Below are 912,372 nucleotides of genomic sequence, written 5' to 3'. Positions count from 1 at the left end.
CGGCTCAGCTGCCGTTCGGCCCGCCGGGCGGCGTCCAGGGTGGCCAGGTCGCCCATGTCGCCGATGTGCGGCCCGAACCAGGCGAGGTCGCCCTCGCCGAGGCAGGGCACGTTCTTCAGGTCGCCGCCGACCGCGAGCGCGGGCCGCACCGGGACCGGCAGCCGCACAGGGCGCGGGACGTAGCCGCGCGAGCGGCGCAGCACCTGTTCGGTGCCGTCGGGGCGCACCCGCAGCAGGGAGTCGTCGCAGGGCGCGGCGATGGGCCGGTCGTGGGCGAGCCAGGCGTCGGCGAGTCCGGCGAGCCGGGCGCGGGCCTCGGTGTCGTCGGTGACGATGGGTTCGCCGGAGCGGTTGCCGCTGGTCATGACCAGCGCCCGGGGCCCCGGCGGATCGCCGGGCAGTCCGAACAGCAGGGTGTGCACGGGGGTGTAGGGCAGCATGATCCCGAGGTGCGGGCTGCCCGGGCAGACCTGGTCGGCGAGGTCCCCGGCGGGGGTGCGGCGGCGCACCAGCACGATGGGGCGGCGGGGCCCGGTCAGGGCGGCGCGCTCGGCCGGGGTCAGGACCGCGAGCCCCTCGGCGGCCGGGAGATCGGCGCACATCACGGCGAACGCCTTGCCGCCGCGCTCCTTGCGCTCGCGCAGCGTGGCGACGGCCCGCGGGTCGGTGGCGTCGCAGGCCAGGTGGTAGCCGCCGAGCCCCTTGACGGCCACGATCCGTCCGGCGGCGAGCAGTTGACGGGCCGCCGCGAGCGCGTCCGCGTCCCGCGCCGGGCGGACGCCGGGGCCCGTCAGGGTGAGGCGGGGGCCGCAGCCGGGGCAGGCGACGGGCTGGGCGTGGAAGCGCCGGTCGGCGGGATCGCCGTACTCCCGGGCGCAGTCGGGGCACATCGGGAAGCCGGCCATGGTGGTGGCCGCCCGGTCGTACGGCATGCCGGTGGCGATGGTGAAGCGGGGGCCGCAGTGGGTGCAGGTGACGAACGGGTGCCGGTGTCTGCGGTCTCCCGGGTCGGCGAGTTCGCGCAGGCAGTCGGCGCAGGTCGCGGTGTCGGGCGGGAGCTGGGTGCGGCCGCTCGCCCGTTCGGTGGAGCGGATCGCGAAGGGTCCGGCGGCTCCGGTGGCGGGCAGTTCCTCGTGGGCGACGCGGGTCACCGTGGCCAGCGGCGGGGGCCGGTGGGCCAGCAGGTCGCAGAACCGGGCCACCTCCGCCGCCGGGCCCTCGACCTCGATCAGCACGCCGTCGCCGGTGTTGCCGACGAACCCGGCCAGGCCCGTCTCGGCGGCCAGGCGGTGCACATACGGCCGGAAGCCCACCCCCTGCACGGTGCCGTGCACGGTGAGCCGGCGACGGACCGGACCGGTCGCGGGAGCGGTCATGCGACGGGCGCGGACTCGGTGTGCTGGTGGGGATGTTCGTGCGCGTGGTGGTGTCCGTGGCCGTGCGCGTGGTCGTGGCCGTGCGCGTGGTCGTGGCCGTGCGGGTGCGGGGCGAGCGGCGGCCGGTGCGCGGGGGCGCCGTCGCGGGCGGCGAGGGCGTGGTCGAGGAGGGTGCCGACGCCGTCCCCGGTGCGGGCGCAGGACCGTACGATCTCCACGCCCGGGTTGACCCGCTGGACGTTCGCGCGGAACGTGCTCTCGTCGAAGCCGGCGGCCTCGGCGAGGTCGGTCTTGGTGATGACGACGACATGGGCGGAGCCGAACGCGGTCGGGTACTTCAGCGGCTTGTCCTCGCCCTCGGTGACCGCCATCAGCACGATCCGCAGGGTCTCGCCGAGGTCGTAGGAGGCAGGGCAGACCAGGTTGCCGACGTTCTCCACGAAGAGCACCGAGGTGTCCTCGGGCAGCCAGCCCGTGAGCCGTGCGCGCACCTGGCGGGCCTCCAGGTGGCACAGGCCGTCGGTGAGGACCTGCTGGACGGGGGCGCCGGAGCGGGCGAGGCGGGTGGCGTCGTTCTCGGTGGCCAGGTCGGCGGTGAGCGCGGCCACGGGCACGCCCCGCGCCACCGCGTCGGCGAGCATCCGGCCGAGGAGCTCGGTCTTGCCGCTGCCCGGGCTGGACAGCAGGTTGACGACGGCCACCCCCTGCTCCGCCAGTTCCTCGCGCAGACGCGCGGCGAGGTCGTCGTTCTTCGCCAGGACGGCCTGTCGGACGTCGTCGGACCGGCACATGGGCGCTGCTCCTCGGGTTCGGCGGCTGGGGCCCGGGCCGCGGCCCGGGTGTCATCGATCTTCGGCCGTCGCGGGCGCTCGGGCGGGCAGCGCAGCCGGATGCGCCGGGCCGTTTTCCATCGAGCGGCCCAACGCGGCGGCCGGTGCGGCCGGGTCGGCCAGCAGCAGCGGGACGAGCGCGTGCAGCGCGGTGACGGCGGGTTCGACGGCGGCCCGCACGGCCGCGCCGAGCCCGGGCATGATGTCCTCGTCCCCGGCGGGCAGCACCTCCGGTTCGCAGGCCAGCACCAGCACCCGGGGCAGCGGCTCCTCGCCCAGGTGGGTGGCCAGGGCCAGCACCTTCGCCGGATCCATGCCGTGCGCCTCCGGCGGGACGGTGCCGTCGGGTGGTTCGGCCTCGATCAGGGAGAGCGTCCCCGGCCGCAGCCCGCGCCGGGCGGCGTCCACGAGCACGGCGGTGGCGCAGCCGCCGAGCAGGTCGTAGGCGAGGTCCAGGCCGCGGATGCCGTAGTCGTGGACCCGCGCCTCTGGGGGCAGCGGCCGCTGTTCGAGGGCGCGGATCACCTCGGGCCCGAAGGCGTCGTCGGCGAGGAAGATGTTGCCGACACCGGCGACGAGGAGGGGGGCGGTCATCGGAGGGCTCCGGCTTCGGCGGGGTCGGTGCGACCGGTGGGCGGCTGCCGTGTATCGGCCGGTGCGGCCAGTGGCCGGGGTGAGCCCGCCGGCGCCTTGCGGACGAAGGCGGACCGCAGGGCGTGGTACGGCGCGTGCGGGTCGAAGAACAGGGCGTGCATACGGGTCAGTTCGGCCCGCCGGTAGGTGGCGAGGGGCCGCTGCCGTTCGTCGGCGGCGCGGGCGGCCGCCTTCGCGGCGATACGGCGGTCCAGGCCGGGGGCGGCGGCGAGGGTGGCCGCGAGCCGTTCCACCGCCGGGGCGAACTCCCCGGGCGCGGCCGGTACGAGCCGGTCCGCCAGGCCGGTCCGCTCGGCGCGCGCCGCGCTCACCGGCAGCGCCTCCTCGGTCAGCCGGCGGGCCTCGTCCGGGCCGACGCGGCGGGGCAGGGTGTACGTCCAGAACTCGGAGCCGTACAGGCCCATGCGCCGGTAGTGCGGGTTGAGGACGGTGCCGGTGCGGCACCAGACCTCGTCGGCGGCGAGGGCGAGCAGCGCGCCGCCCGCGGCCGCGTTGCCGGCCAGCGCGGCCACCACCAGCCGGTCGGTGGTGCGCAGGACCGCCTCCACCAGGTCGTCCAGCGCGTTGAGGTTGACCCAGGACTCCCGCCCCGGGTCCTGGGCCGCCTCGATGACGTGGAGATGGATGCCGTTGGAGAAGAAGTCGCGCGGGCCGCCGAGCACCAGGACCCGGGTGGGGCGGGTGAGGGCGTGCTCGTAGGCGGCGAGCAGCCGGCGGCACTGGTCGGTGCTCATCGCGCCGCCGGGGAAGGAGAAGCTCAGCAGGCCGACGTCGCCGCGCTGCCGGTAGCGGATGTCGGTGTACGTGCACCGGGCCTGGGGCAGCTCCAACGGGGCCGGGATGTCCGGGAGTTCGAGGGCAGGTTCGAGGGCGGCGACGACGTGGGCGGCGGGTCTGCGGAAGGCCGCCGGGTCGCCGGAGTTCTTGCGCGGGCGCAGTTCCGGGATCCAGACCGCGCCGTCCCGGGTGGCCCGGCAGACCGCGCCCGCGCGCCGGGCCAGCAGGTCGCCGGGGCGGCCGCGCAGCTCGTCCTCGGGGTGGCCGCCGTGCAGGAACAGCTCCCGGCCGAGGAGTTCGTCGAGGACGCCGGGCCGGGAGTCGGCGCCGCGCAGCTTGCGCAGCACGGTGGCGGTGTCGTCGGCCGCCCAGTCGATGCGGCGCCGCTCCTGGCGGAAGGGGCCCCGCCGGACGACGTCGATCGAGGGGTCGCTCTGCGGGCGGGGCTTGAACGCGCCCTCCTCGTGGTGCCGTACGGCCGTCAGGACGGCGGTGACGGCGGCGTCGGCGGCCTCGTTGCGATACAGGTCGCTCTTGCCGACCGGCGCCACGGGGAACGGCTCGGCCGCCCAGACGGGCCCCGCGTCCATTCCGGCCTCCGCCTGGAGCACGGTGACGCCCCAGTGCGGGGCCCGCTCCGCGACGGCCCAGTCCAGCGCGGCGGGCCCCCGGTCGCCGGGCGGTCCCGGATGCACGATCAGACAGGTGTGCTCCCGCCACACGTCCTCGGGCAGGGGGGTCGTGAGCATCGGGGCGATCACCAGATCCGGGACCGACTCCCGTACGGCGGCCCGCACCGGCTCCTCGCCCCGGGACGCCAGGACGACGTCCACCCGGTGCCCCCGGTCGGACAGTTCGGCGTACACACGCTGGCAGAGGCTGTTGAACGCGCTGGCCACGAGCAGGATGTCCATGACGCGGCATGCTCACCCCTGCGGCACGCCCCGCGACGGACCGCCACGGGGATTCACCCCCGCCGCGCGGCGCCCTTGCGCCATCCGGACCGCGTGGGCGGGCGGCTCACTCCTCGTCGGAGGCCGGGATCAGCTCGATGTCGAGCACGCCGTCGTCCTGGAACAGTTCGGTGGTCAGCCGGGCCGGGTCCTGGGTGCCCTCCAGCGCGAGGAGGACGCGGGCCGCGTCCTCCGTACGGCCGGGCAGCCGTTCGAGCTTGACCTGCACGATGCGAAAGCCCATCCGGGTGCAGGTCTCCATCAGGCGGGGCAGCAGCGCGGTGCCGGTGCGGTAGGTCAGCCGGGCCTCGAAGGCGGCGGCGGTCGTGCCGGGGACCAGCCGGCCGGAGAAGTAGGAGTAGCCGCGCACCACCAGGAAGTGCAGCGCCGTCACCGCCAGCGCCAGCACGGGCAGCCCGCCGCCGCAGGCCATGCCGACGGCGCAGGTCAGCCAGACGGTCGCGGCGGTCGTCAGGCCGCGTACCGCGTCCCGCCGTACGAAGATCAGGCCACCGCCGATGAAGCCGATGCCGGAGACGATCTGGGCGGCGACGCGGGAGGGGTCGAAGGAGACGTGCTCCAGGCCGAGCACCGCGGTGAACCCGTGCTGGGAGACCTCCATCATCAGCGCGCTGGCGATGCCGACCAGCGTGTGGGTGCGCAGGCCCGCGCTCTTCTGCTGGGCCGCGCGCTCCCAGCCGATCAGGGTCGACAGCAGCAGCGCGAGCCCCAGTTCGGCCAGCTGCCTGGGTCCCTGACCGTTGTGTATGTCCCACAACGGTGCCGCCAGCCACTCTCCCGCCATGCACACCTCGCCTGTCGTCGTGCCGGTTCGTCCTGCCGCTGGCGTCTACCCCCGAGGTGGTCTCCTGACGCCCCGGCCCGGCCCCTCCCGGCGGGCGCGGGAGGCTCCGGAGGCGGTCAGCGATGCTCGGATCTGGCCCGGCGGTGGCGGCGGGCGCGTGCGGTGCGGGGCTTCGAGGGGCGGGTCACCCATCGGTCCTCGACCTGATCGAGACCGTAGAGCAGAAGGCTGAGAACCGGGAGCAGCAGAACCGCGACGGTGATCACTGGAGGCACACCTCCTGGCCGACGACACCCCGCGAGTGCCCCGGCGCGAACTCGCCCACCGGGGAGAGTTGTGAAGGTCCCGTGACCGCCACCCGCACCGGGGCCGCGTGGCCCACGTCCACTGTCACATCACTCGGCCCCCGGCACATCTCCTGGCGGACGCGCGTCACCTCGCGCGGCGGCTGCCGTCCGCCGGTTCCGGGGCGCCCCGGAACCGGCGGACGGACACGTTCGTGTGCGCGGGGTGACCCGGGCGCGGGCGCTGGACGGGCCGGGTCGCCGGGCGTGTGCCTACGGTGCTTCCAGGAGCGTGGGACGGGAGCGACGGTGGGCGATGCGCGGCGACGGGCGGCCGGGCCGGAAGGCGGCGGGCGCCGGGCGGGGCTCGGCAGCCGGCCCGCGTACTCCGTACGGCTCGCGGCCTCCCCGCGTCCCGAGCCGCCAAGGCCGGTGACCGAACGCACCGTGCCCTGGCTGCGGGTCGCCGCGGCCTACGCCTGGCGGCTCATCCTCGTCGGCATCGTCGTCTACGGCTTCTTCATCGTCCTCGGCAGCTTCCAGCTGATCGCCGTCGCCCTGTTCCTGGCGCTGGTCATCACCTCGGTGCTGCGCCCGCTCGCCGATCTGCTGAACCGGTTCCTGCCCAGGCCGCTGGCCGTCGCCGCCGCGCTCGTCGGCAGCCTGCTGGTGCTGCTCACGCTGCTCGCGCTGGTGGGCAACGCGGTGGCGGGCGAGTCGCCGAGGCTCGCGGGCGAGTTCCGCGGCGGGGTGCACCGGATCGAGGCATGGCTCCAGCGGCCGCCGTTCCGGCTGAGCCCCGGCCGGCTCTCCGCGCTCGAACGCCAATTCACCAACTACCTCGCCGCGCACCGCTCGAACCTGCTCAGCAGCGCCGTCAGCGGTCTCGGCCGGGTGGTGGAGCTGGTGACCGGCGGGGCGCTGGCGCTGTTCGCCTCGGTGTTCTTCATCCACTCCGGGGAACGGCTGTGGGCCTGGGCGCGCGCGGAGCTGGTGCCCGCCGGGGCGCGTACGGCCTGGGACCGGGCGGGGCGGGCGGCCTGGCGGACCTTCGCCGGGTACACGCGCGGCATCATCATCGTGGCCGCCACCAACGCCATCCTGGTGGGTGTGGCGCTGCTGTTGCTGCGGGTGCCGCTGGCGCTGCCGCTGACCCTGCTGGAGTTCATCGCCGCGTTCGTGCCGCTGGTGGGCTCGCCGGTGGCGCTCGCGGTCGCCACGGTGGTCGCGCTGGCCGGGCGGGGGCCGCTGACCGCCCTGGCCGTGCTGGCGCTGATCGTGGTGATCGGCCAGCTGGAGGGGCATGTGCTGCATCCCGTGGTGATGAGCTGGGCGGTCCGGCTGCATCCGCTGGTCGTCGCCGTGTCGGTGATCGCGGGCAGCATCGTGGCGGGGGTGATCGGCGCGATCGTCGCGGTTCCGCTGGTCTCGGTGGTGTGGGCGGTGCTGCGGGCGGTGCGGGCCGTACCGCCCTGAGCGGCCCGGGTCCGGTGGCTCCGGTGGCTCCGGCGCGATCCGAACACCGGATCACCTGTTCGCTCGAACAGGTGGACGTCGCTCGTCAGCCCGCTCCGGCTACTCCGACCGGGTGATACTCACGGAGTGCGAGTGACGAACGTCCTCGCCGGCCTCGTCCACCTCGTCGGGCGGCTGGCCCGACGCCGCGGGGCGTTCGAAGAAGAGCGGCGCCGCCTCCTCGTCGGTCAGGCGCCCGCGGCCCGCAGCACGCCGAACTCGGCGGCCCCCACCGCGAGCACCCCGTCACTCACCGGGCGGCACCGCACTCCCCCGCCCCCGCGCAGCGCCCGCTGGGCGCCGGGTCCGAGGGTGACGTCCATCCAGGCACAGGGCCGCGCCGCACCGCGCACCTCCAGCTCCACCCGGCCGGCGTCGCAGTCGAGGAAGACGGTCGCGCCGATGTGGCCGTCGATGTCGACGCCGCGCAGCAGGACGTTGCGCCGGGTGAGCAGCAGGCCCGGTTCCGGCGGGCCCGTGCGCGGGAGCCGTTCGGCGGCCATGAGGGTGAGGGAGGCGTTGCGATGGGCCGGGTGGTTGAAATAACGGTCGCCGACGATGCCGAGGCCCGCGCGCACCCGCACGCTCTCCACCAGTTCCTCGGCCGGCAGCTCGGGCACGCCGTCGCCCGGCCGGCCGGCGAGCCGGTGGACCGGGGAGACAAGGAGCTGGAGGATCTCGACACGTGCCACGCGTCGAGCCTACTCGGCGCCCCGCTCCCGGCGATCGAGGAGTTCCAGCAGGCCGCGGGCCCCCGCCCGTTCGACGGGGTTCAGGGCGGGGGCGATGGCGGAGCGGAAGGCGTGGGTGGCCGGCAGCACCTCGCGGACGGCGAAGGTGAACCGGCCGGCCGGGCTGCGCACCGGGTGCCGCCGGCCCCCTGGTCGACGGCCGCCGGCGCGGCACGTCGGGCCCAGGGTGACGGGGCCCGCCGACAACGGGTCGGCGGATCAGCGGGAGGCGAAGGTCTTCAGTTGTGCCGTGCCGCCGTTGAAGCGGTCGTGGTCGCCCACGGTCTTGCCGGTGGAGGTGTACTGCCACATCGTGTAGTACGCCCAGCCGGCCGGCAGCGTGCCCGCCGTGGACGCGTAGCGGGCGATCCACAGCGGGTTGGTCGCGCCGAAACCGCTGTAGTTCCCGGTGCACGCGGTCCACCAGTTGGTGGCGGTGTAGATCACCGCGGCGCGGCCGGTACGGGCCTTGTAGCGGTTGAGGAAATCACGGATCCAGGTGACCATCTGGCTCTTGGACTTGCCGTAGCAGTCGCCGCCGTACGGGTTCCACTCGATGTCGAGCACCCCGGGGAGCGTCTTGCCGTCCGCCGACCAGCCGCCGCCGTGGTTCACGAAGTAGTCCGCCTGGGCGGCGCCGCCGGTGCTGTCGGGGGTCGCGAAGTGGTACGCGCCGCGCACGATGCCGACGTCGTAGGAGCCGGTGTACTGCTGGTTGAAGTAGGCGTTCTTGTACGAGGTTCCTTCCGTGGCCTTGGTGTACGCCCAGCGCACCCCACTGCCGTACAGGGTCGGCCAGGCGACGTTGCGCTGGTAGCTGGAGACGTCCACGCCCTCGGTCAGGCCGGTGCGGGAGTCGGAATCGGAGAGCGAGTCGGCGGTGGGGGCGGGGACGACACCGTCGTGGGCGAGCACGCCCATGCCCATGTAGGCGCTGCCCCGCTCGGGGATCACGGCGCCGCTCTGTGGCACGGCCGCCGGGACGGACAGGGTGAGCAGAATGCCGGTCAGCACGCCGGTGACGGTCAGGCGTGAGCGGCCGCGGGAAAGAGCTCTCGAGCTTCGCACGGCTTCCATCTGACCCGGCATCGGGCCGCACCGCACGCCGGGCTGCGCCCAACGAAGGCGGCCACCGGCCGATTTGGTCCATCCGGGTGGCCCGGCGGCCGGTCGCGGACCCCCGTTCGGGGGCCCGCGACCGGCCGGGGTCCGTCAGCCGTCGATGCGGTGCTGGGTCCAGAAGGAGGTCAGATCGGTGCTGGTGGCGGCCTGGGCAGCGGCCTTGAACTCGGCCGTGGTGGAGACGCCGTACCAGTGCGCGCTCGCGTAGTCCTTCAGCAGCTTGGCCATGGCGGTGTCGCCGAGGACGCGCTGGAGGTCGTGCAGGGCGCACTTGCCGTAGCCGTAGACCACGGTGGAGTAGCGGGAGGAGTGGGCGTCCCAGTACGCCATCGAGTTGGTGATCTTCTCCGTGCTGGAGGCCCAGGAGACGCTGTTCCAGCAGCCCGCGCCGGTGATGCCCTGGGCGAGGTCGGTCGAGTAGTCGGCGAACGACTCGTCCAGCCAGGGGTTGTTGTACTCGTCGTCGCCGACGATGCCGTACCACCACTGGTGGGCGATCTCATGGGTGAGCGCGGTGCTGCTGACCAGGTCGAGGACGAAGCCGGGGTACTCCATTCCGCCGAACCAGTAGTTGTTGTCGAGGACCGCGTCCAGCTCGCCGTACGGGTAGGCCCCGAAGCGGCCGGCGTGGGTGTCGACGGCGGACTTGGCGGTGCTGAGCATCGACTGGGCGCTGGAGGAGCTGATGCCGGACACCGAGTAGACGTTCACGGCGACGCCGGCCGGCGAGGTTCCGGAGATCTTGCTGAAGGGCCCGGCGGCCCAGGCGAAGTCGCGGACCTTGGAGGCGGTGGCCGTGGTGATCGTACGACCGCTGGTGCCGGGGGTGTCGGTGGAGGTGCCGGTGGCCGGGACCAGCAGGCTGGTCGGGTGGTCGAGGGTGACCTTGAAGTCGGCGGCCAGCGAGTAGAACGCCTCGCCGTTGTTCGTGTACGGGTCCAGGTGCCAGCCCGCGCCGTCGCGGATCGCGAGGACGGGCAGCGCGTTGCCGATGAAGCTGTACGCGCCGTCGTGGCCGAAGCGGTCGACGCCGCTGGGCACGGTGATGCCGAGGTCGAAGCCGATGGTGGCGCTCTGTCCCTGGGCGAGCGGGGCCGGCAGGGTGATCTTCAGCGCGGTGCAGGCCACGGAGAGGTCGCCCGCGGTGCCGCCGGTGACGTTGGTGACCTTGATGGGCATCGCGGAGCAGGTGCCGTGGTAGTTGTCCCACAGCCGCAGATAGACCTCGTTCAGCGCGGTGGCGGAGGCGTTGGTGAAGGTCGCGCTCTCGTGCCCGGTCCAGGCGGTGCCGCTCGTGTCGCTGCTGAGGTTCACGGTGTAGCCGGGCGCGGCGGGGGTGCGGGTGGTGTCGGTGGCCGGGGGCGCGGTGCCGCCGGAGGTGTCGAGGGCGATGTCGTCCAGGACGAAGCTGGTCTGGAGGCTGGAGTCCTCGGTGCCGGTGAAGGTGAGGTTCACCGTCTGCCCGGCGAAGGACGACACGTCGAACGACTTCTGCACATAGCCGGTGTTCTTGTCGAGGTTGGACCAACTGGCCAGCGTGGTGCTGCCGAACTTGGCGGTCAGCTTGTCGTAGGCGGTGCTCGACGTCGTCTCGGCGGTGTCGATGTGCAGGTAGAAGCTGAGGGTGGCGGTGGCGCACCCGCTGGGGACGGTGACGCTCTGGGTGAGGCTGTCGGTACGGGTCTTCCCGGTGCCGTCCAGCCAGGCGTACGAGCTGCCGCCGTGGGGGCTCTGCCCGGTGCGGCTGGTGATCACGGTCGACGTGGACGGGGTCCACGCCGGACTCCCGTTCTCGAACCCGCCGTCGGTGACCACCTGGGCGGGCGTGCAGTCGGCGGCCGCCCGCGCGGGCGCGGTGTGCGCGGCGGCGGGTACGGCGGGGAGGAAGAAGGCGGCCAGTGCGGCGGCGGTCAGCGCGGCAACGCCTGCGGCCTTGTGGGGGGTGGGTCTCACACGCTACTCCTTCGGGGCGGCCGGGGTCCCGGCCTGCTCGACGGCCGCCCGGCCGGCTGGGATGCGCCGGGGCGGTCGCGTACGGGGCTTGCGCGAGCACGGTGCTGAGGAACCGGTCGCCTCCCCCGCTGGGGTCGGGGCGACGACTGCCCGAAAGAGTGCCAGATTTGACCCGTCCATGCCAGACGGCTCTGCCGGTTCGGCGTGGGAAAAGTGGGGATGCCGGGTCGGCGGACGGCAACCGAGGCCCGGATCAGAGCAGTTGGGCCGCTCCGGTCACCGCCCGCCGGCGGCCGTACGGTGACCGGGCGGCCCGCCGCGGTCAGTGCTGGCGCACGGTCAGGATCACGGCGCGCAGGCGGTCGCCCGACGGCGTGGGCCAGCCCGTGGAGACATGGCCGAGGGAGGGCGTCGCCGGGACCGGGGGGTTCTCGTCGGCCGGGGTGAGGACGCGGTGCAGCCGCAGGGCCGTGCCGTGCGGGGTGGGCAGGTGGGTGCCGTCCGCGTCGTCGGCCGGGGTCGGGGTGAAGGACGCCGGGGTGAACGGGAGGCCCGTGTAGGCGTGCGTCACCTCGTGGTCGGGGGAGTCGGTGACGCTCTGCGCCATGGCCTGCGCCTCGCCCGCGACGAGCCGCAGCAGCTCGGTGACCAGCACCGGATCGCGCATGCCGTCGTACGCCCAGCGCTTGCCCAGGACGCCGTGCTCCATCGTGCCGACGAGCGCGTGCTCGGCGCCCTCGAGCGGCGCGCCCCGGTAGCTCAGCGGCACCAGGTACGTGGTCCGCTCGGGGCTCGTGGTGTCGGTGGCGATGATGATCTCGATGCCGACCTCGCCCCCGGGGTCGTCCAGCCGGAAGCCGCCGGTCTTCTCCAGGACGGGTGTGCCGGAACCGCCGCGGTACCACGGGCGGGTGGGCAGCCAGTCGGCGAGCAGTTCGACCTTGGAGGGGGTGAGGGTCGTGTGGTGGATGACGGCCATGAGAGGGGTCTCCCCGGTGTGAGCGAGCTGATCGCGCTCAGCCTCGCACACCGTCCGAGAACTCCAGGGCGGGACTCAACCCCGCCCAGGGGTTCGGCCCTTCGCCGGTCACCGGCCCGCACACCCCGGCGCCCCGCTCCCGCGCGGTGCGCACGGCGAGCGGGACCAGGGCGGCGGGGACGCCGTACACCAGATGACAGATCCGGTCGGGTGGTTGACGCGCGGCCCAGGACGGCCGGGTGAACGCGGAGACGTAGGTCGACCAGTGTCCCTCGAACGTGACGGTCAGGTCGGCGAGCCGGGCGTACCCCGGCGCCGGGTGGACGCCGGGGTTGAGCACCACCGTGCCGGTGCCGAGCCGCCGCAGTTCCCGGACCAGCCGGCGGCAGTCGGGCAGGCCCTCGGCGGTCGCGGTGGCCCGGTCGAGGAAGCAGCCGTCGGTGCCGTACCAGAGCCGGTGGCGGCGCGCGTCCTCGGTGACCGCCGCCCGGTCCCGCGTCCCGTAGTCGGTGTCGACATAGCCGAGCAGCCGGGCGCCCGCCGTGCGCAGCGCCCGCGCCGCCGCCGTGTAGGCGGGGTCGGGCTCGGTGCCGGGCCCGCTCGCGGGGTTCAGGACCACGGCCCAGGTGCGGGCGGCCGCCGTGATCAGCCGGTGCCAGGCGCCGGGGTCCTGCGCCGGGTGCACGTACAGCGGTATCAGCAGGCTCATGGCGTCGCCGCCCACAGCGCGGCGAGGGCGTCGTCCAGGCCGTGGGCCGGGCGCCAGCCGAGCGCGCGTTCCGCGGCGCCGATGTCCGAGCACTGCCAGGACACCTGGGCGGAGCGGGCCGAGCCGTCCCCGTCCTCCGCCAGCGTCCCGCGGAATCCGGCGAGTCGGGCGAGCCCCTGCACCAGGTCGCGCACCGGTACGGCCCCGCCGCCGCCGATGTTGAGCACGGGCGGCAGCGGTCCGGGCGCGGTGACGGCGAGGGCGACGGCCCGGGCCACGTCGCGGACGTCCACGAAGTCACGGTAGGCCGACAGATCGCCGAGCCGCAGCACGGCCCCGGGATCGGAGCCGGCCGCCCGCAGCAGCGCGGCCATCCGGCCGGGCAGGCTCGCCGGAGGTGCCCCGGGCCCGACCGGGTTGCCGATCCGCAGCACCACCGCGTCCAGCCCGGCCGAGGTCACCGCGAGGGTGCCGGCGAGCTTGGTGGCGCCGTAAGGGGTGACGGGGCGGGCGGGCGCCGACTCGGTGACCGCCGCGCACGGGGTGCCGGGCCCGTACTCGGCGGCGGAGCCGAGGTGGACCAGGCGGGCCGCGGGAGCCGCCTCGCGCAGCGCGGCGCAGAGCACGGCCGGCCCCCGGGCGTTGACCTCCGCGAGGGTCACCGGGTCGCCGCCGGTGGCACCCGCGCAGTTGACCACGGCGTCGGGCGCGGCCGCCGCCAGGGTCTTGGCCAGCCGCTCGGTCGGGTCGGCGGCGAGGTCGACGGTGTACTCGGCGCCGGTGCGGCCCCCGGCGAGCAGGTGCGCGCCCGGGAGGGCGCGCACCCGCTCGGTCACCCGGCGGCCCAGATATCCGGTGCCGCCCAGGACGAGAATGCGCATGCGGGACTCAGGCTCCCTTGAGCAGCAGGGACTTGCGGCTGGTGAACTCGGCGTTGGCACGGTCGTAGTCGTCGGGACGCCCTATGTCCAGCCAGTATCCGTCGAACTCGTAGGCGTGCGGCGGGTTCTGGGCTCTGAGCAGGTCGAGGACGAGTTCGTCGAAGCCGAGCGGCAGGCCCGGGGTGTAGCCGTCGAGGGTGGCGCGGGAGAGTCCGTAGACGCCCATGGAGACCCGGTAGTCCATGCTGGGTTTCTCGGTGAACGCGACGACCTTGCTGGCGTCGGTGGTGAGCACGCCGAAGTCGATGTGCACCTTGCGGGCGTAGGTGGCGATGGTGAGCGGCGCGCCGGACGCGCGGTGGCCGCGCAGCACGTCCGCGTAGTCGAGGTCGGTGAGGATGTCGCCGTTCATCACGAGGAAGTCCTCGGGCAGCCGGTCCTTCAGGTTGAGCAGGGGGCCCATGGTGCCGAGCGGGCTCTCCTCGGTGGCGTAGTCGACGTTCATGCCCCACTGGGAGCCGTCGCCGACGTAGGCGCGGATGATCTCGCCGAGGTGGCCGATGGCGAGGGTGCAGCGGGTGAAGCCGGCCGAGGACAGCTGGCGCAGCACGATCTCCAGGATGGCGTGCTGGTCGCCGATGGGCACGAGCGGTTTGGGCAGCGCGGTGGTGTAGGGCCGCAGCCGGACGCCCTTGCCTCCCGCCAGGATCACTGCGTGCATGGGGTGCCTCCTTGGAAGTCGCCGTGACGTGCCGGACGGGTCAGATGTTGTAGATGCCGGTCTTGTAGCGGGCCAGGTTGGCCGGGTCGCGGAAGAACTCCACGGTGTGCGCGAGTCCTTGTTCCAGGGTGTGCGCGGGTGCCCAGCCGGTGGCGGCGGCGAGCCGGCCGGCGTCGGCGACCAGCCGCATCACCTCGGAGTTCGCGGGCCGGATGCGCGCGGGGTCGGCGCGGATGTCGAGGGCGGTGTCCATGACCTTGCCGACCAGGGCGACGAGGTCGCCGACCGAGATCTCCTCGCCGGTACCGGCGTTGAAGGTGCGCCCGACGACCTGCTCGGCGGGGGCGCCGCCCACGGCGAGGAAGGCCCGCGCGGTGTCCTTGACGAACAGGAAGTCGCGGGTGGGCCGCAGATCGCCGAGGGTGATGGTCCGCTCCCCCGCCGCGACCTGCCCGATGACGGTGGGGATGACGGCGCGCATCGACTGGCGCGGTCCGAAGGTGTTGAACGGCCGCAGGGTGACCACCGGGGTGCCGAAGCTGGCGTGGTAGCTGTCGGCGAGCCGGTCCCCGCCGGCCTTCGAAGCGGCGTACGGGGACTGGGTGTTGATCGGGTGGTCCTCGGTGATCGGCACGGTCTGCGCGGTGCCGTAGGTCTCGCTGGTGGAGGTGTGCACCAGGCGGGGGGTGCCGAGGGCGCGGACCGCTTCGAGCACGTTGAGAGTGCCGGTGACGTTGGTCTCCACATAGCTGTGGGGCGCCTGGTAGGAGTACGGGATCGCGATCAGGGCGGCCAGGTGGTAGGCCACGTCCGCGCCTTCGAGCAGGCCGCGCACGGAGCCGGGGTCGCGGACGTCGCCGAGGACGATCTCCACCTGGTCCAGGACGTCCGGGGCGAGGGTCTCCAGCCAGCCGTAGGAGGAGAAGGAGTTGTACTGGGCCATGGCCCGCACCCGGTGCCCGGAGGCGACCAGGGCCTCGGTGAGGTGGGAGCCGATGAAGCCCTCGGCGCCGGTGACGGCGGCGAGCGGTTGGGAGGTCAACTGGTGGGTCCTTCCAGTGAGTCGAGGAAGAAGAAGGTGCTGGTTCAGGCGTGCCGGGCCGGGCGGCCGAGCAGCCGCAGCGCGCACGCCAGCAGACACGGCACGGCGGCCGCGCAGGCGAGCGGCAGGGCGGCGGGGCCGGGTGGCAGGCGCAGCGCGGTGACCGCGCCGGCCGTGCCCGCGGCGGCCAGGCAGATCACGGCGGGCGGCCAGGCGGTCCCGAACGCCTGGAGGAGCAGCGCGGTCCACAGGGTGGCCGCGAGCAGCAGCAGCGGGACCGGTGGGGCGCCGGTGAGGTACGCGGCGGGGAGCAGCGGCAGCAGATAGCCGAGCAGGCACAGGCCGAGGACGCCGGCGGAGCGCAGCAGGAATCCGGCGGGGGTGGCGGTGGCGCGCAGGGCGGCGACGGACAGGCCCCGGTAGCGGTAGAGCAGCCATTCTGCGGGGCCCATGCTGAGGGTCAGCACGATCACCGCGTACGGCTCCCGGCGCCCTTCGAGCAGCACCAGCAGCCCGGCGGCGAGCCCGAACAGGCCGTACGGCAGCGACCAGCGCAGCGGGGGCCGCCTGCCGCCGTCGGCGCCCGGCTTTCTGAGCAGGCCGCGCAGGGCGTGTGCGGTGGCGGCGAGCGTGGCGAGCAGCGCCAGCAGCGGGAGGCCGAGCCGGACCAGGGTCCCCGGGTCCCAGCGGAGCAGGCAGGCGGCGCCGGCGAGCAGCGGGCTCAGCGCGGCGAGCAGTGTCTTCTCCCGGGCCAGGACCAGCAGGACGCCGGCGGCCGCGAGGTAGAGCGACTGGGCGGCGACGGCGAGCAGGACCGGGCCGCCGCCGGTGAGCGGCGCGGCGAGCGCGGTGGCGAGCGCGGCGCCCAGGGGCGCGCCCGCGGCCAGAGTGCGGGCGGCCTCCCGGGGGCCGGTCGCCTTGCGCACATGGGCGCGGTGGCCGAGCCCTTGGCCCCAGGCCCAGGAGATCAGCCCCGCGAGGATCAGCGCGGCGGCGTGCCGGCCGGGGTGCCACAGGGGTGCGGTGAGCGGGTAGGCGAGGCCCGGCAGGGCGAAGAGCAGCCCGCGCAGCAGGCAGCGGACGTGGTCGGGACGCCAGGGGTCGGCGACCGGCGCGGGCTCGGGGAAGGTGCGGGGCACCTGTTCGTAGAGGGCGGTGGCCAGCGAGAACAGGTTCGGATGGCCGTACCGGTCCTTGATCGTCTCGGCGGTGAGGCCCTCGGCCTCCAGCAGGGCGGCGACCTCGTAGGGGTGGACGGCGGGGCCGATGCGGTCGGCGAGTTCGGCGGCCAGCAGGCTGACGGCCGCCTCGTCGGTGCCGAGGGCGGGCAGCCGCAGGGACAGGGTGCGGTCGTCGGGGCGGGCCAGCCGGAGGGCGAGGGTGTCCTGCTCGGTGCCGCCGGGCTCCAGGGCCATGGGTCCGCTCATCCGGCCAGGCTCCCCGCGGCGGTCCGGCGCCCGGGCTCGCGCTCCGGCGGCGACGGATTGATGAAGTCCCGTGTGTGGTAGGGGGGTTCGAGGTATATCGAGCGGAAGGTGTCGATGGTCTGGCGGAGGGTGAACTGCTCGATCACCCGCAGCCGCGCGGCCTCCCCCATGGACCCGCGCCGGTCGCCGTCGCGGAGCAGCTCCAGGGCGGCCGCGGCCATCCGCTCCGGGTCGCGCGGTGGTACGACGAGGCCGGTGTCGCCCACCGCCTCGCGCACCCCGCCGACATCGGTGGAGACGGTGGCCCGGCCGCAGGACATGGCCTCGATCAGGGTGAACGGGAAGCCCTCGCTGATGCTGGAGAGCATCACCACGTTCCCGGCCGCGTAGGCGTCCTTGATGTCCTCGACGCGGCCCTCGAAGGTGACGGCGTCGCCGTGGCCCAGCTCGGCCGCCAGTGCGGCACAGCGCTCCCGGTACGCCTCGCCGCCGCGCGGCGTGCCGCCGAAGAGCCGGAGCCGGGCCTCGGGTATCTCGGCTCTGACCAGGGAGAACGCGCGTATGAGCGTCTCCAGGTCCTTGATGGGGTCGACCCGGCCGGCCCAGCTCAGGGTGGGTGTCCCCGGTTCGGGCCCGGCGGGCGGGAAGGCGGCCGGGTCCACGCCGTTGTAGACGGTGCGGATGGCCTTCGGGTCGGCGCCGCCCTGTTCCTCCCAGAGCCGGTTGTAGCGGTTGCCGGGGGTGATCAGGGCGGCCTTGCGGTAGCTCTCCTCGGCGAGCAGCCGGAAGAAGCCGAGGACGACGGCCTTCACCGGCCAGCGGTAGGGCGCGGTGCGGTAGCCGAGGTAGCGCTCGCGCAGATAGACGCCGTGCTCGGTGAGCAGCAGCGGGACCCCGTGCCGGTCGAGGGCGGCGAGTCCGGGCAGTACGGCCACTCCCCCGCTGACCGCGTGCGCCACACCGTGCGCGGGCGCGGGGGCGGCCAGCGGGCGCAGGGCGTGTTCCAGCAGGGCGGTGGCGGTGACCGCGTCGTGCAGGGTGGGCCGGGCCTCGCGCACGGCGAGCCCCGGGCGGTTCCACACGGTGGCGAGCAGGGCGATGGCCCGGTCGCCGCGCAGGAACGGGCTCAGCGTCCCCTCGGCGGCGGCTCGCGCCAGCAGGTACAGGGCGGGCGGGAACTGGTCCTCGGCGCAGGGGTCGAGAAGCGCGGTGAGGAAGCGTTCCCAGGCGGCGGTGAGCCGGGCGAGCGCGCGGCCCCGGGGCGCGCGGCCCTCGGGCGGTTCGCCCCACATGGGGACGGAGAGCACCTGCTCGACCTGGGCGGGCAGGTCCCAGACGACGGGTTCGCGTCCGGTGCCGGTGACGGCGATGACGTCGAAGTCCAGGTCGGGCATGCCCTGGACGAGCTGGTCGCACCAGACGCTGACGCCCCCGTGGCTGTGCGGGTAGGTGCCTTCGGTGAGCAGGGTGACGTGCGCCGCGCCGGGGCGGCGCGCACCGTGGTGAACGTGCATCGATCGGGCTCCACGGCCAGAGTTGTGGGGTGGTCGTGCGGGTCCCGGCCGCGTCGGGGCGGCCGGGAGCCGGGGCCCGTCCGAGGGTGACGGACGGGCCCTTGGGTCGGTGCGCGTTCAGTGCTGCGAGGAGTGCCTGACCTGGTGGCGCGGGGCGTACGGGACCTGCCGGGTGACGCCCTTGGGGAGCCTGGTGCGCGGGGCCGGTGCGGTGGCCGCCGGGTGGGTGTGGCCGTGGGTGCCGGGGGTGGTGGCGGGCGCGGCGGCCGGCAGGGTGAAGGTCTGCGCGAGGCCGAGGGAGGTGGTCCAGCCGGACAGTTCACCGCCGTAGGGGCTGCCGAAGGCGCCGAGACCGTAGGTGCTGCCGGTGGGCAGGGTGGCGTTGGTCAAGGTGCCGCCGGGCGCCTGGACGGTGACCGTGTTGCCGATGCGGTAGGCGGTGACCTGGCCGGCGTTCAGGGCGTTGGTCCAGGCGGTGCGGCGCTGGAGTTCGGTGCCGATGTCCTTCATCCGCAGGTTCACCAGCGGGGTGTTGGCGGCGAACAGGTTGGTGTAGCCGTCGAGCACACCGTTGAGGACCGGGTAGGCGATGCGGTCCTCGGTGAGGTTGGACTGGTGGATGAAGTGCGGCTTCGGGTCGTTGGAGAGCACGTGCCCGAGGTCGATACGGGTCTCCAGCGGCACGATGTAGTTCTGGTAGCCGGTGCCGGTGTCCAGCGGGGCGGGCAGGCACGTGGTGGTCGCGGGGTTGTCCTCGCACACCCCGCTGCCGCCCTGGGCGCGGCTGGTGTAGAGCCAGTTGTACTCGTCGGCCTCCTCGGACGCCTTGCCCGCGTTGTAGAAGACGTTCATCGGGTAGCGGGCGACCGTCGCGGCGGGGCCGACCTGGCGCTGCGCGGGGTCGCGGGAGGCGTCCGCGCCGAGCCACTTGACGCCGGTGTCGGTGAGCGCCGGGCCGAGGTTGGGGTTGTCGGCGGGCTGCTGCGGCAGGATGCGCATCCCGGAGTGCTCACCGGTGACCAACTCGGTGGAGTCCACGGGCAGTCCGTTGGTCAGGCCCCAAATGAGGTTGTTGGTGATCTCGTCGTCGATGGTCTGCCGGCCGACCCACTGGGTGCTGCCGTCGGCGTTGGTCTCGCACTTCCACGGCACCACGGTGGTGTCCTGCTCGCAGCCGAGGAAGGCGTGCGTGTAGGTGTGGTTGATCCAGCGGAACTTGTTGCGGTCGGCGATGAACTTGTCGGCGAGCTGGTCGACGCCGTTGTTGTCCGTGCGCTCATCGACGCTGCCGGAGCCGTTGAAGGCGAGGTCGAGGGTGAAGTTGTGGCTCTGCTCCCAGGCGGCGGCGTAGTCGACGTCCGCCGGGGTCATCCGGATCGGGCTCGGCGTGCCGGAGCTGTTGGTGCAGTCGACGTCGCCGGGCGTGCAGTTGAGCTGGGTGTCCCAGCGGTCGTCGGCCGCGAACACGTCGTCCACGTGCACGGCGAAGTAGTTGCGGGAGGCGCCGAGGTGCACCCCGCCGGTCATCCAGTCCACGATGCCGCGGGCCAGCAGCCGGAACTGCTGCTGGTACTGGTTGTAGACGAAGGTGATGACCAGCTCGCGCCGCCCGTCGTGCCGGTACTCGCCGACCAGCGAGCCCTGGGTGGTGGTGCCCGGGATGATCGCCTGCACGTACGGGGTGAAGTCCGCGCCGGGCGCGGGCGTCGACAGGTAGGCGTAACTCTCGCCCACGGTCGGCGAGTTGTCCTCGAAGGGCACGGCGCCCTTGAGGTAGTCGAAGGGTCCGGCCTTGCCCGCCGCGGTGACCTGGGCCTGGACGCCGTCGACGCTGCCGGAGTAGCCGCCGGTGGTCGGGACCTGGAGCCCGGCCTGGGGGCGGGCGTAGGTGTAGGCGTCGACCTGCGGGATGCCGTACGTCTGCTCGTAGGCGGCGAGCGCGCTCATCTCGGCGCTGCCGGCGGCGAACGGATTGTCGTTGGGCAGGACGACGGCCTGGTACTTGGCGCGGGCCCGGCCGTTCACGGTGTCGGCGAGGAAGCCGGCGTCGATGGTGGGGCGGCTGCCGCTGGTCAGGTCGACCTTCGTGAACGGCGTTCCCTCCGAGCTGAGTTCGGCGGCGATGGCGTCGGTGGCCGGGCCGCCGTCGCTCACCACCAGGACTCTGAGGTCGATACGCGGTGTGCCGCCGTCGGCCTGGGCCGGTCCGGCCTGGAGGCCGAGTGCGGCGATGAGCGCGCCCACCGTGAGCGTGGTGGTGCGAATGGTCCGCTTCATGCGGTGAAGTTCCCCTCCCCGGACAGGGGTGAGCACGGCTCGCATGGAGCGGACGCACCCCCTCGCACGACCCCGGCGTCCCCCTCAGAAGCCGGTCGTCGTGCATCCGTCGCGTCACATAGTGATGGATGTGTGTAGCTTTTGTGGTCGGGTCACGAAACCTGACGGAAAATGGCGGGTGTCCAACTGCCTTGTGACGCAACCCGATTGACCTTTTTCGCGTCCTGCCCCGGATCGCCCGGTGGACCGTCGGGTCCACCGGGCGACGTACCGGCCGCTGCGGGTGGTGCGAGGACCGTCAGGAACAGAGCACGCGCGTCTCGGGCGTGTAGACGGGGCCGCCGTTGCTGTTGGTGCCGTCGCTGAACTCGGCGTAGAAGTACGAGTAGAAGCCGATGTTGCCGTTGCAGCCGGAGTTGGCGGCGACCTGGAGGGTCAGGGTGACGGTACGGCTCTGGCCGGGCGGGATGGTGGTGCCGTAGTTGGTGCCGAGGTTGGTCGGGCCGGTGCCGGCGCAGGAGGTGGTGCTGCCGTCGGCGGCGGCCAGGGAGCAGCCGGCGAAGCTGTACTTCAGGTCCGGACGCTGGGTGGTCAGCCAGGTCGGATCGATCGTCTGGTAGACGAACAGGACGTCGTACGTCTTGTTGTTGGTCAGCGTCATCGACAGCTTGACCGAACCACCGGGGGTGGTGGTGGCGCTGTCGGTGCTGAAGGTGAGGGCGGCCGGGGCCGGGTCCGCACTGGCGAGGGTGCTGAAGCCGAAGACGGCGAGGACGGCGGCGAGGACGGCGGTGAGACCGAGGCGTCTCAGCAGAGGTGATCGCATGGCCCGGGAGGCTAGGCGCGGGGCGCGCGCCGCGTCTGCCCCGTCACGGGGAGCCGAAGCACGATCGGCCGAAAGTGGTTGTTCAGTGAAGGCGATGTGATGACGGTGTGACGATCTCACCGGAGAGGCATTGCCGCACGATACGGGCAGTGATGACAGAGGTGCATGGGGTGACCGGAAACGTCGTCGCAAAGCCGGGGTAATGGCGAAGACCCGACCCGCGCGCAGGCGTGGAATCGGGTCATCCGGTTGTACGACCGCACACTTCCCGGCCAATCGGTGAATTCCGGCCGCGCCGGTCCCCCGTGAGCGGACCGGCGCGACCGCGCAGGGGTCACCCCCGGGCGTGCGCCCGCTCGAACGCCGCGAACGCGGCCTCCTGGCGCCACTCCAGGCGCGCCCTGGCGCTGCCGTCGAGGAGCCGCCGGCAGGCCGCTCCGCGCACGGGCTGTCCGGGGCGCTCGGCGCGGCAGGCCGCGACCGGGTGGTAGCCCTGGGCGGTGGGGTTGCCCTGCCACAGGCTCGCGCCGGGCAGGAAGGCGTACTGGAGGGAGGCGCGCGCCAGGTCCTTCAGCTCCGGGTAGCCGAGGCCGTAGGTGGCCGCGGCGTACTGGTACTCGTGGCTGATGTCGATGCGCGAGACACCGGGGTCGTCGGTGGCGAGGACGACCGGGACGCCGTAGCGGCGGTACGTGGTGAAGGGGTGCTCCGCGCCCTTGACGCCGAGGATCTGGGCGTTGCTGGAGAAGGGCACCTCGACGGCGATCTGCCGGGCCGCCATGGTGCGGGCGGTGCGCCGCCAGTCGTCCTCGTGGACGAGGTCGACGCCGTGTCCGACGCGCTGGGTGTGCGCGACGTCCACCGCCTCGGCGATATGGAACTTCAGCGCCTCGGGCTTGACCAGCCCGGGCCACAACTCGCCCGCGTGCAGGGTGACATGGGCCTTCGGGTACACGGTGCGCAGATAGCCGACCATGCGCATCTGGAGGCGGTAGTTCGCCAGCGAGCTGTCCCAGTCCTCCGGCTGCACCAGGTTGACGGCGACGAAGCGGGAGTCCGCCTCGGCGAGCCGCATGCCGAGGTCCAGCTGGGTGAAGACCCGCACCGGTGAACTGCCCCGGGACGCCTGGGAGATCCAGCGGACGGTGAGCCCGCAGGCGGGCCGGGCCTTGGCGGTGCCGCAGTGCTCGGTGGCCCGGAACTCGGCGTCGCCGTCGTCGGCCTCCTTGCGGGCGTCCGCCACCAGCTTGTCCAGCTTGCCGCCCGCGGCCAGCTTGCGGTGCAGGGCGGTGAGATCGGCGTCCCAGCCCACCTGGTCGGCGAGCTGCTTGGCGCCGTCGGAGGCGGGGGTGACCATCGTCTCCAGGTACGACTGGTTGTTCGCGACGACGGTGTCGGCGACCTGGGCGAGCAGCTTGCCCCGGTGCCGCCAGGTGACCTCGCCGAACTTGCCGAACGTGTCGAAGAAGTGGTCGTGCCCGTTCTCGCCGGGCGGGAAGTCCTGCATGGACCAGGCGCGCACGATCGCGTCGTGGAAGGCGCGGTCGGTGCGGGCGTCGGCGGCCGGCCGGGTGCCGGGGCCGCAGGGCGGGGCGACGGCGGTCATCGTGGCGTCGACGCACAGGCCGTCCTCGGCGGCCAGCTCGATGAGGTAGTCCGTGCTCACCGCTCCGGAGAGGTGGTTGTGCAGGTCCCCGCCCTTGGGGAGCTGCCGGAAGAAGGCCCGCAGGGCCGCGGGCCGGTCCTCGACCGAGCGGAGATAAGCGTCGGTCCGCGCCTCGGCGGCCGTGGCCTGCCGGGACGGCGGCGCGGCGGCCCGGGCCCCCGCATGCGCGGGCTGCGCGGCGGCGGGCAGGGCGGACAGCAGGGACAGGACACTGAGGGTGCCGAGCACGGCCGGAACGACGCGGCGCGGTACGGCACTTCGGGTGGGCAGACTCACAGGTGCATGATCGGCGAAGGAATGCCGCGCCGGGGGCGCGACCGGCGCATCGCGACCGGAGAGCACCCGTGCGGGTGACGTATCCGACTCCCTGTCCGGTAAGGACGGTGCGCGCGGAACCGGGGACCATCGGGGTGGCATGCCGGGCGCCGGCCCGGGTATTCGCGCCTGCGACGTCGTACACCGGCGACATACCAGGAGGCCGACCCCCATGCTGATGGCACACCCCGCCGTACTGAAGGACCTCATCACCCAGTACGAGACCCTCACCCTGCTCGGCGCCGAGGAGAGCACCCCGGGGACGCAGCAGCGGCTCGCGGACATCTCGTACACCCTGTGCGTGGCCACCGGGACGCGGGATGTCGACATGGCCCTGATAGCGGCGCACCACCGGCTGTCCGGGGCCCGCCCGGAGGACGACTCCCTGCTCCAGGACTCCGTGCCGGCCGTCGCCGCGTCCGGCGCCTGAGGCCGGGCGCGGGGCCGCACACCGCCGCCGTCACCTCGCCCCCCAGCGGCTCCCCCGCCGCGCTCCCCCCGAACTCATGGGCTCCCGCTTCTGGTCGGCGGGAGCTGCCGGACGGTATACAGACCCGGTCCATCGCGTGCGCGCCGCTCCATCGCGGCCCGTCCGCGCCGTGTACCGGTCCCAGGGGGGAACGATGACGAACGACGCACGTCCGGCGGGCGGGACGAGAGCACGGCGGCGGGCCGCGGTGCTGGCGGCGGTGGGCGGATGCGCCCTGGTCGCGGCCGGCACCACGCCGGCCGCCGCGCACCCGGCGGGCCACGGCCACCGCCTCGCCTATGTGGCGCTCGGCGACTCCTACACCTCGGGTCCGGGCATACCCACCCAGGTGGGCGCCGGCTGTGCCCGCTCCGACCGCAACTACCCCTCGCTGGTGGCGCGTCGGGTGCGGCCGACGACGCTCACGGACGTCAGCTGCTCGGGCGCGACGACCGTGCAGATGTGGCAGGCGCAGGGCACCAACCGGCCCCAGCTGGACGCCGTGTCACGCCACACCGACCTGGTGTCGCTCCAGATAGGCGGCAACGACGTCGGGTTCGGCGCCATCATCGCCACCTGCGCCCGCCTCGGCGTCCAGGACCCTGCGGGCAGTCCCTGCGAGCGCTTCTACGAGGCGTCCGGGCAGGACGCGCTGGCGCTCGCGGTGCGGCAGACCGCGCCGAAGATCACCGAGATACTGCGGGCCGTGCACGCGCGGGCGCCGCACGCCCGGGTCGTGGTCGTCGGCTACCCCGATCTGCTGCCCGACGACGGGGTCGGCTGCTTCCCCCAAGTCCCCTTCGCACAAGGTGACTTCGCCTATCTGCGGGACACCGAGAAGCGGCTGAACCTGATGCTGCGCACGGTCGCCGGGCGCAACCGCGCCGCGTACGCGGACACCTACGGCCCGACCGTCGGCCACGACATGTGCAAGGCGCCCGCGGACCGCTGGATCGAGCCGCTCCAGCCGGCCGCGCCCGCCGCCCCGGCGCACCCCAACGCCCGGGGCGAGGAGGCCATGGCGGGGGCGGTCCTGCACCGGCTCGCGGGGAACCGCGGGCACCGCTGAGTACGACCGGCGGCCTCCGCTCATCGGCGTGGAGGCCGCCGGTCCCGGCACCGGCGGGCCGTCGCTCAGCCGCCGAGCGCGCTCTGCACCACCGCTCGGGCCTCCTGCTGCACCCGGGCCAGATGGTCCTGGCCGAGGAAGGACTCGGCGTAGATCTTGTAGACGTCCTCGGTGCCCGAGGGGCGGGCCGCGAACCAGGCGTTCTCGGTGCTGACCTTGATGCCGCCGATGGCCGCGCCGTTGCCGGGCGCCTCGGTGAGCACCGCGCCGACCGGTTCCCCGGCGAGGGTGTCCGCGGTGACCTGGGCCGGCGACAACTTGCCGAGCAGCGCCTTCTGTTCGCGGGTGGCGGGGGCGTCGATGCGGGCGTAGGCGGGCTCGCCGAAGCGCGCGGTCAGCGCCGCGTAGTGCTCGGAGGGGGTGCGGTCCGTGACGGCGGTGATCTCGGCGGCGAGCAGGGCGAGGATGATGCCGTCCTTGTCGGTGGTCCACACCGAGCCGTCCCGGCGCAGGAAGGAGGCGCCGGCCGACTCCTCGCCGCCGAAGCCGAGTTCCCCGCCGATCAGGCCGTCCACGAACCACTTGAAGCCGACGGGCACTTCGACCAGGCGGCGGCCGAGGTCGGCGGCGACCCGGTCGATCATGGTGGAGGACACCAGGGTCTTGCCCACGCCCGCCCCGGCGGACCAGTGCTCGCGGTGCCGGAAGAGGTAGTCGATGGCGACCGCGAGGTAGTGGTTGGGGTTCATCAGGCCCGCGTCCGGGGTGACGATGCCGTGCCGGTCGGCGTCGGCGTCGTTGCCGGTGGCGATGCGGTAGGTGTCGCGCCGCTCGATCAGCGAGGCCATCGCGTAGGGCGAGGAGCAGTCCATGCGGATCTGGCCGTCCCAGTCCAGCGTCATGAACCGCCAGGTGGGGTCGGTCTCCGGGTTGACCACCGTGAGGTCGATGCGGTGCCGCTCCGCGATCCGGCCCCAGTAGGCGACCGAGGCGCCGCCGAGCGGGTCGGCGCCGATGCGCACCCCGGCCGCGCGGATCGCGTCGAGGTCCAGGACGGCGGGCAGGTCGTCGACGTAGGTGCCGAGGAAGTCGTGGCGGACGGTGGTGTCCGCGGCGAGCGCGCGGGCGTACGGCAGCCGTCGTACGTCCTTCAGGCCGCCGGTGATGATCTCGTTGGCGCGGTCCTGGATCCAGGAGGTGGCGGCGGAGGCGGCCGGGCCGCCGCTCGGCGGGTTGTACTTGAAGCCGCCGTCGGCGGGCGGATTGTGCGAGGGGGTCACGACCACGCCGTCGGCGAGCCCGGTGGCGCGGCCCCGGTTGTGGGTGAGGATGGCGTGCGAGACGGCGGGGGTGGGCGTGTAGCCGTCCGCGCTGTCGATGAGCACGGTCACGCCGTTCGCGGCGAACACCTCCAGCGCGGTGACCTTCGCGGGCTCCGACAGGGCGTGGGTGTCGGCGCCCAGGAAGAGCGGGCCGTCGGTGCCCTGCGCGGCGCGGTACTCGCAGATGGCCTGGCTGGTGGCGGCGATGTGGTCCTCGTTGAAGGCGCTCGCCAGGGACGAGCCCCGGTGGCCCGAGGTGCCGAACGCCACCCGCTGGGCCGGGTCGGCCGGGTCCGGGTGCAGCGCGTAGTACGCCGTGACCAGCCTCGCCACATCGACAAGATCCTCGGGACCGGCCGGCCGGCCGGCTCGCTCGTGCGCCATGGATGCGTTCCTCCGCGTCGGTTTCGGTCGCTCGCTGAAGCCCATCTTTGCTCGTCAGGGCGCTGCCACGCGAGTCCGCACGGGCCGGGGGCGAGCACCGCGCGAGGACGCGTCGTCAGCCGATGTGGTAACTGTCCCCGTAGACCTTCCAGTCGAGCGGCGTCTTCAGGTCGAAGTTGCCCTTGCGCAGGAAGACCCTTTGTTCGGTGTCGACACGGGTGGTGTCGCTGTGGGCCTCCTCCTGCTTCATGGCCCAGACCCGGGCGTCGAGGAAGGCGCCGAGGTACGCCGTCTCGTCGCCGCCCCGCGCCGGGGGCTGGGCGGTACGCAGGGCCCGCTTACGGATGTTGCGGAAGCTGGTGGGGTCGTCGCCGTCGCCGTGCATCACGAGGGCGTCGTAGTAGCAGAACTGGCCGAGGGCGCGCAGTTTGTCGGTCTTGCCCTGGACGACGGCGGGGCCGAAGTACACGCGGTCGCGCTCGTCGTCCTGGCACGTCCGGAACACCGTGTCCCGCGCCGCCTTGCGCCAGTCCCCGGGGAAGTCCGGGTCGAGTCCGGAGTGCGAGTCGCCGCCGTTCACCTTGCGCAGCGCGGGCAGGTACTCGGCGAGGACGTTGCCCGGCGCGCGGTCGGCGTAGAGCTGGACGAGGTCGAGCATGTCGCCGGTGCCGGAGCAGAAGCCGATGATGCCGGCGGTGTAGCCCCGGCCGTCGCCGATGTCCTCGATGTACTGGTACTGGGCCTTCCAGTCCAGCGAGGAGTTCTCCGCGCTCGACACCAGCTTCATCGCGATCTCCTTCTTGGCGGGATCGTCGAGGCCGGTCGCGGCGGCGGTGCGGGCCTGTGCGGCGACGGCGCACGGGACACCGAGCGCGGCACCGGCGGCCACGGCGCCGAGCGCGGCGACGACGGTACGGCGGGAGAGGCGGGCGGAGGGGGCTGAATCGCGGTGTTCATGCACCACTGGGCTCCAAGTGAATGTGGGGGGTGGCGAGTTGGGCCAGTACAGGGCGCGCCCAGTACTGGTAGGAAAGTTTCCTATCAGACTCGGGGAGGACCGGTAACCCGGCCCGCGCGAAGTTCATAGGATCGGACAGTCCCGCACTCAGAAACCGGACCGCTCAATCCCATCCGGCTCCGCAATTGGACTTATGGATCACCTCGGCGCAGGGTGGACAGACCCCCTCGCCCCCCTGGGGCATCCGTACCGCACCACCCGGAGACACCCGATGACCCACGTCGCGGACCCCGCTCGCTACGACGGCACCATGCGCTACCGGCGCACCGGCCGCTCAGGGCTCGACCTGCCGGTCCTGTCCCTGGGCTACTGGCACAACTTCGGCGACGACCGCGCCTTCGAGACCCAGCGCGAGATCGCCCTGCGCGCCTTCGACCTGGGGATCACCCACCATGACCTGGCGAACAACTACGGCCCGCCGTACGGCTCGGCGGAGGCCAACTTCGGCCGGCTGATGCGGCAGGACCTCGCGCCGTACCGCGACGAGATGGTGATCTCCACCAAGGCGGGCTGGGACATGTGGCCGGGCCCCTACGGGCAGGGCGGCGGGTCCCGCAAGTACCTGCTGGCCTCGCTGGACCAGTCGCTGCGCCGGATGGGCGTGGACTACGTGGACATCTTCTACTCCCACCGGCTCGACGCGAGCACGCCGCTGGAGGAGACGATGGGCGCCCTCGACACGGCCGTGCGCCAGGGCAAGGCGCTCTACGTGGGCATCTCCTCCTACGACGCCGAGCGCACCCGGCAGGCCGCCGCGATCCTGCGCGACCTCGGCACCCCGCTGCTGATCCACCAGCCGTCGTACAACATGTTCAACCGCTGGATCGAGTCCGAGGGCCTGCTGGACGTCGCCCAGGAGGAGGGCTTCGGTGTCATCGGCTTCACGGCGCTCGCCCAGGGGCTGCTGACCGGCCGCTACCTGGACGGTGTGCCGGGTGACTCGCGGGCCGCGCGCGGCGACTCCTTCGACCGCTCCTGGCTGACCGAGGACGTGCTGCGCCGGCTGCGCGCCCTGAACGACCTCGCGGCCCGGCGCGGCCAGACCCTGGCCCAGCTGGCGCTCGCCTGGGCACTGCGCGACCAGCGGGTGACGTCCCTGGTCATCGGCGCCTCCCGCACCGAGCAGCTGGAACAGAACGTGGCCGCGCTGGAGAACCTCGACTTCACCGACGAGGAACTGGCCGAGATCGACACGTACGCCGCCGACGGCGGTGTCGACCTGTGGCGCGAGGCCCGGCTGGGAAATCTCGACTGACCCCGGGAAGTGTGACGCACCTCACAGAAAACAGGGATAAATAAGACTTAATCTGGCAACCCGGACATTCTTACGACTCCCTCCACCCCGCAAGGAGCCGCTCGCCGCATGGTGCACGCAGCCCGCCCCAGCCACGTCCCGCCGCCCCACCCGGACCTGAACCGCGCCCGCGACTGCGAGCGCTGCCTCGGCTGGGGGACCGTCGTCAGCCGCGACGGCGAGCACGAGCTGTGTCCCAGTTGCCAGCGAGCCCCCAGAGGCGCCCAGGGCCCGGCCCTCTGAGGGCCCCCGGCGCCGCCGCCCCGTACCGTTGAGGCATGGCCGCCCCTCCGCTTCCGGGACCACTGGCCCATCTGGCGCCGCTGCTCGGCCACTACGGCTACTGGGCCGTGGGGGCCGTGATCCTCGTGGAGGACTTCGGCATCCCGGCACCCGGTGAGACGATCCTGCTCGCCGCCGGGGTGTACGCGGGCGCGGGTGAGCTGGACGTCGTCAAGGTGGCCCTCATCGCGTTCGCCGCGGCCGTGGTCGGGGACAACATCGGTTATCTGATCGGCCACTTCGGCGGACGCGCCTTCGTGCACCGCTGGGGGAAGTATGTCTTCCTGACCCCGAAGCGGTTCGCCGCCGCCGAGGACTTCTTCACCCGGCACGGCGGCGTGATCGTGACCGTGGCCCGGTTCGTCGAGGGCCTGCGGCAGGCCAACGGCATCGTCGCGGGCACCTCGGGCATGCACTGGCGCCGCTTCCTCGCCTTCAACGCCCTCGGCGCCGCCCTGTGGGTGGGCCTGTGGACCACCCTGGCCTATCTGGCGGGCAGCCACATCGACGCGGTGTACGAGGAGATCAAGCGCTACGAGCTCTATTTCCTGCTGGCCCTCGCGGTCCTGGTCCTCGCGCTCGTGGCCCGCCATGTCCTACGACGGCGCCACGCGCGCGCGGACTCGGGGGGTCCCGGCTGACTCCAGGGGCCCGGAGCCTCAGGAGGGGCGGGCCGCCCCGCTCGGCTTCGGCGCGGCCTGCCCGGGTCCGGGCGCCGGCGTCTCGTCGGCCCGTTCGTGGCCGCCGCGCAGCGCGGAGGCCACGGCGGAGACCAGGGCCATCCCGGCGGCCACGCTGAAGACGATGGTCAGGCCGTGGTGGAAGGGGCCGGAGACCAGTTCGGGGAAGAACGTGTGACCGGTCAGGGTGGCGCGCTGGGCGGCGGTCAGCCGGTCCAGGGTGTGGCCCGCGAGCAGATGGCCGACGGGGTTGTCGCCGAGGAACGTCGCGAACAGGGTGCTCACCGGCGGCAGCGAGGCCACCTGGTGCGCGGTCGCGGCGGGCACACCGTGCGCCGCGAGGCCGCCGCTCAGCGTCTTCGGCAGGGTGGCGGCGAGGCCGGAGACCATCAGCGAGAAGAACACGCCGATGGACAGGGCCGTACCGGAGTTCTGGAAGGTGGAGCGCATCCCGGAGGCCACGCCCCGGTACCTCGCCGGCACGCTGCCCATGATCGAGGAGGTGTTGGGCGAGGAGAACATGCCCTGGCCCAGCCCGTTGAGCAGCAACAGCGCGGCGAACGGGCCGTAGGCGAAGTCCACCGGCAGGGCCAGCAGCCCGAGGAAGGACCCGGCGACCACCAGCAGCCCGGCGGTGGAGAAGATCCGGGCGCCGAACCGGTCGGAGAGGTAGCCGGAGACGGGACCGGCGAGCAGGAAGCCGAGGGTGAGCGGCAGCATGAAGATGCCCGCCCACAGCGGGGTGTCCTCGAAGTCGTAGCCGTGCAGCGGCAGCCAGATGCCCTGGAGCCAGATGATCAGCATGAACTGGAGCCCGCCGCGGGCGATCGCGGTCAGCAGGGCGGCGAGGTTGCCCGCCGCGAAGGCCCGCACCGTGAACAGCGAGAGGCGGAACATCGGCTCGGCGACCTTGTTCTCCACCACGCAGAAGACGAGCAGCAGGCACACGCCGCCGATCAGCCCGGTGAGGACGAGCGGGTTGGTCCAGCCGGTGGGGTGGCCGCCGTAGGGCTGGATGCCGTAGGTGATGCCGGCCAGCAGGATGCCGGCGCCGGAGGCGAAGGTGATGTTGCCCAGCCAGTCGACCCGGCCGCGCCCGCCGGCCGCGGTCTCGCGCAGGCTCAGGTACGACCAGACGGTGCCGGTGACACTGATCGGGACGCTCACCCAGAACACGGCCCGCCAGTCCACGGCGGCCAGCAGACCGCCGGCGAGCAGGCCGAGGAACTGCCCGGCGAGCGCGGTGATCTGGTTGATGCCGAGCGCCATGCCGCGCTGCCGGGAGGGGAAGGCGTCGGTGAGGATCGCGGCCGAGTTGGCGGTGAGCATGGAGCCGCCGAACGCCTGGACGACGCGCCACAGGATCAGCCACAGCGCGCCCGCCCCGGCCCGGAAGGGATCGAGGGACAGGGCGACGGAGGCGATGGCGAAGACCAGGAAGCCCAGGTTGTAGATGCGCACCCGGCCGAACATGTCGCCGAGCCGGCCGAGGACCACCACCAGCACGGCCGAGACCAGCAGGTAGCCGAGGACCATCCACAGCAGATAGCCGATGTTGCCCGGGGCGAGCGGGTCCAGGCCGATGCCCCGGAAGATGGCCGGCAGCGAGATGATCACGATGGAGGCGTCCATCGTGGCGATCAGGACGCCGAGCGTGGTGTTGGACAGGGCGACCCACTTGTAGCCGGGGCCGGGCGGGGTGTCCCGCTGCCGGGCCGAGCGGGCGAGCAGCCGGGCGCGTATGCCGCCCGCGGGCGTATCGGCGCTCACAGCTGTTCCGCCAGTCGGTCGAGGAGGGGCAGTACGTCGGTCAGGGCCTGCCGCTCCCGGGGGGTGAACCCGTCCAGGGCGTGGGCGAGGCGGTCGGCGGACTCGGAGCGGCGCCGCTCCAGCACGGTCCGGCCCTCCTCGGTGATCGCGATGACGGCCCGGCGCCGGTCGGCCGGATCAGGCGCCCGGCTGACCAGGCCCCGCTGCTCCAGACCGGCCAGGGTGCCGGCCATCGCCTGCGGCCGCACCCGCTCCAGTTCGGCGAGCGCGCCCGGCGAGTCGGGCCCGCTGCCGGAGAGCCGGGCCAGCACCGAGGCGCCGGAGAGGGTCAGGTCGCCCACCGCGTGGGCCTGGCGCAGCCTGCGCACGATCCGGCCCATGGCCAGCCGGAGCGCGCCCGCGAGCGCGCCGGTCCCCGGGTCGCCGCCCGGGCCCGTGGCGGCTGCCGCCATGTCTTCTGTCGCCGCGTTCATGATTAGTAACAATAGGTTTAGCAGTCTTGCCTGTACAACCAAGGGAGAGCAATCGGTTGAGGGCGGGCAATCGGTTTGAGGGGCGTCGCAGTGGCAAACCGAAAGGCGAACGGACTTCACGCGACGTCGGGATGGGAGACTCACATGGCAGGCGACCAGAAGGCCAAGGGCAAGGCGGAGCAGGCCAAGGGCAAGGCCAAGGAGACCGTCGGCCGCGCCGTCGGCAACGAGAAGATGGAGGCCGAGGGCAAGATGGAAGGCGCGAAGGGCGATGCCCGGCAGGCCAAGGAGAAGGCGAAGGACACCTTCAAACACTGAGGCCGGCCGTCGGCCATGGCGCTGACCCGGACGATCGACTCCAGCGGGTCCCGGGAATCCGCTCCTGCGGATTCCCGGGACCCGTTGTCGCGTCCGGCACCCGCTCCCAGCAGGGACTCGTGTGCAACCGAAGGATTCCCGGTGCACGTCCCCTTGATCGATGGGCCAGCGGGTAGCCGAGCTGACAGGACGGCACGTTCCCCGCACGCTCGCAGGAAGGGACCCCGAACCCCGGAGGGAAAAGGGCGACGAGGTATGGACATCTCGCTGAGGACGCACCCGAGGACGCAGGATCTGGGCTACAGCCGCACCTGGGACACCGGCATGTGCAGCAGCGCCGACGCGCGTGACGCCGTCGCCGCCCTGCTCGGCTCGGCACGCCCGGCGCCGTTGCGGCGCTCGGTCCAGGACGCGCAGCTTGTCGTGAGCGAACTGGTGACCAACGCGGAGAAACACGCGCCGGGCCCGTGCGCGCTCAGCCTGGAGCTGAGGCCCGGCACGCACGCGCTGCGCATCTGTGTGACGGACAGCTCCACCTCACCGCCGCATCATCGTCCGCCCGACCCCGGCCGGGTCGGCGGCCACGGTCTGCATCTGGTGACGATGCTCTCGCGGGACCTGGAGGTGACGGTGCTGCCGGAGGGCAAGCGGGTCACCGCGACGGTGCCGCTCGTCACCGAGGGCGGCGGGCCGCGGAGCGACGGATGAGCACACGCCACGGCGGCCGGCCTGGCGGCTGACCACGCACCACGGCGCTCGACCGCGCGGACGACGGGCGAAGCCGCTCCGGGCGCGTGACACCGTTCCGGGCGCGCGGAGCCCGGGCACCCGTGCCACGCTCGGGGGAGACCACGGGTCCCCCTTGAGGGGTCGGCGCCCCACAGCCCGCCTGTGCCGGTCCCCATGGGAAGCCACTCGTGAGCGAGGAGGCATGCCATGGGCGACGGCCCGAAGGTCCACGGGAACCAGTGGTACGGCCCCCAGCCGGACGTGGCCGGCGCCTCCGGCTATCCGGACGCGCCACCGAGGATGGGGTTCTTCACCGACACCTCGGTGTGCATCGGCTGCAAGGCGTGCGAGGTGGCCTGCAAGGAGTGGAACGCGGTCCCGGAGGACGGCCTCGAACTGACCGGCATGTCCTACGACAACACACGGACCCTGAACGCCGACACCTGGCGGCACGTGGCGTTCATCGAGCAGCGCGCACCGTTCGGCGGGCAAGAACCCGGCGTCCATCACGAGGACACGGACGTCTTCGCGGCGGCCGCGCGACTCGGCACCGGCGCCTCCTCCCCCGGTCCCGGCGCCACCGCTCCCCCGCCGGAGCGGGCCCCCGAGGGCGCCCCCGCCGGGCGGATCTCCCCGCTCTCCCCCGACGGCCGCACCGAGCTGCGCTGGCTGATGGCCTCGGACGTGTGCAAGCACTGCACCCACGCGGCCTGTCTCGACGTGTGCCCCACCGGGGCGCTGTTCCGTACCGAGTTCGGGACGGTCGTGGTGCAGTCGGACATCTGCAACGGCTGCGGCTACTGCGTGCCCGCCTGCCCGTACGGCGTCATCGACCAGCGCGCGGACGACGGCCGGGTGTGGAAGTGCACGCTGTGCTACGACCGGCTCGGCGTCGGCATGGAGCCCGCCTGCGCCAAGGCGTGCCCCACGGACTCCATCCAGTTCGGGCCGCTGGACGAGCTGCGGGAGCGGGCGGCGGACCGGGTGACGCGGCTGCACGCGACCGGGGTGGCGGACGCCCGGCTGTACGGGCAGGACCCGGGGGACGGGGTCGGCGGCGACGGTGCCTTCTTCCTGCTGCTCGACGAGCCCGAGGTCTACGGGCTGCCCCCGGACCCGGTGGTCACCACCCGGGACCTGCCCGACATGTGGCGGCACGCGGCGCTGGCGGCGGTGACGCTGGTGGGGCTCGCGGTGGGCGGCTTCGCCGGACGTCCGAGGAGGGCGTGATGACCGGGCCGCAGGCCGGGCGGGGCGGCGCCGAGGGGGGAAAGGGAGGCGGACGGGCGGGCCGGGAGGCGCCGACCGGGGCGTACGCGGGGCGCCGGCGTCGGCGGCGCGGGCGGGGCGAGCAGCCGATGGTCCCGGACGCGTCCTTCTCGTCGTACTACGGCAGACCGGTGCTGAACAAGCCCACGTGGAAGGCGCTGGACATCGCCGGGTACCTGTACCTCGGCGGGCTCGCGGGGGCCTCCTCGCTGCTGGCGGCGGGGGCTGAGCTGACGGGCCGGCCGGGGCTCGCGGCACCGGCGAAAGTGGGGGCGGCCGGGGCGATCTCGCTGTCGCTGGCCGCGCTGGTGCACGATCTGGGCCGCCCGGCGCGGTTTTTGAACATGCTGCGGGTGTTCAAGCCGACCTCGCCGATGAGCGTGGGCTCCTGGCTCCTCGTGGGGTACGCACCCCTGACCATGGCCGCCGCGGCCTTCGAAACGGCGGGCCGCTACCGGCTGTTGGGTGCCACCGCCACCGAAGTGGCCCGCCGTCACCGGCTGGTGGGCTCGGCGGCCACGGTCGCTGCGGCGGTGCTCGGGCCCGCCGTGGCCACGTACACCGCGGTCCTGCTGTCGGACACGGCGGTCCCCTCCTGGCACGAGGGCTACCGCCAGCTCCCGTTCGTCTTCGCGGGTTCCGCCGCGGCCGCCGCGTCCGGTCTGGCACTGGCCACCGCGCCGGTCGGGCAGGCGGGACCGGCCCGCCGGACGGCGCTGCTCGGCGCCGGGCTGGAGCTGGGCGCCTTCCAGCTGATGAAGCGGCGGATGGGGATCACGGCCGAACCCTTCGACCGGGGCCGGCCCCGGCTCCTGCTCCGCGCCTGCGAGGCCCTGACCGTCACCGGTGCCGCCCTGGCCCTCCTCTCCGGCCGCCTGCGCGACCGCCGCGTGGCACTGGCCGCCGGTACCGCCCTCCTCACCGGCTCGGCGGCCCTGCGCTTCGGCGTCTTCCACGCCGGGGTGGCCTCGGCGGAGGACCCGCGCTACACGGTCGTACCGCAGCGGGAGAGGCTTCGCGCGCAAGGGAGTTGAGCGGGCCCCCGGTCACGGCAGCAGGAGGGCGTCCCCCCGGATGCCGATGGGCAGGGGAACTGCCTTCCGGCGCGGGCAATGCAGGGTGCCATCCGCGCGCAGTCCCCTTCGTGCAAGGCTCCCGCGCCCCGGCCGCTGACGCCGCCGTGCCCGTCCGGGGCCGTACGCGGCGGACGGGAATCGAACCCGCCTGCCCGCCCGCGACGCGCGGGACCGCCCACACCGTGTCCACCCATCGCCCCGGGGCGCCCCCACGCCCCCGGCGCACGAGATGCCGTGCCCGGGCCCCGCGCGACAATCGGGACGACGAGTGGGAGGAGTGGCCGTGGGCGTACGCACCTGGATCGACTCCTGGCCGGTCTACCGCCAGCTCACCGGGACGGACCCGCTCGGGCGGGGTGCCGCGGCGAAGAGCGGGCCCAGCAGGCGGCTCACGCCGCGGACGGCCTCGGCCGACCGGGTGGTGAAGTCCGTCTGCCCGTACTGCGCGGTGGGCTGCGGCCAGAACGTGTACGTCCAGGACGGGCAGGTCACCCAGATCGAGGGCGACCCGGACTCCCCCGTCTCCCGCGGCCGGCTGTGCCCCAAGGGCTCGGCGAGCCTCCAGCTGACGACCGGCGACGCCCGCCAGCACCAGGTGCTCCACCGGCGCCCGGGCGCCGCCGACTGGGAGCGCCTCGACCTCGACACCGCGATGGACATGATCGCGGACCGGGTGATCGCGGCCCGCCGGGAGGGCTGGGAGTGGGAGGTCGACGAGACCCGCACCCGGCGCACCATGGGCCTCGCGAGCCTCGGCGGGGCCACGCTGGACAACGAGGAGAACTACCTCATCAAGAAGCTGTTCACGGCGCTCGGCGCGATCCAGATCGAGAACCAGGCGCGCGTTTGACACTCCTCCACCGTTCCCGGTCTGGGAACCTCGTTCGGCCGCGGCGGCGCGACCACCTTCCAGCAGGACCTGCAGAACGCGGACTGCATCGTCATCGAGGGCTCGAACATGGCCGAGTGCCATCCGGTCGGGTTCCAGTGGGTGATGGAGGCCAAGGCGCGGGGCGCGAAGGTGATCCATGTCGACCCGCGCTTCACCCGCACCAGCGCGCTCGCCGATCTGCACGTGCCGCTGCGCGCGGGCTCGGACATCGCCTTCCTCGGCGCGATCGTCAACTACGTGCTGGAGAAGGAGAAGTACTTCCGCGACTACGTCGTGGCGTACACCAACGCGCCGATGATCCTGCGCGAGGACTTCGGTGACACCGAGGACCTGTCCGGCGTCTTCTCCGGCCTGGACAGCGAGAGTCGCTCCTACGACAACTCCAGCTGGCAGTACGAGGGTTCGCAGACGCAGGCGGCCTCCGGCGAACGCGACCAGGAGTACGACGAGCGCACCGGGGGCGGCCGTTCGGTGACCGAGGCGGCGCGCGGCGAGCAGCACGGCGCGGGCGGCCCGGTGATCGGCGAGGGCGAGCCGGAGCGGGACGAGACGCTGACCCATCCGCGCTGTGTCCTCCAGGTGCTCAAGCGGCACTTCGCCCGCTACACACCGGAGATGGTGGAGCAGGTGTGCGGCGTGCCGCGGGAGCTGTTCGGGCAGGTGTGCGAGCTGGTCACGGAGAACTCCGGGCGGGAGCGTACGACGGCCTTCGCCTACGCGGTGGGCTGGACCCAGCACACGGTGGGCGTGCAGTACATCCGCACGGCCTGCATCCTCCAGTCGCTGCTCGGCAACATCGGCCGGCCGGGCGGCGGCATCCTCGCGCTGCGCGGGCACGCCTCCATCCAGGGCTCCACGGACATCCCGACGCTCTTCAACCTGCTGCCGGGCTACATCCCGATGCCGCACGCGCACCAGAACCAGGACCTGGCCGCGTTCATCGAGGCGGAGGCCGCGCACAAGGGCTACTGGGGCAACATGCGCGCGTACCTGGTGAGCCTGCTCAAGGCGTACTGGGGCGAACACGCGCGGGAGGAGAACGACTTCTGCTTCGACTACCTGCCGCGGCTGACCGGTTCGCACTCGACGTACGAGACGACGATGGCCCAGCTGGCGGGCGTCTGCAAGGGCTACTTCCTGTTCGGTGAGAACCCCGCGGTGGGCAACGCCAACACCAAGCTGATGCGGCTCGGCATGGCGAACCTGGACTGGCTGGTGGTGCGCGACTTCTCGCTGATCGAGTCGGCGACCTGGTGGCGGAACGGCCCGGAGATCGAGACCGGGGAGCTGCGCACGGAGGACATCCGTACCGAGGTGTTCTTCCTGCCGGCCGCCGCGCACACCGAGAAGGACGGCAGTTTCACCAACACCCAGCGGCTGCTGCAATGGCACCACCAGGCGGTCGAGCCGCCCGGCGAGGCGCGCAGCGACCTGTGGTTCGCCTTCCATCTGGGGCGGATCATCCGGGAGAAGCTCGCCGGGTCGGCCGACGAGATGGACCGGCCGGTGCTGGACCTCGCCTGGGACTATCCGACGAAGGGCCCGCTGGTCGAGCCGGACGCGGAGGCGGTGCTCGCCGAGATCAACGGCCATGACGCACACGGCGAACCGCTGTCCTCGTACGAGCAGTTGAGGCCCGACGGCTCGACCACCTGCGGCTGCTGGATCTACTGCGGGGTGCGCGCCGGCGGGGTCAACCAGGCCGCCCGCCGCAAGCCCGGCCGCGAGCAGGACTGGGTGGCCGCCGAGTGGGCGTGGGCGTGGCCCGCCAACCGCCGGGTGCTGTACAACCGCGCCTCCGCCGACCCCGAGGGCCGGCCGTGGAGCGAGCGGAAGGCGCTGGTGTGGTGGGACGCGGACCGGGGCGAGTGGGCCGGGTACGACGTCCCCGACGTCAAGAAGGACAAGGCGCCGGACTACGAGCCGGACGAGGGCGCCACCGGGCCCGCGGCGCTGTCCGGCCGGGACCCGTTCATCATGCAGGCCGACGGCAAGGCGTGGCTGTACGTGCCGTCCGGGCTCACGGACGGCCCGCTGCCCGCGCACTACGAACCGCAGGACTCGCCCTTCCCGAATCTCCTCTACGACCAGCAGCGCAACCCCGTACGGCAGTTGCTGCCCACACTGCCCGACAACCGCTACCAGCCGAGCGGTGACGAGCGCGGCTCCCAGGTCTACCCGTACGTGGCGACCACCTACCGGCTCACCGAGCACCACACGGCGGGCGGAATGTCCCGCTGGCAGCCCTATCTGGCCGAGCTCCAGCCGGAGTTCTTCTGCGAGGTCTCCCCGGAGCTGGCGGCCGAGCGGGGGCTGGAGCACACCGGCTGGGCGACGATCGTCAGCGCCCGCGGGGTGATCGAGGCGCGGGTGCTGGTCACCGACCGGATGACCCCGCTGACCGTGCACGGCCACCGGCTGCACCAGGTGGGCCTGCCCTACCATTGGGGGCCCAACGGCTACACCACCGGCGACGCGGCCAACGAGCTGCTGCATCTGTCCCTGGATCCCAACACTCATATCCAGGAGGCAAAGGCGATCGCGGTGGACCTCCGGCCGGGGCGCAGGCCGCGGGGGCCCGCGGCCGCGGAGCTGGTGCGGGCCTACCGGGCGCGGGCGGGCATCGACGCGCACACCGGTACCGATCCGTGAGTCCCCGGTGCCGGTGGGCTATTCGAGCAGGATGGTGTGGCAGCCGTCGTACGGCACCAGCTCCCCCACCACCGGGGCGCCCGGCACCTCCCCGGCGACCAGCAGACCGCCGGAGGTCTGGGCGTCGGCCAGCAGCAGCCGGGTGTCGGCGTCGGTGGTGCCGAACCCGGTCCAGGGGGCGACCCATTCGAGGTTGCGCCGGGTGCCGCCGCTGACATAGCCGTCCCGTACGGCCTCGCGGGCGCCGTCCAGATACGGCACGGCGGCGGTGTCGAGCACGGCGGTCACCTCGGACGCCTTGGCCAGCTTGTGCAGATGGCCGAGGAGGCCGAAGCCGGTGATGTCGGTGGCGCAGCCGGCCCCGGCGGCGAGCGCGGCCTCGGACGCCTCGCGGTTGAGCGCGGTCATGGTGGCGACGGCCTGTTCGAAGCGTTCGCCGGTGGCCTTGTGCCGGTTGTTGAGGACGCCGAGGCCGAGCGGTTTGGTCAGGGACAGCGGCAGTCCGGGGCGGCCGGTGTCGTTGCGCAGCAGGCGCCCGGGGTCGGCGACCCCGGTGACGGCCATGCCGTACTTGGGTTCCGGGTCGTCCACACTGTGCCCGCCGCCGACGTGGCAGCCCGCCTCGGTGGCGATGTCGAGGCCGCCGCGCAGCACCTCGCGGGCCAGCTCGAAGGGGAGCCTCTCGCGCGGCCAGGCCAGCAGGTTGACGGCGAGCACCGGGCGGCCGCCCATGGCGTACACGTCGGACAGCGCGTTGGCGGCGGCGATGCGCCCCCAGTCGTAGGGGTCGTCCACCACCGGGGTGAAGAAGTCGGCCGTGCACACCACGGCCGTCGCCGGCTGTCCGGGCAGGGTGACCACGGCCGCGTCGTCACCGGTGGCGAGGCCGACCAGCAGCGGGGTGTTGCCCCCGGTGAGCCGGGGTACGGCCAGCCCGGCGACCACCTCCTCCAGCTCGCCGGGCGGGATCTTGCAGGCGCAGCCGCCACCGTGGGCGAACTGCGTGAGCCGGACGGTCGCGTGGCGGGTCGTGGTCATCGCGGTCTCCTCGGGCACTAGCCTGGCGAGCGGTGGAGGCGTGCGGGTGCCTGGTGGCCCTCCCGGTCTTCAAAACCGAGGTGCCCGAGGATCTCGGGCAGGCGGGTTCGATTCCCGTCCGCCTCCGCTCCCCGGCCCGGTGCGGCAGCGTCTGCGCTGGTCGTCGACGCGTTCCGTGTGCCCCCGGGCGTCCAGGAACTCCAGCAGCGGTACGGCCACCCGGCGGGTGGTGTCCAGGGCGCGCCGGGCCTCGCTGAGCGTGAAGGGCTGGGGCAGGGCGCGCAGTACGGCGGCGGCCTCGGCGTCGGCGCCGGGCCGCAGCACGATCCCGTCGGCGATCCGCAGCAGCGCCCCGGCGCGCACGGCGACGGCCAGCGTCCTGCGGTCCAGGCCCAGTTCGGCGAGCCGGCCCGCCTCGGGCGCGCGGAACGGGGTCCGCTCCAGGTCCCGGCGTACGGCGTCCACGGCCGGGGGGAGGCCGGGACGGGAGGTGCCCGCTGCGCACAACTTGCCGTGGTCGCAGCGGAGTCGGGGGGAGGTGCCGGCCAGCGCGTCGACGAGGGCGCGATCGGGCAGCCCGAGCAGCCGGCGGGCGGCCTCGGCGGGCAGGCCGGGGTCCAACGGGTGGGCGCGGGCGTGCCGTTCGACCTCGGTGGTCAGCCGGTCGCGCAGGTCGCTCCAGTGCGCCGGGTCGGCCAGCCAGTCGCCCGTGACGGGCTCGCCGGGGGCCTGGACGCCCATCGCGGTGAGGTCGGCGCGGCGGATCAGCTTGCGGCGGCGGAGTTCGGCGGCCGGGTCGGGACGGCCGGTCAGGGCGGCGAGTTCGGCGGCGCGGGCCCGGCCGGCGCCGCGCCGGGTCAGCCGGGGCGGTCGTACGTCGAGGACGGTGACGCCCCGGGGCGGCCGGCCGCCGCCCGGTGCGCGCAGCACCGCGCGGTCGCCGATCCGCAGGGGCAGGGGGCGGGCGAGGGTGAGCCGGGCGGTGTCGGTGCCGAGCGGGCGGACGGTGACCGGCACGGCGGCGGTCCCCAGGTGCAGGGTGACCTGGCGGGGCAGGCCGGCCACCGGCTCGCCGTCGATCCGCGCGTCGAGCACCTCGGTGGGCCGCCAGCAATCGGGGCTCAGCAGCACCTGCCCCCGGCGCAGTCCCGCGTCCCCCGGCCCGTGCACATTGACCGCGACCCGGGCCACCCCGCTGACGGCCGCCCGGTCCTCGTGCAGGCTCTGGAGACCACGCACCCGCAGTACGGTCGAGCCGTCCCCGGTGACCAGCCGGTCGCCGACGCGCAGGGTGCCCGCGCCGAGCGTGCCGGTCACCACGGTGCCGTGACCGTGCACGGTGAACGCCCGGTCCAGCCACAGGCGTACGTCGGCGTCCGGATCGGGGTCGGGCAACGCGCCCGCCATCCGCGCGAGTTCGGTGCGCAGGTCGTCGAGTCCCGTGCCGGTGACGGCGCTCACCGCGACGGACGCCACCGTGCCGAGGGAGCTGTCCGCCAGCCGCGCCACGGCGTCGGCGCGCACCGGTGCGGGGTCGGCGAGGTCGCCGCGGGTCACCGCGAGGACGGCGTGCCGGACGCCGAGCGCGTCGAGGACGGCGAGGTGCTCCTGCGACTGGGGCTGCCAGCCCTGGTCGGCGGCGACCACGAACAGCACGGCGGGCACCGGCCCGGCCCCGGCGAGCATGGTGGGCACGAACCGCTCATGGCCGGGTACGTCCACGAAGGCGAGGTGGTCGCCGAGCGCGTCGAGCCGCGTCCACACGAAGCCCAGATCGAGGGTGCGGCCCCGGCGGCGCTCCTCCTCGTACCGGTCGGGTTCCATCCCGGTGAGCGCCCGGACCAGGGCGGACTTGCCGTGGTCGACATGTCCGGCGGTGGCGAGGACCCGCATCAGGTCCGTCCCGTGGGCGCGGCCGGATCGTCGCTCGTGCGCACCGCGCGTACGGCTTCGGCGAGCCGCTCGTCGTCGGCCGGGGGCACGGAGCGCAGGTCCAGCAGGCAGCGCCCGGCCTCCAGGCGTCCGACGACGGGGGTCCGGCCGGTGCGCAGCGCGGCGGCGTACGGCTCGGGCAGCGAGAGTGCCGCGCTGGGCAGCCCGACGCCGGGCGCCCCTCCCCCGCCGACCGTGGCGGTGCCGGCGACGGCGCGGGCGTCGATCCCGTGGGCGCCCAGTTCGGCGGCGAGCCGGTCGGCGCGGGCCCTGAGGGCGACGGGGTCGGCGGTCAGGGCGTGGGCGGTGGGGGTGGGCGGTCCGGTGAGGGTGGCCTCCAGGGCGGCCAGGGTCAGTTTGTCGACGCGCAGGGCGCGGGCCAGCGGGTGCCGGGCGAGGGCGCGCAGCAGGTCGCGGTCTCCGAGCAGCAGTCCGCACTGGGGTCCGCCGAGCAGCTTGTCGCCGCTCGCGGTGACCAGGGCGGCGCCCGCGCGCAGCTGGGTGCCGGCGTCGGGTTCCTCGGGCAGGCCGGGGTGCGGGGCGAGCAGCCCGGAGCCGATGTCCACGACGACCGGCACGCCCAGAGAGGCGAGTTCCCCCGTCTGGGCCGCACGGGTGAAGCCGGTGACGCGGAAGTTGGACGGGTGCACCTTGAGCACGAACCCGGTCTCCGGGCCGATCGCCTCGGCGTAGTCGGCGGCGGTCGTGCGGTTCGTCGTGCCCACCTCGCGCAGCCGCGCACCGGTGGAGACGAGCAGGTCGGGCAGGCGAAAGCCGTCGCCGATCTCCACCATCTCACCCCGGCTGACCACGATCTCCCGGCCGGCCGCGAGCGCGGTGGCGGCGAGGACGAGGGCGGCGGCGCCGTTGTTGACGACATGGACGTCCCCGGCGGCGGGCACCCGCGCGCGCAGGGCGGCGAGGGCGGAGCGGCCCCGGCGGGCCCGGTCGCCGGTCGCCAGGTCGAGTTCCACGTCGGTGGGTCCCGCGGCCTCGGCCAGAGCCTGCCGGGCGGCGGCCGAGAGGGGGGCGCGGCCGAGGTTGGTGTGGAGCAGCACCCCGGTGGCGTTGAGCACCGGGCGCAGTCCGCTCGCGGTGCCGGGGAGCAGACCCAGAACCGTCTCGGTCACGTGTTCGGGCGCGAGCTCCCCGTCCCTGGCCCGCTGCTGCGCGTCCCGTACGGCCCCTTTGACGACCGCGGCCCCGAGCCGGTCCACGGCCTCGGCGAGGCGGGGGTCCCGCAGGAGGTCGTCGGTACGGGGGACACGGCGGCGGGGGTCGGCGGCGCCGGGGCTCCGGTCGGCGGGAGCCGTCGTACCCGCCGTACCGGCCGCACGAGCCGTGCCGGTCGTACCGGCCGCGCGAGCCGTACCCGCCGTATCGGCCGCGCCAGCCGTACCGGTCGCATCGTCCGCCGGGACCGCCGCCGCACGTTCCGCGCCGGTGGTGCCGTCCTCCGCCCGCGCGGTCACCCGATGTTCCATCGTGCCGTTGCCGTCCTTCCCACCGGTCCGCGCCGCCGCCGGCGGGGTCCGCCCATCGTCTCCCGGTGCCCCGGGGCGGTCCGGCGACACGCCGGGAGGGACGTTGCGGCCGCCGGGGCGGGGGTACCCGGCGCCGTATGAACGCACGTGATGACCAGCGTCAGAGCCGGCAGGAACAGCGGGACGCGAACCGTCGCCACGAGACGGAACGCCGTCATGCCGCCGATGAGTCCGGCAACTCGCCGACGACCACACCCACCCCCCGCGACGTCGCCGAACGCAGCTCCCGGAGCAGGCACCCCGAGGAGTGGGGCGACGACCAGGAGCCGCACCGGCCGCACTGAGCAACCCGGCCACCGTCCGCCTCACCGGGACGGCGACGACCGGCCCCCGGTGTCGTCGCCGTCCCCCGTCCCGTCGGCGTCCGTCTGGGGCAGGGGCAGCGGGACCTCCCCGGCGGTCAGGTGTTCGAGGACCTCCACCAGTTCCTGGCATGCCTGCTCCACCGAGCGGCGCGTGTTGCGCTGCTCGGTGATCAGGGCGGCCATCAGGAGCGCGGTGAGCGCCATCGTCCCGTTGAACGCCTGGAGCTTCGCCATGATCTCGACCGGGCTCAGCCCCTGGAACGCGCCGCTCCCGTCCGTCGCGGCGATGGTGGCCATCACGGACGTGAACAGCGCGCACAGCACGGCGCCTGCGAGCTGGAAGCGCAGGGCGGCCCAGATGATCAGCGGATAGACCAGGAAGAGCAGGCTGAGCGAGCTGTAGGCGGCCAGCGGGACGAGCACACAGGCGATGACGGTGAGCGCGGTCGCCTCCCGCCACCGGCCCAGGCGCAGCGGCCTGCGGATACCGCGCAGCATCAGCAGCAGCGGGGTGACCAGCAGGACCCCCATCGCGTCGCCGACCCACCAGGCGAGCCACACCGGCCAGAAGTCGTGGGCGGCCAGCTTGTCCGCGAGCACGAGCATGCCCACGCCGACGGTCGCGCTGATCGTCATGGCGGCCAGCGCGCCGAGGAACACCAGGGCGAGGCCGTCCCGGAACCGGCCGAGGTCGGGGCGGAAGCGGGCCCAGTGCAGCAGGATCGCCGCGCACACGGGGGCTGCGGTGTTGCCGAAGAGGATGCCGGCCAGATCGGGGCCGGGCGGCGAGATGGTCAGGATGAGGGTGAGGGCGCCGAGGGTGATGCCGGGCCAGCAGCCGATGCCGAGGATCAGCAGGGCGGCGACGGCGACGCCGGTCGGCGGGTAGATCGGGGTGAAGACGGCGCTGCCCACGGTCAGCTCGCGCAGCAGGCCGAGGCGGGCGGAGCCGTAGTAGAGGGCCGCGACGGCCACCACCTGGACGACATAGCCGCCCGGCCGGCGCAGTTCCGCGTTACCCACCACAGCAGCCATCTCACACCGCCCGGCGCGGCTCGGCGAGGCGAGAGCGTCCGTGATCCGGCCCTCTGGCCGAATGAGGGACGCTACGGCCGTGCGGGTCCGTCGAGACCGACGACGAGTACGGCGGCGTCGTCCTCGTGTCCGACGTTCTCCGCGCCCTTGATCACGGCGGCGGCCAGCGCGTGGCTCTCCAGGCCCGCGACGGCGGCGATGCCCGCGAGCCGTGTCACCTGTTCCAGGCCGTCCTCCACGGCCAGTGAGGGCCCCTCCACCACCCCGTCGGTGAGCAGCACGAACAGCCCGCCGGTGGTCAGCCGGTGCCGGGTCACCGGGTACTCGACGCCCCGCTGGACGCCGAGCGGCGGGCCGCCCTCGTCGTCGACGACTCCGGACTTGCCGTCCGCCGTGGCCCAGACGAAGGGGATGTGGCCGGCCCGGGCGCTCTCCATCGCGCCGGTGGCCGGGTCGAGCCGCATGAAGGTGCAGGTGGCGAAGAGTTCGCTGCCCAGGGAGAGGAGCAGGTCGTTGGTGCGGGCGAGCAGTTCGCCGGGCTCGCCGGTGGCGAAGGCGAGGGCGCGCAGTCCGGCGCGGACCTGGCCCATGAAGGCGGCGGCCTCGATGTTGTGCCCCTGTACGTCCCCGATGGCCAGCCCGATCCGGCCGTCGGGCAGCGGGAAGGCGTCGTACCAGTCACCGCCCACGTTGAGCCCGTAGCAGGCGGGGGCGTAGCGGACCGCCAGATGCAGTCCGGGGGCGGCGGGCAGGTCGCGGGGCAGCATGCCGCGTTGCAGGGCGATGGCCAGCTCGACCTGGGTGCGCTGGAGTTCCGCGCGCTCGCGTGCCTGCGCGGTGAGCGAACCGAGTCTGGCCAGCAGTTCGTCGCCGTCGTCGGTGGAGCGCTTGCGGGACATCGGTTCACTTCCGGCGGAGGGTGCCCTCGGAGGCGACCGCCTCCAAGGGGCACGGCTGCCCGAATCATTGGCAAACGCCTAGATTTTACCTAAAGTGACCGAACTCGGCGCGGCCCGCCGAAGCGGGCCGCTCAGCCGGTGTCCGCGCCGGTTCAGCTCGCGTCGGAGTCGATCCCGGTGATCACCGCCGGGCCCAGCGGCGCGCTGCGTTCGTCCAGGCCCGCGCCGCGCAGCGCGGAGCCCGCGAGTTTGCGGGCCTCCTCCTCGGCGTGCGGACCGGTGTCGGCCTCGATGGTCAGGCGGAGGGTGAACGTGTTGTCGTCGTTGACGTTGAGCACATCCAGGTCCTCGCTGCTGCCCATGCGGGTGCCGTGCGGGTCCACGGGGCGCAGCGCCCGGGTCAGGCGGCTCCGGGTGTCCGCGCCGACCCCGGCGGTGAAGGTGCCGGGGACGCTGATCAGGTAGGTCGTCATGTCGGTCCTTTCCTCGGGCGTCCCCTCGACTACCCCGTTTCCCGGCGTTCGCACGGGGTGTTCCGGGTGACCGGCTTCTTACGGACTCCTCACCGCGGTCACGCGCTCACAGCGGGGAGTGGGCCACCGCCGTGACGTAGGCGCCGAAGAACAGGGACACCAGGGTGAGCGCGCCGTAGACGAGGAGCGCCTGGACCCGCCGCACCCGCCAGGTCCGGACGAGGGCGCGGGCCATCGGGATGAGCAGGGGGAAGGCCGGGAGCAGGAAGCGGGGCTTGGAGGAGAAGGACCCCGAGCCGCCGAGCACGAGCAGGATCAGCACCCCGGAGAAGACGAGCAGGACCAGCGGGGGGCGGTCCAGGCACAGCAGGGCGAACAGCAGCACCCCGGTGGCCACGACCAGCAGCGCGACCGTGTAGACGACTCCGCCGCCGTGCAGCAGCAGCGCCTTGACGAAGCGGGCCGCGCCGACGCCGAAGTCGAAGCGGGAGTCCCAGGCGCTCTGCACCTTGAAGTAGCCGCCGAACAGATTGCCGACCTGGGTGCCGACCCACAGCACATAGCCGAGGAAGCCCAGCGGGGCGAGGACGGCCCCGGCCCACAGCCGCCAGGAGACCCGGCCGCGCCCGCGCCACGCCTCGTACACGGCGGCGAGGGCGACGGCACCGGCCACCGCGAAGCCGCTGGGCCGGGCGAGACCCGCGAACGCGGCCAGCGCCCCGGCCCACAGCCAGCGGCCCTTGAGCACGCAGTACAGGGACCAGATGGCGAGCGCGGCGAAGAGCGACTCGGTGTAGGCGATGGTCAGCTCGACGGCGTGCGGCATGACCGCCCACAGGCCCACCAGCGCGGTGGCCACGCCCCGGCCGTGGAGCAGATGCCCGATGGCGTAGACGCCGTACGCGGCCACGCCCGCGGCGAGCCAGGAGATGAGCAGCGCGGCCTGGCCCGGGGTGAGCGGCAGCACCGTGGTGAGCGCTCGGATGAGCGCCGGATAGAGGGGGAAGAACGCCCAGTCGGTCTGCACGGCGCCCTGCGGGGTGATCCACATCTTGTGGCCGTAGCCCTGGGCCGCGATGTGCAGGTACCAGCGGGAGTCCCAGGAGTGGGCGAGGGTCCGGACGAGCGGGTGTCCGCGCAGGGCGTTGGCCAGGATCACCGCGAGTATCCCGGCGAGCCGGACGCACGCGAACAACGCGAGGGCCGGTACCGCCCCTTCGGGGATTCCGCGGCGGGCGATCCGGGGCAGATCGAAGCGGCCTGCGGGGCGGGACGGGGCGGCCGGTTCGGGCCGGGGAACGGAGGAGGTGCTCACGTTGCTGACCTTGGGCACACCGGGTAAGACGTGCAATCCACGACTCGGGTTTCTTACGTACTTCCACCCTGAATCAGGAATTGGTCAAGAAATCGGTGTAAGTCCCTTACAGGCCCCTCCCCTACGGGTCGAACTCGCCTTCGGGAACTCGCCCTCGGGCACCCCCCTGAGGACCCCCCGAAGTGCCCACGTAAGGTGTGGTTATCATATGAGCGCTGCCTAGCTCGAAAGATGGACCGGACCTGTGACTGTCAACGACGACTCGTTCACCAACTGGAAGAACCGCGAGGAGATCGCGGAGTCCATGATCCCGCTCATCGGGAAGCTGCACCGCGAGCGGGACGTGACCGTCCTGCTGCACAGCCGCTCCCTGGTGAACAAGTCGGTGGTCAGCATCCTCAAGACGCACCGCTTCGCCCGGCAGATCGCCGGCCAGGAGCTGTCCGTCACCGAGACGATGCCCTTCCTGAAGGCCCTGACCGCCCTGGACCTCGGCCCCTCCCAGATCGACCTGGGCATGCTCGCCACCCTCCACCAGGCCGACGAACGCGGCCTGAGCGTCGAGGAGTTCACCGCCGAGGCGGTCGCCGGCGCCACCGGCGCCGACAAGATCGAGCGGCGTGAGCCGCGCGATGTCGTGCTGTACGGCTTCGGCCGCATCGGCCGCCTCGTGGCCCGCCTGCTGATCGAGAAGGCCGGCTCCGGCAACGGGCTGCGCCTGCGGGCCATCGTGGTGCGCGGCGGCGGCGCCCGGGACATCGTCAAGCGCGCCTCGCTGCTGCGGCGCGACTCGATCCACGGCCAGTTCCAGGGCACCATCACGGTGGACGAGGAGAACAGCACGATCATCGCCAACGGCAATGCCGTCAAGGTGATCTACGCCGACGACCCGTCGCAGGTGGACTACACCGAGTACGGCATCCGCGACGCCATCCTCATCGACAACACCGGCAAGTGGCGTGACCGCGCGGGTCTGTCCGAGCACCTGCGTCCCGGTATCGAGAAGGTCGTCCTGACCGCGCCGGGCAAGGGCGACGTCCCGAACATCGTGCACGGCGTCAACCACGACACCATCAAGCCGGACGAGCAGATCCTGTCCTGCGCCTCCTGCACCACCAACGCGATCGTCCCGCCGCTGAAGGCCATGGACGACGAGTACGGCGTGCTGCGCGGCCACGTGGAGACGGTCCACTCCTTCACCAACGACCAGAACCTGCTGGACAATTACCACAAGGCCGAGCGCCGCGGCCGCTCCGCGCCGCTGAACATGGTGATCACCGAGACCGGTGCCGCCTCGGCCGTGGCGAAGGCGCTGCCCGACCTCAAGGCGCCGATCTCCGGCAGCTCGATCCGCGTCCCGGTGCCGGACGTGTCGATCGCGATCCTCAACCTCCAGCTGGCCCGTGAGACCACCCGCGAGGAGGTCCACGACTACCTGCGCGACGTCTCGCTGACCTCGCCGCTCAAGCGCCAGATCGACTTCACCACGGCGCCCGACGCGGTCTCCAGCGACTTCATCGGCTCGCGCCACGCCTCGATCGTGGACGCCGGCGCGCTGAAGGTCGACGGGGACAACGCGATCCTCTACCTCTGGTACGACAACGAGTTCGGCTACTCGTGCCAGGTCGTCCGGGTCGTGCAGTACGTGTCGGGCGTGGAGTACCCGACGTACCCGGCGACGGCGGTCTGACCCGCCCCTCGCCTGCGGCGCCTTCGCGGCCGCCGACCGGAGTCCCCGGTCGGCGGCCGTTCGCGTTGTCGCGCACCCTCAGTACACCTTCACCCATTAGTCGTTTGCCTAAAAGCTTTAGGAAGACGCATAATCCTTGTCGGCAATAGGGAGGAAGCTGATGGTGCGTGCGGGACTGACCACCGAGCGGCTGGTCCGCGCGGGCGCGGAGCTGGCCGACGAGGTGGGCTTCGACCAGGTGACCGTGTCGGCGCTGGCCCGGCGGTTCGACGTCAAGGTCGCGAGCCTGTACTCGCACCTGCGGAACTCCCAGGACCTCAGGACACGGATCGCGCTGCTCGCCCTCGCGGAGCTGGCCGACCGTGCCGCCGAGGCGCTCGCCGGGCGCTCCGGCAAGGACGCGCTCGGCGCCTTCGCGGACGTCTACCGCGACTACGCCCTCGCCCACCCCGGCCGCTACACGGCGGCCCGGTACCCGCTGGACCCCGAGACGGCCGCCGCGAGCGCGGGCCCCCGGCACGCCCAGCTGACCCGGGCGATCCTGCGCGGCTACGAGCTGCCCGAACCCGAGCAGACCCACGCGGTGCGCCTGCTGGGCAGCGTCTTCCACGGCTACGTCAGCCTGGAGACGGCCGGCGGTTTCGCGCACAGCGCCCCCGACTCCCAGGAGTCCTGGACGCGGATCGTGGACGCCCTGGACTCCCTGCTGCGCAACTGGCCCACCCGCTGAGCCGACGTCTCCCCACGAAACACAGGCCGACATCATGCACACCACCGATCTCACCGCCGACCTCGTACGCGGCGCCCTCGACCTCGAACGCACCGAGCGAGGACTGCTGCCGCACCGGCTGCCCGCCCGGGCCCGCGCGCAGTGCGCCGACCCGCAGCTCGCCCTGGCCGAGTCGCAGCCCGCCGGGGTACGGCTGGTGTTCCGCACCCGGGCCACCGCCATCGAGCTGGACACCGTGCCGACCAAGCGGGTCTACACCGGTGTCCCGCCGCGCCCCGACGGGGTGTACGACCTGCTGGTGGACGGACGTCCGGCGGCCAGCGCCATCGCGGCCGGGGGCGACGTCCTCACCATCGACATGGCCGCCGGGAGCGCGGAACACACGCCGGGTCCGGTCGCCACCGTACGGTTCACCGGGCTGCCGGACGCGGCCAAGGACGTGGAGATCTGGCTGCCGCACAACGAGCGGACCGAGCTGGTCGCGCTGCGCACCGACGCCCCGGTGACGGCCGTGGCGGACCGGGGCCGCAAGGTCTGGCTGCACCACGGCAGCTCGATCAGTCACGGCTCCGACGCCGCGAGCCCCACCACCACCTGGCCGGCGCTGGCCGCCGCCCTCGGCGGGGCCGAGCTGATCAACCTGGGCCTCGGCGGAAGTGCGCTGCTCGACCCGTTCACCGCCCGCGCGCTGCGGGACACCCCGGCCGATCTGATCAGCGTCAAGCTGGGTATCAACGTCGTCAACAGCGATCTGATGCGGCTGCGCGCCTTCGGTCCCGCGGTGCACGGCTTCCTGGACACCATCCGCGAGGGGCACCCGGACACTCCGCTGCTCGTCGTCTCGCCGGTGCTGTGCCCGATGCACGAGGACACGCCGGGGCCCACGGCCTGGGACCTCGCCGCGCTCGCCGAGGGCCGGCTCGCCTTCCGGGCCTCCGGGGACCCGGCGGAGACGGCGGCGGGCAAGCTCACGCTCGGTGTCGTCCGGGCGGAGCTGGCGCGGATCGTGCGGGAGCGGGCGGCCGGGGACGAGCAGCTGTTCCACCTCGACGGGCGCGAGCTGTACGGCGAGGCCGACTTCGCCGAGCTCCCGCTGCCGGACGGGCTCCACCCGGACACGGCGGCGCATCGCAGGATCGGCGAGCGGTTCGCGGCGGTGGCCTTCGGCCGGGGCGGGGCGTTCTCGTCCCGGCGGGGGTGAGGGGTGGGGGCGGCCGGGGGTGAGGGCGCGGTTCGTGGATGCGTGCGGGTGCGGGTGCGGTTCGTGGATGGGTGCGGGTGCGTCGTGGCCGATCGCGCAGTTCCCCGCGCCCCTCAGGGAATCACCCTGCCGCCCGCCGCAAGGCGCCGCCGAGATGCGGTCCGTCGACGCCTGCGGGTCCGTCCTGGCCGGTCGCGCGGTTCCCCGCGCCCCTCAGGGGCTTGGGTGGTCACACGAGGTGGGCGAAGACCACCAGGTTGTCGGTGTAGTCCTTGGCCGTGTGGTCGTAGTCGCCCGCGCAGGTGATGAGGCGGGCCTCGGGGCGGGCCGTGTCGGCGTAGACGCGGTCGCTCGGGAAGTCGTCCTTCGCGAAGGTCTCGGCGCTGTCCACCACGAAGTCCGCGGTCCGCCCGTCGGCGCGCTCCACGGAGAAGTGGTCGCCGGTGTCCAGCTGGTCGAGGTTGACGAAGACGGCCGCCGAGACCTTGGTGTCCACGTGCCCGGCGATGATGGCGGTGCCCTTCTCGCCGGGCGCCGCGCCCTTGGCGTACCAGCCGACGAGATTGGTGTTCGCCGCGGGCGGCGGCTGGAGCTGTCCCGTGGAAGCGAGGGTCAGCTCGGTGAAGGGGGCGTCGACGCCGATCTTCGGGATGACCAGCCGGGTCGGCTCCGACCGGGGCAGCCCGACGGCCACCGGGGCCCGCTCCGTGGAGCCGGCCCCGGAAGAGCTGGCGCCGGAGGCCGGGGTCGCCCGCGGTGCCGGGAACGATCCGTGATGCCCGCCGCCGAACATGCTGACGGCGAGGAAGAGGATCGCCACCCCCCAGAGCACCAGCCGCCCGCCACGAGCGGCGCCCGACGTGTCCGGCTCGGGTTCGGGGGGCTGCGCGGAGGACGGATCCGCTGCCATCGGACATCACCTCACTGGGACACGGCGGTACGGGACGGGTGGTACGGAATGGGTGGTCACAGCGGGGGTTCGCCTCCCAGGGGGGCCGCACCCGCCCGCGAGGGGCACGCGCCGCCGGCGCTCGCAGCGCGCCGGCGGCGTCCGTAGCCCCGGTCAGGACGCCGGCTGCGCGGCCTTCTTGCGGCGCAGTGCGTACATGCCGGCCGCGCCGACACCGAGCACCGCGAGGCCGCCCGCGGTGACACCGGGATCGGCGAGCGCGCCGCCACCGGTGTGCATGCCGCCGCGCGGCTTGCCGCCGCCGCTGTCGGAGCCGCCGCCCCAGCCGCTGCCGCTGTCGTCGCCGCCCTTGCCGCGACCACCGCCGCCACCGCTGTCGTCGTCGCCACCCTTGCCGCGACCACCGCCACCGCCGCTGTCGTCGTCGCCACCCTTGCCGCGACCGCCACCGCCACCGCTGTCGTCGTCGCCACCCTTGCCGCGACCACCGCCACCGCCGCTGTCGTCGTCACCGCCCTTCCCGCGACCGCCACCGCCGCCGCCCTCGTCGCTGCCGCCCTTGCCCCCGCCGTCCTCCTGGTAGGACTCGGGGTCGAACCGGATGTCACCACTGCTGTCGTTACGCAGCACGGTGGCGAGCGCTCCGCCACCCGTGTGCATTCCGCCGCGGGGCCGGTCGTGTCCGCGGTCGTTGTCGCCTCCGCTGCCGTTGTCTTGGTCCCGGTCGGAGCCCTTGTCGCGGTCACCGCCGGAGTCGCTGCTGTGCGAGGAGTCCCCACGGCCCGAGTCGTGCCCGGCCGGGACCGCGAACGCGGCGCCGGGCGTGCCGAAGGCCAGGGCGGCCGCGGCGGCTGCCGTGGCCAGGAGGGTACGGGCAGAACGCATCGTGTTGTCCTTCCGCCATGACCGGGCAGCGGACGCCTCATCAGCTGGATGGACCCGGTCTCGACATGAACCACCGTCAGTGAGGCCCCCGGCTCCCACCATCCGAGCCGCCCAGCCGTGTCAACGGCCCACCCGTCTGCCCCAGTGCGGGCGGCTCCGGACCCCCCGTCCGGTCCAATCCGCGCCCCCGCCGCCGCATCCCGCCGGGGAGAGGCCGCGGCGAGGCCGGGAAGAGGTGCGCGAGGTGCGTCACCCGCCCTTGTGTTATGACAGTGGTCATAGCGCAGTCCGGTGCCGGACGGCACGACGGCAAACGGCCGGTGGCGGCCGAGGCGGTGGGAGGCGGCAGTGGCGGACGGAATGGCGCGGGCCCTGTGGGAGCGCTACGAACCCGTGCACGACCTGGTGTACTTCGCGCCGCAGGCGCACCGGGCCGCGGCGGAGCTGGGGCTGCGCGGCTACTGGATGGGCTACTTCGCGCTGCGGGCCGCCCCGCTCGGCCCGGTCTCCCCCGCCGTCGTGACGAGCGGCTTCTACGTCTTCCACCCCGCCCGGGTGGCCAGGGCGCTGCCGGACGCCTGGGGATACGCGACTCCCGCGCGGGTCCTCGCGGCCCGCGAGGACGCCATGGACGCGGCGATGACCGAGCTGTACGGACCGGAGGTCACCGGCTCCGCCGAGTTCACCGAGGCCGCCGATCTCGCCTGGCGGGCCGCGGCGGCCGCGGACACCGCGGGCCGGGTGCTGGCCGCCGCCAACCAGGCGCTGGAGCGTCCGGAGCGGCCCACGGCCCGGTTGTGGCAGGCGCTGACGACCCTGCGCGAGCACCGGGGCGACGGGCATGTCGCGGTGCTGGTGGGCCGGGGGCTCGGGCCGGTCGAGGCCATGGTGCTCAAGGCGGCCGCCGGCGAGTCGGACGAGGGCTTCCTGCGGGAGACCCGCAAGTGGGAGCCGGGCGACTGGACGGCGGCCGGGCTCCGGCTGCGGGAGCGCGGGCTGCTCGCCGAGGACGGATCGCTCACCGCCGCCGGAGTGGCGGCGCGCGCGGAGGTCGAGGCGCTGACCGACGCGGCGGCCGAGAGCCCCTGGCGCGCCCTCGGCCCGGACCGCACCGCCCGGCTGGCCGCGCTGCTGGATCCGCTGGCCCGCGCGGTGGGGGACTCGGATCTGCTGCCGCCCGGCAACCCGGTGGGGCTGCCGCCGCGTTCCACCCCGGTCGGCGACTGACGGTACGGCGGGCGCCTCGTGTGGCCACTTGGCGCACTCCCGCCGCCCGCGCGGCGCCCACCCGTGCACGGGACCCCGCCGAATGGCTGAAAAGCGTCGTAGTAACGGTCGAAGTAGCCTCTCCTGACCTGGTGTTGTGCGCCGTACCCTGAAGCCGTGGTCACGCGAGACGAGGATCCTGGACAGGCGGCGTCCCGGCTCACCGGGCGCCCGGTCGACGCGGCGCCGGGGATGTCCGGGTCGCCCGTGGAGGTACTGCTGGCCGACGGCACCCCGGTGATGGTCAAGCGCGCCGACGCCCCCGGCGCGGTCCGCGCGGAGGTGGCGGGGCTGCACTGGCTCGCCGCCGCGGGCGCCGTCCGGGTGCCGGAGGTGCTCGGGCACGACGAGCGCTGGATGGTCACCGAGCGGGTGGCGACCGGGAATCCCGACGCGAAGGCGGCGCTCCGTTTCGGTCAGGCCCTCGCGGCCCTGCACGCGTCCGGCGCGCCCCGCTTCGGGTCGGCGCCGCCCGGCGGGCCGCGGGACGCGTACATCGGGCTCGCGCCCATGCGCAACGCCGAGGGCACCGAGTGGTCCGGCTGGTACGCCGAGCACCGGGTGCTGCCGTATGTGCGCGGCGCGGTCGAGCGCGGGACGCTGCGGCCGGGCGAGGCGGCGGTGTTCGAGCGGCTCTGCGCCCGGCTGCCGGAGCTGGCGGGGCCCGCGGAGCCGCCCGCGCGGCTGCACGGCGACCTGTGGAACGGCAATGTGCTGTGGGGCACCGACGGCGAGGTACGGCTCATCGACCCGGCCGCGCACGGCGGACACCGGGAGACCGACCTGGCGATGCTTCACCTCTTCGGCTGCCCGCACCTCGGCCAGGTCCTCGCGGGGTACCGGGAGTCGGCGCCGCTCGCCGACGGCTGGCGCCAACGCGTCGGCGTCCACCAGCTCTTCCCGCTCCTCGTGCACGCGGTGCTGTTCGGACGCGGATACGCGGAGCAGGCACTGTCCGTGGCGCGCGGGGCACTCGCTGTGTGAGCGGGGCGTCCGGCACCGCGGCGGAACGCACCCGTCCGCGTCATGGTCACGCAGCGTAAGGAAACCAATCACCCGTTCGAATCGTATAAGGACGTGAAAGCCGAACCAGGGAGAGACCATGCAACCGTTCACGCTCAACTACGCGCGCCCGGCTGTGCAGTTGGAAGTAACCGTTCCGTACGCGTACGACTCCGGACTGCAGTTGAACGTGCTCCCGGACGGGCGGATCGCCGCGACGGACCACGCGACCCTGCGTGCGCTGGGGACCACGACCTCGACCGCCGGTTCCAAGACGCACTTCGACGACTGAACCACGGACCCGCAGACGATGACCGTGCTCATCCTGACCAGTGAAGAAGACGTGACGGCGGACATGGTGGTCCTCCGCCTCCGCGAGGCCCAGGTGCCCGTCGTCCGGCTCGACCCCGCCGATCTGACCGCCGGGGTCGCGCTGTCGGGCGAGTACGCGCACGGCACCTGCCAGGGGCAACTGTCCGTCGGCGGGCGTCTGGTGGACCTGGACGGGCTGCGCTCCATCTGGGTGCGCAGGCCCGGGGCGGCGGCCTCGCGCGCCGCCCAGCCGTCCGCCTGGCTGACCGAGGAGTCCGCGCAGGCGCTGTACGGCATGCTGCGCTGCACCGGCGCACGCTGGATGAACCATCCGGACGCCGCCCGCCGCGCCCGGTACAAGCCCTGGCAGCTGCGGCACGCCCAGCACAGCGGACTCGCGGTGCCGCCCACCCTGATCACGACGTTCCCGCGGGCGGCGCGGGAGTTCGCGGAGCGTCACCCCGACCTGGTGGTCAAGCCGGTCTCCGGGGCGCATCCGCAGGAGCCGCCGCGGGCGGTGCCGACGAGCAGGGTGGCGCCGGACACGGACTTCTCGGCGGTCGCCTTCGGGCCGACGCTGCTCCAGCGACGCGTGGTGAAGCGGGCCGACATCCGGCTCACCGCCGTCGGTGACACCCTGCTGGCGGCCCGCAAGCCGGTGGCCCCGGACGCCCATCCCGACGACGTGGACGTGCGGTTCGCCCCCTCCGTGTCACCGTGGCTGCCGGTGGCGGTGCCCGCGCGGGTCGCCGAGGGCGTCCTGCGCTATCTCCGCGGGGCGGAACTGGCGTACGGTGCGTTCGACTTCGCGGAGGACGCGGACGGCGTCTGGTGGTTCCTGGAGTGCAACCAGTCCGGACAGTTCGGGTTCGTGGAGATGGACACCGGGCAGCCGATCGCCGCCACCATCGCCGAATGGCTCACGGGGGACGGGCTGTCGGCGGACGGATGCGCCGACGCGGCCACGGGCGCGGGCTGTTGAGGACACGGGGACCGGTTCGGAGAGAGGAACGTCAGATGCGCATCGGACTGCTGGGAACGGGCCCCTGGGCGCGGGCGGTCTACGCCCCCGCCCTAGCCGGGCACCCCGGTCTGGAGTTCGCCGGGGTGTGGGGCCGTCGCCCGGAGGCGGCCGGCGAGCTCGCACAGCGGCACGGCGGCAGGCCGTACGCCGAGGTGGACGCGCTGCTGGCCGACGTGGACGCGGTCGCCGTCGCGCTGCCGCCGTCCGTGCAGGCCCCGTTGGCGGTGCGGGCGGCGCGGGCCGGGCGGCATCTGCTCCTCGACAAGCCGCTCGCGCTGTCGGTCGCCGACGCGCGTGCGGTGGCCGAGGAGGCGGAGCGGGCCGGGGTGGCCTCGGTGGTGTTCTTCACCGCGCGCTTCCAGAAGGAGCCGCAGGCGTGGATCGAGGAACAAGCCGCTGCGACGGGCTGGTTCACGGCCCGGGCGCACTGGCTGGGGGCGGTGTTCACCACCGACAGCCCCTTCGCGGCCTCTCCGTGGCGCCAGGAGAAGGGCGCGCTGTGGGACCTGGGCCCGCACGCGCTGTCCGTGCTGATGCCGATCCTCGGCGACGTCACCCAGGTGGTCGCGGCGGGCCGTGGTCCGGGAGACACCGTGCACCTGGTCCTCGACCACGCCGGCGGGGCCTCCAGCACGGTCACCCTCAGCGCGACGGTTCCGCCGGCGGCCGCGGGCACCGAGTACGAACTGCGCGGCACGTCCGGGGTCTCCGTCATGCCCGCCGCCTCCGAGGACGCCGTCACCGCCCTCACCCGGGCCGCCGACGCCCTCCTGGCCTGCGCCGAGACCGGCCGCCCGCATCCCTGCGACGCGTCCTTCGGCCTGCGGGTCACGGAGATACTGGCGGCGGCGGAGGCCCGCCTGGCGACGCGCCCAAAGTAGCCCCGGGCGCCCCGGCGCACGGTCCGCTCGCGGGCTCCCGGGCCCTCGGCGCCGCCGCGAAGATCCAGCGGTTGGCGGCCAGGGCGTCGTTCGGTTCCGGGAGGGGGCCGCGGCCGTGCCGGCGGGTGAAGTCGTAGGGGGTGCGGGTGGTCACCGTCCAGCCCAGGGAGGCGAGTTCGGCGGCCGAGTCGGGGCGGGGCTCGCCGTCGAAGAGGGCGAGCAGGTCGATGCCGATGCGCCGGCGGGTGGTGGTGTAGACGGGGCTGGACCGCACCTGCGGGGACTCGACGAGGTCCTTGATCTCGTACGCCAGGGTGCTGTCCGCCGCGCTGAGCCGGTCGATCGTGGCCACGAGGCTCCGTTCGGCCGCCGCCGGCAGATACAGCAGCAGCCCCTCGGCCAGCCACGCCGTGGGTTCGGCCGGGTCGAAGCCCGCGGCCAGCAGCACCTCGGCCCAGTCCTCGCGCAGGTCCGCGGCGAGCGGGCGGCGCTCGGCCGCGGGGGCGGCCCGGAGCCGGTCGAGGACCGTCTGCTTGAAGGCCAGCACCTCCGCCGTGTCCACCTCGTACACCGTGCGCCCCGGCGGCCAGTCCAGCCGGTACGCCCGGCAGTCCAGGCCCGCGCCGAGCAGGACCACCTGACGCACGCCCAGGTGGGCGGAGCGCAGGAGATGGTCGTCCAGGACGCGGGTGCGCAGGGCGAAGTACCGGCCGAGCCTGCCCCACAGCGGGTCGGCGTCCCCGTCGGGCACCTGTCCCGGACGCACCGGCCAGCCCGCCGAGGCCGGCGCGGCGCGCACGAAGTGCTCGGCGAACGGGTCCCGGGCGAGCGCGTCGGGGCGATGCGTCTCGATCGCGCGGGCCGCGGCCACCAGCAGGGCGGTGCGGCCCACGCCCCGGGCCACCCCGGCGCTCAGCCCGCCGGCCGTATGCACGGCACCTCCCCGGGCCCGGGCGCCGGCGCGGTCCAGGCCGCGGGGTCGGCGGCGGTGGTCGTCCGGGCGCCGTAGACGACCCGCATGAACCGCAGGACGTCGTCGTACGGCAGATGCAGGGCCGCGGTGCAGTCCGTCAGGACGGTCACATGGAAGCCCTTCTGGAACGCCGTGCGGGCGGTGGTGTCCACGCACACGTCGGCGTACACCCCGGCGAGGACCAGGTGGCCGATGCCGCGGGCGCCGAGGTGGTCCTCGAAGCCCTCGCCGAGGAAGGCGTCGAAGCGGGCGCGCTTGGTGAAGACGCGCTCGCCCGTCCCCGGCGCGACCCGGTGGAACTCGGCGCCCCAGGAGCCCTCCAGGCACTTCGGCCGCTTGCCGAGGGCGTGGTCCCGCGACCGCCAGGCGGCGCCCTGGTGCTCGGGGTCGCCGGTGAACCGTACGAAGACCACCTCCACGCCGCGCGCGCGGGCCGCGGTCACCGCCCGGACGGTACCGGCGACGGCCGCGTCCAGGACGGCGGGGTCACCGCCGAAGCGGCCGAGGGCGATCGGGCCGGTGCAGAAGTCGTTCTGCACGTCCACGACGACCAGGGCCGTCCGCTCCCCCGTCGGGCCGGTCATGAGCCGCCGGCCAGGATGGCGTCCGCCGGGGTCCCGGCGCCGGGCGGGTCGAGGGCGTCGAGCAGGGCGTCGGCCACGGCGGTGGTGGAGTGCCGGCCGCCGAGGTCGGGCGTGGATATGCCCCGTTCCTCCAGGATGCGCAGCGCCTTCTCGACGACCTCCACCGCACCGGTGCGTCCGGCGTGCCCCTCGGCGACGCGCGCGGCCGCCCGGATGGTCGCCACCGGGTTGACGAGGCCCCGGCCGGCGATGTCGTCGGCGGAGCCGTGCACCGTCTGGTATTCGGTGAGTCCGGCCAGCGCGGGGTCGAGGAAGACGTTCTCGGTGCAACGGTTCTCCTGCCGGTCGGAGCCGAACCGGTCGAGGAGCATGACGTGCATGATGTCGGCCCATTCGTTCCCGGCGATCAGCAGCGTCCGGTCGGGCAGGCCGTGGGTGATGAGGTTGCGGTTGACCGTGTCCGGCTGGAACAGGCCGATCTCCACGCCGAGTTCCGCCGCGAGTTCGCTCACCCAGGTGTCCAGGGCGCCGTCCAGGAGGTGGAACTTGTACGCCATGACGACGCGGCCGATCCGCCCGTCCGGCCACTCCTGCCGGGCCCGGCGCAGCGCGTAGCGGACCACGCTGCGGGTGATCTCCCGGCCGAAGGTCATGGTGCGGGTGATCTCGCCGGGCGTGTGCGCGTTCTCCCCGGTGTAGAAGCCCTGCGCCTGGTCGCGCACCAGCAGCAGGGAGCGGCCGTCGGCGCCGAGGAGGTCCACCTTGACGGCGCGCAGCCGGCGGCGCACGAGGTACAGGGACTGGGCGTTGACGGCGGTCCGGAAGACCGCCGTCGTGCCCCGCTCGGCGCGGGTGCGGCAGAACCGTTCGTAGTGGTCGGCGTCCGCGGCGGTCAGCTCGCGGATCCGGGCGATGCCGGATTCGCCGCGCAACGAGTGGTAGGAGTGGTAGAGGCGCGGGGAGCGCTCGATGGTCACGGTGCCCGGGTGCCCGGCGGTCAGCGCGCCGAGCACCTGCTCGAAGACGTCCGCGAGTTCGGGTCCGGTGCCCCGGCCCACGGCGAGTCCGACGACGGGGGTGTTCGGGTCGTGGGTCACTGGGCGGTACCCGTGGTGAGGTGATCGCCGGGGATGCCGGACTTCTCCGGGCGGTAGTAGTCACGGATGCCGTCGGCCCAGGTGACCACGGGGACACGGTCGCCGTGGACCGGCTCGAAGGCGTCGAACAGGGCCTCGATGTTGGGGCGCTGGAAACCGATGGCCGTCATCAGGGCGACGAAGTGGGGGCGTTCGACATAGCCGTCGCCGTCCGGGTCGCCCAGCGCGGCGAGGGACTCGGCGAACTCGTTGACGGTGACGTCGAATCGCTGGGGGTCGAGCACGATGGCGTTGAACTCCTCGGGGCTGACCTGTCCGTCGCCGTCGGCGTCCAGCTCGGTGCGCAGGGTGTCCCAGTAGCCCTGGAACGCCTCGACCATCCGGTGCTTCGCGCCGTCCCCGGCCTCGGGCACGGCCTCGACCACCCGCCTGCCCATCAGCTCGAAGTCCCCCGGGTCCAGTACGCCGTTGCCGTTGGCGTCGAACAGCGAGAAGACGAGTTCGACCCGGTTGTTCGCCTCGGTGGTGGCCATGGTGTTTTCCCCTCCGGTCATACGGTGCGCGAGAACACCGCCGGACCGGGGCCCGGCGGCGGCTCCACTATCGGCTCGGCGCCGGCATCCGGTGAGGAAAAGGCGGCCAAGTGCCCCCGAAGGAAGGAATTTCCCCGCCGGAGGCATGAACCCGTCGATCTTGGAAAGTGTGTCCCCTCCGGGGAGGCGAGGGTGACCCGGCGCCGTATCTCCTCGTAGGTGAACGCGCCGTTCGGCCAGGGGAAGCCGGCCTCGTCGATCACCCGGCACCGGCGACGCCGTCGGACCGGAAGTTCACCCGCTCCCGTACGACGGGATAGCCCGCCCTCGCGAAGTGCGCGGCCATCGGGAAGTTCGACCGGTCGGTGGCGGCACCGATGAACTCGGCGCCCTCGACGGCCAGGAAGCGGGTGCACTCGGTGAGGAGGTCGTAGGCGTAGCCGTGGCCGCGGTGCTCGGGGACGACGCCGATGAAGCCGACACAGGCTCCGGACGGGTTGCGGGCGGGGATGTGGATGCCGACCGGGTCGCCGGCGCGGGTGCGGGCGATCTGCCACCAGGAGCGCGGCGAGGACATCCAGTGGAAGAGGTCCAGCTCCTCCCGGGCGGCCTGCTCGACACCGCCCTCGGCGATGGCCCGGCGGGCGTGCGCGTCGAGGGTGACGGAGTGGATCCGGCGCAGCAGGCCGAGGAAGACGGCGTCGTCCGGTTCCGGGGTGAAGACCAGGCGGCCGGGGCGTTCGGGCAGGCCGAGGTCCGGGGTCCAGCGGTAGAGGAAGCGCTCCACCAGGGGCGCGTATCCGGCCCCGCGCGCGGCGGCGGCGCGGGTGTCGGCGGCGGCCCGCTGCGCCGGGTCGTCGCGCCAGCCGCCGGGCAGGTCGAGTTCGAGTTCGTCCGGGTGCCAGGGCGCGGTCCGCAGCAGTTCGGCGCCGGCCGCCTCCTCGCCCTCGGCCACGTCCAGCCAGTTGATCAGCAGCGGTTCGGTGTCCTCGGCGCGCCCCCACCAGGCGGCGCGGGCCACGGTGCGGCCGTCGCGCAGGGCGACGCGCTGCCATTCGGGGCGGAAGGTGACCAGCCGGTGCTTCTCGGCGAGGGCCAGCGGGTCGGGCATGGTGTGGAACAGGTGCGCACTGTTCGCGTCGAGCGTGCGCATGACCAGATCGGTCAAGGAATCCTCCGGGAAAGATGCCGCGAAGGACCTCGCGGCGGGAACGCGCTCCCGGTCAGACCTGGCACACCCGGGCGACGGGGAGGGGGGAGCGCATGCTGACTGCGGTCATGACACTCGCCTCCTTCGTCCGTCTCGGATGTGCGGTCGTACGCTAACCCGGCCGCTGGGCCGGCGTCCATCGGTTTTCCGCACCGCCTCCGGCGAGTTCCGCCGGCGCGCGGGGAGCGGCCGACGGGCCCTCCTGCCCGGGGCGGCGTAGCGTGGATCTGTGCGATCGGTGCGCGCTTGGTCGTCGCGTGGGAGCCAGGAGGATCGCGGCTGGTTGCGGGGCGCGCCACCGCCGTGGTGGATCCGGCTGCTGCCGGTGCTGCTGCTGGTCGCGGTGACCGTCGCCTCGACCGTCACCGAGCACGCCGCCGACCTCGGTTTCCTGCTGGGCGCGATCCCGCCGCTGGCCGTCCTGTCGTACGGCCCGCTGGTCACCGCCGTGCTCGGCGTCCTGGTGGTCGTGGCCCTGAACGTGCCCGTGACCCATCTGAACCGGCCCGGCAACACCGATCTGCTCACCATCGTCTTCGTCGCCCTGCTCAGCGTGTTCGTGTCGTTCGTGCGCAGCCGCCGCGACGCCCAGCTCCAGGTGGAGCGCACGATCGGGGAGGCCGTGCAGCGGGCGGTGATGCCGCCGCTGCCCGAGCGGGTCGGGCGGATCGGCTGCGTGGGCTTCTACCGGGCGGCGGAGAACGGCACGCTGGTGGGCGGGGACTTCTTCGACGTGCGCGAAGGGCCGTACGGCGTACGGGCGGTGATGGGCGATGTGCGCGGGCACGGGCTGACGGCGGTCTCGACCGTGGTGTCCCTGCTGGGCGCGTTCCGCGAGGCGGTCCTCGACCAGCGGGACCTGGAGTCGGTGGCGGCGCGGATGGACCGCCGGCTCCAGACGGACGCGGCGGGCACACCGGACGGGGAGTTGTTCGCGACGGCGGTGCTGGTGGAGTTCCCGGCCGGCGCGCGCACGATGCGGGTGGTGGCGTGCGGTCATCCGGCGCCGGTCCTGCTGCGCGAGGGCGGCGCGCGGGAGGTCGCCGTGGCACCGGGCACCCCGCTGGGGATCGGCCTGGCCGGCGCCGATCCGCCGAAGGAGGTCACGGTGCCGCTGGAGCCGGGCGACCGGCTGCTGCTGGCCTCCGACGGCGTCTGGGAGGCACGGGACGACGCCGGGGTCTTCTACCCGCTGCCGGAGCGGCTGGCCGCGCTCGCGGAGACCCGGGACGGCGAGCTGCCCACCGCGGTGTGGGCCGACCTCGCGCGGCTGCGCTACGAGGTCCGCGACGACGCGACGATGCTGGTGCTGTCGCCCGCCCCGGGCGACCGGCCCGCCTGACGCCGTCCCCCGGACCGCGCCGGGACGCCCGAATCACGCGCCGCGTCGGCCCGCCGCCTCGGGAGGGTGACGCCTCCCCCTCGCCCGGCTGACGAACCGACAGGCGAAGTTCGAACGCGTCGCCACAAACGCCAGGCCGCGCCACCCCTTCCGCCGCATAGAAATATCTACGAGCATGCATATGCCGGGTTGCTGTGCGAACGCACCGAGTGCCCGAGAACGCGGAGCAGTGCATGACGAACACGATGTGGATGCGGGGCGTGGAGTGGCTGGCGGCGTCGGCGGCCGACCCGCGGGCGTGCAAGTGGGAGTGGGACCACGGGGAGGGGATCGCACTGCTGGAGGCGGGGCGCTTCTGGGACGTGCTGAGCGTCCCCGAGCGGCTGGGGCTGCTCACCCTGGACCTGCTGTGGCGGCCCGCGCTGCCGGTGCCGGGCCCCACCCTGGTGGACCTCACGGCGGGCCGGGTCGGCTTCTTCCTGCCGCCGGACCCGGACGGGGGCTGGGTCGGCGCGGGGCTGCGCTACGCGACCCGGGGCTCCTGGGTCGCCGTACCGCCGCCCTACCGGCCCGCCCGCTGTCTGGAGTGGCTGGTACCGCCCGACGGCACCGGCACCCTGCACTCCCCCGGCAGCCTGGAGGACGCGCTGCGGCAGGCCAACGGCACCCTGACGGTCCTCGCCGCACCGCCGCCCCGGCCGCGGGAGTCCTAACGGGGCGACAGCGGGCCGGGGAGGTGCGGTACGACTCCTGCGGGCCGCCCGGGTTCGAGGTCCGGCCGGGTGACGCGCAGGGCGAGGCCCGCGAGGTCGGCGAGACCGGCGAGCGAGGTCCACGGCACCTCCGGGCCGGTGGGCACCGCCCGCCCCTGCGCCCGCCATTCGGCGACGAGCCGGTCGTAGACGGGCTCCCGGGTCCGCGGCGGCCGGACCCCTTCGACTCGCTCCATCCGATCCCCCCGCGGCATCCGGTCCTCCCAGCGGCTCCTGCCGGGGCAACGTCCCCGGGCGGCCGGTGGTACGCCGGGCTCACCGGGTCGGGTGACGGCATCGCCCGAACGGGGCCCTCCGTCCGTCGGACGAACAGGAGAACCCACCGGCCGGGCGGGGGAAAAGAGGCGCGGGGCCCCGACCGGCCCCCCGTCCCGGTCGTGCCCCGCTGGAAGTGAACTTACGTGCGAGGCGCGGTCCGTACCAGCGCACCGGTGCCCGGCGCGACGCGCGTAGCACTCACCGGTGCACAGCCGCGTCCACTTGCTCCCGGTTCGCCGGGCCGAGGGCGGGGACGGGCAGTTCACCGGTGACGAGGTGGGCGAGGACGACCTCGTACAGATCGGTGCCCCCGGCCAGCAGCCGGCGCTCCAGTACGGGTTCGGCGGCCCGCACATGCTCCCGTACGGTCTGGGCGTGCACCCCCCGCGCCGTCGCGGCGGGCCCGGCGTTGGCGTCGGCGGCCAGCCAGGCGCGCAGGGTGCCGCGCAGATCCCGGCCGTCGGCGTCGAGCCGCCCGAGCAGCCCCTCGGCCCAGGAGCGCAGCGCGTCCCCGCCGAGCAGGTCCGCGAACCCGGCCGGCGCGGCGGGTGCGTGGCCCTCGGAGTCGTACGGGCCGTGCGCCGCCTCGGTGTTGAGCGCGATGTGCGCCACGGCGCGCACGGCCAGGGCGGAGAAGTCGGCGCCGAGCAGCGCGGCGACCCGGTCCATGCGGGCGCGCACCGTGTTGCGGCTGACGCCGAGCACCTTGGCCGTGCTGACCGCGGTGAACTCCAGGCCCAGCCGGGTGGTGGCGAGCAGTTCGGCGCGCACGTGGTACGGCAGCGTGTCGAGCGGGCGCAGCACCGCGGCCGACCAGGCGTGCAGCGCGGCCGGGTCCATCAGGCGGGCGGGGCGGATGCGTTCGGCGTAGACGGCGGTCCGCTCCGGGCTGAAGCGGGCCACGGCGAGCGCGGTGACGGCCTGCCCGTAGGCGGTCGCGGTCAGGGCGAGGCGCTGGCGGGGACTGCCGCCGAGGTAGGTGCCCGGCCGCACCGCGACCAGGGAGCGCAGCCGCTCCTCCACCTCGGTGGCCGGGCCGAGGACGATGACGTGCTCGTCCATCGCCGGGCAGCGGACCACGAGGGCGCCGCCGCTGGTGGCCGCCCCGCACTCGTCGGCGAGCCGGTCGCGTTCGGCGGCGGTGCCCTCGACGACGTACACGCGGGCGGTGTCCTTCTCCAGCAGTCCGGGCCACAGCCCCGCGGCGACCCGGCGGGCGGAGACGATGTCCTCCACCATCAGCAGTTGCAGGATGGCGAGGCGCAGATCGGCGGCGGCCCGCCGCAGCCGGTCGCCGGCCTGCGTCAACTCGCGCTCACGCAAGAGGAGTTCGAGGACGCCCGCGGTGTGCCCGAGGATGTCGGTGGTGTGCCGGTCGAAGGGCTCGGTGCGGGCCACGGCCAGGACGGCGGAGGCGGCGGCCCGGTGCGGTCCGGGGTGGCGGATGCCGACCAGGCGCACATGCCGCGTCCCGTCCTCCAGCGCGGCGGCGGAGACCCGGCCCGCGGCCACGTCGGCGACGACGGCGGGGTCCAGCGCGGGCCGCTCCCCCGCCTCGGCGAGGAGGGCGCCGCGCGCGTCCTGGAGGTGCACGGCGGACCCGGTGCTGCGGGCGAGCCAGGCGACCAGCCGGTTCAGATCGCGCCCCGCGGGGCGCAGCTGGTCGAGCAGCTCGCGCGCCCAGGCGCTGTCGGTCCCGTACGACGGCCGGGACACCGGCTCCTCCTCAGCTCGGCGGGCCACGTGTCCCCCTCCTGTCTTCCCTGTCGGCCGATGTTCGCAGCGGGACGTTACCCGACGGTTCACCTGGCGGTCCCGTCCGGCCGGACATGGCTCCGCCGGCGGCCCGGGGGGTGGGGCCGCCGACGGAGGCAACGCCTCCGGGGCCGGGGGGGAAGGGCTCCGGATGGCTCACGGTTCGGGTGCCCGGGAACCCCGGGCATACACCGGGAGATTTTTCCGGGGGCGCATGGGGGAATTTTCCGGGGATTCCCGGGCTGCCGACGTCCCGCGCGCCTCGCCCCGGGGCCCGCGCGACGACCATGCGCGGGGTCCCGCGCCGCCGCCGCGCACGGGGCCCGGGCCACCTGGGGCGCCCCCGCTGCCCGCGTCGTCCCCGGAGACGGCATAAGCTCGGCGAATGGCGAAGTACTTCGACGTGCACCCCGAGAACCCGCAGGCCCGCAGCATCGCGCAGATCGCCGACGCGGTGCGGTCGGGAGCGCTGATCGCATATCCGACCGACTCCTGCTACGCGCTCGGCTGCCGGCTGGGCAGCCAGGACGGCGTGGACCGGATCCGTGCCATCCGCCGGCTGGACGACCGCCATCACTTCACGCTGATGTGCCGTGACTTCGCCCAGCTCGGGCAGTTCGTGCGGGTGGACAACGATGTGTTCCGGGCCGTGAAGGCGTCCACCCCCGGCAGCTACACCTTCATCCTTCCGGCCACCCGCGAGGTCCCGCGCAAGCTGATGCACCCGAAGAAGAAGACCGTCGGGGTGCGCATCCCGGACCATGTGGTCACCCAGGCGCTGCTGGCCGAGCTGGGCGAGCCGCTGCTGTCCAGCACGTTGCTGCTGCCGGACGAGGAGGAGCCGATGACCCAGGGCTGGGAGATCAAGGACCGCCTCGACCATGTGGTGGACGCCGTGGTCGACTCCGGGGAGTGCGGCACCGAGCCGACCACGGTGGTCGACTTCTCCGGGGGCGAGGCGGAGATCGTGCGGCGGGGCGCGGGCGACACCTCACGGTTCGAGTGACGGCGCGGGGCGGTTCGGCGGACCGCCCCGCGAGGGCCTGGATCGTGCGTGGCAGCATGAGTTCCGCCCGCCCGCCCCGCGCGTTCGCGCAGGACATGGGCACACCCGCGGCCCGGCAGGGCACCCGCCGCCCGCCCGCCCTTCCCCCAGGAGGACCGTCATCATGACCGACGTACAGGGAGCATCCGTCGAGATCCCGACCGAGGACGGCACCGCCGACGCCTACCTCGCCCATCCCGCCGACGGCGAGCCGCACCCGGGCGTGCTGCTCTACCAGGACGCCTACGGATTGCGCCCCCAGCTGCGGTCGATGGCCGACCGGCTGGCGTCGGCCGGCTACACGGTCCTGGTGCCCAACGTCTTCTACCGGCACGGCACCACCCCGCTCGGCGAACTGCCGGAGTTCATCGACCCGGCGGCCGACCCGACCCTCTGGCAGCGCATCGGCCCGGTGATGGGTTCCCTCACCCCCGAGCAGTCCCGGCGGGACGCGGACGCCTATCTCGGCTTCCTCGCGGACAACCCGTTCGTCACCGACGGGCCCGTCGCGCTGACCGGCTACTGCATGGGCGCCCGGCTCGCCCTGCGCACGGCCGCCACGCACCCCGGCCGGGTGGCCGCGGCGGCCGGATTCCACGGCGGCAAGCTGGTCACGGACGCCCCGGACAGCCCGCACCTCGGGGTCGGTGCCGTCACCGCCGAGCTGTACTTCGGCTTCGCCGACCAGGACGCGTCGATGCCGGCCGAGCAGATCCGCGAGCTGGAGCAGGCGCTGGACGCGGCCGGGGTGCGCCACACCTGCGAGGTGTACCCGGGCGCGCAGCACGGCTACACCCAGGCCGACACCCCGGCGTACGACCGGGAGGCCGACGAGCGCCACTGGGCGGCGCTGCTGGCCCTGCTCGACCGCGCCTTCTGAACCTTCCGGCCTTCCGCGCCCTCCGGTCTTCCGCGCCCTCCGGCTTTCCATACCCTTCGGCACCGGCCCACGGCGCCCGCCTCGCGGCGGGCGCCGGGCGGGTCCGAAGTGACCTCCGCACCAAGGGATTTCACGCCGGAATCGTTGACACGGGTACGACTTCGGCACCAGTCTGAGAGCGCTCTCAGACAGGTACGGACCGGAGATCAGAGGTCCGTACGACCCCGAACCCCACACGGAGGCGGAGAGTGCCGCACACCCGAACCCGACACGCGCTGCCCTTGGTCGCCGCCACCGCCCTCGTCGGCGGAGCGCTCGCCCTCGGCGTCCCCCAACACGCCGGGGCGGCCGTACCGGACACCATCGCGCTGACCATCACCAACAACTCGGGCCGCACCCAGCCCGTCTACCTCTACGACCTCGGCACCCAGCTGTCCTCGGGGCAGCAGGGCTGGGCGGACGCGAACGGCGCCTTCCACGCCTGGCCGGCCGGCGGCAATCCGCCGACTCCCGCGCCGGACGCGGCGATCCCGGGGCCGGCCGCCGGGCAGTCGACCACGATCCGCATCCCGAAGTTCTCCGGCCGGATCTACTTCTCCTACGGCCAGAAGCTCGTCTTCAAGCTCACCACCGGCGGCCTGGTGCAGCCGGCCGTGCAGAATCCGTCCGACCCCAACCACGACATCCTCTTCAACTGGTCCGAGTACACGCTCAACGACTCCGGGCTGTGGCTCAACAGCACCCAGGTGGACATGTTCTCGGCACCGTACTCCGTCGGGGTGCGCCGCGCCGACGGCAGCACCAGCACCACCGGGCAGCTCAAGCAGGGCGGTTGGCCGGGGTTCTTCGACGCCCTGCGCGCCCAGCCGGGCGGCTGGTCCGGGCTGATCCAGACGGGCTCCGACGGCTCGGTGCTGCGCGCGCTGTCGCCGCTGTACGGGGTGGAGACCGGCGCGCTGCCCGCCGGCGCGATGGACGACTACGTGAACCGGGTCTGGCAGAAGTACGCCTCGTCGACGCTGACCGTCACGCCGTTCGCCGATCAGCCGGACAAGAAGTTCTACGGCCGGGTCTCGGGGAACGTCATGAACTTCACCGACACCTCCGGCGCGGTCGTCACCAGCTTCCAGAAGCCGGACGCGGACAGCGTGTTCGGCTGCCACAAGCTGCTCGACGCGCCCAACGACGCCGTGCGCGGGCCCATCTCCCGCACCCTGTGCGCCGGCTTCAACCGCTCGACGCTGCTGGTGAGTTCGCAGGCACCGGACAACACGCCGGGCGACTTCTACCAGGACGCGGTGACCAACCAGTACGCGAAGGCGGTGCACGCGCGGATGTCCGACGGCAAGGCGTACGCGTTCGCCTTCGACGACGTCGGCAACCAGGAGTCGCTGGTCAACGACGGTGATCCGCAGCAGGCGTATCTCACGCTGGGTCCGCTGGACTGACCACGTGCGAGGGTCCCGCTCCCCGGCCGGGGAGCGGGACCCTCGTGTTCAGGCGGTGCGGTTGATCAGCTGGTGGTCAGGGACGTGTCGTCCACGACGAAGCTGGTCTGGAGCGAGGAGTCCTCCACGCCGTTGAACTTCAGGGTGACCGTCTGGCCCGCCAGCGAGGACAGGTCGAAGGTCTTCTGGACGTAGCCCGTCGCCTTGTTCAGGTTCGAGTACGAGGCCAGGGTGGTCGAACCGGCGGTGACCGTCAGCTTGTCGTACGCGGTGCTGGTGCTGGTCTCCGCGGTGTCCACGTGCAGGTAGAAGGAGAGGGTCGCCTTGCAGCCCGCGGGGATCGTCACCGACTGGGACACGGTGTCGGTGTGCGAGGTGCCGTAGCCGTCCATCCACGCCTTGTACGAGCCGCCGTGGGCCGCCTGGCCGCTGTCCGTGGTGATGACGCCGCTGCTCGCGGTCCAGCCGGTGTTGCCCGACTCGAAGCCCGGGTTGGCCAGCAGCTGGGTCGAGGAGCAACCGCCGCCCCCGCTGGTGCTGACGGTCCAGGAGAAGGTGGCGGTACCGGTCGCGCCGGTGGAGTCCTTCACCGTGACGGTGGTGCTGTAGCTGCCGGCCGCGGACGGCGTACCGGAGATCACACCGGTGGAGCTGTTGATCGACAGACCGGTCGGCAGGCCGGCGGCGCTGTAGGTCAGGGCGCCGCTGTTGGTGCTGCTCGCCTGGACCTGGAGGCTGACCGCCGTGCCCACGGTGGAGGACTGGCTGCCCGGGTTGGTGACCGTCACGCCGCTGCTCGGCGGGGTGATGTGGCTGCCGACGTTGATGCCCGCGAAGGCGTTGCCGACGCCCGCGTACTGCGCGGAGTTGGTGCCGTAGAGTGCGCCGGCCGCGTTGAGCGCCGCGGTGCGGGCGGCGGCGTAGTTGGTGCTGGACGTCATGTACGACGTCAGCGCCTTGTACCAGATCTGGAGGGCGGCGTCCCGGCCGATGCCGGCGACGGCGACACCGTCGGAGGTCGGGCTGTTGTAGGTCACCCCGTTGATGACCTTGGTGCCGCTGCCCTCGGAGAGCAGGTAGAACATGTGGTTCGCCGGACCCGAGGAGTAGTGCACGTCGAGGTTGCCGACACCCGAGTACCAGCTGTCCGCCGAACCGCCGTCCTTGCTCGGCTTGTCCATGTAGCGCAGCGGGGTGCCGTCGCCGTTGATGTTGATCTTCTCGCCGATGAGGTAGTCACCGGGGTCCGAGCTGTTGTTCGCGTAGAACTCCACGCCCGTGCCGAAGATGTCGGAGGTCGCCTCGTTCAGGCCGCCCGACTCGCCCGAGTAATCGAGACCGGCGGTGTTGGAGGTGACACCGTGGCTCATCTCGTGGCCGGCGACGTCGAGCGCGGTCAGCGGGTCGTTGTTCCCGGAGCCGTCGCCGTACGTCATGCAGAAGCAGCTGTCGTCCCAGAACGCGTTCACGTACGAGTTGCCGTAGTGCGTCCGGGAGTAGGCGCCGACACCGTCGTTCTTGATGCCGCTGCGCCCGAACGTGTTCTTGTAGAAGTCCCAGGTCTCCTGCGCGCCGTAGGCGGCGTCCGCGCCGGCCGTGGCGGCGTTGGAGTTGGTGCCGTCGCCCCAGGTGTCGCTGCTCTGCGAGAACAGGGTGCCGGTGCCGGAGGAGCCGTGGTTCAGGTTGTACGTCTTGTGACCGCCGCGCGTGTTGTCGGTCAGGGTGTACGACGAGCCCGACTGGGTCGTCGTCAGCGAGACCTGGCCGCTGTAGTGCGTGTTGCCGACGCCGGTCTCGATGCCCTGGTACCGGTACAGCTCCTTGCCGGTGGCGGCATCGGTGATGACGTGCAGCTTGCTCGGCGTGCCGTCGTCCTGGAAGCCGCCGATCACGGTCTCCCAGGCAAGCTTCGGGGTGCCGCTGCCGGCCCAGATCACCTTGCGGGCGCTGTCCGCGGCGGGCTTCTCGGCGTCCAGGGCCTTGGCGGCCTTCAGCGCCTTGCCCTCGGCCGCGGCCTTGGTGTAGGTCGCCGTGGTCGAGGCGACCTGGATCTTGTTCTTGTTGTTGTACGTGGCGCTCACGGTGCCGGCCGCCAGCGAGGCGGGCGGGGTGTGCACGATGAGGTCGCCGCCGAGGACGGGCAGACCGTCGTAGGTCCGCTCGTAGCGGGTGTGCAGCGTGCCGTCGGCGTCCTTGGTGACGTCCTTGACGACCAGCTTCTCCTTGGCGCCGAGGCCGAGGGTGCGGGCGGTGTCGGACGTCTTGTCCTGGGCGCTCCGGATCAGGGCCTTGTGCTGGGCCGGGCTGAGCTTGGCCTCCAGGGCGCCGACGCGCAGGGGGCTGAGGTGGTGCGCGGCGGGCGCGGCGGTCGCCGGGCCGGCCTGCATGCCGACGGCGAAGAGGGCCGCGGTGGAGAGCAGCGCGGCTCCGACCGTGGCCCGCTTGGAGAGACGTCCCTGGGGAAGGCGTCCGTGAGAAAGGGGTCTGTGGGGTCTCACTCTTACTCCTCTGCGGAGGCCGCCGGGTCGCGGCCGGTGAGGGACCGGACAGCCGGGTCTGCTGTCCGGTGGGCGGTGCTGTGCGGGACCGTGATCCGTGGTGCGCTCGTGGGGGATCAGCGTGCGCTGGGAGAATGACAGTCTTGAACCGTCCATGTCACCAGCACGGGGACCAATCGAGGGTTTTCCCTATGACGTCGCTGTGTACTTCCCCAGTGGCCAATTCACGTTCACGAAACAACTGTTGGGGCGCCTGTGACGGAGGAGCCGGGCCTGGGAAGATCGTCTTCATGACGGAGGACCAGGTACGGGCGATCTTCGAGCGGGCGGGGTGCACGGGCACGCTGCTCGTCCAACCTCTGGACGAAGAGCGGGAATTCGGGCTGGGCGCCGATCAACTCGTGGTACCCGCGTCGGTGATGAAGGTGCTGGTCGCGCCGGTGGCGGAGACCTGGTTCGCCGAGGGCCGGCTGGATCCGCGGGAGCGGGTGGTGCTGGGCGCCGCCGGGCGCACACCGGGTCCGGTCGGGCTGTCGCTGCTGGAGGACGATGTCGCGCTGTCCTGGCGGGACATGGTCGTGCTGATGCTGACCATCAGCGACAACCCGTGCACCGACGCGCTGATGAACCGGCTCGGGGTCGGCACCCTGAACGCGACGGCCGCGCGGCTCGGGCTGCGGAACACGGTCGTCCGGTCCGATGTGCGCACCCTGCTCGACTCCATCGGCCAGGACCTCGGCCGCGCGGGCTGGGCGGACCTCGTCGCCTGGTCAGAAGGGGCCTCAGCGGCAGAATCGGCGGCCGCCGACGAGAAGTTGCCGGCGACGCGCGCGCTGGCCCCCGGCGCGGGCACCCGTACGACGGCGCGCGACATGGTGCGGCTGCTGCGGCTCCTGTGGAGCGGGCAGGCGGGGCCGGCCGAAGCCTGCGCACGCGTGCGGGCCGTCATGGCCCGCCGGCTCACCCGGCACCGGATCGCGAGCGGGTTCCGGACGCCCGTGCGGGTGGCGGCCAAGAGCGGCGGGCTCGCCGGGATCGTACGCAACGAGGTGGGCGTCGTCTCGTATCCGGACGGCCGCCGGTACGCCGCCGCCGTCTTCACCCGGTCGCGGACGGGCGCGGACGAGGCCGCGATCAATGCCGCGATCGGCGCCGCGACCGCGCACGCCGTCGCCTCGTTGCACCGCGAGACGGCCTGAAATCCCCTTCACCCGACAGCCCGGGCTCACCCGACAGCGGGTTCGTTCGACGGCCCGGGTTCACCCGACAGCCCATGGGAGGGCTCATGACACACGCCACCGAACCGACGCACCGCCTGGTGTCCACCGAGACCGGGCGGATCCATCTCGTGGAGCAGGGCAGCGGGCCGCTGGTGCTGCTGGTGCACGGCTTCCCGGAGTCCTGGTACTCCTGGCGCCATCAGCTGCCGGCCCTCGCGGCGGCCGGGTTCCGGGCGGTGGCCATCGATGTGCGCGGCTACGGCCGGTCCTCCAAGCCTGCCGCGGTGGACGCGTACCGGCTGACCGAACTCGTGGCGGACAACGTCGCGGTGGTGCACGCGCTCGGCGAGGAGTCGGCGGTGGTCGTCGGCCACGACTGGGGCTCCCCCATCGCCTCGACCTCGGGTCTGCTGCGGCCCGAGGTGTTCCGGGCGGTGGGCATGCTCAGCGTGCCGTACACCCCGCGTGGCGGGCCCCGGCCCACCGAGCTCTTCGCCCGGATGGGCGGTGACCAGGGCGAGTTCTACATCTCCTACTTCCAGGAGCCGGGCCGCGCCGAGGCCGAGATCGAGCCCGATGTACGCGGCTGGCTCGCGGACTTCTACCGGGCCCTGTCCGCCGGGACCATGCCCGGACCCGGCGAGCCCGCCCCGTACCTCGTCAGCCCCGGGGGCACCCTGCGCGACCGGTGCCCCGCCGGGCCGCCGCCCGGCTGGCTCGACGAGAGCGGACTCGAGTTCTACGCGGGCGAGTTCGAGCGGACCGGGCTGACCGGGCCGCTCAACCGCTACCGGAACATGGACCGCGACTGGACGGATCTCGCCGCCCATGACGGCGCTCCCCTCACCCAGCCGTCGCTGTTCCTCGCCGGCGCCCAGGACGTCACCCTGTCCTGGCTGGCCGGCGCCATCGAGGCGTTCCCGGTCACCCTGCCCGGCCTGGTCTGCTCGGAGCTGCTCGACGACTGCGGCCACTGGATCCAGCAGGAACGCCCCGAGGAGACGAACCGCCTGCTCATCGACTGGCTGACCGGACTGCCCGGCTGAGACCCGGCACCTGCGCGCCCGCCGGAGCGCGCCGCGGCCCGGGTAGGGAGGCGGCACGGGTAGGGAGGCGGCTCGGGTGGGAGGCGGGGCTGCCCTGCTCGCCGTCCACCCGGACCGGGCGTCCGCCTCCGCCCTCGCGCCGGTGGGGAGGGGAAGCGGGGCCTCGCACGGCTCGACGAGGGGTCCGTGGCCGCCCGAACGGGCCTGCCGACGTGCGGCGTTGACCCCAGCCCCGGCCTCCCGGTGCTGGTAGGGGCGTTGTTACGGTGCTTCGCGTGTCTGAATCCTCACGTGATACCGCACAGGGCGCCGGCTGGGGCTCGGCCGAGCCGGGTGCCTACAAGCAGTTGATGCCGCCCCACGTCCGGAAGGTGTCCTGGCTGAATCCCGCGACGCTGTGGGCGGCCCGCAACGGCGTGCTGGCCTCCTGGTTCGGCGACCCCACCGGCCGTACCCGCGGCCGGTGGGTGGCCCGGCGGCAGGCGGCCGGGGTGCCCGCCGACAAGGTGTTCCGGCGGGAGGTACCGGACCGGTTCTCCTTCATGGTCATCGGCGACACCGGCGAGGGCGGCGATTCCCAGTACGCCGCCGTACCAGGGTTCCTGAAGACCGGCCGGGGCACCGAGTTCGCGGTGATCACGAGCGATGTCATCTACCCGGTGGGCAGCGCCGACGACTACCGGAACAAGTTCTTCCGGCCCTACCGGGACTACCCGGCGCCGATCTACGCGATACCCGGCAACCACGACTGGTACGAGGACCTCGGCGCCTTCATGCGGGTCTTCTGCGCCGACACCCCGCCGCTCGGCCCGGCGCCCCGGCCCCGCCCGCTCGGCCGCGCCTGGTGGCGGGCGCTGCTGTGGCACCGGCCGCGCCCGACGGACGGGCAACACCTGGACGAGGCACGGACGTTGCGGTCGGCGCCCGGACAGCAGGCCGAACAGCCGGGCCCCTACTGGGCGTTGGACGCCGGTCCGGTGCGTCTGATCGGTATCGACACCGGGCTGCTGGGCACCCTCGACGCCGAACAGGGCGCCTGGCTGCGCGAGGTGTCCGCGGGCCCGCGCCCGAAGATCCTGGTCACCGGGTCACCGCTGTACGTCGACGGCGAGCACCACCCCTGCCCCATCGACGGCGGCGGCACCGTGGACGACATCGTCCGGGACCCGGAGCACCACTACGTGGCCGCGATCGGCGGCGACATCCACAACTACCAGCGCTATCCGGTGAACGTGGACGGGCGCACCATCCAGTACGTCGTCTCGGGCGGCGGCGGGGCGTTCATGCACGCCACCCACACCATCCCGCGGGTGTCGGTCGGCGGGGTCACCGAACGCGACTTCCGCTGCTATCCGCTGCGCGGCGACTCGCTCGCGTTCTACAGCCACCTCTACGCCCGCCGGCTGTGCCTTCCCGGTCTCGGGCTCAGCGAGTCGGAGGCCACGGCCGTGATCGCCGAGCGCCTCGGCATCGAACCCGGCCGCGCCCCCGGGCCGGACACCCGCGTCACCCGGCGCACCCGCCTGGTCGCGAGCCTGCTGGGCGCGGGCGGCCGCCCCGACCGCACCTCACGGGTCCGGCTGCCGGTGCGCAAGACGTACACCCAGCTGTTCTCGCCGTCCTCCGTCACCTACACCCCGCCCTTCTTCAAGTCCTTCCTGCGCCTGGACGTCGGCGCGGGGGAGCTCCGCGTCCGGTGCTTCGCCGCGACCGGCAACCGCCCGCAGGAGGTGGACCCGCCGGTCGAGGACGAGTTCGTCATCCCTCTGGAGTGACCCCTTCCCCCTGGAGTGACCCCTTCGAGGAACCCCGCCGGACGGTCCGGGCCCCGTGCCGAAATCCGATCACACAGTTGTCACACTCGGCTGCCACACTCGACACGGAACCGGAGTACGACCGCTGGAGGACCCCGTGCCGTCCACCCCACGCCCCCTGCGCAAGCTGGGCTTCCTCACCATCGGCCTGTTCGACCCGGCGGACCCGGCGCGGGGGCACGAGTCCACGCTGGAGATCATCGAGCTGGGCGAGCGGCTCGGCTTCGACAGCGCCTGGGTCCGCCACCGCCATCTCCAGTACGGCATCTCGTCCCCGGTCGCCGTCCTCGCCGCCGCCTCCCAGCGCACCCGCCGCATCGAACTGGGCACCGCGGTCATACCGCTCGGCTGGGAGAACCCGCTGCGTCTCGCCGAGGACCTGGCCACCGTCGACCTGCTGTCCGGCGGCCGGCTGAACCCGGGGCTCAGCGTGGGCCCGCCGATGCACTACGACCAGGTGAAAGACGCCCTGTACCCGGACACCGGCGACCTCGAGGACTTCGGGTACGAGCGGGTGCGGCGGCTCCTGGACCTCGTGCGCGGCAAGCCCGCCACCGACTTCAGCGGGGCCCGTGGCTTCGAGGTGTTCAGCGATGTGGTGCAGCCGCACTCCCCCGGGCTCGGCGGGCGGCTGTGGTACGGCGGCGGCAGCCTCGGCTCCGCGCGCTGGGCGGGCGAGCACGGGATGAACTTCCTGACCAGCAGCGTGGTCAAGGCGGCGGGCCCGGGCGAGGAGCCGTACGACTTCGCGGGCGTACAGCGCTCCCTCATCCGGGAGTTCCGGGCGCACCATCCCGACGGCGCGGCGGCCCGGGTGTCGCAGGGCCTGGTGGTGATACCCACCGACTCGGCGACGGCCGAACAGCGCGCCCGGTACGCCGAGTTCGCGGCCAAGCGGCTGCCGCGCACCACCGCCCCGCAGGGCCCGGCGCGGCTGCTGTTCGCGCCGGACCTGGTCGGCACCTCGGCGGAACTGGCCGAGCGGCTGCGGGCGGACCCGGCGTTCCGGGAGGTGGACGAGGTGGCCTTCGCGCTGCCGTTCACCTTCGCGCCCGAGGACTACGCGCAGATCCTCACCGACATGGCGACGAAGCTCGGTCCCGCGCTCGGCTGGCGCCCCGCGGTCTGACCGTCCTACCGGCGCGCTACCAGCGGCCCGCCTCGGTGCCCGTGAGCGGTGCGGAGGGCCTGCCGTCCACGCCGACCGGCACCTCGCCGTGCAGCATCACCCGGTGCATGATCCGGGGCGCGCCGACCTGGGTGTGGTCGCTGGGGGCCAGATGGATGGTGGCCCGGTTGTCCCAGAAGGCGACGCTGCCGGGCGCCCAGCGGAAGCGGACCGTGTACTCGGGGCGGACCGCCTGGTCGAGGAGCATCTGGAGCAGGGCGGCGCTCTCCGGGCGGGAGACACCGGTGATCTGCTCGACGTAGTAGCCGTTGACGAACAGCACCCGCTCCCCGGTCTCCGGGTGCACCCGGACCAGGGGGTGCTCGGAGGCCACCTGGTGATCCAGGAGGTGGCGCAGATAGGCGTCGTCCCCGGGGCGCGGCTGATAGCCGACGCCGAGCCGGTGCTCGGCGCGCAGCCCGTCCACGAAGGCGCGCACGGGCGCGGACAGGCCCGCGTAGGCGGCGGCCAGGTTGGCCCAGGTGGTGTCGCCGCCGTAGGACGGGACGGACTCGGCGCGCAGGATGGTCGCGGCGGGCGGGTCGACGCGGGCGCCGTGGTCGCAGTGCCAGCCGCGCAGCAGGTGGGGGCGGCGGCGGGCGAGCCACTCCTCGTGGTCCATGCCGTAGCGGCCGCCCAGTTCCAGCCGGTCGGCCGTGGTCTCCACCTCGGGGAAGTCCGGGGGCGAGGCGCCGCCGCGGCGGCCGAGGACGACGGGTTCGCCGAAGCGGCGGGCGAAGGCGACATGGCCGGCGTGGTCCAGGCGCTGGTCCCGGAAGAACACCACCTTCCAGCGCTGCACGGCCCGCCGGATCAGGCCGGCCACCGCGTCGTCGAGGGGGGCGGCGAGGTCGACGCCGGTGATCTCGGCGCCGATATGGCCGGCGACCGGCCGCACCTCCACGCCGTCGACGCTCATGTCCACACCGGTGACCGGATCCGGCCGCTCCGGCCGCTCCGCCCGTCCGGGCTGGTCCGATCCCTGCGGCCGCTCCGGCCGTTCCGGCTCTTCCGGCCGCTCCCGCTGCCGCGTGGCGGGCCTGTCCGTCGTCATGCGCGCGCTCCGCTGCTCGTCCGTACCGGACCCGGGCCCGTGCCGTCCGCCGGCCTCGTCGCGCCCGTCCGGTTGATCACCACTCACCCTATCCGTGAGGCTGGGGGCACGACACTGTCGAGCGGAAGGTCTCCCCGTGAACCGCATACCGGCGCACACGCTCAACGACGGAACGACGATCCCCGCCCTCGGCCTCGGCACCTGGCCGCTGGACGACACCGCGGCCGAGCGGGCCGTACGCGAGGCGCTCGGCCTCGGCTACCGGCTGGTGGACACCGCGGTGAACTACCGCAACGAGACCGGTGTGGGCCGGGCCCTCGCGGACGCCGGGGTGCCCCGCGAGGAGCTGGTGGTGACGACCAAGCTCCCGGGCCGCCACCACGGCTACCAGGAGACCCTGGCCTCCTTCGAGGAGTCCCGGCGGCGGCTCGGCGTGGAGTACGTGGACCTGTATCTGATCCACTGGCCCAACCCCCGCGTCGGCAAGTACGCCGACTCCTGGAAGGCGATGATCAAGCTCCGGGAGGACGGTCTGGTCCGCTCGATCGGCGTCTCCAACTTCACCCCGGAGCACATCGTGCGCCTGGAGAAGGAGACCGGGGTGCTGCCCTCGGTGAACCAGATCGAGCTGCACCCGCTGTTCCCGCAGGAGGAGCTGCGCGCTTTCCACGCCGACCAAAGCATCCTCACCGAGAGCTGGAGCCCGCTGGGCCGGGGCGGTCATCTGCTGGGCGATCCCCGGGTCGGCCAGATCGCCGACGAACACGGGGTGAGCCCCGGCCAGGTGCTGCTGCGCTGGCACGTCCAGCTGGGCGCGCTGCCCATCCCGAAGTCCGCCGACCCCTCTCGGCAGCGCGCCAACCTGGACGTCTTCGGCTTCGAACTGGACTCGGACCAGATGGCGGCGATCGCCCGGCACGCCCCGACCCGGCTCGGCGGGGACCCGGAGACGCACGAGGAGTTCTGAGACCGGTACGAGCGGGGTACCCGGGCCCGGTGGGGCAGGCGCACGGAAGGAGCCGCACGTGGCAGCGGAGGACCGGCTGCGGACCTACCGCGGCAGGCGCGCCTTCGAGCGGACCCGGGAACCCTCCGGCGAAGGCCGGGACCCCGCGGCCGGACGGGAGGCCGGGGACCGGGACGGCGGGCGGCCCCGGTTCGTGGTGCAGATCCACGACGCGCGCCGGATGCACTTCGACTTCCGGCTCCAGGTGGACGACGTCCTGAAGTCCTGGTCCGTGCCGAGGGGCCCGTCCGCCGACCCCGGCGACAAGCGGCTCGCGGTGCCGACGGAGGACCATCCTCTGGCGTACGAGGACTTCGAGGGCGTGATCCCGCAGGGCGAGTACGGCGGCGGCACGGTGATCGTGTGGGACCGGGGCACGTACGAGCCGCTGAGCCACGACCGGCAGGGGCGGCCGGTGGACTTCGCCGAGTCGCTGGCGCGCGGGCATGCCACGTTCCGGCTGCACGGCGCCAAGCTGCGCGGCGAGTACGCCCTGACCCGCTTCCGGGGCCGGGACGGGGAGGACGCCTGGCTGCTGGTGCGCAAGGGCGCGGCGCGCCGGGCCGGGCACGGGTCCCCCGATCCCCGGCGGGCCCGTTCGGTGACCACCGGGCGAACCCTCGCCCAGGTCGCGGCGGACGGCGGTACGCGATGACGATCCGGATTCCCCGGTTCCGGGCCCAACAGGTGTGCGAGGAGCCTATGTTCGCGCCGACATCCTTCGCAGCCCTGGAGACATCCCCATGCGCACAGCAACGCGCGGCGCCGCCCTGATCGGCGCCATGACCGCCGTCACCGTACTGACCGGCCAGAGCGCGGGAGCGACCCCGGCGGGCCCCGGGGTGACGGCCCGCACGCTCAGTGAACGGACCGTCGGCAGCACCGACTACACCCTGCGGGAGATCACCGTCCCGCCCGGCCAGAGCACCGGCTGGCACTACCACGACGGCCCGCTGTACGGCGTGGTGCGCCAGGGCACGCTGAGCCACTTCGACTCCTCCTGCGCCCCCGACGGGGTGTACCGGGCGGGCGCGCCGATACAGGAGCCGGCCGGGCCGGGGAACGTGCACCTGGGCCGCAACCTCGGGGACGTTCCGGTGGTGCTCGACGTGATGTACGCGCTGCCGCACGGCTCCCCCTTCTCCGAGGACGCGCCGAACCCGGGCTGCGCCTTCCAGTAGGGCCCCGTCAGGCGTCGGGGAGCGGCTGTTCGGCCCAGATGGTCTTGCCCGCGGCCGTGTGCCTGCTCCCCCAGCGCCGGGTGAGCTGCGCGACCAGCAGCAGCCCCCGGCCGCCCTCGTCGTAGGCGTGCGCCCGGCGCAGGTGCGGGGAGGTGGAACTGGTGTCGGAGACCTCGCAGATGAGGGCGCGGTCGCGGATCAGCCGCAGCTGGATGGGGGGTTCGCCGTAGCGGATGGCGTTGGTGACGAGTTCGCTGACGACGAGTTCGGTGATGAACGCGGTCTCCTCCAGCCCCCAGGCGGCCAGTTGCTCGCCCGCGGCCTGCCGGACGACGGCGACCTGCGCGGGGTGGGCGGGCACGTCCCAGGTGGCGACCCGGTCGGCGCCGAGGGCGCGGGTGCGTACCAGCAGCAGGGCCACGTCGTCGCCGGGCTGGTCGGGCAGTACGGCCTTGAGGACGCCGTCGGCGAGGGCGTCGAGGGAGTCGGCGGACGCCCCGACGGCGCGGCGCAGTTCGTCGTCGGCGCCGTCCGGGTGGCCGGCGCGGTGGGCGACCAGGCCGTCGGTGAACAGGGCCACGACGGAGCCCTCGGGCAGCTCCAGTTCGGTCGCCTCGAAGGGCAGTCCGCCGATGCCGAGGGGCGGCCCGGCCGTCATGGGCACGAGTTCGGCGCCGTCGCCGCCGGGCAGGACGAGGAACGGGGCCGGATGGCCGGCGCCGGCGAGCGTGAGCCGGCGCGAGACGGGGTCGTAGACGGCGTACACGCAGGTGGCGCCGATCTCGGCGACCTCCTCGCGGCCGTTCTCGGCGGCCAGGTGGGTCACCAGGTCGTCGAGGTGGGTGAGGAGTTCGTCGGGCGGCAGATCGACGTCGGCAAGGGTGCGCACGGCGGTGCGCAGCCGGCCCATGGTGGCCGAGGAGCTGATGCCGTGGCCCACCACGTCGCCGACGACCAGCCCGACCCGGCCCCCGGAGAGCGGGATGACGTCGAACCAGTCGCCGCCGATCCCGGCCTGCGAACCGCACGGCAGATAGCGGTGGGCCACGTCGAGCGCGGCCTGCCCGGGCAGTCCGCTCGGCAGCAGGCTGTGCTGGAGGGCGAGCGCGGTGCTGCGTTCGCGGGCGAAGCGGCGGGCGTTGTCGATGCAGACGGCGGCGCGGCTGGCCAGTTCCTCGGCGAAGACGGCGTCGTCGGGGCCGTAGTCCTCGGGATGGGCGAGCCGCACGCAGACCGCGACGCCGAGGGTGGTGCCGCGGGCGCGCAGCGGTACGGCGATCATGGAGTGGACGCCCTCCCGGAAGCGCGCGCCCCGGGGCGCGCGCTCGTTGCGGTCCGCGAGCCAGGCCCGGAATCCCGGCTCGCCCGCCTGGCTGAGGATCGCGTGGCCCTCGCGCAGCGCGCGGGCCGGCGGTGCGGGGGGCCGGTAGATCTGGGTCTCGCCGACCCGTACCGCGAGGCCGGGGGTGCCGGGCCGGGTGGATCGGTGGGCGACGCGGCGCAGCTCGGTGTCGTCCGCGGCGGCCATCGGGGGTTCGTCGGCGCCGAGCACCCAGTCGAGCAGGTCGACGGTCGCGAAGTCGGCGTAGCGCGGGACGAGGATCTCGAGCAGTTCCTCGGCGGTGCGCACCACGTCGAGGGTGGTGCCGATATGGGTGGCGGCCTCGTTGAGCAGGGCGAGCCGGCGTCGGGCCCAGTACTGCTCGTTGTTGTCGTAGGCGGCCAGGGCGACGGCGGTCTGGGTGCCGGAGGCGTCGCGCAGCGGCCACATCTCCAGGCTCCAGAAGTGCTCCCGGTTCAGCGCGGGCGCGGCGGCGAAGCTCTCGTAGCGCACCGGCAGGCCGGTCTCGGCGACCTCTCGTAGATGGCGCAGAAAGCCCCGGCTGGACTCGGTGTCGGCGACGGTGTCGGAGAAGAACCTGCCGGTCAGCCCCTCCTCGGGGACGCCGATGACCTTGCAGGCGGCGTCGTTGAGGCGCAGATAGCGCTGCTGGAGGTCGAAGACGGACATCGACATGGACGCCTGCTCGAATGCCTGTGCGGCGAGTGCGGCGCCGGGGGGTTCGGCCGTGACGGCATAGCCCGCGGGCCGTCCGCCGCCGTCGAGGGGGCAGGCGGTGACGGCGAGGTCGAGGCGGTGGCCGTCGCGGTGGCGCAGGGCGACGGTGCCGTGCCACGCCCCCGTCTCCGTCCATGCGGCGAGGGCGTCCCCGGGGAGTTGTGCGGCGAGCAGATCCGCCGCGGGGTGGCCCACGACCTCCTCGGCCGGGTGGCCCGTGAGCAGTCGCGCACCCTCGCTCCACCCGGTCACACGGCCCCGGGTGTCGATGATCGCCATGGCGGCGACACGGTCCATAAGGCCCAGAATGATCCGATTGTCGCGGCTCCTCAAGCGCGGGAGCCGCGAGCGGGGTCAGGCCCGGTGGGCGCGCAGGGCGGCGAGGGCCTTGTCCGCGTGGGTGTTCATGCGCAGCTCGCTACGGACGATCTCCAGTACGGTGCGGTCCTCGGCGATCACGAAGGTGACGCGCTTGGTGGGGGCGAGGGTGAAACCGCGCTTGACCCCGAACCGCTCGCGGACCGTGCCGTCGGCGTCGGACAGGAGCGGCATGCCGAGCGTGTGCCGTCCGGCGAACTCCCGCTGCTTGTCGACGTCGTCGCCGCTGATGCCGACGGGCCGGGCGCCGAGCGCCGCGAACTCGGCGGCGAGGTCCCTGAAGTGGCATGCCTCGGCGGTGCAGCCCGGGGTGAGGGCGGCGGGGTAGAAGAAGAGGACCACGGGCCCGTCGGCGAGCAGTTCGCCGAGGCTGCGCACGGTCCCGGACTCGTCGGGGAGGGAGAAGTCCTCCGCCTTGTCGCCGACCTCGACGCGCTCGCTCATGACCGGTTCCTCCTCTGGTGGCCTGCCGCCGGATATTACGGGACGGTAGAGCGCGGGGCGCCCCGTTCACGCGATTACTTCGCCGCCGGCCCGGCTCGCGTCCCGGTACCCGTCCGGGCCGAGTACGCGAGGAAGTCGTCGACGGCCCGCGCCGGTGAACCGGACCGCTGGGCACGCCCGTCGTCCGGGCCGGGCGTCCGGGTGACACACCCCGCCCGCCGGAGCCGCCGCACGGTCCGGGTCACAGGCGACACCTCCGCCCCGAGGTAGTGCGCCACCTCCCCCGGCCGCAGCGGCTCGCGGTCCGCGATCCGCCGCAGCAGCGCCGCGGCGGCCCGGTCCAGCGGTACGCCGGTCAGGGCCCGCAGCCGGTCGTGGTGCCGGGCGCGGGTGCCGAGGCAGGTGATGCGGGTGAGGAGCCGCTCGGTCTCGGCGACCTCCGGGAAGGCCGCGTCCGGGCCGGACGGCGAGGGCGCGGGCATGCCCACGCGTCTACGCAGCCGGTGTCCGGCTCGGCCTTTTCGTCCCGGTGGCGCGCACGGCACGGACCGAGTCGCTCCGGTACGCCCTCCCGGCCGCCGTGCCGCCCCCGAGACCAGGCCCCGACGCCCGTCCCCGGGACGTCCCACGCCGTCCCACGGGACGCGGAAACGGCATGGCGACGGGTGCGCACGGCAAGGCTGGGCGGCGTGATCACGGTTCGTGGTCACGAGATCGACAGCCGGAGGTTTCCATGATCCGTCGGGCCCTCAAGAGCGTTCTGCCGGCCGCGGCCGCGGTGCTCGCCCTGCTCCCCGCGACGGCCGGCGCCGCCGCGGCGAGCACCGTCACCGCGCACCCGGTGACCGCCGTCGCCGCCCAGCACCCCGTCCGCACCCACCCGTACCCCACCGGCCTGGTCGCCACCCGGGGCATCCGGCTCAACGTCCGCTCCGGCCCGGGCACCGGCTACCGGGTGATCGGCAGCCGGCACACCGACCGGCTCATCACGGTCAGCTGCCGGACGTACGGCTCCCGGGTGCACGGCAACCACGTCTGGTACCGGCTCCCGCAGCACCGGGGTTACGTCTCCGCCCACTACGTGACCACCGGCCGGTACGTCCCCTGGTGCTGACGGGCGTCCGCCGCACCACCCACTGACCGCCGAGGGCCTGTCCGGGAGCCGCGTCCCGGACAGGCCCTCGGCATGCGGGCGCTTGACCCGGCCCATACCTCGTCCGGTGTTGCAGCGGCCGTCCGGCAGGGAAACCATCCCGGCATCAGGGGCGAAACGCCCATAGGGGAATGGGAGTCGAGGAACGCACGATGCGGCACCCCCAAGGATCGACCGCGCCGGACGAGTCGCTGCTGGTGAGACTGCGCGAACTGAAGGACCGTACGGGGCTGAGCCTCGCGGCGCTGGCCGCGCGCACCCCCTACAGCAAGTCCGCCTGGCACCGCTATCTTTCGGGCGGCAAGCGGCCGCCGCGGCCCGCGGTGGAGGCCCTGTGCCGGCTGGCCGACGCCGACGCCGCGGCCGTCCTCGCGCTGTGGGAGGCGGCCGAGGAGCCCGCCGCCCCGAAACCGCCCGAGAAGCCCCCCGGCGGCCGCCGCTCGCCCTGGCTCCCGCTGTGGGTCCCGGCGTCGGTGCTCGCGCTGTGCGGCGCGGCCGCGGCGGTGGCCGCGGCCGTGGCGCTGTCCGGGCGCCCGGGGTCCGCGCCGGTGGCCCAGCCCCTGAGCGAGATGCCGCGCTGTCACGGGACCTCCTGCCAGGGCGAGTTGCCCGACGCCTCGGTGTGCGCCCGGGACGCGCAGACCAGGAGCAGGGTCGCCGACCACGCCTATGCCGTACGGCTGCGCTACTCGCCGTCCTGCGGCACCGCCTGGTCGGAGGTGCGGGTGCGCGGCCGGCTGGCCCGGGAGGTGTCCGTGCGCGCGGGCGAGGACATCCTCTCCGCGAGCTATCCGGCCGATGATGCGACCGGCGTCAACAGCCCGATGCTGTCGGTGGGTTCGCCCCGGGGCGTGGAGGCGTGTGCCGAGGTGGGCGGGAAGGTGGCGTGCACCGGCCTGGACGCGGACGGGCCGCCGGCACCCGTGGACTGACGCGGCGGCCCGGCGGGGCACCCCGTTCAGGGGAACCGGGGGCCGAAGGCGCGTGACGGGGCCGGGATCGGTCGACACCTTCTGCCGTGACCGCCACAGCCCTGCCGTTCCTCGCGCCGATGCTCGCCACCCCCGGCTCGCTGCCGCCCGCCGCGCAGGACGCGCGCTGGGCCTACGAGACCAAGCAGGACGGGCAGCGGGTGATGGTCTATCTGCCCGGGGACGGCACCCTGGTGCTGCGCGCCCGTTCGGGCGAGGTGATCACCGGGGCGTATCCCGAACTGGCGCCGCTCGGCGCCGCGCTGGGCGCCGCCCCCGCGATCCTCGACGGGGAGGTGCTGGCCCTGGACCCGGACGGCCGGGCCGACTTCCAGCTGCTCCAGAGCCGGATGGGCCTCGCCCACGCGCCCGCCCGGGCGGCGCGCCGGTCCGCGCAGGTGCCGGTGCACCTGGTGCTGTTCGACGTGCCGTACCTGGGCGAGCCGCTGCTGCGGGAGCCGTACGTACGGCGCCGGGCCCGGCTGACGGAACTCGGCCTGTCCGGGCCGTACTGGTCGACGCCCGGCGCGGTGACCGGGCACGGCAGGCAGGCGCTCGCGGCCACCCGGGAGCACGGCCTGGAGGGCCTGGTCTGCAAGCGGCTCGACTCGGGGTACGAGCCCGGAGTGCGGTCGCGCGCCTGGATCAAGATCCGCAACCTGCGCGCCGAGGACGTGATCGTGGGCGGCTGGCTGCCCGGCAAGGGGCGGCTGACCGGGCTGCCCGGCGCGGTGCTGGTGGGCCAGCGGGACACGGCCGGCCGGCTGCGGTACGTCGGCGGGGTGGGCACCGGCTGGAGCGAGGCGGAGCGGACCCGGCTGGCGGAGCTGCTCGCGGACGCGGCGAGCGGGCGCTGCCCCTTCGAGCCGGTGCCCCGCGTCCCGGGCGCGCGCTGGGTGCTGCCCCGGCTGGTCGGCGAGGTCGGCTACAGCACCCGCACCCGGTCCGGGCTGCTGCGTCAGCCGTCCTGGCTAAGGCTGCGTCCCGATCTTTCCCCGCAGGAGTCGGCGGCGGACCTGCCCCGGGACCCGGCATGAGGCAGGGGGGTCTATCGTGTGCGCATGCCGGTTCCCGAACTGATCCGAATCGTCTCCCGTGACTCGCCCATGGCTCTGGCCCAAGTGGAGCGGGTCCGCGCCGAGTTGGCCGCCCTGCATCCGGGTGTGCGCACCGAGGTCGTCCCCGTGAAGACCACCGGCGACAAGTGGCTCGGCGATCTGGCCCAGGTCGAGGGCAAGGGGGCGTTCACCAAGGAGGTGGACGCGGCCCTGCTGGCCGGGGCGGCGGATCTCGCGGTGCACTGCGTGAAGGACGTGCCGGCCGACCGGCCGCTGCCCGCCGGGACGGTGTTCGCCGCGTTCCTGAAGCGGGACGACATCCGCGACGCGCTGGTGCACCCGGGTGGCCTGACCCTGGACGAGCTGCCGGCCGGCACCCGGATCGGCACCTCCGCGGTGCGCAAGATCGCCCAACTGGCCGCCACCCACCCGCATCTGGAGTGCGTGCCGTTCCGCGGCAACGCCAACCGCAGGCTCCGGAAGCTGGCCGACGGCGAGGCGGACGCGCTGCTGCTCGCGGTGGCCGGTCTGGAGCGCATCGGGCGCACCGATGTGATCAGCGAGGTGCTGTCCCCGGAGACGATGATGCCGCCGATCGGCGCGGGCATCCTCGCCCTGCAGTGCCGGGAGGGCGACACCGAGCTGATCGACGCGGTCAGCGGGCTCGGCGACCCGGACACCCACCGGGAGGCGACGGCCGAGCGGATGTTCCTGCATGTGCTCCAGGGCCACTGCAACAGCCCGATCTCCGGGTACGCGCGAGTGGACGCCGGCGGTGAACTCTCCCTGCGGGCCTGTGTGTTCACCCCGGACGGCAAGACCCGGCTGAACGCCCACGAATGGGCGGGCCGGCTCGACCCGGCCACGCTCGGCACCTCGGTCGCGGTGGCGCTGCTGCGGCAGGGCGCGCGGGAGATCATCGACGGCATCCCGCACTGAGCGGGACCGGGGGGGCGGCCGGAGCTCAGGCGGTGCCGGGCTCCGTCTGCTCCTTGAGGAAGGCGCTGACCTGGTGGGCCAGGTCGCCCTGGGCGGAGCCCACGGGGGCGGCCTGCGCGGTCGGTTCCTGGACACCGGTGCCGCCGGCCCACAGCCGGCGCTCGGTCCACTCCTCTTCCACCCGCAGCTGCACCTGGATGTCCACCTGGGTGAGCGCGGCCTCGGGGGCGGCGGCGTAGAGGACGGCGGTGGCCCGGCGCAGCGGGTAGACGTCGAAGCCCTCGATGAACTGCGAGTTGCGCCAGTCGATGAACGCGCCCTCGCCGTCCGGTCCGACCCGGACGTCGAGCTGGCCGTCCTCCAGGTGGACGCCGAAGTGCCGCGTGCCGCGGTTCTCGATCGTCACCCGGACACTGAAGTACGTCAGACCGGCCGCGGCGTCGTCGCGTCCGCGCGGGGGTTCGGCTGCCTCCAGGCGGTGGACGCGGACCCGCAGACCGGCATGCTCCTCGTACTCCTGCCAGTCACCGACCACGTTCGGCTCGTACACAGTGCCCCTCTCGACCCCGAGTGTCTATCTGTGGGCTCAGCGCACTGTCAAATGAGCGGAATGCGCCGTGGCCAGGGGGTTCGCCCGCTTTGATCGTTGATCAAGCGCTGCCCAGGAAGAATCCCCCCGCGTGCGTCTCGGGCGGGCCACGGCGCGTGCCGCACATCACGTTCCCGGCAAGATCACCGGGCCAGCCGGCCGAGCAGCGAGGAGGCCGCCGTGATGCCGAGCGCGGCGGCGATCGCCAGCACCCCGAAGTCGGCGCCGAGATGCGCGGGCGTGCCGAGCAGCAGCCCGCGCAGCGCGTCGACTTGGTAGCTCAGCGGGTTGACCTTGCTGACGGCCTGGAGCCAGCCCGGCATCACGGAGACGGGGTACAGGGCGTTGGAGCCGAAGAAGAGCGGCATGGTGATCGCCTGCCCGAATCCCATCAGCCGGTCGCGGCTGAGCACGATGCCCGCGATGGTCATCGAGAGGCAGGAGAAGAACACCGAGGCGAGGATCACCGCGAGGGCGACGCCGAGCAGCTTCAGCGGGTTCCAGGTGAGGGCGACACCGAGCAGGGCGGCGATGACGATCACCACGATGGCCTGCACCAGTGACTTCACCCCGGCCGCGAACGCCTTGCCGGTGATCAGCGCCGAGCGCGGGGTCGGGGTGACGAGCAGTTTGTTCAGGATGCCCGCGTCCCGCTCCCAGATGATCTGGATGCCGTAGAAGATCGCGATGAACATGGCGGACTGGGCGATGATGCCGGGTGCCATGTAGTCGATGTACGGGATGCCGCCGGTGGGGATCGCCCGGATGCGGGTGAAGGTCTGACCGAAGATCAGCAGCCACAGGGCGGGCTGGACGGCGCGGGTGTACAGCTCGGTGCGGTCGTGGCGCAGCTTCTGGAGTTCCACGGTGCACATGGCGAGCACCCGGGCGGGCAGCAGCCGCCAGCCGGCGCGCGGCACCGGAGGGGTGAGCAGCAGCGCGGTGTCCTTGCCGAGGGTCTGGTCAGCCGACGCGGCGTGCGGTGCGGCGGGTGCTTCGGACTTCACGGAAACCTCCTCCGGTGTTGTCGTCGAGGCCACTGCCGGCGACGTCGCGGAAGACGTCCTCCAGCGTGGGCAGGGCGTCGGTGCCCTTGCGTTCGGCGAGGCCCCGGCGCAGCTCCTCGGGGGTGCCGAGGGCGCGGATACGGCCGCGGTGCATCAGGCCGACCCGGTCGCAGTACTGGTCGGCCTCGTCCATGTAGTGGGTGGTGACGAGGACGGTCATGCCGGTCGCCTCGCGTACGGCGTTGATGTGCTCCCACACGCCGGTGCGGGCGATGGGGTCGAGGCCGATGGTCGGCTCGTCCAGGATCAGCAGCCGGGGGGCGCTGACCAGGGCCTGGGCGAGTTCGAGGCGGCGGATCATGCCGCCGGAGTAGGTGCCGGCGAGCCGTCCGGCGGCCTCGGAGAGATCGACGGCGGAGAGCGCCAGGTCGACCCGCGCGGCACGCTCCCGGCGCGGCACATCGAACACCCGGGCGAACAGGGCGACGTTCTCGCGTCCGGTGAGCCCGCCGTCGGCGGAGAGCTGCTGCGGGACGTAGCCGAGCATGCGGCGCACTCCCATGCGCTCCTTGGCGGCGTCGTGCCCGAAGACGCGGACCATGCCGGCGGGGACCGGCAGCAGGGTGGTGATGCAGCGGATGGCGGTGGTCTTGCCGGCGCCGTTCGGGCCGAGCAGCCCGAAGACCTCGCCCTCGCGGACGCCGAGGTCCAGGTCGTCGACGGCCTTGGTCTCGCCGAAGGAGTAGCCGAGCCCGGTGCAGCTGACGGCCTCGGCGCGGCCGGCGGCGCCCTCGGCCGTGGCGGCGGCCACCGGGGTGGCGGACGTGTCCGCCGGGTCGGTCGTCATGATGGCGTTCCCTCCGTCCGGATTCCCTCGGCAGCGGCTCCGGCGCCGGCCGGCGCGCTCACCCGCGCCGCGGCCCGCTCCGCCTCCGCCCGCTCCGCCCCCGCCCGCTCCTCGCCCGCCCGGTCGGCGGCGTCGGCGGCCAAGCCGGGCTCGCCGGTCTCGTCGGCCTCGCGCAGCAGCTCGGCGAGCCTGCCCAGGGCCGGGAGGGCCGCGCGCAGGGCGTCGCGGTCGGCCGCGTCGAGGCGGGCGAGACGGCCGCCGACCAGCTCGGCGCGGCGGCGGTGCCAGTCCTCAAGGCGTTTCTCGGCGGCCCCGGTCAGCCGCAGCCGCGCGGCCCGCCGGTCGGCCGGGTCGGTCTCCCGGACCAGGTAGGCGTCCCGCACGAGCTGGTTGACCAGCGTCGAGACGGAATTGCCGGCCAGGTGCAGCTCCTTGGCGGCCTCCGAGACACCGATCCCCGGGCGGGAGTGGATCAGCCGCAACAGTTCCACCTCGGCACCGCGCAGCCGGGGCCCGGTCAGGCCGCCGCGCAGCCGGCGCCGGATCAGCCGCTGGATGCCGACGAGCGCGTCGGTCAGCTCCGCCGGGAAGGTCTCGGGCGGCCCGGGCGGCACGTCGCCGCCGGGCCCGCGTATCGCTTCGTCTTCCACGTCTGAAGATTACCTCTGCTACAGAGGTATCACCCCTGGGACCACCCCAAGATGCGGTCAAAGCAATCACGGTATTTTTACGGCTATCGGGTGATTTGTTTTGTGATGTCCGTGAGCGGGAAAACGCACGTATGTGCTTCGGACAGGAGGCACTTTCCGTGGGAGCAGGCCCCGAGCGTGGTCTGACGCCCCCGAGTCCTTTCCCGTGACCGAGCGCGCGCCTCCCACGGTGTCTTGTCCAACCGGCACCGGCGAGAGAGGTGCGCGCGATGCGTGTCACTGGCACCAGCACCAAGCCCAGGTCCCACCCCCATCCCCATGACGACGCGCCCGACACGGGCGAGTCCTTCGCGCGGCTCGCCGAGCTGCCCGACGGCCCCGAGCGCCAGGCGCTGCGGGACGAGCTGGTGCGGCTGTGGCTGCCCATGGCCGAGCGGATCGCCGTGCGGTTCCGCGGCCGGGGGGAGTCCCTGGAGGATCTGTACCAGGTGGCCGCGCTGGGCCTGGTGAAGGCCGTCGACCACTACGACCCCGAGCGCGGCCGCGCCTTCGAGGCGTACGCGGTGCCCACCATCACCGGTGAGATCAAGCGGCACTTCCGGGACCACATGTGGACGCTGCACGTGCCCCGCCGGGTGCAGGATCTGCGCAACCGGGTCCGTACGGCCGTGAAGGAGCTGTCCCAGTCCACTCCGGGCCGGGCGCCCACGGTGGCCGAGATCGCCGAGTACACCCGGCTCGACGAGGACGAAGTGCGCGCCGGGATGGAGGCGCTGGAGTGCTTCTCCGCGCTGTCCCTGGACGCCGAGGTGGCAGGCACGGACGGCTACGCCCTCGGGGACTCGCTGGGCGGCCCGGACCCCGGGTACGACCTCGTGGTGGACCGGGCGGCCGTACGGCCCTGCCTCGCGGCGCTGCCGGAGCGCGAGCGCACCATCCTCTACCTGCGGTTCTTCCGGGGGATGACGCAGAACCGGATCGCCCAGCAGCTGGGGATCTCGCAGATGCATGTGTCGCGGCTGCTCAGCGGGTGCTTCGACCGGCTGCGGGAGGAGCTGCTGGCGGAGCCGCGGTGAGGTTCCGCTTCGCCGGTCCCGCTCCGGGACGACATGGCCTGTCCGCTCGCCGGCGGGGGTACTCGACAGGCGCCCCACCCGCTTCCGGTTGGACACTGGAGCCAGAGCGGTGACCCCCGGCCCCGAGAGCAGGACGTTACCGAACATGAACCGAGAAACACCTGTCAGCGACGGAGCGGACGGCACCGGGCACGGGCCGCGCCCGCGTGCGGTCGTCTCCACGCACTCCGTCTTCGGCGCACCGTGCTGGGTGAGCCTGACCAGCCGCGACCTCCAGGCCACCCAGGACTTCTACTCGGCCGTGCTGGGCTGGCGCTGGCGCGGCGCGAAGCTCGGCGAGCACTTCCGGGTCGCGCTGGCGGACGGGGTGCCGGTGGCCGGGATCGCCGCGGTGGCCTCGATGTGGCAGATGGCGGTGGCGTGGACGCCGTACTTCGCGGTGCCGGACGCGGATGTCGCGGTGGCGCGGGCCCGGGAGCGGGGCGGTACGGCGGCGGTCGGACCCCTCTCCTTCCCGCCGGGCCGGGCCGCGCTGCTCGCCGACCGCGACGGGGCGACGTTCGGGATCTGGCAGGGCGAGCTGGTCTCCAACTGGGAGGCGTGGCGGCGGGCGGCGCCCACGTTCATCCGGCTGCACACCCGCGACGCCTTCGACTCCGCGATGTTCTACGGCGAGATCCTCGACTGGGCTTCGGGGAAGCCGGGGTGCTGCGAGGTCGAGTACGACGGCGACGAGGTCGTGCTGCGCAGCCAGGGGGACGCGGTGGCCCGGATCGACTCGGGCGCGGTGGAGGCCGCCCCGGACCCCTCCGTACGGCCGCACTGGCAGGTCCACTTCGCGGTGGCGGACGTACCGGGATGCGCCCGCGCGGCGGAGAAGCACGGGGGCAGCGTCCTGAAGGAGAACGACACGGAGGCGATCCTCCGGGACGCCGACGGCGCCCAGTTCACGGTGATGTCGCGGCCGGTGCGCCGAGAGACCCGGATCCGCTAGTCCGCCGACCGCGACGGACGCGTCAGCAGGACCAGGCTCCTCGCCTCGGTGCGCAGCCGCGTGCCCGCCTTGTGCTCCCGTTCGTCCACGATGCCGTCGGCGCCCGTGTCGATCAGCGTGGTCCAGCGTTCCCCGAAGGTGTGGTCCGGCAGCCGGAAGTCCACCGGCTCCCAGTATCCGTTGAGGAGGAGCAGGAAGGAGTCGTCGGTCAGCTTCCTCCCGTACGGGTCCCGTTCGGCGATCGCGTCGCCGTTGAGGAAGACGCCGACGGAGTGCGCGTCGCCGCGCTGCCAGTCCCGCCCGGTCATCTCGCCGGCGTCGGGCCGCAGCCACACCAGGTCGGGCAGCGGCTGGGCGGCGTTCGTCGCGGTCTCGCCCCGGAAGAAGCGGTGCCGGCGCAGCACGGGGTGCGCGGCGCGCAGCGCGATGAGGTTCCGGGTGAAGTCCGCCAGGTTCCGCTGCTCGTCGGTGAGCTCCCAGTCGACCCAGGAGATCGTGTTGTCCTGGCAGTACGCGTTGTTGTTGCCGCGCTGGCTGCGCCCGAGTTCGTCCCCGTGGCAGAGCATGGGGATGCCCTGCGAGAGCAGCAGGGTGGCGAGGAGGTTGCGCTGCTGGCGCCCGCGCAGGCCGAGCACGGCGGGGTCGGTGGTGTCCCCCTCCGCCCCGCAGTTCCAGGACCGGTTGTGGCTCTCCCCGTCCCGGTTGTCCTCCCCGTTCGCCTCGTTGTGCTTGTCGTTGTACGACACCAGGTCCCGCAGGGTGAACCCGTCGTGCGCGGTGACGAAGTTGACGCTCGCCCGCGGCCGGCGCCTGCTGTGCTGGTACAGGTCGGAGGAGCCGGTCAGCCGGGAGGCGAACTCGCCCAGCGAGCCGGGCTCGGCACGCCAGAAGTCCCGTACGGCGTCCCGGTATCTGCCGTTCCACTCCGACCACAGCGGCGGGAAGTTGCCGACCTGGTAGCCGCCCTCCCCCACGTCCCAGGGCTCGGCGATCAGCTTGACGCGGCTGATCACCGGGTCCTGCTGGATCAGGTCGAAGAAGGCCGAGAGCCGGTCCACCTCGTGGAACTGCCGCGCCAGGGTGGCCGCGAGGTCGAAGCGGAAGCCGTCGACACGCATCTCGGTGACCCAGTACCGCAGCGAGTCCATGATCAGCTGGAGCACGTACGGGTGCCGCATCAGCAGGCTGTTGCCGGTGCCCGTGGTGTCGTAGTAGTGCGCCCAGTCGCCGTCCACCAGGCGGTAGTAGGAGGCGTTGTCGATGCCCCGGAAGGACAGGGAGGGGCCGAACTCGTTGCCCTCGGCGGTGTGGTTGTAGACCACGTCGAGGATGACTTCGAGGCCGGCCGCGTGCAGCGCCTTCACCATGGCCTTGAACTCGTCGACCTGCTGGCCCCGGGTGCCGGAGGCGGCGTAGGAGTGGTGCGGCGCGAAGAAGCCGATGGTGTTGTAGCCCCAGTAGTTGGACAGGCCCCGGTCCTGGAGCACCCCGTCCTGGACGAACTGGTGCACCGGCATCAGCTCGACCGCCGTCACCCCGAGCGAGGTCAGGTGCTCGACGACCGCGGGATGGGCGAGGGCCGCGTAGCTGCCGCGCAGCCCCTCGGGGACGTCCGGGTGGGTGCGGGTCAGCCCGCGCACATGGGCCTCGTAGATCACGGAGTCCGCGTACGCGGTGCGCGGCGGGCGGTCGTCGCCCCAGTCGAAGTACGGGTCGGTGACCACGCCCAGCATGGAGTGCCCGGCGCTGTCGGCGGGGGCCGGCCCCTCCGGTGAACGCTCGTACAGGGAGGCGTGGTTGTCGATCTGGCCGTCCACGGCGCGCGCGTACGGGTCGAGCAGCAGCTTTCTCGGGTTGCAGCGGTGGCCGAGCGAGGGCTGCCAGGGGCCGTGCACCCGGTAGCCGTAGCGCTGACCGGGCGCGACGCCGGGCAGATAGGCGTGCCAGACGAAGCCGTCGACCTCGTGCAGCCGCACGGAGGTCTCCCGGCCGTCGTCGTCCACGAGGATCAGGTCGACCCGTTCGGCGACCTCGCTGAACAGCGCGAAGTTGGTGCCCTGTCCGTCGTAGGAGGCGCCCAACGGGTAGGGCTGCCCGCTCCAGACGGGCAGCCCTCTCCTGGTGGTGCGGGCGCTCACCGGCTGCCCTCCAGGCTGTCGTCACCGGCGGGCCCGGGCGCGGCCAGGACGGCCACCTGATGCCGCCGCGGCTCCGTCAGGCCGGTGCTCAGGAACGGCTCCGGGGGCAGCGGCACCAGCGGCACCCGTTCACCGGCGCGGGCGCGCTGCGAGAACCAGATGATCTTGGCTCCGGTCTCGGCGGCGCAGCAGCCCCAGCCGTCGCTCATGGCGGCGATGTCCGCGAGAGCGGCCCGCAGGTCCTGGTCCGGGCGCAGTTCGGGGTCGTCGTCGCCGAAGGCGGTGATGAGGTGCTGGCCGTTCCACCACATCTCGATGGAGGTGTGCTTGTCACGGGCGTGCTGGTCGATCGCCCGCAGCAGCAGTTCGGCGCCGCGGCAGACGGGGGCCACGAGATTGTCGAGGTCCCAGTGACGGAGATGGGCGGCCAGGATGCGGCTGACCTGTCCCACCCGTTCCGGGCTGACTTCCACGTCGAGGTGGTAGTAGCAGGGCACTGCGGTCTTCATCGTCGCTTGCTCCTCACCGGCGAAGCTCTCGCTCCCCTCGCCCTGTCCGGGAGGGATCCCGGACACACAGCGTGAGCGGTGATCGCTTCTGAGTCATCTCCAACGGTGCGGGCGCTACGCCATTCGTGCAACACGAGCACACACCGTCCCCAATGGTTGAAGTTCCAACAAGACGCTGCGTCCACGCGCGTGCACCATGAGTGAAAGCCTCGATCGCCGTAACGGTGCCGTGCCCACCCCTGCGCGGACGCCACCCGACCGTCGGGAACGCGCCCAGTCGAGAGCGTGGAGGGTGAACAGGGCCATGCTGCTACCCGCCAAGGCCGAAGTGGCCCGGCAGTTGCGGCGTTACCGGGCGTGGGAGCGCGCGATGCTCGCCTCGCCGTACGACCGCACGGTCCGGGCCACGTTCGAGGACTCGGGGTACACCTTGTGCGTTCTGATGGGCAAACGCTGCGCCCGCGAGGCGGCGGACGCGGCGGAGCGGTATCTGCGCACGAGTCAGGTCGGCTACCTGCGCGAGCAGGACGGACGGCCGATGTCGCGCCGTTCGGTGCGAAGGGCGCCGGCTTCGGAGCGGCGTTCCACGGCGCCGAGCTCCTGAGCTGGCACCGTACAAGGCGTTCCCTTCGGGGACCGGCACGGGCCGGCCCCGCTCTCGGAGCGCGAAGCCGGGCCGGTGCCCGGCTTCGCGCACGGCGGAGGTGATTACATGCGCAGGACCCCGGCCATCGGCCGTGTACCGGTACGTGACGTCCGGCCGGCCGTGGAGTGCGGCAGGCGCCCGGCGAAGGCGGTGACCGGGGAGACCGTCCAGGTCACCGCGACCGTGTTCCGGGAGGGGCACGATTTCGTCGGTGCCAATGTGGTCCTGCGCGATCCCAGGGGCCGGCGCGGCCCCTGGACCCCGATGCGCGAGGTGTCCCCCGGCAGCGATGTGTGGGGCGCCGAGATCACCCCGGACACGACGGGCCGCTGGACCTTCCGGGTGGAGGCGTGGAGCCATCCGCTGGCCACCTGGCGGCACACCGCCTCGGTGAAGGTGCCGGCCGGGATCGACACCGGGCTGGTCCTGGAGGAGGGCGCCGAGCTGTACGAGCGCGCCGCCGCCGGGGTGCCCAGGGGCCCGGAGCGCGACCTGGTGACGGCCGCCGCCCGCGCCCTCGGCGACGACTCCCTGTCGGTCCACGAGCGCTTCAGGCCCGCGCTGTCCCCCGCGGTCCGTGAGGTCCTGGACCGTTACCCGCTGCGGGAGTTGGTCACGACCTCGGACCCGATGCCGCTGCTGGTGGAGCGGGAGCGGGCGCTGTACGGCTCCTGGTACGAGTTCTTCCCGCGCAGCGAGGGGACGGCGGAGCGGCCGCACGGTACGTTCCGTACGGCGGCCCGCAGGCTGAGGCCGATCGCGGAGATGGGCTTCGACGTCGTGTACCTGCCGCCGGTCCACCCGATCGGCGCCACCTTCCGCAAGGGCCCCAACAACACGCTCGGTGCCGGTCCCGACGACGTCGGGGTGCCCTGGGCGATCGGTTCCCCGGAGGGCGGGCACGACGCGATCCACCCGGACCTCGGCACCCTCGACGACTTCGACCATTTCGTCGGCGAGGCACGGGAGTTGGGCCTGGAGATCGCCCTGGACTTCGCGCTCCAGTGCTCCCCGGACCATCCCTGGGTGCACAAGTACCCGGAGTGGTTCCACCACCGGCCGGACGGGACGATCGCCTACGCGGAGAACCCGCCGAAGAAGTACCAGGACATCTACCCGATCGCCTTCGACGCCGACATGGACGGGCTGGTCGCGGAGACGGTGCGGGTGCTGCGGCACTGGATGGACCACGGGGTGCGGATCTTCCGGGTCGACAACCCGCACACCAAGCCGGTGGTGTTCTGGGAGCGGGTCATCGCCGAGATCAACGGCAAGGACCCGGACGTGATCTTCCTGGCGGAGGCGTTCACCCGCCCGGCCATGATGCACACCCTCGCGCAGATCGGCTTCCAGCAGTCGTACACCTACTTCACCTGGCGCGAGACCAAGCAGGAACTCACCGAGTACCTGGGCGAGTTGACGGGAGAGGCGGCCGCCTACATGCGGCCCAACCTCTTCCCGAACACCCCCGACATCCTGCCCGGCCACCTCCAGCACGGCGGCCGGCCCGCCTTCGAGGTCCGGGCCGTGCTCGCCGCCACCCTCTCCCCCGCCTGGGGCATCTACAGCGGCTACGAACTGTGCGAGAACACCCCGCTGCGCCCCGGCGGCGAGGAGTACCGCGACTCCGAGAAGTACCAACTACGGCCCCGCAACTGGGAATCGGCCGCACGTGAGGGCCGTACGATCGCGCCGCTCCTCACCCGGCTGAACGCCGTCCGCCGTGCCCACCCGGCGCTACAGCGCCTGCGGAACCTCCGCTTCCACCGGACCGACAACGACGCCGTGCTCGCCTACAGCAAGAGCACGGGGACGGACACGGTCATCGTGGTCGTCAATCTCGACCCGCATCACGCCCAGGAGGCCACGGTCTCGTTGGACATGCCGCAACTCGGCCTGGACTGGGACGCCGAACTGCCCGTACACGACGAACTGTCGGGCGAGGCGTACCACTGGGGCAGGACCAACTACGTGCGCCTCACGCCGGGCCGCGCGCCGGCGCACGTGCTCCACGTCCAGCGATCGACGCACCGGAACGGAGGGCCCGCAGCGTCATGACCGTGAACGAACCCGTACTGGACACCTTCGAGGACACCCCTGCCCGGGACCGTGACCCGCGGTGGTTCAAGCGAGCCGTCTTCTACGAGGTCCTGGTCCGCTCCTTCCAGGACAGCAACGGCGACGGCGTCGGCGACCTCAAGGGCCTGACCGCCAAGCTCGACTATCTCCAGTGGCTCGGCGTGGACTGCCTGTGGCTGCCCCCGTTCTTCAAGTCACCTCTCAGAGACGGCGGTTACGACGTCTCCGACTACACCGCGGTGCTCCCCGAGTTCGGCGACCTCGCCGACTTCGTGGAGTTCGTGGACGCCGCCCACCAGCGCGGCATGCGCGTGATCATCGACTTCGTCATGAACCACACCAGCGACCAGCACCCGTGGTTCCAGGAGTCCCGCAAGGACCCCGACGGCCCCTACGGCGACTACTACGTCTGGGCCGACGACGACAAGCAGTACAGGGACGCCCGCATCATCTTCGTGGACACCGAGGCGTCCAACTGGACGTACGACCCCGTGCGGGGCCAGTACTACTTCCACCGGTTCTTCTCCCACCAGCCGGACCTCAACTACGAGAACCCGGCGGTGCAGGAGGAGATCCTGGCCGCCCTGAAGTTCTGGCTGGACCTGGGCATCGACGGCTACCGGCTGGACGCGGTCCCCTACCTCTACGCGCAGGAGGGCACCAACTGCGAGAACCTGCCGGCCACGCACCAGTTCCTGAAGCGGGTGCGCAAGGAGATCGACGCGGGCTACCCGGACACCGTGCTGCTGGCGGAGGCCAACCAGTGGCCCGAGGACGTGGTCGACTACTTCGGGGACTACACACGCGGCGGCGACGAGTGCCACATGGCGTTCCACTTCCCGGTCATGCCGCGCATCTTCATGGCCGTCCGCCGCGAGTCCCGCCACCCGGTCTCCGAGATCCTCGCCAAGACGCCCGCGATCCCCTCGGGCTGCCAGTGGGGCATCTTCCTGCGCAACCACGACGAGCTGACCCTGGAGATGGTCACCGACGAGGAACGCGACTACATGTGGGCGGAGTACGCGAAAGACCCGCGGATGCGGGCCAACATCGGCATCCGCCGCCGCCTCGCACCCCTCCTCGACAACGACCGCAACCAGATCGAGCTGTTCACCGCCCTGCTGCTGTCCCTCCCCGGCTCGCCGATCCTCTACTACGGCGACGAGATCGGCATGGGCGACAACATCTGGCTCGGCGACCGCGACGCCGTCCGCACCCCCATGCAGTGGACCCCCGACCGCAACGCCGGCTTCTCGACGTGCGACCCCGGGCGGCTCTTCCTGCCCACGATCATGGACCCGGTCCACGGCTACCAGGTCACCAACGTCGAGGCGTCGATGTCCTCGCCGTCCTCGCTGCTGCACTGGACCCGGCGCATGATCGAGATCCGCAAGCAGAACCCCGCCTTCGGACTCGGCTCCTACGACGAACTCCAGTCCTCCAACCCGGCGGTGCTCGCCTTCCTGCGCGAGTACGAGGACGACCTGGTGCTGTGCGTGCACAACTTCTCCCGCTTCGCCCAGCCCACCGAACTGGACCTGCGGGCCTACGACGGACGGCATCCGGTGGAGCTGATCGGCGGGGTGCGCTTCCCCGCCATCGGTGAACTGCCCTACCTCCTCACCCTCCAGGGCCACGGCTTCTACTGGTTCCGGCTCACCCGAGTCGCATCCCGCATCGGCCGCCGCCGCTGAGCGCACGGCGCCGAGGAAAGGACGCGTCACCATGCCGAAGACCATCACCCTCCGGCCGAGAACCGCGGCCGGAGCCGACGGCCCCCTCGCCTCGCTCGGCGGGCTGCTGCGCGAGTGGCTGCCGCGCCAGCGCTGGTTCGCGGGCAAGGACCGGCCCGTGACCGATCTGTCGGTGCTCAGTGTGACCGAGCTGTTCCCCGGGTGTCTGCATCTGCTGGTGCACGCCTCGCACGCGCCGGTGCCCGCCCCCGGCGGCACTCCCCCGCCGGGCGACTGCTACCAGCTGCTGCTCGGGGTGCGCGAACAGCTCGCGCCGCGCCTGGAGCGGGCGTTCATCGGGCGGGCCACCGCGGGCCCGCTGGCCGGGCTCGCGGTCTACGACGCGCTCTACGACCCCCGCTCGGCGAGCCTGCTCCTGGAGCGGCTGCGCCGGCCGGGCGGCGCCGGCCCGCTGCGCTTCGAGGCGGACCCCGCCGCCCTGGTGCCCGGGGGCCTGCCGCCCCGGCTGCTGGACGCCGAGCAGTCCAACACCTCGCTGGTCTACGGCGACGCGTACATCCTGAAGCTCTTCCGCCGTATCCAACCGGGCGTCAACCCCGACCTGGAGGTCTCGGCGGCGCTCGCCGCGCAGGGCTGCACCCGGGTGCCCGCGCCGGTCGCCTGGTTCAGCACCGGCGCGCCGCGCCCGGCCACGCTCGGCGTGCTCCAGCCGTTCCTGCCGGACGCCACCGACGGCTGGACACTGGCGCTGGGCGCGCTCGCCGCGGGTGACGACTTCACCGCCGAGGCCCGCGAACTGGGCCGCGCCATGGCCGAGGTGCACCTCGCGCTGGCCGAGGCGTTCCCGCCGGCCGGGCCCGGCGAGAACGGCCGTACCGCCGAGGCGATGTGCGCCCGCCTCGAAGCCGCCGCGCACGCCGTACCGGGCCTGAAGCCGTTCGTGCCCGGCCTGCGGGCCGCGTTCGGGGCGCTCGCCACCTGCGACACCGGGCCGCCCGCCCAGCGCATCCACGGCGATCTGCACCTCGGGCAGGTGCTGCGGGCGGGCCGCGACTGGTTCGTCATCGACTTCGAGGGCGAGCCCTCCAGACCGCTGACCGAGCGGCGGGCCCCGCAGTCCCCGGTGCGGGACGTGGCGGGAATGCTGCGCTCCTTCGACTACGCGGCCCGGCAGCGCCGCCCCTGGCGACCCGAGTGGGCGCGCCGCTGCCGGGAGGCGTTCTGCGCGGGCTACGCGGCCCGCGCGGGCTGGGACCCACGCAAGAAGCACGCGCTGCTGCGCGCGCACGAGACGGACAGGGCGGTGTACGAGGTGCTGTACGAGGCGAGACACCGGCCGGACTGGCTGCCGGTACCGATGGCCGCGATCAAGCGGCTCGCGGTGTGGGGAGGCTGAGGACATGGCACTGCGCGACACCTCGCCGCCCGAGACCGCGGGCCCCGGACAGGCCGCGGCCACCGCGCTGGACCCCGCCGAGCGTGACCGGCTGCTGGCCGGGGCGCACCACGATCCGCACGCCCTGCTGGGCGCCCACCCGGTGCCGGGCGGCACCCTGTTCCGGGCGCTGCGCCCGAACGCGCGGGCGGTGAGCGTCCTGGTCGACGGGATGGCCAACCCGCTCGTCTCCGAGGGCGGCGGGCTGTTCGCGGCCGTGCTGCCCTACCCGGAGATCCCGCCGTACACCCTGCTGGTGACGTACGACGAGGACGAGCGGGAGGTGCACGACCCGTACCGCTTCCTGCCCGCCCTCGGCGAACTGGACCTGCACCTGATCCGCGAGGGCCGGCACGAACAGCTGTGGCAGGCGCTCGGCGCCGAGCCGATGACCCATGAGGGCGTGGCCGGCACCCGGTTCACCGTGTGGGCGCCGAACGCCCGAGGGGTGCGGGTGGCCGGGGACTTCACGTACTGGGACGGCACGCAGTACCCGATGCGCTCGCTCGGCGCGTCCGGGGTGTGGGAGCTGTTCCTGCCCGGGATCGGCGAGGGCGACCGCTACAAGTTCGAGATCACCTCCCGCCACGGCCACCGCTTCCTCAAGGCGGACCCGATGGCCCGGCGCACCGAGGTGCCGCCGGACACCGCGTCGGTGGTGACGGTCTCGCACTACGCGTGGGGCGACGAGCGGTGGATGGCGCACCGCGGTGACCTCCCCGTGCACGAGGCGCCGTTCTCCGTGTACGAGGTGCATCTGCCGTCCTGGCGACCAGGACTGACGTATCGTCAGCTGGCGGACGAACTGCCCGCGTACGTGGCGGAGATGGGCTTCACGCATGTGGAGCTGATGCCGGTGGCCGGGCATCCGTTCAGCGGCTCCTGGGGCTACCAGGTCACCTCGTACTACGCGCCCACCCCCCGGCTCGGCTCGCCGGACGACTTCCGGTACCTGGTGGACGCGCTGCACCGGGCGGGCATCGGCGTGATCATGGACTGGGTGCCGGCGCACTTCCCCAAGGACGACTGGGCGCTGGCCCGGTTCGACGGGGACCCGCTGTACGAGCCCGGGAACGCGACGCGCGCCGAGCACCCCGACTGGGGGACGTACGAGTTCGACCTGGGCCGCACCGAGGTGCGCAACTTCCTCGTGGCCAACGCCGTGTACTGGTGCGAGGAGTTCCACATCGACGGCCTGCGGGTGGACGCGGTCGCCTCCATGCTCTACCTCGACTACTCCCGGGACTCCGGGCAGTGGGAGCCGAACGTGTTCGGCGGGCGCGAGGACCTGGACGCGGTGGCGTTCCTCCAGGAGATGAACGCCACGGTCTACCGGCGCTGCCCGGGTGTGGTGACCATCGCCGAGGAGTCCACCGCCTGGGACGGGGTGACCCGGCCGACCGACAGCGGCGGGCTCGGGTTCGGGCTGAAGTGGAACATGGGCTGGATGCACGACTCGCTCCAGTACATCCAGAAGGAGCCCGTGCACCGCAAGTACCACCACAACGAGATGACCTTCTCGATGGTGTACGCCTACAGCGAGAACTACGTGCTGCCCATCTCGCACGACGAGGTGGTGCACGGCAAGCAGGCGCTGGTGTCGAAGATGCCGGGCGACTGGTGGCAGCGGCGCGCCGACCACCGTGCCTATCTGGGCTTCATGTGGGCCCATCCGGGCAAGCAACTGCTGTTCATGGGGCAGGAGTTCGCGCAGGGCTCCGAGTGGGCGGAGCAGCAGGGGCCCGAGTGGTGGCTGCTGGCCGACGACTACCACTCCGCCGGTGACCACCGGGGCGTGCGGGCGCTGGTGCGGGACCTGAACGCGCTGTACCGGGCGACGCCCGCGCTGTGGCAGCGGGACACCGACCCGGCCGGCTTCAGCTGGGTGCTGGGCGACAGGGCGGAGGACAACGTCTTCGCGTTCCTGCGGTACGCGGCCGACGGCGCCCCGCTGCTCGCGGTGTCGAACTTCTCGCCCGTGGTCCGGGAGGACTACCGGCTGCCGGTTCCCGGGGAGGTGCCGGCCTGGCGGGAGCTGCTGAACACCGACGACGTCGGCTACGGGGGCGGCGGCATCCCGGTCGGCGCGCCCGGGGCGCTGAAACCGGCCGACGGCGGGCTGCGGCTCACGCTTCCGCCGCTGGCCACCGTGTTCCTGGGCCCCGCGCGCTGAAGGCACAGGTGTCGGCGTCCGCCGCAGGGGCAGTCGGGGTTCATGAAGAACCCTGGCTGCTCCTGGTCACAGGGCGGAGAGGCGGCACCGAGTGCGCACGGTCGGAGTGGAGGAGGAGCTTCTTCTGGTCGATCCGGACAGCGGCGACCCGAAGGCGCTGGCGGCGCCCGTGCTGGCACGGGCCGACCGGGACGATCCCGGGCAGGACGTGTTCGAGAAGGAACTGTTCGGGCAGATGCTGGAGTTCGCCACTCATCCGCAGTCGGACATGGCGGACCTCGGCGACGAGATCGTGCGCTGCCGCAAGGAGGCGGCCCGGCACGCCGGGCAGATCGGCTGCGCGGTCGCCGCGCTCGCCACCTCGCCGCTGCCGGTGAGCCCCTCCCTCACCGTGAACGAGCGCTATCAGTGGCTGTCCGAGCGCTATGGCATCGGCGCCCGTGACCAGTTGGTCTGCGGCTGCCATGTGCATGTGTCGGTGGAGTCCGACGAGGAGGGCGCCGCGGTCCTGGACCGGCTGCGGCCCTGGCTCCCGGTGCTCACCGCGATCAGCGCCAACTCCCCCTTCTGGCAAGGCCATGACAGCGGCTACGAGAGCTATCGCAGCCGGGTGTGGTCGCGCTGGCCCTCGGCCGGACCGACCGAGCTGTTCGGCTCGCCGGAGGGCTATCACCGGCGGGTGGCGGACATGGTGGCGACCGGGGTGATCCTGGACGAGGGCATGGTCTACTTCGACGCGCGGCTGTCGGCGAGATATCCGACGGTCGAGGTCCGGGTCTCGGACGTGTGTCTGCGCGCGGACACCGCGCTGCTCGTCGCGACCCTGACCCGGGGCCTGGTGGAGACCGCCGCCCGGGACTGGCGGGCGGGACGGCCGGCGCCCGACCGCAGCGTGAGCCTTTTGCGGCTCGCCTCCTGGCAGGCGGCGCGTTCGGGACTCGACGAGAAGCTGCTCGATCCCGTTTCCCTGCGGCCCCGGCCCGCCGCGCGGGTGCTGTACGCGCTGCTGGACACCGTCGGGGACGCGCTCGACGCCTACGGGGACACGGACCGCGCCGAGAAGGGCGTGGAGGATCTGCTCCGGCACGGCAACGGCGCGCGCGAGCAGCGGCGGATCGTGGAGGGCGGCGGCACCCTGCGGGACGTCGTCACGGAGTGCGTGCGCTCCACGCAGGAGTGAGCGGCCCGCCGGATCGCTCCGTGGGCGCCGGGCTGCCGACCGGGCCGGGCCGGTCAAGGGAACCGGATCGGTCAAGGGAACCGGACCGGTCGGTGGAACCCGATCACTCGGTGGAACCCGAGCGGTCGGTGGGGTCAGGATCGGTCAGCGGATCAGGATCAGGGCGTACACCAGGAAGAACGCGGCGAACAGCACCACGAGCGTCAGGATCAGCGCCAGCGGGGCCTTGGCCCAGCCGCGCTGGGTGGCGCCCCGCTCGCGCACGGCGGCCTGGGGCATGCTGCTCTCCGCGGGCGGGGTCTCGCCGGGCGGCACCGAGCCACCGGGTTCGAGTCCGGTGGTGCTCTCGGGATCCGGATCGGGGCTCACATGGCTCATGTCTGCACTCATGCCCCCCGAGTCCCCACCGGGCGCCCACCTCACCAATCCTGCGCACGGCCCGTCGCGGCGGCCGACAGGGCGGTGTGCCGCGCCGGGGGCCGCAGGGTCTACGGTGTCCTGCGGAGCCGTTCGCGCCGCGCGACGGGCTGTTCGCAGCCGGTGAAGCCGTGCCATGAGGCGATCAGACGGACGGATCGCCGGACGGATATCCGGCCCGGCTGTGGGAACCCGCAGCGCAGCGAGAGATCAGCGACGACGACCGTCCTGGCCGCAGGGGCAGCACAGGGGCCCCTTGTGGCCGAGGCCGGGGGATGCGGAGATGACGACGGAGCCGCGTGGGGACGAGACACCGCCTTCGGAGGAGACGTACGAGCGTGAGTTCTCCTTCGCGGGTGAACTGCGCAACGTCACGGAGGCGCGGCTCGCCGCGGAGGACTTCCTGGGCGCACTGGCCCGGGTCGCGCCGCCCGGCGAGCACGAATACTGGGACGACATCCTGCTGGTGGTGACCGAACTCGCCGCCAACGTCATCCAGTACGCGCCCGGCCCGTTCGATCTGCGGATGCGGCGCACCTTCGACGGGGTGCATGTGACGATGCGCGACACCAGCACCACCAGACCAGAACCCCGGCCCTTCCACCCGCGCACGGGCGGCGGCGGCATCGGCTGGCACCTGGTGCACACGCTGTGCAGCCAGGTCAGTGTGGTGGTGCACGACGCCGGCAAGGACATCCATGTGTTCCTGCCCTGGTGAGGGCCGCGAGGTGTAACCCGGCGTCGACCGGTTACTCCACCGCGTGCCGCACCCGGCTGGCGCGGCGACCCGGCTCACGGTGGTATCGGAGTTGGTGCGCCGCGCTCCGGGGTATGCGAACGGCGTCGAGTCGGACCACCGCCCGGAACCGCAGAAAGGGATGGACACCGTGACACGACCCAGGATCCTGGTGGTCGGCGCAGGCTTCGCCGGAGTCGAGTGCGTTCGCCGCCTGGAGCGGAAGCTCGCCCCCGACGAGGCCGACGTCACCCTGGTGACGCCCCTCTCCTACCAGCTCTATCTGCCCCTGCTGCCCCAGGTCGCCTCCGGTGTGCTGACACCGCAGTCGATCGCGCTCTCCCTGCGCCGCAGCCGCCGGTACCGCACCCGCATCCTGCCGGGCGGCGCGATCGGCGTGGACCTGAAGGCCAAGGTCTGTGTCGTGCGCACCATCACCGACAAGATCGTCAACGAGCCGTACGACTACATCGTGCTGGCCCCGGGCAGCGTAACCCGCACCTTCGACATCCCGGGCCTGACCGAGCACGCCTTCGGCATGAAGACGCTCGCCGAGGCGGCGTACATCCGCGACCACGTCATCTCCCAGCTGGACCTCGCCGACGCCAGCGACGACCCGGCCGAACGGGCCGCGCGGCTCCAGTTCGTGGTGGTCGGCGGCGGGTACGCCGGCACCGAGACCGCCGCCTGCCTCCAGCGGCTCACGCACGCCGCCGTACGGCGCTATCCCCGCCTGGACCCCGGGCTGATCCGCTGGCATCTGATCGACATCGCGCCCAGGCTGATGCCCGAACTGGGCGACAAGCTCGGCCGCAGCGCGCAGGAGATCCTGCGGCGGCGCGGCATCGACGTGTCCCTCGGGGTGTCGATCGAGAAGGCCGGGGCGGAGGAGGTCACCTTCACCGACGGCCGGGTGGTGCCGACGCACACCCTGATCTGGACCGCCGGGGTGGTGGCCAGCCCGCTGATCGCCACGCTGGGCGCGGAGACGGTCCGCGGCCGGCTCGCCGTCGATCCCGAGCTGACCGTGCCCGGGCAGGACGGGGTGTTCGCGCTCGGCGACTCGGCCGCCGTGCCCGATCTCGCCAAGGGCCAGGAGGGCGCGGTCTGCCCGCCGACCGCGCAGCACGCCTCGCGTCAGGGCAAGCGGGTCGCCGAGAACGTCATCGCGACCCTGCGCGGCGAGCCCCTCCAGCCGTACCACCACAAGGATCTGGGCCTGGTCGTGGACCTCGGTGGCAAGGACGCCGTGTCCAAGCCGCTCGGTATCGAGCTGCGCGGGATGCCGGCGCAGGCGGTGGCCCGCGGCTACCACTGGTCGGCGCTGCGCACCGGCGTGGCCAAGGCCCGGGTGATGACCAACTGGACGCTGAACGCGCTGGCCGGCGACGATTTCGTGCGCACCGGCTTCCAGGCCCGCAAGCCCGCCCGGCTGAAGGACTTCGAGTTCACGGACTCGTATCTGACGCCGGAGCAGGTACGGGCCCGGGTGGAGGGCGGCGTCAACAGCCCCTGATGTGACCCGGATCACCGAGAACCGCATGCCGACGCGCCGGTGGCCGCCCTGGCCGAGGGCGGCCGATCCGGACCCACGTGCGATGCTGGAGCAAAGATCGGATCTGGCACGGGTGCACGGACGGGAGAGCGCGGCGGCGTGAGGGCAGCGGGACGGTCGGGGCGGGTACGGATCTGGGACCGGGTCGCGGCATGGGATCCCGGGCTGATCAGACTGACCGCGGGGCTGCGCACGGTCGTCTCGATCGCCCTCACCCTCGCCGTGCTCGCCGCGTTCGGCGCCCCGGTGCCGCTGCTGGTCGCCGGGGCCATCGCGGCGATGGTCGCCACGTTCGCGATCCGCGAGAAGCAACGCCACCAGCAGGCCCTCACGCTCGCGATCGGGCTGCCGGTGGCGCTCGTCTCGGTCACCCTGGGCACCCTGCTGAGCCGGTACGTCGTCGTGGGTGACCTGTTCTTCGTCGCCCTCATGTTCAGCGCGGTCTACAGCCGCCGGTTCGGCGACCGCGGTCACGCGCTCGGGCTGATCGGCTTCCAGACGTACTTCCTCTCCCTGTTCGTGCACGCGACCCCGGAGCTGCTGCCGCAGCTGTACGGCGTCGTCGCGGCGGCGTTCGGCTGCGCCGCGCTGGCCCGGTTCGTGCTGCTGCCGCAGACCCCGGCGGGCACCCTTGACCGGCTGCGGCAGGCGTTCCGGGCCCGGCTCGCGCAGCTGATCGACACCCAGATCGAGCTGCTGGACGCGGGGCCCGAGGACGCGGAGAAGGTCCTGGAGGAGCTGCGCACCGGCACCGCGCGGCTGCACGAGACGGCGCTGCTGATCCAGGGCCGGCTGGAGGACGGCACCTCCGACGAGACGATGGCCCGGCTGCTCCAGCGCCGGATCGCGGACGCCGAGATCGCCGCGGAACGGCTCGGTCTGCTGCTGCTCACGGCCCGCAGCGCCGAGCGCACGGACACCCTCACACTGCATCTGCCGGGCGCCCCGCTGCCCTCGGGCGGCGAGCTGCCGGTGCGGGACGAGGCCAGGGCCGAACTGCGCCGGGATCTCAAGGCGCTGCGGCTGCTGGCGCTGCGCCCGGCCGGCGAGGCCGCGGGCACCGCGCTCGCGCATGTACGCAACCGGCTGCTCGGCTATCGCGAGGAGGAGAACCTGCCGCAGGCCGCCCCGGCCGTGCAGGACGTCTTCCGCGGCCTCGGTGAGACGGCGCGTGCCGCGCTGGGCCTGCGGCTCGCGCTCGACGGGCCGCAGGACGATTCCGAGGACTCCCCCGCCACCGCCCGCTCCCGTGAGGAGCTGGACGCGGAGGACGTCGCGATCGAGATCAGCGAGGAGATCCAGCCCAAGGAGACGGAGCCGGGCGGGCTGCGCCGGCCCACCACCCGGGCCGCCGTGCAGATCGCCGTCGGCTCCTCGCTGGCCATCCTCGGTGGCGAGCTGCTGTCCAGCCAGCGCTGGTACTGGGCGGTGCTGACCTGCTGGATCGTGTTCATCAACACCGCGTCCACCGGGGAGATCCTGGTCAAGGGCTACCGGCGGCTGCTCGGTACGGTCCTCGGTGTGATCGCCGGTATCGGGCTCGCCGGTCTGGTCGGGCACCACACCTGGACGGCGTTCGCGCTGGTGCTGCTGCTGGTGTTCGCGATGTTCTACACCGCGCCGCTGTCGTACACGCTGATGTCGTTCTTCGTGACGGCCGCGCTGGGCCTGCTGTACACGCTGCTGAACACCTACACCGCGGCCGTGCTGGTGCTGCGGATCGAGGAGACGGCGCTGGGCGCGGCCTGCGGCGTGATCGCGGCCGCGGTGGTGCTGCCGATCCACACGGACCGGCGGACGAACGAGCTGCTGGTCGAGGTCCTCGACCATCTCGCGCAGGTCACCCGGGGCGCGGTGGACCAGCTCAGCGGCGGGTGGGGCGGCGATCTGGTGGAACAGGCGCGGGAGTTGGACCAGGCACTGGCCGATCTGCGCTCCGCCACCCAGCCGCTGACGCATCCGATCACCCCGATGCGGGCCCGGCGCAACACCGCCCGCTATGTGGTGGCACTGCTGGAGACCTGCGCCTACCACGGACGGTCCCTCGCGGCGACGGCGGAGCTGCTGCCCACGCACCCCTCGATCGCGGCGGACCCCCGGCTGCGCGCGGCGACCGCGCGGATCGTGCGGAACATCGAGACGATCGCCGCCCAGGTGGCGGACCCGCGCGCGGAGGGGGAGATCGAGACCGGCTCCAGCATCGCCTCGATGCTGGAGCCGGGGACCCTGCGCACACCGCGCTACGGCCGGGTGACCGACCGGGTGCTGCGGCATCTGCAACGCCTGGACGAGGCGGTCTCCGGTCTCGCGCGCCCGCTGGGGCTGCGACCGGAGGCATCGCCCGCGAAGAAGCGGTGACGGGTCACCCGGCGGACGTCGGCCCGGCGGGCGCTCACTCGGCGCCGCCGGAGCGGCGGCCCACCGCCTCGTCGCGGACGCGGGCGCAGCTGCGGCTGATCAGCCGGGAGACATGCATCTGGGAGATGCCCAGCTGATCGGCGATGCGGCTCTGCGTCATGTCCTCGAAGAAACGCATGTAGAGGATGGCCCGCTCACGCTCGGGCAGCCGGCGCAGGCCCTCCTTGGCGGCCTCCCGGTCGACGACGATGTCGTACGACGTGTCGGTGGCGCCCAGGGTGTCGGCGAGGCTGTAGCCGTCGTCGCCGGTGGCCAGTTCGGCGTCCAGCGACAGGGTGCTGAAGCTCTCCAGCGCCTCCAGGCCCGCGGCGACCTCGTCCTCGGTGAGCCCGGTGTGGGCGGCGATCGCGGCATTGGTGGGTTCGGGGCTGCCCGGGTTCTGGGTCAGCTCCCGGCGGGCCACCCGCACCCGGTTGCGCAGTTCCTGCACCCGGCGGGGCACCCGCAGCGCCCACATCCGGTCCCGGAAGTGGCGCTTGACCTCGCCGGTGATGGTCGGCACGGCATAGCTCTCGAAGGCGCCGCGCGAGGGGTCGTACCGGTCGACGGCCTTGACCAGGCCCAGCGCCGCCACCTGGCGCAGATCCTCCACGGACTCGCCGCGATCGCGGAACCGGCCGGCGATGCGGTGCGCCATGGGCAGCCAGGCGGCGACCAGTTCATCGCGCAGGGCGTCCCGCTCGGGACCCTCGTCCAGATCGGCGAGACGGGTGAACAGTTCCGCGGTCTCCGGGGCGTCGTCATGGCTCCGGCGCGCGGTGTGAGGGGCGGGGTCGGGCGTGCCGGGACGGCCTGTCGACATATCGGTCAGCATGCGGAATCGCTCCTGAACGTGGTGTCGGGGCGCCGCCGGAAAAGGGGATTCCGGTCGAGGCCCGAACGGTTCTTGTCAGGTTCGCCGCGGGTATGCCGGGACCGCCCGGAGGGGGCCCCAGCGGTCGGAGCACCCGCTGGGCTTGCGCCTCCGGTCCGAAGCACGAGATTCCGTCTGCCCGTCGCCCCGGGGGCAAACACCCTTGTCGGAAGGAATCCGGTGAGCGGGGTGAAGGCCGAGGTCACAGGGGTGTGAGAGCCACAAGTGAGGGGTGACGCGCGGGCTCACGCCAGCGGGACCACCGCGGTGATGCGCTTGCCGCCGCAGGGCAGTTCGCTGACCCGTACGTCGCGGGCGAGGTGGCAGACGATCGGCCAGCCCCGGCCGTGGCGCTGGACATGGCCGGGCGCGGGCGTCCGCATGACCGGGAGGTCGGTGCTGTGGTCGCTGACCGAGACCCGGACCCCGGCGGAGTCGACGTCGACGTCGAAGCCGGTGATGCCGCCGCCGTGCAGGATCGCGTTGGTGGTGAGCTCGGAGGTGACCAGGAGCGCGTCGTCCATGGCTCCCGGGCCGAGCGGCTGGTGACGGGCCCGGCAGCGTTCGGCGACCACGCGCCGTACCGTGCGACGGGCGTCGGCCGGTCGGCACGGCGGCCGGTGGTGGGCCTCGCCGACGGGTATGGAGTACGTTTCTGGCATCCCTTCCCTCCCTGGACGGTGCCGGAGTCGCGAGCCCCGGACGGTGCCGGAGTCGCGTTCTCTCCCTCTTCGGCTGACCACCAGCGGCGCCCTCAAACACCGTGTGTACGGAAGTCATCACCGCGCCCGGACGGGGTACCCGCGCCCCATGACCGATGTCGTGGACGCGGACGAACTGCTGCGGCGCATCCGGCGGGGCCGGGACCGCGCGGCCGAGGAGCAGGCACGCTGGGCGGACCGCGCGCGGGATCTCGCGGCGACCGAGCCGGACCGTGCCCGGGACGCCGCGGCCGGCGCGCGGGCGTACGAGGCCGTGCTGCGGGTGCTGGACGAGATCGTGCGGCCGGGCGCGCGTCCGGTGGAGCAGCCGGTGACGCCTGCGGTGGAGCATCCGGTGGAGGAGGACGGCGTGAGACGGGTCACCTAGACCGGTGTCCGGTTGCCGGAACGACCCTCGAATGGTTTATCGTTCATCCATACGTGATGGCGGCCTGGGCCTCGGAGCCCGCCGTGTCACCCTCAGCGGCCCTGGCTGGCTTCCCCCGTCCAGCCAGGGCTTTTTTCTGCCCGGACGACGGCCGGCCGCGAGAAATCAGCTTCCTTCGAGGTGCCCTGCCCGCCGCCAGCGGCTGAAATGGGTGTACGCAACGCACCGGCCCCCTACGAGGCACCGCAGCACCCGAACCGTCGCCGGCGAGGAGCCCGCGCCATGACCAAAGCGATAAAACTGCTGACCGCCCTGCCCCAGGCGCAGCGCGAACGCCTGATGGAGCTGGCCGAGGAGGTGTCCTTCGCGGAGGACAGCCGCATCTTCGAGGCGGGCGGCACGGCCGACCGGTTCTGGGTGATCCGCTCGGGGGCGGTCCATCTGGACCAGCAGGTCACCTCGCGGCAGCGGGTGACCGTGGCCACGCTCGGCGCGGGCGACCTGCTCGGCTGGTCCTGGCTCTTCCCGCCGTACCAGTGGGACTTCGGCTCGGTGGCCTTCTCCAATGTGCGGGCCTACGAGTTCGACGGGCCCTCCGTGCTCGCGCTGTGCGTGGAGGACCCGCTGCTCGGGCTGTCCCTGGTGCGCTCGGTCGCCGAGATCCTCGCCCACCGCCTGGAGACCACCCGCGGCAAGCTGATGGACCAGTACACGCTGGGCCGCCGCAGCCCGCTGTAGGCCGACGGGCGCGGCGGACCGCCGCTCGCTCAGATCCGGTAGCGCCGCAGCGCGGGCACCGCCGCCGCCAGGGCCAGCATCAGGACGACGACCAGCACGCCGCCGCCCGCCACCGCCCCGCGCGGTCCGAACACGGCGCCGGCGGTGCCGTGCAGCACGTCCGCGAGGCGGGGGCCGCCGGCCACCACGACCGTGAACACGCCCTGCATCCGGCCGCGCATCTCGTCGGTCGCGGCGGACAGCAGGATCGCGCCGCGGAACACCATGGAGACCATGTCGGCGACACCGGCCGCGGCGAGGAAGGCGAGGGCGAGCCAGAGGTTGCCGCTGAGCCCGAAGCAGGCGATGGCCGCGCCCCAGGCGACGACGGCCCCGATGACCATCCAGCCGTGCCGCCGGGCGCGGGAGAAGGCGCCCGAGAACAGGCCGCCGAGCACCGCGCCGACCGGGATGCCGGCGAACAGCACACCGAGCGCGAGGCCCGCGCCCCAGGCGTGGTAGGTCTGCGCGGCCAGCTGCGGGAACAGGGCACGGGGCATGCCGAACACCATGGCGACGATGTCGGCGAGGAAGGACAGCAGCAGCACCTTGTGCCGGGATATGTAGCGGAAGCCCTCGGCTATCTCGCGCACCCCGGCGCGGCGCGTGGGGGCGTCGCCGAGCGGGGGCAGCGCGGGCAGCCGGAAGACGGCCCACACGGTGACGCACAGCGCGAGGGCGTCGATGAGGTACAGCTCGGGCAGGCCGATGACCGGGATGAGCACACCGGCCAGCAGCGGGCCCGCCACCAGGCCGGTCTGCATCACGGTGGAGCTGAGCGCGTTGGCCGCGGGCAGTTCCGCGGCCGGGACCAGCCGGGCGATGGAGGCGTTGCGGGCCGGGGCGTTCAGGCCGAAGAACGCCTGCTGGAGCGCGAGCAGCACCATCAGGACCACCACGGAGTCCAGCTTGGTGGCGGCCTGCGCCCAGAACAGCAGCGAGGTGACCGCGATCCCGATGTTGGTCCACAGCAGCAGCTTGCGCCGGTCGACGGTGTCCGCCACCGCGCCGCCCCACAGCGCGAACAGCACCATGGGCACGAGCCCGGCGAGGCTGGCGTAGCCGACCCAGGCGGAGGAGTGCGTGATGTCGTAGATCTGCTTGGGCACGGCGACGGCGGTGAGCTGGCTGCCGACGGAGGTCACGATGGTCGAGGACCACAGGCGCCGGTAGGCGGGGATGCGCAGCGGGCGGGTGTCCATCGCCCAGCGGCGCCAGCCGCGGTGGGGCGGGGGCTCGGCCGCCGGGGCGTCGTCGCCGGTCTCGGTACTGCTCTCGCTGGTGTTCACGGATGTCCTGGTTGCTCGTTACATCTTTTCGATTCGAGAGCCTAACTATCTCATCGCACCGGCGGGAGAACGCCTCGGTTCGGCAGACGGATCCCGGCCTCCGGACCCGACCCCCGGACCGGCATCCGTTCTCAGCCTCCGACGAGCAGGGAGACGCCCAGGACGAGCATGGTGAGAGCCACCAGACCGTCCAGGAGCCGCCAGGCGCCGGGCCGGGCCAGCCAGCGGCCGAGCAGCCGAGCGCCGAAGCCGAGCGCGGTGAACCAGCACAGGCTGGCGAACGCGGCGCCGAGCCCGAAGGTCCAGCGCAGCGGACCTCGGTCGGCGGCGAGCGAGCCCAGCAGGAAGACGGTGTCCAGGTAGACGTGCGGATTGAGCCAGGTCATGGCGAGACAGGTGAGCACGGCCCGGCGCAGCGACCCGGCCGCGTCGCCCGCCGCGGCCAGTCCGGTCCCGGAGGGCCGCACGACACGGCGGGCGGCCAGCACGCCGTAGCAGAGCAGGAAGACGCCGCCGACGATGCCGACCGCCCGGACCGCGCCCGGCCAGGCCACCACGACCGCGCCGACGCCGCCCACGCCGAGCGCGATGAGCAGCGCGTCGGACAGGGCGCAGATGCCGACCACGGCGAGTACGGCGTCCCGGCGCACCCCCTGGCGCAGGACGAAGGCGTTCTGGGCGCCGATGGCGACGATCAGGGACAGGCCGGTGCCGAAGCCGGCGACCGCGGCGGTCAGGGCGGTGTGGTTCATGGCTCGAAGCTAAGGACACCTCGCCGCTCAAGTACAGCTAAAGATTCTTACGTATCCTTAGCGCTCGTGATGGACTCGTGATGGATCTTCCCCTGGACCAGGTGCGGACGCTGCTCGCGGTGGTGGACGAGGGCACCTTCGACGCGGCGGCCGCCGCCCTGCATGTGACGCCGTCGGCGGTGAGCCAGCGGGTCAAGGCCCTCGAGCAGCGCACCGGGCGGGTGCTGCTCCAGCGCACCAAGCCGGTCCGGCCCACGGAGTCGGGCGCGGTGCTGGTGCGCTACGCCCGTCAGCTCGCCCGGCTGGAGCGGGACGCCTGGGGCGAATTGGGGCTCAGCGGCGCCGGGGAGCCCACCCGGGTGTCGGTCGCGGTGAACGCGGACTCGCTGGCGACCTGGTTCCTGCCCGCGCTCGGCCGGGTGCCGGGGCTCTGCTTCGAGCTGCGCCGCGAGGACGAGGGGCATACGGCGGTCCTGCTGCGCGAGGGCCTGGTGATGGCGGCGGTGACCTCCTCGCCGGACCCGGTGCCCGGCTGCACGGCGCGTCCGCTCGGCCGGATGCGCTATCTCCCGGTCGCGGAACCGGAGTTCGCCCGCGCCCGGATCGCCGGCCGCCCCCTGCCGGACGCCCTCGCCACGGAGCCCGTGATCGTCTTCGACCGCAAGGACGACTTCCAGGACGGCTACGTCCGCCGATTGGGCGGCGCCTCGGCCGCCCCGCTGCGCCATTACGTGCCCACCTCGGAGGGCTTCCTCGACGCCGTCGCCTCGGGCCTCGGCTGGGGCATGGTCCCGGAGGTCCAGGCCCGCCCCCTGCTGGCCGACGGCCGGCTGTCCCTGCTCGCGCCCGGCGCGTGGATGGACGTCACCCTGTACTGGCAGCAGTGGAAGCTCGACTCCCCCGCGCTGGCCGCGCTGGCGGAGGCGGTGACGGCGACCGCGGCGGAGACGCTGCGCGACTGAGACCGAAGAATGGCCGAAGTCCGCCGCACCGTGGCCGAATTCACCTCTCTTACCGGTCTACGCCGTTTCATGGCGCGCCGACCGGTCACCCGATGACGAGACACACGTCCGCCCGACGCGGACGACTCCGATCCGACCTGGGAGGCTTCCATGGAGAACTGGCGCGAACAGGCCGCATGCCGTCACGAGGACCCCGATCTGTTCTTCCCCATCGGCAGTACCGGGCCCGCGCAGGTGCAGGCCGAGCAGGCCAAGATGGTGTGCGAGGGGTGCCCGGTCCGAGAGCAGTGCCTCGACTGGGCGTTGGACACCGGTCAAGGCATCGGCGTCTGGGGCGGCACCACCGAGGTGGAGCGCCGCAGGCTGCGCCGCCGGGCCCGCTCCCACTCGCGTTCGGGCTGAACCCGGCACGGTGGCTCACGACTTCTCGGTCGGCTCCCCCACGGCTCCTCCCCCGGTGCCGGCGTGGCCGGCAGCCGCAGGGTGAACACCGCGCCCTCTCCGGACTCGCTGGTGGCATGCGCCGTACCCCCGTGCGCGGCCAGCAGCTGGCGGACGATCGGGAGCCCGAGACCACTGCCTCCGGTGCGGCGGCTGCGCGACTTCTCGGCCCGCCAGAACCGTTCGAAGACCTGCGGCAGATCCTCGGCGGCGATGCCCGAGCCGGTGTCGGCGACGGTGAGCACGGCGTCGGTGCCGTCCCGGCGGGCCGTCAGGGTGACCGTGCCGTCGGCCGGGGTGTGCCGCAGCGCGTTGGAGACGAGGTTGCCGAGCACCTGCCGCATCCGTACCGGGTCGGCGTCCAGCCAGAGCGCCGGGTCGGCCCCGGTCACCAGCGCGACCCCGGCCGCGTCGGCGGCCACCCGGTGGGCGGCGGCGACCTGGCCCAGCAGTTCGCCCGCGGGCAGCGGTTCGCGGTGCAGGCGCAGGGTGCCCGCGTCGGCGGCGGCCAGGTCCTGGAGATCGTCGATGATCCGCTGGAGGACGAGCGCCTCCTCGTGCAGGGAGTCCAGCAGGCCCGGATCCGGTTCGACCACGCCGTCGCGCATCACCTCAAGCCAGCCCCGGATGTTGGTGAGCGGGCTGCGCAGTTCGTGCGCGATGTCGCTGACCATGGCCTTGCGCTGGGCCTCCAGGCGTTCGCGGCGCTCGGTGAGTTCGTTGAACGCCTCCGCGAGGATGCCGGTCTCGTCCCGGGTGGTCACGGGCACCCGGACATGCCGCTCGGGCGGCGCCTGCGCGGCCTCGGTCAGCGCGCGCAGCGGCCGTACCAGCCGGATGGCGACGGCGGCGGTCACCGCGACGGTGACGGCGAGGACCAGCCCGGCCGCGGACACCACCTTGGACTTGTTCGCCGGTGACATGTCGAAGCGGGACGGGTTCTGGTCGCCGATGCCGAGGAACAGGTCGGCGGCCGGGGCGACATAGGGCTCCAGCTGGGCGCGGCGCGCGCCGAGCACACAGGTCTGGGCCGAACGCACAGTGGCCTCCCGGTCCTTGCCCGCGACCTTGGCGAGCAGGGGGCCACCGCCGAAGTGGTCCTTGGCCCCCGGGTCGTAGGCGAGGAACAGCGGGCCGCCGCCGGCGTCCAGGCCCGCCTGCCGCAGACAGGGGCGGGCGAGCTGGGACAGCGTGTCCAGGGCCCGGGTCTCGGTGGGCGTCGGGGCGTCGAGCCCCTCGGTCCCGCACCCCGCCACGCCGTAGCCGGACGGGTCGGCGCCGTCGCCGCCGGCGAGCACGGGGCGTCCGCTGGGCGTTGCCCGCACCGTGGTCCGCAGGCCGTAGCGGGCATAGCATCGCCGGTCCCGGGCGGCCAGCGACTCCAGTGCGGCGCGTTCCTTCGCGGGCAGCCGGTAGGGGCCGACGGCGCGCGGGTCGATGCCGCTGAGCTGGGCGCCGGTCTCGCTGTAGGTGTCGGTGCGCAGCGGGTCCACGCCGGCGGCGGGCCGGGGCGGCAGCGGGGTGCCGCGCGGCGCGGAGTCGGCGACGAGGGTGCGGTCGGGGGTGGTGAGCGCGATCCGCCGCCCGGTCCGCGCCGCCAGGTCGCGCACGGACCGCTGGACGCCGGACCAGTCGGAGTGGGTGGCCGCGTACCCGCTGAGCTGGGCGAGGATGCTGTTGTCGGCGGCGAGGTCCTGGCCCTGTTCCTCCTTGAGGGCGCTGGTGGTGGTGGTCACCGCGAGCCAGGCGGTGGCCGCCACCGAGCAGACGGCGATCAGCGCGGAGACGGACAGCAGCCGGACCAGCAGCCGCTTGCGCAGCGGTATCCGGCGCCGGGCGCCCCGGCCCCCGCTCCCCCGCCCCGGCCGGGACCTCACGGCCGGCCGCTGAGCTTGTAGCCGACGCCGAACACGGTGAGCAGCCGTACCGGACGCCGGGAGTCGGCCTCTATCTTGCGGCGCAGGTTCATGATGTGGACGTCGACGGCCCGTTCGGTGGAGGACCGGTCGAACCCCCGGGTGCACTGGAGGAGTTGGCGCCGGGTGAACACCCGCTCCGGTTCGGCCGCCATCGCCAGCAGGATCTGGAACTCGGCCGGGGTGACGTCCACCGGCAGTCCCTCGCAGCGCACCTCGTGCCGTACCGGGTCGACGCTGAGCCCGGCGGCCCGCACCGCCGGGTCGTCGCCGCGGGCGCCGGCGGCCCGGCCGCTGCGTCGCAGCACCGTGCGGACGCGGGCCATCAGTTCGCGCGGGCTGTACGGCTTGGTGAGGTAGTCGTCGGCGCCCAGTTCGAGGCCGAGCAGCACGTCGTCCTCGCCGGAGCGGGCGGTGAGTATCACCACGGGGACGTCCAGCTCACCGTCCTCGCCGCGCAGTCCGCGGCAGACGCCGAAGCCGTCCAGGACCGGCAGCATCAGATCGAGGACGAGGAGGTCGGGCCGCAGCCGGCGGGCCGTTTCGAGCGCGGCCCCGCCGTCGTGCACCACCGTCGCGGTGTGTCCCTCGGCCAGCAGGGAGCGGCGGATCAGTTCGGCCTGCTTCTCGTCGTCCTCGGCGACCAGCACATGTGCGCACACAATCGCGGATACTAAGCGGCTCAGGCCGCGAGCCAGTCGGCGTACCCCATCGCGACGACCGGGTGCCGGGCCGGGTCGAGGGTGCGCAGCAGGTCCTTCATGTGCGCCTTGGCGACGCTGACGCAGCCGTGGGTGGGGCCGCCGTGGTCGACGTGCAGCCAGACTCCCCCGCCGCGCCGGGGGCCGAGGGGGCGGGTCCAGTCCAGCGGGGAGGTGCCGGGCTTGCGGTTGTAGTTTATGGCGATGACGTAGTCGAAGCAGCCGTCCAGGGGTTCGCCCTCGAAACCGGTGCCGGGCGAGTGGAATCCGGCGGACTCGTGGTACGGCAGTCTGCTGCCGGGGTCGGGCAGCAGTCCTCCGGCGTCGGAGAGGGTGTACACGCCGAGCGGGGAGCGCAGGTCGCCCAGCATGTGGTGGGCGCTCCAGCCCTTGAGCGCGTTGTGCGCGGGCCAGCTCGGGCCCGCCTGCCAGCCGTCGGCGGTGCGCTGGTGCAGGACGACCGTGCACTGCGGGGAGTCGGGGCCGCGCCCGGTGGCGACGACGGCCTGGGTGCACTGCTCCGGTATCGCCGCCGTCCTGGTGGGGCCGAGCCCGGGTATCGCGTGGGGGGCCTGTTCGGCCTGCGAGGTGGTGCCGGACGCGGGCGCGGGCCGGGTGGGCCGCGCCCGGTGCCCGGCCTCCCCGCCGCTCCCGCCGCAGCCGGTGAGCAGCAGCGGGGAGGCGAGGAGGGGAAGAGCGGTTCTGCGGTTGATCATGCCGTCGAGCTTCGCCGACAGTTATGTGGAATTGGTAAGAACTCAGGCCCGGTTCGGCTTGCCCTTCGTGAACAGCCAGGTGTGGAAGAGGGAGTCCAGCGGCTTCTGGGACTTCTTCTCGGCGAGCCGGACGAACTGCGCGGTGGTGCCGTGTCCGTCCCGGTGCTCGGCGGCCCAGGCGCGCAGGATCGCGAAGAACGTCCGGTCCCCGACCGCCTTGCGCAGCTCGTGCAGGGCCATCGCGCCGCGGTCGTAGACGGGCGTGCCGAAGATGTTCTCGCCGCTGCCCGGGTCGCCGGGCGGGTAGGCCCACAGCTCGTTGCCCGCCGGGCGGGCGTCGAGCTCGTCGAAGGTGTGCTGGGCGCTCGCGCCGCCGTGCTGCTCGGAGTAGAGCCACTCCGCGTAGGTCGCGAAGCCCTCGTTCAGCCAGATGTCCTTCCAGGAGGTCAGCGACACCGAGTCGCCGAACCACTGGTGGGCGCTCTCGTGCACCAGGGTGAGGATGTCGGGCGCGGAGTCGTAGAGCGGGCGGGTCTGCGTCTCCAGGGCGTAGCCGACCTTCGCGTGGTCCACGATGGAGCCGGCCGACGTGAACGGGTAGGGCCCGAAGAGCTTGCTCTCCCACTCCAGGACCGACGGCAGTTGCTTGAGCACCGGGGCCGCGGCCTTGGCCTCACGCGGGTCGACGGCGTCGTAGACCCGGATGCCGTCGCGGGTGGTGTACTGCCTGACCTGGAAGGTGCCGATGGTGGCGGTGGCCAGGTAGGCGGCCATGGGCCGGGTCTCGCGCCAGCGGAAGGTGGTCTCGTTCCCGACGGTGCGCTGTCCGAGCAGGTTCCCGTTGGCGACGGCGGTGCGGCCCTTGGGCACGGTGAGGGTGAAGTCGTACGACGACTTGTCCTTGGGGTGGGCGTTCCCCGGGAACCAGGTCATGGCGCCCTGGGGCTCATTGGCGACGAACGCGCCGTCGTCGGTGGCGATCCAGCCGTCCGCCGAGCCGTCGGGGTCGGTGACCGGCTTGGGCGTGCCGTGATAGGTGACGGTGACCGTGAAGTCCTGGCCCGCGCGCAGGGCGTGGCGCGGGGTGACGACGAGTTCCTGCCCGGAGCGCTTGACGCCCGCGGCGCCGCGGTCGACCTTGACGCCGCCGACCGTCAGTCCCTTGAAGTCGAGGTCGAAGCGGGTGAGCGGCTGGGTGGCGCGGGCGCTGAGGACCGCGGTGCCGTCCAGGCGGCCGTCCTTCTGGTAGCGCAGCGTCAGGTCGTAGTGGCGCACGTGGTAGCCGCCGTTGCCGCTGAGCGGGAAGTAGGGGTCGCCCGCGCCGGCCGCGCCGATGGTGCCCGCGCCGGCCGGTCCGGCGGCACCGACGAGCGCGGCCACGGCGACGGGCACGGTGGCGAGCACCGCCCGGCGGCCGAGGACCGTGGTACGGCGGCGGGCGGGCTGTCTGCGGGGTGACGTCACGTGCGCTCCTCTTGAGGTGGTCGGCTGGCCCACAGACTAGAGGCGCCGGTGGCTCCGGGTCTCCGGTTTCATTCTGGCCAGGTGGTGGCGAGATCGCTGCTCGGCGGGGGTGGAGGCGGGTGAGTGGCGGGTTCCGGGCGGCCGGGCCGCCGACCGGCGCCCCCGCGGCCCGCGCAGTACGCTCGCCGGAGGTGGCCGCCGTCGCGCAGGAAGGGGTCCGGTCATGAGCGTGCGCGTGCGCCGGATCTATGAACCGCCCGAGCCCGACGACGGGCTGCGGGTGCTGGTCGACCGGCTGTGGCCGCGGGGCGTGACCAAGGAGGCCGCGCACGTGGACGAGTGGCCCAAGGGGCTCACCCCCTCGGCGAAGCTGCGCACCTGGTACCACGGCGGCGGGTCGTACGAGGGCTTCCGCGCCCTGTACGAGGCGGAACTGGCCGCCCCCGAGGCCGCCGAGCTGCTCGACGGCCTGCGGGAGTCGGTCCGCGCGGGCCCGGTGACCCTGCTGACGGCGCGCAAGCTGCCGGAGCGCAGCCACGCCCAGGTGCTCCTGGAGCTGCTCGGGTGCGCCGACGGCTAGGGTCTTTCGTCTGGATCAGGCCGGATCAGAAAGCGGTGCCAGACCCCGCGAGCCCGGCAAGATCCAAACGAGAGGACCTAGGGGCGCCCCAGGTCAGCCGGTGTGCCGGGCCGCGTGCCGGCCCGCGGCGCGGCCCGAGAAGAGGCAGCCGCCGAGGAAGGTGCCCTCCAGGGAGTTGTAGCCGTGCACCCCGCCGCCGCCGAACCCGGCCACCTCGCCGGCCGCGTACAGCCCCTCGATCGGCGTCCCGTCGGCGCCGAGGGCGCGTGAGTCGAGGTCGGTCTGGATGCCGCCGAGCGTCTTGCGGGTCAGCACACGCATCCGTACGCCGATCAGCGGGCCCGCGGCCGGGTCCAGGAGGCGGTGCGGCGCGGCCACCCGGCCGAGCCGGTCGCCGAGGTAGCGGCGGGCGTTGCGGATGCCCTGGACCTGGGAGTCCTTGCTGTACGGGTTGGTCATCTGGAGGTCGCGGGCCTCGATCTGGCGGCGCACCCCGGCCGCGTCCAGCAGCGGCTGCCCGGTGAGAGCGTTCATCTTCTCGACCAGCCGCTCCAGGCTGTCCGCGGTGACGAAGTCGGCGCCCTTGTCGAGGAACGCCCGCACCGGCGCCGGCGCGCCCTTGCCGACGAGCCGGCTGCGCACCACGGCCTTGCGGTCCTTGGCGGTGATGTCGGGGTTCTGCTCGGAGCCGGAGAGCGCGAACTCCTTCTCGATGATCTTCCGGGTGAGGAGGAACCAGGAGTGGTCGTAGCCCGCGATGTCCTCGGTGGTGCGCAGGTACTTGAGCGTGCCGAGGGTGTCGTACCCGGGCAGGCAGGGGTCGGGCAGCCGGCGGCCGAGGGCGTCCAGCCAGACGGCGGAGGGGCCGGGCAGGATGCGGATGCCGTGGCCGGGCCAGACCGGGTTCCAGTTCTGGAGGCCCTCCGTGTAGTGCCACATCCGGTCCCGGTTGACCAGGCGGACGCCCGCCGCCGCGCTGATGTCGAGCATCCGGCCGTCCACGTGGGCGGGGACGCCGGTGACCATCTCGGCGGGGGGCGTGCCGAGCCGCTCGGGCCAGTAGCGGCGCACGATGTCGTGGTTCGCGCCGATGCCGCCGGTGGTGACGACGACGGCCTGGGCGGTGAGTTCGAAGTCGCCGACGCGCTCGCGGCTGGAGGCGACGCCGCGCGGGGCGTCGTCGGGGGCGAGCACCGTGCCGCGCACACCGCGGGCGGTGCCGTCCTCGATGACCAGGTCGTCCACCTGGTGGCGGTGGTGGAAGGTCAGCAGTCCGTCCCGGGCGGCCTGCCGGGCGTGGCGGACGAAGGGTTCGACGACTCCGGTGCCGGTGCCCCAGGCGATGTGGAAGCGGGGCACGGAGTTGCCGTGCCCGTCGGCCCTGAGGTCGCCGCGCTCGGCCCAGCCGACGGTGGGCAGCAGCTCGATGCCGTGCCCCTGGAGCCAGGACCGCTTCTCGCCGGCCGCGAACTCCACATAGGCGCGGGCCCAGCGCACCGCCCAGGAGTCCTCGTCCTCGATCCGGTCGAACCGCGCGCTGCCGCGCCAGTCGCTCCAGGCCAGTTCGAAGGAGTCCTTGACGCCGATCCGGCGCTGTTCGGGCGAGTCCACGAGGAAGAGGCCGCCGAAGGACCAGTACGCCTGGCCGCCGAGGTTGGCGGCGTTCTCCTGGTCGACCAGGGCCACCCGGCGTCCCCGGCTGGTGAGTTCATGAGCCGCGACCAGGCCGGCGAGGCCCGCTCCGACGACGATGACGTCCGCGTCCATGGCGTGGAGGTTCCTTCCTCAGTGCGTTGTCGAGAGTCAGTTCGTGGTGGAGGGGTCAGTACGTGGCCGGGAATCCGTGCGTGACCAAGGGGTCAGCGCATGGCCGAGGGGTCAGCGCGGGGTCGAGGGGGTGGCCGGCGCGCCCGCCGCCGTCCGTGAGCAGCGCGGTGAGCAGCTGCTTGAGCCAGCTCCGCGCGTGCTCGATGTCCTTGTCCAGCAGCAGCTGGGTGGTGACGCCGTCGTAGGCCGCGACCACGGCGTGCGCGGCGCCGGCCGTGTCACCGAGCACGGCGGGGAGTCCGGTGTGGCCCCGGGACCGGAAGAGGCGGTCGGCGACGGCCTCCCGGAGCCGGGCGCGGTGGCCGAGCAGGACACGGGCGACCTCCGGGTCGCGGGCCGCGTGCACCAGGAAGTCGGTCTTCACCAGCAGCCAGTCCACGTCGAGCAGCAGCACCTCGGTGACGCGGTCCACGGCGGCCGGTACGTCGAGGCCGGGGCCGTCCTCGGCGAGGGCGTCCGCGACCTGGGCGGCGATGAGGTCGGCGCGCTCCTGGTAGAGGGCGAAGAACAGCTCGTCCAGGGTGGCGAAGTTCGAGTAGAAGGCGCCCCGGCTGTACCCGGCCGCCTCGCAGACCTCCTCGATGGAGACCCGTCCGAACCCCTTGGCCGCGAACACTCCGAACGCGGCGTCGAGCAGCCGGGCACGGGTCTCGGCCCGGCGCCGGGTGACGCGTCTGGCGGACTCCTGCATGACGGCACCCCCTTCGATACGCGAATGTATCCGATACACCGATGCATCGAAAGGGCCGAGGCACCAGCGGGCATCGCCGAGCGCCACCCGAGACCACCCGGCATCGCCGCGCCTCGCCGTGCCTCGCCGTGCCTCGCCCGATCGGATGGGAACGTATTTTCGAATCAGGAGTACGCTGGCTCCATGGCCACGCACCTCCAGGGCTCCCTGTTCGACCAGACCGACGAGCTGCGCCCGGGCCCCCTGCGCGGACTGCGCCGGACCGTGCTCGGCGCCGGCGCCTGGATCGACGTGCTGCCCGGCTGGCTGACCGGCGCGGACGCCCTGTTCGAACGGCTCGCGGCGGAGGTCCCCTGGCGCGCCGAGCGGCGGAAGATGTACGACAACGTCGTCGCCGTACCCCGCCTGCTGGCCTTCTACGGCGCCGCGGACCCCCTCCCCCACCCCGTCCTGGACGAGGCCCGCGCCGCCCTGTCCCGGCACTACGCGAGGGAGCTGGGCGAGCCGTTCACCACCGCCGGGCTGTGCTACTACCGCGACGGCCGGGACAGCGTGGCCTGGCACGGCGACCGGTCCGGGAAGGGCGCCCGCGAGGACACCATGGTCGCGATCCTCTCCGTGGGCGAGCCCCGCGATCTGCTGCTGCGCCCGGCGGGCGGGGGCGGCCCGGTGGTACGGCGGCCGCTCGGGCACGGCGATCTGATCGTGATGGGCGGGGCCTGCCAGCGCACCTGGGAGCACTGCGTGCCCAAGACGGCTCGGGCGGCGGGACCGCGGATCAGCGTGCAGTTCCGCCCGCACGGCGTGCGCTGAGCGGTCCCGCCCGCCCCCTTGCGCCCCACGGTTGCGGATCTGGTTGGCTGTCTCCTCGAAGATCATTGGCACTCGGGCGCGGAGAGACCATGCGGGCAGAGGTACACCAAGTCGCCGACGGCACCTACCTGGTGCACGGCAACAACGTCAACTGGGTGATCCTGAAGGACGGGGACGCCCTCACCCTGATCGACACCGGGTATCCCGGGGACCGGCCGGGAATCCTGGAGTCCCTCGCCGCGGTGGGCGGTTCACCGGAGGCGGTCTCCGCCGTGCTGATCACCCACGCGCACAACGACCATCTGGGCTCGGCCGAGTACCTGCGCTCGACGTACGGCACGCCGGTCTACCTCCACCCGGCCGAAGTCCCGCACGCCCGGCGGGAGTTCCTGCACCAGGCCACCCTCGGCGACGTCGTCCGCAACGTCTGGCGGCCGGGCATGCTGCCGTGGGCCGCGCATGTCATCAAGGTGGGCGGCATGGAGCACAACCCGGTCACCGCGCCGGAGCCGTTCCCCGGAGCGGGCGCGCTCGACCTGCCGGGCCGCCCGGTGCCCGTGCACACCCCCGGCCACACCGACGGGCACTGCGTCTACCACCTGCCGGAGACCGGCATCGTGATCTCCGGGGACGCCCTGGTCAGCGGGCACGCCGTGTCCTGGACCAAGGGGCCGCAACTGCTGCCCGGCTTCTTCGACCACGACCGCGCCCGGGTCGTGGCCTCCCTCGACCTGATCGCCGGGCTCGACGGCGACACCCTGCTGCCCGGCCACGGACCGGTCCACCGGGGCGCGGTGCGCGCCGCCGCCGAACAGGCCCGGGACCGGGCCACCGGTAAGTCCCGCACGTCCAAGGCGGGTTGACGCCGGGTCAGTCGTGCGGGACCACCGCCACCGGGCAGTCCGCGTGGTGCAGCACCCCGTGCGCGACCGAGCCGATGCGGGCGCCCACGGCGGTGCGGCGGGCCCGGCGGCCGACGACCATCAGCTGGGCGCGGCCGACGAGCGACAGCAGCACCTGCCCCGCGCTGCCCATCTCCACCTGCTCGGCCACCGGCACGTCGGGGAACCGCTCGCGCCAGGGCCGCAGCGCATCGGCCAGCGCCTGCTTCTCGTACGGCTCCAGGCCCCCGGCCTCGTCCAGCAGCCTGAGCGAGCCGGGGCTGTAGGCGAAGACCGGCGGCAGGGTCCAGGCCCGTATGGCGCGCACGGTGGCGCCGCGGGCCGCCGCCGTCTCGAAGGCGAAGCGCAGCGCGGCCGCGCTGTCCTCGGCGTCGCCGTCCTGGCCGACCACCACCTCGCGCCCGGCGGCCTCCAGGGCGGCGCGGTCGCCGGCGCGCACGAGCACCACGGGCCGGGCGGCCTCGGCGATGACGCGCCGGCCCACCGAGCCCAGCAGGAAGCCGACGACCGGGCCGTGCCCGCGCGAGCCCAGGACCAGCATCTGAGCGTCCCGGGCCGCGCGGCCCAGTACCTCGCCGGCGTCCCCCTCGGCCACGTCGACGCTCACCGTGAGCTCCGGATGCCGCTCGGCGACCTGGCGCACCGCCTGTGCGACGCCCTCCTCGGCCCACCCCCGCTGGGTGTCCCGGTCGGCGGCTCCCGCGAGCTTCTCGGCGTGGTGCCACGCGTGCAGGACCCGCAGGGGCAGCCCCCGGCGTACGGCCTCCCTGGCCGCCCAGTCCAGCGCGGCCAGGCTCTCCTGCGTGCCGTCGAGCCCTGCCGTGATCGCCCGTGTCATCCGTGGCCTCCTCGTCGTGCCGACCGTTCGTGCTGCCGATGCCCACTATCGGACACGGCGCGCCCCGGCCGGACCCCGGCCCTCCGCGGCGCGGGGGCGGACCCCGGACGCCGGGGCGCTGGGTGGAACCGGACGCCGGGGCGAAGCCGGGCGATCGAACATACGATGGGCGCGTACCGGTGCGAGGGCGCCCGTGCCACCGCGCCGCGGGATTCCGACGCTCGGGGTGGGAGATCCATGACACAGGCCGCGCCCAGGACACCGCCCCCGACGGCACCGGCCGCCGACGCGACGCGGACCGTCATCCTGACCGTGGACGACGACCCAGGGGTCTCCCGCGCCGTCGCCCGTGATCTCAGGCGCCGCTACGGAGCGTCGTACCGGATCGTGCGCGCCGAGTCCGGGCCGTCCGCGCTGGAGGCGCTGCGCGAGCTGAAGCTGCGCGGCGATCTGGTGGCGGTGATCCTGGCCGACTACCGGATGCCCCGGATGAACGGCATCGAGTTCCTGGAGCAGGCGCTCGACGTGTACCCGGGGGCGCGGCGGGTGCTGCTGACCGCGTACGCGGACACGAACGCGGCGATCGACGCGATCAACGTGGTGGACCTCGACCACTATCTGCTCAAGCCCTGGGACCCGCCGGAGGAGAAGCTCTATCCGGTGCTGGACGATCTCCTGACGGCGTGGCGCGCCAGCGACCACAAGCCGGTGCCGAGCACCAAGGTGGTCGGGCACCGCTGGTCGGCGCCGTCGTCGCGGGTGCGGGAGTTCCTGGCCCGCAACCAGGTGCCGTACCGCTGGTACTCCGTGGAGGAGCCGGAGGGGCAGCGGCTGCTGGCGGCGGCCGGGCTGGACGGGCAGCGGCTGCCGGTGGTGATCACCCCGGACGGCTCGGCGCTGGTCGAGCCCGAGGCACCCGAACTGGCCGCGCGGGTGGGCCTCGCCACGACACCCACGGCCGACTTCTACGACCTGGTGGTGATCGGCGGCGGCCCGGCCGGGCTCGGCGCGGCCGTGTACGGGGCCTCGGAGGGGCTGCGCACGGTGCTGGTGGAGCGCTCGGCGACCGGCGGGCAAGCCGGGCAGAGTTCCCGCATCGAGAACTACCTGGGCTTCCCGGACGGTGTCTCCGGCGCCCAGCTCACCGACCGGGCGCGGCGGCAGGCGGCCCGGTTCGGTGCCGAGATCCTGACCGCGCGCGAGGTGACGGCCCTGGAGACATGTGGCGCCGCCCGGGTCGTACGGTTCGCGGACGGTACGGCGATCGCCGCGCACAGCGTCATCCTGGCGACCGGCGTGCAGTACCGGCAACTCGACGCCCAGGGCTGCGCGGACCTCACCGGCTGCGGGGTGTACTACGGCTCCGCGCTGACCGAGGCGGCCGGCTGCCAGGGCCAGGACGTGTACATCGTCGGCGGCGCCAACTCGGCGGGTCAGGCGGCGATGTACCTCGCCCGGGGCGCCAAGTCGGTGACGCTGCTGGTGCGCGGCGCGGATCTGGCGGCGTCGATGTCGTACTACCTGGTCCAGCAGATCGCCGAGGCGCCGAACATCGAGGTGCGCTGCCGCACGGTGGTGGACGCGGCCCACGGCGCGGAGCGGCTGGAGCGGCTGACCCTGCGTGACACGGCGACCGGGGAGACCGAACGGGTCGACGCCCAGTGGATGTTCGTGTTCATCGGCGCGGCCCCGCTGACCGACTGGCTCGGCGAGGGCGTGCGGCGCGACGAGCGCGGCTTCATCCTCGCCGGGCCGGATCTGACCGCCGACGGGCGGCCCCCGGCCGGCTGGGAGCTGGACCGGCCGCCCTACCACCTGGAGACCAGCGTGCCCGGCGTGTTCGTGGCGGGCGACGCGCGCGCCGAGTCCGCGAAGCGCGTCGCCTCCGCCGTCGGCGAGGGTGCGATGGCCGTCATGCTCGTCCACCGGTATCTGGAGCAGTCATGAGCGGGCAGATCATGCCGTGCGACCCGAAGGAGATCCGGTCGCTGTTCCTCTTCGAGAAGCTCGCCCCCGAGCAGCTGGGGCGGCTGTGCGCCGAGGGGCGGGTGGAGCTGTTCCCGCCGGGTCCGGTGTACACCGAGGGCTCTCCCGCGACCTGCTTCTTCGTGATGGTCGAGGGGACGGTGGTGATCTCGCGCCGGGTCGGCGCGGACGACGTGGAGGTCACCCGGACCTCGCAGCGCGGGGTGTACGGCGGCGCCATGCAGGCGTATCTGGGCGACCGGGTGCGGCAGGTGTACACCAACTCGCTGCGGGCCACCGAGCCGACGCGGTTCTTCGTGCTGCCCGCCGATCTGTTCGCGGACGTGATGCACGCGTGGTTCCCGATGGCGGTGCATCTGCTGGAGGGCCTGTTCTTCGGCTCGAAGACCACTCAGGCGGCGATCGGGCAGCGGGAGCGGCTGCTGGCGCTCGGCTCGCTGTCGGCGGGGCTCACCCATGAGCTGAACAACCCGGCGGCCGCGGCCGTGCGGGCCACCGCCACGCTGCGGGAGCGGGTGGCGAAGATGCGGCGCAAGCTGGCCGTGATCGCCGAAGGGCCGTTCTCCCGGGACGCGTTGGCGAGCCTGGTCGAGATCCAGGAGCGCACCGCCGAGCGGGTGGCGAAGGCCCCGGCGCTCGGTCCGCTGGAGGCCGCCGACCGGGAGGATCTGCTCGGGGACTGGCTGGAGGACCACGGCATCGCGGACGGCTGGCGGCTGGCACCGACCTTCGTCCAGGCGGGACTCGACGCCGACTGGCTGGAGCAGGTCGCGGCGGCCGTGGACGAGGAGATTTTGCCGGGTGCGATCGGCTGGCTCAACTACACGGTGGAGACCGAGCTGCTGATGACCGAGATCGAGGACTCCACCGCCCGCATCTCGCATCTGGTGGACGCGGCCAAGCAGTACGCGCAGCTGGACCGGGCGCCGTACCGCGCGGTGGACGTGCACGAACTCCTGGAGAGCACGCTGCTGATGCTGTCGGCCAAGTTCGGCTCCGGCATCCGGGTGGTCAAGGAGTACGACCGGACGCTCCCGCCGGTGCCCGCCTATCCGGCGGAGCTGAACCAGGTGTGGACCAACCTGATCGACAACGCCGTCTCCGCGATGCGGAGTTCGGGCGGCGAGGGCACCCTGACGGTGCGCACCGCGCGCGACCACGACCGGGTGCTGGTGGAGTTCCGGGACACCGGGCCGGGCATCCCGGCGGAGATCGAGGACCGGATCTTCGACCCGTTCTTCACCACCAAGCCGGTCGGCGAGGGCACCGGGCTCGGTCTGGACATCTCCTGGCGGATCGTCGTCGACAAGCACCACGGCACGCTGCGGGTCGACTCGGAGCCCGGTGACACCCGCTTCCAGGTGCTGCTGCCGCTGACCGCCGGACCACCCGAGCCGGCCGGACCGCCCGGACCGGCCGGCGAACGATCGGAGGAGGCCGTATGAGCGGCACCGAGGGCATCGACACGAACGTCCCGCCGAGCGGCACCGGTTGCGTGGAGTGCGAGGCGGCGGGCGGGTGGTGGTTCCATCTGCGGCGCTGCGCCCAGTGCGGGCACATCGGCTGCTGCGACGACTCGCCCGCCAAGCACGCCACCGCGCACTACCGGGCCACCGGGCATCCGGTGATCCGCAGCTTCGAGCCGGACGAGGCGTGGTTCTGGAACTTCGCCACCGAGGAGCTGAGCGCCGAGGGGCCCGCACTCGCCCCGCCGGCCGGGCATCCGGCCGACCAGCCGGTGCCGGGCCCCGCGGGGCGGGTGCCGCGGGACTGGGCGCGGACCCTGGGGTGAGCCGCTGAACCGCGGGCCGAGCCTCAGCGCCGGCAGTCGAGCCGCTTCAGGTCGACGGTGCCGGCGAGGGCGCGCATGCCCCGGTCGCCGGGGTGCAGATGGTCGCCGCCGTCGTACCCCGGCCGCAGGCGCTCGGGGTCGCGGGGGTCGCGCAGCGTCCGGTCGAAGTCGGCGACGGCGTCGAAGTCCCCGCTCGTGCGCAGGTGGTGGTTGACCTCGCGGCGTACGGCCTCGGCGGCGTGGTCCCACTCCGGCCAGCCCTTGAACGGGCCGATGGTGGCGCCCATCACGCACAGATGGGCCGCGTGCGCGCGGTGGACCAACGTGCGGTATCCGGCGATCAGTTCGGCGGCGGTGACACCGGTGTGGGCCTTGAGGTCGTTGACGCCCGCGAAGAGGACGACGGTGCGCACCCCGGGCTGGGACAGCACATCCCGGTCCAGCCGGTGCAGCATGCTCTGCCCGGCGCCGTCCCCGGTGCCGTCCGCGAGCAGCTTGTCGCCGGATATGCCCTCGTCGGCCACGCCCTGGAGGGCGCCTCGGGCCGCGTGCAGGCGCCGGGCCAGGTAGTCGGGCCAGCGGCGGTTGCGGTCGGCGGTGGACTGCCAGCCGTCGGTGAGGGAGTCGCCGAGCGCGGCCACGGCACCGCCGGCCGGCCGGTCGGGACGTACGGCGACGGCGTCGACGTACCACCAGGCGCCGGTGGTCCGCGTCCAGCGCGCGCCGCCGTCCTCGGCGGTCAGATCGCCGCCCAGCGCCGTGTACGACGTCTGGAGCGCCAGCTCGTGGCCGCTGGCCGGGCCCCCGGCCAGCGGGGTGCGCAGGCTCACCGCGAGATCGGCACCGGCGGGCACCCGGCCGGGCAGCGGATCGCTCCAGGCCACGGAGCCGGCGGGGACGGTGACGCGGTGGGCGCCGCCGAAGGTCAGGGCGTGGTTGCCGCCGGGGCGCAGGGCGGCGCCCCGGGCGCGCGGGCCCGCGTAGACGTGGTCGAGGACCAGCGGCCGGTCGCCGAAGGCGTTGGTGAAGCGGATGCGCGGCGCGCTGCCGCCGACGCTGAGGTGCACGATCATCCGGTACTGCGCGCCCGCGACGCCCGGGCCCATGCGTTCGGCGCTCGCCGCCCAGGTCAGCACGCCAGAGGCGCGGCCCGGGGCACTCGGCGGATGAAGGACCGCGCGGGTGGGCCCGGCCTGGCAGGCGGCGACCGTCAGCAGGGCGGCGGCGACGCGGCAGCCGCGCCCGAACCGGCCGTTCACGAGACGCCCGGCCGGTCGCCGGCCGGCCGGACCCCCGCGGCCGTATCCGCGTGTCCCACGCAGGACATGGTCCCGCCACCAGCCCCGGTCCGCACCTCGGTGGGCCGTCATCCGTTCCCCTCCCTCGTCGGCTCGCCGCCGTCCATGATCGCGGCGGTGTCGAGAGGTCCGGATGCCCCGCACCGGTCCGGACATGCGGATGCCCCGCGCGGGGCGGGGCATCCGGTCGTGCGCGAGGCCGTCAGTGCTTGGCGGCCGGCGCGTTCGCGGCGGTCACATCGACCGCCGCCCACGCCTGGTTCACCGTCTTGTACTCGGTGCTGTTCGCGCCGTACAGGTCCTTGGCCGCCTGGAGCGTCGCGACACGCGCGTCGTGGAAGTCGGTCGTGGACACCATGTAGCGGGTCAGCGCACGGTAGAAGATGGCGGTGGCCTTGGTGCGGCCGATGCCCTTCACCGTGGACTTGTCGTACGTCGGCGAGTCGTACGCCACGCCGTTGATCGTCTTCTTGCCGCTGCCCTCCGCGAGGAGGTAGTAGGCGTGCGACGAGACACCGGAACCGGCGTGCACCTCGGTGTAGTAGGTGTCCGGCGTCCAGTAGTCGATCGTGCCCTCGAGCTTGTCCAGCGAGGGGTGGTCCAGGCGGCGCAGGAACTTCTGCGCGAGGCCCAGCTTCTCGCCGATCAGGTAGTCGGGCGTGTCCTGCTTGTTGTTGGCGTAGAACTCGACGTTGGAGCCGAAGATGTCCGCCAGCGACTCGTTGAGCGCACCCGGCTCGCCGTACTGGTTGCCGTCCGCGTCGACGTAGGTCGGCTCCAGCTTGGCGGTCGCGTCCACCACGCCGTGGGTCAGCTCGTGACCGGTGACGTCGAGGACGACCAGCGGCTTCTTGAAGGTCTGCCCGTCACCGTCGCCGTACAGCATGCAGGTGCAGGTCGGGTCCCAGAAGGCGTTGGCGACCTTGCTGCCCCAGTGCACCAGGCCGTGGGCGGCCTTGCCGTTGTCGGCGATGCCCTTGCGGCCGAAGGTCTTCTTGTAGAAGTCCAGCGTCTTGGTGATGCCGTACTGGGCGTCCGCGGCGGCGCTGGCGCGGTTGGAGGTCGCGCCGTTGCCCCACACGTTGGTGGTGGTGGTGAACTTCGTACCGGAGTTGAAGTTCTCCGTCTTGCCGCCCTTGGCGTCGCGCACCTCGGTGCCGTACCGGCTCGGGTCGGCGAGCTGGTAGTGGCCGCGCGAGGTCTGCGTGGTGGTGAGACCGACGCTGCCGACGTAGAGGGTCTTGCCCGTGCCGCTGGCGGCGGACGGGTAGGACGTCTTGGCGCCGGTGGGGGCGCCGGCGCGGCCGAGGGCGGCGGCGCGGGCGTCACCCGTGGCCGGGGTGGCCGTCACGCCGCTCTTCTGGAGGCTCTTGACGAGCTTCGGCGACAGGAACTGGTCGCTGTCGGGCGTGTTGCTGCGCACCTTGCCGGTGACGGCGTCGACCACGACGGTGTTGGTGCCGTCCTGGTCGGTCACGGTCACCTGGTAGGCGAGCGCGGAGGCGCCGTCGCGGGCATCCACGACGAGCTGGGCGGTACCGGCCTCGCCCTTGGCCGCCTGGGCGGCCTTGGCGGCGGCCTGACCGGCGGTCAGCTTGGCCTTGGCGGCGGCGGCCGGCTTGACGGCCTGGCCGGCGGCGCGGGTCACGCCCGTGTAGGCGAGCTGGTGGTCGAGGTGGACCACGAGGTCGCCGCCGAGCACCGGCAGGCCGTTGTGGGTGCGCTCGAAGCGGACGTGGCGGGCGCCCTCGGGGTCCAGCATGACGTCCTGGGCCTGGAGTTCGTCACCCGTGGAGACACCGGTCGCGGACGCGTGCGCGAAGGCCGCGGTGCGGGCCGCGGTCACCACGGCGCCGGAGTCGGTGACGGACGCGACGGAGCGCGCCTCCCCCGTCGTGGGACCTGCGAAGGCCGTACCGGCCAGACCCGTGGCGGCGGTCGCCACCGCGACCGCGATCGCCACTGAGCGTATGTGCGGTTTACGCAATCTGATCAGGGTTCCTTCTGTGGAGGGCGGCGATCGTCAACCGCCCTGGGGCATGGCGCCTTTCGGCGCCAAGGGGCTGGTCGGGCCCCGAAGGCTCACCCTTACGGATCAGTCATGTGCACGTAAACCGAGAATGATCCATTTCGCGAACTTCTATGGCAATCCTTTGCAAATGGGCGCCAGAGAGTGATCGCTTCATGACCAACTGTGTGTCGGCTGTGGAGACGTGGTCCCGATCCCCTAGGTTCCCAGGCCGGAATGTGACCGATATCGCATCGGCAGTCGTACGGATGGGAGTGGATGCCCGATGGTGTCAGCCACGGTGAGCAGGGGCGCGGTTCTCGGAGCGGTCGCGCTGTCGCTGCTCGCGGTACCGGTGGTGAAGTCGGCCGCGGCGGAGGGGCTTCCGGCGCCCGACACGGCGGGCCTGACCGCGGTGCTGCGGTCGGCGGTGGCCCAGGGCGCGCCGGGCGCGCTGGCCCGGATCGACGATCACGGCACGGTGTACCGGACGACGTACGGGTACGCCGACCGCGGCACCCGGCGGGCCATGGACGCCGGGGACCGGTTCCGCGTGGGCAGCGTCACCAAGTCCTTCTCGGCGGTCGTCCTGCTCCAACTCGTCGACGAGCACCGGCTGGAGCTGGACGCGCCGGTGAACCGCTATCTGCCGGGGCTGCTGCCGACCGACGCGATCACGGTGCGCCAGGTGCTCGGCCACCGCAGCGGGCTGTACGACTTCACCAACGACATGTTCGCCGACAGCGTCCCCGGGTTCGAGGCGGTCCGCGACAAGGTCTTCACGTACCGGGAGTTGGTGGCGCTGTCCCTGAAGCACCCCCGCACCAACGCGCCCGGCGCGGCGTACTCCTACTCGAACACCAACTTCGTGGTCGCCGGGATGCTCATCGAGAAGATCACCGGGCACTCCGTGCGGACCGAGTACCAGAACCGGATCTTCGGGCCGCTGAAGCTCCGGGACACCTTCTACGTCCACCCCGACACCGCGATCCCCGGCGCCCACGCGCACGGCTACCTCACCCCCGACAAGGCGGGCGATCCGCTGGTGGACGCCACCGAGCAGACCGTGTCGTGGGCGCAGAGCGCGGGCGCGATCATCTCCAGCGCGCGGGACCTGGACACCTTCTACAGCGCGCTGCTCGGCGGCAGGCTGATGTCCGCGGCGCGGCTCGCGGAGATGGAGAAGATGATCCGGGTCAACGCGACCACCGCGTACGGGCTCGGGCTGCGGCGCCGCGATCTGTCCTGCGGGATCTCGGTGTACGGGCACACGGGGACGGTGCAGGGCTACTACACGTACGCGTTCGCGACGAAGGACGGCGGCCGGAGCATGACGGCCGTCGCCACCACGTCCAACAACGGAACGGTGCTCAACACGCTCGCGGGGACGCTGGATTCGGCGTTCTGCGGCAAGCGGGCCAAGCGGTGGCCGCCGGCCTCGGGCAAGGAGTAGGAAACCGGGCGTCCTGATCTTGGCAGAAGGCGTGCCGCCGGGTCAGGATGCCCGCATGAAGGGTGATCTCTTTTCCGGCCGGCACCTGGTGCGGGCGGCCACCGGGCCCGGGATGTCCGTCGAGAACGCCAAGTGCCTCAGGTACGCGGTGGACGGCGAGATGTACGCCCGGCAGGGCGCGATGGTCGCCCACCGCGGAGACCTGCGGTTCGAGCGCAAGGGGCAGGGCGTCGGGGGCATGCTCAAACGGGCGGTCACCGGGGAGGGGCTGCCGTTGATGGCGGTGCGCGGGCGGGGCGAGGTCTGGCTCGCGCACGAGGCGCGGAACTGCTTCGTCGTGGAACTGGAGCCCGGCGACCGGTTCACCGTGGGCGGCCGGCATGTGCTGTGCTTCGACCCGTCGCTGTCGTACGAGATCCGCACGGTCAAGGGCTCCGGCGTCACCGCGGGCGGCCTGTTCAACAGCGTGTTCGGCGGCAGCGGCCGGCTCGGTCTGGTCTGTGACGGCGAGCCGCTGGTCATCCCGGTCACGGCGGAGCACCCGGTGTACGTCGACACGGACGCGGTGGTCGGCTGGAGCGAGGCGCTGGAGACCTCGCTGCACCGCTCGCAGTCGGTAGGGTCGATGCTGCGCGGCGGCTCCGGCGAGGCCGTACAGCTGATGCTCCGGGGCGAGGGCGTGGTCGTCGTCCGTCCGAGCGAGCTGACCCCGCACAAGCCGCAGCAGCACTGAACGGGAAAGGTGGCAGACCGTGATCGGCATCTCCGAGATCGAGGCCGCGGCCGAGCTGATCGCCCCGCATGTGGTGCGGACGCCGACCGTGGCGAGCCCCGGGCTCGGCGCGCTGCTCGGCGCCCCGGTCACGGCCAAGCTCGAACTGCTCCAGCGCACCGGCTCGTTCAAGGCGCGCGGGGCGGCGGCGAAGCTGCTGTCGCTGAGCGAGGCGGAGCGGGCGGCGGGCGTGGTCGCGGTCAGCGGCGGCAACCACGGGATCGCGCTCGCGGTGATGGCGGCGGCCCTCGACGTGAAGGCGACCGTGGTGATGCCCCGCACCGCGCCCGCGCGTTCGCTCGCGCTCGCCGAGGAGGCCGGGGCGGCGCTGCGGCTGACCGACGGCATGGACGGCGCCTTCGAGCTGGGGACGCGGCTCGCGGCGGAGGGGCTGACACTGGTCCACCCGTTCGACGACCCCACCGTGCTGGCCGGGCAGGGCACGGTCGGCCTCGAACTGGCCGAGGACGCCGCCGAGGAGCTCACGGACGTCGTCGTCAGCGTCGGCGGGGGCGGCCTGATCTCGGGCATCGCGGCGGCGCTGCGGGAGCGGCGGCCCGGGGTGCGGGTGTGGGGCGTGGAGACGGCGGGCGCCGAGGCGATGTCGGCCGCGCTGAAGGCGGGCGGCCCGGTGCCGGTCCCGCTGTCCTCCCTGGTCACCACCCTCAGCGCGCCCGCGGTCTGCCGGCTGACCTACGACCACACCGCCAAGCTGGTCGAGGACGTCCTGGTGGTCCCCGACCGCGAGGCCGTGCGCGGCTGCCTGGACCTCGCCACCCACGCCAAACTCTGGGCGGAACCCGCCGCGGGCTGCCTGCTGCCGGCCGCCCGCGAGGTCCTCTCCCGCGTCGGCCCCGGCGCCCGTCTGGGCCTCGTGGTGTGCGGCGGCAACACGACCCTGGCAGAGGTCACAGGCTGGGCGGAGCGGTTCGGGCTGGAGTAGGGGGTGGCGGGCCCGGCGGGCCCGGGCCTCCGGGCTTCGGCGGGCCCCGCCGTTTTCACGGACGGCAGGCCGGGGACTCGGCACCTATGGTGCGAATCGGATACACGATGATGACCGAGCAGGCCGGGCCCCGGGAGCTGGTGCAGCACGTGGTGGGGGCCGAGGAGGCGGGGTTCGACTTCTCGGTGACCTCGGACCACTACTTTCCGTGGCTGCGGGCGCAGGGCCACTCCCCCTACGCGTGGGCCGTGCTGGGCGCCGCCGCGCAGGCCACCTCGCGCATCCCGCTGATGACCTACGTGACCTGTCCCATCCGGCGCTACCACCCGGCCGTCGTGGCGCAGAAGGCGGCGACCGTGCAACTGCTGTCCGAGGGCCGGTTCCGGCTCGGGCTCGGCGCGGGCGAGAACCTGAACGAGCATGTGGTGGGCGGCGGCTGGCCCCGGTGGACGTGCGCCACGAGATGCTGGAAGAGGCCGTGGACATCATCCGCGCGCTGTTCGGGGGCGAGCACGTCACCCGGCACGGCCGGCACTACCAGGTGGAGTCGGCCCGGCTGTGGGACGTGCCGGAGCCGCCCCCGCCGATCGGTATCGCGGTCTCCGGCGAGCAGTCCTGCCGGCTCGCGGGACGCCTCGGCGACCTGGTGATCGCGACCGAGCCGAAGCCCGACCTGCTGACCGCGTTCGACCGCCACGGCGGCCGCGGCAAGCCCCGCGTCGGCCAGCTGCCGGTGAGCTACGACCCCGACCGGGACACCGCGATCAAGCGCGCCCACGCGCAGTTCCGCTGGTTCGGCCTCGGCTGGAAGGTGAACGCCGAACTGCCCCACCCCGACTCCTTCGAGTCCGCGACCCGGTTCGTCACCCCCGAGGACGTGGCCGCCTCCCTTCCGTGCGGCGACGACCCGGACGCCTTCGTGGAGGCCGTTCGACCGTACGCGCAGGCCGGGTTCGACGAGGTCGCCCTGGTGCAGATCGGCGGTGACACCCAGCCGGAGTTCCTCGACTGGTCGGCGAAGACCCTGCTGCCCGCGCTGCGGGAGGCGTTCGGCTGACCGGGGCTCGACCGGGGCGAACGGGGTACAGGGGTCTCAATACGCCGATCGTCCCGGGAGGTTCCCAGCGTGAACACCTTCGTGCACAAGTCCCTGGTGGTGCAGCTCCACGCCCCCGGCACCGGCCGCTTCCCGGTCCTCGCCCATCTCGGCTACGACGCCGACGACCCGTTCGCCGTCACCGTCGTCTTCGCCCATGACGGCCATGTGCTGGCCCAGTGGCGCCTCGACCGGGAGATGCTCGCCGAGGGACTGAACCGGCCGGTCGGCGTCGGTGACGTACGGCTGCGGCCCGCCGACACGGGGATGTGGCACGAACTGCGCCTGGAGTTCCTCGGGGAGCCGCGCCCGGACGGCGGGCGACAGCGCGCGGTGGTGTACGCCTGGGCGCCGGCCGTGGCCATGTTCCTGCGCGAGACCCGGGAGATCGTGCCGCCGGGCCGTGAACACGCTCCCGTGGACGAGCTGTTGGCGAACATCCTCGCCGCCGGATGAGCGGCCGGCGTCACCGGGCGTCCGTCACCGGGCGCCCGTCAGCGCGCGGCGAAAGGTGAGGCCCGGCAGCCCGGACAGCCGGGTCTCGCCGACCACGGTGAAGCCGGTGCGCGCCAGCACGGCCCGCGAGGCCAGGTTCTCCACCCTGCTCGCGGCCGTCAGGAAGGTCAGCCCGTACACCTCCGCGGCCCGCGCGCACAGCTCCCGCACGGCCCAGGTCGCGAGCCCCCGGCCCGTCGCCCGCTCGGCGATCCGGTAGCCGAGGCCGGCGCCGCCGCGAGCAGGGCTGGGGCGTGGTCGGGGCGCAGCGGTTGCAGCTCGGGCATGGCGGGACCCTACGCGGCCCGTCCGCCGGGCCGTTACTCGTTTTCCGGGCCGACGGTGTGCCGGTGCCGGGCCCACAGCGGGAGGCCGAACCAGCACACCAGGTACCAGGCGACGACGGCCGCGATCAGCCAGGGCACATAGCCGTCGTGCGTGGCCACCCGCAGGATGAGCAGCAGGGCCGAGGCCATCGTGACCAGCAGCAGCACCAGGCCGAGGAAGGTCAGCCGGGCGGCGAGCCGCACCGCCTGGGGCTTGACCCGGTGTCCGGAGACCAGGCGGTGCAGCGAGACCGGTCCGATGAGGGCGCCGGTGGTGCAGGCGCCGAGCACCACGGTGACGATGTAGATGTGCTGGTTGGTGTCGGACAGCGTGGTGTATTTCGGGTAGAAGACGACGGTCAGCAGGAAGCCGAACAGGATCTGCACCCCCGTCTGGGCGATGCGGACCTCCTGGACGAGTTCACCCCACATCCGGTCGGCCCGTTCCTCCTTGGTCTCGTCGCGCCCCTTGCGGCGGTCGTCTGTCATGCGGTGCTGGTAACCGCCCGGCCGTTTCTTCAAACGATGGGCCGCGGCGCGGCTACCAGCGGTGTTCGACCTGCTCCGCGATCCGCCGCTCGTACAGGTCCCGGATCGCGGCGGACGTCTCCGGCTCCAGCGGGGGCAGCTTCGCGGCGGCCGCGTTGGCGCGGGCCTGCTCGGGGTCGCGGGCGCCGGGGATGACCGTGGTGACGCCGTCCTGCTCGATGATCCAGCGCAGCGCCAGCTGGGCCGGGGAGCAGCCCTCGGGGGCGAGCGCCGCGAACTCGGCGGCCGCCTCCACGCCGGTCCCGTAGTCGACTCCGGAGAAGGTCTCGCCCTGGTCGAACGCCTCGCCGTGCCGGTTGAAGGTGCGGTGGTCGTTCGCGGCGAAGACGGTGTCCTTGGTGTACTTGCCGGACAGCAGCCCGGAGGCGAGCGGCACCCGGGCGATGACGCCGACACCGGCGGCGCGGGCGGCGGGCAGCACCTCGCGCAGCGGCTTCATCCGGAACGGATTGAGGATGATCTGCACGCTGGCCACGTTCGGCCGGGCGATCGCGGCCAGCGCCTCCGCGCAGGTCTCCACGCTCACGCCGTACGCGGCGACGCGCTCCTCCTCGACCAGGGTGTCCAGCGCGTCGTACACCGCGTCGGTGGAGTAGACGGAGGCGGGCGGGCAGTGCAGCTGCACCAGGTCGATCCGGTCGACGCCGAGGTTGCGCCGCGAACGGTCGTTCCAGGCGCGGAAGTTGTCGAGGACGTAGTTCTCGGGAACCTGGTCCACGCGGCGGCCCATCTTGGTGGCCACCAGGACATGCAGATCGGGGCGGCCGCCCAGGAAGGCGGCGATGGTCTGCTCGCTGCGCCCGTCACCGTAGACGTCGGCGGTGTCGAAGAAGGTGACCCCGGACTCGGCGGCGGCCTCCAGGACGGCCGGCGCGTCCTGGTCGGCCACGTCGCCCCAGTCCGCGCCCAGCTGCCAGGTGCCGAGTCCGACCACCGACGCCCACTGACCCCACCTGTCGATTACCCGTTCGTCCATGACGGCAGTCTGCCACCCGGCGCCCGCTCCCACGGGAGCGCCGGGCCGCTCGGGACGGCGGGACGGCGGGGCGGCGATGGGCCGCTCAGACCTCGGCCGTGCGGCACTCCGGGTGGCCCCAGCCCTGCGCGTTCTTGGCGATGGACTCGCCCGCCGCGTAGGAGCGGCCGCACAGGCAGCGCCCCGCGAACTTCGCCTTGATGGTGCGCGACGAGGAGGACGCGCCCCCGGTGCGGCGGGCCGTCTTCTTGCGCGGGGCGCCCGACTTGGGCGTGTCGGGCGAGGGCGGCGGCACCGGCGAGCCCAGCTCGCTGCCCGCCGGCTCCTGCACGACGGCGGCCTGGCTGGCCGCGCGGTCGGCGAAGTCGTTGAGCGGGTCGCCGTCGACCTGGTGCGCCGGGACGTAGCGGAACTCCACCGAGCGGCCCTCCAGGAGGGCGTCGATACCGACCACCAGCTCCTGGTTCGCGACCGGCTTGCCGCCGGAGGTCTTCCAGCCGTTGCGCTTCCAGCCGGGCAGCCAGGTGGTGACGGCCTTCATCGCGTACTGGGAGTCCATCCGGATCTCCAGCTCGACGCCGGGATCGACGGAGCTCAGCAGCCGCTCCAGGGCGGTGAGTTCGGCGACGTTGTTGGTGGCCCGGCCCAGCGGGCCCGCCTCCCAGCGAGCGGGCGTCCGCTCGTCGTCGGCGGAGACCACCCACGCCCATCCGGCCGGTCCGGGGTTCCCCTTCGAAGCCCCGTCGCACGCGGCCACCACTCGTTCACGCATGCGCACGATCATCCCATGACGGCGCCGGTGCCCCGACCGGGCCGGCGGGACCCTCACTCAGGCGTCCTCGATCCGGGGCAGCTCGCCCTCGGTGGTCGTGATGTCGATCACCGAGAAGTCGGCGCCCTGCGGATCGCTGAGCGCCGCGAACCGGCCGAAGGGGCTGCTCATCGGTCCGAAGCGGACGACGCCGCCGAGCCGGGTCGCCGCGGCGACGGCCGTGTCGCAGTCGGCGACGGTGAAGTAGACGTTGAGGTACGAGGGCACCTCGGGCGGGAAGTCCTCGGTCATCCGCATCCGCCCGAGCACGGTGTCCTCGCCGACGGCGAACATCCGGAAGTCCACCGCGTCGTCCGCGTCGTCCACGATGTCCTTCGTGCGGTACGGGAAGACCGCGCGGAAGAAGGCGTCCGCCTTCTCGGGTTCGCGGGTGAACACCTCGGCCCAGCAGTAGGCGCCGGGTACGGCCGTCTCCTCGAAGCCCTCGTGGGTGTCCGCCTGCCACACCCCGAACACGGCCCCGCTGGGCTCGCGGGCCAGGCACATGGTGCCGAAGTCCCCGACCCGCATCGGCTCCATCAGCACGTCACCGCCGTTTCGCCGTACCTTCCCGGCCGTGGCGGCGGCGTCCGGCGAGGCGAAGTACAGGCACCACCGCGACTGCCCCTCCTGGCCGGGCATGGGCGGCACGACGGCGGCGACGGCCCGGCCGTCCACGGTTGCCTGGGTGTAGTGGCCGTAGCGCGCCGTGGAGTCCCCGAAGGTCCAGCCGAGGACCTCGCCGTAGAACCTCTTGGCGCCCTCCAGGTCGGTGAACATCGCATCGGCCCAGCAGGGCGTTCCCTCGGGGTGTACGGGCATGCTCGCCGCCCTCCTGGATTCGTCGCGGCCCCCGCCTGCTCACGCTAGCCAGCGCCCGGCCGGGCCGCGCGCCGAGCGGGGCGCTGCCGGACACTGGGGAGAGGCCGTCTGCTCTGCGGAAAGGGCGTGGGCGATGACGATGCGGGCGTGGTCGGTGGTGGCGCCGGGACCGGTCGAGGGCGAGCCGCTGGAGCTGGTGGAGCGGCCGGTGCCCGTCCCCGGCGCGGACGAACTGCTGGTGCGGGTGCGGGCGTGCGGGGTGTGCCGGACCGATCTGCATGTCACCGAGGGCGAGCTGCCGGTGCGCCGGGCGGGGGTGACGCCCGGGCACGAGGTGGTCGGCGAGGTGGCGGGGCTCGGCGCGCAGGTCTTCGGTTTCGCGCCGGGCGACCGGGTGGGCGTGGCCTGGCTGCGCCGCACCGACGGGGTGTGCGCCTACTGTGCGCGGGGCGCCGAGAACCTGTGCCCGCGCTCCCGGTACACGGGCTGGGACGCGGACGGCGGCTACGCCCAGTACACGACCGTGCCGGCCGCCTTCGCCTACCGGCTGCCCGAGGCGCTGGACGACGTGTCGGCGGCGCCCCTGCTGTGCGCCGGGATCATCGGCTTCCGCGCGCTGCGCCGCGCCGCGCCGCCGCCCGGCGGACGCCTGGGCCTGTACGGCTTCGGGGGCAGCGCCCATCTGTGCGCGCAGGTCGCGCTCGCCGAGGGCGCCACCGTGCATGTGGTCACCCGGGACGAGGTCGCGCGGCGGCTCGCCCTGGAGCTGGGCGCGGCCTCCGCGCGGGACCTGGACGAGCGGCCGCCGGAGCCGCTGGACGCGGCGATCCTCTTCGCGCCGGTCGGCGATCTGGTGCCGGTCGCGCTGCGCGCCCTGGACCGGGGCGGGGTGCTGGCGGTGGCGGGCATCCACCTCAGCGACGTACCGCCGCTGCGCTACGAGACGGATCTGTTCTACGAGAAGGAGCTGCGCAGCGTCACCGCCAACACCCGTGCGGACGGACGGGAGTTCCTCACCCTGGCGGCCCGCTACGGAGTCCGCTCGACCACCCACCCCTATCCGCTCGACCGGGCCCCTGAGGCGCTGCGCGATCTGAAGGCGGGCCGCTTCGACGGCGCGGCGGTGCTGGTGCCCGAGCACTGAAATCCGCTCGCCGGCAAGGGGTCCGGGGCGCTCGGATGGCTGCCGTGAACACATTGGGGATGCACGCCGACGAGCTGGACCTGGACGCCCCACTGGTGCGGCGTCTGATCGCCCGCCGCTTCCCGCACTGGTCCGCGCTGCCGGTACGCCGGCTCGCCTCCTTCGGCACCGAGAACGCCATGTTCCGGCTGGGCACCGAGCCGGTGGTACGGCTCCCCCGGCATCCCGGGGCGGTGCCGGACCTGGCGCACGAGCGGCGCTGGCTGCCCCTGCTGGGACCGCTGCTCCCGGTGGCCGTACCGGAGCCGGTGGGCGCGGGCGAGGCGGACGAGGGCTAGCCGTGGCCGTGGTCCGTCTACCGCTGGCTCGCCGGGGCCAATCCGGTGGCCGGGGCGGTGGGCCGGCCCGAGGGGCCGGCCCGGGAGCTGGGGCTGTTCGTGCGGGCGCTGCGCCGCGTCGAGGCGGCCGGGGCGCCGGCCGGCTACCGGGGCGGGCCGCTGCGCGAGCGGGACGGGCCCACCCGCGCGGCCGTCGCCGAGCTGGGCGACCGGGTGGACGCGCGGGCGGTCACGGAGCTGTGGGAGCGGGCGCTGGCCGCCCCGGAGCACGGCGGGCCGGCCCGGTGGGCGCACGGCGATCTGTCCCCCGGCAATGTGCTGGTCCAGGGCGGGCGGCTCGGCGCGGTCATCGACTTCGGCTGTGCGGGGACGGGCGATCCGGCGGCGGATCTCATGCCGGCGTGGAACCTGCTGCCCGCCCCGGCCCGGGGCGTCTTCCGGGAGGCGGCCGGCGCGGGCGACGCCGAGTGGGCGCGGGGGCGGGGCTGGGCGCTGTCGGTCGCGCTGATCCAGCTGCCGTACTACTGGGACAGCAACCCGGCCCTGGCGGAGAACTCCCGGCGGGTGATCGCCGAGATCCTCGCCGAGGCCGGGTAGGGACGGTCTCCGTGTCACCCGCCCGCGTAGGCGCTCTCCAGGGCGGCGACGTCCAGTTTGCCCATGCTCATCATGGCGCGGGCCACCCGGGTGGCCTTCTCCGGGTCCGGGTCGCTCAGCATGGGGAGCAGCCGGTCGTAGACGACCTGCCAGGACACGCCGTACCTGTCCTTGAGCCAGCTGCAGGAGCCGCCCTCGCCGCCGTTCTCGGTGAGCCGGTTCCAGTAGTGGTCGATCTCCTGCTGGTCGGAGCAGAAGATCTGGAAGGAGACCGACTCGTTGAAGGTGAACTGGGGGCCGCCGTTGAGCGCCATGAACCGCTGGCCGTTGGCCGTGAACTCGACGGCCAGCACGGAACCCGCCGGGCCGGGCCCCGCCTCGGTGTGCCGGCCGACGCGCTCCACGCGGGAGTTCTTGAAGATCGACACGTAGTAGTGCGCGGCCTCCTCCGCCTGGCCGTCGAACCAGAGGCATGTGGTGAAACCGTCGGTGGTCATGAGCACCTCCTGGAGGGGGAAACACGATTCGGGGTGCAGACCGGCACGCGAGCGGAAACTCATCGGCCCGGCCCGCCCGGGACCCCGGACAGGCCCCGGCATCCGGCGCGTGGCCGCCTCGCGCGACAGAGCGGGATTCGGCCGACCGGTCGATTCATGGCGGTGGCGGAGCCGCAGCCGCCGGCCGGGGGCGGGTGGGCGTTCTTCCGGGCACCACAAGGGAAATGACGGCGCGGCTCCGGGGTTTCCCGGCGGGCGGGCGGGAGCGCGCCGACCTGAGAGGAACGGCGATTTCAAGCCAGTGCCGTATACGGCGGGCATGCGCCGAGTCACCGGGGGTACTCGAGCCGTGAGCGGTCCGGACCGGCAGGAATGATCTGCCGAAAACCGGGTACACGCGCAGAACACAACAGCGTAGGGATCGGACGCAGAGGCCGAAAAGGGCAGACGTCGAACCGTGACTTTCGTGGGAGAGGTAATGGAAACCGCCGTGATGCGGTCGCAGACAGTGGTCGTCGAGAAGACCGAGCAGGACGGCACGGACACGGGGACCCTGCCCGGCATCGCGGACCCCACCTCCGTGGCCCCCCGGGACGCGCGCCAGCTGTCCCGCCAGTTCTTCCGCCGGCTGACCGAGCTGGAGGAGGGGACCCACGAGCACCAGTACGCGCGGAACACCCTCATCGAGATGAACATGTCGCTCGTGCGGTTCGCGGCCGGCCGTTTCCGGGGCCGCGGCGACGACATGGAGGACATCGTCCAGACCGGCATGATCGGGCTGATCAAGGCCATCGACCGGTTCGAGCTGTCCCGGGAGGTGGAGTTCACCTCCTTCGCGCTGCCCTACATCGTCGGCGAGATCAAGCGGTTCTTCCGCGACACCACCTGGGCGGTGCACGTGCCCCGGCGGCTCCAGGAGCTGCGGGTCGAGCTGGCCAAGGCGCGCGAGGAACTGTCCAGCCGCCTCGACCGCGATCCGACCGTCGCCGAGCTGGCCACCTTGATGAACCTCTCCGAGGAACAGGTGCTGGAGGGGCAGCTCGCCGCCAACGGCTACAACTCCTCCTCGCTGGACGCGGCCCTCACGGGCGACGGCCCGGAGGACGGCGAGGCGGTGCTCGCCGACTTCATCGGGGTGGAGGAGGAGGGTCTGCGCCTGGTGGAGGACTTCCACGCGCTGGCGCCGCTGATGGCGGAGCTGAGCGAGCGGGACCGCCGGATCATCCATCTGCGGTTCGTGGAGGAGGCCACCCAGGCGGAGATCGGGGAACAGCTCGGCTGCTCCCAGATGCACGTCTCCCGGCTGATCAAGCGGATCATCACCCGGCTGCGTCAGGGGATGCTGGGCGAGCTGGGCTGCGCCTGAGCCGCGAGGCGGACGAAGCGGAGATTTTGAAGAAGCACACGCTGAACGCCCGGCACCGATGCGGTCCGGGCGTTCAGCGTGTCAGCGCGAAGCGGGCGATCACCCGCTTGCCGACCGGGACGCGCTCGACGGCGACCTCGGTGGCGAGCGCGTGCACGATCTCCAGGCCGTGCCGCCCGATGCGCTGCGGGTTCTTCGGGAAGAGCTGGGGCAGCGCCGTACTGCTGTCGCAGACGGAGACCGTCACGGCGGTGTCCGTGCCCTCCAGCTCCAGGATGTAGGGGCCGTCGCTGTGCCGGTCCGCGTTGGTGACCAGCTCGCTCACCAGCAGGAGCAGCTCGCCGTCCGCGCCGCGGTCGATGGTGGCGCACCACTCGGTGCGCAGCTGTTCCAGGAACTGGGCCGCGAAGGCCCTCGCCTCGGCGATGCAGCCGGGTTCGCCGGTGAAATGCGTCGCGCGTCTCAGCGGCTCGACGGGTACGTCGAAACCGGTCGGTATCACTGCCCCGCCCAGATGCTCGGTCATGCTGTCTCTCTCGCGGGCCGCGGGCCCGGTCCGTTCGGCCGTATTCGCACCAGTCCTCCTACCCCGGGCCGCGCCCCGCAGTCCAGGCGTTCGCCGACCGCGCACAGTGGCGAGCGTCACGGTACCGAGCCGGGCTGGGATCACGGTACCGGGCCGGCCCGGCGCGGACGGACCACCCGGCGGGCAAGGTGCCCGGCCGCTGCATAGCGTGGCAGACGTGAGCCCCCTGACCGTCTCCGCGCGGCCCGCCGCCCGGCACGGCTGGCCCCAGGCGCTGGCCGTGGTGCTGACCGGGCTCGCGGTGATGGTGCTGGTGGCCGCGGCCGGGCTGTGGGCGGCGGGTGCGGCGGGACTGCCGGACGGCGCGTTCCCCCGGGTGCTGGCGGCGACCGTGGTGACGGCGGTCGGCGGCAGCGTCCGGCTCGCCGGTGACGCCGGCGCCCTGGCCAGGACCGAGGCCGGGATCACCGTACTCCCTCTGTCGGTGGCGTTGGCGGGCGCCCTGGTGATCGGCGCGGAATTCCTGCGCCCGCTGCGGCACCGGACGGTCGCCTCGGCCGCGGAACTGGCCCGGTGGGCCGGGCGGATCGCCGTCCTGTGGCTCCTGGCGCTGACCGGGCTGGCCCTCGCGGCCCGGGACACGTTCGCGGTGGACGTGGGCAGCGGCACCCTCAACGATCTGACCTCGCTGTTCGAGGCGGAGCCGCGGATCGGGTTCGCCGCGGACGTGCCGGAGACCGTGCTGTTCGCGCTGCTGTGGCTGGCCGGGGTGCTGGTGGTGGCGCTGCTGGTCACGCGCCGGGTGCCGCTGCCGGGTCGGCTGCCGCACCGGCGGGAGGGGGCGCGCCCCGTCTCCCGGGCGATGGTGGAGCTGCTGCTGGCCGCGGTCGCCGTGGGCCTCGTGGTGGCACTGGTCACGGCGGTCGGCCGGGGGCACGCGCGGACGACCTTCGCGCTGATCCTGCTCGGCCTGCCCAACCTGGTCTGGCCCGCGCTGACCGTCGGGCTCGGCGCGACCTGGGACGGCCGGGTGGACGGCCCCTTCGGGCTGCCGGTCCCGCACATCCTGGACGCGCTGCTGCGCACCCCGGACGTCTCCGAGGTCGATCTGCGCACCCTGACGGAGTACGACGGCCGGATGGCCTGGCTGCCGGTGGCGGCCGGGGTGCTGCTGCTCGCGGTCGCGGTCCGCGCGGCCCTGCGCTCACCGCCCCGGACCCCGCTGTGGCTGCACGCCGTGCGCCTCGCCGTCGCGCTCGCCCTCACCCAGCTCGCGATCTGCCTGCTGTGCCGGATCTCCGCGCACTGCGGGCTGTCCCTGTTCGGCATCGGCGATCTGGGCGGCGGGCTGTCCGGGGAGCTGCTGCTGCGGCCGCGGATCTGGCAGGCGGTGGGGCTGGGCGCGCTGTGGGGGCTGCTCGCCGGGTTCCTCGGCGGTCTGCTCGCCCGGCCGGTGCGCCGCCGCCGCTCACCCGATGGGCACCACGAGCGCGGGAATGGTGCGCTGCATCCGTAGGGCGTCGACCGACTCGGCGAGCAGTTCGTACTCGGTGGTGTCGTCGTACGCCGCGATCCGCACCAGCCGCCCCTGGGCCAGCTGCTCGGCCACGCGTTCCTGCTGGCCGTCGTCGGCGCACCAGGCGCGCAGCAGCGTGGGAACGTCGGCGACCGTCTCGGCGACCGGCACCAGCGCCCCCGCCGGGAAGGGGACGGCCTCCGGACTGGGGTCGAGGCGTTCGGCGATCCAGGACGCGCGGTCGCGCAGCCACCACAGGGCCAGTGCCAGGGTCGGCGCGCGGTAGGTGCCGAGCGGTACGCCGATGCGCCGACCGCCGCACACCCCGTATGCCGTGACATGGCACAGGAATTCGTCGTGCACGTATCACTCCCCGTCGCCTCGTCCGGGTGTGCCGGGCGGACCTCGCTCTCCGTGCGGCTCCGTGCGGTGAAGTGCCCCTCAGTGCCCCTCGCTGTTCGAGTATCGCCACGGCCGAAACACTGTCACCACGACTTTCCGGCCACTCTGCTGGCATATTCCCCACCCTTTTCGGTGGAAATGACGGGGCCCGTCAAGGCGGTACGAGCATGACCCCGGAGGTAATCGACCCCTCGGGCACCTCTCGGGCATGGTGGTTCCACCGGGTCGGCGGAACCCCGATCCGGTGTCCGACCAGCACAGACGACTCCGTTGGAGGCTGATTCGCCATGTCCGTGAACACCGAACGCTACGAGACCGCCGCCGCGCGTTACTTCGAGGCTTGGAACGCCACCGAGCCGGAGGCGCTGCGCAAGGCCGTCGCCGCCGCCTGGGCCGCGGACGGCTCCTACACCGACCCGCTCGCCGACGTCCGCGGGCACGAGGGCGTGGCGGCCGTGATCGCCGCGGCCCACGAGCAGTTCCCGGGGTTCGCCTTCCGCCCGCTCGGCGCGGTGGACGGGCACCACGACATCGCGCGCTTCGGCTGGGAGCTGGTGAACGAGGCCGACGGCTCGGCGCCGGTCGCCGGGTTCGACGTCGTCACCCTGGACGGCGAGGGCCGTATCCGCCACGTCATGGGGTTCCTGGACCGGGTCCCCGAGGGTGCGTGACGGCGCGCGGCCCGGCCTCCGCCCCAGGTGAGGCGGAAGCCGGGCCGCGTGCGGGGGTCGGCGCGGAGAGGCGATGTCACGACCGTACGATCGCGTCGATCCGCTTCAGTTCCTCCGCGTCGAAGTCCAGGTTGCGCAGGGCGCCGACGCTGTCCTCCAGCTGGCCCGGGCTGCTGGCGCCGACCAGGGCGGAGGTGACCCGGCCGCCGCGCAGCACCCAGGCGAGGGCCAGCTGGGCGAGGCTCTGGCCGCGGGAGCCGGCGATCTCCTGGAGCGCGCGCAGCCGTCCGACGAGGTCCTCGGTGACCGCCTCGGGCTTGAGGAAGGGGCTGTCGCCGGCGGCGCGGGAGCCCTCCGGGACGCCCCGCAGATAGCGGCCGGTGAGCAGGCCCTGCTCCAGGGGTGAGTAGACGATGGAGCCGACGTTCAGTTCGTCCAGGGCGTCGAGCAGGCCCTCGTCCTCGGGGCGCCGGTCGAGCATCGAGTAGCGCGGCTGGTGGATGAGGAGCGGGGTGCCGAGGCCGGCCAGGATGCGGGCGGCCTCACGGGTCTGCTCGGCGGAGTAGTTGGAGATGCCGACGTAGAGCGCCTTGCCCTGCTGGACGGCCGTGTGCAGCGCGCCCATCGTCTCCTCCAGCGGAGTGTCCGGGTCGGGGCGGTGCGAGTAGAAGATGTCGACGTACTCCAGGCCCATCCGCGCAAGGCTCTGGTCGAGCGAGGCGAGCAGGTACTTGCGCGAACCCCATTCGCCGTACGGACCCGGCCACATCAGGTAGCCGGCCTTGGTCGAGATGACCAGCTCGTCGCGGTAGGGCGCGAGGTCGGCGGCGAGGGCGGCGCCCAGCGCGGACTCGGCGGCGCCGGGCGGCGGGCCGTAGTTGTTGGCCAGGTCGAAGTGGGTGACGCCGAGGTCGAGGGCGCGGCGCAGGATGGCCCGCTGGGTCTCCACGGGGCGGTCGGGACCGAAGTTGTGCCACAGGCCGAGCGACAGCGCGGGGAGCTTGAGGCCGCTGCGTCCGGTGCGCCGGTAGGGCATCTCGGCGTAACGGTCGGGGGATGCGGTGTACAACGCGACTCCTGGGGGTGGGGCACGGATCTTCCGGTCCAGGATTCCCCGGTCGGCGGCCGGTGGTCCAATGGGAGAATCGGATGGAATTGAGCGGTTAGGCTGCTCAATCATGGAACTGCGCCATCTCCAGCACTTCGTCGCGGTCGCCGAGGACCAGCACTTCACCCGGGCCGCCGAGCGGCTGATGGTGTCCCAGTCGGGCCTGTCCGCGTCCATCCGGGCGCTGGAGCGGGAGCTGCGGGCGCCGCTGTTCGTGCGCACCACCCGGCGGGTGACGCTGACGGAGGCGGGACGGGCGCTGCTGGTGGAGGCCGAGCGGGTCCTCGCGCAGGTGCGCGCGGCGCACGAGGCGGTCGCGGCCGTGCAGGGCGTCCTGCGCGGCACGCTGGCGCTGGGCACCGAGCAGTGCATCGCCGGGGTGCATGTGGCCCGGCTGCTGGCGGCGTTCCGGGGCGAGCACCCGGACGTGGAGATCCGGCTGCGCCAGGCGGGCTCGGGCGCGCTGGCGGAGGAGGTCGCGGCCGGGCGCCTCGATCTGGCCTTCGCGTACCGCACCCGGGCGGACGGCGACCAGCTGCGCTCGGTCTCGCTCACCAGCGAACCGATGACCGTGCTCTGCCACCCCCGGCACCGGCTCGCCGCGGCCGGGGCGCTGTTGTGCCTGGACGACCTCGCCGGTGAGGTCTTCGTCGACTTCCACCCGGACTGGGGCCCGCGCCGCGCCACCGACGCCGCCTTCGCCGCGGCGGGGGTGCGGCGCACGGTCGCGCTGGAGGTCAACGACGTGCACACGCTGCTGGACCTGGTGGACGAGAACCTGGGTATCGCGGTCGTGCCCCGGCACTTCCGGCACAAGCGGCCCACGCTGGCCGCGCCGCCGCTCAAGGGGACGGGCGAGGCGGAGTACGAGACGGTGGCGCTGCTGCCGCACGAGCACTCCACCAGCCCCGCGGCCCGTGCCCTCATGGCACTGCTGGAGTCGGAGGGTCTGGCGCCGTACCGGTCGTCCTGAAGTGCGGACGCGGACGCGCCGCCCATCTGTGATGGTGGACGGTATGCATGCCAAGGACATCCTCATCGACGGCTACGGCCGCATCCAGGAAGAAGTCCACGCCACCCTCGACGGCCTCGGACCGGGCGAGCTGCACCACAGCCCGGCCCCGGGCGCCAACACCGTCGCCTGGCTGGTGTGGCATCTCACCCGGGTGCAGGACGACCACATCGCCGACGCCTTCGGACTCGACCAGGTGTGGCTCTTTGACGGCTGGGAGAAGCGGTTCGGCCTCGACCTGCCGCGCGCCGACACCGGCTACGGGCACACCCCGGCCAAGGTCGCGAAGGTGCGGGTGGACAGCGCCGGCCTGCTGAGCGGGTACTACGACGCGGTGCACGAGCAGACGCTGGGCGCGCTGCGCGCACTGGCCGCCAAGGACCTCGAAGGCATCGTGGACGAGCGCTGGGACCCGCCGGTCACGCTCGGCGCGCGCCTGGTGAGCGTCCTGTCCGACGATCTCCAGCACATCGGACAGGCCGCCTACCTCAGGGGCTGGCTCAGAGCGCGGCGGCGTAGCCCGGCACGACCACGTCCTCGATGAGGGCCTTGCGCTCGTCGAACGGGATGAAGGCGCTCTTGAGCGCGTTCACCGTGACCGTCCGCAGGTCCTCGACGCCCCAGCCGGCCTCCTCGACGAGCAGCGCCATCTCCCGGGTCATCGTGGTGCCCGACACCAGGCGGTTGTCGGTGTTCAGGGTGATCCGGAAGCCGAGGTCCTTCATCGCGGTGACGGGGTGCTCGGCGATCGAGGTGGCGCAGCCGGTCTGGAGGTTGGAGGTGGGGCACATCTCCAGGGCGATCCGGCGGTCGCGCACCCAGGAGGCGAGCCGGCCGAGCTTGCCGTCCACGATGTCCTCGGTCAGCCGCACGCCGTGCCCGATGCGCTGGGCGCCGCACACCTGGACCGCCTGGTGGATGCTGGGCAGGCCGTACGCCTCGCCGGCGTGGATGGTGAAGGGCACGCTCTCGCGGCGCAGGTGCTCGAAGGCGGCCAGGTGGTCCGCGGGCGGGAAGCCGTCCTCGGCACCGGCGATGTCGAAGCCGACGACCCCGGCGTCCCGGTAGGCCACGGCCAGGTCGGCGGCCTCGGCGACGCGGTCGAACATCCGCATGCCGCACAGCAGGGTGCCGACGCGCACCGGGGTGCCCGCGGCGGCGGCCTTCGCCATGCCGGCGGCGAGGCCCTCCTGCACGCTCTCCACGACCTCCGGGAGGCTCAGCCCGCCCCGGGTGTTCAGCTCGGGGGCGTAGCGCACCTCGCCGTAGACCACGCCGTCGGCGGCGAGGTCCAGGACGTACTCCTCGGCGGTGCGCAGCAGGCCCTCGCGGGTCTGCATCACGGCGAGGGTGTGCTCGAAGGTGGCGATGTAGCGCACCAGGTCACCGGAGTTGGCGGCCTCGACGTACCAGGCGGCCAGCTCGTCCGGGTCCGTGGTGGGCAACTGGTGCCCGGCCTCGGCCGCCAGCTCCACCAGGGTGGCGGGGCGCAGGCCGCCGTCGAGGTGGTCGTGCAGCACGGCCTTGGGGAGGCGGCGCAGGGTGTCGGTGTCGATGCGGGGGGCGGTCATGGCAGGGCGTTCCTCAGCAGGTTCGTACCGGGGTCGATCAGACGGCCGACGGTGCCGACGGGGTGGGTTAGCCGGTGAGGTTATACGTAAAACCAGATTCTTGTCTACGCGCGTTGCCGAGGAGTTGTCTACGCGCGTCGCCGAGGCGTCGGACGGGTATCGAGAGGAGGCCGCCGGGAGGCACTCACGGACGGGGCGCACTCAGGCGGGCGGGGGGCACTCAGGCGGCCGGAGCGCCACGCCGCGCCGGGCGCGCCCTCACCGCCGCGTAAGGGCCGGAGCGCCTCTACCCTGCCGAATCGACGCGCCCTCACCGCCGCGTCAGGGCGCCTCCTCGCCCTGGGCCACCTCCACCCGGTGGTGGAAGTCCGCCAGCCCGGCCGCGGCGGCCGCCCCGGACAGGGCGGTGCAGGCGATGAGCAGCGCGGCGACGGCCCGGCCCCTGCGGGGCCGACCGGGCGCCCCCAGCAGGGCCTGGACCCGCTGCGGTACCGGGCCCGTGGTCGCCCCGGCCGCGAAGTCGGGCCGGGCAGTGCCGTCGGCCTGCCCGGCGAGGGCGGCACGGGCGATGGCCCGCGCGGTCAGCCGGCGGTCCCCCACCCGGGCGGCGGCCGCCTCGTCGGCGGCCCGCTCGGCGGCCAGCCGGACGGTCGTACGGACCGGCCGCAGCGCGGGGTGGCAGTGCGCGGCGAGTTCGGCGGCGGCGAGGAAGTAGTGGTGGCCGCCCTCGTTGTGCGCCCGCTCGTGCGCGAACAGCGCCTCGCGCTCGGGTCCGTCCAGGCTGCGCAGCATCGCGGTGGTGACGACGATGCGGTGCGGCCGGCCGGGCAGCGCGTAGGCGTCGGGGCGGGGCGAGTCCACCACGCACAGATCACCGGCGGCGGGCCGCCGGCCGGCCTCGGTGCGGGCGGTACGGAAGGCACGGCCCTGGCGCAGCACCGAGCGCGCGAGGGTCCAGCAGCAGACGGCGAGGGCGCCGACCGAGGTGGCGGCGGCCGGCACCACGATCAGGGCGGGCGCGGTGTGCAGCGGATGGATGAACTCGCCGAACGCGGCGAACAGGGGCAGCCGCAGCAGCCCGATCAGCACGAAGGCGCCGAGCGCGGCCAGCGAGCAGCCGCCGAGCACCACCGCGCAGCCCGTGACGGCCCACAGCGCGGCGGCCGGGGCCAGCCGGGCGAGGGCCTGCCGGGCCAGCGGCGGCAGCGCGCAGGGCAGCAGCAGGGGCAGCAGGAGCAGGGCGGTCATCGGCCGGGGGCTCTCATCAGCCGTCGGATTCGAGGAGATCCCGCAGGATGCGCTCGTCGTCGGGGTTGAGCTGGGCGACGAAGCGGGCGAGCACGGTCTCCCGGTCGCTGTCCCGGTCCAGCTCGGTGTGCATCCGGCGGGCGGTGAGGCCGTGGGCGTCCGGGACCTCCCGGACCGGGAAGTACACGAAGCCGCGGCCCCTGCGCTGCCGTTCGACCACGCCCTTGTCGTGCAGGCGGCTGAGGATGGTCGTCACCGTCGTACGCGCCAGGTCCGCGCCCAGGCCGGACTGGACCTGCCCGGGAGTCAGGGGCCCGTCGGCGGCCCAGAGCGCGGCCATGACGCTCGCCTCCAGTCCACCGGCCGGCCGGCGTTCGTCCTTGGCGTCGGTCATGGAAACGTCCTCACCCTCCTCGTCGTCCCTGTGGTCCCTATGATCCTGTGCGGACTGTCTACACGATGGTAGTCATACGGGCGCGCGGAGCGTCCCCGCCCGGCGGTGAGGGTGTGTCCGGTGCCGGGACGTGCCGTTCGGGGACCTGCATGACCGGACCCCATACACGACAACCCGCCCCTCCGCTACACATACACCGCGAACAGGCGCAAGATGGGTAGTGCGGGGTTCGCTGAACACCGCACCATCAGCGGTCTGGCCTGCGCATTCGAAGGAGACGAAAGTCATGGCCAACGTCTCGCACAGGGGTGACATGTCGACCCACCCCGATGTCCCCGAAATGCGGGAACGCTACGCCCGCATGCTCGGCGGCCGTGATGTGGCGCTCGTGGACGGGCCGGTGTTCCTGCTCGGCCTGTACTGCGCGGCATCGCCCTGGATCCTGCACTACACCGCCGGTCAGCCGGCGCTCATGACCCACAACCTGATCATGGGTATCGCGATCGGGCTGCTGGCGCTGGGATTCACCAGGGCCCCCGAGCGGATGTACGGCCTCAGCTGGGCCATGTGCGCGTTGGGCGTCTGGATGATCATCGCCCCGTGGATCGTGGGGAGCGCCCCGGACACCGGTGTGATCATCAACAACGTCGTGATCGGCGCGCTGGCCCTTCTCCTCGGCATCGTCTGCGCCGCGACATCGGCGAAGGCCACGAAGAGCACGCCCAGGCCCTAGCGGGGAAGGAAGAACGACGAGAACGCGCGAGGAAGGAGCGGATCGTCGAGAAGGAGAAAGAGAAGAAGAACACGGAAGGAAGAAGGACGGAGGGCCGGTGCGCCCAGCGGACCGGTCCTCCCCTTCCGCGTCCGCGCCCCTCCGTTCGGCGTCCGCGCCCGTCCGCCCGGGCTTCGCTCAGCGCCTCACGGTGAAGCTCAGCCACAGGTCTCCGGGCAGTTCCGGCCGCCCCGGCACCGCCCGCTCGGTGCGGCTCCACTCCCCCGGCGCGACCTTCTCCGCGACCCGGTGCCAGAAGGCCGCCCCGCCCGTGTTGTCCCGCTGAAAGGCCACCTCCCAGCGGCCCGGATGCCGCCGCAGCACCTCCTGTACGGCGCGCAGCCCCACACCCCCGCGCCGGGCGCCCCGCACCACGAAGAAGCTGTTCAGCACCCGCACCGGCCCGTCGAGCCCCCGCACGAAGGCGAACCCGGCGAGCCGGTCCCCGCAGGTCAGCAGGTACGGCGCCCAGCCGTCGCCGGTGAACGCGGCCGCCACCCGCTCGCCGCGGAACGTGCCGTCGGCCGCGGGCAGTCCGCCCTGGTACTCGGACATGTCATGGCGGAACATCAGCCACAGCCGCTCGACGGCGGGCCGGTCGTGGAGTGTCGCGGGGCGGACCCGAAGGTCCCCGGCCATCGTCCCGCCCATGCCTTCGTCCATGTCCGCGTTCTCGTTCATGTTCTCGGTCATGAACGAGAGCCTCCCCGGGCGGACTTGAAGTCCGGCCGGGGAGGCTCATGACGCTGCTCGGATCATAGCTCCCCGAGGCTCATACGGTCTCGGCGTCCCGTCCGGCCGGGCGCTCCTCGGCGGTCTCCTTCGCCCCGAACGGCCAGACCTTCTCCCGCCGCGCCCAGACCAGGAAGGCCGCGCAGCCGAGGACCAGCCAGGCCAGGGACCATTCGACGGGGTGCCGGCCCGGTGAGTTCCGGTCGGCACCGGCATAGATCACGCACCAGCCGGCGAAGGCCACCAGGGACGGCAGCGGGTAGAGCCACATGCGGTACGGGCGGCGCAGGTCGGGCCGCCGGGCGCGCAGCACCGTCAGGGCGACGATCTGGGCCAGCGCCTGCACGATCACCATCACGGTGGTGAGCAGCTGGATCAGGGTCGCCAGATCGGTGTGCCGGCCGATCAGGAAGCCGACCGCGGTGATCACGCCCATGGTCGCCAGGCCCAGCGTGGGGAAGCGGTGCCGGGGGTGCAGCCTGGCGTACGGCCGGAAGAAGACCCGGTCGCGCGCGGCGTCGTACGGCACCCGGGAGCCGCCCAGCAGGCCCGTGAACACGGAGGCGAAGGCGGTGATCAGGATGAGCACGGTGACCGTGTCCGCGGCGCCCCTGCCCCAGGTCCGCTCCAGGACCGCGGAGGCCACCGAGGTGGACGCGATGTCGCCCGGGTCGCTCATCCGGTGCCAGTCGACGACGCCGAGCGTGCCGATCTGGAGCAGCAGGTAGATCGCCATGATGCCGAGGATCGAGTAGACGATGGAGCGCGGCAGCACGCGGCCGGGGTCCTTGATCTCGGCGCCCATGTAGGCGGTGGTGTTGTAGCCGAGGTAGTCGTAGACGCCGATGGTCAGGCCCGCGGCGAAGCCGGCCCAGAAGTGACCACCGGTCAGGTCGAAGGCGCCCGCCGGGTAGGTGAAGGCGAGACGCGGGCTGAAGTCCGTCGCGGCGGCGGCGATCACCAGGACCACCGAGGCGATCATCACGGTCCACATCACGGCCGTGATCCGCGCGATGTGCTCGATGCCGCGCCACAGCAGCAGCACGACCAGGGCGATGACGCCGAGGCCGGTCAGATCGCCGGCCGGGCCGTCGAGGCCGGGCAGGAGATAGCCGAGGTACTGCACGAAGCCGACCACGCCCGTGGACATGATCAGCGGCACGAACAGCATCGCCGTCCACACGAACAGGAACGGCATCAGCCTGCCGGTGCGGTACCGGAACGCCTCGCGCAGATAGACGTAACTGCCGCCGGAGCCGGGCAGCGCGGCGCCCAGTTCGGCCCAGACGAGTCCGTCGCACAGCGCAAGCACCGCGCCCGCGACGAACCCGACGACCGCCTGGGGACCCCCGAACGCGGCGACCATCAGCGGGATGGTGACGAACGGGCCGATGCCGCACATCTGGCTCATGTTGATGGCCGTGGCCTGGAACAGCCCGACCCGGCGGACGAGGCCGCCCGGGGGCGGCGGGCTACCGGACATGGGGACTCCTGGAGGCGTCGGGGAGGGGACCCTATGAGAATCCGCGCGCCGGGTGCGGCGGTTGACGGATATTCAGCATGCGCTGGGGCGACGGTCGTTGACAGCCCTGGGACGGCGACCTAGCTTAAGCCCGGTTAGTAAAGTTTCCTAACTTTACGAGCCTGGAGACCGTCTGTGTTCCCTCGCCCCGCCCCCGGCCATCGACTCGCCACGGCCACCGGGCTCCTCGCCCTGCTGGGCTACCTCACCACCGGCGTCTGGGCCGACCCGCACCTCCCCGTGCCGCCGCTGCGGCCGGTCGCGGAGCTGAAGGCGTCCACCCGGATCACCCAGGTGCCCTCGGCCGCCGGCACCGCCACCCCGCTCGCCGCCTTCGCCGTCCAGTCCACGGCGAAGGTGGGCGACTCCCCCGCGGCCGTCTCCTCCCCCGGCTACGCGGCGCGCGGCTGGTACCCGGCGGGCCCGCGCTCCACGGTGCTGGCCGCGCTGCTGGCCGCCGGGGTGTACGACGACCCGTTCCGCTCCACCAACCTGGCGAAGATCCCGAAGGCCGACTTCGAGGTGCCCTGGTGGTACCGCTCGGACTTCACCGTCGCCGACACCGCGCGCCGCACCCACCTCGACTTCAGCGGGGTCGTCTCCGCCGCCGACGTGTACGTCAACGGCCGCCGGGTGGCCGCCGCCCGGGACGTCACCGGCGCCTACACCCATCACGAGCTGGACGTCACCGCCCTGGTGCGCCCCGGCGTCAACACGGTCGCCTTCCGGGTCCGGCCCAACGAGCCGAGCAAGGACCTGACCATCGGCTGGCTGGACTGGCTCCAGCCGCCGCCCGACCGGAACATGGGCATCGTCCGGGACGTCCTGGTGCGCCGGGGCGGCCCGGTGGCGCTGCGCGACACCCATGTGGTCACGAGGCTGGCCGTGCCGTCCCTCGCCACCGCCGGCCTCACGGTCCGGGCGCGGGCCCGCAACGACTCCGACGCGGCCGTCACCGCCGAGGTCACCGGCGCCATCGGCGCGACACGCTTCGGCAGGACGGTCCGGCTCGCCGCGCACGAGACCCGGACCGTCACCTTCTCGCCCGCCGACGTGCCCGGACTGCGCCTGGCCGCGCCCAGGGTGTGGTGGCCGGCCGGGATGGGCGGGCAGCCGCTGTACGGCCTCGACCTGACCGCGCGCGTGGCGGGCGCGACCTCCGACACCGCGCACGAGTCCTTCGGCATCCGTGACGTCCAGGCACCGCTGAACGCGGCGGGGGCCCGCCAGTACCGGATCAACGGCCGCCCGCTGCTGATCAAGGGCGGTGGCTGGTCGCCGGACGAGTTCCTGCGCTGGGACCGCACCTACGCTGAGGACCGGCTGCGCTACGCCGTCGACCTGGGCCTGAACACCCTGCGCCTGGAGGGCCACCTGGAGCCGGACGAGTTCTTCGGGCTGGCCGACCGGTACGGGGTGCTCACCCTGCCGGGCTGGGAGTGCTGCACCAAGTGGGAGGGGCAGGTCAACGGCACGGAGAACGGAGAGAAGTGGACCCCGGCCGACTACCCGGTGGCGAAGGCGTCGATGGCCGCCGAGGCCGCCCGGCTGCGGGACCACCCGAGCGTGATCTCCTTCCTGATCGGCAGCGACTTCGCGCCCGACGCGACGATCGAGAAGAACTACCTGGACGCGCTGCGGGCCGCCGACTGGAACCTCCCGGTCGTCTCCGCCGCCTCCGACAAGTCCTCGCCACGGCTCGGCAGTTCGGGCATGAAGATGACCGGCCCCTACGACTGGGTGCCGCCGGACTACTGGTACGCCAAGCGCGAGGGCGGCGCCACCGGCTTCAACTCCGAGACCAGCGCGGGCCCGAGCATCCCCACCCTGGACACCCTGCGCCGGATGCTCACCCCGGCCGAGCTGGACAGCCTCTGGCAGGACCCCGGGGCCCGGCAGTACCACCGCTCGCCGTCCGCCACCTTCGGCACGCTCTCGCTCTACGACGCCGCGCTCGCCGCCCGCTACGGCGCCCCCACCGGCCTCGCCGACTACGTCCGCAAGGCCCAGCTGGCCCAGTACGAGAACGTGCGGGCGCAGTTCGAGGCGTACGAACGCAACGCGACGGATGCCGAGCAGCCGGCGACCGGGGTGATCCACTGGATGTTCAACAGCGGCTGGACGTCCCTGCACTGGCAGCTGACGGACCGCTATCTCGACCAGGGCGGCGCCTACTTCGGCGCGAAGAAGGCCAACGAGCCGCTGCACATCCAGTACGGGTACGACGACCACTCGGTGACGGTGGTGAACAACCGGCCCGGGGCGGCACGCGGTCTCACCGCGCGGGCCACGCTCTTCGACCCGGACGGCACCCAGCGCTACGACGGGGCGGCCGCCGATCTGTCGGTGCCCGGGGACGGGGCGCACACGGACGCGCTGACCCTGCCGGACTCGGTGCCCGGGCTGGCGCGGACGTACCTGCTGCGGCTGGTGCTGACCGACGCGGGCGGCCGGGAGGTGAGCCGGAACGTGTACTGGCTCTCCGCCCGGCAGGACACGCTCGACTGGCCGCGCACCACCTGGTGGTACACCCCGACGACCGGTTACGCCGACCTCACCGGGCTGGCCTCGATGGCACCGGCGTCGGTGGCGGCGACCGCCACCACCCGTTCGGGAGGCGGTACGTCGACCACCACGGTGACCCTGCGCAACACCACCGACGGGCGGACGCCCTCGCTGCTGACGGACGTGCACCTGGTCGACGGGCGCGGGGCGCCGGTGCTGCCGGTGCGCTGGTCGGACAACGAGGTGGGGCTGTGGCCGGGCGAGTCGGTGACGCTGACCGCCGTCTACCGGACGGCCGATCTGCGCGGCGCGGCCCCGCGGGTGCGGGTCTCCGGGTGGAACACCCCGCAGCGGACCGTGCCGGCGGCATGACGAGGGGGGTGGGTCCCGCCGGACCCACCCCCCTCGCGTGCGCGGGCGCTCAGCTCACGTTGAGCGCGGTGTCGTCCACGACGAACGAGGTCTGGTACTTGGAGCCCTCGGTGCCGGTGAACTGAAGGGTGATGTTCTGTCCGGCGTAGCCGCTGAGGTCGAAGCTGCGCTGGGTGTAGCCCGAGCCGGCGTTGAGGTTCGAGTACGTCGCCAGGGTGCCCAGCACCGTGCCGGAGCCGTTCAGCACCTGCACCTTGAGGGTGTCGTAGGCGGTGGTGGTCGAGGTCTCGGCCGTGTCGACGTGCAGGTAGAAGCTCAGCTTGGCCGAGGTGCAGCCCGCCGGGACGGCCACCGGCTGGGAGAGCGTGTCGGTGGTGGCGGTGCCGTAGCCGTCGAGCCAGGCGTAGTACGAACCCGAGTGGGCCGACTCGCCCGCGGCGTTGGTGATGACCTTGCCGGACGCGCTCCAGGTGGTGTCGCCCGACTCGAAGCCGTTGTTGCCGAGCAGCTGGCCCGCGGTGCAGGTGCCGGTGCCGCCGCCACCCGTGCCACCGCCGCCGGTGCCACCACCGGTCCCGCCGCCGGTGCCGCCGGCACCGGCGAGCCACGCGGTGGCGTTCAGGGCGAGCGGCGCGTTGGTGGCGCCGGTGTCGTTCCAGCCGTCGTACAGGGTGTTGCCGGAGCTGCCGGTGCCGTCGTCGATCGGGGAGCTGTCGCCCCAGAACGCGACGCGTCCGGCGCCGAAGGTGCTGGTCAGGAAGAAGGCACCGGTGTTGCCCGAGTAACCGCTGCGGTAGACCAGGCCCTTGGCGGCCGCGTTGTCGGCGGGCTTGAGGGTGGCGGTCGTACCGTCGGCGAACAGGCTCTTGGTGACCTTGCCGAAGGAGCCGTTCAGCACCGGGTCGGTGCTGTCGCTGATCGCGGCCGGATAGCCGGACTTGACGTCCAGCGCGTCGATGGAGAAGCCGAACGGGTCGGTGTTGTCCACGCCGTTGTTCGTCATCAGGTCGTTGAGGATCTCGACCGCGTCGTTGCCGTCGTTGTTGCGGTCGGCACCGGTGTGGTCGGAGATCATGAACAGCCCGCCGCCGTTCTTCACGAAGTTCATGATCGCCGTCTTCTCGGCGGTGGTGAACATCGTGTTGGGCTCCGGCAGGACCAGCTCGTCGAAGTTCGACAGGTCCTGCGCGGACGAGCCGCCGTAGGTCAGGCTCTGGCCGGAAGGCAGCGTCTTCAGGCTGTAGTCGCCGGTCTTCTGGAGCGCCACGCCCCAGGAGGAGAGCGCGCCGGTCCAGTCCGTCTCGGACTGCGGGCTGGCGTTCTGGGCCAGCGGGTCGGGCTGGCTGGTGGAGATGACCCAGTCGGCGTTGCCGGCCGTCTCGGCGTGGGCGTTGTCGAACAGCACGCGGTGCGTGGTCGCCGCCTGAACGGGGGCGCTCGCACCGACCTGGACGGCGGCTCCGGTCAGGAGCAGGCCGAAACCGGCGAGTGCGGTGGTGACTCTGCGTCGGGATCTCGTGGATCCGAGCATCCGGCGAACCTCCGTTGTGGGGTGTGGGGTGTGGGGTGTGGGGTGTGGGGAGAGGGAGTTGCGGCACCAAGTCTGCGCGCGTAGAACCCGCTTGAGGGTTCTACACGCGTCGATGGCTTGAAAGGTACATGGCATGAAGCGCCGGTGAACAGAAAGACCCGGCAATAAAGCGCGCCGGACTGTCCGCGCCCGCAGCGGGCACCTTTCCCAGGGACGGGTGCACGCCGTACAGAGGGGTGGAGATGGAGATTTCAGGCATCATCAGCGCGATCGTCATCGGCCTGATCATCGGCGTTCTGGGCCGGCTGGTCGTCCCGGGGCGGCAGCACATCGGGGTGCTGTGGACCATCGTCGTCGGCATCGTGGCCGCGCTGATCGGCTCCGCGATCGCGGCGGGGCTCGGGGTCGCGGACACCAAGGGGCCCGACTGGATCGAGTGGCTCATCCAGATCGCCCTGGCGGCGGTGGGGATCGCCGCCCTCGACCGGGCGTTCGCACGCCGTTGACGTACCGTCAGCTTCCCGTGATCTCGTAAAGGTACGGGGTCGTGGTGCTCAGCGCGAGGAAGCCGAGCCGCTCCAGGATGGGGCGGCTCATCGGCGAGGCGTCGACCTGGAGGTAGCGGCAGCCGCGGGTGGCGGCGATCCGGGCGCGGTGGGCGACGAGGGCGCGGTACAGGCCCCGGCCCCGCCACGCCTCGGCGGTGCCGCCGCCCCACAGACCGGCGAACGGGGTGCCGGGCAACAGTTCCATCCGGGCGGCGCTGACGGTCTCCGTCCCGGCCAGCGCGACGACGACGGCCATCGCACCGGGATCGGCGGCCAGTTGGTCGAGCAGCCGCCGGCGCATCCGGGTCCCGTCGGTCCCGAACGCCTTCTCGTGCGTCTCGATGAAGAGGTCGACGCCCGCCTCGTCCACGACCTCCACCAGCCGCACGCCCTCGGGGAGCCGGGCGTCCAGGTCGAGCCGGTCGATCTCGCCGATCATCAGCGTCTCGGCCGGCTCGGCGCGAAATCCGGCCGCGGTCAGCCGGGCGCCGAGGTCGGCGGGCCGGTCGTGGCTGTAGAGCTTCCACTCGAAGTCGTGGCCGAGGGCGGTGAAGGCGGCGATCTGCTCCTGGATCGCCGCGTCCGCGCCCGCCTCGTCGAGGCCGGTCCACAGCACACCGTTCCAGCCGTGCGCGTCGGCGAGCTGCCGCACCACCTCCCCGACGCGTTCGACACGGGCGCCGGGTCCGTCGGGGACGGCGTGTCGGCGCAGGTCGCGGTCGTACAGGGCGAGGATCTCGTTCTTCTCCATGGCCGCCCACCCGATCACGCGGGAGGGGGCGCGGCAACGCGTTTACCCGCTTAGCCCAGTTCGAGGGTGGTCACGCCGAAGACGCGGTCCTGGGCATGGGCGCGGACCGGGCCGGTGTACATGCGGGCCGTCTCGAAGGAGGGGGTGAGCCCGGCGGCCTCGGCGAGGGCGGTACCGGCGGCGTTGGGTTCGGGTACGTCGATGGCGAGTTCGCGGCCTGCGGCCTCCCGGGCCAGCGCGGCGAACAGGGCGCGGGCGTCCTCGGCGGTGTCCGCGAAGAGCGGGCCGACGCGCAGGCCCTCGCGGGCGGGGCGGATCACGCCGTACCCGGTGAGGCGCCCGTCGTGGTGGCGTACGGCGGTGTGGTGGCCCGGGGCGGTGAGCCACTCGGCGAGGAAGCGGGGGCGGTCGGCGGGGTGGCAGGCGCTGTCGTAGGCGGTGATCGCGGCGAGGTCGGCGGGCTCGGCCCGGCGGACTCCCCCGGGGGTGTCCGTCTCGGGGGCGGTGCCGGTGAACCGGACGGTGCGGTAGGCGAGCTGGAAGCCGGACTGGCGGTAGTTGTCCTGCTGGGCGACGACTCCGTCGAGGCCGATGGTGCGGGTGCCGGCATGGGCCAGGGCGGTCTTCCAGGTGGTGAGGCCGTGTCCCTGGCCGCGCAGGTCGGGGCGGACGAGGTAGCAGCCGAGGAAGGCGTAGTCGGCGCCGTAGGTGACGACGGAGACGGCCGAGACCGGCTCTCCGTCGATCCGGCCGAGGAAGAAGCCCTCGGGGTCCTGGGCGAAGAACGCGGGTCCGTCGGCGAGTCCGGGGTTCCAGCCCTCCGCCGCCGCCCACCCGCTGATCACCGGCCAGTCGGCGAGGCCGGCCCGGGTGACGACGAGGTCGTGGGGGGCGGGAGAAGTCATCGGCGCGCTCCATTGCGTCGGGGGCCGGCCGCCGTACCGGACGGCCCGTGTCCGCAGCATCCTCGCGGATCAACGGCCCTCGCACCACGGGGAGATCAGCCGACCGGCACCGGCCGAGGTGCGGCAAGCGCCCGTCGACGCGCCCGCTGCCGAGCGGTGCCCGCCTGTGGAGGTGCCCTCGCTGTGCGGGTGTGTGCCGCGAGACTCCACCGGGCCGGCGTCCGGTCGGCTGCTGGACGGTGGGGGCCCGGTGACCGGTGGAGGGTCAGGGTGGGGGTCAGCGCATACGGCTCGGGCGGAAGCGGCGGTAGAGGATGGTGCCCGTGAGCAGCAGCGCCGCGCTGCCGGCCGCCGCGGGGGTGGTCAGGTCCGTACCGGTGTGGGCCAGCGAGGCGGTGACCGGCTCCGGCGCGGGCCGCGGGGTGTGCGGCTTGGCCGGGTGGGACTTGGGCGGGGCCGGTGGCCGCGGGGTGGGCGCCACCGGGTGGCTCGGGGTCTCGCCGCCGCCGTTGACGGAGGTGTTGCCCATGGCCGGGTTGAGCAGGCCCACCACATTGACGCTGTTGCCGCTGACATTCACCGGCAGGTCGACGGGGAGCTGGATCCCGTTGCCCGAGATCGCTCCCGGGGAGTGGTGGACGGCGCCGTGGGCCGCGGCCCCGCCGGAGGTGGTCGAGCCGCCCCTGGCCGCACCGGCCTCGTTCGCGCACGTGTTGCCCATGGCGGGGTTCAGCAGCCCCACCACGTCGACCGTGTTGCCGCACACGTTCACCGGGACGTCCACCGGCAGCTGGATGCCGTTGCCGGAGATCAGTCCGGGCGAGCCGGCCGCGACACCGTCGGCGCTCGCGCCGTCGGCCGCGAACGCGGCGGACACCGGCCACGCCAGGGCCATCGCACCGGAGGCGGCGACGGCGGCGATCACACCGTTTCGGGTAGCCCGTCTCATTGGTTCCTGCCTTCCAGACAAGTTCACGGGCAGTCACCCGCACCCGGTAAAACGCGGGCGAACCAGTCCAGTTATGGCCCATCGGGCTTTCACCCCATCGAGTGGCACCGTCGATAAACCGCTTGTAAGGCCGATGAATGATCACCAATCGGGCGCGGAGCATACGGCACCCGGCCCCGTTCCGCTCGCCCGGAGGCGGGCCGAACGGGGCCCACTTATGGTGAGCGAAAGGGCGCCGTCCCGGTCCGCTGCGGGCGCCTCGGGAGGCGATCGATGCTGGCCAAGCTGTGCACGCGGTCCGCGGTGCGGCGCTGTGCGGGTACCGGAGTCCTCGCCCTGGCGCTGCTCGGCTCCGCACTGCCCGCACCCGCGACCGCGGCCCCGGCACCGGCCGCGGCGGGCCGCCCCGACCTGTCCCGGTTCTACCGGCAGAAGGTGGCCTGGGGCGCCTGCGCGGGCCCGGGGATGCCGCGGGACATGCAGTGCGGGAAGGTGACGGTCCCGCTGGACTACGCCCGTCCCGCGACCGGCACGCTCGATCTCGCGCTGGCCCGCTATCGCGGCACCGGCCGGTCCCCTCATTCGGTGCTGCTGAACTTCGGCGGCCCCGGCGGCGCCGGGGTGAACGAACTGGCGTACGGCGGAAAGCAGTTCATGGAACTGACCAACGGCTACGACGTGGTCACCTTCGACCCGCGCGGCGTCGGCCGCTCCTCCCCCGTCAGCTGCGGCGACGGCGGCGACCAGGGCGCGGCCGTCACCGGCGCGGACGCCGACCTCGCCCATCCCCAGGCGCTGCTGCGGCGGTTGCGGCAGAGCGCGGACGCGTGCGCGCGCAGTTCCGGTGCCGTGCTGCCGTACATAGGGACGGTGAACGCCGCCCGGGACCTGGACGTGATCCGCCAAGCCCTCGGTGAGCGGAAGCTCAACTACCTGGGATTCTCCTACGGGACACGGCTCGGCTCGGTGTACGCGGCCCAGTTCCCGCACCGCGTGGGGCGGATGGCGCTGGACGGCGTGGACACCCTGACCGAGTCGCTCGCCGAGCAGGGTGTCGACGGGGCGCGCGGGCAGCAGACCGCGCTGGAGGACTTCCTGGACTGGTGCGCGCGGGACACCGGCTGCCCGTTCGGGCGGGACCGGCGCACGGCGGGCGACACGGTGGTCCGGCTGGTGCGCTCGCTGGACCGGCGCCCGGTCACGACGGACGGCGGCGACCCGTTCTCCGGGCAGGACCTGGTGGCCGCCATCGTGCAGGCCCTGTACAGCAAGGACCTGTGGCCGCAGCTGGAGCGGGCGCTGGGCTCGCTGACCCGGGACGGGGACCCGCGGGGCATCATGGGCTTCGCCGCCGGCGGCGCCGGGCCGGTCCTGGGCCGGGGTGCCCCCCGGCACGACGGACTGGTCGACCCCCAGGACGTACCGGCCGACAATCTCCAGGCCGCCCTGATGGCGATCAACTGCGCGGACGACCCCGACCGGCCCTCCGCCGCCCGGATCGCCGGGGACCTGAAGCGGCTGCGGGCCGCGTACGACGAGGCGTCCCCCGTCTTCGGCCGCTACCGGCTCACCCAGGTGCTGATGTGCTACGGCCGCCCCAGGGGCAGCGACTTCATCCGCACCGGGGTGAAGGACGTCGACACGCCGCGGATGCTGCTGGTGGGCACCCGCGGCGACCCGGCGACGCCGTACCCGTGGGCCGTCAGGACCGCGCAGCGGCTCGGCCCCGCGGCCGTCGTCCTCGACAACAAGGGCGACGGGCACACCGGCTACGGCTCCTCCGTGTGCGTGCACCGCACGGTGGACGACTTCCTGCTCCACGGCTCCCTGCCCGCGTACGGCAGCTCCTGCCCGGCGGACGGGAAGGAGTGGAGCGTCTTCCCGAACCGCATCGACCGATGAAGGCACCGGCCGCCGACCGGCGTCCGTGACCGCGACCGGAGGGACACCCATCATGCGCATGCGCGCCGCCATCGCCGTACCCGCCGCTTCCGCCGCCGTGGCGGCCCTGCTGCTGACCGCGCCGCCGGGACAGGCGGCCGCCCGGGCCCCACGGGTGGCACCCTGCGTCCAGGGGGAGCTGTCACTGCGGGCGGCCACCGTGCCGCACCGGTCCAACGTGGTGCGCGTCAGCGTCACCAACCGCAGCGGGCGCACCTGCGCCATCGACCGGGTGCCGCTGGTGACGTTCGGCGGCCTGGACGGGGCCGCGCTCCCGGTGTCGGGGGACGGCACGGGCCGGCTGCGGCTCGCGGCGGGCGCGACCGTCCACGCCGATGTGCGCACCATCGTGCGCGCGGCGGACCCGCAGGCCCGCCGGGCGGCGTCGGTCACCGTCGGCGACTGGACGGGCCGCTGGGGCCGCGTGTTCGCGCCCGCCCGGCTCGGCACCGGGTCCAAGGTGGCCGTGTGGGAGCCGGTGACGACGTCCTGGCAGCCCTCGGCGACGGCCGCGGACCGGGCACTGGGGCTCCGCGCGCAGACCCGGACGAGCCCGAAGCCGAAGCCGGCCCCGACGAAGACGACGCCGAGCCCGGCCCCGGCCACCACGACGCCGAGCCCGACGGCCCCGGCCAGCCCGAGCCCGGCCGGTTCCTCGCCGACGAGCCCGGTCAGCCCGGCCGCGACCAGCCCGAGTCCCAGCCCCAGCTGAGCGGGCCGCTCAGCCGAGGACGAGTTCCGGCGCGTACAGGTCCAGCCACTGCGCGAGGTCCAGGGTGCGTTCCAGGCCGCGCCGGGCCGCCTGGTCGGACACCGGGGCCTCGCGTTCGGCGGCCTTGCGCACCCGGTCCCGGTCCACCAGGTCGAAGACCCGGTGGGCGGGCCGGGCCAGCAGGTCCTTGGCCTGCTCCTGGAGGGCGCGGGCGTAGCGCGGGTCCTGGGTGGACGGGTAGGGGCTCTTGACCCTGTCGTACACGCTCTGCGGCAGGACGTCCCTGGACGCCTCGCGCAGCAGGCTCTTCTCCCGGCCGTCGAAGGACTTCAGGGCCCAGGGGGCGTTGAACACGTACTCGACCAGGCGGTGGTCGCAGAACGGCACCCGCACCTCCAGGCCGGTGGCCATGCTCATCCGGTCCTTGCGGTCGAGCAGGATGCGCACGAACCGGGTGAGGTGCAGATGGCAGATCTGCCGCATCCGGAACTCGAAGTCGCTCTCCCCGGCGAGGCGTTCGATGCCCGCGACGGCCGTACGGTAGCCGTCGGCCGTATACGCGTCCAGGTCGAGGCTCTTCAGCAGGTCGGTGCGCAGCACGTCGGAGTCGTCGCCGAAGTGGCGGCCGAAGCGCACCAGCCAGGGGAAGGTGTCGGCGCTGCGGGCGTCCTCGTCGAAGAACTGGAGATAGCCGCCGAAGACCTCGTCGGCGGACTCGCCGGACAGGGCGACCGTGGACTTCTGCCGGATGGCGCGGAAGAGCAGCAGCAGTGAGGCGTCCATGTCGCCGAAACCGGTCGGCAGGTCACGGGCCCGGATGACGTGTTCGCGCACGGCGGGGTCGGCGAGGGCCTCGGCGTCGAGCACGATGTCCTGGTGCTCGGTGCGGGAGCGCCGGGCGACGTCGTGCACGAAGGGGGTGTCGGGGGTGCCGCGCAGTTCGTCGGCGACGAAGTTCTCGGTCTGGCCGACGAAGTCGACGGCGAAGGAGCGCACCGTCTCGCCCTGTTCGGCCAGTTGACGGGCGGCGATGGCGGTCATGGCGGAGGAGTCGAGGCCGCCGGAGAGCAGGGTGCAGCGGGGCACGTCGGCGACGAGCTGGCGGCGCACGATGTCGTCCAGCAGGGTGCGCACGGTGGCGATGGTGGTGTCGCGGTCGTCCTCGTGCGGGCGGGTCTCCAGCCGCCAGTAGACGCGGGTGGACAGTCCGGAGCGGTCGAGGGTGACGACCGTGCCGGGCTCCACCTCGCGCATGCCGTCCCAGACGGCGTGCCCGGGGGTCTTGATCATCACGAGCAGCTCGCGCAGCCCGTCGAGGGTCACCCGGGGGCGGGCCAGCGGGTTGGCGAGGATCGCCTTGGGCTCGGAGCCGAACAGGACGCCGTCGGGCGTGCGATAGTAGTAGAACGGCTTGATGCCCATGCGGTCGCGGATCATCACGAGCTTGTCGCGGCGGCCGTCCCAGAGGGCGAACGCGTACATGCCGTTGAGGCGTTCGGCGAGCGCGTCGCCCCATTCGACGTAGGCGTGCAGGACCACCTCGGTGTCGGAGTCGGTGGTGAACCGGTGGCCGCGGTCGGTCAGTTCGCGGCGCAGCTCGGTGAAGTTGTAGGTCTCGCCGGAGTAGACCAGCGCGACGGTGCCCTCGGGGGTCGCGAGGGACATCGGCTGGCGGCCGCCGGGCAGGTCGATGATGGCGAGCCGGCGGTGGCCCAGGGCGGCGGGCCCCTCGGCCCAGGTGCCGCGGTCGTCCGGGCCGCGGCAGGCCATCGTCTCGGTCATCGCATGCAATGTGGTGGCCTCGGCGCTCAGGTCACGATCGAAGGACACCCATCCGGTGATGCCGCACATGTGCTGCCTCCAGCCTCCGGCCGACCGCCGGTGCCGCGCTCGTCTGCGCTTTCGCGAGGGCCGCGGCGCCGGCCGACGAACCAGTTGTATCGAGCACCTATATGACGAGCCTCCGCCCGCGCCCGGCGCCGGTCAACGCGGACGCAACACGGCCGCAACCGGCCGTCCGATGGTTTCGGCCGCGTTTTGCCTCCGTGAGGTCCGGTATGCGCTGCGCGGGAGCGCCACAGGCACGGAGAACCGGCCATCGGCAAAAATTTCCCCAAGTGCCGCGCGCCGCCTGGCGTTGTGATCAATTACCACTCCGGCACCCGGGCGGCCTGGCCACCGGGGCACCGCGGGCGCGTCCCGGCACGCGGTCATACGTTCCGAATACCCCGAATGCCGTACATGTGAATCAGCCCTATGGTGCTGTCATGGAGCACGCACTGAGTCCCGCAACCCTTGCCGAACTGCGGCGTCCGCGGCCCTATCCGGCGGTGTCGGTGCTGACCCCGACACACCGCCGCGGAGCCGGCAGCGACCAGGATCCGGTCCGGCTGCGCAATGTGCTGGCCGAGGCCCGCAAGCGCCTGGAGGCCGATCCGGCCGTGACCCGGGAGCGGCGGGCGGACGTGGACGCCCAGCTCGACCGGGCGCTCGCCGAGGTGGATCTCGCGCATGCCGAGGACGGTCTGGTGATCTTCGCGGCGCCGGGCGAGCACCAGGTCTGGTCGCTGGCCCGCAGCGTTCCCGAGCGCGTGGTGCTCGCGGACACCTTCCTCACCCGCAATCTGGTCGCCGCGCAGGCGGCCGAGCGGCCCTTCTGGGTGCTCTCGGTCTCGGCCGACCAGGTCACCCTGTGGAGCGGCGGCGCGGACCGGGTGGTGAAGGACCACACCGGGGGCTTCCCGCTGACCCGCAGCCGGCCGAACTTCGACGCCGAGCGGCAGGAGCGCATCGGCGATCTGCCGAGCACCTTCCAGGACGAGGGCACCCGCCAGTTCCTGCGCGAGGCGGACACCGCGATGGCCGCCGTCCTGCGCGAGGAGCCCCGCCCGCTGTACGTCACCGGCGAACGCGCGGCGCTCTCCCTGCTGGACGAGGCCGGCACGGTCGCCAGGGACGCGGTGCACGTGGGGCACGGCGGGCTCGCCCACTCCGGTCCCGAGGCGGTGTGGCAGGCCATCCGGCCGGTCCTTCGGGCGGAGGAGTCCAAGGGCGCCCACTCCGTCGTCGAGGAGCTGACCTCGGCCCGCGGCCACCGCACCTTCGCGGCGGGCCTGGACGAGCTGTGGCTCAGCGCCCGGGAGGGCCGGGTGCGGCTGCTCGCCGTGGAGGACGGCTACCGGGCCGTGGTCCGCGACGACGGCGACCACCTGGTGCCGGCCGACTCCGGCGATCTGGACGCCCGCGACGACATCGTGGACGAGATCGTGGAGCAGTGCCTGGAGACCGGCGCCGACGTCCGCTTCGTGCCGGACGGCACGCTGGGCGAGGAGGACGGGATCGCCGGAGTACTGCGGTTCTGACCCGCCCCCGCGACCCTTGAGCACGCGCTCCCCCGCCGACGTACGCCACGCGGCGATCGCCGGCGTGCCGGGAGCGCACGCAGGGGTGGGTCACCGGGTGCGCGGCGCGCGTCCTGTCACCGGCCGGTGGGGCGAGGACCACGGTCATCGCCTGGCGCGAGCCGGCCGGCGAGGCCGTCGAGGATTCGGTCGAGTCCATAGGCGAAGCGGTCCTCGCGCACCTGCCGCGGGTCCGTCTCCTCGCCGAAGTCCGGGCTGTGGTCCGACAGCCACGCGCGCTCGGGGACACCACTTCGGTCGATCAGTGAGAGATACGCGGCCTCGCTGGTGGCGATCCCGACCACGTAGGACATGAGTGCCCCCGCGGCCATGTCCTCCTCACCCGCGGGGAAACCGGCCGCCTCGAACTGCGCGAGGAGGCCCGAGGTCATGCGGACGGCGTTCGGGCCGACGTGGAGAAGGCCGACCTGGCCGAGTTCGGGGCCGACCCACGGGTGGCGCAGGACCATGGCCCGCAGGTCGACGGCGGCGCGGGTGACCGCCGTGCGCCAGGTCCCGCGGGTGGCGGCGGCCGGCGGGTCCATCTCGCCGAACACGTCGTCCACGGCCAGCTGGATCAGCTCGTCCCGATTGGCCACATGCCGGTAGAGGGAAGTGGCCCCGGCCTTCAGACAGGTCCCGAGTCTGCGCATGCTGAGCGCCTCGGCACCCTCCGCGTCCAGCAGCTCCACCGTCGCGGTCACGATCTGCTCCCGGGTCAGCTTCTCCCGCTGCGGGCGATGCGGACGTGTCCACACCGAGGTGATCGGCTTCGCGTCGGCAGACATGCTCGCTCGTTCCCATCGGTCGATCCGCTGCTTGTCGCCCCCCACCGTAGCCGACACCGTACGCATGTTGCGAAGGGCGATCCGAGATGCGTACAGTGTGCGCAACACGGAACGCTGTACGCCATCGAGGGGGAGTCAACTGTGCTGAACGGAATGAGTGCTGACGAACAGCGGAAGCGGAGTGCCGCAGGGGCGCGGGGGGCCCGGGACTCGGCCGGGTGGAGGCTGGATCGCGCCCGGTGGCAGGCCCGCCTCGACCAGCTCTGCGCCGAGCACCACGTGCCGGGCGCGTCCTTGGCCGTCCTCGCCCACGGGACCGTCCACGCATGGGCGAGCGGCGTCCTGCACCGGGGCACGGGCGTGGAGACGACGACCGATTCCGTCTTCCAGATGGGCTCGATAGCCAAGATCTACACGGCCACCCTGGTGATGCGGCTCGTCGAGTCCGGCCGGCTCGCCCTGGACGCCCCGGTCACGGACGTGCTGCCGGAGTTCTCGGCCGGTGGCCCCGAAGCGACCAGGATGATCACCATTCGCCGGCTGCTCAGCCACACGAGCGGGCTCACCTGCGACTTCAATCACGACAGCGGGCGCGGCGACGACTGCCTCGCCAAGTACGTCGAGGCCGCGAAGGACGTGGCGCTGGACTGCCCGCCCGGCAGCGCGATCTCGTACAGCAGCGTCGGCTACAACGTGCTCGGCCGGATCGTCGAGGTGGTGACCGGCAAGACGTGGGACGAAGCGCTCAAGGACCTGCTGCTGACCCCGCTCGGCCTCACCCACACCATGACCCTGCCCGAAGAGGCGCTGCGCTTCCGCGCGGCCATGGGGCATCTGGGCGAGCCGGGCCAGGATCCGGCACCGGCACCGCAATGGGACATGATGCCGCGATCGGCGGGCCCGTACGGCAGGGTCATCGCCACTGCGGGCGACCTCGTCCGGCTCGCGCGCATGCACCTCGCCGGCGGCGTGGCCGAGGACGGCACCCGCGTGCTCCTGGAAGAGACAGTCGCCCTGATGCGACGCCGGGTGGTGGACTGCCCCGACAAGTGGACCGTCAGCTCGGACGGCTGGGGTCTGGGCTGGACTCTGTACGACTGGAACGGCGTCGAGGGCTACGGCCACGACGGTGCCTCCATCGGGCAGTACGGCTATCTGCGCGTGGTGCCGTCGGCCGGTGTCGCCGTCGCGCTGCTCACCAACGGCGGCGGTGCGCGCGAGGTGTACGCGGCGCTCTACCGCGAGCTGCTCGCCGACCTGGCGGGCGTGACCATGCCCGGGTCCCTCACCCCGCCGGCCGCGCCCCCCGTGGTGGACTGGGCCCCGCTCGTCGGCACGTACCGGCGCGAGGGTGTGGTCATCACGGTGACCGAGAAGGACGGTGCCGGGCACGCGCTCTACGAGTTCGTCGACGGCATGAAGGACCTCTCGAAGCCCCTGCCGATCGACCTCTTGCCGGTCACGCCGACGGCCTTTGCCGGCACGGGCGTGGGTTCGGCCTTCAGCACGGACTACACACCGGTGATCTTCTCCAGCCTGCCCGACGGCACACGCTGCGTCTATATCGGCATGCGCTGCGCCCCCAGGGTCGGCTGATCGGCCCGCCCCGCCGCCAGCCGCTGTTCGTCTCTCCGCATGTCGGCGGCGGCGAGAACCAGTTCCGGCTTTGGTCCTCGCCGAGGCGGGGGTCCGGGCGGCGGCGGGCGGTGGCCGGGTGGCCGTCCTGCCCGCCCGTACTCGCCCCGCGCCCGGACCCGTACGCCGCGCTCAGCCGCTGACGCTGGCGGCGCCCGTCTCCAGGTGCCCGGTGAACCGGCGCGACCAGGTCGTGTCGGAGTCCACGGTGATCGTGAAGTCGTACCAGCCGTTGTTGTACGCGACGGCGTTGAAGAAGTCCTCCGTGGAGGCACCCGCGGCGACGGTGTACGTCCAGGGGCCGTCCGCGCGGTAGTGGTTGGAGGTGATGGTGAACTTCACCGCCGAAGAACCGGAGTTGGCCATCTTGAAGTAGACGGCGAGCTTCCCGCTGCCCGGCTCCACGGCGTAACGGACGCTCACCTCGGCGGACTTGCCCGCCTTGGTGGCGTCGCCCTGGAAGCGGCGCAGGAAGCGGTTGGGGCCGACCATCGACAGGTCGTACTTGCCGTCGCCGTAGCCCGAACCGATGTTGAAGAAGTCGGTGGCGGTGCCGCCCGCGTCCACCGTGTACTGCCAGGGGGTGGTGTCCCGGTAGGCGTTGGGGTGGATGGAGAAGTGGGCCGCGCGGGCGGCCGGACCGCCCTGGTTGGTCATCACGAACCAGGCGAGCGTCTTGCCGCCCGCGTCGAACTCCAGGCGGTCCAGATAGCCGCCCGGCTGGTACGGCAGCGCGCGGGCCGGGCGGGTGCCGGCCTCCTGTGCGGGCAGCGCGTTGTCGGTCGGCACGGGGTTGGGCAGCGACGTGCAGTTGTCGATGCCGATGACACTGGTCGCGGGCAGCGGCACCGGGCCCTTGACCGGGTGGGCGAAGTCGAACACGCCGGTGAGGTCGCCGCTCACCTTGCGTCGCCAGTCGCTGATGTTGGAGCACTTCGCGGGTGTGCCGAGGGCGGCCGTCCAGGTCTCCAGGAAGCGCAGCACCGAGGTGTGCTCGAAGACCTCCGAGGAGACCCAGCCGCCGCGCGTCCAGGGCGAGATGACGATCATCGGCACCCGGAAGCCGAAGCCGAACGGCACCCCGTTGAGGAACTCGCCGGCCGTGCCGGCGGGCGGGGACGGCGGGGGCACGTGGTCGAAGTAGCCGTCGTTCTCGTCGTAGTTGAGGAACATCACGGTGGAGTCGAAGACGTCCTCGTCGGCGGCGAGGGCCTGGTAGACGAGGTTGACGAAGTGGGCGCCGTCGCCGGGCGGGGCGTAGGGGTGCTCGGAGAACGCCTGGTTGGCGACCACCCAGGAGACCTGCGGGAGGGTGCCCGCCTGGACGTCGGCCTTGATGGCGGCGGCGATGTCGTCCGGGGTGGAACCGGTCACCTTCGGCACCGAGGACATGCCGCGGTCGTACAGCGGATCGCCGGCCTTGGCGCCCGCGAACGTGCTGAAGTAGGCGCAGGCGTTGTCGCCGTAGTTGTCCGCGGCGTTCTGGTAGACCTTCCAGCTCACCCCCGCCGCCTGGAGCGACTCGGCGTAGGTCTGCCAGGTGAGGCCGGACTCGTCGCCGCCGTCGTTGCTGGAGGAGTCGACCTTGCCGCTCCACAGGTACGTGCGGTTGGGACCGGTGGCGCTCAGCGTGGAGCAGAAGTAGGCGTCGCAGATGGTGTAGTTGTCGGCCAGCGCGTAGTGGAAGGGGATGTCGGAGCGGTCCAGGTAGCCGAGCGAGCGGACGTTGCCGACGCCCAGGACCCAGTTGTCCAGGCGGCCCTTGTTCCAGGCGGAGTGCTGCGAGGACCAGGAGTGCGGCAGGTCGCCGTTGCACTGCGCGAGGGTCTCGCCGTCCTTGCCGGCCGCCGACGGGGTGGCGCTGAGCTTCCACGGGTACTGGCGGGAGAGCAGGTTCGGCTGGTTGAAGACGGAGTACTTGCCGCCGAGGGTGATGCCGCTGCGGTCGTCGAAGCCGCGCACGCCCTTGAGGCGGCCGAAGTAGTGGTCGAAGCTGCGGTTCTCCTGCATCAGGATCACCACGTGCTTGACGTCCTTGATCGTGCCGGTCGCCGTGGTGGCGGCCGCCGCGGTGGTGCGCGTGGTGGCGCCCAGCGCCACTCCCGCCGCCACGGATGCGCCCAGCCCCACGAAGCCCCTTCGGCTGATCGGTGTCATTCGTCCGTCCTCGGTCACGGGAGTGCCCCTGCGGCACACCGCGGGCCAGGGTGCCCGCGCCGGTCGTCGGGGTCCATACCCGTGCGGTGAGGTAAAGGTGAACAATATTCAAAACCGGCCCGGGTCCACCGGGACAACTCCGGCGGACGCCTCACACCCCTCCGAACAGCGCGTTCAGCCCGCGCTCCACCACCGCCGCCACGTCCTCCTGCCCGGCCGCGACCACCTCGTAGGTGCGCACCAGGAAGCGGCGCAGGGTCGAGGTGGGGAACTGGAGCAGGGCGAGGCCGAAGGGCGAGTGGAACTCCAGTACGGTCCGGGTGCGGCCGTAGGGCCAGATCTGCACATCGCCGCGTCCGGCCGGGGTGCGCAGTCCCTGGTCCAGCAGGGAGCGCGCGAAGGTCCAGCTGACGTCCTCGCCCTCCAGCGCCGCCTCGGCCGGGAAGTCGACGAAGACGGCGAGCGGGTCACCGGTGGTGTAGCGCAGGGTGGCCGTGACGGGGATCTCCTGGTCGTCGGCGGTCACGAGCCGGGCGAGGGCGGGCAGTTCGATGGTGGTCTCCATGCCTTTATGGAGTGCGGAGAGGCCCTTCGCATGCCGCCAAATCCGGTCAGAGTTCGATGGGTACCGGCCGGTCCCGAACGGCGGGGAACACAAGAACGTCGAACAGGCGATTGACCGCCTGCTCCGGGGGCCTCGACGCACGACCGCCGGGTCCGTCAACTCCCGTAGGCCGTCTACGACTTGACTGCCCGACCGGGCACTCCGGGAGCGCCCGGGGCCGCTTCGGGAAGACTCTGGCATATGCCGGAAGCACCACCGTATCGTGTGTTGCCAAATCCCTTACGAGGCGTCCCGCGCTGTGCGAAAGTCGTTACGGTCCCCCGTCCCGCCCGGCCCTGCCGTCCCCTCGTTCGGAGTGCGAACATGCCGTCACCGGTCTCCGCGGACCGCCCCGCCGCCCAGCCGCCCGGGCCCGACCCGGTCGAGGCGCTGATCACGCGGGCGCGGCAGCTCAAGGGCGACGTGGACGCGGTGCGGCGGGACGTCCGCTGCGACGACACGGACCCCGAGGAACGCTGGCAGCGCGCTCTGTACGACCTGGCACTGCACCAACTCAGCGACCTGGACGCCCACTTGGCCCAGCTGCGCGACGGACCCGCGCCCCTGCCCCCGGCCGTCGAGCCCTCGGAGCCCACGGAGCCCGCCGAGGCGCACACCGTCCGCCCGGCCCCCGCCGGCGCCCCGCGCGGCGCGCTGCTCAGCCGGGTCGGCAGCGCGGAGTGGAACCTCCTCACCGACGAGGCGTCCTGGTCCGGGGAGCTGTACCGGATCCTCGGCCGCGACCCCGCCCTGCCCGCCCTCACCCTGGACGAACTGCCCTCGCTGGTCGTGGAGGCGGACCGGCCGAAACTGACCGGGATGGTCACGGACTGCCTGATCGACGGCCGCCCGATCGACGGCGAGTTCCGGGTGCGCCGCCCCGACGGCTCCGTGCGCAGCGTGCACATGATGGGCGAGCCGGTGCTCGGCGCCGACGGCGGCACCGTCTCGATGTGGGCCGTGCTGCGCGATGTCAGCGCGCTGCGCCGCAGCCGGCGCACGGTGCACGAGACGCATGACTCGCTCCGCCGGCACCGCCAGCGGGAGCAGACCGAGCACCGGGTCGCCACCGAACTCCAGGAGGCCGTGCTGCCGCCCTGGCGCGGCTCCCTGCGCCCCCCGCACCAGGGCCCGCGCACCCTGGACCTCGCCGCGTACCGGCTGCCCGCCGACGGCGGGACACCGATCGGCGGGGACTGGTACGACGCCCTGGAGCTGGCCGACGGCGAGACCCTGCTCAGCGTCGGCGACCTCACCGGGCACGGGGTGGCCGTCGCCTCCGGCATGGCCACCCTGCTCGGCGCGGTGCGCGGCATGGCGATGACCGGCACCCAGCCCGGTCAACTCCTCTCCCTGCTCAATCAGTTACTGGACGCCACGGTGCAGCCTGCCCTCGGCAGCGCCGTCTGCGCCCGCTACCGGCCCACCACCCGGACCCTGGTCTGGGGCCAGGCCGGACACCCCGCCCCGCTGCTGTTCCGGGACGGGACGGGGTGCGCGCTCGACGCTCCCGAGGGGGTGCTGCTCGGCGCCACCTCGGGTGCCGTCTACGGGCAGGCCGAGGTGATCCTCGTACCGGGCGACCTGCTCCTGCTGCACACCGAGGGACTGGTACCCGGGCACAGCCGGACGGCGGCCGCGGACCGGTTGCTGGGACTCGCCCCACGCTTCGACGACGCCCGGGACGCGCAGGACTGCGTGCGGGCGCTCGTGGAGGAGTTCGGCGGGACCGGGCGGGTGGACGACGCGTGTGTGCTCGTCGCCAGGGTCACGGCCTGAGCCGACACCCGTGTGGCCGACGGTCCCCTACGCCCGCGCGCTGTGCGCGCCCTTGCTCCTCGGCTTGGGCAGGGCGAGTCTGATCTCCTCCCGCAGTTCATGGATCTTCGGGTATCCGGCGTACTCCGCGGTGAGCCGGTACATCTGGCGCAGCCGGTCCCAGGTGCGGCGCGAGGAGTTCGCGCCCATCGACATCAGGGCGAGCCGCGCGTAGCGGTCGGCCTGCTCGGGGTCGTCGGCGATGAAGCAGGCCGACGCCATGGAGAGATGGTCGAAGATCTTCGAGCGCTCCCGGCCGTCGACGCGCAGCTCCAGGGCCTTGTCCGCGAAGTGCTGGGCGTGCACGGCCGCGCCCGGGTCGAACTCGGCCAGGGTGCGGTAGGCCAGGGCCTGCATGCCGTACAGGTCCTCGGCCTTGAAGGTCTGCATCCAGTCGAGGGGCTCGCCGTCGCCCCGGTCGGCCACGAACAGGTCCTCCGCCTGGCCGAGGGTGCGGCGCATCGCCTGGCCCTTGCCCAGCGCCGCCTGCGCCCACGCCTCGATGGTGTGGAACATCGCCTTGGTGCGCGGCTGGAGGCGCTCGCCCCCGCCGGACTGGGCGAGCTTCATCAGCTCCAGTGCTTCGCCGGGCCGGCCCAGATGGACCATCTGGCGGGCCGCCCGGGACAGCGCCTCCCCGGCACGCGGCCGGTCACCGCCCTCCCGGGCGGCGTGCGCCGCGATGACGAAGTACTTCTGCGCCGTGGGCTCCAGTCCGACGTCATGGGACATCCAGCCCGCGAGGACGGCCAGATTGGCGGCGACGCCCCACAGGCGCCGCTGGAGGTGAGGTGGATGGCGGTAGGCGAGCATGCCGCCCACCTCGTTGAGCTGGCCCACCACCGCCTTGCGCTGGAGGCCGCCGCCGCGGGCCGCGTCCCAGGCCCGGAACACCTCGACGGAGCGCTCCAGCTCCGCGACCTCCTCCGAGCCGATGGGGGCGGCCTCGTAGCGGTCGAAACCGGCGGGGTCGGCGTGCAGGGGGTCGTCCAGGGCGGGTCCGTCCGCCGTGAGGACCGGGTCGGTGTGCAGCCAGTCGTGCATGGCGCTGCTGAGTGTGGATCCCGCGGCGAGCGCGGCACCCGCGCCCACCAAGCCGCGTCGGTTGAGCATGAGGTCCATTCCCGTGAATTCGGTGAGGACCGCGGCGGTCCGCTCGGGCGCCCACGGCACTCCGTCGGGATGTTCCTCGATCCCGTCGCCCTGCCGTTTCCCTGCCCGCCCGTGGCGCACCAGACCGAGGTCCTCGATGGTCACGACACGGCCGAGACGCTCGGTGAACAGAGCCGCCAGCACCCGCGGCACGGGATCGCGCGGGATCTCTCCCATGTCGATCCAGCGCCGGACCCGGGAGGTGTCGGTCGCCAGTTGGGGGTGGCCCATGGCCGCCGCCTGCCTGTTGACCAGTCTCGCGAGTTCGCCCTTCGACCAGCCGGCCAGGCCGAACAGATCGGAAAGGCGGGTGTTGGGTCGTCCGCTCACGTCAAGCCCCCAGGTTCTCGGCTGAGTTGACAGTAGCCCGGTGAGAGTTGCCGGGCGACTATTCGCCAGGGTTCGCCAGGGTGCGCCAGATGGTGTGCCACGGGTCATCGGGTGTCAGGTAGGAAAGCGCCACCCCGACCCGGTCTCCCCGGGGACATTCCCCAGGATGTACCCGGGAACCGGGCCGGGCTGACGCCAGGACCTCACAGGCAGGCACCGCAGGCAACGAAGGGATCTGGATCTCCCATGTACGCGGCATCGTCCTCCGTGTCCGCCCCGCTTCGGCCGTTGCGCCCCCGCCCGGCGGGCGGCGGACCGTACCTCGACCCGGCGGTGCGTCCGGGCGGCTCCGTGCTGGGCGCGCCCCGCCCCCGGCGGGTCCCGGGACAGCCCGTCCCGCCGCTCAGCGGGCGACTGGACCTCTCCGGCCCCCAGGGCGCCCCGCTGCGCACGGCGATCGCCGCGGTGCAGCGGATCTGCCCGGAGTTCGCACCGGTCCAGGTGCTGCGGCGCAGCGCGCGCTCCGTGCTGTTCGTGGGCACCACCGGCCGCAGCACGGCCGTCGCCAAGTGCCTGCTGGACCACGCGCCGGCCTGGGCGGAGCGGAGCCGCCACGAAATAGCCGTATACCGCTCGTTCGTCCGGCACCGCCCCCGGTGAGGGCGCCCCGGCTGATCGCGGCGGATCCGGACAACTGCACCCTGGTGATCGAGCGGATGCCCGGCCGGGTGGCGGCACTTCAGCGGCATCCGATGGAGGCGCCGCCCCGCGCCGACATCCGCGCGGCGCTGGGCGCGATCTGCCGGGTGAACGCCTGGCGGCCGCCGGCCGGTCTGTTCGACATGCCCTTGGACTATGTCGAACAGATGTCCCGCTACCACGAGTTGGGGCTGCTCACCGACCGGGACCTCGGCGACCTCCAGAAGCTGCTGCACGGCATCGCGCAGGAGGTGGGCCGGGGCGCCATGCTCCAGTTCTGCCACGGCGACGCCCTGCTGTCGAACATCCTGGTGTCCCCGGCGGGTCCGGTGCTGGTGGACTGGGAGCACGCCGGCTGGTACCTGCCGGGCCACGACCTGGCCACGCTGTGGCTGGTGCTCGGTCAGGCCCCGGCGGCACGGCGGCAGATCAGCCAGATCGCCCAGTCGGCGGGCCCGGCCTCCCGGGACGCCTTCCTGGTGAACCTGATGCTGCTGCTGACCCGTGAGATCCGGCGGTACGAGACGGCCGTCCAGCGCTCGATGCAGGACCCGCCCCCGGCGGCCCCCGGGCTGCACCAGCCGGGCGCCGTGCCCTGCGGCGAGGAGCAGCGGCTGCTGCTGCGGCGGCTGCACGACGACTGCCAGATGGCCCGCAAGGCGGTACGCGCGGCGGTCGGTACCCGCTGACGGAGTGAAGGCCCGCGGTGCGCCGGAAGTGACGGCGCACCGCGGGCCTTCGCGCGCGCGGACACGACCGCGCGGGGGAACCGTCACCACGCGGGGATCGGTCGCCGCGCGGGAGAGTCGTCACCAGACGGAGGCATCGTCACCACACGGAGGCATCGCCACCAGACGGAGCATCGCCACCGCAGGGGGGAATCGTTTCGGCCGTACGGCGGCGGGCCTCTGGTGTCGGTGCTGCCGGCACCGCGCGAGGTCCGTACGGCCGCGACCAGCGACGCGACCCATTGGTCTATGCCACTGACGCCCCGCAGGCCCGCCCACCGTCCTCGCGAAACTCGCCGAAACCCTTCGTGACGTGGGAAATCTCCGTGGTGATTGCATCATTGACGGATCGTCGGCCAGCCGATACCACTGACCCAGTTCGGCGCCGCACGCCCCGCCACGCCCGCCCGGCACAGGAGGCCGCATTGCGAGGTTCCGCCCCCGACTCCCCGTCCACGCCCGGCCACAGACATCTGAGGCGGGCCGCCGTCCCGCTCGCCGCGGCGGCCCTGCTGCTGCCGCTGTTCGGCGCGGCCCCCGCCCAGAGCGCCCCGGGCTCCTCCCCCGACCGGCTGCAGTCGGCGTTCGCCTCCGCGTCCGCCGAGTACCACGTGCCGCAGAGCGTGCTGCTGGCCGTCTCCTACCTCCAGTCCCGCTGGGACTACCACGGTGGCGCGCCCAGCGTCTCCGGCGGCTACGGCCCGATGCACCTCACGGACGCCCGTACCGCGATCGCCGCCACGGAGCACTTCGCCGACGGCACCGAGGACGCCCGCGGCGACAGCTCCCGGCCCGCCCTGCACCCCGAGGCGAAGGTGCCGGCCGAGTCCGCGATCCCGGCCCGGCTGAAGACCCTGCCCCGGGCCGCCGGGCTGACCGGCATCCCCGCCGCGAAGCTGCGCACCGACCCGGCGGCGAACATCGTGGGCGGCGCCGCCCTGCTGGCCGCCGCGCAGCGGGGGCTCGGCGAGCCGCTGAGCGCCGACCCGGCCGACTGGTACGGCGCGGTGGCCCGCTTCTCCGGCGCCGACGACACGGCGACGGCTGCGGTGTACGCCGATGACGTGTACGACGTGCTGCGCACGGGTGAGCGGCGCACCACGGACGCCGGGCAGCGGGTCGCCCTGGCGGCCGAGCCGCGGCTCGCCCCGGACACCGCGCAGCTGTCCCGGACCGGGCTGCGCACCGCCAGGGACGACGGCGCGGAGTGCCCGAAGTCGGTGTCCTGCGAGTGGCTCCCGGCGGCGTACGCGCAGTTCGGCGACGACGACTACGGCAACCACGACCTCGGCGACCGCCCGGCGTCGCAGGCGATCAAGTACATCGTCATCCATGACACCGAGGGCGCCTGGGACGGGGTGCTGAACCTGATCCAGGACCCGACCTACGTGTCCTGGAACTACACCATCCGCTCCACCGACGGGCTGATCGCCCAGCACGTCAAGGCGAAGGACGTGGCCTGGCACGCGGGCAACTGGGACATCAACGCGCGTTCGATCGGCATCGAGCACGAGGGCTTCCTCGCCGACCCGGACGCCTGGTTCACCGAGGCGATGTACCGGTCCTCGGCGCGGCTGGTGAAGTACCTGTCCAAGCAGTACGGCATTCCGCTGGACCGGCAGCACATCCTGGGCCATGACAACGTGCCGGGACCGACCGCGTCCACCATCGCGGGGATGCACACCGACCCGGGGCCGTACTGGGACTGGGCGCACTACTTCCAGCTGCTCGGCCACCCGTTCAAGAAGACCGCGGGCAGGCAGGGCGGCCTGGTGACGATCCGGCCGGACTACGCCACCAACCAGCCGGCCTACACGGGCTGCGCCACGGCGGGCGAGCCCTGCCCGGCGCACGCCTCCAGCGAGGTGCGGCTGTACGCGGACCACGATGGGAACGCACCGCTGATCACGGACGTCGGGCGCGGTACGGCGCCGACGATCGACGTCAACGACGTGTCCTCGCGGGCCGCCACCGGCCAGCAGTACGCGGTCGCCGATCACTGGGGCGACTGGACGGCCATCTGGTACCTCGGCCAGAAGGCGTGGTTCCAGAACCCGGCGAAGCACCCGGCGGCCGTCTCCGCCAAGGGCATGGTGATCACCCCGAAGGAGGGTCTGACCAGCATCCCGGTGTACGGCCGGGCCTACCCGGAGAAGTCCGCCTATCCGGCGGGGGTGCCCGTCCAGTCGGTGGTACCGCTGCCGTACACGGTTGCGGCCGGGCAGAAGTACGTGATCGGTGACGAGATGCCGGGCGAGTACTACTACTCGGTCACCTTCACCCCGGACTCGCACCAGGTGGTGCGGGGCGACGACCTGTACTACGAGATCCAGTACGGCCACCGGGTGGAGTTCGTCCGCGCGGCCGACGTGACCGTGGAGAATTCGGCGAGCTGACCGCTCCCGGGCCTCAGCCCTGCTGGAAAAGCTCCGCCGGGAGCGGCTTCAGCAGGGCGTACAGGTCGTCGGTGATGGGCCGGTCCCAGGCGGCGATGGTCACGAGGACGCCGTCGCTGCGGTCGAACTGCACGCAGGAGATCCGGCTCTCGGAGAGCTTCAGCCGGCGCACGATCAGGAGGTTGTCGCCCTGGAGCACCGGGGTGTCCTCGGTGCCGACGACGGTGACCTCCTCGTCGTTCTCCAGCGCCAGCAGCAGCTGGCCCACCTCGAAGGGGATCTCCTCCTCGGCCACCTCGCGGGCCGGGGAGCCCTGCGGCAGATTGCCGATGATCATCGCGGGGCCGCGGCCGCCGAAGAGGTCGTAGCGCAGGAAGACACCCTGGCAGGTGCCGTCGGGCGCGGGCAGCAGACCCGCGCCGAGATTGCCCGGCCAGTCGCCCGGGTCCATGGCCAGCACGTCGAAGTCGGGCCCGGCGGGAGTGGCGCTGCGGCGGCGGAGGAACGACATGCCGCCATGGTACGTGCCCCGGCAGAGCTGAGTGACCTGCGGGCACCCGGTGGTGGGGCGGCCGCAGGCGTGCCGGCAAGGGGCGGGCGGCGGGGTGCGGGGCGCCCGGTCCCGCACCCGTGTCAACTCATCCGCTCGCCGCCACCGACCTCGTCACACCTCCCCCGCCCGCCGCCACCGCCCCGTCACTCCTCCCCCGGCGTCGGCGCGAGCACCGCGACCGGGGCGGCCGCGTGCAGCAGGACGGCCTGGGTCACGGAGCCCATCATGCGGGCCGGGGCGAGCAGGCGGCGGCGGTGGCGGCCGACGACGACGAGTTCGGCGTCGCGGGAGGCGGCCACCAGGTTGCCCGCCGCGTCGCCCGGCACGGCCTCCGAGTCGGCGCGGACGCCCGGGTGGCGCTCGCGGTGCGGGGCGAGGAAGCCCTCGGCGAGCGTCCGGGTCTCGTTCGCGATGGCCTCCTCGTCGGGCATGGGCGGCACCAGCTGGCCCGGCGCCGACCAGGTCTGGAGGGGCCACGGGTAGGCGGCGATCGCCTGCACCCGGGCGCCGCGCAGAGCCGCCTCGGTGAAGGCGAAGTCGAGGGTGGCCTCGTCGGGACTGTCGACGTTCACACCGACCACCACCCGGGGGCCGGGCTCGGCCGGGCCCTCGCCGTGCACCTCGCGCTCGGGCGGGGGTACGACGACCACCGGGCACTCGGCGTCCCGCGCGGCGGCGAGGCTGTTGGAGCCGAGCAGCAGGCTGGCGAAGCCGCCCCGGCCCCGGGAGCCCAGCACCATCAGCTGGGCGTCGACGCCGAGTTCGGGCAGCACCGCGCCGGGCGCGCCCTCCAGCGCGATGTACTCCACGGTCTCGGGCGCGTGGTCCGCGAGTCGGGCGCGCACCTCGTCGAGGACGGGGTCGCCTTCCTCCTCCTCGGGCGGCCCGGCCACCAGGACGTCGGTCTGCCCCCAGGCGGCGTACTGGCGGACATGGATCACCCGCAGCGGTGCCGCACGGCGACGGGCGGCGTCCGCCGCCCACTCCATCGCACGCAGACTGTCCTCGGAACCGTCCACCGCGGCGATCACCGGCGCAGCACTCATGCTTCCTCACCTCCGGAACACGACCTTCACCCTTGCTGGGACCAGCCTCCATCAGGCATCGTTCCCGGCGGGGCGCTGTAGATCACGTGTCCGGAAATCGGCGCGCAACACCCCCGGTTCAGATCAGGCCCGCGGTCCGGCCGGCCCTCAGGTGAGGTCGAACTCCCCTTCCCGCGCGTCGGAGACGAAGGCGCCCCACTCCGCGGGGGTGAAGATCAGGGAGGGGCTCTCCGGGCGCTCGCTGTTGCGCATCGCGATGAAGCCCTCGACGAAGGCGATCTGGACATCGCCCTTGCCTCGGCTGCTGGACCGCCACTCGGCCTTGCTCAGGTCCAGGTCCGGCTTGTCCCAGCCCTTGAGCGGCTTGTGCTGGGTGGTGCTCTCGGCCACGTCCGTGCTCCTCCCGGTGTCGTCGTCCGCGGCTCAGCCTAGCGACCGCTCCCGGTGCCCAACAGCCCACGTGGGGAGGACCTTCAGCGCTCCGGCGGTTCGGCGCCGACCAGCCACATGGCGAAGAACTGCGATCCGCCGCCGTACGCGTGCCCGAGCGCCTTCCTGGCCCCGGGCACCTGGTGCTCCCCGGCCTGGCCGCGCACCTGGAGGGCGGCCTCGGCGAAGCGGAGCATGCCGGAGGCGCCGATGGGGTTGGTGGAGAGCACCCCGCCCGACATGTTGACGGGGAGGTCGCCGTCGAGCGCGGTCACCCCGGCCTCGGTGAGCTTCCAGCCCTCGCCCTCCTCGGCGAAGCCCAGGTTCTCCAGCCACATGGGCTCGTACCAGGAGAACGGCACGTACATCTCGACGGCGTCGATGTCCCGGCGCGGGTCGGTGATCCCGGCCTGCCGGTAGACGTCGGCGGCGCAGTCCCGGCCGGCCCGGGGGAGACGAAGTCCTTGCCCGCGAACAGGGTGGGTTCGCTGCGCATGGCGCCGCCGAGCAGCCAGGCGGGCGGGCGGGGCGCGCGGGCGGCTCCGGCGCGGTCGGTGAGGACCATGGCGCAGGCGCCGTCGGAGGAGGGGCAGGTCTCGGAGTAGCGGACGGGGTCCCAGAGCATGGGCGCCGCCATCACCTTCTCCAGGGTGATGTCGTGTTCGTGCAGGTGGGCGTAGGGGTTCTTGAGGGCGTTGCGCCGGTCCTTGTGGGCGACCAGCGCGCCGACGGTGTCGGGGGCGCCGCTGCGCCGCATGTAGGCGCGCACATGCGGGGCGAAGAAGCCGCCCGCGCCGGCGAGCAGGGGCTGCTGGAAGGGGATCGGCAGGGACAGTCCCCACATGGCGTTGGACTCGGACTGCTTCTCGAAGGCGACGGTGAGGACGGTTTTGTGCAGCCGGGCGGCCACGAGGTTCGCGGCGACCAGTGCGGTGGAGCCGCCGACGGAGCCCGCGGTGTGCACGCGCAGTACGGGTTTGCCGACGGCGCCGAGCGCGTCGGCGAGGTACAGCTCGGGCATCATCACGCCCTCGAAGAAGTCGGGCGCCTTGCCGATGACCACGGCGTCGATGTCGGCCCAACCCAGTTCAGCGTCGTCCAGGGCCCGTTGGGCGGCTTCACGGACGAGCCCGGCGAGCGAGACGTCGCGGCGGGCGGCCGCGTGCTTGCTCTGGCCGATGCCGACGACGGCCACGCACTCCTTGCTCATCGGGGATCCCCTTCGAGTACGGCGACCAGGTTCTGCTGGAGGCAGGGGCCGGAGGTGGCGTGTGCGAGGGCGCGGTCGGACGCGCCCCGGTGGATGCGGGCGGCGGCCTCGCCGATGCGGATGAGTCCGGCGGCCATGACGGGGTTGGCGGCGAGGGCCCCGCCGGAGGGGTTGACGCACACCTCGTCGCCGAGGCGCAGCGCCTTGCGCAGGACGACTTCCTGGGAGCTGAAGGGGGCGTGCAACTCGGCCGTGTCCACGGGTCGTTCGAAGGCTCCGGCCCGTTCGGCGGCGAGCCGCGTGGAGGGTGAGTCGGTGAGGTCGCGGGCGCCGAGGGAGTGGGGCTCGATGCGGTGGTCCAGGCCCCGGATCCAGGCGGGCCGCGCGCACAGCCGCCGGGCCCGGTCGCCGGCGGCGAGGATCACGGCGGCGGCGCCGTCGCCGATGGGCGGGCAGTCGCCGGTGCGCAGGGGCCGCACGAGGTGATCGCCGCGCGGCACCGGGCCGCGCAGCTGGGCGTGCGGGTTGGCGGTGGCGGCGGCGCGGCTGCGGGCACCGATGGCGGCGAGGGCGTCCTCGTCGGTGTCGCCGGCGTCGAGCAGGGCCTGCGCCTGGAGTGCGGCGAGGGCCACGGAGTCGGGCCACAGCGGGGCGAGGTAGTAGGGGTCGAGCTGCCGGGTGAGCACATCGCGCGGCGAGCCGGGCGAGGACTTGCCGTACGCGTAGACGAGGGCGGTGTCGGCGTCCCCGGTGAGCAGCTTGGACCATGCCTCGTACAGGGCGAAGGCGCCGTCCATCTCCACATGGGACTCGGAGATCGGCGGCCAGGCGCCCACCCCGTCGAGGGTCATGGTGAAGGAGAAGGCGCGCCCGGCGAGGTAGTCGCTGGAGCCGGAGCAGGTGAAGCCGATGTCGGCGGTCCGCAGGCCGGTTCGCGCGAGGACCTCGTGCAGGACCGGCATCAGCATCTCGACCTCGGACAGTTCGTCCGTGCTGCGCCGGTGATCGCTCTGGGCGAAGGCGACGACCGCGATCGGCCGGTTCACAGCAGCTCCTTGTAGGTGTCGTAGTCGGCGTCGGGTTCGCCGGTGGGGCGGTAGTGGTCGGGGTGCCGGGCGTCCTCGGTCCACACCGGTTCCACGCGCAGGCCCATCCGCACCTGGTCGTAGGGGATGCCGGCGATCCGGGCGTGCAGGGCGAGGTCGGCGCCGTCGAGGGCGATGTGCGCGTAGACGTAGGGCACCTCGATGTCGAGGTTGCGGGCCTTGATGTTGACGACGCAGAAGGTGGTGACGGTGCCGCGCGGGCCCACCTCGACGTGTTCGGTGGTGGCGACGCCGCAGGTGGGGCAGGCGCCGCGGGGCGGGACGTAGACCTTGCGGCAGGAGGGGCAGCGTTCGCCGACGATCCTGCGCCCGGCCAGCGCGTTCAGGTGGTCGGACTGGGCGCGGCCGGGTGTGTAGGTGTAGTCGAGCCGGGCGTGGGCCACGATGCCGGTGACCGGGTTCTCGAACTCCCCCGGGTGCGGGGCGGGTTGCGCCGGGGGGCCGTCGTACGGCTCGAAGCAGGCGATGTCGGTGATGGCGCCGGTGCGTTCGGCGGCCCAGCGGACGCGTACCCGCAGGCCGGTGCGCACCGCGTCGGGGCCCGGGGCGTCGAGGGCGCCCAGCAGGGCGGTGTCGGCGCCGTCGAGGCGGACCAGGGCCCAGGCGAAGGGGGTGGCGAGGGGCTGGCCGGGCCGGGGGGCGGGGTTCCAGGCCCAGGTGGTGACCGTGCCGGTGGTGGCGACGGGCACCAGGTCGCGGAGTTCCTCGGCGGTGTCGGGGTCGTACTCGGCGGGCGGCACGAGGACGCGTCCGGCGGTGGTGCGCGCGCCGAGCAGGACGCGTTCGCGCAGGCCGGTGAAGAAGGCGCGCTGGACGGGGCCGAGGGAGCGGGTGAAGGGGAATTCGACGACGAGTGGTGCTTTGAGGACGTCGGGCATCGGGGCTCCTCGGATCAGGCGCGCTGGTAGTCGGGGGGCCGTTTCTCCGCGAAGGCGCGGGCGCCCTCCTTGGCGTCGGCGGTGGCGAAGATCGGCCATCCGCGGGCGAGTTCGGCGGCGAGGCCCTCGGTCTCGGTCAGCTCGGCGCTCTCGTACACGGACGCCTTCACGGCCTCGACGGCGAGCGGGCCGCACGCGTTGATCCGCCCGGCGATCTCCAGTGCCCGGTCGAGGGCGGTGCCGTCGGGCACGACATGGCCGATCAGGCCGATGTCCGCGGCCTCCCGGGCGCTGTAGGGGCGGCCGGTGAGCAGCATCTCCAGCGCGTGGGTGCGCGGGATCTGGCGTTGCAGGCGGACCGTGGAGCCGCCGATCGGGAAGAGTCCGCGCCGGACCTCGAACAGGCCGAAGGTGGCGGACTCGCCGGCGACCCGGATGTCGGTGCCCTGGAGGATCTCGGTGCCGCCCGCGACGCAGTACCCCTCGACGGCGGCGATCACCGGTTTGCGGGGGCGGTGGTGGCGCAGCATCGCCTTCCAGTGCAGGTCGGGGTCGTCCTTGAGCCGGTCGCGGTGCGCCTGGCCGCGCATGCCGTCGCCGGCCAGCGCCTTCAGGTCCATGCCGGAGGAGAAGGAGCCGCCGGCGCCGGTGAGCACGATCGAGCGGACCGTGTCGTCCGCGTCGGCCTCCAGCCAGCCGTCGTAGAGGCCGACGAGCATCGGCAGCGACAGCGCGTTCCTGGCTTCGGGCCGGTCGAGCGTGAGCACCAGGGTGGCGCCCTCGCGTCGCACGGTGAGGTGTTCCGTCCCGCCCATGGGCCTCTCCCCTCGGTTCGGTGAGAACGGGAACAGGTTGCAGGAGACGGCCGGGCACTTCAAGGGTTTTCTGACGTTTCGTCAGTTTCTTTTGTTCCAGGGCCTTCCCACTTGCGGCGGGCTTTGCTCTGCTGAGGACCGGACGGACCGACGGGGTCAGGAGGAGCGGTGGAGTACAACCTTGCCGACCTGTTCGAGTCGGTGGCCGACGCGGTGCCGGACCGCGAGGCGCTCGTGTACCTCGACCATCCCGGCACGGGTGCGGAGCGCCGGCTGACGTACGCCGAGCTGGACGCGGCGGCCAACCGCCTCGCGCACCATCTCGCCGACAGCGGGATACGCCCCGGGGAGCATCTGGGCCTGCATCTGTACAACGGTGTCGAGTACGTGCAGACGGTGCTGGCCTGCCTGAAGGCGCGGATCGTTCCGGTGAACGTCAACTACCGCTATGTCGAAGAGGAGTTGGTGTACCTCTACCGGGACGCGGATCTGGTGGCGCTGGTCTACGACGCGGAGTTCGAGGACCGGGTGGGCGCGGCGGTGCCGCGCGTGCCGGGGCTGCGGCGGCTGCTGCGGGTCGGGCCCGGCCCGGCGGGGATCGGTACGGCGGCGGACTTCGCGCGCGCCGAGGCGTCCGGTTCGCCGGAGCGCGGCTTCGGGGAGCGGTCCGGGGACGACCAGTTCATCATCTACACCGGTGGCACGACCGGTATGCCGAAGGGGGTGATGTGGCGCCAGGAGGACCTGTTCTTCGCGGGGCTCGGCGGGGGCGCGCCGACGGGTGAGCCGGTCAAGGCCCCCGAGGAGCTGGCCGAGCGGGTCGCCGCGGGCGGCAGCGGCATCACCTTCTTCCCCACTCCCCCGCTGATGCACGGCACCTCGACGCTCACCGCCTTCATCGGCTTCAACTTCGGCCAGCGCGTCGTGCTGCACCGCAGGTTCGTGCCCGAGGAGGTGCTGCGCACGGTCGAGCGGGAGAGGGTCACCAGCATGTCCCTGGTCGGCGACGCGATGCTGCGCCCGCTGATCGACGCGCTGAACGGGCCCCTGAGGGGCACCGACTGCTCGGCGCTGTTCAGCGTCTCCTCGTCCGGCGCGATCATGTCGGAGACGGTGCGCCGGCAGTTCGCCGAACTGGTCCCGAACGCCGTGCTGCTGAACAACTTCGGCTCCTCCGAGTCCGGTTTCAACGGCACGGCGACGGAGGACTCCGGGCCCGAACGCGGCTTCCGGCTGCGGGTCAACTCCCGTACCCGGGTGGTCGATCCGGCGACCCGTGAGCCGGTCGCCCCGGGTGAGACCGGCCGGGTCGCGCAGTGCGGGCATGTCCCGCTCGGCTACTACAACGACCCGCGCAAAACCGCCGAGACCTTCTTCGAGCGGGACGGGGTGCGCTGGGTGCTGCTCGGCGACATGGCGACCGTCGACGCGGACGGCGTCCTCACCGTGCTCGGCCGGGGCTCCCAGTGCATCAACACCGGCGGCGAGAAGGTCTACCCCGAGGAGGTCGAACAGGCCCTCAAGGCGCATCCGGACGTGTACGACGCCCTGGTCGCCGGGGTGCCGGACGCCACCTGGGGCAACCATGTGGCGGCCGTCGTGCAGCTGCGCGCGGGCGCGCCCCGCCTCTCGCTGTCCGAGCTGCGGACCCATTGCCGTACCCGGCTGGCCGGATACAAGATCCCCCGGCAGCTCGTCCTCACCGACACCATCCACCGTTCCCCGAGCGGCAAGGCGGACTACCGGTGGGCGCGGGAGGTGGCGGTGGCCGACTACCCGGCGCCTTCGTGATCGATGAACGCGGTCAGCGCCGCCACGACCGCGCCGGGCTGCTCGTCGGGGATGAAGTGGCCGGCCTCGGGGATGACCACGCCGGTGATGTGCTCCGCCCAGGGGCCGATGGAGGCGGCCATGTCGGGGATCGAGCCACGGGAGCTGGAGATTCCGAGGACCGGGACGGTCAGCCGCCCGCGTTCGAGAGCCTCATGGTTCGCCCGCGCCGATCTCGGAGCGTCACGGTAGTAGGCGAGCGAGGCGCGGAGCCCGCCCTCGGCCGCGAGGGCGGCGGCGTACTGGTCGATCTCGGCGCCGTCGAACGTGTCCGGGGACAGCGTCTTGGCCCTCAGGAACCAGTCCACGTAGGCACGTTCGCGACCGGTGAGGAGCGTCTCGGGCAGTTCGGGCACCAGGTGGAACGCGAAGTGCCAGGTCTTGAAGGCCCGTTCGGGATCGAGCGGGACGGATTCCGGGAGGGTGATGCCGGGAATGCCGGCGTCGAGCAGCGCGACGCCGTGCAGGCGCTCCGCGTACTTCAGGGCCAGCGAGAAGGCGACCCAGGCCCCGACGTCGTGGGCGACGAGCCAGTACTTCGGCACGTCGAGCGCGCTCAGCGCCGCCTGGACGCGCGCGGCGACGGTGTGCGTGTCGTAACCGCCCTGCGGGCGCTCGGAGTGACCCTGCCCGGGGAGGTCGACCGCGATCACGTGGAAGCGCTCGGCGAGGGCGAGCATCACCTCGCGCCAGGCCCACCAGGTCTGCGGGAATCCGGCGAGCAGGACGACGGTCGGGCCCGCCGGCCGGCCGCCTTCCACGACGTGGAGCCGGACGCCTTCCCCCTCGACCCAGCGGTGGGTGAAGCCCGCGAGTTCGTGCAGCGGCAACCCGGGGACCGGGTTCTGCCCGTGGGAGGAGTCGGTCATGTCCGGAGCCTATCAATCTTGGAATATTCGGCTCGAAGAGCAGGACGGGCCGGGAGACGGGGTCCGGCTCACCGGTCGAGGAAACCGGCGATCCGCCTCCTGAACTCCTCCGGGTCGTCCAGCCACGGACAGTGCGCGACACCCGGCTGGACGACGACCTCGGCGTGCGGGAAGCACGCGGCCACCCGGCGCGGGTCTCGTCCGGGGCGCAGGCGCCCTCGGCGAGGTACCGGTCGGCGGCCTCCTCGTTGGTCTGCGCCGGCTCCGCGTCCGCGTGGGCCCGCGCGGTGTCGTCCCAGCGGCCGTGGGAGAAGGGCAGGAACACGTCGGGGTTCGGGGTGATCGGCAGCAGGCGCCTGATCCGGTGGGGGTGGCGGGCCGCGTAGAGCATGGCCAGGGCCGCGCCGGCGGAGTGGGCGAGCAGGTCGAAGCGGTCGAGACCGAGGTGCTCGCGCCAGTCCTCCACGTTCTCGCTCATGCGGTCGCACGCGTACGTCGCCGGGTCGGCCGGTACCCCCGAGTCGCCGGTGCCCCGCAGGTCCGGCAGGGCCAGGCGGCGGTGCGCGGTGAGCCCGCCGAGGTCTCCCCGAGACAGGCGGAGGCGCGCAGGAGGACGGCGAGGGGTTCGCCCTCGCCCCGCAGGTGGTGGGCGAGGCGGGTGCCGTCGGCCGTGGTGAAGGTCGGCATGGCCATGATGATCTCGGCGCGGCGCGTCCGGCCGCACGGCGTTTCCGCAGGCGGCACGACAAATGTCCGCAGCCCCCTTGTCCAAAACCCTCTTGGCCTGAATTACTGGCCCCGAACAGTTCGACCGAATGATCGGTCGTCCGGATTGCCACGATCCGGACTGTCTTGATCATTGATGTCTGGGTGAGGAGACGTGCCGATGGCGGACGCGCGGGAGCTGCTGGACGCGGGCGAACGGCTCGGCCCCGAGGAGCTGCGGGCACTTCAGCTGGAGCGGCTGCGCGCCTCGCTGCGGCACGCCTACGAACGGGTGCCGTTCTACCGGGAGTCGTTCGACAAGGCGGGAATCCGCCCGGAGGACTGCCGTTCGCTGGAGGATCTCGCCCGCTTCCCCTTCACCACCAAGGCGGACCTGCGGGAGAACTACCCGTACGGGATGTTCGCGGTGCCCCGGGAGCAAATCCGCCGGCTGCACGCCTCCAGCGGCACCACCGGCCGCCCGACCGTGGTCGGCTACACCGAGAACGATCTGTCCATGTGGGCGGACATGGTCGCCCGGTCCATCCGGGCCGCGGGCGGGCGCGCCGGTGACGTGGTGCACGTGGCGTACGGGTACGGCCTGTTCACCGGCGGCCTCGGCGCCCACTACGGCGCGGAGCGGCTCGGCTGTACGGTCGTCCCCGCCTCCGGCGGCATGACGGCGCGGCAGGTGCAGCTGATCCAGGATCTGGAACCGTCCGTGATCATGGTGACGCCCTCCTACATGCTGACGCTGCTGGACGAGTTCGAGCGGCAGGGCGTGGACCCGCGGACGACCTCGCTGCGGGTGGGGATCTTCGGGGCCGAGCCGTGGACCGAGCAGATGCGGCGGGAGATCGAGGAGCGGTTCGCGATCGACGCCGTGGACATCTACGGCCTGTCGGAGGTGGTCGGTCCCGGAGTGGCGCAGGAGTGCGTGGAGACCAAGGACGGGCTGACCGTGTGGGAGGACCACTTCTATCCGGAGGTGGTCGATCCCCTCACCGGCGAGGTGCTGCCGGAGGGTGAGCGGGGCGAGCTGGTGTTCACCTCGCTGACCAAGGAGGCCATGCCGATCGTCCGGTACCGGACCCGGGATCTGACCCGGCTGCTGCCCGGCACGGCGCGGGTGTTCCGGCGGATGGAGAAGATCTCCGGGCGCAGCGACGACCTGGTGATCCTGCGCGGGGTGAACCTGTTCCCCACCCAGATCGAGGAGATCGTGCTGCGCACGCCGGGGGTGGCCCCGCACTTCCAGCTGCGGCTGACCCGTACGGGCCGGATGGACTCGCTCACCGTGCGGGCCGAGGCGCGCGCCGGTGCCACCCCGGAGATGCGGGAGGCGGCGGCCCGGTCGATCGTGACCGCGGTGAAGAACGGCATCGGGGTGTCGGTGGACGTGGAGATCGTGGAGCCGGAGTCGCTGGAGCGCTCGGTCGGCAAGATCCGCCGGATCGTCGATCTGCGGCCGCGCGACACCGGCCGGGGGTGAGCGGCGGAGCGGACGGACGTCGTCGCCCGGCGACCGGCGGGCGACGACCTCGCCGACGGCCTCACCCCTGTGTGAAGCGGTCCCGCAGTTCGCGCTTGAGGATCTTCCCGCTGGCGTTGCGCGGCAGGGTGTCCACGAACAGCACCCGCTTGGGCGCCTTGAAGGACGGCAGCTTCTTTCGTACGTGCGCGAGGAGTTGCTCCTCGGTCACCTCGCCGCGCCGTACGACGATCGCGGTGACGGCCTCGATCCAGCGGGTGTCGGGCAGCCCGACCACGGCGGCCTCGGCGACCGCCTCATGGGTGTAGAGGGCGTCCTCGACCTGCCGTGAAGCGACCAGCACACCACCGGAGTTGATGACGTCCTTCACTCGGTCCACGATGGTGTGGCAGCCGTCCGCGTCCCGGACCGCGAGGTCGCCGGAGTGGAACCAGCCGTCGCGGAACGCCTCCGCGCTCTCCTCGGGCTTGCCCCAGTAGCCCTCGCACAGCTGCGGTGAGCGGTAGACGATCTCGCCCCTCGTGCCGTCGGGCACCTCCCGGCCCTGCGCGTCCACGATCCGGGCCTCCACGAACAGCACGGGCCGCCCGCAGGAGGCCGGCCGTTCCGCGTGCTCGGCCGGGCCGAGGACCATCGCGAGCGGGCCGATCTCGCTCTGCCCGAAGCAGTTGTAGAAGGCGAGGTCCGGCAGGCGTTCGCGCAGCCGCTCCAGGACCGGTACGGGCATGATGGAGGCGCCGTAGTACGCCTTGCGGAGCCCGTCGAGGTCGCGGGTGGCGAAGTCGGGCCGGTTGGCCAGGGCGATCCACACGGTGGGCGGCGCGAACACGCTGTCCACGCGGCCCGCCTCGATCAGGTCGAACAGCAGGTCCCCGTCCGGCGCGTCCAGGACGACGCTGGTGGCGCCGACCGCGAGATAGGGCAGCAGGAAGACGTGCAGCTGGGCCGAATGGTACAGCGGCAGCGCGTGCGCGGGGCGGTCCTCCGCGCGCAGGTCCAGGGCCGTGATCGCGCTCACGTACTCGTGCACCAGGGCCCGGTGGGTCATCATCGCGCCCTTGGGCAGCGCGGTCGTGCCGGAGGTGTAGAGGAGTTGCGCCAGGTCCTCGGCGCCCGGTCCCGGACCGTCGTACGGCGCCGTGTCCGCGAGCCGGGCCAGCAGCGAGTCCCCGGTGTCCCGCAGCGGCAGCGACCGCACCCCGTCCGGGAGCCGGTCCGCGAGGCCGGGGTCGGTGAGCACCAGGGTGCTGCCGGACTGCGCGACGAGGTAGGCCAGGTCGTCGCCGGTGAGGTGGTGGTTGACGGGGACGTGGACCAGGCCCGCGCGGGCGCAGCCGAGGAAGGCGATCAGGTAGGCGTCCGAGTTGTGGCCATAGGCGCCGACCCGGTCGCCGGGGGCGAGGCCCTCGGCGAGCAGCAGGGCGGCCGCGCGGGAGACCGCGTCGTCCAGTTCGCCGTAGGTCCAGGCGCGTTCGCCGTACTCCAGCGCGATGCGCGCGGGGGTGCGGCGGGCGCTGCGCCGCAGCATCGCGTCGACCGTGCTGCCGCCCTGCCCGTCGGCCGTGCCGCCCTGTCCGCCCGCCGTGCCGCCCTGTGCCTCGCTCATGACCGCAGATCTTGCGGCCGCCAAACGCGCGGGTCAAGGACTGGGGCGGGACCGGATCTTTGGCCGGGCGCGCGCCGTCGAGCGGCCGGTACCGTACCGGGTCAGACCGGGCGGGTGCGGCCCTGCCAGTAGTGGTCGCGCAGCCGTCGCTTGTAGAGCTTTCCGTTGGGGTCGCGGGGCAGTTCGGCGACGAAGTCGACGCTGCGGGGCCGCTTGAACCCGGCGAGCCGGTCCGCGCAGTGACCGAGTATCGACGCGGCGAGCTCCGGCCCCGGCTGCTGCCCGGGGGCCGGTTCCACGACGGCCTTGACCTCCTCGCCCCAGTCGTCGTGCGGGATGCCGAAGGCGGCGGCGTCGGCGACGGCCGGGTGGGCGAGCAGCACGGACTCGATCTCGGCCGGGTAGATGTTGACCCCGCCGGAGATGATCATGTCGATCTTGCGGTCGCGCAGGAAGAGGCAGCCGTCCTCGTCGAGGTAGCCGAGGTCGCCGACGGTGAAGAAGTCCCCGACCCGGTTCTCACGGGTCTTGCCCTCGTCCTTGTGGTAGGCGAAGCCGCCGGTGCTCATCTTCATGTACACGGTGCCCAGCCGGCCGGGCGGCAGCCGGTTGCCGTCGTCGTCGAGGACCGCGAGTTCGCTGATCGGCCAGGCCCTGCCGACCGTGCCGGGCTTCTTCAGCCAGTCCTCGGCGGTGGCGAAGGCGCCGCCGCCCTCGCTGGCCGCGTAGTACTCCTCCACACAGGTCCCCCACCAGTCGATCATGGCCCGCTTGACGTGCTCGGGGCAGGGCGCGGCGCCGTGGATGGCGTGCCGCATGCTGGAGACATCGTAGCGGGCCCTGGTCTCCTCGGGCAGGGCCAGCAGCCGGTGGAACTGGGTCGGGACCATATGGGTGTGGGTGCACCGGTGGGCGTCGATCAGGCGCAGCATCTCCTCGGGGGTCCACCGGTCCATCACCACCACTTGGTGGCCGATGTGCAGGGAAGCGCCCGCGAACTGGAGGACGGCCGTGTGGTAGAGCGGCGAGCAGACGAGGTGCACCTGGCCGTCGTACGGCGTGATGCCGAAGATGCCGAGGAAACCGCCCAGATACGCCTCCTCGGGGGGCCTGCCGGGCAGCGGGCGGCGGATGCCGCGCGGGCGTCCGGTCGTACCGGAGGTGTAGTTCATGACCCAGCCGAGTTCGCGTCCGGTGGGCGCCGACTCCGGTTGCCCGGCAAGGAGTTCGGGGTACGGCCGGAAGCCCTGCGCGGTGCCGACCGCGTACCGTGCCCGGTCCGGGAGGCCCGCCTCGTCGGCGGCGGCGCGGGCGGTGCCGGCGTAACGCTCGTGCGCGATCAGCACCTTGGCGCCGGAGTCGGCGACGATCCAGGCGATCTCGGGGCCGACCAGGTGGTGGTTGACCGGGACGAGGTACAACCCGGCCTGGGTGGCGGCGAGATAGGCGGTGAGGAACTCGGCGCCGTTGGGGAGGACGACGGCGAAGGCGTCGCCGCGCTCCAGGCCGGCCGCGCGCAGTCCGTGGACCAGCCGGTTGGCGGCGGCGGCGAGGCGCCCCGCGGTCCACTCCTCGCCGTCGGGGCCGATCAGGATGGTGCGGCCGGGGTCCTGGGCGGCCTGGGCCCAGAAGCCGGTCGGGGGCGTCGCCGGTGCGCTCATGATGTGCCGCTCCTTCGCGCGATGCGGTTGATCCGGTCCACGGCCCGCTCGAAGCCGCGGGTGAGGTCGTCCAGGACGGCCTGGACGGCACGTTCGCTGGTCATCCGGCCGACGATCTGCCCGACGGGCGTGCCCAGCAGGGGTTCCACCTCGTGCTTCTGGATGCGGGAGACCGCCTCGGCGACCAGCAGTCCCTGGAGCGGCATGGGCAGCGGGCCGGGCCCCGCCGGGTCGTCCCAGGCGTCGGTCCAGGCGGTGCGCAGCTGGCGGGCGGGCTTTCCGGTCAGGGCGCGGGAGCGGACGGTGTCCCCGGATCCGGCGGCGAGCAGTTTGCGGGTCAGGGCGGGCGAGTGCAGCTCGGCCTCCGTCGTGGTCAGCCAGAGGGAGCCGAGCCAGACGCCCTGGGCGCCGAGAGCGAGGGCGGCGGCGACCTGCGCCCCGCTGCCGATGCCGCCCGCGGCCAGCACGGGCAGCGGCGCGACGGCGTCCACGACCTCCGGGGTGAGCACCATGGTGGCGATCTCCCCGGTGTGCCCGCCGGCCTCGTAGCCCTGGGCCACCACGATGTCGATGCCCGCGTCCTGGTGCTTGCGGGCGTGCCGGGCGCTGCCCGCGAGCGCGGCGACGGGCACGCCCCGCTCATGGGCGCGGGCGACGACGTCGGCGGGCGGGGAGCCGAGAGCGTTGGCCAGCAGCCGGATCGGGTGCTCGAAGGCGACGTCCAGCTGCTTCCGGGCGACCTGTTCCATCCAGCCGGTGATCCGCCAGCCGGCCGTCTCGCCCGGGGGCAGTTCGGGGACCCCGTGCGCGGCGAGGGTGTCGCGCACGAACCGCCGGTGCGCCTCGGGGATCATGGCCTCGACGTCGGTCTCGGTGACGCCCTCGACCTTGCGGGCGGGCATGACGACGTCGAGGCCGTAGGGGCGGCCGTCGGTGTGCGCGTCGAGCCAGTCGAGGTCGCGTCCGAGGTCGTCGGGGGCGGTGTAGCGGACGGCGCCGAGCACGCCGAAGCCGCCGGCGCGGCTGATGGCCGCGGCGACGGCGGGGAACGGCGTGAAGCCGAAGACGGCGTGCTCGATGCCCAGTTGGTCGCTCAGCTCCGTCTGCATGGGCGCAGGATGCCGCACCGGCCCGCACGACGGAAGGCTTTTTCTGACGTACCGTCAGTTCGGGTTTCTAGTCGTCCTGTTCCAGCACCGCCATCGCCGCGTTGTGCCCGGGTACGCCGCTCACCCCTCCCCCGCGCACCGCTCCGGCCCCGCACAGCAGGACGCGCGGGTGCGGGGTCTCCACGCCCCAACGGCCCGTTTCCTGCTGGGCGTAGGGCCAGGACAGGGCGCGGTGGAAGATGTTGCCGCCGGGCAGCCGCAGGTCCCGTTCCAGGTCGATCGGGGTCTTCGCCTCGATGCAGGGGCGGCCGTCGGCGTCGGTGGCCAGGCAGTCCGCGAGGGGCTCGGCGAGGTGGGCGTCGAGCTCGGCGAGGGTGGCGGCGAGCAGTTCCTCGCGGGTGCCGTCGTTGTCCCGGTCGAAGAGCCGGGCCGGGGTGTGCAGGCCGAAGAGGGTGAGGGTCTGGTAGCCGCGCCCGGCGAGTTCGGGGCCGAGGATGGTGGGGTCGGTCAGGGAGTGGCAGTAGATCTCGGAGGGCGGCGCGGCGGGCAGCCGGCCGGCGGCGGCCTGGGCGTGGGCGGTGGCCAACTGGCCGTAGCCCTCGGCGATATGGAAGGTGCCGGCGAACGCCTCGCGGGGGTCGGCGTCGGGGTCGCGGAGCTTCGGCAGCCGGGTGAGCAGCATGTTGACCTTGAGCTGGGCGCCCTCGGCGGGTTCCGGGGGTGCGTCCCCGGTGAGGGCGGCCAGCTCCTGCGGGGAGGCGTTGACCAGGACGTGCCGGGCGGCGACGACGCCCTCACCGTCGGCGGTGCGGTAGGCGACCTCCGCGCCGCTCTCGTCGCCGGTGACGCGCACCGCCTCGTGTCCGGTCACGATCTCCGCTCCCGCCGAACGGGCCGCCGCCGCGAGCGCGTCGGTGAGGGCGCCCATGCCGCCCACGGGCACGTCCCAGGCGCCGGTGCCGCCGCCGATGACGTGGTAGAGGAAGCAGCGGTTCTGGGCCAGCGCGGGGTCATGGGCGTCGGCGAAGGTGCCGATCAGGGCGTCGGTGAGGACCACGCCCCGGACCAGATCGTCCTCGAAGTACTCCTCGACGGCGGCCCCGATCGGCTCCTCGAACAGGGCCCGCCAGGCGCTCTCGTCATCGATGCGGCGGCGCAGCTCGTCCCGGGTGGGCAGCGGCTCGGTGAGGGTGGGGAAGACGCGCTCGGCGACGCGGCCGGTCATGCCGTAGAAGCGCTGCCAGGCGGCGTACTCCCGCTCGCCGCCGGTCAGCCGGGTGAAGGCGTCCCGGGTGCGCGCCTCGCCGCCGCCGACGAGGAGTCCGGTGGGGCGCCCGGCGCGTTCCACCGGGGTGTACGAGGAGATGGTGCGCGAGCGCAGCCGGAAGTCGAGGCCGAGGTCGGTGACGATCTTTGGGGGCAGCAGGCTGACCAGGTAGGAGTAGCGCGACAGCCGCGCCTCCACCCCGGCGAACGGCCGGCTGGACACGGCGGCCCCGCCGGTGTGCCCGAGCCGCTCCAGCACCAGCACGGAGCGCCCGGCCCGGGCCAGATAGGCGGCGGCGACCAGACCGTTGTGGCCTGCCCCGACGATGACGGCGTCGTACGCGCGGGTTCCCTGGTTCACGGACATGGTCCTTCGTAACACGGCCGATCCGGCCGGACCAGAGGGCTCCTCGCGCGGCACCGGACGGACGGCGGGGCGCGGCGGGAGAGGGCGCGCGGGATGGGGCGCGTCTTGGCGAAGTACGCGGCCGGTTCGGTGCGGTTCGCGGCGCCCCGCCGCTCGCGGCGGTGGCGGTGGCGGTGGCGAGCCTGCGGCGGAGGCCGGCGGCCTCGGCACCGGCGCGCTCGGCTGCCTCCGCCGTGCCGTATGCCGTGACGCCGACGAAGCCACGGCGGGCGCCCGAGGCGGCCCCGCGCCGCAGGGTCGCCGTGCGGGCGCCGGGGCACGGAGCGCGGGGCGGGAGAGCCGGGCCCTCCCCTGTCCGCCCGTACGATCACCTCCGTTTGCAAGAATCCGCAGCAAGTTTCATCAAGTTCTTGCAGGGCTCTCGATCACCTGTTTAACTCAAGCCCTGTTGATCGCAGTTGACGGCCAGCCGGTGGTGAATCCGGCCGATTCGAGGAGTGTCGTGACGGCGCAGACATCCGCCGCCGAATCCGGGGTCCGAGGCGATGACAACGGGTTCACCCTCCGCGCCCCGGACGGAACCTCGTACCGTGTCGATCTCACCCACGAGGTGCTCTCCCCCGGCAACCCGCTGCTGGCCGAGTGCTGCGAGGGGCGCCGCGTGGTCGCCTTCACCGGGCCGGCCGTCGACCGGCTGTACGGGCGGCAGCTGCGCGCCTACCTGGACGCGCGGTTCGCCCCGGGCACCTGGAGCGTGCACGTCCTGGCCGGCGGCGAGGACCGCAAGCGCATGGAGACCGTCGAGGAGATCTGCGCGCTGGCCAAGTCGGCCGGCCTGGACCGGGGCGGCGTGATGCTCGCCGTCGGCGGGGGCGTCACCTGCGACCTGGTCGGGTTCGCGGCGGCGATCTACTGCCGGGGCGTGCGCTATGTGAAGGTCAACACCACCCTGGTCGGCCAGGTCGACGTGGGCGTCGGCGTCAAGACCGGCGTCAACGCCCTGGGCACCAAGAACATGCTCGGCGCCTACCACCCCCCGCACGCCTCCCTCAACGACCCCGCCTTCCTGCGGTCGTTGGCCCCCCGGGACATCCGCTGCGGCCTCGGCGAGATCGCCAAGATGGCGATCATCAAGGACGCCCGGCTGCTGCGCACCCTGGAGGAGTGCCCGCAGGTCTTCCAGCGGCCGTACGCCGCCCCGGCGTCGCTCGCCGAGGACGGGCTCGGGCGGCGCGGCGTCGAGGACTACGTGCTGCGCACCTCGATGCGGCTCATGATGGAGGAGCTGTGCCCGAACCTGCGCGAGCACGACCTGGCCCGGCTCGTCGACTTCGGGCACACCTTCGGGCCCGTGCTGGAGACGGCCAGCGAGTACCGGATCGCGCACGGCGAGTCCGTCGCGATCGACATGGCCCTCTCCACTGAACTCGCCCGTGTGCTGGGCCTGCTGGACGCCGGGGACTGCGAGCGGATCGTCGCCCTGATCGACGCGCTCGGACTGCCCGTGTTCGACCCGCAGACCTGCACGCCCGCGCTGATGGACCGGGCCCTGAAGGCGTCCTGGGAGCGCCGGGGCCGCCGGCTGCACCTCGTGGTGCCGGACGGGATCGGCTCGGCGGTCTTCGTGGACGACCTGGACGACATCCCCGGGGCCGCGCTCGAAGAGGCACTGGACGCCCTGGCCGCCCGGACCGGGAACGCCGCCGCGCCGCTCACGGCCGCGTGCTGACTCCGGCCCCCTCCCCGCGAACTCCCCTTCCCCGCAAGCGCCTTGGAGCCGTACCGCGATGAGTCCTGCCCTGCCGGAGCCGGGAGCCCCGACGCCCGAACCCGTCCGTACCCGCGTCACCAACCTGTACGACGGGCTGCTGCGTGACGTGACCGGCGACCACGGCGGCACCGGCACGATCCGCGCCCACCGCGCCTACCCGGGCGCCGGGGCGAAGGCGCCGGTCGCGTTCATCGACCTGGTCGTGCTGCCCCCGGGCACCTCCATCGGCACCCACCGGCACGCGGACGACGAGGAGACGTACGTGATCCTCTCCGGCCGGGGCCGGATGACCCTGGACGGCGCGGAGTTCACCGTGCGCGCGGGCGACGTGGTGCCCAACCGCCCCTACGGCGAGCACGGGTTGGCCAACGACGGCGACGAGGACATCACCCTGCTGGTCTTCGAGGTCGGTCCGCTGGGCGGTGCCGGATGACCGGCCCGCGTCAACGAGAGCTGCTGGAGCGGGAGTCGGCGCGCCTCGCACCCGGCGCCTCGGAGGAGTCCGCGCTGGGGCGGCGGGTCTTCGTGGAGGGCCGCGGCGCGGTGCTGACCGATCTGGACGGCAACCAGTACATCGACCTCGCGGCCGGCACCCTCACCCAGTCGCTGGGCCACTGCCATCCCGAGGTCGTCGCCGCGCTCACCGAGCAGGCCGGCCGGCTGTGGAACGTGCACGACTTCGCCACCGCCGACCGCGCCGCCCTGTGCGATCTGCTCGCCGACCTGCTGCCGGAGGAACTGGACACGTACGCCTTCTTCTCCACCGGCGCCGAGGTGGTGGAGGCCGCGCTGCGCGCCGTGCAGGCCGTCGCCGAGCCGGGTCGCAACCGGATCGGGGCACTGCGCTACGGCTTCCACGGCAAGACGCAGGGGGCCAGGATGCTGGTCCACTGGGACATCGGCCACCAGGCGTTCTCCGGCAACAGCGTGCTGGGCTACTCCCCTTACTGCTACCGCTGCCCGCTGGAGCTGGAGTACCCCTCCTGCGGGGTGCGCTGCGCCTCGCTGGTGCGCCGGCACATCGCGGAGAAACCGAACATCTCCGCGCTGGTCTTCGAGCCGGTGCTCGGCGCGGCCGGGGTGATCGTGCCGCCGCCGGGCTACTGGGAGCAGATCGCCGACAGCTGCCGGGAGAACGGGGTGCTGCTCGTCGCCGACGAGGTGCTCACCGGCGGCGGCCGCACCGGCACCTTCCTGGCCAGTGAGCGATTCGGCGTCGAGCCGGATCTCGTGACCCTCGCCAAGGGCCTGGCCTCGGGGTTCCCGTTCGCCGCGCTGGCCGGCCGGTCCGCGGTGCTGCGGCATCCCGAGGCGGGCCGCGCCGGGTCCACCGCGTCGACGTACGCGAACAATCCGCTGGGCATCGCCGCGGCGAAGGCCACGCTGGAGGTCGTACGCCGGGACACGCTGCTCGCCCGGGTGAGCGAGCTGGGCGCCGTACTGGACGAACGGCTGGCCGAACTGCACGCCAGGTACGAGGTGCTGGGCGAGGTGCGCGGGCTCGGGCTGCTGCACGGGCTGGAGTTCGTGCGCGACCGGACGAGCCGGACACCGGCCCCCGAGATCGCCCGGGCCGTGTACCGGCACGCGCTGGACCTCGGGCTGCGTACCGCGCTCGGCGGTCATGTGCTGCGCCTGGCACCGCCGTTCACCATCGACCGCGCACTCCTCGACGAGGGCATCACGCTGCTCGACCGCGCGCTCGAACTGGCCACGGGGGACCCCCGGTGATCGTCGCGGAGAACCTGGTCAAGGAGTTCAAGGTCGCCGAACGCGAGCCCGGTCTGCTGGGCAGCCTCAGCACGCTGTTCAGCCGGGAGCACCGGCTGGTGCGGGCCGTGTCCGGGGTGTCCTTCGAGATCCCGGCCGGGACGAAGGCCGCGTACATCGGGGCGAACGGCGCGGGCAAGTCGACCACGGTGAAGATGCTCACCGGGATCATGACGCCGACCTCGGGCCGGGCCCTGGTCGCGGGCCTGGAGCCGTACCGGGAGCGGCGGCGCAACGCGGCCAACATCGGGGTGGTGTTCGGGCAGCGCAGCCAGCTGTGGTGGGACCTGCCGGTGCCGGACTCGTTCCGCATCCTGCGCCGGATCCACGAGATCCCGGACGCCGTCTACCGGCGCAACATGGCCCTGTTCCAGGAGCTGCTGGACCTCGACGCACTGGGCAACACCCCGGTGCGGCAGCTCAGTCTGGGCCAGCGGATGCGGGCCGAGGTCGCGGCGAGCCTGGTGCACGACCCCAAGGTGGTCTTCCTGGACGAGCCGACGGTCGGCCTCGATCTGGTGCTCAAGGAGGCCGTGCGCAGGCTGGTCAACCACGTCAACGCCGAACTCGGCACCACCGTGCTGCTCACCAGCCACGACATGGGCGACATCACCGCCATCTGCGACCGGGTCCTCGTCGTCAACCACGGCGAGGTCGTGCACCGCGGGACCCTGCACGAGCTGCTGCGCACCGCCGACACCAGGGCGGTGGTCTTCGAGCACCACGGTTCCGCCGACGAGGCGATCGCCCTGATCGAAAAGGGACTTGGCGGCGCCTCGGCGACCCTGGCCGAGGACGGGCGGATCAAGGTCGAGTACCCGGTGGCCCGTTGGACCGCCCGCCAGGTGATGGGCTTCCTCCTCGACCGCTTCGACGTCATCGACTGCGTCGCCCCCGAACCCGACGTGGAGATGGTGCTGCGACGCATCTACGCAGGCCGGGCGGCCGGGTGAACGCCTCCGCCCTGCGCCGCTACACCCCCTTCGCGGCCTCCAGCCTCCAGTCCCTGCTCCAGTACCGCTCCACCTTCCTGATCAACGCCCTGACCGCCGCCACCGCCGTCGGCGTCCAGGTCTTCCTGTGGCGCGCGGTGTACGGGGGCCGGCCGGGCGGGCTGCCCGGCGGCTACGACCTGCCGCGGCTGACGACCTATGTGCTGCTCGCCCAGGTGCTCGGCCTGATGCAGGCCAGCCGGGTGGACGAGGAGGTCTCCGGCGAGGTCCAGCGCGGGGACATCGCGGTCTCGCTGCTGCGCCCGGTCAGCTATCCGCTGTCCCGGTTCGCCACCGGGCTGCCGGTCTCGCTGACCAACGCCACGCTGGTCGCCGTACCCGTCGTCGCGCTGTACGCGCTGCTGCTGCCGCTGACCAGGCCGACCTGGGGCGGCGTGCTGCTGTTCGCCGTCTCCGCCGCGCTGTCCCTGGTGATCGGCTTCGGGGTGAACCTGCTGGTCGGGCTCGCCGGGTTCGTCACCACCAACATCTGGGGCGTGCGCGTCGTCAAGGACAGCGTGGTCGCCTTCTTCGCCGGGCAGGTGGTGCCGCTCGCGCTGATGCCGGGCCCGCTCGCGGCGGTGGCCCGGGTGCTGCCGTTCCAGGGCATGGTCGACGGCCCGCTGCGGCTGCTCCTCGGCCGCTACGACGGGGCGGCGGGCGCGGCCGGCATCCTCGCCGTCCAGCTCGGCTGGGCGCTGGCGCTCGCCGCGCTGGCCGCGCTGGCCTGGCGCGGTGCCGTACGACGGGTGGAGGTGCTGGGCGGATGACCGCACCGGGACCCCTCACGACGGCCGCCCGCTACGCCCGGCTGACCTGGCACCTCAGCGCCGTCAGCGTGCACCGGCTGACCGAGTACCGGATGGACTTCCTGCTCGGCGCGGGCGGTCTGGTGCTGCGGGTGGTCTGCCAGGTGGCCGTGGTCGGCATGGTGTTCCGGCAGACGCCCCGGATCGCGGGCTGGGACTACCACCAGGTGCTGTTCCTGCTCGGCTTCTCGCTGCTGCCGCGCGGCCTGGACCGGATGTTCACCGACCAGCTGTGGGTGATGGCCCGCAAGCTGGTGCAGAACGGCGACTTCTTCCGCTATCTGATCCGCCCGGTGCATCCGCTGTTCTCGCTGCTGTCCGAACGGTTCCTGTACCCGGACGGCTTCGGCGAGCTGTGCACCGGCGCCGCCCTGACCTGGTACGCGGCCGACCGGCTCGAGCTGCGCCTCAGCGCCGTGCAGTGGCTGCTGCTGCCGCTGCTCGTGCTGTGCGGGACGCTGGTCCTCGCCTCCGTCAAGACGCTGTTCGCGTCGCTGGCGTTCTGGACGACGAACAGTTTCCCGGCCCTGTACGCGGCCAACCAGCTGGGCGACTTCTCCGGCTACCCGCTCGACCTGTACCACCCCTCCCTGCGGTGGCTGCTGACCTGGCTGCTGCCCTACGCCTTCACCGCCTACGTGCCCGCGACCTATCTGCTCTTCGGGCGCACCGGGCTGCTGCCCTGGCTGTTCGTGGTGACCGCGGGCGCGGTGACGCTCGCCCTGGTCGTCTGGCACCGGGGCGTCGACCGTTACGAGATGACCGGGAGCTGACCCTTGGACACCCTGTTGCCCGGCGCCCCCGCGCCCGCGACCGCCGGCCTGCTGCACGCGGCCCCCTGGATGGACGAGGCCGGGCGCCGCGGCCCCTTCGAGCTGTACGACCAGGCGGTGCTCGGCGAGGTCCGGCTGCTGCTGGTCGGGGCGGGCGCCACCCGCTGGTTCGTCCCGGTCCTCGACGCCGACCCGGGGCGGCCGGCCGCCGGTACCGGGGCGTTCGACCGCGCCGTGGTGGACGCGCTGCGCGCGGGGCTGCGGCTGCCGACGCTGCGCGGAAACGCGATCGAGTTCCGGGGCGCGCCCGCCGCCTACCGGGGCCCGCTGCCCTTCGACCCGGGCTGGTGCTCCAACGCGCTGTCCCTGATCGACCTGGGCGGCAGCGCGCACACCCACAAGAGCTACCGGCGGATCGGCACCGGCAACCGGGAGGCCGAGCTGCTGCGCCTGATGGCGGACGGCGGGCGCACCCAGCGGCCGGTCGGCGACTACACGTACGTGGACGCGGCGACCGGGGCGCGGGAACCGCTCGGGGTGCTGTACCGGTTCGCCGAGGGCGAGGGGCTCAACGTGCCCCTGCGGGCGGGGATACGGGCGCTGTGGCCGCTGCTGGCGTCCGGGGCCGAGCCGGGTCCGGCCGTCGACGCCTCCCAGCGGGATCTGGTGGCGCCGCTGCGGGAGACCGGGTACTTCCTGCGCGACTTCCACCGGGAGCTGGCCGAACGGCTGGGCCCGCACCCGGAGTTCCCCGCCGCAGCGGTGCTCGCCGAGACCGGTGAACGGCTCGCCCGGCTCACCCCGCGGCTCCTCGCCGACACCCGCTACCCGGTGGCCGTGCGCGAGGCGGCGGCGACCGGACTGTCCCGCGAACTGACCCGCACAGCCGGGCTGCCGGCGCGCCCCTGGCCCGCCGGCCCCTGCCACGGCGACCTGCACCTGTCCCATGTGCTGCGCGCCGAACACGCAGGCGGCGGATGGGAGTTGTGCGTGATCGACCTGTCGACCCCGCGTGCCGACCCGGCCGACCCGGCCACCGCGCAGTCGCCGTGGCAGGACCTGGCCGCCCTCACCCGGGGGCTGGAGATCTTCACGGCCGACGAGTTCTCCGACCACGCGGCCGGTGTCCTCGGCATGGGCCCGGAGGACACCTGCCGCACCGCGCTGCTCCAGGCGGCGGGCGTCCGCCCGGACACGCCCGGCTGGACCGAGGAGCGGCTGGCCGTTCTGGCCCGGCTGCGGCGGGCGGCGGGGCTGTGGGCCGCGCGGGCCGGGAACCTGCTGGCCGACGCGGGCCCGGACCGGGACGGGCACCCGGCCTGGCGGCTGCTCAGGCTGCGCCGGCTGATCCATGAGCTGGACTACGCCTACGCCCACGACCGCGCCTACCACGCGGCGATCAACCTGCGGCACGCCGTGGAGGCCCCCGGTCTCCCGGCCGGCGGATGAGGACACCCGTGCACGTCATCGAGACCTACTTCGAGTGCGGGGGCTTCGACCACCGCTTCCTCCAGGGCGGGATATCCGTCTACCTCTGGAACCTCTCCACGGCGCTGGCCGAGGCGGGCCACCGCGTCTCGGTCGTCACCCCGGCCCACGGCCGGCTGGCCGAACTGCGGGCCTCCTACGACCTGGAGACCCTGGAATACGAGGACACCTACGAGCTGCCGCTCGTGCTCGACCCGGACGTCTGGGGCGAGCACTTCCCGGCCGAGGTGGGCATCCCGCTGACCACCACCGCGCACCGGCTCCGGCTGGACGGCGTCGATCTGTACTTCCTGTCCAACGAGTTGCTGGACGCGCTCCCGGACCGCTTCTACCCGCCGTACGACAGCAAGGGCCACGACCTGGTCTTCTTCAAGTCGCTCGGCTACCAGGTCGACACGATCCGCTTCGTGCGCGCCCGGTTCGGGGACGAGAAGGCGCTCATCCACGCCCATGAGCCCTACTACCACTACCTGATGCCGGCGGCCTTCCGCGCCGATGCGTCGAAGCTGGTCGTCGGGACCGTGCAGAGCAACATGCCGATCACCAAGAAGGTGTACCGGCCCGAGGTGGAACGGCTCCTGGCGTTCCTGGACGCGCCGGTCGCCCTGCCCGCCGAGCGGCCGTCGCCCGAATCCGTGCGGAGCGCGTACCAGCAGCACACCCATCTGCACTACGCGTACGGCCCGGACCACATCGGCGTCTACGACCTGGTCGCCGACCACGCCGACCTGGTGGACTTCCTCTCACCGGGGCATCTGGAGTTCTACACCGATTTCGCCGGGACCCCGTTCGAGGAGCCGTTCCGCGGCCTGCCGGTGTACGAGACGGTGCGCCGCAACGCGCACAAGAGCTTCGTCGGCGGGTGCGCGATCGGTGACCGCTGGACCGCGCCCGAGCGGCCCGCCGTGGACCGCGCGGCCGTGCTCGGCACCCTCGGTCTGGACCCGGCCCTGCCCACCTTCTTCCACAACGCCCGCTACGCGGTGAACCACAAGGGGCAGCTGGAGCTGTTCCGCGCGGTCGACCGCGTCCTCACCGAGGGCCTGGCGGCCAACTTCGTGCTGCGCTGCCTCAGCGACGACGGGATCGAGGACCCGTACCTCCGCGAGGTGGTCGAACGCCACCAGGACCGGATCCACTTGGAGTGCGAACGGGTCGCCGAGGAACGGATCATGGCGTACGCGGCCTCCTCGGACTTCTGTCTCTTCCCGTCCAAGTTCGAGATGGACACGTTCCTGATCGCGCAGGGCGAGGCGATGGCCACCGGCGCCGTCCCCATCGCCACGGCCCAGCTGGGCATGGCCCACTTCGGCCATGCCGCCGACCCGCTGGCCACCCCCGGGGCCACCGGCTTCGCCGTCAACCGCTCCTTCGCCGAGGACGACTCGCTGCTCGCCGACGCGCTGGCCCGCCGCATCCGGGAGGCCGCAGCCCTGCTGCGCGAGCGACCCGAGGAGTACGCCCGGCTGCGCGCCAACTCCATCACCAACGCACGGCAGTTCACCTGGGCGAACACGGCACGCCGGCATCTGGACGCTTTCGTGCCGCTGTGGGAGGGGAAGCGACCCGCACCGGATGTCGAACTCCTCCTGCGGCACGGCTGGTTCGACCTGCTGCCCGAGGAGGCGTACGACGCGCACGCGGACGCGATCGCCGAGGCCGCCGTCCGGCTCGGGGACGCCGACGCCTACGCCCGCTGCCGCCCGCTGGACGCCGAGGCGCGCCGCGCCCTGTTCGACGCGGCCTGGGCGCGCGCCGACTTCGCGCGCTGCGCCCGTGCCGCGGGTGACGACCCCGGGCTGCGGGCCCGGCTTGCGGCCCGCCACGCGTGCGCGGACGGTCTGCTCGTCTACCGGCTGCCGCACGCCGCCCGCGTCGAGGCGGTCCTGTGGGCCGAGCCCGCCGGTGCGGGGCGCCGGGGCACGGTGGTGCACCGGGCGGCCGCGACCGGGCCGGGCGAATTCACCCTGGATCTGCACGAACTGCCCGACTCCGGAGGAGAATTGAACCTGCTGCTGACCCTGGCCGACGGGCGCTCCGCCTGGGACGTGGTGCGCCGTGGCTGACGGGGTGCGCGCCGCGCTGCTCGCGGGCGGCGAGGGCCGCCGGATGGGGCCGCTCGGGCACGGCCGGCTCAAGCCGCTGGTGCCCTTCGGGGGTGCCGCCCGGCTGATCGACTTCTCGCTCGCCAACGCCGAGGCGTCCGGGCTCGGCGAGGTGCTGCTGCTCTCCCAGTACGAGGAACGGCAGCTGATGGACGACCTGTACCGCACCTGGTGGCGGCCGGGGTTCCGGGTGCACTTCGGGCCGTACGACCGCGCGTACCGCGAGGGCACCGGCTATCTGCCCCCACCGCCCGGCGGCATCCCCGAGCGGGGCACCGCCGACGCGCTGATCCGCAAGGCGCCGTACCTGTTCGGACCGGACACCTCCGAGGTGCTGGTGCTGCACGCGGACCATGTGTACCGCTTCGGCTACGGGCCGCTGATCGCCGCCCACCGGCGCTCCGGCGCCGCGCTCACCGTGGCCTACCAGCGGATCGAGCGCCGTTACGTCCATCTGTTCGGCATGGTCGACTTCGATCCGGCGGGGCGGCTGACGGCATTCGTGGAGAAGCCCGCCGAGCCGGCCAGCGATCTGGTGTTCGCGGCGTTCTGCGTCTTCGACGCGGCCCGGCTGCACCACTATCTGGAGGTGCTGGACGGCACCGGCTGGCAGCACGACATCAGCCGGGACGTCATCCCGGCGATGCTCGCGGGCGGCGAGCTGATCCTCGGCCACGAGGTGCCGGGGCACTGGGAGGACATCGGCACCGTCGACCGCTACCACCGGGCCCATCTGGCGCTCGTCGCAAAGCGGCCGACCCTGACGGTCGCTCAACTCCCGTGCACGGTACGGCCCGAGGTGCCGCGCGAGGTCGTCGGCTCCGCGCCCGGGGTGACCCGCAGTCTGGTTCCGGCCGATCTCGTCAACGGCGGGCTGCTGGAGCACAGCGTCGCCTTCCCCGGTGCCAGGATCGGTGCCGGGGCGCGGGTGCGGCGCAGTGTGCTGCTGCCGGGCGCCGAGGTGCCGGCCGGCGCCGACATCGATTCCGCGATCGTCCTGGAGGACGGCACGGTGCAGTCCGTCGCGCCCGCCTCCCCCCGAGGAGGAACCCGTGTCTGAACCCGCCTGCACGGTGGTCGATCTGGGCGGCACCACGCTGCGCACCGCCCGCTACGACCTCGCCACCGGCACCCTGTCCGATGTGCGCCGCACCCCCACCGAGGGCCTCGACCGGTATCCCGGCGCTCCCGTCGCGGTCCTCCAGGAACGCGTGCGCGAGCAGCTCGCCACGCGGTGCGCCGAGGCGGTGGAGCGGCACGGCAGCCGCGCGCTGGCCGTGGCCTTCGCCGGTCCGGTCACCGCCGACGGCCGGGCGCTGGCCGCGCCCACCATCTGGGGCGGCCCCGGCGAGCCGCTGCCGGTGCGGCAGTCCCTGGAGGACCGCCTCGGGCTGCCGGTGGTCGTCGTCAACGATCTGACGGCCGCCGCGTGGCGCTATGTCCACGGCCCCGGCGAACCGCCGTTCTGCCTGATCACGGTGAGCTCCGGGATCGGCAGCAAGGTGTACCGGGCGGGCGAGGTGCTGCTCGACGCGGAGGGCCACGGCGGTGAACTCGGCCACTGGCCCTGCGATCCCTCGCCGGACGCGCCGCGCTGCGACTGCGGCGGCCGGGGCCACCTCGGCGGCATCGCCTCCGGGCGCGGCACCCTCGCCGCCGCGCGCCGCGCCGCCCACGCCGATCCCGTCGGCTACGCCCGCTCGGCGCTCGCCGCCACCGCGCCCGGTCCGGACCGGCTGGACAACCCGGCGCTGGTCGCCGCGATCCGGTCCGGCGACCCGTTCGCGACCGGCGTCCTGCGCTCGGTCCTGCCCCATCTCGCCTCCGCGATCATCTCCGTGTTCACCTCCATCGGCATCCGCCGCTACATCCTGATGGGCGGCTTCGCCCTCGCCGTCGGGCCCCGGTATGTCCAGCTGCTCACCGAGGAGTTGGAGCGGCTCGGCTGCTTCGGCCTGGACGCCGACGGCATCCGGCGCATGGTGACACTCGGTGCCCCGGACGACGACCACGGACTGATCGGCGCCGGCCGGCTGCTGGCGGCGCGGGCCGCGGGACACGAGGTGGCGGCGCGGGGCGTGGGACACGGGGCGGTGACGGCCGTATGAGCACGACCACGCTGATCGTCGGCAGCGGCTTCGTCGGCCGCGCCGTGGCCGCGCGGCTGGCCGCCCGGGGTGACAACCCCGTGCTCGCCTCCCGCACCCCGCCGCCCGGGGACACCGCGCCCTGGGTGCGGCTCGACGCCACCGACGCGGACGCCTGCGCACAGGTGGTCAAGTCGGTGCGGCCCGACCGGCTCGTGCTGGTGCACGGCCCCTCCGACGTGACCTGGTGCGAGGCCGAACCCGAGCGGGCGATCGCGCTGCACAGCGCCGCGGCCCGCCATCTGACGGCGGCGGCGCGGGGCCGTCGTACCGTGCTGATCTCCACGGACAACGTCTTCGACGGCAGCGGACCGGACAACGACGAGGCCACCCCCACGGCCCCCGCGAACGCCTACGGCCGGGCCAAGCTGGCCGCCGAGCGGATCGTCGGCGCGGCCCCCGACGCCACCGTGCTGCGGGTGAGCCTGGTCTACGGCTGGGAGCCCGCGGACGGTGCCAAATGGCTGAACTTCTTCGCCGCCTGCGCCCACCGGCTGCGCGCGGGCGAGCGGGTGGCGGCGCCCCACGACCAGTGGACCACGCCGGTGCTGGTGGCGGACGTGGCCGCGGTGACCGCCGCCGTACTGGAGCCCGGGGCACCGCACTTGCTGCACCTCGGCGGCCCCGACCGCGTCTCGCGGGCCGCGTGGGCGGAGGCGATCGCCGACGGGCTCGGCGTGCCCCGGGAGCGGGTGACCCGGGTGCCCCGGGCCGCCGGACGGTACGCGAGCCGGCCCGCCCACACCTGTCTGACCAGCACCCTCCTGGACGAGGTGCTGCGCCGGCACGGGCTGCGGGTCCGCGGTGTCGCCGAGGGGGTCCGCGCCCTGCTGGAGGCCGCGCCGTGATCCGTACCGTGCGGTCCCGCGAGGTCTACCGCAACGCGTGGATGAGCGTGCGGGAGGACGACATCCGGCGCCCCGACGGCAGCGAGGGCGTCTACGGTGTCGTGGACAAGCCGGACTACGCCCTGGTGATCCCCCGGGACGAGGACGGCGCGCTGCATCTGGTCGAGCAGTACCGCTATCCGGTCGCGGGCCGCTACTGGGAGTTCCCGCAGGGCTCCTGGCCCGCCGGGCACGCGGGCGCGCCGCCGCTCGAACTGGCCCGCGCCGAACTGCGCGAGGAGACCGGGCTGCGGGCCGCCCGGATGACGTACCTGGGCCTGGTGCACGTCGCCTACGGCTACGCGAGCCAGGGCTGCAACGTCTTCCTCGCCGAGGAGTTGACGCAGGGGCCGCCCGAACGCGAGGTCACCGAGGCCGACATGCGCCAGCGCCGGGCGGAACCGGGCGAGTGGCGCGACCTCGTCCGCGCCGGACGGGTCACGGACGCGGCGACCCTGGCCGCGTACACCCTGCTGGGCCTGCACCGGGGCGGGGCCGGATGACGCCCCGGTACACGGTCGTCGCCACCGACCTCGACGGCACCCTGCTGCGCGGCGACCTCACCGTCTCCCCGCGCACCAGGGCCGCGCTCGCCCGGGCCGCCTCCCGGGGCGCCCGGCACCTGGTGGTGACGGGCCGTCCGGCCGCGGGATGCCGCGCGTTGCTGGCCCCGCTCGGCTACCGGGGGCTCGCGATCTGCGGGCAGGGGGCGCAGCTGTACGACGTCGGCGCCGACCGGCTGCTGTCCTCGGCGACCCTCGACCGGGGCGTCGTACGCGCGCTGGTGGCGCGGATCGCCGAGGCGACGGGCCCGCTGGCGCTCGCAGTGGTGACCGCGGGGCTCACCGGGGAGTTCCTGGTCACGCCGGGGTTCGGCGAACGGGTGCGGCACGGCTGGCGGCTGGTGGAGGACCCGGCGGGGCTGTGGGCGCGGCCCGTGGAGAAGGTCCTCATCCGCAGCCGGACGCTGGACGACGACGGCCTGGCTGCGCTGGCGCTCTCCGTGTGCGCCGGGCTGATCGGGGTCACGCACTCCGGTGAGGGCATGGTCGAGCTGCTGCCCGACGGCGTGGACAAGGCGAGCGGTCTCGCCGCGGCGGGGCACCGGCTGGGGTTCAAGGCGGCCGACACGGTCGCGTTCGGGGACATGCCCAACGACATCCCGATGCTCGCCTGGGCGGGGCACGGGGTCGCGATGGGCAACGCCCACGCCGAGCTGAAACGCCACGCCGACGAGATCGCGCCGGGTCACGAGGAGGACGGGGTCGCGGCGGTCCTTGAACGCCTGTTCCCCTGAACGCCCGTCCTCTGATCGTGCGCGTCCGCCCTCCGACCGGCCCACCCACTGGTGCAACTTGCTGAAAATTGCTGCAAGTTATTGCCAGCGGTGTGGGCGACTGCTTGACTCACCCACCCGAGCGACACTCACCAACCCGAGCGACGCGAGAGAAACGAGCCGACTGCCATGACCACCGACATTGACGTCCTCGTCCTGGGCGGCGCGGGCGTGGACACCGTCGTCCACGTCCCGGAGCTGCCGGTCCCCTACGCCGACAGCTACATGATCCGGCCGGGCATCGTGACCCGCGCCGGGCAGAGCGGAGACTTCGTCGCGCTCGGGGTCAGCGCCCTGGGCCTGCGCGCCCACCACATCGACCTGGTCGGCGCCGACCCGGAGGGCGACCTGGTGCGCGCGCTGCACCGGGACCGGGGCATCCCGCTCACCGACGTGCCCTCGCCCGCCGGCACCAAGCGCGCCGTCAACCTGGTCGGCCCGGACGGGCGGCGGCTGTCCCTGTACGACGACACCCGTAGCCAGGAGGCCGACCGGCTGCCCGAGGACACCCTGCGCGCGCTGGCCGCGACCAGCCGGCACGCGCACGTGGTCATCACCCACCCGTGCTCGCACGCCCTGCCGGTGCTGCGCGAGGCCGGGCTGACCGTCTCGACGGACCTGCACAACTGGGACGGCGTCAATCCGTACCACGAGCCCTTCGCGCTCGCCGCCGACCTGGTCTTCCTGTCCACCACGGCGCTGGCCGACCCGGAGCACACCATGCGGGACGTCGCGGCGCGCGGCCGGGCCCGGATCGTGGTGGCCACCGCGGGCGCCGAGGGCGCCCATCTGCTGGCCGACGGCGAGCTGACCCATGTGCCCGCGGTCGCCCCGCCGGAGCCCGTCGTGGACTCCAACGGCGCGGGCGACGCCTTCGCCGCCGCCTTCCTGCTGGCCTGGCTGGAGGGCCTGGACCCGCTGCGCTGCGCCCGCTACGGCGCGATCGCGGGCGCCCACGCCTGCACCGTGCCCTCGACCCGGGCCGACGCCATCTCCCGGGAGCGACTCCTCGCCCGGGTCGCCGAGCAGGACGCCGGCGAGCAGGTCGCCGAGGTGAGCGGATGAGCCAGGCCACCGGCCACCACGACGTGGTCGTGCTCGGCGGCGGCGCGGCGGGCTGTGTGCTCGCCGCGCGGCTCAGCGAGGACCCGGCCCGCACGGTCTGCCTGGTGGAGGCCGGGCCCGACCACGGCGCCGCTCCTTCGGACTGGCCGCGCTCGCTGCGCGACGCGCACGCCCTGCCCCGCGACCACATGTGGGAGCGCGGGGTCGCCGTGCACCGGCTGCGCGCCCGGGTCCTCGGCGGTTCCTCCTGCGTCAACGGCTGCTGGCACACCTGGGGTTCGGCCGCCGACCACGAGGAGTGGACCCGGGCCGGCGGCCCCCGCTGGTCGGCCGCCGCCATGGCGCCCTACCGGGAGCGGGCCGCGGCGGCCATGCGGCTGCGGCCCGTGCCCGAGCGGGAGTTCGGCGTCTGGGCCCGCGCGGCGCTCGCCGGGGCCCGTGAACTCGGTTACGCGGACGTGGACATGGCCGCCCCGGGCTCCCCCGGCTGCGGCACCCCGCTGCTCAACGCGCTCGACGGGCTGCGCTGGAACGCGGCCTTCGGCTATCTCGGTCCGGCCCGCTCCCGCGCCAACCTCACGATCCTCGGCGGCACCACGGCGGACCGGCTGGTGCTCGACGGCGGCCGGGTCGTGGGCGCCGAGGTCCTCGTGGACGGGCGGCGCGCGACGCTGACCGCCGACACCTATGTCCTCGCCTGCGGCACCTTCGGCTCCCCCGGACTGCTGCTGCGCAGCGGCATCGGACCGGCGGACGAGCTGCGCGAGCGAGGCGTGCGGCCCGAGGTGGACCTGCCGGGTGTCGGCACCAACCTGTCCGACCAGCCGGGGGTGTTCGTCCCGCTCGCCCCGACCCCGGACCTCAACGCGGCGCTGGCCGCGCAGGAGAAGGCGGGCGAGCTGTACGTCAGCCGGATGCTGATCCGGGCGGCCAGCACCCACTGCCCGGCGGACGGCTGGGACCTGCACATCCTGCCCTCCGCCGGGGACCCGCTCTTCGGCAGCCTGCCGCCGGGCGAGTACGAGGCCGGGATCGCCGCGTTCCTGATGAAGCCCGCCTCCCGGGGCCGGGTCCGGCTGAACTCGGCCGACCCCGCCGACCCCCTCGACATCGACCCCGGGTTCCTCACCGACCCGGACGGCCGGGACGCGGCGGTGCTGCGGGAGGGCCTGGAGATCGCCGAACGGCTCGCCGCCACCTCGGCGCTCGCCCCGCTGGCCGGTGCCACGTGCGGGGCCGCCGCGTCCGGGGCCCCCGCCTCCGGGCTGACCGACGCCGGGCTGCGTGCCCGGCTCGGCACCTACTGGCACCCCGTCGGCACCTGCGCCATGGGCCCCGCGACCGACCCGCTGGCGGTCACCGACGGCGCGGGCCGGGTGCACGGGGTTCCCAACCTGCGCGTCGCCGACGCCTCCGTGCTCCCCTCCGTCCCCGCGGCCAACACCCAGCTTCCCGTGCTCGCCGCGGCCGAACTGCTCGCCGACGCCCTGAAGGAGGCGGCCCGTTGACGACCGTATCCACCGATTCCGCCGCCCGCGCTCCCGAGGCGCGGCTGATCTACGGCTGCATGGGGCTCGGCGGCGGCTGGGACCGTACGCCGTACACCGCCGAGGACGTCGACCGGGCGCAGGCCGCCGTGGAGACCGCGCTGGAGTGCGGGATCACCGTGTTCGACCTCGCGGACATCTACCGGTTCGGCACTTCGGAGGCCGTGTTCGGCGAGGTCCTGGCCCGCACGCCGGGGCTGCGGGAGCGGATCACCGTGCAGACCAAGTGCGGTATCCGGCTCGCCGAGGGGGACCGGCCGGGCCACTACGACCTGCGCGGGGACTCGATCCTCCGGCGGGTCGAGGAGAGCCTGGAGCGGCTGCGCACCGAGGTGATCGACACCCTGATGCTGCACCGCCCCGACCCGCTGACCGGCCCCGACGAGATCGCCGCCGCCCTGCGTGAACTGCACCGGCAGGGGCTGGTGCGCCGGTTCGGCGTCTCCAACATGGGCGCCGCGCAGATCACGCATCTCCAGTCCCGCCTGGAACTCCCGCTGGTGGCGAACCAGTTGGAGATGAGCCTGGCCCGGCGGGACTGGGTCGAGGCGGGGGTGCTGCTCAACACCTCGGCGGCCACGTCCAACGGATTCCCGGAGGGCACCCTCGAGGCGTGCGTCGACCGGGGCATCCAGCTCCAGGCGTGGGGCGCGCTTGCCGGCGGCCGGTACACCGGGGACGCCGACTCGCCCACCGCCGAGTTGCTGCGCCGGCTGGCCCGGAGCAAGGACACCACCCCCGAGACGGTCCTGCTGTGGTGGCTGGCCCGCCATCCCGCCGGCATCGTCCCGGTGATCGGCACCAGCCGCCCCGACCGGATCCGCGCCTGCCGGGACGCGGCGCTGCGCGCACCGGACCTCACGCACGAAGAGTGGTACGAGCTGTGGATCACGGCGCGGGGCACCCCGCTGCCCTGACGACCCGGCCTCCCGGGGGCCGGCCCCGCTCCCCGGGGTCCGGCCCCGCCCGCCCGCTCTCCCCCGCCGTACCGACCGACGGAGAACCGATCGTGACCGCGAGCACCACCACCGACCGGGGCCGGCTGACCTCGGCCCGCTTCTACATCACCTTCCGCTGCAACTCGCTCTGCGGCTACTGCAACGTCTGGCAGGACGACAAGTTCAAGGGCTACGAGGAACTCACCCTGGAGCGGGGCCGCCAGATCCTGGACGAGCTGTACGAACTCGGGGTGCGCTACGTCGACTTCACCGGTGGCGAGCCGGTGCTGCACCCGCACATCGACGGCATCGTGCAGTACGCCAAGTCGCTCGGCATGGCCGTGGAGATCACCAGCAACGGCATCCGCTTCGCCCAGCACATCGAGGCGATCGTGCCCCACGTCGACACCATGAACGTCTCCCTGGACACCCTGCGGCCCGACCGCTACCGGCAGATCCGCGGGGTGCCCACGCTGGACCGGGCCCTCGACGTCATCCAGAAGGTCATCGCCACCGGCAGCGGCAACCTCAAGCTGATCTGCGTGGTGACCCGGGAGAACGTGGACGAGATACCGGATCTGCTGCGCTTCGCCCACGAGAACCGGACCACCGTCTACTTCTCCGGGATGTTCGAGTACTTCGACGAGCAGGACACCGTCCGGGACACCAACCGCACGGCCCGCAAGCTGAAGCTGATCGAGCAGAACGGCAAGCCGCTCGCCGACGCCGCGGCGGGCCGCTCCGGGCGGATGGACGAGTCGGAGCCGACCGGCGGACCGATCGCCGAGGAGCTGATACGGCTGCTGCATCAGCCGTTCGCCCTGGTCAACCTGCACTTCCGCAAGTACATGGAGACCCTGGACCCGACCGCGCCCACCGACTGCTACGCCAACAAGCGGATCCTGACCGTCGGCCCCGACGGGCGTCTCGTGCTGCCCTGCTACCACGCCTTCGACAACTCGGTCGCCTGGGACCGCCCGCTGCGTGAAATGGTCGAGGACCCCGAGTTCCTGCGGGTGCGGGACGAGGAGGTCGGCCACCGCTCGGAGTGCCGCAGCTGCACCGTCTTCCCGTACATCGGGCTGTCGTTCAGCCACCGCTTCGACAAGGTCTTCCTCTACCAGGCGCTGTCGGAGGAGATCGCCAAGATCAAACGGCGGTTCACCGACCCGCTCTTCCCGCGCCTGCCCCTCGACCTCGACCGGCTCCACGCCCGCTACACCGAGGTGGAGCACCTGATCGACCAGGTGCTGCCCACGCCCCGGCCGCCGGAGTCCGCCGACCACTTCTACCGCTTCGAGACCACCGGCACCGGGGTGCGCTCCGAGTTCGCCGCCGGGGAGCTGAGCGTCGCCGAGCTGATCGGGGACTACGCGCACGGCGAGTGCTGGGGCATCCAGCGCTCCCCGCACACCTGGATCCGCCTCCTCTACCGCGAGCTGGTCCCGGCCCTGCGCGAGCTGCTCCCGCAGGAGGCGTACGAGTCGGTGGCCGCCGAGCTGTACGAGGTCCAACTCGCCTGGTGGTACGCCTACTTGACGCGCTACTACCGGGGCACCGAGCATCTCGACGGCACGGCCGCCGAGGAGACCGTCGCCGGGTTCCTCGCCCGCACCGGCGCCCTGCTGCCCGACGCGCCCGCCGCGACCCGCGTCCGCGAGGTGCTGCTGCACGCGGGCTGCGTCCTCGGCCTGCCCCCCGAGACGCTGGCCCCGCTCGCCGTGCGCACCCCCTTCCCGGAGGCCGCGCTCGCCGCCAGGCACCTGCTGCTGATCGCCCCGGACGCCGAACTCCCGCGCTACGCGGACCTGTTGCCGGACGAGGCCGCCGAGCCCCTGCGCCGCGCGCTGCTCGCCCCGGACGCCGGGTCCCCGGCCCCGCTCGACCGGGAGACGGCCCGCCTCCTGGGCCAGGACCCCCTCCCGGCCGGCGTCGACGCGGCGACGGCGGAGAAGCTGATCGCCGCGGTGACCGCCCTCGCCCCCGAGGACCGCGAGGGCCTCGCCGCCCGCCTGCTCGGCCATGAACTGCGCACCCCGGACGCCGTGCGCCGCCGGGGCGCGGAGCTGAGGTCGCGCGGGAGGGTCACCGGCTGAGACCGGCAGGCCGGTGGATCGACCGGGGCCGGGGGCGGCGGGGGGCGGGTCAGGCGCCGGGAAGCAGCGGCGCGCCCGCCATGAGGCCCCCGTCCAGGGTGAGGGTCTGGCCGGTGATGTACGACGCCCTGTGGGAGCCGAGGAAGAGCACGGCGTCGGCCACCTCCTCCGGGGTGCCCGGCCGGTGCATGGGCAGCACGGAGTTCACCGCCGCGCGCGTCCGGTCGTCCCCGGTGACCCGCTCGTACATCCCGGTCCGGGTGAATCCGGGGGCGACCGCGTTCACCCGGATGCCGTGCGCGGCGCCTTCGAGGGCGGCCGCCTTGGTGATGCCGAGAACGGCGTGCTTGCTGCCGGCGTACACGGCCACCTCCGGGTAGCCCATCCGGCCGTACACGCTGCTGACGTTGACGATGCTGCCGCCGCCGCACTCCCGCATGGCGCGGAACTCGTGCTTCAGGCTGAGCAGGGTTCCCTTGACGTTGGTATCGAAGGTGGCCGCGTAGTCGCCCTCGGTGACGGCGGTGACCGGGGCGGACCGCCCCTCGGTGCCGGCGTTGTTGAGGGCCACGTCGATCCGGCCGAAGCGGTCGACGGCCTGGTCGACGAGGTCGCGGACGTCGTCCTCCCGGCGCACGTCGGCCCGGACGAACAGGGCCCGGCCGCCCAGTCCTTCGAGTTCCCCGGTGAGTTCCTTGCCGGGGTCCGGGTGCCGGCCGGAGACGACGACGTCGGCACCCTGCCGGGCGTAGGCCAGGGCGGTGGCGCGCCCGATTCCGCTGAGCGCGCCGGTGATGACGACCACGGGAGGTGACATGGGTGAGTCCTCTCTCGGCCTCTCCGGGCCGCTTGGGACGGTGGACCGTGGCGAAGCGTAGGAGCGCGCGGCGCGCATCACGCGCACACCTCGCGGCGGACTGACCCGGACAGCGCACAGACGCGCCACGAAATGCGGACCGGGCGACGGCGTCGGAGCCGGTGACGCCGAGGACGGCGCCCTCGACCCGGGCATGGGCGGGCGGGCGGGCGGCAGGTGCGCGTACCGCCCTGTTCGGGGCGGAAAAGCCGTTGGGCGGCCCCGGCCGCCTCGGGCATGCTCTGTTCCGTGGACATATACCTGGAGACCGAGCGCCTGGCCCTGCGCCGTTTCACGGCCGATGACGCCGACCTGCTGATCGAGCTGGACAGCGACCCGGCCGTGATGCGCTATCTGAGCGGGGGCGAGGCGACGGCGCCGGAGATCGTCCGCGAACGCCAACTGCCGTCCGTCATCGCCGGTTACGAGAGGTGGGACGGCGATCTCGGACTGTTCGCCGCGTACGAGAGGGACGGCGGGGCGTTCGTCGGCTGGTTCTGCCTGCGGCCCGAACCGGACGGCCCGCGGGAGGAGGCCGAACTCGGCTACCGGCTGCGCCGGGCGTCCTGGGGCAGGGGGTACGCGACCGAGGTCTCGCGGGCCCTGCTGCGCAAGGGCTTCACCGAACTCGGCCTGCGGACGGTCTGGGCCGAGACGATGACCGTGAACCGCGGCTCGCGCAACGTCATGGAGAAACTCGGCATGACCCTCACGGACCACATCCCCACTCCCCCCGACATGCGCGGGGTCGAGGGCGCCGAGCACGGGGGCGTGCGGTACGAGATCACCGGGGAGCGGTGGGCGCGGCGCTGAGCCGGGCCGATCCGGGCGGAAGAGGCTAGCGCCGCACCCTCGGCATGCCCAGTCCGATCCAGGAGATGATCTCGCGCTGGATCTCGTTGTTGCCGCCGCCGAAGGTGAAGATGACGGCCGAGCGGTAGCCGCGTTCGAGTTCGCCGTGCAGGACGGCGCCCGCCGAGCCCTCCTTGAGGGGGCCCGCGGCGGCGGTGATCTCCATGAGGGCGGCGTAGGCGTCGCGGCGCGCCTCGGAGCCGTAGACCTTGACGGCGGAGGCGTCCTGCGGGGTGAGGGTGCCGTCCTCGACGGCGGTGACCATCTGCCAGTTGAGGAGTTTCAGGGCCTCCAGCCGGGTGTGGGTGCGGGCGAGCAGCCGGCGCACCCAGCCGAGGTCGAGCACCCGGCGCCCGTCGGCGAGTTCGGTGCGGGCGGCCCAGTGCTGGACGTCGTGCAGCGCGCGGACGGCCATCGTGCCGTGCGCCGCGAGGGTGACCCGCTCGTGGTTGAGCTGATTGGTGATCAGCCGCCAGCCCTGGTTCTCGGCGCCGACGCGGCGGGAGACGGGGACCCGGATGTTCTCGTAGTAGCTGGCGGTGGTGTCGTGGGAGGCCAGCGTGTTGATGACGGTGCAGGAGTAGCCGGGGTCGGAGGTCGGCACCAGCAGCATGGTGATGCCCTGGTGCGGCGGAGCCTCCGGGTCGGTGCGCACGGCGAGCCACACCCAGTCCGCGGTGTCGCCGTTCGTCGTCCAGATCTTCTGCCCGTTCACGATGTACGTGTCCCCCTCGCGTACGGCCCTGGTCCGCAGCGCGGCGAGATCGGTGCCCGCCTCGGGCTCGCTGTAGCCGATCGCGAAGTCGATCTCGCCGGAGAGGACGCGCGGGAGGAAGTACGCCTTCTGCTCCTCGGTGCCGAACTTCATGAGGGTCGGCCCGACCGTGTTCAGCGCCATCAGCGGCAGCGGGACGCCGGCCTGGGCCGCCTCGTCGAAGAAGATGAACTGCTCCATCGCCGACATGCCCCGGCCGCCGTACTCCGCGGGCCAGCCGACGCCGAGCCAGCCGTCGGCGCCGAGCGTTCTGATGGTGTCGCGGTAGAAGCGTTTGCGGGCCGCCGGGTCGGCGTAGCGGGCGTAGGCGTTGTCCGGGACCAGGCGGGCGAAGTAGGCGCGCAGTTCGGCGCGCAGCCGCTGCTGCTCGGGCGTGTGGTCGAGGTGCACGGCGCCTCCAGGCTCCCCACGGTCGGTCCTGACGGCGCACACCGTAGAACGTGTTCCAGAAATTGGGAAGCGTCAGGCCAGGATGTCCAGGAAGTCGACGCAGGCGTCGGCACAGGCCCGGCAGGCCGCCGCGGCCGATTCCGCACCCGGGTGCATCTCGAAAGCGCGGGCGCCTTCGAGGCAGATCCGGCGGCACCAGTCCACCCGGCCCCGCAGCCCCTCCTCGTCCTGGCGGGTCTCCTCGCAGAGCATCCGGCAGGTGGCGTCGCACACCTCGGCGCACATGATCCCGAGCCGGCGCACCCGCTCCTGGCCCTCGGGGCCGCCCGGATCGACCAGGCTGACCCGGACCGAGCAGGCGCGGGCACACTCCGTGCACGCCTGGGCACAGCTGAAGCGGTCCTCCAGGAACCGGTAGAGCTGTTGCGGGGAAGCCTGCTGGGTCACAGGGGCGGGTTGCCCCGAGGGTCCAGGACAAACACCGCCCCCCCCGCCCGTGAGGTCCCATTTATTTCATTTGTTCGATTCATACGGTTATAGGAGGGGTATCCCTGTCCTATGAACACCGCATCGATGCAGCTGGCCGCGCCGAGCGGCCTGATGAGCCTCGTGCTCTTCGTCGTGGCCGTCGGGCTGCTGGCCATGCTCGCCGGCGGCTTCTGGCTGACCTCCCGCGTCAAGTCCCAGGAGCCCGCTCGTCCACGTCCCGAGGAGCAGCCCAAGCTGCCACCGGAGGGCGCGATGCACGAGGTCCGGGAGAACCGGGACTACCAGGAGGTCCCCAGGACACCCAAGGGCGGCCGTCCGCTCACCCCCTACGAGCTGAGCAACATGGACTCCAAGACCAGCGAGGACCAGCAGCGTCCGCGCTGGAGCAGCGGGTCCAGCGGGTCCTTCGGAGGCGGAGGGCTCGGCGCTCACTGACCGATCGGCGACCCTGCGGAGAAGGGCCCCGGCAGATGCCGGGGCCCTTCTCCGTGCGCCCGGCGCCTCCCGCTCACGGCCTGCGGGCCAGCCGGCGATGCAGGTGTTCGAGGGCGTCGAGGAGGACCGTGCGGTGGTACCAGGCCAGCCAGGCGGCCATCTCGGCGGCGAGCAGACCGAGGGCCTCGGCCTGGGCGGAGGTCGGCCGGTGTCCGGCATCGAGCCAGTGCACGGTGATCATTGCGGCGCAGCACCCGGTGAGAGACAGGACCGGGACGCACTGAAGGGCCCGCGCGCCGGCCGTGAGCAGGGCACGCCGGCTGTCCTCGGAGAGCAGCGCGTCCGTGGCCACGTCGGGCATGCTCACCCGCCGCCCGCGGGTGCGGGCGACCGCCTCGGCCGTACCGTCGTCCCGGCCGCGTCCCAGGTGGTCGAGGTAGGCGTCCCCGCCGCCGTGCCGGGTTTCCAGCGCGAGCGCGTTCACGGCGGGGTCGACGCACAGCACGTGACCGGCCGGGGCGCGGCCGATGGCGAGCGCCTCGCGGAGCGCGGCGTCGATCATCTGGCCCCGGTAGCGGGGGTCGCGGGGGGTGCGGGCGAGGATGCGCAGCGGTGGCACGGGCAGCGGGCGGCGGCCCGGGAACCAGGTCGCGCCGTCGGGCGGGCGGGCCACCACGACGGCGGAGGCGAGGACCCGCAGCGGCACGTTGAACCGCTGGGAGGTCTCCCGCAGGACGCGGAAGGCGCCGCCGGTCTCGGGCAGCGCGTAGCGGGCCATGAGCATGCCCTGGGCCATGCCGATCACCGGGGCGGTGCGGACCCGGGCGCGCAGCGCGCGGACCTCCTGGTGCAGGTCCTCGTACGACGGCCGCAGCGGATCGGCCATCGGTGAGCGCCAGGCGGGCAACTCCTCAGCCTTGGCGGCGGCGCGGGCCAGTTCGCGCACGGCCTCGTCCAGGGTGGCGTAGAGCCGTACGCCCTCCAGGCGGGCCAGGTGCACGGCCTCGCGGACGCCCGGCCGGGCCCGCACGATGATCAGATCGGGGCGTCCGGCGCGGGCCCGCGTGGCCTCGCTGAGGGTGCGCAGCACGGCGGCTCCGCCGAGCTGTACGTGGGCCATGTCCAGGACGGGCCGCAACCCGGCGCGGTCCGCCTGTTCCAGATGGCCGCGCAGCTCCTGCGACCAGGCGTGCGCGCCGTGCGCGTCCAGGGTGTCGGACATGCGCAGCAGCAGCGCACCCTCGGCGGGCAGGCCCTCCACGACAGAGGATTCGATCACCAGGGGGGCCGGAGCGCCCGGCCGCGGCGAGAAGGCTTTCATGACACCACCCGGGCAGGTCGGGCAGGGGCCGGTGCGGCCATTTCCTGACCATGAACCTGACCTTGGACCACCCACCATGCACGGCGGGCGCCCCGCGCTCAACCGGACGCGGCGAAGGGGCGGACGATACGGCCGTCAGGGGTGCGGAGGGGGTTCGGGGAGAGGAGGTTCGAGGTGGGGGGTCGGGGAGGGGGTTCGAGGAGGGGGGTGTGTGCAGAGGTTCGCGGGTGCCGGGGGGACGCTACGGCGGCCCCGTCCCGGGGCCGCCGTGGTGGAGCTCAGAGCCGGGAGCCCGCCCGCTCCCCCACCCGCCCCCTGCGGCGCGCCAGCCGGCACAGCAGCCGGAGCGCCTGGAAGAGGGTGAGCGGCCACAGCGCCGCGAAGCTCCACAGCAGCCAGGGGTCCCAGGTGCGGATGCCCATGACCGCGCAGAACGCCGACGCGAGGGCCAGCAGCAGGACGCCCGCCGGCAGCCAGATCCGCCGGTGCGGCCGGTCCCCGCGCTCCCGGTGGGACCCGCCGCCCATCCGGCGGGCGAAGCCCCGGTCCTCCCTGAGGTGCGCCTCGATCTCCAGCAGCTTCAGCTGCTCACGCGGTGACAGCCGGGTCTTCTCGCGCCTGTCCCACATCTCCCAGTCGTCCACGGCGACGGCACCTCCTCAGCGGTCGGCGGCAACCGGCTCCCGAGTTCCCCTCGTGCGAGCGCCGAAGCGGGGACACGGTGCGTAGGCGACGCGTCACGTACAGAGACGAGCGCGAAGGGGACACCGTGTGTACGCATCGCCGTAACCAGAGGTTCACTTTTCCTTCGCCATACACGGGTGAACCTCAAGCGATCATCAACGACCCCCGGATCTCGGGGAAGTCAGCGCCTCCCGGCGCAATACGCGCCATTCAACTATTTCAAAAGCCAAGCAAAATTTCCGAGTTGGCGCCCCAGAGCCGTGATGAGTTCACCCGTCCCACCTTTCCCGTGCTTATCATCTGCCCAGTAGTGGATCACTCCCCTCCACATCACCCCGCATCAATCCGCTTCCGCGCCGGAGTGGTTGCCCAGCCATGCCCGCGTGAGCGCCTCAGAAAGGTCCCTGCATTGAGCACCGTGGTGGCCAAACGTTCACCGCGCGCCGAGGGTCCGCAGCTCCCCGAGGGACAGGTCGAGCTGGCGGAGCCGCCGGTTCTGGGGGAGCCGGCGAGCGCCGATTTCGGATCTGCGCTGATGTATCTGCCCATGGCGCTGGGCACCGGCGCCATGGTGCTGATGTTCTCCATGCGCAGCGCCGGACCGACGACGTACATGATGTCCGGGATGATGGGCGTCGCCATGGTCAGCATGACGCTGACCCAGATCGGCCGGGCCGGTGCCGAGCGCCGGCGCAGGATGCGGGCCGAGCGGCGCGACTATCTGCGTTATCTCGCGCAGAAGCGCCGGCAGGCCCGGCAGGCCGCCGAGCAGCAGCGGGCCGCCCTGCTCTGGGACAACCCCGATCCGGGACAGCTGTGGGCACTGGCGATGGGCACCCGGCTGTGGGAACGCCGTCCGGCGCACGAGGACTTCGGCCGCGTCCGCATCGGACAGGGCGTACGCCGCGCCGCGCTGGAGTTCCTGCCGCCGCAGACCAAGCCGGTGGAGGACCTGGAGCCGCTGACCGCGATCTCGCTGCGCCGGTTCACCAAGGCGCACCAGACGGTGCCCCGGCTGCCGATCCCGGTCGCGCTACGGCGGTTCACCAGCGTGGAGCTGGCCGGTGAGCCGGAGCCCGCGCTCGGGCTGCTGCGGGCGATGGTCGCGCAGCTCGCCGCGTTCCACTCCCCCGACGAACTGCGCGTCGCCCTGCTGGGCGGGGCGTCGGCACGGGCCGAGTGGGACTGGCTCAAGTGGCTTCCGCACAACGCGCATCCGCACGAGGAGGACGACGCCGGCCGGGTGCGGCTGGCCGCCGAGGACCACGATGCGCTGATGGACCTGCTCGGCACCGAGGTGCGGGACCGGCCCGACCACGACCCGGACGCCTCGCCGAGCGTGGCCGAACCGTTCGTGGTGGTCGTGGCACAGGGCGTGCGGCTGCCGGAGACGTCGCGGCTGACGCACGGCGGGCTGCGCAACGTCGTCCTGCTGGACGCGACCGGCGCGATGACCGGCGGTCCGAAGGTGCTGCGGCTGACCACGCGGGGCACCGGCGTCGCGTTCCCGGCCGGCGACGACACGGTGACCGCCGAGGCCGACGCGCTGAGCCGCACGGAGGCGGACACGCTGGCCAGGCTGCTGGCGCCGATGCGCACCAGCGGCAGCGTGGACCTGGTGGACCGGTCGCTGGAATCGGACTTCGACCTCACCGCGCTGCTCGGCATCCGGGACCCGCGCGGTTTCGACGTGGCCGCCAAGTGGCGTCCCCGGGTCACCCAGTCCGCCCGTCTCCTGGTGCCGCTCGGCGTCACGGAGGAGGGCGAGGTCGTCGAGCTGGACATCAAGGAGTCGGCGCAGGGCGGCATGGGCCCGCACGGCCTGCTCATCGGTGCCACCGGCTCCGGCAAGAGCGAGCTGCTGCGCACCCTGGTGATGGGCCTGGTCGCGACGCACTCCTCGGAGATCCTCAACCTGGTGCTGGTCGACTTCAAGGGCGGCGCGACCTTCCTCGGTATGGACCGGCTGCCGCACACCTCGGCGGTCATCACCAACCTGGCCGACGAGATCCATCTCGTGGACCGGATGCGCGACTCCATCAACGGCGAGATGATCCGCCGCCAGGAACTGCTGCGCGAGTCCGGATATTCCTCGCTGTTCGACTACGAGAAGGCGCGGGGCGCCGGGGCGAATCTGACGCCGCTGCCCTCACTGCTGGTCATCGTGGACGAGTTCTCCGAACTGCTCGCCAGCAAGCCGGAGTTCGTGGATCTTTTCGTCTCCATCGGCCGCCTCGGGCGCAGCCTCGGGGTGCATCTGCTGCTGGCCTCCCAGCGGCTGGACGAGAGCCGTATCCACAAGGTCGAGGGGCATCTGTCGTACCGGATCGCCCTGCGGACCTTCTCCGCGATGGAGTCGCGCAGTGTCATCGGTGTCTCGCACGCCTATGAGCTGCCGTCGGCGCCGGGCAACGGCTATCTGAAGGTGGACACCACCAACCTGGTCCGCTTCAAGGCCGCTTACGTCTCCGGCGCCGCCCCGGAACCGGTGGGCGAGGGCGAGCACTCCGCGCACCTGGCCGCCGCCGGGCAGGAGATCACCGTGTTCGGGCTGGAGCAGCAGGGCACGCTGGTGTCCGAGCGGATCGCCGAGCAGCAGGCGCTGGAGGCCGCCCGGGAGGCTTCGGCCGCCGCCGAACGCAAGGCGGCCGCCCTCGCGGCGGGCGGCGAGCAGAACGAGGAGAGTCTCCTGGAGGTGCTGATCGGGCGCCTCGCGGAGAGCGGTCCGCCGGCCCGGCAGGTGTGGCTGCCGCCGCTGACCGAGTCGCCGAGCCTGGACCAACTGCTGCCGGGCATCGTGCCGGACCCGGTGCGCGGCATGAGCGCGGCGGACCATCCCTCGCTCAGCTCGCTGCGGGTGCCGCTCGGCATCGTGGACCGGCCCTTCGAGCAGCTGCGGGAGCTGCTGGTCGCCGATCTCTCCGGCGCCGACGGCCACATCGGTGTGGCCGGTGCCCCGCAGACCGGCAAGTCGACCCTGCTGCGCACCCTGATGCTGTCCCTGGCGCTGACCCACACCCCCGAGGAGGTCCAGTTCTACGGGCTGGACTTCGGCGGTGGCGGTCTGGTCTCCACGGCCGGTCTGCCGCATGTCGGCTCGGTCGCCACCCGCCTGGAGCGCGACCGCGTGCTGCGCACGGTCGCGGAGCTGAGCCAGCTGCTGGAGAAGCGCGAGGAGGAATTCACCTCGCGGGGCCTGGAGTCGATGGCGGCCTACCGCCGGCTGCGCGCCACGGGCGAGATCGACGACCCCTACGGCGATGTGTTCCTGGTGGTCGACGGCTGGGGCACGCTGCGCCAGGACTACGAGGAACTGGAGCCCCGGGTCATCGAGATGGCCGCGCGCGGGCTGTCGTTCGGCCTGCATGTGATCGGTTCCGCGGTGCGCTGGTCGGAGTTCCGGCCCCGGCTGCGCGACCTGCTGGGCACCAAGTTCGAGCTGCGGCTGGGCGATTCGATGGAGTCCGAGGTCGGCTCCCGCACCGCGGCGGCCGTACCGCACCAGCCCGGCCGCGGACTGACCGCGGCCGGCCACCACTTCCTGTCCGCGCTGCCCCGGCTGGACGGTTCGGGCGAGACCGGCGATCTGACGACGGCCACCAAGTCGGCCGTGGCGGAGATCGACACCTTCTGGACGGGCCGCCCGGCCCCCGGCGTCCGGCTGCTGCCGACCCGCCTCCCGGTGGCCGATCTCCCCGTATCCGAGGACGACTTCAAGGTCTGCCTTGGCTGGGACGAGCAGCGCCTCGAACCGGTCTGGCACGACTTCACCACCAACCCGCACCTGATGGTGTTCGGCGACGGCGAGACCGGCAAGACCAACGCGCTGCGCCTGATGATCCGTGCCATCACCGCCCGCTACACCCCCGAGGAGGCGCGCATCATGGTCGCCGACCCGGGGCGCGGTCTCCTCAACTCGGTGCCCGAGGCGTACCGGGTCGGGTACGTCGTGGACAGCGACGCGCTCGCCCAACTGGCCACCAGCGCGTCGGTGTCGGTGGGCAAGCGGGTGCCGGGCCCGGACATCAGCCCGGAGCAGCTCGCCCGCCGCGACTGGTGGGAGGGGCCGCTGCTGTTCGTCCTCATCGACGACTACGACCTGTTCTCCGGAGCCCCGGGCGCCCCCTCCCCGATGGCGCCCCTGGTGCCGCTGCTCGCGCAGGGCCTGCACATCGGCATGCACCTGGTCGTCGCCCGCAGCACCTCCGGCTCGATCCGCGCCATGATGGACCCGGTGCTGCGCCGGCTGTGGGAGCTGGGCAACCCCGGCCTGCTCTTCTCCTACCCCAAGGAGGAGGGCAAGTTCCTCGGCGAGGCCAAGCCGCGCACGCTGCCCGCGGGCCGGGCGCAGCTGGTCACCCGGCGTTCGGTGCGGCTCGTGCAGACCGGGCTGGTGCCGTCATGAGCGGCACGAACGGCCTGCGCGGCACGAGCGGCCTGCGCGGCACGAGCGGCCTGCGCGGCATGAGCTGCACGCACGGCATGAGCGGCCCGCGCGACACGCGCCCCCTCCCCACTCCCCCCTTCCTCTCCCCAGGAGCAGTCCGATGACCACAGCCCCCGCGGTCACCGCACCCGCCTCGGAGGTCTGCCGGGTCACGGTGGTGGGCCCCACCGGCCAGGCCGACCTGGCGATCCCGCTCGGCACCCCGGTCTCCGCGCTGCTGCCCGTCTTGGTGCGCCATGTGACGACGGAGCCGGCCGACCGCGGCACGCCCTGGGTGCTGCAACGGCTCGGCGAGGACCCGTTCGACGCCGACGCCACCCCCGCCACCGTGAACCTGCGCCACGGCGAGGTGCTCCATCTGCGGCCCGCCGACGAGCCGTTGCCCGCCCTGCACTTCGACGACGTCTCCGACGGCGTCGCCCACGTGGTGACCGCGTTGCCGGGCGGCTGGCGCCCGGCACTGACCCGGGGCCTGGCGCTCGCCCTGGCGGTGCTGGCGCTGCCCGCGGTGGCGTGGGCGCTGCTGGGGTTCGGTCCCGGGCCCGGAACCTCGGCCGGCGCCGGGGTGATCGCCGTACTGCTGGCCGCCGGATGCGCGGCCGCCGACCGGCTCTGTGCCGACGAGGGCAGTGTGCTGGTGGCCGGTCTCGGCGCGCTCGCGTTCGGCGCGCTGGCCGGGCTGACCTTCCGCGAGGGGCCGCACGGCGGGTTCGCGCCGGGGCTGCCCGGGATGCTGGCCGCGGCGGGCGGGGTCGCGGTGGTGGCCGTCGCGCTGCTGGCGCTGCGCCCGCTGCCGCTGGTGGTGCCCGGTACCGCGCTGGGCGCCGCGCTCGCCGCCGCCGCGGGGACCGGGCTGATGCGCGCCACCCACTGGCACGGCGCCCAGGCGGTGGCCGTGGTCGCGGTCGCCATGTTCGTGCTCGGCCACTTCGGCCCCCGGCTCGCGCTGCGCGCCGCCCGGCTGCGGGTGCCCCGGCTCCCGCACAACGCGGCCGAGTTGCAGGAGGACATCGAGCCGGAGCCGCAGGAGCGGGTGGAGCGCAGGGTCGAGGCGGCCAGCTCCTTCCTGGACACCCTCAGCGTGTCCTCCGCGCTCGTCTACGCGGCCGGGTTCTGGTACATGACCCGCGAGGGCGGCTGGATCGGCTGGCTGCTGCCGCTGGTCTTCGCGGGCGCGGTGCTGCTGCGGGCACGCGGTCTGAACCGGTCCGCGCAGCGCGTGCCGACCGTGCTCGCCGGTGCCGCGGGCCTGGTCACGGTGGCGCTCACCCGGTTCGCCACGGCGGGCGACGGCGCCCGGGTGATCGTGGTGGCCGTACTGCTCGCCGCCGTTCTCGCCCTGCTCATCGCCGCGTGGCGGCTGCCGACCGGCCGGCTGCTGCCGGTGTGGGGGCACAGCGGCGACCTGCTGGAGACGGTGACCGCGATCGCGCTGCTGCCGCTGCTGCTCCAGGTCCTGCACGCGTACGCCTCCTTCCGCGCCCTGGCGAGCTGAGAGGGGACCCGGCGTGCAGACCCGACGCGATCACATGCAGGCGTACCAGTTCGCCATGGGCCGCCTGGCGACCGCCCTCGTCACCGGCGACCCCGGCCGCGGCGACAGCCCCACCAAGCGGGCCGCGCTGGGCAGTTTCTTCGGCGCGGGACTCGTCGTCCTGCTCTGCCTGGGCTTCCTCGTCTACGGCAAGCTGTCGCCGGTGACCACGGCCGCCTGGCGCGAGCCCGGCGCGATCGTCGTGGAGAAGGAGACCGGCACCCGCTACCTCTTCCTCGACGGTGAGCTGCGCCCGGTGCGCAACTACGCCTCCGCGCTGCTGCTGACCGGCAAGGGCGCCGCCGTACGCACCGTCGCGGCGAAGGCGCTGAGCGGCGTCCCGCACGGCGCGCCCCTCGGCATCGACGGCGCGCCCGACTCGCTGCCCACCCCGGCCACCCTGCTGACCGGGCCCTGGACCGACTGCCTGCGCCCGGACCTGCCGTCCGGCCAGGTGGTCGACTTCGCGCCCGGTGAGCACGCGGGCGCCTTCCCCGCCGGACGGCAGCTGCTGCTGAAGTCCGCGGACGGCCGGCGGTTCGTGCTGTGGCGGGGCACCAAGTACCCGGTGCCCGCGCAGTCCGCGCTGATCGCGCTCGGCCTCGACAGCGACCGGCCGGTGGCCGCGTCCGCCGCGTGGCTCGACGCCGTACCGACCGGGGCGGCGCTCGCCCCGGCGAAGCTCGACCGGATGGGCGGCGCGGCCGGACGGATCGCCGGACGGCCCGCCGCCGTGGGCCAGTTGTTCACCATGAGCGCGGCGGGCACGCGGCACACGTACGTCATGACCGCGGGCGGGGTGGCCCAGGTCAGCGCCACCGAGGCCGCGTTGCTCGCGGCCCGGCCCGGCGCGCCGGCCACCCGCGAGGTGTCGGTGACCGACATCGCCTCCGCCCGGGTCTCCGCCCACCACTCCCTGGACAGCGGAGTCCCGGACGTGCTCGGCGCCCCGGCGCTCGACACCTCCCGGCAGGCGGTGTGCCTGCGGGAGAGCACGCGGGGCGCCCGGCTCAGCGCCTCCGTGGCCGTGGAGAGCGGCGCGGCGGCGACGGGGAAGCAGCGGGTGCTGGTGCCGCCGTCGCACGGTGTGTACGCCATGGACCAGCGGGAGGTGGCCGCGCAGGTGGCGACCCCGCACACCTTCCTGATCACCGACCAGGGCATCGTCTACCCGCTGGGCTCCTCCGCCGCGCAGTCCCTCGGCATCGACGGCGGCACCGCGACCGCGCTGCCGGAGAGCCTGCTGGTGGCGCTGCCGCACGGGCCGGTGCTCGACCGGTCGGTGGCGGCGCAGACGGTGAAGGCGGGACAGGACGGCGCGACGGCCTCGCCCGCCGCCGACTCCGGCGGAACACCCGGAGCTTCGGGCACCGGGCGGGCACCGGTGCCGGCGGTCTCCGCCGACCCCTCTCCCACCGGCTCCGCCGCACAGGTGGGGTGAGCGGATGCGCAGAGGACTGGGCACCGCCCGGACGGGCGGGACGGCGTTGCAGTGCCGGGCCGAGGGCCGGGCGCTGCTGGTGCACCCCAAGGGCGAACCCGACCCGCACGCCGCCGCGTTCACCGCGGGGCTCGCCGCCGACCCCCAGCACACCCTGGCCGTGGTGGACCTCCCCCACGGCCAGCTGGAGGGCTCGGCGGACGCGGTGGCACGGCTGCTGGCGGGCCGGGGCGAGAGCCTGCGCCTGGTCTTCGGCCGCAGCACACCCCAGGAGTCGCGGCGCGCCGCCCAGCGGATCGCGGACCGGCTCGGCCGGCTGGTGCTCGCCCCGGACGGCGCGGTGCTGCCGACCGACGGCGGCGGCCTGTTCATCCCGAGCGACCACGGCGCGGGCTGGCTGCGGTTCCGGCCCGGCCGCTCGGCGGAGCGCGACTCGCGCCGGTTCCCCAAGCCGCGCTGGGAGTTCTCCACCTTCGACCGTCCCTGGACGACCAGCGGCCACGGCATCGCCGAACCGGCGCCCTGCGGGGTGTGGGTGCGCAGCCCGCACGACCATCCCGCCGCCGAGAGCGGCCGGCGCCTGGTGGACCGGCTGCCGAGCCATCCCGACATCCTCACCGTGGTCCTCGGCAGCCCCGGCGGACCGCCCGTGACCCTGGCCGACGTGACCCGCCTGTGGGACACGGTCCTGCCGTCCGCGCGCTCCTGGGTGCGTTTCCTGCACCTCGGTCCGGTCGCGCTGCCCGAGGGCGCCGAGGCGCTGGGCCAGGAACTCGCCGACGCGCTCGGCCGGCAGGTGGTGCTGTACGCGGGCGTGCCGGTCGAGTCGCGCGCCGGTCTCGCCTCGCCCGAGGTGGCGGCGGTACGGCCGGACGGCACGCTCGGCCACCACCCCTTCGTCAGCGAGCTGATGTACTTCCCGCGCACCGGGAGCGCCCCCGCCCCGCCCACCCTCTTCGGCCTGCGCAGGCCCCTGTCGGGGGTGCCCGAGATCACCACCGGTGTGTACGAGTACGCCGCCGACGCGGTGCTCGAAGTGGTGCAGAGCGGCCTGTGGATGCGCCCGCTGGCCGAGCCCGCGGACGGTGACGCGGTGCGCCGGATACCGGCCGCGCCCGGCTACGCGGCGATCCTCTACGACCGCACGACGCCCGGCGCGGCCGACCGGATGCGCGCGCTCGCCGAGGACATGCTGTGGCGGCTGGACCCCGAGCGGCGCGAGGGCTTCACGATCGCCCCGGCCGACGAGCCGGGCCAGGTGGCGGTGACGGCGGACGACGCCGGCCTGTGGTCGACGCCGGACGCCACGGCGACGGGCCCGCAGGCGATCGCCCCCACCGCGTTCCGGGGGCAGGCCAGGACGGCGGAGGCGGCGCCCTGGGGTTCGCCGGCCCCTGCGCCAACTCCGTTCGCGGAGAACAGAGTTGTACGAGGTGAGGGGTCGGGCGGGGCGTCGGCGCTCGCGCATCTGGACCTCGACGAGAGGACCGTGCGGGTACGGGGGCACGCGGCACCGGCGGCACCGCCCGTGACGGCGCCCCTCGCGGCCCGGACCGAGTCCGAGGTGCCGTCGGCCGGGCTGCCGCGGGTCGAGTCGGGCGACGACGCCCGGGTGACCGGCGAGTCCGGGGACGCGGGCACGGCCGGGCGGCCCGGGCGGGAGACCGTCACCACCGCGCCGGCGGCCACGGCGACCGGGGACGGGCCGGGCCCCGCGCCCATGCCGGTGCCGGTGCCCGGACCGGAGCCGGTTCGGGAGGCGCCGCGTCCCGCACCGGAGCCGGTACCCGACGTGCCGCGTACCGACGCGCCGGCACCCGTGGGGCAGGGCCCGGTTCCGCCGATGCCCCTGGTCCAGGGGCCCGTTGCGCCGGTGCCGACGCCGCCTCGCCCCGCCGCGCCCGCGCGCCTTGCGCTGCCCGACCTTCCGGCCGTGTCCGAGCCCGGGAACCGGGGGGAGCAGGGGAATCCGGGTGAGCCGCCGAGGGAGAACCCGCGTCCCGTGGACGGGCTGGACGGCCGGGAGGCGGAGCGCCCGGCGCGGACCGACGTACCCACACGAGCGACCACCCCGGAACCGGAGCAGGGACCTGCGCCGGAACAGGGTCCTGTGCCGGAGCCGTCGGTTCCGCACGCGCCCGACGCACCCGGCGCCGGTCCCTCGGCGCCGCATGCCCCTCCCGCCGAGAAGCCGGAGCCGGAGCCCGAGCCGCAGCCGCAGCCGCAGCCGCAGCCGCAGCCGCAGCCGCAGCCCACGGTCCCGCCGACGGCTCCTCCCGCTGCCCCCGCTCCCCTCACTGCCCCCACTCCCCCGGCGCCCCCCGTGCGCCCCGCGCCGTTGATCCGGCTGGAGTCCGACTCCCCTGCCGCCGCGCCCGTGAAGCCCGCCGGCACCGGCCGGGCCGACGGGCCGACGCCGCCCGCCCCCGCGCCGGGCGCCCCCGACGCTCCCGAGCCCCAGGCGGCCGCCCCCGCGGCCGTCCCCGGTGTCCGCGTCCAGCCCACGCCCAAGGCGTCCGCCTGCGCCGTACCGCCGGAGCGCGGCACCGAGAAGGAGCGGGACTGGGTGCGCCGGACGCTCAGCACGCAGTACAACGCGGTCGCGGGCACGGTGTCCCGGGTGATGTCGGAGTCGCCGGGACTGCGTGGCGGCGCGCGCGGCGAGGCCACGGACGCGCTCACCGACCTGGTGGCCGTACGGCTGTTCCTGACCGGGGACAGCGCGCAGGTCAACGCGGCCGTACGCGCCGCGGCGGTCGGCCCGCACGTGCCCTTGGCCCGCTGTGTGGCCGCCGGCCTGCGCAGGCTGCCGTCGTACCGGGGCGCCGCACTGCTGCGGGCCCGCGCGAGCACGGCGGAGCGGGCCTGGTTCCGGGAGGGACGGCTGGTGACGGAGTGGGCGTTCTGCACGGCGTACGGCGCCCCGCGCCCCGGTCCGCACGACGCCACCGACTTCCTCATCTGGTCGATCACCGCCCGCCGTACCAATCTGATCGACCCCGCCGAGCCGGACCGCGTGGTGTTCCTGCCCGGCACGACGTTCAAGGTGCTGCGTCCCGCGGAGGGCGAAGGCCCGGTGCTGCTGCGGGAGTTGTCGCCCTCGGAGATCGCCTCCGACGGCAAGGTGGACGTCCAGCGGGTGCCGCTGGACGAGATCGCCCTGGACGGACTCGACCGCGCGGCCGCCGCGCTGCGCGCCGACGACGCGGCCGGCCGGGACGAGCCGGGCGGCCAGGGCGCCCTCGGGACACCCCCGGGTCTGATCGGCGGGGCCCCGGCGCAACGGCAGCGCCCGCACGGCGCCGGTGACGGCACCGGCGGCCCTGGCGGCAACGGCAATGGCAAGAGCGGCGACCTGAGTGCGCCTGACGAGGGAGCGAAACTGTGACCCGGCCCGTGCTACTGGTGTCCCCGGACCGCCCCGGGGCCTACCGCGCCATCGCCGACGCCCTGGCGGACGCCACCGACGGGGCGCTGATCACCGTCGCGCCGGGGCGTTACGACGAGAGCCTGTACATCAACCGCGCGGTGACGCTGGCCGCCGAGGGCGCCGGCGGCACGGTGGAGATCGCCGCGGCCCAGGGCAGCACCCTCGTCCTGGACGCGGAGGCGGTCCGGCTCACCGGCCTCCAGCTGTCCGGCACCGACCGCGAGGCCCCGGTGCTCGACGTGCGCCGGGGGCAGGCCGCGCTGGACGGCTGCCGGATCTCCGGCGAGGCGTGGGCGGCCGTGCTGGCCTGGCAGGACGGCGTGGTCGCGCTGCGGGACTGCCAGGTCACCAACGCGCAGGGCGCGGGCATCGTGGTCACCTCCGGCGGCGCCAACGCCGTCGAGGGCACGCACATCCAGGAGGTCGGCTCGTCGGCGGTCGTGGTGGCCGAGCACGGCCGGCTGACCCTGCGCGACTGCCGGCTCGACCGGGCCCGGGGCAACGGCGTCTGCGTCAACGGACAGGCCACGGCGGTGGTGGAGGCCACCCGGATCAGCGGCAGCGGCAAGCCCGCGCTCGCCGTGGAGCAGAACGCGCGCGCCACGCTCACCGGTGTCGAGGTGAGCGGCAGCGCCGCGCTGGACGCGTATCTGACCAGCGCGGCCGAAGTGGTGCTGACCCGCTGCTCGTTCACCGGTTCCGGCGGGCAGGCGGTCCGGGTCGGCGAGGGCAGCGCGCCGGTGCTGCGCGAGTGCCTCGTCGCCGGGGCCCGGCGGGAGGGCATCCATGTCGCGGCAGGCGCGCGGCCCCGGCTCGAGGACTGCCGGATCACCGGCACCCCGACCGGTCTGCTGGTGGAGGCCGGCGGCCGGGCCGAGGGCGCGGGACTGTCCGTCGAGGGCGCGGGCACGGCGGCCGTGCAGGTGGCGGACGGCGCGGTGGTGCTGGACCGGCTGACGGCCGACGCGGCCGGCACCGCGCTGCGGGGCGTCGGGGCCAAGGCTGAAGTGACCCTGCGTGACGCAGAGTTGGTGACAGGCGTCGAGCTGTCCGAGGGGGCCTCGGCGTCGCTGTCCGCGCTGCGGCTGCGCTCCGGAGGCGGTACGGGGCTCGCCCTCGCCTCGGGCGCCCGCGCCGAGGTGACCGGCTCGGCGTTCACCGGCTGCTCCACGCTCATCGGCGCGGAGTCCGAACTCAGCGCCCAGGACAGCGAGTTCACCGGGTCGGACGGCGACGGCATCCGGATCAGCGCGGGCGGCGCGCTCACCGCGGTCGGCTGCCGGGTGAACGGCGCGCGCGGCCACGGTGTGAACGTGCAGGCGTCCTCGCGGGCCGAACTGACCAACTGCACCGTCTTCGACAATGGCGGCGACGGCGTGCGCTGCAACACCGACGAACCGGTGCGGGTGCACGACTGCGAGATCCGCGACAACGGCGGCGTCCCGGTGCGCCAGCTCAAGACGGGCCAGGTCTCGGTGGAGCGCGTCGACACCGGCGGCGACCCGGGCGGCCGTACGACCGCGGCCACCGGCTCCGGCGGCTCCGGCGCGGGGGGCGGCGACGCGGCGACCCGGGCGGCCGCGCACACCGGCACCGGTCCCCTCGCGGAGCTGGAGGGGCTGGTCGGCCTGGAGAGCGTGAAGCTGGAGGTCACCGGCCTGATCAACCTCAACAAGATGGCGCAGCGCCGCCAGGAGATGGGCCTGCCGATGCCGCCGATGAGCCGGCACCTGGTCTTCGCGGGGCCGCCCGGCACCGGCAAGACCACGGTGGCCCGGCTCTACGGCGCGGTCCTCGCGGAACTGGGCATCCTCAGCCAGGGCCATATCGTCGAGGTGGCCCGCGCCGACCTGGTGGCGCAGATCATCGGCGGCACGGCCATCAAGACCACGGAGGTCTTCAACAAGGCCCTCGGCGGTGTGCTGTTCATCGACGAGGCGTACACGCTCACCAACCAGTCCCGCGGCAACGGCCCCGACTTCGGGCAGGAGGCCGTGGACTCGCTGATGAAGCTGATGGAGGACCATCGCGACGAGGTCGTGGTGATCGTCGCCGGGTACTCCGCGCAGATGGAGCAGTTCCTCGCCTCCAACCCGGGCATGGCCTCCCGGTTCGCCCGCACGGTGGAGTTCCCCAACTACAGCGCCGACGAACTGGTCACCATCGTGCGGGGCCTGTGCGCCAAGCACTACTACGAGCTGTCGGGTTCGGCCCTCGACGCCCTGGACCGCTACTTCCAGGACGTGCCCAAGGGCGCCACCTTCGGCAACGGACGCGTCGCCCGGCAGGTCTTCGAGGAGATGATCAGCAGGCAGGCGTCCCGGCTGGCCGCCGAACCCCCGGGCGACGACACGGAGTTGTCCCGCCTCGACGGCGCCGACGTCATCACCGTGCCGAGCGGGGCGGCGGAGGCGCAGGGCGGCCCGGCGGCCCCGGCCGGTGGCCAGGCCGAGCGGCGAGCCGGCCAAGGCGCCCCGCCCGCGCGCCCGGCACCCGGCACCCCGACCGCGCCCGGCGCCGCGCCTGGGCAGTCGGCGGGTCTGGCGAAGCTGGCCGCGATGGCCGGCCTCGACGCGGCCCGCGCCGTCCTGGCCACCCGGGTGGCGGCGCTCGCCGGTGCCCCGCGCGAAGCGGGGCGGGCGGTGTCCGCGCAGGCCAACATCGTGCTGGAGGGCCCGCAGGGCAGCGGCCGGCGGGCGCTGGCCCGGGCGTACGCGCGGTGCCTGACCGAGGCGGGGCTGCTCACCTCGGGCGCCGTGCACGAGGTACGGCTCTCCGCGCTCCCGGCACGCTTCCCGAAGCAGCCCGCGCACCGGCTGGCGGCGGCGCTGGAGGAGGCGTCGGGCGGGCTGCTGGTGCTGCGCCTCGACGACGCCCTCGGCCGCCGTTCGCCCGCCGAGCGCGCGGCGGTGCTCGACGGACTGGCCCGGCTCGCGGCCACCCCCTGCGACACGGTGCTCGCCCTGTGCGGCTCGCCCGCCGAGCTGCGCGCGCTGGTGGGCGAACGGGCCGACATCGCCGGGGAGTTCGCCGAGTACCTGCGGCTCGATCCGTACACCGTGGAGCAGGCCATCGAGCTGGTACGGCGGCGCCTGTGGGTCTTCGGCTTCCAACTGGCCGACGACGCGGCCAAGATGCTGGCCGCCGCCTTCCACGCCGCGCCGCCGCCCGGGGGCGCCTGGGAGGCGCACCGGCTGGCGGAACGGCTCGCCGCGTCCGCCCGTACCCGTACCGTCTGCGCGACGGACCTCCCCGGAGCCGCGACCCCCGACACGACGCCGGGACCCGCCCCCTCGGGCACGGCGGGCACGGGGGCCGCGGCGAGTTCGGCGGGCGCCACGGGCTCGCCGGGCCCGGCGGCGGCAGGTCCGCCGCCCCCGGCGAACGCCCCGCGCACCGGGGCCGGCCTGCCGGGCACCACGGAGCCGCCCCAGGCGAGGCCCCTGGTGCAGACATGAGAGACGTCCGCCCCGCCGCCGCGCACGACCTCGTGCGTGGCGGCGGACGGCGGGTGAACCCCCCACCATCCGGCGTCGGCGCACACCCCCCACGGGTGTGACATCGCTGTCAACAGCCACAGCCGGCGCCGCAGTTCGAGAGAGGACCACACGATGGCACTGACGTCAGTCGAACTACAGGGAATGACCGCCGCCCAGGGCAGCTTCCAGACCGCCCTGGACGAGACCACCGGCTCGTACGCGCAGATGGACGGCCAGATCGAGGGCCTGCGGGCGAGCTGGAGCGGCGAGGCCGCGAACATCTACCACACGGCCATGCAGGACTGGCTGACCGACTTCGACAAGGTCAACCAGTCGCTGCGCACCATGCTGGAGAAGCTGGCGCAGAACACCCATGTCTACGCCAACACCCACGAGAACACCCAGCAGCAGGCGCAACAGGTCGCGCAGCAGATGGGCTCGGGCAGCGTCGGTCTGCCGGGCTTCCCCTCCTGACCGGTCCCCGACCGGCACACCCCTTCGTACTCGCATCCGTTCCCAAGGAGCCGGACAGCAGATGACCACGTACACCGTCCAGATGGAGCAGGTCGACTACATCGTCGGCGAGATGAACTCCATCACGCAGCGCATCAACCAGACTCTCACCGAGCTGGACAACGCGGCGAAGATGCACCTCAGCGAGTGGACCAGCGACGCCCAGCAGACCTACCAGCAGGTCAAGGCGCAGTGGGACGCCGCCGCCGCGGACATGACCCAGAAGGCCGCCTCCGCCACGCAGATGCTCGGTGAGATCAACGAGTACTACTCCAGTGGCGAGCGCCAGGGCGTTCGTCTCTGGGGGTGACCGATGGCCGACCAGCCCTTGCCGATCCCGGACACGACCACGTCGACGCCGACTCCGGACCCGCAGCACTACGACGGCGGGACGACGCTCGATTCCGGGCACGGCACCGTGACCGCGGCCACCACCTTCAACCCGCCCAACGTACCGGGCGGTTCGGGTGACCCGGGCAGCGGTACCAGCGTGGACACCCCGTCGATGCTGTTGTTCGCCGACAACATCGACAAGCTGATCCAGCCCACGCGGGACGCCGCGACCGAGCTGGGAAAGGTGCAGACCGAGCCGGGCGCGTTCTATCACGCGAACCAGATCCGGACGAAGGTCAACGGTCCGAACGCCGACTCCGGGCTCAAGGAGTCGTACATCAAGGTGTTCCAGGACCTGGCCCAGGGCCTCGGTGATCTGCGCGACGGCGTCAAGCAGTTGGCGCAGCACTACACCACTCTGGAAGACGCCGGGCGGATGAAGGCCACTGATCTGCAGAACGCCATGCAGAGCACGACCAGTGACTTCACCAGCCTGGTGACCGACGCCGGCGGGTCCGGCGGCGGAGCAAGTTGACGGGTGGTCCTGGCCGCCCCCGGCACCGTACGACGGTGACCGGGGGCGGCGGGGACCCTGACAGGGGCGCAAGCGGGAGACTGGGGCAAAGATGGGCAGCCCGGACTACAACACCGGCGGGTTCAGCGACAGCGGTGACGGCATCTTCGCCGATCCCGGGAACGATCCGGGGTCGATCGACGACTACAACTCGTGGGACTGGAAGCAGATCATGGCGGCCATCAATGGCATGTCCGCCGGAACCGGCTCCGATGCCAACCAGGAGCGTGCCAAGGGGATCTCCGACCCCCAGTCCCTGATGGACGCGGCGGGCCACTTCCTGGACGCCCAGGTGGTGCTCGCCGGGATCGCCAAGAGCCTCGCCGACCAGGCGAACGCACTGGCCGGGGAGAACGGCCCGTGGAAGGGCGCCGCCGCGGACGCCTTCTGCGACATGATCAACACCTTCTCCCGCCAGGTGAAGGCGACCGCGGACGTGCTCTCCGGCGGCGAGGCGGGCAACTCGGTGCCGCAGCAGCTCGCCGACAACTCGGTCAATCTGTACAACGCCCAGGTCAAGATCGCCGACATCGACGCCTGGTACGCCGACCAGGCCGTGAAGATGGGCGTCAAGCCGATGAGCAACGGCCTGATCCCGATCCACGAGAAGCCGCAGCTGGTCGAGATGATGACCAGCGACATGCGGGCGGTCCTCAAGAGCCTGGCGGGCGAGTACCAGGTCACCATCGACTCGGTGCACACCCCGCCGCCGGTGACCAGCCCCACGGACAGCCCGGATGTGCCGGACGACGTCCCGGACGTCTCCGACCCCAATCTGACCGACCCGAACCTGCCCGACGTGAACGCGCCGGATCCGCAGGCGTTCTCGGCTCCCGACACCTCGGGCCTGCCGAACCCGGACCTGCCCGGCGTGAATCCGATGAGCGCGCTCGCCACACCCTCGCCGTTCTCCGGCGGCACGGACGTGGGCGGCGACGGGCCCGGTCTGGACGGGCTGCCGGACGACGCCTTCGGCAACGACACCCTCGATCCGAACGCGCTGGACAAGGCGCTCAACCCGTCCGCGTTCCCGGGCGGCCCCGGCCTGGACGACGGTCTTCCGACGCTGACGCCCACCGCCTTCCCGGGCGGGCTCGACACCGGCACCGGCACCGGAAAGTTCCCCGCGCTGTCCGACAAGCTCGCCGAGGATCCGTCCAGTTGGTCGGGCAACGACGCGCTGCCCGAGGACTTCCCCGGTGACACGGGTGTCGGCGGCACCGGCGGTCTGAACGCGGGGGAAGGGCTCGGCGATGTCGCCCCCGAGAAGTTCCCGGGCGCCCTCGGCACGGAGTCCGGGCTGCCGGAGGGGCTCTCATCGCCGTCGTTCCTCAACGACGCGCTGGAGTCGCCGTCCCTCGACGGCCTGTCGAAGGCCGAACAGGGGCTCGGCACGGGCGGCATGCCGATGATGCCCGGCATGGGCGGCAGCGGCATGCCGAACAGCGGCGCCGTCGACCCCAGCGACGCCAGCGGACTGCTCGACAGCGAGGCCGAGCCCTGGAGCGGCGACCCGAGCGTGGCCGACGAGATCGGCGGCAGGGGCGCCGACGCGGGCGGCGACGGCCTCGGGCTGCCGGTGGACGAGGCGGAGGCCGCGCACTACCCCGGCGGCCTCTCCACCGACGAGGGCCTCACCGGTGCCGGCACCGGGGGCATGCCGATGATGCCCGGCATGGGCGGCAGCGGCATGCCGAACAGCGGCGCCGTCGACCCCAGCGACGCCAGCGGACTGCTCGACAGCGAGGCCGAGCCCTGGGTCGGCGACCCCGAGGTGGGCGAGGAGATCGGCGGCAGGGGCGCCGACGCGGGCGGCGAGGGGCTCGGGCTGCCGCTGGACGAGGAGGCGGAGGCGCTGCCCGGCGGGCTCGCGGCCGAGGAGGCCGGGGGCGGTACGGGCCTGGGTATGAACGGCATGCCCATGATGCCGGGCATGGGCGCGGGCGGCCCGGCCGCGCAGGGCACGGCCGATCCGAGCGACGCCTCGGGGCTGCTGGAGCCCGAGGGCGAGCCGTGGACCGGTGAGCCCGGGGTGCCCGAGGAGATCGTCGGGGGTGCCGGAGCGGGCGGCGAGGGTCTCGCGCTGCCGGACTCCACCGAGGGCATGATGATCGGCTCGGACGGGCTGCCCGTCGCGCCGCCGGTGGCGGCCCCTGTGGCGGCCCGTGCGCAGAGCGGGGAGACCGAGGCCGCCTGGGCGGGCGAGGCAGAGGAGGCGGGTGCCGGCGTGGCGGGCGAGGCCGCGCCCGCGATGCCCGGCATGATGCCCGGCGCGGGCGCCCCCTCCGGTGGGGCGCGGGACGAGCGGTCGGACGCCTCCGGGCTGCTGACCCCCGACACGCACGCCTGGACGCCGGAGGCGGAGGCCGACGGCGAGCGTCCGGTCGTGGCGGCTCACGAGGGCGTCGGCGAGGGCGCGTTGCCCGTCACCCTGCTCGGCGCGGCGGCGGGCGCGACCGCCGCCGTAGTGGCCGGGACCGCCCTCGGTGCCGGTACGGCGGGCTCCGCGGAGGAGTCCGCCGAACGGCACCGGCGCCGGCAGGAGGACGACGCGGCGGCGCCGGTCGTGCTTCCGGTGGGCGGCGACGGCACCGCGCGGCCGCTCGACGCGGACCAGCCGGACGTACCGGATGTGCCCGGCGATCCCGGTGCTCCCGGCGGTCCCGAACTCCCCGACGATCACGTGGCGTTGGCGCCCGCCGCCGGCGGCGAGGCGGAGGACACGGCGGCATGGGACAGCGCGGGAGCCGCGCTCGTACCGCTGCTGTGGTCCGTGCCGACCGAGGACGAGGAGGAGGTCCTCGCGCCCGGCTACGCGACGGAGGACGCCGCCACCTGGTCCGGCGAGGCCGGTGCCACGGCCGGGGAGGCGGACGGGCCCCGGCTCTCCACCTGGCGCCCCAACCGGTCCGGCGCGGCCGGCCCCGGCGAGATGGTCATCCCGGCCGTCCGGCTGCGCTCGTTCGCCGGCGACCCCTCCGAACTCACCGCCGAACTCCCCCCGCAGGAGCCAGCGTTGGACGAGTCGGAGGCCGAGGAGGAACTCGCGCAGCCGTCCCGGGGCATCGCGGACCTGCTGGTCCAGGAGGGCGACACCTGGGGCACGGCGGCCTCCGACGGCTCGGGGGCGGTGCTGTGACGGCCCCGGGCACCCCGCAGCCGCTCGGCGCCCCGCGCCCGCCCGGCACCCGGCGCCGCCCCGCCACCGCACCCTCGCACGACGCAAGGAGACTCGGATGAGCAGCCCCTACGACCAGGAGATAGAGGACCTGCTGGCGCTGTACCGCAAGCAGCGCACGGAGGCCGTCGAGACGCGGCGCCGGATCAACGAGGTGACCGGTACGGCGACCGCGCCCCGGCAGACCGTCAAGGCGACCGTGAACGCGCAGGGCGAGGTCACCGCGATCGAGTTCCCCACCGGCGCCTACCACCGGATGGCGCCGAAGGAACTCTCCGAGGCACTGCTGTCCACCATCCGCCAGGCCCGCGTCAACGCGCTGGAGGCCGTCGCGGAGGTCGGCTCGCACGGGCTGCCGGCCGGGGTGCGGCTCACCGACCTGATCGAGGGCAGGGTCGACGCCACCGAACTGCTCGCGGAGGAACCGGCCATGCCCGACCAGGTGCGCGAGTACATCGCCGAGGGACGGCCGGACGTACGACGCGGTGACGGCCGATGACGCCGGGCACCGCACCCCACGACGACCACCGTATCCAGGGAGGAACGCATGGCTGACGGCGAGTTCTACGTCGACACCGACGGGCTGCGCAACCAGTTGCCGTACGTGCAGCAGCTGGCGGCGCGGTTCCGGGACATCGGCAAGGGCCTGGAGGGGCGCCTGTCCGAGCTGGGCGACTGCTGGGGCGACGACGCCACCGGGAAGCAGTTCTACGAGCAGTACGCCACGCCCCACAAGCAGATCATCGACAGCACCGGGCAGATGGGCCATCTGGTCGACAGCATGCACGACGGCATCCGCACCATGGCCGTCAATCTCGAACGCATGGAGGACCAGAACGTCGAGGCGACCCGGCGGTTGCACACCACCGAGGTCCAGCCCACCGAGACACGGGTGAAGAACACCAAGTCATGAGCATCGAACTGCCCCCGGAACTGGGCTGGGTCGCCAAGCTGGCCGTCGGACAGGACTGGCCCAAGGGTGACGAGGACAAACTGCGCAGCCTGGGTGCGGCGTGGGACGACGCCGCGCGCCAACTGACCGCCATCAGCCGGGAGATCGACCCGGCGACCAGCGGTGTGCTGCACAGCGTCGGCGGTCAGGTCGCCGACGAGTTCACCGCCTTCACCCAGCAGTTGAAGTCCAACATCCCCGACATGGCCGACGCGGCCGGGCAGTTGGGCGAGCTGGGCCGGAACACGGGGTTGCAGGTCGAGTACGCCAAGTACATGATCATCGCTCAGCTGGTGTGGCTGGCGGTCGAGATCGCCGAACTCGCCTTCTGGGCGCCGGAGGCGATCCCGGCCCTGGTCACCGGGGTGCGGCTGATCGTCAAGATGCTGCTGAAGCGGCTGCTGATCTCGATCGCCACCGGTGTCGGGTTCATGGTGGGCATGGACGCGGTGATCCAGGGGATCCAGTTCCTCAAGGGCGACCGCACCAAGTGGGACACCGCCGCGACGCTCCAGGCCCTGGAGGGCGGCGCGATCGGCGGTGCGATCGGCGGGCTCTTCTCCGGGGCGGGCTCGGCCTTCGCGCCGAAGTTCGCGTCCTCGCTGATCGGCAAGGGCATCATCGGCGGCGCGTCCAGCATCGTCACCACCGAGGTGATGTCGGAGATCTTCGGCGGCGAGAACGACATGGGTTCCGCGCTGACCTCGGGCATCATCGGCGCGATGGGCGGTGGCGGGGGCAGGCGGAGGTTCGGCGGGGGCGAGCACACCGAGGTCCACACGCCCGACATCCACCTCCCGTCCGAGCCCGACCTGCACCTCCCGAAGCTCTCCCTCGACACCGACGGGCCGCATCTGTCCGGCGCGGAAGGCTTCGACACCAAGGGGGCGGGTTCGGGGCTGGGCGAGAAGGGCACGGGCACCGGGAGCGGCACCGGTTCCGTCAAGTCGCTGAACACGGGCGGCACGCGTACCGGCGACGAGACCGGCCACGTCGGCGACAGCAAGGCACACACCGCCCCGCACACCACGGTCACCGAGTCCGAGGGCCCGGTCACCGGCGCCACCCGGAAGACGACCACGGCACCGCACGTCGCCACGGAATCCACCGGGTCCACCCGGACCACCGGGTCCGACCGGTCCACCGAGACCCACCTGACCACCGGGACCAACCGGCCCACCGAGACCCACCTGACCACCGGGACCAACCGGTCGACCGAGACCGACCGGTCGACCGAGACCGACCTGTCCGCAGGAGCCAACCGGCCCGCCGAGACCACCCGGTCGACCAGCTCCACCACCTCCACCAACCCCACCGGCACCACCCGGTCCACCGGCCCCACCACCTCCACCAACCCCACCGGCACCACCCGGTCCACCGGCCCCACCACCTCCATCACCCCCACCGGCACCACCACGTCCCACCGCTCCCCCACGACGGACCACGGCCAGGACGAGGTCGCCCCCCGGGCACCCCGCGCCCAGGCGCCCACCGGCCAGAACCAGGCCCCGGCGACCGGCGGACAGAACGGGGCCCCCACGCCCGGCGGCCAGCACCCGACCCCGACCACCGTCGGGCAGAACCAGTCGCCGTCCACCGCCGCGCCGCACCCGTCCCCCACGAGCGCCGCGCCGCACCAGTCCCCGACGACCGAGCACACGCCCGCCTTCCCGGACGTCCCTGGGCACGAGCCCGGTGCGACCCCGCACGTGGACACCGAGTCCACGGCCCCCGACACGCATGTCACCGAGCAGCTGCACCAGCTGGACTCCATCGCCGTGCCCACCCACGACCCGAACCCGCTCCACCAGGCACCGACGCCCCCGACGAACCGGCCCGTCGCCCCCGACGCCGGCATACGGCAGCGCGTGTCGGACCTGGACCGGGCCGCGCGGTCCGCCGGGATGTCCGAGGCGGACCGGTCGGCGTACACCCGTGCCGTGGAGCAGGCCGCCGCGTCCGGCGACTGGCAGCGCGCCGGGGAGCACCTGTCGGATTTCCGGACCCATGTCGAGACGCGCGCCGTCCAGCAGCGCTACGACGCGTTCCACGCGCACGCGCAGGGCGGCTTCGACCGGCTGACCGACTTCACCGGCTCCCGGCAGGAGTGGCAGAGCAGGGTCGACGCGGTCGAGCAGGCCCACCGCTCCGGAGACCCCGAGCTGCTGGACAGCAGGCTCAACGAGTACTCGTCGTACGTCGAGAACCATGTCCCCGCCGGGTCGCTGACCGGGAACGACACCCCGCGCCCCTTCCACCAGGACGTGGAGGACCTGCGGCAGCGCCTCGCCCTGACCACCGACCAGCCCACCGCCGACCGGCTGCGCGCACAGCTGGACTCGACGCGCCAGGACGCGGAACTGCACGACCGGCTGGTCCAGTTGCGGTCCACCTCGGACCCCGAGACCACCGCGCTGTACGAGCGCCTCGACAACGCCCGCACCCCGGACGAGGCGAACCAGGCCCTGCACGATCTGGAGCAGCATCGCGAGGACCAGCGGCTCCAACAGCGCCTCGATCACCTGAAGTCGGACGAGCCGACGCCCGACCGGCCTCCGACGCCGGGCAGCGAGGCCGACCTGCGCCGCCGTCTGGACGCCCTCAACGACGGCGCGGACGAGCACGAACGCGAGCTGCGCGAGCGGGTCGACCAGGCGGCCACCCCGCAGGACGCCGACCGGGCCCTGCGCGACCTCCACGAGTACCGCACGGACCAGCGGCTCCAACAGCGCCTGGACCGGCTGAAGTCGGACACCCCCGACCGCCCCTCCGAGCGCGAACTGCGCGAGCGTCTCGAAGCCCTGCACGACGGAGAGGACGATCCCCGCGCAGCAGAGCTGCGCCGCCGCGCCCAGGAGGCGGGGACCGAGCAGGAGGCCCGGGCGGCTCTCGACAAGCTCGACCAGCACCTGCACCGGCGCGAGTCGGATCGCCAGGACCGGATACGCGAACTCGGCGACCGCCTTGAGCAGGCGCGGGAGCAGCACACCGAGCAGCTGCTCGGCATACGCGAGGGCGCGCCCGAGGACACCTTCCGCCGGATCGAGGACATCCGCACGGGGTTGTCCTCCCACCTGACGTACGACGAACGCACCAGCGGGCTCCGGCAGGAGCTGACCCGGCCGGCCGTCACCCCGGAGTCCCCCGGCCACCTCGACCGCATCACCACCAAGGCCGACGAGCACCCGAACACCACCGAGGACACCACACCCGGGCCGGCCGGCGACGACGCCCTCAAGGCCCCCGCGGATCACACTCCGAGCACCGGCTCCACCAGTTCCGCAGATCACCGGACGACACCCGCCCCCGGACCGCAGCACCCCGCTCAACAGCCCCATCAGCAGCCTCACGGGCAGCCCCGTCACCAGCAGCAGGGGGACCAGCAGCTCCAGGCGCGGAAGGAGCCGTCGCAGGAGGACCCGGACCACCCCTCCCGGCAGCCCGTCCCCAGCGCCGAGGGCCTCGACGATCTGCGCCGGCCGGCCGGCACCAGCGGTCCCTCGGGCCCGCCGCCCCGGATGCGGCTCGACCGCACCCCGCGCTATGTGGTGCGGTCCGGCTTCGACCAGCGGAGGTTCACGGTCGGCGAGACGTCGTACACCGATCTCACCGTACGCGTGGCGCTGCGGGAGGACGGTTCGGGCGCGCATGACGCCGACGACACCTGGGGCCGGGCGCAGGAGGGCGTGCGGCGGTACTTCAACGATCCCCGGTACACGCTCCCCAACGGCGACCGCCTGCATGTCACCCTGGAGCGCGTCGGCCCGGACGACAAGCCGCATCTGACCGTCGACCTGGTGGGCGCGGGCCACGACATGGACCAGCGCAACTGGGCGCCGGGGGCCCGGCCGGTCGAGTACGCGCACGAGATCTCCCACCAGCTGGGGCTGCGCGACGAGTACGCCGACGAGACCGCGCCGCAGCGCCCGCACATCCCCGGCAGCCTGCCCGGCGACGTCCACCGGGCCCCGGAGCACGACGAGCTTCCGCACGGCGGGCTGCGCGACCGCCACATCCAGCTCCTGGGCGCCCTGACGACGGGCCATGACGACCTGCTCGCCCAGCGGGGCGGGGGCCACCACCCCCGGCACGAGGACACCGGGGACGGCTCCGCCTGGCGGCAGGCGCGGGCCGAGGCACCGGCGGTGCCCCGGCAGCACGCCTGGGTGGACCCGGTGTCCGACCCGACCCGGCAGCCCGAGCCCAAGCCGGGCGAGGTCGACGCGCACGCCGCGCGGGAGACGTACGGCATGCCGGAGAAGAACTTCAAGGGGTTCCGGCAGATCGCCCGCGAGAAGAACCTCGTCATCGACGTCCGCCCCACCAACCCGACCGCACCGAAGTGGCTCGACGCCGGAGCCATGGCCAAGCCCCAGGCCATCAAGGCGAAGACCATCAACGAGGCCGACGTCCACCTCGGCGCGGACCCGAAGACCATCGGACTCGTCGGGTACTTCAAGCCCCGGACCCCCGACCGGGCCACCGTTCCCGACGGGGACTGGGACAAGGTGCTGTCCCGCTACAACCAGCGCTCCACCGAATACCGCGAACTGAACGCCAAGATGGCGGTGTACGAGGCGGAGCACAAGTTCGCCGTCAAGGACGGCGTGGTCTACGGCATCGACAGCGAGGGCCGGCAGCGGCCCATCACCGGCGACCACGACCTGTTCGACATCTCCACCCCGGGCGGCACCCGCGTCCCGCATCCCCAGCACGACGAACTCATCAAGGAGATGCAGGCCAAGGACATCGCCGTGATGCACGGCGCCCATATGTTCTGGGACCCGCCCTCCCCCTTCAGCAAGACCGTCTTCGACAAGATCGTGGATTCGCACCAGGGTCCCGACGGCGAACCGCTGCTGCGTTTCCGGCCGGAGAACAAGCACGCCGAGCTCACCTGGACCAAGCCGCTCAAGGACGATGAGGTCAACTCGTACACGGCGCGGCACACTTACGGCATTCCGGAGAAGAACTTCAAGGGGTTCCGGCAGATCGCCCGCGAGAAGAACCTCGTCATCGACGTCCGCCCCACCAACTCCACCGCGCCGAAGTGGCTCGACGCCGGAGCCATGGCCAAACCGCAGGACATCAAGGCGAAGACGATCAGCGAGGCGGACACCCACCTCGGCGCGGACCCCAGGAACATCGGACTCGTCGGCTATTTCAAACCCAAGTTGCCCGACCAGGCCACCGTCCCCGGGAAGGACTGGGACAAGGTCCTGTCCCGCTACAACCAGCGCTCCACCGAATACCGCGAACTGAACGCGAAAATGGAGCTGTTGGCGAAGAAGAACAAGTTCGTCGTGGTCGACGGCGTGGTGCACGGCGTCGGTGAGGACGGTGTGCGGCGGCCCATCACCGGGGACCACGACCTGTTCGACATCTCCACCCCGGGCGGCACCCGTATCCCGCCAAAGGAGCACGAGGCGCTGATCAAGGAGATGCAGGCCAAGGACATCGCCGTGATGCACGGCGCCCATATGTTCTGGGACCCGCCCTCCCCCTTCAGCAAGTCCGTCTTCGACAAGATCGTCGACGCCCATCACGGTCCGGACGGCGAGCCGCTGCTCCGCTTCCGGCCCGGACACGAGAACGCCGAACTCACCTGGACGGAAAAGCCGCAGGAACACCCGAAGGAGCACGAGCAACCGAAGGACCAGGAACAGCTGAAGACCGAGGAAGAGCCGAAGGATCAGGAACAACTGAAGGACGGCGAACAGCCGAAGCCGCAGGAACAGCCGAAATCCCAGGAGGAGGAGAAGCCGCAGGAGACGCCGAAGCCGCGGGAGAAGGAGCCGGACGCCGTCCTGGACGGGCGGCACATCCAGGGGCTCGCCGGGAAGAAGATCACCGAGGACCCGGGTCCGGACGCCGTGCGCACCCGCGTCGAGACCCTGCTCGGCGGCCACTCCGGGGACACCTCCGTCGCCCAGCGCCTGGACGCGGCCCTCGACCCGGCCAACTTCCGCAAGCAGCACGGGCAGATGGTCAACGGCGGCTGGCGCTTCACCGTCCATGTGGACGGCAAGCCGTACGAGGTCGAGGTGAAGGCGAGCGCCTCCGCCTGGCAGCTGGACCGGACGAAGGACGCGGCGAAGGACAACGACGGGGACGGCTTCGACGTGCCCGTGGAGTCGACGCACGAGAACGCCCCGCGCAAGACGGAGATGACGTCCTCCGAGGCGGGCCTCGAATTCGGGCCGACCATCGTACGGCCCGTCAACCCCCAGCTCTCCGCTCTCATCACGCCGTCCGGCAAGCTGGGCGGCGCCACACACGGGCGCGAGACCACGGTCAAGTCCTCCGCGCAGACGGCGAACCAGTTCGCCTTCACCGGCAAGACGGACAGCTACACCTCCGACTTCACCTACCGGGTGAAGGTCACGGACCACCAGGGCACCCGGCTCGCCGCCCCCGGCGCGGACGGCGAGATCAAGGGGCAGGTCCGTGCCGATGTGCCCCGGCCGCAGGAGCTGGACAAGGACCGGCCGCGGGCCTGGCAGGGCTGGGAGTCCGACCGGGCCAGGAACCACGCCGAGCGGCCCGCCTCCGGGCATCCGGTGTCCGTCACCGGCCTCGACACGGCCCGCGACGCCGTCTACGAGGCGCTGCCGCGCGAGGCACGCCCCGACGGCACCGCGCACCAGGACATCGAGGACTTCTTCCAACCCTCCAACGTCATCAACGAGTTCGAGCACGCCTCGGGCGCCGGTCTGCTGTCGAAGCCGCTGACACTGAGCGACGGCGGCAAGGCCCACCTGCTGCTGACGGTGGAACCGGACGACTCCCGGGCCCTGCACACCGTGGACGACAAGGCGACGCTGGGTTCGAAGTCGAGTGGCGAGCACGGGCAGAGCCGTACCGAGAACAGCTCCTGGTCGCTGGGGCTCAGCGGCGGCGCCACCGGCGAGGTGTGGAAGGCCACGGACGGCAGCAAGGAGTCCACCTGGCTGACCGGCACGGCCGGCTACACCGGCTCCGGCAACCTCGCCCACGGCGTCAAGGGCAAGAACACCATCGGCAGCGAGGCCAGCCGGGAGCAGAAGGGCAAGGCCGACCTGGTCGCCACCCAGGTGCGGCTGCGCGTCCAGCTCATCCGGCACCACTTCGGACCGGGGCTCGACGGCCTGCACTCCACCAGCACCACGAAGATCGGCGACCACAGCCCGCCGCCGTCCGTGAAGCAGCCGGCGCCCGCCCCCGGCGACGTCGTCCTCACCATCGATCCGCAGAACGGCGAGGTGCTGCGCGCCGTCCCGCACGAGCTGCCGCCGGTCACCACCGGTGACCACGCACAGCTGGAGCCCGCCCGGCTCACCGACCCGGTCGCCGCCCCGCGCACCACGATCCTCGACGTCCCCGGCTCGACGGAGCTGGAGGACCACATCGTGCGGGAGATGCACCGGGACCATCCCGGTGTGCTGCCGCCCCCGGAAGCGGTGCGCCCCGGCACCGCCGCCGGGAACCACCCCGTGGACCATCCCCGGGTCACGCCCGAGGCATGGGAGAACCTGCGCTCGCTGCGGCAGCAGCTCGCGCCGTCCCGGCTGCGCGGCGACGGCGCCAAGCTGCTGGACGGCACCTACCGGATCACCCTCAAGAGCCCCCATCTGCCAGGGCGTTCGGGCACCACGCACGAGGTCCTCATCAAGGCCGAGCCCGGCAAGGGCGACCATCTGGGCTCCGGGAAGTCGACCACGAAGGCCGCGCACGCCCGGACCACCGGGGCCGACAAGTCCGTCACCCGCAGCGCCAAGCACGTCGTCAACCTCGCCGGAAACGTGCGCAGTTCACTCGATCACCCGGACGTCACCCGGGGCTTCACCATCGGCAGCCTGGACATCACCGCCCACAACCCCTCGCACGGGCTCACCATGGGCACCGAGACCGAGGTGAAACGGCAGTTCTCCCTGGAGGCGGACACCGACACCTACGGCCATCCGGTGACGTACCACGTCATGATCGGCGTGGAGGACCCGAAGCAGCCGACCACGCACCTGTCCACGATCGCGCCGTCCCCGCACCTTCAGCACATCAAGCAGGTCAAGCCCGGCGGCCACCTCACGGTCGAGGTCGCGCGCCCGCAGGAGGGGAACGACAGCCCGCCGCCGGCCTCCATCCCCAAGGTGGAGGTGCTGCCGCAGCGCCACGCGATCCGCCATGTCACCGCGTCCGACGCCTTCCGGGACACCGCGCGGCAGTCGCTGACCAGCGCCTTCCAGAAGAAGAGCGCGGCGGCGGCGCACGCCCGGGTGCCCGAGCTGAAGGACGCCCTGGACGGGCTCACCGACGAGGACCATCTGCGGTCCCTGGTCTCCGCCTCGCACGGCGGCTGGGCCAACAGCGGTGACGAGCAGGTCGGTTCGGGCCGCAACCGCGACACCGTCGGGCTGTCGACCCGTACCGAGCTGAGCAATCTCCGCTTCCGCGAGACGCTGCCCGGCGAGGGCAAGCTGGAGATCGAGACCAAGTCCAGCGTGTCCACGGCGGTCGCCGACAAGAACACCCGGGCGTTCAAGGCCGGCCTGGGCTTCGACGCCGCCCGCTTCCCGTCCAAGGACAGCCCCGACGCCTCCCTCCAGGTGCGCGGCGGCGTCAAGGGCAAGGGCGGCGCCGGGCAGAACAGCGGCGAGAACATCAAGCAGAAGATGACGACCTCGCGCAAGGCCGCGTACAAGGGCACCTGGCATCTGTACGAGGCCGACGCGGACGTCACCGTGCAGGGCCGGGTCACCGACGCCAAGGGGAAGATCACCCTGGGGGACCCGCAGCACAGCGGTCACCGGGTGCTGGTGCTGCTCTCCGACGACGACGTGCGACGGCTCGGCGCGGACACCTCGAAGGCACCGGACACCACCGGGACCCGCCAAGCCCCGCTGCTCGCCCAGGGGTTGCTGGGCGGCGCCACCGCCGAGATCCCCCGCTCCGACGAGATCCTCGGCGAGATCGACCGGCAGATCCGCGGCCTCGAGCAGGTGTCCGACGTGCCCGAGAGCGCGCTGCCGTTCGCCGACACCTTCTCGCCGGAGAACCTGTCGGCCAACTACGAGGACCTGGTGGGCCGGGGCATCCTCGACTACCACGTGCAGGAGTCCCGCACCCAGCGCGTGATCACCGAGGTCCTGGTGCGGGGCGTCCCTCGGGACGAGTGGGCCGACGAGGGCGACCACTCCACCGGGGACACCACCCGCAAGGTCGGTCTCAGCGAGACCGTCAAGGGCAGTGCGGGGCACAACTGGTCGCTGGGCGCCGACGGCAACTTCCGTATCTCCTACGCCCCGGTGGTCAAGCCCAAGCCCGGCGAGGACGCCGCCGCCGTCAAGGCAGAGGAGAGCAAGTCAGGTCTCGGCAACGTGGCGTGGGCGCCGTCCGGAGGTGCCGAGGGCACCCGGAGCAAGAGCGCCGAGAGCGGGGTCACCACCAAGGTCGAGCACAAGACGTCGAAGTTCGGCGACACGGTGCGGTTCGGCAACCGTATGCGCTTCGAGGTCACGGTGACCCGGCGCACCGAGTACGGGCGCTTCGTCAACCTCGCCAAGCCGCGCCCCGTGGAGCCGACCTGGCGGGTGCACGTCGACGTGCCCAAGTCCCTGACGGAGACCGCCGAACAGGCGGCCACTCACCAGCAGGATCAGCAGAAGCAGCAGCCGCCGAAGGCGCAGCAGCAGGTCCTGGACGGCGGCGGCACCGTCGAGATGCGGCCCGTCGTGCCCAAGGCGGACCGGGACCGCTGGCAGGCGTCGCTGGACTCGGCCCACGACCTGGTGGGCTTCGACCACCACACCGGGCTGTACGACCAGGCGCAGACGGTGCTCACCACGCCCCGGCCCTGGGGCGACGGCGTACTCGGCAAGACCGGCGCGGCCCTCTCCTGGGGCCTGGGCTCCGCCGCGAGCACGGTCGGCCACTGGGCCGGGGCCATGACGCCCGAGGCGGCGACCAAGCTGCTCGGCTCCTTCGTCGCCGATCCCCGGCTCGACGCCTCCCATCCCCTGGTGAGCGAGCAACGCCTGCCGCTGGAACAGCAGTTCTCACTGCGCCGGGCGCTGGGCTCGGGCACCCTGCCCACGGTCTTCCATCAGCTGAAGGACCCCGCGCACGGCTACCGCACGGTGCCGCTCGGCAGCGACGGCAGAACCGGTGTCGAGGTCCGTATGGAGCCGACCGGGGACGCGGTGGAGATCTCCACCCGGGACGACGGCAGCGACGAGATCACCGTGTCCACCGAGCACGAGTCGGCCACGACCGCGAGCAACGGCCTCACCGCGAACCTGACGCCGCTGGCCGTGCCCGTGACCACCAAGAACCCGAGCGTCGTGGTCCCGATGCCCACCAACGCCCTGAAGCTGGACCGCGACCAGACCTTCGAGAGCGACTCCCCGGTGACGCGCGCCCCCGGCGTCCCGGCCCGCACCCTCGCGCCTCCGGTGCTGCCGCACGGCAAGACGGCCACCGAGCCGGGCAAGGCCACGGTCAAGGGCGCCCAGGTGCTGATGCGCCAGCCGGTGCGGCTGAGCACGCAGAAGTACGACGAGAACGGCACGTACGGGAACACGGCGCATACGGACGGGCACGTCTACTACTGGACGGCGAAGAAGACCGAGGACGCGAGTACGAGTACGACCACGGCGACGTCCACGTCCAGCTCCACCTCCACGGACACCACCGCGTCCAAGGACGCCACGCCGTCCAAGGACACGGTCGCGTCCACGGAGACCACGCCCGTCAAGGACACGGTCACGACCACGGACACCACGCCCGTCAAGGACGCGACCACGACCACGGACACGAAGCCCGTGAAGGCGCCCGGGGAGACCGAGCAGCAGGACACGACGCACAAGCCGGCCGAGACCCAGAAGCCCGTCGACACGCACGACCCCGCCGACACACACAAACCGGCCGAGTCGCACGAGACGACCAAGCCCGCCGACTCGCACGAGACCACCAAGCCCGCCGACTCCCACGAGACCACCAAACCCGCCGAGAACCAACCGCCCCTCGAACAGCACAAGCCCGCCGAGGACCACACCACCGAGGCCCCGCCCCAGCCCCGTGTCCCCGTTCCCGGGGACGGCCGCTGCCTGCTCTACTCCGTGCTCGCGAGCACCCCGCCCGAGCACTGGCCGAGCGCCCTGCACGGCGGTACGACCGGCCATGCGCGCGCCCGGCACGGGGCCGTCGTGCACCAGATCCGCACCCAGCGCGGCCGCGTCGGCGCGGACAGCCCGCTGGGCCGGGCCGCCCGCGATCTGCACCAGATGGTGCTGGACCGGGTCCAGAACTCCCGTCCGCAGGATCTCCCGTTCGACGTCACGGAGTTGTACCGCCGCACCCAGGAGAACCAGCTGCGGCAGACGCTCCGGACGGAGAGCTTCGAGCAGTTGCGGCAGCGGCTGCACGACGCCGGTGTGGACCACGTCGTCTCGCACGACTGGCTCAGCCCGCAGGCCCTGCGCACCCTGTATGTCGACACGCGCGCCCAGGAGTTGACGGGCCCCCCGCACCAGCTCTCCGCGCAGGACGCGGCCGACCGAGCGGCCGCCGAGGTGCCCGAGACCACGGACGAGCAGGGCCGGTGGAAGCTGCGCGACAGCGCCCTCGCCCCGCGCGCCCAGTTCGCGTACCTCACCACCCGTTCCGGCCCGCTGAGCCTGGACTACGTCGACAGCCACGACCGCCTGGCCGGCGCCGTCGTGGACACCGCGCTGCACCAGCCGCTCACCCCGGCCGAACACCGGGCGCTGATCCGGGCCGTGCGGAACTGGGTGCCGGGCAACGACGCGTGGAACACCGACGAGGGCGAGATGTTCCCCGGGCTCGTCGCCCACACCCTCGGCGTCCAGCTGCGCACGTTCCAGTCGACCGGCGCCGGCACGGCCCATCTGCGCACGGTGGGGCCGGAGGGCGGCGACCGCACGGTGGACGTGTACTACAACGGCCGTAACCACTACGACGCGAGCCGCACCCCGACGCACCCGGCCGACCAGGGCACCACCACCGTGCCGCCGAAGGCCAAGCCGCCGATGTCCGACGAGGCCGCGCCGAAGACCCCGAAGGCCCCCGCCGCCACGACCACCCACCACACCACCGCCACGACCACCCACAACGCCGCCACCGCGCCCCCGGTCACCGCCCCCCGTCGCCCCCTCGATCACGCCCCCCGCTTCGTGGTCCGGTCCGCCTTCGACGCCCGCGCGTTCCGCGTCGGCGACACCAAGGTCACCGATCTGACCGTGCGGGTCGCGTTCCGGGACGGCTCGGGCCATGACCCGGACACCGCCTGGCAGCGGCTCCACCAGGGTGCCGAGGAGTTCTACAACCGCCCCGGCCACCGCCTCCCCGACGGCAGCCTGCTGCATGTGACGGTGGAGCGCGTACCCGTGGGCTCCGACCCGCACTTGGTGGTCGACCTCGCGGGCCACGACCGTCCGATGGACCAGCGCACCTGGTGGCCGGACGCCGAACCCGTCGCCTACGCACACGAGTTGGGTCACCAGCTCGGACTGCGCGACGAGTACCGCGAGGACGACGAGGGCCCCGGCCGGGCGCAGGTGGCGGGCAGCCTGCTCGGCGACTTCCACCGGCCCGCGCCGCACGGCCTCGCCCAGGGCGGGCTGCGCGGCCGCCATCTCCAGCTGCTCGGGGCGCTCGTCGGCGACGTACCCGAGTCCGTCGTCCACAGCGGCGGCGAGCAGTCGCACACCATGCCGTCGGAGCGGGACCCGCGCTGGCAGCAGGCCCGTACCGACGCCGAGCCCGTGACCAGGCGACACGTCTGGGTCGACCCGGTGACCGACCCCCGGCACGACTCCGCCGAGAAGGAGCACACCGCCCAGGACCCGCGCATGCCGCAGTCCGAGAACTCCCAGGAGCACCGCGAAGAGGAGGAGGACTGGTCGGACATCCTCCAGGAGTACACGGCGGAACGCCGGCACGAGTACGAGTGGCTGGACGGCCTGTACGGCGAGACGCTCGACCAGGAGTCGTACGACCGCGCCCACGACGCCCTGCTCACCCTTCAGTCGATGGATCTGGCGCACCCGGCGCCGGACGCGGAACACCGGCCGCATCTGGAGCTGCTGGCCGGACAGGTGCTCCATCTGGACGAGGCGCCGAGCGCGGACGACTACCGGTATCTGCTGGCCCTCACCGCGCACGCCGGGCCGGAGTCGACACGGGACGCCGCCGCGCTCGCCGCGCACTTCCTGGCCACCGAGCACGGCGCGCTCGACCACCACACCGCGCTGGTCGACTCCTCCGGACAGGCCACGGGCCGCGACTGGACGGGGACGCGGGCGGTGCCGCCGGACCTGACGAGCTACACGGTGTCCGGCCCGGGCGGGGAGTCCACCGAGCACGAGGCGCCCTGGCGGGAACCGTACGTGGTCACCGCCCTGGGCACACCGGGGGACGGCCTGTTCTTGCAGGTGGACGGCCGGACGATCCGGGTGTCCGGCCCGGCGGAGTTCGCCGAACTCGTCGCCCGCGACCCGCTGCGCGGCCCCGACCAGGACATCCTGCTGCTGGTCTCGCACGCGCAGGACCACGGCCTCGCCCAGCTGGTGGCGGACCGGTCCCATGCGGCGGTGTGGTCGACCGGCGCCGAGGTGCGCCCCACGCTCGACTGGCGCACCGGCACCGAACGCCTCGACCTGAGCGGCGGCGACGGCGCCTGGTCACTGCATCTGGGCGGGGCGCGCGGGCCGCTGGACCTGTTCGACGACCTGTTCGATCCCTCCTCCCCGGAGCACGATCCGGGCGGCCCCGACTACGCGGCCAAGCTGGCCCCGCACCCGGGCGGCGACACCTCGCCCCTGACCCCGGCGAACCTGCTGGACCGGCTGCGCGCCCGCCCGCTGACGACCAGCGACTACGAGGTGACCGGCGCCGAGCCCGGCACGACGCTGTTCGCACAGCCGACCAGCATGGAGCAGACCGGCTTCAGGTACGACCGGAGCGGCTCCGGTGACGTACCGCGGCTGATCGTGCCCACCCAGGGGCGTCACCAGACCCTGGTGAGCGAGCATCCGCCGCTCCACGTGTCGGCGGACCTCTCCCTGGCACACCGTCAGGGCGGTTACGGGCAGCAGGTGTTCGCGTCCCCGAAGGCGATCGAGTCGGCCAACCACCGGCTGGCCCTCGCGGGCAGCCTGGTGCGGCTGAAGGGCGACGAGGTCAAGCTGCGCATCGGCGACGGCCAGGGCGGACATCGCGAACTGGTGCGCGTCACCCCGCAGTTCCTGACCCGGTCGGGGAAGTCGGAGGAGGAGATCTGCCGGGACTTCGCCCAGATGGTCTCCGGCAATGTCGCCGCCTCGCACGTGGTCTTCCGGGGCCCGGACGGCACCGGCCTCGCCAAGGCGCCGATCAACGCGCTGGGCCGTACCGAGGTCACCGGCATCCACCACCTCGCCGAGTCCCTCACCCTGGTGGCCGACGGTCAGCGGCCCGCGGCGCTGGACCCCTCGTGGGCGGCCCGGCAGGTGGGCCGGGACGACCGGTTCATCGCCGAGAGCGACGGCCCCACCCCGGGCAAGTCCTATGGCAGCGCGCTCAGTTACGACCCGCTGGACAATCCGCGCCGCGACAACCTGTCGGCCGCGGCACGCGAGATCGGCATCAACGAGCACGCCTGGGCGAAGGTCGGCGAGGCGTACCTCGTGCACTCGATCAACGCCCTCGACGCGGACGGTCTGCCGAGCCTGGCGCACAACTACGCCAAGCCCGGCGAGCCGGACCACAGTCACTTCGGCTACCACTTCGCCGCCGTGGTGCTGGCCAGCGAGGACGGCAGGCACCAGATCACCCTGGAGAACTTCGCCCGCCGCGCCCATGTCGCCGCCATCGTGAAGTCGGCCGTGGCCCGCAACCTCCGGCACGCCACCCCCGACGGCTTCCACAAGCTGCACGAGGCCATCGGCGACGAGCTCGACAGCGCGCGCACGGGTGCGGCCGACGAGGCGCGGGTCAAGCGGCTGGAGCGCCATCTGGCCCTCGCGGACGCGCTCGCCAAGGCGGTGGACGCGCGGGCGGCCCGGGACGCGACCGCCGAGGGCAGCCCCGAGGGTGTGGCCGCCGACGCCGCGTACGACAAGGCGGTCAAGGTGGCCGAGGCGCGGATGAAGCAGGCGTCGGAGCTGACCAAGGGCAGCGAACTGTGGCACTTCCGGATGTTCTCCCAGCGGCCCGGCGAGACGATGCACGAGGTCAGCGCGGATCTGCTGACCAATGATCCGTCGGCCGAGGCCAACCCGCTGACGTCCGTCATCGTGCACGGCCACCGGCTCCCGCAGGTGGACATCGGGTTCCGCGAGGGCTCCCGGCAGATCAGCAGGGACGAGGGCCGCAAGCTCAACTACGTGGCCGAGCTGGCGACCCGGACCGGGTTGTGGAACCACCACAACGGTCTGCCGCTGCCCCGGATCACCGTGACCGGGCGCGGCAACGCCCGCCGCCCCACGCTCGGCGGGGTCCTGCCCGAGGCCGCGCGGCAGCGGGCCGAGGCCGTGCACGGGGAGCTGCGGGACCGGCTCGACCGGTACCTCATCAACTACCAGCACGGTGTCGCGCAGCGGCGGCTGACCGCGGCCGACTTCCCGGTCGCGGTCTCCACCGAGCACCCCGCGCCGGGCGGTGACCGGGAGCAGGGCCGTGTGACGACGGTCGCGGTGCACGACCACCGGCCGGAGGACACCACCGCCGGCACCACCACGACCCCGCACGCGGCCTCCTCGTCCTCCCCCGCCTCCCCCTCGGCCTCCTCCTCGGCCGAGGCGGCACCCCGGGCGCCCCGGGCCCCCCGGACGGAGCACCGGCCAGCGGAACAACCGCAGCGGCCCCCGGCACGGCCGCACCACCCGGCCGCGGAACCGGTATCGGCACCGGCACCGGCACCCACCCCGGCGCCCTCCTCGTCGTACCGCAGTGAACGCCTCACCATCGGCGGGGTCGAGTTCGCGGACGGCTCGGTGGAGCTGGCGGGAGCGCAGCGGGAGACGGTGCACCGGCTGGCCGCCGAGGTGGCCTGGGCCGCGGTGGCGAACACACGTGCGGGTTTTCCGCCGCCCCGGGTGGTGGTCGTCGGCCACGCCCACGGGATGCGCGGCGGTCTCCCCCACTTCGGAGAGGCGCTGCGGCGGGGGCAGGCGCGCGCGGACGGGGTGGCGGAGGTGTTCCGCTCGGCGCTCGCGGTCCATCTGGCGCGGCTCCAGGCCGACGGGGAGGGTGTCACGCTCCTGGCGGACATCGAGGTCACCACCCGTTCCGAGGGCAACGCACCGCCCCCCGGGGCCCCCTCGGAACCGGACGCGGGGGCCGCGCTCCGGCAGGCGTTCGTCGTGGTCGAGCTGCCCCGGCCGGGGGGAGGTGACGCGCGGTGAGCGCGCCGGTCGCGCGCCACGACGCGCCCCGCCGGGGCCGGTTCGGGCGGTGCGCGGCCGGGCAGAATGCCGCAGCGCACATGACCTTCGCGGCCACAAGACCGATACTGAGGTGCAAGGCTCCGACCACCTATCTGGTCCCACCCGGCCTGAGCAGGGAGAACGCCGGTCAGGGACCACCTGCTGAGCTTTCTGGGAGACGGGCATGAAGATGTTGATCAACGTGCCGGAGACCGTCGTGGCGGACGCGCTGCGCGGGATGGCCGCCGCGCATCCGGATCTGACGGTGGACGTGGAGAACCGGGTGATCATCCGCCGGGACGCGCCGGTGCACGGACAGGTCGCCCTGGTCTCCGGTGGCGGGTCGGGGCACGAGCCGCTGCACGGCGGGTTCGTCGGTCCCGGCATGCTGTCCGCCGCCTGTCCGGGTGAGGTGTTCACCTCCCCGGTGCCGGACCAGATGGTGCGCGCCGCGGCGGCCGTGGACAGCGGCGCCGGGGTGCTGTTCGTGGTGAAGAACTACACGGGCGACGTGCTCAACTTCGACATGGCTGCGGAGCTGGCCGAGGACGAGGGCATCCAGGTCGCCAAGGTGCTGGTGAACGATGACGTGGCGGTCACCGACAGCCTCTTCACGGCCGGCCGGCGCGGCACCGGGGCGACGCTGTTCGTGGAGAAGATCGCGGGCGCCGCCGCGGCCGAGGGCCGGCCGCTGGAGCAGGTGGAGGCGATGGCCCGACGGGTCAACGAGAACTCCCGCAGCTTCGGCGTGGCGCTGAGCGCCGTCACCACCCCGGCGAAGGGCAGCCCCACCTTCGATCTGCCGGACGGTGAGCTGGAGTTGGGCATCGGTATCCACGGCGAGCCGGGCCGGGAGCGGCGGCCGATGATGACGTCCGGGGAGATAGCGGACTTCGCGGTGCACGCGATCCTGGAGGACATGCCCCCGCACAACCCGGTGCTCGTGCTGGTCAACGGCATGGGTGCCACACCGCTGCTGGAACTGTACGGCTTCAACGGCGAGGTGCAGCGGGTGCTGGCCGAGCGCGGGGTCGCCGTGGTCCGCACCCTGGTCGGCAACTACGTCACCTCCCTGGACATGGCGGGCGCCTCGGTGACGCTGTGCCAGGTCGACGAGGAGATGCTCGGGTTGTGGGACGCGCCGGTGCGCACCCCGGCATTGCGCTGGGGGATGTGATACGGCGGTACACGTCTCGACGCCCTTATCTATGCTTGGAGGTCCAGTGCTCGACGCCGACTTCTTCCGCCGTTGGATGACGGCGATGGCCGCGTCCGTCGACCGCGAGGCGGAAAGGCTCACCGCCCTCGACGCGACCATCGGGGACGCCGATCACGGCAGCAACATGCGGCGCGGGTTCACGGCCGTGCAGGCGGAGCTGGACAAGGAGACGCCGGGCACCCCGGGCGCCGTGCTGATGCTCGCCGGGCGTCTGTTGATCTCGACGGTCGGCGGCGCCTCGGGGCCGCTGTACGGCACGTTGCTGCGCCGGACCGGCAAGGCGCTCGGGGAGGACCCGGAGGTCACCGAGGAGCAGTTGGCCGAGGCGCTGCGGACGGGGGTGCAGGGGGTGATGAAGCTCGGCGGCGCGGCCGCGGGCGACAAGACCATGGTCGATGCCCTGCTGCCGGCCGTGGACGCGCTCGGCGACGGTTTCGCCGCCGCCCGGGCCGCCGCCGAGCAGGGCGCGGAGGCGACCGTCCCGCTGCTGGCCCACAAGGGCCGGGCGAGTTATCTGGGCGAGCGCAGTGTCGGGCACCAGGATCCGGGTGCGACGTCGTCGGCGCTGCTGATGGCCGCGCTGGCCGAGACGGCGGAGGGCTGACGTGAGCGGCGAGAAGCTGGTCGGGATCGTGCTGGTGTCGCACAGCGCGGAGGTGGCCGCCTCGGTCGTCGCGCTGGCCAAGGGGCTCGCGGGCGGAGCCGCCGCGGTGCCGGTTGCCCCGGCGGGCGGTACGGAGGGCGGGGGGCTCGGCACCAGCGCCGAGCTGATCTCCGCCGCGGCCGCCTCCGTCGACCGGGGCGCGGGGGTCGCGGTCCTCACCGACCTCGGCAGCGCCGTACTGACGGTGAAGGCGCTGCTCGCCGAGGACGAACTGCCCGAGGACACCCGGCTGGTGGACGCCCCGTTCCTCGAAGGGGCGGTGGCCGCGGTGGTGACGGCCTCCACCGGCGCCGACCTGGCCGCGGTGGAGGCCGCGGCGACGGAGGCGTACGACTACCGCAAGGTGTGACGGGCGGGTGACGGGCCCTCAGATCCGTGGTGCGGCTGGTCAGTTGTCGGTCACGAACTGCCGGGCCAGCCGCTCCCCCGTCGTCACTGCCGCCTGGTGGTCCTCGATGGGGCTCGCCTTGGAGTCCTTGAAGACGATGTAGGTGACCCCGGAGGGCACCCCGCCGTCGCTGGGGCCGGCGGGGATGCCGAGGCCGCGCGCGGTGGCGTAGGAGGCTTCGCCGATGAGGTCGCTCGGGCCGGTGTCGCCGACCACCGCGTACTGCACCCGGTCCTGGTAGACGACGGCGGCGACGGAACCGCCCCGCACCCCGCTGGCGGCGGGGCTCCAGCGGCTGCTCGCGGCCGGTACGACGATGTAGGGCAGCGTCTCCGCGTTCAGCGGCCGCCCGTCGGACTGCACATAGGCGGTGCCGGGCGAGTACAGCGGGTCGGCCTGGGCGTTGCAGTGGGCCGTGGTCTGGCCGTCGCAGTCGATGTCGAGGTCGGCCTTCCAGAAGACCGCCCCCTGGGCGCCGCACACGGGCACGGTCGCGGGGCTGTCCGCGTCGGTGCGGTAGCGGCCGGCGGAGATCTGGGCGCAGGTGCCGACCCTGGCCAGCAGATCGGCGGCGGTCACGGCGCCCTCGGCGCGGTCCGGGGCGGTCCCGGTGTCCGTGCGGGGCGGGGCGGTGGCGGTGGTCCTGCCCCGGCTCGGGGTGGTGGCGCCCCGCTCGGGGCGCGTGACGGCAGGAACGTCTCTGCGGGCGGCGGGCGCCGGGCCCGCGCCGCGTCCGGCCTCCGGATCGGCGCCGTCGCCATGGGCCGCGGTCCGCTCCTCGGGCGGAAGGGCCGCGGCCGCGCCGGGCAGCGTGGCGGGGGCGATCAGGGCGACGCCGGCCGCGGCCAGCGTCAACGTCGGGACACGCACACGCACGATGAGGAACCCTCTCCTCGGGGACATGTCCAGGCCACTGTGATCCGCGGCCCGGACACCCGTCCGCCCGGACCACCCCGAAGTGACCGGATGGAGCACGCTTCTGACAACCCATGAGGGAATAATTTCGGCATTTGGTCCACAAAGCGCATAAACAGGAGCGGGTGCACAGGGACAACAGGGGCCGGGGGCCCGGGCCGGCCTCGACCCAGACCCCCCGGCCGCCCGCGCCGGCGCGGATTCGGCGACGACAGCGTTTCCGCGCCGCAGGCGTGAACTCCCCTGCTCTCACGGGCAGTTCAGCCGTAGGAAGGTTCAGCATACGTAACGTCCGGGCGTGCTCCGGCACGGCCCCTTGCCGTCGGCGCACCGGCCGGTCCATATTGGTCCGGACCATTGCCGGGGCCGTCGATGTACCGAACTCATCATCGAATGTCGAACAGCCGTGGAGGCAGCATCGTGCGACGCGTTCCCCTTCCGCTCGTGCTGGTCGCCGGAGCCCTGCTGCTCCTCGCGTCCTGCGGCCCAAGCCGGGCCGACGACGGCGACGAGGGCCGGATGCCGGGTGCTCCGACCGGGGTCACCGCCCAGGCCGGCAGCGCCACCACCGTGCACGTGATGTGGAACGCGGTGCCCGACGAGGGCTCCGGCATCCGCTCCTACGAGGTCTACCGGGGCGGCGCCAAGGCGGCCGACGTGCCCGGCGCCGAGCGCATGGTGGACGTCATCGGGCTCAGCCCCGCCACCGCGTACGCCTTCACGGTGCGCGCCCGGGACAGGGCCGGGCGCCTGGGACCGCCGAGCCGGACGGTACGCGCCCGCACCCCCGCCCGGGTCGCGGCCGACCACTCGGCGCCGACCCGCCCCGGCCCGCCCACCGGGCATCCCGTCGGCAGCCGCGAGGTCCAGCTGGCCTGGGGCGCCGCCCGGGACGACCGGGGCGTGGTGTCGTACGACATCGAGCAGGGCGGGGTGCGGATCCACAGCGTCGGCGGGGCGCAGACCTCGACCGTGGTCACCGGGCTGCGCCCCGGCACCCGGTACGTGTTCACGGTGCGGGCCCGGGACGCGGCCGACAACCTCTCCCCCGCGAGCGCCGCGGTACGGCTGACCACCCCGGGCACCGACGACGGCCGGGCCACCGCGCCGACCGGCTTCACCGCCGCGACCCACCGCTCGGACGGCGCCTACTATCTGGACCTGGCCTGGGACCCGCCGGACACCGACGGGGTGATCACCGAGTACTCGATCCGGCTCGACGGCACCACGACGACCTCGCTGGAGTGGGGCGGCGACCCGCCGCGCGGCCGGGCGCGCTACAGCTTCTACCTGGGCCGTGGCGCCGGGGAGGAGCACCGGGTGCGGCTGCGGGCCCGGCTGCCGGACGGCACCTGGGGCGGCTGGTCGGCACAGCGCACGGTGACCACGGGACGCTGACCCGCCCGCCCCTGACCACAGGTCACCGCCCGGCGCATCCCGGCGGGCCCCGCCCTGCGCCGGGCGTGGGGTGCCGTCACCCGGCCGGGCGCCGTCCGGATGCGGCGGCGGCCGGGGCCGCGTTGGCTGCTGACCAGGCAGCACGGATGTTCCCCGACCCTGGGCGGCGCATGGGACGTACCGCCGGCCGTGCCGCCGGAGGCCCCGATGCGCAACTCCATATCCATGCTCCGCTTCGCTCCGAGCCTGGCGGCCGCCGCCGTGCTCCCGGCCGTGCTCGCGGCACCCTCGGCCGCGGTCTCCGGCATCTCCGTCAGCACCACGGGATCCAGCGTCTCCGTGGTCACCAGCGCGTGCACCCAGATCAACGGCAGCTGGGGCACCGCGGCCCTGCTCACCAGCAGCCAGGCGAACTTCGCGCAGGGCCGGCAGGTGGCGCTCTCGGGCACCACGATCAGCCAGTCCGCGGCCTGGTCCAAGGTGAACCCGGGGACGTACACCGTGGTGGTGGTCTGCTCCAGCGGCAGCACGGCGGGCAGCCAGTCGGTGATCGTCTCCGCCGGGTCCGCGCCGACGCTCGCGGCGACCTCCCGGCCGGGGACGACCACGACGACGACCAGACCGGCGCCGAACCGGGGGGTGAACGGCGGCCTCGGCGGCGCCGTCCGCGACTACGGCCCGCTGACCCTGGGCGCCGGCGCGGCACTGGTGGCCGCGGGCACCGTCACGACGGCCTGGCATCTGCGCCGCCGCACGAAGCCGTACCGGTTCTGAGGACCCCTCAGTCCCCCAGGGGAGGGCGGCGGGACCCGGCCGGTCCGGGTCCGGACCCGACTTCCGGACCGGGGCCGGACTCGGGGCCGGGCATCTCGGCTTCCGCCGCCTCGGTTTCCGTGGGCTCGGTCTCCGTCGCCTCGGTCTCGGCGTCCTCCGCCCCCGGCGGCCCGGCCCCCGGCAGCTCCGCGAATTCCGTGAGGGCGTGGGTGAGCCACCGGGTCCAGAAGGTCTCCAGGTCGATGCCCGCCCGCAGCACCAAGTGGCGCAGCCGGTCCTCGGGGGCGTCCCGGTCCGGTGGGAAGTCGCGCTTCTCGATCTGCTCGTACTCGGCCAACTGCCGCCGGTGCAGCTCCAGATGGCGGCGCAGATCCGTCGCGAGACCGGCCGTGCCGACCACCGCCGAGGCGCGCAGCCGCAGCAGGAGCGTGTCCCGCAGCGGCTTGGGGTCCTGCCCGGCGGCGGCCCAGCGGGCCAGCTCGGCGCGGCCCGCGGGCAGGACCTCGTAGCTCTTCTTCTGCCCGCGGGACGGCTGCGCGGCGGGCAGCGCCCGGATGAGCCCCTCGCCCTCCAGCTTCCCCAGCTCGCGGTAGATCTGCTGGTGCGTCGCGGACCAGAAGTAGCCGATCGACTTGTCGAACCGGCGGGTCAGCTCCAGCCCGGACGACGGCTTTTCCAGCAGGGCGGTGAGGATCGCGTGCGGGAGTGACATGGGCTCATCCTAGGGATCTCCCGCAGGGGGCCTACAGCGCCGCCGCCACCTCGGTGCCCTGCTTGATGGCGCGCTTGGCGTCCAGCTCGGCCGCCACGTCCGCGCCGCCGATCAGATGGACGCTGCGCCCGGCGGCGACCAGCGCCTCGTACAGATCGCGGCGCGGCTCCTGGCCGGTGCACAGCACGACGGTGTCGACCTCCAGGACGGTGCTCTCCCCGCCGACGGTGATGTGCAGTCCCGCGTCGTCGATCCGGTCGTAGCGCACGCCCGGGACCATGGTGACACCGCGGTGCTTCAGCTCGGTGCGGTGGATCCAGCCGGTGGTCTTGCCGAGTCCCGCGCCGACCTTGGTGGTCTTGCGCTGGAGGAGGTGGACCTGGCGCGGCGGGGCCGGGCGGCGCGGCTCGGTGAGGCCGCCGGGCGCGGTGTACTCCATGTCGACACCCCAGTTGCGGAAGTACGTCTCGGGGTCCTCGCTCGCCTTGTCGCCACCGTCGGTGAGGAACTCGGCGACGTCGAAGCCGATGCCGCCGGCGCCCAGGACGGCGACGCGCTCGCCGACGGGGGCGCCGTCGCGCAGCACGTCGAGGTAGCCGAGCACCCGGGGGTGGTCGACGCCCGGGATCTCGGGGGTGCGCGGGGTGACGCCGGTGGCGACGACCACCTCGTCGTAGTCGGCCAGGTCCTCGGCACCGACCCAGGCGCCGAGCCGTACGGCGACGCCGCGGGCGTCGAGCTGGTGGCGGAAGTAGCGCAGCGTCTCGTCGAACTCCTGCTTGCCGGGGACCTTGCGGGCGACGTTGAGCTGCCCGCCGATCTCGCTCGCGGCGTCGAACAGGGTGACCTCGTGACCGCGTTCGGCGGCGCTGACGGCGCAGGCGAGTCCGGCGGGGCCGGCGCCGACGACGGCGACGCGCTTCTTCGTGCGGGTCGGGGCGAGCACCAGCTCGGTCTCGTGGCAGGCGCGCGGGTTGACCAGGCAGGAGGTGAGCTTGCCGCCGAAGGTGTGGTCCAGGCACGCCTGGTTGCAGCCGATGCAGGTGTTGATGGCCTCGGGGGTGCCGGCGGCGGCCTTGGCGACGAAGTCGGGGTCGGCGAGCATGGGGCGGGCCATGGAGACCATGTCGGCGCAGCCGCCGGCCAGCAACTCCTCGGCCAGTTCGGGGGTGTTGATGCGGTTGGTGGTGACCAGGGGGATCGTCACCTCGCCCATCAGCTTCTTGGTGACCCAGGTGTAGGCGCCGCGCGGCACGGAGGTGGCGATGGTGGGGATGCGGGCCTCGTGCCAGCCGATGCCGGTGTTGATGATGGTGGCGCCCGCCGCCTCGACGGCCTTGGCGAGGGTGACGACCTCGGCGTGCGTGGAGCCGCCGGGGACGAGGTCCAGCATGGACAGCCGGTAGACGATGATGAAGTCCTCGCCGAGGGCCTCGCGGACCCGGCGCACGATCTCGACCGGGAAGCGCGTCCGGTTCTCGTAGGAGCCGCCCCAGCGGTCGGTGCGGTGGTTGGTGCGGGCGGCGATGAACTCGTTGATCAGATAGCCCTCGGAGCCCATGATCTCGACGCCGTCGTATCCGGCGTGCCGGGCGAGGCGGGCGGCGCGCACATAGTCCTCGACGGTCCGCTCGACATCGGCGTCGGACAGCTCGCGGGGCACGAAGGGGCTGATCGGCGCCTGGAGGGGGCTCGGGGCGACCAGGTCCTGGTGGTAGGCGTACCGGCCGAAGTGCAGGATCTGCATCGCGATGCGGCCGCCCGCCTCGTGCACGGCCTCGGTGACGACCCGGTGCCGCTCGGCCTCCGCCTCGGTGGTGAGCATGGCCCCGCCCTCGTACGGCCGGCCCTCCTCGTTCGGCGCGATGCCCCCGGTCACGATGAGCCCGACGCCGCCGCGCGCCCGGGCGGCGTAGAACGCCGCCATCCGCTCGAACCCGCGCTCGGCCTCCTCCAGGCCCACGTGCATGGAGCCCATGAGCACCCGGTTGGGCAGCGTGGTGAACCCCAGGTCGAGCGGGGTCAGCAGGTGGGGGTAGCGGCTCATGTCAGGCCCTCCGTGCACAGATGCGGTCGCATCTTGTTGTAGAGCACCCGCCCCCGTTTATGCAACTAGTTGCACAACGATGTGTCCTGCGCCATTCCTTCCATACCTACTAGTATGTACAGGCCGAGGGCGCGTCGGCCGACCGGTCCTTCGGGCACGGCCTCGCGCAGTACGCCCCGGCCGGTGCGGGACCGGCCGGGGCGTCGTAGGGGGTGTGTCGTCAGTCGTGCGTCCTCACAGGCTCTCCAGGCGCAGATGCAGATCGCGCTCCTGGTCGCCGGAGGCCGTACTGGTCTCCTCGACGGTGAACATGGAGTCCAGGGTGTGGCGGAAGCGGTCCACGGCCCAGTAGCCGCCCTGGACGTCCGCCTGGACGGACGAGCCGAGGTGGACCGGCGGGCAGCCCTGGCGCTTGGTGTCCGTGACCTCGTAGCTGCCGAGCCACACCATCGGACGGGTTTCGTGGAGTTGCTGGGGCACCTCGTCCTCGCCCCGGTCGGACGCGAAGCACGCGCTCAGCGCCTCGAAGACGAGACGCGCGTCGTCCTTGGAGCATCCGCTGATCTCCACCGTGACGGTTTCCGGATGCGACCGGTCCTCGTTCGCCATTGATCGCTCCTTTCGTGGCCGGGCCGCGCCGACCTGGGTACCCCGCCGCGCCGCGCCCATCCCCCGCCCAGGAAAACACCGCCCACCGCCACCCGCACGCGCTGCGCGGGATCAGCCCAGGGAGAACTTGTACGTCTTGCTGTCGGTGAGCACGCAGATGCCCGGCGACACCACGATCACGCGCAGGACGCCGCTGCGCCGGTCGTAGTCGATGCCCTCCGCCTCGAAGGTGCCGGAGCACGCGCTGCGCAGCGGCAGCGGACGCAGGGCCGTGACATGCCCGGTGACATCGGCGGAGCCGCTCGGCGGGGCCGACAGATCGATCTGGAGCAGCGGCTTGGTCATGCCGAAGAGGCTGCCGTCGGAGTCGTCGGAGGAGCAGAGCAGGGTGGTGGGCCCGGAGAAGTCGCAGCCCTGCACATCGCTGACGGCGTGGTCCAGGTGGACCGTGGCGGCCAGCGGGAGGTTCGCCGAGGGCGAGGTGGCGCGGTTCTCGCCGGGCGTCGGGAAGACCAGCAGCCGGTTCATCGTCCCCCACTCGCCGGACAGCATCCACTGCCCGTCCGGGGTGATCGCGTCCCAGGAGTTGTTCAGGGCCTCGCCGGGGCTCAGCTGGTGCACGTACTCCGACCAGGAGCCGTCGGGCGCCTGCACGCGGTACATCTTCGCGGTGCCGGAGTCCTCCTGGTACGGCTCGATGTAGTAGCCCTCGTACGACGCGTCCGGGTCGCCGACATGGTTCCAGCCCCGGACGGAGTCGCTCAGCGGGATGGTGCCGATGCCGGTGTAGCGGTTGGGGCTGCCCGTCGGGACCTCGACCGAGGCCAGGCCCTGGCTCTCGGTCAGCGGATCGGCGCGGTCCGAGCCGGTCTCCGTCCAGGTGCCGGCCGCGGACGCGGGCGCCGGCACGGCGAGGGACAGGGCGGCGGCGAGCGTGACGAACGCGGCGAGGGCTCCGTTGCGGCGTAACCGGGCGGACGCGGGCATGACCAACTCCTCGAACGGGCGGTGGGGACACTCGAACGGCGCACAGTCTGGCGTGGCGTGATCGTCATGTACAGGCCAATGCGGCAACCTGGACATGAACTCTCCCGGCGCCCCCGACCGCGCGGTACGGTCCGCGCGGGCGGTCCCGGCACCCCGGCCGGGCGCCGGCTCGGGCGGACGCCCGCCGCCGGGTTGAGAGATGGTGGAGGTTGACGGCGACGGCGTCGGAGAGTCGGATGTGAGCGCGACAGGACGTGGGGAACCGGCACGGGGGACGACGTGCCGTCCGGACGGGCGAAGGCGGTGCGTGGCATGAGTGCAGCCGGGGCTGCGACGGAGGGCGGCGAGCCGGCCCGCGGCCCCGTGCCGCCCGGCGGCCTCCTCGACGTGCTCGCGGTGGCCTCGGTGGTCCTGGACACCGACGGCCGGATCGTGCTGTGGAGCCCCCAGGCCGAGGAGCTGTTCGGCTACACGGCGGCGGAGGCGCTCGGCCAGTACGCCGCCCGGCTGATGGTGGACGAGCGGCACATGCAACTGGTCGGCAAGCTCTTCGCCGACGTCATGGCCACGGGGCAGAGCTGGGCCGGCGGCTTCCCGATCCGGCACAAGGACGGCGGCACCCGTCTGGTGGAGTTCCGCAACATGCGGCTGCTGGACGCCCGCGGCAAGGTCTACGCGCTCGGGCTCGCCGCCGACCGCTCGACCGTACGGCGCCTCGAACAGGACGTGGCGCTGTCCGAGCGGATGGTCATGCAGTCACCGGCGGGGCTCGCGGTGCTCGACACGGAGCTGCGGTTCGTGTCGGTCAACCCCGCCCTGGAGCGGATCAACGGGCGCCCCGCCGCCGAGCACCTGGGGCGCCGGATGGCCGACGTGGTGCCCGAGCTGGACATCGCGGGCATGGAGGCCGGGGCCCGCCGGGTGCTGGAGACGGGCGCGCCGCTGATCGACCACATCGTCGTCGGCCGGACGCCCGCGGACCCGGACGCGGAGCACACCTGGGCGGTCTCGCTGTACCGGCTGGACGACGCGGCGGGCCATGTGCTGGGCGTGGCGTGCTCGGTGGCCGACATCACCGAGCAGCACCGGGCCGCCAGGGAGGCGGAGGCGGCCCGGCGGCGGCTCGCGGTGATCGCCGACGCCGGGGCGCGGATCGGCACGACGCTCGAACTGGACCGTACGGCCCGGGAGCTGGCCGAGGTCGCGGTGCCGGAGCTGGCCGATGTGGCGGCCGTGGACCTGCTGGAGGCGGTGGTGGAGGGCCGGCCCAGCACTCTCGGCCCCGCGGACGCGGCGGTGCTCCGGGCGCTCGCGCTGCGCCCCGAGGACGCCTCGGACGCCGTACGGGCCGCGGACACGCCCGGCAGGATCGCCCGGTACGCGCCCGACCGGCTGGTCACCGAGTGCGTGCGCACGGGTGAGGCGGTGCTGGTGCCGCGGGTGAAGGACGAGGACCTGCCGCGCATCGCCCGCTCCCCGGAGGCGGCCGTGCTGCTGGGCCGGGCGGGGCTGCACTCCTATCTCGCGGTGCCGCTCATCGCGCGCGGCGAGGTGCTGGGCGCGCTCGATCTCAAACGGACCGTCAACGCGCGGCCGTTCGACGCGGACGACGTGCTGCTCGCCCGGGAGCTGGCGGCGCGCGCGGCGGTGCAGATCGACAACGCCCGCTGGTACCAGAACGCCCGCAACACCGCGCTCACGCTCCAGCGCAGCCTGCTGCCGAGCAGCCCGCCGGTGACGACCGGGCTCGAAGTGGCCTCGCGCTACCAGCCCGCGGGGGCCACCAGCGAGGTCGGCGGGGACTGGTTCGACGTGATCCCGCTGGAGGGCGGCCGGACCGCGCTGGTGGTCGGCGATGTCATGGGCAGCGGGATCGGGGCGGCCGCCACGATGGGCCGGCTGCGCACCGCGACCACCACGCTGACCGCGCTCGGCCTGGACCCGGCGGTGCTGCTCGCGCACCTGGACAAGACCACCTCGGCGCTGGACCACTCCATCGCGACGTGTGTGTACGCCGTCCACGACCCGCGGCTGCGGCAGTGCCGGATCGCCAACGCCGGCCATCTGCCCCCGGCCCGTATCCGCCCCGGCCGGCCCCCGGAACTCCTCGACCTGCCCACCGGCGTCCCGCTCGGCGTCGGCGGCGTCTCCTTCTCCACGGTCACCGTCGACTTCGCCCCCGGCGACGAGCTGGTCCTCTACACCGACGGCCTGGTCGAGACCCGCCACCACACCCTGGACGAGCGCCTGGACCTCATGCTGTCCCTGCTCACCGACCCCACCCGCCCCCTGGAGGAGACCTGCGACCTCCTCCTGCGCACACTCCACCACCCGGACAACCACGACGACGTGGCCCTGCTCATCGCCCGGGCGAAGGAGTGCTGACGGCGCGCCGGTCCGCTCGCGTCGTGCTCACACGGCTCCGTCCCGTACGCCGATCACCACATGCGCCGACCACTCCTCCGAGATGGCCACCCGGGCGCTGAGACCCGCCTCGGTGAAGGCGGCGAGCGCGGCGGGGGCCTGGCGTTCGCTGGTCTCGGACAGCAGCCGGCCGCCGGGGGCGAGCCAGCCGGGGGCCTCGGCGGCGACCCGGCGCAGCACGGCGAGGCCGTCGGGGCCGCCGTCGAGGGCGGTGGGCGGCTCGTGGTCGCGGGCCTCGGCGGGGAGCAGCGGGAGGTCAGGGGTGGGGACGTAGGGCACGTTGGCCGTCAGCAGGCCGACACGGCCGCGCAGGGCGGTGGGCAGGGCGGCGTAGAGGTCGCCCTGGTGGGCGTGGCCGCCGTAGGGGGCGAGGTTGCGGCGGGCGCAGTGGACGGCGGCGGGGTCGATGTCGGCCGCGTGCACCCGCGCCCCCTCCAGCGCGGCGGCGAGGGCCGCGCCGAGCGCGCCGGAGCCGCAGCACAGGTCCACGACGACGCGGGCGTCCGGGAGCTCGGCCAGCGCCCGGTCCACCAGGAACTCGGTACGGCGGCGGGGGACGAACACCCCGGGCTCGACGGCGATGCGCAGCCCGTGGAACTCGGCCCAGCCGAGGACGTGTTCGAGCGGCAGACCGGCCGCCCGGCGGTCCACCATCGAGGCGAGTTCGGCGGCGTCACGGGCGGTGGCGAGTATCAACTCCGCCTCGTCCTCGGCGAACACGCACCCGGCGGTACGCAAGGCGGAGACGACGGCCGCGGGGGAAAGGGAAGAAGAGGGAGTGGGCATGGAAGGACGGATGCCTTTCGGGAGCGCGAGACCGCAGGGCGCTCCCGCGGTCACCGCTGCCGGTGCACCGCGCCGTCACGAGGAGAGAGCACCCCGGCTGACACAGCGGATATGGGTCCCACCTCCTCGCGCTCGGGGCCGCGGACCGCCGCGACCGGACGGTCACCATACCCCACCGGACGGGGCCGGGTTGGGCCTCCTGACGTGGCAAGTTGTACTCTGCAACCGGAATGCGGACCACCGCGAAACGCCGCAGGAGGGAGGTCCCGTGCGCACAGCCGAGTCGGCCGTCGAGGCGATCCAGCGCGAGATGACGGTCTTCGCCCGCCGGGCCCGCGCCTCGGCCGGCCGGATGCACCCCGAGCTGTCCCTGGTGTCGTACACCCTGCTCGGCCATCTGGAGGAGAGCGGCGGCTGCCGGGCCACCGATCTCGCGGCGCACTACGCGCTGGACAAGTCCACGGTGAGTCGTCAGGTCGCCGCGCTGGAGCGGGCGGGCCTGATCGAGCGCCGCCCGGACCCGGAGGACCAGCGGGTCCAGGTGCTCCGGCTGACCGGGGCCGGGCAGGAGATCCTCGCCCAGGTCACCCGGCGCCGCCGGACCGCCTTCCGGGAACGGCTGGCCGAGTGGCCCGAGGACGACCTGGTGCGGTTCGCGGCCTATCTGGAGCGCTACAACGCGGGGGCCGAGGGCCTCGGCGCCGGCTGAGCGCCCCGTCGTACGGCCACCCGTGCGCGACGAGCGCCTGGGCATGCCGTACGACGCTCACCCCACCGGCACCGCCGCCCGCCCGTCCGACAGCCGCTCCGGGGCCCGTGCCGCCAGGAACGACGTGGTCCGGCGCAGCCGGAAGCCCAGGGACTCGTACAGCCGGATGGCGTTGGTGTTCCTGGCGCTGGTGTGCAGGAACGGCGTGTCGCCGCGCTCCCGGATGCCGTGCGCGACGGCGAGGATCAGCCGGCTGGCCAGGCCCTGGCCGCGCACGCGGGCGTCGGTGCAGACCGCGCTGATCTCGGTCCAGCCCGGGGGCCGCAGCCGCTCCCCCGCCATGGCGACCAGCGCGCCCTCGCGCCGGATGCCGAGATAGGTGCCCATCTCGACGGTGCGCGGCAGGAACGGCCCCGGCTGGGTGCGCGCCACCAGGTCCAGCATCTCGGGCACGTCGGCCGGGCCGAGGCGGACCGCCTCCGGGTCCGGCGCCGCGGCCAGGCCGTCGTCCACGAGCTGGACGCCGCCCACGTGGAAGGTGATCTCCCAGTCCTCGGGGACGTCCCCGCAGTAGCCGTTCAGCGGGACCTCGACGCCCGTCCCGGCGAGCGCGGCGAGGTCCGCCCAGTCCCGCTCCTCCGGCTCGTCGGGCAGCGCCAGCCACGGGGACACGTCGACCGGGTAGCGCAGCGCCCGGCCGCGTCGCTCGGCGAAGCGGGCGTGCGGGCCGGTCAGGGAGGCGAGGGCGGGGTTGTCGAGGACATGCGTCCGAGACCGGGGACCGACGACGCTCACGCGGCCACCTCGCTCACCGTGCCGGAGCCGTACGCCTTGCGCATTCTCGTCCCTCGTTTCTCTCGCACCGTCCCGGCGCACCGCGGCCGGTACCGATCGCCAAGGAGCGGCCCGCGCCCGGTATTCCCGCTCCCCCGCCCTGTTCATACGACCGCAACGATCCGCCCCCCGCGCCCGGGCGCCGGGCCGGTGACCAGGCACGGAGCACCCGCCCTGACAGCGTACGGTTGAAGCATGAACGTCACGCGAGGCTTCACGGGCCGCGCGCGCGAGCACCATCCGGGGCTGCCGCCCGGTCAGTACGACGCGCGCGAGGACTGGCCCGTCCTGTCCGCCGAGGTCACCCCCGATCTCGCACCCGCCGACTGGACCTTCCGCGTCGACGGCCTGGTCGAGCGGCCCCGCACCTGGGACTGGGACGCGGCGCACGCGCTGCCCGCCTCGGCGTACGAGGGCGACATCCACTGCGTCACCGGGTGGTCGAAGTTCGGGGTGCGGTTCGGCGGGGTCTCGCTCGACGCCTTCCTCGACGCGGTGCGGCCCGCCCCGGCCGCCACCCACGCACTCGCCCGCTCGCACACCGGCTACACCGCCAACCTGCCGCTCGCCGACCTCACCGGCGGCCGGGCCTGGATCGTCTGGGAGTACGGCGGCGCGCCGCTGCCGGCCGAGCACGGCGGCCCGGCGCGCCTGGTGGTGCCCCATCTGTACTTCTGGAAGAGCGCCAAGTGGATCGCGGGCCTCACCCTGCTCGACCACGACGAGCCGGGCTTCTGGGAGGGCAACGGCTACCACGCGCGCGGCAACCCCTGGGAAGAGCAGCGGTACGCCGGTGACTGAGACGACGACCATGCCCGGTGGCGCGCCCCGCTTCGCGGTGCCCGGCCGGATCGCCGTGAGCGAGCAGGCCGAGTCGACGTGGCGGACGGCCACCCTGACGGAGATCCGCCGCGAGACCCCGCACGCGGCCACGTTCCGGCTCGCGGTGCCCCGGTGGGCGGGGCATCTGCCCGGCCAGCACCTGATGCTGCGGCTGACCGCCGGGGACGGCTACACGGCGCAGCGCCACTACTCGATCGCCTCGGCGCCCGACGACAGCGGGCACATCGAGCTGACCCTGGACCGGGTGCCGGACGGCGAGGTGTCCGGCTGGTTCCACACCGTGGCCCGGCCCGGTGACACGATCGATGTGCGCGGCCCGCTCAGCGGCTTCTTCGCCTGGCCGGGCGACCGGCCCGCGCTGCTGCTCGGCGCGGGCTCCGGGGTCGTCCCGCTGATGTCGATGATCCGTCACCACCGGGCGCGCGGCCTCGACGTGCCGCTGCGGATGCTGGTGTCGGCGCGCAGCCCCGAGGAGCTGATCTACGCGGACGAGCTGGGCGCGGAGACGACCCGGGTGTTCACCCGCGCCGCCCCGCCCGGGGTGCCGGTGGGCCGGGTGACGGCCGCGCATCTGGCGCCGCTGCTGGCCGAGCGGCCGCCCGGCGGGTGGGAGGCGTACGTGTGCGGGTCCAACGGGTTCGCCGAGCATGTCTCCCGGCTGCTGGTCCGCGCCGGTCAGCCGGCGCACCGTATCCGCATCGAACGCTTCGGCTGAGCCGCGCCACCGGCGCGTGCGCGGGGCATATGGCTCGAACGTGCCTCAAGTGGGCCTGAACTCGCGGTTCACCGGGTGGGCCGGGTGCGGTGTACGGGGTACGAGACGGATGTGGACGCTCGTGCGCACACCGGAGCGGGTGGCGGCGCGGGCGGGCGGCCGGTCGGCTTCGGCGAGGAGGCGGACATGCGGACCCGGGTGCGTGTGCGTGGCTGGCGCTGGCGGCGCAATCCGCTGCGGCGGCGCTGTGATGTCGTCGAGGCGTGGACGGTGCTGGTCGTCGCCGTGCTGCTGCTGGTGGTGGCGCCCCTGGTCGGGGTGGCCGCGGGGCTGCACACCCAGGACCGGGGCGCGGCGACCGCGGCGGCGCAGCGGGCCGCGCGCCACCGGGTGACGGCCACGGTGTCCGGCGATCCGCCCGTCGTCCGGGCCGGGCGCGGGCATCCGCCCCGCGCCGAGGTGCGCTGGACCGAGCACGGGCGGGGCACCAGGGCCGCCTGGGCGCGGGTGCCGGCCGGGACCCGGGCCGGGGACACGGTCCCGGTGTGGGTCGACTCCCGGGACCGGGTCGTCCCCGCGCCGACGTCCGGTGCGGCGGTCCTCCAGCACGCGGTGACCGTCGGGATGTGCGCGGCGGTCTGTGCCGGCGGGGTGGTGTTCCTCGGGCACACCGTCGCCCGCCGGATCGCGCTGCGCCACCGGCTCGCCGAGTGGGAGCGGGCGTGGGCCCGCACCGGGCCGAGGTGGACCCAGCCGAGGACGTGAACATCCCCGTTCGGTTCGCCTCTCCCCGCCCCCCCCCGCTTCCCGCCCCCGCTCCTCGCTCCCCGTTCCCCGCTCCCCCGGCGAAGGCGGTGGCCGATGGCCCTGTTCGACCTGCCCCTGTCCCAGCTCCGCGCCCACCGGAGCGAGTCCGCCGAACCCGAGGACTTCGACGCCTTCTGGGACGCCACCCTCGGCGAGGCGCGCGCACACGACCTCGCCGTCCGCTTCGAGCCGGTGGAGACCGGTCTGGCCACGGTCGAGGTGTACGACGTGACCTTCGCCGGGTTCGGCGGGCACCCGGTCAAGGGCTGGCTGCGGCTGCCGGCCGGCGCCACCGGACCCCTTGCAGTTCATCGGGTACGGCGGCGGGCGCGGGCTGGCGCACGAGGACCTGCTGTGGGCGTCGACGGGCCGGGCGCACTTCGTGATGGACACCCGGGGGCAGGGCAGCGCCTGGGGCGGCGGGGGCGGCACCGCGGACCCGGTGGGTTCCGGACCCGCCCACCCCGGCTTCCTCACCCGGGGCATCGACGCGCCCGAGAACCACTACTACCGGCGGGTGTTCACGGACGCGGTACGCGCGGTCGAGGCGGCCCGCGCCCATCCGCTGACCGACGCGGCGCGCACGGTGGCGCTCGGCCACAGCCAGGGCGGCGGCATCACCCTCGCGGTCGGCGCGCTGGTCCCCGATCTGGTCGCGGTGGCGCCGGACGTGCCGTTCCTGTGCGACTTCCCGCGCGCGATCACCCTCACCGACCGCCACCCCTACCGCGAGGTCGGCCTGTTCCTGAAGACCCACCGGGGCCGGACGGCGCAGGCGCTGCGCACCCTCTCCTACTTCGACGGCGTGCACTTCGCGGCCCGTGGCCGGGCGCCGGCCCTGTTCTCGACCGCCCTGGAGGACGAGACCTGTCCGCCGTCGACCGTGTTCGCGACGTTCAACTCCTGGGCGCACCCGGACAAGACGATCGAGGTGTACGAGTTCAACGACCACGAGGGCGGCGGCCCCTTCCACGACGCGGTGAAGCTGCGCTGGCTGCGCGCGTACGCGTAGATCACCTCTTCCTCGATGCCCGACCGGTCGGTATGTTCGGGGTGCCGGGTCCGGGGCGCACCAGGGCCGGGCGTTCCCGCGACCACGGAGGGCCCATGTCAGCCACGCACGACGCCCAGCAGACCCCGCCGGCCCCGGTGGCGGCCGGGGTCCACGGGTTCTGCGATCCCCGGTTCGCGGCCGTGCGCGCGGCGTTCGAGGAGAACTTCCGCGCCCGGCGCGAACTCGGCGCGGCGGTGGCGGTCACCCTGGGCGGGGAAACCGTGGTGGACCTGTGGGGCGGCTGGGCGGACGCGGCCCGCACCCGGGCCTGGGAGCGGGACACCCTGGTGAACGTGTGGTCGACCACCAAGGGCCCGGTGGCGCTGTGCGCGCATCTGCTGGCCGACCGGGGACTGCTCGACCTGGACGCGCCGGTGGCCCGGTACTGGCCCGAGTTCGCGGCGGCCGGCAAGGAGAAGGTGCTGGTACGGCATCTGCTGTCGCACCGCGCCGGGCTGTGCGGGCTGCGTGAGCCGCACAGCCTCCGGGACCTGTACGACTGGGAGCTGACCACCACGCGGCTCGCGGCCACCGAGCCCTGGTGGGAGCCGGGCACCCGGTCCGGGTACCACGCGGTCACGTACGGCTTCCTGGTCGGCGAGGTCGTCCGGCAGATCACCGGCCTGAAGCCGGGGGCCTTCCTGGAGCGCGAGGTGACCGGGCCGCTCGGCATCGACTTCAGCGTGGGCCTGCCGGCCGAGAGGTACGGGCGGGCGGCCGAGCTGACGACCGCCCCGGCCGCTCCGGACGACGAACACCCTTCCCCCTTCCGCCACTTGAACCGGCTCACGCTCGCGGCGATGGCCAACCCGGCGATCAGCCCGGCCCACGCGAACACGCCCGCGTGGCGGGCGGCGGAGGTACCGGCGGCCAACGGGCACGGCACCGCGCGGGCGGTCGCGGCGCTGTACGGCGTCCTCGCCGGGCGCGGTTCCTTCGGCGGGCGGCGGATCCTCACGCCCGGGGCGGCGGAGCGGGTGCGCGAGGGGCAGGGCCGTTGTGTCGACCTGGTCCTCGGGGCGGGCCTCGGCGGCGAGAGCGAGGCCGGGCTCGGCGTGTGGCTCAGCGGTCCGCAGGGCGCATACGGGCCCAATCGGCGGGCGTTCGGCCATGACGGGTTCGGCGGTTCCTGCGGGCTCGCCGATCCGGAGGCGGGGGTGTCGCTGGGCTATGTCATGAACCGGATGGGCCCGCGCATCATGGACGACCCCCGGAAGATGGCCCTGGTCGACGCCCTGTACGGCGCCCTGTGATCAGCGGACCGGCCTCAACTCCCCTGACCCGCGGTCGCCTTGGTGGCCACCACCAGGCGGACGCGAGGACTGCCGTCGGCGCGCCGCCCGAACTCGGGCAGGGCGCGCAGCTCGGTCGTGAACCCGGCGCGCCGCGACTCCGCGAGCACCGTGCCCAGCCGGAACGTGCGGTAGTACATGACGAACGGCGGCCGCCACAGCACGTTGCGCACCCGCATCACCGCGTCGAAGCCGAGCAGCGTCCAGAACAGGGGGTCGGTCGCGGGGGCCGGTGCCGGCAGCGGGAAGGCGAAGCGGCCGCCGGGCCGCAGCACCGAGTGGACCTGGGCGAACAGGCCCGGCAGCTCGCGGGGCAGGAAATGGCCGAACGCCCCGAAGCCGGCGACCAGATCGAAGGCGGCGGTGAACGGCAGCGCCCGCGCGTCGCCGCGCACCCAGCCGATCGCGGGCCCGTCCCCGGGACGGATCTCGCGCCGGGCGACGTCCAGCATCCCGGCGCTGAAGTCGACGCCGACGACGCTGCGGCGGCACAGCCCGGCCAGCACCCGGACGCCGGCGCCGGTCCCGCAGCACAGGTCGAGCCCGTCGTCGAACGGCCCCAGCGGGGCGAGCGCCCGGGCCACGGCGTCGAGCACCCGGCCGGAGGTGCGAAAGGGCGTGCGGTCGAACTTCGGCGCGAGCAGGTCGTATCCGTGCTCGACGGAGGACAGCGCCTGGACGGCGAGTTCGCGCAGCGAGGGGCCTTCGGGTCCGAACATGTCCGTCAGCCCGTCAACTCTCGTACCCAGTGATCAGTTTCATCCGCACCGACCCAACCTACAGGGGTGATCCGATGCACGCGTTCCGTTCGGCAGTCGAGGCCGGGGACATGGAAGCCGTGGAGGCGCTGCTGGCCGAGGACGTCGTCTTCACCAGTCCCGTCGTCTTCAAACCGTATACCGGCAAGGCCATCACCGCCGCGATCCTGCGCGCGGTCTCCGAGGTCTTCGAGGACTTCCGCTACGTCCGCGAATTCGGCGCCCCGAACTCCCCGGACCACGCGCTGGTGTTCACCGCCCGGGTGGGCGGGCGCGAGCTGACCGGCTGCGACTTCCTGCACGTCGACGAGGAGGGGCAGATCGACGACCTCATGGTCATGGTCCGCCCGTTGTCGGGCGCGCACGCGCTCGCCGAGGCGATGGGGGCACGGTTCGAACAGATCGCCGAGGAGGCGCAGGCGCGTTCCTGACAGCAGGCGCGTTCCCGACGCCCGGCAAGGGCGGGGGGCGGTCCACACGGGGCCGCCCCCCGCCCTTCTCGCGGGCCCGCGGACTGGCCCCCGGGAATACCCCCGCACACCGATCTGTTGACGCCACCGAACGCACCGGTATAGTGCGAACAGCGCATGTGCGTGCCCCTCGTACCGGCACCGATGTCGCCGTCTTCTCTCCAGCCCCTCGGCCGAGCCGTTCGCACGGCCCCGGGCTTCTTCTCCGCACCACCTCGTGACCAGGGCTTTCGCCGTCATGTCCGGGGTGTGGTTCCCGCCGCCCGGAGGCAGGTCGTATCCGCCTCCCGCTCGCGGCCGTTCCCCCCTTCCCCCGCGCTTCTCTCGACATCCTCGTCCGCGAAAGGACACCCCCTCCATGACCACCACACTCGAACACCCTCCGGTCGGGCTCCAGACCCCGGCCGCCCGGCTCGTCACCGGCGTACTCGACATCGACGCGCACGGGAAGGGGCACCTGCGGGCCGCCGGGCTCCTCCCCACCCCCGCCGACCCGCAGGTACCGGCCGCGCTGATCCGCAGGTACGGGCTGCGCAAGGGCGACCTCGTCGAGGGCGCCCGGGGCGCGCAGCGCGCGCTGACCGAGATCGCCCGGGTCGAGGGCCGCGCGCCCGGCGGCCTCGCCGGGCGCCGGCACTTCCGCGACCTCACCCCGCTGCACCCGCGCCGCCGGCTGCGCCTGGAACACCCGGACGCCGGACTGGCCGGCCGCATCGCCGATCTGTTCACGCCGGTCGGCAAGGGCCAGCGCGGCCTCCTCGTGGCCCCGCCGAAGAGCGGCAAGACCATGCTGCTGCGGCAGCTGGCCGCGGCCGTCGCCGGGAACCACCCCGAGTGCCGGCTGATGGTGCTGCTGCTGGACGAGCGCCCCGAGGAGGTCACCGAGATGCGCCGCACCGTGCGCGGCGAGGTGTACGCCTCCACCTTCGACCGCACGGCCAAGGAGCACATCGCCCTCGCCGAACTCGTCGTCGAACGGGCCAAGCGGCTGGTCGAGGCGGGCGAGGACGTCGTCGTGCTGCTGGACTCGCTGACCCGGCTGTGCCGGGCGCACAACAACGCCTCCGGCGCGGGCGGCCGTACCCTCAGCGGCGGTGTCGACGCCGGTGCGCTGATCGGCCCGAAGCGGTTCTTCGGCGCCGCCCGGGAGGCCGAGGAGGGCGGCTCGCTCACCATCCTGGCCACCGCCCTGGTGGACACGGGCTCCCGGGCCGACGGCTACTTCTTCGAGGAGCTGAAGAGCACGGGCAACATGGAGCTGCGCCTCGACCGGGAACTGGCCGGGCGGCGCGTCTTCCCCGCCGTGGACCTCGAAGGCTCCGGCACCCGCCGCGAGGAACTGCTGCTCACCCCGGCCGAGTTGGGCGCCGCACACGGGCTGCGCCGCGCCCTGCGCTCGCGCGAGGGCGCCCCGGCGGGCCTGGAGACCCTGCTGGAGCGGATGCGGCGCACCCCCGGGAACGCGGCCTTTCTGCGGCAGGTCCTGCCGACGCTGCCCGCGAGCTGACCGGTACGGCAACCGGGTTGCTCCGCTGGCATCCGGGTTGCTCCGTTGGGCCGGACGGCGCGGCCGACGCGCGCCCATCACTCCCATTCGTACGTTGATCATATGAGCACCAGATTCAGATACCGGGCGGTCGTACCCGCCTGTTCCCTGTGTGTGGCGGGCCTGCTGGCGTTCACCCCGGCCCTGGCCGGCGCCGCGCCGGCCGCCGCGCGGCACCACAGCGGCGCGCTGCCCCGCGACGGCGAGCCCGCGCCGCCCGCGCCCCGGGCGGCCACCCCGGCCCCGGCCCTGCTCTACCGCTCCGGCGTGCAGGTACGCCCGCGCCGGAGCGCCCCCGGACTGCCGGACGTCTCCGCGCTGTCCTGGCTGGTCGCCGACGCGGGCAGCGGACAGGTGCTGGCCGCGAACGAGGCCCACCGGCCGCTGCCGCCCGCCAGCACCCTGAAGACCCTGTTCGCCCTCACCGTGCTGCCGAAACTGCCCGGCACGATGCAGCACACCGTGCGCTACCAGGAGTTGGCCGACGTCGCCGAGGGCAGCAGCCTGGTCGGGGTCGAGGAGGGCCACAGCTACCGGGTGGCGGACCTGTGGCGGGGGGTCTTCCTCAGCTCCGGCAACGACGCGGTGCACGTGCTCGCCTCCCTCAACGGCGGCTGGGGGACCACCGCCCAGCGGATGCAGACCAACGCCCGCGCCCTGGGCGCCCTGGACACCCATGTGCTGTCCCCGGACGGCTACGACACCCCCGGCCAGGTGTCCTCCGCCTACGACCTCGCCGTCTTCGGCCGCGAGGGCCTGCGCAACCCCGACTTCGCCGCGTACTGCTCCACCGCGCAGGCGGAGTTCCCCGGCGACGGGGCGCCGTACGCCATCGAGAACACCAACCGGCTGCTCACCGGCGCCGACGGCGTGGCGCCCTACCCGGGTCTGATCGGCGTCAAGAACGGCTACACCACCAACGCGGGCAACACCCTCGTGGCCGCCGCCCGGCGGGGCGGGCGCACCTTGGAGGTGACCGTGATGAACCCTCAGGCGGGCGACGGGTTCGAGGTGTACGAGGAGGCGCGCCAGCTGCTCGACTGGGGCTTCGCGGCGGACGGTCAGGTGGATCCGGTGGGCTCGCTGGACGGGCTGCGGCCCAAGCCCCGCCCGGCCGCGTCGGCCGCGCCGGTGGCGGCGGCCACGTCCGGGGCGCCGGACGACGACGACTGGTCGGGCACCGCCGTCGGAGCGGGACTCGCCGGTCTCGGCGCCGCCGGGATCGCGCTGGCGCTGCGGGCCAGGGGCAGGAACCGGGGCAAGGACACGGCCGCGCGCGGCTGACCGATCGGCAGACCGAGCAGCAGGCCCAGGGTGATCCAGGTGTAGAGGTTGCTGCCGAGGAAGCCGTCGAGACCCGAGGCGTCGTCGCACCACAGCCAGACCACGCTGGTGCACAGCACCGCGTACAGCGCGCCCGCGCCGCGCCGGTGCCCGGCGCGCAGCAGGACCGCGAAGGAGGGCAGCAGCCACACCAGGTGGTGCACCCAGGTGATCGGGCTGACCAGGCAGGCGGCCGCCCCGGTGAGGGCGAAGGCCGCGGTCCAGTCGCCGGCCAGCGCCGCCCGGCGGCTCCGCCACGCCCAGACGCCCAGCGTGCCCAGCGCCGCGAGCACCCACAGCGGGCGGCCACTCTCGCCGAGCCGGGCCAGCACCCCCTGCAACGACTGGTTGGAGACGTAGTCCAGGCGGCCCACCCGGCCGGTGTCCCACAGCGCCCGGGTCCAGTAGAACCGGGAGGCGGCCGGGTCCACCACGGCGGCGAGCGCGGTCACGGCGGCGGCGACGGCGCTCGCCCGCGCGGCGGCCCGGCGGCGCCCGGCGAGCAGCAGCAGCCCGATGAACAGGGCCGGCGTCAGCTTGATCGCCGCGGCGAGCCCGGTCCCGGCGCCCGCCCACCGGTCCCGGCCGCTCGTCAGCAGCCGGGCGTCGGTGAGCACGAGGGCCAGGAGTACGACATTGACCTGCCCGAAGCTGAAGGTGTCCCGCAGGGGCTCGAACAGCGCGAGCGCGCACAGGGCCAGCGACCAGCGGTACCAGCCGTGCCGCCGCCGGCGGTCGCCGGCCAGGACGCGCAGGACGACGCCGAGCGCGGCCGCGTTCACCACCAGGGAGGCGGCGATCGCGGTGTGCCGGCCGAGCAGGGCCAGCGGCAGCATGAGGACCGCGGCGAACGGCGGATACGTGAAGCCGTACCCCGTGCCCGGCACCCGGTAGTCGTAGATCAGGCCGCCGTGGTGCACCCAGGTGTGCACGGTGCCGTAGTAGACGCGCAGGTCGAAGAAGCCGCGCAGCAGCGGCACGGTCGCGGTGAACGCGGTCACGGCGGCGGCGAGGGCGAGGACCAGCGCCAGCCGGCCCCGCTCGGTGCGCGGGCCCCTCATGCGGCGCGCCCCGGGGCCGGGGCCGCGACGGGCGGCCGGGCCGCCTGGTGGGCCTGCCACAGGACGACCACCCCGAGCAGCCCCCCGCAGACGGCGAGCACCAGCCGGCCCGCGTCGGCGGGGCCGCCGCTCGGCAGCACGGCGAGCGCGAGCACCCCGGCGAGGGCGGCGACCCGGTGCCGTACCGAGGTGCTGGGCGCGGCGGCGGCGATCAGGAACAGGCCCCACAGCACGTACCAGGGGCGGATGGCCGGGCCGAACACGGCGACGGCGAGCAGGCTCAGGCCGAGCGCGTACACCGGTGTGAGCCGCAGCCGCAGCCATATGACGCCGATCGTGACGGCGGTGGCGAGGAGGCCGAGCAGCTGCCAGCCGGGGACGGCCAGCGGGGCGAGGCCACTGCCGAGGCGGTCGAGCAGGGCGCCGGTGGCCCGGCCGAGCAGGCCGGTCAGCGCCCAGTTCCGCGGGGAGAGGGGGGTGCCGAGGGCGCCGATCCAGCCGTAGCCGGTGCCGGCCGTCACGGTGGCGGCGACCGTGGTCGCGGCACAGACGGCCGCGGTGGTCAGGGCGGCGGGCAGGGGACGGCGCCCGGCGCGGGCCTGCAACGCCACCACGGCTAGCAGGCCCAGCGCGGCGGGCGCCTTGACCAGCGCGGCGAGGGTGACCAGTACGGCGCCCGGCACGGGCCCGCGCCGGGCGGCGACCAGGCCGAGCCCGAGCAGTCCGAGCATCAGCGCGTCGTTGTGGGCGCCCGCGACCAGGTGCAGCGGCACCAGCGGGTTGAGGGCGCCGAGCCAGAGCGCGGCGGCCGGGTCGGCGCCGCTGTGCCGGGCGAGCCGGGGCAGCGCGGACGCCATCAGGGCCACCCCGAGCAGCGCGAGCAGCCGCATGCCGATCAGGCCCGCGGGCAGTCCGCCCCGGGTGAGGCCGGACAGCGCGGCGGCGAGGCCGAGGAACGCGGGGCCGTACGGCGCCCCGGTGTGCTGCCACAGGGGGGCCACCTGGTCGGCGAGCGGACCGCCGAGGGCCGCGGGGCCCTGGGTGTAGACGTCCATGTGTGCGTCGGCCATGGCGCCCTGCGCGAGATAGCTGTAGACGTCCCGGCTGAACAGCGGCGGGGCGAGCACCAACGGGGCGGCCCAGACGGCCAGTACGAGCAGCAGGGCGCGCGGCGCGGGCGGCCGAGGCCCGCGCACCAGGCGGCCGAGCAGCACCCAGGCGGCGATCAGCAGCACGACACCGAAGTACGCCGCGACCAGCCCGGTGGCCTCCCGGGCCGAGGCGGGCGCCGGCAGGTCCGCCACGGGCAGGGCGCCGGCGCTCTCCCCGCCGAGTGCGAGGAAGGCGGTACCGGCCAGCCCGAGCAGCCGGCAGCGCCGCAGATCGAAGGGGAACGCCATGGCCGACACCGGCTCAGCGTGGCAACGCCGGATGTCGGCGAGGCGACGCGGGCCCGTCGGGCCGGGGGCCGAGGTGTGGCCGGGGCGTGGTGGGGCGGGGGTGACGGGAGGCGGACGGGTGCCCGGGGGTGTCCGGGCCGGTGCCCGGGGGGCTGGGCCGGCGCCCGGGGGTGTCTGGGCCGGTGCCCGGGGGGGCTGCGGGCCCGTCCTCGGGAGGTTTGCGGGGCGGTGCGCTCAGAAGACGGACAGGCCGGTCAGCGTGGTGAAGCGGTCCAGGGCCGCCACACCGGCCACGGAGTTGCCGCGTTCGTCCAGGCCGGGGCTCCAGACGCACAGGGTGCAGCGGCCCGGTACGACGGCGATGATGCCGCCGCCGACGCCGCTCTTGCCGGGCAGCCCGACCCGGTAGGCGAAGTCGCCCGCGGCGTCGTACGTGCCGCAGGTCAGCATCACCGCGTTGACCTGCTTGGCCTGGCTGCGGCTGAGCAGCCGGCCGCCGTCGGCGCGGATGCCGTGCCGGGCGAGGAAGCCGGTGGCGAGGGCGAGGTCGGCGCAGGAGGCGGCGATGGAGCACTGGCGGAAGTACTGGTCGAGCAGGACCGGCACCTCGTTGTCGATGTTGCCGTAGGACGCCATGAAGTGGGCGAGCGCGGCGTTGCGGTCGCCGTAGGTGGTCTCGGAGGCGGCGACCTCGTGGTCGAAGTCCAGCGCGGGGTTTCCGCTCTCGGCGCGCAGGAAGCCGAGCAGTTCGCCGGCCGCGTCCCCGGTACGGGTCTGGAGGCGGTCGGTGACGACGAGCGCGCCCGCGTTGATGAACGGGTTGCGCGGGATGCCGTTCTCGTACTCCAGCTGGACCAGGGAGTTGAACGGGTTGCCGGAGGGCTCGCGGCCGACGTGCTCCCACAGCTCGTCGCCCTCGCGGGCCAGGTCCAGGGCGAGGGTGAACACCTTGGTGATGGACTGCGCGGAGAACGGCTGCTGCCACTCCCCCACCCCGTACACCGTGCCGTCCAGCTCGGCGACGGCCATGCCGAAGGTGCGGGGGTCGCACGCGGCCAGCGCCGGGATGTAGTCGGCGGCGCGGCCGCGGCCGGGTGTGTGTTCCAGCTCCTCGGCTATGCGCTCCAGGACCGGCAGGAAGGTGGAGGACGACGTCGTTGTCATGATCACCATTGTGCCTCCGTACCGTCCCCACAGCCCACTCGCCCCCACCCCGGAACCTCTCGTCACCGCAGGTCAGGCGGCCGGTGCCCCGCTGCCCGCGACGATCTCGGGACGCAGCAGCGCGGCCAGCGTCCCGGCGGGCAGCAGGCCCTTCTCCAGGACCAGTTCGGCGACCCCGCGCCCGCTGGCGAGGGCCTCCTTGGCGATCTCGGTGGCCGCCGTGTAGCCGATGTGCGGATTGAGCGCGGTGACCAGTCCGATGGAGTTCTCCACGCTCGCGCGCAGCCGCTCGGTGTTGGCGGTGATGCCGTCGACACAGCGCTCGGCCAGCGTCAGGCAGGCCCGCTCCAGGTGGGTGACCGACTCCGACAGGGAGTGCAGGATGATCGGCTCGAAGGCGTTGAGCTGGAGCTGTCCGGCCTCGGCGGCCATGGTGATGGCGACGTCGTTGCCGATGACCTCGAAGGCGACCTGGTTGACCACCTCGGGGATGACCGGGTTGACCTTGCCCGGCATGATCGACGAACCGGCCTGCACCGGCGGCAGGTTGATCTCCCCGAGCCCGGCGCGCGGACCGGAGGACAGCAGCCGCAGGTCGTTGCAGCTCTTGGAGAGCTTGACCGCGATCCGCTTGAGCACCCCGGACATCTGCACGAAGGCCCCGCAGTCCTGGGTGGCCTCGACCAGGTTGGCGGCGGTGACCAGCGGCAGCCCGGTGATCGCGGACAGATGCCGGCGGGCGGCCTCGGCGTACCCGGACGGAGCGTTGATCCCGGTACCGATCGCCGTGGCGCCCAGGTTGATCTCATGGATCAGCTCGACGGCCTCGGCGAGCCGGCTGCGGTCCTCCTCGATCATCACGGCGAACGCGGAGAACTCCTGGCCGAGCGTCATCGGTACCGCGTCCTGCAACTGGGTGCGGCCCATCTTGAGCACGTCGCGGAACTGGACGGACTTGCCCGCGAAGGAGTCCTGGAGCACCGCCATCGCCTTGAGCAGTCCACGGACCGCGAAGACCGTCGCTATCTTGACGGCGGTCGGGTAGACGTCGTTGGTCGACTGGCTCAGGTTGACGTCCTCGTTGGGGTGCACGTACGTGTACTCGCCCTTGGCGCGGCCGAGGAGTTCCAGCGCCCGGTTCGCGACGACCTCGTTGGCGTTCATGTTGGTCGAGGTGCCGGCCCCGCCCTGGATGACGTCCACGACGAACTGCTCGTGCAGCGCGCCGCGCCGGATCTCCTGGCACGCGGTGACGATCGCGCGGGCCTTTGGCGGTGCCAGCAGGCCGAGTTCCTCGTTGGCGAGCGCGGCGGCCTCCTTCACGGCGGCCAGGGCGTCGATCAGGTGCGGGTACGCCGAGATCGGCATGCCGGTGATGGGGAAGTTCTCGGTCGCCCGCAGGGTGTGGATGCCCCAGTAGGCGTCGGCGGGCACGTCCCGATCGCCGAGGAGGTCGTGTTCGCGCCGGGTGGTGGTCATCAGGGGTGATCCGCTTTCTGGGCTTCGGTAGGGGAAACGTCGGCGAGGGGTGATCCCGGGCGGGAGAGGGGTGGTCTCAGGCGGGGCCGGGCTCGCCCACCACGTGGACGGCGCCCACCGGGACCCCGCCGCCGAGCAGCGCCTGCCCCGCGAAGCCGGTCAGCAGCGCCGGGTCCACCCCGGCCCGCTCCAGTGCCCGTGCCGCGACCGGTATCCGCGCGCGGTCCGCGCCGTCCGCTATCTTCACGGCCACCGCCCGCCCGTCCGGCAGCGCGGCGACCTGGACGCCCTCGAAGCCGTCCTTGGCGAGCAGCCCCGGCACGGCCCGCATCAGCGCGGCGACGTCGCGGCTCGTGCCGGACGCCATCTCGGCGTGCTCCCGCATGGCGTCGGCGACCTTGGCCTCCGGGGTGCCGGGCGCCGCCGAGGTGATCCGGGACAGCGCGCGGGCGAGCCCGCGCAGGGAGATGGCGAACAGGGGCGCGCCGCAGCCGTCCACGGTGGTGTGCGCGACGCGCTGCCCGGTGAGGTCCTCGACGGTCTCCCGGATCGCCTGCTGCAAGGGGTGCGCGGGGTCCAGGTAGTCCGGCAGGGACCAGCCGTTGAGGCGCGCGGTCCACAGCATCGCCGCGTGCTTGCCGGAGCAGTTCTGGGCGAGCCGGGAGGGCGTCCGCCCGGCACGCACCCAGGTGTCGCGGACGTCGGGGCCGAAGGGCATGTCCGGGACGTTGCGCAGATCGTCCTCGGCGAGTCCGGCCAGTTCGAGGATGCGGCGGGTCCCGGCGAGGTGGCGCTCCTCGCCGGAGTGGCTCGCGGCGGCCAGGGACAGCAGTTCGCCGTCCAGCGGCAGCCCGGCCCGCACCATGGCGACGGCCTGGAGGGGTTTGACGGCCGAACGCGGGTAGAAGGCGGCCTCGATGTCACCGGTCTGGTGGCCGACGGTGCCGTCGGCGCGCAGGACGACGACGGAGCCGTAGTGGATGCCCTCGACCACGCCGCCGCGGACGAGGTGGGCGACGGGGGCGTGGCCGGGCGCGCGGACGACGGGCGCGGCGGCGGGGAAGCTGATGTCCATGTCTACCTGCATCGAGAGGTCGGGGCGGCCGGTCCGCGGGTCACGCGGCGGCGCGCCGGTCGGGGGCGCGGGGTGCGGAGCGCACGGGGGCGGGCGCGGGCGTCGTTGGGCCGCGCCCGGTGGTGCGGCGGCCGGCGGCGGAGGGGCACGGTGGTGCGTCCGGTGCCGGTGTCGGGGTCCGGGGGGGCTTGTCCGGGGAACGGGGGGGCTTGTCCGGGGGTCAGGGGTGGGTGGCGCTCATGCCTCGGGCGCGCCGTGCGCGGCCGTCTCCGGCCGCCGGGGGCGCACGATGTCGGTGAGGGTGCGTTCGACGCGGTCCAGGTGGTGGCTCATGGCCGCGAGGGCGTCGTGCTCGGAGCCGTCGGTGAGCGCCTCGACGATGGCGCGGTGCTCACGGTTGGACTGCTCGCGGCGGCCGCCGAGCTCGTTGAGGAAGGCCGACTGGCGCGCCAGGGCGTCGCGGATCTCCTCGATGACCCGGCGGAAGACCGGGTTCTGGGCGGCCTCGGCGACGGTGAGGTGGAAGAGGGTGTCCATCGCGACCCAGGCGGTGGTGTCCGTCTCCCGCTCCATGCGGTCCAGCAGATGGGCCAGCCGGTCCAGGTGGTCGGGGGTGCGGCGCAGGGCGGCGTAGCCGGCGACCGGGATCTCGATGTGCCGGCGGACCTCCAGCAGGTCGCTGGCCGCGTAGTCGCCGAAGGTGGGGTCCTCCACGGCGTCGGCGACGACGAAGGTGCCCTTGCCGGTCCGGGAGACCGTGAGGCCCATCGCCTGGAGCGCGCGCAGTGCCTCGCGCAGCACGGGCCGGGAGACCTCCAGGGTGCGGCCCAGCTCGGCCTCGGAGGGCAGCTTGTCGCCGATGGCGTAGTCGCCGCGTTCGATGGCGGCGCGGAGGTGGCCGAGGACCGCTTCCATCGCGCTCACGCGCCGCGGGCCGATACCACCTGTCTGGCTGTCTGACAGGTTCACGGGCCGATCCTGCGCGCTGCCCGCCCGCTGTGTCAAGGCGACGGGTGCGAACCCGTCCGCCGGCGCTGGAGGAAACACGGACGGGGTGCGGTGCCCGCTCTTGGGCGCCGCACCCCGTCGGGTGGCCGGGAACTCCTGGGCTCAGGCGTTGAGCACACCGGTGCCGAGCAGGGCAAGCAGGCCCACGCCGATGATGATGCGGTAGATCACGAAGGCGTTGAAGGAGTGCTTGGCGACGAACTTCAGCAGCCAGGCGATCGAGGCGTACGCCACGATGAAGGAGACGATGGTGCCCACGGCCAGCGGGGCGGCGCCCACGCCCGCGCCCAGGGCGTCCTTCAGCTCGTAGATGCCGGCGCCGGTCAGCGCGGGGATGCCGAGGAAGAAGGAGAGGCGGGTCGCGGCGACGCGGTCCAGGTCCAGGACGAGCGCCGTGGACATGGTCGCGCCGGAGCGGGAGAAGCCGGGGAAGAGCAGGGCGAGGATCTGGGAGCAGCCGACCCACATCGCGTCCTTGAAGGACGTGTCGTCCTCACCGCGCTTGTGGCGGCCCATCTGGTCCGCGCACCACATCGCGCCGGAGCCGACGATCAGCGAACCGGCCACCACCCACAGCGAGGCCAGCGGCCCGTCGATCAGCGGCTTCGCGGCGAGGCCGACCAGGACGATCGGGATCGTCGCGGCGATCACCCACCAGGCGAACTTGTAGTCGTGGTGGTAGCGCTCCTCGCGGTTGAACAGACCGCGGAACCAGGCGGAAACGATCCGCTTGATGTCCTTGAAGAAGTACACGAGCACGGCGGCGATGGCGCCGACCTGGATGACGGCGGAGAACCCGACGACGGACTTGTCGTCGACCGGGATGTTCATGAGCCCCTCGGTGATCTTGAGGTGGCCGGTGGAGGACACGGGGAGGAACTCGGTCACCCCCTCGACGACTCCGAGGACGACGGCCTGACCGACAGAGATGGCGCTCATGGGATCCAGTTCTGAGGAGAGTAGGTCGACAGTGTTGTGGACAGTACTTGCCGCGCCCGGCGGGGTGCCGGGCGCCCGGGTCTACACGGCACCGGCGAGCCAGTACCCGGCGAAGGCCGCGGCCGGCCCGGCCGCCACACCGGCGACGACGTTCACCGAAGCGTAGAGGCCCGAGCCGGCCTCGGTCAGCCGCAGGGTCTCGTAGGAGAAGGTCGAGTACGTGGTCAGCGCCCCGCACAGACCGGTGCCGAGCAGGAGTTGCAGACGGGGTCCCGCGGCCCCGGTGGCGACGGCGCCGGTGACCAGGCCGAGGATCAGGCTGCCCACGACGTTCACCACGAAGGTGCCCCAGGGGAAGACCGAGTCGTGCCGGGACTGCACGGCGCGGTCGGTGAGGTAGCGCGCGGGCGCGCCGACCACGGCTCCGGCCACGACGAGCAGCCAGTTCACAACGGTTCCTCACCTTCCGCCCGGCCCGTCGCCGGGTCCGGACCCGGCGCCCGGCCGACGTACCGTACGACCTCGCACTCGTCCAGCGTGACCAGGCCCTCGCGGACCAGTTCGTCCAGCTGGGGCAGGAAGTCCCGGACGCGCTCCTCGGTGTCCACGACGACCACCGCGACCGGCAGGTCCTCGCTGAGCGAGAGCAGGCGGGAGGTGTGGATGCGGGAGGAGGCGCCGTAGCCCTCGATGCCCCGGAAGACGCTGGCGCCCGCGAGCCCGGCGGCGTGCGCGCGGTGCACGATCTCGCTGTAGAGGGGCTTGTGGTGCCAGGTGTCGTCCTCGCCGATGTACACGGTCAGCCGCAGCGCGCGGCCGGTGAGCGAGGTCATGCCTGTTCCCTCCTGGTCAGCACCCGGCGGACGGTGGCCGAGGCGAGCCATACCGCCGCGAGGGCCGCGCAGGGCGTCGCCACCAGATAGACGAGGCCGATCCCGGGGCGGCCGCCCTCGACGAGACGGCGGATGTCGACGGTGTAGGTGGAGAAGGTGGTGAACCCGCCGAGGACACCGGTGCCGAAGAAGGGGCGGACGAGGCGGTGGGCGGCCCACACCTCGGTGATGAACACCATGAAGACGCCCATCACGGCGCAGCCGGTCAGATTGGTCCAGAAGGTCGCCCAGGGGAAGCCGTCGGGCGCGGTGGGCCAGGCGAGGCTGAGCCCGTAGCGGGCGCAGGCGCCGAGGGCGCCGCCGGCCGCGACCACCGCGACGACGGGGCCCTGGGCGCGCCATCGGGTCCGTCGGCGCGGTGCGCGGCGGGCGCGAAGGGTGCCGGCTTCGGGGGTTGTCATCGTTCGTGCGTCTCCTGCTCGGCCGACCCCCGGTGGGTGATCACGGCCGGGCACCACATTACCGCCGGATCGGCGGCACCCCGGCCATGCCGTGGGCCGTCCGCCGCACCGTTCACCCGCCCTTCCCCGGCAGGCCGCCTCGCGGTCACCGCGGCCGGCCGGGGCCGGGGCGAACCGGTCAGGATTCGAGAAGCCCAGGAGCCCTCCCCCGGCCTAGCGTGGGAGCACCGCAGGGGAGCCCGCCGGGCCTCGTACCCCTGCCCCTTCGCCTCACGAGGAGTGAGCCATATGACCGCCGGTGTGCAGACGATCATCTACCCCGTCAAGGACCCGGAGCGGGCCAAGGCCCTGTTCGGCGCGCTGCTGGGCGTCGAGCCGTACGCCGACGAGCCGTACTACATCGGGTTCAAGGCCGGGGGCCAGGACATCGGCCTCGACCCGAACGGGCACGCGCAGGGCCTGACCGGGCCGGTGCCGTTCTGGCACGTCACCGATCTGCGGGAGCGGCTGGCGGCGCTGGTGGCGGCGGGCGCGGAGATCGTCCAGGACGCCCGGGACGTCGGCAACGGCCGGCTCGTGGCCTCCGTGCGGGACGCCGACGGCAACATGGTGGGCCTGCTCCAGGACCCCGTCACCGAAAAGTAGTTGCACACTCAACGAGTGGCTGGATCGGTGCTACGGTGCCGGTATGGCAGTGACAACGGCCGACGCCCGGCTCGAGGAACGCTGGCGGGGCATCCTCGCGGTGCACGCGCGCACGATGTGCGAGATAGACCGTGCGCTGCACCCCTACGGGCTGGGCGCCAGCGACTTCGAGGTGCTGGACATCCTGGCCGCCGAGTCGCCCCGCGACGGCGACCACTGCCGGGTGCAGAACCTGGTCGGGCGGGTGCATCTGAGCCAGAGCGCCCTGTCCCGGCTGATCGGCCGGCTGGAGAAGGACGGCCTGGTGGAGCGCTCGGTGTGCGCCGAGGACCGCCGCGGCGTCTGGGTCGCCCTCACCGTCAAGGGCCGCGGCCTGCACACCGAGGTACTGCCGGTGCAACGGGCCGTCCTCGGGCGGATGCTGACCGAGCGGGAGGAGTAGGTCCCCCCGGCCGGATCTTGCCGGGCTCGATCCGAGCGGAGATCCCAGGGCCTCTCGTTTGGTTCAGGCCGGGCTCGCGGTGTCTGGCCTGATCCGCCGACAGACCCTAGACACCCGCCGGCGGGTCGTCCGGGCGCCGGTCCACCGGGCGGCGCGGCGGGATCGGGGAGGTCGGGAAGTCGCGGGGGCCGGTCCACAGGGACGGTACGGCGTCGCAGCGGCGGCACAGTTCATAGGCGACGGCCTCGTAGTTGACCCGCCAGCCCCGGAAGTGGGGCCATGCCTCCTCGGGGGTGCGCTCGGCGCGGAAGCCGGCCGAGTCCAGCATCGCCACGGCCGCGTCGAACTCGGCGTAGGTGAGCCGGATGGGCGCGCTCGGCGCGGGGTCGTCCTCGAAGGGGGCGCGCACCGCGCGCGCGATGTCGCGCAGCGCGCTGAACCCGGCCCGCAGCACCAGCCGGGCCTCCGGCGGCGCGGTCTTCGGGGCCAGCGCGAGCTGGAGCGCCGCCGCGTCCATCACGGCGACCAGGCCCACCAGCCAGCTGCGGTAGGGGCGCGGGGAGCGGAACGTCAGCAGCACCGGGTAGGTGGAGTGGCTCTCGCCCATGTCCGAGGCCAGCCGCTCCCAGGACCGGTACAGCTCCGGCAGCGCGGTCTCGGTGTCGACCAGCCACTGGCGGGCCAGGATCTCCGGGCCCCAGGAGGGTTCGCCCGCCCTGGCCTGGAGGAGGGTGACCTCGACCTCGCGGCGGTTGTAGGCGGCATACAGGGTGGGCAGGTAGGCGATCTGGAGCGCGATCAGGACCGGTCCGGTGGCCGCCGCGACGAAGTCGAGGACCGACAGCTTCCACCGGGCGCCGCTGGCGAAGCCGAGCGTGAAGAGGCTGGATCCGGCCTCCCGGAACGCGGTGGTCCAGGTCAGCGAGGACAGCGCGAACAGGAGCAGACCGAAGCCGAGCAGGGCGCCGACGAGCCAGCAGGCGAGCATGCCGATCAGCATGAGGGGCGCCAGCCAGGTCTGGGTGCGGTCGATCGCCTCGTAGTCACCGCGGGGTGTGGCCAGCCGCAGCAGTCTGCGCAGCAGCCACCACAGCCGGAAGACCAGCGCGGAGTAGAGGCCCCGCGGCACGACGAGGGTGCGCAGGATGCTGCTCAGCACGGCCAGGAGCAGCAGGGCGCCCGCCGTGCCGGCGATGTATTCCATGGGGGTATTTTGGCGCCCCTGGAGTGCGGTGATCCACTTCGGCGGCGGCCGCGGGCGGTTTCGTGGCCGGACGCGCCCGCGCGGCGGGCCGTGGACCGGCACCGCCCCGCGTCCGTCGGGCGCCCCGGCTCAGCGGGCGAGCAGGGTGCGTACCCCCTGGGACGTCAGCGTCAGCGCGTGCTCCGAGCTGCCGTCTATCGCCAGGGAGATCTCCTCGTCCGGCCACTGCGAGGCCAGCGCGCCCAGCGGGATGAGGCGGTAGCGGGAGACGAAGGGCAGGAGTTCGGCCATCTCGTTCTCCGTGGTGAAGACGGGGACGACCGGGTCTCCTCCGGGCTGTTCCAGGATGGGCAGGGCCACCGTCGTGGCGTCGGTGCCCTCGCCGTCGAGCGCGTCGTCCGGCACGGGGACGAGCACGTCGCTGTGGGCGAGGGTGTCCAGGGCCCTCTGGTCCTCGGCGTTGGCGACCAAGGCGTCCAGTGCCTGCTGGGCCGGCGTCGGAAGGGCGTCGTGTGCGGGTGTCTCCATGGCAGATCCCCAGGTAGCGGTGGTCGTACGGGCCACCCGGACGGACTGCCCGGGCGGGCTCCCGCCTCGCGTACCCGGTGCGGACCCGGGGCATGCGTGCGAACCGGAACGGGTGCGGGGCCGGGACCCGGACATGCGTGCGAACCGGGGCACGCGCGGGCCATGGCGTACGAGGTGGCGGTCAGGCCCTGAGGACCTCCTCGCCCGGCGCGGGGCTCGGGGCCAGGGCCTCCTGGGCGCGCACCCGGCTCCGGCTCAGCAGCAGGGTGCCGAGGAAGGAGAGGGCGAGGGCGACCACGACGCCCAGGTTGGCGTACGCCCACGCGCCGGTGCGGCCGCCGAGGCCGAGCGGTTCGAGGAGATAGCCCTGCCAGCCCAGCCAGTGCGCGGCGGTGTTGGTGACCAGACCCCAGCCGACGGCCGTGGCGGCGAGGGTGAGCAGCGGCGGCACCAGTGGGACGTCTCCGTAGCGGCCGTGCGGCCGGAACAGGTCCCCGTCGTCGTAGTTGCGGCGGCGCAGCGCGAGGTCGGCCAGCATGACCCCGGACCAGGCGGCGATGGGCACGCCGAGCGTGGTGAGGAAGCCCATGAACTGGCCGAGGAAGCCGCCGGCGAAGAACACGATGTAGATCGACCCGGCGATCATCAGGCAGCCGTCCCAGAGCGCGGCCAGATAGCGGGGCACGCGCAGTCCGGCGGAGAGCAGGGCGAGCCCGGAGGAGTAGATGTCGAGGACGGCGCCGCCGACCAGGCTGAGCACGGCGACCACGGCGAACGGCACCAGGAACCAGGTGGGCAGGATCGTGGTCAGGGCGCCGATCGGGTCGTCGGCGATGGACCGGCTCAGCTGCGGCGACGACCCGGCCAGCAGCACGCCGAAGACCAGCAGCAGCACGGGCGCGAGCGAGCCGCCGAAGGTGGTCCAGCCGATCACGCCCCGGCTGGAGGAGTCGCGGGGCAGATAGCGGGAGTAGTCGGCGGCGGCGTTGATCCAGCCGAGGCCGAAGCCCGCCATCATGAACACCAGCGCGCCGATCATCTGCTGCGCGGAGCCGCCCGGCACCGCCTTGACGGCGTCCCAGTCGACCTGGTGGGCGACGAGACCGACGTAGACGAGGGTCAGCACGCCGGTGACCACGGTGATGACGGTCTGGAGCCGCATGATCAGATCGAAGCCGATGACCCCGGCGACGACGGTCAGCGCGGCCACCACCATCAGGGCGACCACCTTGGTCTCGGTGCCGCCGCCCCAGCCGAGGCTGGTGAAGACGGTCGCGGTGGCCAGGGTGGCGAGCGAGATGAGAGCGGTCTCCCAGCCGACGGTGAGCATCCAGGAGACCACCGAGGGCAGCCGGTTGCCGCGCACCCCGTAGGCGGCGCGGCTGAGCACCATGGTGGGCGCCGAGCCGCGCTTGCCGGCGACCGAGACGAAGCCGCACAGCAGGAACGAGACGACGATGCCGATGGAGCCCGCGACGAGCGCCTGCCAGAAGGAGAGGCCGAAGCCGAACGCGAAGGCGCCGTAGCTGAGCCCGAGCACGGAGACGTTCGCCCCGAACCAGGGCCAGAACAGCATGCGCGGGGTGCCCCTGCGGTCCGCGTCCCCGATCACGTCGAGCCCGTGCGTCTCCAGCTGGATCGACCGGGCGGCGGCTCTGCTGTCGGTGATGCCGAGGGGGTCGTGCGGATGCGTCATCACGGCCTACCTGTCTGACGTGTCGAGATCACGCTAGGTCGGCACCGCGGGGGCCGCAACGCAAAGGCACGCGGGATCGGCGCGGGATCGGCGTCAGTCGCGGCCTTCCTGGACGTCCTGCTCGGGGTTCTCCTCGGCGGGGCCGTCCGCCTGGGAGGGAGTGGTGCGGGTCGGCTGCGCCGCCCCCACGTCCTCCGGCTCGCGCTCGCCCTCGGCCTGGGAAGGGGTGGTGTACTCGCTCATCGGGTCCTCCCGCCGTCCGTCGGTCCGTGCTCCCCGCCGTCCGTGAACTGTGCTCCGCGCCGTGGATCTGTGCTCCGCGCCGTCCGTGGATCTGCGGGCATGCCCCGGGTACCCGCGGCGCAAAGGTCTCATGAGGGGGACGGGTCGGGTACGCCGGGGTCCCCGGCGGCGTGGCGGACGCGGGCCCCGCCCCGTCCCCGGCGAGGATGGCGCTCGGCAGGTGCCGGCTCTCAGGCGGGTGGTGCGGGTATGACGGTGAACCGTGTCGGCCTGGTCGTGCACGGCGGGCGCGCCGAGGCGCGGGTGGCCGCGGGGGCGGTGCGCGACTGGTGCGCGGAACACGCGGTGGAGTGCACCGACATCGACGTGTGGCAGGAGGGCGCCCGGCACAGCGCCCGCGCGGAGGTCGACGCGGCGGGCGACCCGGACCTGATCGTCACGCTCGGCGGCGACGGCACCTTCCTGCGCGGCGCCCGGCTCGCGGCGGAGAACGACGCCCTGGTGCTCGGCGTCGACCTCGGGCGGGTCGGCTTCCTGACCGAGGTGCCGGCCCCCGCCGTGCGGGCGGCCCTGGACGCGGTGCGCGAGGAACGGATCACCGTGGAGAGCCGGATGCTGCTCACCATGCGGGCGTCCTGCCGGCTGGAGGTGCCCGCGCAGATGGAGGTGCTGACACGGTACGGCCGCGGGCCGATGCTGCCGCCGCCCCGGGTGCGCGTGGACTGCGCGGCGGGCGGCGACTGGGGAGTCGCGCTGAACGTCACCGCGCTCAACGACGTCGTCCTGGAGAAGCTGGCCCGGGACCGGCAGGTGTCCGTCGCGGTGTATCTGGCCGGCCGGCTGCTCGCCTGCTACTCGGCGGACGCGCTGCTGGTCGCCACGCCCACGGGGTCCACGGCGTACAGCTTCGCCGCCGGGGGCCCGGTGGTCTCGCCGCGCGCGGAGGCGCTGGTCTTCACGCCGGTGGCCCCGCACATGGTGTTCAACCGCTCGGTCGTGGCCGCGCCTGACGAGCCCGTCGCCCTGCGGGTGCTGGAACGCTCGGGCCAGGCCGCGGTCAGTATCGACGGGCAGCTGCGCGGGGTGCTGGGTCCCGGTGACTGGATCGGGGTGTACGCCGCGCCGCGCAGGCTGAAGGCGGTGCGGCTGGGTCCGATGGACTTCTACGGCCGGCTGCGCGAGCGCATGAACCTGACCGACGCGCCGGCCGCGCTCGCCGACGGCCGGGCCGCCCCGCTGTGGCCGGTGACCTCGCCGCGCCCCGCCGACCTCGCCCATCTGGCCCTGCCGGGCGCACCGGACGCCGCGGCCGGGTCCCCTCCTCCTGGCGGCACGCCCCCTCCGGCGTGATCCGGGCGGCGCCCGCGAGCCGGTCGCGTTCCTTCGCGAACCGGGGCGCGGGCGCCGCCCGGAGGGTCGCGCCGTCCCACCGCGGGCCGGGTCGTGCCACCGCGGCGCCGTCCGTCGGCGCGCGGTTCAGGTTCAGTCGAACAGGCCCTGGTTGCCTTCCTTGCGCACCACGCACAGCGCCCAGATCGTGAACGCGGCGAGGGCGATCATCACGATCGACCAGACCGGGTAGTACGGCAGGGACAGGAAGTTGGCGATGATGATCAGCGCGGCGATCACCACGCCGGCCGCCCGCGCCCAGGTCGACACCTTCATGAGCCCCAGGCCGACGATGACGGCCACGGCACCCAGGACGAGGTGCACCCAGCCCCAGCCGGTGAGGCTGAACTGGAAGACGTAGCTGCGGGTGGCGAGGAAGACGTCGTCCCGGGCGATCCCCATGATGCCGCGGAAGATGTCCAGGACGCCGGTGAGTAGCAGCATCACCGCGGCGAACGCGGTCAGCCCGGTGGCCCACAGATCCTTGGTGGTGTGCTCGCGCGTGGTGCCGGTACCGGCGCCAGGGCCGCTGCCGGGGCCGGTGTTGTGGTGTGCGTGGGGTGCGGTCATCGTGCCACCTCGATTCTCTCCGGTGTGCGGTAGGTCGGTGCGGGGCGGTTCAGCGCGGGGAGGTGGAGGAGACGGTTCCCGAGCGGCCGGACCCGGTGGATTCCGGCCCCGTGCCTGCGGAGGTGCCTCCGGACGCGCCCGCGGACGGTCCGTGGGCGGCGAACACCATGTCCTTCGCCTTGCGGAACTCGTCCTCGGTGATGTCGCCGCGGGCCTTCATCTCGGACAGCCGGGTCAGTTCGTCGGCGCTGGAGGTGCCGCCCCGGGCGGTGTCGCGGATGTAGCTGTCGAACGCGCGCTGCTGGGCGCGGGCCTGCTCGACCTCGCGGCGGCCCATGCCCTTGCCGCGGGCGATCAGATAGACGAAGACGCCGAGGAACGGCAGGACGACGACGCACACCAGCCAGGCGGCCTTGGCCACGCCGCCCAGGGAGTCGTCGCGGAAGATGTCCATGACCACCCGGAAGAGCAGCACGAACCACATGATCCACAGGAAGAACACCAGCATGGACCAGAAGACGCTCAGCGCCGGATAGTCGTACGCGAGGTAGGTCGGGACGCTCATGTCGGTTCCTCCGTCCCGGGTCCGCGCCCGGTAGTCGGTCGTCCGCCGCTCTCAGGCTGCGCTCCGGCGGGAGAAGGACGCTTCACCCTGCGCGGGTGAACGGCGGCCGGCGCTCCGGGGGCCCGGAGGGCTCCGGTGCGCCGTCGTCGCCGAGGTGCGGCCCCGCCGGGATCGTGCTCCGGTCCGGGGACGGGCCGCGGGGGCCGTACGGACCCGGGTCGCGCGAGGGAGGTCATGGCTCCTCCCTCCGTGCCCGAGGCCGCTCCCGGCCGGCCGGCGGGGCCGTGTGCGGGGACCTCACCGGGACAGCGTCGCTCCCGGCGGCCCGTACGGGATCACCCGCCAGGGGTGATCCCGTACGGGGTCGGGGGCGCTGAGGTGGTAGCGGGCGCAGGCGGGCCCGCCTGCGGCGAAGCGGCGGAAGAGACACACGATGACCGATCCAGCCAGGCGCGCCCCGTCGAAGGACGTCCGACGCCCCCTGTACAGCGGGTCGGAACGCCGGGCCGCGGCCGCCTCCCTGGCGCGTACGACGGCCATCCTGACCACCCTGATCGTCGCCTACTATCTGGTGCCGCTGGACACCCGCACCACCCTGGCGACGGCCGTCCTGCTGCTGTGCGGGCTGCTCGCGGTCGCGCTGGTCTTCGGCTGGGAGGCGTGGCTGATCCTGAACGCGCCGTATCCCCGGCTGAAGGCGGTGGAGGCGCTGGTCGCCACGGTGGGCCTCTATCTGGTCGTCTTCGCCAGCGTCTACCACATCATCGAACACGACACCCCCGGCTCCTTCTCCGAGCCGCTGACCAGGACCGACGCCCTGTACTTCACGCTGACCACGTTCACCACGGTGGGGTACGGCGACATCACCGCGCGCTCGGAGACGGGGCGGGTGGCGGTGATGTGCCAGATGGTGTGCGGACTGCTGCTGGTGGGCGTGGCCCTACGGCTGCTCGCGGCGGCGGTGAACGCGGGGCTGCGCAGGAAGGGTCGGGAGCCCTGAGGGACGTGCCGGAGGGGTCCTGCCGGAGGGGGCATCCCCCGGGGGCTCACTGCGGGGCCTGACGCATCTCCAGGACGCGCAGGCCGAGGGACTGGCAGCGGGCGAGCAGGCCGTAGAGGTGGGCCTCGTCCAGGACGCGGCCGAACAGGATGGTGTGGCCGGACACCACCACGTGGTCCAGCTCGGGGAACGCCTTGGCCAGCGTCTCCGTCAGCTCGCCGTCGACGCGGATTTCGTAGCGCATGAGGTGCCTTCCCCGCGTGCCGCGGACGGGCGTACCCGGCCCTCTTCCTGCGATCCTGCGCCCCGGTGGGGCGCCGGGCCTCACCCGCCGCAGGTGATGTGGGGCCGCGCGGTCACAGCAGGCCCCGTTCGCGGGCGCGGTGCACGGCGTCGTGCCGGCGGTTCACGCCCAGTTTGCGGTAGGCGCTCTTGAGGTGGGTCTTGACCGTGTTGACGGAGACGAAGAGGTCGGCGGCGATCTCCTCGGTGGACATCATCTCGGCGAGCCGGACCAGCACATCGCGTTCGCGGCCGCTCAACTCCTCGACCACCGGCGGAAGTTCGGACATAACCGGGGTGCCGTCCGGGGAGCCGGCGCAGGGCAGCAGCCAGCCCTCGGCGAGCGGGCGCAGCGCCGGGGTGGCGAGCAGCGGCCGCAGCCAGGGCCCCGCCTCCTTGAAGGGGCGCCGCAGCCGGTCCCGGCGGGCCTCGCGCAGCGCCTGCGCCACGAGCCGGCGCCGGGCCTCCCGGTCGCCCTCGGCCCCGGCGAGCTCCGCCCTGACCAGGGCCGTCCGTACGGCGATCAGGGGGCCCGGGGCGGGCTGCGGGCCCATCCGGTCGAGCAGTTCGAGGGCGTGCGCGGGGCGGCCGGCCGCCAGCTCCGCCCGCGCCGCGCCCACCAGGCACAGCGGGTCCTCGCCGGGCAGGTCCGTCAGCAGCTTGACGGCCAGCTCGGGGCGCCCCTCGGCGAGATGGGCACCGGCGGCCACCAGCGCCGCGTGAGCCTCGGCCCAGGGGGACGGCTCCTCGGCGACGACGGTCCGGTCGGCCGCCTCCAGCGCGCCCTCGGTGTCGCCGCGGGCGAGCAGGAGGCGCGCGGTGACCAGGGCGTGCAGCGCCCGGGCCACCGGGTCGCGCACCGGCTGCGGGGCGCCGGGCGGGGTGCCGAGGAGGGCCTCGGCCCGGTCCAGTTCGTCGCGGTCCGTGGCGACGGCGGCGAGGACGAGGGAGGCCGGGCCGGCCCCGGGCGGGGCGCAGGGGTCCGCGTGGTCGGTGGCGGCGAGCGCGGCGAGGGCCTTGCGTTCGGCGCGGCCGGGGCGGCCGTCGAGGTGGTCGAGCAGGGCGAGATGGGCCAGGCACTCCTCGCGGACCTGGGCCGTCGAGGGGCGCCCCGGTACCGCCGGGGTCCGCGTCCTGACCGGGGCGGCCGGCTCCGGAGCCGGTACCCGTGCCGACGCCGTCGGTGTCGTCAGGCCGTGGTCGGTCACCGCGGTCAGGGCCGCGCGCGCGTCCGTGAACCGTCCGGCCCACAGGCGGGCCGCGCCGAGGTGGGCGCGCAGCAGGGCGGTCAGCTCGGGGTGCCGGTCCAGCAGCCGGCCGGGGACCTCCTGCTTCAGCTCCTCGGCGCGGCGGGCGGCGGCCTCGGCGCGCGAGGGGCAGCCGGTCAGCCGGGCGGCGAGGACGTGGAGAAGGGCGCAGCCGAGGCGGGCGGCGGCCAGGTCGCCCGGTTCCGGCCGCGGCTCGCGGACGAGCCCGTTCGGCTCCCGCGTCGGCCGGTGCGTCTCCAGCGCGCGGGTGGCCCGTTCCAGGTGCGGCAGGCCCCGGTCGAGGTCGCCGAGGGACAGCGCGCGGGCGGCGCGGACGAGGTCGGTGGCCGGGGTGCGCGGCTCGGGGCCCATGGCGGAGAAGAGCGCGGCCAGGGGCTCGGCGCGCGGTCCGGTAAGGAGTTCGCCGAGGGCGAGGTCGCCGACGAGGGCATCGGCGGCGGCCGCCCGGTCGCCCGCGGCGGCGGCGTGCTCCAGGGTCTCGCCGAGCGGCCCGTGCCGCCGCAGCCAGGCCGCCGCCCGGCGGTGCAGCTCGGTCTCCAGGCCGGGGTGGCGGGCCCGCAGATGGGCGCGCAGGATCTCCCGGAACAGCGGGTGGAGCCGGAACCAGGAGTGCCCGAGGTCCTCCACGAAGGCGTTCTCGCGGTGCAGCGCGGTGAGGATCAGCTCGGCGTCGGCGCGCCCGGTGAGCGCGTCGGCGAGGGCGGGGCCGAAGCGGTCGAGGACGCTGATCCGCAGCAGCAGGTCCTGGGTCTCGGGGCGCTGCCGCTTGAGCACCTCGGCGATCAGGTAGTCGCCGATGGTGGTGCGGTCGGCCTCGAACTCCCTCAGGTACGACCGCGGGTCGCGCTCCCCCTGCGCGGCCAGGGCGCTGAGCCGCAGGCCCGCGGCCCAGCCCCGGGTGCGGGCCAGCAGCGCGCCGATCTCGTCGGGCGGCAGCCGCAGGCCGTGCAGGGCCAGCAGGTCGCCGGCCTCCTCGGGGGTGAAGGCCAGTTCGTCGTTGCGGATCTCGGTGACGACGCCGGCCGCCCGGTAGCGGTGCAGGGGCAGCAGCGGCTCGGTGCGGGTGACGAGGACCAGGCGTACGCCGGTGTCCGCGTGCCGGAGCACGAACTCCAGCTGGTCGGCGATCTCCGGGTCGGTGACGCGGTCGTACTCGTCGATGACCGCGGTCACCGGTGCCTCGCGGGCGCTGAGTTCCGCGGCGAGCCGGGTGAGCAGCGCGTCGTCCACGCGGCCGGCCTCGGCGGGCAGGCCCACCTCGGCGGAGAGGGTCACCCCGGCCAGCCGCAGGGCCTGGAGGAGGTAGGCCCAGAAGGTGCCGCGCCCCTTGTCGGCCATCTGCGCGGTGAGCCAGGCGACCCGGGTGCCGCGGGTCGCGGCCCAGTCGGCGACCAGCAGGGTCTTGCCCGCCCCCGCCGCCCCGCCGACCACGGTCAGCGGGGTGCGCGGGGCGGCGTCCAGATGTCCGAGCAGCCGGTCGCGGCGCAGATAGGTCACCGGGAGGGTGGGGATCGCGAACCGTGTCCGCAGGAACGGATCCCCGCAGGGATCGGCCAGCCCGCGGGGGTCCGCCCCGGTCTCGTCCGGCACGCCCATGGTGGTCACCACCATCGTCGTCGGGTCGCGGACAGGGTGCTCCGCTCCTCTCCCCAGGATCACCCCTGGGGGGCGGCGCGCCACACGAGCCGGTGGTGCCCGGTGCGGGGCGGGTCAGTCCGCGGTGGACGAGGCGCGGCGCGGCAGCTTCCAGTTCGGCCGGGGGAAGTGGCAGGTGTAGCCGTTGGGGTAGCGCTCCAGGTAGTCCTGGTGCTCGGGCTCCGCCTCCCAGAAGTCGCCGACCGGCGCCAGCTCGGTGACGACCTTGCCGGGCCACAGGCCGCTGGCCTCGACGTCCGCGATGGTGTCGACGGCGGTGCGGTGCTGCTCCTCGCCGTCGTAGAAGATCGCGGAGCGGTAGCTGCGCCCGAGGTCGTTGCCCTGGCTGTCCCGGGTGGTCGGGTCGTGGATCTGGAAGAAGAACTCCAGGATGTCGCGGTAGCTGGTGACCGCGGGGTCGTACAGGATCTCGATGGCCTCGGCGTGATCGCCGTGGTCGCGGTAGGTGGCGTTCGGGGTGTCGCCGCCGCTGTAGCCGACGCGGGTGGCGACCACGCCGGGCTGTTTGCGGACCAGATCCTGCATCCCCCAGAAACAACCGCCCGCCAGTACGGCTCGCTCGGTTCCCGCTGTCATCGGTCGCTCCCTGTTTCGTCCGGCCCCGCACCCCTGTTGACGTGCCGGGGACACGGTCATCCAGCGTAGTACCGCCCGCGCGCGAGGGTCGAAGGCCACCGGCCGCGCGCGGGCGGCGCGGTCAGGCGCGCACGCGGGGCAGCAGCCGGTCCAGGCGGCGCGGTATCCACCAGTTGGCCCGGCCCATCAGGAACATCGCGGACGGCACCAGGACCAGCCGGACCACCGTGGCGTCCACGACGACGCTGATCGCGAGGCCCAGCGCGAGCATCTTGACGACCACGGTCGGCGAGGCGGTGAAGGACAGGAACACGGCGGTCATGATGAAGGCCGCGGCGGAGATCACCCGGGCGGTGGCGGACAGCCCCTCCCCCACGGCGAGCCGGTTGTCGCCGGTGCGGTGCCATGCCTCGGCGATCCGGGACAGCAGGAAGATCTCGTAGTCCATGGACAGCCCGAACACGATCGCGAACATCATCATCGGGACGTACGACTCGACGGGCACCGGCTCGGAGAGGCCGAGCAGCTTGTCGCCCCAGCCCCACTGGAAGACGGCGACGAGGACGCCGTAGGACGCGGCCGTGGTGAGCAGATTGAGGACGACGGCCTTCAGCGGGATCACCAGGCTGCGGAAGACGGTCAGGAGCAGCAGGAAGGCGAGGACCAGCACGACCCCGATGACGAGCGGCAGCCGCGCGCCGATAGTGACGCGGAAGTCGGCCTGTCCGGCCACGGTGCCGGTGAGGTAGGCCCGGGCGCCGGTGCCGTGCAGGGCCCGGGGCAGGGTGCGGCCGGAGAGGGTGTCGAGCAGGGTGCCGGTGGCCGCGTCCTGGGGGCCGGTGGCCGGGGTGAGCGTGGTGACGAGGAGCGTGCCGTCGGGGCTGGCCCGTACGGGGGTGAAGGCGGCGACCCCGTGGGTGGCCCTGAGCGCGTCGGTCACGTCGTCGGTGATCCGGTCGGCGGGGGTGTGCGCCCGGCTCAGGTCGATCACGGTGACGACCGGGCCGTTCGCGCCCTTGCCGAAGCCCGGCCCGTCGGCGGCCGCGATCCAGTCGTAGGCCGTACGGGTGCTGCTGCCGGGCCGGTCCGCGCCCGCGTCCACGTGGCCGAGGCGCAGCGACAGCGTCGGTACGGCGCAGAGGGCGAGGACGGCGGTACCGCCGGCGAGGAAGAGCCAGGGGCGCCGGGCGACGAGCGCGGCGTAGCGGTTGCCGCCGGGGCGGGCGCCGGCGCCCTCGGCGACGGGGCGGCGGCGCAGCCGGACCCGGTCGATCCGGGTGCCGGTCAGGCCGAGGGCGGCCGGGACCAGGGTGAGGGCGGCGGCCGCGGTGACGACGACGGCCAGGGTGGCCGCGAGTCCGATGCGGCCGATGAAGCTCAGTCCGCACGCGTAGAGGCTGAGCATGGCGACGGCGACGGTGAGGGCGGCGATGAGCACCGCGCGGCCGCTGGTGCGGGCCGTGCGGGCGGCGGCGGTCACGGGGTCGTGGCCGTCGATCAGGTCCTGCCGGAAACGGGTGGTCAGGAACAGGGCGTAGTCGATGCCCACGCCGAGGCCGATCATGCCCGCGAGGGTCATGGCGGAGGTCGCGAAGGACAGGACCCCGGCGACGACGCCGACCACGCCGAGTCCGACGCCGACGCTGATCAGCGCCGTGCCCAGGGGCAGCAGGGCGGCCAGGACGCTGCCGAAGGCGAACAGCAGGATGACGAGGGCGGTGACGACGCCGACGCCCTCGCTCAGCTTGTCGTTCGCGGGCTGCCGCACGACCTGGTCGAGATCGCCGCCGTAGGCGACGCCGAGGCCCGCCGCGCGGGCGGGCGCGGTCGCCGTGTCGAGCCGGGCGGTGTAGTCGTGGCCGAGGCTCTTCAGCTGCTCGTCGAAGGTGACGGTGGTCTCGGCGGTACGCCCGTCCGTGCTGGTCGCAGGCGCCCCGACGGCCGTGACATGGGGCAGCCCGCGCAGGTCGGCGAGGGTGCGGTCGAGCCCGGAGCGCCGGTCGGCCACGGTGCCCGTCCCGGTGTGGAACACGACCTTGCCGCTGGGGCCGCCCGCCTGCGGCAAGGAGCGGGCGAGCAGGTCGGCGCCGGTGTGGGAGGCGGTGCCGGGCAGGCTGACCTGGTCGCTGAAGACGGGTCCGACGAGATGCCGGCCCGCGAGGGCGGCGACGAGGATCAGCAGCCAGGCGGCGATGACGGTCATCGGGTGCCGGGCGCAGCGGCCGCCCAGCCGGCCGAGGCGGCCGAGGTCGCCGGGGTCCGGGGCGCTCTCGGGGGCGCTTTCCGAGAGGGGCGGGCGCGGTTCGGGCGGCGCCGGGGGAGGCGGGGTGGATCGGGGCACCGGGGTCTCCAAAGCGGTCAGGAAAAGTGTCACGACTGACACGCACCTTAGAGAGAACTGTCATGCATGACAATTGGCATCCATGACAGTTTATGGAAGGTTTGCGCACGCGATCGCGCCGCGGCGGTGGGCCACGGAGGTGGCACGCGTGCCGATTGACAGTCGCGACACCAGGACGGGAGGCTTCGGCCATGGCTAGTGAGACCACCCCCGCCGGACTGCGCGAACGCAAGAAGGAGGAGACGCGCCGCCTGCTGCTGGAAGGGGCCGCGCGGCTGTTCAGGGAGCGGGGGTTCGAGGCCACCACGGTCGCGGACATCGCCGCGTACGCGAACGTCTCCGTGCGCACCTTCTTCCGCTATTTCGAGAGCAAGGAGGAGGTGCTGCTGCCGGACGGCGTGCAGATCTTCGCGTACGTGGAGCGGGCCCTGGCCGCGCGGCCTGCGGACGAGGAACCGCTGGACGCGGTGTGCGCCGCGCTGCTGGAGGCGGCCAAACCGTTCTCGGCGTCCACGCTGACCGCCCTGACCCGGCCGCTCGGGGACGTGGAGGCCGTCATCACGGCCCGGCTCGTGCGGGCTTTCGCCGACTTCGAGGAGCGGCTCACGGTCCTGGTGCGGCACCGGCTGCCGCGGGACGCGCCCGACGCCGATCTGCGGGCGGCCGTGATCGCGGGCGCCGCGCTCTCCGCCGTACGCGCGATGCTGCGCACCCGGCGGGCGAACCGCGCGTCGGGCATCGAGGACACGGAACCGGCGCCGCTGCGGCGGGCGTTCGGCATCCTGCGGGAGATCGGCGGCCGGGAGGGCGCGTGAGGGCGGGCGGGGGGTGCCGGTGAACGGGCTTGACGGCGTGACGCGTCGACCGGCCGTACGGCCACGGCGCGACAGGAGCCGCACGACGACCGCGCCGCCCGGCCGACGCGCCGACACCGACCCGCGTCCCCGCTTCCCCGACGGCCCTGACGACGCTCCGGGTCGACACCCTGGGCGGTCCCCCCGCCCAGGACGGCGTCACGGCGGCGGGGTCACATCTTCGTGCCGAAGTCCTGTGTCCACCAGGGGCCGCCCGCGCCCTGGTGCACGCCGACGCCGATGTTCTTGAAGGCGCAGTTGAGGATGTTGGCGCGGTGGCCGGAGCTGTGCATCCAGGAGTCCATCACGGAGGCCGGGGTCTGCTGGCCCCTGGCTATGTTCTCGCCGTACGTCGACCACCGGTAACCCGCGGCGGTGATGCGCTGCCCGGGGTCCGCGCCGTCCGGGTTGACGTGGTCGAAGAAGTTCCGCGCGGCCATGTCGTCGGAGTGCGCCTGCGCCGCCTGCTGGAGCTGCGGGTCCGCGGTGAGCGCGGAGCAGCCGGCGCTCGCCCGCTCCTTGTTGACCAGCGCGATCACCTGGCTGACGGTGTCACCGGCCGGGGCCGGCGCGGTGGTGCGCGCCGGGGGGCGCGGGGCGGTCGGGCGCGGTGTGGGCGTGCTCTTGCGCGTCGGGCTCGGACTCGGGCTCCGGGTGGCCGTCTTCTTAGGCTTCTTCGGCTTCTTCGGCTTCTCGGGCTTCGAGGCGGACGGCGAGGGCGACGCCGAGGTGGGCACGGCGCTCGGCGCGGCAAGGTCCGCCACGGAGGCGTTCGCGCTCCGCTCGGCGGTGGTGCCACCGGTGCCGGACCCGGTGTCCATGCCGAAGTACCAGAGGCCGCCGCCCGCGACGCAGGCCACGACGACGCCGCCGACGACCCGGCGCCGGATGCGCCTGCGCCGGCGGGCCTCACCGCGCGTGCCGCCCCGCCCGTCACCGCGCCCGCCCGAACGGCCCCGCGCGGCCCGCCGCCCGCCCCCGGAACCGGCACCGGAGCCCGAACCCGGACCCGACGCCGAACCCGCGCTCGCACCCGGGCCGCCGTGCCCGGCCGAGGCGTCGAACGGGGAGGCCGCCGCGACCGGCGCCATCCCGCCGGAGGCGGAGCGCAGCGCGGCGAGCAGCCCGGGCGCCGCGGCGACCAGCGCGAGTCCGGCCAGCAGCCCCTCCGCGGGCATCAGTCCGCTCCACAGCCCGGAGCAGAGCGAGCAGCCGCGCGCGTGCCGGGCGATGCGCTTGCGCCACAGCGCCGAGGGCTTGCCGTCCCAGGCGGACAGCACACCCCGCAGCTCCTCGCAGCGCGGCCGCGCGTCGAGCGCCCGCACCACCACCCGGGCCGCCTCCAGCTGGGCCTTCATCCGCTGCACCCGGACCGCGGTGTGCTCCGGCGTCAACTCCAGGGCGGCGGCGACCTCGGGGCGGGTCAGCTCGCCCGCGCACTCCAGCCACCACAGCGACAGCAGCCCCCGGTCGTCGGGCTCCAGCCAGCGCGTGGCGTGCGCGGTCTCATGGCGCTGACCCGAGAGCTGTAGCTGCACCACCGTCAGGTCCACGAAGTCGGCGCCCGGGTCGGCCAGGTCGTGCGCCTCCTCCACGGCGGCGGGCGCGAACTGCCGGTCCTGCCAGTGGCCGCGGACCTGGTTCATCGCGATCGCGACGAGCCAGGAGCGGAACCGCTCGGGGGCGCGCAGCCCGCCCAGGCCGTCGAGGGCGCGCAGCATGGTCTCCTGCACCACGTCGTCGACGTCCACCGAGCCGTTCAGCGCCCGCCCCACGATGTTGTAGACCAGCGGCAGATAGGCGCTGACCAGGGCGTCCTGGGCCGCCGCGTCACCCTCGCGGGCCGCGACCACCAGGGCCGCCGTCTCCCCCGCGTCCATGTGCCGTGTACTCATCAGATGTTTCCCGTCCTCGACGCCGAACGATTGTTCCCGATGACTGGGAGACCGTTCGAAGCGGCCCGGATAACAGTTCTCGGGGCCGTTTTCCGGCCGCTTTCGACAACGGGTTCGCGACAGGTTCCCGGCCGGGCGCGCGGAGGTGCGAGCCGGGTCAACTCGGGCCGGAGGCCGCCAGGTTCACAGGTTCAAAGTTGGTCTAGTCCTCTTGACGGCATGAGTCGGCGGCGGTTTGGTATGTACCAACACCCCCGCCGTGCACGGCACCATCACCCCACCACCCCATGCCCTAGGGGCATCCCCGAGAGGGGCACACTGTCATGCACCTGGCAAGACTGGGCGGACTCGCCGCCTCCGCCTGCGCGTTCGCGCTCGCGGCCACCGGCGCGGCCGTCGCCCTCGCCCCCGCGAGCAGCGCGGCGCCGGGCAACGCGGCGACGAGCGGCGCCACGGGAAGCAGCGTCTACTCCGTCGCTCCCTACGTCGACATGTCGAACGGCCAGGAGGGCCTGCTCGACACCGCCGTCACCGGGCACCACCTCAAGGCGTACACCGCCGCCTTCGTCCTCGGCGAGGGCTGCAACCAGGTCTGGGGCGACACGCTCCCCATCGGCGGCGACTCCTACACCGACCCCGAGATCGCCCGGGCCAGGTCCGAGGGCGCCTCGGTGATCATCTCCTCGGGCGGCGCCAGCGGTCTGCCGCTCGCCTGGACCTGCACCACCCAGAGCAGCATCGACGCCGGGTACCAGGCCCTCATCGACGACTACGGCGTCACCCAGCTGGACTTCGACGTCGAGGGCGCCGCCGTCGCGGACACCGCCGCCGCGGCCCGCCAGATGCAGGCGATGAAGGACCTCAAGGTGACCAACCCGAACCTCCGGTTCTCCGTCACCCTGCCGGTGCTGGCGAGCGGACTGACCAACGACGGCGTCAACATCCTCAAGGCCGCCAAGAACGCGGGCGTCAGGATCGACGTGGTCAACATCATGACCATGGACTACTACGCCGGTACGGGCGCCGAGATGGGCCAGGGCGCGATCGACGCCGCCAAGGCCACGCTGGCGCAGATGCAGTCCGTCGACTCCGGGTACGGCTACGCCGACCTCGGCATCACCCCCATGATCGGCAAGAACGACGACGGCTCCACGTTCACCCTCGCCGACGCCCAGACCGTCGAGAACTTCGCCGCGCAGAACGGCGTGGGGCGGCTCGCCTTCTGGTCGGTCAACCGGGACCAGCCGTGCGGCGGCAGCGCCAACTCCCTGCCCACGTGCAGCGAGATCAGCCAGAGCAGCCTGGCGTTCACGGACGCGTTCGTGCCGTACGAGGGCACTTCGGGCGGCGGGGGCGGTGGCGGTACGACCAGCGACTTCTCGCTGTCCCTCGCCCCCGGTTCCGCCTCGGTCGCCCAGGGCGGTTCCGCGACGGCGAGCGTCGGCACGGCCACCACCTCGGGCGGCGCCGAGTCCGTGGCCCTCACCGCCTCCGGCGCGCCCTCCGGCGTCACCGTCTCCTTCAGCCCGGCGTCGGTGACCTCCGGCGGCTCCTCGACACTGACGGCGGCCGTCGGGTCCTCCGTGGCCGCGGGCACCTACCCGATCACGGTCACCGGCACGGGCTCCGGCGGCACCCACAGCGCGACCTACACGCTCACGGTCACCGGCGGCGGAGGCGGGGGCGGCGGGGGCTCGCTGACCAATGCCGGGTTCGAGACCGGGAGCCTCGGCCCCTGGACCTGCACCGGCGGCAGCACCCTGGTCTCCACCCCGGTCCACTCGGGCGGCCACGCCCTCCAGGTCACCCCCGACGCCGGGGGCACCGGCGAGTGCGACCAGACCGTGACCCTCTCCCCCAACCACAGCTACACGCTCACCGGCTGGGTCCAGGGCCCCTACGCCTACCTCGGCGTCAGCGGCGGCGCGACCGCGAGCACCTGGTCGAACGGTTCGAGCTGGAACCAGCTGAAGGTCTCCTTCACCACCGGCGGCAGCGGCACCGTCACGGTGTACGTCCACGGGTGGTACGGCCAGGGCAGCGTGTACGCGGACGATCTCGCCCTCGGCTGAGCGGCGCCCGTAGGGGTCCCGCCGTCGGGGCCCGCCGTAGGGGTCCCGACGTAGTCGTCTCTCCCCCCCCATGGACCCCCCGACCGCGCGCCCGGTGCCTGCCCCGCAGGTGCCGGGCGCGCGGTCATGCGTGAGCCTGGAGAGGTGTCTGGTGTTCCCGCCGGCCGGGTCCCCGCGCCGTACGCCGCCCCGGCGCGCCGGGCGGTCCAGGTGACGCTGGTCGCCGCGGGCGGTTTCTACCTCTTCCGCTACGGCCTGGACCGCCCCGCCGCCGCGACGTACGCCCTGTTCGCCGCGGTGGCGCTGGGCGGCCTCTCCAGGATTCCGGGCACCGGGCGGCAGCGCGCCGAGGTGGTGCTGCGGCTGATCCCGGTGGGCTGGCTGCTGGTGATCGTCGGGACGTACCTGTCGGTGCGGACCTGGAGCGCCGTCCTCGGCATGCTGGTCGTCGGCTTCGCGCTGGCCTTCTCCGCCGTGGGCGGACCGCGCCCGGCCGGGGCGGCGCCGGGGCTGCAACTCCTGTACATCCTGCCGTCGTTCCCGCCCTACGACCCCGGTCAGCTCGGCGACCGGCTGCTCGGCACGACCACCGGCATGGCCCTGCTCGTCCTCGCCGAGGCCCTGCTGTTCCCGGAGCCGACCCCGCCGTCGTACCGGGCGCGCGCCGCCCACGCCGCCGCCGTCGCGGCCCGCTGCACCGGTCTGCTCGCCGCCCCGCCGTACATCCTCTCCCGGGCCGAGATCCGTACCGCCCGGGAGGCCGGCCACCGGCTGCGCTCCCTGACCGTGCCCGAGGCGGACCGCCCGGCGGGCCCGGGCGTACGGGACCGCGCCCTGGCCCACACGGGCCTGGCCACCCGGGCGCTGCTGAGCAGGCTGCCCCGGCTGTCCGCCATGTCGGGGGGCGGACTCCGGCCGTCGACCGCGCCGGACGGCGCCGTCCGGCCGCCGGCCGCGCCCTGCTGCCCGCCCGACGCCGTCGTGACCGCCGTACTCGACGCGGTCGCGGGGCTGGCCACCGCGACCGCGGGCTGCCTCCGCGCGGGCGGCTCGCCCCGTACGGCGTACGCGGAGCTGGCCGCGGCCCGTGCCGTGCTGTCCGCCCGCTCCGCGGCCCACCCGGGAAAGGCCGGGACACCGGCGCCGGACGTGCTGCGGCGGCACGCGGCCGCGCTGGAGGTCGCCGATGCCGCGCTGGCGATGGGGGCGGCGGCCGATCTCGCGGTGCACGGCCGGCGGGCCTCGGTGACCGGGCCGCCGGAGCGCTTCTGGTACGCCACCGCCCGGGCCCCGGCGCTGTGGTGGCACCGGGTGCGCGGGCACGCCGGGCGGCGGTCGGTGTTCTTCCAGAACGCGGTGCGCATCGCCCTGGCGCTGACGGCGGCGCGGCTGGTGGCGGGCGTGGACACGCTGCCGCACGGTTTCTGGGCGACGCTGGCGACGCTCACCCTGACCCGCACCACCATGGACGAGACCTGGAGCACCATCCGCTCCGCGCTCGCGGGCACGCTGGCCGGCGCCCTGGTGACCGGCGGCACGCTCGCCCTGGTCAGCACGCACACCAATGTCTACGCCGTGCTCCTGCCGCTGTGGATGCTGTTCGCCTTCACCGTCGGGCCGGTCAAGGGGGTCGGCTGGGCCCAGGGCCTGTTCACGGTGCTGGTGGCCCTGGTCTTCGCCCAGCTCGCGCCGCCGACCTGGCGGCTGGCGGAGGTACGGCTGCTCGATGTGCTGGTCGGCAGCGCGATCGGCGCGGTGTTCGGGCTGCTGGCCTGGCCGCGCGGCGCCCATGACGAGTTGCGGTACGCGGCGGCGGAGCTGCTGCGCAGGGCCGCCGAGATCGTGGTGGCGACCAGCGCCTCGGTGGCCCTGGAGGGGTCGCCCCGGCGGGAGGGGCGGGCGGTCGTCCCGGCCGGGATGCCGGGGCACCGCTCGCTCCAGCACGCCGTGATCCTGGCGGAGTCCGCGTACGGGCAGTTCCAGTGCGAGCCGGCACCGTTCGGCGGCCGGGGGCGCGGTCCGGTGCTGCCCGGGGTGGACTGGCAGGCGGCCCTGATGGCCGGGCATCACACCCTGTGGGGTTCGGAGCGCCTGCTGGAGCCGCCGTGCACCGGTCTCGGCCCCGCCGCCACGGCGGTCAGCGGTCTCGGGGACCGGGTGGCCGGGCGGATGCTGCTGATCTCGGCGGCCCTGGACCCCGGCGGCGACACCCCGGCGGGCCAGGTGCCCCATCTCGCCCGCTCCCTGGCGGGCGCCGACGCGGAACCGCCGGGGGCGCCCCGCCTCTACTACGCCACCGTGTCCTGGCTGGACTCCCTCATGGCCGATCTGTCCAGGATCGCGCGCGGGAGCGGGGAACTCGGGGTGGACCCGGACGGAACGGGTGAGGGCCGACCGGGTGGTACCCGGGACGGGCCCGAGGGGGCCGAGGACGGAGCCGCCACCCCCCAGACCGGGCCCGCCGGCCCCGGGAACACGGCCGGTGATCCCGGTGGCGGACCGGCCGGACCCGGACCGGTCCCCCCGTAGTGACCCCTCCGGGCCGCTGCGGACCGACCCTCCAGGGGTAGGCGTGAGGTGAGGCCCGGCCCGGTCTCACCCGCGTACGGCGCTCACCGCGACGGGTGCCCCGGCGGCCGCCGAGGGCCGGACACAACGGCGTCGGCCCGGCGGGCCGGCGGAAGGAGCGAGTGGGATGAGCGGAGGGACGCGGCACCCGGACCCGGACCGGCCCGGACCGGCCGGTGCGGAGCCCGGGACGGCGGGCGCGGAGTCCGGGACCGCAGGCGCGGAATCCGGCACGGCGGGCGCGGAGCCCGGCACGGCGGGCGCGGAATCCGGGACCGCGGGCGCGGAGTCCGGCACGGCGGGTACGGAGTCCGGGACCGCGGGTGCGGAGTCCGGCACGGCGGGTACGGAGTCCGGGACCGCGGGTGCGGAGTCCGGCAGGGAGCGCGCCGCCGAGTCCCGGACGGACCCGGCCGCGCGGCCCCGGCCCGGCGGGTCGGCGCGCCCCGACGCGGACCCGGGCACGGAATCCCGCGCCGGCCACGCCGCGGTGCCCGATGCCGGGCGGGACCAAGCGGTGCGGCCCCGGCCGGACCGCACCGCCGCGCCGGACCCGGCCGCCCCGTCCCCGGCGGACACGGAGCCCGAGACGCAGCAGCCGACCGGCCTCTTCGACCTCCTGGGCGTCGCCGCCGTACTCCTGGAGGCCGACGGCCGGATCGACATGTGGAGCCCGCAGGCCGAGGAGCTGTTCGGGTACGACCGCGCGGAGGCGGTCGGGCAGTACGCGGCGCCTCTGCTGCTGCTCCCCGAGCACCGGGACGCGGCGATCCAGCTGTTCGCCGAGGTGATGGAGACGGGGCGGGGCTGGGCGGGGGCGTTCCCGGTGCGGCACAAGGACGGCGGCACCAGGACCGTCGAGTTCCGCAACATGCGGCTGACCGACCACCTCGGCGACCACTACGCGCTGGGCCTCGCCACCGACCGCTCCACCCTGCGCCGGGTGGAACGCGACGCCGCCCTGTCCGACCGGCTGGTCACCCAGGCCCCGATCGGTCTTGCCGTCCTCGACACCGCGCTGCGGTACGTGGCCGTCAATCCCGCCCTCGCGGCCATGCACGGCCTGCCCGCGGCCGACCATGTGGGCCGGCGCCTCGGGGAGCTGTTCCCCGATCCGGCGTTCCAGGCGCTGGAGGCGTCCATGCGCGGGGTGCTGGACACCGGCGCCCCCGTGGTGAACCGGGAGGTGGTGGGGCGTACCGCCGCCGACCCGGGCGAGGACCACGCCTGGATGACCTCGCTGTACCGGCTGGAGGACCACCAGGGGCACACGCTGGGTGTCGCCAAGGTGGCGGTGGAGGTCACCGACCGCTACCGCGCCGCCCAGGAGGCCGAGCGGGCCCAGCGGCGGCTGCGGCTGATCGCCCGCGGCTCGGCGCGCATCGGCACCACCCTGGAGGTGGAGCGCACAGCACGGGAACTGGCCGACGTCCTGGTGCCCGGCCTCGCCGACATGGCCACGGTGGACCTGCTGGACAGCATGCTGCGGACCGGCCGTACGGACCCGGGCGAGGGCCCCCCGTTGTTCCGCGCGCTGGCCGTGAAGACCGCCTACCCCACCGACGCGGCCGGGGCGCTGGTGCCGCCCGGCCGGCTCACCGTCTACCACGCCGGTCATCCCGCGGCCCAGAGCGTGCGCACCGGGCGGCCGGTACTGATCACCCATCTGGACAGCGGCGAGGTCGGCCGTGTGGCCGCCGACGCGGAGGCCGCCCGGCTGCTGGCCCGGGCCGGGGTGCACACCGACATGGCGGTCCCGCTGATCGCCCGCGGGCAGTGCATCGGTGTCATGGGCCTGGCCCGGGCCCGCAACCCCGCGCCCTTCGACGCCGACGACCTGGAGCTGGCCTGCGAACTCGCCGCGCGCGCCGCGCTGAGCATCGACAACGCCGTCCTGCACCAGCACACCCGCAGCACCGCCGAGGCCCTCCAGCGCAGCCTGCTGCCCCGGCTCTCGCCCGACCACCCGGGTCTGGAGATCGCCGCCCGCTACCGGCCCGCGCAGGCGATCGGCGAGGTCGGCGGCGACTGGTACGACGTCATCCCGCTGGACGGCGACCGCACCGCCCTCGCGGTGGGCGACGTGATGGGAAGCGGGATCGCGGCCGCGGCCACCATGGGCCGGCTGCGCACCGCCACCTCCACCCTGGCCGATCTCGACCTCGGCCCGGCGCGCGTCCTCACCCACCTCGACCGGATCACCCTCGGCCTCGACCCGTACATCGCGACGTGTGTGTACGCCGTCCACGATCCCCGTCTCGCCCGCCTGGAGGTGGCCTCCGCCGGGCATCTGCCCCCGGTCCTGATCCCGTACGACGGGCCGCCCCGGCTCCTCGACCTGCCGACCGGCACCCCGCTGGGCGTCGGCGGAGTGCCGTTCGAGTCCAGCACGCTCGGACTGCGGCCCGGCGACCAGGTGGTGCTCTACACCGACGGCCTGGTGGAGACCCGTGACGACCCGATCGACGCCCGTCTGGACGAACTGCTGCGGCTGCTCTCCCCGCCGTCCCCCTCCCCGGAGGACACCTGCGACCGGCTGCTGCGGGAACTGCGCCACCCGGCCGGCCACGACGACGTCGCCCTCCTCATCGCCCGGGTGCTGCCGCTGGACCCCTAGGGCCTCTCGTTTGGATCTTGCCGGGCGGGCGAGGAAGCCGCCGAGGGCGGTGGCCACGGCGCCGGGGGCCTCCAGGGGGAGCAGGTGCCCGGCGCCGGGGACGGTGGTGAGGGTCGCGTGCGGGAGGTGCGGCAGCAGATGCGCGCGCAGCACGTCCGGGGGATTCCACCACGTCGTGCGCGCCGACCGGCACGGCCACCGGACCGCGATGCCGCGCGCGGCGCGGGTGAGGTCCCGCGCGATGCCGTACAGCGGCCACTCGGGCGCCAAGACCTGCCTCGACCAGCGCGTCCCGCTGAAGGCCAGGAGACTTCTCGTCCGCACCGAGCTGCCGGTCGCCGCCCTCGCCCGGCGGCTCGGCTTCCGCGACGCGGGCGACTTCAGCACGTTCTCCCGCCGCCAGGCCGCCGCTCCCCCGGCCGCCCGGCGCGCCGCCCACGGGACGACACCCACCGGGCCTGAACCCGCCTGCCCCGCCGGGCGGTCACGCCTCCAGGTTGCCGGTCATCGTGTCGAGGTCGGCCAGCAGCGCCGAGAGCCGGCGCGCGGGGATGCCCTCGATCATGCGCTCCTCGACGGCGTACACCGCACCGCGCGCGGCGTGCAGCCGCTCCTGCCCGGCGGCGGTGAGGTGGACCGGCAGGGCCCGGCCGTGGTCGGTACTGGCCGCCTGAGTGATCAGCCCGGCCTCCTTCAGGCCGCGCAGGACGACGTTGGCCGACTGCCGGGTGACGAAGGTGCCGCGGGCGAGATCGGCGTTGGACAGGCCGGGCCGTTCATCGAGGAGTTCCAGGCAGGAGTACTGCGGGACGGTGAGGCCGTGCTCGCGCAACGCCCGGTCCATGGCGCCGCGCAGCGCGGCCGAAGCCTTCTTCAGTCGGTATCCCACGTGTTCGGTGACGTCCCGCGCCGGATGGGGCGCGGGGACGGGCGCTCGATCTTCCATGTCAGCATTTTGACATACCCAAGGCCGACGGCCTACGGTCGGTCATGTCAAAGTTCTGACATACACACACCGACAGACCACCCTTGGGAGTCACCATGACCGCCACCGTCGAAGGCCCTGATTTCATCGCCCTCCAGGTGAGGGACGTACCGGCTGCGGCCGCCTTCTTCGAGGAGCGGCTCGGACTGCGGCGGGCGCCGGGCGGACCAGCGAACGCGGTCGTCTTCGCCACCAGCCCGATCCCGTTTGCCGTCCGCGAGCCGCTGCCCGGCGTCGACCTGGACGGTGCCGGGCACCCCGGCCTCGGCGTCGCCCTGTGGCTGCGCACCACCGACGCCCCGGCCCTGCGCGAGCAGCTGGTCGCGCAGGGCACGGAGGGCGTCACCCCGCTCCAGACGACCCCGTTCGGCCCGTCCTTCTCCTTCACCGGCCCCGAGGGCTACCGGCTCACCGTCCACGGGGACTGATCCCGAGGACGGACGCCCCCGCCGCATCAGATGGCGCCCCGGCGGGCGGGTGGAACGGGCCGCTGGACTACCGCTCGCGCGCCAGCAGGTCGAGCACCTGGGGACGTACGACCCGCCACGCGGCGGCGGGCAGATCGCCGAGGGCGGTGGCGCGCAGGGCCTCCAGGGTCTCCTCGGCGTCGGCACCGGGGACGGCGGCGCCCTCGAACACCTCGTAGCCGTCCCGTACGGCGACCCGGACGGCGTACCCCGCACCGCCGCCCGCGCCGTCGCCCGTGTGCAGTGCCGAGGCCACCACGAGGGGCGGCGGGCCGCCGGCGTCGGCGGGGAGTTTGCGGTAGGCGCAGGCGAGCGGGGCACGCCAGTGCAGACCGAGCAACAGGGGCCGTTTCGCGACGACTTCGGCCAGATCCGTCTCGCGGACGCCGTCGGACTCCAGCACCGTGGCCCGGGCGTCGAGGGCCAGCGCGGCCGGCAGCAGACAACGCAGCGCGCTGCCCACGAGGTTGCCGCCGACCGTCGCCGCGCGGCGCACCGCCCCGGTACCCACCGTGCCGGCCGCGCGGCGCAGCACGTCCGGCACCCGGTCGTCGACCCGCCCGAGCAGCACGGCGGCACCCAGCGTCTCCGGCCCGATGACGTTGGCCTGCGGCAACTGCCTGAGCGACATGGCCAGTTCGGGGAATCCCTCGCGCTGCCACGTGGCCCACACCAGCGTCGCCCCGCCGACCGGGACGGCCCCCTCGGCCAGGCACTCCTGCGCTTCGGACACGGACGTGGGCAGACGCAACAGCATGGCGACCGACCTGCCTTCCTCGGGGAGACCGCAGTCTGCTCGCGTACGCGGGGGCGCGTCCAGGGCTCACACCAGCACGGCCCTCGACGTATGCCGATTCAAGGAGAGCTGGCTGGATTTTGACGGCGGGTCCGGTGGGCGGGACCACCTGGCCCAGGACCCCGGGTCGGCCGGCCCTGGGCCGCGGGGCGGCGCACGGAGGACGCTGGGTGCGCTGCACCGAACGATCAGCACGCACCGATCAGAAGGAGTGGAGCACATGACTGCCAGGCACACCGGCGTCCGCGCCCACGAGACCGCCGTCGCCGTCCGGGTACGGGCCGACAGCGCGATGTCCGAAGAGGACCTCGCCTATCTCCGGGAGAAGGTGGACACCGTGCTCGGCCGGCCGGGACTGCCGCCCGTGAGCGGCGAGATCCGGATCGGCAGGGCGCCCGCCGCTCACGCGGGACAGCCCTGGACCGCCGGCGCCGAGATCCGGGTGGGCCACTACCTCGTCGTCGTCCACGCCCGTGAGCACAGCGCCCGCGAACTCGCCGACCGTCTCCAGGACCGCCTGCGCAGCCGCACCGACCGGGTCGCCCACCGCGCGCACTGCACCCGCGGGACGGCGACGCCGCCCCCGTGGCGAGGCGGCGAGGAGACGTGAACTGCCAGTAGATCAGCGCCTCGGCGCCTCGACATCTCGAGGCGCCGAGGCCGTATGCCACGCACAACCCCACGCGCCCCACCCGGACCAACCCGGGTGGGGCGCGCCGCAGTTCCTGTCCGTCACCCTCAGTCGTGCGGCACCACCACCACCGGCGCCATCGCGTGGTGCAGCACCGCATGCGTCACCGGACCGATGTGGGTGCCGAACGACGCGGGGCGGCGGCGCCGGCCGACGACCACGAGTCCGGCACCGTGCGATGCCTCGACCAGGTGCAGCGAGGCGCTCCCGTACCCGCACTCCTCGGTGACCTCGACCGCGGGGTACTTCCGCCGCCACGGCGTGAGCACCTCGGTGAGCGCGGACTCCTCCTGGAGCGACCACTCCTGGTCGAAGGTGGGGTCGGCGGCGAAGCCGTAGACGTAGTACGGCGGCATGGACCAGGTGCGCACGGCCCGTACCGAGGTCCCGCGCCGCTCGGCCTCCTCGAAGGCGAACGCGAACACCGTGTCGTCCGGCGCGGTGGTGTCGACGCCGAGGACGACCGGGCCCTCGGGGGCGTCGCCGTCGGGCTTCCAGCCGGACCGCACGAGGACCACGGGGCGGCCGGCCCGCGCGACCACCGAGAAACCGACGGAGCCGACGAGGTAGCCGCCGACCCGGCCGAGGCCCCGCGAGCCGAGCACGAGCAGCTCGGACTCCTCGGCGGCCTCCGCGAGCAGCTCGGCCGGGAAGCCGTCCTGGTGCTCGGAGCGGATCTCCAGGTCGGGGTGGCGCAGCCGCAGTTCCTCGGCCGTCTCGCGCGGGATCCGCTCGGTCCAGTGCCGCTGGGTCGCCACGCCGATGACCGGATCCTGCGCCATGGTCTCCGTCACCGGCTCCCACACGTGCACCAGGCGCAGCGGCAGACCGCGCAGCCGCGCCTCGCCCGCCGCCCACTCGGCGGCGGTACGGCTCTCGGGGGAGCCGTCGAGGCCCACGGTGACGGTGCGGGACATGACGTCCACCTCCTGTTGTCGAAAGATCCCCTCCGGGATCGGCTCAAGCCTCGTCGCGGCGGCCCCGGACCGGCAGGGCCCTCAGGTCCCCCGTCCGGGGCCGACCGGCCCCTGGGGCGGCCACCAGGGCGGAGGCGACCGCTTGTGCTCGGACCGGGACCGGTTCTGCACGGGTTCGTCCGCCGCGGGGATGTGTTCCGGCCAGGACGCGACAAGTCACGGCGGTGGGAGGCCGGTTGCGCTGGGATGTCCGTAGCATCACGAGCGACATGGCGGGGTAGATATGAATGCTTGCGTGGACGATCCGGCCCGTGCGGCGGGTCCCGCGGTCCTCCAGCGGTGCCGGTGCGGAGCCCCCTTGGCGCAGAGCGGTGCCGAGGAGCGGTTCCGGGGGCTGCTGGAGGCGGCGCCGGACGCCATGGTGATCGTCGACGACACCGGCGTCATCCGGCTCGTCAACGCCCAGACCGAGGCCCTGTTCGGCTACCGCCGCGAGGAACTGCTGGGCCGGCCCGTCGAGTTGCTCGTGCCGCACCGCTTCCGCGCCCACCACACCCGGCACCGCGACGGCTACGCGGCCAACCGGCAGGTGCGCCCCATGGGCGCGGGGCTCGAACTGCACGGACTACGCAAGGACGGCAGCGAGTTCCCCGTCGAGATCAGCCTGAGCCCGCTGGAGACGGCGGACGGGCTGCTGGTCTCCGCCGCGGTGCGCGACGTCAGCGACCGCAAGGCGGCCGAGGCCCGGATCAACGAACTCGCCGCGCTGGTGGAGTCCTCCCAGGACGCCATCCTCGCCAAGACCCTCGCCGGCGAGATCACGTACTGGAACGCGGCCGCCACCGAGCTGTACGGCTACACCGCCGAGGAGGTCATGGGACGGCACGTCTCCATGCTCGCGCCCACCGAACTCCAGGACGACATCTGGGCGTTGCTCGAACGCCTGCGCCACGGCGAGAAGGTCGAGCACTTCGAGACGCTGCGGGTCACCAAGGACGGGTCGCTGCTGGATGTCGACGTCACGCTGTGGCCGACCCGGGACACCGCGGGCAAGGTCGTCGGGGCGTGCGCGATCGTGCGGGACATCAGCGACCGCAAGCAGGTGGAGGCGGAGCTGACCGCCCTGCTGGAGCAGCAGCGGCACATCGCCCTGACCCTCCAGCGCAGCCTGATGGGCACCCCGCCCGCGCTGCCCGGCCTGGACACCGCGAGCCGCTACCGGCCCGCCACCCAGGGCGCCGGTGTCGGCGGCGACTGGTTCGACCTGATACCGCTGGGCGCGGGCCGGGTCGGTGTCCTCATCGGCGATGTGATGGGCCGCGGCCTGGAGGCGGCCGCCGTGATGGGGCAGCTGCGCTCGGCCGCGCACGCGCTCGCCAAGACGGGGATGCAGCCGCGCCAGTTGATGCAGGCCCTGGACACCGTGGTCGGCGACCTGGACGTGCCGGACCAGCTGGTCACCTGCTGCTATCTGGTCATCGCCCCGGACGCGGGCACCGTCACCGTCTGCTCCGCCGGGCATCTGCCCACCCTCGTCGTCGGCCCCTGGGAGGGTGTCCGGGCGCTGCCCGCGCCGGTCAACGCGCCGCTCGGGGTGGGCGGAGTGCTGTACGAGCACGCGGCGTTCGACATCTCCCCGGGCGCCACGCTCGTGCTGTACACCGACGGTCTGATCGAGACACCGGGCAGTGACATCGAGGCGCGCCTCGGTGAACTCACCACCGTCCTGGACACGTTCTTCCCGCGCTCCACGAGCCTGGAGGCGGCCGCCGACCATGTGCTCGCCGAGCTGCTGCCGGACGTGGACGGCCATGACGACGACGTGACCCTGCTGTTCGCGCGGCTCCCGGCGGCGCCGCTGGCCGCCGTCACCACCGAGCTGCCCGCCGCCCCCGCCTCGGTTCCCGAGGGCCGGGCCTTCCTGCGCCGGACGCTGATCTCGTGGGAGTGTCCCGCACCGGCCGACGACGCGCTCCTGCTGCTGTCGGAGACCCTCACCAACGCGGTGCAGCACGCCGAGGGCCCGGTGGGGCTGCGGCTGTGCCGTACGGCCACGGACCTCACCGTCGAGGTCAGCGACCGCAGCCCGCACCTGCCCCAGCCCCGGCACGCCGCGGGTGACGAGGAGTCCGGGCGCGGCCTGTTCCTGGTCCGCACGCTCGCCGACGGCTGGGGAGTACGGCCGACCGACGAGGGCAAGACGACCTGGTTCACGCTGAAACTGTGAACGCCCGCGCACCAGTGGGCCGTTGGGCGGCACACCGGTGCGGGGAGCCGGGGACGGGGCTTCGTCACGGCTCGGGTCGTACCAGCGTGCCCGCCCTGCCGCGCACGATCTCGTACGCCGCGTCGAGGGCGCCGATCGCGGCGAGGCCGCCGGTGCGTTCCACGAACCGGGCCGCCGCCTCCGTCTTCGGGCCCATGGAGCCGGCCGGGAAGTCGCCGGAGCGCAGTTCGGCGGGCGTGGCCTCCAGGAGGGGACGCTGGTGGGGGCCGCCGAAGTCGGCGTACACATGCGGCACATCGGTGAGGATCAGCAGGAAGTCCGCCTTGAGGTCCTCCGCGAGGAGCGCCGCGGTCAGGTCCTTGTCGACGACGGCCTCCACCCCGCGCAGCCCGCCGCGCGCGCCGTCCACGACCGGGACGCCGCCGCCCCCGGCGCAGACCACGAGGGTGCCGAGGCCCAGCAGGTCCTGCACGGTGCCGGTCTCCATGATCCGCTCGGGCGCCGGGGAGGGCACCACGCGGCGCCACCCGGTGGTGTCCCGGGCGATGTGCCAGCCCCGTTCGCGGGAGAGCGCGCGGGCGGTCTCCGCCGGGTAGACCTGGCCGATGAACTTCTCCGGGTGCCCGAAGGCGGGGTCGTCGGCCCGTACCTGGGTGTGGGTGACGAGGGCGGCGACCCGCCGGCCGGGCAGCGCGTCGTACAGGGCGCGCGCCAGCAGGGAGCCGATCATGCCCTGGGTCTGCGCCCCGAGCAGGTCCAGCGGGTAGGGGGCGCTCAGCGCGGCGTCGGCCGCGCTCTCCATGGCGAGCAGCCCGATCTGGGGGCCGTTGCCGTGGGTGACGACGACCTCGTGGTCCTGGGCGAGGGCGGCGACGGCGAGGGCCACCCGGTCGATGTTGGCCTGCTGGACGGCGGCGTCGGGGCGTTCGCCGCGGTGCAGCAGCGCGTTGCCGCCGAGGGCGATGACGAGGCGCATCGGTCAGCCCTCCACGGTGCCGGGCCGGTCCGCCAGGGTGGCGACGAGGACCGCCTTGATGGTGTGCAGCCGGTTCTCCGCCTGGTCGAAGACGAGCGAGCGGGGCGCGGAGAACACCTCGTCGGTGACCTCCAGGCCGGTCAGGCCGTAGGTGTCGCGCAGTTCGCGGCCGAGGCGGGTGCGGTCGTCGTGCAGGGCGGGCAGGCAGTGCATGAAGGCGACGTCGGGGTTGCCGGTCGCGGCCAGCGTCTCGGCGTTCACTTGGTAGGGCAGCAGCAGGTCGATGCGTTCCTTCCAGGTCTCGGCGGGCTCCCCCATGGAGACCCAGACGTCGGTGTGCAGGAAGTCGGCGCCGCGTACGGCCGTCCCGACGTCCTCGGTGAGGGTGATCCGGGCCCCGCTGCGCTCGGCCCGTGCCCGGCAGGTGGCGACCAGTTCGGCGGCGGGCCACAGGGCGCGCGGGGCGGCGATCCGGACGTCCATGCCGAGCAGGGCGCCCATGGAGAGCAGCGAGTTGCCCATGTTGTTGCGGGCGTCGCCGAGATAGCAGTAGGCGATGTCGGCGAGCGGCTTGGCGCTGTGCTCGCGCATGGTGAACACGTCGCACAGGCTCTGGGTGGGGTGCGCGGTGTCGGTCAGGCCGTTGTAGACGGGGACGCCGGAGGAGGCGGCGAGTTCGCCCACGACGGTCTGGGCGGAGCCCCGGTACTCGATGCCGTCGAACATCCGGCCGAGGACGCGGGCGGTGTCGGCGACGGACTCCTTGCCGCCGAGGTGGGTGTCCCCGGGGCCGAGGTAGGTGGTGGCGGCGCCCTGCTCGCGGGCGGCGACCTCGAAGGCGCAGCGGGTGCGGGTGGAGGTCTTCTCGAAGATCAGCGCGAGCTGCCTGCCGGTCAGCCGGGGCTGTTCGGCGCCGGCCCGCCGGGCCGCCTTGAGACCGGCGGCGAGGTCGAGGAGGTGGCCGGTCTCGGCGGCGGTGAAGTCGAGTTCGCTCAGGTAGGAGCGGCCTCGCAGGTCGATGGTCATCTGTGGTGTCCTCGGGGAAGTGTCAGGCGACCGGGTCGCGTTCGATCGGGCAGCTCATGCAGCGCGGGCCGCCGCGGCCGCGGCCGAGTTCGGCGCCGGCGACGGTGACGATCTCGATGCCCTGCTTGCGCAGATAGGTGTTGGTGGTGACGTTGCGCTCGTAGCCGACGACGACACCGGGTTCCAGGGCGAGGAAGTTGCTGCCGTCGTCCCACTGTTCGCGTTCGGCGCCCCGGATGTCCTGCGGCGCGGACAGCATCCGCACCTTGTCGAGGCCGAGAGCCTCGGCGAGGGCGGTCGCGAGGTCCGGGTTCGGGGTGACCGCGAAGCGGACCGGGCGGGCGTCGCTGGGCGTGAGGGTCCACGAGCGCAGGGAGTCGGCGAGGCCCGGGTAGACCACGAAGGCGTCCCGGTCGACCATGGTGAGCACGGTGTCCAGATGCATATAGGCACGCTGGGGCGGGAGTTGGACCGCGATCACCTTGGCGGCCGTTCCGGCGGCGAACAACCGGGCGGCCAGGTTCTCCACGGCCTGGGCGGTGGTGCGCTCCCCCATGCCGACCATCACGGCCCCGTTGCCGAGCACATGGACGTCGCCGCCCTCCAGGGTGCCCACCGGTCCGTCCAGGATCGGCCGGGGTGCCTGGGCGGCGAACAGCGGGTGGAACCGGTAGACGGTCTCGGCGTGCAGGCTCTCGCGCCGCCGGGCCGCCTTGGCCATCGGGTTGATGGACAACCGGTCGTAGATCCAGCAGGAGTTGTCGCGCGGGAAGAGGTGGTTGGGCAGCGGGGCGAGGGCGAAGTCCTCCTCGCCCAGGGCGTTCCAGACCAGGCTGTGCGGGCTGGCGAGCGGCAGGTCGCTCTTGAGCAGGCCGCCGATGAGGTACGCGGCGAGGGTCGCGCCGTCGATGCCCGCGCACAGTTCGCGTACCGGTTCGACCAGCGCCGGGCCGACGGTGGCGACGGTCACCACGCGGTCGAGGAGCCAGTCGCGGGCGCCGGGGATGTCGAGGCTCTGGGCGAGCAGGTCGGTGAAGTAGTGCACGCGGGTCCCGTGGTCGCGCAGCGCCTGGGCGAAGGCGTCGTGCTCCTCGCGGGCCCGCTTCGCCCACAGGATGTCGTCGAAGAGCAGCGCGTCGACGTTGCGCGGGGTGAGCCGGGAGAGTTCGAGCCCGGGCCGGTGCAGGATGACCTGGCGCAGCCGGCCGGCCTCGGAGTCGACGTGGAAGGTGGTCATGTCGGTTGTTCCTTCGGGGAGTTCCGTGGGTCGGTGGTCGTGGCGCAGGGGGTTGAGGCGGTGCGCGCGCCCGGTCAGGGGCGCCGGGCGGCACGGGCGGCCGGGGGTGTCTCGGGGGCGCGCACCTCGGCCGTCGCGGCCGGGGCCGGGCCCGACGCGCCGTACTCGCCGCGGTCGCGCCCCAGCCAGATGTAGACCGGCAGTCCGAGCAGGACCACGAACAGCCCGTAGTACACGGTCTGGTAGCCGCTGCCCTGGATCGACCAGTAGGAGAAGGCCATCGCGAGCGCGGCGACGACGGTGTCCCGGGCGAACCGTCCGGGCCGCAGGCTCGCCCGGCCGCGCACCAGCAGCCAGTACAGCTGGGCGGCGGCGGAGAAGAGGTACGGGATGACCGCGGTGAGCACGCTGAGCAGGACGATCCTGGTGAAGACGTCCTGGAAGCGGGTGTAGCTGAACACCGTGATCAGCGAGGCCAGTACGGTCGAGGCGACGATCCCGAAGACCGGTACGCCGTTCTTTCCGCGCAGCCGGGCGAAGGCACCCGGGAAGAGTCCGTCGCGGGCGGCGGCGTACGGCATCTCGGCGCACAGCATGGTCCAGCCGTTCAGCGCGCCGATGCCGGAGACGATGGCGGCCACCGCGACGGCGTCGCCGGCCCAGCCGCCGCCGAAGATGTTGTCCGCCGCGTCGCTGAACGGCGCGGTGGAGGAGCCGAGCCGGCCGTGCGGGACGGTGCCGAGCACCGCGAGGGTGCCGAGGATGTAGATGACGGCGCAGGCGAGGGTGCCGTACACGGTGGCGCGCGGGACGTTGCGCCCCGGATCGCGCACCCGCCCGGCGACGACCGAGGCGGCCTCGAGACCGAGGTAGCTGAACAGGGCGATGGCCGCGGCGGCCGAGATCGCGCCCGGCGCGGACTGGTGACTGGCTTTGAACGCACCGAAGTTGTCCGCCTTGACGAACAGCAGCCCCACGGTGGCCATGAAGACCAGCGGCACGAACTTCAGTACCGTGGTGACGACTTGGAAGGCGCCGGTGTTGCGCATCCCGGTGAGGTTGACCGCGGCCGGTACCCACAGTCCGGTGAGCGCGATCAGCAGCGAAACCCCGGTGCGGTGCTCGGTGTTGACGAACACCTCGACATAGCCGACCCAGGCCACCGCGATCGCGGCGTTCCCGGCCCAGGCGGTGATCCAGTACGACCACGCGTTGAGGAACCCGGCGAACTCGCCGAACGCCTCCCGCGCGTAGACGTAGGGACCGCCGCTGCCCGGGACGCGCCCGGACAGCGAGCCGAAGGTCAGCGCCAGCGCGAGCGCGCCCAGGGTGACGACACCGAAGGCCACCAGGGCGATCGGCCCGTAGGGGGCGAGTGCGGAGGGGAGCGCGAAGACCCCGGTGCCGATGATGCTGCCGATCACCAGGGCGGTGGCGGCGGGCAGCCCGAGGGCGGCCGGTGGAGCGGGTTCCTCCCCGCCGCGTGTGGTGGTGGACATGTCTGTGCTCCTTGTGCGCCCCGACGGGCTCCGGTGCTGATGCGCCACCGATCCTGCTGGTCACCGGGGTGCGGGCCGTACGGCGACCGGTCCCCACTTGGGCACCCACAGGCCCCCCGGACCGGGGACGTACGGCCCTGCCGCGATGGGCGCCCGGGGGGGTTGGCTGGACGCCGTACCACTTTCGGCCGTCCCGGTCCGCCGGGCGCACAGAGCCGTCCCGGTCCGCCGGGGCGCACAGAACGGAGGAACGTCATGGCAGACGCTCCGCGGCAGTCCCGGGTCCATCTCGTCGGCGGGGGCATCGCCTCGCTCGCGGCGGCGGTCTTCCTGGTCCGCGACGCCGATCTCCCCGGCGGGAACATCCGGGTCCTGGAGGAGCTGCCGGTGGCCGGCGGCTCCATGGACGGCGGCGGGGAGCCCGCCGGCTACGTCACCCGCGGCGGGCGGATGCTGGAGGAGGAGGCGTACACCTGCCTGTGGGACCTGCTGGAGACGATCCCGACCCTGGACGACGAGACGGTCTCGGTGCGCCAGGAGATCATCGACTTCAACGAGAAGTGGCCCACCGAGGCCAAGGCCCGGCTGATCGGCGCGGGCGCGCGCGTCCTGGACGCCGCCGACTACGGCCTCGACACCCATGACCGCCGCGAACTTCTGCGGCTGCTGATGCTGCCCGAGCGGGAGATCGGCGCCCGCCGTATCGAGGACTTCTTCTCCCCGCACTTCTTCGGCACGCACTTCTGGACGATGTGGCGCACCACGTTCGCCTTCCAGAACTGGCACAGCGCCATCGAACTGCGCCGCTACTTCCTGCGCTTCCTCCAGGAGTTCCCGCGCCTGCACACCCTGTCCGGGGTGCGCCGCACCAGGCTCAACCAGTACGACTCGGTCATCCGCCCGGTGCGGGCCTGGCTGGAGGCGCGCGGGGTGCGCTTCGAGCACGGGGTGCGGGTCACGGACGCCGACTTCGCCACCGACGAGCAGGGCGCACGACGGCTGCGGCGCCTCCACCTGGAGCGCGCGGGCGTGCCGGAGACCTGTGAACTGGGCCCCGACGAGTACGCGTTCCTCACCCTCGGCTCGATGACCGCCGACGCCGCGTACGGCGACGACGACCGGGCGCCCGAGCTGGTGCGGGACAAGCGCGACGGCGGCTGGCGGCTGTGGGAGACCCTCGCGGCCAAGGCGGACGACTTCGGCCGGCCCGCGGTGTTCAACGGCGACGTGGACGAGGCGAAGTGGGAGTCCTTCACGCTCACCCTGCGCTCCCCGCTGCTGCTGCACCGCATCGAGGAGCTGTCGGGCAACCTGCCCGGTACCGGCGCGCTGATGACCTTCACGGACTCCGGCTGGCTGATGTCCGTGGTCGTCCCGCACGCCCCGCACTTCGCGGACCAGCCCGAGGACGTGTACACGCTGTGGGGCTACGGCCTCTTCCCGGACCGGCCCGGCGACGTCACCGGCAAGCCGATGGCCGCGTGCACCGGCCGGGAGATCCTGACCGAACTCCTCGGCCACCTCGGCATGTCCGGCATCGAGGAGAGCGTGGCGGCGACCACGACCGTGATCCCGGTCATGATGCCGTACATCACCAGCCAGTTCGCGCCGCGCACGGCCGGCGACCGGCCGCTCGTGGTGCCGCGCGGATCGGCGAACTTCGCCTTCCTCGGCCAGTACACCGAGGTCCCGGAGGACGTCGTCTTCACCGTCGAGTACTCGGTGCGCGGCGCGATGCACGCGGTGTACGAGCTGTTCGGCGTCGACCGTGAGATCCCCGGCATCCACCACGCCCTGGCGGATCCGCGCGGCGCGTTCGGGGTGCTGCGGGCCGCGCTGGTCTGAGCCATGACCGCGCGGCCCCGGTCGGCACGGACAAGGGCCGACCGGCCCTATCCCGGCCGGGGCCGCGCGGGGACGATGGGCTGGTGCTCCAGAACGACGGCTTTCGCGCGCTCGACCGGGAGACCTGCCTGCGCCTGCTGGCCGGGGTGCCGGTCGGCCGGGTCGTGTACACCAGGCAGGCCCTCCCCGCGGTCCTCCCGGTCAACTTCTGCCTCGACGCGGACTCCGCCGTGCTGCTGCGCACCTCGGCGGGCTCGGACCTCGTGCGCGCCATCGACGGTGCCGTGGTCGCCTTCGAGGCGGACGAGTTCGACGCGGCGACCCGCTCCGGCTGGAGCGTGGTGGTGACCGGCCGCGCCGTGCTGGTGCCCGGCACCGACGGCCATGAGCTCCCCGACGGGCCGGACTCCTGGATGCCGGTCCGCGACGACGTGCTCGTGCGGATCGACTCCGAGGTGGTCACGGGGCGTGAGCTGACCGGTGCGTGAACCTGCTCAGTGGGCCGTCCAGCCGCCGTCCAGGACCAGGGACGTACCGGTGACGAAGGACGCCTGGGGGCTGCACAGGTAGGCCACCGCCTCGGCGACCTCTCCCGGTTCGATCAGGCGCCGCAGCGCGCTGTCCTTGAGCAGCACCTCGGTCAGCACCCGCTCCTCGGGGATGCCGTGGGCCGCCGCCTGGTCGGCGATCTGCTTCTCCACCAGGGGGGTGCGGACGTAGGCGGGGTTCACGCAGTTGGAGGTGACACCGTGTGCGGCGCCCTCCAGGGCGGCCGTCTTGGACAGGCCCTCCAGACCGTGCTTGGCGGCGACGTACGCGGACTTGAACGCGGAGGCGCGCAGCCCGTGCACCGAGGACACGTTGACGATCCGGCCCCAGCCCTGCCCGTACATGTGCGGCAGGGCGCCGCGCACCAGGCGGAAGGGCGCCTCCAGCATCACGGTCAGCACCGTGTGGAACACGTCCGGCGGGAACTCCTCGATGGGGCGCACCAGTTGCAGCCCCGCGTTGTTGACCAGCACATCGGTGCCGGCGGCCGCCGCCTCGGCCGCGTCCAGGTCGGTGAGGTCGAGGACGTGCGGCACGACGCTGCCCGCGAGGTCCGGGGTGTCCCGCGCCTGTTCGGCGAGCGCGGCGAGCCCCGTCCCGTCCCGGTCGACGGCTCTCACCCGGGCCCCGGCCGCCGCCAGGCGCAGCGCGCAGGCGCGGCCGATTCCGCTCGCGGCTCCGGTGACGAGGGCGGTGCGGCCGGCGAGATCAAGGGCGAGGGGCTGGCTGGCGGAGGTCATGGCCCGACCCTAACGAAGGCCCCCGGCCGCCGCCGTCTCCGTCTCAGCCGAGCCCCGCCGGCTCGAACCAGGTGGGCTCCTCGGCCAGCGCCCGCTTGATCCGGGAGAGCGCGAACTCGTCCAGTTCGGGCAGCGCGTCCACCGCGAACCAGTCGACGTCCAGCGACTCGTCGTCGTTGACCCGGGCCTCGCCGCCCACCGCCCGGCAGCGGAAGGTGATGTCCATGTACTGGCAGACGTCCCCGTTGCCGTACGTGACCGGCTGGAGCGCCTGGACCAGGACGACCCGTTCGGGCGAGCACCGTACGGCCGTCTCCTCGAAGACCTCCCGCACCGCGCAGTCCGCGGGCTGCTCGCCCGGCTCGGCGATGCCGCCGATCACCGACCATTCCCGGGTGTCGGCGCGCCGTCCGAGCAGCACCCTGCCCTCGTCGTCGAAGACGATCGCCGTGACCCCGGGCAGCCAGAGCAGCTGGTGGCCGGCCGAGGCACGCAGGGTGCGGATGAAGTCAGGAGTAGCCATGGGACCGACCCTAACCGGCCGGTCCCCCGCACCCCCGCCGGTCCCCGGCGGGCACGGCCGCCGCGTACGAAGGACGGTCGGACACGGCGCCTCGACGCCTACGCGGCGCCGGCGCGCCGCGCGCGCAGTCCCGAGCCGATGGCCCAGCCGATGCCGCCCGCGGCGACGAGCACGAGCGCCATCTCGGGCAGGATGCCGAGGTCGGTCGCGGGCATGGTGGAGGTGCGCAGCGGCACCTTCTGCTCCAGGTAGGCGGGCACGAACATGCCGGTCTTCTGGGTGATCTTCCCGTCCGGCATGATGATCGCACTGACCCCGCTGGTCACCGGGACGGTGACGGTGCGGCTGTGCTCGACGGCGCGGATGCGGGACATGGCGAGCTGCTGGTAGGTCATCTCGCTGCGGTCGAAGGTCGCGTTGTTGCTCGGCACGGAGATCATCTCGGCGCCGTGCGTGACGGTGTCCCGCACGTCCCAGTCGAAGGCGGCCTCGTAGCAGGTGGCGAGCCCGACCTTGGCGCCGTCCATGTCGAACACACCCGGCTTCGTGCCCCGGCTGAAGTCCTGGCGGAGCATCGTGGTCCAGTCCTTGTTGATGGCCCCGACGAACCCGCGCAGCGGCATGTACTCGCCGAACGGCTGGATCTGCCGTTTGTCGTACGTCTGCGTCGGGCCCTTGGCCGGGTCCCACAGGATCTGCTCGTTGAGCTGCTTGCCGTCTTTGTCCACGACGGCGCCGACCGAGATGGGCACCCCGATGGCCTGTGACGCCTCGTCGATGACGGCGGCGGCGTCGGGGTCGTGGTAGGGGTCGAGGTCGGAGGAGTTCTCCGGCCAGAGCACGAGGTCGGGCTTCGGGACCTTGCCCGCCCTGACGTCGGCGGCGAGCTTGAGGGTCTCCTTCACATGGCGGTCCAGCACGGCGCGGCGCTGGGCGCTGAATTCCAGGCCCTCGCGCGGCACATTGCCCTGGATCACGGCGACCGTCCTGGTGCCGTCCTCGGCCTTGTCGCTGACCAGGCCGCGCGCGGCGAACGCGCCGGCCACCGGCACGGCCACGCTGAGCAGCGCGGCGGCGGCCGCGGCCCGGCGCACGGTGCGCGAGCGGCGCCGTTCGGCGAGCAGCCGTCCCGCCTCGTACAGACCGAAGCCGCACAGCACGACCGCGAAGCCCAGCACGGGGGTGCCGCCGACCGCGGCGAGCGGCAGGAAGATCCCGTCCGCCTGCCCGAACGCGATCTTCCCCCAGGGGAAGCCCCCGAAGGGCATCCGCGCCCGTACGGCCTCGCCGGTGATCCAGACCGCCGCGGCCCACACCGGCCAGGCGGGCAGCCGGGACACGGCGGCGACGCCGACGCCGACCAGGGCGACGAACACGGCCTCCACCGCGACCAGGGCAACCCAGGGCAGGTAGCCGACCTCCACGCCGGTCCACACCAGCAGGGGCAGCAGGAAACCGAGGCCGAAGAGGTAGCCGAGCCCGAGGGCCGCCTTCCAGCCGCGACCGCGCAGCACCCAGCCGAATCCGGCGAACGCGGGCAGCGCCAGCCACCACAGGGGGCGCGGCGGGAAGCTGACGTAGAGCAGCACTCCGCACAGGGCGGAGGCGAGGGCCGGGACCAGGCGCTGGAGCCGGCGACGCCATGCGCCGGGCGCGGGGGACGTCCGGAGCCGGTCCGGCTGGTCCACGGAAGTTGCGGTGACGGTCACCCGGGTGAGTGTACGGCCGCTGACCTCGGCGCCGACAGCCGCGGTGGGCGGCCGCTCAGCGCCTCAACCCGGCTGTGCGGCGGCCGGGGACCACACGCCGAACCACTGCTCGGCGCCGTACTCCTCGAACCGCTCCGCCTCGGTGAACCCCAGCCGCGCCGCGAGGCGCATGGAGCGGGCGTTGGCGGTCTGGGTGGTGAGCACCACGGGCTCGCCGGGCAGCGCGTCCGCGAACCAGTCGAGCGCCGCCGCGCACGCCTCGGCCGCGTACCCGTGGCCCCAGGCGTGCGGCAGGAACAGGTAGCCGAGCTCCGCCTCCCCGCCCTCCGGGCGGATGTGGCCCGGGCGCTCGGGGGCGCGCCGGTCGAGCAGCTGGATGAAGCCGATCATGGCCCCGTCGAGCTCGACCGCGAAGAGGCCGGGCCGCCGCCCGGGGACCTCGGGCACCACGCGTTCGAGTTCCGCACGGGGTCGGGCGCCGCCGACGTAGGTGCCCACCTCGGGCGAGGCGGACAGGTCGATGAACGCCGCCCGGTCCCGGGCCTCCGGTTCGCGCAGCACGAGCCGCTCGGTCCTGATCGGGGCGGGCGGCCAGGCGGCGGGTCCGGGATCGGTCATGGAGGGAAAGCTATCGGCGCCGCCCCGGGCTCCGCCATGCGGTCGTCCCCCGGATCCGCTGGGGGGTCGCCACCCGGATCCGCCCTGCGGCCGTCCCCCGGCTCCGCTATGCGGCCGTCCCCGGGGTGATCGAGCGCAGCCGTGCCCTGATCACGCGGACCGCCGATTCCGCGTCGTCCACGGTGACGGTGAAGGTGTGTCCGTCCCAGAGGCTGAGCACGATGCCCTCGCCCCGGCGTACGACGACCGCGGTGCCCTTCTCGGGGCGCCAGCGGTAGCCCCAGCCGCCCCATTGCCGAGGCGTCACCAGCGCGGTGAAGTCGGCGCCCGCCACATGGGAGAGCGGGATGCGCCGGCGCGGCAGTCCGATGTGGCCGCAGCGCACCTCGACGCACTCCCGGTCGAGTCGGAGGTCGACGTGCACGAAGGCGAGCGTGCCGAAGATGACCAGCAGTCCGGCCGCGATGCAGCCGACCACGGACATCGTCAGCGCGGTGATCCCGGACGTCCACGCGGAGTCCACGGCGAGCTTGATCCCCAGGGCCAGGCAGGCCGCCCCGGCCAGCGCCAGCAGCCACTGCACCCGGTTGGTGGCGCGTCCGGTCCAGATCTCGGGGGTGAGATCGTCCTCGGTACGGGGCTGGTCCCTCATGACTACGAGATTACTCAGGATTCCCCGCGCGGGTACCGCCTGCCGGCCCGCGTCCGCCGCGGTCTCCCGGCGCGCGCCCGCCCCCGTGCGGCCCCGGACGGCGCGCGGGCGGCGAGGTCAGCGGCGGTCGGCGAACGGTCCCACCGCGGGCAGCAGCCGTCCCTCGGCGTAGTGCAGCGCCGCCGCGGGCAGCTCGCCCTCGCGGCCGCTGAGCAGCACCGTGAGGCCGCCCTCGGCGGGCGCCTGGGAGGCGGGAAGTTCGCCCAGTCGGCGCAGCGCCTGCGCGGCCACCGCGCCGGCCGAGCCGTGCAGGACCAGCGGGGCCGCGCCGGGGCGCTGCACGGCGGCGCGGATGCGCTCGGCGACCAGCTCGTAGTGGGTGCAGCCCAGGACGACGGTCGTCACCTCGTCCGGCGTCAGCGCGGCCGCCGCGGCGACGGCCGCCTCGATCGCCGCCTCGTCCGCGTGTTCGACGGCTTCGGCGAGACCCCAGCAGGGCACCTCGGTCACCGGCACGCCGTCGGCGAAGTCCGCGATGAGTCCGCGCTGGTAGGCGCTGCCGGTGGTGGCGGGGGTCGCCCAGATCGCGAAGGGCCCGCCGCCGGCCGCGGCCGGCTTGATCGCCGGGACGGTGCCGATCACCGGGATGCCGGGCTCCAGGCGGGCGCGCAGCGCGGGCAGGGCGTGCACGGTGGCCGTGTTGCAGCCGACGATCAGCGCCTCGGGCCGGCGGGCCGCGGCGGCCTCGGCGACGGCCAGCGCGCGCCGGGTGAGGTCCTGCGGGGTGCGTGGTCCCCAGGGCATGCCGTCGGGGTCCAGGGAGAGAACGAGATCCGCGTCGGGCCGCAGCCGCCGCACCGCGGCCGTGGCCGCGAGCAGACCGATTCCGGAGTCCATGAGCGCGATCTTCACCCGGCCACGATAGACGATCCGCTCATGTGAACGGCCCGGGTGGTGCAGACTGCGCCCGTGAGCGCCTTCCTGTGGATCACCGCCGTCTCGCTGGCCGCCTGGTGCTGGCTGCTGCTGTTTCAGGGGTTCTTCTGGCGCACGGACGTCCGGTTGCCGCGGCGCCGGGAACCGGACGCGTGGCCGTCGGTCTGCGTGGTCGTACCGGCCCGCGACGAGGCCGCCGTCCTGCCCGCGAGCCTGCCCTCGCTGCTCGCGCAGGACTATCCGGGGCGGGCCGAGGTCTTCCTGGTGGACGACGGCAGCGCGGACGGCACCGGGGAGCTGGCCCGCGCGCTGTCGGAACGGCACGGCGGGCTGCCGCTCACGGTGGGTTCGCCGGGCGAGCCGCCCGCGGGCTGGACGGGCAAGCTGTGGGCGGTGCGGCACGGCATCGCGCTGGCCCGCGCGCGCGAGCCGGAGTACCTGCTGCTGACGGACGCGGACATCGCGCACGCCCCGGACAGCCTGCGCGAACTGGTCGCGGCGGCCCACGGCGGCGGCTTCGACGTGGTCTCGCAGATGGCGCGGCTGCGGGTGGAGAGCCGGTGGGAGCGGCTGGTGGTCCCGGCGTTCGTCTACTTCTTCGCGCAGCTGTACCCCTTCCGGTGGATCGGCCGCGAGCGTGCGCGCACGGCGGCCGCGGCGGGCGGCTGCGTCCTGCTGCGCGCCGGCATGGCGGAGAAGGCGCGGATCCCGGACGCCATCCGGCACGCGGTCATCGACGACGTCGCCCTCGCCCGCGCGGTCAAGGGCGCGGGCGGCCGGGTCTGGCTGGGCCTCGCCGACCGGGTGGACAGCGTGCGGCCCTACCCGCGGCTGGGCGACCTGTGGCGGATGGTCTCGCGCAGCGCCTACGCCCAGCTGCGGCACAGCCCCCCGCTGCTGCTCGGCACGGTGGCCGGGCTCGCGCTGGTGTACCTGGTGCCGCCGGCGGCCGTGGTCGCGGGCGCGGCGGCGGGCAGCGCGCCGGTGGCCGTCGTCGGCGCGCTGGCGTGGGCGGTGATGGCGGGCACCTATACGCCGATGCTGCGGTACTACCGGCAGCCGCTGTGGCTCGCTCCGCTGCTGCCGTACACCGCGTTCCTGTACCTGCTGATGACGGTGGACTCGGCCGTGCAGCACTACCGGGGCCGCGGGGCCGCCTGGAAGGGCCGTACGTACGCCCGTCCCGGCGCGGTGCCCGACGAGGGCTGAGTCACTTGCGGCCGGGCGTCCAGTTCATGCCCCAGCCGTAGGCGCGGTCTATGGTCCGCTGCGGGCTCACCCCGCGCTCCGGAACGAGGTAGCGGGCCTCGCGCCGGACCAGGAGATCGCCGCCCGTGTTGGTGATCAGGGCGAGCGCGCACACCGTGGAGGGGACCGTGCACTCGTCGAGGGAGAAGTCGACGGGGGCGCCGTACTGCGGCTGGAGGGTGACGGTGGCGTGCAGTCCGGCGAAGGACGACGCACCCTCGTAGACGGTGACGAAGACGAGGACGCGGCGCAGGTCCGCCAGGTGGTCGAGGTCGACGGTGAGGTTCTCGCCGCTCGCCACCGCGCCGGTGCGGTCGTCGCCGTCGAGATGGATGTACGGCGGCCGGTGCAGCGCTCCGAAGGCGTTGCCGAGCGCCTGGACGACGCCCTTGCGGCCGTCCGCGAGTTCGTACAGGGCGCACAGGTCGAGGTCGAGGTCCCCGGACCCGCCGCCCCAGCGCGCGCCCCAGCCCGAAAGCTGTGTGCGCGTCCGCCAGTTGAGGTTCACCCGCAGGACGCCCGAGGTACCGCCCTGCTTCGCCAGCGAGACGGAGGGGGCGGCCTTGGTGAGGGTGACTTTCGCGAGGCGGACCGGGGGTGCGGTGGGCGGCGGGGGCGGCGCGTCGGTCACGCGGGCCCAGGCGGGCGGGGGCGGGGCGGCGGCGAGGGACACCCGCGCGGGCGGGGGTACGTCCGCCGGGGGCGTCGGCGCGGGCGGCGGAACGTCGGCCGGTGTGGGCGGAAGCGGGGGCGGTACGTGCCGCGGCGCGTCCACGGTGATGCCGAACTCCGCGGCGAGGCCGTCGAGTCCGCTGTCGTAGCCCTGGCCGACGGCGCGGAACTTCCAGCCGCCCTGGCGGCGGTAGAACTCGCCCAGCAGGAACGCGGTCTCCACGCTCGCGCCCGGGCTGTCGAAGCGGGCCACGACCTGGCCGGTCGCGGGGTCGGTCACCTCGATGTACAGGTCCGGGACCTGCCCGAACGTGCCGCCGTCCGCCGACGCGGCGAGGACGATCCGCTCGACCGCGCCCTCCACGCGGGCGAGGTCGACGGCCAGGGTGTCGACGGCGAGCGCCCCCTCGGTCCGCTTGCCCTCGTGACGCACCGCGCCCGAGGGGTGGGCGGGCTGGTCGCAGAAGACGAAGTCCGCGTCCGAGCGGACCTTCCCGGCGGCGAGCAGCAGCGCGGAGGCGTCCGCGCCGGGCACTCCGGGCCCCTGGCGCCGGCCCAGTTCGACCCGCAGCACGGTGGCCGGAACCGGTGTGTTCGACCCCTTCGGCATTGACATGTCGACCCCCTCGCTCCCCTCGCCTCGCCGCCCGCGGTGTCCGCGGACGTCCGGATCATCCCCGCATGCCCAACCTGCGCCCGGCCCCGCCGAACTCCCCTGGGCCGCACGGGCAAAGACGCAGGAAGATCGCCGGTCGACCGCCGGTAACCCGGCCGAGAAGTCCGTTCCTTACATGATCTATACGTGAACCGCTGCCCTTTTTCGACAAGTTCGCTCTGATTGAGTATCCCCGGTCACCGCCGACACGGAAAACAACCCTCTTATCGGTCTCCCCAACCAGCACATCGTGGGCTTAACTTATGTGCCATGACCTCCCCCCGCTCCACCTATGGCGGCGGCTATTACTCCGCCTCCTTCCGGGACACTCCGATCTACGACTCCCTCGTGGCCGAGCGGGGAACCCCGCAGATCGCCCCGATCCGGGTCCCCGCCGCCTACGACATGGGCAGCAACCTGCCCGCCCTGCCGTCGGCCCTCCCCGCCCTCCCGGCCGCGCCCTCCCCGCAGCACCCGGCTCCGGGCTACGGCTACCCGCAGCAGCAACAGCCCGCGCCGTTCCAGCAGGCGCCCACGGCGTACATCCCGCAGCAGGCGAGCGCCCCGCGCGGCTACCCCGGCCCGCAGGCCCAGCAGCAGCGCCCGATGCAGCCCGGCACCGGCTACGAGGCGATGCGCCCGGCCGCGCCACGGCCCGTGCAGGCGCCGTACCAGGACCCGTACAACCACCCTCAGCAGCGGGGTTACTGATCGAAGCCACCCCGCTGTCGGTGGCACCTGGCACGATGGCGGCATGGACATCGCCGAAGTGCAGTCGATCCATCTCTACCCGGTCAAGGCGTTCCGGGGCCTGGCGGTCGACGCGGCCGCGGTGGAGCCCTGGGGACTGGCCGGAGACCGCCGCTGGGCGCTGATCGACGCCGGGGGGAAGGTCGTCACCCAGCGGGAGCAGCCGCGTCTCGCCCTGGCCGCCGCCGAGCCTCTGGCCGGCGGCGGTCTGCGTCTGTCGGCGGCCGGGCGGGCGGCGGTGACCGTCGAGGTGCCGGAGCCCTCGGACACCGTGCCGGTGAGCATCTTCGGGCAGAAGGTGGAGGCGGTGCCCGCCGCGCCGGCGGCGCATGCCTGGTGCGGCGCCTATCTCGGCCAGGACGTGCGCCTGGTGCATCTGGACGACCCGGCCACCCGCCGCCCCGTCGACCCGGACTACGCGCTGCCGGGCGAGACGGTCAGCTTCGCCGACGGCTATCCCCTGCTCGTCACCGCGTCGGCCTCGCTCGACGCCCTCAACTCCCTGATAGCCGAGGGCCGTCACGCCGCCGAGGGGCCGCTGCCCATGAACCGGTTCCGGCCCAGCGTCGTGGTCGACGGCACCGAGGCATGGGAGGAGGACGCGTGGGCGCGCGTCTCCCTCGGCGAGGTGGTCTTCCGGGTGGCCCGCACCTGCGCCCGCTGCGTGGTGACCACCACCGACCAGGACACCGCCGCGCGCGGCCGCGAACCGCTGCACACCCTGGCCCGGCACCGCAGATTCGACGGCGGTCTCATCTTCGGGCAGAACCTCGTGCCGCTCACCCACGGGACCGTCCGGGTCGGCGACCCGGTACGCGTGCTGGAGCGGGGCGGGAACGGAAAGAGGGCGACCGGAGATCGGTAGACCGCCGGATCGGGGAACCCTGGAGATGTCCCCGGTCGTTGGGGTGACATGAGAAATACGTGAGACGTCGCGGCCGCGACCGGCCGCGGGGGACGTGGGGGGTGGGGAGATGCGGGCAGTCACGGGTCTGTGGCGCTGGAGACGCAATCCGCTGTGCCGCGCGACCGATCTGGCCGAGGCGTGGGTGGCCCTCGTGGCGCTGGTGCTGATCACCGTGGTGGCGCCCCTGACCGGCGCCCTGGTCGGCTTCGTCGCCGAGGACTCGCTCCAGCGTGCGGCGCGGCTGGAGCAGCACACCCACCACCTGGTCACGGCCACCGTGGTACGGCCGCTGGGCCGGGCCTCCGAGAGCGATCCCGACTCCGCCGGCGCGCGCGAGACCCGCAGCCGCGTCGTCGCCGACTGGTCCGCCCCGGACGGCACCGCCCACCGCGGCCCGGCCCTCGCCGACCTCAAGTCCCCTCACCCCGGCGACCACTTCGGGCTCTGGACGGATCCCCGGGGCCGAATAACGACCCGCCCGCTGGACTCCGTCACGGCGGCGGCCCACGCCGTCCTCGCCGGATTCGGCGCCGCCCTGCTGGCCGCGGGCCTGGTCGAGACCGCCCGGCGGCTCACCGTCTGGCGCCTGGTCCGCCGCCGGTACGCACGCTGGGAGCAGGCATGGGACCGGGCGGGCCCGGACTGGGGCAAGGCGGGCACCGGCAGCTGACCGGGGGCAGGCTGTGGTCAACCCACCCCGGGCGCACGCGCTACGGTGGACCGGCCGAAGCGCTTTCGGCGACAACCCGCGGGCGGGCGCACGTCAGGGACGCGCAGGCAGGCGGGGACACGGACGGGCGGGCCCAGGGCCGGACACGCGCACGGACCCGGCGGCGCCGCCGGACGGGGCGTCGGCCATCAGTACGACGAGGTGGGGGCAGAGCAACGCCATGGCACAGGGCACGGTCCAGGTGACGCACACCGGCACCTCGCGGTGGCGGCGCCGCACGGGTGAGTACCCCTCGCTCGCCGCCGCCCTGGAGGCCGCCGCCGACGGCGACGTCCTCACCATCGCCCCCGGTACCTACCGGGAGAACCTGGTGATCCAGCGGGCGGTGACGCTGCGCGGGCCGGACGGCTCGCCCGGATCGGTGCGGATCGCGCCGGTGGACGGGGTGCCGCTGACCGTGCGGGCCTCGGCCGTGGTGCACGACCTGCATGTGGAGGGCCAGGACGCGGCGGCCCCCGCGCTGCTGGTCGAGGAGGGCACGCCCGAGCTGATGGACGTGCGGATCGTGACCCGCTCGGCCGTCGGCGTGGAGGTGCGCGGCGCGGCCCGGCCGACCGTGCGCCGGCTCACCGTGGACAACCCGGCCGGTATCGGCATCGCCGTGCTCGACGGCGGCAGCGGGGTGTTCGAGGAGTGCGAGATCGTGGCGGCCGGGCAGGCGGGCGTGGCGGTCCGCGGCGGCGGCCATCCGCGCCTGGACCGCTGCCGGGTGCACCACACCTCGGGCACCGGGTTCACCGTGACCGGGGAGAACTCCGCGCTGGAGGCGGTCGGTTGCGAGATCTACGAGGTCCGCGGCTCCGGGGTGCAGGTCACCCAGCGGGCCACCGCGCAGCTGACCGACTGCGATGTGCACCGCACCACCGCCGACGGCGTCACGCTGGACACGGACGCGGTGCTCACCCTGGCGGACTGCCGGATCCACGACATCCCGGAGAACGCGGTCGATCTGCGCTCGCGTTCGGTGCTCACGCTGACCCGGACGACGGTCCGGCAGTTCGGGCGCAACGGGCTGTCGGTGTGGGACCCGGGCACCCGGGTGGACGCCAACCAGTGCGAGATCTTCGACAGCACCGGTGACTACCCGGCGGTGTGGGTGAGCGACGGCGCCACCGCGGTGCTGGACTCCTGCCGGGTGCACGACGTGCCGGACGCGCTGTTCGTGCTGGACCGCGGTTCGCGCGTGGACGTGGTGGACAGCGATCTGTCCCAGGTGCGCAACACGGCCGTGTCGGTGAGCGACGGGGCGACCGCGCAGCTGGACGACTGCCGGATCCGGGACGCGGCGACCGGCGCCTGGTTCCGGGACCACGGCAGCGGCGGCACGCTCGACAACTGCACCGTGGACGGCACCCAGACCGGTGTGATCGTCACCAAGGGCGCCGACCCGACCATCGAGCGCTGCACCGTCGACTCCCCCGCCGAGGCCGGTTTCTACGTCTCCGCGGGCGGCCGGGGCAGCTTCCTGAACTGCCGGGTCACCGGGAGCGGCGGCTACGGCTTCCATGTGATCGACGGCTGCCGCACCACGCTGCGCAGATGCCGCACCGAGCGCTGTGCGCGCGGGGGTTACGAGTTCGCCGAGGGCGGCCCGGACGCCGGTTCGGGTTCGGGCCCGGTGGTGGAGGACTGCACCAGCGACGAGAGCGGCGGCCTGCGGCCTCCGGCGACGCGGGAGACGGCCGTGCAGTCGGTGTCGCACTCCCCCGGGCTGCTCGGCTCGATCCCCGGGCAGCGCGGCATCGATCAGGAACCGTCGGTCACCGCGGCGGAGCCGGTGGAGCCGCCGCGTACGTCGAAGGACGTGCTCGGTGAACTCGACGCGCTGGTGGGCCTGGAGAGCGTCAAGCGCGAGGTGCGGGCGCTGACCGACATGATCGAGGTGGGCCGGCGCCGGCAGCGGGCGGGCCTGAAGGCCGCGTCCGTCAAGCGGCATCTGGTCTTCACCGGTTCCCCCGGCACCGGCAAGACGACGGTCGCCCGGCTCTACGGCGAGATCCTCGCCTCCCTCGGGGTGCTGGACAAGGGCCATCTGGTCGAGGTGTCCCGGGTCGACCTGGTCGGCGAGCACATCGGCTCCACCGCGATCCGCACCCAGGAGGCGTTCCAGCGGGCGCACGGCGGGGTGCTGTTCATCGACGAGGCGTACGCGCTGTCACCGCAGGACGCCGGGCGGGACTTCGGCAAGGAGGCCATCGACACGCTGGTGAAGCTGATGGAGGACCAGCGGGACGCGGTGGTGGTGATCGTCGCCGGGTACACGGCGGAGATGGAGCGCTTCCTCTCGGTCAACCCCGGTGTGGCGTCCCGCTTCTCCCGCACCATCACCTTCGGCGACTACGGCCCGCAGGAGCTGCTGCGGATCGTGGAGCAGCAGGCCGACGAGCACGAGTACAGCCTCGCGCCGGGCACCGCCGAGGCCCTGGTCACCTACTTCACCACCCTCCCCAAGGGCCCCGCCTTCGGCAACGGCCGCACCGCCCGCCAGACCTTCGAGGCCATGGTCGAGCGGCACGCGAGCCGCGTCGCCCAGATCCCCGACCCGACCACCGACGATCTGACCCTGCTGTATCCGGAGGACCTGCCGGAACAGCCCTGAGCCCGGTCTCCGGGGCTCCGGGTCTCCGGGCGGGGGCCGGGCGGCGTCAGGTCGCCGACTCCCCTCGTGGGGCCGGGAGTTCGGTGCGCAGCCGGGTCAGCAGGTCCGCCCGTGCCCGGGCGAAGGCCGGGTCGGCCTGGTAGCCGGAGTGGCCGAGAATCGGGGCCGGGAGCGGATGCTCGGGGGTGCGGCCGTAGGCGAGGGGGTCCCGCAACGGGGGCCGGTCGACGGGCGGTCCGCCGTCGCAGGGCAGGCGCACCGGGCCGCCGATCGGGTCGGTACGGCGGTAGAGGTTGTTCCAGCACGCCACGTCCCGGTGCAGCCCGGCGAGCGCGGCGGGCCCGAAATGGGCGGGGAACCAGCGGCCGTACAACCGCTCCAGCGGTGAGCCGTACGTCAGCAGCGCGATCCGTGCCCGGGTGGCCGGCGTCAGCTGCCAGGCCGCCGCGGCGGCGAGCACGCTGCCCTGGGAGTGTCCGGAGAGCACCAGCCGGCCCCCGGTCGACCCGGTCCAGGTCGCCATCCGCCAGGTCAGGTCGGGCACCGCGCGTTCGGCGTAGCACGGGGGCGCGAAGGGGTGCGCGGCGCGTGGCCAGAAGGTGCCGACGTCCCACAGGATGCCGACGGTGCGCCGGGCGCCGCGGTCCTTGTAGGCGCGCCGCCCCCAGGTGACGAACAGCAGGAAGCCGAGCCCGACCAGCCATGAGCCCAGCCCCTGTGAGATCCGGGCGGCGAGCTGTACGGCGGCCACCGCGCCGCTTGCCGCGCCGTCCGGTGTCCTTCCGCCGGCCAGGGTTCCGGCCAGCGCCCCGCCGCCGAGCACCAGGGCGGTGGCGGAGAGCACGGTGAGGACGAGCGGGGCGCGGTCGGTGAGGGCGGCCATGGCCCGGGTGTGGGCGATGGCACGGGTCCGGGCGGGGTCCTCGGGCTCCCCCGGGTGCTCCCGGCGTACGCGGTCGCGTTCGGCACGGGCGAGCCGCGCGGTACCGGCGGCGAGCCGGACGGCGAGCCCCAGCAGGACCGCGAGCAGCGGCGGGATCATGGACGCCTGCCAGGTCAGCGACACCGGCGGCCCGGAAATGACGGCACCGGTCCCGTCCAGCCAGTCGGCCATCCGCTGGGCCACCCCGCCGGACATCACCCCGCCCAGCCCGCAGGCGAGCAACGCGGTGGCGGGACCACCGAGCCCGTGGGCGGCGGGGGTGGAGAGGGGGGCGGGGTGGGGACCGGAGCCGGTGACCGGGCCGGAGTCGGAGTCGGTCTCCGTGTCGGCCGGCGGGGGCTTCAGCCCGTTGCGGTACATCGCCCACGCCACCACCCCGAGCGCCACCACCAGCGCCCCCTGCGCCAGCATCAGCCCGCCGAACGCCGGGTCTCCGGGCAGGCGGCCCGCGGAGTGCCAGCCGGGGCGGGACCAGCCGGTGTAGAGCGCGGCGAGGAGGAGCAGGGCGAGCGCGCCGAGCGGGAGCCGGCGCCCCAGATGCCGATCGAGCCGCTGGTCGACGCGGTGTTCGTCGCGGCCCCGGCGGCAGACCGCGGCCACCGTCGTGCCCGCCCCGGCCAGCAGGCAGGCGGTCAGCAGCCAGCCGAGGACGTGCAGCACCCCGGGCCCGCCGGGCCGGTGGTCGAAGCGGACCGCGGGCGTGGCCAGGGCGGCGGCGACCGTCAGCAGCCCGGCCGCCGTGTGGGCGGCGCGCAGCCGGGCCACCAGCCGGCGCCCGTACCAGAAACCGGGCCGCGCCAGGGCACTGCCGCCGGGGTCCGGCGCCGCATCCGGGCCCTGGACCAGGGGCCGGTGGGACTCGTACGCGCTCCAGGTGCGGTGCGACAGATACCAGAGCAGGAGGATCAGGCCGCCCGGCGCCGACGCGGCGAGCGCGAGCCGCCGGCCCGGCTGGGCCCACCAGCCGCCGGACGTGCCGAGCAGCTCCGCCCACCGGCGTACGCCGGGTCCCTCGGCCGCGTCCGGGGTGAGGAAGGCCAGCCAGAAATGGCGCTGGGCGCAGGCGCGTACGCCGGCGCACTGCCAGGCCACCAGATCGAGGGCCACCTCGCACGCGGCGGCCACCAGCAGCACCGTGAGGGTGAGGGCGGCAAGCCGTACCAGCAGGCCGTAGAGGCGGACGGCACGCGGCCGGGCCGGGGCGGCGGGGCGCATCCAGTGGGCGAGGTTGACCACCATGAACGGCAGCAGCAACAGCCACAGGGCGCGGCTCGCGTCGCCGGAGGTGAGGTTGCACCAGACGTACGCCTCCCGCACCGGCCCGCCCCGGGAGGCCGCCCCGGCCGGCGAGACGTCCTCGGCGCGGCGGAAGACGGCCGCCGTGTCGTCCCCGGTGACCCGCACGGTGCGCGCGTCGCCCAGCATCTCCTCCGGCGTCGTACCGCCGACCCCGTGCACCAGTAGTTCGAGATCGGCCGGCTCGGGCGCGCGGCCCGCGGCCTCCGCTCCGCCGGGGCGTTCCTGAGCGCGTTCCACACTTCCCCCGTGACGCCGTACGGCCAGTGTCCGTGTGCGCATCAGGATGTCCGGTTCCGGCAGGGTGTACACCGCTCGTCACAGAATCTCCCCGATCGGTGGGGCCGCGATCATGCCCCGGGCCGCCCGTCCCCGCGCCCGCGCGCGGCACCGGGCGGTGGCGCACCCCGTGCCGTCCCGTGAAAAGATGGGAGGCCCGCGCGCCTCCGGACGGACGAACGCACTGCTCGCAAGGCAGGTGCGCCGGGTGTGTCGAACGGTTTGGCGGCGAAAGGACCGGAGCGTACGTGAGCGAGAATCAGCACCTCCTCGCGGAGCAGCGCCGCGCCCTGATCCTGGACGAGGTCCGGCGCCGCGGCGGTGCCCGGGTCAACGAACTGACCCGCAGGCTGGGCGTGTCGGACATGACCGTGCGCCGCGACCTGGACGCGCTGGCCCGGCAGGGCATGCTGGAGAAGGTGCACGGCGGCGCGGTCCCGGTGGTCGAGGCGAGCACCCATGAGCCGGGCTTCGAGGCCAAGTCGGGTCTGGAGCTGTCGGCCAAGGAGGACATCGCGCGGGCCGCCGCCGCCCTGGTCACCCCGGGCACCGCGATCGCCCTGTCCGGCGGTACGACGACCTACGCGCTCGCGCAGCACCTGCTGGAGGTGCCGGACCTGACCGTGGTGACGAACTCGGTGCGGGTCGCGGACGTCTTCCACGCGGCGCAGCGCACCTCGGGGCAGCGGCCGGGCGCGGCCACGGTGGTGCTGACCGGCGGGGTGCGCACCCCGTCCGACTCGCTGGTGGGCCCGGTGGCGGACCAGGCGATCGCCGCGCTCCACTTCGATCTGCTCTTCCTCGGGGTGCACGGCATATCGGTCGAGGCGGGCCTGTCCACGCCGAACCTGGCGGAGGCCGAGACCAACCGCCGGCTGGTGCACTCGGCGCGACGGGTGGTGGTGGTCGCCGACCACACCAAGTGGGGCACGGTGGGCCTGAGTTCGTTCGCCACGCTGGGCCAGGTCGACACTCTGGTGACCGACGCGGGGCTGCCGCAGGAGGCGCGCGCCGAGGTCGCCGAGCGGCTGCGGCGGCTGATCGTGGCCGGGGAGCCGGACCTCGAGGACACGGCCGGGGACCTCGAGGACACGGCCGGGGACGACGAGGAACCGGACGGCGACGACATGGCCGCGGAACCCGGTGACGCCACCGAGGACAACTGACACGGCGTCAACTACGCTGTCGGCACGGCCCGCCCGTACGGAATAGGGTCAACGGACCATCGCCGTACGGGACTTCACGAGGAGGTTGCCGTCATGGTCCAGCGCCTGCGTCCGGTCGGCCCGGACTTCGTCGAGCGCGCGCCCGTACGGCTGGTGTTCGGCCGGGACCTGCGCGCCGCGCCGGATCTCGTCTACCGGGCCCTCGCCGAGGACGTGGCGAGCATGCCGCGGTGGTTCTCGGCCGTGGCCTCCGCCCGGCCGACGGACGGCGGGCGCGATGTCCGGCTGCGCGGCGGCATCCGCTTCAGGGAGACCGTCCTGGCCGCGGAGAAGCCCGAGCTGTACACGTACCGCGTCGATGTGACCAACACCCCCGGCGCCCGCGCCTGGGTCGAGGAATGGCGGCTGACCCCGGCCGGCACCGGCACCCGCGTCCGGGTGGTCTTCGCGCTCGACGGCACCGCCGCGTTCCGCCTCGGCTGCCGGCTGGCCGCACCGGGGGTGGGCCGCGCCTTCGGGCGGGCGGCCGGGGCACTGGACCGGCATCTCGCCTAGGTTCCCGGCGAAGATCTTCTCCCGGGTGCCGTCGACGGCCGCTTGACGAGCCGCTGGTGAGCGGTCCGGACGAGCCCGGCCCGCCGGGGAGATCCCGCCGGGGCGAGCCGATCGGACAGGCGCGTCCGACCAGCCGATGAGTCCACCGAACGGACACGGTCTGGGCCCGGTGCGGTACGCGCTCTCGGGGGCCGGGTGCCTCGCCCCCGTGGCCGTGGCCGCCGTGACCCCGGCGGTGCCGCTCCGGGCCGTGGCCTCCTCTGGCGACCGGGCCGCCCGCGATGCGCCGCGGGCGGCCCGGTCGCTCGCCTGCCGGTACGGTCAGGCGGGTGGCGTGTGAGCGGTGAGGATGATGGCGTGCGGGACGGTCAGGTAGCCGGCCAGGGCGGTGCGGTCGGCTCCCGGTCCGGCGGTGGGGACGGTCCAGGTGGGGTCGGTGAAGCCGGCGGTGTGCAGGGCCGCCTCGTGGGTGGCGCGGCTCCAGTAGTGGGCCGCGACATCGAAGACGAAGTCGCCCATCCAGGTGCGCAGGGCGATGCCGTCACCGTCCCGGGGGTCGGTGACGGGAGTCCGGGCCGGGTCGTCGGGGCGGTGGGCCGTGATCTCGAAGCCGTGGGGGCGGTAGTAGCCGGGCGCGGTGGCGAAATCGGGGTTGAGCGCGGCGGCGACGAGTCGTCCGCCGTGCCGGGACAGGGCCGTGCGGGCGGTGCGGCACATCGCGGTGAGCACCTGCGGTGTCGGTGCGTAGGGCAGGACGTAGACGGCGAGCACGGTGTCGTAGTCACGGCCGGGCGGTTCGGTGGTGCCGGCGTCCTGAAGGTGGTAGTCGATGCCGAGCGGGTTCTCGGCCTCCCGGCGGCGGGCCAGGGCGATCATGCCGGGTGCGGCATCGGTGCCGGTGACCTTCGCACCGGCCCCGGCGAGCAGCCGGCTGTGCAGGCCAGGGCCGCAGCCGAGGTCCAGCACGCGCCGCCCCTCCAGGTTCCCGAGGGCTTCGAGCAGGGAGGGGATTTCGATGTCGCGGCGGAAGGCGAGCTCGTCGGCGCTGCGGTCGTACGCCTCGGCGAGGTCGTCGAAGGAGTCGGGAGAGCGGTTCACGCGGGTGTTCCTTCGCTCCAGGTGACGGGCAGGGCGACGGGGCGGACGAACATGATGTCGTTGCGCCAGGGGATGTCCTGCTCGGCGACGGCCAGCCGGAGACTGGGGTGCCGCTCGAAGAGGGCGCGCAGGGCGGTGGCCAGGTAGAGCCGTGCGAGCTGGGCGCCGAGGCAGTAGTGGGGGCCGGCGCCGAAGGTGGCGGCGGCGTCCTCGCGGCGGCGCACGTTGAACTTCTCCGGGTTGTTCACGTGCCGGGGGTCCCAGGTGGCGGCCTGCATGGAGGCGACGACGGCATCCCCGGCGGCGATGGTCACGCCGTGCAGTTCGACGTCCTCGCGCGCGACGACCGGGAAACCCAGCACGCCGTTGTGGAAGTACCGCAGTACCTCCTCCGCCGCCTTGGGCCACAGGCCGGGGTCGTCCAGCACGGGCCGCAGCTGCGAGGGGTTGAGCATGAGGATCATGGCGCCGGTGGTGGTGGGCGCGATGATGCCGTCGGAGCCGGTGAAAAAGAGGAGGAAGGCGGTGCCGAACATCTCCTCCTCGCTGATCGTGCCCTCGGCGGCGGCGCGCAGCAGGGCACCCAGCGGGTCTTCGCGCTCGGGGAGCCGGCGGCGGGCGGCGATCACGCGGGCGGTGAACGCCTTGATCTCCTCCGTCTCCGTCGCCGTCTCCTGCGGCCCGGCGGTGATGCTGGAGGCCGAGGGAAAGACGCGGCGGTGGTCCTCCCACAGCTCCTCCGGCACGCCCAGGACCTCGCGCATGACCAGCATCTGGAGCAGCGAGGTGTAGCCGGCCACCAGGTCGCAGGGGTTGGGGCCGTCGTCCATGGCGTCCAGCAGTTCGGCCGCGTGCGACCTGACGAGGGTCTCGTACCGGCCGACGGCGCGCCGGGTGAAGAAGCCGGACACCACCGACTTGACCCGGGTGTGGTCGGGCGGGTCGAGGCTGAACAGGCCCCGGCCGACCGTGGTGATGTCCTGGCCGGCGATCCGGGGCGTGGCCGGGTCGTCGAGTTTCCGGCTGAAGCGCGGGTCCGCGAAGATGCGGGCGATGTCGTCCTTGCGGGTCAGCATCCACATCCGGGCGCCGCTGGGCATGGCGACCGGGCACACCGGCTGGTTCGCCTGGGCCCATCGGATCAGCGGCGGCAGCTGACCGTTCTCGCCGAGCGGGAAGGGATAGCTCAGTGGCAGCGCGGGCTCTTGGGGCGGCGTGGGAGTCGTGGCGGTCATCGTTCGGCTCCGATCGGTTCCACGATGGCGTACCCCTGGCCGGCACCGGGGCGCAGGGCCTGGGCGGTGCCGGTGAGGAAGGGGCGCAGCAACTCCATGTCCCGGTGGTACAGGAACAGGGAGGACGGCACACCGAAGATCGCCGGCGAGTGCAGGGTGAGCGGCAGCTCCGCGAGCGGATAACTGACCGCCGTGTCCAGAGCCGCGTCGCTGGGGTTCGCGCAGCCGGCGTGGACGAGGGTGGCGCGAGCGGCCTCCCGGCAGGCGGCACGCACCGCGGGGTCCTGGCGGTACGCCCGCTGCGCCTCGGCCAGCCGGGTGGCGTACGGCGCGTTGGCCAGGAGCCGGGTCCAGGCGTGGACGTGGCCGGCGGGGTCGTCGATCCCGGCATGCCGCAGGGCGCGTTCGGCGGGATTGCGGAGCTGGTTGACGGATCGTTTGGCGCGTTTGACCGCCGAGGCCGGGGGACGGCCGGCGGCCACCAGGGTGTGGGCGGCCTCGTAGCCCGGGATCATGACGTCCACCCGCGGGAAGCGGGAGCACGCCCAGCCGACCAGTTCCTCGATGTAGGCCGTCTTGTAGCGGCCGTTCCAGGGGCTGATCCCCAGCAGCACATGTGCCGGGCACTCGGTGAAGAAGGCTCCGCCGCTCTCGACGGGGCGTAAGCGGAATCGGTGCATGGCAAACTCCTCGTTCGCCAGACGATGAGGGATGGTGCCGCGAGCAGGCGGTGGGTACCGCCGGGTGGCGCGTGCCGACGCTCAGCGCGGCGCCGCGTGCCGAAGACTCCCGGCGGTGCGTCCCGGCTCCGGACCGACCCGCCGGACGAATCCGCCCGCCCGGGAGCCGCGGGGTGCGCGGCAGGGGCGCGGGTCCGTGAGATCCAGGGCATCCGGGCGGACAGAGGCGAGGGAGGTCCGGGGCGCCGAGGACGTGCCCATACCGGCTCCTCGTCGGCTTCTCGCCCTGAAAGCCAGGTCCTTCGGGGCACCGGACCAACATGGCAGCCACGCACGGCGGGTGCCACGGTGCGCGCCCGGCCACGCGGTGCACCCGAAGCACACGGGGTGCGAAGACGACCCGCGGCCGATCGGCCGGGACGAGACCGCCGGGGTCACCAGGGCACGGGCGTGCCGTCCCAGGAGAAGAACGCGCCGGTCGGCCCGTCGTCCGGCAGCAGGGCCAGGCGTACGGCGCCCTCGGCGGCCTCCGCCGGGTCGCCGCTCGCCGCCGATGCCCGGGGGTTGAGGTCGGTGGCCCGCAGTCCGGGGGCGAGCGCGTTGACCTTGACACCGTCCTCGGCCAGGGCCTGGGCGTACAGGACGGTCAGGGCGTTGAGCGCGGCCTTCGAGGACCGGTACGCGGCCGCGCCGCCGCCGGGGGCGAACTGGGGGTTCGGGCGCGTGCTCCAGGTCAGCGACCCGGTACCGCTGGAGATGTTGACGATTCGGGGGTGCGGGGAGCGGCGCAGGGCGGGCAGGAAGGCGTTGGTGACCGCGGCGACCCCGAACACATTGGTCTCGTAGGTGCGCCGGAACTCGTCCGTGCCGGTCTCGGCGGCCGGGGCGAGCGAGGGCGAGATGCCCGCGTTGTTGACCAGGACGTCGAGCCGTTCCACCTGCTCCGTGGCCGCGGCGATGCTGTCCGGGTCCGTCACGTCGAGGACCAGGAGCCGCGCGCCGGAGCCGATCTCCTCGACGGCCGCCCGGCCGCGCCCGGCGTCGCGGGAGCCGACGTACACATCGAATCCCTCCGCGGCGAGCAGGCGGGCGGTCTCCTTGCCGATTCCCTTGTTGGCACCGGTGACCAGTGCTGTGCGATCGTTCATGACACCCACGGTCCTCCGGCGCCGGCCCGCGTGCCAGGGACCACCTGTACCAGGCGGCGGACGGAGGCGAGGCGGTATGGCGCGGCACGAACTGGCCCGCTTCCTGCGGGAGCGCCGCGCGGCCCTGTGCCCGCGGGAACTCGGCCTCCCCGCGGACCCCCCGCGCCGCACCCCGGGCCTGCGCCGCGAGGAGGTGGCCGGCCTGGCGCACATGTCCGTCGACTACTACGTACGGCTCGAACAGGCCCGCGGCCCCCGGCCCTCGCCCCGCGTCCTGGACGCGCTGGCCCGGGCGCTGCGGCTGACAGCGGCCGAGCGCGGTCATCTCTTCCGGCTGGCCGGGACGAGCGCGCCGCCGCCCGCAACGGGCGCCGTACGGCGGGTGCGCCCGCACGTGGACCGGATGCTGCGCCGCCTGCCGGAGACCGGTGCGATCGTCACCGACGCGGCCTACGGGGTCGTCGCCTGGAACCCGCTGGCCCAGGCCCTGCTGGGCGGTGGCCTCGGACGGGGGACGACGAATCTGGCCCGGCGCCGCTTCCTCGGCGCGGGGCGCGGATACGAGAACTCCGGGGCCGAGGAGTTCGGGCGCATCGCGGTGGCGCGGCTGCGCCGGGCCGCCGACCGCTATCCGCACGATGCCGGGCTCGCCGCCCTGCTGGCCGAACTGCGCGCCGGCAGCGAGGAGTTCGGCCGGCTCTGGGAGACCCGGCCCGTCCACGCCCCGGGGCACCGCACCAAGGCCATCGACCATCCGGCGGCGGGCCGGCTGCGGCTGAACTGCGATGTCCTGCTCGTCCCCGAGGACGACCAGGAGGTCGTCCTGATCACGGCCGATCCCGGCTCCCCCGCGGCCCGGGCCCTGCGCGGTCTGGCGGCGACGGCCTAGCGTCCCCCTCGGGGCCGCCGGCCTCAGTCGGGCCAGACGCCCGTGGCCAGCAGCATCTCGATCGCCGAGGTGTACGGCGCGATGTCCAGGCCCTGCTCCGCGAGCCACGCGTCCGAGTAGTACTTGTCGAGGTACCGGTCGCCCGGGTCGCACAGCAGGGTGACGACGCTGCCGGTACGGCCCTCGGCCACCATCTCGGAGACGATCTTCAGCGCGCTCCACAGCCCGGTCCCGGTGGAGCCGCCCGCCTTGCGGCCGATCACCGCTTCCAGGGCCCGTACGGCGGCGACGCTGGCCGCGTCCGGGACCTTCATCATCCGGTCGATCGCGCCGGGCACGAAGCTCGGCTCCATCCGCGGCCGGCCGATGCCCTCGATGCGGGAGCCGCAGTCGCAGGTGACGTCCGGGTCGCCGCTGGTCCAGCCCTCGAAGAAACAGGAGTTCTCCGGGTCGGCCACGCAGATACGGGTGTCGTACTGCATGTAGTGCACATAGCGGGCGAGCGTCGCCGAGGTGCCGCCGGTGCCCGCCGTGGCGACGATCCACGCGGGCTCCGGGAACCGCTCCAACTCCAGCTGGCGGAAGATCGATTCGGCGATGTTGTTGTTGCCGCGCCAGTCGGTGGCCCGCTCGGCGTAGGTGAACTGGTCCATGTAGTGGCCGCCGGTCTCCACCGCGAGGCGGGCCGACTCCTCGTACATCTTCCGGGAGTCGTCCACGAAGTGGCAGCGGCCGCCGTGGAACTCGATGAGGCGGCACTTCTCGGCGCTGGTCGTGCGGGGCATGACCGCGATGAAGGGCACCCCGATCAGCTTGGCGAAGTACGCCTCCGAGACGGCGGTGGAGCCACTGGACGCCTCGATCACCGGGCGGCCGGGGCGGATCCAGCCGTTGCAGAGGCCGTAGAGGAACAGCGAGCGGGCGAGCCGGTGCTTGAGGCTGCCGGTGGGGTGCGTCGACTCGTCCTTCAGGTAGAGGTCGATGCCCCAGCGCTCGGGCAGCGGAAAGCGCAGCAGGTGGGTGTCGGCCGAGCGATTCGCGTCGGCCTGCACCTTGCGGACGGCCTCTTTCAGCCAGTCGCGGTAGGCGGGGTCGGTGCGGTCGACATCGAGGGTGGCGCCGGTCCGGGCCTGGTGGGTGATGCTCACGTCGGTGCTCCTTACGCTCCGCGCCGACGGCGCCTCGGGCGGGCCGGCTCTTTCGAGCATAAGCATCTTTCAGACCGCTTCCCACCTGCATAAACGCATCTTTGGGCGGCTCAAAGGGACCCTGGGGCACAGGCGTACGAGCTGCCGGTGTGTGCCGCCGCGCGTGCTCCGGGCCGCTGTCGTGCGCGCCCCCGCGCGCACTGGTGCTCCGTCCCGTGGCGCGGCAGACTGCACGCGTCGGGACCTCCGTCCCGGCGCGGACGGGGGCGCACACCGGAACACGGGAACACGCGGACAAGGGGGCGGCGAGGGATGGCGGAGCCGGAGTTCACGGCCAAGGGCGTGCGGATCGGGAAACGCATGCGCTCGCTCACCCGGGCCGGACAGGTCCGGATCAACGACGGCAGGGTGGAGTTGCTCAACAGTTACGGCAGTGAGATCGACAGCGCGCCGGTGCAGGCGGTGCGCGCCTCCAAGCCGTGGTTCGCCCCGGACGACAAGGCACTGGCCGACATCAACGGCCAGCGGTACCTGCTGACCCTGGCCGAGCAGGACCCCGCACCGGGCGAACCGGGCACCCCCGCGGCCCGCCGCTTCATCGAGGCGGTCCGCCGGGCGGCGGGACGCGGCGGCTGAAGGGGCCCTGCGGCGGCCACGACAGGCGCTACGGGCGCGACGTGCGGCATGTGACATGTGGTGCCCGGGGCCCACGTTTCCCGGGCGACGCGTGTTGCCCGGGCAGCGGACCGGGGGCACGCGGCGCAGAGTGTGTGTGGCACACAGTGCCCGGAGGCTGTACGACGGTCTTCGCGGCGCGCGGCATCCGGTGCGAACGACGGGGCGTCCGACGGCACTCGATGCCCGGGCGACACACCCTGTCCTGGCAGCACGCACTGTCCGAGCGACACGCGCTGTCCGAGCGACACGCACCGTCCGGACGGCGCACGCTGCCGCGCGGCACGCGCGGCCGAGGAGCCCCGGCGCATGCTCTCCGGGCGGCGAACGCCGTCGAATCGGCACGCGCCGCACACGGACCACGCGGCACCAACCCCCGAGCGGCACCCGGCGTTCGAGGACTCACCAGCGCCCCGGGCACCGACTCCCGCCCCTCTCCCCTCGACCGCCCCAGCCGCCCCGGACCCCCGCCCGCCAAGCACCTGTCAGGCACCAGGAAACACGCCCCGTATCCATCCGGACGCGGCGAGTTGCGTCACTCCGCCCCCTGCGCCACGCTGGTTTCACGTCACTCTGGGTTTACCGGCGACAACGCTGCGAACCAGCCCGCCGGCCACCGACAGCAGGCGGCCGCTTTCCCAGGGGGCCTGCTGGATCCGTTGTTCTCCGTGTTTTTCGGTTCCGTTCCGGACCTCACACCGGGGAGTCGCAGCCGTGATCAGTCACCCAAGCAGGCACTGCACGGTGGAGCTCCAAGCCCTGCCGTCGCGGATCGGCCAGGTCCGCAGAATCGTATCTGCGCAATTGCGCTACTGGCATCTTGATCCGTTGATCGACCGGGCCGCGCTCGGCGTGACGGAGCTGCTCAGCAACGTCCACCGGCACGCCAGGCCCGACAAGTCGTGCACCGTCGAGCTGGAGCTGCGCCCGGACCGGCTGACCGTGTCGGTACACGACCACGACCCGCGACTGCCGGTGCCGTCCGACGACGCGGACACGGACGCGGAGGACACCACACCGCTCGCCACCTGCGGGCGGGGCCTCGCCATGGTCGCCGCGGTCAGCGAGAGCTGGGGCGCGCGGCCGGACGGCGACAACGGCAAGGTCGTCTGGTTCACCCTGCCCGCGACGCCCGGCCATCCGGCCCGCGTGCCGTACCGCGCCCCGGAGCACCAGCCGACGCCCACTCCGGTCGCGGCGAGTGCCGTGGCCACGGCGGTCCCGTCGGCCCCGGCACGCGCACCGGTCCCGGCAGCGGTCACGGCGGCCCCCGGCGGTCAGGAACTCGCCGCCGGCCACCCGGTCGCGGCGGGCTGAACCGGACCGGCGGGCGGAGGAGCGCACGGCGAGCGGCGACGAACCGCCCGCCGAGCGCTCCTCCGCCCATGAAACGGCCCCCTCTGTATCTACTAGTATGTACACTGCTCTCATGAGCACCTCCGAACGACTCATCGAGTCGACCCGCGACCTGCTCTGGGAGCGCGGCTACGTGGGCACCAGCCCCAAGGCGATCCTGGAGCGCGCGGGCGCGGGCCAGGGCAGCATGTACCACCACTTCAAGGGCAAGCCGGACCTCGCCCTGGCGGCGATCCGGCGCACCGCCGAGCAGTTGCGGGCGACGGCCGAACGCTCGCTGGACGGCCCCGGCACCCCGTACGAGCGCATCGAGGCGTATCTGCGCCGTGAGCGCGAGGTGCTGCGCGGCTGCCCGGTCGGGCGGCTGACCATGGACCCGGACGTGATCGCCAGCGACGAGCTGCGCGCCCCGGTGCAGGAGACCCTCACCGCGATCCGGGAGCGCCTCGCCGGGATCGTCGAAGAGGGCAAGCGGCAGGGGCAGTTCGCGCCGGAGCTGGACGCCGGGCGGACCGGTGCGGCGATCCTCGCGACCGTGCAGGGCGGCTATGTGCTGGCCCGCGCCGCCGGCTCCCCCGCCCCCTTCGACGCGGCCGTCGACGGCCTGCTCGCCCTGCTCGCACCCCCAACCGTCCGAACCGCCTGAACCGCGCGAACCGGCGGAGGAAAAGGGCCACTTGATGCATGCCATGCAGTACGAGGTGACACTGCCCGCGGACTACGACACGGGCATCATCCGCGCCCGTGTCGACCGGCTCGGGCATCTGCTGGACGACTGGGAGGGGCTCGGCCTCAAGGCGTACCTGCTGCGGGAGCGCGGTGTGCACGGCTCGCCGGTCAACCAGTACGCGCCGTTCTATCTGTGGCGCACGGTCGAGGGCATGAACCGCTTCCTGTGGGGCGGCGGGTTCCAGCGCCTGACCGAGGACTTCGGGCGTCCGGCCGTACGCCGGTGGACGGGCCTCGGTTACGCGGAGGGCTCCGGCACCCGTGCCGCCTTCGCCGTACGACGCCGGCAACCGGTCCCGGAGGGAGTCGATTTGCCGTCCCTGATGGAGGAAGCGGCCGGTGCGGCGGCGGAGCTGGCCGCCGAGGACGGTGCCGTACTGGCCGCGACGGCCGCCGACCCGCACCGCTGGGAGCTGGTCCACTTCTCCCTCTGGGAGCACGACACCCCCAAGACCGAGGGCGACCTCTTCCGGGTGCTCCATCTGTCCGCCCCCGGCCGCGACCGGCTCCCGCACGGGCGGCACTGGTGATCCGTACGGTCCTCGGCGACATCCCTCCGCAGGAGCTGGGGGTGTGCGACGCGCACGACCATCTCTTCCTGCGCAGCAGGCGGTTGCCGGGCAGGGAGCTGGACGACGTCGCCGCCGCGCGAGCCGAGCTGGAGGCGTTCCGGGCGGCGGGCGGCGCCGCGGTCGTGCAGTGGACACCGCACGGCATGGGCCGGCGCGCGGCCGACCTCGCGGCCCTGTCCCGGGCCACCGGAGTGCACCTGGTGTGCGCGACGGGTCTGCACCAAGCCGCGCACGTGGCACCGGAGTTGACGGCGGGGCTGCGCGGCCGGCTGGCCGAGGTCTTCGTCACCGAGCTGACCGAGGGCATCGGCACGACCGGGGTGCGGGCCGGTCTGATCAAGGTGGCGGGCGGCTTCCACACCCTGGACGCGCACGCCCGCTGGACCATGGCGGCGGCGGCCGAGGCGCACCACGCGACCGGCGCGCCCATCGCCGTCCACCTGGAGCTGGGCACCGGCGCCCTCGACGTACTCGACCTGCTCTGCGGCGCGTTGGGCGTTCCCGGCGACCGGGTGATCCTCGGCCATCTGAATCGCTTCCCCGACGCGGTGACGCAGCGGCAGGCCGCCGCCTCGGGCTGCTGGCTCGCCTTCGACGGCCCCTCGCGCACCCATCACGCCACCGACTGGCAGATGCCGGCCGGTGTCCGCGCCCTCGCGGAGGCCGGCTTCGGCGACCGTCTGCTGCTCGGCGGCGACACGGTGACCGCCGGGGCCCGCTCGGTCGACGGCGGCCCGGGGATGCCGTACCTGCTGCGGCGCCTGCGCCCGCGCTTGGCGGCGGAGTTGGGCCCGGAACTGGTCGACCGGATTCTCACCCGACACCCGGGGAAGGCATTCTCCGTCGACTGGGCGTGACGGGCCGGGCATCATGTCCGGCATGACATCGGCACACCACGAGTGGATCGCCGTCGCCGCGTACGCGAACGTGCCGGGCCGTCCCAGCCCCATGGCGGCAGCGCGCGCTTGACCGCGTGAACGCGGCGTCGACCGGATGCCGTTCGGGCCCGGGGAGATCGGCTGGGGCCTCGCCTGCGGGATCGGCGCCGACGGCCACTGGCACGGCTGGTACGACGTCCGGGTGCGCGCCGACGCCCTGCGGCGGCTCGGACTGCACCCCGACCAGCCGACGGCCCAAGCCGACGGACCGTCCCCGCCCGGCTGGTGGCATGCCGCGGCCGAACGGCGGGCGTGACCCCCTGCCGAGCGGGTTCAGCGCAGTGCGGCCAGCGGGTCGTCCAGGACCGGCTGCCAGGCCAGTTCGGCGGCGCCGACCAGGCTGTTGTGGTCGAGGGTGCACGGCAGGATCGGGACGCCGCCGCTCTGGCCCCACAGGCTGCGGTCGGCGACCACCGCGCGCAGCCGGCTCGGATCGGCGTCCAGCAGGGTGCGGTGGAGGCCGCCGAGGATGATCCGGTCGGGGTTCAGGATGTTGACGAGACCGGCGAGTCCGAGGCCCAGCCGGTCGATCAGGGCCTCGGCGGCGCGGCGCACGGCGGGGTCGTCGTACTGGTCGCGCAGCAGGTCGTCGGCCTGCTTCAGGAGCGAGTCCTCGGGGCCCGGTTCGCGCCCCGCTTCCACGAGCAGCGCCAGCGGGTCGGCCTCGACGTCCAGGCAGCCCCGGCCGCCGCAGTGGCAGGGGCGGCCCTCGGGGTTGACGGTGAGGTGGCCGACCTCCAGGGCCAGACCCGAACTGCCGGTGTGCAGACGGCCGTCGAGGACGAGCGCGCCGCCGACGCCCCGGTGTCCGGTGGCCACGCACAAGAGGTCGCGGGCGCCCCGGCCGGCGCCGTGCCGGTGCTCGGCGAGCGCCGCGAGGTTGACGTCATTGCCGGTGAACGCGGGCCCCTCGATGCCCGCCGCGCGCACGCACTCCTCGAACAGCCGCCGCACCGGCGCCCCGACGGGCCAGGCGAGGTGCAGGGGGTTGAGGGCGAGGCCGTCGGGCTGGGCGACGGCGGAGGGCACGGCGAGCCCGGCTCCGACGCAGCGACGGCCGGTGGCGCGCAGCAGTTCCGCGCCCGCCTCGACCACCGAGCGAAGCACCTTCGCCGGGTCGGCGGCCACGGTCTCGCAGCCGGGCGCGGTGGCCACGATCCGGCCGCCGAGTCCGACCAGCGCGGCCCGGAAGCCGTCGGCGTGCACCTGGGCGGCCAGCGCCACCGGGCCCTGTTCGGCGACGTCGAGCCGGTGCGAGGGGCGGCCCTGGGAACCGGCCGCGGCGGCGGGGCGGGCGTCCACCCGGATCAGGCCGAGGGCCTCCAGTTCGGCGGCGACCGCGCCGGCCGTGGCCCGGGTGACGCCGAGTTCGGCGGTGAGTACGGCCCGGGTCGGCGCCCGCCCGGTGTGCACCAGCTCAAGGGCGGGCCCGAGCGCGCCCCGCCCCCGGTCCAGCCGCGCTCTCGTGGTGGTCCTCTCCCCCGCCGCCCGGGGTTCCGCCTTGCCGCTCATGAGGGCGAGTCTCCCATGATCCGTATCGCTCGTGGCCCGCGCCGCCGTCACAGCCCGCTCACCCGCAGCGTGATGTTCAGCCGCCCGGCCAGCCCCAGCGAGGGCGGTGCCGTGTCCGGGTGGACGCGGGGCACCCCGTGGTAGGCGGCGCGGGCGGGGCCGCCGAAGACGAACAGGTCGCCGCTGCGCAGTTCGACGTCGGTGTACGGGCGGGTCCGGGTCGCGGTGTTGCCGAAGCGGAAGACGCAGGTGTCGCCGAGGGTCAGCGAGACCACCGGTGCGTCGGACCGCTCCTCGCTGTCGCGGTGCATGCCCATGTGGGCGGCACCGTCGTAGAAGTTGATCAGCGCGATGTCGTACGGCGGCCCGGGTACGGCCGCGGGACCCAGCGCGTCGGCCACCGCGCCGCGGGCCAGCTCGTCCAGCCATCCCGGGAAGGGCTTGACCGGGGCGCCGTCGCCGTCGGCGGCCGTAGGGGTGTACGCGTAGGGGTACTGATGCGGGCCCGGGCACCCGGGGTTGTCCCGTAGGGGCCGTCCGCAGGCGGGGCAGGCGCGTACGACGCCCCAGTGCATACCGAGGCAGACCTGGCGGGCCGACATGGTGCCGCCGCCCGGGGTGCGCACGGTGCGCAGGCCGGCCGGGGGCCGCGCCCAGTCCCGGCAGGCGGCGAGGAGTTCGGCCTGCCGCCCGGCCGGCAGCCAGTCGGGGACGTGCGCGGCGCCCGGCGCGATCCGCGCGCGCTCCCGGGGGAACAGTTCCGCGTCCACGCTCCCCATCCTGCCTCACGGGGACCAGTGCCAGCTGAGGATCCAGCCCGCGGTGACCACCGCCGCGCCGCCCGCCAGGGCGATCGCGCCGCCCGTTCCGATGCCCTCGGCCACCGAGCCGAAGCAGGCCGGGCCGACGCCCTGGAGCGTCATGTTGCCCGAGCCGAGCAGTCCGAATGCCTGGCCCTGGCCGTCCCTGGGCAGGGCGTCCAGGAAGGGCCGTTGCAGACCGAGCCCGTAGGCGAAGCCGGAGCCGGTGAGCAGCAGCAGAGCGCACGAGACGGCCACGCCGGGCTCGGCGGCGAAGCCGGCCAGCGGCAGTCCCATCAGGGCGGCCAGCGGGACCACCAGCCGCTCCCGGGCGAGCGGCGGCAGCAGCCGGCCCACCAGCAGGTCGCCGATCAGCATGCCGACCGGGAGACAGCCCATCAGCACCGCGTACCAGCCGGGTGCGAAATGCCGGCCGCCCGCGTAGGCGACGATCAGTCCCTCCGCGCCCGCGACGAACGCGGACGGCAGCCACTGGGCCAGCATCAGCCGTCGTCCCGTACGACCGCGCAGCAGCAGTCCGGCGCCGCGCAGGCTGGCCCGGACGGCACCGCCGTCGCCCCGGGCCCCGCCGGACACCCCCGGCTCCAGGCGGGGCAGCCGCAGCCGGACGGCGAGCGCGCAGCAGAGGTAGAGGGCGGCGCTCACCGCGAGCGCCCGGTGCGGGCCGAGCACCGCGACGGCCGCGCCGCCCAGCGCCAGGCCGAGCAGCTGTGCGCCGGAGGAGGCCATGTTGTTCAGCGAGCGGCCCAGTACGTAGGCGTCGTCCGTCAGCCACCGCGCCACCAGCCGGCTGGACGCGCCGCTGAACAGCGGGGTGGCGAGGGCGATCAGGGCCACGACACCGAGGCTCGCGGCGATCGGCATCCGCACCAGGGCGAGCAGCACGGCGGCGGCGCACTCCAGCGCGTAGCCGGAGGCGATGAGCGCGCGGGGTGGCAGCCGGTCGGCCAGGGAGCCGAACAGCAGCGAGCCGAACAGCTGCGGCAGGAAGCTGATGCCGAAGGCCAGCGCGCTGAAGAGCGCGGAGCCGGTGGCGGTGAAGACGAGCACCGAGAAGGTGGTGATCCGCAGCGAGTCCGCGGTGATCGCGACGGTGCGGGTGGTGAAGAGCAGCCGGAAGCGCGGCTCGGCCAGCACGTCCCGGTAGGTGGCCCGGCGGTTGCCCGGGAGGGGGTCGGCGGTTGTGGTCACGCCGGACAGCCTGGGTGTACGCCCCGCGCGGCCGCCAGTGATTCGTCCCTGGACGAATCGGAGCGGGCGTCCCGCGATAGCGTGCCGGGGTGCTCCGCTTCGAAGTCTCCGTCGAGGACCTGCTGCGCAGCCGGTTCGCGCTGTCGCCCGCGATGGAACTCTCCGCGCTGCTGCGCTCCCTGGACGGCCGGAACCGGCCGCTGCCGCGCGCCTGGGCGTCCCGGCTCCGGCCGGCCTTCGAGCGGCTTCGCCGGGAGACCGCGCTGGACGCCTTCCTCGCCCTGCACACCGCGCACTCCGGCGCGGACTTCGTCGCCCCGCCGCCGCGCGGTCTCGGCCAGACCTGGGCGGACGACCTGGCCTCGATCCGGGCCACCCCCCTGGCCGCGGCCCGCCCTGAACTCGCCGCCGCCGCGGCCCGCCCGGCAGGCCGCGATCCCCGGGTACGCGCGGTGCTGGACGCGGCGGACGCCGTCCCCCGGATCGCGGAGGCGATGGACCGCGCCTGGCGGGAGCTGCTCGCCGCGGACTGGCCGCAGCTGCGCGCGATCTGCGAGCGCGATGTCGTGCACCGGGTGGGGGTGATCGGCGAGCACGGCTGGGCCACGGCCATCGAGAGCCTGCACCCGGGCATCGTCTGGCACGAGGGCGGTATCGAACTCGGTTTCTTCCCCCGGGGCGGCACGGTCCGCCTGGTCGGGGACGGGCTCCTGCTGATCCCCTCGGTCTGCGTCGGGCCGTCCGTCGCCGCCCATCTGGAAGACCCCTGGCCCAGGACCCTGGTCTATCCCGCCCGCGGCACCGCCGCCCTGTGGGACGCGACCGAGACCGTGCCCGGACCGGACGCGCTGACCGCCCTGGTCGGCCGGGCCCGGGCCCGGCTGCTGGTGGCGCTGGACGCCCCGGCCAGCACCAGCCAGCTCGCCCGGGGCCTCGCCATGGCGCCGGGCGCGGTGGGTGACCATCTCGCCATCCTGCGCGCCGCGGGGCTGCTCGTCCGCGCGCGCTCCGGACGGTCGGTGCTGTACCGGCGCACCCCGCTCGGCGAGGCGCTGGTCGGCGGCGCGGGCTGCGGGTGCCGGTACGACGGGTCGTGGGTGCCGGTACGACGAGCCTAGGATGCCCGTACGACGAGCCGAAGGTCTCGGTACGAGAAGAGCACAAGCCGACAAGCGGCCTTTCCCGGTGGCCGCTCCGTGTCCGGGAAGACCCCCTCAAGCTCCGGGCCGTACGGGCCCTGATCTGCGGTTCCGCTAGCCTGGAGCGCGATGAGCGACCGTATGACGACACCGTGGGGCGAGGTCGAGCTGGCCCGCTTCCCCGAGGACCCTCGCGACCGGCTGCGTGCCTGGGACGCCTCCGACGCGTATCTGCTGCGCCATCTGGCGGCGGAGAACGTGCCGCTGACCGGCGAGGTGGTGGTGCTCGGGGACCGCTGGGGCGCCCTGGTGACGGCGCTGGCGGAGCACCGCCCGACGCAGGTCACCGACTCCTTCCTCGGCCAGGAGGCGAGCCGCGCCAACCTGGCGCGGGCCGGTGTCGAACCGGGCGCGGTGCAGCTGCTGACCACCCAGGACGAGCCGCCCGAGCGGGTGGACGTGCTGCTGGTGCGGGTGCCGAAGAGCCTCGCGCTGCTGGAGGACCAGCTGCTGCGGCTGGCGCCCGCCGTGCACCCGGGCACGGTGGTGATCGGCACCGGCATGGTGAAGGAGATCCACACCTCCACGCTTCAGCTCTTCGAGCGGATCCTCGGCCCGACCCGGACCTCGCTGGCCCAGCAGAAGGCCCGGCTGATCTTCTGCGCCCCCGACCCGGCGAGGGAACGGCCCGCGAACCCGTGGCCGCACCGCTACGACCTCCCCGCCGGCGTCGGCGCGATCTCCGGCCGCCCGGTCGTCAACCACGCGGGCGTCTTCTGCGCCGACCGGCTGGACATCGGTACCCGCTTCCTGCTCCGGCACCTGCCGGGCCCCGGTCCGGCCCGGGTGGTCGACCTCGGCTGCGGCAACGGCGTGGTCGGTACGGCGGTGGCGCTGGCCGACCCGGCGGCCGAAGTGCTGTTCGTGGACGAGTCGTTCCAGGCGGTGGCCGCGGCGGAGGCCACCTACAAGGCCAACGGGGTACCCGGGCATGCCGAGTTCCGGGTCGGCGACGGGCTCACCGGGGTGGCGCCCGACAGTGTGGACCTCGTCCTGAACAACCCGCCGTTCCACTCCCACCAGGCGACGACGGACGCGACCGCGCGGCGGATGTTCACCGGCGCGCGGCGCGCACTGCGGGCGGGCGGCGAGCTGCTGGTGATCGGCAACCGGCACCTGGGCTACCACGTCACCCTGAAGCGGGTCTTCGGCAACTGCGAACTCGTCGCCGGAGACCCGAAGTTCGTGCTGCTGAGGGCGGTCAAGAAGGCATAGCGGTCCCGGCGGCGCCGGTCACGACCGAGATGAGGCGCCGCACCTCCAGGGCCATCGCCTCCCTGCCGACGCTGAGGTACTTACGCGAGTCGACCGCCTCCGGGTGGGCGGCGAGGAACTCCCGGATCGCGCCGGTCATGGCGATGTTGAGCGCGGTGCCGACATTGACCTTGGCGATGCCGCCCTCGACCGCCTCGACCAGACCCGCGTCCGGTACGCCGGAGGAGCCGTGCAGCACCAGCGGGACGGGCAGCGCGGCGGACAGCCGTTTGAGCAGGGCGTGGTCGAGGGCGGCGGTGCGCGTGGTCATGGCGTGCACACTGCCGACGGCGACGGCCAGGGCGTCGACCCCGGTGCCGCCGACGTAGTCCCGGGCCTGCGCGGGGTCGGTACGGGCGCCGGGCGCGTGCGCGTCCAGCGGGGGCCGCCCGTCCTTGCCGCCGACCTCCCCCAACTCGGCCTCGATGTAGAGCCCTTGGGAGTGCGCCCAGTCGGCGGCCGCCCGGGTCGCGGCGAGGTTGTCGGGGTAGGGCAGCCGGGCCGCGTCGTACATCACCGAGCTGAACCCGGCGCCGGGCGCCTGGCGCAGCAGGTCGTCGCTCTGCACATGGTCCAGGTGCAACGCGACGGGTACGGAGGCCCGTTCGGCGGCGGCGCGGGCCGCGCGGGCCAGCGGCAGCAGCCGTCCGTAGCGGAACTTGACGGCGTTCTCGCTGACTTGGAGGACGACGGGGGCGCCGGCCGCCTCGGCGCCGGCGATGACGGCCTCGATGTGTTCCAGCGTGATGACGTTGAACGCGGCGACGGCCGAGCGGTCTTCGACGGCGCGGGCGACCAGCTCGCCGGTGGGCGCGAGGGGCACTTCGGGTGTCCTTCCGGGGCGCGGTACGGCGGGACGGGTCAGGCGGGGTCGGAGGGATCGGCGGAGGCGGCGGCTTCACGCGGGTCGCGGGGGCCGGGGACATCGGCGGACCCGGGGTTCACGGCCGCACCGGGGGTCCCGGGGGTCCCGGCCGCACCGGCGGAATCGGCCGGGCCGGCCGCATCCGGGGTGTCCTGGGCATCCGGCCCGGCAGACCCGCCCGGCGTGAGGATCACCGAGCGGGTGAGGTGGCGCGGCCGGTCCGGGTCGAGGCCGCGCGCGGCGGCGACGGCGACCGCCAGCCGCTGGGCGCGGACGAGTTCGGCGAGCGGGTCGAGGCCGCCCCCGATCCACAGCCCGCCGGTCTCCCGCACCTGTTCGGCGAGCCCCTCGGGCGCCTCGCCGAACATCCAGGTGGCGGTGCCCTTCGTGGTGATGCTGACCGGGCCGTGCCGGTACTCCATCGCCGGGTACGCCTCGGTCCAGGACAGGGACGCCTCGCGCATCTTCAGCCCGGCCTCGTTCGCTAGCCCGACCGTCCAGCCGCGCCCCAGGAAGGTGAACTGGGTGCATTCGACCAGCCCTTGGGGCAGCCGGGTGATGAGCGCGGTCCGGGCGTCGGTGACGACGGAGTCCGTGTGCAGGCCGAGATGGGCGCGCAGCAGGGTGAGGGCGGTGGTGGCGAACCGGGTCTGCACGACGGAGCGTTCGTCGGCGAAGTCCAGCACCACGAGATCGTCGGCGGCGCTCATCACGGGCGTCGCCGGGTCGGCGGTGACGGCCGTGGTGCGGGTCGCCGTCCCCCTCAACCGGCCCAGCAGTTCGAGTACTTCGGTGGTGGTGCCGGAGCGGGTGAGGGCGACCACCCGGTCGTACGACCGCCCGTACGGGAACTCCGAGGCGGCGAAGGCGTCGGTCTCGCCCTGCCCGGCCCCCTCGCGCAGGGCGGCCACCGCCTGCGCCATGAAGTACGAGGTCCCGCAGCCCACCACGGCGACCCGCTCGCCCGCCGCCGGCAGCGCGTCCCGGTGCCGTCCCGCCTCCTCGGCGGCCCGCGTCCAGCACGCGGGCTGGCTGTTCAGCTCGTCCTCGACATGGGTCATGCCCCATACCCTCCCCTGGCCTGGCTGATTGTTCCTGCAAGATATAGCGAGCTTTCGAGCACAATCAAGCATTCCGGTGGGACCGGGGGCGCACGACGGGGGTGCGCTAGGGTCACCGGTCGGAACGAGACGATGATCGATCGGAGAACGGAGGCCGCGGATGTCCCGGGACGCCCGGTGGAAGGCGCTGCTGGAACTGCTCGTGGAGCGCGGCCGGCTGGACGTCGAGGAGGCGGCGACCGAGCTGGCGGTGTCGGCGGCGACGATCCGGCGGGACTTCGACCAGCTCGCCGAGCAGCAGATGCTGGTCCGCACCCGGGGCGGCGCGGTGGTGCACGGGGTGTCGTACGAACTGCCCCTGCGTTACAAGACCGCACGCCGCGCCTCCGAGAAGCAGCGCATCGCGGGCGCGGTGGCCGATCTCGTCGCGCCGGGCGAGGCGGTGGGCCTGACCGGGGGTACGACGACCACGGAGGTGGCCCGCGCCCTCGCCGTGCGCGGTGATCTGGCCACCGGTTCCCCGGCGCTGACCGTGGTCACCAACGCGCTCAACATCGCCAACGAGCTGGCCGTGCGGCCCCAGTTCAAGATCGTGGTCACCGGCGGGGTGGCCCGCCCGCAGTCGTACGAGTTGATCGGGCCGCTCGCGGACGGGGTGCTCGGGCAGATCAGGCTGGACGTGGCGGTGCTCGGGGTGGTCGCCTTCGACGTGGTGCACGGCGCGGCGGCGCACGACGAGGCGGAGGCGGCGATCAACCGGCTGCTGTGCGAGCGCGCCGAACGGGTCGTGGTCGCCGCGGACTCCAGCAAGCTGGGCCAGCGGGCGTTCGCCCGGATCTGCCCCGCGCACCTGGTGGACACCCTGGTGACGGACACGGCGGTGGACCGGGAGACGGTCCACCGGTTCGAGGAGGCCGGGGTCCGCGTCATCGCCGTATGACGCGGACGCCATCCGGCTGCCGGCGCAGGCAACCCGGCTACCAGAGGGCGCCGAGGTCCACCTTCACGAATCCCTTGCCGCGCTGGTCGTTGCAGCCCATCAGGGGGCGGTCGACCGTATCGGGCGGGCCCTGCTGCGCCTGGAGCGCCACGCTGACCAGGGTCAGCAGCAGATCGACATCGCTCGCGGCGTCGAGGCGCAGGGTCACCCACGGCGAGCCGGGCACGATCCTGATCACGCCGGAGCGTTTGAGATCCCTGGCGAGCCGCCGGATGGCCCGGTCGGTCAGCCGCAGATCGACATCGCGGTCGGAATGGAAATGGACGATCTCACCCTTGGCGGAGACCACCGCCTGTCCCTGACCGCAGCTCGGCACGGCCTGTCTCAGGTCCGGCCAGGTCGCCAGTTGCGCGAACGCGCGCGAGGCCAACGTCATGGGCCCATCATGACGCGCTCACCCCGTTGCAACCAGCGCGTGCGCAAGCATTAACCGACCTGTATCCGGACCGGGTTGCCCCACCCATACACGCGTACGAACACAACGCAAGCGACCGTCCTGCCGATTCGGCCCCCCATCCGGCCAAACCCCCATGTCCGGGACCCACTTCGCCCGGTCACGGCTCCGCGCGCGCCGTGAAGACATCCGCGGGCCGTACCGGCCGCAACGTGATCCGGGTGACCCGGCCCCGGTCGGTGCCGACGTGGAGGACGGCGAGGGGGTGGCCGCCGGGCGCGATCAGATGGGCGGGGGCGCCGTTGACGGTGAGCGGGCAGGTCGCCCGGATACGGTCGGCGAAGCGCACGGTCTCGGTGGCGATGGCGGTCGCGCCGGTGACGACCGTACGCGCGCCGGGCGGGAGAAGGGCCGCGTCCGCGTCGCGCACGCTGTCGGGGGCCAGCAGCCGCAGCATCGCGCGGGTGTCGCCGGTGCGGGCCGCGGCCAGGAACGCCTCGACGATCTCGCGGTCCGGTGCCTGCCGGTGCTCCGCGGCGGGTGCCGGGGAGCGCAGGCGCTGCCGGGCCCGGCTGGCGTGCTTCTTGGCGCCGGGCACCGTCCCGTCGAGGACCTGGGCGACCCGGTCGAACGGCACGGCGAACAGATCGTGCAGGACGTAGGCGACACGCTGGGGCGGGGTCAGCCGCTCCAGGAGGACCAGCAGCGCGCGGGAGACATTCTCGGCCCGCAGGACCGCTTCGTCGGCGGACAGCTGCTCGGCCGGGATCGCGTCGGCGAGCAGCGGTGCCTCGCCGCGACGGCGGCGGGCGCGCAGCTCGTCGAGACAGATCCGGGCCGTGACGGTGGTCAGCCACCCGGCCGGATTCTCGACCGGCTGCGCGCCGTGCCCGGCGGCAGCCCGCAGCCACGCGGTCTGGACGGCGTCCTGGGCGTCATGGACGGAGCCCAGCATGCGATGGGCGACCGACAGCAGCTGAGGCCGGGCGGCCTCGAAGTCCTCGACCGTGATCGGCACGGGTGTCACCTTTCGGGGCTCGCGAACGTCGGGAGGGTCGGTTCAGCCCGGTCCTGTTCGCACCCCGAGGAGAGGCTCATGAGTCTACAGATCGCGTTCGCCCTGACCGTCCTGTGTGTCGCCGCCAACGCGTTCATCGCGCTCGCCGACTACCGCAGGGCACGGTTCGTGTCCGCCAACGCGGCACTGGTCGGCGTCCCGCCCACGGCCGTGCCGTACCTGGCCACCCTCAAGCTCGCCGGCGCGCTCGGCCTCGCCGCCGGGCTGCTCGGCGCCCCCAGGCTCGGCCTCGCGGCGGGCGCCGGTCTGACCGCGTTCTTCCTCGGCGCGCTCATCACCCACGTCCGCGCGCGAGTCCTGCACAACATCGCGTTCCCCGGCGTGTACCTGCTCCTCGCCATCGCGGCGACCGTCTACTTCGCGAGCTGAGCCCGGGGCCGGCGTCTGCGGTGTTCACAGACCGATCCACACCACGCTGCCCGGAGCCCCACCGTCGATCAGCGCCGCCAACGGGGTGGCCAGGTCACGCGGCGAGAACAGGTCCGTACCCCGATACCCGGCGATATCGCGCAGCTTCCACCAGCGAAAGCCCTCGATGTTCTCGGCGGCGAGCTCGTCGTCGGACAGCGCGCCGCGAGGGCGGAACGACGCGGTGCGCACCAGGAAGTAGTCATTGATCACGCCGTCATAGCCCTCCACGCGTCCAGGGCCGACGACCTCCTGGCGCCAGACCTGCGGCGGCTCGGCGTCAAGTTCGAGCCCCGTCTCCTCGCGCAACTCCCGGCGCAGCGCCGCAAGCGCGGACTCACCGCTCTCCACACCTCCACCGGGCGCCACCCACACGACGACCGGCCCCGCCGGCTCAGCAACGACGAGCCGGCACAGCAGAACCCGGTCCTCCTCATCGATAACGACCGCGCGGACGGAACGACGGAGGCGTAACAGGGCCATCGGCGCATGCTAGCCGTCCGCCCACAGCCAGAACGATCCGTCGGAATCGCTGCATCTGCTGAGCCGAGCTGCCCCACACCCGCTCATGGAGTTGTTTTTCTGAGCCAGTGAGCCGCGGTCCGTCTTCGCGGAGACCAGAGGTCGAGCTACGCTCGCGACATGGCTGACTACTTCCAAGTGTCTACGGCAACTCCGACACAGGAACAGGCTGTTGAACTGGCGCGCACGGTCGTCAGTCGTCGCCTGGCAGCAGGCGCTCAGATCATCGGCCCGGTAATCTCTGTCTTTTGGCACGACGGGGCGTTCGCTACAGGCGAGGAGTGGCAGCTGCTGCTGAAGACCACTGCCGCCCGCTATCCCGAGCTGGAAGCCCACATCCTGAAGCATCACCCCTGGCAGAACCCGGAGATCGCGGCAGTACCGATCGAAGCAGCATCCGCAGGCTGCCTGGAGTGGATCGCCGCGAACACGACACCGGTGGACTAGGACATCACGTCACGCCGGCCTTCTCCAGAACATCGGCGACCGCGGGGAGACCGTGATGCGGGCGCAGCTGCTCGATGAGTGGATTGAGGCGCTGCCTGAGCCGAACCGAAGCGACCTCGGCTGAAAGGTCGAGCGTGCGATCGGCCACCTTGGCAGCCTCCTCCACTTCGCCGGCCTGCCGATAGGACGCGGCAAACCACGACAGGTACAGACTCTTGTCACGCGCATGCGCATCGGCGTAGCTGTTCAACGCCTTGGTCAGCACCGGCACGGCGCGCAGGAGCCTGCGCAGCTCCGCCCAGCACCGACCGGTCATGATCTGTAAGTCGGTGGCGTCGGCCCAGGCCGCCCAATCGGGCTGAGGGGCTGTCATCGGATTCAGCGAGAGCTGCTTCGGCGCCCTCCCGGGCGCGCTCGCATGCGCTGCCGCGCCCGGTCCCGGCATAGGCCCACGCAAGCCGCCCGTGTGCAGGCTGGCTGCATCCGCTGGCCGACCAGCATCGAAGGCCGCCCATCCCGCCTGCTGGGCCTGCTCGGCGAGAACCGACAAAAGGCCCTGTCTCGAACTCAGTGTGTGGGTAGTCCCGGTTAGCCGAAGATTGCTCCCGCGGCCCATCACACCCAGAAGTCCTTCGCCAAGGCCAGCGGCATCTTCGGATTGAATTGCGCGTTCGAATTCTTGCGCCACGAAAGCACGTACGCTTCACGGGTGATTGAGAGCATTGTGTTCGACATCGGCGAGACGATCATCCGTGACGATCGCTATTGGGCGTCGTGGGCGGACTGGCTCAACGTCCCGAGACACACCCTGTCTGCCCTCGTCGGAGCCGTCGTGGCCGCAGGCCAGGACAATGCAGAAGCGATCCGGCTGCTGCGGCCAGGCATCGACCTCGACGCGGAGTACCGCGCCCGCGAGGCGGCAGGCCGAGGCGAGCACCTCGATGAGGGCGACCTCTACGACGACGTGCGATCCGCTCTCTCTGCCCTCCGTCAGGCGGGCGTCCGAGTCATCATCGCCGGCAACCAGACCGCACGCGCAGGCCGGCTGCTGCGCGATCTGGACCTGCCCGCCGACCTGATCGTCACATCGGCGGAGTGGGGCGTGGCCAAGCCGCAGCCTGAGTTCTTCCAGCGCGTCATCGAGGTGGCCGAGGTCCCGCCGGCCCACACCGTCTACGTCGGGGATCACCCGGCGAACGATGTCCATCCCGCGAAGGCGGCCGGCCTGCGCTCCGCGCACCTGCGGCGCGGACCCTGGGGGCACCTCTGGGCCGATGACCCGAAGACCGTGGCGGCAGCGGACTGGCGCATCGACACCCTCATGGAGCTGGTGAGTCTCTCGGGGTGACAACAAGGAAGCATCCCAGGCGAGTTGATGGGGCTGCTTCGGGTAGAGACGCGGTCACGCGCGCGTACCGTTCGGAGTGGATGCCCGAACGGAGACGGTATGCACGCGAACACCGACGGAGGAGTAGGCCGACGGATCGCCTACTACCGAAGCGTCGTCCGACCCAAGATGACCCAGCAGGAACTGGCGAATGCCGCCTGCGTCGCTCTGGGGACGATCCGAAAAATCGAGCGCGGTGAGAGAGGAGTCAGCGACGACACCCTCCAGGCCATCGCCGATGCACTGGGAGTCGACCCTGTACGACTGCGCCACGATCGGGGAGCTGCCCACACTCAGGCCCGGGACGGGCTACCAGCTCTGTCGGCCGCCATCGCCGCGTACGACTGCCCCGACGACGGTCCCGTCCGGTCGGTGTCCGAGCTGCGCGACGTAGTCGATGCAGCAGTGAAGTGGCGGCTCGGCGCACAGTACACGCGGATCGTGCGCGACCTCCCGGACCTGCTGACCGAGCTGACGCGCGCCTACCACACGGCAGCCGGCGGCGAACGAGCCGAAGTAGCACAGCTACTGGTGAGCGCCTACCGCTGCGCCGACGCCGCCGCCTACAAGCTCGGCGCACACGACCTCTCAGCGCGCCTGATCGAACTGATGCGATGGGCGACGGGAGCAGCCGAGAACCCTCTACTGACGGCGTCCGTGGCGTACGTGCGCACCGAGACCTTCTTCGCGGCCCGGGCTCACGCTGCCGGCCTGTGCGCGCTCAGGCAGGCCATCGACACGGCACCCGCACCGACAACCGCAGTGCAGCGCGCCGCGCGCGGGGCACTGCACATGAGGGCCGCCGTCATCGCTGGCCGCGCCAAGGACACGGACGCCGCGGCCCTACACCTGAGCGACGCCGAGCGTCTGGCCGAGCAGGTGAAGGACGACGTGTACTACGGCACCGCATTCGGGCCCGACTCCGTACGCATTCACCAGGTGTCGGTCGCGGTCAGCCTGGGTGGCGACCACGCGAGCGCTGCCCTGGACGTCACGCACGAGTGGAAGCCTCCAGCCGGCCTCGGTGCAGAGCGCCGCTCAGGCTTCTACATCGAGCTGGCGCGCGCCCAGCTCTGGGCGGGCATGCCCGACGGCGCGTTCGAGTCGCTGAAGGCCGCCCGCAAGATCGCGCCTCAGCACACCCGTGACCATCCCTGGGTCCGGGAGGATGCTTCGACGCTGCGGCGCCTGCGCCGCGCCGACTCGGAGACACTGACGTCCTTCGCGGAGTGGTGCGCCGCAACCTGAGCACAACCCGTTCCCAAGTACCCCTCACCGGGGTACTTGTGATGCTTCCTCAGCCCCAACATGAGTGCCACGCGCAGGCACCAAGGATGGGCACGGAAGATGCAGGAAGCACGTTCGCTCACGCCAGCGGTCGTTGACCGTCGTGTGAGCATCGTCCGCCTTCACGGCGAGGCGTGCTTCGACTGCGGAGCCGTGAACCGTCCTCTGCGCGTGGCGGGCGAAGTCGTCGTCTCCGGCGCGACCAGAGTCTGGCAGGTCCGCTCGTGCGGCTGTCGGCCCCGGATGACGCCGAGTCGACCGCGCCTGGCAGGTGCCACGCAAGGCCCGGCGACCGCGCGAACGGCCCCGGGTGTGGCCAACGCTCAAACCCGACAGGGAGCGTCGACATGACAAACGCTACCGCCCAGACGCCGACGAACGCACGGGGTGGCCGGATGACGATGCGGGTCTACACCGTGGACCGCTACGGCACGATCACCCAGGACCGCGGCACGGTCACCGTGGCCGTCGACGGCAAGCTGCCGCCGCTGCCCCAGCCCGACTCCTACCCGGCGTGCCAGTGCCCGCTCCACCGCGTCGTGCTGCCGGTGACCCGATGAGCGCCCCCGCGAAGCAAACCGCCGGCACGGCGCCCGTGGACACCATCACCATGCGCGAGACCGTCGCCCGAGCGCTCGGGTCCGAAGGCGAGACCGACGCGCCGCCGCCGACGCCCGAGAACCTCGACATCCTCATCGGCCAACTGCGCGGCCACCTGGAGCTGCTCATCCCCGAGGTGGAGCAGATGCTCGCCCGGCTGCCGAAGGACGGCACCGCCCGGTACTGCGCGGGCGCCTGCGCTGGAGAGGCCCGCGGCAAGCTCCAGGCCCGGCCGGCGCCCCGCGCCGACGGCGAGCTGGAGTACGCCCGACGTCTGGCGCGCGTCCTGCGGGCGCTCCTCGACCACTTCGAGGGCAACGCGATCCCGTCGTCGTGAAGACGATCGTCGGCCTGTTCATGTTCGTGGCCGCCGTGACAACCCCCGCCCTCGTCCTGGTGCTCACGAGGGCCTCGCACTGACGCACCCCCATGGCGGCCGTCTCGGGTCAGGGCCGCACCCACAGCCCCGCCGCTGGAAGGCAGCTGCTCGCCTTCCGCCACGAGCGCGGCGGGACCGCCGCCCCGCCCGGGATCCGGAAGACCCGGGCGGGGTGCGCGCCGCGAAGGAGATCCATGGAGACCTGTACAGCCGCAGCCCCGGAGTCGGACCTCGAGCCGCCTCAGGAGAAAGAACCCGCGCCGCACGGCAACGGCTGCGTCTCTGCCGTGAATACGCCGAACTGCCCGACCGCGCTGATGTCCGGACCGAGCATCGGGCCCGCGACCTCTTCCTTCCGGAGGCCCAGCGTGGCCGCTGTGGGCCGGCGCTTACCCCGGCGGAACCCGTGATCTTCCGTCCTGTCGGGACGGACGCCGCCTTTCCATCCGGATCGGCGGCAAGGAGTATGGAATCGAAGGAGACACGATGAAGGTATCCACGGCGGATGGCCGACGACAAGGACAAGGTGCCCGGTACGCCGTGGCCGGGCCCGATCGTCCCTCCGTCCCCCGACGGCGGCCCCAAAGTCTGGATCCTCGGCTGAGATGACGCTCACTGGAGTCGAGGGGGCGCGGTCCGAGCTGGGCCGCTCGCTCCTGGAACGCAAGCACCTGTCCGCCGACTGGCTCCCGGCGTTCGCCGCGGTGCCCCGGTCGGCCTTCCTGCCACCCGTGGTCTGGCCCTTCGACATGGGCACCGGCACCACTGTCGTCGTGGACCAGCGTGACGAGCCGGACCTCTGGTCGTCGTACGCCAACGCGGACGTCCCTCTCGTCACCCAGTGGGACGACGGCTCAAGCGACGGGCACGGCAGCGTGCCCACCTCGTCAGCGTCCATGCCGTCGGTCGTCTTCCGCATGCTGTCGGCCCTGGAGGTCGAGCCCGGACACCGCGTCCTGGAGGTCGGCACCGGGACCGGATGGAACGCGGGGCTCCTGGTCCACCGCCTCGGCGCGGGGAACGTCGTCAGCATCGAGATCGATCCGCGTGTGGCCGATGCGGCGCGTGACCGTCTGGCGGCCCAGCAACTGCTCGGGGCCGTCCTGACCCGGGACGGCGAGGACGGCGACGAGACGGGAGCGCCGTACGACCGGATCATCGCCACGGCCGGGGTCCGCCAAATTCCGCCCGCGTGGCTCCGGGACGCCCCCGGCGGGATGATCCTCGCCCCGTGGGGAACGCACTTCGGCAACGAGGAAGCGCTCGTACGGCTCCGCGTGTCCGAGGACGGCGGCATCGCCGAGGGCCGTTTCCTGGGGCCGGTCGAGTTCATGAGGTTACGCGGCCAGCGCTCCTCGTTCGCCGGGCATGACGCCTACGTGCCGAACGGGGTGGCCGGCGCCGACCGCGGCACCACGACCGTCACCGAGGAGCAACTGCTCGGCGGAGGCGACCGGTTCGCAGCCCGGCGGTTCGCCGTGGGGCTGCTGGTGCGCAACTGCTCCCAGCAGGTGGCGGACAAGCGGGACGGCACGCGGCCGGTGTGGTTCTACGGGCTGACGGACCGGTCCTGGGCCTGCGTCCTGTTCCAGGACGGCCACGCGGAGGCCACGGTGTGGCAGTCCGGGCCCCGGCGGCTGTGGGACGAGGTGGCGACGGCACTCGCCTGGTGGCGGGCCGCCGGAGAGCCGGGCTACGAGCGCCTCGGGCTCACCGTCACCGCGCACGGCCGATGTGCCTGGCTGGACCGCCCGGCGGATTCCTGGCAGCTCTGAGACCGGAACCCCCTGCTTGTCCCCCGAGACCGACGAGCAGGGCAGGGCAGGGGCCGCCGGGCAATCCCCTTGCTCCATGCCTCGGCCGCCCCCTACGCTGAGTTTGTGCCGCTAATAAACAAACCCCGTACGCACAGCGTCGTGCCGGGCCGGGAACTCGTCGGGCTGCGGGTCGCGATCACCGCGTTCTTCGCGCTGGACGGGTTCATATTCTCCGGATGGGTGGTGCGGATCCCAGACATCAAGCACCAGACCCATGCCTCCGCCGGAGCCCTCGGGCTCGCGCTGCTCGGGGTGTCCGCCGGGGCCGTGCTGACCATGATGCTGACCGGGCAGCTGTGCCGCCGCTACGGCAGCCATCCGGTGACCGTGGTCTGGATGGTCGTCCTCGCCCTCAGCGTCGCCCTCCCCCCGCTCACCCATTCCGCGCTCGCGCTCGGCGCCGTACTCCTCATCTTCGGCGCGGCGTATGGAGGCGTGAACGTCGCTTTCAACGCCGCCGCCGTCGAGCTCGTCGCCGCCGTACGACGGCCGATCATGCCCAGTTTCCACGCCGCGTTCAGCCTCGGCGGGATGGTCGGCGCGGGTGTCGGCGGGCTGGTCGCCGGGTTCCTCTCCCCCACCCGCCATCTGCTCGGGATCACCGTGCTCGGGCTGCTCGTGACCGCCGTCGCCGGGCGCAGCCTGCTGCGGCACGAGCCTCCGGCGCCGCCTCTGGACGACCGGGGGCGCACGGCGCCCGCGGCGGCCGGCGCGGGGCGGGCGCCCCGCGTCGCCGGGCGCTGGCTCGTCGTCGGATTCGGGCTGGTCGCGCTGTGCGACGCGTACGGCGAGGGCGCCATGGCCGACTGGGGCGCGCTGCATCTCCAGCAGGACCTGACGGCGTCCGCGGGGACGGCGGCCGCCGGGTACGCCTGCTTCGCGCTCGCCATGACCGCCGGGCGGCTGTCGGGCACGGCGTTGCTGGGCCGCCTCGGCCGGGCCCGCACGGTGATCGCCGGCGGCTCGGTCGCGGCGGCGGGCATGCTGCTCGGCTCGCTCGCGCCGTCGCTCTGGATGGCGCTGGCCGGCTTCGCGATCACCGGGCTCGGCCTTGCCAACATCTTCCCGGTCGCCATCGAGCGGGCGGGCGCGCTGGCCGGGGCGTCCGGCGTCGCGATCGCCTCCACCCTCGGGTACGGCGGCATGCTCCTCGGGCCGCCCATGATCGGCTTCATGACCGACTGGTTCTCCCTGCCCACCGCGCTCACCACCGTCGCCGCGCTGGCCGCCGTGGCCGCCCTGATCGGGGTGGCGACGCGCCGGGCCCTGAACGGCTGACGCCGCCCGGAAGGGCCGGCACTGTCTGTGGCCGGACCCACGCCGGCCGTCCGCCGTACGTCCCCGCTATCATTGGCGTATGCATCTTTCGTCGTGTCTGTGCTGGTGGCGCTCCTCGTAGGAGCGGCCGCCAGACAGGCATGAAGCGGGCCGTTCGCATGGACGGCCCTTTTTTTCATGTCCCTGGAACCAGGGGGCGGGGCGTCCCGACGGCCCTTCCGACCCACCACCAGGAGACCGAGATGAATCCCCACCCGCAGGCCGTGCCGTCCGAGGCCCCGGCCGCCCCCGAGGCCCCGGCCGCCGCCCCCGACGCGCTCGGCACCTACGCCGCGCGGGCCCGCAGCGCGGAGCTGGAGCGGCTGATCGCCGAGGACCCCGGGCAGTTCCGGATGCTGACCGGCGACCGGCCCACCGGAAGGCTGCACCTCGGCCACTACTTCGGCACCCTGCGCAACCGGGTCCGGCTCCAGAACCTCGGCGTGGAGCTGTTCGTGATCATCGCGGACTACCAGGTGCTGACCGACCGCGACGTCGCCGACGACCTCCAGTCGCACGTCGACGAGCTGGTCCTCGACCACCTCGCCATCGGCGTGGACCCGGAGCGCAGCACCATCTTCACGCACAGCGCGGTCCCCGCCCTCAACCAGCTGATGCTGCCCTTCCTCAGCCTGGTCTCCGTCGCCGAGCTGAACCGCAACCCCACGGTCAAGGACGAGATCGCGCACTCCCGCCAGTCCGCCGTCAGCGGGCTGATGTTCACCTATCCCGTGCACCAGGCCGCCGACATCCTCTTCTGCAAGGCCAACCTGGTCCCGGTCGGCCAGGACCAGCTCCCCCACCTGGAGATCACCCGGACCGTCGCCCGCCGCTTCAACGAGCGCTACGGCCACGGCACTTGGGTGTTCCCCCGGCCCGAGGCCCTGCTGTCGGAGGTGCCGCTGCTGCTGGGCACCGACGGCACCAAGATGAGCAAGAGCCGGGGCAACTCCCTCGTCCTGGCCGCCACCGCCGACGAGACGGCGCGGCTGCTCAAGGGCGCGAAGACCGACTCCGAGCGCCGCATCACCTACGACCCGGCCACCCGCCCGGAGGTCTCCTCGCTGCTTCTGCTGGCCGCGCTGTGCCAGGGCCGGACCCCCGAGGAGGTCGCCTCCGACATCGGCGCCGCGGGCGCGGCGGCGCTGAAGAAGACCGTGACCGAGGCGGTCAACGAGTACCTGGCCCCGATCCGGGCCCGCCGCGCCGAGTACGCCCGGGACCGCGGCGAGCTGCGCCGCGTCCTGCGCGCGGGCAACGAGCGGGCCAACGCCGTGGCCGAGGCGACGCTCGCGGAGGTGCGGGCCGCGATGAACAGCGACTACTGAAACCCGGTGCGGTGCGGCGGGCGGGTCCGGCAGGATCATCCCATGCAGACCGTCGATTTCCTCCATGCCCTCGATCGCGAGGGTCGCTCGCTCGCCGCGGCCGCCGAGCAGGCCGGCACCGACACCAAGGTGCCGACCTGCCCCGAGTGGCAGGTGCGGGACCTGCTGCGGCACATCGGCGCGGTCCACCGGTGGGCCACGGGCTTCGTCGCCGAGGGGCACACCGCGCACCAGCCGATCGGCGAGGCGCCGGACCTCACCGGCGCCGAACTGGTGGCCTGGTACCGGGACAGCCACCGCCTGCTGGTCGACACCCTGTCCGCCGCCCCCGCCGACCTGGAGTGCTGGACCTTCTTCCCGCTGTCCCGCTCGCCCCTGGAGTTCTGGGCGCGGCGGCAGGCGCACGAGACGACCGTGCACCGGTACGACGCCGAGGCCGCCCGGGGCAGTGCGCCCTCCCCCATCGCCACGGACCTCGCGGCCGACGGCATCGACGAGTTGCTGCGCGGCTTCCACGCGCGGTCCAGGAGCCGGGTGCGTACGGCGGAGCCGAAGGCGCTGCGGGTACGGGCGACGGACGCGGGACAGGACGCGGTGTGGACCGTACGGCTCGGGCCGGACGGACCGCCGGTGACGTCGCGTCAGGCGGACGGGGACGCCGATGCCGAACTCTGCGGCCCGGCGGACCAGTTGTATCTGGCGCTGTGGAACCGGGCGCCCGTCCCGGAGGTCTCCGGCGACCGGTCCCTCGCCGAGCTGTGGCAGGAGACCTCGGGCATCTGACGCGCCGTCAGCGGGAGGAGGCCGGCTCCGTCAGCCCCGCCTCTTCCGTCAACATCCGTGTCAGTACCGCGCGTTGCACCGGCCGCACCTCGGCGTGCAGCGCGCGGCCCTTCGGGGTGAGGGCCACCCGGACGCCCCGGCGGTCCTCCGCGCAGGCACCCCGTTCGACCAGACCCTCCTTCTCCAGGCGGCCGATGAGCCGGGAGAGCGCGCTCTGGGTGAGATGGACGCGCTCGGAGATCTCCTGGACACGGTAGGCGCAGCCGTGCGGGCCCCGGCGCTCGGCCAGCAGGTCCAGGACCTCGAAGTCGCTGGCGCACAGACCGTGGGTGCCCAGGGTCCGGTCCAGTTCGCACTGGGTGCGGGCATGCAGGGCCAGGATGCCCCGCCACCGCGCCACGAGTGCCCGCTCGTCCGTCGTCGACGTCATCGACGCACCGTAGCAGTCCCATGGGCGGGTAAAGAATGCCGGTGCCGAGCGCCCGGGGCGGCTAGGGTCTTTCGTTTGGATCAGGCCGGATCAGGGAGCGGGGTCTGGTGCCGTGCGTCGCAAGGCGGAGGAGGGCGACATGGCGGAGCCATGGCAACCGACGACAACGCCGCGAGGCGCGGTGCCAGGGCCCGCGAGCCCGGCATGATCCAAACGAGAGGCCCTAACGCAGCCCGGCCCCGCGCGCCAGTGCCGTCACCGCGTGCCGGAAGAACCGCTCCCGGTCCTCGATCACGTTGTTGAACTGGCCGAACAGTTCGAAGCTCACCAGTCCGAACAGCTGCGCCCAGACGGCGACCAGGGCGGCGGCCATCTCGGGGGGCAGGTCCGGGGCGAGGGCCGCGGCCAACCGCTCTGCCTCGGGGCGCAGTTCGGCGGGCAGCGGGAGTTCGGCGAGGCCGGGGCCCTCGCGGGCGTCGCGGAAGATGCCGAGGAGGACCATGCCGGTGCGGGCGGCGGCCGGGACGGTGGTCTCGGGGGCGGCGTAGCCGGGTACGGGCGAGCCGTAGATCAGCGCGTACTCGTGCGGATGGGCGAGCGCCCAGGTCCGTATCGCCTCGCACACCGCGGTGAAGCGGGCCACGGGGGCGGCCTCGCCCGCGGCGTCCCGCGCCTGCTCCGCGGCCGCGCCCAGGGCGTCGTACGCGTCGGTGATCAGGGCCGTCAGCAGCTCGTCGCGGCTGGGGAAGTAGCGGTAGAGCGCGGAGGAGACCATGCCCAGCTCGCGGGCGACGGCGCGCAGGGACAGCTTGGCCGCGCCCTCGGCCGCCAGCTGCCTGCGGGCCTCTTCCTTGATGGCCGCGGTTACCTCGCTCCTGGCCCGTTCGCGGGCTCCCTGTGCGGTGCTCATGTCCGCCATTCTGCCACGCGCGAGAGCAGTGCACACAAAAAAGAGCACTGCTCTTGCAAGTGGGCACCGGTCTCCCCCATGCTGGTGTCGACCGAGAGCACTGCTCTCCCGAACCATGGGGGTCCACCATGTCGTCGTCCGCGCCGTACTACCTCAAGAGCAGCCCGCTGAACGTGCGGCTGAACAGCGTGATCGGCTGGCTCGCCCGGCACGGGCTCAGCCTCGCGGGCTCCGCCGAGCTGTCCGTGCGGGGCCGCAAGAGCGGCGCGATGCAGCGCGTCCCGGTCAATCCGCACACCTACGAGGGCGCGCAGTACCTGGTCTCGGCGCGCGGCCACTCGCAGTGGGTGCGCAACATGCGGGCGGCGAACGGCGGTGAGCTGCGCGTCGGGCGCAAGGTGCGCATGTTCACCGCGGTGGAGCTTCCCGACGCCGAGAAGCTCCCCGTGCTGCGGACCTATCTGGAGAAGTGGGGCTGGCAGGTCGACCAGTACTTCGCCGGGGTGACCGCCGCCTCCACCGACGAGGAGATCACCGCATGCGCCGGCGACCACCCCGTCTTCCGGATCACCGTCACGAAGTGACCGGCTCCTCCTCGGACTTGGCGGGCTCCTCGGTGTCCGCCGCCTGTGCCGGGCCCGGGTCCAGCGCGGTCAGGGCGCGCTGGGCGAGCGGGTGGGAGCGGACCAGCTCGCCGAGGGAGGTGGCGCCCCGGGTGATGTTGCGGAACGCGTTCCAGGCCGGGCGGAAGCCGGTGAGGGCGGCGTGGAAGAGGCCGGGCCGCCGCTCGAACGCCGCGAGCAGGCGCCGGCCGACGCCCATCTCGACGCCGAGCCCCGCCTTGATGGCGAAGGCGTAGTTCAGGGCCTGGCGGCGGGTGTCCACGGCGTCGTGCGCCTCCGCTATGCGCACCGCCCACTCGCCGGCCAGCCGGCCCGAGCGCAGCGCGAAGGAGATGCCCTCGCGGGTCCAGGGCTCCAGGAGTCCGGCCGCGTCGCCGCAGACCAGGACCCGGCCGCGGGAGAGCGGCGAGTCATCGGCCCGGCAGCGGGTCAAGTGCCCGGAGGAGACCGCCGGTTCGAAGCCGGCGAGGCCCAGCCGGGCCACGAAGTCCTCCAGGTAGCGCTTGGTCGCCGCGCCCTGACCGCGGGCGGAGATCACCCCGACCGTCAGCGTGTCGCCCTTGGGGAACACCCAGCCGTAGCTGCCGGGCATGGGGCCCCAGTCGATGAGCACCCGGCCCTTCCAGTCCTCGGCGACCGACTCGGGGACCGGGATCTCCGCTTCGAGACCGAGGTCCACCTGGGCCATCTTCACCCCCACATGGGCGCCTATCCGGCTGGCGCTGCCGTCGGCTCCGACGACCGCGCGGGCCAGGACCGTCTCGCCGCCCTGGAGGACGACGGCGACCGTACGCCGGTCGGGGACCGCCGAGCCGTGCTGCTCGACGCGCTGCACGGTGACGCCCGTCCGCAGCTCGGCGCCCGCCCGCTGGGCGTGCTCGACCAGCTGCTGGTCGAACTCGGGCCGGTTGATCAGCCCGAACAGCATCTGCCGGGAACGGCGGGTGCGGGTGAAGCGCCCGTTGTGGGAGAAGGTGACCGCATGCACCCGGTCCCGCAGGGGCAGTTCGAAGCCCGGTGGCAGACAGTCACGGGAAGGGCCGATGATGCCGCCGCCGCAGGTTTTGTACCGGGGCAACTCGGCCTTCTCCAGCAACAGGACGCGCCGCCCCGCGACCGCCGCCGCGTAGGCGGCCGACGCCCCCGCGGGTCCCGCGCCCACCACGACGACGTCCCACACTCGCTGCACGTCGTCCGCCGAAGAGTTCTCGCCGCTCACGATGGTCTACTGCTCCGATCAAGCCGCTGCCGTTCCCCCAGCCCGCGACACCCGCGACCAGGGGGTAACCGATGTATGACGCATCCTACGGCCGCGAGCCGGATGCGCCGCTGTGGGAGGATCGGTCCACCCAGCAGTTGAACGTCGCACCTACGAGGAGCGTGCCCATGTCGTCGAATCCGGTCGCCGAGACCGTCGCCTCTCTGATGCCCCGGGCCAAGGCGGAGCTGGCCGAGCTCGTCGCCTTCCGGTCCGTGGCGGACTTCGAGCAGTTCCCGAAGAGCGAGAGCGAGGCCGCCGCGCACTGGATCGCCGACGCGCTGGGCGCCGAGGGATTCGTCGACATCGCCCTGCTCGACACCCCCGACGGCACCCAGTCGGTGTACGGCTACCTGCCGGGCCCGGAGGGCGCCAAAACGGTTCTGCTGTACGCCCACTACGACGTGCAGCCGCCGCTGGACGAGGCCGGCTGGGCGACTCCGCCGTTCGAGCTGACCGAGCGCGACGGACGCTGGTACGGCCGGGGCAGCGCGGACTGCAAAGGCGGTGTGATCATGCACCTGCTCGCCCTGCGCGCCCTGAAGGCGAACGGCGGCGTCCCGGTGCACGTCAAGATCATCGTGGAGGGCTCCGAGGAGCAGGGCACGGGCGGCCTGGAGCGGTACGCCGAGCAGCACCCCGAGGTGCTGGCCGCGGACACCATCGTCATCGGCGACGCGGGCAACTTCCGGGTGGGCCTGCCGACGGTGACCACGATCCTGCGCGGCATGACGCTGGTCCGGGTGGGTGTCGAGACCCTCGCCGGCAATCTGCACTCCGGCCAGTTCGGCGGCGCCGCCCCGGACGCGCTGGCCGCGCTGATCCGGGTGCTGGACTCGCTGCGCGCGGCGGACGGCTCCACCACGGTGGACGGTCTGGACGCGTCGGCCGAGTGGGACGGTCTGGAGTACACCGAGGAGCAGTTCCGCTCCGACGCCAAGGTGCTGGACGGCGTGGGCCTGACCGGCTCCGGCTCGGTCGCCGACCGTCTGTGGGCCCGTCCCGCCGTCACCGTGCTCGGCATCGACTGCCCGCCGGTCGTCGGCGCCACCCCCTCGGTGCACGCCGGGGCCCGCGCGCTGGTCAGCCTGCGGGTGCCGCCGGGCGTGGACGCGACGGAGGCGACCAAGCTGCTCCAGGCCCACCTGGAGACGCACGTCCCGTGGGGCGCCCGGGTGACCGTGGACCAGGTCGGCCAGGGCCAGCCGTTCCGCGCCGACGTCTCCAGCCCCGCCTACCAGGCGATGGCCGACGCGATGGCCGTCGCCTACCCGGGCGAGACCATGCAGTACGCCGGCCAGGGCGGCTCCATCCCGCTGTGCAACACCCTCGCCGGCCTCTACCCGGACGCCGAGATCCTGCTGATCGGCCTCAGCGAGCCGGAGGCCCAGATCCACGCCCTGAACGAGAGCGTCTCGCCGCAGGAACTGGAGCGCCTGTCGGTGGCGGAGGCGCTGTTCCTGCGGAACTACGCGGGCTGAGCGAGCGACCGGGGCCGGGACCGCGTCCGTCCGGGGCGGCCCCGGCCGCGAGGTTCCGCCGTGGGCGGACCCCCGTCCGCCCACGGCGTAGCGGCCTCCTCCCCGCTCCCGCCCCGGCCTACGGTCGGGGCATGGACGTGATCGAGCTGCTCCCCCGGTTGCATCTGCTGCGCTTCCCGGTCGGCCAGGCGTATCTCTGGCGGGACGGCGAGGAGTTGACGCTGATCGACGCGGGGACGATCGGGGCGGGGCCGGTGATCGCCGGGGCGATCAGGGCGCTGGGCCGCGCACCCGAGGACGTACGGCGCGTCGTGCTGACCCACTTCCACGAGGACCATGTGGGCGGGGCGGGCGAGTTCGCCGCACTGAGCGGGGCCGCGGTACTGGCCCATCGCCTGGACGCGCCCTTCGTACGGGGTGCGGCGCCGGGCCCGGCCCCGCGGCTCGCCGAGTGGGAGCTGCCGATCCGGGCCGAGGTCGCCGGGCGGCTGCCCGAGGGCACCCCGCTGCCCCCGCCGTCCGTCACGGAGGTGACCGACGGCGAGGTGCTCGGCTTCGGCGGCGGGGCACAGGTGGTGCACGTCCCCGGGCACACGGACGGCAGCATCGCGCTCTTCCTGCCCGCCGAGGGCGTGCTGTTCACCGGGGACACCGTGGCGGCACTGCCCGCCGAGGGTGTGCTGTCCCCCGGGGACCCGGTTGCCGCTCCCGCCGAACACACGCTGATCCCGGGCGTGTTCAATCTCGACAGGGACCGGCTCCTCGCCTCCGTACGGCGGTTGGCCGGCCTCGGCGCCGAGGTGGCGTGCTTCGGCCACGGCGACCCGGTGCTGCGGGGCGCCGCCGCGGCACTGCGCGGGGCCGCCGCGATGTGACGTCAGCCGAGGGGCACCCCGGCCTCCAGGTACAGGGCCCTGCCGCGCTCGCGGGCACGCAGGGCCCAGCGCAGCCGCTCGTAGCGGACCGGGGGCAGCATCCCGGCCGCCTCCTGCTCGGTGGCGAACCGCCAGCCGCGCAACTCCGGTCCCGGCAGCGCCACTTGGGCCGCCTCCTCGGAGGGGAGCCGGCCGCCGTCGAAGAGCAGTCGCAGCCCGCCGTAGCCGGGCGGCACGGGCCGTTCCCAGTCCACCACCAGCAGCCGGGGCACCTCCCGCAGCCGTATCCCGGTCTCCTCGGCGACCTCGCGCATCCCCGCGCGGGCCGGGGCCTCGCCGCGCTCCACCACCCCGCCGGGGAACTCCCAGCCGGGCTTGTAGGTGGGGTCCACGAGCAGCACCCGGTCCTGCTCGTCGAAGAGGAGCACCCCGGCGGCGAGGGTCTCGGCGGTGGGCTCGGGAGTCTGCACGATGTCGCAGGGGGCGAAGTCACCCCGGCCGGCCGACTCCGCGATCCGCACGGCGGTCTCGTACGGGGTCAGCGCGCTGGTGTCGATCAGATGGGCGTCGGCGGTGAGCCAGGAGGCGAGGGCGGCGCGGTACGGCTCGATGTGGTCGTACGCCCACTGGCGGACCCTTATCTCCCCGTCGGGCAGCTCGGGCGGTACCTCGCGGCCGGCTATTCGCGCACGCAGGATCGTTTCGGCCGGGGCGAGGACCAGATGCTGTACGGGAATCCGGCGGGCGGCGAGGCCACCGAAGATCTCGTCGCGGTACTCCTGGCGCAGCAGGGTCATCGGGACGACGAGGGTGCCGCCCAGTTCGGCGAGCATCGCGGCGGCCGTGTCGACCACGAGCCGGCGCCAGATCGGCAGGTCCTGGAAGTCGCCGACCTCGGCGAGGCGCTTGGGCGGCAGCAGGTGCGCGAGCGACCCGCCGATGACCTCGGGGTCGAAGAGCGTGCTGTGCGGGATCAGTTCGATCAGTTCCCGTGCGGTCGTGGTCTTTCCCGCACCGAACGCGCCGTTGATCCAGACGACGGTCACGGACTTCCCCCTCTTCTGTTGGCCCCCTGAGGCTTGCCCGCTCCACCCTGCCACGGAAACCCCGCCGCGGTGAGGGTGCGGTAAAGCGCGGCACCGGCGCCCGCACGACGGGACACCGGTGCGCATACGCCGCTGGCTTAGTCCTGCCCGGCGGCCAGTCCAGGGGCGTGTCCGGTGGTGTGTCGGGTGGCCGGGGAGTCGGCGGGGGCCAGGCTGTCGTGGCTGACCAGATCACCGGCCGAGTGCAGGGTGCCGGGGACGTCGAGACCGTCCAGCGGCCCCTTGTCCGCGGCGTGCGACGGGGTGACGGCGGCCACGACGAAACCGGTGGCCAGGGAGGCGAGGGCGAGCATGCTGCGCTTCTTCATGCGCGGATCAACTCCCCGAGGGGGCCCGGGGTCACGCGGGTACCGCCGGAACGGCGAAATCCCCTGGCCGGGGCGCCGACGGGGCCGATAGCGTCCGGGGCGACGACACCGGAGGACCGACACATGACCCGCACCCGCCCCACCACCACGCTCTGGCGCCCCGCCGGTCCCGTGGAGCTGGATCTGGTGCGCGCCTCGGACTGGCGGGCCTGGCCGCCCAGACTCCCGGAGCAGCCGATCTTCTACCCGGTGCTCGGCGAGGACTACGCGATCCGGATCGCCCGGGACTGGAACGTACGGCACGACGGCGCCGGGTTCGTGACCCGCTTCGAGGTCGACACCGCGTTCCTCGGCCGCTATCCGGTGCGGCAGGCCGGCGGCCGGACCATCCTGGAACTGTGGGTGCCCGCCGAGGAGTTGGACGAGTTCAACGCGCATATCGTGGGGCCGATCGAGGTCGTGCACACCTTTCGGTGAGCCGCGGCACCCGCACGGCGAGGAGTACGCGTGCCCCCTGTCTTCCCCTCCGGCGCGGTCGGCGCCGGGCTCGGTGACGTGATCGAGGACGTCGTACGGTCGGCCGGCCGGCTCGCCGCGGCCGCCGCCGGGCTGTCCGGGGCCGCGGTGCGGGAGCCCTCGGGGCTGCCGGACTGGACACGGGGGCGGGTGCTCGCCCATGTCGCCTCCAGCGCCGACGCGTACACCTGGCTGCTGGAGCTCGCGCGCACCGGCCGGGAACCCGGTCCGCGCGCGGATCCTGCGCGGGTGGCGCGGGACGCCGTACTGCCCGCCGAGCGGCTGCGGGCGAGCCTCGGCCGGTTCACGGACGGGGCGCGCGCCTTGCCCGCGCCCGCCTGGGAGCGGCTGGTACCGGCACTGGCCGGCTGGCGCCATCCCGCCTGGTACCTGCTGCTGCGCGCCCTGCGGGAGCTGGAGACCCACCACGTCGACCTCCGCGCCGGGTACGGCACCGAGCGCCGGCCGGACCGGTACGTGCGCTGGGCCCTGGACGACACCCTCACCACCCTCGGCGCCCGGCGCTTCCCGCTCGCCGCCGTGACGGCCGACGATCTCGGGCGGCGCTGGACCCTCTCGGCCGAGGGCCCGGAGGTGAGCGGCGAGGGGCACCGCCTCCTCGGCTGGCTCACCGGACGGCTCCCGGCCGACGGGCTCCGGCCGCCGTCCGCCCTTGCGGCCCCGCTCCCCTGGCCGCAGCCCCCGCTCCCCGGCTGGGGGCGCCTCGGCGACGACGGGTGAGCGGGGCGCCCCGACGACGGGTGAGTCGCCGAAGCGCACACGTCCGAACGCCGATGGGCGCACCGGTCGTACCCCTTCCCACATTCTCGGACACGTCCTACCGTGAACGCCCGCCGATCCCGAGCGTGTTGGAGGAACGTCGACCATGCGCACATCCTCGACCCGCACAACCCACCGCAGAGCGGCCGGAGTTCTGCTGGCCGGACTGCTCTGCGCGACGGGCCTCGGCACGGCCCCGGCCACCGCCGCCGCGCCCGGCCTCGGCAACAGCCTCGCCCGTACCCCGCCGATGGGCTTCGACAACTGGAACTCCACGCAGTGCGGTCCCGGCTTCGACGAGGCCATGGTCGAGGGCATCGCGGACCTCATCGTCGCGAAGGGCCTGAAGGACGCGGGCTACCGGTACGTCAACCTGGACGACTGCTGGGCCTTCCCGCTGCGCAGCCTCACCGGCAAACTCGTCCCGGACCCGGTCCGCTTCCCGCACGGGATCAAGGCGGTCGCCGACTACGTCCACGCCAAGGGGCTCAAGCTCGGCATCTACACCAGCGCGGGTCTGCGCACCTGCGACGCCATCGGCATGCCGGGCGCCCTGGGCCACGAGTACGGCGACGCAAGGCAGTTCGCCGACTGGGGCGTCGACTACGTGAAGTACGACAACTGCGCCAACCTCGGCATCGACGCGAAGGCGCGCTACACCACAATGCGGGACGCGCTGGCGGCGACCGGGCGGCCGATCGTCTACAGCATCTGCGAATGGGGCGAGAACAAGCCCTGGGAGTGGGCCCCGGACGTCGGCAACCTGTGGCGCACCACCGGTGACATCAGCGACAGCTGGTCCTCCGTGCTCTCGATCGTGAAGCAGAACCTCCCGCTCGCCCCGTACGCCGGTCCGGGCCACTGGAACGACCCGGACATGCTGGAGGTGGGCAACGGCGGGATGACGGACACCGAGTACCGCTCCCACTTCTCCCTCTGGGCGGTGATGGCCGCCCCGCTGCTCATCGGCACCGACCTGCGCGAGGCGACGCCCGAGACCTTCGGCATCCTGGGCAACCGGGAGGTCATCGCCGTCGACCAGGACCCGCTCGGCAGGCAGGGCACGGTCGTCGACGACACGGACGGACGCTGGGTCATCGCCAAGGAGATGGCCGACGGCAGCCGCGCGGTCGCCCTGTTCAACGAGTCCGCCGCCGCGCGGCAGATCACCACCACCGCCGGTGCCGTGGGCCTGCCCGACGCCGGGTCCTACACCCTGCGGGACCTGTGGCGGCACAGCGACGACCGCTCCGCCGGGAGCATCACGGCCACCGTCCCGGCACACGGCACCGTCCTGCTGCGCGTCTCGGCCGACAGGGGCTGAGCCGACCGGCAGACCTCAGAGCCGCACCAGCCCCGGTCCCCTGATCAGCGCCGCCGCGGCGGCCCCCACCAGCCCCGCGTCCGTGCCCATCTGCGCGGGCACCACCGTCAGCCGCCGTACGAACGACAGCGTGGCGTAGTCCGCGAGTGCCTCGCGCAGCGGGGTGAAGAGGACGTCGCCCGCGTTGCCGACCCCACCGCCGATCACCGCGATGTCGACCTCGACCAGGGTCGCGGTGGCCGCGATCCCGGCGGCGAGCGCCCGCGCGGCCCGCCGGAAGGAGGCCACGGCGACCGGGTCGCCCGCCCGGGCCGCCGCCGCCACCGCGGTGGCCGAGGCGTCGCCGTCCGGGCCCGGCCGCCAGCCCTGTTCCAGGGCGCGGCCGGCGATGTTCGGGCCGCTGGCGATCCGCTCCACACAGCCGCGCGAGCCGCACGGGCAGGGGTCGCCGTCGAGGTCGACGCTGATGTGCCCGATGTGCCCGGCGTTGCCGGTCGGGCCGGGGTGCAGCCGTCCGCCCAGGACCAGGCCGCCGCCGACACCGGTCGAGACCACCATGCACAGGGCGTTGTCGTGGCCCCGGGCGGCGCCCTGCCAGTGCTCGGCCGCGGTGATCGCGACACCGTCCCCGATCAGCTCGACGGGCAGTCCCCCGGTCGCCGCCCGCACCCGCTCGACCAGCGGGAAGTCCCGCCAGCCCGGCACGTTCACGGGGCTGACGGTGCCCGCCGAGGCGTCCACCGGGCCCGCGCTGCCGATGCCGACGGAGCGGACGTGCTCCCACCGGGACGAGGCGGCGAGTTCGCCGAGCACCTCCTCGACGGCCCGCATGACCGTTTCGCCGTCCTGCCGGGCGGGCGTGGCGCGCCGGGCCCGCTCCAGGATCAGTCCGCGGCCGTCCACAAGACCGCCGGCGATCTTGGTGCCGCCGATGTCCAGGGCTGCCACGAGGTCGGTGCGCATCAGAGTGTGATCTCCCCGTCGAACGATCGAAAACCATGAGTCCGGGCGGGTCGCGGCCTGGTGGTGGGGGCGCGGTCCCGCGCAGAGCGGTCGACAGTCTCTCGCGCACCTGACAACGTTGTCCAGGCTCTATGCTCGACGCCACATCCTCATACAAGCCCATGGGCCGCCCGCTTCACACCCCCATGGGGACACGGACCACAGGACAGGACAGCGCATCGTGCCCAAAACCACCCGCCGCGCAGAGCGCCACCCCGGAAACCGCTACGGCAACCGGCCGACGATGAAGGACGTGGCGGCGCGGGCCGGGGTCGGGCTGAAGACGGTGTCCCGGGTGGTCAACGGCGAGCCCGGGGTCACCCCGGACACCGAGCGCCGGGTGCAGGAGGCGATCGACGCGCTGGGCTTCAGGCGCAACGACAGCGCGCGGGTGCTGCGCAAGGGCCGCACCGCGAGCATCGGCCTCGTCCTGGAGGACCTCGCGGACCCCTTCTACGGCCCGCTGAGCCGCGCGGTGGAGGAGGTCGCCCGCTCGCACGGCGCCCTGCTGATCAACGGCTCCAGCGCCGAGGACCCGGAGCGTGAGCGGGAGTTGGCGCTCGCGCTGTGCGCACGGCGGGTGGACGGCCTGGTGGTGATCCCGGCCGGGGACGACCACCGCTATCTGGAGCCGGAGATACGGGCGGGCGTGGCCACGGTGTTCGTGGACCGCCCGGCCGGGCGGATCGACGCCGACGTGGTGCTGTCCGACAACTTCGGCGGGGCCCGCGACGGAGTGGCCCATCTGATCGCGCACGGCCACCGCCGGATCGGCTTCATCGGGGACATGCCCCGCATCCACACGGCGGCCGAGCGGCTGCGCGGCTACCGCGCGGCCATGGAGGACGCGGGGATACCGGTCGAGGACCGCTGGATGTCCCTCGGGGTGACGAGCCCGGAGCGGGTGCGCCGGGCCGCGCAGGAGATGCTGTCCGAACCCGAGCCCGTCACCGCCGTGTTCGCGGGCAACAACCGGGTGACGGTCACCGTGGTCCGGGTCCTCGCCGAGCAGTCCCGGCAGGTGGCCCTCGTCGGGTTCGACGACTTCGAGCTGGCCGATCTGCTGCGGCCGGGCGTCACGGTGGTCACCCAGGACGCGGCCGCCCTCGGCCGGACGGCGGCGGAGCGGCTCTTCCGCCAACTGGACGGCGGTCTCGTCGCGCCGGAGCGGATCGAGCTGCCGACCCGGCTGATCACCCGCGGCTCGGGCGAGCTGCCCCCGGCCGGCTGAGGCGCCCGTGGCCACGCTGGAGGAGCTGGGACTGGCCGGGGTGCCGCGCGAGGACCCGCTGACGTATCCGGGCGCCTGGCCCGCCCGTTCGGGCCTGCTGCACGGCGACCGGCTGCTGCCGCTGACCCGGCTGGTGTACGACGACCGGGCGCCGGTGCTCGCGGTCGGCTCCAACGCCTGTCCCGGTCAACTGCGGCACAAGATGGCGGAGTTCGGGCTCGACACCCCCGTCCCGATGGTGCGGGCCCGGGTGACCGGTCTCGATGTGGGCGTCTCCGCGCATGTGAGCCGCATGGGCTATGTCTCCGCCTCGCCCGTGAAGTCGCCTTCCGTGACACGGGAGTTGTTCGTGCTGTGGCTAAACCGGCGGCAGCTGGACGCGCTCGACGCCAGCGAGGGGGCGCCGCTGCCGGACGGCAACTTCCGGCGCGCCTGGCTGCCCGCGCCGGACGTCCAGGTGCAACTGGCCGACGGCACCGTGCTGTCGGGGGCCTACGTCTACGTCAACCGGCACGGTGTCCTGCACGACGGCACCGGCGCGCCACGCCGTCACCCGGGCCAGCGCCCGCTGCTCACCGGACTCCTCGCCTCCTCGGCACGGTTGCGGGAGCTGTTCGGGGCGAGCCCGGAGGAGTTCAGCGAACGGGCGCGCGGCGACGTGCGGTTGTGCGCGCGGGGCACCCGGCTGTTCGCCGAGCACGCGTGGGTGACGGACTCGGGGCTCGAACCGTACGTCGCCTCGTAGCCCGCAACGCCCGCGAGCCCGGTGAGCCCGGTGAGCCCCGCGAGTTGCGGCTACTGCGCGGAGGCCGTGAGATCGCCGCGCCTCGGTGCCGCGAAGCCCTCCAGGCCCGCGCGGGTCAGCCCCGTGCGCTCGGTCACCTCCGCGAGGCCGAGGGCGCCGCAGTCCAGGCCGCGCAGCAGATAGCCGCTGAGGGCCTTGGCGGTGGCGGGCTCGTCCATGACGTCGCCGCCGGTGCGGTTGGCGTAGCGGGCGAGGCGGGCGGCCGCCTGCTCGAAGCCCTCGCGGTAGAAGGCGAAGACGGCCGCGTAGCGGGTCGGGATGTGGCCCGGGTGCATGTCCCAGCCCTGGTAGTAGGCGCGGGCGAGGGCGCGCCGGGTGAGGCCGTAGTGCAGCCGCCAGGCGCCGTGCACCTGCTCGGCGGGGCCGACGGGGAGGACGTTGGTGGAGCCGTCCGAGACGCGTACGCCGGTGCCCGCGGCGGCGACCTGCATGACCGCCTTGGCGTGGTCGGCGGCCGGGTGGTCGCTGGCCTGGTAGGCGGCGGAGACGCCCAGGCAGGCGCTGTAGTCGAAGGTGCCGTAGTGCAGCCCGGTGGCGCGGCCCTCGGCGGCCTGGATCATGCGGGCGACGGTCGCCGTGCCGTCGGTCGCCAGGATGGCCTGGCTGGTCTCGATCTGTATCTCGAAGCCGAGCCGGCCCGCGTCCAGGCCGTGCGCCTTCTCGAAGGCTTCCAGGAGCCGTGCGAAGGCGCCGACCTGCTCGGGGTAGGTCACCTTCGGCAGGGTCAGCACCAGCCCGTCGGGCAGCCCGCCCGCGGCCATCAGGCCGGTGAGGAAGACGTCGAGGGTGCGGATGCCCCGCGCGCGCACCGGGGCCTCCATGCACTTCATGCGGATGCCCATGTACGGCGCCGCGGTCCCCTTCTCGTACGCCTGGGCGATCAGCCGGGCCGCGCGGGCCGCCGCCGCGTCCTCCTCGGCGTCGGGGCGGGGGCCGTAGCCGTCCTCGAAGTCGACCCGCAGGTCTTCTATCGGCTCGCGCTCCAGCTTGGCGCGGACGCGGGAGTACACGGGCTCGGCGAGGTCGTCGGCGAGGCCGAGGACGGCGGCGAAGGAGGCGGCGTCCGGGGCGTGTTCGTCCAGCGCGGCGAGGGCCCGGTCGCCCCAGGAGCGGACGGTGTCGGCGGTGAAGGCGTCACCGGGGACGTAGACGGTGTGGACGGGCTGCCGGGTGCCGGGGTCCCCGGGGTAGCGGCGGGCCAGTTCCGCGTCGACCGGTGCGAGCGAGGCGCTGATCTCCTCGCCGACGGCGCCGGCGAGGCTGGTCGCCACCTTCTCCTGCTGACCCATCCCACACCCTCCAATATCCACCGCGATTCCGCTGTGCGGAATCAACAATCCGTAGAATGAAGTTATCCGGCGGGTTCCGGCTGGTCAACACCCTCACGCCGCCTTCAGGATGCACCGAGGCCCCCGTGACCGCGCGGGTCACGGGGGCCTCGGACAGCCGGTCGGCGATCAGCCCTTGCGGGTCTTGATCTCCTCGGTCAGCTGCGGCACGACGTCGAACAGGTCGCCGACGACGCCGTAGTCGACCAGCTCGAAGATCGGGGCCTCGGCGTCCTTGTTGACGGCCACGATGGTCTTCGAGGTCTGCATGCCGGCGCGGTGCTGGATCGCACCGGAGATGCCGTTGGCGATGTACAGCTGCGGCGAGACCGACTTGCCGGTCTGGCCGACCTGGTTGGTGTGCGGGTACCAGCCGGCGTCGACGGCGGCACGCGAGGCGCCGACGGCCGCGCCGAGCTGGTCGGCGAGGGCCTCGATGATGCCGAAGTTCTCGGCGCCGTTGACACCGCGGCCGCCGGAGACCACGATCGCGGCCTCGGTCAGCTCCGGGCGGCCCGTGGACTCGCGCGGGGTGCGGCCGGTGACCTTGGTGCCGGTGGCCTGGTCGGAGAAGGTCACGGCGAGGGCCTCGACCGCGCCCGCGGCCGGGGCGGCCTCCACGGCGGCCGAGTTCGGCTTGACCGTGATGACCGGGGTGCCCTTGACGACCCGCGACGTGGTGGTGAAGGACGCGGCGAACACCGACTGGGTGGCCACCGGGCCCTCGTCGCCGGCCGCCAGGTCGACGGCGTCGGTGATGATGCCGGAGCCGATGCGCAGCGCCAGGCGGGCGGCGATCTCCTTGCCCTCGGCGGAGGACGGGACCAGCACGGCGGCCGGGGAGACGGCCTCGTGGGCGGCCTGGAGGGCGTCCACCTTCGGCACGACCAGGTAGTCGGCGTACTCGGACGCGTCGTGGGTGAGGACCTTCACCGCGCCGTGCTCGGCGAGGGTGGCGGCGGTGTCGGCGGCGCCGTTGCCCAGCGCGACGGCGACGGGCTCACCGAGGCGGCGGGCCAGGGTCAGCAGCTCGAGGGTGGGCTTGCGGACGGCACCGTCCACGTGGTCGACGTAGACGAGGACTTCAGCCATGGGATTGCTCTCCTGCGTAACGAAGTTGAGGGGCGGTCGGCGGGCGCGAACCCTTAGATGAACTTCTGGCCCGCGAGGAACTCGGCGAGCTGCTTGCCGCCCTCGCCCTCGTCCTTGACGATGGTGCCGGCCGTACGGGCCGGACGCGCGTCCGCGGTCTCGACCTTGGTGAACGCGCCCTCCAGGCCGACCTCTTCCGCCTCGATGTCGAGGTCCGACAGGTCCCAGGACTCCACCGGCTTCTTCTTGGCCGCCATGATGCCCTTGAAGGACGGGTAGCGGGCCTCGCCGGACTGGTCGGTCACGGAGACCAGGGCCGGCAGCTGTGCCTCCAGCTGCTCGGAGGCGGCGTCGCCGTCGCGGCGGCCCTTGACGGTGCCGTCCTCGACCGAGACCTCGGCCAGCAGGGTGACCTGCGGGACACCGAGGCGCTCGGCGACCAGCGCCGGGACGACGCCCATGGTGCCGTCGGTGGAGGCCATGCCGGAGACGACCAGGTCGAAGCCGGCCTTCTCGATCGCCTTGGCCAGCACCAGGGAGGTGCCGATGGCGTCGGTGCCGTGCAGGTCGTCGTCCTCGACGTGGATGGCCTTGTCGGCACCCATGGACAGGGCCTTGCGGAGCGCGTCCTTGGCGTCCTCGGGGCCCACCGTCAGCACGGTGACCTCGGCGTCGTCCGCGTCCTCCGCGATCTGGAGCGCCTGCTCGACCGCGTACTCGTCCAGCTCGGAGAGCAGACCGTCCACGTCGTCACGGTCGACGGTCAGGTCATCGGCGAAGTGCCGGTCGCCAGTGGCGTCGGGCACGTACTTCACAGTGACAACGATCCTCAAGCTCACGCCGGCTCTCCTACTGCATCGTGATTTCCTGGCTGCCTCTTCCAGGCAGCATAGGCGCCTGAAGCGGCCGATCCCGGTCGGGGCGTCGAGCGCGCTCCGACCGGAATATTACTCGTCAGTACACCCAGTTCGTTCCCGCTAAGCAAGCGCTTTGAACTGTGACCTTCGCAACGCAGCGTAACCGGAACTCGACCGCCGTGCGGGGGAACGGAACGTGATCCGCGCCGCACTCAGTCGCGCAGCGCGGTGAAGCGGCCCTGGTGGTAGAGCAGGGGGCGGCCGCCGCCGGTGGGATCGCCGAGGACGACCTCCGCGAGCACGATCCGGTGGTCCCCGGCGGGGACGCGGGCGACGATCCGGCAGACCAGCCAGGCGAGCACGTCGTCGAGCACGGGCACGCCCTCGGGGCCGTCGCGCCAGGCGGTGGGCGCGCCGAAGCGGTCGGCGCCGCTGCGGGCGAAGGTGGCGGCCAGGTCGCCCTGGTGCTCGCCGAGTATGTGCACGCCGATGTGGTCGGCCTCGGCTATCGCGGGCCAGCTGGAGGCGCCGGTGCCGACCCCGAAGGAGATCATCGGGGGCTCGGCGGAGACCGAGGTGAGGGAGGTGGCGGTGAAGCCGGCCGGTCCGGCGGCGCCGCGCGCGGTGATCACCGCGACACCGGCGGCGTGCCGGCGGAAGGTGGAGCGCAGCAGATCGGGGGAGGCGACCTGGGGGGTGCCGAGTCCGGGCAGGGCCGTCATGGAGTTGTCCTTCTGTTCGGGAGGGCGAGCGGGTCCGTGGCTGCTCAGCGCTCCGGACAGCAGGCGCTCGCGGTGCGCGCGAGGTCGACGTGGGCCCGCCCGTGGAGAAGGAGTTCGGTCGGCATACGGTCAGGCTGACGAGAGGTGGCGCGCGCAGTCAAGTGCGGTCCGGGAACTGGGATGTCTCTCACCTGCTGCTGAGTACCCCTCACACCGCCTCCCCCAGCGCCGCGATGACATCGGCCCTGCGGGGCTGGCCGGCGGCGCGGCGCACCTCCCTGCCGTGCGCGTCCAGGACGAGGACGGTGGGGGTCTTCAGGATGCCGAGAGCGCGTACGAGATCGAGGCGGGCCTCGGCGTCGATCTCGACGTGGGCGACGCCGGGCACCATCGCGGCGACCTCGCCGAGGACGCGCCGGGTGGCGCGGCAGGGCGCGCAGAAGGCGCTGGAGAACTGGACGAGGGTGGCCCGTTCGCCGAGACCGCCGCCGAGTTCGGCCGCGCTCAGACCGGTTCCGCTCGTGCCCGCCGCGGCGTCGTCGCGACCGCTCACCCTCACCCTCCCGCTCCGCCGCCGGTGCGGCACTCCAGGGGCGCCCGCTTCCACGGGCGTCAGGAACCGAACAACCGGTGTGCCGTAAAGATTCCCGGCACCCGGGTGAAAGCTGTGCGGACGTGACGAGGATCTCGCCCCGGCCGGGCACCAGAGCTGGCTACCCGCACGTTCTTCGGGCACGATCTGCGAGACGCCGTAAACCTACGGCTGCGTAACTTGTCCGCCGGGAGCCCCTTTCCCGAGCAGAGCAGAAAGGGTTCATCCCACTCATGGCAGAGCTGGTCTACCGTCCCGTCATCGGATTCGCCAAGACGCTGTTCAAGGTCTGGGACCTGAAGATCGACTGCCAGGGGTCCTCGAACATCCCGCGCTCCGGCGGCGCCGTACTGGTGAGCAATCACATCAGCTACCTGGACTTCATCTTCGACGGCCTGGCCGCGCTGCCGCAGAAGCGCCTGGTGCGGTTCATGGCGAAGGAGTCGGTTTTCCGGCACAAGATCTCGGGCCCGCTGATGCGCGGCATGAAGCACATCCCGGTGGACCGCGGGCAGGGCGAGACGGCGTACGCGCACGCGCTGGACTCGCTGCGCTCCGGCGAGGTCATCGGCGTCTTCCCCGAGGCCACCATCTCGCAGTCGTTCACCCTGAAGAGCTTCAAGTCGGGTGCGGCCCGGCTCGCCCAGGAGGCCGGGGTGCCGCTGATCCCGATGGCGTTGTGGGGCACGCAGCGGCTGTGGACCAAGGGCCACCCGCGCGACTTCAAGCGCAGCCACCTGCCCGTCACCATCCGCGTGGGCGAGGCCGTGGAGGCGCCCCGCGACCAGTACGCCGGGGCCATCACCCGCCGGCTGCGCGAACGCGTGCAGGAACTGCTGGACGCCGCCCAGCGCGCCTACCCGGGCCGCCCGAAGGGCCCCGAGGACTCCTGGTGGCTGCCGGCCCACCTGGGCGGCACGGCACCGACCGCGGAAGCCCTGCGGACCGCCCAGGTCCACTGACATCCGAGCCGCCGTAGAGTACGTCAACCCCGGCTCCCCTCCGGCAGGTACCTGAAGGTTCGGCCGCTGCCGAACGACGCTCCGTCCGGGGGCCGTTGAGGAGCCCTCCCCGCGCGGCCGACTCCGAGAAGCCGACGGGGTCGAGGGCGACCGGGGCGCGACGTCCGGGTCACAGGGTGCTCGGCAGGGCGCGGGCCAGGGCCTCGCGGTCGGGGGCGGTGCGCAGGGCGTCGAGGACGGTCGGGTGGGCGGCGGAGCGCAGCTGCGGGTAGTCCCGTTCGCCTGCGGCCGGGTCGGGGGGCCAGGCGAGCCGCTCGCCGGTCAGGGAGAACCGCGCGTCGACGCCGGGTTTGTCGCCGCGCGGGTCCTGGCGGTGCCAGGCGCCGTGGAGGCGGACGGCGACCAGGCCGTGCAGCACATGCCCCGCACCCTCGTCGTCGCGCAGGCGCTGGTAGCACAGGGCCGTCGGGATGTCCTCGGCGCGCAGCAGGGCCGTCAGCGCGTGCGCCTTGGCGTGGCAGACGCCGGTCCGCCGCGCCAGCACTTCGGAGGCGCGCGAGGTGACCCGGGGGTCGCCGGTGTCGGCGGAGTGCGGGACGGCGTCGCGGACGAACTCGTAGGCGAGCCGCGCATAGTCATACGAGTCCGCCGCCTCGGCCGCCAGCCGCGCGGCCGTCTCCCGGACCATCGGGTGGTGATGGTCGATGACCTCGTCGGCGGCCAAGTAGGCGGAGAGGTCGCCGGTTTCCTGGATCAGCCGCATGCCTGCAGAGCATAGGAACGCGGCCACCCATCAGTCAATGACTTTTCGAGTGACCGCATACCTATGCAATGATTCGGACGGGCGCGGAGCTACCGCGCCATCTCCTCCTTGACCGCCGCCACGAAGGCGTCGACGTCCTCCTCCGTGGTGTCGAAGGAGCACATCCAGCGCACCGTGCCCACGGCCTCGTCCCAGAAGTAGAAGCGGAAGCGCTTCTGGAGCCGCTCGCTCACGTCGTGCGGGAGCTGGGCGAAGACGCCGTTGGCCTGCACCGGGTAGAGGATCTCCACTCCGTGCACCGCGCGCACGCCCTCGGCGAGCCGCTGGGCCATCTCGTTGGCGTGCCGGGCGTTGCGCAGCCACAGGTCCTTGGCCAGCAGGGCCTCCAGCTGCACCGAGACGAAGCGCATCTTGGAGGCGAGCTGCATGGACAGCTTGCGCAGATGCTTCATCCGGCGCACCGCGTCCTGGTTGAGGACCACGACCGCCTCGCCGAACACGGCGCCGTTCTTCGTCCCGCCGAGGGAGAGGATGTCGACGCCGACCGCGCTGGTGAACGTGCGCATCGGCACGTCCAGGGAGGCGGCCGCGTTGGCTATCCGGGAGCCGTCCAGGTGCACCCTCATGCCGTGCGCGTGGGCGTGCTCGCAGATCGCCCGGATCTCCTCGGGCGTGTAGAGCGTGCCCAGCTCGGTGGACTGGGTGATCGAGACGACCTGCGGCATCGCCCGGTGCTCGTCCTCGAAGCCCCACGCCTGCCGGTCGATCAGCTCGGGGGTGAGCTTGCCGTCCGGCGTGGCCACGGTGAGCAGCTTGAGCCCGCCCATCCGCTCGGGCGCCCCGCCCTCGTCCACGTTGATGTGCGCGCTCTCGGCGCAGATCACCGCGCCCCAGCGGTCGGTGACCGCCTGGAGCGCGACCACGTTCGCGCCGGTGCCGTTGAAGACCGGGAACGCCTCCGCGCCGGCGCCGAAGTGGCTGCGGATGATCCGCTGGAGGTTCTCGGTGTACTGGTCCTCGCCGTAGGCCACCTGATGGCCGCCGTTGGCCAGGGCCAGGGCGGCCATCACCTCCGGATGCGCCCCGGCGTAGTTGTCACTGGCGAAACCGCGGACCTCCGGGTCGTGATGGCGACGCGCGTCGGTCCTGGGAGGGTTCACGGCTTCTCGGTCAGCCACAGACGGTTTCCGTTCAACTCGGCGGCGGACTTGCTCCAGACGCCCTCGATGGCCTCGGCCAGGTCCTTGACGTCCGTGAAGCCCGCGAACTTCGCGTTGGGGCGTTCGGCGCGCATCGCGTCGTGCACCAGCGCCTTGACCACGAGGATCGTAGCCGCCGAGGTCGGGCCCTCGGCGCCCGCCGCCTTGCCCGCCTTGCGGAAGTAGTCCCCCATGGCCAGCGTCCACGCCTCGGCGGCGGCCTTGGCCGCGGAGTAGGCGGCGTTGCCCGCGGTGGGGTTGGTCGCGCCGGACGCGCTGATCAGTACGTAGCGGCCGCGGTCGCTGCGCTGGAGGGCCTCGTGGAAGGCGAGCGAGGTGTGCTGCACGGTGCGCACCAGCAGCAGCTCCAGGAAGTCCCAGTCGTCGAGGCTGGTCTTGGTGAAGGTCTCGCTGCCGCGCCAGCCGCCGACCAGGTGCACCAGGCCGTCGACGCGCCCGAAGTCCTTCTCGATGTGCTCGGCCCACTCACGCGTGGACTGGAGGTCGAGCAGGTCCACGGTGTCCCCCGTGACCGTGGCACCACCGGAGGCGTAGCGGGCCGCGTCCACGGCCTCCGACAGCCGCTGCGGGTCGTTGTCCGCTCCGACGACGGTCGCCCCGGCCTCGGCCAGGCGCAGCAGCGCGGCACGGCCGGCGGGTCCGCCCGCTCCGGCCACCGCGATCACGGCACCGCTGAGCGCCCCGTTCGACCCGTTCCCCATGATCTTCCCCTCTGCAGCAGTGGTGTGTGTGGACGGTGCGCCGTCCGTCACGCGGCGAGCCGCTCGGCGCCGTCCGCCGTGATGCCCTTGGTGGAGGCGATCACATTCTTCAGCTTCTTGGACAGGGCTTCAAAGAACATGCTCAGCGGAAACTCGTCCGGGAGCACGTCGTCGACCAGCTTGCGCGGCGGCAGCGTCAGGTCGAGGGCGTCCGGACCCTTGGCCCACGTGGAGCCGGGGTGCGGGGCCAGGTACTCGGACACCAGCTGGTAGCCGGCGAACCAGTGCACCAGCTTGGGGCGGTCGATGCCGTCCCGGTACAGCTTCTCGATGTCGGCGCACAGCTGGTTGGTGACCTGCGGGGCGCGCTCCCAGTCGATGGACAGCTTGTTGTCCGTCCAGCGCACGACGTCGTGCTTGTGCAGGTAGGCGAAGAGCAGCTGGCCGCCGAGGCCGTCGTAGTTGCGCACCCGGTCGCCGGAGACGGGGAAGCGGAACATCCGGTCGAACAGCACCGCGTACTGCACGTCACGGGCCTGCGGGACGCCGTCCGCCGCCAGCTTCACGGCCTCCTTGAAGGCGGTGAGGTCGCAGCGCAGCTCCTCCAGGCCGTACATCCAGAACGGCTGGCGCTGCTTGATCATGAAGGGGTCGAACGGCAGGTCGCCGTGGCTGTGGGTGCGGTCGTGGACCATGTCCCAGAGCACGAACGCCTCTTCGCAGCGCTTCTGGTCGTGCACCATCGCGGCGATGTCCTCGGGCAGCTCCAGGCCCAGGATGCCGACGGCCGCGTCGGTGACCCGGCGGAAGCGCGCGGCCTCGCGGTCGCAGAAGATGCCGCCCCAGGAGAAACGTTCCGGCGCTTCGCGGACGGCGATGGTCTCCGGGAAGAGGACGGCCGAGTGGGTGTCGTAGCCCGCGGTGAAGTCCTCGAAGGTGATGCCGCAGAACAGCGGGTTGTCGTACCGGGTGCGCTCCAGCTCGGCCAGCCACTCGGGCCAGACCATGCGCAGCACGACCGCCTCCAGGTTGCGGTCCAGGTTGCCGTTCTGCGTGTACATCGGGAAGACGACCAGGTGCTGGAGGCCGTCCGCGCGCTGCGCCGCGGGGTGGAAGGCGAGCAGGGAGTCCAGGAAGTCCGGCACCTCGAAGCCGCCCTCGGCCCAGCGGCGCAGATCCTTCACCACGGCCTCGTGGTAGGCGGCGTCGTACGGCAGGAGCGGCGAGAGCTGCTCGACGGCCTCGGCGACACGGCGCACGGCGGCCTCCGCGTCGGCCTTGGCGGGCGCGCCCTCGGCGTCGAAGTCGATCGACCCATCGGCCGACTGCCATGGCCGAATCTGCTCCGCGGCATCCTTGAGCATGGGCCAGGCGGGGTGCTCAACCACCCTGGCCTGCGAAGAAACCTGTCCCTCCGGACCCGACTGCACAAGAATTTCCGTCATTTTCCATCCTCCACGGGACAACCTCGCGTATGGACACCGTATGCATACCCTGATTCCCCCATCAAGAGGCAGCGCAGGAGATTTTTCTGTCTGAAGACATGGTCACCGACATTTTTCCTGCCGTAAACCGTGACGGCGCTCACTTTCGACCGTCGGCCCGGAGAGCCCGGGAGGGGCGGGATTCGGCCTGTCAAGCGCGCGGGGACTCGCCCACGCGTGGGTGATGCCGCGACGGGGTAGCAGCCGGTCACCGCCCGGGGCGCGCCCAGATCGTCCGCGCGCGTGCGGGTTCATCCCGGGTCGGGGCCGTTAGGCTGCGACCTGCCCGCACGGACGACGGCGTCCGCCCGTCGCCGCGCGTGCCGAGCCGCCGTCGACGGAAGCGAGTCGAACCTTGAACTTCCTTACCATCGGTCACCGCGGGGTCATGGGTGTGGAGCCCGAGAACACCCTCCGCTCCTTCGCCGCCGCGCAGCGGGCCGGCCTCGATCTGATCGAACTGGATCTGCATCTCAGCAAGGACGGCGCCCTGGTCGTCATGCACGACGCCGAGGTGGACCGCACGACCGACGGCTCCGGGCCGATCGCCGAGAAGACCCTCGCCGAACTGCGCGCGCTGGACGCGGGGCGCGGGGAGCGGGTGCCGGTGTTCGAGGAGGTCCTGGACGCGGTGGGCACGCCGCTCCAGGCCGAGATCAAGGACGTGGCGGCGGCGCGGGAGCTGGCGCGGGTGATGCTGGAGCGGGATCTGGTCGGGCGGGTGGAGGTGTCCTCGTTCCATGACGAGGCGGTCGCCGAGATCGCCCGGCTGGTGCCCGGGGTGCGCACGGCCCTGATCGCCGGACGCTACGGCCCCGAGGTGGTCGAGCGCGCGGTCGCGGTGGGCGCGCCGACCCTGTGTCTGGACATCCGCCGGATCACCCTGGAGACCGTCGAGCACGCGCGCGCGGCCGGGCTGCGGATCATCGGCTGGACGGTCAACACGCAGGAGCAGCTGCGGCTGGTCCGCGCGCTCGAACTCGACGGCGCCACCACGGACTTCCCGGAGATCAAGCGCACCGGACGGTTCACGGCGTAGGCGGGCGCGGCCCGGGGGCGGCGGCCGTCCGGGCGGGCCCCGCGCCGGTTCAGCCGAGCTTCTTGACCAGCAGCTCGAACTGGAGGTCGGCGCGCTGCGGGATGCCGAAGCGCTCGTCGCCGTAGGGGAACGGGGACATCTGTCCCGTACGGCGGTAGCCGCGGCGCTCGTACCAGGCGATCAGGTCGTCCCGTACGGAGATCACGGTCATGTGCATCTCGCTGATGCCCCATGTCGCGCGGGACTGCCGCTCGGCCTCGGCGATCACGGTCTTGCCGAGGCCCTCCCCCTGGAGGGCGGGGCTGACCGCGAACATGCCGAAGTAGGCGTGGTCGTCGCGGTGTTCGAGCTGGCAGCAGGCGACGATACGACCGTCGCGCTCGACGATGAGCAGCCGGCTGTCCGCGGACTCGATCACCGCGAGGACGCCCTCGGGGTCGGTGCGCTGCCCCTCCAGGATGTCCGCCTCCGTGGTCCACCCGGCCCGGCTGGCGTCGCCGCGGTACGCCGACTCGATCAGCACCACCAGCGCGTCGACGTCGGCGTCGGTGGCGTCTCGGAAGGTGAGGCCGGGGGCGGCGGCGCTGTGCATGGGGGCGGTTCTCCGATCTCGGGCGTGGCTGGGGCTGGGACGAGGGTAACTGTGCCACTAGGCTGCGCGGCCATGGTGCATGTGCTCAGCAGCCGGACACTTCTGCGACCCACCGACCCCGAGCGCAGCCGCGCCTTCTACGGCGAACGGCTGGGCCTTCCCGTCTACCGCGAGTTCGGCACCGGGCCGGAGCGGGGGACGGTGTACTTCCTCGGCGGCGGCTTCCTGGAGATCTCGGGACGCGCCTCGGACCCGCCCTCGCCGGCCGTGGCCTTGTGGATGCAGGTCGAGGACGTGACGGCGGCCTACGACGAACTGCGGGCGAAGGGCGTCGAGATCACCCGGCCGCCGGTGAAGGAGCCGTGGGGGCTGGTCGAGATGTGGCTCACGGACCCGGACGGCACGCGGATCGTCCTGGTGGAGGTGCCGGGGGATCATCCGCTGCGGCACCGGCCCGGGATCTAGGTCCTGTCCGAGGGGCGCCTGCCTCATCCTCCGGCGCGCAGCGCGCCCATCCGGCCCTCGAGGCGGCCGAGCAGCTCCGCCAGCAGGCCGGCCAGGTCGTCGCGTCCGGTCGGTGCCAGGACCGAGAGGACGGCCGTCTCGTAGGCGAGCTGCTCGGGCAGGACCCCGTCGACCAGGTCCCGCCCGGCGTCGGTGAGGCGGACATGGGCCACCCGGCGGTCCCGGGTGTCGCCGCGGCGCTCCACGAGCCCCCGCTCGGTCAGCTGCTTGATCCGCTTGGTGACGGCAGCCCCGGAGGAGAACGTCTCCCGGGCCAGCTCGCCCGGCGTCAGCTCGTGCCCGGTGCGGCGCAGCGCGCCGAGCAGGTCGAACTCGGGGCGGCTGAGCCCGGCCCGGCGCAACGGCGCGTCCTCGGCCTGCTGGAGCAGCGCCGCGCACCGGTTGATCCGCCCGATGACCTCCATCGGGCCGGTGTCCAGGTCGGGATGGACGGCCCGCCACTGCCGTACGACCGCGGCGACCGTGTCGGCCGTGGACGCCTCGCGCCGCGCCGCCGTGCCGCTCGCGTCCCCGGCTGCCGGTGTGCCGTTCGTCGCCGTCATGGCCGTATGTCCTCCGTCGTCGTACCCGGGTCGTGCTGACGCGGCGCGAGCCCCTGGCGTCGTACCGTCGCCGCGAGCGTACGGTGTCCGGACTGTTCGGCGAGCACGACCCGGTCCTCGGGCAGGGCGCGCTGCCACCATTCCCCGGCCGCGGCGTCGGCGGTGGCGCGCAGGTCGACCAGGGCGGTGGTGAGCCCGCGGCGGGCCCCGTCCAGGGCGCGGGGCTCCGGGTGCGCCTCGGCCAGCAGCCGGGCGGCGTTCTCGCGGGCGCGTTCCGCCTCGGTCAGCGCCCGTTCCAGGCGGTCGCCGGCGCGCCGGTTGGTGACGGCGATGGCGGCGACGAAGCCGACCAGCGCCCCGACGAGGGTGTCCACGACCCGGTCGGTCATCAGCTCGGTGGCGTCCTGGGTGCGGGCGAACTCGGTGACGAGCAGGGCCATCGGGGTGACGCAGATGCTGCCGAGCCAGTAGTTGCGGCCCATCAGCGCCTCCGCGCCGAAGTTCAGGGCGACGCAGCACAGCACCAGGGCCACCGCGTTCAGGTGGGCGAGCGGGGCGAGGGCGGCGAAGGCGAGGACGCCGAGGACGTTGCCGACGACGCGCTGGACGCCCCGGCTCCAGGTGAGGGTGACGTTCGCCTGATAGATGGAGGCCGCGGTGACCAGGGCCCAGTAGGGGCGGCCGACGCCGAGGGCGAGGGAGGCGTACCCGGCGAGGGCGCAGCCGAGGGCGGTGCGGGCGGCGAGGGGGGCGAGCGGCGCGAGGCGGTGGCGCAGGGCGGGGCGCGGCTGGGCCAGTTCGGTGTCCAGGCCGAGCAGTTCGTCCGCGTGCTCGCCGGGGATGTCGAGGCGGAGGGTGCGGCGCGGGCCGCGCAGCTCGCGGGCCCAGGCGCGCAGCCGTGCCGGGTCGCTGTCGGCGGGGGCGGCGAGGGCGACCTCGGCGCGGACGAGGAGCCGTTCCAGGGCGCGCCGGGTGGCGTCGGTGCGGTCGCCGACGGCGAGCAGCGACTGCCAGGCGGCGTGGAGGGCGGCGGCGCTCGCGGCGCGGGCGGGGGCGTGTCCCGCGCCGGTGCCGCGGGTGTCGGCGTAGGCGGCGGTGGCGTTCAGGGCGGCCGCGGTGGCCCGGCGCTCGGGGCCGTGCGGGCGCACCAGTCCGGGTGCCATGGCGACCAGCCAGGACCAGGCGCCGGCCGCGAGGGCGAGCCCGAGATGGCCCGGCACCTGGCCGAGGGTCTGGGGCGCGAACAGGGAGGCGGAGCTGATGAAGGTGAAGATCACATTGGCCGGCGGGCCGATCCGGGTGGCGTCGCACACGGCCTTCTGGACGGCCGCGAGCAGGGCGCCGACGGTCACGAGGAGGGCGGCGTCGGAGGTGAGCGAGGCCGTGACCAGGGCGACGGCGACACCGGCGACCATGCCGAGCACCACTCCGGCCAGGGCCCGGGCCCGGGCGGCGTAGGGCCGGTTGTGGCCGTAGAGGGCGCACAGCGATCCGGCCATCGTGTACATGGCGAGGTCGAGGCGGCCGAGCGCCAGCAGGATCAGGTTGGGCGGGGCGACCGCGGCGACCGCGCTCAGGGCGGGCTTGAACCAGATGTCCGAGGGGCGGCCGAGGCGGAGTATCCCGGCGAGGGGAAGACGGTGACGGGTCGCGCTGCTCATTCATCGAATTTAGCATGTGTTTTATCTGTAAAACACATGTCGCGATGACTGTCCCGTCACACCGCCGCGCCGGGCGCGACGCCCCGGTGCCCACCCCGTCGTGCCCCCGCCGGCGCTCCCGTGCACCCCCCTGCGCCCGCATGCGCCCCGCCCCGGCTGGGCATCGCATCCCTCGACCGACCGTCGAGCGGGGGAGGTGCCCGTGCACGGATCCGTGTCGGCCGCCTGGCTGCTGGTCGCGCTGTGCGCGGCCACCGGGGCCTACTGTCTGCTGCGGATGCGCAGCGCCGTCGAGGAGCAGCGCCGGTCCGCCGGCGGTGAGGCGCTGATGGGCTTCGGGATGGCCGCGATGGCGGTGCCCGCGGCGGCGTTCACCCCGCCGGGCTGGGCCTGGCCCATGTACGCGGCCGTCTTCGGCCTGGCCGCGCTGCGCGCCCTGTGGGCCGCGCGCCGCGACCGGCATCATCTGCACCACCTGGTGGGCGCCGGGGCGATGGCCTACATGGCGGCCGCGATGGCCCTGGCCCCGCCCGCCGCCCACTCCATGGCGGGCATGGCGGGCATGTCCATGGAGGGCGTGCACGGCGGCACCGGGGTCCCCGCCGTGACCGGCGTCCTGCTCCTGTACTTCACGGGCTACGTCCTGCTGTCCGGCGCCCGCCTGGTCCCGGCCGCCGTCATCGTCGGCGGCCCGCCGCCGCCCGACCGCTGGGGCGACCGCCCGGAACTGGCCCTCGCCTGCCGGCTGTCGATGGCGATCGGGATGGTGGCCATGCTGCTGACGATGTGAGTCCCGGGCGCACCGGGGGCGTTCACGTTCTCTTCACGCATGGTCTAGCGTGTCCGGTCTGCCGTCGTCTCACCCGGGGGGGATTCATGCGCAACCGCGTCATCAGCGCCGTCCTGCTCTGCGCCGCGGTCGGGCTGACCGCCTGTCAGCCGACCGACAGCGCTTCCGATGGAAGCAACTCCGGTACGAAGCCTGGCGGTTCGGCGTCCAAGGGCGGCACGTCGGCGGGCGCGGCGCCGAAGACCGTACGGAACTTCGTCGGGATGGGCCTCCAGTCCGCGCAGGACGCCGCACAGGCCGACGGCTTCTTCTCGCTGACGTCGCACGACGCGCTCGGCCGTGACCGGATGCAGGCCCTCGACCGGAACTGGAAGGTGTGCTCCCAGAACGTGGCCGCGGGCAGGTCGGTGTCGTCGCGCACGACGCTGGACTTCGGCGCGGTGAAGCTGGCGGAGACCTGCCCCGGGACGGACCAGAAGGAGCCGACCGTCCAGGGCGGCAAAATGCCCGACTTCAAGGGCAAGTCCGTGAAGGCGGTGCGCGCGGCCCTGGACTCGGGGACGTCGATCACGGTCAAGGACGCCTCCGCGGACGGCCGTTGGATTCTGGTGGAGAGCAACTGGCAGGTCTGCGCGCAGACCCCGGCCGCGGGCAGCGCGCTGCGCGGGCAGCCGGTCACGCTCACCGCGGTCAAGTTCGGCGAGAGCTGCCCGTAGCCGGACCGGCGGTGCCCCGCCGCCCGCCGGAGCGAGGGCGGGACGCCGCCTCGGCGTCCCGCGGGGCCGCCGCTCCGCTCACCCGCGGGGCCGCCGCTCCGCTCAGCGGGGCGCGCCGAACCAGTGGGCGAGCGCCGCCTCCAGGCCGTCCGCGCCCGCCCAGCACACATAGCCGTCCGGCCGGATGAGCATCGGCTCGACGCCGGCGCCCTTGCCCGCCCGGTCCACCCGGTGCGACCAGGGACCGGCGGCCTCGGCGAACGCGTCGTCCGGGTCCAGCAGGACCCCGCGCCCGGACCGCAGCAGTTCATGTATCCGGGCCGGTCCGAGATCCAGGTCCGGTACGGGCCGGCCGACGAGCGGATGCGACTCGGTGCCCGGCATCGGGTAGCGGACGGCCATCCCGGACATCAGGTCGCCGAGATAGCCCTGGGCCTGTGGGAGCCGGGCCATCTCCGCGAAGATCTCCCGGGCGGCCAGCACCTGGGGATCGCGGGTGCCCGCCCAGTCCATCAGCAGGCTCTGGGCCCGGACGTTGCGCAGTACGGCGGCCCCGGCCGGATGCCGTTCCGCGTGGTACGTGTCGAGCAGGTTCCCCGGCGCCCAGCCGCGCACGGCGGCGCCGAGCTTCCAGCCGAGGTTGAGCGCGTCCTGCATCCCGGTGTTCATGCCCTGCGCGCCGAGCGGAAGATGGACATGGGCGGCGTCGCCCGCGAGGAACACCCGCCCGTGCCGGTACTGCTCGACCTGGCGTGAGGCGTTGGTGATACGGCGGGCGTAGCACAGTTCGAGCAGTTCCACCCCCGTGCCGAACACGGTGCGCAGACCCTCGCGGATCTCGTCCTCGGTGACCGGGGTCTCCCTGGGCAGCGAGCGGCCCGGCCCGCCGAGGACCAGCCGGCGCAGCCGCCTGCCCTGCCGGTCGGTGCCGAGCGGGAACAGGGCCGCCCAGTGCCCGTCCTCGGCCCAGGTGTGCGCGGTGGCGGGGTCGGTGCCGCCCAGCCGCACATCGGCGGCGACGATCGTCAACGTACCCGCCTCGCCGGGGAATTCGGCCCGCAGCAGCGACCGTACGGTGCTGTGGGCTCCGTCGGCCGCGACCAGGTAGCGGGAGCGGAGGGCGGTGCCGTCGGCGAAGCTCGCGGTGACCCCGTCGTCGTCCTGGGCGAGGCCGACCAGTTCGTGGTCCCTGCGGGCACGCAGGCCGTGGGCGGCGAGATGTCCCTCGAAGAACTCCTCGATCACCACCTGCGGCACGGACCGCCAGGGCAGATAGTGGCGGTCGGGCTGGAGCGGGAGCGGAATCCCGGCGAAGTGGCCGGTGCCGGCGGGGTGGTCCCCGGTGGCCAGCAGGGGTTCCAGCAGCCCCCGCTGGTCGAGCGCCTCCAGGGTGCGGGACTGCACACCGCCCGCCCTGGACAGCTCGCTGCGCCGCGCGAGCCGGTCGACCAGTACGGTCGAAACCCCGGCCAGCAGCAGCTCGTTGGCCAGTGTCATGCCGGTCGGGCCGGCGCCGATGATGAGCACATCGGTGTCCACGGGCTCTCCTTCGTCTGTGTCGGTCCCGTCCATGGCGATCGGGACAGGGGCAACGCTGCGCCGATCGAGCGGCCCGGACCAGAAACCGGACCGATCGTGCCGATATCCGGCACGGACTAGCCTTGAACCGGTGGAATCCGAATACGACGAGCTGGACCGCCGGCTCGTGCACGCCCTGCAGATCGACGGCCGTGCGCCGTTCAGCGCGATCGCCGAGGTGCTCGGCGTCTCGGATCGCACCATCGCCCGCCGCTACGCCCGATTACGGTCGGCCAGGGCGGTCCGCGTGCTCGGCGGGGTCGATCCCACCGCGCTCGGCGCCGTCCTGTGGTTCCTGCGGGTGCGCTGCGCGCCCGCAGCGTCCCTCCCGGTCGCCGAGGCGCTGGCCGGGCGCCCCGACACCTCCTGGGTGAGCCTCAACTCCGGTGGCACCGAGATCACGTGCGTGGTGCGCACCGAGAGCGAGGCGGACAGCGAGGCACTGCTGCTGGCCAAACTCCCCCGCACCCCGCGGGTGGAGGGCGTGACCGCGCACTCCGTGCTGCACGCCTTCTACGGCGGCCCGGACAACCTGGTCGGAAAGCTCGGGTGGCTGGACGCGGAGGCGGCCGAGCGGCTGCGCCCGCCCCCGGTGCCTCACCGGCCGGGACCGGTACGGCTCGACGACGGCGACCGCAAGCTCCTCGCCCTGCTCGCCGCCGACGGCCGGGCCGGGCTCGAACAGCTGGCCGCGGCGACCGGCTGGTCGCCGACGACGGTCCGGCGCCGGATGACGGAACTGCGCGGACACGGCGTGCTCTATCTTGACCTCGACGTCGACTGGCGCGTGTTCGGCGGGCACGCCCGGACCCTGCTCTGGCTCTCGGTCGCCCCCGCCCACCTGGAGGAGACGGGCCGGGCACTGGCCGAGCACCCGGAGATCGCGTTCGCCGCGGCCACCACCGGCCCGACCAATCTGTACGCGAGCGTGGTGTGCGCGAACCAGCGGGAGCTGTACCGGTACCTGACCACCCGTATCGCCGCGCTCCCGGCCATCACCCACCTGGAATCGGCGCCGGTGATCAGGACCGTCAAGCAGGCGGCGAACCGGCCGTAGCGAAAGCGGCGCGGCGCCATGACGGGACGGGCGGCCGGGGCGCGTTGCCTGCGTCACTTCGGGGTGACGGACCGTACCGCCGGGCGGTCCCGCGCTCATAGGGTGCTGCCCATGATGGTCCCGGTGGCCCTGTTACTGCTCGGCGCTCTCACCGCCGTCCTCGGTCCGCGCCTGCTCGCCCGCGCCGACTGGCCGGACCGCGAACCGGTCGTCGCCCTGTGGGCGTGGCAGTGCGTCGTGGCGGCCGTGCTGCTGTGCTGCGCGCTGTCGATGACGCTGAGCGCCGCCGCGGCCTGGGCGCCGGTGCGCGGGCAGGTGTTCGCGCGGGCGCCGCGCGCGGTCGTGGACGCCTACGCCCTCGGTACCGCGAGCCCCTGGGCGGCCACCACCGCCGTACTGCTGGCCTGCGCCGGGCTGTGGAGCGCGGCCATGCTGGTGCGGGAGGTCGTACGGTCCGGTGCGCGACGGCGGACGCGGCGGGCCGAACTCCTCGTGCGGGCGCCGCTGTTGCCCGGCGAGGAGCCGGGAGCGGGGCGGCTCGTGGTGCTGGAGGACGGGCGCCCGGACGCCTGGTGGCTCGCCGGTGCGGCGCCCCGGCTGGTCGTCACCACGGCCGCGTTGCGGCGCCTGAAGGAGCGTCAGCTGGACGCGCTGCTGGCCCATGAGCGGGGGCACGCGCGGGCGCGGCACGACTGGCTGCTGCACTGCTCGGCGGCGCTCGCGCGCGGATTCCCCCAGGTGCCGGTGTTCGCCGCGTTCCAGGGCGAGATGCACCGGCTGGTGGAGCTGGCCGCCGACGACACCGCCTCGCGGCGCTTCGGCCGGCTGACGACCGCGCTCGCCCTGGTCCAACTCAACGAGGAGCGGGGCGTGTTCGGACCCACTCCCACCCCCGAGGCGCATGTGCCGCAGCGGGTGGACCGGCTGCTCACCTCACCCGCCCGGCTCCCCGCCCTGCACCGGCTGCGGCTCACGGCGGTCGCCGCGCTGGTACCGGCGCTCCCGGTGCTGCTGGCCCTGGTACCGGGACTGCGGGCCCTTGGCTGAGTACGGTCTCGACCGATCCTGGCTCAACTCCTGTGCGAAGACGTCCGGATAAGGTCCCCCGCATGACTGCCGTGCTGTTCGACTTCTCCGGGACGCTGTTCCGCGTCGAGTCCACCGAGTCCTGGCTGCGTGCGGTGCTGGACGAGACCGGACGGGACCTTCCCGAACCGCAAGTGAAAGAGGCGGCACGGGCGTTGGAGGCGGCGGGCGCGCTGCCGGGCGGGGCGGCGCCGGTGCGGGTGCCCGGGGAACTGGCCGGGCTGTGGGCGCGCCGGGATGAGAGCGCGGAGCTGCACCGGGCGGCGTTCACGGGGATGTCCCGGCGGGTGCCGCTGCCCGATCCGGACCTGCACGACGCGCTCTACGCCCGGCACATGTCCCCCGCCGCCTGGACCCCTTACCCGGACGCCCCGGCGGTGCTGCGCGCCCTGCGCGAGCGCGGGGTCGGCGTGGCGGTGGTCAGCAACATCGGCTGGGACCCGCGTCCGGTCTTCCGCGCGCACGGCCTCGACCCGTTCGTGGCCGCGTACGCGCTGTCGTACGAGCACGGGGTGCAGAAGCCGGACCCGCGGCTGTTCGCGGTCGCCTGTGCGGCGCTCGGTGCCGATCCCCGGCGGACGCTGATGGTCGGCGACAGCAGGGAGGCGGACGGGGGCGCGGCGGCGCTCGGCTGCCGGGTGCACTTCGTGGACCATCTGCCGGCTTCCGACCGCCCGAACGCGCTGCTGCCGGTTCTCGGACTGGTCCCGGGCCACGCCTCCGACCTGGCCTGACCGCCTTCCGGCCCCTTTCGCCGACGGCCGAGGCGGGCGTACCGTCCGCCGAGGTGATCCCCCGCGTCACCCCGGCAGACGGCAGCTCGAACCGGACCCGTGGGTTCCGGCTGCGTTGAGTATAGTTGGCTGGCAGCCAGTCAACGCAGGAGTCCAGCATGTCCCCGCGCAGCGCCTCGGTCAATGAAGAGTTGCGAAGGCGTTCCCGGGAGCGGCTGCTCCAGGCCGCCGTGGAGCTGGTGGACGAGCGGGGCTTCGACGCCACGACGCTCGGCGACATCGCGGACCGCGCCGGTTCCGCCCGCGGTCTGGTGTCGTACTACTTTCCCGGCAAGCGCCAGCTGGTGCAGTCCGCCGTGCACCGGCTGATGCACCGCACGCTGGAGGAGGCGCTGGAGCGGGAGCCGCGCAGCGAGGACGGCCGGGAGCGGCTGGCCCGTGCCGTCGACGCGATCCTCGGGCTGGCCCGCGACCGGCCGGTGCTGATGCGCCAGCACATGGCGGGGCTGCTCCAGGCCGAGGGTTTCGTGGAGTGCCCGGAGCAGCGGCGGCTGTCGGAGCTGCTCGGCGACACCGTGGCCCGGTACGGCGCCGCGGAGGTGACGGCCGGCTATCCGATGCTGCGGGCCCAGCTGATGGGCGCGGTGTACGCGGCGCTGGTCCCGGGCGTGCCCATGCCCGTCCCCGCGCTGCGCGCCGAGCTGTTCCGGCGCTACGGGCTCGACTGGGAGCTCGGGGTGCCGCCGGAGCGGGAGCGGGACGCCGGGTGCGGGAGCGCGGAGCGCGATCTGTCGCGGTTCTTCGCGACCGGGGAGCGCCCGGAGGGAGCGTAGCGGACGCGGGGGGGACCCGGAGGCGCCCCAGGGGACGCGGCGGATCGCGCGGAGGGGAGCCCGGAGGGGTCCCAGGGGACGCCGGGGGGCGTCTACCGGCGGGCGTGCCGGGGTGTCAGCAGGCCCGCGTCCCTGGCCTGGGCGATCAGGCCGAGCGTGCGGCGGCGGCCGTGGCCGGTCGCCCGCATCACGGCGAGCACCGGGTCGGCGCCCGCCTGCTGCGCCGCGCGGTACTCCCGGGCGAGCAGCAGCCGGCCCTCGGTCCCGCGCGGCCAGGCCGGACGGGCCCGCCGCCGGGCCGCGCGCGAGGCGCCGGGACCGGTGTCGCCGTCGTGCGCGTCCGGGACCCGCGAACCGTCCGCGGCCCGCTCCCCCGCCCAGAACGCCTCCAGGAGCGGCTCCTCGATCCAGTCCGCGAGGACGCTGAGGTCGTCCAGGGAGAGGGCGGGGCGGGCCCGGATCTCCTCGACCCGGACGCTGCCCCCGTCGCTCACGACGGCCAGGGCGTCCACCCCGGCGCCGTCGGGGAAGTCCAGCCGGACGTACAGCCAGGACAGGGCGCCGCCGTACTCGCGCACCTCCCACGCGGGCCACACGGACAGCGCGCCGTCCTCCGCGTTCCGCTCGGAAAGATCAAGAAAGGATGCTTCGAGCACCTGCGCAACGTATCCGCGCGCGCACCCTCCATACGGTGGGACACGCGCCCGCGTCACCCGGCGGGCTCTGCCCTCGTCGCCTCGCCGGTGGGACCCTGGAGGCGTCCGCGCACTCTCCTTTCGCCGTCAGGAGTACCGCCGTGCTGCGAGTCGCCGTCGTCGGATCCGGACCGAGCGGGTGCTACACCGCCCAGCAGCTCGTCCAGCGGGACCCCGAGGTGCGTGTGGACGTGCTGGACCGGCTGCCGTGCCCCTACGGCCTGGTCCGGTACGGCGTCGCCCCGGACCACGAGAAGATCAAGTCGCTCCAGACGAGCCTGCGGACGGTCCTGGAGCACGAGCGGGTGCGCTTCCTCGGCGGGGTGCGGGTGGGCGGCCCCGACGGGGTGCCGGTCAAGGTGCTGCGCGGGCTGTACGACGCGGTGGTGTACTGCGTGGGCGCCGCCACCGACCGCCGTCTCGGCGTCCGGGGCGAGGAGCTGCCGGGCTGCTGGTCGGCGACCGAGTTCGTGGCCTGGTACAGCGCGCACCCGGACGCGGCCGACGCGGGTTACCTGCGGGACGTGCGCTCGGCGGTGGTGATCGGCGCGGGCAATGTGGCGGTGGACGTCACCCGGATGCTGATGCGCGACGCGGCCGAGCTGCGCCCGACGGACATGCCGCAGGGGGCGCTGGACGCGCTGGCGGACAGCGGGGTCCGCGAGGTGCGGATGGTGGCGCGGCGCGGCCCCGCGCAGGCCCGCTTCACCACCAAGGAGCTGCGCGAGCTGGGCACCCTGCCCGGCACCCGGGTCGTCGTGGAACCGGGCGATCTGGCGCTCGACCCGGCCGACCCCGAGACGCTGCCCGCGGTGCAGCGGCGCAATCTGGAGGTGCTGCGCGGCTGGGCGGAGCAGCCCCCGTCGACGGCCGCCGACCGGCACATCCGGCTGCGCTTCCATCTGCGCCCCGTGGAACTGCTCGCGGACGGCGGCCGGGTGGGCGCGGTCCGCTTCGAGCGCACGGTGCCGGACGGGCGGGGCGGGGTGACGGGGACGGGGCGGTACGAGGAGATGCCGGCGCAGCTGGTGCTGCGCTCGGTGGGCTACCGGGGGGTGCCGCTCGAGGGGCTGCCGTTCGACGAGCCGAGCGGCACGGTGCCGCACGCGGCGGGGCGGGTGGTGCGGGACGGCGCGGCCTCGCCCGGGGAGTACGTCGCCGGGTGGATCAAGCGGGGCCCGTCGGGCGTGATCGGCACCAACCGGCCCTGCGCCAAGGAGACGGTGACCTCGCTGCTCGCGGACGCCCCCGCTCTGGCGCGCTCGGAGGGGCCCGAGGACGCGGTCCCGGCGCTGCTGGCGGCCGGGGTCGAGCCGGTGGTCTGGGACGGCTGGCTGGCGATCGAGCGGGCGGAGGCCGAGCTGGGCGCGCGCCTCGGCCGGGGCGTGGTCAAGCTGGCCGACTGGGACACCCTGCTGGCGGTGGCCCGGACGTCGTAGTCCCGCCGGGGCCCCCGCCCGGCACGCTCAGGCGTCGTCGCCGAGGCGGGCGTGCTGGCCGTTCGCGGCGGCGAGGAGGGCGTCGAGCAGGCCGGGGAAGAGGTCGTCGAGGTCGTCCCGGCGCAGGCCGCTCACCTTGGCCGTGCCCCGGTAGCACTGCCGGATGACGCCGCTCTCGCGCAGCACCCGGAAGTGGTGCGTGGTGGTGGACTTGGTGACCGGCAGGTCGAAGCGCGAGCAGGACAACTCGTCGGCGGCCGTGGAGAGTTCGCGGACGATGCGCAGCCGTACCGGGTCGGACAGCGCGTGCAGCACGGTCTCCAGTCGGATCTCCGCCCGGTCGGGGTGCGGCAGCACCCGGCCGGGGGCGGCGGTCTCGGTCACGGCGGCCCACCTTCATCGCTTGCGTCAGGGGGACTTCCGCGTCCCCGGGGAACTCCCGCGTACCCGCATTGTACGAGACTCGTCGTAGTTTGACATCTCTCGTAGTACGAGGTTTATCGTACAAGCAGACCTGCGGTCCGTGACGAATGGAGTCTGTCGTGAGCGTGCTGTTCGAACCCGTCACCCTGCGCGAGGTGACCATCCCCAACCGGGTGTGGATGGCCCCGATGTGCCAGTACTCGGCCGAGCCCGCCGGGCCGCTCACCGGCGCCCCGGACGACTGGCACCTCGCGCACTACGGGGCACGGGCCACCGGTGGCACCGGTCTGATCGTGGTGGAGGCCACCGCGGTCTCCCCCGAGGGCCGGATCTCCCCCTACGACCTCGGCCTGTGGAACGACACCCAGGTGGAGGCGTTCCGCCGGATCACCCGCTTCCTCTCGGCCCAGGGCACGGTGCCGGGCGTGCAGCTCGCGCACAGCGGCCGCAAGGCATCGACCGAGCGGCCCTGGAAGGGCGGCGCGCCGATCGACCCGGAGGGCCACGGCTGGCAGCCCCTCGCCCCGAGCCCGCTGCCCTTCACCGAAGGCCACCCGGCCCCAACGGAGTTGACGGTCGATCAGATCAAGGAGATCACCGGGCAGTTCAGGGAGGCCGCGCGCCGGGCCCTGGAGGCGGGCTTCGAGGTCGTGGAGATCCACGGCGCCCACGGCTACCTGGTCCACGGGTTCCTCTCCCCGCACTCCAACCACCGCACCGACGCCTACGGCGGCTCGTACGAGAACCGCGTCCGCTTCGCGCTGGAGGTCGTGGACGCCGTACGGGAGGTGTGGCCCGCGGACAAGCCGCTGTTCTTCCGCGTCTCCGCCACCGACTGGCTGGAGGAGGGCGGCTGGACCGCGGACGACACGGTCCGCCTCGCCCGCGATCTGCGCGCCCACGGCGTCGACCTCCTCGACGTCTCCACCGGCGGCAACGCCTCCGGCGTCCGCATCCCGGTCGAGCCCGGCTACCAGGTCCCGTTCGCCGCCCGGGTGAAGGCCGAGACCGGCCTTCCGGTCGCGGCCGTCGGCCTGATCACCGAGGCCGAGCAGGCCCAGAAGATCGTGGCGAACGGCGAGGCCGACGCCGTCCTGCTCGGCCGCGAGCTGCTGCGCGACCCCTCCTGGGCCCGGCACACGGCACGGGAGCTGGGCGGCGACGTACGGGTGCCGGAGCAGTACCTGCGCTCGGTGTGAGCCTCAGTCGGGCAGGAGCCGGACGACCGTCTCCTCCAGGCGGGGCAGCGCGCGCTGTCCCGCCAGGGCGAGGGCGATGGCGACGGCCACCCCGGCCCAGGCGAGCGGCCCGAGCGGGGTGCAGCCGAACGCGCGGCTGAGCACCGGGGTCTGGACGACGGCGACGAGCACCGCGGCCGAGCCCAGCGAGGTGATCTGCACCAGCCGGCTGTCGCGCCGGTCCAGGAGGGTCTGCACCAGCTGGGTGCCGACCACCCCGCACAGCGCCATGGTGCTGGAGCGGCGGGCGGTGCCCGGGGTGAAGCGGCCGATCAGCCAGGCGGTGAGCGCGCCCAGGCAGGTGGTCAGCGCCCGGTGCCTGATCTGCCGCAGCAGCGGGTCGCCCAGCACCCCGGCGGCCTCCTCGACATGGGCGAGGTCCGCCTCGCCCTCCTTCTCCGTGACGGCGACCGCCATCGACGGGAACAGGTCGGTGAACAGGTTCACCATCAGCATCTGCCGGGTGGACAGCGGCGCCCGCCCGGACACCAGGGTGCCGATCAGGCCGAAGCCGACCTCGCCCGCGTTGCCGCCGATGAGGATGGCGATGGCGTCGGCGACGCTGTGCCACAGGGCGCGGCCCTCGCCGACCGCGTCGATCAGGACCGTGAGGTCGTCGGCGGTGAGCACGATGTCGGCGGCGTTGCGGGCGGCGGCCGAGCCGCGCGCGCTGATGCCCACCCCGATGTCGGCGGCGCGGATGGCCGCGGCGTCGTTGGCGCCGTCGCCGACCATGCCGACCACCCGGCCCGCGTCCCGCAGCGCCTCCACGACCTGGAGCTTCTGCTCGGGCGCCACCCGGGCCACCACCCCCGCGTCGCGCAGCATCCGGGCCCGCGCCGCCCGGTCGGCGGCGGCCAGTTCGTCACCGGTGACCACCACGGTGTCCTGCGGCCAGCCCAGTTCGGCGGCGATGGCGCGCGCGGTCTGCGGATGGTCGCCGGTGAGCACGACAGGTCGTACGCCCGCCTCCAGCAGCCCCTTCACCAGCGCCGTGGAGGTGTCGCGGGGCACGTCGGACAGCGCCAGCACTCCGGTGAACTCCAGTTCCTGGAGCGGCTGTTCGAGTACGGCGGCCTCGTCCTCCCCGCCGTCGAGGCGCCGTTCGGCCACCGCCAGGACGCGCAGTCCCGAACCGGCCAGCTCCTGGGCCGCGTCGGCGGCGCTCGCCGGCAGGCCGGTGCAGGCGGGCAGCACGGTCTCGGGGGCGCCCTTGACCACGAGGACCCGGGAGCCGTCCCCGGTGCGTCCCACGGCGGCCGCGTAGCCCCGGGCGGCCTCGAAGGGCACCCCGGCGAGCTGGGTCCAGTCGGGATCGGGGCGGGCCGCGTCCAGGACGGCCTCGTCGGTGGCGTGCACCGGCCGCTCGGAGCCGCCGTTGGAGCGGGGGCAGGCCCGGGCGGCGGCCCGAACGGTGTCAGCGGACCCGGCGGCGGCCACGGCGCGTACGGTGCCCTCGGCGTCGGAGACCCGCACCAGGCGCAGCCGGTTCTCGGTGAGGGTGCCGGTCTTGTCGAAGCAGATGGTGTCCATCCGGCCGAGCGCCTCCAGGGTGCGCGGGGTGCGCACCAGGACGCCGCCGCGGCTGAGCCGGCGGGCCGCGGCCAGCTGGGCGACGGTGGCCACCAGGGGCAGCCCCTCCGGTACGGCGGCCACCGCGACCGCCACGCCACCGCTGACCGCCTCGCGGATCGGGGTGCCGCGCAGCAGCGCGAGACCGGTCACCGCGGCGCCGCCCGCCAGGGTCAACGGCAGTGCCTTGCGGGTGAGTTCCTGGAGCCGGGCCTGGACACCGGCGGCGGGCGGGGTGCGCGCGGCGAGGTGCACGGCGCGGGCGGCCTCGGTGTGCTCGCCGGTGTCGACCACGACGGCACGGGCCTCGCCCGCCACCACGGTCGTGCCCTCGAAGACCATGCAGCTGCGGTCGGCGACCGGGGCGTGCGGGGTGGGGTCGGTGTCCTTCTCCACCGGCAGCGACTCGCCGGTCAGCGCGGACTCGTCGACCTCCAGGCCCTCCTGCCACAGCAGCCGGGCGTCGGCGGGCACCACGTCGTCGCCCTTGAGCTGGATCACATCGCCCGGCGTGAGCTTGCCCGCCTCCACGGTGCGGGTGCCGCCGGCCGGTGCCTCCTCCTCCGTGGGCACCACGCGCGCCTTGCGCTTCTGGTCCGCGACCAGGCCGGACAACGCCCGCTCGGCGCGCAGCCGTTGGACCCCGCCGACCAGGGCGTTCAGATCGAGGGCGCCGACCACGAGCAGGGCGTCCACCGCCGAGCCGAGGATCGCGGAGGCGGCCGAGCCGACCGCGAGGACCGGGGTCAGCGGGTCGTGCAGCTCGCCTCGGACCGCCTGGCCGAGCTGGTAGGACCAGCGCACGGGGGCGACCAGCGGATTCCGGGAGACCCCGTCGGCCGCCTCGCGCAGCCCCTCGGCCAGCGCGCCCAGCGGCGTGCTCTCCGCGCCGGGCCGGTGCGCGAGCCGGTCCCTGGCCTGGTCCGGGTCCAGCTCGTGCCAGTGCACCCGGGGACGGGGGTGCGGGGCGCGGGCCACCGCCACGCCGAGCGCGGCGCGCATCCCGGACAGCAGGGCCAGGGCGGCGCCCGCGTCGACGGGCGCGTGCCGCAGCCCCGGCAGCAGGGCGAACCTCCCCCGGCCCCCCTTGGCCTCACCGACGGCCACGAGGAGCCCGGACAGCGCCGCGCCGGAGCGGGCCAGGGTCTGGGACCGGCCGCCGACCACGCGGGCGGCCGGGATCGCGATCAGCACCCGCCACACGTCGGGCAGCCCGTGCAGGGCCAGCAGGTCCGCGCCCCACACCACCGCGCCGTCCCGGTCGGTGAGAGCCACGGCGACATCGCTGGCGCGCAGCGCGGCCAGGATGTCGCTGTCCCCGGCCGAGCGCACCCGGGCGACCGTGAGCACGGTCCGCGTCTCGCCGCGCGCCTCGTGGACGACGTCGTCCAGCGGCCGGCGGGCGTCCACGACCTGGTCGGCGAGGCCGGTGAAGTCCTCCAGGGCGGGATCGTCCACCAGCACCACCCGCAGCCCGGCCCGGCGGGCGGCGTCCAGCACGGGTTCGGCCCACGGGTCCGCCTCGCCGTCCGCGCCGCGCAGCGCTCCGGCGTGCAGGACGACGGTCCCGGCCAGGTCCAGCCGGCGCAGCCGCTCCGGGTCGCGCACCAGCACGCCGGTCCGGGACAGGGCGGCGCTGAGCACGGCGTGGAAGGCGGCGGGACCGTAGCGGGCGGCCTTCGGGGAGCCGGCGAGGACCGCCTCGGCCGCCTCCGTGCCGTCGTGCTTGACCAGCAGGGTGGCCGCGGCGCCCAGCACGCTTCCGGCCGAGGCGTGGGCGGCGTACTCCTGGGCGGGCGACTCGCGCAGCGGCGGCCGGGGCTCGCCGCCGGGGGCGAGGCTGACGCGGTCGGGGACGCACAGGTCGTCGTGCACCGTGTCGAAGGCGGCGGCACGGGCCACGGTCTCGGCGACCTGGCAGGCGCGCAGGGTGCCGTCGAGCAGCAGCGACGCGGGGGTCTGCCCGGCGCCGTGCGCGACCGCGTTCGCGGTGGCCAGCACCAGGTCCATCCGGTCGGGGCCCAGGCGGGCGCGCAGCCAGGCACGGAACCGCGGGTTCTCCCGCAGCAGCGTCACCACGGCGGTCAGCAGCCGGGGCGAGGGCGGCAGCCGCAGCGCGTACCCGGTCACCGCGACGGCGGTGCCCAGCACGTCGACCCCGAACGTCGCCACCGCCGTGCGCACCCCCGCGGGGTCGGCCGGGTGGGTGGTCTCCTCCACGTCCCCGGCGGCCAGCTCGAACCCGTGCCGGGCGGCGAGCCGGGCGGCGTGCTCGACCACCTCGTCGGTGGCCTCCTCCTCGGTCGCGCTCACGACGAGCCGGGCGAGGCCGTCGTCCCAGTAGGCGAAGAGCACGTCGGGGCGGTCGGCGAGGGTCCGGGCGATACGGCGGCCGATGTGGGGGGTGGGGTGGGGAGGCGGGGGCTTTGGAGTGGGCGGGGGTTCGGGGGGCGGGGGCGCGGTCGCGGGCGGTGTGCCGTCCGTGGGGCCGGTGGCGGGCTCGGCGGCGGGTGCGGTGGTCTCGCCCGACGCGGGCTCGGGGGTGGGGCCTGCGGGCCGGGCGCGGGGGCGGCGGGGCGGAGGGCCAAGTGGGCGCGGGTGCCGGAACGCCAGTGGTCGCCGGAGCCGGGGAGGGCGTTGCGGGCGACGCGGGCGACCTGTACGGCGGCGTCCGCGCCGCGCACACCGGCGCGCGCGGTGCCCGCGGCCGCTCCGGCGGCCACCCCCACCGTGGGCGCGGCGGCGCGGGCCAGCAGGCGTGGTGCCGCGGGCAGCAGCCGGAGGGTGGCCCGCGGCACGGTGAACAGACCTGGCAAGGGGCTCTCCTCAGCGGGTGGTGCGGTCGGGGCGCGCGGTGGGGCCGAGGGGGCCGGTCACCGTCTTCGGGGTGGTGTCCGGGGCGCCGTCGGCGAGGACGGGTCCGGGGCCGGGTCGAGGCCCGTGTCCGTGCCCGCCCTCGCCGTGGTGCCGGTGGGGTTGCTCCTGCGGGCCGTGCGGGTGCGTGTCCGCGCCGGACCGGAGCGCGGCCGTGCGGAGGTCGTGCGGGGCCGCCGCCCTGTCTTCGCGGTCGTCGCCGGCCCCGTCGCCGCGGGGGCCGGGCCGGGGCTGGGTGAGCCAGGCCACCGCCGCGCCGGTCAGCGCCACGGGCCACTCCACGACGCCCGCCGCGCCGAGCACGCCCGCTCCGGCGTACACCGCGATGCGCCGCCCGCGCGGGGAGACGGCGCCCACCTTGTCCAGGGTCTCCTCGGCGACGCGGCCCACCGCCGTGGCACCCGGCACCTTGCGCAGCACCGAGGCGGCGCCACGCAGTGGCGCCATGAGGGCCGACGACGCGTTCTGCTCAGCCATGACTCTCCTCGGGTGAGATCGTCGTCCGATTCGCCCCGCCGAGTGTTCGCGACCGTGCTGGTCATCCTCCTGTCTCCCAGGGAACGCCCTGCGGGCCGGGCGCGCCACCTGCCGGGAGGGAAGCGGGGGCGGGTTGCGCCGCATGGGGTGGGCGCGGCGCTCTGGGACCGGGGTCAAGGCATTTGTGCCGCGCGCGGCCGGCGGGCGGTGCCGCGCTCAGGGCCGCGGGCCCCGCCGGCCCCTGGGCCGCCGGGCTCACCCGGCGCTCAGCACCCGGCCAGAACTCTCCCGCCCCTCAGTGCCCCGCTACGACTCCCCCGCGTCCCCGGCTCACGCGCCTGGCGCGTCCTGCCCCCGCCGAACCGCGCGCCCCGCCGTACCGCTCCATGCCGTACCGCCACCCCGGCGAGAGCCCGCTCCCCGTCAGTACTCCCTCGCGCCCGCCACCCCGACCGACGCCCCCACCTCCCGCTGATACCCGGCGTACGCCGTGCGCAGTTCGGGGCCCGGCCAGGACGGCGGGAGCAGGGCGGGCGGGAGGACGGGGTCGCCGAGGAGGTGGCGGACGAGCGCGGCGAAGGCGGTGAGGCGGTCGGCGGGGCGGGGGGCGTCGGAGGCGGATGCCAGCAGGGCGCGGGCGGTGGCCGCCCAGGTGGTCAGGGGCCACAGCCGCGCGGCGAGATCGCCCGCGGGCTCGTCCGGGCGGGCGGTGTACGTCGCCGCCACCTGGCGGAGTGCGTCCGGCAGCGGCCGGTCGAGGTTGGCCGGGCGCAGCCACACGCCCTCGCGCAGCTCGGCCAGCCGCAGCGCGGCCAACCGGGCGCGCAGCTCCGCGCGTTCGGCCGCGCCGCGTCCCGTCGCCGTGACGACGACCATCTCCCAGTCGCCGTCCCACGCGCGGGTACGGGGGTGGACCGCGTCGTCCTGGCGGCGCTGCCTGGCCAGCAGCCGCTCGCTGAGCCCGTAGACCGCGTCCGTGCGCCACAGATCGCCCGCGGCCACCATCCGGCTCAGCGCGGCCCGCAGCGTGGAGCCGCCGACACCGAAGGGCTCGACCAGCCGTACGAGGTCCTTCACCGGCAGTTCGGGCGGGTGCACGGCCAGGAGCATGCTCAGCACGACCGACCGGGCGGACAGGGGCCGCAGGACGGCCGTCCCCGGCCCGGTCGAAACGTTCATGCGCATGGGCACGTACTGTACGTGCGCCTCCTTGTTGCACTATTGCTACAACCGCAGCAAAAGCGCAACATGACGAGTATGGCCCCCACACGGACACAGACGCCGCCGTCGGTCGCGACCCACGACGTCACCAACCAGCCCCCTCCCCTCGCCCCGTACGACTCCTCCGCCGACGCCGCCCTCCTGGAGGGCCTGCGCCGCGAGGGGGCCGGGTGGGCCGAGGAGGAGATCCGCCGGATCGGCGCCCGCGCCGGCAGCGCGGAGGCCCAGGAGTGGAGCGCGCAGGCGAACCTGCACGAGCCGGTGCTGCGCACCCACGACCGGTACGGCAACCGCGTCGACGAGGTGGACTTCCACCCCAGCTGGCACCATCTGATGCGGGCCGCGGTCCGGGCGGGCCTCGCCGGTTCGGCCTGGGCGGACGACCGGCCCGGCGCCCATGTGGCCCGTACCGCGGGCGGGTTGGCGTGGGGGCACACCGAGGCGGGGCACGGCTGCCCGACGTCGATGACGTACGCCGCCGTACCCGCCCTGCGCGCGCAGCCCGAACTGGCCGAGGTGTACGAGCCGTTGCTCACCAGCCGGGAGTACGAGCCCGGACTGCGGGTGCCGGTCCGGAAGCCCGGGCTGATCGCCGGGATGGGCATGACCGAGAAGCAGGGCGGCTCGGACGTGCGGACCAACACCACGGCAGCGACGCCCACCGGCGAGCCCGGGGTGTACACGCTGCGCGGGCACAAGTGGTTCACGTCGGCGCCGATGTCCGACGTCTTCCTCGTCCTGGCGCAGGCCCCGGGCGGTCTGTCCTGCTTCCTGGTGCCGCGCGTACTGCCGGACGGCGGCCGCAACGCCTTCCGCATCCAGCGCCTGAAGGACAAGCTGGGCAACCGCTCCAACGCCTCCTCGGAGCCGGAGTTCGACCGGACCGTCGCCTGGCTGGTGGGGCCCGAGGGACGGGGCGTGAAGACCATCATCGAGATGGTCAACTGCACGCGCCTGGACTGCGTGATGGGCTCGGCGACGCTGATGCGCAAGACGCTGGTCGAGGCCGGTCACCACGCCCGCCACCGGAGCGCGTTCGGCGCCCGGCTGCTCGCACAGCCGCTGATGCGCAATGTGCTGGCGGACCTCGCGCTGGAGTCGGAGGCGGCGACCACCCTCACGCTTCGGCTGGCCGGGGCCGCGGACCGCGCGGTGCGCGGGGACGCCGGGGAGCGGGCCTTTCGGCGGGTCGCCACGGCCGTCGGCAAGTACTGGGTGACCAAGCGGGGGCCCGCGTTCACCGCCGAGGCCCTGGAGTGCCTGGGCGGCAACGGGTACGTGGAGGAGTCCGGTATGCCCCGGCACTACCGGGAGGCCCCGCTGCTGTCCATCTGGGAGGGCTCGGGCAACGTCAACGCGCTGGACGTGCTGCGCGCCCTCGGCCGCGAACCGGGCGCCGCCGACGCCCTGTTCACCGAACTGGACCTCGTCCGGGGCGCGGACGCCCGGCTGGACTCCGCCGTGGCCGCCCTCAGGAGCGAGCTGCCCCGGGCCGACCAGTCCGGCGCCCGCCGCCTGGTCGAGCGCACGGCGCTCGCCCTCCAGGCGTCCCTCCTGGTCCGCCACGCCCCCGAGCCGGTCGCGGACGCCTTCTGCGCGACCCGCCTGGCCGGCGACTGGGGCCACTCCTTCGGCACCCTGCCGCCCGGCACGGACCTGGACGCCATCCTGGGACGGGCCCTGCCCGACGGCGGCTGAACCCAAAAACGGCGTTTGGCCGGCGGGCGGCCGCTCAGACCGTGCGTCCCCACCGCGGCCCCAGCCGGGCCCATTCCGTGTCCCAGGCGGTCATCCGGCGGCGCTCCAGCCGGGCGCACAGCAGGAAGCCGCCGGAAAAGGGGACGAGGGCTGTGCCGAGGCCCGCCAGGGTTCCGACGAGGCCGGCCCGGAAGGCCGCCTGGCCGGGCGGGACGGGGCTGCCGACGAGGTGGCCGCGGGAATCGGTCCAGACGGTGACCGTGGTGCCGACCCCGCCGCCGGCCGTCGCCCGGACCCGGCCGGTGTGCACGGAGCCGTCGGCCACCGTCCAGCGCACCTCGGCCCAGGGCCGGGCGCCGTGGGACATGTGCCGGTGCCCGGCGGGCACGTCCGGGACCTCGGCGACGACCCGGGCGACGGCGGGGCGCCAGTCGGCGCGCTCGCGGGCCAGTCCCCGGGCCACCGTCGCGGCCACCATGAGCCCGGCGAGCACCCCGGCGAGCACGGTCAGCAGCCCGACGCCGAGCACCACCCAGCCCTCCACCACGTCCGCCCGGCGCCTGAGCGGATTGCGCCGCCACCGCCACAGCCACACCCTGGGACTCCGGCACGCCATCAGGGCATCCTCCTCGCGACCGCAAAGACCGGCCGGACCGCCCTCCTCGGAGGAGGGATCGTTCCGTTGCTCATGACAAGCCGTCCTCGACGTTCGCACGAGTGGCCCGCCTCGCGCAGGCGCATCGGGGAACGGACCTCGCGGATCGTCCCCGGAAGCCGACGACACCCCCGCTGAGCTGGGGCGACGACCACTCCAGGGGAGACTGTCGGTGGCGGGGTGCAGACTGGCCGATATCTGACGGCGATCCTGGGCAATGGCGCCCCGGAGGTGATCGGCATGACCGAGGTACTGCTGGCGGTGGGCACCCGCAAGGGCCTGTTCCTCGGACGGCGGCGGGGGCAGGGCCCGTGGGAGTTCGACGAGAGCCCGTATTTCAACGCGCAGGCGGTGTATTCGGTCGCGATCGACACCCGGGGACCCCGGCCCCGGCTGCTCGCGGGGGGCGACAGCGCGCACTGGGGGCCGTCGGTGTTCCACTCCGACGACCTCGGCCGCACCTGGAGGGAACCGCCCCGGCCGGCCGTCAGGTTCCCCCGGGACACCGGCGCCTCCCTGGAGCGCGTCTGGCAGCTGCACCCGTCCGCCGCCGAGCCCGACGCGGTGTACGCGGGCACCGAACCGGCCGCGCTGTACCGCTCGGTGGACCGCGGCGAGAGCTTCGAGCTGGTGCGGCCGCTGTGGGAGCACCCCACCCGCTCCCGCTGGGTGCCGGGCGGCGGCGGTGAGGGGCTGCACACGGTGCTCACGGACGCGCGCGACAAGGCGGCGCTGACGGTCGCCGTCTCCACGGCCGGGGTGTTCCGCACCACCGACGGCGGGGCGAGCTGGGCGCCGTCCAACTCCGGTGTGGCCGCGGTGTTCCTGCCGGACCCGAACCCGGAGTTCGGCCAGTGCGTGCACAAGGTCGCCCGGGACGCGGCCGACCCGGACCGGCTGTACCTCCAGAACCACTGGGGGGTGTACCGCAGCGACGACGCGGGCGCGCGCTGGAGCGACATCGGCGCCGGTCTGCCGTCCACCTTCGGCTTCGCGGTCGCCGCCCACCCGCGCCGCGGCGGCACGGCGTACGTGTTCCCGATCAACGCGGACAGCGACCGGGTCCCCGCCGACCGCCGCTGCCGGGTCTTCCGCACGGCCGACGCGGGCAGATCCTGGGAGCCCCTGTCCCGGGGCCTGCCGGCCGGGGACCACTACGGCACGGTGCTGCGCGACGCCCTGTGCACCGACGACGCCGACCCGGCGGGCGTGTATTTCGGCAACCGCAACGGAGAGGTGTTCGCCTCCCCCGACGACGGGGACAGCTGGCGGCAGGTGGCCGCGCATCTGCCGGACGTCCTGTGCGTGCGCGCCGCGGTGGTCGGCTGAGGGACGGACCGGAGAGGCCCGGGGTGTCCGGCCGGGTTCGGCCATCGGTTGATCACCGGCCGCCGTACGGCAGTAGGGTGACGCCCGTGGCACCACGACCCTTGCATGAAATCGTCGAACCGGGCTGGGCGAAGGCCCTGGAACCCGTGGCCGGACGGATCGCCCAGATGGGCGACTTCCTGCGCACGGAGATCGCCGCGGGACGCACCTACCTCCCGGCCGGAAGCAACGTCCTGCGGGCGTTCCAGCAACCCTTCGACGAGGTGAGGGTGCTGATCGTCGGTCAGGACCCCTATCCCACCCCGGGACACGCGGTGGGCCTGTCGTTCTCGGTCGCTCCCGAGGTACGGCCGCTACCGCCGAGCCTGATCAACATCTACCGCGAGCTGAACACCGACCTGGGACTGCCCCAGCCGTCCGACGGCGACCTCACCCCCTGGACCCAGCAGGGCGTCCTGCTGCTCAACAGGGCGCTGACCACCGCGCCGCGCAGCCCGGCCGCCCACCGGGGCAAGGGCTGGGAAGAGGTCACCGAGCAGGCGATCCGGGCCCTCGCGGCGCGCGGCAAGCCGCTGGTGTCGATCCTGTGGGGCCGCGACGCGCGCAATCTGCGCCCGCTGCTGGGGAATCTGCCGGCGGTGGAGTCCGCGCACCCCTCGCCGATGTCGGCCGACCGCGGATTCTTCGGATCGCGCCCCTTCAGCCGGGCCAACGACCTCCTGGTCGAGCAGGGCGGGCAGCCCGTGGACTGGCGCCTGCCATGACCGGCGCCGGGTATCTCGCCGTGGACTCCGGCGGCTCCGGCCTCCGGGTCGCCGTCGGCGTGCCGGGGCGGGCGCCCTCGGCACAGCGGGAGACCCGGGAGCCCGTCCGCACCGGCGCGCACGGCATCGACCCGGCCCATCTGATGTCCCGTCTCACGCCGCTCGCCAGGGAACTGGCGGCGGAGGCGGGCGTGGACGACCTGGGTACGGCCGTCGTCGGCGCCGCCGGGTTCGCCACCCTGGGCGACGCCCTGCGCGCCGAACTGCCGGACGCCCTCGCCCGCGAACTGGGGGTACGACGGCTCGCGCTCGCCGCCGACGCCGTCACCGCGTACGCCGGGGCCCTCGGTTTCCGGCCGGGCGCGGTGCTCGCCGCGGGCACCGGGCTGATCGCGCTCGGCACCGACCTCACCGGCTGGCGGCGGGCCGACGGCTGGGGGCATCTGCTGGGCGACTGCGGCGGCGGCGCGTGGATCGGCAGGGCCGGTCTGGAGGCGGCGCTGCGGGCCCACGACGGCCGCGAGGGCGGCTCGGCCGCGCTGCTGAGGTGCGCGGAGGAACAGTTCGGGCCGGTGGGCCGGCTGCCCGGCCGGCTCTATCCGAGGACCGACCGGGCCGCCGTACTCGCCTCGTTCGCGCCCCGGGTGGCCGAGCACGCCGCGCACGACCCGGTCGCGGCGGACATCCTGCGCGCGGCGGCGCGGCACATGGCCGACTCCGCGGCGGCCGTGTGCCCGGCGGACGGGGCCCCCGAAGTGGCGCTCACCGGCGGCCTGTCGAAGATGGGCGACCCCCTGCTCGGGCCACTGCGCGAGGAGTTGGCGCGCCGGCTGCCGCACGCCCGCCAGGTGCCGCCCGGGGGTGACCCGTTGCACGGCGCGGTACGGATCGCGGCCGAGCTGGCATCCGGACGGCTCACACTGCCGGGTGAGGCGACGATGCTGCACGTCACAGCCTGCCACCCGTAAACGAGCAGACAAAACCGGACGGATACCGCGCACCTGTACCCTCCCCGAACAGGACCATCCGGGAAACCAGTAACATGCGGCGCCATGAGCTCCTCCACTGGACCCGAGTCCGGCCTCCCAGTACGAATGCCGCGACCCCGCCAGCCGGGACGGCACCGCCGGCCCGAACCGCTGGTGGCTCCCGAGGGCGCGCCCGCGCTCGTCCTCGCGGTGCCCGGTGTGCCCAGCGCTGCCACGCGTGGCCTCGCCGAGGAGGTCGTGAGCATCGCCCGTTCCGAGCTGCCCGGCCTGAACGCCCGGATCGGCTATCTGGACGGTGACGACGCCGAGTTCCCCACCCTGCGGTCGGTGCTGGCGCACGCCGCCGAGGAGCGCGCGGCCCGTTACGAGCAGGCCGTCGCCGCCGGTGTCGAGGGCCTGCGGGAGCCCGACGGCCCGGTCGCCGTGGTCGTACCGCTGCTGGCCGGTCCGGACAGCGCGCTGCTGCGGGCGATCCGCCAGTCGGTGAACGACAGCCGGGTCGCCGCCGAGCTGACCGATGTCCTCGGCCCGCACCCGCTGCTCGCCGAGGCGCTGCACGTACGGCTGTCGGAGGCGGGCCTGGCCCGTGCCGACCGTGCCCGGCTGTTCACGGTGGCCACCGCCGCCGACGGCATCGTGCTGGCCTCCGTGGGCGGCGAGGAGGCCGCGCAGGCGGCCGGGATCACCGGCATGCTGCTCGCCGCGCGCCTGGCCGTGCCGGTGATGGCGGCGGCCCTGGACCAGGAAGGTTCCCTCTCCTCGGTCGCCGAGCAGCTGCGTTCCTCCGGTTCGCAGCAGCTGGCGCTCGCGCCGTACCTGGTCGGCCCGGAGATCGACGCGACGCTGCTCGCGGCCGCGGCCGAGGAGGCGGGCTGCTCGATGGCCGCGCCGCTGGGCGCCTACCCGGCGATCGGCAAGCTGGCCCTCGCCAAGTACACGACCGCCCTGGGGATCGCGCCGCAGCAGGCGCAGGGCGCCCCGGTCCGCTGACCGCACGGACCTCCGGACGAGCAGGGCCCGCTCCCCTCGGGGGCGGGCCCTTCGCCTTGCCGGTCCGGGGGCCTGGGCCGGGTGTCGTGCCCCGCTCAGCCGAAGACCACGCACGAGGCCGCGGCGACCTGCACCGAGCCGTCGTAGCGCGGCAGGCCCGTCGCCTCGTCCACGGCGAACCAGCTGACGTCGCCGGAGCGCTCGTTGGCCACGTACAGGAAGCCGTCGTGCTCGGCCAGGGCGCGGGGCCAGTGGCCGGCGCAGGGCACGGTGCCGAGCAGCCTGAGGCCGTCCGCCTCGACGGCGAGCACCGACAGGACGTCCTCGCCCCGGGTCGCCGTCCACACGAAGCGGCCGTCTGGGGCGACCACGATCCCCGAGGGGTAGGCGTCGCCGGCCGGGGCGCCGGGCAGCAGCGGGACCTCGGTGAGCGGCTTCAGGGAGCCGGCGGCGGCGTCCCAGCGGCACACGGTGACCGTCGGGGTGAGTTCGTTGACGACGTAGGCGCGCTCACCGTCGGGGTGGAAGGCCAGGTGGCGGGGGCCGGAGCCGGGCCGCAGCGCGCACTCGCGGTGCGGGGCCGGGGCGCCGGCCTCCAGGGTGCACACCCGCACCGAGTCGGTGCCGAGGTCGACGCTCACCGCCCAGCGGCCGCTGGGGTCGGGCTGCACCTGGTGGGCGTGCGGGCCCCGCTGACGGCGGTCGTGCGGCCCCGAGCCGGTGTGCTGGAGCCGGCCGGAGGGCTTCGCGGCGAGGGTGCCGTCGGGGCGCAGCGGTACGGCGGTGACGCTGCCGCAGCCGTAGTTGGCGGTCAGCACATGCCCGGCGTACAGGCTCAGATGGGTGGGGCCGCTGCCGTCCACCGGCACGGACGGTCCGGCGAGCTCCGGACGGCCCCCGTCGACGCGGTAGGCGGCCACGGCGCCCTCGGCGGTCTCGCTGACCGCGTAGAGCATGCCGCCGTCCGGGGAGAGGGCCAGGTAGGAGGGGTCCGGTACGTCGTTGACGGCGGCGACGAGGGTCAGGGCGCCGCCCCGCGCCGCGACCTCGGCGGTCACCAGGCCCGGGCCGCCCGCCGCCGTGAACGACCCGATGAACGCCCTGCCGCCGCTCCGCACCACCGCTGTCCCCTCTCGGTCGAGCCCGTCACGCGCCGACGGTAGCAGCCGACCCGCTTCGGTCTAGACCAAGAGGACGGCGCGTCCGTTTCTCGGCCGAGGGCACGGCGATTTCCAAGGGCACGGCGATTTCCAGGGGAACCGCGCGACCGGGCGCAACGGACCCGCGCCCGCGCGCCGCTTCCCCCGGCCGCCCGGCACGGCGCGTCCCTCCGGACTCACGCCCCGACCAGCCTCGACTCCGCCGCCCCCCGCAACGGCTCCGCGAGCGCGGCCAGCGCGTGCTCCAGACCGTGCACATGGGCCAGCGCGGGCGACGCCGGGGACTCGGCCACCGCGGCCGCGGGCTCCGCCGAGCCCCCGGTGAGCGCCTCGACCGCCGCCTCCACCCGCCGGCACGCCGCCGCGAGCCGCGCGTCGTGCGACGCCTCCGGGTCCGCCGCGACCGCGACCAGCCCCCGGATCTCGCGCGCGCAGTCGTCGAGCAGTGCCAGCACCCTGCGGGCCCGGCGCTTGCGGGCCGGCAACGGGTGCAGCGGATGCACCAGCGGCGCCACGGACAGCCGTACCCGCGCGAGCAGCTGTTCCAGCTCGGCCACCCGGGGCGCGGGATCGGCTGCGGGCGAGCCCGCGAGCCGCGCCGCCGCCTCCGCCGTGCAGACGTGCACGCACCGCAGGGCCCGCTGGATCCACGCGTCCGTGGTGGCGTGCGTGGTCACCGGCAGCAGGAGCAGCACCGCGAGCGCGGCGCCGAGCGCGCCCACCGCGGTCTCGCCGATCCGCAGCGCCAGCAGCCCGGGGGTGAGGACGCCGAGGAGGCCGTAGAGCAGTTCGGCGAGGACCGTCACGCAGAGCATCATCCAGGTGTAGGAGACGGCCGCGGAGTAGAAGATGCCGAAGACGGCGACGGCGAGCAGCGCGGCCGTCGGCACCGGCGCGCCGTGCAGGGGTACGGCGACGAGGAAGCCCAGGCCGACGCCGATCAGCGTGCCGAGGACCCGGCGGAAGCCCCGTACCAGCGTCTCGCCGCGCGAGGCGGTGTTGACGAAGACCCACCAGGTGGCGCCGACCGCCCAGTACCACCGCTGGCCGGACACCAGCTCGCCGACGACCAGCGCGAAGCCCGCGCCCGCCATCGCCTGGACCGCCTGGCGCGTGGTCACCCGGGCGAGCCCGGCGCCGGTGGACAGGGAGATGAGGACGGCGGCCGGGGGCCGCCGGCGCTCGTAGCACCACAGCCCGAAGCGCACCGCGGCCGCGCAGAGCACGGACAGCAGGACGGCGGCGGACAGCTCGGGCAGCCGGTCGGGGGTGGCGTGCAGGAACTGGGCGGCGAAGAACATCATGAAGGCGAACACGCCGAGGCTGTGCCCGCGCGGCCCCCAGCGCCGGGCGTACACCCCGGCGCCGACGACCGCGAGGAAGGCGAGGTCCCGCGCCACCGGGTACGGGTGCAGCGCGGCCGCGGCGCCCAGCACCGGCAGACCCACGGCGGGCAGCAGCGCGGTGGTGACCGCCTGCCCGCGCACGGTCGGGTCGGCGACGGTGAACAGCGCGAGCAGCGCGGCGAGGCCGCCGGTGACCGCGCCGACGACGGAGTGCCCGACGAGCAGGCAGACCGCGACGGCGAGCCCGATGCCGAGGACGGCCCGGGACGCCCAGCGCAATCGCGCTCGGCCCGGGTCCGGAGCCACGAACATCTTCTTCAGCACTGCTGCCCTCCCCATGGACGCCTTGGAAGACCAAGGAAGACCGGAAAACAAAAGGCGCCGCGGGGATCCGCAGCGCCATCGACATGTCCATAAGAGCATCCTGTGCCGCAGTGGCTCAAGTGATGCCGGATTCAGTGGTCCAATGGCCCAATAAAAAGCCCTGTCGCGGGCACCCCGCGACGCCAACGGCGCAGGTCGAGCGGTACAGGGGGCCGAACGAGCACTGGGCCATTGGTACAGTCGTCCATCATGGCCGTGGACGAGCTCGACACCCGCATCCTGCGACTGCTCCTGGAGCAGCCGCGCACCAGCGTGCGCGAGTACGCCCGGATTCTCGGCATAGCCCGCGGCACGCTCCAGGCCCGGCTCGACCGCATGGAGCGGGACGGTGTGATCACCGGCACGGGTCCTTCCCTGTCCCCCGCCGCCCTGGACCATCCGGTGCTGGCGTTCGTGCACATCGAGGTCACCCAGGGGCACCTGGACGACGTCGGGGACGCGCTGGCGGCGGTGCCGGAGATCGTGGAGGCGTTCTCGATCACGGGCGGCGGTGACCTGCTCGCCCGGGTGGTGGGCCGGGACAACGCCCATCTGGAGGACGTCATCCAGAAACTGATCAGCCTGCCGGGCGTGGTGCGCACCCGTACCGAGGTGGCGCTGCGCGAGCGCGTCCCCTACCGGCTGGGGCCCCTGGTGGAGTCGGTGGGCCGCGCCGCCCGCGCCTGATCCCGGCATGCTGGGGCGCATGAGCGATCTCGGCGCCCTCGCGGTCATCTTCGATCTCGACGGAACGCTCGTGGACAGCGAGCCGAACTACTACGAGGCGAGCCGCCGGGCCCTGGCCGAGTACGGCGTCCCGGAGTACACCTGGGCGGACCACGAGAGCTACGTCGGTGTCAGCACCCGGGACACGGTCGGGCTCTGGCGGGAGCGCTACGGGCTGCGCGTCCCGGCCGGGGAACTGCTGGCCGCGACGGACCGGCGCTATCTGGAGCTGGCCCGCGCCCACACGCGCGTGTACCCCGAGATGCGGGCGCTGCTGGAGCTGCTGGCCGCCGACGGGGTGCCGGCGGCGGTGGCCTCGGGCTCCTCCCCCGACGCCCTGGCCGCGGTCCTGACCGGCACCGGCCTGGGCGCCCTCGTCCCCGTGGCGGTCTCGGCGGCCGACGTGCCGCGCGGCAAGCCGGCGCCGGACGTCTTCCTGGAGGCCGCCCGGCGGCTGGGCGCGGAGCCGTGCGACTGCGTGGTCCTGGAGGACGCGGCACCGGGCGCGGCCGCCGCGCACGCCGCCGGGATGCGCTGCCTCGCCGTCCCCTACGTCGCCGGACAGGCCGACGATCCCGGGTTCGCCACGGCGAGCCTGCTGCTGCGCGGCGGCCAGCAGGAGTTCACGGCACGCGCGGCGTACGCGTGGCTCCGGGAGACGGCCCGCACGTAGGACGCCGCGTACGACGCGATGCGCACACCGCGCACGAGGCGACGCTTGGCGCCTTATAGCAGGACAAACACCGACGCGCCGGATTTTCCTCTCTTCCCCCCTCAGGGCCCGGCCGCTGCTTAGCGTGGGCCCCATGACCATGGACACGGCCCGGCCGGCCGACGACCGGCGCCGCTGGCAGGCGCTCTGGGTCTGTCTGACGGCGGGCTTCATGACGCTGCTCGACAGCTCGATCGTGAATGTCGCCCTCCCCTCGATGGAACGCGGCCTCGGCGCCGACACGGCCGCCCTGTCCTGGGTCGTCTCGGGCTACGCGCTCACCTTCGGACTCGCCCTCGTGCCCGCCGGCCGGCTCGGGGACCTGCGCGGCCGGCGGACGGTCTTCCTGTACGGGCTCGCCCTGTTCACGCTGGCCTCGGCGGCGTGCGGACTGGCCACCGACGCCGGCTGGCTGGTGTTCTTCCGGCTGTCGCAGGGCGTGGCCGCGGGCATCCTGGCACCGCAGACCACGGGGCTGATCCAGCAGATGTTCCGGGGCACCGAGCGGGCGCGGGCGTTCGGCATGCTGGGCAGCGTCGTCGGGCTGTCCACGGCGATCGGGCCGCCCGCCGGCGGACTGCTGATCCATCTGTTCGGCACCGGCGACGGCTGGCGCTGGGTGTTCTACGTCAACCTGCCGATCGGGGTCGCCGCCTTCTGCGCGGCCCTGCGGCTGCTGCCGCGCACCTCGCCCGCCACCGGCCGGCGCGAGGGCATCGACCTGACCGGTGTGCTGCTCCTCGGCACCGGCGTGCTGGCGCTGATGCTGCCCCTGGTGCAGGAGCAGCAGTGGACGGGCCGCCTGAAGTGGGCGCTGCTGCCGGTGGCCGCGCTGCTGCTGGCGGGGTTCTGGGCGTGGGAGCGATGGCAGGGCTGGTGGGGCAAGGCGCCGCTGCTGGACCTGGGGCTGTTCGCCCAGCGGTCCTTCTCGCTCGGGGTGCTGCTGAATCTGGTCTACTTCGCGGGTTTCACCACGCTGTTCTTCGTCTACACGCTGTTCCTCCAGAACGGCGTGGGCTACACCGCGCTGGCGGCCGGGTTCTCCTCGCTGCCGTTCGCGTGCGGTTCGGCGATCGGCGCGGGGGTCAGCGGGCGGCTCGTCGTACGGCACGGGCGCAAGCTGGTGGTCGCCGGTCTCGCGGTGGTGGCGCTGGGCCTGCTCACGGTGGTCGCGACGGTTCAGCTGGTGCCGGGGCAGGGCGTGGCCTGGGCGGCGGCGCTGCCCCTGCTGATCGCCGGCCTCGGCTCGGGCGTCACCATCTCCCCCAACACCACGCTCACCCTGGCGACCGTTCCCGTGCAGCGGGCGGGGGCGGCGGGTGGGGTGCTGGTGACCGCCCAGCGCATCGGCTCGGCCGCCGGGATCGCCGCCGTGGGCGCCGTGTACTTCGCCCATCTCGCCAACCACGGCAGCCCGGCGCGGGCACTCCAGCTGGGCCTGCTGACGGCTGTGGGCATCATCGTCCTCGCCCTGGTCCTCGCGATGGCCGACCTGCGGGAACGGCGGACGGAGCCGGTGGGCGCGGTGCGGAGCGCGGCCCGGCCGGAGGAACACGATCAGGCGGTTTGAGCCGGGCGAGGCGACCGAGGCCGCGGTCTGAGACCGGAGCGCGGCGGCCAAGGCCGCGGTTCGAGACGGGTGCCCCGATCAAGGCCGCGGTTCGAGACGGGTGCGGCGGCCAAGGCCACCGGACGCCCCCGACAGCCCGGCAACTCGCTCTACGAGCGCTTCCGCGGCTTCCCGCGCTTCGCCGCGGGCTTGGCGCCACCCGTGCGGGCCCGCTGGCCCCGGCCGCCCGAGGACTTGGCGGCCCCGGGCTTCTGCCGCGCGCCGGACTGCCCGGCGCCCCGGGACTTCTTGTCGCCCTGGGGCTTGCCCGCCGACGCGGCTCCCGGCTTGGCCGTACGGCCCTCCGCCGCACCGCCGTCCACCGGGCGCCCGGCCGCGCCGCGCCCCCGGGTGCTGTTGACCGTGCGGCCCCGGACGATGCCGATGAACTCCTCGACCAGGTCGGTGGTGGCGTCCTCGGGCCAGGACAGGGCGACGCCGGACTGAGGGGCGTCGGTGACCGGGCGGTAGGTGAGGTCGCGGCGGTGGTACAGGCGGGCGAGCGACTGCGGCACGACGAGGAGGCCGACGTTCGCCGCGACCAGCTCGATCGCGTCCTGGGTCGTCGCGGGCCGCTCGAACGCGGCCTCGCCGGGCGGCCGGTCCCAGTCGAAGACGTCGTCCAGCGGGTGGAAGAGCACCTCGTCGGCGAGGTCGTCCAGGGTCACCTCGTCGGCGGCGGTGATCACATGGTCCTTGGGGACGACGACCACGCTGGTCTCGGTGTAGAGCGGGATCGCGCTGAAGACGTCGCGGTCCACGGGCAGCCGTACGAGTCCCGCGTCGGCCTCGCCCGCGCGCATGAGCTCCGGCGCCTCGGCGGCGGGGACCTGCGTGAGGGTGAGCGGGATGTCGGGCAGGCGTTCGTGCCAGACCTTCACCCATTTGGCGGGCGTCACTCCGGGGACGTACGCGAGCCGGAACGACGGTGATTCCTCCGAGCCTGTCACCAGGCCAGGTTACCGGCCGCGGCGCCGCCCATGGTCACCGGCCATGATCCCCTCCGTCCGCCGCCCGGCTCGTGGTCGGCTCCCGCACGCACGGCCGATACCCTTGTCCTCATGAAGTCGCAGCAGAGCACCCAGACGATGAAGCCCGCGACCGCGGCGAAGAAGCTGGGTGTGTACCTCCCCGCCACCCCCGCCTCCTTCCAGGAGGGTGTGGTCTCGCGTGCCGAGCTCAACGAGCTCCAGGCCGACCCGCCCCAGTGGCTGCGCGAGCTGCGTCTCAACGGTCCGCACCCGCGTCCGGTGGTCGCCTCGAAGCTCGGTGTGTCCATCGCCGGTCTGGCGCGCGGCGGCGTCACCGAGGCGCTGACCACGGAGCAGATCGAGGCGCTCAAGCAGGAGCGGCCCGAGTGGCTTCTCAAGGAGCAGGCCACCCAGGTCGAGGTCCGCAAGGAAGCGGCGCGGATCAAGGACCTGAAGCAGCAGAAGGACGCGGCCAAGGGCTCCGCCCAGAGCTGACCGCCCGCTTCTCCACCGCCTTTTCCCCAGCGCCCTCCGTTGATCGGAGGGCGTTGTCAGTGCTCGCCCCTAGAGTTCCCGTCACTTGATCACTGCGGTGCGGGAGGCACGTATGGGGTGGGTGTCGGCCGGTGACTACGAGGTCGCCCTCGACGGCAGGAAGGTGGTGTGCCGCAACGCGTCCGGGCGGTCGTTGAAGTCGGTGCCGCCGAAGATCGCGGACCATCCCGCGGTCGTCGCTCTGAAGCAGCTCGTCGAGTGGCTGGAGCGGCACGAGTCGCGGTGCCTGGCCGACGCCGAGCGGTGGATGGTCCGCTCGCTGCCGGTGCCGTTGGCCCTCCTGGCCCGTGTATGGCCCGATCCCGCCTGGCAGTCGGCGCTGCGCGACCTCGTGGTCACCGGCGCGGACGGAGCGGTCGCCGGATTCCTGCGCGACGCCGACCCCGAGCGGGGCCTCGGCCTGGTGGACCTCGACGGCGACACCGTGCGCATCGCCCCCGAGCTGGTGCGCATCCCGCACCCCGTGCTCCTCGACGACCTGGAGGAACTGCGGGAGTTCGCCGTGGAGCTGGGCGTCGAGCAGCACGCCCGGCAGCTGTTCCGCGAGGTCTGGCACCGCCCGGCCGCCCTCGACGCCAAGGCGACGCAGATCGAGGAGTACGCGGGCGGCGTCTTCAAGGAGCTGCGCTTCCTGCACGGCCGGACCGCCCAGCTCGGCTACCGCGCGCGCGGCGGTTACGCGGTGTGCTCCGTGGTGGAGGACGGCCGCGCCGTCGAGGCCCGCGTCTGGATCGGTGACTACGACGGCTACGCGCGCACCGAGACCGGCCCGCTGGCCTGGTCCGAGCCGGGCGGCCGGGTGCTGAGGCTCGATCAGGTCGGGCCGGTGGCCTGGTCGGAGGGCATGCGCATGGCGGCGGCGCTGTACGCGGGGCGGGACATCGAGGACGAGGAGCGGGCGGCATGACGTACGACGAGGACACGGTCACCGCGCTGCTGGACGCGGGCGCCGTGCTGCCGCCCCAGAGCACCGCCCGCGAGGACGCCGACGGTCTGACGGTGCGCACGTACACGCATCCCGCGCTGGACGGGCGCCGGGTGGTCCGGCTGGTGCCGAGCACGCTGGGCGAGGCCGAGGACCTGGCGCTGGAGTTCCTGGGCCTGGCCCGCGCGCCCGAGTCGCCCGTGGTCGGGCAGGTGCGCAAGGAGACGCTGGGCTTCCCGGCGTGGGCCCTGGTCCACGACCCGGCGAACGGCCATCACGCGCTCGCCCTGGTGAAGGACGTCGAGCGGCTCGCCCGGCAGGCCAAGTCCCGTCCGGGCGCCGCCAAGGAGGGTTTCGAGGCGCTGGGCGAGCGGCTGGGCCGGGCGGTGCCGCACTTCCTGCCGACGTTCTACGAGCAGGCCGCGCGGGTCTTCCTCGGGCACGAGAACACCACGTACGCGGCGGCCTTCTTCGGCAAGGCCCGTGAGGCCGAGCGGGTGCACGCGCTGGCGGTGGACGAGGAGCGGCGGCGCGCGGTGTTCCTGGAGTTCGCCTTCGCCGGCGCGCTGACCGTCAAGGCCCTCAAGGAGTATGTGAAGGATCTCGCCGCACGGCTCGAACCGGCGGCGGCCTGGGCGCAGTTCCGGCAGCTGACGGTGGAGCGCTGCGCGGCCGGCATGCCGCCGTACGCCTCGCTGCCGCAGGACGCGCGGGGGCTGATCAGGGCGGCGGGTCTGGACCGGGTGACGGAGGAGTGCACTCTGGTCGCCGACCTGATCGCCTCCCCGGCGGCGGTGCGGGCGCCCCGGTCCTTCTGGACCGCCTACCGCGCGGTGCTCCCGGTCCTCGCCGAGCGCCGGCCCGAGACCCGGATCCGGCTGCTGGAGATGATGCCGGCCGGGCTCGGCCGGGACGTCGAGGACGACGAGTTCTGGCTGGCGCTGCTCGCGGAGACGGGGGCCGAGCCGCTGCTGACGGAGCCGGGGCAGGCCGTCGCGCACGGGGTCGATCCGGCGGACTGGCTGAGCCGTTGGGCGTCGTTCCGCAAGCACGGCGGGTCGTACTCGTTGCGCTCGCCGGGCACGCTCGCGCTGGTCCGGCGGATGGCCCCCGGGCTGCTCGCCGAGGGGCGCCCGGTGGCCCTGTTCGCGGGCGGCTGGCACGCGGGCGCCGACCTCGACCTGCTCGACCTGTGTCTGACGGAGGGCATCGCGCTCACGCTGCCCGGCAGCGGCGAGCGGACGTTCCTGCCGCTGGCCAACTGGCTGACGGACACCCGTGAGGGCGCCCGCGACCTGGCCGCGGTGGCGGCCGACCCGCGGCTGCGGCGGCTGCTGCACACGGCCCTGGGCCAGGTCGGCGGCCATGCGCGCGCCACGGAGACGCTGCCCGCGGTCGCCGGGCACCCGGTCCTGTCCGAGGTGCTGCGGGAGTGGCTGGACGAGGCCGCCGACGAGTTCACGGAATCGGTGGGCCTGCCCGGCGCCGGGCAGGCGCTGAACCGGCTGCACGCCTTCCGGAAGGTCGCCCCCGAGGTCAGCCCCGGGGCCGTGGCCCGGATCGCCGCCCACCCGGCGGCGCCGCTGCTGGCGCGTACGCTGCGCGCCGGCATCCTGGACGAACTGGGCTGGCCCGCCCTGGAGGAGGCGCTGGCCGCGCTGGACGCGCAGACCCGCGGCCAGGGACCCGGCCATCGGCACACCGACTCGATCGCCGTGTACGAGGCTTGGCCCGCGCTGATCGTGGCGCGCGGCCACAAGGCGCTGGTGGTCGGCCCGCAGGAGGTGCTCCTGGACCACGAGCTGCGGCTGCCGCACGACCCGGACCGCTGGCAGCAGCCCCGATTCCGTTACGTGGACGGCGAGTTGCTCGTCATGTGGCGCCAGGGCGCCAAGCAGTACGGCTACTGGTCGTCCCGCCCGGCCGACGTGTTCGAGCTCGGCGGCGAGCAGCTGCCCTCCTGGTGGAACCCGAACGAGACGCTCGTCCCCTCGCTCCCGCTGCCCGGCGGCGGCCGGGCGACCGGCGGCAAGGCGCTGCACACCGGTGACACGGTCCTGCCGCCGACGCGGAGCGTCCTCGGTGACGGCAGCACCCTGTGGCGCCGGGGCCGGGAGGGCCGGCGCACGGTGTGGCTGGAGTACGACCCGGCGACCGGGACGCACGGCCGCGCCTCGCTGCCCGCGCTGCTGCGCGCGGGCATCCGCGAGGGCGCCGAACTGCTGCCGGAGCGCTGCGAGGTGCTGCCGCTCCAGCCGGGCCTGGAGGACAGCCCGTTCGGCACCGACGGGACGGTGCTCGGGCATTGGGTGCGCACCGAGGGCGAGGACGACGCCGCGCTGCGGACGGCGGGGACGCCGGACGGGCGGACCGTGACGGTGGCGGCGGGCGCCACCCAGCGGGACGGCATTCCGGTGGGCGCGCTGCGGCTGCCGGGTGGCGCCGAGCCGGTCGTGGTGGAGCGGTACCGCGGCATCGCGCTGACGACGGCGGGCGACGACGGCTTCGGCCCCGGTGAGCTGGGGCGCGTACCGGTCCAGGGCCCGGGCGGGGAGTTCGCCGCGGGCACCCCGTTCGTGCCCCCGCTGCCCTTCTGGCACGCGCTGCGTCCGCGCGACGTCCAGGGCTCGGCCGTGCTGCGCGCCCTGACCGACGAACGGGCCGGCGAGGTGCTGCGCGCGGCCGCCGAGGCGCTGGCCGAGCGGCGGCAGGCGCTGGTTCTCGCCGGGGACGACGAGCAGGCCAGGGCCGCCGTGCCGGGCGCGGACCAGATCGTGCGGCGGGTCGTGGCCGGCGCCCTGCCGGGGCTGACCGACGAGCGGCTGCTCACCGGTGTCGCCGCGCTGGTCAGGTCCACGCTGCACATCGAGGACTCGGCGACCGCGTTCGCTCGTCCCCCGCAGGAGCGGTCCCTGCTGCCCCGCAACCGCACCGAGGGCATGTTCGCCGACCACCGCCCCGCCCACGGCGACGACCGCAGCCTGTACGCGGCCGTCTCCGGGCTCGGCCCCCTCCGGGGCTGGTGGCAGCAGGAGGTGTGGCACGCGCTGCGCCAGATCCGCTCGGTGAACCATGTGCTGTCCGGATGCCCCGCCGACGGCATCCCTCTGCCCGGCCGGGAGCGGCTCGGCGCTCTCGCGGACGGCTGGCAGAGCGAGGAGTTCACCGTCCCGGGCATCGGCATGGTGTGGCCGCAGGTGCTGGGCCGGCTGCGCGCGCTGGCCTACCGGGCCGCGTCGCCCGCCCTGTCCGAGGCCCGGCGGGAGCCGCTGCTCCTGCTGTTCGAGGCCCTCACCGAGGGTCCGCTCGCCGGGGCGGGCGGCACCCTGCGCCAGGTGGTCCTCGGCGAACCGCACGACAAGCAGCGCCGCACCGGCCAGGTGCTGCGCCGCGCGGGACGCACGGTGGTGATCCTCGGCTGCGAGCGCGTCGACACCCAGCGCGACCGCGTCGACTGGCTGGCGCTGGACCACGATCCGACCGGCGCGTTCGGCGCGGTCGCCCACTTCACGCTGGACCAGGAGGTGCGGTACGACACGACGATCGGCGCCGAGGACCTGGCCGCGCTGACCCGCCTGGTCCGGGAGAAGGGCGCCGCGCCCTGGGCCGCCGGGGCGCCCGAGGCGCTGGTCGCGGCGAGCGGCGGCGGTCTCGGCCCCGTCCAGGCCGCCGTCCTGCTCGCCGGACAGCCGCAGGACATCGAGGCCGAGGGCCTGGCCGTCATCGGACTCAAGCCCAAGCAGGGGGAGTTCGGCGACGCCCTGCTGCGCGGCCTCGACGCGGAGCCGCGCACGGCCCTCCTGGGCGCGCTGCTGCCCGCCGATCCGGCCGCCCTGTGGACGACCGGTCCGGACACGGCGGCCGCGGGCCGGGTGTGGGCCGAGCGGCTCGGCTCGCTGGTGCGGGTGCCCGAGGACATCAGGACCGAGCTGTCCGGGCTCCCCGTCGGGTACGCCGAGGAGGCGCTCAACCCGTCCCGCACCCCGTGGCTGAGCCGCACCACGGTCCTGCGGCCGGACAAGGACGGCGACCTCGTCCCCGAGGACCCGTCGGCGCTGCCGTCCGGACGCGATCTGGTGAACGCCGTCGACGGGCTCGCCGCCCTCGCCTACGGCCTGCCGCACGGCCACCCGCTGCGCGCCGCGCTCCCGGCCGCCCTCGCCGCCGTACGCGCGCGGCTGGCCGACCCGGAGCTGATACTCGGCCTCGGGGTCGAGCGGACGGAGAAGGGCGCCCCGACCGCGGTCGAGCTGCGCAAGGCGTACGGGCTGCCCGAGACCGGCGGCGCCGACGCGCACGGGCTGACCCGGGTGGGCGAGGCGATCGTGCTGCGCCCCTGGTACCAGGACGTGGAGACGGTCCTGGTCCGGCCGGCCGGGTTCGACGGGCCCGACGACGCCGTGTTCGGGCTGCTGGCGGGGCTGGTCGGACCGCACCAGGGGCACGCGCTGCACGCCGTACGCACGCTGCTCGGCGAGGAGTTGGACCGCGCGGTCGGCGCCGAGGGCGCCCCCGGGTACGCGCAGGACCCGACGGTCGGCGTACCCGCGCTGGTCGCCGAGGTGGCCGAGACGCACGGGCTGGGCGAGGACGCGGCCGCTCTCTACCTCCAGTTGCTCGCCCTGCCCGACCCGACGGACCGCAACCGCGCCCGCTGGACCGGCTGGCGGCCGGCCCGGCTGAAGAAGGCCCGCGCCGAACTGGCCGCGACGGACCTGGTGGTCGAGGCCAAGCGCCCGCGCGCCGGGCGGACGCTGTTCCTGCCCTGCGGCTGGCGCGACCCGGGCTCCCCGGCGCTGCCCCTGGAGACCTGGAAGGAGTCCCTGTACCCGGTGCCACCGCGGCGGCACACGGTACCGCTGCTCCCGGTGTCCGAGCTGTTCACCCGGGCCTGGCAGCGCGTCCGCGCGGGCGACGCCCCGGCGTACGAGGAACTCAGGACGCGGGCGACACGGAAGGGAAGGCGCCGCTGAGGCCCCACCCGCCGCTCTCCCTCTCCCCGCACCTCCGCTCCCCCTCGAAGGAAGACCCCCGATGACCACCGCCCTGGCTCCCGACGCCGCTCGACAGATCGTTCCGCCCGAGGACCGGTACGCCACCGAGCTGGCGTTCCTCGCGGCCCATGACGCCGGACCGCGCCCGCCCGCCTGGCGGCTCACGCCCCGGGCCGTGGTCACCTTCGTGATGGGCAGCGGGGGGCAGGCGCTGCGGCTGCCCGAGGACGCCGCGGTGCCGGACGGCGTACCGCGGCGGCTGGAGATCGGCGGCAAGTTCGTCGGCGACCGCGCGCTGGTGGAGCGGTGTGTCGTCACGCTCGCCGGGGAGCGGGGCCTGCTGCTCGTGGGCGAGCCCGGCACCGCCAAGTCCATGCTGTCGGAGCTGCTGTCCGCCGCCGTGTGCGGAACCAGCGCCCTGGTCGTGCAGGGCACGGCGGGTACGACGGAGGACCAGCTGAAGTACGGCTGGAACTACGCCCTGTTGCTCGCGCAGGGCCCCAGCAGGACCGCGCTGGTGCCGTCGCCGGTGCTCACCGCGATGAGCCGGGGCGCGGTGGCCCGGGTCGAGGAGGTCACCCGGTGCCTGCCCGAAGTGCAGGACGCCCTGGTGTCGTTGCTGTCGGAGCGGCGCATCGCGATCCCCGAACTGGCGGGCTCCGAGGATGCGTTGGCGCACGCGGCGCCGGGCTTCACCCTCATCGCCACCGCCAACCTGCGGGACAGGGGCGTCTCCGAGATGTCGGCCGCGCTCAAGCGCCGCTTCAACTTCGAGACGGTCGGCCCCATCGCGGACCTCGACGCGGAGACCGCGCTGGTCCGCGGCCAGGCCCGGGCGTCGGTGGAGCGGGCGGGCGCGCCCTTCCAGGTCGACGACGCGGTCCTGGAGGCCCTGGTCACCGTCTTCCGTGACCTCAGGGAGGGGCGTTCGGCGGAGGGCTGGGAGGTGGAGCGGCCGTCCACCGTGATGAGCACCGCGGAGGCCGTCGCCGTGGCGGGCGCGCTGGGTCTTGCCGGCGCGTACTTCCCCGGCGACCGTGACGTCCTCGGGCTGCTGCCGGGCCATCTGCTCGGTGTCGTACGCAAGGACGACCCGGCGGACGCGGCACGCCTGCGCGGCTACTGGGACGGCCCGGTCCGCCGCCGCGCCGAACAGGGCTCCGCCACCTGGCGCACCCTGTGGGATCTGCGCACGGTCCTGGAGGGCTGAGGACGGTGCCGTACGACACCCCGGAGGCGGCCGTCGCCGCCCTGACCGACCCGGCGGCGCCCTACCTCATCGGTGTGCGCCACCACGCGCCCTCGCTGGCCGCGGCCGTGCCCGCGCTGCTGGAGGCGGCCGCGCCGGACGTGCTCCTGGTGGAGCTCCCCGCCGAACTGGAGGAGTGGCTGCCCTGGCTCGCCCACGAGGACACCCGCGCCCCGGTCGCCCTCGCCGCCGCACCGGCGAGCGGGGCGGGCGGCCCGGCGTTCTACCCCTTCGCCGACTTCTCCCCCGAACTCGCGGCCGTACGGTGGGCGGCGCGACGCGGGACCCCGGTGCTCGCGTGCGATCTGCCGCTGGCGGACCGGACGTGGGCACCGGAGGAGGACGAACCGGCGGCCGGCCGAGGCCCGTCCGGGGCGCCGCGACCGCCGCGCGCCGTCGGGGACCGGCCGACGATCGCCGCCGCGCTGCGCTCCCGTCTCACCGGGCGTCCGGGGGACGACCTGTGGGACCGGCTGGTCGAGGCGCCCGCGCCCGGTTCGCCGCCGGAGGCGCTGCGCCGGGCCGCGTTGCTCACAGGGTGGGCGCTGCGGCAGGAGGCGGTGGCCGCGGGCGGAGTGCCGGCGCTGGATCTGCGGCGGGAGCGGTGGATGCGGGCGTGTCTCGCCCGGGCCACGGCGCACGGGGAGCGTGCGGCGGTCGTGGTCGGCGCGTTCCACGCCCCGGCGCTCTCGGCAGCGTCCGGCGGCGACGAGGCGAGCACCGCCGCCACACCCGCGAAGGCCCCGCCCTGGACGACGTCCCTCATCCCCTACACCTACGCCCTCCTGGACGCGCGGTCCGGCTACCCGGCCGGGATCCGGGACCCGGAGTGGCAGCACCTGGTGCTGGACGCGGCCGGCGATCCGGCGGCCCTGGCCGACGCGCTGACCGGCGCCGCCGTGCGGATCTGCGCCGAACTGCGGGCGCTGGGGCATCCGTCGGGGCCCGCCGACGCGCGGGAGATCGTACGGCTCGCCGGTGATCTGGCCCGGCTGCGGGACCTGCCCGCGGCGGGCCGGGGCGAACTGGTCGAGGCCGTACAGACGGTGCTGGCCCAGGGCGAGCCGTACGGCCGGGGGCGGGCCGTGGCGAGGGCGATGGAGAAGGTGCTCGTCGGGACCCGTACCGGCCGGCCCGCGCCGGACGCGCCGCGCAGTGGCCTCGCCCCCGCCGTGGAGGCGGAGCTGGCCGCGCTGAACCTGCCCGGGCCCGCCGACGCGGCCCCCGGCACCACCCGGGACCTGCGCCTCGACCCGCTCCGCTCCGATCCGGACCGGCGCCGCGAACTCCTGCTGCGCCGCCTCACGGTGTGCTCGGTGCCGTACGCCGAGCCGAAGCCGGTGACCGCTGCGGGCGGCGCCGACGCGCTGACCTCGCGCTGGGAGGCGCGCTGGACCCCGGCCACGGCGGCCATGCTGACGGTGGCCGGCGTCCGCGGGGTCACCCCGGCCCAGGCCGCCGAGGGCGTACTGCGGGAGCGGCGGCGCCAGGAGCGGGACGAGGGCGGGTCCACGGCCGCGCAGACCCTGCGCGGCCTGGAGCAGGCGGCGGAGTGCGGCCTGCCCGCCCTCGCCGACGAACGCCTCGCCGAGACCGCCGAGATACTCCCGGACACCGCCACCCTGCCCGAACTCCTTGCCGGGCTGGCCCTGTCGGACCGGCTGCGGGCCGGGCACATCCCCGGGCTCGACGCGACCGGGGAACGTAACCAGCGCGCGGCGGCCGTCGCCGAGGCGCTGACCGCCGCCGCCGTACGGCAGCTCGACGGGCTCACCGGCTCCGAGGACCCGGCCGACGCCCGCGCCCTGCTGGAACTCGCCCAGCGCGCCGACCGATCGGGCGGCATCCGGCTCGGGGACGCGCTGGCCCGGCTGGCGGCGGGCGGTTCCCCGCTGATGCGCGGCGCCGCCGGGGCCGTACGGGTGCTGCTGGGGCAGGAGGAGGCGCGGGCGTTCGGCGAGCGCGTGGCCTCCTGGGTGGACGGCGCCGCCGGCCCGGAGTCCCGTACGGCGCTCACCGCCCGTCTGACCGGTCTGCTGACCGCGGCCGGACCGCTGCTCGAATCGGCGGCGCCCGCGCTGGCACCGCTGCTGAACCGGGTGGCGGAGCTGTCCGACCGCGACTTCCTCGACCGGCTTCCGGCCCTGCGCGGCGGCTTCGACACCCTCAGCCCGGCCGCCCGCGACCGGCTCCTGTCCGCCGTCGAGGAACGCCTGGACGGCGAACACCCCGCCGACACCGGGGACATCGACCCGACCGCCCTGGCCCGCTGGACCCGCGCCGACCTGGCGGCCCGCGAGGCGCTGACCACGCTGGGCCTGCTGCCCGAGGCGGGCGGCCCCACCGAGGACCCCGTGGACGGCGTCATCGAGCCTTCCGCGCGGGCGGCTTCGGCCCGCACCCTCTCCCCCGCCGACCGCTGGCGCCTTCTCCTGGGCCGCCGGCGGGACCGGCTGCCCGCCTCCGCCCGCTCCTTGGCGACCGCGCTCGACGAGCTGTACGGCCAGGGACGCGGCGAGGGCAGCCGGGGGGACATGGCGGGGCGGGGACGCGGCGGCCGCGAGGCGCCGTACCCCGGTGCCCGGGAGTGGTCCGAGGAACTGGCCGCGCTGTTCGGGCCCGGCATCCGGGAGGAGGTGCTGGCGGCCGCGGCCGCCGCGGGGCGGCGGGACGTGCTCACGGAGCTGGACCCGGACACCGTACGGCCCTCCGTGGACCTGCTGCGCTCGGTGCTGCGGCACGCGGGCGGGCTGCCGGAGGCCCGGCTGGCGGCGCTGCGTCCGCTGGTGCGCCGGCTGGTCGAGGCGCTGACCCGGCAGCTGGCGACCCGGCTGCGGCCCGCGCTGCACGGCACCGCCCTGCCCCGGCCAAGCAGGCGCCCCGGCGGCGGCCTGGATCTGCCCCGCACCCTGCGGGCGAACCTGGCCACCGCCCGCCGCCGCCCGGACGGCACGGTCCTCGTCGTCCCCGAGCGCCCCGTCTTCCGTAGCCGGGCCCGGCGTGCGGCGGACTGGCGGCTGGTGCTGGTCACCGATGTGTCGGGCTCCATGGAGGCGTCCACCATCTGGGCGGCGCTCACGGCCTCGGTGCTGGCCGGGGTGCCCACACTGTCCACGCACTTCCTGGCGTTCTCCACCGAGGTGATGGACCTGACCGGCCATGTCGAGGATCCGCTGTCGCTGCTCCTGGAGGTCCAGGTCGGCGGCGGCACCCATATCGCGGCCGGGCTGCGCCGCGCGCGCGAACTGGTCACGGTGCCCTCGCGCACCCTGGTCGTGGTCATCAGCGACTTCGAGGAGGGCCCTCCGCTCGGCGGGCTGCTCGCCGAGGTCCGCGCCCTGGTCGGCGCCGGCTGCCAGGTGCTGGGCTGCGCGAGCCTCGACGACGCGGGCCGGCCGCGCTACTCGACCGGTGTCGCGGGCCAGTTGGTCGCCGCGGGCATGCCGGTGGCCGCCCTCAGTCCGCTCGAACTCGCTCGCTGGATCGGGGAGAAGATCGCATGAGCCCGCAACTGCCCCCGGTCGCACCGGCCGTGACCGCCGCACTCGTCGCGGCGCTCTCGCCCCGGTTGCGCAAGCGCCTCGACTCGGGCATCGCCAAGCTGGCGGACCGGCCCGTGGCCCGCGACGGCGAGATCGTACGCATCGCCGTGGACGACGACACCGGGCTCGAACTGCACGCCCCGGACGGCGCGGTGCGGGGAACGGACGACGTGCGCTGCGGCTGCCTGCTGGCCCCGGACTGCCTGCACCGCGCCGCGGCCGCCTCCCTGGCCCCGGTCGCGGAGGCCGCCGGCTCCCCCGCCCGGCCGGACGAACCGGCCCCGGCGGAGGACACCGACCTGGCTCCCGAGACGGCCACACCGGAGCAGCGCGCCGCCGCCCGCGCCGTACGACTGGCCGCGTCCGCCGTGCTGGAGGCGGGTACGGACGGGGCGGGCGCCGTGCTCCAGGCGGAGTTGCTGCGCGCCGCGCACTCCGCGCGGCTCGCGGGCCTGCACCGGGCCGCGGCCGGCGCCGTCTCCGTGGTCACCGCCCTGCGCGCCGCCCGCGCGGCCGATCCGGCGTACCACCTGACCGATCTCGCCGCCGGTCTGTACGACGTGCTCTTGGTGGCCCACCGCCTGCCGAGCACGTCGGGCGGCGACCTGACCGCGCTGCGCGGCACCGCGCGCCGGCCCTACCACCCGGACGGCTCGCTGCGGCTGTACGGCCTGTTCTCCGAGCCGGTGCTCACCGCGAGCGGCTACGCGGGCGCGGTGACCTGGACCGCGGACGCGAACGGCCGGCTGTACCAGGTGTCCGATGTGGCCCCGGGCGGCGCCGGGCGGGCGGTGGGCGCGGCCGACCGGGCCGTGCGCCTCGGCGACACCGCGCTGACCCACCGTGAACTGGCCCGCGCCGGGCTCGCGGTGTCGGGCGCCACCGTCTCCCCGACGGGCCGGCTCGGCGCGGGCGCGGGGGTACGGGCCGTACGCGCTCCCGGCGCCGACTGGCACACGGCCCCGGTGACCCGGCTCTGGGCCGAGCCGGTGCCCGACCAGATCACCCGCGCCCTGTCCGGCGGCCATGACCTGCTGTTCCTGGACATCACCGTCACCGGCACCGCGACCGAGGCGGCGGGCGACTGCCTCCTCGCCGACTGCGCCGGCGTGCCCCTGCGGCTGACGGCGGCGTACGACGACCCCGCGCTCCCCCACCGCGACAATCTGCGCCTGCTGTCCGCCGCCCGCGGCGCCCGGCTCCGTGTCGTGGCCCGTCTCACCCCGGCCCCGCACCCCCGGGCCCAGCTGCTCGCCACCGAGCATCCGGCGCGGCCCGACACCCGTCTCGACATCGGCCTGGACCGGCTCCAGGGCGCCGACCTGCCCGTCGCGACGGCTTCGTCCGGCTCCGCGCCCGTGCCCGTACCCGACTTCGACGAGGCGCCAATCCACCTGCTGCGCCGTCGCGTCCACCAGACGGTCTCGGGCGGCCGTGCGGTCCTCGCGCTTCCCGGTGACACCCACGCCGACGCCGGGCGGCTGCGCCGGTGCGGGCTGGCCACGGCGGCCGAACTCCTCACGGACCTGCGCTCCGCCGCCGCGGACCGCACCCATGACGTCTTCGGCCGCCTGCGCCCCGCCGACCCCGACCGCTTCGCGCGCGTCTGGCTGGCGGCGGCCCACTACACGGCCGAGCTGGACCGCGCGCTGTGCCTGGCCGCGTGGACGTCCTGACCACGCCACGCGGCCGACCCGCGTTTCGAGACCTCAGGGCCTCAGGGCCTCAACCGCACTGGAGCAGGCCCGCGTTGTGCTTGGCGTCGAGTATCCGGCGCACGCTGGCGTCGACCTTGGCCTTGTACGAGGCGTCCTGCCCCATCCGGGTCTGGATCGCCCGCGCCATCGCGGGGATGACGTCCGGCCGTACCGTGAGGATCATGTCGCCGCCGGCGGAGGTGAAGTCCAGCGCCCGCTGGGCGGGGGCGAAGGACCGTACGGCGACCGCGTTGCCGATGTCGTCCGAGATGACCACGCCCTTGAAGCCCATCTGGCCGCGCAGCAGTTGGCCGATGACCGTCGGCGAGAAGGCCGCGATGTGCTTGGCGTCGATCTTGTTGTAGGTGGCCGACGAGACCATCACGAACGGCGACCCGGCCTGGATCCCGGCCTTGAACGGGTCGAGGCTCGCACTGCTGCTGGTCGTCACCGAGTCCACGACGTTGGCGGTGGTGTCGGTGTTGCCGATCACCTGGCCCAGCCCGGGGAAGTGCTTGAGCGTGGTCAGCACGCCCGACTGCTTGAAGCCCGCGGCGAAGGCACCGGTGTGGGAGGTCACGGGGTCCGGCGTGTTGCCGTACTCGCGCTGGAAGGAGCCGATGGGGATGTTGCGGGTGCCCAGCGAGGCGGGGACCACGTCGGCGACCGGCGCCAGGTTCAGATCGACCCCGGCCCGCTTGAGCTGCTGGGCCCAGATGGCGGCCTCGGCGCGCAGCATCGTGGGGGACTTCTTGCCCTGGGTCACTCCGTTGGGCATGGCCGAGAAGCCGGGGCCGTTGAGCACCTGTACCTTGCCGCCCTCCTGGTCGGTCGCGACCAGCAGGCCGACCTGCTTGCCGCCGACCCGGTCGGCCTGGCCCCGGAAACCGTCGACGATCTTCCGGGTCGCCGCGGTACCGGCGGTGCTGCGGCCGGTCAGCATGACGGAGCCCACGTGGTTGTCCCGCAGGATGCGCAGCTGGGCCTGGTCCGGTTTGGCCGCGTTGATGCCGCCCATGAAGAGCTGTCCGACCCGCTGAGCGGTGGTCATACCGGACAGGATCTGGTCGGTGCAGGTGGCGGCCGCCGTCGGGGTGGTCCGCGCGGTGCCGGTGGCCGAGGCGGTACCGGTGCCGGTCGGGCTCGGCGTCGGGCTCGCGGCGCCCGGGCTCTGTGTGCCCCGGGTGGCGGCGGTGTCCCGCAGGGAGGTCGTGGTCGTCCCGGGCGTGACCGATGCGCCGCAACCGGCCACGGCGAACGCCAGAGTGGTCAGCGGAACCCCGGCACGCAGGGCTGTGCGACGGCTCCTGGGCCGCCGCCGGACGCGTATTCTCATGCTTCCTCTCCCGGCCTGGACGGACCGGGACTGCCGCGAACTGCGCAACCACGTCTGCCGCGGCGAGCCCGGCTTGCTGCGTCCACCACACCGTACGTGATGGAGCATTTGTCCGCCCTGCGGCGGATGCCCGGAGCGCCGGGCCGCGCATCAGCCGATACGACGATCTCCATACCCCTCGGGGGAACCCGGGCTAAGGTGATCCTTCGCGTCGCCTCATACCCCGTGCGGGACCACCCCAGGCAGTCATGGGGCCCGGTCCTGGGGTTCTGAAAAGCCCCGGGATTCGGTGAAGTCCCGGAGTTCTGTGAAGGGTGAGGGTCTTTCTTGGGGGGATCGACAGGGCAGCGGCCCACCGTGGTCGTGCTCACCGCCTTGCAAGTCGAGTACGAGGCGGTACGCCGGCACATGGCGGACGTCCACGAGGACAGAGAGCCTCAGGGCACCGTCTTCGACAGGGGACGCATACCCGGCCTCGGCTGGGAGGTGGCGCTGGCGGAGATGGGCCCGACCAACACCCGTGCGGCCCTCGTCACCCAGTCCGCCATCGCGCACTTCGGCGCCGAGGTCGTGCTCTTCGTGGGCGTCGCCGGTGCGCTGAAGGACGATGTCCGCCTCGGCGATGTCGTCGTCGCCAGGAAGGTCTACAGCCATCACGGCGGACGCGAGAGCGCGGACGGGTTCGCCGCCCGGCCCGATGCCTGGCAATCGCCGTACGACATGGACCAGTTGGTGCGCTCCGCGCGACGCAACGAACCCTGGGCCTTCCTCGCTTTGGACGCCCGCCCCGCCACACCGCCCCGGGTTCACTTCGAGCCGATCGCCTCGGGTGACGTACTGCTCGGCTTCCGTGACTCCGAGACGGCGCGCCGGATCCGCCGGCACTACAACGACGCCGTGGCCATCGACATGGAGAGCCACGGCGTCGCCCACGCGGTCGGGATGAAGCACGGGGTGCGGGCCCTGTTCATCCGCGGCATCAGTGATTCCGCCGACCAGGACAAGGCCGCGTACGACGCCTCGGGCTCCCAGGAAACCGCCGCGCGGCATGCCGCCGCCTTCGCCCTGCGGGTACTGCGCGATCTGCGCCCCGCCGGGCGACCGGCGCGAGAACGGCCCCCGGGACCGGCCACCGTCATGGTGCCCGCTCCCGCGTACTCCCCCGGCCCCGCCTCCTGGGAGAGCCGTCCTGTCGTCAGGGTCGGGGAACAGGAGTACCTGCTGTACGACGGCCCCGGAGACCTCCTTCAGGAGTCACGGCACGGCGAAGTGCTGCGCCGCCAGGCGCTGGCACGTGTGATGTCCGACGGCGGCACCCGGGGCACCTACGCCTGGCTGCGCCAGGTCGAGGCATGGGGGCCGGACCGCGATCACGCCCTGACCGCGCTCGAACAGGAGGCGAAGCTGTGCCGGCGTCTCCACGGCCCCGCCGTCCTCCAGCTGTCCCGCAGCGAGACCACCGCGACGCTCGCTCTGGCCTGGCCCGGTGACCCGAAGCGCGGCGGCCCGCTGGAGACGCTGCACGAACTGCTGCCCGAGCCGGCGGCACCGGCGGACCCGCTGGGCCTGTGGTCCATCGTGCGGGCCCTCGCCGAAGTGGCGCACGTTCTCGAGCGGCTGAGCGGTGCGGGAGTCTCGCACCGGGCGCTCCGGCCGACCGCGGTCGTGCGGTGCCGGCCGCACTCGGTACTGCGCGACTTCGGCCTCGCCACCGCGCCGCCCCGCCGGGGCGAGAATCCCGGGCCCTTCCAGGCGCCCGAGCAGCGGCACGGATCCACCGTCCGTCCCGGGCCCGCCACCGACATCTACCAGGTGGGCGCGCTGCTGCACCTCGCGCTGACCGGCCGTACCCCCGAGCCCGGATGGCCTCCCTATCGCGGCACGGCCGCCGTCCCGGACCGTCTCGTCCGCGTGGTCGCCGACGCCTTGCAGGAGGACCCCGGGGCCCGCCCCTGCGCCCGTACGCTCCGCCTCGCCCTGCTCGCCGCCGCGCGCGAGCTGGCGTCCGTCCCGCCGCCCCGGCACTGAGGAGCGTCGCCGATGTCCGTCCACCCCGTCGCATTGGGCGCTCCCCTGGTGCTCGTCCCCTGGACCGACCTGGACAACCAGCTCCGTACGAAGGCCGGGGCCAGCGCGGGACTGCCGTCCGGCGTCCCACAGATCGTCCATGACCTGAACCAGCTCACCGGGGGCGCCGCCGTCATCGTCAGCCCGGCCAACGGCAGGTACAACGCGTCCCTGCTGGTGTACACGCGCACGTACCGGTTGCGCCTCGAAGCCACGAAGCGGGGCACCGGCTACTTCGTCAAGCACATCGATCCGCTGCGGCTGGCCGACCACGCGCGCCTCGCCAGGTCCTGTCTCCTGGTGCGCACGCCCGTCTGGCAGATGGTGTTCGAGCTGAGGGCCGTACCCGAGCACGCGGACGCCCAGTGGAAGACCATCGAGGAAGCCTGGCAGCGTCTCGGCCAGGAAACGGCACCACAGCGGGCCGCCCCTGCCGTCAGCGAGGCGCAGTCGAGGTTCCTGGACACGGTGGACCGGCTGATCGACGCGACCGAGGAGATCACCACCCGGGAAGACCGCCGGGCCGCGCCCTTCCCGTACCAGCGCTTCACGGCCACCGGCGGCAAGCGCGGCAGCGGTCCGCAGTCCGTCTACGAATTCCAGCTCGTCGGAGAGGAGTTCCCGCCGGCCGGCGCCTTCGTCCGCGTGCAGGGTGACGTCGAGACCCGTGGGAAGGTGAGCCGGGCGGCGGAGGGCCGCGTCACCGTGCGCTTCGACCAGCCCGTGTCATGGGACCGACTACCGGCACGCGCCGCCCTGGAGCTCGTCCCCAGCAGCGTGATCTTCAACAAGCAGCGGCAGGCCGTGGCAAGTCTCCGCAACCGGGACACCAGGAACTCCGGCCTCCTCCCGGCCGTGGTCGAGCACCAGGTGACCCCGATCCCCGCCACGACCGCCGAGCCGCACGAGGACCTCGATCCCGAACAACTCGCCGCGTTCCGCAAAGCGCTGACCACGCAGGACCTGCTGGTGGTGCTCGGGCCGCCCGGTACCGGCAAGACCCGGACCATCACGGAGATCGCCCACACCGCCGCGACGACGGACGCCGCCGACAACTGCCGGGTACTCGTCACCTCCCACACCAACCGCGCCGTGGACAACGTGCTGGCCCGACTACCCCGGGACCTCGTGGTGATCCGTGTCGGGGACGAGAGCAAGGTGCACGCCGACGTCAGACCGCTGCTTCTGGAGGAGCAATCGGAGACCCTGTCCGAGGAGATCCGGCACACCATGACCCAGCGCGCACAGGCGTACCAGGAGGCAGCCGCCGCGGAACCGTGGACGGACGAATTCGCCGTACGCCTCCAGCAGGTCGACGCCCTGGTCGAGGAGGAGCGGACCGCGGCCCAGCGTCTGCGCGAGGCGACCGACATGGCGACCGCGCCGGCTCGGGAAAGGCTGTCGGCTCTCCAGGGCCAGGAGGACGAACGGACGACCGCCCTGGAGTCGCTCGCCGGACGCGCCGCGCGGCTGGAGGAGAAGGCGAGGTCCGCACGGCAGCGTTCCGATGCCCTCCTCACCGGCTGGCTGCACCGCTCCCGGGCCCGGCGACGGGAAGAGGAACTCATCACGGTGCGGGCCGAGATGCGGCAGCTCGACGCGCTGGGCCTCAGCCTGCGCCGGCAGGCCGAGGCGGCGAGCGCCGAGGAGGAACGCGCGCGCCACGAGGACGCCACCGTCCAGGCGGCCCAGCGCACCTACCTGGCGGTGGGGCACCGCCTCGGCAACGGAGTTCAGTCCGCCTACGAGGCCGCCGACATGGCCGTCCACGCGCTCGGCAGGGCCGTGCCGGACCCGCCCGTCGCCGTTCGCCCGGCCGATCCGGCCGAAGCGCCGGCCACGTTGCACACCCTGCACGGGCAGTTGACGCACTGGCTGCCGGTCCTTTCTCGACGCCGGGAACTCACCCGGCAATGGCAGGCCGCCATCGCTCAGGACCCGGGCCAGCTGGTGCCCGAACTCGTCCGTTACGCCCACGTGGTCGGCGCCACCTGCATCGGCGCGGCATCCCGCCCCGAACTGTCCGGAGTCGAGTTCGACCTGGGCATCGTCGACGAAGCCGGCCAGATCGGCATCGCCGACACACTGGTGCCGCTGGCCAGGGTCCGCCGCGGCGTCCTGGTCGGCGACGACCGGCAGCTGCCGCCCTTCCGCGACCTCGAGGTGGACGACTGGGCGCAAGGCATCGGTGACCCGGAACTCGTCCGGCTGATGTCTCAGAGCGCCTTGGAGCGCCTGCGTGCCGGACTGCCCTCCTCACACGTCGTGCAGCTGGCCCGGCAGCGCCGGATGCCCGCCGAGATCGCCGATTTCATCTCGGCCTCCTTCTACCGGGGAGAACTGCTCACCGAGAAGGACCACCGGCACACGGACCCCCTGTTCTCCAGCCCGATGGCCTTCGTGGATACCTCCGCCCTGCCGGACCGCGAACGCCGCGAGTCGGGCGGCCGCGGCCCCGAGGGCCGCACCCGCAAGGGCGCCTTCAACGCCTGTGAAGCACGCCTCCTGGCCAGGCTCGCCGCCTTCTACCACCACCGGGGTTCCGAATGGGTGGTGATCGTCCCCTATCTCGCGCAGCGTCTGGAGGTCGTCCGCCATCTGACCCGGCTGATCGGTGACTCCCAGCTCGCCGATGCCTCGGTCGGCAGTGTCGACTCGTACCAGGGCGGGGAGCGCGACATCGTGCTGTACGGCTTCACGCGCAGCAACCCCGAAGGCAGGATCGGCTTCCTCAGGGAACTGCGCCGCGCCAACGTCGCCTTCACGCGCGCCAAGAGCCAGCTGGTCCTGGTGGGCGATCTGAGCACGCTGATGCGCGCGGACGACCCCGGCTTCAGGGTGCTCATCGGTGACCTGTACGAGCATCTGCGGGATCGCGGCGACCTGCGGGCCTACGCGGACGTCATGGCAGCGCTCGGCAAGGCCGTCCCGGACATGCCCAGACCCGCCGATGTCTCCTCCGAAAGGGGCCGGCCATGACGACTGCTCCCCGGCTGATGAATTTCCCCGAGGAGCGAGTCCTGGAGGACGCCGCCTTCGGCCAGGGCATCGTGCCCACCCGGCTCCACTCCCTGCTGTTGCCGGTCTGGCAGGTGGAGATCCGGGCCGACATCACCGAGGGCGAGGACTTCTCCCTGATCGACGGATTCCTGGAACGCGGCCTGCGCCACGGCGCCTTGCACACCGTGGACGAACTGGCGGCGTTCTTCGCCCTGGACCGCGCCCTGGTCGCCCAGGCCGTGCGCTTCCTGACCACGATCGGTCATGTCCGGGAGGAGTTCGGCGGCCGGCTGTCCCTGACATCCCTTGGGCAGCGCTCGGTGGACGACGACATCCGCTATGTGGTCACCCGCCAGGACCGCCGCAAGCTGTACTTCGAGGCCCTGGGCTGCACTCCGCTGACCCGGGACCACTACGACGAGGATGTCGTGACCCTTCTGTCCGGCGACGAACGGGACCGGGTACAGCGAAAGGACCACTACCCGCGCTTCACAGCGATCCCCGCGTCCTCCGGCTTCGACCGCTCGGCCCTGGACCGCCTCAAGGAGCGCAAGGACCGGGCCCGGTTCAATCTGCCGGTCGCCCTGGATGCCCTGGAGTGTCTGAGCGAGACGGTCGTGTACCTGCCCGTCCACCTGGTGCGCGGCGGGCGGGGAGACCTCCTGGTGTACGGCCAGGCCAAGGCCGGGACGGCACACGATCCGGAGCTCAGCGCTCTGTGCACCCGCACTCCCCAGCTGATCACCGCTCTCGAGAACGAGGAACTGGACCCGGAAGCGGACGACCGCCTGCTGCGTTCCGCCCAGAGATGGCTCCACGAAAAGGGCTTCCACTCGGTCGCCCCGGAACAGGATGACGACGGCACCTGGTCGGTCTCGCTGCCCGCCACCGCCTTCGGCGAGGAGGGGATGCCGGAGTCCCGAATCGGCGGCTATCGCATGGCGGGCAGTCGGTTCTTCCGCGTGTGGTGCCAGGAGGAGGTACCACGCAAGCGCGCCCTCCTGTACCTGCTGGACCGTCGGATCGGCTCGCGTCGGCAGGTCACCCGGCGGGAGACAGAAGAGATCATCTCCCGGCTGGCCCGGCAACTACGCCTGGAAGTACCCGAGTTGTCCCGGCTCTGTAACGGCGCGAGGAAGATCGGCCTCAGCGAGCTGGAAGCCCGACTGGCCCGACTGGAGAATGAATAAAGTGATCGACACCGGCCAACTCCTGCTTGCCGAGTACGCGCAGATCAAGGAGGAGCAGCGCGCTCGTATCGGCTTCCGGGACAACCTCATCTACGCCACGCTCGGCACCATGGCAGCGGTCGTCGGCTCGACCCTTGCCCGCGGCGGGCACCTTGAGATGCTGTTGCTGCTCCCTCCGCTGTCCACCATCCTGGGGTGGACCTACCTGGTCAACGACGAGAAGATCTCGGCCGTGGGCCGGTACATACGCGAGGAGCTGGCCCCCCGCCTGAAGGAACTGAGCCGGGAACAGGCGGATGTCTTCGGCTGGGAATCCGCGCACCGAGGCGACACCCACCGTCACTCACGGAAGCGGTTCCAGCTCGCCGTGGATCTGATGACCTTCTGCGGGGCACCGCTCGCGGCCCTGGTCGTCTACTGGGTGTTCGGCCCGACACAGTGGCCACTGCTTCTGATCTCGCTGGCCGACACGGCCGTGGTCATCGGCCTGGCCGCCCAGGTCGTGCGCTACGCCGACATCGGGGGCCGACCGAACGCGACGGACCGCGCCGACCGGCCCTGACCGAACGAACGTCCCGGTCCGCGCATCCGACCCGCTCGTCCCGCTCCCGCAGGACTCGGTCCGCCCGCGGCGCCCTCAGCCGAGGAAACTCAGCCGCACCTGCCGGTCGGGGTTGTCCCGGTTCGTGTCCACCAGGCACACCGACTGCCAGGTGCCGAGTTCCAGGCGGCCGGCGATCACCGGCAGGGTCGCGTGCGGCGGGACCAGTGCCGGGAGGACGTGGTCGCGGCCGTGGCCGGGGCTGCCGTGGCGGTGCTGCCAGCGGTCGTCGGCGGGGAGCAGGGTGTGCAGGGCGGCGAGGAGGTCGTCGTCGCTGCCGGCGCCGGTCTCGATGACGGCGATCCCGGCGGTGGCGTGCGGGACGAAGATGTTCAGCAGGCCGTCGCGACCGCCCGCGGCCTCGCGCAGGAAGTCCTCGCAGTCCCCGGTGAGGTCGGCCACGCGCTCCCGGCTACCGGTGGAGACGTTCAGGATTCGGGTGGTGAAGGCATCTGACATGGCTCCCATCCTGACGCATGGGTACGACAGCGGGCGGGAAGAGCCACGCAGGGCACGCTGTTGGTAGAAGCGTGAACGAATCGCGTGAGGTCGAGGTGGTCGTCGTAGGCGCCGGTCAGGCCGGACTGGCAGGCGCCTATCACTTGCGCCGCGCCGGATACGAGCCGGACCGCGACTTCGTGGTCCTCGACCACTCCCCCGCCCCCGGCGGCGCCTGGCAGTTCCGCTGGCCCTCGCTGACGTACGGCAAGGTGCACGGGATGCACGCGCTGCCCGGCATGGAGCTGACCGGCGCCGATCCCGGGCGCCCCTCGGCCGAGGTGATCGGCGCGTACTTCGACCGGTATGAACACGCCTTCGACCTGCGGGTACGGCGCCCGGTGGAGGCGCGGGCGGTGCGCGAGGGGGACGGCGGACGGCTGCTCGTGGAGACCTCCGACGGCATCTGGTCGACGCGTGCGCTGATCAACGCGACCGGCACCTGGGACCATCCGTTCTGGCCGCGCTGTCCGGGTCAGGAGACTTTCCGCGGACGGCAGTTGCACACCGCGCGCTACGCCGGGCCCGAGGAGTTCGCCGGGCAGCGGGTGGTGGTCGTGGGCGGCGGCGCCTCCGGCACCCAGCATCTGCTGGAACTCGCTCCGTACGCCGCCGCGACCACCTGGGTCACCCGGCGGCCGCCCGTCTTCCGCGAGGGCCCGTTCGACGCGGACGCGGGCCGGGCCGCCGTCGCGCTGGTCGAGGAACGGGTGCGCGAGGGACTGCCGCCGCGCAGCGTGGTCTCGGTCACCGGGCTGCCCCTGAACGACGCGATCCGCCGGGGACTCGAGGACGGCGTCCTGGACCGGCGGCCGATGTTCGACCGGATCACCCCCGACGGCGTGGAGTGGCGGGACGGCAGCCGTGTGGACGCCGACGTGATCCTGTGGGCGACCGGGTTCCGGGCGGCGCTCGGCCATCTCGCCCCGCTGCGACTGCGCACGCCGGGCGGCGGGATCCGGGTGGAGGGGACGCGCGCGGTGGCCGACCCCCGGATCCACCTCGTCGGCTACGGCCCCTCGGCCAGCACCATCGGCGCCAACCGGGCCGGCCGCGCGGCCGTACGGGACATCGGGCGACTGCTCGCGCGGGACCGGCCGGCCGCCGCATGACGAACCGCCGCTCCGCCGCGCCCCGTTGAACCGGACCGTCTTGAACCGGACCGTCTTGGACCGGCTCACCGTGAACGGGTCGGCCTTGAACCGGTCGGCCCTGAACCGCTCCGCCGTGAACCGGCCGCCTCTCAGCCGGCCTTGCCGGCGGACCGTGTCGCGGACGGCGAGGAGGACCGGCTCGGGGACGGGCTCTGGCTCTGCCCCGTCTGCTGCCCGGCCTTCTGCTGCTCGGAGTTGAAGTCCGCCACATTGCGCATGTGTGTGTCGTAGTCGGCGGTGAAGCGGGTGTCCCCGGGCTTGACCGTCACGAAGTACAGCCAGTCGCCCGGCGTCGGATTGATGGCGGCACGCATGGCGTCCTCACCGGGATTGCCGATCGGCGTCGGCGGCAGGCCCATGCGCTGATAGGTGTTGTAGGGGCTGTCGCTCCTGGTGTCCTCCTCGGTGGTGCGCGCGCGGCCCAGCGCGTAGATGAGGGTGGAGTCCAGTTGCAGCGGCATCCCGCGCTCCAGCCGGTTGAGGACGACCCGGGCGACCTTGCCCATGTCCTCCTTCTTCACGGCCTGGGCCTGGACGATGCTGGCGATGGTGAGGGCCTGATAGACGTTCATCGAGTTGCGCTGTGCCCCGGCCGCGACCGGTGCGCCGTCGAACTTCTCGTGGGCGGTGTCCACCATGGAGCGCAGTACGGACTCCGGGGTCGCGCCCTTGCGCAGCGGGTAGGAGGCCGGGAAGAGGTAGCCCTCCGGGTTGCCCCCGGCGTCCTTGGGCAGCGTCAGCCGGGCCTTGCCGAGCGAGGTGCGGGTACTGCCCGAGGGCAGGGCGAGCGCCTTGTCGATCGCGTCGTAGACCTGGCTCGCGCGCCAGCCCTCCGGGACGACGAGCGCGGCGGGTCTGGGCACCTCATGGTGATCGGCCGCCGTCAGCAGCGGCACCGCCACGGCGGTGCCGGCCACGACGGCGCCGGCCACGACCAGGGCGAGTCTGCCCCGGCGTGTCAGTCGGGTCCTTCTCCGTGGCGGAATGTGCGTCAGCATGCGGGAACCGTAATACGCGAATCACCGCAACCCCGACATATATTCAGCTTGTCGGCCCAATTGCCCGTCTCAGGCGGGGGCCCGAGACGCCTGCCCGAGCCCATGGCCCCCGGTCACCGGTCCGGTCACCGCTCACCCGGCCGGCTCCAGTTGCGCGTCCCTGCGCACCAGGGCCGCGTACCGCCCGTCGCGCTCCAGCAGTTCCTCGTGCGTGCCGCGCTCGGCGACCTGCCCGGAGTCCAGCACCACGATCTGGTCGGCGCCGCGGACGGTGGACAGGCGGTGGGCGATGGTGATCGTCGTACGGTTCGCCGAGAGGGCGTCGATGGCCTCCTGCACGGCGGCCTCGGTCCGGGTGTCCAGGGCACTGGTCGCCTCGTCCAGGATGAGGACCGGCGGGTCGCGCAGGATGGTGCGGGCTATGGCGAGGCGCTGCTTCTCGCCGCCGGAGAAGCGGTGGCCGCGCTCGCCCACGACCGTGTCGTAGCCGTCGGGCAGCGCCGCTATGTGCTCGTGGATCTGCGCCGCCCGGGCCGCCGCGTGCAGCTCCTCGTCGGTGGCGCCCGGCTTGGCGAAGCGCAGGTTCTCGGCGACGGACGCGTGGAAGAGGTACGTCTCCTGCGAGACCACGCCGACCGCGCGGGCGAGGGTGTCGAAGTCCAGGTCGCGGACGTCGACCCCGTCGAGGGTGACCCGGCCGCCGGTGACGTCGTAGAGCCGCGGCACCAGGTAGCCCAGGGTGGACTTGCCCGCGCCGGTGGGACCGACGACCGCGAGGCTGCTGCCGGCGGGGACGGTGACGTCGATGCCGTCGAGGACGGGGCCGCCCTTGTCGTCGTAGCGGAACTCGACCTCCTCGAAGCGGACTTCGCCCTTGACCTGGTCGAGGCGCACCGGCCGGGGGCGCTCGGTGATGTCGATCGGCAGGTCCAGGTACTCGAATATGCGCTGGAAGAGCGCGAGGGAGGTCTGGATCTGGACGCCGGTGGCCAGCAGGCTCACGGCCGGGCGGAACAGGCCCTGCTGGAGCGAGACGAAGGCGACGATGGTGCCGAGCGAGACCTGGGGGCCGCCGAACTGGAGGGCGAGACCTGCCGTCCAGTAGATGACGGCGGGCATGGCGGCCATCACGATGGTGATCACGGCCATCCGCCAGCGCCCGGCCATGTTCGACCGGACCTCCAGGTCGACCAGCCGCTCGGACTCCCCGGCGAAGGCGCCGGTCAGCGACTCGGTGCGGCCCATGGTGCGGCCGAGCAGGATGCCGCTGACCGAGAGGGACTCGGTGACCGTCGCGGCCATCGCGGCCATCTGCTTCTGGCGCTCGGTGGTGATCCGCTTGCGCTCATTGCCGACGCGGCGGCTGATCCAGACGAACGCCGGCAGCAGGAGCAGCGAGACGATGGTGAGCCGCCAGTCGAGGGCGACCATCGCGACGACGGTGGCGACCACGCTGGTGACGTTGGAGACCAGGGAGGTGGCGGTGGAGGTGACCGTCGCCTGCATGCCGCCGATGTCATTGGCTATGCGGGACTGCACCTCGCCGGTGCGGGTGCGGGTGAAGAAGGCCAGCGACATGCGCTGGAGCCGGCCGAAGACGGCGGTGCGCAGGTCGTGCATGACGCGCTGGCCGACGGTGGTCGAGATCAGCGTCTGGAGCACGCCGAAGACGCTGGAGAGGACCGCGCTGAGGATCATGCCGAGCGCGAGCAGGCTCAGCAGGCCGGTGCGGCCGCGCGGGATGGCGACGTCGAGGATCTCCTTGAGCAGGAACGGTGTGGCCACCGAGACCAGCGAGGAGGCGCCGACCAGCAGGCCGACGACGGCGAGCCGCCCCCGATAGGGACGGAACAGCTTGAGGATCCGCCGCCACTGCCGGGGCCTGTCCTTGGCATCGGCGGGCGGGGTCCAGGAGGATTCACGGTCGGGACGCATGGGCTCCTACGGAGGTGGGCGGTCGCCGGCCGAAGACGGCCGACGATGACGGAACGGATCGTAGCTCATTGTTACCTATACTCACAATGAACTGCATCCTGATATTGTTCCCGCATGACCACCCCCGATCCCGAGGGACTGCTCGCCGAGCAGTTGCTGCGGCTCACCCGCCGGGTGCACCGCATCCAGAAGCGCCACCTGGAACAGCGCGAGCTGGGCGTCACCCCCGCCCAGTCCCGGCTGCTGCGCACCCTCGCGCACTATCCCTCCCCGCCGCGCATGGCCGACCTCGCCGAGCGCCTGGAAGTGGTACCGCGCGCGGTGACGACGCTGGTCGACGGGCTGGAGGCGAGCGGCAAGGTGCGCCGGGCCGCGGATCCGGCGAACCGGCGCGTGACCCGGATCGAGCTGACCGACGAGGGACGCGCGACCCTGCGCGAACTGCGCGGCGCGCGCCGCTCGGCGGCCGAGGAGATACTCGCCCCGCTGACCGAGAAGGAACGCGAGGTGCTCGGCGTGCTACTGGACACCCTGGTCGACGGGGACGTCCCCAAGCCCTGCTGACCCCCGGCACGGCGGCCGGACCCGCCGCGCCGGAGGACTCCCGGGGCGAGGACCTGTCCGGCGGATCAGGCCGAACCGCGGGGGTCGGTACGCCCTCCCCCTGCCTCAAGGACGTGGGGGCACCCCCAGCGGCGTTGTCGTCGGCCGCCGCCTCCACGCCCGCCTTCGCGCGCGGGGGCGCCCCCGTCACGTCGGCCCCCTCCTCCGTCGTGCATCCGGACCCGCCGGCCCTCGCTCACCCTCGCCGACGAGGCACCGTCGGTTGGCGCCCGCCGATCCGCCGGACCGGCCCTAGCAGTCCCTGCGGTCCAGCGTCAGCGCGCCCTGAGCGGTGGCCAGTGTGTGGTCGTAGCAGCCGCCCGAGCCATGGATGCGATAGCGCTCCGACGAGGTGCCGACCGCGTGCCGCTGCTCGCGCGGGGCGTCGAGGGTGTAGGAGGCATCACCGCGGTAGGTGTCGTCCAGCCGTGACCACGCGGTGCGCCGGCCGCCGCGCAGCTCGGTCACCGAGGCGCGGTCGCCGAGCGTCAGCACCGTGCGCAGCCGGTTGTCGGAGCCGATGGTGGTGACGCCGTCGAGGGTGTACGTCCGCCGGGTGTGCGCCGACCGGGCGGGGCCGGATCCGGCGGTGGTGACGGTCTGGTCGTCGGTCCAGGTCGCGTCCAGTCCGTCGGTGTTCTCGCCGTCGGTCCAACGGTGGGCCGAGGTGTCGGCGAGGGTCCGGGTGACGGTGGTGGTCACTCGTCCGTGGGAGGTGTCGAGGTATCCGCTGACGGTGAGCCGGTGTCCGGCCTTGGTGTCCACCCGGTTCTCCGGACCCGGCGTGTAGGTCGAGGAGTTGACGAGGTCGGTCGCCGCGTCCTCGGTGACCGCCCCGGTGAGGTGGTCGCGATGCGCGTCCTGCCAGACCAGCACGTTCACCGGGGTGCTCCAGCCGGCCTGGCCCGCCGGCACGCCCACGACGGAGACCTCGACGCGGTGCGGACGGCCGTCGTCCAGCAGCCCGGCGAAAGGTGTGAGGTCGTACTCGATGGGCCGGACGTCGAAGGCGCCCGGGGCCGGGATGACGTACCAGAGGAACGGATCGGACCACCCGCCGGTCCACACGTTCGGGAAGGGCGCGGCGATGCCCGCCGTCCGGCCGTCGACCTTGATCTGCACCTCGCGGTAGGGGCCGTGATCGGCCTTGCAGGAGTACGACGCCGGGTCGGCCACCGTCAGATACCAGAACTCCTCGCAGCCGCCGCCGGATCCGGTCGCGTAGACCTCGGCGACGATCCGCTCGCTGTTGCGCGGCGCGGTGAGCGTCGTGCCGTCGGGCGTGTCGGCGAGGGTGAGCACGCGGTCGGGGGTCCGCTCGGCCGGGCTGCCCGCGTAGAACGTCAGGGTGACGTGGACGTCGATGACGCCGGTGTACGTGTCGTCGACCACGTTGCCGATCAGCATCTCGACGTCCCGCGGACTCCGGAAGGTGTCGCTGTAGCGGGTGACGTCCTTCTCGACGTGCCAGGCGATGCCGTCCGGCGAGGGTTCCGGGGTGGAGGTGCGCAGGATCTCGACCCCGCCGACGTGCAGATAGCCGAGCCGGTCGTACTGACGGCCCTTCACCGTGCCGTCCAGGCGGAGTACGACCTTGCTCCAGCGGTCGCCGCAGCCCTTGGGCGGGGTGTACGCGCCCCGGTAGGGCGTGAAGTCGCGGAACTGCGTGTCGGCCAGGGTGACCTGGCAGGACTTGGTGTGCGGCCGGGCGACGGGCGGGGCGGCGGTCACCGGGTCGTGCCAGTCGGTGCCGAACTCGGCGGGGACGTCGGCGGCCCGGGCGGTCGCGGTCCCGGCGCCGGCGCCGAGCAGCGCGCCGATCAGGAGGACCGCGGTCGCAAGCATGGACATGACTATCCGTTGTCTCATGGGCGGTGTTCTACGGGGAGTTGGACCCGGCCGCAATGAGGCGTCGAGGGAGAGGCCCGCCGCTCGGAGCGCATCTGGCGCATCGTCACCCTGACGGAGATTTAGTGCTATAAACTGATCAAACTGGCATAGTGCGTGCATGGAGATCATGTCCGCAGGCGGCCCGGCAGGACCCCCGAGCCAGGGGGCGGGGAAGGCGCACGGCACGCGACGCCCCCGCCGCATGGCCCTCGCCCTCGCCGGTGCCCTCACCCTCACCGGCGCCGCCCTCTGCCACGACCTGCTCCCGCGCGGCGGCCACGGCTCAGCCGCGCCCGGCCCGGCCGCCGCACCGGGGCGCGCCACCGCCTCGGGCCCGGCGGGCGGCGCGCCCCCGTCCCCTGGCGCCCCCGGCATCGGCGACCCGCTGATGCCGCTCGCCGGGAACGGCGGCTACGCGGTCCGCCGTTACACGCTGGACTTCGACTGGCAGGCGCCCCGGACGCCGTTCGAGGCGGGCGCCACCATCAGCGCCACCGCCACCCAGGCCCTGTCCCGCTTCGACCTCGACTTCGCGGGAAACACGCTGCACCGGGTCACGGTCGACGGCGTCCCGGCCGGGTTCGTCCGCGACGGCGACGAACTCGTCGTCACCCCGGCCCGGCCGATCCCCCGCGGCCGCGCCTTCACCGTCCATGTCGCCTACACCGCCGACCCTACCCAGCAGCGCCACCGCGACGACGCGATCCGGGACTACGGCTGGGTGCCCACGCCCGACGGCACCGTGGTCTGCGCCCAGCCCGACGGTGCCAAGATGATCTTCCCGGCGGACGACCATCCGAGCCTGCGCGCACCGATCACCTTTCGCGTCACCACACCGGCGGACATCGGCGCGGTGGCCAACGGACGCCTCGTCAGCACCACCTCCCGGCCCGGCGGCCGGGTCGAACGGACCTACGACTCCGAGCAGCCGATCGCGGCTCAGCTGGTCCAGCTGGCGATCGGCAGATTCCGCGTCGTCGACAGCAGCGGGCCGCACGGTCTGCCGGTCCGTGACGTGGTCCCGGACGACCTGGTCGGCGATACCGAGGAGTACCGCTCGCTCACCCCGGAACACCTGGCGTGGCTCGAACAGCGGCTCGGGCCGTATCCGTTCCGCCGCTACGGCGTGCTGGTCGGGGACACCGAGCTGCCGGTGGCGCTGGAGACCCAGTCGCTGTCCGTCGTACCGAAGGACGATCTGCTCGGCGACCGGGTCGACGCCGAACGCAACCTCGTGCACGAGCTGACGCACCATTGGACCGGCGACAGCGTCGCCATCAGGCGCTGGTCCGACCTGTGGCTGAGCGAGGGTCACGCCCGTTTCTACGAGCGGCTGTACTCCGACTCGCACGGCGGCGTCAGCCTGGACGACGCGATGCGCGACGCCTACGCACAGCACGACCAGTGGCGCCACGACGACGGCGCGCCCGCCGAACCCGGCGCCGACACGCTGTTCAAGGTGATGCGCTACGACGGCTCGGCCCTGGTGCTGTACGCCCTGCGGGAGAAGGTCGGCGCCGCGGCCTTCGAGCGGATCGAGAAGTCCTGGGTGAGCACCTACCGGGGCCGCGCGGCCGGCACCCGGGACTTCGTCGACCTGGCCTCCAGGGTCGCGAGACAGGACCTGAAACCCTTTCTGACCGCCTGGCTCTACGGGCCGCACACCCCGCCCATGCCGGGTCACCCCGACTGGCAGGTCGACCCGGTCGAGGACTGACCCGGAATGCCGTCCGTCACCGCCCCGTACGGGCGCCCGCGCTGACGGGCCGTCGGAGCGGAGTCGCTGCCGCCGACCGGGTGGCCTCTGCCGGGCCGCTGGTCCACCCCGGTGACGGTTGGCGCGACGGGACACGCGGGGCACGGAAACGTACAAGGGGTGGTTGTCAGGGGCAACTCCTTTGTCCTGGCTGCGAAGAGCGCGATGAACATGTTTGGAGACCCGTGCCATGAAAAGACCCACCGCTCCACGTGTCCCCAACGGCCGCGTGTGCCGCCGGACCGCATGCGCCATCGGATCGGCGGCCCTCCTGGCGCCCCTGCTGCTCACCCCGCTGACCGACGACGACGCTCCCGAGCAGCGCCTCCAGGTCGCCTTCACCGATGCCGCCCACGACTTCCATGTGCCGCGCAGTGTGCTGATGAGCGTGTCCTATGTGCAGACCCGCTGGGACGCCCACCCGGGCTCCCCGAGCGTCGCGGGCGGTTATGGGCCGATGCATCTGGTGGACACCAGCCGGTTCCCGGCCGCCTCGCCCACCCCGGGCGTCCAGGGCGGTGGCGCGCTCCAGCCCAGCGCGGGGGCGGCGGGGGCGCCCGCCGCGCGGCCGGACGGTGTGCTGGCCGGCCGGTCCGTGAAGCCGGCCGACCTCCAGCGCGCCGCCCGGCTGACCGACGCCCCGGCCGGGCGGCTGCGCACGGATGCCACCGCCAATGTGCGCGGCGGCGCCGCCCTGCTGGCGGCCACCCAGCAGCAGCTGGGCAAGTCCTTGAGCGACGACCCCGCGGACTGGTGGGAGGCGGTGGAACGTTTCCCCGGCACTCCTGACGTCACGTCGGCCGCGGCCTACGCGAACGACGTCTTCTCGGTGATCCGCAAGGGCGCCCACCGCACCACCGCCGAGGGCCAGGAGGTCTCCCTGCCCGCGAGCCCCTCCGTGAGCCCCCACACCGTGCGCACGGAGAAGCCCCAGCACGCCAAGGGGACGGAGTGCCCGGCCGAGGTGTCCTGCGACTGGCTCGCGGCGCCGTACGTGGAGATCGACGACGACGGCGACTACGGCAACCACGACCTCGCCGACCGGCCCCGCGACCAGAAGATCGAGTACATCGTCATCCACGACACCGAGGCCAAGCTGTCGAGCATGTTCCAGACGGTCCAGGACCCGACCGAGGCGTCCTGGCACTACTCGATCCGCTCCAGCGACGGCCATGTCACCCAGCACGTCCAGACCAAGGACGAGGCATGGCACTCCGGCAACCAGTACGTCAACGCCCGCTCCATCGGCATCGAGCACGAGGGCTTCCTCCGGCAGCCGGGCACCTGGTTCACCGAACAGATGTACAGAACCTCGGCCCGCCTGGTGCGCTATCTGGCGAAGAAGTACGACGTTCCGCTCGACCGGCAGCACATCTTCGGCCATGACAACGTGCCCTCGCCGACCGGCGACTCCATCCCCGACATGCACGACGACCCGGGCCCCTTCTGGGACTGGCGCCACTACTTCGACCTCCTCGGCGCGCCCCTGAAGGCCACCGCCGGGCCGAACAGCGACATGGTGACGATCCTGCCGGACTACGCCACCCATTCGCCCACGTTCACGGGCTGCCTCAAGCCCGGGGCGCCGTGCCCGAAGCACGGCTCCAGCGCCGTCCGCATGTACACCCGGCCGGACGAGAAGGCGCCGCTGATCCAGGACCCGGGCCGTCACCCGGACGGCGGGGGCTCCACGCTGGACGTCGACGACCTGGGGGCGCGCGCCTCGGCCGGGCAGACCTTCGCCGTCGCCGAGCGCCGGGGCGACTGGACGGCGGTCTGGTATCAGGGTCACAAGGCGTGGTTCAAGAACCCGAAGACGCAGGCGACGGCGGTCGGCGCGGCCGGAAAGATGGTGACCCCCAAGGAGGGCCTCGAGGAGATCCCGGTCTTCGGCCGCGCCCTGCCCGAGGAGGACGCCTACCCGGAGGGCATGGACGAGGAGCCCGAGGCGCCGCTCCCCTACCACTTCCGCGCGGGCCAGCGGTACGTCACCGAGGGCACCATCGACAGTTCCTTCGTGCCGCGCTCGGCCTTCGTCGACAGCCCCGAGCCGGTGGTCAGGGGCGACGAGACCTACTACCAGATCCAGTTCGACCACCGGATCGCCTACGTCCGCTCCAGCGATGTGGACGTGATCGGCTCGACCGTCACGGCGGGGCCGTCCTCGGCACCCCGGGGCGGCTCGACGGGGAACTGACGGCCGCGCGGCCCTCAGGCGCCGAGATCCGCCCGGTCCCCCATGACGACAACGGGGTGCCGGGCCGGGTCGAGCGTGCGCAGCAGCGTCTCCATGGCGCTCCTCGGCATGCTGACACAGGCCGAGGTGCCGCTCCCGTGGTCCAGGTGCAGCCAGATCCCCCCGCCCTTGGCCGCGCCCGAGGGGCGGGTACCGTCGCGCGGCGGGGTGCCCGGCACCCGGTTGTAGTCGATGGCGATGACGTAACCGAAGTCGTGCTGGTACGCCTTGGGCCACTCCTTCGGGGACGCGTAGGCGTAGATGTTGTGGTCGTACGGCAGCTTGCTCCCCGGGTCGGCGAACGTACCGCCCGCGGCGGACAGCGTGAACACACCCACCGGGCTGCGCTTGTCGTCCTCGTGGTGGTCGAGGGTCCAGCCGCGCCGCCCGTTGTGCGCCGCCCAGCCGCCTTCCTTGTGCCAGCCGCCGCCGCGGCGCACGTAGAGCACCACGTCGGACTCGGCCGAGTCCCGGCCCTCGCCGTACACGGCCACGACCTGGCGGGACCGCGCGGGTATCCGTGCGTACAGATGGCTGCCGACGCCGGGGATGCGGGCCGGGTCAGGGGCTGCCGCGGAACCGGAGGCGGTCGGCGCGGCCGGGCCGTGATGGCCGGGCGCGGCGCCGGACGAGGCCGTGCCGCAGGCCGAAAGAGTCGTCAGGAACAGGGTTCCGAGGGCCGCCACCCAGCGCGTCGAGCGCCGCACACTGTCTATATGCACCCGGCCATGCTGGCATGACGCCCGATTGACGCGAAAACCGTTTGAAATTCCCGACTCTGCGAAGCGACCCTTTCACGGCTTGTCCCGGGCCGCCGCCACCCCCGGCTGCCGCCGTTTCCTGACACGCTGTCACGAGCCATCTGGACGTCATGCGGATTCACGACCTTCCCTATCCCGACCCCGGCGTGCCCGACGCGCGCTCGGGGCCCCGACTCCTGTGGTGGCTCTGGCGTAACCAGCTGGGCGGCCAGCTCAAGGCGCTCGCCTGGGGGCTGCTCCACTTCGTCGCCGTGTCCGCGCTGCCCTTCTGCGTCGGATTCGCCGTCCAGGCCGTCGTGGACCGGTCCGGCTCCCGGCTGGCCCTGACGGGCGCGCTGATGCTGCTGTGCGGCACGGCCATCGCGGTGGGCGACACCTTCCTGCACCGGGCCGCCGTCACCAACTGGATCACCGCCGCCGCCCGCGTCCAGCAGCTCCTCGCCCGCAAGGCCGCCGAACTCGGCTCGGCGCTCACCCGGCGGGTGGCGGCCGGCGAGGTGGTCGCCGTGTCCACCGGCGACGTGGAGAAGATCGGCTGGTTCGTGGAGGCGGTGTCCCGCTTCACCGCCGCCGCGGTGACGGTCGTCGTCGTCTGCGTCGGCCTCCTCGTCTACCAGCCCGCGCTCGGCACGGTCGTCGCCGCCGGACTCCCCGTCGTGGCCCTCGCCGTGCTGCCGCTGCTGCCGCGTGCCACCCGCCGCGCCGACGTACAGCGCGAGAAGGCGGGCCGCGCCACCGAGCTGGCCTCGGACACCGTCGCCGGACTGCGGGTGCTGCGCGGCATCGGCGGCGAGGAGCTCTTCCTCGACCGCTACCGCCACGCCTCCCAGGAGGTACGGCACGCGGCCGTGCGCAGCGCCCGCATGTGGTCGCTGATCTCGGCCGTGCAGGTACTGCTGCCGGGCCTGCTGCTGATCGCGGTCGTCTGGTACGGCGTCCATCTGGTCCGCGAGGGCCGTATCGCCGTCGGTGAACTGGTCACCGTCTACAGCTTGGTGATGGTCCTCAGCTATCCCCCCTGCAGCACTTCGAAGAGATCGCCATGTCCTACTCCTTCTCCCGCCCGTCGGCCAAGCGGGCCGCGCGGGTGCTGTCGTTGGAGCGGTCTGCGGCGGACGGAGACGCCCGCGAATCGGCGGGCGGCGACCGGGCGGAGGTGCCCACCGGTGATCTGTACGACCCCGCCACCGGGCTGACCGCGCCGGCCGGGCGGCTCACCGCGGTGGTGTGCGGCGACCCGGACGCGGCCGGCCGGCTCGCGGAACGGCTCGGCGGCCACCCCACGGAACCGGGCCGCTCGGTGCTGCTCGGCGGGACGCCGCTGGACGAACTCCCCCTGGACCTCGCCCGGACCGCCGTCCTCGTCCAGGACAAGGACCCGGTGCTGCTCTCCGGGACCCTGCGCGAGCTGCTCGACGTGCCCGCCTCCGGCGCCGTCACGGCCGCCGACGCGCTCGCGGCCGCGCGCTGCGAGGACGTCCTGGACGCCCTGGTGCAGGGCTCCCTGGACGCCGCCGACCCGATGGACGCCCGCATCACCGAGCGCGGACGGTCCCTGTCCGGCGGCCAGCGCCAACGGCTCGCCCTGGCCCGCTCCCTGGTCACCGACCCGGAGGTACTGGTGCTGGACGAGCCGACCTCTGCGGTCGACTCGCATACCGAGGCCCGCATCGCCGACGGGCTGCGCCGGCTGCGCTCGGGGCGCACCACGGTGGTGTTCACCTCCTCCCCGCTGCTCCTGGACCGCGCCGACGGGGTGGTCCTGGTCCATGAGGACGAGGTCGTGGCGACCGGCACGCACCGGGAGCTGTTCGAGGGCGAGCCCCGGTACCGGGCCGTGGTGACACGCGAGACGGACGACGAACCGGCCACCGCCGACGAGGACATCCTGCTGGACACCCTCGGGGAGCTGGCAGAGATCGAGGAGAGCGCATGATCGGCGTCGCACCACCGGCCGACGACCCGGCGGCCCCGACGACCGCCACCACCCTGCCCGTCGGCTCCGCCGCGACCGTACGGGCCTACGTCGCCGAACTGTTCCGCCGGCACCGCACCGCCTTCCTGCTGCTGATCACCGTGAACACGGTGGCCGTGATCGCCTCCATGGCCGGCCCCTACCTGCTCGGCGACCTGGTCCAGCGGCTGTCGGACGGCGGAAGGGAACTGCATCTCGGCCTCACCAGCGGCCTGTTCCTGCTGGCGCTCGCCGTACAGGCGGTGTTCGTCCGGCAGGTGCGGCTGCGCGGCGCCATGCTCGGCGAACGGATGCTCGCCGACCTGCGCGAGGACTTTCTCGTCCGCTCGGTCGGGCTGCCGCCCGGCGTGCTGGAACGGGCCGGCACCGGCGACCTGCTCTCCCGCATCACCACCGACATCGACCGCCTGGCCAACGCCATGCGCGAGGCCGTACCGCAGCTCGCGATCGGGGTCGTATGGGCCCTGCTGCTGCTCGGCGGGCTGGTGGTGACGGCCCCGCCGCTCGCGGCCGCCGTGCTGCTCGCTGTGCCGGTGCTGGTGGCCGGATTCCGCTGGTACTTCAAGCGGGCACCCGCCGGCTACCGCTCGGAGGCCGCCGGGTACGCGGCCGTCGCCGCCGCCCTCGCCGAGACCGTGGACGCGGGTCACACCATCGAGGCGCACCGTCTGGGCGCGCGCCGCGTCGTCCTGTCCGAGCGGCGGATCAAGTCCTGGACCGCATGGGAGAGGTACACGCTCTGGCTGCGGTCCGTGCTGTTCCCGGTCGTCAGCGCCACCCACGTCATCGTGCTCGGCTCGGTCCTGATGGTGGGCGGCACGCTCGTCCTGCACGGCTGGCTCGGGGTGGGCCGCCTGATCACGGGCGCGCTCGTGGCCCAGATGCTCGTCGACCCGGTGAATCTGATCCTGCGCTGGTACGACGAGGTGCAGGTGGCCCAGGTGTCGCTCGCCCGCCTCGTCGGGGTCCGGGAGATCGAGCCGGGCGCCGGGGACGCGTCGGTGGCGCCCGACGGGCGGGACGTGCGCGCCGACCGGGTGCGCTTCGGCTACCGGGAGGGCGTCGACGTGCTCCGCGAGGTGTCCCTTCAGGTCGCGCCGGGCACCCGGCTCGCCCTGGTCGGCCCCTCGGGCGCGGGCAAGTCCACCCTGGGCCGGCTGCTCGCCGGGATCTACGCGCCCCGGGACGGCCGGGTCACCCTCGGCGGGGCCGAGCTGTCCCGGATGCCGGCCGAGCACGTCCGCTCGCACGTCGCCCTGGTCAACCAGGAGCACCACGTCTTCGTCGGCTCCCTGCGGGACAACCTGCTGCTCGCCCGGGACGGCGCCGACGACGCGGAGCTGTGGGCGGCCCTCGGTGCCGTGGACGCCGACGGCTGGGCGCGGGCCCTGGACGAGGGCCTGGACACCGAGGTCGGCTCCGGCGGGCTGACGCTGACCCCGGCGCAGGCCCAGCAGATCGCGCTGGCCCGGCTGGTCCTGGCAGATCCGCACACCCTGGTCCTGGACGAGGCGACCTCGCTCCTGGACCCGCGCGCGGCCCGTCATCTGGAGCGCTCCCTCGCCCGGGTCCTGGACGGCCGCACGGTCGTCGCCATCGCCCACCGGCTGCACACCGCCCACGACGCCGATGTGATCGCCGTGGTGGAGAGCGGCCGGATCAGCGAGCTGGGCAGTCATGACGACCTGGTCGCGGCGGGCGGCGCGTACGCGGCCCTGTGGCGGTCCTGGCACGGCTGAGCGTCCGGTCCGGGCGTCCTCCTCGGGGGCCGCCCGGGCCCTGTGCCGTTGCGCGGTGGCGAGCAGCAGTGGAAGGCTGGAGAGCGGCACCGGCTCGGGTTTCGCCCGGGAACCTCCCGGTCCGCGCCGTGTGGCATCCGTGCCGCGTGTGCCGACGGCCCGCCGCCCGCTTCGGCGGTATCCGGCCGTCCTCACCACCTGGAGGTAGTCGTGGACAGCGCCGACAGCTGGGGGGACGACGTCTACCAGCCCGATCCCGACCCCTCGGAGGGGCGGGAGGACTCGGGGGTGCTCGACGTCGAGGACACTCTGGACTTCGACGGCGTCGACGACCCCCTCGACCGCGGCTGGTCGCCTCCGGAGCGCCCCTGGGCGGTGGAACACGACGGCGTGACCGCGTCCGAGCGCAGGGCGGGCGAGACCCTCGATCAGCGCCTCGCCGAGGAGATGCCCGACCGGGAGGTCCCCGACGACGACGGCATCGGTGATTGCGAGGGCACCGACGGGGAACTCCTCGACAACGAGGTCGGTGATCTGCGCTCCGGCCGCCTGGTGGCGCCCGACGAAGGGGCGCACGAGGACGAGGAGGCCGCCCTGGTCGCCAGCGACGTCGGCATCGACGGCGCCGCCGCCTCCGCGGAGGAGGCCGCGATGCACATCGTGGACGAGGACTCCGTCTCCGGTTGACCTCCGGGACCCGGCCGTCCCGCCCGCGCCCTGCCCGACCGCCCCGCGCAAGGAGCCGCCATGCAGCAGGACAAGCACCCCGACTACCACGCCGTGGTCTTCCGCGACCGCGCCGCGGGCTACGCGTTCCTGACCCGGTCCACCGCGCGGAGCGAGCAGACCATCGACTGGGACGACGGCGAGTCCTACCCGGTGATCGACGTGGAGATCTCCTCGGAGAGCCACCCCTTCTACACGGGCAAGGCCCGTCAGGTCGACACCGAGGGCCGCATCGCCCGCTTCGAGCGCCGCTACGGCGAGGCGGGCGCGGGCGACGCCACCTGATCCGGCGGGGGGGCCCAGATCATCGGGCGCGCTCGGATCTACGGGCGGACTCGAATCAACGGGCGGGCTCAGATCATATTGAGGGCCGCCGCGCAGCCCACGCCGCCGAGCACCATGAACAGGGGCATGAGCACCTTCAGCTCGACCCAGCTGCCCGCCCGGAACCGGATCGCCTTCGGCGGGCCCACCGGGTACCAACGCTTGCGGCCCAGCGGTATCGGCCACAGGATCGGGCAGCCCGACACCGTCAGCGCGTCCCCGATGTCGTGCACCAGCGCGCCCAGCACGATCGGCAGCCCCAGCCATATGTACTGCTGACCGGGCTCGGTGAACAGCCAGTCCGAGCCGTTGCCGGGCTTGTCGAGCACGCCCGCCAGGATCCACGCGGAGGCCGCCGCCAGCAGCCAGACCAATATGTCGCTGCTGGAGCCCCGGGCCGCCCGCCACAGCAGGCCCTCGATCGCCAGCACCATGTGCACGAACAGGATCGCCAGCACCGCCCAGCGGCCCCCGGTGATCGCCGCCGCCGAGGCGCCCGCACCGATCAGGACCGCCCACACCCAGGTGTGCGTCAGCGTGCGGTGGCCGCCGGAGCGGCGCGGGTCGCCCTTCATCCTGGTCGCCTTGTAGACGGCGTAGGACAGCTTGTCCACGATCTCGCAGAGCCAGCGCGATATGGGCCCGAAGGCGTGCGAGATGGTGGCGGCCTTGTGATCGAGGTCCGGTGCGAGCGCGGCACCAGCGCAGATCAGGGCGCCGACCAGCAGGACCGGCCAGGGCATCGGGTGCCCGGCCGCGGCGGCGGCCGCCCCGACGCCGAGCCAGGCCGCGGCTCCCGACAGTGAGTGTGCTGGTCCCATCATGGCCGCTTCCCGCCCCATTCCTCATATACCGCTGTCCAGTTGACACGGTGCGCTGACGCTCCGTCGGCGACACAGCGTAGCTGCCATGATCTTCGCCGCCCCAGCCGATTCCCCGATCAGGGAGGAGGGCAGGCAAGATGGGAGGGTGACCCTCATCGATCAGCTGCCGCCGACCGCCGACCCCGACGCCCTCTACGAAGCCTTCGAGTCGTGGGCCCAGGAGCGCGGCCTCACCCTCTACCCGCACCAGGAAGAGGCGCTGATCGAAGCGGTGTCCGGGGCGAACGTGATCGTCTCCACGCCCACCGGCTCCGGCAAGAGCATGATCGCCGCGGGCGCGCACTTCGCGGCGCTGGCCCGGGACGAGGTCACCTTCTACACGGCGCCGATCAAGGCGCTGGTGTCCGAGAAGTTCTTCGAGCTGTGCAAGCTGTTCGGCACCGAGAACGTCGGCATGCTCACCGGCGACGCCTCCGTGAACGCCGACGCCCCCGTGATCTGCTGCACCGCCGAGGTGCTGGCCTCGATCGCGTTGCGTGACGGCAAGAACGCGGACGTGGGCCAGGTCGTCATGGACGAGTTCCACTTCTACGCGGAGGGTGACCGAGGCTGGGCCTGGCAGATTCCGCTGCTGGAACTGCCCCAGGCGCAGTTCATCCTGATGTCCGCCACTTTGGGCGATGTGTCGTTCTTCGAGAAGGATCTCGCCCGCCGCACCGGCCGCCCGACCGCGGTGGTCCGCTCGGCGACCCGCCCGGTGCCGCTCTCCTACGAGTACAAGCTGACGCCGCTCACCGAGACGCTCACCGAGCTGCTGGAGAGCAAGCAGGCGCCGGTGTACATCGTCCACTTCACCCAGGCGCAGGCCGTGGAGCGGGCCCAGGCGCTGATGAGCATCAACATGTGCTCGCGCGAGGAGAAGGACCAGATCGCCGAGCTGATCGGCAATTTCCGCTTCACCACGAAATTCGGCCGCAACCTCTCCCGTTACGTCCGGCACGGCATCGGCGTACACCACGCCGGCATGCTGCCCAAGTACCGGCGACTGGTGGAGAAGCTCGCCCAGGCAGGTCTGCTGAAGGTGATCTGCGGCACGGACACGCTCGGCGTCGGTGTCAACGTGCCCATCCGCACCGTGCTCTTCACCGCGCTGACCAAGTACGACGGCAGCCGGGTGCGGACCCTGCGGGCGCGCGAGTTCCACCAGATCGCGGGCCGGGCCGGGCGGGCCGGGTTCGACACGGCGGGCCTCGTCGTCGCCCAGGCGCCGGAGCACGTCATCGAGAACGAGAAGGCACTGGCGAAGGCGGGCGACGACCCGAAGAAGCGGCGCAAGGTGGTGCGCAAGAAGGCGCCGGAGGGCTTTGTCGCCTGGACGGAGAACACCTTCCAGAAGCTGATCGACTCGGAGCCGGAGCCGCTGACGTCCCGTTTCCGGGTGACGCACACCATGCTGCTGTCGGTGATCGCCCGGCCGGGCAACGCCTTCGCGGCGATGCGCCACCTCCTGGAGGACAACCACGAGCCGCGCAAGCAGCAGCTGCGGCACATCCGCCGGGCGATCGCGATCTACCGGTCGCTGCTCGACGGCGGCATCGTGGAGAAGCTCGACAAGCCCGACGCCGAGGGGCGCATCGTGCGGCTCACGGTCGACCTCCAGCAGGACTTCGCGCTCAACCAGCCGCTCTCCACCTTCGCCCTCGCCTCCTTCGAACTCCTCGACCCCGAGTCGCCTTCCTACGCTCTCGACATGGTGTCCGTGGTGGAGTCCACGCTGGACGACCCGCGGCAGATCCTCGTCGCCCAGCAGAACAAGGCGCGCGGCGAGGCGGTGGCCGCGATGAAGGCCGACGGCGTCGAGTACGAGGAGCGCATGGAGCGTCTCCAGGACGTCACCTACCCGAAGCCGCTGGAAGAGCTGCTCTTCCACGCCTACAACACCTACCGCAAGAGTCACCCCTGGGTCGGCGACCACCCGCTGTCGCCGAAGTCGGTCGTCCGTGACATGTACGAACGGGCGATGTCCTTCACCGAGTTGGTGTCCTTCTACGAGCTGGCCCGCACCGAGGGCATCGTGCTGCGCTACCTGGCCAGCGCCTACAAGACCCTCGACCACACCATCCCGGACGACCTGAAGTCCGAGGATCTCCAGGATCTGATCGAGTGGCTCGGGGAGATGGTGCGCCAGGTGGACTCCAGCCTGCTGGACGAGTGGGAGCAGCTGGCGAACCCCGAGGAGATGACCGCCGAGCAGGCCCAGGAGAAGGCCGACGAGGTCAAGCCCGTCACCACCAACGCGCGCGCCTTCCGGGTGCTGGTCCGCAACGCGCTGTTCCGCCGTGTGGAGCTGGCCGCGCTGGACCAGGTCGAGGAACTGGGCGAGATGGACGCCGAGTCCGGCTGGGACGCCGACGCGTGGGGCGAGGCGATGGACAAGTACTGGGACGAGTACGAGGATCTCGGCACCGGTCCCGACGCGCGCGGTCCCAAGCTGCTGGTCATCAAGGAGGAGCCGCAGAACGGTCTGTGGCGGGTCCGCCAGATCTTCGACGACCCGAACGACGACCACGACTGGGGTATCAGCGCGGAGGTCGACCTCACGGCCTCGGACGCCGAGGGCCGTGCGGTCCTCCGCGTCACCGACGTCGGCCAGCTGTGACCACAGGAGAATCCCACCCATGACGACGAACCCGGCCGAAAGACTGGTCGATCTGCTCGACCTGGAGCAGATCGAGGTCGACATCTTCCGCGGCCGAAGCCCGCAGGAGTCCCTCCAGCGGGTCTTCGGCGGCCAGGTGGCGGGCCAGGCCCTGGTCGCCGCCGGCCGCACCACGGACGGCGACCGTCCGGTGCACTCGCTGCACGCGTACTTCCTGCGCCCGGGCCGTCCGGGCGTGCCGATCGTGTACCAGGTGGAGCGGATCCGCGACGGGCGTTCGTTCACCACGCGCCGTGTCACCGCGGTGCAGCAGGGCCGCACGATCTTCAATCTGACCGCCTCCTTTCACAAGCCCGAGGAAGGACCGTTCGAGCACCAGCTGCCGCCCGCCCGTGAGCTGACGCGCCCCGAGTCACTGCCGACGGTGGCCGAGGAGATACGCAAGCACCTGGGCACGCTGCCGGAGCAGTTGGAGCGGATGGCGCGCCGCCAGCCCTTCGACATCCGGTACGCCGACCCGCTGCGCTGGACCGACGAGGAGGTGAAGGGCGCCGAGCCGCGCAGCGCGGTGTGGATGCGCGCGGTCGGTCCCCTGGGCGACGACCCGCTGGTCCACACCTGCGCGCTGACCTACGCCAGCGACATGACGCTCCTGGACGCGGTGCGCATCCCCATCGAACCGTTGTGGGGTCGCCGGAGCTTCGACATGGCCTCGCTCGACCACGCCATGTGGTTCCACCGGCCGTTCCGCGCCGACGAGTGGTTCCTGTACGACCAGGAGTCGCCAATCGCCACCGGCGGGCGTGGTCTCGCCCGCGGGCGGATCTACGACGTCGAGGGGCGACTGCTCGTCTCGGTCGTCCAGGAGGGACTGTTCAGGTCCCTGTAGCGGACCGCCGGCCGGGCTCGACCACGGATGCTCGGACCTCTGCGGGCCGCGGTGTCCCGCGTCGCAGCAAGGCACGCAGCCGGCGGGTGGAACGCATCGAGGCGGGCCCGGCTCCGGGGAACCGAGGTACGGGGGCAGGAGCGGGCCGTACCCGCGACGACGCGTGCCGCCGCTCCGGCGCGCGTCCGCCGCCGGGGATTCGGTGCGGCGTGACGGCCCGCACGAGCGGCTCCGCCGCCCCCGCCGTCCGCTCGGTCGTACCCGCCGTCGATCCGTCCGCGGTCTCCGTCGGTCCGTCCGCGCTCTCCGTCGGCCTCACCGGCGTCGGCATCGGTTCCACCGGTGCCGTGACCGTGCGCGCCATCGGCGGGATCGGCCGTGCCGTCGGACGTGTCGTCGGCCCGGTGCGGCGGGCGGCCGGGCGCGGGGCCGGCGACAGGGCCCGTGCTTCCTCGACCGAGTGCGCGAGGTCGCTGCGCAGCCACTCGATCTCGTCCGTGTCCTGCGCGGTCGTGATCTGCTCGACGACATGGGCGAACGAGGTTCCGGCGAGAGTCTGGCCGGGCAGTGCGGGCCGCAATCGGTTCACCCAGGCGCGCTCGTACGGGTCCTCGACGATGTCGGCGACCTCGACCGGCCGGAGCAGGGCGGCGAGGGCCCCGGCCCGGGCCCATGGGTCGTCCGCCTGTCGCAGCAGGCAGCCCAGTTGCCGCATGCGCCAGTTGCGGGCGCGCAGGTCCACGCCCTCCGCGAGCTGGCCTCGCAGCGTCTCGGGGGTGCGGCCCTTGAGCAGCTGTGTGTTCTCGGCGGCGGCCGCGAAGTGCTTCAGTTCCTCGGTGAGATAGAGCCAGACCACGGCGCCGTACCGGTTGACGTAGACCTTCACGGGCACGAGCAGACCCAGGCGGGCGAGCCGGGTGAAGCGGCCCGCGGAGATGTCCATCACCTCGGCGCCGTCGGCGGTGCCCACCACGCGCACCCGGTCGCGGAGCGTGTCCGGGAACCCGTCCTGCGCTCGGAGCCGGTCGATCTCCGCGCGCTCCACCAGCCGGCCCCCTCCCCCGCCCTCGTCGGGCACGGTCCGCACATGGCCGAGCTGGAGGGCGAGGTCGAACTCGCCTCGCAGCATGCCCAGTTCACGAGCGGCTCGGCCCGGGGTGCAGGTGTCGCAGCGGACTGGTTCAAAGGTGTGTGCCGACATGGTCGTACTCCCCGTGGAGTCGGTGGCTCACGCCCTGTGCGATCGCCGTGCACACACCGTAGCCGGATCGGCGCATCCCGTGGCGGGCCTGTGGATAACTCCCGTGGAGCTTTGAGAATTCGCAGGTCAGAGGTCTTTGTTCGGTGCCCGCTCGGGTTTCCGGGCGTCGACGCCGAGGTGTTCGCCGACCCGGTTGACGAGCAGGGTCATCTCGTACGCTATCTGCCCGATGTCGGCCTCCGCCCCGCTGAGCACGCACAGGCAACTGCCGGAGCCGGCCGCGGTCACGAACAGCACGGCGTCGTCGTACTCGATCATCGTCTGGCGCACCGCACCCGCGCTGAAGTGGCGCCCCGAGCCCTTTGCCAGGCTGTGCAGTCCGGATGCCACGGCGGCGAGGTGTTCGGCGTCCTCGCGGCGCAGCCCGGTGCTCGCACCGGTGACCAGTCCGTCGTTGGACAGGACCAGCGCGTGCCGTACGTCGTCCACACGTTCCGTCAGATCGTCCAGGAGCCAGCCGAGTCCCTGGTTCTGCGCCATGTCCCTCTCCCCGTGCGATCTTTCCCCCCTGGCCGGAGGAACCCTCCGCAAGCCTTCCCCACGTGCGGCGCAGGGGCAAGGAGGATGGGCGCATGGCACAGAAGATGACCGACGAGGAATGGCGGGCGTTCGTCTCAAAAGGCACCCGCACCGGCAAACTGTCCACCGTTCGCGCCGATGGGAGCCCGCATGTGGCCCCGGTCTGGTTCCTGCTGGACGGGGACGAACTGGTGCTTCTCACCGGCCGGGAGACCGTGAAAGGGCGCAATCTCGCCCGTGACGGGCGTGTCGCCCTGTGCGTGGACGACGACCGGCCGCCGTTCCATTTCGTAGTGCTCAGCGGTCACGCCCGGCTGTCCGAGGATCCGGCGGAACTGCGCCACTGGGCCGCGCGGGTCGCCGCCCGGTACATGGGTGAGGACCGTGCCGAGGAGTTCGGCGCCCGCAACGGCGTTCCCGGTGAGCTGCTGGTACGGGTCCCCGTAGAAGAGGTGGTGGCGATCCGGGACCTGGCGGACTGAGCGGCGACCCCGGCCGGCGTCCGGCGCGTCCACACCGCGTCCGGACGCGAGAGGCACCGCGGCGGAACGCGCGGCACCGGGCCACGGAATCAGGGCATCATGCGGGTCATGAGCGACGACCACGCACATGTCCAGGAGTTCTTCACCGCCCGGGCCGCCGGCTGGGACAGCAAGTTTCCCGACGACGGGCCCGCGTACGCGGCCGCCGTGGCCGGCCTCGGGCTGCGGGCGGGCGACCGCGCACTGGACGCGGGCTGCGGCACGGGGCGCGCGCTGCCCCCGCTGCGGGCCGCCGTGGGTTCCACCGGCGTGGTGCTCGGCGCCGATCTGACCCCGGCGATGCTCGCGGCCGCCGTCGCGGCGGGCCGGGACCGGGAGGGAGTGCTGCTGCTCGCGGACGTGGCCGCCCTGCCGCTGCGCGCGGAGTGCCTGGACGCCGTGTTCGCGGCGGGGCTGATCGCCCATCTGCCGCGCCCGGTGGAGAACCTGCGGGAGCTCGCCCGAGTGGTGCGGCCCGGCGGCCGGCTCGCCCTGTTCCATCCCATCGGCCGCGCGGCCCTGGCGGCGCGGCAGGGCCGGCAGATCACGCCGGAGGACCTGCGGGCCGAGCCCAACCTGCGCCCGCTGCTGTCCCGTTCGGGGTGGCGCATGACGTCGTACGTCGACGAAAACGACCGCTTCCTCGCCCTCGCCGTGCGCGAGGACTGAGGATCAGATGTTTGCGGCGACGGCGGCCGCGAAGGCGCCGGGGTTGTCGAACATGATGTTGTGCCCGGCGCCGGGCACCGTCAGCACCCGTACACCGGCCGCTTCCAGCCGTTCCCGGTTCTCGAGTTCGCCGCTCTCCGCCCCCTGGAGGTAGACCCGGTCGATGTCCAGGCCCTCCAGGATCTCGCGCATCACCGGGTCGGAGCCGCGCCGCAGGCCGACGGCGCTGCGGTGCAGGGCGCGCGGATCCGCCAGCCGCATGGTGGCCGCCCACAGCGGGCCGACGGCCGCCAGGACGCGGGCGTACGCCTCCTCGACGAACTCGTCTTCCTCGTAGACCGCGATCGCGCTGCTGCCCGCGGTCAGCGGCGGGAAGGCGTCCAGATTGGCCTCCGAGAGCACCAGCCGCGAGACGAGTAGGGGCCGCCGGTGCGCGAGCACGATGGCGACGGCGCCGCCCATGCTGTGCGCGATCAGTTCGGCGCCGCTCACTCCGGCCGCGTCCAGCGCGGCCGCGACCGCGTCGGCGTGTTCCTCCAGGGTGTAGCCGAAACCCTGGGGCCGGTCGCTGAGACCGTGGCCGGGCAGGTCCATGAACAGGCTGCGTCTGCCCGTGAGTTCGGGGCGGGCGGCGATGTGCGCGTGATAGGGCGCGGACATCGACCCCAGCCCGTGGAGGTAGACCCGGGCGGGCTCCGCCCCCAAAACCTCGGTCCAGCGGATCCGGCTTCCCTCGCCATCGAATACGGCCTGCTGCACGGCACCCTCCCCTGTCGGCCTTGATCACCGTATCGACCATACATCGGTTCCGAGGTATTACGTCAAAGCAGTATTGAAGGAGCGCTGTACAGCGCTCCGGTACGGAAGAATGCGGGCATGCTCGAACTCGCCATCCTGGGATTCCTGTACGAGGCCCCACTGCACGGATACGTGCTGCGCCGCCACATCGCGGCGCTCACCGGGCATGTGCGGCCGGTCGCGGAGAGCACGCTGTATCCGGCGATCAAGCGTCTGGAGAAGGCCGGGCTTCTGGTGCGGGCCACCGAGCCGGGCGCCGTGGCCGCGCCACGCCATGTGCTGCGGCTGACCGAGGAGGGCCGGCAGGAGCTGAGGCGCCGGCTCGCCGAACCCGGGGAGCGCCAGATCACCGACGAGAACCAGTGGTTCGTCCTGCTCGCCTTCCTGCGCCACCTCGCGGACCCCGCCGCCCAGGCCGCGGTGCTGAGCCGGCGGCTCGCCTTCCTGGAGGAGCCGACGAGCTTCTTCTACGACGGCGACCGGCCGGTCCGCGCCGAGGAGGTGGACGACCCCTTCCGGCAGGGGATCCTCACCATCGCGCGTGCCACGAGCCGGACCGAACTCGGCTGGCTGCGCGACACCCTCGCGTCACTCGACGGAGTCTGACGTGTCCAGATGCCGCACCGGGCAGCCGCCCAGTCCCGGGACCGGGCGGGTGCCGAGGTCGGCCACCCGGTAGCCGTTCGGGTAACCCTTGATCTCCCGGTTCTGGCGCGCGAAGTGGGGTGCGCGGCGCGGTGGCAGCAGCCGCACCACCCGGGCGCGCGCTCGGACGGCGCGACGCACCAGGGCGACGGTGGCCGCGCCGGGCCGCTCATAGCGGAACGCGTTCAGCAGCGGCTCGTCGAGCAGCGCGAGCACACCTGTGCGCAGCAGGGGTGCCAACGGGCGCGGGTACCAGGACGCCATCAGGTCGAGGGTGGCGTCCGAGACCCGCCGGCCACCCTCGTCCCAGCCGAAGTTCGCCTCCTCATAGGTGTCGAGAAGGGTTTCGAACTCCTCGTAGGTGCCGGGGAGGCCGGGGATGCCCAGGTGCCGGCCGAGGGTGCGGTAGTACTCGGTGGCGGCGACGATCTCGTGCCGGGACAGCCGGCGCCAGCCGTAGGTGTCGATCCAGCGCTTGGGCACCACGACGAAGGTGCTGAGCACATAGCGCATGTCGTCGTCGCCGATGTCGTAGCTGCGGTGCATCTGGTTGATACGGCGGATCGCCGTGCGCCCCTGTTCCGCGGCGAAGCCGTGCTCCACGACGGTGTCGAGGAGCAGCGCGGTGTCGTCGTAACGCTTCTGGGCGCGGTCGGTCAGCTCGGCGGTGCGCGCGAGGAGCCGGCCGATGCTCGGGACGGCGTAGGTGCGGTACAGGGCCAGCTCGAGGGCGCGTGTGTAGTCCCAGGGGAATTCGTAGACGGCGCTGAGCCGGTAGATCTCCGGGGCGTCCGCCACCGGGTCCAGCCGGCGGATCCGCTCCAGCCGTTCGAAGCGCTTCACCGCGTCGTCCCCCTTCTGTCGCCGAAGGCCAACTTTATGGGGAGCACGGGGAGATGAACCATCATCGATCTCCCCGTTTCGGAAGGAGGACGGGCACCATTGTCCGGCGGATTGCGCGACCTCGGCGGTCCCCGGGTGGGGGGCGGTCTGGGGAAGTCCCGTGCAGACCGTGGTCGTTTCGCCCCCGTCCAGGGGGAAAGTTGCAGGTCCGCGTGGTGTGAGGAGTCGTGACAAGGGCCTTCCGTCCGCATTAGGGTGCGCGCGGTTGGACAAGCCACTGGGAGACAGGGATGGCCGGAATGGACGATGGGGCCGTCGCCGCCGCAGACGACGCGCTGTATGTGCTGACGGCGGTGCTGCTGACGCCGGCGCAGTTTCCGAGCGTGCTGGGCGACGATTATCCGGAGTCGTGCGCGACGCTGGGGCTCGCGCCCCGCGCCGACGGGTACGGCCTGGTGCTCGGGCAGGACGGCGACGGTGCCCGCTGGACGGTCGTCATCGACGATGTCTCGCTGGTCGCGGTGGCGATCGCCTCTTGGGACTGCGGCCTGGAGTACGAACTGTCGCCGGAGGAGCGCGCGATCGTGACCGCGCTGCCGGGCTGGCCCCTGGCGGTCGCCGTAGCGGCTCCCGGTGTTCCCGCGCCGCACGATCCCGCTCCCGAGACGGGTGAGCGCTCTCCGCTGTGTCCGCCGGACACCAGCGTCTGGGGCCCGGCTCAGCGGCGCCTGGGCGCCGACGAGATCGCGGCGCAGTGGGCGGCCTGGCGGCAGCAGATCAACGACGCCGAGTTCGCCGTACCCGGCGGCCGGGCCCCTGCCGCCGAGCCTTCGGGGCAGCCCGGGGCGACGGACAAGGGGCCCGGGGACGCGGCCGAACCGCCGAAGGGCGGGCACCAGGGGATCCGGCGAGTGCTCGCGGAGGCCCGCGCCTACGTCGACTCGCCACCCCCGCTGGGCCGGGTGCGCTCCACCTTCGCCCCCGGCGACGCCCGCACGCTGCGCGCGGACGGCCCCGGCTGGTCGATGGTGGCGCGCACCGACGACATCGCCTTCGTCCTGCTCGACGAGGAACCCGGTGAGGTCCTGCCGGTCGGCCGCGGCCCGGAACTGCCCGGGCTGCTGGACGCCCTCGACCGGATGGCCGTACGGCCCCTGTGATCAGTGGCGGCGCGGTATCCGTCTCAGCGGCCGAGTTCCTTGCGGCTGATCCTGCGGAGCCTGCGCCGCTGGGACGGGTCCAGCGCCAGGTAGGCGGCGGCCGGGATGCCGACCACGACCAGGAGCACCACCCACAGGGGCAGCCCCAGGAGCAGCAGTACCAGGCCGACCGCCACACCCCCGACGGCGATCTTCGCGTTTCTCGACATGAGCGTCGCCTCCTTCAACGGCCACTGCCGTTCTCTGCTGTGAGAACGGCCTCCCGCTCCCCGCGGTTCCGGGCCTCGCCCCTGAGACATCCCTGATATGTGCCCCTAGGGGGCCGGTTCCGCCGACCGGGAGGCGATCACGGAGCGTGGTGAAGCGATCCAGGTCACGGCGTCAGCATAAGGGTGCCGCCGCGACGACGCCCATGCCATGCGCGCATGCGGTGTCCTACGGAAGGCCGGGGAGTGCGGCACTCCCACGCGCCGCAATCCCCGGCCTTCTTCCGCCGGCGTCGCGCGCTCGCGGCCGTCAGCCGCGCGCGCCCAGCAGGTGGTCCATCGCCAGCTGGTCGAGGTGCTCGAACGCCATACCGCGCGCTGCGGCGGCATCGACGTCGAACTCCTCGAACGCGGTGCGGTCGGCGAGCAGGGCGTCCAGGCCGTCGGCCGCGGTCGGCTGGGCCAGCTCGTCCAGGCGCGCGGCACGCAGCGCCTCCCGCACCTCCGGGTCGGCACGGAAGGCGGCCACGCGGTCCTTGAGGATCAGGTAGTTGCGCATGCAGCCCGCGGCCGAGGCCCAGACGCCGTCGAAGTCCTCGGTCCGCGGCGGCTTGAAGTCGAAGTGCCGCGGGCCCTCGTAACCGGCGCTCTCCAGGAGGTCGACCAGCCAGAACGCCGCCCGCAGGTCGCCGGCGCCGAACCGCAGGTCCTGGTCGTACTTGATGCCGGACTGGCCGTTGAGGTCGATGTGGAAGAGCTTGCCCGCCCACAGGGCCTGCGCGATGCCGTGCGGGAAGTTCAGGCCGGCCATCTGCTCGTGGCCGACCTCCGGGTTGACGCCGTACAGCTCCGGGCGCTCCAGGCGCTCGATGAAGGCCAGGGCGTGGCCGACGGTGGGCAGCAGGATGTCGCCGCGGGGCTCGTTGGGCTTGGGCTCGATGGCGAAGCGGAGGTCGTATCCCTGGGCGGTGACGTACTCGCCGAGGAGGTCGAACGCCTCCTTCATGCGGTCGAGGGCGTCGCGCACGTCCTTGGCGCCACCGGACTCGGCGCCCTCACGGCCGCCCCAGGCGACGTACGTGCCGGCCCCCAGCTCGGCCGCCAGGTCGATGTTGCGGATCGTCTTGCGCAGCGCGTACCGGCGTACGTCGCGGTCGTTGGCGGTGAAACCGCCGTCCTTGAAGACGGGGTGGGTGAAGAGGTTCGTGGTGGCCATCGGCACCGTCATGCCGGTGGCGTCCAGGGCCTGGCGGAACCGCTTGACGTGCGACTCGCGCTCGGTGTCGGAGGATCCGAAGGGGATCAGGTCGTCGTCGTGGAAGGTCACTCCGTAGGCACCCAGCTCGGCCAGGCGCCGCACCGTCTCGACCGGGTCGAGGGCGGGCCGGGTGGCGTCGCCGAACGGGTCCCTTCCCTGCCAGCCGACGGTCCACAGACCGAAAGTGAACCTGTCCTCGGGGGTGGGCTGGAAGCTCATGGCGCGGCTCCTTGTTCCGTACGACTATTTCGTCATGGCCGTTTACAAATTAGTATGCGACCACGCCTCTGGGAAGAGACACGGTGTCTTCGACCACAAGGTGTCTTCGCCAGATGCCTTCCACGGGCGCCCTCGGGAGGTACCTCGGGAGCGCCCCACAGCACACCCCACTGAGCCGCGGAAGAGGGAGAACCCCATGTCAGCAGCGGAGGGTCCGCTCGTCGTCGGCGTGGACACGTCTACCCAGTCCACGAAGGCCCTGATCGTCGACGCGGCCACCGGACAGGTGGTGGCGAGCGGCCAGGCGCCGCACACCGTCACCACCGGCGTGGGCCGGGAGAGCGATCCGCGCCAGTGGTGGGACGCCCTGTGCGAGGCACTGCGCCAGTGCGGTGACGCCGCGCGCGAGGCGGCCGCGATCTCGGTCGGCGGCCAGCAGCACGGCCTGGTCACGCTGGACGAACACGGTGAGCCGGTGCGTCCGGCGCTGCTCTGGAACGACGTCCGTTCCGCGCCGCAGGCCCGCCGGCTGGTGGCGGAACTGGGCGGCCCGAAGGGCTGGGCCGAGCGCACCGGCAGCGTGCCCGGGGCGTCGTTCACGGCGAGCAAGTGGGCATGGCTCGCCGAGCACGAACCGGAGGCGGCGCGCGCGACCAGGGCCGTACGGCTCCCCCACGACTACCTCACCGAGCGCCTGACCGGGCAGGCCGTCACCGATCGTGGTGACGCCTCCGGCACCGGCTGGTGGGCGTCCGGCACGGAGCGGTACGACGAGGAGACCCTGGCGCACCTCGGGCTCGACCCGGCGCTGCTGCCCCGGGTGGTGCGCCCCGGCGAGGTGGCCGGGACCGTACACGGCGGACACGGGCTGCCGTTCTCCCAGGGCACGTTGGTGGCCGCCGGCACCGGTGACAACGCGGCGGCCGCGCTGGGTCTCGGGCTGCTGCCCGGCACCCCGGTACTGAGCCTCGGGACTTCCGGCACGGTGTACGCCGTCTCCCGGCACCGCCCGGCCGATCCCACCGGCACGGTGGCGGGCTTCGCCGACGCGCGCGGGGACTGGCTGCCGCTGGCGTGCACCCTGAACTGCACGCTCGCCGTGGATCGCGTCGCGACCCTGCTGGGTCTGGACCGCGAGGCCGTCGACGGCGGCGGATCGGTGACGCTCCTGCCGTTCCTGGACGGCGAGCGCACCCCCGACCTGCCGGACTCCTCCGGGTTGCTGCACGGGCTGCGCCACGACACGACTCCGGGCCAGCTGCTCCAGGCGGCGTACGACGGCGCGGTGCATTCGCTGCTCGGCGCGCTCGACCTGGTCCTCGACGCGGACGCGGACCGCGACAGCCCGCTGCTGTTGATCGGCGGCGGCGCGCGGGGCCACGCCTGGCAGCAGACCGTACGGCGGCTGTCCGGGCGGCCGGTCCGGATCCCCGCGGCCAAGGAGCTGGTCGCCCTGGGTGCGGCGGCCCAGGCGGCCGGGCTGCTGACCGGCGAGGATCCCGCCGCGGTGGCCCGCCGCTGGAACACCGCCGCGGGACCGGTGCTGGAGCCCATGCCCCGGGACGAGGAGACGCTGGCCCGGATCGGCGGGGTACTCTCCGACGCGGCCCCGCTGCTGGAGCGGGGCACGGAAGACCGCTGAGCCGCGCCGCCCGGCCCTGGAACGAGGATGGACGCAGGCATGACCGCACCGCCGCACGAGGCCCGACCCGCGGGGGCCGGCCGGGTCCTGCCGGACACCCAGCAGGGCATGCGCCGGCGCAATCTCGCGCGGGTGCTGCACGCGGTCAGCGCCGAGGGTCCGCTCTCCAGGGCCGCGGTGGCCTCGCGCATCGGTCTGACCAGGGCCGCGGTGTCGACCCTGGTGGACGAGTTGATCCGCTGGGGACTGCTGGAGGAGCTGGGCCCCGAGCGGCCGGGCCGCGTGGGCCGGCCCGGGTCGGCGCTGGCGGTGAGCGGTCGCGGCCCGGCCGGGATCGGCGCCGAGATCGGCGTCGACCACCTCGCGGTGTGCGCGGTCGATCTGCGCGGCACGGTCCGCGCGCGGGCCGTGCGCCGGGGCGCCAACCGCGGCCGGACACCCGAGTCGGTGATCGCGGAGCTGACGACACTGGTCGGCCGGGTGGTCGCCGAGGCCGAACGGGAGGAACTGTGGCCCGCCGGGCTCGCGGTCGCCGTGCCCGGGCTGGTGGCGCGGGACGGTCATACCGTCGTACGCGCCCCCAATCTCGAGTGGCGTGACACGGACCTCGGCGCCCTGCTGCCCGGCGACTGGCCGCTCACCGTGGACAACGAGGCGAACTTCGGTGCGCTGGCCGAACTGTGGCTCGGCGCCGGCACGCCGCGCGAGTTCCTGCATGTGTCGGCCGAGATCGGCATCGGCGCGGCGATCGTCGTGGACGGCCGGCTGCTGCGCGGAACGCGGGGCTTCGCGGGCGAGCTGGGCCATGTGCCCGTACGCCCGGACGGTCCGTCCTGCGCGTGCGGCGGGCGCGGCTGCCTGGAGCAGTACGCGGGCCAGGAGGCACTGCTGCGCGCGGCGGGGCTCCAACGGCGCGAGGACCTCGTCGGCCTGCTCGCGGAGCACGCCGGGAGGGGCGAGGAGGGGGTACGGGCCGCGCTGCGGGACGCGGGCACGGCGCTCGGCATCGCGCTGACCGGGGCGGTGAACCTGCTCGACCCCGAGACGGTGGTCCTGGGCGGTGCGCTGGCGGGGCTCTCGCCCTGGCTGCTGCCCTCGCTGGAGGCGGAGCTGACGGGCCGTACGGCCGGCCCGGCCTGCCAGGTGGCGGTGTCACCGCTCGGCCCCGAGGGCCCGCTGCTGGGCGCGGCGCACTCCGTCGTCCGCGCCGTGCTGGACGATCCGGCATCGGTGGCCAAGCACTCCTGACGCCTCGTCAAGCACTGGCGGACGGAGACGTCAAGCCGCGGTGCCGGCGTGTCCGCCGGAGGCTCCGGCGCGGCCGCGCGGTCCCCGGCGCGTGGTCCTCGCCCGAATGAGTGGCGAAGTTATCCACAGGCTTCCGCTTGTCCACCGAACCGTGGCGCACCCTTCTGCCCGGCCCGCCCGCGCCGTACCGTGAAGCGCACGAGGCACGCGCTGCCGGAGCGTCAGACCCGGCGTGGACCTGGCGATTTGCGCGGCCTTCGCCCAGACCGGGCGGCACCGGACGGACAGATATCGGGGGACGCATGCGCGGGGAGAGCACCGGGACTTTGCGGCGCGACGCCATCGGGTTGCGCGAGGTCCTGTTCCAGAGCATCACGGCGATGGCGCCGGCCGCCGCGGTGGCCGCGTCCATCCCGGCCGGCGCGGCCTTCGCGGGCGGCAGCCTGCCGCTGGCCGTGCTGGTCGCCCTGGTGGCCTGCCTGTTCACCGCGTCCTGCGTCGCCGAGCTGGCACGGGAGCTGCCCGCCGCCGGCTCGGTCGCCACCTACGCGGCGCGGGGACTGCATCCGGCCGTCGGCTTCCTCGTCGGCTGGGGCTACGTCTTCGTGGAGATGCTGGTCCCCCCGCTGCTGCTCCTGCAACTGGGCTTCACGGTGGCGGGAACACTGCACGACGAGTGGCCCTCGTACCCGGCGGATCTGTGGTGGCCGTACTCCCTGGCGGGCGCCGCCGTGATCGCCGTCGCGGGATACCTGGGCGTGCGCGCCTCGGCCCGCTTCGGCACCGTCCTCGGGGCCTTCGAGATCCTTGTCTTCCTGGTGTTCGCCGCGTTGCTGATCGGCAGAGCGGGCGGCGCCAACACCCTTTCCGTCTTCGGCACTTCGCATACCGCCGCGGGGCACTCCGGGATCGGCGGGGTGTTCGCGGGATCCGTGTACACCGTGCTGGCCTTCGCCGGATTCGAGGCGGCGGCACCGCTCGCGGAGGAAACGCGCGAGCCCCGGCGGACGATGCATCGCGCGGTACTGGGCGCGGCTCTGGGCATCGGCCTGTTCTACGTCGTCACCACCTACGCGATGACCGTGTACTTCGGACCGGACCGGTTCGCCGCGTTCGGCGTGTCGGGCAGCGCTTCCTGGGAGGGGGTCGCGCGGGCCTCGTTCGGCTTCCTCTGGGTGCTGCTGTTCCTCGCGGTGGTGAACTCCACGATCGCCAACGCCAACGCCAACGCCAACGTGTCGACCCGTACGGCCTTCGCGCTGGCCCGCATCCGGGTCCTGCCCGGGGTGCTCGCCACGCTCCACCCCCGGCACCGCTCCCCCGTGGCGGGCATCGCGGTGCAGACCGTCGTGGCCGTCGCCGCGGTGCTGGGCCTCGGTCTCCGCTACGGTCCCCAGACCGCGTTCCTGCTCCTGGCCACGGTGATCGTCACGGTCGTCATCGGTGTCTACATCGTGGTGAACCTCGCGTGCGCGGGCCACTTCATACGGGTGGGCGGCGGTGCCCTCAAGCCGGTACGGCATCTGCTGTTCCCGGTGCTGGGTGTCGCCGCCTTCGTCCCGGCGCTGCTGACGGCGGCCGGCCTGCCGGTGTTCGACTTCGTGACCAAGCTGACGGCTCCGGTGTCCTACGCGGGACCGATCGTCGGCGTCTGGATGGCGGCGGGCGTGGTCGTGCTGCTGATCCTGACCCGGCGATACCCCGAGCGCATAGCGGAGATCGCGCGTGTGCACATCGAGGAGGACGCCCCGTCCGACCCGCGGCAGGACGGCGCCGTGATCCGCCGACCGGGCCTCTGACCGATGCCATGGCGTACGACCGCCCGGTGCGCGGTGATCCCCGGTCCCGCCCGCCGAACACCACGCCACGCCACGACCACGCCGCCTCTCCCGCCCGGCGGCCCGCATTCTCCCCGCGGCCCTCTCCTTGAGGCCGCCCCACCAGAAGGGACCCACGACACGATGACCGACCCCCGGATCCTCACCGTGCGACCTGAGCCGGACGAGTACGCCTGGACGTTCGGCGGCGCGGCCCCCGTGGCCCGCGTCGCACCCGGCACGGTGCTCGACCTGTTCACCGAGGACTGCTTCGCCGGCCGGGTCCGCTCCGAGAAGGACCTGGTGTCCGAGGTCTGCGAGTTCCCGTTCCTCAATCCCCAGACCGGCCCCTTCCACATCGAGGGCGCGGAACCCGGCGACACGGTGGCCGTGCACTTCGTGTCGATCGAACCGGCCCGCGACTGGGCGGCGTCCACGACGGTCCCCCTCTTCGGGGCGCTCACCTCCACCCACGCCACCGCCTCGCTCCAGCCGCCGCTGCCGGAACGGGTCTGGATCTGGGAGCTGGACCGTGCCCGGCGCACCGCCCTCTTCCGGTCCCGGGACAGCGACTTCGAGAGGGAGCTGCCCCTGGAGCCGATGCACGGCACGGTCGGTGTGGCGCCGGCCAACCTGGAGGTCCGCTCGGCGCTGGTCCCGGACGCGCACGGCGGCAACATGGACACGCCCGAGATGCGCGCCGGGGTCACCTGCTACCTCGGGGTCAATGTGGAGGGCGCCCTGCTCAGCCTCGGCGACGGGCACGCCCGCCAGGGCGAGGGCGAGACCTGCGGGGTGGCGGTGGAGTGCGCGATGAACACCGTGGTGATCGTCGACCTCCTCAAGGGCGTCGCGACCCCGTGGCCCCGGCTGGAGTCGGACACGCACATCGTCTCGACCGGCTCGGCGCGCCCGCTGGAGGACGCGTTCCGGATATCGCAGGCGGACCTGGTGCGCTGGCTGGTCAGCGACTACGGGTTCAGCGAGCTGGACGCCTACCAGTTCGCCACCCAGACGGTCGAGTCACCGCTGGCGAACGTGTGCGACACGAACTACACGTGCGTGGCCAAGCTCCGCAAGGAGTGGCTGCCCGCGCGGGAGACCTACCGGGGTGTGCACGCGCGGCTCCGGGAGGCCGCACGGACGCTGCGCGGCTGACGACCGGCCACGAGACACCGCGCACGCACACCCCCTGCGCCCACCCGGCATCCCCGTACCCCCGCGCCCCTGCCGCACGAGCGCCGTCCTCCTCCCGCCCTCCCCGAGCCCCCTTTCCGAGCACGCAGGAAGCACCACAGCCGTACTCCCATCACGCCCCGACTCCCCACTCCAGAAAGGCATGCCACGATGGACATGGACCGGGAAAGACCGCGACCGAGCAGACGATGGTTCCTGAAGGGCGCGGCGCTCGCCGCCGTGCCGTACGCGCTGCTTCCCGAACCGCAGGCCGGTGCGAGCGGTTCCGTCGACTACCCGCCCGCCGAGTGGGTGCCCGCCAGCACCGCCAACTACACGGACTCCAACCGGCCCGGCACCTACGCGATCGACCGGGTCATCATCCATGTCACCCAGGAGACCTACGCCAACGCCCTGGCCATCTTCCAGAACCCGGAGAAGCAGGTGACCGCGCATTACCTGGTGCGGTCGGCGGACGGACACGTCGCCCAGTGCGTGCGCGAGAGCGACATCGCCTGGCACGCGGGCAACTGGAGCTACAACACCCGCAGTGTCGGCATCGAGCACGAGGGCTGGGTGGACCAGCCCGCCTACTTCACCAACGCCCTCTACGAGCAGTCGGCGAAGCTCACCGCGTCCGTCTGCGACAGGTACGGCATCCCCAAGGACAGGGAGCACATCATCGGCCACTACCAGGTACCGGGCACCGACCACACCGATCCCGGCCCCAGCTGGGACTGGGTCCGCTACATCAAACTCGTCAACTTCGCCTAGCGCAGATCCCCGGACCGGCGTCACACCGGTTGTCTGCGCGGACACGGCACGTGACGATGGTCCCAGCCGGATCATCGCCGTAACACCGTCCGGGGAGGCCGAGTTGACCGATCCGTGGGTGGCCCTGGAACCGGGGGCCGATCCCGCCGAGCGGGTCCGGGCGCTGCGCCGCGCGCACGAGACGTTCACCACGGTGGGCTCGGTGCCGCGCCCGGTGCGGTCGGTGGTGGCGGAGTCCTGGCGGCGCAGCGCGCGGGCCGGGGTCGTACCGGACGGCACGGCGTGTGTGGAGTTGTCCGACGGCGACCTCGGCGCCTATCGGGCGGAGCATCCGCTGGCCCGGGTGATGCCGCTGTTCCGGGAGCTGCTGGGCACGTTCGCCGCGGAGGACGAGCAGTTGCTCGCGGTGTGCGACGCGCAGGGCAGGCTGCTGTGGGTCGAGGGGCATCCGGCGGCGCGGCGGCGGGCGGACGCGATGAACTTCGTACCGGGGGCGCGCTGGTCGGAGGCCGCGGTGGGCACCAACGCGCCGGGGACCGCGGTGGCGCTGGACCGGCCGGTGCAGGTGTTCGCGGCGGAGCACTTCACCCGGCGGGTGCAGCCCTGGACGTGCGTGGCCGCTCCGGTGCACGATCCGCGCACGGGGCGGGTGCTGGGCGCCGTGGACGTCACCGGCGGGGACGGACTGGCGCATCCGCACAGCCTGGGGTTCGTGCAGGCCGTGGCGCGGGCGGCGGAGGCGCAGTTGGCGCTGCTCGCTCCGGCACGGTGTGCCGCGGACGCGCCGATGCTCCGCGCGCTGGGCCGGGACGAGGCCGAACTGGCCTTCCAGGGGCGGCGGATGAGGCTGAGCCGTCGGCACAGCGAGATCGTGCTGCTGCTGTCGCGGCGCCCCGAGGGGCTGACGGGTGACGCGTTGCTGTGCGCGCTGTACGCGGACGAGTCGGTGACTCCGGTGACGTTGCGGGCCGAACTGGCACGTCTGCGGCGGTCGTTGATGCCTGGGCTGCTGGCTTCGCGGCCGTACCGGCTGACGGCCGCGGTCGACGCGGACGCGACCGTGGTGGAGCGGCGGCTGGCGTCGGGGGCGCTCACCGCGGCGGCCGAGGCATACACCGGTCCGCTGCTGCCCGGTTCGCAGGCCCCGGCGATCGTACGGCTGCGGGAGCGGCTCGCGCGGGGGCTGCGGACGGCGCTGGTCGCGCACCGCGATCCCGATCTGCTGGCCGACTGGGCGCACGCGCCGTGGGGCGAGGACGACATCGAGGTGTGGCGGGCGCTCGCGACGGTGCGTCCGACGCCGTCCGTGCGGGCCCGGCTGGCCTCGCTGGAGGCGGAGTTGGCGGTGCCGACCGCATGGGAGGGAGGATGGTCCCGGGGCGCAACGTACTTGCAACGTCCGCCCGCCTAGCCTCGCGCCGAGAGCTGCCCAAGGGCGGGCAGCGCTGCACCGGGAGGCACACCAGGATGACTCGTTACGCGGCGCCGGGCACCGAGGGCGCGATCGTCTCCTACCAGTCGCGCTACGACCACTTCATCGGCGGCGAGTACGTGCCGCCGGCGCGCGGGCAGTACTTCGAGAACCCGTCGCCGGTCAACGGACTGCCGTTCACCGAGATCGCGCGCGGCACCGCGGAGGACGTGGAGCGGGCGCTGGACGCGGCGCACGCGGCCGCCCCGGGGTGGGGTCGCACGTCGGTGACGGAGCGCTCGGACATCCTGCGGAAGATCGCCGACCGCATGGAGGCCAACCTCGAAGCCCTCGCGGTGGCGGAGAGCTGGGAGAACGGCAAGCCGGTGCGGGAAACGCTGGCGGCGGACATCCCCCTGGCGATCGACCACTTCCGGTACTTCGCCGGGGCGATCCGGGCGCAGGAGGGGTCGCTGGGCGAGATCGACGACGACACGGTGGCGTACCACTTCCATGAGCCGCTCGGGGTCGTCGCGCAGATTATTCCGTGGAACTTCCCGATCCTGATGGCCACGTGGAAGCTGGCGCCGGCGCTCGCCGCGGGCAACGCGGTGGTGCTCAAGCCGGCCGAGCAGACCCCGGCGTCCATCCACTACTGGGTGAGCCTGATCGCGGATCTGCTGCCGCCGGGCGTGCTGAACATCGTCAACGGCTTCGGTGTCGAGGCGGGCAAGCCGCTGGCGTCGAGTCCGCGGGTGGCGAAGGTGGCGTTCACCGGGGAGACCACGACGGGGCGGCTGATCATGCAGTACGCCTCGGAGAACATCAAGCCGGTCACGCTGGAACTGGGTGGCAAGTCGCCGAACATCTTCTTCGACGACGTGTGGGCGCACGACGACGACTTCCGCGACAAGGCGCTGGAAGGCTTCACGATGTTCGCGCTCAACCAGGGCGAGGTGTGCACCTGCCCGTCCCGGGCGCTCGTCCAGCGCGGCCACTACGCGGAGTTCCTGGCGGCCGCGGTCGAGCGCACCCGGCAGATCAAGCCGGGGCACCCGCTCGACACGGACACGATGATCGGCGCCCAGGCATCCAACGACCAGCTGGAGAAGATCCTCTCCTACCTGGACATCGGCCGGCAGGAGGGCGCGAAGGTCCTCACGGGTGGCGAACGCATCGAGCACGAGGGCGAGTTGAAGGGCGGCTACTACGTGCAGCCGACCATCTTCGAGGGCGACAACCGGATGCGGGTCTTCCAGGAGGAGATCTTCGGCCCGGTCGTCTCGGTGGCCTCCTTCGACGACTTCGACGACGCCATCAAGATCGCCAACGACACGCTGTACGGGCTCGGCGCGGGTGTGTGGACCCGGGACGCCAACACCGCCTACCGCGCGGGCCGCGCGATCCAGGCGGGCCGTGTCTGGACCAACTGCTACCACGCCTACCCGGCACACGCGGCCTTCGGCGGCTACAAGCAGTCCGGCATCGGCCGCGAGACGCACAAGATGATGCTGGACCACTACCAGCAGACAAAGAACCTCCTGGTGTCGTACTCGCCGAAGAAGCTGGGCTTCTTCTAGAGGCACGGAAAAAGGCATCTGACCTGGTCTTTTGCCGGTCAGGCGCCTTCCACTCGACTCATTCAGAGCGAGGTCCAGATTACCCTGTAACTCCCAGTTTCTCCCTCGGCTATCCCACCTCTGACCAGGACTTCCGGACCAGTGACGGACCAAAACCCGGGCTCAGCCAGCGCGTGACGGGCCCTGATTGACACGGTCCCACTCCTCCATCGACTGCTCGATGAGGCGATTGGCCTGCTCCCGGACACCGTCCAAGAACTTGGCGTAGAAGCGAAAAAGTACCTCGATGCTCTGGCCCGCACGGCGCGCACATTCGGCCGGGTCCACACCGGAGTAAAGCCAGAACGAGATCCCTGCGTGCCGGAGGTCATAGGGCCGCTTGGCCAGGCCGGAGGCCAGCTCCGTCCGGGTCAGAACGTGTTTCCGTGCACGCCCCCACGTCATGCCATAGGCAGCCGCATCCACGTACTTGCCCGCCTGGTTCCGGAACAGTCGGCCATCCGCCGCCACGCCGAACAGTTCGATGTGAGCCAGAAGGAGGCGCACGAACTGCGGCGGAATGGGCACAGGCCGGGTGGCCGTGGCCGCTCGGTGCTTGAGCGAGTGGATCTCGTGCACCGCGCCGTCGTCCGTCCACTCCTTTCCCGCAGTGACGACGCCGCCCGACAGATTGAGCAGTCCCCACCCGTCTTGGGGAGGTGGCACCGATCGTGCCGGAGGTGAATGACCTCTGCGGGCCGCATGGCCGCGTAGTAGATGCATCCGAAGAACGCCTCCAGATGAGGGTCCCGCCCGCGCTGCTGAGCAACCGCCGCGAGCAGCCGGGCGACCTGCGCGGGGTTGGGAACCGCTGCCGGATCCACTGCCTCGTTGACTGCTGGAGCGATCCACCTGATCCCGTTGAGTGGATTTTCTGTGAAGTAGCCTTTTTCGACGGCCGTGTTGAGCACTTCGCTGAACGCGGCGCGCTTGCGCCGCGCCGTCTTGGCCGCTGCCGCCTTTCCGTCCAGCTTGCTGCACAGGGCGTCCAGTGCCCGTCGCAACACATCAGCTTCTGCGAGTGCCCTGACGGGCAAAGAGTTGCGCTTCAACCAGTTGAGGGCGTTCCGCCACTCCTCGGTGGGCTCCTCCGCCCATGCGTTTTTGTTGAATGCCCACGAGTACAGCGCGCGCCGCAGGACCCGTGGCTCCGGATACATTGCGCCGGGACGCACCAGGGCAGACGTGATAGTGGCGAAGGCGTCGGCCAGGGTGCGGCGGGTATTGCCTGGCGTACGGTCCCACCGTTGGTCGAGGTACTCGTGGGCAAGGTCGTACCACGTGGTCCGCTGCTTGATAGCGCGTAGCCCGGACGCTGGCAAACCCGTGTGCTCATCGAAAGGCTCACCGTCACGCGCTGCTGTCAGCAGCTTTGACCGTCTGCTGTCGGCGAGCCCGAGAGTCATGAACGACTCTGATTTTTCACGCCCGTTGACCGTCCACCGGACCATGAACGGTTTGCGCCAATGAGGGCGCTCCCGTATGTCCCAGAAGCGGACGTTGTAACTCATCGCCAAGAGTCGGAATCCCTCTCACACATGTCCCACCACGCGTCCAGGTCGGCGCGGCGACATCGGAGTTCGCCATTGGGTAGCTTGATCATTCGGGGCGCCTGCCCGCGAGCGCGCATTCGATAGAACGCTGACGGATTCATGCGAATTTCCGTCAGGACCTCGGCCAGCTTTAGCGCCGGAGGACGGGCCATGCGATATCACCTTTGCGCCGAGTGGGACTTCATGCGCGAATCCAGGCGGCCATCGATCGGCAGGCCAGAGGTCCGTTCTGAGGACTGACAGATGGGCAGCCTTACCCGAGGCATGAAGGCGTGGTCGTTGGTGTGGTAAATGACAACCGCCGCCCTGTCAACTCCTGTCGAACGTGTGCGGCACTGCCAACTGCGTCCGCCACAGCTTCACCGCCAAGCGCAGCCGAGTGGGAACACCACCAATGGTCGCCACGGACGCCGGTTTGGCTAACCGGCGATCGTGGTCTATGTTGCGCCCCCCGTCACGCGACCACGGCGGCCCGCACCTTGGGATCCCGCCCCTTCCTATGCCATGCCTAGCCGCCGTACCGAGCCACGTGGACGACGTCGAGACCGAAAACGAAGGTGCTTTTGAGCATCCGGACAGAAATGGAGAATCGGATATGGCGGGCCTCCCATAAACAGCCACGCCCATTATCGGCAAGCCACAACGAACGAATGATGCCCTGACAACTGACCCAGCTTCTTCGAGGAACGTTGCAGGTTGACATGGTCTCTGCGTAGGTTCCAGTCTTTTGGAATCTTTTTTTGTCTGCCGTGGGCGATCTGCCTCGTAGTTCCTGCTGCACCCTGTTGCCAATAGCTATCGGCACGCGGCCATGGGCGTACCTCGATCGGGGCTTCCTGCTACAAACTCGGGGTTGGCGGGACCCACCGGGGACGGGATGCGCAGACGTCGCCGCCTTGAACATAGCGATGCGCGCCAGAGAGGGATACCGAAGCGCCCTCACGAGAGCCGGCTCGGTTCATCTGGCGGGGGCGTCTGGCGATGTACGTCGAGCAGGCAAGGTTGCGCAGGTGAAGCCGTGAACTCGGGTCCGGTCGTGTGGCAGGCACTGCCGGACGGCGGCCGGTACGGGCGGTCGGCGACCTGAGCCGCGAGAATCTCGCGGCGATGGTCACACTGCTGCGCGACCACGGGCCGCTCGCCCCTTCCGAGATCGCCACCCGGCTCGGCAGCGGGGCCGCCACGGCCTCGCGGCTCAGCGCCCGTCTGCTGGAGCTGGGACTGGTCGCCGAGGGCCCGCAGAACGGCCAGTCGGCCGAGATCGGACGGCCCAAGGTGCCCCTGGCCTTCGTCGCGGACGCCCGCATGGTCGCGGCCGTCCACATCGGCGCCACCCACCTGCGGGTCGGCCTGGTCGACCTCGGCGGGAGCGTCCACTGCGAGGCCGACGTCCCCCACCCCGACCCCGCGCCGTCCGCCGTGGTAGCCGCCGCGCGCAAGCTGCTGAGCAAGGCGATCCGCGCCTCGCCGAGCCGAGTGGTCGGCATCAGCATCGTCACCGGCGGCTGGGTGGACGGCGGAACCGTCGTCGAGCACCCCGCGCTGGGCTGGAACGACGTCCCCCTCACGGAGGCGATCGGCCGGGGCTTCGGACTGCCGGTGCTCTTGGAGAGCCACGTGCGCGGCCTGGCACTGGCCGAGGCCAGGCTCGGCGCGGCGCGCGGTGTGCGCAACCTGGCCGAGCTGCACATCGGCAATGTCGTCGATGCCGCGATCATGGTCAACGGCACGCTGCTGCTCGGCCTGCGGTCCTCCGCCGGAAGCGTCGCGCACCTGGTCGTGCGACCGGTCGGCGGCAGCCCGTGCACCTGCGGGGCGACCGGCTGCCTCCAGGCCGAGACGGCCGACCCCGCCCTGCTCGACCGTGCCCGCGCCGCCGGACTGCCGGGTGACCTGCGCAGCACCGACGAGTTCTTCCGGCTCGCCGAGCAGGGCGATGCCACGGCCGACGCCCTGCTGACCGCCCGGGCCGAAGGCATTGGCCGAGCCGCGGCCGTCTTCTTCGACCTGGCGAACCCGGAGCGGGTCGTGATCGCCGGCACGCTCCCGGGCCGCGACGACCGGTACCCTCCGGTCACTCGGGCGGCCGCGCGCGCCGCGGCCCACAGTGCCCCGGACGTCGAGGCGCGCCTCGGCCACACCGGGCTCGGGCCGCAGGCCCTGTTCACCGCGGCCGCCGCGCCGCTGCTCAAAGCGTATTTCGACGACCCGGTGGCCTTCGAGCCGTAGGCGGGACGGAGAACGCGATGAACCGCAGGACGGACCGCCGGCACATGGGTGCGGAGGGTCGGTAAGGCCGATGTCGGCCGGGCCGGCTCACCACGTATACGGATACCTGCTTCTGCCTCCCCTGATAGCCGCACACGGTGTGCGGCGCGCACGGTCGAAGTGAGCCCGCACACGCACCACCAACGGGACACCCGAGGAGCCGACCGTGAATCCAGACCCAGAGCCCCAGCCCGAACCTCCACCGGTCCGCCGCCGCAGGACAGACCCCCGGAAAGCCGGTGGCCCTGTGCAGCCTGCCCGCGACGACCGCCGCAGTCCCAGCCCTGCGCCGCTTCACGTGCGACACTGCCGACCGCTGGGCACTGCCCGCCGACACCCGCGACGCCCTGTCGCTCGTCGTCACCGAACTGGTCACCAACACGGTCCTCCACAGGGGCAGTCCGGAGGTCACACTGCTGCTCACCCACAAGGGCTCCGCCCTCACCGTCGAGGTCAAGGACGCCGGACGCCGGCGGACCCGACGCACTGCCCGCGTGGCCGCCGAGGATGCCGACGCCTCCTGCGGCCGGGGACTGAACCTGGTCCGCCACTGCACCAGCTGGTGGCTCGCGCTCCTCACGGCAGCCGGCACCACCGTGGTGGCCTGGCTCCCCGTCGACGCGGCGGCCGCGTAGTCGGCAGTGGTGACGTCAGAGCGTGGTGAGACCGGAGGGTTGCAGCCGCTGGTGGCGGCCGCCGACGACCCGTTCGACGATGTGGATCGCCCCGGTGGCGTCGACGGCGATGCCGTGAGGGCTGTTGAGGCGCTGAGGAGCCCTTGAGCAGCTGCACCGCGCCCTGAGCCGGCGCGATGTGTTCGCCTCCGGGATGATCCGCTTCGTCGACGGCCCGCCCGGCGGCATCGCCCGGGCCGCGCCCGCCGGCTGGAGGGCGGCCGGAGCCGCTTTGAGGGCGGCGGGCGTAAGGTGCGCTGCGCTTGTTGTGGGACGGTCACCTGTGGGGAGCTTGGAGGCGGACGGGTAGTGAGGCGAGGGCTCGGAACATGCCCGGCTGCCACTGCAGGTCGGATGGGTCGCAGAGCAGTTGCATATAGGGGAAGCGGTCAAGGAGACCGGTGAAGGCGATGTCTGTTTCAAGGCGGGCGAGGGGGGCGCCGACGCAGTAGTGGATTCCGTGCCCGAAGGCCAGGTGGCCGACGGAGGGTCGGGTGATGTCGAAACTGTCCCCGGCAGTGAACTGCGTCTCGTCCCGGTTCGCGGCGGCGAGCGCGATGGCCACCGGCGAGTTGGCGGGGATGAGGGTGCCGGCCAGTTCGACGGGTTCGGTGGTGAAGCGGAGAGTCGCTGTTTTGACGGGGCCGTCGTACCGGAGGAGTTCCTCGATGGCCCCGGGCAGGAGGCGGCGGTCTCGCTGGAGACGTGCGAGCTGGTCGGGGTGCACAAGGAGGGAGGTCATGCCTGCGCCGATGAGGTGCACGGTGGTCTCATGGCCGGCGACCAGCAGGAGGAAGGTGGTCGCGACGAGTTCCTCGGGGCTGAGCCTTCCGTCGGAGTTCTGCGCCTGGACAAGGTGGCTGAGGAGGTCGTCGGCGGGGGCGCGGCGTTTGCTGTCGACGAGTTCGCGTAGATAGGCCAGGAGGGCAGGGGCCGCCATCGTGATGCGCTGGGGGTCGTTGGACATGCGGGCGCTGAGCCAGTGGTCGAAGCGTTCACGGTCGGGCTGCGGCACTCCGAGCAGTTCGCAGAGCACCGCCATCGGCAGGGGGTGCGCGAAAGCCTCCATCAGGTCCGTTTCGCTGTGAACGGCCATACCGTCGAGAAGTTTTCTTGTGGTGCTCTCGATCGAGGGGCGCAGCCTTTCCGAGGCGCGAGCGGTGAATGCCTTGTTGACCAGGCTGCGCAGGCGGGTGTGGTCCGGTGGATCGGAGTTCAACATGTGCGACACAAGGTCCACGGCGAATGCCATGACGTTGGCCTTGCGGTCCAGGTTGGCCAGGATGGACCGTCGGGCCATGTCGACGTTCTTCGACAGGCGCGGGTCAGTGAGAGCTTTGCGGGCTTCGGCGTATCCGGCTACGACCCACACTTTCAAGCCCCCGGCCGCGACGGCTTGAAAGACAGGACCACCGCATTTCTCCTGCGAAAAGAATACCTGGGGGTTCGTAATGTATTCCGGGCTGTCCATCGAAGGAAGCCCGGTTGCCTGTTCGATGCTCACCGTACGGCCCCTTAATCTCACGCTTCTGCTGTCGGCGCAAATTGTAGGGCTACGCCGGCAGTCTTCCGAAGTCGCGCATCAGACCTGTCGGAGTAGCGCATTATTTGCACTATTTACATATAAACGGAATGGTTTGACAAGAGTTTTGCTTTGCTCTACCGTCTCGCGCGTTTGGCTTTCCGGCTGGATCGTTCAAAGTCTGGAGGTTTCGTGTCGCTCCAAACGGTTTCTGTGATCACGAGTGTCGGCTCCTGTCTTCCGGAGCGTGTGATCGGAAATCTTGATGAACCGCTGGCCTCGTTGGATACCACTGACGAATGGATTCGTTCCAGGACTGGTATCGAGCGTCGGCGGTGGGTGGAGGCGGGAACGAGCACGGGCGATCTGGCGGTGAATGCCGCCAGATCTGCGCTTGGGCGAGCCGGACAGCCGGTGGTGGACCTGGTGGTGCTGGCTACGACCACCCCTGATCACCATTCGCCCGGCACGGCTCCTGCGGTGGCTGCCCGCCTCGGCCTGGGAACGGTACCGGCATTCGACGTGTCGGCCGCCTGTTCGGGTTTCACATACGCCCTGGCGGTCGGGGATGCGTGGATCAGGGCCGGAACGGTGCAGTGCGTGCTGGTGGTGGCGGCGGAGACGTTGTCAACGATCACCGACCCCTCGGACCGCGGCACCGCGGTTGTGTTCGCCGACGGGGCGGGGGCGGTGGTGCTCCGAGCCGGCTCCCCGCTGGAGCCGGGAGCCGTACTCGCCACGTCCCTTGGGAGTGACGGGACCCAGGACGACCTCGCGGTGGTCCGGGCCGGCGGTTCCCGCTGGCCGGACCACGCCGGAGAGTCGTCCTTGGCGGACCGGTGCCTTCGCATGCGCGGCCCGCAGATGTTCGCTCACGCCGTACGCCGCATGACGGACTCCTCGCGGTCGCTCCTGGAAACGGTGGGCTGGCCGGTCGAGTCGGTGGGTGCGTTCATCGGACACCAGGCGAACCAGCGCATCCTGGACAAGGTGGCGGATCTCGTCGGCGTGAGGGCCGAGGCCAGGTTCGGCAACATCCGCGAGGTGGGCAACACCTCCTCCGCGTCGATCCCTCTCGTCATGGACGAACTGGTTGCCCGGCAGGCCGTCCCCCCGGGAACACGCAGCCTCTTCACTGCCTTCGGCGGCGGCGCCGTGTGGGGCTCGGTCGCCTTGTCCTGGCCCCTGATCAAAGACTACGAGTGAGGCAGACTCTCATGAGCGATCCCAGTACCCCGCCGCTCGGCTATATCCAGAAGTACCTTGCGTCGGAGCACAACATTCCCTTTGAGGACCTGGTCGGGACCAGAACCTTCGAAAGCCTCGATCTGGACTCCATCGCCCAGGTCGAAATGTTCGTCACACTGTCGGACCACTACCGCATCGAGCTCGACGACTCTCTTGCCTCAGCGGACATGACCTTGGCTCAGACCGCGGACATGGTCGGGGAAGCCCTTCTTGAGAAGGCCGCCGTCCCTCACCAGGAGGGTGCGGCAGACAACCGCACCAACCAAGCTCACTCCTGACCGACCTCCCGCGTTTCCCGCTCTCCCGCCAAGAAATCGGAGAACCATGCCCGCACCCATCACCCGCACCCTGCCTCTGGACGGCCTGTCCTTCTCCTACCAGGTGCAGTGGGCCGAGCGACCGACGATCGAGCCGGTGTTCGTGATCGGCGGGGTTCTGCAGGGCATGCACGGCTGGTCGATCATGGAAAACCATGTCCTGCCTCACGCCGGCCTGATCTCCGTAGACCTACCTGGGGCCGGAGAATCGACTCCGCTGCGGCCGGAACAGGACATGGAGACGATGTGCCGGGCCGTCGAGATGATCATCGACGATCTCGGTCTGGACCGCGTCAATTTCCTCGGCTACTCCTTCGGCTCCGCTGTCGCCTTCCGCTGCGCCCAGCGACGGCCCGACCGCATCGCCCGCCTGGTCCTGGGCGGTGTACCGGTACGCATCAGCGACAAGCTGATCGACCTGTGGATGCGTGGCGCACAGCGCATGCTGGAGGGAGATCCGAACGGCTTCGTCGATGTGCTGACCGAGATGTTCCTGTGCTGCGACACCGATGTGGTCATCCGTAACCGGGACGTCGTGCGACAGCTGGTCAAGCGCATGACACTGCGTGCCGTCACGGCCAGCGCCCATGGCTTCAGGACCATGGAGCGCTCGGTTCTGGAGAACCTCGACCCGGTCGGCGGGCTCATCGGGGTACCGACGCTGGTGTTCTGCGGCGAGCACGACACCATCAGCTCCGCTCACGAGCAGCAGGATTTCGCCCGGACGATCGACGACTGTGCGTTCGCCGTGATCGGCGAAGCGGACCACTGGGTGTTCATGCAGCGCCGCGAGGAGGCCAGCGACCTCGTGATGCGCTTCTTCACCGGACATTCCGTGGCCGACCTGGACTACCTCACCACACCCGTTTCACCCCGCCCGTCGGGCGAGCCGACTCCTCTGGGCCGCTGATCGGCAGCGTGACGGCGATTCCAATGCACATCTCACCGAGTAGGACACAGCGGTGACCAGCATGGTCCTGTCCGGTCTGGGCTGCTGGCTGCCCCCGACCGTGGTAGCCAACGCCGACCTGATGAGCGCCGAAATGGACAGCTTCGTGCGCCGGCGTATCGGCGTCATCAATCGGCATCGCATCAGCCAGGGATCAGCCACCGTTCACCTCGCCACCGAGGCAGCCGCACTGGCGATGAACGCCGCGGGCGCGCGCACGGTCGACACGCTCATCCTCGCCACCACCACCCCCGACCGGCTCTGCCCCGCCGGCGCCCCCGAGGTGGCCAGCCGACTGGGGCTGAACGGCATTCCCGCCTTCGACATCAACGCCGGATGCTCGGGCTTCCTCTACGCCCTGGAACTGGCTCGCGGACTGCTCGCCACCTCCGCACGCACCGTCGTGGTCATCGGTGCCGAAAGCGCCTCCACCATGATCAACCCGGCGGATCCCAGCACAGCCCCCATCTTCGGAGACGGCGCCGGTGCGGCAGTGGTACGCCGGGCAGAGCCGGGAGAGAGCAGCACGTTCGGGCCCACAGTGTGGGGCAGTGACGGCACCCTCGCCGATGCGATCGCCATCCCCGCCGGAGGATCGCGCCAGCGTGTGCCGGCTCCAGGACGTGGTGAGGGCGACCTGTTTTTGCATCTGCGCGGCCCCGAGGTTCTGCGCAACGCCGTACGGCGTATGAAATCGGCAGCCACCGGAGCCGCGGCCGCGGCCGGCTGGCGACTCGACGACGTCGATCTGCTGATCACCCATCAGGCGAACGCCACCATCAGCACCGCCCTCGCCGCAGCTCTGCCTTTCCCACCGGAGCGCATGCCGTCCAACATCGACCGGGTCGGCAACACCGCGGCCGCCTCCGTCCCGATCCTGCTAGCCGACACCGCCGCAGGGGGCCTCCTCGCCGAGGGGAGCCGGTTGCTGGTCACGGCTTTCGGCAGCGGCTTGTCCTGGGCCGCCACCACCGCCCTGTGGCCCGGCGTTCCTGCCCTGACCTCACACGAGAAGGAGTCCGCATCATGAAAGACGATGTCCTGACCACCGTCATCGACATCCTCACCACGAAGGCAGGACTGCCTCCCGGACCGGTCACCCCCACCGCCACGCTCAAGGACGCTGGCGTCGACTCCATGGCCGTCGCTGTCCTCGCCATGATCCTCGAGGATGACTACCAGCTGGTCATCACCGAGACCGCCCTGACAGCCCATTCGACGGTCGCGGACCTTGCAGCCTTCGTCGAAACACGGATGGCCACCCGCGCGTGAGCGCCAGCCTGGCCCCCACCACCCCCCAATTCCAGGCAGCGGACCGGCAGATCTACTGGCGCGCGGCAGTCTTCCCCTGCCGCATCCTCACTCCTGTGGCTGCCACCGCCGGACCACCGCTGCTCGTACTCGGCGGTGGACTGCAGACCCGCCACTCATGGACCCGCCTCGAACAGCGGCTGGCTCCCCACCATCCGATGCTGATCCCCGACCTGCCTCCCGCCCAAGCCCCTGGCGGCCCCGACCTGAACTGGGACGACCTCACCGACGCCGCCATCAGCACCCTGGACCAGGCCGGAGTGAGGCAGACAGCCGTCCTCGCGGTCTCCTCCGGCTACCCCGTGGGATACCGCCTCGCTCAACAGCACCCCCGCCGGATCACGCACCTGATGCTCTTCGGCGCATCACCGAAGCCCGCGCCTCGCCTGACCGCCCTCATCCAGCAGGGGCTGCACCGCATTGACCAGATGCCCTGTGCCCCGCACGCCCGAGCAGAGCAGGCAGGGCACCTGGTCGCCCTGCTGACCAACCCTCAGGCCGCCGCCGACAATCTGCTGATGAGGGCGGCCGCCAAGGTCCTACTGCAGCACCTGCTCTCCGCGCCCCACGACCCCCTCACCGCCTACGTCCGCGACCGCGGAGCCCTGCTCCTGGACCAGCCCCTCCCGCCCGGGGGCATCAGCGGCGTGCCCACCCTCGTCGGTGTCGGCGAACACGACACCACCACCACGGTCGCCGACAACCGGGCCGTAGCCGCCACCATCCACGGTGCCGAGCTCACGGTCCTGGACAACTGCGACCACCTCCTCCACATGGAACGCGACGCGGACTTCGCCAGCCTCGTCGCCGATTTCCTCCGGCGGGGCACCCCCGCCGAAATCCCCGGCTGCACCACAGAAACCCTGCCCTGACGCCGCTGCAGGAGAATCATGGACCCGACCCCGCCCACCCCGAGCGGCCCGGCACCCCCCCAGCGCATCCTGCTGACCACATGGGGCAGCACCGGCGACATCACTCCCTACACAGGCATCGCCACCGCCCTCATGGCAGCTGGCCACGACGTGACGGTTCTCACCTCCAACCGCTACACCCCCCTCTTCCGCGCCCACCAAGTGCACGTCCACCCGATCCCGCTGGAGGACCACGAAGCACTCATCGGACACCACCCCTCACCACGAGCCCGCCTCCGCAACGCCCAGAGCATGGCCGTGATCACCGCACAAGCAATGCTGGCCGCAGCCGAGAAGCCCATCGATCTCGTGCTCACCCACCCCCTGCTCCACCCCCAGGCCGCTGTCCTCGCCCGCGGCCTGAACGTCCCTTGCCTGGGCACGTACACCGTCTCCCACGCCATGATGCTGCCCCGCATCCTCGGCCCCGCCTCGGACTGCAGATACAAGATCGCCGACACACTGACCCGGCTCACCCTCAGCCCCATGTACCAGCCCGCCGTCACACTCCTGCACCGGGAACTCGGCATGAGAGCCGGCCCCGCAGCCCACTTCTCCACCTTCCACGGATCCCAGCCCGTCCGCTACGGACTCCACCCCGGCCTGACCCCGGCCCCCGCACTACGCCACCCCGACCACCGGGCAATCGGCCACTGGCAGCCCGCAACCGAACCCGGCTGGAGACCCGACCCGCGTCTGGAGGAATTCCTCGCCGCAGGCCCTGCCCCCGTCTACTTCGGCTTCGGTTCCATGACCAACTTCGACGGCGACCACCTCCTGCGCTCCATCAGCCGCGCCGTAGAACACCTGCGCATCCGAGCGGTCGTCCAAAGCGGCTGGGCCGACCTGCACACCGAGCAAGAGGAGCTGATCACCGTGGGCGCCTGCCCCCACACCTGGCTCTTCCCCCGCATGCGCGCCGCCGTCCACCACGCCGGCCCCGGCACCCTGCACGCCTGCCTCGAAGCCGGCACCCCCGCCCTCCCCGTACCCGCCGCGTACGACCAACCCTTCTGGGCCAGACGCCTCAAGGCCCTCGAACTCACCCCCACCGCCATCCCCGTGCAGCGTCTCACCGAACACAATCTGACCGCCGCGCTGAAGGAACTGCTGACCAACCCCCACTACCGAAAGCGGACACAACGCTGGTCCGCCACCCTTCAAGCCCACGACGGCACCAGCACCCTCGTGAACGACATCGAACTCCTCACACAGCCAACCCAGTGAACGAGCGCACCCGGCGCATGAACCTACAGAGCAGGTACGGCATCCTCCGGCCGACACTGCCGACACTGCCGACACTGCCGGTACTGCTCACTGGCCGCTTAGGCGCTGGGCCGAGCAGCGCATCGGACCCGTCACGGACATCCGCGACGCCTCGCACGACTGGGAACGCTCCCGCGTGTGGGAGCTCGGAGGCGAGGGCGGGGGCCGCTGGTACGTGAAGGTCTCGCCCTCAGCGAAGTTCTTCACCCGCGAGACCCGGGCCTACCGTCTCGTCGTTCCCGCCCTCGGTCAGAGCCGGGCGCCCCACCTCATCGACATCCGCGCCCAGGACCTGGCCCCGCTGCTCACCGCGCTCCCCGGCGCCCCGGCGCCCCGGCGAAGGAACTAGGCATGGACGTCGCCGGGTGGCGGACCGTGCACCAGCAGGCCGGGGCGCTCTGCGCCCGGCTTCACGAAGCGGGTGAACTCGACCGCGGCGACCGGATGGAGGCTGAAGCCTCTCTGGCCGCCGCCGCTGACGGAGCGGAGAAGTACCTGGCTCGCGCCGGGGACCGGCTCGATCAGGACGAGCAGCAGCTGATCCGGGATCACGCTGCCCGTCTTCGCCGCGTCGGCCCGGTGCCTGTCGGCTACATCCATGGTGACAACCAGCCGAGGAACTGGCTGTGGTCCGAACACGGGCTCGCACTCGTCGACTTCGAACGATCCCGGCTCGCCGCTCGCATCCAGGACTTCGTCATCCTCGCCAACACCCAGTGGGCCGACCATCCGGACCGCGAGAAGGCGTTCCTCCACGCCTACGGGCGAGAGCTGTCCGACGCCGAGCAGCACGCGCTGCGCTGCCTGACCGCCTTGGACGCGGTCGACTGCCTGGCCTAGGGCCCAGACAACGGCGACGCCGAGGTCACCGCCCGCGGCCGGCGGACCCTGGACCGACTCATGAGGGAGGAACGGCCGTGAGCACCGTCCACGCCGACCTCGACGTGCTCCGCTGCTACGCCCTGCGACCCTGACTCCCACTCACCCCGGCGGGGATCAAGGTCATCGAGTACCGGGCCTTCGACGGTGCGGACACCGACGGCAATGTGCTGTTCGCCCGCGCCGACGGCAAGGGCAGCGTGGCCGATCTCTTCAAGGTACGCGACCACGCGGGCCGTCCCGTGACGGTGAAGGCCAAGACAGGCTCCCACGTGTACTACGTGGCCCGGGTCGAGGTCACCGGGCCGATCCACGGCAATCTGTCGGGCTGTCGCTTCTGGTACACGGAAGGGTCCACCGCGTACCAGCAGCAGTTGGACTGCTCCACCATCGTCCGGCTGGGGCCGCCCCTGGAGGACGAGAAGTAGTCCACGGTGCCGGTCCCAGAGGGGTTGAAGCAGGCGGAGGAACGGCCGGCATCGTGATCACGGTGCCGGCCGCTTCCGTCGGAGCGGCGTTCCGTGGCCGGGTCTCAGTGACCGGATTCCCGGCTCTCCATGCGGAAGCGGAAGGGCACGGTGCCCGGGTCGAGTGCCGTGGTGCCGCCGTCCACCGTGAGGGTCGCGCCGTTGACGTAGGACGCGGCGGGCGACAGCAGCCAGGCGATCGCCTCGGCGACCTCGGCCGGATCGCCGGGGCGGCCGGCGGGCACCAGTTTCGTGGCCTGCGCGTACGCCTCCTCGATACCGCCGTCCAGGCCCTCCTCCGCCGCGAAGCGGTTCATGCGGCCGTCGGCCATCTCGGTGCGCACCCAGGTGGGGCACACGGTGTTGGCCCGCACCCCCTGGTTTCCGTAGTCGACGGCCACCGAGCGGCACAGTTGCAGGAGGGCGGCCTTGGAGGTGGCATACGCGGCGTTGCCCCACCCGTTGCGCAACGCCGAGACGGAGGCGACCGCGACGACCGCGCCACGCGCCGCCAGCAGGTGCGGAAGGGCGGCGCGGAACATGAGGAACGGGCCGGTCAGGTTGGTGCGCATGACCTCGTCCCAGGTCTCGTCCGAGAGGTCGCCGACCGCGCCGCCGCGGCCGATGCCCGCGTTGAGGACCAGTCCGTCGAGCCGTCCGTGGCAGGAGATCACGGTGTCCACCAGGTCCTGGATCGCCGCGGGGTCCGAGAGGTCGCCGGGGTGGGCCAGGGCGCCGGTCTCGTCGGCCAGTTGCCGCAGTGGTTCGGGGCGCCGCCCGCCGATGACGACCTGGTGCCCGCCGGCCCGCAACAGCCGGGCGGTGGCGGCACCGATGCCGGTACCGCCTCCCGTGACGACGACAACGCGCGCTTCGATCATGGCCGTTGGGCCTCCTCGCCGGTCAGGGACAGATCAGGAGAGGTGATCCTCATTGGTCCGCGTCCTCAGCTCCTCGGGGACCGGCCATATTTCCGGTGCGGCGGAGAATTCGAGCCATGCGCCACGAGAAGGTTGTCCCGCCCGGCGGACTCGGCGGCGACCCGGGCACCCCGGCGCGGCCCCGGCCGTACCGCCGCGACCCCGGCCGTACCGTCGCAACCCCGGCCGTACCGTCGCAACCCCCGGCAGACACACCGTCAACCGGTGTGCCAAGCTGCCGGTCACACGGGAGGGGTGCAGCGGTGGGGCGGCGGGAGCATACGGCGGGCGGGCGGCGGCGGTACGGCACGATCGGCGGCGCGCAGGTCGCGTTGACGGTACTGGTGGTGGGCGGAGCGGCCGTGGGAGCGCTGCTGCTGCGCCCCGACGCGGGCCTGTCGGCCAAGGGGCGCGGGCCGCTCGGCGGCAATGCCGTCCTGGTGGGCGGTCTCGCCCTGCTGGCGTTCCTCGGCGGCCTGGCGCTGCGCGAGCAGTACCGGAAGCGGGTCCGCGCCGTCCGGGGACTCGGCCCGGTGGAGCAGCGGCTGGTCGACGGCGTGAGCCGGGTACTGCCGGCCGCGTCGCTGGTCGTACCGCTGCTCGTCCTGGCCCTGCACCGGTTCGCCCTGTCCGGCAGCGGCCAGGAGACCGATCTCGGGGGAAGCGACGGGCCGTCAGCGTCTCCCACTCCGCGAGAAGTCCCGGTCCCCGCCCCGCCGTCCGCGGCGCACGTCGACCACGGTATCCGCTTCGGGCCGACGCCCCTCCTGCTCGCGCTCGGCATCGCCCTGTTCGCCGTGGTCGTCGTGGTCGCCGGGCTGTACCTGCGGCGGTATCTGGCCAGGTCGCCGGCGCTCCTGGCCCCGTCCGCGTCCGCGTCCGCGGTGCCCGGCGACGAACGGGACCGGCTGACCCGGGCCGTGGACTCCGGGCGCCGTGCCCTGCTGGACGGGACCGACGCCCGCGCCGCCGTCATCGCCTGCTACGCCACCATGGAGGAGTCGCTCGCCGCCTCCGGGGTCGCCCGGCGCGCCTCGGACAGCCCGCAGGATCTGCTGGAGCGGGCCACCGCGGGCGGGCTGCCCGCGCGGGCGGCCGTCGGCGAGCTCACCGCCCTGTTCCGCGAGGCCCGTTACTCCACGCACCCGATGGACGACGGCCACCGCGACCGCGCCGCGGCGGCTCTCACCGAGATCGCCGACGGTCTGCGTGCGCGGACGGCCGGGTCCGGAGCCGCGGCGGGTGCCTCGTGAAGGCACTTGCGCGGATGCGGGCCTTCGCCCACTCCGCGGTACGGACGCCCGGGTCGGTACGGCACTCGCTCGTCGTACTGAGCGCCGTCGCGGTCGCGGCCGAGGTGCTGCTCGCCCTGGCCGACGGTGCCGCCGCGGCCGGCACCGGCCTCGCCCTCGTCGTCGCCCTCGCGCTGGTCCTGGGGCGCTATGCCGCGGGAGGCGGCGCCCAGGACAGCGACCACCGCAAGCGGGTACGCCTGCTCGGCAGCCACGCTCCGGCGCTCGGCGGGTGGCGGCGCCTCGTGGCCAAGACCCTCTCGGACGACAGCGAGGCGCATCTGCGCACCGTCATGCGGCCGCAGTTGCAGCGGCTGTTCGCCGCCCGGCTGGCCGAGCGGCACGGCGTGCTGATGTACCGGGACCCGCGGCGGGCCCGGGCGCTGGTCGGCGCCGAGCTGTGGCCGTGGATCGATCCCGGGGCGAGCGCTCCGCGGCCCACTCTCCCCGAGCCCGTCCTGCGCTCCCTGCTCGACCGGCTGGAAGCCCTGTGAGCCGCGGTCGATCCGCGAGCCCCCCGGCCGGCCCTGCCCCCACACCCACCGCCACTCCCGCAACCCATCCCATCCCAGCCCCACCCCCATCCCCATCCCCATCCCCATCTCGCGAGGATCCGACCGTGACCAGCACGCAGCCCATCCCGGACCACGACGCCCTGACACCTCGGCAGGCGGGTGAGGCGGCCGCGGCCGTGCTCGACGAGATCAGCACCGCCGTGGTCGGCAAGCCGGAGCCTCTGGCGCTGGTGATGCTCGGTATTCTCGCCGGCGGTCACGTCCTCATCGAGGACCTGCCGGGACTCGGCAAGACGCTGCTGGCCCGCTCCTTCGCCACCGCTCTCGGCCTGGACTTCCGCCGTATCCAGTTCACCCCCGACCTGCTGCCCTCGGATGTCACCGGCGCCCCGTTCTACGACCAGCGCACCGCCGACATGGTCTTCCGGCCCGGTCCGGTCTTCACCCATCTGCTGCTCGCCGACGAGATAAACCGCACCCCGCCGAAGACCCAGGCCGCGCTGCTGGAGGCGATGGCCGAGTCCCAGGTGTCCGTCGACGGCAGCACCCGGCCGCTGCCGGACCCCTTCGTGGTCGTCGCCACCGCGAACCCCATCGAGTACGAGGGCACGTACACCCTGCCCGAGGCGCAGCTCGACCGGTTCCTGCTGCGGGTGCGGATGGGCTATCTGACGGCGGCCCAGGAGACCGGGATGCTGCGCGCGCGTCTCGACCGGGCGGCGCCCGAGGCCGTGGTACGACGGCTCAGCGGGCCGGGCGGGGTGCTGGCCATGCGGGCCGCCGTCGAACGCGTCGAGGTGGACGACGACCTGCTGGAGTACGTCGTCGCGCTGGTCGGCGCCACCCGGGACCACCCGCACATCCAGGTCGGCGCGTCTCCGCGCGGCGGCCTGGCCCTGGTGCAGCTGGCCCGCGCCCGTGCCGTCCTGGACCTGCGGGACTACGCGACCCCGGAGGACGTCAAGTCCGTGGCGGTGCCCGCCCTCGCGCACCGTGTCACCCTCAAGCCGGAGCTGTGGGTCCGGCAGATCGACGGCGACGACGTGATCCGGGAGATCGTGCAGTCCGTGGCCGCCCCGCAGACCCTGCCCAGCATGCCGGCCGTGTCATGACGGAGCCGGTGCCCTCCGGCAGAGCGGCCGCCGCCGTCCAGCGGGCCCTGGACGGCCGCCCGGAACTGACCGCCGAGCCTCCGCCGCCGCCCCCGCCCGGCTGGCGTGCCGGTGAACGCGCGCTGCGACTGGGCACGTTGGCCGTGGTCGCGCTGGCCGCCGCGCTGGTCACCGGGCGGCCCTGGGTGCTCGCGCTCGCCGCCGCGCCCCTGGTGCTGCTCGTCCTCGCGCTGCCGGGCGGGCCGCGCCCGGACACGGTGACGGCCGAGGCCGAGGTGGAGCCGCGGCGGTGTTTCGAGGGCGAACGGGTGACGGTGCGGATCGCGGTGGCCTGCGACGGTGAGACCGGCCGCCTGGACCCCGGGGTCACCCTCGGCCACGGGGTCCGGCTCGACGGCCTGGTGGTCGGCCCGCGCCATGTCGAGCTCGCCCTGACCGTGCGGCGCTGGGGCCGCTGGACGCTCGGCACGGTCGACGTCGACGTCTACGACCGCGGTGGGCTGGCCCGGCGTACCGTCCGGGTCGAACTCGGTGAGATCGCCGTCTTCCCGCTGCCCGGACATGCGGGTCTGACGCCCGTCCCGGTACGGCTGCCGCAGCGGCTCGGTGAGCACACCGCGGCGCAGCGCGGCGAGGGCATCGAGGTCACCGGCGTCCACCCGTACGTGCGCGGCGAGCGGCAGCGGCGGATCCACTGGCCGGCCACCACCCGGCGCGGCAGCTTGCAGGTCCACCAGTTCGCCGCGGAGCGCACGGCCGACACCGTGGTGCTGCTGGACGTGCTCGCCGACGTGGTCGACCCGGTGACCGGCGTGTCCTCGCTCGACGAGTCCTTCCGGGCCGCCGCCGGGCTGGTCCGCGCCTATCTGCGCGCCCACGACCGGGTCGGCGTCGTGTCGGTCGGCGGGGTGACCCGCTGGCTGCAACCGGGCGGCGGGCAGGGGTACTTCTACCGGCTCGTGGAGAGTGTGCTGGACGTCCGCAAGGACGCCGCGTACCGCACGGAGGGGCTCGGGCCGCTCCCGCCGCCCGCGTTGCCGCGAGGAGCGCTGGTGTACGTCGTCACGCCGCTGGCCGACCAGCGGATCTTCGACATCCTGCGCCAGGTGCGCGGCCGGGCCAACCCGATGGTCGTAATCGAGATCCCGACCGGCGAACCGGCCCTGGAACCCGGCGACACCGAGGGCGAACTCGCGCTGCGGCTGTGGCGGGCCGACCGTTGCGCCATGCGCTTCGCCTTGGTGGAACGCGGTATCGCGGTCGTTGCCCACCGGCCCGGCGAGAGCCTCGACCTGGCCCTCGCGCCGCTGCTGCGCACCCGCGTCCACGGGGGGACCCGATGACCGCCGCCCCGAACCCGACCACCCGGGCCGCCCCGCCCTCCGCGCGTCCCTTCGCACGTTCCTTCGCGCGTCTCACCTCCCGCGTCACCGACCGCGTGCTCGGCACGGCCCTTGTCGTCGCCGCCTGCGATCCGCCCGCCGTCCCGCACGCGGGATGGCTGGTCAAGGCGCTGGTTCTGGGGGCGGCAGGGGCCGCGTGGTGGGCCGCTCCGATGGTCGACGCGCGCCCCGTCCTGACCTCCATGCGCCGGCGCGCCGTCGCGGTCCGCCGCAGGACGACCGTGCTGCCGGCCGCGGCGATCGCGATCGCGGCGGCCACCGGCCCCCCGCTCTGGCTGGTCGTCTGCGTCGCCGTTCTGCTGATCGCCTATCTGCTGGTCACCGACGCGTGGACCGTCGGGGTCACCGCCCCGCCCGGCCTGCCGCGGGCGGCCCCCGCGGCGGCGGCCAGCGCCGCGACCGCGGTGGTGCTGCTCGCCGCGCGGGCGCCGGTCGCGGGCACCTCGTGGGCGCGGCTGCTCGCCTCACTCGCCGTCGCCGCGACCGCGGTCTGCCTGGTGCTGGCGCTGCGCATCCGCCGCGGGCCGCCCGGCTGACCGCCGCGGCCGACCGGCCGCGACGGCCGCCGGGTGCGGGCGTCCGGAGCCTCGCGAACAGCTCCGGTGACCTCCCGTCAGACGCTCAGGTGGTCCCGGTCCCCCATCACCACGACGGGGTGCAGGCGGGGGTTCAGGGTGTGCAGCAGGGTCTTCATCCCGGACTCGGGGACGGTGACACAGGCGGACGTGCCGTCACCGTGGTCCAGGTGCAGCCATATGCCGCCGCCCTTCTCCACTCCCTGGGGACGGTTCCAGTCGAACGGCGCCACGCCCTTGAGCCGGTTGTAGTCGATGGCGATGACGTAGTCGAAGTCGTGGGCGTGTTCGTCGCCTTCCTCCGTCATGGACGCGAAGGCGTTGTCGTCGTACCAGTAGGGCAGACGGCTGCCGGGGTCCTCGAGCGACCCGCCCGCGTCCGTCAGGGAGAACGCGCCGATGGGGCTGCGCTCGTCGTCCAGGTGGTGGTCGGTCGTCCAGCCCTGCCTGCCGTTGTGGGCGGGCCAGGTACCCGAGAGTTTCCAGGTGGTGCCCTGCCGCTCGTAGAGCACGACGGTGCTCTCGGCGGAGTCGTGGTCGTCGCCGTAGACGACGACCGCCTGGCGGCTGTCGGCCGGTACGCGCTGCGACATACGGCGTCCGATGCCCGGAAGGCGGGGCACCGCTTCGGGGTCGGCGGAACCGGATGCCACCGGGATGCTGAGGCCGGGCGCTCCGGCGTGGTTCCTGCGACCGACGTCCCCGGCGCACCCGGCGGTGCCGGCCAGCAGCACCCCGCAGGCGAGGGCCACGGGTATGACATGGCGCTTTCCACGGGGCCGCGCCGATACAGGACTGGTCCGTACGACAGTAGATATCCGCATGATCAGGATGCTGCGGCGGACGGCCGGGGCGTGCATCCGCAGAGGGCATCCGGCCTAACAGTCGCCGCCTGATGGGCCCGAGAGACCCTAGTCCCACTCCCAGGTGATGCCGAGGACGCCCGGGCGTATCTGTTGCTCCACGAGGTGGACCGAGCCGTGGGCGTTGAGGGTCAGGTCGGTGACGGATCTGCGGGGGGCGGTCGCCGAGGGGCGGGTGAAGCGGCGGCAGTGGACGGGGAGGGCGGCGCGGTCGAAGCCGATCTGGAGGGCGTACTGGCCGCCGCCATAGGTGAAGCCGCGCACGTACTCCTCGCTGGGCGCGCCGGTCCCGTCCTCGAAGCGGTACCCGAGGACGGCCGTCTCCCCGGCTCTCAGCCGTGCGTCGAAGAGCAGCTCGACGACGACCATCCCCGACGCCCCGTCATGCCGAATCCGCCCGACCCGGCAGTTGCCGAGGCCGCGTACCCGCACCCGCTCGGTGTCGCAGCCCGGGTCCCCGAGGTGGATGGCGAGATAGCGGTCGACGCCGTCGCGATGGGCCCGTACGACATGGTGGGAGTCCCGTGCGAGCAGCTCCCGGCGGGCGCCGATGTGGACGTGCTCGTAGTGGATCACGGTGTGCAGGCCGCCGTCCTCCGGTGCCGCGAGGCTCGCCAGCAGTGCGTGGAGCGCGGCGGCGGGTTCGAGGAGGGCGCGGTACGGGCGGGCCGGGGGACGGTCGCCGTTGGTCCGTGGTCCTATCAGCCGGGTGAGCGCGTGCGGGGGAAGCTCCAGGACCTCTTCGAGCACGGTGACGGCGCGCAGCGACTCGGGCCGGTCGGGGCGCCGTAATCCGCGCTGCCAGTAGCTGAGGCTGGTCACCCCGACCCGGATGCCCCGCTGGGCGAGCCGGTGCTGCACCCGGTGCAGGGCAAGCCCGCGCGCGGCGAGCGCGGCCCGGAGCGCGACGGCGAACGGGCCGGTGCGCAGGGCTTCGGCGAGCTCGGCCTCGGGGGTGGGGCGAGGGGCGGGGCGGCCGGACGGGCCGAGGGCCGGATCACCGGAGCGCGGCGTGGCGTGGCGATCGGTGCCGTGTGCTGCCATCGGGGCTCTTCCCTCTCCCGCCCCCGTGACCGTCTCGCAGTGAACGTTCACATTCCCTTACCGGCACGGGGTGTTGCCCGTGGGCCGCCACCTGCCAAAACCACGGGGGCGTTCACAACCGTACGCGCGGAGTTTACTTCACGGCCGTGCCGCGGCGGAGGCCGTTGACCGGGGCCCGTCAGGTCATCAAAGCTGCTCTCGCAGCGTCCGGACGCGCACCGCCACTCCCCCACCTCGACCGGGAGCACTGCCATGTCCACCTCCAACCGGGGCCGTATACGGCTGGCGTCACTGGCTCTCGCGGCCGTCGCCGCCCTGACGCCCGCGTTCCTGCCCGCGGCCGCGCACGCCGCGCCCGATTCCGTTCACCAGGCGGCGCCTCGGGCCGCCGCTCCGCCCGCGGTCGCCGCCGCCAAGCGTCTGAACATCACCATGCAGGCACAGCAGAACAGCAATTGGTGCTGGGCGGCGAGCGGCAACACCATCGCCTCGTGGTTCGGGCGCGACTACAGCCAGAACCAGTTCTGCGACGCCGCGTTCGGCCGCCCCCAGGGCAGCGCCTGCGGCAACTGGCAGGCGGCGCTGAACAATGTGCAGAACGCCCTCGACTGGATGGGCATCAACCCCGGTACGTACGTGCGGGGTTATCTGCGTTACGCCACCGTGCAGAAGGAGATCGACGCCGGCCGCCCCGTCGAGACACGCATCGAGTGGAGCTCCGGGGGCGGGCACATGCATGTGCTGTACGGCTACGACGCCTCCAGCGGGCAGGTCTACTGGGGCGACCCCTGGCCCTCCAACTCCCGCTACAACTGGGCGGATTTCGACTACTACGTGGACAACAACTCGTTCACCTGGACGCACTCGCTCTACGGGATCGGAGCGTGACCCCCATGACCTCGAACCACACGAGGACGTCCGTCGTCGCGCTGCTCGCCGCCACGGCCCTCGGCGCGCTCACCCCCGTCTCCGCTCACGCGGCCTCCGGCCCCGCCGCCGTCCCCGCGCCCTTCACCACCGCGGCCACCGCCCAGGCGCGCGCGGCGGCGACCAGCCCCGCCACCCTCCGCACCCTGTCGCGCTTCTTCGCCCGCAGTGGCGTCATCAAGGCGACCGCCGCCCGGCCACACCTGGCCGGTCCCTCGGTGACCGTCTACTCCCTCACTCCGGAATTCGTCGCCGGACGGCGGGAAGCGCCCGTCGCCGCCCCGCGGTTCATCGCGAGCAAGGCGGTCTCCGCCGACGGTCAGGTCGCCTCCCTGTGGACCGTCAAGACGGCGCAGGGATGGAAGGTCGTCAACATCGCGACCGGCGGCGACGAGACCGACTACGTCGGCGAGGCGCACGGCCGCGGAACCGTCTTCCAGGAACCGCAGATCGACGCCTGGTACGTGGTGCGCGACGGCCGCGTACTCCCGCTCGACCCCGACGCGCGCCGCGCCGTGGGCAAGGCCGGCGTCTCCCTCGCCGGCTATCAGCGGCTGGTCCACAAGAAGTACGGCGACAAGCTCCCCGGGTCCGCCTACGACCGCGCGGGCAAGGGCGGCGGATACGGCGGCACGCTCGCGCCCCCGCCGGCCTCCGCGTCCACGGCCCACGCGGCTGACGCGGCCACCGTGGCACCTTCCGGCCCGTCGACGGCCTTCACCACCGCCGCGGTCGCCACCGCAGCCGCGGCGGTTGCCGCCGCCGTGCTCGCGGTCCGCCTCCGCCTCCGTCACGCACGGCGCTCGCGCCGCGTCGCGGTGTGACCGGGGGCTGATGACCCGGACCGACATCGGAAGGAAGAGCGGGGACCGGCACGGAGACGCCCAGGCGCTCCGTTTCCGGTCCCCGCCCGAGGCATGGGCCGTCGGCGCGAGCAGCCTCGGTACGCTCCGCGAAGAGGAAGCGTGCGGGCCCGAGTTCCAGCGGCGTTCCGCGACGTGACGTCGCGAGCCTGGCAGTTGAACGGACCCGACCGCCCCGGCACCCCGCGAGCCGCTACCCCGTCACCGCCGCAGGGGACTTCGCCTGAGCCGTGAACAGCGCGTGGACGGCCGCGCCCACCCGGTCGGCGACCGCCTCGGGGGTGGAGGCGTCGAGCTTGCCGTCGAGGTACAGGAACGCCAGGCCGTGCACCAGGGCCCACACCGTGGTGGCGAGCACGTCCGGATCGGCGCCGGGCAAGACGCCGCGGACGATGCCCTGGACGTATTCCGCGAGAGCGCTGGTCGCGCCGACCCGTTCCTCGCTGCCGGGATCGCAGGGCTCCGCGAACATCACCCGGAACAACGCCGGCCGGTCCAGCGCGAAGCGCACGTAGGCGACGGCGACCGCCGCGAGTTCGCCAGGGGTCGCGGGCGAGGGGTGCGCCGCGGCCAGGTGCCCGGCGAGTTCGCGGTAGCCCTGCGCGGCGACCGCGGAGACCAGCGCCTCGCGGTCCGCGAAGTGGCGGTAGGGAGCGGCCGCCGACACACCGGCCCGCCGCGCCACCGCCCGCAGGGAGAGCCCGGCGCTGCCGTCCTCCTCCAGCAGGTCCCGCGCGGCCCGCAGGCAGGCGGCGCGCAGATCGCCGTGGTGGTACGTGCCGCTCGCTTGCGACATAGGTCACACCCCCTCATGTTTACGGCGCTTACATCGGCGCCTTAATGTGAACGCTGCATACATCGTAAGCGATCGAGATCGAGAGGGGAACGCGGATGACCAGCGAGCTGTTCTCGCCCTTGTCCCTGCGCTCCGGACAGGTACTGGACAACCGGATCGCCAAGGCGGCCATGGAGGAGAACATGGCCGGCGACGGCCAGCTCCCCGGCAAGGAGCTGTCCGGGCTCTACCGGCGCTGGGCCGCCGGCGGCTCCGGGCTGCTGATCACCGGCAACGTCATGGTCCACGCCGAGGCGCTGACCGGTCCGGGCGGCGTGGTGCTCGACGAGGCGGCGCCTCTCGAACCGTTCGCCGAGTGGGCCGAGGCCGGCAAGTCCGGCGGCGGAGCGATCTGGATGCAGATCAATCACCCCGGCCGCCAGATCGCGTCCGACATGCCCGGGGTCGTATGGGGGCCGTCCGCGGTCGCCGTCGACCTGGGCAGGCACAGCGGCCGATTCGGCCGGCCCGTGGCCATGACGCCCGAGCAGATCCGGGCCACCGTGACCCGGTACGCGGTCACCGCCCGGCGCGCCGAGCAGGCCGGCTTCGACGGTGTGGAGATCCACGCCGCGCACGGCTATCTGCTGTCGCAGTTCCTGTCCCCGCTGGTCAACAAGCGCACCGACGACTGGGGCGGATCGCTGGAGAACCGGGCGCGGATGCTGCTCGACGTCGTCCGCGAGGTCCGCGCCGCCGTCTCCCCGTCCTTCGCGGTCGCGGTGAAGCTCAACTCCGCCGACTTCCAGCGCGGCGGGTTCGACGCCGACGACGCGCGCCAGGTGATCGAGATGCTCGCACCCCTCGGCGTCGACCTGGTGGAGCTGTCCGGCGGCAGCTACGAGAGCCCGGCGATGTCGGGCCGCCCCGCCGACGCGCGCACCCAGGCCCGCGAGGCGTACTTCCTCGACCTGGCGAAGGACCTGGTCACGACCAGCCCGCTGCCGCTGATGCTCACCGGCGGCATCACCCGGCGCCGTACCGCGGAGCGGGTGCTCGACAGCGGGGTGGCGCTGGTCGGGATGGGCACGGCCCTCGCCGTCACGCCGGACCTGCCCGACCGCTGGCGTCAGGGCCGCGAGGCCGACGCGCGGCTGCGGCCGGTGACCTGGTCCGACAAGGCGCTCGCCGCGACCGCCGGCATGGCGCAGGTCCGCCACCAGATGCGCCGCATCGCGCGCGGAAGCCGTCCCACGCCCCGCACCCATCCGGCGCTGGCCCTCGTCTCCGAGCAGCGCAGGCAGCGACGGGCGCTGCGCCGCTACCGAGCCTGGCTGTCCGCGTCACGGCACGCCGCGTAGGCGCACCGGACCGGAAAGGCCCCGCCGGGACCGGGTCGCCCGCCCCGCTCGCTCAGGACGTCAGGACGTCTCAGAACGTCAGGACGTCTCAGGACGTCGGCGCGACGAGCATGTGCTCCGTGCCCAGGGTGTTGCCCGGCGTGTCGGTGTACATGGTGGTCTCGCCGTCGGACCGCCGGACGACGAGGTCGTCGGTGCGGTTGTTCTCGGTGGAGTCGCCGGTCGTCATGGCGGCGACCTGGGCCCACCGCCCGTCGGGGTTCTGGATGCGCCGCTCGGCGCCGAGGCCGGACGTGCCGGTGCCGGGGTAGTTGTCGAGTTCGCCGTCGGCCCAGCGGACCACGAGGTCCCACTTCCGGTTGCCGGAGAACTCGCCGCTGGTGAGCAGGGTGGCCTTCTTCCAGGTGCCGTTGGGGGCCTTGAGCTGGTGCTTCTGCCCGAAGGTGCCGGCGCCGACATTGGTGTTGAGGGTGAGCCCGCCGTCGGCCCAGCGCACGATCAGGTCGGTGGCGTACCGCGTGGTGCCGAAGCGGCCGGCGCTGATCTGGACCGCGTTCTTCCAGGTGGCGTTGGGTTTGATCATCCGGGTGCCGGCCCACTTCAGCCCTTTGGAGCCGACGTCGCCGTACAGCGTGACCTCGCCGTCCGTCCAGCGGACCAGCAGGTCGAACTGGCCGGACCCGGTGAAGTCGCCCGCGGTGATCGTCCTGGCGTTCTTCCAGGTGCTGTTGGGCGCCACCAGCTGCCGCTCGGTGCCGTAGCCGCCGTGTCCGTCGCCGGGGTACAGCGTGACCTCGCCGTCGGTCCAGACCACGATCATGTCGCTGTGGCCGGTCCCCCGGAAGTCGCCGGAGGACATCAGCGCGGCCTTCTTCCAGGTGCTCGCCGATCCGGGCAGCCAAGGGTCGGTCGTCCCCACGTAGGGCGGGTTCTTGCCCAACTGCTGGTGGGCCGCCGCGTGCTGGAACAGGTCCTGGGCGTCCTTGCCGTAGAGGGGCGCGTACGACACCCAGTCGTCGTTGGCGTCGTTGCCGCCGCCGTTGTATCCGCCGGTGTTGCCGATGACGTCGCCCCGGCCCGTGGCACTGTCGTAGCCCTCGATCCACGGGCCGCCGGAGACACCGCCGTAGAAGCCCTTGCAGGCCATGCGCAGCTGCCGGAACCCGGGCAGCTGGGAGGTGGTGACGGGGCAACGGACCGGGGTGTGGCCGGGGTTGACGCCGCCCGAGCCGGGATAGCCGATGACGGTGACCTGGTGCCGGTAGCCGGTCGTGGGGGTGAAGGTGAGGGCGCCGGTGGCGTCCTCCACCTCGCCGTGGCTGTTGGCGTCGACCTGGGCGAAGGACAGGTCGAGGTCGGAGGCCGCCGACTTGGTGTTCGCCGTGTAGCGGGGGTCCGTGTAGACCTGGAGCACCGGGAACAGGCCGAACGGCTGCTGCGCGGCACTCTTGCCGCCGCGGTACTGCGGGACGAAGACGCGGTGCGTGGCCCTGCTCAGGCCGAGGCCGCAGTGTCCGGCGGTCAGCACGATGTCCTTGGCGGCCGTGTGCACGACGCTGCCGGTGCAGTAGGTGTCGCCGCCGAGGGGCTTGCCGTCGAAGAAGAAGGTGCCGACCATCGGGTGGCCCGCGAAGTGCTGGGGCTGGGGCGTGCCGGCCGGCGGCGCGGCGTGGCCGGCGGCCCGCTGCGCGCCGACCCCCTGTCGCGGGGCGGCCGGGGCCGCGGGCCCGTCGGCCGGGACCGCGTTCTTCATGCGGTCCGCCGTCCAGTACTTCTCCTCGCCGGCGAGACCGGGCCCGTTCGGGGCGGTCGCGGGGGGCGTGGGCCGGGCGGTCTCCGTCGAGGAGGCCGGGGTGGCGCCGAATATGCCCGCGCCCAGTCCGAGCGCGAGGACCGGAACCCATCTGTAGCTGGAACGCACCAAGGTGTCTTTCCGTCTAGGAGGGAGCCGAACGGTGAGCGATACCGGACCGTTGAAAGCGCATATATCGCACATATGTTCGCCACGAAGAGGATCAGCATACCGAGCGGCGGCGCCGGCTGACACGGCGTCGGAAGAAAGACAAGGCACAGGCGATGGACAGACTCCGCAGGACCCTGTGGGCAGCGGCCCTCCCCCTCCTGCTGCCCTTGGCGGCGGCCGGCCACGCCTCGGCCGCGCCGTCCACGCCTTCGCTCACGTACGGAAGCGTCACCCCGGTGCGGCCCGGCGACACGCTGACGGTCGACGCCCGGTCCGGCGAGGCCGCGTACGGGGACACCCTGCACTCGTCCGCGTTCGTGGCGACGGGCACGCTGCGCATGATGCATCCGCTGCTGACCACCACCGTCACCATCGCCTGCGACGCCCGGCCCGGCGTCCTGCCGGTCACCCGGCGCGGCGCCGGAGACACCGGCCCGGACGAACACCCGCTCCGGTGGGCGCGGGTGCGGGTGCGACCGGTCGGCGAGGAGGCGCGCCGGGCCTGTCGCGACAGGGTGCGGCACCTGCCCGCGCCGCCCCGGGAGGAGCGCTGGGCGCCGGACTCCACCTGGCCCCAGTCGGAATGGGACGTGCGCGCCTTCCGGGCCGGCAGCCGCGTCACCGTCACCGACAACGACGACGAGGGTGCGGACGGGGACATCAGCCTCACCTCCCGCGCGTTCGCCGACCGGCCCGTGCTGCGGGGCGCCAGGGCCGTCCTGACCGCCACCGCCACGCTCAAGTGCGGTACCAAGCCCGGCCTTTACGTCGTCTACCGGCACGATTCCCGGCTGAGCGACCCGGCCCGGCCATGGGCGCGCCTGCGCGTCACCGCTGCCTCGGCCGGCAAGGCGTGCTCCACCGACCAGGCGGCCCACACCCTCGGGACGTACTCCCGCACCGGTGTTCTGGCCTGGACCGCGGGCGGTGTCTTCCTCGCCGCTGCGGCGGGCACGGCACTCGTCCGGCGGGCCCGGAGCCGCCGCCTCCGGGAGGAAGCGGCGGAGTAGGGCGCGCGGCTGATCCGCGCCCCGGCAGAACCCGCCGCCGGGAACGCGGTTCACGGGCGATCCTTCGGCGCGGTGGCTCAGCGAGGGGCGTACGCCACCCGCTCGAAGGGCCACGCGCGCTCCAGCCAGTCACTGACGACGCGATGGAGCCCGGCGTCGAGGGAGGCATGGCTCGCGCGCACCCAGGAACGGACGTCGGTGACGTCGGGGTCCTGGCGTGAGCCGTAGATGTAGACACAGCCGATGACATCGCCGTCGGGGACCGACAGGACGGTGTACGTGAAGCCGGTGCGGTGGTCGAAGTCCTCGGCGTGCCGGCGGAGATCGTCGAGGTTGGCCTCCAGGGACATGCCCTCCGAGGGGGGCCAGGAGCGGCCGGCGAAGCCGGGGGTGGCGCGGATGTGGGCGATGCTGGAGGTCCAGGCGGCGTGATCCGCGGCGTTGTGCCGGGGGCCGAGGGGTTCCAGCCGGAAGCGGTCGGTGGCGGGCGGCGGCGGTACGACGAAGTCGGGGGCCACGAGGGGCCGGGCAGGTGAGGTCACCGCGGGAGGGTACCTCCGGGCCCCCGTCGGCCTCCCGCCCATATCCGCCGATCGCGCCGCGCGCCAACTCCCGCCAGGGGTCGCCACGTTGACCACGACGCCCGCTTCGTCTTCTCCTGGTGAGTGCCCGTAAGGGCCGTACGCGGGTGGACATCCGTGCCGATCCGGGTTTTCCGGTGATTCGGTCTCCGCGAGGCGCGAGGCTGTGCACTATGGGTCCCCGCGGGACGGGGGCGCGGGCAGTCCCACTGGTAGAGGCGAGGAGGGAACGTTGATCAGGCGGATAGCAGGGCTCCCGGGGCCGGCCGAGGGCGGGAGCGGCGGGGACCGGCCGGGCCGCCGGGGCACGGTGCGCTATCTCAAGGACGAGGCCGTTCCGTCCGCGCCCCGGATGCTGCTCGGGCACGCGTTGCGGAGCCGGCGCCATCAACTCGGCCTGAAACAGGATGAGGTGGCGCGCCGGATGGGCTGCTCCTCCTCGAAGCTGAGCCGGATCGAGAGCGGCATGCACCACTTCAAGGAGAAGGACCTGCTGCGGCTCTTCGTGGTGTACGAGATCGGGAGCGGGAAGGAACAGGGCGTCCTCCTCGAACTCGCCGAGATCGCCAACCAGCCGACGTGGTGGCAGGAATGGTCGGCCGTGGCGCAGCCGTACCTCCAGGCGGTGATCAGTTTCGAGGACATGGCGACGCGCATCAAGGCGTACAGCAGCGATCTGCTGCATGGCCTGGCGCAGACACCGGCCTACGCCGAGGCCCTGATCAGGCGGGGCCGCGGCGCGCCCGGCACCCATGACGCGCTGCTGGAGCTGCGCAAGGAGCGGCAGGCGAGGTTCGAGGCCGCCGCGGGCAAGAAGCTGATCATCGTGGTCCACACGGCCGCGCTGCTCAATCGCGTCGGCTCCCCAGGGATCATGGCCGGCCAGATGGAGCATCTGGCCGGCCTGTCCGAGCGGCGCAACTACCAGCTGCGACTGGTCGATCCGGCGCGTCATTCCGATCTGCCGGTCGAGCTCGGCACCACGACGATCTTCGATTTCGAGGGCCGGGTGCCCAAGGTCGCCTACGCGGAGAACCTGGACGGCGGGCTGTTCATCCAGGACGAGGAACTGGTGGACCACCGCGAGGTCGTCTTCGACGAGCTGCGCTTCAAGGGGCTGGGGCCGGACGCGGCGCGCCGCAAACTCAATGACCTGGCGCGCATGTACCGGAGACTGCCGGCCCCTTGAGGCGTCGGCCGTCCGCGCCGGGCACCGCGTTCCGCCGCACCGCGTCGGTCACGGTTTGCGGGCGACGCCGGTGTACAGGGACACCTGCCGTTCGCTGAGCACCCCGGGTCCGCTGCCGGGCCGCGGGTGCCACTGGTGGGCGAGGACCACGCCCGGGTCGACCAGTTCGAGGCCGTCGAAGAAGCGCCGCACCTCCGTCCGGCCGCGCACCTGGACGGAGGTGCCGGCCTCCGCGTAGGTGTCGATGATCGCCTGCCAGGCTTCGGGGTCGAACTCTCCGGTGCAGTGGCTCAGGCTCAAGTACGAGCCTGACGGCAGTGGTTCGAGGAGACTCCTGACGATGTCGTACGGCTCCTGGGAGTCCGTGACGAAGTGCATCAGGGCGTGCAGGCTGAGGGCGACCGGGAGTTCGGGGTCGAGGATGCCCCGTTCCCGTACGGCGGCCCACACCTCGTCCGGCTTGGTCGCGTTGGCCTGGACGTAGGCCGTCCGCCCCTCGGGGGTCCCGTCGAGGAGCTCGTCGGCGTAGACCAGGACGATGGGGTCGTTGTCGACGTAGACGACCCGGCAGTCCGGGGCGACTTCCTGTGCCACGTCATGGAGGTTGGGCGAGGTGGGGATGCCGGTCCCCACGTCGATGAACTGCCGGATCCCCTGTTCCGCGAGATAGCGGACGGCCCGGTGCATATAGGCCCGGTTGACCTTCGCGACGGTCTCGATCGCCGGGAAGACCCGGATCACCTCTTGGGCGGCCTCCCGGTCCACGAGGTAATTCGTCTTTCCGCCGAGATAGTAGTCGTACATGCGTGCACTGTGGGCCCTGTCCTGCCCTAAGTCCGTGTTCGTACCGTCCTGTCCTTGTCCAGGCACAGGCTGTTCCGCCACGGCACACCCCCAGGTATCCGCTGATCATCCGCCCCGTCAGGGACGGAATGCACTTGCATTATCCCTATCCATACTGGCCTGTTACCGGTGATGTCCAGAGCCGCTCGTTTTATTTGATGGAGCGTCAGCAATCTTTCACGCCCGACCACTCGACCCGGCCGGGACACCGGTAGGCCGTGACGACTCCGGCGGCCGGGCGCGCCGCTCGCGGAAGCGGGCGGCGCGCCCGGCGCTGGTTGCCGTCGCCTCAGATGTCACCGCGGCGCACGGCGGTCACGAAGGCGACCGCGGCGGCCGTGGAAACCTCCATCACGCGGCCCGCGCGGACCTTCGAGTCGTCGAAGAGCACCTGGGCGCCCGACGGCTGTGCGACTTCGACGCACTCCCCTTCCGGATAACTGTGCGAACTCTTGCGCCACACCACGCCGGCGTCGTCCGCGTCCTGCCGTGACCGATACATCGACTTCCTCACCGAACTTCCTCCCACGGTGAACGAACACCCCGTCGCCGAGATGCAATTGCATCCCGGCCGGCGATTCCAGGATCGCCCCGGAGCCGGTGATGTATGCGTGCTTAAGGCAACAATGTCTCGATTCAGCCGTCGCTCGCCCGTGCAAGTGCAGCCGTCGGACCACCGGTTCATCGCACTGCCGGATCGCGTCCCGATCGGGGCGGCGAGTCGCCGGCGGCAATTCGCACGCGGACCGCCGCGCGTTTGTCGTACGGCGGCCCGAACAAGCCTTTCAGCAGCGGTGATCGACAGATCCGTCCGGCTCCCGCACCCGTCATGTGAATCGAACGGCGTGCAGCCGGTCGGGCGCCGCTGAAGGCCGCCGTGCGGAAGTCGCCGGGGCGCTCCGCCGAACCCGGTTCGGGAAAGCGGAAGAGGTGGCGCCTTCGCGCGCCTAGCGTCATTCCCGAACCAGTCCGCACAACTCCCCTGACCGAGCTCCAGGCATGAACCAGCACGTCCCCAGAGCCCAGCGGAGCCCAGCAATGTCCGAAACACGCAACCGCCCGCTGACGGGTCCCACGCACATCGGTGTCGTTCTCGAACGAGTGCGCCGGCAAGCAGGGCTCCAGCACGAGATCCTGGCGCACCGGACCGGGGTCGGCGCCGACTACCTCGCCGGGGTCCTCAGCGGCGCCGCGTTCCCGCCCCGCCGCTTCATCCTCCGGTACGCGCGTACCTGTGGCGCCGACCCCCAAGTCCTGCTGAGGGTCTGGGAGGACGAGCACGAACGCCTTTCCACGGGACCGGGCCGGGAAAGCGGAGAGCCGCCGTCCTCGGGGAGCGCCTGATCGCGGATGTCAGCCGTTGCCTCCCCGGCCTCCCGCCCCCGCGCGCCCGGCCGGTCCCGCCAGGCGGAGGGGAACGCGAGGAGGACGAGCGCGGCGGCGCAGACGAAGCCGCGGGAGTAGCCGGCCTGTTGGGCGAGGAGGCCGAAGCAGACGGCGCCGACGCCCATGCCGGCGTCGTAGGCGATGTTCCGCAGGGCGCTCACGGTGCCGTAGCCGGAGGCGGGGACGCGGGAGTACATCAGGGTGACCGTGGAGTTCTGGGCGATGCCGAAGCCGACGCCGAGGACGGCGACACCTGAGGACGACCGCGACGGCGCTGTGGGGGTACGCGGTGATGGACACCCCGGCGGCGGACACCGCGAGGCCCGGGAACACCAGCCGGGAGAAGCCCCCGCGGCCGCCCGGGCGGCCGGCCACCAGCCTGGCCACGGCCGCTCTGGCGGGCTGCACGCACAGGGCCACCGCCACCAGACCGGCGGAGGCCGAGGGCCGGCGAGCGGCAGGAAGGTCACCACGATCCCGGCGACCGGCGCCGTGACCGCGAGGAGGACCGCGGGCCGGGATATCGCGCGGTCGCGGATGCCGTCATGATGCCGATCCGCCGCCCGACGAGGTACTCCTTCTCCGGCAGGCCGGGTACGGACAGGATCGGGGCCAGCACGCACAATCCGGCGGCCACGCCGACCGGCGCGTACCCCACCTCGGAGACCAGCCGGACGCCGAGCGGCAGCCCCAACAGCGAGGGCAAGCCCGAGACGATGCCGACCAACGCCAGTTCCTCGCCCCGGCGTTCGGCGGGGATGAAGGAGGCGGTGAGCGCCCCGCCCGCGACGACGGTCAGGGCGAAGCCCGCGCCGCGCAGCAGGCAGACCACGGTGATTAAGGCGACGCCGGAGAACATCGTCAGCACCAGCGAGGGCACGCCCATCAGAGCAGGCCCGCGCCCAGTGTGACCCGGTGGCCGAAGCGCTCGATGAAGCGGGGTGCCACGACCTCGTCTGCGATCGTCGCCAGCATCAGGGCGCCCGTGGTCGCCCCGGCGCCGTCGCCGCCCGCCCCGGAGTGCCTGGTGTAGAGCGGGACGACCGACAGCAGCAGATAGAAGCTCGCCGACGCGCCGAACACGCTGATGAAGCGCAGCAGCAGCGGGCGCGACACCAGCGGGGGCCGGTCCTTGGAGGCGGCCGTGGGCGACGCCGAGTTCCGCGGATCAGTGGTGGTCATGGTCGCACCGTAGGGAGCGATCAGCTCACCGGTAAGCTCCAATTCCATGTCTTCCGAGTGGTCCAATGCGTCGTCGGACCCGCTCTTCGCAGTCGACCGTGACCGTGACGAGCCCCTGCGGTCCCAGCTGGAACGCCAGGTGCGCGAGGCGATCCGCACCGGCCGGCTGCGGGTGGGCGAGCGGTTGCCGTCCTCGCGTGAACTCGCGGGCGCGCTGGGCCTGTCCAGGGGGCTGGTGCAGGACGCCTACGCCCAGCTGCTGGCCGAGGGCTATCTGGTGGCACGGGGTGGGCTCGGGCACCCGGGTGGCCACCGGGGCGTGCCCGCCGTCCGCCCGCCCCGCCGGGGCCGCGACGGCCCGTGGGGCGGCCGTCGCGGCTGGCCGACTTCCGGTGGGGCGTACCAGACTTGGGCGCGTTTCCGATGCCGGACTGGCTGTGGGCCATGTGGGAGGCGGCGCGCCGGATGCCGGTGGCCGAGCTGGACTACGGCGACCCCCGGGGCAGCGCGGTGCTGCGCGAGGTGGTCGCCGGGTACGCCCGCCGGATACGCGCGGCGGCGGCCGACCCCGAGCACATCGTCATCTGCTCGGGGGACGCGCGGGGCCTGTCCCTGACGCTGGCCGCCCCCGCCCGCAGCGAGGTGCGCCGCGTGGCCTACGAGGGTCCCGGCTCGCCCGTCTCCGTCCGGGCGGCGGCCGCGGCGGATCTGACGGCGGTGCCCGTGCCGGTGGACGAACACGGCATGGACGTGAACGAGTTGACGGCTACCGGTGCGCGGGCGGTCGTCGTCGCCCCGGCGCACCAGTGGCCGACCGGGGTGGTGGCTCGGGCCCGAGCGGCGGCTGGCGCTGACCGCGTGGGCGGCCGCGCACGACGCGGTGGTCATCGAGGACGACTACGACGCGGAGTTCCGCTACGACCGGGAGCCGGTAGACCCTGCACCCTGGCAACTCAGAAGATGCCAGGTCAGGGCAGGAAAGAGCCCTGCTCGGCAAGTTCCGAACGGGGCTCTTTGTCGTCTGGTCAGTGGCAGAACGACGACTTCACGGCGGTCACGATCTCGGCCGCCTGGTCATCGGTGAGGCTCGGGACCGTCCCGCCCTCGAACCGGGCTTTGGCGTTGCCCTGGATGGTGGCCGCCGGCTTGCCTTCCTTCACGTCCAAGCACACGTTCCGCGCCCGGTCCACGGCCCGACCCTCGTTTGCGACCAGGCTCGCATCCACGGTCCGCAAAGCCCGTATCAGAGACACGCGCTGCCCCGTGTCGGGCGACGGGATGCCGCTCGCTGTGGGTGTCTCTGCCGGCTTGTCGTTGTGCTGCTCGGGCTGCTTCGCGGGCGCCGACGCAGACGGCTTGGGATCGGCCGTCGCCTTGTCCGGCTCGTCCTCGAACAGCGACAGCACCCCGCCGAACGCGAGCACTGCAACCCCCGTGATGATCCACGTTTTCCGCTTCACGCTTTCCCTCCCCTGGCGATCCTGCAAGATCACCAATCCGTATCACAGTGTGCACACGGGGAACGCACACTCCGGACACAGGTAAAGCCCCGCCCGGCGGGTACCGAACGGGGCTCTTGGCTGTCTGTGGGGTCTACTGGATGTTCATCTCGTCCTCGGGGGTTGGGCCCACACCGAAGAAGACGGCATGACTCGGGCACGCGTACAGGGTGATCCCCGCTCCGCTCGGGCAGGGTACGCACCGGACTGGAATCGGGGCGTAGGTCCAGTTACGACAGCGGCAGCACACGGCCCGGCGGGGCGCGGGTATGGGATCGGCCATGGCTGAGACGAACTCGGCGGCGGTCATGCTGCCGCCCTCCGAGGGAACTTCCGGACGCCTGTGATGTTGATGGTTGGAAAGTCGCAGTCGACACCGATTTCGGCGAACGCGACCGCCTGCCATCGCTCGCGCTGCTCCGGGGTGAGCGAACGCGTCTCCTCGGCGTGGAAGATTGCCCGCGCTTCGTCTGCGCTCGGCCCGTGCCATGGGCGGGACCACGCGGCGACGGATTCGGACCGGGGCACGAGGGCGATGGCCGGAGGAACATCAGGGACGACTCGGCGCTTTCCGTGGGCGGGCAGCAGCAGCCGCAGCACCCAGATGAGCGCGCGGCTCGCCGAGCAGTGCGTATCGCACGTGAGCGTGGGCTCGTAGTCACTGAGTGGGGAAAGGGCTCGTTCGTCGCTGAACGGGGCACGGATAAGTAAGGGTTCTCCCTCAAGCGCCGAGACCCCGTCTGCACGCCACGGAACGACGCGCAGACGGGGCCTTGTGATCCATCGTGCCGGACTAATGCGCGCCCATCCAGGCGTGCCACTTCCCGCGGGACAGGTGGCAGGCACCGTCGGGTGTGATGCGGACTCGTGCGCCGAGTAGCGGTAGTGCGCCCTCGGTATTGAGCCGGTTCCGAATGCGTTCGAGGGCGTTCCACAGCCGTTGCGGGCCGCTCTGGTGGACTTCCGGCGGGTCGGTCCACTCGGCGGACGCACGTGCCCATGACCCGTCCGGGTGGACGAGATACGCGATACGGGTCCGGCCCCTGGTCTCGTATCCGACTTCCACACCCGGCGTGGTCACCTCCAGCATGGAGCGGAGTTCCCACGCGTTCGCCACGTCCACCACCGGATAGCGCCCGGCGCTCGTCGTCTCGCCCTCGGCCTCAGCGGCGAGGGCGAACAACTCTGTGAGGGCGGGCGGATAGTCGGCGCCGGACCGGGTGAGCATGAAACCTGCCATGTCCCGTTCGACCTGCCCGACGACATCACCGTTCCCCGTCTTCCATCCCGTGATGATCAGGGACGTACGGGCGAGGGTCAGCGCGATGCGTCCGCCGGGCTTCAGCGCGCCGATCACCGGCCGCAGACCGGGACCGGGCGGGAGCGCGACCGTACACACGATGCGGTCGTACGCGCCGGGTACTTCCTTGGTGGCGTCCGCTGTGATCATGCGCGGGCGGTGTCCCATGGCAGCGAGCCGGGCACGTGCGGCGTCTACTAGGTACGGGTCCACATCCAAGCTGGTGACGTGCCCGTCGCCGATACGGTGGCAGGCGTAGGCAGTGAGCCCGCCGGCTCCGGTGCCGAGGTCCAGCAGGGACAGCCCGTTCCCGACTCTGGTGTGCCGCAGCATCCGCACGATGAGGCTCGGCAGCGTGGCGGACGACGTGGGCTGTCCCTCGGGGTGGTCGTCCGGCCCGGCGTCGTCGGCGTGCAGCGTGCCGACCCTGGTCGTCAACGACCGGTCCGCATAGGCGGCTTCCGCCCACGTGCCCGGGTCGCTCGGCCCATCACGTAACGTCCACCGCCCCGCTTCGTCCGCGACCCACCAGCGCGGAATCAGCTGGTGCCGGGCAGTGCGCAGAAGGGGGTTGCGCCACCGCGAATCAGGGTCGGTCACCTGATGCGCGAGGGCGGCCGCCCAGCTTTCCCATTCCATGTGCGTGAGCCTTCCAGGTCAGAACGCGGGGTCACACGCTTCGGTGTTGGCGGGGTCACAGTCGCCGCTGTCGTTCGGCGGGCACGCGTCCGCGCGCAACGGCGGGATGCTCGCCGCGAGGGCGTCCCACTCCTTCCCACAGAGCAGCACAGCGAGCCGGGTTCGCCGGACGTTGCCTGCCGGGAAGTCGCGCGAGAGAACGCAGCCGGCGAGATCCCCGTTAGGGAGGATCGCAGCACGTCCGCGGGTGCACCGCCCGCACATCTCGGACAGGTCAGGTTTCGACCCGGGCAGCATCGCACGACCCACGGCACGCGCTCGGTCCGTGTTGATGTGCTTCACACCCATGGACTCCAGCTCGGCGCGCGCTTCGGCAACGCGCTGTCCCGGAAGGATGTCCACGATTCCGGCCCGGATCGTGATCCCGAGGTTGACCGCCTCGCAGATGTGGCATCGGGTGCGGACGTAGCTGCCGGCGCGCCCGGTGATCTCGTCGTGTTCGGCGGGGTCGTCGCTGTAGTAGCTGGTTGCCAGCGTCACACCGTCGCGGGCGAACATGTCCCACCATGACGCATGCACGGTGTAGAGGTTCGAATAGATCTCGACGTGCAGCCCGAGGGAAAGCCCCAACTCGGTGAACTGCTGCCAGTGCGGATGCACGGTGGGTTCACCGCCGATGAGCTGAATGGTCTTGATGCCGAGTGCGGCGGCGTCCGTGATGACCGTGCGCCAGTCCGCAGGGGTCATCGTGCCGTGCGTGGCCTGCGGGCTGGACTCGGAGAGACAGTGCGAGCACTGGAGCTGGCACTTACCGGTGATCTCCAGTTCCAGGGAGTTGATCCCTGCGACCGGGGATGAGGCGGGCGGTTCAAGGAGAGTGGTCACCGTCTTGCTTCCTTCCGCTGAACGTCATGGGAGGGGTGCCCCGGCCGACTGCCGACGGTGATGTAGGCGGCCGACCGGGGGTTGCTGCGGTCGTGCGTCGCTGTGGGAAGCGCGTGGCGTTACTTGCCGCGCTCACGCTCGTGCGCGCGGGCCTGCGTCGACTCCTGCCGACCCTGCGCGCGGATGTCGCTGGGAACCTCGTGCAAGAGCGCCTTGCGCGCGGCGGCATCCTGGTTGCTGGTCCCCAGCCGGTTGGCCTCGCTCTTGACGGCTGCCACGGTCGGGGAGGACTTCTTGCGGGTCACTGGTGCCTGATCTTTCTTAGGTGTTCGGAACCGGTCCGGCGGGGCGGGGAAGCACTGAAACGGCCCGCCGGACCGGCGTTCCTGGACTTAGCCGACTACTGCGCTACGCGACGAGCAGTGCCCACGAACTCCCGGTCTTGGCGGGGCTGACGTCCTGGTGCTCGTCCTCGCCCGACGACTCGTCGTTGTCCGCCTCGTCGGTCTCGGGCGGGGTCGGCTCGTCGGACTCGGTCTCGATGGTCTCGGGCTCGTCGGTGGTCGGCTCGGTGGTCGCGGGCATTGCGCGGCCCCCTTTCTTTTCGGTGGTCCCGGCCCGGGTGGACTCGGGGGCGCCCGGCTCCGTACGCCGTTGTGCGAAGCCGGGCCGTCCGTCCTCGGTTGGACTACCGGCCGTGATGAGTACCGGCGTCCCTGGGAAGTCCCCACCGAGGACGGAAGTCGTGGCGCGCTCCTGCACCTCTGTTTGTGTGTAGGGCGGTTGGGCCCGCACCCACCACGGAGCAGGTCGACGTGATGGATACGGAGATTCAGCGGCAGCCAAGATCGGCGAGGGTTTTCCGGGACGCGTCGTCGGCGGGGCGCCACGACGAGTCCGGCCCGGAGGGCACAAGCGTGAGCGGTGGCTCGCCTGTCGGGGAAACCCCGATCCGGTCCGGGCTGACCTCGATGTAGTCCGCAGTAGTGAGGCTGTAGCGGCTACCGGCTAGGCAGGGAAGCAGCCGTTCAACATCCGTTGTACTGCGGAGGGTTGGGTGTGCGTAGTGCCGATCCGGCGCTACTCGCGTCGTCGCGAGTCCCTGCCCGTACAGCGCGATCCCGTAGCCGGCGCACACCATCAGAGTGACGGCGCCCCACCCCCACGTAACACGGAAGCTCATCGTTGCCACCCCCTGTCCAGGTCACGGACACGGGTCCGGTTCGCAAGGGAAGCAGCGGCAGACTGGTCACGGCGGGGGACCCCCCATTTGTCCATCTGCGCACGTGCCCATCGCGGCTGTACGGCGAACTCGCGGGCGAGGGATGCAACGGACTCGCCTTTGCGATATCGAATGACCACGACATCCAGGCATTTGGTGAACTTGTCCTGGGCTTGCTGGACTTCTTCTGACGTCCTCCGCTCGGACCGTCCTCGGTAGACGTAGCTCATGGGCCGGACGTGCTTAAGCGCTTCGTGGTGCTGACGGCGGGGCACGCCCCATTCGTCCAGCCGGTCACGAACCCAGCTTTCCGATACGTCGTAGGTAGCGGCTATCCGCCGTACGGGCTCGCTGGCTCGGTACCGTCGGATGATCTCGGCCCTGGCCTCTCGGGCGGCCTCATACACCGCCGCATCTCGCCTCTTCATGGGCGGTTGCTCTCAACAACGGGGCACCCAGCGAACAGCACATTCCCGAACGGGCACACAGACAACGTGTAACAGCAGTCAACGTCTCGGGCGACGACGAACAGCGGGCGCCCGTCCTTGAGGTCTCGTAACGCGGATGCCTGTGTCACCGGGTCCCCCGCCCACCTGCGGAGCACCGTAGGGGCGTCTAGGGCCGGCTCAGCCTCGCAAGTGCGCGCGCCCAGGTTCCAATCCGCGATGGCCGGGTCCGGGTCCAGGCCGTTTGCGATGTGCAGCGCTTCACCCCTGAGCCACCGCAGCGCGAGTCTCGGAGAGATCGTGTTGACCTTGCTGAGTTTGTACGATACGGGGGCCTTGTCATACACCACCCCTGCCGCAACTACCTGGCAGACGTAGCGAGTTGGCGCTGCCACACTGATCACTGTGGACCAACTCGTCTGACGAGTGGGCAGGTTCGCAACGAGTGCACTCATCACCGCTCTCCCCGGCTCTGGGCAGCAGCGCGGGCAGCCATGACACGCGTGCGCTCACCGTCGTCCGCTTCGCGGGCCAGATGAGAGTCTGCCTCCCACTCCCTGCCGCCGCCGACCGGACGCAGAGCCCAGTGCGGGCCGACGACTCCGCGGAACTCCCCGACACGGCCTCGGCTTGTGTCCATCATCAGCACACCCACAGAGGGCGGTTGCGGCTCGGCGCTCACTCACCCATCCCCTTCCGCTGCGATCCCGGCTGTTCGCTCTAGGCAACCGCGTGATCACGCTCGGCGGTATTGTTTGGAAGAGCGCAAGGATTAAGAGCGTTAAGCGCTTAACGCAGTCGTGCATGGGGAGTTGACCGACCGTGGGCACCAACGAGCCGAACACAGGACTTGAGCGGCTGTTCCGCGAGACCGGGTGGACTCTGCGGCAGTGTGCGCAAGCGATCAACCGGGTTGGGACCGAACGCGGTACCCCGAAGCAGTACCGTGCACCTTCCGTTCACCAGTGGTTGAGCGGGAGCGTGCCGCGCGATGATGCCCGGCCGCTGATCTTGGAAGCGCTCGCTCGCAAGCTCGGGCGACCCGTCACATACGCAGAAGTTGGCTTCCCGGCCCCTGGCAGCGGGACGGAGGCGACGCCATTCAGCGCGGTTGACGGGATCATTGATCTTGGAAGGCTGGACATGGACCCTTCCCGCCGTAGCGTGCTGAGCGCCGCTCTGTTCTCCGTCGCGTTGGCTGTGCCTGAGTGGCCGGACGTAGTGGGGCGTATGGAAGCTGCTCAGAGAGGCATGCGAACCCGCCTCGGGATGTCCGACGTGCACACGGTCTCAGCAATGACCGAACAGCTCTCATCTATGGATGACCAGTTCGGAGGCCGGACCGCTCGCCCCCTTGCCGCAACGTTCTTGGTGAACACTGTGGCTCCCTTCCTGCGGACGGACGGGCCCGAGGATGTGCGGAAGGCCATGATGTCCGCTGCATCCGATCTCTGTTACCTGACCGGATACATGGCGGTTGATGAAGGGTTGCACGGGCTCGCGCAGCGGTACTACTTGAAAGCACTAGAGCTTGCGGGAGCGGCGGAAGATCACTTGACGTACTGCACCACGCTCCGGGGCATGAGCGTGCAGGCGGTCGATCTAGGGCAAGGGCCGATGGCTATGCGGCTTGCGGATGCTGCGGCGGCTTCCTCTCCGCAAGCCGGTCCGCGGATGCGCGCCTTCCTCGTCGGCCAGCAGGCCCATGCAGCCGCACAGATCGGAGACCGACGGTCCGCGCGCATGTACTTGCAGGAAGCCGAAGTTGCGATGGACAAGGCAGAGTCCCGAGGGAAAGTGTTCGGTTCGTACGACCCCGCATCGCTCAACTACCACACAAGTCAAGTGCGTTACGAAATGGGTGACGTGCAAGGGGCGGTTGCCGCCATGCAGGAAGCGGACCGGCTTCGGTACAGCATCTATCGGCGCACACGCGTCAAGGAACGGGCGATCCTCGCCGAGCGGCAACTAGTCGTTGGGCATTTAGAAGCCGCATGCAAGACGTGGGGACTCGCATTGGACGACTACCCGCTGGTCAACTCGGGCCGGATCGACAAGCGGATGACAGACATGTTCAACCTGATTCGCCCGCACTCCCGTAACCATGAGGCCCAAGCTCTGTACGAGCGTGCCCGTACGGTTGTCCGACCCGAACTGGTCCCGGCCTAGGGGCGCGCCCCAGGTTTGGCCCGTTACCGGTATGGTCCCGAGGTGTTGGACCTACACCGGTCGGCGCCCTCCAGGGGCTCGCCGCCGACCGGGTCGTCTCGATCAGCACCGTCAGCAAGTCCCTGGTACCGGCGCTGCGCATCGACTGGGTGCTGTGCCCGCCGGCGCTCGCGGACGACCTGGTGGCGGTCAAGCACATCGGCGACCGGGGCTCGCCCATCCTCGATCGGCTCGCCCTCGCCGGGCTGATCGAGTCGGGCCTATTCGACCGGCATCTGCGCCGGATCCGGAGCACCTACGCGGCCCGGCGCACCGCCCTGCCGGCCGCGCTCGCGGAGCACGCCCCGGGCCTCGCGGTGACCGGCCTGGCCGCCGGGTTCCACGCGGTGGCCCGGCTGCGGGGGACGGCGGACGAACGGGCTCTCGTGGCCGCTCGGTCGGTCTCTACGGGATGAGCGCCTGCCGCACCTCGCGGGCCACCACGCCGCCGCGACTGGTGCTCGGTTTCGGCGACGTCGGCGAACGCGCCGTCACCGCCGGGATCTCCGCAATCGGCGATCTGCTGCGGGAGCAGGGATGATCACGGGGTGGAGAGCCGCGTCCCGGTGACGGTCCCGCCCGGACCGGGGAGAGCGGATCGTGTCCCGGTCGGGCGCTGGGTTCTTCGTCCGAGAGGCTCCCTCGCTGGTCGCCGGGTCCGTCGGCCGGCCGCTTCGGACGCGTGGGGTTCTGCTCGCGTCTACTTCCGGCACATCGGGGTGAGGGCGCGGCGCGGCTCCGGGCGGGTCAGCGCGAGCGCCGTCGCCGTCGCGCGGGCCTTCACCATGGTCTCGGCGAACTCCTCCACCGGGTCGGACAGGGCGACGACGGCACCGCCGACGCCGTAGCGGACGGAGCCCGGCGTGGCCACGATGGTGCGGTTGACGACGCTGAGTTCGCAGCCGCCGCCGAGGGAGAACCAGCCGATCGCCCCCGCGTACACACCGCGCGGACCCTGTTCGAGGTGGTCGATGATCTCCATGGTGCGCCGTTTGGGCGCGCCGGTCATGGAGCCGGGGGGAAAGGCCGCCCGTACGCAGTCGACCGTCGAGCGCCCCTCGCGCAGGGTGCCGCGGACGGTGGAGACGAGATGGTGGACCTGCGGGAAGGTCTCCACCCCGCACAGCACCGGGACGTGGACCGAGCCGGGACGGCAGACCACGCCCAGGTCGTTGCGGACGAGGTCGACGATCATCAGGTTCTCGGCCCGGTCCTTCTCACTGCCGGTCAGGGAGTTGCGCAGCCGTGTGTCCTCCGCGCCGGTGGCGCCGCGCGCCCGGGTGCCCTTGATCGGCTTCGAGGTGACGGCTCCGTCCGCGCCGACGGCCAGGAACTGCTCCGGCGAGGCGCTGAGCACCGCCGCCCCCGGGAAGTCGAGCAGCGCCCCGTACGGGACGGGGCTGACGCGTCTGAGGGCGGAGTAGGTGGTCAGCGGGTCGATGCCGGTCTCCGCGACCGCCATGTTGGACAGGCAGATCTCGTACGACTCCCCCTGGCGCAGTTCCTCCAGGCACTCCCCGACCATGCGGAGGTAGGCGTCCCTGCTGTGGCGCAGCCGGACGTGCGCGGGAGGCGTGTCCGTCGGCTCAACGCCCCTGTAGGACGGGCGTGTTCGAGGCAGTGCCCGCAAGCGCTCGCCCACCGTCTCCAGCCACGCGGTGAGCTCCGCGTCGTCCCTGTCCCGGCTGAGCCGCAGCAGGTAGCAGGTGTGCTCGGCGTGGTCGATCACCAGCGCCCGGTCGGCGAAGACCAGGGAAGCGTCCGGGGTTTCGGCGGTGTGCGTGGTCGACGCGCTCTGATCCGCCTTGAGTTCGTAGCCGAGGTAGCCGACGTAGCCGAGCCGGAATCCGAAGGGCAGGTCGGTACCGCCGACGACGCGGCGGGCGCGCAGTTCGGCGTCGAGGTACTCCAGGAAGGTGCTCCGGATCCGCCGCCCGCCCGGCTCCGCCCACACGACCCGTTCCGCCGCCCGGTAGGTGACGTACTCGCCGAGCGGACCGGAGCCGTCGCCCATGAGGGAGAAGCGCCCCTGCCGCGGTGCGCTGCCGCTGTCCAGCCAGAAGCTGTGCCGGGCCGCGGCGAAGAGCTCCTCGTAGGCGGCCTCCGGGTCCGGCGCCCAGGGCAGGCGGCGCACATGCAGCTGGTATGGCGGGGCGTCGTTCGCCGGCGGGGCATCGTCCGCGGGCGGAGTGCTGTACGGCGCCGGGGCGATGCCCGGCGGCGAGGCGTCGTCCGGCCCCGGAGCGCTCTCCGGCAGCGGGGTGTCACGCGGCGCCGGGCCGGGCGTCCGGCGGTGCCACGCGTGCGTGAGGTCACGGAAGTTGGCCAGCAGTTCGGGGCCGTACTCCGTGCTGACGGACTCCGGATGGAACTGGACCCCCCACAGCGGCCTGGTGCGATGCCGGACGCCCATCAGGACGCCGTCCTCGGACCGGGCGAGCGCCTCCAGGTCCGCCGGCAGGCCGGTGACGGCGAGCGAGTGGTAGCGCACCACGGCGAACGGCGAGGGCAGCCCGGCGAAGAGGTCGCGGCCGGTGTGGGTGACCAGCGAGAGGCGGCCGTGCCGGGGCTCGGGCGCGTACCCCACATCGGCGCCCAGCAGATGGCAGATGCCCTGGTGGCCCAGGCACACCCCGAGGATCGGCAGGTCCCACTCCAGGATCGCCCGGGAGCCGATGCCGAAGTCCTGGTGCCGCTCCGGGCGGCCGGGGCCCGGGGAGATCACGACGTTGTCGAAGTCCCGCGGGTCGAGCGCGGACCAGTCCGCGTCGTTGCGGACGACCAGGGGCTCCCGGCCGTTCACCTCCGTCAGCAGCTGATGGAGGTTGTAGGTGAAGGAGTCGTAGTTGTCGATGAGCAGCGTGCGCGTCCCCCGCGCCGGTCCCCGCGTGTTCGTCGCGGCCCGTTCCCGAGCGGGACGCGCGCCCTCCTGGTCGGCCGACACCCGGGCGGAGTCCGGCTCGCTCGTGGCGGGCCCGAGTTCGGTGGTGCCCGCACCCGCTGCCCCCACCGCCCCCTCCACCCGCACCCGCAGCGCCTGCCGTACCGACGCCCCGGCGTCCAGGGGGCCGCCGCCGTCGGAGAACGCGTCCTCCGCGCGGTCGGCGATGCCGGGGATTTCGGGGATGCCGGCGAGCAGTGGTCGACGGCGGTCGCTCGTCGCCAGGGGCGCGCCGGAGGCCATAGGGAGCATGAGGTGTCTCCGTCCTTCACAAGCGGTTCGGCGCAGCAAGGTTACGCATCCGAGGGGTCGTTGACGGAAGATTTTCCGGCCGTGAGGGTGGTCACGCGGCAATATCTTTCCCACCGCCGCTGCCCTGCGCCGAGCTGCCGGCCCGGGGTGTGCGAGGTCGCCGGGGCGGCGCCCGGCCACGCGTGAGGCGACGACCGCGTACGTCCGGGAAGTGCTCACCGGCCTCCCGTGCGGCCGAAATCATGGGGTGCCGGCGATCACTCCGTCCGCCTCCCGTCCGTCCGTGCTGTCATGGCCTCGGACGAACTGCCGGGGGAAGGAACCCAGATGACGGAACGCACCAGCTACGAGCGATCCCTCGAACGGAGCCGCGCGGCCCTGAACCGGCCGGACCGTCCGGACACCTTCACCATGGCGGGCCGAGAATGGGACCTGCTCGACGACGTCTTCGCGCCGCCCTTCTCCGGGACGACCGGGGCGGCGATGGACGTCCTGGGCCTGACCGGCACCCACGCGCCGCTGCTGCGGTCCGGGGGTTCCTTCCTGGAGGTCGGCTCGGGCACCGGGATCATCGCGGTCATGGCCGCGCTCCGGGGCGCCGCCCGGGTGGTGGCCACCGACATCAACGCGCGCGCCGTGGAGAACACCCGCCGCAACGCCGGGCGCCACGGCATCGGCGACCGGGTGCGGGCCGTACACAGCGACCTGTTCTCCGCGCTCGACGCCGACGACCGCTTCGACTGCGTGTACTGGCACTCCAACTTCGTGCTGGCCCCGGACGACTACCGCTACCGCGGTGACCACGAGCGCGCCTACATCGACACCGGCTACCGCGCCCATGAGCGCTATCTGGTGGAGGCACCCCTCCGGCTGGCGCCGGGCGGCAGGGCCCTCCTCCAGTTCAGCGACCGGGGTGACCTCGCCCGTCTGACCGCCCTGGCGACGGCCCACGGCCGCCGGCTGGAGGTCCTGCGCCGGCACAGCTTCCCGGAGGGCACGGAGACGCTGGAACACATCCTGCTGGAGATCAGCGTGGCGTCCTGAGGGGGCGGAGGGCCGTCACGCCCGCTGCCCGAGTTCCGCCGTGTCCTTGGCGGGGGCCGAAACGCGGGCGGCGGAGACGCTCGCGCGCAGGCGGCCGAGGCCGGCGGCCGCGGTCAGCAGGGCCAGGGTGGCGGCGCCGACCGGGAGCAGGTAGCCGTCCTCGGCGTCGAAGCGCTCCACGGACCAGCCCGCGAGCACGCTGCCGAGGGAGGAGCCGCCGAGGAGGCCGGTCACGGCCAGGGTCATGCCCTCGTTGAGCTGCGAGCGCGGGATCAGTTCCTGGACCAGGCCCATGCCGGTGATCATGGTCGGTGAGGTGGCCATACCGGCGAGGAACATCAGCGGGACCAGGGACCACAGGCTGCCGGCGAGGGTCAGCGGGAGCATCAGTACGGCCATGCCGCCGACGCCCGTCAGGAAGCGGGCGGTGCTGGAGCCGCGCGGGGTGAGCATGCCGAAGAGCAGGCCCGCCAGCGCGGAGCCGACCGCCTGGAGGGCCAGGACCGGACCGGCCGCGGACCGGTGGTGCAGGGAGTCGGTGAAGGCGATCGTGACCACTTCGAGGGAGCCGAACAGCGAGCCGGTGAAGAGGAGGACGAGCATCATCACCCGCAGGCCGCGGTTGGTGAGCGGGGAGCGGGCGGCCGAGGAGCCGGCGGCCCGGACCGGGGGTTCGGTGCCGCGCTGGAGCGAGAAGAGGACCGTGCCGCCCAGGGTCAGGACCAGCGGCGCGATCCGGCCCGCCGCGGGTGCGATGCCGGTGGCCAGGCCCACCACGACGACGGGGCCGAGGACGAAGCACAGCTCGTCCAGGACCTGTTCGAACGAGTTGGCCACATGCATGCGTGCGTCGTCATCGCCGTAGAGCTCGGCCCAGCGGGCGCGGGCCATGCCGCCGACGTTCGGCGCGGTGGCGGACAGGACGTTGGTGACGAACAGGGTCCAGGCCGGCGCGCCGGTGGCGAGGCAGCCGACCAGGGCGGCGGACATGGCCGCCGACCAGATGGCCGCGGGGACGGCCGTACGGGACTGGCCGTAGCGGTCGACGAGGCGGCCGAGGAGCGGGATGGTGACCAGGGTCGCGGCGAGGGACGAGCCGCCCACGGCACCGGCCAGCGCGTAGGAGTGGCGCATGGCGGCGACCATCACCACGGTGCCGACGCCGGACATGGACAGGGCGAGCCGGGCCAGGAAGCCGGTGAGGGTGAAGCCGACGCTCCCCTTGGCGGAGAAGAGTCTGCGGTACGGCGCGAACATACGGCCTCTCTCCGTCGCGGGGCCGTGGCGGCCGGGTACGCAAGAACACGCGCTGACCGCCAACAACCGGGGCAGGAGCGAGGGTTGAGGATAGTTCCCGGCCTCGCGCGGCGCCGCTCAATTACGGCGCGCGTCAACCGGCATGTGCCTCCATGGCGGTGGCGGGCCCGTCACCTCCACCGCGGCCGGGCGCAGCAGGAGCGGACCGGCGCGGTAGCCGGACCGCAGGATCTTGGTGCACGTCAACTCGTGTGCGTCCGGAGCGACATGGTGGACGAGGGCCTCGTGCCGGCCGGGGTCGAAGGGCTCGCCCTCCTGTCCGAGGCGTTCCAGGCCCAGGGCGCCCAGCCGGGTGCGCAGGGTGTCCGCGATGTCGGCGAGGCCGGGGGTCGGGGGCTCGTGCGCGCAGGTGCGCTCGACGGCGTCCAGGACGGGCAGGAGGGTGCGCAGGACGTTGGCCGCGGCGATCTCCCGTACGGCGGCCCGGTCCCCGCGCACCCGCTTGCGGTAGTTGTCGTACTCGGCCTGCACCCGCTGGAGGTCGGCCGTGCGCTCCCCGACCAGACGGCGCAGTCGCGCGGGGTCCGTGTCCGGGAGCCGGTCCGCGTCCATCGTCAGCCCGCCTCGGGCCTGTCGTCGTCGACGATCTCGGCGTCCACCACCTCGTCGTCCTCCGGGGCGGACCCGCCGGATGCCGACCCGCCGGACGCGGACCCGGCGGAGGCCGAACCGGCGGAGGCGCCCGCACCCGCCGCCGTACCCGCGCCCTGCTCGCCCTGGGCCCGCGACTGCTCGTACAGCGCCGTGCCGATCTTCTGGGCGGCCTGGGCCACCTGGTCGGTGGCCTGGCGGATCGCGGCGGTGTCCGTTTTCTCGTCGTTCCCGTCGTTCTCTGCCTTGAGTTTCGCCTTCAGCACGGCGAGCGCCGCCTCGGTCTCGTGCCGTGCCTCGGCGGAGATCCGCTCGGGGTTGTCGCTGATGAGCTTCTCGGTCTGGTAGACGAGCTGTTCGGCCTGGTTGCGGGTCTCGGCGGCCTCGCGGCGCTGCCGGTCGTCCTCGGCGTGCTGCTCGGCCTCGCGGACCATGCGGTCGATGTCGTTCTTCGGCAGCGCGGAGCCGCCGGTGACGGTCATCTTCTGCTCCCTGCCGGTGCCGAGGTCCTTCGCGGACACATGCATGATCCCGTTGGCGTCGATGTCGAAGGCGACCTCGACCTGCGGGACGCCGCGCGGCGCGGGCGGCAGACCGGTCAGCTCGAACATGCCGAGCTTCTTGTTGTAGGCGGCGATCTCGCGCTCGCCCTGGAAGACCTGGATGGAGACCGAGGGCTGGTTGTCCTCGGCGGTGGTGAAGATCTCCGAACGGCGGGTCGGAATCGTGGTGTTGCGCTCGATCAGCTTGGTCATGATGCCGCCCTTGGTCTCGATGCCCAGGGACAGCGGGGTGACGTCGAGCAGCAGGACGTCCTTGACCTCGCCCTTGAGGACACCGGCCTGGAGCGAGGCGCCGATCGCGACGACCTCGTCCGGGTTGACGCCCTTGTGGGGGTCCTTGCCGGTCAGCTCCTTCACCAGGCCGGTGACGGCGGGCATCCGGGTCGAGCCGCCCACCAGCACCACATGGTCGATGCCGGACACCTCGATCCCGGCGTCCTTGACCGCGTTGTGGAACGGCGCCTTGCAGCGCTCCAGCAGGTCGGCCGTCAGCTGTTCGAACTGGGCGCGGGTGAGCTTCTCGTCCAGGTGCAGCGGGCCCTCGGCGGACGCCGTGATGTAGGGCAGGTTGATCGTGGTCTCGGTGGACGAGGACAGCTCGATCTTCGCCTTCTCGGCCGCCTCCCGCAGCCGCTGCACGGCCATCTTGTCCTTGCCCAGGTCGACGCCGTAGTGGTTCCTGAACTGCTGCACCAGGTGGTCGACGACGCGCTGGTCCCAGTCGTCGCCGCCGAGACGGGTGTCGCCGTTGGTGGCCTTGACCTCGATGACGCCGTCGCCCATCTCCAGCAGGGACACGTCGAAGGTGCCGCCGCCGAGGTCGAAGACCAGGACCGTCTGGTCGTTCTCCTTGTCCAGGCCGTACGCGAGCGCGGCGGCGGTCGGCTCGTTGATGATCCGCATGACGTTCAGGCCGGCGATCTCCCCGGCCTCCTTCGTCGCCTGCCGCTGGGCGTCGTCGAAGTAGGCCGGGACGGTGATCACCGCGTCCGTGACGTCCTCGCCGAGGTACGCCTCCGCGTCCCGCTTCAGTTTCTGGAGCACCCGCGCGGAGATCTCCTGGGCGGTGTAGTGCCTGCCGTCGATGTCGCCCTCGTCGGGGAAGCGCCAGGAGTGATCGCCCATGTACCGCTTGACCGAGCGCGCGGTGCGCTCCACGTTGGTCACGGCCTGCCGTTTGGCGACCTCGCCGACCAGCACCTCGCCGTTCTTGGCGAACGCCACCACCGACGGAGTGGTCCGCGCGCCCTCCGTGTTGGTGATGACGGTGGGTTCGCCGCCCTCCAGGACCGAGACCACCGAGTTCGTCGTCCCGAGGTCGATTCCGACCGAACGCGCCATGGTGATTCCTCCCTTGCCGGCTGCTCCCCCACCCGTGTTCCCCGGTCCTCCTCGCCTATGGAAGCGCGGACTGTGTCATTCAGATGTTCGATCGTCTCGTACTCGCGGACCTCGCCTCATGTCCGCGGACCTCGCCTCCCGCCTCGGGGACCTGAGTAAAACTTGAGCCCCCTCATGTCAAGTCTGGTCCGCTTCCGGCGGCCCGTCCAGGGCACGGCTCCACTCGGTTCCGGCCGCGAGCGCCGTACGCCAGGAGCGCAGGTCACGGGGCGGCATGCCCACGGCGAGCGCTCCGGTGAGCGCCGTACCCCTGCGGTAGGCCACGAGGAAGCGGCCGTCCGCCGGGTCGCCGTCGACCACCCGGGCCTCGTCGTGGTCGCGCAGGTGCCCGAACGCCTGGATGCGCAGGTCGTACTGGTCGGACCAGAAGGAGGGGACCGGCGCGAACGGTCTGGCCTGTTCGGGGGCGAGGAGGTTGCGGGCGGCCGCGATGCCCTGTTCGGCCGCGTTCGTACGGTGCTCCACGCGCATGTCGGTGCCGAAGAGCGGGTTGTGCCAACGGGCCACGTCGCCCGCGGCGTAGATGCCGGGCGCGGCGGCGCTGTACTGGTCGCAGCCCACGCCGTCGGCGAGCCGCAGCCCGCTGCCCTCCAGCCAGTCGGTATTGGGTTCGGAGCCGATGGCGATCAGGACGTCGTCGGCCGGGATCGTGGTGCCGTCGCTGAGCAGCACGCCGGTGGCCCGGCCCGACCCGGTGGTGATCCCGGCGACCTTGGTCCCGGTCCGCAGGTCCACGCCGTGATCGCGGTGGACCTCGGCCAGATGCGCGCCGACCCGCGCTCCGACGGCGTGCGCGAGGGGTACGGGGGCGGGTTCCACCAGGGTGACGGTCACGCCGAGGGTGCGCGCGGCGGCGGCGACCTCGGCCCCGAGGAACCCGGCGCCCACCACGACCAGCCGGCCCCCGGCCGTCAGTCGCTCGCGCAGGGCGAGGGCGTCCCCGAGTTCCCGCAGGACATGGACGCCGGGTGTGCCGCACTCGGGCAGTCGGCGCGGCCGGACCCCGGTGGCGATGATCAGACCGTCGTACGTCAGGCTCGTGCCGTCGGCGAGGGTCACCGTGCGGGTCGCCGGGGCGAGGGCGGCGGCGGGCACACCGAGGCGCAGGTCCAGGGCGAGGGCTTCCAGATCGGCCGGGCGGCGCAGCCGCACCCGCTCGGGCTCCCAGGCGCCGGTGAGGACCTGCTTGGACAGCGGCGGCCGGTCGTAGGGCGGATGCGGCTCGCCCCCGACGAGGGTGAGCGAGCCGTCGTAGCCCGCGCGGCGCAGGGTCTCGGCGGCCGTCAGACCGGCCGCCGAGGCCCCCACCACGACGATGCGGCGCGGCGGGGCGCTCGTCACGCCTCCACCAGGCGGATCGCGGCGGCGGGGCAGATCGCGGCCGACTCCCGTACGTCCTCGTCGAGTTCAGGGCCGGGGGTGGCGTCCAGCAGCTGCACTATGCCCTCGTCGTCCTGGTCGAAGACCTGGGGTGCCACCAGGACGCACTGCCCGGAGGCGACGCATTTGGGCTGGTCGACTTCCACGCGCATGGTTTCCTCGTTTCGTTGTCCGCGATGGTGCGGGTGTGCCGTGTGGTGCGTGCTGTGAAGTGCTACCAGGAGACGGGTAGTTCATAAACGCCGTAGACGAAGCCGTCGTGCTTGAACTCCAGTTGATCGAAGTCCGTGGCCAACGCGAGCGTGGGGACACGAGAGTAGAGCGTGCTGTAGGCGACCTGGAGTTCGACGCGGGCGAGCGGCTGGCCGAGGCACTGGTGGATGCCGTAGCCGAAGGCGACATGGCGGCGGGCGTCGCGGGTGAGGTCGAGCCGGTCGGGATCGGGGAAGAGGCCGGGGTCCCGGTTGGCGATGTCGTTGGCGAAGATGACGCCGTCGCCCGCGCGGATCAGCTCGCCGCCGACCTCGATGTCCTCCAGCGCGACGCGCCGGCGGCCGGAGTGGACGATGTTCAGGTAGCGCAGCAGCTCCTCGACGGCCGAGGCGACCGTCTTTGGATCGTCGGAGCCGCGCAGCAGGGCGAGCTGGTCCGGGTTGCGCAGCAGGGCCACGGTGCCGAGGGCGATCATGTTGGCGGTGGTCTCGTGCCCTGCCACGAGCAGCAGGACGCCCACCTCGGCGGCCTGGCGCCGGGTCAGCTCACCGGTGGCCACCCGCTGGACGGCGAGCTGGGAGAGCACGTCGTCCTCGGGGTTCGCGAGCTTGGCGGCCAGGAGGCCGTCCAGGTAGTCGGTGAGCGCCTCGGACGCGGCGAGCAGCTCCTCGCGGGTGGAGGTGCGGCGCACCAGGACACGGCTGTGGCGCTGGAAGAAGTCGTGCTGCTCGTACGGCACACCGAGCAGCGCGCAGATCACCAGGCTCGGCAGGGGCAGCGCGAACGCCTCGACCAGGTCGGTGGGGTGGGGGCCGGCGAGCATCTTGTCGATCAGGTCGTCCACGATCCGCTGCACGGACGGCCGCAGGGCCTCGACCTTCTTGATCGTGAAGGGGGCCGTGACCATGCGGCGCAGCCGGGCGTGTTCGGGGTCGTCCATGGTGAGGAAGGTGCTGCGGCTCCGGTCGCGCTCCTGCGTCGCGGCGCTGCGGTGCGGGTAGCCGGGGCGCCGGGGGTCGGCGCTGATGCGCGGGTCGCCGAGCAGGGCCCGTACATCCTCGTGGCGGGTGATCATCCAGGGGCTGCTGCCGTCCCAGATGCGCACCCGGGAGACGGGCCGTTCGCTCTGCAGCTCCTTCAGGGCGGGGGGCGGGTCGAAGGGGCATCCGGCGGCGCGGGGCATGGGGTGCTCGGGGAGCCCGGTCGGCGTGTCCACGACTGTCTCGGTCACAGCTGCCTCCTCGGCAAGAGGGCACCCAACACCCCTAACGGCGTTAGGTGCTTTAGGCAACTTTAGGGATCGCGGGGAGCACGTCAACGGTGCCGGAGGGTTCGCCGTCGCTATCCGGCCACGATGCGGTCGAGCAGCTCGTCCGCGCGCTGGATGAGCCCGCGCCGGTCGACCTCGTAGGGCAGGGCCATCGCGATGGTGACGATGCCGTGCAGGGCCGACCACAGCAGCAGCGCGTCCTGCTCGGCGCCCACCTGCCCGGGGCGGTCCGCCGGCAGCGCGGCCAGCGCTTCCTCCCAGGCGCCGAGGACCAGCCACACCGGGTGGCGCGGCGAGTCCTCGCGGGGGCCGACGATGCGCTCGACGCCGAACATCAGCCGGAAGCGCCGGGGGTTCTCCAGCGCAAAGGTGCAGTAGCGGTGGACCATGGCGCGCAGGGCGGAGCGGGGGGTGTGGGAGGCGCGGGGGGTATGCGGGGAGTGCGAGGTGAGGGAGGCGTGCGGGGTGAGGGGGGCCGTGGGGGTGCCGCCGTCCCGTGCCTCCCCCAGCTCGGCGACCAGCTTCTCGTAGGCCCGGCGTGTCACCGTCGCGACCAGCTCGGAGCGGTCCTTGAAGTGCAGATAGACGCTGGGTGCGGCGATGCCGACCTCGCGGGCGACCGCGCGCAGCGACAGCGCCTCCTCGCGGCCCGACTCGGCCAGCAGCCGGGCCGCGGCCGCGAGGATCTCCTCCTTCAGGGCGCCGCCCTCGCCCCACTGGCTCGGGGCGCGGCGCTTGAACGTCTCGGCCACCTGTACTCCCTCCGTCGCCCGCCCCGGCTGAAGCATTATCGGAGGTGGCCGGATATCCGTCGCCACGGGTACCGGCGCTCGCGCGGGGCCGGACGCGGGCGACCGGAGCGCGCCGGGGAGATCGCCCCGGGTGAAGTCGCGTACGAGCACGCCGTCGACCACGGTCCGGGCGGTGAACCTCGGGCGGACATGGGGTGTTGCGGTACGGGTCGCCGCGCCGGTCGCCGCCCTTCGGGAATGCCTTGCCGGCCCTCCTGGGTGCCGTACGTCTGATCCCTGTGCGGGTTCCAGGAGTTACGGCTCGATAGCATCGGACCGACGGCCGGAGAAACGCCGGATCGATCAGGTCGGGACGGGGATACGCGCCAGTGGTGACGGGTGGGGCGGCACGGTTGCGGGTGCCGGTGGGGGCGGACGCGGAGCGCTGGGTCACCCGGGCGGGGTGCCGGCGGGTGCTGCTGGTGGTGCACAACGTGACGTCCGCGACCCGGCTGCTCGATGTGCTGCCCCTGTTCGGCGGGGACGTACGGCTCCAGTTGTTCGCCACGTGCACGGGGTCCTCGCCGTTCCTCGCGGGGGTGGTCGAGCTGCTGACCGGCACGGGGCTGCCGGTCCTGTCGTGGGAGCAGGCCAAGGAGACCACGTTCGACCTGGCCGTCTCGGCGAGTTACGGCGGCGAACTGCATGAGATCCGGGGCGAGTTGGTCGTGCTGTCCCACGGGATGGGCTACAACAAGCGGCTCGCGCCACCGGACGCCGGACAGCGGTCGGCCGCACCGGTCTTCGGGCTCTCGCCGGACTGGCTGCTGCACCGCGGCCGGCCGCTCGCCGCGGCCACCGTCCTGTCCCACCCCGAGCAACTGGAGCGACTGCGCGCCTCCTGCCCGCAGGCCGCGCCGACGGCCGTACTGGCGGGCGATCCCTGCTACGACCGGCTCATCGCCGCGCTCCCGCAGCGCGAACTCTTCCGCCGCGCCCTCGGGGTGGCACCGGGGCAGCAGCTGGTCGTCCTCAGCTCGACCTGGTCGTCGCGGTCGCTGTTCGGCGCGGCGGAGGCGGGCTCGGGCGAGGAGGCGGAGGCGGACGACCTGCTGCCCTGGTTGCTGTCCCGGCTGACCACGGAGCTGCCGGCCGACGAGTACCGGTCCGTCGCCGTCCTGCACCCGAACATCTGGTACGGGCACGGTCCGGGGCAGGTCAGGGCCTGGCTGGACCACGCCCGGCGGGCCGGTCTGGACGCCGTACCGCCGCTCGACTGGTGGCGGCAGGCGCTGATCGCGGCGGACTGCGTGCTCGGCGACCACTCCAGCGTCACCTACTACGCGGCGGCCATCGGCGTCCCCGTACTCCTCGGGGCGTTCCCGCAGGACGCGCTCGACCCGCACTCCCCGGTGGCCGCGCTCGGCCGTACGGCGCCCCGGCTGGTCCGGCGCGGCAGCCTGCGCGCCCAGATCGACGCGGCGATCGCCTCCCACGCGCCGGAGGGCTACGCGCACTTCGCCGAGCAGGCCAGTTCATCGCCGGGCGAGTCCGCCGGGCTGCTGCGCCACCTCTTCTACCGTCTCATGGGCCTGCCGGAGCCCGCCGGCCACACCGCGTTGCTCGACCCCCTGCCCCTGCCGCCCCACCAACCGGCCTGCCGCACCACGCCCGTTCGGGTGTTCGCGGAGGTGGCCGACGGCCCGGTGCCGGAAGTGGTGCTCGTACGGCACCCGGTGTCCGGCGACGCCCCCGACCCGGCCGACGGCCTCGCGGCGGCGGCCACGGCGTACGCGCACACGGCGGTCGACGAGGAGACCCGCGAGGCCGGCCGGCTGCGCCTCGCGGACGTCGTCCTGCGCCACGCCCCCGCCGACGACCCCCGCCTCGGCCCACCCGGCGCCTGGACCGCGGAGGCGCTGGGCCGCTACCCCTACGCCGCGCTGGCGGCCTACGCCGACGGACCGGACCGCTGCGTCGTCCGCACCCGCCGGGGCGACCTGCTGCGCCTCGCCGCCGCCCCCTCCCCCGACGGCCGCCCCGACCTCTGCGACCCGGCGGCCTACGCCTCCGCCCTCCACACCTGGCTCACCACCGGCCGCAAACTCTCCGAGGCCATCCCCGAACTGACGGTCCGCACGGGCACGGTGACCCACCGCGTGACGATCGAACGCCTGCCGACGCACCCGGCGTAGCCCTCGCGCCTCAGCCCTCCAGCGCCGCGAGGCGCTCCCGAACCCGTTCCGCGCCGACCGTGTTCTCCTGCTTCTCGTACCGCTCGGCGGCACCCCGCAGGTCCTCGGCCGCCGCCTCCGGGTGACCGGCGAGGGCGTGGCCCTCGGCCCGCTGTTCCAGGGCGTCGGCGAGCTGGAGGCCCGCGCCCTCGGCCGTCATGGTCTCGACGGCCTTGTCCAGGCAGACGAGGGCGAGTTCGGGGTCGCCGGCGCTGAGGTGAGCCTCGCCCAGGCTCATGTAGACGCGGCCCTCGTTGTAGGTGTCGGCGCCGTCGGGCAGGGTGCGCAAGCGCACCAGCGCGTCGTTCAACTTCGCCAGGGCGGACGGGAATTCTCCCTCCTGGACGAGGGCGCGGCCGATGTGGTGCTCCAGGAGTGCGGTGGCGCGGGGGACGTCCCGCCATCCGTCGTCGCCCTCGCGGATGCCGCCCAGGACGCGCAGGGCCTCTTCGAAGCCGTGGCGTGCCTCGTCATGGCGCCACAGCTTGAGGCGGAGCAGCCCGAGGGCCTCCAGAGCGGTTGCCCGGCCGCGCAGATGCCCGCATGCCGCATCGGCGGCGACGGCCGCCTCCAGGGCCTCCTCCGCCTTGTCGGCGTCGCCGACCCCCATGTAGGCGAAGGCCAGTTGGACCAGCATGCGGCCCACCGCGCGCCGGTCGCCGAACTCCTCGGCGCCACGCCGGGCGGCCTCGACCCCGCGCAGATGCGTCTCGATCCACTGGGCGTGGAAGCCGAGCCGCAGATGCAGGCTCCACATCGCCTCGCACAGCTGCCACACGAGGTCGTCGTAGCCGTGGTGCTCGGCCGCGTGGATGACGGCTGCGAGGTTCTGTCGCTCGGCGCGCAGCTCCGCCAACGCCCGGGCGCTGGCTCCCGCTTCGGGGTGCTCCGGCACGGTGAGACGGTCGTAGACGGGGCCGAGGTGCCAGCGGTGCGGGATCACCCGCAGGTCCGCGGCCGCCGCGAACCGCAGATACGCGATCGCCACCCGGCGGACCGCCTCGCGCATCCGCCGTTCCCCGTCCTCGGCGACCGCCAGCTCGCGGGCGTGCGCCCGGGCCAGGTCATGGAAGCGGTAGCGCTCCTCCGCGACTTCCTCCAGCAGATGGACGCGGGCCAACCGCTCCAGCATGTCCCGTGCCCGGTCCTCCTCGACGCCGGCCGCGTGCGCGGCGCACAGGACGTTCACGGTCGGCCAGGACCAGACCGCCAGCGCGCGGTAGAACGCGGCGCATTCGGGGTGAGTTCGCCGTACGACACGTCCTGGGCATGCCGGACGGGGTCGGCGGGGGCGTGCGGGTCGGTGTCGCCCATGGGGACTCCTGGCTGCCGGGTGCCGTTGATCCGGTCGGAGAGCCCGCGCGCGACGCGGTCCCAGGAGAGGTGTTCACGGACGGCGAGTCCGGCGCCGGTGGTGCACACCGCGAGCGGGATGCCGCCGGTGCCCTCCGCGACGGCCCGGACGACCTCCTCCGGCGCGGCCGACCGGCTTGGCCCGGAGACGCGGCGCAGCAGCAGGACGGAGTCCGCGGTCGACAGCGGCCGCAGGGTGAAGGGGTGCGCGCCGTGTTCGGCCACGAGCCGGCCGAGGCGGTGCCGGCTGGTCACCAGGACGAGGGAGCCGGGCGAGGCGGGCAGCAGGGGGAGCACCTGTGCGTCGTCCAGCGCGTTGTCCAGTACGACGATCATGCGCCGGCCGGCCGTGCAGTCCCGGAACAGGTCCCGCTGCCGTGCCTCGTCGCCGGGGATGGTGCCCGTGGTGCCCGCTCCGAGGCTCTCCAGGAACCGGACGAGCACGTCGGACGGTGTGAGGGCGGTTCCGGCGGACGCGCCGGCCAGATCGGCGAACAGGACTCCGTCCGGGAACGCCTCGCGCAGCTCGTGCGCGCACCGTACGGCGGTGGCGGTCTTGCCGATGCCGCCCGGCCCGGTGAGGGTGGCGACGACCGGTGCGCCGGGTGCGCGGCCGGCGTCCTCCAGCAGACCCTTGATCCAGGCGAGTACGTCCTCGCGGTCGGTGAAGGCGGCGGTGGCGGGCGGCAGCATCTGCGGGCGGGAGGCACCGGGCGCCACGGCGGGCAGCGGGCGGGGCGCCAGCCAGGACGCCTCGCGGACCCATTCCCGCACCTCACGGGCGAACTCCGGTGAGCTGTAAGCGAGTTCCACGAGCTGTGAGGCGGCGGCCCTGCGTTCATGCTCGGTGACGGGCAGGACGAGTACCTGCCGGCCGGAGGGGGCGCCCGGCTGGGACCCCGCCCGGCCGAGCAGTCCGTGCAAGCGCTCCGAGATCCGCCTGCCCATCTCGCCGCCCGCCCCGGACAGCGCGCCGGAGGCGACCGTGCCGACCGCCGAGAACACCAAGTCGATCAACGGGTCCACCCAGCACTCCCCCAACTCGCCATGGCAGCCATCGTATCGACAAACCGGTAGGGGCCGAGGGCGGACGGACGAGGGCCGGGACGCTCGCGCACGGGCCGATGCCGGGCCGGCCGGAACCTGTCCTCCCGAGCACCGAAAGGCCCGGTCCGTGGTGGTGTGATCGGGGGACGTCCCGGTGATCTTCGTCGCCGACCGGCTCTACTCGTGGGCCTGTTGACAGGGGGACGCTTCAGTGCCGCGAGGGGAGTCGTCGGCCGAGGCCGTCGTCCCTCACTCCGGTGCGAAGTCGAAGCTGTTCCACAGTCCCGTCGCCCGCACCGCCTGGTCCGTCGCGCCGATGTCCAGGAAGTTGTACGCGCCGCCCGCGGGCACCGTGCAGTTCGGGGTCGTGTAGAGGCGCAGGCTGCTCTGGGTCTGGTTGGTCACATGGGTGGCGCTCCGGGGAAGCCGGTGGCAGCCCTTGACCGAGGGGTTGGTGAGGGTCTGCACGACCCGTCCGTTGTTCCGGACCACGATCTGGCCGGACGCCTGGTCCTGGCAGGCGGTGAGCGCGATGCCGAGCAACGCGAAACCGGTGAGCGCGGCCAGCGGCCGTGAAGCGCGCATCGGGCCTCCTGTGCCAAGACGCCAAGACGGGTGCTGCCGGGGGACCTGACCCCTCCACCACTATCCGCCAGAGTGCGCCGGACCGCCCGGCGAGGGCGTCCGCCCCGGGCACATCGCCTGTTCAGCGGCGCCCTGAGGGCCTTTCGGGTGCCTGTGTGGCCCGGGTGTCGCACCCGGTGTGCGGGGTGCGGCCGCCACCCCTTCACTGAGGGGAACGCATCGCGGCGAGGGCACGGGAGTCACACATGGCAGGGCACGGGCGACGGGGCGCGGCGGGCGCGGTACTGGCCCTGGTGATGGTGTCGGCCGCCGGCTGCGGCAACGGCTCCCGGCATTCCCCCACGCCCGCCGAGCAGGCCGCCTCGGCCGCCTCCGCCGCCGCCTCGCTCGCCTCCCGGGGCGGCGACGCGCTCGCCTCGGCCTCGGCGGAGGCCGGCCGCAGACTCGACGAGGCAAAGGGCGGCGTGAACGCCAAGGACCAGGTGAGCCTCGGCGCCGTCACCGTCGGCGGCGACGGCCGGGCCACCACCACGGTGACCGCGCGGAACACCGCATCCGCCGCCAAGTCCTTCGCCGTCCAGGTCAACTTCACGGACGGCAAGGGCAATCTGGTCGACGTCGTCGTGCTGACGGTCAGGAACGTGGCCGCGCACGCCACGGGCCACGGCACCGCGCGCAGCAACCGCCGGCTGCACGGCACGGTGCGGGCGAACGTCGGCACGGCCCTTCGGTACTGAGCGCCGGGGACCCGAACCTCCGCCCGGACCTCCCTGAAACCCACGCCCCAACCCCCGACGCTGCCGCACGAGTGAACCGCCAAACGGGTGATCCGCAGCGGCCGTCAGCCCCGGGCGCCCAAGGATCACGGCTCCGTCGGGCATTTCCGGCGAGTCGGGCGAATGGTTCGAAGTGACAGGCTTACGGTGCCCTGTCCACACTGAATTGGCGGTTCGTGATCAGGAATGTGCATCAACGATCCAGAACGTTCTCGAGGAGATCGAATGGTGGAGCAGTCTTCCGAGATCGATATAAGCGGGCCGGACGCACCCGCCCTCTCCGTGAGCGGCGCCGGCCCGGACAGAACAGAGACCGAGAGCAGACTCGCGGACGTGCTGGCCGAAGTGGTGGGCAGTGAGCGGGTCCCGGTGGACAGCCACTTCTTCACCGACCTCGGCGCCAACTCCCTGGTCATGGCCCAGTTCTGCGCACGGGCCCGCAAGCGGCCCGATCTGCCGTCCCCCTCGATGCGGGACATCTACCGGTACCCCACCATCCGGGACCTGGCCGAGGGACTCGCCCCGGCCGCTCCCCCGCCGGACCAGGCCGCGACCCGTACGACGGCACCCGCGGCACCGGCACCCGCCGCGCCTCCCGCGCCCCTGCCGGACACCAGCCGGCTGACCCACTTCCTGTGCGGGGCCTTCCAGTTGCTGGCGTTCCTCGCCTCCTCGTTCGTCTCCGGTCTGGTCACCGGCACCGGCTACGAGTGGGTCGCCGACGGCAACGGGATCGCCGACATCTACGTACGGTCGCTGCTCTTCGGCGGCACCGGGTTCATCGCCCTGTGCGTCTTCCCGGTCATCGCCAAGTGGCTGCTGGTCGGCCGCGCCAAGCCGGCCGACTTCCCCGTCTGGGGCCTCGCGTACCTGCGCTTCTGGCTGGTGAAGGTGCTGCTGCACGCGAACCCGATGGTCTTCCTCGCCGGCACCCCGCTGTACGTGCTGTATCTGCGGGCCCTCGGCGCGCGGATCGGCAAGGGGGTCACGATCCTCTCGCACACCCTGCCGGTCTGCCCCGACCTGGTGACGATCGGTGCCGGGACGGTGATCCGCAAGGACTCTTTCATCCTCGGCTACCGGGCGCACCGGGGCCGCATCCAGACCGGCCGGATCACCCTGGGCGAGGGCGTGTTCATCGGGGAGAAGACCACCCTGGACATCGACACCGCGATGGGCGACGGCGCGCAGCTCGGACACGCCTCGGCGCTGCACCGCGGCCAGGCGGTCCCGGCCGGCGAGCGCTGGCACGGCTCGCCCGCCGAGCCGACGGGCACCGACTACCTGCGGGTGCCGCCCGCGCGGTGCGGCACCCTGCGCCGGGCCTGGTTCGGCCTGGGCACCCTGCTCCAACTGGTCTTCGTCTACATTCCGTTGGCCGTCGGCGGGATGTACATACTGTTCACCGCGGTACCGGCGATCGGCGATCGCCTCGACCCGGACACCGACGACCTGGCGCCGGGCCAGTTGCTCACCGACGCCCTGCTGCTCTCCCTCGCGCTGTTCCTCGGCTTCATCCTGGTGGGCCTCGTCGTCCTGTACACACTGCCCCGCCTGCTGCGGCTGGTCGTCCGGCCCGACCGGGTCTACCCGCTCTACGGCGCCCGCTACGCGCTGCACCGCGTGACGGCCCGGCTGACGAACGTCAAGTTCTACGCCTGGCTGTTCGGTGACAGCTCCTTCGTCGTGCACTATCTGCGCGGCCTCGGGTACGACCTGTCGCACGTCGAGCAGACCGGCTCGAACTTCGGCACCGAAGTGCAGCACGAGACACCGCTGTTGGTGTCGGTCGGCAGCGGCACCATGGTGGCCGACGGGCTCTCCGTCCTCAACGCCGACTATTCGAGCACGTCGTTCCGGCTGTCTCGGGTGTCGATCGGGCCGCGCAACTTCCTCGGCAACAACATCGCCTACCCGGTGGGCGGCCGGACGGGCGAGAACTGCCTGCTGGCGACCAAGGTGATGATCCCGCTGGACGGCGAGATCAGACAGGGTGTGGGCCTGCTCGGCTCGCCCTGCTTCGAGATCCCGCGCTCGGTCGACCGGGACGCCCGCTTCGATCATCTGCGCGAGGGCGAGGAACTGAGCACGCGGCTGCGGGCGAAGAACCACTACAACCTGCGCTCGATGGCCTGGTGGCTGCTCGCCCGCTGGCTGCACGTCTTCGTGCTCACCCTGTTCGCGCTGGCCACGGTGGATCTGTACGGCATGGCGGGCCATGTGGTGATAGGAGCCTATCTGGCGCTCACGCTCGCCTTCTCCACCGCGTACTACATCGTGCTGGAGCGCTGCATGACCAGGTTCCGCGGGCTGCGGCCCCAGTTGTGCTCCATCTACGACCGGGACTTCTGGCGGATCGAGCGCCTGTGGAAGGTGCCGTCGCAGTGGCTCAACATCTTCAACGGCACCCCGTTCAAGACCCTGGTCTGGCGGCTGATGGGGGTGCGCGTGGGCCGCATGGTGTTCGACGACGGCTGCTACATCACCGACCGCACCCTCGCGGTCATCGGCGACGGGTGCACCCTCAACGCGGGCAGCAAGATCCAGTGCCACTCGCAGGAGGACGGCACCTTCAAGTCGGACTACATCCGGCTCGGCGCCGGTACCACGCTGGGCGTCTCCGCCCATGTCCACTACGGCGTGACGATGGGCGAGGGCTCGGTGCTGGTCTCCGACTCCTTCCTCATGAAGGGCGAGGAGGTGCCCCCGGGCGCCCGCTGGGGCGGCAACCCCGCCGTGGAGATGCCGGCGGCCGACGGCGCGCCGGGTGCCCCCGCCCCGACCGCTTCTACTGCCAACGCCACTGCGGCGACCGTGAGTTGAGGAAGGCCATTCGATGGGAACGCGCGTGGAAGCGGACCGGGAGTTCTGGCAGCGGGTGCTGACCGCCGGCGGCGTCACCTCGGTGCCGCGCTGGGTGCGGGAGCCGGCCGCCGGGTCGGCCGAGCACGAGACGCCGGTGCCGGACGAGGTGGCGCGGGCGGTGCGCGAGCTGGTCGGGCACGAGGGAGTGCCGGTGAGCGCGCTGCTGCTCGCGGCGCACGCCAAGGTGCTGGCCACCCTGTCCGGCGAGCCGGAGGTGGTCACCGGCTACACCACCGGGGTGCGCGGCGAACCGCTGCCCTGCCGGCTGACCGTACGGCCCGGCTCCTGGCGCGAGCTGGCGGCGGCGGCCGAGCACGCCGAGGCGGAGGTGCTGGCGCACCGGGAGTTCCCGGTGGAGAAGCTGCGCCGCGAACTCGGGCTGGCCGAGCCGCCGTACGAGGTGGTCTTCGGGCCCATCGGCGCCGACGAGAACCACGCCGAGGACGGTGTCCTGCATGTGCGCTGGTCGGAGCGGGGCGGCCGGCTGCTGCTGCGCCTCGGGTACCGCAAGGACGTCCTGGACGCCGCCGCGGCGGCCCGGATCGGCGGCTACCACCTGACCGCCCTCGGACTGCTGGCCGCGGACCTCGACGCCGAGCACGGCGCGCGGAGCCTGCTGTCGGACGACGAGGTGCGCGAGCAGCTGGAGGGGCTGGCCGGTCCGCACCGGCCGCTGCCCGAGGCGCGGGCGCACGAGCTGTTCGAGCAGCGGGTGCGGACGCGTCCGGACGCGGTGGCGGTCGTACAGGGCGGGCGGGAGTGGACGTACGACGAGCTGAACCGGCGGGCCAACCGGCTGGCGCGGGCGCTCGTCGAGCGGGGCATCGGCCGGGAGGACGTGGTCGCGGTCGTCATGGAGCGCGACCTCGACTGGCCGGCCGCGACGCTCGCGGTACTCAAGGCGGGCGCCGTCTATCTGCCGGTCGAGCCGCACTTCCCGGCCGGGCGGATCGCGGCGACGCTGTCACGGGCCGGCTGCCGGCTGGCGCTGACCGAGTCCGGCAGCACCGCCACCCTGGACGAGGCGCTGGCCTCGGTGGCGGGGGCGGAGCGGCTGCTGGTCGAGGAGGCGTACGCGGAGCCGCACGCCGAGGACGACCTCCGGCTGCGGGTGGACGCGGACCAGTTGGCGTACATCTACTTCACCTCCGGCTCCACCGGTGAGCCGAAGGGGGCGATGTGCGAGCACGCGGGGCTGCTCAACCACCTCTTCGCCAAGATCGACGATCTGGGTATCGGCGAGGGCTCGGTGGTGGCGCAGACGGCGCCGCAGTGCTTCGACATCTCGCTGTGGCAGCTGGTGTCCGCGCTCATGGTCGGCGGGCGCACCCTGCTGATCGGGCAGGACGAGATCACGGACGTGGAGCGCTTCGTCGGCACGCTGGTGGACGGGCGGGTCGCGGTCGCGCAGCTGGTGCCCTCCTATCTGGAGGTCGTGGTCTCCTACTTGGAGCAGCGGCCGTGCGAACTCCCCGATCTGCGCTGTGTGTCGGTGACCGGCGAGGCCCTCAAGCGGGAGCTGACGCAGCGCTGGTTCGCCATCGCACCGGACATCAGGCTGCTCAACGCCTACGGCCTCACGGAGACGTCGGACGACACCAACCACGAGGTCCTGGACCGGGTGCCGGAGCGGGTGCTGCTGGGGCGCGCGGTGAACAACGTCCGCGTCTACGTGGTGGACGAGCGGCTGTCGCTGGTGCCGCTGGGTGCGCCCGGCCTGATCGCGTTCTCCGGTGTCTGTGTGGGCCGGGGGTACGTCAACGATCCGGAGCGCACCCGGGAGGCGTACCGCACGGACCCGTACCGGCCCGGTGAGCGGCTGTACCTGGGCGGTGACTGGGGTCGCTGGCACCCGGACGGCAAGCTGGAGTTCCTGGGCCGCCGGGACAACCAGGTGAAGATCCGAGGGTTCCGCATCGAGATCGGCGAGATCGAGAACGCGCTGCTGCGGGCGCCCGGGGTGCGGGACGCGGCCGTGGTGGTCACCGAGCGGGGCGGCGGCGGCAAGCATCTGATCGCCTTCTGCGCGGGCACGCCCCGGCCGGTCGAGGAGCTGCGCGAGGCGCTCGGCGCGGTGCTGCCCGCCTATATGGTCCCCTCGGCCTTCCACTGGCAGGAGGCGCTGCCGCTGACCGCCAACGGGAAGATCGACCGCAAGGCGCTCACCGCGCTGGCGGCCCGGGCGACGCCGGCCGCCGAGGAGAGCTCGGCGCGGGACGTCCCGCTCGGTCCGGCCGAACGGCGGCTCGCCGCGGCCTGGGCCCAGGTGCTGGGTGTGCCGGCCGGACAGGTGCGCCGCTCGGACCAGTTCTTCGACTCCGGCGGCACCTCGCTGACCGCGGTCAAGCTCAGCATCGCGCTGGAGCGCGCGGTGTCCCTGAAGGACATCACCCGGCACCCGGTCCTCGCCGATCTGGCCGCGCTGCTGGACGGCGCGACCCGGCAGCACGGGGAGCTGCTCCAGCCGCTCGCGGAAGGAGGCGGCGCGGCCGAGGGCGCGCTGGTCTGCTTCCCGTACGCGGGCGGCAACGCGGTCAACTTCCAGCCGATGGCGAGCGCGCTGGCGGACAGCGGGCTCACGGTCCTCGCGGTGGATCTGCCCGGGCACGATCTGGCCGCGCACCAGGAGCCGTTCGTCTCCATCGCGCAGGTGGCCGAGCAGGTCGCCGCGGAGATCGCCGCGCGCGGGCTGACCCGGGTGATGCTGTGGGGCCACTCCTCGGGGGCGGCGCCCGCCATCGAGACGGCCCGCCGGCTCGCCGAGCGCGGGGTGCGGGTCACCCGGGTGTTCATCGGGGCCCAGCTGCTCGGCACCGCCGACGAACGAGGCGCGGCCGTCGCGGAGTTGACCGGGCTCGGTGACGCCGAGATCGCGGCGCGGCTCACCGCGGACAGCGGCTACACCGAGCTCGCGGAGCTGAACGAGGCGCACGCCGAGCACATCGGCGCCGCCTACCGGCACGACTGCGTGGCCGCGCACCGCTATCTGCGCGCGGCCCTCCAGTCCTCGCCGCCCCCCAAGCTGGCCGCGCCGCTCACGGTGGTCGTCGCGGCCGACGACCCGCACACCGCGGGCGCGACCGAACGCCACCGGGACTGGCTGCTGCTGGCCGGCCAGGTGGAGCTGCACGAACTCACCGACGGCGGCCACTACTTCCCCCGCACCCGGCCGGCCGAGGCGGCGCGGGCCGTGCTGCGGGCCGCCGTACCCCTGGCCACGTCCTGAGTCACGCGGACCCTCCAGACGGGCAACCGAAAGGAAACCGAGATGCCGTTCTCATCCCTGGCAGCGCCGCTCGAGGTGGAGCTGCGGCCGCACAGACCGGCGCTGCTGCGCGTCGACTCCCCGGGCGACGCCCCGAACTGGGCGGGCGAGCACCGCGAGGCGCTGCGCGCGCTGGTGACCGAGCACGGGGCGCTGCTCGTCCGCGGTCTGGGCCTGCGGGACGCGGACCAGGTCGGTGCCGTCTTCGCCCGGATCGCCGGTGAACTGATGCCGGAGCGCGAGGCGTTCGCACCGCGCGACGTCCTCGCCCCCGGGCTGTACTCCTCCACTCCGTGGCCGGCCAACCAGCCGATGTGCATGCACCATGAGCTGAGTTACACCCTGGACGTGCCCTCCCTGATGCTGTTCGCGTGCCTGACCGCGGCCGCGGAGGGCGGGGCGACGGCGGTGGCCGACGCCGCCGAGGTGCTCGACGCGCTGCCCGCCTCGCTGACCGAGCGGTTCGAGCGCGAGGGCTGGCTGCTGACCCGCAGCTACAACGACGAGATCGGGGCCTCGCTGGCCGAGTCGTTCGGCACCGAGGACCGCGAGGAGATCGAGCGCTACTGCCGGGCGAACGCCATCGAGTGCACCTGGCGGCCGGACGGCTCGCTCCACACGGAGCAGCGGCGTAGCGCGATCGTGCGGCATCCGGTCACCGGCCGGCGCTGCTGGTTCAACCAGATCGCGTTCCTCAACGAGTGGACGCTGTCCCCGGAGGTGCGCGAGTACCTTCTGGACATGTACGGCGAGGACGGACTGCCGTTCAACACCCGTTACGGGGACGGCGCTCCGATCGGCGAGGAGGTGGTCGAACTGCTCAACTCCACCTATGAGGCACACACCCGGCGCGAGCCCTGGCAGGCCGGGGATCTGCTGCTCGTGGACAACGTCTCCACCGCGCACAGCCGGGAGCCGTTCGGCGGCGAGCGGCAGGTGCTGGTGGGCATGGCGGAGCCGCGCCGGCTCGCCGACGCCCGCCCGGACCCGGAGGCGAGCGAGCGATGACCGAACTGCTGACGACCACCGCCGAGCAGACGGCGGGCGGACCCTCGGTGCCCACGTTCTCGGTGCTCTCCGGACAGCAGGTGCAGCAGGCGCTGACCGGGCGCGAGCGGGAACTGGTGGCGCTGGTGGAGGCCACCTACCGGCTGCACGGCGCCGGGGACTCGGTGAACCCGCCCTCGTACTTCCTGCGCTTCCCGGACCGGCCGAACTCGCGGATCATCGCGCTGCCCGCCTCGATCGGCGGTTCGGTGCACGTGGACGGCCTGAAGTGGATCTCCAGCTTCCCGGACAATGTGCGCTCCGGGCTGCCGCGGGCCTCCGCGGTGCTGATCCTCAACGACCCGGAGACGGGCTATCCGTTCGCCTGTCTGGAGAGCTCCATCATCAGCGCCACCCGGACCGCCGCGTCCGCGGCGCTCGCGGCCGACTGGCTCAGCCGCGGCCGGGGCACCCGGCCCGCGCGGATCGGGTTCTTCGGCACGGGGCTGATCGCCCGGTACATCCACACCTTCCTGGCCGGCACCGGCTGGGAGTTCGACGCGATCGGCGTGCACGACGTGTCCGCCGACAGCGCCGAGGGGTTCCGCGGCTATCTGCGCCAGAGCGGTGCGGGCGGCGAGGTCACCGTGCACGAGAGTGCCGAGGACCTGGTCCGCGCCAGCGATCTCGTGGTCTTCGCCACGGTCGCGGGCAAGCCGCACGTCACCGATCCCGCGTGGTTCGACCACAACCCGCTGGTCCTGCACGTGTCCTTGCGGGACCTGGCCCCCGAAGTCCTGCTGGGCGCCGCCAACTTCGTCGACGACGTCGAGCACTGCCTGAAGGCCGAGACCTCACCTCATCTGGCCGAACAGCTCACCGGCGACCGGGACTTCCTCAACGGCACGCTCAACGACGTGCTCCAGGGGCGGGCCGCGCCGCCGGCCGACCGGCCGGTGATCTTCTCACCCTTCGGACTCGGTGTCCTCGATCTCGCCGTCGGCAAGTACGTCTACGACGAGGTATCCCGGGCGGGCAGCCTCCGCCTCATCGACGACTTCTTCCACGACCTGCGCCGGTACGGCTGAGGCCCGTCCTCGGCCCGGCACCAGGAGGTCCGCCGTGCCTGTCATTACCGCTCCCTATGCCTTCAACGAGGGCCATCTCTTCGTCGACCTGGAGTCGATCTGCGGACAACCCCTCCATCTCAAGTGCGAGGGCTTCAACTTCGCCGGCTCCATCAAGCTGAAGGCCGCGAACGAGATGGTGGAGAGCGCCGAGCGGGACGGACTCCTGACGCCGGAGTCCATCCTCGTCGAGTCCTCCTCCGGGAACCTCGGCGTGGCGCTCAGCATGATCGCCGCCAGCAAGGGCTACCAGTTCCTGTGTGTGACGGACTCCCGTTGCAACCTGTCGACCAGACTGCTGATGGAGGCGCTCGGCAGCGAGGTGCATGTGATCGCCGACCAGGACTCCAACGGCGGTTTCCTGGGCACGCGGATCGAGTACGTGCGCCAGCTGTGCGCGTCCGACGAACGGTACGTGTGGCTCAGCCAGTACACCAACGCGGGCAACTGGCGGGCGCACTACCGCACCACGGCCCCGGAGATCGCGCAGGAGTTCCCGGACCTGGACGTGGTGTTCATCGGGGCCGGCACCACCGGCACCCTGATGGGCTGCGCCCGCTGGTTCCGGCAGTGGCACCGGCCGGTGCGGATCGTCGCCGTGGACAGCGTGGGCTCGGTGGCCTTCGGCGGTGAACCGGGCCGCCGGATGATCCCGGGTCTGGGCATGAGCATGCGCCCGCCACTGCTGGACGAGTCCGTCGTGGACGAGGTGATCCGGGTGGAGGAGGCGGACACCATCCGCATGTGCCACCGGATGGCCCGCCGCGGCTTCCTGTTCGGCGGCTCCACCGGGACCGTCGTCAGCGGGGCCGCCGACTGGCTCGCCCGCCACGACGCCCGCGGGCTGACCGCGGTCGCCATCGCGCCCGACATGGGCGAGCGCTACCTCGACACCGTCTACCAGACCAACTGGCTCCAGGACCTGTACGGCGATCACGTCCTGGAGGCGGAGGGGATGGACGACGTGACGGAGGAGGCCGAGCCCGCGACCCGGACGTCGGAGCGCAGGCGCCGCCCGTAGCCGCTCGCCCGGAGAAGAACTGCTCGCCTAGGGAAGGGCGCCTGACCGGGGATGTTGCCCGCAAGGCGCCCTTCGGCGTGTCCGGAGAGGGCAGCTCCCCGGTGCGGCGCAGGGCACCGTCATGCCGTACGGAAGGGCACTCCCGCCGGGTACCGGAGGGCACCTCCACCCGGACAGGGGGGCATGCACGTGGCGTACCGGGGGTACTTGCGCGGGGCGCGAAGTGGTGCTTTCGCGGGGCGCGTGGGGGCGCCCGCGCGCCCCCTCTCACACCCGTCCCCCACATGAACGGTAGGGAACAGGCCATTTCGTCCGGACCGTGTCGCGCCCTGGGCGCCGGTCCCGCTTGCGACGCGGCCCGAAATCCCTGGCCATCCGCACTGACCTGCACATTTCCTGCACAGTCGGGCCCGGTGTCGATTTTCGGACGGAGTGAAAGTCTCCCCTTCCCTCACAGGCCACACCAGGCGAACTATTTTCGGAAAAGCCGCCTCACTGTGCGACGTTCGCGAGTACACCGCTCACGTTCAGGACCTCATGGCACTGCTGTGCCTGACGGCCCGTGGCCGGTGTGCCCGGCTTCGCACAGCTGACCTTCGCGGTGACGGTGGCGTTCGCGGGGATCTCGATGGGGGTGACCCAGTGGTAGTCCTGGTTACGGAAGGTCTCCAGCGCGATCGTGGTGATCTTCCGGTCGCCGAAGGTGATGGTCATGACCCCCTCGTCGCCCTGGAAGTTGGCGACCACGATGTCCGTGATGCCGAACACCTTGCCCTGCGGCACCGTGTAGCTGCCGGTCTTGTCCTGGCCGCCGCCCGTCTCCACGTCGATGGTGGTCGAGCTCTGCTCGCCGCCGCCCGCCGTGCCGGTGCCGCCGGGGCCGCCGCCCGCGGGCACACCCGGACCGGTGCCGCCCTGCTCCTTGCCCGTGCCGTTGCCGGTCCCGGTCCCCGTGCCGTTGCCGGTCCCCGGCGACTGCCCGTTCTTGCCGTCGCCCGGGGTGGGCCGCGGCTGGACCACCTCGTCGGCGGCCTGCCGGGCCGCGCTGCGCACCGCCGGGCGCACCAGCGCGAACCAGGCGAGCAGCAGGGCGAGGATGGCCGCGAGGAGTGCCAGCAGCCACTTCGGGAAGATGGGGATCTGGACGAACTCGGCCTCCAGCAGGGGCCGTACATAGGTCGCGGGGCGCGCGCTCGCCTCCGCCTGCGCCTCGGCCGCGCCGTCGGTGGTGTGCACGGTGAACGGCCACACCGCGGGCTTGCCGAACCACACCGGCTTGCCGATGCGCACCCGCAGCCGGGTCTCCGCCGACTCGCCGGGCTCCAGCGTCAGATCGGCCGGGACGAACCCGAACCGCAGTTCCTCACCGGCCTGTTCGGGCCGGAAGGAGACCCGGGTCGGGGTGTTGCCCTCGTTGCGCACCGCCAGCCGGTATCGGCCGCGCAGCCAGCCGCGCCGGCGCCGCGGGAGGATCTCGGTCCGCAGCTCGTGGAACTCCTCGACGTGCACCGTGGTCTCGGGCACGGTGACCGACTCGGGATGCTCGGCCGGCAACACCCGTACGCCCAGCGGCACATCGCCGGCCCGGACCTCGGGCGAGCGGGGCGGGGCCAGCGTGATGGTCACCGTCTCGGAAGTGCCGGGGTAGAGCGAGATACGCGCGGGTTCCACGGCCGCCCAGGGCGCACAGTCGCCCACCACCTCCAGCGTGTACGCCTCGACGATGTCGCTGTCGTTGCGCACGGTCAGGCTGGTGGTGGCGGTGCCGCCCGGGGTCACCGACACGGCCGGGATGTCGAGGCCGGGGGCGCCGGGTCCGGAAGAGGCTGCTGATGGCGTCACGTTACGACGGTAGAGCCGTACCCGGGTCACCACGAGAGATGCGGGGGCAACTTCCGGGCAGTCGACGTGCCCGCAGCGGCCAAGGTCAACTCCGTCGAACGGGAGTCACGCTGACGCGCCGAAGCATCCGTGTGCTCCATCCCACCGCCCCGGACGCCACCGCCGCCGCCCGGGTCGCGTCCTGAAGAACGCCACCATGTCCGGCCTTGCGAAAGAAAGTATCTTCATGATCGTCCAGATGCCCGGCGGGTCCCCGCCCGCCTCCGTCGGCCGCCCGGACCGGGTGACCGTGGCCGTCTACGCCCAGGATCTCGTCCTGCACATCGGCATCGTCCAACAGCTTCGCCAGCGACCGGAACTGGAGTTGGTGTCCGACAGCGACGCGGACGGGGCGCAGATCTCGCTCGTGGTCGTCGACACGGTGGACGACGAGGTGACGGCCCTGCTGCAACGGCTCCAGCGCAACACCGCCACCCGCACCGGGCTGGTGGTGGGCACCTTCGAATCGGCGGCGCTGCAACGGGTGATCGAGAGCGGGGTGGGCGCGGTGCTGCGCCGCTCCGAGGCGGACCAGGACCGGCTGCTGCACCTGGTGCTGGCGCTGGCCAAGGGCGAGGGCGTGCTGCCCGGCGATCTGCTGGGCAAGCTGCTCAGTCATGTCGGCAGCCTCCAGCGCTCGGCGCTCGATCCGCGCGGCCTGTCGCTGTCCACGCTGACCGCGCGCGAGGCGGACATGCTGCGGCTGGTGGCGGAGGGGCTGGACACCTCGGAGATCGCGGAGAAGACGTCGTACTCCGAACGGACCGTCAAGAACGTGCTGCACGAGGTGACCACGCGGCTCCAACTGCGCAACCGGGCGCACGCGGTGGGGTACGCGCTGCGCAACGGACTGATCTGACGGCGACCTGACGGACCGGGCCGACGGTGCTCCGGGCACCCGGGGGCTGCCCGAAAGCGCAAGAGGGCCTTCCCCCGGGAGGGGCCCCGCCGCCCTGCCGCCGGGCGCGCCCGGGGCGCACAGTGGCGGGGCGCACCCATGTGTACCGAGACTGCGAGGTGGACCGTGAACGGCACCGCTGGCCCCGGCGGGCAGCGCCGGCTGGGGAGATTCGGCGCCTCGTTGCTGCTGCTGGTCCCGTTGTTCGCGGTGACCGCGGCCTCGGGACCGAGCGGCGCCGACCCCATCCGGCCGACGGCCGCCTCGACCGCGCCCGCGCGGGTGACGTTCGCGGGCACCGGCCATCGTGGCCTCGGCCGGGTCGCGAGCACCGAGAGCAGCGATCCGCTGTTCGGTGCCGGCCCGGTGCACTACGACGTGCAGGCGACGGCGCTCGGCGACACGGTGGTGTTCGCGAGCCGCCGGGACGACAAGCGTCCGCAGATCTACCTGCGGGCGGCGGACGGCTCGGTGCGCAAGCTGACCAGCGGCCGGGACGCGGCGCATCCCCGGCTGACCCCGGACGGCGGCTCGGTGGTGTTCGACTCGGCGGAGCCGGGCGGCCCGGACGGCAGGAAGCAGCGCGATCTGTGGCTGGTGCGCACCGACGGCACCGGTCTGACCCGGCTGACCGACACGCCGTACGACGAGCAGAGCCCGACGGTGTCGGCGGACGGGCAGCGGCTGGCCTACAGCGCGGCCCCGGACGCGGCCGGGGCGCGGATCTACGCGCGCCCGCTGGCCGGGGGCACCGCGACGGCGCTCACCGGGACGCTCGGCGGCACGGCGACCGAGCCGGTGTTCAACCCGGTGAACGACGACGCGCACCGCAACCTGCTCGCGTACACGTACACCGCCGACTCCAAGACCGGTCCCCGGCTGCGGGAGCTCGGCCGCCCGGACGGCGACCAGCCGCTGCTGGCGGGCACGGCGGCGCAGTGGGCGACCCATGGGGCAGCCTGGCTGCCCGACGGGAACGGCGTGCTGTTCCTCAGCACCAACCACACCTGTTCCTGCGAGGGCGACTGGAACCATGTGTGGCGGGCCCCGCAGGACCCCGCCCAGCACCCGGACCCGGATCTGGTGCTCAGCGAGAACCGCGATGTCTCCTCGGTGACCTGGGTCGGACCGCAGGACGGCGGCTACCCGGTGGTGGACCGGCTCTCGGAGCCCGCGCCGGCGGTGAAGGGCCAGGACGCGACGCCCGGCCAGCGGGTGGCGACCTTGCAGGACGTGCGGATGGACGGCTCCGATCCGCGTGATCTCGGGGTGCCCGTGCTCCAGGAGGACCCCGCGGCCGACACCAACACCGATCCGGCGAAGGACCCGTTGTTCCAGCCCGCCGCCGGGTACGACCCGTGGACCGAGCGGCAGAACTACACGCCGGACGGCCGCAGGATCGTGGTCACCCGCTTCGAGGACGCGCCGAGCGGCCAGGGACGGATCGAGCGGATCTGGACGACGGACGCCGACGGTCTCGACCAGAAGGCGATGCCGCTGGCGGGCCGGGGGCCGCAGGACTGGGACACCGACCCGACGTTCTCCCCGGACGGCAAGTACCTGGCCTTCACCCGGACGTCGCCGGGCGGGGTCGGCTCCGCGTCCGGTCCCGGCCGGATTCTGATCGCCGACGCCGGCACGGGCGCGATCGTGCACGAGGTGGTCCCGCCGGCCGGGCAGCAGAACGGCAGCGACGCCCAGCCCACCTGGTCCCCGGACGGCACCCAGCTCGCCTTCACCCGCAACGCGGTGATCGACGGCAAGGGCGGCAACAAGCACATCTGGACCGTGCCGGTCGACGACCTGAACCGGCAGAAGGACCTCAGCGCGGCGAACTGCCCCGGCGACTGCTCGGTCATCGACGACAGCCCCGCCTTCTCCCCCGACGGCCGCTCGATCGCCTTCAACCGCAAGAACGGCGGCGGCCTCGTCGACGAGCGCAATGGCCTGGTGCTGACCTCCGTGTCCGGCGACAGCTGCCAGGTGCTGCTGCCCGCCGCCGCGCGGGGCAGCGCGGACGCCTGCCGTCAGCAGCTGCCCGACACCACGGTCACCGGCCCGCACCAGCCGCGCGACGCGGCCTGGACGGCGGACGGCTCGCAGATCGTGTTCAGCGCGCGCGACGACGCACCGGTCAACTGCCCCGAGAATCTCTATGTGCTGACCGTCTCGACCGGCCAGGTCACCCCGCTCACCACCGAGTTGCCGGGACGGCAGAAGGAACCCAGCGTCGAGCAGTCGGTGGACCTGGCGGTGCACGCCCCAGGTACGGCACCGCCGGTGACCGTCGGCAAGTCCACGCATCTGCGGGTGGACGTCGTCAACAACGGCCCGGCCGCCTCGCCCGGCACCCGGCTGACCATGGCCCCGCCGGCCGGGGTGACCGTCACCAAGGTCACCTATCCGGGCGGCACCTGTGACGCGGCGACGCTCCAGTGCGACCTCGGGGTGGTGCCACCCGGCACGACGGTCCCGGTCACCGTGACCGTCACCGGGAACGTGACCGGTGACCAGCCGATCGACTGGTCGGTCACCGGCAGCGTGGTCGATCCGCAGCCGGGGGACAACTCCGCCCGGACCGTGGTGCCGGTGCGGCCGCCCGCGCCGCCGACCCCGCCCCCGACGCCCACCCCGACCCCCACGCCCACGCCCACCCCGAAGCCGCCGCCGCCCGCGCCGCCCGCGCCCAAGGCGGGGCCGGGGGTCACCGTGACCGCCCAGCCCAACCCGGGCTATGTCGGCGGCCGGGTCGTGGTGACGTACACCGTGCGCAACGGCCGCAACGCGCTGGCCACCGGGCTGCGGCTGCGGATCTCGCTGCCCGCCGACATCCCGAACGGCGGTCCGCCGCCGGGCTGCGACAGCTCCTGGCTGTGCGCCCTGCCGGATCTGGCGCCGGGCTCCAGCACGGTCGTACGCGCCGTGCTCGCCCCCGACCACGCGCTGACCGGCCGGGCCACCGGCGTGCTGACCACCACCGGCACGGACGCCGATCCCCGGGACAACAAGGCCAGTACGAGGCTGCGGATTCTCCAGCCGAAGATCATCGCGGTGCCGCCGATCGGCAAGCCCGGCTTCGTCACCTCGGTGCGCGGCAAGGACTTCCCGCCGGGCGTGCCGGTGCGCTTCGCCTGGAAGCCGGGGATCACGGCGGCCGCCGCGCCGACCGTGCCCAAGCCGGACGGCACCTTCATCGGCCAGTTGCTGATCCTCACCAAGGACCAGACGGGACCGCGCACCATCACCGCGCGCGGGCCCGGCTTCTCCCCGGTGAAGACGGACTTCCTGGTGGTGCTGGGCAGTGTGCAGCCGCCGGACGAGGTGACCCGCCGATGATCCACGAGGTCGACGAGGCGCTGCGCGGGCTGCTCGCCGGGTCCGGTCTGGAGGCGTCCGGGGTCGAGGTGGTCTTCGACGCCCCGACCCGCGACTGGGCGGCCCGCCGCAACGCGCCCACGGTATGCGTCTTCCTCTACCACATCCAGGAGGACGCCACCCGGCGCGGCGCCGGCGCCGGTGAGGTGCACGACGCCGAGGGATATGTGGTGGCGCGGCGCACCCCGCCCCGCTGGTTCGACCTGACGTATCTGGTCACGGCGTGGGCGAGCCGTCCGCAGGACGAACACCGGCTGCTCTCGCAGGTGCTGGGCACGCTGGTGAGCACGGACGCGCTGCCGGCGGAGCTGCTCACCGGCTCGCTCGCCGAGCTCGGCCTGACGGTCTCCCTGGACACCGCCGGCGGCGGGGCCGACGGGCCGTCCGCGTCCGATGTGTGGTCGGCGCTGGACGGCGAGCTGAAGCCGTCGCTCGGGGTCCGGGTGCGCGCACCGCTCGCCGCCGCGGCCCGCCCGGCCGCGCCGCCGGTGACCGAGGGCCTGCTGGTCCGCACGGGCGGGCTCGGTCCCGACGATGAACCCGCGCCGGGACGACGGCTGCGGTACGAGGAGGTGGGCGACCCCGGTGCGGAGGGCTTCGCCGGCCCCCGCGAGCGGCCCGCGGTTCCGGCCCGGCGGCGCCGAGGGAGGCGGCAGCCCTGATGTACGCGACCGAGGCCGAGGTGGACGTCCTGTGGGCGCGGCTGCGGCTGATCGAGGAGCGGGTGCGCCACGCGGTGGCCGCGCGGCGCGCCGTCGACCCGGATCCCGACGACCCGTACCGGGGCCAGTATCTGACCCCGCAGGCGGTGGAGCGCATCCTGGCGGAGCCGGGTGGCCTCGGGCTGCCCGGCCAGGAGCCGCCGCCGGTGCCCCCGGCGTCCGGACTCGGCCTGCTGGCCGAGCGGTTCGGGCTCTCCGCGCTGGACACGGATCTGCTGCTGGTCGCCCTGGCGCCGGATCTTGATCCACGGTTCGAGCGGCTCTACGGCTATCTCAACGACGATCTGACCCGCCGCCGGCCGACCGTCGCCCTCGCCCTGGAGCTGTGCGGACTGCCCGCGGCGTCCGCGGCCCGGTTCCGGCTCTCCCCCGGGGCACCGCTGATCGCGGGCGGTCTGATCGAGCTCACCGAGTCCGAACGGCCGCCGCTGTCGCGCGTGCTGGCGGTCCCGGACCGGGTGAGCGCGCGGCTGCTGGGCGGCACCGAGCCGGACGCGCGGCTGGCCGGGCTGCTCGGCGAGGCCGACGCCGACCCGACGGCCGAGGCCGCCGACGTGGCCCGGGCGTCCGCCACGGCGCGCTCGGGTCCCGGCCTGGTGCAGTTGCTGGACCGCGGCGGCGACGCCCCCGGCCTCGCCGTGGCGGCCCTGCGCGCGGCCGGGCTGCGCCCGCTGGTGCTCGACGCGGCGGCGCTCGCCCGGCGCTGCGACGAGGTGCCCGAGCTCGCCCGGGTGGCGGCCCTGGAGGCCCGGCTGTCCGGCGCGGGCGTCGTCCTCGGCCCGCTGGAGGCGCTGCCCCCGGAGCCCGTCCGACGCGACCAGGTCACCAGGGACCTGTGCGCCGCGCTGCGCGGACTCCCGCTGTTCCTGTACGGCAAGGACGGCTGGGACCCGGCCTGGGCCGCCGACACCCCGGTGGTCCTCCCGGTGTCCCCGCCCTCCCCCGACCGCCAGGCCACCCGCTGGCGGCACGCGCTCGAACGGGCCGGCTCCGACGGCGTCGACCCGGCCGAGGCGGAGACGCTCGCCTCGGCGGTCGCCGCGCACCGGCTGGACGGCGGGCAGCTGCGCCGGGCCGCGGGTGCCGCGGTGCGCACGGCCGCGCTGGACGGCCGCCCGGTGCGGGCCGACGATCTGCGGGCCGCCGTACGGGCGCAGAACGGCGCGGGGCTCGCGCGGCTGGCCCGCCGGGTGGAACCCGCCGTCGGCTGGGACGACCTGGTGCTGCCCGCGCCGACCCACCGCAGGCTGCGGGAGCTGGCGGTGCGCGCCCGGCATCGCGAGCAGGTGCTCGGGCAGTGGCGGATGCGGCCGGGCGGCGGCCGGGGGCGGGGCGTGATCGCGCTGTTCGCCGGGGAGTCCGGCACCGGCAAGACGATGTCCGCCGAGGTGGTCGCGGCCGACCTGGGCATGGACCTGTACGTGGTGGACCTGTCCACGGTGGTCGACAAGTACATCGGCGAGACCGAGAAGAACCTGGAGCGGATCTTCACCGAGGCGTCCGCGGTCAACGCGGTGCTGCTGTTCGACGAGGCCGACGCGATCTTCGGCAAGCGCTCGCAGGTCAAGGACGCGCACGACCGGAACGCCAACATCGAGTCGGCGTATCTGCTGCAGCGCATGGAGTCCTTCGACGGCATCGCCGTACTGACCACCAATCTGCGGGCCAACCTGGACGAGGCGTTCACCCGGCGGCTCGATGTGATCGCCGACTTCCCGGTGCCGGACGCCGGTCAGCGGCTCGCGCTGTGGGAGCGGTGCCTGGGCGGGCGGCTGCCGCGCGCCGCCGATCTCGATCTCGGCTTCTGCGCGGACCGCTTCGAACTGGCCGGCGGCTCCATCCGGGCGTGCGCGGTGACGGCCGCGTATCTGGCGGCCGAGGCCGGACTTCCGCTGAGCATGCGGCAGTTGATGACGGCGGTCGCCCAGGAGTACCGCAAGCTCGGCCGGCTGGTCCTGGAGAGCGAGTTCGGGACGTGGACGCGGGACATGCTGGCGGACTCCTGAACCGGCCGCTGTCCAGCACTTTTTACCGTTCCTAGGGCTTACCGAAGGGGTGGGTTGCCCGAAAGGGAAGGCGGCGCCGGGCGCGGGCGCCCGGAAAGGCAGCGGGCTTGCCCTCGCCCAGGTCCGCGCGCCCCTGTCGCCATGCCGCACCGGCCTCGGAGACTCGACGTCGACGCAGGTGACACCCTTGGCACACGAAGGAGCGAGTATGCCGACGTACCTCACCCCGGGCGTGTACGTGGAGGAGGTGCAGTCCGGTGCCCGACCGATCGAAGGGGTCGGCACCGCCGTCGCCGCGTTCGTCGGCTTCGCCCAGACCGGACCCTTCCACGAGCCCACCCTGGTGACCAACTGGGACCAGTACACCCAGCAGTTCGGCGGTTTCACCGAGGGCACCTATCTCGCGCACGCCGTGTACGGCTACTTCGCCAACGGCGGCGGCGCGGCCTATGTGGTCCGGATCGGCGGCTCCGGCGACGACTCCGCCGCGCCGGCGGGCTCCGCGTCGGTGCCCCGCCAGGCGCAGGCGCCCGAGCCGGTGGCCCTCGGTGGGTTCCTCGTCGCGGCCAAGCCCGGCGTCACCGGGGTGTCGGTGGAGATCGCCGACCCGGAGGGCGAGGGCCCCGAGGACCGCTTCCGGCTGCTGGTGCGCCGCGGCGAGCAGGTGGTGGAGAACTACGACGTCTCCACCCGCAAGAACGTCAAGGGCTATGTGGTCAACCAGGTCCGCGCCTCCAAGCTGATCGAGGTCACCGAGCAGCGCGACGCCGCCCAGGCGCGTCCCGCCGCCCAGACGGTGGCCCTGCCCGACGCGCCGGGCGCCCCCGCGATCCCCGCGTCCTCCGGTGAGGTGTCCCGGCTCGACCCGGCCGAGTACGTCGGCGACTCCGCCGCCCGTACCGGCTTCGGCGGTCTCGAGGCGATCGACGAGATCACCATGGTGGCCGTCCCGGACCTGATGGGTGCCTACCAGCGCGGTGACATCGATGCCGAGGGCGTGCGCACGGTCCAGCTCGCGGTGATCTCGCACTGCGAGCAGATGGGCGACCGGGTCGCCGTCCTGGACACCCCGCCGGGCCTCAACGCCCAGCAGGTGCGCACCTGGCGCAACGACGAGGCCGGCTACGACTCCCGGTACGCCACCCTCTACTACCCCTGGGTGCGGGTCTTCGACCCGGCGGCCGGCCGCAACACCACGGTCCCGCCGAGCGGTCACATCGCGGGCGTGTGGGCGCGCAGCGACGCCGAGCGCGGCGTGCACAAGGCGCCCGCCAACGAGGTGATCCGCGGCGCGGTCGACCTGGAACTGCGCCTGAGCAAGGGCGAGCAGGACCTGCTGAACCCGATCGGCGTGAACTGCGTACGGGCCTTCCCCGGCCGCGGCATCCGGATCTGGGGTGCCCGCACCCTGTCGTCCGACCCGGCCTGGCGCTACCTGAACGTGCGTCGGCTCTTCAACTACCTCGAGGAGTCCATCCTGCTGGGCACCCAGTGGGTGGTCTTCGAGCCGAACGACGACCGGCTGTGGTCCAGCATCCGGCGCAACGTCACCGCGTTCCTCACCGAGGAATGGCGGCGGGGCGCGCTGTTCGGGCGCACCGCCGAGGAGGCGTTCTACGTCAAGTGCGACCGCGGCAACAACCCGCAGGAGTCCATCGACCAGGGCCGGGTCGTGTGTGAGATCGGTGTCGCGCCGGTCAAGCCCGCCGAGTTCGTGGTCTTCCGGCTGGCCCAGTTCTCGGACAGCACCAGCCTCATCGACGAGTGAGACCACTGACCCGCGGGTCGGTCAAGGAAAGGTGACGAAACAGTCATGGCAGAGGGCGATGCTCTTTCCACCCATGTGTTCGGCGTGCAGCTCGGCGGCTACATGGTGGAGTCCATCCAGGAGATCAGCGGCCTGACCGTCGAGGAAGAGGTCGTCGAGGTACGACAGGTCACCTCGGAGGGCAAGCAGATCATCCGCAAGCAGCCGGGTGCCCGGCAGGCGGGTGAGATCACGATCACCCGGGGACTCGACAAGTCCAGCGAGTTCACGAAGTGGATCAAGGAGACCCTGAACAACGGTGCCGTCGACACCGCCCGGCAGAACCTGACCATCGAGATCAAGGACTCCAAGGGCGAGACGGTGCGCCGGATCCAGCTGATGCAGGGCTGGGCCTCCCGCTGGGAGGGTCCCTCGCTCAAGGCGGGTGAGTCCGCGGCGGCGACCGAGACGGTCACCATCGTGTTCGAGGAGATCGTCGTCGAATGAGGCGCCGTACGGTGACGGCGGGCAGCCTGGAGGAGATCCTCGACGCGACGGCGCCCGCCCCGGCCCCCGAGCAGCCGCAGGCCCCGGCGCCACCGTCCGGGCCCGCGGCCACGCGTGACCACGGGCTGCGCACCGAGTTCGAGTTCGAGCTGCCGCGCGGGTACGTGGACGAGTCGGGCACGCTGCACCGCAGCGGCTCCATGCGGCTCGCCACGGCCCGCGACGAGCTGCGCCCGCAGATCGATCTGCGGGTCAAGGAGAACCCCGCGTACCTCAGTGTGGTGCTGCTGAGCCAGGTGATCACCCGGCTCGGCACCATCACCGATGTGCACGCGGGCGTCGTGGAGCGGATGTACGCCACCGATGTCGCCTTCCTCCAGGACTTCTACCGCCGGGTCAACAGCGAGGGTCACACCCGCGCGGCGGTGACCTGTCCGCACTGCGAGGGCGGCTTCGAGGTCGACCTCTCGGGTGGGCGCCTGGGGGAATCGTGACGTACGCGCTTCCCCGGCTCCGGGAGGAAGTCGCGTACATCGCCTATCACTTCCACTGGCAGCGTGAGGAGATCCTCGATCTCACCCATGCGGAGCGCCGCCAGTGGGTGGGCGAGATCGCTCGTATCAACGCCCGTATGAACGAGGGTGGTTGAGGTCATGGTCTGGTGGGATGTCCGCCGCCGACGGGACCGGGCCGCCGACGACGCGTCGGCGGCCCCGTCGGGTCCGTCCGCGCCCGCTCCGTCGGCTCCCGGCCCGTCCGGCTCCCAGCCGACGCGGGCCGCTTCGTCCATGCCCGGAGACTGGGACGGCGGCTGGCGCCGGGTCGCGGCGCCCGCGCTGACCGTGGCGCGCGCGCCGCTCGGCGTCAGCGACGGTCTCGCCTTCCGCGACGGTCTGACCTCCTGGCAGAACCCCGTCTTCGACTCGGGCCTCGGCCATGGGCTGCTGCCCTCGGCCCCGATGGGCCTGGTGCACGGCGTGGCGCGCCCTCCCGTCCAGCGCTCGGAGTACGGCACCGGCGGGCCGCTGCTGCTGCGCTCGCTGCCGGAGTCCGGCGGTGAGGAAGCGGGGGACGGCGAGGCTGCCGGTTCCGCGTTGGCGCAGGTCCAGCGGGTGGTGCGGGCGGACGGGCGGGGCGCCGGAGCGGTACGGCGGCCAACCGGGCCGGCGCGCCCGCAGTCCCCCGCGTCCTCGCCGGGTGCGCAGCGCGCCGCGGCCGGCGATGCCGGTCGGGCGACCGGACCGGAGCTTCCGGTGGTACGGCGGGTCGCCGTGGTGCCGAATGCTCCGGCTGCCGGAACCGCGCCCAGGGGTGCGGGAGTTGAGCCGGGGGGCAGTGCGGGAGCCGTACGACCGCGACCGCTGGGCCCCTCGTTGACCGTGGCGCGCCGGGTGGCGCCCGGGCCGCTGCGGCGGGTCGCCGCGGTACGACCGGTGCCGGCCGCCGGTGTCGATGCGCGTGCCGGTGCCGCCGACGCGGGTACCCGTGCCGGTGCCGTTCAGCGCGCCGCCGCGCCCGGACGGGGCGCTGTGCGGGCCTCGTTGGGTGAGCCGATGGCGGAACTCCCCTCCACCGCGAGCCCGTTGGCCGTCGATGGGCCGTCCGCGACCGGTACGGCCGATGCGCGGTCGGCAAGTGGTCCGGTGCTGCCGGTTGTGCAGCGCCGGGCGGACGCCCCCGAGAGCGGGGCCGGGGAAGCCGCGACGGCGCCGCGTGCGGTCGCGGCCGACGGGCGGACGGACGCCAAAGCCGGGACCCCTGTCGTACAGCGCCGGGCGGACGGCTCCGAATCCGGTCCGGCCGGCGCTCCGGCGGCGTCCAGGCCACTGCTGCCCGAGGCGCGGCACCACGAGGACGCCGCTGCCGCCCAGGGCCCCGGGACGCCCCGCGCCGCCGAGGCCCGGCCGTCGGCCGACCCGGTGCTCCCGGTCGTACAGCGACAGGCGGAGGGTCCCGCCTCCCCCGGGAACGAGCCCGCGGTCACCGAGGCGGCCAAGCCCCCGCGCGCCGTCACGGCCGACGCTCCGGCGCCCTCGCGGCCGCTGCTGCCCGACGTTCAGCGTCTGGTGGACGCTCCCGGTTCCGCCGGGAACGCGCGAACGGCCCCGCCCGTTCCGGGGGCCACCGGTGCTCCCGGGGCTTCCCGCCCGGCCGACGCCGCACCCCCGGCAGGGCCCGCGCTGCCCGTCGTACAGCGCCTGACGGACGCCTCGGATGCCGCCGCGGCCGACGCCCGGCCGGGGTCCGGGCCGGAGCCGTCCGCCGTACAGCGCGAGGCGGACGCCTCCGGTGCCGCCCGGCCGACGGCCAAGCCGCTGCTCCCCGGAGTGCAGCGCCGGGAGGACGCTCCGGCTCCGGCCGGGAGCGAACTCCCCGCTACGGCGGACCCGGTGCTGCCCGTCGTACAGCGACCGGCGGAGACTCCCGGCACCGAGGTGCCCGCCAAGCCGCTTCTGTCGGCGGTGCAGCGTCGGACGGATGCTTCCGGCTCCGCCGAGAAGGACCGTCCCGCTGCGACTGCCCGGCCGGCCACCGCCGCCGATCCGGCGTCCGGGCCGGTGCTGCCCGTCGTGCAACGCCAGACGGACGCTTCCGCGCCGTCCAGCTCCACGGCCACCCCGGCATCCCCGACGACGCGACCCGGTACCCCGGCGTCCCCGACGGCGCGTCCCGAGACCACGGCCGCCCCGACGGCACGGTCCGGCGCCGGACCGGCCGCCGAGGGGCCCGCGCCCACGCGCCGTGCCGAGCGGACCGGCCCGTCCGGCGCACGTGCCCGTGGCGGTCTGGGCGCGCCCCTCTCCTCGCTGCCGCCGACCGCCACCCCGAGCGGGCCGGTCGGTGCCGGTGGCCGTCCCGCCCAGCCCTACGTCCAGCGCGTGGCGGCGAGGCAGGAGGCGCTGCGGGCTTCCATGGCGCCCCTCCTGGGGACGGCAGCCACCGAGGGACCCGGTGCGGTCGCCAACTCTCCCGCGACCGCGTCCACTTCGGCGGCCGCCGAGGGGCCCGCCCCGGCCACTCCCCTGGTGACCCGTGCCGTGGCACCGCCGGCGCCCCCGGCCACGGGCGCGCCCGGCGTCGTACAGCGCGCGGCGTCCACCGGCCCCGCCACACCCGGCCCCGCCACACCCGGACGGCGCACGCACGCCGCGAGCCCGGTCGTCGTGGCCCGTGCCCTCGCCGGGCCCCGGCGGACCATGAGCACCACCGCCCGCTCGCTCCTCTCCGCCCGCCCCCTCACCCTCAGCACCCGTACGCCGGAGGGCACACCGCGCCCGCCGCACGCCGACGGTCCCGCCGCTCCCGCCAAGCCCCCGGTCGTGGCGGCCTCCTGGCGCCGTGAGCCCGCTGCGGAGACGGCTCCGGAAACGGCCCGACCGGCCGCCCCCGGGGCTCCCCCCCTCCAGAGGGCCGTCTCGACTCGCGCCGGCCTTCCCGTCGTACGCCCGGACACCACCCCCGTCCAGCGGGCGGGTGCCGGTGCCGCCCTGCCCCTGACCGAGGCGCAGGCTCCCCCGCTCCAGGCGTCTCCCTCCCCGGCCTCGCTCACACCGCCGGGCGCCCTGCCCGTACCCGTGGTGCGCATGGCCCGGCCGGCGGAGCCGGCTCCCGTGGTTCCGGGCGGCGTTCAGGTCGGCGTCGTCCAGCGGGACGCGAAGGCGGCGGCTTCCGGCGGGTCCGCGCACAACCGTCCGCGGTCGGCCTCCGCCCCGGCGTCCTTCCCGGCGTCTGGCACGACGGCCGACAAGAAGGAGGCCGCGCCGCAGGACCCGGGTGTCGACGTCGAGGATCTGGCGCGGCGACTGCTGGACCCGTTGGCCCGGCTGCTGCGGGCCGACATGCGGCGGGGACGGGAACGCGCCGGACGCCCCTACGACGGACGGCGCTAGCGGACATGGAACGGATGGCCCACGGATGACGGACAACATCTTCGCGACGAGCGTGTTCTTCCGGCTCCAGATCGGCGGCAATGATCTGGGTGCCTTCCACACGTGCTCCGGCATGGGCGCGCAGGTGGAGATGGAGAGCTACGCGGAGGGCGGCAACAACGGTTTCACCTGGCAGCTGCCGGGCCGGGTCACCTGGTCCAACATCACGCTGACCAGGCCGGTCACCGCCGACACGATGAAGATCAGCCGCTGGCTCGACCAGACGCTGCGCCGCGTGGAGCCCAAGGACGGGGAGATCGTGGCGCTGAAACCGGATCTGTCGCGGATCATCAGCTGGCAGGTGCTCGGCATCGTGCCGGTGCGCTGGGAGGGCCCGTCGTTCGACCCGGCCAACTCGCAGGCGGCGCTGGAGACGCTGGAGATCGCCCACGAGGGCCTGCGTCCCTCCTGATCCGCCCGCCCCGGTACCCGCCCTGTCACCTCGATCCGTACGAAAGGAGTTCCCGGTATGTCCTCCGCCGCCCGCACCAGCCGTGCCCGGGCCCAGCTGACCCTGAAGGAACCCCCCTCGGCGGTCGGCGCGAAGCCCGGCGGGACCATCGCGCAGCTCAATCTCCAGTTCAACCCGTCCAGCCTTCAGCTGCGCAAGTCCACCACCTGGCGGCGCACCCCCTCCCGGATGGCGGGGCAGTCGGCGCTGCCGGAGTTCGTGGGCAGCGGGCCGCGGGAGCTGAGCCTCGATGTCTTCCTCGACGCGACGTCGACGCACGACGATTCGGTCGAGCAGGCGGTCGAGAAGCTGATGAAGGCGTGCGTGCCGACACCGGCGAGCCTCGCCCGCAAGAAACCGGCGAGCCCCTGGGTGCGGTTCGAGTGGGGCACCGCCCGCACCACCTCGTTCGACGGGGTGATGTCGGGGCTCTCGGTGACGTACACGCTGTTCGACGTGGACGGCAAGCCGCTGCGGGCGACCTGTTCGCTCTCGGTGGAGGAGGCGAGCGTCGACCCGGCGGGGCAGAACCCCACCTCGGGCGCGCGCACCGCCCGCAGCACGCACACGATCGTCGCCGGGGACAGCCTGGCGCTGCTGGCCTGGCGGGAGTACGGCGACGCGACGGCCTGGCGGGTGATCGCCGAGGCGAACGGGATCGACGACCCGATGGACCTGCCGCCCGGCACCGAACTGGTGGTGCCGGCGCTCGGGGACGCGGGCGGTGAGGAGGAGCGGTGACGACACCCGAGGCGCGGGGCGGCCGGTCGTTCGCGGCGGACCCCGTCGTGGAGGCGCCCGGTGAGCTGCCGCAGATCTGGGCGGCGCAGCTGGTGAGTTGTGCGGTGGACGAGAACGTGGGGCTGCCGGACACGGCGGTGCTCACCTATCGCGACCCCGACAACGAGTTCCTGAAGTCGACCGGCATCACGCTCGGCACCCCGCTGAAGGTGTCGGTGGTGACGGTCTCCGGGCAGGCCCGCGAGCAGTTGTTCAGCGGCGAGGTCACGGCGGTGGAGATCGACCGGGACGGCACCGGGTCGTTCACGGTGGTGCGTGCCTACTCCAAGGCGCACCGGTTGCAGCGCGGCCGGAAGGTGGTGGCGTACCGGAACATGACGGCCGCCGCCATCGTGCGCAAGGTGGCCGCGGGCGCGGGTCTGCCCGTGGGGAAGGTGGAGGCCGCGCCGGTCACCTACAAGCAGTTGTCGCAGGCCAACGTCTCCGACTGGGACTTTCTCCAGTACCTGGCGGGCGAGAGCGGTGCGCAGGTGCGGGTCGACGACAAGGGGGTGCTCCAGTTCACCCGGCCCGATCCGGCGTCGGGGGCGCCCGCGCCGTCGACCCCGGCCACGCAGAGCCCGATGGTGCTGGAGTACGGGCGCAATCTGCTGGCGCTGCGGGCCGCGCTGTCGGGCGCGGACGGCGCGTCGCAGGTGGAGGTGCGCGGCTGGGACGTCACCACGAAGACGCCGCTGGTGGCCCGGCAGCCGTCGGTGACCAGCAGGACGGTGCAGCCGGGGCTGTCCCCGTCGCTGGCGTCCGCGTTCGGGGCGAGCGCCAAGCTGACGGTGACCGACACCCCGTACCGTACGCAGGCCGAGACGACGGCGGCCGCGACGGCGATCTCCGCCCAAGTGGCCTCCGCCTTCGGTGAGTTGGAAGTGGTGGTGGAGGGCAGTCCGCGACTGCGGGCCGGGGTGCCGGTGGCGCTCGGCAATGTGGGGCCCGCGTTCTCGGGCCGGTACACGGCGACCGCCGTGCACCACAGCCTGGATCCGCACGGCGGCTACCGGACCACGGTGTGGGTCAGCGCCAGCCCGGACCGGTCCCTCGCGGGCCTGGCGACCGGCGCCAACGCGCCCGGCCGGGGCCCGCGCATCCCCGGCCTCGCGATCGGCGTGGTGACGGACGTACGGGAGCCGGGCGGCGCGCAGAGCGGCGGGGTGCGGCTCAAGTTCCCCTGGCTGGACGACACCTATGTGTCCGACTGGGTGCGCACGGTGCAGTGGGGCGGCAAGGGCGGCGGCGGGGTGGTCAGCCCCGAGGTCAACGACGAGGTGCTGGTCGGCTTCGAACAGGGCCTGCTGGACAGCCCGTACGTCATCGGCGGCCTGTACAACGGCGTGGACACCCCCTCCCGGCACGACGTCCCGTTGATCGACGGCACCAGCGGCAAGGTGAACCGCCGTTCCGTCGTGTCCCGTTCGGGGCACCGGGTGGAGCTGCTGGACCCGCGGTCGGGTCCCTCCGGGGTACGGCTGCGCACCGGGGACGAGCGCATGGAGGTGATGCTCGACGACCGCAACGACCGGATCACGCTGACCGTGTACGCGGCCGGCGGGCGGCGGGCGCTGACCTCGGTGCGGCTGGACGAGCACGGCATCACCCTGGACGCGGGCACCGGCAAGGTCAGTGTGAAGGGCGCCTCCGTGGACATCGACGGCACCAACTCGGTGAAGATGTCCGGCCGTTCGGCGACCGTCTCCGGGCAGACCGATCTCACGCTCGACGGCGGTCTGCTGGGGGTGCTGAGGGCCGACCTCGTCCGCATCAACTGAACCGCCAGCCCCACGACACTTCCCAGGAGGAGCTCCACATGCCCGGCGCAGCCCGTACCGGCGATTCCACCAGCCACGGCGGGGTGGTCGCCACCCCGCCGCCCGGCGCCGCCGCGACGGTGGCGCGGGTGCTGATCGGCGGCAAACCCGCCGCCGTGGTGGGCAGCCTGCACACCTGCCCCGTCCCCCCGCACGCGGCCCTCGGCCCCGGCAACGTGATCATGCCCAACCCGGCCTCGCTGACCTCGGGCCTGGTCCTGATCGGGGGGCTGCCGGCCGCGCGGGCGGGCGACAAGTCCACGTGCGGCGCCAACATCCTGCTCGGCGCGCTGAACGTGCAGATCGGGGGCCTGTGATGAGCGAGCGGTTCATCGGCCGGGGCTGGGCGTTCCCGCTGCGGGTCGGCCCGACCGGCGGTATCGCGCTGGTGGAGCGGGAGCGGGAGATCGAGGAGGCCATCCGGCTGGTCCTCGGCACCGCGCCCGGTGAGCGGCCGATGCGGCCCGAGTTCGGCTGCGGCATCCACGACTACGTCTTCGCGCCCGGCGACGGCGCCACCGCGGGCCGGATCGCCCAGCAGGTGCGCGAGGCACTGGAACGCTGGGAGCCGCGGATCGGCGTCGACGAGGTGGTCGTCGCCTTCGACGCCGTCGACGACGGCACCCTCTACATCGATGTGCGCTACACGATCCGTTCCACCAACGACCGGCGCAACCTGGTGTTTCCCTTCTACACGATCCCCTCCGAGGAGGGGACCGAGGAAGCGGTCGCGGACTGATGGCCCTGCCCTCCCCCAATCTGGACGACCGGCGCTTCCAGCAGCTCGTCGACGAGGCGAAGCGCTATGTGCAGCAGCGCGCCCCGGAGTGGACCGATCACAACGTCTCCGACCCGGGCGTCACCCTGATCGAGACGTTCGCGTACATCGTGGACCAGCTGCTGTACCGGCTGAACCGGGTACCGGACAAGAACTACACGGCGTTCCTGGACCTGTTGGGCATCCGGCTGTTCCCGCCGGCGGCGGCCGGGGCCGAGGTCGACTTCTGGCTGTCGGCGCCGCAGCAGGACGCGGTGACGCTGCCCGCGGGCACCGAGGTGACCACCGCGGACGGCGAGACCGAGGAGCCGGTGGTGTTCGCCACCAAGGACGAACTCCGTATCGTGCCGAGCGAGTTGACCCGGCTGGTGGCGGCGCCCCGGGGCGGTGAGCAGACCGACCGGACCCGGGAGCTCGCCGAGGGCCAGGACGTGCGCTGTTTCCAGGCGGCCCCGCAGCCGGGCGACGCGCTGCTGTTCGGGCTGCCCACGGCGGTGCCCCGGTGCATCGTGGCGGTGCGGCTGGACAGCCGGGTGGAGGGCGTCGGCGTGGACCCGCGCCAGCCGCCGCTGGTGTGGGAGGCGTGGGACGGCGGCCGCTGGCGGCTGTGCGAGACCGGCTCGGACACCACCGGCGGGCTCAACCGGCCCGGCGAGGTGATCGTGTACGTGCCCGGCGAGCACACCGCGTCCGTGATCGGCGGCACCCGGGCGGGCTGGCTGCGCTGCCGGGTCACCGACGCGGAGCCGGGCCAGCCGTTCTACTCGGAGTCCCCGACGGTGCGCGAGGCGTCGGTGTTCACGGTCGGCGGCACCACCCCGGTCGAGCACGCCGAGACCGTCACGGACGTCCCGCTCGGCACCTCGGAGGGGGTCGCGGGCCAGGCGTTCCGGCTCGGCCGCCCGCCCGTGCTGCTGGACGGCGGTCCGCCGGTGGTCGAGGTGTCCTCGGCGGACGGCTGGCAGCGCTGGGAGGTGGTCGAGCACTTCGGCCGCTCGGGCCCCGGCGACCGGCATGTCCGGGTGGACGCCACCACCGGCGAGTTCGGCTTCCCGCCGGCGCTGCGCGAACCGGACGGCACGCTGCGGCTGTGCGGCGCGGTGCCGGAGAAGGGCGCCCACATCCGGGTGTCCCGCTACCGCACCGGCGGCGGCCCGGCCGGCAATGTGGCCCGGGGTGCGATCTCGGTGCTGCGCAGCTCGGTGCCGTACATCGCGCGGGTCGTCAACCGGGAGGCGGCGCGCGGCGGCGTGGACGGGGAGACCCTCGCCAACGCCCGGCTGCGCGCCCCGGACGCGCTGCGCATGCAGGAGCGGGCGGTCACCGCCGAGGACCACGAGATCATCGCCCGGCAGGCGGCACCCTCGGTGCGCCGGGTGCGCTGCCTGCCCGTCACGGACGCCGGGGCCGGGGCGGGTGCGGTCCGGGTGCTCGTGGTGCCGGACGCGGTCGCCGACGAGGGCGACGACCGGCTCCGCTTCGAGCAGCTCATCCCCTCGGACCAGGTGCTGACCGCGATCACCGAGAGCCTGGACGAACGGCGCCTGATCGGCACCCGGCTGGTGGTCGAGCCGCCGGTCTACCAGGGCGTCACCGTGGTCGCCCGGCTCGCGACCGCGCCCGCCGACACCGACCGGGTGCGGGACGCGGCGCTCGCCGCCCTGTTCCGCTACCTCAACCCGCTGCGCGGCGGCCCGGACGGCACCGGGTGGCCGTTCGGCCGTCCGGTGCAGTACGGCGAGGTGTTCGGCGTGCTCCAACGGGCCACCGGCAACGCGCTGGTGGAGGAGATCCGGCTGTTCGCCGCCGACCCGATCACCGGGCGGCGCGGCGCGCCGGTGGACCGCATCGACGTCGGTCCGGGCGCCCTGGTCTTCTCCTACCAGCACCAGGTCGTCGTGCAGCCGATCGAACCGGAGATCCGTCCATGAGCCGTGCCGCCGTTCCCGGTCTGCCGAGCCGGCATCCGATCGGCGGGCTGCTGCCCGCGCTGTACGCCGAGGACGACTTCGCGCAGCGGTTCACGGCGGGCCTGGACACCGTCCTCGCCCCCGTGTTCTCCACCCTCGACAATCTGTCCGCCTACCTCGACCCCCGGGTCGCCCCGGCCGACTTCGTGGCCTGGCTGGCCTCGTGGGTGGGCGCCGCCGACGACCCGGACCGGCCGGAGGGGCTGCGCCGGGAGGCGGTGGTACGGGCGGTCGAGCTGCACCGCTGGCGCGGCACCCGGCGCGGTCTGGTGGAGCGGCTGCGGCTCACGCTCGGGGTGGAGGCGGAGGTCCTCGGCGACGGCGGCGCGGCCTGGTCCCGGACCGCGGACACCCCGCTGCCGCCGGCGCCGTCCGGCGAGGTGGTGGTCCGGGTGTGGCCGGGCCGGGAGCCGGTGGTCGACGCCGACCGGGCCCGCGAGATGGTCCGCGCCCACTGTCCCGTCCATGTCCCCTGCCGGGTCGAGATCCTGTCCGGACCGCCCGCCGACGAAGGGAGGTGACGCCATGCGCGCCTGTCCCGCGTGCGGGGCGTCCAACGGCCCCGACGACGACTTCTGCGGCAACTGCGGTGCGTATCTGGGGTGGTCCTCGGAACGGCCCGCGGCGGCGAGCCCGCGAACGCCGGTGGCGGACGACGCCCCTGCGGACGAGGGGAGTCCGGGCCCCTCGGCCGGGGAGTCCGGCTCGCGCGGGAACGACCGCGCGTCCGGGGGGAGTCCGGTTCCGGCCGCCGACCCCCGGCCCCGGACGGACGAGTCGCGTCCGGCCCGGCGCGCGGAGGAACGCCGTACGGCGCGTACCGGCACCGACGCCCGGCCCGTCCAGGCTCCGCCGGTACCGCGTACGGCCCCCACGGCGTCCGGCGAGTCCACCGCGCCCGGCGCTTCCTCCGCGCGCAGCACGCCCGCGGCGCCTCCGGCACCCCGTACGCCTCCGGAGCAGGCGGCACCCGCGGCACCCACTTTGCCGCGCACGCCCCCCGCGCCTTCGGCCCCTCCTGCCGCTGCTGTCTCTCCCGACTCTCCCGACTCTTCGGCGTCATCGGCCTCTCCTGACTCTTCGGCGTCATCGGCCTCCGCTGCCTCTTCGGCACCGTCGGCTCCGCCAGCACCATCGACACCACCGGCACCATCAGCACCGCCGACGCCACCGACCCCGCCGACCTCTTCGGAATCACGTACCTCGCCCGCGCCGTCGGCCTCTCCCTCACCACCGCCCACTCCCCCACGCCCCGCCTCACCCCCGCCCCGCACTCCCCCCGTGTCCCCGGCCCCTCGGGCGCCCCGCGCGCCCGAGCCGGCCGGGACGGAGGCCCGGGGGCCCGCGCCCGTGCTGCCCGGGAAGGCGGTCGCGCAGCGGCCCGTCGTGCGGCCGGTGGCGCGGCAGGAGGAGGTGGTCGGACCGCCGTGCCCCGCGTGCGGGACGCCGAATCCGCCGGGGCGCAAGTTCTGCCGCCGCTGTGCCACCCCGCTGAACCCGCAGGCGGCCGCCGCGCCGCTGCCGTGGTGGCGGACGATATGGCCGTTCCGGCGCCGGGTGCGGGCCGGGTCCGGGCGCTGGGTGCGGGTGCTGGTGATCCTGCTGGTGGTGATCGCGCTGTGCGTGGGCGGCTTCCTGCTGCTGCCCGCCGGGCGCGCCCTGTTCGAGGACACCCGGGACAAGCTCGGCGGCACCAAGCCCGTCACCCCGACCGGGGTCACCGCGAGCGGGGCCGTGCCCGGGCATCCGGCGTCGAACACCAAGGACGGCCTGAGCAACCGCTATTGGGGCGCGCCGGGGCCGGGTGCCTCGGTGACGTACACCTTCGGCAAGCCGTTCCGGATGGTGGATGTCATCATCACCAACGGCGCCTCGGACGAGCCGGAACAGTACGCGACCGAGGCCCGCGCCCTCGAAATGGACATGGAGGTGACGTCCTCGGACGGCACGGTCCACCACAAGTCCATCTCGCTCGACGACAAGGCGGGCCATCAGCCGGTGCAGACCGCGATCAGCGACGTGGTGCGGGTGCGCCTGGTGCTGCACTCGGTCACCGGACTGACGGCGGGCCGCCAAGTCGCCCTCGCCGAGGTGGAGTTCTTCCAGCGGACCTGAACTCCGCCCAAGGGTGGCGGAGTCCGGGGTCTCAGCCTGGCTGCGGTCCCGACCGCGGTCGCAGCCGGGCGGCCAGAGCGGCGACGTCGTCCTCGGTGTTTCGGGCGTCGAGCCGGGTGACAACGGTGTCGAGGATGCCGTCGAGACCCGGCGAGATCCCGAAGTCGATGGCGCCGAGCCGGGCCAGGGAGCGGTCGATGTCCTCGCCGCGCCGCTCGACCAGCCCGTCGGTGAACAGGATCAGGGTCTGCCCGGGCACCATCCGGAAGGTGGCCGGCTCATAGCCGCCGAGCCCGGTGCCGAGCGGCGGTCCGACCGGCACCGGCAGCGGGGCGGCCCGCCCGGCCGCGTCGATCACGAACGGCGGCAGGTGCCCGGCGCTGGCCAGCGTCACCAGGCCCCGGTTGGGGTCGATCTGTGCGAGCAGGCAGGTGGCGGGCCTGCGTTCGGCTTCGCCCGAGGCCATGTCGTCCAGCTGGCGCAGCACCCGGTGCGGGGGCAGGTCGGCGGAGGCGATGTAGCGCAGCGAGGAACGGTAGGCGGTCATGTCCACGGCGGCTTCCAGTCCGTGGCCCATGACGTCGCCGACGACCAGCAGGGTGCGGCCGAAGTGCAGGCGTACGGTCTCGCACCAGTCCCCGCCGACCAGCGCGCTGTGCCCGACGGGCAGATAGCGGATGGCGACGTCCAGGTTGGGGTGCGGACGGCCGGGCTCGGCCAGCAGGGCCCGCTGGAGCTTGCCGATGATGCCGCTGACCGCGTCGTGCTCGCGGGCGTGCCGGATGTGGGAGGCGGCGCGCTCGGTGAGGAAGCGCAGGAACTCCGCCTCGGGCGCCGCGTAGGACGCGCCGTCGCGGGCGCAGACCAGCACACCGTAGGGGCGGCCGCCGGTGGCCAGCGGCACGCAGAGCGCGGTGCGCTCGTCGCCGGGTACGGCGGCGACGGTCAGGTCCTCGTCCGGGTCGGCGGCGACCCGGGCGGCCGCGGCGACCCGCCGGGCCTCGGGCAGGGCGGCCGGGCTCCCGCCGACCGCCTCGTAGCCGACGCCCGCCTCGCGGCCCCAGCGCAGCACGGCCGCGGCGCCGCCCACCTGGGCGACGGCGGCGCGGGTCAGCTCCGCGCAGGTCGTGTCCTCGTCGAGGGTCGTGCCGATCGTGGCCGCCACCGCGCGCAGCTCGGCCGGGCCCGCGGGCACGGGGGCTGCCGGGGCGGGTGTGCCGGGGCCGGGTCCGACGGCGTCGACCGTCGACTGGCGAAACGGCTGAAACCAATCCACCACAGGACTCACCTTAAAGGGGGACGCCCCCACCGTCCCACCATGAGCACCTCAGCATCCGGCGGGCCCCGCCCCGGCCTGCCGGGCGGCGACCCGCTCCAGGACCGGGCGCCAGCTCTCCAGGGCCCGTACCCGCAGGCCGACGACCTTTCCGGCGTCGTCGGCACGGCGCAGCGCGACGGCCGCCGCGGCGTCCGGACCGGCCTCGAAGGCGGCCGCCTCCGCCGGGGTCATGGGGCCGCCCTGGCAGCCGAGGGTGCGGGCGCTCTCCGGGGACAGCGCGAGGCACGGGTCGGTGGCGGCGAGGTAGCGCTTGGCCGGAATGTGCAGGGCGACCAGGCGGGCGACGCGGGGTCCGAGCAGGCCCTCGACGGCGGTCGCGGCATGGCTGCCGTGTCCGGCCTCGTCGCCGGGCGCCAGGTGGTGGCCGATGTCGTGCACGAGTCCGGCCGCCTGCGCCTCCTCGTCGCCGGGGCGGCTCACCGCCAGCAGGGCGGCGACCTGGAGGCCGTGGTCGAGGATGTCCACCGGGTCGCCTGAGCGGTCCGGGGTGTCCCAGACGCCGGCGCACCCCGCCAGCAGGCCCATGAGCGCGTCGACGGAGGAGATCGGGCGGTGCGTCATGGGGACACGCTGCCTCGGTGGGGTGTACGGCGGGGTGTACGACGGGTGGCCGGGGGATGTCGGTCCGCCCCGGCCGGTGCGTTCGCACGCATCGTCCACGCGCGCACATGTCTTCGCCACGCAGGATGCTGGTGAGCGTGGAGCCCTGCGAGGAGGCCAGGAGGCACGGCCGGTGATCGCCGTCGACCCGTTGGACAGCGCCTCGGTGCTGGCCGCCTTCGGCGCGCTCGGGGTGCTGGTGGTGATCTTCGCGGAGTCGGGGCTGCTGGTCTTCGGCTTCTTCCTGCCCGGGGACACGTTGCTGTTCCCGGCCGGTGTGCTGTGCGCGGGCACCGCCGGGCAGCCGCCGCGGCTCCAGCTGTGGCAGGTGCTGCTGTGCGCGGCGATCGGCGCGGTGGCGGGGGGCCAGGTCGGTTATCTGATCGGGCGGCACGGCGGCCGGGCGCTGCTCGCGCGCACCTCCAGCCGCCGGGTGAAGGGCGCGGCGGCCCGCGCCGAGGGCCTGCTGGCCCGGTACGGCTACGGGAAGGCGCTGGTGATCGGGCGGTTCGTGCCGCTGCTGCGCACGGTGCTGCATCCGGTGGCGGGGGCGCTCGGGGTGCCCGCCCGGCCGTTCACCCTCTGGCAGACCGTGGGCGGCGTGCTCTGGTCGCAGGCCCTGGTCCTGGCGGGCTTCACCCTCGGGGCCTCCGTCCCGAAGGTGGACGACTACCTGTTGCTGCTGGTCGCGGTGGTGATCGTCCTGTCCATGCTGCCGCTGCTGGTCGAGGCCCACAGGACACGGCGGGAACGACGCGCCGAGCCCGGACGGCGGGCCCTGCCGGAGCAGGGAGCCGAGCCGGAGCGGCACACCGGAGCGGGACACCGCCACGAGCCCGGACGGCAGGCCCCGTCGGAGCAGCGCGCCGAACCGGAGCGGCACACCGAGGCGGGACACCGCCACGAGCCCGAGCGGCAGGCCCCGTCGGAGCAGCGCGCCGAACCGGAGCGGCACACCGAGGCGGGACACCGCCACGAGCCCGGACGGCAGGCCCCGTCGGAGCAGCACGCCGAACCGGAGCGGCACACCGGAGCGGGACACCGCCACGAGCCCGGACGGCAGGCCCCGTCGGAGCAGCGCGCCGAACCGGAGCGGCACACCGGAGCGGGACACCGCCACGAGCCCGAGCGGCAGGACCTGTCGGAACGGCAGACCCTGCCGAAGCGACCCGCCGAGCCGGAGCAACGCGGCCGGCCGGAGCAGCCCGACCGGTGAGGCGACGCCCCCGCGCATCCCGGCGACCCCGAAGCCGCCGAAGCCCCCCGGAACCCCCGAAGCTCGGCACCCCCGCAGCCCCCCGCCCTCCTCCAGCCCGCCCTCCTTCCCCCTACGGGCGGGGCCCTCCTACACCCCCGCCCCCCGATGCCTCACCCGCCCCGCCACCACCGTGAGCACCACCGGCACCTGCGCGAGCTCGGTGTCGGCCACCGCGAGCGGGTCCTGCGCGAGCACCGTGAGGTCGGCGCGGTACCCGGCGGCGAGCCGCCCCGCCTGCTCCTCCTCCCCCGCGGCCCAGGCGGCGTTCACGGTCATCGCCCGCAGCGCCTGGAGCCCGGTGAGGGCCTGCTCGGGGCCGTGCGGCGGCAGGGAGAGGTCGGCGGGGCGGCGGTGCCGGGCCCCGGCCATGACCTGGAGCGGCGGGTACGGCGCGATGGGCCAGTCGGAGCCGAGCACCACCCTCGCCCCGGCCGCCCACAGATCACGGCAGCGGAAGGCGCGCGCCGCCCGCTCCTCGCCGAGCCGCCGCGACCAGTTGTCGGTGTGGTCGGCGCGGGTGAACTCGCAGCAGTGCGTGGGCTGCATGGACGCGGCGACCCCGAGCGGCGCGAACCGCCGTACGGTGTCGTCCGGCACGGTCTCGATGTGCTCGACGCGGTGCCGGACACCGCCCGGGTGCCCGGCCGCCGCCCGCTCCACGGAGTCCAGCACATGCCGTACGGCCGCGTCCCCGATGGCGTGCGTGGCCGTGGGCACCCCGGCGCGGTGCAGGGCGGCGATCACCTTGGTGTAGCGCTCCGGCTCGGGCCAGAAGGCGCGGGCGGACTCGCCGTGCCGGTCGGGGTCCTCCAGCCAGGCGGTGCCGTTGTCGATGGTGCCGTCCATGAACAGCTTCACGCCCGCCACCCGCCACAGCGCGCCGCCGGTGCCCTGGAGCCGGATCAGTGCGGCGACGGCGTCGTCGTCGGCCTCCGGGCGGCACCAGGGGTGCACCCGCAGCCGCAGGGGCAGCGCGTCCTCGGCCTCCAGGGCGGAGTAGACGTCGAGGCCGGTGCCGTCCATGGCGTGGCCGCCGGTGAGACCGGCCGCGGCCATGGCGCCCAGCACCTCGGCGGTCCGCGCCCGGATCTGGGCCCCGGTCGGCCTCGGCGCGGCGGATTCGGCCAGCTCGCAGGCGGCGTCCTCCAGGAGCAGTCCGGTGGGCCGGCCCTCGGCGTCGCACACGATCTCCGAGCCCTGTGCGAAGGGGCGCGGCCCGTCGATGCCCGCCAGGTGCAGGGCGCGTTCGCTGGCGAGCAGCGAGTGGCCGTCGAACAGGTCGAGGAGGGCGGGTACGCCGTCGAGGACGGGGGCGAGGGCCGCGTGCCCGACCGGGGCGGTACCGAAGGCGTTGGGGTCCAGGCCCCAGCCGCGCAGCCAGCCGCCCGGCGGCAGCTCCCGCGCGGCCCCGGCGAGCGCCTCGCGTACGGCGGCCAGGTCGCGGCAGCCGGAGAGGTCGACGCCCATGGTGCGCTCGGCCCCGGAGACCGGGTGCAGATGCCCGTCGGTCAGGCCCGGTACGACCACCGCGCCGCGCAGGTCCAGCACGGTGCTGCGGGGCCCGGCGAGCGCGCGGGCCTCCCGGTCGTCGCCGAGCAGCACGATGCGCCCGTCCCGCGCGGCGAGCGCGGTGTGCGGCAGGAGGCCGCCGGTGGCCGGGTCGAGCAGCCGGGCGGAGAGCAGGACGAGGTCGGCGGGCACGGGGGCTCCTTCGGGCTTGGCGCTTCGGGGACGGGGTGGACGGGACGGCGCGCGGAGCCTCAGCCGGCGCTCGCGGTGCGCTCCAACGCGCCTTCGGCCAGGCCGAGTTCACGCTCCGCCGTGCGGTACGTCATCCGGTGCACCGCGGCCGGGAGTTCCGGGCCGGCGGCGCCGGCGGTGTTGACGTCGACGCTGAGCCCGTCGAGGACGACGAGGAGCCGGAGCGCGACCGCGAGCGGCTCGCCGGTACGGAACTCACCGGCGGTCACACCGTCCTGGATCAGCCCCTCGAGACGGCCGCGCCAGTCGGCCTCCTGGAGGACGACGCGGTCGCGCAGCGGGGGCCGGTAGCGGCTGAGGTGGCGGGCGTTGAGCCAGAGCCGGCTGATCGCGTCGTACGCCTCTCCCGAGGTGTGGTCGAGGAAGCGGGCCAGCCGCTCGACGGGGCGGTCCTCGTGGGGCCCGGCGGGCAGCAGGCGGTCCAGTTCCCCGGTGGCCGCGCTGCCGAACGCCTCCGCCACCAGTTCCTCGGCCGAGGGGAAGTAGTGGCTGATCAGCCCCGGCCGCACCGCCAGCTCCTCGGCGATCCGGCGCAGGGTGATGCATTCGAGGCCCTCGGCCAGGGCGATCGCGGCGGCCGTGTCCACGATCTCGGCCCGCCGGGCCGCCGGGTCCTTGCGGATTCGTTTGCGCTGAACGCTTGACGACATGACGACGATGCTATTGAGTGACCGACCAATAAGCAACTGGTCGCCCGCCCAATAAGCGACCGGCCTCCCTTTCCGCCGCTTACGGAGGGCCCCATGGCGTCCACGCTCCCCGACCCGAGTCCCGACGCGCGGACCATGTCCGCCGAGGAGAGTGCCCCCGTGTCCCGGGCCTCCGGCGGTGTGGAGTCGCACGGCATCGACCACATACCGGACTCCGAACGCCGGGGCCGGCCACGGGAGTTGTTCTCGGTCTGGGCCGCCGCCAATGTCAACTACCTGAGCCTGGTGGTGGGCGGGGCGCTGGTGCTGACGGGCCTGAGCCTGTGGCAGGCGCTCGCGGTGGTCGTCGTGGGCAATCTGTTCTGGCTGCTCACCGGGCTGCTCGCGGTGCCCGGTCCGGCGGCGGGCGCGCCGAGCGAGGTCATCACGCGGACGCTGTACGGGGTGCGCGGCAACCGGGTCAACAACGCGGTGACCGGCTGGCTGATCTCCGTCTGCTACTTCGCGCTCAACCTGGCCGCCGCGGCCACCGCCGCCTTCTCCCTGGTGGGCGACACCGGACTGCCGGTGAACACGGCGGTGAAGGCGCTCGTGGTGGTGCTCATCGCCGCGCTCACCCTCGCCATCAGCGTCTGGGGCCATGCCGCGATCGTCCGTCTCTATCTGCCGATCACCCTCGTGCTGGCGGCGGTGTTCGCGGTCCTCGCGGTCGTGGTGCTGCGGCACACGGACTTCGGGTACGTCCCGGCGCGCCCGCTGACCGGCACCGCGCTGTGGGCGACCGTCCTCGCCGGTACCGCCCTGATCGCCTCGGGTCCCCTGTCGTACACCACCAGCGCCGACTTCTCCCGGTATCTGCCGCGCGCCACCCCGGCACGGGCGGTGGCCGGCTGGACGGCGTTCGGCGGGTTCCTGCCGAGCGTGCTGGTGTGCGGGCTCGGCGCGTGCGCCGCGACGGCCGTCGACATGAACGACCCGGAGTCCTCCCTCCAGCCGCTGCTGCCCGCCTGGTTCCGGCCCCTCTTCCTGCTCGCGCTGGTCCTCGGCACCATCGCCCTGAACGCGCTGACCGCCTACAGCGCCGGTCTCGCCCTCCAGGCCGTCGGACTGCGCATCCGCCGCCAGGTCAGCGTCCTGGTCGACGGCACGGTGTCCGTCTCGCTCACCCTGTACGCGCTGCTCGTCTCCAACTTCCTGGACACGGTGGGCGATGTGCTCCAGCTGACCGTGGTGCTGCTCGGCCCGAGCACCGCCGTGTACGCCGTCGACATCGTGCTGCGCCGCAACCGGTACGACGGCCCCGCGCTCGCCGACGAGACCCCGGCGGGCCCCTTCTGGTTCACCGCGGGCGTCAACTGGCGTGGCGCGCTGGCCCTGTGCCTGGGCGTGGCCGCCTCCGCGCTGGGCGTCGACACGGTCTACACCGGCCCGCTGGCCGCCGCCCTCGGCGGGGTGGACGTCGCCCTCCCGGCGGGCCTCGTGGTGTCGGCCGTCGCCTACGCGCTGCTGGCGGGCCCGGACGCGCGCTCTGGACGGCGCCCGGAGCATCCGTGAGACTGGCCGGGACGGACGCCCCGGCTGCCAGGACGGTGCCATGGAAGAGGAAGTCCCGCGCGTGCAACTCACCGAGCGCGCCCAGGAACTGGTGCGCAGGCTGCGCGCCGAGCACGGACCGCTGATGTTCCATCAGTCCGGCGGCTGCTGCGACGGCAGCGCGCCCATGTGCTACCCGGACGGCGAGTTCCGCACCGGCGGCTCGGACGTGCTGCTCGCCGAGCTGGAGGTGTCGGGCGTGGCGGAGCCGGTCACCTTCTGGATGTCGCGCAGCCAGTACGAGGCGTGGAGCCATACCCGGCTCATCGTGGACGTCGTCCCGGGCCGCGGCAGCGGTTTCTCCCTGGAGGCACCCGAGGGGGTGCGTTTTCTCACCCGTTCTCGCGTAGTCGGCGCCTAGTCCGCCCGCCGACCGCCCCACTCTGGTGCACTGCCCCTGGACACAGGGACAGTTGACGAGACATCAGGGGGCACGGTGACCAGACGTCGCGGGCGTTCGGCAGCGGGCAGAGCGGTTCTCACGGTTGTCACGGCATTCGGGGTACTGGCCGGCGCGGCCCTCGCGGGGGCGGCGCCGGCCGGTGCCGCCCCGGCGGGCACCGCCCTCGCGCCGGGCGTCGCCTACCGGCAGTTCGACCTCCCCGCGGCCGCGGGGACCACGCACGCCCATCTGCTCACGGTCGACCTCGGCAATCCCCGGGTGCGCGTCGATCTGCTGCACCCGGGCGCGGTCGCCGAGCGCGCCACGGTCTCGCACATGGCGAACGCCGCCCGGGCGCTCGCGGGCGTCAACGGGGACTTCTTCGACATCACCGAGACCCAGCACCCGGGGGTGGACCCGACCGGGGCGAGCGTCGGCCCGGCCGTGGCGCACGGCCGGGTGCTGAAGGCCGCGGTGCCGGACGGCCAGCGGTTCGGGCCCGCGCTGCCGCCCGGCACGGACACCGAGGACGTCCTCGGCGTGGGCACCGACCACCGGGCCCGGTTGGACCGCCTCGCCCTGACCGGCTCGGTGACCACCCCGGCGGGCAGGCTGCCGCTGGAGGGCCTCAACCAGTACGCGCTGCCGGAGAATTCGGTCGGCGCCTACACCTCCGGGTGGGGCGGTGCCTCGCGCGCCCGCGCGGTCTGCGGCACCGACACGAACCGGGGGGCGGGGTGCGGTGCGCAGGCGTACGAGGTGACGGTGCGCCGCGGCCGGGTGGCCGCCGTCGCCGGCGCCCCGGGCAGCGGCACGATCCCGGCGGGCACCACGGTCCTGCTGGGGCGTGAGGCGGGCGCCCGGGAGCTGCGGGAACTCGCCGTCGGGGACAGGGTGTCCGTGACCCACCGGCTGGTCGCGAGCGCCTCCAGGGTCCCCTACGCGTTCGCGCTCGGCGGCTTCCCGGTGCTGCGCGGCGGCGAGCCGCTCGCCGGGCTGGACGACACCACCTCGGCGGTGCGCACCGCCGTGGGCTTCACCGCCGGCGGACGACGGCTGCTGATCCTGGCCCTGGACGGTGCCGTCGCCTACCGGTCCGGCCTCACGGTCGCAGAAGAGGCCACCGCCATGCGGTCGTTGGGTGCCACCGACGCGTTCAACCTGGACGGCGGCGGCTCCACGGAGATGGTCACCCGGGCCGCCGGGGCTCCCGCCGTGACGGTCCGCAACCATCCGAGCGGGGGCGCCGAGCGGCCCGTGGCGAACGGGGTCGGCGTCTTCGCCACGGGCTGACCGGCTCAGGGCCGCAGGCTGCTCACCAGGGCGGCCGTCGCGTCGAGCCCGTTGTGGATGGTCGGCGCCATGCTCGAACACGCCAGATAGAAGCCGAGCATCATGCAGACCAAGGCGTGGGAGACCTTCAGCGAACCGTTGCGCATGAAGATCACGGCCAGGATCAGGAGCAGCAGCACCACAGAGATGGAAATCGCCATCGGGAACCTCCTCCGCCACGCCCAGGATCGGCGTTCGGCCGCAAGTGTGGCGTAGCGGAGGGTTTCGCCGGGCAGCTGACATGTCCTCCGATCGTGTGATGTTTCGGGCGTCCGGCCCCTGATGTGGCGTCAGGGGGCCCGCAGGTCGACCAGTTCGGCCAGGGCCTCGCGGTGGGCGCCCGCGGTGCCGTAGGCGAGGGAGCCGGCCTTGGCCCGCTTCAGACACAGGTGCGCGGGGTGCTCCCAGGTCATCCCGATCCCGCCGTGCAGCTGGAGCGCCTCCTCGGCGGCGCGGACGGCGACGGGGGCGGCGTACGCCTGGGCAAGGGCCACCGTGATGTCGGTGTCCTCGCCGGTGGCCAGCGCGTCGGCGGCGGCGCGGGCGGCGGCCCGCAGGTTCACCACCTCCAGCCACAGCTGGGCGAGCCGGTGCTTGAGCGCCTGGAACCCGCCGACCGGCCGGTTGAACTGCTTGCGCTCCTTGAGATACCGCACCGTCTCAGTCAACGCCCAGTCGGCAAGGCCGAGTTGCTCGGAGGCGAGCAGCCCGGCGGCGGCCCGCAGGGCGCGTCGTACGGCGGGCTCGGCGTCGCCGACCCGGCGGCCGGGCGCCCCGTCGAGGGTGACGGTGGCGAGCGGCCGGGTGAGGTCGAGACAGACCTGGGGAGTGCAGGTGACGGCCTCGGCGGCCACGGCGTACAGACCGCCGTCGTCGGCCGGGACGAGCAGCACATCGGCGGCGGCCGCGTCCGCGATGCCGGTCAACTCGCCGTGCAGGACGCCGTTCTCGAGCCGTACGACCGGTACCGCGGCGCCCGGTCCGAGGTGCAGCCCGACGGCGAGGGCGGCGACGGTGCGCCCGGTCGCGAGCTTGCCCAGCAACTCCTCGTCGCCGCAGCCGAGCAGGGCCTCGGTGGCCACGACCGCGCTGGTGAGGTACGGCACCGGGGCGACCGCCCGGCCCAGCTCCTCCAGCACGACGGCGGCCTCGCGATGGGTGGCGCCCTGGCCGCCGAGCGCCTCGGGGATCAGCAGCCCGGCCAGGCCCATGCTCTGCGCGAGGGACGTCCACAGCCCGAGGTCGTGCGGGGCCGCCGACTCGGCGCGGGCGATGACCTCGGCCGCGGCGCAGTGGTCGGTGAGCAGGTCCCGTACGGCCGCCCGCAGCGCCTCTTCCTCCTCCGAGTACAGCAGGTCGGTCATCGGGCCAGGTCCTTCCAGGCGACGTCCTTGTCGGTGCGCGGCTCGGCGGGCAGCCCGAGGACGCGCTCGGCGACGATGTTCAGCAGGATCTCGCTGGTCCCGCCCTCGATGCTGTTGCCCTTGGCCCGCAGATAGCGGTATCCGGCGTCCCGGCCGGTGAAGTCCACCAGCTCCGGGCGGCGCATGGTCCAGTCCTCGTACAACAGGCCCTCCGCGCCCAGCAGTTCCACCTCCAGGCCGCTGATCTCCTGGTTGAGCCGGGCGAAGGCGAGCTTCATGCCGGCGCCCTCGGGTCCCGGCTGGCCGACGGTGAGCTGCTGGCGCAGGCGTTCGCCGGTGAGCCGGGCGACCTCGGCCTCCACCCAGAGCCTCAGCAGCCGCTGGTGCAGCTCGTGGGTGCGCAGCTCCGGGCGTTCCCGCCAGGTCTTCGCCACCGGGCCGATCATGCCGCCCTCGCGGGGCAGCCGCATACCGCCGATGGCGACCCGCTCGTTGTTGAGCGTGGTCTGGGCGACCCGCCAGCCCTCGCCGACCGCGCCGAGGCGGCGGCTGTCGGGGATGCGGACATCGGTGAGGAACACCTCGTTGAACTCGGCCTCACCGGTGATCTGCCGCAGCGGCCGCACCTCGACACCGGGGTCGGTCATGTCGCACACGAAGTAGGTGATGCCCTGGTGCTTGGGCACGTCCGGATCGGTGCGGGCGATCAGGATGGCCCAGCGGGCGAGATGGGCGCTGGAGGTCCATACCTTCTGCCCGTTGACCACCCAGTCGTCGCCCGCCCGGACGGCCCGGGTGCCGAGCGCGGCCAGGTCGGAGCCGGCGCCGGGCTCGCTGAACAGCTGGCACCAGACCTCCTCGCCCGTCCACAGGGGCCGCAGCAGCCGGCGCTTCTGCTCCTCGGTGCCGTACTGGAGGATCGTCGGGGCGGCCATGCCGAGGCCGATGCCGATCCGCCGGGGGTCGTTGTCGGGGGCGCCCGCCGCCTCCAGCTCGGCGTCCACGACGGCCTGGAGGGAGCGCGGCGCGCCGAGACCGCCCAGGCCCTTTGGGTAGTGCACCCAGGCGAGGCCCGCGTCGAAGCGGGCGCGCAGGAAGTCCAGCCGCGCCATCCGCCCGGGCGGGTGGGCGGCGAGGAACTCCCGGGTACGGTCGCGCAGTTCGCCCGCGTCGCTCACGCCGCCGCCTCCGTCGTCACGGCGATCCGGCCGGTGCTGCGGCCGTCCGCCACCTTCTGCACGGCCGCCGCGGCCCCGGCCAGCGGCACCCGCTCGCTCACCAGCGGCTTGATCGCGCCACGCGCGGCCAGCTCGGTCAGCTGCTCGTGGCAGTGCTGGACCAGCTTGGGGTTCTTCGTGTTGTACAGACCCCAATGGAGGCCCAGGACCGCGTAGTTCTTCACCAGCGCGTGGTTGAGCGCCGGGGTCGGGATGGTGCCGCTGGCGAAGCCCACGACCACGATCCGGCCCTCGAAGGCGACCAGCTTGGCGGACTGGGCGTACGCCTCGCCGCCGACGGGGTCGTAGATCACATCGGCGCCGCGCCCGCCGGTGGCCGCCTTCACGGTGGCGATGACGTCCTCGGCGCGCCGGTCCACGACCAGGTCGCAGCCCAGCTCCCGTGCGACGGCGGCCTTCTCCGCGCCGCCGACCACGCCGATCACGGTGGCGCCCGCCGCCTTGCCGAGCTGTACGGCCGCGCTGCCGACGCCGCCGGCCGCGGCATGCACCAGCAGGGTCTCGCCCGCTTCGAGCCGGGCCCGGCGGTGCAGCCCGAACCAGCCCGTCTGGTAGCCGATGTGCAGCGCGGCGGCCTCCGCGTCGTCCAGCGCCCCGGGCGCGGGCAGCAGGGCCGCGGCGTTTGCGAGGGCGTACTCGGCGAAGCCGCCGTGGGGCAGCGCGGGGGTGGCGAGCACCCGGCGGCCGTCCTCCGTCTCGCCGCAGATCTCCACGCCCGGCGTGAACGGCAGCGGCGGCCGCACCTGGTACTGCCCCCGGCACAACAGCGCGTCGGGGAAGTTCACATTGGCCGCCCGCACCCGCAGCAGCACCTGGCCGTCGCCCGGGACGGGCCGCCCGGTCTCGGTGAGGCGCATCACCTCGCTCGGCTCGCCGTTCTCGTGCACCTGCCATGCCTGCATACGGGGCCTCCACGCGACCGCATCGTCCGACCGGATCCGTCCGCATACTAAGCGGTCGCTTGCCCGTCAGGGAACACCCCCCGGAGGCTCATGCCCCTGAAGGCTCATGCGCGCGCCGCGGGGCGCGCCCGGACATGCATCCGCTCCCCCTGCGGCCCGAACAGGCTCAGAAACTCCACCGGGCCCTCCCCCGCCGAGCCGAACCAGTGCGGGACGCGGGTGTCGAACTCGGCCGCCTCGCCCGCCGCCAGCACCACATCGTGCTCGCCGAGCACCAGGCGCAGCCGCCCGGAGAGCACGTACAGCCATTCGTACCCCTCGTGGCTGCGCGGGTCCGGGTCCGGCTCCTCGGCGCGCTTGGGTTCGAGCACCTTGTACGCCTGGAGGCCGCCGGGCTGGCGGGTCAGCGGCCAGAACGTACGCCCGTGGCGCCGCACCGGTTCGGCGCGCACCCGGGGGTCGCCGACCGGTGGCGCGCCGACCAGTTCGTCCAGCGGGACCTGGTGGGCCTGGGCGATCGGCAGCAGCAGCTCCAGGCTGGGTCTGCGCAGCCCGGACTCCAGGCGGGAGAGCGTGCTCACGGAGATGCCGGTGACCTCGGAGAGCGCGGCCAGGGTCACCTCCCGCTCCCTGCGGATCCGGCGCAGGCGGGGGCCCACTTCGGTCAGGACGTCTTCGGTGCTCATACAGGCATTGCAGATTCGGCACGCCAGGTTGTCAATTCCGCACACCACAGGGCGCGCGCACGTGCGCCCCGAAGGGGCGCGGGGAACTGCGCGACCGGCCACGACGGACCCGCAGCGGACAACCAAGCCCAAGGCGATCGCGCCCGCACCGCGCGACCGGCGGAGCTCTGCGGCACTCTGAGGGCATGTTGCTCAGTCGGCTCGCGGAGGTCTCGGGGGAAGTGGCGGCGACCGCGGCCCGGTCGCGGAAGGTCGCGCTGCTCGCCGAGCTGTTCAGGGAGGCGGAGGCGGAGGACGTGCCGGTCGTCATCCCGTATCTCGCGGGGCGGCTGCCGCAGGGGCGGCTCGGGGTCGGCTGGAAGGTCCTGGGGCGGCCGGTGCCCGCGGCGGCCGAGCCCACGCTCACCGTCCGCGAGGTCGACGCGGCCCTCACCGAGCTGGGCCGGGTCTCCGGGGCCGGTTCCCAGGCCGAGCGGGCCGGGCGCGTCGGCGCGCTGATGGGCGCGGCCACCGAGGCCGAGCAGCGCTTCCTGCTCGGTCTGCTCACCGGCGAGGTCCGCCAGGGCGCGCTGGACGCCGTCGCGGTGGAGGGCCTCGCCCGGGCGACCGGGGCGGCGGCGGGGGACGTACGCCGGGCGGTGATGCTGTCCGGCTCGCTCCAGAGCGTCGCCCGGGCCCTGCTGGCCGAGGGGCCCGAGGCGCTCGACCGGTTCCGGCTCACCGTCGGCCGGCCCGTGCTGCCGATGCTGGCGCACAGCGCGGGCTCCGTCGCCGAGGCCGTTCAGAAGCTGGGCGCCTGCGCGGTGGAGGAGAAGCTGGACGGCATCCGGGTACAGGTGCACCGGGACGGCGACACGGTGCGCGTGCACACCCGCACCCTGGACGACATCACCGCCCGGCTGCCCGAAGTGACCGCCGCCGCGCTGGAGTTGACCGGCGACCGGTTCATCCTGGACGGCGAGGTGATCTCCTTCGACGCGGCCGGTCGGCCCCGGTCCTTCCAGGAGACGGCGGGCCGCGTCGGCTCCCGCACGGACGTGGCGCGGGCGGCCGCACAGGTCCCGGTCTCCCCCGTCTTCTTCGACGTCCTCGCGGCCGACGGCCGCGATCTGCTCGACCTGCCCTTCGCCGAGCGGCACGCGCACCTGGCCCGGCTGGTGCCCGAGCCGATGCGGGTCCGGCGCACGCTCGCCGAGGGCCCCGGGGACGTCCCGGCGGCGCAGCGCTTCCTCGCCGACACCCTGGCCCGCGGCCACGAGGGCGTGGTGGTGAAGTCGCTGGCCGCCCCCTACAGCGCGGGCCGCCGCGGCGCCGCCTGGCTCAAGGTCAAGCCGGTGCACACCCTCGACCTGGTGGTGCTGGCCGCCGAGTGGGGCCACGGCAGGCGCACCGGCAAGCTGTCCAACCTGCACCTCGGCGCCCGCACCGCCGACGGCGGCTTCGCGATGCTCGGCAAGACCTTCAAGGGCCTGACGGACGCGCTGCTCACCTGGCAGACCGAGCGTCTGCGGGGGCTCGCGGTCGAGGACGACGGCTGGACGGTCCGGGTGCGCCCCGAACTCGTCGTGGAGATCGCCTACGACGGCCTCCAGCGCTCCTCCCGCTACCCGGCCGGCGTCACCCTGCGCTTCGCCCGCGTGCTCCGCTACCGCGAGGACAAGAGCCCCGCCGAGGCCGATACCGTGGAGGCCCTGCTCGCCGCCCACCCGGAGGTCACACCGTGACGGTGCGTACGACGAAACGCAGCGCGGGGCTGCTGGTGTACCGGCACACCGGCGACGGCCTGGAGGTGCTGCTCGGCCATATGGGCGGCCCGCTGTGGGCGAAGAAGGAGGCCGGCGCCTGGACCGTCCCCAAGGGCGAGTACGAGTCCGACGAGTCCCCGTGGGCGGCGGCCCGGCGGGAGTTCCGGGAGGAGCTGGGATTCGCGCCGCCCGAGGGGAAGGCCGTACCGCTCGGCGAGGTCGTCCAGCGCAGCGGCAAGATCGTCACGGCCTGGGCGCTGCCCGGGGACCCGGACCTGACCGGCTTCAGTCCCGGCACCTTCACCATGGAGTGGCCCCCGCGCTCGGGGCGGCAGACGGAGTTCCCGGAGCTGGACCGGGTGGCCTGGCTCGGCCTCGCGAAGGCCCGCGAGGTGATCATCACCGCGCAGAGCGCGTTTCTCGACCGGCTGGCGGAGCACTCGGACTGAACAGGTGACCTGGCGTTGCGCCCCGGCGGGCCGCGCGCGAAGGTCGAAGCACAGCCCGCTCCCAGGGGAGGCCAGCCATGCCCATCGCGACGGTGAACCCCGCGAACGGCGAGACGCTCAAGACGTACGAGGCCATGGGCGAGGAGGAGCTGGAACGCCGGCTCCAGCTCGCCGAGGCCACGTTCCGCACGTACCGGACGACCCCGTTCGCCGAGCGCGCCCGGCTGCTGAACCGGGCCGCCGACCTGCTGGAGGAGGACCAGCGGGAGATCGGCAGGGTCATGACCACCGAGATGGGCAAGCCGGTCAAGCAGGCCCGCGCGGAGGCCGCCAAGTGCGCCAGGACCATGCGCTGGTACGCGGAGCACGCCGAGGCCCTGCTCGCCGACGAGGAGCCCGCCGAGGCCGACGTCCGCGACTCCGGGGCGGCCCGGGTACGGGTCCGCTACCGCCCGCTGGGCCCGGTGCTCGCGGTGATGCCCTGGAACTTCCCGCTCTGGCAGGTGATCCGGTTCGCCGCGCCCGCGCTGATGGCGGGCAATGTGGGCCTGCTCAAGCACGCCTCGAACGTGCCGCAGACCGCCCTGTACCTGGAGGACCTGTTCCACCGGGCGGGCTTCACCGAGGGCTGTTTCCAGACCCTGCTGGTCGGCTCCGCCGCGGTGGACGACCTCCTGCGCGACGAGCGGGTCAAGGCGGCCACCCTCACGGGCAGCGAACCCGCCGGGCGCGCGGTCGCCTCCACCGCCGGGGAGATGATCAAGAAGACGGTCCTGGAGCTGGGCGGCAGCGACCCGTTCGTGGTCATGCCCTCCGCCGACGTCGACCGGGCCGCCGAGGTGGCGGTGACCGCGCGGGTGCAGAACAACGGGCAGTCCTGCATCGCCGCCAAGCGGTTCATCGTGCACGCCGATGTCTACGACGCCTTCGCCGAGCGGTTCGTGGCGGGCATGAAGGCGCTCAAGGTCGGCGACCCGCTGGCGGAGGACACCGAGGTCGGGCCGCTCGCCAGCGATCAGGGCCGCACGGATCTGGAGGAGCTGGTCGACGACGCGAGGCGCAGCGGGGCCGAGGTGCTGTGCGGCGGCAGCCGTCCGGACGGGCCCGGCTGGTACTACCCGCCGACCGTGCTCGCCGGGATCACCCGCGAGATGCGCGTCCACCGCGAGGAGGCGTTCGGGCCGGTCGCCACGCTGTACCGGGCCGACGACCTGGACGAGGCGCTGCTCATCGCCAACGACTCCCCGTTCGGGCTGAGTTCGAACGTATGGACGCGCGAGGAGAGCGAAGTCGAGCGGTTCGCACGGGACCTGGAGGCCGGGGCGGTCTACGTCAACGGGATGACCGCCTCCCATCCGGCGTTCCCCTTCGGCGGTGTGAAGCGCTCGGGGTACGGGCGTGAGCTGTCCGGGCACGGAATGCGGGAGTTCTGCAACATCACCACGGTTTGGCAGAGTGCGTGAGGCGGGCGCGGCTACCATCTTCTTTTGTGAACCGCGAAGTGACTCTGCCTCTGATCGTCGACGACCGCGGGACCCTTCAGGTGGCCGCCGCCGATGTGAGCAAGTTGTTGCGGACCGTCGGCGGACGCTGGCTGCGGCTGGTCGAGACCGGGGAACAGAGGCTGGACGAGAACACGGTGGCCGAGCTGACGATCGAACTCGCCAAGCTGGCCGACCGTATCGACGTGGCCTGCATCGCGCACAGCAGCGGGGCGCCGTAAGCGTTCAGGGGGTCTCGGCGAGCCCGCTCCAGAACATCGCCTCGTACGTCTGGAGCAGGCTTCCGTAGGTATGGGCCAGGCCGGTGTCCAGCACTCCGGCGTCGAGCGCCGCCCGGACCGCCGCCGTCGCCCGCCTCTCCAGCTCCGGGGCGGGCTCGGCGAAGAAGTCGAAGAAGGCGCAGGCCGCGTCGCCGAAGCCGTAGTGCGCGCGCAGCCCGGTGGCGATGCGGGCGCAAAGACCGCCCCACGTCGCGAAGTTGGCCGTCAGGGCCACGACCACGTCCGCCGGGGAGGCGTTGAGGGCGAGCCAGGCGGCGTACGCGGGATAGGACTGGCAGCCGGCCCGGGGGACGTACGCACGCGCGCGTTCCGCGGTGACCCCGCACGCCTCGGCGAAGGCCGTGAGGTGCCCGGCGGCCAGTTCCTCCCCCGCCGCGAGCGTGCCGAAGAAGGCGGCGGACGCGGAGTCGGCGCGGGCGGCCAGGTGTTCGAAGGCGGTCCGGTCGGCGGGGATCACCCACCGCTGTTCCAGGGCCAGCGCGGCCAGGATCTCGACGGGCGCCTCGCCGCGTTCGACGAGCGGTACGACCCGGTTGGCCGCGGGGTCCGGGGCGAGGGCCTCGGCGGCCCTCCCCAGCAGGGCTTTCGCGTTAACGGTCGGCATGGATTTTTCCCTCGTCCGGCGTCGGAAGTCCTCCTTCGAGCCTGACACGGCATCCCCGGTTCGGAGTAACCCAGCGCGAGATCGTGGTCCTGACGGGTGACGGTGGGTGGAGCACCTCCTGAGGTGAACCACCTTCTGACCGGTGGGTGAAGGCCCGCCGGACACGCGGAAAGCAGGGACGGTTCATGGCGACTTTGTGCAGACCCTCGGTGTCGGTCCCGGAGCACGTGATCACGATGGAGGAGACGCTGGAGCTGGCGCGCTCCCGCCACGCGGACCACCCTCAACTGGCGCTGGCACTGAGGCTCATCGAGAACACCGGCGTGAAGACCCGGCACATCGTGCAGCCCATCGAGGAGACCCTCAAGCACCCCGGCTTCGAGGACCGCAACAAGCTCTACGAGCACGAGGCCAAGGCCCGGGTGCCCGCGGTGATCCAGCGGGCGCTGGACGACGCCGAGCTCCTGACCACCGACATCGACGTGATCATCTACGTGTCGTGCACGGGCTTCATGATGCCCTCGCTCACGGCCTGGCTGATCAACGAGATGGACTTCGACAGCACCACCCGCCAGCTCCCCATCGCCCAGCTGGGCTGCGCGGCCGGCGGTGCGGCGATCAACCGGGCGCACGACTTCTGCACGGCGTACCCGAACGCCAACGCGCTGATCGTGGCCTGCGAGTTCTGCTCGCTGTGCTACCAGCCCACCGACCTCGGCGTCGGCTCGCTGCTGTCCAACGGCCTGTTCGGTGACGGCATCGCCGCCGCCGTGGTGCGCGGACGCGGCGGCCGGGGCGTCAAGCTGGAGCGCAACGGCTCCTACCTGATCCCGAAGACCGAGGACTGGATCGCCTACGACGTCCGGGCCACCGGCTTCCACTTCCTGCTGGACAAGCGGGTGCCGACCACCATGGAGCCGCTCGCCCCGGCGCTCAAGGACCTGGCGGGCAACCACGGCTGGGACGCGACCGACCTGGACTTCTACATCATCCACGCCGGCGGCCCCCGCATCCTCGACGACCTCAGCAAGTTCCTGGAGGTCGAGCCGAACGCGTTCCGCTTCAGCCGCTCCACGCTCACCGAGTACGGCAACATAGCGAGCGCCGTCGTGCTGGACGCGCTGCGCCGGCTGTTCGACGAGGGCGGCGCCGAGGAGCGGGCGCGCGGACTGCTCGCCGGCTTCGGCCCCGGCATCACCGCCGAGATGACGGTCGGCCGCTGGAGCGACGGCGACGGGGGCGGGCGATGACGGAGACCGAGGAGGCGACGCTCGCCGAGGCCGTACCGCCGGTCCGTCACTGGCCGGCGCTCGACCTGACCGGAACCGACTTCGACCCGGTGCTCGCCGAGCTGATGCGCGAGGGCCCGGTCACCCGCATCCAGCTGCCCAACGGCGAGGGCTGGGCGTGGCTGGTCACCCGGCACGACGATGTGCGCATGGTGACCAACGACCCCCGCTTCGGCCGCGAGGCGGTCATGGACAAGCCGGTCACCCGGCTCGCCCCGCACTTCATCCCGGACCGCGGCGCGGTCGGCTTCCTGGACCCGCCCGACCACACGCGGCTGCGCCGCTCGGTCACCGCCGCCTTCACCGCCAGGGGCGTGGAGCGGGTGCGCGAGAAGGCGCGCGGCATGCTGGACGAGCAGATCGACCAGCTCCTGAGGGACGGCCCGCCGGCCGATCTGTCGGCGGCGATCCTCAGCCCGTTCCCGATCGCGGTGATCTGCGAGCTGATGGGTGTCCCGGCCGCCGACCGGCACGACATGCACGAGTGGACCCAGCTGATCCTGTCCTCCGCGCACGGCAAGGAGGTCAGCGAGCGGGCCAAGCGCGAGATGAGCGCGTACTTCTCCGGCCTCATCGGGGCACGCGGGGGCAGCACGGCCGAGGACGTCACCTCGCTGCTGGGCGCCGCCGTGAGCGCGGGCGAGGTCACCCTGGAGGAGGCCGTCGGGCTCGCCGTCCTCCTCCAGATCGGCGGCGAGGCGGTCACCAACAACAGCGGGCAGATGTTCTATCTGCTGCTGACCCGCCCCGAGCTGGCCGAACGGCTGCGCCGCGAACCGGAGATCCGCCCGAAGGCGATCGACGAGCTGCTGCGGTACATCCCGCACCGCAACGCGGTGGGCCTGTCCCGGATCGCCCTCGAGGACGTGGAGATCAGGGGCGTCCGCGTCCGCGCGGGCGACGCGGTCTACGTGTCGTACCTGGCCGCGAACCGCGACCCGGAGGTCTTCCCCGACCCGGAGGAGATCGACTTCTCCCGGTGTCCCAACCCGCATGTGTCGTTCGGCTTTGGCCCGCACTACTGCCCGGGCGGACAGCTCGCCCGGCTGGAGTCCGAGCTGCTGGTCGACGCGCTGCTGGACCGGATTCCGAATCTGCAGCTGGCCGTACCGGCCGAGGAGGTGCCCTTCAAGAAGGGTGCGCTGATCCGCGGCCCCGAGGCCCTGCCCGTGATGTGGTGATCCGGCGATGACGACGATCGAAGGGCTGACATCGGCATCGGTCGACGGGCTGCTCGTGCCGCCGGGCCAGGGCCGGGTGGTGGAGACGCCCGCACAGCGGGTCACGTTCAAGGTCACCGGCACGCACTCGCGGATGGCGTCCACCTTCGAGGTGGAGGTCCCGCCGGGATTCGACGTCGGCGCCCATGTGCACACCCGCAGCGAGGAGTTGTTCTACGTCCTGGAGGGCGAGCTGGACGTGCTCGCCTTCGAGCCCCGCGTCCGTACCCCCGACAACTGGAAGGGGTGGGAGTCGCGTTCGGGCAACCGGGTGGTCCGGGCGACGCCGGGCACGGTCATCGTCGTACCCCCGGGCTGTCCGCACGCGTTCGCGAACCCCACGGACACCCCCGCCAAGATGTTCTTCCAGGCGAGCCCGCCGCCCGACCACGAGCGCTATTTCGAGGAACTCCTCGAAATCCTCCGCGACGGCGGCCCGCCCGACCAGGAGGCGATAGAGGCGCTGCGCCTGAAGTACGACATCGAACAGCTCACCCCCTTGAAACACAGGTGAGTCGAGCACCCCGGAAGGGGCGCGGGGAACTGCGCGGTCAGCCACCGTCAACGGGCGGCCGAAATCGCGCAGTTCCCTTTTTCGGCGCTATCGGATCGGCATTCCGGAAAGCGTTCGCGCGATGACGAGCCGCTGAATTTCGCTCGTCCCCTCGAAAATCGTGTAGATGGCCGCGTCGCGGTGCATGCGTTCCACCGGGTATTCCCGGGTGTACCCGTTCCCGCCCAGGATCTGGATCGCCTGCGCGGTCACCTTCTTCGCGGTCTCGCTGGCGAACAGCTTCGACATCGAGCCCTCGGCGGCCGTGAACCGCTTGCCGCTGACGGCCATCCAGGACGCCCGCCACACCAGCAGCCGCGCCGCGTCGATCTGGGTGCGCATATCGGCGAGCTGGAACGCGACGCCCTGGTTGTCGATGATGGGCCGCCCGAACTGCTCCCGCGTCCGCGCGTATTCGAGCGCGACCTCGTAAGCGGCCCGGGCGGTGCCGACGGCCATCGCGCCCACCGCGGGCCGGGACGCCTCGAACGTGGCCATCGCCGCGTTCTTCACCCTCTCGCCGCCGGCCGCCTTCGCCCTCTCCCGGGCGCGGGCCAGCCGCTCGTCCAGCTTCTCCTTGCCGCCGAGCAGGCAGGAGCCGGGAACCCGCACGTCGTCGAGGACGACCTCGGCGGTGTGCGAGGCGCGGATGCCGTGCTTCTTGAACTTCTGGCCCTGCGCGAGACCCGGCGTGCCCGGCGGGACGATGAAGGAGGCGTGGCCCTTGGAACCCAGCTCGGGATCGACGCTGGCGACGACGACGTGGACGTTGGCGATGCCGCCGTTGGTCGCCCAGGTCTTGGTGCCGCTGATCACCCACTCGTCCTTGGCCTCGTCGTACACCGCACGGGTGCGCATGGAGGCCACGTCGGAGCCGGCGTCGGGCTCGGAGGAGCAGAACGCGGCGACCTTGACGTCGGTGGCGTCGCCGTACATCTGCGGGATCCAGGTGCCGATCTGCTCCTCGGTCCCGTTGGCGAGGACGCCCACCGCGGCAAGTCCGGTGCCCACGATGGACAGGGCTATCCCCGCGTCGCCCCAGAACAGCTCCTCCATGGCCATCGGAATGCCGAGGCCGGTGGGGTCGAAGTACTGCTGCGCGTAGAAGTCGAGGGAGTATATGCCGACCTTCGCGGCCTCCTGGATGACCGGCCAGGGGGTCTCCTCGCGCTCGTCCCACTCGGCGGCCGCGGGCCGGATCACATCGGCGGCGAAGCCATGGAGCCAGTCCCGGACTTCCTTCTGTTCGTCGTTCAGCTCCATGGTGAACTCGGCCATGTCCCCTCCAGCGGCGGTACGATGTGTTACTTCCGGTAACCGGAGTCTGTTACTGACGGGTAGGAAAAGTCAACCTGCACTGACTCCTCGGTATCCCGTTCGATGTCGGCGGCCAGGTCAGTGTTAGTTTGCGCAGGCGTCACCGAATCACCACGGGTGGGGAGAGCAGTCATGGACACCACACAGCGGACCGATCAGCAACGGTCCGCCGACCGCCGACGGCGCGAGCTGCTGGAGGCCGCCGACCGGGTGGTGCTCCGCGACGGCCCGCAGGCGTCGATGAACGCGATCGCCGCCGAGGCGGGGATCACCAAGCCCATCCTCTACCGCCACTTCGGCGACAAGGGCGGACTCTACGCCGCGCTCGCCAAGCGGCACACCGACGCCCTGCTGTCCTCCCTGCGGGCCGCGCTCGACGCCCCGGCGGCCCGGCGCGAGCGGGTGGAGTCCACGCTGGACACCTACCTCGCCGCCATCGAGGCCCGGCCCCAGGTCTACCGGTTCCTGATGCACCCCTCCGAGGGCAGCAGCGGCGCCGACCAGGGCTTCGACGTCGGCAAGCACAGCGCCCCCCTGCTGCGGCGGATGGGCGAGGACCTGGCCCAGGTCATCGAGGAGCGGGTGGACCTCGGCCCCGGCAGCCAGCAGCTGGCCCGGGTCTGGGGGCACGGGATCGTCGGCATGATGCACGCGGCCGGCGACTGGTGGCTCGGCGAACGCCCCTGCTCCCGCGCCGAGTTGGTGCGCTCGCTGGCCGACCTGCTGTGGGGGCGGCTCGCGGCCGCCGGGGACCGGGTGGGCGGCCCCGGGTTCTGAGCCGCCGCCTCCCGCCCGGAAAAGGGTCACCGGCTCCAGGCGGCCCGCCCGATCTGCCGCTCCAGCCGCCGCCCGCGCCACCCCGTCACACGGTCCGCGTACACCCGGCCCTCCAGGTGGTCGCACTCGTGCTGGAGGCAGCGCGCGAAGAAGCCCGTGCCCTGGACGGTGACGGGCTCGCCGGTGACCGTGAAACCCTCGACCACGGCATGGTCGTACCGCTCCGTGCCCGCCTCCAGACCCGGCAGGGACAGGCAGCCCTCGGGACCCCGCAGCACGATCCCGTCCGTCTCCACCAGGCGGGGGTTCACCACATGTCCGAGATGCCGGACATCGTCGTCGTCCGGGCAGTCGTAGACGAACACCCGCAGCGGCACCCCGATCTGATTCGCGGCCAGGCCCACCCCCTGGGCCGCGTACATCGTGGCGAACAGGTCCTGCACGAGTGCCGCGAGGCCGGGGCCGAAGTCGGTGACGTCCTCGCAGCGTTCGCGCAGGCAGGGGTCGCCGAGCAGGGTGAGGGGCCGGACGCGCCCGTGGACGCCCGGAATGGAACCGTGTCGCATGGCGGCAAGGGTACGGTTCGTTCAGCTCATGCCCGCCGCGATGGGCGCGGACCGGGATTCGGGTGTGCGAATGGATCTCGATAGGCTGAGGGTTCACACCACGTTGCCGGATGGCCCCAGGCGCGGCGCGTACGCAAGGAGGATCGAGAACTGATGGCAGGCAACTCGGACCCGCTCACGCCGCGGGCCAAGCTGGCCGTGACCGCGGGCAAGGCGGTCGCGGCGGCATCGCGGGCCGCAGGACGCGGCAGCGGGTCGGTGATCGGGGGCAAGATCGCGCTGCGGCTCGACCCCGACCTCCTGGCGCGGCTGGCCCAGAACCTGGACGTCATCCTGGTGTCCGCCACCAACGGCAAGACCACCACCACCCGGCTCATCGCGGAGGCGCTGCGCGCCGCGGGCCCGGTCGTGTCGAACGCGCTCGGCGCCAACATGCCGGCCGGCATCACCTCCGCCCTCGCGGGCGGCTCGGAGGCCAAGTTCGGCGTCATAGAGGTCGACGAGAAGTACCTGGCCGGAGTGGCCCGGGACACCGACCCGAAGTGCATCGCGCTGCTGAACCTCTCCCGCGACCAGCTCGACCGCGCCGCCGAGACCCGGATGCTCGCCGAGAACTGGCGCGAGGGCCTGGCCGGCTCCAAGGCGGTCGTCATCGCCAACTGCGACGACCCGCTCGTCGTATGGGCCGCCTCCTCGTCCCCGAACGTGGTCTGGGTCGCGGCCGGGCAGATGTGGAAGGACGACGCCTGGTCCTGCCCGTCCTGCGGTGGCGTGATGCAGCGCCCCGGCGACGACTGGTACTGCGGCGAGTGCGGCTTCCGCCGCCCCACGCCCACCTGGGCGCTGTCCGGGGACCACGTCCTCGACCCGCACGGCTCGGCCTGGCCGATCCACCTCCAGCTGCCGGGCCGCGCCAACAAGGCCAACGCGGCCAGCTCCGCGGCCGTCGCCGCCGTGTTCGGGGTGCCGCCGCAGGTCGCCCTGGAGCGGATGTACCAGGTACAGGCGGTGGCCGGCCGGTACGACGTGGTGCAGTTCCAGAACCGCGACCTTCGCCTGCTGCTGGCCAAGAACCCGGCCGGCTGGCTGGAGACCTTCTCGCTGATCGACCCGCCGCCCGCCCCGGTGATCCTGTCCGTGAACGCCCGCGGGGCCGACGGCACCGACACCTCCTGGCTGTGGGACGTCGACTACACCCGGCTCACCGGTCACCCGATCTTCGTGCTCGGTGACCGCAAGCTGGACCTCGCGGTGCGCCTGGAGGTCGCGAACCAGCACTTCCAGGTGTGCGAGAACCTCGAGCAGGCCGTGCAGCTGTGCCCGCCCGGCCGGATCGAGGTCATCGCGAACTACACCGCGTTCCAGGACCTGCGCCGCCGCGTCGGCAACTGATCTTCGAAGGGGATCAACCTCATGAGCGACAACCAACTGCGGCTGGTGTGGATCTACCCGGACCTGCTGAGCACCTACGGCGACCAGGGCAACGCCCTCGTCGTCGAGCGCCGGGCCCGGCAGCGCGGCCTGGACGTGGCCCGGCTCGACGTGCGCAGCGACCAGCCGATCCCGACCTCCGGCGACATCTACCTGATCGGCGGTGGCGAGGACCGCCCGCAGCGGCTCGCGGCCGAGCGGCTGCGCCGTGACGGGCACCTCCAGCGGGCGGTGCAGAACGGCGCCATCGTCTTCTCCGTGTGCGCCGGCTACCAGATCCTCGGCCACGAGTTCATCAACGACCTCGGCCAGCGCGAGCCGGGCCTCGGCCTGCTCGACGTGGTCTCGGTGCGCGGCGAGGGCGAGCGCTGCGTCGGCGATGTGCTCGGCGACATCGACCCGCAGCTCGGGCTGCCCCCGCTGACCGGCTTCGAGAACCACCAGGGCGTCACCCACCTCGGCCCGACCGCCCGCCCCTTCGCGCGGACCAAGATCGGCCGGGGCAACGGCACCGGGGACGGCACGGAGGGCGCGTACAACGGGACCGTCTTCGGCACGTACATGCACGGGCCGGTCCTCGCCCGCAACCCGCTGATCGCCGACCTGCTGCTGAAGCTGGCGCTCGACGTCAACGCGCTGCCGCCGATCGACGACCGCTGGTACGACGCCCTGCGCGAGGAGCGCATCGCGGCGGCGCAGCAGCCGGCGTAGGCACGGTCGCCCGGGAGCCCGGTGCTCGCACAGTCGTTCGCGTACGGCTGTGCGAGCACCGGGCTTCGGCGGTCTCGGCACCGGGCTGCGGTGGTCGCGGCACCGGCGTAAGCCTCGCGTCAGGGGCCTCTCAGCGGGTTCCGGCAGGCTCGTCGTGGGCCCGCCTGACGGCTCGTCCGCTCATCTGGGCGGGCGCGTCCAGCAGGCGGACGCCCACTGCGGAGCCACCCCCTCACGCCGGTAGGGTGGCCGGGAATCCGCCGGACACCGTGGTCCGGTCTCCCGGCCCACGTTCGAGAAGGTAATTCGGGCTATGCGCATTGGTGTCCTCACGTCCGGCGGCGACTGCCCCGGTCTGAACGCCGTCATCCGGTCCGTCGTGCACCGTGCGGTCGCCGACCACGGCGACGAGGTCATCGGTTTCCGGGACGGCTGGAAGGGCCTCCTGGAGTGCGACTCCGTGAAGCTCGACCTCGACGCCGTCGGCGGCATCCTGGCGCGCGGCGGCACCATCCTCGGCTCCTCCCGGGTCCGCCCCGAGCATCTGCGCGACGGCGTCGAGCGGGCCAGGGGGCATGTCGCGGAGCTGGGTCTGGACGCGATCATCCCGATCGGCGGCGAGGGCACCCTCAAGGCGGCCCGGCTGCTGTCGGACCATGGCCTGCCCATCGTGGGCGTGCCCAAGACGATCGACAATGACATCGCTGTCACCGATGTCACCTTCGGTTTCGACACCGCGGTGACCGTGGCGACCGAGGCCCTGGACCGGCTGAAGACCACGGCCGAGTCCCACCAGCGGGTGCTGATCGTGGAGGTCATGGGCCGGCACACCGGCTGGATCGCCCTGCACTCCGGCATGGCGGCCGGCGCCCACGCCGTCGTCGTACCGGAACGGCCCTTCGACATCGAGGAGTTGAGCCGCAAGGTCGGCGCGCGGTTCGCGGCGGGCAAGCGGTTCGCCATCGTGGTCGCCGCCGAGGGCGCCAAGCCCCGGGCCGGCTCCATGGAGTTCGACGAGGGCGGCAAGGACGTCTACGGCCACGAGCGCTTCGCCGGCATCGCCCGCCAGCTCTCCATCGAGCTGGAGCAGCGCCTCGGCAAGGAGGCCCGGCCGGTCATCCTCGGGCATGTGCAGCGCGGCGGCACGCCGACCGCCTATGACAGGGTGCTGGCCACCCGCTTCGGCTGGCACGCCGTGGAGGCGGTGCACCGGGGCGAGTTCGGGATGATGACGGCGCTGCGCGGCACCGACATCGTGATGGTGTCGCTGGCACAGGCCGTGGAGACGCTGAAGACGGTCCCGGTGGACCGGTACGACGAGGCGGAGTGCGTGCTGTAGTCCGGCCCTGAACTACCCGCCCCCGGTCATCGGCATGATCGGGGGCGGTCCTACTCTTATGGGCGGACAGAAACGCACAACCCCCATGAATCAGGAGCCGCCGCATGGGTCACATGGGACACATGGATCACAGCGGGCACGGCATGACGATGGATCTGCCGCCGTTCACACTGGGGCGGGGGCTCCAGTTCTCGGCCGAGCCCTTCTTCCTGATCACCTGCCTGCTCGGGCTCGGTCTGTACGCGTGGGGGGTCGTACGACTGCGCCGGCGCGGCGACGCCTGGCCGGTGTCCCGCACCGTCTCGTACGTGACCGGCGTGCTGACCATCATGCTGGTGATGTGCACCAGGCTGAACGACTACGGGATGGTCATGTTCAGCGTGCACATGGTGCAGCACATGATCATCAGCATGCTCTCCCCGATCCTGATCCTGCTCGGCGCCCCGGTCACCCTGGCGCTGCGCGCGCTGCCGACCGCGGGCCGGGGCCGCAAGGGGCCGCGCGAGCTGCTGCTGATGCTGCTGCACAGCCGGTACATGCGGGTCATCACCCACCCGCTGTTCACCATCCCGATGTTCATCGCGAGCCTGTACGTGCTCTACTTCACCCCGCTGTTCGACTTCCTGATGGGCTCGCGGACCGGGCACATCGCGATGATGGTGCACTTCCTCGCGGTCGGCGTCGTCTTCTTCTGGCCGATCATCGGCGTGGACCCGGGCCCGCACCGGCCGGGCCATCTGATGCGGATGCTGGAGCTGTTCGCGGGCATGCCGTTCCACGCGTTCTTCGGCATCGCGCTGATGATGGCGTCGACGCCGATGGTGAACACCTTCCTGCACCCGCCCGCCTCCCTCGGCGTCGACCCGCTGTCCGACCAGAACAGCGCCGGCGGCATCGCCTGGGCGTTCAGCGAGGTCCCGTCCGTGCTGGTGCTGATCGCGCTGCTGTTCCAGTGGTACGGCTCCGAGCAGCGCCACGCCAAGCGCAAGGACCGGCAGGCGGACCGGGACGGCGACAAGGAGCTGGCGGACTACAACGCGTACCTGGCGTCCCTGAACGCGCGCCAGGGCTGAGCCACCCCGCGCCCCGGACGCCGGGCCGGGGGTATCCCCTACGGGCGGCCGCCGGGGCACCATGGTCGGACGGACCGGGAGTCGGACGGTCCGGGAGGAGGGTCCCGCGATGACCGGTTCCACCGATAACTCCACGCACGGTTTTGCGCACGGCTCCCCGCGCGGCCCCGCCCAGGGCTCCATCAGGACGATGGGCGCGCTCACGGCCGGCAGCCTCGTCGCCGTGACCGCCTACACCGTCGCGCTCGGCGGCGACGGCTGGCTGTGGTTCGGCTGGGTGGTGCTGGGGCTGCTGACCCTCGCCATGGCCGTCACCCAGTCGTAGCCGCCCCCGGCGTCCCGGACGCTCCCGGCTGATTACATTGCCCGCATGAGCAGCAGGACCGCGTCCTTCGACGAACTCGACCGCAAGATCATCACCGCCCTGATGGCGAACGCCAGGACCAGCTTCGCCGAGATAGGCGCGGCGATCGGGCTGTCCGCGACGGCGGTCAAGCGGCGCGTGGACCGGCTGCGCGAGACCGGGGTGATCACCGGGTTCACGGCGACCGTGGAGCCCTCGGCGCTCGGCTGGCGCACGGAGGCGTACGTCGAGGTCTACTGCGAGGGCGCGGCCCCGCCCCGGCGGCTCGCGGAGGTCGTCCGCAACCACCCGGAGATCACCGCGGCCATGACGGTGACCGGCGGCGCGGACGCGCTGCTGCATGTGCGGGCGCGGGACGTGGACCACTTCGAGGAGGTGCTGGAGCGGATCCGCACGGTGCCCTTCATCCGGAAGACGATCAGCGTGATGGTGCTCTCCCACCTCATCCCCGACAGTCCGGAGGCGGGTGCCACCCAGGCGGCCCCCGAATGACGCGGAGACGACCTTCGGGGGTGATCGGGAGTATGCGCAGCAGGGCTGCGTGATCGAGTCGGACAACGCAGCGATGTTGCAGGTCCACGCAGCTTTTTGCGCTTGTCGTGCGTCCTCGTTCCTTCCTACCGTGGAGTCACCCGACAGTGACAGACGGAAACCGGAGGGAACCCTCTGTGTCCGAAAGCCGTGCATCGCGCCCCCGGCGCTTCCTCGTCTGTGAACCCAGACATTTCGCGGTGCAGTACGCGATCAACCCCTGGATGAACCCCGACCGGCCGGTTGACGTGGATCTGGCGCGCGAGCAGTGGCAGGAGCTGATCCGTGCCTACCGCGCCCACGGCCATACCGTCGACGCCGTCGAGCCGGTCCCGGGCCTGCCCGACATGGTGTTCGCGGCCAACGCGGCCTGTGTGGTCGGCGGCCGGGTCTTCGGCTCGCTCTTCCACGCGCCGGAGCGGCGCCCCGAGTCGCTGCACTACGACACCTGGTTCAAGGCGGCGGGCTACACCGTGTACCGCCCCGAAGCGGTGTCCGAGGGCGAGGGCGACCTGGTGTGGACGGGCCGGTACGTACTGGCCGGCACCGGGTTCCGCACCACCCGGGAGGCGCATCGCGAGGCACAGGAGTTCCTGGGGCACCCGGTGATCGGCCTGACGCTGGTGGACCCGTACTTCTACCATCTGGACACGGCGCTGTTCGTGCTGGACGACGCCAATGTCTGCTACTACCCGGAGGCGTTCTCGCCGGGCAGCCGCGAGGTGCTGCGGCGCCTGTTCCCGGACGCGGTGGAGGCCACCCGCGAGGACGCGACGAGCTGGGGCCTGAACTCGGTGTCGGACGGCCGGCACGTGTTCATCGCACCCCAGGCGGAGGCGCTGTCCGGGCGCCTCGCCGACCACGGTTACGTCCCCGTCCCCGTCGACCTGTCGGAGTTCCACAAGGCCGGCGGTGGCATCAAGTGCTGCACCCAGGAGATCCGCTGATGACCGCACCCGCGCGCGCCCGTACGTCCGACGACCTGATCCGTGCGGAGGAGCCGGTCCTGGCGCACAACTACCACCCGCTCCCGGTGGTCGTGGCACGGGCCGAGGGCACCTGGGTGGAGGACGTCGAGGGCCGCCGCTACCTGGACATGCTCTCCGGGTATTCGGCACTCAATTTCGGCCATCGCCACCCGGCCCTGGTCGAGGCCGCCCACCGGCAGCTGGACCAGCTCACCCTCACCTCCCGGGCGTTCCACAACGACCGGCTCGCCGAGTTCGCCGAGCGCCTCGCCGCGCTGACCGGCCTGGACATGGTGCTGCCGATGAACACCGGCGCGGAGGCGGTGGAGAGCGGCGTCAAGGTGGCCCGCAAGTGGGCCTACGACGTCAAGGGCGTCCCCGCCGACCGGGCCACGATCGTGGTCGCGGCGGACAACTTCCACGGCCGTACGACGACGATCGTCAGCTTCTCCACCGACGAGACGGCACGGGCGGGATTCGGCCCGTTCACGCCGGGCTTCAAGGTCGTCCCGTACAACGACCTGGCCGCGCTGGAGGAGGCCGTCGACGAGAACACGGCGGCGGTGCTGATCGAGCCCATCCAGGGCGAGGCCGGGGTGGTCATCCCGGACGACGGCTATCTGACGGGCGTGCGCGAGCTGACCCGGCGCAAGGGCTGCCTGTTCATCGCGGACGAGATCCAGTCGGGCCTCGGGCGTACGGGCCGTACGCTCGCCGTCGACCACGAGGACGTGGTGCCGGACGTGTTGCTGCTCGGCAAGGCGCTCGGCGGCGGCATCGTGCCGGTGTCGGCGGTGGTGGCGCGGCGCGAGGTGCTGGGTGTGCTGCACCCGGGCGAGCACGGCTCGACGTTCGGCGGCAACCCGCTCGCGGCGGCGGTCGGCATCGCGGTGCTCGAACTGCTGGAGACCGGCGAGTTCCAGCGGCGCGCCGCCGAGCTGGGCGTGATCCTGCGGGACGGGCTGACCGAGCTGGTCGGCAAGGGCGTGCTGGGCTTCCGCGCCCGGGGTCTGTGGGCGGGTGTCGACATCGACCCGGCGATCGGCACCGGGCGCGAGATCAGTGAGCGCCTGATGCGGGAGGGCATCCTGGCGAAGGACACCCATGGCTCCACGATCCGCCTCGCGCCGCCGCTGACGATCACGGCGGAGGAACTGCGCTCCGCCCTCGGGACGCTGGAGCGGGTGCTGGGCTAGGGGGGCGGCGGGGGGGCCGCCCGAGGGGCCGGTTGCCGGGGGCCGGCTCCTCGGGGGCAGGGGGGTAGGGGGCGGTGGGGGCCGCCCCAGGGGCTGGTTTCCGGAGGCCGGCTCCCCGGGGGCAGGGGGTTGAAGGCAGAGGGTTGAAGGCAGGGCGCAGGTCCGGGGGAAGGGCGGGGGCCGCCCCCTGGAGCTGGTTGCCGGAGGCCAGCCCCTCAGGGGCCCTGAGGGGCTGGGTACGGGGAGGCATCCAAGGGTTCTCCATCCATGGGTGGAGAGCTCTCCATCGACCCGTGGGTGCTGGTGAGCGGTGGGCTGCCGGGCGCAGCCTTGAGGCATGAACTCGCTGCGCCCGGCGCTCGTCGCCCTCACCGGTGTCTGCTTTCTGGTCTTCGCCGCCGCCTGGCTGCTCGGTGCCGCCTACTTCGGCATCAGACACCACGGCGGCGTCCGCGACTGGCTCCGCGCGTCACGCGCCTCCGCGTCACGCCGGCTCTTACTGATCGCGGGGGTGGCCCTGTTCCTCGTGGTGGTCCGGCACACCCGGGGCTTCTGGGAGCACCTCCAGTTCTGGCGCCCCGAGCCGGCCGTGCTCGGCGCCCTGCTCGCCCTCGTCTCCACCGCCCTGCTGCTGTGGGCCCGCTGGGTCCTGGGCACCATGTGGGACAGCGTCCCCTCCCTCCGGGAGAACCATGAACTGCGCACGGACGGCCCCTACCGACTGGTCCGCCACCCCATCTACACCGGCGTCCTCGGCCTGGTCACCGGCTCGATGCTGGCCGGCGGCTTCGGCGTCTGGACCGCGTTCCTGGCCGCCGCGATCCCCTGGCTGCTGCGCCGGGTCCGCGCCGAGGACGCCCTGATGGCGGGCGAGTTCGGCGCCGCCTACGACGCCTACCGCTCCCGGGTCCCGGCCCTCATACCCCGGCTGCGCCCCGCCCGCCCGCATCCGCGCGGCACCGGTGGCGGCGGCCGCTCCTAGCACGGTCGATCGCGTCAAGCTCTCCGGTCCGGTTGCCCCCGGGGACAAGTAGCAGCACGCTGTCCTCGCGACCGAGCCGAGCCGCCGGAGTGAGGAGCGACCCCCTTGTTCTACTACCTGCTCAAGTACATGCTGCTGGGTCCCCTGCTCAGACTGGTCTTCCGGCCCCGCATCGAGGGCCTGGACCATGTGCCGGCGACGGGTCCCGCGATCGTCGCGGGGAACCATCTCTCCTTCTCCGACCACTTCCTGATGCCGGCGATCCTCAAGCGGCGCATCACCTTCCTCGCCAAGGCCGAGTACTTCACCGGGCCCGGGATCAAGGGCCGGCTCACCGCGTTCTTCTTCCGCAGTGCCGGACAGATCCCGGTGGACCGCTCGGGCAAGGAGGCGGGGCAGGCCGCGATCCGCGAGGGTCTCGGGGTGCTGGACAAGGGCGAACTGCTCGGCATCTACCCGGAGGGGACGCGCTCGCACGACGGGCGGCTGTACAAGGGCAAGGTCGGGGTCGCGGTGATGGCCCTGCGGGCGGGCGTCCCGGTGATCCCCTGCGCGATGATCGGCACCTTCGAGGCCCAGCCGCCCGGCAGGACCCTCCCCCGGGTCCGTCCCGTCACCATCCGCTTCGGCAAGCCCCTCGACTTCTCCCGCTTCGCTGGCATGGAGGAGCAGAAGGCGGTCCTGCGGGCCGTCACCGACGAGATCATGTACGCCATCCTGGCCCTGTCCGAGCAGGAGTACGTCGATCAGTACGCCGCCGTCGCCAAGGCCGAGCAGCCCACCGAGCGGGGCGCGAAGGAACGCAGATTCCCGAAGGCACCGCTCGGCTGACGCCCGTCCCCGGTCCCCGGTCCCTCACCCCGTCCCCGGCCGCTCACTCCAGCAGGGCCCGTCCCTCGTCCAGCACCCGGCGCAGCCGCAGCGCGTCCGGGGCGAGGGCGGTGACCAGGGCGGCGGGGCCGGGCAGCGGCATCAGGGCGGCGTGGTCGCCCAGCATCCGGGGTGCGGGCGGCTGCTCGGCGAACTCAGGCCGGACAACGAGGAGTTGGCCCACCGCCCGGTGGCCCGCGAGGGCGGCGGGGCCGTCCCAGCCACCGGGGGCGCCGGGACCGCAGGACAGCTGCTGGTCCAGGACCGTGCGGCCGGCGACCCGCAGGGTGAGGCGGCTGGTGAGCAGTCCGGGCCGCTCCCCCGCCCGGCCGAGCACCTGCTCCTCGCGGAGCACCAGCCGGGCACCGGCGGCGAGCTCGGCCAGCGTGGTGACGCGCAGGTCGCTGCCGGTGGCCGAGATCAGCTGCTCGGGCAGCCAGCGCAGTTCGGCGCCGTCGGCCACGTCGAGCCGGACGTCGTAGCGGGCCTCGCCGGGGGCCTGGCCCGGCAGGGCGAGGGTGGCGGCGGTGGAGCCCAGGTGCAGCCGGGCGCCCGCCTCCGCCCGGGCGTCCAGGGTGAACCGGTCGCCGCCGAGGGGGCCGCTCATCGCACCGACGACCATCACGCGGGCCTCGGTGCCGCTCCCCCGGGTGCGGCGCAGCGCCAGCGGGCCCGAGCCGTCCAGCACGGGCAGCGCGGTCCCGCCCCGGCCGTCGGCGCGGGCCACGATCCGGGCGTCGGCGCGGACTCCGCTGAGGGCGGTGCCCGGGGTCCGGACGCCGCTGAGGGCTCCGTTCCGGGGAGCGGGCCGGACGCCGGTGAGGGTCATGCCGTCCACGCGGCGAGCCGCTCGCGGACCCAGGCGGCCACCTCGGCGACGCCGCTGTCGCCGCGCAGGGACTGGAGGACGACGGGGAGTTCGGCGCGCTGGGCCTTGGCGTCGGCGGCCATCCGGGCGAGGTCGGAGCCGACGTAGGGGGCGAGGTCGGTCTTGTTGACGAGCAGCAGGTCGGCGGTGGTGACACCGGGGCCGCCCTTGCGCGGGATGTCGTCGCCGCCGGCCACGTCGATGACGAAGATCTGGGCGTCCACCAGGCCCTTGGAGAAGGTGGCGGTGAGGTTGTCGCCGCCGGACTCCACCAGGATCAGGTCCAGCGGTCCGACGGTCTCCTCCAGGTCCTCGACGGCCTCCAGGTTGGCGGAGATGTCGTCCCGGATCGCGGTGTGCGGGCAGGCGCCCGTCTCCACGGCGGTGATCCGCTCGGGCGGCAGCACAGCCTCCCGCAGCAGGAACTCGGCGTCCTCGCGGGTGTAGATGTCATTGGTGACGACGGCGAGGGACAGCTCGTCCCGCAGCTCGCGGCAGAGCGCGGCCACGGTGGCGGTCTTCCCGGATCCCACGGGGCCGCCGAGCCCGATGCGCAGGGCACGGCGCGTTCCGTCCGGGCGGTGGGCGTCGGCGCTCACGGCGGCGGGGCCGTGGTGGGAGTGGTCGAGGTGCATGTACGGCTCCTGGAGGCCGGGGGCTTGTTCTCAACGGGTGGTGCGGGGTGAGCGGGACAGGTCAGGAGGCGAACAGCCGGGCCGGCCAGCTGGCGTGGGCCTCGGCCATGATCTCCAGCAGCGGGCCGGAGGCCGCGGGCAGCGCGTGGAGCCCTTCCGCGGCCGCTCTGCCCGCCGCGTCGACCGCCGTCCGCGCGACCGCGTCCAGCTCCGGTGCCAGCCGGGCCAGTACGCCGGTCGCGTCGAAGGGGTCGAGGCTGAGCAGTCGTACGGTCGCGGTCGCCGATCCGCTCACGCTCTCGTACAGGGCGCAGTACGCCGCGTCCGGGGGACCGAGTCCGGCCGCGCGGGCGGCGAGGCCGAGGACCACGGGCTGGTGGGCGCCCTTGGGGAAGCAGCGGGCGAGCTCGTCGAGTTCCGCGCCGGGCCAGCTCGCCCGGGCGGCCCGCAGCAGCTGGCGGCCCAGGCGGCGGGCGGCGAGCCGGAGCGCCGGTGAGGGGGTGCGGGCGTCCGCCGCCGCGTCCAGTTCCCGGGGGTCCAGGCCGAGCGCGGCCGCCGCCGCGAGCGCGCCCGCGACCAGTCCGGCCGTGTGCAGCCGGCCCCGGCAGAAGTCCTCCAGGTCGGCGGCGCAGGTGATGCGCCCCGCCTTGACGGCGGCCTCGGCCCCGCCGGAGTGGGCGTGCCCTCCGGCGGGGAAGCGGCCGTCGGCCAGCACGAGCAGTGCGGCGTGTGTCGTCACGGTTGCGTCGCTGCCGTCAGAAGAGGAAGTAGCGCTGGGCCATGGGCAGTTCGGCGGCCGGGGTCGCCTCGACCAGCTCGCCGTCGATGTGCACGGCGAAGCTGTCGGGGTCGATCCGGACGTCGGGGCGGGCGTCGTTCTCCCGCATGTCGGCCTTGGTCACCGCGCGCGTGGAGTCGATCGCCACGAACCGTTTGCCGAGCCCGAGCCGTTCCGGCAGCCCGTCCTCCAGGGCGAGGGAGGAGACGAAGTTGACGGAGTTGGCGGCCGGGGCGCGGCCGATCGCGCCGTACATCGGGCGGGGCAGGATGGGCTGCGGGGTGGGGATGGAGGCGTTGGCGTCGCCCATCTGCGCGTAGGCGATCTGGCCGCCCTTGAGCACGAGGAGCGGCTTCACCCCGAAGAACGCGGGCTCCCACAGCACGAGGTCGGCGAGCTTGCCCCGCTCCACGGAGCCGGTCTCGGTGGCGAGGCCCTGGGCGAGCGCCGGGTTGATCGTGTATTTGGCGACATAGCGCCGTACCCGGTGGTTGTCCGCGCGGCCGTCGCCGGGCAGGGCGCCCCGGCGCCGCTTCATGACATGGGCGGTCTGCCAGGTCCGCAGGATCACCTCGCCGACCCGGCCCATGGCCTGGGAGTCGGAGGAGATGATCGAGATCGCGCCGAGGTCGTGGAGGATGTCCTCCGCGCCGATGGTGGAGGGCCGGATCCGGGACTCGGCGAAGGCGAGGTCCTCGGGGACGGCCGGGTTGAGGTGGTGGCAGACCATCAGCATGTCGAGGTGTTCCTCGGCGGTGTTGACGGTGAACGGCCGGGTCGGGTTGGTGGAGCTGGGCAGCACGTTGGGCTGCGAGACCACGGTCATGATGTCGGGCGCGTGCCCGCCGCCCGCGCCCTCGGTGTGGTACGAGTGGATGCCCCGGCCCCGGATCGCGGCGAGGGTGTTGCCGACGAACCCGGCCTCGTTCAAGGTGTCGGTGTGGATGGCGACCTGGATGCCGGTGCGGTCGGCGACGGTGAGCGCGGCGTCGATGACGGCGGGGGTGGAGCCCCAGTCCTCGTGCAGTTTCAGGCCGACGGCGCCGCCGCGGATCTGGGAGAGCATCGCCTCGTGGCTGACGGTGTTGCCCTTGCCGAGGAAGCCGATGTTCAGGGGGTAGGACTCCATCGCCTCCAGCATCCGGGCGAGGTGCCAGGGGCCGGGCGTGACGGTGGTCGCCTTGGAGCCCTCGGCGGGGCCGGTGCCGCCGCCGACCAGGGTGGTGATGCCGGAGGCCAGCGCCTCGTCGGCGACCTGGGGGCAGATGAAGTGGACATGCGCGTCGATGGCGCCGGCCGTGAGGATGCGCCCGTTGCCCGCGATGATCTCGGTCTCGGGGCCGATCACCAGGTCGGGGTGGACGCCGTCCATGGTGTCGGGGTTGCCGGCCTTGCCGAGGGCGGTGATCCGGCCGTCGCGGATGCCGATGTCGGCCTTGACGATGCCCCAGTGGTCCACCACGACGGCCCCGGTGATCACGGTGTCGGGGGTGCCGTCGGCGCGGGTGGCCCGGGACTGGCCCATGGACTCGCGGATGACCTTGCCGCCGCCGAAGACCGCCTCGTCCCCGGCGCGGCCGGGACCGCCCGCGCGGTCCTCCTCGATCTCGATCAGCAGATCGGTGTCGGCGAGCCGGATGCGGTCGCCGGTGGTCGGCCCGAACAGGTCGGCGTAGGCGCCGCGGGAGATCTCAGGCATCGAGGGCACCCCCGGTCTCGCCGCGCAGCCCCGGCACGATCCGGGCGCCGGCGAGGGGGACGAGTTCGACGTCGACCGGGATGCCGGGCTCGAAGCGCACGGCGGTGCCGGCGGCGACGTTCAGCCGCCTGCCGCGCGCGGCGCCGCGGTCGAACTCCAGGCCGGGGTTGGCCTCGGCGAAGTGGTAGTGGGAGCCGACCTGGACGGGCCGGTCGGCGGCGTTGAGGACGGTGAGCCGGGTGATGGCCCGGCCCTCGTTGACGCGCACGGGGTCGTCCGCGAACAGGATCTCTCCGGGAATCATCGCCGGGCCCCTCAGATGATCGGCTCGTGCACGGTGACGAGCTTGGTGCCGTCCGGGAAGGTCGCCTCGACCTGCACGTCATGGATCATCTCCGCGATGCCGTCCATGACGTCGTCCCTGGTGAGGAGCTTGCGGCCGGTGGACATCAGCTCGGCGACGGTACGGCCGTCGCGCGCGCCCTCCAGGATGTGCGAGGTGATGAGGGCGACCGCCTCGGGGTGGTTGAGCCGAAGGCCGCGGGCCCGGCGCTTTTCGGCCACGTCGGCCGCCACATGGATGAGCAGCCGCTCTTGCTCGTGCGGGGTCAGTTGCACGTCCCACCTCACAGTCCTCGCTCCGGACCGTGCGGGGCCCGGGTGCCGCAGCCACCGCGACGGGAGTCAGGTGTAACACACGGACGAATGGGGACCGACCGTGATCAATGGGGGCACAAAAACCCTCCGGTGGCATGGATGCGCAGGCTAGTTCGCCGGAGTTTCAACGACGTTAACCAGCCTTTGGGCGGCGCATGACCGCCCTATGGCACCGGCGATAACCGACCCGCTTCCAGGGGAGGTTCAGGAAACGCCCGGCCCCTGGTACTCCGCCGCGATGCCGAAACGCTGGCGTTCGCGCGGAGCGGACGGCGCCTCGTGGACGGCGGACTCGCGGATACGGGACACCGAGCGGGCCACCTGCTCCTCGCCCGCCTCCTCGGCGGCGTCGAGAGCCTCGAGCCGTGCCAGGTCGGCGGCCGAGACCAGTGCGGCCAGCGGCTTGCCGTGCCGGGTCACGGCGACGCGCTCGCCGCCGTACACCACCCGGTTGATCAGGTCGGCGAGCTCAGCCCTGGCTTGCGTCACCGGAATCTCGTAGGCCATGCGCCCATCATAACGGCAGGTACGTCCTGTACATTCTGTACAGAAGTCGGAGATCGCCGGTCTCCGCCGTGAGGAGGGGTGTGCCCAGATGTCCCGACCGTCCGCCCGTTACGTCCTGCCCGAGTTCACCGAGCGCACCAACTTCGGGGAGCGCCGGCTCGATCCCTACTCGAAGCTGTTCGAGAACCGGGTCGTCTTCCTCGGGACGCCCCTGGACGAGGCGGCGGCCGGCGATGTGATCACCCAGTTCATGCACCTCGAACACCTGGACCCGGACCGGGACATCACGCTCTACCTGAACTGCCCGGGCGGCTCGTTCCACGCGATGACGGCCGTCTACGACACGATGCGGTACGTCACCTGCGAGGTGCAGACGTACTGCCTGGGCCAGGCCGCCTCGGTCGGCGCCGTGCTGCTGGCCGCCGGCACCCCCGGCAAGCGGTTCACCCTGCCCGGCGCGCGCGTGGTGCTCTCCCAGCCCGAGCTGCCCGAGCCGGCGCAGGGCCAGCCGAGCGATCTGCTCATCCAGGCCGAGGAACTGGTCCGGCTGCGGACCCTGATGGAGGAGATGCTGGTCCGGCACACCGGGCGCACCGAGGAGCAGGTCCACCAGGACCTGGAGCGCGATCTCATGCTGGACGCGCCGGGCGCGCAGTCGTACGGCCTGGTGGACGGCGTGGTGCCCAGCCGCCGGGACCTCCCCGGCGAGCGGTGAGCCGGCCGTGCTGCCCGAGGAGCTGCCGCCGCTGCCGGCGCTGACGCACGCGGAGGGCGAGGTGGTCGACCACTATCTGGCGGTGGTCGACCTGCTCGGCAGGATCAACCCGGCGCGCGACGGCGACACCTATCGCGGGCTGCGCGCCGCGCAGGCGCTGGTGCGCAAGGCGGAGGAGCTGCGCGACGCGCTGGAGCTGATGCACGACCGGGGCGAGCGGGAGGTGCACGGGGGCACGCTGGCACGGGCGCTGAGGGTGCTCGACGGTGAGCGCCGGGCCGCTCGCGTCGCGCTTCCGCCGGACGCCGTGGGCTGATCCGGACGACCGCCGGACCCGGTGGGCGCGCGATGTCCGCGTGACCGCCGGGTCCGGGCACGAAACGGTCCGAACGACGTACCGCCGACCGGTGTATATCCGGATCCGTTTCCGGCTCTCCCGAGTTGCGCGCGGACCGGGTCCGTGCGCCGTCCCCGGCCGTGTTTTCCCAGGTCCGGCGCTACGCACGGGAATTGATGGAGCATCGAACGGAGCCGCTTCCACCCGAACGGGCGAGTGGTGAGTAACCCCACAAATCCCCGATTCCGTTGGGATTTTCCGACAGCTGTAGGTCAAGATCCCTGTCTGACGACAAGCCCCCGCCACCGCGGCGGGGCGGTCCGGGCGGACGCCGAGTCCTGCCGCCGCCCGGATGACCGGTCGACAGGAGTGGATCGGCAGGAGTGGAGGACCCAGGCAAGGCGGGTCCCCGGAACGGTCGGCAGTCCGCGTGAGCGGACGGACGGACGCTTCGGGCGGCCCTTGGGGTGAAGCCGTGGCAACGCGGCCGGGCAACTTCGCCAGCCCGAATCCGACAGGTCATCCTTCACAGGCGGCTGACGAAGGGTTGCGCATGACTGCGCTCAATCGTGTCCCGTCGCTGATGGCCCGTGCCGGTACGGCATCGGCCCTCACCCTGGCCGCCGTCGGCGGCTCGATCGCGGTGCCTGGCCTCTCCACCGATGCCTCGGCCGCGACGATGGCGACGAAGGCCCTGAACATCGCGGCGTCCAAGAGGGGTGCCCCGTACCAGTGGGGTGGCACCGGGCCGCGACGGTTCGACTGCTCGGGGCTGACGCTCTATTCGTTCAAGAAGGCCGGCAAGAAGCTGCCGCGGACCGCCGCGCAGCAGTACAACAAGACGCACCACATCTCCTTCGGCAGCCGCAGAGCCGGCGACCTGGTGTTCTTCCATTACGGCTCGAACGTCTACCACGTCGGTATCTACGCCGGTCACAACAAGATCTGGCACGCGCCGAAGAGCGGCTCCGTGGTGCGGCTGGAGAAGATCTGGACCAAGAGCGTCTGGTACGGCCGGGTCAGCTGACCCGCCCGCGCACGGGGGAGCGACTCCAGCCACCGGGCCGCTCCTTGTGCCTTTCCCCCTCACCCGGCGCCGCCTCGAGACCTCGGGCGGCCCGGGACGGGTCCCGCGCGCCCGCCGCATGAACGTTTCGCGGCTCCGCGCCGGGCTCCCCCGCTACGGCTCCTGCTGACCCGCCGTCGCCACCGGCTCGGCCGGGGCGGCCCAGGGCAGTTCGATGGAGACCGTCTTGCCGCCCTCACGGGTGGGGCGGACGCGGAGCCTGCCGCCGCACTCGGCGGTGAGCCAGCGGATGATCACCATGCCCCGTCCGTTGTCCTGCTGCACGGCCGCGGGCAGTCTCTTCGGGAAGCGCGGATGACTGTCCGTGACGCCGATGCGCAGCTGTTCGTCGCGCTCCAGCGCGAGGTCGACCGTGAAGGTCGGGGACTGCCCGAAGGTGTGCTGGACGGCGTTGGTGGCCAGTTCGGAGACGATGAGCCGCACCGTGTCGGCCGCCTCGGTGTCCGGCGGCAGGCCCCACTCCGCCAGGGTGCTCACCACGTACGACCGCGCGGCGGCGACCGAGGCGGGATCGCTCGGCAGGGTGACGGATGCTTCCAGGTGGTCTGCCATGGCGACGTCGTCCCTTTCCCACGGGACCGGAGTCCTGCATGGAGCGGATGGTTCGAGTACGGTCCCGGACTGGTGCTTCCTCGCCAGACTGCCACCACCGAACCGGTCACGGGGAGCGATCCACCAAGATGTGCATATATCTGTCGCTCGATGCGGTGAACTCTGCGACGGGAGACCGTATTCGGGCGGCCCGTAAGGAGTAAGGAGGAGCCCATGCAGAACGGGCCGGCAGTGCGCCGCCGCAAATTGGGTGCCGAACTGCGCACGCTGCGCACCGGTGCGGGGCTCACCAGTGGGGAGGCGGCCCGCCTGGTCGGCTGGCACCAGTCGAAGGTGAGCCGCATCGAGACGGGCGCCAGTGGTGTGAAACCGGCCGATCTTCGCTTACTCCTGGACGCCTACGCCGTGCGCGACGCCCAGCTGCGCGAGCTGCTGCTGATGCTGGCGGGCTCCGAGGACGGCGACGGCGACCGCAACCGCTGGTGGCACGCCTACCGCGGGGTGCTCCCACCCACGTACCGGGACTTCATCAGCCTGGAGTCGCAGGCCAGGGCGATGCGCACGCTGGAGACGACCGTCGTGCCCGGTCTGCTCCAGACGGCCGAGTACGCCCGCGCGGTGACCCGGGCGGCCGTCAAGGACCTGGCCGAGGAGCGCCTGGACGCGCTGGTGGAGGTGCGGCTGGCCCGGCAGGACGTGCTGCGCTCGAACCCGCCGCTGGAGCTGTCCGCGGTCCTGGACGAGGCGGTGCTGCGCCGCGAGGTCGGCGGTCCGGAGGTGATGGCGCGCCAGCTGGAGCGGCTCATGGAGGCGGCCCGGCTGCCCCAAGTACGGCTCCAGGTACTGCCGTTCGGGGCGGGCGCGCATGTCGGCCTCACCGGCCCTTTCGTTATTTTCTCATTTCCGAGCACTTCTGATCTCGATGTTGTGGTTCTCGACCAGTTGACGAGTAGCCTCTACCTCGAACGGAAAGAAGACCTCCGGGCGTACTCGGATGCCTTCCAGACCCTTCAGAGCCACGCTCTTACCCCCCACGATTCGCTCGACTACATCGCCGGGATAGGTGACGGCGCGTAAGGAGGCACCATTGTCAGCTCTGCCTCGGAACGTCCCTGCCAGTACCGACCTGTACGCCGTGCGCTGGCTGCGCAGCAGTTACAGCACGGGAGCCAACAACTGCGTGGAGACGGCACGGCCGCGCCGCGGACCCTGGTCCGGACTGCTCGCCGTGCGCGACTCGAAGGACCCCGCCGGGCCCGCGCTGCTCTTCTCCCCGGACAGCTGGGCCGGCTTCGTGGCCGCGCTCCGCTGAAACCCGCAGGACCGGCCGGAACCCGCAGGACCAGTCGGACGCCGCAGGACCGGCCGGACAGACTCGTCGGACCCGATCAGCCGTGCAGCACGGCCGTGCCACGCCGACTCATGGTCGCGTTTCGCCGATCACCCGCACCGCGTCGGCGATCTCGGCCCCGGAGAGGTCCGCGCGGGCGGTCAGCCGCAGCCGGGAGATGCCGTCGGGCACGGAGGGAGGACGGAAACAGCCCACGGCCAGGCCCGCCGTACGGCAGTCGGCCGCCCAGCGCACCGCCTGCTCCGGGGACGGGGCCCGTACGGAGACCACCGCGGCGTCCGGACGCACCGCCTCCAGACCCGCGGCGGTCAGCCGTCCGTGCAGCTCCCCCGCCACCTCGCGGGCCCGCGCCGCCCGTTCGGGCTCCCGCCCGAGCAGCCGCAGGGCCGCGAGGGCCGCACCGGCCGCCGCGGGCGCGAGCCCGGTGTCGAAGATGAACGTCCGGGCCGCGTTGACCAGGTGGTCGATCACCCCGGCCGGACCCAGCACCACCCCGCCCTGGCTGCCGAGCGACTTGGACAGCGTGGCCGTGGCCACCACGTCCGGCGCGCCCGCGAGGCCGGCCGCCCACGTCGCACCCCGGCCGCCGTCGCCCAGGACGCCGAGACCGTGGGCGTCGTCCACGACGAGTCCCGCGCCGCGCTCCCGGCACGCCTCGGCGAGCCGCTCCAGCGGTGCCCGGTCCCCGTCGACCGAGAACACGGTGTCCGAGACCATGATCGCCGCCCCTTCGTGGGTGGCGAGGGCCTTGCGCACCGCCTGCGGGTCGGCGTGCCCGACGACCTGGGTCTCGCCCCGGGCGAGCCGGCAGCCGTCGATGAGCGAGGCGTGGTTGCCCGCGTCGGAGACGACGAGCGAGCCGTGCGGGCCGAGCGCCGTGACGGCGGCCAGGTTCGCGGCGTACCCGGAGGAGAACACCAGGGCCGCCTCGAAGCCGCAGAACGCGGCCAGCTCCCGCTCCAGTTCGGCGTGCAGCTCGGTGGTGCCGGTGACCAGCCGGGAGCCGGTGGCGCCGCCGCCCCAGGTGCGGGCGGCGGTGGCCGCGCCCTCGGTCACCTCGGGGTGCCGGGCCAGGCCCAGGTAGTCGTTGCTCGCCAGATCCAGCAGCGGTGAGGCGGCGGGGCGCGGGCTGAGGCGCCGTACGAGTCCGGCCCGGTGACGCGCCCGGGCCTGCTCCTCGATCCAGCCGAACGCCATGAGTCCTCCGGAGGTTTTGTAGGTAGCGCACAGACCCTAGCTGGCCCGACCCGGCACGCACCGTGTGGCAATACCCACACGGTGAACGGTGTTCCTTGTGTGAACTCTCCTTGGCCCGGGGCGGTCCCGTAAGACAGGATCGGGCCTCATGGACCTGCTGAACACGCTGGTGGACAAGGGGCTTCGGCGCGAGCTGCCGACCCGCGAGGAAGCGCTCGCCGTGCTGGCCACCTCCGACGACGACCTGCTCGATGTGGTGGCCGCGGCCGGCAAGGTGCGCCGGCACTGGTTCGGCCGGCGCGTGAAACTGAACTACCTGGTCAACCTCAAGTCCGGCCTGTGTCCCGAGGACTGCTCCTACTGCTCCCAGCGGCTGGGCTCCGAGGCGGGCATCCTCAAGTACACGTGGCTCAAGCCCGGCGAGGCGTCCCAGGCGGCCGCCGCGGGGCTGGCCGGCGGCGCCAAGCGCGTCTGCCTGGTGGCGAGCGGGCGCGGCCCGACGGACCGGGACGTGGACCGGGTCTCGCAGACCATCAAGGCCATCAAGGACGGCAACGAGGGCGTCGAGGTGTGCGCCTGTCTCGGGCTGCTCTCCGACGGCCAGGCCGAACGGCTGCGCGAGGCCGGCGCGGACGCCTACAACCACAACCTGAACACCTCGGAATCGACCTACGGGGAGATCACCACCACCCACACGTACGCCGATCGGGTGGACACGGTGCAGAAGGCGCACGCCGCCGGTCTCTCCCCGTGCTCCGGTCTGATCGCCGGCATGGGCGAGAGCGACGCGGACCTGGTGGACGTCGTCTTCTCGCTGCGCGAGCTGGACCCGGACTCCGTCCCGGTGAACTTCCTGATCCCGTTCGAGGGCACCCCGCTGGCCAAGGAGTGGAACCTCACCCCGCAGCGCTGCCTGCGCATCCTGGCGATGGTCCGCTTCGTCTGCCCCGACGTGGAGGTGCGCATCGCGGGCGGCCGTGAGGTGCATCTGCGCACGATGCAGCCGCTCGCACTGAACCTCGCCAACTCCATCTTCCTCGGCGACTACCTGACCAGCGAGGGCCAGGCGGGCAAGGCCGACCTGGAGATGATCGCCGACGCCGGTTTCGAGGTGGAGGGCGCCGACCAGGTGACCCTGCCGGAGCACCGGGCGGGCGCCGGCGGCTGCCACCAGGGTGCCGACACCGGCTGCCACGACTCCGCCGCGGGTGGCTGCCGCGAGGGCGCCGGGGTCTGCGGTTCGGCCCCCGCGGAGCCGGCCGCCGAGCCGGTGGCCGCGAACGAGCCCCGCACCGATCTGGTCGCCGTCCGCCGCCGGGGCGCCGGAACGGATCTCGCGCCCAATGCCTGACCAGCCCGGCCTGAGCGTCCCCGAGCTGCTGGAGCTGGACCGGCGGCACGTCTGGCATCCGTACGGCCCGATGCCCGGACGCGCCGAACCGCTCGTCGTGGAATCGGCGAGCGGGGTCCGGCTGCGGCTCGCGGACGGCTCGGGCGAACTGGTGGACGGCATGTCGTCGTGGTGGTCGGCGATCCACGGCTACAACCACCCGGTGCTCAACGAGGCGGCGCGGCGGCAGCTGGAGCGCGTGAGCCATGTGATGTTCGGCGGCCTCACCCATGAGCCCGCCGTCCGGCTCGCGAAGCTCCTTGTCGACATGTCGCCCGAGGGCCTGGAGCATGTGTTCCTGGCCGACTCCGGCTCGGTGTCGGTCGAGGTCGCCGTGAAGATGTGCCTCCAGTACTGGCGTTCGCTCGGTCGGCCCGGCAAGCAGCGGTTGCTGACCTGGCGGGGCGGCTACCACGGGGACACCTGGCAGCCGATGTCGGTGTGCGACCCCGAGGGCGGGATGCACGAGCTGTGGTCCGGCGTGCTGCCGCGCCAGGTCTTCGCGGACGCGCCGCCGGCCGGGTACGAGGAGTCGTACGCGGAGCAGCTGCGCGAGCTGATCGGGCGGCACGCGGACGAACTGGCCGCGGTGATCGTGGAGCCGGTGGTGCAGGGCGCGGGCGGTATGCGCTTCCACTCCCCCGCCTATCTGCGGGTGCTGCGCGAGGCGTGCGACGCGCATGACGTGCTGCTGGTGTTCGACGAGATCGCGACCGGTTTCGGGCGTACGGGCGCGCTGTTCGCGGCGGATCACGCGGCCGTCACCCCGGATGTGATGTGCGTGGGCAAGGCGCTGACCGGCGGCTATCTGACGATGGCGGCCACGCTGTGCACCGCGCGGGTGGCCGCGGGGATCTCCCGGGGCGAGGTGCCGGTGCTGGCGCACGGGCCGACGTTCATGGGCAATCCGCTCGCCGCGGCCGTGGCCTGCGCCTCCCTGGAACTGCTCACGGGCCAGGACTGGCGGGCGGAGGTCAAGCGGATCGAGGCGGGTCTGAGCGCGGGTCTCGCCCCGGCGGTCGGGCTGCCGGGTGTGCGGGACGTACGGGTGCTGGGCGCCATCGGGGTGGTCCAGCTGGACCACGAGATCGACATGGCCGCCGCCACCCGTGCGGCCGTGCGGGAGGGCGTGTGGCTGCGCCCGTTCCGCGATCTGGTGTACACGATGCCGCCGTACGTCACCTCCGACGAGGACGTGGCGAGGATCGCGCGCGCGGTGTGCGCGGCGGCGCGGGAGGGATGAGATGCCGGTACTGGTGATCACGGGGACGGGCACGGAGGTCGGCAAGACCGTCACCACGGCCGCCGTCGCCGCGACGGCGCTCGCGGCCGGACGTTCGGTGGCCGTCCTCAAGGCCGCCCAGACGGGGGTACGGCCCGACGAGCGCGGGGACGCCGACGAGGTGGCCCGGCTCGCCGGTGCCGTCACGGCGGAGGAAGTCGCCCGCTTTCCCGAGCCGTTGGCCCCGGGCACGGCGGCGCGGCGGGCCGGCCTGGCGCCGGTGCATCCGCAGGAGGTGGCCGAGCGGGCGGCCAAGCTGGCCGCCGAGCACGATCTGGTGCTGGTCGAGGGGGCGGGCGGGCTGCTCGTACGGTTCGACGCGGCGGGCGGCACGCTGGCCGACGCGGCGCGGTCGCTGGGCGCGCCGGTGCTGATCGTGGCCCAGGCGGGCCTCGGCACGCTGAACGCCACGGAGCTGACGGCGCGCGAGCTGCGCCGGCACGGCCTGGAGCCGCTCGGCGTGGTGATCGGCAGCTGGCCCGCCGATCCCGACCTGGCCACCCGCTGCAACGTCGCCGACCTGCCCGAGGTCTCGGGCACGCCCCTGCTGGGCGCGCTGCCCTCGGGCGCGGGCGCACTGCCGCCGGCGGCCTTCCGCGCGGCGGCCCCGGGCTGGCTGTCGCCGCGGCTGGACGGCACCTGGGACGCGGAGGCGTTCCGCGCGCGGGAAGGTGCCTGACGGCCCTTCTGCCGGAGGGTCCCCGGCCGGGGCGTCGGGGACTCACCGGGCGGATCGCGGGGATACTTCCCCCAGGTCCGTGATGTCCGGGAGGTCGGTATGCGGCTGGGGTCCGAGGCGCCGGGGCCGGCGCCCGTACGGCATCCGGTGTTCGCGCGGTACTACGCGCGGGTCAGCACCGGGGCGGACGCGCGGCTCGGGTTCGCCGGGATGCGGGAGCGGCTGCTCGCCGGGCTGTCCGGCCGGGTGATCGAGGTCGGCGCGGGCAACGGGCTCAACTTCGCCCGCTATCCCGCCGCCGTCGCACAGGTCCTCGCCGTCGAACCGGAGCCGCTGCTGGGCCGGCTGGCCCGGGAGTCGGCGCACCGCGCACCGGTGCCGGTCGACGTGGTGCCCGGCGCGGCGGAGGCGCTGCCCGCGCGGAGCGGGGCGTTCGACGCGGTCGTGCTGTCGCTGGTGCTGTGCAGTGTGCGCGATGTGGCACGGGCGCTGGGTGAGGCGCGGCGGGTGCTCAGGCCCGGCGGGCAGGTGCGGTTCTTCGAGCACGGGCGCGGCGGCGGGCGGGCGATGCGGCTGACCCAGCGCGCCCTCGACGGTACGGTGTGGCCCGCGCTCGCCGGGGGCTGCCACCTGGCCCGGGACCCGGTGGCCGCGCTGCGCCGCGCCGGGTTCGAACTCGGGCCGTACCGCGAGCTGTCCCTCCCGCAGGGCGGACCGCGGCTGCCGGCCTCGTACTGCGTGCTCGGGACCGCCTGGCGTCCGGACGACGGACCGGGCACCGGCTGATCACAGGCTCCAGCGGCGCAGTTCCCGGGCGATGTCGTCGATGCTCGCCGCGCCGTCCTTGACCAGCCGGGCGAGGTCGCGCACCTGTTCCGGCGTGGTGGCGACCTTGGCGCCGCTGGCCACCAGATAGGCGTAGGCGACCGCGGAGGCGAACAGCGCGTTGGAGCGCTCCAGCGCCGGCACATGGATGAGCAGCTGGAGAAGGGCGGCGGCGCGCGTGTACGGCGTCTCGTACACCGGCACGCCGAAGATCTCCGCCCGGTGCCGGGCGACGGCGGCGATCAGCGCGCCCCAGTCGGTGACCTGCGGGTCCCCGGGTGTCTTCTGTTCGGCGAGCATGAGCAGCCAGGCGAGGTCGATGCTCAGCCCGTTCGGGGAGTCGCTCAAGGGATCAGCTGCGTCCTTCGCCCGGCGCGGTACCGCGCGCCTCGGTGAACTCCTCGGCGAACACGGACTCGTACCGCTTCATGAAGTCGGCGGCGGCCTCCACGAAGGTGCGGCCGGTTTCGCCGGTGTCCTGTCTGACCAGTTCCTCGATGTAGCGGTTGACGCTCATCCCCCGGGCCAGCGCGCGCTCGCGCGCCGCGCGGGCGGTGCCCTCGTCCACGCGCACGTTCAGCTGGGTCTTCGCCATACCTCGACGCTAGCGCCCAAGCGCTAGCAGGGGCAAGCGGGAGCGGATACACGAGGGGGCGCAGGGGCGCGCCGCTGGGCGCCCGGCCATATGAGGCTCATCCGGGACAGCTCGTACCGGCGGCCGGGAGGCGGGCTTGTCCACATCCGCCGATGCACTGCCTGGCGGGGCTCGACACGGTGTCGGCCGGGCACACCGGCACCGGCTGTGGTGGAATGCCGGATGAAGGTCAATTCGCTTGACGCCGAGGAGACTTCATGGCGCGTCCGTTCCGCTTCGGGGTCAACCTGCTCACGCCCGCGTCCGCGGCCGAGTGGCGGGCGAAGTGCCGTCGCGCCGAGGAACTGGGCTACGACGTGATCCTCGTCCCCGACCATCTCGGCTGGGTGGCGCCCTTCCCGGCGCTGGTCGCGGCGGCGCAGGCGACCGAGCGGGCCCGGGTCGGCACGCTCGTGCTCAACGCGGGTTTCTACAACCCGACGTTGCTGGCCCGGGAGGTCGCGACCACGGACGCGCTCACCGGCGGCCGGCTCGAACTCGGCCTGGGCACCGGCTATGTGCGGGAGGAGCATGACGCGGCCGGGCTGCCGTTCGGCTCCCCGGGCGAGCGGGTGGACCATCTGCGGCGCACCGTCGAGGAGTTGGCGCGGCTGCTCGGCTCCGCGGAGTACCAGCCGCGGCCGGAGCAGGCCCGGGTGCCGCTGCTGATCGGCGGCAACGGCGACCGGATGCTGCGGCTGACCGCCGAGCACGCCGACATCGCGGCCTTCTCGGGCGTCCGGACGGGGAGCACGCGGTCGCTCGAACCGCTCACCGCCGACGAGCTGGACGAACGGGTGCAGCGCTACCGGGAGTTCGCGGCCGGCCGGGCCGAGCCCGCCGAGCTGAACCTGCTGATCCAGCAGGCCGCGGTCACCGATGATCCCGGATCGGCGCTCAAACCCGTGCTGGAGCGGCAACCGCACCTGACCTTGGCGGCCGCGCTGGCGCTCCCCATCATGCTGGTGGGCCCGCTGGAGGAGGTCGTGGCGAAGATCAGGGCGCAGCGCGAGCGGTACGGATTCACCAACCTGACCGTCCTGGAGCCTCAGATGGAGGCGTTCGCGCCGGTGATCGAGCGGCTGCGCGCCGAGTCCGCATGATGGAAACCCCGGCGCGCGGGGTCCGGCCGCGACCAGGGTGGCCCGCATGAACGAGCTGCCGATGAACGGGCTGCCGAACGAGCCGTCGGACGAACCGCGCCTGCGTCCCGCCGTACCCGATGACCTCGACGCCGTGCTCGGCTTCTGGCGGACGGCCGCCGAGGGCACCAGCATCAGCGACGACCGCGCCGGGGTGGAGCGCCTGGTGGCGCGCGACCCCGGGGCGCTGATCCTGGCCGAGCGGGGCGGTGCGCCGGCCGGGACGGTGATCGCGGGCTTCGACGGCTGGCGCTGCCATCTGTACCGGCTCGCGGTGGCCCCCGAGCGGCGGCGCCAGGGCATCGCCACGGCCCTGCTGGCCGCCGCCGAGGAACGCTTCGTACGCCTCGGCGGGCGGCGCGCCGACGCGATGGTGCTGGTGCGCAACGAGCGGGCGCGGTACGCGTGGAGCGCGGCCGGGTACGGGCCCGAGGAGCAGTGGCGGCGCTGGGTGAAGCCGCTCACCGGCTGAGGCGACGTTGTCCACAGGCTCCCGGCCGTGCTTTATCCACAGGCCCCGGCATTGCTTTGCCCATCCTTTACCCTGGAGGGAGCACTCGGTCCTCTGTGAAAGGTAGTGAGCGTCCCTCCATGGGCGAGCCCCCCGGCCCGCGACACCGCGCGCCCCGCCGTTCCCCGTCCGATCATGGGACGGGGGTGACCCGATGACCGAAGTGCTGCTCCTTCTGGTGGCGATCCTGCTGTCTCTCGCCTGCGGCGCGTTCGTGGCCGCGGAGTTCTCGCTGACCACGGTCGAGCGCGGCGAGCTGGAGCGGGCCGCGCAGCGCGGCGAGCGGGGCGCCGCGGGCGCCCTGAAGGCCGTACGGAACCTGACCTTCCAGCTGTCCGGCGCCCAGCTCGGCATCACCGTCACCAACCTGGTCGTCGGCATGCTCGCCGAGCCCTCGATCGCCAAGCTGCTCGCCGGTCCGTTCCGCGCCCTGGGACTGTCGGGCGGCGCCGCGCAATCGGCGGCGCTGGTCCTCGGCACCGCGCTGTCCACGGTGTTCCTGATGGTCGTCGGCGAGCTGGTGCCCAAGAACTGGGCGATCTCCTCGCCGCTGGCCGTCGCCAAGCGGGTGGGCACCCCGCAGCGCTGGTTCAGCGCCGCGTTCCGGCCCTTCATCGCCCAGCTGAACAACACGGCCAACCATGTCGTACGCCGGCTCGGTCTCGAACCCGCCGAGGAGCTGGCCTCGGCGCGCGGGCCGCAGGAGCTGGCCGCGCTCGCCCGGCACTCCGCGAAACAGGGCGCCCTGGAGCCGGACACCGCCGAGCTGTTCGTGCGCACGCTGAATCTGGCCGATCTGACCGCGGAGAACGTGATGACCCCGCGCGTCCAGGTCATCGCCCTGGACGAGCAGGCGACCTGCGAGGACGTGGCGAACGCGACCAGGGCGACGGGCCTGTCCCGCTTCCCGGTCTTCCGCGGCAACCTCGACTCGGTCGTCGGCACCGTGCACATCAAGGACGTCCTCGCGGTGCCCGCCGAGCACCGCCGCCACCGCCGCATCTCGCATCTGCTGCGGGAGCCGCTGCTGGTGCCCGAGTCCCTCACCGTCGACCGGCTCCTCGACCGGCTCTCCGGCCGCCGCACCATGGCCGTCGTCATCGACGAGTACGGCGGCACGGCGGGCGTCGCGACCCTGGAGGACATCGTCGAGGAGGTCGTCGGCGAGGTCCGCGACGAGCACGACCCGCACGAGACGCCCGACCTCGCCCCGGCCGGCGCGGACGAGAGCGGCCGGGCCCTGTACTCGGCCGACGGCGCCGCCCGCACCGACCAGCTCGCGCGCGTCGGACTGCGGGTGCCCGACGGGCCGTACGAGACCCTGGCGGGTCTGGTCGCCACCGAGCTGGGCCGGATACCCGAGGTGGGCGACCGGGTCGAGATCGCGGGCTGGCGCCTCGACGTGGTGGACGCCGCCGGGCGGCGCGCCGCCCGGGTGCTGCTGCACGCGCCGCTGGACGACGAGCGCGGGGACAGGACGACGGAGGGGGCGCGATGATCGCCGTACAGCTGCTGATCGGTCTGGCCACCCTCGTGGTCAACGCGTTCTTCGTGGCCGGTGAGTTCGCGCTGATCTCGGTGCGCCGCTCGCAGATCGAGCCGCTCGCGCAGGAGGGCGACCGGCGGGCCAGGAGCGTGCTGTGGGGCCTGGAGCACGTCTCCGCGCTGCTGGCCACCGCCCAGCTCGGCATCACGCTGTGCACACTGGTCCTCGGTGTGGTCGCCGAGCCGGCGATCGCGCATCTGCTGGAACCGGTGTTCCACGCGGTGGGCGTGCCGCTGAGCGTGGGCCATGTGGTGTCGTTCGTGATCGCGCTGACCCTGGCGACCTATCTGCACATGCTGCTGGGCGAGATGGTGCCCAAGAACATCTCGCTCGCGGAGCCGGTGCGCTCGGCGCTGCTGCTCGGACCGCCGCTGGTCGCGCTGTCCCGGACGCTGCGCCCGGTGATCTTCACGGTGAACGCGTTCGCCAACACGCTGCTGAAGCTGCTCCGGGTGGAGGCCAAGGGGGAGGTGGCGGCGACCTTCACCGACGCGCAGCTCGCCGAGATCGTCAAGGACGCGAGCGAGGCGGGCCTGATCGACGACCGGGCGCAGGAGCGGCTGCACGACGCCCTGGAACTGGGCAGCCGCCCGGTGCGGGACGTCGTGGTACCGCTGGAGCGGGTGGTGTACGCGCAGGTGGGCGTCACCCCGGAGCAGCTGGAGCGGCTGTCGGCCGACTCGGGCTTCTCCCGGTTCCCGGTGGTCGACCCGGGCCGCCGCATTGTCGGGTATCTGCACGTCAAGGACGCGCTGGACGCCCTGCCCCAGAACCTGCCGTTCGAGCTGCGGGACATGCGGCCCATCGCCCGGGTGAAGGCGGACACCCCGCTGGACGACGTGCTCACCGCGATGCGGGGCAGCCGCAACCACGTGGCGGCCGTCCTCGGCGAGGACGGCCGCCTCGCCGGCCTCGTGACCATGGAGGACGTGCTGCGGGAGCTGTTCGGGCAACCGGCCTGAGCACGCGGCCCTCCCTGCGTTCTCCCGCGGGTCTGCCAGGTTGTCCGCCAGGTTTTACCTACCGACCGACCGCTGGGTATGGAGCCGGGATACCATCGCTCTCGCCATGCAGACGAATCCCACTCCTCCCCCGTACACCAGCCTGGTCGCGGTCGGCGACTCCTTCACCGAGGGCATGTCGGACCTGCTGCCCGACGGCTCCTACCGGGGCTGGGCGGACGTCCTTGCCGCGCGGATGGCGGCGAGCGCCCCCGGCTTCCGGTACGCCAATCTCGCCGTGCGCGGCAAGCTGATCGGGCAGATCGTCGACGAGCAGGTGGAGACGGCCGCCGCCATGAAAGCCGACGTGGTGACCCTGGTCGGCGGGCTCAACGACACCCTGCGGCCCAAGTGCGACATGGGCCGGGTGCGCGGGCTGCTCACCGAGGCCGTGGAGCGGCTCGCCCCCTCCTGCGAGCGGCTGGTGCTGATGCGCAGCCCCGGCCGCCAGGGCCCGGTCCTGGAACGGTTCCGGCCGCGCATGGAGGAGCTGTTCGCCACCGTGGACGAGCTGGCCGCGCGGCACGGCGCCCTCGTCGTCGACCTGTACGGCGCCCCCGCGCTCGCCGACCCCCGGCTGTGGGACGTGGACCGGCTGCATCTGACGGCCGACGGGCACCGCCGGGTGGCCGAGGCGGTCTGGCAGACGCTCGGCTACCCGCCCGAGGACACCGAGTGGCAGGTGCCGATGCCGGCCACCGCGCCCCCGGCCTGGCTCGCCCGGCGAACGGCGGACGTCCGCTTCGCCCGGCAGCATCTGCTGCCCTGGATAGCCAGACGCCTGACCGGCCGCTCCTCCGGCGACGGCCTGCCGGCCAAGCGCCCGGAACTGCTCCCGTACGTACACTCCGAGGCGCGAGAGGCGTACGAGGGCCGGGCGTAAGGGGCGCGGTGCTCGGGATGGCGGTCGCTGAGCTTCGTGAGCGAGTGAGATACCCGTGCCTGGGTAACCGCCTCAGCCCCGGCCAGCGGAGGCAAGGGCCGCCCGCCCTCGCCATCCCTGGGAAGCGACGAGGGCGGGCGTCCCGGGGACGTGCTGTCAGCCCTTCGACAGGATGATGAACCCTCGCGCAGGCTTTGGTTCGGGGTCACGCGATGTCGGCCGCTGTGCGGCCTTCCACGCCGCGACGAGCTTCGCGTATCGCGGATCGATCCACTCGGATTCCATGTGGCCTCCCTTCACGGAGCGAGGTTACGGCCACTCGGGCTTCGGCATGGGTTTGATCGTGCACTCCGGGGCGTGCTGGCACTTCGCCGCGACCGAGACGAGGGTCTCGTCGGAAGGCGGTCCCCACAGTTCCGGGTCTGCCACCCACCCGAGAGCGGTGATCTTTTCGCGGGTGCGGTCGACGATCTCACGGTCGTACAGGGTGGGGTCATAGCCCGGATAGTGGTGGACGAAGGCGCCGCCGAGCCGGTCGCACAGTTCGGCGTACATGGCAATGTGGAGCAGCAGGGCGTGCCAGCCCTCGTCCACGATCCGGAGTGCCACCGGCTGTACTCGGCAGGTCTCGTTCCCGGCCTGCTCCAGACCGAGGGCTACGCGCTCGCCGTCCTCGGGATCGCCGCAGACGTTCACGGCCTTCCGGCCGGCGACAGCGCCGAGGCCGCCCGTGCACGCATCGCCCGTTCCCGTATCGTCCACGAGCAGGGGCATCGCTTCATCGTCGTCATCGAGGAGCCGGCCCTGTACTACCGGATCGCGGACACGGACGCGATGGCCGCACAACTCGGCTACCTTCTCACCGCTGGTGCGCTGCCGGCGGTATCCCTCGGCATCGTCCCGATGACGGCTCAGCGAACGCACTGGCCCGAAGAGACCTTTCATGTCTACGACGACCGCTTCGTGTCGAGCCGCTCGAACGCGTCCAGGTACTGGGAGATCTCACCGGGCTGTGTCACGTTCACCTCGGCGGACACCAACTCGACCCGTCTCACATTCGTCTCACGGACAGATACGTGATGACCCACGCAAGGGCCCGCTGACCTGTAGTTTCCTACGGTCCCTGGACGGTACGGACCCTGTATGGACGGACTGTAAACTCTGGACACGTGACTTCAGCGCCCGTCAAGCCCCGCATTCCGAACGTCCTCGCCGGACGCTACGCCTCCGCCGAGCTCGCCACGCTCTGGTCGCCCGAGCAGAAGGTGAAACTGGAGCGGCAGCTCTGGCTCGCCGTGCTGCGGGCCCAGAAGGATCTCGGCATCGAGGTGCCGGACGAGGCGATCGCCGACTACGAGCGTGTCCTCGACACCGTCGACCTGGCCTCGATCGCCGAGCGCGAGAAGGTCACCCGGCACGATGTGAAGGCGCGGATCGAGGAGTTCAACGCCCTCGCCGGGCACGAGCACGTGCACAAGGGCATGACCTCCCGCGACCTCACGGAGAACGTCGAGCAGCTCCAGATCCGGCTCTCCCTTGAGCTGATGCGCGACCGCAGCGTGTCCGTCCTCGCCCGCCTGGGCAAGCTGGCCGGCGAGTACGCCGAGCTGGTCATGGCCGGCCGCTCGCACAACGTGGCCGCGCAGGCCACCACCCTCGGCAAGCGCTTCGCGACCGCCGCCGACGAGCTGCTCGTGGCCTATGGCCGCGTGGAGGAGCTGCTCGCCCGCTACCCGCTGCGCGGCATCAAGGGCCCGGTGGGCACCGCGCAGGACATGCTGGACCTGCTGGGCGGCGACGCGGCCAAGCTCGCCGAGCTGGAGCAGCGGATCGCCTCCCACCTGGGTTTCTCCGAGGCGTTCACCTCGGTCGGCCAGGTCTACCCGCGCTCGCTGGACTACGAGGCCGTCACCGCGCTGGTGCAGCTGGCGGCGGCGCCGTCCTCGCTGGCCAGGACGATCCGGCTGATGGCCGGCAACGAGCTGGTCACCGAGGGCTTCAAGCCCGGCCAGGTCGGCTCCTCGGCGATGCCGCACAAGATGAACACCCGCTCCTGCGAGCGCGTCAACGGCCTGATGGTGATCCTGCGCGGCTACGCCTCGATGACCGGCGAGCTGGCGGGCGACCAGTGGAACGAGGGCGACGTGTCCTGCTCCGTGGTGCGCCGCGTCGCGCTCCCGGACGCGTTCTTCGCGCTGGACGGCCTGCTGGAGACCTTCCTGACCGTGCTGGACGAGTTCGGCGCGTTCCCGGCGGTCATCGCCCGTGAGCTGGACCGCTACCTGCCGTTCCTCGCCACCACCAAGGTGCTGATGGGCGCGGTGCGCGCCGGGGTCGGCCGCGAGGTCGCGCACGAGGCGATCAAGGAGAACGCCGTCGCCACCGCCCTCGCCATGCGCGAGCAGGGTGCCGAGCGCAACGATCTGCTGGACAAGCTCGCCGCCGACGAGCGGCTGCCGCTGGGCCGTGACCAGCTGGCCGCGCTGATGGCCGACAAGCTGTCCTTCACGGGCGCCGCGGCCGCCCAGGTCGGCGTGGTCGTCGGCCGGATCGAGGAGATCGTCAAGCAGCGCCCCGAGGCCGCCGGCTACACCCCCGGAGCGATCCTCTGACTCCGCGTCCGACGAAGGCGGACCTGGAGGCCGCCCGCGACCGTCTCGTCCCGGACGTGGTCGCGGGCGGCCTCCGGGTCCTTTTCTGCGGCATCAACCCGGGCCTGATGACGGCGGCCACCGGCCACCACTTCGCCCGCCCGGGCAACCGGTTCTGGCCGGTGCTGCACCTGTCCGGCTTCACCCCGCGCCTGCTGAAACCGGCCGAGCAGGGGGACCTGCTGTCGTACGGCCTCGGCATCACCAACGTCGTGGCCCGGGCCACCGCCCGGGCGGACGAGCTGACCGCCGAGGAGTACACCGAGGGCGGCCGGCTGCTGACCGAGAAGGTAGGGCACCTCGCGCCGCGCTGGCTCGCCGTGGTCGGTGTGACCGCCTACCGCGCCGCCTTCGCCGACCGCACCGCCCGGATCGGTCCGCAGGAGCGGGCCATCGGGAACACCCGGATCTGGGTCCTCCCCAACCCCAGCGGCCTGAACGCCCATTGGACGGCGGCGACGATGGCGGAGGAGTACGGGCGGCTGCGGCTGGCCGCCGAGGAGTAGCTCAGGCGTCCCTGCGGCTGACCGACCAGGCGCCCGCCAGGAGAGCGGCCGCCGTCCACAGGGCGCACACCCCGAGACCGGTCCAGGGGCCGAGGGGGCCGTCCCAGGTGCTGTGCAGGGCGACCTGGCCCGCGCGGTCGGGGAGGAAGTCGGCGATGCCCGCGGACATGTCGCCGATCACGAAGGACACGATCAGCAGGAACGGGATCAGGATCGAGAGGGTCGCGACACCGCTGCGCAGCACGGCGGTGAGGCCCGCGGCGAACAGGGCCATCAGGGTGAGCTGGAGGCCGCAGCCGAGGGCGCCGCGCAGCCCCTGTGCCCAGGCCGGGCCGTCGGCGCCGAGGACGGCCCGCCCGACCAGGAGCGTCACCGCTCCCGTGAGCAGCCCGGCGGCGAGCGCGGGCAGGGCGATCGCGGCGGCCTTGGCGGCGAACCAGCGCGGCCGGTCCGGGCTGGCCGCCAGCGTCAGCCGCAGCGCCCCGCCGCGGAACTCCGCCGCCACGGCCGTCGTACCGAAGGCGATGGCGGCGATCTGCCCGAAGCCGATGCCGAAGAACGCCGAGAACAGCGGGTCGGGGTCGTGCTCGTCGGGGGAGGCCGAGGCGAGCGCGGAGAAGGCGGCCGTGACGAGGACGACCGCGGCCAGCGAGCCGACGAGCGAGCGCAGGGTGCGGATCTTGATCAGCTCGGCGCGCAGCACCGGGACGAACGGCATGGTCAGACCTCCTGGGGCTGGGCGGCGAACTCGGCTTCGGCGGCGGTCAGATCGAGGTACGCCTGCTCCAAGGTGCCTTCGCAGGCGGCGAGTTCGAGGACGGGCACGCCCTCCTGGGCGAGCAGACGCCCGAGTTCCTCGGCGCTGGTGTGCCGTACCGTCCAGGCGCCGTCCGCGTGCCGCGCGGCGGTGTGGCCGTGCCGGGCGAGCAGTTCGCCGAGCGCGCCGGCGTCGGTGCTGCGGACCCTGACCTCGGGCTGGACGCGGGCGTCGATGAACTCCCGCACGGGGTGTCGGCGAGGAGGCGGCCGCGGCCGAGGATCACCAGGTGGTCGGCGAAGGACGCGGTCTCGTTCATCAGATGGCTGGAGACCAGGACGGTGCGGCCGTCGGCGGCGAGGCCGCGCAGCAGAGCGCGGATCCAGACGATGCCCTCCGGGTCCAGGCCGTTGGCGGGCTCGTCCAGCAGGATCACCCCGGGGTCGCCGAGCAGGGCCGCGGCGATGCCGAGCCGCTGGCGCATGCCGAGCGAGTAGGTGCCCACCCGGCGCCGGGCCACCTCGGCGAGACCGGTCTGTTCGAGGACCGCGTCGACGCGGGCGCCGGGGATGCGGTTGCTCGCCGCGAGGGCCCGCAGATGGTCGCGGGCGGTGCGGGAGCGGTGCGCGGCCCCGGCGTCCAGCAGGGCGCCCACCCGGCGCAGCGGCTCGCGCAGCGCGGCGTACGCCCGGCCGCCGATGGTGGCGGTGCCCGAGGTGGGGCGGTCGAGGCCGAGGACGAGGCGCATGGTGGTGGACTTGCCCGCGCCGTTGGGGCCGAGGAATCCCGTGACACGGCCGGGGCGGACGCTGAAGCCCAGACCGTCCACGGCCCGCCGGGCGCCGTACTCCTTGGTGAGGTCGCGTACGTCGATGCTGGTCATGGCTCCAGCCTGGCGGGGCACGGGAGTCGGCGCCTCCCCCGCCGGTGGAGATCGTCTCCCCCGCGCGGGGGAGGTCCGTTGTCAGTGGTGGGTGCGACGATGTGCGCATGGTCCGCCTCCCGCGCCCGTTGCTGCGCGGGACGACGTACACACGGCTGCTGCATCTGTGGGTGCCGATGCTGATGGAGAGTCTGTGGCTCTTCATCGACCCCGAGCGTCCCTGGGTGCCCGCCCTGGTGCTCGTCCCGCTCGGACTGCTGCCCGCCGTCCGCCGGGGCGAGGGCGTGCAGGCGCGGTTGATGCTGACGCCCGATGGGCCGGATCCCGGCATATCCGAGGCCCCGGCGGCGAGTTGGCGGGACCGGCTGCGCACGGTGGGCTGGCTGGAGCTGCGCTGGGTGCTGGGCTGGGTGACCTGCTCCATCACGGTGTGGTCGCTCGTCGCCGCGGTCGAGCTGGCGCGCTGCGCGTGGGGGCACGCGCCGTCCGGGATGCTGCTGGACCGGCTGCCGCCGGCACGCGCCTGGGCCCTGCTGTCGCCCCTCCCGCTGCTCGTCCTGTACGGCGCGCTCGTCGGCCTGGGCGCGCTGGTCACGGGGTGCGCGCGGCGGCTGCTCGGGTCGTCGGCCGCCGAGCGGCTGGCCGCGCTGGAGGAGCGCACCGAGCGGCTGCTCGAACGGAACCGCATCGCACGGGAGTTGCACGACTCCATCGGACACGCGCTGACGGTCGCGGTGGTGCAGGCGGGGGCGGCGCGCGCGGCGGGCGATCCGGAGTTCACCGGCCGGGCGCTCGGCGCGATCGAGGAGACCGGCCGGGCCGCGCTCGCGGATCTGGAGCGGGTGCTGGGGGTACTGCGCGAGGCCGAGCGGCCGGCGAGCGCCCGGCCCACGCTGGCCGAGGCGGACCGGCTGCTGGAGTCGGCGCGGGCCTCAGGGGCGACGGTGGACGCCGAGGTGTCGGGGCCGGTCGCGGCGGTGCCGGGGCCGGTGTCCCGCGAGGGCTACCGCATCCTCCAGGAGTCGCTGACCAATGTGCTGCGGCACGCGGGCGCCGTGCCCGTGCGGGTCCGGGTCGCGGTCACCGACGACCGGCTGCTGCTGCGGGTGCGCAACGCGCTGCCGGAGCCGATACCCGGCCCCGGCCGGGGCAGCGGGCTGCGAGGCATACGCGAGCGCGCCGCTCTGCTCGGCGGCACCGCGCACACCGGCCCGGAGCTAGACGACTGGCTGGTCCGGGTCGAACTGCCGCTGGGCTGAGGGCCGTCGGGGGGTGCTCCGGAGGAGAGGACTTAGGCTGGCCGGATGCCGGTCACCGTACTCCTCGTCGACGACGAACCGCTGGTCCGCGCGGGGCTGCGGGCCGTGCTCGGGGCGCAGCCCGACATCGAGGTGGTGGGCGAGGCGGCCGACGGCGCGGCGGTGATCCCGATGGTGCGGCGGCTGCTGCCGGATGTCGTCGCCATGGATGTGCGGATGCCGCTGCTGGACGGCATCGAGGCCACTCGCGCGGTGCTGCGCACGGTCCCCGACCCGCCGAAGATCCTCGTGGTGACCACCTTCGAGGACGACGCGTACGTGTACGAGGCGCTGCGCGCGGGCGCCGACGGGTTTCTGCTGAAGCGGGCCCGGCCCGCCGAGATCGTGCACGCGGTACGGCTGGTCGCCGAGGGCGAGTCGCTGCTCTTTCCGGCCTCGGTACGCCGGCTCGCCGCACGGTACGGCGACGGCGCCGGGCGGCCCGTGCGGGCCGCTCTGGAGCGGGCGCGGCTGACCGAGCGGGAGGCGGAGGTGCTGCGGCTGATGGCGCGCGGGCTGTCCAACGCGGAGATCGCCGCCGCTCTCGTGGTGGGCGCACAGACGGTCAAGTCGCATGTGAGCGCCGTACTGGCCAAGCTCGGCGCGCGCGACCGGACGCAGGCGGTGATCGCGGCGTACGAGTCGGGGTTCGTGGAGCCGCGCTGAGCCGGCTGCCGCGCTCCGGCCGGGCCCGGCGCTCGCCGGGGCGGTGCGGGACGAGTACGATCCGGCCAACACGCCCGCGAGCTGGGAGGACGGACGGTGGGCCAGCTGACCGGCGGCGATCCCTCGCTGCTGCGAAGGATCAATTCCGCGGTGGTGCTGCACGCGCTGCGGGCCACGGACTGTGCGACGCTCACCGAGATCGCCCGGGTCACCGGGCTGTCCCGGCCCACGGTCGAGGGCGTGGTGGAGGGCCTGATCGAGGCGGGGCTCGTGGTGGAGCGGGCCGCCGACGAGGGGATCGCGCGTCGCCAGGGGCGCCCGGCCCGCCGGTACCGGTTCCGGGCCGAGGCGGGGCATCTGCTGGGTCTGGAGATCGGCCCGCACCGGGTGGCGGCGCTGCTCTCCGACCTGGACGGGCGGGTGCTGGGCCGGCAGGCCAAGGAGGTCACGGAGAAGGCGCCGGCGGACGAGCGTCTGGACCGGCTGCGGGGCACGGTCGCCGAGCTGCTGCGGCGCTGCGGGGTGCCCCGGGACTCGCTGCGCGCGGTGGGCGTGGGCACGCCCGGCATCGTGGCGGCCGATGGCACGGTCCGGCTGAGCACGGCGCTGCCGCAGTGGACGGGGCTGAACCTCGGTGAGCGGCTGAGCCGTTCCTTCAAGTGTCCGGTGCTGGTGGAGAACGACGCCAACGCGGCGGCGGTCGCCGAGCACTGGAAGGGCGCGGCGGACGAGACCGACGACGTGGTGTTCGTGCTGGCCGGGCTGAGTCCCGGGGCGGGCGCGCTGATCGGCGGCCGGCTGCACCGGGGCTTCGGCGGGGCGGCCGGGGAGATCGGGGCGCTGCATCTGCTGGGCCGTGAGGTCACCCCGGAGACGCTGCTGTCCACCACCGACGAGCCGTTGCACCCGCTGGACGAGCAGGCGGTGGCCCAGGTGTTCGCGCTGGCCCGGGAGGGCGATCTGCGGGCGCGGGCGGCCGTGGAGCGGTTCATCCAGCGGCTGGTGCACGATGTGGCCGCGCTGGTGCTGGCCCTCGATCCCGAGCTGGTCGTGGTCGGCGGCTGGGCCGCCGGACTGGACGGTGTCCTGGAACCGCTGCGCCGCGAACTGGCCCGCTACTGCCTGCGGCCGCCCCGGGTGGCGCTGTCCGCGCTGGGCGAGGCGGCCGTGGCCACCGGGGCGCTGCGGCTGGCCCTGGACCATGTGGAGGAGCAGTTGTTCGCGGTGGACGGCACGGTGACGGCGCGCCGCTGACGGGAACCGTACGGCCCCCTCCCCCGGAGCCGCCCTGCCTCCTCCCGGACCCGCTACGGTGCCGCGACGCCCGCCTCGGCCAGCAGCCGGTCCGCCACGAGGCGGGCGCCGGCGTCGCCGACGAGGATCGTGTAGTGGTTGGTGCCGGGGACGCGGCGGGTGCGGATCCGCTCGGGGTCGAGCTGCGCGGCGGCGAGGCGGTCCTCGTCGTACAGGCCCTGCGGTTCGTCCATCAGGCCGCGTTCCGCCCAGAGCAGTCGGGCGGGCAGCGGCAGCCGGTGGATCGCCCCGGCCACCTCGCCGCCGAGCTGGTCGATGCCGTCGACGCGGACCGCATCGAGCGCGCAGGAGGAGCGCAACTCGGGTTCCGTGCCGACGAGATCGCGCTGGATGTAGGCGTCCACCCAGGGCGACCAGGCGGCGGCGAAGCCCGGGTGCCGCCGCCAGAAGGCCCGGTAGGCGTCCCGGTCCTCGAAGGTCATGGACAGACGGGCCAGGGCCGGGCCGAGTACGGCGGCGATCAGCTCGTCGGGCTCCAGTCCGGTCGGCACGGGGAAGGCCACGCCGCCGTCGACGAGCAGCAGGGCGGAGGGCAGAGCGGGGTGGCGTACGGCGGTCAGCGCGGCGGTGAAGGCGCCCATGGAGTGGCCGGTGAGGACCACGGGGCCGGGGGCCAGCCGCGCGGCCACGGCGGCCATGTCGTCGGCGTGCGCGGCGATGCCGTACGGACCGGGCAGACCGGCGCTGCGGGCCCGGCCGCGCAGGTCGGGGGCGAGCAGGGTGACGCGGCCTGCCAGATGGTGGGCGACCCGGGCCCAGGACAGGCCGTTGGCGGTGATGCCGTGCAGGGCCAGCACCACGGGGGCGCCGGGGTCGGCGGCGGGCCAGCGCAGGACGGCCAGCTCGCCGCCGTGCACAGGGACACGCAGTTCCTCGTACGCCGGTGCCGGTGCCGTGGGCTGGATACGGCTCATGGCGGAATGGCCTCCTCGCGGTGCGGGACTGGCGAAATCATAGGAGCGGCACGCGGCCGGCGACATGGTGCCGGACACCGCTCCCTCGCACCGGTGCGTGGTGTCTGCCGCCGCTCTCCCGCGCCAGTACGTAGTCCCGGTCGCCGCTCCCCCGCGCCCGTGCAACCGGCGGGCGCCCCGGCGGAGTTCAGGGGCGCACGGACGGGCCGCGGGGGCCGTCGGAGGAGCCGAGGGGGCCGCCCCGTGGCTCAGGAGGCGCGCTGGGCTGGGTCGTGGTGGATCTCCACGCCCGCGCTGTCGCCGAAGGTCAGCCGGCAGGTGTCGGCGCGGTAGGTCGCCACCGAGAGGGCGGCGGTGCGGCCCCGCGCGGTGAAGCGGGTGGTGACGACCAGGACGGGCGAGCCGGGGAGCCGGTCCAGGTCCCGGGCGTCGTCGGCGCGGGCCGAGCCCAGTTCGACGGCGCGGTCCTGGCCCTCCAGGTCCAGATGGTGCAGCTCCCGCAGCACCGCACGCGCGCGGGCCGCGCCGGAGGGCGCGTCGATCGCGGTGAGGCCGGGCACCGAGGCGGCCGGGATGTGCAACAGCTCGGTGGCGACCAGCTGGCCGCCCGACATCCGGGAGCGGCGCACGGTGTGCACGGGCTCGTCCGCGCCGGTCTCCAGGGCCGCGGCGACGGCCGCGGCCGGGATCTCATGGACGCAGTCGACAGCCTGCCAGGCGTCCCCGGCGGCGCCGGGCCAGGCGTGCTGCTCGCCGCCGACGGCCACGCCCACGCGCGGCGGCGCGACGGTGGTGCCGACACCCCGGCGGCGCTGCAACCGGCCCTCCAGCTCCAGCTGTTCGAGGGCCTGGCGGAGCGTCGCGCGGGCCACGCCGAAGCGGGCGGCCAGATCGCGCTCATTGGGCAGGATCTCGCCGACCGAGAACTCGGAGTCGAGCGCCTCGCTGAGCACGGTCCTGAGATGCCAGTACTTCGGTTCCTGCACCGAATCCAGCTGCGTGGTCCCCACCCTGTCCTCCGCAAGAGCCGTGGTGCGGCGGTTTTTAGCGCCCTTGTTTATTAAAGGTTGTTGCACTTCTCTGCCGACCATAGGGCGGCCGACACCCTTGGTCAAGACCAATCCTCGTTCCCCGGGCGAACGCGGAGGAGGGCCGCAGCGGAGCGTTCACGAGGCGTTCGTACGTGGTGATCCGGGTGACATCACGGCAAAGCCCCCGTCGCGGGACGGGGGCCGGATTCCGCATGCGGTTCAGTGGGCGGCCAGGTGGCGCAGCTTTTCGGGGTTGCGCTGGATGTAGACCGAGGTCACGCGGCCCTCCGTGGCGTCCAGTTGGAAGAGGCTGTCGGGTTTGCCGCCGGACAGGACCAGAACGGCCGGGCCGCCGTTGACCTCCAGCAGCCGCAGCACGGCGTCGGACCCCACGGCGGGGGCGACGGCGGCCAGGAAGCGGGCCACCTTGTCGGCGCTGCGCATGATCCGCAGGGCCGCCTTGACCTTGCCGCCACCGTCGGAGACCAGCCGCACGTCCGGGGCGAGCACCGCCATCAGCCCGTCCAGATCGCCCCCGGACGCGGCGCGCAGGAAACGCTCCGTCAGTTCGCGGCGCCGGCCGGGGTCGACGTCGTAGCGCGGCCGACGCTCCTCCACATGCCGGCGGGCCCGTCCGGCGAGCTGCCGTACCGCCGGTTCGCCGCGGTCGAGCAGGGCGGCGATCTCGGCGAACGGGAAGCCGAACGCCTCCCGCAGCACGAACACGGCGCGCTCCAGGGGCGACAGCGATTCCAGGACGACCAGGACGGCCAGGGAGACGGTGTCGGCGAGGACGGCGCGGTCGGCGGCGTCGGGGGCGGTGTCGCCGTACTCGGTGACGTACGGCTCCGGCAGCCACGGTCCGACGTACGACTCGGCGCGCGACTGTGCCTGGCGCAGCCGGTCGATGGCCAGTCGGGTGGTGATCCGCACCAGATAGGCGCGGGGTTCGCGGACCTCCGCGCGGTCGGCGCGGGACCAGCGCAGCCAGGCGTCCTGGACCACGTCCTCGGCGTCGGCGACGCGGCCGAGCATGCGGTAGGCGACGCCGGTGAGCAGGGTCCGGTGCTCCTCGAAGACGTCGGTCGCGGGGTCGGCGGTCATGCTCTCATCCCATCCGACCCGCCCCGGCGCTGTCCACCCGGAATCTGGCCGCTCGCGAACGTGCCGGATCACTGCGCTCGCGCCGCCCGGGGCGGCTGGTGGAGGTGGGGCACGAAGGCGAGCCCTCGCCGCGCACCGGCCGCATCCCGGGGCTACCCGTCGGTAGTAATTGCTGACAAGCTGTCTACGGCATCCGTCCTGTCTACGGCGTCCGTGACCAGTCGATCAGCAGTCGAGCCGAGGAGCACCCATGTCCGCCACCGCCTCCTTCACCGTCCCGGCCCCGCGCGGCCCCGAGGACGTGACCGTGTCCTACGCGCGCGTGGGCCGCGGCGAGCCGCTGGTCCTGCTGCACGGCATCGGGCACCACCGGCAGGCGTGGGACCCGGTGGTGGACATCCTCGCCACCGAGCGCGAGGTGATCGCGGTCGACCTGCCCGGCTTCGGCGCGTCCCCGGCACTGCCGCCCGGCCTCGCCTACGACCTGCCCACGACCAACGCCGTACTGGCCGCCCTGTTCGAGGCGCTGGAGCTGGACCGCCCGCACATCGCGGGCAACTCGCTGGGCGGCCTGCTCGCGCTGGAACTGGGCCGCGAGAAACTCGTACGGTCCGTCACCGCCCTGTCCCCCGCCGGGTTCTGGACGGAGGCCGAGCGGCGGTACGCCTTCGCGACACTGCTCACGATGCGGGGGATCGCCCAGCGGCTGCCGGTGCCCCTGGTGGAGCGGCTCAGCCGCACCGCGGCGGGCCGCACGGCGCTGATGAGCACGATCTACGCCCGCCCCGCCCGCCGGGACCCCGCGGCCGTGGTGGCCGAGACCCGGGCGTTGGTGGAGGCGACGGGCTTCACGGCGACCCTGCGGTCCGGCAACACGGTCCGCTTCACCGACCCGCTGCCCGGGGTGCCGGTCACGGTCGCCTGGGGCAGCAGGGACCGCCTCCTGCTGCGCCGCCAGGGCGTCCGCGCCAAGCGGACCATCCCGCACGCCCGCCTGATCCGCCTGCCCGGCTGCGGACACTGCCCGATGAGCGACGATCCGGCCCTGGTGGCGCGGGTGATCCTCGACGGCAGCCGGGAGGACGCACCGAGGGCGGACTAGGCCGAGAACGAGCCCGCGCCGCCCGGCACATGCGTTCCGTACCCGGGCTGGACCACCAGTGAGGGGCCGAGGCAGAACGGGTTGCCGTAGATCCGCACCGGCTGGTCCGAGAGGTTCGACAGGACATGGGCGAGCGCGGGCAGCCGCCGGCAGCCCGCCGGGTCGTGGTACACGTCCAGCGGCTGCGCCTCGGTGGAGAAGACCACGACGTCTCCCGACGAGGCCGCCTGCGCGGGGGCCGTCAGACCCAGCACCGCACCGGCCGCGACCAGGGCCACCAGAACCGCTTTCGCTCGCACGATCATCCTCACCGCCGACGCTCCCGCTCCGCTCGCGGGCTCGCCCCACAGCTATCGCGCGGGCGCCGCGCCGATCCATCCGTTCCCGCCCGGTTCACCCGATCGGCTCACGCACGTTCACCGGCCCGGGAGCCCCGCGGCGGAGCGTCAAGTCCCGCGCGGATACGGGCGGTACGACGGCGCCGCGCCGTGCGCCCGGCCGCGCCGGCCCGGCCGGGGTGGCCGGAGTGGGCCGGTGATCGACGGTTCCCCGGCCGGTTCCCGTACTCTTCGAGCCATGTCGCGCGCCGGCGTCATCCCCCGGCGCGCGGCACCCGCAACTCGCCTGCGGTGAGCGGGACTTACCGTCGCTCCGGGCCTGGCCCCGGACCCTCTTCGATCAGCGACCGGGCACGGGCGATCGTCAAGGATGGAACAAATGGGGCGGAGCATGCTTTACCTGTCGGTCACAAACAGTTCGTGATCAGGCAACACGCTTCCTTCACAGTGGCTGTATGACTCCGGATATGTCTGATGTGACCCGCGCCCGGGACGGCCGGCCCGTGCACCACTGGCGGCGGGACCTCGTGGAACTGGCCGCGCTCTTCACCGCCGTCGCCGTCGCCGACGGGGTGGCGAACCTGATCGGGCACGGCCCCGACGGCCCGGCCCTGCTGATGATCTCGGCGCTCGCGCTGGCCGCGACGGCGGGCTTCCACACCTGGTGGGCGCGGCGCCACGGCCATGCACCGCCCCCGCCCCCGGCCGGTGATACCGGCGCCCGGCAGGCCGCCCCCGCGCGGTCGGCCGGGCCCGGCGACGGCGCCGACGGGGCGAGCGGGACCAGCACGCTGTGGCGGATGCGGACGACGGTGAGGGACGCGCCCGGTTCGCTGGCCGCGCTGTGCACGGCGCTGGCCGGGCACCGGGTGGACATCCTGAGCCTGCAGACGCATCCGCTGGCCGACGGCACCGTGGACGAGTTCCTGCTGCGGGCGCCCGGGGCGCTGAGTTCGGCGGAGCTGACCCGGGCGGTCGCGGCGGCCGGGGGCACGTCCACGTACATCGAGCGGGCCGACGCCCACGATCTGGTCGACGCCCCGACGCGGGTGCTGGGCCTGGCCACCCGTACGGCACTGGACGCGGCGGAACTGCCGCTGGCGCTGCGGCAGTTGCTCGGCCGGTGCACGATCCGCTCGCTGCCCGGCCGGGGCCGTGACCGGGAATCGGTCCCGGCGGAAGGGGTGTTGGAGGAGACGGTCATGCGGCTGCGGGCGCCGGAGGGCGGCGTGCTGAGCGTGGAGCGGCCGTATCTGCCGTTCACGCCCACCGAGTTCGCGCGGGCGCGGGCGCTGGTGGAGCTGGACGCCCGGCTCGGCCCGCGCATCCCGGACGGCCAGGACCTGCTGACGCTGCCCGAGGGCGACGACATCGCCGTACGGCGGATCGACACCGGTGAGCTGGCGGCGGCGAAGGCGATGCACGAGCGCTGCTCGGCCCGCACGCTGACGCTGCGCTACCACGGTCCCGTCGGCGACGCCGACCGCTACCTCCACCACCTCCTGAGCCCCCGCTTCGGGCGGACGCTCGCCGCGCAGACGTCCTCCGGGCGGATCGTCGGTCTCGGGCATCTGCTGTGGGACGGCGACGAGACGGAGATCGCGCTGCTGATCGAGGACGACTGGCAGCGGCGGGGCGTCGGCGCGGAGCTGCTGCGGCGGCTGGTGGGGATGGCCCGGGAGGCCCGCTGCGACAGCGTGTACGCGGTGACGCAGGCGTCCAACACCGGGATGGTCGCGGCGATGCGGGGCCTCGGGCTGCCGCTAGACTACCAGGTGGAGGAGGGCACGCTGGTGATCACCGCGCGGCTGACCGCGGAGCCCTCGCCGCGCCCGGCGTACGGCACGGCCCACCGGGACTGACACCGGCACGGCCCGACGTGACCACCGGCGGGGCCCGGCGGGACCACCGGCACGGCCCGACGCGACCACCAGCACGGCCCGGCAGGACCACCGGCACGGCCCGACGCGACCACCAGCACGGCCCGGCAGGACCACCGGCACGGACCGGCGGATCGTGCCTCTCCCTGCCCTTCCGGGGCACCGGGAGCGGCGCGATCCGCCCGCCGGTCCGTCAGCCCGCCGCCTCCGCCGCCCCGACCGGCACCCGGGCCGGCTCGCCGAGAGCCTGGTCCAGGTCGGCCCAGAGGTCGTCCACGTCCTCCAGCCCCACCGAGAGCCGCAGCAGCTTGTCGCCGACCCCCGCGCCCCGGCGGTCGTCGGCGTCCACGATGCGGTGGCTGATGGACGCGGGGTGCTGGATCAGGGTGTCCACGCTGCCCAGGCTCACCGCGGGGGTGACCAGCCGTACCCGGGAGATCAGCTCGTGCGGGTCTCCCTCCACCTCGAAGGCGATCATCGCGCCGCCGATGCGCGGGTAGTGGACGCGGGACACCCGGGGGTCCGAGGCGAGGCGGCGGACCAGTTCCGCGGCGCTCGCGGAGGCCGCCCGGACCCGGACCGGCAGGGTGGACAGACCGCGCAGCAGGAGGTAGCCGGCCAGCGGGTGCAGGACGCCGCCGGTGGCGAAGCGGATCTGGCGCAGCCGGCCGGCCAGCTCCTCGTCGCAGGCCACGACCCCGGCCAGGACGTCCCCGTGCCCGCCGAGGTACTTGGTCGCGCTGTGCAGCACCAGCCGCGCGCCCTGCTCGGCCGGGCGCTGGAGCACCGGGGTGGCGAAGGTGTTGTCGACCAGCAGCGGCACCGAACCGCAGGCGTGCGCGACGGCCCGCAGATCCAGCTCGGCGAGGGTCGGGTTGGCCGGGGACTCGACCATCACCAGGCCGGTGTCCGGGCGCAGCGCGTCGGTGACGCCGGCCGGGTCGGTCCAGGTGACCTCGGTGCCGAGCAGCCCGGCGGTGAGGAGGTGGTCGCTGCACCCGTAGAGCGGCCGTACCGCGACGACATGGCGCAGGCCCATGGCGGAGCGGGCCAGCAGGACCGCGCTGAGGGCGGCCATGCCGCTGGCGAACGCGACGGCGGACTCGGTGCCCTCCAGGCGGGCCAGCGCGGTCTCGAAGCGGGCGACGGTCGGGTTGCCGAGCCGGCCGTAGACGGGCGGCCCCACCGGGTCGGCGCCGTCGGTGGCGAAGGCGTCGATGCGCGCGGCCTCGCCCCGGCTGTCGTAGGAGGGGTAGGTCGTGGACAGGTCGATCGGCGGGGCGTGCAGTCCCTGGCGGGCGAGATCGTCGCGGCCGGCGTGCACGGCCTCGGTGGCGAGGGCTCTCGGTGCGGGGCGTACGTCGTCGTAGGCACCCGTGGTCGCTGTGTCCATGACGGGAAAGGGTGAACATCGAACGGGTTACCGGGGTTGAACCCCGTGCTATGTTCGGCCGATGTCCGATTCTGTCGTACTGGATCCGGTGGATCTCCAGCTGCTGCGGCTGTTGCAGAACGACGCCCGGATCACCTACCGCGATCTCGCCGCCCAGGTCGGGGTGGCGCCGTCCACCTGTCTCGACCGGGTGACCCGGCTGCGCCGCTGCGGCGTGATCCTCGGTCACCGGCTGCGACTGGATCCGGCCAAGCTCGGCCGCGGTCTGCAGGCGCTGCTCTCGGTGCAGGTCAGGCCGCACCGCAGGGAGCTGGTGGGGCCGTTCGTGGAGCGGGTGCGCGCGCTGCCGGAGGCCCGCTCGGTCTTCCATCTGACCGGTCCCGACGACTATCTGGTGCAGGTGGCCGTCGCGGACATGGCCGACCTCCAGCGGCTGGTCCTGGACGAGTTCACGGCGCACCGCGAAGTCGCCCGGGTGGAGACCCGGTTGATATTCCAGCAGTGGGAGTGCGGGCCGCTGCTGCCGCCCGGCCACGCCGACAGCTGAATCCCCGCCGGGCCGGGTGACGCGGAGATCCCTCCCGTACGAGGATGGGCGGCATGTCTGAGATCAACACCCCGCTGCCCCGCCAGGTCGCCGACGCGTACGTCGACGACCTGATCGCCCTTGACCCGGTGACCGGCACCTACCTCGGTGTGCGGGAGAGTTCGCGCACGCTGCCCGACTACTCGCCCGCGGGCCAGGAGGCGCTCGCGGAGCTGTCCCGGGCCACCCTCGCCCGACTGGCCGAGGCGGAGCGCGGGCCAGGCGCCGACAGCGACGCGGAGCGGCGCTGCGCACGGCTGCTGCGGGAGCGGCTGACCGCGGAACTCGCCGTGCACGACGCGCAGGAGCACCTGCGCGCCGTCGGCAACATGCACACGCCCGGCCACGCGGTGCGCGAGGTCTTCACCGTGATGCCGGCGGAGACCGAGGAGGACTGGGCGGCGATCGCGGAGCGGATGCGCGCCGTGCCGGGCGCGATCGCCGGCTACCGCGAGTCGCTCCAGCTGGGCCTGGACCGCGGGCTGTTCGCGGCGCCGCGGCCGACCGGGACCTTCGTCGGGCAGCTCGGCGAGTGGATCGACACGGACGGCAAGGGCCGCGGCTGGTTCGAGGAGTTCGCCGCCGCCGGGCCCGACGCGCTGCGCGCCGAGCTGGACACGGCGGCCGGCACCGCCACCGCCGCCCTGGCCGGGCTGCGCGACTGGCTGCGGGACGTGTACGCGCCGGCCATCGAGGGCGCCCCGGACGTGGTGGGCCGGGAGCGGTACGCGCGTCTCGCGCGCTACTTCAACGGCACCGACCTGGACCTGGACGAGGCGTACGCGTACGGCTGGTCCGAGTTCCACCGCATCCACGGCGAGATGAGGCGTGAGGCGGAGCAGATCCTGCCCGGCGCCGAGACCCCGTGGGCGGCGCTGGCGCACCTGGACGCGCACGGCCGGCACATCGCTGTGGACGAGGTCCGCGACTGGCTCCAGGGCCTGATGGACCGGGCGATCGCCGATCTGGACGGCACCCACTTCGAACTCGCCGAGCGGGTGCGGCGGGTGGAGTCGCGCATCGCCCCGCCCGGCGGCGCGGCGGCGCCGTACTACACCAGCCCCTCGGAGGACTTCTCCCGGCCCGGCCGCACCTGGCTGCCCACCATGGGCCAAGACAGTTTCCCGGTCTACGACCTGGTGTCGACCTGGTACCACGAGGGCGTGCCCGGCCATCACCTCCAGCTCGCGCAGTGGACGCACGTGGCCGAGAACCTCTCCCGCTACCAGGCGTCGGTGGGCATCGTCAGCGCCAACGCCGAGGGCTGGGCGCTGTACGCGGAGCGGCTGATGGACGAGCTGGGCTACCTCACCGACGCGGAGGAGCGCCTCGGCTACCTGGACGCGCAGATGATGCGGGCGGTCCGGGTGATCGTGGACATCGGCATGCACCTGGAGCTGGAGATCCCGGCGGACTCGCCGTTCCACCCGGGCGAGCGCTGGACGCCCGACCTGGCGCAGGAGTTCTGCCGGGCGCACAGCAGCCGCCCCGCGGACTACGTGGAGAGCGAGCTGACCCGCTACCTGACCATCCCCGGCCAGGCCATCGGCTACAAGCTCGGCGAGCGGGCCTGGCTGCTGGGCCGGGAGCGGGCCCAGCGGCGGCACGGTGCCTCGTTCGACCTGAAGTCCTGGCACATGGCGGCCCTCTCCCAGGGCTCGCTCGGCCTGGACGACCTGGTGGACGAGCTCGCCGCCCTCTGAGGACCCGGCTCACTCGATCGGCGTGCCCGGCGCGCGGGTCCCCCTGCTTCGCTCCCATGCTGGCGAACGGGGGACGACCGCCGTCCGGGCCGTCGCGCGCGCCAGCCGCGTGCGGCGCGCTCCGGACCCTGGCCACCGGAAGGGCGTCGATGAGGCTCGTCGTCGATCTCAACAAGTGTCAGGGGTACGCGCAGTGCGCGTTCCTCGCGCCGGACGTCTTCGCCATGCACGGCGAGGAGTCGCTGGTCTACGACCCGCAGCCGGACCACGAGCAGCGCGAGCGGCTGGCGCGGGCCGTGGCCGCCTGCCCGGTGCAGGCGATCACTGCCGACGGGGTGGACGGCCACGGGGCTCTCCGGGGCCCGGAGGCCCCCGATGGCCGCTGAGCATCTGGACCGGCTCCGCCGCGAGGGCCGGATCACGATCGTGGGCGCCTCGCTGGCCGGGCTGCGGGCGGCCGAGACGCTGCGCGCGGAGGGCTTCGCCGGGGAGCTGACGCTGATCGGCGACGAGCCGTACGAACCGTACGACCGCCCGCCGCTGTCCAAGTCGGTGCTGCTCGGCCGGGCGGACCCGCACCGCACCGAGCTGCCCCGGCGCCGGGAGACCGACGCCACGTGGCGGCTCGGCGTGACGGCCACCGGACTGGACCTGACGGCCGGGCGGGTACGGCTGTCCGACGGGGACGAGGTGGAGTACGACCGGCTGCTCATCGCCACCGGGGTGCGCGCCCGGCCCTGGCCGAAGGAGTCGGAGGCCCGGCTGGACGGCGTCTTCCTGCTGCGCACCCGGGACGACGCGGCCGGGCTGTACCAGCGGCTGCGCTCGGGGCCGCGCCGGGTGTTCGTGATCGGTGCCGGGTTCGCGGGCTGCGAGGTCGCCTCCGCCTGCCGGGAGCAGGGCATCCAGGTGACGGTGGCGGAACGGGCGGGCGCACCGCTGGTGGGCGCGCTCGGCGGGGTGGTCGGGGCGGTCGCCGCGGATCTGATGCGCGAGCACGGCGTGGATCTGCGCACCCGGGTGACGGTGACCGCGCTGGAGGGCGACGCGACCGGGCGGGTGCGGGCGGTCCATCTGTCCGACGAGAGCGTGGTCGAGGCGGACGTGGTGGTGGTCTCGCTGGGCTCGCAGCGCAACACCGAGTGGCTGGACGGCTCGGGGCTCGGCGCGGGGCCCCGGGGTATCGCCTGCGACGCGGGCTGCCGTGCCTTCGACTTCCGGGGCATCGTCACCGACGACGTGTTCGTGGCGGGCGATGTGGCACGCTCCCCGCACGCGCTGTTCGAGTACCAGTTCCTGTCGCTCGAACACTGGGGCAACGCGGTGGCGCAGGCGGAGACGGCCGCGCACAACATGATCTGCGACGGCGCCGACCGGCGCCCGCATCTGTGGATGCCGGCGTTCTGGTCCTCGCAGTTCGGGGTGAACATCAAGTCGGTCGGGGTGCCCCCGATGGGCGAGGAGCTGATGATCACCCAGGGTTCGACGGCGGAGCGCCGGTTCGTCGGGGTCTACGGCCACAAGGGCCGGGTGGTGGCCGCGGTGAGCTTCGACAACACGCGGTGGCTGGAGTTCTACCAGCGGGCCATCGAGCGGGGCGCGCCGTTCCCGCCGGAGTACCCGACCATGGACCGGCGCGCCGAGAACCGGCACCCGGTGCCGGCCGACTTCCCCGATCCGTCCCTGCCGACCCACGGCCCGATGGTGACCCTCAGCGGCTGGTCACCGGCCGACACCCAGCTCGTCTTCCACCCCGCCCGCCACTGACCGGTGCCCCGAGCGCCCCATTCGTCCCGAGGACTTCCCATGACGCGAGACTCGATCGTGCGCCGGATCACCGACTTCGCCAACCGCGCCGACCCGTACCCGGTGTACCGGGAGCTGCGCGCCACGCCGGTGCTGCACGAGGAGGAGGGCGGCCCCTACGTCATCAGCTCGTACTGGGACATCGAGGCGCTGCTGCACGATCCGCGGATCAGCTCCGAGGCGGCCAATCTGGCGGACCCCGGGGAGGACGCCGCCCTGCTCCAGTCGGAGGAGACGGGCGGGCTGCCGCCGTCGTTCCTGCGCCTGGACCCGCCCGAGCACGACCGGCTGCGGCGCATCGCCAACAGCGCCTTCGGGCCGCCGCACCAGCCGCGCCGGATCGACGGCATGCGGGGCGAGCTGCGGGAGATCGTCACCGCGCTGATCGACGGCTTCGGGGACGCCCGCGGGATCGATCTGGTCGACGACTTCGCGTATCCGTTCCCGGTGACCGTGATCTGCCGGCTGCTGGGGGTGCCCCGGGAGGACGAGCCGCGCTTTCGCGCCTGGGTCGATCCGCTGGTCGCGAGCCTCGACCCGGGGAAGCGGCAGGAGGCGGACGAGGAGTTCGCGCGGACCGCGCGCGAGGCCCGGATGCAGCTGGGCATGTACCTGGCCGGGCTGGCCGAGGAGCGCGCCAAGGAGCCGCGCGACGATCTGCTGTCCGACCTGGTGAACAGCCATGGCCCGGACGGCGCGATGACGATGATGGAGGTGCTCAGCACCTCCGTCCTGCTGCTGATCGCGGGCCATGAGACGACCGTCAACCTGATCACCAACGGCATGCTGACGCTGCTGCGCCATCCGGACGTGCTGGAGCGGCTGCGCCGGGAGCCGGAGCTCGCGCCCCGGCTCGTGGAGGAGCTGCTGCGCTACGAGCCGCCGGTGCAGCTGGTGCCGCAGCGCACCTGCCTCACCGACATCGAGGTGCGCGGGGTGACCATCCCCAAGGGCTCGCGGATCTGGCTGGTGCTGGCCGCGGGCAACCGGGACCCGGAGCGGTTCAAGGACCCCGAGCGGTTCGACCCGGACCGCGAGGACATCCAGCACCTCGGCTTCGGCAGCGGCATCCACATCTGCTTCGGGGCGCCGCTGGCCCGCCTGGAGACCCAGATCGCGCTGACCGAGCTGGCCCGCCGCCTGGAGAACCCGCGCCTGGTGCAGGACCCGCCGCCGTACCGGGAGAACGCGGTGCTGCGCGGCCCCCGGCACCTGGAGATCACCTTCGACGGCGTCCGGCCCTGAAACCCCGTGCTCCTAGGCGATCCTGCTGAGCTGGACCAGCCCCACCCAGGTCTCGGCGCCCGGCTGCGCGTAGGCGGCGCGCACGCTGTACGACCCCGCCGCGAGCGGCACCCGCAGATGCTCCTGCCGGTCCGCCTCGCCGCCCGGCCAGGCGGAGTCGAACAGCACCACGGGCCCCGGCACCTGCCAGCGCAGCTCCTGCTCCCACACCGCCGTCTCCAGCGCGGCGGGCACCCCGGCCAGCAGGTCGCGCTCGGAGTTCGCGGCGGACCACCGTACGAAGGCGGCGTGCTCGGGCAGATAGGAGGTGGCGGCCGGTTCGTCGCCGAGGACGAGGGCCGCGCTGTCACCGACCGGGAGCAGCCCGGCGTATCCGGAAACCTCGCAGGCCCGGTCGTAGTCCGTGTCCAGCTCCTCGCTGTCGGCACCCGCCCAGAACGGCAGGACCACCTCCGGAACGGCGATCAGGGGCCCGCCGCCCGACTCCACCCACTCCAGCACCGCGCGATCTTCAAACCGAGCCATGGGCGAAGAACCTACACGCCCGCGGGACGGCGGCCGAACCCGCCCTCAGGGACGCCAACTCCCCTCATCCGGTGCCCCGTTGGCGCAATGTGGAGCCCGACCGGTCCTTGACGACCTCCAGTTGGGCGTGGACGCGGCGGCGCAGGTCGGCGACATGGCTGACGATGCCGACGCTGCGGTCGCGTTCGCGCAGGCCGTCGAGGACGTCGAGGACCTCGTCCAGGGTCTGGTCGTCCAGGCTGCCGAAGCCCTCGTCGATGAAGAGGGTGTCCAGGCGCACCCCGCCGGCCTCGTCGGTGACGACGTCGGCGAGGCCGAGGGCGAGCGCGAGGGAGGCGAAGAAGGTCTCGCCGCCGGACAGCGTGGCGGTGTCCCGCTCGCGGCCGGTCCAGGCGTCCACGACATGCAGCCCGAGCCCGCTGCGCCCGCGTCCGCTGCGGCCGTCGGAGTGCACGAGGGTGTAGCGGCCGGAGGACATCCGCTGGAGGCGGGCGGTGGCGGCGGCGGCCACCTGTTCCAGGCGGGCGGCGAGCACGTACGACTCCAGGCGCATCTTGCGCTCGTTGTCGGCGGCGGTGCCCGCGGTGAGGGCGGCGAGCCGGGCGACCCGGTCGTACTCCGCGCGCAGCGGGGCCAGGCGGCGGACGGCCTCGGTGGCGCGGGCGGACAGGCGGTCCAGTTCGGCGCAGCAGCGGGCGGCGGCGTCGCGGGCGGAGGCGGCCGTCCGCAGCCGCCGCTCGGCCGCGGCCGCGGTCCGTTCGGCGTCGGCCGGGTCGGCGGGCGGCAGCTGGGCGGCGGCCGCGGTGTCGGCCTCGGCCAGTACGGCGCGTACGGCGGTCTCCTCCGACTGCCGTGCGTCCAGCCGGTGTTGCAGCTCGCGGTGGGCCGCGTCGGTGAGCAGGGCGTCGGCCGCCTCCTGGGGCGTGGTGAAGCCGGCCCGGTAGGCGGCGTCGGCGAGCCGGGCGTCGGCGGCCTTGAGGCGCCCGGCGGTCTCCTCGGCGGCGCGCGCCGCGTCGGCGGCCTCGGTGAGCAGGGCGGCCCGGCGCTCCAGCTGGGCGGCGCGCGCGGCCACACTGTCGGCGGTGCCGCGCGCCTGCGTCAACTCGCCTTCCAGCTGCACCTGTTCACGCTCCAGGGCCTCGCGCCGGGTGAGCCGGGAGGCGGCCCGTACGGCGGTTTCCTGCCGGTCGGCGAGGCGTCGTTCGCGCTCCTGCTCGGCGCGCCGCAGCTCCTCGCGGGCGGCGTGCAGGGCGGAGGCGGCGCGGTGGGCGCGGGCGTACTCCTCCTCCAACTCGGCTGCCTCGACTTCGAGTTGGCCGGTGGGTGCATCGCCGGCCTCGGCGGTGGCGACGGCCAGGGCCTGGCCGGTCTCGGCGGCCCGCCGCTCCTCCTCGGTGTGCCTCCGGTCGGCCTCCTGGGCCGCGGTGTGGGCGCGCTCCTCGGTCGCGCGGTCCACATGTCCGGCGACCTTGCGGGCGGGCGCGGGGTGTGCGGTGGCGCCGCAGACCGCGCAGGGCGCGCCGTCGGTGAGGTGGGCGGCGAGTTCGGCGGCGATGCCGTCGAGGCGCTGCTCCTTCAGTTCGAGCCAGTGGGTGCGGGCGTCCAGGGCCCGCTGCCTGGCCTCCCTGACGTGTTCCTGGGCCGCCTCCAGGTCGGTGGCGAGGGTGTCGCGGGTGCGGGCGGCGGCCAGACGGCGCTGCGCCGGTTCGCGGCGGACGGCGAGCCGTTCGGCGCGGGTGGCGGCCTCCTGGGCGGTGTCGATGCGCGCCTGGAGCGCCGCACGCATGCCCTCCCAGCCGTCCAGCCAGGCGCCGGCCTCGCGCAGCACGTCCTCGTCGGCGCGCTCCTGCCGGTCCAGCCCGGCGCGCTCGGTGAGCAGTTCGGTGAGGCGTCGCTCGGCGCGGCGGGCGGCGTCGAGGCCACCCAGCTCCTCGGCGGCGCGGCGCGCGGCGGCGGCGAGTCCGCTCGCGTCGGCGCCGGCGAGGGGTGCGGGCAGCGGGCCCCGGGCACGGGCCTCGGCGGCGTCGGCCGCGCGGTGGTCCCGCTCGGCCTCCTCGCGCAGCTCCAGCGCGGGCGCGACCGCCTCCGCCTTGCGGGAGCGGTCCATGCGCTCCTGGTCGGCCCGGTGCTCGGCGGCCCGCTCCTCGAGATGTCCGGCCCGGCGCCGCGCCTCGGCGAACCGGCCCTGGAGGCGGGCGAGTTCACGGATGTTGTCGAGGGAGCGGCGGGCACCGGCGTGCGCGGACTCGGCGGCGGCCAGGTGGCCGCGGGCGATGTCCAGGCGCTCGCGGGCGGTGCTGCGGGCGACGGCGGCGGCGCCGAGCACGGCCTCGGCCAGCCCCGGGTCACCGGGGGCCGGCTCGGGCAGCTCCATGGCGTCGCCGGCCTCCTGCTGCATGCGGTGGGCGTCGGCGAGCAGCGCCGCGTCTCCCTCGCGCACCCGGGCCTCGGCGGCGCGGCGGCGTTCGGCGAGCCGCTTCTCCACGTCGGCGAAGCGCCGGGTGTCGAAGAGGCGGCCGAGGAGCCGGCCCCGGGCCTCGGCGTCGGCGCGCAGGAAGCGGGCGAAGTCGCCCTGGGGCAGCAGCACCACCTGGCAGAACTGCTCGCGGCTCATGCCGAGCAGTTGCTCGAACTCGGCGCCGATCTCCTGGTGGGAGCGGCTGAGGTCCTTCCAGGCGGCCGCCCGGGTGTCGTACTCGCGCAGCCAGGTCTGGGCCTTGTCGACGGTGGTGCCCTTGCCGCGCAGCTTGGACCGCTCCCAGGGCGGCTGCCGGGTGACCTCCAACCGGCGCCCGGCGACGGTGAGTTCGAGCCGGATCTCGGTGCGGGTGCGGGGCTCGGCGTGGTCGCTGCGCAGGCTCGCGCCCTGGCCCGCGCCGCTCTGGCGGGCGCCGGGGACGGACCCGTAGAGCGCGTAGCAGACGGCGTCCAGGACGGAGGTCTTGCCGGCGCCGGTGGGGCCGTGCAGCAGGAAGAGCCCGGCGGTGGACAGGGCGTCGAAGTCGACGCTCTGGGCGCCGCCGAAGGGGCCGAACGCGGTGATGTCGAGCCGGTGCAGCCTCACGGGGCCACCTCCCGCACGACGGCGTCGGCGCGGACGGCGTCGAACGCCTCGCGCAGCACGGCCGCCTCCCGGTCGTCGGGCCCGGCGCCGCGCACATGGGCGACGAAGTCCTCGGCGATCTGCTGGTCGCCGCGCCCGGCGAGGCGGCGGGCGTAGGAGACCCGGGGATCGTCCGGGTCCCGTTCGGGGGCGAAGACCAGGCTCAGGGTGTGCGGGAAGCGCTCGGCGAGCCGGGCCATCGGCTCGGGCGGCCGGACGGCGTCGGTGAGGGTGGCCTCGACCCAGGAGTCCGTATGGCGGTCGAGGTCCGGGTCGGCGAGCAGCTGCTCCAGGGTGCCGCGGATGCGGGCCAGCGGGCGGGGCACCGGGCAGTCGAGGCGTTCGGCGGTGACGGCGCCGTCGGCGGCGAGGTCGATCAGCCACATGCTCTTGCGGTGGTCGGCCTCGGAGAAGGAGTAGGCGAGCGGGGAGCCGGAGTAGCGCACCCGCTCGGTGAGGGTCTGGCAGCCGTGCAGATGCCCGAGGGCCACATAGTCGGCGCCGTCGAAGATCTTGGCCGGTACGGCGGCGACCCCGCCGACGGTGATGTCCCGCTCGCTGTCGCTGGCCTGTCCCCCGGTGACGAACGCATGGGCGAGGACGACACCGCGGGTGCCCGCCGGGCGGCTCGCGAGATCGGCGCGGACCCGGTCCATGGCGGCCGCGAGGACGGCCTCGTGTCCGGCCTTCTCGACCCCGAACTCGTCCTTCACCAGGGCGGGTTCGAGGTACGGCAGTCCGTAGAGGGCGACGTCCCCGTGGGCGTCGGCGAGCACCACCGGGGTGGCGACGGCGGACGGCTCGGTGCGCAGATGGATGCCGGCGCGGCCGATGAGTCCCGCGCCGACGCCGAGGCGGCGGGCGGAGTCGTGGTTGCCCGAGATCATCACCGTGGGCACGCCCAGTCCGGCGAGGCGGTGCAGGGCGTCGTCGAACAGCTCGACGGCGGCCAGCGGGGGCACCGCGCGGTCGTACACGTCTCCCGACACGAGCACCGCGTCCACCTCGCGCTCGCGCACGGTGGCGACCAGGTGTCCGATGAACTCGGCCTGGGCCCCGAGCATGCTCACCCGGTGGAAGGCCCGGCCGAGATGCCAGTCGGAGGTGTGCAGGAGTCTCATGACCCCCGAGACTAACGGCCGGGTACGACAACCCGGCCGGCCCCGCCCGTATCACCCGTCATACCCGGCGCACCGCAAGGGCGTTATGTCTGCTTTGCCGCCAATGTCTCAGGCGTCCCCGTACGCCTCGCCGCCCAGCTCGAAGGCGGCCGTGCCCGCCGTCGCGTCGGCGAGCCACCCCCGGAAGGCGTCCACGTCGGCGTCCGGCAGCCCGATCTCCAGGGTGACGGCCTCGCCGTAGCGGACGTCGCGGACCTCGCGGCCGGTGGCGCGCAGCTCGTTCTGGAGCTTGCCCGCGCGCTGGTGGTCGACGGTGACCGCGGCCAGCCGGAAGCGGCGCCTGGTGCGGGTGCCGAGGGTGTCCAGGGCCTCGCCGACCGCGCCGCCGTAGGCGCGGATGAGCCCGCCGGCGCCGAGCTTGACGCCGCCGTAGTAGCGGGTGACGACGGCGACGACGTACCGCATGTCGCGGCGCAGCAGCATCTGGAGCATGGGGACGCCGGCCGTGCCGCCCGGTTCGCCGTCGTCGCTGGCCTTCTGCACGGAGGCGTCGGCGCCGATGACGTAGGCCCAGCAGTTGTGGGTGGCGTCGGCGTGCTCCTTGCGGACGGTCGCGACGAAGTCCTGTGCCTCCCGCTCGGTGGCGGCCGGGGCGAGGGCGCACAGGAAGCGGGAACGGTTGATCTCGGTCTCGTGCACGCCCGCGCGGGCCACTGTGCGGTACTCGTCCTGCATCCCGCCAGCCTATGCGCAGGCACCGGGGCGTTCTCAGTCGCGGGTCCTGCCCCGGGGCACGGTGAACCAGGTCAGCAGGGCGGCGCCCGGGGCGAGGGCGGCCCAGCCGGTGCTACGCCAGGCGAGGACCGCGAGGGCACAGGTGGGGAACTTGGCGCGCAGCCGCTCCAGGCCGTCGTCCAGTCCGTCCCCGGCCAGCGTCAGGACGAGGTCCTCGAGACCCGGGTTGTGCCCGACGAGCAGCAGCGTCTCCACCTCGGGCGACGTCTCGCGCACGACGTCCAGCAGGGCCGGTACGCCGGCCTCGTACAGCCGGGGTTCGTAGCGCACCCGGGGCGGGGTCCCCCATTCGTCGGAGGCGAGCTGCCAGGTGCGGCGGGCGCGTACGGCGGTGGAGCACAGGGCGAGGTCGGGCAGCAGGTCGGCCTCGGCGAGGGCGCGGCCGGCCGCGGGGGCGTCCCGCAGGCCGCGCGGCGCGAGCGGCCTGCGGTGGTCGGGCACGCCCTCGGGCCAGGCCGACTTGGCGTGCCGGAGCACGACGAGCCGGCGCAGTGGTCCGGCGCCCGCACGCCGGCTCACCCGGGCGTCCCGAGATCGCGGGAGAGTTCGAGGGCGAGCAGCCGGTCGGCGTAGGCGAACGTCTCGAACCGGGCGCCGTCGGCCACCGCCGGATCGGCCGCGGCCGCCGTCAGCGCCGTAAGGACGCCCGGCATGCCGAGGTCGTCCTCCCATGCCTCGGTGAGCCGCGTGCGCACCGCCTCCGGCACGGGCCGCGAGGGCTGCCGCGCCCACCCGGCCACGTCCCGCCGCCATCCGGCCAGCCGCCCGGCGGCACGCTCCAGGACCGCCTCGTCCAGCGTGGCGGTCTCCCCGTGGGGGACACAGAGGAGGGCGAGCCGCAGGGCGGTGGGGTCGGCGCGCCGCACGAGGTCGGCCGGCGCGGGCTCCTCGCCCCCCGCCCACACCACGGGGGCCACGGCCACCACGGGACCGTCGCTCCCGGCAGCCGGGTCCACCTCTTCCGCCGTCACCCGAACGGCCCCCGCCTCCGCGAACCCCGGCCCGTGCGCCTCCTCGAAGGGGCGGACGGCGAGCGCGGCGGCGGCGGTGCGCAGGTGCGGGGACTGGCCGGGGGCGGTCGGCCATGCCTGGAGCCCGTTGAGTTCGAGGGCGCGGGCGAGGAGGTCGGCGGTCAGCAGCACCCGCAGGGACGTGAGGTCGGGCCCCGGGGCCCGGGCCTCGATGCGGGTCAGACCGCGGCGGGCGGGCGTGGCGGCGACGGACTCACCGGTTCGGGCGTCGAGGATGCGCAGCACGGGGCCGAGCGTAGGCGCGCGCGGGCCCCCGCGCTGGCACCGCGCGCCGTTTCCGGTCACCGTGGCGGGTAGGGAACGGGAATCAGTGCCTCCCGGGGCCGGTTGACGGCGTGGGAAAGCGGCACACACCCCACAGGAGGCGGACGTGTACGACGAAGAGGCGGCGATACGCAGGATTCTGGCCGAAGGGGGCGATACCTGGGCGGTGGTCGGCCTGTCCGGCAATGCCGCGCGGCCCGCGTACCGGGTGGCGCGGGTGCTCCAGCGGTACGGCAAGCGGATCGTGCCGGTGCACCCGAAGGCGGAGACGGTGCACGGCGAGCAGGGCTACGCCTCGCTCGCGGACATCCCCTTCGACGTCGACGTGGTGGACGTCTTCGTCAACAGCTCACTGGCGGGCCCGGTGGCCGACGAGGCGGTGGCGAAGGGCGCGAAGGCGGTCTGGTTCCAGCTGGGCGTCGTCGACGAGGAGGCGTACGCGCGCACCCGGGCGGCCGGCCTGGACATGGTCATGGACCGCTGCCCCGCGATCGAAATTCCACGCTTGACCTAGTGTCAGAACTTCTTCATCACAATTCACTGATGAATATTGACATTCGCGCACGGTGACTGAGCTGTGGAAACCCTGTCCTCAAGAGGGACAAGATCCTGGGTCAAGTTTTGGTAAGCAGTCTTTTGCCGACGTGGAAACCGTTCCTAGCCTGTGGCCTCCCTCCCCGTTAAAACCGCGTTTACGATCTGAGAGGCCACTTGCATGACGAAAGTCGATCAGGCTGCACCGGCAGCCATGAGCGAGACCGGGGGCCTGCGTCGCGACGTGGGGCTCATCGGCCTGATGTGGGCCTCCGTCGGGTCCATCATCGGCTCCGGCTGGCTCTACGGCGCCGAGAAGGCCGTCGTCGTGGCCGGCCCCGCGGCGATCATCTCGTGGGTGATCGGCACGGTGGCCATCGTCCTGCTGGCGCTCGTGCACGCCGAGCTCGGCGGCATGTTCCCGGTGGCGGGCGGTACGGCGCGCTACCCGCACTACGCCTTCGGCGGCCTGGCCGGCATGTCCTTCGGCTGGTTCTCCTGGCTCCAGGCGGCCACCGTGGCGCCCATCGAGGTCGAGGCGATGATCGGCTACGCCGGTCACTGGAAGTTCGCTCAGGGCCTACAGCACGCCGACGAGACGCTGACCACCAGCGGAATCGTTACTGCGATCGTGCTCATGGCGGTCTTCGTCGGCGTCAACTTCTTCGGCGTGCGCGCCCTGGCGCACACCAACAGCGCGGCCACCTGGTGGAAGATCGCGATCCCGCTCGCCGCGATCTTCATCATCGCCATCGGCAACTTCCACGGCTCCAACTTCACCTCGGAGGGCTTCGCCCCGTTCGGCGCCAAGGGTGTGCTGGGCGCGATCAGCTCCAGCGGCATCATCTTCGCGCTGCTCGGCTTCGAGCAGGCGATCCAGCTGGCCGGTGAGAGCCGCAACCCGCAGCGCGACCTGCCCCGCGCCACGCTCGGCTCGGTGGCCATCGGCGCCGGTATCTACATCCTGCTCCAGATCGTGTTCATCGCCGCGCTGCCGCACGCCTCCTTCGTGCACGGCTGGGGGAAGCTGGCCTACGCCGGCATCAGCGGCCCCTGGGCGGGCCTCGCGACCGTGGTCGGCCTCGGCTGGCTGGGCTGGGTGCTCTACGTCGACGCGATCATCTCCCCCGGTGGCACCGGCCTGATCTACACCACCGCCACCTCCCGCGTCTCCTACGGCCTGGCCAAGAACGGCTACGCCCCGAAGGCGCTCACCAGGACCGACAAGCGCGGCGTGCCGTGGATCGGTCTGATCGTCACCTTCGTCACCGGCATCCTCTGCTTCCTGCCCTTCCCGAGCTGGCAGGAGCTGGTCGGCTTCATCACCTCGGCGAGCGTGCTGATGTACGCGGGCGCGCCGCTGGCCTACGGTGTGTTCGCCGACCGCCTGCCGCACTTCGAGCGCCCCTACCGCCTGCCCTTCGGCAAGGTCATCTCGCCCGCGTCCTTCGTGGTCGCCAACCTGATCATCTACTGGAGCGGCTGGAACATCCTGTGGCGGCTGGCCTTCGCCATCCTCCTCGGCTACGTCCTGATGGGCTCCTACGCCCTGTGGGCCAACCTCAAGGGCAAGCCCGACGCGCCCCGGATGGACTTCAAGGCCGCGCAGTGGCTGCCGGCCTACCTGCTGGGCATCGGCCTGATCTCCTGGCAGGGCAGCTTCGGCGACGGCAGCCAGGGCAACATCAAGCTGTACTGGGACATCCTGGTCATCGCGGTCTTCTCCCTCGGCATCTACTACTGGGCCAAGGCGACCGCCTCCGACACGGAGGCGATCGAGCGCAGCATCGACGAGGTCGTGGTCGTCGACGAGGCCGCGCACTGACCGGCGCGCACCCGTAGAACGAGGTCACGTCAGCCACGGCCGCACGGCCGTGGCTGACGGCGTTCCCGGGCCCCCCCGGGACCATGCCTCTGCGGGCGCGGCCGCCGGCCGGGTCAGGACACGCCGAGCCCCTCCAGCACCACGGCCCCCGGCAGCTGGGCGAACACCTGGCCCGGGACCAGGAGTTTGCCCCGCCTGCGGCCGCTGCCGACCAGGACGTACGGCAGGTCGACGACGGCCGGGTCCACCAGCAGGGGCCAGTCGGCGGGCAGTCCGATCGGGGTGATACCGCCGTACTCCATCCCGCTGTGCCCGGTCGCCGTCTCCGCCGGGGCGAACGACGCCTTGCGGGCGCCGAGCCGGCGGCGGACCGCGCCGTTCACGTCGACCCGGGTGGTGGACAGCACCAGGCACGCGGCGAGCGTGGTCTCACCGGCCCGCTTGGCCGCGACCACCACGCAGTTCGCCGAGCGCTCGGGCAGATCGGCGCCGTAGTGCTCCACGAAGACGGCGGTGTCGGCCCGGTCCGGGTCGGTGTCGACGTACAGGACCTGGTCGGCCGGGGTCGCCGCGGACCAGTTCCGCACGGCCTCGGCCACCGGCGCGGTCAGCTCGGCCAGGCAGTCGGTCACCGGGGTCGCGGTCTCGAAGTCTCCGATGGGTGCGCGCATGGCCGCACGCTAACAAGGCGCGGCGGCCCGCCGCAGGCGCGTCTCACCGCACGGGGATCGCCGCGAAGGCGGCGCGGGGAGCACCGCGCGGGCGGCCCGGGGATCACTGCACGGGCGGCACGGAGACGGCCATCATCATCTCCATCGGGATCTCGCCGCGGTTGGCGTAGACATGCGGCACATTGGCCTCGAAGGTGGCGCTCGCGCCGGTCGGCACGAGGTGGTCCTCGCCGTCGACCGTGAGGGTCAGCTCGCCCGCCGTGACATGGACCAGCTCCACGGTGCCGGACGGGTGCGGTTCCGCCGGGCTCTCGTCCCCGGGCATCAGCACCCAGTCCCAGATCTCCAGCGGGCCGGGCGCCTCGGTGCCCGCGAGCAGCCGGTTGTAACTGCCGGACGGGGTGTGCCACAGCCGTACCGCCCGCTCGGCGGGGACGATGCGGACCCGGGGCCCGCGCTCGTAGTCGAGCAGGGTGGTGACGCTGACGCCGAGCGCGTCGCCGATCTTGACGATGGTGCCGATGCTCGGGTTGGTGCGGGCCTGCTCGATCTGGATCAGCATCCCGCGGCTGACACCTGCGCGGGCGGCGAGCACGTCCAGGGTGAAGCCGCGCACCGAGCGCCAGTGCCTGACGCTGCGCGCCAGGGACTGGGTCAGCAATTCGAGGTCCGACACGTTCCGGTCCCATTCCGTCCAGTATCCGAGATGGTCCACTTTTCTGGATGACGCAGTTCAATCCACTGAACTACGGTGGAGCGCACCCGTCCGTTCAACAAACTGTACTGCGAGGCATCGTGACGGCCTTCTTCGCCCTGACCACCAGCCTGTTGTGGGGGCTGGCCGACTTCGGCGGCGGGCTGCTGACCCGACGGACGCCCGCGCTCACCGTGGTCGTCGTCTCGCAGGCCATCGCGGCGGCCGTGCTCGGCGCGATCGTCGTCGCCACGGGTGCCTGGAGCGCGGCCGGGCCCCGGCTGTGGTTCGCGTTCGCGGCCGGTCTGGTCGGCCCGATCGCCCTGCTCTCCTTCTACAAGGCCCTGGCGCTCGGCCCGATGGGCGTCGTCTCGCCGCTCGCCACGCTCAGCGTGGTCGTCCCCGTCGGCGTGGGCCTGTTCCTCGGCGAACGCCCGGGGCTGCTCCAGCTCGCGGGCATCGCGGTCGCCGTCTCCGGCGTGGTCCTCGCGGGCGGCCCCCAGCTGCGGGGCGCGCCGGTGGAGCGGCGCACGGTCCTGCTGACACTGGTCGCGGCGGCCGGCTTCGGCACGGTGTTCGCCCTGATCGCGCAGGCGTCCACCTCCGTCGACGGCCTGTACCTGTCGCTGTTCGCGCAGCGCCTGACCAATGTCGCCGTGGGCGGCGCCGTGCTCGCCGTCTCCCTGCGGCGCGGCGGCACCGCCCTGCCCGAGGGCGGCTTCCCCTACCGCTCGCTGCCCGCGCTGGCCTTCGTCGGCCTCGCCGATGTGGCGGCCAACGGCACCTACGCCGTCGCCGCCCAGCACGGCCCGGTCACCGTGGCCGCCGTCCTCGCCTCGCTGTACCCGGTGGTGACCGCCCTCGCCGCCCGTGGCTTCCTCAGCGAACGGCTGCGCGCCGTCCAGGCGGCGGGCGCGGGCCTCGCCCTGGTGGGCACGGTGCTGCTGGCCACCGGCTGAGCGGTTCAGCCCTCGGTCTCCAGCTCGGCGAGCCGGGCCGTCGCGGAGGCGTCCAGCTCGGCCAGCGCCCGCAGCTGGGCCGGGGTCGTCCCGTCCGGGATCGGCACCGGCGCCGGGGTGCGCAGCGGCGGCTGCCAGCCGTCCTCGGGCGTCCAGCGGCGTACGACCCTGGCGGGGGCGCCGGCCACCACGGCGTGGTCGGGCACCGTGCCGCGCACCACGGCACCGGCCGCGACCACGACGTTCCGGCCGATCCGCGCGCCCGGCAGGATCACCGCGCCGGTGCCGATCCAGCAGCCGGGGCCGATCTCCACCGGCTCCATGCGGGGCCACTGCCGGCCGATGGGCTCGTGCGGGTCGTCGTAGGAGTGGTTGGTGGAGGTGACGTAGACGTACGGCCCGAAGTAGCAGTCGCGGCCGATGGTCACCGTGGTGTCGGCGATGACATGGCTGCCGCGGCCGAGCACCACGCCGTCGCCGATGCGCAGGATCGGCTCCGGGCCGAGGTCCAGGTCGGGCATCAGACCGGCGGTCAGGGTGACCTGTTCGGCGATGATGCAGTGGGAGCCGAGCCGGATCCAGGGCTCGCCGAAGACCGTGCCGAGCGGGAAGGCGAGCCGGGTGGCCTCGCCGATGGCGCCGAAGCGCAGGCGCCCGGGGTGCTCCGCCGTGACGGAGCCGGTCCGCTGGACCCAGGCCCAGACCGCGTGGACGGCACGCTGGGCGAGGCCATGGCGCCAGGATGAGAACGTGTTCTTGCGCTTCGGCACGCGCTCACGTTACTCACGGGTCGGGTCCGGGGAGAGGCCGGACCGCTGTGATCTTTGCCCCACCCCCTGTCGTACCGTGCGGGTACCTATCGACGCGAGGAGACGGTGATGACGCAGCGGGCACTGATCGTGGGCATCGGCGGCAAGGAGCCGCGGATCGACGCGGAGGCGTTCGTGGCGCCGACGGCTTCGGTGATCGGGGATGTGACGCTGGGCGCCGGGGCGAGCGTCTGGTACGGCGCGGTGGTGCGCGGGGACGTCGAGACGATCACCGTGGGGGCGCGGGCGAATGTGCAGGACAACGTGACGCTGCACGCCGACCCCGGGTTCCCGGTGACCATCGGGGAGCGGGTGTCCATCGGGCACAACGCGGTGGTGCACGGGGCGACGGTCGAGGACGACTGCCTGATCGGGATGGGGGCGACCGTGCTCAACGGCGCGGTGATCGGGGCGGGATCGCTGGTGGCGGCGCAGGCGCTGGTGCCGCAGGGGATGGTGGTGCCGGCCGGGTCGCTGGTGGCGGGGGTGCCGGCGAAGGTGCGGCGCGAACTGTCGGCGGAGGAGAAGGAGGGGGTCACCCTCAACGGCACGTTGTACGCGGACCTGGCCCAGGGGCACAAGGATGTGCACCGCCAGGCCGGTGAATGACGAACGGTTGTATGTCGCGCGGTTCCCCGCGCCCCCCAGGGGGCGCGGTCACTCGCCGGCGTTGACAGGTTCCCGCTGGGACAGTTCCTGCTGGGTCTTCTTCGTCCTGCGCTTCACGATCAGCATCGTCGCCAGGCCGATGACGACCGCCGCCCCGAGGCCCACGTAGGAGAACTTCTTCAGCCAGCCCTCGGCGACGACGCCCACGTAGTAGACGGCGGCGGTGGTGCCGCCGGCCCAGCAGATGCCGCCGAGGATGTTGGCGATCAGGAACTTCCAGTAGGGCATGTGCAGGACGCCGGCCAGGGGGCCCGCGAAGATGCGCAGCAGGGCGATGAAACGGCCGAAGAAGACGGCCCACATGCCCCACTTCTGGAAGGAGCGCTCGGCGGTGGCCACATGGGCCTCGCCGAAGTGCCTCGGGAACTTCTTCCCCAGCCAGGCCAGCAGCGGGCGGCCGCCCTTGCGGCCGATGGCGTAGCCGATGGAGTCGCCGATCACCGCGCCCGCGGTGGCGCAGGCGCCGAGGATCAGCGGGTTGATGTGGGAGTGCTGGGAGGACATCAGCGCCGCCGAGACCAGGACGATCTCGCCGGGCAGCGGGATGCCGAGGCTCTCGACGCCGATCACCAGGGCCACCACGGCGTAGACGGCTACCGCCGGGACCGAGTCGAGCCATTCCTGGACATGCACCGCGGGATCCTCCCCTGCCGCCGACCTTGCGCGGAAGCGTTGTGTAAAGCGCTCCCCAAAGAAGGCTACCCGGTCGGCGGTGAACGGCCGCTCGGCGTACGCCCCCGGGCGGCACCGCCCCGCCCCCGGGCATTGGGTTCGCGGACATCCCGGTGTCACCCGGCACGGGAAGGCTCCCCCCGGTTTCGCCCGCACCGCCTGCCCCGGGCCCCGCCGCGGAAGGACGACGTCCCGTGTCCGCACCGTCCCCTCTCGTCACCGCCCCCGACGGCCCCGCCCCCGAGGCGCCGGCGCGGACCACCCCGTCGGTGTCCGTCCGGTCCCTGCGGCTCGCCCTGTGCGTGGCCCCGCTGCTGATCGCGCTGTGCTGGGCCGCCGCGCACCGGCCCGTGATGTACGAGGGGGTACGGCGGCTCGTCTCGGCCGACCCCCGCTGGCTGCTGGCCGGGCTCGGCTGCACGTGTCTGACCTGGGTGGCGGCCTCCTTTGTACGGCAGGGCGCGCTGCCGGACCGGCTGCCCATGGGGCTGCTGCTGGCCTCGCAGTTCGCCGCCGGTGCCGCGAACCACGCGCTGCCCGGCGGGCTCGGGGCGCATGCCGTCACCGTGCGCTTTCTGCGGGCGCGCGGGGTGCCGCTGGACCGGGCCACCGCCTCGATCGGCCTGTACTCGCTGGTCAAGGGCGCCTCGAAGACGCTGGTGCTGCTGGTGTTCCTTACGGTCTCGCCGGCCTGGCGGCGCCTGGGCGAGCTGGTACCGGACGGCCCGGAGCTGGTGCCGGCGGCGGCGGTCGCGGGCGGGGTGGTCACCGGGGCGGGGGTGCTGCTGACCGTCGTACGGCCGTTGCGGCGGCCGGTGACCGGGCTGCTGCGCACCGCGCTCGCCGATGTCCGGGTGGTGCACGCGCGGCCCTGCCGGGCGCTGGCACTGTGGGGCGGCGCGGTGGCGATGCCGCTGGTGCAGGCGGGCGCGCTCGGCTGCGTCGGGGCCGCGCTCGGGCTCGGGCTGTCCTGGGCGGAGGTGGCGCTGGCGTTCCTGGCGGCGGGCACGGCGGTGGGCGCCGCCCCGGTGCCCGGCGGGTTCGCGGTGGACGCGGCGCTGGTGTGGACGCTGGTCGCCTTCGGCGCGGAGCCCGCCCCCGCCACGGCGACCGTGATCGGCTACCGGGTGGTGACGGACTGGCTGCCGCTGCTGCCGGGCGCCCTGGTGCTGTCGGCGCTGATCCGGGCCAAGGCGCTCTGAGTCACCGCGCGTTCACTCCCGGCGGGCCACCAGCCGGTAGGCGTTGGCGAGGTGCAGGCGCCGGGCGAGCGGGCGGACCGCGAGGCGGTCGAGGAGGGTGGCGGTGAGCAGGGCGGGCACCCCGGCGAGCAGGAGCGCGCCGCGCAGCGTTTGGCGCAGGACGCCGGGGGGCTCGGGCAGCCAGGGGGCGTCCTCGCGGGGCGCGGTGTGGTCCAGGGCCAGCCAGACGGCGGCGAGCAGATCGACCGGGTCGTGCGGTTCGGCGTGCTGCTCGGCGAGGACCGTGAAGCCGAGTTCGGTGAGCCGGCGGCGCAGATTGCCGACCGGGATGAAGTGCAGATGCTGCGGCTGGAGCCAGGGCAGCCACCAGCGGCCGAGCAGCCGGGCGTAGCGGCTGTCCGGGTCGGGGACCTCGATGAGGAGGTGGCCGCCGGGGCGTACCGCCTCGTGCGCGGCGCGCAGTTCCCGGTCGGGGTCGGTGCTGTGCTCCAGGTAGTGGAACATGCTCACCACGTCGTAGCGGGCGGTGAGTTCGGGCGCGAGGTCCGGGAAGGCGCCCCGGTGCGCCTGGTCGATGCGGCCCGCGCGGGCGGCGAGTTCGACGCCGTCGGTGAAGTCGAGCCCGTCGAAGGAGGTGCCGGGCAGCACGGTACGGGCGCTCGCGCAGAAGTGGCCGTGCCCGGTGCCGACGTCCAGCCAGGTCTTCGGGGCGGGGTCGTGGGGCAGCATCGCGCGGGCGCGGCCCTCGTACATGGCACCCCGGCCGCCGAAGGTGCCGCTCATCCGCTGCTCGCCGAGACCGTCGTAGAAGTCCCGGTAGAAGAACTCCAGCCCTTCCTCGGTCAGTTGGGGGTTCTGGAAGATGTGCCCGCAGTCCGCGCAGCGGTCGAGGGTGAAGCGGCCCGGCTTGTGCTGGAGCAGGTCGGTGGTGCGCAGGCGGCCGCTCAGCTCGTCCGAGCCGCACCAGGGGCAGGTGGTGCGGCGGGCGCCGAGGAAGCGGGCGGGGCCGGCGGCGAGATCGGTTCGGTAGGCGGGGCGCAGGGCGGCGACGCGTTCGGCCTTCGCCCGCTTGTCGCTGGGGTCGCTCATCGGCTCTCCGTTGCCAGTCGTTCCAGGTGGGCGGCCGCGGCCGGGGCGCCGCCGGCCGCGCGGAAGGCGGTGCGGACCCGGGTCGCGGCGGACCGGTGGGCGGGGTCGTGCAGGACGGTGTCGAGGGCGGTGCCCAGCCGGTCCGCGGTGACCCGGCCGAACTTCACCCGGAGCCCGGCGCCCGCGTCCACGACCTGCGCGGCGATCACCGGCTGGTCGTCCCGGATGGGGGCGACGACCAGCGGGACGCCGTGCCACAGCGCCTCGCACACGGTGTTGTGCCCGGCGTGGCAGATCACCACGTCCATCCGCTCCAGCAGGGCGAGTTGGGGCACCGACGGCAGCACCAGTACGTCCTTGCCGCCCTCCTCGGCGGGCAGCACCCCGCCCGGGTCGACGAGCACGGCCTGTACCCGGTCGGCGCGTTCGCGCAGCGCCTCGCGGCAGGCGGCGAGGAAGCGGCCGCCCGCGTCGGCGTTGGCGGTGCCCAGGGTGACCAGGACCTTCGCCCGGCCGGGGGTCAGCCACTCCCAGGGGAAGCCGGGGCGGTGCGGGCGGCCCGCGAGGGAGGGGCCGACGTAGTGGATGTGCGGCGCCGACGGAGCCTGGGGGCCGACCAGTTCGGGGCTGCTGAAGATCAGCAGCAGGTGTGGCGAGGAGCGCGGGTCGGCGGTGCCCGGAGGAACGCCGAGGCGTTCGCGCAGCTCGGCCAGCCGCTGCCGCAGCCACTCGGCGACCTTGGGCAACCCGTCGTAGGCGCCGCTGAATTCGGCCGAGGTGGTCGCGGAGGTGGCCCAGGGCAGTCCGAGCCGCTCGGCCACCAAGGCGCCGGCGAACGCCTGTTGGTCCGCGACCACCACATCCGGGCCGAACTCCTCGACGGCCGCGCGCACTCCGGGCGCCATCGCGTCGGCGAGCGGCAGCAGGTACCACTCCCACAGGAACTTCCATGCCTCCGGGCCGCGCAGGTCCGGGGGCCGTACGACGCCGCCGGTGCCCGGCACCGGGCCCGCGCAGCCGAACACCGGGGCGCCGGGGCCCGCGAGGCGGCGCACCAGGCCCGGGTCGGCGCAGGCCCAGGCCACCCGGTGGCCGCGCGCGGCGAGCCGGTCGGCGACCCCGACGGCCGGGTTGATGTGCCCGGTCAGCGGCGGTACGACGAACAGGAAGCCGCTCACCGGACGGCGCCCGCGCCGGCCCGGATCAGGTCCAGGATGTGCCCGCCGACCGCGCCGGGCGCCTCCACCAGCACCGAGTGCTCGTGTCCCTCCAGCACCACGGCCCTGAAGTCCGGCAGCCGCGCCTCGTGCAGCGGGATCAGGTCGGCGAGGTCGGAGTCGCCGCCGTAGACCCCGAGGACCGGGCAGCGCACGGCGCCGATCTCGGCCTCGGTGTGCACCCGGCTGGCGGGGATGTCCCGGCCGAGGCTGGTCTCCCGGGCGAGCCGGGCGGCGCCCTTGGCGAGCCGGGCCGTGTTGTGGCCCCGGTGGGCGGTGATCCAGGCGATCGCGTCCCGCTCGTTGTGGGCGAGCTGGGTCACCACGCGGTGCAGGATGCCGCCGAGCTTGCTCGCCCAGGCCGGGGTGGCGGGTTCGGACTCCACCAGGGTGAGGGTGGCGACACGCTCGGGGTCGCGCGCCGCGTAGCCGAACGCGATGGTCCCGCCGTAGGAGTTGCCGACGAGGTGCACGGGCCCGGTGACGCCGAGGCGGTCGAGGAGTGCGGCGAGGTCGTCGATGTTGTGGTCCAGCGTGTAGCCCCGGGCGGGGCGTTCGCTGCGGCCGTGGCCGCGCAGGTCGTACATGAGGACGTCCAGTCCGGCCGCGGCGAAGGCGGGGGCCACGGTGAAGTAGTAGCTGGCCAGGCTGTCGGTGAGCAGCCCGTGCACCAGGACGACCGTGCCGTGCTGGGCGCTGCCCGCGGCCGGGGCCATGCGCTGGACGTGCAGCCGGATGCCACCGGCGTCGACCATCGCCATGGCTCAGCCCGCCTGTGCGCCGCGCAGGCTCCACACCACGTACTCCACGAGCCTGCCGACGGTCAGCTCGATGATCTCGTCGAACTCCATCCCGGCCAGGAACTCGGCGAGGTTCACCCGCCCGCCGTACCGCTCCTCCATCAGCCCGGCCAGCGTGACCAGGTCGATGCTCTCCAGTTCCAGATCGCGGTTGAAGGTGGTGGACATGCCGATGACCGTGTCGTCGTCGCCGTACTCGGCCAGGACCTCGCGGAGCATGCCGGTGAGGTCGGCGAGGACGGCGTCGGGGGCCGGCTGGGTGGGGATGAGCGGGGGGTTCATCGGGGGGTCTCCTCGGCTGCGGGATCGTGGGGTGCGGTGGTGGACCCGGTGGTCCAGGCCACCACGTACGCGCGGGGCGCCAGGGCGGGCGGGTTGGCCACCCGGGCGCAGTGGACGAGATGGGTGGCGAGCCGGCCCAGGACGAGCAGCCGGCCGCCGTCGGGGGTGGTCTCCAGGACCCTGAAGTCCCGTGGCCGGCCGCCGAATCCGGTGCCCTCGGCCTTGGCGGCGGCCTCCTTGGCGGCCCAGAATCGGGTGAACCACTCCGCCTCCGGGCCCGACTGCGCCCGGAGCAGACGGAGTTCCTCCGCCGCGAGCGCCGTACCGAGGGTCGCGGGCTCGCGCTCGGCGATCTCCTCGATGTCGATGCCGACGCCGATGCCGGAGCCGGGACCGGAGCCGGAATCGGTGTGCGGGCGGTGCGGACCGCGCGGCCGTACGATCGCCACGCCCGCCTCGGCGCGGTGCGCGAGCGAGACGTCCAGCGGGGGCAGGGTCCGGCCGTGCACACCGGTGACGCACGGGCGTCCCGCCGCGTCGTTGTGGACCCGGATCTCGGCGGGGAAGACGGGCCCCTCGCCCCGCTCCCAGAGCAGGCGCCGTACCGCGTCCTTGACGGCGATCCGGCCGAGCAGCCACTGGCGGCGGCCCCGGGGCGGATGCGCGGCGTACCGCGCGCGCTCGGCGCCGCCCAGCGAGTTGCGCATGATCAGCTCGCGGGAGGCGAGGTCGGGCCAGCGCTCGTGCAGCAGTGTCCAGCCACCGGGCTGGAGCGCGGAGAGGGTGTTGCGCTCGGGGAAGCGTTCGACGGGGCGGGTCGTCGGGTCGTTGTCGAAGCGGCGGTCCTGCCAGCCGTCGAGCACGGCCCACACCCGGCCGCCGGCGGTGAGCCGGGCGTCCGCTTCGAGAAGGGTGTCGGTGAGGGAGGTGATCCGCACCAGGCAGTCGACGGGGGTGCCGGGCGCCGGATGCGGCCCGTGGAACGTCATCCGCCGCATCTGCACGGGGAAGACGACGGTCCGCTCGGTGCGGGTCGCCATGATCCAGTAGCCGAGCAGCTGGCCCACGTTGTCGAGCAGCGCGCCGGGGGCGGCGGGCGCGGTGATCACCCCGCGCACATGCCGCTCGCCGATCGCGGACAGCTCGGTCAGGCCCTGGAACCCCGGGCCGTGGAACATCCAGCGCTCGCGGTAGATCTGCGCGGCGGTGTGCTCGGGCCGGCGCTCGGGGACGTCCGCGTGGGGCACCGGTGCGGGAGGCGCCGGGTGGTGGGGGGCGAGTTCGATCACGGCGCGGGCGGTCGGGCCGAAGGCGACGCCGAGGTGGTGCGGCCGTCCGGGGACCGGGGCGACCGTGATCGGTACGTCCACGGCGGGCACGGCGGTCAGCCACCGGTCGAACCGGGCCCCGTGCACGGCCACCGCCCGCATCCCGGGCGCGGCCGCCTCCGCCGCGTCCATCATGTGCCGCACGATCGTGGTCGCGGGCACCACCGGCCAGCGGTCCTCCAGGTCCGGCCAGCCGGGGCGCTGCGGGTAGAAGCAGTGGTCGAGGAGGTGGGGCATGGTGTGGGGGGAGATGTGGAGGGTGGTGGTCGTGGGGGCGGCTGCCGGGGCCGGGGATGTGGGGATGTCCGGCGGCGTGGCGGGAGCGCGCGGCGGGGACGCGGGTACGACGGGGGCGTACGTCGGGGCCATGGGGAGGGCGGGGGCGGGTGTCGCCCCCTGGGGGGTGCGCGGGTGCGCGGCCGGGGTACGACGCCCCGCGGCAGGGGTACGAGGCCCCGCGGCCGGGGTGCGGCCTCCCGCCGCCGCCATCACCTCGGCCGCCGTGTCCGCGGTGTCCCGCAGCAGGGCGGACAGTTCGGCGGCGACCGGGAAGCGGGCGGCGAGCCCGTCGAGGGCGGTCGCGTCCGGGGCCGCGAGACCGGTGGGCGCGCCCAAGGCGGCGGGACGCGGCACCGGCGCCCCTCGGCGCCCCAGCTCCCCTCTCAGCTCTTCGAGCACGGCGCCGTCCAGCGACACCAGCGCGCCGCCGAGGTCGAGCCGGACGGGCGGCCGGTCGATGCCCGCGGGGTTCACCAGGATCGCGGGCGCCGCCGTCGCCCGGCCCGCCGCCGGGGTCATCGTCAGGGCGGGCGCCACCGCCGCGCCCGCCGTCCACAGAGCCGTCGCCACGCGCCGGAGTTGGGGCAGTCCGTCGTGGTGGGGCGAGCACGCCGGGACCGCGAGGTGGTCGCGGTCGCCGAGGGTGTCGTCGATCAGGGAGGTGAGGCGGCCGGGTCCTGGCTGCACGAAGACCCGGTGTCCGGCGGCGTAGAGGGCCTCGGTCAGTTCGCGGAAGCGCACCGGCTCCAGCAGGTGCCGCACGAACAGCGCGCGCACGGCGGACTCGGCCGCGGGGAAGGGCCGCGCGGTGGTGCCGGACCACACCGGGACGGCCGGCGGGTGCAGCCGGAACCGGTCGGCGGCCTGCTCGATGGGGGCGAGGTACGGTTCGAGCATCGGGGTGTGGAAGCCGGAGCGGAAGGGCAGCACCTGGCAGATCACGCCCTGCGCGCGGAAGGACCGTACGAGGTCCTCGACCGCCGAGTCCGGTCCGCAGACCATCGACTGGCGGGGCGCGTTGTCGTGGGAGAGCACGATCCCGGAGCCCGCCCAGGCATCGGCGAGCGCCGCCCGCACCTGTGCGGCACAGGTGCCGATCGCGGCGAAGGCGAGCCCGGGGACGGTCAGCGCGTCCGGGTCGAACTCGGCCATGAACCGGTCGACTTGGCCGGGTGAGTAGATCCCGGCGGCGGCCATGGCCGTCCACTCGCCGACGCTGTGCCCGGCGACCGCGTCCGGTACGGCACCCATCGCGCGCAGCGCCCGGTCCAGCAGCCGGCCCACGCCGACGATATCGAGTCCGTGCCGTCCGATGTCCTCGACCCGGGTGTCCGCCCGGGTGCCGACCCCCGTGGCCGCCGGGGTGTCCCGGGGTGCGGGCAGGCCGAAGTGGGCCGCGATGTCGTCGGTGCGCGGCGGGGTGAACTCGCCCTCCAGACCGGGGAAGACGAACGCCAGCCGGTCCCCGGGCCCGCCCAGCAGCGGGGTGGGCCGCAGCCACACATCGCCGCGCCCCTGCCAGGCTCGGCCCTTCTCGGCCGCCCGGCGCGCGAGCGCGAGCCGTCTGGTGTTCGGCGCCACGATCCCGAGCCGGGCCGGTCCCGCGCCCGGATGCGCGCGGGCCGGATCGAGCCCGGCGGCGAGGACGGCGGAGTCGTCGGCGTCGAGCAGCGCGGCGAGGCGTTCCACGGAGCCGGCCGCGAGCAGCAGCACGCGCTCGGGTTCGACGACGCGGGCGGCAGGGGCGGAAGCGGGTGCGCTGGTACCCCGCGCGGCCGGAGCGGAAGCAGGCGCGCCGGTGCCACGGGCAGACGGAACGGAAGCAGGCGCGTCGGCGCCCCGCGCGGCCGGAGCGGGAACGGGCGCGTCGGCGCCACGGGCAGACGGAGCGGGAGCGGGTGCGCCGGTGCCCCGCGCGGCCGAGGCCGGAGCAGGCGTGCCGGTGCCACGGGCAGACGGAACGGAAGCAGGCGCGTCAGCGCCCCGCGCGGCCGGGGCGGCAGCGGGTGTGCCGGTGCCACGGGCGGCCGGGGCGGCAGCGGGCGGGCTGGTGCGCTGGGCGGCCGGGGCAGATGGACGCCCGGGAGTGGCGGTGCGGCGGGCGGCCGGGGTGAGGGTGCTCCCGGGAGCGGCGGTGTGCCGGGGGGCCGGGGCCTCCTCCAGCACCACATGGGCGTTGATCCCGCCGAAGCCGAAGGCGTTGACCGCGGCCCGGCGGGTCGGCTCGCCGGGGTCCGGGTCCCAGGGGCGGGCCCGCGCCAGGGTGCGGAAGCGGGTGGCGCCGAGGCCGGGGTGCGGGTCGTCGCAGTGCAGGGTGGGCAGCAGGGTGGCGTGGTGGAGGGCGAGGGCGGCCTTGACCAGGCCCGCGACCCCGGCGGCCGGCATCGTGTGGCCGATCATGGACTTCACCGAGCCGAGGACCGGTCGCTCCTCGTCGGCGAGTCCCGTGCCGGGTCCGAACACCTCCGCGAGGGTGGTGAGTTCGGCGCCGTCGCCGGCCGGGGTGGCCGTGCCGTGGGCCTCCAGGAGGCCGAGGGAGCGGGGCGCGGCGGGGTCGAGTCCGGCGGCCCGCCACGCCTGGCGCACGGCCCGGGTCTGTCCGCCCGGGTCGGGGCTGACGAGGCTCGCCGTGCGGCCGTCACCGGCGACGCCGGTGCCCCTGATCACGGCGTAGACCCGGTCGCCCGCGCGTTCGGCGTCCGCGAGCCGTTTCAGTACGACGACCCCGGTGCCCTCGCCGATGAGGATGCCGTCGGCGTCCCGGTGGAAGGGCCGGATGCGCTCGGTCGGGGACAGGGCGCGCAGCTGGGAGAAGACGCTCCACAGGGTGATGTCGTGGCAGTGATGCACTCCCCCGGCGAGCATCAGGTCGCAGCGTCCGGAGGCGAGTTCGGTGACCGCCTGGTCGACGGCGACCAGCGAGGAGGCGCAGGCCGCGTCGACGGTGTAGGCGGGGCCGCGCAGGTCCAGCCGGTTGGCGATGCGGGAGGCGGCGAGGTTGGGCACGAGGCCGATCGCGGACTCGGGGCGGTCCGGGCCGAGCCGCTCGGTGAACGCCGCCCGTACCCGGTCGAGCTGGTCCGCCGATAGGTCCGGCACCAACTCGCCCAGGGTGCGGATGAGTTGGCTGGCCGTGCGGACGCGCTGGTCCAGCCGGGCCAGGCCGGGGGTGAGGTAGCCGCCCCGGCCCAGGACCACGCCGATCCGGTCCCGTGCCGGGAGCCCGCGCTCGCCGCCCGCGTCGGCGAGCGCGGCGGCGGCCACGTCGAGGGCGATCAGCTGGTCGGGCTCGGTGCCGGGGACGGCGGCGGGCATGATGCCATAGCGGGTGACCTCGACCTCGGCCAGGGCGTCCACGAAGCCGCCGCGCCGGCAGTACACCTGGTCGGGGGCCGCGGGCCCGGCGGCGGACGCCGGGCGGTAGTAGTCGGCGTCCCAGCGGCCCGCGGGCACCTCGCCGATCGCGTCGACGCCGCCCGCCAGGTTGTGCCAGTAGGCGTCGAGTCCGCGCGCGCCCGGCAGCAGCACCGCCATCCCGACGATGGCGACGGGGAGTTGAGGGTTCGTCATCTCACCAGCCCGACGCGGTGTAGACGACGGCGCGGGCGGCCGGGTCGCCCCAGGCGAGTTCCCGCAGCAGGGCCGCGGTGCCCTCCTCGGGGTCGATCATCTCGACCCCGCGACGCGCGTACTCGCGGCCGAGTTCCGCGCCGACCATGCCGGTGTGGGTGCCGGACGGCGCCCAGGGGCCCCAGTGCACGGTGAGCGCGCGGTGCCCGGTGCGGGCGGCCCAGTCGGCGCCGAGCGTCTCCAGGGCGTCGTTGGCGGCGGCGTAGTCGCACTGGCCCCGGTTGCCGAGGACGGCGGCGATGCTGCCGAACAGCACGGTGAACGCGGGCGCCCCGGGCAGGTCGTCCAGGGCGGCGAACAGGGCTGCGGCGCCCGCCGTCTTGGTGCCGTAGACCCGCTGGAAGGACTCGGGGGTCTTCTCGGCGATCAGCCGGTCCTCGATCACCCCGGCCGCGAACACGACCCCGTCGAGCCGGCCGTGCTCGGCGTGGATCTCCTTGACCGCGCGGAGCACCGCGTCCCGGTCCCGGAAGTCCACCGCGCGGTAGCGGGCCGCGCCGCCCAGCGCCGCGAGTTCGTCGAGGGTCGCGGTGATCTCCCGCTGGGCCAGCAGCAGTTCGGCGGTCCGGTTGATCTCGGCGGGCTTCGGCGCGGCGGCCGCGGCCGCGAGTGCCGCGCGCAGTTCGACGGGAGTGCGGGCGTCCGCGGTCGCCGGGGACTCGGGTCCGGCCGGGGCGGGGGTGCGGCCGAGCAGTTCGATCCGGCAGCCGCAGGCGGCGGCTAGCGTCGCCGCGAACCGGGCGGTGATGCCCCGGGCGCCGCCGGCCAGCAGGACGACGGAGTCCCGGTCGAGCCCGAGCGCGGCGGCCTCCGCGGTGCCGACCCCGGCGGGGCCCGCGCCGGTGCTGCCGAGCGAGCCGAGGGGGGCGGGGAGGAGGTCAAGGCCCCGGCGGGTTCCGTCGGCGGCGCGCAGGACGACGGGGTGCGGGGCGGAGGCGTCAGCCCCTTCGGGCGCCGGTGCGCACAGTTCCGCGAGCACGGCGTCGGCCACCGCCGCCGGGGTGACGTCGGCGACGGCCACGACCCGCGCGGCCACCTCCGGATACTCCCGCGCGACGGTACGGAACAGCCCGTCGAGCCCGGCCGCCCGTACGGCCCCCGCGCCCTGCGTGGCCCGTACGGCCAGCAGCCGCCGCGCGCCGCACGTCAGCGCCGCCTTGACCACCGGGAACGCGTCCGGCAGCACCGGCAGCTCGGGGCCGGGCAGCGCGCCCAGGTACACGACGGCGTCCACCGCCCCGTCGGCCGTATCGAGGACATGCCCCTGGTCGGCCAGTACGGCCTCGGCTCCTCGCGCGTCGAGCCGCGCCGCCACCTCGGCCGCCGCTCCCCCGCCGTCGCCCAGCAGGAAGAGGCGCCGCCCGGCGAGAACGGAAGCGGACGCCGGACCGGAGGCGGACTCCGGCCCGGCGTCGGGCAGCGCGACCGCCCGCGTCTCGAAGCGCCGGGGCGCCACCCCGAGCGGCACCGCGTCCGGCTCCGGTGCCTGCTCCTCCGGTCGGCCGGACCCGGTACCGCCGCCGACCCGTGCCGTCAGCCAGGCCGTCACCGCGGCCGCCGTACGCGCCTTGGTCAGTTCCTCCAGCTCGGCGTCGCCCAGCAGTTCCGCGCCCCCGGCGATGCCCAGCCGCTTGGCCAGTTCGCCCGCGATCTCGGCCCGCTTGATGGAGTCGATGCTCAGGTCCGCCTCCAGATCGAGATCGGGCTCGATCATGTCGACGGGATAGCCGGTGCGGTCACTGATGATCTCCAGCACGACCCGCCCCACGTCCGCGCCGGACGCGGCCACCGCCTCCTCCGGTATTGCGGGAACGGTCAACTCCCCGACGGAGAGGCCGGGTTCTGCGGCGGGCAGCGCCTGAGGAGCGACCGGCACGACGGACGCCACCGGAGCCACGGGGGCCGCCGGCGACCCCGTCCCGCCGAAGTACGTGAGCAGCACGTCACGCTGTGCCGCGATCATCTCCCGTCCGCTGCGCAGGAATTCGGTGATCAGCGCGTCCCGGTCGGCCGGGGTGCCGCCTGGCTGGTCGGTGGTCACAGTCGTCTCCACGACGCGTCGGGCCGGTGCGAGGGCACCGGCGAGCAGGGCTCCGTCGGCGGTGCGGACCAGGTGTCCGTCGACCGTCCAGCCGGGCCGGGCGGGGGCGGGGGCACGCAGCGCGTCCACGGCGTCGCGGCCCTGGAAGAGCCAGGCGGTACGCACCGGGGCGCCCGCGACGGCGAGCAGGGCGAGGGCGTCGAGCCAGCCGGGCAGTCCGCCCTCGGGCCAGGGCTCGGGGGCGACGGTCCGGTGCGGGCGCTCGCCGAGGATCTGTCCGACGAGCCGGGTGAGGACCGCCCCGGGGCCCGCCTCGACGAAGATCCGCGCGCCCGCCTCGTACATGGCCTCGATCTGCGCCGCGAACGCGACCGGCGCCCCGATCTGGGCGGCGAGTCCGGCGCGCACCGCGTCCGGGTCCGGCGGGTAGGGCGCCGCGGTGCGGTTGGCCCAGACGGGGAACTCGGGCGCGCGCACCGGCTCTTTCGCGAGGGCGTCGGCGAACCGTGCCCCCGCCCCCGCCACCAGCGGGCTGTGGAAGGCGCAGGCCACGGGTATCCGCTTGGCGCCAAGCCCGGCCGCGCGCAGCAGTCGTACGGCGGTGTCGATGTCCGCCGTGGGTCCGGACACCACCGTCTGCTGGGGCGAGTTGAGGTTGGCGACGACGACGGACTGTGGCGCCCCCGCCTCGCGCAGGGCGCCTTGGACGTCCTCGGCCGGTGCGCCCACGGCCGCCATCGCACCGGGTTCCTCGCCCGCCGCCGCCAGGATCGCGGCGGCCCGCTCGGCGCTGAGCCGGGGCAGGGTGTCCGGGTCGAGGGCGCCGGCGGCGGCGAGGGCGACCAGTTCGCCGTAGCTGTGTCCGGCGGCCAGGTCCGGCTGGACGCCCGCCGCGCCCAGGAACGCGTGGGCGGCCAGGCCCGCCGCGCCCAGGGCGGGCTGGGCGGCCCGGGTGTCGGTGAGAGCGGCCCGGCGGCGCTCGCGCGCGGCGTCGTCGAAGGCGGCCGGCGGATAGACGACGGCGGCCTGGTCCGGGGGCAGATGGTCGCGCAACTCCGGCAGTGCGACGAGGAGTTCGCCGAGCATGCCGGTGCGCTGGCTGCCCTGTCCGGGGAAGAGGAAGGCGATCTTGCCGTCCACCGGGTCCGCGCGGCGGACGTCCGTGCCGCCCTCCCCGTCGAGGGTCCCCCGCAGCCGCTCGATCAGCTGGTCCGTGTCCCGTGCCACGAGGGCGACGTGGACCGGCTCGCGCGAGGTGTCGGCGCGGTGGGCCGCGGCGAGGGCGAGGTCGCGCAGCCGCCAGGGCCGCCCCGCCGTCTCGGCCGCGTCGAGGAGTTCCGCCACCTGCCGGAGCGCGGCCCGCTCGTCCCGGCCGCGGAAGAGGAACAGTTCGGCGGGCCATTCGTCCAGGGTCTGGCGGGGCGGCACCGCGTTCCCGTGCGCGGCCAGTACGGCGTGGAAGTTGGTGCCGCCGAAGCCGAACGCGCTGACTCCTGCGAAGCGTTCGGACGCGGGCGCGGTCCAGGGCCGGGCGCCGGCGTGGAAGGCGAAGGGGCTGTCGTCCTCGGTCCAGGCCGGGTTGGGGCGCCCCAGGTGCAGGGTGGGGGGTGTGACCCCGGTGTAGAGGGCGAGGGTCGTCTTGATCAGTCCGGCGAGTCCGGCGGCGCATTTGGTGTGCCCGATCTGGGACTTGACCGAGCCGAGCGCGCAGCCGCCGGTGCGGGCGCCCGCCTCGGCGAACACCTCCCCGAGGATGCTCAGTTCGGTGCGGTCGCCGACCACGGTTCCGGTGCCGTGCGCCTCCACCAGGCCCACCTGCGCGGGCGAGACACCGGCGTTGCGGTACGCCCGCTCCAGCGCGGCCCGCTGGCCCTCGGGCCGGGGCGCGGTCAGGCCGAGGGAGCGGCCGTCGCTGGCGGAGCCGAGACCCTTGACCACGCCGTAGATCCGGTCGCCGTCCCGCTCGGCGTCGGCGAGCCGCTTGAGCACCACGCAGGCGACCCCCTCGCCGAGGGCGATGCCGTCGGCTTCCGCGTCGAAGGCGCGGGAGCGGCCGGTCGGCGAGAGGGCGTGGACGGAGGAGAACAGGACGTAGTCGTTGATGCCGTTGTGCAGGTCGGCGCCGCCGCACAGCACCACGTCGCTGGTGCCGGAGACGAGTTCCTTGCAGGCCACGTCGAGCGCGGCCAGGGAGGAGGCGCAGGCGGCGTCGACGGTGAAGTTGGCGCCGCCGAGGTCGAGGCGGTTGGCGATGCGGCCGGGGATGACGTTGGCGAGCATCCCGGGGAAGGAGTCCTCGGTCAGCCGGGGCAGTTGGCCGTCGAGTCCGTCGGGCACCTTGCCGTAGTACGACGGGAGTACGGCCCGCAGGGTCACGGCGTTGGACAGGTCGCTGCCCGCCTCCGCGCCGAAGACCACGGCGGTGCGCGAGCGGTCGAACTCCCGCCCCCGTTCGCCGTATCCGGCGTCCTCCAGGGCCCGGCGGGCCGCCTCCAGGGACAGCAGCTGCACGGGCTCGATGCTGCCGAGGGAGGTGGGCGGGATGCCGTAGCGCAGCGGGTCGAAGGGGATGCGGGGCAGGAACCCGCCCCACTTCGAGGCGGTGTGCCCGGCCGCGTGGTGCACGTCCGGGTCCCAGCGGTCGGCGGGCACCTCGGTCACCGCGTCGCGCCCGGCGACGATGTTCGCCCAGAAGGCGGCGAGGTCGGGTGCCCCCGGGAACATGCAGGCCATGCCGACGATGGCGATGTCGAGCGGTGCGGGCGGCGCCGGTTCCCACGCGGTGACGGGGAGCCGGCCGCGGGCGGCGAGGAAGCCGGCGGCGCCGTCGGTCACCGAGCGGTGCAGGGCGGCCATGGTCGTCGTCGCGGAGCGCAGGACGGCGACCTCTCCGGCCATGAACATCCCGTCGGTGAGCTGGCGTTGCTCGTCGACGTCCCGTAACGCGCCGTCGTCCGCGCGTTCCACGCCCTTGCTGGCGATGCGCAGCCGCCCCACGTTGAGGCGTTCCAGCGTCTCCCACACCTCGCGCTCGGGCAGCCCCCCGGCGCGCAGCGCGCGTTCGCGGTCCCGGTAGTCGTCGGTGAACGGGCTGGGCACGCACCGGGTCGCGTGGCCGGGCGCGGTCTCCAGCAGGGCGGTCGTGGTGGCGACGCGGACCTGTTCCTGGAAGAGCGGCCGGACGGCGCCGTGGGCGACGGCCTCCTCGGTGAACAGGTAGGCGGTGCCCATGAGGACCCCGATCGCGCAGCCCCGCGCGGTGAGCGGCGCGGCGAGCGCGGCGACCATCGCGGCGGACCGCTCGTCGTGCACGCCGCCCGCGAAGAACACCTCCACCTGGGCCGCCGCCTCGGCTTCGGCGTCGGCCAGGAAGTCGTCCAGTACGGCGAGTTGGGCCTCCCACAGCGGGAACGACGCCCGGGGCCCGACATGCCCGCCGCACTCCGACCCCTCGAAGACGAACCTGCGCGCACCGGCCTGGAGGAACTGCCGCAGCAGCCCCGGCGAGGGCACGTGCAGGAAGGTGCGGATACCGGCCCGCTCCAGCGCCTCGGCCTGTGCGGGCCGCCCGCCCGCGATGATCGCGTGCGTGGGCCGCAGCTGCCGTACGACCTCCAGTTGGGCGTTCCTGATCTCCTCGGGCGCGAAACCGAGCACGCCCACGCCCCAGGGACGGCCGTCGAGGACGGCCCGCGCCCCGGTCAGCATCGCCCGGGTCCGCGTACCGTCGGCGAGCGCCAGGGCGAGGAAGGGCAGCGCCCCGTCCGCGGCGACGGCGGCGGCGAATCCGGCCTGGTCGCTGACCCGTGTCATCGGGCCCTGCGCGACCGGCAGCCGGGTCCCGAGCGCCCGGCTCATCGCCGATCCGGGCCGCAGCGCCCGCCCGGGCTCCCGCTCCCGCTCCGGCTCCGGCCGCATCGCCGCCGTCATCTCCCGTACCACGCCCCGCACATCCCCCCAGCGCTCGGCGAACCGGGCGGCGAGGAAGCCGTCCTGGCCGAGGGGGAGCAGCTGGCGGGACAGATCGCGGGCGCCGAGGAGGGCGGCGACCGCGGCGGGGTCGTCGGCGGGGAGCGGCGGCGCGTCGGGGCCCCGGCGGCGCAGCACCCGGTGTCCGCCGAGCACCATCGTCTCCGCGCCGTCCAGGGACCGCAGCACCGCCCGGACCGCCTCCGGCAGCCGGGACTCGGGCAGCAGGGCGAGCTGGCTGTCGAGGACGACACCGGCCGCGCCGCCCGCCATGGCGGCGGCCGCCGTACGCGGCCCGACCCCACCGCAGGCCCAGACGGGCACGTCGGCCAACTGCTCGTCGCCGAGCAGCTGTTGGAGCAGCACGAAGGTGCTCAGCTCGCCGGTCCTGCCCCCGCTCTCGGCACCCCGGGCGATCAGTCCATGGGCACCGGCCCGGACCGCGGCCCGGGCCCGCGGGAGATCGGTGACCTCGGCCAACACCGTTGACCGACCGGACAGTTCGGCGATCCTCCAAGACGTGTCCGCGGCCGTCGGATCCGCGGCGAGGACGACGAGGCCGGGCCCTTCGGCCAGGTCGGCCGGGGCGAGGGAGCAACGGGCGCTCACCCGGACGCCGTACGGACCCGGCGCCGTTCTCCTCAGCCGGGACAGCTCCTGCCGGCATCTTCGGTCGCCGCTTCCGAGATCGAGGACGCCGAGCGCTCCGGCGCCGGTGGCGGCCGCGGCGAGGCCCGCGTCGGGTTCTCCGAACGGGGTGAGGCACAGGATCAGATCATGGGCGCGCACAGGGGAGGTCATGAGACTCCGACACAATCGGCGAAAGGCACGGTGGGGGTTTGTGCGGCGGAACTCGTCGGTGCGAGGGCATCGGAAACTAGCGAGGGGCTACTCGCGGGTCAACAACGACGGCCGCCGCGCGCCCGCCGTGGCCGTGATCCGGCCAGGCCGCCGAATTCGCCGCAAGCGCCGAGAAATCGGCGCTTCCGGGTCATCCGTGCGGGCACCTGCTCACCCGAGCCCACGCGCCACATCACCACAAGCCCGTCAAAGCACGCGCCTGCTTCACCGTTCACTCACCCGGCCGCAATACGCCGTGACACCGGGACCGTGTCTGTAAATTCCGCATGACCTTTGGCCACTGGCGAGGATGCGCACGGGCCGGAAAGCGCCAGAAGACCTGAAATGAGCCGGGCGCCGGAAAACGACGGAGGGGCCCCTGGTCAGGGGCCCCTCCTCAGCGGACTGCTCAGCCGTTCGGCCGCAGGGTCCACACCACGGTCATCTCCCCGGTCACGGCGCCGTCCTCGCGCTCGATGGCGATGGCGACCGGGAACTCCGGCCGCCCGCCCGCGTCCAGCTCGGCGACGACCTCGGCCACCGGACGGCCCAGGGTCGCCGTCGCCGTGACCGGCCCCATGGCCAGCTTCTTGTAGCCGATCTCGGCGCGGACCGCGAGCGGCACCGCGCGCGCGAGCTGGTCGCCGAAGGCCGTGAGCACGATGGCGCCACTGGCGGACTCGGCCAGCGTGAACATCGCGCCGGCGTGCGGGCCGCCGATGTGGTTGTGGTAGTCCGGCTGGTCCGGGAGGCGCAGCACGGCGCGCTCCGCGGTCACCTCGACGAACTCCAGGTTCAGGGTCCGCACCATCGGGACCGCGGTGGCAAGCATCTCGCCCATCGAGGCGCTGTCAACAGTCATGGGCGCGATGTTACCGGCGAGTAGACGATCCTGACCAGCGCGGTCCCCACCCGCGCGCCATGCCCCGCACACCGCTTCGCTACGGCCCTGACGAGATCCCGTGACCGAACCGTGCCGCCGTCGCATTAGTGTTGTCGGCCATGTGGCCAGATCAGCAGCCGCCCGGGGGCGCGCAGAACCCGCAGCAGAACCCGTACCAGCAGCCGGGTTACCAGCAGCAGCCGAATCCGTACCAGCAGCCGGGGTACCAGCAGTACCCGCAGGGGGGCCAGCACCCCGGGGCCGGTCAGCAGCCGGGAGCCGGTCAGCAGCCGGGGCCCGGCCCTTACCCGGAAGCCCCCGGCCCGTACGGGCAGCAGCAGCCGCAGTGGGGGCAGCAGCAGCCCACCGTGCCGATGCAGCAGCCCCCGCAGGGCGGCGGCGGCAACGGCGGCGGCAACCGTACGAAGCTGATCGCGATCGTCGCGGCCGCGGCCGTGGTCGTCGCCGCGTGCGTGACCGGTGTGCTGGTCCTCGGCGGCGCGAAGGACGGCAAGGACGACAAGGCGGACGGCAAGCACCCGCAGACCAGCCACTCGCCGGCCGGAGCGTCGTCCAGCCCCGCCTCGACCGACAACCCGCGGGCCGCGGAGAGCGAGAAGCCGACCGTGCCGGGCTGGAAGGTCGTGGTGAACCCCAAGTGGGGCATAGCCTACGACGTGCCCTCGGACTGGCAGGCCCAGGCGCCCGACATGGAGATCGGCTTCGAGGACCACAAGTCCACCGACGGCAAGCCGCTGATCGTGATGTCGGGCACGGCCGAGGACCAGCCCAAGTGGTGCACCTCCGACGACGACAAGGACGGCCGCACCGACGACACCCCGCTCGCGGTCGTCGGCAGCAAGGGCGCCAGCGGCGCGAAAAGCACCGACCAGATCGCGGTCAACACTCCGGCCTGGTGGGTCTACGGCGGCTACACCCAGCCGGACAAGAAGACCATCACCTTCGACAAGAAGGCCACGCCCTTCACCACCACGTCCGGCATCAAGGGCAGTTACGCGTGGGCGAGGTCGAGCGGCACCCCGCAGAAGGGCAAGTGCGCGAGCGACGGCAAGGCCCTCACCTTCGGCTTCCAGAACTCGGCGCACGACTACGTGTCGTTCAACTTCTACGGCGCCAAGGGCGTCAAGGACGAGGTCCCGCAGGCCACGATCATGAAGATCCTCGGCTCGGTCCGGCTGCACGGCACTCCCGCGTCGGACTGACGCGCGGCGCCGGGTGCGACGGGCGGACGTCCCCGCGCACCCGGCGGTCAGCCGATGCCGAACGAGCCGCCCGGCGGCACCGGCGACGGCACCGCGTCCGCGTCCTCGACCGGCCGCGCGGAACCGATGAACTCCCGTACGGCGGCGCCGTGTTCGACCCGCGCGGGAAAGACGTCCGCCGCCACCCGGCGGGCCAGCGCGGCGACCCGCGGCGGCCGGTGCGAGGCGATGAGCACCGCGTTGCCGAACCGCCGCCCGCGCAGCACCCCCGGCTCGGCGACCAGCGCCACCTCCTCGAAGACCGCCGCGAACGTGGCCAGTTGGGAGCGCAGGAAGGCGAACGGCGCCGCGTCCGCGAGGTTGGCGAGATAGGTTCCGCCGGGCCGCAGCACCCGCTCGGCCTCCCTGGCATAGGCGAGGGTGGTGAGATGGGCGGGCACCCGGGAGCCGCCGAAGACATCCGCGATCAGCACGTCGGCCGCGTCGTCCGGCGCGGTCCCCAGCCAGGCGCGGGCGTCGGCGGCGTGCACCGCGACGCCCGCGCCCGCCGGCAGCGGCAGATACGCGTCGACCAGCTCCAGCAGCCCCCGGTCGGCCTCCACGACGTCCTGCCGCGAGCCCGGCCGGGTCGCCGCGACGTACCGGGGCAGGGTCAGCGCTCCCCCGCCCAGGTGCAGCACGTCCAGCGCCCGGCCCTCGGGGGCCACCGTGTCCAGCGCGTGCCCGAGCCGGCGCGCGTACTCGAACTCCAGGTGGGTCGGCTCGTCCAGGTCGACGTACGACTGCGGCGCCCCGTCGACCGTCAGCAGCCAGGCCCGTTCCCGGTCCACATCGGGCATGAGCTTGGCGGTGCCGTGGTCGGTGGTGCGGAGGACGGGTATCTGCTCGGTCACGGGTTCATTGTGACGCGCCCCCGAGGGGCCCTACGAACCGACGGACACCACCGTGCCCGCGCCGACCGTCCGCCCGCCCTCGCGGATCGCGAAGCCGAGCCCCGGCTCCAGCGGCACCTCCCGCCCCAGCTCGACGGTCATCTCCACCGTCTCGCCGGGCCGGGCCACGGCCGCCGCGCCGAGGTCGACGTCCCCGGCCACGTCCGCGGTGCGGAGGTAGAACTGCGGCCGGTACCCCGTCGCGATCGGTGTCGTACGGCCTCCCTCGCGCCCCGACAGCACGTACACCCGCGCCGTGAACCGCCGCGCCGGCGTCACGCTGCCCGGCGCCGCCACGACATGCCCCCGCCGCACCGCGTCCCGGGGCACGCCCCGCAGCAGCACGGCCACGTTGTCCCCGGCCTGCGCCTCGGGCATCGGCTTGCCGAAGGTCTCCAGGCCGGTGACGACGGTCTCGACGCCGTCCGCGCCGAGCACCGCGACCCGGTCCCCGAGCCGGAGCGTGCCGCGCTCCACGGCGCCGGTGACGACCGTGCCCCGCCCGGTGATGGTGAGCACGTTCTCCACCGGCATCAGGAACGGCGCGTCGAGATACCGCTCGGGCATCGGCACATAGGTGTCCACCGCGTCGAGCAGCGCCTCGACGGACGCCGTCCAGCGCGGGTCGCCCGCGAGCGCCCGCAGCCCCGAGACCCGTACGACGGGTACCGCGTCGCCCGCGTAGCCCTGCGAGGTGAGCAGGTCGCGGACCTCCAGCTCGACCAGGTCGGTCAGCTCCTCGTCGACCGCGCCGTCCGCCTTGTTCAGGGCGACGACGATGTGGTCGACGCCGACCTGCCGGGCGAGCAGGACGTGCTCCGCGGTCTGCGGCATGATCCCGTCGAGCGCGGAGACGACGAGGATCGCCCCGTCGAGCTGGGCGGCGCCGGTGACCATGTTCTTCACGTAGTCGGCGTGACCTGGCATGTCCACATGGGCGTAGTGCCGGGTGTCGGTCTCGTACTCGACGTGGGCGATGTCGATGGTGATGCCGCGCGCGGCCTCCTCGGGGGCGCGGTCGATGCGGTCGAAGGGCACGAAGGTGCCGGCGCCGCGCTCGGCGAGGACCTTGGTGATGGCGGCGGTCAGGGTGGTCTTGCCGTGGTCGACATGACCCATGGTGCCGATGTTCAGGTGCGGCTTGGTGCGCACGTAGGCCGTTTTGGACATGGCTGTACCTCGAAGCCTTCGCTGTCGTGAGGAAGTCGGGACCCCGCCGGACGGCCGACCCTCCCCTCGCGGGGTCCGCCGGACGATCCGGGGAGGGTCAGCTTCGGGCGCCGTCGACAGCGGCCGCGAGCGTGGGAACGGCAGCCTTCGGCACATCCGCGACCGCGGATGCTGCGAGGGGGAAGGCGTACCGGAACATGACGTCGATCCTCGCCGACGGGATGTCCGGCGTCGAATGGTTTTCCACCGGTTTCCGGCCGGTGGTCCGCCCCGCGCCCGGGGCGGGTGCGCACAGACGACCGGCGCCGCCCCTGGAGGGGGCGGCGCCGGCCGGGTGCGGAGGGTGCGTCAGACCCTGCCGCGGCGGCCCCGCTCGTCGCAGCCGCCCTTGTCCTCGGGCTTGCCGTAGCCGGGGCACGGGGGCTCGGGCTCGACGCGGACGGTGACCGTGGCCGAGGCCGGCTCGCTGACGATCTCCCGGCCCTGCGGGTCGGTGGCGCCGGCCTGCGCGATGTTGGTGATCCGGCACTCGACGGTGCCGTCACCGCCATCGCCGCGGGTGCCGCTGTCCAGGCAGACGTCGGCGTCGGCCTGGGTGATCTGGTACGAGCCGTGGCAGGTGGTGGTCCCGCCGGGTGCCGGCGTGGTGTCGTCACAGGTCACCGTGGCGACCCGGTCGTCCGCGACGTGCACGTCGTGCAGCGGGGTGCTGCCGGTGTTGGTCACGGTGTACGCGTACCGGACCGTCGACCCGACCTGGTACGGGCCGCTGGAGACGACCCGCTTGTGCAGCGTGAGGTGCGGCCGCCCGACGGGGATGGTCTGGTACGTCTCCGGCGAGGTGACCCTCTCGCCGTTCGCGCCGCCGGTCGCCGTGGCGGTGTTGGTCACAAAGCCGGCCGTGCCGTCCGCCGCGGTGATGGTGTAGGTGCCGGTGCAGGTGGTGCTGTCGCCGGTCTCCTCCGCGGGAGCGAGCGTGCCGGACGCGCAGGTGATGTCCCGCACATGGTCGTCGTGCACCGCGACATCGGTCAGCTCCACACCGCCGGTGTTGCGGACGGTGTAGCGGTAGGTGACGGTCTGCCCGACGGAGTACGGACCGGGCGTCTCCACCTGCTTCTCGACCTCGATGCCCGGCACCCGCTCGATCGGCACGCTCATCGAGGACGGCGGTGAGGTGACCGTCTCCCCGTCCGAAGTGCCGGTGGCGGTGGCCGTGTTGTCGATCGAGCCGTGGGCGACGTCGGCGGCCGTCACGGTGTACGTGGCCGTACAGGTGACGGTCTGACCGGGCGCGAGGGTGGTCACCGGGCAGGAGACCGGGCCGGCCTTCGGGTCGTCGACGGCCAGGTCGTCGATGGTCGTACCGCCCGAGTTGGTGACCACGAAGTCGTACGGCACCCGCGAGCCGGCCGTCAGATCGCCGGGCAGCGGCTGCCTGGCCTGCTTCACCAGGTTCAGCTCGGGCAGCGGCCGGTCCGTGCGGACGACCACGTCGCGGATGAGGTGGGTGTCGGTGAACAGGCCGGTGGAGGCCGCGAATCCGAACTTGTAGGTCGGCGGCACCGGGGTCGGCGCGGCCGTCTGGAGCACCTGCTGGAAGCCGTTGCCGTCGTTGAAGTCGATGGACACGGTGACCTGCGGGTCGGGCGCCGGGGTGATCACCACGTGCACCCGGCGGCGCGAGGGCTCCAGGTCCCGCTCGGCCTGTACGGGGTCGTCCGACACCGTGGTGGTCGGGCCCTGGAGCTGCCCGGGGAGGGTCGACGGCCAGGGTCCGGTGGTGGAGAAGTTGCTGGTCGTGGCGGTGAGGAAGCAGTAGCCCTCGATGCCGTCACCGGGACCGCGCAGCGTGACCATGTCGGCCCCGGGCGCGGGCACATGGAAGCTCGTGCCCGCGGGCGAGCGCTGGTCGGGCGGGCAGCCGTTGCCGCGGTGCTCCCAGTCGCCGAAGTAGTTGCCGAGGACGTCGAGCCCGACGCCCAGGTAGCCGCTGTCCACACCGGGCTGGAACGCGGCGTTCGGGTCGTCGTCGGGCAGCTTCTGGGCGTAGCCGAGGCTGCCGCCGAAGGCGCCGGGATGGGTCAGCTGGGTTTCGCCGTCGACCAGGAAGAACGAGATGCCGTCGGCCGGGGCGATGTTGCCCGTGGTGGTGCCGTACTGCCACTGGTCGAAGGTGACGTCGAGGCCCTGGTCGGCGGGCAGCGCGTGGTTGTAGAGGACGGCGCCCGACTGGTCGTTCGAGGAGTCCGTCAGCCGCAGGTATCCGTGCGGGGCCGCGTTGTTGGGCGGCACCGGGCCGACGCCCTCGGTGCAGCCGCCGAGCGGGTGGTCGCCCGGCCCCGGCAGGGCGCCGGCCTGGGGCGCGCCGGTGAGACAGGCCGAGCCGACCCCGGTGAACTCCGGGGCGCTCGCCTGGGTGAACGTCTCCTCGGCGAGGACGGATCCGCCCTGTCGCGGCGCGGCGTGGGCGAGATCGCCGGTGCCCAGCGCCAGGGAGCCGCCCAGGCCGAAGGCGAGCGTCAGCGCGGCCGCGGCCAGCCGGGGGGTCCGTGCCGGTACGCCGAGCGGCGATGGGCGTGGTTTTCGCGTCATGCGCAGCATACGTAGCAGTCACGCTCCGTGAGCGACCGCTCCCGTGTCGCGTGTCCCCGTCGCGCACCCGGTCAGCCGCACCGGTCCACGCCTGCGGCGGGGCCGTCCGGGCGCCCTCTATCATCGGCGTCGGCCGTCGATGTCTCCCAGGGGGTCACGTGCTCGATGCCACCACCGTCCCCGCGCCGCCCGCGCCCCGCGCGGGGTTCACCGCCCGCTGCGTCCGCGCGCTGCTGTCGCCGTGGGCGCGGCTGTCGCTGCTGCTGGTGCTGCTGGCGGCCGCGGGCGCGCTGGTGCTGCTGTTCGATCCGCAGCGCCTGCTGACCCAGGGCTGGCCGCCGCGGACGGGCGGGCTGATGGCGGTGCTGGCGTTCGGGGCCGGCTACGGGCTGTGCACGGTGGCGTTCGTGCCGCGGCCCCTGCTGAACCTGGCCGCGGGCGCGCTGTTCGGCTCCCGGCTGGGCCTTGGGACCGCGCTCGCCGGGACGGTGCTCGGGGCCGGGCTGGCCTTCGGGCTCGGGCGGCTGCTCGGGCAGGACGCGCTGCGCCCGCTGCTGCGCGGCCGGTGGCTGCGGGCGGCGGACGGGCAGCTGAGCCGGCACGGGTTCCGCTCCATGCTGGCCGCGCGGCTCTTCCCGGGGGTGCCGTTCTGGGCGGCGAACTACTGCGCGGCGGTCTCCCGGATGGGCTGGCTGCCGTTCCTGCTGGCGACGGCGCTCGGGTCGGTCCCGAACACCGCCGCCTACGCGGTCGCCGGCGCCCGCGCCTCGGCGCCGACGTCGCCCGCGTTCCTGCTGGCGATGGCCTGCATCGCCGTGCCGGCCCTGGTGGGCACGGTGGTGGCGTGGCGGCAGCGGCACCGACTGCGCGGCCGCTGACGAGGGCGTGGCCGACGAGGAGGCCGGTGACGCGGGCGCCGGTGACCGGGGGCCGGTGACCGGGGGTGCGCCGGCCTCACGTCAGACGGATTCCAGGATCATCGCGTTGGCGAGACCGCCCGCCTCGCACATCGTCTGGAGGCCGTAGCGGGCGCCCCGTTCGCGCATGGCGTGCACCAGGGTGGTGGTCAGCCGGGTGCCGCTGGCGCCGAGCGGGTGGCCGAGGGCGATGGCGCCGCCCTTCACATTGACCTTGTCCAGGTCGGCGCCGGTCTCCTGCCGCCAGGCGAGGACGACGCTGGCGAACGCCTCGTTGACCTCGAACAGGTCGATGTCGCCGAGGGAGAGACCGGCCCGGGCGAGCACCTTCTCGGTGGCCGGGATGACCCCGGTGAGCATCAGCAGCGGGTCGGAGCCGGTGACCGCGAAGCTGTGCAGCCGGGCGAGCGGGCGCAGGCCGAGCCGGGCGGCGGTCTCGCTGGAGGTGATCAGGACGGCGGAGGCGCCGTCGTTGAGGGGGCTGGTGTTGCCCGCGGTGATGTTCCACTCGATCTGCGGGAAGCGCTCGGCGAAGTTCGGGTCGTGGTAGGCGGGCTTGAGCCCGGCGAGGACCTCCGGGGTGCTGTCGGGCCGTACGCACTCGTCGCGGGTGACGCCCTCCAGGGGCGCGGTCTCCGCGTCGAACAGCCCGGCCTGCCAGGCCGCGGCGGCCTTGTGGTGCGAGGAGACCGCGAAGGCGTCCATCTCCGCGCGGGTCAGCGACCACTTGGCGGAGATCAGCTCGGCGCTGATGCCCTGCGGGAGCAGCCCCTCGGGGTAGCGCGCGGCGACACCGGGCCCGAAGGGGTCCTTGCCCGCGGGCACGTTGGACCACATCGGCACCCGGCTCATCGACTCCACGCCGCAGGCGACGACCATGTCGTACGCGCCGGCGATCACCCCCTGGGCGGCGAAGTGCACGGCCTGCTGGGAGGAGCCGCACTGCCGGTCCACCGTGGTGGCCGGGACGGTGTCGGGCAGCCCGGCGGCGAGCACGGCGTACCGGGTGGTGTTCATGGCCTGCTCGCCGACCTGGTCGACGGTGCCGCCGATCACGTCGTCGATCAGCGCCGGGTCGATGCCGGAGCGCTCGACCAGGGACTTCAGGGTGTGGGCGAGCAGCTGGACGGGGTGCACCTGGGCGAGGGCACCGGTGGGCTTGCCCTTGCCGATCGGGGTGCGTACGGCCTCGACGATCACTGCGTCTCGCATGGTGCGGCCTCCTGCGGCGGAGCGGGCTCGTTCACGAGCGGGGTTACCGGTGGGTAGGAAATCCAAACTCACCATAGCCGGGTGGGTTGGAAAATCAAACCCACGGTCGGCACAGGGGAACCCGTACCGCCGACGCAGGAGAAACCACACTGTTCGCGAGGGTTGGAAAACCAAACCCTCAACTAAACTGGACCGCATGGCCGCACCGAAGGACCCGCGCCCCTGCTCCATCGCCGACACCCTCGCGGTGGTCGGAGAGAAGTACTCCCTGCTCGTCCTGCGGGAGGTGTGCCTGGGCAACGGCCGGTTCGACCAGCTGGCACGGAACATCGGCGCCCCGCGCGACATCCTGGCCGCCCGGCTGCGCCGGCTCGTGGAGGCCGGCGTGCTGACCAAGCGCGCCTACAGCGAGCATCCCCAGCGCTTCGACTACCGGCCGACCGCGGCGGGCCTGGAGCTGGAGCCGGTCCTGATGGCGCTCAAGGAGTGGGGCGACCGCCACCTGCGGCACCACACCGACCTGCCCATGACCATGGAGCACAGCTGCGGCCATGAGCTGGTCCCGGTGGTCACCTGCCGCGCCTGCGGCTCCCCCGTCCATCACGACGACCTGACGGCCCACCCGCAGACGCCGGGCTGGACCGTGCGGGGCCCCGCGGCGGCCTCCTGAGATTCCTGAAATTCCCCGCTGAACAGGGCAGTTGACCCACTTGTCACCCGTCTCACAGAGGCTCCGCGCCCCCGTTTCGGCCATCTCCCGGACACCACCCGGCGTCAACTCGGCCCGGCATATGCCACCTGAACTGGGCCGACCACGGGGTGCGGCGGACGGCGGCGGTGACCAACCACATACGTTCTGCGTAGCGGTGCGGTAGCGCAGTGTCAGCCCTTGCCCCTAGGCTGTTCCGCATGTCCCCCCATTTCCCGCCCCCTGGTTCCGCACGGTCTGCCGCCGAGGTGAACGAGCAGATCCGGGCGCTCTGGCTGCGCACGGGCGGCTCCCTCTCGGCCCAGGAGCGCGCGGAGTACGAACTGCTGGTCGTGGAGTGGGCCAAGGCGATCCGCGAGGAGATCATCAAGGCGGCCTGACGGGCCGCCCTCCAGGGCCTGATCCGCCGGACGGGCCCTACGCCCCCAGGTGCGCGAGCACGCCCTCCGCCGCCGGATACGCCCGCTCCTCGGGCAGCAGCGCCTCGGCCTTCTCCCGCTCCCCGGCCCGCACCGCCGCGTGCACCTCCCGGGCGAGGGGGGTCACGTCCTCGATGCCGACGATCCACTCATCGGCGTACCGCCGCGTGGCCTCGCCGGCGAGCCCGAGTTGCAGCGAGCGGTGGGGCAGCGCGTTGTGGTGGAGGTCCCGCTCCGGGTCCCACTGCACCCGCGCCGGTGCCCGCCCCAACTCCCGCTGCCAGGCCGCCCGGTCCGCGTGCACCCCGGACACGTAGTGCGACAGACAGGCGTGCCGCAGGGCCCACTCGAATCCCGCCCGGTCGATGTCGACCGCGAGCACGGTCTCCTGCCCCTCCTTGGTGCCCCAGCCGCAGCGGTACATCATCCAGAGGAACGACGGCTTGATCCAGGTCATCCTCTCCCGCTTCCACTCCCCCGGAAACCGCCCGGTGCGCGCGGCGGCGAGGCCGATGGCGGGCCGGTACGCCTGGTAGACGGTGATCGTGGTGTCCGTGTAGCGGGCGCGGATACGGAACTTCGGTTCGGAGGCGAGGGGTTGATCGTTCACGGAGGACAGGTTCGGCGCTCGCACCCGGTCGCGCCACCGGTTTTCCCGGCCCCACCGGTACGAGCAGCCCGGCCCACCGGCACGAGCGGCCCCTTCCGCCGGTACGGCCGCCACGGGTTCTCCCGCTCGCCCGAACCGCCGAATTTCCCCGCATACCCCTTGGCTCCGCCCGCGCCGTGGCCAAGACTGAGCCGATGACGCAGCGTGCCGAACTCGCGACCGTACTGGACCGGCTGGCCGTGGACGAGCTGGTCACCGCGTACGCGGTGACGGTGGACGACGGTGACTGGGCGGCGTACCCGGGCCTGTTCACGCCCCGGGGACGGGCCGACTACCGCTCGTCCGGCGGGATCGAGGGCGAGGCCGGGCAGGTCGCCGGGTGGCTCGCCGAGAACCTGGCGCGGTTCGCCGTGCGGCAGCATCTGATCGTCAACCGGCGGGTGCGGTTCGGGGTCCTGGAGCATGACACCGGGGACACCGCGCGGGTGCGGGCCGACTACTTCAACCCGATGCGCCGCACGGACGGGGACGGCCCGGCGGCGCCGGATCTGGAGTGCGGCGGCCGGTACGACTTCGGGCTGCTGCGCACCCCCGAGGGCTGGCGGATCGGCGAGGTCGTGGTCACCGAGAAGTGGCGGAGGACGGCCGCCGGACGGTGAGGCCCGGCAAGCGGAGGTGACGGCCCCGGACAGTGAGGCCCGGGAAGCGGAGGTGACGGCCCCGGACGGTGATCGCGGCGGTGATCGGCGGGACCGGCAGGCCCCCGGTCGCGGAGGCCGGCGGACCCCCGTCACGGAGGCCGGCAGGCCCCCTGTCGTAGATCGCTTGCGGCGCGCACACTGGAGCCCTGGGGTAGGGAGGCTCCGCATGACGACGATCGACCGGTGGCTGACCTCCCCCTGGCGGCGCTCCGCCGTCGTCGCCCTCGCGGGTGCCCTGCCCGTGCCGGCGTTCCCGGCGCCGTCGCTGTGGTGGTCCGCCTACGTCGCCCTGGTCCCGTGGCTGCTGCTGGCCCGCTCGGCGCCGACCGGACGGCGGGCGGCGTACGACGGCTGGTGCGGCGGCTTCGGCTACCTGATCGCGGTGCACCACTGGCTGCTGCCGAGCCTGCATGTGTTCATCTTCCTGATCGGCGCGCTGCTCGGCCTGCTCTGGATGCCTTGGGGCTGGCTGGTCCGCCGCTATCTGGGCGGCACCCCCTCCCCCGGGCGGTGCGCCGTCGCGCTCCTCGTGCTGCCCTCGGGCTGGCTGCTGGCGGAGCTGGTCCGCTCCTGGCAGGGGCTCGGCGGCCCCTGGGGCATCCTGGGCGCCAGCCAGTGGCAGGTGGCACCGGCGCTGCGGCTGGCCTCGGTCGGCGGGGTGTGGCTGCTGAGCTTCCTGGTGGTGGCCGTGAACGTGGCGGCGGCCGTGCTGATCGCCGTCCGCGGCGCGCGGATGCCCGCGGTGGCCACGGTGGTCGCCACCGCCGCCGCGACCACCGCCGCGTGGGCGTGGGCCCCCCGGCCGCAGATCGACGGCAGGACGCGGATCGCCGTCGTACAGCCGGGCGTCGTGGCCGGGCGGGACAGCCCGGAGGTGCGGTTCGACCGGGAGGAGCGGCTGACCCGGCGGATCGCCGGGCAGGACGTCGACCTGGTGGTGTGGGGCGAGTCCAGCGTGGGTTACGACCTCGCCGACCGGCCCGATCTGTCCCGGCGGATCGCCGCGCTGTCCCGCGCGACCGGCGCCGACGTGCTGGTGAACGTGGACGCCCGCCGCTCCGACCGGCCCGGTATCTACAAGAGTTCGGTGCTGATCGGCCCGAACGGCCCGACCGGCGACCGGTACGACAAGATGCGCCTGGTCCCGTTCGGCGAGTACATACCGGCCCGTTCCGTGCTCGGCTGGGCCACCTCGGTGGGCAAGGCAGCCGGCGAGGACCGCAGGCGCGGCACCGAGCAGGTCGTGATGAACGTGGGGCACGGACTGCGGATCGGCCCGCTGATCTGCTTCGAGACCGCGTTCCCCGACATGAGCCGGCATCTCGCCGAGGACGGCGCGGACGTGCTCCTCGGGCAGTCCTCCACCTCTACCTTCCAGCACAGCTGGGCGCCCAAGCAGCATGCCTCGCTGGCCGCGCTGCGCGCCGCCGAGACCGGCCGCCCGATGGTGCACGCGACCCTCACCGGCGTCTCCGCCGTGTACGGGCCCGGCGGACAGCGGCTCGGCCCCTGGCTGGGGACCGGCGCGAGCACCGCACGGGTGTACGACGTGCCGCTCGCGCACGGCATCACGCCGTACGTCCGCTACGGCGACTGGCCGGTGCACGCCGCGCTGCTGGTGCTGGCCGCGCTGTGCGCCGGCGAGGGCGTCCGGGCGCTCAGGCTGCGCCGGGGAGGTCCTGAACCGCTCGTACCACCCGCTCGCACAGCTCATGGGTCGCCAGCGCGTCCCGGGCGCTGAGCAGCTGCCCGGCGCGCACGGCGTCGACGAAGGTGTGGACCGCCTGTTCGATGCCGCGCTGGCGGGCCACCGGCACCCAGTCGCCGCGCCGGCGCAGGGTCGGCTGGCCCTTGTGGTCGATCACCTCGGCGAGGTTGAGCACCTGGCGCTTGGTGTCCTGCCCGGAGACCTCCAGGATCTCCTCCGCCGAACCGCTGAGCCGGTTCATCACACCGAGCGCGGTGAAGCCGTCACCGGCGAGCTGGAGCACCACATGGTGCAGCAGCCCGTCCCGGACGCGGCCGCGGACCGTGACGTCGTCGACCGGGCCCGGCGCCAGGAAGCGCAGGGTGTCGACGACGTGCACGAAGTCGTCGAGGATCATCGAGCGCGGCTCCTCGGGCAGCCCGACCCGGTTCTTCTGGAGCAGGATCAGCTCGCGCGGGTGCTCCAGGCACTGCGCGTACCCGGGGGCGTAGCGCCGGTTGAAGCCGACGAACAGCGAGACGCCCCGCTCCTCGGCCAGCTCCACCAGGCGCTCGGAGTCGGCCAGTTCGAAGGCGAGCGGCTTGTCGACGTATGTGGGGACGCCCGCCGTGAGCAGCCGGGTGACGATCTCGGGGTGGGCGGCGGTGGGCGCGTGCACGAAGGCCGCGTCGAGGCCGGCGGCGAGCAGCGAGTCGAGGCTGTCGTGCCGCTGCCCGGCGGGCAGGTGCAGGCCGTCGGCGACCCGGGCGAGGGTGGCGGGGGTGCGGGTGTGCAGATGGAGGTCGACCCCGGGCAGCGCGCTCAGCACCGGCAGATACGCCTTCCGCGCGATGTCCCCGAGTCCGATGCAGCCGACCTTCACGTGTCTCTCCCCTGCGGCTCGCCCTGCTGTACGTCTCCGGCAGCATACGGGGGCCGCCCGCCGGGCCGCTGGGCAGCTGAAATCCCCTGGCAGCGGGCGCACTCGACCGGTGAGGATGAGGGCATGACGAGTGAGCGCGACGAACCCGCCCTGAACGCCGGCGAACGCGAGATGCTGGAGGGCTGGCTGGACTTCCACCGCCGGACCCTGATCGCGAAGTGCGAGGGGCTGACCGACGAGCAGCTGCGGACCGCCTCGGTGCCGCCCTCCGAGCTGACCCTGCTGGGACTGGTGCGGCACATGGCCGAGGTCGAGCGGTTCTGGTTCCACGAGGTGCTGCTGGACGAGGACCTCGGCGTCCTCTACTGCTCCGAGGACGACGCGGACGGCGACTTCCATGTCACGGAGGCGGACACCTGGGAGGAGGCGCACGCCACCCACCGGGCCGAGGTGGAGAGGGCCCGGCGGGACACCGCGGGCCGCTCGCTCGACGAGCTGTCCCGGCGCACGGACCGCGCCGGCAAGGAGTACTTCACGCTCCGCTGGATCTACACCCACATGATCGAGGAGTACGCCCGGCACAACGGACACGCGGATCTGCTCCGGGAGCGGATCGACGGCAGCACCGGCGCCTGAGGCGTCAGCCGCGCGGGGCGAAAACCCCTCGTTCGGTGCGGGAGTTCACCCGGGCGGGCGCCTCCGGCTCGACTCTTTGATGCCAACCGGGTCCGGAACCAGCATCGTTGCCCGGGTGCATCGAACGACGACCACCACAGCGCTTCTGGTCACCGTCGCCGTCTCGGCCCTCACCGGCTGTGTGACGGTACGGCACACGGCGGCACCGGGACCGCCGCCGAGTGCCGCGCCCCCGCAGCACCCGGCGCCCCGCACGGACGGCAGCGCGTCACCACGGGTGGTGCAGGCACCGGCGCGGGAGGCGCTGGAGATGGTCGGCCCCTCCCAAGGGCCGGCCACCACCCCCGGGCCCGCCCCGCACGGAAACCAGGCCGCGCCACCGCCCGCGCACCGGGCCGCTCCCCCGCGCGCCCGGCCACCCCAGGCCCACCGCCCCGCCCAGGCACCGCCGCGTACCTCCCAGCGCGTCCCCGCGGACGTCTGCGACCTGGGCCGCGAGTACGGCGGCTGGCGCGGAAACAGCCCGGAATCGAAGATCTGCGAACAGACGTACGGCCGTCACTGAACGGGGTGGCGCCACAGCGGCCGGCGCCCCCGTCGACACCCCCCTCAAGAGCCGTCCCTCAACTGGGCCGCTGCCTGGGCGGCCCCCAGGACCCCCGGCCCCCGGACCACCCTCCGCCAGCCGCAGCTCCAGCCGTCCGATCGCCGCCCGGACGCCCTCTCCGTAGCCGTCGTCCGCGAGGGACTCCGCGGCGGTGCGGGCGTCGGTGAGGTGGGTGCGGGCGGCTTCGGGGCGGGCCAGCTTGATGTAGTCCGCGGCCAGGTTGAGGTGGAGGGAGGGGAAGAAGCCCGTGACGCCCCGGGGATCGCCGTCGGGCAGCTCCCGGGCGGCGGTCAAGGCCCGCAGGTCCCAGGCGAGTTCGTCGGCGGGGTCGTCCTGGGTGTCGGCGAGATAGTGCGCCAGGGTGCAGCGGTGCAGCGCATCCCCGTCCTCGCCGATCTCCGCCCACAGGTCGAGGAAACGGCTGCGGGCCTCCTCACGGTCACCGGCGTGGTGCAGCATCACGACCTGACCGATCCGTGTCAGCACCTCGTCCAGGGCCGTCTGTTCCCCTCGCTCCGCCACCGCGTCCTCCGGCGATCGTCCGCTGTCGTGCACCGACGCTAACCGGCGCCGCCCGGATTCCCGGTCAGGCGGCGCCGACGCCGCCGTCAGCCCAGGTCCGGGATGCGCCAGTCGATCGGCTCGTGGCCCTGGCGGGCGATCGCCTCGTTGATCTGGGTGAAGGGGCGGGAGCCGAAGAACTTCTTCGCGGACAGCGGGGAGGGGTGCGCGCCCTTGACCACCATGTGCCGCTCCTCGTCGATCAGCGGGAGCTTCTTCTGCGCGTAGTTGCCCCACAGCACGAACACGGCCGGGTCGGGGCGGGAGACCACCGCGCGGATCACGGCGTCGGTGAACTTCTCCCAGCCCTTGCCCTTGTGCGAGTTGGCCTCGCCGGCCCGCACGGTGAGGACCGCGTTGAGCAGCAGGACGCCCTGCCGGGCCCACGGCATCAGATAGCCGTTGTCCGGGACGGGCAGATCCAGTTCGGACTGCATCTCCTTGTAGATGTTGCGCAGCGACGGCGGGGTCTTCACGCCCGGACGGACCGAGAAGCACAGGCCGTGGCCCTGGCCCTCGCCGTGGTACGGGTCCTGGCCGAGGACGAGCACCTTCACCTGGTCGTACGGCGTGGCGTCCAGCGCGGCGAAGACCTCCTCGCGCGGCGGGTAGACGGGGCCCTTCGCCCGCTCCTCCTCGACGAACTCGGTCAGCTCCTTGAAGTAGGGCTGCTCCAGTTCGTCGCCCAGAACCCCGCGCCAGGACTCGGGCAGCATGGCGATGTCGGTCACGTCAACGTCCTCACGATGTGGATCAATTACCGCGTGCGGTCACTTCAGGATGCAGAACCTACAGGCGACCACTGACAACGGCCCCCGAAGGTCCGCTCCCCACCGCTCACCAGCTGGTTTTACGGTGCAGCGTCCACATCATCATGATCGTCGAGGGGTCGAGCGCCTGCTCACCGCCGGATATGTCGTCGCTGGCCGCCACGTACTGCCGTCCCTGCCACAGCGGCAGCAACCGCGCGTCGCCCGCGATGATCCGCTGGGCCCGCTCCATGTCGCCGACCGTCTTGGCACGGTCGCTCTGCGCCCGCGCGTGCGGCAGCAGCCGGTCGGTGATCTCCTTGGCCGGGTAGGGCGTGCCGAGCGCGTTGTGCGCGCCGGTGAAGGGCGCGATGAAGTTGTCCGCGTCGGGGAAGTCCGGGGACCAGCCGCGGCCGAACACCGGGTACTCGCCCTTCTGGTAGCCGACCACGTAGCTCTTCCAGGGGCGGCTCTCGAGCGTGACGGTGAACAGCCCGGAGCCCTCCAGCTGCCGCTTCAGCTCCTTGAACATCAAGGCGGTCTCGGAGCCGTAGCGGTCGGTGGTGTACCAGAGGGTCAGCGGGACCCTCTGGTGGATGCCCGCCTCCTGAAGGATCGTTTGGGCCTTGTCCGTGCTCGGGTCGCCGTACGTGTCGAAGAAGGCGGTGGTGTGCCCGACGAGGCCCTTGGGGACCATCGAGTACAGCGGGTCGACGGTGTCCTTGTAGACCTTGTGGGCGATCGCGCCCCGGTCCACCAGCTGGGCGATCGCCTTGCGCACGGCGGGCCGTCCGGCCCAGGGGTCCCTGGGGTCGAACACCAGGTAGCTGATGTCCGTGCCGGCGCCGTCCACGAGCTGGAGGTCGGAGTTGCCCTGCCGCTGGAGCGCGAGGATGTCGTCGGCGGCGAGGCCGCGGTAGGTGACGTCGATCTGCTTCGCGCGCAGCGCCTTGACCATGCCGGCGGAGTCCTGGAAGTAGCGGATGGTCACCGCGTCGTTCTGCCGCCGGGCGAAGCCGTGGTAGCCGCCGTTGCTGGTCAGGACGGCCTGCCGGCCCTCCTGGTACGACTGGAGCCGGTACGGCCCCGAGCCGTCGGCCCCGGAGCCCGTGCGCAGGGCGCGGGCCGGGTAGTCCTTCGGGTCCACGATCGACAGGGCCGGGGTGGCCAGCACGAACGGGAAGGTGGCGTCGGACTTGCCGAGGTGGAAGACGACCTCGCGGTCGCCGGAGGTGTCCACGCTGTCGAGGCTGCCGAGCAGTCCGGCGGGGCCGGCCGGGGCGTCGATGGCGCGGATGCGGTCGACGGAGTACTTGACCGCCTCGGCGTTCAGCGGGTCGCCGTCGGCGAACTTCAGGTCCGCGCGCAGCGTGCAGCGGTAGGTGCGGCTCGACGAGTCGGCGAAGGCGCAGCTCTGGGCGGCGTCCGGCTGGGGGGCCGTCGCGCCGTTCGGGTAGGCGAGGAGCGTCTGGTAGATGTTCCGGTACAGCTCCCAGGAACCGTCCCAGGCGCCGGCCGGGTCCAGGGTGCTGGGCGCGCTGGTGGTGCCGACCACGATCGGGTTCCCGCTGCCCGAGTCCCCGTCGGACAGCAGACCGCAGCCGCCGGCCGACAGCGACACGGAGGCGATCGCCGCGACTGACCGCAGGAATCGGTTCCGGTTGAACAACGCGCACGCTCCTCGATCCGCCTACCAAGGTCGGCAGACCTTACCGCAGCGTCAGTGCGCCCAACCTCCCTTGGAACATGGCCACTTGATCGAAAAAGCGCTGACGACGTTGTCATCCTCCGCCGCGTCCGCTGTGCGGTGCCCCGGGCGCCGGCCCGTCCGGAATCCGGCGCCCGGGAGGTGGTTTCACACCCCGGCGTTGAGGAAGAGCCCGCCGTCCACGACGAGGGTCTGACCGGTGACCCAGTCGGACTGCGCGGAGGTGAGGAACGCCGCGGCGCCGCCGATGTCGGACGGCACGCCGAGCCGGCCCAGCGGGTAGGAGGCGGCGGCCTCCTCCTCGCGGCCCTCGTACAGGGCCTGGGCGAACTTGGTCTTGACCACGGCCGGGGCGATCGCGTTGACCCGCACCTTCGGCGCGAACTCGTGCGCCAGCTGCTGGGTCAGGTTGATCATCGCGGCCTTGCTGACGCCGTACGCGCCGATGAACGGCGAGGGCGCGAGGCCCGCGATCGAGGCGATGTTGACGATCGCGCCGCCGTTGTCCTTCTGCCAGGCGTGCCAGGTCTTCTGGGCGAAGCCGAGGGCGGAGATCACATTCGTCTCGAAGACCTTGCGGGCGACGTTCAGGTCCAGGTCCGCGATGGGCCCGAACACCGGGTTGGTGCCCGCGTTGTTGACCAGGTGGTCGAGGCGTCCGAACGCCTCCATGGTGCGCTCGACGGCCTCGCTCTGGTGGCCGAGGTCGTGCGCCTTGCCGGCCACGCCGATGACCCGCTCGGCGCCGAGCTTGTCGACGGCCTCCTTGAGCGCGTCCTCGTTGCGGCCGGTGATGCACACCCGGTCGCCGCGCGCGACGAGGGCCTCGGCGACGCCGTAGCCGATGCCGCGGCTGGCCCCGGTGACCAGGGCGACCTTGCCGGACAGGGGCGGGAGTTCTGCGGAAGTCATGTGCGGTGTCCCCTAGTCGAGCGGTCCGCCGGCGACGTACAGCACCTGGCCGGAGACGAATCCGGCCGCCTCGCCGGTGAAGAAGGCGATGGCGTTGGCGATGTCCTCGGGCTCACCGACGCGCTGCACCGGGATGGCGCCGGCGGCGGCCTTCTTGAAGTCGTCGAAGCCCATGCCGACACGGTCGGCGGTGGCCTTGGTCATCTCGGTGGCGATGAAACCGGGGGCGACGGCGTTGGCGGTGATGCCGAACTTGCCGAGCTCGATGGCGAGGGTCTTGGTGAAGCCCTGGAGACCCGCCTTGGCCGCCGAGTAGTTGGCCTGGCCGCGGTTGCCGAGCGCCGAGGAGGAGGACAGGTTGACGACCCGCCCGAAGCCGGCGTCGACCATGTGCTTCTGCACGGCCTTGGTCATCAGGAACGAGCCGCGCAGATGCACGTTCAGGACGGTGTCCCAGTCGGAGACGCTCATCTTGAACAGCAGGTTGTCGCGCAGCACGCCCGCGTTGTTGACCAGGATCGTCGGGGCGCCCAGCTCCGCGGCGATCCGGGCGACGGCGGCCTCGACCTGCGCCTCGTCGGACACGTCGGCGCCGACCGCGATGGCCTTGCCGCCGGCCGCGGTGATCTTCTCGACGGTGTCCTTGCAGGCGGCCTCGTCCAGGTCGATCACGGCGACGGCGCGGCCCTCGGCGGCCAGCCGTACGGCCGTCGCGGCACCGATGCCGCGCGCGGCGCCGGTGACGACCGCGACCCGCTGTTCAGTGGTGGACATGTGCTGTTTCTCCTCGCCCCTTGAGAGAACCCGTACGACCCTGCGCGAGGGCCTTCCGGTGCGGTGAGCGACCGCTTAGTATCTTCAGCCCACCCGACGCTAGAAGCCCTGGCACCCGGTGTCAACGGCTCATCCGGCCGTTGTGATCCATTACCTCACCAGGAGGTCCAGCAATCGCTCCGCCTCGGCGGCCGGGTCGGCGGTCAGGCCGGTGTGCACCGGTCCGGGCTGGACCACGGTGGAGCGGGGGGCGATCAGCCAGCGGAACCGCCGTCCGGCGTCGTCCCCGGCCGCCTGCCCGGCCCCGGCGCCGCCCGCGCAGTGCCGCTCGATCGCGGTGAGCGCCGCCCTGATCCCGGCCGCGTCGGCCGCCGGGTCCAGGGCGCGCAGCCGGTCCTCGTCCAGGTGGGTGCGGGCGCCGACGTAGCCCTGGGCGCGGCAGTAGACGGCCACACCCGCGTTGAGGCACTCCCCGCGTTCGATCCGGGGTACGACCCTGATCAGCGCGTACTCGAAGACGTCCCGGTCGCCGCCCTGGCCGGCCCGGGTGATGTGGCGCTCGGTCACATGGCCGGCCATGTGGATGTGGGTCTCGCTCACTTGCCCTCCTGGGTGCCGGTGCCGGTGATGCGCTCGGCGATGACGGCGGCGCGCGCGAGCAGCGGGCGCGCGTAGGCCCGGCGCAGCTCGTCCGGGGTGCCGAAGCCGGGTTCTCCGGTGAGCCAGGCGTCCGGGATCTCGGCGGTGACCTCGGCGAGCAGGTCCTCGGTGACGCGGGGCGCGAGGTCGGCGGCGGCCGCGGCGAGGTCGGGGGCGAAGCCGGCGAGGGCGTGCTCGGCGGCGTCGTAGGGGCGGGCCGCGGACTTCTCGGCGGCGGGCCAGTTGTGGTGCCAGATCATGGTGGCGCCGTGGTCGATGAGCCACAGCTCGCCGCGGTGGACCAGGAGGTTGGGGTTGCGCCAGGAGCGGTCCACATTGTTGATCAGCGCGTCGAACCAGATGATCCGCCCGGCCTCCTCGGGGCTCACCGCGAAGGCGAGCGGGTCGTAGCCGAGGGCGCCGGAGAGGAAGTCCATGCCGAGGTTGGTGCCGCCGCTGCCGCGCAGCAGGTCCTGCACCTGCTGCTCGGGCTCACCGAGCCCGAGCACGGAGTCCAGTTCGACGGTGACCAAACGGGGCACCCGGAAGCCGAGGCGCCGGGCGAGTTCGCCGCACACCACCTCGGCGACCAGGGTCTTGCGGCCCTGTCCGGCTCCGGTGAACTTCATGACGTAGGTCCCGAAGTCGTCGGCCTCGACGAGCCCCGGCAGCGAGCCGCCCTCACGCAGCGGCGTGATGTAGCGGGTCGCGGTGACTTCCTTGAGCATCGCCCCAGGTTACTGGGGCCGGCCGCGGCGCGGGGGCGCGAGACCCCCGAGCACCTCGCCGGTGGTCGTGACGGTCGCGACCAGGGCGAGGGTGTGGCGGATCATCGCGGCGGTGTAGTCGGCGGGCACCCCCGCGATGGCGTCGGCCGGGACGACGGCGGTGTAGCCGAGGTTGACCGCGTCGAACACCGCGTTGGGGATCGCCACGTTGGCCGAGACGCCGGTGACGATCAGGGTGTGGCAGCCGAGGTTGCGCAGCAGGGCGTCGACGCCGGTCCCGTGCAGCGGGGAAAGACCGTGCAGCCGCCGTACGACGAGATCCTCCTCGGCGGCCTCGATCGGCGGCGCGACCCGCACCGCCGTACTGCCGGACAGCTGGTGCACGGGCAGCCGTTCGGCGGCGCGGAACAGCCGGGCGTTGCGGTTCGCGCCCCGGCCGTCCGGGCGGCGCTCGGCGATCGCGTGGATCACCTGGACACCGGCTCGGTGCGCGCCGTCGACCAGCCGGGCGACGTTGCCGAGGGCCCCCGAGGAGCGGGCCGCGCGGGCGAGTTCGGGCAGGGCCGCGTCCGGTCCCACCACGCCCCGCTGGCACTCGACGGTCAGCAGCACGGTGTGCGCGGGATCGAGGAGGTCGCCCAGCCGCTCGTACGCCGCCATCGCCTGCCTTTCGCCGGAGCCCGGGGCGGTGAGGGTAACGGCCGCGCGCGGGAGAGGGAAGACGAGGGCGGCCGGGCCGTTCCCTTTCCTGACGTCATGTCAGAGGATCGCCACCGGAAGGGATTTCCGGTACGCCGAGTACGACGAGTACGACGACGAGGAGGCCGCATGTCCGCCGCCGAGCAGCGCCGGGGCCGCAGGATCATGATGTCGCCCGGCGAACTGGACGCGTTCCTGGCCGGACAGCGCACCTGCCGGGTCGCGACCGTCTCCGCCGACGGCGCCCCGCACGCGAGCGCGCTCTGGTTCCTCTGGGACGGCGGCGCGCTGTGGCTCTACTCGCTGGTGCGCAGCCGCCGTTGGGCCCAGCTCGGCCGCGATCCCCGGGTGGCGGTGGTGGTCGACGCGGGCGAGGAGTACGGCGAGCTGCGCGGGGCCGAGCTGGCGGGCCGGGTGGAGTTTGTCGGCGAGGCGCCCCGCACCGGGCGGCCCTGCCCCGAACTCGTTTCGGTGGAACCGGCGTTCGCGCGCAAGTACTTCGGTCTGGACGAGCTGCCGCACGACGGCCGGCACGCGTGGGCCCGGCTGGTGCCGGAGCGGATCGTCTCCTGGGACTTCCGCAAACTCGGCGCCCTGTGATCCGCCGGCCCCGGGGTCAGTCGGCCTTCCGCGCGGCCTCGCGCAGGGCCTCGACCGCCGCGCGGATGGAGGGGCGGCGGTCGGCGTCGGCCCGCCAGATGACGTAGACGTGCCGGCGCACCCGCTGGGTGAGCGGTACGAGGATCACGCCGTCCGGCACCGGATGGCGGCCCAGCAGCGGGGCGATGCACACCCCCAACCCCGCTGACACCAGCTGGAGTTGGGTATGGGTCTCGCCCGCGCGATGGCCGACGATCGGCTCCACGCCCTTGGAGCGCAGGGTGAACATCAGCCACTCGTGGCAGAACTCGCCCTCGCCCCAGGTGATCCACTCGTCCTCGGCGAACTCGGCGAGGTCCACCTCGGCGTGGCCGGCGAGCCGGTGGCCCGCGGGCATGGCGACCTCGGCGGGATCGTCCAGGAGCGGCGCCTTGACCAGTCCGTCGGGCACCGGCATCGGCTTGTTGTACCAGTCCAGGACCACCGCGAGATCGAGGTCGCCGCGCACGACGGCGGCGATGCCCTGCTCCGGCTCCAGCTCGCTGGAGCGCACCCGCAGCCCCGGGTGCTCGGCGCGCAGCGCCCGCAGGGCCACCGGGAACAGGCCCCGGGCGGCGGTGGGGAACGCGGAAAGCCGCAGCTCGCCGACGACCTGCCCGCGGTGTGCCTCCAGATCCGACTCGGCCAGCTCCACCTGCGACAGGATGCGCGCCGCGTGCTCCGAGAGCAGCCGGCCGGCGTCGGTGAGCCGTACACCCCGGCCGTTCTTGGCGAGCAGCCGCTGGTTGATCTCGCGCTCCAGCTTGCCCAGCTGCTGGGAGACGGCGGAGGTGGTGACGTGCAGCGCGTCGGCGGCGGCGCTGACCGAGCCGTGCCGGGCCAGGGCGTCCAGGGTGCGCAGGCGCTCCAAGTTCAACATATAAGCGATCCTACGAGATACCTCGTGAGATTTCTCGATTGTGCTACGACGTCTGGTCCCGCATGGTAGGCGTCATGAGCACGGTCACCGCACCCCGAACCCCGTCCCCCGCCACGCCGGACCGGTCGCCCGCCACCCAGGACCAGTCGCCTCCTCGCCCGCGCCTCGACTGGCGGCTGCGCTTCGGCGCCCTGTCGCTGATCTGGGGCTTCAGCTTTCTGCTGATCAAGGTGGGGACGAGCGGGTACGCCCCGTTCCAGGTCACCCTCGGCCGGCTGGTCTTCGGTACGGCGGTGCTGGTGGCGGCGATGGCCGTCAAGCGGGAGCGGCTGCCGCGCGGAAGCCGGCTGTGGGCGCACATGGCGGTCGCGGCGTTCTTCCTGAACGCCCTGCCGTTCTCCCTCTTCGCCTATTCCGAGCTGACCATCCCCTCCACCCTGGCCGGCATCTGCAACGCCACGTCGCCGCTGTGGGGCATGGCGCTGTCCGTGGTCGCGCTCTCCGAGGACCGGCCCACCCGGGTCCGGGTGGCCGGGCTGGGGCTCGGCTTCCTCGGGGTGCTGACGGTGCTCGGCGCCTGGCAGGGCTTCCACGGCCTCGACGCCACCGGCACGGCGATGGCCCTGCTCGCCTCGCTGAGCTACCCGGTGGGCTGGATCTACGTCCGCCGGACGCTGGCGGGCACGGGCAACTCCCATCTGTCGATGACCGGCGGGCAGTTGCTGGTGGCCACGGTGCAACTGGCCGTCGTCACTCCCCTGTTCACCGGCATGCCGAAGCACTTCGCCCTGGTGCCGCTGCTGGCCGTCGCCGCGCTGGGCGCGCTCGGCACCGGACTCGCCGTGCTCCTCCAGTACGGGCTGGTCGCCGAAGTCGGTCCCACGACCGCGCAGATGGTCACCTACTTCATCCCGGTCATCGCGACCGCGGCGGGCGTCGCGATCCTCGGGGAGACGCTGCGCTGGAACACTCCGGCGGGCGCGGCGATCGTGCTCGCGGGGGCGGCGCTCACCCAGGTGCGGGGGCGGAAGGGCGCCTGAGGGGCCGGACGCGGCATGCCGCTAGCCGTAAAGACGCGGCATGCCGCTACCCGTACACCCGTGACGGAGACGGCCGTACCGCCGCCTCGATCGCCTCCGCCAGCGGTTCGATGTCCGCCGCGGTCAGCGGGGACACCGTGACCCGGACGGCCGGGGGGCAGGCCAGGCGGAAGCGGGCGCCCGGGGCGACGACCCAGCCGGACTGGAGCAGGCGGGCGACGGCGGTGGTCTCGTCGGGGACCGGGATCCAGAGGTTCACGCCGGTGCGGCCGTGGGCCTCGACGCCCCGGGCGGCGAGGGCGTCGATCAAGGGCCGGCGCCGGGAGCGGTACGACTGCGCCACCGCCGTACGGTCCACCGCTCCCCCGCTCCACAGATGGGCCACCGCGCGCTGGAGCAGCAGGCTCACCCAGCCGGGGCCGAGGCGCAGCCGGCCGCGGACCCGGTCGACGGTCACCGGGTCGCCCGCGAGGACGGCGAGGCGCAGATCGGGGCCGTAGGTCTTGGCCGCGGAGCGCGCGAAGGCCCAGTGCCGGGTGGCACCCGCGAGGGGGTGCGGGGGCAGGTCCACGATGCCGTGGCCGTGGTCGTCCTCGATCAGCAGGGTGTCCGGATGCGCGCGCAGCACCGCGCGCAGGGCATCCGCGCGGCCGGCGGTCACGGCGGCGCCGGTCGGGTTCTGGGCGCGGGTGGTGACGATCACCGCGCGGGCCCCTTCCGCCAGGGCGCGGGCCAGGTCCGCGGGCGACGGACCGTCGTCGTCCACCCCCACCGGGACCGTGCGCAGCCCGAGCGCCGGCATCAGATCGAGGACGCTGCCCCAGCCGGGGTCCTCGACGGCGACGGCGTCACCGGGTCTGAGGTGGGCGGCGAGGACGCGCTCGACGGCGTCGAGGGAGCCCGAGGTGACGGTGAGGGGACCCTCGGGGACGCCGTCGGCGTCGAGTTCGGCGCGGGCGACCCGGATCAGACCGGGGTCGACGGGGTCGTCGCCGTAGAGGACGGGCCGCCGGTCCCCCGCCTCGGCCGCCGCCGCGAGCGCCGGGGCGAGCAGGGGCAGCAGGTCCGGGTCCGGGTTGCCGGTGGACAGGTCGCGGGCGCCCGGCGGCACCTCCACCCGCAGCTGATCGCGTCCGGTGGTGACCGGCTTGGGCCGCACCCGGCTGCCGCGCCGCCCCGCGGTCTCGATCACCCCGCGCTCGCGCAGCGTGCGATAGGCGGCCGCGACGGTATTCGGATTCACCCCCAGCCGCGTCGCCAACTCCCGCATGGGCGGCAATGGTTGGCCGGGGCGCAGCTCCCCGGCGCCCACCGCGCGCTCGACGTCGGCCGCGATCTCAGCTGCGCCGCGCCCCTCGATCCGATACTCTCCTAGCACAAAATCCATTATGCACTAGTACAAAGCGAATCGCCTGTCGGCATCGCCTTGGAAGGACCGTCATGCCCGGCACCACCGCGGAGACCCAGCCCACCGCCTACTCCCCGACCGACCGCACCGTGCCCACGCGCGACGCGGACCGGGCGTCGTACGACAGGGAGGTGGTGCACGCGATACTGGACGAGGGGTACGTCTGCCATCTGGGCTTCGTGCGCGACGGCGCCCCCGTGGTGCTGCCCACGCTGTACGGCCGGGTGGGCGAGCGGCTCTACGTGCACGGCTCGACGGGTTCGCGCCCGCTGCGGATGACCGGCGCCGCCGATCCGGGCCTCCAGGTGTGCCTGACCGTGACCCACGTGGACGGTCTGGTCCTGGCCCGCTCCGCCTTCAACCACTCCGTCAACTACCGCTCGGTGGTGGTGCACGGCATCGCGCACGAGGTCACCGACCCCGAGGAGCGGCGCCGCGCGCTGGACGCCCTGGTGGACCATGTCGTGGCCGGGCGCGCCGCCGACTCCCGGCCCGCGAACAAGAAGGAGCTGGCCGCCACCGCGGTGATCCGCCTGGACCTGGACGAGGTCTCCGCGAAGATCCGCACCGGCGACGCCGTCGACGAGCCCGGGGACCTCACCCTCCCGTACTGGGCCGGCGTCGTCCCGCTCCGCAAGGGGTACGGCGCCCCGGTCCCGAACGCCGACCTGGCGCCCGGGACCGCGCTGCCGGACTACCTCACCGGGGAGTGACTCCCCTTCGGCGCGGCGGGGTTGTCACCGGACCCCGCCGGGTGTCCGCCCCCGCGCACCGCCCCCTCGCTCACGGTCAGGCCCGCGACCGCCGCGAGCATCAGCAGGGTGCCGGCCACGGTGGTGACCGTGAGCCGCTCGCCGAGCAGCAGCACGGCGAGGACGGCCGCGGTCACCGGTTCGAGGAGCATGATCACGGAGACGGTGGCGGAGCGCACGACGGCCGCGCCCGCGAAGTACAGGGCGTACGCGAGCGCCGTGGGCACGGCGGCGATGTAGCACAGGAGCCACAGCAGCCGGGCCGGGTGACCGGTGTGCGGGAGCAGCCCCTCGTGCAGCGCGAACGGCAGCAGGCACAGGGTGGTCACCGCGAACGCCCCGACGGTGGTCGCGGACGCGTCGGCGCCGCCGTCCCGGCCCCACCGGCGGGTCAGCAGGGTCATGGCGCCGTAGCCCGCGGCCGACAGCAGGGCGAGCAGCACGCCCTGGGGGCGGACGGTCGCGGCCGAGTCGCCGAAGGTCAGGACGGCGAGTCCGGCGAGGGCACCGGCGACGGACAGAACGCCGCCCGCGCCGAGCCGTTCACCGAGCAGCAGCCGGGCGCCGAGCGCGATGAGCACGGGGCCCGCGCCGAGGGTGACGACGGTGGCCACGGCGAGTCCGGTGGCCGCCACGGCCGCGAAGTAGGCGGTCTGGAACACCGCGAGTCCGAGCCCGGTGGCGAGGGCCTTCAGCACCCGGCGCGCCGTCGGTTCGGTGGTGGCCCGCCGGGCCCTCGGACGCAGACCGCGGCCGGCGAGCAGCAGCAGGAGCCCCAGCGCGCAGCGCCAGAAGGAGAGGCCGAAGGCGCCCAGGTCGCTGGTCCGGTAGACCAGCGAGGCGGCGGCCCCGGCGGTGCCCCAGGCGGCACCGGTGACGATCAGATAGAGCAGGCCACGCCCTACGGGCAGGCCGGTGGACGTGTTCGCGTTCGCGTCCGTATTCGCGTTCGCGTTCCAGTTCGAGTTCGAGTTCGACAAGGGAGTTTCTCCGCAGAAACGCACCTGAGAGGCGCGGAAGTTCGGGGGCGGCCCGATGGATCGGGTCGCGCGGACTTCGTCTGCGGGCAGCACCGTCCGGCCCGGCGCTCCTCGCGCCGGGCGGGTGTCCCGGAGGCCCGCCTCAGGCGGCGGGCGGCGGAAGTACGAGCGTGGACGGCATGACCAGCACCTTAAGCCGAGGTGCGCTGCCCGGACAACGCCCTTTCCGGGCCGCCGGCGGCCACCGGTTCCAGGGAGCCCTCGGCGGGCGCGGCGGACTGGGCGATGAACGCGCCGGCCAGGACGACGACACCGCCGAGGACCTGCGGCGCGGACAGGTGCTCGCCGAGCAGCACCCAGGCCAGCACGGTCGCGATCACCGCCTCCAGACAGGCCACGACCCCGGCGACCTGCGGGGACAGCCGTCGTACGGACACCACACCGGTGACGTAGGCGACCACCGTGGCGACCAGCACGATCCAGACGAGCAGGGCGAGGGCGGGTACGGCGGTGCCGTTCATCCGCGCCGAGCCGGTGAGCGCGGCCCAGTGGATCTCCCAGGGGCGGGCGACGGCGGTGAGCACGAGGGCGCCCACGATCAGGCCGTAGGCGATGACGCCCAGCGGGTCCGGCGCCCGGGTGCCCGCGTCGCTGCCCTGGTCGGAGAGGATGAAGTAGCCGACCTGGCAGCAGGCGGCGGCGAGCGCGAAGGCCAGGCCGAGCGCGTCGAAGCTCAGTCCCGACCAGACCTCCACCACACAGGCGAGCCCGCCGGCCGCGAGGACGGCACCGAGCGCGGCGGCGCGGGTGACGGGCCGCCGCTGCACGAACCGCACCCAGCCGAGCACCAGCGCGGGGGCCAGGTACTCGACGAGCAGCGCCACGCCCACGGGTATGCGGGAGATCGCCGCGAAGTAGCAGCCCTGGACGCCGGCGACGGCGAACAGACCGAATCCGAGGAGCAGCGCGGGACGGCTGCGCGGCAGGGCGCGATGGCGCCAGGCGAGCGGCAGCATCACCAGGGCGGCGCCGGTCACCCGCAGCCAGACCACGTGCAGCGGGTCGAGGCCCGATTCGATCAGCGGCTTGGCGGCCACTCCGGACCCGCCGAAGGCCAGCGCGGAGACGAGCGCGAGCCCCAGCCCGACGCCTCTGCCGCCGCTGTCACTGCTCTCAGAGGTACGCACCGGCACATGATGGCAGGCGGCGACAGGAGCGTCATCCTCGTTGACACCTGTCTCAGGAGATGGACCGCGGAGGGGAATCCGCCCGGGTTCGAGGCGGTCTCAGAAGGCCGCGTCCCCCGCGAGCTCCCCGGGCCCGGCCGCGCCGAACTCACCGGGACCGGCCTCGATCCAGGCGGAGCCCCGCTCGGCACCGCAGTCGGCGCCGCGGTCGGCGCTCAGGGCGGAGATCCGGCCGGAGAGCTCGTGGGCGTCGACGCCCGCGCGGGCGAGTACCTCGACGGCCCGGGAGTCCGGGTCGGCGACGAGCGCGGCGAACAGATCGGGCGCCTCGGCCGCGTCCCCGCCGCGCCGCCGCGCCCGCTCCCGGGCCCGGTGCAGTGCGGCGGCCGCCGCCGGGGACCAGTCCCCCGCGTCGCCCGCGGCGGGCCGGGGTACGACGGGGATGGCGTCCGAGTCCTCCACGCTGCCCTGCCAGCGCAGGCCGTAGCCGATGCTGCGCTGCACCAGATAGCCGAGGAGCCGGGCGAGTTGGGGCGGGCCGCCCACGACGGAGCGCACCTCGGGGTCCTGTTCGAGGAGCGAGTGCAGCAGATGGGCGGTGTCGATCTGCCGGTCGCCGTCCCGCACGGCCCGGCGGCGGGCACCGGCGACCACCGTCGCGAGCTCGGCGCCGAGCCCTGCGGCGTCCTGGTGCGGGTGCGCCTCGGGGGACCGGAGGCGGTCGGACGGGCGGTACGGGATTGCACAACCCCACCTCATCAGCCACAACGGGCCGAGTCATCCTCGAGCGGAACCATGTGGGCGTCCCACGCAGAGTGGACATCGCCCTCGGCGATCTCATCCTTGGGGAGGAGATTTCGGCCGATCCGTCTCGGGGGCGCGTGCCGGTTTGCGCACCACCGCCCGGGCAACCGCCGTACGTCACTCGGGACATGGAGGGCAGGGGCGGGTGGCACCGCCATGACGAGAGCGCCCTGCCGCGCGCGTGGGACCTGTTCGACGCGGCGATGCTCCGGCGCGTCGGCTGAGGCGCCCGCGCCCTTCGATTCCTGACGTTCCATCAGTATTGAATGTTCACGGCCCCGGGGCTACGTTCCGCGACACCGTAGCCGGATTCGCCCGAACCGAAGGGGTGGTCGCATGGCCGAAGTCAGCGCGGAGGCACGCATCGAGGCGCCGGCCGACAAGGTGTGGGCACAGCTCACCGACTGGTCGTCGTACGGGGAGTGGAACGCCACCCACACCGGCTTCCCCGCGGGCGGTCCGCGATCGCTCGCCGTAGGGGGCACGTTCCGGGAGAACATGAAGCTGATGGGGTTCCCGGCCGAGGTCGACTGGACGATCGAGGAGCTGGAGCCGGCCCGGGTGTTCGCGATCCGCGGCAAGGGCCCGATGGCGGTCACCGTCGCCACCCGCTACACGCTCACCCCGGACGGAAACGCCACGAACCTGCGTATCGACGGCGAGTTCACCGGCGCCGCGGTGTCGCTGATGGCGGCCCGGCTCAAGGACTCGGCGACGACGGCCTTGACCGAGTCGCTGCGCAAGCTGGACGGGCTGGTCGGCTGAGGCGGGGACGGCCGGAGACGGCCGGAGACGGACGGGGACGAACGGGGACACGGAAGGGGCCCCGCGGAACCGCTCCGCGGGGCACCCTGACCCCGTCTTCCCGCGACGACGGCTCAGTCCTCGTCGGCGAGGATGAGGTACAGCTTCTTGCGGGCCTCGTTGACGACGGCCAGCGCCTTCTCGCGCTGCTCCTTGGTGCCGGTCTTCCAGACCTGGCCGAAGGCTTCCATCAGCCCCATGCCGGCCTGCCGGATCTCGCCCAGCGCCTCCCAGTCGACCCCGCGCGACGCCTCCTCCCACGGCGCCTCCGGACCCTCCTCGGCGGCACCGCGACCGCTGTCGGTGAGGGAGAACAGCTTCTTGCCGCCCTCGCTCTCGCTGACGATCAGACCCTCGTCCTCCAGCATCTGGAGGGTGGGGTAGACCGAGCCGGGGCTGGGCTTCCAGGCGCCGCCGCTGCGTTCGGCGATCTCCTGGATCATCTCGTAGCCGTGCATGGGCCGCTCCTTCAGCAGGGCCAGGATCGACGCCCGCACGTCACCGCGCCGCGCCCGCCCCCTGGGGCCGCCCCGCCCCCGGTGCCCCCAGGGCCCGAACCCCGGACCGAAGCCGGGTCCACCGGGCCCGAACCCCGGTCCGCCCGGACCTCCCGGCCCCCCGGGCCCGAACGGCCCGAACGCGGCCCGCCGCGCCTCGAAGCCGCCCATGCCCGCGTCCATACCGCGACGGCCACGACCCTCGCGCCGCTCGAATCCATGTCCACGCATGGTGATCACTCCATTCCATCGCTGATCTATTGCGTCTGCATCGCGTATCGTTCGCGATGCCTCAACGATATATCGGAACCGATCGTCTGCCAAGCCCCTTTCCATCGATCGCCTCTGCTGTTCCGCACCGACAGGTCTCGCTAGGATTTCCCGATCATGGACGTGATGACGGGGAACGAGATGATCGCCATCCCGCCGGGGCAGGTGACGCTGTCGGACCGGCGGACACAGCGCAGTTGGTCGGTCGAGCTGGCGCCCTACCAGCTCGCGGCATCCCCGGTCACCCAGGCGCTGTACGCGCAGATCACCGGCCGGCGGCCGGGTGCCGGCCCTGAGGACCGACTGCCCGTCGCGTGCGTCTCCTGGTGGGACGCGGCGCGGTTCTGCAACGCCCTGTCCCGGCGCGCCGGCCTCACCCCCGCGTACCACTTCCGCGCCGAGGCCGAAGACATCGCATGGGACGCGTCCGCCGACGGGTATCGGCTGCCGACCGAAGCCGAGTGGGAGCACGCCTGCCGCGCCGGCACGACCGGGCCGCGCTACGGGGAGCTCGACGAGATCGGCTGGTACCGCGGTAACTCGCACGAGCGCGTCCACGACGTGGGCGGCAAACACCCCAACCCGTGGGGGCTCTACGACATGCTCGGCAACGTCTGGGACTGGTGCTGGGACGTCTACGACGCCGAGGTGTACGGCACCTACCGGGTGCTCCGCGGCGGTGGCTGGTTCGATGAGCACTGGAGTTGCCGGGCCTCCGCGCGGCGCCGCAGCCACCCGACTTTCCAGGTCGACGACGTGGGATTCCGCGTCGCGCGTTCCGTCGTGAGCTGATCCACGTCACCTGCCGCGACGGCCGCACGAGGCGAGCGCGGCCGTCGTGGTCGACACCCGTGCCGAGTGGTCCCGGGACCTGGCCGACCCGGAGGGGGGAACGGCGCCGCGCCACAACGATGTGTGCCCGAAGAACGTCGTCTTCCGCGACGGTCGTGCCGCGGCCCTGATCGATTTCGACTTCGCGGCCCCGGGCGCGCCCTCTGGGACCTCGCCACGACCGCCCGCTACCGGGTGCCAGGCGCCCATGCTCGATCCCGGGTCCGCGTCCGCGCTCCGTTCCGCCGGGCCGGACGCGGCCGCACGGCTGCGGACCCTAGCCGACGGCTAGGGCCTCCCCGCAGGGGACCGCGCCGCGCTGCCCGGCGTCATCGAGCAGGCCACGGAGGTCTGCCGGGCCTTCGTCGCCCGCCGCGCGGCCGGCCAGGACCCCGTCCTTCTCCGGGCGTTGGCCGAGGGCGGCGGGTGGGAGCGCCGGGACCGCGTGCAGACCTGGCTGGCGGACCAGCGCCGGACGTTCACGGCCGCCCTGCTGGACCGACCGGCGCGAACAGGCCGCGGATTCCGTCGTCCGCGCGGTGCGTATCGCCGAAATCCGCTCGAATCTCCCCGGTGTCGGGCATGCTGAGTCCGCAGAACAAAAGGGACTTCCAGGGAGTGGTCATGTCATACATCCCCACGGATCTGCGGTTCGCCGAGTCGCACGAATGGGCTCGGCCGGAGGCGGACGGCACGGTCACGGCCGGGCTCAGCGATCACGCCCAGCGTGCGCTCGGCGATGTGGTGTTCGTGGAGCTGCCGGGGGTCGGCAAGATCTTCGCGGCCGGCGACGCCATCGGGGTCATCGAGTCGGTGAAGGCCGCGTCGGACATCTACGCGCCGGTCGGCGGCGAAGTGATCGCCGTGAACGAGGAGCTGGCCGAGAGCCCGGAGCTCATCAACGAGGAGCCGTACGACGCCTGGTTCTTCAAGCTCAAGCCGTCGAACAAGTCCGAGCTGGACAAGCTCCTCGACGCCGCCGGCTACAAGGCGGCCATCGGCGAGTGACGGCGCCCCGGGCGCCCCGCCGGTCACGCACCGGGCACCGCGGGGACCCGAAAAGCGGGCCAGGACTCCCGGATTGGCCTTGGTACGGGGAGTCGCGGAGCCGCTAGCTTCGGCGCATGCGGATTCGAATCGTGGACGCCTTCACCGACCGGCCCTTCGCGGGCAACCCCGCCGGCGTGCTCCTCCTGGACGGCGACGACTTCCCGGCCGACGACTGGATGCAGAACGTCGCCATGGAGGTCCATCACGCCGAGACGGCCTTCGCGCACCGGCTGCCCGCGGGCGGTGACGCGGACTGGGCGCTGCGCTGGTTCACGCCCGTCACCGAGGTGGCCATGTGCGGGCACGCCACGCTGGCCACGGCCCATGTGCTGCACACGACCGGTGCGCACGAGGGACCCGTGCGGTTCGCCACCCGCAGCGGGGTGCTCGTCGCCACGCCCGCCGGGGACGGCGCGCTCACCCTCGACTTCCCGACCGCGCCGCTCACCCCGGTCGCCGTGCCGGACGGTGTCGCCGAGGCGCTGGGCGCGGAGCCGGTCGCCGTCTTCGACACCGGGGCGGCCGTCGGCGACCTGCTGGTGGAGCTGGCCGACGAGAAGACCGTCCGCGGACTCACCCCGGACCACAAGGCGCTCGCCGCGTACTCCGCGCGCGGCATCATCGCGACCGCCCGCGCCGACGACCCCTCCCGGGGCTACGACTACCTCTCCCGCTGCTTCTTCCCGAACGTCGGCATCGACGAGGACCCCGTCACCGGCAGCGCCCACACCGCGCTCGCCCCGCACTGGTCCGCCCGCCTCGGCCAGGCCGACCTCATCGGCCTCCAGGCGTCCCCCCGCACCGGGCTGGTGCGCACCGGACTGCGCGGCGAACGCACCCTGCTCACCGGCCGCGCGGTCACCGTCATCGAGGGCGAGCTGCTCGCCTGACCCGCGCCGGGCGCTCGGCTCAGGCCGTCGGCAGCCAGCCCACCTTGCCCGCGAGGAGCGCGTAACCGACGAACGCGCCGATGTCGAGCAGCGAGTGGGCGACGACCAGCGGGCCGACCCGGCCCCAGCGGCGGTAGAGCCAGACGAACACCACGCCCATGGCCATGTTGCCGAGGAAGCCGCCGATGCCCTGGTAGAGGTGGTACGAGCCGCGCAGGACCGCGCTGGCCACCAGCACGGTCCCCGGCGCCCAGCCCAACTGGCCCAGCCTGCGCAGCAGATAGCCGACGACGATGACCTCTTCGAGGACCGCGTTCTGCACGGCGGACAGGATCAGCACCGGGTACTTCCACCACACACCGGGCAGCGCCTCGGGCACCACGGTGAGGTTGAAGCCGAGGCCCCGCGCGGCCAGGTAGAAGGCGATGCCGGTGCTGCCGATCACCGCCGCGACCGCCGCGCCCCGGCCGAGGTCGGGCCAGGGCCGGGTGCGGTCGAAGCCGAGGGTGCGCAGGCTCCTGCCCTCGCGGAGCAGGAAGTGGGCGACCAGGGCGACGGGGACCAGCGCGGTGGCGATGCCGAACAGCTGCCAGGCGAGGTCCAGCCAGGGGCGGCCCGGGGCGGCCGAGGCGTTGAGGGTGGCCGCCTGGTCCTTCAGGCCGCCCGGCTTGGTCACCGAGCCGATGAAACTGATCAGCGCGGAGACCCCGCTCGCGCCCAGCGACAGCGCGAGCACGAGGATCGTCTCGTCGCGCAGGATCCGCCGCGTCCGCCGCTCCAGCCCGTCGCCCAGCTCGTCCCCCAACCCGGCCGCCACCTTCACCCCTGCCTCCCACACCTCACGAGCCGACTCCGGCATTGCCCGCAAGGATCGCAGAAGCACCTGGGAGAACCGCGCACCGGGCCACCGGGCCCGACGCGCGGCACCACCGCCGGCCGTCCGTCCGCCGCGAGGCGGCCGCTCACCCCGTCGGCACCGGCTCCGGCAGCCCCACCGGCCACATGTGCACCGGTTCCCCCCCATGCATCAGCTCGGCGTACCGCCGTGTCGTCGCGGCCAGCGCGGCCTCCCGGGACAGGCCCCCCTCCAGCGCGCGGTGGAAGGTCGCGGCCTGCCAGGAGGCGCCGTTGACCCGGCGCCGGCAGCGCTCCTCGATGACACCGAGGTAGAGATCGCGGTCGGCCGCCTCGACGCCCCACGCGTCCAGTCCCGCCGCGGCCAGCGGCAGCAGCTCGTCGCGGACCAGGGTGACCGCGTCGACCTCGCCCGTGCCGCCGTACCGCCCGCGCCGGGGCCAGACGAAGCGGGCGTCGATGCCGTGGCGGCACGCCGCGTCGAAGTTGGCCTCCGCGGCGGCGAACGGCAGCCGGGTCCACACCGGCCGGGGCTCCTCGGCGAGGGCGCGCACGAGGCCGTAGTAGAAGGCCGCGTTGGCGATGACATCGGTGATGGTCGGTCCGGCGGGCAGCACCCGGTTCTCCACCCGCAGATGCGGTACGCCGTCCGCGATGCCGTACACCGGCCGGTTCCAGCGGTAGATCGTGCCGTTGTGCAGCACCAGTTCGGCGAGTTTCGGGGTGCCGCCCGCGGCGATGACCTCCAGCGGCTCCTCCTCGTCGCAGATCGGCAGCAGGGCCGGGAAGTAGCGCAAGTTCTCCTCGAACAGCTCGTACGCCGAGGACACCCACCGCTCGCCGAACCAGGTCCGCGGCCGTACGCCCTGCGCCTGGAGTTCGGGCGGCCGGGTGTCGGTGGACTGTAGGAACAGCGGTGGCCGCGACTCCCGCCACAGCTCGTGGCCGAACAGGAACGGCGAGTTCGCGCCCACGGCGATCTGGGCAGCGCTCGCCGCCTGCGCCGCGTTCCACACGTCCGCGAACCGTCCCGGCGTCACCTGGAGGTGCAGCTGTACGGAGGTGCAGGCGGCCTCCGGGACGATGGACTTGGCGGTGCAGACCAGATGCTCCACGCCCTCGATGTCGAGCCGGAAGTCCTCCCCGCGGGCGGCCACGATCTGGTCGTTGAGCAGGGTGTAGCGGTCGACCTCGGAGAGGTTGGAGGAGACCAGGTCGTCCCGGCCGAGCGTGGGCAGGATGCCGGTCATCACGATGCCCGCGTCCACCTCCGCGGCCTTGCGGTCGGCATAGGCGAGCGAGGTCCGCAGCTCCTCGGCGAGGCGGTCGAAGACACGGCCGCCGAGCCGGTGCGGGGCGATGTTCACCTCCAGGTTGAACATCGCGAGTTCCGTCTGGAAGTCACGGCTCGCGATGCGTTCGAGCACTTGGCCGTTCAACATTTTCGGCATGCCGTCAGGACCGGCGAGATTCAATTCGATCTCGACGCCCATGAGGTTCCTGGGGCGGTCGAATCGCTTCTCGACCAGCAGCCGCTCCAGCCCCGTCAAGCACTTCTGGAGCTTTTCGCGATAGCGCTGGCGATCGGACAGGTCGAACTGCCCTGCCACGACCTTCTCCCCCATCGAATGTCCCTCCTCGGATGGGCGGGCCGGTGCTCCGGCCGCCCGGGGCTCCCGGTTCAGGTGGAGTAATGCCCAGTGAAAGCGATCGATAACGTCCCGCGCCACCCGGACGCCCGCTACGCTGTCGGAATGTTCCCTGCGGCACATTCACGGGGCATGTCGCGAGCGCATCTTCGGGTGCCCCGAACGCCTCGTGAAAAACGCCGATGACTTTCGGCCGTCCGCGAACGGAGCGTAGGGCGAGGTCAACGCCGCGTGACCACCCGTAAATCGGGAGGATTTCCGCGAATCAGCGGCCTATTCACGTCTTGTGGCGCCTGCCGCAAAGGGATAGATGAAACACCGCCTGAACACACGTCGTATAAACTTCGTCCACAAGGCGGGAGGGTGCGCCCTCGGTCCTGGTCCTGCCGCATTCCTGCCGCTCCGGTTGACGGGCGGCGGAGCGCGCCACACCCTCGTTCTTCACCGACCGGCCCCCACCTTTCCGGCCTTCCGTGAGCAGACAGCGCCGTCCGCCCCACCTTCCTCGCGCCCCGCGCCTGTCACATGAGAGGCGACCCACCATGCCGCTTCACGTTGCCCCTGCCCCCGCGCCCGCCCTGCGCTCCGTCCTCACCGCCTTGAGCTCGCCGACCGCGGTCCGTGAGGCCCGCACCCCCTCCCTGCGCGCCGCGCAGGGCCCAGCGACACCCGAACTCCCCTTGCCCGTCCATGTGTTGGACCGGATAACACCGCAGGGCCTGTCCGCCACCCGGCTGGCGGGCTGGCGCTTCTTGATCCGCTGCGGCGACCGGGCGGTGGCCGCGGCGGAGACCATGCTCACCCCCGACGGCTGGGCCTTCTCGCACTTCTTCGAGGGCCCGTACGTCACCTCCACCGAGCTGGCCCTGAAGCAGGCGGAGTCACTCCAACACCCTTATCAGCCAAGACTGTTGTCGGTTCCCGGTCTCTACATGCTCACCCTGTGGCTGCACGGCGACACCGCGGCCGACGGCGCGGCGGGGCACCCGGCCGCCACCGATCTGCTGGTGCCGCTCGCCCCGGCACCGCCCGGCATCGCGGCCTACCGTCCGCACCGGGTCGCCGATCTGCTCCCGGTGCTGACCCTGCGGGCCACCCGGCACCCGCTGCTCGGCTCACCGGCGGCCTGACACCGGGGCCCCGGACGGACTAGTCCGCCTCGGCCAGGCCGAACCACCCGAATTGACGGGGTAGTTGAGCTGAACCGTCCGCCCGGGTGACGCGTCCTCAACCTGTGGGAAGCGGTGCCTCGAAATGCCTGCGGAACGACTCCCGTGGGGCAAGACTGGGTTCCGAACGACTGCATGACGGGGGACGCCATGACCACCACAGAGCGAGAGATCCCATTCATGTGCCAGCACCAGCCACCGTGCCCGCCAGCCGAGTCCGCCGACCGGGAGTCCGCCCGTCTCGTGGCGCACCACCCGGAACAGGGATGGAGCCTGCTGTGCAACGGTGTCCTGTTCTTCGAGGACACCGGTGAGCTGCTGCCCGACGGTCGCGTCATCGCCCCGCACCGCCCGCTCGGCACGGACGAGGTGATGACCGCCGCCTGACCAGGGCGGCGCCGCGAGGACGGCGAGGACCCGAGGGGCCGGCCGCACCCACCCGGTGCGCGACCGGCCCCGACGTGTCCCCGGCCGGTGGTGTCTCCGCCCGGCCGTCTCCCCGGCTGGTCGTATCCCCGCCGCGGGGGTGGGATGGAAGGAGACGGCGCGGGACACCGGTGAGGAACGGTGAGTCATGTCCGGTGACGACGCCTCGGCGGTCGGACGTGTGGTGGTCGGGGTGAGCGGCTCCCTGGGCAGCGTCACGGCGCTGCGCCGGGCCGGGGCCCTCGCCCGGCGGCTGGGGGCCGAGCTGTGGCCGGTGCTGGCCTGGGAGCCGCCGGGCGGCGATCCGGCCACCCGTCGCTCACCCGCCGCGGCCGTACCCGACGAGGAGTGGCAGCGACTGGCCGGGGGCCGGCTGATCGCGGTGCTGGAGGAGATCTTCGGCGACCGGGGCCCGGGGTGCCGATCCACGCCCTGGTGGTGCGCGGCGCCCCCGGCCGGGCACTGGTGGCGATCGCGGACCGCGAGGACGATCTGCTGGTCGTGGGCGCGGGCCGGCGCGGCCTCCAGCGCGCCTTCTCCGGCCGGGTGCGCCGGCACTGCCTCGCCCACGCCGGCTGCCCGGTGCTCGCCGTACCGCCGTCCCCGCTGGAGTCGCAGCTGGCCGCGGTCCACCGGCGCAACGCCTGGCACCTGCCCATGGACACCCGGGGGCTGTGAGCGCCCCGGCCCGCGCGCGAGCCCCGCGAACCGGGCCCGCCGAGGCCCCCTCCCAGGCCCCGCAGAGGCCCGCCGAGGTCCCGCCGGGTGGCGCGCGCCGTCGTAGGAGACCCGTCAAGAATCCGGCCCCGCACATCAGAGCGCCGTCAAGGCATTGTGCCGTTCCTCCTCCGACTGTCTAACGTCGAGGTCATGGAGCACAGCGACGACACACGGGCCCGGGTGACGAGCCCGCAGCCTCCGCCCACCGCCACCACCGTCGCCCACGACCACGAGTGGGCCGGCGAGGTGCGCACCGCCGTGCGCTGCGCCGCCGCCCTGCTCGCCCTGCTGCTCTGCATCGACGGCGCGGCCGGCTCCCTCACCTGGTGGCGGGGCCTGCTCTGGGCCGCCCTGGCCCTGCTGCTGCTCCTCGTCCTGTACCCGGCCAAGGTGTCGGCCGGTGACGGCTGGCTGGCCAGCAGGCGGCTGCTGCGCACCCGCCGGGTCCACACCGATCTGCTGGTCGCGGTCCGCCCGCTGGACGGCGTCAACCAGCGGCTGGTGCTGCGCGACCTCCTGGGGAACCGGGTGGAGATCGACCCGGAGGTGCTGGTTCGCAACCCCGCCCTGTGGCACCGGCTCGACGACGGTGCCCGCCACTCCCTGGCCGGCGGCACCCTGCGCTGTGGCACCGCCGCCCTCGGCCGGCTCGCCAGCCGGCTGGACCGGGAGACGGCCCTCGCGGTCTTCCGGGCGTCCGGACTCGAGTGACCGTGCCCCGGACGATCCCCGCGCGCGATGACCCTCGGTGGCCACTGCTTCCCGGGAGGTGCCCCGCGCCACTCGTTCGGCCCAGCTCCCGGTGACCCGCTCCTGCCTCGGCTTCTTGATGCGCTCCTGATGGCACCGCGCCATTCTTAACGCAAGATTGACGCCCTCCCGCCCCTGATCCGGAGGCCCAGGCGTCACGCTCTGCATACGCTGGTGCCGCCGTCCGTGTGATGGCCGAAAAGAGCTGAGCCCCACATCAGGAGCGCCCCGATGGCCACGACCGAACACCCTCCCAGTACCGGTCGCCTGCGCGCCTGGATGCTGGAGGGCCTGTCCGACATGGGCAAGAGCGGCGGCCACACCGGGCCGCACGCCCAGCCGGAGCCCCCGCACAAGGGGCAGCGCTGGTGGCGGGTCATGTGCCTGACGGGTGTCGACTACTTCTCCACCCTCGGCTACCAGCCGGGCATCGCGGCGCTCGCGGCCGGCCTGGTCTCCCCCATCGCGACCATCGTGCTGGTGCTCGTCACCCTGGCGGGCGCGCTGCCGGTCTACCGGCGGGTGGCCGAGGAGAGCCCGCACGGCGAGGGCTCCATCGCCATGCTGGAGCGGCTGCTGTCCTTCTGGCAGGGCAAGCTGTTCGTGCTGACCCTGCTGGGGTTCGCGGCCACCGACTTCCTGATCACCATCACGCTGTCCGCCGCGGACGCCTCCACCCACCTGGTGGAGAACCCGCATCTGACGCACGCCCTCCAGGGCAAGCAGATGCTGATCACGCTGCTGCTGGTGGCGCTGCTCGGCGCGGTGTTCCTCAAGGGCTTCCTGGAGGCGATCGGGGTCGCGTTCGCCCTGGTGGGCGTCTATCTGGCGCTCAACCTGGTCGTGGTGGCCGTCGGCCTGTACCACGTGATCACCGCCGAGCACGTGATCACCGACTGGACCAACGCGCTGACCGTGCAGCACGGGAACATCTTCGTGATGATCGGCGTGGCCCTGATCGTCTTCCCGAAACTCGCCCTCGGTCTGTCCGGATTCGAGACCGGCGTCGCCGTCATGCCGCACGTCAAGGGCGACGCCGGCGACACCGAGGAGCACCCCACCGGCCGGATCCGGGACACCAAGAAGCTGCTGACGACGGCCGCCGTCATCATGAGCTGCTTCCTGATCACCAGTAGCTTCATCACCACCCTGCTGATCCCGGAGCAGGACTTCAAGCCGGGCGGCCCGGCCAACGGCCGTGCCCTCGCCTATCTCGCGCACCAGTACCTCGGCGGCGCCTTCGGCACGGTCTACGACGTCTCGACCATCGCCATCCTGTGGTTCGCCGGCGCGTCCGCCATGGCGGGCCTGCTCAACCTGATGCCGCGCTATCTGCCCCGGTACGGCATGGCCCCGCACTGGGCGCGCGCGGTGCGCCCGATGGTCATCGTCTTCACGCTGGTCGCCTTCCTGGTGACCTGGATCTTCGACGCCAACGTGGACAAGCAGGGCGGCGCCTACGCCACCGGTGTGCTGGTGCTGATCAGCTCCGCGGCGATCGCGGTGACCATCGCCGCGCGCAAGGCGGGGCAGCGCCACTGGACCATCGGCTTCGCCGTGATCTCGGTGGTGTTCCTGTACACCACGGTCGTCAATGTCATCGAGCGTCCCGACGGTGTGAAGATCGGTGCCTGCTTCATCGTCGGCATCATCCTGGTCTCGCTGCTGTCCCGGCTGGCCCGCGCCTTCGAGCTGCGCGTGACCAGCGTGACGCTCGATCCGCTGGCGGAACGATTCATCAGGGACATGGCCAGCCGCAAGATGCGGTTCATCGCCAACGAGCCCGGCCACCGGGACAAGGCCGAGTACCGCGACAAGATCGAGCAGATCCGCGCCGACAACGACATGCCGGAGCAGGAGGACTTCGTCTTCGTCGAGGTCACGGTCACCGACCCGTCCGAGTTCGAGGCGGGCCTGACCGTGCGCGGCGAGGTCCTGCACGGGCGCTACCGGGTGCTGACGCTGGAGTCGGCGTCCATCCCCAATGCCCTGGCCGCGCTGCTGCTGCACGTCCGCGACGTCACCGGCTGCACCCCGCACATCTACTTCGAGTGGACCGAGGGCAGCCCGTTCGCCAACTTCCTGCGCTTCTTCCTGTTCGGGCAGGGCGAGGTCGCGCCGGTCACCCGCGAGGTGCTGCGCGAGGCGGAGCCCGACCGGGACCGCAGGCCGCGGGTGCACACGGGCTGAGCGGCGCCCTATCGTTCTCGGCATGCAGTCCTACACGATCGGCCAGGCGGCGCGGCTGCTCGGCGTCAGCCCGGACACCGCCCGCCGCTGGGCCGACGCGGGCCGGGTGGCCACCCATCGCGACGAGGCGGGGCGGCGGCTGATCGACGGCCGTGATCTCGCCGCGTTCTCCGTCGAGCTGGCCAAGGGCGGCAGCGGCGAGGAGGAGAGCTCCTACACCTCCGTGCGCAACGCCTTCCCGGGCATCGTCACCGCCATCAAGCTCGGCGACGTGGCCGCCCAGGTGGAGATCCAGGCGGGCCCGCACCGGCTGGTGTCCCTGCTGACCCGCGAGGCCGTCGAGGAACTCGGCCTGGAGGTCGGGGTGGAGGCCACGGCCCGGGTGAAGTCGACAAACGTCCATATCGACCGCGTCTGACCGCGCTGCCCGGCTGAATCGACCTGACCGGCTGAACCACCCTGACCGGCCGACCGGCCCCGCCCTCCCCCGCCCCTCAGGGCACCGCCGCCACCTCCACCGGCGCACACCGATAGCTCCCGTCCACCCGGATCGCCGTGATCTGGCTGATGTGCCGGGCCCCGCAGCGGTCCTGGGGCAGCACCAGCTGGGGGCCGGCCGCGTCCAGCGGGGTGTCGTCGATGCTCACGCCCAGCAGGACGGGCGCGTCGGCGAAGTCCGGGTCGATCTCGGCCCAGGACAGCAGCGCGTGGTGACCGTCGGTGCCGGTGACGGCGATCAGGAAACGCAGCCGGTCCTTGCGGCGGACCGGGTCGAAACCGGGCCCCGCGTCGGCGAGGACGTCGTACAGCCGCGGTCCCGTGAAGCGGTGGTGCTGGGTGCCGCTGGTCGCGCACTCGAAGCTGACGGCCACCCGGTGCTGGGGCCAGCGCAGCAGGTCCGGCACGGTCAGCCGGGAAGGGCGTACGAGATCTCCGCTCAGGGCGAGTCGGGCGAGCGTCACCTGCGACCACCTCCGGCAGGAACGGTACCCGCGGCGGAGCACCGTACAAACGCACATGCCAGCCACACCGCGCAGGATCGCAGCTCATGCGATGCGACAAGGGACGTACAGGTGGCAGATGCGGCAGTATCATCGCGGCACGGCAGGTTCGTACAACCGTGCCAGGGCGCGACAGTCGTTCCGCACAACACGAGGAGCAGAACCGTGATGACCCCTTCCGTGCGCCGGACCCGGCGGATGTTCGAGCTGGCCGGCGCGGGAGCCGCCGCCCTGTTGACCCTCAGCGCCTGCTCGTCGTCCTCCGGGTCCTCGAACACGGCGTCGGACACGTCGGGTTCCGCCTCTCCCAAGCTGTCCGGCACGGTCACCGTGTTCGCCGCCGCCTCGCTCCAGGAGAGCTTCACCGCCCTCGGCAAGGAGTTCGAGAAGCAGCACCCGGGCACCAAGGTCACCTTCAGCTTCGGCGGCAGCGACACCCTCGCCGCGAGCATCACCGGTGGCGCCCCGGCCGATGTCTTCGCCGCCGCCAGCCCCAAGACCATGGCCACCGTGACCGACGCCAAGGACGCGTCCGGCGCCCCGGTCACCTTCGTCCGCAACCAGCTGGAGATCGCCACCCTGCCCGGCAACCCCGGCAAGGTCGCGTCCCTGAAGGACCTCACCAAGCCCGGTCTGAAGGTCGTCCTGTGCGACAAGACCGTGCCCTGCGGTGCCGCCGCGCAGAAGGCCCTCACCGCCAGCCACCTCAAGCTCACCCCGGTCTCCTACGAGCAGGACGTCAAGAGCGCCCTGAACAAGGTCGAGCTGAAGGAGGCCGACGCGGCGGTGGTCTACAAGACCGATGTGCACGCCGCGGGTGACAAGGTGGAGGGCGTGGAGTTCCCCGAGTCCGCCAAGGCCATCAACAACTACCCGATCGCCCTGCTGAAGAACGCCAGGAACACCGCGACCGCCAAGGCGTTCATCGCCCTCGTGCAGTCCGCCGAGGGCCAGAAGGTGCTGAGCGAGGCCGGGTTCCTCAAGCCGTGACCTCACCCGATGAGCCCGGCGCCGCGACCGGTCCCCGCACGGACCGGCCGCGGCGCCGCCGTGCCGATGCGGGCAGGGGTACGACGCCCCGCCGCATCCGCGCGGCCGGCCGCCGCGGTGTGCCCCTGCCCCTCCTCCTGCCCGGCGTCCTGGCCCTCGCCTTCCTCCTGCTGCCGCTGCTCGCGCTGCTCGTCCGCGCTCCCTGGCGGAGCCTGCCGAACCAGCTGACCAGCACCGAGGTGTGGCAGGCGCTCCAGCTGTCGCTGGTCAGCGCCACCCTGGCGACCGCCGTCAGCCTGGTCCTCGGTGTGCCGCTGGCCTGGCTGCTCGCGCGCACGGACTTCCCCGGGCGCGGTCTGGTGCGCGCCCTGGTGACCCTGCCGCTGGTGCTGCCGCCGGTCGTCGGCGGTGTGGCCCTGCTGCTCGCGCTGGGCCGCAACGGGGTCATCGGCAAGTGGCTCGACGCCTGGTTCGGGGTCACGCTGCCGTTCACCACCACCGCGGTGGTGCTCGCGGAGGCGTTCGTCGCGATGCCGTTCCTGGTCATCAGCGTGGAGGGCACCCTGCGCGCCGCCGACCCGCGTTTCGAGGAGGCGGCCACCACGCTCGGCGCCTCCCGCTTCACCGCGTTCCGCCGGGTCACGCTGCCGCTGATCGCGCCCGGTGTCGCGGCGGGCGCCGTACTGGCCTGGGCGCGGGCGCTCGGCGAGTTCGGCGCGACGATCACCTTCGCGGGCAACTTCCCCGGCCGCACCCAGACCATGCCGCTCGCGGTCTACCTCGCCCTCCAGAACGACCCCGAGGCCGCGATCTCGCTGAGCCTGGTCCTGCTGGCCGTCTCCATCGCGGTGCTGGCGGGGCTGCGCGACCGATGGCTGACGGGGGTGTGAGATGACGGCCGGACGGCGGACCACGCCCCCCGAGCGCACCCCACCCACCGAGCAGCCACGGCCGAAGGATTCCCGACGCATGACCGACGCCCCGGACCCCGGCGCCCAGGGCCCCGGCTCCCAGGCCCTCGATGCCCAGGCCCCAAAGCCCGCGGACCGGCCGGGGCTCGACGCCCGGCTCGTCGTGGACCGGGGCGGCTTCCGGCTCGACGTGGCCCTGACGGCGGCGCCCGGCGACGTGGTCGCGCTGCTGGGCCCCAACGGCGCGGGCAAGACCACCGCGCTGCGCGTCCTCGCCGGTCTGGTGCCGCTCGGCGAGGGCCATCTCCGGCTCGACGGGGCCCCGTTGGAGCGCGTACCGCCGGAGTCCCGCCCGGTCGGCGTCGTCTTCCAGGACTACCTCCTCTTCCCGCATCTGTCCGCGCTGGACAACGTGGCGTTCGGGCCGCGCTGCCAGGGCCTCGGCAAGGCGGAGGCGCGTGCGCTGGCCGCGGCCTGGCTGGAGCGCATGGGGCTGGCCGGGCACGCGGACGTGAAACCGCGCCGGCTGTCCGGCGGCCAGGCCCAGCGCGTGGCCCTCGCCCGCGCGCTGGCCACCCGGCCCCGGCTGCTTCTGCTGGACGAGCCGCTGGCCGCGCTGGACGCCCGTACCCGGCTGGAGGTGCGGGCCCAACTCCGGCGGCATCTGGCCGAGTTCGAGGCGGTCGCGGTCCTCGTCACCCACGATCCGCTGGACGCCATGGTGCTCGCGGACCGGCTGGTGGTGGTGGAACACGGCCGGATCGTCCAGGAGGGCGCCCCCGCGGACATCGCCCGCCGCCCGCGCACGGACTACATCGCCCAGCTCGTCGGCCTGAACCTCTACCGGGGCGAGGCCGCGGGCCACACGGTACGACTGGACGCCGGGCCCTCGATCACCACCACCGAGGAGCTGTCCGGACCGGCCTTCGTGGCCTTCCCGCCGGCGGCCGTGACGCTCTTCCGGGACCGGCCGACCGGGGCCAGTGCCCGTAATCTGTGGCGCTGCGAGGTGGCCGGCCTGGAGACGCACGGCGACCAGATCCGTGTCGATCTCGCCGGTGAGCTGCCGCTCGCCGCGGACCTCACCACGCCGGCCGCCGCCGAACTGGAACTCCAGCCCGGTGCATCGGTCTGGGCGACAGTCAAAGCGACCCAGACCCACGCATACCCCGCCTGAGCCGGTCGGCGCTCTACGGTGGGTGCCCATGACCCTGAGCATCCGCAACCAGCTCCCCGGCAGCGTCACCGCGGTCCACCCGGGCGAGGCCATGGCCACCGTCGAGGTCCGGCTGGAGGGCGGCCAGCACCTCACCGCGGCGATCACCCTGGCGGCCGCCGAGGACCTGGCCCTCGCCCCGGGCACCCCGGTACGCGCGCTGGTGAAGTCGACCGAGGTCGCCGTCGCCACGGCCCGGGTCGAGGGTCTGTCGATCCGCAACCAGCTGCCCGGCACGGTGGTCGGCATGACCACCGGCGCCGTCATGGCGACCGTGCGGATCTCCGTCCCGGGCGGCGAACTGACCGCCGCCATCACCCGGGACGCGGCCGTCCAGCTGGGCCTGTTCGTGGGCTCCGACGTGGTCGCCCTGATCAAGTCGACCGAGGTGGCCCTGGAGACGCCGTAGCCGGTCGCGCCCGCGTCCTCCCGGCGCACGACGGTCGAGGGCCCCGGCCGGATGTCCGGACGGGGCCCTCGGGGTGCGGCTGGGGTGCGGTCAGTCGTCGTACGCGTCCAGCGGCGGGCAGGAGCACACCAGGTTGCGGTCACCGAACGCCTGGTCGATGCGGCGCACCGGCGGCCAGTACTTGTCGGCCACCGAGACCCCGGCCGGGAAGACGGCCTCCTCGCGGCTGTAGGCGTGCGTCCACTCGCCGCCGAGCGCGCCCGCGGTGTGCGGGGCGTTGTACAGCGGGTTGTCCTCGGCGGGCCACGCGCCGGAGCCGACCTTCTCGATCTCCGCGCGGATGGCGATCATCGCGTCGCAGAACCGGTCCAGCTCGATGAGGTCCTCCGACTCGGTCGGCTCGATCATCAGCGTGCCGGCCACCGGGAACGACATGGTCGGGGCGTGGAAGCCGTAGTCGATGAGGCGCTTGGCCACGTCGTCCACGCTCACGCCGGTCGCCTTGGTGAGCGGGCGCAGGTCGATGATGCACTCGTGCGCGACCAGGCCGCCGGGGCCGGTGTAGAGCACCGGGAAGTGCGGCTCCAGGCGCTTGGCGATGTAGTTCGCGGAGAGCACGGCCACCTGGGTGGCCCGCTTGAGACCCTCGCCGCCCATCAGCCGGACGTACGCCCACGAGATCGGCAGGATGCCCGCCGAGCCCCACGGCGCCGCCGAGATGGGGCCGACGCCCGTCTCCGGTCCGGCCGCCGGCTGGAGCGGGTGGTTGGGCAGGTACGGCGCGAGGTGCGAGCGGACCGCGACCGGGCCGACGCCGGGGCCGCCGCCGCCGTGCGGGATGCAGAAGGTCTTGTGCAGGTTCAGGTGCGAGACGTCGCCGCCGAAGTGGCCCGGCTTGGCGAGGCCGACCAGGGCGTTCAGGTTGGCGCCGTCGACGTACACCTGACCGCCGGCCTCGTGCACCCGGGCGCAGATGTCGGCGACGTGCTCCTCGAACACACCGTGCGTGGACGGGTAGGTGATCATCAGCACCGACAGCTGGTCGCGGTGCTGCTCGATCTTGGCCCGCAGGTCCTCGACGTCGATCTCGCCGTCCTCGGACGTCTTGACGACGACGACCTTCATGCCGGCCATCACGGCGCTGGCCGCGTTGGTGCCGTGCGCGGAGGACGGGATGAGGCAGACGGTGCGCTGCTCGTCGCCGTTCGCGCGGTGGTAGCCGCGGACGGCCAGCAGACCGGCCAGCTCGCCCTGGGAGCCGGCGTTCGGCTGGAGGGAGACCTTGTCGTAGCCGGTGACCTCGGCGAGCCGGTCCTCCAGCTCGTGGATGAGCTGGAGGAAGCCTTCGGCCTGCTCGGCCGGCGCGAAGGGGTGCAGCGCGCCGAACTCGGGCCAGGTGATGGGCTCCATCTCGGTGGTCGCGTTGAGCTTCATGGTGCAGGAGCCCAGCGGGATCATGCCGCGGTCGAGCGCGTAGTCGCGGTCGGACAGCCGGCGCAGGTAGCGCAGCATCGCGGTCTCGGAGCGGTGCTCGTGGAAGACCGGGTGGGCGAGGAAGTCGTCGCCGCGCAGCAGCACCTCGGGCAGCGCCTCACCGGCGGCCGCGTCCAGCGCCGGCAGGTCGGCCTCGACGCCGAAGGCGGACCAGACGCTCTCCAGGTGCGCCCGCGTGGTGGTCTCGTCGCAGGCCAGGGAGACGTGGTCGGCGTCGGCCAGGCGCAGGTTGACGCCCTTGTCCCGGGCGGCGGCGACGATCTCGGCGGCCTTGCCGGGCACGCGCGCGGTGACGGTGTCGAAGAAGGCGCCGTGCGTGATCTCGACGCCGCCGGCCTTCAGGCCCTCGGCGAGGAGCGTGGCGTAGCGGTGGGTGCGCCGGGCGATCGTCTTCAGGCCCTCGGGGCCGTGGTAGACGGCGTACATGCCGGCCATGACGGCGAGCAGCACCTGCGCGGTACAGATGTTGCTGGTGGCCTTCTCGCGGCGGATGTGCTGCTCGCGGGTCTGCAGGGCCAGCCGGTACGCCTTGTTGCCGTCGGCGTCGACGGACACGCCGACCAGGCGGCCGGGCAGGCTGCGGGCGAACTTCTCGTGCACCGCCATGTAGCCGGCGTGCGGACCGCCGAAGCCCATCGGGACGCCGAAGCGCTGGGTGGTGCCGATGGCGATGTCGGCGCCCAGCTCGCCCGGGGAGGTCAGCAGGGTGAGGGCGAGGAGGTCGGCGGCGACGGTGACGAGCGCGCCCAGCTCGTGCGCCCGCTCGATCACCGGCTTGAGGTCGCGTACGGCACCGGAGGCGCCGGGGTACTGGACCAGCACGCCGTTGATGTCACGGGCGGCGATGTCGGCCGGGATGCCGTCGCTCAGGTCGGCGACGACGACCTCGACGCCGGTCGGCTCGGCGCGGGTCTGGATGACGGCGATGGTCTGCGGCAGGGCGTCCGCGTCGACCAGGAAGAGGCCCTTCTTGTTCTTGCCCATGCGCCGGGACAGTGCCATGGCCTCGGCGGCGGCCGTGCCCTCGTCCAGGAGGGAGGCGCCGGAGGTGGGCAGACCGGTGAGGTCGGCGACCATGGTCTGGAAGTTCAGCAGGGCCTCCAGGCGGCCCTGGGAGATCTCCGGCTGGTAGGGCGTGTAGGCCGTGTACCAGGCCGGGTTCTCCAGGACGTTGCGCAGGATGACCGGCGGGGTGAAGGTGCCGTGGTAACCGAGGCCGATCATGGAGCCGAGGACCTGGTTGCGGTCGGCCAGCTCGCGCAGCTCGGCCAGCACCTCGGCCTCGGTGCGGGCGCCCGGCAGGTCGAGGGCGTCGGCGTTCTTGATCACATCCGGGACCGCGGCGGCGGTCAGCTCGTCCAGGGAGCCGTAGCCGACCTGGGCGAGCATCTTGGCCCGCGCCTCCTGGTCGGGACCGATGTGGCGCTGTTCGAAGGGGATGCCCGCTTCGAGCTCGGAGAGCGGAATGCGATGGGCGGTCATGGCGGCGGCCTCCTGGTCTGACGACCTTCGAGGGGCACCACGGCGCGGGTGCCCGAACGGCCTCCCCCTCTGTCATCTCAACCTGAGAGCTTCACCAGGCGCCTCGCGGCGCCGGCTTTCACCGTCGGTGAGGGCGGAAGCCGTCGACACCCGCCCTGCTTTCCAGAGTGACCTCGTCCATGCGGTACGTGAGCCTGAGAGATTCCGGGGAGGATTTGCTCCTTCGGCGCCTCCGAGGTGGGTCGGAGGACTCTCCCGCACGGGGTCAGCAGCCGCCATCAGACTACCAGCGAGGTCAACGGCCGGATTCTCAAGTGGCCGCCGCAGTGAATGTGCTCTTTCGTAGTGCTTACGGATGAGTTGCGACCCATTGGAGGGAGAGGGACCGTGCAGACCGACATCGATCCGCGCAACCTGATCGGCCGCAAGGCGTTCGACCGCAATGGCACCAAGATCGGCACGATCGACGAGGTGTACCTGGACGACGCCACCGGTGTCCCCGAGTGGGCGGCCATACGCACCGGCCTCTTCTCCCGCGACGCGTTCGTCCCCCTGGAACCGAGCGAGCTCGTCGAGGGCACCCTCCATGTCCCCTTCGACCGGTCCCTGATCAAGGACGCCCCCGACTTCGGCGTGGGCCGCCACCTCTCCCCGAACAGGAACTCCAGCTCTACCACCACTACGGCCTCGACGTGACCCCGGACACCACCCCGGACCACAGCTTCGGCAAGCTGGCGGGCTCGGAGGAGACATAGCCCCGGGGACTCCCGCCGGTCACGGCTCGGCCGGCAACCGGGGGGCGGGCGAGGGGGCGGTCGCCGTGATGACGAGGGGCAACGGGTCCGCGGGCTCCAGGGCGGGGTCGGTGACGAGGAAGGTGCGTATCCGGCCCGGCGGCGACTGCGGGGTCTCGAAGCGCACCGTCACCCGGCCCGCCCCGCTCCCCTGCACCCATCCGTGCCCGTGCTCCGCGTGCCGCACGTCCTGGCCCGCCCGCCAGTGCGGCAGGACCGGCTCCCGCGCCACCGCGACCGGCTCGGTCACGGCCTCCTCCGGCGCCGGCTCCGCCCGCGAGGACGCCTGGGCGAACAGGTCCTCCTGGGTGTAGTCGGCGAGCCCGGACACGCCGACACCGAGCAGTCGCACCCCGCCCGTCGTGTCCACGGACTCCAGCAACCGCTCGGCGGCCTCGCGCACGACCGCCGGATCGTCCGTGGGGCCCCGCAGCGTCTCGGAGCGGGTCAGCGTCGAGAAGTCGTACCGCCGCACCTTCAGTACGATCGTGCGCCCGGACAGGCCCGCCTCGCGCAGCCGCCGCACGCACCGGTCCGCCAGCCGCCGTACCTCGAGGCCGATCCGCGGCCGGTCATGGATGTCCACGTCGTACGTGTCCTCGACCGACACGGACTTGGCCTCCCGCTCGGCCACCACCGGCCGCTCGTCCCGCGCCAGGGCCATGGCGTACAGCGCCTGTCCATGGGCCTTGCCGAGCAGCCGGACGAGTTCGTCCTCGCCCGCCTCGGCCAGTTCCTCGACCGTCGTGATCCCGGCGCGCCGCAGATGGTCCCCGGTGGCCGGACCCACCCCCGGCAGGGTCCGCACCGGCAGCGGCCCCAGCAGCGCCCGCTCGGTGCCCGGCTCGATCAGCACCAGGCCGTCCGGCTTGGCCCGCTCGGAGGCGATCTTCGCGAGCATCTTGGACGCGGCGAGCCCCACCGACCCGGTGAGCCCCGTGACGGTGCGGATGTCCGCGCGCAGCCGGACGCCCGCGCGCCGCGCCGACTCCGCGTCCTGCGCCGCGCCCGAGGCCGCCAGGTCCACGAACGCCTCGTCCAGGCTCAGCGGCTCCACCAGCGGCGACAGCTCCCGCAGCAGCGTCATCACCTGCTCGCTGACCGCCCGGTACAGGGTGAAGCGCGGCACCAGATACGCCGCGTTGGGCGCCAGCCGCCGCGCCTGGGCCATGGGCATCGCCGAGTGCACCCCGAAGACCCGCGCCTCGTACGACGCGGTGGCCACCACCCCGCGCGGCCCGAGCCCGCCCACCACGACCGCTTTCCCGCGCAGGCTCGGCTTGGATGCCTGCTCCACCGAGGCGTAGAAGGCATCCATGTCGAGATGCAGGATCGTGGGCGCGTTTCTCACATCTCCGATGCTGCACCACGGCACTGACAACGAGGCGGCGCCGGGCGGCCCGTCGCGTCTCAGGGCCGGTCGGACGTCGGGGGCGGGGCCGGTCAGACCGCCCGGTTGCGGCGCCGCGCCAGCTCGTCCGCCGGGTTGTGCCCGACCAGTGTCTCGCCCGTGTCGACGCGCTCGCCGTGCAGCTGGGACAGGGCGTTCTCCACGTCCCGCCACACCACGCCGACCGCGATCCCGAAGACGCCCTGGCCGCCCTGGAGAAGCGCGTGCACCTCGTCCGGCGAGGTGCACTCGTACACGGTCGCGCCGTCGCTCATCAGCGTCATGCGCTCCAGATCGCAGAATCCGCGCTCCCGGAGGTGCTGCACGGCCGACCGGATGTTCTGGAGCGAGACCCCGGTGTCCAGGAAGCGCTTGACGATCTTCAGGACGACGACGTCCCGGAAGCTGTACAACCGCTGGGTGCCCGATCCGTACGCGGGCCGCACGCTCGGCTCGACCAGGCCCGTACGTGCCCAGTAGTCGAGCTGCCGATAGGTGATGCCGGCCGCCGCACAGGCCGTGGGCCCCCGGTAGCCGATCTCCTCGGACGTCATGGACGCCGCCCCTTCGCCGTCCGGCACCGCCGTCGGCCGCTGCGGAGCGTGATCCATCGCGCTGCTGTGAACCGGGTACGGACCGCTCTCCCCGTAACCGCGCACGGGAGCACCCCCAGCCGTACCGTCGCCGCTGGTTCTCACGCCGACCTCCGTCCTTGACCTGCCTTCTCGACGGTAGGCAGTCACCAGGGGTGCGTCAACGATCGCCACACTCGGCACGCCGAGTGATAATCACCCAAGGAGTGGTTTCCCGTGTCCCACCGCGGGGAAAGGCTAGCCGAATGCCCTCGCGGGAACCCGTAGGACGCTCTCAATCGCCGGTGGCAATTGCCCCGGGAACCGGCCGCGAGAAGCCGCGGACCGACCCCCCGGGAACCCCGGCCGCGCAGGCCAGGGCCCCTGTGAACCGCTGCTGCGCGACCGCCGCCTCACTGGCTGCTGGTGCCGAAGTCCTCGGGCGAGATCTGGTCGAGGAACTCGCGGAACTTCTCCACCTCGTCCTCCTGCTCGTCCGGGATGGCGATCCCCGCGTCGTCGAGCACCGTGTCACTGCCGTAGATCGGCGTGCCGGTGCGCAGGGCCAGCGCTATGGCGTCCGAGGGGCGGGCGCTGACCTCCACCCCGCTGGCGAAGACCAGCTCCGCGTAGAAGACGCCTTCCCGCAGGTCGGTGATGCGCACTTCGGTCAGCTCCTGGCCGACGGCCTCCAGCACGTCCTTGAACAGGTCGTGGGTCAGCGGCCTGGCCGGGGCCATGCCCTGCTGGGCGAAGGCGATCGCCGTCGCCTCCCCCGGCCCGATCCAGATGGGGAGGTAGCGGTCGCCTCCCACTTCGCGCAGGAGCACGATCGGTTGGTTGGAGGGCATTTCGACCCGGACACCTACGACATCGAGCTCGTTCACACAGCAACCCTAGGCCGTGCCCGGGACGTTTGGGTAGTCGGGGCCTCGAGCGGACGCCCGATCCGGCCCCCGCCGGCCCACCCCCGGATCAGGGGAGACGCACTCCGAGGGCGCTCTTCACCAGGGCCGCGTGCAGCTTCATGGTGAGCGCCGCCAGCTCTTTCGTACGGGCCTCGGCGAGCGCTCTGGTCTGCGGGTTGCGGTGGCGCTTGAGCGGGGCCACCACCTGCTCGACCAGCCCGGCCTCCCGGTCGGCGGCCGCCTTCATCACCCGCAGATGGCGGGGCTCGATCCCGAAGCGCCCCAGTTCGGCGACGAGGGCGGCCACGGTGACCGCCTCCGCGTCGTACGTCCCGTCGGCGAGCGGCACCAGGAGTCCGTACGACTCCCACTCCTCCAGCTCGGCCTCGCCGATGTCCGCGGCGGCCAGCAGCTCGGACCGGCCGACCCGGGCCACGGTGGGCCCCTCCTGCACCTCCAGGACGTCGTCCCCGGTGCGCTGGCGCCCGACCACGGGCAGCGGGACGGCCTCGCCCCGCTCCATGGCGTCCAGATGCTCGCGGATCACCTTGAGCGGCAGATAGTGGTCCCGCTGCATTCTCAGGACATGCCCGAGCCGCTCCAGGTCACCAGGGCTGAACTTGCGGTACCCGGAAGGGGTCCGCTGCGGCTCGATGAGTCCCTCCGCCTCCAGGAAACGGATCTTGGAGATGGTGACTTCGGGGAACTCCTCGCGCAACGCGTTCAGCACCGTGCCGATGCTCATCAGCCCGGTGCCCCTGGCGGCGGTACCGCTTCCGGCACCGCCGCTCGGTGTGTGAAGCATGGACCTTCCCTGGGTTACCCCCGGAACGTGTCCGGGGGCGGGTCAGATGCCCTGCCGGCTCGGGTAGAACACCAGCCGGTACTTGCCGATCTGCACCTCGTCACCGGTGTGCAGGGCGACCTGGTCGATCGGCTCGCGGTTGACGTACGTGCCGTTGAGGCTGCCGACGTCGGCGACGGTGAACGAACCGTCCGGCGAGCGGCGGAACTCCACATGGCGACGCGAGACGGTCACGTCGTCCAGGAAGATGTCGCTCTGCGGATGACGGCCGGCCGTGGTCAGGTCGCCGTCGAGCAGGAAGCGGCTGCCCGAGTTCGGGCCCCGGCGCACCACCAGCAGGGCCGAGCCCGCCGGCAGCGCGTCCACCGCGGCCTGCGCCTCGGGCGACAGCAGCGGCATCGGCGTCTGGCCGGTCGCCTCCGCCTCGTACGCCTCGAGACCGGAGATCGAGATCGTGGACGTCGTCTCGGACGCGCGCTCGGGCACGGCTCCGGGACGCAGCGGCGCACCGCAGTTGGAACAGAAGCGGGCGTTCTCCGCGTTGCGGTTACCGCACCTCGTACACACCAGGGCCGACATGGACGGATCCTCCTGCCGCGGCTGCCCCGCCGGGGCATTGGACGCGTACGGGCCGGGAGCAAACTCTCCACCCGTACTTGAGGTTGACGGTTGCCCGAAACCTATGCCGCGGGACTGGGCAGGGTCAACTGACGGCGCGCCCTGGCCTCCCGAAATGTCACCGCCCGGACCAGCCACCTGGTCCCGGAACAGCGGCCGCTGACCCTGTGCGTCAGGCTGTGCGCGATGACGGGCGGTCGCGTTGTCGCCGCCCTCTCGCGCGCTCTTGCCGAACCACTTCGCAAACAACTTCACGGGCGATTCCCCTTGACCGAAACAGACCCGCCCGTGGGGCAGGACGAACCCTGATTGCCGACACCGGCCGACCCGGACACCCTCACAACGTCCGTGCCCACCAGACAGTTTCCACCACGCGTCACCTCGTCGGTGCGCCGACCCCCCGCAACCTCATGCCCTTGCCGGACCGCCCCCATGCACCGCCGGTTCACTGGGAGGACGACCGAGCGTAGTCAGGCTGCTTCGCCTGTCGCAAGGCGTCCACGACGATCTTGCCCGACTGTGCGACGGAGACCGTGGCCTGCTCCTTCTCCAGAGTCTGCACCACGCCTCCCGGGATGTTCAGCGCCGGCTCGAGATCCTGCGGCTTGCCGATGACCTTGAAACGATAGGGGGCGTTGATCTTGTTCCCGTCCACGCTCACGCTCTTGCCCGCGTCCGCGAAATAGGTGTTGGCCACCACGCGCACGCCATTGACCTGGATCGCCTCCGCGCCGGCCGCGCGCAGCTCCTGGATGGTGTCGAGCAGCATGTCCGACTGGACCGTCCCCTTCGTGTCCTCGATCGTCATGGTGATGCCGGGACCCTGAGCCGCCACGGTGCCCGCCAGGATGCCGAGTTGCCGTTCCTTCTCGGCGGTCTGCTTGCGTGCCTCCGCGGCCTGGTCGGAGCTGCTCTGGAGCTCCGACCGCTGCTTTTCGAGTCCCTGCTTCTCGTCCTCAAGACGCTGCGTACGCGAATCCAGTTCATCCAGGATGCGCACAAGATCTTCTTGACGTGCTCCGCGCAGCGCGCTGTCGGTGTCGCTGTTGGACGCCACCTGGACGGCCAGGCCGAACCCGAGGCCGAACAGGAGCACGGCGACGATGAGTTGGGGCCGGGTCAGACGTGGCGGCCACAGCCCCTTCGCGAGCCGCTGACGGCCGGTCAGCGACGCGTCGGGGCGCGACCCGGGCCGCGGCCCCGCCTCGGGCCCCGGTGCGGGGACCTCGGCCGGCAGTTCCTTGCGCAGCCGGTCGCCCGGCCGGGCCGCGTGCTCGCCGTGCGCGTGGCGGGGGTGCTCTTCGCGCCCGTCGTCTTGGTGCTGGTTGTCGCTCATCGCCTCATGCCCGGAAGACGTGCCGCCGGATCGCCGCGGCGTTGGAGAAGATGCGGATACCGAGGACGACCACGACGCCCGTGGACAGCTGCGCGCCCACGCCCAGCTTGTCGCCGAGGAACACGATCAGGGCCGCCACGACCACGTTCGACAGGAACGACACGACGAAGACCTTGTCGTCGAAAATGCCGTCCAGCATGGCCCGCAGACCGCCGAAGACGGCGTCCAGGGCCGCCACGACGGCGATCGGCAGATAAGGCTCCACGACCGCCGGAACCTCGGGCCGGACCAACAGGCCGGCCACGACTCCCACGACGAGGCCCAGTACGGCGATCACGATGTGCCCTTCTCCGTCTTCTCGGTGTTCTTGCTGTTGTTGCTGTTCTGGTCGTTCTTGGCGTTCTTGCTGTTCTTGGCGTCGGCGCTGTCGGGGACCGGGACCGGCTGCGCCGTGCGGACGATCACGCTCGGCGCGGCGGGCAGCCGGACGTCGTGCTCGGTGGAGATGGTGGCGCGGATGCCGTAGTTCTGCTCCAGCGCGTGCAGATACAGCCCGTCCCCGCTGTTCTGGAAGTCGCTGCTCAGCCGGGGTCCGTTCCCCACCGCCAGCACGGTGTACGGCGGCACGAGCGGCCTGTTGTCGACCAGGATCGCGTCTCCGGCGGCCCTGATCGCCGACAGGGCGGTCAGCCGCTGCCCGTTGACGGAGACGGCCTCGGCGCCGGACGCCCACAGCCCGTTGACCACGCGCTGGAGATCGCGGTCGCGCACCCGGCCGGTGTCGGAGAAGCCCGCGGTCTCCCGCGGGTTGGTGCCGTCACCGCCGCTGCTGGCCTCCTTGGCGTCGTTCACCACGAGCTTGACGCCCGGACCGTGCACCTCGGTGGCGCCCGACAGCATGCCCACCAGGTCCGCCTCGGCGCTGCCGCCGCTCGACCTCAGGGCGGCCCGCTGACGCGCGCTGACGTCGTCGCGCAGCTTGTCCACGCCGCCCTGGAGCTTGTCCGCGTCGGCGGTCTCCTTGTCGACGCGGTCGATCAGCTCCTGGTGCTCCTTGGCCACCACGGGCGCCGCGATCCGTGCCTGGGCCGCCCCGACGGTCACGACCAGCGCCGCGAGGACGAGGCCGCCCGCGAGGCCCAGCTTCGCCCTGAGGGTCTTCGGCAGGCCGCCCTCGCCCCAGGACTTCTTCCGGGCGGCGGCCTCGGCGTACCCGTCGTCGAGGCTGTGGTCCATGACGTTGGTGATCAACGACATGGAGGCGTCCAGGCGGCGCGGCCGCGTGGCGCTGCTCCGAACGGGGGGTTGCTGCGGCATGCCGCACATCGTCGCATGTCGCGCGCGATACTCCGAATGGCCCCACCGGCGTGCCGGACAGACCCCCTCGGGGGCGCCTGCCCGGCACGCACGCGTGCGGCTGTTCCGCGGTGGTACGCCCTACCGCCCGGCGCTGTCCACGATGCCGGACCACTCGTCCAGCAGGGCCTGCGCGGAGGCGTCGTCCGGGCCTTCGGCCCACAGATGGGTGACCGCCTCGGCCGGGTCGGGCAGCACCATCACCCAGCGCCCGTCGCTCTCCACGACCCGTACGCCGTCGGTGGTGTCGACCGAGCGGTCCCCGGCCGCCTCCACCACCCGGCGCATCACGAGCCCCTTGACGGCCCACGGCGTCGCCAGGTCCCGCTTGAGGACGTGCGCCCGCGGGATGCGCGCGTCGATCTGGCTCAGGGTGAGCTGGGTGCGCGCCACGAGCCCGATCAGCCGGACGAACGCCGCCGTGCCGTCGAACACGCTGCCGAACTCCGGGATGATGAATCCGCCCTTGCCGTCACCACCGAAGATGGTGCCCTCCTCACCACCCACACGAGTGAGGTCGTCGGGCGAGGTCGTCGTCCACTCGACCTGGGTGCCGTGGTAGGCGGCCACCTGTTCGGCGATGCGGGTCGTGGTGACCGGCAGTGCCACCCGGCCGCTGCGCCGCTCCGCGGCGACGAGGTCCAGCATCACCAGCAGCGCCCGGTCGTCCTCGATGATCCGGCCCTTCTCGTCCACGAGCGACAGCCGCTCGCCGACGGGGTCGAAGCGGACGCCGAACGCGGCGCCCGAGGACGCGACGATCTCGCCGAGGCGCACCAGACCGCTGCGCCGCATCTCGGCGGTCTCGGTGGGCCGGGACTCGTCGAGGCCCGGGTTGATGGTCAGGGAGTCCACCCCGAGCTTGCCCAGCAGGCTGGGCAGCACCAGGCCGGAGCTGCCGTTGGAGGCGTCCACGACGACCTTCATGCCGGAGTCGAGGATCCCGCTGGTGTCGACATTGCGCAGCAACGAGCCGGTGTACGAGTCGAAGACGCTGGAGGGGAAGTACAGGTCGCCGATCTCGCCGGGGAAGGCCCGCCGGTACTCCTGGCGCGCGAACACCCGGTCCAGCTTGCGCTGCCCGCCCTGGGACAGGTCCGCGCCCTGTCCGTCGAAGAACATGATGTCGACCGAGTCCGGGACACCGGGCGTGGTACGGATCATGATGCCGCCGGCGCTGCCCCGCGCGGTCTGCTGCCGGGCCACGGGCAGCGGCACGTTCTCCAGGTCGCGTACGTCGATGGCGCTCGCCTGCAATGCCGAGATGACCGCGCGCTTGAGCGCCCGGGCGCCTCGGGAGTGGTCGCGGGCCGTGGTGACCGTGGAGCCCTTCTTGAGCGTGGTCGCGTACGCGCCGGCGAGGCGGACGGCCAGCTCGGGTGTGATCTCCACGTTCAGGATGCCGGAGACGCCGCGGGCGCCGAAGAGCTGGGCCTGGCCCCTGGACTCCCAGATGACCGAGGTGTTGACGAAGGCACCGGCCTCGATCGTCTTGAACGGGTAGACCCGCACATTGCCCTGGACGATCGACTCCTCGCCGATCAGGCACTCGTCGCCGATGACCGCGCCGTCCTCGATCCGGGCGGCCCGCATGATGTCGGTGTTCTTGCCGACGACGCAGCCGCGCAGATTGCTGTGCTGGCCGACATAGACGTTGTCGTGGACGACGGCCTTGTGCAGGAAGGCGCCGCTCTTGACGACGACGTTCGAGCCGATGACCGAGTCCTCGCGGATCTCCGCGCCGGCCTCGACCTTGGCGTAGTCACCGATGTAGAGCGGTCCGCGCAGCACGGCGTCGGGATGCACCTCGGCGCCCTCGGCGACCCAGACGCCCGGGGAGATCTCGAAACCGTCGATGTCGACGTTGACCTTGCCCTCCAGGACGTCGGCCTGGGCCTTGACGTAGCTCTCGTGCGTGCCGACGTCCTCCCAGTAGCCCTCGGCGACGAAGCCGTAGATCGGCTTGCCCTCCTTCATCAGCTGCGGGAAGACATCGCCGGACCAGTCGACCGGAACATCGGGGTCCACGTAGTCGAAGACTTCGGGCTCCATCACGTAGATGCCCGTGTTGACGGTGTCGGAGAAGACCTGCCCCCAGGTCGGCTTCTCCAGGAAGCGTTCGACCTTGCCTTCCTCGTCCACGATGGTGATGCCGAATTCCAGGGGGTTGGGCACGCGGGTCAGACAGACCGTGACGAGCGCGCCCTTCTCCTTGTGGAAATTGATCAGTTCCGTGAGGTCGAAGTCGGTCAGGGCATCACCGGAGATGACGAGGAAGGCATCGTCCTTCAACGCCTCTTCCGCGTTCTTGACGCTTCCGGCGGTACCGAGTGGCTTCTCCTCATTGGCGTAGGTGAGCTCCATACCGAGCTCTTCGCCGTCACCGAAGTAGTTCTTGACGAGCGAGGCAAGGAACTGCACGGTGACGACGGTCTCGGTGAGCCCGTGCCTTTTGAGCAGCCGTAGCACGTGCTCCATGATCGGGCGGTTCACCACGGGCAGGAGCGGTTTGGGCATGCTCGAGGTCATGGGGCGAAGGCGGGTGCCTTCGCCTCCAGCCATCACGACGGCCTTCATGTCGGAAGCGTCCTCCTCTGAGAGACGACGGTCTCGCCGACTTCACCCGTCCAGATTGTCCCGCACTTTTGCACGGCGGGCCATCGAGGCGTCAGGTCAGGACAATCGCCGAGCTCAATCGGCCATGGCGTCCGCACGCACCAATCGGCGGACTTGCACCACGTAGAGCACTCCTGCCCACCAATAGAGGGTTGTACCCCACCCTGCGAACGCCCATCCGAAAACGGCGGCCAGTGACGCGATCCAACCACTGCCGTCGCTGAGGAGGAGGAGCGGGAAGGCGTACATGAGGTTGAACGTGGCCGCCTTCCCGAGGAAGTTGACCTGGGGCGGCGGGTAGCCGTGCCGGCGGAGGATGCCCACCATGACGAGGAGCATCAGCTCCCGGGCGAGCAGCAGGGCGGTCAGCCAGACCGGGAGGATCTCCCGCCAGGTGAGGCCGAGCAGCGTGGAGAGCACGTAGAGCCGGTCCGCGGCCGGGTCGAGGAGCCGGCCCAGGTTGCTGATCTGGTTCCAGCGCCGGGCGAGCTTGCCGTCCAGGTAGTCGCTGACTCCGCTGAAGGCCAGCACGAGCAGGGCCCATCCGTCGCTCTTGGGGCCCCCGAACTCCGGCCTGAGGATCAGCCACAGGAACAGGGGCACGCCGAGGAGCCGCGCCATGCTGAGGATGTTGGGGATGGTGAGGACCCGGTCTGTCTGGACACGGGTCTCCTGGACCTCCACCCGGGGGCCTCCTGTGGGAAAACGAGCCAACGATGCTCCCTGACTTTACCCCAACGCAAAAAAGCTCCGGCTCTCGGGCTGGTGCCCAAGAGCCGGAGCTGTAAAAGGAGTTCGGCGGCGTCCTACTCTCCCACAGGGTCCCCCCTGCAGTACCATCGGCGCTGAAAGGCTTAGCTTCCGGGTTCGAAATGTAACCGGGCGTTTCCCTAACGCTATAACCACCGAAACACTATGAAACTGACAACCGGCACTTTGGTTGTTCGTGGTTTCAGAACCAACACAGTGGACGCGAGCAACTGAGGACAAGCCCTCGGCCTATTAGTACCGGTCACCTCCACCAGTTACCTGGCTTCCAGATCCGGCCTATCAACCCAGTCGTCTACTGGGAGCCTTACCCCATCAAGTGGGTGGGAGTCCTCATCTCGAAGCAGGCTTCCCGCTTAGATGCTTTCAGCGGTTATCCCTCCCGAACGTAGCCAACCAGCCATGCCCTTGGCAGGACAACTGGCACACCAGAGGTTCGTCCGTCCCGGTCCTCTCGTACTAGGGACAGCCCTTCTCAAGACTCCTACGCGCACAGCGGATAGGGACCGAACTGTCTCACGACGTTCTAAACCCAGCTCGCGTACCGCTTTAATGGGCGAACAGCCCAACCCTTGGGACCGACTCCAGCCCCAGGATGCGACGAGCCGACATCGAGGTGCCAAACCATCCCGTCGATATGGACTCTTGGGGAAGATCAGCCTGTTATCCCCGGGGTACCTTTTATCCGTTGAGCGACGGCGCTTCCACAAGCCACCGCCGGATCACTAGTCCCGACTTTCGTCCCTGCTCGACCCGTCGGTCTCACAGTCAAGCTCCCTTGTGCACTTACACTCAACACCTGATTACCAACCAGGCTGAGGGAACCTTTGGGCGCCTCCGTTACTCTTTAGGAGGCAACCGCCCCAGTTAAACTACCCATCAGACACTGTCCCTGATCCGGATCACGGACCCAGGTTAGACATCCAGCACGACCAGACTGGTATTTCAACGACGACTCCACCCACACTGGCGTATGAGCTTCAAAGTCTCCCAGCTATCCTACACAAGCCGAACCGAACACCAATATCAAACTGTAGTAAAGGTCCCGGGGTCTTTCCGTCCTGCTGCGCGAAACGAGCATCTTTACTCGTAGTGCAATTTCACCGGGCCTATGGTTGAGACAGTCGAGAAGTCGTTACGCCATTCGTGCAGGTCGGAACTTACCCGACAAGGAATTTCGCTACCTTAGGATGGTTATAGTTACCACCGCCGTTTACTGGCGCTTAAGTTCTCAGCTTCGCCCCACCGAAATGGAGCTAACCGGTCCCCTTAACGTTCCAGCACCGGGCAGGCGTCAGTCCGTATACATCGCCTTACGGCTTCGCACGGACCTGTGTTTTTAGTAAACAGTCGCTTCTCGCTGGTCTCTGCGGCCACCCCCAGCTCAGGGAGTAAATCCCATCACCGAGCGTGGCCCCCCTTCTCCCGAAGTTACGGGGGCATTTTGCCGAGTTCCTTAACCATAGTTCACCCGAACGCCTCGGTATTCTCTACCTGACCACCTGAGTCGGTTTAGGGTACGGGCCGCCATGAAACTCGCTAGAGGCTTTTCTCGACAGCATAGGATCATCCACTTCACCACAATCGGCTCGGCATCAGGTCTCAGACACATGATGTGCGGATTTACCTACACACCGTCCTACACCCTTACCCCGGGACAACCACCGCCCGGGATGGACTACCTTCCTGCGTCACCCCATCACTCACCTACTAACCGCTTGGTCCGGCGGCTCCACCACTCCCCTCAACTCCGAAGAGATCAGGGCGGCTTCACGGCCTTAGCATCACGATGCTCGATGTTTGACGCTTCACAGCGGGTACCGGAATATCAACCGGTTATCCATCGACTACGCCTGTCGGCCTCGCCTTAGGTCCCGACTTACCCTGGGCAGATCAGCTTGACCCAGGAACCCTTAGTCAATCGGCGCACACGTTTCTCACGTGTGTATCGCTACTCATGCCTGCATTCTCACTCGTCAACCGTCCACAACTACCTTCCGGTGCTGCTTCACCCGGCAGACGACGCTCCCCTACCCATCACAGCACCCGTTGGGGCTATATGCTGCAATGACACGACTTCGGCGGTACGCTTGAGCCCCGCTACATTGTCGGCGCGGAATCACTAGACCAGTGAGCTATTACGCACTCTTTCAAGGGTGGCTGCTTCTAAGCCAACCTCCTGGTTGTCTGTGCGACTCCACATCCTTTCCCACTTAGCGTACGCTTAGGGGCCTTAGTCGATGCTCTGGGCTGTTTCCCTCTCGACCATGGAGCTTATCCCCCACAGTCTCACTGCCGCGCTCTCACTTACCGGCATTCGGAGTTTGGCTAAGGTCAGTAACCCGGTAGGGCCCATCGCCTATCCAGTGCTCTACCTCCGGCAAGAAACACACGACGCTGCACCTAAATGCATTTCGGGGAGAACCAGCTATCACGGAGTTTGATTGGCCTTTCACCCCTAACCACAGGTCATCCCCCAGGTTTTCAACCCTGGTGGGTTCGGTCCTCCACGAAGTCTTACCTCCGCTTCAACCTGCCCATGGCTAGATCACTCCGCTTCGGGTCTTGAGCGTGCTACTGAAACGCCCTGTTCGGACTCGCTTTCGCTACGGCTTCCCCACTCGGGTTAACCTCGCAACACACCGCAAACTCGCAGGCTCATTCTTCAAAAGGCACGCAGTCACGAGATGCAGCAAGCTGCATCCGACGCTCCCACGGCTTGTAGGCACACGGTTTCAGGTACTATTTCACTCCCCTCCCGGGGTACTTTTCACCATTCCCTCACGGTACTATCCGCTATCGGTCACCAGGGAATATTTAGGCTTAGCGGGTGGTCCCGCCAGATTCACACGGGATTTCTCGGGCCCCGTGCTACTTGGGTGTCTCTCAAGCAAGCCGCTGACATTTCGACTACGGGGGTCTTACCCTCTACGCCGGACCTTTCGCATGTCCTTCGTCTACATCAACGGTTTCTGACTCGCCCTACGGCCGGCAGACCGTAGAAGAGAGATCCCACAACCCCGCACACGCAACCCCTGCCGGGTCTCACACGCATACGGTTTGGCCTCATCCGGTTTCGCTCGCCACTACTCCCGGAATCACGGTTGTTTTCTCTTCCTGAGGGTACTGAGATGTTTCACTTCCCCTCGTTCCCTCCACTTGCCCTATGTGTTCAGGCAAGGGTGACAGCCCATGACGACTGCCGGGTTTCCCCATTCGGAAACCCCCGGATCAAAGCCTGGTTGACGGCTCCCCGGGGACTATCGTGGCCTCCCACGTCCTTCATCGGTTCCTGGTGCCAAGGCATCCACCGTGCGCCCTTAAAAACTTGGCCACAGATGCTCGCGTCCACTGTGCAGTTCTCAAACAACGACCAGCCACCCATCACCCCGAACCCATCAACGAGTCCGAGTGCACTGGGGCCGGCGACTGAGGAGAAGATCAGATCATTCCCTCAGACACCCAACAGCGTGCCCGACACCCCTCGCTGCATCCTTCATCCGTTCCACGCCGAAGCAGTACTAGGAAGAGAAGCCATCCGAAGTGTGCCGAGTAGTCAACGTTCCACCCATGAGCAACCAGCATCAGACATTCGCCGATGTACTGGCCTCTGACCGAACAAAGTCCGGTAAGAAGTGCTCCTTAGAAAGGAGGTGATCCAGCCGCACCTTCCGGTACGGCTACCTTGTTACGACTTCGTCCCAATCGCTGGTCCCACCTTCGACAGCTCCCTCCCACAAGGGGTTGGGCCACCGGCTTCGGGTGTTACCGACTTTCGTGACGTGACGGGCGGTGTGTACAAGGCCCGGGAACGTATTCACCGCAGCAATGCTGATCTGCGATTACTAGCGACTCCGACTTCATGGGGTCGAGTTGCAGACCCCAATCCGAACTGAGACCGGCTTTTTGAGATTCGCTCCACCTCACGGTATCGCAGCTCATTGTACCGGCCATTGTAGCACGTGTGCAGCCCAAGACATAAGGGGCATGATGACTTGACGTCGTCCCCACCTTCCTCCGAGTTGACCCCGGCGGTCTCCCGTGAGTCCCCAGCACCACAAGGGCCTGCTGGCAACACGGGACAAGGGTTGCGCTCGTTGCGGGACTTAACCCAACATCTCACGACACGAGCTGACGACAGCCATGCACCACCTGTACACCGACCACAAGGGGGGCACTATCTCTAATGCTTTCCGGTGTATGTCAAGCCTTGGTAAGGTTCTTCGCGTTGCGTCGAATTAAGCCACATGCTCCGCCGCTTGTGCGGGCCCCCGTCAATTCCTTTGAGTTTTAGCCTTGCGGCCGTACTCCCCAGGCGGGGCACTTAATGCGTTAGCTGCGGCACGGACAACGTGGAATGTTGCCCACACCTAGTGCCCACCGTTTACGGCGTGGACTACCAGGGTATCTAATCCTGTTCGCTCCCCACGCTTTCGCTCCTCAGCGTCAGTATCGGCCCAGAGATCCGCCTTCGCCACCGGTGTTCCTCCTGATATCTGCGCATTTCACCGCTACACCAGGAATTCCGATCTCCCCTACCGAACTCTAGCCTGCCCGTATCGACTGCAGACCCGGGGTTAAGCCCCGGGCTTTCACAACCGACGTGACAAGCCGCCTACGAGCTCTTTACGCCCAATAATTCCGGACAACGCTCGCGCCCTACGTATTACCGCGGCTGCTGGCACGTAGTTAGCCGGCGCTTCTTCTGCAGGTACCGTCACTTTCGCTTCTTCCCTGCTGAAAGAGGTTTACAACCCGAAGGCCGTCATCCCTCACGCGGCGTCGCTGCATCAGGCTTTCGCCCATTGTGCAATATTCCCCACTGCTGCCTCCCGTAGGAGTCTGGGCCGTGTCTCAGTCCCAGTGTGGCCGGTCGCCCTCTCAGGCCGGCTACCCGTCGTCGCCTTGGTGAGCCGTTACCTCACCAACAAGCTGATAGGCCGCGGGCTCATCCTGCACCGCCGGAGCTTTACACCATCAAGGATGCCCAAGATGGTCATATCCGGTATTAGACCCCGTTTCCAGGGCTTGTCCCAGAGTGCAGGGCAGATTGCCCACGTGTTACTCACCCGTTCGCCACTAATCCACCCCGAAGGGCTTCATCGTTCGACTTGCATGTGTTAAGCACGCCGCCAGCGTTCGTCCTGAGCCAGGATCAAACTCTCCGTGAATGTTTACTCGGCCGAAAAATAATTCAGCCGGTGACACATTGGAGAGCGGAACGGTCGGAGGAATAGTCCGACCGTTCACAGCGTCCTCGCTGTGTTTATTTCAAAGGAACCACGTCCCGGTCATGATGACCGGAGACGGGGTATCAACATATCTGGCGTTGACTTTTGGCACGCTGTTGAGTTCTCAAGGAACGGTCGCTTCCTTTGTACTCACCCTCTCGGGCTTTCCTCCGGGCTTCCCTTCGGTGTTTCAAACTCTATCAGGCTTTTTCTGTCTCTCTGACCACCGTTCTGCGAGCATGCAGAAGGAGATCCAGAGTCAGGATCCGACGAGTTTGTTTTCTGTTCGAGCGAGGACACTTTCGCGTCGCTCCGTCCCGAGCAGGAGTACGACTGTACAGGGGGCCCGGAACGGCATGCAAATCCGCTGGGTTGGTGGTCTAGACCACTAGCTGCTAGCTTTCATCCGGAACCGCCACTTCACATGACATACCCTGCTGCTCACGCCCGCGAGCAGCTCCACTTCTGGGAGGCTCCCATGACCACCGTGACGTCCCCTCTCGCCGGACGCGCCATCGGACTGGCCGCCGTGCCGGACCCCGTGTTCTCCGGGGCGATGGTCGGCCCCGGCACCGCGATCGATCCGGTGCGTGAGCCCTCCGAGGCCGTGTCGCCCGTGGACGGTGTGATCGTCTCCCTGCACCCGCACGCCTTCGTCGTGGTCGACGACAGCGGGCACGGTGTCCTCACCCACCTCGGCATCGACACCGTGCAGCTCAACGGCGAGGGCTTCGAGGTGCTCGTCAACAAGGGTGACACCGTGACCCGCGGCCAGGTCATCGTGCGCTGGAACCCGGCGGCGGTCGAGGAGGCCGGCAAGTCCCCGGTGTGCCCCGTCGTCGCTCTGGAGGCCACGGCCGAGGCCCTCTCCGACGTCCGTGAGAGCGGTGACGTGACGGCCGGCGCCGAGCTCTTCTCCTGGAACTGACACACATGCCGTCGTCATGAGGACGGCGTACAGGACGACCACCGCGGCGGCGGGGCCCGCCGCACTATCCGGAGACGGGTGAGATGGAGACAACGCTGCGAGGCGTCGGCGTGAGCCATGGCGTGGCGATCGGCGAGGTCCGGCACATGGGCACGGCGGTGCTGGAGCCGCCGGCCAAGCAGATCCCGGCGCAGGAGGCGGGCCGCGAGCAGGGCCGCGCCCGCCAGGCGGTCGACGCCGTGGCCGCCGATCTGATGGCGCGCGGCAATCTGGCCGGCGGCGAGGCCCAGGCCGTGCTCGAGGCGCAGGCCATGATGGCCCAGGACCCCGAGCTGATGGCGGACGTCGACCGGCGGATCGCCGTGGGCAGCACCGCCGAGCGCGCGGTGTACGACGCGTTCGCGGCGTACCGGGAGCTGCTGGCCGGGGCCGGTGAGTACCTCGCCGGGCGGGTGGCCGACCTGGACGACGTGCGGAACCGTATCGTCGCCCGGCTGCTGGGCGTGCCCATGCCGGGTGTCCCGGACAGCGACCACCCCTATGTACTGGTGGCGCGGGACCTGGCGCCCGCCGACACGGCGCTGCTCGATCCCTCTCTGGTGCTCGGCTTCGTGACCGAGGAGGGCGGTCCCACCAGTCACAGCGCGATCCTGGCGCGGGCCCTCGGGGTGCCGGCCGTGGTGGCGCTGCCGGGCGCGGTCGAGCTGGGCGAGGGCACGGTCGTCGCGGTGGACGGCAGCACCGGTGAGGTGTTCGTGCACCCGAGCGAGGAGCGCAAGACGGAGCTGACGGCGGCGGCCGCCGAGCGCCGGGCGGCGCTGGCCGCCTCGTCCGGTCCCGGCGCGACGGCGGACGGGCACAAGGTGCCGCTGCTGGCCAATGTCGGCGGTCCCGCGGATGTGCCGGCGGCGGTGGCGGCCGGGGCCGAGGGTGTCGGTCTGTTCCGTACCGAGTTCCTGTTCCTGGACGACAGTGAGCGCGCTCCGTCCGAGGAGAAGCAGGTCGCGGCCTACCGGCAGGTGCTGGAGGCGTTCCCCGAGGGCCGGGTGGTCGTACGGGTGCTGGACGCGGGCGCGGACAAGCCGCTGGCCTTCCTGACCCCGGCGGACGAGCCGAACCCGGCGCTGGGCGTGCGGGGGCTGCGGACGCTGCTGGACCACCCGGACGTCCTGCGCACCCAGCTGACCGCGCTGGCGAAGGCCGCCGAGGGGCTGCCCGTCCACCTCGAGGTGATGGCCCCCATGGTGGCGGACCGCGCGGACGCGAGGGCGTTCGCGGACGCCTGCCGTGCGGCGGGGCTGCGGGCGAAGTTCGGGGCCATGGTGGAGATCCCGTCGGCGGCGCTGCGGGCGCGGTCGATCCTCCAGGAGGTCGAGTTCCTGTCGCTGGGCACCAATGACCTCGCGCAGTACACGTTCGCGGCGGACCGGCAGGTGGGCGCGGTGTCGCGGTTGCAGGACCCGTGGCAGCCGGCGCTGCTGGACCTGGTCGCGCTGTCCGCGGAGGCGGCCCGTGCCGAGGGCAAGAGCTGCGGGGTGTGCGGTGAGGCGGCGTCCGATCCGCTGCTGGCCTGTGTGCTGACCGGTCTGGGTGTCACCTCCCTGTCGATGGGTGCGGCGTCGCTGCCCTATGTCCGGGCGACGCTGGCGAAGTTCACGCTGGCGCAGTGCGAGCGGGCCGCGGCGGCGGCGCGGGCGGCGGACAGCGCCGAGGAGGCGCGGAGCGCGGCCCAGGCCGTGCTGTCCGGCGAGTAGCCGCCGGGCGGCCGGTGGCCGTGTCGCGCAGGGGCGTCCCGCCTTCGGGTGGGGCGCCCCTGACGCGTTCCGGACGTGTCCGGTCGGGCGTGTCCGGTCGGGCGTGTCCGGTCAGTGGCGGTGGTCCGGTGCGGTGCCGTCCTCCCCCAGATCCGGTGGTGCGCAGTAGTCGACGCCGGGTTCCGGGGCGATGAGGTCGCCGGTCTCGGCGTCGGTGCAGTAGGCGTCGAACACCTCGGCGGCGGTGAGCGGTTCGAGGGCGCCGGCGCGCAGCCGCCAGCCGTGGACGCGGTCCGCCGTGCCCGGGGCGCTGGTGCGCAGGACGAGTCCGCCGGGACTGCGGGTGGCGAGGCCCAGGGCGAGGACGCTGGTGAACTCCAGGGCCTCGGCCTCGTCCAGACGGGTGGCGCCGTGCGCGTCCTCGTCGCCGTGCAGGACGGAGACGAGGGTCTCCGGTGCTCCCGTGACGGTGCACACGAGGTGCCGGTCGCCGGGCGGCGCGGTGTCGAGGATGCGGACCACCAGGTCGGAGGCGCGGGTGAAGGCGGCCCGGCCGATGTCCTCGCCGCAGGTGGGGCAGGGGCCGAGGCGGGTCAGCAGGGTGCTGGCGTACTCCCAGGTGGCCCGGCGGACGGCCGCGTCGACGAGGGTGGGGACGAGTGCGGTGAGCGGGCCGCCGTCGTAGGGGACGGTGGGTCCGGTGGCGGCGAGTGCGGCGGTGAAGCGGGTGCGGGTGGCGGGCAGGTCGGGGTCCAGGCCGGTCTCGGCGCAGTAGGCGGCATAGTCCTCGGGGTCGAACAGGGCGAGGGTGGTGTGGCCGCCGTGCGCGGCGCGGTTCCTCAGGACGTCCTCGACCTGCCGGAGGTAGGTCGGGTGGTCGTCGAAGGTGAAGCTGCGGTAGCGCCGCATGGCGCGGAAGTCGTGTTCGTCGGCGAGCAGGCCGATGGTGCCGGCGATCTCGCGGCGCAGGACGCTGCGCATGGTCCGGTGGTCGGTGTGCGCCATGTTTCCCCCATGTGTGCGCGGTCGATCAGTGCTCACTCACCGTAACCGTCACCACTGACAATGCCGGGCGGGAGCGCTCTGACCTGCGGTTCTCCTGGGGATGCCGACGGCCCCGGACCCCACCGTCGCGGCGGGGTCCGGGGCCGTGGGCACCCGGGTCGGGGGGTCAGCCGCGCTTGCGGGCCAGCTCCTCGTAGAAGGAGAGCAGCGTGAGGTCGTCGATGGAGCCGGGGTTGACCGCCTTCTCCAGCGGGGTGCCCTGGAGGAGGCGCTTGACCGGGACCTCGATGCGCTTGCCGGTGAGGGTGTGCGGGACGCCGGGCACCTCGATGATCTCGTCGGGGATGTGGCGCGGCGAGAGCTGTTCGCGGATGGCCCGCTTGACCTTGTCGAGGAGCGCGTCGTCCAGGCTCGCGCCCGGGGCGAGGTGCACGAACAGGGGCATCCAGTAGCCGCCGTCGGGCTGTTCGATGCCGATGACCAGGGATTCCTTGATCTCGGGCAGGCGCTCGACCACCTCGTAGATGTCGGCGGAGCCCATGCGGACGCCCTGCCGGTTGAGGGTGGAGTCGGAGCGGCCGTGGATGATCACGGTGCCGCGCCCGGTGCGGGTGATCCAGTCGCCGTGGCGCCAGACGCCGGGGTAGGTGTCGAAGTAGCTGTCGTGGTACCGGCTGCCGTCGGGGTCGTTCCAGAAGCGGATCGGCATGGAGGGCATGGGCTTGGTGACGACGAGTTCGCCCACCTCGTCCACGAGGGGCTCGCCCGCGGGGTCCCATGCCTGGAGGTCGGTGCCGAGGGCGGGTGCCTGGAGTTCGCCGGTGTACACGGGCAGGGTGGGCACGCCGCCCGCGAAGCAGGAGCAGACGTCGGTGCCGCCGCTGACGGAGGCGATCCACAGGTCCTCGCCGACCTCGTCGTGCAGCCAGCGGAAGCCGTCGGGCGGCAGCGGGGAGCCGGTGGTGGCGACGCACTTGACGCGGGAGACGTCGTGGTCGCGGGACGGGTGGACGCCGGCCTTGCGGCAGGCCATGACGTAGGCGGCGGAGGTGCCGTAGAGGGTGGCTCCGGTGCGTTCGGCGACCTTCCACTGGGCGCCGGTGTCGGGGTACCCGGGGCTGCCGTCGTACAGGACGATCGTCGTACCCGTGAGCAGGCCGGAGACGAGGAAGTTCCACATCATCCAGCCGGTCGAGGTGTACCAGAAGAAGCGGTCCTCGGGGCCGAGGTCGCAGTGCAGGCCCAGCTGCTTGAGGTGTTCGACCAGGATGCCGCCCTGGGACTGGACGATGGCCTTGGGCAGGCCGGTCGTACCGGAGGAGTAGAGCACCCACAGCGGGTGGTCGAAGGGGACCTGTTCGAAGACGGGCTCGGTGTCGCCGGAGGTCACGGCGGACCATTCGAGGGCGCCCTCGGGTGCCTCGGTGCCGAGGAGCGGGATGTGCACGACGGCCCGCAGGGTGGGCAGTTCGCGGCGCAGCTCGGCGACGGTCTCGCGGCGGTCGTGCTCCTTGCCGCCGTAGCGGTAGCCGTCGACGGTGAACAGGACGACGGGTTCGACCTGCTGGAAGCGGTCGAGGACGCTGCGGGCGCCGAAGTCGGGGGCGCAGGAGGTCCATACGGCGCCGACGGCGGCGGTGGCGAGGAGGGCGACGACGGCCTGCGGGATGTTGGGCAGGTAGCCGCTGACGCGGTCGCCGGGGCGTACGCCGAGGGCGCGCAGTTCGGCGGCGAGCGAGCCGACCTGGCCGCGCAGTTCGGCCCAGCTGACGGGGCGCGGCTCGTGGGTCTCGTCCACGTGCAGCAGGGCGGGCTGGTCGGGGCGGTCCGCGGCCGCGCGCAGGGCGTGCTCGGCGTAGTTGAGGGTGGCGCCGGGGAACCACTGGGCGCCGGGCATCGCGCGGTCGCCGAGTACCTGGGTGTACGGGGTGGAGAAGCGGACGTCGAACCACTCGGTGACGGCCTTCCAGAAGGCGTCCAGGTGGTCGACGGACCAGCGGTGGAGTGCGGCGTAGCCGCCGTCGGCCGGGGCCCCGTGGTGGGCGGCGGCCCACGCCTGGAACGCGGTGACGCGTGCCTGGGCGATCCGCGCGGGATCGGGCTGCCAGAGCGGCTGGGGGTTCGCGGTCGACATGGGGCGGCTCCCGGGCTGTACGCGTCGTGTGCGTCGGTCCGCGCACGGCTGGATGTGCGCGTGACGCGGCTGACAGGGACGATGCCATGTGATCGACTTCCGCACCAGGGTGAGCTTCCTATCATCCGTCTGGTGAAACTCGTCCGGCTGGTGAAACGGCGGGTCCGGCAGAGGTGAACGGAAATTGAACGGCACACGCGCGCGGGGCGCCCGGTGGCAGGGTGAGCAGCATGGACGGTCGTGACCTGGTGCGTTCGATGCGTGTGTTCGGTTCGGGACGGGCTGCTCGGGGGGTGCGGGCGGCGTGGCGCAGACGGCGGATCGACGCCGCCGGGCTGCCCCGGCGCGGGGCGGAGCGGGCGCGGGTGCCCGGGCAGGTGGAGGGTGCGGAGCCGGGGCCCGGCGGCGGGGTGATCCGGTTCGGCCGGTCGGAGCTGCGGGTCATGGTCGCGGTGAACGGCGCGGTGTTCTGGGGCTGGGACGGGGCGGCGCCGCAGCCGTCGTACGCGCTGGCGGGGAGCGGCCCCGAGCCGGACCCGCGGGCGGTCCTGGAGCCGGACAAGGACGGCGGCTGGCGGGTGGTGGCCGAGCGGGTGACGGTCGTGGTCTCGCGGCACGGTGCGGTGCAGGTGTGCACGCCGGGTGGTGTGGTGCTGCGCCGGGAGCTGCCGCCGCGCTGGTGGGAGCCGGTCGACGGGGGTGTCGCGCGGTGGATGCAGCGTGCGGAGGTGGCGGCGGACGCCCGGTTCTTCGGGCTCGGCGGGCGCGCGTCCGGGCCGCGGCTGCGCGACGGGTCGTACCGGCTGTGGAACACCGACCCCGGCACGTCGTTCGCCCCGGGTGACGATCCGCTGTATCTGACCATGCCGGTGCAGCTGGTGGTGGCGGACGCGGGGACGCACCTGATGTTCTACGACACCACGTGGGACGGCACGGTGGTGCTGCGCGAGGGCACGGAGGGCGCGGGGTCCGGGCACGACCGGGCGGGGCGCTGCGAGCTGCGGATGGACGGCGGGCCGCTGCGCTGCTGGGTGATGGTGGGGCCGCCGGCGCGGGTGCTGCTCACCTGGGCCTCGCTGACGGGGGCGCCCGCGCTGCCGCCGGCCTGGGCGTTCGGTCATCAGCACGCGCGGCGGGGGCCCGGCGGCGAGCAGGAGGTGCGCCGGATCGTCGCGGGCCATCAGGAGCACGGGCTGCCGCTGGACGCCGTGCATCTGGACGCCGGCCACTACGACGACCACCGGGTGTTCACCGTGGACCGGGAGCGGTTCCCGAAGCTGCCGGTGCTGGCGGAGGAGCTGCGCCGGGACGGGATCCGGCTGGTTTCGGTCGTCGATCCGGCGGTGCGGGTGGCGCCGGGTGACGCGGTGTACGACGGCGGTACGGCGGTGGACGCGTTCGTGCGGGACGCCGCCGGGCGGCCGGTGCGGGGGGTGGGGTGGGCCGGTGAGTCCGTGTACCCGGACTTCACGCGTCCGCGGGTGCGCGCGTGGTGGGGCGGGCTGTACGAGGAGCGGCTGGAGCAGGGGTTCGCCGGGTTCTGGCACGACATGAACGAGCCCGTGTCCTTCAACGCGTTCGGCGAACCGACGCTGCCGCGCTCGGCCCGGCACGCGCTGGAGGGGCGCGGCGGGGACCATCGCGAGGCGCACAACGTGTACGGGCTGTGCATGGCGCGCGCGGGGTACGAGGGACTGCGCGAACTGGCGCCCCGGGAGCGGCCGTTCCTGTTCACGCGGTCGGGCTGGGCGGGGATGCAGCGGTACGGCGGCACGTGGTCGGGCGAGGTGGCGACGGGCTGGCCGGGGCTGCGGGCCTCCCTGTCGCTGGTGCTGGGGCTCGGGTTGTGCGGGGTGCCGTACTCGGGCCCGGACGTCGGCGGCTTCGGCGGCGGCCCGTCGCCGGAGCTGTACCTGCGGTGGATCCAGCTGGGGGCGTATCTGCCGCTGTTCCGCACCCATGCGGGCCCCCGGGCCGGGCGGCGTGAGGCGTGGGAGTTCGGGGCGGAGGTGCTGGAGCACGCGCGGGCGGCGCTGCTCGAACGCCGGCGGCTGCTGCCGTACTTCGTGACGCTCTCCCATCTGGCCCGGCGCACCGGCGCGCCCTATGTCCGGCCGGTGTGGTGGGACGCGCCGGAGGACCGGGACCTGCGCGACTGCGAGGACACGTTTCTGCTGGGTGACGGCCTGCTGGTGGCTCCGGTGCTCGACCCGGGGGCGGACCGGCGCGTGGTGCGGCTGCCGCGGGGGCGCTGGTACGACACGGCGACGGAACGGGCGTACGAGGGTCCCGGCCAGGTCGTGGTGGACGCGCCGCTGTCGCGGATACCGGTGTTCGCCCGGGCGGGCGCGGTGCTGCCGGTCCGGGGCGACGACGGCCTCGCACTGGAGACCTGGGCCCCGGCCCCGGGCCGCACCGGCGGCGGCCTGGTGATACCGGACGCGGGCGACGGCTGGGACGTACCGGAGATGGAGCGCTACGTGGCCCGCCACCAGGCCGGCAAGGTGGTGGTCACACGAGAGGACGGGAACGGGGTGACCGAGCCGGCGTGGCCGGTGCGGGTGCGGGGGCTGGGATAGGAGCGCGGGGGTTGTGAGGGGGCGGGAGGCGCGGGGCCGGTAGGTCGGCTGTGGATGGGTCCCGGATCGGTGGCGGCGGACATCCGAAGGGCCGGGTGGCCCGGATGTCCGCGAGCCGCCCGGGCGCGGCACGTGCGGGTGACACCCGCGTGAGCCGGACGGGCGCGGGGCCCGGACATTCCGGGCACCGATGTGGCACGCGAATCAGCCGAAGTGCGGGGTACCGGGCGGGGTCCGGATCGGGGGGACCCGTGGAAGCGGGGCCTCCCGCTGAGCCGGGCTCGTGGGGGTGCCCGGCTCGGGCGGTGGGTCAGTAGCGGCCCTCGAACCAGGCTCGGGTGGCGGCGCTGTGGAGGGGGAAGGCGAGTTCCTCGGGGCGGCGCAGGAGGTGCCAGCCCTCGGTCTCGGAGGTGGCGGCGGACGCGGGGAGGGTGTCGGCCGGGCGCTCCGGGAGGAGGCCGAAGAGGAGCAGGTGGCCGTCGGGGGAGCTCATCGCGTCGACGAGGCGGACGTCGCGGGCGGCGGCGTCGATACCGGTCTCCTCCTTCAGCTCGCGGACGACGGCCTGCTTCCAGTCCTCGCGGTCGTCCACGTAACCGCCGGGCAGAGCCCTGCCGCCGCGGGCGGGGGCGATGGTCCGGGTGATGACGACCAGGGCGGTGCCCTCGGTGTCGTACACGGGCTGGAGCGCGATCGCCACGGGGAGCGGATTGCGGTAGGCGACCGTGCCGCAGGCCGGGCAGGTGCGCGGCCAGCCGGTGACGCCCGCTCCATAGGGCACCCCGCAGGCGGAACAGTGCGATCCCGGCGCGGAGTTGGCAAGGGGTTGCTGATTCTCGGACACGCGCGGACTGTATCCGATCACGGGAAGCGCGTCTTCCGTCAGCGGCGTTGTCCGGTACGGACACGGTCTGCCCATTTCCCGTCGCGCGTGCGACACTTCTGACGCACCGTCAGGTCCACTCGAACCGCACGATCCGCTCGATCCGTTGTGACGGGAGGGGCTTTGCCGTACACCGGGACACCCGTGATCACCGGCTGGTTCACCGGCGAGGGGGACGGCTTCCGCCTCCTCGGCACCCGCTGCTCGTCCTGCGCCTCGGTCTTCTTCCCGCGCGAGGACCTCCACTGCCGCAATCCGCACTGCGCCGGCGGCACCCTGGAGGAGACCCCGCTGTCCCGGACGGGGCGCGTCTGGTCGTACACCGACACCCGGTACCGGCCCCCGGCCCCCTTCGTCAGCGACGCCGGACTCCCCTGGGAGCCGTACGCGCTGATCGCGGTGGAGCTGGCCGCCGAGCGGATCGTGGTGCTGGGGCAGGCGGCGCCCGGCGTCACCGTCGCCGATCTGGCGGTGGGGATGGAGGTGGAGGTCGTCGAAGGCGTACTCCACGGCGACGGCGGGACGGAGCCGACGGCCACCTGGAACTGGCGGCCGGCGGGGGCGGCGTCGTGACGGGGGACGTCGCCGTGCTCGGCGCGGGCATGCACCCCTGGGGCAAGTGGGGGCGCGGCTTCGTGGAGTACGGCGCGGCGGCGGCCCGCGCGGCGCTCGCGGACGCCGGTGTCGACTGGCGGGACGTGGGCGCCGTCGTCGGCGCGGACACCGTGCGCGGCGGCTACCCGGGGTACGTGGCGGCGGCGACGTACGCCAGGGCGCTGGGCTGGCAGGGCGCCCGGGTCACCAGTGTGTACGCGGCCTGCGCGTCGGGGGCGCAGGCGATCGCGGCGGCGCGGGCGCAGATCCTCGCCCGCCTCGCCGACGTGGTCCTCGTGGTGGGCGCGGACGCGGCACCCAAGGGCTTCTTCCGGCCCGCGGGCGGGGACCGGCCCGACGATCCCGACTGGCTCCGCTTCCGGCTGCTGGGCGCCACCAACCCGGCGTACTTCGGGCTGTACGCGCGCCGCCGGATGGCGGTGCACGGGGACACACCGGAGGACTTCGCGCTGGTCAAGGTGAAGAACGCGGCCATGGGGGCGCTGAATCCGTACGCCCGCTACCGCAGGCGGGTCACCGCCGAGGAGGTCGCCGCCTCCGCGGTGGTCGCCGATCCGCTGCGGCTGCTGGACATCTGCGCCACCTCCGACGGCGGCGCCGCCCTGGTGCTGTCCTCCATGGAGTTCGCGCGCCGGCACGGCGCCGCCCGGCCGGTGCGGATCCGCGCGGTCTCCACGGTGACGCCCCGGTTCCCGAACCCGGTGCTCGACCTGCCGGACATCGCCACCGACCCGGCGGTCGCGGTGGAGCCCCCGCGGGAGACCTTCCGCGCCTCCCTCGCCCGCGCCGCCTACGAGGAGGCCGGCCTCGGCCCGGGGGATCTGGACCTGGCGGAGGTGTACGACCTGTCCACCGCGCTGGAGTTGCAGTGGTACGAGGACCTGGGGCTGTGCGGCGCGGGCGAGGGGGCGAAGCTGCTGCGGGCGGGCGCGACGGCACCGGGCGGCCGGACACCCGTCAACGCCAGCGGCGGCCTCGCCTCCTTCGGCGAGGCCGTCCCGGCCCAGGCCATCGCGCAGGTCTGCGAGCTGACCTGGCAGCTGCGGGGCGCGGCGGGCGAGCGGCAGATCGAGGGCGCGCGGGTGGGCATCACCGCCAACCAGGGGCTCTTCGGGCACGGTTCGTCCGTGGTGGCGGTGCGGTGAGGGCGGCCGAGGGGCGATCAAAACGATTGTCACGCTGTGCGATCGGCCTGGAATCCTGTGTGAACGTCTCATGAACTGGCCCTGGGCGTCCGCGCGCGGCGCCATCATGCTCCCGTGCACTCCTGGACGGACTCTCTCCGCTTCGCCTTCCAGCCGCTGGTGAACCTGAGGACGGGCGCGGTCGCCGCGCTGGAGGCGTTCGCCCGCCCGGAGACCGGCGACATCCTGGCCGAGGCCCGCCGTGACCCCGAACTGGACGGCGTGCTGGCCGTGTCGGCGCTGCGCGCGGCCATGCGCCGGGAGCGGCTGCTGCCGCTGCACGTGAACGTGTTCGCGGCCACGCTCGCCGACCTGGGCGGCCTCACCCCGCTGTACGACGCGGTGCGGGCGGGGGGCCGGGGGCCCTGGGAGGTGACGCTGGACGTCGTACCGCCGTACACGCACGTGCCGCACCGGGCGCTGCTGGAGGCGGTGGCCGCGCTGCGGGAGCAGGGGTTCCGGATCAGCGCGGACGGGGTCGGGGACGGCGATGTGCCGCTGCGGCTGCTCACCGACCTCTCCCCCGGCCTGGTCAAGCTGGACGCCTCGCTGCTGGCCCGGCCCGCCGCCGTGCGGGCGATGCGCACGCTGTGCGAGGAGCTGGACGCCCTGGTCGCCGTGGAGGGGGTGGAGACCGAGGGGCAGTACGCGGCGGCGGTGTCGGCGGGGGCGCAGCTGGCGCAGGGCGAGCTGTTCGCGCCGCCCGCCCGGATACCCGCGACCGCCGTCTATGTTCCGTCCGCCGCCCCCGCCGTGCCCGCCGCGCCCAAGGCAGGTCCGTCGGTGCGGGAGTTCGTGCGCCCGGCCGCCGTGCTGCCGGTGACGGCGTCGGCAGGGCAGGTGCGGGCCCTGCTGACCGGCTCGCCGGACGTCTCCGGGGTGCTGCTGGTGGACCAGGCGGGCAGACCCGTGCGGTCGGTGCACCGCTCGCGCTTCCTGCTGTCGATGTCCGGCCGTTACGGCCACGCCCTGTACGCCGACCGTCCCGCCGCGCGGCTCGGGGACACCCCGCGCACGGTCGGGGCGGACGCCACCGCCTGGGAGGTGCTGGACGTGGTGGCGGTCGGCGGCCCGGACCGGACCAGCGACGATGTGGCGGTGCTGGACGGGCACGGGCGGTGTGTGGGCGTCGTACGGCTCGCGGACCTGGTGCGGGCGCTGGCCGAGAGCCGGGTGGAGGAGGCGGCCGGGCTCAATCCGCTGACCCGGCTGCCGGGTTCGGACGCGATCACCGGCGAGGTGGACCGGCGGATCGCGGACGGGCGGCCGTTCGCGCTGAGCTGGCTGGACATCGACCACTTCAAGAAGGTGAACGACGGCGCCGGTTTCGCCGCGGGCGACGAGCTGATCCGCTCGGTGGGGCGGGCGCTGGCGCGGGCGGGCGCCGGGCGGGCGCGGGTGGGGCACATCGGCGGGGACGACTTCCTGGTGCTGGCCGACGAGGAGACGCTCGCCCCGCTGGCCGCGGCGGTGCTGGACGCGCCCTGGTCGGCGGGCGGGCGGCCCGTCACGCTGTCGCTGGCCACCGTGGTGTGCGGGCCGGGCAGTGTGCGCGACCACCGCCAGGCCGCCGCCCAGCTGGCCCCGCTGAAGCGGGTGGCCAAGGCGCTGGGCGGGGCGAGCTGGGTGCTCGGCCGCGCGGGGCTGGCCGGCCACGAGGTACGACGGGGCGGCGGGACGGCGGCTCCGGTGCGCGCCGTCGCGCCCCAGGGGTGAACGTCCGCCCCGCGCGGGCGACTTGGGTCTCCTGCGCAGGCGACCGGGTCCCGTGTGCGGGGACTTGAGCCGGCCCGTGCCTCAGTTGCCGACCGGCTGGCGGTGCTCCGCCGTGTAGCGCATCGCGTGCTGGATGAGGTCGATGAGCACGTCCTTGGCCGACTCCCGGTCGCGGGCGTCGCAGAGCACCACGGGCACCCCGGCGTCCAGGTCGAGCGCCCGGCGGACCGAGTCGGAGGGGTAGCGGTCGGCGCCGTCGAAGCAGTTGACGGCGACCAGGAAGGGGATGGAGCGCCGCTCGAAGTAGTCGACGGCGGCGAAGCAGTCCTCCAGGCGGCGGGTGTCGGCGAGCACGACGGCGCCGAGCGCGCCCTCGGACAGCTCGTCCCACATGAACCAGAACCGCTCCTGCCCGGGCGTGCCGAACAGGTACAGCACCAGGTCCTCGCGCAGGGTGATCCGGCCGAAGTCCATGGCCACGGTGGTGGTGTTCTTGGCCTCCACCCCGCTGGTGTCGTCGACCGGGCGCCCGGCCTCGGTGAGCCGCTCCTCGGTGCGCAGCGGCCGGATCTCGCTGATCGCGCCGACCAGGGTGGTCTTGCCCACGCCGAAGCCGCCCGCCACCAGGATCTTGAGCGTGACGGGCTCGACCGGGACATTGCCGTGCTCAGGACGCCCGAGGACCATCGTTCACTTCTCCTGCTTGCTGGGATTCGGGCGACGGCCGGCCGTAGCCGCCGCCACCGGGGGTTTCTACGACGAGCACGTCGCCGGGTCCGACCTCGGCGGAACCGCTGCCGCCGAGATCGGTGACGCCGCCGTCGGCCCGTTCGACACGATTGGCACCGAGCGCTCCGGGGGCGCCGCCCGCCATGCCGTACGGGGGCACGCGGCGGTGCTGGGAGAGGGTGGAGACGGTCATGGGCTCCAGGAACCGGATGCGGCGCACCGCGCCGTCGCCGCCGCGCCAGGTGCCGGCGCCGCCGCTCCCGTGCCGTACGGCGAACTCCTCCAGGCGGACGGGCAGCCGCCACTCCAGGATCTCGGGGTCGGTGAGCCGGGAGTTGGTCATATGGGTCTGTACGACGTCGGCGCCGGGGAAGCCGTCGCCCGCGCCGGAACCGGAGGCGACGGTCTCGTAGTACTGGTGGCGTTCGTTGCCGAAGGTGACGTTGTTCATCGTGCCGGAGCCCTCGGCCTGCACGCCGAGCGCGGCGTACAGGGCGCCGGTGATGGCCTGGGAGGTCTCCACGTTGCCCGCGACGACGGCGGCCGGGGGCTCGGGGGCGAGCAGGGAGCCGGGCGGTACGACGATGTCCAGGGGGCGCAGGCAGCCGTCGTTGAGCGGGATGTCGTCGGCGACCAGGGTGCGGAAGACGTACAGGACGGCCGCGTCGACCACGGCGGAGGGGGCGTTGAAGTTGGTGGGGAGCTGCGCGGAGGTGCCGGTGAAGTCGATGGTGGCGCGGCGTCCGGCCCGGTCGACCCGGACCCGGACCCGGATGACGGCGCCCGCGTCGGTCTCGTAGGCGTACTCGCCGTCGTCCAGGGCGTCGATGACGCGGCGCACCGCTTCCTCGGCGTTGTCCTGGACGTGCCGCATGTACGCCTGGACGACGTCGAGGCCGAACTCGCCGATCATGCGGCGGACTTCGTCGACGCCCTTCCGGTTGGCGGCGATCTGGGCGCGCAGGTCGGCGAGGTTGGTGCGGGGGTTGCGGGAGGGGTGGCGGCCCTCGGTGAGCAGCCGCCGGGTCTCCTCCTCGCGGAAGCGGCCGCCCTCGGTGAGCGGCCAGTTGTCGAAGAGGACGCCCTCCTCCTCCAGGGTGCGGCTGTGGGCGGGCATGGAGCCGGGGGCGATGCCGCCGATCTCGGCGTGGTGGCCGCGGGAGGCGACGTGGAAGAGAATCCGGGGCCGGCGCTCCGGGTCCGCGGGGGCGTCGGTGCCCGGGGTGCCGGTGCCGGGAGTGCCGGTGCCGGGGAGGTCGGTGCCGGGGATGTCGGTGTCGAACACCGGGGTAATCACGGTGACGTCGGGCAGATGGGTGCCGCCGTGGTACGGGTCGTTGACGGCGTAGGTGTCGCCCGGCCGCATCGAGTCGCCCCGGCGGCGGATGACCTCCTTGACGCTGGTGCCCATGGAGCCCAGGTGGACGGGGATGTGGGGGGCGTTGGCCACCAGGTTGCCGTCCGGGTCGAACAGGGCGCAGGAGAAGTCGAGGCGCTCCTTGATGTTGACGGACTGGGCCGTGGACTCCAGCCGGGCGCCCATCTGCTCGGCGATCGACATGAAGAGGTTGTTGAAGACCTCCAGGAGGACCGGGTCGGCCTCCGTGCTGACGGGGGAGCTCCGGGTGACCGCGGTGCGTTCCATGAGCAGATGCCCGTCGTCGGTGGCCGCGGCCCGCCAGCCGTCGTCCACGACGGTCGTCGCACCGGCCTCGGTGACGACCGCCGGTCCGGTGACGGTCTCGCCGGGGGGCAGGGCCTCGCGGCGGTGCAGGGGTACGTCCCGCCAGGAGCCGCCGGTGTGCAGGCGGACGGTCCCGGGTGCGGCGGTCCGTCCCTCGTACGGGGCGAGGGCGGTCAGATCGGGCGGTGCGGTGATGCCGGTGGCCTCGGCGGAGAGAGCCTCCACCACGATCGGGCGGTCGAGGGTGAAGGAGTAGGTGGCGCGGTGGCACTCCTCGAACGCGTCGCGCATGGTGTCGGGTCCGGCCAGTTCGACGGTGAGGGCGGTGTCGGTGCCGTCGTAGCGGAGCTGGGCCCGGTGGGTGACCCGGACGCGGTCCTCGGGGACGTCCTCGGCCGCGAGTTCGGCGCGGGCGGCGGCCTCCAGAGCGGCGGCGGCCTCGCGGATGCCGGGCATGGACGCCTGCTCCAGGGTCGCCTCGACGGACTGTCCGCGCATGGCGGTGGTGTCGGCCAGTCCGATGCCGAGCGCGGAGAGCACCCCGGCCATGGGGGGCACGAGCACGGTGCGGATGCCGAGCGACTCGGCGACCCGGCACGCGTGCTGGCCGCCCGCGCCGCCGAAGGTGGTCAGCGCGTAGCGGGTGACGTCGTGGCCCTTCTGGACGGAGATCCGCTTGATCGCGTTGGCGATGTTCGCGACGGCGATGTCCAGATAGCCCTCGGCCACCTGCTCGGGGGTGCGGTCGTCGCCGGTGGCCCGGTGGATCTCGCGGGCGTGGCCGGTGAACCGGTCGCGGACCAGACCGGCGTCCAGCGGCTGGTCGCCGCCGGGCCCGAACACGGCCGGGAAGTGGGCGCCTTGGATACGGCCGAGCATCACATTGGCGTCGGTGACGGTGAGCGGGCCGCCGGCCCGGTAGCAGGCGGGGCCGGGGGTGGCGCCGGCCGAGTCGGGGCCGACCCGGTAGCGGGAGCCGTCGAAGTGGAGCACGGAGCCGCCGCCCGCGGCCACGGTGTGGATGTCGAGCATCGGGGCGCGCAGCCGTACGCCCGCGACCTGGGTGTCGAAGACCCGCTCGTAGGCGCCGGCGAAGTGCGAGACATCGGTGGAGGTGCCGCCCATGTCGAAGCCGATGACCCGGTCGAAGCCCGCGCGCTGGGACATCCGGGCCATGCCGACGATGCCGCCGGCCGGTCCGGACAGGATGGCGTCCTTGCCGCGGAACTGTCCCGCCTCGGTGAGTCCGCCGTTGGACTGCATGAACATCAGCCGCACCCCGCGCAGTTCGCCGGCCACCTGGCGGACATAGCGGTGCAGCACCGGTGAGAGGTAGGCGTCGGCCACGGCGGTGTCGCCGCGCGGGACCAGCTTCATCAGCGGGCTGACCTCGCTGGACAGGGAGATCTGCGGGAAGCCGGTGCGGGCGGCGAGTTCGCCGATGGCGCGTTCGTGGGCGGGGTGCAGGTGGCTGTGCAGACAGACCACGGCGACGGCACGGATCCCGTCGTCGTACGCCTCCTGGAGCGCGGGCGCGAGCGCGTCCAGGTCGGGGGCGCGCAGCACGGTGCCGTCGGTGGCGACGCGTTCGTCGGCCTCGATCACCCGGGCGTAGAGCTGTTCCGGCAGGTCGATGCGGCGGGCGAAGATGCGCGGCCGGTTCTGGTAGGCGATGCGCAAGGCGTCGCGGAAGCCGCGGGTGATGATCAGCAGGGTGGGTTCGCCGGTGCGCTCCAGGAGCGCGTTGGTGGCGACGGTGGTGCCCATCCGGACGGCCTCGACGGGCTCCGGGGAGTCGCCGAGGAGGGCGCGGATGCCGGTGACGGCGGCGTCGGGGGCGACGTGGTGGGCGTGTGGGCCGGGCTCGGGCCGCGGGTGGGCCGGGTGGTCGGAGAGCACCTTGTGCGTGAGCAGGCGGCCGTCCGGGCGCCGGGCGACGATATCGGTGAAGGTGCCGCCTCGGTCGACCCAGAACTGCCAGCCTGTCACGTCAGTACTCCGCTTCCGCGCCGGTCACAGCGCCCGCAGGCCGTTGATCACGTCGCGCAGAATACTCTCGTCCGGCAGCTCGGCCGGGGGCACCGGCCGGGTGACATGGACGAGTTCCGCGTGCACGAGGTCGCCGACGAGGACCCGGACGACGCCGATGGGCAGGTCGAGTTCCGCGGCCAGCTCGGCGACCGACTGCGGGGCGCTGCGGCACAGGCCCACGATGTCCACGTGCTCGGGGGAGAGCGTCGGATCCGTCTCCGGGTCCCCGGCGGCGGGCTCCGTGACGACCACCGCGATCAGATCGAGGCGGTGCTGGGCCGTACTGGTGGTACGGCCGCGCGTCATGGCGTAGGGGCGGACGACCGGTCCGGCGTCGTCGTCGAACCAGTGGCTGCTCACCTGACCGTCTTCGCTCATGTCATTCCACTACCCGCCCGTGGGCAGGCCCGTGCGCGGGGCGGTGCCCAGGTGCACACCCACCCGCTTGACCAGGAGCGTCATCTCGTAGGCGACCTGGCCGACGTCGGAGTCGGCGTCGGACAGGACGGCCAGGCAGCTGCCGTCGCCCGCGGCGCTGACGAACAGGAACGCGTCGTCCAGTTCCACGACGGTCTGGCGGACGCCGCCCGCGTCGAAGTGGCGGCCCACGCCCTTGGCGAGGCTGTGGAAGCCGGACGCCACGGCGGCCAGATGCTCGCCGTCCTCCCTGGTCAGGTCCTTGGACACGCCGGTGGGCAGTCCGTCGCCGGAGAGAATGACGGCCTTGCGGATGCTGGCGACGCGGTCGACGAGCTCGTCCAGGAGCCAGTTCAGCCCCCCGTTGCCCATCGCCGTGTGGTCGGTCGCCTTCGGTGCGGTCATCGACCGTCCCCCTTAGTGGTTCCTTGTGCTGTGCCGGTGCGGGCAGTCTCGCCCGTGGCATTCTCCTCCCGGCCGCGCTGCCAGCCGCGCTGGAGCGAGGCCATCCGGCTGCGGACCTCGTCGGCGTCCCGGTCGTCGGGCGCGTCGCCGCGCCCTGGGCGCCGTTCGGGGTCCTGCCTGAGCTGGGGGGCGAGGCTGGCCTGCCGCACGCGTCGGGGCAGGGCGCTGTCGCCGGGTCCGGCGGCGCCGTCGCCGTCGCGGGGCGCGCGGACGGGGCCGCCGGGGGTGTCCGGGCCGCCGGGGACGCCCGTCGCGGGGCGGGAGCGCCGGGGCAGCGAGGCGATGCCGGGGCGGCCGCTCTCACCGGGGCCGGTCGCCGCAGCGGGGCCGTCGGCAGGTGCCGTTCCGCCCTGTCCGGTGCGGTCGGCGGGTTCCGCCGGACGCGGGGCGGCCGTCGCCCGGCGCGGCAGGGGGACCGGACCGGCCCGGCGCGGCTCGCGGTCGGCCCGGTACGGCTCGCGGCCGGTGCCGTGCGCGTCCCGGTCGGGGCCGTACGCGTCCCGGTCGGGGCCGTAAGCGTCCTCGGCGGTGCCGTACCCGCCCGTGTCGGAGCCGTACGCCTCCCCGGCCGCCCGCTCGTCCGGGTCCGCCGGGTCGCGGCGGCCGGGCTCGGGGCGGGGGGCGCGCTGGTCGGTGACCGGCCTGCCGTGCGAGCTGACCAGCTTGGGCGGCTGGCGGCGCGGCAGCGGTACGAGTCCGCGCTCGGCGCTCTCCTCCCCCGCCGGGCGTTCCTCCGGGCGGTCGCTCCCCGGGTCCGCCGCCGGGCCGTCCTCCCCGCCCCGGGGCAGGGCGCGGCGGTGGCGGAAGAGCCCGCCGCGCTCGCTGTCCTCGTCCGGCAGGGCACCGGGGAAGTCGTCCAGGGCGTCGAGGCCGACGGGGCCCTCCAGTTCCACCGGGCCGTCCAGGACGGTGGTGGGCAGGCCGGACAGCGGCAGCGGCGCCCGGGAGCCGCCGGCGGCGCGCCCGGAGTTCTCCGCCGTGCGCTCGCGGTCGAGGCGGAAGCCGATGCCGTTGGTGTCCGGGATCTCGTCGCTGAGCAGCGCGTCCGGGATGAACACGATCGCGGTGGTGCCGCCGTAGGGCGAGGGCTGGAGGGAGACGCGGACGTTCTGGCGCTGGGCGAGGCGGCTGACCACGAACAGGCCGAGCCGGTCGGTGTCGGAGAGTTCGAACTCGGGGGTCTCGGCGAGGCGCAGGTTGTTGTCCAGCAGCGCCTCGGGCGTCATGCCGAGTCCCCGGTCGTGTATCTCCAGGGTGAAGCCGTTGGCGACCCGCTCGCCGATGACCTGGACGGCGGTGTGCGGGGGCGAGAACACCGTGGCGTTCTCCAGGAGTTCGGCCACGAGGTGGGTGAGGTCGGCGACGGCCGGGCCGGTCACGGCGACCCGCGGCAGGCGCCGTACCTCGACCCGCTCGTAGTCCTCGACCTCGGCGACGGCGGCGCGGACCACGTCCATCAGCTGCACGGGGCGGCGCCACTGCCGGGAGGGCGCCGCGCCGGAGAGGATCACCAGGCCCTCGGCGTGCCGGCGCATCCGGGTGGTGAGGTGGTCCAGGCGGAAGAGGTCGGCGAGTTCGTCGGTGTCCTCGGTGCGGCGTTCCATGGTGTCGAGGAGGGTGAGCTGCTTGTGCAGCAGCACCTGGCTGCGGCGGGCGAGGTTGACGAAGACCTCGGAGACCCCGGCGCGCAGTTCGGACTGCTTGACGGCGGCCTCGACGGCGGCCCGCTGAAGGGTGTTGAGGGCCTGGCCGACCTCGCCGATCTCGTTCTGGTCGTACTCCAGGCGCGGCACCTCGGTCTCCACGTCGACCTGTTCGCCGGCCGACAGGCGGCGCATCAGGCCGGGCAGCCGGACGCCGGACGCCTCGTGCGCCTCCAGGCGCAGCCGGCGCAGGTCGCGGATGAGGCCGCGGCCGATCCGGACGGAGAGCACCAGGGAGAAGAGCAGGGCGAGCAGTCCGAGCAGGCCCGCCACGGCGCCCTGGGCGATGACCCGCATGGCGACCGGGTGCATACGGTCCTGGAAGCGGTCGCCCGCGTGGTCGTCCAGGGTGCCGAGGTCGGCGAGGGCGCTTTTGGCGGCGGAGTCCCAGCTCTTGGCGGTGATCCCGTCGGGGGTGCCGGCGCCGTGCTCGATGACGGACTGCTCGGCCGAACGCAGCGGGGCGGTACCGGCGTTGTCCCAGAACCGTTCGTAGCGCTCGCGTTCGGACGCGGGCAGCAGCGGCAGGCTGATGTCGTAGAGCAGGGTGCGCTGGGCGACGAGGTCGGAGATCTCGCGGATCTCCTCGCGGGTGAGCCGCCCCACCACGAGGGAGGAGCCGAGCAGGGCGTCCTCCCGGGAGAGCAGTTCACGGGCGCGGGTGAGGTTGACCAGGGCGTGCGACTGCTTGTCCATCTCGACGTCGTCGATGCCGTCGAGCCCGGCGAGCAGCGCGTAGCAGGGGTCGATCAGGCGGTTGTAGAGGTCGAGGGCCTGGGCGCGGCTGATGGTGCCGCTCTCGACGCTGTGGCGCAGCGAGTCCAGTCCGCCGAAGGCGTCCAGGACGGCGGTGAGGTGCTCGCCGCCCTGGGCGCCGAGGGCGTGGCGCAGATGGCGTTTTCGCGCGTTCTCACGGACCTTCGCGATCGCACGGTCGCTGGCGGTGCGGGTGCGCTGGAGCGCCGACAGGGAGTCGAAGGCGCGTGGGTCGGCGAGGTAGACGAGGGTCTGGCGGCGCTCCTGTTCGAGCACGCGGACGGTGTCGTCGGTGGGATAGCCGATGTTCTGCATGACATCGGAGACCCGGAAGAGCTGGGCCACGTCCCGGCCGGTGACCACCGTGGCGAAACCCCAGATGGCGGTCAGGGACAGCAGCGGCACGAGAAGCAGCGCCACGATCTTCCGGCGGATCGACTTCCCGCGAAAGCGCATGGCCTCCCCCAGCTCGACCCCCGCGGGCCGGGGGTGCGCATGTGCGTCAACAAACGGCGCGAGCCTACTACCGCCATACAGGTAACTCGAAGGCATGTCCGGAAGGTGAACTTCCGTCGCGGCGGCGGCAGAGGGTGAGTTGTCCGGGCATTGCGGGAGATTGCCACCGCGATCCGGGGGGTACCCCGGAGCCGGACACCATGGCAGGGCATGGCGGTTGGCTGGAATTTTTCCCAGGGCGGGAATCTTCGCGGGGTCTTGTTCGTCCTTCTCTACGGGAGTTGGGGGCGATTGGGCCGCGGAGGACCCGTCCCGCACACCGGCCGCGTAGATCCGCGCAAGCCGGGCAGCTACTGGGGAGTCGGGGCTTCGGGCATCGGGGCGAGGGTCCTCGGGCGGTGGGGAGTGAGTGAATCGGTGAAGGGCACTGCGGAGCGGTACGGGATACAGCCGGAGCACCGGCCGTTGTGGGTCGAGGAGCCCGCGCGGCGGCATCCGCTGCCCGATCCGGTGCGGGCGGCGGCGGTGCGGGCGCTGATCATCATCTCGGTCACGCTGATAGAGGCGATGGTGGCGTTCCTGTGCACCATGGCCGAGTCCTGGCCGGCGTTCCCCATGGTGATCAGCAGCGTGGTGAGCACCGTGGCGGCCACCTGGGCCGTGGTCGACGTGTGGGTCACCCGCCAGGTGTGGAACCAGCGGCACGGCGTGGTCTCCGAGCCCAGCAGCACGGCCCGCGCGCTGCGCCGTGAGCGGCGGGCGCGCCGGCGTGCGGAGCGGCGGGCGCTGCGGGAGCAGGATCGGATACGGCGGCGGGGCGGCGCGGGGCAGCTGTCGCACCCCTGAGCCGGCCTGTCCCGAACCCGCTCGGCCACCGGCTGGATTCGGCCACTTCGGTACGATGATGTTGCGTACGGCGCGGACATGAGCGCCGTACGGGACAGATGACGGACCGGCCGACAGGTGGTGGGAGACCAGCCATGGCCCACGCGCGAAAGCAGCAGGCGGCCGGGGCGGTGCAGTCGGTGGACCGCGCCGTGAGCGTGCTGGAGATCCTCGCCCGGGACGGCGAGGCGGGCGTGACCGACATCGCCACCGAGCTGGACGTGCACAAGTCCACGGCGTTCCGGCTGCTCGGCGTCCTGGAGCACCGGGGTCTGGTGGCGCAGGCGAAGGACCGCGGCAAGTACTACCTGGGCGCCGGTGTGCTGCGGCTGGCCGGGCCCGCGGCGGTGCGGCTGGACATCTCCCAGGAGGGCGTCCCCGTCTGCCGCGAGATCGCCGACGAGCTGGGCGAGACGGTGAACCTCGCGGTGCTGGACGAGGACGCGGCCGTCAACATCATGCAGGCCCGGGGTCCGGCCTCGGTGGCCGCGCAGAACTGGCTGGGCCGGCGCACCCCGCTGCACGCCACCTCCAGCGGCAAGGTGCTGCTCGCGCACCAGCCGCCCGCCGCGCGCGAGAGCCTGCTCGCCCGGCCCCTGCCCCGGTTCACCGAACACACCGTGACCGACGCCGGGACGCTGCGGGCCGAGCTGGCCGGCGTGGTCGAGCGGGGCTACGGCGTGACGGTCGAGGAGCTGGAGCCGGGCCTCGCCGCGGTGGCCGCCCCGGTGCGGGCGCACGACGGCGAGGTGATCGCGGCGATCAGCGTCTCCGGCCCGGTGTACCGGCTGAGCCCGGACCGGCTCGCGGAGGTGTCCCGGCGCATGGTCGCGGCGGGCACGGAGCTGTCCCGCCGCATGGGGTACGGCTTCTGACGGTTACGCGGTGACCGCCGTTACGGGATAACCCCGGTCACGGGGTGGCCGCCGGCTTCTTGAACATCCTCGTCGCCGTGATCTCGCTGTGCCCCGCCTCCCCCGCCTGCGGCTGCTGGGGCAGCCCGGGGCGCAGGTGCTCCTCGACGCTGATGTACTTCAGCCCCGCCCGCAGGTCCGCGTCGTTGCGCAGCCGGATGACCAGCGGGAACTCGGCCAGGGCCGTGGTGTCGAACAGGCCCGTGGTGTAGAGGAGCTGGACGCCGAGGGCGTCGGAGACGGCCCGCTGGAGTTCCAGGAGGTAGGTCGCGTTGGCGCGGCCGATGGGGTTGTCCAGGAACAGTGTGCCCGCGTGCCGGTGCTTGTCGCGGCCCCGGTCGTTCGAGCGCAGCGCGGCCATCGTGCAGTACAGGGCGATGGCCGCGGTGAGCAGCTGGCCGCCGGAGAAGACGTCGCCCATCTGCCCGACGGGGACCCGCTCGGCGCGCAGCACCGCGTCGGGCTTGAGGATCTCGACGGCCACGCCCTTGGGCTGGAGGGCCGCCGCGACACCGCGCAGCAGCAGGGACATGCCGTCACGCCGCATGTCGGAGTTCTTCTTGACGGCGGCGCGGGTGGCCTCGTCGATGACCTCGCCGAGCCGTTCGGTGAGCGTGGCCTGGTCGGGTTCCTCGAAGCGGATGCGCAGGAACTCCTGGCCCGACCACTCGCCGAGCCCCTCCGGGAGCCGGGACAGCCGCTGGGCGGAGCGCAGGGTGGCCAGGGCCGACTCCACGAGGCCGCGCAGCCGGTCCGTGATCGAGTCGCGGTTGCGCTCCAGCTGGGCCAGCTCGTCGGTGAGGACGCGCAGCCGGGGCGCGAAGGCGTCGGCCCACTTCTGCGCGTGCTCGGGCAGCGCGGCGGCGGGCAGCTCGCGGATCTGCTGCCGGGCGGGGGTGCGGACCTGCTCGTAGCGCGTGGAGTTGGCGTGCCGGACCAGGACGTCGCTCGCCTCGCGCACGCCCGCCTCGGCGGCGGACAGGTCGGCGGCGCAGCCGCGCAGCGAGCGGCGGGCCTCGGCGGCGGACTGCCGCGCCTCCTCCAGGCTGCCCGGGTACGGCTCCGGCTCCTCCTGGTCCTCCTCGGGCACCTGTTCGCGCAGCAGATCGCGGAGCATCGCGGCGGTCTCGTCGAAGCCGCCGGCCGCGTCCTCGGCGGCGCGGTGGGCGGACAGCAGTTCGCCGTGGGCGTCGCGGGCCTTGGCCAACGCCTCGGCGCGGGCGGCGAGTTCGGTGGTCGCGGTGCGCAGCAGCGCCTGGGCGTGTTCGGCGTCGCGGGGCGCCTGGTCCGCGGGCAGCTCGGTGTGCGCCTCGCCGTCCTCGGGGGCGTGCCGCTCGGCCTCGCCGCGCAGCCGCCCGAGCTGCTCGCTCGCGGTGGACATCCGGGTCTCCAGGAGCTGCACCAGCTCCTCGGCGCGGGCGGCGGCCGCCTGCCGGGAGGGCCCGTCGGAGCCGTCGGGCGACTGGAGGAGCTGCTCGGCGCGGGTACGGACCTTGTTGCTGAGCCGGTCCAGTTCGGTGCGGGCGCCGCTCTCGTCGCTCTCGGCGCGGGCCTGCTCGGCGCGCAGGTCGGCGCCGACCCCGACCTTCTCGTACACCTGGGACGCGGCCCGGTACGCCTCGCGCAGCGCGGGCAGCGACGCCTTGGGCGTGTCGCTCTCCTCGACCGGTACGTCGTCGGGGGCGCCGGCGATCTCCGCGCGCTCGGCGCGCAGCGCGCGGGCGGTGCGGCGGGCGTCGTCGGCGGCGCGCTGGGCGGCGCGGCGGTCCTCGTCGGCGGCGCGGGCGCGGTCCAGGCAGGTCTGGGCGCGGGCCTCGGACTCGGTGGCCTCGTCGGCGAGTTCGCGCAGCCGGGCCTGCCAGCCGGCGCGTTCGCGCAGCCGGAAGGCGAGTCCGGCGAGGGCGTCGGCGGCGCGCCGGGCCTTCTGGGCGGCCTCCTGGCGTTCGTCGCGCAGCCGTACGGCCTCGGCGGCGCTCTCCTCGGCCTCCGCGCGCAGGGTGCGGGCCTCGGCGAGTTCGGCCTCGGACTCCTCGGCGAAGGCGCGGGCCTCCTCGGCGGCGCGGGCCAGTTCGGCCAGGCGTCCGGCGGGGCAGCCGGTGCGCCAGGAGGTGAGCCGGGCGGCGAGTTCGCGGTCCTTGCCGAGCCGGGCGGCCAGGGTCCGGATCTCCTCGTCGCGCGCGGTGGCGCGGGCGCGCAGGGCCTGGCGTTCCTCGTCGGCGGCGTGCTCGTCGTGCATGGCCGGGTTCGGCGGCACCAGGAACACGCCGTCCGGGTCGCTGTCCTCGGCGGGGGCCGGGGCGAGCAGGGCGGCGGCGGTGCCGACGGCCACGGCGGAACGGGGCAGCAGGGCGGCGTCGGCCAGTGCCTCGCGGGCCCGGGCGTGGGTGGCGGGGTCGGTGATGACGACGCCGTCGACCAGTTCGGGCCGGGCGGCGAGCACCCGGGCGTGGTCGGCGGGGTCGACGGCCTGGGCGAGATAGCGCCAGCCGGGCAGCGCGGGGATGCCGTGCTCGCCGAGGAACTCGACGGTGGCGAGGACGTCGGGGCCGGGCGGCAGCAGCCCGCCGTCGCCGAGCGCGCCGAGGATGCGGGAGTCGTCGGCGGCGGCCGTGCGCAGGTCGAAGAGCTGGCGTTCGGCGGTGCCGACCGCGCCGTCGAGGAGTTCGCGCAGTTCGTCGGCGCAGCGGTCGAGTTCGGCGGCGGTGAGGGGTCCGGCGGCGGGCAGGCCGTCCTGGTCGGGGCGCGGGGCGGGGCCGGTGTCGTCGGTGCGCTGGGCGGGCAGGCCCGCGCGGGGTGCCGTACCGGGCAGGCCGAGGAGTTCGGCGAGGCGTTCCTCGGCGGCCAGCGCGTCCGCGAGGCGGCGTTCGGCGTCGTGGGAGCGCACGGCGGCGGTCGCGGCGTCGGCGGCACGGGCCGCGGTCAGCTCGGCGCGGGACTCGGCGGCGGCCGTCTCGCGGGCCCGCTCGGTGGCCGCGCGGGCGGCCTCGCGGGCGGTGTCCCAGGAGGCGACGGTGGTCTTCTCGGCGTCGGACGCGGCGAGCGCGGCGCGGGCCGGGTCGGCGTCCGGGGCGCTGTCGTCCAGCCAGCCGGCGCGGACCGCCTCGGCGGTCTCCTGCTCGACCTCGGTGAGCCGCTGGCGCAGGTGTCCGACCTCGCTGCGGGCGCGCTGGGCCTCGGTGGCGGCGGCGGTGGAGTCGCGGTAGGCGGCGTCGCCGGCCTCCTGGAGGGCGGCGGAGCGCTCCTCCTCCTCGTTGGCCAGGTCCTCGGCGCTCCCGGCGGCCGCGTGCAGGGCCCGTACGAGGTCCACGGCGGCCTTGGCGCGGGCGGCGAGGGCGGGGGCCGCGTCCCGTTCGGCCTCCTGGATGGCGGCGGAGACACGGGCGACGCGGTCGGCGGCGGCGCGGTGGCGCAGCACGGCCTCGGCGGCCTGCCAGGCGGAGTGCAGGGTGCGGGCGTCGGCCAGCTCGCGCTTCTGCGAAGCGGCGGACTTCTCCGCGGCGGCGAGGGCCAGCGAGGCGTGCCGGTAGGCGAGTTCGGCGGCGATCAGGGAGCTGCGCTCGCGGGCGCCCTCGGAGTGGGTGACGGCGTACGCGGCGGCGGTGACGCGCTGGGCGAGGTCGGCGGCCCGGACGCGTTCCTGTACGGCGCGCGCGGACAGCCGCCGGGCGAGGGTACGGGTGCGGCGCTCGGCGCCGGCGTGGATGTCCCGGGCGCGGCCGCGGGTGTCGGCGGCCTCCACGATCCGGCCGAGCAGGTCCACCGAGCCGGCCGTGAAGTCGCGTTCGGCGATCAGCTCGGCGCGCCGGCCGAGCTTGTCGCCGAAGCCGCTGACCAGGTCGGCGAGGCCGTCGGTGTCCCGGGTGTCGGTGACCGCGCGCAGCAGCAGGTCGGTGAAGTCGGAGTCCTTCTTGACCGCGAAGAGGCCGGCCGCCTCGCCCTCGTCGGCGTTCATCTCCCGCTGGTAGCGGAAGAGTTCGGGGTCGAGGCCGAGGTCGCCGAGGTGCTCGGTCCAGCGCTCGTGGGTCTCCTCCCAGTGCACCTCCAGGTGGGGGTACGCCTTGCCGCCCTCGGTGAGGGCGTCGCGGAAGCCCTTCATGGTGCGGCGGCGGCCCTGGGCGCCGGACGCGCCCTCCGCGGCGGGCCGTACGGCCGTGGACTCGGCCACGGGGAGGTTGTCCAGGCTGAGTCCGGGGCCGGGCCGGAAGGAGTACCACGCCTCGGCGAACTTGCGCGGGTCGTTGGAGACCTGGCGGCCGCGCCACTCGCTGGCCTTGCCGACGACCACGCACTCACCGGTCTGCACATGCTGCCATTCGAGGGCCACATGGCCGCAGTCGTCGGCGAGCAGGAACTTGCGCAGCACGCCGGAGCTGGCGCCGCCGAGGGTGTTGCGGTGGCCGGGGAGCATCACCGAGAAGATCAGCTTGAGCAGGACGGACTTGCCGCCGCCGTTCTCCAGGAAGAGCACGCCCGCGGGCGCGGGGCGGCGCGGCGGCCCGGACGGCTCCTCGGCGAAGAACTCCGCCTGTGTGGGCGCCGGATCGGGCACAAGCCCGCCCACGCCGCGCAGGTCAAGCACGGTGTCGGCGTAGCGCGCACCGGCGGGCCCGATGGAGTAGAGGCGGACCCGGGACAGCTCGTACATGGCGGACTCTCGTAAGTCTGGTGAAAGGTGCGGTCGTTCGGGGGCGGGCGCGGGGCGCTTCGGCGTTCAGTGCGTGAGCGCCTCGGCGCCTCAGGAGTGGAAGGGGAGGCCCGCGTCGGCCACCAGCTCCAGGTCGTCGGTGTCCTCGGCGGGCAGCAGGCTGGCGGTGCCGTCGGTCACCGGGACCACGCCCAGCTCGATCAGTTCGGCCAGGGCGGCGGTGCCGGCCATGTCGCGGACCTGGAGCTGGTAGCGGGCGGTGGTGCGGTAGGTGCCGCCGCCTTCGTCGCCGGTGCGCTGGAGGAAGCCGGAGTCGGTGAGGAAGGCGAGGGCCTTGGCGACGATGCCGGTGGTGGAGGAGGCGGGCCGGCGGGCGTCCTTGGTGGCGCCGGTGGCGCTGCGTCTGGCCCAGATCCGCCAGGCGGCCTCCAGGCCGGGCGCGTCGGTGGCCGGGTCGGTGTTCTCGCCCTGCTCCTCGGCGCGCTCCTCCAGGCGGCGGCATGCCTGGCGGACGAAGGCGTCGACGCCGTTGACCGTGACCCGGCCGATGTAGCCGTCGTCGGCCAGGTCCTCGGGGCGCGGGAACGCGAGGGCGGCGACGGCGAGATGGGCGAGGCCGTGCAGGAAGCGGTCGCCGGAGTCGGCGGTGGTGCGACGCGCGTAGTCGCCCATGCGGACGGCGAACACCGAGTCCTCGGCGGCGGTCACGGCCATGCCGGCGCGCGGCGACACCTCCAGGACGACGAGCCCGAGGCCGGCGGCGACGGCGTCGGCGAGCCGGGCGAACGCCGGGTCCTCGCGGTAGCGGCGCAGCAGTTCGGTGTAGTCCTGGTCGCGGGCAGGCTGGAGCTTGGGCTGCAGTCCGCAGGCGACGAGCCGCGCCGCGTCGGCGGCGTCGGCGGGGGTGACGGCGGCGGTGGCCGGCGGGGCCGGGGCCTCGGCGTCACTCCACTCGACGTGCTCGCTCACGGCGTTGACTCCTTGTCGCTCTCTGACTTGCTCATGCTGCTTCCGGACCACTCGCGCACGGTCCGCAAATGTCGCATACGGCCCGCTCGGATCGCACACGGCCCGCTCATGCCGCCAGGTCGGCTCCCGACGCTCATGCCGCCCGGTCCGCCGCCATGCCGGCCGCGTCCAGCAGCGCCATGCCGACGATCAGATCGGCGCCGCCGAACTCGCTGTCGTCCAGCTCGGTGCCGTCGTCCACGGCGAACAGCAGCTTCTCCTCGCCCTGCCGGTAGGCGGTGCCGACGGCGGGGCTGGCCGCGTGCACCGCGAGGAGGGCGACCAGGTAGGCGAGATCGGGGTCACCGGTGCGCCGGGCCTCGGCGAGCAGCCCGGAGAGCCTGCGCGGGGCGTCGGCGGGCAGGTCGAGCAGGTCCATGGCGGTGGCGAGCTGCTCCTCGCTGAACCGGCTGTCGTCCGGCGTCGCGATCAGGTCCGGCTCGGGCATCTCCGCGCCCAGGTGCTCGCGCTCCACGGGCGGGGTCAGCAGGATGTCCACGAGGTCGGCGACCCGCACCGAGACCGGGGTGCGCAGGCCGGTGCCGCGGGCGAAGAAGGCGTCCGTGACCCGGGTGGCCTGCTCGGCGGGGAGGGTCAGCACCGGGGCGACCAGATGGCCGTACAGGTCTATCCCGGCGGTGCTCGCGGGCGCGGCGAACGCCTGCCGGTCCTGTTCCGCGCGGAACAGCGGGCCCGCCTCCAGCAGCCGGGACTGGAGCTGGGTGTGCCGGCGGATGCAGTCCTTGACGATGTCGACCAGCTCGGCGGCGCGCCGCTTGTGCTCGGGCTCCTCGGTCTCGTCGCGGGCCTTGCGGATGTTGGTGAGGATCGCGTTCTCGTGCCGGTAGCGGTCGGCGACGTGTTCCAGGGCCTCGGCGATCATGTCGGGCACGGCGTTCAGCCAGTCGACCGCGCGGACGTTGCGCCGGGTGGCGTCCAGGGCGCGGCGCAGGGTCTCGGAGTACTGCACCGTGCGGTAGCGGGCCTGTTCGGCGGCGAGCTGGGCGTCGGCGAGCCGGCCCCGGTTGATCAGCACCTCCAGCTTGACCTCGGCGGCGATCTGGGCGCTGGTGACGTCGGTGTCGAGGGCGCCGACCAGGACGTTGACCGCCTCGTCGGTGGTGCGCAGGTACACGGTGCCGCCGGGGCCCGGAACCTCTTCGATCAGCTTGAAGTCGTAGTCACGCCGGACGTAGGTGCCGTCCGCCGCGAAGGTGCCGTAGACGGCGCGGAAGCCGCGGTCCACGCTGCCGACGTTGATCAGGTTCTCCACGACCCAGCGGGCCACCCGCTCGTGCTCGGCGGTGTGGCGGTGCGGGGCCTGGGCGGCGATGCGGGGGATCAGGCGGGCGACGATCTGCTCATGGTCGGCGCCGGTGTCGAAGTCCATGTTCAGCGTGACCAGGTCGATGGCGGCGAGGGCCACCTCGGCCATTCCGTAGACCGAGTACTCGCCCGCGAGGCTGCCCTTGCGGGCGTCCAGGTCGTGCAGCGGCGCGGTGCACGCGAGGGCGCGCAGCCGGCGGGCGAGGCCCTCGTCGGCTGCGGGTCCCGGCGCGGGGCGCTGCGCTGCGCTGAGCTGGGGCGGAGCGGTCTCGGAAGTCACGGTGCACAGAGTAGGTCCTCGGTCTGACATCTACCCAAACGGCTGGCTCCGCCGGTTTGGCCGACCGTGCGCACGTCGTCTTCCCGGTGCGGGTCCGTGGTGGCCGGTCGCGCGGTTCCCCGCGCCTCTACGGGGCGTGTTCCGCACTCACTCTGCGCCGGTAGACCTCCACCACCCGCTCCAGCGAGTCCGCCAGGTAGGTCTCCAGCAGCCTCTCCGCCGCGCCCCGCTCCCCCGCCTCCAGCGCGCCCAGGATCTCCCGGTTGCGCGTCAGGTACGGCTCGTGCAGCCGGCGCGGGTCGTCCACCAGGTGGAAGGCGAGGCGGAGTTCGGCGAAGACGCTGCGCATCAGTTCGTCCGTGCGGGCGCTGCGGGCGAGGGCGACCAGTTCCTGGTGGAAGTGGATGTTGGCCGTACCCACCGCTTTCCAGTCATCCTCTGCGGCCGCCGCCTCGCCCGCGGCGACCGCGTCGGAGAGGTGCCGCAGAGGGTACGGCGCCGCACCGAGGCCGCGGACGACGGCGCACTCGACGAGGGCGCGGGTGCGGTAGATGTCCTCGACGTCCTCCACGGTCAGCACCCGTACGAACACGCCCCGGTTGAGCTCGTGGACGAGGAGCCGTTCATGGGTGAGCAGCCGGAACGCCTCGCGCAGGGTGTTGCGGGAGACGCCGAGCGCGCCGCCGATGCTGTCCTCGGACAGCCGGGTGCCGGGCGGGAAGTACCCGTCCGCGACCCGGCTCCTGAGGATGTCCGAAACCCGCTCCGCCGTGCTCGTGCGGCCTAGGAGGGCGCGGTCGTCGGCCAGTCCCGCCAGCTGCTCTACCATGCCCGGAATTCAACCGCAGGCGACGGAACGAAACAACAGGGGTATTGAGGGATCGTTGAACAATCCTCTACGGTGCTCGACACGGCTCACTCCACCGCACCCTCCGTCCCCTTCTGCGAGGTGCCCATGAGCACGACCCCTCCTCCCACCGCCCCCGCGCTCGAACCCACCGCCCAGGACGGCGCGTTCGGCTGGCTGCGGGGCCTCGGCCCGAACGGGCGGCGCGCGTTCGCCGGGGCTTTCGGCGGATATGCCCTGGATTCCTACGACTACTTCACGCTGCCGCTGAGCATGGTGGCGCTCTCCGCGTACTTCGGCCTGGACAGCGGCCAGACCGGTCTGTTCACCACCGTCACGCTGGTCGTCTCGGCGGTCGGCGGCGCGCTCGCGGGTGTGCTCGCCGACCGGGTGGGCCGGGTCCGGGCCCTGGTGATCACGGTGCTCACCTACGCGGTGTTCACCGTCGCCTGCGGCTTCGCGCCGAACTTCGAGACGCTGCTGGTCCTGCGCGCGCTCCAGGGCCTCGGCTTCGGCGGCGAGTGGGCGGTCGGCGCGATCCTGGTCGCCGAGTACGCCTCCGCCCGCCACCGGGGCCGTACCCTCGGCGCGGTCCAGAGTTCCTGGGCGGTCGGCTGGGCGCTGGCCGCCGTCGTCTACACGCTGGTCTTCTCCTTCGCGGGCGACGACCTGGCCTGGCGGGTGATGTTCTGGACCGGCGCGCTGCCCGCGCTGCTGGTGCTGTGGCTGCGCCGCCGGGTGCACGACGCGCCGGTGGCCCTCGCGGCCCGCGAACAGGACCCGTGCCGCGGCTCGTTCACCGCGATCTTCCGGCCCGGCCGCGGCGGCGCCCCGGGCCTGCTGCGCACCACCGTGCTGGCGAGCCTGCTGTCCACCGGCGTGCAGGGCGGCTACTACACGCTGGCCACCTGGGTGCCGACCTACCTGAAGTCCGACCGCGGCCTCTCCGTCGTCGGCACCGGCGGCTACCTCGCCTTCCTCATCTCCGGCGCGTTCCTCGGCTATCTGACCGGCGGCCACCTCACCGACCGGCTCGGGCGGCGCGCCACCATCTGGCTGTTCGCGCTGCTGTCGGCGGTGTGCGTGCTGGCCTACGCCCACATCCCGCAGGGCGCCGACACGGTGCTCCTGGTGCTCGGTTTCCCGCTCGGGTTCTGCATGTCGGCCATCTTCAGCGGCTTCGGCTCCTACCTCAGCGAGCTGTACCCGACGGCGGTGCGCGGTACGGGACAGGGCTTCACCTACAACACCGGCCGCGCGGTGGGCGCGGTCTTCCCCACCCTGGTCGGCTTCCTGGCCGACAGCTGGGGCGTCGGCGGCGCGCTGGTCTTCGGCGCGGTCGGCTACGGCATCGCGGCGCTGGCGCTGCTCGGACTGCCCGAGACACGCGGGAAGGAACTGGCATGACACGGGTGCGGAGCACCGAGGACCGTCCCGTCACCACGCTCGACGAGCGGGCGCCCGCCTGGAGCCCGCAAGCCGCGCGAGCCCGGTTCCGCGCGGGTCTCGCCGGCCCCACGGCCGGGGTCGCGGCCGGGCACACCCAGGCCAACCTGATCGCGGTGCCCGCCGACTGGGCCTACGACATGCTGCTGTTCTGCCAGCGCAACCCCCGGCCCTGCCCGGTGCTCGACGTCACCGACGCCGGTTCCCCGACGACGGTGCTCGCCGAGGGCGCCGATCTGCGCACCGACCTGCCGCGCTACCGGGTGTGGCAGGACGGCGAGCTGGTCGCGGAGCCGACCGACGCGCGGCCCCACTGGCGCGGGGACCTGGTGGCGTTCCTCCTCGGATGCAGTTTCACCTTCGAATGGGCGCTGAGCCGGGCGGGTGTGCCGATCCGGCATGTCGAGCAGGGCCGCAATGTGTCGATGTACGTCACCGGGCGCGCGTGCCGCCCGGCGGGCCGGCTGAGCGGGCCGATGGTGGTGTCCATGCGGCCGGTGCCGCCCGAGCGGCTCGGCGCCGCGATCCGGGAGAGCAGCCTGCTCCCGGCCGTGCACGGCGGCCCGGTGCACTGCGGGGACCCGGCGGGGCTCGGCATCGCGGACCTCGACCAACCGGATTTCGGCGACCCGGTGGCTCGCCAGGAGGGCGACATCCCGGTCTTCTGGGCGTGCGGGGTGACCCCGCAGGCGGCGGTGATGGCCTCCCGGCCGCCGTTCGCCATCACCCACGCCCCGGGCCAGATGTTCCTGACCGACGCCCGCGACGAGCAGTACCGGATCGTCGGCGTCGACTGACACCACCGCATGACGGCCGGACCGGTGAACCGACGGAACGACAGAAGCACGGAACGAAGGAACGACAGAACGACGGAACGACCAACCGCCAAGCCGACAAGCCGATCAGCCGATGGCCCGACAACCCGGCAGAACAACAGACCGATGGGCCGATGAACCGATGGGCCGAAGGCCGACAGACCAACAATCCGGCAGGCCAACAAGCCGACAAGCTGACGGACCGACAGGCGAACAGACACACAGGCCGACAGACCTACAGGCGGACAGACGGATGAGCGACCGAGCCGACGAGTACCTGACCCACCAATCCGACGTACCGACAAGCCCATGAACCGACGAATCGGAGACACGGGAACGACCATGACCGCGATCGATCTGAACGCCGACCTCGGCGAGGGCTTCGGCCGCTGGCGGCTCACCGAGGACGAACAACTGCTCTCCGTCGTCACCAGCGCCAACGTGGCCTGCGGCTTCCATGCCGGGGACGCGGCCACCATGCGCCGGGTGTGCGAGCTGGCCGCCGACCGCGGGGTGACGATCGGCGCCCAGGTCTCCTACCGGGACCTCGCCGGGTTCGGGCGGCGCGCGATGGAGGTGCCGTCCGCCGAGCTGACGGCCGAAGTGGCCTACCAGATCGGGGCACTGGAGGTGTTCGCGCGCGCCGCCGGGGCCCGGGTGGCGTACGTCAAACCGCACGGCGCGCTCTACAACCGGGTCGTGCGCGACGAGGAGCAGGCGGGCGCGGTGATCGACGGCGTGCGCCTCGCCGGTCCCACGCTGCCGGTCCTCGGCCTGCCCGGCTCCCGGCTGCTGGCGCTGGCCGAGAAGGCGGGGCTGCCGGCCGTGCCGGAGGCGTTCGCGGACCGCGCGTACACCGACGAGGGCACGCTGGTGCCGCGCGGCCGGGACGGCGCCGTGGTGAGCGATCCGGAGGCGGTCGTACGGCGCTCGGTGGAGCTGGTGCGTTCCGGCACGGTCACCGCGCACTCCGGCGCGCGGGTCCGGGTGCACGCGCGCTCGCTGTGCCTGCACGGGGATACGCCCGGCGCGGTGGAGCTGGCCCGGCGGGTGCGGGCGCGGCTGGTCGCGGCGGGCGCCCGGCTGGCGGCGTTCGCATGAGGGCGCTGCCGGCCGGCCGGGAGGCGCTGCTCATCGAGGTGGACTCGGCCGAGGAGGCCGGGGCCCTGCACGCGGCGCTGCGGCGGCGCCGCGCGGAGGGCGCGCTGACCGTTCGCGAGATCGTGCCGGCCGCGCGCACGGTCCTGCTGGACGGACTGCCCGACCCGGCCCGCTGGGCATCCGAACTGACCGCGCTCGAAGGGGAGCTGCCCGCTCCCCCGGCACGCTCACCGGTCGAGATCCCGGTGCGCTACGACGGCCCCGACCTCGCCGCCGTCGCCGCGCACTGGGCGGTGTCCGAGCGGGAGGTGGTCCGTATCCACACGGGCACCGAGTTCACGGTGGCCTTCTGCGGCTTCGCGCCCGGCTTCGGCTATCTCACCGGGCTCCCGGCCCGCTACGACGTCCCGCGCCGGGCCACTCCGCGCACGGCGGTCCCGCCCGGCGCGGTGGCGCTCGCGGGCCCGTACACCGGCGTGTACCCGCGCGCCTCGCCGGGCGGCTGGCAGCTGATCGGCGCCACGGACGCGGTGCTCTGGGACCACACCCGCGACCCGGCCGCGCTGCTCTCGCCGGGCACCCGGGTGCGGTTCGCCCCCGTGGAGGGGGCATGAGCGAAGACCTGACGGCCCTACCGGTGGAGGGGACATGACCGACCGTGCGCTCGTGGTCGTACGACCCGGGATGCTGACCACCGTGCAGGACCTCGGGCGGCCCGGGTTCGCGCATCTCGGGGTGCCCCGCTCGGGGGCGCTGGACCCGCCCGCGGCGGCGCTCGTCAACCGGCTGGCCGGGAACGGGCCGGACGCCGCGGTCCTGGAGACGACGCTCGACGGGTGTGCGCTGCGCCCCCGTTCGACGGTGACCGTGGCGGTCGGCGGGGCGCCCTGCCCGGTGAGGGTCGGCGGCCGCCCGGCGGCGTGGGGCGCGCCGGTGCCGGTGCCCGCCGGTGAACTCCTGGAGGTGGGCGCGGTGTCGGCGGGAGTGCGCGGTTACGTCGCCGTGCGCGGCGGCATCGCCGTCGAGCCGGTGCTCGGCAGCCGCTCCACCGATCTGCTGTCCGGCCTCGGCCCGGCCCCGCTCGCCGCGGGCACGGTGCTGCCGCTCGGCCGTCCGGCCGGACCGCCCGCGCACGTGGACACCGTCCCGCAGCCGGGGCCGCCCGCCGAACTCGTGCTCCGGGTGACGCCGGGCCCGCGCGCGGACTGGTTCACGGCGCGCGGCCGGTACGACCTGACCGCGCGCGCCTACCGGGTGTCCCCGGCGAGCAACCGCATCGGCCTGCGCACCGAGGGCCCCGCCCTGGAACGCGCCCGCGAGGGCGAACTGCCCAGCGAGGGCATGGTGCTGGGCGCCGTACAGGTCCCGCCGGACGGCCGCCCGGTGGTCTTCCTGGCCGACCATCCGACCACCGGCGGCTACCCGGTGATCGCCGTGGTCCACCCGTCCGACCTCCCGGCGGCGGCCCAGGCGGCGCCGGGCACGCCACTCCGCTTCGTGCCGGTACGAGGGCGCTGACGCCGGTCCGGGGGCCGGTCCAGGGGCCGGTCCGGGGAGGGGGCCTCACCGGACGCCGGGCGGCGCCGCGCCCGGGCAGCGGACGACGCGGACCACGCGGACCCGGGCGACAGGCGGCGCCGGTCCGACGGCAGACGGCACCGGCCCGGGCGGCACGGACCTTGGTGGCCGCCGCGCCGATCCCGGCAAGGCCGACCGGGCGGAGGCCGGCCCGGCCGAGATCGCCCGCGTCCGATGAGTGGCCCAAGCGGTACCCCCGCCGCCACCCTCCGATGCGTCGAGGCAGGTGTCCCGAGCGGCCGCCGCACCCCGACCCGGTGACACCGGAGAACCGGCACACACCGACCCCGCGCCACCGGACGGCGGCCGCACCCGCGCCTCCCCTCACCGAGCGACGGCTGCGCCTCCCCTGTACCGGTCACCGGCCGGCAGACACCCCCTCCCCCGTCATCGCGGCGAGGGCCCCGGACACGGACCGGGTGAGCGTCGCCGCGTCGGTCTCCTCGCCGGCCCAGGCCACATGGCCGTCGGGGCGTATCAGCGCCGCGGTCACCGGGCGCCAGGCGTCCCGGTCGTGCGGGGCGAGCGGTCCGGTGTGCACGACGATGCCCGGTGTCCGTCCGGGCAGTCCCGCCGCCGCCTCGCCGGTCAGGTCCAGCAGCACCCTCTCGCCGCCGCGCAGCAGCTCGAACAGCCGCCGCCCGTCGGCGAACCGGAGGTCGGGCGCCCGGCGGCCGGTCAGCGGATGGGCCGGGGCGCCCTGGGCCGGGGATAGACCACGGAGAGTCCCGACATCCGCTCGGCGAGGGTCAGGCTGAACTCCGGCACGGTGGCGACGAATTCGCCCAGCAGCCCGCGGAGCGCCTGTCCCTCCGGCGAGTAGGTGGTCATCAGGGCGGTCTGCGCCCGGGTGTTGAGCAGCAGCTCGGCACCGACCGGATGGCGCTCGCCGTGGTAGCTGTCGAGGAGGCCGTCCGGGGCGGCGCCCCGGAGGACGGCGGCCAGCTTCCAGCCGAGGTTGGTGGCGTCCTGCACCCCCACGTTCAGTCCGGGGCCGCCCGCCGGGAAGTGCATATGGGCGGCGTCCCCGGCCAGCAGCACCCGGCCCTGCCGGTACGTCTCCGCCTGCCGGGTGGCATTGCCGAAGCGGGAGAGCCAGCGGGGGTCGCGCATGCCGAAGTCGGTGCCCGCGATGGCCGTCACCCGGTCCCGCAGCTCCTCGAAGGTCAGCTCGCCCGGCCGCGCCTGCCGCAGGGTGTCCGGGTCATTGCCCACGACCCGGTGCACCCCGCCCGGCAGCGGGAACACCATCAGCTGCCCGCGCGGCCCGTTGACCGCCAAGCCGGCCGGCGGCGCGTCCAGGACCACATCGCCCATCCAGGCCCACAGCGTCGCCGGGGTGCCGGGGAAGGCCACGCCGGCCGACTCCCGGACCGCGCTGCGCGTGCCGTCGCAGCCCACCACATAGGCGGCGCGGGTCCGGTAGGTCCCGTCCGGGCCCTCGACGGTCAGCTCCACCGCGTCCGTGCCCGCCTCGACCCCGGTGACCCGGTGGCCGCGCAGGATGCGCGCGCCGCGGCGCACCGCGTGCTCCTCCAGCAGCTCCTCGGTGCGCGCCTGGGGCAGCGAGAGGGTGAAGGGGAACGGGGTGTCCAGCGGCCGGAAGTCCATCCGCTCGGGCAGCGCGGCGAAGTGGCCGCTGGGTATGCGCACCCCCTCCGCGAGGAACGGCTCGACCACGCCCCGGCAGTCCAGCACCTCCAGGGTGCGCGGATGCACGGTGAGCGCGCGCGAGTGCGGGCTGCGCCGCGGCCGGGCCTCCAGCACGGTCACCGGCACGTCGCGCAGCCGCAGTTCCGCCGCGAGCCACAGCCCGACCGGCCCGCCGCCGACCACGACGGCCTCCTCCGTGTCCATGAACTCCGTCATCTCCGTGAACTCCGTGAACTCGGTCAACTCCATGAATCCCTCCCGGGCACAGTCCGTCCGCACCTCTTGGTCGGTGACCAAGGCGCATCTTCAGTAGACTAGGTCGGTGACCAAGAAGCAAGCTGCGGATGAGACAGCCACCCGATCGAGGCTCGATCTGGAGTCGGTCGTCCGGGCCGCCCTCGGCGTGCTCGACGAACGCGGCGCCGAGGCCGTCTCGGTGCGCGGCACCGCCGACCGGCTCGGCGTGCGGATGAACACCGTGCTGTGGCACGCCAAGACCAAGTCACGGCTGCTGGAGCTGATGGCGGACGCGATCGCCGCCGAGGTGCCGCTGGACGGCCTGCCCGAGGACTGGCGCGCACGGGTGCGCGAACTGGCCCGCCGCTACCGGGACGCGCTGCTCGCGCACCGGGACGGCGCCGCGCTGGTGACGGGCACCTACGCGGCCGAGCCGGGCACCCTGCGCTACGCGGACACCATGATGGAGGCGCTGCTCGACGGCGGTCTGTCCGAGCGGGACGCGGCCTGGGCCTTCTGGACGGTGCTGTATCTGACGCTCGCCCTCACCCAGGAGCAGCAGGCCCTGGGCGACGCCCGCGAGCACACGCTGAGCACCGCACTCGCGGGGGGCGACTACCCGTCGCTGAGCCGGGTGGCCCCGCACCTGGAGGACATCGACTTCGACGCGCGCTTCGACCACGGTCTGTCCCTGATCCTGCGTTCACTGACCCCGGCCGAGCCGGACGGCGGCACCCGCCCGGCGGCCGGGTCCGGGATCAGCTGATACCGATCCCCAGGTCGAGCGGGCCGGACCCGGGCGGCGCGGCGCGCGGCGCGAGACCGCCCAGGGCACGCGCCTGGGCCGGTGTCCGGACCGGCGTCCGGTCCGGGTGCCGCTCCGGAAGGGCGGCCAGGGCGGCGGCGACCGCGGCCGACGCGGCCGCGTCGAGATCGGCGCCGGTGCCACGGGCGTCGTGGCGCAGTTCGTCCACGGCGAGCCGCAGCAGCTGGGGCAGCAGGTCCCGGCAGCGCCGGGCCACCCAGCCGGTGCCGGCCGTGGCCAGCCACAGCAGGTTCGCCGCGCGGGTCGGCGCGGGGAGTTCCGGTTCCGGGCAGGGGGGCCGGCCGGTGGCGTGGCCCGCGTCCGCGAGCAGGGTGTGGAAGCGGGCGGCCAGCCGGCGGTGCCCGCGTTCGCCGGGATGCAGCCGGTCCGCGCTCCACAGCGCCCGGTCGGCGATCCAGCCGCCGTCGGACGCGTGCAGATGCACGGCGCCGTACCGCTCGGACAGGGCGTGCACGACCGCGTTGACCCCGCGCTGGCGCCGGGCCAGCGGGGCGGCCAGGGCGCCCGGCAGGCCGAGCATCGCGCCGGGATCGGGCAGACAGGCGGTGAGCAGGGTGGCGCCCTCGCGGGCACAGGCCGCGTAGACCTGGTCGAGGCGGGCGGCCACCGCGTGGATGTCGAAGGTCTGCCGCAGGGTGTCGTTGACGCCGACGACCACCGCGACCAGATCGGGGCGGAGCGCGAGGGCGGCCGGGATCTGCCGCTCCAGCACGTCCCGGGTCTGCGCGCCGCTGACCGCGAGGTTGGTGAACTCCGTGCCCGCGCCGAGCGCGGGCGCGAGCAGCGCGGCCCAGCCCCGCGGGCCGTCCTCGGTGAAGTCGCCCACGCCCGCGGTCAGCGAGTCCCCGAGGGCGACGAAGCGGACGGGTCTCGCCCCACGCCGGACGGGTCTCATGCCACGCCCTCCGGGACGCCCCGACGGGTACCGTCACGGCCGCCCGCACGGACCTCGGCGCGGTCCACGCCGTCACCGCCGTCCGCACAGACCTCCGCACGGTCCATACCGTGACCGCCGTCCCTTCGGACCTCCGCACGGTCCATGCCGTCACCGCCGTCCCCTCGGACCTCCGCGCGGTCCATGCCGTCACCGCCGTCCCTTCGGACCTCCGCGCGGTCCCGCACCTCCGCGTCGTGCGCGGCGAGGAACGCCTCCACCGCCGTGCCCCAGCCGAAGCACTCGGCCCGCGCGCGTGCCGCCTCCCGGCGCTCGGACGCGGGCCGGTCCAGCAGCAGTTCGACGGCGTCGGCGAACGCCTCTCCGTGGTCGGCGGCGGTCGCCCCGGCCGACCCGATGACCTCGGGCAGCGCGGAGGAGGCGCTGGCCACCACGGGCGTGCCGCAGGCCATCGCCTCCAGCGCGGCGAGCCCGAAGGTCTCGGCGGGCCCGGGGGCGAGCGCGAGATCGGCACTGGCCTGGAGCGCGCCGAGCGCGGCCCGGTCGGAGAGGTGCCCGAGGAAGGTCACCGGCAGCCCCCGGTCCCGGGCGCGCTGCTCCAGGCGGCCCCGCAGCGGTCCGTCCCCCGCGACCACCAGCACCGCGGGCCGTCCGCGTCGTATCAGCGCCTCCAGGGTGTCCAGGGCGGTGCCGGGGCGCTTCTCCACGGACAGCCGGGAGCACATCACCAGCAGCGCCTCTCCCCCGGGCGCGTGCCGCGTGCGCACGCCGGGGTCGCGCAGGGCGGGGTGGCGGGCCATCAGGTCGACGCCCAGGGGGGCGCGTACGACATTGCGCGCGCCGATCCGGACGAACTCGCGCTCGGCGTACTCGGTGGTGCACACCACGCGTGAATAGACATGCGCGGTACGGGTGTTGAGGGCGTCCGCGGTCCGCCTGGACAACCGCTCGGGCAGGCCCCAGGTGCGCAGCACACCGTCGGCGGTCTCGTGGGAGACCATCACGGCGGGCACCCGCGCCCGGCGGGCCCAGCGGCCGGTCCAGCGCAGGGTGGTGCGGTCGGAGACCTCCAGCCGGTCGGGGCCGAGGTCCGCCAGGAGGGCGGCGAGCCGGCGCCGGTCGGTCAGCACGCGGTAGCCGCCGGTGCCGGGGAGCAGCGGTCCGGGCAGGGTGATGACCCGGCCCTGCTCGGTCTCGGTGTCGGTGTGCCGGGCGCCGGGCACGATCAGCACCGGTTCGTGGCCCGCCGCCAGGAAGCCCTTGCCCAGTTCGCGCAGGGCGGTGCGCAGACCGCCGGAGGCGGGCGCGACGAAGTTGGCGAGCCGGACGATGCGCAGCGGCCGGTCGGTCGCACCGGTCGTCCCTGTCGCACCGGGCATGGCCATCGCCTCGCTCATGCCGCCACCGCCGTCCGGCGTCCGGCGAGCACGTCCGCGTAGTGTCCGATCAGCCGGTCGCCCACGGCGGCCCAGGTACGGCCCTCGACCAGGCCGCGGGCGGCGGCGCCGAACGCGATCCGGCGCCCGGGGTCCGCGGCCAGGGACCGTACGGCGTCCCGGACGGCCCCGGCGTCGCGCGGTGGCACCAGCAGTCCGGTACGGCCGTGCCCGACCAGGTCCAGCGGCCCTCCGACGGCCGGCGCGACGACGGGGACGCCGCTGGCCATGGCCTCCTGCACGGTCTGGCAGAAGGTCTCGAACGGGCCGGTGTGCGCGAACACGTCCAGCGAGGCGAAGATCCGCGCCAGATCATCGCCGGTACGGCGGCCCAGGAAGGCGGCGCCGGGCAGCGCCTCGGTGAGGTGGGCGTGACTGGGTCCGTCGCCGACGACCACGAGTCTGACGCCGTCCAGGGCGCAGACCCCGGCGAGCAGTTCGACGTGCTTCTCGGGGGCGAGCCGGCCGACGTAGCCGACGAGCAGCTCACCGTTCGGGGCGAGGTCCCGGCGCAGCGCCTCGTCACGGCGGTCCGGCCGGAAACGTACGGTGTCCACGCCTCGCGGCCACAGCCGCACCCGGGGCACCCCGTGCGTCTCCAGGTCGCCCAGGGCGGCGGTGGAGGGGGCGAGGGTGCGGTCGGCGGCGGCGTGCACGGAGCGGATCCGGCGCCAGGCCGCGGCCTCCCCGGCGCCCATGTAGGTGCGGGCGTATCCGGCGAGGTCGGTCTGGTAGACGGCCACGGCGGGCAGGCCGAGCCGGGCGGCCGCCGCCATCCCGCGGGCGCCGAGGACGAAGGGGCTGGCGAGGTGCACCACATCGGGCCGGTGCGTCACGAGGGCCGCGGCAAGCCGCCGGCTGGGGAGGGCGATACGGACCTGGGGGTAGCCGGGGAGCGGGAGCGAGGGGATCCGGACGACCGGGCACGGGGCGTCCGTGTCGGGCCGGGTGCCCGGAGCGGGGGCGGGGGCGACGACGAGCGGGTGGTGACCGCGATCTACGAGGTGCCGGGCGGTCTGGAGCGCGCAGTGGGCCACGCCGTTCACATCGGGGGGAAAGGATTCGGTCACGATGACGACACGCATACGGGTGTTGTCGCCGCGCCGGACGTGGCCGCGTCAACGTCGATCTTTCCGCCCGGGGAACGTCCCATGAGCGTTGTACTCCGCGACCGGGCGGCCCGGGCGGCGTCCACGGGACGCTGGGCCGGGGGTCACCCGGCGTTCACCCGGGGCCCCGCCGTTCCCGTCGTCCGCGAGGCCGCCCCGCCCCGCGCGGGTCGTCCGCGGTCCCCTCGCCGGCCCGTCCCGGCGGCCTCAGCCCGCCGACATGTCCGGCCCGAAGCGGCTGCGCACCGCCGTCTGGACCTCGTCCTCCTCGGCCGGGTCGGCGGCGAGGCGGCGGAGGCGTTCCACGACCCGGGCGTCGCCGGTCTCGGCGTGGCGGGCGGCGAGTTCGCGGGTGGTCTCCTCGCAGTCCCAGAGGCATTCGACGGCGAAGCCGGTGGCGAAGGAGGGATCGGTGGCGGCGAGGGCGCGGGCGGCGCGGCCGCGCAGATGGGAGGAGGCGGTCTCGCGGTAGACGTGGCGCAGCACCGGCGCCGCGCAGGCGATGCCGAGGCGTCCCGCGCCGTCGACCAGGGTCCACAGCGTGGGCGCGTCGGGGCCCTCGCCGCGCACGGCCTCGCGCAGGGCGCCGAGCACCAGCCGGCTGTCCTGGGCACCGCCGCGGCAGGCGAGGACGCGGCCGGCGGCGGCGCCGAGCACGTCGGGGCGCTGGGCCCAGCCGCGCGCGCGGTCCACGGCCGCGACACTGCGCATCCGTTCGAAGGCGTCGACGGCCGCCTCCACGACGGCCTCGGTGCCGTCGGCGACCGCGGCCTCGACCAGATCCAGCGCCTCGGGATCGTTGCTGTCCGCGAGATAGCGCAGGGCGGTGCAGCGGGCCCCGTCGGTGCCGGCGCGGGCGGCCAGCAGGATCTCCGGCCGGTCCTCGGGTCCGGCCACCGCGACCAGACAGCGGGCGGCGGGCACATGGAGGGCGGCGCCCCGGTCGAGGCCCTGCTGGGCCCACTCGAAGACGGCGCGCACGCTCCAGCCGGGGCGGGGCCCGGTCGGCCGCATCTGCCGTTGCCAGCGGTCGAAGCATCCGGCCTCGTGGGCGGCCCGCACCCGGGCGCCGATGCCGTCGCGCGGATCCTCGGCCCACAGCCGCCAGGGCCGGGGTTCGAAGGCGTCGCGCACGGCGGTGGCCAGCTCGGCCTCGCCCTCGGGGTCGGCGGGGAAACGGGCGAGCACGGGGGCGGCGAGGGCGCGCAGCCCCGCGTCGTCGTCGCGCAGCGCCAGTTCGTCCAGCGCCCAGGCCCAGTTGGCGCCCTGGGCGGCGTACCGGCGCAGCAGGTCGAGAGCGTCCCGGCGGCCGTACGAGGCGAGGTGGCCGAGCACCGCGAGGGCCAGGCCGGTGCGGGACTCGTCCGTCTCCAGGTGGTCCTCGGGGTCGAAGAGGTGGGCCTCGACGGCGTCCAGTTCGCCGTTCAGGTCGAGGAAGAGCCGGGCGTAGTACAGGGAGCGGTTCTCCACCTGCCAGTCGTGGCGGGGATCGCGCAGCACACAGTGGTTCAGGGCCGCCAGCGCTTCCGCGCGGGGGGCGGTGAGCGCGTGCAGCGTGCCGTCGCCGCGGCCCCGCTGGAGCAGGCCGAGCAGCGTACCGCTGGGCGCTATGACCGGATCGAACATGGGAAACAGCCTCACATCAAGCGTCGACGCAACCGGGGAACACGCACCTACCTGGCCGCGTGACACAACGTCGGAGCGCCCACCGTCTCTTGCTTGCTGTAGCCCATTTCTCTCTGCCTCTCGTCGGTGGCCCATGCGGACCGCATCACGGCCCGCGCGGTGCGGCAACACCTGCCCAGCCATCGCGTCCGTGAATCACGTCGTCATGATGACCCGCGGTGTGTGCTGCCGCGACCGTATTTCCGGCGGCCCTGTACCGCCTCCCCCGTTTTCCGTGTCTTAGCTGGTCAGAAGCCCGGCGTCAGCTGACGCCGAACAGTTCGAGCACATCGACCCGACCGAACATCCGGGCGGTGTCGACGGCCGACGGCGTGCCCTCGGCGGGGTCGGCGCCGCCCTCCAGGAGGGCCTTGACGACCTCCGCCTCCCCCTTGAAGACCGCGCCCGCGAGAGGGGTCTGGCCCCGGTCGTTGACCCGGTTCGCCTCGGCGCCGCGGGCGAGCAGCGCGCGCACCGCGTCGGCGTGCCCGTGGTACGCGGCGAGCATCACGAGGGAGTCCCCGCGGTCGTTGGTGAGGTTGGCCGGAACGCCCGCGTCGACGTACGCCACGAGTGCTTCGGTCCGCCCCTGCCGGGCCAGATCGAAGATCTTGGTCGCCAGCTCCACGACCTCGGGGTCGGGGGCTTCGCTCATCGGCCGGACCGCCTCTCATTACAACCGTTCAGGTGAACCGCAAGGGTACTGGCTCGCGCCTCACATGACCCGTTGTGCCCGACGTAAAGATCGCTACGGGCGGGGGTCCTCCGCAAGTCCCCCGCTTCGAGGGTGCCGTATCAAGCTCCACCGTACGGGCGAATAGTCACGATATTCACCCGCTTGCGCTCTTTGTCGTATAGGCACATTCTGTGATCCTGGAAGTACTGATGGTGACTGTCCCCCTCGACACCAGGAGGCACCCAATGATCCTCTCCATGTCAGGCGTCGTCCTGCTCGGCACCGTCGTGTTCCTTTACTTCCGCAAGGACGGCCTCAAGGGCTCGCACGCCTGCATCTCGACTCTGTTCGGCTTCTATCTGTCGAGCACGGCCATCGCCCCGAGCATCAAGGCCGGCGGGGAGAGCCTGGCCAGCCTCCTGGGCGGGATCAAGTTCTGACGCCGGTCCGGCACGACGCCCCGCCCGCACGCACCACCAGGAGACAGCAGTGGCCCGGCGCCCACTCCCCCGCATTCTGAGCAAGGACGGCGCGCAGATCGCCCGGACCCAGCTGGCCCGGAGCCGGGAGCTGGCCCGGACGGCGGCCGACAGCGCCACCGACGTCCTCCATCCGCTGATCACCCTCTCCCGCGGGCTGCGCCTGCTGGCCACGGCGGGGCGGGTCCGGTGGACCGGCACCCCCAAGGACCGGCGCGGACCGCTGCTGTTCCTGGTGGCCTGCGTGGTCCTGGTCGTGGCGCTGGCACCGTACGGGCCGCTGCTCGCCGTCATCACCGTGATGGCGGCGGCGGCCTGGCTGGGCCGCGACCGCACCCCGCCCGCGCCCGAGGGGCCCGACGAGTCCCAGACCGAGCGGCTCCGGGCGCTGTACGAGGCGCTGGTGCCGTACTTCTCCGTCCCCGAGGACCCGGCGCCGCTGTACACGCACGGCGGGGAATGGGAGAAGGCGTTCTCCGCGCACGAGTTCGACGACGCGGGGCGCGTCGGACACCTGGCGCTCCGCTACCCCGCGTACTTCCCCGACGGCGAACCCGAGGCCCGCGCGCGGATCGAGCAGGTGCTCGCGGCGAAGGCGGGGCGCGGGCGCGAGTACCGCTTCGGCTGGGACGAGGAGGGCAACCAGCTCGCCGTGACCGTCCTGCCGCCGCTGCCCGCCGACATCGTGGCCCAGCGGTTCGTGACCGCGCCCGGCGAGAGCGTGCTCGGCTTCACCGACCCGAGCGAGGTGCAGCGCACGCTCCCCCTCTCCTTCGGGGACTACGGGGACTCCTACGAGGAGCGGCGCGATGTCCCGCCGGTCGTGTGGCGCACCGGCACCCGCTCCACCGAGCCGCATCTGCTGGCGGTCGGCCAGCCCGGCAGCGGCACCTCCACCCTGCTGCGCTCCCTCGCCCTCCAGGCGCTCCAGTACGGCGACGTCCTCATCGTGGACGGCGGGGGCACCGGTGAGTACGCGTGCCTGACCGGGCGGGACGGGGTGGCGGCCGTGGAGTGCGCGCTGCCGGGGGCGCTGGCGAGCCTGGACCGGGTCGCGCGGGAGACCGAACGGCGGCTGGTCGCGATCAACCTCGCCCGGCAGGCGGGCGACCCGCCGCCGGCCGACACCCGGCGCCCGCTGTGGATCCTGCTCGACCGGCCGAGCGTCTTCACCCACCTCGCGGAGGTGGACGGCCGCGAGGACCCGCAGGACCTGCTCCGGGTGCCGCTGCGGCACGGGCGGGCGGCGAACGTGACCGTGGTCGTCGCCGAGCAGTACGACGGCCTCGACGCGCTCGGCGACGCGGTACGGCAGCACACCCGGGCCCGGGTCGCCCTCGGGCCCGCGGCGCCGCGGCAGCTGGAGGCGGTGCTGGGGGTTGCGCCCCGGACGACTCCGCCGGCGCAGGTGCCGCCGGGGCGGGGGTACGCGCGGCTGGGCCAGGGGCCGGTGCACCGGCTCCAGGTGCCGAGGACGCCGGACCCGTACGACGACGCGACGAGCGAGGGGGACCGGCGGGCGGTGCTGGACCTGCTGCCGCCGAGGACCGCGCAGCCGGCTCCCCCGGTCGACCTGACCAAGGAGGCTCCCGCGGAGCCGGTTCCCGTGGAGGCCGTGACGGCGCAGCCCGTGGCCGCCGAGCCCGTGGCCGCAGAGTAGTTCCACCGGGCGCGAGCGCGTCGCGGCTGCTGCCGCAGTTCCCCGCGCCCCCGAGGAACTGCGCCAACCGCCCCGGCTGCGACGTACCGCGCCCGCGGCGCCGGGGCCGGTCGCGCGGTTCCCCGCACCTCCGGGGAACCGGCGTCCCGCCGGCCGACCGGGCGCGGAACCGGTTCCTGCCGAGCCCGTGGCCGCGGAGCAGTCCGCCGGGCGCGGGCGCGTCGTGGTCGATCGCGCGGTTCCCCGCGCCCCTTCGGAGCGCTCTACGCCACGAACGTCCGGGGTGATTCCGCCGCCGCTCCCGTGCCGCCGGTCTCCACCAGCCGTGCCGCCGCGGCCAGGCGTACCGCCGCCTCCTCGGCCACCGCTCCCCCCACGGTGAACGGCAGCCGGACATACCCCTCGAACGCGCCGTCGACACCGAAGCGGGGGCCGGAGGGGACGCGGACGCCCGTGCGTTCGCCCATTTCGGCGAGGCGGGAGCCGGAGAGGCCGCCCGCGCGGACCCAGAGGGTCAGGCCGCCCTGGGGGACGGAGAACTCCCAGTCCGGCAGCTCCCGGCGGAGCGCGGTGACCAGGGCGTCCCGGTTCTCCCGGGCCTGCGCCCGCCGCAGCGCGACCGCCTGCTCCCAGCCCCCCGTGCTGAACAGCCAGTTGACGGCCAGCTGCTCCAGCACCGGCGTCCCCAGATCGGCGTACGCCCGCGCCGCGACCAGGCTGCGGACGATGTCCGGCGCCGCCCGCACCCACCCGATCCGCATCCCGGCCCAGAACGCCTTGCTGGCCGAGCCGACCGTGATCACCGTGGAGCCGGCGGGGTCGAACGCGCAGACCCGGCGCGGCATCCCCGCCGCGGCCACCTCCTCCTCCAGCCACAGCTCGCTCATCGTCTCGTCGGCGACGAGCACCGTGCCGGCCGCGCGGGCCGCGTCCACCAGGCGGCGCCGCTGGTCCTCGTCGGCCAGCGCGCCCGTCGGGTTGTGGAAGTCGGCGACCACATAGGCGAGCCGGGGCGCGGCCTCCCGCAGGACCTGGCGCCAGCGGTCCATGTCCCATCCGGCGAGCCCCTCGGCCATCGCGACCGGCACCAGCCGCGCGCCCGCCTCCCGCATCAGCTGGAGGATGTTGGCGTAGGAGGGGGACTCCACGGCGATGCGCTCGCCGCGGCCCGCGAAGAGATGGCAGATCGCGTCGATGGCGCCCATCGCGCCGGTCGTCACCATGATCTGCTCGGGCATCGTGGGGATGCCCCGCGCGGTGTAGCGCTCGGCGATCATCGCGCGCAGGGCGGGCAGCCCGGCCGGATAGTCGCCGTGCGTGTGCGCGTACGGCGGCAGTTCCTCCAGCGCTCCCTGCACGGCGCGGGTGAGCCAGGGCTCGGGCGCGGGCAGGGAGGCACAGCCCAGGTCGATCATCGAGCCGAGGGCCTCCGGGGGCAGCGGCTCCAGACCGCGCGCGGGCACCGGGTTGCCGGCCGGTACCGCGGTCCAGCTGCCCGCGCCGCGCCGGGACTCCAGGAAGCCCTCGCCGCGCAGCGCCTCGTAGGCGGCCGCGACGGTGGTGCGGCTCACCGAGAGGGAGAGGGCCAGTTCGCGTTCGGCGGGCAGCCGGGCGGCGACCGGGACGCGCCCCTCCAGCACCAGCAGCCGGATGCCGTCGGCCAGCGCCCGGTAGGCGGGCGGGCGGCGGCTGCCGGGACCGGCCGGCCGCTCCTGCTGGGAGGTGAGCAGCCGGGCGAGCTGCGCGGCCCCCACCGCCGAGGTCCACTGCGCCATGAGATCAGTCCACCTTCCCCGGATTGGCCATGGATGGAGTTTCCTCCCAAGCCACAGAGTGACATGCGTCAGGCCACCACCACTACCCAGGGGGGTATGTTGTGTCCGCTCCCGGACATAGAGGACACCGATTGGTCCGCCGGCTGGTCCAGCTCTACCTCGGACTCACGCTCTACGGCGTGAGTTCCGCGCTGCTCGTCGCCTCCGGCCTCGGCCTGGAGCCCTGGGGGGTGCTGCACCAGGGGCTCGCGCGGCGGACCGGGCTGACCATCGGCGAGGTGTCGATCGTCGTCGGAGCGGCGGTGCTGCTGCTCTGGATCCCGCTGCGGCTGCGCCCCGGCCTCGGCACCGTCTCCAATGTCTTCCTCATCGGCCTGTCCCTGGACGGGACGCTCGCGCTGCTGCCCGCGGCGCACTCGCTGCTCGCGCGCGTCCCGCTGCTGCTCGCCGGGGTCCTGCTCAACGGCGCGGCCACCGGCCTGTACATCGCGGCGCGCTTCGGACCGGGCCCGCGCGACGGCCTGATGACGGGTCTGCACCAGCGCACCGGGCACTCGATCCGGCTGATGCGCACGGCCATCGAAGTGGCGGTGGTGGCCACCGGGTTCGCGCTGGGCGGCACCGTCGGCGTGGGCACCGTGCTGTACGCCCTGTCCATCGGCCCGCTGGCCCAGTTCTTCCTGCGGGTGTTCGCTCTGCCCCCGGCATCGAGCGGCAGCACGGTCGTTGCCGAAAGGACACCCCGGGAAGCGATACTGCGTCGGTGACCACCGCGATACGCCACCCCTACCTCGACCATCCGGGCCCCCTCGCCTTCGCCCATCGCGGCGGAGCCGCCGACGGGGTGGAGAACACCGTGGCGCAGTTCCGCCGCGCCGTGGAACTGGGCTACCGCTACATCGAGACCGATGTGCACGCCACGGCGGACGGCCGGCTCGTGGCCTTCCACGACACGACCCTGGACCGGGTCACCGACGGCGCCGGCCGCATCGCCGACCTGCCCTGGGCCGAGGTCCAGCGGGCGCGGGTCGGCGGCCGTGAACCGGTGCCGCTGTTCGAGGAGTTGCTGGAGACCTTCCCCGAGGTCCGCTGGAACATCGACGTCAAGGCGGAGCCCGCGCTGCGGCCGCTGCTGGACCTGCTGGAGCGCACGGGCGCCTGGGACCGGGTCTGCGTGGGCTCGTTCTCCGAGGCGCGGGTGCTGCGCGCCCAGCGGCTGGCCGGGCCCCGCCTGGCCACCTCCTTCGGCACCCGCGGGGTGCTGAGCCTGCGGCTGCGCTCCTGGGGGCTGCCGGCCGCGGTGCGCCGCTCGGCGGTCGCCGCGCAGGTGCCGGAGGCCCAGTCGGGCGTCCCGGTGGTCGACGCCCGCTTCGTCCGCGCCGCCCACGCGCGCGGGCTGCACGTCCACGTCTGGACGATCAACGAACCGGAGCGCGTGCACCGGCTGCTGGACCTGGGTGTGGATGGCATCATGACCGATCACATCGACATGTTGCGCAAGGTCATGGAGGAGCGCGGGCTCTGGGTCTGACCGACCCGGCACCGGCCGCCCTTGCCTTCGCAGGGGAGCGGAAGCGAGGGCACGATGGGGACCGACACCGTGCGCGCGGGGGTGGCGGACGAGACCGCCGACCTCCGGCGCCAGCAAAGAGGCTGGTACTTCTACGACTGGGCGTACTCCGTCTATTCGGCGAGCGTCCTGACCGTCTTCATCGGCCCCTATCTCACCTCGGTCGCCGAGCACGCGGCGGACTCCGGCGGCTATGTGCACCCGCTGGGCATACCGGTGCGGGCGGGGTCGTACTTCGCCTACTCGGTGTCCCTGTCGGTGATCCTGGCCGTGGTGGCGATGCCACTGGTGGGCAGCGCGGCGGACCGCACGGGCCGTAAGAAGCCGCTGCTCGCGGCGGCGGCGTACACCGGCGCGGCGGCGACCACCGGCATGTTCTTCCTGGACGGCGACCGGTATCTGCTGGGCGGGGTGCTGCTCGTCGTGGCCAACGCGGCGGCGGCCGTCGGCGGGATGCTCTACAACTCCTATCTGCCGCAGATCGCCCCGCCCGAGGAGCGCGACGCGGTCTCCTCCCGGGGCTGGGCGTTCGGCTACGGCGCGGGGGCCATGGTCCTCGTCGCCAACCTGGTCCTGTACTCGGCCCACGACTCCTTCGGCCTGAGCCAGGGGCAGGCGGTGCGCATCTGCCTGGCCTCGGCGGGCCTGTGGTGGGGCGCCTTCACCCTCGTGCCGCTGCGGCTGCTGCGCGACCGGCGGGCGCGGGCGGCGGGCGGGGCCGCGCCGGAGGGGGTGCCGTCGACGGGACTGCGGCAGCTGGCGGCGACGGTACGGGACATGCGCCGGCACCCGCTGACGCTGTCCTTCCTGCTGGCCTACCTGATCTACAACGACGGCATCCAGACCGTCATCTCCCAGGCGTCCGTCTACGGCTCCCAGGAGCTGGGGCTCGGGCAGTCCACGCTGATCGTGGCGGTGCTGCTGGTGCAGGTGCTGGCCGTGGCGGGCGCGCTGGGGATGGGGCGCCTCGCGCGGACGTACGGCGCCCAGCGCACCATCCTCGGCTCGCTGGTGGCCTGGACGGTCACGCTCGCCGCCGGGTACTTCCTGCCCGCGAAGACGCCGGTGTACTTCTTCCTGCTGGCCGCCGCCATCGGCATGGTGCTCGGCGGCAGCCAGGCGCTGTCCCGCTCGCTCTTCTCCCATCTGGTGCCGCCGGGCAAGGAGGCCGAGTACTTCTCGGCGTACGAGCTGAGCGACCGCGGGATGAGCTGGCTGGGCCCGATGCTGTTCGGCGTGACGTACCAGCTGACCGGTAGCTACCGGTCGGCGATCATCTCCCTGGTGGCCTTCTTCATCATCGGATTCGCGCTGCTCGCGCGGGTCCCGGTGCGGCGTGCGATCGCCGCGGCGGGGAACCCGGTACCGGAGAGGATCTAGCGCCGATTTAGCGCTCGGCGCGAAAGGGCGGTAGTGTACGCGTTTGGCCTGCCAGGCGTACCGTTACTGCGCGTCAAAGATGCCGAAACGCTGGGTGACATCTGCTAGCAGATGTGACAAACCGGGCGCCTGTGGGTAGAACAAGGGGCGGCTACGACGGCGACGCATGACCCGGAACGGGACTCGGAACGGGAATCTTTACCGCCGACCGGACGTTGACCGGATGACGACGACAGCGACACCTGTCCTGTGGGCGACAAGCCCGGGAGGCACGATTCATGAGTGAGCGAGCTCTTCGCGGTACGCGCCTCGTGGTGACCAGCTACGAGACGGACCGCGGCATCGACCTGGCCCCGCGCCAGGCCGTGGAGTACGCATGTGAGAAGGGGCATCGCTTCGAGATGCCCTTCTCGGTCGAGGCGGAGATCCCGCCGGAGTGGGAGTGCAAGGTCTGCGGGGCCCAGGCACTCCTGGTGGACGGCGACGGCCCGGAGGAGAAGAAGGCCAAGCCCGCGCGCACCCATTGGGACATGCTGATGGAGCGGCGCACCCGTGAGGAGCTCGAAGAGGTCCTCGAGGAGCGTCTGGCCGTGCTGCGTTCGGGGGCGATGAACATCGCCGTGCACCCCCGGGACAGCCGCAAGTCGGCATAGCGGGCAAGCCGCGAGCGCACCTGCACAAGAGACCGCGGGCGCCGTACGTCCTTCAGGACGTACGGCGCCCGCGGTCTTTCGTGTCTCGGGTCTTTCGTGTCTCCGGGCTCGCGTGTTCTCGGGGCTCGCGTGTTCTTCGGAGCTAGCGGGTCAGCGGCGGCCGGTGCTCGTCCGGCCCCGGACGCCCGGCACGGTCCTCGCGGACGACCTCGCCCGGTACGACCTTGCCGTCCGGGCGGTGCATACGGGCCTGCTGGAAGGCGTCGCCCAGGCTGCCCGGGGCGGCGGCGCGCAGCCGCTTCTCGACGGTGTTCTCCGCCAGCCGGCTCACGGCCTTCTGGACCGGCGGCAGCAGCAGGAGCAGGCCGAGGACGTCGGAGATCATGCCCGGGATGATCAGCAGCAGGCCGCCGAGCATGGTCAGCCCGTTGCCCCCGCCGCGCTGGGGGGAGCCGCCCCGCTGGAGCGACTCGTTCAGGTTCTGGAAGGCCCGCCGCCCGGCCCGCTTGATCACCACGGAACCGGCCACCACGCCCGCCACGAGCAGCAGGAACACGGTCATGCCGCCCGCCGCGCCGGCGACCAGGGTCAGCAGCCAGATCTCCAGCACCAGCCATCCGGCGAGGCCCAGCGGCAGATACCTGCGCAGCCGGGAGCGCCGGGGCCGGGCGGTGTTCAGGGAGGTCGGAGCGCCTGTCGTCATACCCCCAGTGTGCCTGGCCCCGGCTCAACGCCGGATAAGGGGCTACGGGGTCCGCTTGTCCTTGCCGGTGAGCTTGGCGACGCGGTCCCCCGCGCCCCAGGCGGTGACCCGCCACAGCGCCTCGACCAGGATGTCCTTGCTCATCTTGGAGTCGCCCAGCTCGCGCTCCACGAAGGTGATCGGGACCTCGATCACGTGGTAGCCGGCCTTGACCGCGCGGCGGGCGAGGTCGACCTGGAAGCAGTAGCCCTGCGAGGCGACCTCGTCCAGGCCCAGGCCCTTGAGGGTCTCGGCGCGGAAGGCGCGGTAGCCGCCGGTGATGTCGCGCAGCGGCAGATCGAGGGCGAGCCGGGAGTAGAGGCTGCCGCCGCGGGAGATGAACTCGCGGGACTTGGGCCAGTTGACCACCCGGCCGCCGGGCACCCAGCGGGAGCCGAGCACCAGGTCGGCGCTCTTGAGGGCGGTGAGCAGCCGGGGCAGCTCCTCGGGCTGGTGGGAGCCGTCGGCGTCCATCTCGATCAGCACGCCGTAGTCGTGCTCCAGGCCCCAGCGGAAGCCCGCGAGGTACGCGGCGCCCAGGCCCTCCTTGCCCTTGCGGTGCATGACCTGGACGTTCTCGTCCTCGGCGGCCAGCTCGTCGGCGAGCTTGCCGGTGCCGTCGGGGCTGTTGTCGTCCGCGATCAGCACGTGCGCTTCGGGGACGGCCTTGCGCACCCGGCCGACGATGGTCTTGATGTTCTCCGCCTCGTTGTAGGTCGGGATGATCACCAAGGCCGTGCCGAGCGGACCGAACTGCCTCCCCTGGGCCGTGGCCGCGAGGGTCCCGTCGCCGTCGTTCACTGCTGCCCCTTCTGGTCGTACGCAGGCGTCCACCATAGTGGCCGCCGCCTGGGTAGACGTGACAGCTGGTACGTATGGTGGTGTCGATTGCACAAGAGTGGGGTAAGAACGCGCTTTTCGGGATGTTCCCGGCCTGTTTGCGCGACGTTCTTTTCCTCTTCCGACTGTTCGGATGATCCCGAACCCGGATGGGTTGCCTCCCCCGTGCTGCGGATGGGGGCCCGGCGCCCTTCGGGCCGACCTGGGACCCGCTGGCTGCGGATCGACCGAGAGCCGTTGTCTACTGAGGCCGGGCCCCACACCCGGGGTCACACCTGGCCGACCGGCTGGAACGCTTCCCCGCCGGCGCGGGCGCTGAGCCTGGCTGCCAGTGGCGGTGCCCCGGTGCGGGGCGCCGTCCCTGACCCAGCGACGCGGCGGGGAGGTGCGCGAACGCTTCCCGGTCGGGCGTCCGGTGGTGGACTCGGACGAACCTACCGGCCCTCCGCGCCCGACTGTCAACAGACCTCTGACCTGGGCGTCCACTGTGCCGCCCGGGAGTGGCGCGGAGGATGCGCAGGTCGCGCGAGGCGCCCGGGGCGAGGGGCGGCCGCCGCGCCACCCCCGGAGATCACTCGCCCGGCCGTACGAAGACCGTCCGGCCGCCCACCACGGTGCGCAGACAGCGCGGCAGCTCGCCGCCCGGGGTGAGGTCGGGCAGCCCGGGGGTGCCGGAGCGCGGGTCGGTCGACCAGCGGGCCACCCGGTCGTCGGGGGCCTGCACCACCAGCTCGCCGGTCTGCCAGACGGCGAAGTCGGCGGGCGCGCCGGGCACCAGGACGCCCGCGTCGTCCCGGCCGATCGCCCGCCAGCCGCCCCGGGTGTGCGCCGTGAAGGCGGCGCGCACGGAGACGCGGTGCTCGGGGGTGTGGTGGAAGGCGGCGGCGCGGACCGTGCCCCAGGGGTCGAGCGGGGTGACGGGGCTGTCGGAGCCGAAGGCCAGCGGGACGCCGGAGCGCAGCAGCGCGGCGTACGGGTTGAGGGTGCGGGCCCGCTCGGCGCCGAGGCGGCGGGCGTACATGCCGTCCGCGCCGCCCCACAGCGCGTCGAAGGCGGGCTGCACGGAGGCGATCAGGCCCAGCTCGGCGAAGCCGGCCACGGTCTCGGGGGTGAGCATCTCGGCGTGCTCGACACGGTGCCGGGCGGCCCGGATACGGGCGAGGCCGACCTTCTCGGCGGCGGCGCGCACCCCGTCGACCACGCGGGACACGGCGGCGTCCCCGATCGCGTGGAAGCCCGCCTGGAGGCCCGCCTCGGTGCAGGCGATCACATGGGCGGCGATGGCGTCGGTGTCCAGGTAGGCGGTGCCGGAGTGGTCCGCGTCGGCGTACGGCTCGTGCAGGCACGCGGTGTGCGAGCCGAGAGCGCCGTCGGCGAAGAGGTCGCCCGCGGCGCCGATCGCGCCCAGCTCGCGGGCCTTGTCGACGTCCCGCTCGGCCCAGTAGCCGAGGACCCGGGGCCCGGGCAGGGTGGCGGCGAGCTCCAGCAGGCCGGTGAAGTCGTCCTCGGAGGAGATCTGCGGTCCGCCGCACTCGTGCACCGAGCCGATGCCGAGGGAGGCGGCGTGCGCCAGCGCGGCGCGCTGGGCCTGAGCGCGCTGGGCGGGGGTGACGGCGGCGAAGGCGGCCGCGCGTACGGCGTGGTGGGCGTCCCCGGTCAGGGGCGCGTCGGTGCGGGGCAGGTCGCCGCCGGCCAGGTCCAGCAGGGCGGTGGTGACGACGGCGGAGTGCACGTCGATCCGGGAGAGGTAGAGCGGGCGTTTGCCGGTGGCCTCGTCCAGCTCCGCGCGCGTCGGCGGGCGGCCGCCGGGCCAGCGGGCGGCGTCCCAGCCGTGGCCCAGCAGGACGCGGTCCCCGGGCCGGGCGGCGGCGAACTCGCGGACCAGGTCCAGTGCGGCCGCCAGCGAGGGCGCGGCGCTCAGATCGAGGCCGGTCAGCGCGAGGCCGGTGGCCGTGGTGTGCACATGGGCGTCCGTGAAGGCCGGGGTCACGAGCGCGCCGCCGAGGTCGATCACCTCCCCCACCCCGTCGGCGAACGCGTCCGCCGCGCCCTCCGACCCGACCCAGGCGATATGGCCGGCCTCCACGACCATCGCGGTGGCGAAGGGATCGGCGGGACTGTGGACGTCGCCGTTGCGCAGGAGGAGGGTGCGGTCGCTCATAGGCGACAGTTTCTCTCGGCCGGCGGGGGGCGTCGCACCTGGGGCGGCGGGCAGCGGCGCGGGGGCGCCCGCAGCGCACGGGGCGCCGGCCGGCCGGTGGCGGACGGGCCGCCGTCAGATCTGCGGCGGCCGTGCCTCGTACGGCGTCGAGAGGACCACCGTCGTACGGGTCGACACCCCGGCCAGGCTGCGGAGCCGGGCCAGGAGTTCCTCCAGTTCGTGCGGGGTCGCCACCCGGACCTTGAGGATGTAGTTCTCGTCGCCGGCGACGCTGTGGCACGCCTCGATCTCGGGCACGCCGGCGAGGCGGTCCGCGATGTCGTCGGGGGCGCTGGGGTCGAACGGTTTCACCGAGATGAACGCGGTGAGGGGCAGCCCGACGGCCTCCGGGTCGACCACCGCGGCATAGCCGCGGATGACGCCACGCTGTTCGAGCCGGCGCACCCGCTGGTGCACGGCCGACGTGGACAGGCCCGTGGCCTTGCCCAGGTCGGTGTAGCTCATCCGCCCGTCCTTGACGAGCAGCTGCACGATCTGTCGGTCCAGCTCCTCCATGGCGCCAAAACCTACAGGGCGTTCGATCTTCTCGGACAGCGGACGGCCCTCCAGGGATGCCGGTACGGTCATCTGCCCGCACGATGTGACGAACGCCACACCATTCGAACAGGCTCCGTGATGTTCTCGTGATTACCGCGGAGAGCGGACGGGAAGTGCTTGCTGTGGTCGTGGCCGCCGAGCCTTTCACGGCCCAGCCTTAGGGGGAGAATCCCATGCAGAGTGTCAAGCGCCCTGGTCGATCCGCGTCCAAGCGGCAGCAGCCGGTGGTCTGGCCCGAGCCGGAGGGCGTCGAATCCGACGCCTTCGAGGACGAGCTGGACGCCTACGACACCTTGGAGATGTACCGGGTGATCTGCCCGGACTGCGCGCAGCCGATCGCGCTGCTGGCGGACGAGGAGATCCTGCCGGAGCACGCGCTGTGCGCCTCGCCGTGGAACCCGTTCGGGCTCACCGTGTGCGCCGGTACGGGCCGGTCGGCCACCGAGGCCCGTCCCGCGGACGCGTCCGTCACCCCGCAGGAGCAGGACACCGCCCTGCTGCTGACGCTCCCCCAGGGCCTGGACTGGCGGACGCAGCCCTTCTCGCACGTCGGCGGCCCGGGCTCGCGCCCGATGCGGGTGCCGGAGATGCGCCGCCGGGCCGCCTGAGCCCCGCGCACCGGACCCTCTGCGACGCCGGACGTCCCTGCACTGACGCTCGATTCGGGCGGGCGGTGACCTGTGCGCCGGGTGCGGCGTTCTCACGGGTATGACATCCCCGCACCCGGTCACCGGGCGTCGGCTCCCCATCTTCGTGCCGCGCCCCGCGGCGGCGGACCGGTCCGCCGCTGCGCAGGACCCGCCCATCTACCGCGATCTGCTGCGCGTCTGGGCCGATCGCGGCCGTACGCTGCCGGGCCGCCAGGACCCCGAGTGGGTGCGGCTGGCGGCGCCGGCGGTGCGTACGGGTCAGTTCGGCTCGGACCGGTTCAGCGGGCTTCGGGTCCCGCCACGTGACGGGCGATGACCATCCGCTGGATCTGGTTGGTGCCCTCGACGATCTGGAGCACCTTGGCCTCGCGCATGTAGCGCTCGGCCGGGAAGTCGGCGGTGTAGCCGTATCCGCCGAGGATCTGTACGGCGTCCGTGGTGACCTTCATGGCGGTGTCGGTGCAGTGCAGCTTGGCCATGGCGGCCTGCTTGGCGAACGGCTCGCCGGCGTCGCGCAGCCGGGCCGCGGCGAGGTAGAGGGCGCGGCCCGCCTCGATCTGGGTGGCCATGTCCGCGATCATGAAGCGCAGGCCCTGGAAGTCGGCGATGGGGTGGCCGAACTGCCGCCGCTCGGTGGCGTAGCCGACCGCTTCGTCCAGCGCGGCCTGGGCGACGCCGATGGCGCAGGCGGCGATGCCGAGGCGGCCGGAGTCGAGGGCCGCGAGGGCGATGCCGAAGCCCTGGCCCTCCTCGCCGATGCGGCGGTCGTCGCCGACCCGGACGCCGTCGAAGTGGACCTGGGCGGTGGGCGAGCCCTTCATGCCCATCTTCTTCTCGGGGGCGGCCGCGCCGAGGCCCGGGGCGTCGCCGGGCACCAGGAAGGCGGTGATGCCCCGGGGGCCGTCCTCGCCGGTACGGGCCATCACGGTGTAGAAATCGGCGATGCCGCCGTGGGTGATCCATGCCTTGGTGCCGGTGAGCACCCAGTCGTCGCCGTCCCGCACGGCCCTGGTACGCAGCGACGCGGCGTCGGAACCGGAGGCGGGTTCGGACAGGCAGTAGGCGCCGAGGAGTCCGCCGCCGAGCATCGCGGGGAGGTGTTCGACCTGCTGCTGCTTGGTGCCGTAGGTGGCGAGCGCGTAGGAGGCGAGGGTGTGCACGCTGAGGCCGAGACCGACGGTGAGCCGGACCGCGGCGAGCTCTTCCAGTACCTGGAGGTAGACCTCGTACGGCTGGTCGCCGCCGCCGTGCTCCGCGGCGTACGGCAGGCCGAGCAGGCTCGATGCGGAGAGCAGAGTGAAGACCTCGCGCGGGAAACGGCCCGCGTCCTCCTCTTCGGCGGCCCTTGGGGCGATCTCACGCCGGGCTATCTCCCGGACGAGGGTGAGCAGGTCCCTCGCCTCGTCCGTCGGCACGTGACGCTCCACCGGCTGCGGGTCGCGGTCGGACATGACGTCGGTCTCCTCCCTGGTGGGGAACCGGCGGCACGGCCCACGGGTCAGGGCGGCTCCGCCTGATCGTTCCGTTACGGCCACGGTGCGCGCCCCCGGATCACGGAAGCCCGCTGACCAGCGGCTGCGCTGAGTATGCCCGAACAACGGACTCCCGTCACCAGTTAACGACCGCTCACTCGAACATTCCAGCCGGGCGCCGGACGGGGGTGGCGTGACACGGTCTCCGGGGCAGGTGGGGACACGTCTGGGACCCGCCCGCGGCCGACACACGGCCGCGCGGCCGGAAACAGCTCCCGGGGCGTTGACCTACTGGTCTAGTCCTCCTACGGTCCATGACCGGCGCGTCAGCGCGTGCGGGTGTTTCTCTCACGGATGCGAGGAGGCACGATGCGGCATTCTCAGCGGTTTCGGGTGCGGACGCTGGTCTCGGCGGTGTGTGCGGCCGCGATCGGCGCCGGGCTGCTCCTCGGGGCGGGGGCCGTCAGCGGGGGCCGGGACGGGGCCCTCCCGCACGGCAACGCGCCGGGGCTGATCAAGTCCCTGGAGTAACCGCCGGGTTCAGAGCAGGCCCAGCTGGGTGACCAGCATCGCGGTGACCACGACGAGCACCCACCCCAGCACGTGTTCGAGGATCTCGGGCCCCTTGTCGCGGGGCCCGCCGGTGCGGGCGCGGGTGGCGGTGGCGGAGTGTGCGGTCATGCTGGTACTCACAGAGGTCGGACGTGCAGAGCGGTCTCCCCCACCCGTCCGTCCACCTTGCCACCCGCGACGGCGTACGCGGCGATGAGCTTGCTCACACGGTCAGCGCACCCCCACCGCGGCCAGGGCCTTGCGCTGGTGGGCGCTCGGATGGGCGGGGAAGTACAGGTAGCAGACCCCGCCGGTGCCGGAGGCGACGGCGCCGGAGGCGTTGTACCGCTTCGTCCTCAGCCAGATGTTCTCGAACTCCCGGCGCCGGTACACCCGTCGTACCGCGTCGTCCCCCGGCGCGGCCGGATCGTTGGCGATCACATCGCCGTCCGCGGTGAAGCCGATCACGGTCATGAGGTGTCCGGAGGTGCCGTAACCCGCCCCGGTCAGCTCGGTGCTCAGGAACGACTGGGACGTCATGGCCGGGATGCCGGCCGCGACCAGCGTCTCCAGATCCGTCAGCGAGACGAGCCGGGTGACGACGCCCTGGAGGTCGGCGAAGGTCGCCGCGTAGGCCGCGTTGAACGGCCAGTTGCCGCAGCCCTCGTACTGGTAGTCGTACGTGAAGCGCGCGGCCGCGTCGACCTGCGGGTCGGCGTAGGACGGGTCGACCCAGGACAGCTGGTCGGCCGTGAGCCGGCCGCCCCAGTACTCGACGATCATCTGCGAGGAGGTCGGACTGCACCATGCCTCGCCGCCGTTGTCGTACTGCGGGTACTGGCCCTTGTGGATCTCCTGCGAGTAGCGCGGCACCACCAGTTCCTGCGCGAGGCCGGGTGTGGAGGCCGGGACGGTGAAGCGGTCGGGGATGTCGGAGCCCATCGCGCCGAGCCGCCACACGGTCGGGGTGAGCCGGGTGCCCGGCCTGCGGTAGAGGGTCAGGCGCAGCCGGTACGACGCGAGGCGCAGCCCGGTGCTCGCGTCGTCGATGGCGAAGGTGTCGGTCCAGACGCTGCTCCGGCCGTCGCTCTGGCCGTCCACCGAGGTCCGCTTGATGTCCTGGTCGCCGGCCGCCCAGCGGCCCATCACGTACCAGGGCGTGTCGCCGCCGTCCGAGTACGTCCCGCTCAGCTCCACCTGGATCCAGGTGCCGTCGGGGGTGTGCGCGTTCCAGGAGGAGACGACCTCGGTGGCCGGGACGGTGAGCCGGTGGCGCGGGGAGGTCCAGGTGGCGTACTCCCAGGCCGCGGTGGTGCCGGTGTGCGGGTCGGTGTAGTCGACGGAGCCCGCAGGGGCACCGATGACCACACCGGGCCGGGGGCCGGAGACCGGGCGGGCGCCCTGGGCGCTCCCGGTGCGCCACTCGCTGTAGGTGGTCCAGGCGTGATAGTCGACGGGGCGGGCCGCCGTCGGACCGGTCGTGTCGGTGGCGAGCGCCCGCGCGGTGGCGGTCCCCCGCTGGGCGGCGGCCGCGGCGGGCGTGGCGGCGCCGGCCATCGCGGCGGCGACCGCGACGGTCAGAAGGGTTCGGCGGGACGGCTGTTGGGCTCTGCTCATGGGCGCGAATACCCCCAGGTCTCCGGAGTCATGGCTTGGATCATGCGCACGTCGTGCGCCAACTATGGAGCAGCCGCAGGGCCCCTGCCAGCACTTGGGCGGATGCCGCGCCATGAATATTGGTCTGATCCGGTGGCGGTGGGCCACCGGAGGGACGAAGGCCCCGGCCCCGGGACCGCGGAAGCGGTGCCGGGGCCGGGGCCTGGATGCGCGCGGACGCGCCGGGATCGGAACGGAACGGATCAGATGAGGTCCATGGCCGCGATCTCGTCGGGGCGGCCGTAGCTGATCGGGCCCTGGAAGCGGCGGCGGGCGGTGGCGAACCACCAGACGGTGGCCACGAGCAGGACGACGGCGAGCGCGATCGGCGCGTAGTTGAAGGAGTCCACGGTGATCGGGGACGCCTGCGGCAGCATGAACAGGATGCTGCTGAGCGCGATCCAGATCACGGCGAGCCAGCCGACCGGCTTGCTCCAGCGGCCCAGGTTCCACGGGCCGGACTCGAAGGCGTCGCCGAGCCGCAGCCGCAGGAAGATCGGGACGGCGTAGGCGAGGAACAGGCCGACCACGTTGACGCTGACGATCGCGGTGAAGGCGGTGTGCGACCACCAGCCGGGCACGATGAGCGCGAGCGAGCAGGCCACCGCGAGCCAGACCGCCTTGACGGGCGTCCGGGTGCGCGGCGAGACCGAGTGCCACAGCCGGGAGCCGGGCATGGCGCCGTCGCGGGAGAAGGCGAAGATCTGCCGGGTGTTGCTGGTGAGGTTGGCGAGGCCGCAGAAGAGCATCGCGCCAATGACGATGAGGAGCATGACCTTGGCAGTGGTCAGACCGAGGCCGTCGATCAGGATCTGCACGGGCGGCGCGCCGCCCCCGGCCTCCTTGGCGTAGTCCTTAATGCTGTAGACCAGCGCCAGCATCAGGATGAGACCGGTGATCGCCGAATAGCCGATGGCGCGGGTGATCCCCTTGGGCGCGTTGACCGTGGCTTGCACCGTTTCCTCGGACATGTGGAAGCTGCCGTCGAAGCCGGTGAACGTCCAGCTGGTGACCAGCAGCCCGAGCATGCCGCCGTAAAGTCCGCTCGTGAAGCCGGTGTTGTTCTCGAAATGCGTGACGAAGGACGCCGACTGATGGTGATCCGGTATCACTATGAGTGCGCCCACGATCACGACGAGTCCGATCAGCAGCCACCACACGGAAATGCGGTTGAGGACGGCGACGAGCTGGACCGTGTAGGTGTTGGCGAGCCCCTGGAGCACGATGATCAAGGCCGTGATCAGCACCGTCTGGTGGACGGTGGGCTGGTAGGAGGGCCACTGGAGCTGCACGAACGCCTGGATGAAGGTGGCCGCCGCATAGCCGGTCGCGGCGGTGCCGCCGATCTGTCCGACGAAGTTCAACCAGCCCGTGTACCAGGACCAGGCACCCTTGTGGCGCTTGGCGAGTTTACCGGCGGAGAAATAGAGGGCGCCGCTCGTCGGATACGCGGAGGCGACCTCGCCCATGGCCGCGCCGATGAGCAGGACCATGATCGAGACGCCGATCCAGCCGAATACGAGAATGCGGGGGCCACCCGCGTTCATACCGAATCCGAAGGACGAGAAGATACCCGAGAGAATATTGATGATGGTGAAGGAGATCGCGAAATTGTCGAACGCCTTGAAGCGGCGGGTGAGTTTCCGCGGATAACCCATGGCGTGCAGGGTCGCGTCGTCGTCGAGCACGACCGCGTCTTCTCCGGCACGGGCCTTGACCCGGGGAGCAGACATCCGTTCTGACACAGATCGGCCTTTCTCTCGTGCCTCTCGGACGCTCGGGGGGTGGCGCCCGATGAGGGGGGACGGGTGACGAGCAAAGGGGTCAGGCGGGCCCCGGGACCGGCAGCCCGCAGGCACGGCGCGCCCGGGAGAGCTGTTCGGCGGGGTCACCGAAGGCGCTCCAGGGCATGCGCGAGGCGTACGGGCCCATCGCCGTGAAGACCGCGCGCGCCTCGAACTCGCGCTGGCCCATGACCAGCGCGTGCGCGAGGTAGGCCAGGTCGAGCACCGGCGTGAAGCGGTAACCGGACACCGCCGGAAGCCAGTTGTGGTAGATCGCGAGCGCGGTGGCCCGCCACTGGGGCTGTTCCCAGACGCGGTCGGCGAGCAGCTGGGTCGGGTTGTAGCTCTCCACCAGGGCGACCAGGGGCAGCAGCCGCAGCGCGGAGTCGGCGGGCGCGCGCTGGCTGAGGAAGGCGGCCACGTCCCAGGCCGCGTTGACCGAGCCGCCGTGCCGGGCGAAGAAGGCGGAGAGGAAGCGGTGATGGGCCTCGCGGTGCCACGGGTCGAGGGTGAGGATGTGCGCGAACAGCCGCCAGGGGCCGGGCGGGGCGGTGAGCAGACCCTGCGGGGCGGGGTCGCGCAGCCGGTGCAGCCGGGCCATGGCGAGCTTGGCGACCCAGGGGGTGGGGTCCCGCGGGGCCAGCGCGGCGGCCCGCTCGCACGCGGTCAGCGCTATGCGCTCCAGGGCCTCGGCGCGGTCGTCGTGGCCGTCGGCGGCGCGCAGGGCGCGCTGGACGGCGACGCGGGCCCACATCAGGGCCGCCTCGGGCGAGGGCTCCTCGTCCAGCCAGCGTTCGACCAGGTCGGTGCCCGCCGCCTCGGAGGCGAGGACCAGGGAGCGGTGGGCGCGCAGCGCGAAGTCGTGCCGCGTCTCGGCCAGCGCCTCGTACGCGTGCCGATAACGGCCGGCGCGGACATCGACGCAAACGCCGGCCAGGACTCGGTCGTCGGCAGCCGGGTGCCACACATACTGCCCTTCGAATAACTCCGCGGCCATGTCCCCTGCCTTGTCCCCGTACCGTGTCCCCGGCCGCCGCTTCTCGCGGTAGCGCAGGAGGCACCTTACTCAGCACGGCGGACCCCCGGAACGCCGAATTCGACATATCGGTCAGCGATTCGAGAATGTTTATAGAAGTGCGCGGGGAGACCCTCGGCGGGCGATGGTTCAAGGGGTAACTTTCTTTCGCGGGCCCCTCGACGGCCCGGCCGCTATGCGCCGCCACTAGACTCTTTCCGGAAAACCCCCCACACCGCATCACACCTTCGGGAATCGTCATTCAGCACCTCGCCGCCCGGCTGCGCGCCCTGCCGCCCTCCCTCGGACCGGTCCGGCTGGTCGCGGTCGACGGGCACGCGGGCTCCGGGAAGTCGACCTTCGCCGGGCGGCTGGCCGCCGCGCTGGAGGGGGCACCGGTGCTCCATCTCGACGACATCGCCAGCCATGAGCGGCTGTTCGGCTGGACGGACCGGCTGATGACGCAGGTGATCGAGCCGCTGTCCCGGGGCGAGGCCGCCGCCTACCTCCCCTACGACTGGAGCGCCCGCGCGTTCGGGCCGGCCCGCCCGCTGCCGCCCGCGCCGGTGGTCCTGCTGGAGGGCGTGGGCGCGGGCCGTCGCGCGCTGCGGCCGTTTCTGGCCGAACTGCTCTGGATGGAACTGCCCCGCGAGGAGTCCTGGGCGCGCGGCCGGCGGCGGGACGGGGCGGCGCAGCGGGAGTTCTGGGACGGCTGGGTCGAGGCGGAGCGCGCGCACTTCGCCGACGACCCCACCCGCCCCCACGCCGGGCTTCTGGTGCGCCAGACGGACCGGGGGTACACGGTGCTGCCGGGGCCCGCGCGACCCCAGGGATCGGGCCAAGGAGTGACCCAGAGTGATGGCCCCACCCCCATGTGGTGAAATTGTGAAGGCTCTTGTCGGCCAAGTTCCCGAAGTGCCCCAACTTCGCTTGACCCGGGGGCCGTACAGGTCTTACGTTCTCAATGTGCGGCGAATCGAAGCCGCCCGAAGACGCGAAGCCCCCGGTTGTTCCCCCGTGATCGGGGGCTTCGTTCTGCCCGCGCACCGTTTTCCGGGCCCATTACGCGCCGATCCGGTCACCCTCGGTCACTGAAGCGTCCGGATTCCGTCCGTCCCCACCGCACCGAACGGCCTGTACCGCACCCTTCGGCAGCCGGTACCCGCGCGGGTACGATGCCCTTGGTGCGACCTTCGGCAACAGCCTCGCGCACCTGCAACTCCGGTCCGCGGCACGGCGGTTCGGCCGCGGCGGCCGCCGGGCGACCGTCCGGCGGTGAACCACGGGGAGCACGGTCTGTGGGGGACGTGATGGACTTCGGCACGCAGGGCCCCGAGGCCCCGGCCGACCTCGCCTGGCTGCGCGGGGTCGACGCCTACACCATGGGCGCCTATCCGCAGGCGGAGGAGGAGTTCCGGGCCGCGGTGCGGATGGACCCGGGCATGGCGGACGGCTGGCTCGGGCTGCACGCGCTCCGGGTCGACACCACCACCGCGCTGCTGCGGATGTTCCGGCACCGCGAGCGCTTCGGCGAACAGCGCGCCCGGCACCGCCGTACGATCAACTCCTGGTACTGGCTCGGCTGGTGGGTGCAGCCGGTGCTGGAGAGCCCGCGCGATCTGCTGCTGGCGCACGCCTCGCACTGGCTGGACGGCCGGCATGTGCCCGAGCTGGACCGGGCCCTGGCCGGGCTGCCCCCGGTCGACACCGATCCCCAGGTCCGCTTTCTGCACGCCTGCCGCTCCTACCTCGTCAAGGACTGGGAGCAGCTGGTACGGCACACCGATCCGCTGCTGGACGACACCCTGCTCGGCATAGAGGCGGGGCTGTTCGGCGGCATGGCCCGGGTCCGCCTGGAGATGTACGGCCAGGCCGAACCGCTTTTGTCGGCGGCGCTGATGCGGTGCCGCAGCGAGCAGCCCCAGCGCAAGGAGCTGCGCTACTGGCTCGCGCGGGCGCACGAGGGCACCGGCCGCTCCGCCGCCGCGCTCCCCCTCTACCGGGCCGTGCACCGGGTGGACCCCGCCTTCATGGACACCTCGGCGCGGCTCGCGGCGATCGCCGAGGGGGACGGGTACGACGACGCGGCGGACCTCGCCGCGATCACGCTGACCGGCGCCGGGCAGGACACGGTGGACGGACCCGACGGGTTCGATCCGTTCTTCGGCACCGAGGGGCGGGATCTGCGGCTGCCCGAGCCGGACCTGCCGACCGGGCCGCTGCCGGCCGCCGAGCCGGGGGTCCGCGACCGGGGCGGGGTGCCCGGCTCGCCCCTGCCCACCGGGCCGACCGATCCCGCGCTGCTCGAACAGGCGCTCGCCGAGCTGGAGCGGATGGTCGGGCTCGAACCGGTCAAACGCCAGGTGAAGGCGTTGTCCGCGCAGCTGAACATGGCGCGGTTGCGGGCCGGTCAGGGGCTGCCCGTGCAACCGCCGAAGCGGCACTTCGTCTTCTCCGGGCCGTCCGGGACCGGCAAGACCACGGTGGCGCGCATCCTCGGGCGGGTCTTCTACGCCCTCGGGCTGCTCGGCGGGGACCATCTCGTCGAGGCACAGCGGGCCGATCTGGTCGGCGAGTACCTCGGGCAGACCGCGGTGAAGGCCAACGAGCTGATCGACTCCGCGATCGGCGGGGTGCTCTTCGTGGACGAGGCGTACTCGCTCTCCAACTCCGGGTACGGCAAGGGGGACGCGTACGGCGACGAGGCGCTCCAGGTGCTGCTGAAGCGGGCCGAGGACAACCGGGACCACCTGGTGGTGATCCTCGCGGGGTATCCCGAGGGGATGGACCGGCTGCTCGCCGCGAACCCCGGGCTGTCGTCCCGCTTCACCAGCCGCGTCGACTTCCCCTCGTACCGGCCCGCGGAACTCACCGAGATCGGGAAGGTGCTGGCCGCGGAGAACGGGGACCGGTGGGACGAGGAGGCGCAGGAGGAGCTGCGGTCGATCGCCGGGCACGTGGTGGACCAGGGGTGGATCGACGAGCTGGGCAACGGGCGGTTCCTGCGCACGCTGTACGAGAAGAGCTGCGCGTACCGGGATCTGCGGCTGTCCACGTACGCCGGATCGCTGTCCCGGGACGACCTGGCGACGCTGCGCCTCGCCGACCTGATGCAGGCGTACGGCGAGGTGCTGTCGGGGAGGGGACCGCAGGACCCGTCCCCCGCGTAGCCGCCCCGAATGGCGCGGGGAACTGCGCGGGCGGCCCACCACCGGGCCGCACCCGCACCGCTCCCCGCGCCATTCGGGGCTACGTGGCGAGCGCCTGCTCCGGGATGTCGGGGATCTCCCGGTGCGCGGGGTCGCGGACCTCGCCCACCAGCATCTCCAGGACGTCCTCCAGCGCCACCAGGCCCAGCACCTTGCCGGACGGGTCGGCCACCTGGGCCAGATGCGTGGCGGCGCGGCGCATGACCGTGAGGGCGTCGTCCAGGGGGAGCTCGGCCCGCAGGGTGGTCATCGGGCGCCAGATGTTCTGCGGCACCGCCCGTTCGGAGTCCTCCAGGTCGAGTACGTCCTTGACGTGGACGTACCCCATGAAGGCGCCCTGCTCGGTCGCGGCGACCGGGAAGCGGGAGTACCCCGTGTGGGCGGTGAGCCGCACGATCTCGCCCGGGGTGACCGCGGGCGTGACCGTGACCAGGGACTCACGGCGCAGCAGGACGTCGGTGACCGGGCGGGAGCCCAGTTCCAGGGCGTCCTCCAGACGTTCCCGCTCCTCCGGGTCGAGCAGGCCGGCCTGTCCGGAGTCCTCCAGGAGCCGGTTGAGCTGCTCGCTGGTGACGACGGCCTCGACCTCGTCCTTGGGCTCCACCCGGAACAGCCGCAGCACGGCCTGGGCGACGGCGCCCAGCGACACCGTGATCGGCTTGCACACCCGGGCGAACCAGACCAGGCCCGGGCTGAGCCACAGCGCCGCCTTCTCGGGCGCCGCCATCGCGAGGTTCTTCGGCACCATCTCGCCGATGACCAGGTGGAAGAAGACCACCGCGGCCAGCGCGATGACATACCCGAGCGGGTGGATCACGCCGTCCGGGAGGTGGACCGCCTCGAACACCGGCTCCAGCAGTCGCGCGACGGTCGGTTCGGCGACCGCGCCGAGGGTCAGGGAGCACAGGGTGATCCCGAACTGGGCGGCGGCCATCATCTGCGGCAGCCGCTCCAGTCCGTACAGCACCTGCCGGGCCTGGGTGGTGCCGAGCGGTTCGATCTGGCTGCGGCGCACGGACACGAGCGCGAACTCGGCGCCCACGAAGAATCCGTTGGCCAGCACCAGCAGCGCGGCGAGGACCAGTTGGAGCACGCTCATCGGGCGGCCTCCGCGATGTTCGCCGCCGGGGCCGTCCTGACCAGGCGGACCCGCTCGGCGCGGTAGTGGCCGACCTGGCGGACCGCGAGCCGCCAGCCGGGCAGTTCGGCCCGGTCGCCGGGGGCGGGGATGCGGCCGAGCAGGTCGGCGACCAGCCCGGCGACGGTTTCGTACGGCCCCTCGGGCACGTCCAGACCTATGCGCTGGAGGATGTCGACCCGGCAGCTGCCGGCCACGTCCCAGGCGGGCCTGCCGTCCTCGGGCGGGGCGGCGGCCAGCTCGGGCACGTCCTTGGCGTCGTGCTCGTCGCGGACCTCGCCGACCAGTTCCTCGACGATGTCCTCCAGGGTGACCACGCCGGCCGTGCCGCCGTACTCGTCCACCACGACCGCGATGGGCTGTTCGCTGCGCAGCCGCGCCAGCAGGGGCTGGACGGGCAGGGTCTCGGGGACCAGCAGCGCGGGGCGGGCGATGCGGCCGGCCGGGGTGCGCAGCCGGTCGTGCGCCGGGACGGCGAGGGCGTCCTTGAGGTGGGCCATGCCGACGATCTCGTCGATCTTCTCCCGGTAGACGGGGAAGCGGGACAGTCCGGTGGCCCGGGTGAGGTTGACCACGTCCTCGGCGGTGGCCGAGTCCTGGAGCGCGCTGACCTTCACGCGCGGGGTCATGACGTGCTGTGCGGTCAGCTCGCCCAGCGAGAGGGTCCGCACGAACAGGTCGGCGGTGTCCTGCTCCAGGGCGCCGGCCTGCGCGGAGTGCCGGGCCAGGGAGACCAGTTCGCCGGGGGTGCGGGCGGAGGCCAGTTCGTCGGCGGGTTCGACGCCGAGGGCGCGGACCAGCCTGTTGGCGACCGTGTTGAGCGCGGCGATCACCGGCCGGAACAGCCGGGAGAAGTGGTGCTGGGGGCCCGCGACGAAGCGCGCGACCTGGAGCGGCCGGGAGACCGCCCAGTTCTTGGGCACCAGTTCGCCGATCACCATCTGGATCGCGGCGGCCAGCAGCATGCCGACGAGCACGGCGGCACCGGAGGCGACGCCGTCGGGCAGGCCGAGCGCGGCGAACGGGGGACCCAGCAGCCGGCCCAGGGCCGGTTCGGCGAGCATGCCGACGACCAGGGAGGTGATGGTGATGCCGAGCTGGGTGCCGGAGAGCTGGAAGGAGAGTTCCTTCAGCGCCTCCACGACCGTACGAGCGCGCTTGTCGCCGTCGGCGGCGGCCTTCTCGGCCTCGGGGCGCTCGACCGTCACCAGGCCGAATTCGGCCGCCACGAAGAATCCGTTGGCCAGAATCAGCACGAACGCGGCTGCGAGCAGCAGCAGGGGGGTGATCACGATGCCGCCGCCTCCCCGGTATGTCGGGTGGGGGCGGCGCAGGTACTACAGGACGATCCGTCCATCGCCGGAGGGATTCACTCCTCGGTTCGCAGGAACCCCTGGCACCGGGCGGCGCACAGGGGCGGAGGCGCGATCGGCGCGGCCTCCGCCCACCAGGTTAATCAAGACAGGGACCGGGCGGGCAGGGTGGGCGCCCCGGAGTCGGCTCCGGGTCAGCCCTGATCTTCCCCCAGGCGGACGGCCGAGTGGGCCTCGGCGAGCGCCCGCAGCGTCCTGGCGTCGGCGATCGCCCGCTGCCTTGCGATGCCCGGCTGGATGCCGAGCGCGGGCAGGCTGGTGCCGTCGCTGAGGTTGAGGAACACCCAGGGATCGCCCGGACGGAGGTTCACCTGAAGGATCTCCGCCCACTCCAGGCGCCGCCTGCTGGCGATGTTCACGACGGTGACGCCGCTCTCGTCGGCGACCACCTTGATCCGGGCCAGCTGGGCGAGCACCCAGAAGATCAGCGCCCCGGTGACCACGAAACTCATCCGCTCCCCCGGGCCGAGGCCCTCCAGGAGCAGGGCGACCGCCGAGATGGTGAGGAAGATCGCCACGGCGGCGGTGAGCAGGATGGCACGGGTGGAGCCCGGCCGGAAGGTGACGGGCAGGTTCGGCAGGTCGGACATCACATACCCCTCAGAGGCGGCAGGCGTGGATGGCCGTGGTCAGGATGGCGCGGGCGCCGATGGCGTAGAGGTCGTCCATGATCCGCTGCGCGTCCTTGGCGGGGACCATGGCGCGGACCGCGACCCAGCCCTCGTTGTGCAGCGGGGAGACGGTCGGGGACTCCAGGCCGGGGGTGAGGGCGACGGCCTTCTCCAGCTGCTCGACCCGGCAGTCGTAGTCCATCATCACGTACGTCCGGGCGACCAGGACGCCCTGGAGGCGGCGCAGGAACTGCTGGACCTTCGGCTCGGCGGCCTCCTCCGCGTCCGCGCCGGTGCGGCGGATCACGATGGCCTCGGACTTCATGATCGGCTCGCCGAAGACCTCCAGGCCCGCGTTGCGCAGGCTGGTGCCGGTCTCCACGACGTCGGCGATGACCTCGGCGACGCCCAGCTCGATCGCGGTCTCCACGGCGCCGTCCAGGTGGACGACGGAGGCGTCGACACCGCTGTCGGCGAGGTGCCGGCCGACGATGCCCTCGTAGGAGGTGGCGACCGTACGGCCCTTCAGGTCCTCGACGCTGCTCGCGGTGCCCGGCTTCCCGGCGAAGCGGAAGGTGGAGCGGGCGAAGCCCAGCGGGAGGATCTCCTCGGCGGCCGCGCCGGAGTCGACCAGCAGGTCGCGGCCGGTGATGCCGATGTCGAGGCGGCCGGAGGAGACATAGATCGCGATGTCGCGGGGGCGGAGGTAGAAGAACTCGACCTCGTTGCCCGGGTCGACGACGCGCAGTTCCTTGGACTCGCGGCGCTGCCGGTAGCCGGCCTCATGCAGCATGTCCGCCGCAGGGCCGGACAGGGAACCCTTGTTGGGGACGGCGATGCGCAGCATGAGGACGGCTTCCTTTGCGGTGAAGGGGGTCGGTGCGGTGTGCCGCGGCGGGGCGCGGCGGTTCGGTCAGAGGTGGGCGTAGACGTCGTCCAGGGAGATCCCGCGGGCGACCATCATCACCTGGACGTGGTACAGCAGCTGGGAGATCTCCTCGGCTGCCGCCTCCTTGCCCTCGTGCTCGGCGGCCATCCAGACCTCGGCGGCCTCTTCGACGACCTTCTTGCCGATGGCATGGACCCCCTTGCCGACGAGTTCGGCGGTGCGGGAGGTGGCGGGATCGCCGTGGGCGGCCTTGTGCTGGAGCTCGGTGAAGAGCTCCTCGAACGTCTTCTTGGACATGGTGGTCCTTACCCTACGCGCTCCGGCCGGCGCCTCAGTGCCAGGGTTCGGATACCGAACGCAGCGTCGCGGCCGTCGAGACCGCCGCGATCACCGCCTCGTGGCCCTTGTCCTCGCTGGAGCCCTCGATGCCGGCCCGGTCCAGGGCCTGCTCCTCGGTGTCGCAGGTGAGCACGCCGAAGCCGACCGGGACGCCGGTCTCCACGGAGACCTGGGTGAGGCCCTGGGCGACGCCCTGGCACACGTAGTCGAAGTGGGGGGTGCCGCCGCGGATGACGACGCCGAGGGCGACCACCGCGTCGTAGCGCGCGGCCAGCACCTTGGCGGCGACCGGGAGCTCGAAGCTGCCGGGGACCCGGATCAGGGTCGGCTCGTCGATCCCCAGGTCGCCGAGGGCGCGCAGGGCGCCGTTCACCAGACCGTCCATCACCTTCTCGTGCCACTGCGCCGCGATGACGGCGACCCTGAGGTCGCCGGCGTTGCGTACGGACAGTTCCGGTGCACCCTTGCCGCTCACGTCTCTCCTAAGTGCCTTCTGGCTCGACTGGTGTCGCTTGCTTGCTGGTTCTACTGGTTCTACTGGTTCTACTGGTTCTACTGGTTCGGGCAGGTGGCCGGGGTGTCCAGCCAGGGCAGGTCGTGGCCCATCCGGTCCCGCTTGGTGCGCAGATAGCGCAGATTGTGCTCCCCCGCCTGGACCGGCATCGGCTCGCGCCCGGCGACCCGCACTCCGTGGCGCTCCAGCGCGTCGGCCTTGTCCGGGTTGTTGGTCATCAGCCGGACGCTGCGCACGCCGAGGTCGGCGAGGATCTGGGCGCCGGCCCCGTAGTCGCGGGCGTCGGCGGGCAGGCCGAGCTCCAGGTTGGCGTCCAGCGTGTCGCGGCCCTGCTCCTGGAGCTCGTAGGCGCGCAGCTTGGACAGCAGGCCGATGCCGCGGCCCTCGTGCCCGCGCAGGTAGACCACGACGCCGCGGCCCTCCTCCTGGATGCGGGCGAGGGAGCTGTCCAGCTGGGGGCCGCAGTCGCAGCGCAGGGAGCCGAAGACGTCGCCGGTCAGGCACTCGGAGTGCACCCGGACCAGGACGTCCTCGCCGGTGCCGATCTCGCCGTGCACGAGGGCGACGTGCTCGACGCCGTCGACGGTGGAGCGGTAGCCGTGCGCGGTGAAGGTGCCGTGCCGGGTGGGCAGCAGGGTCTCGGCCTCGCGGCGGACGGTGGGCTCGGTGCCGCGGCGGTGGGCGACCAGGTCCTCGATGGAGATGATCGTCAGACCGTGCTTGCGGGCGAACGGGATCAGTTCGGGCAGCCGCAGCATCCGGCCGTCCTCGCCGGCGATCTCCACGATGGCGCCGGCCGGGCGCAGCCCCGCGAGCCGGGCGAGGTCGACGGCGGCCTCGGTGTGGCCGTTGCGCTCCAGGACGCCGCCGGGCCGGGCGCGCAGCGGGAAGACATGGCCGGGGCGCACGAAGTCGGTGGGCCCTGCGGTGCCGCTCGCGAGCAGCTGGAGGGTGGTGGCGCGGTCGGCGGCGGAGATGCCGGTGGTCACGCCGTGCGCGCCGGAGGCGTCCACGGAGACGGTGAAGGCGGTCTTCATCGACTCGGTGTTGTCCTCGACCATCTGCGGCAGCCGCAGCCGGTCGAGTTCCGCGGCCTCCATGGGGGCGCAGACCAGGCCCCGGCACTCGCTCATCATGAAGGCGACGATCTCGGGGGTCACCTTCTCGGCGGCGATGACGAGGTCGCCCTCGTTCTCCCGGTCCTCGTCGTCGACGACGATCACGGGGCGCCCGGCGGCGATGTCGGCGATGGCCTGCTCGACGGGGTCGAGGGCGAACTCCTCGATGCCGTCGCCGTCGTAGGAGTAGGAGTAGGGGTCGTAGAGCGGGGTGGCCGAGGTCATGCCGGTGCTCCTTCCAGAACGGGCCGCGGGCTCTTGCGGGAGCGCAGCCACCAGTCGCGCATGCCCCACAGGACGAGTGCGCCGTAGATGACGTAGACGAAGCCGGAGAAGGCGTAGCCGTTGGCGAAGTTGAGGGGGACGCCGACGAGGTCGACGAGCAGCCAGGCGAACCAGAACTCGACCATGCCCTTGGCCTGGGCGTACATCGCGACGACGGTGCCGACGAAGATGTAGGCGTCCGGCCAGGGGTCCCAGGACAGTTCCGGGAACGCGGTGAACAGCAGGGCGACGGCGACGGTGCCGATCGCGGCGGCGCCGATCAGGGCGGCGCGCTCGCGCCAGGTGGCGAACCGCGGGGAGATGTGGCCGTCGCCGGCCCCGCCCCGGCCGCGGTTCCACTGCCAGAAGCCGTAGAGGGCGACCACCATGACGACGGCCTGCTTGCCGGCGCTGCCGGTGAGGTGGCCGTAGAAGGCGGCGAAGAGGACCAGGCCGGAGACGAACTGCACCGGCCAGCTCCACAGGGAGCGGCGCCAGCCGAGGACGAGTCCGATCAGGCCGAGGATGTTGCCGGTCATGTCGGACCACAGGATGTGCTGTCCGAAGAGGGTGAACGCCTCGGTGTTGAGCGAGTTCACCGGCCGGCCTCCTGTCCGCTCCCGTCGGCGCGGCCCGCCGTGAGGAGGCGCTCGACGTACTTGGCGATGACGTCCACCTCGAGGTTGACCGGGTCGCCGGGCTGCTTCACGCCGAGCGTGGTCAGGGCGAGGGTGGTGGGGATGAGGCTGACGGTGAAGTGGTCGGACCCGGCGTCCACGACGGTGAGGCTGATGCCGTCGACGGTGATGGAGCCCTTCTCGACCACGTAGCGGGCGAGGTCGGCGGGCAGAGAGATCTTCACGATCTCCCAGTGCTCGGAGGCCGTGCGCTCCAGGACCTCGCCGGTGCCGTCGACATGGCCCTGCACGATGTGTCCGCCGAGGCGGGCGCCGACGGCGGTGGGGCGTTCGAGGTTGACGCGGGAGCCGGTGGTGAGCGCGCCCAGGCTGGAGCGCTTCAGGGTCTCGGCCATGACGTCGGCGGTGAACTCGTCGCCCTCGTGGTCGACGACGGTGAGACAGACTCCGTTCACGGCGATGGAGTCGCCATGCCGGGCGCCGTCGGTGACGACGGGGCCGCGGAGCCGGAAGCGGGAGGCGTCGCCGAGGTTCTCGACGGCGGTGATCTCACCCAGCTCTTCGACGATTCCGGTGAACACTTCCCGGGTCCTCCTGCCTCATGGGGCACGGACTCCGGGGCCTGTCGACGGACGACAGAATCTACGGATGAGCACACGCTGGGGACGTCGCCGAAGAGGGCTCGCCCGTGGAGGGACGAGACCGGATACGGCGGCGCGCACACGGAACGCATGCCCGCCCGCCGCGCACTGCCTCCCATCCGGACTTTAACCGTCGGTCCAGGAATTTCACCTGGTCAACCGGTCGCTGGAGGCGACCGGGTCGCGGACTGTAACCGCCGGTTCGGACTTTCACCGACCCCGGAGTGCGCTGCTTCTGGTACACGGCCAGTGTGCCACGCCGGGTGGCCACCCCGACAGGGGGTCCGTGTGGGCTCGCTCACAGTCCGTGTCCCCGCGGGCGGGCGCCGGGACACCCCGTCCGCAACTCCCTCCCGTCCGGCACACGTTGGCCCCTCCCGTCCCATTGACCGTAATGGTCTAGTCCTTTTAGGGTGCCGATCGGGCCCGGCGGCGGTGACGACGGCCCTTGCCCGCCGCCGGGTCGCCAGCGGTCCGGAACCGGGGCGATGCCACTCTTCCGGACGGCTGCCCGGCCCCCTCCGCGGAGGGCGTCCCCACTTACGGGACGGGCGGACCAACTCCGCCGGGCCGGTGCCGAATTAGGTCACCTCCACCGGCGGAACGGGGGCAAGCGGTTCGGACGGGCGACGGCTACGACGGGACCGGTGACCGCGGCGGGTCGGACCACAGGGTGTCCTGGGCGCGGTCGCGGGCGGTCAGCAGGGCGCCGCGCAGGACGGCGGAGCCGCCGAGGGCGCCGGCCCGGACCTCGGTGGGCAGGGGGGACATCCGGCGCAGGCGGTCCGCCACGAGTCCGGCGAGGACGTCCCCGCCGGCCCGGCCGACCTCCCCGCCGAGGACCACGCACCCGGGGTCGAGCACGGCGACGACGGAGGCCGCACCGATGGCGATCCGGTCCGCGAGGGCGGCGAGGAACCGACGGTCGGCACCGACATCCACCGCCGTCACGGGCTTGCGGTCCGCCGACTCGCCCGCCACCGAAGGGTCACCGGCCGGCGGCTTTCGCGCACCCTCCGCCGACGGCCCCCGCACAGCCGACCAGCCCCCTTCCGCCCCGCACGGGTCGGCCGCCACAGTCGGCCCCTGGTCCATCGACTCCCCCGCCACCGAAGGGTCACCGAGCGGGGACGCGCGCGTCTCGCCCATCGACGCCCCCCGCACGGCGGACCGGCCCTCCTCCGATCCGGCCCGGTCAGCCGCCGTAGCCGACTCCCGGTCCGTCGGGTCGCCCGCCACCGAGGCGTCACCGGCCAGGGCCTCCCCCGCCGGCAGTCCCCGTACGGCCGGCCGATGCTCCCCTGTTCCGGCCCGGTCGGCCGCCGGGCCCGACGCACGCCCCATCGGCTCGGCCGCCGCAGAGGAGTCGCCGGCCGGCGGCTTTCGCGCCTCGCCCGGCGATTCCCCCCGTACGGCCGACCGGTCCTCCTCCGTCGCCGCAGGCGTACGCGTCGCCGTATCGCCCGGTCCCGTCTTCGACGCCTCGTCCCGTGCCGCGGCCGGCTTCCCCGTGCCCGGCTCGGCTCCGGCGGACGCGGCCGTCGCGAGCACTCGCTCCACCGCGCCCCGCACCATCCCGGCCGCCCCCGGCCCGTCCGGCGTCGTGGGGGCCGGCAGGCCGTGCTCCGTGCCCAGGGCCACGACCGCCGCCGCGCCCGCCAGGGTGTGGAAGCCGCCCGAGCAGTCCGTGGCCGAGGGGAGCGTGGAGGTGCCCGGGACCGGGAGGAAGCCGATCTCGCCGGTGCCGCCGGAGGCACCGCGGCGCAGGGTGCCGTCGAGGACGACCGCCGCGCCGGTGCCGTGGCCGAGCCAGAGCAGGACGAAGGTGTCGCGGTCGCGGGCCGCGCCCTCGCGCTGTTCGGCGAGGGCCGCGAGGTTGGTCTCGTTCTCCACCGTGACGCGGGCCCCGGGCAGCCGTTCCTGGAGGGCGGCGGACAGGCTGCGGTGCCACGCGGGCAGCCCCGCCGAGTCGCGCAGGTCACCCGTGGCCGGGTCGATGAGGCCCGGCGCGCCGATGCCGACCGTGTGCGGCCGCTCCGCGCCGGCCCGCCCGACGGCCGCCGCCACCGCCGCCACCACCCGTCGCACCGCGGGCCCGGTCCCGGTGTCCCCCTCGATCGGCACGGACGCCTCCGCGAGCACCTGGCCCGTCAGGTCGGCGACCAGCACGTCGACCCCCTCGGTGCGCACGTCGAGCGCCGCCAGATGGGCGCGGTCGGCGGCGATGCCGTAGAGCCGGGCGTTCGGCCCCCGGCGGGCCGCGCCGGACTCGCCCACGACGCTGATCAGCCCGGCCGCGCCGAGCCGTTCGACGAGGTCGGCGACCGTCGGCCGGGACAACCCCGTCAGCTGCTTCAACTGCCCTGCCGTCAGCGGGCCCTGGTCCTGGAGGAGCCCCAGGGCCAGGCGGTCGTTGAGGGCCCGGGCGGTGCTCGGTGATGCGGGCATGGCGGGGATCCTTCCACATCGCCGGAGCGGGCCCGACCGGTCCCGCGGGGTCCGGCCGGCTCGGCCCCGGCGCGATAAGCGCTATCTATCAGGCAGGGTCCCTGATAGTTTACGGCGCACTGTCTCCCGGGGAGGAACGCACACATGGAGGACCTGAGCGAGGTGCGCCGCGCGCGGTACGCCGTCGCGGCCGTGTTCGCCGTCCACGGCGCCGTGACCGGCTCTTTCGCCACCCGGGTGCCCTGGGTCCAGGACCACGCCTCGCTCGGCACGGGCCGGCTGGGCTTCGCGCTCGCCTTCACCGCGCTCGGCGCCTCCTGCGCGATGCCGCTCGCGGGCCGGATCAGCCACCGCTTCGGCAGCCGCAACGCCCTGCGCGGGCTGATCGCCCTGTGGACCCTCTCCCTCGTGCTGCCCTCCCTCGCGCCGAACCTGGCCACCCTGTGCCTCGCGATGTTCGTCTACGGCGCCTGCGCGGGCATGGCGGACGTGGCGATGAACGCGCTCGGCGTCGAGGTGGAGCGGCGGCTCGGCAAGTCGGTGATGTCCGGCCTGCACGGGATGTGGAGCGCGGGCGCCCTGGTCGGCTCGGCCGCCGGCACCCTCGCCGCCCACCTCGGCGCCGACGCGCGCACCCACTTCCTGCTGGCCTCGGCCGTCCTGACCGTGCTCGGCGTGCTCTTCTGCGCCTGGGTGCCGGACATCCAGCCCACCGAGGACGAGGAGCCCCCGCCCCGGTTCGCGCTGCCGCCCCGCTCCGCGCTGCTGATCGGCATGGTCGGCTTCTGCGCGGTGTTCGCGGAGGGCGCGAGCCTCGACTGGTCGGCGGTGTTCCTGCGGGACCGGCTGGACAGTTCGGCCGCCCTCGCGGCGGCGTCGACCACCGCGTTCATGCTGACGATGGCCGTGGCCCGGATCGCCGGGGACGCGGTGGTGAACCGGTTCGGCGCGGTACGCACGGTCCGGGCCGGCGGCGTGCTGGCCGTCCTCGGCGGTCTGCTGGTCGTCCTCGCCGGGCAGCCGCCGGTGGCGATGGGCGGCTTCGCCCTGATGGGGCTCGGCATCGCGGTCGTCGTACCGCTGTGCTTCGCCGCCGCCGGGCACGCCGGACCCCACCCCAGCCAGGCCATCGCGGGCGTGGCGACCATCACCTACACCTCGGGGCTGGTCGCGCCCAGCCTGATCGGCGGGGTGGCGCAGGCGACCAGCCTGGTGGTCTCGTTCGGCGTGGTGACGGTGCTCGCGTGCGGGCTCACGGTGTGCGCGGGCGTGCTGCGCTCCGCCGAGCGCGGGGTGGGGCGGGAGGTCAGTCCGCGGGCCGCAGCAGCTCCCGGGCCGCGACCCTGAAGCCCTCGCTCCACGGCGCCGGGCGCAGGGTGGTCGCGTCGAGCCGCACCAGCACCCGCTCGCCCCGGGCGTAGGTCGCGGCGCCGTCCGCCGAGCAGAACCGGAAGCCGTAGGTCAGCCCGGTGGTGCCGAGCCGTTCCAGCCACAGGTGCACGGCGTAGCGGCCGGGGCTGGTGACCGGGGCCTCGTAGCCGATGCGCAGGTCGCGCACCGCGTTGCAGGCGTCCCCGGCGGCCACCCAGTCGCCGTCGAAGCGGATGCCGTGCTCGTGCCACAGCTCGGTCCAGGCGCGTTCGACCAGCAGCGGATAGCGGGCGTTGTGCAGCAGGCCGAGCGCGTCGAGGTCGTCGAAGTGGACGGTGACGGGCATCAGCCGGCCGTGGGAGACGGCGGCGGTGGAGGGGGCTTCGACGGTCACGGCGGGACTCCTGGACAGGGCGGTCGGGGGTGGCCCCCGGGGTCGTACACCCCTCCATACTAAGCGACCGCTCAGCACGTCCTCGGGGACACCCCCGGGCGCCCGGTGTGCGCGGACCGCGCCGACGACCAGCGACAATGGTGCGGATAACCCCTGTCCCCCGGCCCCTGTCGGCTGCCCGGACGCAAGGACGCACCACAGAAAGCGAAACCCCACCATGGACCTCGGCGTGCGCTGGAAACTGCACGGTGACGGGAAGACGCCCGCGCCCGGAGCAGTGGTACGGCCCGACGAACGGCTGTCCTGGCCCCGGACGGTGGGCCTCGGCGCCCAGCACGTGGTCGCGATGTTCGGCGCCTCCTTCGTGGCGCCGGTCCTCATGGGCCTGGACCCCAACCTGGCGATCATGATGTCCGGCGTCGCCACGGTCATCTTCCTGCTCGCCACCCGCGGCCGGGTGCCCAGCTACCTCGGCTGCTCGCTGTCCTTCGTGGGCGTGGCCGCCGTCATCCGCGCGCAGGGCGGTACCAGCGCCACGGTGACCGGCGCGACCCTCGCCGTCGGCGTGGTGCTGTTCCTGGTGGGCCTCGCGGTGCAGAAGTTCGGGGCGCGGATCATCCACGCGGCCATGCCGCCCATCGTGACCGGCGCGGTCGTGATGCTGATCGGCTTCAACCTGGCCCCGGTGACCGCCTCCACCTACTGGCCGCAGGACCAGTGGACGGCGCTGCTGGTGATGCTGTTCACCGGGCTCGCGGTGGTCTGTCTGCGCGGCTTCTGGTCCCGGATCGCGATCTTCCTCGGGCTGCTCTTCGGCTACGGCATCTCCTGGGTCTTCGACCGGGTCTTCGGCAAGATCCACTCCGTGGGCGGCGACGGGAAGCCGACCGACCACTGGCGCCTGGACCTCTCGGGCGTCTCCAAGGCCGACTGGATCGGTCTGCCGCACTTCCACGGCCCGTCCTTCCAGTGGTCGGCGATCCTGGTCGCGCTGCCGGTCGTCATCGCCCTGGTCGCGGAGAACGCGGGCCATGTCAAGGCGGTCGGCGAGATGACCGGCGACCCGCTGGACGACAAGCTGGGTACGGCGATCTCGGCCGACGGCGTCGCCTCCATGCTGTCCACCGCGGTGGGCGGCCCGCCGAACACCACGTACTCCGAGAACATCGGCGTGATGGCCGCGACCCGCGTCTACTCCACCGCCGCGTACTGGGCGGCCGCCTGCTTCGCGCTGCTGTTCGGCCTGTGCCCGAAGTTCGGCGCGATCGTGGCCGCCATCCCGGGCGGTGTGCTCGGCGGCATCACGGTCATCCTCTACGGCATGATCGGCCTGCTCGGCGCGCAGATCTGGCTCAACGCCAAGGTGGACCTGCGCAACCCGCTGAACCTGGTGCCGGCCGCCGCGGGCATCATCATCGGCGTGGGCAACGTCAGCATGAAGTTCACCAGCAACTTCTCGCTCAGCGGTATCGCGCTGGGCACCCTGGTCGTCATCACCGGCTACCACGCGCTGCGCGCCTTCGCCCCGGCCCATCTCAAGCAGCAGGCACCGCTGCTGGACGAGGGCACCTCCAGCTACGACCCGGAGTCCGGGCAGTCCCCGACCACGGAGTCGTAAGGACCCGTTCCCCCGTTCCGGCGACGCACCGGGCCGGTCGGCACCACGGCCGGGCCCGGGCTGCGACCCTTCCCCCATGTCGCAGTCGTCCCCCGTCCTCGGCCCCGCCGGCACCGCCGGCCCCCTCGACGCCGTGGTCTCCCGGATGCGGGCGCTGGCCGCCGTCCTGCCCGAGCGGGACGGCGTCGCCGTCTTCAACCGGGTGTACCTCACCGTTACCGAGGACATCGGCCGCCGTCTGGGCGCCAGGGAGTTCCGCGATCCCCGGGCGGCCGCGGCGCTGGACGTGCGGTTCGCCGCGCGCTACCTCACCGCCGTCGACGCCGCCGAGGCGGACCTGAGACCGCCCGCCTGCTGGCGGCCGCTGTTCCAGCTGCGCCGCCATCCCCATGTACGGCCGCTCCAGTTCGCGCTGGCCGGTGTCAACGCGCACATCGGGCACGACCTGGCCCTCGCCGTGGTGGACGCCTGCCGCGCCGTCGGCTGCCAACCCGCCGATCTGGCCGACGAGTTCGACCAGGTCGGCGAGGTCCTCACGGCCCTGGAGGAACAGGTCCGCGAGGACCTGATGCCCGGCCCCGACCTGCTCCAGCTCGCCGATCCGCTCACCCATCTGCTGGGCGCCTGGAGCCTGGAGCGCGCCCGGGACGCGGCCTGGACGGCGGCGCGGGCCCTGTGGGCGCTGCGGGGCAGCCCGGACATCGCCGGAGAGTTCGCCGAACGGCTGGACGCGGCGGTGGGGTTCGCGGGCAGGATGCTGCTGACACCGCTCGCGTGCTGAGCACCCCGCATGCTTGAGAATCACGCGTGCCTGAGAAACCTGCGTGCCCGGAAAGCGCGTGAGCCCGTCCCCCCGTTCGGCAAGAACCCGATGGCGAAGGAGCATTGGCATGACGACCCGGCTCGGTCTCGGTCTTCCCCAGATGCGGCAGTTCTCGATCGGCGCGGACGTCCCGGCGGTGGCCCGCGCCGCCGAGGGCATCGGCTACGACAGCCTGTGGGTCTTCGAACGGGCCCTGTTCCCGGAACCCGCCACCCAGGGGCTGTACGGCGTCGAGGGCCTGCCCTGGCCCGACCAGTACCGGTCGGTGGCGGAGCCGCTGGTCACCCTCGCCCTGGCCGCGGCGGCCACCGAGCGCGCGGAGCTGGGCACCAGTGTGCTGGTGGCGCCGCTGCATCTGCCGTTCCAGCTGGCCAGGGCGCTGGGCTCGCTGGACGCGGCGAGCGGCGGCCGGGTGCTGGCGGGCCTCGGCACCGGCTGGTCGCTGGACGAGTACGCGGCCGCGGGCGTACGGCCCTTCGCGGAGCGCGGCGCGGTGCTGGACGAGATCATCGACGTGTGCCGGGCGGTGTGGGGCCCGGACCCGGTCACCCACGACGGCCCCCTGACGAAGATCGCCCCGGCCGTCGTCGGACCCAAGCCCGCGCGCCCGATCCCGATCCTGCTGGCCGCGGGCAACCGGCGCGCCTGGCGGCGCCTGGTCGACAAGGCCGACGGCTGGCTGCCGGTGGCCATGGGCGGCACGCGGGTCGCCGACCAGTGGCGCCGGCTGCGCGAACTGGCCGAGGAACGGGGCCGTACGGAGCCGATCCGCACGGTGCTGCGGGTGAACGCCGAGCTTGCCCGCACGGCGCACGAGGGCGCCGACCGCCGCCCCTTCCAGGGCAGCGCCGACCAGATCGTGGAGGACCTGGTCGCGTACGCGGAGATCGGCCTGGAGGAGATTCTGCTCGACCTCCAGGGCACCGCGCGGGACGCGGCGGAGCTGACGGACGCCGCCGCCGAGGTGTTCGAGAAGGCGCGGGCCGCCGGGGTCTGACCGGCCGCCCGCGCCCCCCGGTTCCGGGCGGGTGCCCGGTCAGTCCTCCGGCAGCTCCACCGGAGCGATCTCGTCGTAGACGTCGCCCGGGCCGGGGTTGGTCGCGTCGGTCTCGCCGCCGAAGTGGTGCATGACGCCCCAGACCGCGTTCAGCGCGGTCTGGACGGCGCCCTCGGCCCAGCCCGCCGTCCAGGAGATGTCGTCGCCGGCGAGGAAGATGCCGCGCTTGTCGGCGGGCAGCCGGTCCTGCATGAAGTGCGTGAACAGGCGCCGCTGGTAGCGATAGTGGCCGGGCAGGTTGGCCTTGAACGCGCCCATGAAGTAGGGCTCGTTCTCCCAGGAGACGGTCACCGGGTTGCCGATGATGTGCTTCCTGATGTCGACCTTCGGGTAGATCTCGCCGAGCGACTTCAGCATGACCTCCATCCGCTCGTTCGCGGACAGCGGCAGCCACTTCAGGCTGTCGTCGCACCAGGTGTACGACAGGCAGATCACGGCCGGCTTGTCCGGGCCGTCGTCCAGGAGGTAGGTACCGCGCGTCATCCGGTCGGTGAGGGTCATCGACATGACGTCGCGCCCCGTCGGATGTCCCCTGTCGTCGACGGCCTCGTCCAGCCAGAACGGCCGGTCGACGGGGACGAACAGCTTGCTGGACTCCATGTAGTGGGTGCGCTCGATCGCGGTCCAGTGGTCGATCGGGAAGAGCGAGTCGTCACAGGCGATCTTGGACAGCAGCATCCAGGACTGGGCGGTGAAGATCGCCGCCTGGTAGGTGCGGATGTCGCCGTTCGCGTCCGTCACGGTGATCTGGTTGCCCGCGGTGCGGTGCAGCCGGGTCACGGCCGGACGCGGCTCGCCGTTCGGGTGCAGGGAGCCGAGCGAGGTGCCGTGCGGCCAGTGGACGATCTTCGCCGGCTCGCGGTCCCACAGGCGCAGCGGCAGCTGCTGGGAGCCGCCGACGATGCCGCGGTGGTGGTCGTCGGCCTCGGTGTAGACGACGCGCAGGATCTCCAGGATGGAGTTGGGGAAGTCGGTGTCCCAGCCGCCGGTGCCGAAGCCGACCTGGCCGAAGATCTCGCGGTGCCGGAAGGACTTGAACGCCTCGGAGTCGCACAGGAAGCCGTAGAAGGTCTGGTTGTCGAGCTTCTCGACCAGCTTCGCCCAGATCTCGCGGATGCGCGGCACGTCCCGCTCGCGCATGGCGCGGTTCATGTCGGAGAAGTCGGCGCCCTCTTCCAGGCACTTGTTCCAGGCGGCGGCGACGTCCCGGTACACCTGGGGCAGGTCGTCGACGGTGACGGCGTAGTGCGACTCGCCCTTGAGGTCCACGACGGTCGAGGGGGTCGTCTCGGCCAGCGGGTTGGGGAAGGGCCGGGTGGTGAGGCCGACCAGGTCGATGTAGTGCTGGAGGGCGGTGGAGGAGGGCGGGAAGCGCATCGCGCCCAGCTCGCAGTTCAGCTCCTCGTCGCAGCCCTCGAAGCCGACGGTGCGCAGCCGGCCGCCGAGCTGGTCGGCCTCGTAGACGACGGGCTTGAGGCCCATCTTCATCAGCTCGTAGGCGGCGATGACGCCGGAGAGGCCGCCGCCGATGACGGCGACCTCGGTGCCGTGCTCGGTCGCCGGGATCTGGCCGATGCCCGCCGGGTGGGCGAGGTAGTCGTCGTAGGCGTAGGGGAAGTCCGGGCCGAACATGGTGATCGGCGGCTGCTGCCCGTCGGTGTGCTCGACGGCGTTGGGCACCGTGGACGTCATGGGGTACGGACTCCTTGCGCGAAAGAACTGAGAGAAGAGAAGGGCCGGCCGAGGGAGCGTCGGGTCAGCTCAGGGAGCCGTACAGCTGCGGACGGCGGTCCTTCAGGTAGGGGTTGGCCTCGCGGGAGGCGGCCAGGAAGGCCGGGTCGGCGTCGGCGAACACCAGCTGCTCGGCGCGGCCCGCACGGGTCCGCGGGACGCCGTCGGGCCCGGCGAGGACGGAGAGGCCGACGAACTCGAACTCCCCTTCCGCACCGACCCGGTTGACGTACGCGACGTACATCTGGTTCTCGAAGGCGCGCACCGGGATCATCGACTCGGCGACGAACTGGTACGGGTGCATCTGCGCGGTCGGGACCAGCAGCAGATCGGTGCCGGCGAGGGCGTGGGCTCGGACGTTCTCCGGGAACTCGACGTCGTAGCAGATCAGCAGGCCGACGGTGAGGCCGTTCAGCTCGGCCTGTACGACCTGGTGCTCGCCCGGGGTGAAGTGGTCGCGCTCGAAGCAGCCGAAGAGGTGGGTCTTGCGGTAGTTCGCGAGCCGGGTGCCGTCGGCGGAGATCAGCTGCGCGGAGTTGTAGACCGTGTCGCCGTCGCGCTCGGGGTAGCCGTAGGCGATGGCGAGGCCGTGCCGGACGGCCGTCTCGGCGATCGCGGTGGCCGAGGCGCCGTCGGCGGGCTCGGCGAGGCGGCCGATCCCGTCGCCGATCGCGTAGCCGGTGAGGAACATCTCGGGCGCGGTCAGCAGCGCGGCGCCCGCGGCGGCGGCCCGGCCCGCGGCCTCGTCCAGAACCCGGAGGTTCTCGGCGACGGAGCCGGGGTGGCCGGAGCTCTGGAGCAGGGCGGTGCGCATGCGTCTACCTCACCGGTCACGGAGGGGGTTCGGGGTCAGATAGACGGTACGGGCGGCGCGCGCGGCCGGACAAGGAGCAGCCGTTGCGCGCCGGTGCGCGGTTCGTTGCGTGCGAGGGGGGCGGGGCGGTGATTCGTTGCGCGCCCGCGCCGGGACGCGGTCCGGGGGCGCTGTGCGGGCGCCCCCGTGCGCTTCGGGGCCCGCGTTACTTGCCGGTGCCGACCGGGTCGACGGTGATGCCGGGGCCGTCGCTGCCGTCGGTGACGGGGACGTTGATCCCGGCCTTCAGGGTCGTGGAGTGGGTCTCGTTCGGCGGGGTGACGACGAGCTGGGTGAAGGTCACGCCCGTGCCGCCGGAGTTGTTCGGCGGGTAGTGCAGGGTGAAGCGGGTCTCGGCGCCCGGCTGGAGGGTGACGGTGGGGGCGGCGAGCTTGCTGCGGGAGGCGCTGTCCGTGCCGTCCTTGCCCTTCAGGTCGACGCCCGGGAAGCCGTGCAGGGTGCAGTTGGCCGAGCCGGTGTTCTTCATGTTGACGATCAGCTGGCCCTCGCCCATGCCGCCCGAGGTGCTGAAGGCCAGGTGGGCGGTGGTGCAGCCGGCGCCGGAGGCGCGGCCGGAGCCGGTGGGGCCGTGGGCGCCGGTCGACTGGCCGCCGTTCTGGCCGGTGGAGCCGGTGGCGCCGGAGCCCGTGGAACCGGTGGAGCCCGTCGAGCCGCCGTCGCCGCCGGAGCCCTGGGAGCCCGAGGTGTCGGAGGCGGCGCTGCTCGGCGAGGAGTCGCTGCCGCCGGAGTTGCCGCCGCTGCTCCCGCAGGCGGTGAGCGACAGGCCCGCGGCGACGGCGACGGCGAGCAGCGAGATCTTCTGGACGCGCATGATTCCCCTTCGGAGGTACGGCTGACGTGCTGTTCCCTGAGACTGGCGGGGTGGAACAGGGGTTCCGGTCGGCACCTGTCCCCTACATGGCTGTTACAAACGAGGGGCCCTAGGGTCTTTCGTTTGGATCAGGCCGGATCAGGGAGCGGGGTCTGGTGCCGTGCATCGCAAGGCGGAGGAGGGCGACATGGCGGAGTCATGGCAACCGACGACAACGCCGCGAGGCGCGGTGCCAGACCCCCGCGAGCCCGGCAAGATCCAAACGAGAGGCCCTAGATCTCGCGCAGCCGGTCGACGATCTCCCGGAGCAGCCCGGGGTCGGCGGTGGGGCCGCCGGCCGGGTCGCGGCGGGGCGCGGCGATGCGGACGAGGCCCGCCTCGGCCAGGTCGCCGAGCAGGACCCGCACCACGGTCAGGGGCAGGTCGGCGTCGGCGGCCAGCTCGGCGACCGGGCGGGGGCCGCGCCGCACCAGGTCCAGCAGGGCGGCGCTCGCGTGGTCGACGCCGGCGCTCGCGGCGTCCGCGGCCGCCAGGGCGGTGACCCGGGACATCAGGTCGATGGAGTGCCGGTCCGAGGGCCGGGTACGGCCCCGGGTCACGGTGTACGGCCGCACCATCGACCCGGTCTCGTCCTCGTACCAGTGCTCGTCGCTCACGGCGGGATCATGGGGTGGCACGGGCTGCCGCGTCCAGATGGCTGCCGAGCCGGCGGACCAGCAGGGCCATCTCGTGGGCGAGCTGGCCGACGTCGGTGCCGGCCTCGCTGAGCACGGCGAGCCGGCTGCCGTGCCCCGCGGGGGTGATGAACAGGTACGCCTCGTCCAGCATCACCATGGTCTGGCGCACCCGGCCCGCGGCGAACCGCTCCCCCGCCGAGCGGGCGAGGCCGTGGAAGCCGGAGCAGACGGCGGCCAGGTGCTCGATGTCCTGCCGGGGCATCCCCTCGGAGCTGCTCAGCGCGAGGCCGTCGGCGGTCAGCAGCACGGCCTGGCGTACGTGGTCGGTGCGCGCCACGAGGTCGTCCAGCAGCCAGCCGAGGTCCGTGCCGGGTGTTCCGGCGGGCGCGGCGGCCTGGATACGGGTCTGGTCGTCACCGTGCATCGTCGGTGTCCGTCCCTTCGTCGACGTGGATGTTCACGGTGTCGCCATCGGTGGCCCCCGGCCGCTCGGGCCGCGCGGGCATCCCCTTGCGCCCCTGATCGAGCCCGCGCTGGAACGCCCCGAAGATCGCCCTCATCTCCTCGGCGTCGACCTCCCGCCGCCCGCCCTTCGCCTGGTCCTGCGGCTCGTCACGCAACTGGCGCGCGAGGGACGCTTGACGGACACGGGTGGGAAGCACGGGGGCGGCACCGGCGGCCTCGGCCGGGACGCCGCCGTCGGGAGCACCGCGGCGCCGGGTGGGGAGAGGCGGAGGAGGGGCGGACGCGGAGGCGCCGTGACCGGGAGCGGAGGCGTGCGGGGGCTGCCACGCGTCGGCGGACGCGGAGGGACCCGGACGCCTCGCGGGAAGGGGCGGAGGAGGAGTGCTCGCGGGGGCACCGGGCCCGGCGGTGGGGGCGTGCGGGGGCTGCCCCGGGGCGTCATGGCCGCCGGGACGCCGGGTGGGAAGGGGCGGGGGCGCACTGGCTGCGGGGCCTCCGCCGGACGGCGCCGCGGGGGCGCCGGGGCCGGGGGTGGACGAGGAGCCGTGCGGCGCGTGCCACGGGGTGGCGGACTCGGCGGCACGGGGACGCTCCGCGGGACGGGAGCCGGACTGCGCGGGCGGGTGCGAGGCGTCGCCGGGACCGGAGAGGCGATGGTCCGTGTACGACGCCTGCCACGGGGTGCCGCCCACGGACGGGCCGGAACCTCGCGCGGGCAGGGGGCCGGGCTGCGCGGACGGGTGCGGGGCGCCGCCGGGTGACCCGGTCGACGGTGTCCCGGGCTCCGCAGGACCGTTCCTGCGCCGGGACGGCAGGGGTCGTACCCCGGCCGACGGCAGCGGTCGTACCTCGCCGCGCTCCTCGGGCGGCAGCGGCACCCGCGCGCCCCCGCGACCAGCGCCTCCGTGCCCAGGGCCTCCGTGCCCGGCGCCTCCGTGCCCGGGGTCTCCGTGCCCGGGGTCTCCGTGCCCGGCCCACACCCCGGTCGGCGTGGCCGGTGGCGTGGCGGTCGGCTCGGGGTCCGGCCGCGTGTCCGTCTCGCCGGTCGCCGCCAGGATCGTCTCCGGGAGGAGGACCACCGCCGTCGTACCCCCGTACGGGGAGTCCCGGAGGCTGACGTCGATGCCGTGGCGGGCGGCCAGGCGGCCGACGACGTAGAGGCCGAGGCGGTCGTGGCGGGTGGGGTCGAAGGCGTCGGGGTCGGTGAGGGTGCGCTCGGCGTGCGCGTGGGCCTCGGCGTCGAGGCCGAGCCCGCGGTCGTCGATCTCCAGCACGAAGCCGCCGCCGACCCGCCCGGTGCGCAGCGTGACCTGGGTGTGCGGCGGCGAGAACACCGTCGCGTTCTCCAGGAGTTCGGCGAAGAGATGGACGACGTCGGCGACCGCGTCCGCCGCGATCCCGGTGTCCGGCATCGGCGGTACGACCACCCGCGCGTAGTCCTCGATCTCGCCGACCGCCGAGGAGACGACCTGCGCGATGGGCACCGGCCGGCGCCAACGGCGGCCCGGCGCCGAGCCGGAGAGGATGATCAGGCTCTCCGCGTGCCGCCGCATCCGAGTGGTGAGATGGTCGATGCGGAACAGCTCGCGCAGCACGTCGGGGTCCTCGGTGCGCCGCTCCAGCGTGTCCACCAGCTTCAACTGCCGGTGCACCAGCGCCTGGTTGCGGCGCGCGATGTTGAGCAGCACCGCGAACAGGCCCCGGCGCAGCGTCGCCTGCCGCACCGCCGCCTCGACCGCGGCGAGCCGCGCGGTGTTGAAGGACCGGCCGACCTGCCCGATCTCGTCGTCGCGGTCCCCCGCGGCGGCGAGCGGCGGCGCCTCGGCCAGGGCGTCCACCTCCTCACCGGCACTCAACCGGCGCATCACATCGGGGAGTTGCCGCTCCGCGAGCACATCGGCGGCGTCCCGCAGGGCCTCCAGCCGGCGCGAGATGCGCCGCGCGCCCCGCACCGCGAACCACAGCGACAGCCCCGCGACGACCAGTCCGGCGGCACCGGCGATCGCCGCCCTGGTCAGCTGCCGGTAGGCGAACGCCCGCCCGCGCGCGGCGGAGTTGTCGGCCGCGGCGGTGCACAGATCGCGGTACTGCTTGACGATCCGGTCGACGGTCGAACGCCAGCTGTCCGCCGCGACCGCCCGGGACGCCCCGCCGGCCCCGGCCCGCAGCAGCGCGTCCTCGCCCTGGTTCAGGGAGCGGTACAGGGCGCCGTCCTGGAACTTCTCGAACAGGGCCCGGGAGTCGGCGGGCAGGTCGGGCACATAGGTCTGCTGGAAGACGCGCCGGTCCTCGATGGTCTGGGTGAGCGCGTCGTACTGGCCGGGGGTCAGCGCGGTGCCCGCCGCCCGCGCGCCCGCGACCAGCGCGTCCTCGCGGGAGACGAACTCGCGCACCCGGACCAGCTCGAAGACGGTCTCGGTCTCCCGGGCGAGCTGTCCGGCCTGGAGCGCGGTCAGCGTGGACTGCACGTCGAAGGTGGGCTCGATCACCGCGCTGTACTGCTCGACCGCCCGGTCCCAGCTGATCTCCCGGGTGAGCACCCGCTGCCGCAGCCCGTCCAGCCGGTCGGTGGCCGTGACCATGGCGTCCAGCGACTGCCGCTGGCGCGTCGTGAGCCGGCCGCGGTCGCCGCCGCGGATCGCCTGCCGCATCGCGTCGACCATCTGGTCGGTACGGCGCTGCTGGCCCAGCAGCTGCCCCGCCCCCGCGGCGTCCCGGCCGCCGGCGCCCAGATAGGCGGCGGACATCCGGCGCTCGATCTGGATCTGCCCGACCGCGGTGTCCACGGGGGTGCCGAAGTCGGCGTACACCCCCTGGACCCGGATCAGCGCGCGCAGCTCCGCGGTGTCCGACACCATGGCGAAGCCCCACAGGGCCATCAGGGCGACGGCCGGTGCGAGCGCGAGCGCCACGATCCGGGTGCGGACGGTGGTGGGACGGCCGAGGGGCCAGCGCATGGAAGACCTACCGGTATTACCAGTCAGTAGAGAGCTCGCACAACTTACGGGACGGTCACCTCGAACCGCAACGCCGACCCCCGATAACCCCAGGTCAGCTCACAGGAAACGCAAAGGAGGCGAGGACCGCCGCATGGTCGGAGGGCCATTCGTTTTCGGCCACGTCCGGCCAGGGACGGGGGTCCCCGGTGACCACGGTGCGGGCGTCCCGGACGGTCAGGCCCCGGTGCAGGACGTAGTCGATCCGGTCCTGCGGCTCGGCCCGGCCGCTGCCGTCCTCGTGCACCGGGTGGATCGGCGACCAGGTGTGCCCGGGGGCCTCGGCGGGGTCGGGACGGGCCTGGCGGTAGGCGTCGGCGAACCCCGCCTGCTCGGCGGCCTGCATCACCGGCCAGGCGACGTCGGACCGGTCCAGGTGCGAGGGGCAGTTGAAGTCGCCGGTCAGGACGACCGGGACCCCCTCCTCGGACGCCTCCTCGATCCGTTCCAGCGCCTCGCGCATCTGGGCGAGCCGCGTCCCCTCGTGGGCGATCAGCTCGGCCGCCGGCAGCCCGTCGAAGGCGGACTCGTAGGGCCCGTACGGCGTGTAGTGCAGATGCGCGGTCCATACGTCGACGGCCCGGCCCGGCGCGACCTGGACGCGGACGCCGGTCGCGCCGTAGAAGCCGGGGTCCGGGTCGCCGAAGTGGGCCGTGATCGGGTGGCGGCTGAGGACGCCGAGGTTCTCGCCGGCCCGGTGGTGGTGCCAGCCGAGGGCCTCGGCCAGCTCCTGGGCGGCGGTGCCCGCGGTCTCCTGGAGCCCGACGACGTCGGCGCCGCTGTCCAGGATCACCTTGATCTGCTTGGCCCGGTGGTCGTCGATCCGCGCGCCGCCGAGCCAGAGGTTCCAGCTCATGACGGTCAGCGCGGGCGCGGTCATGGCCCTCAGCTCCTCGACGGTGACGTCCGCCAGGCTGTCCCGCACGGTGCGGCCGGGCGCGGCGCCGATCGGGGCGAGGGAGGGCACGGCGAGCACCGCGCACCCGGCGCCCTCGGCGGAGGCCACGCCGGTCGGGGTGTCCTCGACGGCCACGCAGCCGGCCGGCTCGACGCCGAGGGCGCGGCAGGCGGCGAGGTAGGGCTCGGGGTCGGGCTTGGTGCGGGCGGTGTCGTCGGCCGTGACGGAGTGCGCGAAGCGGTGGACGCCGAGGGCCTCGATGACGACGTCGGCGACCGCGCGCGGGGACGCGGTGACCAGCGCGGTCGGCACGCCGTCGGCGGCCAGCGCGTCCAGCAGGGCGAGGGCGCCGGGGCGGGGCACGATCGCGGTGCGGACCCGGTCGGCGAACTCGCGGTGGAGTCCGGCGGCGAGGTCACCGACGGCCCGCCCGGTGGTCCGGGCGAGCCAGTGGGCGGTGTGCTCCACCGGGCGGCCGAGCACATCCGGCTGGTCGGCCTCGGTCAGCGGCCGCCCGGCGACCGCCTCGACCGCCTCCCACCACAGGTGCTCGGTGTCCACGAGCGTGCCGTCCATGTCGAACAGGACGGCCTGGAGCGGGAGTCGGGAGTCGTGGGGGGTGGTCACGGGGGTGTCTGTCCTCAGTTCTCGGTGCGGGCGGCCACGAGCACGGGGCGCTTGGGCAGCGATGCGGTGACGGCAGCTCCGGCGCCCAGCCCCGCGGCCTCGTGCGCGGGCAGGTCGGCCTTGGCCTCGGTGCCGTCGGCGAGCCGTACGGTGAGCCGGACGACCGCGCCGAGGAAGGCGGTGGCGACGACCCGGGCGCCGCCCTGTCCGTCGACCCGCACCCGCAGGTTCTCGGGCCGTACCAGGACGTCCACCGCGCCGTCCGGGGCCTCGCCGTCGGCGGGCAGCCGCTGTCCGAGCACCTCGACGGTGCCGTCCTTCAGCTCGCCGGGTATCCGGCTCATGGTGCCGACGAACTCGGCGACGAAGGCGGTGGCGGGGCGGCCGTACAACTCGGCGGGTTCGGCGCACTGTTCGAGTCGTCCGGAGCGCATCACGGCGACCCGGTCGGCGATCGACAGGGCCTCCTCCTGGTCGTGGGTGACGAACAGGGTGGTGATGCCGAGTTCCTGCTGGAGCCGGCGGATCTCCTCGCGCAGGCTCAGCCGGACCTTGGCGTCCAGCGCGGACAGCGGTTCGTCGAGCAGCAGGACGCGGGGGCGCAGGGCGAGGGCGCGGGCGAGCGCGACGCGCTGCTGCTGGCCGCCGGAGAGCTGGTGCGGGAAGCGCTCCCCCTTGTCGCCGAGGCCGACCAGTTCCAGCAGCTCGGCCGCCCTGGAGCGCCGTTCGGCGGCGCGCACGCCCCGCATGCGCAGCCCGAAGGCCACGTTGTCGACGGCGGGCAGATGCGGGAAGAGGCTGTACGACTGGAAGACCATCCCGGCGTCGCGGCGGTGGGCCGGCACCCGGGTGATGTCCCGGCCGTCCACCAGTACCGCGCCGGAGTCGGGGTGTTCGAATCCGGCGAGCATGCGCAGGGCGGTGGTCTTGCCGCAGCCGGAGGGGCCGAGCAGGGCCAGGAACTCGCCGGGGCGGACGGTGAGGTCGAGGCCGTCGAGGGCGACGGTGGCACCGAACTCGCGGCGCAGACCCCGGAATTCGACGGTCGCGGCCTGTTCGGTGGCGGGCTTCTCAAGCGTGGTGGCGGTCATGGTGTGTGGTCATCCCCGGGAAGGAGCGGTTCGGTTGCGTCCGCCGCCGACACCGGCGAGCGCGAGGAGCAGGGCCCAGGTGACGAGCAGGCTGAGCACGGACACGGCGACGGACATCTGGGCCTGGTCGCTGCCGGCGTTGTAGATCCATACGGCGAAGGGCTGGTAGCCGAGCAGCTGGGCGACGGTGAACTCGCCGAGGACCAGCGCCAGCGTGAGGAAGGCCGCGTTCAGCAGCGCCCCGCGCAGATTGGGCAGTACGGCCCGCACCAGCGCCTGGGGCCAGGAGGCGCCGCAGCTGCGGGCGGCCTCCACCAGGGTGCGCACGTCGATGGCGCGCAGGCCCGCGTCCAGCGCCCGGTACACGAAGGGCAGCGCCATCACGACGTAGGCGAGGACGAGCACGACGGGGAAGCTGGGGTTCTGGATCGCCACGAAGGTCTGGAACAGCGGGGTCCTGGACAGATGGTCGGGTCCCCACTTGAGCACGGTGACGATGCCCGCGACGAACGCGATCGGCGGCACCACCAGCGGCAGCGAGCAGACCACCTCGACCACCGGGCGCAGCCGGGGCGCGCCGAGCCGCAGGGCGACCACGGCGGGCACCATCAGCAGCAGCACGATCACGATGGTGGCCACGGCCAGCTCCAGCGACAGCAGCAGGCTGGAGACGAAGCCGCCGGTGGAGAGGATCCGGGTGTAGGCGTCGAAGCTGATGCCGTCGGGGTCGTCCACCGTGAAGACCACGGAGGCGGCGAGCGGGACCAGGAAGTACAGGGCGGCGAGGCCGAGGACGGCCCACCGCCAGGGGGTCAGGCGTCGAGCCATCGGGCGCTCCGGCGTTGCAGGGGCAGGTACACGGCCATCACCAGGCCGGCCACCAGGACCATGTCGAGGCTGAGGGCGAGGGCGACGTTCTCCTGCCCGACCAGGACGTTGCCGGACAGGGCGTCGGCGATCTGGAGGGTGACCAGCGGGACCGCGCTGCCGACCATCGCGGCGGCGGTGGCGTAGGCGGCGAAGGCACTGCCGAACAGCAGCACGAATCCGCCGAGCAGGGAGGGGGCGAGCACGGGCAGGGCCACGTGCCGCCAGTACTGCACGCCGGTGGCGCCGTTGTTCAGCGCGGCCTCCCGCCACTGGGCGCGCAGGCCGTCGAGGGCGGGGGTGATGGTGAGGACCATCAGCGGGATGAGGAAGTACAGGTAGACGAGGACCAGGCCCCAGAAGCTGTACAGGTCCCAGCCGCTGTCCTTCAGGCCGAGGTGCAGGGTGAGCACGCCCGCGTTGCCGAGGGTGGCCACGAAGGCGAAGGCCAGCGGGACGCCGCCGAAGTTGGCGAGCACACCGGAGGCGGTCAGCACGGCCTCGCGCAGCGCGCGGGAGCGGGAGCCGGCGACGGCCTGGGCGAGCGGCAGTCCGAACAGGGCGCCGAGCACCGCGGAGACCGCGGACAGCTTGACGCTGCCGAGCAGGGCGGTGAGGTACGCGCCGTGCAGCGAGGCCGTCATGTTGGCGCCGGTGTAGGAGGTGGCGCCGGTGGTGGCGTCCTTCGCGGTGAAGGCGCCGTCGAGGATCGCGAGGGCGGGCAGGCCGAAGGCGACGGCCGTGAAGACGAGCAGCGGCAGCACGGCCAGCCAGCCCGGGGCGCGGCGCCGCCGCTTCGCCGAAGCGACGGGCGCCACGTCCGTGCGGGTCAGAGCGGTGGTCATCCGGAGACGGCCTTACCCCAGCCCTGCGCGATGACCGTCTTGGCCTTGCTCTGCTCGGCCTCGGTCGGGAAGGACGCCGACCCGCTGACCTTGGGCAGCTTGGCGGCGGCCGTCTTGTCGAGGGTGCCGGCCGACTCCATGGCGGTCATCAGGGCCGGGCGGGCGTACCCCTTGAGCCACAGGTTCTGGCCCTCGGTGCTGTACAGGAACTCCTGCCACAGGCGGGCGGCCGCGGGGTGCGGGGCGTCCTTGGTGATGGCCTGGGAGTAGTACTGGGCGTACTGGCCGTCGCTCGGGACGACGACCTTCCAGTCGAGGCCCTTGGACCTGAACTCGTCGGCGTAGCCGGCGTTCAGGTAGTCCCAGTCGATGGAGATCGGGGTCTCGCCCTTCTCCACGGTGGCCGGGGTGGACTCGACCGGCGTGTAGTTGCCGTTCTTCTTCAGCTTGGCGAAGAAGTCCAGGCCGGGCTGGACGCTGTCGAAGGAGCCGCCGTTGGCGAGCGCCGCCGCGTAGACGCCGCCGAAGGCCGAGCCGGACTTGGTCGGGTTGCCGTTGAGCGCGACCTGGCCCTTGTACTGGGGCTTGAGCAGGTCCTTGAAGGTGGTCGGGCACTCCTTGACGCGCTTGGCGTCGCAGCCGATGGAGATGTAGCCGCCGTAGTCGTTGTACCAGCGCGCCTGCGGGTCCTTCTGGCCGGCCGGGATGTCGCCGAAGGAGGTCACCTTGTAGGGGGCGAGCAGGCCCTGCTGGGCGGCGCTGAGCGCGAAGGAGCTGCCGAGGTCGAGGACGTCGGGGGCGCGGTCCTGGCCCTTGCGGGAGGTGACGGCGTTGATCTCGTCCTGGCTGGAGCCGTCGGGGCTCTCGTCCTGGATCTTGATGCCGTACTTCTTCTGGAAGGCGTCGATGATCGCGCCGTAGTTGGCCCAGTCGCGGGGCACCGCGATGATGTGCAGCGAGCCCTCCTTCTTGGCCGCCTTGACCAGGGCGGCCATGCCGCCGAAGTCGGCCGCGGAGGTGGCGGTGGCGGCGCTCTTGCCGTCCTTGGTGGTGGTCGACGCGTTGTCGGGGGCGGCGCCGCAGGCACTCAGCGCGAGCGCGGCGACGACGGCGAGGGAGCCGCCGAGCGCGGCGTTTCTCGGCAGGGACAACTTCACGGTCTCTCCAGGGGAAGCACGGGGAGTGAGGTGCTACGGGGGTTGGTCGACCTGTTCGACAAACTTGTCTGAACAAGTCGGCCTCAGTACGCCCGCCTTCGGTGTCCTGTCCGTGAACACGGAGGGAACACCAGCCGCTGTTTCCCTGCACAGTTGCGGCTCGCCCGGCACCCGGTGAAACGTCGATTAGGCTGCTCACGCTGTGCACAGTCGCCTACGCAGAGGGGAAGCATGACGGCGCGACACGAGGAGATCGCCGACGAGCTGCGCCGCGCGATCGACCGCGAGCAGTACACGGTCGGCAGCCGGCTGCCCTCGGAGTCGGAGCTGGCCGCCCATTACGGCGTCTCGCGCGGCACGGTCCGCCAAGCCGTCGCCGCGCTCACCGCCGAGGGGCTGATCGGCTCCCGTCAGGGCGCCCGCCGCGTGGTCCTCGCGAGCCGCCGCAGCCAGAGCTTCGAGGAGTTGCGCAGCTTCGCCCAGTGGGCCCGTGCGATGGGCCGCGAGGCGACCGGCCGGGTGGTCGAGCAGTCCTACCGGCCGGCCACCCACGAGGACGCCGTCCGCCTCCAACTCCCGCTGCGCACGCCGGTGTTGCACGTCCTGCGGCTGCGCGGCCTGGACGGCGACCCGGTCCTGCTCGAACGCACGGTCTACGCCGACTGGATCTCCCCCGCCGTCGAGTCCATCGAGCCCGACTGCCCCTCCGTCACCCAGCGCCTGTACGAGGACACCGGGCTGGTCTTCGCCTACGGCGAGCACATCATCGACGCGGTCGCCTGCGGCGCGCGCGATGCCGGACTGCTCCGGGTCCGCCGCACGAGCCCGCTGCTGCGGGTGCGCCGCGTGACGACGACGCGGGAGGGCCGCCCGGTGGAGTGGTCGGACGACCGCTACCGCCCGGACGCGGTGACGTTCAGCGTGCACAACTCGATCGGCAACAACGCGCTGTCGCGGAAGGCGGCGGAGTAGGCCGCCCCTGGAGCCCTATCCCGGCGCCCCCGAGGAGAACCGCCGCAGCAGGGGGGACAGCACCAGCACGGACTTCGTCCGTTCCACGAACGGCTCTCCCGCGATGCGTTCCAGGACCCGCTCGAAGTGGCGCATGTCGGAGGCGAACACCTGCGCGATCGCGTCCGCCTCCCCGGTCACCGTCGACGCCGCCACGACCTCCTGGTACCGCTCCAGGCCCCGCAGGATCGTCTCCGGCGAGGTGTTCCGGCGGCAGTAGATCTCGATGTACCCCTCGGTCTCCCAGCCGAGCGCCGCGGGGTCGACCCGCACGGTGAACCCGGTGATCGCCCCGGTGGCCCGCAACCGGTCCACCCGCCGTTTCACCGCGGGCGCGGACAGTCCGACCAGTTGCCCGATGTCCGCGTAGGAGCGGCGGGCGTCCTCGGCGAGGGCGTGCACGATGCGTTCGTCGAGATCGTTCAACACAGCGGGTGGTTCACTTACTTTTTCGCGAGACGGGACCGGCGGAAGCCGTATACGAAGTAGAACACGAGCCCGACCGCCAGCCAGACACCGAACACCGTCCAGGTCACGGCGGACAGACTGCCCATGAGCCACACGCAGAAGAAGAAGCCGAGCGCGGGCAGCAGCGGCGACAGCGGCACCCGGAAGGTGCGCCGCATCCCGGGCCGCGTCCGCCGCAGCACCACGACCGCCACATTGACGAGCGCGAAGGCGAACAGCGTGCCGATGCTGGTGGCGTCGGCCAGCTGTCCCAGTGGGACCGCCGCGGCGAGGATGCCGCAGAACAGGGACACGATGACGGTGTTCGCCCGCGGCGTCCCGCTCCTCGGGTCCACCCGCTCGAAGATCCTCGGCATGAGTCCGTCGCGGGCCATGGCGAACAGGATGCGCGTCTGGCCGTAGAGCACGGTCAGCACCACGCTGGCGATGGCGACGACCGCGCAGAAGGCCAGCAGGGTCGCCCAGAAGCGCTGCCCGGTGACGTCCCGCATGATCTGGGCGAGCGCGGCCTCGGAGCCGCTGAAGGTCCGCCACGGCCTGGCGCCGACCGCGACGGCGGCGACCAGCACGTACAGGGCCGTCACGATGACCAGCGAGAGCATGATCGCGCGGGGCAGGTCGCGCGGCGCGTCCTTCGCCTCCTCCCCGGCGGTGGAGGCCGCGTCGAAGCCGATGTACGAGAAGAACAGCGTGCCGCCGGCCGCGCTGACCCCGGCCATGCCGAGCGGCATGAAGGGCGTGTAGTTCCCGGCCCTGACACCCATGAGGCCGACCGCGCAGAACAGGATCAGCGCGGCGATCTTCACACACACCATCACGGTGTTGACCCGCGCGGACTCCCTGGCGCCGCCGAGCAGGAACACCATGGCGAGCAGAACGACGATCAGGGCGGGCAGGTTGAAGACGCCGCCGTGGCCCGGCGGGGCGGACAGCGCGGCCGGGAAGGTGACGCCGACGGTGCCGTCCAGCAGCTCGTTCAGGTACTGGCCCCAGCCGACCGCGACGGCGGCGACCGAGACGCCGTACTCCAGGAGCAGGCACCAGCCGCAGACCCAGGCGATCAGCTCGCCCAGCGTCGCGTAGGCGTACGAGTAGGAGGAGCCTGCGACCGGGATGGTGCCGGCGAGTTCGGCGTAGGACAGGGCCGAGAACAGCGCGGTGAAACCGGCGAGCACGAAGGAGAGGATGACGGCGGGGCCCGCCTTGGGCACGGCCTCGCCGAGGACCACGAAGATCCCGGTGCCGAGCGTGGCCCCGATGCTGATCATGGTCAGCTGCCACAGCCCGAGGGAGCGCCGCAGCGTACCGCCCTCGCCCTGGCCGCCCTCGGCGACCAGGAGTTCCACGGGCTTGCGGCGCATCAGGCGCGCACCGAGGCCCGCGGACGGCTGCTGACGCGTGATCATCCAGTCCACGGTACGTCACCTGCCGCGACGCCGCGCCCCACCGCCGGGCGCGGCGATGGGGCGGGGCGGGCGCGGGATCAGCTCCAGCTGGCGTGCAGCGGCTTGCCCTCGGCGTATCCGGCCGCGCTCTGGACGCCGACGATCGCCCGGTCGGCGAACTCCTCCAGCGAGTCGGCACCGGCGTAGGTGCAGGAGGAGCGGACGCCCGCGATGATCGAGTCGATGAGGTCCTCGACACCCGGGCGGGCCTGGTCGAGGAACATCCGGGAGGTGGAGATGCCCTCCTCGAACAGCGCCTTGCGGGCGCGGTCGTACGACGACTCCTCCGACGTGCGGTTGCGCACCGCGCGCGCGGACGCCATGCCGAACGACTCCTTGTAGGGGCGGCCGTTCGCGTCGTGCTGGAGGTCGCCCGGGGACTCGTACGTACCGGCGAACCAGGAGCCCACCATCACGTTCGAGGCGCCGGCGGCGAGCGCCATGGCCACGTCGCGCGGGTGGCGGACACCGCCGTCGGCCCACACGTGCTTGCCGTACTTCCTCGCCTCGGCGGCGCACTCCAGGACGGCGGAGAACTGGGGGCGGCCCACGCCGGTCATCATCCGGGTGGTGCACATGGCGCCGGGGCCGACACCGACCTTGATGATGTCCGCGCCCGCGTCGATCAGGTCCTTGACGCCCTCGGCGGAGACGATGTTGCCCGCGACGATCGGCACCTGCGGGTCGAGGGCCCGCACCACCTTGATCGCGTTGATCATCGACTCCTGGTGGCCGTGCGCGGTGTCGATGACGAGCGTGTCCACGCCCGCGTCGAGCAGTTCCTTGGCCTTGCCCGCCACATCGCCGTTGATACCCACGGCGGCGGCGACGCGCAGCTTGCCGTTCGCGTCCACGGCCGGGGTGTACAGGGTGGCGCGCAGGGCGCCCTTGCGGGTGAGGATGCCGGCCAGCCTGCCGTCCTTGTCGACGGCCGGGGCGTAGCGGCGGTTGTGCGCGTCGAGGGTGTTGAACGCCTCGCGCGGGTCGATGTCCGCGTCCAGCAGGAGCAGGTCCTTGGACATGACCACTTCGAGCTGGGTGAAGCGGTCGACGCCGCAGAGGTCCGCGTCGGTCACGACGCCGATGGGCCGCCGCTCGCCGTCCACGACCACGCCCGCGTTGTGCGACCGCTTGGGCAGCAGCGCGAGGGCGTCGGCGACGGTCTGGTGCGGGGCCAGCACGATGGGGGTGTCCAGCACCAGGTGGCGGCTCTTGACCCAGGAGACCACGTCGATGATCACATCGTTCGGGATGTCCTGCGGGATGACCACGAGGCCACCGCGTCGGGCCACGGTCTCGGCCATGCGGCGGCCGGCGATGGCGGTCATGTTGGCGACGACGAGCGGGATGGTCGTTCCCGTGCCGTCCGGCGAGCTGAGGTCCACGCCCTGCCGCGAGCCCACGGCGGAGCGGCTCGGCACCATGAACACGTCGTCGTACGTCAGGTCGTACGTGGGCCGGATGTCATTGAGGAAACGCACGTGCCGCACATCCCAGTCGTTCAGAGGTGACCCCCCGACGGGTGCGCCAGGGGGAAAAGAGCACGTACTTCATTCTCCCATGTCCCGCCCCGTAACGTCCCCGGGCGAAACCTCCAGCGTGCCGGGCCCGGCTTCGGAGGATCAGCCGAAAGATCTTCCGGTCACCGCAGCGCGGTGCGCGCCTCCCGCGGGAACGCCTCGCGCGCGCCGTCCGGCGCGTCCGGGCGGGCGTCGCGCCGGACCGGTTCCAGGAGCGCGGTGGCCGCGGCCGCCACCCCGCCGGGTCCCTCCAGGAGTACCGGGTCGTGGGCGCGCCGGAGGTCCGTACGGTCCCCGGGCCGCCCCGGAAGAGGCCGCCCTACCGGTCTGACCCGGCCTCGGCCGGCCCGAGCCGCGCCCGCAACTCCCGGGCACGCAGCGGGCGGGTGCCGCCGTCGTGATGCGGCGGTGTCGGCGGGACGGGTGTGCTCAGGCCAGCGCGAGGGCCACGGTCAGGGGTGCGGGGCGTTCGCTCGCCTCGGTGAAGACCTCGCGGGCCACGCGCCACTCGTCGGGGCGGGCCTGCGCGTACGGCTCCCATCCCGTGACGACGAGCAGCAGGCCGCGTTCGCCCGCCTCGGACGGCCAGACCGAGGGGTCGGAGAGGCTGTCGAGGAGGGCGTCCCAGTTCCGGCCGAACCAGTCGGGCAGGTGGAGCGCGCGGGCCACCGCGTCCATCAGGGCGGACTTGTCCGCGACGCCGGTGAGGTCCAGGGTGACGACCCGGCGGTCCGTGAGGTTCTCGGTCATCTCAGTACCGCCCGGAACGAGTTGTAGTGATCATCGGTGTAGTAGAACTCCCCGCCCTGCCCGGTGATGACGCGCCGCGCCCCGCGATCGCGTGAGCCCGGTGTCTTCACGGTGTACTCGTGGTAGTAGCCGCGCTGGTGCTTGGGCAGATGCCGCTCGAAGTTCCCGAAGACGATCCCGTCCCGCGCGTAGGGGTAGGGGCCGCCCCGGTCGATGAGCGCCAGCGTCCGCCGCGCCTCGGCCGGCAACCGCGACGCGGGCACGGTCGCCATGCCCTTGGCCCAGCCGGGAGTGGCGGCGGATCCGGCGGACGAACCCGCGGACGCGCCGGTGGGCGTCCGCGTCGTGCCGTTCCCCGTCGTCGCCGTCGGGGAGCACCCGGCCAGCAGAACGGCGAGGACGACGAGCAGCCCGGCGAACAGCCGGGACAGGGGCCGGGACGGAGACCGGCCGGGCGCCCGGGAGCGGGGCCGTTCGGACGGCGGGGGGCCGGAGCGGGACGACGACAGCATGCGGATGATGCTGTCACGGCGGTCGCGGGTACGACGACAGGACGTCGGCAGGACCGGACGACGATGCGACCGGGCCGCCTGGCCAAAGGCGGCCCGAGGCGTCCCGCGACCCGGTCACCGGGCCGCCCCGTCACCGCTTGCCCCGACGGCGGCGCTCCGGTGGCATCACAGCCGTGCCGTCGGCCCGGTCCCGGCGGGCCGACGGCACACGGCGGTCAGGGGGCCGCCCGGTCCCCTTACTGCCCGTCGGGGTCCTGGCGGCTGAGCGCGGGCTTCGGGGTCGGGCCCGCCGTCATCAGGTAGTCCGCGGCCGAGGTGTCCGTGACCAGGCTGGTGACCAGCCCGGAGCGGAGCACCGCGTCGATCGCGGACGCCTTGCGCTGGCCACCGGCGATCGCGACGACCTCCGGGATACGTCGCAGCTGGTCCGCCTTGACGGTGATGCACCGCTCCCCGAGGTCCCGCCCGATCCGGCGCCCCTCGGCGTCGAAGAGGTGCGCGGCCATCTCGGCGGAGACACCGAGCGAGGCGTAGTGCGCCCGCTCCTCGTCGCTGAGCATGTCGTGCACCGTCGAGATGCCCGGCTCCCAGGAACCGATGGAGACGCAGGCGACCGTGACCTTGTCGAAGTACTCGAAGGCGCGGGCGATCCCGGTCTGGCTGCGCAGGGCCGCCGCGGTGGCCGCGTCCGGCAGCAGCATCGGCGCGTAGATCGGGTGGGCGTCGCCGCCCGACACCTGGGCGGCACGGCGCACGGCCTCGACCGAGCCGCGCTCGGACGTACCGGCGTCGTACACACCCGTCAGCTGCACCACCGTGCACGGCGGCAGCCGGTCGAGGGCGGCCGCCATGTGGATGGTGGACCGGCCCCAGGCCAGCCCGAGCACGTCCCCCTCGTTGACCAGTTCGCCGAGCAGGTCCGCGGCGACCTCGCCGAGGTTCTCGGGGTCGGGGGTCTCCTCGGCCTCGGCCGGGGACTCGACCACGACGGCGTGCCGCAGGCCGTAGCGGGCGCGGAGCGCGTCGGAGCGCTCGGCGTCCAGCTCGGCCGGTACGCGGATCTCGATGCGCACGAGATCCCGTTCGAGAGCGGTCTCCAGGACCCGGGCCACCTTGAAGCGGCTGACGCCGAACTCCTCCGCGATCTGGATCTTGGACTTGCCCTCGAGGTAGAAGCGGCGGGCCATGGCCGCCGCCTGGACCAGCTCAGCGGGTCCCATCCGCATGGCTGACCGGCCCGCCGACATACCCGACACGGCGATCTCCTCACTGCTGTTCACACTCTGGATTCGCCGTTCATCCTTGCAGATCCGGCGCGACTGATCCGCCCTGATGGGCGGCGTTCTCTCAACCGTTCACATAGCCGTGGCTCAGTGGTCGCATGCCCAGGACGCCTTGGCGGTGGCCGTGTCCGCCTGGGCGCGCAGGGCACGCACCGCCTCCGCCGGGTCCTGCGCCCCGTAGACCGCCGAGCCGGCCACGAAGACATCGGCGCCCGCCTCCGCGCACCGCTCGATCGTGGCCGCCGAGACACCGCCGTCGACCTGGAGCCAGAGCTGGAGGCCGTGCTTGGCGATCAGCTCTCGGGTGCGGCGGATCTTCGGCAGCATGATGTCGAGGAACGCCTGGCCACCGAAGCCCGGCTCGACGGTCATGATCAGCAGCATGTCGAGTTCCGGCAGCAGGTCCTCGTACGGCTCGATCGGCGTCGCGGGCTTGAGCGCCATGGAGGCGCGCGCGCCCTTGGCGCGGATCTCGCGGGCGAGGCGGACCGGGGCGGCGGCCGCCTCCACATGGAAGGTGACCGACGAGGCGCCCGCCTCCACGTACTGCGGAGCCCAGCGGTCGGGGTCCTCGATCATCAGGTGGCAGTCCAGCGGGGTGTCCGTCGCACGGGCCAGGGACTCCACCACCGGCACGCCGAGCGTGAGGTTCGGGACGAAATGGTTGTCCATGACGTCGACGTGGAGATAGTCGGCGCCCTGGACCGCCTTGGCCTCCTCCGCGAGGCGTGCGAAGTCGGCGGACAGGATGCTGGGGTTGATCTGCGCGGCCATGCCCCAAGACTGCCATGTCCGAGGGACTGATGTTCGCGCCTGTCCACAGGCGAGAGCGCTCATCATACTGATCCGTCGTTCGTCGGATGGTCTGCCCGTTCCTGTGGATAACGGACAGCGACGAAGCGGCCGCATGCGGTGAAATGTGAACCGCGCAGCCGCTCTTCGCGACCGTCAGCCGGCGGTCCTGCGGATCAGCGCGAGGTACATCGCGTCAGTGCCGTGCACATGCGGCCACAGCTGGATGTCCGGGCCCTCTCCGAGCGCGGGGACCCCGGGCAGCAGCGGCCGGGCGTCGACGAGTTCGGCGTCCGGGTACTGCTTGAGCACATCGGCGACGACCACCCGGGTCTCGGCGAGGTGCGGAGAGCAGGTGGCATAGCCGACCACGCCGCCGACGCGCACCGAGTCGAGCGCAGTGCGCAGCAGGGCGCGCTGGAGGGGAGCGAAATTGTCCAGGTCCTCGGGACGCCGGCGCCAGCGCGCCTCGGGCCGCCGGCGCAGCGCGCCGAGCCCGGTGCAGGGCACGTCCACCAGCACCCGGTCGAAACTGCCGGGCCGCCACGGCGGCCGCGTGCCGTCCGCCGCGATGACCTGGTACGGCCCCGGGTTGCCGGCCAGCGCCTTGGCCACCAGACCGGCCCGGTGCGGCTGCTTCTCCGAGGCGAGCAGTACGGCACCGCGTTCGGCGGCGAGCGCCCCCAGCAGGGCGGCCTTGCCACCGGGTCCCGCACAGCCGTCGAGCCACTTGGTGTCCGGCCCTTCCAGGGGCGCGTTGGCCAGCGCGAGGGCGACCAGCTGGCTGCCCTCGTCCTGCACCCCGGCACGGCCCTCGCGCACCGCCTCGACCGCCCCCGGCTCCCCGCCCTCGGCCAGCCGCACGGCGTACGGCGACCAGTGCCCGGCCTCCGCGGCCTCCTCGCGCAGCAGCTCCTCGGCGGTGGCCCGGCCCGGCCGCGCGACCAGCGTCACCCGGGGCCGCTCGTTGTCCGCCGCGAGCAGTTCCTCGATACCGGCCCGCCCGCCGCCCAGGGAGTCCCACAGCGCGGAGACGACCCAGCGGGGGTGGGAGTGCACGACGGCGAGGTGGTCCTCGGGGTCCTCGTCGTAGGACGGCGCGACCTTGCCGATCCAGCCGTCGAGATCGTCCTGCGCGATCTTGCGGAGCACCGCGTTGACGAACTTGGCCCGGCCGTCGCCCAGCACGACCCGGGCGAGCTCCACGGTCGCGGACACCGCGGCGTGCGTCGGGATCCGCGTCCCGAGCAACTGATGCGCGCCGAGGCTGAGCACGTCCAGCACCGGCGGGTCGACCTCGCGCAACGGCCGGTCCACACACGCGGCGATCACGGCGTCGTACGTGCCCTGCCTGCGCAGCGTCCCGTACACCAGCTCGGTCGCGAGCGCGGCGTCCCGCGCGTCGAAGTCGTCCTTCTCCCGCGCCTTCCTCAGCAGCGGGGGCAGCACGAGGTTGGCGTACGCGTCCCGCTCGTCCACCGCCCGCAGCGCCTCGAAGGCCAGGATGCGGACGGGGTCCTTCTTGGGACGCCGGTAGGGCTTGGCGGGCTTATGGCCCCGCCGCGACTGCTCGCTCACGAAAAAGGTGCTCCGGAGGTGAAAGGGGTATGCGGCCAAGCCTACGTCGGCGGAGGTGACCGGGGGTGTGGGGGTGAGGGGAGGGGGTGGGGGGAGGGGGGGAGGGACCCCCGGGGGTCGCAGACCATCTCGCCCCCGGGCCGACCGGCCTCACCCAGCCGACCGCCTCCGTCGTCCGCATCCGGGAAAGGGCTCGCCCGGGCCCGCCCCGGCTCAGCCGCCCAGCACCTCTCCCTCGCCGATCCGCGCGCCCCGGGCCCAGTCCGCCGCGCGCATCGGCTTCTTGCCCTGGGCCTGGACCCAGAGGAGTTCGACGGCGTAGGAGCCGGTGCCCACGTGGACGTTGTTCTTGCCCGCGGCGAGGTGGCCCGGCGCGAGGTCGGTCCGCTCGGGGACGGGCGCGACCTGGATGAGCTTGAGCCGTTCGCCGCGGAAGGTGGTCCAGGCGCCCGGCGCCGGGGTGCATCCGCGCACGACCCGGTCGACGCGCAGCGCGGGCGCCGCCCAGGCCACCTCGGCATCCTCGACGTTGATCTTCGGGGCGAGGGTGATGCCCTCGCCCGGCTGCGGTACGGCCTTCAGCGTGCCGTCCTCGATGCCGTCCATGGTCGCCGCGAGCAGCCCCGCCCCCGCGAAGGCCAGCCGGGTGAGCAGGTCGCCGCTGGTGTCGGTGGGCCGGATCTCCTCGGTCACCGTCCCGTACACCGGCCCGGAGTCCAGGCCCTCCTCGATGAGGAAGGTGGACGCGCCCGTGATCTCGTCGCCCGCCATCAGCGCGTGCTGCACGGGCGCCGCGCCGCGCCAGGCGGGCAGCAGCGAGAAGTGCAGGTTGACCCAGCCGTGCGCCGGGATGTCGAGGGCGGTCCGGGGCAGGAGCGCGCCGTAGGCGACGACCGGGCAGCAGTCCGGGGCGATCTCCGTCAGCCGGGCCAGGAACTCGGGGTCCCGCGGCTTGGCCGGCTTGAGCACCTCGATACCGGCCTCCTCCGCCCGCTCGGCCACGGGCGACGCGACCAGCCTGCGGCCCCGGCCCGCGGGGGCGTCGGGCCGGGTGACGACGGCGGCCACCTCGTGCCGCCCGGAGGCGAGCAGGGCGTCCAGGGCGGGAACGGCGACCTCGGGGGTACCGGCGAAGACGAGCTTCATGGGCGGGATCGGGCCTCTCGGGCGGGGATCGGACGGGCAGCGCACCAGTCTATGACCGCCCGGGAACCGGCACCGCGCGGAGCACGGCGGAGATCAACTCGCCCGACGCGGGCGCCGGCTGGGAGCGGGGCGGCGCACGGGTGGTCCGACGGCGTACGCATATACCCGTACGCCCCCAGCCCGTGACCAGCGGAGCGCACACGCGTTGGTCAAGAAAGAGTTGACCACATAGGGCCGCTTCGGCCGCCCGATTCCTTTCAACGCCGGTTCGAGAGGCTTGTTCATGGCCGACCACGCAACCCACGACGCCCAGGCTCGGGCCAGCCTGCACTTGCTGGTGCGGGACATCGAGCGGGTCCGCCGGCAGGTGGACGCACTGCGCACGCTCACCGCCCAGTTGGGCAACGTCTACCGTCCGCGCCGCACCGGCCCGTCCACGGGCTTCGTCGTCTACGGACGCGCCCCCGCCCCGACGGTCCGCCTCGCCCAGGAGCTCCGGGACAGTGTCGAGACCCTGGTCACGGCCGCCGTGGACTTCGACCGCTCGCTCGGCTTCTCCTGGGACGCGGTGGGCTCGGCGCTCGGGGTCACCAAGCAGGCGGTGCACCGCCGTTACGGCGCCCGCCGCGCCGCGGCCCAGGCGGCCGCCGAGGCGGAGCGGTCCCCGGAGCCGTCCGGCACCCGCACGCTCAATGTGAACGCCGGTCTGCCCACGATGCCGGTGCCGACGGTCCCCGCCGCGCGTTCCATGCCCACCCAGCCGACCGCGGGCAGCCCCACGCTCCGGGAGGACCCTCGCCCGACGGCCTTTCCCGGCCCGCGCAACGGCTGACCGCCCCACGCCCTCCCGGGCCCCCGGGCACACCTCCGGGAGGGCTCCTCAGAGCCGCCCCAGCCGGGACTCGGGCCCGGGCCGGGTCCCGGAGACAGGCCCCAGGGCCGGGCCTCCGGGAAACCACGGGGAACGACCCCCGGAGTGCGCCCCTCTCCCGAGCGCCGGGCCGCCGGGAAAGCCCCCCGGGGTACACCCCCTCCCCCGGGCGCCCGCCCTCCCCTTCAGCAGATGCCGGCTCCCTCTCAGCCGATGGCCGCCTCCCCCTCAGCCGATGTCCGGCGGATCGATCCGCACCCGCACCCGCGCCGCCTCCCCACTCCCCCGCGCCATCCGCGCGGCCTGTGCGGTCTTCAGGGCGGTGGCCAGTGCCGAGCCACTGCCCGGCGGGACCCGTACGAGGGCCCGCTCCCAGTGCTCGCCGGGCGGCGGCGCCCCGGGCCTGCGCGGGCCGCCGGGCGCGGCGGGCGGCACCGGTACCGGACCCAGCACCTCTGCGTCCGGCGGCAGTTGGGCCGCGGCCAGGAATTCGGCGAGGGCCTCCGGCGTCCCCGACACGGCCGCCATCCGGGAGACCGGCGGAAAGCCCAGCTCGGCCCGCTCGGACAGCTCCCGCAGCGCGTGCCCGACGGGGTCCCAGCGCACCAGCGCCTGCACGGGCCGCAGCGTCGGCTCGGCCACCACGACCACCGTGCCGCCCTCGCCCTGCGGCCGGACCAGCGCCCCCGCCGCGATCCACCGGCGCAGTGCGTCCTCGCCGGCCCGCAGATCGGGTCGTACGAGCATGGCCCAGCCGTCGAGCAGCAGCGCCGCCGCGTAGCCGCCCTCGGCCACCGGTTCGGCGCCCGGGGTGCTCACCACCAGCGCGGGCGCGGACGGCACGGTGTCCAGTACGTGTTCGCGCCCCGAGGTGCGCACCGGTACGGCGGGAAAGGCGCGGCCCAGTTCCTCGGCGGTGCGCCGGGCGCCCACCACCTGGGCGCGCAGCCGGAAGCCGCCGCACTCGGGGCAGTGCCAGCTGCCCTCCGCGCGCCCGCACCAGCCGCAGCGCAGCACGCCCGCGTCCTGGCCCTGGAGCGGCCCGGCGCAGTGCGCGCAGCGCGCCGGGGCCCGGCAGCGGTCGCAGGCCATGCGCGGCGCGTATCCGCGGCGCGGCACCTGGACCAGCACCGGACCGTGCCGCAGCCCCTCGCGGGCCGCCTGCCAGGCGAGGGTGGGCAGCCGGGCGGCGCGGGCGGCCTCGTCGCGGGCGAGGTCCTCGTCCCCGACGGTGCGGACGAGGGGCGCGGACCGCCGTATCTGCTCCCGCCCGGCGATCAGGGGGCGCGCCCAGCCGCTCTCGACGAGCTGGGCCGCCTCCACGGTGCAGGCGAAGCCGCCGAGCAGGAAGGCGCACTTGTCGAGGGTGGCGCGCAGCAGCAGGACGTCGCGGGCGTGCGGCTGGGGGGCGTGCTGCTCGCTGTGGCTGTCGTCGCCGTCGTCCCAGATCGCGACGAGCCCGAGGTCGCGTACGGGCGCGAACATGGCGGCCCGGGTGCCGACGACCGCGCGCACGGCTCCGCGTCGTACCGCGAGCCACTGCGCGTACCGCTTCTCGGGACCGGCGTCGGCGGTGAGCAGGGCGTGGTGGCCCTTGCCGAGGAGGGTGGTCAGGGCGGCGTCGACGCGGGCCGCGGCCCGGCCGTCGGGTACGACGACGAGTGCGCCGCGTCCCGAGGCGAGGGTGGCGGTGACGGCGCGCGCGATCTCCTCGCTCCACCGGGGTCCCGGCAGGGCGTGCCATACGGCCCGGGGGGCGCCGCCGTCGGCCAGTGTCCGCAGGAAGGCGCCGCCCTGTTCGTACCGCGTCCAGGAGCCGGGGTCGGGGGCGTCGGGGGGTGGCAGGGGTGCGGGTGAGGTCCGCTGTTCGGCGCGGGCGCTGCGGGGCGGTACGGCGAGCTGGAGGACGTCGGCGAGGCTGCCCGCGTACCGGTCGGCGACGGCGCGGGCGAGGCCGAGCAGTTCCTCGCTGAGCACGGGTTCGGGGGACACGACCTGGGCGAGTGCGGCGAGGGGGCCGGAGTAGTCGGACTCCGCCCGGCGTTCGATGAGGAAGCCGTCGATGAGGCCGCCGCCCTCGCGGCGGCCCTCGCGCACCCGGTGCCGGCCCGCGCCGAAGCGCACGCGGACCCGTACGCCGGGCTGTGCCTGTTCGTCCAGTTCGGCGGGGATCGCGTAGTCGAAGTAGCGGTCGAGGTGGAGGACGCCCTTGTCGACCAGCACCCGGGCGACGGGCAGCCGCTCGGCGAGCGCGGCGCCCCGCCAGGTCCGCGGTTTGGCCCGGGGTGTGCCGGCCTTGCGGACGCTCTCCCGGATGAGCGCAAGCTGCTCCGGCGGCGCCCCTTCGGCCCCGCCTTCCCCGTCCGCCCGGGGCTCCCCGTTCTCGCTGCTCACGCTTGCATTCTTACCAAACCCCACTGACAACGACCCGGGGTGCCGGCCCGGGGCCGGGATCGTCCCGGCCGCGCCGTACGACGCCCGCCGCCCCATGCGCTACCGGCCCGCCCGGAGCCCTGCCTACGCTCGCCCCCGTGACCGAAGCGACCAGGCCCGGCCCGACCACGAGCGAACCGACCACGACCGAACCGGCGCCTGACCCGCTGGAGCGCCCGAGAGAGCGTCTCGTCGCCCCCGGGGAGGTGCTGACCTGCACCGTCGCCGGTTTCGACGGGACGATGTGCTGGTGCTGCTGGACGGCGACGCGCCGGGACGTCCTTCCGGGCTCGTCCCCCGGCACGAGCTGACCCGGCGCGAGGTCCGGCACCCCTCGGACGTGCTCACGGTGGGGCGGCGGATCCGCGCGGAGGTGACGATGCGCGGCGGGCTCGACGGCCGGACGCTGCTGTCCGCGCGGGCCCCCGAGGACGAGGAGCTCCACCGGTTTCTCCTGGGTCTGGGGCGCGGGGACGTCGTCGCGGGGACGGTGTCCTCCGTGCACCGCTTCGGGGTCTTCGTGCGGATCGACGGTGAGCCCCCGCATCCCATCTACGCGGGGACCGGGTTCATCAATGTCCCGGAGCTGACGTGGTCCCGGTTCGAGGATCCGGCGGAGGTGATGGTGCCGGGGCAGCGGGTCCGCGTCGAGGTGCTCGCCTCGGACACTCGCCGGGGCCAAGTTGCGCTGTCCCTCAAGGCGCTCCGGGACGGCCCCTTCGACCATCTGGCCGTGGGCGCCGGGGACGTCCTGACCGGGCCGGTGACCAAGGTCATTCCCTTCGGGGTGTTCGTGCGGGTGAACGAGTTCGTGGAGGGCCTCGTGCACGCCGACGAGCTGGGCGGACGGAGCGCCGGGGAGGGGCAGGAGCTTCGGGTCACAATCCTGGAGGTCGACCGGGCCCGGCGCCGGGTCCGGCTGGGACTCGCGGACTGAGCGCCGGGCCGGGAACGACGAGGCCCGGCCCCCGAAGGGAAGCCGGGCCTCGCAGTGCGGTCCGGGATCAGACGCCCGCGGCCTTGCGCAGGGCGTCCACGCGGTCCGTGCGCTCCCAGGTGAAGTCGGGGAGCTCGCGGCCGAAGTGGCCGTACGCGGCGGTCTGGGCGTAGATCGGGCGGAGCAGGTCGAGGTCGCGGATGATCGCGGCCGGACGCAGGTCGAAGACCTCGTCGATGGCCTTCTCGATCCGGTCGGTGTCGACCTTGTGCGTGCCGAAGGTCTCCACGAACAGACCCACCGGCTCGGCCTTGCCGATCGCGTACGCCACCTGCACCTCGCAGCGCGAGGCGAGGCCCGCGGCCACGACGTTCTTGGCGACCCAGCGCATCGCGTACGCGGCCGAGCGGTCCACCTTGGACGGGTCCTTGCCGGAGAAGGCGCCGCCGCCGTGGCGGGCCATGCCGCCGTAGGTGTCGATGATGATCTTGCGGCCGGTCAGGCCCGCGTCACCCATGGGGCCACCGATCTCGAACCGGCCCGTGGGGTTGACCAGGAGACGGTAGTTCTCGGTGTCCAGCTTGATGCCGTCCTCCAGCAGCGCCTTCAGCTCCGGCTCCACCACGAACTCGCGGATGTCGGGGGCGAGCAGCGACTCGAGGTCGATGTCGGAGGCGTGCTGCGAGGAGACGACGACCGTGTCGAGGCGGACGGCCTTGTCGCCGTCGTACTCGATGGTGACCTGGGTCTTGCCGTCGGGGCGCAGGTAGGGGATGGTGCCGTTCTTGCGGACGTCGGAGAGCCGCTTGGACAGGCGGTGCGCCAGGAAGACCGGCAGCGGCATCAGGGTCGGGGTCTCGTCGGACGCGTAGCCGAACATCAGGCCCTGGTCGCCCGCGCCCTGCTTGTCCAGCTCGTCGTGCTCTCCACCTGCGGCGGCGCCCTCGACGCGGGACTCGTAGGCGGTGTCGACACCCTGGGCGATGTCCGGGGACTGCGCGCCGATGGACACCGACACGCCGCAGGAGGCGCCGTCGAAGCCCTTCTTCGAGGAGTCGTAGCCGATCTCCAGGATCTTGCCGCGGACCAGGGTCGCGATGTCCGCGTACGCCTTGGTGGTCACCTCGCCGGCCACGTGCACCAGGCCGGTGGTGATGAGCGTCTCCACGGCGACCCGGGAGGACGGGTCCTCGCGCAGAAGCGCGTCGAGAATGGTGTCGCTGATCTGGTCAGCGATCTTGTCGGGGTGACCCTCGGTCACGGACTCCGAGGTGAACAGGCGACGGGACACAACGCTCCCTGTGGTTGCAGCGGCTGCTGGCTGATCATTTGCAGTCGACGCGGGGCTGCGCCCGGTCGACCTTCGACAGTTTATCGGTCGCGCTCGGCCGATGGGCCACTGTCTCGCCTCTCGGGAGCGCTGTGACCTGCGGCACGGGCATTGTGCACAATGCCCGACGACCTTGGCCAGGGTATCGGTCCCCGACTTGAGCATGGCCGGAATCCGTCTTCGGATGCGCCCGGCGGGCAGCGCCGAGGTCAGCCGAGGCGGTCCACGACGAGGTCCCAGACGATGTCGGCGAGGGCCTCCTTGGGCCCGTGCGGCACGGGGTTCTCGCTGCCGTCGGCGCCCAGTACGACGGCTTCGTTCTCCTCGGAGCCGAAGGTCTTGCGCTCCCCCACCTCGTTGACGACGAGCAGGTCGCATCCTTTGCGGGCGAGTTTGGCGCGGCCGTTGGCGAGGACGTCGTCGGTCTCGGCGGCGAAGCCCACGATCACCTGTCCGGCCCTGGCCCGTTCGGCCGAGACCTCGGCAAGGATGTCTGGGTTGCGGACCAGGACGATGGGCTCGGGCTCCTTGCCGTCCTTCTTCTTGATCTTGCCGGTGGCGTAGGCGGCGGGGCGGAAGTCGGCGACGGCCGCGGCCATGACGACGGCGTCGGCGTCCGCCGCGGCCTTCAGCACGGCCTCGCGCAGCTGTACGGCGGTGCCGGCCCGGACGACGTCCACGCCCGCGGGGTCGGGCAGGTGGGTGTTGGCCTCGATCAGCGTCACCCGGGCGCCGCGGGCGGCGGCGGTGCGGGCGAGGGCGTAGCCCTGCTTGCCGGAGGAGCGGTTGCCGAGGAAGCGCACCGGGTCCAGCGGCTCGCGGGTGCCGCCCGCGGAGACCACCACATGGCGGCCGCGCAGATCGGGCTCCTGGACGCCGCGGGCGAGGACGCGGCGGCAGACCTCGAAGATCTCGCCCGGGTCGGGCAGCCGGCCCTTGCCGGTGTCGACGCCGGTGAGGCGGCCGACGGCGGGTTCGACGACGACGGCGCCGCGGCGGCGCAGCGTGGCCACGTTCTCCTGGGTGGCGGGGTGCTCCCACATCTCGGTGTGCATGGCCGGGGCGAAGACCACGGGGCAGCGTGCCGTCAGGAGGGTGTTGGTGAGCAGGTCGTCGGCGAGGCCGTGGGCGGCCTTGGCGAGCATGTCGACGGTGGCGGGGGCGACCACGACGAGGTCGGCGTGCTGGCCGATGCGGACGTGCGGGACCTCGTGGACGGAGTCCCAGACGTCGGTGGCGACGGGGTTGCCGGACAGGGCGGAGAAGGTGGCGGCGCCGACGAAGCGCAGCGCGGACGCGGTCGGCACCACGCGTACGTCGTGGCCCGACTCGGTGAACCTTCTCAGCAGCTCACAGGCTTTGTAGGCGGCGATGCCACCGCTGACCCCCAGTACCACCCTCGGCTTGTCCACCATGTCTCCTCGATCCGGAAAACCTGCAACACCCATGACACACCACAGGCCCGGCAGCGTGGCTGCCGGGCCTGTGGATAAAACCATCTGCGGTCTGAACGTACTACCGGGCACGCCCTGAACTGCTGGGCGAGCCCTCGGAGTACTACTGCGCGGGGCCCTCGATGGCCTCGGAGGTCAGCAGACCGGCGTTGATCTCGCGCAGGGCGATCGAGAGCGGCTTCTCGTGGACGTGGGTGTCCACGAGCGGGCCCACGTACTCGAGGAGGCCCTCGCCGAGCTGCGAGTAGTACGCGTTGATCTGGCGAGCACGCTTGGCCGCGTAGATCACGAGGCTGTACTTCGAGTCGGTTGCCTCGAGGAGCTCGTCGATCGGCGGGTTGATGATGCCCTCGGGCGCGGTGATGGAAGAGGACACGCTCTACCTTCCGATGGATGGAAAAGAATCAATGATCGTGATCAGAGTCACGATTACACAACGTCCATCAAGGCTAGCAGCTCACGGGCCACGTCCTCGACGGAGGTGTTGACCAGGGTCTCGTCGAACTCCGGCTCGGCGGCCAGCTCGGTCCTGGCGGCCTCCAGCCGGCGCTCGATGACCTCGGGCGACTCGGTGCCCCGGCCGGTCAGCCTGCGCACCAGCTCCTCCCAGGAGGGCGGAGCCAGGAACACCAGCCGCGCGTCCGACATGGACTCACGGACCTGACGGGCACCCTGGAGGTCGATCTCCAGCAGGACGGGCTCGCCCTTCTCCAGCCGTTCCAGGACGGCGGCGCGGGGCGTGCCGTACCGGTTGCCGGCGAATTCGGCCCACTCCAGCAGCTCGCCGTTGGCGATCAGCTTGTCCATCTCGTCGTCGGTGACGAAGAAGTAGTGGACTCCGTGCTGCTCGCCGGGGCGCGGCTTACGGGTCGTCGCCGACACCGAGAGCCAGACCTCGGGGTGTTCCTTGCGCATATGAGCGACGACCGTGCTCTTGCCGACCCCGGAGGGGCCGGAGAGCACGGTCAGCCGCGGACGTACGTCCGGGGGCTCGGGGGTCGTCCCCCGGAATGTTGCAGCCATGCAGCGATTATTCCAGCAATCCCGGGGTGCCCGGGACTCCCGGTCCGGTGCGGGGCCGGACTCAGGCGCCGGTGCTGCCGAACTCCCGCTCCAGGGAGGCGATCTGGTTGGAACCGAGACCCCGCACACGGCGGCTCTCGGAGATGCCCAGACGCTCCATGATTTGCTTGGCGCGGACCTTGCCCACGCCCGGCATGGACTCGAGCAGTGCGGAGACCTTCATCTTGCCGATGACGTCGTTCTCCTGGCCCTGCTTGATCACCTCGTGCAGGGAGGCGCCGGAGTGCTTGAGTCGATTCTTGACCTCGGCCCGCTCCCGGCGAGCCGCGGCGGCCTTTTCGAGCGCGGCTGCGCGCTGTTCAGGGGTAAGGGGCGGAAGAGCCACGCCTACGTCACCTCGGATGTCGAACTGTCGGATACGGACCGGTGAGGAACCTAGTCGCCCCACACCTGGGGAGCCACGAGCAACACGCTTGCCCGTTCACCCTGCTCGGAGACTAGCGGCCAAGTCCGCCAGAGTCAGCGAGAACAGCGGAAAAGTCCTGGTCAGCCTCCGTCAGGCCGGACATTCCAGACATAATGCCCTTGATTTGAAGATGTATTCACACTCAAGTCGGCGCCGGTCCGCTCAACCGAGCACCAGAACGCGTGTCTCAGCCTCCGGCGACGGCCGTCCTGATCTCCTCCGCGAAGCGTTCGGCCGCCGCCCGCAGCGCCCCGACGTCGGGTCCGTGCCGCAGCACGCCCCGGCTGACGTTCGGTACGACATTGCGTACGGCGCTCCCGAAGACCCCCGGGAGGTCGGCCGGGGTCGCGCCCTGGGCGCCGATGCCGGGCGCGAGGAGGGGGCCGTTGATGTCCAGGTCGTACGCGGACAGGTCGCCGAGCGTGGCGCCGACGACCGCGCCGAAGGAGCCCAGCGGCTCCGCTCCCGCGTTCTCGGCCGCCAGATGGGCCAGCATGGTCGCGCCCACGCCCCGCCCGTCGGCGCGCACCGCGTGCTGCACCTCGCCGCCCTCCGGGTTGGAGGTCAGCGCCAGCACGAACAGACCGGCGCCGTTCTCCTCGGCCAGCTTCACGGCGGGGCTCAGCGAGCCGTAGCCGAGGTACGGCGAGACGGTCAGGGCGTCGGAGAACAGCGGGGCGTCCCGGTGCAGGAACGCCTCGGCGTAGGCGGCCATGGTCGAGCCGATGTCGCCGCGCTTGGCGTCCATCACGACCAGGGCGCCGGCCTCGCGCGCCTCCTGGACCGACTTCTCCAGGACGGCGACACCGCGCGAGCCGAACCGCTCGAAGAACGCGCTCTGCGGCTTCAGGACGGCCACCCGGTCGGCCATGGCCTCGACGACGGTGCGGCTGAACCGCTCCAGGCCCGCCACGTCGTCGGCCAGGCCCCACTCGGCGAGCAGGGAGGCGTGCGGGTCGATGCCGACGCACAGCGGGCCGCGCTCGTCCATGGCGCGGCGCAGCCGGGCGCCGAAGGGCTCCAGCGAAGTCATGCGGGCTTCCTCACGTCGGCGCCGACCGCGTCGGCGAGGGTGGCGTACGGGCTGGTGCGCAGGCGGGCGGCGAGGCCCTTGTGGATGGCGCGGCACCAGAAGGGGCCCTCGTAGATGAAGGCGCTGTAGCCCTGGACCAGCGTGGCCCCGGCCAGGATGCGCTGCCAGGCGTCCTCGGCGGTCTCCACGCCGCCGACGCCCACCAGGGTGATCCGGTCGCCCACGCGCGCGTACAGGCGGCGCAGGACCTCCAGGGAGCGTGCCTTGAGGGGTGCGCCGGACAGGCCGCCGGTCTCCCCCACCAGGGCGGCGGGCGCCTTCAGGCCGAGGCCGTCGCGGGCGATGGTGGTGTTGGTGGCGATGATGCCGTCCAGGCCCAGCTCCACGGCCAGGTCGGCGACGGCGTCCACGTCCTCGTCGGCGAGGTCCGGGGCGATCTTCACCAGGAGCGGCACGCGGCGGTTCGCGACGACGCGGTCGGCGGCCTCGCGGACGGCGCTCAGCAGCGGGCGCAGGTGGTCGACGGCCTGGAGGTCGCGCAGCCCCGGCGTGTTCGGCGAGGAGACGTTGACGACCAGGTAGTCGGCGTACGGCGCGAGGCGCTCGGCGGACTTCACGTAGTCGGCGACCGCCTCCGCCTCCGGGACGACCTTGGTCTTGCCGATGTTGACGCCGACGACCGTCCGGAAGACGGGCTCCCGGGTGGCCAGGCGGGCGGCCACGGTCAGCGAGCCGTCGTTGTTGAAGCCCATGCGGTTGACGAGCGCGCGGTCCGCGACGAGGCGGAACAGCCGCTTTTTGGGGTTGCCGGGCTGCGCCTCGCCGGTGACCGTGCCGATCTCGACATGGTCGAAGCCCAGCATCGACATCCCGTCGATCGCCACGGCGTTCTTGTCGAATCCGGCCGCGAGCCCGAACGGGCCGTGCATCCGCAGCCCGAACGCCTCGGTGCGCAGCTCCTTGTGGCGGGGCGCGAGGGCGGCCGCGACGAAGGTGCGCAGCACGGGGACGCGCGCGGCGAGCCGGATCCAGCGGAAGGCGAGGTGATGGGCCTTCTCGGGGTCCATCCGTGTGAAGACCAGACGGAAGAACAGCTTGTACATCGTGGGGAAGTCCTCTGGGGTCCTCGTGAGCACCGGGGGGTTCTCATGAAGAGGGGGACACCGTTTCCGGTGTCCCCCTCGGGGCTGCTAGTCGCGGGCGGCGGTCAGATGCCGTGCGTGTTCCTGGAGCGAACGGACGCCCACGTCGCCGTGGTTGAGGGCGTCGATGCCCTGGACGGCCGCGGCGAGCGCCTGGACGGTCGTCAGGCAGGGCACGGAGCGGGCGACGGCGGCCGTACGGATGTCGTAGCCGTCGAGGCGGCCGCCGGTGCCGTACGGCGTGTTGACGATGAGGTCGACCTCGCCGTCGTGGATGAGCTGGACGATGGTCTTCTCACCGTTCGGGCCGGTGCCCTCGGACTGCTTGCGCACCACGGTGGCGTTGATGCCGTTGCGCTTGAGGACCCCGGCGGTGCCGGAGGTGGCCAGCAGCTCGAAGCCGTGGGCGACCAGCTCGCGGGCCGGGAAGATCATCGAACGCTTGTCGCGGTTGGCGACCGAGATGAACGCGCGTCCCTTGGTGGGCAGCGGCCCGTAGGCGCCCGCCTGCGACTTGGCGTAGGCCGTGCCGAAGACGGAGTCGATGCCCATGACCTCGCCCGTGGAGCGCATCTCCGGGCCGAGGACGGTGTCCACGCCGCGCCCCTGGATGTCGCGGAAGCGCGACCAGGGCATCACGGCCTCCTTGACGGAGATCGGCGCGTCCAGCGGCAGCTCGCCGCCGTCGCCGTGCTTCGGCAGCAGCCCCTCGGCACGCAGTTCGGCGACGGTCGCGCCCAGCGAGATCCGGGCGGCGGCCTTGGCGAGCGGCACCGCGGTCGCCTTGGAGGTGAAGGGGACCGTGCGGGAGGCGCGCGGGTTGGCCTCCAGGACGTAGAGGATGTCGCCGGCCATCGCGAACTGGATGTTGATCAGACCGCGCACGCCGACACCCTTGGCGATGGCCTCGGTGGAGGCGCGCAGCCGCTTGATGTCGAAGCCGCCGAGGGTGATCGGGGGCAGGGCGCACGCCGAGTCGCCGGAGTGGATGCCGGCCTCCTCGATGTGCTCCATGACGCCGCCGAGGTACAGCTCCTCGCCGTCGTAGAGGGCGTCGACGTCGATCTCGATGGCGTCGTCCAGGAAGCGGTCCACGAGGACCGGCCGGGACGGGCTGATCTCGGTGGACTCGGCGATGTAGGCGGCCAGGCGGGTCTCGTCGTAGACGATCTCCATGCCGCGCCCGCCGAGCACGTACGAGGGCCGGACCAGGACCGGGTAGCCGATCTCGTCGGCGATGGCCTTGGCCCCCGCGAAGGTGGTGGCGGTGCCGTGCTTGGGGGCGGGCAGGCCGGCCTCCGCGAGGACCTGGCCGAAGGCGCCGCGGTCCTCGGCGGCGTGGATGGCCTCCGGGGAGGTGCCCACGACCGGCACGCCGTTGTCCTTGAGGGCCTGCGAGAGGCCGAGCGGGGTCTGGCCGCCGAGCTGGACGAGCACACCGGCGACCGGGCCCGCCTGCTGCTCGGCGTGCACGATCTCCAGGACGTCCTCCAGGGTGAGCGGCTCGAAGTACAGCCGGTCGGAGGTGTCGTAGTCGGTGGAGACGGTCTCCGGGTTGCAGTTGACCATCACGGTCTCGTACCCGGCGTCGGACAGCGCGAAGGAGGCGTGGACGCAGGAGTAGTCGAACTCGATGCCCTGGCCGATGCGGTTGGGGCCGGAGCCGAGGATGATGACGGCCGGCTTCTCGCGCGGGGCGACCTCCGACTCCTCGTCGTAGGCGGAGTAGAAGTACGGCGTGCGGGCGGCGAACTCGGCCGCGCAGGTGTCGACCGTCTTGTAGACCGGGCGGATGCCGAGCGCGTGCCGGACCTCGCGGACGACGTCCTCGCGCAGGCCGCGGATCTCGGCGATCTGCTGGTCGGAGAAGCCGTGCCGCTTGGCCTCGCCGAGGAGTTCGCCGGTCAGCTCGCCGGCCTCGGCCAGCTCGTCCGCGATCTCCTTGATGAGGAAGAGCTGGTCCACGAACCAGGGGTCGATCTTCGTGTAGTCGAAGACCTCCTCGGGGGTGGCGCCGGCGCGGATGGCCTGCATGACGGTGTTGATCCGGCCGTCGGTGGGCCGCACCGCCTCGCGCAGCAGCGCCTCCTTGTCGCCGGGCTCGCCGATGAAGGTGAACTGGCTGCCCTTCTTCTCCAGCGAGCGCAGCGCCTTCTGGAACGCCTCGGGGAAGTTGCGGCCGATGGCCATGGCCTCGCCGACCGACTTCATGGTGGTGGTCAGCGTGGAGTCGGCCTGCGGGAACTTCTCGAACGCGAACCGGGGCGCCTTGACGACCACATAGTCGAGCGTGGGCTCGAAGGAGGCCGGGGTCTCCTGGGTGATGTCGTTCGGGATCTCGTCCAGGGTGTAGCCGACGGCCAGCTTGGCGGCGATCTTCGCGATCGGGAAGCCGGTCGCCTTGGAGGCGAGCGCCGAGGAGCGCGACACGCGCGGGTTCATCTCGATGACGATCACCCGGCCGTCCACCGGGTCGACCGCGAACTGGATGTTGCAGCCGCCGGTGTCGACGCCGACCTCGCGGATCACGGCGATGGCGACGTCGCGCAGGATCTGGTACTCGCGGTCGGTGAGCGTCATCGCGGGTGCGACGGTGATGGAGTCACCGGTGTGCACGCCCATGGGGTCGAAGTTCTCGATGGAGCAGACGACCACGACGTTGTCGTTCCTGTCGCGCATCAGCTCCAGCTCGTACTCCTTCCAGCCGAGGATGGACTCCTCCAGGAGGACCTCGGTGGTCGGCGAGAGGGTGAGGCCCTGGCCGGCGATGCGGCGCAGCTCCTCCTCGTCGTGCGCGAAGCCGGAGCCGGCGCCGCCCATGGTGAAGGAGGGGCGCACGACGACCGGGTAGCCGCCGAGCGTCTCGACGCCCTGGATGACGTCGTCCATGGTGTGGCAGATCACCGAGCGGGCGGACTCGCCGTGCCCGATCTTGCGGCGGACCTCCTCGACGACGCCCTTGAAGAGGTCGCGGTCCTCGCCCTTGTGGATGGCCTCGGGCTTGGCGCCGATCAGCTCGACGCCGTACTTGGCCAGAACGCCGTTCTCGTGCAGCGAGATGGCGGTGTTCAGGGCCGTCTGGCCGCCCAGGGTGGGCAGCAGGGCGTCGGGGCGCTCCTTGGCGATGATCTTCTCGACGAACTCGGGGGTGATCGGCTCGACGTACGTGGCGTCGGCGATCTCCGGGTCGGTCATGATCGTCGCCGGGTTGGAGTTGACGAGGATGACGCGCAGACCCTCGGCCTTGAGCACGCGGCATGCCTGGGTGCCGGAGTAGTCGAACTCGGCGGCCTGGCCGATGACGATCGGGCCGGAGCCGATGACCAGGACGGACTGGATATCGGTGCGCTTAGGCACGCTGGCCCTCCATCAGGGAAACGAAGCGGTCGAACAGGTAGGCGGCGTCGTGCGGGCCGGCCGCCGCTTCGGGGTGGTACTGGACGGAGAAGGCGGGCTGGTCGAGCAGCTGGAGCCCCTCCACGACGTCGTCGTTCAGACAGACGTGCGAGACCTCGGCGCGGCCGAACTTCGTGTCGCTGACCTGGTCGAGCGGCGCGTCGACGGCGAAGCCGTGGTTGTGCGCGGTGACCTCGACCTTGCCGGTCGTACGGTCCTGGACCGGCTGGTTGATGCCCCGGTGGCCGTACTTCAGCTTGTAGGTGCCGAAGCCGAGGGCGCGGCCGAGGATCTGGTTGCCGAAGCAGATGCCGAACAGCGGCGTCCGGCGCTCCAGAACGGCGGTCATCAGGGCGACCGGGCCGTCCGCGGTGGCGGGGTCGCCGGGGCCGTTGGAGAAGAACACACCGTCGGGGGCGACGGCGTAGATCTCCTCGGCGGTGGCGGTGGCGGGCAGGACGTGCACCTCGATGCCGCGCTCGGCCATGCGGTGCGGGGTCATGCCCTTGATGCCGAGGTCGATCGCGGCGACGGTGAACTTCTTCTCGCCGACCGCGGGGACGACGTACGCCTCCTTGGTGGCGACCTCCTCGTAGAGGCTCGCGCCCTTCATGTGGGGCTGGGCCTGCACCCGGGCCAGCAGCTCCGGCTCGGCGGCGAGCGCCTCGCCGGAGAAGACGCCGGCGCGCATGGAGCCGCGCTCGCGCAGATGGCGGGTGAGGGCGCGGGTGTCGATACCGGAGATGCCGACGACGCCCTGCCGCTCCAGCTCGTCGTCCAGGGAGCGCTTGGCGCGCCAGTTGGACGGCACGCGGGCGGGGTCGCGGACCACGTAGCCGGAGACCCAGATGCGGCCCGACTCGTCGTCCTCGTCGTTCCAGCCCGTGTTGCCGATCTGGGGGGCGGTGGCGACGACGATCTGGCGGTCGTACGACGGGTCGGTCAGGGTCTCCTGGTAGCCGGTCATACCGGTGGAGAACACGGCCTCGCCGAAGGTCTCCCCCACGGCCCCGTAGGCACGGCCGCGGAAGGTGCGGCCGTCCTCCAGGACGAGTACGGCGGGAGTCTTCGCGGCTCCCCTGGTGGAGGTCGTCATCGTGCGCCTTCCGTGTCGTTGATCATGTGGTTGAGCGTGTCGACCCATGCGGGGTGCTCGGCCGCGTGGTCGGAGCGGAAGCCGGAGTCGATCAGCTTGTCGCCGTGCGCCCAGGTCACCACCAGCAGTCCGCCCTCGGTGAGGACCTTGCCGGCGATGCCCTTGTCGAGCCGGGCCTCGCGCAGGGCGGCGGCGGGGATGAAGAAGTCGTTCGCACCGGGGCGTTCGACCGTGAGGCCGGCGTCGGTGAGGGTGAGCTCGGCCAGGCTCCGGGTGCCCAGGCCGTGGGCCACGATGCGGTCCAGCCACTGCCCGGCGGTGGTGGAGCCGTGGTAGCGGCCGCTCATGGCCAGTCGCACCGGGCCGGTGTCCTCGGGCGCGCTGGGCAGCTCCGGGATGTCGCTCTGGAGCGTGGCGCGCCACTTCCAGCCCTCGCGCATCAGCCAGTAGACGAGCGTGATGAAGAGCAGCAGTCCGACGAGCCAGCCGAGGCGCGCCGGCCAGTCGGTGACCGGGGCCGACTTCTCTGCCTCGGCCAGGAGGATTACAGGTGTCACGTGAGCTTCCCGTCGACGAGCGTGGCCTTGCCCCGCAGCCACGTGTGCGTCACACGGCCCGGCAGCTCGCGCCCCTGGTAGGGGGTGTTGCGGCTGCGCGAGGCGAAGCCCGCGGGGTCCACCTGGCCACGGTATGCCGTGTCGACCAGGGTGAGGTTGGCAGGCTCACCGGCCGAGACGGGACGGCCGTGTCCGGTGGCCTGTCCGATCTGCGCGGGCCTGGCGGACATCCGGTCGGCGACGCCGGCCCAGTCCAGCAGACCCGTGTCGACCATGGTCTCCTGCACCACCGACAGCGCGGTCTCCAGGCCCACCATGCCCATGGCGGCGGCGGCCCACTCGCAGTCCTTGTCCTCGTGCGGGTGCGGGGCGTGGTCGGTGGCGACGATGTCGATCGTGCCGTCGGCGAGGGCCTCGCGCAGCGCCAGGACGTCGCGCTCGGTGCGCAGCGGCGGGTTGACCTTGTAGACGGGGTTGTAGGTGCGCACCAGCTCGTCGGTGAGCAGCAGGTGGTGCGGGGTGACCTCGGCGGTGACCTGGATGCCGCGGGACTTGGCCCAGCGGACGATCTCGACGGAGCCGGCGGTCGACAGGTGGCAGATGTGGACGCGGGAGCCGACGTGCTCGGCGAGCAGGACGTCGCGGGCGATGATCGACTCCTCGGCGACGGCGGGCCAGCCGCCGAGGCCGAGTTCGGCGGAGACGACGCCCTCGTTCATCTGGGCGCCCTCGGTCAGCCGGGGCTCCTGGGCGTGCTGGGCGACGACGCCGCCGAACGCCTTCACGTACTCCAGGGCCCGGCGCATGATCACCGCGTCGTCCACGCACTTGCCGTCGTCGGAGAAGACGGTGACCCCGGCGGCGGACTCGTGCATGGCGCCGAGTTCGGCGAGCTTCCTGCCCTCCAGGCCGACAGTGACGGCGCCGATGGGCTGGACGTCGCAGTAGCCGTGCTCCCGGCCGAGCCGCCAGACCTGCTCGACGACGCCGGCGGTGTCGGCGACGGGGAAGGTGTTGGCCATGGCGAACACGGCGGTGTAACCACCGCTCGCGGCCGCGCGGGTGCCGGTGAGGACGGTCTCGGAGTCCTCGCGGCCGGGCTCGCGCAGATGGGTGTGGAGGTCCACCAGGCCCGGCAGCAGCACCTTGCCCTCGGCCTCGATCACCTCGGCGCCCTCGGCGCGGAGCGCGGTCCCCACCTCGGCGATGGTCTCGCCGTCGATCAGCACGTCCCGCTGCTCGCCGCCGAGCACCTTCGCACCGCGGATCAGGATCTTGCTCATGTTCTTACTTCTCCTCAGCGCGAAGGGGGGCGGCGGCGGGCTCGTTGCCGCCGAGCAGCAGGTACAGGACGGCCATCCGGATGGACACGCCGTTGGCGACCTGCTCCACGACGGTGCAGCGGTCGGAGTCGGCGACCTCGGCGGTGATCTCCATGCCGCGCACCATCGGACCGGGGTGCATCACGATGGCGTGCTCGGGCAGCTTGGCCATGCGGTCGCCGTCGAGGCCGTAGCGCCGGGAGTACTCGCGCTCGGTCGGGAAGAAGGCCGCGTTCATCCGCTCCCGCTGCACGCGCAGCATCATCACCGCGTCGCACTTGGGCAGCGTGCTGTCGAGGTCGTACGACACCTCGCAGGGCCAGGACCCGACGCCGACCGGGATCAGGGTGGGCGGGGCGACCAGGGTGACCTCGGCGCCGAGGGTGTGCAGCAGGTCCACGTTGGAGCGGGCGACCCGGCTGTGCAGGACGTCGCCGACGAGGGTGACGCGCTTGCCGGCCAGGTCCTGGCCGAGGCCGGCGTCGCGGCCGACCAGGCGGCGGCGCATGGTGAAGGCGTCCAGGAGGGCCTGGGTGGGGTGCTGGTGGGTGCCGTCGCCCGCGTTGATCACGGCGGCGTCGATCCAGCCGGAGGTGGCGAGGCGGTAGGGCGCGCCGGAGGCGCCGTGCCGGATGACGACGGCGTCGACGCCCATCGCCTCCAGGGTCTGGGCGGTGTCCTTCAGGGACTCGCCCTTGGACACGCTGGAGCCCTTGGCGGAGAAGTTGATGACGTCCGCGGACAGGCGCTTCTCGGCGGCCTCGAAGGAGATCCGGGTGCGCGTGGAGTCCTCGAAGAAGAGGTTCACGACGGTACGGCCGCGCAGGGTCGGCAGTTTCTTGATCGGCCGGTCGGCGACCCGGGCCATCTCCTCGGCGGTGTCGAGGATCAGGACGGCGTCGTCGCGGGAGAGGTCGGCGGCCGAGATGAGATGACGCTGCATCTGTCAGGCTCCGTAAGGCAGTTCGGGAGGATTGGGGCGAACCCGGGCGCGGGCGGGTACGCCGAAGCGACCCTGGTGCGCCTGGCTCGCTACTGGTCGGCCGGCTTCACACCGAGCAGCACGGTGTCGCGACCGTCCTCCTCGGCGAGCTGGACCTTGACCGTCTCCCGCAGCGACGTGGGGAGGTTCTTGCCGACGTAGTCGGCGCGGATCGGCAGTTCCCGGTGGCCGCGGTCGACCAGGACCGCGAGCTGGACCGCGCGCGGGCGCCCGAGGTCGTTCAGGGCGTCGAGGGCGGCGCGGATGGTGCGGCCGGAGAAGAGCACGTCGTCCACGAGGACGACGAGCTTGCCGTCGAGGCCGTCACCGGGGATCTCGGTGCGGGCCAGCGCACGCGGCGGGTGCATGCGCAGGTCGTCGCGGTACATGGTGATGTCGAGGGAGCCGACCGGGATGGCGCGGTCGGTGATCTGCTCGAGTTTGGCGGCCAGCCGCTGGGCGAGGAAGACGCCCCGGGTGGGAATGCCGAGAAGCACCACGTCGTCGGCGCCCTTGGCGCGCTCGACGATCTCGTGGGCGATACGGGTCAGAACCCGTGCGATGTCGGGACCCTCGAGAACGGGCCGGGCATCGGTTGCCGACAGATGGGCGTGCGTGTCCATAGAAAACGGACCTCCTTCTCCGCCTCACGGGACGGACCTTAAAGGACGTCGGAATTGCGCCATCTACGGTAGCAGGTCGCGGGGACCGCTTCGATTCACCCCCTTGGCCCAACGCGTCGGCACTACCACGGAAGCGTCGGGGTGGCCCATTCGGCTTGACGCAGAAGAATCACGCTGCGTAACCTCACAGTGAGTTACCAAAACGCGCGGCGGGAAGACAGCCGACCGCGTCGACACAGTGTCCGGGGAGCTATATGTCCAGCGAATACGCCAAACAGCTCGGGGCCAAGCTCCGGGCCATCCGCACCCAGCAGGGCCTTTCCCTCCACGGTGTCGAGGAGAAGTCCCAGGGACGCTGGAAGGCCGTCGTGGTGGGTTCGTACGAGCGCGGCGACCGTGCCGTGACCGTGCAGCGCCTTGCCGAGCTGGCCGATTTCTATGGCGTCCCGGTGCAGGAGCTCCTGCCGGGCACCACGCCCGGCGGTGCCGCCGAGCCGCCGCCGAAGCTGGTCCTCGACCTGGAGCGGCTGGCCACGGTGCCGGCCGAGAAGGCGGGCCCCCTGCAGCGCTACGCGGCGACGATCCAGTCCCAGCGCGGCGACTACAACGGCAAGGTGCTCTCGATCCGCCAGGACGACCTGCGCACACTCGCCGTCATCTACGACCAGTCCCCCTCGGTCCTCACCGAGCAGCTGATCAGCTGGGGCGTCCTGGACGCGGACGCCCGCCGCGCGGTGGCCACGCACGAAGACGCGTGATCCCGTAGATGTGACGTGATCCCGTAGGTCGGAGCGGACGAACAAGCAGAAACGTGTCGCCGGGGTGGCCGGAACCAGACGGTTCCGGCCACCCCGGCGGCGTTTTCATACGACTGCTCAGATCGGCTCTCGAGGCCGGTTGCCGCCGCGGACACGCCTGAGGGGCGCGGGGCTCCGCCGATGCGCGGCTTCGCCGCACGGCGGTCACCCGGCGCCCCTCCAGGCGGTCTTCCTCCCGGCTAGTCCCGGCGGAGCGAGGGCTTCAGCTCCTTGAAGCGCCCCAGCAGACCGTTGACGAACGAGGGCGACTCATCGGTCGAGAACTCCTTCGCCAGCTGCACCATCTCGTCCAGCACGACGGCGTCCGGGGTCTCGTCCACCCAGATCAGCTCGTACGCGCCCAGCCGCAGGATGTTGCGGTCCACGACCGGCATCCGGTCGAGCGTCCACCCGACCGCGTACTGGGCGATCAGCTCGTCGATGCGCCGGGCGTGCTCGGCGTACCCCTCGACCAGCTGCATCGTGTACTCGCTGACCGGCGGCTGCCGGGTGTCGGACCGGGACAGGCGGACCCAGTCGGCGAGGACCGTCAGGACGTCGGCGCCGCGCTGGTCGCCCTCGAAGAGGATCTGGAAGGCGCGCTTGCGGGCCGTGTTGCGGGCAGCCACGGTTAGCTGTTCACCCGGCCGAGGTAGTCGCTCGTACGGGTGTCGACCTTGATCTTCTCACCGGTGGTGATGAAGAGCGGGACCTGGATCTGGTGACCGGTCTCCAGGGTGGCGGGCTTGGTGCCACCGGTGGAGCGGTCGCCCTGGACGCCCGGCTCGGTCTCCTGGATGACCAGCTCGACGGCGGCGGGCAACTCCACGAAGAGCACCTCGCCCTCGTGCTGGGCCACGGTGGCGGTGAAGCCCTCGATCAGGAAGTTGGCGGCGTCGCCGACGGCCTTGCGGTCGACCATCAGCTGGTCGTAGGTCTGCATGTCCATGAAGACGAAGTAGTCGCCGTCCATGTACGAGAACTGCATGTCGCGCTTGTCGACAGTGGCGGTCTCGACCTTGACACCGGCGTTGAAGGTCTTGTCGACGACCTTGCCGGAGAGCACGTTCTTGAGCTTGGTGCGCACGAAGGCCGGGCCCTTGCCGGGCTTGACGTGCTGGAACTCGACGACGGACCAGAGCTGGCCGCCTTCGAGCTTGAGCACCAGGCCGTTCTTGAGGTCGTTCGTGGAAGCCACGGTTGCGGAATCTCCTGGACTGACGTACGACCCCGGGTCACGCGCTACAGCGCGAGCAGCTCCTTGGTCGTGATGGTGAGTAGCTCGGGTCCGCCGTCCGCCTCGGGGCGTACGACGAGCGTGTCATCGATCCGGACACCGCCCCGGCCCGGGAGGTGGACCCCCGGTTCGACGGTGACCGGCACGCAAGCGTCCAGTTTACCCATGGCCGAGGGGGCCAGCTGCGGGTCCTCGTCGATTTCGAGTCCGACACCGTGCCCGGTGAGCGGCGGAAGGGCTTCCGCATAGCCCGCGGAGTCCAGCACATGGCGTGCCGCGCGGTCCACATCACGGTAGGCGGCGCCGGGCATGAGGGCCTCGCGTCCGGCGCGCTGGGCGGCGAAGACCAGGTCGTACAGCTGGATCTGCCAGTCCGCCGGCGAGGTGCCGATGACGAACGTACGGCCGATCTCGCAGCGGTAGCCGCGGTAGGTCGCGCCGAGGCACACGGAGAGGAAATCTCCCTCCTCCACCCGGCGGTCGGTGGGCCGGTGGCCGCGGCGGCCGGAGTTCGGGCCGGTGGCGACGGAGGTGGGGAAGGCGGGGCCGTCGGCGCCGTGGTCGACCAGACGGCGCTCCAGCTCCAGGGCGAGGTGCCGTTCGGTGCGGCCGACCAGGATGGACTCCAGCAGCTCGCCGAGGGCCTGGTCGGCGATCTCGGCGCCGATGCGCAGGCAGGAGATCTCCTCCTCGTCCTTGACGACCCTGAGCTGCTCCACGGCGCAGCCGACGTCGGCGAGGCGCAGGGCCGGGGCGATCGCGGCGATGGCCCGGTGCCGGGCGACCGTCAGATGGTGCTCCTCCACGGCGAGGGAGTCCGCGCCCTGGCCCCGGGCGAGGTCGGCGGCGGTCACCGCGGTGTCACCGCCCCGCGCGGGCAGGACCCGCACCCGCAGGGATTCGTCCGGGCGCCCCTCGAAGGGGCGGTCGTCGGGCGGGACCGCGCACACCAGGAGATCCTCGCGGCTGCCGAGGAGCAGCACGGCGCCGTGCGGGGCGGCGGCCGCGAGGTAGCGCACGTTGGCGGGGCGGGTGACGAGCGCTGCCGCGGTGCCGGCCGCGTTGAAGTGGTCCCGCAGGCGGGATCGGCGGTTCGCGTACACCTCTGACATGAGATGAGCGTAGAAGTTTTATGCGGTTTGTGCCGATTCAGGAGGGCCGAGTGGGGTTTGCGGGGGTGATCGCGCCCCGCTGCTCCACCGGTTCGGTCTACCAGTTCGGCGGGCTGGCTATCGCTCTCGCCAGGACCTCGTCCAGGACCCGTGCCGTGCCCGGGACGTCCAGTTGGGAGTTGTCGATGATCGGGAGGCCCGAGCCGTACCAGCCGGCCATGCGGCCGTGGATGCGGGCGACCTCCTCGTCGGTGAGGCGGCGGTTGCCGGAGCGTTCGGCGTTGCGCTCCAGGACGATGTCCAGGCCGGGCAGCAGGACGACCGGGAGCAGACCGGGGCCGACATGGCGCTTCCAGCCGCCGAGTCCGACGACCGGGCGGTCCGGGAAGACGGCGTCGTCCAGGATGCAGGAGATCCCGTTCGCCAGGAAGTTGCGCGCGGAGAAGCCGCAGGTGCGGCGGGCCAGGCGGTACTGGGCCTCGGAGTGGTCGTTCCACCCGGACTGGGGGTCGGCGAAGCCGGAGCGGACCCACTCGCGCACGTCGTCCAGGCTGATGTGGGCCGTGGGCACGCGCCGGTGGTCCGCCCAGTACTTCGCCACGCTGGTCTTGCCCGCGCCCGCGGGTCCGATCAGCAGGACGGCCAGCGTGGTCGTCGTCGGATCGGGCACCGCGGTGGCGGTCGGCGCGGGGGTCGGCACACCGAAGGGCGCACCCGGGGGCAGGTGCACGTGCCCGGTGCTGTCGGGGGCCTGTTGCTCGGATCCCTGCGGCCGGGCAGGCCCCTGCGGCCGGGCAGGCCCCTGCGGCCGGGCAGGCCCCTGCGGCCGGGCAGGCCCCTGCGGCCGGGCGGGCGCCTGCGGCGGCATGGGACCGGCGGGGGCCGGGGGCCGTGGGTGCCCCGGGACGCCCGGATGGGCGGGAGCCGGGGGCTGGCTGGGGGCCGGGGGCTGCGCCTGCGGGTGCCCCGACGGCGCCGGTGCGGGCGGCACCGGTGGCCGCTGCTGCCCCGGAGGGACCTGCGGCGACGGCGGCGGGAAGGCCGGGGGCGGGGCGGCGGGGCCCTGCGCGGGCGGTTCGCCCGGGGGCGGGGCGGCCGACGGCCAGCCGGTGTGCGGCCGGTGCCCCGGCTGATGGGGCGGCGGCAGCGGAGCTCCCACTGCGTGCTGCATCCGTTGCCACTCCGTCTCGTACAGGCAGTTGGGGGTGCAGGCGGCGGGGGCGTGGGCCCCGCACCTCTGCGAACGGTACCGTCCCCGGCCGTCGTTCGGTGAAACGGCCGGGGACGATCCGAAGTGCCCGATGCGCCGAGGAAGATGGCGCAACCTGCGAGAACGCGGAGCTACTCGCCGACTTCCCCGTAGGCGGCCAGCAGGACGGCCGGGTCGGGGCCCTCCAGGACGGTCGGCTTGGCCAGTCCGTCCAGGACGATGAAGCGCAGCAGGTCGCCCCGGGACTTCTTGTCGACCTTCATGTTCTCGACCAGCTTGGGCCACTGGTCGTAGCGGTAGTGCAGCGGGAGGCCGACGGCCTCCAGGATCGCCCGGTGCCGGTCGGCGGTCGCGTCGTCCAGCCGGCCCGCGAGACGGCCGAGTTCGGCGGCGAAGTGCATGCCGACCGCGACGGCGGCGCCGTGCCGCCACTGGTAGCGCTCGTTCTTCTCGATGGCGTGGCCGAGCGTGTGGCCGTAGTTGAGGATCTCCCGGCGGCCGGACTCCTTCAGGTCCGAGGAGACGACCTCGGCCTTCACCCGGATCGAGCGCTCGATCAGCTCGGCCGTGTGCGGGCCCCCGGGGCTGCGCGCGGCCTCGGTGTCGGCCTCGATCAGGTCGAGGATCACCGGGTCGGCGATGAAGCCGGCCTTGATGATCTCGGCGAGCCCGGAGACGTAGTCGTTGACCGGCAGGGAGTCCAGCGCGGCCAGGTCGCACAGCACACCGGCCGGCGGGTGGAAGGCACCGACCAGGTTCTTGCCCTCGGCGGTGTTGATGCCGGTCTTGCCGCCGACGGCCGCGTCCACCATGGCGAGCACGGTGGTCGGTACGGCGATCCAGCGCACCCCGCGCAGCCAGGTCGCGGCCACGAACCCGGCGAGGTCGGTGGTCGCGCCGCCGCCCACGCCGACGATGACGTCGGTGCGGGTGAAGTGGGACTGGCCGAGCGCCTTCCAGCAGTAGGCGGCGACCTCGGCGGTCTTGGCCTCCTCGGCGTTGGGCACCTGGATGGCGACCGCCTCGTAGCCCTGCTCGGCCAGGTCGGCGCGGAGCGCGTCCCCGGTCTCGGCCAGCGCCTCCGGGTGGATCACCGCCACCCGCTTGGCCTTGGGACCGATCAACCCGGCCAGTTCGCCCAGGAGCTGGCGGCCGACCAGCACCTCGTACGGGTCGGTGCCCGCGGTGCCCGCGACCTGGATCCGGGTGACTGCCTCGCTCATGCCTTCTTCAACTCCAGTGCGTCCAGCGCTGCTCGGGTGACCTCTTCGGGGGTGCGCCCATCGGTCGGTACGACGGCGGTGGCGACCTCCTCGTACAAATGGCGCCGCGCCTCCATCAGCTCGCGCCACTGCTTGCGCGGGTTGACCGCGAGCAGCGGGCGGGCCACGTTCAGACCGGTGCGCCGGACCGCCTCCTCCACGTCCATGGAGAGGTAGACCACCCGGTGCCGGGCGAGCAGCGCCCGGGTGTCCGCGTCGAGGACCGCGCCGCCGCCGAGCGCGAGGACGCCCTCGTGCTCGGCGAGCGCGGCGGCCACGGCCGCCTTCTCCAGCGCCCGGAAGTGCTCCTCGCCCTCGTCCACGAAGATCTCGGAGATCTCCCGGCCCTCGGCGGCCACGATGTCGTCGTCGGTGTCCCGGTAGCCGGCGTCCAGACGCTCGGCCAGCAGCCGGCCGACGGTGGACTTGCCGACGCCCATCGGGCCGACGAGGACGAGACGCGGCCCGCTCATCGGATTCGCAGGTGGTCGAGGTACGAGCGGACGTTGCGGCGGGTCTCGCTCACCGAGTCGCCGCCGAACTTCTCCGCGACCGCGTCCGCCAGCACCAGCGCGACCATGGCCTCGGCCACGATGCCCGCGGCCGGGACCGCGGAGACGTCGGAGCGCTGGTGGTGGGCCTGCGCGGCCTCGCCGGTGGTCACGTCCACGGTCCGCAGCGCGCGCGGCACGGTCGCGATCGGCTTCATCGCGGCCCGCACCCGCAGCAGCTCACCCGTGGACAGACCGCCCTCGGTGCCGCCCGCGCGCCCGGAGACCCGGCGGATGCCCTCCGGGGTGCTCACGATCTCGTCGTGCGCCTGCGAGCCCGGCACCCGGGCCAGCTCGAAGCCGTCGCCGATCTCCACGCCCTTGATCGCCTGGATGCCCATCAGGGCACCGGCGAGCCGGGCGTCCAGCTTGCGGTCCCAGTGCACATGCGAGCCCAGACCGACCGGCACGTCGTACGCCAGCACCTCGACCACACCGCCGAGGGTGTCGCCGTCCTTGTGGGCCTGGTCGACCTCCTCGACCATCGCCCGCGACGCGTCCGCGTCCAGGCAGCGCAGCGGGTCCGCGTCCAGCTTCTCCACGTCGGCCGGCGTCGGGTACACCCCGGCCGGGGCCTTCACCGAGCACAGTTCGACCACATGGGAGACGATCTCGATCCCGGCCGTCTCCTTCAGGTACGACCGGGCCACCGCGCCCAGCGCCACCCGGGCGGCCGTCTCCCGGGCGGAGGCGCGCTCCAGGATCGGGCGGGCCTCCTCGAAGTCGTACTTCTGCATGCCCGCGAGGTCGGCGTGACCGGGGCGCGGCCGAGTCAGCGGCGCGTTGCGGGCGAGCCCGTCGAGGATCTCGGCGTCGACCGGGTCGGCAGACATGACCTGCTCCCACTTCGGCCACTCGGTGTTGCCCACCATGATCGCGACCGGGGAGCCGAGGGTCAGTCCGTGCCGGACACCACCCAGAAAGGTGACCTCGTCCCGCTCGAACTTCATCCGCGCACCGCGGCCATAGCCGAGCCGCCGCCGCGCGAGGTGGTCCGCCACCATCTCCGTGGTGATCGGTACGCCGGCGGGAAGGCCCTCCAGCGTCGCCACAAGTGCGGGACCGTGGGACTCCCCCGCGGTCAGCCAACGCAGCCTGCTCAACGGTGCTCCTCAGTGTTCGCGCCCGGTACTGCCCGGCCCACGCGTTCTGCCGCGGGCACCGACGGCGTGACCGGATGCGCGACCCCGGTCCGCCATGTCCGATCCTCCCACGTCCGCGACGGGTGTCCGGTGTCCGGTCCAGCAAGCGGACGAGGTACGGGGGCCCGGCGGGCCGGACGGGGAGCGGTCGGCGGGCCCGAGGGGGGCGGTCAGCGGGCCGGACGGGGAGCGCTCAGCGGGCGGCGAGCGCCTGTTCCCCGGCCCGGCGCATGGCCTCCAGCGGCGCCGGGGCGCGCCCGGTCATCCGCTCGACCTGGAGGACGGCCTGGTGGACCAGCAGGTCGAGGCCGCCGACCACCGCGCCGCCGTACATGGACCAGCGGGCGGCCAGCTCGGTCGGCCAGGGCTCGTAGAGCACGTCGAAGAGGGTGGCGGGGCGCTCGGGCACGGCGGCGGCGAGGGCGTCGGTGGTGCCGGCCGGGGTGGTGGCGATCACCAGCGGGGCGCGCAGCGCCTCGGCCGCGTCCGACCAGTCGGCCGTACGGACGTCCACGCCGAGGCGGCGGCCCCACTGGCGCATCTCGGCGGCGCGGGGCTCGCTGCGCACATAGGCGACGACCTCGCCGGCGCAGATCCGGGACAGGGCGGCGAGCGCGGAGGAGGCGGTGGCGCCGGCGCCGAGGATCGCGGCGGACCCGACCTCCTCGATGCCGTGTTCGCGCAGCGCGGCCACCATGCCCGGGACATCGGTGTTGTCCCCGTGTGTGCGGCCGTCCGCGTCGAACACCACGGTGTTGACGGCGTCGACCGAGGCGGCGGTCTCGCTGATCTCGTCCAGCAGCGGGATGACCGCCCGCTTCAACGGCATGGTCAGCGACAGCCCCGCCCACTCGGGCCCGAGCTTCTCGAAGAACCCGGGCAGCTCCGCCTCGTCCACCTCGAACCGGTCGTACGACCAGCCGGTGAGCCCGAGTTCGGCGTAGGCGGCCCGGTGCAGCACCGGGGAGAGGGAGTGGGCGATGGGCTTTCCGAGCACGGCGGCCCGGCGGGCGTCAGTGGCCCGAGCTGGCATTGAACTTTTCCTTGAGTTGCTGGAATTCTTCGTAGGTCTTGGCGAATTCGGTATTGGTCGTACCGTCGGTCGCCACGAAATAGATCCAGCCGTCGTGGGTCGGATTCAGCGCCGCCTTGAGCGCGTCCTCGCCGGGGTTTCCGATCGGACCGGGCGGCAGGCCCTTGTGGGTGTACGTGTTGTACGGGCTCTGGTTGCTGTTGATCTCCTTCTCGGAGATATGGATGTTGCTGGTGCCCTTGGCGTAGTTGTACGTCGAGTCGAACTGGAGGAGCTGGTTGGTCTCGGTGTTGGTGGGCTTCAGGCGGTTGTAGACCACCTCGGCCATCTTGCGGAAGTCCTCGTGCGTCTTGCCCTCGGCCTGGACCAGGCTCGCGACCGTGACCAGCTCGAACGCGTCATGCAGACCAAGGGACTTGGCCTTCGCGTCCAGGCCGTAGGCGGCGTACCGCTCCTTGGCCTGGGCCACCATCTGCTTGAGGATCGCGTCCGGCTTCATGCCCTTCGCGGCCGGGTACGTACCCGGGAAGAGGAAGCCCTCCAGCGGGTCCTTCATGTCGGAGTTCTTCTGCACCCAGGACGGGGCTCCGAGGCTGCTGTAATCCTTCTGCGCGATCTTCTGGGTGCTGCCGGCGGAGAGTTCGAGCTTCTTGTCGATGGCCTGATAGACGCCGGAATTACGCTCGCCCGGCGTCACGACGACATTGTTCTGACTCTTCGGGTCGAGCATCATCCGCACCGCGCTCGCGGCGGACATCTCCTTCTTCAGGAGATAGGCGCCGGCCTGGATCGAGTCGCCGCCCGGAGTCGTGCCCTGGGCGTGGACGAAGGCGTCGGCGCTCTTGACGACACCGGCCTCTTTCAGCCGCCGGCCGATGTCCCAGCCGCCGGCGCCCTTGGGGATCTCGACGGTCACCGTCTCGCCGGTGCCGTCGCCCGCGTAGTCCGGGGCCGGGGCGAAACGATTTTGGTAGAACTTGTAGCCGTAGTACCCGACCCCGCCGAGGCCGCCGCCGAAGACCAGGACGACGACCATACAGGCGCAGCCGGTGCGGCGTTTCTTGCTCTTGACGGGTTTTCTGCCTTTGCCGCCGCGCCGCTCCCTGCGGCCGGCCAGCTCATGCTCCTCGCCGTCCTCGTCGTCCTCGCCGCCGCCCGCGAAGAAGGCGTGCTCCTCCTCGCCGTCGGCGGGCGCCTCGGGATCGGGTTCGGCCTCGGGGCGCCTGCGGCCGGGGGGCTCCGGCGGGGGGTAGGCGTCCTCGGTGCCGTAGAGGTCGGGCTGCTCGGCGCCGTACGCCACGGGCTGCTGGCCGTAGGGGTCACCGGGATCGGCCGCGTAGGGCACCTGGCCGTGGGTGCCGGTCGCGTCCCAGCCGCCCTGGTGGTGGCCGGGCTGCTGCGGATGGCCGGGCTGCTGGGGGTGCTGCGGATACTGGCCCTGGTACTGGGGGTCGTACGGGGGATGGCCCTGGTCGCCGTAGTACGGGTACTGCTGACCGTCGTAACCGGGCTGGGAGCCCTGGGTCCACTCGCCGCCGTACTGCTGCTGCGGCTGCTGCGGGTACTGCTGCTGCGAAAGGCCGCCGTAGGCAGCCTGATGGCCGGCGTACGCCTGCTGCCCTTCCCATCCGCCGTCCCCGTACAACGGGTCCTGCGGATGCCACGGTTCGGAGCCTGGGCCCCGGCCATACTCAGTCATCGATCCCCTAGAGCCGCGAGGCCGACGGTCTCCCGGCTCGGGGGCCGGCTTCCGCTCCGCCTCTTGCTGTGCGGCGGCTGTTCGAACGCCGCCGCATCGCGCGGAACGTTACCGTATCGCGATCAGATGACCACTTCGACGCCCTCGCCGGGTGGCTTACCTGACACCCGTTCGGATTCGAGGGCCTGCTGGAGGATGATCACGGCCGCGGCCTGGTCGATGACGGACCGGCCCTTCTTGGACTTCACGCCCGAGGCCCGCAGCCCCTGCGAGGCCGTCACGGTCGTCATCCGCTCGTCCACGAGGCGGACCGGCACCGGAGTGATGCCCTGGGCGAGCTCCTGGGTGAAGGCGCGGACCTTGACGGCGGCCGGGCCCTCGCCCCCCTTGAGAGAGCGAGGGAGACCGACGACTACCTCGATCGGCTCATACTCCGCCACCAGTTGACGCAACCGGCGGTGGGCGGCGGGGATGTCCCGGCCGGGGACCGTCTCCACCGGGGTGGCGAGGATGCCGTCGGGGTCGCACGAGGCGACCCCGATCCGGGCGTCCCCGACGTCGATCGAAAGCCGACGTCCTCTGCGCATTTCCGACCGTTTCCTTACTCGGATATCACTTGGCGGTCTCGGTGACGAGACGCTCGATGGCCTCGGCGGCCTCGCCGACGGCGGCCGGGTTCTGGCCGCCGCCCTGGGCGACGTCCGGCTTGCCGCCACCGCCGCCACCGAGGGTCTTGGCGGCCGTGCGCACCAGGTCGCCGGCCTTCAGACCACGCTCGCGGGCGGCCTCGTTGGTGGCGATGACCGTCAGCGGCTTGCCGTTGTTCACGGTGAACAGGGCGACCACGGCGGCCCGGCCGCCCTGGATGCGGCCGCGCACGTCGAGGACCAGCTTGCGCAGGTCGTCCGGCGTGGTGCCGTCCGGCACCTGGCCGGTGACCAGGGCGATGCCCCGCACGTCCTTGGCCGAGTCGGCGAGCCCGGCGGCGGCCTGGAGCACCTTCTCGGCGCGGAACTTCTCGATCTCCTTCTCGGCGTCCTTCAGCTTGCCGAGCATGGCGGAGACCTTCTCCGGCAGCTCCTCGGAGCGGCCCTTGAGCAGCTCGGTCAGCTGGTTGACGACCGTGTGCTCACGGGCGAGGAAGTGGTAGGCGTCCACGCCGACCAGGGCCTCGATACGGCGCACACCGGAGCCGATGGAGGACTCGCCGAGCAGCTTCACCAGGCCCAGCTGGGCGGTGTTGTGCACATGCGTGCCGCCGCACAGCTCCTTGGAGAAGTCGCCGATGGTCACCACGCGGACCCGCTCGCCGTACTTCTCGCCGAACTCGGCGATGGCGCCCTGCTTCTTGGCGTCGTCGATGCCCATGACCTCGGCGTGCACATCGAGGTCGCGGGCGAGGACCTCGTTGATCTTCTGCTCGACGTCGCTCATCACGGCCGTCGGCACGGCGGACGGCGAGCCGAAGTCGAAGCGGAAGCGGCCCGGCTGGTTCTCGGAACCGGCCTGGGCGGCCGTCGGGCCGAGGGCGTCGCGCAGGGCCTGATGGGTGAGGTGGGTGGCCGAGTGGGCGCGGGCGATGGCCTTGCGGCGGCGCACGTCGATGGTGGCCTGGGCCTTGGCGCCGACGGTCACCTCGCCGACCTGGACGACGCCCTTGTGCACGTACACACCCGGGACCGGCTTCTGGCAGTCGCGGATCTCGATCACGGCACCGGAGTCGGCCCTGATCCGGCCGGTGTCGCCGATCTGGCCGCCGCCCTCGGCGTAGAACGGGGTGCGGTCCAGGACGACCTCGACCTCGTCGCCCTCGGAGGCGGCGGGCGAGGAGACGCCGTCGACCAGGAGGCCCACGATGGTGGACTCGCCCTCGGTGTCGGCGTACCCGATGAAGTCGGTGGCACCGGCGCTGTCGGCGATCTCACGGTAGGCACCGAGGTCGGCGTGGCCGGTCTTCTTGGCCTGGGCGTCGGCCTTGGCGCGCTCCCGCTGCTCCTTCATCAGGCGGCGGAAGCCCTCCTCGTCCACGGCGAGGCCCTGTTCGGCGGCCATCTCCAGGGTGAGGTCGATCGGGAAGCCCCAGGTGTCGTGGAGCAGGAACGCCTTCTCGCCGGACAGGATGCCGCCGCCGGACTGCTTGGTCTCGGTGACGGCGGTGTCCAGGATGTTGGTGCCGGCCTTCAGCGTCTTCAGGAAGGCGTTCTCCTCGGCGACGGCGACCTTCTCGATGCGCTCGCGGTCGGTGACCAGCTCCGGGTACTGCTGGCCCATCATGGCGATCACGGTGTCGATCAGGCTCTTGACGACCGGCCCGGTGGCGCCCAGCAGCCGCATGTTGCGGATGGCGCGGCGCATGATGCGGCGCAGCACATAGCCGCGGCCCTCGTTGCCCGGGGTGACGCCGTCGCCGATGAGCATCACGGAGGTGCGCATGTGGTCGGTGACCACGCGCAGGGAGACGTCCGAGTCCTGGGCGTCGCCGTAGCGGACGCCGGTCAGCTCGGTGGCCTTCTCGATGACGGCCATCGAGGTGTCGATCTCGTACATGTTCTGCACGCCCTGCAGAATCATGGCGAGGCGTTCGAGGCCGAGGCCGGTGTCGATGTTCTTGCTGGGCAGGTCGCCGAGGATCTCGAAGTCGTCCTTGCCGGTGCCCTCGCCCCGCTCGTACTGCATGAAGACGAGGTTCCAGATCTCCACGTACCGCTCGTCGTTGACGGCCGGGCCGCCCTCGACGCCGAACTCGGGGCCGCGGTCGTAGTTGATCTCGGAGCAGGGGCCGCAGGGGCCGGGGACGCCCATGGACCAGAAGTTGTCCTTCTTGCCCAGGCGCTGGATGCGCTCCTTGGGCACGCCGACGACCTCGTGCCAGATCCGCTCGGCCTCGTCGTCGTCCAGGTAGACGGTGATCCACAGGCGCTCGGGGTCGAGGCCGTAACCGCCCTTGTCCCGGGAGCTGGTGAGCAGCTCCCAGGCGTACGTGATGGCGCCTTCCTTGAAGTAGTCGCCGAAGGAGAAGTTGCCGCACATCTGGAAGAACGTGCCGTGGCGGGTGGTCTTGCCGACCTCTTCGATGTCGGGCGTGCGCACGCACTTCTGCACGCTGGTGGCGCGCTGGAAGGGCGGCTTGACCTCGCCCAGGAAGTAGGGCTTGAAGGGCACCATGCCGGCGGGGACGAGGAGCAGAGTCGGGTCGTCCGCGATGAGCGACGCCGAAGGGACGACGGTGTGACCGCGCTCCTCGTAGAAGCTCAGCCAGCGGCGGCGGATCTCGGCCGACTCCATCAGTGGTCCTCATTCCGGTTGTACGAGTGCATCGGGGATTCGATGTACTTCGGGTTGGTGCGGTCGGTGCCCGGGGTGTACTCGATGGCGGTGAGCCGCCGGGGCGCCGGGAGCGCGTCGTCCTGGATGCCGAGGGCCTCCTGGAGCTCGTCCTCCCGCTGGGCCATGTTGTCGCGGACGTCGAGGGCGAAGCCGACCGCGCGGTCCTTCAGGCGCTGACCGGTCTCCAGAGCCTTGTTGGCCGCGGTCGCGGCCAGGCTCTCGGGGGTCAGCTGCCGCAGCTTGCGGTTGACCTTGGTGGTGGCCCAGACACCGGCGGCGACGCCGGTGCCGAACCAGAAGGTTCGACGGAACATGGCTCGGTCAGTCCCTCTTCCCGCGGAGGTTGCGCTTGCGTCGTGCGGCGGGGACCGTGCGGCCCACGATCACCGTACGCCGGGCCGAATTCCCGGGCACGTCCTCCTCCTTGCGGCCGCCGAGCGCCCTGCGGACGCCGTAGCCGAAGGCCGCGACCTTGACCAGCGGGCCGCCGAAGGTGGAGGCGACGGTGGTGGACAGCGCGGAGGCGTTGGAGGTGACCTCCTGGACGTCGGTGGCGATCGCGTCGACCCGGTCGATCTGGGTCTGCGCGGAGCGCACCGCCTGGGAGGCGTCCGCGAGCAGCGGGACGGCCTGGTCCGTCACGTCCGCCACGAGCTTGGTGGTCGCCTTGAGCGTCTGGGCCACCCTCGCGAGGGCCACCGCGAGGAAGGACACCAGGATCGCCCAGAAGACGGCCACCAGGATTCCGGCCACCTCGCCACCGGACACTGTGCGCACCCGCTCCCTGAAACGTGCCTGAGCATCGGAAAAGTCGTGTCCCGAGCCTATCGCGCCGGGGCGGACGCTCCGTACCGGATTACCGGCGGAAACGGTGGAGTTACAGGAAGCGATTGTACGGAATGAACACGGTTCAGTACGCTCCGTGTCCCATGCGAGGTCCTCAGTGCCCAGAACCTTTCGCCGACGGCGAGCCGCCCCTCGAACTGACCGGATTCGTCGGACGTACGGCGGAGGCCGCGGGGCTCGCCGCGGCGTTGCGGTCGGCCCGGCTGGTGACGGTGACCGGGGCCGGCGGGGTGGGCAAGTCCCGGCTGGCCGCGCGGGTGGTGGCGGACTGGGAGACGCCGCACGGCTGGGTGGAGCTGGCTTCGGCGCACGACCCGGAGTTCGTGGAGTACGAGGTGGCGGGGGCCCTCGGGCTGACCGACCACACCACCCGGACGCCGCGAGAGACGTTGCTGGAGCAGCTGGCCGGGCGCCCGATGCTGCTGGTCCTCGACGGATTCGAGCATCTGGTGGCGGCCACCGCCGAGCTGGTCGCGCGGTTGCTGCGCGGGCTGCCGCGGCTGCGGGTGCTGGCGGTGGGCCGGCGTCCGCTGGGCCTCGCGGGCGAGCGGCTGTTCCCGCTGGCGCCGCTCGGCACGGACGAGGCGGTGCGGCTGCTCACGGAGCGGGCCCGGGAGCAGGGGATCACGGTGTCCGACGATCCCGGGGTGCGGGAGCTGTGCGCACGGCTCGACGGCATCCCGCTGGCGCTGGAGCTGGCGGCGGCGCGGCTGCGGGCCCTGTCCCCCGCGCAGTTGCTGGACCGGCTGGACGACCGGTTCCGGCTGCTGACCGGCGGCGGCCGTGACGCGCTGCCCCGGCATCGGACGCTGCGCACGGCGATCGGCTGGAGCCATGAGCTGTGCACGCCGTCCGAGCGGCTGCTGTGGGCGCGGCTCACGGTGTTCGCGGGGACCTTCGAACTGGAGGCGGTCGAATACGTGTGCAGCGGGGACGGGCTGCCCGACACGGACATCCTCGATGTGCTCTCGGAGCTGCTGGCCCAGTCGGTGATCGCCCGCGAGGAGACCGAGGCGGGTTCGCGCTACCGGATGCTGGACACCGTGCGGGCCTACGGGGCCGGCTGGCTGGAGGCGACCGGGGACGCGGCGCGGCTGCGGCGGCGGCACCGGGACTGGTACCTGGGCCTGGCGACCTGGTGCGAGCTGGAGTGGTTCTCGCCCCGGCAGCGGGAGGTGGCCGCGCGGGTGGCGGTGGAGCTGCCCAGTCTGCGGGCCGCGCTGGAGTTCTGCCTGGGCGAGCCCGCGGAGGCGCATCTGGGGCAGTACCTGGCGGGGTCGCTGTGGTTCTGCTGGGTGGGCTGCGGGCGGCTGGCGGAGGGGCGGCGCTGGCTGGAGCGGAGCGTGGCGCTGGAGTCGGGCTACGAGCGGTCCCGGCTGAAGGCGCTGTGGGTGCTCGGCTATGTGGCGGTGCTCCAGGGCGACAGCGCTCCCGCGCGGCGGACGCTGGATGCGTGCCGGGAGCTGGCGGAGCGGTCGGCGGACGCGCCGGCGCTGGCGTACGCGGAGCACCGCCTCGGGTGTCTGGCGCTGGTCACGGACGATCTGCCGCGTGCAGAAACGCTGCTGCGCTCGGCGCTGGCGCGCTACCGGGAGATCGGCGAGCTGAACGGCAATGTGCTCATGGGGCGCGTCGAGCTGGCGATGGCGCGGGCCTTCCAGGGGGATCTGCCGGACGCGGTACGGCTGTGCGAGGACGTGCGCCGGGTGTGCGAGGAGCACGGGGAGCGCTGGGCGCGGTCGTACGCGCTGTACGTCCTGGCGTACGCGGCCTGGCGTGAGGGCGAGCCGGAGCGGGCGCGGGAGCTGCTGGCCGAGTGTCTGCGCAACGCCCATGCCTTCGACGATCTGCTCGGCTCGGTGCTGACCCTCGAACTGCTCGCCCTGGTGACGGCGGCCGAGGGCGATCCCGCCGAGGCGGCCGTGCTCCAGGGCGCGGCGGCCCGGCTGTGGCCCTCGGTGGGTCTGCCCCTGTTCGGTTCGGCGCACTACAACGCCCCGCACGTCCAGTGCGAGTCGGCCGCCCGCGGTGCGCTCGGCGACACCCGGTACGAGGAGTGCGTACGGCGCGGGGGGCGCCTGGACCGGGAGGCGGCGGTGAGCCGGGCGTTGGGCCGGGCGGAGAACCGGCCGCCGGCCTCGGTACCGGCGCCGCGCGGGGCGGGGCGGTGGGACGCGGTGCGCACCGGCGAGGGGCTCGAGGCGGGGCAGGGCAGGTAGAACGTTTCCCCGGGCCCGGGGAACGCGGAACCGCCGCCTCCCCCGTCCAGCGGGACGGGGAAGACGGCGGTCCGGAGTGCGGTGCTGCGCCGGGGCTGGGATCAGCGGGCGTAGTACTCGACGACGAGCTGCTCGTCGCAGATCACCGGGATCTCCTTGCGGTTCGGCTCACGGTCCAGGCGGAACGCCAGGGCCTTGAGGTTCACCTGGAGGTAGCGCGGGGTCTCGCCGTCCGCGGCGAAGCCACCCTCACGGGCGATCTGGAAGAGCGTCTTGTCCTTGGAGCGGTCGCGGACCTGCACGACGTCGTCCGGACGGACACGGAAGGACGGCTTGTCGACCTTCTGGCCGTTGACCTGGATGTGGCCGTGGACGACCATCTGGCGGGCCTGGTAGATCGTGCGGGCGAGACCCGAACGCAGGACCAGCGCGTCGAGGCGGCGCTCCAGCTCCACGATCAGGGCCTCACCGGTCTTGCCCTGGACCTTGGAGGCGCGGTCGTAGGCGCGGACCAGCTGGCGCTCGGAGATGTCGTACTGAGCGCGCAGGCGCTGCTTCTCCAGCAGACGGACCTTGTAGTCCGAGTTCTGCTTGCGGCCGCGGCCGTGCTCACCCGGCGGGTAGGGGCGGGCCTCGAAGTACTTGACGGCCTTCGGGGTCAGCGCGATGCCGAGGGCACGCGACTTCTTGACCTTGGGGCGGGACTGGTTCGCCACTGTCTCAATCTCGTTTCGTAGTGTTCGGCTTGCCAGAGGTTTCGGGAGGTCGCATCCGCAGCCGGGAAGACCCGCCGGTCCGCTCGGGACCCGCTGGGCAGCCGCTTCCCTGATCTGGGCACATACGTGCAGCACGCGAGTGGCCCACCGACCGCTCCGGAACTCCGGGTGGTGGTGGGCTGCCCGCGACACCGTTCGACGGTGCGCGACGCTCCTGGAGTCCGTCCCCGGGGGGACAGGGTCTCCGGCCCGTTGTCCCGCTCTGACGGCACGGGACTGGGCGCTTCGGAGCATTCTACAGGCTGCTCAGGACCGTCGGCGACCGAGGTGCTTGCGGGTCCAGTCGACCGCGTCCGCGTAGCGCGCCTCGGCGCCGTGCCGGGTCGGCGCGTAGTACTCGCGGTCCTTGATCGCGTCCGGGGCGTACTGCTGCTCGGCGATGCCCTCGGGCAGGTCGTGCGGATACACGTATCCCTGCGCGTGGCCGAGTTTGGCGGCGCCCTTGTAGTGGCCGTCGCGCAGATGCGTCGGCACCGAGCCGGCCAGGCCCTTGCGGACGTCCGCCAGGGCGGCGCCGATCGCGGTCGTCGCGGAGTTGGACTTGGGGGCGAGCGCGAGGGCGATGGTGGCGTGGCTGAGGGTGAGGGCCGCCTCGGGGAAGCCGATCATGGCGACGGCCTGGGCGGCGGCGACCGCGATGGGCAGTGCGTTCGGGTCGGCCAGGCCGATGTCCTCGCTGGCGGAGATCATCAGGCGCCGTGCGATGAACCGGGGGTCCTCGCCGGCCTCGATCATGCGGGCGAGGTAGTGCAGGGCCGCGTCCACGTCGGAGCCGCGGATGGACTTGATGAGGGCGCTGGCGACGTCGTAGTGCTGGTCGCCGTCGCGGTCGTAGGTGACCGCCGCCCGGTCCACGGTCTGTTCCAGGGTGGCGAGGGAGATCTCGCTCTCGCCCTGGTCGAGGGCGGCTCCGGCGGCGGCCTCCAGGGCGGTCAGGGCGCGCCGGGCGTCGCCGCCCGCGATGCGCAGCAGGTGTTCCTCGGTGTCCTCGGGGAGGGTGAGCGCGCCCTTCAGGCCGCGCTCGGCGTCCAGGGCGCGCCGCAGCAGGCCGCGGATGTCGTCGTCGGTGAGGGGTTCGAGGGTGAGCAGCAGGGAGCGGGACAGCAGCGGGGAGATCACCGAGAAGTAGGGGTTCTCGGTGGTGGCCGCGATCAGGGTCACCCAGCGGTTCTCGACGGCGGGCAGCAGGGAGTCCTGCTGGGCCTTGCTGAAGCGGTGGATCTCGTCCAGGAAGAGGACGGTCTCGGTGCCGAAGCCGCCGGTGGCCCGGCGGGCGCCGTCGATGACCGCGCGCACTTCCTTGACGCCCGCGGTGATCGCGGACAGCTCCACGAAGCGCTTGTTGGTGGCCTTGGAGACCACGTACGCGAGGGTGGTCTTGCCGGTGCCGGGAGGGCCCCAGAGGATCACGGAGGACGGTCCGGCGGGGCCGCCGGAGCCCTCGCCGACCAGGCGGCGCAGGGGCGAGCCGGGCTTGAGCAGGTGCTGCTGGCCCACGACCTCGTCGAGGGTGCGCGGGCGCATGCGCACCGCCAGGGGACTGGCCGCCGGGTCCTTCTCCTGGCGTTCTTCTGCTGCGGCGGTGAAGAGGTCGGGTTCCACGCTGAAACCCTAAGTCACGGCACTGACAATGCGGCGGCGGCCCGGTGCCGGGACCGGGCCGCGGGCGGGGTCTCAGGCCCAGAGGGCGCTGCCCCAGCGGGTCAGGATCAGCATGGCGATGATGCCGCAGTGGGTGACCGGCAGCACCCAGGTGAACTCGCCGAGGAAGGAGCGCAGCCAGCGCGGGGCGGGCAGGAAGGCGTGGCGGACGTTGAACGAGGTGACGTACCAGAACATGGTGATCGTGGCGACCCAGGCCAGCGAGCACCACAGGCAGAGCGCGTTGATCCGGTACAGGGACTCGAACTGGAGCCAGGTGACGAAGCAGACGCCGAAGAGGGTGCCGAAGTTGAAGGTCAGCCAGTACCAGCGCGGGAAGCGGGCGCGGGTCAGCAGGCTCATGCCGACGCAGATCACGATGCCGTAGCAGACCAGGCCGAGCATCGGGTTGGGGAAGCCGAAGGCGGCGGCCTGCTTGCTCTCCATCACGCTGCCGCAGGAGACCACCGGGTTCATGCTGCACCCGGGGGTGAAGGTCTTGCCCGCGACCTTGTATTCGAGGATCTTGAACTTGTCGAGCGTGATCACCCAGGCGGCCAGCAGCCCGGCGGCGCCGGTGATGACCAGCAGCAGGGCGAAGGCGCGGCTGCCGCCCGCGGTCCGGCCGTCGGCGGGGCGGTCGGGACCGGACACCGCGGAGACGTCGTTGACTGTCGTCTTGCTCATCACGCCGATTCCGTCACTTGAGAGTTGGACCATCTTCGGGCACCGGCCATTGTGCCGCACCCGTCCGTCCGTCCGCCGTTCGCTGTGCATAAGGAGGCCGCCCGGCGGTCACGGACCGTGCGGTTCCGGCCCGACCATCAAGGCCATGACAGCACACGTGGGCGAATTCGCGGTGAATGTACGGGTACGTGCACGCGGTAGGGAGGCGCGACCCCGGTGGCCGGCCCGATCCCGGCGTCCGGGCGCGGTGAGATGTTCGGCATCCTCTGGCAGGACGAATCGGCGCCCACCGGGTTGACGGCGGCCCCGGGCGCGCGGCGGCACGGGCTGCCGGGGCGTGACGAAAAGGGCGCCGGGGATGTCCCCGGCGCCCTTTCTCCACTCGCTGTCGGCGGCTAGCCGAGTCGCGACTCCAGCTCCGCCACGATCTCGTTGGCACCGATCGCGCTCTGCTCGCCGGACTCCATGTCCTTGAGCTGGACGACGCCCTCGGCCAGGTCGCGCTCGCCGGCAACCAGGGTGTAGCGCGCGCCGCTGCGGTTGGCGTTCTTCATGGCGCCCTTGAGGCCCTTGCCGCCGTACGCGAAGTCCGCCGCGATGCCCACCTTGCGCAGCTCGGTGACCTTGGCGAACAGGAAGCGGCGGGCCTCCTCGCCGAGCGGGACGGCGTACACGGAGGTGGTGGACGGGAGGTCCAGCGCCACGCCCTCGGCCTCCAGCGCGAGGACCGTGCGGTCGACGCCGAGGGCCCAGCCGACGGAGGGCAGCGCGGGGCCGCCGATCATCTCGGACAGGCCGTCGTAGCGGCCGCCGCCGCCCACCGCGGACTGCGAGCCGAGGCCGTCGTGCACGAACTCGAAGGTGGTGCGGGTGTAGTAGTCCAGGCCGCGGACCAGCTTCGGATCGTCCTCGAAGGCCACGCCCGCCGCCGTGATCAGCTCACGGACCTCCTCGTGGTACGCCTTGCAGGCGTCGCACAGGTAGTCCCGCAGCAGCGGGGCGCCGGTGAGCTGCTTCTGGACCGACTCGCGCTTGTCGTCCAGGACGCGCAGCGGGTTGATCTCGGCGCGCCGCAGCGTGTCCTCGTCGAGGTCCAGACCGCGCAGGAAGTCCTGGAGCGCGGCCCGGTACACCGGCCGGCACTCCTTGTCGCCCAGGCTGTTGAGCAGGATGCGGAAGTTCCGCAGGCCCAGCGAGCGGTACGCCTGGTCGGCCAGGATGATCAGCTCGGCGTCCAGCGCCGGGTCCTCCGCGCCGATCGCCTCGGCACCGACCTGGGAGAAGTGGCGGTAGCGGCCCTTCTGCGGGCGTTCGTAGCGGTAGTACGAGCCGGAGTACCAGAGCTTGACCGGGAGGTTGCCGCTCTTGTGCAGGTTGGCCTCCAGGGCCGCACGCAGCACGGAGGCCGTGCCCTCGGGGCGCAGGGCGAGCTTGTCGCCGCCCTTGGTCTCGAAGGCGTACATCTCCTTGGTGACGATGTCGGTGGACTCGCCCACACCGCGCGCGAACAGCTCGACGTTCTCAAAACCGGGGGTCTCGATGTAGCCGTAGCCGGAGTTGCGCAGCGGGGCGGCGATCGCCTCGCGGACCGCCAGGTACGTCGCGGAGTCCGGCGGGATCAGGTCGTAGGTGCCCTTGGGGGCCTGGAAGGTGCTCACGGAAGCTCTCTTGTCACATTCCTCGTCGGGGAGCCGCGGGGGCTCCCTGGCCTGCTGCCACGTCCCGCAGATAGGGGTTGGTGGCGCGCTCGCGGCCGATGGTCGTCTGGGGGCCGTGGCCGGACAGGACCACGGTGGAGTCGTCGAGCGGCAGGCACACCCGTGCCAGCGACCCGAGCATGTCCGCCATGGATCCGCCCGGCAGATCGGTGCGTCCGATGGAGCCGGCGAACAGCAGATCCCCGGAGAAGAACACCGACGGCACGTCCGCGCTCTCGGGCATCCGGAAGGTCACCGACCCCTTGGTATGGCCCGGCGCGTGCGCGACGGAGAACTCCAGCCCGGCCAGCTCCAGCTTCGCGCCGTCGGCCAGCTCCCGGACGTCGTCGGGCTCGCCCACGGTCAGCTCGCCCATGAGGGGCATGCCGATCGAGCGGCCGAGCGCCTTCTCCGGGTCGCTCATCATGAAGCGGTCCTCGGGGTGGATCCAGGCGGGCACGTCATGGGCGCCGCACACGGGGACGACCGAGGCCACATGGTCGATGTGGCCGTGGGTGAGGACGACGGCGACGGGCTTGAGCCGATGCTTCTTCAGCGCTTCCTCGACTCCCTCGGCGGCCTGGTGGCCCGGGTCGATGATCACGCACTCCTCACCGGCGGCGGGGGCGACGAGGTAGCAGTTCGTCCCCCAGGCCCCGGCGGGGAACCCGGCAATGAGCACGATCGTCCTTCGTTTCATCGGTGTACGAGTGGTGACAAGGCGGCCTCGGCCGCACTCAGAGCCTACCGGCGCTGCCGTTTCCTCAGCGAACCCATATACGGTACGGGGCTACACGCAGTGGTCGGCCCACGAGGACGCACGCGTACCGCTCGACACACGACACGCATGAGGAGAAACCCGGTGGTCAGCCAGGAGCAGCGGCGGCGTCAGCTCGCCCGGGAGAAGTTCTTGCGACAGCAGCAGCGGCGCACCGAGTCGCGGCGCAAGGCCCGCGTGCGCAACTCCGCGATCGCGTCGGTACTGGGCGTGATCGTGATCGGCAGTGTGGCGCTCTACACCACCCATGTGCTGGGGGGCGACGACAAGAAGACCGACGCGAGCGCCAAGACGCAGCCGAGCGCGTCCGCGAAGCCGAGCAAGGCGCCGGACCCGTGCCAGAAGCCGGCCGCGGGCTCGGTGAAGCAGCTCAGCTGGAAGAAGGAGCCGGCGATGTCGATCGACACGTCGGCGAAGTACACGCTCGACCTGTCGACGACGTGCGGTGACATCCCGGTCTCGCTGAAGACGTCGGCGGCCCCGCACACGGTCAACTCCTTCGACTTCCTCGCGGGCAAGGGCTTCTTCGACCACACCAAGTGCCACCGGCTGACCACGCAGGGCATCTTCGTGCTCCAGTGCGGCGACCCGAAGGGCACCGGCATGGGCGGTCCCGGCTACACGCTGCCGGACGAGAACCTGAAGGACGCCGCCCTGAAGAAGAACACCTACCCGGCGGGCACCGTGGCGATGGCCAACACCGGCCAGAAGCACACCGGCGGCAGCCAGTTCTTCCTGGTCTACAAGGACAGCCCGCTGCCGCCCCAGTACACGCCGTTCGGCACGATCTCCGCGTCCGGCATGAAGGTGCTGAACAAGATCGCGGCGGCGGGCGAGAGCACCGGCCAGGGTGACGGCGCCCCGAACGCGACCGTTGTGATCAACAAGGCGACGGTCGTCAAGTCCTGAGGGCGGCCGGGGCCGTCGGTGGAATTTCGGTCGCGCTGGATGCGGACAGGGAACCCGCTGGTCGCCTATGTTGGCCGTGACGAAACTGTGGTCGATGCCCGGGGCGCTGAGGCACCCCGCAGGCATCATGTGGAGGAGGCGCTGTGAGCAGCGACCCGTGGGGCCGCGTCGACGAGACGGGGACCGTGTACGTGCGTACGGCCGACGGCGAGCAGGTCGTCGGATCGTGGGCGGCCGGCTCCCCTGAGGAGGCGCTGGCCTACTTCGAGCGCAAGTACGAGGGCCTGGTTGTAGAGATCGGCCTCCTCGAGAAGCGAGTGCGGACCACCGACCTGTCGGCGAAGGACGCCCAGACCGCCATCGACCACCTGCGCGAGCAGGTGGACGCGCACCACGCGGTCGGCGATCTGGCCGCGCTGCGCGGTCGGTTGGACAAGCTGGTGGAGACGGTCGAGGCGCGCCGCGAGGAGCGCAAGGTCCAGCGGGCCAAGCAGTCCGACGAGGCCCGCAAGGCCAAGGAGGACCTGGTCGCCGAGGCGGAGCAGCTGGCGCAGTCCGACCAGTGGCGGGCCGCGGGTGAGCGGCTGCGGGCGCTGGTGGACACCTGGAAGGGGCTGCCGCGTCTGGACCGCAAGTCCGACGACGAGCTGTGGCACCGCTTCTCGCACGCCCGGTCGGCGTTCTCCAAGCGCCGCAAGGCTCACTTCGCACAGCTGGACGCGCAGCGCGAGGACGCCCGTCGGATCAAGGAGCGGCTGGTCGCCGAAGCCGAGTCGCTGTCGGGTTCCACGGACTGGGGTCCGACGGCGGCCCGTTACCGCGATCTGATGTCGGAGTGGAAGGCCGCGGGCCGCGCCCAGCGCGAGCACGAGGACGACCTGTGGAACCGCTTCCGCGGCGCCCAGGACGTGTTCTTCGCGGCGCGCAGCTCGGTGTTCGCCGAGCGGGACGCGGAGCAGGCGGAGAACCTGAAGCTCAAGGAGGAGCTGGCCGAGGAGGCCGAGAAGCTCCTGCCGGTCGGCGAGCTGAAGGCCGCCCGTGCCGCCTTCCGTTCGATCAACGAGCGCTGGGAGGCCATCGGCCACGTCCCGCGGGACGCGCGCCCGAAGGTCGAGGGCCGGATGCACACGGTCGAGCGGGCGATCCAGGAGGCCGAGGAGGCCGAGTGGCGCCGGACGAACCCGGAGGCGCGGGCGCGTGCCGAGGGTCTGACCGGTCAGCTCCAGGCCGCCGTGGACAAGCTCGGGACGCAGATCGAGCAGGCCCGCGCCCAGGGCAACAACTCCAGGGCCGACAAGCTCCAGCGGGAGCTGGAGGGCCGCCAGGCGCTGCTGGAGCAGGCGCTGAAGGGCCTCCAGGAGTTCGGCGGCTGATTTCCCTGTTGCCGATGTGAAAGGGCCCCGTACAGGCGTACGGGGCCCTTTCATCTGCGCTGCGGCACGGCGCTCAGGAGCGGGTGCGTCCCGAGGTCACGCGGTAGACGTCGTACACGCCCTCCACGCCGCGGACGGCCTTCAGGACGTGCCCGAGGTGCTTGGGGTCGCCCATCTCGAAGGTGAAGCGGGAGGTGGCGACGCGGTCGCGGGAGGTCTGGACGGCGGCCGAGAGGATGTTGACGTGCTGGTCGGACAGCACGCGGGTGACGTCCGAAAGCAGCCGGGAGCGGTCCAGGGCCTCGACCTGGATGGCGACCAGGAAGACCGAGGACTGGGTGGGCGCCCACTCGACGTCGAGGATGCGCTCGGGCTCCCGGGACAGCGAGTCCACGTTGACGCAGTCGCTGCGGTGCACGGAGACGCCGCTGCCGCGGGTGACGAAGCCGATGATCGGGTCGCCGGGCACGGGGGTGCAGCAGCGGGCCAGCTTGACCCATACGTCGTCGACGCCCTTGACCACGACGCCGGGGTCGGCGCTGGAGCGGCGCTTGCGGCGGCTGCGGGACGGCGGGACCGTCTCGTCGATCTCCTCGGTGGCGGCCTCCTCGCCGCCGAGGGCCTGCACCAGCTTCTGCACGATGTTCTGCGCGGAGACATGGCCCTCGCCTATCGCCGCGTAGAGCGCGGAGATGTCCGAGTAGCGCATCTCGTGCGCGAGCGTGATCAGGGAGTCGCCGTTGAGGATGCGCTGGATCGGCAGGTTCTGCTTGCGCATGGCCCGCACGATGGCGTCCTTGCCCTGCTCGATCGCCTCGTCCCGGCGCTCCTTGGAGAACCAGGCGCGGATCTTGTTGCGCGCCCGGGGCGACTTGACGAAGCCGAGCCAGTCCCGTGAGGGTCCGGCGCCGGGTGCCTTGGAGGTGAAGACCTCGACCAGGTCGCCGTTGTCCAGGGTGGACTCCAGCGGTACGAGGCGGCCGTTGACCCGCGCTCCTATGGTGCGGTGGCCGACCTCGGTGTGCACGGCGTACGCGAAGTCCACCGGGGTGGCGCCGGCCGGGAGCGCTATGACATCGCCCTTGGGCGTGAAGACGAAGACCTCGTTGCGCGACAGGTCGAAGCGCAGCGACTCCAGGAACTCGCCCGGGTCCTCGGTCTCCTTCTGCCAGTCGAGCAACTGCCGCAGCCACGCCATGTCGTTGATGGCGTCCTTGTCCTTGCCGGCGGTCTTGGGCGCGTCGGTGCGCACCTTGGAGGCGCCGGCGACGGCCTCCTGCTTGTACTTCCAGTGCGCGGCGATGCCGTACTCGGCACGGCGGTGCATGTCGAAGGTGCGGATCTGGAGTTCGACGGGCTTGCCGTTGGGGCCGATCACCGTGGTGTGCAGCGACTGGTACATGTTGAACTTGGGCATCGCGATGTAGTCCTTGAACCGGCCGGGGACCGGGTTCCATCGCGCGTGCACGGTGCCGAGGGCGGCGTAGCAGTCGCGGACCGTGTCGACCAGGACACGGATGCCCACCAGGTCGTAGATCTCCGCGAAGTCGCGGCCGCGGACGATCATCTTCTGGTAGACGCTGTAGTAGTGCTTCGGCCGGCCGGTGACGGTCGCCTTGATGCGAGCGGCGCGCAGATCGGACTGGACCTCGTCGGTCACTATGGCGAGGTACTCGTCGCGCTTGGGCGCGCGCTCGGCCACCAGCCGGACGATCTCGTCGTACATCTTGGGGTAGAGGATCGCGAAGGCGAGGTCCTCCAGTTCCCACTTGATGGTGTTCATGCCCAGGCGGTGGGCGAGCGGCGCGTAGATCTCGAGGGTCTCGCGCGCCTTCTTCTCCTGCTTCTCGCGCTTGAGGTAGCGCATGGTGCGCATGTTGTGCAGGCGGTCGGCGAGCTTGATGACCAGGACGCGGGGGTCCTTGGCCATGGCGACGACCATCTTGCGCACGGTCTCGGCCTGCGCGGCCTCGCCGAACTTGACCTTGTCCAGCTTGGTGACGCCGTCCACGAGCAGGGCGACCACGTCGCCGAAGTCGCGGCGCAGGTCCTCCAGGCCGTACTCGGTGTCCTCGACGGTGTCGTGCAGCAGGCCGGCCATCAGCGTGGCCGGGTCCATGCCCAGCTCGGCGAGGATGGTGGTGACGGCGAGCGGGTGCGTGATGTACGGGTCGCCGCTCTTGCGCTTCTGGCCGCGGTGCCAGCGTTCGGCGACCTGGTAGGCGCGCTCGATCTGGCGGAGGGTGGAGTTCTCGATCTTCGGATCGTTGCTGCGCACTATCCGCAGCAGCGGTTCCAGGACCGGGTTGTACGGGTTCGCGCGCTGGACGCCGAGGCGGGCCAGGCGGGCGCGGACGCGGTTGGAGGAGCCGGAGCGGCCGTTCTGCACGGCGGGCGGGCGCACGACGGGGGGCTGCGCGGGGCGCTCGGCGGGGGTCTCCGGTTTGGGACGCGAGGACTCCGCGGACTTCTCGACGGGCGCGGCCGAGGCGTGCTCGACCGCCCCGCGGGTGTCGTTCTTGGCGGTCGACACGTTCGGCGCGGGCTTGGCCGCGGGTGCCGAGGCGGGCTCGGGCTTGGCGGCGGTCAGTGGCTGGGCCTCGTCTGGCAAGAGGGCTCCTCGTGCGCGTTCCGGGTCCCCCGGTCAGGCTCCGGAGACCCCATGGTAGCGATCCCGCCGCCACGGATCGCCCGGAGGCGGATCGTAGGGTCCGACTACCCCTGTAACGCCAAAGGTGCACCTGGGATTCCGAAGGATGGCCGGAAGGTGATGTTTGGGAGCGGCGGGGGCGGTTGAAGGGGGCCGGGGAAGGCCGAAGCCGGCGGCGGAAACCGGGCAGCGCGGCCGGGGAATCGGCCTGACGCCGGGGAGCGGGCGGCCCGGGGAGGCGGGCGGGCCTCAGACCCAGGCAGGGGCCGGGCCCGGGTGGACGCCGGGAGGACAGGGCGGAGGCCAGGCCCCTCGCCCCCTCGCCTCCGGCCCCCGGCTGCCCCCGGGCTCTGCCGGGCCCTCGGCGCCCGCATGGGCCGGGGGCCCGGCAGAGGCCAGCGGGATCGGGGACGCGGCACCGAGGAAGACCAGGCTGCGGGGTCGGCTGTGGGAAGCCCCGCAGAGCCGAGAGGGCCGGGGGTGGCCGGGCCGAACTGGTGGGGACGGGGAAACCGGGGCGGGGACGCCGTACGGCCGCCTCGGTGGGGTGCCGGGGCGGCCGTACGGGGTTGCTTGCCGGGCGGAGCCTGGTCAGACCTGGAGGAGGGCTTCCAGGGGGACTCCGGCGAGGGTCGGTTCCAGGCGGGCGCGGGCGCCGAGGAAGCCCAGCTCCATCAGGACCGCGAGGCCCGCGACCTCGGCACCGGCGCGCCGGATGAGGTGGATGGCCGCCTCGGCGGTGCCACCGGTGGCCAGCACGTCGTCCACGATCAGGACGCGGTCGCCGGAGGTCAGGTCCTCGGCGTGCACCTCGATCTCGGCCGAGCCGTACTCCAGGTCGTAGCCCTGGCTCAGGGTGGCGCCGGGCAGCTTGCCCGCCTTGCGGACCGGGATGAAGCCCAGGCCCGCGCGGACGGCGACCGGGGCGCCGAGGATGAAGCCCCGGGCCTCCAGACCGACGATCTTCGTGGCGCCGGTGCTCGTGGCGATGCCGGCGAGCGCGTCGGTCAGGGCGGTGAACGCGGCGGGGTCCGCCAGGAGCGGGGTGATGTCCTTGAACATCACGCCCGGCTCCGGGTAGTCCGCGACGTCACGGATGCGGCTGAGCAGCAGCTCCTGGATGTCGGTCATCGGCGCTTGCCCGCCTGGCGGCCGCGGCCACGGCCGCGGGAGGAGGGCTGGTTGCGCGGGCCGACCACGGCGGGCGCGGCGTCCTCGGCGTCCACACCCGCGCCCACGGGACCATCCTCCGAGCCGGCCTGGGCACGCTTGGCCATGACCCGCTTGGTGAGGGCCTTGAGCGCGGGCTCGCGCTCCTTGAGGTCGGCGACCAGCGGGGTGGCGATGAAGATCGAGGAGTACGCACCGGCCGCGAGGCCGACGAACAGCGACAGCGAGATGTCGTTGAGGTCACCGGCGCCGAGGAAGCCGCCGCCGATGAAGAGCAGACCGGCGACCGGCAGCAGGGCGACGACCGTGGTGTTGATGGAGCGGACCAGGGTGCCGTTGATCGACCGGTTGGCGATCTCGCTGTAGGTGAAGCGGGTCTGCTTGGTGATGTCCTTCGTCTGCTCCTTGAGGCTGTCGAAGACGACGACCGTGTCGTAGAGCGAGTAACCGAGGATGGTGAGCAGACCGATGATCGTGCCGGGCGAGACCTCGAAGCCGACCAGGGCGTAGATACCGGTCGTGATGGTGATGTCGTGGATCAGCGCGACCAGGGCCGCGACGGCCATGCGCCACTCGAAGGCGATGGCCAGGTAGATCACGACGAGCACCATGAAGATCGCCAGGCCCTCCCATGCCTTGTTGGCGATCTCCTGGCCCCAGCTCGGGCCGACCAGGTCGGCGGCGAGCTTCTCGGGGTTGAGCTTCAGGTCCTTGGCCAGGCTCTGCTTGACCTGGTCGGACTTGGCCGTGTCCAGGCCGGCGACCTGGATGCGCAGGCTGCCGTTGCCGAGCTTCTGCACGACGGCCTCGTGGCCGGAGGCGTCCTTGGCGTACGACTCCGCCTGAGCGACCGAGGTGCTCATCTTGGTCGGCGTCGTGAAGACGGCGCCGCCCTGGAAGTCGATGCTCATGTTCAGGCCGCGCACCGCCAGGCCGAGGATGGCCGTGATGGTGATCAGGATCGAGACGCCGTACCAGATCTTGCGCTTGCCGATGAAGTCGTAGCTGATCTCGCCGCGGTGCAGCCGGGCGCCGATGGAACCGAGTTTCGACATCGCTCACGCCTCCTTCGGGTCGACAGGGCCGGCGGGACCGGCGGGACGGCGGGTGCGGCGCAGCGGCGGATGGGCGCCGAGGCTCTTCGGGTCGAGGCCGGACCACTTGTGGCCGTTGCCGAAGAACTTGCGGCGGGCGAGCAGGGTCATCAGCGGCTTGGTGAACAGGAAGACGACGACCACGTCGAGCACGGTGGTCAGACCCAGCGTGAACGCGAAGCCCTGGACCTTGCCGACGGTCACGATGAACAGCACGGCGGCGGCGAGGAACGACACGAAGTCGGAGACCAGGACGGTGCGCCGGGCGCGCGGCCAGGCACGCTCGACGGCGGGGCGCAGCGAGCGGCCCTCGCGGATCTCGTCCCTGATGCGTTCGAAGTACACGATGAACGAGTCGGCGGTGATACCGATGGCGACGATGGCACCGCAGACCGCCGGCAGGTTCAGCGCGAAGCCGATGGCCGGGCCGAGCAGCGACATGATCACGTAGGTGAGGATCGCCGAGACGATCAGGGAGGCCATGGCGACGAGCGACAGGCCGCGGTAGTAGACCACCAGGTAGAGCACGACCAGGGCGAGGCCGATGGCGCCCGCGAGCAGACCGGCGTGCAGCTGCGCGCCGCCGAGCGCGGCGGTCACGGTGGTGACGGACTGCTCCTGGAAGGAGAGCGGCAGCGCGCCGTACGACAGCATGTTGGCGAGGTTCTGCGCCTCCTGCTGCGTGAAGCTGCCGGAGATCTCCGCCTGGCCGCCGGTGATGGCGGTGCTGACATACGGGCTGGAGACGACCTCGCCGTCCAGGACGATGCCGAACTCGTTCTGCGGGGCCTGGTTCTTGGCCAGCGCGCCGGTGATGTCGGCGAACTTCTTGGCGCCCTTGGAGTCGAAGGTCATCTGGACCTG

783 protein-coding genes, 1 tRNA gene, 3 rRNA genes, 25 pseudogenes and 2 riboswitches (2 of these 814 only partly in view) are annotated in these 912,372 nt (G+C 73.2%); of the genes and pseudogenes, 394 read left to right on the top strand and 418 right to left on the bottom strand.

Annotated elements, in window-relative coordinates:
* From hypF to GHR20_RS33310, 5 genes are all read right to left on the bottom strand, one after another.
* Positions 1-1,376: the 5' portion of a carbamoyltransferase HypF gene (gene hypF, locus GHR20_RS33330; RefSeq protein WP_153815307.1), read on the bottom strand. 958 nt of this gene lie to the left of the window's left edge; 1,376 of the gene's 2,334 nt are visible here — the first part of the coding sequence; it begins with the start codon at positions 1,374-1,376; its stop codon lies beyond the left edge, outside the window.
* Positions 1,373-2,167, bottom strand: a complete 795-nt coding sequence (gene hypB, locus GHR20_RS33325) for a hydrogenase nickel incorporation protein HypB (RefSeq protein ID WP_148025838.1) — start codon at positions 2,165-2,167, stop codon at positions 1,373-1,375. Before hypB ends, hypF begins: the two co-directional genes overlap by 4 nt.
* A gap of 51 nt (positions 2,168-2,218) precedes the next feature.
* Positions 2,219-2,800 carry a hydrogenase maturation protease gene (locus GHR20_RS33320; protein ID WP_148025839.1) on the bottom strand — a complete coding sequence of 194 codons (582 nt, stop codon included), beginning with the start codon at positions 2,798-2,800 and terminating at the stop codon, positions 2,219-2,221.
* Positions 2,797-4,551: a hydrogenase maturation protein gene (locus GHR20_RS33315; RefSeq protein WP_153815306.1), complete on the bottom strand. Its 1,755-nt coding sequence runs from the start codon at positions 4,549-4,551 to the stop codon at positions 2,797-2,799. Before GHR20_RS33315 ends, GHR20_RS33320 begins: the two co-directional genes overlap by 4 nt.
* Positions 4,552-4,657: 106 nt before the next feature.
* Complete coding sequence (locus tag GHR20_RS33310) at positions 4,658-5,395, bottom strand: MgtC/SapB family protein (RefSeq protein ID WP_148025841.1); 738 nt, start codon at positions 5,393-5,395, stop codon at positions 4,658-4,660.
* 716 nt (positions 5,396-6,111) lie between these two features.
* On the opposite strand from GHR20_RS33310, the gene GHR20_RS33305 reads away from it, so the two are divergent.
* Entirely contained in the window at positions 6,112-7,155 is a 1,044-nt protein-coding gene (locus GHR20_RS33305; protein ID WP_241670813.1) for an AI-2E family transporter, read from the top strand.
* Positions 7,156-7,382: 227 nt separating this feature from the next.
* On the opposite strand, the gene GHR20_RS33300 is transcribed toward GHR20_RS33305, so the two are convergent.
* The 14 genes from GHR20_RS33300 to GHR20_RS33235 form a co-directional block, all read right to left on the bottom strand.
* Entirely contained in the window at positions 7,383-7,886 is a 504-nt protein-coding gene (locus tag GHR20_RS33300; protein ID WP_153815305.1) for a molybdenum cofactor biosysynthesis protein, read from the bottom strand.
* A gap of 9 nt (positions 7,887-7,895) precedes the next feature.
* Positions 7,896-8,057 (bottom strand): hypothetical protein, encoded by a 162-nt coding sequence (locus GHR20_RS33295; protein WP_153815304.1) that lies wholly within the window; start codon positions 8,055-8,057, stop codon positions 7,896-7,898.
* A gap of 87 nt (positions 8,058-8,144) precedes the next feature.
* Positions 8,145-9,002, bottom strand: coding sequence for a lysozyme (locus tag GHR20_RS33290; RefSeq protein WP_153815303.1), 858 nt, complete (start codon positions 9,000-9,002; stop codon positions 8,145-8,147).
* Between the two features lie 135 nt (positions 9,003-9,137).
* Positions 9,138-11,000 carry a M1 family metallopeptidase gene (locus GHR20_RS33285; RefSeq protein WP_111582660.1) on the bottom strand — a complete coding sequence of 621 codons (1,863 nt, stop codon included), beginning with the start codon at positions 10,998-11,000 and terminating at the stop codon, positions 9,138-9,140.
* Positions 11,001-11,322: 322 nt separating this feature from the next.
* Positions 11,323-11,979: a 1,4-alpha-glucan branching protein gene (locus GHR20_RS33280; RefSeq protein WP_153815302.1), complete on the bottom strand. Its 657-nt coding sequence runs from the start codon at positions 11,977-11,979 to the stop codon at positions 11,323-11,325.
* A 37-nt stretch (positions 11,980-12,016) separates the two neighbouring features.
* The gene (locus GHR20_RS33275) at positions 12,017-12,688 is read right to left on the bottom strand and encodes a spherulation-specific family 4 protein (RefSeq protein WP_153815301.1); all 672 of its coding nucleotides are present in this window, start codon (positions 12,686-12,688) and stop codon (positions 12,017-12,019) included.
* Positions 12,685-13,569 (bottom strand): NAD-dependent epimerase/dehydratase family protein, encoded by an 885-nt coding sequence (locus tag GHR20_RS33270; protein ID WP_153815300.1) that lies wholly within the window; start codon positions 13,567-13,569, stop codon positions 12,685-12,687. Before GHR20_RS33270 ends, GHR20_RS33275 begins: the two co-directional genes overlap by 4 nt.
* A 7-nt stretch (positions 13,570-13,576) precedes the next feature.
* On the bottom strand, positions 13,577-14,290 hold the full coding sequence (locus GHR20_RS33265) for a nucleotidyltransferase family protein (RefSeq protein ID WP_111582657.1): 714 nt from the start codon (positions 14,288-14,290) through the stop codon (positions 13,577-13,579).
* A 40-nt stretch (positions 14,291-14,330) separates the two neighbouring features.
* Entirely contained in the window at positions 14,331-15,332 is a 1,002-nt protein-coding gene (locus GHR20_RS33260) for a GDP-mannose 4,6-dehydratase (protein WP_153815299.1), read from the bottom strand.
* 44 nt (positions 15,333-15,376) lie between these two features.
* Positions 15,377-16,759, bottom strand: coding sequence for a hypothetical protein (locus GHR20_RS33255; protein ID WP_153815298.1), 1,383 nt, complete (start codon positions 16,757-16,759; stop codon positions 15,377-15,379).
* The gene (gene pelF, locus GHR20_RS33250; protein ID WP_153815297.1) at positions 16,756-18,273 is read right to left on the bottom strand and encodes a GT4 family glycosyltransferase PelF; all 1,518 of its coding nucleotides are present in this window, start codon (positions 18,271-18,273) and stop codon (positions 16,756-16,758) included. The genes GHR20_RS33255 and pelF overlap by 4 nt, the downstream gene beginning before the upstream one ends.
* Positions 18,274-18,390: 117 nt before the next feature.
* Positions 18,391-20,550 (bottom strand): hypothetical protein, encoded by a 2,160-nt coding sequence (locus GHR20_RS33245; protein ID WP_153815296.1) that lies wholly within the window; start codon positions 20,548-20,550, stop codon positions 18,391-18,393.
* A gap of 298 nt (positions 20,551-20,848) precedes the next feature.
* Positions 20,849-21,376 carry a hypothetical protein gene (locus tag GHR20_RS33240; protein ID WP_153815295.1) on the bottom strand — a complete coding sequence of 176 codons (528 nt, stop codon included), beginning with the start codon at positions 21,374-21,376 and terminating at the stop codon, positions 20,849-20,851.
* A 334-nt stretch (positions 21,377-21,710) separates the two neighbouring features.
* Positions 21,711-23,318: an adenosine deaminase gene (locus GHR20_RS33235; protein WP_153815294.1), complete on the bottom strand. Its 1,608-nt coding sequence runs from the start codon at positions 23,316-23,318 to the stop codon at positions 21,711-21,713.
* A 211-nt stretch (positions 23,319-23,529) separates the two neighbouring features.
* Between GHR20_RS33235 and GHR20_RS33230 the strand changes: the two genes are divergently transcribed.
* Together GHR20_RS33230 and GHR20_RS33225 are read left to right on the top strand one after the other, a co-directional pair.
* Positions 23,530-23,787 carry a DUF5133 domain-containing protein gene (locus GHR20_RS33230; RefSeq protein WP_153815293.1) on the top strand — a complete coding sequence of 86 codons (258 nt, stop codon included), beginning with the start codon at positions 23,530-23,532 and terminating at the stop codon, positions 23,785-23,787.
* A gap of 193 nt (positions 23,788-23,980) precedes the next feature.
* On the top strand, positions 23,981-24,895 hold the full coding sequence (locus tag GHR20_RS33225) for an SGNH/GDSL hydrolase family protein (RefSeq protein WP_153815292.1): 915 nt from the start codon (positions 23,981-23,983) through the stop codon (positions 24,893-24,895).
* Positions 24,896-24,960: 65 nt separating this feature from the next.
* On the opposite strand, the gene pgm is transcribed toward GHR20_RS33225, so the two are convergent.
* Both pgm and GHR20_RS33215 read right to left on the bottom strand, forming a co-directional pair.
* The gene (gene pgm / locus GHR20_RS33220; RefSeq protein ID WP_153815291.1) at positions 24,961-26,601 is read right to left on the bottom strand and encodes a phosphoglucomutase (alpha-D-glucose-1,6-bisphosphate-dependent); all 1,641 of its coding nucleotides are present in this window, start codon (positions 26,599-26,601) and stop codon (positions 24,961-24,963) included.
* Positions 26,602-26,716: 115 nt separating this feature from the next.
* Positions 26,717-27,565 carry a chitosanase gene (locus GHR20_RS33215; RefSeq protein WP_153815290.1) on the bottom strand — a complete coding sequence of 283 codons (849 nt, stop codon included), beginning with the start codon at positions 27,563-27,565 and terminating at the stop codon, positions 26,717-26,719.
* A gap of 265 nt (positions 27,566-27,830) precedes the next feature.
* On the opposite strand from GHR20_RS33215, the gene mgrA (GHR20_RS33210) reads away from it, so the two are divergent.
* The 3 genes from mgrA (GHR20_RS33210) to GHR20_RS33205 all read left to right on the top strand — a co-directional run bounded on the left by mgrA (GHR20_RS33210) (position 27,831) and on the right by GHR20_RS33205 (position 29,836).
* Positions 27,831-28,874: an L-glyceraldehyde 3-phosphate reductase gene (mgrA, locus tag GHR20_RS33210; RefSeq protein ID WP_153815289.1), complete on the top strand. Its 1,044-nt coding sequence runs from the start codon at positions 27,831-27,833 to the stop codon at positions 28,872-28,874.
* Positions 28,875-28,982: 108 nt separating this feature from the next.
* Positions 28,983-29,156, top strand: a complete 174-nt coding sequence (locus GHR20_RS36975) for a hypothetical protein (RefSeq protein ID WP_194859057.1) — start codon at positions 28,983-28,985, stop codon at positions 29,154-29,156.
* Between the two features lie 35 nt (positions 29,157-29,191).
* On the top strand, positions 29,192-29,836 hold the full coding sequence (locus tag GHR20_RS33205; RefSeq protein ID WP_153815288.1) for a DedA family protein: 645 nt from the start codon (positions 29,192-29,194) through the stop codon (positions 29,834-29,836).
* Positions 29,837-29,854: 18 nt separating this feature from the next.
* Here the strand turns inward: GHR20_RS33205 and GHR20_RS33200 are convergent, their stop codons facing one another.
* Together GHR20_RS33200 and GHR20_RS33195 are read right to left on the bottom strand one after the other, a co-directional pair.
* Positions 29,855-31,606 (bottom strand): MFS transporter, encoded by a 1,752-nt coding sequence (locus GHR20_RS33200; RefSeq protein WP_275549828.1) that lies wholly within the window; start codon positions 31,604-31,606, stop codon positions 29,855-29,857.
* Between the two features lie 35 nt (positions 31,607-31,641).
* Positions 31,642-32,118, bottom strand: coding sequence for a MarR family transcriptional regulator (locus GHR20_RS33195; RefSeq protein ID WP_343336029.1), 477 nt, complete (start codon positions 32,116-32,118; stop codon positions 31,642-31,644).
* A gap of 144 nt (positions 32,119-32,262) precedes the next feature.
* Here GHR20_RS33195 and GHR20_RS33190 point away from each other — a divergent pair, with 144 nt between their 5' ends.
* The 5 genes from GHR20_RS33190 to fdh all read left to right on the top strand — a co-directional run bounded on the left by GHR20_RS33190 (position 32,263) and on the right by fdh (position 39,054).
* Entirely contained in the window at positions 32,263-32,436 is a 174-nt protein-coding gene (locus GHR20_RS33190) for a CsbD family protein (RefSeq protein WP_111582642.1), read from the top strand.
* 255 nt (positions 32,437-32,691) lie between these two features.
* Positions 32,692-33,144, top strand: a complete 453-nt coding sequence (locus tag GHR20_RS33185) for an ATP-binding protein (RefSeq protein ID WP_111582641.1) — start codon at positions 32,692-32,694, stop codon at positions 33,142-33,144.
* A gap of 228 nt (positions 33,145-33,372) precedes the next feature.
* Complete coding sequence (locus GHR20_RS33180) at positions 33,373-34,395, top strand: 4Fe-4S dicluster domain-containing protein (RefSeq protein WP_148025862.1); 1,023 nt, start codon at positions 33,373-33,375, stop codon at positions 34,393-34,395.
* Positions 34,395-35,468: an NrfD/PsrC family molybdoenzyme membrane anchor subunit gene (gene nrfD / locus GHR20_RS33175; RefSeq protein WP_194859056.1), complete on the top strand. Its 1,074-nt coding sequence runs from the start codon at positions 34,395-34,397 to the stop codon at positions 35,466-35,468. The genes GHR20_RS33180 and nrfD overlap by 1 nt, the downstream gene beginning before the upstream one ends.
* A gap of 325 nt (positions 35,469-35,793) precedes the next feature.
* Positions 35,794-39,054, top strand: a complete 3,261-nt coding sequence (gene fdh / locus GHR20_RS33165; RefSeq protein ID WP_194859055.1) for a formate dehydrogenase — start codon at positions 35,794-35,796, stop codon at positions 39,052-39,054.
* Between the two features lie 18 nt (positions 39,055-39,072).
* Here the strand turns inward: fdh and selD are convergent, their stop codons facing one another.
* The gene (gene selD / locus GHR20_RS33160; protein ID WP_153815284.1) at positions 39,073-40,092 is read right to left on the bottom strand and encodes a selenide, water dikinase SelD; all 1,020 of its coding nucleotides are present in this window, start codon (positions 40,090-40,092) and stop codon (positions 39,073-39,075) included.
* Between the two features lie 34 nt (positions 40,093-40,126).
* Between selD and GHR20_RS33155 the strand changes: the two genes are divergently transcribed.
* A tRNA-Sec gene (locus tag GHR20_RS33155) sits at positions 40,127-40,219 on the top strand.
* Between the two features lie 35 nt (positions 40,220-40,254).
* Here GHR20_RS33155 and GHR20_RS33150 read toward each other — a convergent pair.
* Positions 40,255-41,985, bottom strand: a pseudogene (locus tag GHR20_RS33150) (SelB C-terminal domain-containing protein); the annotation flags it as partial.
* Positions 41,985-43,508: an L-seryl-tRNA(Sec) selenium transferase gene (gene selA / locus GHR20_RS33145; protein WP_153815283.1), complete on the bottom strand. Its 1,524-nt coding sequence runs from the start codon at positions 43,506-43,508 to the stop codon at positions 41,985-41,987. The pseudogene GHR20_RS33150 and the gene selA, both read right to left, overlap by 1 nt.
* A 137-nt stretch (positions 43,509-43,645) precedes the next feature.
* On the opposite strand from selA, the gene GHR20_RS33140 reads away from it, so the two are divergent.
* Complete coding sequence (locus GHR20_RS33140; RefSeq protein ID WP_146609768.1) at positions 43,646-43,852, top strand: hypothetical protein; 207 nt, start codon at positions 43,646-43,648, stop codon at positions 43,850-43,852.
* A 21-nt stretch (positions 43,853-43,873) separates the two neighbouring features.
* Here the strand turns inward: GHR20_RS33140 and GHR20_RS33135 are convergent, their stop codons facing one another.
* From GHR20_RS33135 to GHR20_RS33120, 4 genes are all read right to left on the bottom strand, one after another.
* A complete protein-coding gene (locus GHR20_RS33135) occupies positions 43,874-44,908 on the bottom strand; it encodes an MASE1 domain-containing protein (protein WP_194859054.1) in 1,035 nt (344 codons plus the stop codon).
* Between the two features lie 71 nt (positions 44,909-44,979).
* Positions 44,980-45,807, bottom strand: coding sequence for a PP2C family protein-serine/threonine phosphatase (locus GHR20_RS33130; RefSeq protein WP_153815282.1), 828 nt, complete (start codon positions 45,805-45,807; stop codon positions 44,980-44,982).
* Positions 45,808-45,959: 152 nt separating this feature from the next.
* The gene (locus GHR20_RS33125) at positions 45,960-46,280 is read right to left on the bottom strand and encodes a hypothetical protein (RefSeq protein ID WP_111582633.1); all 321 of its coding nucleotides are present in this window, start codon (positions 46,278-46,280) and stop codon (positions 45,960-45,962) included.
* Positions 46,281-46,386: 106 nt separating this feature from the next.
* Positions 46,387-47,595, bottom strand: a complete 1,209-nt coding sequence (locus tag GHR20_RS33120; protein ID WP_243878198.1) for a mannosyltransferase family protein — start codon at positions 47,593-47,595, stop codon at positions 46,387-46,389.
* A gap of 244 nt (positions 47,596-47,839) precedes the next feature.
* On the opposite strand from GHR20_RS33120, the gene GHR20_RS33115 reads away from it, so the two are divergent.
* From GHR20_RS33115 to GHR20_RS33105, 3 genes are all read left to right on the top strand, one after another.
* A complete protein-coding gene (locus tag GHR20_RS33115; RefSeq protein ID WP_111582631.1) occupies positions 47,840-49,285 on the top strand; it encodes a glyceraldehyde-3-phosphate dehydrogenase in 1,446 nt (481 codons plus the stop codon).
* A 160-nt stretch (positions 49,286-49,445) separates the two neighbouring features.
* Positions 49,446-50,015: a TetR/AcrR family transcriptional regulator gene (locus tag GHR20_RS33110; RefSeq protein WP_153815280.1), complete on the top strand. Its 570-nt coding sequence runs from the start codon at positions 49,446-49,448 to the stop codon at positions 50,013-50,015.
* 34 nt (positions 50,016-50,049) lie between these two features.
* Positions 50,050-51,216: a GDSL-type esterase/lipase family protein gene (locus tag GHR20_RS33105; RefSeq protein WP_153815279.1), complete on the top strand. Its 1,167-nt coding sequence runs from the start codon at positions 50,050-50,052 to the stop codon at positions 51,214-51,216.
* A gap of 229 nt (positions 51,217-51,445) precedes the next feature.
* On the opposite strand, the gene GHR20_RS33100 is transcribed toward GHR20_RS33105, so the two are convergent.
* On the bottom strand, positions 51,446-52,126 hold the full coding sequence (locus GHR20_RS33100) for a class F sortase (RefSeq protein WP_148025872.1): 681 nt from the start codon (positions 52,124-52,126) through the stop codon (positions 51,446-51,448).
* A 153-nt stretch (positions 52,127-52,279) separates the two neighbouring features.
* Positions 52,280-53,011 (bottom strand): hypothetical protein, encoded by a 732-nt coding sequence (locus tag GHR20_RS38200; RefSeq protein WP_111582627.1) that lies wholly within the window; start codon positions 53,009-53,011, stop codon positions 52,280-52,282.
* Between the two features lie 348 nt (positions 53,012-53,359).
* Between GHR20_RS38200 and GHR20_RS33090 the strand changes: the two genes are divergently transcribed.
* The 5 genes from GHR20_RS33090 to GHR20_RS33070 all read left to right on the top strand — a co-directional run bounded on the left by GHR20_RS33090 (position 53,360) and on the right by GHR20_RS33070 (position 57,496).
* Positions 53,360-54,238: a hypothetical protein gene (locus tag GHR20_RS33090; protein ID WP_153815278.1), complete on the top strand. Its 879-nt coding sequence runs from the start codon at positions 53,360-53,362 to the stop codon at positions 54,236-54,238.
* Between the two features lie 231 nt (positions 54,239-54,469).
* Positions 54,470-55,261 (top strand): fructosamine kinase family protein, encoded by a 792-nt coding sequence (locus GHR20_RS33085; protein WP_243878417.1) that lies wholly within the window; start codon positions 54,470-54,472, stop codon positions 55,259-55,261.
* A gap of 118 nt (positions 55,262-55,379) precedes the next feature.
* Entirely contained in the window at positions 55,380-55,571 is a 192-nt protein-coding gene (gene tgmA, locus GHR20_RS33080; protein WP_046416733.1) for a putative ATP-grasp-modified RiPP, read from the top strand.
* An 18-nt stretch (positions 55,572-55,589) separates the two neighbouring features.
* Positions 55,590-56,573 (top strand): ATP-grasp ribosomal peptide maturase, encoded by a 984-nt coding sequence (gene tgmB / locus GHR20_RS33075; RefSeq protein WP_153815276.1) that lies wholly within the window; start codon positions 55,590-55,592, stop codon positions 56,571-56,573.
* A gap of 35 nt (positions 56,574-56,608) precedes the next feature.
* Positions 56,609-57,496, top strand: a complete 888-nt coding sequence (locus tag GHR20_RS33070) for a Gfo/Idh/MocA family oxidoreductase (RefSeq protein ID WP_153815275.1) — start codon at positions 56,609-56,611, stop codon at positions 57,494-57,496.
* Here GHR20_RS33070 and GHR20_RS33065 read toward each other — a convergent pair.
* From GHR20_RS33065 to GHR20_RS33045, 5 genes are all read right to left on the bottom strand, one after another.
* A complete protein-coding gene (locus tag GHR20_RS33065; RefSeq protein WP_243878197.1) occupies positions 57,444-58,430 on the bottom strand; it encodes a class I SAM-dependent methyltransferase in 987 nt (328 codons plus the stop codon). The genes GHR20_RS33070 and GHR20_RS33065 overlap by 53 nt on opposite strands.
* Positions 58,409-59,053 carry an isochorismatase family cysteine hydrolase gene (locus tag GHR20_RS33060; protein ID WP_153815274.1) on the bottom strand — a complete coding sequence of 215 codons (645 nt, stop codon included), beginning with the start codon at positions 59,051-59,053 and terminating at the stop codon, positions 58,409-58,411. Before GHR20_RS33060 ends, GHR20_RS33065 begins: the two co-directional genes overlap by 22 nt.
* Positions 59,050-60,150: an isocitrate/isopropylmalate family dehydrogenase gene (locus GHR20_RS33055; protein WP_153815273.1), complete on the bottom strand. Its 1,101-nt coding sequence runs from the start codon at positions 60,148-60,150 to the stop codon at positions 59,050-59,052. Before GHR20_RS33055 ends, GHR20_RS33060 begins: the two co-directional genes overlap by 4 nt.
* Positions 60,147-60,683, bottom strand: a complete 537-nt coding sequence (locus GHR20_RS33050) for an EF-hand domain-containing protein (RefSeq protein ID WP_111582620.1) — start codon at positions 60,681-60,683, stop codon at positions 60,147-60,149. Before GHR20_RS33050 ends, GHR20_RS33055 begins: the two co-directional genes overlap by 4 nt.
* 259 nt (positions 60,684-60,942) lie before the next feature.
* On the bottom strand, positions 60,943-61,851 hold the full coding sequence (locus GHR20_RS33045; RefSeq protein WP_153815272.1) for a GNAT family N-acetyltransferase: 909 nt from the start codon (positions 61,849-61,851) through the stop codon (positions 60,943-60,945).
* Positions 61,852-62,176: 325 nt separating this feature from the next.
* Between GHR20_RS33045 and GHR20_RS33040 the strand changes: the two genes are divergently transcribed.
* Positions 62,177-63,235, top strand: a complete 1,059-nt coding sequence (locus tag GHR20_RS33040; protein WP_243878196.1) for a PP2C family protein-serine/threonine phosphatase — start codon at positions 62,177-62,179, stop codon at positions 63,233-63,235.
* Between the two features lie 233 nt (positions 63,236-63,468).
* A complete protein-coding gene (locus GHR20_RS33035; RefSeq protein ID WP_111582617.1) occupies positions 63,469-63,948 on the top strand; it encodes a hypothetical protein in 480 nt (159 codons plus the stop codon).
* Here the strand turns inward: GHR20_RS33035 and GHR20_RS33030 are convergent.
* On the bottom strand, positions 63,945-64,184 hold the full coding sequence (locus GHR20_RS33030) for a hypothetical protein (RefSeq protein ID WP_194859053.1): 240 nt from the start codon (positions 64,182-64,184) through the stop codon (positions 63,945-63,947). The two genes, GHR20_RS33035 and GHR20_RS33030, sit on opposite strands and share 4 nt — an antisense overlap.
* Positions 64,185-64,464: 280 nt before the next feature.
* Positions 64,465-66,009: a helix-turn-helix domain-containing protein gene (locus GHR20_RS33025; RefSeq protein ID WP_153815269.1), complete on the bottom strand. Its 1,545-nt coding sequence runs from the start codon at positions 66,007-66,009 to the stop codon at positions 64,465-64,467.
* A 397-nt stretch (positions 66,010-66,406) separates the two neighbouring features.
* Between GHR20_RS33025 and GHR20_RS33020 the strand changes: the two genes are divergently transcribed.
* From GHR20_RS33020 to GHR20_RS33010, 3 genes are all read left to right on the top strand, one after another.
* Positions 66,407-67,027 carry an L-threonylcarbamoyladenylate synthase gene (locus tag GHR20_RS33020; RefSeq protein ID WP_161215174.1) on the top strand — a complete coding sequence of 207 codons (621 nt, stop codon included), beginning with the start codon at positions 66,407-66,409 and terminating at the stop codon, positions 67,025-67,027.
* Between the two features lie 163 nt (positions 67,028-67,190).
* Positions 67,191-67,946: a dienelactone hydrolase family protein gene (locus tag GHR20_RS33015; RefSeq protein ID WP_153815268.1), complete on the top strand. Its 756-nt coding sequence runs from the start codon at positions 67,191-67,193 to the stop codon at positions 67,944-67,946.
* 248 nt (positions 67,947-68,194) lie between these two features.
* Positions 68,195-69,394, top strand: a complete 1,200-nt coding sequence (locus tag GHR20_RS33010) for a glycoside hydrolase family 64 protein (protein WP_148025884.1) — start codon at positions 68,195-68,197, stop codon at positions 69,392-69,394.
* Between the two features lie 65 nt (positions 69,395-69,459).
* Here GHR20_RS33010 and GHR20_RS33005 read toward each other — a convergent pair whose 3' ends face one another.
* Positions 69,460-71,781: a M4 family metallopeptidase gene (locus GHR20_RS33005; protein ID WP_153816232.1), complete on the bottom strand. Its 2,322-nt coding sequence runs from the start codon at positions 71,779-71,781 to the stop codon at positions 69,460-69,462.
* A 401-nt stretch (positions 71,782-72,182) separates the two neighbouring features.
* On the opposite strand from GHR20_RS33005, the gene GHR20_RS33000 reads away from it, so the two are divergent.
* The 4 genes from GHR20_RS33000 to GHR20_RS32985 all read left to right on the top strand — a co-directional run bounded on the left by GHR20_RS33000 (position 72,183) and on the right by GHR20_RS32985 (position 77,101).
* Positions 72,183-73,091 carry a serine hydrolase gene (locus GHR20_RS33000; RefSeq protein ID WP_194859052.1) on the top strand — a complete coding sequence of 303 codons (909 nt, stop codon included), beginning with the start codon at positions 72,183-72,185 and terminating at the stop codon, positions 73,089-73,091.
* A gap of 86 nt (positions 73,092-73,177) precedes the next feature.
* On the top strand, positions 73,178-74,158 hold the full coding sequence (locus GHR20_RS32995) for an alpha/beta hydrolase (RefSeq protein ID WP_161215216.1): 981 nt from the start codon (positions 73,178-73,180) through the stop codon (positions 74,156-74,158).
* A gap of 275 nt (positions 74,159-74,433) precedes the next feature.
* Positions 74,434-75,933 (top strand): metallophosphoesterase, encoded by a 1,500-nt coding sequence (locus GHR20_RS32990; RefSeq protein WP_153815266.1) that lies wholly within the window; start codon positions 74,434-74,436, stop codon positions 75,931-75,933.
* A gap of 136 nt (positions 75,934-76,069) precedes the next feature.
* Positions 76,070-77,101 (top strand): LLM class flavin-dependent oxidoreductase, encoded by a 1,032-nt coding sequence (locus GHR20_RS32985; protein WP_153815265.1) that lies wholly within the window; start codon positions 76,070-76,072, stop codon positions 77,099-77,101.
* A 16-nt stretch (positions 77,102-77,117) separates the two neighbouring features.
* Here GHR20_RS32985 and GHR20_RS32980 read toward each other — a convergent pair whose 3' ends face one another.
* Positions 77,118-78,059: a TauD/TfdA family dioxygenase gene (locus GHR20_RS32980; RefSeq protein ID WP_153816231.1), complete on the bottom strand. Its 942-nt coding sequence runs from the start codon at positions 78,057-78,059 to the stop codon at positions 77,118-77,120.
* Positions 78,060-78,330: 271 nt separating this feature from the next.
* On the opposite strand from GHR20_RS32980, the gene GHR20_RS32975 reads away from it, so the two are divergent.
* From GHR20_RS32975 to GHR20_RS32965, 3 genes are all read left to right on the top strand, one after another.
* On the top strand, positions 78,331-79,161 hold the full coding sequence (locus tag GHR20_RS32975; RefSeq protein ID WP_153815264.1) for an aldo/keto reductase: 831 nt from the start codon (positions 78,331-78,333) through the stop codon (positions 79,159-79,161).
* Between the two features lie 58 nt (positions 79,162-79,219).
* On the top strand, positions 79,220-79,855 hold the full coding sequence (locus GHR20_RS32970; RefSeq protein WP_153815263.1) for a DNA polymerase ligase N-terminal domain-containing protein: 636 nt from the start codon (positions 79,220-79,222) through the stop codon (positions 79,853-79,855).
* A gap of 88 nt (positions 79,856-79,943) precedes the next feature.
* Positions 79,944-80,381, top strand: a complete 438-nt coding sequence (locus GHR20_RS32965; protein WP_111582606.1) for a cupin domain-containing protein — start codon at positions 79,944-79,946, stop codon at positions 80,379-80,381.
* Between the two features lie 7 nt (positions 80,382-80,388).
* Here GHR20_RS32965 and GHR20_RS32960 read toward each other — a convergent pair whose 3' ends face one another.
* The 3 genes and pseudogenes from GHR20_RS32960 to GHR20_RS32950 all read right to left on the bottom strand — a co-directional run.
* Complete coding sequence (locus tag GHR20_RS32960) at positions 80,389-82,737, bottom strand: SpoIIE family protein phosphatase (protein WP_153815262.1); 2,349 nt, start codon at positions 82,735-82,737, stop codon at positions 80,389-80,391.
* A gap of 57 nt (positions 82,738-82,794) precedes the next feature.
* On the bottom strand, positions 82,795-83,262 hold the full coding sequence (locus GHR20_RS32955; protein ID WP_111582604.1) for a peroxiredoxin: 468 nt from the start codon (positions 83,260-83,262) through the stop codon (positions 82,795-82,797).
* A gap of 164 nt (positions 83,263-83,426) precedes the next feature.
* A pseudogene (locus GHR20_RS32950) lies at positions 83,427-83,744 on the bottom strand (MarR family transcriptional regulator); the annotation flags it as partial.
* A 251-nt stretch (positions 83,745-83,995) separates the two neighbouring features.
* Between GHR20_RS32950 and GHR20_RS32945 the strand changes: the two are divergent.
* The 4 genes from GHR20_RS32945 (at position 83,996) to hemC (ending at position 87,383) form a co-directional block, all read left to right on the top strand.
* On the top strand, positions 83,996-84,376 hold the full coding sequence (locus GHR20_RS32945; RefSeq protein WP_111582601.1) for an SH3 domain-containing protein: 381 nt from the start codon (positions 83,996-83,998) through the stop codon (positions 84,374-84,376).
* Positions 84,377-84,567: 191 nt separating this feature from the next.
* Entirely contained in the window at positions 84,568-85,347 is a 780-nt protein-coding gene (locus GHR20_RS32940) for an XRE family transcriptional regulator (RefSeq protein ID WP_153815260.1), read from the top strand.
* 119 nt (positions 85,348-85,466) lie between these two features.
* Positions 85,467-86,423, top strand: a complete 957-nt coding sequence (locus GHR20_RS32935; RefSeq protein WP_148026297.1) for an ATP-dependent DNA ligase — start codon at positions 85,467-85,469, stop codon at positions 86,421-86,423.
* 18 nt (positions 86,424-86,441) lie between these two features.
* A complete protein-coding gene (gene hemC, locus GHR20_RS32930; protein ID WP_181516145.1) occupies positions 86,442-87,383 on the top strand; it encodes a hydroxymethylbilane synthase in 942 nt (313 codons plus the stop codon).
* 25 nt (positions 87,384-87,408) lie between these two features.
* Here hemC and GHR20_RS32925 read toward each other — a convergent pair whose 3' ends face one another.
* The 4 genes and pseudogenes from GHR20_RS32925 to GHR20_RS32910 all read right to left on the bottom strand — a co-directional run.
* On the bottom strand, positions 87,409-87,933 hold the full coding sequence (locus GHR20_RS32925) for a hypothetical protein (protein ID WP_111582598.1): 525 nt from the start codon (positions 87,931-87,933) through the stop codon (positions 87,409-87,411).
* A gap of 182 nt (positions 87,934-88,115) precedes the next feature.
* Positions 88,116-88,910, bottom strand: a complete 795-nt coding sequence (locus GHR20_RS32920) for an ABC transporter permease (protein WP_153816230.1) — start codon at positions 88,908-88,910, stop codon at positions 88,116-88,118.
* Positions 88,911-88,935: 25 nt separating this feature from the next.
* Complete coding sequence (locus GHR20_RS32915) at positions 88,936-89,826, bottom strand: ATP-binding cassette domain-containing protein (protein ID WP_153815259.1); 891 nt, start codon at positions 89,824-89,826, stop codon at positions 88,936-88,938.
* 158 nt (positions 89,827-89,984) lie between these two features.
* A pseudogene (locus tag GHR20_RS32910) lies at positions 89,985-90,440 on the bottom strand (MarR family transcriptional regulator); the annotation flags it as partial.
* 305 nt (positions 90,441-90,745) lie between these two features.
* Between GHR20_RS32910 and GHR20_RS32905 the strand changes: the two are divergent.
* Positions 90,746-91,552, top strand: a complete 807-nt coding sequence (locus tag GHR20_RS32905; protein ID WP_111582596.1) for an RNA polymerase sigma factor SigF — start codon at positions 90,746-90,748, stop codon at positions 91,550-91,552.
* Between the two features lie 145 nt (positions 91,553-91,697).
* Positions 91,698-92,546 carry a VOC family protein gene (locus GHR20_RS32900; protein WP_237520526.1) on the top strand — a complete coding sequence of 283 codons (849 nt, stop codon included), beginning with the start codon at positions 91,698-91,700 and terminating at the stop codon, positions 92,544-92,546.
* Here GHR20_RS32900 and glgX read toward each other — a convergent pair.
* The gene (gene glgX / locus GHR20_RS32895) at positions 92,543-94,684 is read right to left on the bottom strand and encodes a glycogen debranching protein GlgX (RefSeq protein WP_243878195.1); all 2,142 of its coding nucleotides are present in this window, start codon (positions 94,682-94,684) and stop codon (positions 92,543-92,545) included. The two genes, GHR20_RS32900 and glgX, sit on opposite strands and share 4 nt — an antisense overlap.
* Positions 94,681-95,193 carry a pep a2 gene (locus GHR20_RS32890; protein WP_153815258.1) on the bottom strand — a complete coding sequence of 171 codons (513 nt, stop codon included), beginning with the start codon at positions 95,191-95,193 and terminating at the stop codon, positions 94,681-94,683. The genes glgX and GHR20_RS32890 overlap by 4 nt, the downstream gene beginning before the upstream one ends.
* A 304-nt stretch (positions 95,194-95,497) precedes the next feature.
* Here GHR20_RS32890 and GHR20_RS32885 point away from each other — a divergent pair, with 304 nt between their 5' ends.
* From GHR20_RS32885 to GHR20_RS32860, 6 genes are all read left to right on the top strand, one after another.
* Entirely contained in the window at positions 95,498-95,797 is a 300-nt protein-coding gene (locus GHR20_RS32885; protein ID WP_148025895.1) for a DUF5133 domain-containing protein, read from the top strand.
* 108 nt (positions 95,798-95,905) lie between these two features.
* Complete coding sequence (locus GHR20_RS32880; protein WP_153815257.1) at positions 95,906-97,897, top strand: alpha-1,4-glucan--maltose-1-phosphate maltosyltransferase; 1,992 nt, start codon at positions 95,906-95,908, stop codon at positions 97,895-97,897.
* Positions 97,894-99,612, top strand: coding sequence for a maltose alpha-D-glucosyltransferase (treS, locus tag GHR20_RS32875; RefSeq protein WP_153815256.1), 1,719 nt, complete (start codon positions 97,894-97,896; stop codon positions 99,610-99,612). Before GHR20_RS32880 ends, treS begins: the two co-directional genes overlap by 4 nt.
* 31 nt (positions 99,613-99,643) lie before the next feature.
* Positions 99,644-101,008, top strand: coding sequence for a maltokinase (locus tag GHR20_RS32870; RefSeq protein ID WP_153815255.1), 1,365 nt, complete (start codon positions 99,644-99,646; stop codon positions 101,006-101,008).
* Between the two features lie 4 nt (positions 101,009-101,012).
* Entirely contained in the window at positions 101,013-103,220 is a 2,208-nt protein-coding gene (gene glgB / locus GHR20_RS32865; RefSeq protein WP_111583416.1) for a 1,4-alpha-glucan branching enzyme, read from the top strand.
* Positions 103,221-103,311: 91 nt separating this feature from the next.
* Entirely contained in the window at positions 103,312-104,400 is a 1,089-nt protein-coding gene (locus GHR20_RS32860; RefSeq protein ID WP_111583417.1) for a glutamate--cysteine ligase, read from the top strand.
* 144 nt (positions 104,401-104,544) lie between these two features.
* On the opposite strand, the gene GHR20_RS32855 is transcribed toward GHR20_RS32860, so the two are convergent.
* A complete protein-coding gene (locus GHR20_RS32855; RefSeq protein ID WP_153816227.1) occupies positions 104,545-104,778 on the bottom strand; it encodes a DUF6480 family protein in 234 nt (77 codons plus the stop codon).
* Positions 104,779-105,100: 322 nt separating this feature from the next.
* Here GHR20_RS32855 and GHR20_RS32850 point away from each other — a divergent pair, with 322 nt between their 5' ends.
* From GHR20_RS32850 to GHR20_RS32840, 3 genes are all read left to right on the top strand, one after another.
* Entirely contained in the window at positions 105,101-105,535 is a 435-nt protein-coding gene (locus GHR20_RS32850) for an ATP-binding protein (RefSeq protein WP_111583419.1), read from the top strand.
* Positions 105,536-105,695: 160 nt separating this feature from the next.
* The gene (locus tag GHR20_RS32845) at positions 105,696-107,069 is read left to right on the top strand and encodes an NAD(P)/FAD-dependent oxidoreductase (RefSeq protein ID WP_194859050.1); all 1,374 of its coding nucleotides are present in this window, start codon (positions 105,696-105,698) and stop codon (positions 107,067-107,069) included.
* Between the two features lie 138 nt (positions 107,070-107,207).
* The gene (locus GHR20_RS32840; RefSeq protein WP_241670819.1) at positions 107,208-109,466 is read left to right on the top strand and encodes an FUSC family protein; all 2,259 of its coding nucleotides are present in this window, start codon (positions 107,208-107,210) and stop codon (positions 109,464-109,466) included.
* Between the two features lie 34 nt (positions 109,467-109,500).
* On the opposite strand, the gene GHR20_RS32835 is transcribed toward GHR20_RS32840, so the two are convergent.
* Positions 109,501-110,340: a SigB/SigF/SigG family RNA polymerase sigma factor gene (locus GHR20_RS32835; protein ID WP_148025900.1), complete on the bottom strand. Its 840-nt coding sequence runs from the start codon at positions 110,338-110,340 to the stop codon at positions 109,501-109,503.
* A gap of 284 nt (positions 110,341-110,624) precedes the next feature.
* A complete protein-coding gene (locus tag GHR20_RS32830) occupies positions 110,625-111,041 on the bottom strand; it encodes an ATP-binding protein (RefSeq protein WP_153815254.1) in 417 nt (138 codons plus the stop codon).
* Between the two features lie 148 nt (positions 111,042-111,189).
* Here GHR20_RS32830 and GHR20_RS32825 point away from each other — a divergent pair, with 148 nt between their 5' ends.
* Positions 111,190-111,468, top strand: a complete 279-nt coding sequence (locus tag GHR20_RS32825) for a hypothetical protein (RefSeq protein WP_148025902.1) — start codon at positions 111,190-111,192, stop codon at positions 111,466-111,468.
* A 282-nt stretch (positions 111,469-111,750) separates the two neighbouring features.
* Entirely contained in the window at positions 111,751-112,206 is a 456-nt protein-coding gene (locus GHR20_RS32820; protein ID WP_111583424.1) for a cyclic nucleotide-binding domain-containing protein, read from the top strand.
* 29 nt (positions 112,207-112,235) lie between these two features.
* Here the strand turns inward: GHR20_RS32820 and GHR20_RS32815 are convergent, their stop codons facing one another.
* Both GHR20_RS32815 and GHR20_RS32810 read right to left on the bottom strand, forming a co-directional pair.
* Entirely contained in the window at positions 112,236-113,534 is a 1,299-nt protein-coding gene (locus GHR20_RS32815) for an MFS transporter (RefSeq protein WP_194859049.1), read from the bottom strand.
* A gap of 131 nt (positions 113,535-113,665) precedes the next feature.
* Positions 113,666-114,286, bottom strand: a complete 621-nt coding sequence (locus tag GHR20_RS32810) for a LysE family transporter (protein ID WP_153815253.1) — start codon at positions 114,284-114,286, stop codon at positions 113,666-113,668.
* Between the two features lie 80 nt (positions 114,287-114,366).
* On the opposite strand from GHR20_RS32810, the gene GHR20_RS32805 reads away from it, so the two are divergent.
* Both GHR20_RS32805 and GHR20_RS32800 read left to right on the top strand, forming a co-directional pair.
* Positions 114,367-115,248: a LysR family transcriptional regulator ArgP gene (locus GHR20_RS32805; protein ID WP_153815252.1), complete on the top strand. Its 882-nt coding sequence runs from the start codon at positions 114,367-114,369 to the stop codon at positions 115,246-115,248.
* Between the two features lie 150 nt (positions 115,249-115,398).
* The gene (locus GHR20_RS32800) at positions 115,399-115,650 is read left to right on the top strand and encodes a WhiB family transcriptional regulator (protein ID WP_153815251.1); all 252 of its coding nucleotides are present in this window, start codon (positions 115,399-115,401) and stop codon (positions 115,648-115,650) included.
* On the opposite strand, the gene GHR20_RS32795 is transcribed toward GHR20_RS32800, so the two are convergent.
* The 4 genes from GHR20_RS32795 to GHR20_RS32780 are packed head-to-tail and all read right to left on the bottom strand — an operon-like array spanning position 115,563 to position 120,486.
* Entirely contained in the window at positions 115,563-117,566 is a 2,004-nt protein-coding gene (locus GHR20_RS32795) for a HAMP domain-containing sensor histidine kinase (RefSeq protein WP_243878194.1), read from the bottom strand. The two genes, GHR20_RS32800 and GHR20_RS32795, sit on opposite strands and share 88 nt — an antisense overlap.
* Positions 117,563-118,267: a response regulator transcription factor gene (locus GHR20_RS32790; protein WP_153815250.1), complete on the bottom strand. Its 705-nt coding sequence runs from the start codon at positions 118,265-118,267 to the stop codon at positions 117,563-117,565. The genes GHR20_RS32795 and GHR20_RS32790 overlap by 4 nt, the downstream gene beginning before the upstream one ends.
* Before the next feature lie 20 nt (positions 118,268-118,287).
* Positions 118,288-119,022 (bottom strand): L,D-transpeptidase family protein, encoded by a 735-nt coding sequence (locus GHR20_RS32785; RefSeq protein ID WP_111583429.1) that lies wholly within the window; start codon positions 119,020-119,022, stop codon positions 118,288-118,290.
* Positions 119,023-119,064: 42 nt separating this feature from the next.
* Entirely contained in the window at positions 119,065-120,486 is a 1,422-nt protein-coding gene (locus GHR20_RS32780) for a M1 family metallopeptidase (protein WP_148025905.1), read from the bottom strand.
* Between the two features lie 223 nt (positions 120,487-120,709).
* On the opposite strand from GHR20_RS32780, the gene GHR20_RS32775 reads away from it, so the two are divergent.
* A complete protein-coding gene (locus GHR20_RS32775) occupies positions 120,710-121,066 on the top strand; it encodes a DUF488 family protein (protein ID WP_153815249.1) in 357 nt (118 codons plus the stop codon).
* A 93-nt stretch (positions 121,067-121,159) separates the two neighbouring features.
* Here the strand turns inward: GHR20_RS32775 and GHR20_RS32770 are convergent, their stop codons facing one another.
* Both GHR20_RS32770 and GHR20_RS32765 read right to left on the bottom strand, forming a co-directional pair.
* On the bottom strand, positions 121,160-122,833 hold the full coding sequence (locus GHR20_RS32770) for an FAD-binding dehydrogenase (protein WP_153815248.1): 1,674 nt from the start codon (positions 122,831-122,833) through the stop codon (positions 121,160-121,162).
* 55 nt (positions 122,834-122,888) lie between these two features.
* A complete protein-coding gene (locus GHR20_RS32765) occupies positions 122,889-123,584 on the bottom strand; it encodes a TetR/AcrR family transcriptional regulator (protein WP_153815247.1) in 696 nt (231 codons plus the stop codon).
* A gap of 183 nt (positions 123,585-123,767) precedes the next feature.
* Between GHR20_RS32765 and GHR20_RS32760 the strand changes: the two genes are divergently transcribed.
* Together GHR20_RS32760 and GHR20_RS32755 are read left to right on the top strand one after the other, a co-directional pair.
* The gene (locus GHR20_RS32760; protein ID WP_153815246.1) at positions 123,768-124,397 is read left to right on the top strand and encodes an alpha-ketoglutarate-dependent dioxygenase AlkB; all 630 of its coding nucleotides are present in this window, start codon (positions 123,768-123,770) and stop codon (positions 124,395-124,397) included.
* An 89-nt stretch (positions 124,398-124,486) separates the two neighbouring features.
* Positions 124,487-125,260, top strand: a complete 774-nt coding sequence (locus GHR20_RS32755) for an MBL fold metallo-hydrolase (RefSeq protein ID WP_153815245.1) — start codon at positions 124,487-124,489, stop codon at positions 125,258-125,260.
* A 7-nt stretch (positions 125,261-125,267) separates the two neighbouring features.
* On the opposite strand, the gene GHR20_RS32750 is transcribed toward GHR20_RS32755, so the two are convergent.
* Positions 125,268-126,137, bottom strand: a complete 870-nt coding sequence (locus GHR20_RS32750; RefSeq protein ID WP_153815244.1) for a universal stress protein — start codon at positions 126,135-126,137, stop codon at positions 125,268-125,270.
* Between the two features lie 237 nt (positions 126,138-126,374).
* On the opposite strand from GHR20_RS32750, the gene GHR20_RS32745 reads away from it, so the two are divergent.
* From GHR20_RS32745 to GHR20_RS32735, 3 genes are read left to right on the top strand one after another with little or no spacing between them, the layout of a single operon-like run.
* Positions 126,375-128,084 carry an FAD-dependent oxidoreductase gene (locus GHR20_RS32745; RefSeq protein WP_153815243.1) on the top strand — a complete coding sequence of 570 codons (1,710 nt, stop codon included), beginning with the start codon at positions 126,375-126,377 and terminating at the stop codon, positions 128,082-128,084.
* Complete coding sequence (locus GHR20_RS32740) at positions 128,081-129,568, top strand: ATP-binding protein (RefSeq protein ID WP_111583438.1); 1,488 nt, start codon at positions 128,081-128,083, stop codon at positions 129,566-129,568. Before GHR20_RS32745 ends, GHR20_RS32740 begins: the two co-directional genes overlap by 4 nt.
* Positions 129,565-129,915 (top strand): UBP-type zinc finger domain-containing protein, encoded by a 351-nt coding sequence (locus GHR20_RS32735; protein ID WP_111583439.1) that lies wholly within the window; start codon positions 129,565-129,567, stop codon positions 129,913-129,915. Before GHR20_RS32740 ends, GHR20_RS32735 begins: the two co-directional genes overlap by 4 nt.
* A 23-nt stretch (positions 129,916-129,938) precedes the next feature.
* Here GHR20_RS32735 and GHR20_RS32730 read toward each other — a convergent pair whose 3' ends face one another.
* Together GHR20_RS32730 and GHR20_RS32725 are read right to left on the bottom strand one after the other, a co-directional pair.
* Entirely contained in the window at positions 129,939-131,285 is a 1,347-nt protein-coding gene (locus GHR20_RS32730; protein WP_153815242.1) for an SGNH/GDSL hydrolase family protein, read from the bottom strand.
* Positions 131,286-131,415: 130 nt separating this feature from the next.
* Entirely contained in the window at positions 131,416-133,176 is a 1,761-nt protein-coding gene (locus tag GHR20_RS32725) for a M4 family metallopeptidase (protein ID WP_243878193.1), read from the bottom strand.
* 331 nt (positions 133,177-133,507) lie between these two features.
* On the opposite strand from GHR20_RS32725, the gene GHR20_RS32720 reads away from it, so the two are divergent.
* From GHR20_RS32720 to GHR20_RS32700, 5 genes and pseudogenes are all read left to right on the top strand, one after another.
* Complete coding sequence (locus GHR20_RS32720) at positions 133,508-134,674, top strand: serine hydrolase domain-containing protein (RefSeq protein WP_148025914.1); 1,167 nt, start codon at positions 133,508-133,510, stop codon at positions 134,672-134,674.
* A gap of 55 nt (positions 134,675-134,729) precedes the next feature.
* Complete coding sequence (locus GHR20_RS32715; RefSeq protein ID WP_153815240.1) at positions 134,730-135,407, top strand: AIM24 family protein; 678 nt, start codon at positions 134,730-134,732, stop codon at positions 135,405-135,407.
* Positions 135,408-135,426: 19 nt separating this feature from the next.
* On the top strand, positions 135,427-136,389 hold the full coding sequence (locus GHR20_RS32710; RefSeq protein WP_153815239.1) for a pyridoxal-phosphate dependent enzyme: 963 nt from the start codon (positions 135,427-135,429) through the stop codon (positions 136,387-136,389).
* 86 nt (positions 136,390-136,475) lie between these two features.
* Positions 136,476-137,446: pseudogene (locus tag GHR20_RS32705) on the top strand (LLM class F420-dependent oxidoreductase).
* Between the two features lie 69 nt (positions 137,447-137,515).
* A complete protein-coding gene (locus GHR20_RS32700; RefSeq protein WP_111583446.1) occupies positions 137,516-137,941 on the top strand; it encodes an SsgA family sporulation/cell division regulator in 426 nt (141 codons plus the stop codon).
* Positions 137,942-137,965: 24 nt separating this feature from the next.
* Here the strand turns inward: GHR20_RS32700 and GHR20_RS37840 are convergent, their stop codons facing one another.
* The 5 genes from GHR20_RS37840 to GHR20_RS32675 all read right to left on the bottom strand — a co-directional run bounded on the left by GHR20_RS37840 (position 137,966) and on the right by GHR20_RS32675 (position 141,464).
* Positions 137,966-138,343: a GNAT family N-acetyltransferase gene (locus tag GHR20_RS37840; RefSeq protein WP_275549801.1), complete on the bottom strand. Its 378-nt coding sequence runs from the start codon at positions 138,341-138,343 to the stop codon at positions 137,966-137,968.
* The gene (locus GHR20_RS32690) at positions 138,301-138,795 is read right to left on the bottom strand and encodes a DUF6328 family protein (RefSeq protein WP_153815237.1); all 495 of its coding nucleotides are present in this window, start codon (positions 138,793-138,795) and stop codon (positions 138,301-138,303) included. Before GHR20_RS32690 ends, GHR20_RS37840 begins: the two co-directional genes overlap by 43 nt.
* Before the next feature lie 52 nt (positions 138,796-138,847).
* Positions 138,848-139,831: an aldo/keto reductase gene (locus GHR20_RS32685; RefSeq protein ID WP_153815236.1), complete on the bottom strand. Its 984-nt coding sequence runs from the start codon at positions 139,829-139,831 to the stop codon at positions 138,848-138,850.
* A gap of 85 nt (positions 139,832-139,916) precedes the next feature.
* Positions 139,917-140,615 (bottom strand): ribonuclease H, encoded by a 699-nt coding sequence (locus GHR20_RS32680; protein ID WP_153815235.1) that lies wholly within the window; start codon positions 140,613-140,615, stop codon positions 139,917-139,919.
* Between the two features lie 45 nt (positions 140,616-140,660).
* On the bottom strand, positions 140,661-141,464 hold the full coding sequence (locus GHR20_RS32675) for a VOC family protein (RefSeq protein WP_153815234.1): 804 nt from the start codon (positions 141,462-141,464) through the stop codon (positions 140,661-140,663).
* A gap of 139 nt (positions 141,465-141,603) precedes the next feature.
* Here GHR20_RS32675 and GHR20_RS32670 point away from each other — a divergent pair, with 139 nt between their 5' ends.
* Positions 141,604-142,608, top strand: coding sequence for a zinc-binding alcohol dehydrogenase family protein (locus tag GHR20_RS32670; protein WP_194859158.1), 1,005 nt, complete (start codon positions 141,604-141,606; stop codon positions 142,606-142,608).
* 35 nt (positions 142,609-142,643) lie between these two features.
* Positions 142,644-143,543, top strand: a pseudogene (locus GHR20_RS32665) (aminoglycoside phosphotransferase family protein).
* A gap of 14 nt (positions 143,544-143,557) precedes the next feature.
* Here GHR20_RS32665 and GHR20_RS32660 read toward each other — a convergent pair.
* Positions 143,558-144,040, bottom strand: coding sequence for a VOC family protein (locus GHR20_RS32660; RefSeq protein ID WP_111583454.1), 483 nt, complete (start codon positions 144,038-144,040; stop codon positions 143,558-143,560).
* A 478-nt stretch (positions 144,041-144,518) separates the two neighbouring features.
* Between GHR20_RS32660 and GHR20_RS32655 the strand changes: the two genes are divergently transcribed.
* On the top strand, positions 144,519-145,406 hold the full coding sequence (locus GHR20_RS32655) for an RNA polymerase sigma factor SigF (protein ID WP_153815232.1): 888 nt from the start codon (positions 144,519-144,521) through the stop codon (positions 145,404-145,406).
* Positions 145,407-145,479: 73 nt separating this feature from the next.
* On the opposite strand, the gene GHR20_RS32650 is transcribed toward GHR20_RS32655, so the two are convergent.
* Entirely contained in the window at positions 145,480-145,932 is a 453-nt protein-coding gene (locus GHR20_RS32650; protein ID WP_153815231.1) for an ATP-binding protein, read from the bottom strand.
* 217 nt (positions 145,933-146,149) lie between these two features.
* Between GHR20_RS32650 and GHR20_RS32645 the strand changes: the two genes are divergently transcribed.
* Positions 146,150-147,448 (top strand): streptophobe family protein, encoded by a 1,299-nt coding sequence (locus GHR20_RS32645; RefSeq protein ID WP_153815230.1) that lies wholly within the window; start codon positions 146,150-146,152, stop codon positions 147,446-147,448.
* Here the strand turns inward: GHR20_RS32645 and GHR20_RS32640 are convergent.
* Positions 147,401-147,811, bottom strand: a complete 411-nt coding sequence (locus GHR20_RS32640; protein WP_111583458.1) for a hypothetical protein — start codon at positions 147,809-147,811, stop codon at positions 147,401-147,403. The genes GHR20_RS32645 and GHR20_RS32640 overlap by 48 nt on opposite strands.
* 326 nt (positions 147,812-148,137) lie before the next feature.
* On the opposite strand from GHR20_RS32640, the gene GHR20_RS32635 reads away from it, so the two are divergent.
* A complete protein-coding gene (locus GHR20_RS32635) occupies positions 148,138-148,521 on the top strand; it encodes a nuclear transport factor 2 family protein (protein WP_111583459.1) in 384 nt (127 codons plus the stop codon).
* Positions 148,522-148,597: 76 nt separating this feature from the next.
* Here GHR20_RS32635 and mgrA (GHR20_RS32630) read toward each other — a convergent pair whose 3' ends face one another.
* Positions 148,598-149,590 (bottom strand): L-glyceraldehyde 3-phosphate reductase, encoded by a 993-nt coding sequence (gene mgrA, locus GHR20_RS32630; RefSeq protein ID WP_111583460.1) that lies wholly within the window; start codon positions 149,588-149,590, stop codon positions 148,598-148,600.
* Positions 149,591-149,699: 109 nt separating this feature from the next.
* On the opposite strand from mgrA (GHR20_RS32630), the gene GHR20_RS32625 reads away from it, so the two are divergent.
* A complete protein-coding gene (locus tag GHR20_RS32625; protein WP_148025928.1) occupies positions 149,700-150,602 on the top strand; it encodes a LysR substrate-binding domain-containing protein in 903 nt (300 codons plus the stop codon).
* A gap of 43 nt (positions 150,603-150,645) precedes the next feature.
* Positions 150,646-151,185 (top strand): DUF664 domain-containing protein, encoded by a 540-nt coding sequence (locus GHR20_RS32620; RefSeq protein ID WP_153815229.1) that lies wholly within the window; start codon positions 150,646-150,648, stop codon positions 151,183-151,185.
* On the opposite strand, the gene GHR20_RS32615 is transcribed toward GHR20_RS32620, so the two are convergent.
* The 3 genes from GHR20_RS32615 to GHR20_RS32605 form a co-directional block, all read right to left on the bottom strand.
* Complete coding sequence (locus GHR20_RS32615) at positions 151,142-152,212, bottom strand: adenosine deaminase (RefSeq protein ID WP_153815228.1); 1,071 nt, start codon at positions 152,210-152,212, stop codon at positions 151,142-151,144. The two genes, GHR20_RS32620 and GHR20_RS32615, sit on opposite strands and share 44 nt — an antisense overlap.
* A 321-nt stretch (positions 152,213-152,533) precedes the next feature.
* Positions 152,534-153,460 (bottom strand): M48 family metalloprotease, encoded by a 927-nt coding sequence (locus GHR20_RS32610; protein WP_153815227.1) that lies wholly within the window; start codon positions 153,458-153,460, stop codon positions 152,534-152,536.
* A gap of 16 nt (positions 153,461-153,476) precedes the next feature.
* Positions 153,477-153,854 carry a BlaI/MecI/CopY family transcriptional regulator gene (locus tag GHR20_RS32605; RefSeq protein WP_153815226.1) on the bottom strand — a complete coding sequence of 126 codons (378 nt, stop codon included), beginning with the start codon at positions 153,852-153,854 and terminating at the stop codon, positions 153,477-153,479.
* 286 nt (positions 153,855-154,140) lie between these two features.
* On the opposite strand from GHR20_RS32605, the gene GHR20_RS32600 reads away from it, so the two are divergent.
* Positions 154,141-154,587, top strand: coding sequence for an SPW repeat protein (locus GHR20_RS32600; protein WP_153815225.1), 447 nt, complete (start codon positions 154,141-154,143; stop codon positions 154,585-154,587).
* Between the two features lie 177 nt (positions 154,588-154,764).
* Here the strand turns inward: GHR20_RS32600 and GHR20_RS32595 are convergent, their stop codons facing one another.
* Both GHR20_RS32595 and GHR20_RS32590 read right to left on the bottom strand, forming a co-directional pair.
* On the bottom strand, positions 154,765-155,277 hold the full coding sequence (locus tag GHR20_RS32595; RefSeq protein ID WP_153816223.1) for a GNAT family N-acetyltransferase: 513 nt from the start codon (positions 155,275-155,277) through the stop codon (positions 154,765-154,767).
* Positions 155,278-155,398: 121 nt separating this feature from the next.
* Positions 155,399-156,841, bottom strand: coding sequence for an APC family permease (locus GHR20_RS32590; RefSeq protein WP_153815224.1), 1,443 nt, complete (start codon positions 156,839-156,841; stop codon positions 155,399-155,401).
* A gap of 174 nt (positions 156,842-157,015) precedes the next feature.
* Between GHR20_RS32590 and GHR20_RS32585 the strand changes: the two genes are divergently transcribed.
* On the top strand, positions 157,016-159,757 hold the full coding sequence (locus GHR20_RS32585; RefSeq protein WP_153815223.1) for a sugar-binding domain-containing protein: 2,742 nt from the start codon (positions 157,016-157,018) through the stop codon (positions 159,755-159,757).
* Positions 159,758-159,806: 49 nt separating this feature from the next.
* On the opposite strand, the gene GHR20_RS32580 is transcribed toward GHR20_RS32585, so the two are convergent.
* Complete coding sequence (locus tag GHR20_RS32580; protein WP_153815222.1) at positions 159,807-161,288, bottom strand: hydrolase; 1,482 nt, start codon at positions 161,286-161,288, stop codon at positions 159,807-159,809.
* Positions 161,289-161,530: 242 nt separating this feature from the next.
* Here GHR20_RS32580 and GHR20_RS32575 point away from each other — a divergent pair, with 242 nt between their 5' ends.
* Positions 161,531-161,794 (top strand): GlsB/YeaQ/YmgE family stress response membrane protein, encoded by a 264-nt coding sequence (locus tag GHR20_RS32575; protein WP_111583710.1) that lies wholly within the window; start codon positions 161,531-161,533, stop codon positions 161,792-161,794.
* A 7-nt stretch (positions 161,795-161,801) separates the two neighbouring features.
* Here the strand turns inward: GHR20_RS32575 and GHR20_RS32570 are convergent, their stop codons facing one another.
* From GHR20_RS32570 to GHR20_RS32560, 3 genes are all read right to left on the bottom strand, one after another.
* Positions 161,802-162,587, bottom strand: a complete 786-nt coding sequence (locus GHR20_RS32570) for a GNAT family N-acetyltransferase (RefSeq protein ID WP_153815221.1) — start codon at positions 162,585-162,587, stop codon at positions 161,802-161,804.
* A gap of 50 nt (positions 162,588-162,637) precedes the next feature.
* Positions 162,638-163,492: a GNAT family N-acetyltransferase gene (locus GHR20_RS32565; protein ID WP_153815220.1), complete on the bottom strand. Its 855-nt coding sequence runs from the start codon at positions 163,490-163,492 to the stop codon at positions 162,638-162,640.
* 277 nt (positions 163,493-163,769) lie between these two features.
* On the bottom strand, positions 163,770-164,417 hold the full coding sequence (locus tag GHR20_RS32560; protein ID WP_153815219.1) for a chaplin: 648 nt from the start codon (positions 164,415-164,417) through the stop codon (positions 163,770-163,772).
* A 297-nt stretch (positions 164,418-164,714) separates the two neighbouring features.
* Here GHR20_RS32560 and GHR20_RS32555 point away from each other — a divergent pair, with 297 nt between their 5' ends.
* Positions 164,715-166,343, top strand: a complete 1,629-nt coding sequence (locus GHR20_RS32555; protein ID WP_153815218.1) for an alpha/beta hydrolase — start codon at positions 164,715-164,717, stop codon at positions 166,341-166,343.
* A gap of 52 nt (positions 166,344-166,395) precedes the next feature.
* On the top strand, positions 166,396-167,094 hold the full coding sequence (locus GHR20_RS32550) for a DUF4232 domain-containing protein (protein WP_153815217.1): 699 nt from the start codon (positions 166,396-166,398) through the stop codon (positions 167,092-167,094).
* Positions 167,095-167,103: 9 nt separating this feature from the next.
* On the opposite strand, the gene asnB is transcribed toward GHR20_RS32550, so the two are convergent.
* Positions 167,104-168,945 carry an asparagine synthase (glutamine-hydrolyzing) gene (gene asnB / locus GHR20_RS32545; protein ID WP_111583473.1) on the bottom strand — a complete coding sequence of 614 codons (1,842 nt, stop codon included), beginning with the start codon at positions 168,943-168,945 and terminating at the stop codon, positions 167,104-167,106.
* Between the two features lie 416 nt (positions 168,946-169,361).
* Here asnB and GHR20_RS32540 point away from each other — a divergent pair, with 416 nt between their 5' ends.
* On the top strand, positions 169,362-170,456 hold the full coding sequence (locus tag GHR20_RS32540) for a chemotaxis protein (protein WP_153815216.1): 1,095 nt from the start codon (positions 169,362-169,364) through the stop codon (positions 170,454-170,456).
* Between the two features lie 116 nt (positions 170,457-170,572).
* Here GHR20_RS32540 and GHR20_RS32535 read toward each other — a convergent pair whose 3' ends face one another.
* On the bottom strand, positions 170,573-171,283 hold the full coding sequence (locus tag GHR20_RS32535) for a TetR/AcrR family transcriptional regulator C-terminal domain-containing protein (RefSeq protein ID WP_153815215.1): 711 nt from the start codon (positions 171,281-171,283) through the stop codon (positions 170,573-170,575).
* Between the two features lie 153 nt (positions 171,284-171,436).
* Between GHR20_RS32535 and GHR20_RS32530 the strand changes: the two genes are divergently transcribed.
* Complete coding sequence (locus tag GHR20_RS32530) at positions 171,437-172,879, top strand: serine hydrolase domain-containing protein (protein ID WP_153815214.1); 1,443 nt, start codon at positions 171,437-171,439, stop codon at positions 172,877-172,879.
* A gap of 171 nt (positions 172,880-173,050) precedes the next feature.
* On the opposite strand, the gene GHR20_RS32525 is transcribed toward GHR20_RS32530, so the two are convergent.
* Positions 173,051-175,075 (bottom strand): phospholipase C, phosphocholine-specific, encoded by a 2,025-nt coding sequence (locus GHR20_RS32525; RefSeq protein WP_153815213.1) that lies wholly within the window; start codon positions 175,073-175,075, stop codon positions 173,051-173,053.
* A 151-nt stretch (positions 175,076-175,226) separates the two neighbouring features.
* Entirely contained in the window at positions 175,227-175,640 is a 414-nt protein-coding gene (locus GHR20_RS32520) for an SsgA family sporulation/cell division regulator (RefSeq protein ID WP_153815212.1), read from the bottom strand.
* A gap of 363 nt (positions 175,641-176,003) precedes the next feature.
* Here GHR20_RS32520 and GHR20_RS32515 point away from each other — a divergent pair, with 363 nt between their 5' ends.
* A complete protein-coding gene (locus tag GHR20_RS32515) occupies positions 176,004-177,458 on the top strand; it encodes a SpoIIE family protein phosphatase (protein ID WP_153815211.1) in 1,455 nt (484 codons plus the stop codon).
* Between the two features lie 27 nt (positions 177,459-177,485).
* Here the strand turns inward: GHR20_RS32515 and GHR20_RS32510 are convergent, their stop codons facing one another.
* Complete coding sequence (locus GHR20_RS32510) at positions 177,486-178,979, bottom strand: hypothetical protein (RefSeq protein WP_111583480.1); 1,494 nt, start codon at positions 178,977-178,979, stop codon at positions 177,486-177,488.
* Between the two features lie 246 nt (positions 178,980-179,225).
* Between GHR20_RS32510 and GHR20_RS32505 the strand changes: the two are divergent.
* Both GHR20_RS32505 and GHR20_RS32500 read left to right on the top strand, forming a co-directional pair.
* A pseudogene (locus tag GHR20_RS32505) lies at positions 179,226-180,367 on the top strand (aminoglycoside phosphotransferase family protein).
* A 464-nt stretch (positions 180,368-180,831) separates the two neighbouring features.
* Positions 180,832-182,802: an N-acetylmuramoyl-L-alanine amidase gene (locus GHR20_RS32500; RefSeq protein WP_153815210.1), complete on the top strand. Its 1,971-nt coding sequence runs from the start codon at positions 180,832-180,834 to the stop codon at positions 182,800-182,802.
* Between the two features lie 13 nt (positions 182,803-182,815).
* Here GHR20_RS32500 and GHR20_RS32495 read toward each other — a convergent pair whose 3' ends face one another.
* The 7 genes and pseudogenes from GHR20_RS32495 to GHR20_RS32465 form a co-directional block, all read right to left on the bottom strand.
* On the bottom strand, positions 182,816-183,313 hold the full coding sequence (locus tag GHR20_RS32495) for a hypothetical protein (protein ID WP_111583711.1): 498 nt from the start codon (positions 183,311-183,313) through the stop codon (positions 182,816-182,818).
* A 185-nt stretch (positions 183,314-183,498) separates the two neighbouring features.
* Positions 183,499-184,401: a universal stress protein gene (locus GHR20_RS32490; RefSeq protein WP_148025944.1), complete on the bottom strand. Its 903-nt coding sequence runs from the start codon at positions 184,399-184,401 to the stop codon at positions 183,499-183,501.
* A 147-nt stretch (positions 184,402-184,548) separates the two neighbouring features.
* A complete protein-coding gene (locus GHR20_RS32485; protein WP_111583484.1) occupies positions 184,549-184,791 on the bottom strand; it encodes a DUF397 domain-containing protein in 243 nt (80 codons plus the stop codon).
* 83 nt (positions 184,792-184,874) lie between these two features.
* A pseudogene (locus GHR20_RS32480) lies at positions 184,875-186,040 on the bottom strand (thiolase domain-containing protein).
* Positions 186,037-187,086, bottom strand: coding sequence for a thiolase domain-containing protein (locus GHR20_RS32475; RefSeq protein WP_148025946.1), 1,050 nt, complete (start codon positions 187,084-187,086; stop codon positions 186,037-186,039). Before GHR20_RS32475 ends, GHR20_RS32480 begins: the two are co-directional and overlap by 4 nt.
* On the bottom strand, positions 187,083-188,024 hold the full coding sequence (locus tag GHR20_RS32470) for an OB-fold nucleic acid binding domain-containing protein (protein ID WP_153815209.1): 942 nt from the start codon (positions 188,022-188,024) through the stop codon (positions 187,083-187,085). The genes GHR20_RS32475 and GHR20_RS32470 overlap by 4 nt, the downstream gene beginning before the upstream one ends.
* Positions 188,025-188,038: 14 nt before the next feature.
* Positions 188,039-188,839 (bottom strand): crotonase/enoyl-CoA hydratase family protein, encoded by an 801-nt coding sequence (locus GHR20_RS32465; protein WP_153815208.1) that lies wholly within the window; start codon positions 188,837-188,839, stop codon positions 188,039-188,041.
* A 168-nt stretch (positions 188,840-189,007) separates the two neighbouring features.
* On the opposite strand from GHR20_RS32465, the gene GHR20_RS32460 reads away from it, so the two are divergent.
* Entirely contained in the window at positions 189,008-190,630 is a 1,623-nt protein-coding gene (locus GHR20_RS32460; RefSeq protein ID WP_153815207.1) for an acyl-CoA synthetase, read from the top strand.
* On the opposite strand, the gene GHR20_RS32455 is transcribed toward GHR20_RS32460, so the two are convergent.
* Entirely contained in the window at positions 190,612-191,538 is a 927-nt protein-coding gene (locus GHR20_RS32455; protein ID WP_153815206.1) for an alpha/beta hydrolase, read from the bottom strand. The two genes, GHR20_RS32460 and GHR20_RS32455, sit on opposite strands and share 19 nt — an antisense overlap.
* A 68-nt stretch (positions 191,539-191,606) precedes the next feature.
* Positions 191,607-192,225, bottom strand: a pseudogene (locus GHR20_RS32450) (alpha/beta hydrolase).
* Positions 192,226-192,424: 199 nt separating this feature from the next.
* Here GHR20_RS32450 and paaK point away from each other — a divergent pair.
* Positions 192,425-193,735: a phenylacetate--CoA ligase PaaK gene (paaK, locus tag GHR20_RS32445; protein ID WP_153815205.1), complete on the top strand. Its 1,311-nt coding sequence runs from the start codon at positions 192,425-192,427 to the stop codon at positions 193,733-193,735.
* A gap of 61 nt (positions 193,736-193,796) precedes the next feature.
* Here the strand turns inward: paaK and GHR20_RS32440 are convergent, their stop codons facing one another.
* The 4 genes from GHR20_RS32440 to GHR20_RS32425 form a co-directional block, all read right to left on the bottom strand.
* Complete coding sequence (locus GHR20_RS32440; RefSeq protein ID WP_153815204.1) at positions 193,797-195,341, bottom strand: fatty acyl-CoA synthetase; 1,545 nt, start codon at positions 195,339-195,341, stop codon at positions 193,797-193,799.
* Between the two features lie 101 nt (positions 195,342-195,442).
* Positions 195,443-197,002: an acyl-CoA synthetase gene (locus GHR20_RS32435; RefSeq protein ID WP_153815203.1), complete on the bottom strand. Its 1,560-nt coding sequence runs from the start codon at positions 197,000-197,002 to the stop codon at positions 195,443-195,445.
* A complete protein-coding gene (locus GHR20_RS32430) occupies positions 196,999-198,111 on the bottom strand; it encodes a nitronate monooxygenase (protein ID WP_153815202.1) in 1,113 nt (370 codons plus the stop codon). The genes GHR20_RS32435 and GHR20_RS32430 overlap by 4 nt, the downstream gene beginning before the upstream one ends.
* A gap of 67 nt (positions 198,112-198,178) precedes the next feature.
* Positions 198,179-199,744, bottom strand: coding sequence for an NAD(P)/FAD-dependent oxidoreductase (locus GHR20_RS32425; RefSeq protein ID WP_153815201.1), 1,566 nt, complete (start codon positions 199,742-199,744; stop codon positions 198,179-198,181).
* Positions 199,745-200,246: 502 nt separating this feature from the next.
* On the opposite strand from GHR20_RS32425, the gene GHR20_RS32420 reads away from it, so the two are divergent.
* The 17 genes from GHR20_RS32420 (at position 200,247) to GHR20_RS32340 (ending at position 219,468) form a co-directional block, all read left to right on the top strand.
* Positions 200,247-201,473, top strand: coding sequence for a sedoheptulose 7-phosphate cyclase (locus tag GHR20_RS32420; RefSeq protein ID WP_111583496.1), 1,227 nt, complete (start codon positions 200,247-200,249; stop codon positions 201,471-201,473).
* Between the two features lie 58 nt (positions 201,474-201,531).
* A complete protein-coding gene (locus GHR20_RS32415) occupies positions 201,532-201,948 on the top strand; it encodes a cupin domain-containing protein (RefSeq protein ID WP_153815200.1) in 417 nt (138 codons plus the stop codon).
* Positions 201,945-203,246 carry an aminotransferase class III-fold pyridoxal phosphate-dependent enzyme gene (locus tag GHR20_RS32410; RefSeq protein ID WP_153815199.1) on the top strand — a complete coding sequence of 434 codons (1,302 nt, stop codon included), beginning with the start codon at positions 201,945-201,947 and terminating at the stop codon, positions 203,244-203,246. Before GHR20_RS32415 ends, GHR20_RS32410 begins: the two co-directional genes overlap by 4 nt.
* Positions 203,243-204,238, top strand: coding sequence for an ATP-binding cassette domain-containing protein (locus GHR20_RS32405; RefSeq protein WP_148025959.1), 996 nt, complete (start codon positions 203,243-203,245; stop codon positions 204,236-204,238). The genes GHR20_RS32410 and GHR20_RS32405 overlap by 4 nt, the downstream gene beginning before the upstream one ends.
* Positions 204,235-205,047: an ABC-2 family transporter protein gene (locus tag GHR20_RS32400; protein ID WP_148025960.1), complete on the top strand. Its 813-nt coding sequence runs from the start codon at positions 204,235-204,237 to the stop codon at positions 205,045-205,047. Before GHR20_RS32405 ends, GHR20_RS32400 begins: the two co-directional genes overlap by 4 nt.
* Complete coding sequence (locus GHR20_RS32395) at positions 205,044-205,859, top strand: ABC-2 family transporter protein (RefSeq protein WP_153815198.1); 816 nt, start codon at positions 205,044-205,046, stop codon at positions 205,857-205,859. The genes GHR20_RS32400 and GHR20_RS32395 overlap by 4 nt, the downstream gene beginning before the upstream one ends.
* A gap of 3 nt (positions 205,860-205,862) precedes the next feature.
* Positions 205,863-207,308 (top strand): phosphotransferase, encoded by a 1,446-nt coding sequence (locus tag GHR20_RS38195; protein ID WP_153815197.1) that lies wholly within the window; start codon positions 205,863-205,865, stop codon positions 207,306-207,308.
* 8 nt (positions 207,309-207,316) lie between these two features.
* On the top strand, positions 207,317-209,413 hold the full coding sequence (locus GHR20_RS32385; protein ID WP_153815196.1) for a glycosyltransferase: 2,097 nt from the start codon (positions 207,317-207,319) through the stop codon (positions 209,411-209,413).
* Positions 209,406-210,512: a sugar phosphate nucleotidyltransferase gene (locus GHR20_RS32380; protein ID WP_153815195.1), complete on the top strand. Its 1,107-nt coding sequence runs from the start codon at positions 209,406-209,408 to the stop codon at positions 210,510-210,512. Before GHR20_RS32385 ends, GHR20_RS32380 begins: the two co-directional genes overlap by 8 nt.
* Positions 210,505-211,560 (top strand): ROK family protein, encoded by a 1,056-nt coding sequence (locus GHR20_RS32375; RefSeq protein ID WP_153815194.1) that lies wholly within the window; start codon positions 210,505-210,507, stop codon positions 211,558-211,560. Before GHR20_RS32380 ends, GHR20_RS32375 begins: the two co-directional genes overlap by 8 nt.
* Entirely contained in the window at positions 211,557-212,447 is an 891-nt protein-coding gene (locus tag GHR20_RS32370) for a sugar nucleotide-binding protein (RefSeq protein WP_153815193.1), read from the top strand. The genes GHR20_RS32375 and GHR20_RS32370 overlap by 4 nt, the downstream gene beginning before the upstream one ends.
* Positions 212,444-212,989, top strand: coding sequence for an NUDIX hydrolase (locus tag GHR20_RS32365; RefSeq protein ID WP_243878192.1), 546 nt, complete (start codon positions 212,444-212,446; stop codon positions 212,987-212,989). The genes GHR20_RS32370 and GHR20_RS32365 overlap by 4 nt, the downstream gene beginning before the upstream one ends.
* Entirely contained in the window at positions 212,986-213,783 is a 798-nt protein-coding gene (locus tag GHR20_RS32360) for an HAD family hydrolase (protein ID WP_153815192.1), read from the top strand. Before GHR20_RS32365 ends, GHR20_RS32360 begins: the two co-directional genes overlap by 4 nt.
* 168 nt (positions 213,784-213,951) lie before the next feature.
* On the top strand, positions 213,952-214,887 hold the full coding sequence (locus tag GHR20_RS32355) for an adenosine kinase (RefSeq protein ID WP_153815191.1): 936 nt from the start codon (positions 213,952-213,954) through the stop codon (positions 214,885-214,887).
* Positions 214,884-216,395: a GMC oxidoreductase gene (locus GHR20_RS32350; RefSeq protein ID WP_153815190.1), complete on the top strand. Its 1,512-nt coding sequence runs from the start codon at positions 214,884-214,886 to the stop codon at positions 216,393-216,395. Before GHR20_RS32355 ends, GHR20_RS32350 begins: the two co-directional genes overlap by 4 nt.
* Positions 216,392-217,351, top strand: coding sequence for an aldo/keto reductase (locus tag GHR20_RS32345; RefSeq protein WP_243878191.1), 960 nt, complete (start codon positions 216,392-216,394; stop codon positions 217,349-217,351). The genes GHR20_RS32350 and GHR20_RS32345 overlap by 4 nt, the downstream gene beginning before the upstream one ends.
* A gap of 92 nt (positions 217,352-217,443) precedes the next feature.
* Positions 217,444-219,468 carry a radical SAM protein gene (locus tag GHR20_RS32340; RefSeq protein ID WP_194859047.1) on the top strand — a complete coding sequence of 675 codons (2,025 nt, stop codon included), beginning with the start codon at positions 217,444-217,446 and terminating at the stop codon, positions 219,466-219,468.
* 49 nt (positions 219,469-219,517) lie between these two features.
* Here the strand turns inward: GHR20_RS32340 and GHR20_RS32335 are convergent, their stop codons facing one another.
* Positions 219,518-220,285 (bottom strand): glucose 1-dehydrogenase, encoded by a 768-nt coding sequence (locus tag GHR20_RS32335; RefSeq protein ID WP_153815188.1) that lies wholly within the window; start codon positions 220,283-220,285, stop codon positions 219,518-219,520.
* A 288-nt stretch (positions 220,286-220,573) separates the two neighbouring features.
* On the opposite strand from GHR20_RS32335, the gene GHR20_RS32330 reads away from it, so the two are divergent.
* Complete coding sequence (locus tag GHR20_RS32330; RefSeq protein WP_153815187.1) at positions 220,574-221,137, top strand: GNAT family N-acetyltransferase; 564 nt, start codon at positions 220,574-220,576, stop codon at positions 221,135-221,137.
* A 25-nt stretch (positions 221,138-221,162) separates the two neighbouring features.
* Here GHR20_RS32330 and GHR20_RS32325 read toward each other — a convergent pair whose 3' ends face one another.
* Together GHR20_RS32325 and GHR20_RS32320 are read right to left on the bottom strand one after the other, a co-directional pair.
* Positions 221,163-222,341, bottom strand: a complete 1,179-nt coding sequence (locus GHR20_RS32325) for an acyl-CoA dehydrogenase family protein (RefSeq protein WP_153815186.1) — start codon at positions 222,339-222,341, stop codon at positions 221,163-221,165.
* 72 nt (positions 222,342-222,413) lie between these two features.
* Positions 222,414-222,788, bottom strand: coding sequence for a ferredoxin (locus GHR20_RS32320; RefSeq protein WP_111583716.1), 375 nt, complete (start codon positions 222,786-222,788; stop codon positions 222,414-222,416).
* Between the two features lie 111 nt (positions 222,789-222,899).
* On the opposite strand from GHR20_RS32320, the gene GHR20_RS32315 reads away from it, so the two are divergent.
* Positions 222,900-223,265, top strand: a complete 366-nt coding sequence (locus GHR20_RS32315; RefSeq protein WP_181516296.1) for a DUF6479 family protein — start codon at positions 222,900-222,902, stop codon at positions 223,263-223,265.
* Between the two features lie 73 nt (positions 223,266-223,338).
* Here the strand turns inward: GHR20_RS32315 and GHR20_RS32310 are convergent, their stop codons facing one another.
* Both GHR20_RS32310 and GHR20_RS32305 read right to left on the bottom strand, forming a co-directional pair.
* A complete protein-coding gene (locus GHR20_RS32310) occupies positions 223,339-224,544 on the bottom strand; it encodes an ANTAR domain-containing protein (RefSeq protein WP_153815185.1) in 1,206 nt (401 codons plus the stop codon).
* A 320-nt stretch (positions 224,545-224,864) separates the two neighbouring features.
* Positions 224,865-225,230 (bottom strand): DUF3040 domain-containing protein, encoded by a 366-nt coding sequence (locus tag GHR20_RS32305; protein ID WP_111583513.1) that lies wholly within the window; start codon positions 225,228-225,230, stop codon positions 224,865-224,867.
* Between the two features lie 449 nt (positions 225,231-225,679).
* On the opposite strand from GHR20_RS32305, the gene eccCa reads away from it, so the two are divergent.
* The 16 genes from eccCa (at position 225,680) to GHR20_RS32225 (ending at position 263,783) form a co-directional block, all read left to right on the top strand.
* Positions 225,680-229,675, top strand: a complete 3,996-nt coding sequence (eccCa, locus tag GHR20_RS32300; protein ID WP_153815184.1) for a type VII secretion protein EccCa — start codon at positions 225,680-225,682, stop codon at positions 229,673-229,675.
* On the top strand, positions 229,672-229,821 hold the full coding sequence (locus GHR20_RS32295) for a hypothetical protein (RefSeq protein ID WP_153815183.1): 150 nt from the start codon (positions 229,672-229,674) through the stop codon (positions 229,819-229,821). Before eccCa ends, GHR20_RS32295 begins: the two co-directional genes overlap by 4 nt.
* Positions 229,818-231,212, top strand: a complete 1,395-nt coding sequence (eccD, locus tag GHR20_RS32290) for a type VII secretion integral membrane protein EccD (protein WP_153815182.1) — start codon at positions 229,818-229,820, stop codon at positions 231,210-231,212. The genes GHR20_RS32295 and eccD overlap by 4 nt, the downstream gene beginning before the upstream one ends.
* A 13-nt stretch (positions 231,213-231,225) precedes the next feature.
* Positions 231,226-232,692 carry a type VII secretion protein EccB gene (gene eccB, locus GHR20_RS32285; protein ID WP_153815181.1) on the top strand — a complete coding sequence of 489 codons (1,467 nt, stop codon included), beginning with the start codon at positions 231,226-231,228 and terminating at the stop codon, positions 232,690-232,692.
* Positions 232,693-232,696: 4 nt separating this feature from the next.
* On the top strand, positions 232,697-236,080 hold the full coding sequence (locus GHR20_RS32280) for a hypothetical protein (RefSeq protein WP_153815180.1): 3,384 nt from the start codon (positions 232,697-232,699) through the stop codon (positions 236,078-236,080).
* Positions 236,077-239,580, top strand: coding sequence for a right-handed parallel beta-helix repeat-containing protein (locus GHR20_RS32275; protein WP_153815179.1), 3,504 nt, complete (start codon positions 236,077-236,079; stop codon positions 239,578-239,580). The genes GHR20_RS32280 and GHR20_RS32275 overlap by 4 nt, the downstream gene beginning before the upstream one ends.
* Positions 239,581-239,733: 153 nt before the next feature.
* Positions 239,734-240,075 (top strand): WXG100 family type VII secretion target, encoded by a 342-nt coding sequence (locus tag GHR20_RS32270; RefSeq protein ID WP_111583519.1) that lies wholly within the window; start codon positions 239,734-239,736, stop codon positions 240,073-240,075.
* Between the two features lie 61 nt (positions 240,076-240,136).
* Positions 240,137-240,424, top strand: a complete 288-nt coding sequence (locus GHR20_RS32265) for a WXG100 family type VII secretion target (RefSeq protein WP_037655754.1) — start codon at positions 240,137-240,139, stop codon at positions 240,422-240,424.
* A 3-nt stretch (positions 240,425-240,427) separates the two neighbouring features.
* Positions 240,428-240,982 carry a hypothetical protein gene (locus GHR20_RS32260; protein ID WP_111583520.1) on the top strand — a complete coding sequence of 185 codons (555 nt, stop codon included), beginning with the start codon at positions 240,428-240,430 and terminating at the stop codon, positions 240,980-240,982.
* 91 nt (positions 240,983-241,073) lie between these two features.
* Positions 241,074-244,160, top strand: coding sequence for a WXG100 family type VII secretion target (locus GHR20_RS32255; RefSeq protein ID WP_153815178.1), 3,087 nt, complete (start codon positions 241,074-241,076; stop codon positions 244,158-244,160).
* A gap of 97 nt (positions 244,161-244,257) precedes the next feature.
* Entirely contained in the window at positions 244,258-244,698 is a 441-nt protein-coding gene (locus tag GHR20_RS32250; RefSeq protein ID WP_153815177.1) for a YbaB/EbfC family nucleoid-associated protein, read from the top strand.
* A 48-nt stretch (positions 244,699-244,746) separates the two neighbouring features.
* Positions 244,747-245,112 carry a hypothetical protein gene (locus GHR20_RS32245; RefSeq protein WP_153815176.1) on the top strand — a complete coding sequence of 122 codons (366 nt, stop codon included), beginning with the start codon at positions 244,747-244,749 and terminating at the stop codon, positions 245,110-245,112.
* Entirely contained in the window at positions 245,109-261,530 is a 16,422-nt protein-coding gene (locus GHR20_RS32240) for a hypothetical protein (protein ID WP_153815175.1), read from the top strand. Before GHR20_RS32245 ends, GHR20_RS32240 begins: the two co-directional genes overlap by 4 nt.
* Before the next feature lie 205 nt (positions 261,531-261,735).
* On the top strand, positions 261,736-262,728 hold the full coding sequence (dhaK, locus tag GHR20_RS32235) for a dihydroxyacetone kinase subunit DhaK (protein WP_148025984.1): 993 nt from the start codon (positions 261,736-261,738) through the stop codon (positions 262,726-262,728).
* A 46-nt stretch (positions 262,729-262,774) separates the two neighbouring features.
* Positions 262,775-263,374, top strand: coding sequence for a dihydroxyacetone kinase subunit DhaL (gene dhaL, locus GHR20_RS32230; protein WP_153815174.1), 600 nt, complete (start codon positions 262,775-262,777; stop codon positions 263,372-263,374).
* A gap of 1 nt (position 263,375) precedes the next feature.
* Positions 263,376-263,783, top strand: a complete 408-nt coding sequence (locus GHR20_RS32225) for a PTS fructose transporter subunit IIA (protein WP_111583527.1) — start codon at positions 263,376-263,378, stop codon at positions 263,781-263,783.
* Positions 263,784-263,822: 39 nt separating this feature from the next.
* Here the strand turns inward: GHR20_RS32225 and GHR20_RS32220 are convergent, their stop codons facing one another.
* Positions 263,823-264,692 (bottom strand): glycoside hydrolase family 75 protein, encoded by an 870-nt coding sequence (locus tag GHR20_RS32220; RefSeq protein WP_243878415.1) that lies wholly within the window; start codon positions 264,690-264,692, stop codon positions 263,823-263,825.
* A gap of 465 nt (positions 264,693-265,157) precedes the next feature.
* Between GHR20_RS32220 and GHR20_RS32215 the strand changes: the two genes are divergently transcribed.
* Together GHR20_RS32215 and GHR20_RS32210 are read left to right on the top strand one after the other, a co-directional pair.
* Positions 265,158-266,135, top strand: coding sequence for a fibronectin type III domain-containing protein (locus GHR20_RS32215; protein WP_153815172.1), 978 nt, complete (start codon positions 265,158-265,160; stop codon positions 266,133-266,135).
* Positions 266,136-266,342: 207 nt separating this feature from the next.
* The gene (locus tag GHR20_RS32210) at positions 266,343-266,909 is read left to right on the top strand and encodes a hypothetical protein (protein ID WP_111583530.1); all 567 of its coding nucleotides are present in this window, start codon (positions 266,343-266,345) and stop codon (positions 266,907-266,909) included.
* A 175-nt stretch (positions 266,910-267,084) separates the two neighbouring features.
* Here GHR20_RS32210 and GHR20_RS32205 read toward each other — a convergent pair.
* From GHR20_RS32205 to GHR20_RS32190, 4 genes and pseudogenes are all read right to left on the bottom strand, one after another.
* A pseudogene (locus GHR20_RS32205) lies at positions 267,085-267,621 on the bottom strand (PadR family transcriptional regulator); the annotation flags it as partial.
* A gap of 31 nt (positions 267,622-267,652) precedes the next feature.
* On the bottom strand, positions 267,653-269,668 hold the full coding sequence (locus tag GHR20_RS32200; protein WP_153815170.1) for an NADPH-dependent 2,4-dienoyl-CoA reductase: 2,016 nt from the start codon (positions 269,666-269,668) through the stop codon (positions 267,653-267,655).
* 234 nt (positions 269,669-269,902) lie between these two features.
* Positions 269,903-270,277: a hypothetical protein gene (locus GHR20_RS32195; RefSeq protein ID WP_111583533.1), complete on the bottom strand. Its 375-nt coding sequence runs from the start codon at positions 270,275-270,277 to the stop codon at positions 269,903-269,905.
* Positions 270,278-270,388: 111 nt separating this feature from the next.
* Entirely contained in the window at positions 270,389-271,264 is an 876-nt protein-coding gene (locus GHR20_RS32190; protein WP_153815169.1) for a hypothetical protein, read from the bottom strand.
* A gap of 312 nt (positions 271,265-271,576) precedes the next feature.
* On the opposite strand from GHR20_RS32190, the gene GHR20_RS32185 reads away from it, so the two are divergent.
* Complete coding sequence (locus GHR20_RS32185; protein ID WP_111583719.1) at positions 271,577-273,649, top strand: SpoIIE family protein phosphatase; 2,073 nt, start codon at positions 271,577-271,579, stop codon at positions 273,647-273,649.
* A gap of 27 nt (positions 273,650-273,676) precedes the next feature.
* Here GHR20_RS32185 and GHR20_RS32180 read toward each other — a convergent pair whose 3' ends face one another.
* Entirely contained in the window at positions 273,677-274,474 is a 798-nt protein-coding gene (locus tag GHR20_RS32180) for a putative protein N(5)-glutamine methyltransferase (RefSeq protein ID WP_153815168.1), read from the bottom strand.
* A 268-nt stretch (positions 274,475-274,742) separates the two neighbouring features.
* Between GHR20_RS32180 and GHR20_RS32175 the strand changes: the two genes are divergently transcribed.
* Complete coding sequence (locus GHR20_RS32175; RefSeq protein WP_111583536.1) at positions 274,743-275,183, top strand: MarR family winged helix-turn-helix transcriptional regulator; 441 nt, start codon at positions 274,743-274,745, stop codon at positions 275,181-275,183.
* A gap of 57 nt (positions 275,184-275,240) precedes the next feature.
* Here GHR20_RS32175 and GHR20_RS32170 read toward each other — a convergent pair whose 3' ends face one another.
* A complete protein-coding gene (locus GHR20_RS32170; protein ID WP_243878190.1) occupies positions 275,241-275,978 on the bottom strand; it encodes a GNAT family N-acetyltransferase in 738 nt (245 codons plus the stop codon).
* Between the two features lie 234 nt (positions 275,979-276,212).
* Between GHR20_RS32170 and GHR20_RS32165 the strand changes: the two genes are divergently transcribed.
* The 5 genes and pseudogenes from GHR20_RS32165 (at position 276,213) to GHR20_RS32145 (ending at position 280,689) form a co-directional block, all read left to right on the top strand.
* Positions 276,213-276,818: a sulfite oxidase-like oxidoreductase gene (locus GHR20_RS32165; RefSeq protein ID WP_111583538.1), complete on the top strand. Its 606-nt coding sequence runs from the start codon at positions 276,213-276,215 to the stop codon at positions 276,816-276,818.
* Complete coding sequence (locus tag GHR20_RS32160) at positions 276,811-277,575, top strand: ferredoxin reductase (protein ID WP_153815166.1); 765 nt, start codon at positions 276,811-276,813, stop codon at positions 277,573-277,575. The genes GHR20_RS32165 and GHR20_RS32160 overlap by 8 nt, the downstream gene beginning before the upstream one ends.
* Before the next feature lie 186 nt (positions 277,576-277,761).
* Entirely contained in the window at positions 277,762-278,340 is a 579-nt protein-coding gene (locus GHR20_RS32155) for a hypothetical protein (protein WP_194859157.1), read from the top strand.
* A 96-nt stretch (positions 278,341-278,436) separates the two neighbouring features.
* Positions 278,437-279,394 (top strand): annotated as a pseudogene (locus GHR20_RS32150) (acetylxylan esterase).
* Between the two features lie 95 nt (positions 279,395-279,489).
* Positions 279,490-280,689 (top strand): serine hydrolase domain-containing protein, encoded by a 1,200-nt coding sequence (locus tag GHR20_RS32145; protein WP_153815164.1) that lies wholly within the window; start codon positions 279,490-279,492, stop codon positions 280,687-280,689.
* Between the two features lie 14 nt (positions 280,690-280,703).
* Here the strand turns inward: GHR20_RS32145 and GHR20_RS32140 are convergent, their stop codons facing one another.
* On the bottom strand, positions 280,704-281,447 hold the full coding sequence (locus GHR20_RS32140; protein ID WP_153815163.1) for a class I SAM-dependent methyltransferase: 744 nt from the start codon (positions 281,445-281,447) through the stop codon (positions 280,704-280,706).
* 74 nt (positions 281,448-281,521) lie between these two features.
* Between GHR20_RS32140 and GHR20_RS32135 the strand changes: the two genes are divergently transcribed.
* From GHR20_RS32135 to GHR20_RS32125, 3 genes are all read left to right on the top strand, one after another.
* Positions 281,522-281,917, top strand: a complete 396-nt coding sequence (locus tag GHR20_RS32135) for a nuclear transport factor 2 family protein (protein WP_153815162.1) — start codon at positions 281,522-281,524, stop codon at positions 281,915-281,917.
* 397 nt (positions 281,918-282,314) lie between these two features.
* The gene (gene rho, locus GHR20_RS32130; protein ID WP_243878189.1) at positions 282,315-283,463 is read left to right on the top strand and encodes a transcription termination factor Rho; all 1,149 of its coding nucleotides are present in this window, start codon (positions 282,315-282,317) and stop codon (positions 283,461-283,463) included.
* A 102-nt stretch (positions 283,464-283,565) separates the two neighbouring features.
* The gene (locus tag GHR20_RS32125; RefSeq protein WP_241670827.1) at positions 283,566-284,786 is read left to right on the top strand and encodes a serine hydrolase; all 1,221 of its coding nucleotides are present in this window, start codon (positions 283,566-283,568) and stop codon (positions 284,784-284,786) included.
* Positions 284,787-285,010: 224 nt separating this feature from the next.
* Here the strand turns inward: GHR20_RS32125 and GHR20_RS37825 are convergent.
* From GHR20_RS37825 to crcB (GHR20_RS32075), 10 genes and pseudogenes are all read right to left on the bottom strand, one after another.
* Positions 285,011-285,886: pseudogene (locus tag GHR20_RS37825) on the bottom strand (glycosyltransferase family 87 protein); the annotation flags it as partial.
* On the bottom strand, positions 285,883-287,286 hold the full coding sequence (gene mptB / locus GHR20_RS32115) for a polyprenol phosphomannose-dependent alpha 1,6 mannosyltransferase MptB (protein ID WP_153816219.1): 1,404 nt from the start codon (positions 287,284-287,286) through the stop codon (positions 285,883-285,885). The pseudogene GHR20_RS37825 and the gene mptB, both read right to left, overlap by 4 nt.
* 234 nt (positions 287,287-287,520) lie before the next feature.
* The gene (locus GHR20_RS32110) at positions 287,521-288,459 is read right to left on the bottom strand and encodes a glutaminase (protein WP_111583547.1); all 939 of its coding nucleotides are present in this window, start codon (positions 288,457-288,459) and stop codon (positions 287,521-287,523) included.
* A gap of 63 nt (positions 288,460-288,522) precedes the next feature.
* Positions 288,523-289,932 (bottom strand): aspartate ammonia-lyase, encoded by a 1,410-nt coding sequence (gene aspA / locus GHR20_RS32105; protein WP_111583548.1) that lies wholly within the window; start codon positions 289,930-289,932, stop codon positions 288,523-288,525.
* 73 nt (positions 289,933-290,005) lie between these two features.
* Positions 290,006-291,004, bottom strand: a complete 999-nt coding sequence (locus GHR20_RS32100) for an asparaginase (RefSeq protein WP_153815160.1) — start codon at positions 291,002-291,004, stop codon at positions 290,006-290,008.
* 237 nt (positions 291,005-291,241) lie between these two features.
* A complete protein-coding gene (locus GHR20_RS32095) occupies positions 291,242-291,919 on the bottom strand; it encodes a FadR/GntR family transcriptional regulator (protein ID WP_148026311.1) in 678 nt (225 codons plus the stop codon).
* A 195-nt stretch (positions 291,920-292,114) separates the two neighbouring features.
* Positions 292,115-292,951, bottom strand: coding sequence for an undecaprenyl-diphosphate phosphatase (locus GHR20_RS32090; RefSeq protein WP_153815159.1), 837 nt, complete (start codon positions 292,949-292,951; stop codon positions 292,115-292,117).
* 81 nt (positions 292,952-293,032) lie between these two features.
* Positions 293,033-293,401, bottom strand: coding sequence for a fluoride efflux transporter CrcB (crcB, locus tag GHR20_RS32085; protein ID WP_153815158.1), 369 nt, complete (start codon positions 293,399-293,401; stop codon positions 293,033-293,035).
* Positions 293,398-293,784 carry a DUF190 domain-containing protein gene (locus GHR20_RS32080; RefSeq protein ID WP_148026002.1) on the bottom strand — a complete coding sequence of 129 codons (387 nt, stop codon included), beginning with the start codon at positions 293,782-293,784 and terminating at the stop codon, positions 293,398-293,400. Before GHR20_RS32080 ends, crcB (GHR20_RS32085) begins: the two co-directional genes overlap by 4 nt.
* Positions 293,781-294,245, bottom strand: a complete 465-nt coding sequence (gene crcB / locus GHR20_RS32075; protein WP_153815157.1) for a fluoride efflux transporter CrcB — start codon at positions 294,243-294,245, stop codon at positions 293,781-293,783. The genes GHR20_RS32080 and crcB (GHR20_RS32075) overlap by 4 nt, the downstream gene beginning before the upstream one ends.
* A 288-nt stretch (positions 294,246-294,533) precedes the next feature.
* On the opposite strand from crcB (GHR20_RS32075), the gene GHR20_RS32070 reads away from it, so the two are divergent.
* Positions 294,534-294,890 carry a VOC family protein gene (locus GHR20_RS32070; protein WP_153815156.1) on the top strand — a complete coding sequence of 119 codons (357 nt, stop codon included), beginning with the start codon at positions 294,534-294,536 and terminating at the stop codon, positions 294,888-294,890.
* A gap of 43 nt (positions 294,891-294,933) precedes the next feature.
* A complete protein-coding gene (locus tag GHR20_RS32065; RefSeq protein WP_111583555.1) occupies positions 294,934-295,332 on the top strand; it encodes a MarR family transcriptional regulator in 399 nt (132 codons plus the stop codon).
* Positions 295,333-295,438: 106 nt separating this feature from the next.
* Here GHR20_RS32065 and GHR20_RS32060 read toward each other — a convergent pair whose 3' ends face one another.
* The 4 genes from GHR20_RS32060 to GHR20_RS36970 all read right to left on the bottom strand — a co-directional run bounded on the left by GHR20_RS32060 (position 295,439) and on the right by GHR20_RS36970 (position 299,003).
* Positions 295,439-296,536: a hypothetical protein gene (locus GHR20_RS32060; protein WP_153815155.1), complete on the bottom strand. Its 1,098-nt coding sequence runs from the start codon at positions 296,534-296,536 to the stop codon at positions 295,439-295,441.
* Positions 296,537-296,665: 129 nt separating this feature from the next.
* The gene (locus GHR20_RS32055) at positions 296,666-297,064 is read right to left on the bottom strand and encodes an SseB family protein (protein WP_111583557.1); all 399 of its coding nucleotides are present in this window, start codon (positions 297,062-297,064) and stop codon (positions 296,666-296,668) included.
* 181 nt (positions 297,065-297,245) lie between these two features.
* Positions 297,246-298,760: a cytosine permease gene (locus tag GHR20_RS32050; protein WP_153815154.1), complete on the bottom strand. Its 1,515-nt coding sequence runs from the start codon at positions 298,758-298,760 to the stop codon at positions 297,246-297,248.
* A 93-nt stretch (positions 298,761-298,853) separates the two neighbouring features.
* Positions 298,854-299,003, bottom strand: coding sequence for a hypothetical protein (locus GHR20_RS36970; RefSeq protein ID WP_187279234.1), 150 nt, complete (start codon positions 299,001-299,003; stop codon positions 298,854-298,856).
* 249 nt (positions 299,004-299,252) lie between these two features.
* Here GHR20_RS36970 and GHR20_RS32045 point away from each other — a divergent pair, with 249 nt between their 5' ends.
* The gene (locus tag GHR20_RS32045) at positions 299,253-300,353 is read left to right on the top strand and encodes an NAD(+)/NADH kinase (RefSeq protein WP_111583559.1); all 1,101 of its coding nucleotides are present in this window, start codon (positions 299,253-299,255) and stop codon (positions 300,351-300,353) included.
* Positions 300,354-300,485: 132 nt separating this feature from the next.
* On the opposite strand, the gene GHR20_RS32040 is transcribed toward GHR20_RS32045, so the two are convergent.
* Both GHR20_RS32040 and GHR20_RS32035 read right to left on the bottom strand, forming a co-directional pair.
* Complete coding sequence (locus GHR20_RS32040) at positions 300,486-300,962, bottom strand: hypothetical protein (protein ID WP_237520664.1); 477 nt, start codon at positions 300,960-300,962, stop codon at positions 300,486-300,488.
* A gap of 49 nt (positions 300,963-301,011) precedes the next feature.
* Positions 301,012-301,527 (bottom strand): SHOCT domain-containing protein, encoded by a 516-nt coding sequence (locus tag GHR20_RS32035; RefSeq protein WP_111583560.1) that lies wholly within the window; start codon positions 301,525-301,527, stop codon positions 301,012-301,014.
* Between the two features lie 433 nt (positions 301,528-301,960).
* On the opposite strand from GHR20_RS32035, the gene GHR20_RS32030 reads away from it, so the two are divergent.
* Entirely contained in the window at positions 301,961-302,527 is a 567-nt protein-coding gene (locus GHR20_RS32030; protein ID WP_111583561.1) for an ion channel, read from the top strand.
* Between the two features lie 46 nt (positions 302,528-302,573).
* On the opposite strand, the gene GHR20_RS32025 is transcribed toward GHR20_RS32030, so the two are convergent.
* From GHR20_RS32025 to GHR20_RS32010, 4 genes are all read right to left on the bottom strand, one after another.
* On the bottom strand, positions 302,574-302,771 hold the full coding sequence (locus GHR20_RS32025) for a hypothetical protein (RefSeq protein ID WP_046420113.1): 198 nt from the start codon (positions 302,769-302,771) through the stop codon (positions 302,574-302,576).
* A gap of 112 nt (positions 302,772-302,883) precedes the next feature.
* The gene (locus tag GHR20_RS32020; RefSeq protein WP_194859045.1) at positions 302,884-305,688 is read right to left on the bottom strand and encodes a LuxR C-terminal-related transcriptional regulator; all 2,805 of its coding nucleotides are present in this window, start codon (positions 305,686-305,688) and stop codon (positions 302,884-302,886) included.
* A gap of 99 nt (positions 305,689-305,787) precedes the next feature.
* A complete protein-coding gene (gene msrA, locus GHR20_RS32015) occupies positions 305,788-306,309 on the bottom strand; it encodes a peptide-methionine (S)-S-oxide reductase MsrA (RefSeq protein WP_153815153.1) in 522 nt (173 codons plus the stop codon).
* A gap of 121 nt (positions 306,310-306,430) precedes the next feature.
* Complete coding sequence (locus GHR20_RS32010) at positions 306,431-308,683, bottom strand: MMPL family transporter (protein WP_243878188.1); 2,253 nt, start codon at positions 308,681-308,683, stop codon at positions 306,431-306,433.
* 158 nt (positions 308,684-308,841) lie between these two features.
* On the opposite strand from GHR20_RS32010, the gene GHR20_RS32005 reads away from it, so the two are divergent.
* Entirely contained in the window at positions 308,842-309,465 is a 624-nt protein-coding gene (locus tag GHR20_RS32005) for a TetR family transcriptional regulator (RefSeq protein WP_187279236.1), read from the top strand.
* Positions 309,466-309,677: 212 nt separating this feature from the next.
* Here GHR20_RS32005 and GHR20_RS32000 read toward each other — a convergent pair whose 3' ends face one another.
* On the bottom strand, positions 309,678-311,399 hold the full coding sequence (locus tag GHR20_RS32000; RefSeq protein WP_153815151.1) for a sigma-70 family RNA polymerase sigma factor: 1,722 nt from the start codon (positions 311,397-311,399) through the stop codon (positions 309,678-309,680).
* A gap of 323 nt (positions 311,400-311,722) precedes the next feature.
* Here GHR20_RS32000 and GHR20_RS31995 point away from each other — a divergent pair, with 323 nt between their 5' ends.
* From GHR20_RS31995 to GHR20_RS31985, 3 genes are all read left to right on the top strand, one after another.
* The gene (locus GHR20_RS31995) at positions 311,723-313,471 is read left to right on the top strand and encodes a carbohydrate binding domain-containing protein (RefSeq protein ID WP_153815150.1); all 1,749 of its coding nucleotides are present in this window, start codon (positions 311,723-311,725) and stop codon (positions 313,469-313,471) included.
* A gap of 144 nt (positions 313,472-313,615) precedes the next feature.
* Positions 313,616-316,000, top strand: a complete 2,385-nt coding sequence (locus GHR20_RS31990; protein WP_243878187.1) for an FUSC family protein — start codon at positions 313,616-313,618, stop codon at positions 315,998-316,000.
* A gap of 166 nt (positions 316,001-316,166) precedes the next feature.
* Positions 316,167-318,656 (top strand): SpoIIE family protein phosphatase, encoded by a 2,490-nt coding sequence (locus tag GHR20_RS31985; protein WP_243878186.1) that lies wholly within the window; start codon positions 316,167-316,169, stop codon positions 318,654-318,656.
* A gap of 484 nt (positions 318,657-319,140) precedes the next feature.
* On the opposite strand, the gene GHR20_RS31980 is transcribed toward GHR20_RS31985, so the two are convergent.
* A complete protein-coding gene (locus GHR20_RS31980) occupies positions 319,141-319,602 on the bottom strand; it encodes a MarR family transcriptional regulator (RefSeq protein WP_111583569.1) in 462 nt (153 codons plus the stop codon).
* Between the two features lie 95 nt (positions 319,603-319,697).
* On the opposite strand from GHR20_RS31980, the gene GHR20_RS31975 reads away from it, so the two are divergent.
* Positions 319,698-320,069, top strand: a complete 372-nt coding sequence (locus tag GHR20_RS31975; RefSeq protein WP_148026013.1) for a VOC family protein — start codon at positions 319,698-319,700, stop codon at positions 320,067-320,069.
* 67 nt (positions 320,070-320,136) lie between these two features.
* On the opposite strand, the gene GHR20_RS31970 is transcribed toward GHR20_RS31975, so the two are convergent.
* Positions 320,137-320,865 (bottom strand): FAD binding domain-containing protein, encoded by a 729-nt coding sequence (locus GHR20_RS31970; RefSeq protein WP_148026014.1) that lies wholly within the window; start codon positions 320,863-320,865, stop codon positions 320,137-320,139.
* A 259-nt stretch (positions 320,866-321,124) separates the two neighbouring features.
* Here GHR20_RS31970 and GHR20_RS31965 point away from each other — a divergent pair, with 259 nt between their 5' ends.
* Positions 321,125-321,514, top strand: a complete 390-nt coding sequence (locus tag GHR20_RS31965) for a hypothetical protein (RefSeq protein WP_153815148.1) — start codon at positions 321,125-321,127, stop codon at positions 321,512-321,514.
* Positions 321,515-321,642: 128 nt separating this feature from the next.
* Here the strand turns inward: GHR20_RS31965 and GHR20_RS31960 are convergent, their stop codons facing one another.
* Complete coding sequence (locus GHR20_RS31960; RefSeq protein ID WP_153815147.1) at positions 321,643-322,512, bottom strand: universal stress protein; 870 nt, start codon at positions 322,510-322,512, stop codon at positions 321,643-321,645.
* Positions 322,513-322,930: 418 nt separating this feature from the next.
* Between GHR20_RS31960 and GHR20_RS31955 the strand changes: the two genes are divergently transcribed.
* Positions 322,931-324,739 (top strand): PAS domain S-box protein, encoded by a 1,809-nt coding sequence (locus GHR20_RS31955; RefSeq protein WP_237520691.1) that lies wholly within the window; start codon positions 322,931-322,933, stop codon positions 324,737-324,739.
* A 64-nt stretch (positions 324,740-324,803) separates the two neighbouring features.
* Here the strand turns inward: GHR20_RS31955 and GHR20_RS31950 are convergent, their stop codons facing one another.
* The 4 genes from GHR20_RS31950 to GHR20_RS31935 all read right to left on the bottom strand — a co-directional run bounded on the left by GHR20_RS31950 (position 324,804) and on the right by GHR20_RS31935 (position 329,477).
* Entirely contained in the window at positions 324,804-325,715 is a 912-nt protein-coding gene (locus GHR20_RS31950) for a carbamate kinase (RefSeq protein ID WP_111583575.1), read from the bottom strand.
* A gap of 3 nt (positions 325,716-325,718) precedes the next feature.
* Positions 325,719-326,741, bottom strand: coding sequence for an ornithine carbamoyltransferase (gene argF, locus GHR20_RS31945; RefSeq protein WP_153815145.1), 1,023 nt, complete (start codon positions 326,739-326,741; stop codon positions 325,719-325,721).
* A 22-nt stretch (positions 326,742-326,763) separates the two neighbouring features.
* Positions 326,764-327,978, bottom strand: coding sequence for an arginine deiminase (locus GHR20_RS31940; RefSeq protein ID WP_153815144.1), 1,215 nt, complete (start codon positions 327,976-327,978; stop codon positions 326,764-326,766).
* A gap of 74 nt (positions 327,979-328,052) precedes the next feature.
* Positions 328,053-329,477, bottom strand: coding sequence for an amino acid permease (locus tag GHR20_RS31935; protein WP_153815143.1), 1,425 nt, complete (start codon positions 329,475-329,477; stop codon positions 328,053-328,055).
* A 255-nt stretch (positions 329,478-329,732) separates the two neighbouring features.
* Here GHR20_RS31935 and GHR20_RS31930 point away from each other — a divergent pair, with 255 nt between their 5' ends.
* Positions 329,733-331,322 (top strand): oleate hydratase, encoded by a 1,590-nt coding sequence (locus tag GHR20_RS31930; RefSeq protein WP_153815142.1) that lies wholly within the window; start codon positions 329,733-329,735, stop codon positions 331,320-331,322.
* Positions 331,323-331,405: 83 nt separating this feature from the next.
* Positions 331,406-331,810, top strand: a complete 405-nt coding sequence (locus tag GHR20_RS31925; protein ID WP_111583580.1) for a pyridoxamine 5'-phosphate oxidase family protein — start codon at positions 331,406-331,408, stop codon at positions 331,808-331,810.
* A 6-nt stretch (positions 331,811-331,816) separates the two neighbouring features.
* Here the strand turns inward: GHR20_RS31925 and GHR20_RS31920 are convergent, their stop codons facing one another.
* From GHR20_RS31920 to GHR20_RS31895, 6 genes are all read right to left on the bottom strand, one after another.
* Positions 331,817-332,611, bottom strand: a complete 795-nt coding sequence (locus GHR20_RS31920) for a 3-hydroxybutyrate dehydrogenase (protein ID WP_153815141.1) — start codon at positions 332,609-332,611, stop codon at positions 331,817-331,819.
* 43 nt (positions 332,612-332,654) lie between these two features.
* A complete protein-coding gene (locus GHR20_RS31915; RefSeq protein WP_111583582.1) occupies positions 332,655-333,134 on the bottom strand; it encodes an NUDIX domain-containing protein in 480 nt (159 codons plus the stop codon).
* A 98-nt stretch (positions 333,135-333,232) separates the two neighbouring features.
* Positions 333,233-334,843 carry an apolipoprotein N-acyltransferase gene (gene lnt, locus GHR20_RS31910; protein WP_153815140.1) on the bottom strand — a complete coding sequence of 537 codons (1,611 nt, stop codon included), beginning with the start codon at positions 334,841-334,843 and terminating at the stop codon, positions 333,233-333,235.
* 63 nt (positions 334,844-334,906) lie between these two features.
* Positions 334,907-335,461, bottom strand: a complete 555-nt coding sequence (locus GHR20_RS31905; protein ID WP_148026024.1) for a GNAT family N-acetyltransferase — start codon at positions 335,459-335,461, stop codon at positions 334,907-334,909.
* Positions 335,462-335,567: 106 nt separating this feature from the next.
* A complete protein-coding gene (locus GHR20_RS31900; protein WP_153815139.1) occupies positions 335,568-336,113 on the bottom strand; it encodes a hypothetical protein in 546 nt (181 codons plus the stop codon).
* Positions 336,114-336,230: 117 nt separating this feature from the next.
* Positions 336,231-337,010, bottom strand: a complete 780-nt coding sequence (locus tag GHR20_RS31895; RefSeq protein ID WP_153816216.1) for an aspartate/glutamate racemase family protein — start codon at positions 337,008-337,010, stop codon at positions 336,231-336,233.
* 54 nt (positions 337,011-337,064) lie between these two features.
* Between GHR20_RS31895 and GHR20_RS31890 the strand changes: the two genes are divergently transcribed.
* On the top strand, positions 337,065-338,258 hold the full coding sequence (locus GHR20_RS31890; protein WP_153815138.1) for a glycosyltransferase: 1,194 nt from the start codon (positions 337,065-337,067) through the stop codon (positions 338,256-338,258).
* A 1-nt stretch (position 338,259) separates the two neighbouring features.
* Here the strand turns inward: GHR20_RS31890 and GHR20_RS31885 are convergent, their stop codons facing one another.
* A complete protein-coding gene (locus GHR20_RS31885; RefSeq protein WP_153816215.1) occupies positions 338,260-339,579 on the bottom strand; it encodes a TerD family protein in 1,320 nt (439 codons plus the stop codon).
* 315 nt (positions 339,580-339,894) lie between these two features.
* Between GHR20_RS31885 and GHR20_RS31880 the strand changes: the two genes are divergently transcribed.
* From GHR20_RS31880 to GHR20_RS31865, 4 genes are all read left to right on the top strand, one after another.
* Complete coding sequence (locus tag GHR20_RS31880) at positions 339,895-340,335, top strand: DUF6643 family protein (protein ID WP_153815137.1); 441 nt, start codon at positions 339,895-339,897, stop codon at positions 340,333-340,335.
* 43 nt (positions 340,336-340,378) lie between these two features.
* On the top strand, positions 340,379-341,239 hold the full coding sequence (locus GHR20_RS31875) for an MOSC N-terminal beta barrel domain-containing protein (RefSeq protein WP_153815136.1): 861 nt from the start codon (positions 340,379-340,381) through the stop codon (positions 341,237-341,239).
* Between the two features lie 109 nt (positions 341,240-341,348).
* A complete protein-coding gene (locus tag GHR20_RS31870) occupies positions 341,349-341,951 on the top strand; it encodes a hypothetical protein (RefSeq protein WP_153815135.1) in 603 nt (200 codons plus the stop codon).
* Positions 341,952-342,171: 220 nt separating this feature from the next.
* The gene (locus tag GHR20_RS31865) at positions 342,172-344,610 is read left to right on the top strand and encodes a right-handed parallel beta-helix repeat-containing protein (RefSeq protein WP_194859044.1); all 2,439 of its coding nucleotides are present in this window, start codon (positions 342,172-342,174) and stop codon (positions 344,608-344,610) included.
* Between the two features lie 46 nt (positions 344,611-344,656).
* Here GHR20_RS31865 and GHR20_RS36965 read toward each other — a convergent pair whose 3' ends face one another.
* Positions 344,657-347,089 (bottom strand): hypothetical protein, encoded by a 2,433-nt coding sequence (locus GHR20_RS36965; RefSeq protein WP_194859043.1) that lies wholly within the window; start codon positions 347,087-347,089, stop codon positions 344,657-344,659.
* Positions 347,090-347,376: 287 nt separating this feature from the next.
* Between GHR20_RS36965 and GHR20_RS31855 the strand changes: the two genes are divergently transcribed.
* Positions 347,377-348,294 (top strand): DeoR/GlpR family DNA-binding transcription regulator, encoded by a 918-nt coding sequence (locus GHR20_RS31855; protein WP_243878185.1) that lies wholly within the window; start codon positions 347,377-347,379, stop codon positions 348,292-348,294.
* Positions 348,295-348,387: 93 nt separating this feature from the next.
* Positions 348,388-348,849, top strand: a complete 462-nt coding sequence (locus tag GHR20_RS31850; RefSeq protein ID WP_111583593.1) for an SRPBCC family protein — start codon at positions 348,388-348,390, stop codon at positions 348,847-348,849.
* A gap of 321 nt (positions 348,850-349,170) precedes the next feature.
* On the opposite strand, the gene GHR20_RS31845 is transcribed toward GHR20_RS31850, so the two are convergent.
* The 4 genes from GHR20_RS31845 to GHR20_RS31830 all read right to left on the bottom strand — a co-directional run bounded on the left by GHR20_RS31845 (position 349,171) and on the right by GHR20_RS31830 (position 353,010).
* Positions 349,171-349,947 carry a class I SAM-dependent methyltransferase gene (locus GHR20_RS31845; protein WP_194859042.1) on the bottom strand — a complete coding sequence of 259 codons (777 nt, stop codon included), beginning with the start codon at positions 349,945-349,947 and terminating at the stop codon, positions 349,171-349,173.
* Positions 349,944-351,182, bottom strand: a complete 1,239-nt coding sequence (locus tag GHR20_RS31840; protein WP_153815134.1) for a cytochrome P450 — start codon at positions 351,180-351,182, stop codon at positions 349,944-349,946. The genes GHR20_RS31845 and GHR20_RS31840 overlap by 4 nt, the downstream gene beginning before the upstream one ends.
* Positions 351,179-351,862 (bottom strand): tRNA-dependent cyclodipeptide synthase, encoded by a 684-nt coding sequence (locus GHR20_RS31835; RefSeq protein ID WP_111583595.1) that lies wholly within the window; start codon positions 351,860-351,862, stop codon positions 351,179-351,181. The genes GHR20_RS31840 and GHR20_RS31835 overlap by 4 nt, the downstream gene beginning before the upstream one ends.
* 434 nt (positions 351,863-352,296) lie before the next feature.
* Complete coding sequence (locus GHR20_RS31830) at positions 352,297-353,010, bottom strand: SDR family oxidoreductase (RefSeq protein ID WP_111583596.1); 714 nt, start codon at positions 353,008-353,010, stop codon at positions 352,297-352,299.
* 76 nt (positions 353,011-353,086) lie between these two features.
* Here GHR20_RS31830 and GHR20_RS31825 point away from each other — a divergent pair, with 76 nt between their 5' ends.
* Positions 353,087-353,899 carry a helix-turn-helix transcriptional regulator gene (locus GHR20_RS31825; RefSeq protein WP_153815133.1) on the top strand — a complete coding sequence of 271 codons (813 nt, stop codon included), beginning with the start codon at positions 353,087-353,089 and terminating at the stop codon, positions 353,897-353,899.
* Positions 353,900-353,922: 23 nt separating this feature from the next.
* Here the strand turns inward: GHR20_RS31825 and GHR20_RS31820 are convergent, their stop codons facing one another.
* Positions 353,923-355,047 (bottom strand): PLP-dependent cysteine synthase family protein, encoded by a 1,125-nt coding sequence (locus GHR20_RS31820; protein WP_153815132.1) that lies wholly within the window; start codon positions 355,045-355,047, stop codon positions 353,923-353,925.
* A 312-nt stretch (positions 355,048-355,359) separates the two neighbouring features.
* Here GHR20_RS31820 and GHR20_RS31815 point away from each other — a divergent pair, with 312 nt between their 5' ends.
* The 6 genes from GHR20_RS31815 (at position 355,360) to GHR20_RS31790 (ending at position 359,573) form a co-directional block, all read left to right on the top strand.
* Positions 355,360-355,683 (top strand): hypothetical protein, encoded by a 324-nt coding sequence (locus GHR20_RS31815; protein WP_111583599.1) that lies wholly within the window; start codon positions 355,360-355,362, stop codon positions 355,681-355,683.
* A gap of 753 nt (positions 355,684-356,436) precedes the next feature.
* Positions 356,437-357,039: an ATP-binding protein gene (locus GHR20_RS31810; RefSeq protein ID WP_153815131.1), complete on the top strand. Its 603-nt coding sequence runs from the start codon at positions 356,437-356,439 to the stop codon at positions 357,037-357,039.
* Between the two features lie 97 nt (positions 357,040-357,136).
* Positions 357,137-357,724 carry a TetR/AcrR family transcriptional regulator gene (locus tag GHR20_RS31805; RefSeq protein ID WP_153815130.1) on the top strand — a complete coding sequence of 196 codons (588 nt, stop codon included), beginning with the start codon at positions 357,137-357,139 and terminating at the stop codon, positions 357,722-357,724.
* A gap of 34 nt (positions 357,725-357,758) precedes the next feature.
* Positions 357,759-358,337, top strand: coding sequence for a DUF4865 family protein (locus GHR20_RS31800; RefSeq protein ID WP_153815129.1), 579 nt, complete (start codon positions 357,759-357,761; stop codon positions 358,335-358,337).
* Positions 358,331-359,236 carry a phosphotriesterase gene (locus GHR20_RS31795; protein WP_153816212.1) on the top strand — a complete coding sequence of 302 codons (906 nt, stop codon included), beginning with the start codon at positions 358,331-358,333 and terminating at the stop codon, positions 359,234-359,236. The genes GHR20_RS31800 and GHR20_RS31795 overlap by 7 nt, the downstream gene beginning before the upstream one ends.
* 136 nt (positions 359,237-359,372) lie before the next feature.
* The gene (locus tag GHR20_RS31790) at positions 359,373-359,573 is read left to right on the top strand and encodes a hypothetical protein (protein WP_153815128.1); all 201 of its coding nucleotides are present in this window, start codon (positions 359,373-359,375) and stop codon (positions 359,571-359,573) included.
* A gap of 17 nt (positions 359,574-359,590) precedes the next feature.
* Here GHR20_RS31790 and GHR20_RS31785 read toward each other — a convergent pair whose 3' ends face one another.
* The 3 genes from GHR20_RS31785 to GHR20_RS31775 are packed head-to-tail and all read right to left on the bottom strand — an operon-like array spanning position 359,591 to position 362,841.
* A complete protein-coding gene (locus GHR20_RS31785) occupies positions 359,591-360,829 on the bottom strand; it encodes an ROK family protein (RefSeq protein WP_111583604.1) in 1,239 nt (412 codons plus the stop codon).
* A gap of 47 nt (positions 360,830-360,876) precedes the next feature.
* Positions 360,877-361,599 (bottom strand): alpha-ketoglutarate-dependent dioxygenase AlkB, encoded by a 723-nt coding sequence (locus tag GHR20_RS31780; protein WP_153815127.1) that lies wholly within the window; start codon positions 361,597-361,599, stop codon positions 360,877-360,879.
* A 15-nt stretch (positions 361,600-361,614) separates the two neighbouring features.
* Positions 361,615-362,841 carry an MFS transporter gene (locus GHR20_RS31775; RefSeq protein WP_153815126.1) on the bottom strand — a complete coding sequence of 409 codons (1,227 nt, stop codon included), beginning with the start codon at positions 362,839-362,841 and terminating at the stop codon, positions 361,615-361,617.
* An 89-nt stretch (positions 362,842-362,930) separates the two neighbouring features.
* Between GHR20_RS31775 and GHR20_RS31770 the strand changes: the two genes are divergently transcribed.
* Together GHR20_RS31770 and GHR20_RS31765 are read left to right on the top strand one after the other, a co-directional pair.
* A complete protein-coding gene (locus GHR20_RS31770) occupies positions 362,931-363,959 on the top strand; it encodes a winged helix-turn-helix domain-containing protein (protein WP_153815125.1) in 1,029 nt (342 codons plus the stop codon).
* Positions 363,960-364,121: 162 nt separating this feature from the next.
* Positions 364,122-365,255, top strand: a complete 1,134-nt coding sequence (locus GHR20_RS31765) for a methyltransferase (RefSeq protein ID WP_153816211.1) — start codon at positions 364,122-364,124, stop codon at positions 365,253-365,255.
* Here GHR20_RS31765 and GHR20_RS31760 read toward each other — a convergent pair.
* Both GHR20_RS31760 and GHR20_RS31755 read right to left on the bottom strand, forming a co-directional pair.
* Positions 365,242-366,117, bottom strand: a complete 876-nt coding sequence (locus GHR20_RS31760) for a class II fructose-bisphosphate aldolase (RefSeq protein ID WP_153815124.1) — start codon at positions 366,115-366,117, stop codon at positions 365,242-365,244. The genes GHR20_RS31765 and GHR20_RS31760 overlap by 14 nt on opposite strands.
* A 221-nt stretch (positions 366,118-366,338) precedes the next feature.
* A pseudogene (locus GHR20_RS31755) lies at positions 366,339-367,220 on the bottom strand (SIS domain-containing protein); the annotation flags it as partial.
* 160 nt (positions 367,221-367,380) lie between these two features.
* On the opposite strand from GHR20_RS31755, the gene GHR20_RS31750 reads away from it, so the two are divergent.
* A complete protein-coding gene (locus tag GHR20_RS31750) occupies positions 367,381-368,160 on the top strand; it encodes a DeoR/GlpR family DNA-binding transcription regulator (RefSeq protein WP_111583610.1) in 780 nt (259 codons plus the stop codon).
* A gap of 37 nt (positions 368,161-368,197) precedes the next feature.
* On the opposite strand, the gene GHR20_RS31745 is transcribed toward GHR20_RS31750, so the two are convergent.
* Together GHR20_RS31745 and GHR20_RS31740 are read right to left on the bottom strand one after the other, a co-directional pair.
* On the bottom strand, positions 368,198-368,596 hold the full coding sequence (locus GHR20_RS31745) for a luciferase family protein (RefSeq protein ID WP_194859041.1): 399 nt from the start codon (positions 368,594-368,596) through the stop codon (positions 368,198-368,200).
* A 178-nt stretch (positions 368,597-368,774) separates the two neighbouring features.
* Complete coding sequence (locus GHR20_RS31740; protein ID WP_153815123.1) at positions 368,775-369,632, bottom strand: sigma-70 family RNA polymerase sigma factor; 858 nt, start codon at positions 369,630-369,632, stop codon at positions 368,775-368,777.
* A gap of 78 nt (positions 369,633-369,710) precedes the next feature.
* Here GHR20_RS31740 and GHR20_RS31735 point away from each other — a divergent pair, with 78 nt between their 5' ends.
* Positions 369,711-370,061 carry a DoxX family protein gene (locus GHR20_RS31735; RefSeq protein WP_153815122.1) on the top strand — a complete coding sequence of 117 codons (351 nt, stop codon included), beginning with the start codon at positions 369,711-369,713 and terminating at the stop codon, positions 370,059-370,061.
* A gap of 24 nt (positions 370,062-370,085) precedes the next feature.
* Here the strand turns inward: GHR20_RS31735 and GHR20_RS31730 are convergent, their stop codons facing one another.
* Positions 370,086-370,583, bottom strand: coding sequence for an NUDIX domain-containing protein (locus GHR20_RS31730; protein ID WP_153815121.1), 498 nt, complete (start codon positions 370,581-370,583; stop codon positions 370,086-370,088).
* A 159-nt stretch (positions 370,584-370,742) separates the two neighbouring features.
* Here GHR20_RS31730 and cutA point away from each other — a divergent pair, with 159 nt between their 5' ends.
* Positions 370,743-371,069, top strand: a complete 327-nt coding sequence (gene cutA, locus GHR20_RS31725; RefSeq protein ID WP_153815120.1) for a divalent-cation tolerance protein CutA — start codon at positions 370,743-370,745, stop codon at positions 371,067-371,069.
* Between the two features lie 4 nt (positions 371,070-371,073).
* Here the strand turns inward: cutA and GHR20_RS31720 are convergent, their stop codons facing one another.
* Positions 371,074-371,442 (bottom strand): hypothetical protein, encoded by a 369-nt coding sequence (locus GHR20_RS31720; RefSeq protein ID WP_153815119.1) that lies wholly within the window; start codon positions 371,440-371,442, stop codon positions 371,074-371,076.
* A 336-nt stretch (positions 371,443-371,778) separates the two neighbouring features.
* Here GHR20_RS31720 and GHR20_RS31715 point away from each other — a divergent pair, with 336 nt between their 5' ends.
* The 8 genes from GHR20_RS31715 (at position 371,779) to GHR20_RS31680 (ending at position 379,967) form a co-directional block, all read left to right on the top strand.
* Complete coding sequence (locus GHR20_RS31715) at positions 371,779-372,417, top strand: HAD family hydrolase (protein WP_153815118.1); 639 nt, start codon at positions 371,779-371,781, stop codon at positions 372,415-372,417.
* A 99-nt stretch (positions 372,418-372,516) separates the two neighbouring features.
* Positions 372,517-373,704: a helix-turn-helix transcriptional regulator gene (locus tag GHR20_RS31710; protein WP_243878184.1), complete on the top strand. Its 1,188-nt coding sequence runs from the start codon at positions 372,517-372,519 to the stop codon at positions 373,702-373,704.
* 386 nt (positions 373,705-374,090) lie between these two features.
* The gene (locus GHR20_RS31705; protein WP_146609788.1) at positions 374,091-374,303 is read left to right on the top strand and encodes a hypothetical protein; all 213 of its coding nucleotides are present in this window, start codon (positions 374,091-374,093) and stop codon (positions 374,301-374,303) included.
* Positions 374,300-374,680 (top strand): DUF6415 family natural product biosynthesis protein, encoded by a 381-nt coding sequence (locus GHR20_RS31700; protein ID WP_153815117.1) that lies wholly within the window; start codon positions 374,300-374,302, stop codon positions 374,678-374,680. The genes GHR20_RS31705 and GHR20_RS31700 overlap by 4 nt, the downstream gene beginning before the upstream one ends.
* A gap of 647 nt (positions 374,681-375,327) precedes the next feature.
* Complete coding sequence (locus tag GHR20_RS31695) at positions 375,328-376,497, top strand: methyltransferase domain-containing protein (protein WP_153815116.1); 1,170 nt, start codon at positions 375,328-375,330, stop codon at positions 376,495-376,497.
* Positions 376,498-376,638: 141 nt separating this feature from the next.
* The gene (locus tag GHR20_RS31690; RefSeq protein ID WP_153816208.1) at positions 376,639-377,817 is read left to right on the top strand and encodes an MFS transporter; all 1,179 of its coding nucleotides are present in this window, start codon (positions 376,639-376,641) and stop codon (positions 377,815-377,817) included.
* Positions 377,818-378,059: 242 nt separating this feature from the next.
* Positions 378,060-379,184, top strand: a complete 1,125-nt coding sequence (gene trpS, locus GHR20_RS31685) for a tryptophan--tRNA ligase (protein ID WP_153815115.1) — start codon at positions 378,060-378,062, stop codon at positions 379,182-379,184.
* A gap of 42 nt (positions 379,185-379,226) precedes the next feature.
* Entirely contained in the window at positions 379,227-379,967 is a 741-nt protein-coding gene (locus tag GHR20_RS31680) for a maleylpyruvate isomerase family mycothiol-dependent enzyme (RefSeq protein WP_153815114.1), read from the top strand.
* A gap of 7 nt (positions 379,968-379,974) precedes the next feature.
* On the opposite strand, the gene GHR20_RS31675 is transcribed toward GHR20_RS31680, so the two are convergent.
* Both GHR20_RS31675 and GHR20_RS31670 read right to left on the bottom strand, forming a co-directional pair.
* On the bottom strand, positions 379,975-380,397 hold the full coding sequence (locus tag GHR20_RS31675) for a MarR family transcriptional regulator (RefSeq protein WP_153815113.1): 423 nt from the start codon (positions 380,395-380,397) through the stop codon (positions 379,975-379,977).
* Between the two features lie 223 nt (positions 380,398-380,620).
* Positions 380,621-381,307 (bottom strand): TetR/AcrR family transcriptional regulator, encoded by a 687-nt coding sequence (locus GHR20_RS31670; RefSeq protein WP_153815112.1) that lies wholly within the window; start codon positions 381,305-381,307, stop codon positions 380,621-380,623.
* Between the two features lie 128 nt (positions 381,308-381,435).
* Here GHR20_RS31670 and GHR20_RS31665 point away from each other — a divergent pair, with 128 nt between their 5' ends.
* Positions 381,436-381,891, top strand: coding sequence for a nitroreductase family deazaflavin-dependent oxidoreductase (locus GHR20_RS31665; RefSeq protein ID WP_153815111.1), 456 nt, complete (start codon positions 381,436-381,438; stop codon positions 381,889-381,891).
* On the opposite strand, the gene GHR20_RS31660 is transcribed toward GHR20_RS31665, so the two are convergent.
* The gene (locus GHR20_RS31660; RefSeq protein ID WP_153815110.1) at positions 381,881-383,149 is read right to left on the bottom strand and encodes a geranylgeranyl reductase family protein; all 1,269 of its coding nucleotides are present in this window, start codon (positions 383,147-383,149) and stop codon (positions 381,881-381,883) included. The two genes, GHR20_RS31665 and GHR20_RS31660, sit on opposite strands and share 11 nt — an antisense overlap.
* 167 nt (positions 383,150-383,316) lie before the next feature.
* On the opposite strand from GHR20_RS31660, the gene GHR20_RS31655 reads away from it, so the two are divergent.
* A complete protein-coding gene (locus GHR20_RS31655) occupies positions 383,317-384,669 on the top strand; it encodes a dipeptidase (RefSeq protein WP_153815109.1) in 1,353 nt (450 codons plus the stop codon).
* 131 nt (positions 384,670-384,800) lie between these two features.
* On the top strand, positions 384,801-385,544 hold the full coding sequence (locus GHR20_RS31650) for an MBL fold metallo-hydrolase (protein ID WP_153815108.1): 744 nt from the start codon (positions 384,801-384,803) through the stop codon (positions 385,542-385,544).
* A gap of 2 nt (positions 385,545-385,546) precedes the next feature.
* Here GHR20_RS31650 and GHR20_RS31645 read toward each other — a convergent pair whose 3' ends face one another.
* Positions 385,547-386,590 (bottom strand): NUDIX hydrolase, encoded by a 1,044-nt coding sequence (locus GHR20_RS31645; RefSeq protein WP_111583631.1) that lies wholly within the window; start codon positions 386,588-386,590, stop codon positions 385,547-385,549.
* Positions 386,591-386,727: 137 nt separating this feature from the next.
* Complete coding sequence (locus GHR20_RS31640) at positions 386,728-386,958, bottom strand: hypothetical protein (protein WP_111583632.1); 231 nt, start codon at positions 386,956-386,958, stop codon at positions 386,728-386,730.
* Positions 386,959-387,081: 123 nt separating this feature from the next.
* Here GHR20_RS31640 and GHR20_RS31635 point away from each other — a divergent pair, with 123 nt between their 5' ends.
* The 3 genes and pseudogenes from GHR20_RS31635 to GHR20_RS31625 form a co-directional block, all read left to right on the top strand.
* A complete protein-coding gene (locus tag GHR20_RS31635; RefSeq protein ID WP_153815107.1) occupies positions 387,082-387,435 on the top strand; it encodes a hypothetical protein in 354 nt (117 codons plus the stop codon).
* Positions 387,436-387,465: 30 nt separating this feature from the next.
* A complete protein-coding gene (locus tag GHR20_RS31630) occupies positions 387,466-388,215 on the top strand; it encodes a maleylpyruvate isomerase family mycothiol-dependent enzyme (protein WP_153815106.1) in 750 nt (249 codons plus the stop codon).
* A gap of 145 nt (positions 388,216-388,360) precedes the next feature.
* Positions 388,361-389,569 (top strand): annotated as a pseudogene (locus GHR20_RS31625) (glycoside hydrolase family 27 protein); the annotation flags it as partial.
* A 24-nt stretch (positions 389,570-389,593) separates the two neighbouring features.
* Here the strand turns inward: GHR20_RS31625 and GHR20_RS31620 are convergent.
* Positions 389,594-390,541 carry an ROK family protein gene (locus GHR20_RS31620; protein WP_153815104.1) on the bottom strand — a complete coding sequence of 316 codons (948 nt, stop codon included), beginning with the start codon at positions 390,539-390,541 and terminating at the stop codon, positions 389,594-389,596.
* A 220-nt stretch (positions 390,542-390,761) separates the two neighbouring features.
* On the opposite strand from GHR20_RS31620, the gene GHR20_RS31615 reads away from it, so the two are divergent.
* Both GHR20_RS31615 and GHR20_RS31610 read left to right on the top strand, forming a co-directional pair.
* Positions 390,762-391,811, top strand: a complete 1,050-nt coding sequence (locus GHR20_RS31615; protein WP_153815103.1) for a LacI family DNA-binding transcriptional regulator — start codon at positions 390,762-390,764, stop codon at positions 391,809-391,811.
* A gap of 7 nt (positions 391,812-391,818) precedes the next feature.
* Positions 391,819-392,556 carry a hypothetical protein gene (locus tag GHR20_RS31610; RefSeq protein WP_153815102.1) on the top strand — a complete coding sequence of 246 codons (738 nt, stop codon included), beginning with the start codon at positions 391,819-391,821 and terminating at the stop codon, positions 392,554-392,556.
* A gap of 50 nt (positions 392,557-392,606) precedes the next feature.
* Here GHR20_RS31610 and GHR20_RS31605 read toward each other — a convergent pair whose 3' ends face one another.
* The 5 genes from GHR20_RS31605 to GHR20_RS31585 form a co-directional block, all read right to left on the bottom strand.
* Positions 392,607-393,905, bottom strand: coding sequence for an aldolase/citrate lyase family protein (locus tag GHR20_RS31605; RefSeq protein WP_153815101.1), 1,299 nt, complete (start codon positions 393,903-393,905; stop codon positions 392,607-392,609).
* Positions 393,906-394,073: 168 nt separating this feature from the next.
* On the bottom strand, positions 394,074-395,036 hold the full coding sequence (locus tag GHR20_RS31600) for an electron transfer flavoprotein subunit alpha/FixB family protein (RefSeq protein ID WP_148026068.1): 963 nt from the start codon (positions 395,034-395,036) through the stop codon (positions 394,074-394,076).
* Between the two features lie 53 nt (positions 395,037-395,089).
* Entirely contained in the window at positions 395,090-395,875 is a 786-nt protein-coding gene (locus GHR20_RS31595) for an electron transfer flavoprotein subunit beta/FixA family protein (RefSeq protein ID WP_153815100.1), read from the bottom strand.
* 230 nt (positions 395,876-396,105) lie between these two features.
* Complete coding sequence (locus GHR20_RS31590) at positions 396,106-396,615, bottom strand: flavin reductase family protein (RefSeq protein ID WP_153815099.1); 510 nt, start codon at positions 396,613-396,615, stop codon at positions 396,106-396,108.
* Positions 396,616-396,823: 208 nt separating this feature from the next.
* Positions 396,824-397,231, bottom strand: coding sequence for a thioredoxin family protein (locus GHR20_RS31585; protein WP_153816207.1), 408 nt, complete (start codon positions 397,229-397,231; stop codon positions 396,824-396,826).
* A gap of 209 nt (positions 397,232-397,440) precedes the next feature.
* On the opposite strand from GHR20_RS31585, the gene GHR20_RS31580 reads away from it, so the two are divergent.
* On the top strand, positions 397,441-398,169 hold the full coding sequence (locus GHR20_RS31580) for a lysophospholipid acyltransferase family protein (RefSeq protein WP_111583643.1): 729 nt from the start codon (positions 397,441-397,443) through the stop codon (positions 398,167-398,169).
* A 169-nt stretch (positions 398,170-398,338) separates the two neighbouring features.
* Here the strand turns inward: GHR20_RS31580 and GHR20_RS31575 are convergent, their stop codons facing one another.
* The 4 genes from GHR20_RS31575 to GHR20_RS31560 all read right to left on the bottom strand — a co-directional run bounded on the left by GHR20_RS31575 (position 398,339) and on the right by GHR20_RS31560 (position 402,298).
* On the bottom strand, positions 398,339-398,932 hold the full coding sequence (locus GHR20_RS31575) for a transglutaminase-like domain-containing protein (protein WP_153815098.1): 594 nt from the start codon (positions 398,930-398,932) through the stop codon (positions 398,339-398,341).
* Between the two features lie 89 nt (positions 398,933-399,021).
* On the bottom strand, positions 399,022-400,092 hold the full coding sequence (locus GHR20_RS31570; RefSeq protein WP_111583645.1) for a low specificity L-threonine aldolase: 1,071 nt from the start codon (positions 400,090-400,092) through the stop codon (positions 399,022-399,024).
* Positions 400,089-400,853: an SDR family oxidoreductase gene (locus GHR20_RS31565; RefSeq protein WP_111583646.1), complete on the bottom strand. Its 765-nt coding sequence runs from the start codon at positions 400,851-400,853 to the stop codon at positions 400,089-400,091. Before GHR20_RS31565 ends, GHR20_RS31570 begins: the two co-directional genes overlap by 4 nt.
* Positions 400,854-400,900: 47 nt before the next feature.
* Entirely contained in the window at positions 400,901-402,298 is a 1,398-nt protein-coding gene (locus tag GHR20_RS31560) for a DUF6421 family protein (protein WP_153815097.1), read from the bottom strand.
* Positions 402,299-402,692: 394 nt separating this feature from the next.
* Here GHR20_RS31560 and GHR20_RS31555 point away from each other — a divergent pair, with 394 nt between their 5' ends.
* On the top strand, positions 402,693-403,376 hold the full coding sequence (locus GHR20_RS31555; protein ID WP_111583648.1) for a glycerophosphodiester phosphodiesterase family protein: 684 nt from the start codon (positions 402,693-402,695) through the stop codon (positions 403,374-403,376).
* A 49-nt stretch (positions 403,377-403,425) separates the two neighbouring features.
* Here GHR20_RS31555 and GHR20_RS31550 read toward each other — a convergent pair whose 3' ends face one another.
* Entirely contained in the window at positions 403,426-403,968 is a 543-nt protein-coding gene (locus tag GHR20_RS31550; RefSeq protein WP_153815096.1) for a GNAT family N-acetyltransferase, read from the bottom strand.
* Between the two features lie 72 nt (positions 403,969-404,040).
* Between GHR20_RS31550 and GHR20_RS31545 the strand changes: the two genes are divergently transcribed.
* A complete protein-coding gene (locus GHR20_RS31545) occupies positions 404,041-404,433 on the top strand; it encodes a VOC family protein (RefSeq protein WP_148026072.1) in 393 nt (130 codons plus the stop codon).
* 23 nt (positions 404,434-404,456) lie between these two features.
* Here the strand turns inward: GHR20_RS31545 and GHR20_RS31540 are convergent, their stop codons facing one another.
* Together GHR20_RS31540 and GHR20_RS31535 are read right to left on the bottom strand one after the other, a co-directional pair.
* On the bottom strand, positions 404,457-405,035 hold the full coding sequence (locus GHR20_RS31540; protein WP_148026073.1) for a MarR family transcriptional regulator: 579 nt from the start codon (positions 405,033-405,035) through the stop codon (positions 404,457-404,459).
* On the bottom strand, positions 405,032-406,696 hold the full coding sequence (locus tag GHR20_RS31535) for an FUSC family protein (RefSeq protein ID WP_153815095.1): 1,665 nt from the start codon (positions 406,694-406,696) through the stop codon (positions 405,032-405,034). The genes GHR20_RS31540 and GHR20_RS31535 overlap by 4 nt, the downstream gene beginning before the upstream one ends.
* A gap of 202 nt (positions 406,697-406,898) precedes the next feature.
* Between GHR20_RS31535 and GHR20_RS31530 the strand changes: the two genes are divergently transcribed.
* Positions 406,899-407,486: a DUF5134 domain-containing protein gene (locus GHR20_RS31530; protein ID WP_153815094.1), complete on the top strand. Its 588-nt coding sequence runs from the start codon at positions 406,899-406,901 to the stop codon at positions 407,484-407,486.
* Between the two features lie 86 nt (positions 407,487-407,572).
* Positions 407,573-408,202: a PASTA domain-containing protein gene (locus tag GHR20_RS31525; RefSeq protein ID WP_153815093.1), complete on the top strand. Its 630-nt coding sequence runs from the start codon at positions 407,573-407,575 to the stop codon at positions 408,200-408,202.
* A gap of 102 nt (positions 408,203-408,304) precedes the next feature.
* Here GHR20_RS31525 and GHR20_RS31520 read toward each other — a convergent pair whose 3' ends face one another.
* The gene (locus GHR20_RS31520) at positions 408,305-409,741 is read right to left on the bottom strand and encodes an FAD-dependent monooxygenase (RefSeq protein ID WP_153815092.1); all 1,437 of its coding nucleotides are present in this window, start codon (positions 409,739-409,741) and stop codon (positions 408,305-408,307) included.
* A gap of 130 nt (positions 409,742-409,871) precedes the next feature.
* Between GHR20_RS31520 and GHR20_RS31515 the strand changes: the two genes are divergently transcribed.
* The 4 genes from GHR20_RS31515 to GHR20_RS31500 all read left to right on the top strand — a co-directional run bounded on the left by GHR20_RS31515 (position 409,872) and on the right by GHR20_RS31500 (position 413,490).
* Positions 409,872-410,837 (top strand): Lrp/AsnC family transcriptional regulator, encoded by a 966-nt coding sequence (locus GHR20_RS31515; protein WP_148026078.1) that lies wholly within the window; start codon positions 409,872-409,874, stop codon positions 410,835-410,837.
* 111 nt (positions 410,838-410,948) lie between these two features.
* Positions 410,949-411,884, top strand: coding sequence for a M56 family metallopeptidase (locus GHR20_RS31510; RefSeq protein WP_153815091.1), 936 nt, complete (start codon positions 410,949-410,951; stop codon positions 411,882-411,884).
* Between the two features lie 62 nt (positions 411,885-411,946).
* Positions 411,947-412,657 (top strand): HAD family hydrolase, encoded by a 711-nt coding sequence (locus tag GHR20_RS31505; RefSeq protein WP_153815090.1) that lies wholly within the window; start codon positions 411,947-411,949, stop codon positions 412,655-412,657.
* 158 nt (positions 412,658-412,815) lie between these two features.
* Positions 412,816-413,490 (top strand): TetR/AcrR family transcriptional regulator, encoded by a 675-nt coding sequence (locus GHR20_RS31500; protein ID WP_153815089.1) that lies wholly within the window; start codon positions 412,816-412,818, stop codon positions 413,488-413,490.
* Positions 413,491-413,582: 92 nt separating this feature from the next.
* Here GHR20_RS31500 and GHR20_RS31495 read toward each other — a convergent pair whose 3' ends face one another.
* Positions 413,583-414,092 (bottom strand): DUF6214 family protein, encoded by a 510-nt coding sequence (locus GHR20_RS31495; protein WP_194859156.1) that lies wholly within the window; start codon positions 414,090-414,092, stop codon positions 413,583-413,585.
* A 194-nt stretch (positions 414,093-414,286) separates the two neighbouring features.
* On the opposite strand from GHR20_RS31495, the gene GHR20_RS31490 reads away from it, so the two are divergent.
* On the top strand, positions 414,287-415,624 hold the full coding sequence (locus GHR20_RS31490) for an FAD-dependent oxidoreductase (RefSeq protein ID WP_153815088.1): 1,338 nt from the start codon (positions 414,287-414,289) through the stop codon (positions 415,622-415,624).
* A 27-nt stretch (positions 415,625-415,651) separates the two neighbouring features.
* Here the strand turns inward: GHR20_RS31490 and GHR20_RS31485 are convergent, their stop codons facing one another.
* Positions 415,652-416,008, bottom strand: coding sequence for a helix-turn-helix domain-containing protein (locus GHR20_RS31485; RefSeq protein WP_148026082.1), 357 nt, complete (start codon positions 416,006-416,008; stop codon positions 415,652-415,654).
* 158 nt (positions 416,009-416,166) lie between these two features.
* Between GHR20_RS31485 and GHR20_RS31480 the strand changes: the two genes are divergently transcribed.
* Positions 416,167-417,246 (top strand): NADH:flavin oxidoreductase/NADH oxidase, encoded by a 1,080-nt coding sequence (locus tag GHR20_RS31480; RefSeq protein WP_153815087.1) that lies wholly within the window; start codon positions 416,167-416,169, stop codon positions 417,244-417,246.
* Positions 417,247-417,249: 3 nt separating this feature from the next.
* On the opposite strand, the gene GHR20_RS31475 is transcribed toward GHR20_RS31480, so the two are convergent.
* From GHR20_RS31475 to GHR20_RS31465, 3 genes are all read right to left on the bottom strand, one after another.
* On the bottom strand, positions 417,250-421,212 hold the full coding sequence (locus GHR20_RS31475; RefSeq protein WP_153815086.1) for a cation-translocating P-type ATPase: 3,963 nt from the start codon (positions 421,210-421,212) through the stop codon (positions 417,250-417,252).
* A gap of 471 nt (positions 421,213-421,683) precedes the next feature.
* Positions 421,684-422,208 carry a hypothetical protein gene (locus tag GHR20_RS36960; protein ID WP_194859040.1) on the bottom strand — a complete coding sequence of 175 codons (525 nt, stop codon included), beginning with the start codon at positions 422,206-422,208 and terminating at the stop codon, positions 421,684-421,686.
* 423 nt (positions 422,209-422,631) lie between these two features.
* Entirely contained in the window at positions 422,632-423,393 is a 762-nt protein-coding gene (locus tag GHR20_RS31465; RefSeq protein ID WP_148026085.1) for a PaaX family transcriptional regulator C-terminal domain-containing protein, read from the bottom strand.
* 72 nt (positions 423,394-423,465) lie between these two features.
* On the opposite strand from GHR20_RS31465, the gene GHR20_RS31460 reads away from it, so the two are divergent.
* Positions 423,466-425,127 (top strand): acyl-CoA dehydrogenase family protein, encoded by a 1,662-nt coding sequence (locus tag GHR20_RS31460; protein WP_194859039.1) that lies wholly within the window; start codon positions 423,466-423,468, stop codon positions 425,125-425,127.
* 34 nt (positions 425,128-425,161) lie between these two features.
* Here GHR20_RS31460 and GHR20_RS31455 read toward each other — a convergent pair whose 3' ends face one another.
* Positions 425,162-425,743, bottom strand: a complete 582-nt coding sequence (locus GHR20_RS31455; RefSeq protein ID WP_194859038.1) for a hypothetical protein — start codon at positions 425,741-425,743, stop codon at positions 425,162-425,164.
* Between the two features lie 279 nt (positions 425,744-426,022).
* Between GHR20_RS31455 and GHR20_RS31450 the strand changes: the two genes are divergently transcribed.
* The 4 genes from GHR20_RS31450 to GHR20_RS31435 all read left to right on the top strand — a co-directional run bounded on the left by GHR20_RS31450 (position 426,023) and on the right by GHR20_RS31435 (position 429,854).
* Positions 426,023-427,111 carry an exo-alpha-sialidase gene (locus tag GHR20_RS31450; RefSeq protein WP_243878414.1) on the top strand — a complete coding sequence of 363 codons (1,089 nt, stop codon included), beginning with the start codon at positions 426,023-426,025 and terminating at the stop codon, positions 427,109-427,111.
* An 86-nt stretch (positions 427,112-427,197) separates the two neighbouring features.
* Positions 427,198-427,875: a uracil-DNA glycosylase gene (locus GHR20_RS31445; RefSeq protein ID WP_153815083.1), complete on the top strand. Its 678-nt coding sequence runs from the start codon at positions 427,198-427,200 to the stop codon at positions 427,873-427,875.
* Complete coding sequence (locus GHR20_RS31440; RefSeq protein WP_153815082.1) at positions 427,872-428,843, top strand: BadF/BadG/BcrA/BcrD ATPase family protein; 972 nt, start codon at positions 427,872-427,874, stop codon at positions 428,841-428,843. The genes GHR20_RS31445 and GHR20_RS31440 overlap by 4 nt, the downstream gene beginning before the upstream one ends.
* An 84-nt stretch (positions 428,844-428,927) precedes the next feature.
* Complete coding sequence (locus GHR20_RS31435; protein WP_153815081.1) at positions 428,928-429,854, top strand: hypothetical protein; 927 nt, start codon at positions 428,928-428,930, stop codon at positions 429,852-429,854.
* A gap of 95 nt (positions 429,855-429,949) precedes the next feature.
* On the opposite strand, the gene GHR20_RS31430 is transcribed toward GHR20_RS31435, so the two are convergent.
* Together GHR20_RS31430 and GHR20_RS31425 are read right to left on the bottom strand one after the other, a co-directional pair.
* Entirely contained in the window at positions 429,950-430,972 is a 1,023-nt protein-coding gene (locus GHR20_RS31430) for a lactonase family protein (protein WP_194859154.1), read from the bottom strand.
* A gap of 218 nt (positions 430,973-431,190) precedes the next feature.
* A complete protein-coding gene (locus tag GHR20_RS31425; protein ID WP_153816204.1) occupies positions 431,191-432,684 on the bottom strand; it encodes an FUSC family protein in 1,494 nt (497 codons plus the stop codon).
* 249 nt (positions 432,685-432,933) lie between these two features.
* Here GHR20_RS31425 and GHR20_RS31420 point away from each other — a divergent pair, with 249 nt between their 5' ends.
* The 3 genes from GHR20_RS31420 (at position 432,934) to GHR20_RS31410 (ending at position 435,731) form a co-directional block, all read left to right on the top strand.
* Positions 432,934-433,410 carry an Lrp/AsnC family transcriptional regulator gene (locus GHR20_RS31420; protein WP_074995994.1) on the top strand — a complete coding sequence of 159 codons (477 nt, stop codon included), beginning with the start codon at positions 432,934-432,936 and terminating at the stop codon, positions 433,408-433,410.
* A 19-nt stretch (positions 433,411-433,429) separates the two neighbouring features.
* Positions 433,430-434,122 carry an HAD family phosphatase gene (locus GHR20_RS31415; protein WP_153815079.1) on the top strand — a complete coding sequence of 231 codons (693 nt, stop codon included), beginning with the start codon at positions 433,430-433,432 and terminating at the stop codon, positions 434,120-434,122.
* Positions 434,123-434,255: 133 nt separating this feature from the next.
* Positions 434,256-435,731 (top strand): MFS transporter, encoded by a 1,476-nt coding sequence (locus GHR20_RS31410; protein WP_153815078.1) that lies wholly within the window; start codon positions 434,256-434,258, stop codon positions 435,729-435,731.
* A gap of 149 nt (positions 435,732-435,880) precedes the next feature.
* Here GHR20_RS31410 and GHR20_RS31405 read toward each other — a convergent pair whose 3' ends face one another.
* On the bottom strand, positions 435,881-436,720 hold the full coding sequence (locus GHR20_RS31405) for a LysR family substrate-binding domain-containing protein (RefSeq protein WP_194859037.1): 840 nt from the start codon (positions 436,718-436,720) through the stop codon (positions 435,881-435,883).
* Positions 436,721-436,831: 111 nt separating this feature from the next.
* Between GHR20_RS31405 and GHR20_RS31400 the strand changes: the two genes are divergently transcribed.
* The 6 genes from GHR20_RS31400 to GHR20_RS31375 all read left to right on the top strand — a co-directional run bounded on the left by GHR20_RS31400 (position 436,832) and on the right by GHR20_RS31375 (position 449,682).
* Entirely contained in the window at positions 436,832-437,236 is a 405-nt protein-coding gene (locus GHR20_RS31400; protein WP_111583675.1) for a DUF5997 family protein, read from the top strand.
* Positions 437,237-437,348: 112 nt separating this feature from the next.
* Positions 437,349-438,203, top strand: coding sequence for a DUF4132 domain-containing protein (locus GHR20_RS31395; RefSeq protein WP_153815077.1), 855 nt, complete (start codon positions 437,349-437,351; stop codon positions 438,201-438,203).
* On the top strand, positions 438,200-443,194 hold the full coding sequence (locus tag GHR20_RS31390) for a hypothetical protein (protein ID WP_153815076.1): 4,995 nt from the start codon (positions 438,200-438,202) through the stop codon (positions 443,192-443,194). Before GHR20_RS31395 ends, GHR20_RS31390 begins: the two co-directional genes overlap by 4 nt.
* Before the next feature lie 61 nt (positions 443,195-443,255).
* Positions 443,256-444,425 (top strand): AAA family ATPase, encoded by a 1,170-nt coding sequence (locus GHR20_RS31385; RefSeq protein WP_153815075.1) that lies wholly within the window; start codon positions 443,256-443,258, stop codon positions 444,423-444,425.
* Between the two features lie 5 nt (positions 444,426-444,430).
* Positions 444,431-447,967 carry a DUF5682 family protein gene (locus tag GHR20_RS31380; protein ID WP_194859036.1) on the top strand — a complete coding sequence of 1,179 codons (3,537 nt, stop codon included), beginning with the start codon at positions 444,431-444,433 and terminating at the stop codon, positions 447,965-447,967.
* Positions 447,964-449,682 carry a hypothetical protein gene (locus GHR20_RS31375; RefSeq protein WP_153815073.1) on the top strand — a complete coding sequence of 573 codons (1,719 nt, stop codon included), beginning with the start codon at positions 447,964-447,966 and terminating at the stop codon, positions 449,680-449,682. The genes GHR20_RS31380 and GHR20_RS31375 overlap by 4 nt, the downstream gene beginning before the upstream one ends.
* Before the next feature lie 49 nt (positions 449,683-449,731).
* Here the strand turns inward: GHR20_RS31375 and GHR20_RS31370 are convergent, their stop codons facing one another.
* Positions 449,732-451,039: a glycoside hydrolase family 3 N-terminal domain-containing protein gene (locus tag GHR20_RS31370; protein WP_153815072.1), complete on the bottom strand. Its 1,308-nt coding sequence runs from the start codon at positions 451,037-451,039 to the stop codon at positions 449,732-449,734.
* 327 nt (positions 451,040-451,366) lie between these two features.
* Here GHR20_RS31370 and GHR20_RS31365 point away from each other — a divergent pair, with 327 nt between their 5' ends.
* From GHR20_RS31365 to GHR20_RS31350, 4 genes are read left to right on the top strand one after another with little or no spacing between them, the layout of a single operon-like run.
* Complete coding sequence (locus GHR20_RS31365) at positions 451,367-453,067, top strand: hypothetical protein (RefSeq protein WP_153815071.1); 1,701 nt, start codon at positions 451,367-451,369, stop codon at positions 453,065-453,067.
* A gap of 12 nt (positions 453,068-453,079) precedes the next feature.
* Positions 453,080-456,085 (top strand): AAA domain-containing protein, encoded by a 3,006-nt coding sequence (locus tag GHR20_RS31360; RefSeq protein WP_153815070.1) that lies wholly within the window; start codon positions 453,080-453,082, stop codon positions 456,083-456,085.
* The gene (locus GHR20_RS31355) at positions 456,082-457,296 is read left to right on the top strand and encodes a hypothetical protein (protein ID WP_153815069.1); all 1,215 of its coding nucleotides are present in this window, start codon (positions 456,082-456,084) and stop codon (positions 457,294-457,296) included. The genes GHR20_RS31360 and GHR20_RS31355 overlap by 4 nt, the downstream gene beginning before the upstream one ends.
* Entirely contained in the window at positions 457,289-457,858 is a 570-nt protein-coding gene (locus GHR20_RS31350; protein WP_153815068.1) for a hypothetical protein, read from the top strand. Before GHR20_RS31355 ends, GHR20_RS31350 begins: the two co-directional genes overlap by 8 nt.
* Before the next feature lie 75 nt (positions 457,859-457,933).
* Here the strand turns inward: GHR20_RS31350 and GHR20_RS31345 are convergent, their stop codons facing one another.
* On the bottom strand, positions 457,934-458,356 hold the full coding sequence (locus tag GHR20_RS31345) for a secondary thiamine-phosphate synthase enzyme YjbQ (protein ID WP_153815067.1): 423 nt from the start codon (positions 458,354-458,356) through the stop codon (positions 457,934-457,936).
* A 71-nt stretch (positions 458,357-458,427) separates the two neighbouring features.
* Here GHR20_RS31345 and GHR20_RS31340 point away from each other — a divergent pair, with 71 nt between their 5' ends.
* The gene (locus tag GHR20_RS31340; RefSeq protein ID WP_153815066.1) at positions 458,428-459,507 is read left to right on the top strand and encodes an NAD(P)-binding domain-containing protein; all 1,080 of its coding nucleotides are present in this window, start codon (positions 458,428-458,430) and stop codon (positions 459,505-459,507) included.
* A 131-nt stretch (positions 459,508-459,638) separates the two neighbouring features.
* Here GHR20_RS31340 and mltG (GHR20_RS31335) read toward each other — a convergent pair whose 3' ends face one another.
* Positions 459,639-460,547 (bottom strand): endolytic transglycosylase MltG, encoded by a 909-nt coding sequence (gene mltG, locus GHR20_RS31335; RefSeq protein WP_153815065.1) that lies wholly within the window; start codon positions 460,545-460,547, stop codon positions 459,639-459,641.
* Between the two features lie 132 nt (positions 460,548-460,679).
* On the bottom strand, positions 460,680-462,482 hold the full coding sequence (locus GHR20_RS31330) for an ABC transporter ATP-binding protein (protein WP_153815064.1): 1,803 nt from the start codon (positions 462,480-462,482) through the stop codon (positions 460,680-460,682).
* Positions 462,483-462,596: 114 nt separating this feature from the next.
* On the opposite strand from GHR20_RS31330, the gene GHR20_RS31325 reads away from it, so the two are divergent.
* Positions 462,597-463,046 carry a MarR family transcriptional regulator gene (locus GHR20_RS31325; RefSeq protein WP_111583686.1) on the top strand — a complete coding sequence of 150 codons (450 nt, stop codon included), beginning with the start codon at positions 462,597-462,599 and terminating at the stop codon, positions 463,044-463,046.
* 291 nt (positions 463,047-463,337) lie between these two features.
* Here the strand turns inward: GHR20_RS31325 and GHR20_RS31320 are convergent, their stop codons facing one another.
* On the bottom strand, positions 463,338-464,954 hold the full coding sequence (locus GHR20_RS31320; RefSeq protein ID WP_343336028.1) for a peptide-N4-asparagine amidase: 1,617 nt from the start codon (positions 464,952-464,954) through the stop codon (positions 463,338-463,340).
* A gap of 139 nt (positions 464,955-465,093) precedes the next feature.
* Between GHR20_RS31320 and GHR20_RS31315 the strand changes: the two genes are divergently transcribed.
* Together GHR20_RS31315 and GHR20_RS31310 are read left to right on the top strand one after the other, a co-directional pair.
* The gene (locus tag GHR20_RS31315; protein ID WP_243878183.1) at positions 465,094-466,692 is read left to right on the top strand and encodes a M1 family metallopeptidase; all 1,599 of its coding nucleotides are present in this window, start codon (positions 465,094-465,096) and stop codon (positions 466,690-466,692) included.
* A 229-nt stretch (positions 466,693-466,921) separates the two neighbouring features.
* Positions 466,922-468,928: a peptidoglycan recognition family protein gene (locus GHR20_RS31310; RefSeq protein ID WP_153815062.1), complete on the top strand. Its 2,007-nt coding sequence runs from the start codon at positions 466,922-466,924 to the stop codon at positions 468,926-468,928.
* Positions 468,929-468,942: 14 nt separating this feature from the next.
* On the opposite strand, the gene GHR20_RS31305 is transcribed toward GHR20_RS31310, so the two are convergent.
* Positions 468,943-469,689, bottom strand: coding sequence for a L,D-transpeptidase family protein (locus GHR20_RS31305; RefSeq protein WP_243878182.1), 747 nt, complete (start codon positions 469,687-469,689; stop codon positions 468,943-468,945).
* 149 nt (positions 469,690-469,838) lie between these two features.
* Between GHR20_RS31305 and GHR20_RS31300 the strand changes: the two are divergent.
* From GHR20_RS31300 to GHR20_RS31285, 4 genes and pseudogenes are all read left to right on the top strand, one after another.
* Positions 469,839-471,664, top strand: a pseudogene (locus GHR20_RS31300) (ABC transporter ATP-binding protein).
* On the top strand, positions 471,661-473,442 hold the full coding sequence (locus GHR20_RS31295) for an ABC transporter ATP-binding protein (RefSeq protein ID WP_153815061.1): 1,782 nt from the start codon (positions 471,661-471,663) through the stop codon (positions 473,440-473,442). Before GHR20_RS31300 ends, GHR20_RS31295 begins: the two are co-directional and overlap by 4 nt.
* Positions 473,443-473,652: 210 nt before the next feature.
* Positions 473,653-474,129: a DUF5709 domain-containing protein gene (locus GHR20_RS31290; protein WP_148026108.1), complete on the top strand. Its 477-nt coding sequence runs from the start codon at positions 473,653-473,655 to the stop codon at positions 474,127-474,129.
* A 60-nt stretch (positions 474,130-474,189) separates the two neighbouring features.
* Positions 474,190-474,453 (top strand): type B 50S ribosomal protein L31, encoded by a 264-nt coding sequence (locus tag GHR20_RS31285; protein ID WP_148026109.1) that lies wholly within the window; start codon positions 474,190-474,192, stop codon positions 474,451-474,453.
* Positions 474,454-474,521: 68 nt separating this feature from the next.
* On the opposite strand, the gene GHR20_RS31280 is transcribed toward GHR20_RS31285, so the two are convergent.
* The gene (locus GHR20_RS31280) at positions 474,522-475,316 is read right to left on the bottom strand and encodes a metal-dependent hydrolase (protein WP_148026110.1); all 795 of its coding nucleotides are present in this window, start codon (positions 475,314-475,316) and stop codon (positions 474,522-474,524) included.
* A gap of 145 nt (positions 475,317-475,461) precedes the next feature.
* Here GHR20_RS31280 and GHR20_RS31275 point away from each other — a divergent pair, with 145 nt between their 5' ends.
* Together GHR20_RS31275 and GHR20_RS31270 are read left to right on the top strand one after the other, a co-directional pair.
* Positions 475,462-477,975, top strand: a complete 2,514-nt coding sequence (locus tag GHR20_RS31275; protein WP_161214972.1) for a DEAD/DEAH box helicase — start codon at positions 475,462-475,464, stop codon at positions 477,973-477,975.
* A 19-nt stretch (positions 477,976-477,994) separates the two neighbouring features.
* Complete coding sequence (locus GHR20_RS31270; protein WP_111583696.1) at positions 477,995-478,864, top strand: acyl-CoA thioesterase II; 870 nt, start codon at positions 477,995-477,997, stop codon at positions 478,862-478,864.
* Here GHR20_RS31270 and GHR20_RS38415 read toward each other — a convergent pair.
* Positions 478,851-480,065: a DUF6397 family protein gene (locus tag GHR20_RS38415; protein ID WP_343336027.1), complete on the bottom strand. Its 1,215-nt coding sequence runs from the start codon at positions 480,063-480,065 to the stop codon at positions 478,851-478,853. The genes GHR20_RS31270 and GHR20_RS38415 overlap by 14 nt on opposite strands.
* Before the next feature lie 126 nt (positions 480,066-480,191).
* Positions 480,192-480,605: a roadblock/LC7 domain-containing protein gene (locus tag GHR20_RS31260; RefSeq protein WP_111583698.1), complete on the bottom strand. Its 414-nt coding sequence runs from the start codon at positions 480,603-480,605 to the stop codon at positions 480,192-480,194.
* Positions 480,606-480,697: 92 nt separating this feature from the next.
* On the opposite strand from GHR20_RS31260, the gene GHR20_RS31255 reads away from it, so the two are divergent.
* The gene (locus GHR20_RS31255) at positions 480,698-481,126 is read left to right on the top strand and encodes a PPOX class F420-dependent oxidoreductase (RefSeq protein WP_153815060.1); all 429 of its coding nucleotides are present in this window, start codon (positions 480,698-480,700) and stop codon (positions 481,124-481,126) included.
* Positions 481,127-481,234: 108 nt separating this feature from the next.
* Positions 481,235-481,834, top strand: a complete 600-nt coding sequence (locus GHR20_RS31250; RefSeq protein WP_153815059.1) for a class I SAM-dependent methyltransferase — start codon at positions 481,235-481,237, stop codon at positions 481,832-481,834.
* 3 nt (positions 481,835-481,837) lie between these two features.
* Here the strand turns inward: GHR20_RS31250 and GHR20_RS31245 are convergent, their stop codons facing one another.
* Positions 481,838-482,593, bottom strand: coding sequence for an alpha/beta hydrolase (locus GHR20_RS31245; protein WP_153815058.1), 756 nt, complete (start codon positions 482,591-482,593; stop codon positions 481,838-481,840).
* A gap of 117 nt (positions 482,594-482,710) precedes the next feature.
* On the opposite strand from GHR20_RS31245, the gene GHR20_RS31240 reads away from it, so the two are divergent.
* The gene (locus tag GHR20_RS31240; protein ID WP_153815057.1) at positions 482,711-483,238 is read left to right on the top strand and encodes a PadR family transcriptional regulator; all 528 of its coding nucleotides are present in this window, start codon (positions 482,711-482,713) and stop codon (positions 483,236-483,238) included.
* Here the strand turns inward: GHR20_RS31240 and GHR20_RS31235 are convergent.
* Complete coding sequence (locus GHR20_RS31235; protein ID WP_153815056.1) at positions 483,221-484,120, bottom strand: oxygenase MpaB family protein; 900 nt, start codon at positions 484,118-484,120, stop codon at positions 483,221-483,223. The genes GHR20_RS31240 and GHR20_RS31235 overlap by 18 nt on opposite strands.
* A gap of 290 nt (positions 484,121-484,410) precedes the next feature.
* Between GHR20_RS31235 and GHR20_RS31230 the strand changes: the two genes are divergently transcribed.
* Positions 484,411-485,280, top strand: coding sequence for a hypothetical protein (locus GHR20_RS31230; protein ID WP_153815055.1), 870 nt, complete (start codon positions 484,411-484,413; stop codon positions 485,278-485,280).
* Positions 485,281-485,303: 23 nt separating this feature from the next.
* Here GHR20_RS31230 and GHR20_RS31225 read toward each other — a convergent pair whose 3' ends face one another.
* Both GHR20_RS31225 and xylA read right to left on the bottom strand, forming a co-directional pair.
* Positions 485,304-485,489 (bottom strand): hypothetical protein, encoded by a 186-nt coding sequence (locus GHR20_RS31225; protein WP_111583704.1) that lies wholly within the window; start codon positions 485,487-485,489, stop codon positions 485,304-485,306.
* Between the two features lie 307 nt (positions 485,490-485,796).
* The gene (gene xylA, locus GHR20_RS31220; protein WP_153815054.1) at positions 485,797-486,963 is read right to left on the bottom strand and encodes a xylose isomerase; all 1,167 of its coding nucleotides are present in this window, start codon (positions 486,961-486,963) and stop codon (positions 485,797-485,799) included.
* Between the two features lie 196 nt (positions 486,964-487,159).
* Between xylA and xylB the strand changes: the two genes are divergently transcribed.
* The 7 genes from xylB (at position 487,160) to adh (ending at position 496,611) form a co-directional block, all read left to right on the top strand.
* Positions 487,160-488,605 (top strand): xylulokinase, encoded by a 1,446-nt coding sequence (xylB, locus tag GHR20_RS31215; protein WP_153815053.1) that lies wholly within the window; start codon positions 487,160-487,162, stop codon positions 488,603-488,605.
* Positions 488,606-488,644: 39 nt separating this feature from the next.
* Positions 488,645-489,853 (top strand): ROK family transcriptional regulator, encoded by a 1,209-nt coding sequence (locus tag GHR20_RS31210; protein WP_153815052.1) that lies wholly within the window; start codon positions 488,645-488,647, stop codon positions 489,851-489,853.
* A gap of 302 nt (positions 489,854-490,155) precedes the next feature.
* Positions 490,156-491,652, top strand: a complete 1,497-nt coding sequence (locus GHR20_RS31205; protein ID WP_153815051.1) for an APC family permease — start codon at positions 490,156-490,158, stop codon at positions 491,650-491,652.
* A 162-nt stretch (positions 491,653-491,814) separates the two neighbouring features.
* Positions 491,815-492,828, top strand: a complete 1,014-nt coding sequence (locus GHR20_RS31200; RefSeq protein WP_153815050.1) for an acetamidase/formamidase family protein — start codon at positions 491,815-491,817, stop codon at positions 492,826-492,828.
* Positions 492,829-493,023: 195 nt separating this feature from the next.
* Positions 493,024-493,620 (top strand): N-acetylmuramoyl-L-alanine amidase, encoded by a 597-nt coding sequence (locus tag GHR20_RS31195; protein WP_181516543.1) that lies wholly within the window; start codon positions 493,024-493,026, stop codon positions 493,618-493,620.
* Positions 493,621-493,723: 103 nt separating this feature from the next.
* Positions 493,724-495,031, top strand: a complete 1,308-nt coding sequence (locus GHR20_RS31190; RefSeq protein WP_153815049.1) for a GAF domain-containing protein — start codon at positions 493,724-493,726, stop codon at positions 495,029-495,031.
* A 56-nt stretch (positions 495,032-495,087) separates the two neighbouring features.
* Positions 495,088-496,611, top strand: a complete 1,524-nt coding sequence (gene adh / locus GHR20_RS31185) for an aldehyde dehydrogenase (protein ID WP_111585503.1) — start codon at positions 495,088-495,090, stop codon at positions 496,609-496,611.
* Between the two features lie 162 nt (positions 496,612-496,773).
* Here the strand turns inward: adh and GHR20_RS38410 are convergent, their stop codons facing one another.
* Both GHR20_RS38410 and GHR20_RS37810 read right to left on the bottom strand, forming a co-directional pair.
* The gene (locus GHR20_RS38410; protein WP_343336026.1) at positions 496,774-497,229 is read right to left on the bottom strand and encodes a hypothetical protein; all 456 of its coding nucleotides are present in this window, start codon (positions 497,227-497,229) and stop codon (positions 496,774-496,776) included.
* A gap of 928 nt (positions 497,230-498,157) precedes the next feature.
* On the bottom strand, positions 498,158-498,355 hold the full coding sequence (locus GHR20_RS37810; protein WP_243878181.1) for a DNA-binding protein: 198 nt from the start codon (positions 498,353-498,355) through the stop codon (positions 498,158-498,160).
* Between the two features lie 886 nt (positions 498,356-499,241).
* Here GHR20_RS37810 and GHR20_RS31175 point away from each other — a divergent pair.
* On the top strand, positions 499,242-500,432 hold the full coding sequence (locus GHR20_RS31175) for an ROK family transcriptional regulator (protein WP_153815048.1): 1,191 nt from the start codon (positions 499,242-499,244) through the stop codon (positions 500,430-500,432).
* A gap of 278 nt (positions 500,433-500,710) precedes the next feature.
* Positions 500,711-501,106 carry an ATP-binding protein gene (locus GHR20_RS31170; protein WP_194859035.1) on the top strand — a complete coding sequence of 132 codons (396 nt, stop codon included), beginning with the start codon at positions 500,711-500,713 and terminating at the stop codon, positions 501,104-501,106.
* 316 nt (positions 501,107-501,422) lie between these two features.
* Here GHR20_RS31170 and GHR20_RS31165 read toward each other — a convergent pair whose 3' ends face one another.
* Positions 501,423-502,649 carry a cytochrome P450 gene (locus GHR20_RS31165; RefSeq protein ID WP_243878180.1) on the bottom strand — a complete coding sequence of 409 codons (1,227 nt, stop codon included), beginning with the start codon at positions 502,647-502,649 and terminating at the stop codon, positions 501,423-501,425.
* Positions 502,650-502,799: 150 nt separating this feature from the next.
* Here GHR20_RS31165 and GHR20_RS31160 point away from each other — a divergent pair, with 150 nt between their 5' ends.
* The 10 genes from GHR20_RS31160 (at position 502,800) to GHR20_RS31120 (ending at position 509,976) form a co-directional block, all read left to right on the top strand.
* Positions 502,800-503,873 (top strand): beta-ketoacyl-ACP synthase III, encoded by a 1,074-nt coding sequence (locus GHR20_RS31160; protein ID WP_243878179.1) that lies wholly within the window; start codon positions 502,800-502,802, stop codon positions 503,871-503,873.
* Positions 503,874-503,884: 11 nt separating this feature from the next.
* Positions 503,885-504,193, top strand: coding sequence for an acyl carrier protein (locus tag GHR20_RS31155; protein WP_153815046.1), 309 nt, complete (start codon positions 503,885-503,887; stop codon positions 504,191-504,193).
* Between the two features lie 46 nt (positions 504,194-504,239).
* Positions 504,240-505,142, top strand: a complete 903-nt coding sequence (locus GHR20_RS31150; protein ID WP_153815045.1) for an alpha/beta hydrolase — start codon at positions 504,240-504,242, stop codon at positions 505,140-505,142.
* 61 nt (positions 505,143-505,203) lie between these two features.
* Positions 505,204-506,211, top strand: coding sequence for a ketoacyl-ACP synthase III (locus GHR20_RS31145; protein WP_153816197.1), 1,008 nt, complete (start codon positions 505,204-505,206; stop codon positions 506,209-506,211).
* Complete coding sequence (locus GHR20_RS31140; RefSeq protein WP_153815044.1) at positions 506,208-506,453, top strand: acyl carrier protein; 246 nt, start codon at positions 506,208-506,210, stop codon at positions 506,451-506,453. The genes GHR20_RS31145 and GHR20_RS31140 overlap by 4 nt, the downstream gene beginning before the upstream one ends.
* Positions 506,450-507,364 carry an alpha/beta hydrolase gene (locus GHR20_RS31135; protein ID WP_153815043.1) on the top strand — a complete coding sequence of 305 codons (915 nt, stop codon included), beginning with the start codon at positions 506,450-506,452 and terminating at the stop codon, positions 507,362-507,364. The genes GHR20_RS31140 and GHR20_RS31135 overlap by 4 nt, the downstream gene beginning before the upstream one ends.
* An 18-nt stretch (positions 507,365-507,382) precedes the next feature.
* Complete coding sequence (locus GHR20_RS31130) at positions 507,383-508,630, top strand: glycosyltransferase (protein ID WP_153815042.1); 1,248 nt, start codon at positions 507,383-507,385, stop codon at positions 508,628-508,630.
* A gap of 175 nt (positions 508,631-508,805) precedes the next feature.
* A complete protein-coding gene (locus GHR20_RS37805) occupies positions 508,806-509,018 on the top strand; it encodes a hypothetical protein (protein WP_243878178.1) in 213 nt (70 codons plus the stop codon).
* 2 nt (positions 509,019-509,020) lie between these two features.
* Positions 509,021-509,509, top strand: a complete 489-nt coding sequence (locus GHR20_RS37800; protein WP_243878177.1) for a phosphotransferase — start codon at positions 509,021-509,023, stop codon at positions 509,507-509,509.
* 206 nt (positions 509,510-509,715) lie between these two features.
* Positions 509,716-509,976 carry a hypothetical protein gene (locus GHR20_RS31120; protein ID WP_153815041.1) on the top strand — a complete coding sequence of 87 codons (261 nt, stop codon included), beginning with the start codon at positions 509,716-509,718 and terminating at the stop codon, positions 509,974-509,976.
* Between the two features lie 104 nt (positions 509,977-510,080).
* On the opposite strand, the gene GHR20_RS31115 is transcribed toward GHR20_RS31120, so the two are convergent.
* On the bottom strand, positions 510,081-510,896 hold the full coding sequence (locus GHR20_RS31115; protein WP_153815040.1) for an SDR family oxidoreductase: 816 nt from the start codon (positions 510,894-510,896) through the stop codon (positions 510,081-510,083).
* Positions 510,897-511,198: 302 nt separating this feature from the next.
* On the opposite strand from GHR20_RS31115, the gene GHR20_RS31110 reads away from it, so the two are divergent.
* From GHR20_RS31110 to GHR20_RS31090, 5 genes are all read left to right on the top strand, one after another.
* A complete protein-coding gene (locus GHR20_RS31110; protein WP_243878176.1) occupies positions 511,199-512,188 on the top strand; it encodes a DUF4129 domain-containing protein in 990 nt (329 codons plus the stop codon).
* Positions 512,185-512,721 (top strand): hypothetical protein, encoded by a 537-nt coding sequence (locus tag GHR20_RS31105; protein WP_153815038.1) that lies wholly within the window; start codon positions 512,185-512,187, stop codon positions 512,719-512,721. The genes GHR20_RS31110 and GHR20_RS31105 overlap by 4 nt, the downstream gene beginning before the upstream one ends.
* A 125-nt stretch (positions 512,722-512,846) precedes the next feature.
* Positions 512,847-513,854, top strand: coding sequence for a MoxR family ATPase (locus tag GHR20_RS31100; RefSeq protein ID WP_194859034.1), 1,008 nt, complete (start codon positions 512,847-512,849; stop codon positions 513,852-513,854).
* Entirely contained in the window at positions 513,851-515,197 is a 1,347-nt protein-coding gene (locus GHR20_RS31095) for a DUF58 domain-containing protein (protein ID WP_153815037.1), read from the top strand. Before GHR20_RS31100 ends, GHR20_RS31095 begins: the two co-directional genes overlap by 4 nt.
* Positions 515,194-515,793 (top strand): hypothetical protein, encoded by a 600-nt coding sequence (locus tag GHR20_RS31090; RefSeq protein WP_153815036.1) that lies wholly within the window; start codon positions 515,194-515,196, stop codon positions 515,791-515,793. Before GHR20_RS31095 ends, GHR20_RS31090 begins: the two co-directional genes overlap by 4 nt.
* A gap of 77 nt (positions 515,794-515,870) precedes the next feature.
* Here GHR20_RS31090 and GHR20_RS31085 read toward each other — a convergent pair whose 3' ends face one another.
* A complete protein-coding gene (locus tag GHR20_RS31085; protein ID WP_153815035.1) occupies positions 515,871-516,656 on the bottom strand; it encodes a L,D-transpeptidase family protein in 786 nt (261 codons plus the stop codon).
* A gap of 87 nt (positions 516,657-516,743) precedes the next feature.
* Entirely contained in the window at positions 516,744-517,739 is a 996-nt protein-coding gene (locus GHR20_RS31080; protein WP_237520232.1) for a hypothetical protein, read from the bottom strand.
* Positions 517,740-517,991: 252 nt separating this feature from the next.
* On the opposite strand from GHR20_RS31080, the gene GHR20_RS31075 reads away from it, so the two are divergent.
* Both GHR20_RS31075 and GHR20_RS31070 read left to right on the top strand, forming a co-directional pair.
* The gene (locus GHR20_RS31075; RefSeq protein ID WP_153815034.1) at positions 517,992-518,627 is read left to right on the top strand and encodes a papain-like cysteine protease family protein; all 636 of its coding nucleotides are present in this window, start codon (positions 517,992-517,994) and stop codon (positions 518,625-518,627) included.
* A 5-nt stretch (positions 518,628-518,632) separates the two neighbouring features.
* Positions 518,633-519,490, top strand: a complete 858-nt coding sequence (locus GHR20_RS31070; protein ID WP_153815033.1) for a hypothetical protein — start codon at positions 518,633-518,635, stop codon at positions 519,488-519,490.
* Between the two features lie 232 nt (positions 519,491-519,722).
* On the opposite strand, the gene GHR20_RS31065 is transcribed toward GHR20_RS31070, so the two are convergent.
* On the bottom strand, positions 519,723-520,325 hold the full coding sequence (locus GHR20_RS31065) for a TetR/AcrR family transcriptional regulator (protein ID WP_153815032.1): 603 nt from the start codon (positions 520,323-520,325) through the stop codon (positions 519,723-519,725).
* A gap of 95 nt (positions 520,326-520,420) precedes the next feature.
* Between GHR20_RS31065 and GHR20_RS31060 the strand changes: the two genes are divergently transcribed.
* The gene (locus tag GHR20_RS31060) at positions 520,421-521,665 is read left to right on the top strand and encodes an NADH:flavin oxidoreductase/NADH oxidase family protein (protein ID WP_153815031.1); all 1,245 of its coding nucleotides are present in this window, start codon (positions 520,421-520,423) and stop codon (positions 521,663-521,665) included.
* A gap of 88 nt (positions 521,666-521,753) precedes the next feature.
* Here GHR20_RS31060 and GHR20_RS31055 read toward each other — a convergent pair whose 3' ends face one another.
* On the bottom strand, positions 521,754-523,586 hold the full coding sequence (locus GHR20_RS31055) for a VCBS repeat-containing protein (RefSeq protein ID WP_243878175.1): 1,833 nt from the start codon (positions 523,584-523,586) through the stop codon (positions 521,754-521,756).
* A 155-nt stretch (positions 523,587-523,741) separates the two neighbouring features.
* Here GHR20_RS31055 and GHR20_RS31050 point away from each other — a divergent pair, with 155 nt between their 5' ends.
* Positions 523,742-524,638: a hypothetical protein gene (locus GHR20_RS31050; protein ID WP_153815030.1), complete on the top strand. Its 897-nt coding sequence runs from the start codon at positions 523,742-523,744 to the stop codon at positions 524,636-524,638.
* A gap of 77 nt (positions 524,639-524,715) precedes the next feature.
* On the opposite strand, the gene GHR20_RS31045 is transcribed toward GHR20_RS31050, so the two are convergent.
* The gene (locus GHR20_RS31045) at positions 524,716-525,180 is read right to left on the bottom strand and encodes an N-acetyltransferase (protein WP_111585492.1); all 465 of its coding nucleotides are present in this window, start codon (positions 525,178-525,180) and stop codon (positions 524,716-524,718) included.
* A gap of 271 nt (positions 525,181-525,451) precedes the next feature.
* Here GHR20_RS31045 and GHR20_RS31040 point away from each other — a divergent pair, with 271 nt between their 5' ends.
* Positions 525,452-526,408 carry a helix-turn-helix transcriptional regulator gene (locus GHR20_RS31040; protein WP_243878174.1) on the top strand — a complete coding sequence of 319 codons (957 nt, stop codon included), beginning with the start codon at positions 525,452-525,454 and terminating at the stop codon, positions 526,406-526,408.
* Positions 526,409-526,456: 48 nt separating this feature from the next.
* Here GHR20_RS31040 and GHR20_RS31035 read toward each other — a convergent pair whose 3' ends face one another.
* The 11 genes from GHR20_RS31035 to GHR20_RS37790 form a co-directional block, all read right to left on the bottom strand.
* Positions 526,457-527,278 carry an SAM-dependent methyltransferase gene (locus GHR20_RS31035; RefSeq protein ID WP_275548993.1) on the bottom strand — a complete coding sequence of 274 codons (822 nt, stop codon included), beginning with the start codon at positions 527,276-527,278 and terminating at the stop codon, positions 526,457-526,459.
* A 262-nt stretch (positions 527,279-527,540) separates the two neighbouring features.
* Positions 527,541-527,753 (bottom strand): DUF397 domain-containing protein, encoded by a 213-nt coding sequence (locus tag GHR20_RS31030; RefSeq protein ID WP_148026329.1) that lies wholly within the window; start codon positions 527,751-527,753, stop codon positions 527,541-527,543.
* A 661-nt stretch (positions 527,754-528,414) separates the two neighbouring features.
* Positions 528,415-528,834, bottom strand: coding sequence for a hypothetical protein (locus GHR20_RS37795; protein ID WP_243878173.1), 420 nt, complete (start codon positions 528,832-528,834; stop codon positions 528,415-528,417).
* A 269-nt stretch (positions 528,835-529,103) separates the two neighbouring features.
* Complete coding sequence (locus tag GHR20_RS36955; protein ID WP_194859032.1) at positions 529,104-529,517, bottom strand: hypothetical protein; 414 nt, start codon at positions 529,515-529,517, stop codon at positions 529,104-529,106.
* Positions 529,518-529,522: 5 nt separating this feature from the next.
* Positions 529,523-529,819 (bottom strand): hypothetical protein, encoded by a 297-nt coding sequence (locus tag GHR20_RS36950; protein ID WP_194859031.1) that lies wholly within the window; start codon positions 529,817-529,819, stop codon positions 529,523-529,525.
* A gap of 1,025 nt (positions 529,820-530,844) precedes the next feature.
* Positions 530,845-531,312 carry a hypothetical protein gene (locus GHR20_RS31010; RefSeq protein ID WP_153815028.1) on the bottom strand — a complete coding sequence of 156 codons (468 nt, stop codon included), beginning with the start codon at positions 531,310-531,312 and terminating at the stop codon, positions 530,845-530,847.
* Positions 531,313-532,111: 799 nt separating this feature from the next.
* Entirely contained in the window at positions 532,112-533,257 is a 1,146-nt protein-coding gene (locus GHR20_RS31005; RefSeq protein WP_153815027.1) for a methyltransferase domain-containing protein, read from the bottom strand.
* An 18-nt stretch (positions 533,258-533,275) separates the two neighbouring features.
* Positions 533,276-534,142 carry a radical SAM protein gene (locus tag GHR20_RS31000; RefSeq protein ID WP_153815026.1) on the bottom strand — a complete coding sequence of 289 codons (867 nt, stop codon included), beginning with the start codon at positions 534,140-534,142 and terminating at the stop codon, positions 533,276-533,278.
* A 119-nt stretch (positions 534,143-534,261) separates the two neighbouring features.
* Positions 534,262-534,447, bottom strand: a complete 186-nt coding sequence (locus GHR20_RS30995) for a hypothetical protein (protein WP_153815025.1) — start codon at positions 534,445-534,447, stop codon at positions 534,262-534,264.
* A 103-nt stretch (positions 534,448-534,550) separates the two neighbouring features.
* Complete coding sequence (locus GHR20_RS30990) at positions 534,551-534,727, bottom strand: hypothetical protein (protein WP_153815024.1); 177 nt, start codon at positions 534,725-534,727, stop codon at positions 534,551-534,553.
* 1,537 nt (positions 534,728-536,264) lie between these two features.
* Positions 536,265-536,453 (bottom strand): hypothetical protein, encoded by a 189-nt coding sequence (locus tag GHR20_RS37790; protein WP_243878413.1) that lies wholly within the window; start codon positions 536,451-536,453, stop codon positions 536,265-536,267.
* Positions 536,454-536,632: 179 nt separating this feature from the next.
* Here GHR20_RS37790 and GHR20_RS30985 point away from each other — a divergent pair, with 179 nt between their 5' ends.
* The 3 genes from GHR20_RS30985 to GHR20_RS38190 all read left to right on the top strand — a co-directional run bounded on the left by GHR20_RS30985 (position 536,633) and on the right by GHR20_RS38190 (position 538,559).
* Complete coding sequence (locus GHR20_RS30985; protein WP_153815023.1) at positions 536,633-537,979, top strand: tetratricopeptide repeat protein; 1,347 nt, start codon at positions 536,633-536,635, stop codon at positions 537,977-537,979.
* A gap of 149 nt (positions 537,980-538,128) precedes the next feature.
* Positions 538,129-538,434 (top strand): hypothetical protein, encoded by a 306-nt coding sequence (locus GHR20_RS30980; RefSeq protein ID WP_153815022.1) that lies wholly within the window; start codon positions 538,129-538,131, stop codon positions 538,432-538,434.
* A complete protein-coding gene (locus tag GHR20_RS38190; RefSeq protein ID WP_275548987.1) occupies positions 538,431-538,559 on the top strand; it encodes a hypothetical protein in 129 nt (42 codons plus the stop codon). The genes GHR20_RS30980 and GHR20_RS38190 overlap by 4 nt, the downstream gene beginning before the upstream one ends.
* Positions 538,560-538,718: 159 nt before the next feature.
* Here GHR20_RS38190 and pabB read toward each other — a convergent pair whose 3' ends face one another.
* Complete coding sequence (gene pabB / locus GHR20_RS30975; RefSeq protein WP_243878172.1) at positions 538,719-541,211, bottom strand: aminodeoxychorismate synthase component I; 2,493 nt, start codon at positions 541,209-541,211, stop codon at positions 538,719-538,721.
* A 327-nt stretch (positions 541,212-541,538) separates the two neighbouring features.
* Between pabB and GHR20_RS30970 the strand changes: the two genes are divergently transcribed.
* Complete coding sequence (locus tag GHR20_RS30970; protein WP_243878171.1) at positions 541,539-542,255, top strand: methyltransferase domain-containing protein; 717 nt, start codon at positions 541,539-541,541, stop codon at positions 542,253-542,255.
* A 15-nt stretch (positions 542,256-542,270) separates the two neighbouring features.
* Here the strand turns inward: GHR20_RS30970 and GHR20_RS30965 are convergent, their stop codons facing one another.
* From GHR20_RS30965 to GHR20_RS30935, 7 genes are all read right to left on the bottom strand, one after another.
* Complete coding sequence (locus GHR20_RS30965; RefSeq protein ID WP_194859030.1) at positions 542,271-543,512, bottom strand: MFS transporter; 1,242 nt, start codon at positions 543,510-543,512, stop codon at positions 542,271-542,273.
* 117 nt (positions 543,513-543,629) lie between these two features.
* Positions 543,630-544,124, bottom strand: a complete 495-nt coding sequence (gene grpE / locus GHR20_RS30960; protein WP_153815020.1) for a nucleotide exchange factor GrpE — start codon at positions 544,122-544,124, stop codon at positions 543,630-543,632.
* Positions 544,125-544,126: 2 nt separating this feature from the next.
* Positions 544,127-546,067 (bottom strand): molecular chaperone DnaK, encoded by a 1,941-nt coding sequence (dnaK, locus tag GHR20_RS30955; RefSeq protein WP_153815019.1) that lies wholly within the window; start codon positions 546,065-546,067, stop codon positions 544,127-544,129.
* 177 nt (positions 546,068-546,244) lie between these two features.
* Positions 546,245-547,468: an FAD-dependent oxidoreductase gene (locus GHR20_RS30950; RefSeq protein ID WP_194859029.1), complete on the bottom strand. Its 1,224-nt coding sequence runs from the start codon at positions 547,466-547,468 to the stop codon at positions 546,245-546,247.
* Positions 547,465-547,659, bottom strand: coding sequence for a ferredoxin (locus GHR20_RS30945; RefSeq protein ID WP_037662741.1), 195 nt, complete (start codon positions 547,657-547,659; stop codon positions 547,465-547,467). Before GHR20_RS30945 ends, GHR20_RS30950 begins: the two co-directional genes overlap by 4 nt.
* Positions 547,660-547,721: 62 nt before the next feature.
* Positions 547,722-548,951 (bottom strand): cytochrome P450, encoded by a 1,230-nt coding sequence (locus tag GHR20_RS30940; RefSeq protein ID WP_208446855.1) that lies wholly within the window; start codon positions 548,949-548,951, stop codon positions 547,722-547,724.
* A 110-nt stretch (positions 548,952-549,061) separates the two neighbouring features.
* A complete protein-coding gene (locus GHR20_RS30935) occupies positions 549,062-549,742 on the bottom strand; it encodes a TetR-like C-terminal domain-containing protein (RefSeq protein ID WP_153815018.1) in 681 nt (226 codons plus the stop codon).
* A gap of 371 nt (positions 549,743-550,113) precedes the next feature.
* On the opposite strand from GHR20_RS30935, the gene GHR20_RS30930 reads away from it, so the two are divergent.
* A complete protein-coding gene (locus GHR20_RS30930; protein ID WP_243878170.1) occupies positions 550,114-551,916 on the top strand; it encodes a hypothetical protein in 1,803 nt (600 codons plus the stop codon).
* 10 nt (positions 551,917-551,926) lie between these two features.
* On the opposite strand, the gene GHR20_RS30925 is transcribed toward GHR20_RS30930, so the two are convergent.
* The 3 genes from GHR20_RS30925 to GHR20_RS30915 form a co-directional block, all read right to left on the bottom strand.
* Entirely contained in the window at positions 551,927-553,144 is a 1,218-nt protein-coding gene (locus GHR20_RS30925; protein ID WP_153815017.1) for a tetratricopeptide repeat protein, read from the bottom strand.
* Complete coding sequence (locus tag GHR20_RS30920; protein WP_153815016.1) at positions 553,141-554,334, bottom strand: NB-ARC domain-containing protein; 1,194 nt, start codon at positions 554,332-554,334, stop codon at positions 553,141-553,143. The genes GHR20_RS30925 and GHR20_RS30920 overlap by 4 nt, the downstream gene beginning before the upstream one ends.
* 270 nt (positions 554,335-554,604) lie before the next feature.
* A complete protein-coding gene (locus tag GHR20_RS30915; protein WP_153815015.1) occupies positions 554,605-554,940 on the bottom strand; it encodes a hypothetical protein in 336 nt (111 codons plus the stop codon).
* 245 nt (positions 554,941-555,185) lie between these two features.
* Here GHR20_RS30915 and GHR20_RS30910 point away from each other — a divergent pair, with 245 nt between their 5' ends.
* The 6 genes from GHR20_RS30910 to sbnA all read left to right on the top strand — a co-directional run bounded on the left by GHR20_RS30910 (position 555,186) and on the right by sbnA (position 564,981).
* On the top strand, positions 555,186-555,677 hold the full coding sequence (locus GHR20_RS30910; protein WP_153815014.1) for a hypothetical protein: 492 nt from the start codon (positions 555,186-555,188) through the stop codon (positions 555,675-555,677).
* Between the two features lie 264 nt (positions 555,678-555,941).
* Positions 555,942-558,539: a Pls/PosA family non-ribosomal peptide synthetase gene (locus tag GHR20_RS30905; RefSeq protein ID WP_153815013.1), complete on the top strand. Its 2,598-nt coding sequence runs from the start codon at positions 555,942-555,944 to the stop codon at positions 558,537-558,539.
* A gap of 13 nt (positions 558,540-558,552) precedes the next feature.
* On the top strand, positions 558,553-561,807 hold the full coding sequence (locus GHR20_RS30900; protein WP_153815012.1) for a non-ribosomal peptide synthetase: 3,255 nt from the start codon (positions 558,553-558,555) through the stop codon (positions 561,805-561,807).
* A gap of 42 nt (positions 561,808-561,849) precedes the next feature.
* Complete coding sequence (locus tag GHR20_RS30895; protein ID WP_153815011.1) at positions 561,850-562,854, top strand: TauD/TfdA family dioxygenase; 1,005 nt, start codon at positions 561,850-561,852, stop codon at positions 562,852-562,854.
* Positions 562,851-563,921: a 2,3-diaminopropionate biosynthesis protein SbnB gene (gene sbnB / locus GHR20_RS30890; protein ID WP_111585476.1), complete on the top strand. Its 1,071-nt coding sequence runs from the start codon at positions 562,851-562,853 to the stop codon at positions 563,919-563,921. The genes GHR20_RS30895 and sbnB overlap by 4 nt, the downstream gene beginning before the upstream one ends.
* 34 nt (positions 563,922-563,955) lie before the next feature.
* Positions 563,956-564,981, top strand: a complete 1,026-nt coding sequence (gene sbnA / locus GHR20_RS30885; protein WP_148026801.1) for a 2,3-diaminopropionate biosynthesis protein SbnA — start codon at positions 563,956-563,958, stop codon at positions 564,979-564,981.
* Positions 564,982-565,473: 492 nt separating this feature from the next.
* Here sbnA and GHR20_RS30880 read toward each other — a convergent pair whose 3' ends face one another.
* Entirely contained in the window at positions 565,474-566,823 is a 1,350-nt protein-coding gene (locus GHR20_RS30880; RefSeq protein ID WP_243878169.1) for a hydrolytic protein, read from the bottom strand.
* A gap of 226 nt (positions 566,824-567,049) precedes the next feature.
* Between GHR20_RS30880 and GHR20_RS30875 the strand changes: the two genes are divergently transcribed.
* The 17 genes from GHR20_RS30875 to GHR20_RS37785 all read left to right on the top strand — a co-directional run bounded on the left by GHR20_RS30875 (position 567,050) and on the right by GHR20_RS37785 (position 587,960).
* Positions 567,050-567,721 carry a LuxR C-terminal-related transcriptional regulator gene (locus GHR20_RS30875; RefSeq protein WP_237520227.1) on the top strand — a complete coding sequence of 224 codons (672 nt, stop codon included), beginning with the start codon at positions 567,050-567,052 and terminating at the stop codon, positions 567,719-567,721.
* Between the two features lie 165 nt (positions 567,722-567,886).
* Positions 567,887-571,096 carry a hypothetical protein gene (locus GHR20_RS30870; RefSeq protein WP_243878168.1) on the top strand — a complete coding sequence of 1,070 codons (3,210 nt, stop codon included), beginning with the start codon at positions 567,887-567,889 and terminating at the stop codon, positions 571,094-571,096.
* Positions 571,093-571,797, top strand: coding sequence for a DUF4255 domain-containing protein (locus GHR20_RS30865; protein ID WP_153815009.1), 705 nt, complete (start codon positions 571,093-571,095; stop codon positions 571,795-571,797). The genes GHR20_RS30870 and GHR20_RS30865 overlap by 4 nt, the downstream gene beginning before the upstream one ends.
* Positions 571,797-573,863: an ATP-binding protein gene (locus GHR20_RS30860; protein ID WP_153815008.1), complete on the top strand. Its 2,067-nt coding sequence runs from the start codon at positions 571,797-571,799 to the stop codon at positions 573,861-573,863. Before GHR20_RS30865 ends, GHR20_RS30860 begins: the two co-directional genes overlap by 1 nt.
* Before the next feature lie 208 nt (positions 573,864-574,071).
* Positions 574,072-575,631, top strand: a complete 1,560-nt coding sequence (locus tag GHR20_RS30855; RefSeq protein ID WP_111585470.1) for a phage tail sheath family protein — start codon at positions 574,072-574,074, stop codon at positions 575,629-575,631.
* Between the two features lie 45 nt (positions 575,632-575,676).
* Positions 575,677-576,117 carry a phage tail protein gene (locus tag GHR20_RS30850; protein ID WP_037662774.1) on the top strand — a complete coding sequence of 147 codons (441 nt, stop codon included), beginning with the start codon at positions 575,677-575,679 and terminating at the stop codon, positions 576,115-576,117.
* Positions 576,114-576,611, top strand: a complete 498-nt coding sequence (locus GHR20_RS30845) for a zinc-ribbon domain-containing protein (RefSeq protein ID WP_111585469.1) — start codon at positions 576,114-576,116, stop codon at positions 576,609-576,611. The genes GHR20_RS30850 and GHR20_RS30845 overlap by 4 nt, the downstream gene beginning before the upstream one ends.
* Positions 576,608-576,766 carry a DUF6760 family protein gene (locus tag GHR20_RS36945; RefSeq protein ID WP_164932503.1) on the top strand — a complete coding sequence of 53 codons (159 nt, stop codon included), beginning with the start codon at positions 576,608-576,610 and terminating at the stop codon, positions 576,764-576,766. The genes GHR20_RS30845 and GHR20_RS36945 overlap by 4 nt, the downstream gene beginning before the upstream one ends.
* A 139-nt stretch (positions 576,767-576,905) precedes the next feature.
* Entirely contained in the window at positions 576,906-580,007 is a 3,102-nt protein-coding gene (locus GHR20_RS30840) for a hypothetical protein (RefSeq protein ID WP_153815007.1), read from the top strand.
* Between the two features lie 25 nt (positions 580,008-580,032).
* Positions 580,033-580,458 (top strand): phage tail protein, encoded by a 426-nt coding sequence (locus GHR20_RS30835; protein ID WP_037662782.1) that lies wholly within the window; start codon positions 580,033-580,035, stop codon positions 580,456-580,458.
* A 57-nt stretch (positions 580,459-580,515) separates the two neighbouring features.
* Positions 580,516-581,238, top strand: coding sequence for a LysM peptidoglycan-binding domain-containing protein (locus GHR20_RS30830; RefSeq protein ID WP_111585467.1), 723 nt, complete (start codon positions 580,516-580,518; stop codon positions 581,236-581,238).
* On the top strand, positions 581,235-583,058 hold the full coding sequence (locus GHR20_RS30825; RefSeq protein ID WP_148026806.1) for a VgrG-related protein: 1,824 nt from the start codon (positions 581,235-581,237) through the stop codon (positions 583,056-583,058). Before GHR20_RS30830 ends, GHR20_RS30825 begins: the two co-directional genes overlap by 4 nt.
* 38 nt (positions 583,059-583,096) lie before the next feature.
* On the top strand, positions 583,097-583,414 hold the full coding sequence (locus GHR20_RS30820) for a PAAR domain-containing protein (protein WP_111585465.1): 318 nt from the start codon (positions 583,097-583,099) through the stop codon (positions 583,412-583,414).
* Entirely contained in the window at positions 583,414-583,836 is a 423-nt protein-coding gene (locus GHR20_RS30815) for a GPW/gp25 family protein (protein WP_111585464.1), read from the top strand. The genes GHR20_RS30820 and GHR20_RS30815 overlap by 1 nt, the downstream gene beginning before the upstream one ends.
* Entirely contained in the window at positions 583,836-585,806 is a 1,971-nt protein-coding gene (locus tag GHR20_RS30810; RefSeq protein ID WP_153815006.1) for a putative baseplate assembly protein, read from the top strand. The genes GHR20_RS30815 and GHR20_RS30810 overlap by 1 nt, the downstream gene beginning before the upstream one ends.
* Entirely contained in the window at positions 585,803-586,366 is a 564-nt protein-coding gene (locus GHR20_RS30805) for a phage tail protein (RefSeq protein WP_153815005.1), read from the top strand. The genes GHR20_RS30810 and GHR20_RS30805 overlap by 4 nt, the downstream gene beginning before the upstream one ends.
* 760 nt (positions 586,367-587,126) lie before the next feature.
* Positions 587,127-587,960, top strand: coding sequence for a zinc ribbon domain-containing protein (locus GHR20_RS37785; protein WP_241670921.1), 834 nt, complete (start codon positions 587,127-587,129; stop codon positions 587,958-587,960).
* Between the two features lie 31 nt (positions 587,961-587,991).
* Here the strand turns inward: GHR20_RS37785 and GHR20_RS30795 are convergent, their stop codons facing one another.
* Together GHR20_RS30795 and GHR20_RS30790 are read right to left on the bottom strand one after the other, a co-directional pair.
* Positions 587,992-589,236, bottom strand: a complete 1,245-nt coding sequence (locus GHR20_RS30795) for a GAF domain-containing SpoIIE family protein phosphatase (RefSeq protein ID WP_194859028.1) — start codon at positions 589,234-589,236, stop codon at positions 587,992-587,994.
* Positions 589,237-589,287: 51 nt separating this feature from the next.
* Positions 589,288-589,860, bottom strand: a complete 573-nt coding sequence (locus GHR20_RS30790; protein WP_111585460.1) for an HD domain-containing protein — start codon at positions 589,858-589,860, stop codon at positions 589,288-589,290.
* Between the two features lie 172 nt (positions 589,861-590,032).
* Between GHR20_RS30790 and GHR20_RS30785 the strand changes: the two are divergent.
* Positions 590,033-590,653: pseudogene (locus GHR20_RS30785) on the top strand (DedA family protein); the annotation flags it as partial.
* A 591-nt stretch (positions 590,654-591,244) separates the two neighbouring features.
* On the opposite strand, the gene GHR20_RS30780 reads toward GHR20_RS30785, so the two are convergent.
* The gene (locus GHR20_RS30780; protein WP_153815002.1) at positions 591,245-592,858 is read right to left on the bottom strand and encodes an amidohydrolase; all 1,614 of its coding nucleotides are present in this window, start codon (positions 592,856-592,858) and stop codon (positions 591,245-591,247) included.
* A gap of 59 nt (positions 592,859-592,917) precedes the next feature.
* Positions 592,918-593,568, bottom strand: a complete 651-nt coding sequence (locus GHR20_RS30775; RefSeq protein ID WP_153815001.1) for a TetR family transcriptional regulator C-terminal domain-containing protein — start codon at positions 593,566-593,568, stop codon at positions 592,918-592,920.
* A 93-nt stretch (positions 593,569-593,661) separates the two neighbouring features.
* Here GHR20_RS30775 and GHR20_RS30770 point away from each other — a divergent pair, with 93 nt between their 5' ends.
* The 3 genes from GHR20_RS30770 (at position 593,662) to GHR20_RS30760 (ending at position 596,836) form a co-directional block, all read left to right on the top strand.
* The gene (locus GHR20_RS30770) at positions 593,662-595,122 is read left to right on the top strand and encodes a cytosine permease (RefSeq protein ID WP_153815000.1); all 1,461 of its coding nucleotides are present in this window, start codon (positions 593,662-593,664) and stop codon (positions 595,120-595,122) included.
* A gap of 40 nt (positions 595,123-595,162) precedes the next feature.
* Complete coding sequence (locus tag GHR20_RS30765; RefSeq protein WP_111585456.1) at positions 595,163-595,522, top strand: DUF779 domain-containing protein; 360 nt, start codon at positions 595,163-595,165, stop codon at positions 595,520-595,522.
* A gap of 75 nt (positions 595,523-595,597) precedes the next feature.
* Positions 595,598-596,836, top strand: coding sequence for a phosphodiester glycosidase family protein (locus GHR20_RS30760; RefSeq protein WP_153814999.1), 1,239 nt, complete (start codon positions 595,598-595,600; stop codon positions 596,834-596,836).
* Between the two features lie 5 nt (positions 596,837-596,841).
* On the opposite strand, the gene GHR20_RS30755 is transcribed toward GHR20_RS30760, so the two are convergent.
* The 5 genes from GHR20_RS30755 to GHR20_RS30735 form a co-directional block, all read right to left on the bottom strand.
* Positions 596,842-597,036, bottom strand: a complete 195-nt coding sequence (locus GHR20_RS30755) for a hypothetical protein (protein ID WP_111585455.1) — start codon at positions 597,034-597,036, stop codon at positions 596,842-596,844.
* 129 nt (positions 597,037-597,165) lie between these two features.
* Positions 597,166-598,239 carry an acyl-CoA dehydrogenase family protein gene (locus GHR20_RS30750; protein WP_153814998.1) on the bottom strand — a complete coding sequence of 358 codons (1,074 nt, stop codon included), beginning with the start codon at positions 598,237-598,239 and terminating at the stop codon, positions 597,166-597,168.
* Positions 598,236-599,417: an acyl-CoA dehydrogenase family protein gene (locus tag GHR20_RS30745; protein WP_148026817.1), complete on the bottom strand. Its 1,182-nt coding sequence runs from the start codon at positions 599,415-599,417 to the stop codon at positions 598,236-598,238. Before GHR20_RS30745 ends, GHR20_RS30750 begins: the two co-directional genes overlap by 4 nt.
* On the bottom strand, positions 599,414-600,379 hold the full coding sequence (locus tag GHR20_RS30740) for an NADPH:quinone oxidoreductase family protein (RefSeq protein WP_111585452.1): 966 nt from the start codon (positions 600,377-600,379) through the stop codon (positions 599,414-599,416). The genes GHR20_RS30745 and GHR20_RS30740 overlap by 4 nt, the downstream gene beginning before the upstream one ends.
* Before the next feature lie 104 nt (positions 600,380-600,483).
* Positions 600,484-601,065 carry an XRE family transcriptional regulator gene (locus GHR20_RS30735; protein ID WP_153814997.1) on the bottom strand — a complete coding sequence of 194 codons (582 nt, stop codon included), beginning with the start codon at positions 601,063-601,065 and terminating at the stop codon, positions 600,484-600,486.
* A 185-nt stretch (positions 601,066-601,250) separates the two neighbouring features.
* On the opposite strand from GHR20_RS30735, the gene GHR20_RS30730 reads away from it, so the two are divergent.
* The 4 genes from GHR20_RS30730 (at position 601,251) to GHR20_RS30715 (ending at position 604,982) form a co-directional block, all read left to right on the top strand.
* Positions 601,251-602,789, top strand: a complete 1,539-nt coding sequence (locus GHR20_RS30730) for an ATP-dependent DNA ligase (RefSeq protein ID WP_153814996.1) — start codon at positions 601,251-601,253, stop codon at positions 602,787-602,789.
* Complete coding sequence (locus GHR20_RS30725) at positions 602,786-603,259, top strand: NUDIX domain-containing protein (protein WP_153814995.1); 474 nt, start codon at positions 602,786-602,788, stop codon at positions 603,257-603,259. The genes GHR20_RS30730 and GHR20_RS30725 overlap by 4 nt, the downstream gene beginning before the upstream one ends.
* 77 nt (positions 603,260-603,336) lie before the next feature.
* Entirely contained in the window at positions 603,337-604,722 is a 1,386-nt protein-coding gene (locus GHR20_RS30720; RefSeq protein ID WP_153814994.1) for an NADP-dependent succinic semialdehyde dehydrogenase, read from the top strand.
* A gap of 26 nt (positions 604,723-604,748) precedes the next feature.
* On the top strand, positions 604,749-604,982 hold the full coding sequence (locus tag GHR20_RS30715) for a DUF6213 family protein (protein ID WP_111585448.1): 234 nt from the start codon (positions 604,749-604,751) through the stop codon (positions 604,980-604,982).
* A 4-nt stretch (positions 604,983-604,986) separates the two neighbouring features.
* On the opposite strand, the gene GHR20_RS30710 is transcribed toward GHR20_RS30715, so the two are convergent.
* On the bottom strand, positions 604,987-605,646 hold the full coding sequence (locus GHR20_RS30710) for a transcriptional regulator (RefSeq protein WP_153814993.1): 660 nt from the start codon (positions 605,644-605,646) through the stop codon (positions 604,987-604,989).
* Positions 605,647-605,831: 185 nt separating this feature from the next.
* Between GHR20_RS30710 and GHR20_RS30705 the strand changes: the two genes are divergently transcribed.
* The 3 genes from GHR20_RS30705 to GHR20_RS30695 are packed head-to-tail and all read left to right on the top strand — an operon-like array spanning position 605,832 to position 608,669.
* Complete coding sequence (locus GHR20_RS30705; protein ID WP_111585446.1) at positions 605,832-606,896, top strand: type III polyketide synthase; 1,065 nt, start codon at positions 605,832-605,834, stop codon at positions 606,894-606,896.
* The gene (locus GHR20_RS30700) at positions 606,893-608,116 is read left to right on the top strand and encodes a cytochrome P450 (RefSeq protein ID WP_111585445.1); all 1,224 of its coding nucleotides are present in this window, start codon (positions 606,893-606,895) and stop codon (positions 608,114-608,116) included. The genes GHR20_RS30705 and GHR20_RS30700 overlap by 4 nt, the downstream gene beginning before the upstream one ends.
* A 7-nt stretch (positions 608,117-608,123) precedes the next feature.
* Positions 608,124-608,669, top strand: a complete 546-nt coding sequence (locus GHR20_RS30695; RefSeq protein ID WP_161215160.1) for a cupin domain-containing protein — start codon at positions 608,124-608,126, stop codon at positions 608,667-608,669.
* Positions 608,670-608,756: 87 nt separating this feature from the next.
* On the opposite strand, the gene GHR20_RS30690 is transcribed toward GHR20_RS30695, so the two are convergent.
* Positions 608,757-609,986 (bottom strand): acyl-CoA dehydrogenase family protein, encoded by a 1,230-nt coding sequence (locus GHR20_RS30690; protein ID WP_111585444.1) that lies wholly within the window; start codon positions 609,984-609,986, stop codon positions 608,757-608,759.
* A 171-nt stretch (positions 609,987-610,157) separates the two neighbouring features.
* On the opposite strand from GHR20_RS30690, the gene GHR20_RS30685 reads away from it, so the two are divergent.
* Positions 610,158-610,802, top strand: a complete 645-nt coding sequence (locus GHR20_RS30685; RefSeq protein ID WP_153814992.1) for a TetR family transcriptional regulator — start codon at positions 610,158-610,160, stop codon at positions 610,800-610,802.
* Between the two features lie 26 nt (positions 610,803-610,828).
* On the opposite strand, the gene def is transcribed toward GHR20_RS30685, so the two are convergent.
* Positions 610,829-611,368 carry a peptide deformylase gene (def, locus tag GHR20_RS30680; protein WP_153814991.1) on the bottom strand — a complete coding sequence of 180 codons (540 nt, stop codon included), beginning with the start codon at positions 611,366-611,368 and terminating at the stop codon, positions 610,829-610,831.
* A gap of 153 nt (positions 611,369-611,521) precedes the next feature.
* Between def and GHR20_RS30675 the strand changes: the two genes are divergently transcribed.
* From GHR20_RS30675 to GHR20_RS30630, 10 genes are all read left to right on the top strand, one after another.
* Positions 611,522-612,760, top strand: coding sequence for a MurT ligase domain-containing protein (locus GHR20_RS30675; protein WP_111585441.1), 1,239 nt, complete (start codon positions 611,522-611,524; stop codon positions 612,758-612,760).
* 21 nt (positions 612,761-612,781) lie between these two features.
* The gene (locus GHR20_RS30670; RefSeq protein ID WP_037658850.1) at positions 612,782-613,510 is read left to right on the top strand and encodes a glutamine amidotransferase; all 729 of its coding nucleotides are present in this window, start codon (positions 612,782-612,784) and stop codon (positions 613,508-613,510) included.
* A gap of 313 nt (positions 613,511-613,823) precedes the next feature.
* Positions 613,824-614,849: a 6-phosphofructokinase gene (locus tag GHR20_RS30665; RefSeq protein WP_111585440.1), complete on the top strand. Its 1,026-nt coding sequence runs from the start codon at positions 613,824-613,826 to the stop codon at positions 614,847-614,849.
* Between the two features lie 122 nt (positions 614,850-614,971).
* Entirely contained in the window at positions 614,972-615,922 is a 951-nt protein-coding gene (locus GHR20_RS30660; RefSeq protein WP_111585439.1) for a cytochrome c oxidase assembly protein, read from the top strand.
* Between the two features lie 109 nt (positions 615,923-616,031).
* Entirely contained in the window at positions 616,032-616,247 is a 216-nt protein-coding gene (locus GHR20_RS30655) for a hypothetical protein (protein WP_181516549.1), read from the top strand.
* A 45-nt stretch (positions 616,248-616,292) separates the two neighbouring features.
* On the top strand, positions 616,293-616,778 hold the full coding sequence (locus tag GHR20_RS30650; RefSeq protein WP_111585437.1) for an Lrp/AsnC family transcriptional regulator: 486 nt from the start codon (positions 616,293-616,295) through the stop codon (positions 616,776-616,778).
* A 176-nt stretch (positions 616,779-616,954) separates the two neighbouring features.
* Positions 616,955-617,764: a dimethylargininase gene (gene ddaH, locus GHR20_RS30645; RefSeq protein WP_153814990.1), complete on the top strand. Its 810-nt coding sequence runs from the start codon at positions 616,955-616,957 to the stop codon at positions 617,762-617,764.
* Positions 617,764-618,981 (top strand): ornithine--oxo-acid transaminase, encoded by a 1,218-nt coding sequence (gene rocD / locus GHR20_RS30640; RefSeq protein WP_148026826.1) that lies wholly within the window; start codon positions 617,764-617,766, stop codon positions 618,979-618,981. The genes ddaH and rocD overlap by 1 nt, the downstream gene beginning before the upstream one ends.
* Positions 618,982-619,318: 337 nt before the next feature.
* Positions 619,319-619,963: an isoprenylcysteine carboxylmethyltransferase family protein gene (locus GHR20_RS30635; protein WP_153814989.1), complete on the top strand. Its 645-nt coding sequence runs from the start codon at positions 619,319-619,321 to the stop codon at positions 619,961-619,963.
* Between the two features lie 105 nt (positions 619,964-620,068).
* Positions 620,069-620,794, top strand: coding sequence for a lysophospholipid acyltransferase family protein (locus GHR20_RS30630; protein ID WP_153814988.1), 726 nt, complete (start codon positions 620,069-620,071; stop codon positions 620,792-620,794).
* Positions 620,795-620,837: 43 nt separating this feature from the next.
* Here GHR20_RS30630 and GHR20_RS30625 read toward each other — a convergent pair whose 3' ends face one another.
* From GHR20_RS30625 to GHR20_RS30595, 7 genes are all read right to left on the bottom strand, one after another.
* Positions 620,838-621,662, bottom strand: a complete 825-nt coding sequence (locus GHR20_RS30625) for an urease accessory protein UreD (RefSeq protein ID WP_153816188.1) — start codon at positions 621,660-621,662, stop codon at positions 620,838-620,840.
* The gene (gene ureG / locus GHR20_RS30620) at positions 621,659-622,336 is read right to left on the bottom strand and encodes an urease accessory protein UreG (RefSeq protein ID WP_153814987.1); all 678 of its coding nucleotides are present in this window, start codon (positions 622,334-622,336) and stop codon (positions 621,659-621,661) included. Before ureG ends, GHR20_RS30625 begins: the two co-directional genes overlap by 4 nt.
* Positions 622,337-622,397: 61 nt before the next feature.
* On the bottom strand, positions 622,398-623,075 hold the full coding sequence (locus GHR20_RS30615; RefSeq protein WP_153814986.1) for an urease accessory UreF family protein: 678 nt from the start codon (positions 623,073-623,075) through the stop codon (positions 622,398-622,400).
* Positions 623,076-623,091: 16 nt separating this feature from the next.
* The gene (locus tag GHR20_RS30610; RefSeq protein ID WP_153814985.1) at positions 623,092-624,813 is read right to left on the bottom strand and encodes an urease subunit alpha; all 1,722 of its coding nucleotides are present in this window, start codon (positions 624,811-624,813) and stop codon (positions 623,092-623,094) included.
* Positions 624,806-625,117 (bottom strand): urease subunit beta, encoded by a 312-nt coding sequence (locus GHR20_RS30605; RefSeq protein WP_111585429.1) that lies wholly within the window; start codon positions 625,115-625,117, stop codon positions 624,806-624,808. Before GHR20_RS30605 ends, GHR20_RS30610 begins: the two co-directional genes overlap by 8 nt.
* Positions 625,118-625,128: 11 nt before the next feature.
* Positions 625,129-625,431: an urease subunit gamma gene (locus GHR20_RS30600; protein ID WP_086811025.1), complete on the bottom strand. Its 303-nt coding sequence runs from the start codon at positions 625,429-625,431 to the stop codon at positions 625,129-625,131.
* Positions 625,432-625,674: 243 nt separating this feature from the next.
* A complete protein-coding gene (locus tag GHR20_RS30595) occupies positions 625,675-625,977 on the bottom strand; it encodes a type II toxin-antitoxin system Phd/YefM family antitoxin (RefSeq protein ID WP_153814984.1) in 303 nt (100 codons plus the stop codon).
* Positions 625,978-626,065: 88 nt separating this feature from the next.
* On the opposite strand from GHR20_RS30595, the gene GHR20_RS30590 reads away from it, so the two are divergent.
* The 3 genes from GHR20_RS30590 (at position 626,066) to GHR20_RS30580 (ending at position 628,056) form a co-directional block, all read left to right on the top strand.
* The gene (locus tag GHR20_RS30590; RefSeq protein WP_153814983.1) at positions 626,066-626,692 is read left to right on the top strand and encodes an ATP-dependent Clp protease proteolytic subunit; all 627 of its coding nucleotides are present in this window, start codon (positions 626,066-626,068) and stop codon (positions 626,690-626,692) included.
* 7 nt (positions 626,693-626,699) lie between these two features.
* Positions 626,700-627,008, top strand: a complete 309-nt coding sequence (locus GHR20_RS30585; RefSeq protein ID WP_111585427.1) for a hypothetical protein — start codon at positions 626,700-626,702, stop codon at positions 627,006-627,008.
* Between the two features lie 574 nt (positions 627,009-627,582).
* On the top strand, positions 627,583-628,056 hold the full coding sequence (locus GHR20_RS30580; protein WP_111585426.1) for a C40 family peptidase: 474 nt from the start codon (positions 627,583-627,585) through the stop codon (positions 628,054-628,056).
* Positions 628,057-628,209: 153 nt separating this feature from the next.
* Here GHR20_RS30580 and GHR20_RS30575 read toward each other — a convergent pair whose 3' ends face one another.
* Positions 628,210-628,668, bottom strand: a complete 459-nt coding sequence (locus GHR20_RS30575; protein WP_111585425.1) for an ATP-binding protein — start codon at positions 628,666-628,668, stop codon at positions 628,210-628,212.
* 213 nt (positions 628,669-628,881) lie between these two features.
* On the opposite strand from GHR20_RS30575, the gene GHR20_RS30570 reads away from it, so the two are divergent.
* Together GHR20_RS30570 and GHR20_RS30565 are read left to right on the top strand one after the other, a co-directional pair.
* Entirely contained in the window at positions 628,882-629,745 is an 864-nt protein-coding gene (locus tag GHR20_RS30570) for a helix-turn-helix transcriptional regulator (protein ID WP_111585424.1), read from the top strand.
* A gap of 10 nt (positions 629,746-629,755) precedes the next feature.
* Positions 629,756-629,980, top strand: coding sequence for a DUF397 domain-containing protein (locus GHR20_RS30565; RefSeq protein WP_111585423.1), 225 nt, complete (start codon positions 629,756-629,758; stop codon positions 629,978-629,980).
* 108 nt (positions 629,981-630,088) lie between these two features.
* Here GHR20_RS30565 and GHR20_RS30560 read toward each other — a convergent pair whose 3' ends face one another.
* Positions 630,089-631,216 (bottom strand): 8-amino-7-oxononanoate synthase, encoded by a 1,128-nt coding sequence (locus GHR20_RS30560; RefSeq protein ID WP_148026833.1) that lies wholly within the window; start codon positions 631,214-631,216, stop codon positions 630,089-630,091.
* A gap of 148 nt (positions 631,217-631,364) precedes the next feature.
* On the opposite strand from GHR20_RS30560, the gene bioB reads away from it, so the two are divergent.
* The 4 genes from bioB to GHR20_RS30540 all read left to right on the top strand — a co-directional run bounded on the left by bioB (position 631,365) and on the right by GHR20_RS30540 (position 635,353).
* A complete protein-coding gene (gene bioB, locus GHR20_RS30555) occupies positions 631,365-632,567 on the top strand; it encodes a biotin synthase BioB (RefSeq protein WP_153814982.1) in 1,203 nt (400 codons plus the stop codon).
* Positions 632,560-633,849: an adenosylmethionine--8-amino-7-oxononanoate transaminase gene (locus tag GHR20_RS30550; RefSeq protein ID WP_153814981.1), complete on the top strand. Its 1,290-nt coding sequence runs from the start codon at positions 632,560-632,562 to the stop codon at positions 633,847-633,849. The genes bioB and GHR20_RS30550 overlap by 8 nt, the downstream gene beginning before the upstream one ends.
* Before the next feature lies 1 nt (position 633,850).
* A complete protein-coding gene (gene bioD, locus GHR20_RS30545) occupies positions 633,851-634,567 on the top strand; it encodes a dethiobiotin synthase (protein ID WP_153814980.1) in 717 nt (238 codons plus the stop codon).
* A 99-nt stretch (positions 634,568-634,666) separates the two neighbouring features.
* The gene (locus GHR20_RS30540) at positions 634,667-635,353 is read left to right on the top strand and encodes a class I SAM-dependent methyltransferase (RefSeq protein ID WP_153814979.1); all 687 of its coding nucleotides are present in this window, start codon (positions 634,667-634,669) and stop codon (positions 635,351-635,353) included.
* Here GHR20_RS30540 and GHR20_RS30535 read toward each other — a convergent pair whose 3' ends face one another.
* Together GHR20_RS30535 and GHR20_RS30530 are read right to left on the bottom strand one after the other, a co-directional pair.
* Entirely contained in the window at positions 635,354-635,692 is a 339-nt protein-coding gene (locus GHR20_RS30535; RefSeq protein WP_111585520.1) for a fic family toxin-antitoxin system, toxin component, read from the bottom strand.
* 52 nt (positions 635,693-635,744) lie between these two features.
* On the bottom strand, positions 635,745-635,987 hold the full coding sequence (locus tag GHR20_RS30530) for a toxin-antitoxin system HicB family antitoxin (protein ID WP_111585417.1): 243 nt from the start codon (positions 635,985-635,987) through the stop codon (positions 635,745-635,747).
* A 257-nt stretch (positions 635,988-636,244) separates the two neighbouring features.
* On the opposite strand from GHR20_RS30530, the gene GHR20_RS30525 reads away from it, so the two are divergent.
* The 5 genes from GHR20_RS30525 to GHR20_RS30505 all read left to right on the top strand — a co-directional run bounded on the left by GHR20_RS30525 (position 636,245) and on the right by GHR20_RS30505 (position 641,109).
* Positions 636,245-637,129, top strand: a complete 885-nt coding sequence (locus GHR20_RS30525) for an LLM class F420-dependent oxidoreductase (RefSeq protein WP_148026837.1) — start codon at positions 636,245-636,247, stop codon at positions 637,127-637,129.
* A 46-nt stretch (positions 637,130-637,175) separates the two neighbouring features.
* Positions 637,176-637,640, top strand: a complete 465-nt coding sequence (locus GHR20_RS30520) for a GNAT family N-acetyltransferase (RefSeq protein WP_243878167.1) — start codon at positions 637,176-637,178, stop codon at positions 637,638-637,640.
* 193 nt (positions 637,641-637,833) lie between these two features.
* Positions 637,834-639,177 carry a hemolysin family protein gene (locus GHR20_RS30515; protein ID WP_111585415.1) on the top strand — a complete coding sequence of 448 codons (1,344 nt, stop codon included), beginning with the start codon at positions 637,834-637,836 and terminating at the stop codon, positions 639,175-639,177.
* A complete protein-coding gene (locus GHR20_RS30510; protein WP_153814978.1) occupies positions 639,174-640,187 on the top strand; it encodes a hemolysin family protein in 1,014 nt (337 codons plus the stop codon). Before GHR20_RS30515 ends, GHR20_RS30510 begins: the two co-directional genes overlap by 4 nt.
* Before the next feature lie 106 nt (positions 640,188-640,293).
* Positions 640,294-641,109, top strand: a complete 816-nt coding sequence (locus GHR20_RS30505) for an SGNH/GDSL hydrolase family protein (RefSeq protein ID WP_148026840.1) — start codon at positions 640,294-640,296, stop codon at positions 641,107-641,109.
* A gap of 156 nt (positions 641,110-641,265) precedes the next feature.
* On the opposite strand, the gene GHR20_RS38185 is transcribed toward GHR20_RS30505, so the two are convergent.
* Together GHR20_RS38185 and GHR20_RS30500 are read right to left on the bottom strand one after the other, a co-directional pair.
* Positions 641,266-641,394, bottom strand: coding sequence for a hypothetical protein (locus tag GHR20_RS38185; protein WP_275549800.1), 129 nt, complete (start codon positions 641,392-641,394; stop codon positions 641,266-641,268).
* 24 nt (positions 641,395-641,418) lie between these two features.
* Complete coding sequence (locus tag GHR20_RS30500) at positions 641,419-641,703, bottom strand: hypothetical protein (protein WP_243878166.1); 285 nt, start codon at positions 641,701-641,703, stop codon at positions 641,419-641,421.
* A 15-nt stretch (positions 641,704-641,718) separates the two neighbouring features.
* On the opposite strand from GHR20_RS30500, the pseudogene GHR20_RS30495 reads away from it, so the two are divergent.
* From GHR20_RS30495 to mug, 3 genes and pseudogenes are all read left to right on the top strand, one after another.
* Positions 641,719-642,078, top strand: a pseudogene (locus GHR20_RS30495) (Scr1 family TA system antitoxin-like transcriptional regulator); the annotation flags it as partial.
* Between the two features lie 200 nt (positions 642,079-642,278).
* Complete coding sequence (gene purB, locus GHR20_RS30490; protein ID WP_153814977.1) at positions 642,279-643,721, top strand: adenylosuccinate lyase; 1,443 nt, start codon at positions 642,279-642,281, stop codon at positions 643,719-643,721.
* Positions 643,722-643,777: 56 nt separating this feature from the next.
* On the top strand, positions 643,778-644,266 hold the full coding sequence (gene mug, locus GHR20_RS30485) for a G/U mismatch-specific DNA glycosylase (RefSeq protein WP_243878165.1): 489 nt from the start codon (positions 643,778-643,780) through the stop codon (positions 644,264-644,266).
* Between the two features lies 1 nt (position 644,267).
* Here mug and GHR20_RS30480 read toward each other — a convergent pair whose 3' ends face one another.
* Both GHR20_RS30480 and GHR20_RS30475 read right to left on the bottom strand, forming a co-directional pair.
* Positions 644,268-644,984, bottom strand: a complete 717-nt coding sequence (locus GHR20_RS30480; protein ID WP_153814975.1) for an ABC transporter permease — start codon at positions 644,982-644,984, stop codon at positions 644,268-644,270.
* Between the two features lie 2 nt (positions 644,985-644,986).
* Positions 644,987-645,906, bottom strand: a pseudogene (locus GHR20_RS30475) (ATP-binding cassette domain-containing protein).
* 107 nt (positions 645,907-646,013) lie between these two features.
* Here GHR20_RS30475 and GHR20_RS30470 point away from each other — a divergent pair.
* The 3 genes from GHR20_RS30470 to GHR20_RS30460 all read left to right on the top strand — a co-directional run bounded on the left by GHR20_RS30470 (position 646,014) and on the right by GHR20_RS30460 (position 649,124).
* Entirely contained in the window at positions 646,014-647,165 is a 1,152-nt protein-coding gene (locus GHR20_RS30470; protein WP_153814973.1) for a histidine kinase, read from the top strand.
* A gap of 45 nt (positions 647,166-647,210) precedes the next feature.
* Positions 647,211-647,870, top strand: coding sequence for a response regulator transcription factor (locus GHR20_RS30465; protein WP_153814972.1), 660 nt, complete (start codon positions 647,211-647,213; stop codon positions 647,868-647,870).
* A 96-nt stretch (positions 647,871-647,966) separates the two neighbouring features.
* Positions 647,967-649,124: an ROK family transcriptional regulator gene (locus tag GHR20_RS30460; protein WP_111585402.1), complete on the top strand. Its 1,158-nt coding sequence runs from the start codon at positions 647,967-647,969 to the stop codon at positions 649,122-649,124.
* A 53-nt stretch (positions 649,125-649,177) separates the two neighbouring features.
* Here the strand turns inward: GHR20_RS30460 and GHR20_RS30455 are convergent, their stop codons facing one another.
* The 3 genes from GHR20_RS30455 to GHR20_RS30445 form a co-directional block, all read right to left on the bottom strand.
* Positions 649,178-650,098, bottom strand: coding sequence for an alpha/beta fold hydrolase (locus tag GHR20_RS30455; protein ID WP_153814971.1), 921 nt, complete (start codon positions 650,096-650,098; stop codon positions 649,178-649,180).
* Positions 650,099-650,346: 248 nt separating this feature from the next.
* Positions 650,347-651,108, bottom strand: coding sequence for a GntR family transcriptional regulator (locus tag GHR20_RS30450; RefSeq protein ID WP_153814970.1), 762 nt, complete (start codon positions 651,106-651,108; stop codon positions 650,347-650,349).
* 240 nt (positions 651,109-651,348) lie between these two features.
* Positions 651,349-652,233: an RNA polymerase sigma-70 factor gene (locus GHR20_RS30445; protein ID WP_148026845.1), complete on the bottom strand. Its 885-nt coding sequence runs from the start codon at positions 652,231-652,233 to the stop codon at positions 651,349-651,351.
* 250 nt (positions 652,234-652,483) lie between these two features.
* Between GHR20_RS30445 and GHR20_RS30440 the strand changes: the two genes are divergently transcribed.
* Positions 652,484-653,335 (top strand): alpha/beta fold hydrolase, encoded by an 852-nt coding sequence (locus tag GHR20_RS30440; protein WP_153814969.1) that lies wholly within the window; start codon positions 652,484-652,486, stop codon positions 653,333-653,335.
* Here GHR20_RS30440 and GHR20_RS30435 read toward each other — a convergent pair.
* On the bottom strand, positions 653,332-653,640 hold the full coding sequence (locus tag GHR20_RS30435) for a hypothetical protein (protein ID WP_111585397.1): 309 nt from the start codon (positions 653,638-653,640) through the stop codon (positions 653,332-653,334). The genes GHR20_RS30440 and GHR20_RS30435 overlap by 4 nt on opposite strands.
* A 500-nt stretch (positions 653,641-654,140) precedes the next feature.
* Here GHR20_RS30435 and GHR20_RS30430 point away from each other — a divergent pair, with 500 nt between their 5' ends.
* A complete protein-coding gene (locus GHR20_RS30430; RefSeq protein ID WP_243878164.1) occupies positions 654,141-655,535 on the top strand; it encodes a GNAT family N-acetyltransferase in 1,395 nt (464 codons plus the stop codon).
* A gap of 211 nt (positions 655,536-655,746) precedes the next feature.
* Here the strand turns inward: GHR20_RS30430 and GHR20_RS30425 are convergent, their stop codons facing one another.
* Positions 655,747-656,946 (bottom strand): PLP-dependent transferase, encoded by a 1,200-nt coding sequence (locus GHR20_RS30425; RefSeq protein WP_111585396.1) that lies wholly within the window; start codon positions 656,944-656,946, stop codon positions 655,747-655,749.
* Between the two features lie 61 nt (positions 656,947-657,007).
* Between GHR20_RS30425 and GHR20_RS30420 the strand changes: the two genes are divergently transcribed.
* The 5 genes from GHR20_RS30420 to GHR20_RS30400 all read left to right on the top strand — a co-directional run bounded on the left by GHR20_RS30420 (position 657,008) and on the right by GHR20_RS30400 (position 662,286).
* The gene (locus GHR20_RS30420; protein ID WP_111585395.1) at positions 657,008-657,493 is read left to right on the top strand and encodes an Lrp/AsnC family transcriptional regulator; all 486 of its coding nucleotides are present in this window, start codon (positions 657,008-657,010) and stop codon (positions 657,491-657,493) included.
* 53 nt (positions 657,494-657,546) lie between these two features.
* Positions 657,547-659,235, top strand: a complete 1,689-nt coding sequence (locus GHR20_RS30415) for a DUF885 domain-containing protein (protein WP_153814968.1) — start codon at positions 657,547-657,549, stop codon at positions 659,233-659,235.
* 149 nt (positions 659,236-659,384) lie between these two features.
* Positions 659,385-659,621, top strand: a complete 237-nt coding sequence (locus tag GHR20_RS30410) for a ferredoxin (protein WP_111585394.1) — start codon at positions 659,385-659,387, stop codon at positions 659,619-659,621.
* Positions 659,611-661,002, top strand: a complete 1,392-nt coding sequence (locus GHR20_RS30405; protein ID WP_153814967.1) for an FAD-dependent oxidoreductase — start codon at positions 659,611-659,613, stop codon at positions 661,000-661,002. The genes GHR20_RS30410 and GHR20_RS30405 overlap by 11 nt, the downstream gene beginning before the upstream one ends.
* A 39-nt stretch (positions 661,003-661,041) precedes the next feature.
* The gene (locus GHR20_RS30400; protein WP_153814966.1) at positions 661,042-662,286 is read left to right on the top strand and encodes a cytochrome P450; all 1,245 of its coding nucleotides are present in this window, start codon (positions 661,042-661,044) and stop codon (positions 662,284-662,286) included.
* 12 nt (positions 662,287-662,298) lie between these two features.
* Here GHR20_RS30400 and GHR20_RS30395 read toward each other — a convergent pair whose 3' ends face one another.
* From GHR20_RS30395 to GHR20_RS30370, 6 genes are all read right to left on the bottom strand, one after another.
* Entirely contained in the window at positions 662,299-662,811 is a 513-nt protein-coding gene (locus GHR20_RS30395) for an immunity 21 family protein (RefSeq protein ID WP_111585391.1), read from the bottom strand.
* A 64-nt stretch (positions 662,812-662,875) separates the two neighbouring features.
* Positions 662,876-665,875 carry an SMC family ATPase gene (locus GHR20_RS30390; protein ID WP_153814965.1) on the bottom strand — a complete coding sequence of 1,000 codons (3,000 nt, stop codon included), beginning with the start codon at positions 665,873-665,875 and terminating at the stop codon, positions 662,876-662,878.
* Entirely contained in the window at positions 665,872-667,035 is a 1,164-nt protein-coding gene (locus tag GHR20_RS30385) for an exonuclease SbcCD subunit D (protein ID WP_153814964.1), read from the bottom strand. The genes GHR20_RS30390 and GHR20_RS30385 overlap by 4 nt, the downstream gene beginning before the upstream one ends.
* A 108-nt stretch (positions 667,036-667,143) precedes the next feature.
* Positions 667,144-667,770 (bottom strand): YigZ family protein, encoded by a 627-nt coding sequence (locus tag GHR20_RS30380; RefSeq protein WP_153814963.1) that lies wholly within the window; start codon positions 667,768-667,770, stop codon positions 667,144-667,146.
* Between the two features lie 33 nt (positions 667,771-667,803).
* Positions 667,804-668,349 carry a histidine phosphatase family protein gene (locus GHR20_RS30375; RefSeq protein WP_111585387.1) on the bottom strand — a complete coding sequence of 182 codons (546 nt, stop codon included), beginning with the start codon at positions 668,347-668,349 and terminating at the stop codon, positions 667,804-667,806.
* Positions 668,346-669,086 (bottom strand): hypothetical protein, encoded by a 741-nt coding sequence (locus GHR20_RS30370; protein WP_153814962.1) that lies wholly within the window; start codon positions 669,084-669,086, stop codon positions 668,346-668,348. Before GHR20_RS30370 ends, GHR20_RS30375 begins: the two co-directional genes overlap by 4 nt.
* A gap of 145 nt (positions 669,087-669,231) precedes the next feature.
* Here GHR20_RS30370 and GHR20_RS30365 point away from each other — a divergent pair, with 145 nt between their 5' ends.
* Together GHR20_RS30365 and GHR20_RS30360 are read left to right on the top strand one after the other, a co-directional pair.
* Positions 669,232-669,639 (top strand): CoA-binding protein, encoded by a 408-nt coding sequence (locus tag GHR20_RS30365; RefSeq protein ID WP_153814961.1) that lies wholly within the window; start codon positions 669,232-669,234, stop codon positions 669,637-669,639.
* A gap of 234 nt (positions 669,640-669,873) precedes the next feature.
* Positions 669,874-671,484 carry an APC family permease gene (locus GHR20_RS30360; protein ID WP_241670924.1) on the top strand — a complete coding sequence of 537 codons (1,611 nt, stop codon included), beginning with the start codon at positions 669,874-669,876 and terminating at the stop codon, positions 671,482-671,484.
* Positions 671,485-671,597: 113 nt separating this feature from the next.
* Here the strand turns inward: GHR20_RS30360 and GHR20_RS30355 are convergent, their stop codons facing one another.
* Together GHR20_RS30355 and GHR20_RS30350 are read right to left on the bottom strand one after the other, a co-directional pair.
* On the bottom strand, positions 671,598-672,155 hold the full coding sequence (locus tag GHR20_RS30355; protein WP_111585383.1) for a YbaK/EbsC family protein: 558 nt from the start codon (positions 672,153-672,155) through the stop codon (positions 671,598-671,600).
* Between the two features lie 103 nt (positions 672,156-672,258).
* A complete protein-coding gene (locus GHR20_RS30350; protein ID WP_153814960.1) occupies positions 672,259-672,831 on the bottom strand; it encodes an XRE family transcriptional regulator in 573 nt (190 codons plus the stop codon).
* A gap of 119 nt (positions 672,832-672,950) precedes the next feature.
* Here GHR20_RS30350 and GHR20_RS30345 point away from each other — a divergent pair, with 119 nt between their 5' ends.
* A complete protein-coding gene (locus GHR20_RS30345) occupies positions 672,951-673,808 on the top strand; it encodes a DMT family transporter (RefSeq protein WP_153814959.1) in 858 nt (285 codons plus the stop codon).
* A gap of 5 nt (positions 673,809-673,813) precedes the next feature.
* Here GHR20_RS30345 and GHR20_RS30340 read toward each other — a convergent pair whose 3' ends face one another.
* On the bottom strand, positions 673,814-674,578 hold the full coding sequence (locus tag GHR20_RS30340) for an acyltransferase (protein ID WP_153814958.1): 765 nt from the start codon (positions 674,576-674,578) through the stop codon (positions 673,814-673,816).
* A 108-nt stretch (positions 674,579-674,686) separates the two neighbouring features.
* Here GHR20_RS30340 and GHR20_RS30335 point away from each other — a divergent pair, with 108 nt between their 5' ends.
* The gene (locus GHR20_RS30335; protein WP_153814957.1) at positions 674,687-675,226 is read left to right on the top strand and encodes a gamma carbonic anhydrase family protein; all 540 of its coding nucleotides are present in this window, start codon (positions 674,687-674,689) and stop codon (positions 675,224-675,226) included.
* Positions 675,227-675,274: 48 nt separating this feature from the next.
* Here GHR20_RS30335 and GHR20_RS30330 read toward each other — a convergent pair whose 3' ends face one another.
* Positions 675,275-675,919 (bottom strand): DedA family protein, encoded by a 645-nt coding sequence (locus GHR20_RS30330; protein WP_153814956.1) that lies wholly within the window; start codon positions 675,917-675,919, stop codon positions 675,275-675,277.
* Positions 675,920-676,152: 233 nt separating this feature from the next.
* Here GHR20_RS30330 and GHR20_RS30325 point away from each other — a divergent pair, with 233 nt between their 5' ends.
* A complete protein-coding gene (locus GHR20_RS30325) occupies positions 676,153-677,160 on the top strand; it encodes a lysylphosphatidylglycerol synthase transmembrane domain-containing protein (RefSeq protein WP_153814955.1) in 1,008 nt (335 codons plus the stop codon).
* A 12-nt stretch (positions 677,161-677,172) separates the two neighbouring features.
* On the opposite strand, the gene GHR20_RS30320 is transcribed toward GHR20_RS30325, so the two are convergent.
* From GHR20_RS30320 to GHR20_RS30285, 7 genes are all read right to left on the bottom strand, one after another.
* Positions 677,173-678,249 carry a class I SAM-dependent methyltransferase gene (locus tag GHR20_RS30320; protein ID WP_153814954.1) on the bottom strand — a complete coding sequence of 359 codons (1,077 nt, stop codon included), beginning with the start codon at positions 678,247-678,249 and terminating at the stop codon, positions 677,173-677,175.
* Positions 678,246-679,427 carry a glycosyltransferase gene (locus GHR20_RS30315; protein ID WP_153814953.1) on the bottom strand — a complete coding sequence of 394 codons (1,182 nt, stop codon included), beginning with the start codon at positions 679,425-679,427 and terminating at the stop codon, positions 678,246-678,248. The genes GHR20_RS30320 and GHR20_RS30315 overlap by 4 nt, the downstream gene beginning before the upstream one ends.
* The gene (locus GHR20_RS30310; RefSeq protein ID WP_153814952.1) at positions 679,424-680,227 is read right to left on the bottom strand and encodes an alpha/beta hydrolase; all 804 of its coding nucleotides are present in this window, start codon (positions 680,225-680,227) and stop codon (positions 679,424-679,426) included. Before GHR20_RS30310 ends, GHR20_RS30315 begins: the two co-directional genes overlap by 4 nt.
* A gap of 3 nt (positions 680,228-680,230) precedes the next feature.
* Complete coding sequence (locus tag GHR20_RS30305) at positions 680,231-680,548, bottom strand: acyl carrier protein (RefSeq protein ID WP_111585374.1); 318 nt, start codon at positions 680,546-680,548, stop codon at positions 680,231-680,233.
* On the bottom strand, positions 680,545-685,725 hold the full coding sequence (locus tag GHR20_RS37780; protein ID WP_243878163.1) for a type I polyketide synthase: 5,181 nt from the start codon (positions 685,723-685,725) through the stop codon (positions 680,545-680,547). Before GHR20_RS37780 ends, GHR20_RS30305 begins: the two co-directional genes overlap by 4 nt.
* Before the next feature lies 1 nt (position 685,726).
* On the bottom strand, positions 685,727-692,596 hold the full coding sequence (locus GHR20_RS30290) for a type I polyketide synthase (protein WP_153814951.1): 6,870 nt from the start codon (positions 692,594-692,596) through the stop codon (positions 685,727-685,729).
* 448 nt (positions 692,597-693,044) lie between these two features.
* The gene (locus GHR20_RS30285) at positions 693,045-693,497 is read right to left on the bottom strand and encodes a DUF4442 domain-containing protein (RefSeq protein WP_111585371.1); all 453 of its coding nucleotides are present in this window, start codon (positions 693,495-693,497) and stop codon (positions 693,045-693,047) included.
* A gap of 140 nt (positions 693,498-693,637) precedes the next feature.
* Here GHR20_RS30285 and GHR20_RS30280 point away from each other — a divergent pair, with 140 nt between their 5' ends.
* A complete protein-coding gene (locus tag GHR20_RS30280; RefSeq protein ID WP_153814950.1) occupies positions 693,638-694,741 on the top strand; it encodes a hypothetical protein in 1,104 nt (367 codons plus the stop codon).
* Positions 694,742-694,788: 47 nt separating this feature from the next.
* On the opposite strand, the gene GHR20_RS30275 is transcribed toward GHR20_RS30280, so the two are convergent.
* From GHR20_RS30275 to GHR20_RS30265, 3 genes are all read right to left on the bottom strand, one after another.
* The gene (locus GHR20_RS30275) at positions 694,789-695,634 is read right to left on the bottom strand and encodes a fused MFS/spermidine synthase (RefSeq protein ID WP_153814949.1); all 846 of its coding nucleotides are present in this window, start codon (positions 695,632-695,634) and stop codon (positions 694,789-694,791) included.
* 30 nt (positions 695,635-695,664) lie between these two features.
* Positions 695,665-696,843: an elongation factor Tu gene (tuf, locus tag GHR20_RS30270; protein WP_153814948.1), complete on the bottom strand. Its 1,179-nt coding sequence runs from the start codon at positions 696,841-696,843 to the stop codon at positions 695,665-695,667.
* 348 nt (positions 696,844-697,191) lie between these two features.
* Complete coding sequence (locus GHR20_RS30265) at positions 697,192-699,438, bottom strand: DUF11 domain-containing protein (RefSeq protein WP_153814947.1); 2,247 nt, start codon at positions 699,436-699,438, stop codon at positions 697,192-697,194.
* A 158-nt stretch (positions 699,439-699,596) separates the two neighbouring features.
* Here GHR20_RS30265 and GHR20_RS30260 point away from each other — a divergent pair, with 158 nt between their 5' ends.
* A complete protein-coding gene (locus GHR20_RS30260) occupies positions 699,597-700,316 on the top strand; it encodes a VTT domain-containing protein (protein ID WP_243878162.1) in 720 nt (239 codons plus the stop codon).
* An 81-nt stretch (positions 700,317-700,397) separates the two neighbouring features.
* On the opposite strand, the gene GHR20_RS30255 is transcribed toward GHR20_RS30260, so the two are convergent.
* Positions 700,398-701,567 carry a thiolase family protein gene (locus GHR20_RS30255; protein WP_153814946.1) on the bottom strand — a complete coding sequence of 390 codons (1,170 nt, stop codon included), beginning with the start codon at positions 701,565-701,567 and terminating at the stop codon, positions 700,398-700,400.
* A 196-nt stretch (positions 701,568-701,763) separates the two neighbouring features.
* Here GHR20_RS30255 and GHR20_RS30250 point away from each other — a divergent pair, with 196 nt between their 5' ends.
* Both GHR20_RS30250 and GHR20_RS30245 read left to right on the top strand, forming a co-directional pair.
* Positions 701,764-702,237, top strand: coding sequence for a helix-turn-helix domain-containing protein (locus GHR20_RS30250; protein WP_153814945.1), 474 nt, complete (start codon positions 701,764-701,766; stop codon positions 702,235-702,237).
* A 239-nt stretch (positions 702,238-702,476) separates the two neighbouring features.
* Positions 702,477-702,656 (top strand): hypothetical protein, encoded by a 180-nt coding sequence (locus GHR20_RS30245; RefSeq protein ID WP_085562683.1) that lies wholly within the window; start codon positions 702,477-702,479, stop codon positions 702,654-702,656.
* A gap of 37 nt (positions 702,657-702,693) precedes the next feature.
* Here GHR20_RS30245 and GHR20_RS30240 read toward each other — a convergent pair whose 3' ends face one another.
* Positions 702,694-703,314, bottom strand: coding sequence for a DUF4291 domain-containing protein (locus tag GHR20_RS30240; protein ID WP_148026923.1), 621 nt, complete (start codon positions 703,312-703,314; stop codon positions 702,694-702,696).
* Positions 703,315-703,499: 185 nt separating this feature from the next.
* Between GHR20_RS30240 and GHR20_RS30235 the strand changes: the two genes are divergently transcribed.
* Both GHR20_RS30235 and lnt (GHR20_RS30230) read left to right on the top strand, forming a co-directional pair.
* Positions 703,500-703,964, top strand: coding sequence for a nuclear transport factor 2 family protein (locus GHR20_RS30235; protein ID WP_111585364.1), 465 nt, complete (start codon positions 703,500-703,502; stop codon positions 703,962-703,964).
* Between the two features lie 208 nt (positions 703,965-704,172).
* Positions 704,173-705,747, top strand: a complete 1,575-nt coding sequence (lnt, locus tag GHR20_RS30230; RefSeq protein ID WP_153814944.1) for an apolipoprotein N-acyltransferase — start codon at positions 704,173-704,175, stop codon at positions 705,745-705,747.
* Here lnt (GHR20_RS30230) and GHR20_RS30225 read toward each other — a convergent pair.
* Complete coding sequence (locus tag GHR20_RS30225) at positions 705,665-706,576, bottom strand: Gfo/Idh/MocA family oxidoreductase (RefSeq protein ID WP_153814943.1); 912 nt, start codon at positions 706,574-706,576, stop codon at positions 705,665-705,667. The genes lnt (GHR20_RS30230) and GHR20_RS30225 overlap by 83 nt on opposite strands.
* 123 nt (positions 706,577-706,699) lie before the next feature.
* Here GHR20_RS30225 and GHR20_RS30220 point away from each other — a divergent pair, with 123 nt between their 5' ends.
* Together GHR20_RS30220 and GHR20_RS37775 are read left to right on the top strand one after the other, a co-directional pair.
* Complete coding sequence (locus GHR20_RS30220; RefSeq protein WP_111585361.1) at positions 706,700-707,212, top strand: DinB family protein; 513 nt, start codon at positions 706,700-706,702, stop codon at positions 707,210-707,212.
* Positions 707,213-707,327: 115 nt separating this feature from the next.
* Positions 707,328-707,777: a hypothetical protein gene (locus GHR20_RS37775; protein WP_343336025.1), complete on the top strand. Its 450-nt coding sequence runs from the start codon at positions 707,328-707,330 to the stop codon at positions 707,775-707,777.
* A gap of 58 nt (positions 707,778-707,835) precedes the next feature.
* Here the strand turns inward: GHR20_RS37775 and GHR20_RS30215 are convergent.
* The 8 genes and pseudogenes from GHR20_RS30215 to GHR20_RS30180 all read right to left on the bottom strand — a co-directional run bounded on the left by GHR20_RS30215 (position 707,836) and on the right by GHR20_RS30180 (position 714,550).
* A pseudogene (locus tag GHR20_RS30215) lies at positions 707,836-708,341 on the bottom strand (hypothetical protein).
* Between the two features lie 86 nt (positions 708,342-708,427).
* Positions 708,428-709,111, bottom strand: a complete 684-nt coding sequence (ung, locus tag GHR20_RS30210) for a uracil-DNA glycosylase (protein ID WP_111585358.1) — start codon at positions 709,109-709,111, stop codon at positions 708,428-708,430.
* A 106-nt stretch (positions 709,112-709,217) separates the two neighbouring features.
* A complete protein-coding gene (locus GHR20_RS30205) occupies positions 709,218-710,798 on the bottom strand; it encodes an ABC transporter substrate-binding protein (RefSeq protein WP_153814942.1) in 1,581 nt (526 codons plus the stop codon).
* 186 nt (positions 710,799-710,984) lie between these two features.
* Entirely contained in the window at positions 710,985-711,749 is a 765-nt protein-coding gene (locus GHR20_RS30200) for an SDR family oxidoreductase (protein ID WP_148026880.1), read from the bottom strand.
* Positions 711,750-711,761: 12 nt separating this feature from the next.
* Complete coding sequence (gene fabG, locus GHR20_RS30195; RefSeq protein ID WP_111585355.1) at positions 711,762-712,523, bottom strand: 3-oxoacyl-ACP reductase FabG; 762 nt, start codon at positions 712,521-712,523, stop codon at positions 711,762-711,764.
* Between the two features lie 150 nt (positions 712,524-712,673).
* Positions 712,674-713,123, bottom strand: coding sequence for a DUF3037 domain-containing protein (locus GHR20_RS30190; protein WP_111585354.1), 450 nt, complete (start codon positions 713,121-713,123; stop codon positions 712,674-712,676).
* Positions 713,120-713,890 carry a HipA family kinase gene (locus GHR20_RS30185; RefSeq protein ID WP_111585353.1) on the bottom strand — a complete coding sequence of 257 codons (771 nt, stop codon included), beginning with the start codon at positions 713,888-713,890 and terminating at the stop codon, positions 713,120-713,122. Before GHR20_RS30185 ends, GHR20_RS30190 begins: the two co-directional genes overlap by 4 nt.
* 9 nt (positions 713,891-713,899) lie before the next feature.
* Positions 713,900-714,550: a cysteine hydrolase gene (locus GHR20_RS30180; protein ID WP_111585352.1), complete on the bottom strand. Its 651-nt coding sequence runs from the start codon at positions 714,548-714,550 to the stop codon at positions 713,900-713,902.
* 168 nt (positions 714,551-714,718) lie between these two features.
* Here GHR20_RS30180 and GHR20_RS30175 point away from each other — a divergent pair, with 168 nt between their 5' ends.
* Complete coding sequence (locus GHR20_RS30175; protein WP_153814941.1) at positions 714,719-715,189, top strand: pyridoxamine 5'-phosphate oxidase family protein; 471 nt, start codon at positions 714,719-714,721, stop codon at positions 715,187-715,189.
* Between the two features lie 16 nt (positions 715,190-715,205).
* Here the strand turns inward: GHR20_RS30175 and GHR20_RS30170 are convergent, their stop codons facing one another.
* Positions 715,206-716,108, bottom strand: coding sequence for a LysR family transcriptional regulator (locus GHR20_RS30170; protein WP_153814940.1), 903 nt, complete (start codon positions 716,106-716,108; stop codon positions 715,206-715,208).
* A gap of 74 nt (positions 716,109-716,182) precedes the next feature.
* Here GHR20_RS30170 and GHR20_RS30165 point away from each other — a divergent pair, with 74 nt between their 5' ends.
* Positions 716,183-717,148 carry a DMT family transporter gene (locus tag GHR20_RS30165; protein ID WP_194859025.1) on the top strand — a complete coding sequence of 322 codons (966 nt, stop codon included), beginning with the start codon at positions 716,183-716,185 and terminating at the stop codon, positions 717,146-717,148.
* A gap of 46 nt (positions 717,149-717,194) precedes the next feature.
* Here the strand turns inward: GHR20_RS30165 and GHR20_RS30160 are convergent, their stop codons facing one another.
* Positions 717,195-718,526, bottom strand: a complete 1,332-nt coding sequence (locus GHR20_RS30160) for an aminotransferase class I/II-fold pyridoxal phosphate-dependent enzyme (RefSeq protein WP_153814938.1) — start codon at positions 718,524-718,526, stop codon at positions 717,195-717,197.
* A 62-nt stretch (positions 718,527-718,588) separates the two neighbouring features.
* Here GHR20_RS30160 and GHR20_RS30155 point away from each other — a divergent pair, with 62 nt between their 5' ends.
* Positions 718,589-719,269, top strand: a complete 681-nt coding sequence (locus tag GHR20_RS30155; RefSeq protein ID WP_153814937.1) for a pyridoxamine 5'-phosphate oxidase family protein — start codon at positions 718,589-718,591, stop codon at positions 719,267-719,269.
* Here the strand turns inward: GHR20_RS30155 and GHR20_RS30150 are convergent.
* The 3 genes from GHR20_RS30150 to GHR20_RS30140 all read right to left on the bottom strand — a co-directional run bounded on the left by GHR20_RS30150 (position 719,251) and on the right by GHR20_RS30140 (position 722,234).
* Entirely contained in the window at positions 719,251-720,288 is a 1,038-nt protein-coding gene (locus tag GHR20_RS30150; RefSeq protein ID WP_153814936.1) for an EamA family transporter, read from the bottom strand. The two genes, GHR20_RS30155 and GHR20_RS30150, sit on opposite strands and share 19 nt — an antisense overlap.
* A 191-nt stretch (positions 720,289-720,479) precedes the next feature.
* Positions 720,480-721,481, bottom strand: a complete 1,002-nt coding sequence (locus GHR20_RS30145) for an EamA family transporter (RefSeq protein ID WP_111585345.1) — start codon at positions 721,479-721,481, stop codon at positions 720,480-720,482.
* Positions 721,482-721,574: 93 nt separating this feature from the next.
* The gene (locus tag GHR20_RS30140; RefSeq protein ID WP_153814935.1) at positions 721,575-722,234 is read right to left on the bottom strand and encodes a Clp protease N-terminal domain-containing protein; all 660 of its coding nucleotides are present in this window, start codon (positions 722,232-722,234) and stop codon (positions 721,575-721,577) included.
* 381 nt (positions 722,235-722,615) lie between these two features.
* On the opposite strand from GHR20_RS30140, the gene GHR20_RS30135 reads away from it, so the two are divergent.
* Positions 722,616-723,044 carry an SRPBCC family protein gene (locus tag GHR20_RS30135; protein ID WP_111585343.1) on the top strand — a complete coding sequence of 143 codons (429 nt, stop codon included), beginning with the start codon at positions 722,616-722,618 and terminating at the stop codon, positions 723,042-723,044.
* A 113-nt stretch (positions 723,045-723,157) separates the two neighbouring features.
* On the opposite strand, the gene GHR20_RS30130 is transcribed toward GHR20_RS30135, so the two are convergent.
* Positions 723,158-723,811, bottom strand: a complete 654-nt coding sequence (locus GHR20_RS30130) for a PadR family transcriptional regulator (protein ID WP_111585512.1) — start codon at positions 723,809-723,811, stop codon at positions 723,158-723,160.
* Positions 723,812-723,967: 156 nt separating this feature from the next.
* Between GHR20_RS30130 and GHR20_RS30125 the strand changes: the two genes are divergently transcribed.
* The 4 genes and pseudogenes from GHR20_RS30125 to GHR20_RS30110 all read left to right on the top strand — a co-directional run bounded on the left by GHR20_RS30125 (position 723,968) and on the right by GHR20_RS30110 (position 726,621).
* Positions 723,968-724,642: an SUMF1/EgtB/PvdO family nonheme iron enzyme gene (locus GHR20_RS30125; protein WP_153814934.1), complete on the top strand. Its 675-nt coding sequence runs from the start codon at positions 723,968-723,970 to the stop codon at positions 724,640-724,642.
* A gap of 10 nt (positions 724,643-724,652) precedes the next feature.
* Positions 724,653-725,180: pseudogene (locus GHR20_RS30120) on the top strand (phosphotransferase); the annotation flags it as partial.
* 125 nt (positions 725,181-725,305) lie between these two features.
* On the top strand, positions 725,306-725,689 hold the full coding sequence (gene gcvH / locus GHR20_RS30115; RefSeq protein ID WP_153814933.1) for a glycine cleavage system protein GcvH: 384 nt from the start codon (positions 725,306-725,308) through the stop codon (positions 725,687-725,689).
* A gap of 116 nt (positions 725,690-725,805) precedes the next feature.
* Complete coding sequence (locus GHR20_RS30110) at positions 725,806-726,621, top strand: PhzF family phenazine biosynthesis protein (protein ID WP_153814932.1); 816 nt, start codon at positions 725,806-725,808, stop codon at positions 726,619-726,621.
* Between the two features lie 19 nt (positions 726,622-726,640).
* Here GHR20_RS30110 and GHR20_RS30105 read toward each other — a convergent pair whose 3' ends face one another.
* Positions 726,641-727,480, bottom strand: a complete 840-nt coding sequence (locus GHR20_RS30105) for a type II CAAX endopeptidase family protein (RefSeq protein ID WP_237520224.1) — start codon at positions 727,478-727,480, stop codon at positions 726,641-726,643.
* Positions 727,481-727,583: 103 nt separating this feature from the next.
* Positions 727,584-729,101 (bottom strand): glutamate--cysteine ligase, encoded by a 1,518-nt coding sequence (locus tag GHR20_RS30100; RefSeq protein WP_111585339.1) that lies wholly within the window; start codon positions 729,099-729,101, stop codon positions 727,584-727,586.
* 566 nt (positions 729,102-729,667) lie between these two features.
* Between GHR20_RS30100 and GHR20_RS30095 the strand changes: the two genes are divergently transcribed.
* The 6 genes and pseudogenes from GHR20_RS30095 (at position 729,668) to GHR20_RS30070 (ending at position 734,798) form a co-directional block, all read left to right on the top strand.
* Positions 729,668-730,255 (top strand): hypothetical protein, encoded by a 588-nt coding sequence (locus GHR20_RS30095; protein WP_111585338.1) that lies wholly within the window; start codon positions 729,668-729,670, stop codon positions 730,253-730,255.
* Between the two features lie 219 nt (positions 730,256-730,474).
* On the top strand, positions 730,475-730,681 hold the full coding sequence (locus GHR20_RS30090; RefSeq protein WP_111585337.1) for a DUF5999 family protein: 207 nt from the start codon (positions 730,475-730,477) through the stop codon (positions 730,679-730,681).
* A 187-nt stretch (positions 730,682-730,868) separates the two neighbouring features.
* Positions 730,869-731,398 (top strand): annotated as a pseudogene (locus tag GHR20_RS30085) (universal stress protein).
* A gap of 192 nt (positions 731,399-731,590) precedes the next feature.
* Positions 731,591-732,151 carry a hypothetical protein gene (locus GHR20_RS30080; protein WP_153814931.1) on the top strand — a complete coding sequence of 187 codons (561 nt, stop codon included), beginning with the start codon at positions 731,591-731,593 and terminating at the stop codon, positions 732,149-732,151.
* 270 nt (positions 732,152-732,421) lie between these two features.
* Positions 732,422-734,380, top strand: coding sequence for an APC family permease (locus GHR20_RS30075; protein ID WP_153814930.1), 1,959 nt, complete (start codon positions 732,422-732,424; stop codon positions 734,378-734,380).
* 22 nt (positions 734,381-734,402) lie between these two features.
* A complete protein-coding gene (locus GHR20_RS30070) occupies positions 734,403-734,798 on the top strand; it encodes a helix-turn-helix transcriptional regulator (protein WP_111585333.1) in 396 nt (131 codons plus the stop codon).
* A 76-nt stretch (positions 734,799-734,874) separates the two neighbouring features.
* Here the strand turns inward: GHR20_RS30070 and GHR20_RS30065 are convergent, their stop codons facing one another.
* A complete protein-coding gene (locus GHR20_RS30065; protein ID WP_243878160.1) occupies positions 734,875-735,342 on the bottom strand; it encodes a molybdopterin-dependent oxidoreductase in 468 nt (155 codons plus the stop codon).
* A 207-nt stretch (positions 735,343-735,549) separates the two neighbouring features.
* Here GHR20_RS30065 and modA point away from each other — a divergent pair, with 207 nt between their 5' ends.
* From modA to GHR20_RS30045, 4 genes are all read left to right on the top strand, one after another.
* Positions 735,550-736,371, top strand: a complete 822-nt coding sequence (gene modA / locus GHR20_RS30060) for a molybdate ABC transporter substrate-binding protein (protein ID WP_153814929.1) — start codon at positions 735,550-735,552, stop codon at positions 736,369-736,371.
* On the top strand, positions 736,368-737,261 hold the full coding sequence (gene modB, locus GHR20_RS30055; RefSeq protein WP_153814928.1) for a molybdate ABC transporter permease subunit: 894 nt from the start codon (positions 736,368-736,370) through the stop codon (positions 737,259-737,261). Before modA ends, modB begins: the two co-directional genes overlap by 4 nt.
* 79 nt (positions 737,262-737,340) lie before the next feature.
* Positions 737,341-738,459 (top strand): ABC transporter ATP-binding protein, encoded by a 1,119-nt coding sequence (locus tag GHR20_RS30050; protein ID WP_153814927.1) that lies wholly within the window; start codon positions 737,341-737,343, stop codon positions 738,457-738,459.
* A gap of 28 nt (positions 738,460-738,487) precedes the next feature.
* Positions 738,488-738,907 (top strand): TOBE domain-containing protein, encoded by a 420-nt coding sequence (locus tag GHR20_RS30045; RefSeq protein WP_153814926.1) that lies wholly within the window; start codon positions 738,488-738,490, stop codon positions 738,905-738,907.
* Between the two features lie 90 nt (positions 738,908-738,997).
* Here the strand turns inward: GHR20_RS30045 and gcvP are convergent, their stop codons facing one another.
* A complete protein-coding gene (gene gcvP, locus GHR20_RS30040; protein ID WP_153814925.1) occupies positions 738,998-741,883 on the bottom strand; it encodes an aminomethyl-transferring glycine dehydrogenase in 2,886 nt (961 codons plus the stop codon).
* Positions 741,884-742,055: 172 nt separating this feature from the next.
* A riboswitch (glycine riboswitch) is annotated at positions 742,056-742,151 on the bottom strand.
* Between the two features lie 119 nt (positions 742,152-742,270).
* Here gcvP and GHR20_RS30035 point away from each other — a divergent pair.
* Positions 742,271-742,638, top strand: a pseudogene (locus GHR20_RS30035) (PRC-barrel domain-containing protein).
* On the opposite strand, the pseudogene GHR20_RS30030 reads toward GHR20_RS30035, so the two are convergent.
* From GHR20_RS30030 to GHR20_RS29970, 13 genes and pseudogenes are all read right to left on the bottom strand, one after another.
* Positions 742,563-744,028: pseudogene (locus GHR20_RS30030) on the bottom strand (DNA polymerase IV). The pseudogenes GHR20_RS30035 and GHR20_RS30030 overlap by 76 nt on opposite strands.
* Positions 744,029-744,120: 92 nt before the next feature.
* Entirely contained in the window at positions 744,121-744,765 is a 645-nt protein-coding gene (locus GHR20_RS30025) for a MerR family transcriptional regulator (protein ID WP_111585324.1), read from the bottom strand.
* A gap of 287 nt (positions 744,766-745,052) precedes the next feature.
* A complete protein-coding gene (locus GHR20_RS30020) occupies positions 745,053-745,526 on the bottom strand; it encodes a bifunctional nuclease family protein (RefSeq protein ID WP_026253112.1) in 474 nt (157 codons plus the stop codon).
* Between the two features lie 88 nt (positions 745,527-745,614).
* On the bottom strand, positions 745,615-746,352 hold the full coding sequence (locus GHR20_RS30015; protein ID WP_148026904.1) for a MerR family transcriptional regulator: 738 nt from the start codon (positions 746,350-746,352) through the stop codon (positions 745,615-745,617).
* Positions 746,353-746,394: 42 nt separating this feature from the next.
* Entirely contained in the window at positions 746,395-747,225 is an 831-nt protein-coding gene (locus GHR20_RS30010) for an FHA domain-containing protein (protein ID WP_181516522.1), read from the bottom strand.
* Positions 747,226-747,415: 190 nt separating this feature from the next.
* A complete protein-coding gene (locus GHR20_RS30005; RefSeq protein WP_153814923.1) occupies positions 747,416-748,306 on the bottom strand; it encodes a DUF881 domain-containing protein in 891 nt (296 codons plus the stop codon).
* A 4-nt stretch (positions 748,307-748,310) separates the two neighbouring features.
* The gene (locus tag GHR20_RS30000) at positions 748,311-748,643 is read right to left on the bottom strand and encodes a small basic family protein (protein WP_003988855.1); all 333 of its coding nucleotides are present in this window, start codon (positions 748,641-748,643) and stop codon (positions 748,311-748,313) included.
* On the bottom strand, positions 748,640-749,563 hold the full coding sequence (locus tag GHR20_RS29995; protein WP_161214876.1) for a DUF881 domain-containing protein: 924 nt from the start codon (positions 749,561-749,563) through the stop codon (positions 748,640-748,642). The genes GHR20_RS30000 and GHR20_RS29995 overlap by 4 nt, the downstream gene beginning before the upstream one ends.
* A gap of 180 nt (positions 749,564-749,743) precedes the next feature.
* Complete coding sequence (locus tag GHR20_RS29990) at positions 749,744-752,239, bottom strand: mannose-1-phosphate guanyltransferase (protein ID WP_153814922.1); 2,496 nt, start codon at positions 752,237-752,239, stop codon at positions 749,744-749,746.
* Positions 752,240-752,353: 114 nt separating this feature from the next.
* Positions 752,354-752,962, bottom strand: coding sequence for a CDP-alcohol phosphatidyltransferase family protein (locus GHR20_RS29985; RefSeq protein ID WP_111585318.1), 609 nt, complete (start codon positions 752,960-752,962; stop codon positions 752,354-752,356).
* A 109-nt stretch (positions 752,963-753,071) separates the two neighbouring features.
* Positions 753,072-753,188: ribosomal RNA gene (rrf, locus tag GHR20_RS29980) — 5S ribosomal RNA — on the bottom strand.
* A 72-nt stretch (positions 753,189-753,260) separates the two neighbouring features.
* A 23S ribosomal RNA gene (locus GHR20_RS29975) occupies positions 753,261-756,380 on the bottom strand.
* A gap of 312 nt (positions 756,381-756,692) precedes the next feature.
* A 16S ribosomal RNA gene (locus GHR20_RS29970) occupies positions 756,693-758,217 on the bottom strand.
* Together the 16S, 23S and 5S rRNA genes form the textbook arrangement of a ribosomal RNA operon.
* A gap of 538 nt (positions 758,218-758,755) precedes the next feature.
* On the opposite strand from GHR20_RS29970, the gene GHR20_RS29965 reads away from it, so the two are divergent.
* The gene (locus GHR20_RS29965) at positions 758,756-759,205 is read left to right on the top strand and encodes a PTS glucose transporter subunit IIA (RefSeq protein ID WP_111586649.1); all 450 of its coding nucleotides are present in this window, start codon (positions 758,756-758,758) and stop codon (positions 759,203-759,205) included.
* 83 nt (positions 759,206-759,288) lie between these two features.
* Positions 759,289-760,959, top strand: coding sequence for a phosphoenolpyruvate--protein phosphotransferase (gene ptsP, locus GHR20_RS29960; RefSeq protein WP_153814921.1), 1,671 nt, complete (start codon positions 759,289-759,291; stop codon positions 760,957-760,959).
* Between the two features lie 111 nt (positions 760,960-761,070).
* Here ptsP and GHR20_RS29955 read toward each other — a convergent pair whose 3' ends face one another.
* Complete coding sequence (locus GHR20_RS29955) at positions 761,071-761,964, bottom strand: hypothetical protein (protein WP_153814920.1); 894 nt, start codon at positions 761,962-761,964, stop codon at positions 761,071-761,073.
* A 166-nt stretch (positions 761,965-762,130) separates the two neighbouring features.
* Positions 762,131-764,098, bottom strand: a complete 1,968-nt coding sequence (locus tag GHR20_RS29950) for an acetoacetate--CoA ligase (protein WP_153814919.1) — start codon at positions 764,096-764,098, stop codon at positions 762,131-762,133.
* A 230-nt stretch (positions 764,099-764,328) separates the two neighbouring features.
* On the opposite strand from GHR20_RS29950, the gene GHR20_RS29945 reads away from it, so the two are divergent.
* On the top strand, positions 764,329-766,677 hold the full coding sequence (locus GHR20_RS29945) for a glycoside hydrolase family 31 protein (protein WP_194859024.1): 2,349 nt from the start codon (positions 764,329-764,331) through the stop codon (positions 766,675-766,677).
* Positions 766,678-766,987: 310 nt separating this feature from the next.
* On the opposite strand, the gene GHR20_RS29940 is transcribed toward GHR20_RS29945, so the two are convergent.
* Positions 766,988-767,521, bottom strand: a complete 534-nt coding sequence (locus tag GHR20_RS29940; RefSeq protein ID WP_148027717.1) for an NUDIX domain-containing protein — start codon at positions 767,519-767,521, stop codon at positions 766,988-766,990.
* A 183-nt stretch (positions 767,522-767,704) separates the two neighbouring features.
* Between GHR20_RS29940 and GHR20_RS29935 the strand changes: the two genes are divergently transcribed.
* The 3 genes from GHR20_RS29935 (at position 767,705) to GHR20_RS29925 (ending at position 771,075) form a co-directional block, all read left to right on the top strand.
* Positions 767,705-768,133: a zinc ribbon domain-containing protein gene (locus tag GHR20_RS29935; RefSeq protein ID WP_153816181.1), complete on the top strand. Its 429-nt coding sequence runs from the start codon at positions 767,705-767,707 to the stop codon at positions 768,131-768,133.
* On the top strand, positions 768,130-769,320 hold the full coding sequence (locus GHR20_RS29930; protein ID WP_153814918.1) for a lipid-transfer protein: 1,191 nt from the start codon (positions 768,130-768,132) through the stop codon (positions 769,318-769,320). Before GHR20_RS29935 ends, GHR20_RS29930 begins: the two co-directional genes overlap by 4 nt.
* A 114-nt stretch (positions 769,321-769,434) precedes the next feature.
* Positions 769,435-771,075, top strand: a complete 1,641-nt coding sequence (locus GHR20_RS29925) for an EAL domain-containing protein (protein WP_153814917.1) — start codon at positions 769,435-769,437, stop codon at positions 771,073-771,075.
* 81 nt (positions 771,076-771,156) lie between these two features.
* Here GHR20_RS29925 and GHR20_RS29920 read toward each other — a convergent pair whose 3' ends face one another.
* The 5 genes from GHR20_RS29920 to GHR20_RS29900 are packed head-to-tail and all read right to left on the bottom strand — an operon-like array spanning position 771,157 to position 779,316.
* Positions 771,157-771,762 (bottom strand): ATP/GTP-binding protein, encoded by a 606-nt coding sequence (locus tag GHR20_RS29920; RefSeq protein ID WP_153814916.1) that lies wholly within the window; start codon positions 771,760-771,762, stop codon positions 771,157-771,159.
* Positions 771,743-775,477 (bottom strand): hydantoinase B/oxoprolinase family protein, encoded by a 3,735-nt coding sequence (locus GHR20_RS29915; RefSeq protein WP_153814915.1) that lies wholly within the window; start codon positions 775,475-775,477, stop codon positions 771,743-771,745. The genes GHR20_RS29920 and GHR20_RS29915 overlap by 20 nt, the downstream gene beginning before the upstream one ends.
* Before the next feature lie 24 nt (positions 775,478-775,501).
* Positions 775,502-775,897, bottom strand: a complete 396-nt coding sequence (locus tag GHR20_RS29910) for a DUF742 domain-containing protein (protein ID WP_037650877.1) — start codon at positions 775,895-775,897, stop codon at positions 775,502-775,504.
* 9 nt (positions 775,898-775,906) lie between these two features.
* Entirely contained in the window at positions 775,907-776,341 is a 435-nt protein-coding gene (locus GHR20_RS29905) for a roadblock/LC7 domain-containing protein (RefSeq protein WP_148027713.1), read from the bottom strand.
* Positions 776,338-779,316, bottom strand: coding sequence for a nitrate- and nitrite sensing domain-containing protein (locus GHR20_RS29900; RefSeq protein ID WP_153814914.1), 2,979 nt, complete (start codon positions 779,314-779,316; stop codon positions 776,338-776,340). Before GHR20_RS29900 ends, GHR20_RS29905 begins: the two co-directional genes overlap by 4 nt.
* 405 nt (positions 779,317-779,721) lie before the next feature.
* On the opposite strand from GHR20_RS29900, the gene GHR20_RS29895 reads away from it, so the two are divergent.
* Positions 779,722-780,162, top strand: a complete 441-nt coding sequence (locus GHR20_RS29895) for a hypothetical protein (protein WP_243878159.1) — start codon at positions 779,722-779,724, stop codon at positions 780,160-780,162.
* Between the two features lie 134 nt (positions 780,163-780,296).
* On the top strand, positions 780,297-781,076 hold the full coding sequence (locus GHR20_RS29890; protein ID WP_243878158.1) for an IclR family transcriptional regulator: 780 nt from the start codon (positions 780,297-780,299) through the stop codon (positions 781,074-781,076).
* A gap of 37 nt (positions 781,077-781,113) precedes the next feature.
* Here the strand turns inward: GHR20_RS29890 and GHR20_RS29885 are convergent, their stop codons facing one another.
* From GHR20_RS29885 to GHR20_RS29870, 4 genes are all read right to left on the bottom strand, one after another.
* Positions 781,114-785,760 carry a hypothetical protein gene (locus tag GHR20_RS29885; protein WP_153814913.1) on the bottom strand — a complete coding sequence of 1,549 codons (4,647 nt, stop codon included), beginning with the start codon at positions 785,758-785,760 and terminating at the stop codon, positions 781,114-781,116.
* Between the two features lie 90 nt (positions 785,761-785,850).
* Complete coding sequence (locus tag GHR20_RS29880; protein WP_153814912.1) at positions 785,851-786,729, bottom strand: hypothetical protein; 879 nt, start codon at positions 786,727-786,729, stop codon at positions 785,851-785,853.
* A gap of 133 nt (positions 786,730-786,862) precedes the next feature.
* Positions 786,863-788,404, bottom strand: a complete 1,542-nt coding sequence (locus GHR20_RS29875) for a hypothetical protein (RefSeq protein ID WP_111586635.1) — start codon at positions 788,402-788,404, stop codon at positions 786,863-786,865.
* A 97-nt stretch (positions 788,405-788,501) separates the two neighbouring features.
* On the bottom strand, positions 788,502-789,203 hold the full coding sequence (locus GHR20_RS29870) for a GntR family transcriptional regulator (RefSeq protein WP_153814911.1): 702 nt from the start codon (positions 789,201-789,203) through the stop codon (positions 788,502-788,504).
* Positions 789,204-789,329: 126 nt separating this feature from the next.
* Here GHR20_RS29870 and GHR20_RS29865 point away from each other — a divergent pair, with 126 nt between their 5' ends.
* The 5 genes from GHR20_RS29865 (at position 789,330) to GHR20_RS29845 (ending at position 794,101) form a co-directional block, all read left to right on the top strand.
* Entirely contained in the window at positions 789,330-790,628 is a 1,299-nt protein-coding gene (locus GHR20_RS29865; RefSeq protein WP_153814910.1) for an MFS transporter, read from the top strand.
* Entirely contained in the window at positions 790,625-791,464 is an 840-nt protein-coding gene (locus GHR20_RS29860) for a putative hydro-lyase (protein ID WP_153814909.1), read from the top strand. Before GHR20_RS29865 ends, GHR20_RS29860 begins: the two co-directional genes overlap by 4 nt.
* A 360-nt stretch (positions 791,465-791,824) precedes the next feature.
* The gene (locus GHR20_RS29855) at positions 791,825-792,583 is read left to right on the top strand and encodes a 5-oxoprolinase subunit PxpA (RefSeq protein ID WP_153814908.1); all 759 of its coding nucleotides are present in this window, start codon (positions 791,825-791,827) and stop codon (positions 792,581-792,583) included.
* Complete coding sequence (locus tag GHR20_RS29850; protein WP_153814907.1) at positions 792,580-793,197, top strand: allophanate hydrolase subunit 1; 618 nt, start codon at positions 792,580-792,582, stop codon at positions 793,195-793,197. The genes GHR20_RS29855 and GHR20_RS29850 overlap by 4 nt, the downstream gene beginning before the upstream one ends.
* A gap of 34 nt (positions 793,198-793,231) precedes the next feature.
* A complete protein-coding gene (locus GHR20_RS29845; RefSeq protein WP_153814906.1) occupies positions 793,232-794,101 on the top strand; it encodes a biotin-dependent carboxyltransferase family protein in 870 nt (289 codons plus the stop codon).
* A gap of 418 nt (positions 794,102-794,519) precedes the next feature.
* Here GHR20_RS29845 and GHR20_RS29840 read toward each other — a convergent pair.
* Positions 794,520-796,018: pseudogene (locus tag GHR20_RS29840) on the bottom strand (FAD-dependent monooxygenase).
* 118 nt (positions 796,019-796,136) lie between these two features.
* On the opposite strand from GHR20_RS29840, the gene GHR20_RS29835 reads away from it, so the two are divergent.
* Positions 796,137-796,817 (top strand): TetR/AcrR family transcriptional regulator C-terminal domain-containing protein, encoded by a 681-nt coding sequence (locus GHR20_RS29835; RefSeq protein ID WP_153814905.1) that lies wholly within the window; start codon positions 796,137-796,139, stop codon positions 796,815-796,817.
* Here the strand turns inward: GHR20_RS29835 and GHR20_RS29830 are convergent.
* The 5 genes from GHR20_RS29830 to GHR20_RS29810 all read right to left on the bottom strand — a co-directional run bounded on the left by GHR20_RS29830 (position 796,810) and on the right by GHR20_RS29810 (position 802,637).
* Positions 796,810-797,772 carry an SGNH/GDSL hydrolase family protein gene (locus GHR20_RS29830; protein ID WP_153814904.1) on the bottom strand — a complete coding sequence of 321 codons (963 nt, stop codon included), beginning with the start codon at positions 797,770-797,772 and terminating at the stop codon, positions 796,810-796,812. The two genes, GHR20_RS29835 and GHR20_RS29830, sit on opposite strands and share 8 nt — an antisense overlap.
* Positions 797,769-799,169, bottom strand: a complete 1,401-nt coding sequence (locus tag GHR20_RS29825) for a glycosyltransferase (protein WP_243878157.1) — start codon at positions 799,167-799,169, stop codon at positions 797,769-797,771. Before GHR20_RS29825 ends, GHR20_RS29830 begins: the two co-directional genes overlap by 4 nt.
* Positions 799,166-800,293, bottom strand: a complete 1,128-nt coding sequence (locus GHR20_RS29820) for a glycosyltransferase family 1 protein (protein ID WP_153814903.1) — start codon at positions 800,291-800,293, stop codon at positions 799,166-799,168. Before GHR20_RS29820 ends, GHR20_RS29825 begins: the two co-directional genes overlap by 4 nt.
* Positions 800,294-800,524: 231 nt before the next feature.
* Positions 800,525-801,943: a HEAT repeat domain-containing protein gene (locus GHR20_RS29815; RefSeq protein WP_111586626.1), complete on the bottom strand. Its 1,419-nt coding sequence runs from the start codon at positions 801,941-801,943 to the stop codon at positions 800,525-800,527.
* Between the two features lie 301 nt (positions 801,944-802,244).
* Entirely contained in the window at positions 802,245-802,637 is a 393-nt protein-coding gene (locus GHR20_RS29810; RefSeq protein ID WP_153814902.1) for an ankyrin repeat domain-containing protein, read from the bottom strand.
* 266 nt (positions 802,638-802,903) lie between these two features.
* Between GHR20_RS29810 and GHR20_RS29805 the strand changes: the two genes are divergently transcribed.
* Positions 802,904-803,098 (top strand): hypothetical protein, encoded by a 195-nt coding sequence (locus GHR20_RS29805; RefSeq protein ID WP_111586624.1) that lies wholly within the window; start codon positions 802,904-802,906, stop codon positions 803,096-803,098.
* Between the two features lie 49 nt (positions 803,099-803,147).
* Positions 803,148-804,797, top strand: a complete 1,650-nt coding sequence (locus tag GHR20_RS29800; RefSeq protein ID WP_153814901.1) for an ATP-binding protein — start codon at positions 803,148-803,150, stop codon at positions 804,795-804,797.
* Positions 804,798-805,060: 263 nt separating this feature from the next.
* Here GHR20_RS29800 and GHR20_RS29795 read toward each other — a convergent pair whose 3' ends face one another.
* On the bottom strand, positions 805,061-806,572 hold the full coding sequence (locus tag GHR20_RS29795) for a PLP-dependent aminotransferase family protein (RefSeq protein WP_148027701.1): 1,512 nt from the start codon (positions 806,570-806,572) through the stop codon (positions 805,061-805,063).
* A gap of 101 nt (positions 806,573-806,673) precedes the next feature.
* Between GHR20_RS29795 and GHR20_RS29790 the strand changes: the two genes are divergently transcribed.
* From GHR20_RS29790 to GHR20_RS29775, 4 genes are all read left to right on the top strand, one after another.
* Positions 806,674-807,339: a hypothetical protein gene (locus tag GHR20_RS29790; RefSeq protein ID WP_148027700.1), complete on the top strand. Its 666-nt coding sequence runs from the start codon at positions 806,674-806,676 to the stop codon at positions 807,337-807,339.
* Positions 807,336-808,103: a glycerophosphodiester phosphodiesterase gene (locus tag GHR20_RS29785; protein ID WP_148027699.1), complete on the top strand. Its 768-nt coding sequence runs from the start codon at positions 807,336-807,338 to the stop codon at positions 808,101-808,103. Before GHR20_RS29790 ends, GHR20_RS29785 begins: the two co-directional genes overlap by 4 nt.
* A gap of 54 nt (positions 808,104-808,157) precedes the next feature.
* Positions 808,158-809,522, top strand: a complete 1,365-nt coding sequence (locus tag GHR20_RS29780) for an MFS transporter (RefSeq protein ID WP_153814900.1) — start codon at positions 808,158-808,160, stop codon at positions 809,520-809,522.
* Between the two features lie 278 nt (positions 809,523-809,800).
* Positions 809,801-810,175 (top strand): RNA polymerase-binding protein RbpA, encoded by a 375-nt coding sequence (locus tag GHR20_RS29775; RefSeq protein ID WP_003977404.1) that lies wholly within the window; start codon positions 809,801-809,803, stop codon positions 810,173-810,175.
* A 142-nt stretch (positions 810,176-810,317) separates the two neighbouring features.
* Here the strand turns inward: GHR20_RS29775 and fxsA are convergent, their stop codons facing one another.
* The 4 genes from fxsA to GHR20_RS29755 form a co-directional block, all read right to left on the bottom strand.
* Positions 810,318-810,878, bottom strand: a complete 561-nt coding sequence (fxsA, locus tag GHR20_RS29770) for an FxsA family membrane protein (protein WP_111586618.1) — start codon at positions 810,876-810,878, stop codon at positions 810,318-810,320.
* Positions 810,879-810,920: 42 nt separating this feature from the next.
* Positions 810,921-811,718 (bottom strand): polyprenol monophosphomannose synthase, encoded by a 798-nt coding sequence (locus tag GHR20_RS29765; protein ID WP_111586617.1) that lies wholly within the window; start codon positions 811,716-811,718, stop codon positions 810,921-810,923.
* 610 nt (positions 811,719-812,328) lie between these two features.
* Positions 812,329-813,918, bottom strand: coding sequence for an amidohydrolase (locus GHR20_RS29760; RefSeq protein WP_111586616.1), 1,590 nt, complete (start codon positions 813,916-813,918; stop codon positions 812,329-812,331).
* Positions 813,919-814,032: 114 nt separating this feature from the next.
* Positions 814,033-814,473 (bottom strand): Lrp/AsnC family transcriptional regulator, encoded by a 441-nt coding sequence (locus GHR20_RS29755; RefSeq protein ID WP_111586615.1) that lies wholly within the window; start codon positions 814,471-814,473, stop codon positions 814,033-814,035.
* Positions 814,474-814,688: 215 nt separating this feature from the next.
* On the opposite strand from GHR20_RS29755, the gene GHR20_RS29750 reads away from it, so the two are divergent.
* Together GHR20_RS29750 and GHR20_RS37770 are read left to right on the top strand one after the other, a co-directional pair.
* Positions 814,689-815,123, top strand: coding sequence for a hypothetical protein (locus GHR20_RS29750; protein WP_111586614.1), 435 nt, complete (start codon positions 814,689-814,691; stop codon positions 815,121-815,123).
* 100 nt (positions 815,124-815,223) lie between these two features.
* Positions 815,224-815,481, top strand: coding sequence for a hypothetical protein (locus GHR20_RS37770; protein WP_111586613.1), 258 nt, complete (start codon positions 815,224-815,226; stop codon positions 815,479-815,481).
* On the opposite strand, the gene GHR20_RS29745 is transcribed toward GHR20_RS37770, so the two are convergent.
* Positions 815,444-816,616, bottom strand: coding sequence for an acyl-CoA dehydrogenase family protein (locus GHR20_RS29745; RefSeq protein WP_153814899.1), 1,173 nt, complete (start codon positions 816,614-816,616; stop codon positions 815,444-815,446). The two genes, GHR20_RS37770 and GHR20_RS29745, sit on opposite strands and share 38 nt — an antisense overlap.
* A gap of 390 nt (positions 816,617-817,006) precedes the next feature.
* On the opposite strand from GHR20_RS29745, the gene GHR20_RS29740 reads away from it, so the two are divergent.
* The gene (locus GHR20_RS29740; RefSeq protein ID WP_153814898.1) at positions 817,007-817,168 is read left to right on the top strand and encodes a hypothetical protein; all 162 of its coding nucleotides are present in this window, start codon (positions 817,007-817,009) and stop codon (positions 817,166-817,168) included.
* 9 nt (positions 817,169-817,177) lie between these two features.
* On the opposite strand, the gene GHR20_RS29735 is transcribed toward GHR20_RS29740, so the two are convergent.
* The 4 genes from GHR20_RS29735 to GHR20_RS29720 all read right to left on the bottom strand — a co-directional run bounded on the left by GHR20_RS29735 (position 817,178) and on the right by GHR20_RS29720 (position 821,626).
* On the bottom strand, positions 817,178-817,318 hold the full coding sequence (locus GHR20_RS29735; protein WP_111586611.1) for an SCO1431 family membrane protein: 141 nt from the start codon (positions 817,316-817,318) through the stop codon (positions 817,178-817,180).
* A gap of 102 nt (positions 817,319-817,420) precedes the next feature.
* A complete protein-coding gene (locus GHR20_RS29730; RefSeq protein WP_153814897.1) occupies positions 817,421-818,806 on the bottom strand; it encodes a peptidase C39 family protein in 1,386 nt (461 codons plus the stop codon).
* A 242-nt stretch (positions 818,807-819,048) separates the two neighbouring features.
* Positions 819,049-820,590, bottom strand: coding sequence for an amino acid permease (locus GHR20_RS29725; RefSeq protein WP_153814896.1), 1,542 nt, complete (start codon positions 820,588-820,590; stop codon positions 819,049-819,051).
* A 79-nt stretch (positions 820,591-820,669) separates the two neighbouring features.
* Entirely contained in the window at positions 820,670-821,626 is a 957-nt protein-coding gene (locus GHR20_RS29720) for a hypothetical protein (RefSeq protein ID WP_181516662.1), read from the bottom strand.
* Positions 821,627-821,904: 278 nt separating this feature from the next.
* Between GHR20_RS29720 and GHR20_RS29715 the strand changes: the two genes are divergently transcribed.
* Positions 821,905-822,525 (top strand): hypothetical protein, encoded by a 621-nt coding sequence (locus tag GHR20_RS29715; protein ID WP_153814895.1) that lies wholly within the window; start codon positions 821,905-821,907, stop codon positions 822,523-822,525.
* 429 nt (positions 822,526-822,954) lie between these two features.
* Complete coding sequence (locus GHR20_RS29710) at positions 822,955-824,814, top strand: AAA family ATPase (RefSeq protein WP_111586654.1); 1,860 nt, start codon at positions 822,955-822,957, stop codon at positions 824,812-824,814.
* Between the two features lie 79 nt (positions 824,815-824,893).
* Here GHR20_RS29710 and GHR20_RS29705 read toward each other — a convergent pair whose 3' ends face one another.
* From GHR20_RS29705 to GHR20_RS37760, 11 genes and pseudogenes are all read right to left on the bottom strand, one after another.
* Complete coding sequence (locus tag GHR20_RS29705) at positions 824,894-825,952, bottom strand: hemolysin family protein (protein WP_153814894.1); 1,059 nt, start codon at positions 825,950-825,952, stop codon at positions 824,894-824,896.
* A complete protein-coding gene (locus GHR20_RS29700; protein WP_153814893.1) occupies positions 825,949-827,283 on the bottom strand; it encodes a hemolysin family protein in 1,335 nt (444 codons plus the stop codon). The genes GHR20_RS29705 and GHR20_RS29700 overlap by 4 nt, the downstream gene beginning before the upstream one ends.
* Positions 827,284-827,498: 215 nt before the next feature.
* On the bottom strand, positions 827,499-827,954 hold the full coding sequence (locus tag GHR20_RS29695) for a PH domain-containing protein (protein ID WP_153814892.1): 456 nt from the start codon (positions 827,952-827,954) through the stop codon (positions 827,499-827,501).
* Between the two features lie 10 nt (positions 827,955-827,964).
* Complete coding sequence (gene hisG, locus GHR20_RS29690; protein ID WP_111586603.1) at positions 827,965-828,822, bottom strand: ATP phosphoribosyltransferase; 858 nt, start codon at positions 828,820-828,822, stop codon at positions 827,965-827,967.
* 66 nt (positions 828,823-828,888) lie between these two features.
* Positions 828,889-829,161, bottom strand: coding sequence for a phosphoribosyl-ATP diphosphatase (locus GHR20_RS29685; RefSeq protein ID WP_016434182.1), 273 nt, complete (start codon positions 829,159-829,161; stop codon positions 828,889-828,891).
* 34 nt (positions 829,162-829,195) lie between these two features.
* Positions 829,196-829,678, bottom strand: a complete 483-nt coding sequence (ribH, locus tag GHR20_RS29680) for a 6,7-dimethyl-8-ribityllumazine synthase (protein ID WP_111586602.1) — start codon at positions 829,676-829,678, stop codon at positions 829,196-829,198.
* Positions 829,679-829,755: 77 nt separating this feature from the next.
* The gene (locus tag GHR20_RS29675; RefSeq protein WP_153814891.1) at positions 829,756-831,060 is read right to left on the bottom strand and encodes a bifunctional 3,4-dihydroxy-2-butanone-4-phosphate synthase/GTP cyclohydrolase II; all 1,305 of its coding nucleotides are present in this window, start codon (positions 831,058-831,060) and stop codon (positions 829,756-829,758) included.
* Positions 831,057-831,698, bottom strand: coding sequence for a nicotinamide mononucleotide transporter family protein (locus tag GHR20_RS29670; protein WP_111586600.1), 642 nt, complete (start codon positions 831,696-831,698; stop codon positions 831,057-831,059). Before GHR20_RS29670 ends, GHR20_RS29675 begins: the two co-directional genes overlap by 4 nt.
* Entirely contained in the window at positions 831,695-832,318 is a 624-nt protein-coding gene (locus GHR20_RS29665; RefSeq protein ID WP_153814890.1) for a riboflavin synthase, read from the bottom strand. The genes GHR20_RS29670 and GHR20_RS29665 overlap by 4 nt, the downstream gene beginning before the upstream one ends.
* 161 nt (positions 832,319-832,479) lie before the next feature.
* Positions 832,480-832,610, bottom strand: a riboswitch (FMN riboswitch).
* A gap of 401 nt (positions 832,611-833,011) precedes the next feature.
* A pseudogene (locus GHR20_RS37765) lies at positions 833,012-833,296 on the bottom strand (ROK family protein); the annotation flags it as partial.
* Positions 833,297-834,010: 714 nt separating this feature from the next.
* Positions 834,011-834,826 (bottom strand): annotated as a pseudogene (locus tag GHR20_RS37760) (ROK family transcriptional regulator); the annotation flags it as partial.
* Between the two features lie 144 nt (positions 834,827-834,970).
* Here GHR20_RS37760 and GHR20_RS29655 point away from each other — a divergent pair.
* The gene (locus GHR20_RS29655) at positions 834,971-836,173 is read left to right on the top strand and encodes an MFS transporter (protein ID WP_111586597.1); all 1,203 of its coding nucleotides are present in this window, start codon (positions 834,971-834,973) and stop codon (positions 836,171-836,173) included.
* Here the strand turns inward: GHR20_RS29655 and GHR20_RS29650 are convergent.
* Positions 836,133-836,591, bottom strand: coding sequence for an acyl-CoA thioesterase (locus tag GHR20_RS29650; RefSeq protein WP_153814888.1), 459 nt, complete (start codon positions 836,589-836,591; stop codon positions 836,133-836,135). The two genes, GHR20_RS29655 and GHR20_RS29650, sit on opposite strands and share 41 nt — an antisense overlap.
* A 217-nt stretch (positions 836,592-836,808) precedes the next feature.
* On the opposite strand from GHR20_RS29650, the gene GHR20_RS29645 reads away from it, so the two are divergent.
* The 3 genes from GHR20_RS29645 (at position 836,809) to GHR20_RS29635 (ending at position 840,029) form a co-directional block, all read left to right on the top strand.
* A complete protein-coding gene (locus GHR20_RS29645) occupies positions 836,809-838,209 on the top strand; it encodes a solute carrier family 23 protein (protein ID WP_153814887.1) in 1,401 nt (466 codons plus the stop codon).
* 76 nt (positions 838,210-838,285) lie between these two features.
* Positions 838,286-838,990: a DUF5995 family protein gene (locus GHR20_RS29640; protein WP_153814886.1), complete on the top strand. Its 705-nt coding sequence runs from the start codon at positions 838,286-838,288 to the stop codon at positions 838,988-838,990.
* Positions 838,991-839,099: 109 nt separating this feature from the next.
* Entirely contained in the window at positions 839,100-840,029 is a 930-nt protein-coding gene (locus tag GHR20_RS29635) for a TIGR03619 family F420-dependent LLM class oxidoreductase (RefSeq protein ID WP_153814885.1), read from the top strand.
* A gap of 39 nt (positions 840,030-840,068) precedes the next feature.
* Here GHR20_RS29635 and GHR20_RS29630 read toward each other — a convergent pair whose 3' ends face one another.
* The 11 genes from GHR20_RS29630 to GHR20_RS29580 form a co-directional block, all read right to left on the bottom strand.
* Positions 840,069-841,781 (bottom strand): NAD(P)/FAD-dependent oxidoreductase, encoded by a 1,713-nt coding sequence (locus GHR20_RS29630; RefSeq protein ID WP_153814884.1) that lies wholly within the window; start codon positions 841,779-841,781, stop codon positions 840,069-840,071.
* A 64-nt stretch (positions 841,782-841,845) separates the two neighbouring features.
* Positions 841,846-842,634, bottom strand: coding sequence for a carbon-nitrogen hydrolase family protein (locus GHR20_RS29625; protein ID WP_153814883.1), 789 nt, complete (start codon positions 842,632-842,634; stop codon positions 841,846-841,848).
* Between the two features lie 205 nt (positions 842,635-842,839).
* A complete protein-coding gene (locus GHR20_RS29620; protein ID WP_153814882.1) occupies positions 842,840-843,505 on the bottom strand; it encodes a DUF4232 domain-containing protein in 666 nt (221 codons plus the stop codon).
* Positions 843,506-843,777: 272 nt separating this feature from the next.
* Positions 843,778-844,161, bottom strand: a complete 384-nt coding sequence (locus tag GHR20_RS29615; RefSeq protein ID WP_243878155.1) for a DUF742 domain-containing protein — start codon at positions 844,159-844,161, stop codon at positions 843,778-843,780.
* 7 nt (positions 844,162-844,168) lie between these two features.
* Positions 844,169-844,606, bottom strand: a complete 438-nt coding sequence (locus GHR20_RS29610; RefSeq protein ID WP_111586589.1) for a roadblock/LC7 domain-containing protein — start codon at positions 844,604-844,606, stop codon at positions 844,169-844,171.
* Positions 844,596-847,604, bottom strand: coding sequence for a nitrate- and nitrite sensing domain-containing protein (locus GHR20_RS29605; protein ID WP_243878154.1), 3,009 nt, complete (start codon positions 847,602-847,604; stop codon positions 844,596-844,598). Before GHR20_RS29605 ends, GHR20_RS29610 begins: the two co-directional genes overlap by 11 nt.
* Before the next feature lie 94 nt (positions 847,605-847,698).
* The gene (locus tag GHR20_RS29600) at positions 847,699-849,168 is read right to left on the bottom strand and encodes an HAD-IA family hydrolase (protein WP_275549795.1); all 1,470 of its coding nucleotides are present in this window, start codon (positions 849,166-849,168) and stop codon (positions 847,699-847,701) included.
* A gap of 14 nt (positions 849,169-849,182) precedes the next feature.
* Positions 849,183-850,259 (bottom strand): ABC transporter ATP-binding protein, encoded by a 1,077-nt coding sequence (locus tag GHR20_RS29595; protein WP_153814881.1) that lies wholly within the window; start codon positions 850,257-850,259, stop codon positions 849,183-849,185.
* A 9-nt stretch (positions 850,260-850,268) separates the two neighbouring features.
* Entirely contained in the window at positions 850,269-851,087 is an 819-nt protein-coding gene (locus GHR20_RS29590; protein WP_153814880.1) for an ABC transporter permease subunit, read from the bottom strand.
* Positions 851,072-851,971 (bottom strand): ABC transporter permease subunit, encoded by a 900-nt coding sequence (locus GHR20_RS29585; RefSeq protein WP_153814879.1) that lies wholly within the window; start codon positions 851,969-851,971, stop codon positions 851,072-851,074. The genes GHR20_RS29590 and GHR20_RS29585 overlap by 16 nt, the downstream gene beginning before the upstream one ends.
* Positions 851,968-853,128 carry an extracellular solute-binding protein gene (locus GHR20_RS29580; RefSeq protein ID WP_153814878.1) on the bottom strand — a complete coding sequence of 387 codons (1,161 nt, stop codon included), beginning with the start codon at positions 853,126-853,128 and terminating at the stop codon, positions 851,968-851,970. The genes GHR20_RS29585 and GHR20_RS29580 overlap by 4 nt, the downstream gene beginning before the upstream one ends.
* 231 nt (positions 853,129-853,359) lie before the next feature.
* On the opposite strand from GHR20_RS29580, the gene GHR20_RS29575 reads away from it, so the two are divergent.
* Positions 853,360-854,100 (top strand): GntR family transcriptional regulator, encoded by a 741-nt coding sequence (locus tag GHR20_RS29575; RefSeq protein WP_111586584.1) that lies wholly within the window; start codon positions 853,360-853,362, stop codon positions 854,098-854,100.
* Positions 854,101-854,115: 15 nt separating this feature from the next.
* On the opposite strand, the gene GHR20_RS29570 is transcribed toward GHR20_RS29575, so the two are convergent.
* The 9 genes from GHR20_RS29570 to fmt all read right to left on the bottom strand — a co-directional run bounded on the left by GHR20_RS29570 (position 854,116) and on the right by fmt (position 863,633).
* Positions 854,116-854,568 carry an Lrp/AsnC family transcriptional regulator gene (locus tag GHR20_RS29570; protein WP_037650980.1) on the bottom strand — a complete coding sequence of 151 codons (453 nt, stop codon included), beginning with the start codon at positions 854,566-854,568 and terminating at the stop codon, positions 854,116-854,118.
* A gap of 14 nt (positions 854,569-854,582) precedes the next feature.
* Positions 854,583-856,013, bottom strand: coding sequence for an amino acid permease (locus tag GHR20_RS29565; protein WP_153814877.1), 1,431 nt, complete (start codon positions 856,011-856,013; stop codon positions 854,583-854,585).
* 77 nt (positions 856,014-856,090) lie between these two features.
* Positions 856,091-857,533, bottom strand: coding sequence for a GuaB1 family IMP dehydrogenase-related protein (locus GHR20_RS29560; RefSeq protein ID WP_194859022.1), 1,443 nt, complete (start codon positions 857,531-857,533; stop codon positions 856,091-856,093).
* Positions 857,534-858,001: 468 nt separating this feature from the next.
* Entirely contained in the window at positions 858,002-858,322 is a 321-nt protein-coding gene (locus tag GHR20_RS29555) for a barstar family protein (protein ID WP_111586582.1), read from the bottom strand.
* Complete coding sequence (locus GHR20_RS29550) at positions 858,319-858,834, bottom strand: ribonuclease domain-containing protein (RefSeq protein WP_153814875.1); 516 nt, start codon at positions 858,832-858,834, stop codon at positions 858,319-858,321. The genes GHR20_RS29555 and GHR20_RS29550 overlap by 4 nt, the downstream gene beginning before the upstream one ends.
* 236 nt (positions 858,835-859,070) lie before the next feature.
* The gene (locus GHR20_RS29545) at positions 859,071-860,114 is read right to left on the bottom strand and encodes a sugar-binding domain-containing protein (protein ID WP_148027674.1); all 1,044 of its coding nucleotides are present in this window, start codon (positions 860,112-860,114) and stop codon (positions 859,071-859,073) included.
* 90 nt (positions 860,115-860,204) lie between these two features.
* Positions 860,205-860,891, bottom strand: coding sequence for a ribulose-phosphate 3-epimerase (rpe, locus tag GHR20_RS29540; RefSeq protein ID WP_148027673.1), 687 nt, complete (start codon positions 860,889-860,891; stop codon positions 860,205-860,207).
* Between the two features lie 174 nt (positions 860,892-861,065).
* A complete protein-coding gene (locus GHR20_RS29535) occupies positions 861,066-862,487 on the bottom strand; it encodes a transcription antitermination factor NusB (RefSeq protein WP_148027672.1) in 1,422 nt (473 codons plus the stop codon).
* Between the two features lie 213 nt (positions 862,488-862,700).
* Positions 862,701-863,633: a methionyl-tRNA formyltransferase gene (fmt, locus tag GHR20_RS29530; RefSeq protein WP_153814874.1), complete on the bottom strand. Its 933-nt coding sequence runs from the start codon at positions 863,631-863,633 to the stop codon at positions 862,701-862,703.
* Between the two features lie 283 nt (positions 863,634-863,916).
* Between fmt and GHR20_RS29525 the strand changes: the two genes are divergently transcribed.
* Positions 863,917-864,465, top strand: a complete 549-nt coding sequence (locus GHR20_RS29525; protein ID WP_111587010.1) for a hypothetical protein — start codon at positions 863,917-863,919, stop codon at positions 864,463-864,465.
* Between the two features lie 267 nt (positions 864,466-864,732).
* On the opposite strand, the gene GHR20_RS29520 is transcribed toward GHR20_RS29525, so the two are convergent.
* Positions 864,733-866,898, bottom strand: coding sequence for a primosomal protein N' (locus tag GHR20_RS29520; protein WP_153814873.1), 2,166 nt, complete (start codon positions 866,896-866,898; stop codon positions 864,733-864,735).
* 289 nt (positions 866,899-867,187) lie between these two features.
* Between GHR20_RS29520 and GHR20_RS29515 the strand changes: the two genes are divergently transcribed.
* The gene (locus tag GHR20_RS29515) at positions 867,188-867,874 is read left to right on the top strand and encodes a S1 RNA-binding domain-containing protein (RefSeq protein WP_153814872.1); all 687 of its coding nucleotides are present in this window, start codon (positions 867,188-867,190) and stop codon (positions 867,872-867,874) included.
* A 67-nt stretch (positions 867,875-867,941) separates the two neighbouring features.
* Here the strand turns inward: GHR20_RS29515 and metK are convergent, their stop codons facing one another.
* The 13 genes from metK to pyrR all read right to left on the bottom strand — a co-directional run bounded on the left by metK (position 867,942) and on the right by pyrR (position 882,298).
* Positions 867,942-869,165 (bottom strand): methionine adenosyltransferase, encoded by a 1,224-nt coding sequence (metK, locus tag GHR20_RS29510; protein WP_111587008.1) that lies wholly within the window; start codon positions 869,163-869,165, stop codon positions 867,942-867,944.
* Between the two features lie 248 nt (positions 869,166-869,413).
* On the bottom strand, positions 869,414-870,619 hold the full coding sequence (gene coaBC / locus GHR20_RS29505) for a bifunctional phosphopantothenoylcysteine decarboxylase/phosphopantothenate--cysteine ligase CoaBC (RefSeq protein WP_243878153.1): 1,206 nt from the start codon (positions 870,617-870,619) through the stop codon (positions 869,414-869,416).
* 142 nt (positions 870,620-870,761) lie between these two features.
* Positions 870,762-871,034 (bottom strand): DNA-directed RNA polymerase subunit omega, encoded by a 273-nt coding sequence (rpoZ, locus tag GHR20_RS29500; protein WP_005319902.1) that lies wholly within the window; start codon positions 871,032-871,034, stop codon positions 870,762-870,764.
* Between the two features lie 53 nt (positions 871,035-871,087).
* Positions 871,088-871,681: a guanylate kinase gene (gene gmk / locus GHR20_RS29495; protein WP_111587006.1), complete on the bottom strand. Its 594-nt coding sequence runs from the start codon at positions 871,679-871,681 to the stop codon at positions 871,088-871,090.
* A 61-nt stretch (positions 871,682-871,742) separates the two neighbouring features.
* Positions 871,743-872,066 carry an integration host factor gene (locus tag GHR20_RS29490; RefSeq protein WP_037651003.1) on the bottom strand — a complete coding sequence of 108 codons (324 nt, stop codon included), beginning with the start codon at positions 872,064-872,066 and terminating at the stop codon, positions 871,743-871,745.
* Positions 872,067-872,334: 268 nt separating this feature from the next.
* A complete protein-coding gene (gene pyrF, locus GHR20_RS29485) occupies positions 872,335-873,180 on the bottom strand; it encodes an orotidine-5'-phosphate decarboxylase (protein WP_194859021.1) in 846 nt (281 codons plus the stop codon).
* Positions 873,177-874,283, bottom strand: coding sequence for a quinone-dependent dihydroorotate dehydrogenase (locus GHR20_RS29480; RefSeq protein ID WP_153814870.1), 1,107 nt, complete (start codon positions 874,281-874,283; stop codon positions 873,177-873,179). Before GHR20_RS29480 ends, pyrF begins: the two co-directional genes overlap by 4 nt.
* A gap of 87 nt (positions 874,284-874,370) precedes the next feature.
* On the bottom strand, positions 874,371-877,679 hold the full coding sequence (carB, locus tag GHR20_RS29475; protein ID WP_153814869.1) for a carbamoyl-phosphate synthase large subunit: 3,309 nt from the start codon (positions 877,677-877,679) through the stop codon (positions 874,371-874,373).
* Entirely contained in the window at positions 877,672-878,814 is a 1,143-nt protein-coding gene (carA, locus tag GHR20_RS29470; RefSeq protein WP_111587003.1) for a glutamine-hydrolyzing carbamoyl-phosphate synthase small subunit, read from the bottom strand. The genes carB and carA overlap by 8 nt, the downstream gene beginning before the upstream one ends.
* A complete protein-coding gene (locus tag GHR20_RS29465; RefSeq protein WP_111587002.1) occupies positions 878,811-879,371 on the bottom strand; it encodes a hypothetical protein in 561 nt (186 codons plus the stop codon). The genes carA and GHR20_RS29465 overlap by 4 nt, the downstream gene beginning before the upstream one ends.
* A complete protein-coding gene (locus tag GHR20_RS29460; protein WP_153814868.1) occupies positions 879,368-880,654 on the bottom strand; it encodes a dihydroorotase in 1,287 nt (428 codons plus the stop codon). The genes GHR20_RS29465 and GHR20_RS29460 overlap by 4 nt, the downstream gene beginning before the upstream one ends.
* A 4-nt stretch (positions 880,655-880,658) precedes the next feature.
* A complete protein-coding gene (locus tag GHR20_RS29455) occupies positions 880,659-881,636 on the bottom strand; it encodes an aspartate carbamoyltransferase catalytic subunit (protein WP_111587000.1) in 978 nt (325 codons plus the stop codon).
* 89 nt (positions 881,637-881,725) lie between these two features.
* Positions 881,726-882,298: a bifunctional pyr operon transcriptional regulator/uracil phosphoribosyltransferase PyrR gene (gene pyrR / locus GHR20_RS29450; RefSeq protein WP_145484025.1), complete on the bottom strand. Its 573-nt coding sequence runs from the start codon at positions 882,296-882,298 to the stop codon at positions 881,726-881,728.
* Positions 882,299-882,552: 254 nt separating this feature from the next.
* Here pyrR and bldD point away from each other — a divergent pair, with 254 nt between their 5' ends.
* Entirely contained in the window at positions 882,553-883,056 is a 504-nt protein-coding gene (gene bldD, locus GHR20_RS29445) for a transcriptional regulator BldD (RefSeq protein WP_020938842.1), read from the top strand.
* Positions 883,057-883,295: 239 nt separating this feature from the next.
* On the opposite strand, the gene nusB is transcribed toward bldD, so the two are convergent.
* The 13 genes from nusB to GHR20_RS29380 form a co-directional block, all read right to left on the bottom strand.
* Positions 883,296-883,724 carry a transcription antitermination factor NusB gene (gene nusB / locus GHR20_RS29440; protein WP_111586998.1) on the bottom strand — a complete coding sequence of 143 codons (429 nt, stop codon included), beginning with the start codon at positions 883,722-883,724 and terminating at the stop codon, positions 883,296-883,298.
* 2 nt (positions 883,725-883,726) lie between these two features.
* On the bottom strand, positions 883,727-884,293 hold the full coding sequence (gene efp / locus GHR20_RS29435; protein WP_111586997.1) for an elongation factor P: 567 nt from the start codon (positions 884,291-884,293) through the stop codon (positions 883,727-883,729).
* A 44-nt stretch (positions 884,294-884,337) separates the two neighbouring features.
* Positions 884,338-885,444: an aminopeptidase P family protein gene (locus GHR20_RS29430; RefSeq protein WP_148027665.1), complete on the bottom strand. Its 1,107-nt coding sequence runs from the start codon at positions 885,442-885,444 to the stop codon at positions 884,338-884,340.
* Between the two features lie 97 nt (positions 885,445-885,541).
* A complete protein-coding gene (locus GHR20_RS29425) occupies positions 885,542-886,615 on the bottom strand; it encodes an AAA family ATPase (protein WP_153814867.1) in 1,074 nt (357 codons plus the stop codon).
* A gap of 170 nt (positions 886,616-886,785) precedes the next feature.
* Positions 886,786-887,877 (bottom strand): 3-dehydroquinate synthase, encoded by a 1,092-nt coding sequence (aroB, locus tag GHR20_RS29420; protein WP_111586994.1) that lies wholly within the window; start codon positions 887,875-887,877, stop codon positions 886,786-886,788.
* Positions 887,874-888,389: a shikimate kinase gene (locus GHR20_RS29415; protein WP_111586993.1), complete on the bottom strand. Its 516-nt coding sequence runs from the start codon at positions 888,387-888,389 to the stop codon at positions 887,874-887,876. Before GHR20_RS29415 ends, aroB begins: the two co-directional genes overlap by 4 nt.
* The gene (aroC, locus tag GHR20_RS29410; RefSeq protein WP_153814866.1) at positions 888,386-889,570 is read right to left on the bottom strand and encodes a chorismate synthase; all 1,185 of its coding nucleotides are present in this window, start codon (positions 889,568-889,570) and stop codon (positions 888,386-888,388) included. Before aroC ends, GHR20_RS29415 begins: the two co-directional genes overlap by 4 nt.
* 232 nt (positions 889,571-889,802) lie before the next feature.
* On the bottom strand, positions 889,803-890,642 hold the full coding sequence (locus GHR20_RS29405; protein WP_153814865.1) for a shikimate dehydrogenase: 840 nt from the start codon (positions 890,640-890,642) through the stop codon (positions 889,803-889,805).
* Positions 890,623-892,341: an endolytic transglycosylase MltG gene (mltG, locus tag GHR20_RS29400; protein ID WP_153814864.1), complete on the bottom strand. Its 1,719-nt coding sequence runs from the start codon at positions 892,339-892,341 to the stop codon at positions 890,623-890,625. Before mltG (GHR20_RS29400) ends, GHR20_RS29405 begins: the two co-directional genes overlap by 20 nt.
* A gap of 122 nt (positions 892,342-892,463) precedes the next feature.
* On the bottom strand, positions 892,464-892,928 hold the full coding sequence (gene ruvX, locus GHR20_RS29395) for a Holliday junction resolvase RuvX (protein WP_111586989.1): 465 nt from the start codon (positions 892,926-892,928) through the stop codon (positions 892,464-892,466).
* Between the two features lie 25 nt (positions 892,929-892,953).
* Positions 892,954-895,626 carry an alanine--tRNA ligase gene (gene alaS / locus GHR20_RS29390; RefSeq protein WP_153814863.1) on the bottom strand — a complete coding sequence of 891 codons (2,673 nt, stop codon included), beginning with the start codon at positions 895,624-895,626 and terminating at the stop codon, positions 892,954-892,956.
* Positions 895,626-895,982, bottom strand: coding sequence for a hypothetical protein (locus GHR20_RS29385; protein ID WP_111586987.1), 357 nt, complete (start codon positions 895,980-895,982; stop codon positions 895,626-895,628). The genes alaS and GHR20_RS29385 overlap by 1 nt, the downstream gene beginning before the upstream one ends.
* A gap of 7 nt (positions 895,983-895,989) precedes the next feature.
* Complete coding sequence (locus tag GHR20_RS29380; RefSeq protein ID WP_086808818.1) at positions 895,990-896,445, bottom strand: DUF948 domain-containing protein; 456 nt, start codon at positions 896,443-896,445, stop codon at positions 895,990-895,992.
* Positions 896,446-896,597: 152 nt separating this feature from the next.
* Here GHR20_RS29380 and GHR20_RS29375 point away from each other — a divergent pair, with 152 nt between their 5' ends.
* Positions 896,598-898,733: a tetratricopeptide repeat protein gene (locus tag GHR20_RS29375; protein WP_153814862.1), complete on the top strand. Its 2,136-nt coding sequence runs from the start codon at positions 896,598-896,600 to the stop codon at positions 898,731-898,733.
* A 101-nt stretch (positions 898,734-898,834) separates the two neighbouring features.
* Here GHR20_RS29375 and rpsD read toward each other — a convergent pair whose 3' ends face one another.
* The 5 genes from rpsD to GHR20_RS29350 all read right to left on the bottom strand — a co-directional run bounded on the left by rpsD (position 898,835) and on the right by GHR20_RS29350 (position 904,216).
* A complete protein-coding gene (gene rpsD, locus GHR20_RS29370) occupies positions 898,835-899,449 on the bottom strand; it encodes a 30S ribosomal protein S4 (protein ID WP_046427991.1) in 615 nt (204 codons plus the stop codon).
* A gap of 306 nt (positions 899,450-899,755) precedes the next feature.
* Positions 899,756-901,111 (bottom strand): replication-associated recombination protein A, encoded by a 1,356-nt coding sequence (locus tag GHR20_RS29365; RefSeq protein ID WP_153814861.1) that lies wholly within the window; start codon positions 901,109-901,111, stop codon positions 899,756-899,758.
* Between the two features lie 72 nt (positions 901,112-901,183).
* The gene (locus GHR20_RS29360; protein ID WP_148027658.1) at positions 901,184-901,837 is read right to left on the bottom strand and encodes a vitamin K epoxide reductase family protein; all 654 of its coding nucleotides are present in this window, start codon (positions 901,835-901,837) and stop codon (positions 901,184-901,186) included.
* 395 nt (positions 901,838-902,232) lie between these two features.
* A complete protein-coding gene (gene hisS, locus GHR20_RS29355; protein WP_111586983.1) occupies positions 902,233-903,495 on the bottom strand; it encodes a histidine--tRNA ligase in 1,263 nt (420 codons plus the stop codon).
* A 13-nt stretch (positions 903,496-903,508) separates the two neighbouring features.
* The gene (locus GHR20_RS29350; RefSeq protein WP_111586982.1) at positions 903,509-904,216 is read right to left on the bottom strand and encodes an MBL fold metallo-hydrolase; all 708 of its coding nucleotides are present in this window, start codon (positions 904,214-904,216) and stop codon (positions 903,509-903,511) included.
* 180 nt (positions 904,217-904,396) lie between these two features.
* Here GHR20_RS29350 and GHR20_RS29345 point away from each other — a divergent pair, with 180 nt between their 5' ends.
* Together GHR20_RS29345 and GHR20_RS29340 are read left to right on the top strand one after the other, a co-directional pair.
* Entirely contained in the window at positions 904,397-905,221 is an 825-nt protein-coding gene (locus GHR20_RS29345; RefSeq protein WP_153816175.1) for a peptidylprolyl isomerase, read from the top strand.
* A 143-nt stretch (positions 905,222-905,364) separates the two neighbouring features.
* Positions 905,365-906,594: a DUF349 domain-containing protein gene (locus GHR20_RS29340; protein WP_111586980.1), complete on the top strand. Its 1,230-nt coding sequence runs from the start codon at positions 905,365-905,367 to the stop codon at positions 906,592-906,594.
* A 73-nt stretch (positions 906,595-906,667) separates the two neighbouring features.
* Here GHR20_RS29340 and GHR20_RS29335 read toward each other — a convergent pair whose 3' ends face one another.
* From GHR20_RS29335 to secD, 4 genes are all read right to left on the bottom strand, one after another.
* Positions 906,668-909,205, bottom strand: coding sequence for a bifunctional (p)ppGpp synthetase/guanosine-3',5'-bis(diphosphate) 3'-pyrophosphohydrolase (locus tag GHR20_RS29335; protein ID WP_111586979.1), 2,538 nt, complete (start codon positions 909,203-909,205; stop codon positions 906,668-906,670).
* 630 nt (positions 909,206-909,835) lie between these two features.
* Entirely contained in the window at positions 909,836-910,375 is a 540-nt protein-coding gene (locus tag GHR20_RS29325; protein ID WP_148027655.1) for an adenine phosphoribosyltransferase, read from the bottom strand.
* Positions 910,372-911,469 carry a protein translocase subunit SecF gene (secF, locus tag GHR20_RS29320; protein ID WP_111586977.1) on the bottom strand — a complete coding sequence of 366 codons (1,098 nt, stop codon included), beginning with the start codon at positions 911,467-911,469 and terminating at the stop codon, positions 910,372-910,374. Before secF ends, GHR20_RS29325 begins: the two co-directional genes overlap by 4 nt.
* A 3-nt stretch (positions 911,470-911,472) precedes the next feature.
* Positions 911,473-912,372: the 3' portion of a protein translocase subunit SecD gene (gene secD, locus GHR20_RS29315; protein WP_194859153.1), read on the bottom strand. It continues 891 nt past the right edge of the window; only the last 900 of its 1,791 coding nucleotides appear in the window; the start codon falls outside the window, past its right edge — the gene reads right to left on this strand; its stop codon occupies positions 911,473-911,475.

Origin of the sequence: Streptomyces sp. SUK 48 (assembly GCF_009650765.1) — a bacterium.
Classification (GTDB): Bacteria; Actinomycetota; Actinomycetes; order Streptomycetales; family Streptomycetaceae; genus Streptomyces.
This window is presented reverse-complemented; position numbering and strand designations above follow the sequence as displayed.

What these genes read in the sequence shown, in the direction of transcription:
- hypB (WP_148025838.1), bottom strand. Translation starts at nt 2,167, where the DNA reads ATGTGCCGGTCCGACGACGTCCGACAGGCCGTCCTGGCGAAGAACGAC.
- GHR20_RS33320 (WP_148025839.1), bottom strand. Translation starts at nt 2,800, where the DNA reads ATGACCGCCCCCCTCCTCGTCGCCGGTGTCGGCAACATCTTCCTCGCC.
- GHR20_RS33315 (WP_153815306.1), bottom strand. Translation starts at nt 4,551, where the DNA reads ATGGACATCCTGCTCGTGGCCAGCGCGTTCAACAGCCTCTGCCAGCGT.
- GHR20_RS33310 (WP_148025841.1), bottom strand. Translation starts at nt 5,395, where the DNA reads ATGGCGGGAGAGTGGCTGGCGGCACCGTTGTGGGACATACACAACGGT.
- GHR20_RS33290 (WP_153815303.1), bottom strand. Translation starts at nt 9,002, where the DNA reads ATGGAAGCCGTGCGAAGCTCGAGAGCTCTTTCCCGCGGCCGCTCACGC.
- GHR20_RS33280 (WP_153815302.1), bottom strand. Translation starts at nt 11,979, where the DNA reads ATGGCCGTCATCCACCACACGACCCTCACCCCCTCCAAGGTCGAACTG.
- GHR20_RS33275 (WP_153815301.1), bottom strand. Translation starts at nt 12,688, where the DNA reads ATGAGCCTGCTGATACCGCTGTACGTGCACCCGGCGCAGGACCCCGGC.
- GHR20_RS33270 (WP_153815300.1), bottom strand. Translation starts at nt 13,569, where the DNA reads ATGCGCATTCTCGTCCTGGGCGGCACCGGATATCTGGGCCGCCGGGTG.
- GHR20_RS33265 (WP_111582657.1), bottom strand. Translation starts at nt 14,290, where the DNA reads ATGCACGCAGTGATCCTGGCGGGAGGCAAGGGCGTCCGGCTGCGGCCC.
- GHR20_RS33255 (WP_153815298.1), bottom strand. Translation starts at nt 16,759, where the DNA reads ATGAGCGGACCCATGGCCCTGGAGCCCGGCGGCACCGAGCAGGACACC.
- pelF (WP_153815297.1), bottom strand. Translation starts at nt 18,273, where the DNA reads ATGCACGTTCACCACGGTGCGCGCCGCCCCGGCGCGGCGCACGTCACC.
- GHR20_RS33245 (WP_153815296.1), bottom strand. Translation starts at nt 20,550, where the DNA reads ATGAAGCGGACCATTCGCACCACCACGCTCACGGTGGGCGCGCTCATC.
- GHR20_RS33240 (WP_153815295.1), bottom strand. Translation starts at nt 21,376, where the DNA reads ATGCGATCACCTCTGCTGAGACGCCTCGGTCTCACCGCCGTCCTCGCC.
- GHR20_RS33230 (WP_153815293.1), top strand. Translation starts at nt 23,530, where the DNA reads ATGCTGATGGCACACCCCGCCGTACTGAAGGACCTCATCACCCAGTAC.
- GHR20_RS33225 (WP_153815292.1), top strand. Translation starts at nt 23,981, where the DNA reads ATGACGAACGACGCACGTCCGGCGGGCGGGACGAGAGCACGGCGGCGG.
- pgm (WP_153815291.1), bottom strand. Translation starts at nt 26,601, where the DNA reads ATGGCGCACGAGCGAGCCGGCCGGCCGGCCGGTCCCGAGGATCTTGTC.
- mgrA (WP_153815289.1), top strand. Translation starts at nt 27,831, where the DNA reads ATGACCCACGTCGCGGACCCCGCTCGCTACGACGGCACCATGCGCTAC.
- GHR20_RS36975 (WP_194859057.1), top strand. Translation starts at nt 28,983, where the DNA reads ATGGTGCACGCAGCCCGCCCCAGCCACGTCCCGCCGCCCCACCCGGAC.
- GHR20_RS33205 (WP_153815288.1), top strand. Translation starts at nt 29,192, where the DNA reads ATGGCCGCCCCTCCGCTTCCGGGACCACTGGCCCATCTGGCGCCGCTG.
- GHR20_RS33195 (WP_343336029.1), bottom strand. Translation starts at nt 32,118, where the DNA reads ATGAACGCGGCGACAGAAGACATGGCGGCAGCCGCCACGGGCCCGGGC.
- GHR20_RS33190 (WP_111582642.1), top strand. Translation starts at nt 32,263, where the DNA reads ATGGCAGGCGACCAGAAGGCCAAGGGCAAGGCGGAGCAGGCCAAGGGC.
- GHR20_RS33185 (WP_111582641.1), top strand. Translation starts at nt 32,692, where the DNA reads ATGGACATCTCGCTGAGGACGCACCCGAGGACGCAGGATCTGGGCTAC.
- GHR20_RS33180 (WP_148025862.1), top strand. Translation starts at nt 33,373, where the DNA reads ATGGGCGACGGCCCGAAGGTCCACGGGAACCAGTGGTACGGCCCCCAG.
- nrfD (WP_194859056.1), top strand. Translation starts at nt 34,395, where the DNA reads ATGACCGGGCCGCAGGCCGGGCGGGGCGGCGCCGAGGGGGGAAAGGGA.
- selD (WP_153815284.1), bottom strand. Translation starts at nt 40,092, where the DNA reads ATGACCACGACCCGCCACGCGACCGTCCGGCTCACGCAGTTCGCCCAC.
- selA (WP_153815283.1), bottom strand. Translation starts at nt 43,508, where the DNA reads ATGGAACATCGGGTGACCGCGCGGGCGGAGGACGGCACCACCGGCGCG.
- GHR20_RS33140 (WP_146609768.1), top strand. Translation starts at nt 43,646, where the DNA reads ATGAACGCACGTGATGACCAGCGTCAGAGCCGGCAGGAACAGCGGGAC.
- GHR20_RS33135 (WP_194859054.1), bottom strand. Translation starts at nt 44,908, where the DNA reads ATGGCTGCTGTGGTGGGTAACGCGGAACTGCGCCGGCCGGGCGGCTAT.
- GHR20_RS33130 (WP_153815282.1), bottom strand. Translation starts at nt 45,807, where the DNA reads ATGTCCCGCAAGCGCTCCACCGACGACGGCGACGAACTGCTGGCCAGA.
- GHR20_RS33125 (WP_111582633.1), bottom strand. Translation starts at nt 46,280, where the DNA reads ATGACGACCTACCTGATCAGCGTCCCCGGCACCTTCACCGCCGGGGTC.
- GHR20_RS33110 (WP_153815280.1), top strand. Translation starts at nt 49,446, where the DNA reads ATGGTGCGTGCGGGACTGACCACCGAGCGGCTGGTCCGCGCGGGCGCG.
- GHR20_RS33105 (WP_153815279.1), top strand. Translation starts at nt 50,050, where the DNA reads ATGCACACCACCGATCTCACCGCCGACCTCGTACGCGGCGCCCTCGAC.
- GHR20_RS33100 (WP_148025872.1), bottom strand. Translation starts at nt 52,126, where the DNA reads ATGGCAGCGGATCCGTCCTCCGCGCAGCCCCCCGAACCCGAGCCGGAC.
- GHR20_RS38200 (WP_111582627.1), bottom strand. Translation starts at nt 53,011, where the DNA reads ATGCGTTCTGCCCGTACCCTCCTGGCCACGGCAGCCGCCGCGGCCGCC.
- GHR20_RS33085 (WP_243878417.1), top strand. Translation starts at nt 54,470, where the DNA reads ATGTCCGGGTCGCCCGTGGAGGTACTGCTGGCCGACGGCACCCCGGTG.
- tgmA (WP_046416733.1), top strand. Translation starts at nt 55,380, where the DNA reads ATGCAACCGTTCACGCTCAACTACGCGCGCCCGGCTGTGCAGTTGGAA.
- tgmB (WP_153815276.1), top strand. Translation starts at nt 55,590, where the DNA reads ATGACCGTGCTCATCCTGACCAGTGAAGAAGACGTGACGGCGGACATG.
- GHR20_RS33070 (WP_153815275.1), top strand. Translation starts at nt 56,609, where the DNA reads ATGCGCATCGGACTGCTGGGAACGGGCCCCTGGGCGCGGGCGGTCTAC.
- GHR20_RS33060 (WP_153815274.1), bottom strand. Translation starts at nt 59,053, where the DNA reads ATGACCGGCCCGACGGGGGAGCGGACGGCCCTGGTCGTCGTGGACGTG.
- GHR20_RS33050 (WP_111582620.1), bottom strand. Translation starts at nt 60,683, where the DNA reads ATGGCCACCACCGAGGCGAACAACCGGGTCGAACTCGTCTTCTCGCTG.
- GHR20_RS33035 (WP_111582617.1), top strand. Translation starts at nt 63,469, where the DNA reads ATGACGAACACGATGTGGATGCGGGGCGTGGAGTGGCTGGCGGCGTCG.
- GHR20_RS33030 (WP_194859053.1), bottom strand. Translation starts at nt 64,184, where the DNA reads ATGGAGCGAGTCGAAGGGGTCCGGCCGCCGCGGACCCGGGAGCCCGTC.
- GHR20_RS33020 (WP_161215174.1), top strand. Translation starts at nt 66,407, where the DNA reads ATGGCGAAGTACTTCGACGTGCACCCCGAGAACCCGCAGGCCCGCAGC.
- GHR20_RS33015 (WP_153815268.1), top strand. Translation starts at nt 67,191, where the DNA reads ATGACCGACGTACAGGGAGCATCCGTCGAGATCCCGACCGAGGACGGC.
- GHR20_RS33005 (WP_153816232.1), bottom strand. Translation starts at nt 71,781, where the DNA reads ATGCAGGCCGGCCCGGCGACCGCCGCGCCCGCCGCGCACCACCTCAGC.
- GHR20_RS33000 (WP_194859052.1), top strand. Translation starts at nt 72,183, where the DNA reads ATGACGGAGGACCAGGTACGGGCGATCTTCGAGCGGGCGGGGTGCACG.
- GHR20_RS32995 (WP_161215216.1), top strand. Translation starts at nt 73,178, where the DNA reads ATGACACACGCCACCGAACCGACGCACCGCCTGGTGTCCACCGAGACC.
- GHR20_RS32980 (WP_153816231.1), bottom strand. Translation starts at nt 78,059, where the DNA reads ATGAGCGTCGACGGCGTGGAGGTGCGGCCGGTCGCCGGCCATATCGGC.
- GHR20_RS32965 (WP_111582606.1), top strand. Translation starts at nt 79,944, where the DNA reads ATGCGCACAGCAACGCGCGGCGCCGCCCTGATCGGCGCCATGACCGCC.
- GHR20_RS32960 (WP_153815262.1), bottom strand. Translation starts at nt 82,737, where the DNA reads ATGGACCGTGTCGCCGCCATGGCGATCATCGACACCCGGGGCCGTGTG.
- GHR20_RS32955 (WP_111582604.1), bottom strand. Translation starts at nt 83,262, where the DNA reads ATGAGCGAGCGCGTCGAGGTCGGCGACAAGGCGGAGGACTTCTCCCTC.
- GHR20_RS32945 (WP_111582601.1), top strand. Translation starts at nt 83,996, where the DNA reads ATGATCCGTCGGGCCCTCAAGAGCGTTCTGCCGGCCGCGGCCGCGGTG.
- GHR20_RS32940 (WP_153815260.1), top strand. Translation starts at nt 84,568, where the DNA reads ATGCGGCACCCCCAAGGATCGACCGCGCCGGACGAGTCGCTGCTGGTG.
- GHR20_RS32935 (WP_148026297.1), top strand. Translation starts at nt 85,467, where the DNA reads ATGCTCGCCACCCCCGGCTCGCTGCCGCCCGCCGCGCAGGACGCGCGC.
- GHR20_RS32915 (WP_153815259.1), bottom strand. Translation starts at nt 89,826, where the DNA reads ATGACGACCGACCCGGCGGACACGTCCGCCACCCCGGTGGCCGCCGCC.
- GHR20_RS32905 (WP_111582596.1), top strand. Translation starts at nt 90,746, where the DNA reads ATGCGTGTCACTGGCACCAGCACCAAGCCCAGGTCCCACCCCCATCCC.
- GHR20_RS32900 (WP_237520526.1), top strand. Translation starts at nt 91,698, where the DNA reads ATGAACCGAGAAACACCTGTCAGCGACGGAGCGGACGGCACCGGGCAC.
- GHR20_RS32890 (WP_153815258.1), bottom strand. Translation starts at nt 95,193, where the DNA reads ATGAAGACCGCAGTGCCCTGCTACTACCACCTCGACGTGGAAGTCAGC.
- GHR20_RS32885 (WP_148025895.1), top strand. Translation starts at nt 95,498, where the DNA reads ATGCTGCTACCCGCCAAGGCCGAAGTGGCCCGGCAGTTGCGGCGTTAC.
- GHR20_RS32880 (WP_153815257.1), top strand. Translation starts at nt 95,906, where the DNA reads ATGCGCAGGACCCCGGCCATCGGCCGTGTACCGGTACGTGACGTCCGG.
- treS (WP_153815256.1), top strand. Translation starts at nt 97,894, where the DNA reads ATGACCGTGAACGAACCCGTACTGGACACCTTCGAGGACACCCCTGCC.
- GHR20_RS32870 (WP_153815255.1), top strand. Translation starts at nt 99,644, where the DNA reads ATGCCGAAGACCATCACCCTCCGGCCGAGAACCGCGGCCGGAGCCGAC.
- glgB (WP_111583416.1), top strand. Translation starts at nt 101,013, where the DNA reads ATGGCACTGCGCGACACCTCGCCGCCCGAGACCGCGGGCCCCGGACAG.
- GHR20_RS32855 (WP_153816227.1), bottom strand. Translation starts at nt 104,778, where the DNA reads ATGAGCCATGTGAGCCCCGATCCGGATCCCGAGAGCACCACCGGACTC.
- GHR20_RS32850 (WP_111583419.1), top strand. Translation starts at nt 105,101, where the DNA reads ATGACGACGGAGCCGCGTGGGGACGAGACACCGCCTTCGGAGGAGACG.
- GHR20_RS32845 (WP_194859050.1), top strand. Translation starts at nt 105,696, where the DNA reads ATGGACACCGTGACACGACCCAGGATCCTGGTGGTCGGCGCAGGCTTC.
- GHR20_RS32835 (WP_148025900.1), bottom strand. Translation starts at nt 110,340, where the DNA reads ATGCTGACCGATATGTCGACAGGCCGTCCCGGCACGCCCGACCCCGCC.
- GHR20_RS32830 (WP_153815254.1), bottom strand. Translation starts at nt 111,041, where the DNA reads ATGCCAGAAACGTACTCCATACCCGTCGGCGAGGCCCACCACCGGCCG.
- GHR20_RS32825 (WP_148025902.1), top strand. Translation starts at nt 111,190, where the DNA reads ATGACCGATGTCGTGGACGCGGACGAACTGCTGCGGCGCATCCGGCGG.
- GHR20_RS32820 (WP_111583424.1), top strand. Translation starts at nt 111,751, where the DNA reads ATGACCAAAGCGATAAAACTGCTGACCGCCCTGCCCCAGGCGCAGCGC.
- GHR20_RS32810 (WP_153815253.1), bottom strand. Translation starts at nt 114,286, where the DNA reads ATGAACCACACCGCCCTGACCGCCGCGGTCGCCGGCTTCGGCACCGGC.
- GHR20_RS32805 (WP_153815252.1), top strand. Translation starts at nt 114,367, where the DNA reads ATGGATCTTCCCCTGGACCAGGTGCGGACGCTGCTCGCGGTGGTGGAC.
- GHR20_RS32800 (WP_153815251.1), top strand. Translation starts at nt 115,399, where the DNA reads ATGGAGAACTGGCGCGAACAGGCCGCATGCCGTCACGAGGACCCCGAT.
- GHR20_RS32785 (WP_111583429.1), bottom strand. Translation starts at nt 119,022, where the DNA reads ATGATCAACCGCAGAACCGCTCTTCCCCTCCTCGCCTCCCCGCTGCTG.
- GHR20_RS32775 (WP_153815249.1), top strand. Translation starts at nt 120,710, where the DNA reads ATGAGCGTGCGCGTGCGCCGGATCTATGAACCGCCCGAGCCCGACGAC.
- GHR20_RS32770 (WP_153815248.1), bottom strand. Translation starts at nt 122,833, where the DNA reads ATGGACGCGGACGTCATCGTCGTCGGAGCGGGCCTCGCCGGCCTGGTC.
- GHR20_RS32765 (WP_153815247.1), bottom strand. Translation starts at nt 123,584, where the DNA reads ATGCAGGAGTCCGCCAGACGCGTCACCCGGCGCCGGGCCGAGACCCGT.
- GHR20_RS32760 (WP_153815246.1), top strand. Translation starts at nt 123,768, where the DNA reads ATGGCCACGCACCTCCAGGGCTCCCTGTTCGACCAGACCGACGAGCTG.
- GHR20_RS32755 (WP_153815245.1), top strand. Translation starts at nt 124,487, where the DNA reads ATGCGGGCAGAGGTACACCAAGTCGCCGACGGCACCTACCTGGTGCAC.
- GHR20_RS32750 (WP_153815244.1), bottom strand. Translation starts at nt 126,137, where the DNA reads ATGACACGGGCGATCACGGCAGGGCTCGACGGCACGCAGGAGAGCCTG.
- GHR20_RS32745 (WP_153815243.1), top strand. Translation starts at nt 126,375, where the DNA reads ATGACACAGGCCGCGCCCAGGACACCGCCCCCGACGGCACCGGCCGCC.
- GHR20_RS32740 (WP_111583438.1), top strand. Translation starts at nt 128,081, where the DNA reads ATGAGCGGGCAGATCATGCCGTGCGACCCGAAGGAGATCCGGTCGCTG.
- GHR20_RS32735 (WP_111583439.1), top strand. Translation starts at nt 129,565, where the DNA reads ATGAGCGGCACCGAGGGCATCGACACGAACGTCCCGCCGAGCGGCACC.
- GHR20_RS32730 (WP_153815242.1), bottom strand. Translation starts at nt 131,285, where the DNA reads ATGACGGCCCACCGAGGTGCGGACCGGGGCTGGTGGCGGGACCATGTC.
- GHR20_RS32720 (WP_148025914.1), top strand. Translation starts at nt 133,508, where the DNA reads ATGGTGTCAGCCACGGTGAGCAGGGGCGCGGTTCTCGGAGCGGTCGCG.
- GHR20_RS32715 (WP_153815240.1), top strand. Translation starts at nt 134,730, where the DNA reads ATGAAGGGTGATCTCTTTTCCGGCCGGCACCTGGTGCGGGCGGCCACC.
- GHR20_RS32690 (WP_153815237.1), bottom strand. Translation starts at nt 138,795, where the DNA reads ATGACAGACGACCGCCGCAAGGGGCGCGACGAGACCAAGGAGGAACGG.
- GHR20_RS32685 (WP_153815236.1), bottom strand. Translation starts at nt 139,831, where the DNA reads ATGGACGAACGGGTAATCGACAGGTGGGGTCAGTGGGCGTCGGTGGTC.
- GHR20_RS32680 (WP_153815235.1), bottom strand. Translation starts at nt 140,615, where the DNA reads ATGATCGTGCGCATGCGTGAACGAGTGGTGGCCGCGTGCGACGGGGCT.
- GHR20_RS32675 (WP_153815234.1), bottom strand. Translation starts at nt 141,464, where the DNA reads ATGCCCGTACACCCCGAGGGAACGCCCTGCTGGGCCGATGCGATGTTC.
- GHR20_RS32670 (WP_194859158.1), top strand. Translation starts at nt 141,604, where the DNA reads ATGCGGGCGTGGTCGGTGGTGGCGCCGGGACCGGTCGAGGGCGAGCCG.
- GHR20_RS32660 (WP_111583454.1), bottom strand. Translation starts at nt 144,040, where the DNA reads ATGACCACCGACGGTTTCACCACATGCCTCTGGTTCGACGGCCAGGCG.
- GHR20_RS32655 (WP_153815232.1), top strand. Translation starts at nt 144,519, where the DNA reads ATGGAAACCGCCGTGATGCGGTCGCAGACAGTGGTCGTCGAGAAGACC.
- GHR20_RS32650 (WP_153815231.1), bottom strand. Translation starts at nt 145,932, where the DNA reads ATGACCGAGCATCTGGGCGGGGCAGTGATACCGACCGGTTTCGACGTA.
- GHR20_RS32635 (WP_111583459.1), top strand. Translation starts at nt 148,138, where the DNA reads ATGTCCGTGAACACCGAACGCTACGAGACCGCCGCCGCGCGTTACTTC.
- GHR20_RS32625 (WP_148025928.1), top strand. Translation starts at nt 149,700, where the DNA reads ATGGAACTGCGCCATCTCCAGCACTTCGTCGCGGTCGCCGAGGACCAG.
- GHR20_RS32620 (WP_153815229.1), top strand. Translation starts at nt 150,646, where the DNA reads ATGCATGCCAAGGACATCCTCATCGACGGCTACGGCCGCATCCAGGAA.
- GHR20_RS32615 (WP_153815228.1), bottom strand. Translation starts at nt 152,212, where the DNA reads ATGACCGCCCCCCGCATCGACACCGACACCCTGCGCCGCCTCCCCAAG.
- GHR20_RS32610 (WP_153815227.1), bottom strand. Translation starts at nt 153,460, where the DNA reads ATGACCGCCCTGCTCCTGCTGCCCCTGCTGCTGCCCTGCGCGCTGCCG.
- GHR20_RS32605 (WP_153815226.1), bottom strand. Translation starts at nt 153,854, where the DNA reads ATGACCGACGCCAAGGACGAACGCCGGCCGGCCGGTGGACTGGAGGCG.
- GHR20_RS32600 (WP_153815225.1), top strand. Translation starts at nt 154,141, where the DNA reads ATGGCCAACGTCTCGCACAGGGGTGACATGTCGACCCACCCCGATGTC.
- GHR20_RS32595 (WP_153816223.1), bottom strand. Translation starts at nt 155,277, where the DNA reads ATGGGCGGGACGATGGCCGGGGACCTTCGGGTCCGCCCCGCGACACTC.
- GHR20_RS32590 (WP_153815224.1), bottom strand. Translation starts at nt 156,841, where the DNA reads ATGTCCGGTAGCCCGCCGCCCCCGGGCGGCCTCGTCCGCCGGGTCGGG.
- GHR20_RS32580 (WP_153815222.1), bottom strand. Translation starts at nt 161,288, where the DNA reads ATGCTCGGATCCACGAGATCCCGACGCAGAGTCACCACCGCACTCGCC.
- GHR20_RS32575 (WP_111583710.1), top strand. Translation starts at nt 161,531, where the DNA reads ATGGAGATTTCAGGCATCATCAGCGCGATCGTCATCGGCCTGATCATC.
- GHR20_RS32570 (WP_153815221.1), bottom strand. Translation starts at nt 162,587, where the DNA reads ATGGAGAAGAACGAGATCCTCGCCCTGTACGACCGCGACCTGCGCCGA.
- GHR20_RS32565 (WP_153815220.1), bottom strand. Translation starts at nt 163,492, where the DNA reads ATGACTTCTCCCGCCCCCCACGACCTCGTCGTCACCCGGGCCGGCCTC.
- GHR20_RS32555 (WP_153815218.1), top strand. Translation starts at nt 164,715, where the DNA reads ATGCTGGCCAAGCTGTGCACGCGGTCCGCGGTGCGGCGCTGTGCGGGT.
- GHR20_RS32550 (WP_153815217.1), top strand. Translation starts at nt 166,396, where the DNA reads ATGCGCATGCGCGCCGCCATCGCCGTACCCGCCGCTTCCGCCGCCGTG.
- asnB (WP_111583473.1), bottom strand. Translation starts at nt 168,945, where the DNA reads ATGTGCGGCATCACCGGATGGGTGTCCTTCGATCGTGACCTGAGCGCC.
- GHR20_RS32540 (WP_153815216.1), top strand. Translation starts at nt 169,362, where the DNA reads ATGGAGCACGCACTGAGTCCCGCAACCCTTGCCGAACTGCGGCGTCCG.
- GHR20_RS32535 (WP_153815215.1), bottom strand. Translation starts at nt 171,283, where the DNA reads ATGTCTGCCGACGCGAAGCCGATCACCTCGGTGTGGACACGTCCGCAT.
- GHR20_RS32530 (WP_153815214.1), top strand. Translation starts at nt 171,437, where the DNA reads ATGAGTGCTGACGAACAGCGGAAGCGGAGTGCCGCAGGGGCGCGGGGG.
- GHR20_RS32525 (WP_153815213.1), bottom strand. Translation starts at nt 175,075, where the DNA reads ATGACACCGATCAGCCGAAGGGGCTTCGTGGGGCTGGGCGCATCCGTG.
- GHR20_RS32520 (WP_153815212.1), bottom strand. Translation starts at nt 175,640, where the DNA reads ATGGAGACCACCATCGAACTGCCCGCCCTCGCCCGGCTCGTGACCGCC.
- GHR20_RS32515 (WP_153815211.1), top strand. Translation starts at nt 176,004, where the DNA reads ATGCCGTCACCGGTCTCCGCGGACCGCCCCGCCGCCCAGCCGCCCGGG.
- GHR20_RS32495 (WP_111583711.1), bottom strand. Translation starts at nt 183,313, where the DNA reads ATGTCGTTCCTCCGCCGCCGCAGCGCCACTCCCGCCGGGCCCGACTTC.
- GHR20_RS32490 (WP_148025944.1), bottom strand. Translation starts at nt 184,401, where the DNA reads ATGAGTGCTGCGCCGGTGATCGCCGCGGTGGACGGTTCCGAGGACAGT.
- GHR20_RS32470 (WP_153815209.1), bottom strand. Translation starts at nt 188,024, where the DNA reads ATGCCCGACGTCCTCAAAGCACCACTCGTCGTCGAATTCCCCTTCACC.
- GHR20_RS32465 (WP_153815208.1), bottom strand. Translation starts at nt 188,839, where the DNA reads ATGGGCGGGACGGAACACCTCACCGTGCGACGCGAGGGCGCCACCCTG.
- GHR20_RS32455 (WP_153815206.1), bottom strand. Translation starts at nt 191,538, where the DNA reads ATGACCGACTCCTCCCACGGGCAGAACCCGGTCCCCGGGTTGCCGCTG.
- paaK (WP_153815205.1), top strand. Translation starts at nt 192,425, where the DNA reads ATGGCGGACGCGCGGGAGCTGCTGGACGCGGGCGAACGGCTCGGCCCC.
- GHR20_RS32440 (WP_153815204.1), bottom strand. Translation starts at nt 195,341, where the DNA reads ATGAGCGAGGCACAGGGCGGCACGGCGGGCGGACAGGGCGGCACGGCC.
- GHR20_RS32435 (WP_153815203.1), bottom strand. Translation starts at nt 197,002, where the DNA reads ATGAGCGCACCGGCGACGCCCCCGACCGGCTTCTGGGCCCAGGCCGCC.
- GHR20_RS32430 (WP_153815202.1), bottom strand. Translation starts at nt 198,111, where the DNA reads ATGCAGACGGAGCTGAGCGACCAACTGGGCATCGAGCACGCCGTCTTC.
- GHR20_RS32425 (WP_153815201.1), bottom strand. Translation starts at nt 199,744, where the DNA reads ATGTCCGTGAACCAGGGAACCCGCGCGTACGACGCCGTCATCGTCGGG.
- GHR20_RS32415 (WP_153815200.1), top strand. Translation starts at nt 201,532, where the DNA reads ATGAGTCCTGCCCTGCCGGAGCCGGGAGCCCCGACGCCCGAACCCGTC.
- GHR20_RS32410 (WP_153815199.1), top strand. Translation starts at nt 201,945, where the DNA reads ATGACCGGCCCGCGTCAACGAGAGCTGCTGGAGCGGGAGTCGGCGCGC.
- GHR20_RS32395 (WP_153815198.1), top strand. Translation starts at nt 205,044, where the DNA reads ATGACCGCACCGGGACCCCTCACGACGGCCGCCCGCTACGCCCGGCTG.
- GHR20_RS32370 (WP_153815193.1), top strand. Translation starts at nt 211,557, where the DNA reads ATGAGCACGACCACGCTGATCGTCGGCAGCGGCTTCGTCGGCCGCGCC.
- GHR20_RS32360 (WP_153815192.1), top strand. Translation starts at nt 212,986, where the DNA reads ATGACGCCCCGGTACACGGTCGTCGCCACCGACCTCGACGGCACCCTG.
- GHR20_RS32355 (WP_153815191.1), top strand. Translation starts at nt 213,952, where the DNA reads ATGACCACCGACATTGACGTCCTCGTCCTGGGCGGCGCGGGCGTGGAC.
- GHR20_RS32350 (WP_153815190.1), top strand. Translation starts at nt 214,884, where the DNA reads ATGAGCCAGGCCACCGGCCACCACGACGTGGTCGTGCTCGGCGGCGGC.
- GHR20_RS32335 (WP_153815188.1), bottom strand. Translation starts at nt 220,285, where the DNA reads ATGTCACCTCCCGTGGTCGTCATCACCGGCGCGCTCAGCGGAATCGGG.
- GHR20_RS32315 (WP_181516296.1), top strand. Translation starts at nt 222,900, where the DNA reads ATGAACACCGCATCGATGCAGCTGGCCGCGCCGAGCGGCCTGATGAGC.
- GHR20_RS32295 (WP_153815183.1), top strand. Translation starts at nt 229,672, where the DNA reads ATGAGCGGCACGAACGGCCTGCGCGGCACGAGCGGCCTGCGCGGCACG.
- eccD (WP_153815182.1), top strand. Translation starts at nt 229,818, where the DNA reads ATGACCACAGCCCCCGCGGTCACCGCACCCGCCTCGGAGGTCTGCCGG.
- GHR20_RS32280 (WP_153815180.1), top strand. Translation starts at nt 232,697, where the DNA reads ATGCGCAGAGGACTGGGCACCGCCCGGACGGGCGGGACGGCGTTGCAG.
- GHR20_RS32270 (WP_111583519.1), top strand. Translation starts at nt 239,734, where the DNA reads ATGGCACTGACGTCAGTCGAACTACAGGGAATGACCGCCGCCCAGGGC.
- GHR20_RS32265 (WP_037655754.1), top strand. Translation starts at nt 240,137, where the DNA reads ATGACCACGTACACCGTCCAGATGGAGCAGGTCGACTACATCGTCGGC.
- GHR20_RS32260 (WP_111583520.1), top strand. Translation starts at nt 240,428, where the DNA reads ATGGCCGACCAGCCCTTGCCGATCCCGGACACGACCACGTCGACGCCG.
- GHR20_RS32255 (WP_153815178.1), top strand. Translation starts at nt 241,074, where the DNA reads ATGGGCAGCCCGGACTACAACACCGGCGGGTTCAGCGACAGCGGTGAC.
- GHR20_RS32250 (WP_153815177.1), top strand. Translation starts at nt 244,258, where the DNA reads ATGAGCAGCCCCTACGACCAGGAGATAGAGGACCTGCTGGCGCTGTAC.
- GHR20_RS32245 (WP_153815176.1), top strand. Translation starts at nt 244,747, where the DNA reads ATGGCTGACGGCGAGTTCTACGTCGACACCGACGGGCTGCGCAACCAG.
- GHR20_RS32240 (WP_153815175.1), top strand. Translation starts at nt 245,109, where the DNA reads ATGAGCATCGAACTGCCCCCGGAACTGGGCTGGGTCGCCAAGCTGGCC.
- dhaK (WP_148025984.1), top strand. Translation starts at nt 261,736, where the DNA reads ATGAAGATGTTGATCAACGTGCCGGAGACCGTCGTGGCGGACGCGCTG.
- GHR20_RS32210 (WP_111583530.1), top strand. Translation starts at nt 266,343, where the DNA reads ATGCGCAACTCCATATCCATGCTCCGCTTCGCTCCGAGCCTGGCGGCC.
- GHR20_RS32200 (WP_153815170.1), bottom strand. Translation starts at nt 269,668, where the DNA reads ATGAGCCGCTACCCCCACCTGCTGACCCCGCTCGACCTGGGGTTCACC.
- GHR20_RS32195 (WP_111583533.1), bottom strand. Translation starts at nt 270,277, where the DNA reads ATGGCGAACGAGGACCGGTCGCATCCGGAAACCGTCACGGTGGAGATC.
- GHR20_RS32190 (WP_153815169.1), bottom strand. Translation starts at nt 271,264, where the DNA reads ATGCCCGCGTCCGCCCGGTTACGCCGCAACGGAGCCCTCGCCGCGTTC.
- GHR20_RS32185 (WP_111583719.1), top strand. Translation starts at nt 271,577, where the DNA reads ATGAGTGCAGCCGGGGCTGCGACGGAGGGCGGCGAGCCGGCCCGCGGC.
- GHR20_RS32180 (WP_153815168.1), bottom strand. Translation starts at nt 274,474, where the DNA reads ATGCCCACTCCCTCTTCTTCCCTTTCCCCCGCGGCCGTCGTCTCCGCC.
- GHR20_RS32165 (WP_111583538.1), top strand. Translation starts at nt 276,213, where the DNA reads ATGAACGTCACGCGAGGCTTCACGGGCCGCGCGCGCGAGCACCATCCG.
- GHR20_RS32155 (WP_194859157.1), top strand. Translation starts at nt 277,762, where the DNA reads ATGCGGACCCGGGTGCGTGTGCGTGGCTGGCGCTGGCGGCGCAATCCG.
- GHR20_RS32145 (WP_153815164.1), top strand. Translation starts at nt 279,490, where the DNA reads ATGTCAGCCACGCACGACGCCCAGCAGACCCCGCCGGCCCCGGTGGCG.
- GHR20_RS32140 (WP_153815163.1), bottom strand. Translation starts at nt 281,447, where the DNA reads ATGTTCGGACCCGAAGGCCCCTCGCTGCGCGAACTCGCCGTCCAGGCG.
- GHR20_RS32135 (WP_153815162.1), top strand. Translation starts at nt 281,522, where the DNA reads ATGCACGCGTTCCGTTCGGCAGTCGAGGCCGGGGACATGGAAGCCGTG.
- rho (WP_243878189.1), top strand. Translation starts at nt 282,315, where the DNA reads ATGACCACCACACTCGAACACCCTCCGGTCGGGCTCCAGACCCCGGCC.
- GHR20_RS32125 (WP_241670827.1), top strand. Translation starts at nt 283,566, where the DNA reads ATGAGCACCAGATTCAGATACCGGGCGGTCGTACCCGCCTGTTCCCTG.
- mptB (WP_153816219.1), bottom strand. Translation starts at nt 287,286, where the DNA reads ATGGCGTTCCCCTTCGATCTGCGGCGCTGCCGGCTGCTCGGGCTGGCC.
- GHR20_RS32110 (WP_111583547.1), bottom strand. Translation starts at nt 288,459, where the DNA reads ATGGTGATCATGACAACGACGTCGTCCTCCACCTTCCTGCCGGTCCTG.
- GHR20_RS32100 (WP_153815160.1), bottom strand. Translation starts at nt 291,004, where the DNA reads ATGGACATCAGCTTCCCCGCCGCCGCGCCCGTCGTCCGCGCGCCCGGC.
- GHR20_RS32095 (WP_148026311.1), bottom strand. Translation starts at nt 291,919, where the DNA reads ATGGAAGCGGTCCTCGGCCACCTCCGCGCCGCCATCGAACGCGGCGAC.
- GHR20_RS32090 (WP_153815159.1), bottom strand. Translation starts at nt 292,951, where the DNA reads ATGAGCGCCATCTCTGTCGGTCAGGCCGTCGTCCTCGGAGTCGTCGAG.
- GHR20_RS32080 (WP_148026002.1), bottom strand. Translation starts at nt 293,784, where the DNA reads ATGACCTCGCTCACCGGCCGCGCGCTGCGGCTGACCGTGTACATCGGC.
- crcB (WP_153815157.1), bottom strand. Translation starts at nt 294,245, where the DNA reads ATGACAACCCCCGAAGCCGGCACCCTTCGCGCCCGCCGCGCACCGCGC.
- GHR20_RS32070 (WP_153815156.1), top strand. Translation starts at nt 294,534, where the DNA reads ATGACCGCCGGTGTGCAGACGATCATCTACCCCGTCAAGGACCCGGAG.
- GHR20_RS32065 (WP_111583555.1), top strand. Translation starts at nt 294,934, where the DNA reads ATGGCAGTGACAACGGCCGACGCCCGGCTCGAGGAACGCTGGCGGGGC.
- GHR20_RS32060 (WP_153815155.1), bottom strand. Translation starts at nt 296,536, where the DNA reads ATGGAATACATCGCCGGCACGGCGGGCGCCCTGCTGCTCCTGGCCGTG.
- GHR20_RS32055 (WP_111583557.1), bottom strand. Translation starts at nt 297,064, where the DNA reads ATGGAGACACCCGCACACGACGCCCTTCCGACGCCGGCCCAGCAGGCA.
- GHR20_RS32050 (WP_153815154.1), bottom strand. Translation starts at nt 298,760, where the DNA reads ATGACGCATCCGCACGACCCCCTCGGCATCACCGACAGCAGAGCCGCC.
- GHR20_RS36970 (WP_187279234.1), bottom strand. Translation starts at nt 299,003, where the DNA reads ATGAGCGAGTACACCACCCCTTCCCAGGCCGAGGGCGAGCGCGAGCCG.
- GHR20_RS32045 (WP_111583559.1), top strand. Translation starts at nt 299,253, where the DNA reads ATGACGGTGAACCGTGTCGGCCTGGTCGTGCACGGCGGGCGCGCCGAG.
- GHR20_RS32040 (WP_237520664.1), bottom strand. Translation starts at nt 300,962, where the DNA reads ATGACCGCACCCCACGCACACCACAACACCGGCCCCGGCAGCGGCCCT.
- GHR20_RS32035 (WP_111583560.1), bottom strand. Translation starts at nt 301,527, where the DNA reads ATGAGCGTCCCGACCTACCTCGCGTACGACTATCCGGCGCTGAGCGTC.
- GHR20_RS32030 (WP_111583561.1), top strand. Translation starts at nt 301,961, where the DNA reads ATGACCGATCCAGCCAGGCGCGCCCCGTCGAAGGACGTCCGACGCCCC.
- GHR20_RS32025 (WP_046420113.1), bottom strand. Translation starts at nt 302,771, where the DNA reads ATGCGCTACGAAATCCGCGTCGACGGCGAGCTGACGGAGACGCTGGCC.
- GHR20_RS32020 (WP_194859045.1), bottom strand. Translation starts at nt 305,688, where the DNA reads ATGGTGGTGACCACCATGGGCGTGCCGGACGAGACCGGGGCGGACCCC.
- msrA (WP_153815153.1), bottom strand. Translation starts at nt 306,309, where the DNA reads ATGACAGCGGGAACCGAGCGAGCCGTACTGGCGGGCGGTTGTTTCTGG.
- GHR20_RS32005 (WP_187279236.1), top strand. Translation starts at nt 308,842, where the DNA reads ATGGCTAGTGAGACCACCCCCGCCGGACTGCGCGAACGCAAGAAGGAG.
- GHR20_RS32000 (WP_153815151.1), bottom strand. Translation starts at nt 311,399, where the DNA reads ATGAGTACACGGCACATGGACGCGGGGGAGACGGCGGCCCTGGTGGTC.
- GHR20_RS31995 (WP_153815150.1), top strand. Translation starts at nt 311,723, where the DNA reads ATGCACCTGGCAAGACTGGGCGGACTCGCCGCCTCCGCCTGCGCGTTC.
- GHR20_RS31985 (WP_243878186.1), top strand. Translation starts at nt 316,167, where the DNA reads ATGAGCGGAGGGACGCGGCACCCGGACCCGGACCGGCCCGGACCGGCC.
- GHR20_RS31980 (WP_111583569.1), bottom strand. Translation starts at nt 319,602, where the DNA reads ATGGAAGATCGAGCGCCCGTCCCCGCGCCCCATCCGGCGCGGGACGTC.
- GHR20_RS31975 (WP_148026013.1), top strand. Translation starts at nt 319,698, where the DNA reads ATGACCGCCACCGTCGAAGGCCCTGATTTCATCGCCCTCCAGGTGAGG.
- GHR20_RS31970 (WP_148026014.1), bottom strand. Translation starts at nt 320,865, where the DNA reads ATGCTGTTGCGTCTGCCCACGTCCGTGTCCGAAGCGCAGGAGTGCCTG.
- GHR20_RS31965 (WP_153815148.1), top strand. Translation starts at nt 321,125, where the DNA reads ATGACTGCCAGGCACACCGGCGTCCGCGCCCACGAGACCGCCGTCGCC.
- GHR20_RS31960 (WP_153815147.1), bottom strand. Translation starts at nt 322,512, where the DNA reads ATGTCCCGCACCGTCACCGTGGGCCTCGACGGCTCCCCCGAGAGCCGT.
- GHR20_RS31955 (WP_237520691.1), top strand. Translation starts at nt 322,931, where the DNA reads ATGGTGATCGTCGACGACACCGGCGTCATCCGGCTCGTCAACGCCCAG.
- GHR20_RS31950 (WP_111583575.1), bottom strand. Translation starts at nt 325,715, where the DNA reads ATGCGCCTCGTCATCGCCCTCGGCGGCAACGCGCTGCTGCACCGCGGC.
- argF (WP_153815145.1), bottom strand. Translation starts at nt 326,741, where the DNA reads ATGACCATCGACCTGCGAGGCCGCTCCTACCTGAGCGAACTCGACTTC.
- GHR20_RS31940 (WP_153815144.1), bottom strand. Translation starts at nt 327,978, where the DNA reads ATGACCACCTTCCACGTCGACTCCGAGGCCGGCCGGCTGCGCCAGGTC.
- GHR20_RS31935 (WP_153815143.1), bottom strand. Translation starts at nt 329,477, where the DNA reads ATGTCCACCACCACACGCGGCGGGGAGGAACCCGCTCCACCGGCCGCC.
- GHR20_RS31930 (WP_153815142.1), top strand. Translation starts at nt 329,733, where the DNA reads ATGGCAGACGCTCCGCGGCAGTCCCGGGTCCATCTCGTCGGCGGGGGC.
- GHR20_RS31920 (WP_153815141.1), bottom strand. Translation starts at nt 332,611, where the DNA reads ATGACCTCCGCCAGCCAGCCCCTCGCCCTTGATCTCGCCGGCCGCACC.
- GHR20_RS31915 (WP_111583582.1), bottom strand. Translation starts at nt 333,134, where the DNA reads ATGGCTACTCCTGACTTCATCCGCACCCTGCGTGCCTCGGCCGGCCAC.
- GHR20_RS31905 (WP_148026024.1), bottom strand. Translation starts at nt 335,461, where the DNA reads ATGACCGATCCCGGACCCGCCGCCTGGCCGCCCGCCCCGATCAGGACC.
- GHR20_RS31900 (WP_153815139.1), bottom strand. Translation starts at nt 336,113, where the DNA reads ATGAGGGACCAGCCCCGTACCGAGGACGATCTCACCCCCGAGATCTGG.
- GHR20_RS31895 (WP_153816216.1), bottom strand. Translation starts at nt 337,010, where the DNA reads ATGGACTCCGGAATCGGTCTGCTCGCGGCCACGGCCGCGGTGCGGCGG.
- GHR20_RS31885 (WP_153816215.1), bottom strand. Translation starts at nt 339,579, where the DNA reads ATGCCGAAGGGGTCGAACACACCGGTTCCGGCCACCGTGCTGCGGGTC.
- GHR20_RS31880 (WP_153815137.1), top strand. Translation starts at nt 339,895, where the DNA reads ATGACCTCCCCCCGCTCCACCTATGGCGGCGGCTATTACTCCGCCTCC.
- GHR20_RS31875 (WP_153815136.1), top strand. Translation starts at nt 340,379, where the DNA reads ATGGACATCGCCGAAGTGCAGTCGATCCATCTCTACCCGGTCAAGGCG.
- GHR20_RS31870 (WP_153815135.1), top strand. Translation starts at nt 341,349, where the DNA reads ATGCGGGCAGTCACGGGTCTGTGGCGCTGGAGACGCAATCCGCTGTGC.
- GHR20_RS31865 (WP_194859044.1), top strand. Translation starts at nt 342,172, where the DNA reads ATGGCACAGGGCACGGTCCAGGTGACGCACACCGGCACCTCGCGGTGG.
- GHR20_RS31850 (WP_111583593.1), top strand. Translation starts at nt 348,388, where the DNA reads ATGGTCCAGCGCCTGCGTCCGGTCGGCCCGGACTTCGTCGAGCGCGCG.
- GHR20_RS31840 (WP_153815134.1), bottom strand. Translation starts at nt 351,182, where the DNA reads ATGACCGCCACGACTCCCACGCCGCCCCAAGAGCCCGCGCTGCCACTG.
- GHR20_RS31835 (WP_111583595.1), bottom strand. Translation starts at nt 351,862, where the DNA reads ATGCACCGATTCCGCTTACGCCCCGTCGAGAGCGGCGGAGCCTTCTTC.
- GHR20_RS31830 (WP_111583596.1), bottom strand. Translation starts at nt 353,010, where the DNA reads ATGAACGATCGCACAGCACTGGTCACCGGTGCCAACAAGGGAATCGGC.
- GHR20_RS31825 (WP_153815133.1), top strand. Translation starts at nt 353,087, where the DNA reads ATGGCGCGGCACGAACTGGCCCGCTTCCTGCGGGAGCGCCGCGCGGCC.
- GHR20_RS31815 (WP_111583599.1), top strand. Translation starts at nt 355,360, where the DNA reads ATGGCGGAGCCGGAGTTCACGGCCAAGGGCGTGCGGATCGGGAAACGC.
- GHR20_RS31805 (WP_153815130.1), top strand. Translation starts at nt 357,137, where the DNA reads ATGTACACTGCTCTCATGAGCACCTCCGAACGACTCATCGAGTCGACC.
- GHR20_RS31800 (WP_153815129.1), top strand. Translation starts at nt 357,759, where the DNA reads ATGCATGCCATGCAGTACGAGGTGACACTGCCCGCGGACTACGACACG.
- GHR20_RS31790 (WP_153815128.1), top strand. Translation starts at nt 359,373, where the DNA reads ATGCCGTTCGGGCCCGGGGAGATCGGCTGGGGCCTCGCCTGCGGGATC.
- GHR20_RS31785 (WP_111583604.1), bottom strand. Translation starts at nt 360,829, where the DNA reads ATGAGCGGCAAGGCGGAACCCCGGGCGGCGGGGGAGAGGACCACCACG.
- GHR20_RS31765 (WP_153816211.1), top strand. Translation starts at nt 364,122, where the DNA reads ATGACGACACCGTGGGGCGAGGTCGAGCTGGCCCGCTTCCCCGAGGAC.
- GHR20_RS31750 (WP_111583610.1), top strand. Translation starts at nt 367,381, where the DNA reads ATGTCCCGGGACGCCCGGTGGAAGGCGCTGCTGGAACTGCTCGTGGAG.
- GHR20_RS31745 (WP_194859041.1), bottom strand. Translation starts at nt 368,596, where the DNA reads ATGACGTTGGCCTCGCGCGCGTTCGCGCAACTGGCGACCTGGCCGGAC.
- GHR20_RS31735 (WP_153815122.1), top strand. Translation starts at nt 369,711, where the DNA reads ATGAGTCTACAGATCGCGTTCGCCCTGACCGTCCTGTGTGTCGCCGCC.
- GHR20_RS31730 (WP_153815121.1), bottom strand. Translation starts at nt 370,583, where the DNA reads ATGGCCCTGTTACGCCTCCGTCGTTCCGTCCGCGCGGTCGTTATCGAT.
- cutA (WP_153815120.1), top strand. Translation starts at nt 370,743, where the DNA reads ATGGCTGACTACTTCCAAGTGTCTACGGCAACTCCGACACAGGAACAG.
- GHR20_RS31720 (WP_153815119.1), bottom strand. Translation starts at nt 371,442, where the DNA reads ATGACAGCCCCTCAGCCCGATTGGGCGGCCTGGGCCGACGCCACCGAC.
- GHR20_RS31710 (WP_243878184.1), top strand. Translation starts at nt 372,517, where the DNA reads ATGCACGCGAACACCGACGGAGGAGTAGGCCGACGGATCGCCTACTAC.
- GHR20_RS31705 (WP_146609788.1), top strand. Translation starts at nt 374,091, where the DNA reads ATGACAAACGCTACCGCCCAGACGCCGACGAACGCACGGGGTGGCCGG.
- GHR20_RS31700 (WP_153815117.1), top strand. Translation starts at nt 374,300, where the DNA reads ATGAGCGCCCCCGCGAAGCAAACCGCCGGCACGGCGCCCGTGGACACC.
- GHR20_RS31695 (WP_153815116.1), top strand. Translation starts at nt 375,328, where the DNA reads ATGACGCTCACTGGAGTCGAGGGGGCGCGGTCCGAGCTGGGCCGCTCG.
- trpS (WP_153815115.1), top strand. Translation starts at nt 378,060, where the DNA reads ATGAATCCCCACCCGCAGGCCGTGCCGTCCGAGGCCCCGGCCGCCCCC.
- GHR20_RS31680 (WP_153815114.1), top strand. Translation starts at nt 379,227, where the DNA reads ATGCAGACCGTCGATTTCCTCCATGCCCTCGATCGCGAGGGTCGCTCG.
- GHR20_RS31675 (WP_153815113.1), bottom strand. Translation starts at nt 380,397, where the DNA reads ATGACGTCGACGACGGACGAGCGGGCACTCGTGGCGCGGTGGCGGGGC.
- GHR20_RS31670 (WP_153815112.1), bottom strand. Translation starts at nt 381,307, where the DNA reads ATGAGCACCGCACAGGGAGCCCGCGAACGGGCCAGGAGCGAGGTAACC.
- GHR20_RS31665 (WP_153815111.1), top strand. Translation starts at nt 381,436, where the DNA reads ATGTCGTCGTCCGCGCCGTACTACCTCAAGAGCAGCCCGCTGAACGTG.
- GHR20_RS31655 (WP_153815109.1), top strand. Translation starts at nt 383,317, where the DNA reads ATGTCGTCGAATCCGGTCGCCGAGACCGTCGCCTCTCTGATGCCCCGG.
- GHR20_RS31650 (WP_153815108.1), top strand. Translation starts at nt 384,801, where the DNA reads ATGGACGTGATCGAGCTGCTCCCCCGGTTGCATCTGCTGCGCTTCCCG.
- GHR20_RS31640 (WP_111583632.1), bottom strand. Translation starts at nt 386,958, where the DNA reads ATGAAGAAGCGCAGCATGCTCGCCCTCGCCTCCCTGGCCACCGGTTTC.
- GHR20_RS31635 (WP_153815107.1), top strand. Translation starts at nt 387,082, where the DNA reads ATGACCCGCACCCGCCCCACCACCACGCTCTGGCGCCCCGCCGGTCCC.
- GHR20_RS31620 (WP_153815104.1), bottom strand. Translation starts at nt 390,541, where the DNA reads ATGCGCACCGACCTCGTGGCAGCCCTGGACATCGGCGGCACCAAGATC.
- GHR20_RS31605 (WP_153815101.1), bottom strand. Translation starts at nt 393,905, where the DNA reads ATGGGTCAGCAGGAGAAGGTGGCGACCAGCCTCGCCGGCGCCGTCGGC.
- GHR20_RS31600 (WP_148026068.1), bottom strand. Translation starts at nt 395,036, where the DNA reads ATGGCTGAAGTCCTCGTCTACGTCGACCACGTGGACGGTGCCGTCCGC.
- GHR20_RS31590 (WP_153815099.1), bottom strand. Translation starts at nt 396,615, where the DNA reads ATGACGGCCCTGCCCGGACTCGGCACCCCCCAGGTCGCCTCCCCCGAT.
- GHR20_RS31580 (WP_111583643.1), top strand. Translation starts at nt 397,441, where the DNA reads ATGGCAGAGCTGGTCTACCGTCCCGTCATCGGATTCGCCAAGACGCTG.
- GHR20_RS31575 (WP_153815098.1), bottom strand. Translation starts at nt 398,932, where the DNA reads ATGCGGCTGATCCAGGAAACCGGCGACCTCTCCGCCTACTTGGCCGCC.
- GHR20_RS31565 (WP_111583646.1), bottom strand. Translation starts at nt 400,853, where the DNA reads ATGGGGAACGGGTCGAACGGGGCGCTCAGCGGTGCCGTGATCGCGGTG.
- GHR20_RS31560 (WP_153815097.1), bottom strand. Translation starts at nt 402,298, where the DNA reads ATGACGGAAATTCTTGTGCAGTCGGGTCCGGAGGGACAGGTTTCTTCG.
- GHR20_RS31550 (WP_153815096.1), bottom strand. Translation starts at nt 403,968, where the DNA reads ATGCACAGCGCCGCCGCCCCCGGCCTCACCTTCCGAGACGCCACCGAC.
- GHR20_RS31545 (WP_148026072.1), top strand. Translation starts at nt 404,041, where the DNA reads ATGGTGCATGTGCTCAGCAGCCGGACACTTCTGCGACCCACCGACCCC.
- GHR20_RS31540 (WP_148026073.1), bottom strand. Translation starts at nt 405,035, where the DNA reads ATGACGGCGACGAACGGCACACCGGCAGCCGGGGACGCGAGCGGCACG.
- GHR20_RS31535 (WP_153815095.1), bottom strand. Translation starts at nt 406,696, where the DNA reads ATGAGCAGCGCGACCCGTCACCGTCTTCCCCTCGCCGGGATACTCCGC.
- GHR20_RS31525 (WP_153815093.1), top strand. Translation starts at nt 407,573, where the DNA reads ATGCGCAACCGCGTCATCAGCGCCGTCCTGCTCTGCGCCGCGGTCGGG.
- GHR20_RS31510 (WP_153815091.1), top strand. Translation starts at nt 410,949, where the DNA reads ATGATGGTCCCGGTGGCCCTGTTACTGCTCGGCGCTCTCACCGCCGTC.
- GHR20_RS31505 (WP_153815090.1), top strand. Translation starts at nt 411,947, where the DNA reads ATGACTGCCGTGCTGTTCGACTTCTCCGGGACGCTGTTCCGCGTCGAG.
- GHR20_RS31500 (WP_153815089.1), top strand. Translation starts at nt 412,816, where the DNA reads ATGTCCCCGCGCAGCGCCTCGGTCAATGAAGAGTTGCGAAGGCGTTCC.
- GHR20_RS36960 (WP_194859040.1), bottom strand. Translation starts at nt 422,208, where the DNA reads ATGGCTGAGCAGAACGCGTCGTCGGCCCTCATGGCGCCACTGCGTGGC.
- GHR20_RS31465 (WP_148026085.1), bottom strand. Translation starts at nt 423,393, where the DNA reads ATGCGCATGAACGTTTCGACCGGGCCGGGGACGGCCGTCCTGCGGCCC.
- GHR20_RS31460 (WP_194859039.1), top strand. Translation starts at nt 423,466, where the DNA reads ATGGCCCCCACACGGACACAGACGCCGCCGTCGGTCGCGACCCACGAC.
- GHR20_RS31455 (WP_194859038.1), bottom strand. Translation starts at nt 425,743, where the DNA reads ATGGCGTGCCGGAGTCCCAGGGTGTGGCTGTGGCGGTGGCGGCGCAAT.
- GHR20_RS31450 (WP_243878414.1), top strand. Translation starts at nt 426,023, where the DNA reads ATGACCGAGGTACTGCTGGCGGTGGGCACCCGCAAGGGCCTGTTCCTC.
- GHR20_RS31440 (WP_153815082.1), top strand. Translation starts at nt 427,872, where the DNA reads ATGACCGGCGCCGGGTATCTCGCCGTGGACTCCGGCGGCTCCGGCCTC.
- GHR20_RS31435 (WP_153815081.1), top strand. Translation starts at nt 428,928, where the DNA reads ATGAGCTCCTCCACTGGACCCGAGTCCGGCCTCCCAGTACGAATGCCG.
- GHR20_RS31420 (WP_074995994.1), top strand. Translation starts at nt 432,934, where the DNA reads ATGGCCGTGGACGAGCTCGACACCCGCATCCTGCGACTGCTCCTGGAG.
- GHR20_RS31415 (WP_153815079.1), top strand. Translation starts at nt 433,430, where the DNA reads ATGAGCGATCTCGGCGCCCTCGCGGTCATCTTCGATCTCGACGGAACG.
- GHR20_RS31410 (WP_153815078.1), top strand. Translation starts at nt 434,256, where the DNA reads ATGACCATGGACACGGCCCGGCCGGCCGACGACCGGCGCCGCTGGCAG.
- GHR20_RS31400 (WP_111583675.1), top strand. Translation starts at nt 436,832, where the DNA reads ATGAAGTCGCAGCAGAGCACCCAGACGATGAAGCCCGCGACCGCGGCG.
- GHR20_RS31395 (WP_153815077.1), top strand. Translation starts at nt 437,349, where the DNA reads ATGGGGTGGGTGTCGGCCGGTGACTACGAGGTCGCCCTCGACGGCAGG.
- GHR20_RS31390 (WP_153815076.1), top strand. Translation starts at nt 438,200, where the DNA reads ATGACGTACGACGAGGACACGGTCACCGCGCTGCTGGACGCGGGCGCC.
- GHR20_RS31385 (WP_153815075.1), top strand. Translation starts at nt 443,256, where the DNA reads ATGACCACCGCCCTGGCTCCCGACGCCGCTCGACAGATCGTTCCGCCC.
- GHR20_RS31375 (WP_153815073.1), top strand. Translation starts at nt 447,964, where the DNA reads ATGAGCCCGCAACTGCCCCCGGTCGCACCGGCCGTGACCGCCGCACTC.
- GHR20_RS31370 (WP_153815072.1), bottom strand. Translation starts at nt 451,039, where the DNA reads ATGAGAATACGCGTCCGGCGGCGGCCCAGGAGCCGTCGCACAGCCCTG.
- GHR20_RS31360 (WP_153815070.1), top strand. Translation starts at nt 453,080, where the DNA reads ATGTCCGTCCACCCCGTCGCATTGGGCGCTCCCCTGGTGCTCGTCCCC.
- GHR20_RS31355 (WP_153815069.1), top strand. Translation starts at nt 456,082, where the DNA reads ATGACGACTGCTCCCCGGCTGATGAATTTCCCCGAGGAGCGAGTCCTG.
- GHR20_RS31350 (WP_153815068.1), top strand. Translation starts at nt 457,289, where the DNA reads ATGAATAAAGTGATCGACACCGGCCAACTCCTGCTTGCCGAGTACGCG.
- GHR20_RS31345 (WP_153815067.1), bottom strand. Translation starts at nt 458,356, where the DNA reads ATGTCAGATGCCTTCACCACCCGAATCCTGAACGTCTCCACCGGTAGC.
- mltG (WP_153815065.1), bottom strand. Translation starts at nt 460,547, where the DNA reads ATGCTGACGCACATTCCGCCACGGAGAAGGACCCGACTGACACGCCGG.
- GHR20_RS31330 (WP_153815064.1), bottom strand. Translation starts at nt 462,482, where the DNA reads ATGCGTCCCGACCGTGAATCCTCCTGGACCCCGCCCGCCGATGCCAAG.
- GHR20_RS31325 (WP_111583686.1), top strand. Translation starts at nt 462,597, where the DNA reads ATGACCACCCCCGATCCCGAGGGACTGCTCGCCGAGCAGTTGCTGCGG.
- GHR20_RS31320 (WP_343336028.1), bottom strand. Translation starts at nt 464,954, where the DNA reads ATGAGACAACGGATAGTCATGTCCATGCTTGCGACCGCGGTCCTCCTG.
- GHR20_RS31315 (WP_243878183.1), top strand. Translation starts at nt 465,094, where the DNA reads ATGGAGATCATGTCCGCAGGCGGCCCGGCAGGACCCCCGAGCCAGGGG.
- GHR20_RS31310 (WP_153815062.1), top strand. Translation starts at nt 466,922, where the DNA reads ATGAAAAGACCCACCGCTCCACGTGTCCCCAACGGCCGCGTGTGCCGC.
- GHR20_RS31295 (WP_153815061.1), top strand. Translation starts at nt 471,661, where the DNA reads ATGATCGGCGTCGCACCACCGGCCGACGACCCGGCGGCCCCGACGACC.
- GHR20_RS31285 (WP_148026109.1), top strand. Translation starts at nt 474,190, where the DNA reads ATGCAGCAGGACAAGCACCCCGACTACCACGCCGTGGTCTTCCGCGAC.
- GHR20_RS31280 (WP_148026110.1), bottom strand. Translation starts at nt 475,316, where the DNA reads ATGATGGGACCAGCACACTCACTGTCGGGAGCCGCGGCCTGGCTCGGC.
- GHR20_RS31270 (WP_111583696.1), top strand. Translation starts at nt 477,995, where the DNA reads ATGACGACGAACCCGGCCGAAAGACTGGTCGATCTGCTCGACCTGGAG.
- GHR20_RS38415 (WP_343336027.1), bottom strand. Translation starts at nt 480,065, where the DNA reads ATGTCGGCACACACCTTTGAACCAGTCCGCTGCGACACCTGCACCCCG.
- GHR20_RS31260 (WP_111583698.1), bottom strand. Translation starts at nt 480,605, where the DNA reads ATGGCGCAGAACCAGGGACTCGGCTGGCTCCTGGACGATCTGACGGAA.
- GHR20_RS31255 (WP_153815060.1), top strand. Translation starts at nt 480,698, where the DNA reads ATGGCACAGAAGATGACCGACGAGGAATGGCGGGCGTTCGTCTCAAAA.
- GHR20_RS31250 (WP_153815059.1), top strand. Translation starts at nt 481,235, where the DNA reads ATGAGCGACGACCACGCACATGTCCAGGAGTTCTTCACCGCCCGGGCC.
- GHR20_RS31240 (WP_153815057.1), top strand. Translation starts at nt 482,711, where the DNA reads ATGCTCGAACTCGCCATCCTGGGATTCCTGTACGAGGCCCCACTGCAC.
- GHR20_RS31230 (WP_153815055.1), top strand. Translation starts at nt 484,411, where the DNA reads ATGGCCGGAATGGACGATGGGGCCGTCGCCGCCGCAGACGACGCGCTG.
- GHR20_RS31225 (WP_111583704.1), bottom strand. Translation starts at nt 485,489, where the DNA reads ATGTCGAGAAACGCGAAGATCGCCGTCGGGGGTGTGGCGGTCGGCCTG.
- xylA (WP_153815054.1), bottom strand. Translation starts at nt 486,963, where the DNA reads ATGAGCTTCCAGCCCACCCCCGAGGACAGGTTCACTTTCGGTCTGTGG.
- xylB (WP_153815053.1), top strand. Translation starts at nt 487,160, where the DNA reads ATGTCAGCAGCGGAGGGTCCGCTCGTCGTCGGCGTGGACACGTCTACC.
- GHR20_RS31210 (WP_153815052.1), top strand. Translation starts at nt 488,645, where the DNA reads ATGACCGCACCGCCGCACGAGGCCCGACCCGCGGGGGCCGGCCGGGTC.
- GHR20_RS31205 (WP_153815051.1), top strand. Translation starts at nt 490,156, where the DNA reads ATGCGCGGGGAGAGCACCGGGACTTTGCGGCGCGACGCCATCGGGTTG.
- GHR20_RS31200 (WP_153815050.1), top strand. Translation starts at nt 491,815, where the DNA reads ATGACCGACCCCCGGATCCTCACCGTGCGACCTGAGCCGGACGAGTAC.
- GHR20_RS31195 (WP_181516543.1), top strand. Translation starts at nt 493,024, where the DNA reads ATGGACCGGGAAAGACCGCGACCGAGCAGACGATGGTTCCTGAAGGGC.
- adh (WP_111585503.1), top strand. Translation starts at nt 495,088, where the DNA reads ATGACTCGTTACGCGGCGCCGGGCACCGAGGGCGCGATCGTCTCCTAC.
- GHR20_RS37810 (WP_243878181.1), bottom strand. Translation starts at nt 498,355, where the DNA reads ATGGCCCGTCCTCCGGCGCTAAAGCTGGCCGAGGTCCTGACGGAAATT.
- GHR20_RS31155 (WP_153815046.1), top strand. Translation starts at nt 503,885, where the DNA reads ATGAGCGATCCCAGTACCCCGCCGCTCGGCTATATCCAGAAGTACCTT.
- GHR20_RS31150 (WP_153815045.1), top strand. Translation starts at nt 504,240, where the DNA reads ATGCCCGCACCCATCACCCGCACCCTGCCTCTGGACGGCCTGTCCTTC.
- GHR20_RS31145 (WP_153816197.1), top strand. Translation starts at nt 505,204, where the DNA reads ATGGTCCTGTCCGGTCTGGGCTGCTGGCTGCCCCCGACCGTGGTAGCC.
- GHR20_RS31140 (WP_153815044.1), top strand. Translation starts at nt 506,208, where the DNA reads ATGAAAGACGATGTCCTGACCACCGTCATCGACATCCTCACCACGAAG.
- GHR20_RS31130 (WP_153815042.1), top strand. Translation starts at nt 507,383, where the DNA reads ATGGACCCGACCCCGCCCACCCCGAGCGGCCCGGCACCCCCCCAGCGC.
- GHR20_RS37800 (WP_243878177.1), top strand. Translation starts at nt 509,021, where the DNA reads ATGGACGTCGCCGGGTGGCGGACCGTGCACCAGCAGGCCGGGGCGCTC.
- GHR20_RS31115 (WP_153815040.1), bottom strand. Translation starts at nt 510,896, where the DNA reads ATGATCGAAGCGCGCGTTGTCGTCGTCACGGGAGGCGGTACCGGCATC.
- GHR20_RS31095 (WP_153815037.1), top strand. Translation starts at nt 513,851, where the DNA reads ATGACGGAGCCGGTGCCCTCCGGCAGAGCGGCCGCCGCCGTCCAGCGG.
- GHR20_RS31090 (WP_153815036.1), top strand. Translation starts at nt 515,194, where the DNA reads ATGACCGCCGCCCCGAACCCGACCACCCGGGCCGCCCCGCCCTCCGCG.
- GHR20_RS31085 (WP_153815035.1), bottom strand. Translation starts at nt 516,656, where the DNA reads ATGCGGATATCTACTGTCGTACGGACCAGTCCTGTATCGGCGCGGCCC.
- GHR20_RS31080 (WP_237520232.1), bottom strand. Translation starts at nt 517,739, where the DNA reads ATGGCAGCACACGGCACCGATCGCCACGCCACGCCGCGCTCCGGTGAT.
- GHR20_RS31075 (WP_153815034.1), top strand. Translation starts at nt 517,992, where the DNA reads ATGTCCACCTCCAACCGGGGCCGTATACGGCTGGCGTCACTGGCTCTC.
- GHR20_RS31070 (WP_153815033.1), top strand. Translation starts at nt 518,633, where the DNA reads ATGACCTCGAACCACACGAGGACGTCCGTCGTCGCGCTGCTCGCCGCC.
- GHR20_RS31065 (WP_153815032.1), bottom strand. Translation starts at nt 520,325, where the DNA reads ATGTCGCAAGCGAGCGGCACGTACCACCACGGCGATCTGCGCGCCGCC.
- GHR20_RS31060 (WP_153815031.1), top strand. Translation starts at nt 520,421, where the DNA reads ATGACCAGCGAGCTGTTCTCGCCCTTGTCCCTGCGCTCCGGACAGGTA.
- GHR20_RS31050 (WP_153815030.1), top strand. Translation starts at nt 523,742, where the DNA reads ATGGACAGACTCCGCAGGACCCTGTGGGCAGCGGCCCTCCCCCTCCTG.
- GHR20_RS31030 (WP_148026329.1), bottom strand. Translation starts at nt 527,753, where the DNA reads ATGTATCGGTCACGGCAGGACGCGGACGACGCCGGCGTGGTGTGGCGC.
- GHR20_RS37795 (WP_243878173.1), bottom strand. Translation starts at nt 528,834, where the DNA reads ATGTACTCCCGCGTCCCCGCCTCCGGCTACGGCACCGTGAGCGCCCTG.
- GHR20_RS36950 (WP_194859031.1), bottom strand. Translation starts at nt 529,819, where the DNA reads ATGACCACCACTGATCCGCGGAACTCGGCGTCGCCCACGGCCGCCTCC.
- GHR20_RS31005 (WP_153815027.1), bottom strand. Translation starts at nt 533,257, where the DNA reads ATGGAATGGGAAAGCTGGGCGGCCGCCCTCGCGCATCAGGTGACCGAC.
- GHR20_RS30990 (WP_153815024.1), bottom strand. Translation starts at nt 534,727, where the DNA reads ATGCCCGCGACCACCGAGCCGACCACCGACGAGCCCGAGACCATCGAG.
- GHR20_RS37790 (WP_243878413.1), bottom strand. Translation starts at nt 536,453, where the DNA reads ATGATGGACACAAGCCGAGGCCGTGTCGGGGAGTTCCGCGGAGTCGTC.
- GHR20_RS38190 (WP_275548987.1), top strand. Translation starts at nt 538,431, where the DNA reads ATGAGCGCCTGCCGCACCTCGCGGGCCACCACGCCGCCGCGACTGGTG.
- pabB (WP_243878172.1), bottom strand. Translation starts at nt 541,211, where the DNA reads ATGCTCCCTATGGCCTCCGGCGCGCCCCTGGCGACGAGCGACCGCCGT.
- GHR20_RS30970 (WP_243878171.1), top strand. Translation starts at nt 541,539, where the DNA reads ATGACGGAACGCACCAGCTACGAGCGATCCCTCGAACGGAGCCGCGCG.
- GHR20_RS30965 (WP_194859030.1), bottom strand. Translation starts at nt 543,512, where the DNA reads ATGTTCGCGCCGTACCGCAGACTCTTCTCCGCCAAGGGGAGCGTCGGC.
- grpE (WP_153815020.1), bottom strand. Translation starts at nt 544,124, where the DNA reads ATGGACGCGGACCGGCTCCCGGACACGGACCCCGCGCGACTGCGCCGT.
- dnaK (WP_153815019.1), bottom strand. Translation starts at nt 546,067, where the DNA reads ATGGCGCGTTCGGTCGGAATCGACCTCGGGACGACGAACTCGGTGGTC.
- GHR20_RS30945 (WP_037662741.1), bottom strand. Translation starts at nt 547,659, where the DNA reads ATGCGCGTGGAAGTCGACCAGCCCAAATGCGTCGCCTCCGGGCAGTGC.
- GHR20_RS30915 (WP_153815015.1), bottom strand. Translation starts at nt 554,940, where the DNA reads ATGCGCGCTTCACGGCCGCTGGCCGCGCTCACCGGTTTCGCGTTGCTC.
- GHR20_RS30910 (WP_153815014.1), top strand. Translation starts at nt 555,186, where the DNA reads ATGGCAGGGCACGGGCGACGGGGCGCGGCGGGCGCGGTACTGGCCCTG.
- GHR20_RS30905 (WP_153815013.1), top strand. Translation starts at nt 555,942, where the DNA reads ATGGTGGAGCAGTCTTCCGAGATCGATATAAGCGGGCCGGACGCACCC.
- GHR20_RS30900 (WP_153815012.1), top strand. Translation starts at nt 558,553, where the DNA reads ATGGGAACGCGCGTGGAAGCGGACCGGGAGTTCTGGCAGCGGGTGCTG.
- GHR20_RS30895 (WP_153815011.1), top strand. Translation starts at nt 561,850, where the DNA reads ATGCCGTTCTCATCCCTGGCAGCGCCGCTCGAGGTGGAGCTGCGGCCG.
- sbnB (WP_111585476.1), top strand. Translation starts at nt 562,851, where the DNA reads ATGACCGAACTGCTGACGACCACCGCCGAGCAGACGGCGGGCGGACCC.
- GHR20_RS30875 (WP_237520227.1), top strand. Translation starts at nt 567,050, where the DNA reads ATGATCGTCCAGATGCCCGGCGGGTCCCCGCCCGCCTCCGTCGGCCGC.
- GHR20_RS30865 (WP_153815009.1), top strand. Translation starts at nt 571,093, where the DNA reads ATGATCCACGAGGTCGACGAGGCGCTGCGCGGGCTGCTCGCCGGGTCC.
- GHR20_RS30860 (WP_153815008.1), top strand. Translation starts at nt 571,797, where the DNA reads ATGTACGCGACCGAGGCCGAGGTGGACGTCCTGTGGGCGCGGCTGCGG.
- GHR20_RS30855 (WP_111585470.1), top strand. Translation starts at nt 574,072, where the DNA reads ATGCCGACGTACCTCACCCCGGGCGTGTACGTGGAGGAGGTGCAGTCC.
- GHR20_RS30850 (WP_037662774.1), top strand. Translation starts at nt 575,677, where the DNA reads ATGGCAGAGGGCGATGCTCTTTCCACCCATGTGTTCGGCGTGCAGCTC.
- GHR20_RS30845 (WP_111585469.1), top strand. Translation starts at nt 576,114, where the DNA reads ATGAGGCGCCGTACGGTGACGGCGGGCAGCCTGGAGGAGATCCTCGAC.
- GHR20_RS30840 (WP_153815007.1), top strand. Translation starts at nt 576,906, where the DNA reads ATGCCCGGAGACTGGGACGGCGGCTGGCGCCGGGTCGCGGCGCCCGCG.
- GHR20_RS30835 (WP_037662782.1), top strand. Translation starts at nt 580,033, where the DNA reads ATGACGGACAACATCTTCGCGACGAGCGTGTTCTTCCGGCTCCAGATC.
- GHR20_RS30830 (WP_111585467.1), top strand. Translation starts at nt 580,516, where the DNA reads ATGTCCTCCGCCGCCCGCACCAGCCGTGCCCGGGCCCAGCTGACCCTG.
- GHR20_RS30820 (WP_111585465.1), top strand. Translation starts at nt 583,097, where the DNA reads ATGCCCGGCGCAGCCCGTACCGGCGATTCCACCAGCCACGGCGGGGTG.
- GHR20_RS30815 (WP_111585464.1), top strand. Translation starts at nt 583,414, where the DNA reads ATGAGCGAGCGGTTCATCGGCCGGGGCTGGGCGTTCCCGCTGCGGGTC.
- GHR20_RS30810 (WP_153815006.1), top strand. Translation starts at nt 583,836, where the DNA reads ATGGCCCTGCCCTCCCCCAATCTGGACGACCGGCGCTTCCAGCAGCTC.
- GHR20_RS30805 (WP_153815005.1), top strand. Translation starts at nt 585,803, where the DNA reads ATGAGCCGTGCCGCCGTTCCCGGTCTGCCGAGCCGGCATCCGATCGGC.
- GHR20_RS30790 (WP_111585460.1), bottom strand. Translation starts at nt 589,860, where the DNA reads ATGACGCACCGCCCGATCTCCTCCGTCGACGCGCTCATGGGCCTGCTG.
- GHR20_RS30775 (WP_153815001.1), bottom strand. Translation starts at nt 593,568, where the DNA reads ATGTCGTCAAGCGTTCAGCGCAAACGAATCCGCAAGGACCCGGCGGCC.
- GHR20_RS30770 (WP_153815000.1), top strand. Translation starts at nt 593,662, where the DNA reads ATGGCGTCCACGCTCCCCGACCCGAGTCCCGACGCGCGGACCATGTCC.
- GHR20_RS30765 (WP_111585456.1), top strand. Translation starts at nt 595,163, where the DNA reads ATGGAAGAGGAAGTCCCGCGCGTGCAACTCACCGAGCGCGCCCAGGAA.
- GHR20_RS30755 (WP_111585455.1), bottom strand. Translation starts at nt 597,036, where the DNA reads ATGGCGATTTCCATCTCTGTGGTGCTGCTGCTCCTGATCCTGGCCGTG.
- GHR20_RS30750 (WP_153814998.1), bottom strand. Translation starts at nt 598,239, where the DNA reads ATGACCGACCTGCTGTACTCGGAGGAGGAAGAGGCGCTGCGGGCGGCC.
- GHR20_RS30740 (WP_111585452.1), bottom strand. Translation starts at nt 600,379, where the DNA reads ATGCAGGCATGGCAGGTGCACGAGAACGGCGAGCCGAGCGAGGTGATG.
- GHR20_RS30735 (WP_153814997.1), bottom strand. Translation starts at nt 601,065, where the DNA reads ATGAGCACCGAAGACGTCCTGACCGAAGTGGGCCCCCGCCTGCGCCGG.
- GHR20_RS30730 (WP_153814996.1), top strand. Translation starts at nt 601,251, where the DNA reads ATGTTGCTCAGTCGGCTCGCGGAGGTCTCGGGGGAAGTGGCGGCGACC.
- GHR20_RS30720 (WP_153814994.1), top strand. Translation starts at nt 603,337, where the DNA reads ATGCCCATCGCGACGGTGAACCCCGCGAACGGCGAGACGCTCAAGACG.
- GHR20_RS30710 (WP_153814993.1), bottom strand. Translation starts at nt 605,646, where the DNA reads ATGCCGACCGTTAACGCGAAAGCCCTGCTGGGGAGGGCCGCCGAGGCC.
- GHR20_RS30705 (WP_111585446.1), top strand. Translation starts at nt 605,832, where the DNA reads ATGGCGACTTTGTGCAGACCCTCGGTGTCGGTCCCGGAGCACGTGATC.
- GHR20_RS30700 (WP_111585445.1), top strand. Translation starts at nt 606,893, where the DNA reads ATGACGGAGACCGAGGAGGCGACGCTCGCCGAGGCCGTACCGCCGGTC.
- GHR20_RS30695 (WP_161215160.1), top strand. Translation starts at nt 608,124, where the DNA reads ATGACGACGATCGAAGGGCTGACATCGGCATCGGTCGACGGGCTGCTC.
- GHR20_RS30690 (WP_111585444.1), bottom strand. Translation starts at nt 609,986, where the DNA reads ATGGCCGAGTTCACCATGGAGCTGAACGACGAACAGAAGGAAGTCCGG.
- GHR20_RS30685 (WP_153814992.1), top strand. Translation starts at nt 610,158, where the DNA reads ATGGACACCACACAGCGGACCGATCAGCAACGGTCCGCCGACCGCCGA.
- def (WP_153814991.1), bottom strand. Translation starts at nt 611,368, where the DNA reads ATGCGACACGGTTCCATTCCGGGCGTCCACGGGCGCGTCCGGCCCCTC.
- GHR20_RS30675 (WP_111585441.1), top strand. Translation starts at nt 611,522, where the DNA reads ATGGCAGGCAACTCGGACCCGCTCACGCCGCGGGCCAAGCTGGCCGTG.
- GHR20_RS30670 (WP_037658850.1), top strand. Translation starts at nt 612,782, where the DNA reads ATGAGCGACAACCAACTGCGGCTGGTGTGGATCTACCCGGACCTGCTG.
- GHR20_RS30665 (WP_111585440.1), top strand. Translation starts at nt 613,824, where the DNA reads ATGCGCATTGGTGTCCTCACGTCCGGCGGCGACTGCCCCGGTCTGAAC.
- GHR20_RS30660 (WP_111585439.1), top strand. Translation starts at nt 614,972, where the DNA reads ATGGATCACAGCGGGCACGGCATGACGATGGATCTGCCGCCGTTCACA.
- GHR20_RS30655 (WP_181516549.1), top strand. Translation starts at nt 616,032, where the DNA reads ATGACCGGTTCCACCGATAACTCCACGCACGGTTTTGCGCACGGCTCC.
- GHR20_RS30650 (WP_111585437.1), top strand. Translation starts at nt 616,293, where the DNA reads ATGAGCAGCAGGACCGCGTCCTTCGACGAACTCGACCGCAAGATCATC.
- rocD (WP_148026826.1), top strand. Translation starts at nt 617,764, where the DNA reads ATGACCGCACCCGCGCGCGCCCGTACGTCCGACGACCTGATCCGTGCG.
- GHR20_RS30635 (WP_153814989.1), top strand. Translation starts at nt 619,319, where the DNA reads ATGAACTCGCTGCGCCCGGCGCTCGTCGCCCTCACCGGTGTCTGCTTT.
- GHR20_RS30625 (WP_153816188.1), bottom strand. Translation starts at nt 621,662, where the DNA reads ATGACCCTCACCGGCGTCCGGCCCGCTCCCCGGAACGGAGCCCTCAGC.
- ureG (WP_153814987.1), bottom strand. Translation starts at nt 622,336, where the DNA reads ATGCACCTCGACCACTCCCACCACGGCCCCGCCGCCGTGAGCGCCGAC.
- GHR20_RS30610 (WP_153814985.1), bottom strand. Translation starts at nt 624,813, where the DNA reads ATGCCTGAGATCTCCCGCGGCGCCTACGCCGACCTGTTCGGGCCGACC.
- GHR20_RS30605 (WP_111585429.1), bottom strand. Translation starts at nt 625,117, where the DNA reads ATGATTCCCGGAGAGATCCTGTTCGCGGACGACCCCGTGCGCGTCAAC.
- GHR20_RS30595 (WP_153814984.1), bottom strand. Translation starts at nt 625,977, where the DNA reads ATGGCCTACGAGATTCCGGTGACGCAAGCCAGGGCTGAGCTCGCCGAC.
- GHR20_RS30590 (WP_153814983.1), top strand. Translation starts at nt 626,066, where the DNA reads ATGTCCCGACCGTCCGCCCGTTACGTCCTGCCCGAGTTCACCGAGCGC.
- GHR20_RS30580 (WP_111585426.1), top strand. Translation starts at nt 627,583, where the DNA reads ATGACTGCGCTCAATCGTGTCCCGTCGCTGATGGCCCGTGCCGGTACG.
- GHR20_RS30575 (WP_111585425.1), bottom strand. Translation starts at nt 628,668, where the DNA reads ATGGCAGACCACCTGGAAGCATCCGTCACCCTGCCGAGCGATCCCGCC.
- GHR20_RS30570 (WP_111585424.1), top strand. Translation starts at nt 628,882, where the DNA reads ATGCAGAACGGGCCGGCAGTGCGCCGCCGCAAATTGGGTGCCGAACTG.
- GHR20_RS30560 (WP_148026833.1), bottom strand. Translation starts at nt 631,216, where the DNA reads ATGGCGTTCGGCTGGATCGAGGAGCAGGCCCGGGCGCGTCACCGGGCC.
- bioB (WP_153814982.1), top strand. Translation starts at nt 631,365, where the DNA reads ATGGACCTGCTGAACACGCTGGTGGACAAGGGGCTTCGGCGCGAGCTG.
- GHR20_RS30550 (WP_153814981.1), top strand. Translation starts at nt 632,560, where the DNA reads ATGCCTGACCAGCCCGGCCTGAGCGTCCCCGAGCTGCTGGAGCTGGAC.
- bioD (WP_153814980.1), top strand. Translation starts at nt 633,851, where the DNA reads ATGCCGGTACTGGTGATCACGGGGACGGGCACGGAGGTCGGCAAGACC.
- GHR20_RS30540 (WP_153814979.1), top strand. Translation starts at nt 634,667, where the DNA reads ATGCGGCTGGGGTCCGAGGCGCCGGGGCCGGCGCCCGTACGGCATCCG.
- GHR20_RS30535 (WP_111585520.1), bottom strand. Translation starts at nt 635,692, where the DNA reads ATGCTCGCCGAACAGAAGACACCCGGGGACCCGCAGGTCACCGACTGG.
- GHR20_RS30530 (WP_111585417.1), bottom strand. Translation starts at nt 635,987, where the DNA reads ATGGCGAAGACCCAGCTGAACGTGCGCGTGGACGAGGGCACCGCCCGC.
- GHR20_RS30525 (WP_148026837.1), top strand. Translation starts at nt 636,245, where the DNA reads ATGGCGCGTCCGTTCCGCTTCGGGGTCAACCTGCTCACGCCCGCGTCC.
- GHR20_RS30520 (WP_243878167.1), top strand. Translation starts at nt 637,176, where the DNA reads ATGAACGAGCTGCCGATGAACGGGCTGCCGAACGAGCCGTCGGACGAA.
- GHR20_RS30515 (WP_111585415.1), top strand. Translation starts at nt 637,834, where the DNA reads ATGACCGAAGTGCTGCTCCTTCTGGTGGCGATCCTGCTGTCTCTCGCC.
- GHR20_RS30510 (WP_153814978.1), top strand. Translation starts at nt 639,174, where the DNA reads ATGATCGCCGTACAGCTGCTGATCGGTCTGGCCACCCTCGTGGTCAAC.
- GHR20_RS30505 (WP_148026840.1), top strand. Translation starts at nt 640,294, where the DNA reads ATGCAGACGAATCCCACTCCTCCCCCGTACACCAGCCTGGTCGCGGTC.
- GHR20_RS38185 (WP_275549800.1), bottom strand. Translation starts at nt 641,394, where the DNA reads ATGGAATCCGAGTGGATCGATCCGCGATACGCGAAGCTCGTCGCGGCG.
- GHR20_RS30480 (WP_153814975.1), bottom strand. Translation starts at nt 644,984, where the DNA reads ATGCCGTTCGTCCCGGTGCTGCGCGCCGAGCTGATCAAGATCCGCACC.
- GHR20_RS30470 (WP_153814973.1), top strand. Translation starts at nt 646,014, where the DNA reads ATGGTCCGCCTCCCGCGCCCGTTGCTGCGCGGGACGACGTACACACGG.
- GHR20_RS30465 (WP_153814972.1), top strand. Translation starts at nt 647,211, where the DNA reads ATGCCGGTCACCGTACTCCTCGTCGACGACGAACCGCTGGTCCGCGCG.
- GHR20_RS30455 (WP_153814971.1), bottom strand. Translation starts at nt 650,098, where the DNA reads ATGAGCCGTATCCAGCCCACGGCACCGGCACCGGCGTACGAGGAACTG.
- GHR20_RS30445 (WP_148026845.1), bottom strand. Translation starts at nt 652,233, where the DNA reads ATGACCGCCGACCCCGCGACCGACGTCTTCGAGGAGCACCGGACCCTG.
- GHR20_RS30440 (WP_153814969.1), top strand. Translation starts at nt 652,484, where the DNA reads ATGTCCGCCACCGCCTCCTTCACCGTCCCGGCCCCGCGCGGCCCCGAG.
- GHR20_RS30435 (WP_111585397.1), bottom strand. Translation starts at nt 653,640, where the DNA reads ATGATCGTGCGAGCGAAAGCGGTTCTGGTGGCCCTGGTCGCGGCCGGT.
- GHR20_RS30430 (WP_243878164.1), top strand. Translation starts at nt 654,141, where the DNA reads ATGTCTGATGTGACCCGCGCCCGGGACGGCCGGCCCGTGCACCACTGG.
- GHR20_RS30425 (WP_111585396.1), bottom strand. Translation starts at nt 656,946, where the DNA reads ATGGACACAGCGACCACGGGTGCCTACGACGACGTACGCCCCGCACCG.
- GHR20_RS30420 (WP_111585395.1), top strand. Translation starts at nt 657,008, where the DNA reads ATGTCCGATTCTGTCGTACTGGATCCGGTGGATCTCCAGCTGCTGCGG.
- GHR20_RS30415 (WP_153814968.1), top strand. Translation starts at nt 657,547, where the DNA reads ATGTCTGAGATCAACACCCCGCTGCCCCGCCAGGTCGCCGACGCGTAC.
- GHR20_RS30410 (WP_111585394.1), top strand. Translation starts at nt 659,385, where the DNA reads ATGAGGCTCGTCGTCGATCTCAACAAGTGTCAGGGGTACGCGCAGTGC.
- GHR20_RS30405 (WP_153814967.1), top strand. Translation starts at nt 659,611, where the DNA reads ATGGCCGCTGAGCATCTGGACCGGCTCCGCCGCGAGGGCCGGATCACG.
- GHR20_RS30400 (WP_153814966.1), top strand. Translation starts at nt 661,042, where the DNA reads ATGACGCGAGACTCGATCGTGCGCCGGATCACCGACTTCGCCAACCGC.
- GHR20_RS30395 (WP_111585391.1), bottom strand. Translation starts at nt 662,811, where the DNA reads ATGGCTCGGTTTGAAGATCGCGCGGTGCTGGAGTGGGTGGAGTCGGGC.
- GHR20_RS30385 (WP_153814964.1), bottom strand. Translation starts at nt 667,035, where the DNA reads ATGAGACTCCTGCACACCTCCGACTGGCATCTCGGCCGGGCCTTCCAC.
- GHR20_RS30380 (WP_153814963.1), bottom strand. Translation starts at nt 667,770, where the DNA reads ATGCAGGACGAGTACCGCACAGTGGCCCGCGCGGGCGTGCACGAGACC.
- GHR20_RS30360 (WP_241670924.1), top strand. Translation starts at nt 669,874, where the DNA reads ATGAGCGAGACCGGGGGCCTGCGTCGCGACGTGGGGCTCATCGGCCTG.
- GHR20_RS30355 (WP_111585383.1), bottom strand. Translation starts at nt 672,155, where the DNA reads ATGCGCGCACCCATCGGAGACTTCGAGACCGCGACCCCGGTGACCGAC.
- GHR20_RS30335 (WP_153814957.1), top strand. Translation starts at nt 674,687, where the DNA reads ATGACGCAGCGGGCACTGATCGTGGGCATCGGCGGCAAGGAGCCGCGG.
- GHR20_RS30320 (WP_153814954.1), bottom strand. Translation starts at nt 678,249, where the DNA reads ATGAGCGACCCCAGCGACAAGCGGGCGAAGGCCGAACGCGTCGCCGCC.
- GHR20_RS30310 (WP_153814952.1), bottom strand. Translation starts at nt 680,227, where the DNA reads ATGGCGATGGTCGACGCCGGTGGCATCCGGCTGCACGTCCAGCGCATG.
- GHR20_RS30305 (WP_111585374.1), bottom strand. Translation starts at nt 680,548, where the DNA reads ATGAACCCCCCGCTCATCCCCACCCAGCCGGCCCCCGACGCCGTCCTC.
- GHR20_RS37780 (WP_243878163.1), bottom strand. Translation starts at nt 685,725, where the DNA reads ATGACGAACCCTCAACTCCCCGTCGCCATCGTCGGGATGGCGGTGCTG.
- GHR20_RS30290 (WP_153814951.1), bottom strand. Translation starts at nt 692,596, where the DNA reads ATGACCTCCCCTGTGCGCGCCCATGATCTGATCCTGTGCCTCACCCCG.
- GHR20_RS30285 (WP_111585371.1), bottom strand. Translation starts at nt 693,497, where the DNA reads ATGACTGTTGACAGCGCCTCGATGGGCGAGATGCTTGCCACCGCGGTC.
- GHR20_RS30280 (WP_153814950.1), top strand. Translation starts at nt 693,638, where the DNA reads ATGTGGCCAGATCAGCAGCCGCCCGGGGGCGCGCAGAACCCGCAGCAG.
- tuf (WP_153814948.1), bottom strand. Translation starts at nt 696,843, where the DNA reads ATGTCCAAAACGGCCTACGTGCGCACCAAGCCGCACCTGAACATCGGC.
- GHR20_RS30265 (WP_153814947.1), bottom strand. Translation starts at nt 699,438, where the DNA reads ATGACGCGAAAACCACGCCCATCGCCGCTCGGCGTACCGGCACGGACC.
- GHR20_RS30255 (WP_153814946.1), bottom strand. Translation starts at nt 701,567, where the DNA reads ATGCGAGACGCAGTGATCGTCGAGGCCGTACGCACCCCGATCGGCAAG.
- GHR20_RS30250 (WP_153814945.1), top strand. Translation starts at nt 701,764, where the DNA reads ATGGCCGCACCGAAGGACCCGCGCCCCTGCTCCATCGCCGACACCCTC.
- GHR20_RS30245 (WP_085562683.1), top strand. Translation starts at nt 702,477, where the DNA reads ATGTCCCCCCATTTCCCGCCCCCTGGTTCCGCACGGTCTGCCGCCGAG.
- GHR20_RS30235 (WP_111585364.1), top strand. Translation starts at nt 703,500, where the DNA reads ATGACGCAGCGTGCCGAACTCGCGACCGTACTGGACCGGCTGGCCGTG.
- lnt (WP_153814944.1), top strand. Translation starts at nt 704,173, where the DNA reads ATGACGACGATCGACCGGTGGCTGACCTCCCCCTGGCGGCGCTCCGCC.
- GHR20_RS30220 (WP_111585361.1), top strand. Translation starts at nt 706,700, where the DNA reads ATGACGAGTGAGCGCGACGAACCCGCCCTGAACGCCGGCGAACGCGAG.
- GHR20_RS30200 (WP_148026880.1), bottom strand. Translation starts at nt 711,749, where the DNA reads ATGACTTCCGCAGAACTCCCGCCCCTGTCCGGCAAGGTCGCCCTGGTC.
- fabG (WP_111585355.1), bottom strand. Translation starts at nt 712,523, where the DNA reads ATGTCCACCACTGAACAGCGGGTCGCGGTCGTCACCGGCGCCGCGCGC.
- GHR20_RS30185 (WP_111585353.1), bottom strand. Translation starts at nt 713,890, where the DNA reads ATGCTCAAGGAAGTCACCGCGACCCGCTACATCACGCCGCTGCGTGAG.
- GHR20_RS30180 (WP_111585352.1), bottom strand. Translation starts at nt 714,550, where the DNA reads ATGGCGGCGTACGAGCGGCTGGGCGACCTCCTCGATCCCGCGCACACC.
- GHR20_RS30175 (WP_153814941.1), top strand. Translation starts at nt 714,719, where the DNA reads ATGTCCGCCGCCGAGCAGCGCCGGGGCCGCAGGATCATGATGTCGCCC.
- GHR20_RS30170 (WP_153814940.1), bottom strand. Translation starts at nt 716,108, where the DNA reads ATGTTGAACTTGGAGCGCCTGCGCACCCTGGACGCCCTGGCCCGGCAC.
- GHR20_RS30165 (WP_194859025.1), top strand. Translation starts at nt 716,183, where the DNA reads ATGAGCACGGTCACCGCACCCCGAACCCCGTCCCCCGCCACGCCGGAC.
- GHR20_RS30155 (WP_153814937.1), top strand. Translation starts at nt 718,589, where the DNA reads ATGCCCGGCACCACCGCGGAGACCCAGCCCACCGCCTACTCCCCGACC.
- GHR20_RS30140 (WP_153814935.1), bottom strand. Translation starts at nt 722,234, where the DNA reads ATGAGGTGGGGTTGTGCAATCCCGTACCGCCCGTCCGACCGCCTCCGG.
- GHR20_RS30135 (WP_111585343.1), top strand. Translation starts at nt 722,616, where the DNA reads ATGGCCGAAGTCAGCGCGGAGGCACGCATCGAGGCGCCGGCCGACAAG.
- GHR20_RS30130 (WP_111585512.1), bottom strand. Translation starts at nt 723,811, where the DNA reads ATGCGTGGACATGGATTCGAGCGGCGCGAGGGTCGTGGCCGTCGCGGT.
- GHR20_RS30125 (WP_153814934.1), top strand. Translation starts at nt 723,968, where the DNA reads ATGGACGTGATGACGGGGAACGAGATGATCGCCATCCCGCCGGGGCAG.
- gcvH (WP_153814933.1), top strand. Translation starts at nt 725,306, where the DNA reads ATGTCATACATCCCCACGGATCTGCGGTTCGCCGAGTCGCACGAATGG.
- GHR20_RS30110 (WP_153814932.1), top strand. Translation starts at nt 725,806, where the DNA reads ATGCGGATTCGAATCGTGGACGCCTTCACCGACCGGCCCTTCGCGGGC.
- GHR20_RS30105 (WP_237520224.1), bottom strand. Translation starts at nt 727,480, where the DNA reads ATGCCGGAGTCGGCTCGTGAGGTGTGGGAGGCAGGGGTGAAGGTGGCG.
- GHR20_RS30100 (WP_111585339.1), bottom strand. Translation starts at nt 729,101, where the DNA reads ATGGGGGAGAAGGTCGTGGCAGGGCAGTTCGACCTGTCCGATCGCCAG.
- GHR20_RS30095 (WP_111585338.1), top strand. Translation starts at nt 729,668, where the DNA reads ATGCCGCTTCACGTTGCCCCTGCCCCCGCGCCCGCCCTGCGCTCCGTC.
- GHR20_RS30090 (WP_111585337.1), top strand. Translation starts at nt 730,475, where the DNA reads ATGTGCCAGCACCAGCCACCGTGCCCGCCAGCCGAGTCCGCCGACCGG.
- GHR20_RS30080 (WP_153814931.1), top strand. Translation starts at nt 731,591, where the DNA reads ATGGAGCACAGCGACGACACACGGGCCCGGGTGACGAGCCCGCAGCCT.
- GHR20_RS30075 (WP_153814930.1), top strand. Translation starts at nt 732,422, where the DNA reads ATGGCCACGACCGAACACCCTCCCAGTACCGGTCGCCTGCGCGCCTGG.
- GHR20_RS30070 (WP_111585333.1), top strand. Translation starts at nt 734,403, where the DNA reads ATGCAGTCCTACACGATCGGCCAGGCGGCGCGGCTGCTCGGCGTCAGC.
- modA (WP_153814929.1), top strand. Translation starts at nt 735,550, where the DNA reads ATGACCCCTTCCGTGCGCCGGACCCGGCGGATGTTCGAGCTGGCCGGC.
- GHR20_RS30050 (WP_153814927.1), top strand. Translation starts at nt 737,341, where the DNA reads ATGACCGACGCCCCGGACCCCGGCGCCCAGGGCCCCGGCTCCCAGGCC.
- GHR20_RS30045 (WP_153814926.1), top strand. Translation starts at nt 738,488, where the DNA reads ATGACCCTGAGCATCCGCAACCAGCTCCCCGGCAGCGTCACCGCGGTC.
- gcvP (WP_153814925.1), bottom strand. Translation starts at nt 741,883, where the DNA reads ATGACCGCCCATCGCATTCCGCTCTCCGAGCTCGAAGCGGGCATCCCC.
- GHR20_RS30015 (WP_148026904.1), bottom strand. Translation starts at nt 746,352, where the DNA reads ATGCTTCACACACCGAGCGGCGGTGCCGGAAGCGGTACCGCCGCCAGG.
- GHR20_RS30005 (WP_153814923.1), bottom strand. Translation starts at nt 748,306, where the DNA reads ATGAGCGACAACCAGCACCAAGACGACGGGCGCGAAGAGCACCCCCGC.
- GHR20_RS29995 (WP_161214876.1), bottom strand. Translation starts at nt 749,563, where the DNA reads ATGTCGTTGATCACCAACGTCATGGACCACAGCCTCGACGACGGGTAC.
- GHR20_RS29990 (WP_153814922.1), bottom strand. Translation starts at nt 752,239, where the DNA reads ATGAAGGCCGTCGTGATGGCTGGAGGCGAAGGCACCCGCCTTCGCCCC.
- GHR20_RS29965 (WP_111586649.1), top strand. Translation starts at nt 758,756, where the DNA reads ATGACCACCGTGACGTCCCCTCTCGCCGGACGCGCCATCGGACTGGCC.
- ptsP (WP_153814921.1), top strand. Translation starts at nt 759,289, where the DNA reads ATGGAGACAACGCTGCGAGGCGTCGGCGTGAGCCATGGCGTGGCGATC.
- GHR20_RS29955 (WP_153814920.1), bottom strand. Translation starts at nt 761,964, where the DNA reads ATGGCGCACACCGACCACCGGACCATGCGCAGCGTCCTGCGCCGCGAG.
- GHR20_RS29950 (WP_153814919.1), bottom strand. Translation starts at nt 764,098, where the DNA reads ATGTCGACCGCGAACCCCCAGCCGCTCTGGCAGCCCGATCCCGCGCGG.
- GHR20_RS29945 (WP_194859024.1), top strand. Translation starts at nt 764,329, where the DNA reads ATGGACGGTCGTGACCTGGTGCGTTCGATGCGTGTGTTCGGTTCGGGA.
- GHR20_RS29920 (WP_153814916.1), bottom strand. Translation starts at nt 771,762, where the DNA reads ATGGTCCTCGGGCGTCCTGAGCACGGCAATGTCCCGGTCGAGCCCGTC.
- GHR20_RS29910 (WP_037650877.1), bottom strand. Translation starts at nt 775,897, where the DNA reads ATGAGCGAAGACGGTCAGGTGAGCAGCCACTGGTTCGACGACGACGCC.
- GHR20_RS29905 (WP_148027713.1), bottom strand. Translation starts at nt 776,341, where the DNA reads ATGACCGCACCGAAGGCGACCGACCACACGGCGATGGGCAACGGGGGG.
- GHR20_RS29900 (WP_153814914.1), bottom strand. Translation starts at nt 779,316, where the DNA reads ATGCGCTTTCGCGGGAAGTCGATCCGCCGGAAGATCGTGGCGCTGCTT.
- GHR20_RS29890 (WP_243878158.1), top strand. Translation starts at nt 780,297, where the DNA reads ATGGCCCACGCGCGAAAGCAGCAGGCGGCCGGGGCGGTGCAGTCGGTG.
- GHR20_RS29885 (WP_153814913.1), bottom strand. Translation starts at nt 785,760, where the DNA reads ATGTACGAGCTGTCCCGGGTCCGCCTCTACTCCATCGGGCCCGCCGGT.
- GHR20_RS29875 (WP_111586635.1), bottom strand. Translation starts at nt 788,404, where the DNA reads ATGTCAGACCGAGGACCTACTCTGTGCACCGTGACTTCCGAGACCGCT.
- GHR20_RS29870 (WP_153814911.1), bottom strand. Translation starts at nt 789,203, where the DNA reads ATGGTAGAGCAGCTGGCGGGACTGGCCGACGACCGCGCCCTCCTAGGC.
- GHR20_RS29865 (WP_153814910.1), top strand. Translation starts at nt 789,330, where the DNA reads ATGAGCACGACCCCTCCTCCCACCGCCCCCGCGCTCGAACCCACCGCC.
- GHR20_RS29860 (WP_153814909.1), top strand. Translation starts at nt 790,625, where the DNA reads ATGACACGGGTGCGGAGCACCGAGGACCGTCCCGTCACCACGCTCGAC.
- GHR20_RS29855 (WP_153814908.1), top strand. Translation starts at nt 791,825, where the DNA reads ATGACCGCGATCGATCTGAACGCCGACCTCGGCGAGGGCTTCGGCCGC.
- GHR20_RS29850 (WP_153814907.1), top strand. Translation starts at nt 792,580, where the DNA reads ATGAGGGCGCTGCCGGCCGGCCGGGAGGCGCTGCTCATCGAGGTGGAC.
- GHR20_RS29845 (WP_153814906.1), top strand. Translation starts at nt 793,232, where the DNA reads ATGACCGACCGTGCGCTCGTGGTCGTACGACCCGGGATGCTGACCACC.
- GHR20_RS29830 (WP_153814904.1), bottom strand. Translation starts at nt 797,772, where the DNA reads ATGAGACCCGTCCGGCGTGGGGCGAGACCCGTCCGCTTCGTCGCCCTC.
- GHR20_RS29825 (WP_243878157.1), bottom strand. Translation starts at nt 799,169, where the DNA reads ATGAGCGAGGCGATGGCCATGCCCGGTGCGACAGGGACGACCGGTGCG.
- GHR20_RS29820 (WP_153814903.1), bottom strand. Translation starts at nt 800,293, where the DNA reads ATGCGTGTCGTCATCGTGACCGAATCCTTTCCCCCCGATGTGAACGGC.
- GHR20_RS29815 (WP_111586626.1), bottom strand. Translation starts at nt 801,943, where the DNA reads ATGTTCGATCCGGTCATAGCGCCCAGCGGTACGCTGCTCGGCCTGCTC.
- GHR20_RS29810 (WP_153814902.1), bottom strand. Translation starts at nt 802,637, where the DNA reads ATGAGCGAAGCCCCCGACCCCGAGGTCGTGGAGCTGGCGACCAAGATC.
- GHR20_RS29805 (WP_111586624.1), top strand. Translation starts at nt 802,904, where the DNA reads ATGATCCTCTCCATGTCAGGCGTCGTCCTGCTCGGCACCGTCGTGTTC.
- GHR20_RS29795 (WP_148027701.1), bottom strand. Translation starts at nt 806,572, where the DNA reads ATGGCGCAGTGGACCTCGGCGGTGGGGGCCGCGCAGCTCGCCCGGCTG.
- GHR20_RS29780 (WP_153814900.1), top strand. Translation starts at nt 808,158, where the DNA reads ATGGGGACCGACACCGTGCGCGCGGGGGTGGCGGACGAGACCGCCGAC.
- GHR20_RS29775 (WP_003977404.1), top strand. Translation starts at nt 809,801, where the DNA reads ATGAGTGAGCGAGCTCTTCGCGGTACGCGCCTCGTGGTGACCAGCTAC.
- fxsA (WP_111586618.1), bottom strand. Translation starts at nt 810,878, where the DNA reads ATGACGACAGGCGCTCCGACCTCCCTGAACACCGCCCGGCCCCGGCGC.
- GHR20_RS29760 (WP_111586616.1), bottom strand. Translation starts at nt 813,918, where the DNA reads ATGAGCGACCGCACCCTCCTCCTGCGCAACGGCGACGTCCACAGTCCC.
- GHR20_RS29755 (WP_111586615.1), bottom strand. Translation starts at nt 814,473, where the DNA reads ATGGAGGAGCTGGACCGACAGATCGTGCAGCTGCTCGTCAAGGACGGG.
- GHR20_RS29750 (WP_111586614.1), top strand. Translation starts at nt 814,689, where the DNA reads ATGCAGAGTGTCAAGCGCCCTGGTCGATCCGCGTCCAAGCGGCAGCAG.
- GHR20_RS37770 (WP_111586613.1), top strand. Translation starts at nt 815,224, where the DNA reads ATGACATCCCCGCACCCGGTCACCGGGCGTCGGCTCCCCATCTTCGTG.
- GHR20_RS29745 (WP_153814899.1), bottom strand. Translation starts at nt 816,616, where the DNA reads ATGTCCGACCGCGACCCGCAGCCGGTGGAGCGTCACGTGCCGACGGAC.
- GHR20_RS29740 (WP_153814898.1), top strand. Translation starts at nt 817,007, where the DNA reads ATGCGGCATTCTCAGCGGTTTCGGGTGCGGACGCTGGTCTCGGCGGTG.
- GHR20_RS29735 (WP_111586611.1), bottom strand. Translation starts at nt 817,318, where the DNA reads ATGACCGCACACTCCGCCACCGCCACCCGCGCCCGCACCGGCGGGCCC.
- GHR20_RS29730 (WP_153814897.1), bottom strand. Translation starts at nt 818,806, where the DNA reads ATGAGCAGAGCCCAACAGCCGTCCCGCCGAACCCTTCTGACCGTCGCG.
- GHR20_RS29720 (WP_181516662.1), bottom strand. Translation starts at nt 821,626, where the DNA reads ATGGCCGCGGAGTTATTCGAAGGGCAGTATGTGTGGCACCCGGCTGCC.
- GHR20_RS29710 (WP_111586654.1), top strand. Translation starts at nt 822,955, where the DNA reads ATGGACTTCGGCACGCAGGGCCCCGAGGCCCCGGCCGACCTCGCCTGG.
- GHR20_RS29705 (WP_153814894.1), bottom strand. Translation starts at nt 825,952, where the DNA reads ATGAGCGTGCTCCAACTGGTCCTCGCCGCGCTGCTGGTGCTGGCCAAC.
- GHR20_RS29695 (WP_153814892.1), bottom strand. Translation starts at nt 827,954, where the DNA reads ATGTCCGACCTGCCGAACCTGCCCGTCACCTTCCGGCCGGGCTCCACC.
- hisG (WP_111586603.1), bottom strand. Translation starts at nt 828,822, where the DNA reads ATGCTGCGCATCGCCGTCCCCAACAAGGGTTCCCTGTCCGGCCCTGCG.
- GHR20_RS29685 (WP_016434182.1), bottom strand. Translation starts at nt 829,161, where the DNA reads ATGTCCAAGAAGACGTTCGAGGAGCTCTTCACCGAGCTCCAGCACAAG.
- GHR20_RS29675 (WP_153814891.1), bottom strand. Translation starts at nt 831,060, where the DNA reads ATGACCTCGGCCACCCCGCTCTACGACCCCTACTCCTACTCCTACGAC.
- GHR20_RS29655 (WP_111586597.1), top strand. Translation starts at nt 834,971, where the DNA reads ATGGAGGACCTGAGCGAGGTGCGCCGCGCGCGGTACGCCGTCGCGGCC.
- GHR20_RS29645 (WP_153814887.1), top strand. Translation starts at nt 836,809, where the DNA reads ATGGACCTCGGCGTGCGCTGGAAACTGCACGGTGACGGGAAGACGCCC.
- GHR20_RS29640 (WP_153814886.1), top strand. Translation starts at nt 838,286, where the DNA reads ATGTCGCAGTCGTCCCCCGTCCTCGGCCCCGCCGGCACCGCCGGCCCC.
- GHR20_RS29635 (WP_153814885.1), top strand. Translation starts at nt 839,100, where the DNA reads ATGACGACCCGGCTCGGTCTCGGTCTTCCCCAGATGCGGCAGTTCTCG.
- GHR20_RS29630 (WP_153814884.1), bottom strand. Translation starts at nt 841,781, where the DNA reads ATGACGTCCACGGTGCCCAACGCCGTCGAGCACACCGACGGGCAGCAG.
- GHR20_RS29625 (WP_153814883.1), bottom strand. Translation starts at nt 842,634, where the DNA reads ATGCGCACCGCCCTGCTCCAGAGCTCCGGCCACCCCGGCTCCGTCGCC.
- GHR20_RS29620 (WP_153814882.1), bottom strand. Translation starts at nt 843,505, where the DNA reads ATGCGCGTCCAGAAGATCTCGCTGCTCGCCGTCGCCGTCGCCGCGGGC.
- GHR20_RS29610 (WP_111586589.1), bottom strand. Translation starts at nt 844,606, where the DNA reads ATGCACGGTGACGACCAGACCCGTATCCAGGCCGCCGCGCCCGCCGGA.
- GHR20_RS29605 (WP_243878154.1), bottom strand. Translation starts at nt 847,604, where the DNA reads ATGCGCTGGCCCCTCGGCCGTCCCACCACCGTCCGCACCCGGATCGTG.
- GHR20_RS29595 (WP_153814881.1), bottom strand. Translation starts at nt 850,259, where the DNA reads ATGACCGCCACCACGCTTGAGAAGCCCGCCACCGAACAGGCCGCGACC.
- GHR20_RS29590 (WP_153814880.1), bottom strand. Translation starts at nt 851,087, where the DNA reads ATGGCTCGACGCCTGACCCCCTGGCGGTGGGCCGTCCTCGGCCTCGCC.
- GHR20_RS29585 (WP_153814879.1), bottom strand. Translation starts at nt 851,971, where the DNA reads ATGACCACCGCTCTGACCCGCACGGACGTGGCGCCCGTCGCTTCGGCG.
- GHR20_RS29575 (WP_111586584.1), top strand. Translation starts at nt 853,360, where the DNA reads ATGACGGCGCGACACGAGGAGATCGCCGACGAGCTGCGCCGCGCGATC.
- GHR20_RS29565 (WP_153814877.1), bottom strand. Translation starts at nt 856,013, where the DNA reads ATGATCACGCGTCAGCAGCCGTCCGCGGGCCTCGGTGCGCGCCTGATG.
- GHR20_RS29555 (WP_111586582.1), bottom strand. Translation starts at nt 858,322, where the DNA reads ATGACCGAGAACCTCACGGACCGCCGGGTCGTCACCCTGGACCTCACC.
- GHR20_RS29550 (WP_153814875.1), bottom strand. Translation starts at nt 858,834, where the DNA reads ATGCTGTCGTCGTCCCGCTCCGGCCCCCCGCCGTCCGAACGGCCCCGC.
- rpe (WP_148027673.1), bottom strand. Translation starts at nt 860,891, where the DNA reads ATGGCCGCGCAGATCAACCCCAGCATCCTGTCCGCCGACTTCGCACGC.
- fmt (WP_153814874.1), bottom strand. Translation starts at nt 863,633, where the DNA reads ATGAAGCTCGTCTTCGCCGGTACCCCCGAGGTCGCCGTTCCCGCCCTG.
- GHR20_RS29525 (WP_111587010.1), top strand. Translation starts at nt 863,917, where the DNA reads ATGGCCGACCACGCAACCCACGACGCCCAGGCTCGGGCCAGCCTGCAC.
- coaBC (WP_243878153.1), bottom strand. Translation starts at nt 870,619, where the DNA reads ATGGTGGACAAGCCGAGGGTGGTACTGGGGGTCAGCGGTGGCATCGCC.
- gmk (WP_111587006.1), bottom strand. Translation starts at nt 871,681, where the DNA reads ATGGCTGCAACATTCCGGGGGACGACCCCCGAGCCCCCGGACGTACGT.
- pyrF (WP_194859021.1), bottom strand. Translation starts at nt 873,180, where the DNA reads ATGACTTCGCTGGAGCCCTTCGGCGCCCGGCTGCGCCGCGCCATGGAC.
- GHR20_RS29480 (WP_153814870.1), bottom strand. Translation starts at nt 874,283, where the DNA reads ATGTACAAGCTGTTCTTCCGTCTGGTCTTCACACGGATGGACCCCGAG.
- carA (WP_111587003.1), bottom strand. Translation starts at nt 878,814, where the DNA reads ATGACGACCTCCACCAGGGGAGCCGCGAAGACTCCCGCCGTACTCGTC.
- GHR20_RS29460 (WP_153814868.1), bottom strand. Translation starts at nt 880,654, where the DNA reads ATGAGCAAGATCCTGATCCGCGGTGCGAAGGTGCTCGGCGGCGAGCAG.
- GHR20_RS29455 (WP_111587000.1), bottom strand. Translation starts at nt 881,636, where the DNA reads ATGCAGCGTCATCTCATCTCGGCCGCCGACCTCTCCCGCGACGACGCC.
- pyrR (WP_145484025.1), bottom strand. Translation starts at nt 882,298, where the DNA reads ATGGACACGCACGCCCATCTGTCGGCAACCGATGCCCGGCCCGTTCTC.
- bldD (WP_020938842.1), top strand. Translation starts at nt 882,553, where the DNA reads ATGTCCAGCGAATACGCCAAACAGCTCGGGGCCAAGCTCCGGGCCATC.
- GHR20_RS29430 (WP_148027665.1), bottom strand. Translation starts at nt 885,444, where the DNA reads ATGTCAGAGGTGTACGCGAACCGCCGATCCCGCCTGCGGGACCACTTC.
- GHR20_RS29425 (WP_153814867.1), bottom strand. Translation starts at nt 886,615, where the DNA reads ATGCAGCACGCAGTGGGAGCTCCGCTGCCGCCGCCCCATCAGCCGGGG.
- aroB (WP_111586994.1), bottom strand. Translation starts at nt 887,877, where the DNA reads ATGAGCGAGGCAGTCACCCGGATCCAGGTCGCGGGCACCGCGGGCACC.
- GHR20_RS29415 (WP_111586993.1), bottom strand. Translation starts at nt 888,389, where the DNA reads ATGAGCGGGCCGCGTCTCGTCCTCGTCGGCCCGATGGGCGTCGGCAAG.
- GHR20_RS29405 (WP_153814865.1), bottom strand. Translation starts at nt 890,642, where the DNA reads ATGCCAGCTCGGGCCACTGACGCCCGCCGGGCCGCCGTGCTCGGAAAG.
- mltG (WP_153814864.1), bottom strand. Translation starts at nt 892,341, where the DNA reads ATGACTGAGTATGGCCGGGGCCCAGGCTCCGAACCGTGGCATCCGCAG.
- ruvX (WP_111586989.1), bottom strand. Translation starts at nt 892,928, where the DNA reads ATGCGCAGAGGACGTCGGCTTTCGATCGACGTCGGGGACGCCCGGATC.
- alaS (WP_153814863.1), bottom strand. Translation starts at nt 895,626, where the DNA reads ATGGAGTCGGCCGAGATCCGCCGCCGCTGGCTGAGCTTCTACGAGGAG.
- GHR20_RS29385 (WP_111586987.1), bottom strand. Translation starts at nt 895,982, where the DNA reads ATGTTCCGTCGAACCTTCTGGTTCGGCACCGGCGTCGCCGCCGGTGTC.
- GHR20_RS29375 (WP_153814862.1), top strand. Translation starts at nt 896,598, where the DNA reads ATGCGAGGTCCTCAGTGCCCAGAACCTTTCGCCGACGGCGAGCCGCCC.
- GHR20_RS29360 (WP_148027658.1), bottom strand. Translation starts at nt 901,837, where the DNA reads ATGAGCAAGACGACAGTCAACGACGTCTCCGCGGTGTCCGGTCCCGAC.
- GHR20_RS29325 (WP_148027655.1), bottom strand. Translation starts at nt 910,375, where the DNA reads ATGACCGACATCCAGGAGCTGCTGCTCAGCCGCATCCGTGACGTCGCG.
- secF (WP_111586977.1), bottom strand. Translation starts at nt 911,469, where the DNA reads ATGTCGAAACTCGGTTCCATCGGCGCCCGGCTGCACCGCGGCGAGATC.